Source organism: Streptomyces griseoviridis (assembly GCF_005222485.1).
In the GTDB taxonomy this organism is placed as follows: Bacteria; Actinomycetota; Actinomycetes; order Streptomycetales; family Streptomycetaceae; genus Streptomyces; species Streptomyces hintoniae.
In genome coordinates, this window is the sequence record NZ_CP029078.1 from 2,491,573 (window position 1) to 3,414,318 (window position 922,746).

805 protein-coding genes, 10 tRNA genes, 1 other RNA gene, 17 pseudogenes, 2 CRISPR repeat arrays and 2 riboswitches (2 of these 837 cut by a window edge) are annotated in these 922,746 nt (G+C 72.0%); of the genes and pseudogenes, 415 read left to right on the forward strand and 418 right to left on the reverse strand.

Features of this window, described 5'->3' with window-relative positions; translation table 11 throughout:
* On the reverse strand, positions 1-887 hold the beginning of the coding sequence (gene dnaE / locus DDJ31_RS10135) for a DNA polymerase III subunit alpha (protein ID WP_127180607.1). It extends 2,653 nt beyond the left edge of the window; 887 of the gene's 3,540 nt are visible here — the first part of the coding sequence; it begins with the start codon at positions 885-887; its stop codon lies off the left edge, out of view.
* A gap of 204 nt (positions 888-1,091) precedes the next feature.
* Between dnaE and DDJ31_RS10140 the strand changes: the two genes are divergently transcribed.
* The 4 genes from DDJ31_RS10140 to DDJ31_RS10155 all read left to right on the forward strand — a co-directional run bounded on the left by DDJ31_RS10140 (position 1,092) and on the right by DDJ31_RS10155 (position 5,963).
* On the forward strand, positions 1,092-2,417 hold the full coding sequence (locus DDJ31_RS10140; RefSeq protein WP_127180606.1) for a DUF2252 domain-containing protein: 1,326 nt from the start codon (positions 1,092-1,094) through the stop codon (positions 2,415-2,417).
* Positions 2,418-2,484: 67 nt separating this feature from the next.
* On the forward strand, positions 2,485-3,177 hold the full coding sequence (locus tag DDJ31_RS10145) for a hypothetical protein (RefSeq protein WP_127180605.1): 693 nt from the start codon (positions 2,485-2,487) through the stop codon (positions 3,175-3,177).
* Between the two features lie 157 nt (positions 3,178-3,334).
* A complete protein-coding gene (locus DDJ31_RS10150; protein ID WP_127180604.1) occupies positions 3,335-4,177 on the forward strand; it encodes a thioredoxin domain-containing protein in 843 nt (280 codons plus the stop codon).
* Between the two features lie 94 nt (positions 4,178-4,271).
* Positions 4,272-5,963, forward strand: coding sequence for an alkaline phosphatase D family protein (locus tag DDJ31_RS10155; protein ID WP_127180603.1), 1,692 nt, complete (start codon positions 4,272-4,274; stop codon positions 5,961-5,963).
* A gap of 28 nt (positions 5,964-5,991) precedes the next feature.
* On the opposite strand, the gene DDJ31_RS10160 is transcribed toward DDJ31_RS10155, so the two are convergent.
* Entirely contained in the window at positions 5,992-6,561 is a 570-nt protein-coding gene (locus tag DDJ31_RS10160) for a dienelactone hydrolase family protein (RefSeq protein ID WP_127180602.1), read from the reverse strand.
* A gap of 138 nt (positions 6,562-6,699) precedes the next feature.
* Here DDJ31_RS10160 and DDJ31_RS10165 point away from each other — a divergent pair, with 138 nt between their 5' ends.
* On the forward strand, positions 6,700-7,815 hold the full coding sequence (locus tag DDJ31_RS10165) for a mechanosensitive ion channel family protein (RefSeq protein ID WP_127180601.1): 1,116 nt from the start codon (positions 6,700-6,702) through the stop codon (positions 7,813-7,815).
* 176 nt (positions 7,816-7,991) lie between these two features.
* On the opposite strand, the gene DDJ31_RS10170 is transcribed toward DDJ31_RS10165, so the two are convergent.
* The 5 genes from DDJ31_RS10170 to DDJ31_RS10190 all read right to left on the reverse strand — a co-directional run bounded on the left by DDJ31_RS10170 (position 7,992) and on the right by DDJ31_RS10190 (position 12,893).
* Positions 7,992-9,578: a Na+/H+ antiporter gene (locus tag DDJ31_RS10170; protein ID WP_127180600.1), complete on the reverse strand. Its 1,587-nt coding sequence runs from the start codon at positions 9,576-9,578 to the stop codon at positions 7,992-7,994.
* 86 nt (positions 9,579-9,664) lie between these two features.
* Complete coding sequence (locus DDJ31_RS10175; RefSeq protein WP_127180599.1) at positions 9,665-10,144, reverse strand: GNAT family N-acetyltransferase; 480 nt, start codon at positions 10,142-10,144, stop codon at positions 9,665-9,667.
* Positions 10,141-11,085, reverse strand: a complete 945-nt coding sequence (locus DDJ31_RS10180; protein ID WP_127180598.1) for an RluA family pseudouridine synthase — start codon at positions 11,083-11,085, stop codon at positions 10,141-10,143. Before DDJ31_RS10180 ends, DDJ31_RS10175 begins: the two co-directional genes overlap by 4 nt.
* A 101-nt stretch (positions 11,086-11,186) precedes the next feature.
* Positions 11,187-11,759 carry a signal peptidase II gene (lspA, locus tag DDJ31_RS10185; RefSeq protein WP_127180597.1) on the reverse strand — a complete coding sequence of 191 codons (573 nt, stop codon included), beginning with the start codon at positions 11,757-11,759 and terminating at the stop codon, positions 11,187-11,189.
* A 60-nt stretch (positions 11,760-11,819) separates the two neighbouring features.
* Positions 11,820-12,893: a TraR/DksA family transcriptional regulator gene (locus tag DDJ31_RS10190; RefSeq protein WP_127180596.1), complete on the reverse strand. Its 1,074-nt coding sequence runs from the start codon at positions 12,891-12,893 to the stop codon at positions 11,820-11,822.
* A gap of 610 nt (positions 12,894-13,503) precedes the next feature.
* On the opposite strand from DDJ31_RS10190, the gene ileS reads away from it, so the two are divergent.
* Positions 13,504-16,641 (forward strand): isoleucine--tRNA ligase, encoded by a 3,138-nt coding sequence (ileS, locus tag DDJ31_RS10195; RefSeq protein ID WP_127180595.1) that lies wholly within the window; start codon positions 13,504-13,506, stop codon positions 16,639-16,641.
* A 163-nt stretch (positions 16,642-16,804) separates the two neighbouring features.
* Here the strand turns inward: ileS and DDJ31_RS10200 are convergent, their stop codons facing one another.
* The 16 genes from DDJ31_RS10200 to rsmH form a co-directional block, all read right to left on the reverse strand.
* Entirely contained in the window at positions 16,805-18,139 is a 1,335-nt protein-coding gene (locus DDJ31_RS10200) for a DivIVA domain-containing protein (RefSeq protein WP_127180594.1), read from the reverse strand.
* 53 nt (positions 18,140-18,192) lie between these two features.
* Positions 18,193-18,477 (reverse strand): YggT family protein, encoded by a 285-nt coding sequence (locus DDJ31_RS10205; protein WP_093831830.1) that lies wholly within the window; start codon positions 18,475-18,477, stop codon positions 18,193-18,195.
* A gap of 79 nt (positions 18,478-18,556) precedes the next feature.
* Complete coding sequence (locus tag DDJ31_RS10210; protein WP_093831828.1) at positions 18,557-19,198, reverse strand: cell division protein SepF; 642 nt, start codon at positions 19,196-19,198, stop codon at positions 18,557-18,559.
* Positions 19,199-19,327: 129 nt separating this feature from the next.
* Positions 19,328-20,047, reverse strand: coding sequence for a YggS family pyridoxal phosphate-dependent enzyme (locus DDJ31_RS10215; protein ID WP_127180593.1), 720 nt, complete (start codon positions 20,045-20,047; stop codon positions 19,328-19,330).
* A 6-nt stretch (positions 20,048-20,053) separates the two neighbouring features.
* Complete coding sequence (gene pgeF / locus DDJ31_RS10220) at positions 20,054-20,791, reverse strand: peptidoglycan editing factor PgeF (protein WP_127180592.1); 738 nt, start codon at positions 20,789-20,791, stop codon at positions 20,054-20,056.
* Complete coding sequence (gene ftsZ, locus DDJ31_RS10225) at positions 20,788-21,996, reverse strand: cell division protein FtsZ (RefSeq protein WP_127180591.1); 1,209 nt, start codon at positions 21,994-21,996, stop codon at positions 20,788-20,790. The genes pgeF and ftsZ overlap by 4 nt, the downstream gene beginning before the upstream one ends.
* A 277-nt stretch (positions 21,997-22,273) precedes the next feature.
* Positions 22,274-23,068 (reverse strand): cell division protein FtsQ/DivIB, encoded by a 795-nt coding sequence (locus DDJ31_RS10230; protein WP_127180590.1) that lies wholly within the window; start codon positions 23,066-23,068, stop codon positions 22,274-22,276.
* A 47-nt stretch (positions 23,069-23,115) separates the two neighbouring features.
* Complete coding sequence (gene murG, locus DDJ31_RS10235; protein WP_127180589.1) at positions 23,116-24,213, reverse strand: undecaprenyldiphospho-muramoylpentapeptide beta-N-acetylglucosaminyltransferase; 1,098 nt, start codon at positions 24,211-24,213, stop codon at positions 23,116-23,118.
* Between the two features lie 6 nt (positions 24,214-24,219).
* Positions 24,220-25,584 (reverse strand): putative lipid II flippase FtsW, encoded by a 1,365-nt coding sequence (ftsW, locus tag DDJ31_RS10240; RefSeq protein ID WP_127180588.1) that lies wholly within the window; start codon positions 25,582-25,584, stop codon positions 24,220-24,222.
* 72 nt (positions 25,585-25,656) lie between these two features.
* Positions 25,657-27,090: a UDP-N-acetylmuramoyl-L-alanine--D-glutamate ligase gene (gene murD, locus DDJ31_RS10245; protein WP_171480800.1), complete on the reverse strand. Its 1,434-nt coding sequence runs from the start codon at positions 27,088-27,090 to the stop codon at positions 25,657-25,659.
* Positions 27,072-28,160 (reverse strand): phospho-N-acetylmuramoyl-pentapeptide-transferase, encoded by a 1,089-nt coding sequence (gene mraY / locus DDJ31_RS10250; protein WP_127182869.1) that lies wholly within the window; start codon positions 28,158-28,160, stop codon positions 27,072-27,074. The genes murD and mraY overlap by 19 nt, the downstream gene beginning before the upstream one ends.
* Positions 28,160-29,566 (reverse strand): UDP-N-acetylmuramoyl-tripeptide--D-alanyl-D-alanine ligase, encoded by a 1,407-nt coding sequence (locus tag DDJ31_RS10255; protein WP_127180587.1) that lies wholly within the window; start codon positions 29,564-29,566, stop codon positions 28,160-28,162. The genes mraY and DDJ31_RS10255 overlap by 1 nt, the downstream gene beginning before the upstream one ends.
* A 4-nt stretch (positions 29,567-29,570) precedes the next feature.
* On the reverse strand, positions 29,571-31,091 hold the full coding sequence (locus DDJ31_RS10260; protein ID WP_127180586.1) for a UDP-N-acetylmuramoyl-L-alanyl-D-glutamate--2,6-diaminopimelate ligase: 1,521 nt from the start codon (positions 31,089-31,091) through the stop codon (positions 29,571-29,573).
* A 161-nt stretch (positions 31,092-31,252) separates the two neighbouring features.
* Positions 31,253-33,208 carry a peptidoglycan D,D-transpeptidase FtsI family protein gene (locus DDJ31_RS10265; RefSeq protein ID WP_276319316.1) on the reverse strand — a complete coding sequence of 652 codons (1,956 nt, stop codon included), beginning with the start codon at positions 33,206-33,208 and terminating at the stop codon, positions 31,253-31,255.
* A 5-nt stretch (positions 33,209-33,213) separates the two neighbouring features.
* Positions 33,214-33,765 (reverse strand): septum formation initiator family protein, encoded by a 552-nt coding sequence (locus DDJ31_RS10270; RefSeq protein WP_127180584.1) that lies wholly within the window; start codon positions 33,763-33,765, stop codon positions 33,214-33,216.
* A 46-nt stretch (positions 33,766-33,811) separates the two neighbouring features.
* Positions 33,812-34,768 (reverse strand): 16S rRNA (cytosine(1402)-N(4))-methyltransferase RsmH, encoded by a 957-nt coding sequence (gene rsmH, locus DDJ31_RS10275; RefSeq protein WP_127180583.1) that lies wholly within the window; start codon positions 34,766-34,768, stop codon positions 33,812-33,814.
* A gap of 419 nt (positions 34,769-35,187) precedes the next feature.
* Between rsmH and DDJ31_RS10280 the strand changes: the two genes are divergently transcribed.
* The 4 genes from DDJ31_RS10280 (at position 35,188) to DDJ31_RS10295 (ending at position 40,786) form a co-directional block, all read left to right on the forward strand.
* Positions 35,188-35,736 carry a beta-class carbonic anhydrase gene (locus DDJ31_RS10280; RefSeq protein WP_127180582.1) on the forward strand — a complete coding sequence of 183 codons (549 nt, stop codon included), beginning with the start codon at positions 35,188-35,190 and terminating at the stop codon, positions 35,734-35,736.
* 237 nt (positions 35,737-35,973) lie between these two features.
* Complete coding sequence (locus DDJ31_RS10285; RefSeq protein ID WP_127180581.1) at positions 35,974-37,002, forward strand: AAA family ATPase; 1,029 nt, start codon at positions 35,974-35,976, stop codon at positions 37,000-37,002.
* A complete protein-coding gene (locus tag DDJ31_RS10290; RefSeq protein ID WP_127180580.1) occupies positions 37,002-38,375 on the forward strand; it encodes a DUF58 domain-containing protein in 1,374 nt (457 codons plus the stop codon). The genes DDJ31_RS10285 and DDJ31_RS10290 overlap by 1 nt, the downstream gene beginning before the upstream one ends.
* Positions 38,372-40,786: a transglutaminase TgpA family protein gene (locus tag DDJ31_RS10295; RefSeq protein ID WP_127180579.1), complete on the forward strand. Its 2,415-nt coding sequence runs from the start codon at positions 38,372-38,374 to the stop codon at positions 40,784-40,786. Before DDJ31_RS10290 ends, DDJ31_RS10295 begins: the two co-directional genes overlap by 4 nt.
* 313 nt (positions 40,787-41,099) lie before the next feature.
* On the opposite strand, the gene DDJ31_RS10300 is transcribed toward DDJ31_RS10295, so the two are convergent.
* From DDJ31_RS10300 to DDJ31_RS10310, 3 genes are all read right to left on the reverse strand, one after another.
* On the reverse strand, positions 41,100-41,492 hold the full coding sequence (locus DDJ31_RS10300) for a DUF3040 domain-containing protein (RefSeq protein ID WP_127180578.1): 393 nt from the start codon (positions 41,490-41,492) through the stop codon (positions 41,100-41,102).
* A gap of 276 nt (positions 41,493-41,768) precedes the next feature.
* Positions 41,769-42,539: a methyltransferase gene (locus DDJ31_RS10305; protein WP_127180577.1), complete on the reverse strand. Its 771-nt coding sequence runs from the start codon at positions 42,537-42,539 to the stop codon at positions 41,769-41,771.
* Positions 42,540-43,214: 675 nt separating this feature from the next.
* Positions 43,215-43,793 carry an SAV_6107 family HEPN domain-containing protein gene (locus DDJ31_RS10310; protein ID WP_127180576.1) on the reverse strand — a complete coding sequence of 193 codons (579 nt, stop codon included), beginning with the start codon at positions 43,791-43,793 and terminating at the stop codon, positions 43,215-43,217.
* A 292-nt stretch (positions 43,794-44,085) separates the two neighbouring features.
* Here DDJ31_RS10310 and DDJ31_RS10315 point away from each other — a divergent pair, with 292 nt between their 5' ends.
* The 3 genes from DDJ31_RS10315 (at position 44,086) to DDJ31_RS10325 (ending at position 47,373) form a co-directional block, all read left to right on the forward strand.
* Entirely contained in the window at positions 44,086-44,715 is a 630-nt protein-coding gene (locus tag DDJ31_RS10315; protein ID WP_127180575.1) for a TetR/AcrR family transcriptional regulator, read from the forward strand.
* A 422-nt stretch (positions 44,716-45,137) separates the two neighbouring features.
* Positions 45,138-45,824, forward strand: coding sequence for a DUF4126 domain-containing protein (locus tag DDJ31_RS10320; RefSeq protein ID WP_127180574.1), 687 nt, complete (start codon positions 45,138-45,140; stop codon positions 45,822-45,824).
* Between the two features lie 46 nt (positions 45,825-45,870).
* Entirely contained in the window at positions 45,871-47,373 is a 1,503-nt protein-coding gene (locus DDJ31_RS10325) for a phytoene desaturase family protein (RefSeq protein WP_127180573.1), read from the forward strand.
* Between the two features lie 199 nt (positions 47,374-47,572).
* Here DDJ31_RS10325 and DDJ31_RS10330 read toward each other — a convergent pair whose 3' ends face one another.
* From DDJ31_RS10330 to DDJ31_RS10350, 5 genes are all read right to left on the reverse strand, one after another.
* Positions 47,573-48,529, reverse strand: coding sequence for a hypothetical protein (locus tag DDJ31_RS10330; protein ID WP_127180572.1), 957 nt, complete (start codon positions 48,527-48,529; stop codon positions 47,573-47,575).
* A 56-nt stretch (positions 48,530-48,585) separates the two neighbouring features.
* A complete protein-coding gene (metF, locus tag DDJ31_RS10335; RefSeq protein ID WP_127180571.1) occupies positions 48,586-49,509 on the reverse strand; it encodes a methylenetetrahydrofolate reductase [NAD(P)H] in 924 nt (307 codons plus the stop codon).
* Positions 49,510-49,679: 170 nt separating this feature from the next.
* Positions 49,680-50,327, reverse strand: a complete 648-nt coding sequence (gene thiE / locus DDJ31_RS10340) for a thiamine phosphate synthase (protein ID WP_127180570.1) — start codon at positions 50,325-50,327, stop codon at positions 49,680-49,682.
* A gap of 502 nt (positions 50,328-50,829) precedes the next feature.
* Positions 50,830-51,195: a DNA-binding protein gene (locus DDJ31_RS10345; protein WP_127180569.1), complete on the reverse strand. Its 366-nt coding sequence runs from the start codon at positions 51,193-51,195 to the stop codon at positions 50,830-50,832.
* 70 nt (positions 51,196-51,265) lie between these two features.
* Positions 51,266-52,495 carry an NAD(P)/FAD-dependent oxidoreductase gene (locus DDJ31_RS10350; protein ID WP_171480801.1) on the reverse strand — a complete coding sequence of 410 codons (1,230 nt, stop codon included), beginning with the start codon at positions 52,493-52,495 and terminating at the stop codon, positions 51,266-51,268.
* A gap of 362 nt (positions 52,496-52,857) precedes the next feature.
* Positions 52,858-52,969, forward strand: a riboswitch (TPP riboswitch).
* Here DDJ31_RS10350 and thiO point away from each other — a divergent pair.
* The 6 genes from thiO to bfr all read left to right on the forward strand — a co-directional run bounded on the left by thiO (position 52,967) and on the right by bfr (position 58,664).
* Complete coding sequence (thiO, locus tag DDJ31_RS10355; protein WP_127180567.1) at positions 52,967-54,121, forward strand: glycine oxidase ThiO; 1,155 nt, start codon at positions 52,967-52,969, stop codon at positions 54,119-54,121. It overlaps the preceding riboswitch by 3 nt.
* Positions 54,118-54,318: a sulfur carrier protein ThiS gene (gene thiS / locus DDJ31_RS10360; RefSeq protein WP_127180566.1), complete on the forward strand. Its 201-nt coding sequence runs from the start codon at positions 54,118-54,120 to the stop codon at positions 54,316-54,318. The genes thiO and thiS overlap by 4 nt, the downstream gene beginning before the upstream one ends.
* Positions 54,319-54,321: 3 nt before the next feature.
* A complete protein-coding gene (locus tag DDJ31_RS10365) occupies positions 54,322-55,116 on the forward strand; it encodes a thiazole synthase (protein ID WP_127180565.1) in 795 nt (264 codons plus the stop codon).
* A gap of 77 nt (positions 55,117-55,193) precedes the next feature.
* Positions 55,194-57,116, forward strand: a complete 1,923-nt coding sequence (gene pknB / locus DDJ31_RS10370; protein ID WP_164785000.1) for a Stk1 family PASTA domain-containing Ser/Thr kinase — start codon at positions 55,194-55,196, stop codon at positions 57,114-57,116.
* A 34-nt stretch (positions 57,117-57,150) separates the two neighbouring features.
* Positions 57,151-58,023, forward strand: coding sequence for a deoxyribonuclease IV (locus DDJ31_RS10375; RefSeq protein WP_127180564.1), 873 nt, complete (start codon positions 57,151-57,153; stop codon positions 58,021-58,023).
* 161 nt (positions 58,024-58,184) lie between these two features.
* Positions 58,185-58,664, forward strand: coding sequence for a bacterioferritin (bfr, locus tag DDJ31_RS10380; RefSeq protein WP_127180563.1), 480 nt, complete (start codon positions 58,185-58,187; stop codon positions 58,662-58,664).
* Positions 58,665-58,673: 9 nt separating this feature from the next.
* Here the strand turns inward: bfr and DDJ31_RS10385 are convergent, their stop codons facing one another.
* Positions 58,674-58,916 carry a (2Fe-2S)-binding protein gene (locus DDJ31_RS10385; RefSeq protein WP_127180562.1) on the reverse strand — a complete coding sequence of 81 codons (243 nt, stop codon included), beginning with the start codon at positions 58,914-58,916 and terminating at the stop codon, positions 58,674-58,676.
* Positions 58,917-59,073: 157 nt separating this feature from the next.
* The gene (locus DDJ31_RS10390) at positions 59,074-60,429 is read right to left on the reverse strand and encodes a class II 3-deoxy-7-phosphoheptulonate synthase (protein WP_127180561.1); all 1,356 of its coding nucleotides are present in this window, start codon (positions 60,427-60,429) and stop codon (positions 59,074-59,076) included.
* Between the two features lie 107 nt (positions 60,430-60,536).
* On the opposite strand from DDJ31_RS10390, the gene DDJ31_RS39845 reads away from it, so the two are divergent.
* Both DDJ31_RS39845 and DDJ31_RS10400 read left to right on the forward strand, forming a co-directional pair.
* Positions 60,537-60,593: a trp operon leader peptide gene (locus tag DDJ31_RS39845; RefSeq protein ID WP_073735655.1), complete on the forward strand. Its 57-nt coding sequence runs from the start codon at positions 60,537-60,539 to the stop codon at positions 60,591-60,593.
* A gap of 131 nt (positions 60,594-60,724) precedes the next feature.
* Positions 60,725-62,638 carry an anthranilate synthase family protein gene (locus DDJ31_RS10400; protein ID WP_127180559.1) on the forward strand — a complete coding sequence of 638 codons (1,914 nt, stop codon included), beginning with the start codon at positions 60,725-60,727 and terminating at the stop codon, positions 62,636-62,638.
* A 114-nt stretch (positions 62,639-62,752) separates the two neighbouring features.
* Here the strand turns inward: DDJ31_RS10400 and DDJ31_RS10405 are convergent, their stop codons facing one another.
* From DDJ31_RS10405 to DDJ31_RS10420, 4 genes are all read right to left on the reverse strand, one after another.
* On the reverse strand, positions 62,753-63,781 hold the full coding sequence (locus DDJ31_RS10405) for a 6-phosphofructokinase (RefSeq protein ID WP_127180558.1): 1,029 nt from the start codon (positions 63,779-63,781) through the stop codon (positions 62,753-62,755).
* A gap of 104 nt (positions 63,782-63,885) precedes the next feature.
* Positions 63,886-64,563, reverse strand: coding sequence for a response regulator (locus DDJ31_RS10410; protein WP_127180557.1), 678 nt, complete (start codon positions 64,561-64,563; stop codon positions 63,886-63,888).
* The gene (gene macS / locus DDJ31_RS10415; protein ID WP_127180556.1) at positions 64,560-65,831 is read right to left on the reverse strand and encodes a MacS family sensor histidine kinase; all 1,272 of its coding nucleotides are present in this window, start codon (positions 65,829-65,831) and stop codon (positions 64,560-64,562) included. Before macS ends, DDJ31_RS10410 begins: the two co-directional genes overlap by 4 nt.
* A gap of 58 nt (positions 65,832-65,889) precedes the next feature.
* Positions 65,890-66,648 carry a lysophospholipid acyltransferase family protein gene (locus DDJ31_RS10420; protein ID WP_127180555.1) on the reverse strand — a complete coding sequence of 253 codons (759 nt, stop codon included), beginning with the start codon at positions 66,646-66,648 and terminating at the stop codon, positions 65,890-65,892.
* Positions 66,649-66,890: 242 nt separating this feature from the next.
* Here DDJ31_RS10420 and DDJ31_RS10425 point away from each other — a divergent pair, with 242 nt between their 5' ends.
* Both DDJ31_RS10425 and DDJ31_RS10430 read left to right on the forward strand, forming a co-directional pair.
* Positions 66,891-67,670: an alpha/beta hydrolase gene (locus DDJ31_RS10425; RefSeq protein WP_127180554.1), complete on the forward strand. Its 780-nt coding sequence runs from the start codon at positions 66,891-66,893 to the stop codon at positions 67,668-67,670.
* Positions 67,663-68,463 carry a hypothetical protein gene (locus DDJ31_RS10430; RefSeq protein ID WP_127180553.1) on the forward strand — a complete coding sequence of 267 codons (801 nt, stop codon included), beginning with the start codon at positions 67,663-67,665 and terminating at the stop codon, positions 68,461-68,463. The genes DDJ31_RS10425 and DDJ31_RS10430 overlap by 8 nt, the downstream gene beginning before the upstream one ends.
* Here the strand turns inward: DDJ31_RS10430 and DDJ31_RS10435 are convergent.
* From DDJ31_RS10435 to DDJ31_RS10460, 6 genes are all read right to left on the reverse strand, one after another.
* Entirely contained in the window at positions 68,460-69,233 is a 774-nt protein-coding gene (locus tag DDJ31_RS10435; protein WP_127180552.1) for an endonuclease/exonuclease/phosphatase family protein, read from the reverse strand. The two genes, DDJ31_RS10430 and DDJ31_RS10435, sit on opposite strands and share 4 nt — an antisense overlap.
* A 127-nt stretch (positions 69,234-69,360) precedes the next feature.
* Complete coding sequence (locus DDJ31_RS10440; RefSeq protein ID WP_127180551.1) at positions 69,361-70,314, reverse strand: ROK family glucokinase; 954 nt, start codon at positions 70,312-70,314, stop codon at positions 69,361-69,363.
* A gap of 55 nt (positions 70,315-70,369) precedes the next feature.
* Entirely contained in the window at positions 70,370-70,876 is a 507-nt protein-coding gene (locus DDJ31_RS10445) for a DUF5304 family protein (RefSeq protein WP_127180550.1), read from the reverse strand.
* A 57-nt stretch (positions 70,877-70,933) separates the two neighbouring features.
* Complete coding sequence (locus DDJ31_RS10450) at positions 70,934-72,103, reverse strand: ArsA family ATPase (protein ID WP_127180549.1); 1,170 nt, start codon at positions 72,101-72,103, stop codon at positions 70,934-70,936.
* A gap of 43 nt (positions 72,104-72,146) precedes the next feature.
* Positions 72,147-72,590, reverse strand: coding sequence for an SRPBCC family protein (locus tag DDJ31_RS10455; RefSeq protein ID WP_127180548.1), 444 nt, complete (start codon positions 72,588-72,590; stop codon positions 72,147-72,149).
* A 113-nt stretch (positions 72,591-72,703) separates the two neighbouring features.
* Positions 72,704-73,501: a metallophosphoesterase family protein gene (locus DDJ31_RS10460; protein ID WP_127180547.1), complete on the reverse strand. Its 798-nt coding sequence runs from the start codon at positions 73,499-73,501 to the stop codon at positions 72,704-72,706.
* 296 nt (positions 73,502-73,797) lie between these two features.
* On the opposite strand from DDJ31_RS10460, the gene DDJ31_RS10465 reads away from it, so the two are divergent.
* Positions 73,798-75,594 carry an AMP-dependent synthetase/ligase gene (locus DDJ31_RS10465; RefSeq protein ID WP_127180546.1) on the forward strand — a complete coding sequence of 599 codons (1,797 nt, stop codon included), beginning with the start codon at positions 73,798-73,800 and terminating at the stop codon, positions 75,592-75,594.
* A 13-nt stretch (positions 75,595-75,607) separates the two neighbouring features.
* Here DDJ31_RS10465 and DDJ31_RS10470 read toward each other — a convergent pair whose 3' ends face one another.
* Together DDJ31_RS10470 and DDJ31_RS10475 are read right to left on the reverse strand one after the other, a co-directional pair.
* Complete coding sequence (locus DDJ31_RS10470; protein ID WP_127182867.1) at positions 75,608-77,194, reverse strand: GMC oxidoreductase; 1,587 nt, start codon at positions 77,192-77,194, stop codon at positions 75,608-75,610.
* Positions 77,195-77,277: 83 nt separating this feature from the next.
* Entirely contained in the window at positions 77,278-78,420 is a 1,143-nt protein-coding gene (locus tag DDJ31_RS10475; protein ID WP_127180545.1) for a glycosyltransferase family 4 protein, read from the reverse strand.
* Positions 78,421-78,540: 120 nt separating this feature from the next.
* On the opposite strand from DDJ31_RS10475, the gene DDJ31_RS10480 reads away from it, so the two are divergent.
* Positions 78,541-79,770: a glycosyltransferase family 87 protein gene (locus tag DDJ31_RS10480; protein WP_127180544.1), complete on the forward strand. Its 1,230-nt coding sequence runs from the start codon at positions 78,541-78,543 to the stop codon at positions 79,768-79,770.
* Between the two features lie 4 nt (positions 79,771-79,774).
* Here DDJ31_RS10480 and DDJ31_RS10485 read toward each other — a convergent pair whose 3' ends face one another.
* The 5 genes from DDJ31_RS10485 to DDJ31_RS10505 all read right to left on the reverse strand — a co-directional run bounded on the left by DDJ31_RS10485 (position 79,775) and on the right by DDJ31_RS10505 (position 85,152).
* A complete protein-coding gene (locus tag DDJ31_RS10485; RefSeq protein ID WP_127180543.1) occupies positions 79,775-80,965 on the reverse strand; it encodes a hypothetical protein in 1,191 nt (396 codons plus the stop codon).
* A gap of 32 nt (positions 80,966-80,997) precedes the next feature.
* Complete coding sequence (locus tag DDJ31_RS10490) at positions 80,998-82,020, reverse strand: C40 family peptidase (RefSeq protein WP_127180542.1); 1,023 nt, start codon at positions 82,018-82,020, stop codon at positions 80,998-81,000.
* 217 nt (positions 82,021-82,237) lie between these two features.
* Positions 82,238-83,272 carry a C40 family peptidase gene (locus DDJ31_RS10495; RefSeq protein ID WP_127180541.1) on the reverse strand — a complete coding sequence of 345 codons (1,035 nt, stop codon included), beginning with the start codon at positions 83,270-83,272 and terminating at the stop codon, positions 82,238-82,240.
* 259 nt (positions 83,273-83,531) lie between these two features.
* Entirely contained in the window at positions 83,532-84,875 is a 1,344-nt protein-coding gene (locus DDJ31_RS10500; RefSeq protein ID WP_127180540.1) for an NYN domain-containing protein, read from the reverse strand.
* Between the two features lie 37 nt (positions 84,876-84,912).
* The gene (locus DDJ31_RS10505; RefSeq protein WP_020137397.1) at positions 84,913-85,152 is read right to left on the reverse strand and encodes a hypothetical protein; all 240 of its coding nucleotides are present in this window, start codon (positions 85,150-85,152) and stop codon (positions 84,913-84,915) included.
* A gap of 157 nt (positions 85,153-85,309) precedes the next feature.
* Between DDJ31_RS10505 and DDJ31_RS10510 the strand changes: the two genes are divergently transcribed.
* On the forward strand, positions 85,310-86,053 hold the full coding sequence (locus DDJ31_RS10510; RefSeq protein WP_127180539.1) for a rhomboid family intramembrane serine protease: 744 nt from the start codon (positions 85,310-85,312) through the stop codon (positions 86,051-86,053).
* Positions 86,050-86,331, forward strand: coding sequence for an Lrp/AsnC family transcriptional regulator (locus tag DDJ31_RS10515; protein ID WP_127180538.1), 282 nt, complete (start codon positions 86,050-86,052; stop codon positions 86,329-86,331). Before DDJ31_RS10510 ends, DDJ31_RS10515 begins: the two co-directional genes overlap by 4 nt.
* Before the next feature lie 25 nt (positions 86,332-86,356).
* Here DDJ31_RS10515 and DDJ31_RS10520 read toward each other — a convergent pair whose 3' ends face one another.
* The 6 genes from DDJ31_RS10520 to ctaE form a co-directional block, all read right to left on the reverse strand.
* On the reverse strand, positions 86,357-87,721 hold the full coding sequence (locus tag DDJ31_RS10520; RefSeq protein WP_127180537.1) for an aminotransferase class V-fold PLP-dependent enzyme: 1,365 nt from the start codon (positions 87,719-87,721) through the stop codon (positions 86,357-86,359).
* Between the two features lie 179 nt (positions 87,722-87,900).
* Positions 87,901-88,017, reverse strand: a riboswitch (SAM riboswitch).
* Positions 88,018-88,089: 72 nt separating this feature from the next.
* Entirely contained in the window at positions 88,090-89,154 is a 1,065-nt protein-coding gene (trpD, locus tag DDJ31_RS10525; protein WP_127180536.1) for an anthranilate phosphoribosyltransferase, read from the reverse strand.
* Between the two features lie 143 nt (positions 89,155-89,297).
* Positions 89,298-90,932 (reverse strand): cytochrome bc1 complex cytochrome b subunit, encoded by a 1,635-nt coding sequence (gene qcrB, locus DDJ31_RS10530; RefSeq protein WP_127180535.1) that lies wholly within the window; start codon positions 90,930-90,932, stop codon positions 89,298-89,300.
* Positions 90,929-91,987, reverse strand: a complete 1,059-nt coding sequence (gene qcrA, locus DDJ31_RS10535; RefSeq protein WP_127180534.1) for a cytochrome bc1 complex Rieske iron-sulfur subunit — start codon at positions 91,985-91,987, stop codon at positions 90,929-90,931. Before qcrA ends, qcrB begins: the two co-directional genes overlap by 4 nt.
* Positions 91,984-92,793 (reverse strand): cytochrome bc1 complex diheme cytochrome c subunit, encoded by an 810-nt coding sequence (gene qcrC, locus DDJ31_RS10540; protein WP_127180533.1) that lies wholly within the window; start codon positions 92,791-92,793, stop codon positions 91,984-91,986. Before qcrC ends, qcrA begins: the two co-directional genes overlap by 4 nt.
* A gap of 80 nt (positions 92,794-92,873) precedes the next feature.
* Entirely contained in the window at positions 92,874-93,494 is a 621-nt protein-coding gene (ctaE, locus tag DDJ31_RS10545; RefSeq protein WP_127180532.1) for an aa3-type cytochrome oxidase subunit III, read from the reverse strand.
* 193 nt (positions 93,495-93,687) lie between these two features.
* Here ctaE and DDJ31_RS10550 point away from each other — a divergent pair, with 193 nt between their 5' ends.
* Positions 93,688-94,089 carry a hypothetical protein gene (locus DDJ31_RS10550; RefSeq protein WP_127180531.1) on the forward strand — a complete coding sequence of 134 codons (402 nt, stop codon included), beginning with the start codon at positions 93,688-93,690 and terminating at the stop codon, positions 94,087-94,089.
* 56 nt (positions 94,090-94,145) lie between these two features.
* Here DDJ31_RS10550 and DDJ31_RS10555 read toward each other — a convergent pair whose 3' ends face one another.
* The 4 genes from DDJ31_RS10555 to ctaC all read right to left on the reverse strand — a co-directional run bounded on the left by DDJ31_RS10555 (position 94,146) and on the right by ctaC (position 98,630).
* Positions 94,146-95,408, reverse strand: coding sequence for a L,D-transpeptidase (locus DDJ31_RS10555; RefSeq protein ID WP_127180530.1), 1,263 nt, complete (start codon positions 95,406-95,408; stop codon positions 94,146-94,148).
* Between the two features lie 131 nt (positions 95,409-95,539).
* Positions 95,540-95,938, reverse strand: a complete 399-nt coding sequence (locus DDJ31_RS10560; RefSeq protein WP_127180529.1) for a cytochrome c oxidase subunit 4 — start codon at positions 95,936-95,938, stop codon at positions 95,540-95,542.
* On the reverse strand, positions 95,935-97,674 hold the full coding sequence (ctaD, locus tag DDJ31_RS10565) for an aa3-type cytochrome oxidase subunit I (RefSeq protein WP_127180528.1): 1,740 nt from the start codon (positions 97,672-97,674) through the stop codon (positions 95,935-95,937). The genes DDJ31_RS10560 and ctaD overlap by 4 nt, the downstream gene beginning before the upstream one ends.
* Positions 97,671-98,630 carry an aa3-type cytochrome oxidase subunit II gene (gene ctaC / locus DDJ31_RS10570; protein ID WP_127180527.1) on the reverse strand — a complete coding sequence of 320 codons (960 nt, stop codon included), beginning with the start codon at positions 98,628-98,630 and terminating at the stop codon, positions 97,671-97,673. The genes ctaD and ctaC overlap by 4 nt, the downstream gene beginning before the upstream one ends.
* Before the next feature lie 308 nt (positions 98,631-98,938).
* Between ctaC and DDJ31_RS10575 the strand changes: the two genes are divergently transcribed.
* Positions 98,939-100,474 carry a cysteine desulfurase/sulfurtransferase TusA family protein gene (locus DDJ31_RS10575; protein ID WP_127180526.1) on the forward strand — a complete coding sequence of 512 codons (1,536 nt, stop codon included), beginning with the start codon at positions 98,939-98,941 and terminating at the stop codon, positions 100,472-100,474.
* 19 nt (positions 100,475-100,493) lie between these two features.
* On the opposite strand, the gene DDJ31_RS10580 is transcribed toward DDJ31_RS10575, so the two are convergent.
* Complete coding sequence (locus DDJ31_RS10580; protein ID WP_171480802.1) at positions 100,494-101,468, reverse strand: carbohydrate kinase family protein; 975 nt, start codon at positions 101,466-101,468, stop codon at positions 100,494-100,496.
* A 130-nt stretch (positions 101,469-101,598) separates the two neighbouring features.
* Between DDJ31_RS10580 and DDJ31_RS10585 the strand changes: the two genes are divergently transcribed.
* Together DDJ31_RS10585 and DDJ31_RS10590 are read left to right on the forward strand one after the other, a co-directional pair.
* Positions 101,599-101,808: a hypothetical protein gene (locus DDJ31_RS10585; protein ID WP_127180524.1), complete on the forward strand. Its 210-nt coding sequence runs from the start codon at positions 101,599-101,601 to the stop codon at positions 101,806-101,808.
* Between the two features lie 217 nt (positions 101,809-102,025).
* On the forward strand, positions 102,026-103,993 hold the full coding sequence (locus DDJ31_RS10590) for a hypothetical protein (RefSeq protein WP_240678244.1): 1,968 nt from the start codon (positions 102,026-102,028) through the stop codon (positions 103,991-103,993).
* 96 nt (positions 103,994-104,089) lie between these two features.
* Here the strand turns inward: DDJ31_RS10590 and DDJ31_RS10595 are convergent, their stop codons facing one another.
* The gene (locus tag DDJ31_RS10595) at positions 104,090-104,446 is read right to left on the reverse strand and encodes an iron-sulfur cluster assembly accessory protein (RefSeq protein ID WP_127180523.1); all 357 of its coding nucleotides are present in this window, start codon (positions 104,444-104,446) and stop codon (positions 104,090-104,092) included.
* A 317-nt stretch (positions 104,447-104,763) separates the two neighbouring features.
* Here DDJ31_RS10595 and nadA point away from each other — a divergent pair, with 317 nt between their 5' ends.
* A complete protein-coding gene (gene nadA, locus DDJ31_RS10600; protein WP_127180521.1) occupies positions 104,764-105,948 on the forward strand; it encodes a quinolinate synthase NadA in 1,185 nt (394 codons plus the stop codon).
* 95 nt (positions 105,949-106,043) lie between these two features.
* Here the strand turns inward: nadA and DDJ31_RS10605 are convergent, their stop codons facing one another.
* The 5 genes from DDJ31_RS10605 to DDJ31_RS10625 all read right to left on the reverse strand — a co-directional run bounded on the left by DDJ31_RS10605 (position 106,044) and on the right by DDJ31_RS10625 (position 112,382).
* Entirely contained in the window at positions 106,044-109,151 is a 3,108-nt protein-coding gene (locus DDJ31_RS10605) for an efflux RND transporter permease subunit (RefSeq protein WP_127182865.1), read from the reverse strand.
* A 146-nt stretch (positions 109,152-109,297) separates the two neighbouring features.
* On the reverse strand, positions 109,298-109,981 hold the full coding sequence (locus DDJ31_RS10610) for a response regulator (RefSeq protein WP_127180520.1): 684 nt from the start codon (positions 109,979-109,981) through the stop codon (positions 109,298-109,300).
* Entirely contained in the window at positions 109,978-111,213 is a 1,236-nt protein-coding gene (locus DDJ31_RS10615; protein ID WP_127180519.1) for a sensor histidine kinase, read from the reverse strand. The genes DDJ31_RS10610 and DDJ31_RS10615 overlap by 4 nt, the downstream gene beginning before the upstream one ends.
* Before the next feature lie 90 nt (positions 111,214-111,303).
* Complete coding sequence (pspAA, locus tag DDJ31_RS10620; protein WP_127182864.1) at positions 111,304-111,582, reverse strand: PspA-associated protein PspAA; 279 nt, start codon at positions 111,580-111,582, stop codon at positions 111,304-111,306.
* Between the two features lie 32 nt (positions 111,583-111,614).
* Positions 111,615-112,382, reverse strand: coding sequence for a PspA/IM30 family protein (locus DDJ31_RS10625; protein ID WP_240678441.1), 768 nt, complete (start codon positions 112,380-112,382; stop codon positions 111,615-111,617).
* Positions 112,383-112,656: 274 nt separating this feature from the next.
* Between DDJ31_RS10625 and DDJ31_RS10630 the strand changes: the two genes are divergently transcribed.
* Positions 112,657-113,295, forward strand: coding sequence for a DUF3043 domain-containing protein (locus tag DDJ31_RS10630; RefSeq protein WP_164785141.1), 639 nt, complete (start codon positions 112,657-112,659; stop codon positions 113,293-113,295).
* A gap of 59 nt (positions 113,296-113,354) precedes the next feature.
* On the opposite strand, the gene DDJ31_RS39025 is transcribed toward DDJ31_RS10630, so the two are convergent.
* Positions 113,355-113,519 carry a hypothetical protein gene (locus DDJ31_RS39025; protein ID WP_240678490.1) on the reverse strand — a complete coding sequence of 55 codons (165 nt, stop codon included), beginning with the start codon at positions 113,517-113,519 and terminating at the stop codon, positions 113,355-113,357.
* On the opposite strand from DDJ31_RS39025, the gene DDJ31_RS10635 reads away from it, so the two are divergent.
* Positions 113,454-114,101, forward strand: coding sequence for a class I SAM-dependent methyltransferase (locus tag DDJ31_RS10635; protein ID WP_240678440.1), 648 nt, complete (start codon positions 113,454-113,456; stop codon positions 114,099-114,101). The two genes, DDJ31_RS39025 and DDJ31_RS10635, sit on opposite strands and share 66 nt — an antisense overlap.
* Positions 114,102-114,173: 72 nt before the next feature.
* Entirely contained in the window at positions 114,174-115,253 is a 1,080-nt protein-coding gene (locus tag DDJ31_RS10640; RefSeq protein ID WP_127180516.1) for a S1C family serine protease, read from the forward strand.
* Between the two features lie 75 nt (positions 115,254-115,328).
* On the opposite strand, the gene DDJ31_RS10645 is transcribed toward DDJ31_RS10640, so the two are convergent.
* Positions 115,329-115,556, reverse strand: coding sequence for a hypothetical protein (locus DDJ31_RS10645; RefSeq protein ID WP_127180515.1), 228 nt, complete (start codon positions 115,554-115,556; stop codon positions 115,329-115,331).
* Positions 115,557-115,669: 113 nt separating this feature from the next.
* Between DDJ31_RS10645 and DDJ31_RS10650 the strand changes: the two genes are divergently transcribed.
* On the forward strand, positions 115,670-116,878 hold the full coding sequence (locus DDJ31_RS10650) for a bifunctional adenosylcobinamide kinase/adenosylcobinamide-phosphate guanylyltransferase (RefSeq protein WP_164784999.1): 1,209 nt from the start codon (positions 115,670-115,672) through the stop codon (positions 116,876-116,878).
* Here the strand turns inward: DDJ31_RS10650 and DDJ31_RS10655 are convergent.
* Positions 116,867-117,610, reverse strand: coding sequence for a class I SAM-dependent methyltransferase (locus DDJ31_RS10655; protein WP_164784998.1), 744 nt, complete (start codon positions 117,608-117,610; stop codon positions 116,867-116,869). The two genes, DDJ31_RS10650 and DDJ31_RS10655, sit on opposite strands and share 12 nt — an antisense overlap.
* A 140-nt stretch (positions 117,611-117,750) precedes the next feature.
* Between DDJ31_RS10655 and cobT the strand changes: the two genes are divergently transcribed.
* The 3 genes from cobT to DDJ31_RS10670 all read left to right on the forward strand — a co-directional run bounded on the left by cobT (position 117,751) and on the right by DDJ31_RS10670 (position 121,421).
* Entirely contained in the window at positions 117,751-118,890 is a 1,140-nt protein-coding gene (cobT, locus tag DDJ31_RS10660; RefSeq protein ID WP_127180513.1) for a nicotinate-nucleotide--dimethylbenzimidazole phosphoribosyltransferase, read from the forward strand.
* Between the two features lie 81 nt (positions 118,891-118,971).
* A complete protein-coding gene (locus tag DDJ31_RS10665; protein ID WP_127180512.1) occupies positions 118,972-120,708 on the forward strand; it encodes a phosphatidylglycerol lysyltransferase domain-containing protein in 1,737 nt (578 codons plus the stop codon).
* The gene (locus tag DDJ31_RS10670) at positions 120,705-121,421 is read left to right on the forward strand and encodes a hypothetical protein (RefSeq protein WP_171480803.1); all 717 of its coding nucleotides are present in this window, start codon (positions 120,705-120,707) and stop codon (positions 121,419-121,421) included. The genes DDJ31_RS10665 and DDJ31_RS10670 overlap by 4 nt, the downstream gene beginning before the upstream one ends.
* On the opposite strand, the gene DDJ31_RS10675 is transcribed toward DDJ31_RS10670, so the two are convergent.
* The gene (locus DDJ31_RS10675) at positions 121,358-122,125 is read right to left on the reverse strand and encodes a hypothetical protein (protein WP_127180511.1); all 768 of its coding nucleotides are present in this window, start codon (positions 122,123-122,125) and stop codon (positions 121,358-121,360) included. The two genes, DDJ31_RS10670 and DDJ31_RS10675, sit on opposite strands and share 64 nt — an antisense overlap.
* Positions 122,126-122,185: 60 nt before the next feature.
* Here DDJ31_RS10675 and DDJ31_RS10680 point away from each other — a divergent pair, with 60 nt between their 5' ends.
* On the forward strand, positions 122,186-122,980 hold the full coding sequence (locus tag DDJ31_RS10680) for an adenosylcobinamide-GDP ribazoletransferase (protein WP_127180510.1): 795 nt from the start codon (positions 122,186-122,188) through the stop codon (positions 122,978-122,980).
* Positions 122,981-122,987: 7 nt separating this feature from the next.
* On the opposite strand, the gene DDJ31_RS39850 is transcribed toward DDJ31_RS10680, so the two are convergent.
* Entirely contained in the window at positions 122,988-123,203 is a 216-nt protein-coding gene (locus tag DDJ31_RS39850; protein ID WP_127180509.1) for a hypothetical protein, read from the reverse strand.
* Between the two features lie 237 nt (positions 123,204-123,440).
* On the opposite strand from DDJ31_RS39850, the gene DDJ31_RS10690 reads away from it, so the two are divergent.
* The 7 genes from DDJ31_RS10690 to DDJ31_RS10720 all read left to right on the forward strand — a co-directional run bounded on the left by DDJ31_RS10690 (position 123,441) and on the right by DDJ31_RS10720 (position 134,158).
* Complete coding sequence (locus tag DDJ31_RS10690) at positions 123,441-124,952, forward strand: leucyl aminopeptidase (RefSeq protein WP_127180508.1); 1,512 nt, start codon at positions 123,441-123,443, stop codon at positions 124,950-124,952.
* 238 nt (positions 124,953-125,190) lie between these two features.
* Positions 125,191-126,579, forward strand: coding sequence for a dihydrolipoyl dehydrogenase (lpdA, locus tag DDJ31_RS10695; protein ID WP_127180507.1), 1,389 nt, complete (start codon positions 125,191-125,193; stop codon positions 126,577-126,579).
* A gap of 73 nt (positions 126,580-126,652) precedes the next feature.
* Positions 126,653-128,464: a 2-oxoglutarate dehydrogenase, E2 component, dihydrolipoamide succinyltransferase gene (sucB, locus tag DDJ31_RS10700; RefSeq protein WP_127180506.1), complete on the forward strand. Its 1,812-nt coding sequence runs from the start codon at positions 126,653-126,655 to the stop codon at positions 128,462-128,464.
* A 201-nt stretch (positions 128,465-128,665) separates the two neighbouring features.
* Positions 128,666-129,289, forward strand: a complete 624-nt coding sequence (locus DDJ31_RS10705; protein ID WP_127180505.1) for a GntR family transcriptional regulator — start codon at positions 128,666-128,668, stop codon at positions 129,287-129,289.
* Between the two features lie 259 nt (positions 129,290-129,548).
* Entirely contained in the window at positions 129,549-132,254 is a 2,706-nt protein-coding gene (gene aceE / locus DDJ31_RS10710) for a pyruvate dehydrogenase (acetyl-transferring), homodimeric type (protein ID WP_127180504.1), read from the forward strand.
* A 71-nt stretch (positions 132,255-132,325) separates the two neighbouring features.
* Complete coding sequence (locus tag DDJ31_RS10715) at positions 132,326-133,300, forward strand: helix-turn-helix transcriptional regulator (protein ID WP_127180503.1); 975 nt, start codon at positions 132,326-132,328, stop codon at positions 133,298-133,300.
* A gap of 339 nt (positions 133,301-133,639) precedes the next feature.
* Entirely contained in the window at positions 133,640-134,158 is a 519-nt protein-coding gene (locus DDJ31_RS10720) for a DUF4240 domain-containing protein (RefSeq protein ID WP_164785140.1), read from the forward strand.
* Between the two features lie 10 nt (positions 134,159-134,168).
* Here the strand turns inward: DDJ31_RS10720 and DDJ31_RS10725 are convergent, their stop codons facing one another.
* Complete coding sequence (locus DDJ31_RS10725) at positions 134,169-134,423, reverse strand: hypothetical protein (protein WP_127180501.1); 255 nt, start codon at positions 134,421-134,423, stop codon at positions 134,169-134,171.
* The gene (locus DDJ31_RS10730; RefSeq protein WP_346656290.1) at positions 134,420-135,346 is read right to left on the reverse strand and encodes a peptidoglycan recognition protein family protein; all 927 of its coding nucleotides are present in this window, start codon (positions 135,344-135,346) and stop codon (positions 134,420-134,422) included. The genes DDJ31_RS10725 and DDJ31_RS10730 overlap by 4 nt, the downstream gene beginning before the upstream one ends.
* A gap of 189 nt (positions 135,347-135,535) precedes the next feature.
* Between DDJ31_RS10730 and DDJ31_RS10735 the strand changes: the two genes are divergently transcribed.
* The gene (locus DDJ31_RS10735; protein ID WP_127180499.1) at positions 135,536-136,720 is read left to right on the forward strand and encodes a MarP family serine protease; all 1,185 of its coding nucleotides are present in this window, start codon (positions 135,536-135,538) and stop codon (positions 136,718-136,720) included.
* A gap of 38 nt (positions 136,721-136,758) precedes the next feature.
* Here DDJ31_RS10735 and DDJ31_RS10740 read toward each other — a convergent pair whose 3' ends face one another.
* Complete coding sequence (locus DDJ31_RS10740; protein ID WP_431028326.1) at positions 136,759-137,355, reverse strand: GNAT family N-acetyltransferase; 597 nt, start codon at positions 137,353-137,355, stop codon at positions 136,759-136,761.
* A gap of 62 nt (positions 137,356-137,417) precedes the next feature.
* On the opposite strand from DDJ31_RS10740, the gene DDJ31_RS10745 reads away from it, so the two are divergent.
* Complete coding sequence (locus DDJ31_RS10745; protein WP_127180498.1) at positions 137,418-138,314, forward strand: TIGR01777 family oxidoreductase; 897 nt, start codon at positions 137,418-137,420, stop codon at positions 138,312-138,314.
* 194 nt (positions 138,315-138,508) lie between these two features.
* Positions 138,509-139,918 (forward strand): NAD(P)/FAD-dependent oxidoreductase, encoded by a 1,410-nt coding sequence (locus DDJ31_RS10750; RefSeq protein WP_127180497.1) that lies wholly within the window; start codon positions 138,509-138,511, stop codon positions 139,916-139,918.
* 133 nt (positions 139,919-140,051) lie between these two features.
* On the opposite strand, the gene DDJ31_RS10755 is transcribed toward DDJ31_RS10750, so the two are convergent.
* The gene (locus DDJ31_RS10755) at positions 140,052-141,527 is read right to left on the reverse strand and encodes a regulator (RefSeq protein WP_127180496.1); all 1,476 of its coding nucleotides are present in this window, start codon (positions 141,525-141,527) and stop codon (positions 140,052-140,054) included.
* A 238-nt stretch (positions 141,528-141,765) separates the two neighbouring features.
* Between DDJ31_RS10755 and lipB the strand changes: the two genes are divergently transcribed.
* From lipB to DDJ31_RS10775, 4 genes are all read left to right on the forward strand, one after another.
* A complete protein-coding gene (lipB, locus tag DDJ31_RS10760; RefSeq protein ID WP_127180495.1) occupies positions 141,766-142,623 on the forward strand; it encodes a lipoyl(octanoyl) transferase LipB in 858 nt (285 codons plus the stop codon).
* Between the two features lie 239 nt (positions 142,624-142,862).
* Positions 142,863-143,828, forward strand: coding sequence for a lipoyl synthase (lipA, locus tag DDJ31_RS10765; RefSeq protein WP_127180494.1), 966 nt, complete (start codon positions 142,863-142,865; stop codon positions 143,826-143,828).
* Between the two features lie 297 nt (positions 143,829-144,125).
* Positions 144,126-144,356, forward strand: a complete 231-nt coding sequence (locus tag DDJ31_RS10770; protein ID WP_127180493.1) for an SCO2195 family GlnR-regulated protein — start codon at positions 144,126-144,128, stop codon at positions 144,354-144,356.
* A gap of 70 nt (positions 144,357-144,426) precedes the next feature.
* Positions 144,427-145,128: a DUF4191 domain-containing protein gene (locus tag DDJ31_RS10775; protein ID WP_127180492.1), complete on the forward strand. Its 702-nt coding sequence runs from the start codon at positions 144,427-144,429 to the stop codon at positions 145,126-145,128.
* Between the two features lie 851 nt (positions 145,129-145,979).
* Here DDJ31_RS10775 and DDJ31_RS10780 read toward each other — a convergent pair.
* Entirely contained in the window at positions 145,980-146,447 is a 468-nt protein-coding gene (locus DDJ31_RS10780) for an RDD family protein (protein WP_127180491.1), read from the reverse strand.
* Between the two features lie 197 nt (positions 146,448-146,644).
* Here DDJ31_RS10780 and glnA (DDJ31_RS10785) point away from each other — a divergent pair, with 197 nt between their 5' ends.
* From glnA (DDJ31_RS10785) to pspAB, 4 genes are all read left to right on the forward strand, one after another.
* Positions 146,645-148,054, forward strand: coding sequence for a type I glutamate--ammonia ligase (gene glnA, locus DDJ31_RS10785; protein WP_127180490.1), 1,410 nt, complete (start codon positions 146,645-146,647; stop codon positions 148,052-148,054).
* A 121-nt stretch (positions 148,055-148,175) separates the two neighbouring features.
* Complete coding sequence (locus tag DDJ31_RS10790; protein ID WP_127180489.1) at positions 148,176-148,433, forward strand: hypothetical protein; 258 nt, start codon at positions 148,176-148,178, stop codon at positions 148,431-148,433.
* 182 nt (positions 148,434-148,615) lie between these two features.
* On the forward strand, positions 148,616-149,530 hold the full coding sequence (gene htpX, locus DDJ31_RS10795; RefSeq protein WP_127182861.1) for a zinc metalloprotease HtpX: 915 nt from the start codon (positions 148,616-148,618) through the stop codon (positions 149,528-149,530).
* A gap of 2 nt (positions 149,531-149,532) precedes the next feature.
* On the forward strand, positions 149,533-150,117 hold the full coding sequence (gene pspAB / locus DDJ31_RS10800; RefSeq protein WP_127180488.1) for a PspA-associated protein PspAB: 585 nt from the start codon (positions 149,533-149,535) through the stop codon (positions 150,115-150,117).
* Between the two features lie 440 nt (positions 150,118-150,557).
* Here the strand turns inward: pspAB and DDJ31_RS10805 are convergent, their stop codons facing one another.
* Together DDJ31_RS10805 and DDJ31_RS10810 are read right to left on the reverse strand one after the other, a co-directional pair.
* The gene (locus tag DDJ31_RS10805) at positions 150,558-151,898 is read right to left on the reverse strand and encodes a DUF2252 domain-containing protein (protein WP_127180487.1); all 1,341 of its coding nucleotides are present in this window, start codon (positions 151,896-151,898) and stop codon (positions 150,558-150,560) included.
* Between the two features lie 271 nt (positions 151,899-152,169).
* Positions 152,170-152,484, reverse strand: coding sequence for a hypothetical protein (locus DDJ31_RS10810; RefSeq protein ID WP_127180486.1), 315 nt, complete (start codon positions 152,482-152,484; stop codon positions 152,170-152,172).
* 308 nt (positions 152,485-152,792) lie between these two features.
* Between DDJ31_RS10810 and DDJ31_RS10815 the strand changes: the two genes are divergently transcribed.
* From DDJ31_RS10815 to DDJ31_RS10845, 7 genes and pseudogenes are all read left to right on the forward strand, one after another.
* Positions 152,793-153,125 (forward strand): hypothetical protein, encoded by a 333-nt coding sequence (locus DDJ31_RS10815; protein WP_127180485.1) that lies wholly within the window; start codon positions 152,793-152,795, stop codon positions 153,123-153,125.
* Positions 153,126-153,281: 156 nt separating this feature from the next.
* Positions 153,282-153,971, forward strand: coding sequence for a hypothetical protein (locus DDJ31_RS10820; RefSeq protein ID WP_127180484.1), 690 nt, complete (start codon positions 153,282-153,284; stop codon positions 153,969-153,971).
* A 307-nt stretch (positions 153,972-154,278) separates the two neighbouring features.
* Complete coding sequence (gene glnII / locus DDJ31_RS10825) at positions 154,279-155,307, forward strand: glutamine synthetase (protein WP_127180483.1); 1,029 nt, start codon at positions 154,279-154,281, stop codon at positions 155,305-155,307.
* A gap of 400 nt (positions 155,308-155,707) precedes the next feature.
* Positions 155,708-156,301, forward strand: coding sequence for a winged helix-turn-helix domain-containing protein (locus tag DDJ31_RS10830; protein ID WP_127180482.1), 594 nt, complete (start codon positions 155,708-155,710; stop codon positions 156,299-156,301).
* 102 nt (positions 156,302-156,403) lie between these two features.
* Positions 156,404-157,450: an NAD-dependent epimerase/dehydratase family protein gene (locus DDJ31_RS10835; RefSeq protein WP_127180481.1), complete on the forward strand. Its 1,047-nt coding sequence runs from the start codon at positions 156,404-156,406 to the stop codon at positions 157,448-157,450.
* Positions 157,408-157,569: pseudogene (locus tag DDJ31_RS10840) on the forward strand (DNA-binding response regulator); the annotation flags it as partial. The gene DDJ31_RS10835 and the pseudogene DDJ31_RS10840, both read left to right, overlap by 43 nt.
* Positions 157,570-157,747: 178 nt before the next feature.
* A complete protein-coding gene (locus DDJ31_RS10845; RefSeq protein WP_127180480.1) occupies positions 157,748-159,322 on the forward strand; it encodes a DUF1996 domain-containing protein in 1,575 nt (524 codons plus the stop codon).
* 131 nt (positions 159,323-159,453) lie between these two features.
* Here the strand turns inward: DDJ31_RS10845 and DDJ31_RS10850 are convergent, their stop codons facing one another.
* Positions 159,454-159,867: a hypothetical protein gene (locus tag DDJ31_RS10850; protein ID WP_127180479.1), complete on the reverse strand. Its 414-nt coding sequence runs from the start codon at positions 159,865-159,867 to the stop codon at positions 159,454-159,456.
* 103 nt (positions 159,868-159,970) lie between these two features.
* On the opposite strand from DDJ31_RS10850, the gene DDJ31_RS10855 reads away from it, so the two are divergent.
* The 5 genes from DDJ31_RS10855 to DDJ31_RS10875 all read left to right on the forward strand — a co-directional run bounded on the left by DDJ31_RS10855 (position 159,971) and on the right by DDJ31_RS10875 (position 165,450).
* Positions 159,971-160,507: a tetratricopeptide repeat protein gene (locus DDJ31_RS10855; RefSeq protein ID WP_127180478.1), complete on the forward strand. Its 537-nt coding sequence runs from the start codon at positions 159,971-159,973 to the stop codon at positions 160,505-160,507.
* Positions 160,508-160,569: 62 nt separating this feature from the next.
* Positions 160,570-162,489 (forward strand): hypothetical protein, encoded by a 1,920-nt coding sequence (locus DDJ31_RS10860; protein WP_127180477.1) that lies wholly within the window; start codon positions 160,570-160,572, stop codon positions 162,487-162,489.
* A 230-nt stretch (positions 162,490-162,719) separates the two neighbouring features.
* Positions 162,720-163,643 (forward strand): metal-dependent hydrolase, encoded by a 924-nt coding sequence (locus tag DDJ31_RS10865; RefSeq protein ID WP_127180476.1) that lies wholly within the window; start codon positions 162,720-162,722, stop codon positions 163,641-163,643.
* The gene (locus DDJ31_RS10870; RefSeq protein WP_127180475.1) at positions 163,643-164,704 is read left to right on the forward strand and encodes a PDR/VanB family oxidoreductase; all 1,062 of its coding nucleotides are present in this window, start codon (positions 163,643-163,645) and stop codon (positions 164,702-164,704) included. The genes DDJ31_RS10865 and DDJ31_RS10870 overlap by 1 nt, the downstream gene beginning before the upstream one ends.
* Before the next feature lie 56 nt (positions 164,705-164,760).
* Positions 164,761-165,450 (forward strand): TetR/AcrR family transcriptional regulator, encoded by a 690-nt coding sequence (locus DDJ31_RS10875; RefSeq protein ID WP_127180474.1) that lies wholly within the window; start codon positions 164,761-164,763, stop codon positions 165,448-165,450.
* Between the two features lie 15 nt (positions 165,451-165,465).
* On the opposite strand, the gene DDJ31_RS10880 is transcribed toward DDJ31_RS10875, so the two are convergent.
* From DDJ31_RS10880 to pulA, 3 genes are all read right to left on the reverse strand, one after another.
* Entirely contained in the window at positions 165,466-165,822 is a 357-nt protein-coding gene (locus tag DDJ31_RS10880; RefSeq protein WP_127180473.1) for a 5-carboxymethyl-2-hydroxymuconate Delta-isomerase, read from the reverse strand.
* Positions 165,823-165,887: 65 nt separating this feature from the next.
* Positions 165,888-167,510: a fused response regulator/phosphatase gene (locus DDJ31_RS10885; protein WP_127180472.1), complete on the reverse strand. Its 1,623-nt coding sequence runs from the start codon at positions 167,508-167,510 to the stop codon at positions 165,888-165,890.
* A gap of 71 nt (positions 167,511-167,581) precedes the next feature.
* Positions 167,582-172,984 carry a pullulanase-type alpha-1,6-glucosidase gene (gene pulA / locus DDJ31_RS10890; protein ID WP_127180471.1) on the reverse strand — a complete coding sequence of 1,801 codons (5,403 nt, stop codon included), beginning with the start codon at positions 172,982-172,984 and terminating at the stop codon, positions 167,582-167,584.
* A gap of 221 nt (positions 172,985-173,205) precedes the next feature.
* Here pulA and DDJ31_RS39040 point away from each other — a divergent pair, with 221 nt between their 5' ends.
* Together DDJ31_RS39040 and DDJ31_RS39045 are read left to right on the forward strand one after the other, a co-directional pair.
* Positions 173,206-173,400 (forward strand): hypothetical protein, encoded by a 195-nt coding sequence (locus DDJ31_RS39040; RefSeq protein WP_164784799.1) that lies wholly within the window; start codon positions 173,206-173,208, stop codon positions 173,398-173,400.
* A gap of 5 nt (positions 173,401-173,405) precedes the next feature.
* Entirely contained in the window at positions 173,406-173,543 is a 138-nt protein-coding gene (locus DDJ31_RS39045; protein WP_431028309.1) for a carbohydrate-binding module family 20 domain-containing protein, read from the forward strand.
* 7 nt (positions 173,544-173,550) lie between these two features.
* Here the strand turns inward: DDJ31_RS39045 and DDJ31_RS10905 are convergent, their stop codons facing one another.
* From DDJ31_RS10905 to DDJ31_RS10925, 5 genes are all read right to left on the reverse strand, one after another.
* A complete protein-coding gene (locus tag DDJ31_RS10905; RefSeq protein ID WP_171480805.1) occupies positions 173,551-174,927 on the reverse strand; it encodes an alpha-amylase in 1,377 nt (458 codons plus the stop codon).
* A gap of 178 nt (positions 174,928-175,105) precedes the next feature.
* A complete protein-coding gene (locus DDJ31_RS10910) occupies positions 175,106-176,776 on the reverse strand; it encodes a glycoside hydrolase family 13 protein (protein ID WP_127180470.1) in 1,671 nt (556 codons plus the stop codon).
* 61 nt (positions 176,777-176,837) lie between these two features.
* Positions 176,838-177,749: a sugar ABC transporter permease gene (locus tag DDJ31_RS10915; protein WP_127180469.1), complete on the reverse strand. Its 912-nt coding sequence runs from the start codon at positions 177,747-177,749 to the stop codon at positions 176,838-176,840.
* A gap of 12 nt (positions 177,750-177,761) precedes the next feature.
* Positions 177,762-178,766, reverse strand: a complete 1,005-nt coding sequence (locus DDJ31_RS10920; protein ID WP_127180468.1) for a carbohydrate ABC transporter permease — start codon at positions 178,764-178,766, stop codon at positions 177,762-177,764.
* A 94-nt stretch (positions 178,767-178,860) separates the two neighbouring features.
* A complete protein-coding gene (locus DDJ31_RS10925; RefSeq protein WP_127180467.1) occupies positions 178,861-180,129 on the reverse strand; it encodes an extracellular solute-binding protein in 1,269 nt (422 codons plus the stop codon).
* 379 nt (positions 180,130-180,508) lie between these two features.
* On the opposite strand from DDJ31_RS10925, the gene DDJ31_RS10930 reads away from it, so the two are divergent.
* Entirely contained in the window at positions 180,509-181,543 is a 1,035-nt protein-coding gene (locus tag DDJ31_RS10930) for a LacI family DNA-binding transcriptional regulator (protein WP_127180466.1), read from the forward strand.
* Between the two features lie 131 nt (positions 181,544-181,674).
* On the forward strand, positions 181,675-182,538 hold the full coding sequence (locus DDJ31_RS10935) for a phosphatase PAP2 family protein (protein WP_127180465.1): 864 nt from the start codon (positions 181,675-181,677) through the stop codon (positions 182,536-182,538).
* Between the two features lie 42 nt (positions 182,539-182,580).
* Here DDJ31_RS10935 and DDJ31_RS10940 read toward each other — a convergent pair whose 3' ends face one another.
* A complete protein-coding gene (locus DDJ31_RS10940; protein WP_127180464.1) occupies positions 182,581-185,574 on the reverse strand; it encodes a bifunctional [glutamine synthetase] adenylyltransferase/[glutamine synthetase]-adenylyl-L-tyrosine phosphorylase in 2,994 nt (997 codons plus the stop codon).
* Positions 185,575-185,972: 398 nt separating this feature from the next.
* Between DDJ31_RS10940 and DDJ31_RS10945 the strand changes: the two genes are divergently transcribed.
* From DDJ31_RS10945 to DDJ31_RS10955, 3 genes are read left to right on the forward strand one after another with little or no spacing between them, the layout of a single operon-like run.
* Positions 185,973-186,863 carry an alkaline phosphatase family protein gene (locus tag DDJ31_RS10945; protein WP_127180463.1) on the forward strand — a complete coding sequence of 297 codons (891 nt, stop codon included), beginning with the start codon at positions 185,973-185,975 and terminating at the stop codon, positions 186,861-186,863.
* A 1-nt stretch (position 186,864) separates the two neighbouring features.
* Complete coding sequence (locus tag DDJ31_RS10950; protein ID WP_127180462.1) at positions 186,865-188,157, forward strand: MFS transporter; 1,293 nt, start codon at positions 186,865-186,867, stop codon at positions 188,155-188,157.
* Positions 188,158-188,194: 37 nt separating this feature from the next.
* A complete protein-coding gene (locus DDJ31_RS10955; protein WP_127180461.1) occupies positions 188,195-189,220 on the forward strand; it encodes a TolB family protein in 1,026 nt (341 codons plus the stop codon).
* A gap of 3 nt (positions 189,221-189,223) precedes the next feature.
* Here DDJ31_RS10955 and glnA (DDJ31_RS10960) read toward each other — a convergent pair whose 3' ends face one another.
* Positions 189,224-190,585, reverse strand: coding sequence for a type I glutamate--ammonia ligase (gene glnA, locus DDJ31_RS10960; RefSeq protein WP_093829713.1), 1,362 nt, complete (start codon positions 190,583-190,585; stop codon positions 189,224-189,226).
* A gap of 369 nt (positions 190,586-190,954) precedes the next feature.
* Between glnA (DDJ31_RS10960) and DDJ31_RS10965 the strand changes: the two genes are divergently transcribed.
* The 4 genes from DDJ31_RS10965 to DDJ31_RS10980 all read left to right on the forward strand — a co-directional run bounded on the left by DDJ31_RS10965 (position 190,955) and on the right by DDJ31_RS10980 (position 196,273).
* A complete protein-coding gene (locus DDJ31_RS10965; RefSeq protein ID WP_127180460.1) occupies positions 190,955-191,623 on the forward strand; it encodes a DUF3105 domain-containing protein in 669 nt (222 codons plus the stop codon).
* The gene (locus DDJ31_RS10970) at positions 191,620-192,240 is read left to right on the forward strand and encodes a DUF305 domain-containing protein (protein ID WP_127180459.1); all 621 of its coding nucleotides are present in this window, start codon (positions 191,620-191,622) and stop codon (positions 192,238-192,240) included. Before DDJ31_RS10965 ends, DDJ31_RS10970 begins: the two co-directional genes overlap by 4 nt.
* A 243-nt stretch (positions 192,241-192,483) precedes the next feature.
* Positions 192,484-194,385 (forward strand): S53 family peptidase, encoded by a 1,902-nt coding sequence (locus tag DDJ31_RS10975; RefSeq protein ID WP_240678243.1) that lies wholly within the window; start codon positions 192,484-192,486, stop codon positions 194,383-194,385.
* A gap of 133 nt (positions 194,386-194,518) precedes the next feature.
* A complete protein-coding gene (locus tag DDJ31_RS10980) occupies positions 194,519-196,273 on the forward strand; it encodes an NAD+ synthase (RefSeq protein ID WP_127180457.1) in 1,755 nt (584 codons plus the stop codon).
* Between the two features lie 37 nt (positions 196,274-196,310).
* Here DDJ31_RS10980 and DDJ31_RS10985 read toward each other — a convergent pair whose 3' ends face one another.
* From DDJ31_RS10985 to DDJ31_RS11010, 6 genes are all read right to left on the reverse strand, one after another.
* On the reverse strand, positions 196,311-197,300 hold the full coding sequence (locus DDJ31_RS10985) for a hypothetical protein (protein ID WP_127180456.1): 990 nt from the start codon (positions 197,298-197,300) through the stop codon (positions 196,311-196,313).
* Between the two features lie 35 nt (positions 197,301-197,335).
* Positions 197,336-197,929: a PadR family transcriptional regulator gene (locus DDJ31_RS10990; protein ID WP_127180455.1), complete on the reverse strand. Its 594-nt coding sequence runs from the start codon at positions 197,927-197,929 to the stop codon at positions 197,336-197,338.
* 276 nt (positions 197,930-198,205) lie between these two features.
* Entirely contained in the window at positions 198,206-199,426 is a 1,221-nt protein-coding gene (locus DDJ31_RS10995; protein ID WP_127180454.1) for an MFS transporter, read from the reverse strand.
* A 90-nt stretch (positions 199,427-199,516) separates the two neighbouring features.
* Positions 199,517-200,578 (reverse strand): endonuclease/exonuclease/phosphatase family protein, encoded by a 1,062-nt coding sequence (locus DDJ31_RS11000; protein ID WP_127180453.1) that lies wholly within the window; start codon positions 200,576-200,578, stop codon positions 199,517-199,519.
* Between the two features lie 183 nt (positions 200,579-200,761).
* Complete coding sequence (locus tag DDJ31_RS11005) at positions 200,762-201,391, reverse strand: TetR/AcrR family transcriptional regulator (protein ID WP_127180452.1); 630 nt, start codon at positions 201,389-201,391, stop codon at positions 200,762-200,764.
* Positions 201,392-201,462: 71 nt separating this feature from the next.
* Entirely contained in the window at positions 201,463-203,061 is a 1,599-nt protein-coding gene (locus DDJ31_RS11010; RefSeq protein WP_127180451.1) for an MFS transporter, read from the reverse strand.
* 235 nt (positions 203,062-203,296) lie between these two features.
* Here DDJ31_RS11010 and panB point away from each other — a divergent pair, with 235 nt between their 5' ends.
* From panB to DDJ31_RS11025, 3 genes are all read left to right on the forward strand, one after another.
* Positions 203,297-204,163: a 3-methyl-2-oxobutanoate hydroxymethyltransferase gene (gene panB, locus DDJ31_RS11015; protein WP_127180450.1), complete on the forward strand. Its 867-nt coding sequence runs from the start codon at positions 203,297-203,299 to the stop codon at positions 204,161-204,163.
* A 177-nt stretch (positions 204,164-204,340) separates the two neighbouring features.
* Positions 204,341-205,366 (forward strand): ATP-binding cassette domain-containing protein, encoded by a 1,026-nt coding sequence (locus DDJ31_RS11020; protein WP_127180449.1) that lies wholly within the window; start codon positions 204,341-204,343, stop codon positions 205,364-205,366.
* The gene (locus DDJ31_RS11025) at positions 205,363-206,181 is read left to right on the forward strand and encodes an ABC transporter permease (RefSeq protein ID WP_127180448.1); all 819 of its coding nucleotides are present in this window, start codon (positions 205,363-205,365) and stop codon (positions 206,179-206,181) included. The genes DDJ31_RS11020 and DDJ31_RS11025 overlap by 4 nt, the downstream gene beginning before the upstream one ends.
* Positions 206,182-206,194: 13 nt before the next feature.
* Here the strand turns inward: DDJ31_RS11025 and DDJ31_RS11030 are convergent, their stop codons facing one another.
* Positions 206,195-209,473: a BTAD domain-containing putative transcriptional regulator gene (locus DDJ31_RS11030; protein ID WP_127180447.1), complete on the reverse strand. Its 3,279-nt coding sequence runs from the start codon at positions 209,471-209,473 to the stop codon at positions 206,195-206,197.
* A 255-nt stretch (positions 209,474-209,728) separates the two neighbouring features.
* Between DDJ31_RS11030 and DDJ31_RS11035 the strand changes: the two genes are divergently transcribed.
* On the forward strand, positions 209,729-210,529 hold the full coding sequence (locus DDJ31_RS11035; protein WP_127180446.1) for a site-2 protease family protein: 801 nt from the start codon (positions 209,729-209,731) through the stop codon (positions 210,527-210,529).
* On the opposite strand, the gene DDJ31_RS11040 is transcribed toward DDJ31_RS11035, so the two are convergent.
* Complete coding sequence (locus DDJ31_RS11040; protein ID WP_127180445.1) at positions 210,519-210,698, reverse strand: hypothetical protein; 180 nt, start codon at positions 210,696-210,698, stop codon at positions 210,519-210,521. The two genes, DDJ31_RS11035 and DDJ31_RS11040, sit on opposite strands and share 11 nt — an antisense overlap.
* A gap of 57 nt (positions 210,699-210,755) precedes the next feature.
* Complete coding sequence (gene npdG / locus DDJ31_RS11045) at positions 210,756-211,469, reverse strand: NADPH-dependent F420 reductase (RefSeq protein ID WP_127180444.1); 714 nt, start codon at positions 211,467-211,469, stop codon at positions 210,756-210,758.
* Positions 211,470-211,642: 173 nt separating this feature from the next.
* Between npdG and DDJ31_RS11050 the strand changes: the two genes are divergently transcribed.
* Together DDJ31_RS11050 and DDJ31_RS11055 are read left to right on the forward strand one after the other, a co-directional pair.
* The gene (locus tag DDJ31_RS11050) at positions 211,643-212,257 is read left to right on the forward strand and encodes a hypothetical protein (RefSeq protein ID WP_127180443.1); all 615 of its coding nucleotides are present in this window, start codon (positions 211,643-211,645) and stop codon (positions 212,255-212,257) included.
* 46 nt (positions 212,258-212,303) lie between these two features.
* Positions 212,304-213,653 carry an MFS transporter gene (locus tag DDJ31_RS11055; protein ID WP_127180442.1) on the forward strand — a complete coding sequence of 450 codons (1,350 nt, stop codon included), beginning with the start codon at positions 212,304-212,306 and terminating at the stop codon, positions 213,651-213,653.
* 47 nt (positions 213,654-213,700) lie between these two features.
* Here the strand turns inward: DDJ31_RS11055 and DDJ31_RS11060 are convergent, their stop codons facing one another.
* Complete coding sequence (locus DDJ31_RS11060) at positions 213,701-213,937, reverse strand: hypothetical protein (RefSeq protein WP_171480806.1); 237 nt, start codon at positions 213,935-213,937, stop codon at positions 213,701-213,703.
* Between the two features lie 58 nt (positions 213,938-213,995).
* Between DDJ31_RS11060 and map (DDJ31_RS11065) the strand changes: the two genes are divergently transcribed.
* Both map (DDJ31_RS11065) and DDJ31_RS11070 read left to right on the forward strand, forming a co-directional pair.
* Positions 213,996-214,853: a type I methionyl aminopeptidase gene (gene map, locus DDJ31_RS11065; RefSeq protein ID WP_127180441.1), complete on the forward strand. Its 858-nt coding sequence runs from the start codon at positions 213,996-213,998 to the stop codon at positions 214,851-214,853.
* A gap of 124 nt (positions 214,854-214,977) precedes the next feature.
* On the forward strand, positions 214,978-215,625 hold the full coding sequence (locus DDJ31_RS11070) for a heme oxygenase (biliverdin-producing) (protein WP_127180440.1): 648 nt from the start codon (positions 214,978-214,980) through the stop codon (positions 215,623-215,625).
* A gap of 74 nt (positions 215,626-215,699) precedes the next feature.
* On the opposite strand, the gene DDJ31_RS11075 is transcribed toward DDJ31_RS11070, so the two are convergent.
* From DDJ31_RS11075 to DDJ31_RS11085, 3 genes are all read right to left on the reverse strand, one after another.
* The gene (locus tag DDJ31_RS11075; protein WP_127180439.1) at positions 215,700-216,344 is read right to left on the reverse strand and encodes a PhzF family phenazine biosynthesis protein; all 645 of its coding nucleotides are present in this window, start codon (positions 216,342-216,344) and stop codon (positions 215,700-215,702) included.
* Positions 216,345-216,414: 70 nt separating this feature from the next.
* Positions 216,415-217,971, reverse strand: a complete 1,557-nt coding sequence (locus DDJ31_RS11080; protein WP_127180438.1) for an HtaA domain-containing protein — start codon at positions 217,969-217,971, stop codon at positions 216,415-216,417.
* A gap of 61 nt (positions 217,972-218,032) precedes the next feature.
* Positions 218,033-219,550 (reverse strand): HtaA domain-containing protein, encoded by a 1,518-nt coding sequence (locus DDJ31_RS11085; protein WP_127180437.1) that lies wholly within the window; start codon positions 219,548-219,550, stop codon positions 218,033-218,035.
* Positions 219,551-219,656: 106 nt separating this feature from the next.
* On the opposite strand from DDJ31_RS11085, the gene DDJ31_RS11090 reads away from it, so the two are divergent.
* The 7 genes from DDJ31_RS11090 to DDJ31_RS11120 all read left to right on the forward strand — a co-directional run bounded on the left by DDJ31_RS11090 (position 219,657) and on the right by DDJ31_RS11120 (position 227,160).
* Positions 219,657-220,670: a heme/hemin ABC transporter substrate-binding protein gene (locus DDJ31_RS11090; RefSeq protein ID WP_127180436.1), complete on the forward strand. Its 1,014-nt coding sequence runs from the start codon at positions 219,657-219,659 to the stop codon at positions 220,668-220,670.
* Positions 220,667-221,755 carry a FecCD family ABC transporter permease gene (locus tag DDJ31_RS11095; RefSeq protein ID WP_127180435.1) on the forward strand — a complete coding sequence of 363 codons (1,089 nt, stop codon included), beginning with the start codon at positions 220,667-220,669 and terminating at the stop codon, positions 221,753-221,755. The genes DDJ31_RS11090 and DDJ31_RS11095 overlap by 4 nt, the downstream gene beginning before the upstream one ends.
* A gap of 80 nt (positions 221,756-221,835) precedes the next feature.
* Positions 221,836-222,654 carry a heme ABC transporter ATP-binding protein gene (locus tag DDJ31_RS11100; protein ID WP_127180434.1) on the forward strand — a complete coding sequence of 273 codons (819 nt, stop codon included), beginning with the start codon at positions 221,836-221,838 and terminating at the stop codon, positions 222,652-222,654.
* Positions 222,655-222,853: 199 nt separating this feature from the next.
* On the forward strand, positions 222,854-224,005 hold the full coding sequence (efeO, locus tag DDJ31_RS11105) for an iron uptake system protein EfeO (protein WP_127180433.1): 1,152 nt from the start codon (positions 222,854-222,856) through the stop codon (positions 224,003-224,005).
* A gap of 8 nt (positions 224,006-224,013) precedes the next feature.
* Entirely contained in the window at positions 224,014-225,324 is a 1,311-nt protein-coding gene (gene efeB / locus DDJ31_RS11110) for an iron uptake transporter deferrochelatase/peroxidase subunit (protein WP_127180432.1), read from the forward strand.
* Between the two features lie 2 nt (positions 225,325-225,326).
* Positions 225,327-226,199: an iron uptake transporter permease EfeU gene (efeU, locus tag DDJ31_RS11115; protein ID WP_127182857.1), complete on the forward strand. Its 873-nt coding sequence runs from the start codon at positions 225,327-225,329 to the stop codon at positions 226,197-226,199.
* Positions 226,159-227,160, forward strand: a complete 1,002-nt coding sequence (locus tag DDJ31_RS11120) for a hypothetical protein (RefSeq protein ID WP_127180431.1) — start codon at positions 226,159-226,161, stop codon at positions 227,158-227,160. The genes efeU and DDJ31_RS11120 overlap by 41 nt, the downstream gene beginning before the upstream one ends.
* A gap of 49 nt (positions 227,161-227,209) precedes the next feature.
* Here the strand turns inward: DDJ31_RS11120 and DDJ31_RS11125 are convergent, their stop codons facing one another.
* The 5 genes from DDJ31_RS11125 to DDJ31_RS11145 all read right to left on the reverse strand — a co-directional run bounded on the left by DDJ31_RS11125 (position 227,210) and on the right by DDJ31_RS11145 (position 233,228).
* Entirely contained in the window at positions 227,210-227,959 is a 750-nt protein-coding gene (locus tag DDJ31_RS11125; protein WP_127180430.1) for a bifunctional DNA primase/polymerase, read from the reverse strand.
* A 37-nt stretch (positions 227,960-227,996) separates the two neighbouring features.
* Complete coding sequence (locus DDJ31_RS11130; RefSeq protein ID WP_127180429.1) at positions 227,997-228,659, reverse strand: TetR/AcrR family transcriptional regulator; 663 nt, start codon at positions 228,657-228,659, stop codon at positions 227,997-227,999.
* Between the two features lie 28 nt (positions 228,660-228,687).
* Positions 228,688-229,683: a small ribosomal subunit Rsm22 family protein gene (locus tag DDJ31_RS11135; protein ID WP_127180428.1), complete on the reverse strand. Its 996-nt coding sequence runs from the start codon at positions 229,681-229,683 to the stop codon at positions 228,688-228,690.
* A gap of 1,077 nt (positions 229,684-230,760) precedes the next feature.
* On the reverse strand, positions 230,761-231,936 hold the full coding sequence (locus DDJ31_RS11140; protein WP_127180427.1) for a serine hydrolase domain-containing protein: 1,176 nt from the start codon (positions 231,934-231,936) through the stop codon (positions 230,761-230,763).
* A complete protein-coding gene (locus tag DDJ31_RS11145) occupies positions 231,888-233,228 on the reverse strand; it encodes a multidrug effflux MFS transporter (RefSeq protein WP_127180426.1) in 1,341 nt (446 codons plus the stop codon). The genes DDJ31_RS11140 and DDJ31_RS11145 overlap by 49 nt, the downstream gene beginning before the upstream one ends.
* A gap of 89 nt (positions 233,229-233,317) precedes the next feature.
* On the opposite strand from DDJ31_RS11145, the gene DDJ31_RS11150 reads away from it, so the two are divergent.
* Positions 233,318-234,316 (forward strand): Gfo/Idh/MocA family protein, encoded by a 999-nt coding sequence (locus DDJ31_RS11150; protein ID WP_127180425.1) that lies wholly within the window; start codon positions 233,318-233,320, stop codon positions 234,314-234,316.
* 34 nt (positions 234,317-234,350) lie between these two features.
* Positions 234,351-235,109, forward strand: a complete 759-nt coding sequence (locus DDJ31_RS11155; protein WP_127180424.1) for an SDR family oxidoreductase — start codon at positions 234,351-234,353, stop codon at positions 235,107-235,109.
* A gap of 443 nt (positions 235,110-235,552) precedes the next feature.
* Here DDJ31_RS11155 and DDJ31_RS11160 read toward each other — a convergent pair whose 3' ends face one another.
* Positions 235,553-236,698 (reverse strand): D-alanyl-D-alanine carboxypeptidase family protein, encoded by a 1,146-nt coding sequence (locus tag DDJ31_RS11160; RefSeq protein ID WP_127180423.1) that lies wholly within the window; start codon positions 236,696-236,698, stop codon positions 235,553-235,555.
* A 200-nt stretch (positions 236,699-236,898) separates the two neighbouring features.
* On the opposite strand from DDJ31_RS11160, the gene DDJ31_RS11165 reads away from it, so the two are divergent.
* Entirely contained in the window at positions 236,899-238,365 is a 1,467-nt protein-coding gene (locus DDJ31_RS11165; protein ID WP_127180422.1) for an ABC transporter permease, read from the forward strand.
* Positions 238,366-238,434: 69 nt separating this feature from the next.
* On the forward strand, positions 238,435-239,130 hold the full coding sequence (locus DDJ31_RS11170) for an ABC transporter ATP-binding protein (protein WP_127180421.1): 696 nt from the start codon (positions 238,435-238,437) through the stop codon (positions 239,128-239,130).
* A gap of 79 nt (positions 239,131-239,209) precedes the next feature.
* Here DDJ31_RS11170 and DDJ31_RS11175 read toward each other — a convergent pair whose 3' ends face one another.
* Entirely contained in the window at positions 239,210-239,536 is a 327-nt protein-coding gene (locus tag DDJ31_RS11175; protein WP_127180420.1) for a nuclear transport factor 2 family protein, read from the reverse strand.
* A 150-nt stretch (positions 239,537-239,686) separates the two neighbouring features.
* Between DDJ31_RS11175 and DDJ31_RS11180 the strand changes: the two genes are divergently transcribed.
* Entirely contained in the window at positions 239,687-240,238 is a 552-nt protein-coding gene (locus DDJ31_RS11180; RefSeq protein ID WP_127180419.1) for a DoxX family protein, read from the forward strand.
* Positions 240,239-240,425: 187 nt separating this feature from the next.
* Here the strand turns inward: DDJ31_RS11180 and DDJ31_RS40010 are convergent, their stop codons facing one another.
* Positions 240,426-240,935, reverse strand: coding sequence for a tetratricopeptide repeat protein (locus DDJ31_RS40010; protein WP_127180418.1), 510 nt, complete (start codon positions 240,933-240,935; stop codon positions 240,426-240,428).
* Between the two features lie 175 nt (positions 240,936-241,110).
* Between DDJ31_RS40010 and DDJ31_RS11190 the strand changes: the two genes are divergently transcribed.
* Both DDJ31_RS11190 and DDJ31_RS11195 read left to right on the forward strand, forming a co-directional pair.
* Positions 241,111-241,380, forward strand: coding sequence for a hypothetical protein (locus DDJ31_RS11190; protein ID WP_127180417.1), 270 nt, complete (start codon positions 241,111-241,113; stop codon positions 241,378-241,380).
* Entirely contained in the window at positions 241,373-241,984 is a 612-nt protein-coding gene (locus DDJ31_RS11195) for a DUF6879 family protein (protein ID WP_127180416.1), read from the forward strand. Before DDJ31_RS11190 ends, DDJ31_RS11195 begins: the two co-directional genes overlap by 8 nt.
* Before the next feature lie 55 nt (positions 241,985-242,039).
* Here DDJ31_RS11195 and DDJ31_RS11200 read toward each other — a convergent pair whose 3' ends face one another.
* Positions 242,040-244,190 carry a tetratricopeptide repeat protein gene (locus DDJ31_RS11200; RefSeq protein WP_127180415.1) on the reverse strand — a complete coding sequence of 717 codons (2,151 nt, stop codon included), beginning with the start codon at positions 244,188-244,190 and terminating at the stop codon, positions 242,040-242,042.
* Positions 244,187-244,597, reverse strand: a complete 411-nt coding sequence (locus tag DDJ31_RS11205; protein ID WP_127180414.1) for a hypothetical protein — start codon at positions 244,595-244,597, stop codon at positions 244,187-244,189. The genes DDJ31_RS11200 and DDJ31_RS11205 overlap by 4 nt, the downstream gene beginning before the upstream one ends.
* Positions 244,598-244,825: 228 nt before the next feature.
* Between DDJ31_RS11205 and DDJ31_RS11210 the strand changes: the two genes are divergently transcribed.
* Positions 244,826-245,095: a hypothetical protein gene (locus DDJ31_RS11210; RefSeq protein ID WP_127182856.1), complete on the forward strand. Its 270-nt coding sequence runs from the start codon at positions 244,826-244,828 to the stop codon at positions 245,093-245,095.
* Positions 245,088-245,726 carry a DUF6879 family protein gene (locus tag DDJ31_RS11215; protein ID WP_127180413.1) on the forward strand — a complete coding sequence of 213 codons (639 nt, stop codon included), beginning with the start codon at positions 245,088-245,090 and terminating at the stop codon, positions 245,724-245,726. The genes DDJ31_RS11210 and DDJ31_RS11215 overlap by 8 nt, the downstream gene beginning before the upstream one ends.
* Before the next feature lie 43 nt (positions 245,727-245,769).
* Here the strand turns inward: DDJ31_RS11215 and DDJ31_RS11220 are convergent, their stop codons facing one another.
* The 3 genes from DDJ31_RS11220 to DDJ31_RS11230 all read right to left on the reverse strand — a co-directional run bounded on the left by DDJ31_RS11220 (position 245,770) and on the right by DDJ31_RS11230 (position 247,898).
* Entirely contained in the window at positions 245,770-246,657 is an 888-nt protein-coding gene (locus tag DDJ31_RS11220) for a hypothetical protein (RefSeq protein WP_240678241.1), read from the reverse strand.
* A 210-nt stretch (positions 246,658-246,867) separates the two neighbouring features.
* A complete protein-coding gene (locus DDJ31_RS11225; RefSeq protein WP_127180412.1) occupies positions 246,868-247,071 on the reverse strand; it encodes a DUF397 domain-containing protein in 204 nt (67 codons plus the stop codon).
* Positions 247,068-247,898: a helix-turn-helix domain-containing protein gene (locus DDJ31_RS11230; protein ID WP_127180411.1), complete on the reverse strand. Its 831-nt coding sequence runs from the start codon at positions 247,896-247,898 to the stop codon at positions 247,068-247,070. Before DDJ31_RS11230 ends, DDJ31_RS11225 begins: the two co-directional genes overlap by 4 nt.
* A gap of 208 nt (positions 247,899-248,106) precedes the next feature.
* Between DDJ31_RS11230 and DDJ31_RS11235 the strand changes: the two genes are divergently transcribed.
* Entirely contained in the window at positions 248,107-248,556 is a 450-nt protein-coding gene (locus DDJ31_RS11235; protein ID WP_431028283.1) for an ATP-binding protein, read from the forward strand.
* 256 nt (positions 248,557-248,812) lie between these two features.
* Positions 248,813-248,941, forward strand: coding sequence for a DUF6408 family protein (locus DDJ31_RS39055; RefSeq protein WP_240678240.1), 129 nt, complete (start codon positions 248,813-248,815; stop codon positions 248,939-248,941).
* 37 nt (positions 248,942-248,978) lie between these two features.
* Here DDJ31_RS39055 and DDJ31_RS11240 read toward each other — a convergent pair whose 3' ends face one another.
* The 4 genes from DDJ31_RS11240 to rnpB all read right to left on the reverse strand — a co-directional run bounded on the left by DDJ31_RS11240 (position 248,979) and on the right by rnpB (position 254,225).
* The gene (locus DDJ31_RS11240; protein WP_127182855.1) at positions 248,979-251,114 is read right to left on the reverse strand and encodes a DUF2075 domain-containing protein; all 2,136 of its coding nucleotides are present in this window, start codon (positions 251,112-251,114) and stop codon (positions 248,979-248,981) included.
* 193 nt (positions 251,115-251,307) lie between these two features.
* Complete coding sequence (locus DDJ31_RS11245) at positions 251,308-253,194, reverse strand: DUF2075 domain-containing protein (RefSeq protein ID WP_127180409.1); 1,887 nt, start codon at positions 253,192-253,194, stop codon at positions 251,308-251,310.
* A gap of 329 nt (positions 253,195-253,523) precedes the next feature.
* Positions 253,524-253,745, reverse strand: a complete 222-nt coding sequence (locus DDJ31_RS11250) for a hypothetical protein (protein WP_127180408.1) — start codon at positions 253,743-253,745, stop codon at positions 253,524-253,526.
* A gap of 78 nt (positions 253,746-253,823) precedes the next feature.
* Positions 253,824-254,225: RNase P RNA component class A (gene rnpB / locus DDJ31_RS11255), an RNA gene on the reverse strand.
* A gap of 78 nt (positions 254,226-254,303) precedes the next feature.
* On the opposite strand from rnpB, the gene DDJ31_RS11260 reads away from it, so the two are divergent.
* The 4 genes from DDJ31_RS11260 (at position 254,304) to eda (ending at position 257,353) form a co-directional block, all read left to right on the forward strand.
* Positions 254,304-255,065, forward strand: a complete 762-nt coding sequence (locus DDJ31_RS11260) for a MerR family transcriptional regulator (RefSeq protein ID WP_127180407.1) — start codon at positions 254,304-254,306, stop codon at positions 255,063-255,065.
* Positions 255,062-255,664: a hypothetical protein gene (locus tag DDJ31_RS11265; RefSeq protein ID WP_127180406.1), complete on the forward strand. Its 603-nt coding sequence runs from the start codon at positions 255,062-255,064 to the stop codon at positions 255,662-255,664. Before DDJ31_RS11260 ends, DDJ31_RS11265 begins: the two co-directional genes overlap by 4 nt.
* Positions 255,665-255,764: 100 nt before the next feature.
* Entirely contained in the window at positions 255,765-256,547 is a 783-nt protein-coding gene (gene yaaA / locus DDJ31_RS11270; RefSeq protein ID WP_127180405.1) for a peroxide stress protein YaaA, read from the forward strand.
* 158 nt (positions 256,548-256,705) lie between these two features.
* Positions 256,706-257,353 (forward strand): bifunctional 4-hydroxy-2-oxoglutarate aldolase/2-dehydro-3-deoxy-phosphogluconate aldolase, encoded by a 648-nt coding sequence (gene eda, locus DDJ31_RS11275; RefSeq protein ID WP_127180404.1) that lies wholly within the window; start codon positions 256,706-256,708, stop codon positions 257,351-257,353.
* A 148-nt stretch (positions 257,354-257,501) separates the two neighbouring features.
* On the opposite strand, the gene DDJ31_RS11280 is transcribed toward eda, so the two are convergent.
* The 3 genes from DDJ31_RS11280 to DDJ31_RS11290 are packed head-to-tail and all read right to left on the reverse strand — an operon-like array spanning position 257,502 to position 260,482.
* Positions 257,502-258,881 (reverse strand): bifunctional RNase H/acid phosphatase, encoded by a 1,380-nt coding sequence (locus DDJ31_RS11280; RefSeq protein ID WP_127180403.1) that lies wholly within the window; start codon positions 258,879-258,881, stop codon positions 257,502-257,504.
* A gap of 12 nt (positions 258,882-258,893) precedes the next feature.
* Positions 258,894-259,637 carry a zinc ribbon domain-containing protein gene (locus DDJ31_RS11285; protein WP_206280829.1) on the reverse strand — a complete coding sequence of 248 codons (744 nt, stop codon included), beginning with the start codon at positions 259,635-259,637 and terminating at the stop codon, positions 258,894-258,896.
* Entirely contained in the window at positions 259,634-260,482 is an 849-nt protein-coding gene (locus DDJ31_RS11290) for a Nif3-like dinuclear metal center hexameric protein (RefSeq protein ID WP_127180402.1), read from the reverse strand. The genes DDJ31_RS11285 and DDJ31_RS11290 overlap by 4 nt, the downstream gene beginning before the upstream one ends.
* A 197-nt stretch (positions 260,483-260,679) precedes the next feature.
* On the opposite strand from DDJ31_RS11290, the gene DDJ31_RS11295 reads away from it, so the two are divergent.
* Positions 260,680-262,290: a hypothetical protein gene (locus DDJ31_RS11295; RefSeq protein ID WP_240678239.1), complete on the forward strand. Its 1,611-nt coding sequence runs from the start codon at positions 260,680-260,682 to the stop codon at positions 262,288-262,290.
* Positions 262,291-262,388: 98 nt separating this feature from the next.
* Positions 262,389-262,544, forward strand: a complete 156-nt coding sequence (locus DDJ31_RS11300) for a hypothetical protein (RefSeq protein ID WP_164784997.1) — start codon at positions 262,389-262,391, stop codon at positions 262,542-262,544.
* Positions 262,545-262,615: 71 nt separating this feature from the next.
* Here DDJ31_RS11300 and DDJ31_RS11305 read toward each other — a convergent pair whose 3' ends face one another.
* The 3 genes from DDJ31_RS11305 to DDJ31_RS11315 form a co-directional block, all read right to left on the reverse strand.
* Positions 262,616-263,554, reverse strand: a complete 939-nt coding sequence (locus tag DDJ31_RS11305; protein ID WP_127180401.1) for a 3-oxoacyl-ACP reductase — start codon at positions 263,552-263,554, stop codon at positions 262,616-262,618.
* Between the two features lie 11 nt (positions 263,555-263,565).
* Positions 263,566-264,642 (reverse strand): Zn-dependent alcohol dehydrogenase, encoded by a 1,077-nt coding sequence (locus tag DDJ31_RS11310; RefSeq protein WP_127180400.1) that lies wholly within the window; start codon positions 264,640-264,642, stop codon positions 263,566-263,568.
* A gap of 93 nt (positions 264,643-264,735) precedes the next feature.
* Positions 264,736-265,596, reverse strand: a complete 861-nt coding sequence (locus DDJ31_RS11315; RefSeq protein WP_127180399.1) for a MaoC/PaaZ C-terminal domain-containing protein — start codon at positions 265,594-265,596, stop codon at positions 264,736-264,738.
* Positions 265,597-266,042: 446 nt separating this feature from the next.
* Between DDJ31_RS11315 and DDJ31_RS11320 the strand changes: the two are divergent.
* Positions 266,043-267,434 (forward strand): annotated as a pseudogene (locus tag DDJ31_RS11320) (sensor histidine kinase).
* Here the strand turns inward: DDJ31_RS11320 and DDJ31_RS11325 are convergent.
* A complete protein-coding gene (locus DDJ31_RS11325) occupies positions 267,412-268,956 on the reverse strand; it encodes an alpha-L-arabinofuranosidase B (RefSeq protein WP_171480807.1) in 1,545 nt (514 codons plus the stop codon). The pseudogene DDJ31_RS11320 and the gene DDJ31_RS11325 overlap by 23 nt on opposite strands.
* Positions 268,957-269,519: 563 nt before the next feature.
* On the opposite strand from DDJ31_RS11325, the gene DDJ31_RS11330 reads away from it, so the two are divergent.
* Positions 269,520-270,152 (forward strand): response regulator transcription factor, encoded by a 633-nt coding sequence (locus tag DDJ31_RS11330; protein WP_127182852.1) that lies wholly within the window; start codon positions 269,520-269,522, stop codon positions 270,150-270,152.
* Positions 270,153-270,184: 32 nt separating this feature from the next.
* Here the strand turns inward: DDJ31_RS11330 and DDJ31_RS11335 are convergent, their stop codons facing one another.
* The gene (locus DDJ31_RS11335) at positions 270,185-271,690 is read right to left on the reverse strand and encodes an MFS transporter (RefSeq protein WP_127180398.1); all 1,506 of its coding nucleotides are present in this window, start codon (positions 271,688-271,690) and stop codon (positions 270,185-270,187) included.
* Between the two features lie 282 nt (positions 271,691-271,972).
* Between DDJ31_RS11335 and DDJ31_RS11340 the strand changes: the two genes are divergently transcribed.
* The 5 genes from DDJ31_RS11340 to DDJ31_RS11360 all read left to right on the forward strand — a co-directional run bounded on the left by DDJ31_RS11340 (position 271,973) and on the right by DDJ31_RS11360 (position 277,932).
* Positions 271,973-272,737 (forward strand): hypothetical protein, encoded by a 765-nt coding sequence (locus DDJ31_RS11340; RefSeq protein WP_164784995.1) that lies wholly within the window; start codon positions 271,973-271,975, stop codon positions 272,735-272,737.
* Between the two features lie 463 nt (positions 272,738-273,200).
* Positions 273,201-274,961 (forward strand): MFS transporter, encoded by a 1,761-nt coding sequence (locus tag DDJ31_RS11345; protein ID WP_127180396.1) that lies wholly within the window; start codon positions 273,201-273,203, stop codon positions 274,959-274,961.
* A 463-nt stretch (positions 274,962-275,424) separates the two neighbouring features.
* The gene (locus tag DDJ31_RS11350) at positions 275,425-276,075 is read left to right on the forward strand and encodes a class I SAM-dependent methyltransferase (RefSeq protein ID WP_164784994.1); all 651 of its coding nucleotides are present in this window, start codon (positions 275,425-275,427) and stop codon (positions 276,073-276,075) included.
* A 22-nt stretch (positions 276,076-276,097) separates the two neighbouring features.
* The gene (locus DDJ31_RS11355) at positions 276,098-277,060 is read left to right on the forward strand and encodes an N-acetylmuramoyl-L-alanine amidase (protein ID WP_127180394.1); all 963 of its coding nucleotides are present in this window, start codon (positions 276,098-276,100) and stop codon (positions 277,058-277,060) included.
* A gap of 83 nt (positions 277,061-277,143) precedes the next feature.
* Complete coding sequence (locus DDJ31_RS11360; protein ID WP_171480808.1) at positions 277,144-277,932, forward strand: DUF5336 domain-containing protein; 789 nt, start codon at positions 277,144-277,146, stop codon at positions 277,930-277,932.
* A gap of 98 nt (positions 277,933-278,030) precedes the next feature.
* Here the strand turns inward: DDJ31_RS11360 and DDJ31_RS39060 are convergent, their stop codons facing one another.
* A complete protein-coding gene (locus tag DDJ31_RS39060; protein WP_240678238.1) occupies positions 278,031-279,713 on the reverse strand; it encodes an FG-GAP repeat domain-containing protein in 1,683 nt (560 codons plus the stop codon).
* A gap of 168 nt (positions 279,714-279,881) precedes the next feature.
* Between DDJ31_RS39060 and DDJ31_RS11365 the strand changes: the two are divergent.
* Positions 279,882-281,822: pseudogene (locus DDJ31_RS11365) on the forward strand (ricin-type beta-trefoil lectin domain protein); the annotation flags it as partial.
* A 386-nt stretch (positions 281,823-282,208) separates the two neighbouring features.
* Complete coding sequence (locus tag DDJ31_RS11370; protein WP_127180391.1) at positions 282,209-282,613, forward strand: hypothetical protein; 405 nt, start codon at positions 282,209-282,211, stop codon at positions 282,611-282,613.
* Between the two features lie 93 nt (positions 282,614-282,706).
* Here the strand turns inward: DDJ31_RS11370 and DDJ31_RS11375 are convergent.
* The 3 genes and pseudogenes from DDJ31_RS11375 to DDJ31_RS39065 all read right to left on the reverse strand — a co-directional run.
* Positions 282,707-283,333 (reverse strand): annotated as a pseudogene (locus DDJ31_RS11375) (site-specific integrase); the annotation flags it as partial.
* 143 nt (positions 283,334-283,476) lie between these two features.
* A complete protein-coding gene (locus tag DDJ31_RS11380) occupies positions 283,477-283,722 on the reverse strand; it encodes a DUF7848 domain-containing protein (RefSeq protein ID WP_004000830.1) in 246 nt (81 codons plus the stop codon).
* The gene (locus DDJ31_RS39065) at positions 283,710-283,961 is read right to left on the reverse strand and encodes a hypothetical protein (RefSeq protein ID WP_127182850.1); all 252 of its coding nucleotides are present in this window, start codon (positions 283,959-283,961) and stop codon (positions 283,710-283,712) included. The genes DDJ31_RS11380 and DDJ31_RS39065 overlap by 13 nt, the downstream gene beginning before the upstream one ends.
* 273 nt (positions 283,962-284,234) lie before the next feature.
* Here DDJ31_RS39065 and DDJ31_RS11385 point away from each other — a divergent pair, with 273 nt between their 5' ends.
* From DDJ31_RS11385 to DDJ31_RS11405, 5 genes and pseudogenes are all read left to right on the forward strand, one after another.
* Positions 284,235-284,954, forward strand: coding sequence for an XRE family transcriptional regulator (locus DDJ31_RS11385; RefSeq protein ID WP_127182849.1), 720 nt, complete (start codon positions 284,235-284,237; stop codon positions 284,952-284,954).
* 2 nt (positions 284,955-284,956) lie between these two features.
* A complete protein-coding gene (locus DDJ31_RS11390) occupies positions 284,957-285,427 on the forward strand; it encodes an NUDIX domain-containing protein (protein WP_127180390.1) in 471 nt (156 codons plus the stop codon).
* A gap of 551 nt (positions 285,428-285,978) precedes the next feature.
* Positions 285,979-286,398 carry a hypothetical protein gene (locus DDJ31_RS11395; RefSeq protein WP_127180389.1) on the forward strand — a complete coding sequence of 140 codons (420 nt, stop codon included), beginning with the start codon at positions 285,979-285,981 and terminating at the stop codon, positions 286,396-286,398.
* A 294-nt stretch (positions 286,399-286,692) separates the two neighbouring features.
* Positions 286,693-286,782, forward strand: a pseudogene (locus DDJ31_RS11400) (DNA mismatch repair protein MutT); the annotation flags it as partial.
* A gap of 1,253 nt (positions 286,783-288,035) precedes the next feature.
* Positions 288,036-288,572, forward strand: a complete 537-nt coding sequence (locus DDJ31_RS11405) for a HEAT repeat domain-containing protein (RefSeq protein WP_164784993.1) — start codon at positions 288,036-288,038, stop codon at positions 288,570-288,572.
* A gap of 563 nt (positions 288,573-289,135) precedes the next feature.
* Here DDJ31_RS11405 and DDJ31_RS11410 read toward each other — a convergent pair.
* A complete protein-coding gene (locus DDJ31_RS11410; RefSeq protein WP_127180387.1) occupies positions 289,136-289,864 on the reverse strand; it encodes a dienelactone hydrolase family protein in 729 nt (242 codons plus the stop codon).
* A gap of 279 nt (positions 289,865-290,143) precedes the next feature.
* Here DDJ31_RS11410 and DDJ31_RS11415 point away from each other — a divergent pair, with 279 nt between their 5' ends.
* Entirely contained in the window at positions 290,144-291,157 is a 1,014-nt protein-coding gene (locus DDJ31_RS11415; protein ID WP_127180386.1) for an LLM class F420-dependent oxidoreductase, read from the forward strand.
* Between the two features lie 52 nt (positions 291,158-291,209).
* Here the strand turns inward: DDJ31_RS11415 and DDJ31_RS11420 are convergent, their stop codons facing one another.
* Positions 291,210-291,761, reverse strand: a complete 552-nt coding sequence (locus DDJ31_RS11420; protein ID WP_127180385.1) for a hypothetical protein — start codon at positions 291,759-291,761, stop codon at positions 291,210-291,212.
* Between the two features lie 144 nt (positions 291,762-291,905).
* On the opposite strand from DDJ31_RS11420, the gene DDJ31_RS11425 reads away from it, so the two are divergent.
* Entirely contained in the window at positions 291,906-292,199 is a 294-nt protein-coding gene (locus tag DDJ31_RS11425; RefSeq protein WP_093835201.1) for a hypothetical protein, read from the forward strand.
* Between the two features lie 359 nt (positions 292,200-292,558).
* Here the strand turns inward: DDJ31_RS11425 and DDJ31_RS11430 are convergent, their stop codons facing one another.
* The 3 genes from DDJ31_RS11430 to DDJ31_RS11440 are packed head-to-tail and all read right to left on the reverse strand — an operon-like array spanning position 292,559 to position 295,763.
* Positions 292,559-293,629 carry a prenyltransferase/squalene oxidase repeat-containing protein gene (locus tag DDJ31_RS11430; RefSeq protein WP_171480809.1) on the reverse strand — a complete coding sequence of 357 codons (1,071 nt, stop codon included), beginning with the start codon at positions 293,627-293,629 and terminating at the stop codon, positions 292,559-292,561.
* Positions 293,626-294,360: a class I SAM-dependent methyltransferase gene (locus tag DDJ31_RS11435; RefSeq protein WP_127180383.1), complete on the reverse strand. Its 735-nt coding sequence runs from the start codon at positions 294,358-294,360 to the stop codon at positions 293,626-293,628. The genes DDJ31_RS11430 and DDJ31_RS11435 overlap by 4 nt, the downstream gene beginning before the upstream one ends.
* On the reverse strand, positions 294,354-295,763 hold the full coding sequence (locus DDJ31_RS11440) for a glycosyltransferase family 4 protein (protein ID WP_127180382.1): 1,410 nt from the start codon (positions 295,761-295,763) through the stop codon (positions 294,354-294,356). Before DDJ31_RS11440 ends, DDJ31_RS11435 begins: the two co-directional genes overlap by 7 nt.
* Before the next feature lie 224 nt (positions 295,764-295,987).
* Here DDJ31_RS11440 and DDJ31_RS11445 point away from each other — a divergent pair, with 224 nt between their 5' ends.
* Positions 295,988-296,632 carry a TetR family transcriptional regulator gene (locus DDJ31_RS11445; RefSeq protein ID WP_127180381.1) on the forward strand — a complete coding sequence of 215 codons (645 nt, stop codon included), beginning with the start codon at positions 295,988-295,990 and terminating at the stop codon, positions 296,630-296,632.
* Positions 296,633-296,637: 5 nt separating this feature from the next.
* On the opposite strand, the gene DDJ31_RS11450 is transcribed toward DDJ31_RS11445, so the two are convergent.
* Positions 296,638-296,871, reverse strand: coding sequence for a ferredoxin (locus tag DDJ31_RS11450; protein WP_127182848.1), 234 nt, complete (start codon positions 296,869-296,871; stop codon positions 296,638-296,640).
* 5 nt (positions 296,872-296,876) lie between these two features.
* A complete protein-coding gene (locus DDJ31_RS11455; protein WP_127180380.1) occupies positions 296,877-298,334 on the reverse strand; it encodes an aldehyde dehydrogenase in 1,458 nt (485 codons plus the stop codon).
* Positions 298,335-298,525: 191 nt separating this feature from the next.
* Here DDJ31_RS11455 and DDJ31_RS11460 point away from each other — a divergent pair, with 191 nt between their 5' ends.
* The 8 genes from DDJ31_RS11460 to DDJ31_RS11495 all read left to right on the forward strand — a co-directional run bounded on the left by DDJ31_RS11460 (position 298,526) and on the right by DDJ31_RS11495 (position 307,072).
* Positions 298,526-299,554, forward strand: coding sequence for an MBL fold metallo-hydrolase (locus DDJ31_RS11460; RefSeq protein ID WP_127180379.1), 1,029 nt, complete (start codon positions 298,526-298,528; stop codon positions 299,552-299,554).
* 393 nt (positions 299,555-299,947) lie between these two features.
* Positions 299,948-301,168 (forward strand): prenyltransferase/squalene oxidase repeat-containing protein, encoded by a 1,221-nt coding sequence (locus DDJ31_RS11465; protein ID WP_127180378.1) that lies wholly within the window; start codon positions 299,948-299,950, stop codon positions 301,166-301,168.
* Positions 301,165-301,818, forward strand: coding sequence for an SCO2322 family protein (locus DDJ31_RS11470; RefSeq protein WP_127180377.1), 654 nt, complete (start codon positions 301,165-301,167; stop codon positions 301,816-301,818). Before DDJ31_RS11465 ends, DDJ31_RS11470 begins: the two co-directional genes overlap by 4 nt.
* 3 nt (positions 301,819-301,821) lie before the next feature.
* On the forward strand, positions 301,822-302,895 hold the full coding sequence (locus DDJ31_RS11475; protein ID WP_127180376.1) for a CbiQ family ECF transporter T component: 1,074 nt from the start codon (positions 301,822-301,824) through the stop codon (positions 302,893-302,895).
* The gene (locus DDJ31_RS11480; protein ID WP_127180375.1) at positions 302,892-304,661 is read left to right on the forward strand and encodes an ABC transporter ATP-binding protein; all 1,770 of its coding nucleotides are present in this window, start codon (positions 302,892-302,894) and stop codon (positions 304,659-304,661) included. Before DDJ31_RS11475 ends, DDJ31_RS11480 begins: the two co-directional genes overlap by 4 nt.
* Positions 304,658-305,533: an ECF transporter S component gene (locus tag DDJ31_RS11485; RefSeq protein ID WP_127180374.1), complete on the forward strand. Its 876-nt coding sequence runs from the start codon at positions 304,658-304,660 to the stop codon at positions 305,531-305,533. Before DDJ31_RS11480 ends, DDJ31_RS11485 begins: the two co-directional genes overlap by 4 nt.
* Positions 305,534-305,839: 306 nt before the next feature.
* Positions 305,840-306,250 (forward strand): transglycosylase SLT domain-containing protein, encoded by a 411-nt coding sequence (locus DDJ31_RS11490; RefSeq protein WP_127180373.1) that lies wholly within the window; start codon positions 305,840-305,842, stop codon positions 306,248-306,250.
* 90 nt (positions 306,251-306,340) lie between these two features.
* Positions 306,341-307,072, forward strand: coding sequence for a YoaK family protein (locus DDJ31_RS11495; RefSeq protein ID WP_127180372.1), 732 nt, complete (start codon positions 306,341-306,343; stop codon positions 307,070-307,072).
* 81 nt (positions 307,073-307,153) lie between these two features.
* On the opposite strand, the gene DDJ31_RS11500 is transcribed toward DDJ31_RS11495, so the two are convergent.
* Entirely contained in the window at positions 307,154-308,389 is a 1,236-nt protein-coding gene (locus tag DDJ31_RS11500; RefSeq protein WP_127180371.1) for a cytochrome P450, read from the reverse strand.
* 236 nt (positions 308,390-308,625) lie between these two features.
* Between DDJ31_RS11500 and DDJ31_RS11505 the strand changes: the two genes are divergently transcribed.
* Positions 308,626-309,795: a steroid 3-ketoacyl-CoA thiolase gene (locus DDJ31_RS11505; RefSeq protein ID WP_127180370.1), complete on the forward strand. Its 1,170-nt coding sequence runs from the start codon at positions 308,626-308,628 to the stop codon at positions 309,793-309,795.
* A gap of 46 nt (positions 309,796-309,841) precedes the next feature.
* On the opposite strand, the gene DDJ31_RS11510 is transcribed toward DDJ31_RS11505, so the two are convergent.
* Both DDJ31_RS11510 and DDJ31_RS11515 read right to left on the reverse strand, forming a co-directional pair.
* The gene (locus DDJ31_RS11510) at positions 309,842-310,669 is read right to left on the reverse strand and encodes a helix-turn-helix domain-containing protein (protein WP_127180369.1); all 828 of its coding nucleotides are present in this window, start codon (positions 310,667-310,669) and stop codon (positions 309,842-309,844) included.
* Positions 310,670-310,793: 124 nt separating this feature from the next.
* A complete protein-coding gene (locus DDJ31_RS11515; RefSeq protein ID WP_164784992.1) occupies positions 310,794-312,836 on the reverse strand; it encodes a bifunctional glycosyltransferase 87/phosphatase PAP2 family protein in 2,043 nt (680 codons plus the stop codon).
* A 389-nt stretch (positions 312,837-313,225) separates the two neighbouring features.
* Here DDJ31_RS11515 and proP point away from each other — a divergent pair, with 389 nt between their 5' ends.
* From proP to DDJ31_RS11530, 3 genes are all read left to right on the forward strand, one after another.
* A complete protein-coding gene (gene proP / locus DDJ31_RS11520) occupies positions 313,226-314,653 on the forward strand; it encodes a glycine betaine/L-proline transporter ProP (protein WP_127180367.1) in 1,428 nt (475 codons plus the stop codon).
* Between the two features lie 89 nt (positions 314,654-314,742).
* On the forward strand, positions 314,743-315,924 hold the full coding sequence (locus tag DDJ31_RS11525; protein WP_127180366.1) for a DUF2330 domain-containing protein: 1,182 nt from the start codon (positions 314,743-314,745) through the stop codon (positions 315,922-315,924).
* 34 nt (positions 315,925-315,958) lie between these two features.
* Entirely contained in the window at positions 315,959-316,630 is a 672-nt protein-coding gene (locus tag DDJ31_RS11530; RefSeq protein WP_127180365.1) for an O-methyltransferase, read from the forward strand.
* Between the two features lie 134 nt (positions 316,631-316,764).
* Here DDJ31_RS11530 and DDJ31_RS11535 read toward each other — a convergent pair whose 3' ends face one another.
* On the reverse strand, positions 316,765-317,157 hold the full coding sequence (locus tag DDJ31_RS11535; RefSeq protein WP_127180364.1) for a hypothetical protein: 393 nt from the start codon (positions 317,155-317,157) through the stop codon (positions 316,765-316,767).
* Positions 317,158-317,237: 80 nt separating this feature from the next.
* Between DDJ31_RS11535 and DDJ31_RS11540 the strand changes: the two genes are divergently transcribed.
* A complete protein-coding gene (locus DDJ31_RS11540) occupies positions 317,238-317,672 on the forward strand; it encodes a DUF1992 domain-containing protein (RefSeq protein WP_127180363.1) in 435 nt (144 codons plus the stop codon).
* Here the strand turns inward: DDJ31_RS11540 and DDJ31_RS39855 are convergent.
* From DDJ31_RS39855 to DDJ31_RS11555, 3 genes are all read right to left on the reverse strand, one after another.
* On the reverse strand, positions 317,661-318,548 hold the full coding sequence (locus DDJ31_RS39855) for a hypothetical protein (protein ID WP_346656288.1): 888 nt from the start codon (positions 318,546-318,548) through the stop codon (positions 317,661-317,663). The two genes, DDJ31_RS11540 and DDJ31_RS39855, sit on opposite strands and share 12 nt — an antisense overlap.
* A gap of 6 nt (positions 318,549-318,554) precedes the next feature.
* On the reverse strand, positions 318,555-319,166 hold the full coding sequence (locus tag DDJ31_RS11550; RefSeq protein WP_127180362.1) for a hypothetical protein: 612 nt from the start codon (positions 319,164-319,166) through the stop codon (positions 318,555-318,557).
* Positions 319,167-319,354: 188 nt separating this feature from the next.
* Positions 319,355-321,436, reverse strand: coding sequence for an MDR family MFS transporter (locus tag DDJ31_RS11555; protein WP_127180361.1), 2,082 nt, complete (start codon positions 321,434-321,436; stop codon positions 319,355-319,357).
* 866 nt (positions 321,437-322,302) lie between these two features.
* Between DDJ31_RS11555 and DDJ31_RS39640 the strand changes: the two genes are divergently transcribed.
* A complete protein-coding gene (locus DDJ31_RS39640) occupies positions 322,303-323,130 on the forward strand; it encodes a peptidoglycan-binding domain-containing protein (RefSeq protein ID WP_171480810.1) in 828 nt (275 codons plus the stop codon).
* A gap of 15 nt (positions 323,131-323,145) precedes the next feature.
* Here the strand turns inward: DDJ31_RS39640 and DDJ31_RS11565 are convergent, their stop codons facing one another.
* Positions 323,146-323,814: an HAD-IA family hydrolase gene (locus tag DDJ31_RS11565; protein WP_127180360.1), complete on the reverse strand. Its 669-nt coding sequence runs from the start codon at positions 323,812-323,814 to the stop codon at positions 323,146-323,148.
* A gap of 485 nt (positions 323,815-324,299) precedes the next feature.
* Between DDJ31_RS11565 and DDJ31_RS11570 the strand changes: the two genes are divergently transcribed.
* From DDJ31_RS11570 to DDJ31_RS11585, 4 genes are all read left to right on the forward strand, one after another.
* Positions 324,300-324,944, forward strand: a complete 645-nt coding sequence (locus DDJ31_RS11570; protein ID WP_127180359.1) for an HNH endonuclease family protein — start codon at positions 324,300-324,302, stop codon at positions 324,942-324,944.
* A 138-nt stretch (positions 324,945-325,082) separates the two neighbouring features.
* A complete protein-coding gene (locus DDJ31_RS11575) occupies positions 325,083-326,717 on the forward strand; it encodes an alkaline phosphatase D family protein (protein ID WP_127180358.1) in 1,635 nt (544 codons plus the stop codon).
* A gap of 126 nt (positions 326,718-326,843) precedes the next feature.
* The gene (locus tag DDJ31_RS11580; protein WP_127180357.1) at positions 326,844-328,790 is read left to right on the forward strand and encodes an FAD/NAD(P)-binding protein; all 1,947 of its coding nucleotides are present in this window, start codon (positions 326,844-326,846) and stop codon (positions 328,788-328,790) included.
* Between the two features lie 83 nt (positions 328,791-328,873).
* Positions 328,874-329,323, forward strand: a complete 450-nt coding sequence (locus DDJ31_RS11585) for a DoxX family protein (protein ID WP_127180356.1) — start codon at positions 328,874-328,876, stop codon at positions 329,321-329,323.
* Positions 329,324-329,466: 143 nt separating this feature from the next.
* Here the strand turns inward: DDJ31_RS11585 and DDJ31_RS11590 are convergent, their stop codons facing one another.
* Entirely contained in the window at positions 329,467-330,003 is a 537-nt protein-coding gene (locus DDJ31_RS11590) for a superoxide dismutase family protein (protein ID WP_127180355.1), read from the reverse strand.
* 250 nt (positions 330,004-330,253) lie between these two features.
* Between DDJ31_RS11590 and DDJ31_RS11595 the strand changes: the two genes are divergently transcribed.
* A complete protein-coding gene (locus tag DDJ31_RS11595; protein WP_164784990.1) occupies positions 330,254-330,865 on the forward strand; it encodes a DedA family protein in 612 nt (203 codons plus the stop codon).
* A 13-nt stretch (positions 330,866-330,878) separates the two neighbouring features.
* Here the strand turns inward: DDJ31_RS11595 and DDJ31_RS11600 are convergent, their stop codons facing one another.
* Positions 330,879-331,103: a DUF2277 domain-containing protein gene (locus tag DDJ31_RS11600; protein ID WP_127180354.1), complete on the reverse strand. Its 225-nt coding sequence runs from the start codon at positions 331,101-331,103 to the stop codon at positions 330,879-330,881.
* A gap of 148 nt (positions 331,104-331,251) precedes the next feature.
* On the opposite strand from DDJ31_RS11600, the gene DDJ31_RS11605 reads away from it, so the two are divergent.
* The gene (locus DDJ31_RS11605; protein WP_127180353.1) at positions 331,252-331,515 is read left to right on the forward strand and encodes a GlsB/YeaQ/YmgE family stress response membrane protein; all 264 of its coding nucleotides are present in this window, start codon (positions 331,252-331,254) and stop codon (positions 331,513-331,515) included.
* 246 nt (positions 331,516-331,761) lie between these two features.
* Complete coding sequence (locus DDJ31_RS11610) at positions 331,762-332,094, forward strand: hypothetical protein (RefSeq protein WP_127180352.1); 333 nt, start codon at positions 331,762-331,764, stop codon at positions 332,092-332,094.
* Positions 332,095-332,324: 230 nt separating this feature from the next.
* On the opposite strand, the gene DDJ31_RS11615 is transcribed toward DDJ31_RS11610, so the two are convergent.
* From DDJ31_RS11615 to DDJ31_RS11625, 3 genes are all read right to left on the reverse strand, one after another.
* Positions 332,325-332,555 (reverse strand): FmdB family zinc ribbon protein, encoded by a 231-nt coding sequence (locus DDJ31_RS11615; RefSeq protein ID WP_127180351.1) that lies wholly within the window; start codon positions 332,553-332,555, stop codon positions 332,325-332,327.
* 50 nt (positions 332,556-332,605) lie between these two features.
* Positions 332,606-333,979: a hypothetical protein gene (locus DDJ31_RS11620; RefSeq protein ID WP_127180350.1), complete on the reverse strand. Its 1,374-nt coding sequence runs from the start codon at positions 333,977-333,979 to the stop codon at positions 332,606-332,608.
* A gap of 131 nt (positions 333,980-334,110) precedes the next feature.
* The gene (locus DDJ31_RS11625; protein WP_127180349.1) at positions 334,111-334,881 is read right to left on the reverse strand and encodes a DUF4097 family beta strand repeat-containing protein; all 771 of its coding nucleotides are present in this window, start codon (positions 334,879-334,881) and stop codon (positions 334,111-334,113) included.
* A gap of 207 nt (positions 334,882-335,088) precedes the next feature.
* Between DDJ31_RS11625 and DDJ31_RS11630 the strand changes: the two genes are divergently transcribed.
* Positions 335,089-335,160: transfer RNA gene (locus DDJ31_RS11630), tRNA-Val, on the forward strand.
* Positions 335,161-335,237: 77 nt separating this feature from the next.
* On the opposite strand, the gene DDJ31_RS11635 is transcribed toward DDJ31_RS11630, so the two are convergent.
* The 5 genes from DDJ31_RS11635 to DDJ31_RS11655 all read right to left on the reverse strand — a co-directional run bounded on the left by DDJ31_RS11635 (position 335,238) and on the right by DDJ31_RS11655 (position 341,846).
* Positions 335,238-335,582: a hypothetical protein gene (locus tag DDJ31_RS11635; RefSeq protein ID WP_127180348.1), complete on the reverse strand. Its 345-nt coding sequence runs from the start codon at positions 335,580-335,582 to the stop codon at positions 335,238-335,240.
* A 102-nt stretch (positions 335,583-335,684) separates the two neighbouring features.
* The gene (locus DDJ31_RS11640; protein ID WP_127180347.1) at positions 335,685-336,935 is read right to left on the reverse strand and encodes a helix-turn-helix domain-containing protein; all 1,251 of its coding nucleotides are present in this window, start codon (positions 336,933-336,935) and stop codon (positions 335,685-335,687) included.
* A gap of 164 nt (positions 336,936-337,099) precedes the next feature.
* Positions 337,100-337,933 carry an HAD family hydrolase gene (locus DDJ31_RS11645; RefSeq protein WP_127180346.1) on the reverse strand — a complete coding sequence of 278 codons (834 nt, stop codon included), beginning with the start codon at positions 337,931-337,933 and terminating at the stop codon, positions 337,100-337,102.
* The gene (locus DDJ31_RS11650; protein ID WP_127180345.1) at positions 337,933-340,656 is read right to left on the reverse strand and encodes a phosphoribosyltransferase; all 2,724 of its coding nucleotides are present in this window, start codon (positions 340,654-340,656) and stop codon (positions 337,933-337,935) included. The genes DDJ31_RS11645 and DDJ31_RS11650 overlap by 1 nt, the downstream gene beginning before the upstream one ends.
* A 23-nt stretch (positions 340,657-340,679) precedes the next feature.
* The gene (locus DDJ31_RS11655) at positions 340,680-341,846 is read right to left on the reverse strand and encodes an HpcH/HpaI aldolase/citrate lyase family protein (RefSeq protein ID WP_127180344.1); all 1,167 of its coding nucleotides are present in this window, start codon (positions 341,844-341,846) and stop codon (positions 340,680-340,682) included.
* A 207-nt stretch (positions 341,847-342,053) separates the two neighbouring features.
* Between DDJ31_RS11655 and DDJ31_RS11660 the strand changes: the two genes are divergently transcribed.
* Positions 342,054-342,812: a TerD family protein gene (locus DDJ31_RS11660; RefSeq protein ID WP_127180343.1), complete on the forward strand. Its 759-nt coding sequence runs from the start codon at positions 342,054-342,056 to the stop codon at positions 342,810-342,812.
* 45 nt (positions 342,813-342,857) lie between these two features.
* Here the strand turns inward: DDJ31_RS11660 and DDJ31_RS11665 are convergent, their stop codons facing one another.
* The 6 genes from DDJ31_RS11665 to DDJ31_RS11690 form a co-directional block, all read right to left on the reverse strand.
* Entirely contained in the window at positions 342,858-343,598 is a 741-nt protein-coding gene (locus DDJ31_RS11665) for a TerD family protein (RefSeq protein ID WP_127180342.1), read from the reverse strand.
* Positions 343,599-343,694: 96 nt separating this feature from the next.
* A complete protein-coding gene (locus DDJ31_RS11670; RefSeq protein ID WP_127180341.1) occupies positions 343,695-344,843 on the reverse strand; it encodes a DUF475 domain-containing protein in 1,149 nt (382 codons plus the stop codon).
* A gap of 166 nt (positions 344,844-345,009) precedes the next feature.
* The gene (locus DDJ31_RS11675; RefSeq protein ID WP_127180340.1) at positions 345,010-345,585 is read right to left on the reverse strand and encodes a TerD family protein; all 576 of its coding nucleotides are present in this window, start codon (positions 345,583-345,585) and stop codon (positions 345,010-345,012) included.
* A gap of 119 nt (positions 345,586-345,704) precedes the next feature.
* Positions 345,705-346,280 (reverse strand): TerD family protein, encoded by a 576-nt coding sequence (locus DDJ31_RS11680; protein WP_127180339.1) that lies wholly within the window; start codon positions 346,278-346,280, stop codon positions 345,705-345,707.
* Between the two features lie 112 nt (positions 346,281-346,392).
* Positions 346,393-346,851 carry a peroxiredoxin gene (locus DDJ31_RS11685; RefSeq protein WP_127180338.1) on the reverse strand — a complete coding sequence of 153 codons (459 nt, stop codon included), beginning with the start codon at positions 346,849-346,851 and terminating at the stop codon, positions 346,393-346,395.
* 112 nt (positions 346,852-346,963) lie between these two features.
* A complete protein-coding gene (locus tag DDJ31_RS11690) occupies positions 346,964-347,401 on the reverse strand; it encodes a DUF3052 domain-containing protein (RefSeq protein WP_171480811.1) in 438 nt (145 codons plus the stop codon).
* Positions 347,402-347,950: 549 nt separating this feature from the next.
* Here DDJ31_RS11690 and aceE (DDJ31_RS11695) point away from each other — a divergent pair.
* Together aceE (DDJ31_RS11695) and DDJ31_RS11700 are read left to right on the forward strand one after the other, a co-directional pair.
* Positions 347,951-350,698, forward strand: a complete 2,748-nt coding sequence (aceE, locus tag DDJ31_RS11695) for a pyruvate dehydrogenase (acetyl-transferring), homodimeric type (RefSeq protein WP_127180336.1) — start codon at positions 347,951-347,953, stop codon at positions 350,696-350,698.
* Positions 350,699-351,255: 557 nt separating this feature from the next.
* Positions 351,256-352,035: a potassium channel family protein gene (locus DDJ31_RS11700; RefSeq protein WP_127180335.1), complete on the forward strand. Its 780-nt coding sequence runs from the start codon at positions 351,256-351,258 to the stop codon at positions 352,033-352,035.
* Here DDJ31_RS11700 and DDJ31_RS11705 read toward each other — a convergent pair.
* Together DDJ31_RS11705 and DDJ31_RS11710 are read right to left on the reverse strand one after the other, a co-directional pair.
* Positions 352,025-352,297: a small hydrophobic protein gene (locus DDJ31_RS11705; protein ID WP_127180334.1), complete on the reverse strand. Its 273-nt coding sequence runs from the start codon at positions 352,295-352,297 to the stop codon at positions 352,025-352,027. The two genes, DDJ31_RS11700 and DDJ31_RS11705, sit on opposite strands and share 11 nt — an antisense overlap.
* Positions 352,298-352,554: 257 nt before the next feature.
* Entirely contained in the window at positions 352,555-354,174 is a 1,620-nt protein-coding gene (locus DDJ31_RS11710) for an MFS transporter (protein ID WP_127180333.1), read from the reverse strand.
* Positions 354,175-354,240: 66 nt separating this feature from the next.
* On the opposite strand from DDJ31_RS11710, the gene DDJ31_RS11715 reads away from it, so the two are divergent.
* The 3 genes from DDJ31_RS11715 to DDJ31_RS11725 all read left to right on the forward strand — a co-directional run bounded on the left by DDJ31_RS11715 (position 354,241) and on the right by DDJ31_RS11725 (position 357,113).
* Positions 354,241-354,867, forward strand: coding sequence for a TetR family transcriptional regulator (locus DDJ31_RS11715; RefSeq protein WP_127180332.1), 627 nt, complete (start codon positions 354,241-354,243; stop codon positions 354,865-354,867).
* Between the two features lie 102 nt (positions 354,868-354,969).
* Positions 354,970-356,187, forward strand: a complete 1,218-nt coding sequence (locus tag DDJ31_RS11720; protein WP_127180331.1) for an alpha/beta hydrolase — start codon at positions 354,970-354,972, stop codon at positions 356,185-356,187.
* 56 nt (positions 356,188-356,243) lie between these two features.
* Positions 356,244-357,113 carry a DUF4429 domain-containing protein gene (locus DDJ31_RS11725; protein ID WP_164785139.1) on the forward strand — a complete coding sequence of 290 codons (870 nt, stop codon included), beginning with the start codon at positions 356,244-356,246 and terminating at the stop codon, positions 357,111-357,113.
* A gap of 4 nt (positions 357,114-357,117) precedes the next feature.
* Here the strand turns inward: DDJ31_RS11725 and DDJ31_RS11730 are convergent, their stop codons facing one another.
* Complete coding sequence (locus DDJ31_RS11730; RefSeq protein ID WP_127180329.1) at positions 357,118-357,597, reverse strand: MerR family transcriptional regulator; 480 nt, start codon at positions 357,595-357,597, stop codon at positions 357,118-357,120.
* A 97-nt stretch (positions 357,598-357,694) separates the two neighbouring features.
* Here DDJ31_RS11730 and DDJ31_RS11735 point away from each other — a divergent pair, with 97 nt between their 5' ends.
* Together DDJ31_RS11735 and DDJ31_RS11740 are read left to right on the forward strand one after the other, a co-directional pair.
* Positions 357,695-358,168: a GNAT family N-acetyltransferase gene (locus tag DDJ31_RS11735; protein ID WP_127180328.1), complete on the forward strand. Its 474-nt coding sequence runs from the start codon at positions 357,695-357,697 to the stop codon at positions 358,166-358,168.
* Positions 358,169-358,186: 18 nt separating this feature from the next.
* Entirely contained in the window at positions 358,187-359,017 is an 831-nt protein-coding gene (locus DDJ31_RS11740; RefSeq protein WP_127180327.1) for a serine hydrolase domain-containing protein, read from the forward strand.
* Here DDJ31_RS11740 and DDJ31_RS11745 read toward each other — a convergent pair.
* Positions 359,014-359,670 (reverse strand): pirin family protein, encoded by a 657-nt coding sequence (locus DDJ31_RS11745; RefSeq protein WP_164784989.1) that lies wholly within the window; start codon positions 359,668-359,670, stop codon positions 359,014-359,016. The genes DDJ31_RS11740 and DDJ31_RS11745 overlap by 4 nt on opposite strands.
* 59 nt (positions 359,671-359,729) lie before the next feature.
* Between DDJ31_RS11745 and DDJ31_RS11750 the strand changes: the two genes are divergently transcribed.
* The 5 genes from DDJ31_RS11750 (at position 359,730) to DDJ31_RS11770 (ending at position 364,658) form a co-directional block, all read left to right on the forward strand.
* Entirely contained in the window at positions 359,730-360,935 is a 1,206-nt protein-coding gene (locus DDJ31_RS11750) for a PucR family transcriptional regulator (protein ID WP_127180326.1), read from the forward strand.
* An 89-nt stretch (positions 360,936-361,024) separates the two neighbouring features.
* Complete coding sequence (locus DDJ31_RS11755; RefSeq protein WP_127180325.1) at positions 361,025-361,951, forward strand: ACP S-malonyltransferase; 927 nt, start codon at positions 361,025-361,027, stop codon at positions 361,949-361,951.
* Positions 361,951-362,952: a ketoacyl-ACP synthase III gene (locus tag DDJ31_RS11760; RefSeq protein ID WP_127180324.1), complete on the forward strand. Its 1,002-nt coding sequence runs from the start codon at positions 361,951-361,953 to the stop codon at positions 362,950-362,952. The genes DDJ31_RS11755 and DDJ31_RS11760 overlap by 1 nt, the downstream gene beginning before the upstream one ends.
* Before the next feature lie 82 nt (positions 362,953-363,034).
* Positions 363,035-363,283, forward strand: a complete 249-nt coding sequence (locus DDJ31_RS11765) for an acyl carrier protein (RefSeq protein WP_127180323.1) — start codon at positions 363,035-363,037, stop codon at positions 363,281-363,283.
* Positions 363,284-363,386: 103 nt separating this feature from the next.
* Entirely contained in the window at positions 363,387-364,658 is a 1,272-nt protein-coding gene (locus DDJ31_RS11770) for a beta-ketoacyl-[acyl-carrier-protein] synthase family protein (RefSeq protein ID WP_127180322.1), read from the forward strand.
* Between the two features lie 189 nt (positions 364,659-364,847).
* Here DDJ31_RS11770 and DDJ31_RS11775 read toward each other — a convergent pair whose 3' ends face one another.
* The gene (locus tag DDJ31_RS11775; protein WP_127180321.1) at positions 364,848-365,342 is read right to left on the reverse strand and encodes a DUF3145 domain-containing protein; all 495 of its coding nucleotides are present in this window, start codon (positions 365,340-365,342) and stop codon (positions 364,848-364,850) included.
* A 257-nt stretch (positions 365,343-365,599) separates the two neighbouring features.
* On the opposite strand from DDJ31_RS11775, the gene DDJ31_RS11780 reads away from it, so the two are divergent.
* Positions 365,600-366,481 carry an SGNH/GDSL hydrolase family protein gene (locus DDJ31_RS11780; protein ID WP_127180320.1) on the forward strand — a complete coding sequence of 294 codons (882 nt, stop codon included), beginning with the start codon at positions 365,600-365,602 and terminating at the stop codon, positions 366,479-366,481.
* 15 nt (positions 366,482-366,496) lie between these two features.
* Positions 366,497-367,471, forward strand: a complete 975-nt coding sequence (locus DDJ31_RS11785) for an aldose epimerase family protein (RefSeq protein ID WP_127180319.1) — start codon at positions 366,497-366,499, stop codon at positions 367,469-367,471.
* Positions 367,472-367,569: 98 nt separating this feature from the next.
* Here the strand turns inward: DDJ31_RS11785 and DDJ31_RS11790 are convergent, their stop codons facing one another.
* On the reverse strand, positions 367,570-370,014 hold the full coding sequence (locus DDJ31_RS11790) for a beta-glucosidase (RefSeq protein ID WP_127180318.1): 2,445 nt from the start codon (positions 370,012-370,014) through the stop codon (positions 367,570-367,572).
* Positions 370,015-370,114: 100 nt separating this feature from the next.
* Here DDJ31_RS11790 and DDJ31_RS11795 point away from each other — a divergent pair, with 100 nt between their 5' ends.
* Complete coding sequence (locus DDJ31_RS11795) at positions 370,115-370,711, forward strand: TetR/AcrR family transcriptional regulator (protein WP_127180317.1); 597 nt, start codon at positions 370,115-370,117, stop codon at positions 370,709-370,711.
* A 151-nt stretch (positions 370,712-370,862) separates the two neighbouring features.
* Positions 370,863-372,107 (forward strand): pyroglutamyl peptidase, encoded by a 1,245-nt coding sequence (locus DDJ31_RS11800; protein WP_127180316.1) that lies wholly within the window; start codon positions 370,863-370,865, stop codon positions 372,105-372,107.
* A 13-nt stretch (positions 372,108-372,120) separates the two neighbouring features.
* On the opposite strand, the gene DDJ31_RS11805 is transcribed toward DDJ31_RS11800, so the two are convergent.
* Positions 372,121-372,945 (reverse strand): EI24 domain-containing protein, encoded by an 825-nt coding sequence (locus DDJ31_RS11805; protein WP_127180315.1) that lies wholly within the window; start codon positions 372,943-372,945, stop codon positions 372,121-372,123.
* Between the two features lie 213 nt (positions 372,946-373,158).
* Between DDJ31_RS11805 and DDJ31_RS11810 the strand changes: the two genes are divergently transcribed.
* A complete protein-coding gene (locus tag DDJ31_RS11810; RefSeq protein WP_171480812.1) occupies positions 373,159-374,310 on the forward strand; it encodes a serine hydrolase domain-containing protein in 1,152 nt (383 codons plus the stop codon).
* A 735-nt stretch (positions 374,311-375,045) separates the two neighbouring features.
* Here DDJ31_RS11810 and DDJ31_RS11815 read toward each other — a convergent pair.
* On the reverse strand, positions 375,046-375,474 hold the full coding sequence (locus DDJ31_RS11815) for an organic hydroperoxide resistance protein (RefSeq protein WP_127180313.1): 429 nt from the start codon (positions 375,472-375,474) through the stop codon (positions 375,046-375,048).
* Between the two features lie 96 nt (positions 375,475-375,570).
* A complete protein-coding gene (locus DDJ31_RS11820) occupies positions 375,571-376,569 on the reverse strand; it encodes an NADP-dependent oxidoreductase (RefSeq protein WP_127180312.1) in 999 nt (332 codons plus the stop codon).
* Between the two features lie 104 nt (positions 376,570-376,673).
* On the opposite strand from DDJ31_RS11820, the gene DDJ31_RS11825 reads away from it, so the two are divergent.
* The gene (locus DDJ31_RS11825; protein ID WP_127180311.1) at positions 376,674-377,111 is read left to right on the forward strand and encodes a MarR family winged helix-turn-helix transcriptional regulator; all 438 of its coding nucleotides are present in this window, start codon (positions 376,674-376,676) and stop codon (positions 377,109-377,111) included.
* Between the two features lie 20 nt (positions 377,112-377,131).
* Here DDJ31_RS11825 and DDJ31_RS11830 read toward each other — a convergent pair whose 3' ends face one another.
* Complete coding sequence (locus DDJ31_RS11830) at positions 377,132-377,797, reverse strand: SCO2400 family protein (RefSeq protein WP_164784798.1); 666 nt, start codon at positions 377,795-377,797, stop codon at positions 377,132-377,134.
* A gap of 249 nt (positions 377,798-378,046) precedes the next feature.
* Here DDJ31_RS11830 and DDJ31_RS11835 point away from each other — a divergent pair, with 249 nt between their 5' ends.
* From DDJ31_RS11835 to DDJ31_RS11870, 8 genes are all read left to right on the forward strand, one after another.
* On the forward strand, positions 378,047-379,204 hold the full coding sequence (locus tag DDJ31_RS11835) for a mandelate racemase/muconate lactonizing enzyme family protein (protein WP_127180308.1): 1,158 nt from the start codon (positions 378,047-378,049) through the stop codon (positions 379,202-379,204).
* Complete coding sequence (locus DDJ31_RS11840; RefSeq protein ID WP_127180307.1) at positions 379,201-380,214, forward strand: zinc-dependent alcohol dehydrogenase; 1,014 nt, start codon at positions 379,201-379,203, stop codon at positions 380,212-380,214. The genes DDJ31_RS11835 and DDJ31_RS11840 overlap by 4 nt, the downstream gene beginning before the upstream one ends.
* Before the next feature lie 110 nt (positions 380,215-380,324).
* Positions 380,325-381,293, forward strand: a complete 969-nt coding sequence (locus DDJ31_RS11845) for a hypothetical protein (RefSeq protein WP_127180306.1) — start codon at positions 380,325-380,327, stop codon at positions 381,291-381,293.
* A gap of 48 nt (positions 381,294-381,341) precedes the next feature.
* Positions 381,342-382,448 (forward strand): multiple monosaccharide ABC transporter substrate-binding protein, encoded by a 1,107-nt coding sequence (gene chvE, locus DDJ31_RS11850; RefSeq protein WP_127180305.1) that lies wholly within the window; start codon positions 381,342-381,344, stop codon positions 382,446-382,448.
* 50 nt (positions 382,449-382,498) lie between these two features.
* Positions 382,499-384,049: a multiple monosaccharide ABC transporter ATP-binding protein gene (gene mmsA / locus DDJ31_RS11855; RefSeq protein WP_127180304.1), complete on the forward strand. Its 1,551-nt coding sequence runs from the start codon at positions 382,499-382,501 to the stop codon at positions 384,047-384,049.
* Positions 384,046-385,293, forward strand: a complete 1,248-nt coding sequence (gene mmsB / locus DDJ31_RS11860) for a multiple monosaccharide ABC transporter permease (protein ID WP_127180303.1) — start codon at positions 384,046-384,048, stop codon at positions 385,291-385,293. The genes mmsA (DDJ31_RS11855) and mmsB overlap by 4 nt, the downstream gene beginning before the upstream one ends.
* Positions 385,294-385,346: 53 nt before the next feature.
* On the forward strand, positions 385,347-386,498 hold the full coding sequence (locus DDJ31_RS11865) for an aldose epimerase family protein (protein WP_127180302.1): 1,152 nt from the start codon (positions 385,347-385,349) through the stop codon (positions 386,496-386,498).
* Between the two features lie 131 nt (positions 386,499-386,629).
* Positions 386,630-388,462 (forward strand): aminotransferase class I/II-fold pyridoxal phosphate-dependent enzyme, encoded by a 1,833-nt coding sequence (locus tag DDJ31_RS11870; RefSeq protein WP_127180301.1) that lies wholly within the window; start codon positions 386,630-386,632, stop codon positions 388,460-388,462.
* A gap of 3 nt (positions 388,463-388,465) precedes the next feature.
* On the opposite strand, the gene DDJ31_RS39645 is transcribed toward DDJ31_RS11870, so the two are convergent.
* Complete coding sequence (locus DDJ31_RS39645) at positions 388,466-390,100, reverse strand: methyltransferase (protein ID WP_127180300.1); 1,635 nt, start codon at positions 390,098-390,100, stop codon at positions 388,466-388,468.
* A 92-nt stretch (positions 390,101-390,192) separates the two neighbouring features.
* Positions 390,193-391,371: a 4-hydroxybenzoate 3-monooxygenase gene (locus tag DDJ31_RS11880; RefSeq protein WP_127180299.1), complete on the reverse strand. Its 1,179-nt coding sequence runs from the start codon at positions 391,369-391,371 to the stop codon at positions 390,193-390,195.
* Positions 391,372-391,551: 180 nt separating this feature from the next.
* On the opposite strand from DDJ31_RS11880, the gene DDJ31_RS11885 reads away from it, so the two are divergent.
* Positions 391,552-392,322: an intradiol ring-cleavage dioxygenase gene (locus DDJ31_RS11885; protein WP_127180298.1), complete on the forward strand. Its 771-nt coding sequence runs from the start codon at positions 391,552-391,554 to the stop codon at positions 392,320-392,322.
* A 65-nt stretch (positions 392,323-392,387) separates the two neighbouring features.
* Here the strand turns inward: DDJ31_RS11885 and DDJ31_RS11890 are convergent, their stop codons facing one another.
* Both DDJ31_RS11890 and DDJ31_RS11895 read right to left on the reverse strand, forming a co-directional pair.
* Positions 392,388-393,299, reverse strand: coding sequence for a sulfite exporter TauE/SafE family protein (locus tag DDJ31_RS11890; RefSeq protein WP_127180297.1), 912 nt, complete (start codon positions 393,297-393,299; stop codon positions 392,388-392,390).
* A gap of 153 nt (positions 393,300-393,452) precedes the next feature.
* Complete coding sequence (locus DDJ31_RS11895; RefSeq protein ID WP_127180296.1) at positions 393,453-394,376, reverse strand: NmrA/HSCARG family protein; 924 nt, start codon at positions 394,374-394,376, stop codon at positions 393,453-393,455.
* A 93-nt stretch (positions 394,377-394,469) separates the two neighbouring features.
* Here DDJ31_RS11895 and DDJ31_RS11900 point away from each other — a divergent pair, with 93 nt between their 5' ends.
* Complete coding sequence (locus tag DDJ31_RS11900) at positions 394,470-395,033, forward strand: TetR/AcrR family transcriptional regulator (RefSeq protein ID WP_127180295.1); 564 nt, start codon at positions 394,470-394,472, stop codon at positions 395,031-395,033.
* A 73-nt stretch (positions 395,034-395,106) separates the two neighbouring features.
* On the opposite strand, the gene DDJ31_RS11905 is transcribed toward DDJ31_RS11900, so the two are convergent.
* Positions 395,107-395,565 (reverse strand): RrF2 family transcriptional regulator, encoded by a 459-nt coding sequence (locus DDJ31_RS11905; protein WP_127180294.1) that lies wholly within the window; start codon positions 395,563-395,565, stop codon positions 395,107-395,109.
* A gap of 78 nt (positions 395,566-395,643) precedes the next feature.
* Here DDJ31_RS11905 and DDJ31_RS11910 point away from each other — a divergent pair, with 78 nt between their 5' ends.
* Positions 395,644-398,589, forward strand: a complete 2,946-nt coding sequence (locus tag DDJ31_RS11910) for a glycoside hydrolase family 35 protein (RefSeq protein ID WP_127180293.1) — start codon at positions 395,644-395,646, stop codon at positions 398,587-398,589.
* On the opposite strand, the gene DDJ31_RS11915 is transcribed toward DDJ31_RS11910, so the two are convergent.
* The gene (locus DDJ31_RS11915; protein WP_127180292.1) at positions 398,586-400,106 is read right to left on the reverse strand and encodes an arabinosylfuranosidase ArfA; all 1,521 of its coding nucleotides are present in this window, start codon (positions 400,104-400,106) and stop codon (positions 398,586-398,588) included. The genes DDJ31_RS11910 and DDJ31_RS11915 overlap by 4 nt on opposite strands.
* A 302-nt stretch (positions 400,107-400,408) precedes the next feature.
* Between DDJ31_RS11915 and DDJ31_RS11920 the strand changes: the two genes are divergently transcribed.
* From DDJ31_RS11920 to DDJ31_RS11945, 6 genes are all read left to right on the forward strand, one after another.
* Positions 400,409-401,023 (forward strand): toxin-antitoxin system, toxin component family protein, encoded by a 615-nt coding sequence (locus tag DDJ31_RS11920; protein WP_164784988.1) that lies wholly within the window; start codon positions 400,409-400,411, stop codon positions 401,021-401,023.
* Positions 401,020-402,339: a DUF6545 domain-containing protein gene (locus tag DDJ31_RS11925; RefSeq protein ID WP_240678237.1), complete on the forward strand. Its 1,320-nt coding sequence runs from the start codon at positions 401,020-401,022 to the stop codon at positions 402,337-402,339. Before DDJ31_RS11920 ends, DDJ31_RS11925 begins: the two co-directional genes overlap by 4 nt.
* A 150-nt stretch (positions 402,340-402,489) precedes the next feature.
* Positions 402,490-402,966, forward strand: coding sequence for a toxin (locus tag DDJ31_RS11930; RefSeq protein WP_127180290.1), 477 nt, complete (start codon positions 402,490-402,492; stop codon positions 402,964-402,966).
* Positions 402,963-404,132 carry an MAB_1171c family putative transporter gene (locus DDJ31_RS11935; protein WP_127180289.1) on the forward strand — a complete coding sequence of 390 codons (1,170 nt, stop codon included), beginning with the start codon at positions 402,963-402,965 and terminating at the stop codon, positions 404,130-404,132. Before DDJ31_RS11930 ends, DDJ31_RS11935 begins: the two co-directional genes overlap by 4 nt.
* A gap of 59 nt (positions 404,133-404,191) precedes the next feature.
* Positions 404,192-405,325, forward strand: a complete 1,134-nt coding sequence (locus tag DDJ31_RS11940) for an MAB_1171c family putative transporter (protein ID WP_127182842.1) — start codon at positions 404,192-404,194, stop codon at positions 405,323-405,325.
* 13 nt (positions 405,326-405,338) lie between these two features.
* Positions 405,339-406,736 carry an FAD-dependent monooxygenase gene (locus tag DDJ31_RS11945; RefSeq protein WP_127180288.1) on the forward strand — a complete coding sequence of 466 codons (1,398 nt, stop codon included), beginning with the start codon at positions 405,339-405,341 and terminating at the stop codon, positions 406,734-406,736.
* A gap of 386 nt (positions 406,737-407,122) precedes the next feature.
* Here the strand turns inward: DDJ31_RS11945 and DDJ31_RS11950 are convergent, their stop codons facing one another.
* Both DDJ31_RS11950 and DDJ31_RS11955 read right to left on the reverse strand, forming a co-directional pair.
* On the reverse strand, positions 407,123-407,971 hold the full coding sequence (locus DDJ31_RS11950; protein WP_127180287.1) for an SMP-30/gluconolactonase/LRE family protein: 849 nt from the start codon (positions 407,969-407,971) through the stop codon (positions 407,123-407,125).
* The gene (locus tag DDJ31_RS11955) at positions 407,968-408,741 is read right to left on the reverse strand and encodes an IclR family transcriptional regulator (protein WP_127180286.1); all 774 of its coding nucleotides are present in this window, start codon (positions 408,739-408,741) and stop codon (positions 407,968-407,970) included. The genes DDJ31_RS11950 and DDJ31_RS11955 overlap by 4 nt, the downstream gene beginning before the upstream one ends.
* A gap of 376 nt (positions 408,742-409,117) precedes the next feature.
* On the opposite strand from DDJ31_RS11955, the gene DDJ31_RS11960 reads away from it, so the two are divergent.
* Together DDJ31_RS11960 and DDJ31_RS11965 are read left to right on the forward strand one after the other, a co-directional pair.
* Positions 409,118-409,972 (forward strand): hypothetical protein, encoded by an 855-nt coding sequence (locus DDJ31_RS11960; protein WP_171480813.1) that lies wholly within the window; start codon positions 409,118-409,120, stop codon positions 409,970-409,972.
* A gap of 130 nt (positions 409,973-410,102) precedes the next feature.
* On the forward strand, positions 410,103-410,759 hold the full coding sequence (locus DDJ31_RS11965) for a hypothetical protein (RefSeq protein ID WP_240678236.1): 657 nt from the start codon (positions 410,103-410,105) through the stop codon (positions 410,757-410,759).
* On the opposite strand, the gene DDJ31_RS11970 is transcribed toward DDJ31_RS11965, so the two are convergent.
* The gene (locus DDJ31_RS11970) at positions 410,722-411,600 is read right to left on the reverse strand and encodes an ATP-grasp domain-containing protein (RefSeq protein ID WP_127180285.1); all 879 of its coding nucleotides are present in this window, start codon (positions 411,598-411,600) and stop codon (positions 410,722-410,724) included. The two genes, DDJ31_RS11965 and DDJ31_RS11970, sit on opposite strands and share 38 nt — an antisense overlap.
* Positions 411,601-411,984: 384 nt before the next feature.
* On the opposite strand from DDJ31_RS11970, the gene DDJ31_RS11975 reads away from it, so the two are divergent.
* The gene (locus DDJ31_RS11975) at positions 411,985-413,574 is read left to right on the forward strand and encodes an acyl-CoA synthetase (RefSeq protein ID WP_127180284.1); all 1,590 of its coding nucleotides are present in this window, start codon (positions 411,985-411,987) and stop codon (positions 413,572-413,574) included.
* 264 nt (positions 413,575-413,838) lie between these two features.
* Here the strand turns inward: DDJ31_RS11975 and DDJ31_RS11980 are convergent, their stop codons facing one another.
* Positions 413,839-417,534 (reverse strand): S8 family serine peptidase, encoded by a 3,696-nt coding sequence (locus DDJ31_RS11980; RefSeq protein ID WP_127180283.1) that lies wholly within the window; start codon positions 417,532-417,534, stop codon positions 413,839-413,841.
* 261 nt (positions 417,535-417,795) lie between these two features.
* On the opposite strand from DDJ31_RS11980, the gene DDJ31_RS11985 reads away from it, so the two are divergent.
* Both DDJ31_RS11985 and DDJ31_RS11990 read left to right on the forward strand, forming a co-directional pair.
* Complete coding sequence (locus DDJ31_RS11985; RefSeq protein ID WP_127180282.1) at positions 417,796-418,833, forward strand: rod shape-determining protein; 1,038 nt, start codon at positions 417,796-417,798, stop codon at positions 418,831-418,833.
* A 10-nt stretch (positions 418,834-418,843) separates the two neighbouring features.
* Positions 418,844-420,262 carry a sensor histidine kinase gene (locus tag DDJ31_RS11990; protein WP_127180281.1) on the forward strand — a complete coding sequence of 473 codons (1,419 nt, stop codon included), beginning with the start codon at positions 418,844-418,846 and terminating at the stop codon, positions 420,260-420,262.
* 358 nt (positions 420,263-420,620) lie between these two features.
* Here the strand turns inward: DDJ31_RS11990 and DDJ31_RS11995 are convergent, their stop codons facing one another.
* Positions 420,621-421,064 (reverse strand): GNAT family N-acetyltransferase, encoded by a 444-nt coding sequence (locus DDJ31_RS11995; protein WP_164784987.1) that lies wholly within the window; start codon positions 421,062-421,064, stop codon positions 420,621-420,623.
* A gap of 297 nt (positions 421,065-421,361) precedes the next feature.
* Here DDJ31_RS11995 and DDJ31_RS12000 point away from each other — a divergent pair, with 297 nt between their 5' ends.
* Positions 421,362-421,829 (forward strand): hypothetical protein, encoded by a 468-nt coding sequence (locus tag DDJ31_RS12000; protein WP_127180279.1) that lies wholly within the window; start codon positions 421,362-421,364, stop codon positions 421,827-421,829.
* A 99-nt stretch (positions 421,830-421,928) separates the two neighbouring features.
* Here DDJ31_RS12000 and DDJ31_RS12005 read toward each other — a convergent pair whose 3' ends face one another.
* From DDJ31_RS12005 to DDJ31_RS12020, 4 genes are all read right to left on the reverse strand, one after another.
* Positions 421,929-423,251 carry a hydrogenase expression protein HypA gene (locus tag DDJ31_RS12005; RefSeq protein ID WP_240678235.1) on the reverse strand — a complete coding sequence of 441 codons (1,323 nt, stop codon included), beginning with the start codon at positions 423,249-423,251 and terminating at the stop codon, positions 421,929-421,931.
* A 421-nt stretch (positions 423,252-423,672) separates the two neighbouring features.
* Positions 423,673-423,746, reverse strand: a tRNA-Ile gene (locus DDJ31_RS12010).
* A 167-nt stretch (positions 423,747-423,913) separates the two neighbouring features.
* Positions 423,914-423,986, reverse strand: a tRNA-Asn gene (locus tag DDJ31_RS12015).
* A 5-nt stretch (positions 423,987-423,991) separates the two neighbouring features.
* Positions 423,992-424,064, reverse strand: a tRNA-Asn gene (locus tag DDJ31_RS12020).
* Between the two features lie 140 nt (positions 424,065-424,204).
* Here DDJ31_RS12020 and DDJ31_RS12025 point away from each other — a divergent pair.
* The 4 genes from DDJ31_RS12025 (at position 424,205) to DDJ31_RS12040 (ending at position 429,932) form a co-directional block, all read left to right on the forward strand.
* Positions 424,205-424,510 carry a YtxH domain-containing protein gene (locus tag DDJ31_RS12025; protein WP_127180277.1) on the forward strand — a complete coding sequence of 102 codons (306 nt, stop codon included), beginning with the start codon at positions 424,205-424,207 and terminating at the stop codon, positions 424,508-424,510.
* A gap of 160 nt (positions 424,511-424,670) precedes the next feature.
* Positions 424,671-426,125, forward strand: coding sequence for an FGGY family carbohydrate kinase (locus DDJ31_RS12030; RefSeq protein ID WP_127180276.1), 1,455 nt, complete (start codon positions 424,671-424,673; stop codon positions 426,123-426,125).
* Between the two features lie 145 nt (positions 426,126-426,270).
* Complete coding sequence (locus DDJ31_RS12035) at positions 426,271-428,004, forward strand: ABC transporter ATP-binding protein (RefSeq protein ID WP_127180275.1); 1,734 nt, start codon at positions 426,271-426,273, stop codon at positions 428,002-428,004.
* On the forward strand, positions 428,004-429,932 hold the full coding sequence (locus DDJ31_RS12040) for an ABC transporter ATP-binding protein (RefSeq protein WP_127180274.1): 1,929 nt from the start codon (positions 428,004-428,006) through the stop codon (positions 429,930-429,932). Before DDJ31_RS12035 ends, DDJ31_RS12040 begins: the two co-directional genes overlap by 1 nt.
* Before the next feature lie 60 nt (positions 429,933-429,992).
* Here DDJ31_RS12040 and DDJ31_RS12045 read toward each other — a convergent pair whose 3' ends face one another.
* The 5 genes from DDJ31_RS12045 to DDJ31_RS12065 all read right to left on the reverse strand — a co-directional run bounded on the left by DDJ31_RS12045 (position 429,993) and on the right by DDJ31_RS12065 (position 436,884).
* On the reverse strand, positions 429,993-431,342 hold the full coding sequence (locus tag DDJ31_RS12045) for an RNA polymerase sigma factor (protein WP_127180273.1): 1,350 nt from the start codon (positions 431,340-431,342) through the stop codon (positions 429,993-429,995).
* A 155-nt stretch (positions 431,343-431,497) separates the two neighbouring features.
* The gene (dnaG, locus tag DDJ31_RS12050; RefSeq protein WP_127180272.1) at positions 431,498-433,399 is read right to left on the reverse strand and encodes a DNA primase; all 1,902 of its coding nucleotides are present in this window, start codon (positions 433,397-433,399) and stop codon (positions 431,498-431,500) included.
* Positions 433,400-433,427: 28 nt separating this feature from the next.
* Entirely contained in the window at positions 433,428-434,693 is a 1,266-nt protein-coding gene (locus tag DDJ31_RS12055; protein WP_127180271.1) for an NAD(P)/FAD-dependent oxidoreductase, read from the reverse strand.
* Positions 434,694-434,845: 152 nt separating this feature from the next.
* Positions 434,846-436,249, reverse strand: coding sequence for a deoxyguanosinetriphosphate triphosphohydrolase (locus tag DDJ31_RS12060; protein WP_437184205.1), 1,404 nt, complete (start codon positions 436,247-436,249; stop codon positions 434,846-434,848).
* Positions 436,250-436,299: 50 nt separating this feature from the next.
* Positions 436,300-436,884, reverse strand: a complete 585-nt coding sequence (locus tag DDJ31_RS12065; protein WP_127180269.1) for a TetR/AcrR family transcriptional regulator — start codon at positions 436,882-436,884, stop codon at positions 436,300-436,302.
* A 256-nt stretch (positions 436,885-437,140) separates the two neighbouring features.
* Here DDJ31_RS12065 and DDJ31_RS12070 point away from each other — a divergent pair, with 256 nt between their 5' ends.
* Together DDJ31_RS12070 and DDJ31_RS12075 are read left to right on the forward strand one after the other, a co-directional pair.
* Entirely contained in the window at positions 437,141-438,094 is a 954-nt protein-coding gene (locus tag DDJ31_RS12070; RefSeq protein WP_127180268.1) for an alpha/beta fold hydrolase, read from the forward strand.
* Positions 438,095-438,461: 367 nt separating this feature from the next.
* On the forward strand, positions 438,462-439,142 hold the full coding sequence (locus DDJ31_RS12075; RefSeq protein ID WP_240678234.1) for a SanA/YdcF family protein: 681 nt from the start codon (positions 438,462-438,464) through the stop codon (positions 439,140-439,142).
* A gap of 13 nt (positions 439,143-439,155) precedes the next feature.
* Here the strand turns inward: DDJ31_RS12075 and DDJ31_RS12080 are convergent, their stop codons facing one another.
* Positions 439,156-439,560, reverse strand: a complete 405-nt coding sequence (locus tag DDJ31_RS12080) for a gamma-glutamylcyclotransferase family protein (protein ID WP_127182839.1) — start codon at positions 439,558-439,560, stop codon at positions 439,156-439,158.
* Between the two features lie 396 nt (positions 439,561-439,956).
* On the opposite strand from DDJ31_RS12080, the gene DDJ31_RS12085 reads away from it, so the two are divergent.
* The gene (locus tag DDJ31_RS12085) at positions 439,957-441,603 is read left to right on the forward strand and encodes a M4 family metallopeptidase (RefSeq protein ID WP_127180266.1); all 1,647 of its coding nucleotides are present in this window, start codon (positions 439,957-439,959) and stop codon (positions 441,601-441,603) included.
* Positions 441,604-441,705: 102 nt separating this feature from the next.
* Here the strand turns inward: DDJ31_RS12085 and DDJ31_RS12090 are convergent, their stop codons facing one another.
* Complete coding sequence (locus tag DDJ31_RS12090; protein WP_127180265.1) at positions 441,706-442,287, reverse strand: NADPH-dependent FMN reductase; 582 nt, start codon at positions 442,285-442,287, stop codon at positions 441,706-441,708.
* A 290-nt stretch (positions 442,288-442,577) separates the two neighbouring features.
* On the opposite strand from DDJ31_RS12090, the gene DDJ31_RS12095 reads away from it, so the two are divergent.
* The 4 genes from DDJ31_RS12095 (at position 442,578) to DDJ31_RS12110 (ending at position 444,983) form a co-directional block, all read left to right on the forward strand.
* A complete protein-coding gene (locus DDJ31_RS12095; RefSeq protein WP_127180264.1) occupies positions 442,578-443,096 on the forward strand; it encodes a hypothetical protein in 519 nt (172 codons plus the stop codon).
* A gap of 109 nt (positions 443,097-443,205) precedes the next feature.
* Positions 443,206-443,826 carry a class F sortase gene (locus DDJ31_RS12100; protein WP_171480814.1) on the forward strand — a complete coding sequence of 207 codons (621 nt, stop codon included), beginning with the start codon at positions 443,206-443,208 and terminating at the stop codon, positions 443,824-443,826.
* 236 nt (positions 443,827-444,062) lie between these two features.
* On the forward strand, positions 444,063-444,236 hold the full coding sequence (locus DDJ31_RS12105; protein WP_164784986.1) for a hypothetical protein: 174 nt from the start codon (positions 444,063-444,065) through the stop codon (positions 444,234-444,236).
* A gap of 474 nt (positions 444,237-444,710) precedes the next feature.
* Positions 444,711-444,983 (forward strand): hypothetical protein, encoded by a 273-nt coding sequence (locus tag DDJ31_RS12110; RefSeq protein ID WP_127180262.1) that lies wholly within the window; start codon positions 444,711-444,713, stop codon positions 444,981-444,983.
* A gap of 13 nt (positions 444,984-444,996) precedes the next feature.
* On the opposite strand, the gene DDJ31_RS12115 is transcribed toward DDJ31_RS12110, so the two are convergent.
* Both DDJ31_RS12115 and DDJ31_RS12120 read right to left on the reverse strand, forming a co-directional pair.
* On the reverse strand, positions 444,997-445,779 hold the full coding sequence (locus tag DDJ31_RS12115; RefSeq protein WP_127180261.1) for a sulfite exporter TauE/SafE family protein: 783 nt from the start codon (positions 445,777-445,779) through the stop codon (positions 444,997-444,999).
* Between the two features lie 135 nt (positions 445,780-445,914).
* A complete protein-coding gene (locus tag DDJ31_RS12120) occupies positions 445,915-446,298 on the reverse strand; it encodes a hypothetical protein (protein WP_164784797.1) in 384 nt (127 codons plus the stop codon).
* On the opposite strand from DDJ31_RS12120, the pseudogene DDJ31_RS12125 reads away from it, so the two are divergent.
* Positions 446,246-446,656: pseudogene (locus DDJ31_RS12125) on the forward strand (SulP family inorganic anion transporter); the annotation flags it as partial. The gene DDJ31_RS12120 and the pseudogene DDJ31_RS12125 overlap by 53 nt on opposite strands.
* A gap of 190 nt (positions 446,657-446,846) precedes the next feature.
* Positions 446,847-447,557, forward strand: a complete 711-nt coding sequence (locus DDJ31_RS12130; protein WP_127180260.1) for a hypothetical protein — start codon at positions 446,847-446,849, stop codon at positions 447,555-447,557.
* Between the two features lie 265 nt (positions 447,558-447,822).
* Here DDJ31_RS12130 and ppdK read toward each other — a convergent pair whose 3' ends face one another.
* The gene (gene ppdK, locus DDJ31_RS12135; protein WP_127180259.1) at positions 447,823-450,564 is read right to left on the reverse strand and encodes a pyruvate, phosphate dikinase; all 2,742 of its coding nucleotides are present in this window, start codon (positions 450,562-450,564) and stop codon (positions 447,823-447,825) included.
* A gap of 569 nt (positions 450,565-451,133) precedes the next feature.
* Positions 451,134-452,330, reverse strand: a complete 1,197-nt coding sequence (locus DDJ31_RS12140) for an ROK family transcriptional regulator (RefSeq protein ID WP_127180258.1) — start codon at positions 452,328-452,330, stop codon at positions 451,134-451,136.
* 121 nt (positions 452,331-452,451) lie between these two features.
* On the opposite strand from DDJ31_RS12140, the gene DDJ31_RS12145 reads away from it, so the two are divergent.
* From DDJ31_RS12145 to DDJ31_RS12155, 3 genes are all read left to right on the forward strand, one after another.
* Complete coding sequence (locus DDJ31_RS12145; protein ID WP_240678233.1) at positions 452,452-453,894, forward strand: MGH1-like glycoside hydrolase domain-containing protein; 1,443 nt, start codon at positions 452,452-452,454, stop codon at positions 453,892-453,894.
* Complete coding sequence (locus DDJ31_RS12150) at positions 453,891-455,828, forward strand: amylo-alpha-1,6-glucosidase (RefSeq protein WP_127180256.1); 1,938 nt, start codon at positions 453,891-453,893, stop codon at positions 455,826-455,828. The genes DDJ31_RS12145 and DDJ31_RS12150 overlap by 4 nt, the downstream gene beginning before the upstream one ends.
* 313 nt (positions 455,829-456,141) lie before the next feature.
* Complete coding sequence (locus DDJ31_RS12155) at positions 456,142-457,941, forward strand: CDP-alcohol phosphatidyltransferase (RefSeq protein ID WP_431028225.1); 1,800 nt, start codon at positions 456,142-456,144, stop codon at positions 457,939-457,941.
* A gap of 90 nt (positions 457,942-458,031) precedes the next feature.
* Here DDJ31_RS12155 and dusB read toward each other — a convergent pair whose 3' ends face one another.
* Complete coding sequence (gene dusB, locus DDJ31_RS12160) at positions 458,032-459,183, reverse strand: tRNA dihydrouridine synthase DusB (protein ID WP_127180255.1); 1,152 nt, start codon at positions 459,181-459,183, stop codon at positions 458,032-458,034.
* Positions 459,184-459,265: 82 nt separating this feature from the next.
* Between dusB and DDJ31_RS12165 the strand changes: the two genes are divergently transcribed.
* From DDJ31_RS12165 to DDJ31_RS12180, 4 genes are all read left to right on the forward strand, one after another.
* Positions 459,266-460,711, forward strand: a complete 1,446-nt coding sequence (locus DDJ31_RS12165) for an MFS transporter (RefSeq protein WP_127180254.1) — start codon at positions 459,266-459,268, stop codon at positions 460,709-460,711.
* Positions 460,712-461,074: 363 nt separating this feature from the next.
* Entirely contained in the window at positions 461,075-462,016 is a 942-nt protein-coding gene (locus DDJ31_RS12170; protein WP_127182837.1) for an SDR family NAD(P)-dependent oxidoreductase, read from the forward strand.
* Positions 462,017-462,192: 176 nt separating this feature from the next.
* Positions 462,193-462,582, forward strand: a complete 390-nt coding sequence (locus DDJ31_RS12175) for a copper chaperone PCu(A)C (protein WP_164784985.1) — start codon at positions 462,193-462,195, stop codon at positions 462,580-462,582.
* A 32-nt stretch (positions 462,583-462,614) separates the two neighbouring features.
* Positions 462,615-462,992, forward strand: a complete 378-nt coding sequence (locus tag DDJ31_RS12180) for a hypothetical protein (protein ID WP_127180252.1) — start codon at positions 462,615-462,617, stop codon at positions 462,990-462,992.
* Positions 462,993-463,715: 723 nt separating this feature from the next.
* Here the strand turns inward: DDJ31_RS12180 and DDJ31_RS12185 are convergent.
* Positions 463,716-463,940, reverse strand: coding sequence for a hypothetical protein (locus tag DDJ31_RS12185; protein ID WP_127180251.1), 225 nt, complete (start codon positions 463,938-463,940; stop codon positions 463,716-463,718).
* Positions 463,941-464,045: 105 nt separating this feature from the next.
* On the opposite strand from DDJ31_RS12185, the gene DDJ31_RS12190 reads away from it, so the two are divergent.
* The 4 genes from DDJ31_RS12190 (at position 464,046) to DDJ31_RS12205 (ending at position 466,006) form a co-directional block, all read left to right on the forward strand.
* Positions 464,046-464,885 carry a helix-turn-helix domain-containing protein gene (locus DDJ31_RS12190; RefSeq protein WP_127180250.1) on the forward strand — a complete coding sequence of 280 codons (840 nt, stop codon included), beginning with the start codon at positions 464,046-464,048 and terminating at the stop codon, positions 464,883-464,885.
* A complete protein-coding gene (locus DDJ31_RS12195) occupies positions 464,882-465,079 on the forward strand; it encodes a DUF397 domain-containing protein (RefSeq protein ID WP_127180249.1) in 198 nt (65 codons plus the stop codon). Before DDJ31_RS12190 ends, DDJ31_RS12195 begins: the two co-directional genes overlap by 4 nt.
* On the forward strand, positions 465,079-465,285 hold the full coding sequence (locus tag DDJ31_RS12200) for a DUF397 domain-containing protein (RefSeq protein ID WP_127180248.1): 207 nt from the start codon (positions 465,079-465,081) through the stop codon (positions 465,283-465,285). The genes DDJ31_RS12195 and DDJ31_RS12200 overlap by 1 nt, the downstream gene beginning before the upstream one ends.
* Positions 465,286-465,478: 193 nt before the next feature.
* On the forward strand, positions 465,479-466,006 hold the full coding sequence (locus DDJ31_RS12205) for a DUF6624 domain-containing protein (RefSeq protein ID WP_127180247.1): 528 nt from the start codon (positions 465,479-465,481) through the stop codon (positions 466,004-466,006).
* Between the two features lie 211 nt (positions 466,007-466,217).
* Here the strand turns inward: DDJ31_RS12205 and DDJ31_RS12210 are convergent, their stop codons facing one another.
* Entirely contained in the window at positions 466,218-466,406 is a 189-nt protein-coding gene (locus DDJ31_RS12210) for a hypothetical protein (RefSeq protein WP_127180246.1), read from the reverse strand.
* Positions 466,407-466,448: 42 nt separating this feature from the next.
* Here DDJ31_RS12210 and DDJ31_RS12215 point away from each other — a divergent pair, with 42 nt between their 5' ends.
* The 6 genes from DDJ31_RS12215 (at position 466,449) to tgmC (ending at position 470,699) form a co-directional block, all read left to right on the forward strand.
* A complete protein-coding gene (locus DDJ31_RS12215) occupies positions 466,449-466,748 on the forward strand; it encodes an ArsR/SmtB family transcription factor (protein ID WP_127180245.1) in 300 nt (99 codons plus the stop codon).
* Positions 466,745-467,137 (forward strand): VOC family protein, encoded by a 393-nt coding sequence (locus DDJ31_RS12220; RefSeq protein WP_127180244.1) that lies wholly within the window; start codon positions 466,745-466,747, stop codon positions 467,135-467,137. Before DDJ31_RS12215 ends, DDJ31_RS12220 begins: the two co-directional genes overlap by 4 nt.
* Before the next feature lie 122 nt (positions 467,138-467,259).
* Positions 467,260-468,231, forward strand: coding sequence for a helix-turn-helix domain-containing protein (locus tag DDJ31_RS12225; protein ID WP_127180243.1), 972 nt, complete (start codon positions 467,260-467,262; stop codon positions 468,229-468,231).
* Positions 468,232-468,389: 158 nt separating this feature from the next.
* The gene (locus DDJ31_RS12230; protein ID WP_240678232.1) at positions 468,390-468,602 is read left to right on the forward strand and encodes a putative ATP-grasp-modified RiPP; all 213 of its coding nucleotides are present in this window, start codon (positions 468,390-468,392) and stop codon (positions 468,600-468,602) included.
* A complete protein-coding gene (gene tgmB / locus DDJ31_RS12235; protein ID WP_127180241.1) occupies positions 468,599-469,570 on the forward strand; it encodes an ATP-grasp ribosomal peptide maturase in 972 nt (323 codons plus the stop codon). The genes DDJ31_RS12230 and tgmB overlap by 4 nt, the downstream gene beginning before the upstream one ends.
* Positions 469,560-470,699 (forward strand): ATP-grasp peptide maturase system methyltransferase, encoded by a 1,140-nt coding sequence (tgmC, locus tag DDJ31_RS12240; RefSeq protein ID WP_127180240.1) that lies wholly within the window; start codon positions 469,560-469,562, stop codon positions 470,697-470,699. Before tgmB ends, tgmC begins: the two co-directional genes overlap by 11 nt.
* Positions 470,700-470,914: 215 nt before the next feature.
* Here the strand turns inward: tgmC and DDJ31_RS12245 are convergent, their stop codons facing one another.
* Positions 470,915-471,475, reverse strand: a complete 561-nt coding sequence (locus DDJ31_RS12245; protein WP_240678231.1) for a TetR/AcrR family transcriptional regulator — start codon at positions 471,473-471,475, stop codon at positions 470,915-470,917.
* Between the two features lie 83 nt (positions 471,476-471,558).
* Here DDJ31_RS12245 and DDJ31_RS12250 point away from each other — a divergent pair, with 83 nt between their 5' ends.
* From DDJ31_RS12250 to DDJ31_RS12265, 4 genes are all read left to right on the forward strand, one after another.
* The gene (locus DDJ31_RS12250; protein ID WP_127180238.1) at positions 471,559-472,419 is read left to right on the forward strand and encodes an enoyl-CoA hydratase/isomerase family protein; all 861 of its coding nucleotides are present in this window, start codon (positions 471,559-471,561) and stop codon (positions 472,417-472,419) included.
* 632 nt (positions 472,420-473,051) lie between these two features.
* Positions 473,052-474,236: a hypothetical protein gene (locus tag DDJ31_RS12255; RefSeq protein ID WP_127180237.1), complete on the forward strand. Its 1,185-nt coding sequence runs from the start codon at positions 473,052-473,054 to the stop codon at positions 474,234-474,236.
* Between the two features lie 630 nt (positions 474,237-474,866).
* Positions 474,867-475,076: a hypothetical protein gene (locus tag DDJ31_RS12260; RefSeq protein ID WP_127180236.1), complete on the forward strand. Its 210-nt coding sequence runs from the start codon at positions 474,867-474,869 to the stop codon at positions 475,074-475,076.
* Positions 475,077-475,243: 167 nt separating this feature from the next.
* Positions 475,244-476,401, forward strand: coding sequence for a serine hydrolase domain-containing protein (locus DDJ31_RS12265; RefSeq protein ID WP_127180235.1), 1,158 nt, complete (start codon positions 475,244-475,246; stop codon positions 476,399-476,401).
* Positions 476,402-476,459: 58 nt separating this feature from the next.
* On the opposite strand, the gene DDJ31_RS12270 is transcribed toward DDJ31_RS12265, so the two are convergent.
* From DDJ31_RS12270 to DDJ31_RS12280, 3 genes are all read right to left on the reverse strand, one after another.
* On the reverse strand, positions 476,460-476,813 hold the full coding sequence (locus DDJ31_RS12270; RefSeq protein WP_127180234.1) for a DUF1330 domain-containing protein: 354 nt from the start codon (positions 476,811-476,813) through the stop codon (positions 476,460-476,462).
* Positions 476,814-476,922: 109 nt separating this feature from the next.
* Positions 476,923-477,510 carry a TetR family transcriptional regulator gene (locus DDJ31_RS12275; RefSeq protein WP_127180233.1) on the reverse strand — a complete coding sequence of 196 codons (588 nt, stop codon included), beginning with the start codon at positions 477,508-477,510 and terminating at the stop codon, positions 476,923-476,925.
* A 24-nt stretch (positions 477,511-477,534) separates the two neighbouring features.
* Positions 477,535-478,545 (reverse strand): aldo/keto reductase, encoded by a 1,011-nt coding sequence (locus DDJ31_RS12280; RefSeq protein WP_127180232.1) that lies wholly within the window; start codon positions 478,543-478,545, stop codon positions 477,535-477,537.
* A 293-nt stretch (positions 478,546-478,838) separates the two neighbouring features.
* Here DDJ31_RS12280 and DDJ31_RS12285 point away from each other — a divergent pair, with 293 nt between their 5' ends.
* On the forward strand, positions 478,839-479,891 hold the full coding sequence (locus DDJ31_RS12285; protein ID WP_127180231.1) for a chitinase: 1,053 nt from the start codon (positions 478,839-478,841) through the stop codon (positions 479,889-479,891).
* Between the two features lie 64 nt (positions 479,892-479,955).
* On the opposite strand, the gene DDJ31_RS12290 is transcribed toward DDJ31_RS12285, so the two are convergent.
* Positions 479,956-481,338, reverse strand: coding sequence for a glycine--tRNA ligase (locus DDJ31_RS12290; RefSeq protein WP_127180230.1), 1,383 nt, complete (start codon positions 481,336-481,338; stop codon positions 479,956-479,958).
* A gap of 185 nt (positions 481,339-481,523) precedes the next feature.
* On the opposite strand from DDJ31_RS12290, the gene DDJ31_RS12295 reads away from it, so the two are divergent.
* The 4 genes from DDJ31_RS12295 (at position 481,524) to DDJ31_RS12310 (ending at position 484,705) form a co-directional block, all read left to right on the forward strand.
* Positions 481,524-482,495, forward strand: a complete 972-nt coding sequence (locus DDJ31_RS12295; protein ID WP_127180229.1) for a metal ABC transporter substrate-binding protein — start codon at positions 481,524-481,526, stop codon at positions 482,493-482,495.
* A gap of 29 nt (positions 482,496-482,524) precedes the next feature.
* On the forward strand, positions 482,525-483,325 hold the full coding sequence (locus DDJ31_RS12300) for a metal ABC transporter ATP-binding protein (RefSeq protein WP_127182836.1): 801 nt from the start codon (positions 482,525-482,527) through the stop codon (positions 483,323-483,325).
* On the forward strand, positions 483,325-484,227 hold the full coding sequence (locus DDJ31_RS12305) for a metal ABC transporter permease (RefSeq protein ID WP_127180228.1): 903 nt from the start codon (positions 483,325-483,327) through the stop codon (positions 484,225-484,227). The genes DDJ31_RS12300 and DDJ31_RS12305 overlap by 1 nt, the downstream gene beginning before the upstream one ends.
* A 61-nt stretch (positions 484,228-484,288) precedes the next feature.
* The gene (locus DDJ31_RS12310; protein ID WP_127180227.1) at positions 484,289-484,705 is read left to right on the forward strand and encodes a Fur family transcriptional regulator; all 417 of its coding nucleotides are present in this window, start codon (positions 484,289-484,291) and stop codon (positions 484,703-484,705) included.
* 79 nt (positions 484,706-484,784) lie between these two features.
* Here the strand turns inward: DDJ31_RS12310 and DDJ31_RS12315 are convergent, their stop codons facing one another.
* The 4 genes from DDJ31_RS12315 to DDJ31_RS12330 are packed head-to-tail and all read right to left on the reverse strand — an operon-like array spanning position 484,785 to position 488,041.
* Complete coding sequence (locus DDJ31_RS12315; RefSeq protein WP_127180226.1) at positions 484,785-486,116, reverse strand: histidine-type phosphatase; 1,332 nt, start codon at positions 486,114-486,116, stop codon at positions 484,785-484,787.
* A gap of 40 nt (positions 486,117-486,156) precedes the next feature.
* Positions 486,157-487,005 (reverse strand): isoprenyl transferase, encoded by an 849-nt coding sequence (locus DDJ31_RS12320; RefSeq protein WP_127180225.1) that lies wholly within the window; start codon positions 487,003-487,005, stop codon positions 486,157-486,159.
* Between the two features lie 22 nt (positions 487,006-487,027).
* Positions 487,028-487,774, reverse strand: coding sequence for a DNA repair protein RecO (gene recO / locus DDJ31_RS12325; RefSeq protein WP_164784984.1), 747 nt, complete (start codon positions 487,772-487,774; stop codon positions 487,028-487,030).
* Between the two features lie 57 nt (positions 487,775-487,831).
* Positions 487,832-488,041 carry a hypothetical protein gene (locus DDJ31_RS12330; RefSeq protein WP_127180223.1) on the reverse strand — a complete coding sequence of 70 codons (210 nt, stop codon included), beginning with the start codon at positions 488,039-488,041 and terminating at the stop codon, positions 487,832-487,834.
* 248 nt (positions 488,042-488,289) lie between these two features.
* Between DDJ31_RS12330 and bla the strand changes: the two genes are divergently transcribed.
* The 6 genes from bla to DDJ31_RS12360 all read left to right on the forward strand — a co-directional run bounded on the left by bla (position 488,290) and on the right by DDJ31_RS12360 (position 495,855).
* Positions 488,290-489,156, forward strand: a complete 867-nt coding sequence (bla, locus tag DDJ31_RS12335; RefSeq protein ID WP_127180222.1) for a class A beta-lactamase — start codon at positions 488,290-488,292, stop codon at positions 489,154-489,156.
* Between the two features lie 185 nt (positions 489,157-489,341).
* Positions 489,342-490,955, forward strand: a complete 1,614-nt coding sequence (locus DDJ31_RS12340) for an ABC transporter substrate-binding protein (protein WP_127180221.1) — start codon at positions 489,342-489,344, stop codon at positions 490,953-490,955.
* Positions 490,956-490,959: 4 nt separating this feature from the next.
* The gene (locus tag DDJ31_RS12345; protein WP_127180220.1) at positions 490,960-491,922 is read left to right on the forward strand and encodes an ABC transporter permease; all 963 of its coding nucleotides are present in this window, start codon (positions 490,960-490,962) and stop codon (positions 491,920-491,922) included.
* Positions 491,919-493,910 carry a dipeptide/oligopeptide/nickel ABC transporter permease/ATP-binding protein gene (locus DDJ31_RS12350; protein ID WP_127180219.1) on the forward strand — a complete coding sequence of 664 codons (1,992 nt, stop codon included), beginning with the start codon at positions 491,919-491,921 and terminating at the stop codon, positions 493,908-493,910. Before DDJ31_RS12345 ends, DDJ31_RS12350 begins: the two co-directional genes overlap by 4 nt.
* Complete coding sequence (locus DDJ31_RS12355; protein ID WP_127180218.1) at positions 493,907-494,923, forward strand: ABC transporter ATP-binding protein; 1,017 nt, start codon at positions 493,907-493,909, stop codon at positions 494,921-494,923. Before DDJ31_RS12350 ends, DDJ31_RS12355 begins: the two co-directional genes overlap by 4 nt.
* Positions 494,920-495,855 carry a dihydrodipicolinate synthase family protein gene (locus tag DDJ31_RS12360; RefSeq protein ID WP_127180217.1) on the forward strand — a complete coding sequence of 312 codons (936 nt, stop codon included), beginning with the start codon at positions 494,920-494,922 and terminating at the stop codon, positions 495,853-495,855. The genes DDJ31_RS12355 and DDJ31_RS12360 overlap by 4 nt, the downstream gene beginning before the upstream one ends.
* Positions 495,856-495,913: 58 nt before the next feature.
* Here the strand turns inward: DDJ31_RS12360 and DDJ31_RS12365 are convergent, their stop codons facing one another.
* From DDJ31_RS12365 to leuA, 3 genes are all read right to left on the reverse strand, one after another.
* Entirely contained in the window at positions 495,914-497,107 is a 1,194-nt protein-coding gene (locus tag DDJ31_RS12365) for a sialidase family protein (protein ID WP_127180216.1), read from the reverse strand.
* Between the two features lie 126 nt (positions 497,108-497,233).
* On the reverse strand, positions 497,234-497,932 hold the full coding sequence (locus DDJ31_RS12370; RefSeq protein WP_127180215.1) for a TerB family tellurite resistance protein: 699 nt from the start codon (positions 497,930-497,932) through the stop codon (positions 497,234-497,236).
* Between the two features lie 185 nt (positions 497,933-498,117).
* A complete protein-coding gene (gene leuA, locus DDJ31_RS12375; protein WP_127180214.1) occupies positions 498,118-499,839 on the reverse strand; it encodes a 2-isopropylmalate synthase in 1,722 nt (573 codons plus the stop codon).
* A 341-nt stretch (positions 499,840-500,180) separates the two neighbouring features.
* Between leuA and DDJ31_RS12380 the strand changes: the two genes are divergently transcribed.
* The 3 genes from DDJ31_RS12380 (at position 500,181) to DDJ31_RS12390 (ending at position 502,918) form a co-directional block, all read left to right on the forward strand.
* Positions 500,181-501,248, forward strand: a complete 1,068-nt coding sequence (locus tag DDJ31_RS12380; RefSeq protein ID WP_127180213.1) for a M4 family metallopeptidase — start codon at positions 500,181-500,183, stop codon at positions 501,246-501,248.
* A 20-nt stretch (positions 501,249-501,268) separates the two neighbouring features.
* Positions 501,269-501,535, forward strand: coding sequence for a protealysin inhibitor emfourin (locus DDJ31_RS12385; RefSeq protein WP_127180212.1), 267 nt, complete (start codon positions 501,269-501,271; stop codon positions 501,533-501,535).
* A 66-nt stretch (positions 501,536-501,601) separates the two neighbouring features.
* Positions 501,602-502,918, forward strand: coding sequence for a GH1 family beta-glucosidase (locus tag DDJ31_RS12390; protein WP_431028208.1), 1,317 nt, complete (start codon positions 501,602-501,604; stop codon positions 502,916-502,918).
* Positions 502,919-502,949: 31 nt separating this feature from the next.
* Here the strand turns inward: DDJ31_RS12390 and era are convergent, their stop codons facing one another.
* The gene (gene era / locus DDJ31_RS12395; protein WP_164784983.1) at positions 502,950-503,903 is read right to left on the reverse strand and encodes a GTPase Era; all 954 of its coding nucleotides are present in this window, start codon (positions 503,901-503,903) and stop codon (positions 502,950-502,952) included.
* Between the two features lie 286 nt (positions 503,904-504,189).
* Here era and DDJ31_RS12400 point away from each other — a divergent pair, with 286 nt between their 5' ends.
* Positions 504,190-504,528 (forward strand): P-II family nitrogen regulator, encoded by a 339-nt coding sequence (locus tag DDJ31_RS12400; protein WP_127180208.1) that lies wholly within the window; start codon positions 504,190-504,192, stop codon positions 504,526-504,528.
* On the opposite strand, the gene DDJ31_RS12405 is transcribed toward DDJ31_RS12400, so the two are convergent.
* The 8 genes from DDJ31_RS12405 to DDJ31_RS12440 all read right to left on the reverse strand — a co-directional run bounded on the left by DDJ31_RS12405 (position 504,422) and on the right by DDJ31_RS12440 (position 511,380).
* Entirely contained in the window at positions 504,422-505,456 is a 1,035-nt protein-coding gene (locus tag DDJ31_RS12405; protein ID WP_127180207.1) for a WxL protein peptidoglycan domain-containing protein, read from the reverse strand. The genes DDJ31_RS12400 and DDJ31_RS12405 overlap by 107 nt on opposite strands.
* A gap of 167 nt (positions 505,457-505,623) precedes the next feature.
* Positions 505,624-506,949: a beta-xylosidase gene (locus DDJ31_RS12410; RefSeq protein WP_171480815.1), complete on the reverse strand. Its 1,326-nt coding sequence runs from the start codon at positions 506,947-506,949 to the stop codon at positions 505,624-505,626.
* 170 nt (positions 506,950-507,119) lie between these two features.
* A complete protein-coding gene (locus tag DDJ31_RS12415; protein WP_127180206.1) occupies positions 507,120-507,590 on the reverse strand; it encodes a hypothetical protein in 471 nt (156 codons plus the stop codon).
* A 165-nt stretch (positions 507,591-507,755) separates the two neighbouring features.
* A complete protein-coding gene (locus DDJ31_RS12420; protein WP_127180205.1) occupies positions 507,756-508,109 on the reverse strand; it encodes a cytidine deaminase in 354 nt (117 codons plus the stop codon).
* 38 nt (positions 508,110-508,147) lie between these two features.
* The gene (locus DDJ31_RS12425; protein WP_127180204.1) at positions 508,148-508,507 is read right to left on the reverse strand and encodes an MmcQ/YjbR family DNA-binding protein; all 360 of its coding nucleotides are present in this window, start codon (positions 508,505-508,507) and stop codon (positions 508,148-508,150) included.
* Positions 508,504-509,802: a hemolysin family protein gene (locus DDJ31_RS12430; RefSeq protein WP_127180203.1), complete on the reverse strand. Its 1,299-nt coding sequence runs from the start codon at positions 509,800-509,802 to the stop codon at positions 508,504-508,506. The genes DDJ31_RS12425 and DDJ31_RS12430 overlap by 4 nt, the downstream gene beginning before the upstream one ends.
* The gene (gene ybeY / locus DDJ31_RS12435; protein WP_127180202.1) at positions 509,799-510,296 is read right to left on the reverse strand and encodes an rRNA maturation RNase YbeY; all 498 of its coding nucleotides are present in this window, start codon (positions 510,294-510,296) and stop codon (positions 509,799-509,801) included. Before ybeY ends, DDJ31_RS12430 begins: the two co-directional genes overlap by 4 nt.
* A gap of 13 nt (positions 510,297-510,309) precedes the next feature.
* Complete coding sequence (locus DDJ31_RS12440) at positions 510,310-511,380, reverse strand: PhoH family protein (RefSeq protein ID WP_127180201.1); 1,071 nt, start codon at positions 511,378-511,380, stop codon at positions 510,310-510,312.
* A gap of 278 nt (positions 511,381-511,658) precedes the next feature.
* On the opposite strand from DDJ31_RS12440, the gene DDJ31_RS12445 reads away from it, so the two are divergent.
* Positions 511,659-512,378 carry an FAD binding domain-containing protein gene (locus tag DDJ31_RS12445; RefSeq protein ID WP_127180200.1) on the forward strand — a complete coding sequence of 240 codons (720 nt, stop codon included), beginning with the start codon at positions 511,659-511,661 and terminating at the stop codon, positions 512,376-512,378.
* A 213-nt stretch (positions 512,379-512,591) separates the two neighbouring features.
* On the opposite strand, the gene DDJ31_RS12450 is transcribed toward DDJ31_RS12445, so the two are convergent.
* The 3 genes from DDJ31_RS12450 to DDJ31_RS12460 form a co-directional block, all read right to left on the reverse strand.
* Positions 512,592-513,737: a carbohydrate kinase family protein gene (locus DDJ31_RS12450; RefSeq protein ID WP_240678437.1), complete on the reverse strand. Its 1,146-nt coding sequence runs from the start codon at positions 513,735-513,737 to the stop codon at positions 512,592-512,594.
* Positions 513,738-513,857: 120 nt separating this feature from the next.
* Positions 513,858-515,147 (reverse strand): glucarate dehydratase family protein, encoded by a 1,290-nt coding sequence (locus DDJ31_RS12455; RefSeq protein WP_127180198.1) that lies wholly within the window; start codon positions 515,145-515,147, stop codon positions 513,858-513,860.
* Entirely contained in the window at positions 515,144-516,115 is a 972-nt protein-coding gene (locus DDJ31_RS12460; protein ID WP_127180197.1) for a 5-dehydro-4-deoxyglucarate dehydratase, read from the reverse strand. The genes DDJ31_RS12455 and DDJ31_RS12460 overlap by 4 nt, the downstream gene beginning before the upstream one ends.
* 95 nt (positions 516,116-516,210) lie before the next feature.
* Between DDJ31_RS12460 and DDJ31_RS12465 the strand changes: the two genes are divergently transcribed.
* Positions 516,211-517,008 carry an IclR family transcriptional regulator gene (locus tag DDJ31_RS12465; RefSeq protein ID WP_127180196.1) on the forward strand — a complete coding sequence of 266 codons (798 nt, stop codon included), beginning with the start codon at positions 516,211-516,213 and terminating at the stop codon, positions 517,006-517,008.
* Between the two features lie 445 nt (positions 517,009-517,453).
* Complete coding sequence (locus tag DDJ31_RS12470; RefSeq protein WP_127180195.1) at positions 517,454-518,656, forward strand: MFS transporter; 1,203 nt, start codon at positions 517,454-517,456, stop codon at positions 518,654-518,656.
* On the opposite strand, the gene DDJ31_RS12475 is transcribed toward DDJ31_RS12470, so the two are convergent.
* From DDJ31_RS12475 to hrcA, 9 genes are all read right to left on the reverse strand, one after another.
* Positions 518,653-519,642, reverse strand: coding sequence for an adenosine deaminase (locus tag DDJ31_RS12475; RefSeq protein ID WP_127180194.1), 990 nt, complete (start codon positions 519,640-519,642; stop codon positions 518,653-518,655). The genes DDJ31_RS12470 and DDJ31_RS12475 overlap by 4 nt on opposite strands.
* Positions 519,643-519,662: 20 nt before the next feature.
* Positions 519,663-520,568, reverse strand: coding sequence for a ribonuclease Z (locus DDJ31_RS12480; RefSeq protein WP_127180193.1), 906 nt, complete (start codon positions 520,566-520,568; stop codon positions 519,663-519,665).
* 6 nt (positions 520,569-520,574) lie between these two features.
* A complete protein-coding gene (locus DDJ31_RS12485) occupies positions 520,575-520,928 on the reverse strand; it encodes a histidine triad nucleotide-binding protein (protein WP_127180192.1) in 354 nt (117 codons plus the stop codon).
* Between the two features lie 45 nt (positions 520,929-520,973).
* Entirely contained in the window at positions 520,974-524,168 is a 3,195-nt protein-coding gene (locus DDJ31_RS12490; RefSeq protein WP_127180191.1) for a S41 family peptidase, read from the reverse strand.
* Between the two features lie 74 nt (positions 524,169-524,242).
* Complete coding sequence (locus DDJ31_RS12495) at positions 524,243-524,785, reverse strand: hypothetical protein (protein WP_240678230.1); 543 nt, start codon at positions 524,783-524,785, stop codon at positions 524,243-524,245.
* A gap of 150 nt (positions 524,786-524,935) precedes the next feature.
* Complete coding sequence (locus tag DDJ31_RS12500) at positions 524,936-525,694, reverse strand: 16S rRNA (uracil(1498)-N(3))-methyltransferase (RefSeq protein WP_127180190.1); 759 nt, start codon at positions 525,692-525,694, stop codon at positions 524,936-524,938.
* A complete protein-coding gene (locus DDJ31_RS12505) occupies positions 525,691-526,767 on the reverse strand; it encodes a nitronate monooxygenase (RefSeq protein ID WP_127180189.1) in 1,077 nt (358 codons plus the stop codon). The genes DDJ31_RS12500 and DDJ31_RS12505 overlap by 4 nt, the downstream gene beginning before the upstream one ends.
* A gap of 88 nt (positions 526,768-526,855) precedes the next feature.
* On the reverse strand, positions 526,856-527,989 hold the full coding sequence (gene dnaJ, locus DDJ31_RS12510; protein WP_127180188.1) for a molecular chaperone DnaJ: 1,134 nt from the start codon (positions 527,987-527,989) through the stop codon (positions 526,856-526,858).
* Positions 527,990-529,006: a heat-inducible transcriptional repressor HrcA gene (hrcA, locus tag DDJ31_RS12515; RefSeq protein WP_093827569.1), complete on the reverse strand. Its 1,017-nt coding sequence runs from the start codon at positions 529,004-529,006 to the stop codon at positions 527,990-527,992.
* A 169-nt stretch (positions 529,007-529,175) separates the two neighbouring features.
* Between hrcA and DDJ31_RS12520 the strand changes: the two genes are divergently transcribed.
* Both DDJ31_RS12520 and DDJ31_RS12525 read left to right on the forward strand, forming a co-directional pair.
* A complete protein-coding gene (locus DDJ31_RS12520; RefSeq protein WP_127180187.1) occupies positions 529,176-529,901 on the forward strand; it encodes an MBL fold metallo-hydrolase in 726 nt (241 codons plus the stop codon).
* 43 nt (positions 529,902-529,944) lie between these two features.
* Entirely contained in the window at positions 529,945-530,748 is an 804-nt protein-coding gene (locus DDJ31_RS12525) for a DUF3097 domain-containing protein (RefSeq protein WP_127180186.1), read from the forward strand.
* A 74-nt stretch (positions 530,749-530,822) separates the two neighbouring features.
* Here the strand turns inward: DDJ31_RS12525 and hemW are convergent, their stop codons facing one another.
* Together hemW and DDJ31_RS12535 are read right to left on the reverse strand one after the other, a co-directional pair.
* On the reverse strand, positions 530,823-532,055 hold the full coding sequence (gene hemW, locus DDJ31_RS12530; RefSeq protein ID WP_127180185.1) for a radical SAM family heme chaperone HemW: 1,233 nt from the start codon (positions 532,053-532,055) through the stop codon (positions 530,823-530,825).
* Positions 532,056-532,090: 35 nt separating this feature from the next.
* A complete protein-coding gene (locus DDJ31_RS12535) occupies positions 532,091-534,055 on the reverse strand; it encodes an ATP-binding SpoIIE family protein phosphatase (RefSeq protein WP_127180184.1) in 1,965 nt (654 codons plus the stop codon).
* Between the two features lie 192 nt (positions 534,056-534,247).
* On the opposite strand from DDJ31_RS12535, the gene DDJ31_RS12540 reads away from it, so the two are divergent.
* Together DDJ31_RS12540 and DDJ31_RS12545 are read left to right on the forward strand one after the other, a co-directional pair.
* A complete protein-coding gene (locus tag DDJ31_RS12540; protein ID WP_127182833.1) occupies positions 534,248-538,294 on the forward strand; it encodes a HAMP domain-containing protein in 4,047 nt (1,348 codons plus the stop codon).
* 12 nt (positions 538,295-538,306) lie between these two features.
* Complete coding sequence (locus DDJ31_RS12545) at positions 538,307-538,879, forward strand: response regulator (RefSeq protein WP_127180183.1); 573 nt, start codon at positions 538,307-538,309, stop codon at positions 538,877-538,879.
* Positions 538,880-538,990: 111 nt separating this feature from the next.
* Here the strand turns inward: DDJ31_RS12545 and DDJ31_RS12550 are convergent, their stop codons facing one another.
* The gene (locus DDJ31_RS12550; protein WP_127180182.1) at positions 538,991-540,865 is read right to left on the reverse strand and encodes an AMP-dependent synthetase/ligase; all 1,875 of its coding nucleotides are present in this window, start codon (positions 540,863-540,865) and stop codon (positions 538,991-538,993) included.
* A gap of 279 nt (positions 540,866-541,144) precedes the next feature.
* Complete coding sequence (gene lepA, locus DDJ31_RS12555; RefSeq protein WP_127180181.1) at positions 541,145-543,013, reverse strand: translation elongation factor 4; 1,869 nt, start codon at positions 543,011-543,013, stop codon at positions 541,145-541,147.
* A 223-nt stretch (positions 543,014-543,236) separates the two neighbouring features.
* On the opposite strand from lepA, the gene rpsT reads away from it, so the two are divergent.
* Together rpsT and map (DDJ31_RS12565) are read left to right on the forward strand one after the other, a co-directional pair.
* On the forward strand, positions 543,237-543,503 hold the full coding sequence (gene rpsT, locus DDJ31_RS12560; protein ID WP_127180179.1) for a 30S ribosomal protein S20: 267 nt from the start codon (positions 543,237-543,239) through the stop codon (positions 543,501-543,503).
* A gap of 428 nt (positions 543,504-543,931) precedes the next feature.
* Entirely contained in the window at positions 543,932-544,714 is a 783-nt protein-coding gene (map, locus tag DDJ31_RS12565) for a type I methionyl aminopeptidase (RefSeq protein ID WP_127180178.1), read from the forward strand.
* A 323-nt stretch (positions 544,715-545,037) separates the two neighbouring features.
* Here the strand turns inward: map (DDJ31_RS12565) and holA are convergent, their stop codons facing one another.
* From holA to leuS, 8 genes are all read right to left on the reverse strand, one after another.
* Entirely contained in the window at positions 545,038-546,027 is a 990-nt protein-coding gene (gene holA, locus DDJ31_RS12570; protein ID WP_206280694.1) for a DNA polymerase III subunit delta, read from the reverse strand.
* 269 nt (positions 546,028-546,296) lie between these two features.
* A complete protein-coding gene (locus tag DDJ31_RS12575) occupies positions 546,297-546,542 on the reverse strand; it encodes a hypothetical protein (protein ID WP_127180176.1) in 246 nt (81 codons plus the stop codon).
* Between the two features lie 109 nt (positions 546,543-546,651).
* Positions 546,652-547,533, reverse strand: a complete 882-nt coding sequence (locus tag DDJ31_RS12580) for a YceI family protein (RefSeq protein WP_127180175.1) — start codon at positions 547,531-547,533, stop codon at positions 546,652-546,654.
* Positions 547,534-548,024: 491 nt separating this feature from the next.
* Entirely contained in the window at positions 548,025-550,796 is a 2,772-nt protein-coding gene (locus DDJ31_RS12585; RefSeq protein ID WP_127180174.1) for a ComEC/Rec2 family competence protein, read from the reverse strand.
* Positions 550,793-551,605: a helix-hairpin-helix domain-containing protein gene (locus DDJ31_RS12590; RefSeq protein WP_431028192.1), complete on the reverse strand. Its 813-nt coding sequence runs from the start codon at positions 551,603-551,605 to the stop codon at positions 550,793-550,795. Before DDJ31_RS12590 ends, DDJ31_RS12585 begins: the two co-directional genes overlap by 4 nt.
* A 776-nt stretch (positions 551,606-552,381) precedes the next feature.
* A complete protein-coding gene (locus tag DDJ31_RS12595) occupies positions 552,382-553,227 on the reverse strand; it encodes a DegV family protein (protein WP_127180173.1) in 846 nt (281 codons plus the stop codon).
* A 144-nt stretch (positions 553,228-553,371) separates the two neighbouring features.
* A complete protein-coding gene (locus DDJ31_RS12600; protein ID WP_127180172.1) occupies positions 553,372-554,136 on the reverse strand; it encodes a hypothetical protein in 765 nt (254 codons plus the stop codon).
* A 166-nt stretch (positions 554,137-554,302) separates the two neighbouring features.
* Positions 554,303-557,182, reverse strand: coding sequence for a leucine--tRNA ligase (leuS, locus tag DDJ31_RS12605; RefSeq protein WP_127180171.1), 2,880 nt, complete (start codon positions 557,180-557,182; stop codon positions 554,303-554,305).
* Positions 557,183-557,585: 403 nt separating this feature from the next.
* Between leuS and DDJ31_RS12610 the strand changes: the two genes are divergently transcribed.
* Together DDJ31_RS12610 and DDJ31_RS12615 are read left to right on the forward strand one after the other, a co-directional pair.
* Positions 557,586-558,872, forward strand: coding sequence for a cytochrome b/b6 domain-containing protein (locus DDJ31_RS12610; protein WP_171480817.1), 1,287 nt, complete (start codon positions 557,586-557,588; stop codon positions 558,870-558,872).
* A complete protein-coding gene (locus DDJ31_RS12615; RefSeq protein ID WP_127180170.1) occupies positions 558,869-560,476 on the forward strand; it encodes an NADH-quinone oxidoreductase subunit NuoF family protein in 1,608 nt (535 codons plus the stop codon). Before DDJ31_RS12610 ends, DDJ31_RS12615 begins: the two co-directional genes overlap by 4 nt.
* Positions 560,477-560,697: 221 nt before the next feature.
* On the opposite strand, the gene DDJ31_RS12620 is transcribed toward DDJ31_RS12615, so the two are convergent.
* Positions 560,698-560,770: transfer RNA gene (locus DDJ31_RS12620), tRNA-Ala, on the reverse strand.
* A gap of 101 nt (positions 560,771-560,871) precedes the next feature.
* Between DDJ31_RS12620 and DDJ31_RS12625 the strand changes: the two genes are divergently transcribed.
* Positions 560,872-562,083: a glycosyltransferase 87 family protein gene (locus DDJ31_RS12625; protein WP_127180169.1), complete on the forward strand. Its 1,212-nt coding sequence runs from the start codon at positions 560,872-560,874 to the stop codon at positions 562,081-562,083.
* On the opposite strand, the gene DDJ31_RS12630 is transcribed toward DDJ31_RS12625, so the two are convergent.
* The 9 genes from DDJ31_RS12630 to DDJ31_RS12670 all read right to left on the reverse strand — a co-directional run bounded on the left by DDJ31_RS12630 (position 562,052) and on the right by DDJ31_RS12670 (position 567,288).
* Positions 562,052-562,285: a hypothetical protein gene (locus DDJ31_RS12630; RefSeq protein ID WP_127180168.1), complete on the reverse strand. Its 234-nt coding sequence runs from the start codon at positions 562,283-562,285 to the stop codon at positions 562,052-562,054. The two genes, DDJ31_RS12625 and DDJ31_RS12630, sit on opposite strands and share 32 nt — an antisense overlap.
* A 3-nt stretch (positions 562,286-562,288) precedes the next feature.
* The gene (locus tag DDJ31_RS12635) at positions 562,289-562,462 is read right to left on the reverse strand and encodes a hypothetical protein (protein WP_164784981.1); all 174 of its coding nucleotides are present in this window, start codon (positions 562,460-562,462) and stop codon (positions 562,289-562,291) included.
* A gap of 228 nt (positions 562,463-562,690) precedes the next feature.
* A tRNA-Ala gene (locus DDJ31_RS12640) sits at positions 562,691-562,763 on the reverse strand.
* A gap of 94 nt (positions 562,764-562,857) precedes the next feature.
* Positions 562,858-563,529 (reverse strand): histidine phosphatase family protein, encoded by a 672-nt coding sequence (locus DDJ31_RS12645; protein ID WP_127180167.1) that lies wholly within the window; start codon positions 563,527-563,529, stop codon positions 562,858-562,860.
* On the reverse strand, positions 563,529-563,972 hold the full coding sequence (rsfS, locus tag DDJ31_RS12650) for a ribosome silencing factor (protein WP_127180166.1): 444 nt from the start codon (positions 563,970-563,972) through the stop codon (positions 563,529-563,531). The genes DDJ31_RS12645 and rsfS overlap by 1 nt, the downstream gene beginning before the upstream one ends.
* A 156-nt stretch (positions 563,973-564,128) precedes the next feature.
* On the reverse strand, positions 564,129-565,877 hold the full coding sequence (locus DDJ31_RS12655; protein ID WP_127180165.1) for an LCP family protein: 1,749 nt from the start codon (positions 565,875-565,877) through the stop codon (positions 564,129-564,131).
* 16 nt (positions 565,878-565,893) lie between these two features.
* Positions 565,894-566,589: a nicotinate-nucleotide adenylyltransferase gene (gene nadD / locus DDJ31_RS12660; protein WP_127180164.1), complete on the reverse strand. Its 696-nt coding sequence runs from the start codon at positions 566,587-566,589 to the stop codon at positions 565,894-565,896.
* A 58-nt stretch (positions 566,590-566,647) separates the two neighbouring features.
* Positions 566,648-566,815, reverse strand: a complete 168-nt coding sequence (locus DDJ31_RS12665; RefSeq protein WP_164784980.1) for a hypothetical protein — start codon at positions 566,813-566,815, stop codon at positions 566,648-566,650.
* 317 nt (positions 566,816-567,132) lie between these two features.
* Positions 567,133-567,288 (reverse strand): hypothetical protein, encoded by a 156-nt coding sequence (locus DDJ31_RS12670; protein WP_164784979.1) that lies wholly within the window; start codon positions 567,286-567,288, stop codon positions 567,133-567,135.
* 102 nt (positions 567,289-567,390) lie between these two features.
* Between DDJ31_RS12670 and DDJ31_RS12675 the strand changes: the two genes are divergently transcribed.
* The gene (locus DDJ31_RS12675) at positions 567,391-568,524 is read left to right on the forward strand and encodes a M48 family metallopeptidase (protein ID WP_127180163.1); all 1,134 of its coding nucleotides are present in this window, start codon (positions 567,391-567,393) and stop codon (positions 568,522-568,524) included.
* A 128-nt stretch (positions 568,525-568,652) separates the two neighbouring features.
* Here the strand turns inward: DDJ31_RS12675 and DDJ31_RS12680 are convergent, their stop codons facing one another.
* From DDJ31_RS12680 to proB, 5 genes are all read right to left on the reverse strand, one after another.
* A complete protein-coding gene (locus DDJ31_RS12680) occupies positions 568,653-569,723 on the reverse strand; it encodes a hypothetical protein (RefSeq protein WP_127180162.1) in 1,071 nt (356 codons plus the stop codon).
* 78 nt (positions 569,724-569,801) lie between these two features.
* Complete coding sequence (locus tag DDJ31_RS12685; protein ID WP_127180161.1) at positions 569,802-570,455, reverse strand: hypothetical protein; 654 nt, start codon at positions 570,453-570,455, stop codon at positions 569,802-569,804.
* A gap of 52 nt (positions 570,456-570,507) precedes the next feature.
* The gene (locus tag DDJ31_RS12690; protein ID WP_127180160.1) at positions 570,508-571,794 is read right to left on the reverse strand and encodes a glutamate-5-semialdehyde dehydrogenase; all 1,287 of its coding nucleotides are present in this window, start codon (positions 571,792-571,794) and stop codon (positions 570,508-570,510) included.
* An 81-nt stretch (positions 571,795-571,875) separates the two neighbouring features.
* Positions 571,876-572,340: a hypothetical protein gene (locus tag DDJ31_RS12695; protein ID WP_171480818.1), complete on the reverse strand. Its 465-nt coding sequence runs from the start codon at positions 572,338-572,340 to the stop codon at positions 571,876-571,878.
* Between the two features lie 164 nt (positions 572,341-572,504).
* The gene (proB, locus tag DDJ31_RS12700) at positions 572,505-573,608 is read right to left on the reverse strand and encodes a glutamate 5-kinase (RefSeq protein WP_127180159.1); all 1,104 of its coding nucleotides are present in this window, start codon (positions 573,606-573,608) and stop codon (positions 572,505-572,507) included.
* Between the two features lie 232 nt (positions 573,609-573,840).
* Here proB and DDJ31_RS12705 point away from each other — a divergent pair, with 232 nt between their 5' ends.
* Positions 573,841-575,259, forward strand: coding sequence for a polysaccharide pyruvyl transferase family protein (locus DDJ31_RS12705; RefSeq protein ID WP_127180158.1), 1,419 nt, complete (start codon positions 573,841-573,843; stop codon positions 575,257-575,259).
* 47 nt (positions 575,260-575,306) lie between these two features.
* Here the strand turns inward: DDJ31_RS12705 and DDJ31_RS12710 are convergent, their stop codons facing one another.
* The 22 genes from DDJ31_RS12710 to DDJ31_RS12815 all read right to left on the reverse strand — a co-directional run bounded on the left by DDJ31_RS12710 (position 575,307) and on the right by DDJ31_RS12815 (position 608,361).
* Complete coding sequence (locus DDJ31_RS12710) at positions 575,307-576,527, reverse strand: glycosyltransferase family 2 protein (protein ID WP_127180157.1); 1,221 nt, start codon at positions 576,525-576,527, stop codon at positions 575,307-575,309.
* 273 nt (positions 576,528-576,800) lie between these two features.
* Positions 576,801-578,918: a hypothetical protein gene (locus DDJ31_RS12715; protein WP_127180156.1), complete on the reverse strand. Its 2,118-nt coding sequence runs from the start codon at positions 578,916-578,918 to the stop codon at positions 576,801-576,803.
* Between the two features lie 160 nt (positions 578,919-579,078).
* On the reverse strand, positions 579,079-580,575 hold the full coding sequence (locus DDJ31_RS12720) for a bifunctional cytidylyltransferase/SDR family oxidoreductase (protein ID WP_127180155.1): 1,497 nt from the start codon (positions 580,573-580,575) through the stop codon (positions 579,079-579,081).
* 184 nt (positions 580,576-580,759) lie between these two features.
* Positions 580,760-581,950 carry a hypothetical protein gene (locus tag DDJ31_RS12725; protein ID WP_127180154.1) on the reverse strand — a complete coding sequence of 397 codons (1,191 nt, stop codon included), beginning with the start codon at positions 581,948-581,950 and terminating at the stop codon, positions 580,760-580,762.
* 84 nt (positions 581,951-582,034) lie between these two features.
* A complete protein-coding gene (locus tag DDJ31_RS12730) occupies positions 582,035-583,585 on the reverse strand; it encodes an alkaline phosphatase D family protein (protein ID WP_127180153.1) in 1,551 nt (516 codons plus the stop codon).
* A gap of 316 nt (positions 583,586-583,901) precedes the next feature.
* Positions 583,902-585,338, reverse strand: a complete 1,437-nt coding sequence (obgE, locus tag DDJ31_RS12735; protein ID WP_127180152.1) for a GTPase ObgE — start codon at positions 585,336-585,338, stop codon at positions 583,902-583,904.
* Between the two features lie 119 nt (positions 585,339-585,457).
* Positions 585,458-585,712, reverse strand: a complete 255-nt coding sequence (gene rpmA, locus DDJ31_RS12740) for a 50S ribosomal protein L27 (RefSeq protein ID WP_010041940.1) — start codon at positions 585,710-585,712, stop codon at positions 585,458-585,460.
* A gap of 14 nt (positions 585,713-585,726) precedes the next feature.
* The gene (gene rplU / locus DDJ31_RS12745; protein WP_093828637.1) at positions 585,727-586,047 is read right to left on the reverse strand and encodes a 50S ribosomal protein L21; all 321 of its coding nucleotides are present in this window, start codon (positions 586,045-586,047) and stop codon (positions 585,727-585,729) included.
* A gap of 252 nt (positions 586,048-586,299) precedes the next feature.
* Complete coding sequence (locus tag DDJ31_RS12750; RefSeq protein ID WP_127180151.1) at positions 586,300-590,370, reverse strand: Rne/Rng family ribonuclease; 4,071 nt, start codon at positions 590,368-590,370, stop codon at positions 586,300-586,302.
* A gap of 270 nt (positions 590,371-590,640) precedes the next feature.
* A complete protein-coding gene (locus tag DDJ31_RS12755; RefSeq protein ID WP_127180150.1) occupies positions 590,641-591,396 on the reverse strand; it encodes a TIGR03936 family radical SAM-associated protein in 756 nt (251 codons plus the stop codon).
* 551 nt (positions 591,397-591,947) lie between these two features.
* The gene (locus DDJ31_RS12760) at positions 591,948-592,169 is read right to left on the reverse strand and encodes a hypothetical protein (RefSeq protein WP_127180148.1); all 222 of its coding nucleotides are present in this window, start codon (positions 592,167-592,169) and stop codon (positions 591,948-591,950) included.
* Between the two features lie 141 nt (positions 592,170-592,310).
* Positions 592,311-594,290: a TIGR03960 family B12-binding radical SAM protein gene (locus DDJ31_RS12765; RefSeq protein WP_127180147.1), complete on the reverse strand. Its 1,980-nt coding sequence runs from the start codon at positions 594,288-594,290 to the stop codon at positions 592,311-592,313.
* 442 nt (positions 594,291-594,732) lie between these two features.
* On the reverse strand, positions 594,733-596,229 hold the full coding sequence (locus DDJ31_RS12770) for a CYTH and CHAD domain-containing protein (RefSeq protein WP_127180145.1): 1,497 nt from the start codon (positions 596,227-596,229) through the stop codon (positions 594,733-594,735).
* 172 nt (positions 596,230-596,401) lie between these two features.
* Positions 596,402-597,601, reverse strand: a complete 1,200-nt coding sequence (gene rodA / locus DDJ31_RS12775) for a rod shape-determining protein RodA (RefSeq protein ID WP_127180144.1) — start codon at positions 597,599-597,601, stop codon at positions 596,402-596,404.
* Positions 597,598-599,850 carry a penicillin-binding protein 2 gene (gene mrdA, locus DDJ31_RS12780; RefSeq protein WP_127180143.1) on the reverse strand — a complete coding sequence of 751 codons (2,253 nt, stop codon included), beginning with the start codon at positions 599,848-599,850 and terminating at the stop codon, positions 597,598-597,600. Before mrdA ends, rodA begins: the two co-directional genes overlap by 4 nt.
* A gap of 127 nt (positions 599,851-599,977) precedes the next feature.
* Complete coding sequence (mreD, locus tag DDJ31_RS12785) at positions 599,978-600,652, reverse strand: rod shape-determining protein MreD (RefSeq protein ID WP_127180142.1); 675 nt, start codon at positions 600,650-600,652, stop codon at positions 599,978-599,980.
* 15 nt (positions 600,653-600,667) lie between these two features.
* A complete protein-coding gene (mreC, locus tag DDJ31_RS12790) occupies positions 600,668-601,615 on the reverse strand; it encodes a rod shape-determining protein MreC (protein ID WP_127180141.1) in 948 nt (315 codons plus the stop codon).
* A 111-nt stretch (positions 601,616-601,726) separates the two neighbouring features.
* Positions 601,727-602,746 carry a rod shape-determining protein gene (locus tag DDJ31_RS12795; RefSeq protein ID WP_004931372.1) on the reverse strand — a complete coding sequence of 340 codons (1,020 nt, stop codon included), beginning with the start codon at positions 602,744-602,746 and terminating at the stop codon, positions 601,727-601,729.
* 229 nt (positions 602,747-602,975) lie between these two features.
* On the reverse strand, positions 602,976-603,389 hold the full coding sequence (gene ndk, locus DDJ31_RS12800; RefSeq protein ID WP_127180140.1) for a nucleoside-diphosphate kinase: 414 nt from the start codon (positions 603,387-603,389) through the stop codon (positions 602,976-602,978).
* Between the two features lie 67 nt (positions 603,390-603,456).
* On the reverse strand, positions 603,457-603,813 hold the full coding sequence (locus DDJ31_RS12805) for a DUF4233 domain-containing protein (RefSeq protein ID WP_127180139.1): 357 nt from the start codon (positions 603,811-603,813) through the stop codon (positions 603,457-603,459).
* A gap of 4 nt (positions 603,814-603,817) precedes the next feature.
* On the reverse strand, positions 603,818-605,314 hold the full coding sequence (gene folC, locus DDJ31_RS12810) for a bifunctional tetrahydrofolate synthase/dihydrofolate synthase (protein WP_127180138.1): 1,497 nt from the start codon (positions 605,312-605,314) through the stop codon (positions 603,818-603,820).
* Between the two features lie 422 nt (positions 605,315-605,736).
* Positions 605,737-608,361 (reverse strand): valine--tRNA ligase, encoded by a 2,625-nt coding sequence (locus tag DDJ31_RS12815; RefSeq protein ID WP_127180137.1) that lies wholly within the window; start codon positions 608,359-608,361, stop codon positions 605,737-605,739.
* A 137-nt stretch (positions 608,362-608,498) separates the two neighbouring features.
* Here DDJ31_RS12815 and DDJ31_RS12820 point away from each other — a divergent pair, with 137 nt between their 5' ends.
* Positions 608,499-609,485 carry a hypothetical protein gene (locus tag DDJ31_RS12820; protein WP_127180136.1) on the forward strand — a complete coding sequence of 329 codons (987 nt, stop codon included), beginning with the start codon at positions 608,499-608,501 and terminating at the stop codon, positions 609,483-609,485.
* Positions 609,486-609,568: 83 nt separating this feature from the next.
* On the opposite strand, the gene clpX is transcribed toward DDJ31_RS12820, so the two are convergent.
* The 5 genes from clpX to DDJ31_RS12845 all read right to left on the reverse strand — a co-directional run bounded on the left by clpX (position 609,569) and on the right by DDJ31_RS12845 (position 614,343).
* Positions 609,569-610,855, reverse strand: a complete 1,287-nt coding sequence (gene clpX, locus DDJ31_RS12825) for an ATP-dependent Clp protease ATP-binding subunit ClpX (RefSeq protein ID WP_127180135.1) — start codon at positions 610,853-610,855, stop codon at positions 609,569-609,571.
* 184 nt (positions 610,856-611,039) lie between these two features.
* Positions 611,040-611,720, reverse strand: coding sequence for an ATP-dependent Clp protease proteolytic subunit (locus tag DDJ31_RS12830; protein ID WP_127180134.1), 681 nt, complete (start codon positions 611,718-611,720; stop codon positions 611,040-611,042).
* A 54-nt stretch (positions 611,721-611,774) separates the two neighbouring features.
* Entirely contained in the window at positions 611,775-612,380 is a 606-nt protein-coding gene (locus DDJ31_RS12835) for an ATP-dependent Clp protease proteolytic subunit (protein WP_161353015.1), read from the reverse strand.
* A 246-nt stretch (positions 612,381-612,626) separates the two neighbouring features.
* A complete protein-coding gene (gene tig / locus DDJ31_RS12840; RefSeq protein ID WP_127180133.1) occupies positions 612,627-614,078 on the reverse strand; it encodes a trigger factor in 1,452 nt (483 codons plus the stop codon).
* A 188-nt stretch (positions 614,079-614,266) separates the two neighbouring features.
* Positions 614,267-614,343, reverse strand: a tRNA-Pro gene (locus DDJ31_RS12845).
* 174 nt (positions 614,344-614,517) lie between these two features.
* On the opposite strand from DDJ31_RS12845, the gene DDJ31_RS12850 reads away from it, so the two are divergent.
* Positions 614,518-614,588, forward strand: a tRNA-Gly gene (locus DDJ31_RS12850).
* Between the two features lie 141 nt (positions 614,589-614,729).
* Here DDJ31_RS12850 and DDJ31_RS12855 read toward each other — a convergent pair.
* Entirely contained in the window at positions 614,730-614,924 is a 195-nt protein-coding gene (locus DDJ31_RS12855; protein ID WP_093825373.1) for a hypothetical protein, read from the reverse strand.
* 534 nt (positions 614,925-615,458) lie between these two features.
* On the opposite strand from DDJ31_RS12855, the gene DDJ31_RS12860 reads away from it, so the two are divergent.
* Positions 615,459-616,655, forward strand: a complete 1,197-nt coding sequence (locus DDJ31_RS12860) for an acyltransferase family protein (protein ID WP_127180132.1) — start codon at positions 615,459-615,461, stop codon at positions 616,653-616,655.
* 16 nt (positions 616,656-616,671) lie between these two features.
* Here DDJ31_RS12860 and DDJ31_RS12865 read toward each other — a convergent pair whose 3' ends face one another.
* Positions 616,672-617,148, reverse strand: coding sequence for an HD domain-containing protein (locus tag DDJ31_RS12865; protein ID WP_127180131.1), 477 nt, complete (start codon positions 617,146-617,148; stop codon positions 616,672-616,674).
* A 162-nt stretch (positions 617,149-617,310) separates the two neighbouring features.
* Here DDJ31_RS12865 and DDJ31_RS12870 point away from each other — a divergent pair, with 162 nt between their 5' ends.
* Complete coding sequence (locus DDJ31_RS12870; RefSeq protein ID WP_127180130.1) at positions 617,311-618,216, forward strand: UTP--glucose-1-phosphate uridylyltransferase; 906 nt, start codon at positions 617,311-617,313, stop codon at positions 618,214-618,216.
* A gap of 10 nt (positions 618,217-618,226) precedes the next feature.
* Here DDJ31_RS12870 and DDJ31_RS12875 read toward each other — a convergent pair whose 3' ends face one another.
* Complete coding sequence (locus tag DDJ31_RS12875; RefSeq protein WP_127180129.1) at positions 618,227-619,405, reverse strand: PP2C family protein-serine/threonine phosphatase; 1,179 nt, start codon at positions 619,403-619,405, stop codon at positions 618,227-618,229.
* 163 nt (positions 619,406-619,568) lie between these two features.
* On the opposite strand from DDJ31_RS12875, the gene DDJ31_RS12880 reads away from it, so the two are divergent.
* Complete coding sequence (locus DDJ31_RS12880) at positions 619,569-620,828, forward strand: GNAT family N-acetyltransferase (RefSeq protein ID WP_127180128.1); 1,260 nt, start codon at positions 619,569-619,571, stop codon at positions 620,826-620,828.
* Positions 620,829-620,883: 55 nt separating this feature from the next.
* On the opposite strand, the gene DDJ31_RS12885 is transcribed toward DDJ31_RS12880, so the two are convergent.
* Positions 620,884-621,693 (reverse strand): Fpg/Nei family DNA glycosylase, encoded by an 810-nt coding sequence (locus tag DDJ31_RS12885; RefSeq protein ID WP_127180127.1) that lies wholly within the window; start codon positions 621,691-621,693, stop codon positions 620,884-620,886.
* Positions 621,694-621,763: 70 nt separating this feature from the next.
* Entirely contained in the window at positions 621,764-622,249 is a 486-nt protein-coding gene (locus DDJ31_RS12890; RefSeq protein ID WP_127180126.1) for a ribose-5-phosphate isomerase, read from the reverse strand.
* A gap of 248 nt (positions 622,250-622,497) precedes the next feature.
* On the opposite strand from DDJ31_RS12890, the gene DDJ31_RS12895 reads away from it, so the two are divergent.
* Positions 622,498-623,922 (forward strand): amino acid permease, encoded by a 1,425-nt coding sequence (locus DDJ31_RS12895; protein ID WP_127180125.1) that lies wholly within the window; start codon positions 622,498-622,500, stop codon positions 623,920-623,922.
* Between the two features lie 72 nt (positions 623,923-623,994).
* Here DDJ31_RS12895 and DDJ31_RS12900 read toward each other — a convergent pair whose 3' ends face one another.
* Positions 623,995-624,576 carry a biotin transporter BioY gene (locus DDJ31_RS12900; protein ID WP_127180124.1) on the reverse strand — a complete coding sequence of 194 codons (582 nt, stop codon included), beginning with the start codon at positions 624,574-624,576 and terminating at the stop codon, positions 623,995-623,997.
* A gap of 439 nt (positions 624,577-625,015) precedes the next feature.
* Here DDJ31_RS12900 and DDJ31_RS12905 point away from each other — a divergent pair, with 439 nt between their 5' ends.
* Together DDJ31_RS12905 and DDJ31_RS12910 are read left to right on the forward strand one after the other, a co-directional pair.
* On the forward strand, positions 625,016-626,401 hold the full coding sequence (locus DDJ31_RS12905) for an amino acid permease (protein WP_127180123.1): 1,386 nt from the start codon (positions 625,016-625,018) through the stop codon (positions 626,399-626,401).
* 124 nt (positions 626,402-626,525) lie between these two features.
* Positions 626,526-627,167 (forward strand): superoxide dismutase, encoded by a 642-nt coding sequence (locus DDJ31_RS12910; protein ID WP_127180122.1) that lies wholly within the window; start codon positions 626,526-626,528, stop codon positions 627,165-627,167.
* Between the two features lie 113 nt (positions 627,168-627,280).
* Here DDJ31_RS12910 and DDJ31_RS12915 read toward each other — a convergent pair whose 3' ends face one another.
* On the reverse strand, positions 627,281-627,922 hold the full coding sequence (locus tag DDJ31_RS12915; protein WP_127180121.1) for a histidine phosphatase family protein: 642 nt from the start codon (positions 627,920-627,922) through the stop codon (positions 627,281-627,283).
* A gap of 199 nt (positions 627,923-628,121) precedes the next feature.
* Positions 628,122-629,585 carry an FGGY-family carbohydrate kinase gene (locus tag DDJ31_RS12920; protein ID WP_127180120.1) on the reverse strand — a complete coding sequence of 488 codons (1,464 nt, stop codon included), beginning with the start codon at positions 629,583-629,585 and terminating at the stop codon, positions 628,122-628,124.
* Positions 629,586-629,819: 234 nt separating this feature from the next.
* Between DDJ31_RS12920 and DDJ31_RS12925 the strand changes: the two genes are divergently transcribed.
* From DDJ31_RS12925 to DDJ31_RS12970, 9 genes are all read left to right on the forward strand, one after another.
* Positions 629,820-631,241, forward strand: coding sequence for an ABC transporter substrate-binding protein (locus DDJ31_RS12925; protein ID WP_127180119.1), 1,422 nt, complete (start codon positions 629,820-629,822; stop codon positions 631,239-631,241).
* Positions 631,242-631,246: 5 nt separating this feature from the next.
* The gene (locus DDJ31_RS12930) at positions 631,247-632,128 is read left to right on the forward strand and encodes a carbohydrate ABC transporter permease (RefSeq protein WP_127180118.1); all 882 of its coding nucleotides are present in this window, start codon (positions 631,247-631,249) and stop codon (positions 632,126-632,128) included.
* Complete coding sequence (locus DDJ31_RS12935; RefSeq protein WP_276319315.1) at positions 632,125-633,156, forward strand: carbohydrate ABC transporter permease; 1,032 nt, start codon at positions 632,125-632,127, stop codon at positions 633,154-633,156. The genes DDJ31_RS12930 and DDJ31_RS12935 overlap by 4 nt, the downstream gene beginning before the upstream one ends.
* Complete coding sequence (locus DDJ31_RS12940) at positions 633,153-634,487, forward strand: ABC transporter ATP-binding protein (RefSeq protein WP_240678229.1); 1,335 nt, start codon at positions 633,153-633,155, stop codon at positions 634,485-634,487. Before DDJ31_RS12935 ends, DDJ31_RS12940 begins: the two co-directional genes overlap by 4 nt.
* 95 nt (positions 634,488-634,582) lie before the next feature.
* On the forward strand, positions 634,583-635,356 hold the full coding sequence (locus DDJ31_RS12950) for a DeoR/GlpR family DNA-binding transcription regulator (RefSeq protein WP_431029232.1): 774 nt from the start codon (positions 634,583-634,585) through the stop codon (positions 635,354-635,356).
* On the forward strand, positions 635,334-636,422 hold the full coding sequence (locus DDJ31_RS12955; protein WP_127180116.1) for an ABC transporter ATP-binding protein: 1,089 nt from the start codon (positions 635,334-635,336) through the stop codon (positions 636,420-636,422). The genes DDJ31_RS12950 and DDJ31_RS12955 overlap by 23 nt, the downstream gene beginning before the upstream one ends.
* Positions 636,419-637,453 carry a 2-hydroxyacid dehydrogenase gene (locus tag DDJ31_RS12960; protein WP_127180115.1) on the forward strand — a complete coding sequence of 345 codons (1,035 nt, stop codon included), beginning with the start codon at positions 636,419-636,421 and terminating at the stop codon, positions 637,451-637,453. The genes DDJ31_RS12955 and DDJ31_RS12960 overlap by 4 nt, the downstream gene beginning before the upstream one ends.
* Before the next feature lie 35 nt (positions 637,454-637,488).
* Positions 637,489-638,919 (forward strand): FGGY-family carbohydrate kinase, encoded by a 1,431-nt coding sequence (locus DDJ31_RS12965; protein ID WP_127182828.1) that lies wholly within the window; start codon positions 637,489-637,491, stop codon positions 638,917-638,919.
* A 69-nt stretch (positions 638,920-638,988) separates the two neighbouring features.
* Positions 638,989-640,089, forward strand: coding sequence for a glycerophosphodiester phosphodiesterase (locus DDJ31_RS12970; RefSeq protein ID WP_127180114.1), 1,101 nt, complete (start codon positions 638,989-638,991; stop codon positions 640,087-640,089).
* 34 nt (positions 640,090-640,123) lie between these two features.
* Here the strand turns inward: DDJ31_RS12970 and DDJ31_RS12975 are convergent, their stop codons facing one another.
* Positions 640,124-640,786, reverse strand: a complete 663-nt coding sequence (locus tag DDJ31_RS12975) for a mycothiol-dependent nitroreductase Rv2466c family protein (RefSeq protein WP_127180113.1) — start codon at positions 640,784-640,786, stop codon at positions 640,124-640,126.
* A gap of 162 nt (positions 640,787-640,948) precedes the next feature.
* Between DDJ31_RS12975 and pepN (DDJ31_RS12980) the strand changes: the two genes are divergently transcribed.
* Together pepN (DDJ31_RS12980) and DDJ31_RS12985 are read left to right on the forward strand one after the other, a co-directional pair.
* Positions 640,949-643,525 (forward strand): aminopeptidase N, encoded by a 2,577-nt coding sequence (gene pepN, locus DDJ31_RS12980; protein WP_127180112.1) that lies wholly within the window; start codon positions 640,949-640,951, stop codon positions 643,523-643,525.
* Between the two features lie 400 nt (positions 643,526-643,925).
* Entirely contained in the window at positions 643,926-644,987 is a 1,062-nt protein-coding gene (locus DDJ31_RS12985; RefSeq protein WP_127180111.1) for a hypothetical protein, read from the forward strand.
* A 62-nt stretch (positions 644,988-645,049) separates the two neighbouring features.
* Here DDJ31_RS12985 and DDJ31_RS12990 read toward each other — a convergent pair whose 3' ends face one another.
* The gene (locus tag DDJ31_RS12990) at positions 645,050-645,469 is read right to left on the reverse strand and encodes a VOC family protein (protein ID WP_127180110.1); all 420 of its coding nucleotides are present in this window, start codon (positions 645,467-645,469) and stop codon (positions 645,050-645,052) included.
* Between the two features lie 105 nt (positions 645,470-645,574).
* On the opposite strand from DDJ31_RS12990, the gene DDJ31_RS12995 reads away from it, so the two are divergent.
* Positions 645,575-646,579, forward strand: coding sequence for a helix-turn-helix transcriptional regulator (locus tag DDJ31_RS12995; RefSeq protein WP_127180109.1), 1,005 nt, complete (start codon positions 645,575-645,577; stop codon positions 646,577-646,579).
* A gap of 104 nt (positions 646,580-646,683) precedes the next feature.
* Here the strand turns inward: DDJ31_RS12995 and DDJ31_RS13000 are convergent, their stop codons facing one another.
* Positions 646,684-647,892: a glycosyltransferase gene (locus DDJ31_RS13000; protein WP_127180108.1), complete on the reverse strand. Its 1,209-nt coding sequence runs from the start codon at positions 647,890-647,892 to the stop codon at positions 646,684-646,686.
* A gap of 288 nt (positions 647,893-648,180) precedes the next feature.
* Here DDJ31_RS13000 and DDJ31_RS13005 point away from each other — a divergent pair, with 288 nt between their 5' ends.
* From DDJ31_RS13005 to DDJ31_RS13015, 3 genes are all read left to right on the forward strand, one after another.
* Positions 648,181-648,612 carry a hypothetical protein gene (locus DDJ31_RS13005; RefSeq protein WP_127180107.1) on the forward strand — a complete coding sequence of 144 codons (432 nt, stop codon included), beginning with the start codon at positions 648,181-648,183 and terminating at the stop codon, positions 648,610-648,612.
* Positions 648,613-648,788: 176 nt separating this feature from the next.
* Positions 648,789-651,521 (forward strand): scabin-related ADP-ribosyltransferase, encoded by a 2,733-nt coding sequence (locus tag DDJ31_RS13010; RefSeq protein ID WP_164784978.1) that lies wholly within the window; start codon positions 648,789-648,791, stop codon positions 651,519-651,521.
* A 221-nt stretch (positions 651,522-651,742) separates the two neighbouring features.
* On the forward strand, positions 651,743-652,471 hold the full coding sequence (locus DDJ31_RS13015) for a DUF4232 domain-containing protein (protein WP_127180106.1): 729 nt from the start codon (positions 651,743-651,745) through the stop codon (positions 652,469-652,471).
* A gap of 20 nt (positions 652,472-652,491) precedes the next feature.
* On the opposite strand, the gene DDJ31_RS13020 is transcribed toward DDJ31_RS13015, so the two are convergent.
* Together DDJ31_RS13020 and DDJ31_RS13025 are read right to left on the reverse strand one after the other, a co-directional pair.
* Positions 652,492-654,243: a TIGR03767 family metallophosphoesterase gene (locus DDJ31_RS13020; protein ID WP_127180105.1), complete on the reverse strand. Its 1,752-nt coding sequence runs from the start codon at positions 654,241-654,243 to the stop codon at positions 652,492-652,494.
* A gap of 307 nt (positions 654,244-654,550) precedes the next feature.
* Complete coding sequence (locus tag DDJ31_RS13025; protein ID WP_127180104.1) at positions 654,551-655,030, reverse strand: NUDIX hydrolase; 480 nt, start codon at positions 655,028-655,030, stop codon at positions 654,551-654,553.
* A 318-nt stretch (positions 655,031-655,348) separates the two neighbouring features.
* On the opposite strand from DDJ31_RS13025, the gene DDJ31_RS13030 reads away from it, so the two are divergent.
* On the forward strand, positions 655,349-658,639 hold the full coding sequence (locus tag DDJ31_RS13030) for a S8 family serine peptidase (protein ID WP_127180103.1): 3,291 nt from the start codon (positions 655,349-655,351) through the stop codon (positions 658,637-658,639).
* A gap of 77 nt (positions 658,640-658,716) precedes the next feature.
* Here DDJ31_RS13030 and DDJ31_RS13035 read toward each other — a convergent pair whose 3' ends face one another.
* Entirely contained in the window at positions 658,717-659,565 is an 849-nt protein-coding gene (locus DDJ31_RS13035; protein WP_127180102.1) for a hypothetical protein, read from the reverse strand.
* Between the two features lies 1 nt (position 659,566).
* Complete coding sequence (locus DDJ31_RS13040) at positions 659,567-660,094, reverse strand: RNA polymerase sigma factor (protein ID WP_127180101.1); 528 nt, start codon at positions 660,092-660,094, stop codon at positions 659,567-659,569.
* 334 nt (positions 660,095-660,428) lie between these two features.
* On the opposite strand from DDJ31_RS13040, the gene DDJ31_RS13045 reads away from it, so the two are divergent.
* Complete coding sequence (locus DDJ31_RS13045) at positions 660,429-661,445, forward strand: aspartate-semialdehyde dehydrogenase (RefSeq protein WP_127180100.1); 1,017 nt, start codon at positions 660,429-660,431, stop codon at positions 661,443-661,445.
* Here DDJ31_RS13045 and DDJ31_RS13050 read toward each other — a convergent pair.
* On the reverse strand, positions 661,442-661,933 hold the full coding sequence (locus DDJ31_RS13050; protein WP_127180099.1) for a DUF1203 domain-containing protein: 492 nt from the start codon (positions 661,931-661,933) through the stop codon (positions 661,442-661,444). The genes DDJ31_RS13045 and DDJ31_RS13050 overlap by 4 nt on opposite strands.
* A 112-nt stretch (positions 661,934-662,045) precedes the next feature.
* On the opposite strand from DDJ31_RS13050, the gene pepN (DDJ31_RS13055) reads away from it, so the two are divergent.
* On the forward strand, positions 662,046-664,619 hold the full coding sequence (gene pepN / locus DDJ31_RS13055; RefSeq protein WP_127180098.1) for an aminopeptidase N: 2,574 nt from the start codon (positions 662,046-662,048) through the stop codon (positions 664,617-664,619).
* Between the two features lie 68 nt (positions 664,620-664,687).
* On the opposite strand, the gene DDJ31_RS13060 is transcribed toward pepN (DDJ31_RS13055), so the two are convergent.
* The gene (locus DDJ31_RS13060) at positions 664,688-665,803 is read right to left on the reverse strand and encodes an EamA family transporter (protein WP_171480819.1); all 1,116 of its coding nucleotides are present in this window, start codon (positions 665,801-665,803) and stop codon (positions 664,688-664,690) included.
* A 241-nt stretch (positions 665,804-666,044) separates the two neighbouring features.
* Here DDJ31_RS13060 and DDJ31_RS13065 point away from each other — a divergent pair, with 241 nt between their 5' ends.
* Positions 666,045-666,551 (forward strand): MarR family winged helix-turn-helix transcriptional regulator, encoded by a 507-nt coding sequence (locus tag DDJ31_RS13065; RefSeq protein WP_127180097.1) that lies wholly within the window; start codon positions 666,045-666,047, stop codon positions 666,549-666,551.
* Here DDJ31_RS13065 and DDJ31_RS13070 read toward each other — a convergent pair.
* A complete protein-coding gene (locus DDJ31_RS13070) occupies positions 666,548-668,044 on the reverse strand; it encodes an FAD-dependent monooxygenase (protein ID WP_127180096.1) in 1,497 nt (498 codons plus the stop codon). The two genes, DDJ31_RS13065 and DDJ31_RS13070, sit on opposite strands and share 4 nt — an antisense overlap.
* A gap of 128 nt (positions 668,045-668,172) precedes the next feature.
* Here DDJ31_RS13070 and DDJ31_RS13075 point away from each other — a divergent pair, with 128 nt between their 5' ends.
* The gene (locus DDJ31_RS13075; RefSeq protein ID WP_127180095.1) at positions 668,173-668,844 is read left to right on the forward strand and encodes a TetR family transcriptional regulator; all 672 of its coding nucleotides are present in this window, start codon (positions 668,173-668,175) and stop codon (positions 668,842-668,844) included.
* 129 nt (positions 668,845-668,973) lie between these two features.
* Here DDJ31_RS13075 and DDJ31_RS13080 read toward each other — a convergent pair whose 3' ends face one another.
* The 4 genes from DDJ31_RS13080 to DDJ31_RS13095 form a co-directional block, all read right to left on the reverse strand.
* Positions 668,974-669,231 (reverse strand): hypothetical protein, encoded by a 258-nt coding sequence (locus tag DDJ31_RS13080; RefSeq protein WP_127180094.1) that lies wholly within the window; start codon positions 669,229-669,231, stop codon positions 668,974-668,976.
* Between the two features lie 248 nt (positions 669,232-669,479).
* Positions 669,480-671,576, reverse strand: coding sequence for a 4-alpha-glucanotransferase (gene malQ / locus DDJ31_RS13085; RefSeq protein ID WP_127180093.1), 2,097 nt, complete (start codon positions 671,574-671,576; stop codon positions 669,480-669,482).
* Positions 671,576-671,821 (reverse strand): hypothetical protein, encoded by a 246-nt coding sequence (locus DDJ31_RS13090; RefSeq protein WP_127180092.1) that lies wholly within the window; start codon positions 671,819-671,821, stop codon positions 671,576-671,578. Before DDJ31_RS13090 ends, malQ begins: the two co-directional genes overlap by 1 nt.
* Positions 671,822-672,143: 322 nt before the next feature.
* On the reverse strand, positions 672,144-672,680 hold the full coding sequence (locus DDJ31_RS13095; protein WP_127180091.1) for an HNH endonuclease: 537 nt from the start codon (positions 672,678-672,680) through the stop codon (positions 672,144-672,146).
* Between the two features lie 301 nt (positions 672,681-672,981).
* On the opposite strand from DDJ31_RS13095, the gene DDJ31_RS13100 reads away from it, so the two are divergent.
* The 15 genes from DDJ31_RS13100 (at position 672,982) to DDJ31_RS13170 (ending at position 692,406) form a co-directional block, all read left to right on the forward strand.
* Entirely contained in the window at positions 672,982-674,073 is a 1,092-nt protein-coding gene (locus DDJ31_RS13100) for a mechanosensitive ion channel family protein (RefSeq protein ID WP_164784977.1), read from the forward strand.
* Positions 674,074-674,329: 256 nt separating this feature from the next.
* Positions 674,330-675,544, forward strand: a complete 1,215-nt coding sequence (locus DDJ31_RS13105) for an ROK family transcriptional regulator (protein ID WP_127180089.1) — start codon at positions 674,330-674,332, stop codon at positions 675,542-675,544.
* Between the two features lie 109 nt (positions 675,545-675,653).
* Positions 675,654-676,991, forward strand: coding sequence for an ABC transporter substrate-binding protein (locus DDJ31_RS13110; RefSeq protein ID WP_127180088.1), 1,338 nt, complete (start codon positions 675,654-675,656; stop codon positions 676,989-676,991).
* A gap of 6 nt (positions 676,992-676,997) precedes the next feature.
* A complete protein-coding gene (locus DDJ31_RS13115) occupies positions 676,998-677,939 on the forward strand; it encodes a carbohydrate ABC transporter permease (protein WP_127180087.1) in 942 nt (313 codons plus the stop codon).
* 2 nt (positions 677,940-677,941) lie between these two features.
* Positions 677,942-678,838: a carbohydrate ABC transporter permease gene (locus DDJ31_RS13120; RefSeq protein ID WP_127180086.1), complete on the forward strand. Its 897-nt coding sequence runs from the start codon at positions 677,942-677,944 to the stop codon at positions 678,836-678,838.
* A gap of 7 nt (positions 678,839-678,845) precedes the next feature.
* Complete coding sequence (locus DDJ31_RS13125) at positions 678,846-680,111, forward strand: 6-phospho-beta-glucosidase (protein WP_127180085.1); 1,266 nt, start codon at positions 678,846-678,848, stop codon at positions 680,109-680,111.
* Entirely contained in the window at positions 680,102-681,073 is a 972-nt protein-coding gene (locus DDJ31_RS13130; RefSeq protein ID WP_127180084.1) for an N-acetylglucosamine kinase, read from the forward strand. Before DDJ31_RS13125 ends, DDJ31_RS13130 begins: the two co-directional genes overlap by 10 nt.
* Positions 681,074-681,389: 316 nt before the next feature.
* Positions 681,390-681,620, forward strand: a complete 231-nt coding sequence (locus DDJ31_RS39095) for a hypothetical protein (RefSeq protein ID WP_240678228.1) — start codon at positions 681,390-681,392, stop codon at positions 681,618-681,620.
* Positions 681,621-681,720: 100 nt separating this feature from the next.
* Positions 681,721-683,160 (forward strand): hypothetical protein, encoded by a 1,440-nt coding sequence (locus DDJ31_RS13140; RefSeq protein WP_127180083.1) that lies wholly within the window; start codon positions 681,721-681,723, stop codon positions 683,158-683,160.
* A gap of 23 nt (positions 683,161-683,183) precedes the next feature.
* Complete coding sequence (locus tag DDJ31_RS13145; protein WP_127180082.1) at positions 683,184-684,224, forward strand: glutamate ABC transporter substrate-binding protein; 1,041 nt, start codon at positions 683,184-683,186, stop codon at positions 684,222-684,224.
* Positions 684,225-684,306: 82 nt separating this feature from the next.
* Positions 684,307-685,611 carry a hypothetical protein gene (locus DDJ31_RS13150; RefSeq protein ID WP_127180081.1) on the forward strand — a complete coding sequence of 435 codons (1,305 nt, stop codon included), beginning with the start codon at positions 684,307-684,309 and terminating at the stop codon, positions 685,609-685,611.
* The gene (locus DDJ31_RS13155; RefSeq protein WP_127180080.1) at positions 685,608-688,166 is read left to right on the forward strand and encodes a serine/threonine-protein kinase; all 2,559 of its coding nucleotides are present in this window, start codon (positions 685,608-685,610) and stop codon (positions 688,164-688,166) included. Before DDJ31_RS13150 ends, DDJ31_RS13155 begins: the two co-directional genes overlap by 4 nt.
* Entirely contained in the window at positions 688,167-689,390 is a 1,224-nt protein-coding gene (locus DDJ31_RS13160) for a PP2C family serine/threonine-protein phosphatase (protein ID WP_164784976.1), read from the forward strand.
* Positions 689,391-689,491: 101 nt separating this feature from the next.
* Positions 689,492-690,838, forward strand: a complete 1,347-nt coding sequence (locus tag DDJ31_RS13165; protein WP_127180078.1) for a vWA domain-containing protein — start codon at positions 689,492-689,494, stop codon at positions 690,836-690,838.
* A gap of 44 nt (positions 690,839-690,882) precedes the next feature.
* Positions 690,883-692,406: an FHA domain-containing protein gene (locus DDJ31_RS13170; RefSeq protein ID WP_127180077.1), complete on the forward strand. Its 1,524-nt coding sequence runs from the start codon at positions 690,883-690,885 to the stop codon at positions 692,404-692,406.
* Positions 692,407-692,444: 38 nt separating this feature from the next.
* On the opposite strand, the gene DDJ31_RS13175 is transcribed toward DDJ31_RS13170, so the two are convergent.
* Positions 692,445-693,434, reverse strand: coding sequence for a methyltransferase domain-containing protein (locus DDJ31_RS13175; protein ID WP_127180076.1), 990 nt, complete (start codon positions 693,432-693,434; stop codon positions 692,445-692,447).
* A 96-nt stretch (positions 693,435-693,530) separates the two neighbouring features.
* On the opposite strand from DDJ31_RS13175, the gene DDJ31_RS13180 reads away from it, so the two are divergent.
* On the forward strand, positions 693,531-693,935 hold the full coding sequence (locus DDJ31_RS13180) for a globin (protein ID WP_127180075.1): 405 nt from the start codon (positions 693,531-693,533) through the stop codon (positions 693,933-693,935).
* A 51-nt stretch (positions 693,936-693,986) separates the two neighbouring features.
* Here DDJ31_RS13180 and DDJ31_RS13185 read toward each other — a convergent pair whose 3' ends face one another.
* The 8 genes and pseudogenes from DDJ31_RS13185 to DDJ31_RS13220 all read right to left on the reverse strand — a co-directional run bounded on the left by DDJ31_RS13185 (position 693,987) and on the right by DDJ31_RS13220 (position 704,293).
* Positions 693,987-694,655: a hypothetical protein gene (locus DDJ31_RS13185; RefSeq protein ID WP_127180074.1), complete on the reverse strand. Its 669-nt coding sequence runs from the start codon at positions 694,653-694,655 to the stop codon at positions 693,987-693,989.
* Complete coding sequence (locus tag DDJ31_RS13190) at positions 694,652-695,062, reverse strand: acyl-CoA thioesterase (protein WP_093823836.1); 411 nt, start codon at positions 695,060-695,062, stop codon at positions 694,652-694,654. The genes DDJ31_RS13185 and DDJ31_RS13190 overlap by 4 nt, the downstream gene beginning before the upstream one ends.
* A 6-nt stretch (positions 695,063-695,068) precedes the next feature.
* Positions 695,069-696,733, reverse strand: a complete 1,665-nt coding sequence (gene ettA / locus DDJ31_RS13195) for an energy-dependent translational throttle protein EttA (RefSeq protein ID WP_127180073.1) — start codon at positions 696,731-696,733, stop codon at positions 695,069-695,071.
* A gap of 137 nt (positions 696,734-696,870) precedes the next feature.
* Positions 696,871-697,332 carry a hypothetical protein gene (locus DDJ31_RS13200; RefSeq protein ID WP_127180072.1) on the reverse strand — a complete coding sequence of 154 codons (462 nt, stop codon included), beginning with the start codon at positions 697,330-697,332 and terminating at the stop codon, positions 696,871-696,873.
* 224 nt (positions 697,333-697,556) lie between these two features.
* Positions 697,557-698,981, reverse strand: a complete 1,425-nt coding sequence (locus tag DDJ31_RS13205; RefSeq protein WP_127180071.1) for a Cys-Gln thioester bond-forming surface protein — start codon at positions 698,979-698,981, stop codon at positions 697,557-697,559.
* A gap of 586 nt (positions 698,982-699,567) precedes the next feature.
* Positions 699,568-699,975 (reverse strand): annotated as a pseudogene (locus tag DDJ31_RS13210) (single-stranded DNA-binding protein); the annotation flags it as partial.
* A gap of 267 nt (positions 699,976-700,242) precedes the next feature.
* On the reverse strand, positions 700,243-702,681 hold the full coding sequence (locus tag DDJ31_RS13215) for a GTPase (RefSeq protein ID WP_346656286.1): 2,439 nt from the start codon (positions 702,679-702,681) through the stop codon (positions 700,243-700,245).
* Between the two features lie 4 nt (positions 702,682-702,685).
* Positions 702,686-704,293 carry a dynamin family protein gene (locus DDJ31_RS13220; RefSeq protein ID WP_127180070.1) on the reverse strand — a complete coding sequence of 536 codons (1,608 nt, stop codon included), beginning with the start codon at positions 704,291-704,293 and terminating at the stop codon, positions 702,686-702,688.
* A gap of 320 nt (positions 704,294-704,613) precedes the next feature.
* Here DDJ31_RS13220 and DDJ31_RS13225 point away from each other — a divergent pair.
* A tRNA-Arg gene (locus tag DDJ31_RS13225) sits at positions 704,614-704,686 on the forward strand.
* Positions 704,687-704,973: 287 nt separating this feature from the next.
* On the opposite strand, the gene DDJ31_RS13230 is transcribed toward DDJ31_RS13225, so the two are convergent.
* Entirely contained in the window at positions 704,974-706,368 is a 1,395-nt protein-coding gene (locus tag DDJ31_RS13230) for a tyrosine-type recombinase/integrase (RefSeq protein ID WP_240678227.1), read from the reverse strand.
* Positions 706,365-706,736: a helix-turn-helix transcriptional regulator gene (locus DDJ31_RS40015; RefSeq protein ID WP_437184206.1), complete on the reverse strand. Its 372-nt coding sequence runs from the start codon at positions 706,734-706,736 to the stop codon at positions 706,365-706,367. The genes DDJ31_RS13230 and DDJ31_RS40015 overlap by 4 nt, the downstream gene beginning before the upstream one ends.
* A 526-nt stretch (positions 706,737-707,262) precedes the next feature.
* Here DDJ31_RS40015 and DDJ31_RS13240 point away from each other — a divergent pair.
* Positions 707,263-707,385, forward strand: a pseudogene (locus DDJ31_RS13240) (IS5/IS1182 family transposase); the annotation flags it as partial.
* A gap of 127 nt (positions 707,386-707,512) precedes the next feature.
* Here DDJ31_RS13240 and DDJ31_RS13245 read toward each other — a convergent pair.
* From DDJ31_RS13245 to DDJ31_RS13275, 7 genes and pseudogenes are all read right to left on the reverse strand, one after another.
* Positions 707,513-709,591: a tetratricopeptide repeat protein gene (locus DDJ31_RS13245; RefSeq protein ID WP_127180068.1), complete on the reverse strand. Its 2,079-nt coding sequence runs from the start codon at positions 709,589-709,591 to the stop codon at positions 707,513-707,515.
* The gene (locus tag DDJ31_RS13250) at positions 709,584-709,991 is read right to left on the reverse strand and encodes a hypothetical protein (RefSeq protein ID WP_127180067.1); all 408 of its coding nucleotides are present in this window, start codon (positions 709,989-709,991) and stop codon (positions 709,584-709,586) included. Before DDJ31_RS13250 ends, DDJ31_RS13245 begins: the two co-directional genes overlap by 8 nt.
* A gap of 104 nt (positions 709,992-710,095) precedes the next feature.
* Positions 710,096-710,627 (reverse strand): annotated as a pseudogene (locus DDJ31_RS13255) (IS5 family transposase); the annotation flags it as partial.
* Between the two features lie 158 nt (positions 710,628-710,785).
* On the reverse strand, positions 710,786-711,256 hold the full coding sequence (locus DDJ31_RS13260; RefSeq protein WP_127180066.1) for a hypothetical protein: 471 nt from the start codon (positions 711,254-711,256) through the stop codon (positions 710,786-710,788).
* Between the two features lie 189 nt (positions 711,257-711,445).
* Positions 711,446-712,528, reverse strand: a complete 1,083-nt coding sequence (locus DDJ31_RS13265; RefSeq protein WP_206280691.1) for a hypothetical protein — start codon at positions 712,526-712,528, stop codon at positions 711,446-711,448.
* Between the two features lie 10 nt (positions 712,529-712,538).
* Positions 712,539-713,438 (reverse strand): sigma-70 family RNA polymerase sigma factor, encoded by a 900-nt coding sequence (locus DDJ31_RS13270; RefSeq protein WP_127180065.1) that lies wholly within the window; start codon positions 713,436-713,438, stop codon positions 712,539-712,541.
* Complete coding sequence (locus DDJ31_RS13275) at positions 713,435-713,650, reverse strand: hypothetical protein (RefSeq protein WP_127180064.1); 216 nt, start codon at positions 713,648-713,650, stop codon at positions 713,435-713,437. Before DDJ31_RS13275 ends, DDJ31_RS13270 begins: the two co-directional genes overlap by 4 nt.
* A 568-nt stretch (positions 713,651-714,218) precedes the next feature.
* Here DDJ31_RS13275 and DDJ31_RS13280 point away from each other — a divergent pair.
* The 3 genes from DDJ31_RS13280 (at position 714,219) to DDJ31_RS13290 (ending at position 716,161) form a co-directional block, all read left to right on the forward strand.
* Positions 714,219-714,698 (forward strand): hypothetical protein, encoded by a 480-nt coding sequence (locus DDJ31_RS13280; RefSeq protein WP_127180063.1) that lies wholly within the window; start codon positions 714,219-714,221, stop codon positions 714,696-714,698.
* Positions 714,699-714,726: 28 nt separating this feature from the next.
* Positions 714,727-714,990, forward strand: coding sequence for a hypothetical protein (locus tag DDJ31_RS13285; protein ID WP_127180062.1), 264 nt, complete (start codon positions 714,727-714,729; stop codon positions 714,988-714,990).
* 499 nt (positions 714,991-715,489) lie between these two features.
* On the forward strand, positions 715,490-716,161 hold the full coding sequence (locus DDJ31_RS13290) for an HNH endonuclease family protein (RefSeq protein ID WP_431028143.1): 672 nt from the start codon (positions 715,490-715,492) through the stop codon (positions 716,159-716,161).
* A gap of 495 nt (positions 716,162-716,656) precedes the next feature.
* Here DDJ31_RS13290 and DDJ31_RS13295 read toward each other — a convergent pair whose 3' ends face one another.
* The 9 genes from DDJ31_RS13295 to cas3 all read right to left on the reverse strand — a co-directional run bounded on the left by DDJ31_RS13295 (position 716,657) and on the right by cas3 (position 730,108).
* Positions 716,657-717,652, reverse strand: a complete 996-nt coding sequence (locus DDJ31_RS13295) for a hypothetical protein (protein WP_127180061.1) — start codon at positions 717,650-717,652, stop codon at positions 716,657-716,659.
* Between the two features lie 937 nt (positions 717,653-718,589).
* Positions 718,590-720,875: a CRISPR direct-repeat array (repeat unit 29 nt; unit sequence GGGACCAACCCCGCGGGCGCGGGGAGCAG).
* Between the two features lie 91 nt (positions 720,876-720,966).
* Positions 720,967-721,317, reverse strand: a complete 351-nt coding sequence (cas2e, locus tag DDJ31_RS13305; RefSeq protein ID WP_127180060.1) for a type I-E CRISPR-associated endoribonuclease Cas2e — start codon at positions 721,315-721,317, stop codon at positions 720,967-720,969.
* Complete coding sequence (gene cas1e / locus DDJ31_RS13310; RefSeq protein ID WP_127180059.1) at positions 721,314-722,264, reverse strand: type I-E CRISPR-associated endonuclease Cas1e; 951 nt, start codon at positions 722,262-722,264, stop codon at positions 721,314-721,316. Before cas1e ends, cas2e begins: the two co-directional genes overlap by 4 nt.
* The gene (cas6e, locus tag DDJ31_RS13315) at positions 722,261-723,049 is read right to left on the reverse strand and encodes a type I-E CRISPR-associated protein Cas6/Cse3/CasE (protein ID WP_127180058.1); all 789 of its coding nucleotides are present in this window, start codon (positions 723,047-723,049) and stop codon (positions 722,261-722,263) included. The genes cas1e and cas6e overlap by 4 nt, the downstream gene beginning before the upstream one ends.
* Entirely contained in the window at positions 723,049-723,777 is a 729-nt protein-coding gene (cas5e, locus tag DDJ31_RS13320; protein WP_127180057.1) for a type I-E CRISPR-associated protein Cas5/CasD, read from the reverse strand. Before cas5e ends, cas6e begins: the two co-directional genes overlap by 1 nt.
* Positions 723,774-724,967, reverse strand: coding sequence for a type I-E CRISPR-associated protein Cas7/Cse4/CasC (cas7e, locus tag DDJ31_RS13325; protein ID WP_127180056.1), 1,194 nt, complete (start codon positions 724,965-724,967; stop codon positions 723,774-723,776). The genes cas5e and cas7e overlap by 4 nt, the downstream gene beginning before the upstream one ends.
* Positions 724,964-725,644, reverse strand: coding sequence for a type I-E CRISPR-associated protein Cse2/CasB (gene casB, locus DDJ31_RS13330; protein WP_127180055.1), 681 nt, complete (start codon positions 725,642-725,644; stop codon positions 724,964-724,966). The genes cas7e and casB overlap by 4 nt, the downstream gene beginning before the upstream one ends.
* Positions 725,644-727,314, reverse strand: a complete 1,671-nt coding sequence (gene casA / locus DDJ31_RS13335) for a type I-E CRISPR-associated protein Cse1/CasA (protein ID WP_127182824.1) — start codon at positions 727,312-727,314, stop codon at positions 725,644-725,646. The genes casB and casA overlap by 1 nt, the downstream gene beginning before the upstream one ends.
* Positions 727,307-730,108, reverse strand: coding sequence for a CRISPR-associated helicase Cas3' (cas3, locus tag DDJ31_RS13340; protein ID WP_240678226.1), 2,802 nt, complete (start codon positions 730,106-730,108; stop codon positions 727,307-727,309). The genes casA and cas3 overlap by 8 nt, the downstream gene beginning before the upstream one ends.
* A gap of 340 nt (positions 730,109-730,448) precedes the next feature.
* A CRISPR array of direct repeats spans positions 730,449-732,429; the repeat unit is 29 nt; unit sequence CTGCTCCCCGCACCCGCGGGGTTGATCCC.
* A gap of 177 nt (positions 732,430-732,606) precedes the next feature.
* Between cas3 and DDJ31_RS13345 the strand changes: the two genes are divergently transcribed.
* Positions 732,607-733,161 carry a hypothetical protein gene (locus DDJ31_RS13345; RefSeq protein ID WP_240678225.1) on the forward strand — a complete coding sequence of 185 codons (555 nt, stop codon included), beginning with the start codon at positions 732,607-732,609 and terminating at the stop codon, positions 733,159-733,161.
* Between the two features lie 9 nt (positions 733,162-733,170).
* On the opposite strand, the pseudogene DDJ31_RS13350 reads toward DDJ31_RS13345, so the two are convergent.
* Both DDJ31_RS13350 and DDJ31_RS13355 read right to left on the reverse strand, forming a co-directional pair.
* Positions 733,171-734,391: pseudogene (locus tag DDJ31_RS13350) on the reverse strand (transposase); the annotation flags it as partial.
* A 240-nt stretch (positions 734,392-734,631) separates the two neighbouring features.
* Entirely contained in the window at positions 734,632-734,997 is a 366-nt protein-coding gene (locus DDJ31_RS13355) for a MerR family transcriptional regulator (RefSeq protein ID WP_127180053.1), read from the reverse strand.
* Positions 734,998-735,207: 210 nt separating this feature from the next.
* Here DDJ31_RS13355 and DDJ31_RS13360 point away from each other — a divergent pair, with 210 nt between their 5' ends.
* A complete protein-coding gene (locus DDJ31_RS13360) occupies positions 735,208-736,125 on the forward strand; it encodes an NmrA/HSCARG family protein (RefSeq protein WP_127180052.1) in 918 nt (305 codons plus the stop codon).
* Between the two features lie 100 nt (positions 736,126-736,225).
* Here DDJ31_RS13360 and DDJ31_RS13365 read toward each other — a convergent pair whose 3' ends face one another.
* Both DDJ31_RS13365 and DDJ31_RS13370 read right to left on the reverse strand, forming a co-directional pair.
* Positions 736,226-736,786, reverse strand: a complete 561-nt coding sequence (locus tag DDJ31_RS13365; protein ID WP_127180051.1) for a GNAT family N-acetyltransferase — start codon at positions 736,784-736,786, stop codon at positions 736,226-736,228.
* Between the two features lie 10 nt (positions 736,787-736,796).
* Positions 736,797-738,125 (reverse strand): hypothetical protein, encoded by a 1,329-nt coding sequence (locus tag DDJ31_RS13370; protein ID WP_240678224.1) that lies wholly within the window; start codon positions 738,123-738,125, stop codon positions 736,797-736,799.
* A 119-nt stretch (positions 738,126-738,244) separates the two neighbouring features.
* Between DDJ31_RS13370 and DDJ31_RS13375 the strand changes: the two genes are divergently transcribed.
* The 17 genes from DDJ31_RS13375 (at position 738,245) to DDJ31_RS13455 (ending at position 753,627) form a co-directional block, all read left to right on the forward strand.
* On the forward strand, positions 738,245-738,880 hold the full coding sequence (locus DDJ31_RS13375; protein WP_127180050.1) for a hypothetical protein: 636 nt from the start codon (positions 738,245-738,247) through the stop codon (positions 738,878-738,880).
* A gap of 80 nt (positions 738,881-738,960) precedes the next feature.
* Positions 738,961-740,496, forward strand: a complete 1,536-nt coding sequence (locus tag DDJ31_RS13380; RefSeq protein ID WP_206280690.1) for an ATP-binding protein — start codon at positions 738,961-738,963, stop codon at positions 740,494-740,496.
* Positions 740,497-740,560: 64 nt separating this feature from the next.
* A complete protein-coding gene (locus tag DDJ31_RS13385) occupies positions 740,561-741,052 on the forward strand; it encodes a roadblock/LC7 domain-containing protein (RefSeq protein ID WP_240678223.1) in 492 nt (163 codons plus the stop codon).
* Complete coding sequence (locus DDJ31_RS13390) at positions 741,052-741,486, forward strand: DUF742 domain-containing protein (RefSeq protein WP_127180049.1); 435 nt, start codon at positions 741,052-741,054, stop codon at positions 741,484-741,486. Before DDJ31_RS13385 ends, DDJ31_RS13390 begins: the two co-directional genes overlap by 1 nt.
* A gap of 25 nt (positions 741,487-741,511) precedes the next feature.
* Entirely contained in the window at positions 741,512-742,099 is a 588-nt protein-coding gene (locus tag DDJ31_RS13395) for a GTP-binding protein (RefSeq protein ID WP_164784975.1), read from the forward strand.
* Entirely contained in the window at positions 742,099-742,758 is a 660-nt protein-coding gene (locus DDJ31_RS13400; protein ID WP_240678222.1) for a GAF domain-containing protein, read from the forward strand. The genes DDJ31_RS13395 and DDJ31_RS13400 overlap by 1 nt, the downstream gene beginning before the upstream one ends.
* 59 nt (positions 742,759-742,817) lie before the next feature.
* Positions 742,818-744,059: an acyl-CoA dehydrogenase family protein gene (locus DDJ31_RS13405; RefSeq protein WP_127180047.1), complete on the forward strand. Its 1,242-nt coding sequence runs from the start codon at positions 742,818-742,820 to the stop codon at positions 744,057-744,059.
* 252 nt (positions 744,060-744,311) lie between these two features.
* Positions 744,312-745,052, forward strand: coding sequence for a hypothetical protein (locus tag DDJ31_RS13410; RefSeq protein WP_127180046.1), 741 nt, complete (start codon positions 744,312-744,314; stop codon positions 745,050-745,052).
* Positions 745,049-745,906, forward strand: coding sequence for a hypothetical protein (locus DDJ31_RS13415; RefSeq protein ID WP_127180045.1), 858 nt, complete (start codon positions 745,049-745,051; stop codon positions 745,904-745,906). Before DDJ31_RS13410 ends, DDJ31_RS13415 begins: the two co-directional genes overlap by 4 nt.
* A gap of 76 nt (positions 745,907-745,982) precedes the next feature.
* Positions 745,983-747,449, forward strand: a complete 1,467-nt coding sequence (locus DDJ31_RS13420) for a GntR family transcriptional regulator (protein WP_127180044.1) — start codon at positions 745,983-745,985, stop codon at positions 747,447-747,449.
* Positions 747,446-748,303, forward strand: coding sequence for an endonuclease/exonuclease/phosphatase family protein (locus tag DDJ31_RS13425; protein WP_127180043.1), 858 nt, complete (start codon positions 747,446-747,448; stop codon positions 748,301-748,303). The genes DDJ31_RS13420 and DDJ31_RS13425 overlap by 4 nt, the downstream gene beginning before the upstream one ends.
* A 97-nt stretch (positions 748,304-748,400) precedes the next feature.
* Positions 748,401-749,414 carry a thymidylate synthase gene (locus tag DDJ31_RS13430; RefSeq protein WP_127180042.1) on the forward strand — a complete coding sequence of 338 codons (1,014 nt, stop codon included), beginning with the start codon at positions 748,401-748,403 and terminating at the stop codon, positions 749,412-749,414.
* A complete protein-coding gene (locus DDJ31_RS13435; RefSeq protein WP_127180041.1) occupies positions 749,411-750,466 on the forward strand; it encodes a nucleoside-diphosphate kinase in 1,056 nt (351 codons plus the stop codon). Before DDJ31_RS13430 ends, DDJ31_RS13435 begins: the two co-directional genes overlap by 4 nt.
* A complete protein-coding gene (locus DDJ31_RS13440; RefSeq protein WP_127180040.1) occupies positions 750,466-751,644 on the forward strand; it encodes a radical SAM protein in 1,179 nt (392 codons plus the stop codon). Before DDJ31_RS13435 ends, DDJ31_RS13440 begins: the two co-directional genes overlap by 1 nt.
* Positions 751,641-752,243 carry a 3'-5' exonuclease gene (locus DDJ31_RS13445; RefSeq protein ID WP_127180039.1) on the forward strand — a complete coding sequence of 201 codons (603 nt, stop codon included), beginning with the start codon at positions 751,641-751,643 and terminating at the stop codon, positions 752,241-752,243. Before DDJ31_RS13440 ends, DDJ31_RS13445 begins: the two co-directional genes overlap by 4 nt.
* A complete protein-coding gene (locus DDJ31_RS13450) occupies positions 752,240-752,848 on the forward strand; it encodes an AAA family ATPase (protein ID WP_240678221.1) in 609 nt (202 codons plus the stop codon). The genes DDJ31_RS13445 and DDJ31_RS13450 overlap by 4 nt, the downstream gene beginning before the upstream one ends.
* A complete protein-coding gene (locus DDJ31_RS13455; protein WP_127180038.1) occupies positions 752,845-753,627 on the forward strand; it encodes an aldo/keto reductase in 783 nt (260 codons plus the stop codon). Before DDJ31_RS13450 ends, DDJ31_RS13455 begins: the two co-directional genes overlap by 4 nt.
* 772 nt (positions 753,628-754,399) lie before the next feature.
* Here DDJ31_RS13455 and DDJ31_RS13460 read toward each other — a convergent pair.
* The 4 genes from DDJ31_RS13460 to DDJ31_RS13475 all read right to left on the reverse strand — a co-directional run bounded on the left by DDJ31_RS13460 (position 754,400) and on the right by DDJ31_RS13475 (position 757,414).
* The gene (locus DDJ31_RS13460) at positions 754,400-754,996 is read right to left on the reverse strand and encodes a hypothetical protein (protein WP_164784974.1); all 597 of its coding nucleotides are present in this window, start codon (positions 754,994-754,996) and stop codon (positions 754,400-754,402) included.
* On the reverse strand, positions 754,983-756,176 hold the full coding sequence (locus tag DDJ31_RS13465; protein WP_127180037.1) for an MAB_1171c family putative transporter: 1,194 nt from the start codon (positions 756,174-756,176) through the stop codon (positions 754,983-754,985). The genes DDJ31_RS13460 and DDJ31_RS13465 overlap by 14 nt, the downstream gene beginning before the upstream one ends.
* Positions 756,173-756,724, reverse strand: coding sequence for a secondary metabolite protein (locus DDJ31_RS13470; RefSeq protein WP_127180036.1), 552 nt, complete (start codon positions 756,722-756,724; stop codon positions 756,173-756,175). Before DDJ31_RS13470 ends, DDJ31_RS13465 begins: the two co-directional genes overlap by 4 nt.
* Positions 756,725-756,916: 192 nt before the next feature.
* Positions 756,917-757,414, reverse strand: coding sequence for a transcriptional regulator (locus DDJ31_RS13475; protein ID WP_240678220.1), 498 nt, complete (start codon positions 757,412-757,414; stop codon positions 756,917-756,919).
* A 604-nt stretch (positions 757,415-758,018) separates the two neighbouring features.
* On the opposite strand from DDJ31_RS13475, the gene DDJ31_RS13480 reads away from it, so the two are divergent.
* The 9 genes from DDJ31_RS13480 (at position 758,019) to DDJ31_RS13515 (ending at position 766,245) form a co-directional block, all read left to right on the forward strand.
* Positions 758,019-758,915 (forward strand): helix-turn-helix domain-containing protein, encoded by an 897-nt coding sequence (locus DDJ31_RS13480; RefSeq protein ID WP_127180035.1) that lies wholly within the window; start codon positions 758,019-758,021, stop codon positions 758,913-758,915.
* A gap of 2 nt (positions 758,916-758,917) precedes the next feature.
* Entirely contained in the window at positions 758,918-759,607 is a 690-nt protein-coding gene (locus DDJ31_RS13485; protein WP_127180034.1) for a zinc finger domain-containing protein, read from the forward strand.
* A 161-nt stretch (positions 759,608-759,768) separates the two neighbouring features.
* Positions 759,769-760,410: a WhiB family transcriptional regulator gene (locus DDJ31_RS13490; protein WP_127180033.1), complete on the forward strand. Its 642-nt coding sequence runs from the start codon at positions 759,769-759,771 to the stop codon at positions 760,408-760,410.
* Positions 760,407-761,996 carry a hypothetical protein gene (locus DDJ31_RS13495; protein ID WP_127180032.1) on the forward strand — a complete coding sequence of 530 codons (1,590 nt, stop codon included), beginning with the start codon at positions 760,407-760,409 and terminating at the stop codon, positions 761,994-761,996. Before DDJ31_RS13490 ends, DDJ31_RS13495 begins: the two co-directional genes overlap by 4 nt.
* The gene (locus DDJ31_RS39100; RefSeq protein WP_007491133.1) at positions 761,993-762,184 is read left to right on the forward strand and encodes a hypothetical protein; all 192 of its coding nucleotides are present in this window, start codon (positions 761,993-761,995) and stop codon (positions 762,182-762,184) included. The genes DDJ31_RS13495 and DDJ31_RS39100 overlap by 4 nt, the downstream gene beginning before the upstream one ends.
* Before the next feature lie 317 nt (positions 762,185-762,501).
* Positions 762,502-763,116 (forward strand): MobC family plasmid mobilization relaxosome protein, encoded by a 615-nt coding sequence (locus DDJ31_RS40020; protein WP_431028126.1) that lies wholly within the window; start codon positions 762,502-762,504, stop codon positions 763,114-763,116.
* A 16-nt stretch (positions 763,117-763,132) separates the two neighbouring features.
* Positions 763,133-764,872 carry a relaxase/mobilization nuclease domain-containing protein gene (locus DDJ31_RS13505; RefSeq protein ID WP_127180029.1) on the forward strand — a complete coding sequence of 580 codons (1,740 nt, stop codon included), beginning with the start codon at positions 763,133-763,135 and terminating at the stop codon, positions 764,870-764,872.
* Positions 764,873-765,077: 205 nt separating this feature from the next.
* Positions 765,078-765,521 (forward strand): hypothetical protein, encoded by a 444-nt coding sequence (locus DDJ31_RS13510; protein WP_164784973.1) that lies wholly within the window; start codon positions 765,078-765,080, stop codon positions 765,519-765,521.
* 79 nt (positions 765,522-765,600) lie between these two features.
* Positions 765,601-766,245, forward strand: a complete 645-nt coding sequence (locus tag DDJ31_RS13515; RefSeq protein WP_127180027.1) for a hypothetical protein — start codon at positions 765,601-765,603, stop codon at positions 766,243-766,245.
* A gap of 246 nt (positions 766,246-766,491) precedes the next feature.
* On the opposite strand, the gene DDJ31_RS13520 is transcribed toward DDJ31_RS13515, so the two are convergent.
* The 11 genes and pseudogenes from DDJ31_RS13520 to DDJ31_RS13570 all read right to left on the reverse strand — a co-directional run bounded on the left by DDJ31_RS13520 (position 766,492) and on the right by DDJ31_RS13570 (position 773,576).
* The gene (locus DDJ31_RS13520; RefSeq protein WP_127180026.1) at positions 766,492-767,304 is read right to left on the reverse strand and encodes a DUF317 domain-containing protein; all 813 of its coding nucleotides are present in this window, start codon (positions 767,302-767,304) and stop codon (positions 766,492-766,494) included.
* Positions 767,305-767,318: 14 nt separating this feature from the next.
* Positions 767,319-767,609 carry a hypothetical protein gene (locus tag DDJ31_RS13525; RefSeq protein ID WP_127180025.1) on the reverse strand — a complete coding sequence of 97 codons (291 nt, stop codon included), beginning with the start codon at positions 767,607-767,609 and terminating at the stop codon, positions 767,319-767,321.
* A 100-nt stretch (positions 767,610-767,709) separates the two neighbouring features.
* The gene (locus tag DDJ31_RS13530) at positions 767,710-768,063 is read right to left on the reverse strand and encodes a DUF317 domain-containing protein (protein ID WP_127180024.1); all 354 of its coding nucleotides are present in this window, start codon (positions 768,061-768,063) and stop codon (positions 767,710-767,712) included.
* A 265-nt stretch (positions 768,064-768,328) separates the two neighbouring features.
* Positions 768,329-768,676: a hypothetical protein gene (locus tag DDJ31_RS40025; RefSeq protein WP_164784972.1), complete on the reverse strand. Its 348-nt coding sequence runs from the start codon at positions 768,674-768,676 to the stop codon at positions 768,329-768,331.
* A gap of 168 nt (positions 768,677-768,844) precedes the next feature.
* Positions 768,845-768,934: pseudogene (locus DDJ31_RS13540) on the reverse strand (IS21-like element helper ATPase IstB); the annotation flags it as partial.
* Positions 768,935-768,995: 61 nt separating this feature from the next.
* Positions 768,996-769,592: a hypothetical protein gene (locus tag DDJ31_RS13545; RefSeq protein WP_127180022.1), complete on the reverse strand. Its 597-nt coding sequence runs from the start codon at positions 769,590-769,592 to the stop codon at positions 768,996-768,998.
* Between the two features lie 22 nt (positions 769,593-769,614).
* The gene (locus DDJ31_RS13550; RefSeq protein ID WP_240678434.1) at positions 769,615-770,589 is read right to left on the reverse strand and encodes a NucA/NucB deoxyribonuclease domain-containing protein; all 975 of its coding nucleotides are present in this window, start codon (positions 770,587-770,589) and stop codon (positions 769,615-769,617) included.
* Between the two features lie 562 nt (positions 770,590-771,151).
* Complete coding sequence (locus DDJ31_RS39115) at positions 771,152-771,514, reverse strand: hypothetical protein (RefSeq protein ID WP_240678218.1); 363 nt, start codon at positions 771,512-771,514, stop codon at positions 771,152-771,154.
* 111 nt (positions 771,515-771,625) lie between these two features.
* A complete protein-coding gene (locus DDJ31_RS13560; RefSeq protein WP_127180020.1) occupies positions 771,626-772,459 on the reverse strand; it encodes a hypothetical protein in 834 nt (277 codons plus the stop codon).
* Entirely contained in the window at positions 772,456-773,352 is an 897-nt protein-coding gene (locus DDJ31_RS13565; protein WP_240678433.1) for a sigma-70 family RNA polymerase sigma factor, read from the reverse strand. Before DDJ31_RS13565 ends, DDJ31_RS13560 begins: the two co-directional genes overlap by 4 nt.
* Before the next feature lie 2 nt (positions 773,353-773,354).
* Complete coding sequence (locus DDJ31_RS13570; RefSeq protein WP_127180018.1) at positions 773,355-773,576, reverse strand: hypothetical protein; 222 nt, start codon at positions 773,574-773,576, stop codon at positions 773,355-773,357.
* A gap of 896 nt (positions 773,577-774,472) precedes the next feature.
* On the opposite strand from DDJ31_RS13570, the gene DDJ31_RS13575 reads away from it, so the two are divergent.
* Both DDJ31_RS13575 and DDJ31_RS13580 read left to right on the forward strand, forming a co-directional pair.
* On the forward strand, positions 774,473-774,706 hold the full coding sequence (locus tag DDJ31_RS13575) for a DUF397 domain-containing protein (protein ID WP_127180017.1): 234 nt from the start codon (positions 774,473-774,475) through the stop codon (positions 774,704-774,706).
* A gap of 197 nt (positions 774,707-774,903) precedes the next feature.
* Positions 774,904-775,776, forward strand: coding sequence for an SAM-dependent methyltransferase (locus DDJ31_RS13580; protein ID WP_127182815.1), 873 nt, complete (start codon positions 774,904-774,906; stop codon positions 775,774-775,776).
* A gap of 25 nt (positions 775,777-775,801) precedes the next feature.
* Here the strand turns inward: DDJ31_RS13580 and DDJ31_RS13585 are convergent, their stop codons facing one another.
* Positions 775,802-776,632 carry a helix-turn-helix domain-containing protein gene (locus DDJ31_RS13585; protein WP_276319314.1) on the reverse strand — a complete coding sequence of 277 codons (831 nt, stop codon included), beginning with the start codon at positions 776,630-776,632 and terminating at the stop codon, positions 775,802-775,804.
* A gap of 728 nt (positions 776,633-777,360) precedes the next feature.
* Here DDJ31_RS13585 and DDJ31_RS13590 point away from each other — a divergent pair.
* Entirely contained in the window at positions 777,361-778,482 is a 1,122-nt protein-coding gene (locus DDJ31_RS13590) for an S-adenosylmethionine:tRNA ribosyltransferase-isomerase (protein ID WP_164784971.1), read from the forward strand.
* Between the two features lie 134 nt (positions 778,483-778,616).
* Here the strand turns inward: DDJ31_RS13590 and DDJ31_RS13595 are convergent, their stop codons facing one another.
* The 17 genes and pseudogenes from DDJ31_RS13595 to DDJ31_RS13675 form a co-directional block, all read right to left on the reverse strand.
* Positions 778,617-778,916, reverse strand: coding sequence for a hypothetical protein (locus tag DDJ31_RS13595; protein WP_206280689.1), 300 nt, complete (start codon positions 778,914-778,916; stop codon positions 778,617-778,619).
* 149 nt (positions 778,917-779,065) lie between these two features.
* A pseudogene (locus DDJ31_RS13600) lies at positions 779,066-780,049 on the reverse strand (SpaA isopeptide-forming pilin-related protein); the annotation flags it as partial.
* A gap of 29 nt (positions 780,050-780,078) precedes the next feature.
* On the reverse strand, positions 780,079-780,570 hold the full coding sequence (locus tag DDJ31_RS13605) for a hypothetical protein (RefSeq protein ID WP_127180015.1): 492 nt from the start codon (positions 780,568-780,570) through the stop codon (positions 780,079-780,081).
* A gap of 29 nt (positions 780,571-780,599) precedes the next feature.
* Positions 780,600-781,457, reverse strand: coding sequence for a DUF317 domain-containing protein (locus DDJ31_RS13610; RefSeq protein ID WP_127180014.1), 858 nt, complete (start codon positions 781,455-781,457; stop codon positions 780,600-780,602).
* A gap of 143 nt (positions 781,458-781,600) precedes the next feature.
* Entirely contained in the window at positions 781,601-782,845 is a 1,245-nt protein-coding gene (locus tag DDJ31_RS13615; RefSeq protein ID WP_127180013.1) for an ATP-grasp domain-containing protein, read from the reverse strand.
* 52 nt (positions 782,846-782,897) lie between these two features.
* Positions 782,898-783,197, reverse strand: coding sequence for a hypothetical protein (locus DDJ31_RS13620; RefSeq protein WP_127180012.1), 300 nt, complete (start codon positions 783,195-783,197; stop codon positions 782,898-782,900).
* Positions 783,198-783,228: 31 nt separating this feature from the next.
* Positions 783,229-784,464: an MFS transporter gene (locus tag DDJ31_RS13625; protein ID WP_127180011.1), complete on the reverse strand. Its 1,236-nt coding sequence runs from the start codon at positions 784,462-784,464 to the stop codon at positions 783,229-783,231.
* Complete coding sequence (locus tag DDJ31_RS13630) at positions 784,461-784,973, reverse strand: regulator (protein WP_127180010.1); 513 nt, start codon at positions 784,971-784,973, stop codon at positions 784,461-784,463. Before DDJ31_RS13630 ends, DDJ31_RS13625 begins: the two co-directional genes overlap by 4 nt.
* On the reverse strand, positions 784,970-785,812 hold the full coding sequence (locus DDJ31_RS13635) for a winged helix-turn-helix transcriptional regulator (protein WP_127180009.1): 843 nt from the start codon (positions 785,810-785,812) through the stop codon (positions 784,970-784,972). Before DDJ31_RS13635 ends, DDJ31_RS13630 begins: the two co-directional genes overlap by 4 nt.
* A 42-nt stretch (positions 785,813-785,854) precedes the next feature.
* Entirely contained in the window at positions 785,855-786,268 is a 414-nt protein-coding gene (locus DDJ31_RS13640) for a hypothetical protein (protein WP_164784970.1), read from the reverse strand.
* 10 nt (positions 786,269-786,278) lie between these two features.
* Entirely contained in the window at positions 786,279-786,722 is a 444-nt protein-coding gene (locus DDJ31_RS13645; RefSeq protein WP_127180008.1) for a hypothetical protein, read from the reverse strand.
* Positions 786,723-786,732: 10 nt separating this feature from the next.
* A pseudogene (locus tag DDJ31_RS39120) lies at positions 786,733-787,200 on the reverse strand (hypothetical protein); the annotation flags it as partial.
* A gap of 340 nt (positions 787,201-787,540) precedes the next feature.
* Complete coding sequence (locus tag DDJ31_RS13655) at positions 787,541-788,284, reverse strand: hypothetical protein (protein WP_127182813.1); 744 nt, start codon at positions 788,282-788,284, stop codon at positions 787,541-787,543.
* Positions 788,285-788,306: 22 nt separating this feature from the next.
* A complete protein-coding gene (locus tag DDJ31_RS13660; protein WP_127180007.1) occupies positions 788,307-788,993 on the reverse strand; it encodes a hypothetical protein in 687 nt (228 codons plus the stop codon).
* An 18-nt stretch (positions 788,994-789,011) separates the two neighbouring features.
* Positions 789,012-789,497, reverse strand: a complete 486-nt coding sequence (locus tag DDJ31_RS13665) for a type II toxin-antitoxin system RelE family toxin (RefSeq protein WP_127180006.1) — start codon at positions 789,495-789,497, stop codon at positions 789,012-789,014.
* On the reverse strand, positions 789,494-790,045 hold the full coding sequence (locus DDJ31_RS13670) for a DUF4913 domain-containing protein (protein ID WP_164785136.1): 552 nt from the start codon (positions 790,043-790,045) through the stop codon (positions 789,494-789,496). Before DDJ31_RS13670 ends, DDJ31_RS13665 begins: the two co-directional genes overlap by 4 nt.
* 250 nt (positions 790,046-790,295) lie before the next feature.
* Positions 790,296-791,051, reverse strand: a complete 756-nt coding sequence (locus DDJ31_RS13675; RefSeq protein WP_127180004.1) for a DNA-methyltransferase — start codon at positions 791,049-791,051, stop codon at positions 790,296-790,298.
* 522 nt (positions 791,052-791,573) lie between these two features.
* Here DDJ31_RS13675 and DDJ31_RS13680 point away from each other — a divergent pair.
* The 34 genes and pseudogenes from DDJ31_RS13680 (at position 791,574) to DDJ31_RS13855 (ending at position 824,316) form a co-directional block, all read left to right on the forward strand.
* Complete coding sequence (locus tag DDJ31_RS13680; RefSeq protein ID WP_127180003.1) at positions 791,574-792,683, forward strand: C40 family peptidase; 1,110 nt, start codon at positions 791,574-791,576, stop codon at positions 792,681-792,683.
* A 137-nt stretch (positions 792,684-792,820) separates the two neighbouring features.
* Positions 792,821-793,135: a DUF6112 family protein gene (locus DDJ31_RS13685; RefSeq protein ID WP_127180002.1), complete on the forward strand. Its 315-nt coding sequence runs from the start codon at positions 792,821-792,823 to the stop codon at positions 793,133-793,135.
* A complete protein-coding gene (locus DDJ31_RS13690) occupies positions 793,135-793,827 on the forward strand; it encodes a hypothetical protein (RefSeq protein ID WP_127180001.1) in 693 nt (230 codons plus the stop codon). The genes DDJ31_RS13685 and DDJ31_RS13690 overlap by 1 nt, the downstream gene beginning before the upstream one ends.
* 31 nt (positions 793,828-793,858) lie before the next feature.
* Positions 793,859-795,229, forward strand: a complete 1,371-nt coding sequence (locus tag DDJ31_RS13695) for an SCO6881 family protein (protein ID WP_127180000.1) — start codon at positions 793,859-793,861, stop codon at positions 795,227-795,229.
* A gap of 81 nt (positions 795,230-795,310) precedes the next feature.
* Positions 795,311-796,783 (forward strand): SCO6880 family protein, encoded by a 1,473-nt coding sequence (locus DDJ31_RS13700; protein WP_127179999.1) that lies wholly within the window; start codon positions 795,311-795,313, stop codon positions 796,781-796,783.
* Positions 796,784-796,884: 101 nt separating this feature from the next.
* Entirely contained in the window at positions 796,885-797,346 is a 462-nt protein-coding gene (locus DDJ31_RS13705) for a DUF6238 family protein (protein ID WP_127179998.1), read from the forward strand.
* Positions 797,347-797,372: 26 nt separating this feature from the next.
* Positions 797,373-798,887, forward strand: a complete 1,515-nt coding sequence (locus tag DDJ31_RS13710) for a VirB4 family type IV secretion system protein (RefSeq protein ID WP_127182812.1) — start codon at positions 797,373-797,375, stop codon at positions 798,885-798,887.
* Between the two features lie 956 nt (positions 798,888-799,843).
* The gene (locus tag DDJ31_RS13715; RefSeq protein WP_127179996.1) at positions 799,844-800,089 is read left to right on the forward strand and encodes a hypothetical protein; all 246 of its coding nucleotides are present in this window, start codon (positions 799,844-799,846) and stop codon (positions 800,087-800,089) included.
* Positions 800,079-800,999, forward strand: coding sequence for a hypothetical protein (locus DDJ31_RS13720; RefSeq protein WP_127179995.1), 921 nt, complete (start codon positions 800,079-800,081; stop codon positions 800,997-800,999). The genes DDJ31_RS13715 and DDJ31_RS13720 overlap by 11 nt, the downstream gene beginning before the upstream one ends.
* A gap of 72 nt (positions 801,000-801,071) precedes the next feature.
* Positions 801,072-802,865, forward strand: coding sequence for a hypothetical protein (locus DDJ31_RS39125; RefSeq protein ID WP_240678215.1), 1,794 nt, complete (start codon positions 801,072-801,074; stop codon positions 802,863-802,865).
* 214 nt (positions 802,866-803,079) lie between these two features.
* Positions 803,080-803,532 (forward strand): annotated as a pseudogene (locus DDJ31_RS40030) (hypothetical protein); the annotation flags it as partial.
* Positions 803,533-803,616: 84 nt separating this feature from the next.
* Positions 803,617-804,691, forward strand: a pseudogene (locus tag DDJ31_RS13740) (hypothetical protein); the annotation flags it as partial.
* Positions 804,692-804,741: 50 nt separating this feature from the next.
* Positions 804,742-804,963, forward strand: a complete 222-nt coding sequence (locus tag DDJ31_RS13745; protein WP_127182811.1) for a hypothetical protein — start codon at positions 804,742-804,744, stop codon at positions 804,961-804,963.
* 192 nt (positions 804,964-805,155) lie between these two features.
* Entirely contained in the window at positions 805,156-806,298 is a 1,143-nt protein-coding gene (locus DDJ31_RS13750; protein ID WP_164785134.1) for an AAA family ATPase, read from the forward strand.
* Positions 806,295-808,085, forward strand: coding sequence for a hypothetical protein (locus DDJ31_RS13755; protein ID WP_127179992.1), 1,791 nt, complete (start codon positions 806,295-806,297; stop codon positions 808,083-808,085). The genes DDJ31_RS13750 and DDJ31_RS13755 overlap by 4 nt, the downstream gene beginning before the upstream one ends.
* Before the next feature lie 34 nt (positions 808,086-808,119).
* Positions 808,120-808,617, forward strand: a complete 498-nt coding sequence (locus DDJ31_RS13760) for a hypothetical protein (RefSeq protein ID WP_171480821.1) — start codon at positions 808,120-808,122, stop codon at positions 808,615-808,617.
* Between the two features lie 96 nt (positions 808,618-808,713).
* Positions 808,714-809,145 (forward strand): hypothetical protein, encoded by a 432-nt coding sequence (locus DDJ31_RS13765; protein WP_127179991.1) that lies wholly within the window; start codon positions 808,714-808,716, stop codon positions 809,143-809,145.
* A 344-nt stretch (positions 809,146-809,489) separates the two neighbouring features.
* Positions 809,490-810,254 (forward strand): hypothetical protein, encoded by a 765-nt coding sequence (locus DDJ31_RS13770; RefSeq protein WP_127182809.1) that lies wholly within the window; start codon positions 809,490-809,492, stop codon positions 810,252-810,254.
* Positions 810,255-810,270: 16 nt separating this feature from the next.
* Positions 810,271-810,405 carry a hypothetical protein gene (locus tag DDJ31_RS39650; protein ID WP_276319313.1) on the forward strand — a complete coding sequence of 45 codons (135 nt, stop codon included), beginning with the start codon at positions 810,271-810,273 and terminating at the stop codon, positions 810,403-810,405.
* Positions 810,406-810,935: 530 nt separating this feature from the next.
* Positions 810,936-811,322, forward strand: a complete 387-nt coding sequence (locus tag DDJ31_RS13780) for a hypothetical protein (protein ID WP_127179990.1) — start codon at positions 810,936-810,938, stop codon at positions 811,320-811,322.
* Positions 811,319-812,122 carry a DUF317 domain-containing protein gene (locus DDJ31_RS13785; RefSeq protein WP_127179989.1) on the forward strand — a complete coding sequence of 268 codons (804 nt, stop codon included), beginning with the start codon at positions 811,319-811,321 and terminating at the stop codon, positions 812,120-812,122. The genes DDJ31_RS13780 and DDJ31_RS13785 overlap by 4 nt, the downstream gene beginning before the upstream one ends.
* A gap of 26 nt (positions 812,123-812,148) precedes the next feature.
* On the forward strand, positions 812,149-812,346 hold the full coding sequence (locus DDJ31_RS13790) for a hypothetical protein (protein WP_127179988.1): 198 nt from the start codon (positions 812,149-812,151) through the stop codon (positions 812,344-812,346).
* Positions 812,337-813,158, forward strand: coding sequence for a DUF317 domain-containing protein (locus tag DDJ31_RS13795; protein WP_127179987.1), 822 nt, complete (start codon positions 812,337-812,339; stop codon positions 813,156-813,158). The genes DDJ31_RS13790 and DDJ31_RS13795 overlap by 10 nt, the downstream gene beginning before the upstream one ends.
* Positions 813,159-813,316: 158 nt before the next feature.
* Entirely contained in the window at positions 813,317-813,736 is a 420-nt protein-coding gene (locus tag DDJ31_RS13800; protein ID WP_240678214.1) for a hypothetical protein, read from the forward strand.
* Positions 813,737-813,738: 2 nt separating this feature from the next.
* Positions 813,739-814,503: a DUF317 domain-containing protein gene (locus DDJ31_RS13805; RefSeq protein ID WP_127179986.1), complete on the forward strand. Its 765-nt coding sequence runs from the start codon at positions 813,739-813,741 to the stop codon at positions 814,501-814,503.
* A 31-nt stretch (positions 814,504-814,534) separates the two neighbouring features.
* Positions 814,535-816,322: a type IV secretory system conjugative DNA transfer family protein gene (locus DDJ31_RS13810; protein WP_127179985.1), complete on the forward strand. Its 1,788-nt coding sequence runs from the start codon at positions 814,535-814,537 to the stop codon at positions 816,320-816,322.
* The gene (locus tag DDJ31_RS13815) at positions 816,319-816,777 is read left to right on the forward strand and encodes an XF1762 family protein (protein ID WP_127179984.1); all 459 of its coding nucleotides are present in this window, start codon (positions 816,319-816,321) and stop codon (positions 816,775-816,777) included. Before DDJ31_RS13810 ends, DDJ31_RS13815 begins: the two co-directional genes overlap by 4 nt.
* Before the next feature lie 75 nt (positions 816,778-816,852).
* A complete protein-coding gene (locus DDJ31_RS13820; protein WP_240678213.1) occupies positions 816,853-817,410 on the forward strand; it encodes a hypothetical protein in 558 nt (185 codons plus the stop codon).
* A gap of 190 nt (positions 817,411-817,600) precedes the next feature.
* Positions 817,601-818,008, forward strand: coding sequence for a hypothetical protein (locus DDJ31_RS13825; protein ID WP_127179983.1), 408 nt, complete (start codon positions 817,601-817,603; stop codon positions 818,006-818,008).
* A gap of 95 nt (positions 818,009-818,103) precedes the next feature.
* Positions 818,104-818,844: pseudogene (locus DDJ31_RS39130) on the forward strand (tryptophan synthase subunit alpha).
* Between the two features lie 456 nt (positions 818,845-819,300).
* Positions 819,301-820,266 carry a hypothetical protein gene (locus DDJ31_RS39135; protein ID WP_240678212.1) on the forward strand — a complete coding sequence of 322 codons (966 nt, stop codon included), beginning with the start codon at positions 819,301-819,303 and terminating at the stop codon, positions 820,264-820,266.
* Positions 820,263-821,534: a DNA cytosine methyltransferase gene (locus tag DDJ31_RS13845; protein ID WP_127179980.1), complete on the forward strand. Its 1,272-nt coding sequence runs from the start codon at positions 820,263-820,265 to the stop codon at positions 821,532-821,534. Before DDJ31_RS39135 ends, DDJ31_RS13845 begins: the two co-directional genes overlap by 4 nt.
* Positions 821,534-822,657 (forward strand): annotated as a pseudogene (locus DDJ31_RS13850) (DnaB-like helicase N-terminal domain-containing protein). The gene DDJ31_RS13845 and the pseudogene DDJ31_RS13850 overlap by 1 nt, the downstream one beginning before the upstream one ends.
* A gap of 63 nt (positions 822,658-822,720) precedes the next feature.
* Positions 822,721-824,316: a DUF317 domain-containing protein gene (locus DDJ31_RS13855; RefSeq protein ID WP_240678211.1), complete on the forward strand. Its 1,596-nt coding sequence runs from the start codon at positions 822,721-822,723 to the stop codon at positions 824,314-824,316.
* Here DDJ31_RS13855 and DDJ31_RS13860 read toward each other — a convergent pair.
* Positions 824,261-825,154: a DUF5655 domain-containing protein gene (locus DDJ31_RS13860; RefSeq protein ID WP_164784969.1), complete on the reverse strand. Its 894-nt coding sequence runs from the start codon at positions 825,152-825,154 to the stop codon at positions 824,261-824,263. The two genes, DDJ31_RS13855 and DDJ31_RS13860, sit on opposite strands and share 56 nt — an antisense overlap.
* Before the next feature lie 209 nt (positions 825,155-825,363).
* Between DDJ31_RS13860 and DDJ31_RS13865 the strand changes: the two genes are divergently transcribed.
* A tRNA-Arg gene (locus DDJ31_RS13865) sits at positions 825,364-825,436 on the forward strand.
* Between the two features lie 470 nt (positions 825,437-825,906).
* Positions 825,907-826,188: a chaplin gene (locus DDJ31_RS13870; protein ID WP_127179978.1), complete on the forward strand. Its 282-nt coding sequence runs from the start codon at positions 825,907-825,909 to the stop codon at positions 826,186-826,188.
* A 226-nt stretch (positions 826,189-826,414) separates the two neighbouring features.
* On the opposite strand, the gene DDJ31_RS13875 is transcribed toward DDJ31_RS13870, so the two are convergent.
* From DDJ31_RS13875 to DDJ31_RS13905, 7 genes are all read right to left on the reverse strand, one after another.
* Positions 826,415-827,278 carry a tyrosinase family protein gene (locus tag DDJ31_RS13875; RefSeq protein ID WP_127179977.1) on the reverse strand — a complete coding sequence of 288 codons (864 nt, stop codon included), beginning with the start codon at positions 827,276-827,278 and terminating at the stop codon, positions 826,415-826,417.
* On the reverse strand, positions 827,262-827,774 hold the full coding sequence (locus DDJ31_RS13880) for a tyrosinase family oxidase copper chaperone (protein WP_127179976.1): 513 nt from the start codon (positions 827,772-827,774) through the stop codon (positions 827,262-827,264). The genes DDJ31_RS13875 and DDJ31_RS13880 overlap by 17 nt, the downstream gene beginning before the upstream one ends.
* Before the next feature lie 136 nt (positions 827,775-827,910).
* Positions 827,911-828,429: a hypothetical protein gene (locus DDJ31_RS13885; protein WP_127179975.1), complete on the reverse strand. Its 519-nt coding sequence runs from the start codon at positions 828,427-828,429 to the stop codon at positions 827,911-827,913.
* Between the two features lie 284 nt (positions 828,430-828,713).
* On the reverse strand, positions 828,714-829,208 hold the full coding sequence (locus tag DDJ31_RS13890; protein WP_127179974.1) for a DUF5949 family protein: 495 nt from the start codon (positions 829,206-829,208) through the stop codon (positions 828,714-828,716).
* Positions 829,209-829,536: 328 nt separating this feature from the next.
* Positions 829,537-829,827: a hypothetical protein gene (locus DDJ31_RS13895; protein WP_127179973.1), complete on the reverse strand. Its 291-nt coding sequence runs from the start codon at positions 829,825-829,827 to the stop codon at positions 829,537-829,539.
* A 220-nt stretch (positions 829,828-830,047) separates the two neighbouring features.
* Complete coding sequence (locus tag DDJ31_RS13900) at positions 830,048-830,788, reverse strand: hypothetical protein (RefSeq protein WP_127179972.1); 741 nt, start codon at positions 830,786-830,788, stop codon at positions 830,048-830,050.
* A 262-nt stretch (positions 830,789-831,050) separates the two neighbouring features.
* The gene (locus DDJ31_RS13905; RefSeq protein WP_127179971.1) at positions 831,051-831,290 is read right to left on the reverse strand and encodes a chaplin; all 240 of its coding nucleotides are present in this window, start codon (positions 831,288-831,290) and stop codon (positions 831,051-831,053) included.
* Positions 831,291-831,537: 247 nt separating this feature from the next.
* On the opposite strand from DDJ31_RS13905, the gene DDJ31_RS13910 reads away from it, so the two are divergent.
* The 9 genes from DDJ31_RS13910 to DDJ31_RS13950 are packed head-to-tail and all read left to right on the forward strand — an operon-like array spanning position 831,538 to position 842,170.
* Entirely contained in the window at positions 831,538-832,632 is a 1,095-nt protein-coding gene (locus tag DDJ31_RS13910; protein WP_127179970.1) for a DUF3344 domain-containing protein, read from the forward strand.
* A 53-nt stretch (positions 832,633-832,685) separates the two neighbouring features.
* Positions 832,686-833,858: a glycosyltransferase gene (locus tag DDJ31_RS13915; RefSeq protein WP_127179969.1), complete on the forward strand. Its 1,173-nt coding sequence runs from the start codon at positions 832,686-832,688 to the stop codon at positions 833,856-833,858.
* On the forward strand, positions 833,855-835,282 hold the full coding sequence (locus tag DDJ31_RS13920; protein ID WP_127179968.1) for an exopolysaccharide biosynthesis polyprenyl glycosylphosphotransferase: 1,428 nt from the start codon (positions 833,855-833,857) through the stop codon (positions 835,280-835,282). The genes DDJ31_RS13915 and DDJ31_RS13920 overlap by 4 nt, the downstream gene beginning before the upstream one ends.
* A gap of 3 nt (positions 835,283-835,285) precedes the next feature.
* Positions 835,286-836,641, forward strand: coding sequence for an O-antigen ligase family protein (locus DDJ31_RS13925; RefSeq protein ID WP_240678210.1), 1,356 nt, complete (start codon positions 835,286-835,288; stop codon positions 836,639-836,641).
* Positions 836,638-838,515: a murein biosynthesis integral membrane protein MurJ gene (gene murJ / locus DDJ31_RS13930; protein WP_127179967.1), complete on the forward strand. Its 1,878-nt coding sequence runs from the start codon at positions 836,638-836,640 to the stop codon at positions 838,513-838,515. The genes DDJ31_RS13925 and murJ overlap by 4 nt, the downstream gene beginning before the upstream one ends.
* Complete coding sequence (locus tag DDJ31_RS13935; protein WP_127179966.1) at positions 838,499-839,269, forward strand: polysaccharide deacetylase family protein; 771 nt, start codon at positions 838,499-838,501, stop codon at positions 839,267-839,269. Before murJ ends, DDJ31_RS13935 begins: the two co-directional genes overlap by 17 nt.
* Positions 839,266-840,426 (forward strand): glycosyltransferase, encoded by a 1,161-nt coding sequence (locus tag DDJ31_RS13940; protein ID WP_127179965.1) that lies wholly within the window; start codon positions 839,266-839,268, stop codon positions 840,424-840,426. Before DDJ31_RS13935 ends, DDJ31_RS13940 begins: the two co-directional genes overlap by 4 nt.
* Positions 840,423-841,076, forward strand: coding sequence for a lipopolysaccharide biosynthesis protein (locus DDJ31_RS13945; protein ID WP_127179964.1), 654 nt, complete (start codon positions 840,423-840,425; stop codon positions 841,074-841,076). The genes DDJ31_RS13940 and DDJ31_RS13945 overlap by 4 nt, the downstream gene beginning before the upstream one ends.
* Entirely contained in the window at positions 841,073-842,170 is a 1,098-nt protein-coding gene (locus tag DDJ31_RS13950) for a GNAT family N-acetyltransferase (protein WP_127179963.1), read from the forward strand. Before DDJ31_RS13945 ends, DDJ31_RS13950 begins: the two co-directional genes overlap by 4 nt.
* A gap of 22 nt (positions 842,171-842,192) precedes the next feature.
* Here the strand turns inward: DDJ31_RS13950 and DDJ31_RS13955 are convergent, their stop codons facing one another.
* A complete protein-coding gene (locus tag DDJ31_RS13955; RefSeq protein WP_127179962.1) occupies positions 842,193-843,494 on the reverse strand; it encodes a glycoside hydrolase family 26 protein in 1,302 nt (433 codons plus the stop codon).
* 169 nt (positions 843,495-843,663) lie between these two features.
* Between DDJ31_RS13955 and DDJ31_RS13960 the strand changes: the two genes are divergently transcribed.
* On the forward strand, positions 843,664-844,926 hold the full coding sequence (locus DDJ31_RS13960) for a carboxylate--amine ligase (protein ID WP_127179961.1): 1,263 nt from the start codon (positions 843,664-843,666) through the stop codon (positions 844,924-844,926).
* Positions 844,926-846,185: an NAD(P)-binding domain-containing protein gene (locus DDJ31_RS13965; protein ID WP_127182804.1), complete on the forward strand. Its 1,260-nt coding sequence runs from the start codon at positions 844,926-844,928 to the stop codon at positions 846,183-846,185. Before DDJ31_RS13960 ends, DDJ31_RS13965 begins: the two co-directional genes overlap by 1 nt.
* An 88-nt stretch (positions 846,186-846,273) precedes the next feature.
* Here DDJ31_RS13965 and DDJ31_RS13970 read toward each other — a convergent pair whose 3' ends face one another.
* From DDJ31_RS13970 to DDJ31_RS13980, 3 genes are all read right to left on the reverse strand, one after another.
* Entirely contained in the window at positions 846,274-847,146 is an 873-nt protein-coding gene (locus DDJ31_RS13970) for a chaplin (protein ID WP_127179960.1), read from the reverse strand.
* Between the two features lie 109 nt (positions 847,147-847,255).
* On the reverse strand, positions 847,256-847,483 hold the full coding sequence (locus tag DDJ31_RS13975; RefSeq protein ID WP_127179959.1) for a chaplin: 228 nt from the start codon (positions 847,481-847,483) through the stop codon (positions 847,256-847,258).
* Between the two features lie 308 nt (positions 847,484-847,791).
* On the reverse strand, positions 847,792-848,208 hold the full coding sequence (locus DDJ31_RS13980) for a rodlin (protein ID WP_127179958.1): 417 nt from the start codon (positions 848,206-848,208) through the stop codon (positions 847,792-847,794).
* 196 nt (positions 848,209-848,404) lie between these two features.
* On the opposite strand from DDJ31_RS13980, the gene DDJ31_RS13985 reads away from it, so the two are divergent.
* Positions 848,405-848,818 (forward strand): rodlin, encoded by a 414-nt coding sequence (locus tag DDJ31_RS13985; RefSeq protein ID WP_093831152.1) that lies wholly within the window; start codon positions 848,405-848,407, stop codon positions 848,816-848,818.
* A gap of 259 nt (positions 848,819-849,077) precedes the next feature.
* The gene (locus DDJ31_RS13990; protein WP_127179957.1) at positions 849,078-849,488 is read left to right on the forward strand and encodes a rodlin; all 411 of its coding nucleotides are present in this window, start codon (positions 849,078-849,080) and stop codon (positions 849,486-849,488) included.
* Positions 849,489-849,555: 67 nt separating this feature from the next.
* Here DDJ31_RS13990 and DDJ31_RS13995 read toward each other — a convergent pair whose 3' ends face one another.
* From DDJ31_RS13995 to iolC, 9 genes are all read right to left on the reverse strand, one after another.
* Positions 849,556-851,484 carry an AMP-dependent synthetase/ligase gene (locus DDJ31_RS13995; RefSeq protein WP_127179956.1) on the reverse strand — a complete coding sequence of 643 codons (1,929 nt, stop codon included), beginning with the start codon at positions 851,482-851,484 and terminating at the stop codon, positions 849,556-849,558.
* Positions 851,485-851,580: 96 nt separating this feature from the next.
* Positions 851,581-853,689, reverse strand: coding sequence for an NAD-dependent DNA ligase LigA (gene ligA, locus DDJ31_RS14000; RefSeq protein WP_127179955.1), 2,109 nt, complete (start codon positions 853,687-853,689; stop codon positions 851,581-851,583).
* A gap of 58 nt (positions 853,690-853,747) precedes the next feature.
* Positions 853,748-854,608, reverse strand: coding sequence for an ABC transporter permease (locus DDJ31_RS14005; protein WP_127179954.1), 861 nt, complete (start codon positions 854,606-854,608; stop codon positions 853,748-853,750).
* Positions 854,605-857,241, reverse strand: a complete 2,637-nt coding sequence (locus DDJ31_RS14010) for an alpha/beta fold hydrolase (RefSeq protein ID WP_164784968.1) — start codon at positions 857,239-857,241, stop codon at positions 854,605-854,607. The genes DDJ31_RS14005 and DDJ31_RS14010 overlap by 4 nt, the downstream gene beginning before the upstream one ends.
* A gap of 256 nt (positions 857,242-857,497) precedes the next feature.
* Positions 857,498-859,000 (reverse strand): CoA-acylating methylmalonate-semialdehyde dehydrogenase, encoded by a 1,503-nt coding sequence (gene mmsA / locus DDJ31_RS14015; RefSeq protein WP_127179953.1) that lies wholly within the window; start codon positions 858,998-859,000, stop codon positions 857,498-857,500.
* 14 nt (positions 859,001-859,014) lie between these two features.
* On the reverse strand, positions 859,015-860,898 hold the full coding sequence (gene iolD, locus DDJ31_RS14020) for a 3D-(3,5/4)-trihydroxycyclohexane-1,2-dione acylhydrolase (decyclizing) (RefSeq protein ID WP_127179952.1): 1,884 nt from the start codon (positions 860,896-860,898) through the stop codon (positions 859,015-859,017).
* Positions 860,895-861,707 carry a 5-deoxy-glucuronate isomerase gene (gene iolB / locus DDJ31_RS14025; RefSeq protein WP_127179951.1) on the reverse strand — a complete coding sequence of 271 codons (813 nt, stop codon included), beginning with the start codon at positions 861,705-861,707 and terminating at the stop codon, positions 860,895-860,897. Before iolB ends, iolD begins: the two co-directional genes overlap by 4 nt.
* A gap of 7 nt (positions 861,708-861,714) precedes the next feature.
* Positions 861,715-862,593: a Cgl0159 family (beta/alpha)8-fold protein gene (locus DDJ31_RS14030; protein WP_127182802.1), complete on the reverse strand. Its 879-nt coding sequence runs from the start codon at positions 862,591-862,593 to the stop codon at positions 861,715-861,717.
* 32 nt (positions 862,594-862,625) lie between these two features.
* Entirely contained in the window at positions 862,626-863,576 is a 951-nt protein-coding gene (gene iolC, locus DDJ31_RS14035) for a 5-dehydro-2-deoxygluconokinase (protein ID WP_127179950.1), read from the reverse strand.
* Positions 863,577-863,701: 125 nt separating this feature from the next.
* Between iolC and DDJ31_RS14040 the strand changes: the two genes are divergently transcribed.
* Both DDJ31_RS14040 and DDJ31_RS14045 read left to right on the forward strand, forming a co-directional pair.
* Positions 863,702-864,640 (forward strand): sugar phosphate isomerase/epimerase family protein, encoded by a 939-nt coding sequence (locus DDJ31_RS14040; protein ID WP_127179949.1) that lies wholly within the window; start codon positions 863,702-863,704, stop codon positions 864,638-864,640.
* Positions 864,641-865,070: 430 nt separating this feature from the next.
* Positions 865,071-865,271 carry a helix-turn-helix transcriptional regulator gene (locus DDJ31_RS14045; protein ID WP_127179948.1) on the forward strand — a complete coding sequence of 67 codons (201 nt, stop codon included), beginning with the start codon at positions 865,071-865,073 and terminating at the stop codon, positions 865,269-865,271.
* Between the two features lie 3 nt (positions 865,272-865,274).
* Here the strand turns inward: DDJ31_RS14045 and DDJ31_RS14050 are convergent, their stop codons facing one another.
* Positions 865,275-866,318: a zinc-dependent alcohol dehydrogenase family protein gene (locus DDJ31_RS14050; RefSeq protein ID WP_127179947.1), complete on the reverse strand. Its 1,044-nt coding sequence runs from the start codon at positions 866,316-866,318 to the stop codon at positions 865,275-865,277.
* A gap of 54 nt (positions 866,319-866,372) precedes the next feature.
* On the reverse strand, positions 866,373-868,706 hold the full coding sequence (locus DDJ31_RS14055; RefSeq protein ID WP_240678208.1) for an MMPL family transporter: 2,334 nt from the start codon (positions 868,704-868,706) through the stop codon (positions 866,373-866,375).
* A 172-nt stretch (positions 868,707-868,878) separates the two neighbouring features.
* Between DDJ31_RS14055 and DDJ31_RS14060 the strand changes: the two genes are divergently transcribed.
* From DDJ31_RS14060 to DDJ31_RS14075, 4 genes are all read left to right on the forward strand, one after another.
* A complete protein-coding gene (locus DDJ31_RS14060; RefSeq protein WP_127179946.1) occupies positions 868,879-869,541 on the forward strand; it encodes a TetR/AcrR family transcriptional regulator in 663 nt (220 codons plus the stop codon).
* 267 nt (positions 869,542-869,808) lie between these two features.
* Positions 869,809-870,759 carry a PrsW family intramembrane metalloprotease gene (locus DDJ31_RS14065; RefSeq protein WP_127179945.1) on the forward strand — a complete coding sequence of 317 codons (951 nt, stop codon included), beginning with the start codon at positions 869,809-869,811 and terminating at the stop codon, positions 870,757-870,759.
* A 73-nt stretch (positions 870,760-870,832) separates the two neighbouring features.
* A complete protein-coding gene (locus DDJ31_RS14070) occupies positions 870,833-871,072 on the forward strand; it encodes a heavy-metal-associated domain-containing protein (protein ID WP_127179944.1) in 240 nt (79 codons plus the stop codon).
* A gap of 164 nt (positions 871,073-871,236) precedes the next feature.
* Positions 871,237-873,501, forward strand: coding sequence for a heavy metal translocating P-type ATPase (locus tag DDJ31_RS14075; protein WP_127179943.1), 2,265 nt, complete (start codon positions 871,237-871,239; stop codon positions 873,499-873,501).
* Positions 873,502-874,350: 849 nt separating this feature from the next.
* Here DDJ31_RS14075 and DDJ31_RS14080 read toward each other — a convergent pair.
* The 5 genes from DDJ31_RS14080 to DDJ31_RS14100 all read right to left on the reverse strand — a co-directional run bounded on the left by DDJ31_RS14080 (position 874,351) and on the right by DDJ31_RS14100 (position 879,461).
* The gene (locus DDJ31_RS14080; protein WP_127179942.1) at positions 874,351-875,640 is read right to left on the reverse strand and encodes a citrate synthase; all 1,290 of its coding nucleotides are present in this window, start codon (positions 875,638-875,640) and stop codon (positions 874,351-874,353) included.
* 310 nt (positions 875,641-875,950) lie between these two features.
* Positions 875,951-878,194 carry an SF1B family DNA helicase RecD2 gene (gene recD2 / locus DDJ31_RS14085; RefSeq protein WP_127179941.1) on the reverse strand — a complete coding sequence of 748 codons (2,244 nt, stop codon included), beginning with the start codon at positions 878,192-878,194 and terminating at the stop codon, positions 875,951-875,953.
* Between the two features lie 40 nt (positions 878,195-878,234).
* A complete protein-coding gene (locus tag DDJ31_RS14090; protein ID WP_171480823.1) occupies positions 878,235-878,429 on the reverse strand; it encodes a DUF397 domain-containing protein in 195 nt (64 codons plus the stop codon).
* 4 nt (positions 878,430-878,433) lie between these two features.
* On the reverse strand, positions 878,434-878,619 hold the full coding sequence (locus DDJ31_RS14095) for a DUF397 domain-containing protein (RefSeq protein WP_127179939.1): 186 nt from the start codon (positions 878,617-878,619) through the stop codon (positions 878,434-878,436).
* 8 nt (positions 878,620-878,627) lie between these two features.
* Positions 878,628-879,461: a helix-turn-helix domain-containing protein gene (locus DDJ31_RS14100; RefSeq protein WP_127179938.1), complete on the reverse strand. Its 834-nt coding sequence runs from the start codon at positions 879,459-879,461 to the stop codon at positions 878,628-878,630.
* Between the two features lie 162 nt (positions 879,462-879,623).
* Here DDJ31_RS14100 and DDJ31_RS14105 point away from each other — a divergent pair, with 162 nt between their 5' ends.
* Positions 879,624-880,034 carry an ATP-binding protein gene (locus tag DDJ31_RS14105; RefSeq protein ID WP_127179937.1) on the forward strand — a complete coding sequence of 137 codons (411 nt, stop codon included), beginning with the start codon at positions 879,624-879,626 and terminating at the stop codon, positions 880,032-880,034.
* An 87-nt stretch (positions 880,035-880,121) separates the two neighbouring features.
* Positions 880,122-880,367, forward strand: coding sequence for a hypothetical protein (locus tag DDJ31_RS14110; protein ID WP_127179936.1), 246 nt, complete (start codon positions 880,122-880,124; stop codon positions 880,365-880,367).
* Positions 880,368-880,464: 97 nt separating this feature from the next.
* Here DDJ31_RS14110 and DDJ31_RS14115 read toward each other — a convergent pair whose 3' ends face one another.
* Positions 880,465-881,505: a hypothetical protein gene (locus tag DDJ31_RS14115; RefSeq protein WP_127179935.1), complete on the reverse strand. Its 1,041-nt coding sequence runs from the start codon at positions 881,503-881,505 to the stop codon at positions 880,465-880,467.
* Between the two features lie 198 nt (positions 881,506-881,703).
* Between DDJ31_RS14115 and DDJ31_RS14120 the strand changes: the two genes are divergently transcribed.
* The 13 genes from DDJ31_RS14120 (at position 881,704) to DDJ31_RS14180 (ending at position 894,094) form a co-directional block, all read left to right on the forward strand.
* Positions 881,704-882,720 (forward strand): LacI family DNA-binding transcriptional regulator, encoded by a 1,017-nt coding sequence (locus DDJ31_RS14120; RefSeq protein ID WP_127179934.1) that lies wholly within the window; start codon positions 881,704-881,706, stop codon positions 882,718-882,720.
* Positions 882,717-884,270, forward strand: coding sequence for a sugar ABC transporter ATP-binding protein (locus DDJ31_RS14125; RefSeq protein ID WP_127179933.1), 1,554 nt, complete (start codon positions 882,717-882,719; stop codon positions 884,268-884,270). The genes DDJ31_RS14120 and DDJ31_RS14125 overlap by 4 nt, the downstream gene beginning before the upstream one ends.
* On the forward strand, positions 884,260-886,206 hold the full coding sequence (locus tag DDJ31_RS14130) for an ABC transporter permease/substrate-binding protein (RefSeq protein ID WP_127179932.1): 1,947 nt from the start codon (positions 884,260-884,262) through the stop codon (positions 886,204-886,206). The genes DDJ31_RS14125 and DDJ31_RS14130 overlap by 11 nt, the downstream gene beginning before the upstream one ends.
* 70 nt (positions 886,207-886,276) lie before the next feature.
* The gene (locus tag DDJ31_RS14135; protein ID WP_127179931.1) at positions 886,277-887,260 is read left to right on the forward strand and encodes a ribokinase; all 984 of its coding nucleotides are present in this window, start codon (positions 886,277-886,279) and stop codon (positions 887,258-887,260) included.
* Positions 887,257-887,649, forward strand: coding sequence for a D-ribose pyranase (gene rbsD, locus DDJ31_RS14140; protein WP_127179930.1), 393 nt, complete (start codon positions 887,257-887,259; stop codon positions 887,647-887,649). The genes DDJ31_RS14135 and rbsD overlap by 4 nt, the downstream gene beginning before the upstream one ends.
* Positions 887,650-888,073: 424 nt before the next feature.
* On the forward strand, positions 888,074-888,490 hold the full coding sequence (locus DDJ31_RS14145; protein ID WP_240678207.1) for an NUDIX hydrolase: 417 nt from the start codon (positions 888,074-888,076) through the stop codon (positions 888,488-888,490).
* Between the two features lie 11 nt (positions 888,491-888,501).
* Positions 888,502-888,897, forward strand: coding sequence for a hypothetical protein (locus DDJ31_RS14150; RefSeq protein WP_127179928.1), 396 nt, complete (start codon positions 888,502-888,504; stop codon positions 888,895-888,897).
* Positions 888,894-890,057, forward strand: a complete 1,164-nt coding sequence (locus DDJ31_RS14155; RefSeq protein WP_127179927.1) for a hypothetical protein — start codon at positions 888,894-888,896, stop codon at positions 890,055-890,057. The genes DDJ31_RS14150 and DDJ31_RS14155 overlap by 4 nt, the downstream gene beginning before the upstream one ends.
* Before the next feature lie 10 nt (positions 890,058-890,067).
* Positions 890,068-890,886, forward strand: coding sequence for an MBL fold metallo-hydrolase (locus DDJ31_RS14160; RefSeq protein ID WP_127179926.1), 819 nt, complete (start codon positions 890,068-890,070; stop codon positions 890,884-890,886).
* 115 nt (positions 890,887-891,001) lie between these two features.
* Entirely contained in the window at positions 891,002-891,547 is a 546-nt protein-coding gene (locus tag DDJ31_RS14165) for a hypothetical protein (protein ID WP_127179925.1), read from the forward strand.
* A 12-nt stretch (positions 891,548-891,559) separates the two neighbouring features.
* Positions 891,560-892,303, forward strand: a complete 744-nt coding sequence (locus tag DDJ31_RS14170) for a hypothetical protein (protein WP_127179924.1) — start codon at positions 891,560-891,562, stop codon at positions 892,301-892,303.
* Complete coding sequence (locus DDJ31_RS14175; RefSeq protein WP_127179923.1) at positions 892,287-893,489, forward strand: sugar-transfer associated ATP-grasp domain-containing protein; 1,203 nt, start codon at positions 892,287-892,289, stop codon at positions 893,487-893,489. The genes DDJ31_RS14170 and DDJ31_RS14175 overlap by 17 nt, the downstream gene beginning before the upstream one ends.
* Entirely contained in the window at positions 893,486-894,094 is a 609-nt protein-coding gene (locus DDJ31_RS14180; protein ID WP_164784967.1) for a GNAT family N-acetyltransferase, read from the forward strand. The genes DDJ31_RS14175 and DDJ31_RS14180 overlap by 4 nt, the downstream gene beginning before the upstream one ends.
* Before the next feature lie 909 nt (positions 894,095-895,003).
* Here DDJ31_RS14180 and DDJ31_RS14185 read toward each other — a convergent pair.
* Genes DDJ31_RS14185 through DDJ31_RS14195 form a run of 3 tightly spaced genes read right to left on the reverse strand, consistent with a single transcriptional unit; the run spans position 895,004 to position 898,136 of the window.
* Entirely contained in the window at positions 895,004-895,804 is an 801-nt protein-coding gene (locus DDJ31_RS14185) for a sugar phosphate isomerase/epimerase family protein (RefSeq protein WP_127182801.1), read from the reverse strand.
* A 32-nt stretch (positions 895,805-895,836) separates the two neighbouring features.
* On the reverse strand, positions 895,837-896,988 hold the full coding sequence (locus DDJ31_RS14190) for a dihydrodipicolinate synthase family protein (protein WP_127179921.1): 1,152 nt from the start codon (positions 896,986-896,988) through the stop codon (positions 895,837-895,839).
* Positions 896,985-898,136 (reverse strand): Gfo/Idh/MocA family protein, encoded by a 1,152-nt coding sequence (locus DDJ31_RS14195; RefSeq protein ID WP_127179920.1) that lies wholly within the window; start codon positions 898,134-898,136, stop codon positions 896,985-896,987. Before DDJ31_RS14195 ends, DDJ31_RS14190 begins: the two co-directional genes overlap by 4 nt.
* Before the next feature lie 609 nt (positions 898,137-898,745).
* Between DDJ31_RS14195 and DDJ31_RS14200 the strand changes: the two genes are divergently transcribed.
* The gene (locus DDJ31_RS14200) at positions 898,746-899,801 is read left to right on the forward strand and encodes a LacI family DNA-binding transcriptional regulator (RefSeq protein WP_127179919.1); all 1,056 of its coding nucleotides are present in this window, start codon (positions 898,746-898,748) and stop codon (positions 899,799-899,801) included.
* A gap of 281 nt (positions 899,802-900,082) precedes the next feature.
* Here DDJ31_RS14200 and DDJ31_RS14205 read toward each other — a convergent pair whose 3' ends face one another.
* The 4 genes from DDJ31_RS14205 to DDJ31_RS14220 form a co-directional block, all read right to left on the reverse strand.
* Entirely contained in the window at positions 900,083-900,994 is a 912-nt protein-coding gene (locus DDJ31_RS14205) for a CPBP family intramembrane glutamic endopeptidase (protein WP_127179918.1), read from the reverse strand.
* A 155-nt stretch (positions 900,995-901,149) separates the two neighbouring features.
* Positions 901,150-901,836, reverse strand: coding sequence for a response regulator (locus DDJ31_RS14210; RefSeq protein ID WP_127179917.1), 687 nt, complete (start codon positions 901,834-901,836; stop codon positions 901,150-901,152).
* Positions 901,833-903,200: a sensor histidine kinase gene (locus tag DDJ31_RS14215; RefSeq protein WP_240678206.1), complete on the reverse strand. Its 1,368-nt coding sequence runs from the start codon at positions 903,198-903,200 to the stop codon at positions 901,833-901,835. The genes DDJ31_RS14210 and DDJ31_RS14215 overlap by 4 nt, the downstream gene beginning before the upstream one ends.
* A gap of 120 nt (positions 903,201-903,320) precedes the next feature.
* A complete protein-coding gene (locus tag DDJ31_RS14220; RefSeq protein ID WP_127179916.1) occupies positions 903,321-904,085 on the reverse strand; it encodes a hypothetical protein in 765 nt (254 codons plus the stop codon).
* Between the two features lie 195 nt (positions 904,086-904,280).
* On the opposite strand from DDJ31_RS14220, the gene DDJ31_RS14225 reads away from it, so the two are divergent.
* The 3 genes from DDJ31_RS14225 to DDJ31_RS14235 all read left to right on the forward strand — a co-directional run bounded on the left by DDJ31_RS14225 (position 904,281) and on the right by DDJ31_RS14235 (position 906,792).
* Positions 904,281-904,874 carry a dihydrofolate reductase family protein gene (locus DDJ31_RS14225; RefSeq protein ID WP_127179915.1) on the forward strand — a complete coding sequence of 198 codons (594 nt, stop codon included), beginning with the start codon at positions 904,281-904,283 and terminating at the stop codon, positions 904,872-904,874.
* Between the two features lie 164 nt (positions 904,875-905,038).
* Positions 905,039-905,980, forward strand: coding sequence for a bifunctional helix-turn-helix transcriptional regulator/GNAT family N-acetyltransferase (locus DDJ31_RS14230; RefSeq protein WP_127179914.1), 942 nt, complete (start codon positions 905,039-905,041; stop codon positions 905,978-905,980).
* Between the two features lie 11 nt (positions 905,981-905,991).
* Complete coding sequence (locus tag DDJ31_RS14235; protein ID WP_127179913.1) at positions 905,992-906,792, forward strand: sugar phosphate isomerase/epimerase family protein; 801 nt, start codon at positions 905,992-905,994, stop codon at positions 906,790-906,792.
* On the opposite strand, the gene DDJ31_RS14240 is transcribed toward DDJ31_RS14235, so the two are convergent.
* Positions 906,776-907,690: an EamA family transporter gene (locus tag DDJ31_RS14240; RefSeq protein ID WP_127179912.1), complete on the reverse strand. Its 915-nt coding sequence runs from the start codon at positions 907,688-907,690 to the stop codon at positions 906,776-906,778. The two genes, DDJ31_RS14235 and DDJ31_RS14240, sit on opposite strands and share 17 nt — an antisense overlap.
* A gap of 88 nt (positions 907,691-907,778) precedes the next feature.
* Here DDJ31_RS14240 and DDJ31_RS14245 point away from each other — a divergent pair, with 88 nt between their 5' ends.
* Together DDJ31_RS14245 and DDJ31_RS14250 are read left to right on the forward strand one after the other, a co-directional pair.
* Positions 907,779-908,717, forward strand: coding sequence for a LysR family transcriptional regulator (locus DDJ31_RS14245; RefSeq protein WP_127179911.1), 939 nt, complete (start codon positions 907,779-907,781; stop codon positions 908,715-908,717).
* 174 nt (positions 908,718-908,891) lie between these two features.
* Entirely contained in the window at positions 908,892-910,694 is a 1,803-nt protein-coding gene (locus DDJ31_RS14250; RefSeq protein WP_171480824.1) for a glycoside hydrolase family 3 protein, read from the forward strand.
* A gap of 193 nt (positions 910,695-910,887) precedes the next feature.
* Here the strand turns inward: DDJ31_RS14250 and DDJ31_RS14255 are convergent, their stop codons facing one another.
* The 6 genes from DDJ31_RS14255 to DDJ31_RS14280 form a co-directional block, all read right to left on the reverse strand.
* Complete coding sequence (locus DDJ31_RS14255; protein WP_127179910.1) at positions 910,888-912,375, reverse strand: S28 family serine protease; 1,488 nt, start codon at positions 912,373-912,375, stop codon at positions 910,888-910,890.
* 100 nt (positions 912,376-912,475) lie between these two features.
* Complete coding sequence (locus tag DDJ31_RS14260) at positions 912,476-912,883, reverse strand: hypothetical protein (protein WP_127182798.1); 408 nt, start codon at positions 912,881-912,883, stop codon at positions 912,476-912,478.
* A gap of 194 nt (positions 912,884-913,077) precedes the next feature.
* Positions 913,078-916,809 (reverse strand): ABC transporter ATP-binding protein, encoded by a 3,732-nt coding sequence (locus DDJ31_RS14265; protein WP_127179909.1) that lies wholly within the window; start codon positions 916,807-916,809, stop codon positions 913,078-913,080.
* 118 nt (positions 916,810-916,927) lie between these two features.
* Positions 916,928-917,962, reverse strand: a complete 1,035-nt coding sequence (locus tag DDJ31_RS14270; RefSeq protein ID WP_127179908.1) for an esterase-like activity of phytase family protein — start codon at positions 917,960-917,962, stop codon at positions 916,928-916,930.
* Between the two features lie 48 nt (positions 917,963-918,010).
* Positions 918,011-918,865 carry a serine hydrolase gene (locus tag DDJ31_RS14275; protein WP_127179907.1) on the reverse strand — a complete coding sequence of 285 codons (855 nt, stop codon included), beginning with the start codon at positions 918,863-918,865 and terminating at the stop codon, positions 918,011-918,013.
* A 310-nt stretch (positions 918,866-919,175) separates the two neighbouring features.
* A complete protein-coding gene (locus DDJ31_RS14280; RefSeq protein WP_127179906.1) occupies positions 919,176-919,679 on the reverse strand; it encodes a DUF4232 domain-containing protein in 504 nt (167 codons plus the stop codon).
* A gap of 212 nt (positions 919,680-919,891) precedes the next feature.
* On the opposite strand from DDJ31_RS14280, the gene DDJ31_RS14285 reads away from it, so the two are divergent.
* Both DDJ31_RS14285 and DDJ31_RS14290 read left to right on the forward strand, forming a co-directional pair.
* On the forward strand, positions 919,892-922,183 hold the full coding sequence (locus tag DDJ31_RS14285; RefSeq protein ID WP_127179905.1) for a glycosyltransferase family 39 protein: 2,292 nt from the start codon (positions 919,892-919,894) through the stop codon (positions 922,181-922,183).
* A 219-nt stretch (positions 922,184-922,402) separates the two neighbouring features.
* Positions 922,403-922,746 carry the beginning of an endonuclease I family protein gene (locus DDJ31_RS14290; RefSeq protein WP_127179904.1) on the forward strand. The gene runs 460 nt beyond the window's last position, so the window shows 344 of its 804 coding nt (coding positions 1-344); it begins with the start codon at positions 922,403-922,405; its stop codon lies beyond the right edge, outside the window.

Genomic DNA, 922,746 nt, shown 5'->3' on the forward strand with positions numbered 1-922,746 from the left:
AACATCCCGCTGGTGTCGACCTGCTCGGCGACCAGGAGGGTGTTGCGGCAGCCTTCCTGCCAGGCGTCCGAGGAGTCGACGGCGTACATCTCGTCCGTCGACTTCAGGTAGTAGCCGGTGCCGTCGAACCGGAAGCGGTCGGGGTCGGAGAGGTTCTTGCCGGTCTGGATGCAGAGCAGGGCGTCGTGCGCGGTCGCCTCGTGCGCGTACGTGTAGTGCGAGTCGTTGGTGACCAGGGGCGGGATGCCGAGCTTCTTGCCGATCTCCAGCAGGCCGTCGCGGACCCGGTGCTCGATCTCGATGCCGTGGTCCATCAGCTCCAGGAAGTAGCGGTCCTTGCCGAAGATGTCCTGGTACTCGGCGGCCGACTTCAGCGCCTCGTCGAACTGGCCGAGGCGCAGCCTGGTCTGGAGTTCGCCGGAGGGGCAGCCGGTGGAGGCGATGAGGCCCTCGGACCACTGGGAGATGGTCTCCTTGTCCATCCGGGGCCACTTCTGCAGCCAGCCCTCGGCGTACGCGTCCGAGGAGAGCCGGAAGAGGTTGTGCAGGCCCTTCGCGTTGGCCGCCCAGATCGTCTTGTGGGTGTAGCCGCCGGAACCGGAGACGTCGTCGCGCTTCTGGTGCGGCTGGCCCCACTGGATCTTGCGCTTGTTGCGCCGCGACTCGGGCGCCACGTACGCCTCGATGCCGATGATCGGCGTGACCCCGGCCTTCTTCGCGGTGTGGAAGAAGTCGTACGCCCCGTGCAGGTTGCCGTGGTCGGACATGGCGATGTGCGACATGCCCATCTCGTTGCAGGCGTCGAACATGTCCTTGAGCCGCGCGGCACCGTCCAGCAGCGAGTACTGGGTGTGGACGTGCAGGTGCGTGAACGGCGGCTTCGACACGGTGCGGCCTCCAAGAGAAACGGTCGGCGACGGGACGGCGGACGGTCCGGGGGACAGCGTCGAAGTCTATGCCTCGCCACTGACACTCCAGCGGCTTCCCCACGTACCTTCACCACGAGGGCCGCGGGCACTTCCGCGGCCGCTCGGCCGTTGGACGCGGCGAAGACGCCGTCGTACAGACCCTGCACCAGGAGGCACCCCGCGATGTCGGTCACCCCGCTCGACGACGAGCAGCGCGGCGAGGAGATCCTCGCCGTCTTCGACACCGCCTTCGGCGAGCTCCTGGCCGCCGACCCGGCCGCGTTCCGCGTGAAGTTCCGCAAGATGGCGGCCTCGGCGTTCGCGTTCTACCGGGGCACGGCGTGCCTCTTCTACCACGACCTGGAGCCGGAGAAGCGGGGCGGCCCCTACCTGGACGAGCGGACCTCGCGGGTGTGGATCCACGGCGATCTGCACGCGGAGAACTTCGGCACGTACATGGACTCCAACGGCCGTCTGGTCTTCAACGTCAACGACTTCGACGAGGCGTACGTCGGCCCCTTCACCTGGGACCTGAAGCGGTTCGCCGCCTCCATCGCGCTGGTCGGCTACGCGAAGGCGCTCAGCGACGACCAGATCACCGAGCTGGTCGAGGTGTACGCGGGCGCCTACCGCGAGCGGATCCACGCGCTGGCGACGGGCGCCAAGAGCGACGAGGTGCCGCCCTTCACCCTGGACACCGCGCAGGGCCCGCTGCTGGACGCGCTGCGCGACGCCCGCTCGCTGACCCGGTTCTCGCTGCTGGAGTCGATGACGGAGATCCGCGACTTCGAGCGCCGCTTCGCGGCCGGCGGCGGCTCCGTCGAGCTGGACGCGGCGACCCGCTACAAGGTGCTCGCGGCCTTCGACGGCTATCTGGAGACGCTGCCCGACACCTCCCTGGCCCGCCCCGACTCCTACCGGGTCAAGGACGTGGTGGGCCGGCGCGGCATCGGCATCGGGTCGGCCGGGCTGCCGTCGTACAACATCCTCCTGGAGGGGTCGAGCGACGCCCTGGAGAACGACGTGGTGATCTACATCAAGCAGGCGCAGACCCCTGCGGTCTCCCGGCACCTCACCGACCAGCGGATCCGTGACTACTTCCAGCACGAGGGCCACCGCACGGTGATCTCCCAGCGCGCCCTTCAGGCGCACGCCGACCCGTGGCTGGGCTGGACGGAGCTGAGCGGCGCGGGCCAGCTGGTCGCGGAGGTGTCGCCGTACGCCGTCGACCTCGACTGGGGCGACATCGACGACCCGGAGGAGATCGCGATGGTCGTCGCCGACCTCGGCCGGGCCACCGCCGCCATGCACGCGGCGGCCGACGACCAGTCGGGCGAGTCCCTGGTGCCGTTCTCCACCGAGCGGGCCATCGACGCGGCGATCGCGGCCGACGAGGACGGCTTCCCCGACCTGATGACCGACTTCGCGCACGCCTACGGCGCCCGCGCGCGGGCCGACCACCAGATCTTCGTGGACCTGTTCCGCAACGGCCGGATCCCGGGTCTGTGAGGGTCCGGACGCTCACAGGGACCCTTTAGGGGTCCCTTACAGCACCACGTGACACACTCTCCACGCTATGGACATATCCGGGACCCCGCTACGAGCCGTTCGCGCGGCGCTGTTCACGGCACTCGTCGTGACGCTCAGCACCGCGTCGCACGTGCTGCTGTCGCGGGTCCCGCTGCCGCTGAACACGGTGGCCGCCGTCGCGGTCGCCGTCTTCGCGGTCGCCTACGCGCTGGCCGGCCGTGAGCGGGGCTTCGCCCGGATCGCCGGGCTGCTGATCCCGCTGGAGCTGGCCGCCGACACGGTCTTCACCACCGGCCAGCACGTCTGCTACGGCCGCGCGGGCGGCCCGGTCGCGAGGCCGCTGCGCTCCGTCGGGTTCGACGTGCTGTGCGGCAGCCGCACCGAGGTCGGCACTCCGCTGGCCCGGGTCACCGGCGCGGGCCCCGACCGGCTCGCCGCCCTGCTGGCGCACGCCGACCCGGCGACACCCTGGCTGCTGCTGGGCGCGCACATCGGCGTCGGACTGCTGGCGGCGGCCTGGCTGCGGCGCGGCGAGCGGGCGCTCGGCCAGCTGCTGCGGGCGGTCGCGGTGACGACGTTCAGGCCGCTGCTGCTCGCGGTGGCCTCGGTCGCCGTGCGCCCGGCCGGCTCCGCGCCCCGGCCCCGACGGGCCCCTCTGCGCGCGGTGACGGCCCGCGGCCGGCTGCTCGCGCACTCCCTGGGACGGCGTGGACCGCCGTGCTCCCTCTCGTTCGCCTGAACAACGGCGATGTTCGCCTGAACTCTCTGAACAGCCTGAACAGCAGTGACGTTCACTCGGACCGCACAACCGTTCGTTCGAACAGCACCGAGCACGACCTCTCCCCCACACGTATCCCGCGCGCCACCGGCGCGCGTCCCACATGGAGATCACCGACATGAGCAAGCGGAACAGCCAGACGGCGAAGACGGCGGCGCGTGAGCGGCTGCGTCTGGAGCGCGAGCGCCAGGCCAAGCGCGCCAAGGTCAAGCGCCAGGTCGTGGTGGCCGGCGCGGTCGTCGCCGTCCTGGCGGCGGCCGGCGGCATAGGCTACGCGGTCGTCCAGGCGAACAAGCCCTCGCACTGGGAGGCCATCAAGGACGAGAAGGTCGTCGCCCCGGCCAACACCACGGGCAAGGACGGCACGACCGTCGTCATCGGCAAGGCGAGCGCGAAGAAGACCCTGAAGGTCTACGAGGACCCGCGCTGCCCGATCTGCGCCCAGTTCGAGCAGACCGTCGGCTCGACCCTGGACAAGGACGTCGAGGACGGCAAGTTCAAGGTGCAGTTCGTCGGCGGCACGTTCCTGGACGGCGACTCGCTCGGCAAGGGCCAGATAGGTTCGCGCGGCGAGGGCTCCAAGAGCGCGATGGCGGCCCTCGGCGCCGCGCTGAACGTCAGCGACCAGGCGTTCCTGGAGTACAAGACCGCGCTGTACTCGAAGAAGTTCCACCCGGACGAGTCCACCGACAAGTTCAAGGACGCCGACTACCTGATCAAGATCGCGCAGACGGTGCCCGACCTGAAGGACAACGCCGCGTTCCAGAAGGCGGTGAAGAACGGCACCTACGACGCCTGGGCGCTCGCCATGTCGAAGTCGTTCGACACCAACAAGGACGGCGTCACCGGCACCCCGAGCTTCGTGATGGACGGCAAGAAGCTCTCCGCGGACAGCAGCGGCAACCCGCCGATGACCGTCGAGCAGTTCACCACGGCGATCGACGCGGCCCTCAAGGGCTGACCCGGCCGCCTCCTGGCGACCACCGGTGAAAGAGCGGGCGAACTTTCGACCGTTCGCCCGCTCTCACCCGTACCGGTCAGTAACCTGATCGGTCGTGACCAGTCGACACAGATCATCCGCGCGCACCACCGCGCCCGCCGAGGGCACCGCACCGCTGTCACCCCGCCGCCGCACGGTCGTCAAGGCCGCGGCCGCCGGCGCCGTCCTGGCCGCGCCGCTCGCCGTCGCCCTGCCCGCCCGCGCCGCCGCCGCCGCCGCCGAGGCTCCCCGCTTCCTGCACGGCGTCGCCTCGGGCGACCCGCTGCCCGACGGCATCCTGCTGTGGACCCGGGTCACCCCGACCCCCGAGGCCGCGCCAGGCTCGGGGCTCGGCCCGGACACCGAGGTGAGCTGGGTCGTCGCCACCGACAAGGCGCTCACGAACGTCGTCGCGCGGGGCTCCCTCACCACCGGCGCGGCCCGCGACCACACCGTCAAGGCCGACATCCGCGGCCTCGCACCGGCCACCGACCACTGGTTCCGCTTCTCCGCCGGCCCCACCGACTCCCCCGTCGGCCGCACCCGCACCGCGCCCGCGGCCGACGCCGCCGTGCCGGGACTCCGCTTCGGCGTCGTCTCCTGCGCCAACTGGGAGGCCGGCTGGTTCTCCGCGTACCGCCACCTCGCGGCCCGCGGCGACCTGGACGGCTGGCTGCATCTGGGCGACTACCTCTACGAGTACCCGACGGGCGAGTACGGGACGCGCGGCACGGTCGTCAGGCCGCACACGCCGGCCCACGAGATCATCACGCTCGCCGACTACCGGGCCAGGCACGGCCGCCACAAGACCGACGCCGACCTCCAGGCCCTGCACGCCAAGGCGCCGGTCGTGGCGATATGGGACGACCACGAGTTCGCCGACAACGCCTGGTCGGGCGGCGCCGTCAACCACACCGAGGGCGCCGAGGGCACCTGGAGCGACCGTCAGACGGCGGCCAAGCAGGCGTACTTCGAGTGGATGCCGGTCCGCCCGGCGATCGAGGGCACCACCTACCGGCGGCTGCGCTTCGGCAAGCTCGCCGAGCTTTCCCTGCTCGACCTGCGCTCCTTCCGCTCCCAGCAGGCGGCCACCGGCTCCGGATCGGTCGACGACCCGGACCGCACGATCACCGGGCGCGCGCAGCTCGACTGGCTGAAGGCCGGACTGAGCGGCTCCGACTCCACCTGGCGGCTGGTCGGCAACTCGGTGATGATCTCGCCGTTCGCCGTCGGCTCGCTCGCCGCCGACCTGCTCGCACCGCTCGCGAAGCTGCTCGGGCTGCCTCGGGAGGGGCTCGCCCTCAACACCGACCAGTGGGACGGCTACACCGACGACCGCCGTGAACTTCTCGCCCATCTGCGGACCCACGCGATCCGCAACACCGTCTTCCTCACCGGCGACATCCACATGGCGTGGGCCAACGACGTGCCGGTGGACGCCGGTACCTACCCGCTCTCCCCGTCGGCGGCCACCGAGTTCGTCGTCACCTCGATGACCTCGGACAACCTCGACGACATCGTGAAGGTCCCCGAGGGCACCGTCTCCGCGCTGGCCGCGCCGGTCATCCAGGCCGCCAACCGGCATGTGCACTGGGTCGACACCGACCGGCACGGCTACGGCGTCCTGGACATCACGGCCGCCCGCGCCCAGATGGACTACTACGTGCTGTCCGACCGCACCGACCCGGCCGCCACCTCGTCCTGGGCGCGTTCGTACCGCACCCGCAGCGGCACCCAGAGGGTCGAGCGGAGCTACGACCCCGTGTAGGGGCCAGGCGCCGCGAGGGGCCCCCGGCTCACAGGGAGTCGAGGAAGCCGAGCGCCACCCGCCAGGTGGCCTCGGCGGCCTCCGCGTCGTGGTCGGGCAGGTCGGGGTCGGTGTAGAGGTGACCGGCGCCCGGGTACCTGTACACCTCGACGTCGGCGCCCGTCCGGCCCATCTGGAGGTACCAGGCGCTCAGCCAGTCGTCCGTCTCGAACGCGTCGGGCTCGGCCACGTGCAGCTGGACCGGCAGGTCGGGCGCGGACGCGTTCGGCGCGATGTCCGAGGTGCCGTGCAGGAGCAGCAGACCGCGCGCCTTCTCGTCACCGAGGGCGAGGGTCTGCGCGACGGACGCGCCGAGCGAGAACCCGGCGTACACCAGGCCCCGGTCCGAGTAGGGCGCGACGGCCAGCACGGCCCGCTTCAGCAGCTCGTCCTTCCCGATCGCCTCGTTGAACTCCTTGCCCTCCTCGACGCTGGTGAAGGTGTGCCCGTCGAACAGGTCGGGGGTCCACACCTCGTGCCCGGCGGCACGGAGCCGGTCGGCGGCCTGGCGCACCGCCGGTCTGAGCCCGTAGATCGAGTGGAGAAGCATGATGTCCATGGCCCCATCGTGCCAGCCGCCACCGACAGTGACCCCCGGCACCCGGGCACCCGGCCGGTGCCGCGCCACGCGTCCGTACCCCGATCGCGTCCGAAGTCACATGTTCATCGGCCCCCGGGTCCGGTTAGGTTCCCTGCCATGGAGAACGTACTCCGACCGCTGATCGTCATCGGCGGCTCCGTCGTCCTGACCCTGCTCATCGGCTGGGCCACCGACCTGCTGCTGCGCAAGGCCGACGCCCGGCACGGCGAGACCCCGCTGTGGGGTCTGCTGCGCCGGGCCCGGATCCCGTACCAACTGGTGCTCTGCACGGCCATGCTGAGAGGCTCCTACGACCTGGCGCGGCTGGTGCAGGGGCACCGGATCGCCGTCGGGCGCACCCTCTCGCTGGTCCTGATCGGCTCGGCCGCCTGGCTGGTGGTGCGGATCGCGGCGGCCGTCGTGGAGACGTCGTACAGCCGCTACGCGCGCGCCCACCACGACGCGGCCCGGGTGCGCCGGGTGCGCACCCAGGTGTCGCTGATCATGCGGGTGGTGACCGCGATAGTCGGCGTCGTCGCGGTGGCCTCGATGCTGCTCACGTTCCCCGAGATGCGCGCGGCCGGCGCCTCGCTGCTGGCCTCGGCGGGCGTCCTCGGCATCGTCGCCGGTGTCGCCGCCCAGTCCACGCTGAGCAACCTGTTCGCGGGGCTCCAGATCGCCTTCGGCGACATGGTGCGGCTCGGGGACACGGTGGTGGTGGACGGCGAGTGGGGCACCGTCGAGGAGATCACGCTGACCTTCCTGACCGTGCGCACCTGGGACGAGCGCCGGATCACCATGCCGGTGTCGTACTTCACGTCGAAACCGTTCGAGAACTGGTCGCGCGGCAGCGCCCAGATGACCGGCATCGTCTACTGGCACCTCGACCACTCGGCGCCCCTCGACCTGATGCGGGAGCAGTTGCGGGACATCCTGCGCGGCTGCGCCGCCTGGGACGGCCGGCAGTGCGGCATCGTCGTCACGGACTCGACGCCCAACACCGTCCAGGTCAGGGCGCTGGTGACGGCGAAGGACGCGGACGACATCTGGACGGTCCGGGTCACGGTCCGCGAGCAGATGCTGCGCTGGCTGGCCGACCACCACCCGTACGCGCTGCCCCGGGTCAACACGGCGGAGGCGGTCCTGCCGCCGACCGACCACCCGCCGCTCCCCCGCCAGGACCAGTCGCCGCACCGGCCGCACGAGGCGATCCGCCCGTCCACCCACACCTGACCGCCGCCCGCCCACACCTGACCGCCCGCCCGGTTCCCCGCACCGCTGACGGGCGGTCCCGCATTCCCCGGCCGGGGCGCGGGACCGCCCGTCAGCGGTCTGTCTCTTTCTCTGGCTCTGTCTCTGTCTCCGTCTCCGTCTGACGGCGGGAGTTCACCCCGGCCCTGGCGGAGAGGTCACCTCAGGCTGCGCACGTCGAGATGGCGCAGCACCCGGTCCACGATCTCCGGGTCGGCCCCCGGCTCGCTCCGGGCCGCCAGCACCTCGTGCCGGGCCGCGCTCAGCATCTCCCCCTGGATGCGCCGCACCCGCTTCAGCCGCCGCACCCGCTGCTCGTGCGCCTCGCGCCGCTCCTCCTCGCCCATGTCGGGGCTGATCCGCACGCCGATCTCGAACGCCCGGCGGAGCATCTGCTCGGACAGCTCGTCCGGCAGCTCCTCGACCTCCTCGATCTCCTTGAGCCGCCGCTTCGCCGCCTTGGCCGCCCGCACCGCGAGCTCCCGCTCGAACTCCTGCTCACGTCCGGTGTCGGCGCGCACCCCCAGCCGTTTCACCAGCCACGGCAGCGTCAGCCCCTGGAGCACCAGGGTCGCCATGATCACGCCGAACGCGATGAAGACGATCTCGTCCCGGTCGGGGAAGCCCGATCCGTCGTCCACGGTCAGCGGGATGGCGAGGGCGAGCGCCACCGACGCCACCCCGCGCATCCCCGCCCACCACATGACGACGGTCTCCCGCCAGCTCATCGGGATCTCCTCGTCGATGTCCCGCTTCGCGTGCAGCCGTTTCGTCAGCCAGGTCGCCGGCAGCAGCCACACCAGCCGCACCAGCACCACCACCCCCACGACGGCCGCCGCCCAGCCGAGCATCTGGGCCCAGTGCCCGGCCGCCGTCCGCAGCGCGTTGTGCAGTTCGAGCCCGATCAGCCCGAACGCGACGCCGGTGACGAGGGTGTCGACGATGTCCCAGAAGGTGTGCCCGGCCAGCCGGGTCATGACGTCGTCGGCGTCGGTGGCGTACTCGGCGAGGAAGAGCGCGGTGGTGAGCACGGCGAGCACCCCTGAGCCGTGCAGCTCCTCGGCGAGGACGTAGGAGACGTACGGCACCAGCAGCGTCAGCCCGATCTGGAGCGTCGCGTCGTCGAGCAGGTTCATCAGCTTGTTCGCGCCCCAGCCGAGCGCGAGCCCCATCGCGACGGCGACGACCGCGGAGAGCACCAGCTCGAACGCCGCCTCGCCGAGCCCGAACGATCCGCTCACCGCGGCGGCGATCGCCACGTGGTAGAGCACGATCGCCGTCACGTCGTTGAAGAGGCCCTCGCCCTCCAGGATGGAGACGAGCCGGCGCGGCAGCCCGAGCTGTCCCGCGACGGCCGTCGCGGCGACCGGGTCGGGTGGCGCGACCAGCGCCCCGAGGGCGACGGCGGCGGCGACCGGCAGCCCCGGCACGATGGCGTGCGCGACCAGCGCCACGCAGAGCGTGGTGACGAACACCAGGGCGACGGCGAGCAGGAAGATCGGCCGGACGTTGGCCGTGAACTGCCGCCAGGAGGTCCGCCGCACGGCCGCGTACAGCAGCGGCGGCAGCAGCGCGGGCAGGATCAGCTCGGGCGGGATGTCGACATTGGGGACGAAGTCCAGGACCGCGAGCACGATCCCGAGGAGCGTCATCAGCACCGGCGCGGGCAGCCCGAACCGGTCTCCCACGGGGACGCTCACCAGGGCCCCGAGCAACAGCACGAACAACAGGGCGAGCTGGTCCACGGGCAGCGCTCCGGCATGATCGACGAGGGGACGGCAGCCCCAAGACTGCCACGCCGGCCCCGCCGTCGGCCCTCAGGGCCCCTCGGCTACAGCGCGCGCCGCATGGCCCGGTGCGGGATTCCCGCCTCCGGGTACTCGGGCCCGTACGCCTCGTAGCCCAGCCGCTGGTAGAAGCCGAGCGCGCGGGTCTGCGCGTGCAGGTCGACCGCGGTCAGCCCCCGCGCGCGTGCCACGTCCTCGATGGCCCGCACCAGCGCCACCCCGACCCCGAGACCGCGCGCCCGCCCGGTCACCGCGAGCCGCCCCAGCGAGCCCACGGACGGGTCGCCGCCGGTCCGGTCGGCCGCCGTCGGGCCGTAGAGCAGCCGCCCGGTGCCGAGCGGCCGCCCGTCCTCGCGGACGGCCAGCACATGCACGGCGTCGGCGCCCGGCTCGTCGAACGCGTCGTACTCCAGTTCCTCGGGCACGCCCTGCTCGCCGACGAAGACCTCCCTGCGCACCGCGAACCCCGCCTCGCGGTCGGCGAGGTCACCGACGATCCGCACGGTGTACGAGGGCTCGCTCACGCGTAGGTCTCCTCGCGGACCCGGTCGAGGGCCTGCTGGAGGTCGGCCGGGTACTCGCTGGAGAACTCCACCCACTGGCCGTCCCCGGGGTGCTCGAAGCCGAGCCGCATGGCGTGCAGCCACTGCCGGGTCAGGCCGAGCCGCTTGGCGAACGTCGGGTCGGCGCCGTAGGTGAGGTCGCCGACGCAGGGGTGGCGGTGCGCCGACATGTGCACGCGGATCTGGTGGGTGCGGCCGGTCTCCAGCTTCACGTCGAGCAGCGAGGCGGAGCGGAACGCCTCGATCAGGTCGTAGTGGGTGACGGACGGCTTGCCCTCGGCGGTGACCGCCCACTTGTAGTCGTGCTGGGGGTGGCGGCCGATGGGGGCGTCGATGGTGCCGCTGGTCGGGTCGGGGTGGCCCTGGACGAGCGTGTGGTAGCGCTTGTCGACCGTGCGCTCCTTGAACTGGCGCTTCAGCGACGTGTACGCGCGCTCCGACTTCGCCACCACCATCAGCCCTGACGTGCCCACGTCGAGCCGGTGCACGATGCCCTGGCGCTCGGCGGCTCCCGAGGTGGAGATGCGGTAGCCGGCCGCCGCGAGGCCGCCGATGACGGTGGTGCCGGACCAGCCGGGCGACGGGTGGGCGGCGACACCGACCGGCTTCACGATGACGACCACGTCATCGTCGTCGTGGACGATCTCCATGCCCTCGACCGGCTCGGCGACGATCTGCACCGGCGCCGGCGCCTGCGGCATCTCGACCTCGAGCCAGGCGCCGCCGTGCACCCGCTCGGACTTGCCGACCTCGGCGCCGTCGACCTGCACCTTCCCGGACGCGGCCAGCTCGGCCGCCTTGGTGCGGGAGAAGCCGAACATGCGGGAGATGGCGGCGTCGACGCGCTCGCCCTCCAGGCCGTCGGGCACGGGCAGGCTGCGGATCTCGGGAACGGTGCTCACCCGTCGAGTATGCCGGACGGGTCCGACACTCCCGACCGCGCGCCCGGCGCGGACCCCGCGCACGGGGCGGCACCGGGCACCGGCGGGCGGCGGGCTGCGGCTCAGTCCTTGTGGACGGTCCCGTCCGGGTCGAGGCCCCGGAAGGACAGCAGCACGATCAGGATGCCGCCGCAGACGATCGCCGAGTCGGCCAGGTTGAAGACGGCGAAGCCCTTGGGCGCGATGAAGTCGACGACCGCCCCCTGGAAGACGCCGGGCGAGCGGAAGATCCGGTCGGTGAGGTTGCCGAGGGCTCCCCCGAGCAGCAGGCCGAGCGCGATCGCCCACGGCAGGCTGTAGAGCTTGCGGGCCAGCCGGGCGATCACCACGATCACCGTCGCCGCGATGATCGTGAAGATCACGGTGAACGCCTCGCCGAACCCGAAGGCGGCCCCCGGGTTGCGGATCGCCTCGAACCGCAGCCACTCCCCGATGACGTCGATGGGCGCGTGGTGCTCCAGCTTGGCGACCACGATCATCTTGCTGGCCAGGTCGAGGGCGTAGGCGAAGACGGCGACCGCGAACAGCACGGCGATCCGACGCCTGCCCCTGGGCCGTGCCGCGGACTGCTCCGGCTCGGCCCCCGCCGTGTCTGGGATATCCGGCGTACCGATGATGCGCTCCGCCTCTGCCACGTGAGTCCCTCAGCTAGGTGCCTGACTGAGGACGAGGGTACGACACGCCGCGCCAGGGGCTCAGTACCGGCGTTCCTGCTTCTGCTTGCACTCCACGCACAGGGTGGCCCGCGGGAACGCCTGCATCCTGGCCTTGCCGATCGGGTTGCCGCAGTTCTCGCAGAGACCGTAGGTACCGGCGTCCAGCCGCTGGAGGGCGTGCTCGGTCTGCAGGAGCATCTCGCGGGCGTTGGCGGCCAGCGACATCTCGTGCTCGCGCGTGATGTTCTTGGTGCCGGTGTCCGCGTCGTCGTCCCCCGCGCCGTCCCCCGAGTCCCGCATCAGGCCCGCGAGGGACTCCTCGGACGCGGTGATCTCGGCCCGCAGCCGCGCCCCCTCGGTCAGCAGCTCGGCGCGCGCCTCCTCCACCTCGGCCGGCGTCCAGGGCTCCTCGCCCGGACGCACCGCCAGCTCGCCCGGCTCCGCCGTGACGACGCGTGCCTTGGGCACGGCGCTCTGGGCCGCCGTGGCCGTGCCCGGAGTCTTCTTCGCAACCACCGTCGTGGCTCCCGTCTGCTTCGCGGCCCGCGCCGCGCCCGCTTTCCTGGCCGTGCTCTTCCTGGCCGTGCTGGTCGTACTTGCTGTGCTGGTCGTACTGGCCGTGCTGGTCGTGCTGGCCGTGCTGGACTTCGTGCCGGTCCCGGTGCTCGTCCCCGCCGTGCCGCGCGCGGTCGGGTCCGCCTTGTCCGCGCCCTTCGCGGCGGTGGCCTTCTTGACCGTTGTTTTCTGCGCCGTGGTCTTCTTCGCCGTGGCCTTCTTCGCCGCCGACTTCTTCGCCGTGGCCTGTTTCGCCGTGCTCGTGCCCGCCGCCGCCTTCTTGGCCGCCGTCTTCTTCACCGCGGCCTTCTTGACCGCGGCCGTCTTCTTCCCCGCCGCCGTCCCGTCAGCCCCGTCAGCCGTCGTCCGCGCCGCCGCGGCCTTCTCGGCGGCGACCTTCTTCACGGTCTTCGGCGCCGATTTCCCGACGGCCTTCCCGACGGCCTTCCTTGCGGCCTTCCGCTCTCCACCGACCTTCCCGCCCGCGGTCTCCGTGCCTTCGGTGACCTCGGCCTTCTCCACCGCGGCTCTCCTGGCTGCCGTCTTCTTCGCCACCATGGCCGCGGCCCCTTCACATTTTGTGATCTTGCACGCGAGTCGTTCTGGGACGATAAATCGACTTCAGTCCCGCGGCAACGGGGCACACCGCCCGATTCGCCCGGCTCGCACCGGCCGCTCATCGAGCCTGCATCCGTTGTGCCCAGCTCCCCGCGGGGTAATCCGCGGAACGGGACGTCCCAGAATGCGAACAGCCGTGCCCGTCCGTTCGGGGCACGTCCGCCCCCTCCCCGCCCCTCCCCGCGGCCCCGCCCCGTCGCCCCCGGAAAACCGGTCGGCCGGTGTCCGCGCGGCGCCGTACACTGGGCGGAGCGAGCAGCATGGATGGGGACGAGTAGCGCCGCACGCGGCCCAGAGCGACCCGGGGACGGTGGAAGCCCGGGGGCAGGCACGACGCGAAGATCACCCCGGAGCCGCCGGAGGAACACCCGGGAGACCGGGTCAGTAGAACCGGCATCGCGACCCCAATGAGGGGGCTCACCGGAGCGCGGGATGCACCGGAGGGCCAAGGAGGGTGGTACCGCGGGAGCGCGCCGGTGCGGCGCAGGGATCGACACAGCTCTCGTCCCTCCGGACGGAACGCAGCAACTCCGCCGGAGGAAGCCCGCTGATGACATCGCCGACATACCGCCAGGTCCCCGCCCAGGTGGATCTGCCCGCCCTGGAGCACGCCGTGCTCGACTTCTGGCGCGAGCAGAAGATCTTCGCCAAGAGCCTCGAACAGTCCCAGGGCCGCCCCGAATGGGTGTTCTACGAGGGCCCGCCCACCGCCAACGGCATGCCCGGTGCCCACCACATCGAGGCCCGCGTCTTCAAGGACGTCTTCCCCCGCTTCCGCACCATGCGCGGCCACCACGTGGCCCGCAAGGCCGGCTGGGACTGCCACGGCCTGCCGGTCGAGCTGGCGGTCGAGAAGGAGCTGGGCTTCTCCGGCAAGAAGGACATCGAGGCGTACGGCATCGCCGAGTTCAACGACAAGTGCCGCGCCTCCGTGCTCCGGCACACCGACGCCTTCGCCGAGCTGACGACCCGCATGGGCTACTGGGTCGACCTCGACGAGGCGTACGTCACGATGGAGCCCGAGTACATCGAGTCCGTCTGGTGGTCCCTGAAGGAGATCTTCAAGAAGGACCTGCTGGTCCAGGACCACCGCGTCGCCCCCTGGTGCCCCCGCTGCGGCACCGGCCTCTCCGACCACGAACTGGCCCAGGGCTACGAGACGGTCGTCGACCCGTCCGTGTACGTCCGCTTCCCGCTCACCTCGGGACCGCTCGCGGGCGAGGCCGCCCTCCTGGTGTGGACGACGACCCCGTGGACGCTGGTCTCCAACACGGCCGTCGCCGCGCACCCCGACGTCAGCTATGTCGTCGTGACGGACGGCGAGGAGAAGCTCGTCGTCGCCGAACCCCTCGTCGGCAAGGCCCTCGGCGAGGGCTGGGAGCCCACCGGCGCCTCCTTCACCGGCGCCGAGATGGAGCGCTGGACGTACCAGCGCCCCTTCGAGCTGGTCGAGTTCCCGGCCCCGGCGCACTACGTCGTCAACGCCGAGTACGTCACCACCGAGGACGGCACCGGTCTGGTCCACCAGTCCCCCGCCTTCGGCGAGGACGACCTCAAGGTCTGCCGCGCCTACGGCCTCCCGGTCGTCAACCCGGTCCGCCCCGACGGCACCTTCGAGGACGAACTGCCGCTGGTCGGCGGCGTCTTCTTCAAGAAGGCCGACGAGAAGCTCACCGAGGACCTCGCCGAGCGCGGCCTGCTGTTCCGGCACCTGCCGTACGAACACAGCTACCCGCACTGCTGGCGCTGCCACACCGCGCTCCTCTACTACGCACAGCCCTCCTGGTACATCCGCACCACCGCCGTCAAGGACCGCCTCCTCGCAGAGAACGAGAAGACGAACTGGTTCCCCGACACGGTCAAGCACGGCCGCTACGGCGACTGGCTGAACAACAACATCGACTGGGCGCTCTCCCGCAACCGCTACTGGGGCACCCCGCTGCCCATCTGGACCTGCGAGGACGGCCACCTCACCTGCGTCGGCTCCCGCGCCGAGCTGACCGAGCTGACCGGCACCGACCAGTCGGCCCTCGACCCGCACCGCCCGTTCATCGACGCCGTCACCTTCGCCTGCCCGCAGTGCGCGAAGACGGCCACGCGCGTGCCCGAGGTCATCGACGCCTGGTACGACTCGGGTTCGATGCCGTTCGCGCAGTGGGGCTACCCGTACAAGAACAAGGAGCTGTTCGAGAGCCGCTACCCGGCGCAGTTCATCTCCGAGGCCATCGACCAGACCCGCGGCTGGTTCTACACGCTGATGGCGATCGGCACCCTGGTCTTCGACAAGTCCAGTTACGAGAACGTCGTCTGCCTCGGCCACATCCTCGCCGAGGACGGCCGCAAGATGTCCAAGCACCTGGGCAACATCCTCCAGCCGATCCCGCTGATGGACCAGCACGGCGCCGACGCCGTCCGCTGGTTCATGGCGGCCGGCGGTTCGCCCTGGGCGGCCCGCCGGGTGGGCCACGGCACCATCCAGGAAGTCGTCCGCAAGACGCTGCTGACGTACTGGAACACCGTCGCCTTCCAGGCCCTGTACGCCCGTACCTCCGGCTGGGCGCCGAGCGAGGCCGACCCGGCGCCCGCCGACCGCCCGCTCCTCGACCGCTGGCTGCTGTCGGAGCTGCACGCGCTCACCGACCAGGTGACCGAGTCCCTGGAGGGCTACGACACCCAGCGGGCCGGCAAGCTCCTGTCGGCGTTCGTCGACGACCTGTCGAACTGGTACGTCCGCCGCTCGCGCCGCCGCTTCTGGCAGGGCGACAAGGCCGCGCTGCGCACCCTGCACGACGTGGTGGAGACGGTCACCCGGCTGATGGCCCCGCTGACCCCGTTCATCACCGAGCGGGTCTGGCAGGACCTGGTCGTCCCGGTCACCCCGGGCGCCCCCGAGTCCGTCCACCTGTCCTCCTGGCCCGAGGCCGACCTCTCCTCGATCGACCCGGAGCTGTCGAAGCAGATGGTGCTGGTGCGCCGGCTGGTCGAGCTGGGCCGCGCCACCCGCGCCGAGTCCGGCGTCAAGACCCGCCAGCCGCTCTCCCGCGCGCTGATCGCCGCGACCGGCTTCGACGCCCTCCACGGCGACCTGCACGCCCAGATCACCGAGGAGTTGAACGTCAGTTCGCTGGCGTCCCTCTCCGAGGTGGGCGGCTCGCTGGTCGACACCACCGCGAAGGCCAACTTCCGCGCCCTGGGCAAGCGGTTCGGCAAGCGCGTCCAGGACGTCGCGAAGGCCATCGCGCACACCGACGCGGCGGCGCTCTCCCTGGCCCTGCGCGAGGGCACCGCGTCGGTCGAGGTCGACGGCGAGACGGTGACGCTCGCGCCCGACGAGGTCATCATCACGGAGACCCCGCGCGAGGGCTGGTCGGTCGCCTCCGACTCCGGTGCCACGGTCGCCCTCGACCTGGAGATCACCGAGGAGCTGCGCCAGGCGGGCCTGGCCCGGGACGCGATCCGGCTGATCCAGGAGGCCCGCAAGAACAGCGGCCTGGACGTGGCGGACCGGATCGCCCTGCGCTGGACGTCCACCGACCCGGCGGTCATCGCGGCGCTGAGCGAGCACAGCGGCCTGATCGCGGACGAGGTCCTGGCGTCCGACTTCGCCCAGGGCGAGGCGGACTCCGGCTACGGCGAGCCGTTCACCGACGAGGGCCTGTCCCTCACCTTCCGCCTCCGCAAGGCGTAACCCGGCGGCACACCGAGGGCCCGGCACCCCCCACCACGGGGGTGCCGGGCCCTCGGCGCGTACACACCCCACCGGCGCAGCGCACAGGGCGGGGCCCCGGATCCTGGGATCCGGGGCCCCGCCCTGTTGAACGCTGCCGACGCCTACGGCGCACCAGAGGCTGTCAGTTGTCGTCCTCGTCGATCAGGAACCCGCGCATCGGCGAGGGCGCCTGGCCCATCGGGGACGGCCCCTGCGGGCGGACCGGAGCCATCGGCTGGGTCATCGCCGGGGACATCTGCTGCTGACCGCCGTAGGACGGCGCGGCGGGGCTTGGCCCGCCACCCATGCTCGGGTTGCCGCCGTAGGACGGGGCGCTCGCGCCGGCCGGAGCCATCGAGGGCGCGGGGGACGGCGGCAGGGACGCGGCGGCCGGGGTGCGCGGCGGGGCCAGCGAGTCGTCGGCCTGGGTCTCCAGCTGACGCAGCTGCGACTCCAGGTACGACTTCAGGCGGGTCCGGTACTCGCGCTCGAAGCCGCGCAGGTCCTCGACCTTGCGCTCCAGCGTGGCGCGCGCGGACTCCAGGGAGCCCATGGCGACACGGTGCTTCTCCTGCGCGTCCCGCTCCAGGGCGTCGGCCTTGGCCCGTGCGTCACGCTCGAGGCCCTCGGCGCGGCTGCGGGCCTCGCCGACGATCTTGTTGGCCTCGGAGCGGGCCTCCGCGATCGCCTGGTCGGCGGTCTGCTGGGCGAGCGAGAGAACGCGTGCGGCGCTGTCGCCACCGGGGCCACCCTGCTGCGGGCCGCCCATCGGACCGCCCATGGGGCCACCCATCGGGCCGCCCATCTGCTGCTGCATGGGCGGCTGGCCGCCCATCTGGCCCTGGCCCATCTGACCCTGACCCATCGGCCCCTGGCCCAACTGGCCCTGACCCATGGGACCTTGGCCCATCTGGCCCTGGCCCATCTGACCCTGACCCATCGGGCCCTGGCCCAACTGGCCCTGACTCATGGGGCCCTGGCCCATCTGCCCGGGACCCTGGGGTCCACCCTGGCCACTGGGGCCTGCGGGCAGTTGCGGCGCACCGCTCGGCAGCTGGGGCGGGCCACCCATGGGGCCACCCATCTGCTGCTGCGGCGGGCCAGATATGCCGGCGGGCACCGGGGCGCCGGGACCAGGTCCGCGCATGCCCTGCTGCTGAGGCGACATCCCGCCCTGCTGAGGCATTCCGCCCTGCTGGGGCATCCCGCCCTGCTGCGGCATTCCGCCCTGCTGAGGCATCCCGCCCTGCTGCTGGTCCTGGGACTCCGGAGGCTTGCGCATGTTCTGCTGGTTCTGGGCAGCGGCACGCGTCGCCGCGGCCAGTTTGGCGCGCAGGTCCTCGTTCTCGCGGAGCAGCCGGGTCAGTTCGGCTTCGACCTCATCGAGGAAGGCATCGACCTCGTCCTCGTCATAGCCTTCTCGGAGGCGGACGGTCGTGAACTGCTTGTTCCGCACGTCCTCGGGGGTCAACGGCATCTCTTCACCTCAACGTAGTCGTCGGCATTCGGCAAGACGGTAGGTCACATCGCTCACAGCCTGATCACGATCGAGATCAGGACGTAGACGATGATCATCAGTACGAAGAAGGACAGGTCGAGCGCCACGCCCCCGAGACGCAGCGGCGGGATTACCCGCCGCAGAAGCTTGAGCGGTGGATCAGTGACAGTGTAAGTGGCCTCAAGAACGACCACCATCGCCTTGCCGGGCTGCCATGAGCGGGCGAACTGGAAGACATAGTCCATGACCAACCGGAAGATGAGCACGATGAGGAAGCACATCAGCGCGATGTAGACGACATCCAGAACCACGCTCATGACTCGCGCTTCCCTCTCCCCTGCTACCCGTACTCGTTACTAGCTGTGTACCGCTTGCTGCTACTTCCGGTGGTGCGTCTCAGCTCTGGTTGAAGAACCCGCCCTCTGCGATGCGGGCCTTGTCCTCCGCCGTGACATCGACGTTAGCAGGCGACAACAGGAACACCTTCTGCGTCACCCGCTCGATGCTGCCGTGCAGACCGAACACAAGACCGGCGGCAAAGTCGACAAGTCGCTTCGCGTCGGTGTCGTCCATCTCGGTCAGATTCATGATCACCGGGGTGCCCTCACGGAAGTGTTCCCCGATGGTACGGGCCTCGTTGTAGGTCCGCGGGTGAAGTGTGGTGATCCGGTACGGCTCTCGTTCCGACACGACCTTGGGCATGATCACCGGTGCGTTCTTCTCCAGGCTGGCGCGTTCTTGTGTGATGGACGCCACGGGCGCGATCCGCGCCGGACGGCCGGATTCCGCGGCAAGCGAAGCGGACCTCGCGACGGGCTCACGCGCCGCCTGTGGCTGGACGGTTCGCACCTCTTCGTCCCTTTGGGACTGATGTACGGCATGTGACTGATGGGACGGCTCGTGCCGTCGGTGGTCCCGCTCCAGCTCAGGGTCGAGCTCGGGTTCGAAGTCGTCATCGGGGTCGAAACCCCGGCCGTCGTACCCATCGTCCTCCACGAGGCCGAGGTAGACCGCCATCTTGCGCATCGCGCCGGCCATGCTCTGAGTCCTCCGCTCTGTGGTGGATCGACCGACTACTGCCAAGTGCCCGTGATCCACGAGGTCATTACCCCCGCTTTTCGGCGAGAATGACCATATTTTCTGCTGTGGTCCGACTTCCTGGCGACGTTACCCGAGCCCGGCACGGACTCCGAGTACCGCGCTCCCGACGCGCACATGTGTCGCCCCGGCAGCCACGGCCTCCTCGAGGTCCGCACTCATCCCTGCGGAGACCATGGTGGCAGCCGGATGGGCTCTGCGCAGGTCAGTCGACAAATCCATCAACCGCCCGAACGCGGCCTGTTGACGCCCCGCGAACTCCCCGGAGAGCGGGGCGACGGTCATCAGCCCGTCGAGCCGCAGTCCCGGCGCCCCGGCGACGGCGTCGGCCAACTCCCCGATCCCGCCCGGCGCGACGCCCCCGCGCTCGCCCCGGCCGTCGGCGCCCGCGTCGAGTGCGACCTGGATCAGACAGCCCAGTTCACGCCCCGCCCTGACCGCTTCCCTGGAGAGCGCCGTGACCAGCCTGGCCCGGTCGACGGACTGCACGACATCCGCGTAACCGACCACCGAGCGCACCTTGTTGGTCTGCAACTGGCCGACGAAGTGCCAGCTGAGCGGAAGGTCCGCGCAGTCGGCCGCCTTGGGCGCGGCGTCCTGGTCGCGGTTCTCCGCGACCTCCCGCACGCCGAGTTCGGCGAGCAGCCGCACATCGCTCGCCGGGTAGGTCTTGGTGACGACGATGAGGGTCACCTCCGCCGGTTCGCGCCCGGCGGCCACACACGCGGCGGCGATGCGCCCCCGCACCTTCGCCAGGTTTCCGGCGAGTTCGTCCTTACGGTCCGTCATGCCCCATCAGTCCAGCCAGACATAGCCCGCGAGCCGACCGGTGGTGCGGTCGCGGCGGTACGAGAAGTGGTCGCCCGATTCGCGGGTGCACACCGACGACCGTTCCCGGTCGCGCACCCCGAGCCGTTCGAGCTGGGCGTGCACCCCCGCGGTCACGTCGACCGCGGGTGTGCCCCAGCTCGTCTCGGCGTGCGCCGCGGGTTCGGCGGCCGCCACCTCGGCGCGCATCTCCTCGGGCACTTCGTAGCACCGGCCGCAGACGGCGGGTCCGGTGCGGGCGACGATCCGGGCGGGATCGGCGCCGAGTTCGGTCATGGCCAGGACGGCGGCCGGGACGATCCCGGCGACCATGCCGGGCCGGCCCGCGTGGGCCGCGCCGACGACACCGGCGACCGGATCGGCCAGCAGGACCGGCGTGCAGTCGGCGGTGAGGACCGCGAGGGCGAGCCCCCGCCGGGTGCTGACCAGGGCGTCGACCGCGGGCGGCGGCCGCTCGCCCCAGGGTCCTTCGACGACGGCGACGTCGGCGCCGTGCACCTGGTTCATCCAGACCACCCGCCCCGCGTCGAGGCCGAGGGAGGCCGCCGCGCTCTCGCGGTTGGCCCGCACGGCCTCGGGGTCGTCACCGACCGCTCCGCCGAGGTTGAGCTCCTCGTACGGAACGGCGCTCACCCCGCCCCACCTGTCGGTGAAGGCGAAGTGCGCGCCGTTCGCGGTGCTCGTCGCGGAGCGTTGTCCTATCACTTGAGGAAGTCCGGCACGTCCAGCTCCTCGGCCGCGCTGTCCGAGTAGCTGCGCGACGGCGGGACCGGCGGGGAGACCGGGAGTTCGGAGATCGGCTCGGGGGCCGGCGCCGGCTCCTCCTTCGGCGTGACGCTGCCGAGCGAGCCGAAGGACGGCCGGCTCTCGGAGTGCGACGGCCGCACCGGGGCGGGCTCGTCGCGGCGGCCCGACGAGGAGCCGGAGGCCGAGCCGAGGACGGTGTCCCGGCGGGCCGGCGGCTGGCCGCCGTCGAATCCGGCCGCGATGACGGTGACCCGGACCTCGTCGCCGAGCGCGTCGTCGATGACCGCGCCGAAGATGATGTTGGCCTCCGGGTGGGCGGCCTCGCTGACCAGTTGGGCGGCCTCGTTGATCTCGAACAGGCCGAGGTCGGAGCCGCCGGAGATGGAGAGCAGGACGCCCCGGGCGCCGTCGATGGACGCCTCCAGGAGCGGCGAGGAGATCGCCATCTCGGCGGCGGCCACCGCGCGGTCGTCGCCGCGGGCCGAGCCGATCCCCATGAGGGCCGAACCGGCCTCGGACATCACGGACTTGACGTCGGCGAAGTCGAGGTTGATCAGACCGGGGGTGGTGATGAGGTCGGTGATGCCCTGGACACCGGAGAGCAGGACCTGGTCCGCCGACTTGAAGGCGTCGAGGACCGAGACCTGGCGGTCCGAGATGGACAGCAGCCGGTCGTTCGGGATGACGATGAGGGTGTCGACCTCTTCGCGGAGTTCGGCGATGCCGTCCTCCGCCTGGTTGGCCCTGCGCCGTCCCTCGAAGGTGAACGGACGGGTGACCACGCCGATGGTCAGGGCGCCGAGGGAGCGGGCGATGTTGGCCACGACGGGGGCGCCGCCGGTGCCGGTGCCGCCGCCTTCGCCGGCCGTCACGAAGACCATGTCGGCCCCCTTGAGGACCTCCTCGATCTCCTCGCGGTGGTCCTCGGCCGCCTTCCGGCCGACGGCCGGGTTGGCGCCTGCGCCGAGTCCGCGCGTCAGTTCGCGACCGACGTCGAGCTTGACGTCGGCGTCGCTCATCAACAGAGCTTGCGCGTCCGTGTTGATGGCGATGAACTCGACGCCCTTGAGACCGACCTCGATCATCCGGTTGATGGCATTGACACCACCGCCGCCGACACCGATGACTTTGATGACTGCGAGGTAGTTCTGCGGTGCTGCCACGTCGAAGGCCTCTCGCCTCGAGTTACGTGTCGTCGCCCCGCGGGGGATGCGATCCGACGACTGATGCCGAATGGGACGGTCCGTTTCGCCGACCCGAACCCTAACGTTGAAGTTTAGGGTTACCAGTGTGACTGTTCGCTGGACTCTTCCGAACAGGACACTAAGTCGACAAGTGGCGCGCGTTCAACGAACACGCCGAACCTCCCGTTTTTCTTTTCACCCTATGTGATCAGCCATAGCGATGCCCAATCAGGGTGCTGGCCTGGGCGAATGTCCGTCAACTCGCCGCGGACGCCGGGGCGGTGGGAACGCTCACGTCGAAGTGCCCGGCGTCCGGTGCGGCTTTCATCAGAGCGGAGAGCGTACGCCCCTTCGCCGCACTGCTCTCGCCACTTCCCCACGCGACGGTCCTGCCGCCCCGCAACTCCAGCGAGATGTCGTCGTAGGAAACCACCTTGACGGTGCTGGTGACCCGGCGGACAGCGGCCGGTACCGCGCCCGCCACCCGTACCGCCTCGCGCACCAGGCGGTCTTCGCCGAACCGGCGCAGTCCGGCCGCGGAGGAAGCCGTTCGCGAGAGCGTCAATTCCAGTGCGGGAACGCCTTTGGGCGCCTTCGCGACCGTGGCGAAACGCACACCCTCACGGTCCACTTCGATGAATTTTCCGCCCTTTTGAACCGTCAGAACCGGCACACGTTCGGTCACTTCGAGGCTGATTCCATGCGGCCAGGAACGCACCACCTCGACCTTGTCGATCCGGGTGAGCCCGCGGACGAGACGTGACGTGATGTCATCGGTGTCGACGGAGACCAGGGGCGCCCCGACCGGGACATCGGCCGCCTCCCGGACCTGCCGGGGCGTCAGGACCGTGGTCCCGGAGACCGATACGTGTTCGACGCGCAGCCACTGCGACCCGTACAACACCCAGACGGCGCCCGCTGCGAGGAGCGTCGCACCGAGGGCAAGAATGATGATCGTACGAAGTCGCCGTGGCCCGAGCCTTCGGACGAGGGGCGGGCCGGACGACTCCTGCTGGCGTTCACCGCGTTCGGCGGTGGTCGGTCCGGCCACGCTCCCTGCCCTTCACCTAGACGGGAATCCGCTTCCCCGCACCGTTCCTAGCGCTGTGCACGGTGGGCGTTGATCGCCTCGTACACCATGCCGACGAGCAGGTCGTCGGCGTCCCGGCGACCGAACTCGGCGGCGGCGCGGGACATCTCGTACAGCCGGTGCGGATCGGCGAGTACGGGCAGGACGTTGCCGCGCACCCAGTCGGGCGTCAGCTCCGCGTCGTCGACCAGCAGTCCGCCGCCCGCCTTCACCAGCGGCTGGGCGTTGAGCCGCTGTTCGCCGTTGCCGATGGGCAGCGGGACGTAGGCGGCCGGGAGCCCGACGGCGGAGAGTTCGGCGACGGTCATCGCGCCCGCGCGGCAGAGCATCATGTCGGCCGCGGCGTACGCGAGGTCCATCCGGTCCACGTAACTTACCGGGATGTAGGGGGGCATTCCCGGCATCTGCTGCACGTGTGGCAGTTCGTTCTTCGGGCCGACCGCGTGCAGGATCTGGATTCCGGCCTGCTGGAGCCAGGGAGCGACCTGCTGGACCACCTCGTTGAGCCGCCGTGCGCCCTGCGAGCCGCCGGAGACCAGCAGGGTGGGCAGGTTGGGGTCGAGGCCGAACAGCGCGCGCGCCTCGGGGCGGGCCGCGGCCCGGTCCAGGGTGGCGATGGAGCGGCGCAGCGGGATGCCGATGTACCGGGCGCCCCGCAGCTTGTTGTCGGGCGTCGAGACGGCGACCTGGGCCGCGTAGCGCGAGCCGATCTTGTTGGCCAGGCCGGGGCGGGCGTTGGCCTCGTGGATCACGATCGGCACCCCGAGCCGCTTGGCGGCCAGGTAGCCGGGCAGCGCCACATAGCCGCCGAAGCCGACCACGGCGTCGGCCTTGACGCGCTCCAGGATCTGCTCGGTGGCCTTGATCGTGCCGCGCAGCCGGCCCGGGACGGTGATCAGTTCGGGGGTGGGCTTACGGGGCAGCGGCACGGCCGGGATCAGCGCGAGGTCGTACCCGCGCTGCGGGACGAGCTGCGTCTCCAGGCCCCGTTCCGTGCCCAAGGCCGTGATCCCCACGGTCGGGTCCTGCCTGCGCAGGGCGTCCGCGAGGGCGAGCGCGGGCTCGATGTGGCCGGCGGTCCCCCCACCGGCGAGTACGACATGCACCGAAATTCACCGCTCTCCGGACGAACGCGCCGCCGAGGCACGCCGTCGCATCGTGTTCCATCTCCGAGGCCCCCGAACCTGCCCGGCGCCTCCCGCCCGCTTTCTACCAAAGCGGGGTTGCCGCAAGGAAAGCGCCGCTCGCGCAGCGGGCTCGTCACGCGCGAAGGCGATCATCAGTCCGATGGCGAACATGGTCGGCAGCAGGGCGGACCCTCCGTAGGAGAACAGCGGGAGCGGGACACCGGCGATCGGCAACAGGCCGAGCACCGCACCGATGTTGATCACGGCCTGCGCCGTGATCCACGTCGTCACGCCTCCCGCGGCATACCTCACGAACGGGTCCTCCGTACGTCCGGCCACGCGGATACCCGCATAGCCTAGAGCCGCGAAGAGGGCGAGCACCGACAGCGTCCCCGCGAGACCCAGTTCCTCGCCGGTGACGGCGAAGATGAAGTCCGTGTGCGCCTCCGGGAGTTGGCCCCATTTTTCCACACTCGCGCCGAGCCCCGAGCCGAAGATGCCGCCGGAGGCCAGGGCGTAGATGCCGTGCACGGCCTGCCAGCAGTCGACCGGGCCCGACTGCGGTTCGGTGGCGCCGATGCAGGAGAGCCTGGCCATCCGGTTGGGGCTGGTCTTGATGAGGATCACACCGAGCAGGGCGGCGACCGACAGCACTCCGGCGAAGAGCCGGGTCGGCGCGCCGGCCAGCCAGAGCAGTCCGAACAGGATCGCCGTGAGGATGATCGCGGTGCCCATGTCGCCGCCGAGCATGATCAGTCCGAGCAGCAGGAAGGCGACCGGGACCAGCGGCACCAGCATGTGCTTCCACTGGTTCAGCAGGTTCTTCTCCTGCTTGCGGGCGAGCAGGTCGGCGGCCCACAGGACGAGCGCCAGCTTGCCGAACTCGCTGGGCTGGATCTGGAAGGAGCCGCCGAGGGAGATCCAGTTCTGGTTGCCGTTGACCGACATCCCTATCCCGGGCACCTGCACCAGCGCCATCATGAAGACGGACCCCGCCAGGATCGGGTAGGCGAGGCCGCGGTGCAGCTTCACCGGCATCCGGGAGGCGGCGAACATGAGCACGCCGCCGATGACCGCGGCGAGGAGCTGCTTGCGGAAGAAGTAGGAGCCGGGCAGGGACATCTGCAACGCCGTGATCTGGGAGGCCGAGTAGACCATCACCAGGCCGAGGACGGTGATCAGCAGGCTGCCGCCGAGGATCAGGTAATAGGCCGTCAGCGGCCGGTCCCAGGCCCGTCTGGCGTTGAGGTACGTCCGGCGCACGGGGTTCTCGCGCGGCGGCCTGCGGGCGGCGGCGGGGCGGCGCGCGGCCCGCTGCACGGGCGGCCGTCCGGTACGGCTACCGGGCATCGGGTCCTCCGCTGTACGTCGGCCTCGACGATCCCACGCGTCCCTCCCAAGGTCGCCCGGCAGGCGGCCGGGTCAGGCGCCGAGTTCGCGGACCGCCTCCGCGAACGCGTCACCGCGCTTGTTGTAGTTGGCGAACATGTCCATCGAGGCGCAGGCCGGGGCCAGCAGCACCGTGTCGCCCGGCTCCGCGAGCCGGCGCGCCTCGCGGACGGCCGCGAGCATCGCCCCAGTGTCGGTCCGGTCGAGGTCGACGACGGGTACTTCCGGGGCGTGTCGCGCCAGGGCTTCGCGGATCAGGGCCCGGTCCGCGCCGATCAGCACGACCCCCCGCAGCCGCTTCGCGGAGGCGGCGACCAGGTCGTCGAAGGTCGCCCCCTTGGCGAGGCCGCCCGCGATCCACACGATGGACTCGTAGGCCGCCAACGAGGCTTGTGCGGCGTGGGTGTTGGTGGCCTTGGAGTCGTCGACCCAGGCCACTGAGTCCAGGTCGGCGACGTGCGCGATCCGGTGGGCGTCCGGGCGGAAGTTCCTGAGTCCGTCGCGAACGGCCCTGGCGGGCACGCCGAACGCGCGCGCGAGGGCCGCGGCGGCCAGCGCGTTGGCGATGTTGTGCGGCGCGGGCGGCCGCACGTCGGAGATCTCGGCCAGCTCCTGCGCGTTCTTCTGCCGGTTCTCGACGAAGGCGCGGTCGACCAGGATGCCGTCCACGACGCCCAGTTGGGACGGAGCCGGTGGGCCGAGGGTGAATCCGACGGCCCGGCAGCCCTCCTCGACGTCGGCCGCGCGCACCAGGTCCTCGGTGGCCGGGTCGGCGACGTTGTAGACGCAGGCGACCCGATTCCCCTCGTAGACACGGCCCTTGTCGGCGGCGTACGCCTCCATCGAGCCGTGCCAGTCGAGGTGGTCGGCGGCGAGGTTGAGGACGACGGCCGAGTGCGGGCGCGGCGAGGGCGCCCAGTGCAGCTGGTAGCTGGAGAGTTCGACGGCGAGGACGTCGTAGGTCTCGTCGCCGAGGACCGCGTCGAGCAGGGAGACGCCGATGTTGCCGACGGCCGCCGTGCGCAGTCCCGCCGCCGTGAGGATGGCGGCGAGCATCTGGACGGTGGTGGTCTTGCCGTTGGTGCCGGTGACGGCGAGCCAGGGGGCGGCGTCGGGGCCGCGCAGCCGCCAGGCCAGTTCGACGTCGCCCCAGATCTCCACGCCGGCCGCGCGGGCCGCCGTGAAGAGGGGCTTGTCGGGCTGCCAGCCGGGTGCGGTGACGACGAGGTCGGTGCCCTCGGGAAGGGTGGCGCCGTCGCCGAGCCTGACGGTGACGCCGAGCGCCTCCAGGTCGGCGGCCTGGGCCCGCGCGCGGGCGTCGTCGCCGTCGTTGACGACGGTGACGCGCGCGCCGCGCGCGTGCAGCGCCCTGGCCGCCGGGACGCCCGAGACGCCGAGTCCGGCGACGGTGACGTGCCTGCCCTGGAATTCCTGGGACACCGAGGAGGTCACTTGTCCGCTGCCCATCCCGCGTAGAAGAGGCCGAGGCCGACGATCATGCAGATGCCCTGGATGATCCAGAACCGGACCACGACGAGCACTTCCGACCAGCCCTTGAGCTCGAAGTGGTGCTGGAGCGGTGCCATCCGGAAGACGCGCTTGCCGGTGAGCCGGAAGGAGCCGACCTGGATGACGACCGACATGGTGATGAGGACGAAGAGACCGCCGATGATGGCGACCAGCAGCTCGGTGCGGGAGAGGATCGCGAGGCCCGCGACCACACCGCCGAGCGCCAGCGAACCGGTGTCGCCCATGAAGATCTTGGCCGGCGAGGTGTTCCACCACAGGAAGCCGAGACAGGCGCCCATCAGCGCGGCGGAGACCACCGCGAGGTCGAGCGGATCGCGCACCTCGTAGCAGGCGTTGGGGTTGGTGAGGGTCTGCGCGTTGGCGCAGGACTCCTGGTACTGCCAGACGCCGATGAACGTGTAGGCGCCGAAGACGAGGACGGAGGCGCCGGTGGCGAGGCCGTCGAGGCCGTCGGTGAGGTTCACGCCGTTGGACATGGCGAGGATCATGAACAGCGCCCAGACCACGAACAGCACCGGGCCGATCGTCCAGCCGAAGTCGGTGATGAACGACAGCTTGGTGGAGGCAGGGGTGTTGCCGCGGGCGTCGGCGAACTGGAGCGACAGGACCGCGAAGGCGATACCCACGGTCAGCTGGCCGGCCATCTTGGCCTTGGCCCGCAGACCGAGCGACCGGCGCTTGACAATCTTGATGTAGTCGTCCAGGAAGCCGACCATGCCCATGCCGACCATGAGGCCGAGGACCAGCAGGCCCGAGAAGGTCGGGGTGGCCGCCTTGTCGGTGGTCCAGGTGGTGATCGCCTTGGACAGGAAGTACGCGGCGACGGTCGCCAGGATGAAGGCGATACCGCCCATCGTGGGCGTACCGCGCTTGCTGGCGTGCTCGCGCGGGCCGTCGTCGCGGATGTACTGCCCGTAGCCCTTGCGGGCGAGCAGCTTGATCAGCAACGGGGTGCCGATCAGCGTGAGGAAGAGACCAATGACTCCTGCGAACAGGATCTGCTTCATCATCGGGCAGCGACCTCACCCTCGGCACCGGTCGCGAGGAGCGCCTGCGCCACGCTCTCGAGACCGACCGACCGGGACGCCTTCACGAGTACGACGTCTCCCGGGCGCAACTCGCTGCGCAACAGGTCGACCGCCGCCTGTGCGTCGGACACGTGCACCGACTCCTCACCCCACGAACCCTCGTTATATGCGCCCAGTTGCAGCCAGGACGCTTCCCTGCCCCCGACCGCGACGAGCTTGCCGACATTGAGCCGGACGGCGAGCCGTCCGACCGCGTCGTGCTCGGCGAGCGCCTCGTCCCCCAGCTCGGCCATCTTGCCGAGCACCGCCCAGGTCCGCCGTCCCCTGCCCATGGCCGCGAGCGCGCGCAGGGCCGCTCGCATGGACTCGGGGTTGGCGTTGTAGGCGTCGTTGACGATCGTCACACCGTCCGGGCGCTCGGTGACCTCCATCCGCCAGCGGGAGAGGGAGCCCGCCTCGGAGAGCGCGGTGGCGATCTCTGTTACGGACATGCCCAGCTCATGGGCGACGGCTGCCGCGGCGAGCGCGTTCGACACGTGGTGCTCACCGTACAGGCGCATGGTCACATCGCTTGCACCGGAGGGTGTGTGGAGCCTGAAGGCGGGCTGTCCGCTGTCCGTGAGTCGTACGTTCTCGGCCCGAACGTCCGCTTCGGCCGACTCTCCGAAAAGGAGCACCTTCGCCTGGGTTCGGGAGGCCATGGCCCGGACCAACGGGTCGTCCGCGTTGAGGATCGCGGCTCCCCCGGCGGGCAGCGACTCCACCAACTCGCCCTTCGCGAGGGCGATCTGCTCCCGGCCGCCGAACTCGCCGATGTGGGCGGTGCCGACGTTCAGGACCAGGCCGATGTCGGGAGGTGTCAGACCGGTGAGGTAGCGGATGTGCCCGATGCCCCGGGCGCCCATCTCCAGAACCAGGAACCGGGTCTCGTCGGTGGCGCTGAGCGCGGTCAGCGGCAGCCCGATCTCGTTGTTGAAGGAGCCGGGCGTCCACACCGTGGGGGCCGCGCGCTGGAGCACCTGCGCGATCAGGTCCTTGGTGCTGGTCTTGCCGGCGGAGCCGGTGAGCGCCACGACGGTCGCGCCGAGGCGGCGCACGACGTCCCTGGCGAGGGCGCCGAGGGCCGCCTGGACGTCGTCGACGACGATCGCCGGGACGCCGACCGGGCGGGACGCCAGGACGGCGACCGCTCCCGCCTCGACGACCTGGGCGGCGAAGTCGTGGCCGTCCACGCGCTCGCCAGCGAAGGCGACGAAGAGGCCGCCGGGCACCACCTCTCGGGAGTCCCGGACGACCGGAGCCGTGACCTGGACGGACGGATCCGGTATGTCGTGCGTCTGCCCGCCGACGGCTGCTGCGATCTCGGCGAGGGAGAGGGCGATCACAAGTTCATCCCTGGGTCTGCTGGATAGCTTCGCGAAGCACCTGGCGGTCGTCGAAGGGACGCACCACCCCGGCGATGTCCTGGCCCTGTTCGTGGCCCTTGCCCGCGACGAGCACGGTGTCCCCCGGCCGCGCCCTGGCGACGGCCGCGGCGATGGCGGCGGCCCGGTCCTCGAAGACCTGCACCTCGCCGCGTTCGTGCGCGGGCACCGAGGCGGCGCCCCTGAGCATGGCCGCGAGGATGGAGAGGGGGTCCTCGGAGCGCGGGTTGTCGGAGGTGAGCACGGCGGTGTCGGCGAGCCTGGCGGCCGCGGCGCCCATCGGCTCCCGTTTCGTCATGTCGCGGTCGCCGCCGCAGCCGAGCACGATGTGCAGGCTGCCCTCGGTGACCTTGCGCAGGGCCCGCAGGACGGATTCGACGGCGTCCGTCTTGTGGGCGTAGTCGACCACCGCGAGGTACGGCTGTCCCGCGTCCACCCGCTCCAGCCGGCCCGGCACCCCGGGCACCGCGGCGACGCCGTCGGCGGCGGTCTGCGGGTCGATCCCGGCGGCGGCCAGGGAGACGATCGCGGCGAGGGTGTTGGCCACGTTGAAGGGGCCGGGCAGCGGTGAGCGGGCGGTGATCCGCTCGCCCTCGGGGCCGAGCACGGTGAACGTGGCGTCCATCGGGCCGACCTTGACGTCCTCGGCGCGCCAGTCGGCGTCCGGGTGCCCCTCGGCGGAGTAGGTGACGAGCGGGACGCCGGCCTCCTTGGCGAGCCGCCTGCCGTACTCGTCGTCGGCGTTGACCACCCCGAACCTGCTGCGCTCGGGTGTGAACAGCTGCGCCTTGGCCCGGAAGTAGTCCTCCATGTCGGAGTGGAACTCCATGTGTTCCGGGCTGAGGTTGGTGAAGACGGCGATGTCGAAGACGCAGCCGTCGACCCGGCCGAGGACCAGCGCGTGGCTGGAGACCTCCATGGCGACCGCGTCGACCCCGCGCTCGCGCATGACCGCGAACAGCGCCTGGAGGTCGGTGGCCTCGGGCGTGGTGCGCTCGGACTTGATGCGCTCGTCGCCGATGCGGGTCTCGACCGTGCCGATCAGACCCGTGCTGCGGACGGTCTTCAGGCCGCCCTCGACGAGGTAGGCGGTGGTGGTCTTGCCGGAGGTGCCGGTGATGCCGATCTGGAGCAGGTCGCGCCCCGGGTGGCCGTAGATGGTGGCGGCCAGCTCGCCCATCCCGGCCCGCGGGTCGCCGGTCACCAGGACCGGCAGTCCGGTGGCGGCGGCGCGCTCGGCGCCGGTCGGGTCGGTCAGCACGGCGACCGCGCCGAGTCCCGCGGCCTGGTTGACGAAGTCGGCGCCGTGCAGCCGGGCGCCGGGCAGGGCGGCGTACAGGTCGCCGGGGCGTACGGCGCGCGAGTCATGGGTGATGCCCGTGATCTCGGCGGCGCCGGCCGGCGCGGCGGCGGCCAGCTGATCGGCGAGTTCCGCCAGGGGTGTGGCGGAGACCTGCACCGGTCGCGGCGGTCCCGGATAGGTCACGGAAGCGCCCTTCTGGGTGGTTTGGGAGTGATCAGCGTGTGGCACGGCGGTGAGCGTACCGGGCTGAGCCGCCCCCGAGCGAAGCGAGGGGCCGGTGCCTGCCCGGTTCCCCGGATCGGGAGTGATCATGGTCACGGATCGTTCCTGACTGGTCGCGCTGATCAGGGCGTGAAGGTGACGGGCAGGCTCGCGGCCTTGGCCCCGGTGGGCGGCACCTGGAGGGTCTTGAGCGCGAACTCCATCACCTCCTTGTAGATGGGTCCGCAGATCTGGCCGCCGAAGTAACCGCCCTCGGTGGCGTTCTGGATGGCGCAGTAGACGGTGATCCGCGGCTGGTCGGCGGGCGCGAACCCGGCGAACGACGAGGTGTAGCCGCGGTACTTGCCGGTGGCCGGATCCACACGGTTGGCCGTACCGGTCTTGCCCGCGACCCGGTAGCCGGGGATGCGGGCCTTGGTGCCGGTGCCCTGCTCGTCGTCGACGACGGACTCCAGCATCCTGGCGACGGTTTTGGCCGTCTTCTCGCTGACCACCCGGGTCTCCTCGGGCTTGGCCGCCGGGGTGAAGCGCCCGTCGGGGCCCTTCTCGCCGCGCACCAGGGTGGGCGCGACCCGGACGCCGCCGTTGGCGATCGTCGAGTAGACGGACGCGGCCTGGAGCGCGTTGATGGAGACGCCCTGGCCGAAAGGGATCGTGTACTGCTGCGACGTCGACCAGGTGTCGGGCGGGGCCAGGATGCCCTTGGTCTCGCCGGGGAAGTCGAGCCCGGTGTAGCCGCCGATGCCGAACTTGCGCAGGTAGTCGTAGAGCACCTTGTTGGCCTCCGGCTGGGTCTTGCCGAGCTGCCCGGTGGCCAGGATGGTGCCGATGTTGCTGGACTTGGCGAGGACGCCGTTGAGCGTCAGGTTCCAGGTCGGGTGGTCGATGTCGTCCTTGAAGAGGCGGTCGCCGCGGTGCAGCCGGTTGGGCACGACGACGTGCGTCAGCGGGGTGGCGACGTTCTGCTCCAGCACGGCGGCCATGGACATGACCTTGGCGGTGGAGCCGGGCTCGTAGGCGTCCTGGAGGGCCGCGTTGCCGAGGGCCGCGGGGTCCGCCTTGGAGAGGTCGTTGGGGTCGAAGCCGGGCGAGTCGGCCATGGCGAGGATCTGGCCGGTGCGGGTGTCCTGGACGATGACGTAACCGCGGTCCGCCTTCGACTTCTCGACCTGCTCGCTGATGGCGTTCTGCGCGGCCCACTGGATGTCGCGGTCGATGGTCAGCTCGACGTCGTTGCCGGGCACCGCGGGCGTCTCGGTCGACCCGGCGGTGGGCACCAGGCGGCCGCCCGACTGGGCGTAGCGGATCTTGCCGTCCTTGCCCGAGAGCCGCGCGTTGAGCTGCTGCTCGATGCCGCCGCCGCCCTTGCCCTCGTCGTTGACCCAGCCCAGTATCCCGGCGGCGAGGTCGCCGTTGGGGTAGACGCGCTTGCTGCTGGGGTCGGCGAAGACGCCGGCCAGGACGTTGACGGTGGAGGAGTCGCTGCGGCCCTTCTGGGCGAGCGCGCTGCGCAACTCCTTGATCTGCGTCCAGACCTGCGGGGTCTGACGGCGGGCCAGCAGGACGTAGCGCAGCTGCTTGTTGGCCGGGCGGAGCTTCTTGAGGAGCGCGGCCTGCTCCACGCCGAGGATCGGCGCGAGGAGGGCCGCCGCCTGCTCGGGACCGTCGTCGATCTTCAGGTGCTCGCGGTCGAACATCGTCGGGTCGGCGGTCAGGTCGTAGGCGTCCACGCTGGTGGCGAGGGCGACGCCGTTGCGGTCGGTGATGCCGCCGCGCTCGGCGGCCAGGACGTGGCCGACGTAGCGGTTCTGCCCGGCCTTGGCCGCGTACTCGCTGGCGTCGACGGCCTGCACCTGGAGCAGCCGCACCACGAACGCGATCAGGACGAGGGTCAGGGCCAGGCTGATCATCCGCAGCCGGGGCCGGTGGCTGCCCAGGCGGAGCAGTTTGGGTGCCGGGGAGCGGGCCGGGGCCGGGCGGCGGGCGGGGCGGGCGCCGGGTCCCGGCCGCCGTCCCGCGGGGCGCGAGGGGCGCGCGGGGCCGGGCACGCGGCGCCGCGGCGGTTCCCTGTCGGACACTTCCGTCACCTGCCGGGGGTCGTGGTCGGAGGGGGGACTTCGGTCGCGGGGGCGGACGGGACGGCGGGGGCGGGCGTGGCCGGGGCGGCGCCGCCGGGCGGCGGGGTGGGGTCGGCGCTCCCCGCGCCCGCGGTGTGGGCGGTCTCCGGCACCCGCAGCACCAGCGGGACGGGCGCCGCGGACTGCCGGGCGGCGGCCGGCGACGGGACGCCCTTGACGGTGCCGTCGGAGCCGAGGAACGCGGGGTCGCCGCCGGGGACCATGCCCAGTTCACGGGCGCGGCGCTGGAGGGCGTCGGGCGCGGAGTAGGCGTCGATGTCCCGCTGGAGCGCCTGCTCCTCGTCGGTGAGGCTCTTGGTGTCCCGTTGCAGGTCGTCCAGGCGGAACGAGCCCTCGCTGAGCGCCGAGTTCAGCATCAGGAGCCCGATCAGGCCGCCGCCGAGGAGCACCACGACGAGCAGCACGAACGGGGTGCGGGCGGCCTGGTTGCCCGGGGCGGCGGGCAGCAGCCCGGCCAGCCGGGCGGCCCGCCCCTTCAGTTCAGGTCGGCCCTTCACGCGTGCCCCCGCGGGTCTGTCGTCCCAGCCCACCCGTGCGCCTCGCTCACTCGACGTCCTCCCTGATGCGCTCGGCCCCGCGCAGGCGGGCCGGCGCGGCCCGCCGGTTCTCGGCGACCTCTTCCTCGGTGGGAAGTTCGGCACCCCGCGTGAGGAGCTTGAGCCGGGGCTGGTAGCGCTCGGGCACCACGGGCAGCCCCGGCGGCGCGGTGGTGGCGGCGCCGGCCGCGAACACCTGCTTCACCAGCCGGTCCTCCAGCGAGTGGTACGACAGGACGCCGATCCGGCCGCCGACCGCGAGCGAGCGCACGGCCGCGGGGATCGCCGCCTCCAGGACCGACAGCTCGCCGTTGACCTCGATGCGCAGGGCCTGGAAGGTGCGCTTGGCCGGGTTGCCGCCGGTGCGCTTGGCGGCCTGCGGCAGGGCGTCCCTGATCAGTTCGACGAGCCGGGCGCTGGAGGAGAAGGGCTCCTTGTCGCGCTCCCTGACGACCGCCGAGACGATCCGCTTGGCCTGCTTCTCCTCGCCGTACGCCCGCAGGATGCGGACCAGTTCGCCGGGCGGGTAGGTGTTGAGGACCTCGGCGGCGCTCATGCCGGTGCTCTGGTCCATCCGCATGTCGAGCGGGGCGTCCTGGGCGTAGGCGAAGCCGCGGTCGGCCTCGTCGAGCTGCATGGAGGAGACGCCGAGGTCGAAGAGGACGCCCTGCACGCGCGGGGTGCCGAGCCGGTCGAGGACGTCGGGCAGCTCGTCGTAGACGGCGTGCACCAGGGTGGCGCGCTCGCCGAACGGCGCGAGCCGCTCGCCCGACAGGCGCAGCGCCTCCTTGTCGCGGTCGAGGGCGACGAGCCTGGCCTCGGGGAAGCGGGTCAGCAGCGCCTCGCTGTGGCCGCCGAGACCCAGGGTGCAGTCGACGACCACGGAACCCGGCCGCTCCAGGGCGGGGGCCAACAGGTCCAGGCACCGCTGGAGCATCACCGGGACATGTCGACTCTGGCTCAAGGGGCCCTCTCAGGTCGGGCGGGACCGCGCGCACCGCCGGGTCCCCGCCCGCTCGGGAAGGGGGAGGCCGGCCGGCGCCGGAAGCGTCAGCCGACCGGGAGCGGGAGGAGGCCGAGCCGTACGTACGCGCCGCGCACGTGGGGAGTTCCGGCGTTCGCGCCGGGTCCTCCGGGGATCTCAGTGCAGCAGGGAGCACCTCGCCTCCCGCTTCGCGTCACTTTAGTCGACGGTGTCGCGCGGTCAATCAACCGGCCTGCGCGGCGCGGCCGTCGTCGCGGGAAGCGCCCGGGAGGGGGAAAATCACCCGTGCGGGCCCACCACCCGACCCTTGTGGCTTACCTCACAAAGAGGGCGTGATGACGTTCCTTTTCCGCTCCCAGCGCAGGACCGGAACGGCTGTGACCAGTACCGTCATGGATATGACGACTTCCGCATCAGCCACCACCGGGCACGAGGACGCCATACCGGGCGCCGACGCCGTGATCGACCGCTTGGTCGAGGCGAACGAGGAGTACGCCTCCGCCTTCACCGATCCGGGAATGGACGCCAGGCCCGTCCTGCACGTCGCCGTGGTGTCCTGCATGGACGCCAGGATCGACCTGCACGCGGCGCTCGGCCTCGAACTGGGTGACTGCCACACCATCCGCAACGCGGGCGGCGTGGTCACCGACGACGTGATCCGCTCGCTCACCATCAGCCAGCGCAAGCTCGGCACGCACAGCGTGATACTGATCCACCACACGGGCTGCGGCCTCGAGGCGATCACCGAGGAGTTCCGCACCGAGCTGGAGATGGAGGTCGGCCAGCGCCCCGCGTGGGCGGTGGAGTCCTTCAGGGACGTCGACCAGGACGTGCGGCAGTCCATGCAGCGCGTCAGGACCTCGCCGTTCCTCCTGCACAAGGACGACGTGCGAGGCTTCGTCTTCGACGTGAAGACGGGCCTGCTGCGCGAGATCGATCCCGCGTGACGCGGTCCCGCCCCTTCCCGTTCCCCGCACCCTGCGGCCACGCCGACGACCAAGCATCGTAAAACCCGACATATCGCGGGCAGTTGTCCGCAGTCGAGTGACACGAATCGGTAACGGCAGCAAGAATGCGGTGGAGACGGCGCGCGGAACCACTCCGCGCGGTGTCCGGGATCCGGGGTGGGCCGTAGTGCGCTGCGAAGCGTCGGCCACGAGAAAGTACGGGCCGAGGAGGGCCGGGTGACGACCTATGACGATCGAGCGCGCCTTACAGATCTGACCGCCACTGTGGAGCGTGTCCGCAGTTCGGTGGAAGGAGTGATCGAAGGCAAGCCCGAGGTCGTGCGGCTTTCGCTGACGGTGCTGCTCGCCGAGGGACATCTTCTGATCGAGGATGTCCCCGGCGTGGGCAAGACGATGCTCGCCAAGGCGCTCGCGCGGTCCATCGACTGCTCGGTGCGGCGCATCCAGTTCACCCCCGACCTGCTGCCCTCGGACATCACCGGGGTGTCCATCTGGGACCAGCAGCGCCGTGACTTCGAGTTCAAACCGGGCGCGATCTTCGCCCAGATCGTCATCGGCGACGAGATCAACCGCGCCTCCCCCAAGACCCAGTCCGCGCTGCTCGAGTCGATGGAGGAGCGCCAGGTCACCATCGACGGGCAGACCTACGAACTGCCCAGCCCCTTCATGGTGGTGGCCACCCAGAACCCGGTCGAGATGGAGGGCACCTACCCGCTGCCCGAGGCGCAGCGCGACCGCTTCATGGCCCGGGTCTCGGTGGGCTACCCCAGCGTGGAGGCCGAGCTGCAGATGCTCGACGTGCACGGCGGGGTCTCCCCCCTCGAGGACCTCCAGCCGGTCGCCCACGCGCACGACATCGTGAAGCTGGTCGAGACGGTCAGAGGCGTCCATGTCGCCGAGACGGTCCGCCGCTACGCCGTCGACCTGGTGTCCGCCACCCGCAGCCACCCCGACCTCAGACTCGGCGCCTCCCCGCGCGCGACGCTGCACCTGCTGCGCGCGGCGAAGGCGTCCGCCGCGCTCAGCGGCCGGGAGTACGCCCTCCCCGACGACGTGCAGTCCCTCGCGGTCGCCGTCCTCGCGCACCGGCTGCTGCCGACCGCGCAGGCCCAGCTGAACCGCCGCACCGCGGAGCAGGTGGTCCAGGAGATCCTCCAGCGCACCCCGGTGCCCCAGCAGCAGGGCGGTCAGGGCGCCGGCCACGGCGCGCCGGGCTACGGCCAGCAGCCGCCCCGGAGGCTGTGATGTCCGACGGCGCGCAGCCGCCGGCCGAGGCCGACAGCGGCGAGGGGACCGGCCTGCGCGCGGCCCTCGCGGGCCTGACCACCCGCGGCCGGTCCTTCTTCGCGGCCGGCATAGCGGCGGCGATCTGCGCCTATGTGCTGGGCCAGAGCGATCTGCTGCGGGTCGGTCTGCTGCTCACCGTGCTGCCCCTGGTGTGCGCGCTGTTCCTGCACCGCACCCGCTACCGGGTGGCGGGCACCCGCAGGCTCTCCCCCGCGCGGGTACCGGCCGGCAGCGAGGCCCGCGTCCATCTGCGGGTGGACAACGTCTCCCGGCTGCCCACCGGGCTGCTGATGCTCCAGGACCGGGTGCCGTACGTGCTCGGCCCGCGCCCGCGGTTCGTGCTCGACCGGGTGGAGCCCGGCGGCCGCCGGGAGGTGTCCTACCGGGTCCGCTCCGACCTGCGCGGGCGCTATCCGCTGGGCCCGCTCCAGCTCCGGCTGAGCGACCCGTTCGGCATGTGCGAGCTGACCCGTTCCTTCTCCTCCCACGACACGCTGACGGTCGTCCCGCGCGTGGAGGCGCTGCCGCCGGTGCGGCTGAGGGGCGAGTCGACCGGGTACGGCGAGGGCCGGCAGCGCTCGCTCGCCCTGTCCGGCGAGGACGACGTGATCCCGCGCGGCTACCGGCACGGCGACGACCTGCGCCGCGTCCACTGGCGCTCCACCGCCCGCTACGGCGAGCTGATGGTGCGCAGGGAGGAGCAGCCGCAGCGGGCCCGCTGCACGGTGCTGCTGGACACCCGGGGCACCGCCTTCCGGGGCGCGGGCCCCGACTCGGCCTTCGAGTGGGCGGTCTCCGGCGCCGCGTCGGTCCTGGTCCACATGCTCGAACGGGGCTTCTCGGTGCGGCTGCTGACGGACACCGGCACGGTGGTGCCGGGCGAGGGTGCCGACGGTTTCGCGGGCGTCAGCCAGGGGTCGGCGGACGCGGCCGGGCTGATGATGGACACCCTCGCGGTGATCGACCACTCCGACGACACCGGCCTCTCGCGCGCCTACGACGTGCTGCGCGGCGGCAACGAAGGGCTGCTCGTGGGGTTCTTCGGCGACCTCGACGAGGAACAGGCGGCGGTGGCCGCGAAGATGCGCCGGCGCAGCGGGGGCGCGCTGGCCTTCGTGCTGGACGACGACTCCTGGGGGCGGGAACCGACCGACGTGCCCGGTCCCTCGGACGGGCGGGACAGGATCGAGGACCGGCTGCGGATGCTGCGGGAAGCGGGGTGGACGGCGCTGCGGGTGCCCCGCGGGTCCTCGCTCGACGAGCTGTGGCGGCAGGCGGACCGTGAGCGCACCGGCCTGGCCGGGGCGAACGGCGAGAGGGCGGGGCGATGAGCGGTCGGGCGCGGCTGGCGCTGTGCGGCTGGGCGGCCACCCTGATGGCGGCCTGCGCCCTGCTGCCGTTGGTGTCGCCCGCCACCTGGATCCTCCAGGCGGCCGTCATGCTGGGCGTGCAGACGCTGGTGGGCGCGGCGACCCGGCGGGTGCCGCTGCCCAGGCCGCTGACAGTCGCGTCGCAGGCGCTGGTCGGGCTGCTGATGCTGACGCTGGCCTTCGCGCGTGAGCAGGCGGTGGCCGGGTTCGTGCCCGGCCCGGACGCCTTCCGGCACTTCGCGGAGCTGCTGCGGCAGGGCGGCGACGACATCGCCCGGTACGCCATACCGGCTCCGCTGGCGTCCGACGGCATCCGGCTGATGCTGCTGGGCGGGGTGCTGGTGATCGGCCTCGCGGTGGACACGCTCGCGGTGACGTTCCGCAGCGCGGCCCCGGCGGGTCTGCCGCTGCTCGCCCTGTACTCGGTGGCCGCGGGCCTCTCCGAGGGCGGCGCGGACTGGCTGTGGTTCCTGGTCGCGGCGGTCGGCTATCTGACGCTGCTGCTGACCGAGGGGCGCGACCGGCTCTCCCAGTGGGGGCGGGTCTTCGGCGGTGCCGCGCGCACCCCGGGCGGCGAGCCGGGCGCGCAGGCGCCCGTCCGCACCGGGCGGCGCATCGGGGTGGTCGCCCTGGGCGTCGCCCTGGTGGTGCCGCTGGCGCTGCCCGGGATGAACGGCGGCCTCCTGGACGGCGCCGGGACGGGCGTCGGCACGGGCACCGGCGGCGGGGGCACGATCTCCGCGGTCAACCCGCTGGTGTCGCTGCGGGACAGCCTGAACGTGGACGAGGACCGGCAGGTCCTCTCCCTGCGGACCAACACGGACGACACCTCGGACCTGTATCTGCGGATCGTCTCCCTCGACGACTTCGACGGCAGCACCTGGAAGCCGGCCAAGCGGCACATCGTCTCCGTGCCCGACCGGCTGCCCGCCCCGACGGGGCTCGGCGGCGCCGTGCGGCGCACGGAGATCGAGACGCGGATCTCGGCGGCCGACTGGTACGCGCAGGACTGGCTGCCGATGCCGTACCCGCCCAGCGGGGTGCAGGTCTCGGGGAGCTGGCGCTACGAGCCGGTCGGCATGACCCTGGTCGGCGACCACGGCGAGACCACGCGGGGCAAGACGTACCTGGTCAAGAGCCTGGCGGTGCGGCCGACCGCGGAGCAGCTCGCCGAGGCTCCGCGGCCGTCGACGGCGCTGCGGCGCGAGTACACCAAGCTGCCCCGGTCGGTGCCCGAGGTGGTCGCGCGGACCGCCCGGCAGGTCACCGAGGGCACCTCCAACGCCTACGAGCAGGCGGTCAAGCTCCAGGACTACTTCACCCTGGACGGAGGCTTCCAGTACAACACCCAGGTGCAGGTGGGCAGCGGCCCGGACGCCATCGCCCGCTTCCTCGAGGACAAGCAGGGCTTCTGCGTCCACTTCTCCTTCGCGATGGCGGCGATGGCCCGCAGCCTGGGCATCCCGGCCCGGGTGGCGGTGGGCTTCGCGCCCGGCTCCCCGCAGGCGGACGGTTCGGTGGCGGTGGGCCTGAAGGACGCCCATGCGTGGCCGGAGCTGTACTTCGAGGGCGTGGGCTGGACCCGGTTCGAGCCGACCCCGAGCCGGGGGACGACGCCGTCGTACACGCAGTCCGAGGCTCCGGGCGACACCCTGCCCGACGTGGCGCGGCCCTCCGCTTCGGCGGGCGCCTCCACGTCGGCGGAGCCGTCGGCGAGCGCGAGCTGCGACACGGTCAAGGACCGGGACCTGGACGCCTGCGCGGGCGCGCTGCCGCTGGACACGGCCCGTCCGGGCGCCGGCGGTACGGCCTGGTACACGGTCGCCGGGTGGGCACTGCTCGGTCTGCTGGTGGTGGCCCTGCCGCTGCTGCCGATGCTGTGGCGGATCCGCAGACGCTCCGTGCGGCTGGCGCCGGCCCGGCACGGCGGAGTCAGGGCCGAGGCGTCGGAGCAGGTGCTGTTCCTCTGGCGTGAGCTGACGGACACGGCCTGGGACCACGGCATCACGCCGGACGACGCGCTGACCCCGCGCGGGGCGGCGGCGCGGATCGTGCGCCTCGGCGACCTCGACCCGGCGGCGGCGGAGTCGGTGCACCGGGTGGCGGGCGCGGTGGAGCAGGCCCTGTTCGCGCCGCGTCCCAGCCCGGTGCCGGGCCTGACGGACGACGTGCGGGCGGTGCGCACCGCCCTGTGGAGCCGGGCGGGAGTGACCGCCCGGGTCCGCGCGGTGGTGGCGCCGCGCTCCTCGGTGCGGGCGCTGTGGGCCATGCAGGACCGCTGGACGGAGCTGAGGGCGGCGTCGGCCGCGCGGTGGGCGTCGCTGTCCGCCCGCCGTCCGTGGCGCCCCTCGGGACAGCACCAGGGCAACTGACCCGACCGGGTGAGCGAGGCGGGATCGTGGCCGCGGGGACCTTCTCCGGCGGCCACGGCCGTCTCACCTGAGCGGGGTGCCCCCCGGCCGGACCGAACGGAGACCGGAAGGACGTCACCGATCCCGATCCGCGGGACCGGGCCCCGAGGACGGCCGAAAACAGCGGCTCACCCGCGCCTCGCGCCGATCGTGGCGCACCCGCCGCACCGCCGTGGGGGCGCCTGGTCGCTCGGGGCGGCCCGGGGCCGACGCGAAAGGGTGACCTCCCCGTGCTGTCGGGAGGTCACCCTTTCGGCGTTGACGTCTGAGCGCGCTACTGGCCCTGTTCGTCGCGGCGGCGCTGCCAGCGCTCCTCGATGCGGTCCATCATCGAGCGCTTCTGTCGTCCCTGGCCGCGTACGTGCGGGGCGCCGGCGGCCGGCTGTTCGCCCGGCTTGGGGGCCTTGCGCCATCCGGTGACCGCGAGGACCGCACAACCGAGCATGACCAGGAAGCCGACCACGCTGAGCCAGACCTGCTTGGCCACCATTCCGGCCATGAGGAGCGCGATACCCACGAGGAAGCCCGCGACCGCCTGGTAGACCCGCCGCCGGGTGTACGTGCGCAGCCCGCTTCCCTCAAGCGCCGACGCGAACTTGGGATCTTCGGCGTACAGCGCTCGCTCCATCTGCTCGAGCATGCGCTGCTCGTGCTCCGAGAGCGGCACGGAGTCCTCCTCATCGTGCAGTCGCCGGGGCGACCCGGGGGGTCCCTTAAGGATAGGCAGGGAATCGCCCCCGTGAAACCCGCCCCTCTACGCCAATTGGCCAACCGGCACCGTCATGAGCGTCCCGGCTCGCTGAATCTTCCATTCCCCAGCGGCCGACCCGTCATGCCGGACGGTCTCCATCGATCATACGGCGCCGAACGCCCGATCGGGGGGCCTGTGGCGTACTCCATGTGCAGCCAAGTACCTGATCAGCGGCGCCGCGCGGGCGGGCACTCAGGCCCCGTCGGTCCCCTGGGTCTCACCGAGCACATGGAGCTGGGTGGCCACCGCGTGGAACGCGGGTGACGCGGCCGCCGTCTCCTCCAGCTTCAGCAGGGCCTCCAGGGCACCCGGCTCGGTGTCGACGAGGACCCCGGGCACCAGGTCGGCGAAGACCCGCACGCCGTGCACGGCGGCGACCCGCAGGCCCGCGCCCTCGACCAGGGCGGCGAGCTGCTCGGCGGTGAAGCGGTGCGGCACGGGGTCGCCCTCGCCCCAGCGGCCGTCCGGGTCGCCGAGCGCCTGCTGGGCCTCCTTGAAGTGGCCGGCGAGGGCGCGGGCCAGTACGGCGCCGCCGAGGCCGGCCGCGAGGAGGCTGAGGACGCCGTCGGGGCGGAGCGCGGCGACCGCGTTGCGCACGCCTTCGGCGGGGTCGTCGACGTACTCCAGGACGCCGTGGCAGAGCACCGCGTCGTAGCCGCCGCGCTCGACGACGTCGAAGAGGCCGTGGGTGTCGCCCTGGACACCGCGGACCCGGTCGGCGACGCCGGCCTCGGCGGCCCGGCGCTCCAGCGCGAAGAGGGCGTTGGGACTGGGGTCGACGACGGTGACGCGGTGACCGAGGCGGGCGACGGGCACCGCGAAGTTGCCGCTGCCGCCCCCGCTGTCGAGGACGTCGAGCGACTCGCGTCCCGTGGCCTTGACCCGGCGGTCGAGGGCGTCCTGGAGGACATCCCAGACCACGGCGGTACGGAGAGAGGCGCGGGGGCGCATCGGGTCCGGCACGGCAGTTGACTCCTCGGCGCGGCACCGCCACTGGCACGGCGGAGCGATGGGGATGCCTCCCCGGCAGGGTGCGGGAGGGGAGGCGACAGGCGTTCTCCACCCTATGGCCTCGCCCCCCGCGCCTGGTCACCCCGGCACCGCGCCCACCGGCACGTCTCGCGGTGCGGACACCGGTGCCGCGGCGCGCCGAGCGGTTCCGGCGCCGGTGCCCCAGGCACATCGAGCGGTTCCGGGGGTTGGGGCCCCCGGCGCGCTCGGCGTGCCGTCCGGGGGCCGGCGCCCACCCGCTCGCGTCGAGCGGTTCCGGGGCCGGTGCCGCCCGGCACGTCGAGCGGTTCCAGGGGTCGGCGCCCCGGCGCGCTCGGCGTGCCGTCCAGGGGCCGGCGCCCATCCGTACGGTGACCACGACCGGCCGGTTGACCGCGCGGTCCGGGGGCCGGCGCCCACCCGCACGGTGACCGCGCCCGGCCGGTTGACCGCGCCCGGCCGGTTGACCGCGACCGGCGGGCGGCCGCCGCGGCGTCGGCCACGGCGGCGCCGGTGGGCCGCCTCCGGTGGCGGCCCACCGCGACCGGCGACCGCGGTTCCCCGGTGATCGCCGTCTCCGCCCGGCCGTCACCGTCGCCCGTGCCCGATCACCTTCGCCTTCGCCTACGCCTCCGCTCGGTGGGCCGGTCAGCCCGCGTCCGGGAACCCCCTTCCCCCGGTCGGCGCTCCGTCCGGGCGGGCGCGGGGGCCGTCGCCGTCCGGGCGGGGCGGTGGCAGGACCGGCTGGAGGACGAGCATCCGCTCGACGAGGCGCAGGAACATCGCCACGTCGCGTATGAGGTCGTCGGCGTCCCGGCGGCTCGCGGCGCCCTGGATGCCGGCCTCGGCACGGGCCCTGCGGTGCGCGCCCGAGGCGAACAGGGCGCTCCACTCGGTGAGTTCGGGGACGATCTCGGGGAGGACCTCCCAGGCGCTGCGGATCCGGGCGCGGCGCCGGGAGACGGGCTCGGGCCTGCCGCGCGCGGCGAGCACGGCCGCCGCGGTGCGCAGGGCGGCGAGGTGGGCGATGGCGTAGCGCTCGTTCGCCGTTTCGAGGCCGACCGCCTCGTCGAGCCCGGCGCGGGCCTGGGCGAGCAGATCGAGGGCGGCGGGCGGTGCGGTGGCCCGGCGGAGCACGGGGTGCACATCGCTCGCGGGACCGGTCGGTGAGGGGGCAGGGCCGATGGCGCGGTGTCGTCGTGCGGCGGTCTCGTGGAACCTGGCCATGACGAACCTCCTGTCGTCAACGTGACGGCTCGGTGGCCGTATGTGCCCATCGTGCGATATGGCACTGACAATCCGTTCCGACCTGCGCTTTTGCCTCGATCGAGGCGTCGGACCAGCTTCTGCGCCGGCCGGTCGGTCCTGGGGTGCGAGGTCGCGCGGCTGGGCCGTCCGCGGGTCACGTTCGGCGCGGAGCCCGGCGCGCTGGTCGCCGGCGGGAGCCGACCCTCCGCCCCCTCCGGGGACCGCGTCCTCGCGGTCATCCTGCCGGTCGGTTCCTGTGACAATCGGGGCCATGGAAAGCACCAGCGCCCCCTCGGGCGGCTCCACGCGCCGCGAGGCCACCCGGCAGAAGCTCTACGAGGCGGCCGTCACCCTCATAGCCGAACAGGGCTTCTCCGCGACCACCGTGGACGAGATCGCCGAGCGGGCCGGGGTCGCCAAGGGCACCGTCTACTACAACTTCGCCAGCAAGTCCGTCCTCTTCGAGGAGTTGCTGCGGCACGGGGTCGGGCTGCTGGCCGCCTCGCTGCGGGAGGCGACCGAGGAGTCCGCCCGGCGGGGCGGCGGCAAGGTCGACGCCCTGGACGCGATGATCCGCGCGGGGCTCGGCTTCATCGCCGGCTACCCGGCCTTCACCCAGCTGTACGTGGCCGAGCTGTGGCGCACCAACCGGTCCTGGCAGCCGACCCTCATGGTGGTGCGTCAGCAGGTCAACGCGGCCGTCGAGGACGTGCTGCGGGCGGGCGTGGAGAGCGGCGAGTTCAGCGCGGAGATCGACGTCACGCTGACCGCCGCCGCGCTGGTGGGGATGGTCCTGGTGGCCGCGCTCGACTGGCAGTCGTTCCAGCCGGAGCGCTCCCTCGACGACGTCCACGCGGCCCTGTCCCGGCTGCTCCAGGGACGGGTGAGCGGCCACGTCTGACGGCGGCGGCACCGGGACACCGGTACGCGCGCGGGGAGGGCCCGGAAGGCCGGACGCGGGAAGGCCCTGGACGCGGGAAGGCCCTGGACGCGGGAGAGCGCCGGTCCGTGGTGGCCGCGTTCCCCCGCGGGCCGCCGCGAACCGGCGCCTCCTGCTTCCCCGTACGGTCTCCCCCGTACCGTTCCCCCGTCTCGCTTCCGACGGCCTGCGCCGGCGGAAGGAGCGGATCGCGGGCCGGTCCCGTTCCGGCGCCCCGTGCCGCCGGTACCGGAGCCGTGCCCCTTCTCCGTGCCCCCACTCTCTCGTCCCCGCAGGTCCCGGCCCATCCGCGCGCGTACTCATCTCCCGCTCTAGGTACGGGTACTCAGCTCTGTGTGCGCGGCCCCGGGACGCCGGGGCGGGCACTGGTTACGATCGCCTGCGTGTCCGTACTCCCCCTGGTCTTCACCAGCGGCTGGGCCAGCGGCGTCAACGCCTACGCGGTGGTGCTGCTGCTCGGCCTCTTCGGCGCGACTGGTCTCAGCGACGACGTCCCGCAAACCCTCCAGCGGCCCGAGGTGCTCATCACCGCCGGTGTGCTGTTCCTGTGCGAGTCGGTCGCCGACAAGATCCCGTACCTCGACTCCGCGTGGGACTCCGTGCACACGGTGGTCAGGCCGCTGGCCGGCGCCTGGATCGGGGCGCTGCTGGCCGGGCAGAGCGGCTCGCTGTCCGACGTCGCGGCGGGCCTGCTGGGCGGTTCGACGGCGCTGGCGAGCCACGCCGTGAAGACCGGGACGCGGATGGCGGTGAACACCTCGCCCGAGCCGTTCAGCAACGTGGTGCTGAGCATCGCCGAGGATCTCGGGGTCGGCGGGATCGTCACGTTCGCGATGTTCCACCCGCTGGCCGCGGCGGTCGTCGCGGGCGTCCTGCTGGCGGCGGGCCTGGTGATACTGGTCCTGCTCGTCTCCCGGATCCGCCGCTATCTGCGCCGCCGGGCCCGGCGGCGGGAGGAACGCGCGGCGGCCGGAGCGAGCGGGCAGCCCGGCGAGGCCGGGCAGCCGGGTCGGACCGGCCTGGCCGCGCGATTCCGGGCGTCGGGACGGGCCGGGCCGCCACCGGACTGACGGCCCGCGGCCGTGACTGTCAGTGGCGGTCGGTACAGTCGCCGACATGGGACGCATTGCGGTGATCGGCGCCGGGATGGGCGCGATGGCGGCCGCCGCCCGGCTGGCCGTCGCGGGCCACCAGGTGGCGGTGTACGAGCGCACGGAGACGTACGGCGGCGCGCTGCGCCGCTTCGAGCGTGACGGCTTCGCGTTCGACACCGGGCCCGGCCTGCTGCCGCTGCCCGCCGTCTGGCGGGATCTGTTCGTGAAGACCGGCAAGGAGCCGCTGGAGGCGTGCGTCGAGCTGGTCCAGGTCGACCCGGCCGCCCGGCACGTCTTCGCCGACGGCACCGAGGCGGTCCTGCCGAACGCGTCCCGCGCGGGCGCCGTCAGCGCGCTGGACGACGCGCTCGGGGCGGGCGCCGGCGAGCGCTGGGGCGACTTCCTGGTGCGCGCCAGGGAAGCGTGGGACCGCACCCGCCGCCCGCTCCTGGAGGAGCCCCTGTGGGCCGACTGGCGGGTGCTGGCCGAGCGCGAGCCCTATCCGTCGGTGCCGCACAAGCGGCTGCTGCGTACCCGGCGGGCCGCCACCCTCGCCGAGGTCGGCGCCTGGGAGCTGCGCGATCCCCGGCTGGCCGCGCTGCTGGAGAGCCACGCGCTCGCGTACGGGCTCGATCCGCGGACCGCTCCGGCCGCCGCGGCCGTCCTGCCCTACCTGGACCACGCCTTCGGCACCTGGTATGTCCGCGGCGGGATGCGGGAGTTGGCGCGGGCCGTGCACGAGCGGTGCGTGGCCCGCCGGGTCGCGTTCCACTTCGGGGCCGAGGTGAGCGGGGTGCTGGAGAAGGACGGCCGGGCGGCGGGCGTGGAGCTGGCGGACGGCACCGTCGTGGAGGCGGACACCGTCGTCGGCGTCGCGCCCTGGCGCTCCGGCGGCGCGAGCGAGGTGTACGGCGCGGACGCGGTGGCGCCCGCGGGCGAGGCCGGGGTGCCCGGCCGGGTGGTGGTCTGTCTGGCGCTGCGCGGCGGCCGTCCCGCGGGCACCGCGCACCGCACGGTGGTGCACGCCCAGGACCGCGACGCCGAGTTGGCTCTCTTCGGGCCCGGCCTGCCGCCCGAGCGGCCCACGGTCCACGTGAACCGCCCGGACGACCCGGCGCTGCGCCCTGACGACGGTCACGAGTCGGTGGTGCTGACGGCGACCGTCCCGTCCCAGGCCCACCACGACTGGAGCGCGCCCGGCGCGGCCGACGCCTTCGCGGACCGGATGGTCGCCGCCGCCGAGCGCGCCGTGCCGGGGCTGCACGAGCGCGTGCTGTGGCGCGAGGTGCGCACGCCCCTGCACACCCGTCAGGAGACCGGCGCCGAGTTCGGAGGGGTGCCCGCGCCCGCGCTCGCGGCGGCGGAAGGACGCCTGCTGCGTCCCGCCAACTCCACTGCCGTACCGGGCCTGTTCGGTGTCGGCGGCTGGTCGCACCCTGGCGGCGGGCTCCCGCACGCGGGCATGTCGGGCGCGCTGGTGGCCGGACTGATCGTGGAGGGCCCGGAGTTCCGCGGCTCGCAGTGATTCGGGAGGCCGCGGCTGGTGGTGACCTGGGGGTCTATAGCTCCCAGTGACGCGGGAGTTCGGCGGCTCGCGTGATCCGGGAGTCCGCGGCTGGTGGTGACCCGGCGCGGACTCCGGACGGAGGCGGTGCGCCGGGTTGCGCGGTGCGGGAAGGGGCGTTCAGCGGGCGGAGCGCGCGGCGCGCCCCGGAGCGGGTGGGTCAGAAACGGTACTGCTGCTCGTCGTAGCCGCTGCCGTTGTGCTGCTGGCTCTGACCGTTGCCCTGGGGGTTCTGCTGGTCGCCCTGGTACGGGTACTGCTGCTCCGGCGGGAGTTCGCCGCCGTAGGAGTCGTCGGCGCGCTGCTGCGGGACCCAGACCCCGCCGGCCGGGGTCTCGGCGCCGTAGCCGCCGGCCGCGTACTGGTCCTGGCCGTAGCTCTGCTGCTGGTCGTACTGGCTGTACCCGGAGTCGTAGCCGCCGTAGGTCTGGGTGCCGATGTACGGGTCGGAGTAGGCCGCGTACTGCTGCTGGCCGGTGCCGTCGTAGGTGTACTGCTGCTGGTCGTAGCCGGTGTAGCCGTCGTAGCCGTACCCCTGGTCGGTGCCCTGGGCGGCGGTGGCGTACTGCTCCTGGGACTGGCCGGGGTAGCCCGCGTCCTTGTACACGCCGTAGGAGCCGGTGTCGTCGGGCAGCGGCTGGGGCTCGTAGACCGCGGTGGTCTCGGCGGCCGTGGGCTGCGCGGAGCGGGCCGGGGTGAAGACGTCGTCGCGGTCGTACTCGCTCTCGGCGTCGAAGGAGCGGCCGTAGCCGTGCTCGTCGCCGTGTCCCGGGTCGGACCGCTCAGGTCCCGGGTCGTCCGGGTGCGGGTCGTCGTCGAGGTCGGGTCCGCCGCGGCGGCGCTTGCTGACGCCCTCGGCTCCCGGCCCCCTGACCGCCCAGCCGGACTCGAAGCCCTGGCGGAAGGAGAGGGTGACGTAGGTCTGCCCGACGGCGAACGCGATGGCGCCGAGGCCGATCACGATCACATTCGGGATCAGGACACCGAGGACCACGCAGAGGAAGCCGCCGAAGGCGAGCAACCGCCAGCGCAGCCGCGCCTTGTACTGAAGCAGCACCTCGCCGAGCAGCCACAGCGCGACGATGCCGAACGCGATGTAGAGGACCGTCCAGCCCATGTACGCCCCTCTCCCAGTGGCCGCTACGCAGTGTGTCGTATGTCTGTGCGGCCGGTCTAGGCCCGCGGGGGGTGGTGCAGGCCCAGGTTCTCGTGGATTTCCAGCGTCGCCGTGGAGTTGTTGAGCGTGATGAAGTGCAGCCCGGGAACTCCCTCGGCCAGCAGTCGCGCGCAGAACTCGGTGGCGAACTCGATTCCCATGGAGCGTACAGCCGCCGGATCGTCTTTCGCTGTGAGGATCCGCTCTTTCAGGACGGACGGGACAGCGGCGTTGCTGAGTTGTGGCAGACGTTCCAGCATCTTCACACTCGTCACCGGCATGACCTCGGGAATCACCGGGGTCTCGCAGCCCGCCGCGGCGACCCGGTCGCGCAGCCGCAGATAGGACTCGGGCTGGAAGAACATCTGTGTGATGGCGTAGTCGGCGCCCGCCCGGCACTTGTCGACGAAGTGGGCGACGTCGCTGTCCCAGTCGGGTGAGCGCGGGTGCCGCTCGGGGAAGGCGGCGACACCGACGCAGAAGTCGCCCGACTCCTTGATGAGACTCACCAGTTCGGCCGCGTAGGTGAGACCTTCGGGGTGCGCGACCCAGTCGCCCATCGGGTCGCCCGGCGGGTCGCCGCGCACCGCGAGCATGTTCCGGATCCCGGCGTCCGCGTACTGGCCGATGATGTTGCGCAGTTCGGCGACGGAGTGGTTGACGGCGGTGAGGTGCGCGACCGGGGTCAGCGTGCTGTCGGCGGCGATCCGCTCGGTCGCCCGCACGGTGCCCGAGCGGGTGGAGCCGCCCGCGCCGTAGGTCACGGAGACGAAGCTGGGGGCCACCGCCTCGACCCGGCGGAGCGCGTTCCAGAGGTTGCGCTCCCCCTTCTCCGTCTTGGGAGCCCAGAACTCGAAGGAGTACGTCGTCTCACCGGCCGCGAGCATGTCACGCACGGTGCGTGCGTGGTCCGTCCTGGTGGATGCGGTTCCGAGGGCCATACTCGCAGGTTAGCCAGGGTGGGACGGTCACCCAACCGGACGACGCCGATTTGCCGGAATTGCCGACTTGTTGTCCACCCCTCGGACAGCACGGCTCAAGTCCGGACACCGGTGCCCGGCATCCGGCAGGCGGCGCTCGGCGCACCGGGCCGGACAGTTCCGGGCGCGCCTCAGGCGGCGCGCAGCCGCTCGGCGAACTCCGCCGCCGCCGCGCCGGGGTCGGCGGCCTCGGTGATCGCGCGGACGACCACGACCCGGCGGGCGCCGGCCGCCAGCACCTCGTCGAGGTTGCCGAGGTCGATGCCGCCGATGGCGAACCAGGGGCGGTCGGTGGAGAGGGCGGCGGTGGCGCGGACCAGGCCGAGGCCGGGGGCGGCCCGGCCCGGCTTGGTGGGGGTGGGCCAGCAGGGGCCGGTGCAGAAGTAGTCCACGCCGGGCTGGACGGCCGCGGCGGCGGCCTCGGACTCGGTGTGCGTGGAGCGGCCGATCAGGATGTCGTCGCCGAGGATCGCGCGGGCGGCGGGGACCGGGAGGTCGCCCTGTCCGAGGTGGAGGACCCCGGCGCCGGCGGCGTGGGCGATGTCGGCCCGGTCGTTGACCGCGAACAACCTGCCGTGCCGGGCGGCGGCCGCGGCGAGGACGGGCAGCAGCTCCAGCTCCTCGGCGGCCTCGATGCCCTTGTCCCGCAGCTGCACGATGTCGACACCGGCGGCCAGCACGGCGTCGAGGAACTCAGGGAGGTCGCCCTGCCGCTTGCGGGCGTCGGTGCACAGGTAGAGGCGGGCGTCGGCGAGCTGGTCGCGCGCGGTGTCGGACATGGGTGGTCTCCCCCGTGGAGTGTCGGTGGAACTGGCGTTTCCGGAACCTCGGCGTGTCCACGCCCCCGGCACGGTGAGCCCGCTTAAGCGTCAGCCGGGGGCCGTCCGGTCGCCGTCGATCCGGAGAGGGGTCGCCCACTGACCGTCGGAGCATCCCGCCGCAGGCCATCACCGCCGGAGCGTCCGGCATTGGAGCGTGCGCCACCGGGAGGGCCCGATGACCGTCGCAGCATGCCCCGAAGGGCACCCACCGTCGGAGCGTCCGGCACCGGAGCACGCGCCACCGGAACGACCGTCATCGCGGCGCCGACCGCGGAAGACTGAGGCGCCGCCGCCGGACCGGAGCAACCGCACCCCCGGAGCGCTCGGAGCGACCTGGGCAGCTAAAGCAGCGGGAGCAACCGGCGCCGTGGCACCCGCCGTCGAGGCCCCGGTGTCGCCCGGCCCGGTGGCCGCGCGGAGCCCGGAGGCTTCGGGCGGGCACCGGTGGGCGGGGTTCAGGTCACACGGCGAGCGCCTGGGCGCGGCGCTTCACCTCCGTGCCGCGGTTCTCGCTCAGCGCCTGCGCGGGCGTGCCGGGCAGGGTGGGGTCGGGGGTGAAAAGCCATTCGATCATCTCGTCCGGCGTGAAGCCGTCGTCCCTCAGCAGCGTCAGGGTCCCGGTCAGGCCCTTGACGACCTTGTCGCCGTCGATGAAGGCGGCGGGGACGTGCAGCGCGCGGTTCTCCCCGCGGCGTACGGCGATCACCTGGCCGTCCTTCACCAGCTGCCGCACCCGGGTCACCTCGACACCGAACCGTTCGGCGATGTCGGGGAGGGTGAGCCACTCGGGGACGAGAGCATCGATCCTTGCGTCAATCTCGGTCACGGGACAAGCCTGCCATCTCCCACTGACAGTCGGAAGCCGGACCCCCGTGACCTGCGTCTTTCCGGGCGACTCAGAGCGTCGCGGCCTTCAGCGGGCGGGCGTGGTCGGCGAGCAGCGCGGGGTCCATCGCGGCGCCCGCCTCGATCAGCCGGCGGCCCTGGGCGAGGTCCCGCGGCCTGCCCACCGCCAGCAGGGCGACCAGGCGGCCCTCGCGCAGCCAGCAGACGGACCAGGCGGGCCCGGTCGGGTCGCCGCGCCACAGGAAGGTGTCGGCGGCCGCGTGGTGGCCCGCGTACTGGACGAAGCGGCCGAACTGCTCGGACCAGAAGTACGGGACGGGGTCGTAGGCCACCGGCGTCTCGCCCACGATGTCGGCCGCGACCGTGCGCGGGCCCTGGAGGGCGTTGTCCCAGTGGTGCACGAGCAGGCGTTCGCCGTAGCGCGCGGACGGGAAGGAGGCGCAGTCGCCGACCGCGTAGACGTCGGGCGCCGAGGTGCGCAGATGGTCGTCGGTGACGATCTCGCGGTGGTCGCCGAGGGCGATGCCCGAGCCGGTCAGCCGGTCGGTGGCGGGGCGGGCGCCGATGCCGACCACGACCGCGTCCGCGGCCAGCCGGCTGCCGTCGTCCAGGACGACCGCGCCCGGCTCGACGCGCGCCACGCGCGCGTGGGTGCGCAGGACGGCGCCCGCGTCGGCGTACCAGCCGGTCATCATGGCGGCCACCTCGGCGGGCAGGGCGCCGGCCAGCGGCCGGTCGGCGGCCTCCACGACGGTCACCGCGCACCCCGCCTCGCGCGCGGCGGTGGCGAACTCCGCGCCGATCCAGCCCGCGCCGACGACCACGACGTCCCGCTGGTCGGCGAGGACGGGACGCAGCCGTTCGGCGTCGTCCAGGGTGCGCAGCAGATGGACGCCGGGCAGGTCCTCGGTGCCCGGCAGCCTGATCGGTTCGGCGCCGGTGGCGAGCACCAGGGCGTCGTACGGGACGGGTCCGTCGGCGGTGTCGACCTCGTGGTCGGCGGGGCGGACGGCGAGGACCTCGACGCCGAGCCGCAGTTCGATGCCGAGGGCCGCGAAGTCGACCTCGAAGGCGGCGCCGTCGGCCTTGCCGAGCAGGACGGCCTTGGACAGCGGAGGCCGGTCGTAGGGCCGGTGGGGTTCCGCGCCGATCAGGGTGACGGTGCCGGCGAAGCCCTGTTCCCGCAGGGCGACGGCGGTCTGCACCCCGGCCATGCCCGCGCCGACCACGACGACTCGGCGCCCGGCCGGAGTCGCCCGTTCCTGCGTCTGCTCGCTCACCGGATCACCATAGTCACCTGACAATCCGTCAGTCAGGGCCCGCGCCCCGTGACCTGCTCCACACGGCTGGTCCCTCGGCCCGCCCGCGCTGTCCATGCCAGGTCTCCTCACGTCGCACCGGAAGTCCGGTCGCTCACCCTTCCGGGTACCCACCGGACGGCCGCGCACGGCGGCGGCGCCCTGTGGTGTCGATCTCGCGTGCCGCGCGCGGAGTCAGGCGACCTCTCTCGCGCTCCGCGCGCGCGGAAGCACACCGCGCCGTCCCCGCCGTCCCCTGCCGCGCCGCCCCGCCCCGTCGTCCCCGCCGCCGGCGGGAGGCTCCCTTACCCGGGCCGCCGGGCACGGGCTAGGGTGGCCGGCGTACACGCACTCGCGGGAGCCCGGACGCACCGGGCTGAGAGGGAGGCTGGCGGCCTCCGACCGTAGGAACCTGATCCGGGTCATGCCGGCGAAGGGAGGGGCTGGACGCCCATGTCGTCACGTACGTCGGATGTCCTCGTCGTCGGGGGCGGAATCATCGGTCTGGTCACGGCGTGGCGGGCCGCGCAGCGCGGTCTCTCCGTCGCGGTGGCCGACCCCGAGCCGGGCGGCGGGGCCGCGCTGGTGGCCGCCGGGATGCTGGCCGCCGTCACCGAACTGCACTACGGCGAGCAGACGCTGCTCGGCCTCAACCTGGCCTCGGCCCGCCGCTACCCGGACTTCGCCGCCGAGCTGGCCGACCTCACGGGCCGGGATCTCGGCTACCGCCGCTGCGGCACCCTCGCCGTCGCCCTGGACGCCGACGACCGCGCCGATCTGCGTGATCTGCACGCGTTGCAGCGGCGCTCCGGGCTGACGTCGGAGTGGCTGTCGGGCCGGGAGTGCCGGCGCCTGGAACCGATGCTCGCGCCGGGTGTGCGCGGCGGGCTCCGGGTCGACGGCGATCACCAGATCGACCCGCGCAGGCTGGCCCGCGCCCTGCTCGCCGCCTGCGAGGTGGCCGGTGTGGTCTTCCACCGGAGCTGGGCCGAGCGCCTCGACGTGGTGCGGGAGCGGGCCACCGGGGTGACCGCGGCCGACGGCACCGCGCTGGCCGCCGGGCAGGTGGTGCTGGCGGGCGGCAGCCTCAGCGGGCGGCTCGCGGGCGTTCCCGAGCCGGTGCTGCCGCCGGTGCGGCCGGTGAAGGGCCAGGTGGTGCGGCTGACCGTGCCGCGGCGGTACGCGCCGTTCCTGAGCCGCACGGTACGGGCGGTGGTGCGCGGCAGCCATGTCTACCTGGTGCCGCGCGAGAACGGCGAGCTGGTGATCGGGGCGACCAGCGAGGAGCTGGGCTGGGACACCACGGTGACCGCGGGTGGCGTCTACGAGCTGCTGCGGGACGCCCATGAGCTGGTGCCCGGCATCACCGAGCTGCCGCTGACCGAGACCCGGGCGGGGCTGCGTCCGTGCTCCCCCGACAACGCCCCGCTGCTCGGTCCGACCGCGCTCGACGGGCTGCTGCTGGCCACCGGGCACCACCGCAACGGGGTGCTGCTGACCCCGGTGACCGGCGATGTCCTCGCGCACGCCCTGGCGGGCGGGGAACTCCCCGACGAGGCCCGCCCGTTCACGCCCCTGCGTTTCTCCCGTTCGGAGCTGCCCGCATGAACGTCTCCGTCAACGGCGAGCCCCGCGACGTCGCGCCCGGCACCGCCCTGGACGCCGTCGTCCTGGCGCTCGCGCCCGCGCCCTCCGGGGTGGCCGCCGCCCTCAACGAGACCGTCGTCCCGCGCGCCGCGTGGCCGTCGACCCCGCTGTGCGAGGGCGACCGGGTCGAGATCCTGACCGCCGTCCAAGGAGGCTGACCCATGGCCGACGACCCCTTCGTCCTCGGCGGTACGTCCTTCACGTCCCGCCTGATCATGGGCACCGGCGGCGCCCCCGGCCTCCAGGTGCTCGAACGGGCCCTGGTGGCGTCCGGCACCGAGCTGACCACGGTCGCGATGCGCCGGGTTGACCCCTCGGTGAGGGGCTCCGTGCTGTCGGTCCTCGACCGGCTGGGGATCAGGGTGCTGCCGAACACCGCGGGCTGCTTCACCGCGGGCGAGGCGGTCCTCACCGCCCGCCTCGCGCGTGAGGCGCTCGGCACCGACCTGGTCAAGCTGGAGGTCGTCGCCGACGAGCGGACGCTGCTGCCCGACCCGATCGAACTGCTCGACGCGGCCGAGACCCTCGTCGACGACGGCTTCACGGTGCTGCCGTACACCAACGACGACCCGGTCCTCGCGCGCAGGCTCCAGGACGTGGGGTGCGCGGCGATCATGCCGCTGGGTTCGCCGATCGGTTCGGGGCTCGGCATCCGCAACCCGCACAACTTCGAGCTGATCGTCGAGCACGCGCGCGTACCGGTGATCCTGGACGCGGGCGCGGGGACGGCGTCGGACGCGGCGCTCGCCATGGAGCTGGGGTGCGCGGGTGTGATGCTCGCCTCAGCGGTGACCCGGGCGCAGGAGCCGCAGCTGATGGCCGACGCGATGCGGCACGCGGTGGAGGCGGGCCGCCTGGCGTACCGGGCCGGACGCATCCCCAGGCGGCATTTCGCGCGGGCCTCCTCACCGCAGGAGGGGCTGGCCCGGCTGGACCCCGAGCGCCCCGCGTTCTAGTCACAGCTCTGCTGCATTCGTCCCCCGGCGGCGGGAAGCCAGGGGCCCTGTCAGCGGCGGCTCGTAGACTCGTCCGCGTGGATACGACCCTTCAGGACCCTCTGGTCGGGCAGCTGCTCGACGGGCGCTACCGCGTGGACGCGCGGATCGCCGTCGGCGGGATGGCCACGGTCTACCGGGCCCTGGACACCCGCCTCGACCGCGTGCTCGCGGTCAAGGTGATGCACCCGGCGCTGGCCGCCGACGGCACCTTCGTCGACCGGTTCATCCGGGAGGCGAAGTCGGTGGCCCGGCTCGCCCACCCGAACGTGGTGCAGGTCTTCGACCAGGGCACCGACGGCACGTACGTGTACCTCGCCATGGAGTACGTGGCCGGCTGCACCCTGCGTGACGTGCTGCGCGAGCGCGGCGCGCTGCGGCCGCGCGCCGCCCTGGACATCCTGGAGCCGGTGCTGGCCGCGCTGGGCGCCGCGCACCGCGCCGGGTTCGTGCACCGGGACATGAAGCCGGAGAACGTTCTGATCGGGGACGACGGCCGGGTCAAGGTCGCCGACTTCGGCCTGGTGCGCTCGATGGACACGGTCACCCACACCAACGACACGGTGCTCGGCACGGTCTCCTATCTCGCGCCCGAGCAGATAGAACACGGCACCGCCGACCCGCGGGTGGACGTGTACGCGTGCGGTGTCGTCCTGTACGAGATGCTGACCGGCGACCGCCCGCACGCCGGGGACTCCCCCGCCATCGTCCTCTACAAGCACATCCACGAGGACGTCCCGCCGCCCTCGGCCGCCGTGCCGGGTCTGGCGCACCCGCTGGACGAGCTGACGGCGTCGGCCACCGCCCGTGACCCCGGGTCCCGCCCCCATGACGCGGTGGCGCTCCTCGCGGTGGCACTGGAGGTCCGCGCCGGGCTGAGCGAGGCGCAGCTGGACGCGGTGCCGCCGCGGGAGACGGCCGGCGCCCGCGACGGCTCCGAGGACCGGACGAGCGTCATCCCGCGGTCGCTGACCGTGCCGCGCCGGACGCCGTCCGACGAGGACGACCCGCAGGTGCTGCGGACCAGCCGCCTGGCGTCGCCTGCGCCGCTGCCGCCGCGGCGCCGCACGGCGGGCGGGCGGCGCGGGCCGCTGGCGCTCGTGGTCGCCGTGCTGCTGGTGCTGGGGGTCGGTACGGGGGTCTGGTACATCAACTCCGGCCAGTTCACGAAGGTCCCCGCGGTGCTGGCGAAGACGCAGTCCGAGGCGCGCGAGAAGCTGTCGGACGCCGGTCTCGACGTCGGGAAGGTCACCCACCGCTACAGCGACACGGTGGACAAGGGCATGGTCATCAGCACCGATCCGGAGCCGGGCAGCCGGGTGCGCGACCACGCGTCGGTGGCGCTGGTCGTCTCCGACGGCCCCGAGACGGTGCGCATCCCGGCTCTCGGGGGCGTCGCCCTCGACACCGCGCGGGAGCGGCTGAAGAAGGACGGCCTGGAGCCGGGCATGGTCACCCGGGAGTTCAGCGAGGACGTCCCCAAGGGCTCGGTGATCGCCACGGACCCGGCGGCGGGCACCGAGCGGCGCGCGGGCGCCGCGGTCGCGCTGACCGTCAGCAAGGGCAGCCCGGTCGACGTCCCCGACGTCACGGGCGAGGACCTCGCGGACGCCCGGCAGGAGCTGGAGGACGCGGGTCTGACGGTGAAGGTCGCGGACGGGCAGGTCAACTCGGAGTTCGACGAGGGCCAAGTCGCCGCGCAGACCCCGCAGGGCGACAGCCGGCTGGCCGAGGGCGACACGGTGACGCTGACGGTCTCCAAGGGCCCCGAGCAGATCGAGGTCCCCGACGTGGTGGGGCAGAGCGTGGACGACGCCACGCGCGCGTTGCGGGACGCCGGGTTCCAGGTCGAGGAGGACCGCGGTCTGCTCGGGCTGTTCGGCGACACCGTCAAGGACCAGTCGGTGAAGGGCGGGGAGACGGCCGCGAAGGGGTCGACGATCACCCTCAAGATCCGGTGACGGCGGGCTCGCGGCGGCGTGACACCCTGGTCGGGTGAACAGCCAGCACCTCTCCCGCAACCCCGTCGGCGGCCATGTCCCGGTGGCCGGCGGTCTGCACTCCGTCGGTCTGTCCTACGCCCGTGAGCTGCGGGCGGAGGCGGTGCAGGTCTTCGTCGCCAACCCGCGCGGCTGGGCCACCCCGGTCGGCAACCCGCGCCAGGACGAGGAGTTCAGGGCGGCCTGCGCGGACGCGTCGATCCCGGCGTACGTGCACGCCCCCTACCTGATCAACTTCGGCTCGCACACCGAGGCGACGGTGGAGAGGTCGGTGGAGTCGCTGCGGCACTCGCTGCGCCGCGGCCGGGAGATCGGGGCGCTCGGTGTGGTCGTGCACACCGGCAGCGCGACCGGCGGCCGGGAGCGCGCGGTGGCGCTGCGGCAGGTCCACGAGCGGCTGCTGCCGCTGCTCGACGAACTGACCCGTGACGACGACCCGTTCCTGCTCCTGGAGTCGACCGCGGGGCAGGGGGCGTCGCTCTGCTCGCGGACCTGGGACTTCGGCCCGTACTTCGAGGCGCTGGAGGCCCATCCCAAGCTGGGGGTCTGCCTCGACACCTGTCACATCTTCGCCGCCGGGCACGATCTGACCGGCCCGAGCGGCATGCACCAGACGCTCGACCTGCTGGTGGAGACCGTCGGCGCGGGCCGGCTGCGGCTGGTGCACGCCAACGACTCCAAGGACGTGGCGGGCGCGCACAAGGACCGGCACGAGAACATCGGCGCGGGCCACATCGGGGAGGACCCGTTCCGCGCGCTGATGACCCATCCGGCGACCGAGGGGGTGCCGTTGATCATCGAGACCCCCGGCGGCAAGGAGGGGCACGCGGCGGACGTGGCGCGTCTGAAGAAGCTGCGGGACGGCTGAACCGTCGGCCGCGGAGACGGACGCCAGAACGGCACAAAAGGGACTAAGGCAGCACTTACTTACTAAGTGAAGACTTACTGGACGATCTTCGTGACGGGTGCAATCATGCGGCGCAACCAGGCGCAACCTGCCCGTCATCCCGTGCGGAAGGAGCCTCTGCCATGCAGGGCGACCCCGAGATCATCGAGTTCCTCAACGAACAGCTCACCGGTGAGCTGACGGCGATCAACCAGTACTTCCTGCACGCCAAGATGCAGGAGAACTTCGGCTGGACGAAGCTCGCGAAGTACACCCGGCACGAGTCGTTCGACGAGATGAAGCACGCCGAGGTGCTCACCGACCGGATCCTGTTCCTGGAGGGGCTGCCGAACTACCAGCGCCTCTTCCATGTCCGGGTGGGCCAGACGGTCAAGGAGATGTTCGAGGCGGACCGCCAGGTCGAGGTCGAGGCGATCGACCGGCTGAAGCGGGGCATCAAGGTGATGCGCGAGAAGGGCGACATCACGTCCGCGAACATCTTCGAGTCGATCCTGGCGGACGAGGAGCACCACATCGACTACCTCGACACCCAGCTCGAACTGGTCGACAAACTCGGTGAGGCCCTCTACATCGCCCAGGTCATCGAGCAGCCGGAGAGCTAGGGGCGGGCTTCAGGCCGCTTCGTCGAGGCGGCCGGGTTCCGTCAGCTCGGCGAGGACCGGACGGCCCTGGTCGGCGAGGTCGCGGCGGGGGCAGGAGCCGCGGCCGAGGAGTGCCTGGATGGTACGGACGCAGGACCCGCAGTCCGTGCCGGCCTTGCAGGCGGAGGCGATCTGACGGGGGGTGCAGGCGCCGTCCGCCGCGTGTCGTTTCACCTGTGCCTCGGTCACTCCGAAACAGCTGCACACGAACACGCGGTGTCACCTCCCGACGGGATGGATTCGATTCGCCGCCCCGTTAGTCGGTGAGGCTAACCTAACCTTACCCGTCGTGCCGGGTCCGCAAAAGCGGTGTGGGGCGTGGATCGACTGTGATCCACGCCCCACCTGCGGACTTCCGTCCCCGCGGTGCCTACTGGTCCCGGTACATCTCCGCCACCAGGAACGCCAGGTCGAGCGACTGGCTGCGGTTGAGCCGCGGGTCGCACGCCGTCTCGTAGCGCTGGTGCAGATCGTCGACGAAGATCTCGTCGCCGCCGCCGACACACTCGGTGACGTCGTCGCCGGTCAACTCGACGTGGATGCCGCCCGGGTGGGTGCCGAGCGCCTTGTGGACCTCGAAGAAGCCCTTGACCTCGTCCAGCACGTCGTCGAAGCGCCGGGTCTTGTGACCGGAGGCCGCCTCGAAGGTGTTGCCATGCATCGGGTCGGTCACCCAGGCCACCACCGCGCCGGACGCGGTGACCTTCTCCACCAGCTCGGGCAGCCGGTCGCGGACCTTGTCGGCGCCCATCCGCACGATGAACGTCAGCCGGCCCGGCTCACGCTCGGGGTCCAGGCGCTCGACGTACTGGAGGGCGTCCTCCGCCGACGTCGTCGGACCCAGCTTGATGCCGATCGGGTTGCGGATCTTCGACGCGAACTCGATGTGCGCGCCGTCCATCTGGCGGGTGCGCTCACCGATCCACACCATGTGCCCGGAGACGTCGTACAGCGAGCCGGTGCGGGAGTCCACGCGGGTCAGCGCCGACTCGTAGTCCAGCAGCAGCGCCTCGTGCGAGGCGTAGAACTCGACGGTCTTGAACTCCTCCGGGTCGGTGCCGCAGGCCCGCATGAAGTTCAGCGCGTTGTCGATCTCGCGGGCCAGCTGCTCGTACCGCTGCCCGGACGGCGACGACCGCACGAAGTCCTGGTTCCAGGCGTGCACCTGGCGCAGGTCGGCGTAGCCGCCGGTGGTGAAGGCGCGGACCAGGTTGAGCGTCGACGCGGAGGCGTTGTACATCCGCTTCAGCCGCTCGGGGTCCGGGATCCGGGCCTCCTCGGTGAAGTCGAAGCCGTTGACCGAGTCGCCCCGGTAGGTCGGCAGCGTCACTCCGTCGCGGGTCTCGGTCGGCTTGGAGCGCGGCTTGGAGTACTGGCCGGCGATCCGCCCGACCTTGACCACCGGCACCGAGGCGGCGTACGTCAGCACGGCGCCCATCTGGAGCAGGGTCTTGAGCTTGGCGCGGATCTGCTCGGCGCCGACGGCGTCGAAGGCCTCGGCGCAGTCGCCGCCCTGAAGGAGGAACGCCTCCCCCTTGGCGACGGCCGCCAGGCGAGCGCGCAACTGGTCGCACTCACCGGCGAAGACGAGCGGCGGATACGACTCGAGCTCGGCGATCACCTTGCGCAGAGCCTCGGAGTCGGGGTAATCAGGCTGCTGCGCCGCGGGCAGGTCTCGCCAGGTCGCCTGCGCGGCGACGGCGTGGGAATCAGCGTTCACGGTCACGCCCCCACATTAAGGGGTCGTGTCGAGTGGTCTCCGTCCCGGCCCGACAGGTGAGACGGACGGCCGCTCATCTGTGGCCGGGCGGGTCGTGGGATAGAGTGCCCGGCATGTTCGCGCACTCGACCAGGAACTGGTGGTGGACCGCTCATCCGGCGGCCCACTGACTGCGCGTACGCAAGACTTCGCGAAGGCCGCCCGAGGGGCGGCCTTCGGTGTTCTCCGGGGTCGTTCCTCTCCACCGGGTCCGGCCGGTCCGCAAGGGCCGTGCGGGCCCCCGTGACCAAGGACACGACCCATGCACCGGTTCGATCCGGCTGATCTCCTCGCCGACTCCCGCCCGTTCGCCCTGCTGCACCGCCGCACCCCCGGCCACGACCAGGACACCGTCGAGGTGCTCGTCGGGCGGGTCACCGACCACGAGCGCCTCGCCGACCTGCCCGACACCTGTCTCGCGCTGGTGCCGTTCCGGCAGATCCGCGAGCGCGGCTTCGACGTCCGCGACGACGGCACCCCGCTCACCGCGCTGACCCCCGAGGAGACGTACACGCTGCCCCTCGCGGACGCCCTGGACCGGCTGCCCGCGCACGACGTGCGGGTGACGGACGGCGGTTTCGACGTCGCCGACGAGGCGTACGCCGAGATCGTCGGGCGGGTGCTGCGCGAGGAGATCGGGCGGGGCGAGGGCGCCAACTTCGTGATCAGGCGCACCTACACCGGGGGCGTCGACGGCTTCGACCGGGCCGACGCGCTCGCGCTGTTCCGGCGGCTGCTGGCGGGCGAGCGGGGCGCGTACTGGACGTTCGTCGTGCACACCGGGGAGCGCACGCTCGTCGGGGCGAGCCCGGAGGTGCATGTGCGGATGGCCGGCGGGACGGTCGTGATGAACCCGATCAGCGGGACCTACCGCTATCCGGCGGACGGTCCGACCCCCGAGCACCTGCTCGGTTTCCTCGCCGACGGCAAGGAGATCGAGGAGCTGTCGATGGTCGTCGACGAGGAGCTGAAGATGATGTGCACCGTCGGCGACATGGGCGGGGTCGTCGTCGGACCGCGGCTGAAGGAGATGGCGCACCTCGCGCACACCGAGTACGAGCTGCGCGGCCGGTCGTCGCTGGACGCGCGGGAGGTGCTGCGGGAGACGATGTTCGCGGCGACCGTCACCGGCTCGCCGGTGCAGAACGCCTGCCGGGTGATCGAGCGGTACGAGCCGCTGGGGCCCGACGGCGGCGCGCGCGGCTACTACGGGGGCGCCCTCGCGCTGCTCGGCCGGGACGCGGGCGGCGCCCAGACCCTGGACTCCCCCATCCTGATCCGCACCGCCGACATCGACGCGGCGGGCCGGCTGCGGGTGCCGGTCGGCGCGACCCTGGTGCGCGGCTCGGACCCGGCGGGCGAGGTCGCGGAGACCCACGCGAAGGCCGCGGGCGTGCTGGCCGCGCTCGGGGTGCGGCCGGCGCGGCCGGGCGGCGAGGCGGACCGGCCCCGGCTGGCCGACGACCCCCGGGTGCGGGCCGCGCTCGACGGGCGCAGGTCCTCGCTCGCGCCGTTCTGGCTGCGGATGCAGGAGCGCGACGACGTCCTGCGGAGGCACGCGCTGGTCGTCGACGGCGAGGACACCTTCACGGCGATGCTGGCGCACGTGCTGCGCTCGGGCGGCCTCGACGTGACCGTCCGCCGCTACGACGAGCCGGGGCTGCGGACGGCGGTCCTCGGGCACGCGGGTCCCGTGGTGCTCGGCCCGGGGCCGGGCGACCCGGGCGACCGGGCCGACCCCAAGATGGCCTTCCTGCGGGCGCTGGCCGCCGAGGTGCTGCGGGAGCACCGGCACGGGGTGCTCGGGGTGTGCCTCGGGCACGAGCTGATCGCGGCGGAGCTGGGCCTGCCGATCGTCCGCAAGGAGGTGCCGTACCAGGGGGCGCAGAGCGTGATCGACCTGTTCGGGCGCGAGGAGACGGTCGGCTTCTACAACAGCTTCACGGCCCGCTGCGACGACACCGCGCACGCCGCTCTCGCGGCCCGCGGGGTGGAGGTGTCCCGGGCGGCGGGCGGTGAGGTGCACGCGGTGCGCGGGCCCGGGTTCGCCGGGGTGCAGTTCCATCCGGAGTCGGTGCTGTCCCTGAACGGCGCCGCGATCGTGCGGGAGTCGGTGGCGCGGCTGCGGCGACCGCGCGGCACGGGCGCGTTCCCCGGGGCGGGCCGGGCGCGGTAGCGGGAGGTCGGCGCCGGTGGTGCGGCCCTCGCGCGGTTCGGCGCCGAGGGCCGCGGGGGGCGGGTGGGGGCTCGGTCTTCTTCGGGCGGCGGGCGGGGGCTCGGTCTTCCTCGGTCAGCCGAAGAAGACCGAGACCTCCTCGTAGAGCGCCGGGTCGACGGTCTTCAGCCGGGCCGTCGCCTCGGCGAGCGGGACGCGCACGATGTCGGTGCCGCGCAGCGCGACCATCACGCCGAAGTCGCCGTCGTGGACGCAGGTGACGGCGTGCAGGCCGAACCGGGTGGCCAGCCAGCGGTCGAAGGCGCTGGGGGTGCCACCGCGCTGGATGTGCCCGAGGACGGTGGTGCGGGCCTCCTTGCCGGTCCGTTTCTCGATCTCCTTGGCGAGCCATTCGCCCACCCCGGAGAGCCGGACGTGCCCGAAGGAGTCGAGGGACTCGTCCTTGAGGACCACCTCCCCGTCCCGGGGCACGGCCCCCTCGGCGACGACGACGATCGGGGCGTACGAGGCCCTGAACCGGGAGGTGATCCAGGCGCAGACCTGGTCGACGTCGAAGCGCTGTTCGGGGATGAGGATGACGTTGGCGCCGCCCGCCAGCCCGGAGTGCAGGGCTATCCAGCCGGCGTGCCGGCCCATCACCTCGCAGACCAGGACCCGCATATGGGACTCGGCGGTGGTGTGCAGCCGGTCGATGGCCTCGGTGGCGATGTTGACCGCGGTGTCGAAGCCGAAGGTGTAGTCGGTGGCGGACAGGTCGTTGTCGATGGTCTTCGGTACGCCGACGACGGGTACGCCGTACTCGTCGTGGAGCCGGGCGGCGACGCCGAGGGTGTCCTCGCCGCCGATCGCGACGAGCGCGCCGACGTCCAGGTCGGCCAGGTTCTCCCTGATCCGGTGGATGCCGTCGGCCCGCTCGAAGGGGTTGGTGCGGGAGGAGCCGAGGATGGTGCCGCCGCGGGGCAGGATGCCGCGCACCGCGGGGATGTCGAGCCGTACGGTGTCGTTCTCCAGGGGTCCCCGCCAGCCGTCCCGGTAGCCGACGAACTCGTAGCCGTACTCCTGCACGCCCTTGCGGACGATGCCCCGGATGACGGCGTTGAGTCCGGGGCAGTCGCCGCCTCCGGTCAGTACTCCGATCCGCATGGAAATGTCCCTTCGCCGAGGGTGCCGTGAGGCCACGCTAATGGTGATCCAGGTCACACACGATGGGTGGGACGGCAATTCCCGCGGCGGAGAGGAGAGTTGGGCTACGCGTCGTCGAGGCCTCGCTCGATCGCGTAGCGCACCAGCTCGACCCTGTTGTGGAGTTGGAGCTTGCCCAGGGTGTTCTGGACGTGGTTCTGCACCGTGCGGTGGGAGATCACCAGGCGCTCGGCGATCTGCTTGTAGCTGAGGCCCTTGGCGACCAGCCGCAGCACCTCCGTCTCCCGGTCGGTCAGCCTGGGCGCGCCGGAATCGTCGGCTCCCGCCGGTCCCGGCGCGGGTTCGGAGGCCAGCCTGCGGTACTCGCCGAGGACGAGACCGGCCAGGCCCGGCGTGAACACCGGGTCCCCGACGGCCGTGCGGCGCACCGCGTCGAGCAGTTCCTCGGTGGAGGCCGACTTCAGCAGATAGCCGGTCGCGCCCGACTTGACGGCCTCCAGGACGTCCGCGTGCTCGCCGCTCGCGGAGAGCACCAGGACCCGCAACGCCGGGTTGTGGGCGACGAGTTCCTGGCAGACCCGCACGCCGGGCAGGGCGGGCAGGTTGAGGTCGAGGACCAGCACGTCGGGGGCGGCGGCCTTGGCGCGCCGCACGGCCTGCTCGCCGTCGCCCGCCGTGGCGACCACGTCGAACCCCGACTCGGCCAGGTCCCGCGCCACCGCGTCGCGCCACATCGGGTGGTCGTCGACCACCATCACCCTGATCGGGTCCCGCTCGCTCATCGTCGTCCCGCCTTCCCCCGTGGGTCCTTCGTCCGCTTCGGTACGGTCAGTTCGACCTCGGTGCCCTGACCCGGCACCGAGAGCAGTTCGGCCCGGCCGCCGAGGTCCCGCAGCCGGCCCCTGATCGACTGGGCGACCCCGAGCCGCCCCTCCCCCTCGGCCTGCGCGAGCCGCCCCTCGGGGATGCCGGGACCGTCGTCCCGCACGGTCACCACGACCTCGTCCGGCTCGTCCTCGACGAGGATCCAGGCACAGGCGCCCGCGCCCGCGTGCCGGTCGACGTTGTCCAGGGCGGCGCCGACCGCCGCCGCCAGCTCCCGCGCCTCGGGCGCCGGCAGCAGCACGGCCGCGCCGGGCTCGGCGAGGCTGACCCGGGCGGAGGCGTAGGGGGCGAGCAGCGCCCGCAGATCGAGGGGGGAGCCGGGACCGTCGTCCGGGCCGGGACCGCCGCCGACGACGGTGCCGACGCTGCCGGTGCTGCCGGTGCTGCCGTCGGTGTCGGCGGTGGCCGCGCCGGTCCGTGCCGTGCGCGCCACCGGCACCAGGCCGCCCGAGACCAGCATGCGCAGCGCCACCTCCTGCTCGCCCGCCAGCCGGCCGAGGTCGGCCGCCTCGCCGCCGAGGACCGCGCCGCGCCGCTGCACCATGGCCAGCACCTGGAGCACCCCGTCGTGGATGTCACGGGCGAGCCGCTCCCGCTCCCGGGTCGCGGCCTCGATCTCCAGGGCGCGGGCCAGGGTGCGCTCGGAGGCGCGGGCGACCTCGACGACATAGCCGATCGCGATGGACGCGACCCAGACCAGCACCACGTTGTGGACGGTGTCGCGGGCCGGGGCGCCGCGCTCGACCAGGTTGGCGGCGGCGACCAGCGTGGAGGCGACGGCGGCCCAGCGCCAGCCGCCCTTGATGGCGAAGGCCAGCACGGCGCCCGCCGTCCATATCGACGGCAGGGTCGGGCCGCCGTCGAGCACCCGCGCGGGCGAGTCGGCGACCGGGGTGAGCAGGATGCCGGAGAGCGCGACCGTCAGGTCGGCGGCGAGGAACCGCTTGGTGCAGGCCGCCGCGTTCGCCACCCGGGGCAGGGTGGCCAGCGTCCACACCGACAGGACGGCGTAGTAGCCGATGGCGACGCCCGGCCGGCGGAAGTGCTCGTAGCCGGAGACGAAGAGTCCCACCGCGTACAGCATGGTGAGCACCCGGTAGCCGCTGAGCGCGCGCCACAGCGGCTGCTCGACCGACATCCTCATGACCCGCTCGCGCTCGGCCATCTCCCCCGCCCCCCGACCTCGGCGCCCCCCGGCGCCGACCGCCTTGTACCGCCGGGCGTCAGCTCCCCGACGTCCCGTTCTTCTCCGCCTGCGCGGCGGCCGCCCTCGCCGCCTTCGCGGCTTTGTCCGCTTTGGCCTCGTCCGCGATCTTCCGCTTCGCCGCCGTCGCGTAGATGTCGACGTACTCCTGGCCGGAGAGCTTCATGATCTCGTACATGACCTCGTCGGTCACCGCGCGCAGCACGAAACGGTCGTGCTCCATGCCCTGGTAGCGGCTGAAGTCCAGCGGCTCGCCGATCCGGATGCCGGGCCGCATCAGCTTCGGCATGACCTGTCCCGGCGGCTGGATCTTCTCCGTGTCGATCATCGCGACGGGGATCACCGGGGCGCCGGAGGCGAGCGCCACCCTGGCCAGGCCGCCGGGCTTGCCCCGGTACAGCCTGCCGTCGGGCGAGCGGGTGCCCTCCGGGTAGATCCCGAACAGCTCCCCGCGTTCCAAAACTTCGAGGCCGCTCTTGACGGCCGCCTCGCCCGCGCCGCGCGCGCCCGAGCGGTCCACCGGGAGCTGGCCGACGCCCTTGAAGAACGCCGCGGTCAACCTGCCCTTCACCCCCGGGGTGGTGAAGTACTCGGCCTTCGCGATGAAGGTGACCTTGCGCTCCAGGACCGCGGGCAGGAAGAAGGAGTCCGAGAAGGAGAGGTGATTGCTCGCCAGGATCGCCGCGCCCTCGGCGGGAATGTTCTCCATCCCCTCCACCCAGGGCCGGAAGGTGACCTTCAGCGGTCCCCCGATAGCGACCTTCATCGCGCCGTACATCACCCGAGTGCCTCCTGTGTCCGTCGGTCAGACCTTAACCCGGTCCACGGCCCGAGGAGCCGACGACCCTGGTCGGTGTCAGTGCGGTCGCGTACCGTGAAGGTCCTGCGAACAACGCCCCGCACACCGTCTGCCCCTCGTTCGCGCCCTTGTGCCGTTGTCCCCTTGTCCCGTTGCCCCGCTGTCCCGCTCTCCCGTTGTCCTTCATGTATCGCCCCTCCCACACGAACAGGAGACCGAAGGTGCCGGTCCTTCCTGGAGCCGAGCCGTACCGCCACGAGGGCGGCAAGGTCGGCGTCCTCCTCTGCCACGGCTTCACCGGGTCCCCCCAGTCGCTGCGCCCCTGGGCCGAGCGGCTCGCCGAGCGTGACCTCACCGTCTCGCTGCCCCTGCTGCCCGGCCACGGCACCCGCTGGGAGGACATGCAGCTCACCGGCTGGCAGGACTGGTACGCCGAGCTGGACCGCGCGCTGCGCTCCCTGGCCGACCGCTGCGACCAGGTCTTCGTGGCCGGCCTCTCGATGGGCGGCACCCTCGCCCTGCGCCTCGCCGCCCGGCACGGGGACACGGTGAGCGGGGTCGTGCTCGTCAACCCCGCGATCCGGATGCACGGCCCGGCCGGGTACGCGCTGCCGGTCCTGCGCCATCTGGTGCCCTCCACCAAGGGCATCGCCAGCGACATCGCCAAGCCGGGCAGTGCGGAGCTGGGCTACAGCCGGGTCCCGCTGCACGCGGCGCACTCGCTGCGCGCCCTCTTCCGGGTGGTGGACCGCGAACTGCCGCAGGTCACCCAGCCGCTGCTGCTGCTGCGCAGCCCGCAGGACCATGTGGTGCCGCCCGCCGACTCGGCGCGCGTCCTCAGCCGGGTCTCCTCGCGCGATGTGCGTGAGGTCCTGCTGGAACAGAGCTACCACGTCGCGACGTTGGACCACGACGCGGACCGGATCGCGCAGGAGAGCCTCGCGTTCATCGGCCGGCTCGCACCCAGTGTCGGCAAGGAAGGGACGGCCACAGGTGGCTGAACACGACTCCGAGCGCGAGGACCGTGAACCGGAGGAGCGTGGCGTGCCGTTCGACGAGGACGCGGCCTGGGCGGCGATCGTCGCGGGGTACGGCGAGGAACCGAAGGACCCGCCGGGCGCCAAACCGTTCAAGTCGGTCGAGGACCTGGCCCTGTTGGAGCCGGGGACGAACGACCCGGTGGAGCCGGAGGGCCGCACCGGGCCGAACAAATCCGGCAGACCTGACGGACCCGACGGACCTGACGGACCCGGTGCTTCCGGTGGACCTGACGGACCCAATGGACCCGACGGAATCGGTGCTTCCGGCAGAACCGAGGCGCCTGCGGAGACCTCCGGCCCGGTCGCACCCGGCGCGGGCGGGACCGGGACCGGTGAGGCCGACGCGGGCACGGCCGAGAAGGCTGAGCCCGCCGGACCCGCAGGACCCGCCCGGCCCGCAGGACCCGGCACGCCACTGGGCGGCTCCATCTCCTTCGCCCCCGGCGTCGGTCCGCGCGACTACACGCCGAAGGAACCCGCCGAGGGCGACTTCGACGAGGACGACGAAGGGCACTTCGTGCCGCCGGAGCCGCCGCCGCTGCCGGACGCCGACGCCACCGCCAAGTTCGCCTGGCTGGGCCTGATCGGCGGCCCTGTGCTGCTCCTGGTGGCGGTGCTGCTCGGCTGGGACATGACCTGGTGGCTCGCCACCCTCTGCATCGGGGGCTTCCTCGGCGGCTTCGCCACCCTGGTCGTCCGGATGGGACCGGACGACGAGGACGACGGCAATCCGGGCCGGGGGGCGGTCGTCTAACCCGCCGCCTGCTGAACGGGCCTGCCCCGGGCGGGGATCCGGAGGGCGGCCAGGACCGGGAGATGGTCCGTGGCCGCTCTCAGGTCCGCCTCGGTCACGCCGGGCTGGTCGAGCGGGACCCCGCAGCCGAGCACCTCGACGCCCGGGGTGGCGAACAGCGCGTCGATGCGCTGGTGCGGGTCGGCCGGTGTCGAGGTGTGCTCGCCGCCCCAGGGCGCGGTGGCCCAGCCGTCCTGGAGTCCTTCGGAAAGCCGCTGGAAGGTGCGCCCGGTGGGGCGTTCGTTGAGGTCGCCGCCGACGACGGCGTGCTCGGTGCCGAGGGCGGCGAGCCGGTCGAGGAGCAGCCCGCCCTGGGTGCGGCGCTCCTTCTCGTTCAGCGACAGATGGCAGCTGAGCACGCCGAGCCTGGCGTCGCCGAAGCGGACCACGGCGGTGGCGAAGCCGCGCCGGTGCAGTCCGGGGGTGAGCGGCAGCAGCACGTCCTCGGTCTGTTCGACGGTGGCCCGCAGACCGCACAGGATCGCGGGGCCCGCGGCCGTGCCGCCGCCGGTGAGGACGACCTGGCCCGAGGCCGCGGCGAGGCGCGCGAGCTTCTTGCGCCAGCGGAAGAAGCGTGGGGCTTCCTGGAGGAGGACGAGGTCGGGTGCGCAGGCGCCGATGACCCGGGCCAGGGCCGCGGTGTCGTCGCGCAGGGAGCGGATGTTGTAGCTCAGGACCCTGATGACCGCGGAGCCGTCGGGCTCGGTGCGGGAAGGGGGGAGCAGCGGCATGGTGATCAATGTACGCCTCACGCGCGGGGGCGCGAGACCCGCGTCGCGAGCCGGGGATACGGCTCGCGCGCCGGTCTCGCGCCCCGGGGTGCGGGTGCTTCCCCGCGGTGGCCGGTCGCGGACCGCGTCACATGATGGGGTCGGGCTCCCGGGCCAGGTCGGCGGCGCCGACCAGGCCGGCCTCGTTGCCGAGCTTGGCGGCGATCACGTCGGCGACCGGGCGCCAGTTCCCGCCGACCAGCCAGCGCTTGTACGACTTGCGGATCGGGTCGAGGACCAGTTCGCCCTCGTCCGAGAGGCCGCCGCCGACGATGAACGCGGACGGGTCGAAGAGCGAGGCGAGGTCGGCGAGGCCGGCCCCGGCCCAGCGGGCCAGCTCGCGGTAGGAGTCGACGGCGACCGGGTCGCCCTGCCGGGCGGCCATGGAGATGTGCTTGCCCTCGATGCCGTCCGGGCTGCCGTCGCCGAGGCCGAGGAGGATCTCGGCGTGCTCCGGGGTGGCGTTGGCGCGCTGCTTGGCGTAGCGGACCAGGGCGCGGCCCGAGGCGTACTGCTCCCAGCAGCCCTGGGAGCCGCAGCCGCACAGCAGTCCGTCGGGCACCATGCGGATGTGGCCGAACTCGGCGGCGACCCCGAAGTGGCCGCGGCGGAGCTTGTTGCCGATGATGATGCCGCCGCCGAGGCCGGTGCCGAGCGTGATGCAGATGACGTTGCGGTGGCCCTTGCCCGCGCCGAACCGGTACTCGCCCCAGGCCGCCGCGTTGGCGTCGTTCTCGACGACGACGGGGAGGCCGACGCGGGCCTCGACCTTCTCCTTGAGCGGCTCCTGGCGCCAGTCGATGTTCGGCGCGAAGTACACCGTGGAGCGCTGGCGGTTGACGTATCCGGCGGCACCGATGCCCACGCCGACGATCTCGTGTCCGGCACGCGCGCCCTCCACGGCGGCGGCGATCGCGTCCACGATGGCGTCGGGCGTGCCCGGAGTCGGCACCTTGTGCGTCGAGAGGATGTTGCCGTCCTCATCGACCACGCCGGCCGCGATCTTCGTGCCGCCGATGTCGACGCCGATGGTGAGTCCCATGAATCCCTCAGTTTCGGTCGAGCCCCGCTATGGCCAACCGTACCCGAGGGGGAGTTCAGTCCACGTCGATGCGTTCGCCCGTGGACGGGCCGTCGTCGCCGTCGTCGGGGCCCTTCGCGGGCTTCCGGTCGCGGTCCTGGTCCGCGGCGCGGGTGGTCCAGCGCCCTTCCTGGGTCTGGACGGCGGAGCGGTAGGCGGCGAGCAGTTCGCCGCCCGCGGCGGCGAGGTGGTCGAAGACGTCCGGGTTGCGTTCGATGACGGGTTCGACGGCGGCCCTGGCCTGCTGCACGACCTGGCGCACCACCTGCTGGGCGGCCGGTCCGCCGACCGCGCCGAGCAGCGGTGAGCCGGACGCCGAGAGCCGGTCGGCGACCGCGTCGACCAGCTTGCGCAGTTCCTCGGCGGCCGAGCCGGGCGGCGGGCCGTGCCGTTCGCGGCGGCGGGCCTTCTCCTCGGCGAGGTCCTCGGCGCACGCGGTCGCCCAGGCGTCGGCGTCGGTGGCCCGCGCCTTCTCGGCGGCCTGCGGCTCGTCGTCATCCGACCGGGGGAGCTGTTCGCTCATGACGGACTCCTGACTACGGTTCGTCCCTCCGACGTTACCCGAACGGCCGCCGGAGGTTCACCGGCCGCCCGGCCACAGCGCGGGATCGGGCGCGAACCGGATGCGCAGCTCGCCCTCGCGCAGCGACGCCCCGGCGACGGTGCAGCGGCGCAGGGCGGACGGCAGGGCGACGATCCGGCGGAACGGGCCGACGGTGAGGACGAGTTCGTCGCCGCGTCTGATCAGGTCGAGTTCGTCGCGTATCGCGCCGGGCAGCGGGAGGTGCCAGACGAGGACGCCCTCGTCGGCGAGGGCGTCGGTGACCGGCCAGTCGACGGCGGAGGTGGTGTCCCCGGGGCCCGGGACGGCGAGGGCGGTGAGGTCCTCGGGGCCGCGCGGGTCCTGGCCGAGGTGGGCGACGGGGCGGACGTCGTGGCCGCCGCGCCACTCGTCGAGCACCTTGCGCTGCTGGGCGACCGGTCCGGCGAGCCAGCCGTCGGCGGCGGCCTCGGGCAGCACCCGGCTGGCGACCAGCAGGTCGGGGCGCAGGCCGCGGACGGCGAGCGCGAGGACGGCGGTGCGGACGGCGTCGGCGCCGGCCGGTCCTGGTTCGGCGACCAGCCGGACGACGGTCGCGGGGTCGGCGAGGACGGCCTCGACGGCGCCCAGCTCGACCTCCCAGCGGGCCGCGGTCTCGTAGAGCCACTCGGCGGGCATGGGGACGCCGGCCAGCCGGCCGAGGACCGGGCGCAGGGCGCGGGCCGCCTGCCGTTCGGAGGGCAGCAGCCGGCGCAGGTAGCGGCGCAGCTCGCCGGGGAGGGCGAGCAGCGCGAGGGCCTGCGCGGTGGGTGGCAGGTCGACGACGAGGAGGTCGTGGGCGTCGGAGAGGGAGGCGTCCCGCAGGGCGCGCAGCAGGGTCAGCTCCTCGGCGCCCGGCAGCGGGGTGACCTCTTCGGCGTCCAGGCGGGCGGCGCCGAGCAGGTCGAGGACGCTCGCCGCGCGGTCCTGGAAGGCGGTGAGGTCGGTGCGGAACCCGGCGGTGGCGTCCGGGCGCCAGGCGGTGAGGCCGGGGGCGACGGTCACGGGGGCGGGGCCGGTCGGGGTGCCCAGTGCCGCGCCCAGGGTGTCGGCGCGGTCGGCGCCCAGGAGCAGGGTGCGGGTGCCCGCGCGGGCGGCGGCGACGGCGGTGGCCGCGGCCACGGTGGTGCGGCCGGCGCCCCCGGGGCCCGTGATCAGGATCGTGCGCATGGGGGTGAACGCTACCGTCCGGCGGGGTTGGCGCCGGGCGCCGTCACTTCTCCCCCGACTCCACGCGGGTCTTCAGCCCGGCCAGCGCGCGGTCGATGATGACCTTCTCGGCCTTGCGCTTGATCATGCCGAGCATGGGGATCTTGACGTCGACGGTCAGCCGGTAGGTGACCTCGGTGGCGTCGGCGCCGACCGGCTTCAGGAGGTAGGAGCCGTCGAGCGAGCGCAGCATCTGGGACTTGACGAGGGTCCAGGAGACCTCGTGGTCGCCGGTCCAGGTGTAGCCGAGGGTCTGGTCGTCCTTGATCGCGCCGGCGTCCATGACGAGGCGGACCTGCTCGGCGCGGCCCCGGTCGTCGGTCGCGAGGATCTCGGCCTCCTTGACCTCGCCGGTCCAGTCCGGGTAGCGGGCGAAGTCGGCGATCACCGCCATGACGTCGGCCGGCGCCGCCTCGATCGTGATGCTCGAACTGGTGTGTTCCGCCATCGCCGTGGCTCCTCCGGATACGTGCCGGTAGACAGGTCGTCGTGCGCACGAGTGTGCAGCGTGAAGGCTACCGCGCACGGGAGTGGCCGCCGTCACCCCCCACCTGCGTCAGGTCACCATTCGAGGGCCCAGGGACGGCCGGTCGAGGCGAAGTGTCCGACGTTGACGCACTCGGTCGCGCCGATCCGCATCCGGCGGGCCAGCGGCTGGTGGACGTGGCCGAAGAGGGAGTAGCGGGGGCGGGTGCGGCGGATGGCGTCCAGCAGGGCGCGGCTGCCGCGTTCGAAGCGGCGGGCGACGGTGTCGTAGACCAGTTCGGGCACCTCGGGCGGGATGTGGGTGCACAGCACGTCGACCTCGCCGACGGCCTCGATCTTCGCCGCGTACTCCTCGTCGCTGATCTCGTACGGGGTGTGCATGGGGGTGCGCAGGCCGCCGCCGACGAAGCCGAAGGTGCGGCCGCCGATCTCCACCCGCTGCCCGTCGAGGACGGTGGTGCCCCGGGCCGCGTACTCGGGCCACAGGGGCGGGACGTCGACGTTGCCGTAGGTGGCGTACGTCGGGGTCGGGAAGGCGGCGAAGAGTTCGGCGTACTGCTTGCGCACGGCGCTCTCGATGGCGGCGGCCCGGCCGGTGCCGATGGAGCCCCAGAGGCGGGCGCCGAACGCGCGGGCCTCCTCGAAGCGGCGGGCGGTGCGCAGCTCGACGATGCGGTCCGCGTTCTCCTCGCCGAAGAGGTCGGGGAAGATGCCGCGCGAGTGGTCCGCGTAGTCGAGGAAGAGGACGAGGTCGCCGAGGCAGATCAGGGCGTCGGCGCCGTCGCCCGCTCTGGCCAGGTCACGGGCGTTGCCGTGCACGTCACTGACCACATGGACGCGTGTTCTGCCGCGAGCGGGCGGTGTGGGTGCCATGGCGATCAAGGGTAGGCGGGCGGGGCGGGCGTGAACAGTGCCGACCGGAGCCGCTGTTACTGGCCAGTCAGTTAGCGGGTGGACTACCGTACGCGCAGGAACACCCATGGGTGTGATGCGGCGAACATCTCGCCGGGACCCCCTGTCGGAGGAGCCATACCGGCGGGTAACGTCCGGGCGGTCCAGTCGTGCTCGGACTCTCGACAGCGAGATCCCCGAGCACCTGCCCGAGCCTTGGACCGCACCGTCGCATCGCACAACGTCGTGGCGCCGGCGCCCTATGAGGAGCAGCAGTCTTGCGCGAGTTCAGCCTTCCGGCTCTGTACGAGGTCCCGGCGGACGGCAACCTGACCGACATCGTCCGCAGAAACGCCGCGCAGCACCCCGAGGTCGCCGTCATCGCCCGCAGAGCCGGCGGGAGCTGGCAGGACGTGACGGCGACGGCCTTCCTCGCCGAGGTGGTGACCGCCGCCAAGGGCCTCATCGCCTCAGGTGTGCAGCCGGGCGACCGGGTCGGCCTGATGTCGCGCACCCGCTACGAGTGGACGCTGCTCGACTTCGCGATCTGGAGCGCGGGCGCGGTCACCGTCCCGGTGTACGAGACCAGCTCGCCCGAGCAGGTGGAGTGGATCCTCTCCGACTCGGGCGCGACGGCCTGTGTGGTGGAGCTGGACTCCCACACGGCGACCGTCGAGTCGGTGCGCGAGCGGCTGCCCGCGCTCAAGCACCTGTGGCAGATCGAGGGCGGTGGCATCGAGGAGCTCGGCCGGCTCGGGCAGGACGTCTCGGACGCCACCGTCGAGGAGCGCGGCTCGCTCGCCAAGGCCGACGACCCGGCGACCATCGTGTACACGTCGGGCACCACCGGCAGGCCCAAGGGCTGTGTGCTGACCCACCGCAGCTTCTTCGCGGAGTGCGGCAACGTCGTGGAGCGGCTGCGGCCGCTGTTCCGCACCGGCGAGTGCTCGGTGCTGCTGTTCCTGCCGCTGGCGCACGTCTTCGGGCGGCTGGTGCAGATCGCGCCGATGATGGCGCCGATCAAGCTGGGCTGCGTCCCGGACATCAAGCACCTCACGGACGAGCTGGCGTCGTTCAGACCGACACTGATCCTGGGCGTCCCGCGGGTCTTCGAGAAGGTCTACAACGCGGCGCGGGCCAAGGCGCAGGCGGACGGCAAGGGCAAGATCTTCGACCGGGCCGCCGACACCGCCATCGCGTACAGCAAGGCGCAGGACACGCCGTCGGGTCCCTCGCTCGGCCTGCGGATCAGGCACAAGGTGTTCGACAAGCTGGTCTACGGCAAGCTGCGCGCGGTGCTCGGCGGGCGCGGCGAGTACGCGATCTCCGGCGGCGCCCCGCTGGGCGAGCGGCTCGGCCACTTCTTCCGCGGGATCGGCTTCACAGTTCTTGAGGGCTACGGCCTCACCGAATCCTGCGCGGCGACGGCGTTCAACCCGTGGGACCGCACGAAGATCGGCACGGTCGGGCAGCCGCTGCCGGGCTCGGTGATCCGGATCGCGGACGACGGCGAGGTGCTGCTGCACGGCGAGCACCTGTTCAAGGAGTACTGGAACAACCCGGGGGCGACGGCGGAGGCGCTGACCGACGGCTGGTTCCACACCGGCGACGTCGGCACCCTCGACGAGGACGGGTATCTGCGGATCACCGGCCGCAAGAAGGAGATCATCGTCACCGCGGGCGGCAAGAACGTCGCGCCCGCCGTGATCGAGGACCGGATCAGGGCGCACGCGCTGGTCGCGGAGTGCATGGTGGTCGGTGACGGGCGGCCGTTCGTGGGCGCGCTGGTCACCGTGGACGACGAGTTCCTCGGCCGGTGGGCGGTCGAGCACGGCAAGCCGGCGGATGCCACCGCGGCGTCGCTGCGTGACGACCCGGATCTGCTCGCGGAGATCCAGACGGCGGTCGACGACGGCAACGCCGCGGTGTCGAAGGCGGAATCGGTGCGGAAGTTCCGCATTCTGCCCTCCCCGTTCACGGAGGAGTCGGGCCACCTGACGCCGTCCCTGAAGCTCAAGCGGAACGTGGTGGCGAAGGATTACGCGGCCGAGATCGAGGCCATCTACGCCAAGTGACCTCCCGGCCCGCTCATGGCGCGGTGTCCTCGGCGAGGACCCGCGCCATCGTGCGTTCCGCGAGCGCGGTGATCGTCACGAACGGGTTCACGCCGATGGATCCCGGCACCAGCGAGCCGTCGGTGACGTAGAGCCGTGAATAGCCCTTCACCCGGCCGTAGGCGTCGGTCGCCTTGCCCAACACGCAGCCGCCGAGCGGGTGGTAGCAGAAGTCGTCGGCGAAGACCTTGCTGGACGAGCCGAACAGGTCGTAGCGGTAGATGGTCGCGTTGGCCGCGTTGATCCGGTCGAAGAGCTTCTTGGCCATGGCGACGGAGACGGCGCTCTGCGCGGCGCTCCAGCCGAGCTTCACCGTGCCCGAGGCGGAGTCGTAGGTGAAGCGGGCCCGTTGCGGGTTCTTGGTGATCGCCAGGTAGAGGCTGATCCAGGTCTCGAACCCGATGGGCAGCGGGGCGATCTCCGCGAAGACCGGGTTGTCGGTGTTGGCCCAGTCGTCGATGCCCATGACCGGCATGGTCGACTGGCTGGCGCCGACGGTGTCCCAGACGTGGTTGGCGCGCGCCACCATCGTGTTGCCGTTGGTGCCCCAGCCCGCGCCGACGCTCGCGTCGAGGTCGGGCAGGGTGCCGGTGTCCCGTGCCCTGACGAGGAGTTCGGTGGTGCCGAGGCTGCCGCCGCCGAGGAAGAGCGAGGCGCAGCCGTACTGCTTGGTCTCGACGACCGCGCCCGTGGTGTCGATCCGGTCGACGGTGAGCAGGTAGCCGCCGTCGGCGGCCCGGGTGATGTCCCGCACCTTCTCCAGGGTGTGCAGGGTGACGTTGCCGGTGCCGAGGGCGGCGGCGAGGTAGGTCTTGTCGAGGCTGCGCTTGCCCTGGTTGTTGCCGTAGATGACCTCTCCGGCCAGCGCGGACCTGGTGGCGGTGCCGGCCGCCTCGCGCTGCATGTACCCGAAGTCGTAGACGTTGGGCACGAAGGTGGTCTTCAGCCCCGCGGCGCCTGCCGCCTTCCGCGAGGTGCGGGTGAACCGGTACCAGTCGGTCGACTCGAACCAGGCGGGGTCGACGGTGTTGACGCCGAGCATGGCACGGGCGCGCGGGAAGTACGTGCCGTACATCTCGGCCGCGTCGACGGCCGGGAACTGCTCGGCGAAGTAGGACGGGAGCGGGGTGACGGCCATGCCGCCGTTGACCAGGGAGCCGCCGCCGACCCCGCGGCCGACGTAGACGGACATGTTGTCGTAGTGCACCCGGTCCAGGACTCCGGGGTAGGGGGTGATGTCCCGGTTGACGAGGTCGAGCCAGAGGAAGCTGGCCAGCGGGGCCTCGGTGCGGCCGCGGAACCACATGGAGCGCTGGTCGGGGGCGCTGGTGGCGCAGAAGACCTTGCCGTCGGGGCCCGCGGTGTTCCACAGCCGGCCCATTTCGAGGACGACGGTGCGGATGCCGGCCTGGCCGAGGCGCAGGGCGGCGACGGCACCGCCGTACCCGGAGCCGACGACGATCGCGGGGGCGCTGTCGACGGCGGCGGGTTCGACGGCCTGTGCGGACTGGAGGCCGATGCGGGTGAGGCCGGCGGCCGCGGCGGTCTGGAGGGCGACCATGCCCAGGATGTGACGTCTCGTCAGCTGACGCTGCATCAGTTTTTCTGTCATGCGCGCAGCATCGGCGGATTATCCGCTTCCGCCTAGAGCAGCGTCCTCAATGTCTGGGCCAACAAATCCCAGCGCCACTTCTCCTCGACCCACGCCCGGCCCCGCTCCCCCATCCGGCGCCGCAGCTCCGCGTCGCCGAGCAGGGCGACCACCCGCTCGGCGGTCTCCTCGGCGGAGCCGCCGCGCACCACCCAGCCGGTCTCGCCGTCGAGCACCGCGTCGGGGGCGCCGCCCGAGTCGCCGGCCACCACCGGCAGCCCGGTCGCCGACGCCTCCAGGTAGACGATGCCGAGGCCCTCCACGTCAAGACCGCCGCGCCGGGTCCTGCACGGCATCGCGAAGACGTCGCCGGCGCCGTAGTGGGCGGGCAGCTGGGACCAGGGCACGGCGCCGGTGAAGCGGACCGAGCCGTCGACCCCGGTCTCCCGCGCCAGCCGCCGCAGCTCCTTCTCGTAGGGCCCGCCGCCGACGATCAGCAGCACCGCGTCCGGCTCGGCGGCCAGGATCCGCGGCATCGCCAGGATCAGCGTGTCCTGCCCCTTGCGCGGGACCAGCCGGGAGACGCACACCACGACCGGCCGGTCGGTGAGCCCGAGCGCGGCCCGCACGGCGTCGCCGCCCGAACCGGGGTGGAAGGTCTTCTCGTCGACACCCGGCGGCAGTTGGACCATCCGGCCGGCCGCCCGCGGGGTCAGCGCGGCGGCGATCCGCGACCGCGTGTACTCCCCGAGGTAGGTGATCGTGTCCGTCGACTCCCCGATCCGGCGCAGCAGTTGCCGTGATCCGGGCAGTTGGGCCCAGCCCGCCTCGTGGCCGTGGGTGGTCGCCACCAGCCGCTCGGCCCCGGCCGCGCGCAGCGCGGGCGCCATCAGCCCGAGCGGCGCCGCCGCCCCGAACCAGACGGACGTGCAGCCGTGTTCACGCAGCAGCCCGACCGCGCGCCTGGTCGCGCCGGGCGTCGGCAGCAGCATCGTCGTACGGTCCCTGACGACGGTGAAGGGCTGTTCGGCGTCGAAGGCGGCGGTGGCCTCGACGCCCTCCCGGGTCCGCTTCCAGGTGGAGGCGTAGACCACGAGCCGCTCCGGGTCGAGGCGCAGCGCCATGTTGTGCAGGAACGCCTGGATGCCACCGGGGCGGGGCGGGAAGTCGTTCGTGACGATCAGGGTCTTGTGCATCGCCGCCGACCCTATCCAACGGCGGCCTGGCGGCCGGGCCTGGCACGTCGTGTGGCACGCTCGCAGTCGGGCGGGACATCATGTTCCCCTCAAGACGGGACGCGGACGGCAGGGGATCACGTGAAGACGACGGCGCGGCCACCGGTGTGGCTGCTGGGGACCTGGGGTGCGACCCGCCTCCTGCTGCTGTTGTTCGTCTTCAAGGTGTGGGTCTTCCCGGGACCTGACGTCACCAGTGACGTCTCCGTCATCTACCAGGGCTGGTTCGAGGTGCTGCGCACCGGTTCCTTCCCGCTGGACGACGTGACGTGGCAGTACCCGCCGGCCGCCGCCCTCGCGATCCTCTCCCCCGGCCTGCTGCCGTTCCTCGACTACGCGCACGCCTTCTTCGTGCTGGCCTTCGCCGCCGACCTGGCCGCCTTCGCGCTGCTCGGCTGGGCGGGCGGGCGCCCCGGCAGGTCCCCGCGCGGCGCCTGGGTGTGGGTGGTGGGCGTACCGCTGCTCGGCCCGACCGTCTACGCCCGCTACGACGTGATGGTCACCGCCGTCGCGGTCGCCGCGCTGCTCGCCGGGGCCCGGCACCCGCGAGTCATGGGCGCGCTGATCGGCCTCGGCGCGATGCTGAAGGTGTGGCCCGCGCTGCTGCTGGTCGGGGTGCGCCGGTGGACCGTGTGGCTGGCGGCGCTGGTGAGTGTCGCCGGGCTCGCCGCGCTGTTCGCGGTGTCGATGCCGGGCGCGTTCGCGTTCCTGACCTTCCAGCGCGACCGGGGCACCGAGGTGGAGTCGCTCGGCTCGCTGGTCTTCCACATCGCCAGGCACCACGGCTGGGGCGGGCAGGTGCTGCTGAACTACGGCTCGGTGGAGTTCGTCGGCCCGTACGTGGGTCTGGTGAGCACGGCCGCCCTCTTCCTGACCGGCATGGCGTTCGGCTGGCTGCTGCTGTGGCGGCTCGCGGCGACCCGGTTCGACGGGCGCACGGCGGCGGACGCGGCGTTCGTGGCGGTGCTGCTGTTCACCGTGACCAGCCGGGTGATCAGCCCGCAGTACCTGGTGTGGCTGATCGGCCTCGCCGCGGTCTGCGTCTGCTTCCGGGGCAGCCGGATGGGGGTGCCCGCGGTGCTGGTCCTGGCGGCGAGCGGGGTGACGCTGCTGGAGTTCCCGATCTGGTTCTCGCACGTCGTGCAGAGCGACACCCTCGGCGTCAGCCTGCTGGTGGTGCGCAACGGCCTGCTGGTCCTCGCCACGCTCGTCGCGGCCCGCACCCTGTGGCGGGCGACGGCCCGCCGCGACACCCCGGCCCGGCTGCCCGGCCAGGCGACCCGCGACAGGGAGTCGTCCGTCCCGTCCTGAACGGTCAGCCGAACTGTTCGTCCAGGTAGTCGCGCCACCGCTCGGTGAATTCCTCCGGGGTGGTGCCGAGGGTCCGGCGCAGCGCGTCCGCCACCGAGCCCGACCGGCCGCGGTGGTCGCCCACCGCCCGGTAGAACCGGCCGAGCCGCTCCTCGCCCCACTCGTCCGCGATCATCCGGCAGGCCAGCCAGCCGCCCTCGTAGGCCCGCGCCAGCTCCGTCGCGTCCCGGCCGAACCCGAAGTCCTCGTCGGTCGGCAGCGCCTTCGGCAGGTCGCCCTCGGCCACCGCGCGCGCCAGCTCGGGCGCCGCCTGCCGCGGGGTGCGGCCGGTGCCGCGGTAGCCGACCCAGTCCGCGTACCCCTCGGACAGCCAGAGCGGGGTGGCGGAGCTGGTGTGGGCGCGGCTGGCGACATGGGTCGTCTCATGGGTGAGGACGACCTGTCTGCCGAGGTCGCCGAGGACGGCGTACGCCTCCGGGTTGACGATGACGCGGTCGGCCGGCGCCTTCGCCGCGCCGCCCACCTCGCCGGTGGTGACGGCCGCGATGCCCCGGTAGGCGGAGGCGGGCGTGCCCAGGAGCCCCGCCATGCCCTTCAGCGTCCCGGGGACCAGCACCATGACGTGGGCGGCCCAGCCGCTCCCCCAGGCCGCGGAGACGGCCGGTACGGCCCGGTCGGCGAGGTGCGCGTAGGAGCGCAGCGCGGCCTGCGGCTGCCCGACGCCGAGCACCAGGGCGTGCGCCCCGCGCACCGCCGTCACCCGGCCCTGGTCCCAGAGCTGCTGGGGCGTCTTCGCGGCGGGCCGGTCGGCGTCCACGGACCACTGCCCGTCGGCCCGCCTGGAGAGGGCGAGGGCGCGGCGCACGGTGACCGGGGCGGTGTCGTAGCCGCGCACCCGGTAGCTGAGTTCGGCGTCGGCGGTGGCGTCGTCGCCCGAGCCGTGCACCGAGGTCACCCGGTACGACCAGGCGGCCAGCGGCACCGCGCGCACGTTCTCGAACCAGCCGAGCGTGCCGGTGGCCAGGAAGGCGGCCCTGTCCCCGGCGAGGACGGCGGCGGCCCGCCGGTCGAGGACCCGCTGGAGCCGCGCGGTGTCGGGGCTCCCGGTGCGCTGCCCGCCGCACGACACCAGACCGGCGAGCAGCAGCGCGAGAAGCACCGCCGCCCTCGTCGACCCGCGCCCACGACCAGCCACGTCCCGATCGTACGGGCAGCGGCGCGGGGAGGTCAGACCCGCGTGATCGAGGAGATCGGCATCATGCCGACCCGGTCGTAGCGGACCGGGGCGCCCGGGTAGGGCGCGTGGATGACCTGGCCGTTGCCCACGTACATCGCGACATGGCTGGCGTCGGCGCGGTAGGTGATCAGGTCGCCGGGGCGGGCCTGGGAGAGCGGGACGTGCTGCCCGGCGGACCGCTGCTCCTGCGAGGTGCGCGGCAGGGCGACGCCGGCCCGCGCGTACGACCACTGCATCAGGCCCGAGCAGTCGAACCCGGAGGGGCCGTTGGCGCCCCACACGTACGGTCTGCCGAGGGCGGAGCGGGCGGCGGCGACGGCGGCCGCGGCGCGCGCCGAGGGGGCGGCGGCGCCGCCGAGGGAGGGGAACCCGAGGCTGTCGCGGGTGGAGCGGGAGGCGCGGTCGTAGGCGGCGCGTTCGGCGTGCGGCAGGGAGGCGAGGAGCCGGCGGGCGGTGGCGAGCTTCCTCTCGACGGTCCGCTTGTGGGCGGCCACGGCCTTGCGGCTGCGGTCGAGTTCGGCGAGGCTCCCGAGGGCCTCGGACCGCTCCTGGTCGAGTTCGCGCATCGCCGAGGTCAGGTCCCGCAGCCGGCCCGCCTCACGGGCGTTGATCCGGTCGAGGGCCGCCGCCTTGTCGAGGTAGTCGGCCGGGTCGTCGGAGAACAGCAGCGCGAGCGAGGGGTCCATGCCGCCGGAGCGGTACTGGGCGCCCGCCAGCGAACCGAGCGTGTCCCGGAGGGAGTTGACGCGCTCCTGCTGCCTGGCGATGCGGTCCTGGGTGTCGGAGACCTCGCGGCGCAGCTCACCGGCGCGCTCGTCGGCCTTGTTGTAGGCCTCGGTCGCCTTCTCGGCGGCCGCGTAGAGCCGGTCGACCTCGGTCCTGGTGTCGGTGTGCGGCGCGGCGTCGGCGGGTGCCGCGCAGAGACCGGCGGCGGCGGCCGACAGGACGCACAGGGCGGTGCCGGCGCCCCGGTTGAACCCGGACGACGGTGCAAGGCGGCGATGGGAACCCACGAGAAGCCGCACTCCTTCCGCTGGCGGACGAGGAACGCGGCAGACAGTAGCCCCGTGACAGGGGGTCGGCCAAAGACCGCCGTGCGCACAGACGGTGACGCCCCGCCTCTGACGCAGGTCATGGGCGGGGCGTGGGGTCAGCGAAGGCTCACCGGATTCGCCCGTTCGGGCGGTGTGTCGCCCGGATCCCGGGGGAGCCGGACGACCGGGAGGCGACTCAGATGCGGACGCCGAACTGGAACGGCATGTTGCCGATCGACTCGTAGCGCACGACGGTGCCGGTGCGCGGGGCGTGCAGCACCTGGCCGTTGCCCGCGTAGAGGCCGACGTGGTGCTGGTCGCCGTAGAAGATCACCAGGTCGCCGACCTTGAGGTCGCTCGCGCTGTAGATCCGGGTGCCGGCGTTGGCCTGGGCCTGGGAGGTGCGCGGGATGGTGACGCCGGCCTGGGCGTAGGCCCAGGAGGTCAGGCCCGAGCAGTCGAAGGACGACGGGCCGGTGGCGCCGTAGACGTAGGCGCTGCCCAGCTTGGTCTGCGCGGCGGCGAACGCGGCGGAGGCGCGGCCCGAGGCGCTGGTCGCGTTGCCGAGGTCGACGCGGGTGGTGGAGGAGCGGCTGGCGCGCTCGTCGGCCGCGGCGAGCGCGGCACGCTCCGCCGCCGTCAGCGAGTTGAGCAGCTTCTGCGCCTCGGCGAGCTTGCCCTGGACTTCCTTCTTCTTCTTGCCCAGTTCGGTCCGGGTGGAGGCGAGGTCCTTGAGCTTGCCCGAGGCCTCGGAGCGCTCCTGGGCCAGCTCGCGCTGCTTCTCCTGGATCTTCTTCAGCGCCTCGACCTGCTGGCCGCTGAGCTGGTCGGCGGTGGACGCCTTGTCCAGGTAGTCCTCGGGGTCCGAGGACAGGAACAGCTGGAGCGAGGAGTCGATGGAGCCGGTGCGGTACTGGGCGGCCGCCGCGAGACCCATGGAGTCACGCAGCTCGTTGAGCTCCTCCTGGCCGCGGGCGACGTCGTCCTGGATGGTGGAGATCTCCTTCTGGAGCTTCTCCTGCTTCTCCTTGGCCCCGTTGTACTTCTCGGTGGCCTGCTCGGCCTGCTCGTAGAGCTTGTCGACCTTGGACTTGACCTCGTCCTTGCTCAGCTTCTCGCTGGGTGCCGCGTTGGCGGCCTGGGAACTGAGGGCGACAGCGGCGGCGGCTGCGGTGGTGAGCACAGTCACACGAGCGCGGCTCGGCTGCTTCGGTCGACGATGGGACGCCACGGACGCGGGCTCCTTCATGTGAGTGATCACCCGTTCGGAGGTTCGAGCCCAGACCATAGTGATGTTCTTGTGATCAGTTCAAATCCTCGAGTGAAAAATGTCTGTCACCGACCGCATTCTTTACACTCAATTCACGTGCAGTGATGCTCGGTTGACGCTACGTTGCGTCACGAAACCATCAATTCGGGCATTGAGCCTGTTCGTTGACGTTCGGGACAGCCACGGTGAACGGACACCGGAACGGGCGCCGCGACAGCGGTCAGATCAGCCGCTTCAGGAGCATCGCGGACGCGATCGGGCGGGCGCCCGCACGGGCCACCCCGTCGGCCACCTCACGGTCCGTCGAGGCCACGATGACCGGACGCCCCGGCGGCTCCGCGCGCACCAGCTGGCGGATCAACTCGTCAGCCGTGACACCGGGTTTGGAGAACAGCACCCGCACCCCGCGCGGCGGCGCGAGCAGCACCGGGGCGAGCAGTTCGGCGCCGTCGAAGACACAGGTGACCTCGGCGCCGGTCTGCGCGGCGAGCTGGGAGAGCTGGCCGAGCAGCCGCAGCCGCTGCTTCTCCAGCGGCATCTGCGGATAGCCGGTCTTGGTGACGTTGTAGCCGTCGACCACCAAGTGCGCCTGGGGCAGGGCGAGAAGCTGGTCGAGAACGGCCGGATCGTGCTCCGACAGGGCCCGCGCGGCGATGTCCTTCGGGGTCATCCGCCCCGGCTCGACGGCGTCCACGGTCTCCGCGGGGCGCACCGCGACCGGCGGCAGCGCCAGCTCCCTGCGCAGCCCCTGGGCCGCGTCCAGCACGGTGTCGAGCAGCAGCCGCAGCCGCATGTCCTCGACGCTGCGCCCCTCGCGGGCGGCCTTGCGGGTGGCTTCGAGGGCCGCCTCCGCCTCGCCGAGCCGCGCCTTGAGGCGCCGGGTCTCGCTCTCCGCCGCGGACACCTGGGTCTGCCCCTCGGCGCGGGCGGCCTCGGTCTCGGTCCGCAGTCTGCGCAGGGCCGCCTCGCCGCGCTTGACGTCGCTGAGGGCGGCGCGGAGCTTGCGGTGCAGCGACTCCGCCTCCCGCCTGACCGCGTCGAGGTCGGCGCGCAGCCGCTCGGTCTCGGCCCGGGTGTGCTCCCGGGCGGCGGCCAACTCCTCGCGCAGCCGGTCCAGTTCGGCGCGGCTCTCCTCGTCGGCGCGTTCGGCGTGGGCCCGTTGGGCCTCCTCGCCCGCCGCCGTGACGAGCTTCACCCAGCCGGTGGGGCGCAGCACATAGGCCGCGGCCGCCACGTCGAGCGGGTCCGCGGCCGGGGGCGGGGCGCCGGAGTCGAGGGCGCCGGCCAGTTCGGGCTGGGCCTCTCTGAGCCGTTCACCGATACGCTGGCGGAACAGCGCGTCGGTCTCCAGCGCGGAGGCCATCGCGTTGCCCGCGAACTTGGCGCGGCGGCTCGGGGTGAACCGGGCGTACTGCCGCAGCTGCGCGGGCAGCTCGCCGACGGTCAGCCCGCCGAAGCCGTCCGAGGCGATCTGGACGACCCGTTTGCGCACGCCGTCGGGCAGCGGACGGTCGAGCACCTCGGCGGCGCCGTCGCCCGGCGCCCCGCCCGTGGTCTCCACCATCCGTCACACCCCTATGCCTGTGCGGGGCCCGCTCCTGTCAGGAGTCGGCGCCCGGCCTGTCCACTAGTTCCACCTGGTCCACCGCGTTGCACCACCGGCAGCGCACCGACTCGATGGTCTCACTGACCACCTCGCGCTCCTCGACCTTGGGCTCGCCCGCGAGGTCGAGGTGGACGTACTCCACGACCTTCGAGGAGCGGGTCACGTCGAAGCGGGTGAGGTTGCCGCAGAGCGTGCAGCGCCACCGCGTCGAGGCGGTCGGCAGGGGAACCGTCATCGTGGCGTGTTCACTTTCCTTCTAGTGTCCGTGACGCGCCAGCTTCCCTGGAGCGTGTGGCGGTAACCCTACGGCCTGCCGGACGGTCGCCGCCCGCCCGTCCACGGCGGCGAGGCGGTCAGGTCCCGTGCGTCCCGTTACGTCATGCTCTGTAGTCATGACCAGCAACTGGAGCACGACGGTCGGCAGGGCGGCCGGCCTGGCCCGCAGGCCCTCGGCACCGGTCACCCACGGGCTGATCGCCCTGTGCTGTCTGACCTTCGCGATCAGCCCCGCGTCGGGCCTGAACCCCGGCTACGGCTCGGGGGAGACCCTGCTCGCGGCCCAGCAGGAGTACTTCCACCACTGGGGCGTCGTACCAGCACAGTTGTTCGACTGGTCCCCCAGGGGAGCGCTCACCCCGGCCACGGCGCTCTTCGTCCACGGCAGCTGGGTGCATCTGCTCGGCAACATGCTGTTCCTCTACGTCTTCGGGGCGATGACCGAGGAACGCATGGGCCGCCTGCGCTTCACCCTCTTCTACCTCTGCTCCGGCGCCCTCGCCCTGCTCGGCTACGCCGTCGCCAACGCCTCTTCGCAGCAGTCGCTGGTCGGCGCGTCCGGGGCGATCTCGGCGGTCCTGGGCGCGTTCCTCTTCCTCTTCCCCCGCGCCCGGGTCACCAGTCTGCTGCCGTTCCTCTTCTTCCTGCCGCTGCGCTTCCCCGCCTGGCTCGTGCTGCCGTTCTGGGCGGCCCTGCAATGGCTGGCGGCGGGCCGGGCCACGGAGGGCCCGGGGGTGGCCTACCTGGCCCACCTGGTGGGGTTCGGGCTCGGGTTCCTCTACGCGTGGGTGGCCTTCGGCCGGACGACTAGAGTGAGGGCCGCCCCAGCTCCGGCCCCCGAGGGAGAGAACCAGCCGTGATCACCGCGATCGTCCTCATCAAGACCAGCGTGGACCGGATCCCCGAGATCGCGGAGTCGATCGCGGCGCTCGATTCGGTGAGCGAGGTGTTCTCCGTGACCGGCACCTACGACCTGATCGCGATGGTGCGGGTGAGCCGGCACGAGGACCTCGCGGAGGTCATCCCCGGCCGGATCAGCAAGATCCCGGGCGTCGAGGGCACGGACACGCACGTCGCCTTCCGCACCTACTCGCAGCACGACCTGGAGGCCGCCTTCGCCATCGGTCTCGACTCCTGACGGGCGGCCTCCGGGGCGCCGGGCGTCAGCCCAGCGCGGGCACGCAGCGGCCGTTCTCCGTGCGGTAGTTCCAGCGCGCGCCGTCCGCCACCAGCTCCCGCACCGCGGTCACGAACCGTTCGATGTGCTCGTCGGGGGTGCCCGCGCCGAAGCTCACCCGGATCGCGTTCAGGGACTTCTCCCCCGGCGCCGCCTCGGGGGCACCGCACTCGCCCTGCGCCTCGGGGGCGCTGTCCAGCAGGGTGCGGACCAGCGGGTGGGCGCAGAACAGGCCGTCGCGGACGCCGATGCCGTACTCGGCGGAGAGCGCCGCGGCGAAGTGGGAGCTGTTCCAGCCGTCGACGACGAAGGAGATCACCCCGACCCGCGGCGCGTCGTCGCCGAACAGGGAGAGCACCCGCACCTCCGGAACCTCCGCGAGCCCGGCCCTGACGGTCTCCACGAGGTGCTGCTCGCGGGCGACCAGGGTGTCGAAGCCGGCCTCGGTGAGCGCCTTGCAGGCGGCGGCGATGGAGTAGGCGCCGATCACGTTCGGCGAGCCGGCCTCGTGCCGGGCGGCGGTCTCGTGCCACTCCACGTCCACGCCGCCGTCCTCGCGCCGGGTGACCTTGCGGCTGGCGCCGCCGCCCGCGAGGTAGGGCTCGGCGGCGGTCAGCCAGTCGGCGCGGCCGGCGAGGACGCCCGAGCCGAACGGCGCGTACAGCTTGTGCCCGGAGAAGGCGACCCAGTCGACGTCGAGGTCCCGCACGGAGACCGGGTGGTGCGGGGCGAGCTGGGCGGCGTCCAGGACGATCCGGGCGCCGTGCGCGTGCGCGGCGGCGGCCAGCTCCCGCACCGGCCACAGCTCGCCGGTGACGTTCGACGCGCCGGTGACGCAGACCAGGGCAGGGCCGTGCGGGTCGCGCGCGGCGAGCGCCCGCTCCAGCGTCTGGACGGCCTGGCGCGGGGTGCGCGGCGCGTCCAGGTAGCTGACCCGGGCGTCCTTCCAGGGCAGCAGCGAGGCGTGGTGCTCGGTCTCGAAGACGAAGACCTGGCAGCCGTCGGGGAGGGCGGCGGCCAGCAGGTTCAGCGAGTCGGTGGTGGAGCGGGTGAAGACCAGCTGGTCGTCGGCGCGGCAGTCGAGGAACTCGGCGACGGTCCTGCGGGCGTTCTCGAAGAGGTCGGTGGAGAGCTGCGAGAGGTACCCGGCACCCCGGTGGACGCTGCCGTAGTAGGGGGCGTAGGCGGCCACGTCGTCCCAGACCCGCTGGAGGGCGGGGGCGCTCGCGGCGTAGTCGAGGGCCGCGTAGCCGACCTCGCCCCCGGTGACGAGCGGAACGGTGACGTCCCGGCCGAGCACCGGCAGCGGAGCGCAGACGGCCTGGTCGGCGGCAGGGGTGGTGACAGACATGGCGGACTCCCGTGAGAGGCGTACGGATCCACCGCGCGAGCGGACAGGGCTCGAAGCGCGGAAGGACACCGCAGAAGGGTGAAGAGGTGAAAGGGATGCGGAGGCGGGGCTCGACGCCCTAGCGCATTCGCTTGCTCACGGAAGGCTCCTCGACGACCAGGACCCCTGGAGGTTCGAGGGGTCCGCGCTTGCCGTGGACCTCGCTGCCCACGACCTGGTCTTCACCCGGGGCACCCCGCCACGGACGGAGGGTTGCCGGACAGTCGGCCGGGGCCTCATGACTGTCACTCATGACCTGGTCAGGAACCTACGCGAAACGCGCGCGGTCCCGCAACCCGTGTCCGGATCGCGGGACCGACGGCGTCCGGTCAGGCGTTGCTCGCCGCCACCCAGCGTTCGAGGGCCCGCTTGGCCGCGCCGGAGTCGATCGACTCGGCCGCCTTCGCCATGCCCGCGCCGATCCGCTCGGTGAGTGTGCCCGAGCCGCGCTCGAGGGCCACCAGCGCGGCCGCCGAGTTCAGCAGGACGGCGTCCCGCACCGGGCCGCTCTCGCCGTCCAGGAGCCTGCGGGCGACCTCCGCGTTGTACGACGGGTCGCCGCCGCGCAGCGCCTCCACGGGCACCAGGTCGAGGCCGACGTCCCGGGGGTCGAAGCGCTCTTCGGCGACGTGCCCCTCGGCGACCGTCCAGACCCGGGAGGTGGCCGTCGTGGTCAGCTCGTCGAGACCGTCGTCGCCGCGGAAGACCAGCGAGGAGTTGCCGCGCGCGGCGAAGACGCCGGCCACGATCGGCGCCATCCGCGGGTCGGCCACCCCGACCGCCTGGGCCCGCACCCGGGCCGGGTTGGTGAGCGGGCCGAGCGCGTTGAAGACCGTGCGGATGCCCAACTGGCCGCGGGCCGCGCCCGCGTGCCGCAGCGCCGGGTGGAACTTCACCGCGAAGCAGAAGGTGATCCCGGCCTCCTCGGCCACCTCGGGCACCCGCTTCAGCGGCAGGTCGAGGTTGACGCCCAGCTTCTCCAGGACGTCGGAGGCCCCGGACGCGGAGGACGCGGCCCGGTTGCCGTGCTTGACGACGCGCGCGCCGGTGCCGGCCACCACGATCGCCGACATGGTGGAGATGTTCACCGTCTTCGCGCCGTCGCCCCCGGTGCCGACGATGTCGACGCAGGGGCCGGCCACCTCGATCACGTTGGCGTGCGCGTACATCGTGCGGACCAGGCCGTCGATCTCCTGGACCGTCTCGCCCTTGGCGCGCAGCGCCACCACGAACCCGGCGATCTGCGCGTCGGTCGCCTCGCCGCGCATGATCAGGTCCATCGCCCAGGCGGTGTCGTCCGCGCTGAGGTCCTGGCCGTTCAGCAGGCCGTTCAGCAGGGCGGGCCAGGAACGGCCCGCCGCGGTGTCGCCTCCAGCGGGGGTCACAGCGCTCATGAGGCCGCTCCTGGGTGTCGTAGAAGAGTCGGGGAGAGAAGAAGGCGGTGCGGGCTCCACCCTATCCAGCCCGGGGCACGCCGAAGGGCCCCCGTCCGGAGACCGGACGGGGGCCCTTCGGCCGTCGTGTGGCGACGCGGTGATCAGTGGTGGCCGTGGCCGCTGGTGATCTCCTTGTACTCCTCGACGGTGGGCTTCGGGATCTGCGACTCCTCGCCGTAGTACGACTCGCTGAGCTTGGCGCGCAGCTTCTCGGAGCCCTTCACCTTGCGCTCGACGCCGTTCTCGTCGACGGTGCCGCCGATCTCCACCGGGCGGTACTGCTCGTGCGCGGTGAGGGTGTGCAGCGCGTCCTGGCTGAGCGGCTCGTGGACCTCGATGAACTCACCGTGCGGCAGCCGCTTGATGGTGCCGGTCTCGCGACCGTGCAGCACCTTCTCGCGGTCCCGGCGCTGGAGGCCGAGGCAGATGCGCTTGGTGGCGATGAAGACGAGGACCGGCACCACGAAGAAGCCGATGCGCACGAACCAGGTGATCGCGTTGATCGACAGGTGGAAGTGGGTGGCCCAGAGGTCGTTGCCACCACCGACGAGCAGCACGAAGTACCAGGAGATCCAGGCCACGCCGAACGCGGTGCGGGTCGGGGCGTTGCGCGGACGGTCCAGGATGTGGTGCTCGCGCTTGTCGCCGGTGACCCAGGACTCGATGAACGGGTAGACCGCGATCGAGACCAGCACCAGCGGGAAGATGACCAGCGGGATGAACACACCCAGGACGAGCGTGTGGCCCCAGAGGTTGATCTCCCAGCCAGGCATCACCCGGATCAGGCCCTCGGAGAAGCCCATGTACCAGTCGGGCTGGGCACCGGTGGACACCTGGTCGGGCCGGTACGGTCCGAGGGCCCAGATCGGGTTGATCGAGGCGATCGCGGCGACGACCGCGATGACACCGAAGACCAGGAAGAAGAAGCCGCCCGCCTTCGCCATGTACACGGGCAACAGGGGCATGCCGACGACGTTGTTGTTCGTCTTTCCGGGGCCCGCGAACTGCGTGTGCTTGTGGTAGAAGACCAGGATCAGGTGGCCGACCACCAGGCCGAGCATGATGCCCGGCAGCAGCAGGATGTGGATCGAGTAGAAGCGGGCCACGAAGTCGCCGCCCGGGAACTCGCCGCCGAAGAGGAAGAACGACAGGTACGTGCCGACGATCGGCACGGACAGGATCGCGCCCTCCATGAAGCGGACACCGGTGCCGGAGAGCAGGTCGTCGGGGAGCGAGTAGCCGGTGAAGCCGGTGAACATGCCCAGGACGAACAGCAGGAAGCCGAACAGCCAGTTGATCTCGCGGGGCTTGCGGAACGCACCCGTGAAGAAGACGCGCATCATGTGCACGAACATGCCGGCCAGGAAGATCAGCGCGGCCCAGTGGTGGATCTGCCGGATCAGCAGGCCACCGCGCACCTCGAAGGAGATGTGCAGGGTCGAGCTGAACGCCTCCGACATCAGCTGCCCCTGGAGCGGGACGTAGCTGCCGTGGTACTCCACCTCGTTCATCGACGGGTGGAAGAACAGCGTCAGGTACACACCCGTGAGGATGATGATGATGAAGCTGTAGAGGCAGACCTCACCCAACATGAACGACCAGTGGTCGGGGAAGATCTTGCGCATGTTGGACTTGGCGAGGGAGTAGATCCCCAGCCGGCCGTCGGCCCAGTCGGCGACGCGCTCGCCGGCCGGCGCTTTGCCGCGCCGGGTCTCGGTGCTCTCGTTGGTGCTCATCCGCGCTCCCAGAATGCAGGACCGACGGGCTCATCGAAGTCGCCGAGCGCCTCGAGGTAGCCCTCGTCGTTCACGCCGATGCGCAGCTGCGGCAGGGCGTGACCGGCGGGGCCGAAGATCACTCGGGCACCGTCGGAGAGGTCGAAGGTGGACTGGTGGCAGGGGCACAGCACGTGGTGCGTCTGCTGCTCGTACAGCGAGATCGGGCAGCCCACGTGGGTGCAGATCTTCGAGTACGCGACGATGCCCTCGTGCGACCACTGCAGCTCGCGCTTGTCCTTGATGTTGTCCGGCTGGATACGGACGATCATCAGGGCGGCCTTGGCGATCTCCTTCTGGAAGTCCTCGTCGTGCTCCTCCAGGCCCTCGGGCTTGGCGAAGGTCAGCGAGCCGACGGCGACGTCGGAGGCGCGCAGCGGCTCGTTGGTGTTCATGTTGACGAGCAGCTTGCCCTTGGACCACAGGGTGTGGCGCAGCTTGGTGCCGGGCAGCGGGCCGAGGTCGCGCAGCAGCATGACGCCGGAGAGCGGGAACAGGGCGAGCGCGCCGAACATCGTGTTGCGGATCAGCTTGCGGCGGCCGAGCGCGGACTCCTTGGCGCCCTCCTTGAAGTCGGCCATGACCTTGGCCTTGACCTCGGGTGCCGCCTCGATCGGGTGCCGCTCGTCGGCGACCTCCACGTCGGACATCAGGGTGCGGGCCCAGTGGACCGCGCCCGCGCCGATCGCGAACAGCGCCACCCCGAGGGTGAGGCCGAGCGCGAAGTTCAGCGCGTTGATGTGGCCGATCGGGAAGACGTAGACCGCCTGGTCGTGCGGGATCGCCACGTAGGAGGCGATGAAGCCGACGGTGGCGAGCATCGACAGCGTGAACAGCAGGGCGACGGCGCGCTCGGAGCGCTTGGCGGCCTGCTCGTCGATGTCCTGGACACGGTGCTCGTGGGGCGGCAGGCCGGGGTCCGCGAACGGGTCCGTGTCGTCCGCGACGGTCACCGCGCCGTGCGCGTGGTCCTGCTCTGCGGGCAGGTTCTCTTCTGGAATGTCTTGGCTACTCATGACTTCTTGGCCTTTGCGGTCCGAGCGGCGACCCAGACGGCGACCGCGATCAGGGCACCCAGTCCGAAGATCCAGGCGAACAGACCCTCACTGACCGGCCCGAGGCCGCCCAGCTCCAGGCCGCCGGGGCTCTCGGTCTCTTCCCCGTTGACCGCGTTCAGGTACGCGATGATGTCCTTCTTGTTCTGCTCGGTGAGCGTGGTGTCGTTGAAGGACGGCATGTTCTGCGGGCCGGTCTGCATGGCCTCGTAGATGTGCTTCGGGCTGACGCCCTCGAGGCTCGGCGCGAACTTGCCGTGCGTCAGCGCGCCACCCTTGCCGGTGAAGTTGTGGCACTGCGCGCAGTTGGTGCGGAACAGCTCGCCGCCCTTGGCGATGTCGGCACCCTCGGGGCCGTACTGGGCCTTCGTCGGGACGTTCGGGCCCGCGCCGAGGGACGAGATGTACGCGGCGAGCTGGTCGATCTCGGCCTGCGAGTAGATGACCTTCTTGCTCGGGATCTGCGCGCCGGGCTGCTGGGCGGGCATCCGGCCGGTGCCGACCTGGAAGTCGACGGCGGCGGCGCCCACGCCCACGAGGCTCGGCCCGTCGGAGGTGCCCTGACCGCCGGTTCCGTGGCAGCTGGCGCAGCCCACGGAGTACAGCTTCTTGCCCTCGTCGATGGCGAGAGACTGGGCGGTGTCATCGGCCTGCGCCTTGCTCGCGGGCGCGAACGCGGCGTACAGCCCCCCGGTGGCCGCCAGCGCGAGGAGTAGGACGACGACGGCCGCCAGCGGATGGCGTCGTCGTGCGGAGAGCTTTTTCACGGATTACCCCGGTGTCAGGATCTTCTGCGTCGATGCTTCTGGAAAGTGCGCTTCGGCTGTGCGCGTGGGAACGGGCCCGGCTACTTGATCATGTAGATCGTCGCGAAGAGGCCGATCCAGACGACATCGACGAAGTGCCAGTAATAGGACACGACGATGGCCGCGGTCGCCTGCTCGTGGGTGAACCTCTTGGCCGCGTACGTCCTGCCCAGAACGAACAGGAAGGCGATCAGGCCGCCCGTCACGTGCATGCCGTGGAAGCCGGTGGTCAGGTAGAAGACCGAGCCGTACGGGTCGGAGGAGAGCGAGAGGCCGTCCTCCTTCACCAGCTCGGTGTACTCGTAGATCTGACCGCCGATGAAGATCGCACCCATGATGAAGGTGACGATGAACCATCCCCGGAGCTTCTTCACGTCCCCGCGCTCGGCGGCGAAGACGCCGAGCTGGCAGGTGAGGGAGGAGAGCACCAGGATCGTCGTGTTGGTCGCGGAGAACGGGAAGTTGAGATGGCTCGCCATCGCCTTCCAGTGATCCGGACCGGTCACCGATCGCAGGGTGAAGTACATCGCGAAGAGGGCCGCGAAGAACATCAGCTCGGAACTCAGCCAGATGATGGTTCCGACGCTGGTGAGGTTCGGCCGGTTGACCGACGGGTGCGCGTGCCCGGTTTCTACTGTCGTTGCTGTCGCCACGACCGACATTATGTCGGTCGCTTATCCCGCCCTCACCTCCGGGGGTGCCGTTCGGAGTGTCCGTACCCCGTGTACTGCCCGTATGGCCCATCCGACGGGTCCTCGAAGCCGTGTTCGCACAGGTGTTGACGGGGTGTTCAAAGGAGTAGCATCCGGCGCATCGCTCCTGTCCGTAAGACGACGACGTCCCGCCGGAGGAAGAATGCAGCCGACCGCCACGGTGCTGGTCTACAGCGACGACTCCAACACCCGCGAACAGGTCCGGTTGGCCACCGGGCGCAGGCCGGCCCCTGACGCGCCCGTGGTGGAGTTCGTGGAGTGCGCGACGCCCGCCGCCGTCCTGAAGGAGCTGGACCGGGGCGGCATCGACGTGTGCGTCCTGGACGGCGAGGCGGTGCCGATGGGCGGCATGGGCCTGTGCCGGCAGATCAAGGACGAGATCTTCAACTGCCCGCCGTCGCTGGTGCTGATCGGGCGCCCGCAGGACGCCTGGCTGGCCACCTGGAGCCGCGCGGAGGCCGCGGTGACCCTTCCGGTGGACCCGGTGGAGTTCGCCGCCGCGCTGGCCGCCCTGCTGCGCGAGAGGCGCGCGCTGCACGCCTGAGAGGTCCGGCTGCCGGCCCGCGGTCGTGCGACCGCGGGCCGTCGTGCCGCTGACGCTCACACGGCCGTCGGGCGGAGCCTGGCCGCTTCCTCCGGCCGGGGGCCCTCGGCCTTGCCGCCCACCAGGGCGCTGCCGTCGCGCCATTCCTTCCAGTCGAGGTTCCAGTCGCCGTAGCCGTTCCCGAACGGCTCCATGTCGTCGCCGTACGAGTTGATGACCTTCACCACGTCGCCGTCCTGGACGTTCTCGTAGAACCAGGCGGCGTTGCCGGTGCTCATGCCGGTGCAGCCGTGGCTGACGTTGGCGGAGCCCTGCGACCCCACCGACCAGGGCGCGGCGTGCACGTACTCGCCGCTCCAGGTGACCCGGGTGGCGTAGTACACGGGCAGGTCGTAGCCGTCCGACGAGCCCGCCGAGATGCCGACGGTGGTGCCGCGCATCCGTACGAAGTACTCCTTGCCCAGCACGACCTTGACGCCGTTGCGGGTCTCGAAGCCGGGCTTGCCGGTGGTGACGGGGATCTCGTTGATCTCCTCGCCGTTGCGGTAGACCGTCATCGAGTGCGCGGAGGCGTCGGTGACGGCGATGACCCGGTCGCCCGTGGTCAGCTTCAGCGGCTTGGCGCCCGCGCCCCACAGCCGGTCGCTGATCTTGACGCCGTCCAGTTCGCTGCGCGCCTGGATGGTGGCGTGGGCGGGCCAGTACTCCTTGGGCCTGAAGTGGAGTTCCTTGTCGTCGACCCAGTGCCAGGTGCCCTGGGTGGCGGGCACCGAGGTGACCCGCAGCCCCCGTTCGACGATGGCCCGCTGGGCCTTGTCCTTGACCGGTTCGCTCAGTTCGGCGGTGACCGGCTGGCCGACGCCGTACTCGCCCGCGTCAGGACCGAACTCGACGGTCAGCCGCTTCTTGGTGGTGGGCTTGCTGGTGTCGAAGGTGAGGACCTTGCGGCCGGGTGCCCCGTCCTCGTTCTCGGTGCTCACGTGGACCGTGTAGCGGGCGGCTGCGGCCAGGGCGGAGGTGGAGTGCCAGCGACGGCCGTCGGCGCTGAGTTCGCCTGTCACATAGCGGCCCATGGCGTCGGTGGCGGTGACGTCGGTGATGCGGTTGTCGTCGCCGGACGCGGTCACCTCCAGGGGCTTGTCCGGGTCGACCTTCTTGAGGCCGCCCTTCGGACCGTTGAAGGAGATCTGGGCCGACGCGTCGTACGGCTTGGAGGACAGCGGGTTGCCGCTGTCGCCGCACGCGGTGACGCCCGCACCGAGGGCGATCACCAGCAGCGTGCAGCTGACGACGGTGCGGGTGCGCGGAGAGTGGCTCATGGCCTCACGCTAAGGAGTCGAGCCCGGTCCGGCACGCCGGGTAATCCGGACGAGGTACGGACCGTGCGGCAAAAGCACGAGCCCGGACCCTCCTGACGGAGAGTCCGGGCTCAGCGGGGTTCCCGCCGGTGCTACTGGGTGCGGTTCTCACCGCGGTAGTACTCGAAGACCCAGCCCCACAGGCCGATGAGGACCAGGGGTGCCGAGAAGTACAGCAGCCACCAGCCGAGCGCCACCCCGAGGAAGGCGAGCGCGCCGCCGACCGCGAGGGAGAGCGGCTGCCAGCTGTGCGGGCTGAAGAACCCGACCTCGCCGGCCTCGTCCGCCACGTCGGCTTCCTTGTTGTCCTGCGCGCCCGCGTCGACCCGCCGGGCGGTGAAGCCCAGGTAGAAGCCGATCATGATGCACAGGCCGAAGGCCAGGAAGAGGGCCGTGGTACCGGCCGGCTCCTTCGACCACACGCCATAGACGACCGCCATGGCGAGGACGAAGACGCTCAGCCACATGAACATCTTGCCCTGGATCTTCACTTGCCGGCCTCCTTGCCACCCGCGAGAGCCTTGTCACCGTGAGGCGCGTTCTGGAGCTGGTCCAGGGCGGCGATCTCCGGGTGGTGCAGGTCGAACGCCGGGGATTCGCTGCGGATCCGCGGCAGGGTGAGGAAGTTGTGCCGCGGCGGCGGGCAGGACGTCGCCCACTCCAGGGAGCGGCCGTAGCCCCACGGGTCGTCGACCTCGACCGGCTTGCCGTACTTGGCCGTCTTCCACACGTTGTAGAGGAACGGCAGTATCGACAGACCGAGCAGGAAGGAGCTGATCGTCGAGATCGTGTTCAGGGCGGTGAAGCCGTCGGCGGCGAGATAGTCCGCGTACCGGCGGGGCATGCCCTCGGCGCCCAGCCAGTGCTGGACCAGGAAGGTGCCGTGGAAGCCGATGAACAGCGTCCAGAAGGTGATCTTGCCGAGCCGCTCGTCGAGCATCTTGCCGGTGAACTTCGGCCACCAGAAGTGGAAGCCCGAGAACATCGCGAAGACGACCGTCCCGAACACCACGTAGTGGAAGTGCGCCACCACGAAGTAGGAGTCGGAGACGTGGAAGTCCATCGGCGGCGAGGCCAGGATGACACCGGTCAGACCACCGAAGGTGAAGGTGATCAGGAAGCCGGTGGCCCAGAGCATCGGTGTCTCGAAACTCAGTGACCCCTTCCACATGGTGCCGATCCAGTTGAAGAACTTCACACCGGTCGGTACCGCGATCAGGAAGGTCATGAAGGAGAAGAACGGCAGGAGGACACCGCCGGTGACGTACATGTGGTGCGCCCACACCGTCACGGAGAGGCCCGCGATGGCGATGGTCGCGCCGATCAGACCCATGTAGCCGAACATCGGCTTGCGGGAGAAGACCGGGATGACCTCACTGATGATGCCGAAGAACGGCAAGGCGATGATGTACACCTCTGGATGCCCGAAGAACCAGAACAGGTGTTGCCAGAGCAACGCCCCTCCGTTCGCGGCATCGAAGACGTGCGCGCCGAACTTGCGGTCCGCCTCCAGCGCGAAGAGGGCGGCGGCGAGCACCGGGAAGGCGAGCAGGACCAGCACCGCGGTCAGCAGCACGTTCCACACGAAGATCGGCATCCGGAACATCGTCATGCCGGGCGCGCGCATGCAGATGATCGTGGTGATGAAGTTGACCGAGCCGAGGATCGTGCCGAAGCCGGAGAAGGCCAGACCCATGATCCACAGGTCGGCGCCGACGCCCGGCGAGCGGACCGCGTCGGAGAGCGGGCTGTAGGCGAACCAGCCGAAGTCGGCCGCGCCCTGCGGGGTGAGGAAGCCGCCCACCGCGATCAGCGAGCCGAACAGGTAGAGCCAGTAGGCGAACATGTTCAGCCGCGGGAACGCGACGTCGGGCGCGCCGATCTGGAGCGGCATGATCCAGTTGGTGAAGCCCGCGAACAGCGGCGTCGCGAACATCAGCAGCATGATCGTGCCGTGCATCGTGAACGCCTGGTTGAACTGCTCGTTCGACACGATCTGGAGCCCTGGACGGGCCAGCTCGGCGCGCATGACCAGCGCCATGACGCCGCCGATCAGGAAGAACGCGAACGACGTCGCCAGATACAGCGTGCCGATCGTCTTGTGGTCCGTGGTCGTCAGCCACGACACCACGACCTTGCCTGGCTGCTTGCGCCGGACCGGCAGCTCATCCGCGTAGGTACCGCTGTCGGCCGCCGCGGCACCCTGGGGTTCGTTGAGGATGCTCACAGGTTGTTCGTCTCCCGGTTCTTCTCGTGGCTCGTCTGCGCGATGCCGGCGGGAACGTAACCGGTCTGCCCCTTCTTCGCGAGGTCCTTGAGGTGCTGCTGGTACCGCTCGGGGGAGACGACCTTCACGTTGAACAGCATCCGGGAGTGGTCGACGCCGCACAGCTCGGCGCACTTGCCCAGGAACGTGCCCTCACGGTTGGGGGTCACCTGGAAGGAGTTGGTGTGCCCCGGGATGACGTCCATCTTCATCAGGAACGGCACCACCCAGAAGGAGTGGATGACGTCACGCGAGGTGAGGACGAAGCGGACGGTCTTGCCCTCGGGGAGCCAGAGGGTCGGACCCGGGTTGTTGGTCTGCGGGTTCCGCGTGCCCGGGGTGCCGACGTCGTAGACGCCACCGGCACCGGCCGGGAACTCCTTCTTGAACCGGTCCGGGATGGCGGCCAGGTTCTTGTCGGTCTTCGCGTCTCCGGTGGAACCCGCGACGGGCTCGATGTAGTTGAAGCCCCAGCTCCACTGGTAGCCGACGACGTTCACCGTGACGTCCGGCTTCTTGTCGAGGCTCAGGAGCTGCGTCTCGTCACGAGCCGTGAAGTAGAACAGCACCGAGACGATGATGAGCGGAACGACCGTGTACAGCGCCTCGATCGGCATGTTGTACCGGGTCTGCGGAGGTACTTCGACCTTGCTGCGGCTGCGCCGGTGGAACATGGCGCTCCACAGGATCAGGCCCCACACCAGCACGCCGACGGCGAGCGCGGCAGCCCAGGATCCCTGCCACAGGGAGAGGATCCGCGGAGCCTCTTCCGTGGTCGGGGTGGGCATACCAAGGCGGGGGAAGTCCTTGTATGTGCAACCGGTCGCGGTCGCAAGGACCAGGCCCGCGGTCATTGCCTGCAGCAGCTTCCGCCGCATCGGGCGCCGCGGCGAGCGGTCGGAGCCGTTGGGACTCACGTAGCGCCTTCCCGAGAGTCTCGCCCGCGCGCGCGGCTGCGGCCTGGCCTTACTCCTGGTCGGTCGCCGCCCTGCGTCGGGCAGGGGTTTGGATGTTTATGCGGACCAAACCCTAGCCGACGCCTTCCGGGGGTTCGCGGGGAGGGTGGCATACGCGCCGCCGGTCACTCCGAAGAGGGGTCGATGGACCCAATAGCTCGGGAGATCGGGTGGTTTGGCAGGTGCGGGCCGGTGCCCGCCGTCGCGCGGAGCCGCCGCCGCGCCGCCGACGGACATCACCGTGGCGTCGCACGATCTACCGTTGCCTGGTGTCCTACTTCGACGCCGCATCCGCCGCCCCGCTCCACCCCGTCGCCCGGCAGGGCCTGTTGGCCGCCCTCGACGACGGGTGGGCCGATCCGTCCCGGCTGTACCGGGAGGGGCGGCGGGCCAGGATGCTCCTCGACGCGGCGCGCGAGACGGCCGCCGAGGCGGTCGGATGCCGCTTCGACGAACTGGTGTTCACCTCGTCGGGGACCCGGGCCGTGCACGACGGGATCGCGGGTGCGACGGCCGGACGGCGCCGGGTGGGACGCCACCTGATCGTGTCATCCGTCGAACACTCCTCGGTACTCCATTCGGCCGAGCGGTATGCGGCGGCGGGTGGTGCGGTGACCGAGGTGGCGGTCGACAGGTCGGGGGCGGTGGACGCCGAGGGGTACGCGCGGGCGCTGCGCCCCGACACCGCGCTGGCCTGCCTCCAGTCCGCCAACCACGAGGTGGGCACCGAGCAGCCGGTGGCGGCGGTGGCCGAGGCGTGCCGGGCGGCGGGGGTGCCGCTGCTGGTGGACGCGGCGCAGTCGCTCGGCTGGGCGCCGGTGGCGGGCGCGTGGTCGCTGCTCGCCGCGAGCGCCCACAAGTGGGGCGGGCCCGCGGGGGTCGGGCTGCTCGTGGTGCGCAAGGGGGTGCGGTTCGCGCCCCAAGGGCCCGCGGACGAACGGGAGTCGGGGCGGGCGGCCGGTTTCGAGAACCTGCCGGCGATCGTGGCGGCGGCGGCCTCGCTGCGGGCGGTGCGCGCGGAGGCGGCACGGGAGGCGGCGCGTCTGCGGGAGCTGACGGCGCGGATCAGGGCCCGGGTGCCCGCGCTGGTGCCCGACGTGGAGGTGGTGGGCGATCCGGAACGGCGGCTGCCGGGGATCGTCACCTTCTCCTGTCTCTATGTCGACGGGGAGACCCTGCTGCACGAGCTGGACCGCGCCGGGTTCTCCGTCTCGTCCGGCTCGTCCTGCACGAGCAGCACGCTGACGCCCAGCCATGTGCTGAGGGCGATGGGGGTGCTGAGCGAGGGGAACGTGCGCATCTCCCTGCCGCCCGGCACACCGGCCGAGGAGGTGGAACGGTTCCTCGACGTGCTGCCTGGCGTGGTGACCGGGGTGCGGGAGCGGGTGGGGGCCCCGGTGGGCGCGGGGCACCCGGCGGCGCCCTCAGCGGGCCCCGCCGCGGCAGGGGCGGACGACGGCACCTCGCCCGACTCCCCCACCGACCTCTCGCCCAGCTCCTCCACCGGCACCTCGCCCGACTCCCCCGGCGACTTGCCCGGCGGCTCCGTGTCCGGTGCTCCCGCCGAGGGGCCGGCCGGCGGCGCCCTGGTCGTGGACGCGCTCGGCAGGCGGTGTCCGATCCCCGTCATCGAGCTGGCCAAGGTCATCGGGGACGTGCCGGTCGGCGGCACGGTCCTGGTTCTCGCGGACGACGAGGCGGCCCGGCTCGACATCCCGGCGTGGTGCGAGATGCGCGGGCAGGCGTACCTGGGCGAGGAGCCGGCGGACCAGGGCTCGGCCTATCTGGTCCGCCGGGTGTCGTGATCCGCGACCGGAGCCTCGTCTAGACGAGGTGCGCACGCACCTCGGCGGCGGCCTCGTGGCCGTACGCCTTGGTGAAGCGGTCCATGAAGTTGGCGCGGCGCAGCTGGTACTCCTGGGTGCCGACCGTCTCGATGACGAGGGTGGCCAGCATGCAGCCGACCTGGGCGGCGCGCTCGTGGGAGACGCCCCAGGCGAGCCCGGAGAGGAAACCGGCCCGGAAGGCGTCGCCGACTCCGGTGGGGTCGGCCTTGCGCTCCTCCTCGGCGCAGCCGACCTCGATCGGGTCCTGGCCGACCGCCTCGATGCGGACGCCGCGCGAGCCGAGGGTGGTGACGCGGTGGCCGACCTTGCCGAGGATCTCCTCGTCGCTCCAGCCGGTCTTGGACTCGATGAGGCCCTTCTCGTACTCGTTGGAGAAGAGGTACGTGGCGCCGTCCAGCAGGATGCGGATCTCGTCGCCGTTCATCCGGGCGATCTGCTGGGAGAAGTCGGCGGCGAACGGGATGGAGCGGGAGCGGCACTCCTCCGTGTGGCGGAGCATCGCCTCCGGGTCGTCGGCGCCGATCAGGACCAGGTCGAGGCCGCCGACGCGGTCGGCGACGGTCTTCAGCTCGATGAGCCTGGCCTCGCTCATCGCGCCGGTGTAGAAGGAGCCGATCTGGTTGTGGGAGGCGTCCGTGGTGCACACGAAGCGGGCGGTGTGCAGGGTCTCGGAGATGCGCACCGAGTCGGTGTCGACGCCGTGCCGCTCCAGCCAGGCGCGGTACTCGTCGAAGTCGAAGCCGGCGGCGCCGACCAGCAGCGGGGTGGCGCCGAGCTGGCCCATTCCGAAGGCGATGTTCGCGCCGACGCCGCCCCTGCGTACGTCCAGGTTGTCGACCAGGAACGACAGCGAGACCGTGTGCAGCTGGTCCGCGACCAACTGGTCGGCGAAGCGGCCGGGGAAGGTCATGAGGTGGTCGGTGGCGATGGAGCCGGTGACTGCGATGCGCACGGCGTGGACTCTCCTGGGGGGAGGTGGAATGACAGTTCACGCTACCGGGTGGGCCGCACCCGTTGAAGCGGCGAAAACTACCCGATAGTAGATCTTTCTTCGCGGCTCCGTCCGTGCCTACGGTTCGGCTATGACGAACCTCAAGTTCCACTCCTCGTCCCCGGCGGACCTGGAAGGCGATCTGGCGTCGCTGCGCGGTGACTGCGCGCGGATGGCGTCGCACTGGTCGGTCCCGGCCGAGACCGTGGCCGAGCCGGTCTCTCCCGCGCTGATCAACGGGGTGCGGGTGCCGGCGGGTTCGGCCCGGCTGCTGGACTCGATGTCGGACTACGGCGACTGAGTCCCGCCCGCCCTCCGCGCCCCGATCCCCGCGACGCGCCCTCCTCGGAGGGCGCGTCTCCGCGTGAGGGCGCGTCGCGGGGGGAACCGTGCGCTCCCCTGCCGCGTCTCATCGCCGTCCCTCGTAAAGAGGATGCGGGATACGACCCCTCGACCGTCGCCTTTGTCAGGGCCAGGTCAGGGTCGGAGGAGAGTTGCGGAGCCGAAGGAGCGATGCGGTGAACACCGACCGACCCGACCACGACGACGAGACCGGCCCCGAGCGGCAGACGGGACCCGCGGCGGCGGACGCGGCGGGAGAACCGGCGGCGGAGGAGGCTCAGGCGGCGTCCGGTGCTCAGGCGAAACCGGCGACGCCCGGTGCTCAGGCGGCGTCCGGTGCTCAGGCGAAACCGGCGGCGCCCGACGCTCAGGCGGCGTCCGGTGCTCAGGCGGAACCCGCGGTGTCCGGGGCTCCGCGGGGCGCGAAGGCGACGGTGCCCGCGGCCGACGAGGCGCCACCGGCGCAGGCGCAGGGGCAGGACGAGGCCGCGCGGTCCGGCCCGAAGGACACCGGGGCGCGGGCGGCGGCCGGTACCGGGGAACGGACGGGCACCGACCCCGACCCCGCTGGGGCCGACGGGCGGCGGGAGCCCGTCGCTGGTTCCGGCCAGGACCGGGTGCCGGACGTCAGCGGTGACGCGGGCGCCTCCGACGGCGGCGGGCTCACCACCCGGCCGCCCCGGCGGTGGTCGCCCGTGCTCATCGCCTCGGTGGCCGCCGCCGTGCTGCTGGTCGGCGGGGGCGGGGCGTACCTCGCGTCGTCGGTCTCCGGGGACCGGACGGCGTCCGCCGGGGCCGGCGGAGCGGACGGCAGCCCTCCCCCGCCGCTCGCCCTCGACGGGTACGACACCGGCGGCGGAGGCGACTCGCGCGGCATCGCGGCCGGGGAGCCGAACCCGTACGGCGTCCACTACCGCGCGGACGGCGATCTGCCCGCCGGTCCCGGTTCCGCGCCCGTCTACCGGGCGTCGGGCGAGGTGACGGAGGCCGAGGTCGCCCGGCTGGCGAAGGCGCTCGGCCTCGACGGGACGCCGGTGGCCCGGGGGGAGTCCTGGCAGGTCGGGTCGGTCAAGGACGGCTCGGGCCCTGACCTGACCGTGGACAGGGCCGCGCCCGGCACCTGGACCTTCCACCGGTACGCGGCGGGCACGGACGCCTGCGGCGCCGCCGTCACCTGCGCCGAGGACCCGGCGGGCCCGGCCGCGGAGCCGGTGGACACGGCCGCCGCGGAGAAGGCCGCCGCGCCGGTCCTCAAGGCGATCGGGCAGGACGGCGCGAAGCTCGACGCGGGCCAGGTGAGGGGCGCCCAGCGGGTGGTGAACGCCGATCCGGTGGTCGGCGGGCTGCCCACCTACGGCTGGACGACCGGGCTCACGGTCGGCGCGAGCGGCGAACTCGTCGGCGGCACCGGCCGGTTGAAGGCGCCGGTGGAGGGCGCGAGCTACCCGGTGCTCGGCGCGGCGAGGACCCTCGCGCTGCTGAACGCGGCGCCTGAGGCAGGCCACCGGATGGGCATCGGCGGCTGCGCGAGCGCCGTCCCGCTCAAGGACCGGCTGGAGCAGCCGTGCGGGAGCGGCGCGGGGACCGGTACCGGCACCTCCGATGTCCCGTCGGGCGGGACGGCGACCGTCGAGGACGCCGTGTTCGGGCTCGCCCTGCGGACGCGGCAGGGGCAGCCGCTGCTGGTGCCGTCCTGGCTGTTCCAGGTGCGGGGCGCGGACGGGCGCGGGGTGTTCACGGCCGCCCATCCGGCCGTCGATCCGGCGTACCTGACGTCACCGTCGTCACCGTCGTCACCGTCGTCGGCCGTGCCCTCGGCGCCCTCGGCCAGTGGGTCCGCGGGGCCGCGTGACGTCGAGGTGGACGGCTACACGGCCGAGGGGCGGGAGTTGACCGTGGGCTTCACGGGCGGGGTGTGCGCCGACTACACGGCGACGGCCGAGGAGAGCGCGGGCGCGGTGACCGTGAAGGTGACCGAGCGGCCCTGGAAGGGCAAGGTCTGCGTGATGATCGCCAAGGAGATGCGGCAGAAGGTGACGCTGGACGCGCCGCTCGGCGGCCGGAAGGTCGTGGGCACCGGCGGCGAGGGCGTCGCGCCGCTGAAGGCCGGCGCGCGGCTCCCGGAGGCGTCGGACGCGCGGTGACCCGGACGCCGTCGGCGCGGCGGCGGTGCGCGGGACATGACGGAGGCGGCGACCCGGTCGTGGGGTCGCCGCCTCCGTCATGGCGCGCGGGGTGGCTCAGTTGAAGGAGTCACCGCAGGCGCAGGAGCCCGTCGCGTTCGGGTTGTCGATCGTGAAGCCCTGCTTCTCGATGGTGTCGACGAAGTCGATGGAGGCGCCGCCCAGGTACGGGGCGCTCATGCGGTCGGTGACGACCTTGACGCCGCCGAAGTCCTTCACCACGTCGCCGTCGAGCGAGCGCTCGTCGAAGAACAGCTGGTAGCGCAGGCCGGAGCAGCCGCCGGGCTGGACGGCGACCCGCAGGGCGAGGTCCTCGCGGCCTTCCTGGTCGAGCAGGGCCTTGACCTTCGCCGCGGCGGCGTCGGACAGGATGATGCCGTCGGTGACGGTGCTGGTCTCGTCCGATACGGACATCTACATCTCTCCCGGGTTGTACGGAGACTGCTTGCCGACGTGGTCAACCGTCGGGGCCGCTGATTCATTCCGCGCGGAGCACAGGTCTTTGCGGAGCGCTTGTCTTTTCGGCTGTCACTTCATGCTCGCACACACCCGGGGAAGCGAACAGCGACCGCCGCCGCCGGGAACGGCCGCCGGGATTCACGTCACATGGACGTTATCGCCGTCGTCAAAGTGACGTGAAGCGGATATGATAGATAGCGTCATTTCGACGAGAAGTGCCGCCGCTCCGACCTCCCGGACCGGCGGGCCGCAGAACAGAAAGGGTGCGTGTCGTGACCACCGCCCAGCCCCAGGAGCTCGACGTACAGCCGACGCCCCTCGCCCTGCTGCTCCTCGGCCGTGAGGCCGACCCGCGGAGCGAGCGCGGCGTCGAGTGCCCAGGCGACCTGCCCTCGCCGTCCGACCCGGACCTGGTGGCACGCGCCCGCGCGGCGAAGGAGAGGCTCGGCGACAAGGTGTTCGTGCTGGGCCACCACTACCAGCGCGACGAGGTCATCCAGTTCGCGGATGTGACGGGCGACTCGTTCAAGCTGGCCAGGGACGCGGCGGCCCGCCCCGAGGCCGAGTACATCGTCTTCTGCGGTGTGCACTTCATGGCGGAGTCCGCCGACATCCTCACCGGCGACGACCAGAAGGTCGTGCTGCCCGACCTCGCGGCCGGCTGCTCGATGGCCGACATGGCCACCGCCGAGCAGGTCGCCGAGTGCTGGGACGTGCTGACCGAGGCCGGGATAGCCGAGCGGGTCGTGCCCGTCTCGTACATGAACTCGTCCGCCGACATCAAGGCGTTCACCGGCAGGCACGGCGGCACCATCTGCACCTCCTCCAACGCCGAGCGGGCCCTTCAGTGGGCCTTCGAGCAGGGCGACAAGGTGCTCTTCCTGCCCGACCAGCACCTCGGCCGCAACACCGCCGTGCGGGACCTCGGGATGTCCCTCGACGACTGCGTCCTGTACAACCCGCACAAGCCGGGCGGCGGCCTCACCGCCCAGCAGTTGCGCGACGCGAAGATGATCCTGTGGCGCGGCCACTGCTCGGTGCACGGCCGGTTCAGCCTGGAGTCCGTCGAGGACGTGCGCGCCCGCATCCCCGGCGTCAACGTCCTGGTGCACCCCGAGTGCCGGCACGAGGTCGTCGCGGCGGCCGACCAGGTCGGCTCGACGGAGTACATCATCAAGGCGCTGGAGGCCGCGCCCGCCGGCTCCAAGTGGGCCATCGGCACCGAGCTGAACCTGGTGCGCCGGCTCGCGAACCGGTTCGCGCCCGAGGGCAAGGAGATCGTCTTCCTGGACCGCACGGTCTGCTTCTGCTCGACCATGAACCGCATCGACCTGCCGCACCTGGTGTGGACCCTGGAGTCGCTGGCCGACGGCAAGCTGGTCAACCGGATCGAGGTCGACCGGGAGACCGAGAAGTACGCGAAGCTCGCCCTGGAGCGGATGCTCGCCCTGCCGTAGGCGCCCCGCACGGGCCGAGGCCCCGCCCGCGACGCTCTCGGCGTCGGGGGCGGGGCCTCGGTCGCCGCCGCGCACAGCGGTGCGGCGGGCGCGCGTCAGACGTTCGCGGGCTCCCGCACCTCGGGGGTCTCGGCGCGCTTCTCCTTCTTCGCCGCGCGCTTGGCCGCCCGGCGCTCCTTGCGCAGCTCCAGCATCGCGTAGAGCGTCGGGACCAGGAGCAGGGTCAGCAGCGTCGACGTGATCAGACCGCCGATCACCACCACGGCGAGCGGCTGGGCGATGAAGCCGCCCTCGCCGGTGACGCCGAGCGCCATCGGGAGCAGGGCGAAGATCGTCGCGAGGGCCGTCATCAGGATGGGCCGCAGCCGGTGCCTGCCGCCCTCGACGACCGCCTCGACGATGCCGTAGCCGTCCTTGCGGTACTGGTTGATCAGGTCGATCAGCACGATCGCGTTCGTCACCACGATGCCGATCAGCATCAGCATGCCGATCATCGCGGGCACGCCCATCGGGGTGCCGGTGACGAGCAGCAGGCCGATCGCGCCGGTCGCCGCGAACGGCACCGACACCAGCAGGATCAGCGGCTGGGCGAGCGACCGGAACGTCGCGACCAGCAGCATGAAGACGATCGCGATCGCCGCGAGCATCGCCAGGGCGAGGTTCTTGAACGCGCTGTCCTGGTCCTCGGAGACACCGCCGATGGAGGCCGTGGCCCCCTCGGGGAGCTTCAGCGCGTCGAGCTTGGTCGTCAGGTCCTGGCTGACCGCGCCGGTGTTGTCGCCGGTCGGCCGCGCGGTGATGGTGGCCGCGCGCTGGCCGTCGATGCGGGTCATGGAGACCGGCCCGTCGACGACCTTCACGGTGGCGATGTCACCGAGCTCGACCGGCCCCAGCGGCAGCGCCTTGAGCTGCGCGAGGGTCCTGGCCGGCTTCGCGGAGACGATGACGACGTCGCGCTCGGCGTCGTCGAGGATCGCCTTGGCCGCCGTGGTGCCCCTGACCGCCTGGGCGACGGCCGCGCCGAGCGTCTGGTCGTCGAACCCGGCAGCGGCGGCACGGGAGTTGGCCTTGACCGAGATGCGCGGCACGCTCTGCGACAGGTTGCTGCTGACGTCGGTGACGCCGTCGAGTTCCGCGACGGCGGAGCGGACCTGCTCGGCCGCCGTGCGCAGCGTGCCGGCGTCGGCCGCCTTCACGACCACGCTGAGGTCCTGGCTGCCGAAGCCGTCACCGGCGGAGACCGTGGTGGTGCCGATGCCGGAGAGCTTCTTCAGACCGGACTCGATGCTGTCCTGGACATCGCCGGAGGAGGCGCTGTCGTCCAGCATGACCTGGTAGGACGCCTGGTTGGTGTCGGTGCCGCCGCCGAACGCCGCCATGAACCCGGACGAGCCGATCGTCACCTGGTAGTCCTTGACGCCCTTGACGCCGGCGAGCAGCTTCTCGACCTTCTTGGCCTGCTCGTCGGTGGCCGCCAGGCTGGCGCCGGGCTTCAGCGTCTGCTTGACGGTGAGGACCTCCTGCTCGCCCTGGTCGAAGAAGTTCGTCTTCAGCAGCGGCGCCATGCCGAACGTGCCGATCAGGACGACGGCCGCGATGGCCACGCTGGTGAGGCGGCGGCGGGTCGCGAAGCGCAGGACGGGCACGTAGACGCGCTGGAGGCGGCTCTTGGCCTCCTTCTCCTCGGCCAGCCTGCGGGCCTCCTCGGCGTCGGCCGGGGTGTCCTTCGGCGCCCGCAGGAACCAGTACGACAGCACCGGCACGACCGTCAGCGACACCAGCAGCGACGCCAGCAGGGCCGCCGTCACGGTCAGGCTGAAGGAGCCGAACAGCTCGCCCACCATGCCGCCGACCAGACCGATCGGCAGGAAGACGGCGACCGTGGTGAGCGTCGAGGACGTCACCGCGCCCGCCACCTCGCGGACCGCCTTGAGGATGGCCTCCTCGCGCTCCTCGCCGTAGCCGAGGTGGCGCTTGATGTTCTCCAGGACCACGATCGAGTCGTCGACGACCCGGCCGATCGCGATGGTCAGCGCGCCCAGCGTCAGCATGTTCAGCGACAGGTCGCGCGTCCACAGCACGATCAGCGCGAGGACGACGGAGAGCGGGATGCTGACCGCGGTGACCAGGGTGGAGCGGACCGACGCCAGGAAGACCAGGATGACGAGGACCGCGAACAGCAGGCCGAGCCCGCCCTCGGTGGTCAGTCCGCTGATCGCCTTGGAGACCGCGGGGCCCTGGTCGCTGACGACCGTGATCTTCGCCGCGGAACCGAGGTCCTTGCGCAGGTCGGGAAGCTTGTCCTCGACGGCCTTGGAGATCGCGACGGCGCTGCCGTCGTGGTCCATGGTGACCATCACGGCGAGGCTGGGCTCGCCGTCGGTGCGGGTGAGCGAGGTGGCGGTGGCCTGCCGCTGCTCGACGGTGGCGACGTCCCCGAGGCGGACCGGCTTGTCGACGCCGGGGCCGCCCACCATCAGGTCCTTGACCTGCTTCAGGGAGGTGTAGCCGCCGCCGACCTGGACGGTGCGGTTGGCGCCGCCCTCGTCGAAGGAGCCGCCGGTGAGGGTGGCGCCGCCGGCCTGGAGCGCCTGCGCGAGGGACTGCGTGGTGAGACCGGCCTTCGCGAGCTTCGCGTCGTCGGGGGTGACGGCGACCTGGAGGTCGCGCACGCCGTCGACGGTGACCTGGGCGACGCCGTCGATGCCCTTCAGGGCCGTGACGACCGTGCGGTCGAGTTGGTCGGCCAGCGCCTGCTGGTCGCGGTCGGAGGTGACGGCGAGGACGACGGTCGGGATGTCGTCCGTGGAGCCGGCCACGACCTGCGGGTCGACGCCGTCGGGGAGCTGGGCGCGGGCCCGGTTGACGGCCTGCTGGACGTCGGCGACGAGCTGCTTGGTGTCGTTGCCGAAGTCGAAGGACGCCATGATCAGGGCGTTGCCCTCACTGGCGGTCGAGGTGACGCCCGAGATGCCGTCGACCGCTTCGAGGTTGTTCTCGATCGGCTCGATGACCTGCTTCTCGACGACGTCGGGCGAGGCGCCCTGGTAAGGCGCGATCACCGAGACCATGGGGAGTTCGATGGAAGGCAGCAGCTGCTGCTTCAGCTGAGGTATCGCGATCGCGCCGAAGACGAGCGCGACGAGCGAGATCAGCCCGATCAACGCCCTTTGCGCGAGGCTGAATCTGGACAACCCTGACATGGGGCTCATGGGTGGGGATCTCTCTCCTCTGGAAGCGGCAGACGCGGCCCTCTCCACCCTGTGCCATGCGCGGGGCCCGTTCCGTAGCTCCCAGGTCCAGTTCCTTATCCGGCGCATACTCCGCCCGCAGTACGGCCGGGTCGGGGTCACTCCACCCTCGGGCGGACCAACCCCGACTCGTAGGCGATGACGACCAGCTGGGCCCGGTCGCGGGCGCCCAGCTTGGCCATGGCCCGGTTGACATGCGTCTTGACCGTCAGCGGACTCACCGCGAGCCGCTCCGCGATCTCGTCGTTCGAGTGCCCGCCCGCCACCTGCACCAGCACCTCGCGCTCGCGCACCGTCAACGCGTCGAGCCGCCGGGCGCGGGCCGGGTCGCGGCCGTCGTCGGACGGGTCGCCCTGCGCGAGGAAGCGGGCGATCAGGCCCTTGGTCGCGGCCGGCGACAGCAGGGCCTCGCCGCCCGCCGCGATCCTGATGGCCGCGAGCAGCTCCTCCGGTTCGCTGCCCTTGCCGAGGAACCCGGAGGCGCCCGCGCGCAGCGACCGCACCACGTAGTCGTCGACCTCGAACGTCGTCAGGATCACCACCCTGACATGGGCGAGGGAGGCGTCGGCGCTGATCATGCGGGTGGCGGCGAGACCGTCGGTGCCGGGCATCCTGATGTCCATCAGGACGACGTCGGCGCGCTGCTCCCTGGCCAGCCGTACCGCCTCGGCGCCGTCGGCGGCCTCTCCGACGACCTCCATGTCGGACTCGGAGTCGACCAGCACCCGGAAGGCGCTGCGCAACAGGGCCTGGTCGTCGGCGAGCAGGACACGGATGGTCATACGGGCTCTCCCCTGGCGGCCGTGCGGGTGGTGACCGGCAGGATCGCATGGACGCGGTAGCCGCCTCCGTAGCGGGGACCGGTGGTGAGGGTGCCGCGCAGGGCGGTGACCCGCTCGCGCATGCCGAGCAGCCCGTGGCCGCCGGAGTCGGGGACGACGCGGTCGCCCGAGCCGTCGTCGAGGACGGTGACCTCGATGTCCGGCCCCACCCTGACGACGCTGACCTCCGCCGTGGCCCCGCTGCCCGCGTGTTTCTGCACGTTGGTGAGGGCTTCCTGGATGACCCGGTAGGCGGCCAGGTCGACGGCGGCGGGCAGGGTGGTGTCCTGGTCGGCGCGGGCCGTCTCCACCCGCAGGCCGGCGCTGCGGAAGGTGCCGACGAGTTCGTCGAGGCGGTCGAGCCCCGGCGCCGGTTCGGTGGGCGCCTCGGGGTCGCCCGACTGCCGCAGCAGGCCGACGGTGGCGCGCAGCTCGCTGAGCGCGGAGCGGCCGGCCTCCCGGACGTGCGCGAGGGCCTCCTTGGCCTGGTCGGGGCGCTTGTCCATGACGTGCGCAGCGACCCCGGCCTGGACGTTGACCAGCGCGATGTGGTGGGCGACGACGTCGTGCAGGTCGCGGGCGATGCGCAGGCGCTCCTCCGCGACCCGGCGCAGCGCCTCCTCCTCACGGGTCCGTTCGGCGCGCTCGGCGCGTTCCCTGATGGCCTGCACGACGGCGCGACGGCTGCGGACGGCGTCGCCCGCGGTGGCGCCGATGCCGGTCCAGGCGAAGATCGCCAGGTTCTCCTGGGCGTACCAGGGCAGCGGTCCCGCGAGCATCGAGGCGCCGGTCAGCACGGTCATGGTGAGCAGTCCGAGGCGCACGGTGGTGACCCGGTCGGTGGTGGCGGCGACCGTGTAGAGGGCGATCACCGCGGACATCGCGACCGGGGCGCGGGGATCGCCGACGACGCTCTCGATCAGCGCGACGGTCCCGGTGAGGGCGAGGACCGTGCGGGGGGCGCGGCGGCGGAAGACGAGGGCGGCGGCGCCGAGCACGATGAGGACCAGGGCGAGCGGGTTGGGCGTGCGGACGGCCCAGGTGACGGTGGAGCCGCCGTGCAGGTCCTGATTGTGGGCGTCGACGAAGGTGGCCCCGACCATGCAGACGAGCACCCCGACCGCCAGGACCGCGTCGAGCGCCAGAGGGTGCGCGACGACGTGACAGCGGGCTCGGGACAGGGTGCGACTCACGGATGAACGATACGGGCCACGACGGCGGGGCGGGATGGCCCGGGGGCGGATGGGGCGCACGGGCACCAGGCAGGCCGGCCCGGCCGGGGCCTAGCCCGGGATCAGGCCGTCGTCGCCGAGCATCTCCCTGACCTCGTCCAGGGTGGCGTCCGGGGACGGGAGGATGAGGTCGGAGGGGGCGAGGGAGTCGTCGGGGACCGGGGTGCCCAGGTCCCTGACCTTGTCGAGGAGCGCCTGGAGGGTGCGCCGGAAGGCGGAGTCGTCGCCCGACTCCACCTCCGCGAGCAGCTCGTCGTCGAGCCGGTTCAGCTCGGTGAGGTGGCTCCCCGCCAGCCTCACCTGTCCCTCCCCCATGATCCGTACGATCATGTCGCCCATGTCGGCCTCCTAGGCGTGGGCCCTCACTGCTTGTCGAAGCGCGGGGTGTCCTGCGGCTGCTGCTGGGACTGCGGCTGCCCGGTGCCGCCCTCGATCGCCTGCTGCGACGACGAGCCGCCGGCCAGCTCGGCCTTCATCCGCTGCAGTTCCAGCTCTACATCCGTACCACCGGACAGCTGGTCGAGCTCGGCCTGGATGTCGTCCTTGCGCATGCCGGTGGGGTCGTCGAGGGCGCCGGAGGCGAGCAGCTCGTCGATCGCGCCGGCCCGCGCCTGGAGCTGCGCCGTCTTGTCCTCGGCGCGCTGGATGGCCAGGCCGACGTCGCCCATCTCCTCGGAGATGCCGGAGAACGCCTCGCCGATCCGGGTCTGCGCCTGGGCGGCGGTGTAGGTGGCCTTGATGGTCTCCTTCTTGGTGCGGAAGGCGTCCACCTTGGCCTGGAGGCGTTGCGCCGCGAGGGTGAGCTTCTCCTCCTCGCCCTGGAGGGTGGCGTGCTGCGTCTCCAGGTCGGTGACCTGCTGCTGGAGGGCGGCGCGGCGGGAGAGCGCCTCGCGGGCGAGGTCCTCCCGGCCCAGCGCGAGGGCCTTGCGGCCCTGGTCCTCCAGCTTGGAGGACTGGCCCTGGAGCTGATTGAGCTGAAGCTCCAGGCGCTTGCGGGAGGTCGCCACGTCGGCGACGCCCCTGCGGACCTTCTGGAGCAGCTCAAGCTGCTTCTGGTACGAGTAATCGAGGGTTTCGCGAGGGTCCTCGGCCCGGTCAAGGGCCTTGTTCGCCTTCGCGCGGAAGATCATCCCCATACGCTTCATGACACCGCTCATGGGCTTCGCGCGCCCCCTTCTGACGGACTCAAGCTCCAGCTCTGCGACAGAACCCACAGTACGGGCCCTGCATCCATTGACGCACTGTTCGGGGGCAGATGCGCTCATCCCCAAGGACGACTGCCTCCGCTTCCGCTCCGGCGTAGGGAGTAGGTGTCCCCCGGGGGTACCGGTGCCGGAAGCGGGTGCGGCGTCCGCTCTGTCCCCTTGGAGGACGACTGGTGTTGCCGGATCGTTCCCCGCCGGGCTGGGGTCCAACCCCGGGCACCCCGTACCCTTGGGTTTTGTGTTCCGTAGCCGCGCCAAGGAAGAGAAGGCCGCGGGTGTCGTCAAGGCGCCGCCGTCCGACTCCAAGCAGACCCGTGACCCGCAGGCCCCCAAGGGCCGCCCCACGCCCAAGCGCAGTGAGGCCCAGACCCAGCGCCGCAGCGTCGCCAACACGACGCTGACGCGCAAGGACGCGGCCAAGCGACAGCGCGAGGAGCGCCGCGTCCAGCTGGAGCGGCAGCGCCAGGCGCTGGCGAGCGGCGACGAGCGGTACCTCCCGGTCCGTGACAAGGGGCCGGTGCGCAAGTACGCGCGGGAGTTCATCGACTCGCGGATCAACGTGGCGGAGTTCTTCCTGCCGATGGCCGTGGTCATCCTCGTGCTGAGCATGGTGCGGGTGGGCGCGCTGCAGAGCATCGCGCTGCTGCTGTGGCTGGTCGTGATCGTGCTGATCGTGCTCGACTCGATCGTCAACGGCATCCGGCTGCGCAAGCGGCTCGCCGAGCGCTTCCCCGACCAGAACCGTCGCGGCGCCGTCGCCTACGCGCTGATGCGCTCGCTCCAGATGCGCCGTCTCCGGCTGCCGAAGCCGCAGGTCAAGCGCGGAGAGCGGCCCTGAGCACGACGCCGTCAGCCGAGGACGAGGGCGGTACGGCCGCCGCCTCGGCGGGTTCCTGGTCAGCGGGCCCCGGCGGTCTGCGGACCGTCGTACGGCAGGAGCTGGTCACCCGGCAGCTCGACGAGCAGATATCCGCGCGCTTCCCGGTCGGGCGGCGGCTGCGGGTGCTCGACGTGGGCACCGGGCAGGGCGTCCAGGCGCTGCGGCTGGCGCGGGCCGGCCATCAGGTGACCGGTGTGGAGCAGGACCCGGCGATGGTGTCGGCGGCGCGTGCGGCGCTGGCCGCCGAGCCGCGCGGCATCCGGGACCGGGTGCGTCTGGTGCAGGGCGACGGCCGGGACACCGGGGTGCACTTCCTGCCGGGCAGTTTCGACGTGGTGCTCTGCCACGGGGTGCTGATGCACGTGGAGGAGCCCGACCCGCTGCTCGCGGGTCTCGCCCGGATGGTCGCGCCCGGCGGGCTGCTGTCGCTGCTGGTGCGCAACGCGGACGCGCTGGCCATGCGGCCGGGCCTCGGCGGCGACTGGGCGGGCGCGCTGAACGCGTTCGACGCGACGGCGCGGCGCGACGGGCTCGGCCAGGAGGTGCGCGCGGACCGGCTGCGGACGCTGACCGCGACGCTCGACGGCATCGGGGCGCCGTTGCACGCCTGGTACGGGGTGCGGGTCTTCACGGACACCGCGGCCGACGACGTGCCCGCCCCCGACGACCTCGGGACGCTGCTGGCCGCCGAGGAGCGGGCCGGGCGGACCGACCCCTACCGCGGGGTGGCGGGGCTGCTGCACCTGTGCGGGGTGCGCGGCTGACGGGTCGGGCGCGGTGCCCCGTTCGGGCGCCCACCGGGGGCCGGGCGCGGCGGGCACGGTGAGACTCGGGGCATGGACGCTTCCCGTACCCGTGCCCGCAGGCCGTTCGTCCCCCTCGCCGCCCTGGCCTGTTCGCTCGCGCTGCTGAGCGGCTGCTCGGGGCTGGACGACGCGGCGGGCGAGGAGGGGACCACCGCGCAGGCGGCGCGGGCCCGCGCCCCGCGGTCGGGGACCGATCTGCAGAGCGACTACCTGAAGGTGATCAAGGACGTCCTGCCGTCGGTGGTGCAGATCCAGGCGCGCAGCGACCTCGGCTCCGGGGTGGTCTTCGACGACCAGGGGCACATCGTCACCAACGCGCACGTGGTCGGCAGCCAGAAGACGTTCAAGGTGACGGCCGCGAACACCGAGGAGGCGCTGTCCGCGCGGCTCGTCTACTCCTACCCGGAGCAGGATCTCGCGGTCGTGAAGCTGGACAAGGTGCCGCACGGGCTGCGGGCGGCCACGTTCGGGGACTCCGCGAAGGTGGAGGTCGGGCAGCTGGTGCTGGCGATGGGGTCGCCGCTCGGGCTGTCGTCGAGCGTGACGGAGGGCATCGTGTCGGCGACCGGCCGGACCGTCACGGAGGGCAGTTCGGGCGGTGGGACCGGCGCGACGATCGGCAACATGGTCCAGACGTCGGCGGCGATCAACCCGGGCAACAGCGGCGGCGCCCTGGTCAACCTGGCCGGGCAGGTCATCGGCATCCCGACGCTCGCCGCCACCGACCCCGACCTCGGGGGCAGCGCGGCGCCCGGTATCGGGTTCGCGATCCCGGGGTCGATGGTGAAGACGGTCGCCGACCAGATCGTGAAGGACGGCAAGGTGACCGACTCGGGCCGGGCGGCGCTCGGCATCACGGGCCGGACCGTCGTCAACGACGACTACCAGGCGGCCGGGGTCGCGGTCGCCGAGGTGAAGGCCGGGGGCGCGGCCGCGAAGGCCGGCATCGAGAGCGGGGACATCATCATCGGGCTCGACGCCACGCCGATCACCACGATCACGTCGCTGACCGAGGCGCTGGCGGCCGAGCGGCCGGGTGCCAAGGTGACGGTGACCTACACCCGCAACGGGAGCCGGAAGAAGGCCGACGTCACGCTGGGCGAGCAGTGAGCGGTGTTCGCGGCGGGCGGCGCGGGCCGGGGGCGGGCCGGGCGGGTGCCCGGTCCGCCCCCGCCGCGGGGCCTGCTACGGCTGCGACGGCGCGGCGTCCTCGCCGTGCAGGCTCATGGGGCCGTAGATCTCCGTGCCGTCCTCGAACAGCCGCACCTGGTCCGCGCCGCCTTCCATGAGGTCCTTCCAGTACTCGCCGATCCAGGACTCGGCGTCGCCCTGGGTGGTGAACTCCTCGGGCTGGACCGCGGGCTGGACCTCCGCCCCGTCGGTCTTCTCGAACCGCCACGTCCATGCCGCCATGTACGCCTCCCGTGTCTGAGCGCCTGCCGAGCGGGAGCCGGATCTTGGTCCCGCTCCCGCCAGCAGACTAGTCGGACGCGCGGCACCCGCGGGGAGACGCGAAAATCACTTCCGTGGAAGTGACTCTGCTCGGCACCGGCGCCCCCGCGGGCCTGCCCCGCCCCGACTGCCCCTGCGCGGCCTGCGCGACCGCCCTCGGCGCCGACGCGCGGGCGGCCACCGCCCTGCTGGTGGACGGCACCCTGCTGCTCGATCTGACGCCGGGCGCGGCGTTCGCCGCGGCGCGCGCCGGGCACTCGCTCGGCGGGGTGCGGCAGGTGCTGCTGTCGCATCCGCACGACGGTCCCGCGGTGGAGGTGCCCGCCGGGCTGCCGCAGCCGGGGCGGGTGCCGGACGGGCGGGAGCTGGCGCTGCTGACCGGGCACCGGGTGCGGGCGGTGGCGATGGACGCGCCGGGCACCGGGTACGCGGTGACCGGCCCTGACGGGCGCAGGCTGCTGTACCTGCCGCCCGGCGGGGCGCCCGCCGGGCTGGAGAACGGGCACGGCGCGACGCAGACGTACGACATGGTGCTCGCCGATGTCGTGGGGCGCCCCGACGGGCTGGCGAAGCTGCGGGCGGTGGGCGCGGTGGGGCCGACGACGGATGTGGTCGCCGTCCATCTGGACCATGACGTGCCGCCGGGACGTGAGCTGCGCAGACGGCTGGCCGCGGACGGGGCGCGGGCGGTCGCCGACGGGACGACGCTGATCGTGGGGGTGTACGAGGACGTGCCCGACGTGCCGCGCAGGACGCTGGTCCTCGGCGGTGCCAGGTCGGGGAAGTCGGTGGAGGCGGAGCGGCGTCTGGAGTCGTTCCCCGACGTGCTGTACGTGGCGACGGGCGGCACCAGGGGCGGGGACACCGAGTGGGCCTCGCGGGTGTCGGCGCACCGGGAGCGGCGGCCGGGTTCGTGGCGGACCGTCGAGACGTGCGACCTGGTGCCGCTGCTGAAGGACGACGGGCCGCCGCTGCTGGTCGACTGTCTGTCGCTGTGGCTGACGGACGCGATGGACGCGGCGGGCGCCTGGGACGACGCGGTGTGGGCGGACGGCGGTGAGCGGGCGCTGCGGGCGCGGGTGCGGGAGCTGGTGGCGGCGGTCCGGGCGAGCGGGCGGACGGTCGTGGCGGTGTCCAACGAGGTGGGGTCGGGGATTGTCCCGGCGACCGCGTCCGGGCGCCGCTACCGCGACGAGCTGGGCCGGCTGAACGCGGCGGTGGCCGCGGAGTGCGAGCAGGTGGTGCTGGTGGTGGCCGGGCAGGCGCTGGTGCTACGGGGCTGAGGCGCGGCGGCGGGCGATGATCCGGTAGGTGGCGGCGAGGCGGCGGCCCGGCGGGGTGAGCGTCGCCCAGCCGGCCGCGGTGAGGTAGGCGGCCAGGTTGGCGCGGGGCGGCAGATGGAGGTGGCCTGCGCGGTCGCGGGAGGTCCGTCCGAGGGCCGTGAGGGCGGCGAACGGCGCGTCGGGGTCGGGCAGTTCGAGGACGAGCAGGCCGCCGGGGCGCAGCAGGGTGAGGGCGGCGCGCAGTTCGGCGCGCGGGTCGGGGACCCGGGTCAGGTGGTGGAGCAGGCTGACGACGTCGTAGCGGGCCCGCAGCGGGTCGGTGAGGGCCCGGTCGGTGAGCCGGCCGACGTGGGCCTCCTCCACCCGCTCGGCGGCGCGGGCGCGCACGACGCGTGGGGTGGCGTCGAGGCCGTCGAAGGCGGTGTAGGGGAACAGTGTCCTGGCGGCGGCGGGGAAGCGGGCGTCGCCGGTGCCGACATCGAGCCAGCTCTCGGGTTCGTCGCGCAGGGCGCGCAGCACCGCGCGGGCGGTGGCCAGGTGCCGGCCGGGACGGTCCCGGTCGGGGGCGGGTCCGGGGGCGGGCGGCGGCGGGTTGCGGAACACGTGGGCGCAGCTCTGGCAGCGGTCGAGGGCGGGGGTGCGGGCGCGCAGGCGCCGGGCGCCGCACCAGGGGCAGTCCTCGCGCGGTGCGGTGGTCAGCGGGGGGTGCGAGGGGGCGGGCGGTGCGGACATGGGGCGACTCCCGAAGACGTACGACATTCCGCTGCAAACCGGAACGTATGGGAAGTTCATCCGGCGGGCAACGATGTGCCGTGCTCGTGGTGCACCTGTGGCGCGGGACCTGTCCGACGGGTGCCGGTACTGTTCGGCGAATGAGCTCGCTTAATCTCGACGACTTCACCGATCTGATCGAGCGCCCGGACGGCGGGGTGCGCCGCGACGCCGAGGCACGCAGGGAGCGTCAGGTCGTGCCGCCCGGGTCCCTCGGCCGCCTCGACGACCTGGGCGAGTGGCTGTCCGCGGCGCAGGGCGCGGTCCCGGTGCGGCCGGTGCGGCGGCCCCGGGTGGTGCTGTTCGCCGGTGACCACGGGATCGCCGCGCTCGACGTGTCGGCCAACCCGGCGGGCGGCGCCGACCGGCTGGTGCGGGACATCCTGGAGGGTGGCCGGCCGGTGTCGGTGCTCGCGCGCCAGCTCGACGTGCCGGTGCGGATCGTCGACATGGCGCTCGACTGCGACCCCGGGACGCTGCCGGCCGAGGTGGCGGGGCACCGGGTGCGGCGCGGCAGCGGGCGCATCGACATCGAGGACGCGCTGACCCTCGACGAGGCCGAGGCCGCCTTCCTGGCCGGGGTCGCGGTGGCCGACGAGGAGGCCGACTCCGGTACCGACCTGGTGGTCCTCGGTGATGTGAGCGTGGGCGGCACCACCGCGGCCGGGGTGCTGGTGGCCGCGCTGTGCGGGACGGACGCCTCCGTGGTGACCGGGCGCGGCGGGCTCGCCATCGACGACCTGGCGTGGATGCGCAAGTGCGCGGCGATCCGGGACGCGCTGGTGCGGGCCCGCCCGGTCCTCGGCGACCAGCTCCAGTTGCTGGCGACGGTGGGCGGCGCCGACCTGGCGGCCCTGACCGGCTTCCTCCTGCAGAGCGCGGTGCGCAAGCTGCCCGTCGTCCTGGACGGCGTGGTGACGGCGGCCTGCGCGCTGGTGGCGCAGCGGGTCGCGTTCCGGGCGCCGGACTGGTGGCTGGCCGCGCACGACAGCGGCGAGCCGGGCCAGGCGAAGGCGCTGGACCGGATGGCCCTGGAGCCGCTGCTCTCGCACGGGGTGACCGTCGGCGAGGGCGCGGGCGGTCTGCTGGCGCTGCCGCTGGTGCGGGCGGCGGCGGCGCTCGCCGCCGAGCTGCCCGAACTGCCGCCGCCCTACCAGGAGTCCGAGCCGGAGCCGGAGCGCGGCGGCGACGGGATCTCCGGGGGCGCGCAGGAGGCCGCGGACGCCGAGGCCGTCGAGTAGCCCGAAAGGGCCGAAAGTCGACAGCACCCGAGACGAAGGATGGAGGGGCTCGTCGCGCCATCGCCCATATGATCTTTCTCTATGGGAGATGCCCGAATTGCCCCGCGGCGGGCCGCCGCCTTCGCTGTCTGGTACCTGCGGGCCGTCGCGTTCGTGAACTTCCTCAGTGCCGTGTGGGTCTCCCTCGGTCAGGACGTCCGACGGCACAACCAGGAGAACTTCTTCACCCCGTACCTGCTGACCGCGGGCTTCGCCTCCGGGGTCTTCACGGTCTTCCTGGCGATCACGATGCGCCGCCGCAAACGGGCCGCGTGGATCCTGAACCTGGCGCTCGGCGGACCGTTCCTCGCCCTCTTCGCCTTCGCCATGGCGTTCCCCGAGATCCGCCAGTACCCGCAGAACTGGATCTCGCTGATCCTGACGGCCGCCTTCGTCGCCGCCCTGGTCGTGGGCCGCAAGGAGTTCTACGCCAAGGGCGACCGCGCCAACCCGCGGCTCGCGGGCGCCGTCGCCCTCGGTGGCACGCTGGCCTGCTCGCTGCTGGCCGCGCTGCTGGTGACGGTCACCAACCAGGCGCCGCACGCGGCCCGTTCGACGTTCCTCGAGCGCTGGCACTACGGCACGCTGCGGCTGGTCTCGGTCGCCGCCGACGAGTCGCGCTTCCCCGGCGTCGAGACGCCGAACTGGGTCAACGTCGGCATCAACGTGCTCAGCACGGCCCTGGTGCTGGCCGTCTTCTACGCCGCGTTCCGCTCCCGGCGCGCGGTCGACCCGCTCACCGAGGACGACGAGAAGCGGCTGCGGGTGCTGCTGGAGCGCCACGGCGAGCGGGACTCGCTCGGCTACTTCGCGCTGCGCAGGGAGAAGAGCGTGGTGTGGTCGCCGACCGGGAAGGCGGCCGTCGCCTACCGGGTGGTGGGCGGGGTGTCGCTGGCCTCGGGCGATCCGATCGGCGACCCGGAGGCGTGGCCCGGCGCGATCGAGCCGTGGCTCGCCGAGGCCCGCGCGCACGGCTGGATCCCGGCCGTGATGGGCGCGAGCGAGGAGGCCGGCACGGTGTACGCGCGGCACGGGCTCGACGCGCTCGAACTGGGCGACGAGGCGCTCGTCGAGGTCGCCGAGTTCACCCTGGAGGGACGGGCCATGCGGACCGTCAGGCAGGCCTACAACCGGGTCAAGCGGGCCGGGTACACGGTCAGGGTGCGGCGCCACGAGGACATCCCGGCCGACGAGCTGGCGTATCTGCTGGAGCGCGCCGACGACTGGCGCGACGGCGCGACCGAGCGCGGGTTCAGCATGGCGCTCGGCCGGCTCGGGGACCCGGAGGACGGGCGCTGCGTGATGCTGGAGTGCGTGGACGCCGAGGGGCGGCTGCGGGCGGTGCTGTCGTTCGTGCCGTGGGGGCCGCACGGCCTCTCGCTCGACCTGATGCGGCGTGACCGGGACTCCGACAACGGGCTGATGGAGTTCATGGTGATCGAACTGCTGCGCCGCGCGGCCGAGATCCAGGTCACGCAGGTGTCGCTCAACTTCGCCATGTTCCGCTCGGTCTTCGAACGTGGCGCGCGCCTCGGCGCGGGACCGGTGCTGCGGCTGTGGCGGTCGCTGCTCAGCTTCTTCTCGCGCTGGTGGCAGATCGAGTCGCTGTACCGGGCCAACGCCAAGTACCGGCCCATCTGGGAGCCGCGGTTCCTTCTCTTCGAGAAGAGCGCGGACCTCCCGCGCATCGGCATCGCCGCGGCCCGCGCGGAGGGTTTCCTTGAGGCGCCGGGGCTGCCGAAGTGGCTGCACCGCAAGCACCTGGAGACCCACAGATGACGACCCTCGCCCGCTGGGCCCGCGCCGAATGGGGACTGCTCCATGTCACCGTGCGCGAGCCGCTGCTGAAGCGGCACTGGCGGGCGGTCCCGATGACGCTCGGGGCGGTGGCGCTGACGGCCGCCATACAGGTCGTGCAGAACCAGTCCTGGGGGTACGGGTTCGTGCAGGACGTCGGGGCGGTGCGGGCCGAGGACCCGCTCTGGCTGGCGCTGCTGCGCACCCCGCTGTCGCTGTTCGTGCCCGCGCTCGACCTGCCGGTGTGGGGCGCGCTCGCGCAGGTCCTGCTGGTGTTCGGGATCGCGGAGATCTGCCTCGGCTGGTGGCGCACGCTGGTCATCGCGTACGCGGCGACCCTCGCCGGGACGCTGTACGCGCGGGCGGGCATCGCGCTGGGTCCCGGCACCCCGTTCGGGCTGCCCGCCTCGGACGCCCAGGTGGTCGACACCGGCCCGTCGGCGGCCGTGGTGGGCCTCGCCGTCTTCCTGGCCTGGCGCTACGGCGCCTACGTGACGGCCGGCGCGGTGGTGGCGGCGATGCTGCTGGAGGTCGTCGTCAAGGAGAACCTGGCGGGCCGGGAGCATCTCGCGGCGATCGTCACCGTGGTGGTGCTGATCGGGATCTCGACGCTGCGGCGCCGCAGGCGGGGTCAGCGGGAACGGTTCAACTCGGGTCCCGGTCCTGGGTCCGGCTTACCGCCGATCCAGTCCTGAACCCGGCGGCTGGGGCCCGACCAGCGGCGGTCGTGCCGGTAGGCGCGCAGCACGGCGCGGGCGCGGGCGCGCGGACGGCGCCGGTAGAAGCGGCGGGCCCAGGGCGAGCCGGGGCGGGCGAGCCTGACCAGGCCGATCAGACCGACCAGCGGGACGATCACGCTGAACAGCGCCGTCTTGGTCTTGCCCTTGCTCAGCACGGCCAGCGCGAACACGAAGTTGACGGCGACCGTGGCGATGACGCCGCCCCGGTCCTGGAGCTCCTCCTGCGACAGGTCGTTGACGCCGAACGGCGCGAACCCCGACAGCACCAGGCCGACCAGCGCGGCGGTCAGCACCACCACCTCGACGCTCTTGCGGCCCTGCTCGGTCCAGTAGACGTCGTCGAGGTGCAGGATCAGCGCGAACTCGTCGAGGACCAGGCCCGCGCCGACCCCGAAGACGATCGCGAACACGGCGGCCCCGAAGCCGTGCCGGCCGCTGGCGACCGCGCCGAACCCGCCGAGGACGGTGAGGATGATCCCCGGCACCACGTGGTGGATGTGCAGCCCGCCCGCCTTCACGTTGCCGAACGGCCCGCGGCCCGCCCGGATCAGCCGGGTGATGATCCGGGTGACCACGAACGTCAGGACGAAGGCCGCGAGGGCGAGCAGCAGGGGCAGCTTGCCCGGCTCGACGATGTTGCGGTACAGCCAATGTCCCATGTGCGCACTTTATCCACGCCCCGCCGCGGTGCCCGGGTGTGCGCCGGATAATCTGCGCCGATGCCCGCACCCTCAGCCCCGCCCTGGTCCGACGGCCTCCGCTTCGCCTTCGGCACCCTCACCGTCTTCCCGGTGCGGGTCACCCGCTGGGACCGGGACGCGGCCCGCGGCGGCATGCTGGCCGCGCCGCTGGCCGGGGTCGCGGTCGGCGGCTGCGCGGCGCTGCCCGGGGTGCTGCTGCTCGCGCTGGGCGGCGGCCCGCTGCTCGCGGCCGTCGCCTCGGTCGCCGTCCCGGCCGCGCTGACCCGGGGGCTGCATCTGGACGGGCTCGCGGACACCGCGGACGGGCTCGGCAGCGGGAAGCCCGCCGAGGACGCGCTGCGGATCATGAAGCGGTCGGACATCGGCCCGTTCGGTGTCGTCACACTGCTGCTGGTGCTGCTGGCCCAGGTCGCCGCGGTGGCCAGGGCCTACGACGACTCGTGGGCCAGGGGCGCCCTCACCGTCGTCGTCGCGGCGGCCGCGGCCAGGCTCGCGCTCACCCTGGCCGCGAGGGCGGGGGTGCCCGCCGCCCGCCCCGAGGGGCTCGGCGCGGCGGTCGCGGGCACCGTGCCCGTGCCGGGCGCGGTCCTCGCGGCGGCGGTGGTGACGGCGGCAGCGGCGGCGGCCGGCGCGCTGCTCGGGCCGGCCGGGGCGGTGCGCGCGGCCGCCGGGGTGGTGCTCGCCCTCGCCGCCGCCGAACTCCTGCTGCGGCACTGCGTGCGCCGGTTCGGCGGGGTGACGGGCGATGTCTTCGGCGGGCTCGCGGAGACCGCCGCGACGGTCTGCGCCGTCGTCCTCGCGCTGGGCCGCTGAGGGCCCGTCAGCAGGCCCTGCGCCACCCGCCGGGCTCGTACCTCTTCGGCACCGAACTCGGCTTCAGCTCGCGGGACCCGGGGCAGGAGCGGCTGGTCGGGATCTCGTACCCGACGTGGGGAACCGCCTTGTCCGCGTCCGCGGCGGCGCCCCCGGACGGAGCGTCGGTGCCGCAGCCCGTCAGCGGGAGGAGCAGGGCGAACAGCAGAACGGGGCGCTGCACGGGACGGGCTCCGGGCGGTGGGGGACGTACCGTGTGATCATCCCCGGCGTCCGGTGCGCCACAGGGCGGCGGGGTGGCGCACGACGCGCGTAGGCTCGTCGGGAGTGTTCGCCGCACCGGGGAAGGCCCCGCTGAGACCGGATTCAAGTCCAGGTGGAATCGAGGGTCGGCCGCCGGGCCGGTCGACCCACACGTCCGACTCACGCAACTTCACATCGGAAGCGAGATTTCACCACCGTGACTGCTCTCACTCTCAGCACCGCCGCGGCGCCCGGCCTGCGGGCCGACGCGATCGTCGTCGGTGTCGCCAAGGGCGCCAAGGGCCCGGTCGTCGCACCGGGCGCCGAGGCCGTGGACAAGGCCTACGACGGCCGGCTCGCCGGCGTCCTGGAGACCCTCGGTGCCTCGGGCGCCGAGGGAGAGGTGACCAAGCTGCCGGCACCCGGCGGCTTCAAGGCCCCGCTCGTGGTGGCGGTGGGCCTCGGCCCCGAGCCCGAGAAGGGCGCCGGCTACGCCCCCGAGGCGCTGCGCCGGGCCGCGGGCGTCGCCGCCCGCACCCTGGCCGGCGCCAAGAAGGCCGCCGTCGCCCTGCCGGTCGCCGACGCGGCCGACGTCGCCGTCATCGGCGAGGGCCTGCTGCTGGGCGCGTACTCCTTCGACGCCTACAAGGACAACGGCAAGGACGCCAAGGGCCCCCTCGGCGAGGCCGCGCTGCTCGGCGCCAAGCCGCGTGACAAGGAGCACAAGGCCGCCCTCGAACGCGCCACCGCCGTCGCCGAGGAGCTGAACCGCGCCCGCGACCTGATCAACACCCCGCCGAACGACCTCACCCCCGAGGCGTTCGCCGCCGTCGCGCAGACGGCCGCCAAGGAGCACGGCATCAAGGTGCAGGTGCTCGACGTCAAGGCGCTGGAGAAGGGCGGCTACGGCGGCATCCTCGGCGTCGGCGCCGGCTCCGCGGCCGGTCCGCGTCTGGTGAAGCTCTCGTACACCAGCTCCAAGGCGAAGAAGCACCTCGCCTTCGTCGGCAAGGGCATCACCTACGACTCGGGCGGCATCTCGCTGAAGCCCGCCGGGCACAACGAGACGATGAAGTGCGACATGAGCGGCGCCGCGGCGGTCTTCGCGGCCGTCGTCGCCGCCGCGCGGCTGAACCTGGAGGTGAATGTCACCGGCTGGCTCGCGCTCGCCGAGAACATGCCCTCCGGCTCCGCCACCCGCCCCGGTGACGTGCTGCGCATGTACAGCGGCAAGACCGTCGAGGTCCTCAACACCGACGCCGAGGGCCGGCTGGTCCTCGCGGACGCGCTGTGGGCTGCCTCGCAGGAGAAGCCGGACGCCGTCGTCGACGTCGCGACCCTCACCGGCGCGATGATGGTGGCGCTCGGCAGCCGCACCTTCGGGATCATGGCGAACGACGACGCGTTCCGCGCCGCCGTGCACGAGGCGGCCGAGGAGGTCGGCGAGCCGGCCTGGCCGATGCCGCTCCCCGAGCACCTGCGCAAGGGCATGGACTCCCCCACCGCCGACATCGCGAACATGGGCGAGCGGATGGGCGGCGGCCTGGTCGCCGGCCTGTTCCTGCGCGAGTTCGTCGGCGACGGCATCAGCTGGGCCCACCTGGACATCGCGGGCCCCGCGTTCAACGAGGGCGGTCCCTTCGGCTACACCCCCAAGGGCGGTACCGGCACGGCCGTGCGCACCCTGGTGCGGCTCGCGGAGCTGACCGCCGCGGGCGACCTCGGCTGATCCACACGCACCGTCACGGGGCCCCGCGCGCGGGTAGGGCGGGGCCCCGTTCTCGTACCCTCGACCGAACGTGGGACGTCTCACACCCCGGCCCGGCGTCTCTTCCACCTCCGACAAGTGCGAAGATGGGGCTCGGCAGGACAGGGCCCCCATCACAGGGCCGAAGAAAGAGCGGCCGGACACCAGCCGCCGACCGGTCGCCGACGACCGGCGTGGCGCAATGCATGGAGGACGTGACGTGGCGAACGACGCCAGCACCGTTTTCGACCTAGTGATCCTCGGCGGCGGTAGCGGTGGTTACGCCGCGGCCCTGCGCGGGGCCCAGCTGGGCCTGGACGTCGCCCTGATCGAGAAGGACAAGGTCGGCGGTACCTGCCTGCACCGGGGTTGCATCCCCACCAAGGCCCTGCTGCACGCGGGCGAGATCGCCGACCAGGCCCGCGAGAGCGAGCAGTTCGGCGTGAAGGCGACCTTCGAGGGCATCGACGTCCCGGCGGTCCACAAGTACAAGGACGGCGTGGTCTCGGGCCTCTACAAGGGCCTCCAGGGACTCATCGCCTCCCGCAAGGTCACCTACATCGAGGGTGCGGGCCGGCTCTCCTCCCCCACCTCCGTCGACGTGAACGGCCAGCGCGTCCAGGGCCGTCACATCCTGCTGGCGACCGGCTCCGTGCCGAAGTCGCTGCCGGGCCTGGAGATCGACGGCGACCGGATCATCTCCTCCGACCACGCCCTCGTCCTGGACCGCGTACCGAAGTCCGCGATCATCCTGGGCGGCGGTGTCATCGGCGTCGAGTTCGCCTCGGCGTGGAAGTCCTTCGGCTCCGAGGTCACGATCATCGAGGGCCTCAAGCACCTCGCCCCGCTCGAGGACGAGAACTCCTCCAAGCTTCTTGAGCGCGCGTTCCGCAAGCGCGGCATCAAGTTCAACCTGGGCACCTTCTTCTCGAAGGCCGAGTACACCGCCGACGGCGTCAAGGTCACCCTCGCCGACGGCAAGGAGTTCGAGGCCGAGGTCCTGCTGGTGGCCGTCGGCCGCGGCCCGGTCTCGCAGGGTCTCGGCTACGAGGAGCAGGGCGTCGCCATGGACCGCGGCTACGTCCTGGCCGACGAGTACATGCGCACCAACGTCCCGACCATCTCCGCCGTCGGCGACCTGGTGCCCACGCTCCAGCTCGCGCACGTCGGCTTCGCCGAGGGCATCCTGGTGGCGGAGCGGCTCGCCGGCCTGAAGACGGTCCCGATCGACTACGACGGCGTTCCCCGGGTGACGTACTGCCACCCCGAGGTCGCCTCCGTCGGCATCACCGAGGCCAAGGCCAAGGAGATCTACGGCGCGGACAAGGTCGTCGCTCTCAAGTACAACCTGGCGGGCAACGGCAAGAGCAAGATCCTCCAGACCGCGGGCGAGATCAAGCTCGTGCAGGTCAAGGACGGTGCCGTGGTCGGCGTCCACATGGTCGGCGACCGCATGGGCGAGCAGGTCGGCGAGGCCCAGCTGATCTACAACTGGGAAGCGCTGCCGGCCGAGGTCGCCCAGCTCATCCACGCCCACCCGACGCAGAACGAGGCGCTCGGCGAGGCCCACCTGGCGCTGGCCGGCAAGCCCCTGCACGCGCACGACTGACCCCCACCCCCAGTCGTACTCCGTCGATCGCGACGACACAGACTTCCGCAATTCGTAAGGAGCAACCGAAACCATGGCGGTTTCCGTAACCCTTCCGGCGCTCGGTGAGAGCGTCACCGAGGGCACTGTCACCCGCTGGCTGAAGGCCGAGGGAGAGCGCGTCGAGGCCGACGAGCCGCTGCTCGAGGTGTCGACCGACAAGGTCGACACCGAGATCCCCTCGCCCGCCGCCGGTGTCCTCGCCTCCATCAAGGTCGCCGAGGACGAGACCGTCGAGGTCGGCGCCGAGCTGGCCGTCATCGACGACGGCACGGGCGCTCCCGCCCCGGCCCCCGCCGCCGAGCCCGCCGCGGCTCCGGCACCCGAGGCCGCCCCGGCGCCCGCCGCCGAGGCCCCGGCCGCCCCCGCCCCGGCCCCCGAGGCTCCGGCGGCCCCCGCCGCGAGCGGTGGCGCCGAGGGCACCGACGTGGTCCTGCCCGCGCTGGGCGAGTCCGTCACCGAGGGCACCGTCACCCGCTGGCTGAAGGAGGTCGGCGAGGAGGTCTCCGAGGACGAGCCCCTCCTTGAGGTCTCGACCGACAAGGTCGACACCGAGATCCCGGCGCCCACCTCGGGTGTGCTCCTGGAGATCGTCGTCGCCGAGGACGAGACGGCCGAGGTCGGCGCCAAGCTGGCCGTGATCGGCGCCCCGGGTGCCGCTCCCGCGGCCGCCGAGGCCCCCGCGGCCCCGGCCCCGGCGCCCGCCGCCGAGACCCCGGCTCCCGCGCCGGCGGCGCCGGCGGCGCCCGCGGCCCCCGCGGCTCCGGCCGCACCGGCTCCGGCGCCCGCCGCTCCCGCCCCGCAGGCCGCCGCCCCGGCTCCGGCCGCACCGGCGCCCGCCCCGGCGGCCCCGGCCCCGCAGGCCGCCGCTCCCGCCGCCCCGGCCCCGGCGCCCGCCGCGACCGCCGGTGACGACGGTGCCTACGTGACCCCGCTGGTGCGCAAGCTCGCCGCCGAGAACGGCGTGGAGCTGGGCTCCGTCAAGGGCACCGGCGTCGGTGGCCGCATCCGCAAGCAGGACGTCCTGGCCGCCGCCGAGGCCGCGAAGGCCGCCGCCGCTCCCGCGCCGGCCGCCGCCGCTGCCCCGGCCGCCAAGAAGTCCGCGCCGAAGCTGGAGGCCTCCCCCCTCCGCGGCCAGACCGTCAAGATGCCCCGCATCCGCAAGGTCATCGGCGACAACATGGTCAAGGCGCTGCACGAGCAGGCGCAGCTGTCGTCGGTCGTCGAGGTCGACGTCACGCGCCTGATGCGGCTGCGGGGCCAGGCCAAGGACTCCTTCGCCGCGCGCGAGGGCGTCAAGCTCTCCCCGATGCCGTTCTTCGTGAAGGCGGCGGCCCAGGCGCTGAAGGCCCACCCGGTCATCAACGCCAAGATCAACGAGGCCGAGGGCACGATCACCTACTTCGACTCCGAGAACGTCGGAATCGCGGTGGACTCCGAGAAGGGCCTGATGACCCCGGTCATCAAGCACGCCGGCGACCTCAACATCGCGGGCATCGCCAAGGCCACGGCGGAGCTGGCCGGCAAGGTCCGCGCCAACAAGATCACCCCGGACGAGCTGTCCGGCGCGACCTTCACCATCTCCAACACCGGTTCGCGCGGCGCGCTGTTCGACACGATCATCGTGCCGCCCGGCCAGGTCGCGATCCTCGGCATCGGTGCCACGGTCAAGCGCCCGGCGGTCATCGAGACCGAGGAGGGCACGGTCATCGGCGTCCGCGACATGACCTACCTGACCCTCTCCTACGACCACCGTCTGGTGGACGGCGCCGACGCGGCCCGTTACCTGACCGCGGTCAAGGGGATCCTGGAGGCCGGCGAGTTCGAGGTCGAGCTCGGCCTGTAGGCGCCCTCCCCGCAGTGCGTCGATGCCCCCGTCCGGATCATCCGGACGGGGGCATCAGGCTTTCCCGGCGACCCCGTGTGCGCCTCGTCTCACCTGGAGAAAAGCACCCCCACGCGCCCTTCCCGGGGCGCGCTCCGGCCTTATTGTCTAAACGTCGAACGCCCCGGGGGCCGATGGGCGGCCCCTGTCGAAGGAGCCCTCATGACCGCGCCCGTCGTCCACTCGCTGCGCGAACAGATCCGCGAGCACATCGTGGAGGGGATCGTCAGCGGGCGCTGGAAGCCGGGCGAGCGGATCGTGGAGCGGCGCATCGCGACCGAGCTGGAGGTCAGCCAGACGCCGGTGCGGGAGGCGCTGCGCGAGCTGGAGTCGCTGCGGCTGATCGAGTCGGCCCCCAACAAGGGCGTGCGGGTGCGCAACCTGACCGCGGCCGACCTGGAGGAGAGCTACCCGGTGCGGGCGGGTCTCGAGGCCATCGCGGCCGAGCTGGCGGCGCAGCGGCTCGCGTCGGACTGCTCGGCCCTCGAACCGCACGTCGTCGCCCTGTACGAGGCCGACAGGGCCGCCGACGGCACCGGCCAGGTGCGGCACACCGTGGGCTTCCACCGCGAGCTGGTGCGGGCCGCGGGCAACTCGGTGCTGCTGCACACCTGGGAGGGCCTGGGCATCGAGGTGTTCACGGCGCTGTCGATCCGGTGGCTGGGGACCGTGCAGCAGTCGTACGCGGAGGAGCACGAGGAGCTGGTGGCCGCGTTCAGGCGCCGGGACCCGCGGATCGCGGAAATCGTGAAGGCGCACGTCCTCGGCTGCGCCCCGCGCCCCTGACGCAGCCGAGCACCGCCCCGCTCACCTGCGAGAACGCCCGAAATGGACGGCACGGCGTGTCCAGGAGGCAGGCACCGCGTGCCTACTTTCTCGGAATCAAGAGGTTTTACCCTTCAACCCTTTGATCGATCATCGATCAGCGAGTTAGAGTCGCCGACGGGCTTGCACCCGAGCCCTCCGCCCTGTCCTGCCAAAGACAAAGGGCACCCCCGAACCCTTACCGATGAGGGAACCCCCTTCGACTGAGGAAGGCGGCGACATGACCGACCCCAACGCCATCCAGCCGAGCGAGCTCGACCAGCTCCCGGACCGCGACCCAGAAGAGACCGCCGAATGGCAGGCCTCGCTGGACGCGGTCACCAAGGCGGCCGGCCCGCACCGTGCCGCGTACCTGATGCGACGCACGCTGGAGCGCGCGGAGGGCAACGGCATCGCGCTGCCCAAGCTGCTCGAGACGGACTACGTCAACACCATCCCCACCTCCGCCGAGCCGTCCGCGCCCGGTGACGAGGCGATGGAGCAGCGCATCACCGCGTGGAACCGCTGGAACGCGGCGGCGATGGTGACCCGCGGCAGCAAATACGGCGTCGGTGGCCACATCGCCACCTTCGCCTCCGCGGCCTGGCTCTACGAGACCGGCTTCAACCACTTCTTCCGGGGCAAGGAGGCCGACGGCTCGGGCGACCAGCTCTACATCCAGGGCCACGCCTCCCCCGGCATCTACGCCCGCGCCTTCCTCGACGGCCGGCTCACCGAGCACCACCTGGACAACTTCCGCCGGGAGTCGGGCGGCGAGGGCCTCCCGTCGTACCCGCACCCGCGCCGGCTGCCCTGGCTGTGGGAGTTCCCGACGGTCTCCATGGGTCTCGGCCCGCTCTCCGCGATCTATCAGGCGCGCTTCAACCGCTACCTGACCAACCGCGGCGTCAAGGACGTCTCCGCGTCGCACGTCTGGGCCTTCCTGGGCGACGGCGAGATGGACGAGCCGGAGTCGACGGCGGCCCTCGCGCTCGCCGCCCGTGAGCAGCTCGACAACCTCACGTTCGTCATCAACTGCAACCTCCAGCGCCTCGACGGCCCGGTCCGCGCGAACTTCAAGATCGTGCAGGAGCTCGAGGCGCAGTTCCGCGGCGCCGGCTGGAACGTCGTCAAGTCGCTGTGGGGCACCGCCTGGGACGAGCTGTTCGCCCTGGACACCACGGGCGCGCTGGTCCGCCGGCTGCGCCAGGTGCCGGACGCGCAGGTGCAGACGTACCAGACACGCGGCGCCGCCTACATCCGCGAGGACTTCTTCGGCAAGGACCCGGCGCTCGCCGAGATGGCGAAGCTGCTGAGCGACGACAAGATCCTCGACTGTTTCCACCTCTCCCGCGGCGGTCACGAGGCGCGGAAGGTGTTCGCCGCGTACAAGGCGGCCGTCGAGTTCAAGGGCGCGCCGACCGTCATCCTGGCGCAGACCGTCAAGGGCCACACCCTCGGCGAGGGCTTCGCGTCGAAGAACGCCAACCACCAGATGAAGAAGCTCACGGTGGACGAGTTCAAGACGATGCGCGACCTGCTCGAACTGCCCATCCCCGACAGCCGGTTCGTGGACGGCCAGGTGCCCTACGGCCACCCCGGCGCCGACTCCCCCGAGGTCCGCTACCTCCAGGAGCGCCGCGCGGCACTCGGCGGCCCGGCCCCGGCCCGCCGCACCCAGCCGCTGCCCGCGCTGCCCGCCCCCGCCGACAAGGCGTTCGCCTCGTTCGACAAGGGCTCGGGCTCGCAGAACGTGGCGACCACCATGGCGTTCGTCCGGCTGATCAAGGACCTGGTCAGGGACAAGGAGACCGGCAAGCGCTGGGTGCCGATCGTCCCCGACGAGGCGCGCACCTTCGGTATGGAGTCGCTGTTCCCGTCGCTCGGCATCTACTCGCCCAAGGGCCAGACGTACGAGCCGGTCGACCGTGACCAGCTGATGTACTACAAGGAGGCCAAGAACGGCCAGATCCTCAACGAGGGGATCACCGAGGCCGGTTCGATGGCCGACTTCATCGCCGCTTCGACGTCGTACGCGACGCACGGCGAGGCGATGATCCCGTTCTACATCTTCTACTCGATGTTCGGCTGGCAGCGCACGGCCGACCAGATGTGGCAGCTCGGCGACCAGCTCGGCCGCGGCTTCCTGGTCGGCGCGACCGCCGGACGCACCACGCTGACCGGCGAGGGCCTCCAGCACGCCGACGGCCACTCCCCCGTCATCGCCGCGACCAACCCGGCGGCGCTCTCCTACGACCCGGCGTTCGCCTACGAGATCGCGGCGGTCGTCAAGGACGGTCTGCGCCGGATGTACGGCGAGGCGGCACCGGGCGAGGACCCGAACGTCTTCTACTACCTGACCGTCTACAACGAGCCGATGCCGCAGCCGGCGAAGCCGTCGGGTCCCGGTGTCGACGAGGGCATCGTCAAGGGCCTGTACCGGTTCAACACGGCGGAGTCGGCCGGTCTGAACGTGGCCGCGGCCAACGCCCCGCGCATCCAGCTGCTCGGCTCGGGCACCGCGATCCACTGGGTCCTCCAGGCGCAGAAGCTGCTCGCCGAGGAGTGGGGTGTGGCCGCCGACGTGTGGTCCGCGACCTCCTGGACCGAGCTGCGCCGGGACGCCCTCGAAGCGGACGCGGCCCTGCTGCGCGGCGAGGAGCGGGTGCCGTACGTACGGCAGGCGCTGCACGGCGCCGAGGGCCCGGTGCTCGCGGTCTCCGACTACATGCGCCAGGTCCCCGACCAGATCGCGCAGTGGGTCGAGCAGGACTGGTCGTCGCTGGGCGCGGACGGCTTCGGCCTCTCCGACACCCGGGACGCGGCCCGCCGCCACTTCGGTGTCGACGCCCAGTCGGTCGTCGTCGCGGCCCTGGCGCAGCTGGCCAGGCGCGGTGACGTGAAGGCGACCGCGGTGAAGGAGGCCAGGGAGCGCTACGGCCTGTAGCCGCCCCGCGAGCCGTACGACGAGGCCCCGCCCGGATCTTCCGGGCGGGGCCTCGTTGCATGATGGGCCGTATGCGCGCTGCCCGCCTCATCAAGATGGTGCTGCTCCTCCAGTCGAGACCCGCCATGACCGCCGCCGAACTCGCCCGTGAGCTGGAGGTGTCGGAGCGGACGGTGACCCGGGACGCGCAGGCGCTGTCGGAGGCGGGGGTGCCGGTCTACGCGGACCGCGGGCGCGGCGGCGGCTACCGGCTGGTCGGCGGCTACCGGACCCGGCTGACGGGGCTGGCGCGCGGTGAGGCGGAGGCGCTGTTCCTGTCCGGGGTGCCGGGCGCGCTGCGCGAGATGGGTCTCGAGGACGCGGCGTCCGCGGCCCGCCTGAAGGTGTCGGCCGCGCTGCTGCCGTCGCTGCGGGACGCCTCAAGGACGGCCGCGCAGCGCTTCCATCTGGACGCCCCGAACTGGTTCGCGGAGCCGGGGACGCCCCCGCTGCTGCCCGCGGTCGCGGACGCGGTCTGGGACGACCGCGGGATCACCGCCCGCTACCGGGGCCGGGAGGCGGGGGTGGAGGTGGAACGGGAACTGGAGCCGTACGGGCTCGTGCTGAAGGCGGGCGTCTGGTACCTGTGCGCGCGGGTGGCGGAGACCTTCCGGGTGTACCGGGTCGACCGGTTCACGGCGGTCGAGGCGCGGGAGGAACGGTTCGCCCGGGACGCCGAGTTCGATCTGCCCGGCTTCTGGGAGGAGCGGGCCGCGCAGTTCGCCCGGTCGATCCTGCGGGACGAGGTGGTGGTGCGGCTGTCGGCGGAGGGCGTGCGCGCGCTGCCGCACGCCGTCGACCCGGTGGCGGCCCGGGACGCGCTGGCGTCCGCCGGGCCGCCGGACCCGGCGGGCCGGGTGACGGTGACGCTCGGCGTGGAGTCGCAGGAGGTCGCCCACGCCCAGCTGACGGCCCTGGGACCGGAGGCGGAGATCCTCTCCCCACCCGCCCTGCGCGCCCGCTTCACGGAGGACGCGGCCCGGTTGCGAGGACTGTACGAGGGGTGAGGGGCGGCGGGGGGGCGGGGACGCGAGGCTGCTCGGCGGGGGGGGAGAGAGAGCGTGAGGGTGCGCGGCGGGGCGGAGTTGAGGCTGGGGTGAGGCTCGGTTGCTCGGTTGCTCGGCGGCTCGGTTGCGCGGTTGCGCGGTTGCGCGGTGATGGGCCTCGGCCCGTGACGGTGAACGGACACCGGTCGGGCGGGGCCGGGGCGTGGGCCAGGTGGTGGGCCCGGTGGTGGTGGGCCGATACCGGCGTGCGGGACGGCCAGGGGGCGCGGTGTTCCGGTGATAACAATCCGCCGCACTCCGCGTGCGCCCCACCCGCCCAGGACGGATGCTGGACCCGTGATGGACGAGACGGAGTTCTGGGAGCTGGTGGACGCCACCCGCGAGGCCGCCGAGGGCGACCCCGAGGAGCAGAGCGACCTGCTCGTGGAGCGGCTGCTGCGCCTCGACCCGGAGCAGGTGCTCGACTTCGCCCGGCACTTCGAGGCCCGCTTCAACCGGGCGTACACCTGGGACCTGTGGGGCGCGGCCTGGGTGCTCCTCGACGGCGCGGGCGACGACGTCTTCGACTTCTTCCGCTGCTGGCTGATCGGCCAGGGCCGCGAGGTGTACGAGGGCGCGGTGCACGACCCGGACGCGCTCGCCGAACTGCTGCCCGACTTCGACGAGGAGATCGACGGCGACGGCGAGGAGCTCGGCTACGCGGCCGACGAGGCCTACGAACAGCTCACCGGTGACGTCGCCCCCGACCTCGGCATCGCGCCCGCGCCCGCGGAACCGGCGGGCGCCCCCCTCGACTTCGAGGACGACCGGGTGCTCGCCCAGCGCTTCCCGGCGCTGTGGGGCCGCTTCCGCGACTGACCGGCGGGCCTCAGCAGGGCGTGCCGGGAGCTTCCTGGGCCGCCGCGCGGCGTCGGGTGGTGTCCGAGGGGAGGTACGCCTGGTTCTGTTCGGCCTTCACGGCGTGGTGCAGCGGGGCCGCGTTGGCCTGGTCGAGCGCGGACGCGGTGGCCGCGGCCGGGCCGAGGACCACCGCGACGACGGCGCCGAGCACCGCCCACGGCTCGCCCGTGACCCGCGTGCGGCCCGCCGTCTCCTCCGAGGACCCCGTACGGCTGCTGTTCACGTTCCCCACCTCCGGTCGGCTTCGATGTCACTGACGGTAGGAGCCGGAGTTCTCAGGACTCTGCGGGCCGGCTGTGGCGTTCCTGTGGAAGGTGCCGGGCCGGTCGGGCCCCGCCGGCCCTGGAGTCCGGCGGCCGCCTCGCGCACGGCGGGCAGCCTGGCCATCAGGGCGGCGCCAGGACAGGTGGTCGCGTAGCCGTCCTGGTGACCGGCGAGCGCCGGCAGGACGGCCTCGTGTCCCGCCGGGTAGAGGCTGAGGTCGTTGCTGGAGACGAGCCGGGCGACGCCCCGCGGGTCGACGTCGGCGAGGCCGAGCTTCCAGGCGGCCAGCGCGGCGATCGCGTCGGTCATCGCGCGCGGCACCTCGGCGCCCGCGGTGAAGGTGCCGATCGCCGCGACGCCGGTGGTGCGGTGGTTGAAGCCCTGGGTGTGGGCGCCGGTGACGGGCCGGTCGACGCCCCCGGCGCGGCCCTCGTAGACGGTGCCGCAGCGGTCGACGAGAAAGTTGTAGCCGAGATCGTCCCACTGCCGGCCGCCGGTCTGTCCCGAGTACAGGTCGCGGACGATCCTGGGGGTGTCGGCGCAGTCGTAGCCGTTGGGCGTGTCGGTGTGGTGGACGAAGACGGCGACCACCTTGTCGTCGTAGCGCGGTGGCGGCTGGGCGTGCCGGGTGAAGTCGTCGAGCCAGGCCGAGCGGGGCACCACGCGTGGCTCGGGCGCGGTGTGCGGGGCGGGCCGGGTGGTCGGCTCGGGGGGCGTGCGGCGCGGGCGGGTGCCGTCGCCGCCGCAGGCGCTGAGCAGCAGGGCGAGGACGGCGGCGAGCACGGGCAGGCAGCCGAGCAGGAACGGGCCGGCGCCGGATATCCGGACCGGCCGCCGGCTCCTGGTCCGGCCGCCGCCTGACGCCCTTCGGAGCACGCGCATGGTCCCACTCTCGGGTCGATCGGCGCCGTCCGCGATGTGTGCTGTGCCACCCGGTGGAACCATCGTCCTGGTCCGAGACGTTTCTCCCGGTGCACGCGCGCGTGGCCGGTTCCCTGACCCGCACGCGCGCGTGGCTGATCACTGGCGACGCCCCGCCCGTACTGAGGGGTCCGAGAGAAAGGCGGCTCCGTGGATCTGCTCGACGTCCTGTTGTTGCTGGTGGTGGTGGTCTACGCGGCGTCCGGCTACCGGCGCGGCCTGGTGGCCGGGTGTGTGTCGCTGGCCGGTTTCGTCGGCGGCGCGGTCGTCGGTGTCTGGGTGCTGCCGTGGGTGATGGACCTGGTGACGGCCGGCACCCGGGCGGCGACGGTGACCGCGGTGCTCACCGTGCTGGTGCCGGCCGTCGTGGGGCACGAGCTGGCGGGGCGGCTGGCGCTGCGGCTGCGCCGGGAGCTGGACCGGGGGCCGCTGCGGGTGGCGGACGGCCTCGGCGGCGCGGCGGCGAACTCGGTGGCGGTGCTGATCGTGGCGTGGGTCGCGGCGAGCGTCCTCGGGGCGTCCTCGTCGTCGCTGGTGACGTCGGCGATCCGGGACTCGCGGGTGCTGGGCGCGGTGCAGGACGTCATGCCGGACACCACGCCCGTCTGGTTCTCGCGGGCCACCTCGGCGCTGAGCGAGGCGGGGTTCCCGCAGGTCTTCAACCCCTTCGAGAACGAGTCGACGGCGGAGGTGGCGAAGCCCTCGGGCGACAGCGTCACGGCCGGGGCGACGGAGGCGGCCAGGCGCAGCACGGTGAAGGTCGAGGGGGTCTCGGGCGACCAGGGGCGCGAGGGCAGCGGGTTCGTGTACGCGCGGGAGCGGGTGATGACCAACGCGCACGTGGTGGCCGGGATCGACGCGCCGACCGTGCGGGTCGGCGGGGTGGGGCGGTCCTATCCGGCGCGGGTGGTGCTGTTCGATCCGCAGAAGGACGTGGCGGTGCTCTTCGTGCCGGGTCTCGACGCGCCGGTGCTGCAGTTCGACGACGACGCGGGGCGCGGCGACGCGGCGGTGGTGGCCGGCTATCCGCAGGACGGCGGTCTGGACCTCCAGGCGGCGACGGTCGCCCAGCGGGTGCGGGCGACCGGGCAGAACATCTACAACGACGCCATGGTGACCCGGGAGATCTACTCGATCCGCTCCACGGTGCGGCCGGGCAACTCGGGCGGGCCGCTGCTGACCACGGACGGCCGGGTGTTCGGCGTGGTCTTCGCGCGCTCCACGTCGAACGCCGAGACGGGCTATGTGCTGACGGCGGCCGAGGTGGCGCAGGACGCGAGGCGGGCGGCGTCCGCGACGGCGGCGGTGGACACCGGGCCGCTGATCACGTCCTGAGCGTCCGGCCCCCGGGCGTCAGGCCGGGGCGCCGCCGGTCACAGGGCGCACCCCATGAGGACGTCGTCGACGTAGGCGCCGTCCAGCAGGAACTCGCCCGGCAGCACGCCCTCCACGGCGAACCCCTCGGACGCGTAGAGGGTGCGGGCGGGCGTGTTGTGCCCGAGGACGCGCAGGGTGAGCCGGCGTGCGCCCTGCCTCCTGGCCTCCTCGCGGGCGGCCCGCAGCAGGGCCCGCCCGACGCCCGCGCCGCGCGCCTCCTCGGCGACCAGGAACCCGAGGATCTGCCGGACGTGCGCGTTGCAGGCGAGGGAGGTGGGAAACCCGAGCCTGACGTATCCGACGACCCGCCGGTCACGTCCGGCGGCTCCGACAGCTCCGTCGGGTCCGGCGGCTCCATCGGGTCCGGCGGCTCCATCGGGTCCCGCGGCTCCGTCGGGTCCCGCGGCTCCGTCGAGTTCGGCGACCAGGTGGTCCCTGGGGCCGAACCGCTCGGTGAAGAAGGGCGGGTACGGCGGCTGCGGACGCGGCTGTACGGCGTGCAGCGGAGACCAGGCGATCCGGTCGAGACGGCTCAGGGTCTCCTCGTCCGCGGGGACGGCGTGGCGTATGTACGGCTCCGGCATGACGGTCACCCTACGTCGGAGTGCCCGGGTGCCGACGGGGTGTTCCTGGCCGCCGCGCGCAGAATGGGCCCATGGAACCTTCGCGAGTGGTGGTGGCCGGCGCGTCCGGGCTGATCGGTGGCGCCCTGGTGCGGTCTCTGACCGCCGACGGGCACGAGGTGGTGCGGCTGGTGCGCAGGGCGCCCAGGGGGCCCGACGAGGTCCGCTGGGACCCGGAGGCCGGGCGGGTGGACGCGGCGGGGCTCGCCGGGTGCGACGCGGTGGTGAACCTGGCGGGCGCCGGGGTGGGCGACCACCGCTGGACGGACGCGTACAAGACGCGGATCAGGGAGAGCCGGGTGCGCGGCACGACCGCGCTGGCCGAGGCGGTCGCCGGGCTCGACCGGAAGCCGCGGGTCTTCGTGAACGGCAGCGCGGTCGGCTACTACGGCGAGACCGGTGACCGCGCGGTGGACGAGGGCGCGCCCGCGGGCGAGGGCTTCCTGCCGTCGGTGTGCGTGGCCTGGGAGGGTGCGGCGGACCCCGTGCGGGAGGCCGGGGTGCGGACGGTGTTCGCCAGGACCGGGCTGGTGGTGGACCGGCACGGCGGCGCCTGGGGGCGGCTGTTCCCGCTGTTCAAGGCGGGGCTCGGGGGGCGGATGGGGGACGGACGGCAGTACTGGTCGTTCATCGCGCTGCACGACGAGGTGGCGGCGCTGCGGCACCTCATCGACTCCGACGGTCTCTCGGGGCCGTTCAACCTGACCGCGCCCGCCCCGCTGACCAACCGTGAGATCACCGCGGCGATGGGCCGGGTGCTGCGCAGGCCGACGCTGTTCGCGGTGCCCGCGCCGGTGCTGCGGACCGTGCTGGGCGAGATGTCGGGGGACGTGCTCGGCAGCGCGCGGGTGCTGCCGAAGCGGCTGCTGGAGTCCGGGTTCACGTTCGCGTTCCCGGACATCGAGGGGGCGATCAGGGCGGCCGGCTGAGCCTCGCGCGGCGCCGCCCGCGCCGTCCCGCGACCTGTATGCGACCGGCATGCGACCGCCGTGCGTCCGTGCCCTGTCGATGCGCGACTTCCGTCGGCCGATCACACGCCTACCCTCGACCCGAACTCGGGTATTCGACAAGCCAGTTGGGGGGCACACCTCCGCACTGGCCGCTCAATCGCGAGGAGGGGCACGTGCTTGAGCCCGCGTACCAGGCGGACGTCGTCGTCGTGGGAGCCGGAGTCGCCGGACTCTCCGCGGCACATCGTCTGATCAGCGCAGGAGTGACGACCGCGGTCCTGGAGGCCGCACCGTGCCCGGGAGGCAGGATGTCGACCGACAAGGTCGACGGGTTCCGCCTCGACCGGGTCGGGCAGCTCCTGTCGACGGCGTATCCCGAACTACGTCTGACACCCGGTCTGAACGCGCTGGTGCTGCGCCCGTTCGCGCCGGGAGTCCTGCTGCACGGGGACGGCCGGCACCACCGGGTGGGCCCGCCGGCCAACACCCGGGGCGCACGGGGCGCACTGAACGTGGCGCGCGCTCTGGCGAGCGCCCCCCGGTCACCGTCGCTACCGCGCGGGCGCTCCGGCGGGCCGCTCGGCACGGCCGTGGACCAGGCCCGGCTGGGCGCGGCGCTGGCCCGCTTCGCGGGGCTGCCGGTCGAACGGCTGCTGGCCCGCCCCGAGTCGGCGGCGGGGCCCGCGCTCGCCTCCCGGGGGCTGCCCACCCGGGCCGTCGAGGGCTTCCTGCGTCCGCTGCTGGCCGCGCTGCTGTGCGACCCGGAGCTGACCACGTCGAGCCGGTGCGCGGACCTCGCGCTGCGCTCCTTCGCCTCCGGCCGGCTCTGCCTGCCGGAGGGCGGCGCGGAGACCCTGCCCGAGCTGCTCACCCGGGCGCTGCCCGCGGGCACCGTGCGCACCGGGGTGCGGGTCACCTCCGTCGCCACCAACACCGTGACGACGGCGGAGCACGGGACGTTCCGGTGCCGCGCGGTGCTGGTCGCGACGGACGCGCGGGCCGCCGCCGAGCTGCTGCCGGGGCTGCGGGTGCCGCGGTTCCACCCGGTGACGGTCGTCCACCACACCACCGACGAGGCGCCCGACACGGGGGCGTCGCTGCTGCTGGACGCGGACCGGGGCGGGCCTGTGGCGCACACGGCCGTGGTCAGCCGCGTCGACCCGTCCCGGGCGCCGGCCGGCCGCGCGCTCGTCACCTCGACGGTCCTCGGCACTCCCCCGCCGGACGTCGACACCGCCGTCCGCGCCCATCTGGCCCGCCTCTACGGCACCTCGACGTCGCGCTGGGAGACCCTCGCGGTCCACCACACCGCCGAGGCGGTCCCCTCGATGCGGCCCCCGCACGACCCGCGGCGCCCGGTGCGGCTCCTCGCGGGCCTGTACGTGTGCGGCGACCACCGGGACACCAGCTCCGTCCAGGGCGCGCTGCACTCGGGGCACCGGGCGTCGGCGGCGATCATCAGGGACCTCGGCGCGTCCGGCTCCCTCAACCGGGCGGACCCGCCGCGCGCCACCCCGCAGCCCGAGCCGCTGGCCCCGGCCCAGGAACCCACGGAATCGGCGGAACCGGCGGAAGCAGCCTGAGCGGGACGGGAGGCCGCGAGGACGGAGGCCCGGCAGCGGACGCCGGCGGGCGCCCGGACGCGGACGGGGGCCAGGACCGGTCCACCTGGCCCTGGCCCCCGTCGCGTCGCGCGGACCGGTCCGCCGGACGGCGTCAGCCGAGGGCCGCCACCTTGTCGCGGTAGCCGCGCACCGGCGCCGCGTCCTTGTACGGCTCCAGACGGCGTTCGAAGTCCCTGACGTACTCGACGGCCCGGACCGAGCGCATCTCGGCCGCCTGGCCCGCCGCCTCGGCGCCGAGCTGGCAGGCCTGGTCGAGTTCGCCGAGGCCGAGCCTGGCGGTGGCCAGGACCACCCGGCAGAACAGCCGGCTGCGGGCGAAGGCGGGCGCCCGCAGTTGCAGGGAGCGCTCCGCGTGCTGGGCCGCCGCGCGGTACTGCTGGAGGTCGCGGTGGCAGTGCCCGAACTCGTCGGCGAGCTGCGCCTCGTCGAAGAACCTGGCCCAGTACGGCACCTCGTCCCCGGTGCGGGACGTCTCCAGGGCGCGTTCGGCGCGGACCAGCGACGCGGTGCAGCTGCGCACCTCGCCGAGCACCCCGTGCCCGCGCGCCTCCACCGCGTGCAGCAGCGCCTGCACGACCGGCGGCGCGTTGGTCCCCACTCCCTGCTGCGCCACCCGGGCCAGCTGGACGGCCTCCCGGCCGTGCCCGAGGTAGACGGCCTGGCGGCTCATCGTGAGCAGCACGTAGGAGCCGTACGCCCGGTCCCCGGCCGCCTGGGCGAGCCGCAGGGACTGCACGAAGTACCGCTGCGCGAGCCCGTGCGCGGCGATGTCGTACGACGTCCAGCCGACCAGCCTGGTCAGGTCGGCGACCGCGCCGAACAGCCGCCGCCCGGTCTGCTCGCCGTAGCTGCCGCGCAGCATCGGCTCGCACTCGTGCTCCAGGTAGCGCACGAGGGCCTGGCGGGCGTGGCCGCCGCCGTACATGTCGTCGAGGGTGCGGAAGAGTTCGCCGACGGAGCGCAGCGCGGCGATGTCCCCGCCGGTGACCTTCTGTCCCGGGCCGCGGTCGCCGGGCGGACGCGGGCGGTGCGGGGGGCCGCCCGGCTCGGGCGGGGCCGGGAGCCGGGCGGCGCCGGGGCGGCCCTGGGCGGGCACCCGGACGAGCGGCTCGCCGTGGGCGACCTTGTCGTCGGGCCTGCCGATCAGCCAGTCCCGGCTGGGCACCACGAGCCCGGCCGGGGTGAAGGCGATCTTCCGCAGCTCGGCGTGGCTGCCGGAGTCCTTGCGCCACAGGCCGCTGACGATGTCGACGGCCTCCTCGGGCGTACCGGCGAACTCCAGGCCCGCGTAGACCGGGGCGCAGGCGTCGAGGCCGAGGTCCTGGGCGGTGAGCCGGCGGCCGAGGCGGCGGGTGAAGACCTCGGCGATCAGGGCGGGGGTGGTGCCGCGGGGCTGCTGGCCGCGCAGCCATCGGGTGACGGAGGTCTTGTCGTATCTGAGGTCGAGTCCGTGTTCCAGGCCGAGCTGATCGACCCGACGGGCCAGACCCGCGTTGGAGAAGCCCGCTTCTGCGATGAGCGCGGCGAGCTGGCGGTTGGGAGTGCGCTGCGCGGGTCGTTCCGTCATCGGCGGTGCGGTCTCCTGCCTTCCGGACACGCGAAGTGCCGGGATTGCCTGTGAGCAGCCCCTTTTGGGCCCACGAACGGCGCGAATGTAGCGGAGAGTGCACGTACCGTCGCACACTTCCTCGCCCATTCATCCGATCGTGTGAGGATTGGCACCAGGGCTGACGTACACCGGCCGGACGTACAGTGGCGTGGGCGGGTCACAGACCTGACACCGGTTCACCGAGGAGGCGCTTGCCGTGAGTGGGTTGCGGTTCGTCCGCATGGGATTCGGCGCGGAGGCCGTCGAGTACCAGGAGGCGTGGGACGAGCAACGCCGGGTGCACGCGGCCCGGTTCACCGACGAGGTGCCGGACACCGTGCTGCTCCTCGAACACCCCCCGGTGTACACGGCCGGCCGCCGCACCGCGGACAGCGAGCGCCCGCTGGACGGCACCCCGGTCGTGGACGTCGACCGCGGCGGCAAGATCACCTGGCACGGCCCCGGGCAACTGGTGGGCTACCCGATCCAGAAGCTGCCCCGCCCGGTGGACGTGGTGGCGCACGTGCGCCGTCTCGAGGAGGCGCTGATCCGCGCCTGCGCCGAGTACGGCGTGCGGACCAGCCGGGTCGAGGGCCGCAGCGGGGTGTGGGTGCTGGGCGACCCGGTCGAGGACCGGCCGGCCGCGGGAGGGCTCTCCCTCGACTTCGACCCGCGGCTGACGGACGACGAGTTCGACCCGCGCCTCGACGGCCCCGAGTACGCCCCGTCCAACGCGGGCCAGCGACGCGAGGACCGCAAGATCGCGGCGATCGGCATCCGGGTCGCCAAGGGCGTCACCATGCACGGCTTCGCCTTCAACGTGAACCCGGACAACCGCTGGTTCGACCGGATCATCCCGTGCGGCATCAGGGACGCCGGGGTGGCGTCCCTGGCGAACGAGCTGGGCCGCGACATCACCGTCGAGGAGGTCCTCCCGGTGGTCGAGCGCCATCTGCGGGACGTCCTGGAGAACGCGGAACTGAAACCGCGCGAGACCGGCGGGGCGGTGGTGCGGAGCGCGGTCCCAGGACCGGCTCCGAGCGCCGCCGTCCCGAGCGGCACGCCAGGCACCTGACGACGCCGGCCGACCACGACACCGGCCGACCGCATCGCCGGGCGACCGCATCGCCGGGCGACGGCGCCCGGCGCCGGTCCTGGCGGACGGTGCTCGACGACTTTGAGGACCAGGCCCCTGGGGGCCGCGGCGGGGAGCGGGGCGCGAGCCCCGGCGGAGGGGCGAGCACCGCCTCCGGCCCACCGAATCGACGGGCGTACCCTTGGGATCGCCGAAGAATCAATCGCTAGGGAGCGGTCGTGTCCGCAGTCTCACCCGACGGACGCAAGATGCTGCGCCTGGAGGTCCGCAACAGCCAGACCCCCATCGAGCGCAAGCCCGAGTGGATCAAGACCCGGGCGAAAATGGGCCCCGAGTACACGAAGATGCAGGCGCTCGTGAAGAGCGAGGGCCTGCACACGGTCTGCCAGGAAGCCGGCTGCCCGAACATCTACGAGTGCTGGGAGGACCGCGAGGCGACCTTCCTGATCGGTGGCGACCAGTGCACCCGCCGCTGCGACTTCTGCCAGATCGACACCGGCAAGCCCGAGGCCCTCGACCGTGACGAGCCCCGCCGGGTCGGCGAGTCCGTCGTCACGATGGACCTCAACTACGCCACCATCACCGGCGTCGCCCGCGACGACCTCGCCGACGGCGGCGCCTGGCTGTACGCGGAGACGGTCCGCCAGATCCACGCGCAGACCGCGGGACGCGAGGCCGGCCGCACCAAGGTCGAGCTGCTCGCACCCGACTTCAACGCGGTGCCCGAGCAGCTCGCGGAGGTCTTCTCGTCCCGCCCCGAGGTGTTCGCGCACAACGTCGAGACGGTGCCGCGGATCTTCAAGCGGATCCGCCCCGGCTTCCGCTACGACCGCTCCCTGAAGGTCATCACGGCCGCCCGGGACGAGGGCCTGGTCACCAAGTCGAACCTGATCCTCGGCATGGGCGAGACCCGTGAGGAGATCAGCGAGGCGCTGCGCCAGCTGCACGAGGCGGGGTGCGAGCTGATCACCATCACGCAGTACCTGCGCCCGACCGTGCGCCACCACCCCGTGGAGCGCTGGGTCAAGCCGCACGAGTTCGTGGAGCTGAAGGAGGAGGCCGAGCAGATCGGCTTCTCCGGCGTGATGTCCGGCCCGCTGGTGCGCTCCTCGTACCGCGCGGGACGGCTGTACCAGATGGCGGTCGAGAAGCGCGGCACGTACATCGCGGCGCAGGCGGTCTGACCGCCCGCCCCGGCCGGGACGGCGGTCCGAGCGCCCGTCCTGGTCCGGGCTGCGCGACCGGCACACGGGCCCATCCCGTGTGAATTCGCGCACAAGATACTACCGGACAGTAATAGCCGTACCGACGCGGCCCTGACCGTCCCCGCTGATGGGGGCGTCCGTCAGGGCCGCGTCAGCCTTTCGGCCCCGCGCGTCAAGGTTTCATTCCTGTTTGACCGGTCGGTCACGCCCTGGTAACACCAATCAGTGACGCTGGACTCACGCCACACACAGCCGCTCCCAGAGGGGACTCCCGCCATGCAGGCCGCGCCCGTTCGCGCCACCGCCATCCCGTCCTTCACCGACGCCCTGCGGGCCGTCGAGTCGCTGCTGATGAGCGGCGGCCAGCGCACCGCCCGTCGCAACGCGTGGACGTCCGTCCTGGAGGACCGCCGCCGCGCCAAGGACCGCGTCGAGGCCCAGCGCGTCATCGACCAGACCCTGGACAGCCACCTGGCCCCCGTCGCGCCCTTCTCCACGCGCCCCTGAGGCGGCCCCTCACCCTTCCCTCCGGGCACTGCCGTCGATCGCGCTCCCGGGGCCACGTAGACTTCTGCGCATGGCGAGGAAGGAAACCGCAGCGGACGCTGCGAACCCCGGGCGACTGAAGCAGATCGCCCTGACCTACAAGATGACCCGCAAGGCCGACAAGAAGATCGGTCTTGTACTCGCGGCTGTCGGAATCGTCACCTTCGGTGTCTTCCTCGCGATCGGTTTCTTGATCGGGCACCCCATCTATCTGGGCATCCTTGGCCTGTTCCTCGCGCTGCTCGCTACGGCGATCGTGTTCGGACGCCGGGCCGAGCGGGCCGCCTTCGGGCAGATGGAGGGCCAGCCGGGCGCGGCGGCGGCCGTGCTGGACAACATCGGACGGGGCTGGTCCACGACCCCGGCGGTGGCGATGAACCGCAGCCAGGACGTCGTGCACCGGGCGGTCGGCAAGGCCGGCATCGTCCTGGTCGCCGAGGGCAACCCGAACCGGGTGAAGGGCCTGCTGGCGGCCGAGAAGCGGAAGATGGCCCGCATCGTGGCGGACGTGCCGGTGCACGACGTGATCGTCGGCACGGGCGAGGGTCAGGTCCCGCTGAAGAAGGTGCGGACGACCATGCTGAAGTTCCCCCGCGTCCTCACCGGCCCGCAGGTCACGGCGACCAACGACCGGCTGCGCGCGATGGGCGACCTGATGAGCAACATGCCTCTGCCGAAGGGGCCCATGCCGAAGGGCATGAAGCTCCCGAAGGGCGGCCCGAAGGCCCGCTGACGGCGAGACACCCACACGAGGGGGGCCGCCCGGATCACTCCGGACGGCCCCTTTCCCTTGTGCTGTCCGTCTCTTTCACCGGCCGCAGGAACCGCAGGGTTCCGAGCGGGCAACGTATTGCCTGTCGCCGTTCTCGTCCGTTGTCCACACGTCGGCGCGCGACCCGTCACAACCGGGGGTCGGGCAAGAGATATTCTCTCGCACCTCGGGCATTTCCAGGCTCCTTCGCTTCGATGGAACGACAGAACTGGCATGCCTTCTTTGTGATCCGGATGAGTCGACCCCGCTGGTTATAGACGTACTCGTCCTGCACCGACCCCTGACAATGCCTCGTGGCGCAGGGAGCCGACCCCATGAGGGTCGATCCCGGCTGCGCCCGGATGGTGCTCGCCGTGCATTCCAGGCAGGGGAAGGGGTGGATTCCTGAGTCGTTCTCGACGTACGCGATTGCCTCTGGAGCATGGCAATCGGGGCAGGTGCCGGCCATGGTTGGCTACTCCTCGTTGAACCCGAACGGGCGATGTACGGCCAACGACCGTGCCCCCCGCTGGTTACCCTCGGCCGACACCAGCAGGTCTGCCCCACGCCCTACCGGGATTTCTCACAACGGGGAGTTCTTCGAACAGTCGACCGTCGGGCGGGGTAGGCAGAGGTGCCGGTCACCGGTGGCACGGACGAGAATTCGGTTCCGGCCGGATCGAAAAAACCCCCCTCCAGAAGGAGAGGGTTTCTGCCGTCCCAGGTCACGGCGACCGACGACCGGCTGCGCGCGACGGGCAACCCGATGAGCAACAGGCCGCTGCCGGGGCGACCCCTGCCGAAGGGCGTGAAGGTCCCGGAGGCCGCCAGGATCAGATCCGGACCTCGACCGTCCTTGCCAGGCGGTCGTGGAGGCCGCGGCCGTCGCGGTCCCAGATCAGGGCCGGGACGGCGAGGCAGAGCAGGGCGGTGCGCAGCAGCGCGCGGGCCGGGTGGACGCGGCCGGTGTCCTGGCCGACGACGCGCAGGCCGAGCAGGCGCTTGCCGGGGGTGAAGCCGAGGGTGCCGACGGTGAGGGCGCCCATGACGAAGAAGACGAGCAGCGCCCAGTTGCCGGTGGCCTGCTGGTAGCCGTCCGTGATGAGGCCGTATGCGATCAAGAGGCAGAGGCCCCAGTCGACGGCGAGCGCGCCCATCCGGCGCCCCGGGCGGGCGACCGAGCCGGGTCCCTCCTCGGGCAGACCGAGCTGTTCGCCCCGGTACCCGAAGTCGACACCGGCGCTCTCGGCGGCGGCGCGGGGGCCCGACAGCCACGACCCAACTGCTTCCCTCTTGTCCACCCGACCACCGTACTGCCCGCGTTTCGGGGTAGGGACAGGAGGGGTGACCGGGACATGGTCCGGTTAACTTGTGCGAAACAAATGGGTCACGCCCGAGAAATCACGCGTCCTTAGGGTCGGGCACAGCGTGTGCCACCGCACTGGCCGCACGAACGAACTACCACCCCGGCGGGACGGTCGGGAGTAGGAGGAGCTGGATGTTCCAGAACGCCGACGAGGCCAAGAAGTTCATCGCGGACGAGGACGTCAAGTTCGTCGACGTCCGATTCTGCGACCTGCCGGGTGTGATGCAGCACTTCACCATCCCGGCCGAGGCCTTCGACCCGGCCGAGGAGCTCGCGTTCGACGGCTCCTCGATCCGCGGCTTCCAGGCCATCCACGAGTCCGACATGGCGCTCCGCGCCGACCTGTCCACCGCGCGCGTCGACCCGTTCCGCCGCGACAAGACGGTCAACATCAACTTCTTCATCCACGACCCGATCACGGGCGAGCAGTACTCCCGCGACCCGCGCAACGTGGCGAAGAAGGCCGAGGCCTACCTCGCCTCCACCGGCATCGCCGACACCGCGTACTTCGGCCCGGAGGCGGAGTTCTACGTCTTCGACTCGGTGCGCTTCGCGACCAGTGCGAACGAGTCCTTCTACCACATCGACTCCGAGGCGGGTGCCTGGAACACCGGCGCCGTCGAGAACAACCGCGGCTACAAGGTCCGCTACAAGGGCGGCTACTTCCCGACCCCGCCGGTCGACCACTTCGCCGACCTGCGCGCGGAGATCTCCCTCGAACTGGCCAAGTCCGGCCTTGAGGTCGAGCGCCAGCACCACGAGGTGGGCACGGCGGGCCAGGCGGAGATCAACTACAAGTTCAACACGCTGCTCGCCGCGGCCGACGACCTCCAGCTCTTCAAGTACATCGTGAAGAACGTCGCGTGGCGCAACGGCAAGACCGCGACCTTCATGCCGAAGCCGATCTTCGGTGACAACGGCTCGGGCATGCACGTCCACCAGTCGCTGTGGGCCGGCGGCTCGCCCCTCTTCTACGACGAGGCCGGTTACGCGGGCCTGTCGGACACCGCCCGCTACTACATCGGCGGCATCCTCAAGCACGCCCCGTCGCTGCTCGCCTTCACCAACCCGACGGTGAACTCCTACCACCGCCTGGTCCCGGGCTTCGAGGCGCCGGTCAACCTGGTGTACTCGCAGCGCAACCGGTCCGCCGCGATGCGTATCCCGATCACCGGTTCCAACCCGAAGGCCAAGCGCGTCGAGTTCCGCGCGCCCGACTCCTCCGGCAACCCGTACCTGGCCTTCTCGGCGCTGCTGATGGCCGGCCTCGACGGCGTCAAGAACAAGATCGAGCCGGCCGAGCCGATCGACAAGGACCTCTACGAGCTGGCCCCCGAGGAGCACGCGGGCGTCGCCCAGGTCCCGACCTCCCTCCCGGCCGTCCTTGACCGCCTGGAGGCCGACCACGAGTTCCTGCTCGCGGGCGACGTCTTCACGTCGGACCTGATCGAGACGTGGGTGGACTACAAGCGCACCAACGAGATCGCCCCGCTCCAGCTCCGTCCGCACCCGCACGAGTTCGAGCTCTACTTCGACGTGTGATCGAGCCACGCCCGCACACCGGCGTCCGGACGCCCCCGTTCCCCTTTCCCGGGGGCGGGGGCGTCCCCGTAGGGTCTTCTGTGCGTATGTTCGATACGGGATGACACGGGGAGTCACGGGGATGGGTGGACAGGACGACGCCGAGCGGGAGTTCGATCTTCGGTGGGCCGAGGGTGCCGTGCACAAGGAGCCCTCGGCGCGGGCCCGGATGCTGGCCGCCCGCTGGAAGGAGAACCCGCCCGCGCCGCAGCCCTTCAGGGCCGACCCCGATCCGGTCGGCGGGCGCCGGTCGTCGTGGGTGTCGACGGTGATCGTTCTCGGTGCGGTCGCCGCCGTCATCGTGCTGCTGGGCTGGGCCGGGTTCCGGGCGCCCTTCTAGGCCGCGCGACCGCTCGGGCGGCGGCGACCCGACGACCCGGGCCCGGGGTCGCGTCACCGCGCTGAGCTGCGGCGATCCACAGGTACCTTTTGCAGCTCCTAGGGCTGATCGCAACCACTTCATGGGCCTGGCCGGGTGCACACTGGACGGTGGGACGAGTGCCTGACTGCGGGGTGATCCAGATGCAGAGCCGCTTCCGGAGCGATCGGCGCCTGACGGCGCGGATGGGGGTCACCCTGTTCCTGCTCGGGCTGCTGTACGTGGCGTTCATGGCCGCGCTGATCGTGTTGCTGAAGTCGTGGATCCTGGTCGTCGTGATCGCGGCGGTCCTGCTGGGCTGCCAGTACTGGTTCTCCGACCGGATCGCGCTGTTCGCGATGCACGGGCGGGTCGTGGAGCGGGAGGAGTATCCCGAGCTGCACGGGGTGATCGACCGGCTGTGCGCCGTCGCGGACATGCCGAAGCCGGTCGTCGCGGTGTCCCAGATGGAGATGCCGAACGCGTTCGCCACCGGGCGCAACCCCAACAACGCGGTGATCTGCGTGACCACCGGGCTGCTGCGCCGGCTGGACAGGTCCGAGCTGGAGGGCGTGCTCGCCCATGAGCTGTCGCACGTGGCGCACAAGGACGTCGCCGTGATCACCGTCGCGTCGTTCCTCGGGGTGATCGCGGGGCTGATGGTGCGGTTCGCGTTCTACTCGTCGATGTTCCGCGGCCGCAAGGACCAGAACACGCTGGCCGTCTTCGCCGCCGTCCTCGGGATCTCCGCCGCCGTCTACGCGCTCAGCTTCCTGCTGATCAGGGCGCTGTCCCGGTACCGGGAGCTGGCCGCCGACCGGTCCGCCGCCCTGCTCACCGGGCGGCCCTCGGCGCTGGCGTCGGCGCTCACCAAGGTCACCGGCGACATCGCCCGCATCCCCAGCAAGGATCTGCGGACCGCCCAGGCCTTCAACGCCTTCTACTTCACTCCCGCGCTGGGCAGCGAGCCCGGCCTCGCGCGGCTGTTCTCGACCCATCCGCCCCTGGAGCAGCGGCTCGACCAGCTGGGGCGGATCTCCGCCGAGCTGGGTGAGGCGGCGACCCCCGGAAAGGCGTGAGCATGGGGTTTCTGGACATTCTGCTGGGCCGGACGAAACCGGCCCTGCCGGATCTCGACCAGCTCTTCGCGCTGCCGTCGGCGGCCGTGACCCTTGAGGCCGCGGCCGGTTTCACGCCGACCGGCAGCGGCGCGGTCTGCTTCGCGACGGTCGAGGGCTCGGCCTTCGAGCAGACCCACCGCGAGGTCCAGGCCCTGCTCGACGCGGACGCGGAGCGCGACGGGCCGCCGGTGGAGCTGCGCCAGGACGAGTACGGGTACTCGTGGCTGGTCTCCCGCCGCTCCCCCGAGCAGCTCCCGATGCTGGTCAACGATCTGCACGCGGTGAACAGCTCCATGGAGGTCAACGGCTTCGGACCGCAGCTGCTGTGTTCGCTCGCCGGGTTCCGTGATCCGGCGGGCCGGTCGATCGCGCTGGTCTACCTGTACAAGCGCGGCACGTTCTATCCGTTCGCGCCGCTGCCCGGGGGCGGGCAGCGCCGTGACAACGCGCTGGAGCTGCGGGTGAAGGCCGCGCTCGGTGAGGATCTGCGGATGGAGCAGGATCTCAGCCGCTGGTTCCCGGTGTGGGGTGCGCCCGGCCTCTGAGCCGACCGGCGCGTGAGCGGTCACTCGGCCCAGCGGCGACCGGGCGTCCGCGCGGCCGGTTCGGAGGGCGACCGGCGCCCGCGCGTCCGCTCAGCGCGACCAACGCCTGAGCGTTCGGCTCAGCGGCCACCGGCATCCGCGCGGTCGGCTCAGCGGCGACCGGCGTCTCCGCGGTCGGCTCAGCGGCGACTGGCATCTGCGCGGTCGGCTCAGCGGCGACCGGCGTCTCCGCGGTCGGCTCAGCGGCGACTGGCATCTGCGCGGTCGGTTCAGCGGCGGCCAGCATCCGTGCGGTCGGCTCAGCGGCGACCGGCATCTGCGCGGTCGGCTCAGCGGCGACCGGCGACCGCCCGTCCGCGCGTCCGATCCGGTCGGGTCCGTGCCTCCGCCTCCGCCGCCTCCCCCGGCCCGACCGGGGAGGGGGCGGCCCGGTCTGGCGCTCAGCTGTCCGGTGCCGACGGGAGCACACCCGCCGCGACGGCCGCGCCGAGCGCCGCGTGGTCGGCCGTCGTCTGGTCGGCGTACCGGAGCGCGAAGTCGGCGACGGCCTGGTCGAAGGTGTCGGCGCCGCCCAGGTAGGCGGCGATCGCGATGCGGTCGCCCGAGCGGGCGTGCGCCCGCGCCAGGGCGGTGCCGCAGAGCCGCCCGTACCCCAGCAGGTCGGCCGGGCTCATCCCGGCGACCTCGGCGGAGCCCTTCATGTCGCGGAGCTGGCGCCAGTAGAAGGCGCGGCCCTGCGGTCCCGTCATCCAGCCGAGGAAGATGTCGCCCGCCGCCTGGAGCAGCCGTTGGCCCGCCACCACCCTGCGGCCCGGGTGGACGTAGGGGCCGGTCGGCAGGTGCTCCTCGAGGACGGAGCTGCCGGCCTCCTTGATCTGGAGGAACAGCGGGTCGTCACCGTCCCGTCCGGCCAGCAGCACGATGAAGCAGCGGGTGCCGACGCTCCCGACACCGACCACCTTGCGGGCCGCGTCGACGAACCGGTAGCGGTCCAGGAGCAGTCGGCGTTCCTCGGCGAGGGTGGACCGGTAGTCGCTGAAGATCTTGCGCAGCGCGGCCATGTCGGAGACGCCGGCCGGTTCGAGCAGCGGCGGGTCGCGGACGATGCGACGGCGGCCGTCGACGGTCTCGGTGAGTTTGCCGAGCGCCTGGATGCTGGTGCGGCGGCGGGCCCGGGTGAGGTTGGCGGCGACCTCGCGGCGGCGGCGCGCGGAGCGGGTCAGCGGCAGCAGGCTGTCGGCGTCGACGCGCTCGTACCAGACGGCGAGTTCGCCCAGCTCCGCCAGGCGCCGGATCGCGGTGCGGTAGGCGGCTACGGTCCCGACGACCGTCCGGCGGACCTTGGCGTCCGGGTGCCCGTTCTCCCGGCCCGCGACGGCCACGGAGGCGGCGAGCCGCTGGACGTCCCACTCGAAGGGGCCGGGGAACGTCTCGTCGAAGTCGTTGAGGTCGAAGAGAAGGGTGCGTTCCGGTGAGGCGTGGACGCCGAAGTTCAGCAGGTGGGCGTCCCCGCAGAGCTGGACGGTGAGTCCGGTGTGCGGGCGGGACGCCAGGTCGGCCGCCATCACGGCGGCGGAGCCGCGCAGGAACGCGAACGGCGACGCGGACATCCGCCCGTACCTGATCGGCAGCAGCTCGCTGAGCCGGTCCCGGCCCTGGCGTTCGAGGACGGCGACCGGGTCGCGGCGGTCGACGGACGCGACCCAGCCGGCGTGTCCCGAGCGGGGGACGCGCTTGCGGGCGGCCCTGCCGCGCTCGGCGCGTCCGGCGGGCGTGTTCACGCCCGCCACCGCCGCCCGTCGTGGCCGCACCACCGTCGTCGCCGTCGCCGTCCCATCGGGCCTCCCGCCGCGCGCCTCCTGCATCGCAGTCAAGGCGGCGCCGGGGGCTCGTGCACGCCGGGTACGGCGTCCGGGTGAACCGACGGTCGTGCGGAGGCGGGACGGGGGCGGAGGTGGTAGCGGCCGGCTGACGGCCGACGGCCGACCGTCAGCCGTCGGCCGCCAGCCGTCAACCTTCCGCCGCCGGCCGCCGGCTTTCCGCTGTCCGCTGTCAGCGGGTGTAGCGCATCAAGGCCCGCACCATGTGGCACGTGGTGTCCGACGGCGGGCGTACCCCGATCAGTTCGGCGGCGCCGCGGATCGTCTCGTCGCGGGCCTGGGCGGGCAGGTAGACGCCCAGGTCGAGCAGGGCGATGGCGAGCCGCATCGCCTTGAGGCGGCGGTTGTGGGTGAGATACCACTCGCGCGGGCGCCCGGCGGGCAGCGGCCGCTTGAGGACCGGCGCGCAGGGCAGTTCGAGGGGGAGCGGGTGCTGGACGGTGGACTGGGTGGGCGACGGCTTCGGGGTCAGCGCGGCTGCGGGCACGGGCATCCTCCTGTTGCGGCCAGGGCGTCGCACCGGGGGCCACGGCGACCGTTCCGGTCTCCGCGACACCCCGGCGACTGTCTCGAACACTCCCCTTATTCTACTGCCCGCCACTGACAATCGGAGGGTCCGCAGGAGTGGTAAATGGCCCGGTGAGAGCGGAAGTTGGGCCGATGTCACAGCCGTAAGACCCGCCACAGGAGACGCGGCGAAAAATCGAACGGACGCGCTGCCCCCGCACGCCGTCGAAGCTCTGGAAGCGCTCAAATCACTTCACCCCTCCACGCGGGGACGGCACCATGATCTGGATGAACATCACGGGACTGAGCGGGAAGTCGGACGCCGTACTGGTGATCCGGGACACGGAGCCGATCGTCGCGGCGCTGCGCGGGGCGCTGGCCGAGGCGTCGCCCGAGGAGCGTCCGGGGCTCGAACGCGCCGTCGCCCTCGTCGAGGCGGCGGCCGATGCCAGCGAGGAGCGGCTGCGCGCCGACTGGGTCAGGACCCGGCTGGCCGACGTCGGCTACGACGGGGAGATCGACTCGGTCCGCGCGGTGCGCGCGCTGCGCCAGGCGGAGCCGCGGCTGAGCCTGCTGGCCGCCGTGCAGTTGCAGAAGGCCGCCGTGGCCCACCCCGAGTGACCCGCCGGGTCGGGACGGGAGCCCAGGCCGGCCGCGGGCGACAGGCAACTCCCTTGTGACGTAAGCCACTTCGGCTGCCGGCGCGGTGGCTGAGCAACTCCGTTCGGTATCTCGTACCTAGCGACGTACGCTCCCCTATCTCTTCAGGAGGCGCGCATGTCGCGCAGGAGAACGCTCGGCACGAGGAAGAAGGTCGCCCTGCTCGTCGGCGCGGTCGCGGTGGCGGGAGGCGGCGCCTTCGTCATGGCGAGCACCTCGAACGCCGCGCAGAGCCCGCGGACGCTGTCCGCCGCGGACTCCACCGTGTGCCTGGGCCTCGCCACCGCGCTGGGCAACAACCAGACGTTCATCGACGGGCAGCGGGCCGCGCCCGACGCGCAGTCCGAGGCCAGGATCGCGAACCGGGAAGCGGTGATCGCGCAGATCAAGGTCCAGCAGCAGGCGTCCGGTTGCGCCGTTGGGGAGTCGGCTCAGGACTCCCAGCCCGCGCAGCAGGAGCAGCCCGCGCAGCAGGACCCGACGCCCCAGGAAGGTCAGCAGACCGGGCAGCCCCCGGCGCAGAGCGAGCCCGCTGCGCCCGCGGCGCCCGCCGGTTCCGCGCAGCAGGTGTGCGCGGGTTCCACCGTCACCCTGTCGGGTGAGGCCGGTGCGCCCGCCGCGTCCAGCAACCAGTTCCCGGCCGGTACGACGTTGCGGGTCACCAACCTGGACAACGACAAGTCCACGACGGTGAAGGTCACTTCGGTCTCCGGGAGCTGCGCGCTGCTGAACGACGCGGCCTTCGAGCAGGTTCGGGAGCCGGGCAAGTTCCTGATCCGCAGGGCCCTGATCGAGAAGGTGGGGTGAGGTTCCGGAACGGAGCTGACCGGTGAGCCATGGATCCCGCCGTTCCCGGCCAGGAACGGCGGGATCCGTGCGTCGGGGGCGGGCGCGGCGGCGGCGTAACCCGCTCGCATACGAGTCGTTCGGGTCGTACGGGTCCTGGACGGCGTGAACCGGCCCACACCACCACCAGGTAACACGGGGTTCACGCTCGGGCAATGGCCGGGAAATCGCCTGTTGACAGGCTGCCCGGCATCGAACGCGGTGCCCAGGTGCCGCAGCGCGCACCGCCCGCCCGTGCGCCAAGACCCACCCCGAAGGATGTGGCCCCGTGAGTTTCAAGGCTGAGTACATCTGGATCGACGGCACCGAGCCGACGGCCAAGCTCCGTTCCAAGACGAAGATTCTTGACGACTCAGCCAAGGGCGCCGACCTGCCGATCTGGGGCTTCGACGGGTCCTCGACCAACCAGGCCGAGGGGCACGCCTCGGACTGCGTGCTCAAGCCGGTCTTCTCCTGCCCCGACCCGATCCGCGGCGGTGACGACCTCCTGGTGCTGTGCGAGGTCCAGAACATCGACTTCACGCCGCACGCCTCCAACACCCGTGCCGCGCTGGCCGAGGTGGCGGAGAAGTTCGCCGCGCAGGAGCCGATCTTCGGCATCGAGCAGGAGTACACGTTCTTCAAGGACGGCTACCCGCTCGGCTTCCCCAAGGGCGGCTTCCCCGCGCCCCAGGGCGGCTACTACTGCGGGGTCGGCGCCGACGAGATCTTCGGCCGTGACGTCGTCGAGGCGCACCTGGAGAACTGCCTGAAGGCGGGACTCGCGATCTCCGGCATCAACGCCGAGGTCATGCCGGGCCAGTGGGAGTTCCAGGTCGGCCCGGTCTCGCCGCTCGAGGTCTCCGACCACCTGTGGGTGGCGCGCTGGCTGCTCTACCGCACCGCCGAGGACTTCGGTGTCTCCGCGACGCTCGACCCGAAGCCGGTGAAGGGCGACTGGAACGGCGCGGGCGCGCACACCAACTTCTCCACCAAGGCCATGCGCGAGGGCTACGACGCGATCATCACGGCGTGCGAGTCGCTCGGCGAGGGCTCGAAGCCGCTCGATCACGTCAAGAACTACGGCGCGGGCATCGACGACCGGCTGACCGGCCTGCACGAGACCGCCCCGTGGAACGAGTACTCGTACGGCGTCTCCAACCGCGGCGCCTCGGTGCGCATCCCGTGGCAGGTCGAGAAGGACGGCAAGGGCTACATCGAGGACCGCCGTCCGAACGCCAACGTCGACCCGTACCTCGTGACCCGGCTCATCGTCGACACCTGCTGCTCGGCGCTGGAGAAGGCCGGCCAGGTCTGATCCGCACCCCGGTCCGACGCGAAGGGGCGCCCGCCAGGACGGCGGGCGCCCCTTCGCGTCGTCGCGGTGGTCCCGCTCCCGGCCGGTTCGCGTCAAGAACGCGTCCAACCCGTGAGAGGAGGGTCCTGTCCGGGGCCGGTGTCTGCTTCAATGGGCCCATGGCCAGCTTCCAGAAATACGGTGCGACGGGTCGCCATGACCTGGAGCCGTTCTGGCCTTCCCGTCAGCACCACGATTTCGACCGGGTGTGTTGCCGCGCGACGAACGCGCCGGCCCTCTAAAGCCGTACCCCGGTCTTCGGCCGGCGCGACACGACGTACGTCCCTCGACGGACCCCGACCACGAACTCAGGGCCGTCGATCCTCCCGACGAACTCCTCGCGCGAAAGAGCTGACGTCTCATGGCGACCACTCGTTCTCTCACCTCCGCCGCCCACACCCCCGCCGCCTCCCCCGCGACCGCCGCCCGGCACCGGCTGCGCGCCGTCGACCGGGACGAGGTCGTCGACGTGACGGACTTCCTGCCGCCCGGCGCCACCTGGCTGCCCGCGCCGCAGCACACCCTGCCGACGCTGCCCGGGCAGCCGCCGATGATCGGCTACCTGGTGCTGGTCCCGGCCGACCAGCGGCCGCCGTTCCTGCCGGTGGCGGTGCCCGCGCCGGCCGACGGGACCGAGCCGGCCGCCGGCCAGGACGACGGCGACCCGCTGGTCCGCATCGACGCGGTGCGGCGCACCGTCTCCGTGGACGGCCGCCCCCTCGACCTCACCTACCTGGAGTTCGAGCTGCTCGCCCACCTGGTGAACAACCCGCACCGGGTGCACAGCCGGGACCAGTTGGTCACCACGGTGTGGGGCTACGGGCATGTCGGCGACGGCCGCACGGTCGACGTCCATATCGCCAGGCTGCGCCGCAAGTTGGGCGCCGAGCACCGCCGCACCATCCAGACGGTCCGCAGGGTGGGCTACAAGTACACGCCTCCGACGGGTCGTTGAGGTTCCGCACACCGAGGACCTCCCCAGCGGTCCGTCCGACGGGGGTCTGCCGACGGCAGATCCCCGTTCCCTCGGCCGCCGTCCGGCGGGCAGAGTCCTCCCATGAGACTTCTGGTGCTGGGCGGGACGGAGTTCGTCGGGCGGGCCCTGGTGGCGGGCGCGCTGGAGCGCGGCTGGGAGGTGACCGTCCTCAACCGGGGACGGCGTCCCGTGCCGGACGGGGTACGGGCCGTGCGGGGCGACCGCACCGCGCCGGGCGGGCTCGACGCGCTCGCGGCGGGCGGCGGGTGGGACGCCGTCGTCGACACCTGGAAGGGCGCGCCCCGGACGGTGCGGGACGCCGCGCGGCTGCTGCGGGAGCGCGCCGGGCGGTACGCGTACGTGTCGAGCTGCTCGGTGTACACCTGGTCGCCGCCCGCCGGGTACCGGGAGGATGCGCCCGTCGTGGAGGGCGCGGCGGCGGACGCGGACGCCACCGACTACGCCCGTGACAAGCGGGGCGGCGAGCTGGCCGTGCTGGACGCCTTCGGCGCGGACCGTTCGCTGCTGGTGCGGGCCGGGCTGATCCTCGGCCCGCACGAGAACGTCGGCCGGCTCCCCTGGTGGCTGACCCGGATCGCGCGCGGCGGACCCGTACTGGCCCCGGGACCCCGCGCGTTGCCGCTCCAGTACGTCGACGCGCGCGACCTCGCCGGGTGGACGCTCGGCGCGCTGGAGCGCGGCACGAGCGGGCCGCACAACCTGATGAGCGAGCGGGGGCACACGACCATGGGCGGGCTGCTCGACGCCTGCGCGGCGGTGACCGGCTCCGCCGCGGACCTCGTCTGGACGCCCCCGGAGGCCGTGCTCGGCGCCGGGATCGCGCCGTGGACCGAGCTGCCGGTGTGGGTGCCGCCGAGCAGCGCGGAGCATGACGCGCTGCACTCGGCGGACGTGTCGCGCGCGGTCGCGGCCGGGCTGGTCTGCCGTCCGGTCGCGGAGACCGTCGCCGACACCTGGCAGTGGCTGCGTTCGCTCGACGGCGCGGCCCGGCCGTGGGGCGCGGGCATCGGGCTCGACCCGCGGAAGGAGGCGGCGGCGCTCGCCGGTCGGACGGGCCGCACGGGCGGGGGCGGTCCTCCACGGCGATCGCGGCCCGACTCGTCGTGACGGAACGGGCGATCGCGAAACACACCGCCCGCATCCTCGCCAAACCGGGCCTCCGGGTGTCGGACGACGACAATCGCCGCGTCCTCGCGGTGCCCGCACGCCTCGACGGCGGGCGCTGATTCTCGTGAACTTCCGCTGCTCATGCGGGTGTTGTGACACCTGGGGCCGCCAAACCTCTGATGTTTTTGGGCGTCGGCTGAACACCACCGAGGCGGCCTCCGTATGAAAGGGCGCCGCTTCACTCCTGTCGGGCGCCTCGATGCCCCGCCAAGCCCGCAAGGAAGTCAGAGGAGTTCCATGGGACGCAACACACGAAAGCGCCGTACGCCGCTGGCCACCAAGGCCATAGCCGCATCGGCGGCCCTAGCGCTCGGTGGGGGCGGGCTGATCTGGGCGAACTTCTACGCCTCGGCGCACGAGTCGAACGCGGGACAGAACCAGACCAAGGCCGCCACCGCGACGGTGGCCACGATCTCCTGCCCGGACGTCGGACAGAAGCTGACCAGCGTGCCGAGTGGCGCCACCAACGGTGTGGCCAAGGAACTGGCGAACCTCGACAAGCAGATCACCGAGGCCTACGCCCGTCTCGCCTCCACGCGCCAGGCGCAGACCAACGACGCGAGCTTCGTCCAGAACGCGATCGTCGGGCCCCTCAAGGAGAAGCGGGCCGCGACGATCGACCGGATCAGGATCGACATCCAGCGGGTCGGCGGCACGTTCGACAGCCGGCTGTCCCAGCTCTCCGCCTGCACCACCCAGACCGCGAACCAGACCAACGCCGGTGGTGGCAACAACGGCCAGGGCAACAACGGGCAGAACGGCAACGGCCAGAACGGCAACGGCCAGAACGGCCAGAACGGGAACGGCCAGAACGGCAACGGGCAGAACGGTGGCGGCCAGGCCACCGCGGCGCCGAGCGACCCCGCGGCCGGCGGCAACATCGGCGGCCAGGCGGGCAACGGCCCGGTCGCGGCCGACTTCGTGGACATCACCAAGGTCCAGCGCAACGTGGCGGCCAAGCCGCGCGCCAAGCGGGGCGGTTCGACGGGTACGTTCACCACCCGCTGCGGTGTGAACACCAACAAGAACCACAACACCGACAACGTCATCGTCGCGCCCGGCGTGACCAACGGCGCGCACCACCTGCACGACTACACCGGCAACCAGAAGGTCAACGCCTTCTCCACCAACGACACGTTCCTCCAGGGCGGCACCAGCTGCGCCAACAAGAGCGACCTGTCGTCGTACTACTGGCCGGTCGTCCGCGTCCAGGACGGCACGCAGGACTTCGACCAGAATGCGGACGGCGGTGGCAAGGAAGGCAACGTCGGCAAGATCCTCACGCCGATCAAGTCGGAGCTGACCTACGTCGGCAGCCCGACCAGCAAGGTCGTCGCGATGCCGCAGTTCCTGCGCATCATCACCGGTGACGCCAAGACCACGACCAACGGTCTGGCGAACGCCAACGCGCACTGGTCCTGCACCGGTTTCGAGAACAAGGTCCAGCTGACGGAGCAGTACCCGATCTGCCCGCAGGGCAGCAACGTGGTGCGCCTCTTCTCCTTCCAGAGCTGCTGGGACGGCCAGAACACCGACAGCGCCAACCACCGCTCGCACGTGGCGTTCGCGGACGCGGCGGGCAACTGCGGCAACGGCTTCAAGGCGATCCCGCAGCTGACCGCGCGCCTGGTCTACAAGATCACTCCGCCGGTCGTGCAGAACGGCGTGGTGAAGAACGCGTACGCGGTCGACGGTTTCCCCGAGCAGCTGCACAAGGCGGCCACCGACCACGACGACTTCATCAGCGTCACGACCAACGGCCTGGCGAACAAGATCGCCAACTGCATCAACCGGGGTCAGCGGTGCCAGTGAACTGACACCCGGGTGATCCCGGCGGTCAGGTGAGACGGAAGCGGGCGGTGGGAGTGATCCCACCGCCCGCTTCGGCGTCGCCGGTGCCGTCCACGCGCCCGATCCGCCCCTCGGGGGCCGGGCGCGCGGGGTCAGCTGGTGTGCTCGGAGTGGTCGGTGCCGATCTCCACGGCCCCGCCGAGCGTGCCGCGCAGCGCCGTGACGACGCCGTCGTCGCCGACCGCGACCCACTTGCGGCCCACCAGGTAGTAACCGCCGTAGTCCTTCGCCTCGTTGATCCACTCGCGCTGGCCGCGGTCGGTGGCGAAGGTGGCGAGGACGAACTTGCCGTCGCCGTTCTTGCAGATGGCCTGGCGGATCTCGTCGGCGTCGGTCTGGATGTCCGGCGCGCACTTCACCGCCGCGGCGAGGCTCTCCAGGCTGCCGCTCGCGGTCGAGGGCGCCTCGGCGGCGCGGTCACCGCCGCCGTCGCCGGATCCGCAGCCCGCCAGCGTCAGGACGGCCGCGGCGGCGGCCACGGCGAGTGTCGGTCGGGTCAGCCTCATCTGTTCCTCCGGTCCCGTGCGGCCCCGGCGAGGGGCCCGTCCCCTTCGATACGGCTGCGGAGCCCGCCCCGCTCACCGTACGGGTGCGCGAATCCAGGCGCGGGTGTGTGAGGGTGGCCCGGTGGACCGAGACTGGGAAGACCGTGTGACCGCCGCCTGGGCCGCCTTCGACGCCGATCCCGGGCAGGACGGGGCGCGCTTCAGGGCCGGGATCGAGGCGCTCGCCGCCGAACTCCCCGCCGGCAGCCCGCTCGCCCTGTTCGAGCGGGGCTGCGCCTGGGACTCGACGGGGCACTCGGACCGCGCGGTCCCGCTGTACCAGGAGGCCCTGGCCCGCGGGCTCGACGAGGTGAGCCGGTACAAGGGCCGCCGGACGAGGATCCAGCTCGCCAGCTCGCTGCGGAACACCGGCCGCGCCGAGGCGGGCGTCGCCCTGTTGACGCCCGAACTGGACGCGCCGTCGGACGAGTTGGACGACGCGGTACGGGCCTGCCTCGCGCTGTGCCTGTCCAGCCTCGGGCGGGACCGCGAGGGCCTCTCGCTGGTGTTGGGCGCGCTCGCCCCGCATCTGCCGCGGTACCGGCGGTCGATGGCCGCCTACGCGCGCGGACTCGTCGAGCCCGAGGGCGGGGCAGGATAACGGCGGGGCACGCTTCCCTCAAGTGCCGGTGACCATCGGTGGATTCGCTCGTTCTGCTGAACGTGCAGTCACAGGATGTCGCCCCGCGCCCCGCCTCCGCCTCCGCCGAACCCGCCGTCGACGTCGAGCAGGCCGAGGCCGCGCTCGTCGAGCACTACCCGCGGCTCGTCCGCCTCGCCTACCTGGTGCTTCCGCCCAGCCTCGGCCGCAACCGGCGCGTGGTGACCGCGCACGCCCTCACCCAGCGCGCGCTGCCCAGGGGGCGCAGCACGGCGCCCCTGATCCCGGCCCAGTCCACCGGCAGGGACGGCGACCTCGGGTACACGTTCGTCCGGCTGCGGGTGGTGCGGACGGCGCTGGAGGCGGGCCTGCCGCTGAGCCTCCGGACGCTGTCCAAGCGGGCCAGGCTGCCCGCGCTGCTGCCGCAGGTGCGCGGCCTGCGGCTGCTCCCGCTCTCCGGCGGCGCCGACGAACTCGCCCTCGACCAGCGGCTGTCGACCCTGTCGGGGGCGGGCCGTGCCGCCTATGTGCTGCGCGGTCTCGAACGGCTCCCCGACACCGAGGTGTGCCGCGTCCTCTCGGCGGCCGGGGTCTCCGACACCGCCGCCGCGCTGCGCGAGGCCGACACCGTCCCGGCGCGGTACGCGCTGCTCGCCTCACCGGAGTTCGACCCCTGTTCGCTCCAGGCCAGGCCCACCGATCTGATGCGGCGCCGTCAGCACACCAGGGCGGCGGTCGGCGCGGCGGCGGCCCTCGCGGTGTGCGGGGCGCTGGTCCTGCTGCCCGGCGGCGGCTGGGGCCCGGACGGCGCCGCCGCGCCGTCCTACGCGCAGAACCCGTCCGCGCGGGCCGCCCTCGATCCGGCGCGGCTGACCCGGGTGGCGCCCACGGCGTGGGAGAAGTCGGCGCGCGCCGACTTCTCGGTGTGGCCGGCCAGGGGTGAGCTGGCCAAGGACACGGCGCTGCTGCGCCGGGCCCTCGCGGTGTGGGCGCGGCCCGGCGCCGACGTGCGGGTCTCGGCGACCCCTGGCACCGCGTCGGGCGGTCCCGCGGGGCCGCCGCAGCTGCTGTACGCGGGCGCGGTCGACAGCGCGCGGGTGGTGCTCCTGTACGACGGGCTGCGGATCGTCCGCTACGCCGAGCCGGCGGAGGGCACCCGGGGCGCGGCGCTGGACCTCGCGCGGGTCGACGGCGCCGACCGCGCCGCTTCCGGCGCGCTGGTGCTCGGCCGCGCCGACGGCAACGTCCGCTATCTGACGGCTCCTTGGGTGAAGGAGGCGGCCGAGCGCGACCTGATGAAACCGTCGGCGGCGGCGACCGCCGTCCCGCTCGCCGGCGGCATCACCGCGCCGGTGGCGGCCTCGGCCACGGGGACCGGCGCCTGCACCTCGTGGAACGTCCTCCAGCTCACCGACGCCTCCGGCACCCGGGTGCTGACCGACCTCGGTGAGCTGCTCCCGGCCCGGCTGACCACCGGGCGTCCCGGCGCCGTCACGGACGCGTCCGGCGCCGGGGCGCTGCGCACCTGGTCGCCGTACGCGTGCTCGCTGACGGCGATGCGCTCCGCGGGGGTGCGCAGCGTCAACGCGTGGGCGTTCGCCCGGCAGCCGCTGCCGGACGGGAGCGGCTCGGCGCAGTGGGTGTGCACCCGGTCGGAGACCTGGCGGGGCGACGGCACCCGGGTGCTGGCGCAGTTCCTGCAGCCGGGCGGGGAGTACGGGGCGGTCACGGCGAAGGCCGAGGACGTGCCCGCGTGCGGTGAGCGCGATCCGCGGGCGCTGGCCGGGGTGTTGTGGAAGTCGGCGGGCGGCCACTGGTATCTGCTGGCGGCCGGCGATCCCGACGTCACGTCGGTCACGGCGAGCGGCGGCATCACGGCGACCGCGCGAGGCAACCTGCTGATCACGAAGGCCGAACAGGGCGCACGAGCCAAGCTGCGGGGCACGTCGGCGGACGGCGGCTCGGTCGACGGGCTGGGGTGAGGCGGGGACGCACCGCGCACAGCCCGGGGCGGGCTGAGGTGAGGCGGGGGCGGGTTTCTCGGCGGCGGGCTGAATGAGGCGGGACGAGGGCGAGCGACCCCGCGGCAGGCGTGCGGAGTCCCGACGCCCTTCCCTCCCCGCCGGTGGCCACAAGGCCCTTGCTGACATGAACGTAAACAAGACCGTGCAAAGGGGTTCACCTCGGGGCTACTCGTCAGTACATTGACGCCATGTCTCACAAGCAGGCCCGGGTGCCCCAGGCGGACGACGCGGAGCGGGTCGCGCTCACCGCGCGCAAGGTCTCCTTCTCCTGGGAGGACACCCCGCTCCACTGGGTACCGGGCGACCCCTTCACCACGCACACCATCAACGTGCTGCACCTGCTGCTGCCCGCGGGTGAACGGTGGTTCGTGCACGTCTACCGGCAGGTCCTGCCGTACATCACGGACGAGCGGCTGCGCGAGGACGTCATCGGGTTCATCGGGCAGGAGGCGACGCACTCGCAGGCCCATGACGAGGTGCTGCCGCATCTGCGGGAGCAGGGGCTCGACCCGACGCCGTACACCGCGCAGGTGGACTGGCTGTTCGAGAAGCTGCTCGGGGACCGCACGCTGCCGCCCGGCCGGGCCCGCCACTGGTGGCTGATGGAGCGGGTGGCGATCATCGCGGCGATCGAGCACTACACCGCGTTCCTCGGCGACTGGATACTGAACGCCGAGGAGTTGGACCGGCGCGGCGCCGATCCGACCATGCTGGACCTGCTGCGCTGGCACGGCGCCGAGGAGGTCGAGCACCGCTCGGTCGCCTTCGAACTGTTCCTGCACGTCGACGGCGACTACCGGCGCCGGGTGCGCACCTGGGCGACGGCGTTCGGCGCGCTGATGTTCCTGTGGCAGCGCGGGATTCGCTTCTTCATGGCGAACGACCCGACGCAGGTCGCGGGCAAGGCGTCCGTCAAGGACTTCTATCTGCGCGGCCGCAGCGGCACGCTGCCCGCGACCGGGGAGATCGTGAAGTCGATCCCGCGCTATCTGGCCCGCTCCTACCACCCCTCCCAGGAGGGATCCACCGCGCAGGCGCTCGCCTATCTGGCCGTCTCCCCCGCCGCCCGCGCGGCCGAGGCGGCGCTCGACGGCGGCAGGGGGGCCGCGTGATGCCAAGGCTGCGGACGGTCCTGGCCGTCGCGGGCGCCACCGGCGTCGCGGGCGCCGTCGTACGGCGGGCGCTGCGGCGCCGCGTCCAGGGCTCGCCGCTGTGGCCGCTGCCCGCGCTGGAGGAGCCGGTCTCGGGCCGGCCGCGCTCGCGGGCGCTGCGGCTGTCGGTCACTACGCGCGAGACGGTCGCCGACGGCGTCGTCCTGCTGCGGCTCGAAGGGCGGGAGCTGCCGCGCTGGGAGCCCGGCGCGCATCTGGACGTCGTGCTGCCGTCCGGGCAGGTGCGGCAGTACTCGCTCTGCGGTGACCCGGCGGACACCGGCGCGTACACGGTCGCCGTCCGGCTGGTCACCGACGGCCGGGGCGGCTCCCGCGAGCTGCACGAACAGGTGCTTGAGGGCGCCGAGTTGGAGGTGCGGGGGCCACGGAACCGGTTCCCGCTGGTGGCGGCGGACGGCTATGTGTTCGTGGCCGGCGGCATCGGCGTCACCCCGATCCTGCCGATGCTGCGGTCGCTGCCGGACGGCACCCCGTGGCGGCTGCTGTACGGCGGGCGCAGCCGGGCGTCGATGCCGTTCCTCGACGAGGTCGAGCGGCTCGGCGCGAGCGGGGCCGGGCAGGTCACGGTGGTCGCCGAGGACGAGGCCGGACTGCCCGACCTGGACGGCCTGTTGGCGGACCTTCCGGAGGGGACGGCCGTCTACTGCTGCGGGCCCGAGGGGCTGATGGCGGCGGTCGGTGAGCGGGCGCCCGGGGTCCGCCTCGAACGGTTCGGACCTGCCTCGGGCACCGGCGGCGACGGCGCCTTCGAGGTCGAACTACGGCGCAGCGGGCGGACGTTGACGGTCGCGGCCGGTCAGAGTGTGCTCGCCGCGGTGCGCGCGGAGCTGCCCGACACCGTCTACTCGTGCGCGCAGGGGTTCTGCGGAACCTGCCAGCAACGCGTCCTGGAGGGCGAGGTGGACCACCGCGACGAGCTGCTCACGGACGGGGAGCGCGACGACTCGATGTTGATTTGCGTCTCTCGGGCGCGGGGTGATCGAATCGTGCTGGACATGTGAACACCCTTGGCCGGACCGGTTCATGGGCGTCCGGATCCGATCAGTAAGGTGTTCGTATGGGTACCGGGGTGCGCCGCAGGATGGGAGTCGAGGAACGGCGCCAGCAGTTGATCGGCGTCGCTCTCGACCTGTTCAGCCGGCGCTCCCCCGACGACGTCTCCATCGACGAGATAGCGTCCGCCGCGGGCATCTCACGGCCGCTGGTCTACCACTACTTCCCCGGCAAACTCAGCCTGTACGAGGCCGCGTTGCAGCGCGCCTCGGACGATCTGGCGTCCCGGTTCGTGGAGCCGCCCGACGGTCCCCTCGGCGCCCGGCTGCTGCGCGTGATGCGCCGCTACTTCGACTTCGTGGACGAGCACGGGCCGGGTTTCGCGGCGCTGATGCGCGGCGGCCCGGCCGTCGGCTCCTCGGCGACGAACGCGCTCATCGACTCCGTCCGGCAGGCCGCCTATGTGCAGATCCTGTCGCATCTGGGGGTCGAGAAGGCGCCCGCGCGGCTCGAACTGGTCGTCCGCTCCTGGATCTCGCTCGCCGAGTCGACCGCGCTGATCTGGCTGGACGGCCGGCGCATCCCCCGTGCCGAGCTGGAGGTGCAGCTCGTGCAGGACTTCGCCGCGCTGGCCGCGGTGAGCGCCGCCCAGGACGAGGAGATGGCGGCGCTGCTGCGCGGCGCGCTCCACCAGGAGCCGGCCGGCGGGCCGTTCACCGACCTGGTCACCAAGCTGCTCGCGCTGGCGACCTGAACGGCCCGCGGGCAGCTAGAACTTGCGGTACGAGGCGTCGAGGTCGCGGATCTCGGCGGAGGCGTGCAGCACCGGACCGTCGTCCTCGATGTGCTCGCGCAGCAGCGCGAGGACGGCCTCGGTCAGCCGGGCCTTGGTCTCCTCGGACCGCCCGGCGAGCAGCCCGATGGTGACGTGCACGACGGCGTGCTCCTCGGCCTCCGGGTCCTCGTAGCCGTAGGCGGTGAACCCGGAGGCCCTGAACTGGGTCTTGCACGCCTCCGGCTTGGCCGCGGCGATCTCGACCGTGGCGCCGTGCAGCGCCCGCGCGAAGCCGGCCCGGTCGAAGGCGTGGTCGATCGCGTGCGAGTAGTCGACGGTGATCTGCGGCATGGGGCGCTCCTGTTCTCGGTGTCGCCTCACCCTAGTTGCCCGGCCGCCGCGTGCCGCAGCAGATGTCAGCCGCGCAGCCGCAGGGCCAGCATCGCGATGTCGTCCTCCCGGTCGTGGCCGAAGGAGGCGAGCAGGGTGTCGCAGAGGGCGTCGAGGCCGGGCAGCGCGCCGAGCGAGGCGGAGCGGAGCTGCTCCATGGAGACCTCCAGGTCGATGCCCCGGGTCTCGATCAGCCCGTCGGTGACCATGAGGAGCCGGTCCCCCGGTTCGAGGAACAGCTCGGTGGGCGCGGGGTGCGGCAGGCCGGGGCCGAGCAGCGGGCCGTGCGCCTTGACGTAGTCGCCGGTGCCGGTGCCGCGCAGCAGCAGCGGCGGGATGTGGCCGGCGTTGGCGATCCGGGTGCGGCCGGTGGCGGGGTCGGTGAGGGCCAGGCAGACGGTGGCCGTCAGTTCGGGGTGGTAGCGCTGGAGCATCCGGTCGAGGCGCTCGGCGAGGACGCCAGGGTCGCTGTCGTCGACGCAGTAGGCGCGCAGGGCGTGCCGTATCTCGACCATCACGGTGGCCGCGTCGAGGGAGTGTCCGACGACGTCGCCGACGGCGGTGAGCATGCCGTCGTCGGTGGCGAGGGCCGCGTAGAAGTCGCCGCCGATCTCGGTCTCCCGGGAGGCGGGGACGTAGCGGACGGCGATGTCGAGCCCCGGCAGTTCGGGCAGCCGGTGCGGCTGGGGCAGGAAGCTGTGCTGGAGGGTGAGCGCCACATGCCGTTCGACCTGGTACATCAGCAGCGGCTCGGCGGCCAGCGCGGTGGCCTCGGCGAGCTGGGCGAGCAGTGCCTCGCTCTCCTGTCCTGCCCGCCGCATGCCGCGCGCGGGCACGGCGAGGCAGATCGGGGCGCGGCCGTCCTGGGTGAGGGCGAGGGCGAGCCGCGCGTCGTGCTGCACGCCCGGTCTGAAGAACCCGGTGGGCCACAGCGGTGCCGGGACGGTGGTCAGCTGGACCCCGGACTGGCCGCGGGAGAGGCGGCGCAGCAGCGCGGAGACGGCGAGGTGGGCGCCGTCGTCGGGGAGCGCGACCAGGGTGCGGTCCCGGGACAGACCGCGGTACAGCTCGTCGTCGGGGTCGAGGACGAAGACGGCGGCGGGGGTGCCGGTGAGGCGGGCGGCGCCGTCGGCCGCGGCGTCGGCGAGTTCCTGGAGGGAGCGGGCGGACTGGATGGTGACGATCGTCTCCGACAGCAGGGTCAGCCGTCTGACCAGGGCGCGGTTGTCGGCGCGCAGCCGCGCCCCGCGGACGGCGGCCCGGACGACGGCCTCGATCTCCTCGGGTTCGGCGGGCACCGTCAGATAGGACTCGTCGCCGGTGTCGAGTCCCCGGCAGCGGTCGGCGGGTGCCACCGCCGCCGCCGAGAAGTGCACGACGGGCAGCCCGATCAGGTGCGGGCGTTCCTTGAAGCGGCGGCACAGCTCGAAGCCGCTCATGTCGGGCAGGCCGATGTCGACGAGGGCCACGTCGGGCAGGGTGCCCTTGCGCAGCCGTATGTCCAGTTCGGCGAGGGCCTCGGTGCCGCTGCCGGCCTCGATCACGCGGTGTCCTGCCCTGCGCAGCACGGTGGCCATGGCGTACCGGCCGGCGGGCACGTCGTCGACGACCAGCACCGTGGTGTCGGTCAGATTACCGTTGAGGTCCATCTACCAGCCTCGGAGCAACAGCGGTGGGACAGACCGGGGATTGGGGTCTGCCCCACCAAGGTAAGCCCGTTTCAGCTGGTCCGGGAGAATATCGCCACAGTACGACCCGGAACGGCGAACGTGCCCGAAGCCCGCGTGTACGACGACCGCTTCACGACCGGGTCGGCGCCGGTGGCCTGCACCGGGTGCAGCCGGTAGCCGGTGCCGGCGAGGGCGGCGATCCGCTGGTCCCGCGCGGTCGGGGCGGCGTTGAACACGACGACCAGGTCGCCCAGGCGCATGGTGATGACACCGGGCGTCTCGTCCTTCCCGGAGAGCGGGAAGGTGAGCGCGTTCTGCACCTGTGCCGCGGTGGAGAGGGCGAAGGCCGGTTCCGTGGTGCGGATGCGCTCCAGGTCGCGGTAGGCGGCCGAGGCGCCGGTGATCTCCGGGCAGCCCACCCGCACGCTCGTCAACAGGGGTGTGGCGTAGGGCCACTTGGGCGCGTTGTCGGCGGCGGGCGGCAGTCCGCGCCCGAAGCCGTTGCCCGCCGAGCAGTTCCAGTGGATCGCGTTGAACCAGTCGCCGCTGTCGTAGGAGTTGCGGTCGAGGGACTTGGAGCGCAGCAGGTCGGTGCCCGCCTGGGAGAGTGCGGGGCCCTGGGAGAGGGCGGCGGTGGCCATCGCGAGGACCTGCGCCCTGGCCCGGTCGGAGGCGCCGGTGCCCAGGGGCAGTTTGTAGGTGAGGGTGTCGAACAGCGACTCGTTGTCGTGGGCGTCGGCGTAGGCGAGGGCGTCGCCCGGGGCGTCGGCGTAGCCGGCGGGCGCGCCGTTGTAGTCGACCTGGGCGCCGGTGACCTCCTTGCCGTCGGTGTCGGTGAACCTGTATCCGGCGAGGTTGCCGGTGAGGCCGACCTTGATCAGGTCCTGGTAGTGCAGCAGGCGGGCCTTCTGTTCGGCCCTGCTGCCGTTCGCGGTCGAGGAGTTGGGGTCGGTGTAGAGGCCGGAGGCGAAGCCCTGGACGCCCGGGTCGTCGTCGAAGGGGCTGCCGCCGCGCACCGCGTCGCGGGCCCGGTCGGAGAAGGTCGCGATGCCGGTGCCGGCCATGTTCTTCTGGGTGGCCTGCGTGAAGCGGGCGTCGTCGGCGACCTCGCCGAAGTTCCAGCCCTCGCCGTACAGGATGATCTTCTTGCCGTCGACGCCGTCCTTGGCCGGGGTCAGGGCGTCGAGGGCCTTGCGGACGGCGAGGATGTTGGCCTTGGGGTGGTGGCCCATGAGGTCGAAGCGGAATCCGTCGACCTTGTACTGCCTGGCCCAGGTGACGATCGAGTCGACGACCAGCTTGCCCATCATGGTGTTCTCGGGGGCGGTGTTCGCGCAGCAGGTGCTGGTGGCGACCGACCCGTCGGCGAGGAGGCGCTGGTAGTAGCCGGGCACGATGCGGTCGAGGACGCTGGTGTCGCCCTGTCCGGCGGCGGAGGTGTGGTTGTAGACGACGTCCATGACGACCCGCAGCCCGTCCTGGTTCAGGGACTTGACCATCTCGCGGAACTGGACGGTGCGGGCGGTGCCGTTCGGGTCGGTGGCGTAGGAGCCCTCGGGGACCGTGTAGTGGTAGGGGTCGTAGCCCCAGTTGTAGGCGTCCTTCGCGGCGCTCTGGGCCACGCACGCCTGCTGGCGGTCGGAGTCGGCGGGGAGGGCGGCGAGGTCGCAGGCGGGGCTCGCCTGGTCCGACCTGGTCTCGGGGACGGTGGCGAAGTCGAAGACGGGCAGCAGGTGCACGTACGAGGTTCCGGCGGCGGCCAGTCGGCGCAGGTGCTTGGCCCCGTCGCCGTCGCGGTCGGTGAAGGCGCGGTAGGTGCCGCGGTCCCGGGCGGGCACGGTCGGGTCGGCCACCGAGAAGTCCCGTACGTGCAGTTCCTGGATCTGCGCGTCCCTCATCGGGACGGCCTTCGGCTTGGTGTACGTCGACCAGCCGGCCGGGGCGAGCGCCTTGTCGGCCAGGTCGACGACGAGAGCGCGGGCGGAGTCGGCGGTCAGGGCGACCGCGTAGGGGTCGGTGACCTTGTTGGTGACGGTCCTGCGGACGGTGGGCGCCCAGACCGTGACGGCGTACCGGTACTCCTTGCCCTTCCAGGACGCGGGCCCGGTGACGGACCAGACGCCGGTGGCGTCGTCGCGGCGCATCGGGACGGTGGTGCCGGCCACGTCGAGGGCGACCTTCCGCGCGGTCGGCGCCCACACCGACAGGGTCGGCCTGCCGTGGTGGAAGACCGGCCCGAGGCGGGCCTTCGACGCGTCGTAGAGGTCGTCGAGGACACCGGCGGTCTGGACGCCGGTGGCGGCGAGGACCGCGCCGTTCGCGGCGCGCTGCGAGGCGACGAGCTGTCCGCGCAGCGCCTGGCGCACCCGGCCCCGGTCGCGCGGGTCGACGGACCAGGCGGTGAGGTCCTCCAGATGCGGGAACCGGGTCTTCTGGGCGGCGCTGAGGGTGGTTCTCGTCAGCCGCAGCCAGCGTTCGTCGTCGCTGGTCAGGGCGCCGTCGCGGACGGTGATCGAGCCGCCGGAGGAGGCGAGGAGCTGGGTGGAGACGGCGCCCTCCGCGCCGTTCCAGACGACGGTGTCGCGGTCGATCCAGACCGCCTTGGAGGTGGTCAGGTCGAGGGCGGCGGCCGATCCGACGGGCTGCGGCAGCAGGTACTTCTGCCGGCCGCCGAGCAGCCACACCTCGTGGCCGTCGGCGGTGATGTCGAGGGACTGGTCGGTGGGCAGGTCCTTCTCGTCGCCCTTGTGCAGGATGTAGCTGAGGCTGGTGGCGCCGTCGGTGAGCGGCACCTCGTAGACCGCGCCGTAGGCGTCGGTGCGCGCCGGGGCGAGCGGCTTCGACCAGTCGGTGGGGGCGGCGGCGCCGGTCCACACGTGCAGGCCCCAGCCGTCGTAGTTCCCGTCGGCGCGGTGGTAGTGCAGGACGGCCTTGGCGGTGTCCTGCGGCGGGTAGGCGGGCCGTTCGGCGCGCACCTCGGGGTCGCCCTGCTCGATCCAGACCTCGCCGGTCTCCGTCAGGTCGATGGCGCGGTCGGAGGCGACGTCCTTGTCGCCGTTCTTGTCGATGACGAGGAACCCGACGTTCGAGGCGCCGGGCTTCACCTTGACGTAGGCGAAGGCGCCGTAGGCGTCCCGGCCGGTGAAGGGGTGGCTCGCGGGCCAGGTGGTGGACTCGCCGTCGGCGAGGTCGCCCCAGGCGTACAGGCCCCAGTCGGCGTAGTCGCCGTCGGCGCGCTTGTAGTGGACGATCGCGTAGTCGCGGGTGGAGACGGTGGGCGGCGCCTCGACGGGCGGGGTGCCGGTGCTGCTCGTGGCGGTGGCGCTCGCCGTGCGGCCGGACCGGTCGATGACAACGGCCTTGTAGCGCAGGGCCGTTCCGGCCGGGACGTCGGCGCCGACGGTGTCGGTGACGCGGTAGGGGGCGTGGTCGGCCGAGCCGAGGACCCGCCACTTCCCGGTGCCGGTCTGGGCGGCGAACACCACCCGGTCGAGGCCGCCGCCGGGGACGTCGGCGCTCACCTCGACGGTGCCGGTGGCGCCGGCCGCGGGGGGCGTGAGGGTGATCGACGGCTTGGCCGCGGGCTTCGCGAGCGGGCCCGCCGCCTTGAGGACGATCGCCCGGCCGGCCGGGACGGTGACGGTGACCTTCCGGTCGGCGCCTGACGTCACGGTGGCCGACGTGCCGTGGATCCCGCGGAACGTCATGCCCGCCGAGCCGGTGGCGAAGGTCGCGGAGCGGGCGCCCTCGGCGTTGTTGAGGGCGACGACGTACTCGGTGCCGGTGCGCGCGTCGGTGCGGGAGAAGGCGTACACGCCCGCGCCGTCGGCCGCGTACCGCTCGGTCTGGACGCCGTCGCTGAGCGCGGGTTCGGCCTTGCGGAGCGCGGCGAGTGCGCGGATCTGGCGGTAGAGCGGCGCGCCGGTGTCGTAGGCGTCGTCGGCGTGGGTGCGGTCGGTGCCGATCTCGTCGTCGTCGAGGTAGTCGGCGACCTTGGAGGCGAACATCGTCTGGCGGGCGTCCTTGTCGCCGCCCGCGCCGGTGAAGCCCTGTTCGTCGCCGTAGTAGACGACCGGGTTGCCGCGGCTGAGGAACATCACCTCGTTGGCGAGCCGGTCCTTGGCGAGGAGTTCGGCGTCGCCGGCCTTCGGGTTGTCCTGCTTCAGGAACGCGCCGATGCGGCCCATGTCGTGGTTGCCGAGGAAGGTGACCTGCTCGTAGGCGTTGGCCTTGTCGGTCGTGTACTTGTAGTCGTCGGCGAAGACGGCCGCGAGCCGCTGGGCGCTCCCGCCCTGGGAGGCGTAGGCGCGGGCCGCGTCCTGGAACGGGAAGTCGAGGGTGGCGTCGAGGCGGCCCTGGGTGACGTAGGGCGAGGTCACGGAGGTGTCGGCGGAGTAGACCTCGCCGAACATGAAGAAGTCGTCGCGGCCCTGGCGGGCGGCGTAGGCGTCGAGGGCGGTGGCCCACTGGGTCCAGAAGTCCATGTCGACGTGTTTGACCGTGTCGATGCGGAAGCCGTCGATGTCGAAGTCCCGCACCCAGCGCTGGTAGATCTTCTCCATCCCGGTGACCACCTCGGGACGCTCGGTCCACAGGTCGTCGAGCCCGGAGAAGTCGCCGTAGGTGGTGGACTCGCCGGCGTAGGTCGAGTCGCCCCGGTTGTGGTACATCGTCGGGTCGTTGAGCCAGGACGGCACCTTGGCGCCGCTCGTGGCGGTCGGGGTGCGCGGGAAGGAGCCCGCGTCGACGGCCGGGAAGCCGCGGTCGCCCTTGGCGTAGTCGGCGTCGTCGAACGGCTCGCCGTCCTTGGTCAGATACGGGAAGGCGCCCTTGGAGAGGTAGTCGTAGGACTTCTCCCGGTAGTCGACGACGTCGGCGGTGTGGTTGGTGATGACGTCGAAGTAGACCTTCATGCCCTGGCGGTGGGCCTTGGAGATCAGCGTCTCGAGGTCCGCGTTGGTGCCGAAGTGCGGGTCGACCTGGGTGAAGTCGGTGATCCAGTAGCCGTGGTAGCCCGCCGACGGCTGCCCGGCGTCGGCGCCCTGCACGGGACGGTTCTTGAAGATCGGGGCGAGCCAGATGGCGGTGGTGCCCAGGCCCTTGATGTAACCGAGCCTGTCGGTCAGGCCCTTGAGGTCGCCGCCCTGGTAGAAGCCCTTGTCGGTGGGGTCGTAGCCGGTGCTCAGCCGGGAACCCGTGAGGCCGCCCTTGTCGTTGGCGGTGCTGCCGTTGGCGAAGCGGTCCGGCATCACGAAGTAGAACTGCTCGCGGGTGGCGTCGTGGCGGGCCGGCTCGGCGGCGAGCCTGGCGTCCGAAGGGGGCGCGGGCACGGTGGCCGCCTGGGCGGCGATCGGCTGGACGAGGGCCGCGGTCAGCGCGGCCGCGGTGACGGCCGCGACCCGTCCGGGGTGCGCGGTGCGGCGCGTCCAGCGCGCCGGCCATCTCGGTCTCACAGGCGTGAACTCCTTGTGCGTGCGGCTCGGTCGGGTCCGGCCTCCGTGCCGTGGGACGGCTGCGTCGCCGGGCGCCCGCGCGACGGTACCGCTGCCGCAAGGGTTGCAGCAAGAGGTCTGCAACTCACAGCAAGAACTTTCAACTTCGACCTTGACGGCCCTTCCCCGCTACCGCACGCTCACGGGTTGTCAACCCCCAACCCCCGTTCACGGAGCCGCACATGACCGCACGACACCGGCCTCCCGACGCCCTGCGCCGGACCGTCACCGCCGCCGCGGCGGGCGCCCTCGCGCTGGCCGGCGCGATCGCGCTGCCCGCGCCCGCCGCACGGGCGGCCACCACCGCCAGGGGCGACGTGATCGCCAACCTCTGGGGCTCTCCGCCACCGGCTACCCGGTCTGGTCCGCCACGGTGAAGGCCGTGCCGGTCAGCACGGCCTTCACCTACAAGTACCCCAAGAAGGACGCGTCGGGGAACGTCACCTGGGAGTCCGGCACGAACCGCGCGTACACGACGGGCGGTTCGTCCGGCTACACCGTCAGCGACACCTGGAAGTAGCGCGGGCTCAGCAGCTCGACCGGCCGGCGTAGACCGCCAGCGCCGTGTTGCCGCCCAGGGTGGCGGTGAACTGCCCGGCGGAGTTCACCGTCACCGTCGTGTTGTTCTGCACGTTGCAGTAGGTGCCCGCGGCCAGCGACGTCTGGTAGGTGCGGCTCAGCGAGCCCGACTCGTGGTTGACGGCCACGAAGCCCTTGCCGCCCCGGCCGAAGGCGATCGCGTTGCCGCCGTTGTCCCACCAGTCCGTCAGCCCCTGGCCGCGGGTGGCGTTGCGGAAGGCGACCATGGACTTGATCTCGGGCCAGGCGTGCTGGCACTTCCAGCCGTTCTGCCAGCAGGCGCTCACCGCACCCCCGTTGGGCGGCCCGGCGTCCGCGTCCGACCACTCGTAGCCGGAGTTGATGTCCGGGGCGCCGTAGGGGTAGGCGAGCATGAACACGTTGGCCAGCGTGTAGTTCGCGCCGTCCTTGTAGCTGAGGGTGCTGCCGTTGCGCTCGGTGTCGTGGTTGTCGACGAAGACACCGGCGACCGAGTTGCTCAGATAGCCCCAGCCCTCACCGTAGTTCTTCAGGTAGGCGAGCTTCTCGGAGGTGAAGACCCGCTTGAGGTCGTAGGCGTACCGGAACTCCTGGACGTCGCCGTTGCGGGTGTACTCGGTGGGCTGGACGGCCTCGCCCGCGCCGTAGATGACCTCCTGCTTCCAGTACGCGGACGGATTGGTCAGCCGGGACTTGATGTTGGCGAGGTCGGCGGTGTCGATGTGCTTGGCCGCGTCGACGCGGAACCCGTCGACGCCGAGCGAGAGCAGGTCGTTCAGGTACCCGGCGATCGTCTTGCGGACGTACTCCTCGCCGGTGTCGAGGTCGGCGAGACCGACGAGTTCGCAGTGCTGGACGTTCCAGCGGTCGCCGTAGTTGCTGATCTGCGCGGTGCAGTCGTCGAAGTCGTACGAGGAGTACAGGCCGGGGTAGTTGTACTTGGTGTACGAGGAGCCGCCGGTGCCGGTGCCGCTGCCCGCCGACATGTGGTTGATGACGGTGTCGGCGACGACCTTCACACCGGCCGCGTGGCAGGTGCTGACCATGTTCTGGAAGGCGGCCCGGTCCCCGAGCCGCCCGGCGATCTTGTACGACACCGGCTGGTACGACGTCCACCACTGCGCGCCCTGTATGTGCTCGGCGGGCGGCGAGACCTGGACGTACCCGTAGCCGGCCGGGCCGAGGGTGGTGGTGCACTCCCTGGCGACCGAGGCGAAGTTCCACTCGAAGAGGACGGCGGTGACGTCCTTGGTGCCGGGCGGGGTCGCCTGGGCGGTGCCCGGGGCCATCACGGCGGCGGCCGCGGCGAGGGCGAGGGCGCCCGCAAGTGCTCTGGTTCTGGCCATGTGGGGGTTCCTTCTCCGTTGAAGGTTCTTGCAGAAAACTTCTGGAAACCTTGCGGTTGCGCAGATGTTAAAGGCCCGCCGCCTGAAAAGGCAGCGGGCCGACGGAAGTTGATGGAAGAAGTTTCGGTGGCGGCCGGCGGTAGGGGGACGAAGCCGGTCAACCCGCCGCCACCGGCGGTCAGTCGGTGGCCGTGGTCCACCAGAGCGTGGTGTCGGCGGGCACCTTCGCCTCGCCGTCCGTCTCGGCGATCTCGCCGCTGGCCAGCAGCACCCGCCCGCGCACCGGGACGGTCACGGGTTCGGTGCCGGTGTTGGCGACACACACGAACTCCCCGCGGCGGAAGGAGAGTACGCCCTCGGGGGCGCGCAGCCACTCCACCGCGTCACCCGCGCCCAGGTCGGGCTGGGCCCGCCGGACGGCGAGCGCGGCGCGGTACAGCTCCAGCGTGGAGCCGGGCACCCCGGTCTGCGCCTCGACGCTCAGCTCGCCCCACGACGACGGCTGCGGCAGCCAGCTGCCGCCCGCGCCGAAGCCGTAGGAGGTGCCCTCGCGGGTCCAGGGGATCGGCACCCGGCAGCCGTCGCGGAAGCCGTCCTGGCCCGCGCCCCGGAAGTAGGCGGGGTCCTGGCGGACCTCGTCGGGCAGGTCGACGACGTCCGGGAGGCCTAGCTCCTCGCCCTGGTAGACGTAGGCGGAGCCGGGCAGCGCCAGCATCAGCAGGGTGGCGGCGCGGGCCCGGCGCAGGCCGAGTCCGCGGTCGCCCGCGGTGCGGATCTGGGTGCCGAGGCCCGGCGGGTTGGCGAACCGGGTGGCGTGCCGGGTGACGTCGTGGTTGGAGAGCACCCAGGTGGCGGGGGCGCCGACCGGGCGCATCGCCTCCAGGGTGCGGTCGACCACCGAGCGCAGCTGCTCGGCGTCCCATTCGGTGGTCAGGTACTGGAAGTTGAACGCCTGGTGGAGTTCGTCGGGGCGGACGTAGTTCGCGGTGCGCTCGACGGTCGGCGTCCACGCCTCGGCGACGAAGACGCGCTCGCCCGAGTACTCGTCGAGGATCCTGCGCCACTGGCGGTAGATCGCGTGGACGCCGTCCTGGTCGAAGAACGGGGTGACATCGTTGCCCAGCAGCTTGAGCTGGTCGTGCGAGCCGAGGTCGGGCAGCCCCTCGGCCTTGACCAGGCCGTGGGCGACGTCGATGCGGAAGCCGTCCACGCCGATGTCGAGCCAGAACCGCAGGATGGAGCGGAACTCGTCGCCGACGGCGGGGTGTTCCCAGTTGAAGTCGGGCTGTTCTGGGGCGAAGAGGTGGAGGTACCACTCGCCGTCCTCGACCCGGGTCCAGGCCGGGCCGCCGAAGACGGACTCCCAGTCGTTGGGCGGGAGTTCGCCGTTGTCGCCGCGTCCGGGGCGGAAGTGGTAGCGGTCCCGCAGCGGGGAGCCGGGCCCTTCGGCGAGCGCCCGCTTGAACCACTCGTACTGGTCGGAGGAGTGGTTGGGGACGAGGTCGACGATGATCCGCAGCCCCAGCGTGTGGGCGTCGCGGATCAGCGCGTCGGCGTCCAGCAGGGTGCCGAACATTGGGTCGACGGCGCGGTAGTCGGCGACGTCGTAGCCGGCGTCGGCCTGCGGGGAGGCGTAGAAGGGGCTCAGCCAGACGGCGTCCACGCCCAGGTCGCGCAGGTAGGGAAGTCGGGAGCGGATGCCCGCCAGGTCGCCCATGCCGTCGCCGTCGCCGTCGGCGAAGCTGCGCGGATAGACCTGGTAGATCACCGCGTCCCGCCACCAGTCGCGGCGCCCCGCGACGGTGGCGACGGTGGGGTGGGGGGCCGGGTCGGCTGCGTGCTGGCTCATGTCGTCCTTGCAGATGACGGAGTCATCGGTCGTTGGGGTGGGCGTGGGGCGGCGGGCACGGTCAGCCCTTCGTGCCGCCCGCGGTGAGGCCGGTCACCAGGTTCTTCTGCACGAGGTAGAAGAACGCGGAGACGGGTATCGCGATCAGCACCGCGGTGGCCGCCATCAGGTTGCGCTGCGCGTCGTGTTCGCTGACGAAGGTCTGCAGTCCGACGGCGAAGGTGTACTTGGTGTCGGAGAGCATGAACGTCGAGGCGAAGGCGACCTCGCCGAAGGCGGTGAGGAAGCTGTAGAACGCGGCGACCGCGAGTCCCGGCCTGGCGAGCGGCAGGATCAGCCGGGCGAAGGTGCCGAACGGCGAGAGTCCGTCGACGCGTCCGGCCTCGTCGATCTCGAACGGGATGGTGTCGAAGTACCCCTTGAGCAGCCACGCGCAGTACGGCACCGCGGTGGTGCAGTAGACGAGGACGAGGCCGAGGTAGCTGTCGACGAGCTGGAGGTCCGAGAGGATCTGGTACATCGGCACCATCAGGACGGCCACCGGGAACATCTGGGTGACCAGCAGGACCCACATGAACTTCCGGTAGCCGGGGAAGCGCATGCGGGAGACGGCGTAGCCGGTGGTCGCGGCGATCAGCACCCCGATGACGGTGGTGCCGAGCGAGACGATCAGCGAACTCTTCAGCCAGTCGAAGAACTCGGTGTGCTGAAGCACGAACGAGTAGTTGGCGAACGTCATCTTCCGCCAGATGCCGCCCGGGTGGAGGTAGTCGTCCTTGTCGGGGCCGAGCGAGAGGAAGACGAGCCAGGCGATCGGGAAGAGCGCGATCAGGCTCGCGACGGTCAGGACGCCATGGGAGACGAGGCTGCCCAGCGGGGTGTTCTCGCCGCGCCTGCGGGTCCGGCGCGGCGGGGCGGCGGGGGTGCCAGGCCCGGTCGTCGCGGCGGAGGTCTCGACGGTGGTCGTACTCATGGGGCTCCCGCCTCAGATCGCGAGCTGCTGGTCGTTGCGGTTGAGCCAGCGGCGGTAGAAGGAGGTGAAGACGATCAGGATGGCCAGCAGCAGGATGCCGTAGGCGGCGGACTGCGCGAAGTCGCGCGGCTGCTGCCCGAAGCCGAGGTAGTAGGCCCAGGTGACCAGGATCTGCGCGTCGGGCGCGGTGTTGCCGAACAGCAGGAAGATCACGGCGAACTGGTTGAACGTCCAGATGATGCCCAGCAGGACGACGGTGGAACCGACCGGGCGCAGGCCGGGCACGGTGACATGGCGGAAGCGCTGCCAGGCAGTGGCGCCGTCCATCTCGGCGGCCTCGTAGAGGGAGGCGTCGATGGACTGGAGGCCGCCGAGCAGGGAGACCATCATGAACGGCACCCCGCACCAGGTGTTGACCATGATGGCGGCGAACCGCTGCCAGAAGGTGTCCTCCAGCCAGTTGGGCGAGGGCAGGTGCAGGGCGTGCAGGACCGAGTTGAGGACGCCCCCGTCGGCGAGCATGAAGCGCCAGCCGAAGACGGTGACGAAGGTCGGCACGGCCCACGGCAGGATCAGGACCAGCCGGTAGACGGTGCGTCCGCGCAGCTTCTGGTTGAGCAGCAGGGCGAGGCCGAGCCCGATGGTGTAGTGCAGGGCGACACAGATGGCGGTCCAGGCGATCGTCCAGATGAAGTGCGACCAGAAGCGGTCGTACGCCGTCGCGCCGAACAGGATGTCCTTGTAGTTGTCGAGCCCGATGAACTTGTAGGTGGCGTCGATGTGGTTGACGCCGATGGTGCGGGCCGTGTTCAGGCTGTTGGCGTCGGTGAGGGTGAGATAGAGGCCGTACAGCAGGGGGTAGAGCACGAGGACGCCGAGCACGACGGCCACCGGCGTGATCATCGCGTAGGCGTACCAGTGCTTCTGGTAGCCGCGCCTGAGGCGATGGCCAAGGCCGGGCCGGGGCGCGCGGTCACCGTGGCGCTTGCCGGTCGCGCGGTCGATGGCGACTGTCATGGTTCGACAACCTTCTGGGAGGTCTGCTTCTGGGGGCGGGCCTGGCACGGCCGCCGGACCCCTCCCCCCGGGGGCGGTCCGGCGGCCGGCGCGATCACTTGCTGAAGTCGGGCACCAGCTTGGCGATGGCGAGTTCGGCGTTGCCGAGACCCTTGTCCAGGGACTCCTTGCCGCCGGCGATCTTGGGCAGCTCGGTGTCCAGCGGACCCCACAGGGAGCTGTACTCGGGCAGCGCGGGGCGCGGCTGCGCGGCGGCCAGGACGCCCTGGAAGCCGGCGATGCCCGGGTCGGCCTTGACCTCGGCGGTGTAGGCGTCGTCGCGGGTCGGCAGGGTGGAGTTCTTCAGGGCGATGGCCGACTGGGACTTCGCGGACGTCATGAAGTTCACGAACTTCAGCGCGGCCTTCTGGTGGGCGGCGTCGGAGCCGGCGTAGACGGACAGGTTGTGGCCGCCGGTCGGGGCGCCCGCCTTGCCGGTGGAGCCGGCCGGGACGGTGGCGATGCCGAGGTTGGCCTTGTCCTTGAACGCGGAGCCGTTGTAGAAGTTCGTTATCTCCCACGGGCCCTGGACGATCGCGGCGACCTTGCCGTTGACGAACGCGTCCTGGATGTGGGCGTAGGCGTCGGCGGTGGTGTCCGCCTTGTGCAGGCCCTTGCCGTCGAAGAGGCTCAGCCAGGTGCCGTACGCCTTCTTGGCGGCGGGCGAGTCGACGGTGACCTTCTTGGCCGCGGCGTCGACGGTGTCGGTGCCCTCGCCGTAGAGGAAGGACTGCGCGTAGTAGGCCTGGGTGGAGCCCCAGTAGCCGTCGACGCCGGTCTTCGCCTGGATGGTGGCGGCGGCCTTCTTCAGGCCGTCCCAGGTCTTCGGCGCCTCGACGCCCGCCTTCGCGAAGAGGGCCTTGTTGTAGACGAGCGCGAGGGTGTCGGTGACCAGCGGGACGCCGTAGGTCTTGCCCTCGTACTGGGCCTGCGTGATCAGGCTGGACTGGAACTTGGCCTGGTCCTTGAGGGCCTCGGTGCCGTCGAGCGGCAGGAAGAAGCCCTTCTTGGCGAAGGCGGGGGTCCAGCCGACCTCGGAGCGCAGGATGTCCGGGGCGCCCTGGGAACCGGCGGCGGTGTCGAACTTGTTCTGCGCCTGGTCGAAGGGGACGTTGACGTACTTGACCTTGACGTCCTTGTTGGCGGCCTCGAACTCCTTGACGAGGGCCTTGTACGTGGGCGCCTCGTTGGTGGCGTTCGAGGTGTCCCACCAGGTGATCGTCACCGGGCCCGAGGCCTTGTCGCCGCTGTCGCTCCCGCCGCAGGCCGTCGCCGCGAGGGCGAGGGACGCCACCAGCGCTGTGGCCGCTGTGCCACGCCGCATGAGTTCTCCTTGAGGGTGTGAGCCCGTGTGGTGCGAGGGCGGCCCCGTCCGCCGCCTTCGCCTACTTGCCGACTGCGCCGTTGCGGCGACCGGGCGACGTGAACGTAACAGCCAGGTAAGCGGCGCGAAAGACCTTGCTGAAAAAAATTGCAAGGCAATGCGGAAGTTATCCGCGTGTGATCTGTCGGCGATCGTCATGAGACGCTTGTTTACGGCGGTGGAGCGCCACAGGACCGGTTGTGCAAGACTCTGCAAGCTCTTGCCATCACGTTCACGAGGGAGTGCGATGACGCAGCAGCCCGGACCGGGCCGCCCACCAGGCCGCACCAGGCGACCTATTGGTGTGCAAGGGCAGAGACGACCGGTACAGTCCGGTGCCGTGACCACACGGCTAGCCGACATCGCCGCCCAGGCGGGGGTGAGCGAAGCGACCGTCAGCCGCGTCCTGAACGGGAAGCCGGGCGTCGCCGCCACCACCCGCCAGTCCGTGCTCGCCGCCCTCGACGTGCTGGGCTACGAGCGCCCGGTACGGCTGCGGCAGCGCAGCGAGGGGCTGGTCGGGCTGATCACGCCGGAGCTGGAGAACCCCATCTTCCCCGCGCTGGCCCAGGTCATCGGGCAGGCGCTGACCCGGCAGGGCTACACCCCGGTGCTGGCGACGCAGACGCCGGGCGGGTCGACCGAGGACGAGCTGACCGAGATGCTGGTGGACCGCGGGGTCGCCGGCATCATCTACGTCTCCGGGCTGCACGCGGACACCACGGCCGACATGGAGCGCTACGAGCGGCTGCGGGCGCAGGGCGTGCCGTACGTGCTGGTGGACGGCTTCTCGCCGAAGGTGCAGGCGCCGTTCATCTCGCCGGACGACCGGGCCGCGATGACCCTGGCGGTGACGCACCTCGTCTCCCTCGGCCACACCCGGATCGGCCTGGCGCTCGGCCCGAAGCGGTTCGTGCCCGTGCAGCGCAAGATCGACGGGTTCGTGCGCGCGATGCAGGACCAACTCGGGCTCGCCGCCCAGGAGATCGAGTCGGATCTGGTGCAGCACTCGCTGTACACCCTCGAAGGCGGCCAGGCCGCGACCGCCGCCCTGATCGAGCGGGGCTGCACGGCGGTGGTCTGCGCGAGCGACATGATGGCACTCGGTGCCATCCGGGCGGCCCGGCAGCGGGGCCATGAGGTCCCCCGGGACATCTCGGTGGTCGGCTTCGACGACTCCCCGCTGATCGCGTTCACCGACCCGCCCCTGACCACGGTCCGCAAGCCGGTTCCGGCGATGGGACAGGCGGCGGTCCGCACGCTCCTCGAGGAGATCGGCGGGACACCCGCACCGCACAGCGAGTTCGTGTTCATGCCGGAACTGGTGGTGCGCGGTTCCACCGCGTCGGCGCCCGGGGAACGGAATCGTCCCTAGGGTGGAGACGGCGGACTCCCCACCGCGCGGCGGGGGGTCCGGACGGTGGTCCCCTCGGCGCAGGACATGCGACCCGGACCCGACCAGGGGATGATCGGTGAGGGAAGCTGTTTCTGGCAGAATTGACGCCTATGGGTGACTCGACCGTGACCAGTCTGGAAGACCGCGAACCGGTGGCCGTCCCGCACTCCGTCACGGGCCGAGGAGGGCGGGATCTGCTGCGCCGGATGCGCACTCCGCGACGTCCCAGGCTCTGGTTCGAGATCCTGCTGATCGCGGTGAGTTACTGGACGTACTCCCTGATCCGCAACGCGGTTCCGGAACAGCGGGCCGAGGCGCTGCGCAACGCCGACTGGATCTGGCGGATCGAGCACGACCTCGGGATCGCCGTCGAGGACTCGGTCAACCACGCGGTGAACGCGGTGTCCTGGCTGATCGTCGGGATGAACTACTACTACGCGACGCTGCACTTCGTCATCACGCTCGGCGTCCTGGTCTGGCTGTACCGCTGCCATCCGGGACGCTACGCGGCGGCCCGGCTGGTGCTGTTCGCGACGACGGGTGTGGCCCTGGTCGGCTACTACCTGTTCCCGCTCGCCCCGCCCCGGCTGATGAACGGCGGCGACTTCGTCGACACCGTGTCGGTCCACCAGACCTGGGGCTCGATGGCCTCGGGCGATCTGAAGCACATGTCGAACCAGTACGCCGCGATGCCGTCCATGCACATCGGCTGGTCCCTCTGGTGCGGGCTGACGATCTTCGCCCTGGCGAGCGTCCCGTGGGCGCGGGTGCTCGGCCTGCTGTACCCGGCGGTGACGCTGCTGGTCATCGTGGCGACGGCCAACCACTTCTGGCTGGACGCGGTGGGCGGCGTCCTCTGCCTCGCCTTCGGGTTCGCGGTGTCGCGGCTCTGGTACGGCACGCTGCCGTACCGGCTGCCGAGGACGGTGCCGGAGAACCCACCGGAGGACCGGGCCGACGCGACGCCCGCCTGACCCGGCGCCTGTCTGCCCGGCGCCTGTCTGCCCGGTCCCGCGTCACGCGCCGTAGAACAGTTCCTCCACGACCGTGCGGGCCCGGCGCGCGGTGCGGCGGTAGGCGTCCAGCATGTCGCCGACGTGACCGGACCCGTACCCCAAGTACCGTCCGACTGCCGCGAGTTCACGCCCGTCGGTGGGGAAGGTGTCACCGGCCCTGCCGCGTACGAGCATCACCGCGTTGCGCACCCGGGTGGCCAGCACCCAGGCCTCGTCCAGGGTCTCGGCGTCCTCCGTGGACAGCAGTCCGGCCGCGCGGGCGGCGGCGAGCGCCTCCCGGGTCCTGGTGGTGCGCAGACCGGGTTCGGCCCAGCCGTGCCGCATCTGGATCAGCTGCACGGTCCACTCGACGTCCGACAGGCCGCCGGGGCCCAGCTTGGTGTGGAGCTTGGGGTCGGTGCCGCGCGGCAGCCGCTCCGACTCCATGCGCGCCTTCAGCCTGCGGATCTCCCGCACCGCGTCCTCGCCGAGCCCCTCCGCCGGGTAGCGCAGCGGGGCGATCAGGTCGACGAAGCGGCGCCCGAGGTCCTCGTCGCCCGCCACCGGTTCGGCGCGCAGCAGGGCCTGCGCCTCCCAGACCAGGGACCAGCGGCGGTAGTAGGCCGCGTAGGAGTTCAACGTCCTCACCAGCGGGCCCGACTTGCCCTCCGGGCGCAGGTCCGCGTCGATGAGCAGCGGTGGGTCGGCGCTGGGGACCTGGAGCAGCCTGCGCATCTCGGAGACGACCCTGTTGGCGGCGTCGGACGCCTCCCGCTCGGGGACGCCCTCGCGCGGCTCGTGCACGAAGAGCACGTCGGCGTCGGAGCCGTAGCCCAGCTCGTGGCCGCCGAAGCGGCCCATGCCGATGATGGTGAAGCGGGTCGGCAGGGTGTCGCCCCAGCCGGCCCGCACCACCGCGCGCAGGGTCCCGGCGAGGGTGGCCCCCGTCAGGTCGGAGACCGCGGCGCCGACGACGTCGACCAGGGCGCCCTGGTCCGCCTCGGCCGGCCGGGCGTCGGTGCCGTAGGAGCCGACGATGTCGAGGGCCGCGGTGCGGAACAGCTCCCGGCGCCGCACCCCGCGGGCCGCGGTGACGCCCTGTTCGGCGTTCTCGGCGCGGCCCGCCGCCGCGAGCGCCTCCTGCTCCAACGGGCCCCGCCCGCGCGGGCGCAGGCCGCCTCCCGGGCCGTCGCCGAGGAGGGCGACGGCCTCCGGGGCGCGCATCAGCAGGTCGGGGGCGAGCCGTCCGGCGGAGAGCACCCGGGCGAGGTTCTCGGCGGCGGCGCCCTCGTCCCGCAGCAGCCGCAGGTACCAGGGTGTCTTGCCCAACGCGTCCGACACCTTGCGGAAGTTGAGGAGTCCGGCGTCCGGGTCGGCGGAGTCCGCGAACCAGCCGAGCAGCACCGGCAGCAGGGTCCGCTGGATCGCCGCCTTGCGGGTGACGCCCGAGGCCAGCGCCTCCAGGTGCCGCAGCGCCGCCGCCGGGTCGACGTAGCCGAGCGCGACGAGCCGTTCCCGCGCCGCCTTCGGGCTCAACCGCACCTCGCCGGGGGCGAGTTGGGCGGCGGCGTCGAGCAGCGGGCGGTAGAACAGCTTCTCGTGCAGCCGCCGGACGACGCCCGCGTGCCGCCGCCACTCGCGGTTCAGTTCGGCGACCGGGTCGACGCGCAGCCCCAACGAGCGCCCTATGCGCCGCTGGTCGGCGTGGTCCTCGGGCACCAGGTGGGTGCGGCGCAGCCGGTAGAGCTGGATGCGGTGTTCCATGGACCGCAGGAACCGGTAGGCGTCGTCGAGCTGGACGGCGTCGGCCCGCCCCACGTAGCCGCCGGCGGCGAGCGCCTGGAGGGCGTCGAGCGTGGTGCCGCTGCGCAGCGTCGGGTCGGCCCTGCCGTGCACCAACTGGAGCATCTGGACGGCGAATTCGACGTCCCGCAGTCCGCCGGGGCCGAGTTTCAGCTCGCGGTCGACCTCGGCGACGGGGATGTTCTCGACGACCCTGCGGCGCATCTTCTGCACGTCGGCGACGAAGTTCTCGCGTTCGGCGGCCTGCCAGACCAGGGGGTCGACGGCGGCGATGTACTCGGCGCCGAGGTCGAGGTCGCCGGCGACCGGGCGGGCCTTGAGCAGGGCCTGGAACTCCCAGGTCTTCGCCCAGCGCTGGTAGTACGCGAGGTGGCTGCTGAGGGTGCGCACCAGGGGTCCGTTGCGGCCCTCGGGGCGGAGGTTGGCGTCGACGGGCCAGATGGAGCCCTCGACGGTGGTCTCGGAGCAGATCCGCATCAGGTGCGCGGCGAGCCGGGTGGCGGCCGGTACCGCCTTCGCCTCGTCGACGCCCTCGACGGCCTCGCCGACGAAGATGACGTCGACGTCCGAGACGTAGTTCAGTTCGTGGCCGCCGCACTTGCCCATCGCGATCACGGCGAGCCGGCAGAGCGCGGCGTCCTCGGGCGCGGCGGCGGACGCGATGGCGAGGGCGGCGCGCAGGGTGGCGGTGGCGAGGTCGGCGAGTTCGGCGGCGGTCTGCGGGACGTCGGTGGTGCCGCACACGTCACGGGCGGCGATGGAGAGCAGGCAGCGGCGGTAGGCGACGCGCAGCGCGACGGGGTCGGCGGCGTCGGCGAGCCCGCGCTCGAACTCCAGCACGCCGGGGTGGAGGTCGCTGGGCTCGTAGGTGACGAGGACCTCCCAGTCGCGCGGATGCCGGGTGAGGTGGTCGGCGAGGGCGGCGGAGGCGCCGAGGACGCCGAGCAGGCGGTCGCGCAGCGGTTTGGCCGCTATGACCGTGTCGAGGAGTTCCCTGCGGTCGGGGCCGGGCTGCGCCTCCAGGAGCCGGACCAGGCCGAGCAGGGCGAGATCGGGATCGGCGGTGGCACCGAGTGCCTCAAGGAGCACCGGGTCGTCGCGGACGCCGGCCAGCTCGACGCTGTCCAGCAGGCGTTCGGCGGCGGACGGGTCGGTGAAACCGTGCCGAAGCAGCCGCGTGAAGGTACTGCTCCTGCGCCCCGGCGCCGTCATCGCGGCCCTCCTGTCGGATCAAGGTCGTACGGGACGAGCCTAATGGCTGAGCTGGGGGGAGGCGCTGGGCAGGTGGGGGCAGGTCGGGTGGGGGCAGGTGGGGCGGCGGTGGTCGCGGTTGCGTTGCCGGGTGCGGGTGGGCGGGGGCCGGCCGCGCGGTTCCCGGCGCCCCTCAGGAGGTGGTCGCACGGTTCCCCGCCCCTCAGAGGGCGGAGGTCGGCGTTGGCCGCGCCCCTCAGAGGGCGGAGGTCGGCGTTGGCCGCGCCCCTCAGGGGGCGGAGGTCGGCGTTCATCAGGGGTTCATGTGGCGGGTTGGCGGGGGTCGGGTGCGGGCATGTTGGCGTGTGCATGCTCAGTCCGCACCGCCAACCCCGTCCCACCCCCCTCCGGAGGTTGATGTGTCCGGCACTCCCGTGTTCCGCCGCGGCCGAACGGCCATGGCGTCCGCGCTCGCCTTCACGGCCGCCGCCGTCGGCCTGTGGACCGGACTCGGCGGCTCCCCGTCCGCGTCCGCCGCGGCCGGCGTACCCACCCCCGATCACGTGGTCGTCGTGGTCTTCGAGAACCACGCCTACAGCCAGGTCATCGGCTCGTCGAGCGCCCCCTACATCAACACCCTCACGTCGGGCGGCGCCAACCTCACCCAGGCGTACGCCGAGACCCACCCGAGCCAGCCCAACTACTTCGCCCTGTTCTCCGGCTCCACCCAGGGCGTCACCGACGACAGCTGCTACACGCCCGGCTTCTCCTCGGCCGCCAACCTCGCCTCCGAGGTGATCGCCGCCGGGGGGAGCTGGGCCAGCTACAACGAGACCCTGCCGAGCCAGGGCTCGACCACGTGCAGCAGCGGCAACTACGCGCGCAAGCACAACCCGTGGTTCGGCTTCAGCAACGTGCCGACCTCCACGGCCCGCACGTTCGCGCAGTTCCCCACCGACTACACCACCCTCCCCGACATCTCCTTCGTCATCCCCGACCTCTGCGGCGACATGCACGACTGCTCGGTGTCGACCGGTGACACCTGGCTGAAGAACAAGCTCGGCGCGTACGCGACCTGGGCGAAGACCCACAACAGCCTCCTCGTCGTCACCTTCGACGAGGACAACCGCCTCAGCGGCAACCGCATCCCGACGGTCCTGTACGGGCAGCCGGTCACCGCGGGATCGTCGAGCGCCACCACGTACAACCACTACGACCTGCTGCGCACCCTGGAGGACAGCCAGGGCCTCGGCGCGCACGCGGGCAACGCGGCGTCCGCGCGGGACATCACCGGGATCTGGACGTCCTGACATGTACGTAGCGGACAGCCGGGCGGGAACGCCGGCGTCCGCGGAGCACGCCGCCCGGCCCACCCGCGCCGGGCGGCGGCGCACCGCGCTCGCCCCCACCGTCCTCGCCCTCGGCACGGTCAGCCTGGTCACCGACGTCTCGTCCGAGATGGTCACGGCGGTGCTGCCGCTGTACCTGGTGGCGGGCCTCGGCCTGTCCCCGCTGGGCTTCGGGCTCCTGGACGGCGTCTACAACGGCTTCTCGGCGCTGGTCAGACTGGTCGGAGGGCATCTGGCCGACCGGGGCGGCGGCCGGCACAAGTGGGTGGCCGGCCTCGGCTACGGCATCTCGGCGGCCTGCAAACCGTTGCTGCTGCTCGTCCACACGCTCACCCCGATCGGCCTGGTCCTGGCGGCCGACCGCACCGGCAAGGGGCTGCGCACCGCGCCGAGGGACGCGCTGATCTCGCTGTCCAGCACGCCGGAGACCCGGGGCCGCGCCTTCGGGACGCACCGCGCGATGGACACGGCGGGCGCGCTGCTCGGCCCGCTCGCCGCGTTCCTGATCCTGCGGGCGACGGTGGACGGCTACGACGCCGTGTTCACGGTGAGCTTCTGCGTGGCGGTCCTCGGCGTCCTGATCCTGGTCCTGTTCGTACCGGCGACCGGGCCCGAGGCACCACCCCGCCCCGCGCCCGGGTCGGCTCCCGCTCCCGACCGCCCCACCCTCCGGGCGGCCCTCGCCCTGCTGCGCCGCCGCGACCTGCGCCGCCTCACGGTCTGCGCGCTGCTGCTGGGACTCGCCACGGTCAGCGACTCCTTCGTCTACCTGCTCCTCCAGCGCCGGCTCGGCGTCCCCGACCGCTGGTTCGCGCTGCTCCCGCTGGGCACGGCCGCCGCGTTCCTGCTGCTCGCGCTGCCGCTCGGCCGGCTCGCGGACCGCTGGGGCCGGCGCCGGGTCTTCCTCGCGGGCCACGCGGCCCTGCTGCTGGTGTACGGGCTGCTGCTGACGTCGTGGCACGGCGCCGCGCTGCCGTACGCGGTGCTGGCGCTGCACGGCACGTTCTACGCGGCGACCGACGGGGTGCTGATGGCGGCGGCCTCCGACAGCGTGCCCGAGGCGCTGCGCTCGTCGGGCCTCGCGCTGGTGCAGACCGGCCAGGCGCTGGCCCGTTTCGCCTGCTCACTGGCGTTCGGCGCGGCCTGGACGTGGTGGGGCGACCGGACGGCGCTGACGCTGTCCACGGCGGCGCTCGCACTCTGCGCGACGTACGCCCTCACCGCGCTGGGCCCGGCCCGGCAGCCCGGGTCATGACCGCCCCGCCCCTCCCCACCGCCCGGAAGGCCCTGTCATGACCCTCACGCTCCGCTCCCGTGTCCTGATCCTGACGGCGGCGCTGGCCGCGCTCACGGCGATCGCGCTGGCGGCCGTGGTGCACGCGTCGGCGCGGGCGGAGCGGCGCGACCGGGTCCAGTCGGGCGGCCCGCAGGTGACACCGGGCCCGGTCACGCTGGATTCCCCCGGCGCCCTCGTCTTCCGCAACCTGGCGTGGGGCCCGCACCGCGACGAGCTGACGACGGTCCCGGCCGCCGCGCCCGCCGGTCCGCGCACCGCGTCGGGCGTGAAGTGCCTGCGCTTCCACGCGGCGGCGGGCACCGGGGTCTGCCTCCAGGCGGTCCACGGACCGGTCTCGGACAGCTACCGCGCCCTGATCCTGGACACGCGCCTCAAGGAACGCGCGCGCTACGACGTGCCGGGCATCCCGTCCAGGGCCCGGGTCTCCCCCACCGGCCACTACGCGGCGTGGACGGCGTTCGTGGGCGGTGACTCGTACGCGGGTGCGAACTTCTCCACGCGCACCGCGCTGGTCGACGTCCGCTCGGGCCGCCTCACGCCGTCCCTCGAGGCGTTCCGCGTCGTCAAGGACGGCCGCGCCTACCACGCGGCGGACGTCAACTTCTGGGGCGTGACGTTCGCGTCGGACGACCGCACCTTCTACGCGACGCTGGCCACCAAGGGCCGCACCCATCTGGTCAGGGGCGATCTGCGCACCCGCACCCTGACCACCCTGCACGCGAACGTGGAGTGCCCGTCCCTCTCCCCCGACGGCAGCAGGGTCGCGTACAAGAAACGCGTGCCCGGCCTCCCGGAGGACGCGCCCTGGCGCCTGTACGTCCTCGACCTCACCACGATGCGCGAGACGCCCCTGGCGGAGCCCCGCAGCGTCGACGACCAGGCGACCTGGAAGGACGAGCGCACTCTGGTCTACGCCCTGCCGGGCGACTACGGGGCCGACCTGTACGAGGTCCCGGCGGACGGCACGGGAACACCGCGACGCGTCACCACCGCGGCGGTGTCCCCCGCGTACCCGCGCTGACGCCTACAGCACCGGCAGGTTCTTCCGCAGCTCGAACGCCGTGACCTCGCTGCGGTACTCCTCCCACTCGCTCTTCTTGTTGCGCAGGAAGAAGTCGAAAACGTGCTCGCCCAGGGTCTCCGCGACCAGGTCGCTGCGCTCCATCAGGGTGAGGGCCTCGCCGAGGTTCTGCGGGAGGGGTTCGATGCCCATCGCGCGGCGTTCGGCGTCCGATAGGGCCCAGACGTCGTCCTCGGCGCCGGGCGGAAGCTCGTAGCCCTCCTCGATGCCCTTGAGCCCCGCGGCCAGCAGCACCGCGTAGGACAGGTACGGGTTGGCGCCGGAGTCGAGGGAGCGGACCTCGACGCGGGCCGAGCCGGTCTTGCCGGGCTTGTACATCGGGACCCGGACCAGGGCGCTGCGGTTGTTGTGGCCCCAGCAGATGTACGAGGGGGCCTCGCCGCCGGCGCCCGCCGTGCGCTCCGAGCCGCCCCAGATGCGCTTGTAGGAGTTGACCCACTGGTTGGTGACCGCGGAGATCTCCGCCGCGTGCCGCAGCAGGCCGGCGATGAAGGAGCGGCCGACCTTGGAGAGCTGGTACTCGGAGCCCGACTCGTAGAACGCGTTGCGGTCGCCCTCGAAGAGGGAGAGGTGGGTGTGCATGCCGCTGCCGGGGTGCTCGGAGAACGGCTTCGGCATGAAGGTGGCCTGTACGCCCTGCTCCAGCGCCACCTGCTTCATGACCAGGCGGAACGTCATGATGTTGTCGGCGGTGGAGAGCGCGTCGGCGTACCGCAGGTCGATCTCCTGCTGGCCGGGGGCGCCCTCGTGGTGGGAGAACTCGACCGAGATGCCCATCGACTCCAGCATGGTGATCGCCTGGCGGCGGAAGTCCATGCCGATGTTCTGCGGGGTGTGGTCGAAGTAGCCGGAGTTGTCGGCCGGGGTGGGCCGGGAGCCGTCCAGCGGGCGGTCCTTCAGCAGGAAGAACTCGATCTCGGGGTGGGTGTAGAAGGTGAAGCCGAGGTCGGAGCCGCGGGTGAGGGCCCGCTTGAGGACGTAGCGGGGGTCGGCGAAGGACGGCGAGCCGTCCGGCATGAGGATGTCGCAGAACATCCGGGCGGTGCCGGGTGCCTCGGCGCGCCAGGGCAGGATCTGGAAGGTGGACGGGTCCGGCTTGGCGATCATGTCGGACTCGTAGACCCGGGCGAAGCCCTCGATCGCCGAGCCGTCGAAGCCGATCCCCTCGTCGAAGGCCTGTTCCAGCTCGGCCGGGGCCACCGCTACGGACTTGAGGAAGCCCAGCACGTCCGTGAACCACAGACGTACGAACCGGATGTCGCGTTCCTCCAAGGTCCGGAGCACGAACTCCTGCTGCTTGTCCATCTTCCGCTTCCCCATCCTTGCTGGTCAGGCCGCCTGTCTCCCGTACCACGGGAAGGCGGTCGGGCACCAGAGCATCCCACCACATCACCATTTCATGCGCGTTGCCGACCATGATCCGGAAGCCGGCCCCGGTGTGAACGCCTCGGGTCCGGCGGGTGTACCGCTCCACAGCCCATAGTGCCTGCTCGCACCCACGTACGTAATGCCCGGCCCGGTGGGCGGCGAACGCGGGAGCGGGGCGGGGCGTGAACCTGTGCGCGACACGCACAGGAGTTCTGGTCAATCCCGCGTCCCGGCTACGAGTGCCGCCATCATTCCCCTTACGATCAGTTGACCCGACCGGCCCCTTTCCCCAGAAGGACACACCTCATGGGTTCCGCCAAGGCCAAGAACAGCAGCAACGCGGCGCGCAAGGCGCGTATAGAGGAGATGCGGCGGGCCGACCAGGCCCGGGAGCGGCGCAACCGGGTCCTGGCGATCGGCGGGAGCGTGGTGGCCGTCGCGGCGCTGGTCGTCGGCGTGGTCCTCGTCGTGCAGTCCCAGGACGACGGCGGCGGCGCGACGACCGACGCCAAGACCGAGGGGCACTTCACGACCGGCGCCGACGGGGTGAAGACCTGGAAGGGCACGCTGGGCCGGACGCACGTCACCAAGACGGTGCACTACCCGACCGAGCCGCCGGTCGGCGGTGACCACAACCAGGTCTGGATGAACTGCAACGGCGACGTCTACACCAAGCCGCTGAACAACATGAACGCGGTGCACTCGCTCGAGCACGGCTCGGTGTGGGTGACGTACACCGACAAGGCGGCGAAGGCGGACGTCGAGGCGCTGGCGGCGAAGGTGCGGAAGACGCCGTACACCCTGATGAGCCCGGACGACAAGCAGGCCGACCCGATCATGCTGACGGCCTGGGGTCACCAGCGGACGGTCAAGAGCGCGAGCGACCCGGACGTCGCCTCGTTCTTCGAGAAGTTCGTGCAGGGCGAGCAGACGCCCGAGCCGGGTGCCGCCTGCACGGGAGGGCTCTCCCAGTGAGGCAGCTCGGACTGGTCGCGGGGGCGGCCGCGGTGGCGCTGATCGCGGCCGGCGCCATAACGTACGCGGTCGCCGAGGACGGCGGATCGTCGACGACGCCGGCCGCCGACTCGGCGGACGCCGGGTTCGCGCGGGACATGGCGGTCCACCACCAGCAGGCCGTCGAGATGTCGTACATCGTGCGGGACCGCACCAGGGACGAGGAGGTGCGGCGGCTCGCGTACGACATCGCGCAGACCCAGGCCAACCAGCGCGGCATGCTGCTGGGCTGGCTCGACCTGTGGGGGCTGCCGAAGGTGTCGTCGGACCCGCCGATGACCTGGATGGGCATGGGCGCCATGGCCTCGGGCGAGGACGGGTCGCTGATGCCCGGCATGGCGACCAACACCGAGCTGAAGCGGCTCGGCACGCTCAACGGGCGCAAGGCCGAGGTCTTCTTCCTCCAGCTGATGACGGACCATCACAAGGGCGGCGTGCACATGGCCGAGGGCTGTGTCGCCAAGTGCACGGTGGGCGTGGAGAAGCGGCTCGCGCAGGGCATGGTCGAAGCGCAGGAGTCGGAGATCCAGCTGATGGCCGACCTGCTCAAGGCCCGGCACGCGGCGCCCCGTCCGTAACCCGGCCATCCGGAGGAAAGCCCCAATTCGCCCTGTCTGACGGTTCTTTGGGCTTCTCTTGGCTTCCGCATTCCCCTGGCATGAACGGTTCATCGCAAGAGTGTGCGCAACCGCGTGATCCTTTCCCGCGCCTGCCGCCGCGGCGCGGACCCGAAGGGACCACCGCCGACCACACATGCGAAGAACCGCATCGCAGGGGGTTCTATGAGATCCAACCGCGCCCACATACGCGCCGGAGTGAGCATGGCGGCGACACTGCCGATGCTCGCCGGCGCGCTCGCGCTCGGCATGCCCGCGGCGCACGCCGCCGACAGTCCCGGGCGGGACGCCATCGCGGGCACCAAGCCCTTGTGGGCCACCGCCAAGGCGGACAAGGGCGCCGCCTCGAACGGCGCCCAGGTCTCCGCCCGGGTGTATCTGGCGGGACGCGACGCCTCCGGGCTCGCCGCCTACGCCAAGGCCGTCTCCGACCCGGACTCGGCCTCCTACGGCAAGTACCTCACCGCCGCGCAGACGCAGTCCCGCTTCGGCGCGACCAAGGCCCAGGTGACGGCGGTCAGGTCGTGGCTGACGTCGGCGGGTCTGAAGGTCACCGGGGTGAGCCGGCACTACGTCTCGGTCTCCGGTGACGTGGCCGCCGCCGAGAAGGCCTTCGGCACCCAGCTGCACAACTACGCCAAGGGCTCGAAGACCTACCGCGCCCCGGCGGCGACGGCGTCGGCCCCCGACAGCCTGAACGGCGCCGTCCTCACCGTCACCGGCCTCGACAACGCGCCCCACAAGGCCCGGCACGCCGACACGCTGCCCGAGCCGAGCGCGGTGTTCAAGAACGCGGGACCGTTCTCCTCGTACTACGGCTCGAAGACGGCGAGCACGCTGCCGAGCGCGTACGGCAAGAAGATCCCGTACGCCGTCGCGGGCTACACCGGCAAGCAGCTCCGCGCGGCGTACGGCGCCGGAAGCCACACCGGACAGGGCGTGCGGGTCGCCATCACGGACGCCTACGCCTCCCCGACCATCGCCTACGACGCGGCGACCTACGCGAAGAAGCACGGGGACGCGGCCTGGAGGACCGGCCAGCTGCGCCAGTCGCTGCCCGGCACCTACACCAGGACGGAGGAGTGCGACGCGGCCGGCTGGTACGGCGAGGAGACCCTCGACGTCGAGGCCGTGCACGCGGTCGCGCCGGCCGCGAACGTCACCTACGTGGGCGCCGCCTCCTGCTACGACGACGATCTGCTCGACTCGCTGAGCAAGGTCGTCGACAACCACCTCGCCGACATCGTCTCCAACTCGTGGGGCGACATCGAGGCCAACCAGACGCCCGACCTCGCCGCCGCCTACGACCAGGTCTTCCAGTTCGGCGCGGTCGAGGGCATCGGCTTCTACTTCTCCTCCGGCGACAACGGCGACGAGGTCGCCAACACCGGCACGAAGCAGGTCGACACCCCGGCCAACTCAGCGTGGGTGACCGCGGTCGGCGGCACCTCGCTCGCCGTCGGCAAGGGCGACTCGTACCTGTGGGAGACCGGCTGGGGCACCCAGAAGGCGAGCCTGTCGGCCGACGGCAAGTCCTGGACCGCCTTCCCCGGCGCGTTCACCTCGGGCGCGGGCGGCGGCACCAGCGCGACGGTGGCCCAGCCCTTCTACCAGAAGGGTGTCGTCCCGAACGCGCTCGCCAAGGCGCGCAGCGCCGCAGGCAACCGCGTGGTGCCCGACATCGCGGCGATCGCCGACCCGAACACCGGCTTCAAGGTCGGCCAGACGCAGACCTTCCCCGACGGGTCGCAGCAGTACAGCGAGTACCGGATCGGCGGCACCTCGCTCGCCGCCCCGGTGATCGCGGCCGTCCAGGCGCTGGCCCAGCAGGCGCGCGGCGGCAAGGCGCTCGGCTTCGCCAACCCGGCGATCTACGCCAAGTACGGCACGAAGGCGTACCACGACGTCACCGACCACCCGACCGGCTCGGGCCTCGCGGTGGCCAGGGTGGACTTCGCCAACGGCTACGACGCCGCCGACGGCCTGCTGACCTCGGTCCGCAGCCTCGGCAAGGACAGCTCGCTGTCCGCGGTGAAGGGCTACGACGACGTCACCGGCGTGGGCTCGCCCGCGAAGGGCTACGTCGACTCCTACCGCCGCCACTGAGCGGCGGAGCGGCCGGCCGGCTGAGCGGTTGACCGGCTGAGGGGCCGGGCGGCCGACACCCTGATGGGGTGGCGTGGGGTGCACCACACCTCGCGCCACCCCATCGCGTCGCTCTGACGATTACACTGGCGGGGTGCCTCAACTTCGTCTCGCCCTGAACCAGATCGACTCGCGCGTCGGCGACATCGCCAGGAACAGCCGGACGATCCTCGACTGGACCCGGCACTCCGCCGCCCAGGGAGCGCACCTCGTGGCGTTCCCCGAGATGGCGCTGACCGGATACCCGGTGGAGGATCTCGCACTGCGCTCCTCCTTCGTGGAGGCCTCCCGCACGGCCCTGCGCACCCTCGCCGCGCGCCTCGCCGAGGAGGGCTTCGGCGAGCTGCCCGTGGTCGTCGGCTACCTCGACAGGTCGGCCACCGCCCAGCCCCGCTACGGCCAGCCGGCCGGCGCCCCGCGCAACGCGGCGGCCGTCCTGCACGGCGGCGAGGTGGCCCTCACCTTCGCCAAGCACCACCTGCCGAACTACGGCGTCTTCGACGAGTTCCGCTACTTCGTGCCGGGCGACACCATGCCGGTGGTGCGGGTGCGGGGCGTCGACGTGGCGCTGGCCATCTGCGAGGACCTCTGGCAGGACGGCGGCCGGGTGCCCGCGGCGCGCTCCGCGCACGCCGGTCTGCTGCTGTCGGTGAACGCCTCGCCGTACGAGCGCGACAAGGACGACACCCGGCTCGAACTGGTCCGCAAGCGCGCCCAGGAGGCCGGCTGCACCACCGCCTACCTGGCGATGATGGGCGGCCAGGACGAGCTGGTCTTCGACGGCGACTCGATCGTCGTCGACCGGGACGGCGAGGTGATCGCGCGGGCCCCGCAGTTCGAGGAGGGCTGTGTGGTCCTCGACCTCGACCTGCCGGCCGCGTCCGCCGACGCGCCGACCGGCGTTGTCGACGACGGGCTCAGGATCGACCGGGTCGTGCTGTCCCAGGAGCCGGTCCCTGCCTACCCGCCGGAGGTCTCGGGCGGCTACGCGCAGCGGCTCGACGACTCCGAGGAGATCTACTCGGCGCTGGTCGTGGGGTTGCGGGCGTACGTCGTGAAGAACGGCTTCCGGTCCGTGCTGCTCGGTCTGTCCGGGGGCATCGACTCCGCGATCTGCGCGGCCATCGCCTGCGACGCGGTCGGCGCGGAGAACGTGTTCGGCGTGTCGATGCCGTCGAAGTACTCCTCGGACCACTCCCGTGGCGACGCGGCGGAGCTGGCCCGGCGGACCGGGCTCAACTTCCGCACCGTGCCGATCGAGCCGATGTTCGACGCCTTCATGGGGTCGCTGGGGCTGACCGGGCTCGCCGAGGAGAACCTCCAGGCGCGGCTGCGCGGCACCACGCTGATGGCGATCTCCAACCAGGAGGGCCACATCGTGCTGGCGCCCGGCAACAAGTCGGAGCTGGCGGTGGGCTATTCGACGCTGTACGGGGACGCGGTCGGCGCCTACGGGCCGATCAAGGACGTCTACAAGTCGTCGGTGTTCCGGCTCGCCGAGTGGCGCAACCGGGCCGCCGCCGAGCGGGGGCAGACCCCGCCGATCCCGGAGAACTCGATCAGCAAGCCGCCCAGCGCCGAGCTGCGCCCCGGCCAGGTCGACACGGACTCGCTGCCGGACTACCCGGTCCTCGACGCGATCCTGGAGCTGTACGTCGATCGGGACCAGGGCGCCGACGCGATCGTGGCGGCGGGCTTCGACCCGGCGCTGGTGGCGAAGACGCTGCGGATGGTGGACACCGCGGAGTACAAGCGGCGCCAGTACCCGCCGGGCACCAAGATCTCGCCGAAGGGCTTCGGCAAGGACCGGCGGCTGCCGATCACCAACGGCTGGCGCGAGTCGCTCTGACCGGGGCGGCCCGCCCCGGCCGTCGGCTCCGCCGCCGTCAGACGCTGTAGCGGTCGACGAGCGCCCGCAGGGTGTCGAAGGCGGGCTTGGGCGCGTAGTCGTCGGTGGTGAGCCCGAACCGGTGGAAGAGGCTCGCCCCTGCGCTGTCGGCGTCGCGCAGCGCGAAGTGCGTGTAGCCGCTCAGGTGGAGCCGCTCCGACCGGGCGGCGATCACCTCGACGACGGTCCCGACGACGTCGGCCTGCCGCCCCGGCGGGCGTCCGGGTCCGGTGGGCCAGCCGTGCTCGGTGACGTGCAGCGGCAAGTGCCCGAGGCCCGCGGGGGCCAGCACCGCGTCCCGGTTGTGGCGCAGCAGTCCCTCGACGGCCGGCGCGAGGTCGGCGGGGGCGACGGGGTGGAAGACGTCGGGGAAGAGGTCGAGGCCCACGTAGTCCAGGTCGGCGACGAACTCCGCTCCCCCGAGCTTCGTCAGCTCCGTGACGAAGGAGGCCCCTGGGCCGAAGAGGGGGGTGGTGTTGAAGCCGACCCGCAGCCGTGCGTACCCGAGTTCACGCGCCCGCGCCTTCGCGGCGGACACCCCGCGGACGATCGCCTCGCGCACCTGCGGGTAGAAGCCGTCGAGCGTCGGGTTCGAGGTGACATCGGGCTCCTCCGCCACTTGCAGCGTGCCGGTGAACGGGCCGTACTGCTCGACCAGTTCACGCAGGAAGGCGCAGTAGCCGTCGACGTCCCCGGACGGTGACCTGTACTGCGCGACCAGGTCGAGGCGGCGCCCGCGGACGGCGTACCGGGTGGCGTCGGCCGGGGTGGCGGTCGCGTGCGGCCCGCCGAGGCGGGTGGTGTCGTCGAAGCCGGTGTAGGCGCGCACCAGGAACGGCCGGTCGGGTCGGCCCTGGAGGCGGTCGAGGGCGTCCGACACGAGGGCCGGGTCGTCGGGCGGGCCGGCCGCGAGGCCGCCGGTGTCGTCACCGGCGACCCCGCCGGGGTAGATGCCGAAGAGGAGGCCGTCCTGCGTGGTCGGGGTCACTCGTCCGAGTCCTTTCGGTGCGGCGTCACGGGGGTTCACCGGGGTGCGGAGGTCGCCGGGCCGGTCGGCGACGTCAGGGAGCCGGTGCGGAGGTCGTCGATGACCGAGTCGATCCACGCCGTCTCGGCGCGGGCGAGGCAGAGCGCGTACTCGGCCTCGATGACGTGCAGTCGGGGCACGCCGGCCGCCAGGGCCCGCGCGAGGCGTTCCTCGTCGTCGGCGGTGCGCTGCCGCAGGCGCCGGGCGCGCTCGGCGAGCGCCTCCGCCGCGCCGCGCGTGCCGAGGGCGCCGAGGTGGGCGACCGCGCCCAGGAACCGTGAGAACTCCCGTTCCGGGGTGCGGATCTGGGAGTCGAGGCGGCGCACGAGTTCGTGGCGGCCCTCGTCGGTGAGGGCGTAGACGGTCCGCTCCGGGCGGTTGCCCGAACGCTCCCGGCCCGTCGAGGCGATCCATCCCGCCTCGGCCAGGGCGGCGACGGTGTTGTAGAGGGTGCCCCGGGTGATCGCGGCGGCGTGGTGGTCACTGCGTTCCCGCAGGTCGGCGAGGATCTGGTGCGGGTGCGACGGCTGTTCGAGCAGGAGCCCGAGCACGGCCGGGACGATCGGGTTGTCGAGAGCGCGACGCGGCATGGTCGAACCGTATCAGTCCAAATAGACTATGGGGCAGACCTGGCGGGGCCCTCGTTCCGGAGACCCCTCGTAACAGGGGCCCGCCGTTCCGGGGGCCCGCCGTCCCGGGGACCCGCCGTCCCGGGGACCCGCCGTCCCGGGAACCGCCGTCCCGGGAACCGCGCGCCCGGGTCACGTCCGCCGGAAGCGCACTGCCGCAGGCGCACTGCCGCAGGCGCGCGCGTCCGCGCCCCGGCGCGCCGGGCGGGCCGCAACAGCCCGTCCGGCGCGTGGAGTTCAGCCGCTCTGCCGTGCCGGTTCCCGGCGCCCCGGCACATGGGCCGCCACCAGCCGCTCGCGGCCGGGGAGCGCGCGGCGCCGGTCCACGATCGTCGCCGTCGCCGCCACCGCGAGCCCCAGGACCGCGAGGACCGCGCCCGCCAGGGCGGGGGACGTCGCCCCGAAGCCCGCCGCGAGGGCCAGGCCGCCGATCCAGGCGCCGCCCGCGTTGGCGAGGTTGAAGGCGGCCTGGTTGGCCGAGGAGGCGAGGGAGGGAGCCGACGCGGCCTTCTCCATCACCATCAGCTGGAGCGGCGAGCCGGTGACGAAGGCCGCCGCGCCCAGCAGGACCACGGCGAGCGCCGCGCTCCACTCGGCCCGCATCAGCACCGGGAACAGGGCGAGGACGACCGCGAGGGAGGTCAGACCGCCGAAGAGGGTGCTCCGCATCGCGTAGTCGGCGAGCCGGCCGCCGACGAGGTTGCCGATCGTCGCGCCGACGCCGAAGAGGGCGAGCAGCACGGTGACGCTGCCCGCCGCGTAGCCGGCCGCGTCCGTGAGCATCGGCGTGATGTAGCTGTACGCGGCGAACAGGGCGCCGAACCCGGCGACGGTGGTGCCGAGCGCCAGCCACACCGGCAGCGAGCGCAGGGCGGCGAGTTCGCCGCGCAGGCCGGTGGCGGGGGCGTGGTCGCGGTCGTGCGGGATCAGCAGGGCGAGCGCCGCGATGGCCACCAGGCCGATGGCGCCGACGCCGAGGAAGGCGGCCCGCCAGCCGAGGTGCTGGCCGACCAGGGTGGCCGCGGGGACACCGGCGATGTTGGCGATGGTCAGGCCGAGGAACATCAGGGAGACCGAGCGGGCCCGGCGTTCCGGTGCCACCAGGCCGGTGGCGACGACCGCGCCGACGCCGAAGAAGGCGCCGTGCGGCAGTCCGCTGAGGAAGCGGGCGGCGAGCAGGGTGTGCTGGTCGGGGGCGAACGCGGAGAGGGTGTTGCCCACCACGAACAGGACCATCAGGCCGATGAGGACCGTGCGGCGGGACATCCGCGCGGTCACGGCGGCGAGCAGCGGGGCGCCGATGACGACGCCGAGCGCGTAGGCCGAGACCAGGTGTCCCGCGCTGGGGATGGAGGTGTGCAGGTCGTCCGCGACGTCGGGCAGCAGGCCCATCATCACGAATTCGGTGGTGCCGATGCCGAAGGCGCCCACGGCGAGGGCAAGCAGGGCCAGGGGCATGGAGTGCCTGAGCCTTTCCGGTAGTGCGTGTTCCGTCCACTTTATGTTCACGGACGGAACAAAGCCTCCCAGGCCCAGTATTCCGGGGGGTTACGAGTCCGTGTCGAGCTTCACACGGGCAGCCACCGGGAGGTGGTCGCTACTGGTCCTCGGCAGCGTCCAGGAGGTGACCGGCTCGACGTCCTTCACCATGATCTGGTCGATCCGCGCCATCGGGAACGCGGCCGGCCAGCTGAAGCCGAACCCGTTGCCCGCCGCGCCCTGGGTGGAGCGCAGCTGCGAGGTGACGCCGTTGAGGGAGCGGTCGTTCATGGTGCCGTTCAGGTCGCCGAGGAGGATCTTGCGGGGCAGCGGCTCCTTGGCGATGGCCTCGCCCAGCGCGTCGGCGCTGGTGTCCCGCTGCCTGGCGGTGAACCCGGCCTCCAGCTTCACCCGCACCGAGGGCAGGTGGGCGACGTAGAAGGCGACGGCGCCCTCGGGGGTGTCCACGGTGGCGCGCATGGCGCGGGTCCAGCCGAGCTTGATGTCGACGGCCTTCACGCCGGTCATCGGGTACTTGCTCCACAGCCCGACGGTGCCCTGCACCGAGTGGTACCGGTAGGTGTCGGCGAGCGTCCGCACGTACACCGGGGCGGCGGCGGTGGACAGTTCCTCCAGGGCCACCACGTCGGCGCCCGAGGCGGCCACGTCGTGGGCGGTGCCCGACGGGTCGACGTTGTCGGCGTTGACGTTATGGGTGGCCACGGTGAGGTCGCCCGAGGCGCCCGCGCCCCGCTCGGACTTGTCGAACAGCAGCCCGCCGAAGAGGTTGACCCAGACCGCGCCGGTCAGCACCACGGCGATCAGCGCCGTGGCCGACCTGCGCACCAGCGCCAGCAGGAGCAGCACCGGCACGAACACGCCGATCCAGGGCAGGAACGTCTCGGTGAGGCTGCCGAGGTTGCCGATCCTGTTGGGGATCTGCGCGTGCAGCAGCATCACCAGGGCGAGGAGCACCGCGACGGCGGCGAGCACGAGACCGCGCCGCCAGATCCGCGGGTCGCCGCGCCACCCGGAGACGCCGCGGGACACCAGGCGCCGGAACCGGGCTCCCCGGCGCTCGGGCCCCGAGCCGCCGTCGTCCGTCTCCGCCACATACGCCTGTTGCGCCATACCGTCGCCTCACTGCCTGCCGTGCACGCCGTCCGTCCCCCCGTGACCCAAGACCCTAGGGGATGATCGGTTCCGTTCCGCCGTCCCATGACGGCCGTACGGGCACAAGACGAACGGGCGGGTGCCGGGAGTTCCGGTTCCGGCCGGGAAACAGCGCTCTGTGACACAACGCGCACAGCGGCGCTACGCGCTGGGCGAACTGACGGGGCGTAGTCCGGAGAGCAGTGTGTCGACGATCTGCTCGGAGAGCCCCTCGGGCAGTTCGGCGTCCGGGCGCATCACGGTGCGCAGCAGCATGGGGCCCACGAAGCAGTCGCTCAGGACATCGATGTCGACGTCGGAGCGGAGTTCGCCGGTGGCCTGGCCGCGGCGCAGGATCTCGTACTGGAGTCTGCGCCGCGGGTCGACGACGCTGGTGTGGTACGCCTTCCACACCTTGGGGCTGCTCTTCATCTGCGCGAACACGTTGTGCAGGAGCACCGAGGAGCGGCTCATCAGACCGCGTTCGCGTAGTTGTTCGAGGACGGCGACGAGGTCGTCCCGCATCGAGGTGCCGGGCAGCGCGGGGTCGGCGGGCTCGGCCTGCCGGACGACGTCGACGAAGAGTTCCTCCTTGCCCGGCCAGCGGCGGTAGATGGTGGCCTTGCCGACACCCGCGGTCCTGGCGATGCGCTCGATGGACAGCTCGGCGAGCGGGACGCCGTCCTCCAGGAGCTTCATCACCCCTTCCACGATGGCCCGTTCGACGGCCTCGCTGCGGGGGCGTCCGCGCGCGGGGCCTTCGGAAGCGGCTTCGCGGCCGGCCAGGTTCACCCTTGCGTCCCTTCGTCGACGTGCGGCGATTGTCCCCCGTCCGCCCCGCGCGCGCCGCGCGGGGCGTCCCGTCAGTCCATCGCGGCGGCCAACTCCTGCTCGTCCTCGCCCTGTTGGCGGGCCGGTGTGCGGCCGGGCAGGTAGCGGGCCACGACCACCGCGCCGATGAGCGCGACGCCCGCGCCCCAGAAGGCGGTGACGTGCATCGCGTGCAGGAAGGCGTCGTGGGCCGGGGTGACCAGGGCCGCGCCGCGCGGACCGAGCTTCGCGGCGACCCCGAGGGTGGCCTCGATGGACTCGCCCGCGGTGTCGCGCAGCCCGGCCGGGAGGGCGCCGAGCTTGCCCTCGATGCCGTTGCGGTAGGCGGTGGAGAGCACGGAGCCGAGGACGGCGATGCCGAGGGCGCCGCCGACCTGCCGGAAGGTGTTGCTCAGCGCGGACGCGGAGCCGGCCTTCTCCCGGGGCAGGGCCTGCATGATGACCACGCTGGTCGGCGTCATGATGTGCGCCATGCCGGTGCCCATGAGGAAGAAGATGACCTCCAGGAGCCAGATGGGGGTGTCGGCGTCCAGGGTGGCGAAGGCGGCCAGCATCGCCGCGATGAGGAGCATTCCCGCGGTGGTGGTGGCCTTGTTGCCGAACCGGTCGACGACCAGCCGGGCGCGGGGCGCGAAGATGAGCTGGGCGGCGGCCAGCGGCAGCATCAGCAGGCCGGTCTCGAGCGGCGTGTAGCCGCGCACGCTCTGGGTGTAGAAGACGGCGAAGAAGGTGACGCCCATCAGCGCGAAGAAGACCAGCGCGATGGCGGCCATGGCGGCCGAGAACACCTTGTTGCGGAAGTAGCCGACGTCGAGCGACGGGTGGTCGCTGCGCTTCTCGTGGACGACGAAGGCGACGAGGACGACGAGGCCGGCGCCGATGGTGGCCAGGACCTTGGCGTCGGTGAAGTCGGCGAGTTCGCCGCCCTTGATGATGCCGTAGACGAGCAGGACCAGGCCGACGACGGACAGGACGACGCCGACCGGGTCGATCCGGCCGGGCCTCGGGTCGCGGGAGTCCGGCACCAGCCACACCATCAGCGCGAGCGCGATGAGCACGATCGGCACGTTGATCAGGAAGACCGAGCCCCACCAGAAGTGGTCGAGCAGGACGCCGCCGGTGATCGGGCCGATGGCGATGGCGAGTCCGACGCCGCCGGCCCAGATGCCGATGGCCTTGGGCTGTTCGTCGCGCTCGAAGACGTTCATGAGGACGGCGAGGGTGGCCGGCATGACGAACGCGGCGCCGAAGCCCATGATCGCGCGGAAGGCGATGAGCTGGGCGGGCGAGCCGGACTCGGCGGCGAGGGCGGAGCCGATGCCGAACGCGACGAGCCCGCCGAGCAGCACCTTCTTGCGGCCGAGCCGGTCGCCGAGGAGCCCGGAGCTGAACAGCAGGCCCGCGAAGACGAGGGTGTAGGCGTTGATCGCCCACTCCAACTCGCTCTGGGTGGCGCCGAGTCCGGTCGGCGCGGGGGTGGAGATCGTCTTGACGGCGACGTTCAGGATCGAGTTGTCGAGCACCACGATCAGCAGGCTCAGCATCAGCACGCCGAGGATCGCCCAGCGGCGCCGGTGCACCGCCTCGGGTATCCGGGGGCCTTCGCCGACCCGGTCGGCAGGAGTAGTCATGCCCACGACCCTAAGAGCCATTCCAATACGGAACCGTCTCGTATTGGAATTTTTTTGGGAGAGGTGCCGAAAGTTTTACGCGGAGCTGAGAAACGGACCTAGGCCGCTGGTCGTACGCCCGCGGGTGACCGACCTCCCCTCCCCCGCTCTGGCCGCGCGCGGCCCGGGATGCCACCATGGAGGTGATCCGGGGACGCCGTCAGGGTGCCTCGAGATGACTGAAGGAGCCGTTGCGATGACGCAGCTTTCGGCTGCCCAGAACCAGCCTGCCGACAGCGGGAAGACGCTGTACGGAGGCAAGGGCACACGTCGCATCACCGTGCGCGACATCACCCTCGCCAAGGAACGCGGCGAGAAGTGGCCCATGCTCACCGCCTACGACGCGATGACCGCGTCCGTCTTCGACGAGACCGGCATCCCGGTCCTGCTCGTCGGCGACTCGGCGGGCAACTGCCACCTCGGGTACGAGACCACCGTGCCCGTCACCCTCGACGAGATGACGATGCTCTCCGCCGCGGTGGTCCGCGGCACCCGGCGCTCGCTGATCGTCGGCGACCTCCCCTTCGGCTCCTACCAGGAGGGCCCGGTGCAGGCGCTGCGCTCGGCGACCCGGCTGGTCAAGGACGCCGGGGTGGGCGCCGTCAAGCTGGAGGGCGGCGAGCGCTCGCACCGCCAGATCGAGCTGCTGGTCGAGTCCGGCATCCCCGTCATGGCGCACATCGGCCTCACCCCGCAGTCCGTGAACTCCATGGGCTACCGGGTGCAGGGGCGCGGCGAGGAGGCCGCGCAGCAACTGCTGCGGGACGCCAAGGCCGTGCAGGACGCGGGCGCGTTCGCGGTGGTCCTCGAACTGGTGCCGGCCGAGCTCGCGGCCGAGGTCACCAGGACGCTGCACATCCCGACCGTCGGGATCGGGGCGGGCCCCGACACCGACGCCCAGGTGCTGGTGTGGACCGACATGATGGGCCTCACTCCGGGGCGGGTGCCGAAGTTCGTCAGGAAGTACGCCGCGATGCGTGAGGTGATGGGCGACGCGGTACGCGCCTTCGCCGACGACGTGGTGGGCGGCGCGTTCCCGACGGAGGAGAACTCCGTCCACTGACGCCCCCGGCCGCACGGGCCGCACCCGCGGCCACCCGGACCACCGCGGCACGGAACGGCCCGCCGGACATCCCCCGCCGGCGGGCCGCGCCGCGCCTCGGCGCCCTGTCGGTGGCCGGCGGGCGGTTGTCGGTCCGCTGTCGGTCGTTTGTCGGTCGGCGGTGAGAGTGTCTGGGACATGACGCGAATCGACGACAACACCAGCGGCGCGGGGAGCGCTGTCACCGTACGGGGGCTGGTCAAGCACTACGGCGAGACCAGGGCGCTGGACGGTGTCGACCTGGACGTGCGCGAGGGCACCGTGATGGGTGTGCTCGGGCCGAACGGAGCGGGCAAGACCACCCTGGTGCGCATCCTCTCCACCCTGATCACCCCGGACACCGGCTCGGCCACCGTGGCCGGGTACGACGTGCTCCGCCAGCCCCGGCAACTGCGCCGGGTGATCGGCCTGACCGGGCAGTACGCCTCGGTCGACGAGAAGCTGCCCGGCTGGGAGAACCTGTACATGATCGGGCGGCTGCTCGATCTGCCCCGCAAGGCGGCGCGGGCCCGCGCCGACGAGCTGCTGGAGCGGTTCTCCCTCACCGAGGCCGCCAAGCGCCCGACGTCCACCTACTCGGGCGGCATGCGGCGCCGCCTCGACCTGGCCGCCTCGATGATCGGCCGCCCCCAGGTCCTCTTCCTCGACGAGCCCACCACCGGACTCGACCCGCGCACCAGGAACGAGGTGTGGGCCGAGGTCAAGACGATGGTCGGCGAGGGCGTCACCGTGCTGCTGACCACCCAGTACATGGAGGAGGCCGAGCAACTGGCCTCCGAACTGACCGTCGTGGACCGCGGCAAGGTCATCGCGGGCGGCGCCATCGACGACCTGAAGGCGAAGGTCGGCGGCCGGACCCTGCGGGTGCGGCCCGCCGACCCGCAGCGGCTGCGGGCGCTCGCCGCCCACCTCGACGGCCTCGGCATCACCGGCCTCGCCTCCACGATCGTGGACACCGAGAGCGGCAGCTGCCTGGTCCCGATCCTCAGCGACGAACAACTCACCGCCGTGGTCGGCGCGGTCACCGCGCACGCCATCACGATCAGCTCCATCACCACCGAACTGCCCAGCCTCGACGAGGTGTTCCTGTCCCTCACCGGCCACCGCGCCAGTGCCCCGCAGGACACCGTGCCCGCCGAGACCCGCGAGGAGGTCGCCGTATGAGCGCCACCACCGTCACCCCGCACGGCACCGCCGACGCCCGGATCCCGCTGCGCGGGCATCTGCGCCACACCGGCGCCCTGATCCGCCGCAACCTGCTGTGGATCAGGCAGGACCCCGAGTCGATGTTCGACGCGCTGCTGATGCCGATCGTCTTCACCCTGCTGTTCGTGTACGTCTTCGGCGGCTCGATCGGGCAGGCCCTCGGCGGCGGCCAGGACGGCTATGTGCAGTACGTGATCCCCGGCATGATCGCGATGATGAGCATGACGCTGTCCCAGGGCGTCGGCACCGGCTTCAGCCAGGACTTCAACTCCGGTGTGATGGACCGGTTCCGGTCGCTGCCCATCGGGCGCGGCTCGGTGCTGTTCGCGAAGATCTCGGTGGAGCTGACGCGGATGCTGTTCGCGACCGCCGTCCTGATGATCGTCGCGGTGCTGGTCGGCTTCGACATCACGAGCTGGACCGGGCTGCTCGGCGCCATCGCGCTCTCCACGGTCTTCGCCTCGTCGATCATGTGGGTGTTCCTCACCCTCGGCGTGGTCCTGAAGAACGCGCAGTCCGTGCAGGCGATGGGCTTCCTGGTGCTGTTCCCGCTCCAGTTCGGCTCGTCGATCTTCGCGCCGACCCAGTCGATGCCCGGCTGGCTCCAGCACTTCACCGACTACAACCCGCTCTCCACGCTCGCCGACGCGGCGCGCGGCCTGATGGTGGGCGGCCCGGTCGCCCACGACCTGTGGATCACGCTGGGCTGGTCGGTGGCGATCACCGCCGTGATGGCGCCGATCGCGATCCACAAGTTCCGCACCAAGAGCTGACCCGCGGGGCGGCTCAGACCAGGGCGGCGGCCTCCCGGGGGGAGAGGCCGCCGCCCTCGGCGTACGCGGCCTCGTAGCCGGCGTCACCGAGCGCGGCGCGGGCGGAACGGACCGCCCGCTCGTAGACGTCCCGTTCCAGGCTGTTCCTGAAGTGGCCGGGTTCGAGGTCCGCGTCGGCGGCGCCGAGGCAGCGGGCCGCGTCGCCGGCCCGGCGGCCACCGTCCATCACGGCGAGCGGGGACGCCGCGACCGTCAGGTAGAACGCCGGCATGTGCGGGGCGAGCGTCATGGAGAGCGGGTCGGCCGACCCCGCGAGCGCCGACCTCACCTTCTCCAGGGCCGCCTGCCAGTTCTCCTCCGCGATCTCGAGGCAGGCCTCGGCACCGAGGATCAGCGCGTCGAAGACGACGAAGTGCGCGATGCCGAAGTCGTTGCGCAGCAGCCGCAGTTGGTCACGGGCCTCGACCGTGCGGCCGGTCATGGCGAGCCAGCCCGCGAGGAACAGCCGGGCCGCGGGCATCGCCTGGTTGGCGTAGCCGTCGGGTCCCTCGATCACCCCTCGCAGCAGCCGCTCACCGCGCTCGACCTCGCCGCCCTCCAGCAGCGCGCTGCCCAGCCGGGATTCGAGGACCGCCAACTGGGCGCGGGCGCCGAGGTGTTCGGCGTGGTCCATGGCGGCCTGGTAGTCGGCCGCGGCCAGCGCCCACTCGCCCCTGCGCTCATGGGACTCACCGCGCGCCGAGAGCGCCTCGGCGGTGCCCCAGCGGTCGCCGAGGCGCTGGTAGATCTCCAGCGCCTCGTCGGCGTCCCGGGTGGCGCCGCCCGCCCAGTCGGAGCGGTTGGCGAGGATGTTGGCCCGCATCTGCAGGCCCGCGGCCAGCTCCCACTCGTACCCCGGGGTGGCGCGGCAGGTGCGGACGGTGGCGTCGACGATCTCCCGCACCCCGGCCATGTCCCGGGTGAGCATGACCGCGAAGAACCAGTACGAGCCGGGGATGCGGCAGGTCTGCGGCATGCCCGGCTCGTAGGCGGCGGCGATGGCCACCAGCCTGGCCCGCGCCGCGTCGCTCTGCCACGCGTCCAACTCGGTGTCCATGCAGGCGAGATGGACGAGATGGACCCCGCGCCGCGCCTCGGCGAGGACCGCGCCCTGCCAGGGCGGCGGGGTGTCCGTGCAGCGCTCGTAGAGCGGCGCGGCGCGGCCCTGCGACCCGTCGAAGGGGTCGGGGCCGAGCGCGATGACCTCCTGGGACCAGTTGCGGGCCTCGGTCCGCAGGTCGCGCATCTGCCAGTACCAGGCGAGCGACAGGACGAGGCAGACGGCGTCCTGCTCGGCCGCGGTGGTGACGGCGTGCCGCAGCGCGGTGCGCAGGTTCTCGTACTCCCGCTCCAGGGTCCTGACGGCGGCGAGCTGCCCCGGGCCGCGCAGCAACGCGTCGGTGGTGCGGGCGAGTTCGCGGTAGTAGACGAGGTGGGCGCGCTCCGCCTCGGCCCGCCCGCCGGACTCGTCGAGGCGTTCGCCCGCGTACTCGGCGACGGTCTCCAGGAGCCGGTAGCGCATCGCGCCGTCGTCCGAAGGGGCCGCCACCACCAGGGACTTGTCGACGAGCGTGCCGAGCGACTCCAGGGCGGCGGGGCCGGTGACCGCCTCGGCCGCGGGCAGGTCGCAGCCGCCCGCGAAGACCGAGAGACCGCAGAGCACGGCCCGTTCGTCGGCGTCCAGGAGGTCCCAGGACCAGTCGACGACCGCGCGCAGGGTCTGCTGGCGGGGCAGCACCGTGCGGCTGCCTGAGGTGAGGAGCCGGAACCGGTCGTCGAGGCGGTCGGCGATCTGCCGCGGGGTGAGCATCCGCAGCCGGGCCGCGGCCAGTTCGATGGCGAGCGGCAGGCCGTCGAGGCGGCGGCAGATCTCCGCGCAGGCGCGGGCGGTCTCCTCGTCGGCGTCGGTCCTGAAGCCGGGGCGGGCGGCGGCGCCGCGGTCGGCGAGCAGGCGGAGCGCGACCGGCTCGGGCAGCGGCTCCACCGGCCGCAGCAACTCCCCCGGCACGCCCAGGGGTTCGCGGCTGGTGGCGAGGACCGTCAGCTCGGGGCAGCGTTCGAGCAGCTCCTCGACGAGCCGGGCCGCCGCGTCGACGACGTGCTCGCAGTTGTCGAGGATGAGCAGCATCCGGCGCCGTCCGCAGTGCTCGGCGAGCCGCTCCACCGGGTCGTCGTGGCGGTCGCCGCCGGCCCGCAGCGCCTCGGCGCCCGCGCCGTACAGGACCGTCTCGCGGGCGCCGACGGCGGTGAGCACGGCCTCGGGGACGGCGGCCGGGTCGTCGACGGGGGCCAGCTCGGCGAGCCACAGGCCGTCCCGCGCGGTCTGCCGCGCGCTCTCGGCGGCCTCCTGGGAGAGGCGGGTCTTCCCGGCGCCGCCAGGACCCAGCAGGGTGACCAGGCGGGCCGTCGCGAGGTCGGCGCGGATGGTCTCGATGTCGGCCTCGCGTCCGACGAACGAGGTGAGCCGGGCGCGGAGGTTGCCCGGCGCGGCGGCGGCCTGCCTGCCCCGCGCCTGCGCCGGGGGCGCGGTGCCGAGCAGCTCCGCGTGCAGGGCGCGCAGTTCGGGCCCGGGGTCGGAGCCGAGCCGGTCGGCGAGCAGCCTGCGCACCTCGTCGTAGGCGGCCAGCGCCTCGGCGGAGCGGCCCGCCTCGCGCAGCGCGCGCAGCCGCAGCGCCTGAAGCGGCTCGTCGAGCGGGTGGCTGTCGCAGAGGGCGGTCAGTTCCGGCAGCGCCTGCTCGGCGTGGCCGAGGGCGAGGGCGGCGGTGTGCCGGGCGCGCAGGGCGTCCAGGCGCCTGGCGTCCCAGCGGGCCGCCTCGGCGGTGCGGTCGGGCAGGTCGGCGAGGGCGGGGCCGTGCCAGAGGGAGAGCGCGTCGTCGAGGACGACGGCGGCCTTGGCGGGGTCGCCGTCGGCGAGGGCGCGGGTGCCTTCGCCGGTGAGCCGCTCGAAGCGGTGCAGGTCGACGTCGTCGGGGGCGCCGGCGAGCCGGTAGCCGCCGTCGGCGGACTCGACGGCGCCCGCGCCCAGCACCCGGCGCAACCGGCCGACCAGGGCCTGGACGGCGGCGGGTGCGTCGGCGGGGGGTGCGCCGTCCCACACCTCCTCGACCAGCAGGCCGACCGGCAGCGTGCGGCCGGCCCGCAGGGCGAGCACGGTCAGCAGAGCGCGCAGCCGCGCTCCGCCTACCGGGACGGGGGTGCCGTCGGGGCGGAGTGCCTGGGTGGTGCCGAGGATGCGGTAGCGCACGGGGTCCATTCTCTCCGGTGACGCGGGGACGGGTCACGGGGTTACCTGGGGTCGGCGAGGCGGGCGGGTCGGTTGTCGGGCGGGGGCGGCGTTCGGTTGTCGGGCGGGTGCGGGACCGCGGGGGCTCGGCGCGCGGTTCCCCGCGCCCCTGGGCGGAGTGGTCCAGGTCAGCCTTCAGGAAGGGGATTCTCGTCGCGAGACGTTTTTCCTCCGGGACCGGTACGGTCGGGCATCCCACCGTGTGTACGCGAGCCGAGGAGTTCCATGACCACCGCCACCACCCGCCGCGGCGAGCGGCGGGTCAGCCCCGTCTTCCTCGGCATTCTGGCCGTCACGGCGGTCACGGGCTGGGCCACCTGGACGGGGTTCGCCGAGCAGCCCGGCGTGGCCGTGTTCCTGTTCGTGACGGCGGCCTGGATCGTCTCGCTCTGTCTGCACGAGTACGCCCACGCCCGCACCGCCCTGCACAGCGGGGACATCACGGTCGGCGCCAAGGGGTACCTCACGCTGAACCCGCTGAAGTACACGCACGCGCTGCTGAGCATCGTCCTGCCGGTGCTGTTCGTGATCATGGGGGGCATCGGTCTGCCAGGCGGCGCCGTCTTCATCGAGCGCGGCCGGATCAGGGGGCGCTGGCGGCACAGTCTGGTCTCGGCTGCGGGCCCGCTGACGAACGTCCTGTTCGCGGCCGTGTGCACGGCCCCGTTCTGGCTGGACGCGCTGTCCGGTGTCCCCGCGGACTTCCGGTTCGCGCTGGCGTTCCTCGCGCTGCTCCAGGTCACGGCGGCGATCCTGAACTTCCTGCCGGTGCCGGGGCTGGACGGCTACGGGGTGCTGGAGCCGTGGCTCTCGTACCAGGTCAAGCGCCAGGTGGAGCCGTTCGCGCCGTTCGGTCTGCTGTTCGTGTTCGCGCTGCTGTGGGTGCCCGCGGTCAACACGGTCTTCTTCGACGTCGTCGACGCGGTCCTCGGCGGCCTCGGCATCCACGAGCTGGACACCTACTGCGGGCGGGCGCTGTACCAGTTCTGGCAGGGGTCGAACGCGTACTGCCAGGTCACCCCGTGACGGACCGGCGGACCTTGTCGCGCTTGACGTAGTACCAGCACATGTTGCTGGTCAGACCGGCCAGCAGCACCCACACGACGCCGAGCCAGCTGCCCTGGACGAACGAGACGACCGCGGCGGCCACGGCGAGCACGCACAGGACGAGGGTGCAGAGGGCGAGGCGGGGCATGGCGGTCGGCTCCTGTCGGGGGACACTGCTGGCGGGCCACCAGTGTCCCCCATCGGCTCAGACGTCGGTGACGCGGAGCCCCGCGTGCGCCTTGTAGCGGCGGTTCACCGAGATCAGGTTGGCGACCAGCGACTCCACCTGGTGGGCGTTGCGCAGCCGGCCCGCGAAGACACCCCGCATCCCGGCGATCCGGCCGGCCAGGGCCTGCACGATCTCGACGTCGGCGCGCTCCTCGCCGAGCACCATGACGTCGGTGTCGATCTCGGCGATCTCCGGGTCCTGGAGCAGCACGGCCGACAGATGGTGGAAGGCGGCGGCGACCCGGGAGCCGGGGAGCAGGGCGGCGGCCTGCTCGGCGGCGCTGCCCTCCTCCGGCTTGAGCGCGTAGGCGCCCTTCTTGTCGAAGCCGAGCGGGTTGACGCAGTCGACGACGAGCTTGCCGGCCAGTTCCTCGCGCAGCGATTCGAGGGTCTTGCCGTGGCCCTCCCAGGGCACCGCGACGATCACGACGTCGCTGCGCCTGGCGGTCTCGGCGTTGTCGGCGCCCTCGACCCCGTGGCCGAGTTCGTCGGCGGCGGCCCGCGCGCGGTCGGCGGCCCGGGAGCCGATGATCACCCGCTGTCCGGCCAGGGCGAGCCGGTAGGCGAGTCCCTTGCCCTGCGGGCCTGTCCCGCCGAGCACCCCGACGACGAGCCCGGAGACGTCGGGCAGGTCCCAGGGGTCCTTGGCGGGGGCCTTCGCGGGGGTCTGTGCACTGTCGCTAGAGGTCATGGGCCGACTGTACGTCCGGGCACGTCGGGGCGGTGCGCGGCCGTCCGCCAGGTGAGGCGCGTCACGGGCGGACGGCGGACACCGGGCGCCGGCCACCGGCGGTGTCACCGACATGGGGGAATCGGCGGCGAACGGCCGGTGCGGGGGCGGTGGTTGGGGCAGGATGCCCGGACATGGACGCCGTACGGGTCGCGCTGCTGCGTGAAGTGCTCGCCGGGACCAAGTGGTTGGGGGCCACCCGGAGATTCGCGGGGGCGCTGCGCGGGTCGGTGGTCTCGCACGGCGGCGGGCTGCTGCTCGTCGGGACACCGCGGTACGAGCCGTGGCATCTGGCGGCCCATCTGGTGGACGAGGCCGCCTGGTCGGGGACGCCCGAGCTGGCGCCGACGCTGGTGCGGCACGGGGCGCGGGCGGCGGACCCGGCGCATCTCGCGGTGGGGCTCGGGCGACTGGCGGCGGCCAGGCGCGGGGAGACGCTGCTCGTGGTGTCGGCGGGCGGCCCCGGGGTGCCGCTCCTGGAGCGGGTGCACGACGCGCGGCGGGCCGGGGCGACGGTGCTCGCGCTGGGCCCAGGCGAGGGTCAAGGGGACGGGGACCTGGCGTCGATGGCGCACGAGGCGCTGGCGGTGCCCGAGGGCGCCGAACTGGATCTGGACACCGTGCAGCACCTGGTGAGCGCGGCGGTCGGCGAGCAGCCGCTGCCCGCGCCGCGCGGCCGGCGCGGATTCCGCGACCGGCTCTCCCGCCTCGCCGACCAGCTGACGTCACCGCCCCCGGCCCGCTGGTAGAAAAGTGTTTGCCCGCCGCGGCCGGTCCGGCTGATCATGATCTGTTGTGACCGATGACGCCCCCTCCTCCCGTCTGCGCGCCCTGCTGCCCGATCTCACGCCGTGGCGGGCCTCCGTCGACTTCCGGCGGCTGTGGATCTCCGGGGCGATCTCGACGTTCGGCAGCTTCCTGACGTTCGTCGCGCTGCCCGTGCAGATCAAGGAGCTGACCGGTTCGGCGGCGGCGGTCGGCGCGATCGGGGCCGTGGAGCTGGTGCCGCTGATCGTGTTCGGGCTGTACGGCGGGGCCCTCGCCGACGCCATGGACAAGCGGAAGCTGATCGTCTGGACGGAGGCGGGGCAGGGGCTGCTGAGTGTGGCGCTGCTGGTCAACTCGCTGCTGCCGCACCCCGTCGTGTGGCCGCTGTACGTCGTCGCCGCGCTCTCCTCCGCGCTGGTCTCGGTGCAGCGCCCGGCGCTCGACTCGCTGTTCCCGCGGCTGGTGGCGCACGAGCACCTGCCGGCCGCCGCCGCGCTGAACTCGCTGCGCTGGACCGTCGGCGGGGTCGCGGGCCCGGCGCTCGCCGGTGTGGTGGTGGCGTACGCGGGGCTCGGCTGGGCGTACGGCGTGGATCTGCTGACGTTCTTCCTCTCCGTCCTGATGGTCGTCAGGATCGCCGCCGCCCCCGCCTCCCACGAGGCCGTGAAGCCGTCGCTGCGGGCCATCGCCGAGGGCGCCAGGTACGCGTGGAACCGCAAGGAGCTGCTGGGGACCTACGCCGTCGACCTCGCCGCGATGTTCCTGGCGATGCCGCTCGCGGTGCTGCCGTTCCTCGCCGACGAGCTGGACGCCGACTGGTCGCTCGGCCTGATGTACGCGGCCCTTCCCGCCGGTTCCCTGGTGGTGAGCCTGACCAGCGGCTGGACCTCGCGGGTCGACCGGCACGGCCGGATGGTGGTGCTCTCGGCGGCGCTGTGGGGTCTGGCCATCGCGGCGGCGGGCGTGGTCGGCAACGTCTGGCTGGTGCTGCTGTTCCTCGCCGTGGCCGGCGGCTGCGACATGGTCAGCGGGATCTTCCGGGGCGCCATGTGGAACCAGACGATCCCGGACGAGCTGCGCGGGCGGCTCGCCGGGATCGAACTGCTGTCGTACTCGGTGGGGCCGACGGTCGGCCAGGTCCGCTCGGGCGGTCTCGCCGCGCTCTACGGCGTGCGCGCCTCGGTCTGGTCGGGCGGGCTGCTGTGCGCGGGCGCGGTCGGGCTGCTGGCGCTCTGCCTGCCGCAGCTGATGCGCTACGACGTCAGGACCAACGAGCACGCGGTGCGGATGCGCGACAAGCGCGCCGCCGCCGCGGCCCCGCCCCCGGCCCAGCCAGGGGCGGAAGCGAAGGCGGAGACGGTCGGGCCGCAGGGCTGAGGCGAACCGCCCCCGCACCCGGCGCGCGCCGGGTGCGGCCGTCCCCGTCAGGTCCGGTCGTCGTCACCGCCCGTGGCCTGGGCGTCGTGCCACTTGGGGTCGTTCTCCCACTCGAGGTTCCGCTCCCTGGCGGTCTCCATCGCGTGCTGCGCCTCCTGCCGGGAGGCGTAAGGACCGAAGCGGTCCTTGGCGGGGCACTCGGGCCCCTCCTCGACCTTCCGGTGTTCCAGGCAGTAGTACCACTCGCCCGGTTTGCCGACGGTCCGCTTCTTGAACAGCGCCATGATCTGCTCCTCTCGCCACCCCCATGTTCCCCCGAGCCCGCTGGTTAGACTCCCTGACATGTCTGGCCAGTCGCTGCTCGCACCAGGGGAGCTCTCTCCCACCCGTCAGGTGCCCGGGAACATCCGCCGTCCCGAGTACGTCGGCAAGCCCGCGCCGACCCCGTACACCGGTCCGGAGGTGCAGACCCCGGAGACCGTCGAGGCGATGCGCAGGGCCGGGACGATCGCCGCCCGCGCGATGGCGGAGGCGGCGAAGCTGATCGCGCCGGGCGTCACCACGGACGCGCTGGACGAGGTGGCGCACACGTACATGTGCGACCACGGCGCCTATCCGTCGACGCTGGGGTACCGGGGTTTCCCCAAGTCGCTGTGCACGTCGGTCAACGAGGTGATCTGCCACGGCATCCCGGACTCGACGGTGCTGCGCGACGGCGACATCGTCAACCTGGACGTGACGGCGTACATCGGCGGGGTGCACGGCGACAACAACGCGACGTACCTGGTGGGCGACGTCGACGAGGAGAGCCGGCTGCTGGTGGAGCGGACCAGGGAGTCCCTGGACCGGGCGATCAAGGCGGTCAGGCCCGGCCGGCAGATCAACATCATCGGCCGGGTCATCGAGTCGTACGCCAAGCGGTTCGGGTACGGCGTGGTGCGGGACTTCACCGGGCACGGCATCAACTCGTCGTTCCACTCGGGTCTGATCGTCCCGCACTACGACAGCCCGCACGCGACGACGGTCATCCAGCCGGGGATGACCTTCACGATCGAGCCGATGCTGACCCTCGGCACCCACGAGTACGACATGTGGGACGACGGCTGGACGGTCGTCACCAAGGACCGCAGGCGCACCGCGCAGTTCGAGCACACGCTGGTGGTGACGGACGCCGGCGCCGAGGTCCTGACGCTGCCGTAGCGGTCGCCGCCGACCGGGAGGACCCGCCCCCTGCTGGAGGCGGGTCTTTTCTTGTACGCTTTTACCGACAGGACGTCGGGAAAAGCATTGACTTAGGTAAGGCTTACCTTAGATGATTCGTCCCATGGAGTCCTTCTCGACAGTCATCCGTACCGCGTCCCACGAACAGCACGTGGAGGCGGAGACCTCGACGTTCATGAGCGACCTGCTCGGCGGCAGGCTCGGCGTCGACGCGTACGCGCGCTACACCGAGCAGCTGTGGTTCGTGTACCAGGCGCTGGAAGCGGGCGCCGAGCGGCTGGCGTCCGACCCGGTGGCCGGCCCCTTCATCAGACCGGAGCTGTTCCGCCAGGCCGCCCTCGAACACGACCTGGCCCATCTGCGCGGCCCCGACTGGCGCGGCGGCCTGTCCGCCCTGCCCGCCACCCGCGCCTACGCCGACCGGGTGCGGGAGTGCGCCGAGCAGTGGCCCGCCGGCTACATCGCGCACCACTACACCCGCTACCTCGGCGACCTCTCCGGCGGCCAGATCATCCGCGACAAGGCGGAGAGGACCTGGGGCTTCGAGCGCAAGGGCGACGGCGTGCGCTTCTACGTCTTCGACGGCATCGACAACCCGGCGGCGTTCAAGCGCGGCTACCGCGAACTGCTGGACGCGGTACGGGCCGACGACCTGGAGAAGCAGCGGATCGTGGCCGAGTGCAAGAAGGCGTTCGCGCTGAACAGCGGGGTCTTCACGGCCCTGGGCGAGGAGTTCCGCCTCTCCGCGTGAGAGCGGCGCCCACGGCCTCCCCTCTCACCCTCCCCCTCACCTTCCCCCGCCCCCGCCCCCGACCTCTGCGGGCCCTACCGCTCCAGTCGGACCCTGCCTCCCACCTCCACCCAGCCGCCCGGCTGCGGGGCCGTCAGGAGCTGGGAGCCCGCACCCTGCGTGATGTTGAGCGCCCGTCCGAGCCGGTCCGTGAGCAGGATCGCCGCCGCGCCCGTCGCCTCGTCCTCGTCGATGCCGTCGCCACGGCCGGGGAAGGCACGGGCGCGGACGCGTCCCGCGGCCTCGTCCTCCCACGCCCAGGCGTAGATCCACTCGCCGGGCGGCGGCACCCGCAGGGCGTCCACCTCGGCGGCCGTGGCGTACTGGCGCAGGGTGCGCGGCGGTGCCCACTCGGCGCGGGCCTCGATCCAGCTGAACTCGCCGTCGAGCCGGGCCCCCACCACCCCCGCGGGCGTGACCAGTTCGGGCACGTCGAGCAGCCAGGCGGTGCCGACGCAGGGGTGGCCCGCGAACGGCAGCCGCAGGGTGGGCGTGTAGATGTCGATGACTCCGCGCTCGGGGTCGTCCACGAACACCGTCTCGCTGAAGCCGAGTTCGGCCGCGAGTTCCTGGCGGTCGGCGCGGTCGGGCAGGACGGAGCCCTCACGGATCACGCCCAGCTCATTGCCGTATCCGCCCTTCGGGCCGCAGAAGACACGCAGTACGTCGTAGTCGCTCACGCGGGCATTTAAACATCACGGATGCGGGGCGGGAGCGTCGTCCGCTCCCGCCCCGCGCGCCTGCGTCGTGCTACTGCGCCGTACGGCGGCGGCGCACCGCGAGGACCACGCCCGCGCCCGCCGCGACGGCCACCGCGGCGGCCGTGCCGAGCGCGGCCACCGGGACGTCGGAGCCGGTGGCGGCGAGGCCGCCGGTGATGCCGCCCGTGGTGGATCCCGTGGTCCCGCCGGAGACGGAGCCGGTGCCGCCGGTGCCGCCGCCCGTGGTGCCCGAGCCCCCGGTGGAGCCCGAGCCGCCGGCCGAGCCCGAGCCGCCGGCCGAGCCCGAGCCGCCGCCGTCCGGGAGGTCGGCGTCGTCGCTCAGGGCCACCGACAGGCCGAGCGGGTCGAGTTCGGCGCCCGCCTGGTAGTAGCCGCTGAAGGCCTTGGCGCCGGCCTCGGTGAGGGTCGCGGTGACGTCGTCGACGGTGATGACGTCGCCCTCGGCGGTCAGGTCGGCGGAGCCGGCCTTGAGGTCGGCGAGGACGACGTCCTCGGTCTTCTTGCCGAGGCTGGTGACGTCCGCGGTCAGCTCGCCCCTGCCGCCGTCGAGGCTGACGTTCAGGTCGCTGAGGGTCAGGTCGAGGGCGTACGCGCCGTTCGTCTCATGGCCCTTGAAGTTCACGGCGCCCTCGAAGGCGGCCGAGAGGCTGCCGGCGTCGGTGTCGTAGCCGCCGGTCGCCTTGACGAAGGTGAAGGCGCCGTTGCCGGTGGCCTGGGTGGCGCCGCCCGACGCGGTGATCCGCCCGTTGGCCACGCTGCCGACGACGTAGCCGCGGAAGGACTCCTTCACGCCCCAGCCGAGCCGGCCGTCGACGATGTCGCCCTTGGTGGCGGGCTCGGTGGCGGTCGCCGAGGGGCTCGCGCCGGTGCTCGGCGAACCGCTGCCGGTGGGCGAGGCGGAGGCGGTCGGGGAGCCGGTCGGCGAGGCGGACGGCTCGGGGGCGGTCGGGCTCGGCGACGAGGAGGGCTCCTCGGTGACCGAAGGGGAGGGGGAGGCGGGCGGCTCGGAGGTCGGGGGCGTCGTCTGGACGACGGTCAGCGGGTCGCCGGCCGCGTCGGCGTAGCTCGCGCTGCCGAAGACGTCCGCGGCCTCCTTGGTGAGGGTGGTCGCCATCTCCTTCATGTCCCGGGTGACGGTGACAGTGGCGAGCGGGACGTCGTCCGTGGTCGTGCCGTCGCGGGTGACGTCGGCGGTGATCTCGGCGTCCTTGCTGTCGAACCTGACGTCCGACAGCTCGATCTCGAAGCCGTGCGCCTTCGACTCGATCCTCAGGCCGCCCTTGAAGGCGAGGGCCAGGGTGTGTCCGGTGGAGTCGTAGCTGCCCGCGCCGTCCACGAAGGTGAACGCGCCGTTGCCCGCGGCCTGGGTCGCACCGGCCGACGGGGTGAAGCTGCCCTGGGCGTAGGTCGCCACATAGGTGCGGTAGGACTGCTTGATGCCCCACGTCAACTCGTAGCCGCTGAGCGGCACTTCGGCGGCGGACGCGGTGGTCGCGCCGGCCGTGGCGAGCGCGGTGGCGCCGAGCGCGGCGGCGGTGGCCACGGCGGCGGCGAGAGCGGTGGAACGTCGTCGTCTGACGGGCATGTCGGGGGTTCTCCTCAAGGTGGTCCGCCGTCCGGCGGGTGCGGTGAAGTGAGTGGGGGGATCAGCCCCGCGGTCCGGAACCGGGGCCCGTGCCGGGGCCGTTCTCCTTCGCGGGGGCGGTGGCCTGGTCCTGAGGGGCGGCCGGGGTGGGCGCCTGGGCGGGCGCCGGGGCCGGGGCGGTCTCGACGGCGACGCGGGTGCGGCGGCTGCGGACGACCGTGTAGGCCGCGCCGGCCAGCAGCAGCGCGCCGGCCGCGAGACCGACGGGCAGGGCGGGGAAGCCGCCGTCGCCTCCGGTGCCGCTCGCGACGGGCTGCGCCGCGTCCTTCCGGGCCGACGGCGAGGACGAGGGGGCGGGCGACGCGCTGGGCGTGGGGGTGCTGCCCAGGTCGGGCAGGGCGGGCAGGGCCGCGTCGGCGGTGAGGGCCACCGCCAGCGACACCGGGTCCATCGCGGTGCCCGCCCGGTACATGCCGCCGAAGGCCGCCGCGCCCTCGGCGGTGAGCTTCGCGGGCGCCTCGGTGACCTTCGCGAGGCCGCCCTTCGCCTTCAGGCCCTTCGCCGCGAAGGTGACGAGCGGGACCTTCTTCGCGGTCAGGTCGGGGCTGGTGACGTCGGCGTAGAGGGTGCCCTCGCCGTCCTCGACGACCGCCCGGACGCCGCTCAGTCTCAGGTCGAGGCCCCTCTCGCCGGTGAAGGCGACGGCTCCGGCGAACGACGCCTTCAGGTCGCCGCCGGTGAAGGTGCCCTCGCCCTTCGGGAAGCGGAAGAGGGCTCCGCCGTCCTGGGCACCGGCGGACAGCGTCCAGCGGCCCCGCGCGATGTCGCCGGTGACGTACTCGCGGAAGGTGCGGCGCACGCCCCAGTCGACAGCGCCGTTCTTCAGGGTGCCGTCCGAAGTCTCCTTCTTCGCGGGCGACATGGACGGCTTCGGGGTGCTCGACGCCTTCGGGACCGCGGCCGGCTCGACGTCCGCCGACAGGCTCACCGGGTCGAGCGCGGTGCCCGCCGTGTAGTACCCGGCGAAGGAGCGGGCGCCCTGCGCGGTGAGGGTGGCGGGGAGGTTGGTGAGGACGACCTCGTCGCCGTCGCCCCGCATGTCGATCCCGCCGAGCGACAGCGTGGCGAACGGGACCTGACGGGACGTCGTGACCGCCCCGGTCTCCTTCGCCTTGCTGACGACGTCCACGAAGAGGGTGCCGGACGATCCGGCGACGCTCACCGTGGGGCGGCTGAGGGTGAGGTCGAGCTGGTAGGCGCCGGAGTCGGTGCGGTGGCCGAGGAAGTGGACGCCGCCCGAGAAGCCGGCCCGGAAGGAGCCCGCCGCGCCGTCGTAGGCGCCGCTCGCCGAGTGGAACCTGAAGCCGCCGCCGCCGACGGTGGCCGCGCCGCCGGTGAGGGAGTAACTCCCCTTGGCTATCGGGCCGGTGACGTAGGTCTGGAAGGACGACTTGATGCCCCAGTCGAGCCGGCCGCCCTGCACGGTGCGGCTCGCGGCGTGCGCCGCGGTCGCGGGGAGGAGGGCGCCGAGGACGGCCGCGCAGAGCACGGTCACCAGGGCACGTAGGCGCGCGGGCATGGAAGGTCCTCCGGATACGACAGCCGGTAGCGAGCGAAGGTAAGGCTAACCTAAGCTTTGCCGGAGCCATACCGGCAGTGGCCGACAGAAAGGAACGGACCAGACAGTGCGACGCTTGCGCACACGACTGGCGGGAGCACTGGTGTCCGTGCTCGCCCTCACCCTGACCGCGACCGCCTGCGGCGGTCCCGCGGACGCGAAGTCCGCCGCGCCGACCGCCTCCACGGCGTCCGCGAACCGGGTCGAGCCGCTGACCGGCACCGCCCGCCCCGCCCTCCCCGTGACCACTCGCTCGGCCGACGGCAGGAAGGTGACCGTCGAGAGGGCCGACCGCGTCGTGCCGCTCTCCGGCAGCCTCAGCGAGATCGTGTTCACGCTCGGCCTCGGCGACCGGGTCGTCGCCCGGGACGTCACCGCCACCTTCCAACAGGCGTCGGAACTGCCCGTGGTGACCCGCGGCCACGACGTCTCCGCCGAGAGCGTGCTCTCCCTCGGACCCGACCTGGTGCTGGCCGAGACCACCACGGGCCCGGACGAGGCCGTCGACCAGATCCGCGCCGCGGGCGTCCCGGTCCTGGTCGTCCCCGCCGCCCAGGGCCTCGACGACGTCGGCCGGCGCATCGGCGCGGTCGCCGACGCCCTCGGCGTACCGGCCGCGGGCGCACGGCTCACCGAGCGGTCCGAGACCCGGATCGCCGCCGCGCGCACGGCGGTTCCCGACCAGCGGACGAGACCGCGGGTCGCCTTCCTCTATCTGCGCGGCTCCGCCTCCGTCTATCTGATCGGCGGCAAGGGGTCGGGGGCGGGCTCCCTCATCGAGGCGGCCGGCGGGATCGACGCGGGCACCGAGTCCGGGCTGACGAAGGACTTCACCGCCATCACCAGCGAGGCCCTGGTGAAGGCCGCGCCCGACGCGATCCTCGTGATGACCAAGGGACTCGAGTCGGTCGGCGGCGTCGACGGCCTGCTGAAGATCCCCGGCGTGGCCGAGACCCCGGCCGGCATGGACCGGCGGATCGTCTCCGTCGAGGACGGGGTGCTCCTCAACTACGGACCGCGCACCGACCAGGTGCTGACGTCCGTCGTGACGCAGCTCTACCGCGAGGACGGCGCGAAGTGACCGTGCTCGACACACCCACGAAGGCCGGGTCCGAGCCGGCCGCCCCCGGGGAACGCCGGCGCTCCACCACCCGGCTGCTCACCGCGGGGCTGCTCCTCGCGCTGCTCGCGCTGGTCCCGGTCGCCGCGTCGATGGGCGCCTACCCGGTGCCGGTCACCGACGTCCTCGCCTCCGTGCAGCACCGGATCGGGCTCGGCGGCACCGGGCTCGACCGGGTCGCCGAGTCGGTGCTGTGGAACGTGCGGTTCCCGAGGATCGTGCTCGCGCTGCTCGTCGGCGCCTCCCTGGGCTGCGCCGGCGCGCTGATGCAGGGTGTCTTCGGCAACCCGCTCGCCGAACCGGGCGTGATCGGCGTCTCGTCCGGGGCGGCGGTGGGCGCGGTCGGGGCGATCGCGTTCGGCCTGACCTTCCTCGGGAACTGGACGGTCACGCTGTTCGCGTTCGTCTCCGGGCTCGCCACCGCGCTCCTCGTCTACACGATGTCCCGGTCGGGGGGCCGCACCGAGGTGGTGACCCTGATCCTGACCGGCATCGCGGTGAACGCCTTCGGCGGCGCCCTGATCGGCCTCTTCCTCTTCTTCGCGGACACCGCGGCCGTGAACCAGATCACCTTCTGGCAGTTGGGCTCGCTCTCGGCGGCCACCTGGCCGAAGGTGCTCGCGGTGCTGCCGTGCGCGGCCGTCGGCCTGGCCGTCGCGCCCCTGTACTCCCGCAGGCTCGACCTCCTCGCGCTCGGCGAACGCCCGGCCAGGCACCTGGGCGTGGACGTGGAGCGGCTGCGGATCGTGCTGGTCCTGGTGATCGCCCTGCTGACGGCGGCCGCGGTGAGCGTCTCCGGCATCATCAGCTTCGTCGGCCTGGTCGTCCCGCATCTGCTGCGGATGGCGGCGGGCCCCGGGCACCGCTTCCTGGTGCCGGCCAGCGCGCTGCTCGGCGCGCTGGTGCTGCTGGCCGCCGATCTGACGGCCCGTACCGTGGCCGCCCCGGCGGAACTCCCGCTGGGTGTCCTGACCGCGCTGCTGGGCAGCCCGTTCTTCTTCTGGCTGCTGCGCAGGACGCGGCGCAGGCAGGGGGGTTGGGCATGACGGCCGAGAAAGCGGCGGCGGCACCCACGCCCCGGACGCCCACGTCACCCCCCTCACCTCCGACACCGAGGACGACTCGTATGCGGCTCCTGCGTCACCGTCCCGTGCCCCCCTCCCCCGTCGCGCCCGGCGGCACGGTCGCCGAGGCCGAGGCGGTGCGGGTCCTGCTAGGCGGGCGGCCGGTTCTCGACGACGTCCATGTCACCGTCAGGGCCGGCGAGGTGCTCGCCCTGGTCGGGCCCAACGGCGCCGGGAAATCGACCCTGTTGGGCGCGCTGGCGGCCGATGTCCCGGTCGCCTCCGGCGTGGTGCGCGTGCACGGCCGTCCGGTCTGCGAGTGGTCCGCGCCCGAACTCGCCCTGCGGCGGGCGGTGTTGCCGCAGGCGGCGGCGCTGTCGTTCCCGTTCACGGTCGAGGACGTGGTGCGGATGGGCCGCGCCCCGCACGCCGCCTCCCCCGCCGAGGACGAGTCGGCGGTGGCCGGGGCGATGGCCGCGACCGAGGTGACCGCGTTCGCGGCCCGGCCCTTCTCCGCGCTGAGCGGCGGCGAGCGGGCCAGGGTGGCGCTGGCCCGGGTGCTCGCCCAGCGGGCGCCGCTGCTGCTGCTCGACGAGCCGACGGCCGCGCTGGACCTGAAGCACCAGGAGCTGGTGCTGCGGCTGTGCCGGGAGCGGGCCCGCGCGGGGGACGCGGTGGTCGTCGTCCTGCACGATCTGGGGCTGGCCGCCGCGTACGCGCACCGGGTGGCGGTCCTGGCGGCGGGCCGGGTCGCGGCGGACGGGCCGCCCGCCGAGGTGTTCTCCGCGCCGCTGCTGTCGCGGGTCTACGACCAGCCGGTCGAGGTGTTCCCGCACCCGCGCACGGCCGCGCTCCTGATCACCCCTCAGCGGAACCTTTGAGTTTCCTTTGACTTCGATTTGACGAGTATTTTGAGCCACCGTGATCAGCTCGTGCCCGTCCGTCACACATGAGAGCTGAATCACCGCATGCGTGGGTATCACCCGGGTGAGGCTTGGATAAGTTAGGCGAGCCTCACCAACCCCGTGTGAGCCCGGACAGGCGATTCTTCGCCATCCCCGTCGCCCCTTTGGAGCCTGCATGCGAGCCGTCAGAGCCTCGTTCGTGACCGCCGCCGCGACCGCCGCGGCCCTGACCGCGGTCACCGGCTGCACGGAGAAGAGCAAGGCCGACGGCGACGGCGTGATCCAGGTGACCGCGGCCGACACGAAGTGCGAGACCTCCACCACCTCGGTGCCCGCGGGTCAGGTCACGCTGAAGATAGCGAACACGGGTTCCCGGGCGACCGAGGTGGAGATCCTCTTCCCCGACGACCGGATCGTCTCCGAGAAGGAGAACATCGGCCCCGGCACCAAGTACACGCTGACCGCCGAGGTGAAGGCCGGCTCGTACGAGATCGCCTGCCGGCCCGGCATGAAGGGCCTCGGCGTCCGCCAGAAGCTCACGGTCACCGGCGGCGGCAAGGTCGCCGCCCGCGACCCCGAGCTGGACAAGGCGGTCGCCGCCTACCGCGAGTACGCGCAGGAGCAGGCCGACGCGACGATCCCCGCCGTGGAGACGTTCGCGAACGCCGTCACCGCGGGCGACCTCGAAGCCGCCAAGAACGCCTTCGCCCCCTCCCGCGTCGGCTGGGAGCGCACCGAGCCGATCGCCGAGTCCTTCGGTGACATCGACCCGAAGACCGACACCCGCGCCGACGGCCTGGAGAAGGGCCAGAAGTGGACCGGCTGGCACGCGCTGGAGAAGGCGCTGTGGCAGGACAAGAAGATCGGCGCCGAGCAGAAGACGCTCGCCACCGACCTCGTCACCGACCTCAAGGACTGGCAGCGGCGGGTCGGCAAGGCCGAGATCACCCCGACCTCGATGGCCAACGGCGCCAAGGAACTCCTCGACGAGGTCGCCACCGGCAAGGTCACCGGCGAGGAGGACCGCTACTCGCACACCGACCTCAGCGACTTCCGCGCCAACGTCGAGGGCGCGCAGAAGGCGTACGAGCTGCTGAAGCCGGTCGCGGCGAAGAACGACGCGGCCCTCACCGCCGAACTCGACAAGCAGTTCGCCGCGTTGGACGCGCTGCTCGACACCTACCGCTCGGACAGCCCGGCGGACAAGGCGCAGAACGGCTACAGGTCCTACGACAAGGTGACCAAGGAGCAGCGCAAGGGTCTGTCGGACGCGGTCAACGCGCTGGCGGAGCCGCTCTCCAAGCTGGCCGCCGCCGTCGTGAAGTAGCCCGCGCGATGGCCGAGAACACCGAGAACACCGCGAACCCCCAGAACACCGCGAACACCGCGAACCAGGGCAGGACCGACGACAGGACCGACGGGGTCCGGCCCTCGCGCCGGGCGCTGATCGGCTGGGGCGGGGCCGGGCTCGCGCTCGGCGCCGCCGCCGCGGGCGGCGCGGCGGCGGCCCTCGCGAGCACCGGCGGCGACAGCGGGGCGGCGGGCTCCGCCGTGGACTTCCACGGCGCCCACCAGGCGGGCATCGCCACCGCGGTCCAGGACCGGCTGCACTTCGCCGCGTTCGACGTGCGGACCGACGACCGGGCCGCGTTCGTGCGGCTGCTCAAGGAGTGGACGGCCGCGGCCCGCCGGATGACGGCGGGCCTGCCCGTCGGTGACGGCGCCCACGGCGGGCTCGCCGAGGCGCCGCCCGACGACACCGGCGAGGCCCTGGGGCTGCACGCCTCCCGGCTGACCCTGACGATCGGTTTCGGGCCGTCGCTCTTCGAGGAGTTCGGTCTGCGCGACCGCAGGCCCGCCGCGCTCGTCGACCTGCCGCGGTTCCCGGGCGACAACCTGGACGCCTCCCGCACCGGCGGCGACCTGTGCGTGCAGGCCTGCGCCGACGACCCGCAGGTCGCCGTGCACGCCATCCGCAACCTGGCCCGCATCGGCTTCGGCACGGTCGCCGTCCGCTGGTCCCAACTGGGCTTCGGGAAGACGTCGTCGACCACCCCCGACGCCCAGACCCCGCGCAACCTCATGGGGTTCAAGGACGGCACCCGCAACATCGCGGGCACCGAGACCGGGCGGCTGGAGAAGTTCGTGTGGGTCGGCGAGGGCGACGGGCCCGGCTGGATGACCGGCGGCTCGTACCTCGTCGCCCGCCGCATCCGCATGAACATCGAGACCTGGGACCGGGCCTCGCTCCAGGAGCAGGAGGACGTCTTCGGCCGCGACAAGGGCGAAGGCGCGGCGGTCGGCAAGGCCAAGGAGCACGACCCGCCGTTCCTCAAGGCGATGAAACCGGACGCGCACGTCCGCCTCGCGCACCCCGACTCCAACCACGGGATCACCATCCTGCGCCGGGGCTACTCCTTCACCGACGGCACCGACGGCCTCGGCCGCCTGGACGCGGGCCTGTTCTTCCTCGCCTACCAGCGCGACATCCGCGAGGGGTTCGTGCCGCTGCAACGCGCCCTGGCGGCCAAGGACGCGCTCAACGAGTACATCCAGCACGTCGGTTCGGCGGTCTTCGCCGTCCCGCCCGGGGTCCGGGACGCGGACGACTGGTGGGGCCGCACGCTGTTCACCAAGGAGACGTGACCGTGTTCTCGAACTATCTGATCGGTCTGCGGGAGGGCCTGGAGGCCAGTCTCGTCGTCTGCATCCTGGTCGCCTACCTGGTCAAGACGGGCCGCAGGGACGCCCTGCGGCCGGTGTGGACCGGTATCGCCGTCGCGGTGCTGATCGCGATGGGCTTCGGCTGCGCCCTCGAATTCGGCTCCCAGGAGCTGACGTTCCAGGCGCAGGAGGCGCTCGGCGGCTCGCTGTCCGTCGTCGCGGTGGGCCTGGTGACGTGGATGGTGTTCTGGATGCGGCGCACCGCCCGGCACCTCCGCTCCGAACTGCACGGCCGGCTCGACGCGGCCCTCGCGATGGGCACCGGCGCGCTGGTCGCGACCGCGTTCCTCGCGGTGGGCCGGGAGGGTCTCGAGACGGCCCTGTTCGTGTGGGCGTCGGTGCACGCGGCGGGCGACGGCACCCCGCGCCCGCTGATCGGCGTGGCGCTCGGCCTGGCCACGGCGGTACTGCTCGGCTGGCTGTTCTACCGCGGCGCGCTCCGCATCAACCTGGCGAAGTTCTTCACCTGGACCGGCGGCATGCTGGTGGTCGTCGCGGCGGGCGTCCTCGCCTACGGCTTCCACGACCTCCAGGAGGCGGGCTGGCTGCCCGGCCTGACGGATCTGGCCTTCGACATCAGCGACACGATCCCGCCGGACAGCTGGTACGGCACCCTCCTGAAGGGCGTCCTCAACTTCCAGCCGGACCCGACCGTCCTCCAGGTCACGGTGTGGCTGCTGTACCTGGTCCCGACGCTCGCCCTGTTCCTCTCCCCGGTAGGGTTCGCCTCCGGGAAGGGGAAGGTGACGTCACCTGATGAGCAGGGATCTCGGCCCTCGAAGGCCCCGCAGGCTTGACCGGCGCGTCCTGTTGGCGGCCTCGGTGACCGCTTTGTCGCTGACGGCGAGCGGCTGCGTGGTGGTCCACGGGGAGCGCGAGGTGCTCCCCGCCACCACCCGCGCCGAAGCCGCCGTCGCGCTGCGGGAGTTCACGGCCGCGTACAACAAGGCGGATGCCGCGTACGACAGTTCGCTGGACGCCGACCATGTGACGGGTGCCCTCGGGGACATCGACGCGGCCCGGCTGAAGGCGGGCCACACGAACAGTCCGGGCGGCAACTCCGCGCACACGCCCCTGGAGTTCAGCGACGCCGTCTACACCATTCCCGAGAAGGCCGGCTGGCCGCGCTGGTTCATGGTGGAGGCGCAGGGCAACAAGGGCGGCGCCCTGCACTGGCTGATGCTGTTCACCCGGGACGGTCTGGACGAGACCTGGCAGGTGGCCTATCTGACGCTGGTGGCGCCCGACGCGCTGCCCGAGGTGCGCAAGAACGCCGACGGCTGGGCCGAGGCGGTGCCCGCGAACTCCACCGAACTGGCCGTGGTGCCCGACGAGTTGAGCAAGCGGTACGCCACCTACCTGAAGGAAGGCGGCGCGGGGTTCACGGCCGGCGCGCACACCAGCGGCTGGCGTGCGCAGCGCGCGAAGACGGCGAAGCGGCCGGGTCTCGCCACCCAGTACATCGACGAGCCGATGTCCGGCGACGCCTACGCCCCGCTGGCGCTGCGCACGGTGGACGGTGGCGCGCTGGTCTTCTTCACCACCCGGCGCTACGAGAAGCAGACGGCGTTCGCGGGCACGTCGATCCCCGCGCCGAACGCGAGCGTGAAGGCGCTGACCACCGGTGAGGTGCGGCAGTCGCTGACGATGGAGTTCATGTCGAACGGGGTGGCGGTGGACCCGGCGCGCGGCGCGGCCGACTCCGACGTGACCATCGTCTCCCGGCTCGAAGGGCTGACGTCGGCGCAGGGCGGCTGAGCGGACGCGGCCCGCGGTGGCCGTCGGGTGCGGTGCCGTGCCCGCCGTGTCAGTGCCGGGACGGCCAGTTCGCGCCGGCCTGGCCCGCGTCCTCGCGGTCCGCGTGCCGGGTGCCGACGTCGGTGAGGACCTCCAGGAGGCTCAGCGGGTCGGGCAGCGGGTGTTCGGGGCCGCGTACCCAGTGCACGCTCCGGCCGTCGTCGCCCGGAAGGCGGGCGGGCGGCACCAGGACGTAGGAGCCTCGGCAGTGCCAGCGCAGCCCGGGGTGCTCGTCCATCGTCTCGGGGTGGCAGTCCAGCTCGCACGGCCACCACTCGTCCTCGTCGTCGGGGGTGCCGCGGGTGAGGGTGAAGAAGAGGAGCCTGCCGTCGTCGCTCACGGCGACCGGGCCGACGTCGATACCGGCGTCGAGGAGGCGTTCGAGGGCTTCCTGGCCGGCCGCGAGGGGGACGTCGAGGACGTCGTGGACCATGCCGGTCGCGGTGATGAAGTTGGCCTGCGGCTGGTGGCGGGCCCAGCGTTCGATCTGGCCGCGGTCGGTGGTGGACTGCGTCTGCCAGGCGAACGACACCGGGTGCCTCGCGGGGGTGGGGCAGCCGACGCGGTCGCAGGAGCAGCGGTAGCCGGCGGCCGGGTGGGCGGCGGGCGCGAGCGGCAGTCCCGCTCCGGCGGCGGCCAGCAGCAGGGCCTCACGGCCCGCCGGGTCCGCGGCCTCTTTCGGGCGGCGTCCGCGCAGCCACTGGGAGAGCCTGCCCTGACGTCCGCCTCGGCCGTCGTTCGCCGTGTTCTCCCCGGTCATCTACCCCTCACCTCGCTGTGGTGCGCAACAGCATGCCCTATGGTCCCACCGGTCCGCGCTCCGGGGTGCCAGAAGGGACATCCGGGGTACGGGGGGCAAGACCGCCGAGCGCGTAGTCGACGAGGGTGTCCGTGTAGGCGTAGGTGATCGGGCCGGTGTACTGGAGCCAGCGCTGGGCGAGCGGCGCGATGAAGAACTCCAGGGCGATGCGCGGGTCGATGTCGGCGCGGAGCTGCCCGGCGTCCTGCGCGGCGCGCAGCCGGTCGACGTAGAGCCGGATCGCCGGTTCCATCAGGGTGGTCATGTACTCGCGGCCGACCTGTTCGTTGACGACGCCCTCGGCGGCCAGCGCCCGGGACGGGATCTCGAACCTGGGGTCCTTCAACTGGTCGACGGTGGCCCGCAGCACGGCCTTGATGTCGGCGGCGAGGTCGCCGGTGTCGGGGATGGCGTGCGGCTCCTCGCCGGTGTCCCCCGCGGTCCTGGCGCTGAGGTCGAGGAAGGCTTCGAGGAGGACGTCCGCCTTCGACGACCACCAGCGGTAGATGGTCTGCTTGCCGACGCCCGCGCGGGCCGCGATTCCCTCGATCGTGGTCCTCGGGTAGCCGACCTCCGCGACGAGGGCGAGGGCGGCGTCGTAGATGGCGCGACGGGACTTCTCGCTGCGGCGGGTGGTGCTGGGGGCGGGCTTCTTGACCATGGGACGACGGTAGCGCCGACCGGGGCGGCTACGGCTCCTCGGCGTGGGCCGGGGGCCAGGCGTCGCCCCAGGCCGCGTCCCTTGCCGCCTTGTAGAGGTCGCCGTGGCGCTTGGTGACGGTGACGCGGCGCAGCGCGGGCTCCGTCTCGCACAGGTCGAGGAGCACCTGGCCCTTGCGGATCTGCGGCTTGCGGACGACGCGGGCGGGGGCCGGTCCGGCGGGCAGCCGGGTGGCGGCGACGTAGCTGAACTTCTCGTCCTCGTAGGCGAGGGAGCCGCCCTTGACCTGTCGGTGCAGGGAGGAGCGGCTGACCCGGGCGGAGAAGTGGCACCAGTCCTCGCCGGGCACGATCGGGCAGGTGTCGCCGTGCGGGCAGGGCGCGGCGATCCGGAACCCGGCGTCGAGCAGGCGGGCGCGGGCCTCGATGACGCGGGCGTAGCCGTCGGGGGTGCCGGCCTCCACGATCACGACGGCCCGCGCGGCGGCGGCCGCGGCGTCGACGAGGGCGGCGCGGTCGGCCCCGGTCAGTTCGTTCAGGACGTAGGAGACGGTGATCAGGTCGGTGGCGTCGAGGGTGAGCGCCGCGCCGAGCCTGGCGCGCTGCCAGCGGGTGTTCCGCAGGGCGGGGTGGGCGGCGGCGAGTTCGCGGCCGAGGGCGAGGGCGGGTTCGGCCCAGTCGAGGACGGTCACCTCGCGGGCGCCGTCCCAGGTGGCGGCGGCGGCCCAGGTGGCGGCGCCGGTGCCGCCGCCGAGGTCGGTGTGGCGCTCGGGCGCCCAGCCGGGGACGGTGTCGGCGAACGCGGCGAGCGCGGCCCTGACGGCTTCGAAGGTGGCCGGCATCCGGTAGGCCGCGTAGGCCGCCACATCGGCGCGGTCGCGCAGGATGGGGGCGTCGGTGGGGGTCGCGCCGCGGTAGGTGGCGATCAGGCGGTCGACCGCCTGGGCGGCCTGGCGGGGCGGGAGGCCGTCCAGGACGTCGGCGAGGGTGCGGCGGAGGGTCTCGGCCGGGGCGGCGTCGTTCACCGTCCGATTCTAGAGCGGCCCGAACGACGGCTTCCCCGCCCGGGACCCACCACGGCAAGGGCCTTACGCCCCGGCGGCCCGACCCGGCACGGCCGGACCGGGCCTGGCATGGCCCGGCACGGCACGGCCCGACCCGGCCCGGTCCGGTCCGACCCGAGCCGCCGGCGCCCCCGCGCCTTGTGGGGCCCGGCCGCGCGGACCCCGTCCCTGGTCGGGCTTCCGCGGTCGGGCCGGCCACGTCGGAGCCCTGGCCGCGCGAACGCCGTCCGTGGTCGGACTTTCGCGGTCGGACCGGCCACGTCCGAGCCCTGGCCGCGCGAACGCCGTCCGAGGTCGGACTTTCGCGGTCGGGCCGGCCACGTCCGAGCCCTGGCCGCGCGAACGCCGTCCGAGGTCGGGCTTTCCTGACCGGGCCGGCCTCGCGGCTCCCGTCCGTGGTCGGGCATTCCTGATCGGGCCGACCGTGCAGCCCCCGTCCGAGGCCGGCTTCCCCGCCCGGGACCCGCCGCGGCAAGGGCCCCACGCCCCGGCGACCCGGCCCGGCACGGCCGGACCCGACCCGACCCGGCACGCCCCGGCACGCCCCGAGCCGCCGGCGCCCCGCGCCTTGTGGGGCCCGGCCGCGCGGACCCCGTCCCTGGTCGGACTTTCGCGGTCGGACCGGCCACGTCGGAGCCCTGGCCGCGCGAACGCCGTCCGAGGTCGGACTTTCCTGACCGGGCCGGCCGTGCGACCCCGTCCGAGGCCGGGCTTTCCTGACCGGGCCGGCCGTGCGGCCCCCGTCCGAGGCCGGCTTCCCCGCCCGGGACCCACCGCGGCAAGGGCCCCACGCCCCGGCGGCCCGGCCCGGCACGGCCGGACCCGACCCGACCCGGCACGCCCCGGCACGACCCGGTCCGGCCCGAGCCGCCGACGCCCCGCGCCTGGTGGGACCGGGCCGCACGGACCCCGTCCCTGGTCGGACTTTCGCGGTCGGACCGGCCACATCGGAGCCCTGGCCGCGCGGCCCCCGTCCGAGGCCGGGCATTCCTGACCCGGCCCGCCGCCTCGGGGCCCCGGCCGCGCGGGCCCCGTTCGTCACGCCCCGCGCACCGCCCGTGCCAGGCGGGTCGCCGCCTGGGCCCTCGGGGCGTTGTCCGGGGGGCGGCGGCGGGGGTGGACCGTGTTCGCCAGCAGGACGAGGAAGGTGTCCGTCGCCGGGTCGAGGACCAGGGACGTGCCGGTGAAGCCGGTGTGGCCGGCCGCGCCGCCGCCCGCCAGCTCGCCCATGAACCAGGGCTGGTCGACGGCGAAGCCGAGGCCGGGTGCGGTGAGGAGGAGTTCGACGAAGTCGGGGCCGAGGATGCGGGCCGGGCCGTAGGAGCCGCCCGCCAGCAGGGCCCGGCAGAAGACCGCGAGGTCGCGGGCGGTGCCGAAGAGTCCGGCGTGGCCCGCCACGCCCCCGAGCGACCAGGCGTTCTCGTCGTGCACGACGCCCCGCAGCATGCCCCGGTGCGCCTTCGCCCACGGCAGCCGCTGGTCCTCGGTGGCCGCCGCTCCCGGGCAGGGCCCGAAGTGGGTGGAGGCCATGCCGAGCGGCCGGGTGATGCCGTCGCGGATCAGGACGTCGAGGGGGCGGCCCGTGACGCGTTCCAGGACGTGCTGGAGGAGCAGCAGGTTGAGGTCGGAGTAGGTGTGGGTGCCAGGCGCGGTGACCGGGGCCTCGGCGCGCAGCAGGGCGAGGCGTGCCTCGTCGTCGGGGCAGGCGTGGAGCGGGAGTTCGGGGCGCAGCCCCGAGGTGTGGGTGAGCAGTTCGCGGACGGTGGTGCCGTGCCGGGCGGCGGCCCGGAAGTCGGGCAGGTAGTCGCCGACCCGGGCGTCGATGCCCAGGGTCCCCCGTTCGAGTTGCTGGACGGCGGCGACGGCCGTGAACAGTTTGGTGAGGGACGCCAGGTCGAAGGGGGTCGCGATGGTCGCCGGGACCCGGGCCCGGTGCGGGAGTTCGACACCGTTGTCGGTGTCCGGGTCGTAGCCGGAGTAGCGGACGGCCCAGCCCGCCGCCCGCTCCACGGCGATCACCGGGCCGCGCCCGGCCACCACGACGGTGGCCGCGGCCCAGGGGCGTTCGCCGACGGTGAGGTCGTGGACCTCCTCGACGAGCAGGCGCAGCTCCCCGGGATCGAGTCCCGCCCGCTCCGCCGTGTCGCCCCGCAGTCTCGGTGCGCTCAGCTCCCCGCTCCCTCCACAGCCGTACGTTTGTTCCAGGGACGGCACATTCCCACGAAGAAGGCCAGTGCCACCAGTGCGGCCACCAGTTGGACGACGGCCATCGGGACCGCGGTGTGCTCGCCCGCGATGCCGACGAGCGGGGAGGCGACCGCGCCGATGAGGAACGACGACGTGCCGAGCAGGGCGGAGGCGGAACCGGCGGCCTGCCGGGTCCGCATCAGGGCGAGGGCCTGGGCGTTGGGCAGGGTGACGCCCATCGCGGACATCAGGACGAACAGCGCGGCGGAGACGGGGAAGAGGCCCGCCGCGCCGAAGACGCCGGTGGTCATGAGGAGCAGGGCGGCCGCGGCGGCGATGACGACGAGCAGGCCGACGCCGAAGACCCGGTCGAGGCGGGCCCGGCCGACCAGCACCTTGCCGTTGAGCTGGCCCACCAGGACCAGGCCGACGGAGTTGACGCCGAAGAGCAGGCTGAAGGTCTGCGGGGAGGCGCCGTAGATCTCCTGGATGACGAACGGGGACGCGGCGACGTACGCGAACAGCGCGGCGAAGGTGAAGCCGCCCGCCAGCATGAAGCCGGTGAACGGCAGGTCGGCGAGGAGCCCGCGCATCGCGCGCAGCGCGTCCGCGACCCCGCCTGCGTGCCGGTCGGCGGCCGGGAGGGTCTCCGGGAGCCTGGTCAGGACGACCACCGCGAGCAGGACGCCGACGACGGTGAGGACGACGAAGACGCCCCGCCAGTCGGTCACCCGGAGGATCTGCCCGCCGATCAGCGGGGCGACGATCGGGGCGACGCCCGAGATCAGCATCAGGGTGGAGAAGAAGCGGGCCATCTCCATGCCGTCGTACAGGTCGCGGACCACGGCACGGGCGATGACTATCCCGGCCGCGCCCGCGAGGCCCTGGACGAGACGGAAGGTGACGAGGAGTTCGACGGTGGGCGCGACGGCGCAGAGCGCGGTGGCGACGACGTAGACGGCGAGCCCGGCGAGCAGCGGGCGGCGGCGGCCCCAGCGGTCGCTCATCGGGCCGACCACCAGTTGCCCGAGGGCCATGCCGAGCAGACAGGCGGTCAGGGTGAGCTGGACGGTGGCGGCGGGCGCGTCGAGGACGCGGGTGACCTGCGGCAGCGACGGGAGGTACATGTCCATCGCCAGCGGGGGTGTGGCGGTGAGGCCGCCGAGGATGAGCGTGACGAGGAGTCCCGCCCGGCGGGCCGCGGGCAGTGCCGTCGTCGGGTCGAGGCCGGGGACGCCGGCGGCGTCCGTGGTCTGAGCGGTGGTGGCCGGGACCGTCGTCCCGTTCCGGTCCTGCATGGATGCCCCCTGGTCGGGCATGTGCCCCTCCCTCTGCGAGTGCTGCGCCACCTATGCTCTCAGCTCGTACACAGTGCCGAGGGTCACATGAGCGAGGGGTGGGAGCAGGGATGACGGCTCAGAACGTGCGGTGGGGGATCCTCGCGACGGGTGGGATCGCCGCCGCGTTCACGGGAGCGCTGGTGGACCTGCCGGACGCGGAGGTGGTGGCGGTCGCGTCGCGCACCGAGGCGTCGGCGAAGGGGTTCGCCGAGCGGTTCGGCATCCCCCGGGCGTACGGCGACTGGGCCTCGCTCGCCGCGGACGACGACGTCGACGTCGTCTACGTCGCCACCCCGCACTCGGCGCACCGGGCCGCCGCCGGTCTCTGCCTGGAGGCCGGGCGCAACGTGCTGTGCGAGAAGGCGTTCACGCTGAACGCGCGGGAGGCCGAGGAGCTGGTCGCGCTGGCGCGCGGGCGCGGCAGCTTCCTGATGGAGGCCATGTGGATGTACTGCCATCCGCTGGTGCGGCGGCTGAAGGCGCTGGTCGACGACGGCGCGATCGGCGAGGTGCGCACGGTGCAGGCGGACTTCGGTCTCGCGGGTCCCTTCCCGCCGTCGCACCGGCTGCGCGACCCGGCGCAGGGCGGTGGCGCGCTGCTGGATCTCGGGGTGTACCCGGTGTCGTTCGCGCAGTTGCTGCTCGGGGAGCCGTCGGAGGTGGTGGCGCGGGCGGTGCTGTCCGATGAGGGCGTCGACCTCCAGACGGGCACGGTGCTGTCCTTCGACAGCGGCGCGCTCGCCACGCTGCACTGCTCGCTGACCGGCGGGACGCCGGTCGCCGCGTCGATCACCGGCTCGGCGGGCCGGATCGACGTCCCCGACGGCTTCTTCTTCCCCGAGCGGTTCGTGGTGCACCGCGACGGCCGCGACCCCGAGGAGTTCACCGCCGACCCCGCCGACGGGCCGCGCGACACGCTGCGCCACGAGGCGTCCGAGGTGATGCGCGCCCTGCGGGCCGGGGAGCGGGAGTCGCCGCTGGTGCCGCTGGACGGCACCCTCGCGGTGATGCGCACGCTGGACACGATCCGGGAGCGGATCGGGGTGCGCTACCCGGGCGAGGCGTGACCGGGCGCCCTGCGGCTGCCTAGGCTGCGGGGCCATGGATGCCAAGCAATCGAAGGTCGCGGTGGTGACCGGCGCGGGTTCCGGTATCGGCCGCGCGGTCGCCGTGGAACTGCTGCGCGCGGGCTGGTCGGTGGCGCTGGCCGGCCGGCGGGCCGGGGCGCTGGAGGAGACGGCGGCGCTGGTGCCCGAGGGCGCCTGCGCCGCCGTCCGCACCGACGTGTCACGGCCCGAGGAGGTGGCCGCGCTGTTCGCGGCGGTCGTGGACCGGTTCGGGCGGGTGGACCTGCTGTTCAACAACGCGGGGACGTTCGGGCCCGGCGGGGTGCCGGTGGAGGATCTGCCGTACGACGCCTGGCGGCACGTGGTGGACACCAACCTGCACGGGGCGTTCCTGTGCGCGCAGGCCGCGTACCGGCGGATGAAGGAGCAGGACCCGCGGGGCGGGCGGATCATCAACAACGGGTCGGTCTCGGCGCACGCGCCCCGGCCGCACTCGGTGGCCTACACGGCGACCAAGCACGCGCTGACCGGTCTGACCAAGTCGCTGTCGCTCGACGGGCGGCCGTACGGGATCGCGGTCGGGCAGATCGACATCGGCAACGCGGCGACCGACATGACGGAGCGGATGCGCACCGGCGCCCTCCAGGCGGACGGCCGGGTCGCGGTCGAGCCGGTGATGGACGTCGCGGACGTGGCGCGCACCGTGCGGCACATGGCGGAGCTGCCCCTGGAGGCGAACGTGCAGTTCGCGACGGTGCTGGCCACGACGATGCCGTACGTGGGCCGTGGTTGACGGGCCGGGTCGCCCCAACTCCGCGCCGCGCACAACCGGAATTTGACCATCCGTACCATTGCGGCCGGTCACTGACGTGTGCTCAACTCTTCTCCATAAGAGCTTCACATCTGGAGCACCAGAGTTCGGGCGTCTGCGTTCGAGCCTCTGAGTTCCGGCGTCGGGGTTCCGCGACCACACCGAGGGGGGAGGCGGCGGTCGTTCCAGGGCATCGGGTGGGGGTGGACCACGCGGGCGACCGCGCGGTACGCACCGGTCCCTGGAACGGCCGCCGCACAGACCTGCGGTAGCGGACGCGGCGGACCCGGTGGGCCGGACCCTGCGGACCCGATGGGCCGGACCCGGCGGGCCCTGCGGATCGATCCGGGTGTCGCGGACCGGTCCAGGTCTTACGGATCGATCCGGGTGCCGCGGACCGGTTCAGGTCCGGTGGTCCCGTCGGTTCAGTCCCGCTCCGCCGTGCCCGGCCGCCGTCGGCGCAGTGCCCACGCGCCCCCGACCAGCACCGCGAGCGCCCCGCCCGCGCCTTCCAGCACTCCCCACGGTGAACGCCCGCCGCCGCTGCCACCGCCGTCGCGGCTCGCGGCCTTGCCGGGCGCGCCCTTGCCGCCGTCCGCCCCGGCGCCCGCCTCCGCCCCGCCCTCGCTGAGCGGCTCGGCGAGCGTGCCCACCGCGGTCGCCGAACTCCCTTGCGCGAAGCCCCAGTCGAGGAGCGCCGCGGTCTCCTCGTAGACGGCGTTGTAGCCGACGGTCGGATGCATGACGGTCACCAGGAGCGTCCGGCCGTGCCGGGTCGCGGCGCCGGTGAACGTGTTGCCCGCGTGGCTGGTGTAACCGTTCTTCACGCCGATCAGACCGCGGTACGTGGCCACTCCGCGCTCGCCGGTCAGCAGGCGGTCGGTGTTCTGGATCTGGAAGGTCTTCCCGCCATCCGCGGGGAAGTCGGCGGTGCGGGTGGCGCAGTAGGCGCGGAAGTCGTCGTTCCTCAGGCCGTGCCGGGCGAAGAGGGTGAGGTCGTACGCGGACGACAGCTGCCCCGGGTGGTCGAAGCCGTCGGGGCTGACCACCCGGGTGTCCAGGGCCTGGAGGTCGTCGGCGAGGGCCTGCATCTCGGCGACGGTCCTGTCGATGCCGCCGTTCATCCGGGCCAGCACATGGACGGCGTCGTTGCCCGACCGCAGGAAGACGCCCTGCCACAACTGCTCGACCGTGTAGGTGATCCCGGCCTTCACCCCGACCAGGCTCGACCCGGCCGGGACGTCGGCCAGGTCGGCGTCGGTCACCGTGTACCGCTCGGTCCGCGCGAACTTCGTCAGCACCGTGTCGGCGAACAGCATCTTCAGCGTGGAGGCGGGCGCCAGCGCCCGGTGCGCGCGGTAGGAGGCGAGCACCTCGCCGCTGTCGTGGTCGGCGACCAGCCAGGCGGCGGCGGAGAGCTTCCCCGGCAGTCCGCTGCCCTGGACTCCGTCGCGGGCCAGCCGGGCGCCGCCGACGACGGTCGCGGCGTGCGCGGGGGCCGCGGCGAACGGGATCGCGGCGGCCGCGAGGCCCAGCGCGGCACGCCGGGCGATCGGAGAGGTTTCGTGCATCAGGGGACGGTACACCGCACTGAACAGCGCGTTCCTGGCAGTGGGCCGTCAATGACCTGGAGATTACCTGTCTGAGGAGATTCTGACCTCGGGCCCCGCATTCTCAGCCCTGGCACATCCTTTCCTCAGTGCGCCTCAAAGGTTCCTCCCTAGCTTGTGGCAGCGCCCACAGCGGGCGCCGAGAACCTTTGAGGAACGGGATGTTTGGCATCTATCTCAAGCGCGAACTGAGTCGGCGCAAGAAGGCGGCTCTGGTCATCGCCATGGGTCTGGCGCTCGGAATCGCCCTGGTCATCACCGTCAGTTCGGTGTCGGCCGGTATGCAGCAGGCGCAGGACAAGGTCCTCCAGTCCCTCTACGGCCTCGGTACGGACATGACCGTCACCAAGGCCAGATCGGCCCCGAAGGCGGGCAGCTCGCAGCGCCCGAACTTCTCCTTCGACGCCAAGTCGAGCGGTTCCTCCAGCCAGAGTTCGGACCGGGTGATGACCCAGGGCGGCGAGGTCCTGAAGGCGTCGCTGGTCGAGAAGGTCGCCGGGCAGCGCGGGGTGGCGAACGCGGTCGGTGCCCTCACCCTGAACGTGACCAAGGTCGACGGCTCGTTCACCCAGGGCAAGGCGCAGAGCTCAGGCGGCCAGAGCCAGGGCGGCCCCGGCGGCGGAACCGGCGGGGGCGGCGGACAGCCCCAGGTGCAGGGCGGCGGCGCCGACTTCGACGTCAACAGCTACACGGTGGCCGGCGTCGACGTGACGGACCAGGACCTCGGCCCGCTGGCCGCCATGAAGATCACGTCGGGGAAGACGTTCACCGCGGCGCAGACCGACGCCGAGGTCGCCGTCGTCAGCGCGTCGTACGCCAAGGAGAACACGTACACGGTCGGCAAGACCCTGAAGATCTCCGGCACCACGTACCAGGTCATCGGCATCGCCACGCCCGAGAGCAGCGAGTCGAGCACCGACGTGTACCTGCCGCTGAAGCAGGCGCAGACGCTCGGCGACGCGAAGAACAAGGTCACCACGGTCTACGTCAAGGCGACCGACTCGCAGCAGATCGCGGCCGTCAAGAAGACCATCCTGAAGAACATCTCCGGGACGACGGTCACCACGTCGTCGGACCTCGCGTCCACGGTCTCCGGTTCCCTGTCGACCGCCTCCGACCTGGCGACCAGCGTCGGCACGTGGCTCTCGGTCGCGGTGCTGGTCGCCGCGTTCCTGGTGGCCGCGCTGCTGACGTCGTCGGCGGTCTCCCGGCGGGTGCGCGAGTTCGGCACCCTGAAGGCGCTCGGCTGGCCGAGCCGCAGGGTGACCCGGCAGGTCGTCGGCGAGTCCATGGTCAACGGCCTGCTCGGCGGGGTGCTCGGCATCGCGCTCGGCCTGGCGGCGGCCTTCGCGGTCACCGCGATCAGCCCGAAGCTGACCGCGCAGCTCGGCGGCGGAGGCGGCGGCACGGGCGGCGGGCCCGGCGGCGGTGGCGGCGGCGGTGGCGGCGGCATGGGCAGGCAGTCGACGTCGACCACGATGGAGATCGCCCTGACCGCGCCGGTCTCCCTGACAACCATCGCGCTCGCGGTGGGCCTCGCGGTCGCGGGCGGCCTGATCGCCGGCGCGATGGGCGGCTGGCGCGCGTCCAGGATGCGCCCGGCGGACGCGCTGCGCAGCGTCTCGTAACCCGCGGAGGGGCACGGCACCCCCTCTCCTCCCCTCCCCTTCTCGTCCCTCACCCACCCTGGAGAACCCATGTACAGACTCACCGGCGTCACCAAGCGGTACACGCGGGGCAAGGAGACGGTGGAGGCGCTGCGCGGCGTCGACCTCACCATCGAGGACGGCGACCAGCTCGTCATCCAGGGCCCCACCGGCGGCGGCAAGTCCACGCTGCTCCAGATGATCGGCGGCCTCGACCGTCCGTCCGACGGCGGTGTCGAACTCGACGGCACCGACCTCGCCGCCATCAGCGAGGCGAAGCTGACCCGGCTGCGCGCCGAGAAGATCGGCATCATCTTCCAGGCGTTCAACCTGATCCCCACCCTCACCGCGCAGGAGAACGTGGAGACGGCCCTGGTGCCGCTCGGCGTGAAGCCCGCCGAACGCCGCGAACGGGCGGCCGAGGCGCTGCGCTCGGTGGGCCTGGGCGAGCGGCTCGGACACGTCCCGTCGGAGATGTCGGGCGGCCAGCAGCAGCGCGTCGCGATCGCCCGCGCGCTGGTGAAGAACCCGAAGGTGCTCCTCGCGGACGAGCCCACGGGCAACCTCGACGAGGGCACCCGCGACGACATCATGGCCCTCCTGGAGGGCCTGTGGCGGGAGCACGGCCTGACGTTCGTGATGGTCACCCACGACTCATCGATCGCGAGGCGGGCCCCGAGGGTGGCGACGATCAAGGCGGGCCGCCTGACGGTGACGGAGCAACGCCAGGCGTACGCGGCGGGGTGAGAGGGGGAGGTGGGGGTGCCGGACGTCCCCGGCCGCACGCGGCCGGGGCCCGGGAGTCGGAGCGCGCGCGGGGGTGGGGTCAGGGCTGTCCGGTCTCGAAGCGGGCGATCCGTCCGTCGTCGTGGACCTGGAAGCTCCACCGGGTGCGCATCTCGCCCCAGGTGTCGTTGCGGTAGTTGACGACGAGCCCACGGCCGTCCCGGGTCTCCTTGTCGACGGCCATGTGGCCGTTGCAGGAGAAGATCTCCCGGTCGATCCAGTCGCCGAGGTCCCGGTCGGCGCCGTCGTCGGACATGGTGGCGTCGGGGGTGAGCAGCGCGAGGAAGGCGTCACGGTCGTGGGCGTTGACCGCGGTGACGAAGGCGCGGACGGCCGGGTCACTGAGTCGGGCGGGCTGAATCGTCATGCCCGTCACCTTCACACCGGTCCCGGGGGCCCGCCACCCGGACGGCGGCGCGCACCCGGCCGGTGAACGCGCCCGATGCGAGGGTGGAAGGGCCGGGACAGCCCTGCCCTCTGCCCCTCAGCCCTCTGCCCTCTGCCCTCGGGAGCCACCATGACCTGCTGCTACGACCGACGTGACCTGGGCCTGCTGCTGCTCAGAGTGGGAACGGGAGGGGTGCTCGCGGCGCACGGCGCGCAGAAGCTGTTCGGCTGGTTCGGCGGCCACGGCATCGAGGGGACCGGCCAGTTCATGGAGTCGGTCGGCTACCGGCCGGGGAAGGCGAGCGCGACGGCGGCGGGGCTCGCAGAGGCGGGCGGCGGCGCGCTGCTCGCACTGGGCCTGGCCACCCCGGCGGCGGGCGCGGCGGCGGCCGGGGCGATGGCGGGAGCGGCGGCGCTGCACACCCCGAACGGCTTCTTCAGCCAGGCCGGCGGCTACGAGTACCCGGCGTTGCTCGGCACGACGGCGGCGTCCCTCGCGGTGGCGGGACCCGGCCGCCTCTCCCTCGACCACGCCCTGGGCCACACACTGAACCGCCACTGGATGGTCCCGGCGGCCCTGGCGGCGACGGGAGCGGTGACGGCCCTGATCATCAACGCGAGAACCCGCCGGGTGAGGAGGGGCGGGGAGGAGGGTGAGCAGGGGGAGTTGTTCGAGGGGTGAGGGGGCGAGGGGGTGAGGCGGCGAACGGGCGAATGTGGGGGGTGGGGGTGAGGGGCGCCCTCGGAGGCAACCGGCGACGGCGGGCATGTGACCGGGCCGGGCAGCCGGGCGAGCCGGGCGGCTGGTCGGGCTGGTCGGGCTGGTCGGGCTGGTCGATCTGTACGCCGGATTCTGTCGCCGGGTGGGTTCAGGTTCGGGGTGGGTGCCGGTTGCCGGAGGCTAGGTCGTCCAGGAGCCGGCGGCTGGCCACCGTGAACGGGTGTCCGGGACCCAGGGCGCGTTCCCTCCTGGCGACCACGTCGGTCATCAGCTCGACGGCCGCGTCCGGGTGGCCCAGGGCGGCGCGGGTGCGGGCGAGGAGTTGCTGGGCGGAGAGGGCGATCGGGTAGTCGGGGCCGAAGCGTAGTCGGGTCCGCCGGGCGCGGCGGCCTCGGCGCCGTGATGATGGTGCTCGCTGATGTGCTGGTCGCCAGAGGCCTGGTAGACGCGGCCGCGATCCTCGGCGCGGCCGTCCATCCCGCCGGTCATCGCCGAGCGCTGTGCTGGTTCCGGCCCGCCGGACAGGTCCGCGCGTGGCCGCGCGCGTGCGCGACCGATGCGACTCCCGCGCTCCGTGCGAGCAAGGCTGCTCCCGAGTCCACCGCGCCCCCCGGTCTCGACATTCTTGATCTTTCGAACTATCTGCCGAATCAGTCATGCGCGGTGTTATTTTACGTCATTCCGCTTCGCGTTCCCATGACACCGCGCCCCTGCTTCCACACGGACAACAATGGACCATCCCCGCCCCTTTCGGGAAGCCCATTTCCGGCACGACGGGACCGCTCCGGGCGCTACAGTGGTCGAAAAACGCGGACCGACGGAAGGAGTTGACCATGGCCAGGCCTTGGGAAGCAGATCCGACCACGACCTTCAGTAGGCGCCTGGGAAAATCACCGCAGGAATTAGGGAACACCACCGATAATCCCGACTGCCCGGACATCTGGGAACTCGACAACGGGGACATCGTCGTCATCGGCCGGGATCTCACCGAGTCCCTGGGCGGAAAGCTGCCCGCCGGGGTCACCGTCGGAGCGGACGAACGGCTCGTCGTCATCCCGAGGAACATGCTGATCGCGGCGAAACCGGACATCCCGAATGTTTGATTCCTTCTACCATGGCGTGTCCGAATACCTGGACCGTCCCGCCTACCACGAGGATTTCCGCCGGGTCCACGCGAGCGGAATCCGCAACCTGAACAAGCTCGAACGCGGACAGAACTTCAAGGAACGCGGCTTCGCCAGCTGGGAGGCGTTCGCCGCAGGCGAATGGGACCGGGCACTCTCGCTGATCGAGGAGAAACGCGAGATCTACACCCAGCAATTCCGCGACGCGGCCCGACTGAACGTCCTGGAACGCCGCCTCCGCGTGATCGAGTTCCCGGTGACTCCGTACGTGCAGTGGGAGATGCACGTCCTGCGCCTACGCGTGGAACTGGGCGATCACATCAAGGTGCTCGACGCCCGGGACATCCTGGACATCGAGCGGCGGAACCCCGTTCCCGAGGTGGTGATCCTCGGGAACGCCGCCCTGTACGAGGTGCTCTACGACGACGACGGCAACGCCATGGGCGCCAACCGCTTCACGGACCGAGCCCTGATCCGTGAGACATCGGCCGGCTTCGACACGCTGTACGCGCGCGCGGACGCCTTCCACGACTTCTTCGACCGGGAAATCGCTCCGCTCGCTCCACCGACGGTCGCCCACTGAGCGACGGATCGGAGGGCCGGCGGCCGGCGCGCCGTGATCTGTCGCCGGATGGCGTTCAGGCTCCCGGTGGGCGCCAGTTGCCGGAGGCGAGGTCGTCCAGGAGCCGACGGCCCGCCACCGTGAACGGGTGGCCGGGACCCAGGGCGCGTTCCCTCCTGGCGACCACCTCGGTCATCAGCTCGACGGCCGCGTCCGTATGGCCCAGGGCGGCACGGGTGCGGGCGGAGAGCTGGCGGGCCGCGAGCACGATCGGGTACTCGGGGCCGAAGCGCCGTACGTACGCCTCGGCGACCCGTCGAATCTCCTCGTCGGCCTCCTCGAAGCGTCCCAGGAGGTACAGCGCCCAGGCGTGGTTGTGAGCGACGCCGATGGCCACCGTGTGGTCGGGGCCGAGGAGACGGGCGCACTCCGCAGGCAGGGAGAGCAGCGCACCGCCCTCCTCGGTGGCCACTTCGGCGGCGGGCAGCGCCTCCAACAGGCTGGCGCGGGCCCGCAGGGTCAGGGGATGTTCCGGCCCCAGCGCCGAGCGCCGGCCGGCGACGGTGTCCCGGAGCAGCGTGATCGACTCCTGTCGTCTGCCGAGGTTCGCCAGGACGAGCTGAAGCCCGTACGAACTGTCCAGGAAGTCGGGGTCATCGACCCCGAACAAGCGCTCCTGCACCGTACGGACAGCGCGGAGCGCGACCTCGGCCTCCGGGTATCTGCCCAGTCGGAACAGCGCGCGCCCCTCCCTGGAGCGAGCGGCCAGGACCATGCGGTCGTCCGCGCCGAGAAGGCGCTGCCCGAGGTCCGCCGCGGTGCGCGCGGTTTCCCAGGCCGAGAGGTAGTCGCCGGTCCGGTGCAGGGCGACCGCCAGCCTCGTCGCCACTGCCAGCGCGTCGCGGGCGGCCGAGGGCTCACCGATGTGCTTCAGGAGTGCCAGCGCGTGGGGTACCGACAGGCGCAGTCGCGGATCGTACGGTCCCGCGTCGGGTACGTCGGGCAGGGCCGCGTCGAGCAGCCGGACGGCTGCCGTGTCGAGGGCGGGTACCAGGTCCGCCGGGGTCGCGGCGGAGACGCTGTCGAGCAGGACACCGTGACTCTGCACGCAGCGCACACCGGCGGCCTCGACCAGCTCGGTCAGCGACTGGTCGAGGAGGGCCCTGAGCGCTGTCTCCGTACGGGACCGAGGCAGAACGACGCCGATGCCGGCGTGGTTCAGCAGGTTCAGAGGCAGAGGTTCGGCGGCGAACCGAGCCAGCAGTCTGAGCAGCGCGGCCGCTTCGGGCAGTCCGCGCGCCTCGAAGGCGTCGAGAGTCAGCTGCCAGGTGAGGCCGACCGTTCGCCGGGGGTCCGCGTCGGACAGCGCGTCGGCACCTCGGTCGATCAGTTGGACCCGCTCGTCCCCGTCCAGCCGGTCCCCGTAGGAGTCCATCGTCCAGGGGTCGAGCACCTGGTGAGAGAGGAAGCCGCCTGCCAGGGTGAGGGCGAGGGGCAGCCGGCCGAGCCGGTCAGCGACGCGGGCCGCCTGCTCCGTCGTCCCACAGTTCGGGGCGAGGTCGCGCAGCACGAGGGCGGCGTCCTCTCTCGGCAGGACGCCGATGTGCTGGAGTTCGGCGCCCGGCCACCAGTGGGCCGCCGCCCGGCGTGTGGTCACCAGGACGGTGCCGCGCGGACTGGTGCGCAGCCAACTCCCGTCCCGCAGGATCTCCGGATCATCGGTGTTGTCCAGAACCAGCAGCCACGGTTCGGCGGACCGGTCGAGGTACCGCCAGACGAGATCGGCGGCCGGCCTCAGGCCGTTGCGCGCGGCCAGCAACTCGGCGTCGTCCGCTCCTCGGTCGGCTGCGACGGCGAGCATGCCGGCCCGTAGGCTCGCCCGGTCTGCGGCGTTGACCCACAGGCCAACCCGCCCTTCGGCGGCGGTGACTTCCTCGAAGAGGGCACAAGCCACCGCGGTCTTGCCCGCACCGCCCATGCCGTACAGCACGAAAACCTCGCCCACGCGGTCGGCTCCGACACTCGCCCGCAGGCGTTCCATGACTTCGCCCCGGTCGCGCAGCACGACGGGAAGCCGCCCGACCGCCGGGCGGCGTACGGAGTCGGGACCGCCGGGCGCGACACCGTCCCAGCCGTAGTGGTGGTGTTGCTCGTTGATGTGCTGGTCTCCCGACGCCTGGTAGACGCGCCCGCCGTCCTCGGCGCGACCGTCCATTCCGCCCTTCATCGCTCTGCGATGTGCTGGTCTCGGCCCGCCTGGTAGATCCGGGCCCGACCGGACGCGGTGGCCCGCTGGGTGAGCTGCTGGGCGGCCGCCCCCTCGGGATCGAGTTCGGTGAGCAGTGCGCGCAGTCCCGCGGCGGCTTCGGGATGAGCGAGGAGCAGCCGTCTCATCAGTCCCTGCCACTGAGCCTGCAGTTCGGCCAGCGTTTCCCGGTCGTCCGCCGCCGCGGCGGCGAGCGCGTCTGCTCGGCATGTCTCCAACTCGGCGGCCACCGTGTCAGCCCGCTCCGGTTGCGCCCGGCGCCAGAGCCGTGTGAGCCCGTCGCGCGTGCGGTGCCACGCGTCGGTTGCCACCAAAGTGACCACAGTGGTCCCCGCGCTCTGGGCGAGCGAGGTCAGTTCCGGGTCCACAACCATCACTCCATTCGCATTGCTTCCGGCAGCACGAGAGAGAAAGTCGCACTTGTCAGGCATTGGCATGATTCTCTTTCTCAATCAATATCATTCCACGCTCGATCAGCACGGGACAAGGAGGAGTCAATCCACGCCATAGCCCTTTCGGTCCGCATCGAAACGTGTACGGACACACTCAATACGCGCTACAGTAAATGACCTCGACCGATCGAGGGGGCGATGGAAGTGGCCAGGCCGTGGGAAGCCGATCCGAACACGAGCTTCAAGCAGCGTTTAGGCAAGTCACCCCAGGAACTCGGAAACACGACCGGAAGCCCTGACTGCCCAGAAATCTGGGAACTCACCAACGGCGACATCGCAGTCATAGGCAGGGATCTCACCCAGTCACTGGGCAGGAACCTCCCGGACGGAGTCTCGATCGGGTCGGACGAACGCCTCGTGGTCATCCCCAGGAACATGCTCGTCGCGGCGAAACAGGACATCCCCAGTGTTTGACTCCTTCCTCAGTGGCGCGTCCGAGCGCATGGACCGCCCCTCGTACCACGCCGACTTCGGCAGGACCTACGCCAGTGGCATCGGCTTCCTGAACAAGGTGGAGCGCGGACAGCACTTCCAGGAGCGAGGCTTCGGGAGCTGGGAGGCGTTCGCCGCGGGCGACTGGGAAAGGGCCTTGGCGCTCGCCGCGGAGGGGCGCGAGGACTACGCGCGGGAACTCCGCAAGGCGAAAAGCCTCGGAATCCCGCACCGCAGGATCCGCATCGTCGAATTCCCGATCACACCGTATGTGCAGTGGGAGTTCTTCGTGCTGCGCGTACGCGTCGACCTGGGTGAAGAAATCAAAGTACTCAACACTCGCGACATCGCAGACATTGAGAAAGACCACCCGGTCCCAGAAGTGGTCGTCCTCGGCGAAAAGGCCCTGTACGAGGTCGTTTACGACGACGACGGAAACGCGGACGGCGCCAAGCGTTACAGCGACACGTCACTCATCCGGGAGACCAACCTCGGATTCGACGTGCTCTATGGGCGCGGAGAAGGTTTCCACGATTTCTTCGAGCGAGAGATCGTTCACCTGGCCCCGCCTCGGGTCACTGCCACCAAGACAGGTTCAGCCGGCTCGCGTTGACGGCACGGCTGGGTACGGGACGCGCTTCCCGCTCCTGTACGGCTCACGGATTCCTACCGCGGCGGATCAGTCCAGCCACAGGCCCCGCGCGCTTGACCGGAGCGACACCCTGGTCCTGCCCCTCCTCCTGTCGCGGGACAGATGCTCCTTCGCCCTCTACGACTTCGCCCACCACGAAGCCGTGCGCCGGCCTCGCCAGCTCCAGGCCGGCGAGGTGCTTCTTCAGCCGCTTGGCCATGGGGAGGTAGGTCGCGAAGGTGAGCCCACCGGAGACGGCGGCCCCGACGATGGGGATGGCCTTCGAGACGCTCTTCGCGAAGGACTGCTTCGTCATCTCGACGCCGAGGTAGCCCGCGATCTTCTTCACTATGGGATAGACGACCCCTTGAGTGAGCGCCTTCTGAGGAAGCTTCTTGGCGACCTGCTCCGAGATCTGGGCCGCCACCTTACCCACAGCACCGTTTGCCGAGCTGACACCGAACATCACGCCGAAGAACAACGTGAGCACGTTCATGGTGGCGTCGTCGACGTCATCGCCGCCTTCCGAGAACAGCTCGGGCCAGCTGTAGAGGTAGGCGAGCTTCTGCGAGATCCGGAGCATGTGGCCGACGTACTGAGCGAGGTCCGCGGGAAGGGTCGCGGGGAGCGCGATGGCGCCCGGCACCCCGGCCGCCGCGGAGAGCGCGCTGACCTTGGCGGTCTCGTAGCGGATCGAGTCATTGGCCGCCCTGTCCAGAAGGTCGACCGGAATACCCGCGGCTGCCGGGGTCTCCTCGATGGCTATGCGGAGCTGGTCCGCGGAGCAGTGCCGTGCCAGCGCCTTCTTCAGGTACGTCTCCCTGTCGATACGCACACCGGGAAGTCTGGCCGCACCCACCAGCAGAACGGAGAAGCGCGACTCGGGGCTCTCGCTCACTTTGCCCTGATTCATAGGAGGAACTTACAGCAGCTCTGTCCTCCTGCGACCCGGTTTCATCTGCTCGGTTCGGGTCGTCTCATACGGTTGGCGGCAGGCAGAGCAGGGATGCAACACGCCTTCCGCGCGGCCGAGTTGGCTGCTCGTCCAGCACTCTTCCGCCGCGAGCGAGGCAGGAGCATACGGGCCCCTGCCAAGCAGACGCCTGCCGAAGCCCCTGCGCTCTCAGACGGCCGCGAACTGGAGGAACGTGTTCCACGCCGCGGGGTGCACGGCCAGCGCGGTACGGGTGGTGTCCTTTGAGTCGCGGACGTGCACGCCGCCGGGGTGGGTCGCGATCTCTACGCATTCGCCGCCGTTCCCAGCGCTGTAAGTGCTCTTGAACCAGGTCAGTCCATCCAGGCCGAGCCCAGGCTCTTCCCCACTCATCTCTCTCCCAACAGCTTCTCGATCAACCCACGTGACTCTGCCGGAGTGTATGCCTGCGCACGCAAAGTCCCGTACGTACGTTCAAGTTCCCGGACCTTCTGACGCTCCGCGTGCACACGGCTGTCGCCCTGAACCTCCGTGTAGGCGATCCTGCGACCATCCTTCATCTCCATCAAGTTGAACGGACCGGCCAACCCCGCGTGTTCCTGACGGGAGAGCGGCATTACCTGGATCTCCACGTTCCGCCGCTCCTCGATGAGCAGGATCTGCTCCAACTGGCCCCGCCATACCGCCATGCCACCGAGCGGACGCCGAAGTACGGCTTCCTCGATGACAAAGCTCAGGTGTGGAGCGGGTCGTCGGTCGAAGATCTCCTGTCGTGCCAGTCGGGCAACCAGCCGCTGCTCGATGACCTCTGCATCCAACTGCGGTCGCCACATGGCGAACACCGCTCGCGCGTAGTCTTCAGCCTGCAAGAGCCCTGGCACCGCTTGAGTGGCGTACACGTGCAGCACAACCGCCTCGGCTTCCAGTCTGGCCGCATCTCGAAAGAACGCCGGATACTGAGCCCGAGCCACCTCCTCCTTGCTCGCGCTCAACACGCCACCGGCTCCCAGCACCTCATCCGCCTGGTCGATGAACTTCGGCGGCGGAATACGTCTGGCCTGCTCGAACGACGCGATGGTCGACGCCGAGTACCCGGTCAGCGACCCGAGCCTCGCTCGGTCCAAGCCCGCCCGCTCCCGGAACAGCTTCAACTGTCGGCCGAACACGCGCAGCATGCCCGTCCCGAGTTCGTACTCCGGCTGCTGAACATCGTCGTCCATGCTGCAGCTCCTCCCGTACGACCGGATTCAGTTCGGCCAACGCACGATCTGAATTCCGGTCACGCCCAACATCACGTACAAGCACGTCGCCGCGGTGTACAGCCCGCACCCGTCAGCGCATCGCTCCTGGTCACGCTACTAAGCGTCCGCGACCGTTGACCGCATGAGTTCAGCAACTCCCCCGAACGGGCATATGCCTCAGCACCTCGTGACTGAGCACGAGTTCGCCATGCGCTTCACCTCGACTCCGCGCGGTGCCCGGCTCGCCCGCCGGCTGGTCTCACACCGTCTGAACGACTGGGGCTACCCCTACACGACCGCAGCCAACGAGGCGCTCACCCTCATCACGGCCGAACTCGCCTCCAATGCCGTACGCCACGGCAACGTCCCCGGACGGGACTTCCACGTACGACTCACCCTGGCAGAGGTCACGTTCCGCATCGAGGTGACTGACACCCGGACCGAGCGACAGCCACCAACCACTCCCCCGTTCGCGGACTCCGCATCCGAGTCCGGCCGCGGTCTGCTTCTCGTGTCCGCCCTGGCGGACGACTGGGGCGTCGTCCCTCGCAGGAACGCACCGGGCAAGACCGTGTGGGCGGAGCTGCGCGTACCGGCGTCGGTGAGTCCGTGCTCCTCCGGACCGCGGCGTTCATGATCGAGCTCGGACCGGTCCCCTCCCTTTAACTCCATCCCGTAGCAGAGAAGTTGACCTCATCCGGGTGCCCCGAGCCATGCGCTAAGGTGATGATTCGCTGCGCACCTTCCCGGAGGGTACGAGGCGGAACCACGGTCCAGTCCGCTGGTCGTGGGCGAAGAATGGTGAATCCACCACGTGGACCTCGCTCAGGTGAGGGCGGATGCCCGGTAGGGCGATCCCTGCCATTCCGAACTCACTACCTGGAGTGGCCCTGATGGAACCGGTCGAGTACAAGCCTGCGCGTCGTTCCTGGATCCGCGAGATCCTGGTCGGCGCCGCCGCCGGAGTCGTCTCCAACCTCGTGTTGGAGGCGCTGGCGGCGGCAGCGCACCTGCTCGTCTGAGGCAGGTATGTGGCGGGCCCGGCGAGCCCGCTACTCCTCAGAAGAGGGGCCTCTGCTCGGCCTGTGCCTGGTTCTGCTGCTTCTTCTTCCGATTGCGGGAACGCTTGTGCTTTCCCTTCGGGCGGGGCCGGTGAGGAACCCTGGCAATGGGAGGCAGGTTCTCCCAGGTGGGCCGCAGCCCGTGGATCTGCACATCACCGATGAGCTTCTTCAGGTACTCCTGCGTCTCCTCGTCCGTGGAGTAGAGCACGGTCGCACGGCTCGCCCTCGTCATGAGCACGTGGTAGGCGTGCCGGACGCACCGCTCGAAGTCGTCCTCACTCAGCTTCTTTCCCCTCAGCCTCGGGTCGAAGGAGCCGGGCACCGCGACCCGCTTGGCCCCTGACGCGGGGTCCTTGCGCGCCTTGCCTCGCCTGAAGACCCATCGGTCGCCACGGCGCACCATGTCCTCGCCCATGATCACTCCGCACCAGTCCCACTCAAGCCCTTGAGCGGTGTAGACGCAGCCGATCTGATCGATTCCGGCCGGGTCCACCGACCAGATCTTCGAGGGAGGCACCGTCCCGTTCTCGCACCAACTCGCGCTGTCGGCGTTCCACGGCTGGTGCCAGTCACCGATACGGACGTCCGCCTCCAGCTGCCGGCCCTTCCCCTTGCCCTGCGGTTTGGACCAGGGCCAGCAGAAGCCGGCGACCATGCGCGCCGAGGCGCCGGCCTCGGATTCCGTCCTGATGATCCGCTGCAGTTCCTCCGGGCTGTCGGCGACCTCCACGTGCATGAGCCCGTCGGGGGTCCACGCCCTCGGTCCGTCTCCTGTCAGCCCCAGAAGATCCCGCACCCAGCGCACATACCCGTCGCTCCCTCCGCAGCGGTACTGGTCGGTGAGCTCATGGCGGGCCGGCAGGAGGCCGCGGGCCTTGGCCGCGTTCTCGATCATGTCGACGGTGCCCACTTCGTTCGGACGTACCGTCTGGCTTCCGTCGAGGAAGAACACGGTGAGACGCGAGGCGTCCAGCAACTCGTCGACCTGGGGTTTCGTTCCCTGCCGCTCGGCAGGCAGGTAGCGGTTGGTGGTGCGGTCCCTCAGACGGTGGGCTTCATCGCAGATGAGGACATCGAGGGGTGGTTCAGGCGGTGTGACGAAGTTGCTGAAATAGGTGAAGCTCTCTTTGAACTCCTTGTCGCCGTAGCCGACGTATTCCTGCAGTGCCCCGTTGAAGGCTCGGCTGCCGCTCGCGTATTTGACCGTGCGTCCGGCGGCCTCGAACTCGGCCTTGAGTTCAAGTCCGACAGCGCTCTTCCCCGTGCCCGCCCCGCCGGTGATGATGAACACCGCACGTCGGTCGTCCGCGAGAAGGCCCGGCTGAGCCGGGTCGTCGAGAACGAGCGACGCCCTGTCCAGCACGTCCCGCGCGACCTCCTTCTGCTTGCCGCGCAGCGCGAAGACCGTGTCCTCGCCTCGCGAATCGATCATCGCGTCAAGGAGCGGTGTGTTGCGGAGGTTCATGCCTCTCAGCAGGAGCTCGGCCGCCGAATCGCCGCCTTCCCGCGCGAAATGCCCGCGCAGGTCGGCGAGGAGTCTGTCGCGACGGTCCTTGGTGTACGTACGCGCGTAGGGGCCCATGGGCGCGTTGACGGCGAGCAGAGGCCGCACGGATTCCTCCGTGGCATTGTGAAGATAGGTGAAGCCGCCGCATTCGATGACCTGTCCGGCCAGCGGTCCCTTGTCACCTGTGAAGAGCTGGTAGCACTCGCCCAGTTGCAGAGCGGGGTGCTGTTTCGGTTCGCTGATTCCCGGAACATGGACCAGCTCCGCGGTGGCCGCTTCGACCGCGGTGACCGTGGACCACCTCTTCAGCTCAACGAGCTGGAACGACGGCCGCGACGTCTCGGGGTGCTGGCCGGCGAGCACCACATCGATCAGGCGCTGATCGCTGGGATCCTTGGCTTCGTCGGCAGTCGCGGCGCATTCGACGATCATCTCCACGTTGCCACGGTCTGCCGCGATGAGGTCTTTGGCGAGTTCGACCAGACTCTCCGCCCAGGCGGCTCTTTCGGAGAGTGAGGCATCGGTTTTGCGGAAGTGCTTCCACCTCGCCGCGAGATGAGGCACCATCCGGCGCCTCGAATTCAGAGTGAGCAGATCCTGCGCGGACAGCCTCAGCAGGAGCATGGACACGAACGGTTCCCCCAGGGCACGAGTGACTCGTGCGGGTGGGGGCGTGTCCCCGCGCAGGGGAAGCCCGTCGGGCCGCAATGGGCACAGGCGATCTTAGGGACTGCCGCAGCTCACTCGAAATCGGCCTGCCAACTCGTCACGTGTCCGGAGAAAATTGGCGGAAAAGCTACGGGTTTCGGCCGGTCTCTCACGCCCTGACAGGAACACTCCGTCCGCTGCCCGACAGGTCCCGTAGTTTCTCCTGGGTCTCCGAGTCCGTGGAGTAGACGATCGTGCCCACCATGCCCCGGGTCAGGAGCACCTTGTACGTGTTGCGGATCAGGCGGTCCACGTCGGCGTCCGGCGTCGAGCGCTTGAACACCGGGTCCTTCGAGGCCGTACGGTCCGTCACCCAACGGTCGCCGCGCCACACCAGATCGGGCCCGAGGATCACGCCGGACCAGTCGTACTCGAAGCCCTGGGCGGTGTAGACGCAGCCGACCTGTCCGAAGCCCGCCGGGTCGGTGGCCCACAGGGCGGCTGGAGGCGCGCCGGAGACGGAGCGGTCACCGCGCAGGTTCCAGGGGCGGACCCAGTCGCCGATGACGATGTCGAGCGGGAGCGGGTCACCGGGTTTCGGTTCAGGGGACCAGCGCCAGCAGTAGCCGGCGGACATACGGGCGCCATAGCCCTGCGTCCGACGCGCTTCCAGGAAGGATTCCATCTCCTGCGGGCTGTCGGCGACCAGCAACTGCATGCGTCCGTCGGGTTCCCAACCGACCGGGCCACCCGGCTCGAGCCCGAGGAGACGGACCACCCACCGCAGATAGGCATCGCTGCCTCCACAACGGAACTGGCCGTCCAGCGGAACGACGGTGCAGGGGATGTCCCTCTTCCCGGCGGCCGCCTCGATCTCGGCCACCGTTCCCATCTCACCGGGGCGGACGACCTGGTGCTCGTCGAGAAAGAAGACCGGCACGTGGGCGACGTCGATGAGCTCGTCGATCTGGGCCCTGCCCGTGCGGTGCGCCGCACGCGTGTACCGGTTGGCCGACGTCTCCCGGATACGGTGCGCCTCGTCGCAGATCAAGGCGCCCAAACTGTTCTTCTCAGCCGTCATGAAGCTGTTGAAGTACTTGAACAATTCGTGGACTTCACGCTTGCGGACCCCGGCGACCTTCCTCATCGTCCTCGTGAAGGACTGCGAGCCGGTGGCGTGCAGCGCCGGAATCCCCCGCCGGTACAGCTCGCCGAGAAGCTGAAGAGCGATGACGCTCTTGCCGGTACCGGGGCCGCCCGTGACGATGACGACCTCCTTGCGATCCCCGCGCTTCGCCTTCTCCACGGCGTTGAGCACCATGCGGTAGGCGACCTGTTGCTCATCGAGGAGAACGAACTGCGTGCGGTCGCGGACTTCCTCGGCGGCCACCGCCATGAGCTGCCTCGACGGCACCGTGACGCCGGAGAGGAGTTCGTCCGCGGCCCCGGCTCCTGGGCGGCTGTCACTCAGTCTCGTACGGAGGTGGTGGAGGAAGGCACCGCGGCGCTGCTCCGTGAAGAGCAGTCCGTGGCCGTCACGCTCGATCTCCCGGAGCCCGGTGACGTCGCTCTCGGTGGCGTTGTGCAGGTATGCCACGCCGGCCACCCGGTGAGCGTGTTCGGCCACGGCTCCGTTGAAGTTGACGAGGTACTCGCAGTACCGGCGGACCTGCTCGACGGGGTTGAGGACTGGGTGGGCGTAGACATCGACATGGCAGAGGGTGGGGTCGTCCTCGTGCGGCAGCGCCCGGCTCCACTGCTTCAGTTCCACCACGACGTACGAGGGTTCGCCCGTGACCGGGTGCACACCGGCGAGGACGGCGTCCGCACGCTTGCTGTTCAGCGGGAGCGAGTACTCCAGCATGACCTCGACGTCGCCGAGGCCGGCGTCGTTGAGCGCGGCGGCCAGAACGGGGATGCTGCGTTCCCAGGATCGCGTTTCCGAGGTGCCTGGCCGATAGCCGTGCGTGTGGATGAACCGGTCTGTGAGGTGCAGGAACAGCGAACCGTCGAGTGCCATGACGGCGACCGTTTTCGCGGACGCGCGGAACAGCAAGGACTTCCCCCAGGCAGCACGAAAGGACTCGTGCGGGTGGGGGCATGTCCTTCGGAACCCCACCGGGGTGGAGCGGAAGCCCGTCGGGCCGCGTTGACGATGCGTTTGAGGGTACCTGGCGGTGTCGGGGCTCGTCTCGGCGGTCGGAGGAGCAGCAGACGCGACATACGGCGAACCAGTGCTCCTGCCCGGAGTGCCCGTCCGGCGTGGCTTTCCGAGCGAGGCGAAGGGGCCGCCGTCCTCGATGGTTCGTGACCTCTGCGCGGGCACCAGGCCACTTTCCGCATCAGTCGGATCACCAGCGGCGACCAACTCATCGATGTCGCTCGTCAGTGCGTCCCGGATGTCGGGGCCGAGTCGTGCCCACCCGAAGAAGCGAGCAGCTTCCCGTGGCAGGTCTTCGCGACGCGATCACGAACCATCGGGCCTGCTCTCCCGATGCCGAACGCCAGACGGACCCGGGTGTAGCTCAGGCGGCCACAGACGTCACTACGGACGACCACCGTGGGGTCGCTTTCGATCCCGGTGGCCTCGGCCTCGGTGAACGTCACGCCGACATCTCCGGCGGAGTTCGACTTCCCCGCGCGGCCCGGTGAACCGGCCGGAGGTCCGGTTCAGCCCTGTGGAGGCAGACGAGTCGGGCTGTACGCCGGATTTTGTCGCCGGGCGGCCTCGCGGCCGGCCGGGAGACGGCCATCCATCTAGGGCCGGCGTTGCCGCCGGTCTCGTGCGGTCTACCCGCGGACTCGGGCGGGCAGCCCTCGAACGTCCGCGCAGAGCGCGTTTCACGGCGCTCCTTTTGACCTTGCTCCAGGTGGGGTTTACCTAGCTGCCCAGGTCACCCTGGGCACTGGTGGTCTCTTACACCACCGTTTCACCCTTACCCGGCGCCTGAGCGCCGGGCGGTCTGTTTTCTGTGGCACTGTCCCGCGGGTCACCCCGGGTGGCCGTTAGCCACCACCTTGCCCTGTGGAGTCCGGACGTTCCTCGGGAAGCCCCTGGGGGCTCCACGCGGCCGTCCGCCCGGCTCGTCTGCCGTATCGACCATGGTACCGGGCGGCCGGGGCCACGCTTGACCCTGCCGCGGCGTCAACGTTTCTACTGGTCGTATGCGGATCGGAGAACTCGCCGCCACCGTCGGGGTCACCCCCAGGACCGTGCGGCACTACCACCACGAGGGCCTGCTGCCCGAGCCCGTCCGGCTGGCCAACGGGTACCGGGACTACACCCTGCAGCACGCCGTCGTGCTGGCCAGGATCAAGCGGCTGACCGAGCTGGGGCTCGGCCTCGCCGAGGTGCGGGACGTCCTCGCCGACGACGCCGGGCGCGACCTCGTCGAGGTGCTCGAGGAGCTGGACCAGGACCTGGCCCGGCAGGAGGACGCGATCCGGGAGCGCCGGGCCCGGCTGCGGACCCTGCTGGAGACGGAGGGCGAGCTGCCCGCCGACGCGCCCCTCTCGCCCGAGCTGGCGGCGCTGTTCGCCCGTACCGTCCCGCCCGCCGGGTCGCCCACCGCCGCCCGCGACCGCGAGATGCTCGCGCTGATCGACACCGGCGCGGCGCCCGAGGAGCGGCGGCGGCTGCTCGCGACCCTGGCCACCGTCGTGACCTCGCCCGATGCGATGGCGCTGGCCCACGAGGCGTACGCGCTGCTCGACTCGCTCGCCGGCGTCGACCCCGACGACCCCCGCGTGGACGAGGCGGCCCACCGGCTCGTCGCCTGCGTACCCCGTGAACTGCGCGCGGACGCCGCCGCCATCGACCTCGACGAGGAGAGCGGCTTCCTGCGCGCCCTCTACGCGGACGTCGATCCCGCCCAGGGCGAGGCGTTCCGCCGGGCGCTGCGCATCCTCGCGGAGCGCGCGGCATGAGGGCCGTGCGTGCCGTCCTGCGGCACCAGGCGCGGCTGTTCGGGAGCCTTCCGCCGTGGGTGCGGGCGCGCCAACCCGCCTCCGGTGGCGTCGAGTTCGGCTATGCGAAGGGGCAGGGGCCGATGCTGTTCGGGTTCGCCTTCGCCGGGCTCGTCGAGACGGTCACGATGGCCGTGCTGCTGCGCCACCACCCCGTCGCCCACCTGGTGATGCTCGTACTCGACGTATACGGCGTCCTGTTCGTCGTCGCGCTGCACGCGGCCTCCGTGGTACGGCCGCACCTCCTGGACGGCGGGACCCTGCGCGTCCGGCGGGCCGCCCAGCCCGAACTGCCCGTCCCGCTCGCCGACATCGCCTCCGTACGACAGGAGTTGCGCGCCACCCACACCAGGGCGGACGGCGAACTCGACCTCGTCGTCGGCGCGCAGACCTCCGTCACCCTCGAACTGGTCCACCCTGTCCCCTATTTCACCTCCCTCGGACGGCGCCAGGAAGTCCGGCTGGTCCGCTTCCACGCCGACGACGCCGGCGCCGTCGTCCGCGCGGTCGAGCGGGCCAGGGGCGCGCTCTCGCCCCTCCCCTCCGATCCGGTCGGGTGAGGCGCGGCGGCCGGTGGGCGGCAGGGGCGTGCGGTGGACCGCGGGGCGGGGCGCGGTACGCCGTACGCTGGCGCAGAGCTCGAACCGAAGGAGATCCTCCGTGCTTGTCCTGCTGCCGCCGTCCGAAGGCAAGGCACCGTCCGGCCGCGGTACCCCGCTGAAGCCGGAGTCGCTGTCGCTGCCGGGGCTCGCCGCCGCCCGTGAGGCCGTGCTCGGCGAGCTGGTCGAGCTGTGCGCGGGCGACGAGGAGAAGGCGATGGAGGTCCTGGGGCTGAGCGAGGGCCTGCGCGGCGAGGTCGCCAAGAACGCCGACCTGCGCACCGCCGGGGCGCGGCCGGCCGGCGAGATCTACACGGGCGTCCTCTACGACGCGCTCGGCCTCGCCTCCCTCGACACCGCGGCGAAGCAGCGGGCCGCGCGGTCGCTGCTGGTCTTCTCGGGGCTGTGGGGCGCGGTCCGGGTCACCGACCGCATCCCCTCCTACCGCTGCTCGATGGGCGTCAGGCTGCCGGGGCTGGGGGCGCTCGGCGGGTTCTGGCGGGCGCCGATGGCGGACGTGCTGCCCGCGGCGGTCGGCGACGGGCTGCTCCTCGACCTGCGGTCAGCCGCGTACGCCACCGCCTGGAAGCCGAAGGGCGAGCTCGCGGAGCGCACGGCGAGCGTACGGGTGCTGCACGCGCCGACCCGGAAGGTGGTCAGCCACTTCAACAAGGCGACCAAGGGGCGGATCGTGCGGAGCCTGCTGACGACGGGGACCGCGCCCACGGGCCCCGCGGAGCTGGTGGAGGCGCTGCGCGACCTCGGCCACGAGGTGGAAGCCCAGGCTCCGGAACGGTCCGGTCGACCCTGGGCGCTGGACGTCCTGGTGTCCGAGATCCACTGACGCCCCCACGGTCCCCCACGGTCCACGCCCCACGTCCCAGCTCCCACGCCTCACCCTTCACCTCCCACGCCCCACCTCCCGCGCCTAGAATCCGTCGCGCATTGCAGCATGCGCAACACCCTTTGCGCACCCTGCATCGCGTCGGCAGGATGGCGGCCATGGTCACTCCCATATCCCCCGCCCCCTCCGTCCTGGGGCTCGCGCCCGTCATGCCCGTCGTCGTGATCGACGACGCCGCCGACGCCGTGCCGCTCGCGCGGGCCCTGGTCGCGGGTGGGCTGCCCGCGATCGAGGTGACCCTGCGCACGCCCGCCGCGCCGGCCGCGATCCGGGCCATCGCCGACGCGGTGCCTGACGCGGTCGTCGGAGCCGGGACGGTGATCACGCCCGCGCAAGTGACCGAGGCCGTCGGCGCAGGGGCCCGGTTCCTGGTCAGCCCCGGCTGGACGGACACGCTCCTCGACGCGATGCGGGCGTCCGGGGTGCCGTTCCTGCCGGGGGTGTCGACCACCTCGGAGGTGGTGGCGCTGCTGGAGCGCGGGGTGCGGGAGATGAAGTTCTTCCCGGCGCAGGCCGCAGGCGGTACCGCGTATCTGCGGTCGCTGGCCGGGCCGCTCCCGCAGGCGCGCTTCTGCCCGACCGGCGGCATCGGCGCCGCGAACGCTCCGGAGTACCTTGCGCTGCCCAACGTCGGCTGTGTGGGCGGCACGTGGATGCTGCCCGCGGACGCGGTGGCGTCCGGCGACTGGCAACGGATCGAGAGCCTGGCCCGCGAGGCGTCGGCGCTCGGCCGACAGAACGGCTGAGCGGCAGGACGGCAGAACGGCAGAACGGCAGAACGGCAGAACGGCTACACGGCTACACGGCTACACGGCTGAGACGTACGACAGTTGGACACCGCGTCCGAGCAACGCCCGCCCTGGAACGGCGCGTTGCCAGGCCACGCCCGGTCGGTCAGCGCAGGTGCGAGGTGTCGTTGAAGAGGCGGACACTCGCGTTGCCGTCGGCGTAGTAGGCGACCGTGGACAGCGACGCGGCCGACAGTTCCATGCGGAACAGGGCCTCGGGCGGGGCGCCGAGGGCCAGTCGGATCAGCGTCTTGACGGGCGTGACATGGGTGACGAGCAGGACCGTGCGGCCCGCGTACGCGGCGACCAACCGGTCCCTGGCGGCGGCGATCCGCACCGCCGCCGTCTCGAAGCTCTCCCCGCCGCCGGTCGGTTCGACCGCGGGGTCGGCGAGCCAGGCGTTCAGGTCCTCGGGGTGCCGTTCGCGGACCTCGCCGAAGGTGAGGCCCTCCCAGGCACCGAAGTCGGTCTCGCGCAGACCGTCGTCGACGTGTACGTCGAGGCCGAGGCGGGCGGCGACGATCCCGGCCGTCTCCCTGGTCCTGGCCAGCGGTGACGCCACGACCGCCTGCACGGTCCCGCGTCGCGCCAGCGCCTCCGCGACCCGGCGGGCCTGCTCCCGTCCGACGTCGGAGAGCGACGGGTCGCTCCCGCCGCTCCCGGAGAATCGCTTCTGCGGAGTGAGCGGGGTCTCGCCGTGCCGCAGCAGTACGAGCGTGGCGGGCGCTCCCAGGTCTGCGGGGGCCCAGCCGGGAGCGGCGACGGCCCGCGCGGCCCGCCGATCAGCACCGGCCCTGCCACCGGAATCGGCCCCACCGGACACCCCAGCCGACGATGAATCCGAGGTCGGGGGTGAGGTCGAGGGCGAGGTCGAGTTCGGGTTCGCGGTCGAGTTCGGGTTCGGGGTCGCGGCTGACGCCTTGGTCGAAGCCGCCGTCGTCGCTGAAGCCGCCGTCGTCTCCGAATCCGCCGCGCCCGCCGTATCGGAAGCCCCCGCCGTATCGGAAGCACTCGCCCTATCGGAAGCCCCCGCCGCGTCCACCGGCCTCGCCGCGTCCACCGCTCCCGCCGCGTCCACCGCCCCCGCCGCGTCCATCGCCTCGTTCGCCAAGCGGTCCGCGTGCTTGTTTCGCTCGCGGGGGATCCACTCGTACGTCACCCGGTCCGCCGGGAACACCCGGGACGCCTCCAGGGCCAGCGGCTTCATGTCGGGGTGTTTGATCTTCCAGCGGCCCGACATCTGCTCCACGACGAGCTTGGAGTCCATCCGGACGTGCACGGTGGCGGTCGGGTCGAGGGAATGGGCGGTGCGCAGGCCCGCCAGGAGTCCCCGGTACTCGGCGACGTTGTTCGTGGCGACGCCGATCGACTCGTTCGCCTCCGCCACCGTCTCCCCCGTGGCCGCGTCGATCACCACGGCGCCGTAGCCGGCGGGCCCCGGGTTGCCCCGTGATCCGCCGTCCGCCTCGACGATGAACTCCCGCACGGCGTACGCCCCTTACAGGCCGGACTCGGAGGTGCGGACCAGGATGCGACGGCAGTTCTCGCAGCGCACGACGGTGTCGGGCGCGGCCGCGCGGATCTCGTTGATGTCGGTGATCGCCAGCTCCTGGCGGCAGCCCTGGCAGGTCCGCTGGTAGAGCTTGGCCGCGCCGATGCCGCCCTGCTGCCCGCGCAGCTTGTCGTACAGCTTCAGCAGGTCGTCCGGGATGGTGGCGGAGACGACCTCGCGCTCCTTGGTCGCGGTCGCCACCTCGCCGTCGATGCCCTCGAAGGCGGCGTCGCGGCGGGCCGTCGCGTCGTCGATCTTGCCCTGGACGGCGCCGACCCGCTCGGTCAGCTCGGCCACCCGCTCCTGCGCGGACTCACGGCGCTCCATGACCTCCAGGACGACGTCCTCCAGGTCGCCCTGGCGCTTGGCGAGGGAGGTGATCTCGCGCTGGAGGTTCTCCAGGTCCTTGGGCGAGGTGACCGCCCCGGTGTCCAGGCGCTTCTGGTCGCGGGCGGCGCGCTGGCGCACCTGGTCCACGTCCTGTTCGGCCTTGGTCTGCTCGCGGGAGCAGTCGCTCTCCTCGGTCTGCGCGGCGACCAGGAGGTCCCGCAGCTGCGTGTGGTCCTTGGTCAGCGACTCGATCTCGGCGTGCTCGGGCAGCGACCGGCGCCGGTGCGCGAGCTGCTGGAGGCGGACGTCGAGGGCCTGGACGTCGAGAAGGCGGATCTGGTCGGCGGGCGCGGCGTTCAGTTGGGGGCTCCAGGTGAAGGGGAGTGGCTGGTCCAGGGGTCGGTGACCGTCCGCGAGACGTGGACCCGCAGGTCCCAGCCGTGGCGGTCGGAGATCTCGTCGAGCTGGGTCGCCGCCAGCTCGCACCAGGGCCACTCGGTGGCCCAGTGCGCCGCGTCGAGCAGCGCGAGAGGTCGGTGGGCGCGGTCCGCGAGGAACTCGGACGCCGGGTGGTGGCGCAGGTCGGCGGTGAGGAAGGCGTCGACGCCCGCCGCGCGGACGTGGTCGAAGAGGCTGTCGCCCGAGCCGCCGCTGACGGCGACGGTGCGGACGGTCGCCTCGGCGTCGCCCGCGACCCGGATGCCGTGCGCGGTGGCGGGCAGCCGGGCGGCGGCGCGCGCGGCCAGCTCGGCGACGGTGACGGGGTGGTCGAGCTCGCAGACGCGGCCCAGGCCGCGGCGGCCCTCCGGGTCGGTCGGGTCCGGCACCAGGGGGCGCACGACGCGCAGTCCGAGGGCGCCGGCCAGCGCGTCCGAGACGCCGGGGTCGGCGGTGTCCGCGTTGGTGTGGGCGACGTGCAGGGCGATGTCGTGCTTGATCAGGGTGTGCACGACGCGGCCCTTGAAGGTGTGGGCCGCGACCGTCGTCGTCCCGCGCAGATAGAGCGGGTGGTGGGTGATCAGCAGGTCGGCGCCGAGCTTCACGGCCTCGTCGACGATCTCCTGGACCGGGTCGACGGCGAACAGGACCCGGGAGACCTCCTGGTCGGGGTCGCCCGCGACCGTGCCGACCGCGTCCCAGGACTCGGCCCGCTCGGCGGGCCACAGGTTCTCCAGCGCGGCGATGACTTCAGACAGACGGGGCACGGGAAAAGGCTACCTGCCTGATCCGCGCGGCTGAACCGGTGCGGGGGGCCGGGTCCGGCCGGAGGCGCCGGTCAGCACACACGCCTCCGGTACCTCTGGCGAATCGTTCCTGTGCCACCCGTATGTGTGAAGGTCGGCTCGGGGTTCCCCCGCCCGTGCGTGCGAAAACTAGCTTCGTGGCCGGAGGTGACCAGACGATGACAGCCTGTGCGATCGAGTCCGGAACGACCCGGGAGAGCGGCTCCGCGCCCGGGGACGGTTCTGGGGCGGAGGGCGGTTCTGGGGCGGGAAGCGGTTCCGGGGCGGAGGGCGGTTCCGCGGCGGGAGGTGGCTCTGCGACGGTGGGCGGTTCCGGGGCGGGGAGCGGCTCTGCGACGGTGGGCGGCTCTCCGTCGGCCGACCGCGCGAGCGGCGCGGACAGCGCCTCCACCGCCGACGGCGCCATCACCTCGGGCCGCCCCACTCCCATCCCCGCCACCACCCCCACTCCCATCCCCGCCGCCGCCCCGTCGTCATGCGTCATCACCGCTGACGGCGCCTACGCCGCCCGTCTCGCCCCGCACGGCGACTGCTGGTTCCCCGAGCGCTGGACGCTGGACGGCCCGGAGCCGTACGCCGTGCCGCTGCCCGGCAACCAGCCCGAGGAGCCCGGCACCGAGGTGCAGCCGATGCGCGACGGCAGGGTGCTGATCCGCCGCCCGACCGCGGGACGCCACGTCTTCTCGCTGCTGTATCCGACCGGGCCCGCCACCGGCGAGCTGCTGATCGGCGCCGTCGAGTGCCCGGACGGCGGCGCCCGGCTGCGGCTGCTGCCGCCCGCGCCCTGCGGTGAGAAGGCGTACGCCCTCGCCGTCGGCCGCCGGTCGAGCACGGTGTGGCTGGTGGCGGGCGGCGCCTTCGGCCCCGAGCACCTGGCGGAGATCCCGGGCCGCTGCTCGGGCGGCGTCTGGCTCGACCGCGTCGGGCGGCTGCTCGCCCTCGACCGCGAGGTCGGCGGGCGGACCAAGACGGTGGTGGTGGACCTGGAGCGAGGCGGCGAGGTGACGCCCCTCCTCCAGATCTCCGCCGAGAGCGACGACCGGCTGCTGCTGGCCGACCCGGACAGCGGGCTGCTGCTGATCCGCTCCGACGCACCCTCCCCCGGCGAACGGCGTTTGGGCTGGGGGGTGTTGGGCAGCACCCTGCCGGTGCGGTTCCCGGAGAGCCTGCGGCTGCCGGACTGCGCGCTGACGCCGTTCGCGATCCAGCCGGGTCAGGTACTGACGCCGGAGAGCTGCGCGGTGGCGGTAAGGGTGGCGGGACCGATGGGCGACTGGGTCGGGGTCTGGCGGCCCGACCGACGGCAGATCCACCATTTCCCGGCCCCTGCGGGGTGGTTGGCGGGCACGGGACTGTGGTCGAGGGACGGCGTGCTCCAACTGCCCTACACGACGGGCGAGATGCCCTGCGGGGTGGCCCGGGTGACGGCACCGTGGACCCCGGCGGAGACGTCAGGAGCCACGGAAGCCACGACGGCAACGACGACGACGGCGACGAGCGCCACGGGAGCGACGGGAGCGACGGGAGCGACAAGCATCACGGTAGCCACGTGCACCACAGGCACCACGTGCATCACAGGCACCACACGCACCACAGGAGTCCCCTCCCCCGCCGAAGCGTCGGACACCCCCGCAGCCTCAGACGCCACCGGAGCCCCGGCCACACCAGCTCCCCCGATCCCCACGATCCCTGCGGCCCCCGCGCCCCCCATCACCCCGCGTCCCGTCCCCCTGCGGGAAGCCCCGTTGGGACGGCTTGTAACGAAATAGTGCCGGTCGGCGCGGGCGGCTGGATACGACGGGTGGGCGGCCGGTTAAAATCGCTCGGCTGTGAGAAAAAGATCATGTTTACGGGGTGAATTCTTTCGATGAGCGACTCCAGCACGACCAAGACGCCGTCCGACGACGTCCAGCAGGACGTCGGTCACGGCAGGCACCGCGGTGAGGTCTCGGCCCAGGAGGTCCGCGCGACCCCCAACGGCCGGCACCGCAAGCCGGAGCCTGCCGGGGCGGCAGCGGCCTGAGCAGCGCGCAGGCGAAGGGGGCGGTCCGCCGAACGGCGGGCCGCCCCCTTCCCGTTGGCCTCAGCCCCGCCTCAGCCCCGCTTCAGCCCCAGCACCTCCGCCGCCGCGAACGTCTCGCCCTCCGGGCGGTCCGCGTAGTGCGGGGTGAGGAGCGCGTCCAGCTCGTCGTAGTCGAAGGTGTCCCGCGCGCTGTCGAACTTGGCCACCACCCGCGGCCGTTCGACGATCGCGACCATCCCGCCGTGGACGACGATGAGCTGTCCGTTGATCCGCGCGGCGGCCGGCCCGGCCAAGTAGCCGACGAGGGGGGCGACATGCTCGACCGCGAGCGGGTCGGGCTCGTCGTCGGGGGCGCCGAACCCGGCGAAGACGTCCTCGGTCATCCGGGTGCGGGCGCGCGGGCAGATGACGTTGGCGGTGACCCCGTACTTGGCGAGGGCGAGCGCCGTCGAGGTGGTCAGGCCGACGATCCCGCCTTTCGCCGCCGCGTAGTTGGGCTGTCCCGCCGAACCGGCCAGGAACGCCTCCGACGCGGTGTTCACGATCCGCCCGTAGACCGGGGCACCCGACTTCTTGGACTGCTCACGCCAGTGCGCGGCGGCGAAGCGGGTCGTGTTGAAGTGGCCTTTGAGGTGGACCCTGATCACCGAGTCCCACTCGTCCTCGGACATCGAGAAGACCATCCGGTCGCGCAGGATGCCTGCGTTGTTGACCAGGATGTCCAGTCCGCCGAACGCCTCGACCGCCGCCCCCACCAACTCCTCGGCCCGCGCGAAGTCGGCGACGTCCCCGGTGTGGGCGAGGGCCTGCCCGCCCGCCGCGCGGATCTCGGCGGCGACCTCCTCGGCGGGCCCTCCGGAGGCGGCGCCCGAGCCGTCACGGCCCGACTGTCCGAAGTCGTTGACGACGACACGGGCGCCGAGCCGGGCGAGTTCGAGCGCCTCGGCACGGCCGAGCCCGCGTCCGGCGCCCGTGACGATCGCGGAGCGCCCTTCCAGTGGCAGCGACACAGGGACCTCCGTCAGATCTCGATGCAGGTGCGCAGGGCCGTTCCCGTGCGCATCTGGTCCAGCGCCTCGTTGATGCCGGCCAGCGGGACCCGGTGGGTGATCAGCCCCTCCAGGTCGATGCGTCCCGCCCGCCACAGGGCGATGGTCCGCTCGTAGGAGCGCAGCACGTCGCCGCCGCCGTACATGGACGGCAGGATGCGCTTCTCGTCGAAGAACAGCTCGAACATGTTGAGTTGGAGGTGGTCGTCCATGGCGCCGGCGCCGACGACGACGAGGGTGCCGCCGCGCCGGGTGTTCTCGTAGGCGGTGCGGGCGGTGGCGGAGCGGCCGACGACCTCGAAGACGTAGTCGAACCCCTCGCCCGCGGTGACCTGTTGCTTGGCGTCGGGCAGTCCGTCGGGGGCGACGGCCCGGGTGGCGCCGAACCGGAGCGCGGCCTCCCGGCGGCTCGCGACCGGGTCGACGGCGACGATCTCGGCGGCGCCCCGCAGCCGCGCCCCCTGGATCGTGGAGATCCCGACGCCCCCGCAGCCGATCACCGCGACCGACGAACCGGCCTGAACGTCAGCGGTGTTGAGGGCAGCACCGAGCCCGGTGGTGACCCCGCAGCCGATCAGGGCGGCGATGTCGAAGGGCACGTCGTCGGGGATGGGCACCGCGCAGCCCGCGTCGACGACGACCTCCTCGGTGAACGTGCCGGTGCCGGCGAAGCCGAAGACGTCCTGGCCCGCCCGCTTGAAGTTGGGGGTGCCCGCGTTCATGAACCCGGCCAGGCACAGTTCGGTCTGGCCGCGCTTGCAGGCGGGACAGGCGCCGCAGGCGGGCAGCCAGCAGACGACGACCCGGTCCCCCGCCTTCAAGTGGCTGACCCGCTCGCCCACTTCGACGACCTCGCCCGCTCCCTCGTGTCCGGGCACGAACGGCGCGGGCTGCGGCAGCACCCCGCTCATCGCCGACAGGTCCGAGTGGCACAGGCCGGTGGCCCGGACCCTGATCCGCACCCGGCCGGGCCCGAAGCCCACCGCCTCGACGTCGTCGAGGATCTCCAGCTTGTCCTGGCCGATCTCGTGCAGTACGGCTGCGCGCATGCTGCGGCTCCCCTCAACTGCCTTCTGGGTCACATCAACTGCTCACTCGGGCACATCAACTGGGCACTGCGTCACATCGGTTGTCCGGCCGGATCAGGTGTGTTCGACGACGGTGTCGGCGAGGACGGGCGCGTCGTCGCGGTCCGCCGCGCTCACCGCCACCCGCACCGAGCCGCCGCCTTGCCGCCACATGCGCGTCCGCAGCGTCTCGCCGGGGAAGACCACGCCGGCGAAGCGGGCGGTGTAGTGGCGCACCCGGGCGGGGTCGCCGTCCAGCAGGGTGTCCACGACCGCCTTGAGCGTCATGCCGTAGGTGCACAGGCCGTGCAGGATGGGGCGTTCGAAGCCGGCACGGGCGGCGAACTCGGGGTCGGCGTGCAGCGGGTTCCAGTCGCCCGACAGGCGGTAGAGCAGCGCCTGGTCCTCGCGAACCCGGCGCTCCAGGGTGCGGTCGGGTGGTCCTGTGGGCGGTTCGAGGCGGGTCGAGGGGCCGCGGTCGCCGCCCCAGCCGCCCTCGCCGCGAACGAAGATCTGGGCGTCGTTGGTCCACAACGGGCCCTGCCCGTCACTGACTTCGGTGCGCATGACGAGGACGGCCGCCTTGCCCTTGTCGTAGACGGCGGCGATCCCGCCGGTGGCGGTGGCGGTGCCCTCGGCCGGGAGCGGGCGGTGCAGGGTGAGGCTCTGCCCGCCGTGCAGGACGCGGGCGAGGTCGACGTCGACGCCTGGCACGGAGAGGCCGCTGATCACTCCGGGTGATCCGCTGCCGGCGACGGTGGCGAAGCTCGGCAGGACGTGCAGCCGGGACTCCAGGGTGTAGCGCAGCTCGCCGGGGTCGGTGGCGGGCGTCCCGGCGCCGAGGCCGAGGTGGTACAGCAGGACGTCCTTGCGGGTCCAGGTGATCTCGCCGGTCCTGGGTTCGGCGGCGAGGGCCTTTGCTGCGTCGATGGGCATACGGCTCCTGACAGTCGCGGTGGTCGGACGCTTGAAGACCTCGGCACGGCCGTCCGCACCGTCGGTCGCACCGAGGTCGCCACGGGCCGACCTAGAACGCGTTCCAGTCCGGCGCCCCCTGTATAGCCGAGCGTCCCCTACTTGTGAAGGCTACTGACGACCCGTCAGGTCCGTTCGGGGGTCGTCACATCCGGGGCACGCGACACACGGCACTCCGCGCGCCGGGACCACGGGACCCGTGACGGTCCCGGTGTCCTGGGCCCGGGACCCGTGACATTTGTCCCGGCGGAGTCCGTACATGCGGATCTGCCGTGCGCGGCGTCCCGTTCCGTAGCGTCGACGGTACGACACAGCGGCTCGGCGGACGGATACGGCCGTCGCCCGCCACCCGGTGCGAGGGTGATCACACCGCCGGTCCCTCGGGACCGTCCGAACGGAGCGAGGACATGTCCAGGATGCGAGGACTCACCGACCGGCTGGCCCGGGGGCGCGCGGAGCGGACCGCACGGCGGGCCGCCATGCGCGCCGACCTGCGGGCCTTCCGCACGGCGCGCAAGCGGGCGCGGGCCACCGGGGAGCCGGTCCAGGACCCGGGGCCACCGCCGACCGCGTTCTCGCTGCTGCCGTGGCTGTTGATGGGGATGGGCGCCTTCTCCAACCTGTTCCAGGGGCAGACCCCGAACCCGTGGATCGGCGGCATCGGTCTGCTGGTCTTCAACTCGCTCTACGTCTCGGTGGCTTTCCGCGCCTTCGACAGGGAGCGCCGCGAGAAGCTGTCGACGCGGCTCTGCCTGGTGGTGATGGGCCTGGTCACCTGCGGGCTGGCGATCGGCTACGGCGGGAGCTGGCTGTACTTCTTCCCGCTGCTCGGCCTCGCCACCGGCGCGGTGCTGCGCGGCCCCCACCTGGGTCGGGTCGGCCTCGCGCTGACCGCGCTCGCGGCGGCGGTGTCGGCGTACCGGGCGGGCTGGGACGCGGTGAACATCGCCTACGGCACGTTCCTCTCGACGATGGTGACGGCCGCGATCCTCTCCCTCTCCGAGGCCGTCCGCGAACTGCACGCGGCCCGCGAGAAGTTGGCCAGGTAGGCGGTGGAGAGGGAGCGGCTGCGGTTCTCCCGCGATCTGCACGACCTGCTCGGGCACACGATGTCGGTGATCGTGGTGAAGTCGGAGGCGGCCAGACGGCTCGCCCCGCGCGATCTGGACGCGGCCCTCGCGCAGATCACCGACATCGAGTCGGTGGGCCGGCAGGCGCTCACCGAGATCCGGGAGGCCGTCACCGGGTACCGGGAGGGCAGCCTCGCGACGGAGCTGGAGTCGGCGTGTTCCGCGCTGCGCGCCGCCGGGGTGGCGCCGGTGGTGACCCGCTCGGGCGAGCCGCTCTCCCCGCAGTCCGAGGCGCTGCTCGGCTGGGTGGTGCGGGAGGCCGTCACCAATGTGGTCAGGCACAGCGGCGCGAGCCTCTGCGAGATCACCCTGACCGGCCGCGCCGAACGGGTCAGGCTCACCGTCACGGACAACGGCTCGGGCCCGGCGCCGGAACCGGCCGCGCCGTCCGCACCGTCCGCACCGTGCGCGCCGTCCGCACCGGCCGCGGCTGGCGGTCCCGCCGCGCACGGCGGGACCGGTCTGAAGGGGCTGACCGAGCGCCTCGCGGCGGCGGGCGGCTCCCTGACGGCGGGCCCGTCGCCGCGCGGCGGCTTCACGGTCACCGCGGAACTCCCGCTGGAGAGCGGCGACACTCCCGGACCCGGCCCCGGACCTGGAGCGGGACCTGGAGCGGGACCTGGACCCGCAGCGGGACCCGGAGCGGCTACGGCGCCCAGGGCGCGCTGACCGCCCAACTCACGTCGTCCGCCCAGGACGTCGCGCTGTCCCAGGCGTTGGAGCCGCCGTCGCTCGCGATGTAGACGCCCAGGTCGTAGTGGCGCAGATAGCGCGTCGGATAGTTGTAGGAGGCGAACGAGGTGCCGGTGCCGCTCCGTCCCGCCGTCGGGCAGAACGTCGCGTCGGCTCTGAACTGGGCGGTCCCGTCCATGGGTTGGCGCAGCAGCGCGAAGTTGTAGTGCCGCAGGAAGTCGCCGGGGTAGTTGCGCGACTCGAAGGAGACGCAGGAGCCGCCGGCCAGACCGCGACGGACGATCCAGGTGGCGTCGTTCCTGTCGAGCACCGAACTGGCTGACGTGATCGGGGAGATGGCCGCCGCGTTGTTCTGGTGCCGTACGTAGTCGGTGGAGCAGCACGCGGTGGTGGCGCGCAGCGAGATCTCGGAGGCGGGCGTCAGGGTTCCCGTGGCGCCGGTGGCACCGCCGTAGCCGACGGAGACGATGTTGGACTGCACGGCGTCGTCGGCCGCGTCCGTCGGGATGCCGGAGGTCATGACGCCCTCGAAGAAAGAGCCGATGGAGCCGTTGCTGTTGTCGCCGCCGGTGCCCAGGACGATGGCGCCCTCCTGGTGCATGGGGCTGTATCCGCCGCCGTTCACGGCGGGTTCACCACCGGAGTAGGTGGTGGTGAGGGAACCCGACTGGGCGTTGCCGTATTTCAGCGCGAAATAGTTCTGCCCGTTGTTCTTCAGCAGCGCGGTGACGAACGGCAGGGCGCCGGTTCCGGTGTTCGCGGTGTTCTTGCTGTAGCCGGAGTCGGACTGGAACAGCCCGTTCTCCAGGTCGGCCTGGACCCACGGTCCCTGTCCGTAGCAGGGCGAGAACCAGCACTCGGTGCCGAAGTTGATGGCGTCCATGTGGCCGTTGCCTGTGTCCTTGTTGTTCGTCTCGGCGTTGCCGTAGTCGAAGCAGCAGGAGCCGTTGACGTGGGTTCCGGAGGTGACCATGTACATCCCCTCGGCGGCGCCGCCCACGGCCACGCCCGAGGTGGAGTTGTCGCGGTAGCCCATCCCCGCCGAGATCTCCAGGCCGTAGACCTGGTGGCCGCCCGCGGTGACCGGCAGGGCGTCCGCGGGGGCGCCCACGTCGGCGGCGCCCGCCCCGCCCGCGCCCTCGACGGTGAGGTCGTTGTGGCGCGTCGACTGGTCGTAGATCTTGGTGATGACGCAGGTGGTGCCCGCGCAGAAGGAGTCCTGGGTGGCCGCGTCGGCGTATCCGCCGGTGGCCAGCGGGCCGACGTCGGTGGTGGCGCTGTCGGAGGCGCGCCGCACCTGGTAGAAGGGGCCGCCGTAGGAGGCGTAGAGCGCGCGGGCGAGGCTGTGCGCGGCGACGCACGGGGTGCCGGCGGTGGCGTAGACATCGCAGGGCAGCGCGGAGGCGGCCTGCGCCTGGGGAACGCCGACGGCGAGCGCGAGGACGGTGACCAGCGCCGAGAACGCGGCCAGGAGGGCGGTTCTGAGTCTGAGGAGCACGGGGACCTCTTCCGTTCCTGGTGGGGCAGTGCGGGGACAGATCACGACGTCCGGTATCTCGGACGTCGTTCGACCAGAGGCCGATACGTGCGGAACGCGCGGACGTGCCGGACGCGCGGAACATGCGAAACAGGCGAAACGTCGGAACGTCGGAACGTCGGAAATGGCGGCGGCCGACGAATCCGTCCGCCGACCGAGACACCGACCCGAATACCCACCGGAACTCCGACCCCGAACTCTGGCCTTGGACTCCGGACTTGAACTCCGGACCGGAAATCAGGACCAGAACCCCGAACCGGAAACCCGAACCGGAAATCCGGCTCAGCACTCCGACTCAGCAATGCGAATCGACACTCCGACCGAAATGCCGAACAACACCGAGAAGCGAGGTGCGTGAGAATGTCCGAGCGCGGCGCCCGGGAAAGGCAGCGGGTGAACTCCGGGCGCCGTGGCGATTGTTGGGCCGTGCCGCAGGACCGTCAAGACGCGCGGAACCGAACCAGGGCGAGTCTTTAACCGCGTACGACGAGCCGAACGCGGCCTACCCTGGTGGCGTGAACGAGATGCCCCGGGACCGTCGGCCGGCGAAGAACGTGCGGGTCCTGCTCGCCGAGGACCAGGGGATGATGCGGGGCGCGCTCGCCCTGCTGCTCGGCATGGAGCCCGACATCGAGGTCGTGGCCCAACTGGGCCGGGGTGACACCATCCTGGACACCGCCCTCACCCACCGCCCCGACGTCGCCCTGCTGGACATCGAACTGCCCGGCATGAGCGGCCTCGACGCGGCGGCGCTGCTGCGCGCGGAGGTCCCGGACTGCCGAGTGCTGATCCTGACCACCTTCGGCCGCCCCGGCTATCTGCGCCGGGCCATGGAGGCAGGGGCCGCGGGGTTCCTGGTGAAGGACGGTCCGGTGGAGGAGCTGGCCGCGGCGATCCGCAGGGTCCTGACCGGCGAGACGGTGATCGACCCGGCGCTGGCCGCCGCCGCGCTCAGCGCGGGCCCGAACCCCCTCACGCCCCGCGAGTGCGACGTGCTCGACGCGTCGGCGGACGGCGCGACGGTCGCGGACGTCGCGGTCCGGCTGCGGCTGTCCGAGTCGACGGTCCGCAACTACCTGTCGTCGGCGATCGGCAAGACGGGCACCCGCAACCGCACGGAGGCCCTGCGCGAGGCCCGCACCCGCGGCTGGCTCTGACCCGCCCGCAGCCGCCAGACCCGTCAGACCCGTCAGACCTCCCTGGACGTGGCTTCCGTGGACGTGGGCTCCGCGGACGTGGGCTCCGCGGGCGTGACCTTCGTGGGCGTGGACCTCGTCCGTCCGCCCGGCAGCCACAGCGCCATCAGTACCACCCCGGCGAGCAGCACCCCCGCGCTGGTCCTGAACACCAGCGCGTAGCCCTCCGTCATCGCCTGGCCGGTGGTGCTCGACCCGGTGCGGGCCGCCGCGATCGTCGACATCACCGCGAGGCCCAGTGAACCGCCCATCGTGCGGGAGGTGTTGATGAGTCCGGAGACCAGGCCCGCCTCGCCGGGCGCCGCGCGGGAGGTGGCGAGCGCGGCCAGCGGGGTCGCCGTCAGGCCCGCGCCCAGCATCATCAGGACGCCGGGGAACATGATCTCGGTGAGGTAGTCGCCCCGCGGGGTCATCGCCGACTGCCAGGCGAACCCGCTCGCCGCGATCAGCGTGCCGGTCACCGCGACCGCGCGGGCGCCGAACCGGGGCAGGAAGCGGGGCGCGGACTTGGAGCCGATGAGCACCGCGAGGGAGCTGGGGATCAGCGCGAGGCCGGCCTCGAGCGGGCTGTAGCCGAGGACGTTCTGCGCGTACAGGGTCATGAAGTACCACATGCAGAACATCGCGGACCCGCTGAGGAACATCGCCGCGTTCGCCGAGGAGACCGCCCGCGCCCTGAACAGTCCCAGCGGCATCAGCGGGGCCGTCGTCCTGGCCTCGACCAGCAGGAAGAGGCCGATCAGCGCGAGCCCGGCGGCCAGCGGCAGCAGGGTGGCCGCCGCCGTCCAGCCCGCCGCCTCGGTCTGCGAGATGCCGTAGGCGAGGGTGGCGAGCCCGGAGGTGACGAGGACCGCGCCGGGCAGGTCGAGGCGGCGTCCCGCGCCGTTGCGGCTCTCCGGCAGCCAGCGCAGCGAGCAGACGAGGACGACGGCGCCGACGGGCACGTTGATCAGCAGCACCCAGCGCCAGGACAGAGCGTCCACCAGGAGCCCGCCGACGAGTCCGCCCGCAGCGCCGCCGCCCGCGCCGACCGCCGTCCAGGTGGCTATGGCCCGCGCCCGTGCGGCGCCCTCGGGGACGGCGGCCGTGAGGATGGTCAGTGTCGAGGGGGCGAGGACGGCGGCGCCGAGCCCCTGCACCGCCCGCGCGATCAGCAGTTCGGGGCCTTCCTGGGCGAGGCCGCCGCCCAGCGAGGCCAGCGTGAACAGGCCGAGCCCGACGAGGAACATCAGCTTCCGCCCGTACAGGTCGCCCGCCCGGCCGCCGAGCAGCATGAACCCGGCGAAGGCGATGGCGTAGCCGTTCACGACCCATTGCAGGCCCTGGGCGCTCAGACCCAGGTCGGTGCGCATCGACGGCAGCGCCACGTTGACGACGGACACGTCGAGGACGACGAGGAACTGTCCGGCGCAGGCGAGCGCCACGACCAGCCAGGTGGGGGGTGGGGTGCGGGCGGGCAGGCGGCGGGTGGCGTCAGTGGCTTCGAGCATGACGGTCATGTTCCCATCGCGGGCGGCGGGCCCGACATAGGATTTTCGCCCGACCAGGACCGAGCCGCGCGGCCTAGGACGCCCGGCCGACGGCACCTGAACCCCTCCGGACAGGGTCACCATGGCCGCCCCGCCCCGCCCGATGCTGCCCGCGAGCCCGACCCGCGCGCCGGGGACGTCCGATGCCCCATTGTGATGCACGGGTGTACAACCCCGTGCGGGTGGCGGCTGTCTGTAAGGCGCTGGAGGGAGGTGCCTCCGGTGCCTTTCCGTCACGAGATTGGGGATCCGGTGGGGAAGCAGATCTGGAGAGTCGTCGTAGCCGGTGGTGCGGCGGCGGTGTTCACGTCCGTGGCCGCGGCGCCGGCCGGGGCGGCCGAGGGCGGGGTCTCGTTCTCCCGTGTCCAGGTGAACGGCGGCAAGCCGATCGTGATCGGGGTGTCGAACGAGGTCGCGGCGCCCGCCTCCTTCCGGATAACGACCACGCACAGGTGGAAGTGGCCGGCGGTGTTCCTGTACCGCGGTGGTACGGACGATCGGCTGTGGCACGCCATCGAGACGAGCGACTGCCTCAAGGTGGGCTCGGGCGTCTGCGACATCAACGAGACGATGTACTTCGACCCGAGCGTGTGGGACATGCGCAACAGCGAGGCGGGGGCCTGGAAGGTCGCGGCCGAGGTGCACTTCGAGGGTGGCGGCGGTGACATCGACGACAAGGGTCTTACGGTCCAGGTCAAGCGCAACTCCCGGCTGACCGTCAACGCCTCGCCCGAACCGGTGTCCAAGGGCAGGACCATCACCGTGACCGGGAAGGTCACGCGCGCCAACTGGGAAACCCGGAAGTACGCCTCCTACGCGGGCCGCCAGGTGAGCCTTCAGTTCAAGGCCGCCGGCACCGCCTCGTACACCACGGTGAAGAAGGTGTACGCGAACAACTCGGGTGCCCTGAGGACGACCGTGAAGGCCGCCAAGACGGGAACGTGGCGCTGGGCGTACTACGGCAACACCACCACCGGGCCGTCGACGTCGACCGGGGACAACGTCGTCGTCAAGTGAGGTCCGCGGCGCGGGCGGACCGGTGGGGGCGGAGCAGCCGGTGACGGCTGCGACGGCAGAGGTGACGGCCGCGACGCCAGAGGTGACGGCTGCGACGGTAGAGGTGCCGGGTCTGCCGCGATCGTGGCGGCCCGAGCCCCCCCCCCCGCCGCTCCCGAGATAACCGGTATGCGCCTCCCCGGCCGATCTCCTCAGAGCCACGGGTCAGAAGGTCGACGCAGCGGGAGACAGAGTTCAACGTCTGTTGTTCATGTCGCGGACGGGGGTCCCGGTGAGACCCAGCTCACTCGCAGCCGGGAAAGCGGAACGCGTTGCAGCAGCGCGCCAGGGCCGATGGCCTGACTGACGGAACATCAGTTCCCCATGGTGTGGTCAAGAATCCGTTAGAGGCCCGAAGCAACGGAATAGTTGCCCGTGCATACGAGGTTTACCCGGCACTTAACCCCACGGGAGGCCTCAACCCATGACCCACACGACCAACGAACAGCCCGTCCGGGCAGCCAGCGGGGCCGTCGTCCCGGTGCTCGCCTTCGCGGGCATCGTTGTCGCGGTGATGCAGACCCTGCTCGTCCCGGTCATCAAGGACCTGCCGCAACTGCTGGACACCGCGCCCAGCAACGCCACCTGGGTCCTGACCTCGACCCTGCTCTCGGGTGCCGTCGCCACCCCGATCATGGGCCGCCTCGGCGACCTGTTCGGCAAGCGGCGCATGCTCATATTCAGCCTCGCCGTCATGGTCGTCGGCGCGCTGGTCAGCGCCCTCACCAGCCAGCTCCTGCTGATGATCGTCGGCCGCAGCCTCCAGGGCTTCGCCATGGGCGCGATCCCGCTCGGCATCGGCCTGATGCGCGACATGCTGCCGCGCGAGAAGCTCGGTTCGGCGATGGCGCTGATGAGTTCCTCGATCGGCGTCGGCGGCGGCCTCGCGCTGCCGCTCGCGGCCCTGGTCGCGCAGCACGCCGACTGGCACGCCCTGTTCTACGGCGCCGCCGGACTCGGCGTGCTGTCCATCGTCCTCACCCTGCTCGTCGTGCCGGAGTCCCCGATGCGCGCCCAGGGCACCTTCGACGTGCTCGGCGCGATCGGACTCTCCGTCGGCCTGGTCCTCTTCCTGCTGCCCATCACCAAGGGCAGCGACTGGGGCTGGACCTCGGGCACCACGCTCGGCCTGTTCGCCGCCGCCGTCGTCGTCCTGCTGCTGTGGGGCGTGATGGAGCTGCGGCTCAAGGCCCCGCTGGTCGACCTGCGCACCACCGCCCGCCCCGCGGTCCTCTTCACCAACCTCGCCTCGATCATGGTCGGTGTCTCCTTCTACGTCGTCTCCCTGGTGCTGCCGCAGCTCCTCCAGCTGCCGCGCTCCACCGGCTACGGGCTCGGCCAGTCGATGGTCTCCGCCGGTCTGCTGGTCGCGCCGCTCGGTCTGACGATGATGGTCACGGCGCCCGTCTACGCCCGGCTCTCCGCGAAGTACGGCCCCAAGGTCACCCTGATCATCGGCATGGTGATCATCGGGATCGGGTACGGCGCCGGCCTCGGCCTGATGAGCGCGGCCTGGCAGAGCCTGGTCATCGCCGTCGTCCTGGGCGCCGGCATCGGACTCGCCTACTCCTCGCTGCCCGCCCTGATCATCGGCGCCGTCCCGGCCTCCGAGACCGGCGCGGCCAACGGCCTCAACACCCTGATGCGGTCCATCGGCACCTCGGTGTCGAGCGCCGTCATCGGCATGGTCCTCGCCAACACCGCCCACCATGTCGGGGGCGTCGCGGTCCCGACCATGCACGGCTTCCGGGTCTCCTTCCTGATCGCGACCGGCGCGGTGGCGGTCGGCCTGCTGATGGCGCTGTTCCTGCCGGGCCGCCGCACCGCGGGCCGCACCCAGCTGCGCGCCAGCAGCGAGGAGGACGCCAACCTGAAGCGCGCCGAGGAGGCGCTCGGCGGCTTCCGCGGCCGGGTGCTGGCCGCCGACGGCGCTCCCGTCGCCCGCGCCAAGGTCACGCTGATCGATCACCGCGGCCGGCAGGCGGGCGCCACCCTCTCCTCCGAGGACGGCTCCTACAGCCTGCTCGTGCCGGCCGAGGGCGCGTACGTCCTGGCCGCCCGCGCCACCGGCCACGGCCCGCTCGCCTCGTCGGCGACCCACGCCGGCGACGAGCGCCCGGTGGACGTGGACCTGCCCCTGCCCGCCACCGCCTCCAGCACCCCCACCGCCCCCAGCGCCCTCTGACGCCGTCCGCCTCCCCGTCCGGCTCCGCGCGTGAGCGCGGGCACCGGGCGGGGAGGCGGCAGCCTGCTGTGCGGCGGGTACCGGGCGGGGAGGCGGCGTGCGGTGCGGCGGACACCGGGCGGGACGGCGGCTTGGCACACGGGTACCGCCCGCGGAAGCACCGTGCCGCACGGGCGCCGCACGAGGAAACGGCGTGGCGCGGGGGCGTCGAACGAGGAAGCACCCTGATCCAGACACGGCGGAACGTGACACGACGTCAGGCATGACGCGTGTAGACGCACTGACAACTCACCCGCCACTCAGCGCTAACGACACCGCACCCGTGCCTCCCGCATTCTTGAACCACCGCCAGGAACGCGCCGCGAGGACGGGCCTGGTCCGCACCCCCTGTCCAACGGGGGTCAGGGGGTGCGGCAGCATGGTGCGGGAGCAGCGTTGCGATCCCGTCCCGAGAGGCAGCACCATGACCGCGGCACCCACGCCTGAGATCCTCGCCGCGTTCGAGGCGGCCGAGGGCTTCATGCCCCTGGACGAGGGACTCGCGCTGTACGCGGCAGCCGTCGAGGCCGGCGGGCTCGGTCTGCCGCTCCTGGAGGTCGGCAGCTACTGCGGCCGCTCCACGATCCTGCTCGCGGACGCGGCCAGGCGGGCCGGGGTCACCGCCGTCACGGTCGACCACCACCGGGGCAGCGAGGAACAGCAGCCCGGCTGGGACTACCACGACCCGCGGACGGTCGACCCGGAACTCGGCGTGATGGACACCCTGCCGATGTTCCGCCGCACCCTGCACCGGGCCGGCCTAGAGGACCACGTGGTCGCGCTGGTCGGCCGCTCCCCGCAGGTCGCCGCGCTGTGGAACACCCCGCTCGGCCTGGTCTTCGTCGACGGCGGCCACACCGACGAGCACGCGGGCGCCGACTACGAGGGCTGGGTACCCCATCTGGCGCCGGGCGGCCTGCTGCTCATCCACGACGTCTTCCCCGACCCGAAGGACGAGTTCACCGGCCAGGCCCCGTACCGCGTCTATCTGCGGGCGCTGGCCTCCGGCGCGTTCACGGAGGTCTCCGTGACCGACTCGCTGCGCGTCCTGCGGCGAACGCGGGCGACCGGCTGAGCGCCCGGTTAGAGTCGCAGACGTGTCCTACCCAGGCCCGCACTTCGATTCCACCCCGCCCCGCCGCCGCCCCCGCGCCCGGACCGTCGCGCTCGCCGCGCTGGTGCCAGGCGCTTTGCTCGGCTGGCTCGTGTACGAGGCGGTGGGCGCCCCCGGCAGCGGGGCGGACGGGACGGCCGCACGGCCGTCGTCGACCGCCGCCGCGTCACCCACCGGCTCCACCGGGTCCACCGACCCCGCCTCCCCCTCCGCCACCGCGGGCGACGACGCCAAGAAGCCAGGCGCCCCCTCGCCGGCCTCCGGTTCCGGCCCGCTGAAGGGCAAGACCGTCGTCGTCGATCCTGGCCACAACCCGGAGAACGTCCGGCACACGGCCGAGATCAACAGCAAGGTCGACATCGGTACGAACTGGAAGGAGTGCGACACCACCGGCACGTCCACCGACGCGGGATACGCGGAGGCGCGGTTCACGCTGGACGTCGCACGGCGGCTGCGCACCCTGCTGGAGGAGCAGGGCGCCACGGTCCGCTTCACCCAGGACGGCGACCGCCCGTGGGGGCCGTGCGTGGACGAGCGCGCGCGGATCGGCAACGAGGCGCACGCCGACGCGGCGATCTCCATCCACGCGGACGGCGCCCCGGCGGGCGACCGCGGCTTCCACGTCATCCTCCCGGCGTCGGTGCACTCGGGCTCCGCCGACACCCGCCCGATCGTCGCCGCCTCCGCCGACCTCGGCGAGCGGATCGCGGGCACCTTCGTACGGGTCACGGGCAGCGCGCCCGCCAACTACGTGGGCGACGGTACCGGTCTCGACACCCGGAAGGATCTGGGCGGTCTCAATCTGTCAACGGTTCCCAAGGTGTTCATCGAGTGCGGCAACATGCGCGATAGCAAGGACGCGGCACTCCTCACCAGTTCCGGCTGGCGGCAGAAAGCCGCACAGGGCATCTCTGAGGGAATCGTGAGTTTCCTGCACGGTTCGTGATCAGAGCGCGGAACCCGGCGGACACCCTGACCGGGGGGACGATAGTGTCTACCGACGACGAGACGACCTACGAAGGACCTGAAGTGAATATCCGCTCCCTCACTCGAGGCGACGGCGTGGTGATCGGGGCAGCGCTCGTGCTGTTCATCGCGTCGTTCCTCGACCTGGCAAGTTGCAGCGGCAGTCTCTGCAACAGCGTCGACTACCCGAACGCCTGGGACAACCTCGGGCTCGGCCTCGGGGTCTACATGGCGGGTGTCATCGGGGGTGCGCTCGTCGTGGTCGCGCGGGCCCTCCCGCAGCCCCGCAAGGTGGCGGGCCTCGACCTGGGCACCGTCGGGGTCGTCCTGACCGTCTCGACGGCCTGGGCGCTGCTGTGGTGGCTGATCGACTTCAGCGACTCCGGTGCCGGGCTGATCCTCGGCTTCCTGGCCGCCCTGGTCCTGGCGGGCGGCGCCGTGGCGACACCGCTGGTGCCCGCGCTGCGCGTCGGCCTGGTGCCGGCGCCGAGGCCGGCCGCCCCGCAGCCCTACGGCGCCCAGCCGCCCGCCGGTTACGGCTACCCGGGTGCCCCGCAGCAGCCGTACGGTGGTCAGCCGCAGCCGGGTCAGCCCTACGGCGCGCAGCCGCAGGCCGCCCCGCAGCCGCAGGGTCAACAGCCCCAGCCGGCCGGGGACTTCTCGCCGTTCTGGTTCGCCGTGCCGGTGACGCGTCCGCTGTTCGCCGAGGACAACGCGTCCTCGCAGATCGCCGAACTGGCCCCGGGCACCTGGTACCTGGCCGTCGAGCAGCGCGGACCGAACCTGGTGGCGCAGACGCAGGACGGCCGTCGCGGCGTCCTTCAGGACACGTCGGGCATCCAGCGCGGCTGACGCCCACCCTCTCGTCCATGGCAGCGGCCCCCGCCCTCTCCGGGCGGGGGCCGCTGCCATGTGCGTCCGAACCGGGCCTGCCGGTGCGGGAGTCCGGCTCAGCCGAGGGCCTTCACGGTCCGCCAGTCCTGGGTGAGCACGGTCTTGACGGGCGCGTTGGTGTTGGTCTTCGACGGGTGGTAGATCCGCATGGTCCCGTCGGCTCCGGCACGGGCCCAGATGTCGGGGACGCCGTCCTTGTTGACGTCCGGGATGCCGAGCGCGGTGCTGATGTTGGCCTCGGTCCAGCTCGTGCCGTAGGCGACGTCGCCGTTCAGTGAACTGGCCGCCAGCTTCAGGGAGTCCAGGTCGACGCTGCCCGCGGCGGGGCCCGGCTTGCCGTGTCTGACGTACATGTTGCCGTTGTCGAGGTTGCGCCAGAGCAGGTCGGGGGTCTTGTCGCCGTTGATGTCGGCGACGTTGACGATGTCCCGGCGGGCCCAGGCGTCACTGTTCATGACGGTCGCGGACCGGAACGCGGCGCCGGTGTAGCCGGACAGCGTCCAGAAGGCGGGGCCCGCGCGCAGCACCAGGTCGGGGAGACCGTCGCCGGTGATGTCGCCGACGGCCTTGATCTGGGTCCAGGTTGAGGGGGCCGGCGCGTTGGAGGGCAGCAGCACCTTCATGCGCCGGTCCACGTCGAAGCTGCCGTAGCCGTCGCCCGGGTAGAGCCAGAGGACGCCGTCGGGAGAGACCGCGAACAGGTCGGTGGCGCCGTCGCCCGGGTAGGCGTCTCCGTAGTGGGTGATCAGGGCGGACTTCTTGGTGGCCGGGTCGTACCAGTGCGCGGCCTGGTCCAGTGGGCCGTGGGTGGAGTACGCGGCGTCCAGGCACTCGTTGAGTTCGCCCTCGACGCTGCCCGCGCAGTTGATCAGCTTGCCGCTCGCGTCCACGACGAGCAGGTCGGGCAGGTCGTCGCCGTTGGTGTCACCGGGTCCGTCGGCCGTCTGCTGCGGCGGCACGTAGAAGGCGTAGTTGGTGACCTTGCTCTTGTTGCCGACCGCGTCGAGGGCGTACACGTTCAGCATGTTGGGGCCCGCGTGCGGCGGCTTCAGCGCGGTGATGGTGGCGGCGCCGTTGGTCGCGGCCTTGTCCGTCCAGTCGTTGCCGTCCACGGCGTACTGGAACTTCGCGGCGCCCTCGGACGTGAAGGTGACCGCGCCCGTCTTGCCGAACGGCACCTGGGCCCAGGTCATGCCGTCGTCGGTGGCCTCGGGGAACTTCTCGCTGTCCACGGTCGGCGGGGGCGGGGCGGAGCCGTCGACGGTGAGCCGGCACCGGTTGCCGCTGGTCGGGTAGTACGCGGACTGGAGGGTGGCGTCCTCGGCGCGGACGTCCCAGTAGTAGAGCCCCTTGTCGACGAGGGTGCTCGACGCGATGGTCCGGGTGGCCTTGCCGCTGGTCAGGCTGGTGACGAGGGTGCCCGCCGGGGTGGCGTCGCCCGCCTTCCAGAAGCGGAAGCGCAGCCCCTTGAGGTTGCCGTCGGGGTCGGTGGCCTTCGCCGACAGGACGACGTTGCCCTTGCCGACGGTGGCGCCGGCCGTGCTGGTGTTGCAGGTGCCGCCGGGTGCGCTGGAGACGGCGGTGGGGGTGGTGGGCGGCCGGTTGTAGTCGACTTCGAGGGTGGCCGAGGTCGCCCGGAACTTCCGCCAGGTCTGGGTGTCACCCTCGCTGGTCGCCCGCATCCCGAAGGTGATGTTCGACCAGCCGCTGTCCGCGCCCTTCTGCGCGGCGGTCTTCACGTTGAAGTCCTCGTACTCGTCGGGGCAACCGGACGACGACCAGCCGTGCGCGAACGACTGCCTCGCGACCTCGGTCGACCAGCTGGGCTGCTTGTTCCACGTGGTGCCGGAGGAGATCGCACCGGTCAGCCAGAGCTGGAACTCGCGCTTCGTGCAGGACCAGGAGTCTGCAACACCTCACCCGCGCAGAGCTGGCGCTTCACCCCGAGCCCTGACCAGACCGACCGGAACCGGGGCGCGCTCAGCATCTACGACACGTGGTGCCTCCAGCCGGTCGCGGGCACGATCGGCTCGGCGGTCCAGATCCAGAAGTGCGACGGCTCGGCGAAGCAGGAGCTCGACCGCACGACGTCGGGTCAACTCCAGCACCACGACTCGAAGTTGTGTGTCGCGGTCAAGGACGCCGACGCGGCCGACTCGACCCCGGCGGTCCTGGCGACCTGCAACGCGGCCAAGTCCGAACAGCTGTGGTCCTCGCAGAACGAGACCCGGTACGTCTACGGCCCGGATGGCGCCCGGCTGCTCACCCTCCAGGGCAAGCGGGCCACGCTCCACCTCGGTGACACCGAGGTGACGGTCGCGCCCGGCGGGGTCCTCATCAACACCCAGCGCACGTACGCGGCGCCGGGCGGCGCGGTGATGCGGTACGCGAACGGCGAGGGCGCCGAGCAGTTGGTGGCGCTGGCCGGGGACCATCAGGGCAGCACCTACGCCGAGGTCGCCCTCACCGGCATGAACACCGTCCGCATCCGCAAGCAGGACCCGTTCGGCAACCAGCGGGGCGCCGGCAGCGTCGGCGCCAACTTCCAGTCCCACCGCGGCTTCCTGGGCGCGACCCGTGACGACGTCACCGGCTACCAGCTGCTCGGCGCGCGACTGTACGACCCGGTGGTCGGCCGCTTCCTGTCCGCTGACCCGGTGGTGGACCTGAACGACGTCCTCCAGTCCAACGGCTACACCTACGCGCACAACAACCCCGTGACGATGTCCGACCCGACGGGCCTGGCCATCTCCCTGACGGCGTCCGAGCGCGCGGCGGCGCTGGCCGGCGCGGGTCTGTCGGCGGCACAGGTCGCCCAGGCCCAGTCGACCATGGGCAAGTCGCTCTCCTCGGTGATCCTGGCGGTCGCCTGGGAGACGCTGAAGGACTTCATCGGCATCAACGACGCGATGGCGTGCTTCGGCGGCGACATGTGGTCCTGCGGAAGCCTCATCATCGGCGCGATCCCCTGGACCAAGCTCGGCAAGATCCCGTCGGTCATGAAGGCCGTCAACCGCACCATCAAGGCCATCGAGTCCTTCCGCGCGGCGAAGAAGGCGGCGGAACTGGTCCTGAAGGCGGCGATCGAGAAGGCCAAACGCGAGGCGGCCCAGAGAGCCAAGAAGAAGGCGGCCGAACAGGCGAAACGCATAGCCGACAAGGCCGCGGCCGAGAAGAAGAAGACCGGCAACCCGGTCCAGAAACAGGCACAGGCGAAGGCGGCACCGAAGGTCTCCACGGTGAAGCCCGCCTCCGGCGGGGGCGGCGCTTCCAAGGGCAGCGGCACCAAACCGGGCGGCAACTCCGGAGGGTCCGCCCGCACCAGCGGCGGCTCCAGCGGAAGCGGCGGCTCGGGCCGGGCGGAGAGCCCGGAGGGCGCCACCTGCAACAGCTTCGTGCCGGGCACCCGCGTGCTGATGGCCGACGGCAGCACGAAGCCGATCGAGAAGGTCAAGCCGGGCGACAAGGTGAAGGCGACCGACCCGAAGTCGGGCGTCACCCGCACCGAGACGGTCACCGCGGAGATCAAGGGCCAGGGCCTGAAGCACCTGGTACGCATCACGATCACGGCGAAGGACTCCACCACCGCAACCCACGTGACGGCAACAGCCGGCCACCCGTTCTGGGTCCCGACCCTGTCGAAGTGGCTCCCGGCAACAGACCTGAACCCGGGCCAGTGGCTCCGCACGAGCGCGGGGACACGGGTCCAGATCACGGCGGTAGAACGCTGGACGAGCACCGAGACGGCTGTTCACAACCTGACGGTGGGGGATGTCCATACGTATTATGTTGTGGCGGGGGATGCGCCGGTACTCGTCCACAATTGCGGAGGCGCCCCTACTCATGTCACAGGCAAGGGCGATGACCCGCTAGTTCCGGAACTCATCAACGACATCAATGCTCGCTACCCCGGGCATGTGCGAGCTGAAGGCGTCACAATAAATGGGCCGGACGGCAGCACGCTCACGGACTTCGACATCGTGACCCGAAATGCGGTGGTGCAGGTGAAGAGTGGCTCAGGAAAGGGTGCTCTCAAGCAGGCGCTAAATACGCAAAGCCTGACGGACTATCCGGTCATCGTCTATCTTCCACAGGGGCGTGGAAGTGTGATTAAGAGTCTGGAGCAGGCCGGCATCATGGTGACACGGGACAAGAACCTGCTACTTGATGTCCTGGCTCCCTAGCTCCCGACGGTCTCTACGTGGTTCAGCGTTGCTGACAGGAAGGAGCCGCAGTGCGTCCTACCATCGCGCTTCTCAGCCCGACCAGTGATCTCCAGGAACTAGTGGCTCGCCTGCGCAGAGTCGGCTCTTATCACGAAGGTGCGATCTTCGATCATTTGGATTGGAGGGAGTGTCGCTTCGGGGTGGACGTTTCCGGGGACGTTATCGACGAGTTTGACGAGGAGGAGATTGCCGAGATTCGTGAGGAACTCGGTGAGTTCAACGCAGTCCTCGTCGAGTACCCCGGAATGGCGTGCATCCGCGATCTTTTGATCGAGGTAATTCCTGGGGTTCGCGGAGTTCTCGATACGAATCACGGCGAGCTTCTGAGCTATGACGCGGTCCTAGAGAGATTCCATCGAGATCCGTCATGGGACTGGCGAACCAGTAACGATGGAGCGACCTCAGGGGGTTAGCTCCTGAGATATTCCCCCAGCGCAGCACTTGGGCCCCTCCGGGAGAATTCGGAGGGGCCCAAATGTCTCTTGACGGCAACGGTGACGGCAACGTCAGCGGACGATGGCTGCGACGGGCGCGCCATCGGGGTCGTCGCGGCCGGGGCTGAGGGCGTCGCCGAGCGTGTTGATGGCTTCGCGTTGGAGGCGGAGTCGTACGTGGGCGTAGACGTCGGCGGTGGCGCCGATGTGGGCGTGGCCGAGGAGTTCCTTGATGACGACAAGGTCGATGTCCTGCTCCAGGAGCAGGGTCGCGGTCGAGTGGCGAAGGTCGTGGAAGCGGATGCTCCGGAGCTGCACGCGGTGGAGGAGGCGGCGGAAGCGGCGGGTGAGGTTGGTGGGGGCGAGCGGCCTGCCCTTCGGGGTGGTGAAGACGAGCCCGTTGTCCGTCCATCCCGTTCCGGGTTCCTGCCGTTCTCCCCGCTGCTATTCCTGGTGGATCTTGAGGGAGCTGATGCACTCGGTGGGTAGGGCGATGCGACATTCAAAGGCGAGCGACTTGGTGTTCAGGACGGTCAGACCCCGACTACGAGTGCGCTGGAGGGAGCGGCGGATGGCGGGCGACCGGGTGTTGATGTCGGGGTCTTCCCAGCAGAGGCCAAGTAGTTCGCTTGTGCGGAGGCCGGTGCGCAGAGCGAGTTCGTACAGCACGTGGAACCGGTCGGTCTGGGCCGCGTTGAGGAACTAGTGGGCTTCGGCCCCTGCGGCAGAGGCCAGAACCTCCATGTGGCTGACGAGTGCGGGGGAGCCTCGATCGGCTGCGCCCGGCAGGGACGGGAGTCGGGTGGGTCAGCGCGGTGCGGCGCCTGGGCGAGCGAGGCGGGTCACGTCTGGCGCCAGGTCCGCCAGGGGCGGGTGATGATCTCCCGGTAGGTGTGGTGCGACGGGTTCTGGCCGCAGTGCCGCAGTACCCAGTCCTGCGGTTCGGCGAAGTCCTCGCTTGTCGGCGAGGTCTCTCCGTCCACGGCGCACTGCATCGCGTACAGGACCGGCTCCGCGTCCGGCTCGCGGTCGGGCTGGAGAGTCCAGGTCTCGTAGCGCAGGACCGAGCGAGGGGTCACCGTCCCCACCTCCGGTTGGCCACGGCCACCTTCGCGCTCAACTCCTCCGTCGGAGTCGGCGTACGCACGTCCTCGGGCGGAACGTCCCACTCCCGGCCACCGCGTGGCGGTCGAAGCTGCACGTACGGCCCCACATGTCCCATCACCACGCCCACCTTGCCGTTCCGCCGGTCGACCACCAGGGCGCCGGCATCGGGCGAGACGATGTGCCCGCCGGTATCAGGGGTGGGGGCCGTCATCGTGACCACCCCGGCGAGGCGGCGTGCGACCGGGCGTCCAGTCGCAGGGCGGGAACACATGGGGTGGCGCTCATTCGCACGGTGACGCTCCTCGGCGGCGTTGATGCGTGCCCCTGGGCCTGTTGGTGCCGCAGGGTCGGCACCGATCCTCACGCCGGTCACCGGGACGAAGGAACCTCCACCAAACCTCACTTCGGGACGTCCCGCACCCTGTAGAACGTCCCTGGTGCCGTCCTGAGGCGAAGGGGGAGACTCGTGCCGAACGAGAGACTACGAGCCGTCATGGCGGCGGGAGGCTGGACGTACGCCGCACTCGCTCAGCAGGTCGAGGTCGACCCCAAGTCGGTCGAGCGCTGGGTGAACCTCGGGCGTATCCCACGTCGTGCCACTGCCCTCCAGGCGGCCAAAGCCCTGGGAGAAGACGTGCACGCACTCTGGCCGACGCTCCGCCAGGCCCGCCCCGCCCGCGCCATCAGCCCTGAGTTGGTGGCGCTCTACGGGCAGCGGGCCGACATCCCCGTCTCGGCGTTCACCGACCTGATGGCCCAGGCCCGGGAACGGATCGACATCCTCGTCTACGCGGCAGTCTTCCTCCACGAGGCCTACCCGCGGCTGAACGAACTCCTCACCGAACGCGCCGCCGAAGGCTGCACCGTCCGCATCGCGATCGGGGACCCCGACAGCGACAACGTCCAAGCCCGCGGCCAGGAAGAGCGGTTCGGCCACGGCATCGAATCCCGCTGCCGCCTCGCGCTCATGCACTACAAGCCGGTCGCCGACACCCCCGGCATCGAAGTCCGCACCCACGCAACCACGCTCTACAACTCCCTCTACCGCGCCGACGACCAGCAACTCGTCAACGCACACGTCTGGGGCGTCAACGCGTACGCCGCCCCCGTGTGGCACCTTCGCCGACACGAGACAGGCGGCATGTTCGACACCTACGCCGACAGCTTCGACGCCGTGTGGGCGACCGCAACCCGCGTACGAGAGGAAGGCTGACCGTGGCCCGCACCGAGTACTACGACGACCCCAATGCGCCCAAGCCGAACAGCATGGTCGTCGCTGCCTCCGCCGTCGTCACCGACGATCATGGGCGCATCCTCCTCCAGCGCCGCCGCGACAACAACCTATGGGCACTGCCCGGAGGCGGCATGGACCTCACCGACTCCCTGCCCGGCACGGCAGTCCGCGAGGTCATGGAAGAGACCGGCCTCGACGTGGAGATCACCGGCCTGGTCGGCACCTACACCGACCCGAAACACATCATCGCCTACACCGACGGCGAGGTCCGCCGCCAGTTCAACGTCTGCTTCACCGCCCGCATCACCGGCGGCCGGCTGGCAATCTCCGACGAGTCCACCGAGCTCCGGTTCGTGCCGCCGGACGAGATCGAGCAGTTGCCGATGCACCACACCCAACGACTCAGGCTCCAGCACTTCCTGGAACAGCGTGAGAAGCCGTACCTGGGCTGAACCGTCTGACGGCAGTAGCGACGGCAACACCCATGGATTTCCCCGCACAACCACGCACGCCAGCGGAACCCGAAACACGTCCTGACCTGCAAAGAAGCAGTTGGAGCGGTGCCGCGTAGCACACGCACTATGTGGTGGCCGGGGATGCTCCGGTCCTGGTTCATAACTGCGGAGAAGGAACGGCCACGGTCTACTTGGACCCGGTGGAAAAGCACGCGACCGTGAAGGTTGAGACAGCGGATGAGGCGCTGCATACCGAACAAGTAGGCGTCCCCGGTACGGATGCAGTGCCCGCGATTCGCACGGAGCCGCACGCGCCCACTACGATTAAGGTGCGGATTCCATTGTCAAACCCGGGAGGCGCTCTAGCCTTCCATGAAGTGACTTTGGGGAGGAATCTTGGCCGCTACAACGTCGACAGCCGAAGTTGTGTTACGTACCGTGCTGAAGTTCTACGCGCAGGAGGGGTCTCAGATCTCCCGGATATGTCGTCATCCATTGAGCTGACGAAGTACTTGATCCGGCGACACAATGCCGGGTGACAGGGGAAGATGATGTCAGTACCTGATGATTGGGCATGGCTGGAAGAGATGCCCGAGGGATGGCCAACCCCGGCAGAAATTACCGGCCCAACAGCCGCGCCAGCCACGAACCTGGTCCTGTTGATGTTGAGTAGCGAAATGCTCGGCAACGATCTGGTGGAACTGATCGGTGAATTCATCGCCGAGGACGCGAGGTACAACCGTTGGATTGGCGCGGAAGGAAAGCGTGAGCTATCTATGCGTCAAGTAGCTGAATGCTCCGCACTGCTTCGGGAGTGTACAAAATCGATTTACGAGGCGTGGTGCAACTTCTCTCAGGTACATGAGAGAGAACTGAGGGCAGCAGAGTCAGCTTTGCCTGAAAGGCGTGCACTGTTCGTCAATATCAATTCCGCATCCGAGAAGCTGCGTAACGCGAGAATGAAGTGAGACTGCGCGCGTGATGCATCAAATCCAGCAAGTTTGCATGGAGGCTGATGCAGCCTAACCCTAGCGTCACCCATTGGCTCCAGCGGAATAGAGGAGCCTCGCCAGAGTCGATTCTGGCCAGGCTCCTCGGGTGTTTGACGGCAACGGCAGCAGACGGCGACGGCAGTTGGGGTGTCGGTGCCGTCCTCGGTTGGGCTGAGGGCGCCGTTCAGAGTGTCGAGGTTTGGCGTTGGAGGTGGAGTCGTACGTGGGCGTAGACGCCAGCCATCGCTCGAGATCACCGGCCTGGTCGGCACAGAAATCGAGCAGTTGCCGATGCACCACACCCAACGACTCAGGCTCCAGCACTTCCTGGAACAGCGCGAGAAGCCGTACCTGGGCTGAACCGCCTGACGGCAGCAGCGACGGCAACAACCCCGCACAACCACGGACACCCACGCACTTCACCGGACCAGCGAACTGCGCTTGACCTGCGAAAAAGCAGGTCGAAGGCTTCGCGCAGCACACGTACTATGTGGTGGCGGGCGCTACTCCGGTGCTTGTGCACAATTGCGGTGACGGCACCACGGTCTATCGGGGAGTTGCGGAAGTGAGCAGCGAGACCGGCGACTTCAACCCCGCCTTTGATGATGCGGTGTAAGGAATTAGAAGGCCGCGGGGCGGGGATTCGACGCCTGATATTCACCATCGCGGTATGACCGATAGTGACTACACCAGCTGGACCACTAGTCCCGCTGCCGCTATTCGAGCGGCTACCCGAGGTGGAGGTAGTGGAGTTGCCATTAGAGCCACCATCCCCAGCGGACGTTTCCACGTCCATGTAAACGATCAGCCATGGGTCGAAGATGACCTTCGCGGCGAGGCTGAAGTGATCATCCAAGGGGTCATGCAAGGTCGAGCCAGGGCGGCATGGCCCGGTGCGCGACTAGAGGATCTCGGGTTCTGATAATTAAGCTCTGGTGGGCGGTACCTGCAGGTACCGCCCACCAGCGTTCTCAATGGAGTCATCTTGGCGAGTTTGCAAGAAGTGTCCACTCTGAAGATTGCGGAGCTACTTCGAAGGGCCAAATGCCAGTCGTTGCTTTTGCTGCCGCCTCCCGTTGTGCCGGAAATCTTTGAGGAGGTATCCGGTTTGATCCGCGTCGGAGTTGGGCCGAGGTCCACACTTCGAGGCACGTATCGAGACCGGTATTCCACACTGGATGAATTCCGGAAGAATAGATTTGGATGGCGGGACTTCTTTGCAGTTCTCGACGAGGATGACCCTCCGGTTGGCCTATTCACCGTCCAGGGGGGCGGGTGGAGCTTGATCGCTCTTACCGACGAAAGCGTGGAGGGTGTTCTCGCGGCTTTGGTGGCGCCACCTCAGTCCTTTGAATGGCCAAAGGATGCGGAACGTGCCTGACAGGCTCCAGCACTTCCTGGAACAGCGCGAGAAGCCGTACCTGGGCTGAACCGCCTGACGGCAGTGGCGACGGCAACAATCCCGCACAACCAGACAGACACCCACATACCTCGTCGGGCCCGCCAACCGCCTTTTGCCAGTCGGAGCGCGGCTTCGGCGTGTGCAGCCTCGGACCTGGATCGGTCGACGTGTTCGATTCGGGAATCGTCGGCTTCGGAAGAGTGGAGGACTGGTGACGTTCCGTGGAGAAGAGAGATCTCAGGCTGATCTGGTTGAAGCACTCACCGACGGCACGGGGCGGGATGCCAGGTCCATCGCAGCCGGGCATCCCGAGGTCGCTCAGCTCATCGCCTCCTGGATCCGGGAAGCCGCTCACGCGGGTAACTGGACACGGGTCGACAAGTTCGCCAACTTGGCCGCCCCCTTGCGGGCGCCGGGCCCGGGCGGGGCAATTCAGGAGATTCTGGATTCGGACGCCGCAGGGTTCAACAAAGAGGATCTCGTGGAGATCCTTGGCGAGATCCGGGAAACGGACGCGGTCGCCTGCCTGTTCAGGGTGGCGGAAGGTTCGGTAGACGAGGACGCTCCGGCGTACTGGCTGTGCCAGAAGGTCATCTCTTCTCTGGGGGATATCGGCACGCCGGAAGCCCTTCTACGCCTTCGCCGGATGACGTCCCAACCGTGGCCCGACATTGTCCGATGGCATGCGGCTGTCGAACTCGGGGTCGAGGACGAGCTCGGCTTTGACGAAGACCAAATGCTGGGGTAGCCGGAACTCCGGGCGGTTGTGCAGGCGGGCGATGCCGAGCATCTTCCGCTGGACGCCGTCGCCCGTGCGCTGATCGTCCTTCTAGTCGAGTCGCCATCTCTGCCGGAACAATTGAATACGAGATTTCCTTTGACTCACGAACGGACCGACGGTCTGAAACAGATCTCGCAGCACGTTGCTCCAGAGACACCGGACGCTTAAAGGGTGACATAAAAGGGTGACACTTTAATGCTGTTTGAAATAGAGTTGCACAAATTCTACTGGGGCAAGCTGGAATTTGGTTGCGGTGAGAGCGCCTACCATCTCCCTGACAGGATCATCGAGCTCATGACACTTGATCAGGGGTCACCAGCCAGGCGCGAGAGGCGCTCATGCTGATCGAGCAGGGCCGGAAGAGGCTCCGGGCGGTTCGGGACTCTGCGGTAGAGCGAGCACGTACCGCACGTGCGGGCGGTCGGGGTGGGTGGCGTCGAGGAATGTGGCGGTCCAGCGGCGCCGTGGTCAGTCCCCCCGCCTCGACGCGCGGAGGGCAGGCGTACCGACGCGCTGCCCTCCGCCGGGGGTCAGTCCTTCTTCAAGTGCCGCCCGAAGAAGCGGTTTCCGTCCTCCAGCTCGAACCAGGGGGTGCCCGTGTGGCCGCCCATGTTGGCGTGCAGGGTCTTCTCCTCGCTGGCGAAGGTGTCGAACAGGTCCAGGGCGCGCTCGCGGGGGTTGCCCTCGTCGTCCCACTGGAGCAGGAGGAGGAGCGGGATCGTGATCCGCCTCGCCTCCTCGCGTTGGGCGCGCGGCACATAGCCTCCGGCGAAGAAGCCCGCTGCGGTGATGCGGGGATCGGTCGCCGTCAGCCGGATGCCGAGTGCTGTCCAGCCCGAGTAGCCGACCGGGCCGTCGATCTCGGGCAGTTCGAGGAGGGCGTCCAGAGTGGTCCGCCACTCCGGGACCGCGTTCTCGACCAGGGGGCCGATGAGGGATTCGAAGATCTCGTCGACCGGATCGCCGGCCCGCATCGCCCGGCGCAGGTCGGCGCGCGCCTGCTCGTCGGTTGCGGAACGGGGGCGGGTTCCGCAGCCCGCGGCGTCGATGGTGGCCACCGCGTAGCCGTACGCCGCCGATCGGAGGGCTCGGGCCACCAGCCTCGGCTCGTTCTTGGGGAGGCCGTTGTTGTGGGCCATCAGGATCAGCGGGGCCGGTGCGGCGGACGCGGGTGTCCACAGGGTGCCGGGGATCTCGCCGAGGGTGAACTCGCGGGCGAGGACGCCGTCGTCGAGACGTCGCTCTGAGGTGAAGCGCATGGTCGTGCCTTTCGGGAGTGCTCTGGAACGGCGCTCCCGGACGACCTATCGCCCGGCCGTGACCCTGGAGGGGAGCACCCATGTCTGAACTGCGTTCACGGGTACCACCTCCTCGTTCTCTCGCACGGCCACCGGGACGGTAGCAGGGGACTCGGCCGTCCACCAACGGCTTTTCGTCCCGTTCGTCTTCGGTCACCGCGGTGTTCTGGACCGGTCGCGTCGCCTGTCGTACAGTCGCAGGCACGGAGCCGATGTGACGGATCGTCAGGAGGCCGGCAGATGCGGTTGGGTGTCGCGCTCGGGTACTGGGGGCGGGGGCCGTCCGCCGGGGATGTCGGGCTGGCTCAGGAGGCCGAGCGGCTCGGGTATCACTCCGTGTGGACCGCCGAGTCGTGGGGCTCCGACGCCTTCACCCCGCTCACCTGGATCGCCGCCCACACCTCGACCATCCGACTGGGCACCGCCGTCGCGCAGATGGCGGCCCGCTCCCCCACCGCCACCGCCATGCACGCCCTCACCCTCGACCATCTCTCCGGTGGACGCGTCATGTTGGGGCTCGGGCTGTCGGGGCCGCAGGTGGTGGAGGGGTGGTACGGGCGGCCGTTCCCGTCGTCGCCGCTGACCGCGACCCGCGAGTACGTCGATGTCGTGCGGCAGGTGCTGCGCCGGGAGGAGCCGGTGCGGCTGGACGGGCGGTTCCATCCGCTCCCCTATCCGGGCGAGGACGGGACCGGGCTCGGGAAGCCGCTCAAGTCCATCACCCATCCGGTGCGGAGCGATCTTCCCGTGCTTCTCGGCGCCGAGGGTCCCAAGAACGTCGCCCAGACGACGCGGATCGCCGACGGCTGGCTGCCGTTGTACTGGTCGCCCTCCCGGCCCGAGGTGTACGGCCCTGCGGTGACCGGCGGTCTCCCAGAGGGATTCGTCGTCGCGCCCATGGCCCGCGTCCAGGTCTGTGACGACGTGGCCGAGGGGCTGCTGCCCGTGAAGGCCATGCTCGGCTTCTACATCGGCGGCATGGGCCACACGACCCTCAACTTCCACACCGACCTGATGGGCCGGATGGGATACGCGGAAGAGGCCCACCAGGTACGGGAGTTGTTCCTCGCGGGACGCCGGGAGGACGCCGTGCGTGCCGTGCCCGACTCCTTCGCCGACGAGATCTCGCTCGTCGGGCCGCGTCAACGCATCGCCGAACGGCTTGACTTGTGGCGCAAGGGTCCGGTGACCGACCTGCTGGCCCTGGCACCGGACCGTGCGACGCTGCGGGTGCTCGCGGAGCTGAACTCCTAGACAGCCGCCTGGACACCCAGGGCACTCAGCGCACTCAGGGCACTCAGGGCACTCAAGAACCGCTCGTCAGCTGTGACGTCGACGGGACCTGGTCCTTGACCTCGGCGCCCGCGCCCTTCCCCGCGTCCTTCACCTTGTTGATGATGTCGTTGTAGTCGCCTGCCACCCCGTCGGGGTTGTCGCCCTTGCGGAGCTTGGACGGCAGGTCCTTGAGGGAGTCGATGCCCGCCGTGAGCGGGGCGAGCGCCTTGGAGAGGGTCGGGTCGCCCTCGGCGTTGCGGTGCGCGGCCTTGAGCCGGTTGTAGGCGAACCCGCCCGCGAGAGCGGCCTTCACCAGCGCGAGCTTCCTGCCGTGGGCGCCCTTCTTGAACTTGCCGGCCTTCCAGGGCTTCACGATCCACTGGTAGGTCGCCCCCGCGGCCAGTCCCGCGTTCGCGACGAAGCGGGTCTTGGCGAGCTTCTGCCGGTCGACGGAGTGGGTCGCGCTGGGCGTCGACGCCGCGGAGACGGCGTTGTCGCTGCCGGCTCCGCAGGCGGTGGCGCCCGCTATCAGGGCGCAGCAGAGGGTGAGCGCCACGAACAGGCGCCGTACGGGTATGGCCACGGGGTCCTCCGGGGGGACGTCGGGCGGATCTCCAGGCCACCGTCACCCGGGAGGCCGGGCTCCGCCACCCGGGGGAATCTGTTCGAGTGACGGGCCCGTCAACCCCAAGGGTTTCAACGAGCGATCCGAGGCCATTCGAACACCATGTCCTATCGAAATCGGAGCGGTTCCAACTCCGCGGGAACGGTCATCGCGGTCGTCGCGGACGTCATGGCCGTCATCATCGGACTGTGGATCCTGATGTATCTGCTGGACGCCAACCGCGCCAACGATCTGGTGCAGTTCGTCCACAATGTGGCCGCCTGGCTGGCAGGCTGGTCACGCGACCTGTTCACCTTCGACGAGGCGTGGGCGCGGGTGGTGGCGGGCTACGGCCTGGCGGCGGTGGTCTACCTGTTCATCGGCCACGCCATAGCCAACCGCATGCACCGCCACTAGCTCACTCTCACCCCACGCCACCACCGGCGGACGGCCCCCCACACGTCGCCGGATCTCCGTACCGGCCCCACGACGGCGTTGCCCGGGGCGCGCGACCTGCCGTGCCACCGGCTGGTCACGTGACCCGGGGGTCTGGGGGCACCCCCCAGAAGACACAGCACCTTCGACGAGGCGTGGGCGCGCGTGGTGGCGGGCTACGGCCTGGCAGTGGTGGTCTACCTGTTCATCGGCCACGCCATAGCCAACCGCATGCACCGCCACTGACCTCCACGGTGCACCAGCGCAGCACCGCAGCGCCGCTACGGACAACCAACCCCGTACCACCAGCGCAGCACCGCAGCACCGCCACTGGCTCACGCTCAGTCGCAGCAGTCCGGGTCCAGCCCCATAGGGAGGTGGGTTCCCTCGAAGATCGTGCAGGTTGCCTCGTGGCCGCCCAGGGCCGCTACCGCGAGGAGCAGGGAGCCCGCCGTCCAGGTGGTGAGTTCCTGGGGCCAGACGGCCTTGTCCTGGTAGACGTACCCCGTCCAGTACAGGCCGCTCTCCGCGTCCCGCAGGTGCTGGATGGACTGGAGGATCTCCAGTGCGCGGTCGGACTCGCCCAACGCCCAGAGCGTGAGGGCGAGTTCGGCTGATTCGCCGCCGGTGACCCACGGGTTGGGGATCACGCACCGTACCCCGAGGCCGGGGACGACGAAGCGGTCCCAGCCTTCCTCCAGGCGGGACTTGGCCTCCGTGCCGGTCAACGCGCCGCCGAGGACGGGGTAGTACCAGTCCATCGAGTAGCGGCCCTTGTCGAGGAACCGCTCGGGGTGGCGGCGGATCGCGTGTCGTAGCGCGCCGACCGCCAACTCCCAGTCCGGCTGCGCCTCTTCGCGTTGTTCGGCGATGGCGAGCGCGCACCGCAGCGCGTGGTGGACGGACGAGGAGCCGGTCAGCAGGGCGTCGGTGGTGGAGGTTCCGTCGTCCTCGCCCTTCCAGCCGATCTGGCCGCCGGGCTGCTGGAGGCGCAGCACGTACTCGACCGCCGCGTGGACGACCGGCCACATCCGGTCGAGGAACGTGTCGTCGCCGGTGGACAGGTAGTGGTGCCAGACGCCGACCGCCACGTACGCGACGAAGTTGGTCTCCCGGCCCCGGTCGGTGACGTCGGCGAAGTCGCCGTCGGCGTAGGCCGCGTACCAGGAGCCGTCGTCGTTCTGGTGCCGGGCGAGCCATTCGTAGGCCCGGGTGGCGGCCTCGTGTTCGCCCGCCGCGTCCAGCGCCATCGCGGCCTCGGTGTGGTCCCACGGGTCGAGGTGGTGGCCCCTGAACCACGGGATCGCGCCGTCCTCGCGCTGCACGGCGCGGATGCCGGCGACGGTGGCGAGGGCCTGCTCGGCGGTGAGGACCCCGGGCAGGACGAGGTGTTCTGTCCGGGGGGTGGTCACGTGGCGTCCACCCGGGGCAGGTGCGGCTTGGTCGCGTACGCCACGAAGCTCTTGCCGATCAGCGGGTTGAGCGCCTGCTCGGCGACCCGGGTGGCGAGCGGTTTCTTCATGATGTCCCAGACGAGCAGCTTGTGGTACGCCCGCACCGGCAGCGCCTGGTCGTTGTCGACGCCGAACGCGCACTTCAGCCACCAGTACGGGGAGTGCAGTCCGTGCGCGTGGTGGGTGCCGTACGGGCGCAGCCCCGACTCCCGTATCAGCGCGAGGAGTTCGTCCGCCTTGTAGATGCGGATGTGGCCGCCCTCGACCTCGTGGTAGGCGTCGGAGAGGGTCCAGCAGACCTTCTCGGGACCGTACCGGGGGACGGTGATCGCGATCCGGCCGCCGGGCTTCAACACCCGTACCATTTCGGCGAGTACGCCCTTGTCGTCGGGGATGTGCTCCATCACCTCGGAGATGATGACGACGTCGAAGGACTCGTCGGGGAAGGGCAGGGCAAGGGCGTCGCCCTCCATGGCGGTGGCGGTCGCGCCCTCCGGTGCCTCGCCGGCCTCGGCCATCGCCGCGAACCACTTGGCGACCTCGCGGATCTCCTCGCCGTTCTGGTCCAGCGCGACGACCCGGGCGCCGCGCCGGTAGCACTCGAACGCGTGCCGGCCGGCGCCGCAGCCGAGGTCCAGGACGCGGTCGCCCGGGGCGAGCGGGAACCGGGAGAAGTCGACGGTCAGCACGTGGCCCTGCTTTCGGGGTTGGGTTCAACGTCGGCTTCGGCGCGGTCCGTTGCCGTGGGCGGCGGGGTCGGTGCGGGCGCGGGGCGGGTCGGGCGGCCCGCGCCTGCGGCGGCGATGGCCTCGCGGTAGCGGGCGGCCGTGCCCTCGGCCGCGCGGGCCCAGGTGAAGCGGGCTAGTACGCGTTGCCGTCCCGCCGTGCCGAGCCGGGCGCGCAGCGCCGGGTCGCCCAGCAGTCTGCCGAGCCCGGCGGCGAGGGCCTGGGCGTCGCCGGGGGGCACCGCGAGGCAGGTCTCGCCGTCCGGTCCCGCGACCTCGGGGATGGCGCCGCCCGTGGTGGCGACGAGGGGCGTGCCGGTGGCCATGGCCTCGGCGGCCGGCAGCGAGAAGCCCTCGTAGAGCGAGGGCACGCAGGCGGCCTCGGCGGAGCGGATCAGGTCGACGAGTTCGGCGTCGGAGATGCCCTTGACGAACTCGACGGCGTCGCCGAGGCCGTAGCGCTCGACGGCCTGGGCGACGGGTCCCTCGGTGGGCCGTCTGCCGACGACGACGAGGTGGGCGGCGGGGTGTTCGGCGCGGACCTTGGCGAGCGCCTCGACGAGGTGGACGAGGCCCTTGAGGGGCACGTCGGCGCTTGACGTGGTGACGATCCGGCCCGGGACCACGGGTACCGAAGGGTCGGGGGAGAAGAGGTCGGTGTCGGCGCCGATGTGGACGACGTGGATGCGGTCGTCGCGGACCCCGAGGTGGTCGATGATCTCTTGCCGGGAGGTGCCGGAGACGGTGAGCAGGGACGGCAGTCTGCGGGCGACCCGCTTCTGCATCCGGGTGAAGCCGTACCAGCGGCGTTTGGAGAGCCGCTCGCGCCAGCCGTCGGCGGCGTCCAGCTCCAACTGCCGGTCGACGGTGATGGGGTGGTGGATGGTGGTGACGAGCGGGGCGCCGACGTCGCCCAACAGCCCGTATCCGAGCGTCTGGTTGTCGTGGACGACGTCGAACTCGCCGCGCCTGGAGCGCAGGAGGCGTCCGGCGCGCAGGGAGAAGGTGAGCGGCTCGGGGAAGCCGCCGGTCCACATGGTGGCGACTTCGAGGGCGTCGATCCAGTCCCGGTACTCGTCGCGTCGCGGGGTGCGGAACGGGTCGGAGGAGCGGTAGAGGTCGAGGCTGGGCAGCTCGGTGAGGGTGAGGCCGGGCAGTCCTTCGTCGAGGACCGGGTAGGGCTGGGAGCCGATCACCTCGACGTGGTGGCCGAGCCGGGCCAGTTCGCGGGAGAGGTGCCGGGTGTAGACGCCCTGGCCGCCGCAGAACGGGTTTCCCTTATAGGTGAGGAGCGCGATGCGGAGCGGTCGCTCGCCGTCGGCTGCGCGGTCGTCGTGCGACCCCGGCTGACTGGCCTCAGCGGTCACTCTGGGCCCCCTTCTGGCTGCACTGTCCCGCGAGATTACGCCGGGACGCTAATCTAGAACAAGTTTCAGACTTGATCGTCCAGCTTGATCGTCCAGGAGATTCCGAATCTACCGGCAGGTAGCGGTGGAGTGAGCAGTGGATCAGGTGATTCACGCCACCACGGCGGCCCTGCCATGATCGGCCCGAACACTCCGACCTCACCGACTGTCACGGAACGGTGCCCATGCCTGCGCAAGCCAAGCCGGCCAAGGTGGAAGCCAGTACCGCGCGGCCCGCCTCGCCGCCGCTCACCGAGCGTCAGGAGGCGCGTCGGCGCCGGATCCTGCACGCGAGCGCGCAGTTGGCCAGCCGGGGCGGTTTCGACGCGGTCCAGATGCGGGAGGTCGCGGAGTCCTCGCAGGTCGCCCTCGGCACCCTGTACCGCTACTTCCCGTCCAAGGTGCATCTGCTGGTCGCCACCATGCAGGACCAGTTGGAGCACATGCACGGCACGCTGCGCAAGAAGCCGCCGGCCGGTGAGACGGCGGCGGAGCGGGTGGCGGAGACCCTGATGCGGGCGTTCCGCGCGCTCCAGCGCGAGCCGCACCTGGCCGACGCGATGGTCCGCGCGCTGACGTTCGCGGACCGCAGCGTCTCCCCCGAGGTGGACCAGGTCTCCCGGCAGACGACGTTGATCATCCTGGACGCGATGGGCCGGGCCGACCCGGGTCCGCGGCAGCTCTCGGCGGTCCGCGTCATCGAGCACACCTGGCACTCGGCCCTCATCACCTGGCTGTCGGGCCGCGCCTCCATCGCCCAGGTGAAGATCGACATCGAGACGGTCTGCCGCCTCATCGACCTGACCGAGGCGGAGGGTCAGGACCTCTAGGGCAGTCACTCCTCCGGTGGGAACACCGGCTCCCCGCTGCCCAGTACGGTCAGGGTGATCGCCTCCACCGGGCAGCTCTCGGCCGCCGCGAGCACCTGTTCACCGGCGTCGGTCTCGGCGTGGACCGGGTGCGACTGGCGTCCGGTGTCGAGGCGGAAGCCGGCCGGCGCGTGGTGCACGCACTGGGCGGACCCGATGCAGACGCCGCGGTCGACCTCGACCCGCCAGCGGTCCCCCATGGCCGTCACGCCTCCCAGCCGGCCGGCAGGTGGATCATCTTGTGTTCGAGGTACTCGCCGAACCCCTCGGGGCCGAACTCCCGTCCCAGACCTGAGTTCTTGTAGCCGCCGAACGGGCCGAGCATGTCGAGGCTGAAGGTGTTGACGGAGTAGGTGCCGGTGCGGACCCGGCGGGCGATGTCGATGCCGTGCTCGATGTCGGCCGTCCAGACGCTGCCGGAGAGGCCGTAGTCGGAGTCGTCGGCGATCCGCACGGCGTCCGCCTCGTCGGTGTAGGGGAGCAGGCAGACGACCGGTCCGAAGATCTCCTCGCGGGCGATCCGCATGGAGTTGTCGACGTCGCCGAAGAGGGTGGGTTCGACGTACCAGCCGCGGTCGAGGCCGGCCGGCCTGCCGCCGCCGGTGAGGATCTTCGCGCCCTCCTCCTGGCCGACGCGGATGTAGTCGAGGTTGCGGCGCTGCTGGCGTTCGGCGACCAGGGGGCCCACCTGGGTCGCCGGGTCGAGCGGGTCGCCGACGACGAGGGCGGCCGCGGCGGCGGCGAAGGCGTCCGCGTACGCGTCGTAGCGGGCGCGGGGCACCAGCACCCGGGTCTGCGCCACGCAGGCCTGGCCGTTGTTCATCCAGGCCGCGGGGACGATGCCCGCGACCGCCGTCGCGACGTCCGCGTCGGGCAGCACCACGGCCGCCGACTTGCCGCCCAACTCAAGGGTGACGCGGGTGAGATGGCGGGCGGCGACCTCCATGACGCGTTTGCCGGCCGGTACCGAGCCGGTGAACGACACCTTGTCGACGCCGGGGTGGCCGACCAGGTACTCGCTGACCTCGCGGTCGGCGGGCAGGATGGACAGGACGCCCTCGGGCAGTCCGGCCTCCCGCGCGATCTCACCCAACAGGTAGGCGTCCAGGGGCGATTCGGGGGACGGTTTGAGGATGACCGGGCATCCGGCGAGCAGCGCGGGCGCCAGTTTGGCGGCGGCCACGAACTGCGGGACGTTCCAGGGGACGACGGCGGCGACCACCCCGACCGGCTCGCGGCGCACCAGGAGCTTGCCGAGGACGCCGTCCCTGCGCTCCTCGAAGGTGAAGCCGCGGGCGACGGTGATCGCCGCGTCCCACACCATCATCGCGCCGAGCGCCTGCGCCAACACCGCCCAGGAGTACGGGGATCCGTTCTCGCTGGAGATGACCCGGGCGATCTCCTCGTGCCGCAGCGCGATGCCGTCCTTGATGCGGGTGACGACGGCGATCCGCTCGTCGAGGCTCAGCCGCGGCCAGGGTCCGTCGTCGAAGGCGGCGCGCGCGACGGCGACCGCCCGGTCGACGTCGCCCCGGGAGGCGTGCGGTACCCGGCCGATGACCTCCTCGGTGTGCGGGGAGACGACCTCGATGACCTCCTGGCCGAGCGGGTCGGTCAACTCCCCGCCGATGTAGAGCTGTCCGTGTTCCACGAGCTCGGTCATGCCCGACCGCCTCCCCGGATGCGCTGCGAACTTACTGACGATCCATCAGATACGCGACTAGGTGAACTGATACCAGGTCTCCTGCGAGGAGTCCACGGAGCGGCACGGGCGAACGGATCGAAAGGTGACTCGGGCTCCCATCGAAACGCGTTCTAGTTATAGTGGCCGGGAGTCGGCGAAACGGGGGGCCCATGACACGGGTGCACGATCACGGCGGCGGTGTGCGGTCCCTGCGGGTGCCGATCCCCGACAACCCCCTCGGCCACACCCTCGTCTACGTCGTCGACACCGACCGGGGCCCGGTCCTGGTGGACACCGGCTGGGACGACCCCGCCTCCTGGGACGCCCTGACCGCGGGGCTCACCGCCTGCGGCACCTCCGTCGCCGACCTGCACGGGGTGGTCGTCACCCACCACCACCCCGACCACCACGGGCTCTGCGGGCGGGTGCGGGAGGCGTCGGGCGCCTGGATCGCGATGCACGAGGCCGACACGGCGATCGTCCGCCGCACCCGGCGGACCCGGCCCGACCGCTGGTTCACCTACATGACGGCGAAGCTCACCGCGGCCGGCGCCCCCGCCGACCATGTCGCGCCGCTGGGCGCGGTGGGCCCCCGCACCCGGCTGCCCGGCCTCTCCCCCGCGCTGCCCGACCGCGAGATCGTCCCCGGCGAACTCCTCCCGCTGCCGGGCCGCAGGCTGCGCGCGATCTGGACGCCGGGACACACCCCCGGCCATGTCTGCCTGCACCTGGAGGAGGAGCACCCGGCGCGGCTGCCGGGAAACGGCCGCCTGTTCTCCGGCGACCACCTGCTCCCCGGGATCACCCCGCACATCGGCCTGTACGAGGATCCCGAGGACGCCACCGTCACCGACCCGCTCGGCGACTACCTCGACTCCCTCGAACGGATCGGCCGCCTCGCGCCCGCCGAGGTGCTCCCCGCCCACCAGCACGTCTTCGCCGACGCGCCCGCCCGGGTACGGGAGTTGCTGGCCCACCACGAGGAGCGGCTCGCCGGGCTGCACGCCCTCCTCGCCGAACCGCTCACCCCCTGGCAGCTCGCCGTCCGCATGGAGTGGAACCGCCCCTGGGAGCGCATCCCGCACGGGTCGCGCACCATCGCGGTCTCGGAGGCCGAGGCCCATCTGCGCCGCCTGGTGAAACAGGGCAGGGCGGAGCCGGTGCCGGGATCGGACCCGACGGCGTACCGCGCCGTGTGAGCCCGTCCCGGGCGAGGGGGCCGGTGCCCCTTGCCCCGCCGGGCCGTCCGGCCGCTCGCACAGGCGGCTCTCAGGCCCGCCGATACCTGCCGGTAGAGTGACCGGGTCGCCATCACGCCCGTACCAGCGGAACCCGGGGTAATTCCGACGCGGCAGCGCGCCGGTGGACCGGACGGCCGGACGGCCGGACGCCTGACCGACGACGGACACCGCCCGGGACCACGGCCGCGCCGACCCCGCCGGGTGACACCGGCGCCGGCCGGTGCGCGTGATCGGCTCAGGTGTGTCGGCAAGCCCGTCGGCGCACGGCACCGTAGAGGTTCACGGAGCCGAGTCGCCCGGGGTCGTCCCGTGCCGCGCCCGGCTCCCCGCAGCGAGAGGCACCCGCCGATCATGAACGTCCGCCGCAGCGCCGCGGCCCTGGCCGCCACCGTCGTCGTCCTCGGCGCCGCGACCCCCGCCGTGGCCGCGCCGTCACCGTCGCCTTCGCCCTCGGTGGCGATACCCGACGGCCTCTTCGGCGACGCCGACCCCACCTACGACGGCGTGTGGCGGCAGTCGCTCGCCCTGCTCGCCCAGGACACCGCGGGCGTGGTACCCGCACCGGAGGCGGTCGGCTGGCTGACCGGCCAGCAGTGCGCCGACGGCTCGTTCGCCGCCTTCCGCGCCGACCCCGCGCGGGCCTGCGGCGCGCGGACCGCCGTCGACACCAACAGCACGGCCGCCGCGGCCCAGGCCCTCGCCGCGCTCGGCGGCCGGCGGGCCGCCGTCGACAAGGCGGTGGGCTGGCTGAAGTCCGTGCAGAACAAGGACGGCGGCTGGGGCTACACGCCCGGCGGCGCCACCGACGCGAACTCCACCTCCGTCGTCGTCGGCGCCCTCGCGGCGGCGGGCGAACGGCCCGCCGAGGTCCGCGCCGACGGCCACTCCCCCTACGACGCGCTGCTGAAGCTGGCGCTGCCCTGTGCCGACGGCGGCGCCTTCGCCTTCCAGCCCGACCAGAAGGGCAAGCTGACCGCCAACGACGACGCCACCGCGGCCGCCGTGGTCGGCGCGCTCGGCAAGGGGCTCGCCGGGGCCTCCCCCAAGCCCACCGGCACCCCGCCCGGCTGCGCGGACGCCACCGACGCCGGGCAGGCCGCCCGCAACGGCGCCGCCCACCTTGTCGAGGCTTTGGCCGACGACAGGCATCTGACGTCGGCGCTGCCGGGCGCCGAGGACCAGCCCGACTACGGCAACACCGCCGACGCCGTCCTCGCGCTGACCACCGCGGGCCACGGCGACCTGGCGGCGCCCGCCCTGCGCTGGCTGGAGTCGCACGCGGCCGACTGGGCCGCGCGCGGCGGTCCCGCCGCCTACGCGCAGCTGATCCTCGCCGCGGACGCGCTGGGCTCCGACCCCCGCTCCTTCGGCGGCCACGACCTGGTGAAGCTGCTCGGCGCCACCGGCCCCGCACCCGCCGAGACGCCGACGCCGGCGCCGCGGCAGGAGGAGCGGCCCGCGGACGACGGCGGCTCCTGGTCCGTGCTCTGGTGGGTCGGCGGCCTCTGCCTGGTCGCGGCCGTCGGCGCGGTCCTGGCGCTGCGCGGGCGCGGCCGGGCCGGGCGGTCGTGATCAGGCGCGTCGCGGCCGTCCTCGGCGCCGCCCTGCTGACCGCCCTGCTCGCCTGGTCGCCCGCGCAGGCGGCCGGTTACCGCTACTGGTCGTTCTGGGAACGGACCGGCGACCGGTGGACCTACGCCACCCAGGGCCCCTCCACCGCCCGCCCCGACGACGGCTCCGTGCAGGGCTTCCGGTTCTCCGTCAGCGCGGACTCCGCCGACGCGGCCCGGCCGCGCGGCACGGCCGTCTTCACGGCGATCTGCGCGGGCGTCCCGGAGCGCGACGGCGCCAAACGCGTCGCGCTCGTCCTCGACTTCGGCACCGCGGCCGACGCCCCCTCGGGCGAGAGTCCGCCCGCCCGGCGCACGGCCTGCGCGCGCGTCCCGTCGGACGCGACGACCGCGGAGGCCCTGGCGGCGGTCGCGAAGCCGCTGCGCTACGGCTCCGACGCCCTGCTGTGCGCCATCGCGGGCTACCCCGAGCGGGGTTGCGGCGAACAGGTGTCGACGACGACCGGCGGCCGGCCGGCACCCGGACCCGCCGCACCCGGCGCCGACGACGACGGCGCCGGCCCCTCCGTGGGGCTGCTCGCGGGCGGCGGCGCGGTCGTCCTGCTGGGCGCGGCGGCCGTGGTGCGGGCCCGCCGCCGCGGACGGGAGTGACCGGTGGCGACGGCGCGCGCCCCGCGGCTGCACCCCGGCGCCTGGTGGATCTGGGCGCTGGGGCTCGGCACCGCCGCCACCCGCACCACCAACCCGCTGCTGCTCGGGCTGCTCGTCGGCGTCAGCGGGTACGTCGTCGCGGTGTGCCGGCCTGACACGCCCTGGGCGCGCTCCTACGCGGCCTTCGTGAAGCTGGCGCTGGCCGTGCTGCTGATCCGGCTCGGGTTCGCGGTCGTCCTCGGCTCCCCCGTCCCCGGCACGCATGTCGTCGTCACCCTGCCCGAACTCCCGCTGCCCGCCTGGGCGCAGGGCATCAGGCTGGGCGGCCGGGTGACCGCGGAGGCGCTGGTCTTCGCCTGCTACGACGGCCTCAAGCTGGCCACGCTGCTGATCTGCGTGGGCGCGGCCAACGCGCTGGCCAGCCCTTCGCGGCTGCTCAAGTCCCTGCCGGGCGCCCTGTACGAGGCGGGGGTGGCCGTCGTCGTCGCGCTGACCTTCGCGCCGCACCTGATCGCCGACGCGCGGCGGCTGCGGGCCGCCCGCCGGCTGCGGGGCCGCCCGGACAGCGGGGTGCGGGGGCTGCTCCAGGTCGGACTCCCGGTGCTGGAAGGGGCGTTGGAGCGGTCGGTCGCGCTGGCCGCGGCGATGGACGCGCGCGGCTACGGGCGGGTGGCCGAGGTGCCGCGGGCCGTCCACCGCACCACCGCCGCGCTCACCCTGGGCGGGCTGCTCGGGGTGTGCGCGGGAACGTACGGGCTGCTCACCGCCGAGGGCGCGGCGTACGGGCTTCCGCTGCTGCTGGCCGGGGTCGCCGCCGCGCTGGGCGGGCTGCGGCTCGGCGGCCGGCGCTCGCCGCGCACCCGCTACCGGCCCGACGCGTGGGGCGGCCGGGCCTGGCTGGTCGCCGGGTCGGGGGCCGCCGTCGCCGCACTGCTCGCGGTGGCCGCCGGGTACGACCCGCAGGGGCTGCGTCCCGGGGTCGTGCCGCTGGTGGCGCCCGCCCTGCCGCTGTGGCCCGCGGGGGCCGTCCTGCTCGGCCTGTTGCCGTCCTTCGTCGCATCCGAGGAGCCGTCGTGATCCGCTTCGAGAACGTCTCCGTCACCTACGCGGAGGCGGCCGGACCCACCCTGGAAGGCGTGGACTTCGAGGTGCCTGAGGGTGAACTCGTGCTGCTCGTCGGCCCGTCGGGGGTCGGCAAGTCCACGCTGCTCGGCGCGGTGAGCGGTCTGGTGCCGCACTTCACCGGCGGCACCCTGCGCGGCCGGGTCACGGTCGCGGGCCGCGACACCCGCACCCACAAGCCGCGTGAACTGGCCGACGTGGTGGGCACGGTGGGCCAGGATCCGCTCTCGCACTTCGTCACCGACACCGTCGAGGACGAACTCGCCTACGGGATGGAGTCGTTGGGGCTCGCGCCGGACGTGATGCGGCGCCGGGTCGAGGAGACCCTCGACCTGCTGGGCCTCGCCGACCTGCGGGACCGGGCCATCGCCACCCTCTCGGGCGGCCAGCAACAGCGGGTCGCGATCGGCTCGGTGCTCACCCCGCACCCCAGGGTGCTGGTCCTCGACGAGCCGACGTCGGCGCTCGACCCGGCCGCCGCCGAGGAGGTCCTCGCGGTGCTGCAACGCCTGGTCCACGACCTCGGGACGACGGTCCTGATGGCGGAGCACCGGCTGGAACGGGTCGTCCAGTACGCGGACCGGGTCGCCGTCCTGGCCGCCCCGGGAGCGGCGCCGGTGGTCGGCGCGCCGGCCGACATGATGGCGCTCTCCCCGGTCTACCCGCCGGTGGTGGCGCTGGGCAGGCTGGCGTCCTGGACCCCGCTGCCGCTGACGGTCCGCGACGCCCGCCGCCGCTCGGCCCCGCTCCGCGAACGCCTGGCCCAGACCCAGGCCCAGCCGCGGACCCAGGCCCAGATCCAGGCCCCCGGCCGACCCGCCGTCGCCACCACCACCGCCACCACCACCGCCGGTGCCGGGACGGCCGTCACCGCTGGCGCCGGGACGGCCGTCGCCGCGCCGCCGTCCGGTCTGCGGCGCGCCCTCCGCTCTCTCGGCCGGCCACGGGAGACGGCCGTCCCGGCGCGGGTGCCCGCCGCCGAGGTCGGGGCGCTGGCCGTCCGCAGGGGCCGGGTGCAGGCGCTGCGGCGGGTCGATCTCACCGTCACCGCCGGGGAGACGGTCGCCCTGATGGGGCGCAACGGTGCCGGGAAGTCGACGCTGCTCGGCGCGCTCGTCGGGCTGCTGCCGCCGTCCTCGGGGACCGTGCGGGTCGGCGGTCTCACCCCGCACCGCACCGCGCCCCGCGATCTGGTGCGGCAGGTCGGCCTCGTCCCGCAGGAGCCCCGTGACCTGCTGTACGCGGACACGGTCGGCGCCGAGTGCGAGGCCGCCGACCGGGACGCGCGCGCCGAGCCGGGCAGTTGCCGGGCGCTGGTGGCGCGGCTGCTGCCCGGCATCGCGGACGCCACCCATCCGCGCGACCTCTCCGAGGGGCAGCGCCTGACGCTGGCGCTGGCCGTCGTGCTCACCGCGCGCCCGCCGCTGCTGCTGCTCGACGAGCCGACCCGGGGCCTCGACTACGCGGCCAAGGCCCGGCTGCTCGGGCTGTTGCGGGGGCTGGCCGCCGAGGGGCACGCGATCGTGCTGGCCACGCACGACGTCGAGCTTGCGGCCGAGCTGGCGCACCGGGTGGTGCTGCTGGCCGAGGGCGAGGTGATCGCCGACGGGCCGACGGCGGAGGTCGTGGTCTCCTCCCCGTCCTTCGCCCCGCAGGTGGCGAAGATCCTGGCCCCGCAGCGGTGGCTCACGGTCGCCCAGGTGCGCGAGGCGCTGGCATGAGCGGGCCCGGGTCGCGCGGGGGCCGGGCCGCGCCCGCCGTGGTGAGGCTGGGCCCGCGGGCCGTCGCCGCGCTCGTCCTGGTCGGCGGTGTCGGGGTGGCCGCCTTCGGGTGGCCGTTCCTCGCGCCGCCGACCTCGCAGGTCGCGGCGCACGCGCAGGACGCGCCGTGGCTGTTCGCGGGGCTGCTGGTGCTGCTGGTCGCCGTGGTGGCGGCGACGGTCTCCGAGTCGGGGCTCGGGCCCAAGGCGGTCGCCATGCTCGGGGTGCTGGCCGCGACCGGGGCGGCGCTGCGGCCGATCGGCGCGGGCACGGCGGGGATCGAGCCGATGTTCTTCCTGATGGTGCTGAGCGGGCGGGTCCTCGGCCCCGGTTTCGGCTTCACGCTGGGCTCGCTCACCATGTTCGCGTCGGCGCTGCTGACCGGCGGGGTGGGTCCGTGGATGCCGTTCCAGATGCTGGCGATGGGCTGGTTCACGATGGGCGCGGGCCTGCTGCCCGGCCCTGACCGTCTCAGGGGCGGCGGGGAGCGGGCGCTGCTGGCCGGGTACGGCTTCCTGGCCGCGTTCGCCTACGGCACGCTGATGAACCTCGCGGGCTGGCCCTTCATGAGCGGCCTGGCCTCGAACGTCGGTTTCGACGCGGCGGCGGGCGTGCCGGCGAACCTGGCCAGGTTCGCCGCGTACTGCCTGGCCACCTCGGTGGGCTGGGACCTGGGCCGGGCCGTCGTCACCGTCGTGCTGACCCTGACGGCCGGGCCCGCGGTGCTGCGGGCGCTGCGCAGGGCGACGCGGCGGGCGGCCTTCGAGACCGGCGTCACGTTCGAGGACCACGGAGGGTCGCCGCGGGGCCACCCGACGGCCGTTGACCGGTGAACCACCCCACATGACGCAGGTCACTCACTACTCGCCCTAGTAGGGCATAACGGACGCCATGGGCATGCCATAACCGCCTCTGACCTGCGCTTTGAGATCCCGGTCACAGCAGCCGCATCCGCCTCGAATGCGACCACAACTAGTAAAAGGGGTCATTGCGGACGGCTGCCGAGCCTGCTTCTCTGGACGACGTCGCAAGGCGCCGACGAGCCCCCGGGCCGCCGGCGCCGCCGTACACCCCCGGGCACAGCTGTGAGCCTCCGGTGCACGAGAGCGACCGCACTGTCCCCGAGGAAAAGGTTCCCCGTGCTCGTCTCCCGCATCGCCCGCATCTCCCCGAAGAAGGCCCTCGCCTCCGCCGCCGTGGCCGCCGCCACCACCGGCATGGTGCTGACCGCGGCTCCCGCTCACGCCGCGACCACCGGCTCGTCCTCCGCCCAGGCCGTGGCGCAGAAGATGATCCCGGACAAGGCGCAGTACGCCGCGTTCAGCAACATCGTCTCCCACGAGAGCGGCTGGAACGTGACGGCGACCAACTCGTCCTCCGGCGCCTACGGCCTGGTCCAGGCCCTGCCGGGCTCGAAGATGGCCTCCTCGGGCGCGGACTGGAAGACCAACCCCGCCACCCAGATCAAGTGGGGTCTCGACTACATGAACTCCCGCTACGGCAGCCCGACGGCCGCCTGGTCCTTCTGGCAGGCGAACGGCTGGTACTGATCCACGCCACGCCGGGAGAACCGCCCGCACCGCGCCCGCACCCCCGCCCTACCGGCGGGGGTGCGGGCGTCTGTGGTGGACTTGGCGCTCATGAGCGAGCAGAACAGCGGCCCGGGTGACGCGTCCGAGGGCGAGCGGGCCGCCGCGCCGGCCGCGGCACCCGACCCGGAGGCCCGCGGGGTGCGTCTCGTCGTCGTCCTGCTGGCCCTGACCGTCGTCAGCGGCCTCATCGACGCCGTCAGCTATCTGGGCCTCGGCCATGTCTTCACCGCGAACATGACAGGCAATGTGGTGGTGCTCGGCTTCGCCGCCGCGGGAGCGCCCGGCTTCTCCGTGCCGCACACCGTCACCTCCCTCTGCTTCTTCCTGCTCGGCGCGCTGGTGGGCGGCCGGGTCGCGGCCACCCTCGGCACCGGATCGCGCCGCGCCTGGACCCGCCGCACCCTCGGCGCCGAGGCCGTCCTGGTCGGGATCTCGGCGCTGGTCGCCTTCCTCGCGCCGGGCGCCCGTCTCACCGTCTACGCGCTGATCGCCCTGACGGCCTTCGCGATGGGGCTGCGCAACGCGACGGTCCGCAAGCTGGGCGTCCCCGACCTGACGACGACGGTCCTCACCATGACCCTCACCGGGCTCGCCTCCGACTCCCGCGCGGGCGGCGGCTCGGGCCGCCGCTCCCCGCGCCGCACCGCGTCCGTCGTCGCCATGGCCGCCGGCGCGTTCCTCGGCGCCTGGCTGGTGGTCCGCCACGACCTGGCCCTGCCGCTGCTGATCGCGGCGGTGCTGTCGGGGGTGCTCGCCCTGGTGGCGTCGGGGCGGGAGTAGCGGCCACGGGCGGGCGCGCGGGCCCGGGGACGGGCCGGCGGCGCCGGGATGCCGCCGGCCCGGGACCGTGGGCCGCGCCGGTCAGCCCGCCCTGACCTGGAGTTCCTTCACGCCGTTGATCCAGGCCGAGCGGAGCCTGCGCGGGTCGCCCGCCAGGGTGAGGCCGGGCATCGCCTCGGCGATGGCGCCGAAGATCAGGTTGATCTCCAGGACCGCGAGGGACTTGCCGAGGCAGAAGTGCGGCCCGCCGCCGCCGAAGCCGAGGTGCGGGTTGGGGTCGCGGGTGATGTCGAAGGCGTCGGGGTCGGTGAAGACCTCCGGGTCGTGGTTGGCGGAGGCGTAGAAGATGCCGACCCGGTCGCCCTTCCTGATCCGCTTGCCGCCGAGTTCGGTGTCCTGGGTCGCGGTCCGCTGGAACGCGTTGACGGGCGCCGCCCAGCGCACGATCTCCTCGGCGGTGGTCTGCGGACGCTCCCGCTTGAACAGCTCCCACTGCTCGGGGTGGGTGAGGAAGGCGTGCATGCCGTGGGTGATGGCGTTGCGGGTGGTCTCGTTGCCCGCGACCGCCAGCATCAGCACGAAGAAGCCGAACTCGTCGGAGTTCAGGTTGCCTTCGTCCTCGGCGGCCACCAGTGTGCTGACGATGTCCTCGGCCGGGCACTGCTTGCGGTCGGCGGCCATGTTCATGGCGTAGGCGATGAGTTCGGTGGCGGACTCGGCGCCGACCTCCTCGGTGATGGCGTACTCGGGGTCGTCGTAGGCGATCATCCGGTTGGACCACTCGAAGATCCGGGTGCGGTCGGCCTGCGGGATGCCGATGAGTTCGGCGATGGCCTGGAGGGGCAGTTCGCAGGCGACCTCGGTGACGAAGTCGAAGGAGCCCGCGCGGGCGCGGGCGGCGCGGGCGATGGCGTCGGCCCGCTCGCGCAGCCGGTCCTCCAGGGCCCGGATGGCGCGCGGGGTGAAGACGCGCTGCACGATCTGGCGGACCCGGGTGTGCTCGGGCGGGTCCATGTTGAGCAGGATCAGCCGCTGCGCGTCGATCGCGTCGCGCGCCATGTGCTCGTTGAAGCGGATGATCGCCGTGTTGAGGTACGAGGAGAAGATCTCCGGATGCGTGGAAACGTACTTGACGTCCGCGTGCCGGGTGACCGCCCAGTAGCCCTCGTCCTGGAACCCGGCTACGTTGCCCGCCTGGGGGATCCAGCGGACCGGCTCGGCCTGCCGCAGCGCGGCGAACTCCGGCAGCGGGACCCGGTGGTGGAGCAGATCGGGGTCGGTGAGGTCGAACCCGTCGGGGAGGGCTGGACAGGACATCGGCGGCTCCCGCTTAGTTCTGACGGTCCATCAGGTTCTGGCGACTGCCGTGAAGGTAGTAACGGGTCCGCCAAGTCGCAAGAGGCGGGGCCGTCCCAATTGCGTGCACGCCCCTTGCGGTGGCCCGCACGCTGTCAGCAGACTGCACGACAGAACTAGAACACGTACTAGTTCTGCGTGGCGGGTGGCCGGGACGCCCGCGCCGCGCGGGTACCGGAGGAGAGGATTCGCCCCCAATGGCCGCGGAACCCGTGATCGTCGAAGCCGTACGGACCCCCATCGGCAAGCGCGGCGGCGCGCTCGCCCAGCTGCACCCCGCCTATCTCCTGGGCGAGACCTACCGAGAAGTCCTCGGCCGCACCGGCATCCCCGCCGACGCGGTCGAACAGATCGTGGGCGGCACGGTCACCCACGCGGGCGAGCAGTCCATGAACCCCGCCCGCACCGCCTGGCTGGCCATGGGCCTGCCGTACGAGACGGCGGCGACGACCGTCGACTGCCAGTGCGGCTCCTCGCAGCAGGCCGCGCACCTGACCGCCAACATGATCGCGGCGGGCGTCATCGACGTCGGGATCAGCTGCGGGGTCGAGGCGATGAGCCGGGTGCCGCTCGGGTCGGGCTCCAAACACGGCCCGGGGAAGCCGTTCCCCGACGAGTGGAACGTCGACCTGCCCAACCAGTTCGAGGCGGCCGAACGCATCGCCAGGCACCGCGGGCTGACCCGCGAGGACGTCGACGCGCTCGGGCTGCTCTCCCAGGAGCGGGCGGCGGCGGCCTGGGCCGAGGAGCGGTTCAAGCGGGAGACGTTCGCCGTGCAGGTGCCCACCACGGAGGAGGAGCAGCGGGCGGGCCAGGGCATGTGGCGCCTCGTCGACCGGGACGAGGGGCTGCGGGACACGTCGATGGAGGCGCTGGCGCGGCTGAAGCCGGTCATGCCGACGGCCGTGCACACGGCCGGGAACTCGTCGCAGATCAGCGACGGCGCGGCGGCCGTGATGTGGGCGTCGAAGCGGATGGCCCGCGCGCTGAAGCTGCGGCCGCGGGCCCGGATCGTCGCGCAGGCGCTCGTCGGCTCCGACCCGCACTTCCATCTGGACGGTCCCGTCGACGCGACCCGGGCGGTGCTCGGCAAGGCGGGCATGTCGCTGAAGGACATCGACGTCGTCGAGATCAACGAGGCCTTCGCGTCGGTGGTGTTGAGCTGGACGCGGGTCTTCGGGCAGGACCTGGAGAAGGTCAACGTGAACGGCGGCGGGATCGCGCTCGGGCATCCGGTCGGCGCGACGGGCGCCCGGCTCATCACCACGGCGCTGCACGAACTGGAGCGCGCGGACAAGGAGTTCGCGCTGGTGACGATGTGCGCGGGCGGCGGCCTCGCCACCGGGACCATCCTCCAGCGCCTTTAGCCTTCAAGGTGTCGAGGACGGCGGGATACGGGCGCCGCGGGGCGGCTCACACCAGGTGCTCTCCGTAGCTCTCCGCCATCACGCACCGGATCAGCTCCGCCGTGTCCTTCAGGGAGAGGGCGGCGGCCTGGAGGTGGTCGTAGCGGTGCGAGAACGCCCTGACGGTCTCCGGGTCGGCGGTGGGGTGCGCGCTGTTGTAGCCCTCGGTGTAGGCGATGGGCGGGTCGTTGGTGAAGCGGTAGAGGTCGAACGAGCCGATCATCCCCGCGTGCGCGCCGGCCGAGAACGGCAGCACCTGGATGTTGACCCGGTGGCTGTCCTCGTAGGACAGGAGCCGGGTCAGCTGGCCGCGCATGGTGCGCGGGCCGCCGATCGACTGGCGCAGCGCGGCCTCGCCGATCACCACCCAGACGAACGGCGGGTCCTCCTTCTCGAGGAGGCGCTGCCTGGCGAGGCGCACGGTGGTGCGGTCCTCCAGGTTGGACCGGTCGATGACGCCGAGCACGGCGCGCGCGTACGCCTCGGTCTGGAAGAGGCCGGGCACGATGCCCAGTTCGAAGGAGTAGATCTGGGTGGCCTTGGACTGGAGTTCCGCCACTTTCTGGAACCAGGTGGGGAGTTGGCTGCGCATGACCAGTTCGACGAGTCGCGACAGGAGGCCGCCGGTGCCGAGGGCGGCGTCCACCCGTTCGCTGAAGATCTGGGTGGGCAGTTTGCGGGCGGTCTCGACCTGACCGACCAGTGACCCGGTGTAGTTGACGATGTCGCCGAGCTGACGCTGCGTCAGCCCGGCGGCCTCGCGGTGCCGTCGCAGTTCGAAGCCGTAGTAGTCGAGTGGCGAGGCGCCCGGGTCGAGCGGGTTGATGTGGGTCACAGGCGGGTCCCCTCTCACGTGACTCGGCATCCCGCCGCACGCGTTGTGTCCGTTCTGTGGCCCACAGTAGTCGTGGCACGTCACCGCCGTACCGGGAACGGACAGGTCCCGTGGTGAAGGCCGGTCAGGTGCTCGGGGCGGACTCCCTGACGGGCCGCCGGTCGTCGTTGCCCGCCCCGGCGGGCGCGCGCACGTCCTTGGCGCGCGGCCCCTGGAGGAGATACGCGAGCCCGAAGCCGCCGGCGACGACGGCCGCGCCGCCGACCGCGTCGAGCACCCAGTGGTTGCCGGTCGCCACGATCGCGGAGACGGTGAACAGCGGGTGCAGCAGGCCGAGTGCCTTCATCCACGCCTTGGGCGCGATGACGGCGATGGCCACCCCGCACCACAGGGACCAGCCGAAGTGCAGGGACGGCATGGCCGCGTACTGGTTGGTGAGGGCGGTCAGGGTGCCGTAGTCCGGCTTGGAGAAGTCCTGGACGCCGTGCACGGTGTCGATGATCCCGAGGCCGGGCAGCAGCCGGGGCGGGGCCAGCGGGTAGAGCCAGAAGCCGACCAGGGCGAGCAGGGTCGCGAAGCCGAGGGTGGCGCGGGCCCACCGGTAGTCGACCGGGCGGCGCCAGTACAGCACGGCGAGCACGGTCAGCGGCACGACGAAGTGGAAGGACTCGTAGTAGAAGTCGAAGAAGTCCCGCAGCCAGCCGACCTTCACCACCGCGTGGTTGGCCCAGTGCTCGATGTCGATGTGCAGGAACCGCTCGATGTCGAGGATCTGGTGCGCGTGGCCCTCGGCCCGCTCGCGGCCCGCGGAGTTGCTGCCGCCGGTCGCGGCGAGCCTGACCTTGGCGTAGGCGGCGTAGGTGACGCGGATGAGGAGGAGTTCGAGCAGGAGGTTGGGGCGGGTGAGGACCCGGCGCAGGAACGGCAGCAGCGGCACGTGGCGGAACCGGGTCGGGACCGGCGCCGCGTACTCGGTGGGGACCGGCGAGCGGTAGTACGGGGAGGTGCGCGCGAGGAACGGCACGACGGTCGCCGCGAGCAGCGCGGCGAGCAGCACGACGTTGTCCCGCAGGACGTAGACGGCCGCCATGTTCGGCAGCAGCATCTTCGCGGGCAGCGTCATCAGCAGCACCACGGCGACCGGCCACACGTACCGGTCGGAGGCGCGCCTGCCGACCCGGCCGACGACCGCGAGCAGCACCCACAGCAGCTGGTGCTGCCAGGTGGTCGGGGAGACGGCGACGGCGGCGCAGCCGGTGACGGCGACCGCGAGGAGCAGCTGGCCGTCGCGCGCGTAGCGGACGGCCCTGCGCACCCCGAGGAAGGCGACGGCGGTGCCGAGGGCCAGGAACAGGCCGATCTCCAGCGGCCCGGTCAGGCCGAGGCGCAGCAGGGCGCCGTGCAGGGACTGGTTGGCGAGGTCGTCGGCGGGCCCGCCGAGTCCGGTGCCCGCCATGTGGTGCACCCAGTAGGTGTACGAGTCGTGCGGCAGCGCCGCCCAGGCGAGCAGGGTGCAGGCGACGAAGGCGGCGCCGGCGGTGACGGCGGCCCGGCGGCGGGCGGTGAACCAGAGCAGCGGCGCGAACAGCAGCACGGTCGGCTGGAAGGCGGCGGCGACGCCGATCAGCAGGCCGCCCGCGTAGCGGCCGCGGACCACGAAGCAGCCGAGGAGCACCAGCAGCACCGGGATGATGCTGGTCTGGCCGAGCCAGAGCGTGTTGCGCACCGGCAGCGACAGCATCAGCAGGCTGATCGCGACGGGTGCGGCCAGCAGCGAGGTACGGCGGCTGACGGGCTGCGGCAGGGCGCGGGCGGCGACCAGGCCGAGCGCGACGACCAGCAGCAGGGTGCCGAAGGTCCAGCCCCAGCCGAGGGCCTGTTCCGCGGTGCGGGTGAGCGGCTTGAGGACCAGGCCGGAGAACGGGGTGCCGGTGAACCGCGTCGAGTCGTACAGGGACCCCTTGACATGCAGGACGCCGTGCGGCCCGACCCAGGTCTCCAGGTCCGTGAGCCGGTCGCCCCGCGGGGTGCCGAGGACGGCGGTCAGCTGCCGTATCGCGAGGACCGCGGCGATCAGCCACAGCCCCAGCCGCGCGACGCCCAGGCGTCCCCCCACCGCCTCGAACGCGTCCCCCGGCCGTCGCCCGCTGTGCTCCACGTTCGCCACGCCTCGTAGGCCTCCCGCCCCGTCGTCCCGCCGCTTCGTCGCGTGGGAGATCCTCGCGAACCCTATGAGGCTCGCACCACCCCGCGGAAGGGACGCAGGCAACCCCCTCTTCACCTGACGTCCGCCCTCCTTTTGTGCGGATGACGATAGTGCGCGGGTGGTTCGGTCCGGACCGCGGAAGGCGAGATGGCTCACAGTGGGCGGCGGCCGGAACCGGCCCGCGACGGGCGGACGTGCCTGCGTACACGGCCTTTATGTGCCGTATGCAACGACCCGCGTACCGTACGTGATCGGGACAACTGGGCCTATCTTCGACCTTTCGCAGTCCGCCGTCGTCGCCGTGCTGCTCCCTGACCCCTGTCCCCCACGAAAGGCAGGCGAGCCACGTTTTGGCGACCGCCGAGATCACCCCTGCCCCCGTCCGCGAGGCACCTTCCCCCGGCTCCGCCGATGTCACCGTCACCGACCCCGCGCTGGTCAGGCGGGCCGTCAAGGCGGCCGCGCTGGGCAATGCGATGGAGTGGTTCGACTTCGGCGTCTACAGCTACATCGCGGTGACGCTCGGCAAGGTCTTCTTCCCCTCCGGCAGCCCGACCGTGCAGCTCCTGTCGACGTTCGGCGCCTTCGCGGCGGCCTTCCTGGTCCGCCCGCTCGGCGGTCTCGTCTTCGGTCCGCTGGGCGACCGGGTGGGCCGGCAGAAGATCCTCGCCCTCACGATGATCATGATGGCGGCGGGCACCTTCGCGATCGGCCTGATCCCGTCCTACGGCTCGATCGGCGTCGGGGCGCCGCTGCTGCTCCTGGCCGCCCGGCTGGTGCAGGGCTTCTCGACCGGCGGCGAGTACGCGGGCGCCTCCACGTTCATCGCGGAGTACGCGCCGGACAAGCGGCGCGGCTTCCTCGGCAGCTGGCTGGAGTTCGGCACGCTCGCCGGGTACATCGGCGGCGCGGGCCTGGTCACGCTGATGACGGCGCTGCTGTCCAGCGACGACCTGCTCTCCTGGGGCTGGCGCATCCCGTTCCTGATCGCGGGCCCGATGGGCATCGTCGGCCTGTATCTGCGGATGCGCCTGGAGGAGACCCCGGCGTTCGCGGCGGAGGCCAGGAACACCGGGAACACCGGGAACAGCGGGAACACCGGGAAGTCCGGGAAGTCCGGGAAGTCCGGGACCGAGCGTCCCAAGGTGCCGCTGCGCGAGATGGTCGCGGGGCAGTGGCGGGCGCTGCTGCTCTGCGTGGGCCTGGTGCTGGTCTTCAACGTCACCGACTACATGCTGCTGTCGTACATGCCGAGCTATCTGACCAGCGAGCTGAAGTACGACGAGACGCACGGCCTGCTGGTCGTGCTCGCGGTGATGGCCCTGATGATGGTCGTCCAGCCGTTCGCGGGCGCCCTGACCGACCGCGTCGGACGCCGACCGGTGATCGCGGCGGGGTGCGCCGGGTTCCTGTTCCTGTCGGTGCCCGCCCTGCTGCTGATCCGGCAGGGCAGCCTGCTCGCGATCGGCCTCGGCATGGGCGCCCTGGGGCTGCTTCTGGTCTGCTTCACCGCCTCGATGCCGTCCGCGCTGCCCGCGCTGTTCCCGACCCGGGTGCGCTACGGCTCGCTGTCGATCGGGTTCAACGTGTCCGTGTCGCTGTTCGGCGGGACGACCCCGCTGGTGGTCACGGCCCTGATCGGCGCCACCGGGAACCTGATGATGCCCGCCTATTACATGATGGCGGCGGCCGTGATCGGCGGCTTCGCGGTGTGGCGGATGACCGAGTCGGCGGGCCGCCCGCTGCCCGGTTCGGCACCCTCGGTGGCCCCTCGGTAGCTGTCCGGAAACGCATCCGGAACCCCCGCCTCCCCCGTACCGTCTGAATCCCTGTTCGAGTTCGACGGGTCACGGTGGAGGCGCTGGGGATGACGGCTCGGTTCCTGCGCGGACCGGCACGCGCGCGCGTACCTGGCGGGGTTCCCGGCCGGCCTCCCGCGCGCGCGGCGACCGTCCCCGTCCTCCGCGCCCGGACGGCGGCCGTCGTGTGCGCGCTGCTCGTCCTCCAGCTCGGCACGCTCCTCGCGCCCGCCCACGCGTGCGGCTGCGGGGCGGTGGTCCCCGAGCGCGGGCGGGTGGTCGCGGTGGCGCGGGAGGAGTCCGTGGTCCGCTGGGACGGCCGCGAGGAGCAGCTCGTCATGAGCCTGACGGTCTCGGGCGACGCCGGGCGGGCCGCCTGGATCGTGCCGGTGCCGCACCGCGCCACGGTCGGGCTCGCCGACCCCGCGCTGTTCACCCGGCTCGAAGCCGCCACCGCGCCGGTACGGCGCACCCGCCACCACTTCTGGCCGCGCGACGACGACTGGCCGCTCGACACCGGCGGCGGCCACGCCGTGGGCGCCCCTCCGCCGTTCCCCGGCGTCAGGGTGACAGGACGCCAGCGGCTGGGCGCCTTCGACGTGGCGCGGCTGACCGCGACCGACCCGGCCGCCCTGACGGGCTGGCTCGACCGGCACGGCTTCGCCCTCCCCCCGCGCCTGGCCCAGGCGCTCGGGCCGTACGTGCGGCACCGCTGGGAGTACGTGGCGGTCCGGCTCGCCCCCCGCTCGGCCGCCGCCGCCCCGCTGCGCGGCACCCTCGACCCGCTGCGGCTGACCTTCCGCTCCGCGCGCCCGGTCTACCCGATGCGGCTGTCCCGGCTGGCCCGCGCTCCGCAGTCGCTCGGCCTGTACGTCCTCGCCGCGCACCGGATGGAACCGGCCTCGGCGATCGGCGGGGAACGCCCCCGCACCACCTTCGCGGGACGGGTCGCCGACCGCTCGGGCCCGCTGGCCGACCTGGCCCGCGGCACCCCGTACCTGACGGCCGTCCACCAGGAGTTCCCGTCCCCCGCGTCGATCACCGGCGACCATCTGCTGCGCCGGGCCGCCGCCGACGCGCCGGTGCGGCAGGTCATCTACGAGGACCGGCTGCGCACCCTCGCGGGTCTGCCCGCGTGGCTCCTGACGGTCGCGGGCGCCCTGCTGCTCGCCCTCGCGGCGACGGCCGCGCCGACCCTGCGCCGCGGCACCGACCGGGGGGCCGAGCCATCCGTTAGCATCGCTAGTTAGAGAACCTAACGAGACGCAGTGGAGGCACGGGCGCATGAGCGGGCCGCAGATCTGGACGGACGTCGACGACTACTTCACCACCCACCTCGCCCCCGACGACGAGGTGCTGACGGCGGCCACCCGGGACAGCGAGGCCGCCGGACTCCCGCACGCCGCGGTCACCGCGCCGCAGGGCAAGCTGCTGCACCTGCTCGCCCGGCTGCACGGCGCCCGCACCGTCCTGGAGATCGGCACCCTGGGCGGCTACAGCACCATCTGGCTGGCCCGCGCGCTGCCCGCCGACGGCCGTCTGACGTCGCTCGAGTACAGCCCGCTGCACGCGGAGGTCGCCACCCGCAACATCGCCCGCGCCGGCCTGGACAAGCTGGTCGAGGTGCGGGTGGGCGCGGCCCTCGACTCGCTGCCCGCGCTGGCCGAGGAGAACCCGCCCCCGTTCGACCTGGTCTTCATCGACGCGGACAAGGGCAACAACGCCCACTACCTCGACTGGGCCCTGAAGCTGACCAGGCCGGGCAGCCTGGTGATCGTCGACAACGTCGTGCGCGACGGCCGGGTCGCCGACGCGGACAGCACCGCGTCCGACGTCGTCGGCACCCGTGCCGCCATCGAACTGATCGGCGCCCACCCGAGGTTGGACGGCACCGCGATCCAGACGGTCGGCGGCAAGGGCTACGACGGCTTCGCCCTGGCCCGCGTCCTGGACTGAGCCGGCCGAGACAGCCGAGACAGCCGAGGGGGCTGGAGCAGGTGGGTCGGCCGGGCCGCCCCGACCGACCGGGCCGGCTCGCTCCGGCCGCCCGGTCCGGCCGCCGACTCAGGCTCCCCGGCTCGGGCCCCGGCTCAGCCCTCGTGGTAGAAGCCGACGTTGACGCTGCGCGGGGCGGTGCGGTCCTGGACGACGATCTCGCCGCTGCCGCCCCTGGGCAGCGTCACGCAGCCGCCGTAGGCGAGCATCTGCGCGTACTCCCCGACGATCAGCCGGACCTCGGCCGACGGATCGGCCTGCGACCCGCGCAGCCAGCTGACCTGCCAGACGCCCTCGGGGCCGCACAGGAACTCCAGGTGGACCCGGGAGACGAACAGCCAGTCGTCCGGCGTCACCAGCCGGCACACGGACCGGTCGCGCCCCACCCGCAGCACGGCGCCGGGCTCGCTGGGCGCGTCGGCCATGAGCATGCCCGCCGTGGCCCCCTCTTCCGCCCCGGACACGGTGGCCATGGTGAGTTCGAGCACGTGCGCTCCTCCTGAAGTGTGCTTACACAGCCGCCGCATGATAAATCGCCCGGCCATGTCCCGTCCGGCACAATGGAGTCATGACCGAGCGAAAGCCACCCGGCATACCGTTCGAATCCTGGGTCGACCGGCAGATCCGTGAGGGCGAGCGGCGGGGCGAGTTCGCCCGTCTCGCGGGCGCGGGCAAGCCGCTGCCGGCCGGCAGCGACACGTCGTACGACGAACTGTGGTGGATCAAGGAGAAGATGGCCCGCGAGGGCCTCTCGGTGCTGCCGCCGACGCTGGCCCTGCGCAAAGAGGCCGAGGACACCCTCGCCGAAGCCCTGGCCGCGCCCTCGGAGCGGGTGGTGCGCGGGCTCATCACCCGGATCAACGCCAGGATCGGCGACATGATGCTCAGGCCGCCGCCCGGCCCCCCGCTGGGGATGCGGCCGTACGACGTCGAAGAGGTCGTACGCCGGTGGCGGGAGCGCCGGGCGGCGGTGGACGGGAGCGGCGGCGGCTCAGCTGTGTAGCAGCCGGTCGGCCAGTTCCCGGTAGTCGCGCAGGGCGAGCCTGAGCTGCTCGGTGTCCGCGGTGCCCGCGCCGGTGTCGTCGCCTTCGCCGTCCCGCCACGAGGTGCGCAGGTGGCGTCGGCGTTCGGTCACGGCCTCGGTGAAGCGGTCCGCGATCTCCGCGAGGACCTGATCGGCCTCGGCGACGGAGGCGCGGGGCTCGTCGACGAAGCCGGCGACCGCGCTCTGGAGCTGCTGCCCGAGCTTGTCGGACTCCTCCCGGGCCAGCAGCGACGAGGCGCCGGACGCCGACCCGTCGGCCGCGGCGGTCTTGGTGGCCGCGGCACCGGAGGCCGGGGTCCGGCCCGCCGAGGTGCGCGCCGCCGATCCCTTGGCCTCGGGCGTGCGGGACTCGGGGGTGCGGGAGTCGGGCGTGCGCGTCTCCGGGGTGCGGGTCTCCGCGCTCCTGAACTCGGGGGTCCGCGCGTCGCCCGGCGCGGTGGGGTCGGGCGTCCGGGTGGTGTCCGGGGTCTTCGAGGACAGCGGCTTGGGGGTGGCCGTCGCCGCGGGGGCCGCGTCGGAGGAGAGCGGGGGCGGGGGCTGCGGCGGGTGGACGGGGGTGCGCGACCCGTCGTCGCGCGCCGCGCGCTCCCGTGCGCCGCGCTCGCCCCTCGTCGCGTCCTTGCCGCCCGTGAGGTCACGGCCGTCGGCGACGTCCCTGCCGTTGGTGCCGTCCCGGCCGCTCGTGACGTCCCGGCCGCTGCCGGTGTCCGCCGTGACGGCCTCGTCACGTATGCCGCGCTTGTCGCCCTCGGTGCCCTTGTCGATCCTGCCGCTCGTGCTGCCCGTGCCGCTCATGTCGTCCGTGCCGCTGGTGTCGCTCTTGTACTCGTTCATGTTTCCTCAACCCCCCTTGACGGTGGTGCGATTGACGTGCTGGCCATTGCTGTGGGAGCGCCGCCGGGGACCGGCCTGCGCGCCCACCAGTTCCTCGAACAGGGACCGCGCCTCGACCAGGGCCTCCCGCAGGTCCTCGGTGCCGGTCTCCGGCCGGCCGCCGCCGGACGCGTGCCGGAGCTGCCGGTAGCCGTGCAGATGGGCGGGGTGGTGGACGGAGAGCGCGTCGAGCTGCTCGTCGCCCTGGCCCGCGGCGGGGAACCCGACCTCAGCGGCGACCTCCGCGAGCAGCCGGTCGGCCTCCGCGACGGCCTCCTGCGGCGCGTCGACGAAGTGTTCCTGGACGGCCGTCCAGCGCGCGGTCAGTTCCTCGCGCCGCTGCGGGTCCAACTCCCTCGCGCGCAGCGCTCCGTGGCGCTCCACGCGCCCGGCCAGCTCCTGCTCGGCGGCCTTGGTGTCGCCGTCGTGCCGGCTCAGGACCCGGTCGTACTCGGGTCCGAAGCGGCGCTTCAGATCCCCGCCGCCGAGTCCGCCCCGGGACCGGAGGGTCAGGGCGACCGCGCCGACTGCTACGGCCGCCACGATCACGATCAGAACGATGATCATGCCTGTGGACATGGATGCCTTCCGCTGTGTCGGCCCAACGGGCCGGTTCACGGTCCGGGTTGCCCCAAAGCCGCCGTCCAAACGGTCACGGAATCCCCCCACTTCCTCCGCCACCGGCGCGACCTGCGCCGTCACCCCCGAACTCGCCCTTCACGCACGGCCGTTGCGGCGGTCCCCTCGACCGGTTCGGCGCGGCAGGTTCAACGCGTCCGCAGAGCGGACCCGTTGTGCGGCTGCTCCTGGTCCGAGCCGCACAACTCCTCGTTGAGCAGCCTCACCAGATGGATCAGGTCCGTCGGCCGGTCGGGGCCCCACCAGTCGCCGAGCAGCTCGGAGAGCGAGGCCTCCCTGGCGTCGGCGAGCCGGCCCGCCACCTCGCGGCCCCGGTCGGTGAGGACCAGGTCGAGGCCCTCCCTGACCCCGAGGCCGCGCTCCTCCACCTGCCGGGCCGCGGCGAGGATGACCGGCAGCGACACCGCGCTGCGCTCCGCCAGCACCCCGGGCTCGGCCCAGCCGTACTTCTTGATCCGCAGCAGCAGCCAGCTCGCCGCGGGCAGCAGGTCGTAGCCGGCCCGCGCGGTGATCGTCCGGTAGATCTCGCGCCGCCCCTCCCGGGTGCCGAGGGTGGACAGCGCCCGGCAGACCTCGTCGTAGGAGGACCGCTGCACCGGGTTGCTGGCCAGCGTCTCGGAGACGTCGGGCGCGGTGACGGAGCCGCGCAGCCGGTCCTCCTTGAGGAACCAGGCGAGCACGAACCCGAGGAGCGCGACCGGGGCCGCGTAGAGGAAGACGTCGGTGATCGCGGACGCGTAGGCGTGCAGCGCCGCCGGGCGCAGCGCGGACGGCAGCGCGGCGATGCCCCGCGGGTCGGCCTTGAGGGTGTCGGGCGAGACCCCCGCGGGCAGCCGGAAGCCGAGGAGCGCGTCGGTGAGCCTGCTGCCGAGGCCGCTCGCGAAGACCGTCCCGAAGATGGCGACGCCGAAGCTGGCGCCGATCGAGCGGAAGAAGGTGGCGCCCGAGGTGGCGACGCCGAGATCCTCGTACGAGACGGCGTTCTGCACGATGAGCACCAGCACCTGCATGACCAGGCCGAGTCCGAACCCGAAGACGAAGAAGTAGACGCTCATCTCGGCGGTCGAGGTGTACTCGGTCATCCGGTGCAGGAGCAGCAGGCCGATGGTGGTGATGCCGGTGCCGGCGATCGGGAACACCTTCCAGCGCCCGGTGCGGCTGACGATCTGCCCGGACGCCGTCGACGACAGCAGCAGTCCGACCACCATCGGCAGCATGTGCACGCCCGACATGGTCGGCGAGACGCCCTGGACGATCTGGAGGAAGGTCGGCAGGTAGGTCATCGCGCCGAACATCGCGAAGCCGACGACGAAGCTGATCACGGCGGCGAGGGTGAAGGTGCGGACCCGGAACAGGCTCAGCGGGAGGACGGGTTCGGCGGCCCCGCGCTCGACGGCCACGAACGCGCCGGCCAGCAGCACGCCGAGCACCGCGAGCCCGATGATCTGCGCCGAGCCCCACGCCCAGGTGGTGCCGCCGAGGGAGGCGACCAGGACCAGGCAGGTGGCGACCGCCGCGATCAGGAACGTCCCGAGGTAGTCGATGACGTGCGGGGTGGAGCGGCGCGGGATGTGCAGGGCGGTGGCGATCACGGCGAGCGCCACGATCCCGACGGGCAGGTTGATGTAGAAGACCCAGCGCCAGCTCAGATGCTCGGTGAACACGCCGCCGAGCAGCGGTCCCAGGACGCTGGTCGCACCGAACACCGCGCCGAACAGGCCCTGGTACCGGCCGCGTTCGCGGGGCGGGACGAGGTCCCCGACGATCGCCATCGACAGCACGATGAGCCCGCCGCCGCCGAGGCCCTGGAGCGCGCGGAAGCCGATCAGCTCGGGCATGTTCCGCGCGACGCCGCACAGCGCCGAGCCGATCAGGAAGATCACGATCGCGGTCTGGAACAGCCGCTTGCGCCCGTACTGGTCGCCGAGCTTGCCCCAGAGCGGGGTCGCGGCGGTCGACGCCAGCAGATACGCGGTGACGACCCAGGAGAGGTGGTCGAGGCCGCCGAGGTCGCTGACGATGGTCGGCAGCGCCGTCGAGACGATCGTCTGGTCGAGGGCGGCGAGCAGCAGGCCGAGGAGCAGCGCGCCGATGGGGACGAGGACGTTCCCCGGCACGTGCTGCTGGGCGGCGCTGCCGCGTTCGGGCGGCTTCTCGGGCGGTCCGTCGTCCCGCACGTCGCCGCTCGTGCCGCGCGCGTCTCCAGCCATCGAGGCCTCCCGAGGCTCTTGTCCCACGTCCATGGTGATCGGTGTGCGCGGTTATGGCCTGTCGAGTCCCGTTCGGACCCGCCCGGAACCAGGCATTCCGGGGCTTCGGTGAGACGAGGTGAAGGAGATCCGCATAATCTCTGGAGATCGCGTGGGGGCGCGAGGGGAGGGAAGAACAAGTGACTGTCTCGAGAGACCGCCTGTGCCCGGAGTGCGGCACACCCAGAACACCGGACGGCTCCCCGTCCTGCGCCTGCAACCGGCGCGCGGCGGACGCCCTGCGCGACGCCCGCGAGGCGGAGGCGGCAGCGGCGGAGGACTTCAACCCGATGCGCATCAGGCCCTACGTGGCCCTGGGCACGGGGGCGGGAACGACACCGGCGCCGACGGCACCGGACACCACGGATGAGGCGCCGCGTGGTCAGGCCGCCTCGGAGGCCCCGGAGGGGCCGGACGAACGGCATCCGGTCGCCGGCGACGGGAGCGCGGGCGAGCCCGGGACGCTGGTCCCGTCCGGCCCGACGGCCCAGGCGGCTTCGGCGAAACCGGACGCGAACCCGGACCCGGACGCGGACCCGAACCCGGACGCGGGAGCGCAGACGGCGGGAGCGACGGCCGCGTCGGGAGCACCGGGAACGCCCGGAGCACCGGCGGCCTCGATCGCCCCGGCCGCACCAGGGGCACCATGCGTATCAGGAACACAAGTGGCACCAGGAGCACCCGGAGCACCCGGAGCACCAGAAGCCTCCGCAGCCCCCAGGAGTGCCGCTCAGGGCGCCGCTCAAGACACCGCGGGCCGGTCAGCGGAGCAGCCCGCCCCGGACGCCTCGGAGGAGGCCACGCCCGCGCCTCGTTCCGACGAGACGATGGCCCTACGCGTCGTGCCGGCCGCACCCGCACCCGCACCCGCACCCGCACCCGCACCCGGTCAAGCGACGCCCCCGGCGCCCGAATCCGAGCCCGCGCCCGCCCTCACCGAGGAAACGCTGACCCTGGGCACCGTCCCGGCGTCCGCCCGTATCCGCGCCCCCCACGTCGTCGACGCGCTCGATCCGCTCGGCTCTGTCGACGCCGCCGGGTCGGGCCCTGCGCGGCGTGGGCGGCGCGGGCGGGCCGTGCTGTTCGGGGCCGGTGGCGCCGTCGTCGCGGTGGTGGCGGCGAGCCTGGCCGTCGGTGTGCTGTCGTACGAGTCCCCGACCCGGGACGACTCACGGGCGGACGGTGTCCGGGCCGGTGTCCCCGACCGGGAGTCCGAGCCCGCGTCGAAGGCGCCGTCGGCGTCGGCCGCGGCCACCCGGCCGGTCGCCGTGCCGTCGCGCCCGGCGGCCGGTGCCACCCCGTCCGGGCCGCCGTCGGCGTCCCCGTCGGCGGCGAGCCCGACGCCGAGCGCCTCGGCGTCGGTGGAGCCGAGCGGGACGCCGTCCGACCCGGTGACGGTCGAGGAGCCGGTCGAGCCGACCCCGACCGCCGCCGCGGTGCTGCGCCGTGGCGACCAGGGCGCCGAGGTCACCGAACTACAGCTCAGACTGCGCCAGTTGAACCTGTACGTCGGTGATGTCGACGGCAGGTACGGGCGGCGGGTCGAGGCCGCTGTCCGTGGCTACCAATGGGCCAGGGGCGTCCAGGAGGACGGTCCAGGCGTGTACGGCGCGGCGACGCGGCAGCGACTGGAGGCGGAGACGTCGGCGCCGTGAGGCCGGCCGGAGCGGTCATCCGATGGAGAGCCGCAGCCCCGCCTCGCCCGCGCTGTCGACCCGCACCTGGGTGAGGTCCCGCACCACCACGTCGGGGTCGTGGAAGTCGGCACGGGGGCCGACGCCCACCACGCGCATCCCGGCGGCGCGGCCCGCGGCGATACCGGCGGCGGAGTCCTCGAAGACCACGCAGTCCGCGGGGTCGATGCCCAGTTCCGCCGCGGCCTTGAGGAAGCCCTCGGGGTCGGGCTTGCTGGCGCCGACGGACTCCGCGGTGACCCGGAGGTCGGGCAGCGGCAGCCCCGCCGCGGTCATCCGGGCGGTGGAGAGCGCGACGTCGGCCGAGGTCACCAGGGCGTGCGGGAGGCCGGCGAGGGAGGCGAGGAACTCCGGGGCGCCGGGGACCGGCACGACACCGTCCAGGTCGGCGGTCTCCTCGGCGAGCATCCGCGCGTTGTCCGCGTGGTTGTGCGCCATGGGCCGGTCGGGCAGCAGCAGGGCCATCGACGCGTACCCCTGGCGTCCGTGCACCACCCTCATGACCTCGTCCGCGTCGAGCCCGTGCCGGTCGGCCCAGCGGCGCCAGCAGCGCTCGACGACGGCGTCGGAGTTCACGAGGGTGCCGTCCATGTCGAGCAGGAGGGCGCGGGCGGTGAGGACGGTGGGCACGGTGGTGGCCGTCATCGGCAGCTCCAAGGCGCGGGGCGGGGGCCGGGGCGTACGGGTCGCGCCCCGCGGGACCAAGGCGGCCCCGCCCGCCGGTCAGGGAGAACGAGCGGGAGCCACTTTGTTTCTCCACGGTACAAAATGAACCCCCTTTCCGCCAGTGGGGGCCGCGAGAGTTCATCGGACGTTCAGGCCGCAAGCCGCCGCGTTCCCGCGCGCACCGCCGCGGCGTTCCCACCCACACCGCCGCCGGGTTCCCGCGCACACCGCCCTCACATCACCCCCGCGCCCCCGCGCACCACCCCCGCGTTCCCGCGCACACCGCCTCCCCGACTCCCACCCCCGGCGCTCCCCCGCCCCCCCTCGTGAAAGTTCGCCCCCGCACCTTGCCCTGTCATGTGCACGTCACTAACTTCTAACCGCACGCACACCCCACGGCAATACGGCACCGCGAGCATTCCTTCGCTCGCACCCCAACGCCCCCACATCCCCAGGGAGTTCGCATGCCGAAGTTCTACGCGCGTCGACGGCTGAGCATAGTGGCGGCCCTCACCGGGCTCATAGCCTCCGTCGGACTCCTCAACGGTCCGACCGCGTCCGCCGCCCTCCCGACCCCGGTCAGCGCGGCCACCGCCCGCAGCTACCTCTCCCAGCTCACCGTGGCCACCGAGAACCGCACCGGCTACGACCGGGACCTCTTCCCGACCTGGATCACCATCAGCGGCACCTGCAACACCCGCGAGTACGTCATCAAGCGGGACGGCGACAACGTCGTCGTCAACTCCGCCTGCACCGCGACCAGCGGCAGCTGGTACTCCGTCTACGACGGCGTCACCTGGACCGCCGCCTCCAGCCTCGACATCGACCACGTGGTGCCGCTCGCCGAGGCGTGGGACTCCGGCGCGAGCGGCTGGACCACCGCCCAGCGGCAGGCGTTCGCCAACGACGTCACCCGGCCCCAGCTGGTCCCGGTCACCGCGAGCGTCAACCGGTCCAAGGGCGACAAGGACCCGGGCGAGTGGGTGCCCCCGCTGACGTCCTACCGCTGCACCTACGTCCGCGCCTGGGTCCAGGTGAAGTACTACTACGACCTCTCCGTCGACTCCGCCGAGAAGAGCGCCCTCACCAGCTACCTCGCGAGCTGCTGACCCGCCCGCCCGGCAGCCGGTGCGGCCGCCCGCGCCGGCCCGCCGCACCGGCCGGTCCCGGATTCCGGCCCTGAACCTCCCCACCCGGCGCCCGCGTTCCGTACCGTACGGGGCGACGGAGAGGGTGGGTGACGACACATGGCCGAACTGCGCCTTGGTCCCCTGTTGAGGTACGCGGACGGCTCGTCGGCGACCGTCTGGGTCGAGACGAGCCGCCCGTGCGCCGCCGAGGTGCGCTGCGCCGACGGCACCCGGGCCGGCACCCGCACCTTCCAAGTCGCGGGCCATCACTACGCGTTGGTCGCCGTCGAGGGGCTGACCCCGGGGACCACGACCGCCTACGAGGTGTTCCTCGACGGCGTCCGCGCCTGGCCGCCGCCCGACTCCCGCTTCCCGCCCTCGGTGATCCGCACCGGACGCGACGACGACGCCGTCAGGGTCGCCTTCGGGTCCTGCCGCTGGGCCGCGCCGCCGTCCGACGAACCCGACCCGGTCGGACCCGACGCGCTGGACTCCCTCGCCTCCCGCATCGCCGCCGCCCCCGAGGGCGAACGCCCGGACGTCCTCGTCCTGTTGGGCGACCAGGTGTACGCCGACGAGACCTCCGACGCCACCCGCCGCTGGCTGGCCGCCCGCCGCGACCTCGGCGAACCACCGGGCGGCGAGGTGGCGGACTACGAGGAGTACACCCGCCTCTACCACGAGTCCTGGCTCGACCCGGAGATCCGCTGGCTGCTGTCGACCGTGCCGAGCTGCATGATCTTCGACGACCATGATCTCGTCGACGACTGGAACACCTCCGCCGCCTGGCTCGCCGACATGCGGGCCACCGACTGGTGGCAGGAGCGGCTGCTGAGCGGTCTGATGTCGTACTGGGTCCACCAGCACCTGGGCAACCTCACCCCGGCCGCGCTCGCCGCCGACCCCCTCTACGCCGCCGTCCGCGCGGTCCCCGACGGCACCGACGCGCTGCGCGCCTTCGCCCAGGCGGCGGACGCCGACCCGACCTCGGCGCACTGGAGCTACCGGCGCGACTTCGGCCGGGTCAGGCTGCTGATGGCGGACTCCCGCGCGGCCCGCGTCCTCGACGAGCAGAACCGCGCCATGCTGCACCCCGGCGAGTTCGCCTGGCTGCGCGAACAGGCCCTCGACGCGCCGGGGTCCTACGACCACCTGCTGATCGGCACCTCGCTGCCCTGGCTGCTGCCGCACCTGGTGCACGACGCCGAGCGGTGGGACGCGGCGCTCTGCCGGGGCGAACGCGGGCCGCGCTGGGCACGGTTCGGGGAACGGCTGCGGCGCACCGCCGACCTGGAGCACTGGGCGGCCTTCCCCGAGTCGTTCGAGGAGCTGGCCGCGCTGCTCGCCGAGGCCGGTTCGGGTCCGCGGGCACCGGCGACGGTGCTGGTGCTCTCCGGGGACGTGCACCACGCGTACGTGGCCGAGCCGCGCTGGCCCGACGGCACCCCCGCCCCCGACGCCCGGGTCCTGCAACTGACCTGCTCACCCGTCCACAACTCCGTCCCCGGCTGGGTCAAGGTCGGTTTCCGGTTCGGCTGGAGCCGGGTGGCGAGGGCGCTGGGCCGACGGCTGGCCCGGCACGGCCGCTGCCCCCGGCCGGGGGTGAGCTGGCGCAGGACGGGCGGGCCGTGGTTCGGCAACCAGCTCATGACGCTCACGGTGCGGGGGCGCTCGGCGAGGCTGCGCCTGGAACGGGCGCGGGACGACGGCACCCTCACGACCGTGGAGGAGTCCGCCCTGACCACGACCTGAGGGGCGGCTCTCCTGATCGGGGTCCGCGTTGGCTTCTGCGGAGGCTGACGGCATGATGATGCGGACCGTCCGCTTCCGTCGGGCGTTTTCCCCTGCCGCGCCCCCACATGCCCGGGAGTCACCGTTTTGTCTGCACCGACCGCGGATCAGGCCCCCGTCTCCGTCGCCCTGGTCGGCGCCGGGCCGCGCGGCACCAGCGTGCTGGAGCGCCTGTGCGCCTCCGCGCCCGAACTGCTCGCTCCCGGTCGGCGGTTGACGGTCCACGTGGTCGACCCCGCGCCGCCGGGCGCGGGCCGGGTGTGGCGCCCGCAGCAGTCGCCCGAGCTGCTGATGAACACCGTGGCCTGCCAGGTGACCCTGTTCACCGACGACAGCGTGGACTGCTCGGGCCCCGTCCTGCCAGGACCGAGCCTCTACGAGTGGGCGGCGGGCGAACTGGGCCCCGACGAGTACCCGACCCGGGCGCTCTACGGCCGGTACCTGGAGTGGGTGTTCGCGCGGGTGGTGCGGCAGGCCCCGCCGTCGGTCCGGGTGGTCACGCACCGGGCCCGCGCGGTCCGCCTCGACGACGCCGACACCGCGGCCGAGGGCACCGCCACGGCCGGGGCCGACGGCGGGGACGGCCGCGGAGCGGCCGGGGGCCAGACGCTGACGCTGGACGACGGGCTGGTGCTGACCGGTCTGGCCGCCGTGGTCCTCGCGCAGGGCCATCTGCCGGTCGTGCCGGACGCGGAGGGGGTCAGGCTGGCCGGGTACGCCGAGCGGCACGGGCTGCGCCATCTGGCGCCCGCCAACCCGGCCGACCTCGACCTCGATGACGTACCGCCGGGCGAGCCGGTGCTGTTGCGCGGCCTCGGCCTCAACTTCTTCGACCACACCGCCCTGTTGACGACCGGCAGAGGCGGCCGCTTCGTCCCCGGCCCCGGCGGGCTGCGCTACCTGCCGTCCGGCCGGGAGCCGCGCCTGTACGCCGGGTCCCGGCGCGGCGTCCCCTACCAGGCGCGCGGCGACAACGCCAAGGGCCCCTACGGGCGGCACACCCCGCTGGTCCTCACCCCCGAGGTGATCGCGGGCCTGCGCAAGCGGGCCGACTCCGGTGAGGCGCCCGACTTCCGCGCGGAGATATGGCCGTTGGTGGCCAAGGAGGTCGAGACGGTCTACTACACGACCCTGACCCGCCGCCCCGACCTCGCGGACCGCTACCTCGCCGTCCCGCACGGCGACCCTCAAGAGGCCCTGTTCCTCGACGAGTTCGGGGTGGCGCGGGCCGACCGCTGGGACTGGGACCTGGTCTCCCGCCCGTACGCGCGACGGGAGTTCGCCGATCCCGGGCAGTGGCGGGCGTGGCTGCTCGCGCATCTGCGCGCGGACGCGGCCGAGGCCGCCCTCGGCAACCTGGACGGTCCCGTGAAGGCCGCCCTCGACGTGCTGCGCGACCTGCGCAACGAGATACGCCTCGTGGTCGACCACGGCGGCCTCACCGGCGTCTCCCGCCGCGACCACCTGGACCGCTGGTACACCCCGCTCAACGCGTTCCTGTCCATCGGGCCGCCCCGGCGCAGGACCGAGGAGCTGACCGCGCTCCTCGAAGCGGGCGTGATGGAGGTGCTCGGCCCGCGCCTGGAGGTGCGGGAGGAGGACGGCGCCTGGCTGGCCCGCTCCCTGGAGGTGCCCGGCTCCGAGGTCCGCGTGACCACCCTGATAGAGGCCCGGCTACCGGAACCGGAACTTCGGCGGACGGCCGACCCACTGCTCGCGGGGCTGCTGAGGACCGGGGCGTGCCGGCCGCACACGGTGGACGGTTACGAGACCGGCGGCCTGGACGTGACGGGCCGCCCCTATCACCTGATCGACCGCCAAGGGCGCCCGCACGCAAGGAGGTTCGCGTTCGGAGTGCCGACAGAAGGGGTGCACTGGGTGACCGCGGCGGGGGCCAGGCCAGGGGTGGATTCGGTCACGCTTTCGGATGCGGACGCGGTGGCGCGAGCGGTCCTGCGTGCGACGACGGCCGATCCGAAGCCGTATCCGGAATCGGACCCGTGGCCGAATGTTGAACTTGCAAGCATCGATTAGCCGCTCCTAACCTTGGTCACTCACTCGGTTCGTCCCCGGACCGGTCCCCCCACGACCGGTCGACCCGAAGGAGTACCCCCCACATGTCCGCACGTCTCAACGGCGTCCAGCCGTACGCGCTCGGCCTGTTCCGGATCGTCGTCGGCCTGCTGTTCGCCTGCCACGGCGCCGCCTCCCTGTTCGGTGTGCTCGGCGGCGCGGCCGGCACCGACGGCGGCACCGTCGACGCCGGAGCCTGGCCCGGCTGGTACGCGGCCGTCATCCAGTTGGTCGGCGGCGTCCTGGTGCTGCTGGGCCTGGGCACCAGGGCGGCGGCCTTCATAGCCTCGGGCTCGATGGCCTACGCCTACTTCAAGGTGCACCAGCCCGGCGCCCTGTGGCCGATGCAGAACGGCGGCGAGGCCTCGGCGATGTTCTGCTGGGCCCTGCTGCTGCTCGTCTTCACCGGCTCGGGGGCGTTCGGCCTCGACCGGCTGTTCACCCGGCGCTCGTCGACGACGGAGTCAGTCGAGCGCACCCCGGTCACCGCCTGACCCACGACGCCTGACCCACGACGACTGATCCACCACAACTGACCCACCACGACTGATCCACCGCTACCGATCCCCGGCCATCAGTGGACGGCCGCCGACGGGCCTCCCCCGGTTCTCCGGAGGAGGCCCGTCGGGCGTCGTCGTCAGGAGCGGCCGTCGCGGGGTCCGAACGGCACCGTGAGGCAGGCCACCCGCGCCCCCTTGGTGCCCGGCATGTCATGGATCACCACGGAGGACGCCTCCCCCGGCCTGAAGTCCCAGCTGTGCCGGGCGACCGCCGAGCCGGCGCCGTCGCGCCTGGCCGTGAAGTCGAGCCAGACCTCGTTGTCGGGGTTGGCGGCGGCCGGGTCGGTGGACGGCTCGTGCTGGTAGTGCCCGCCGGCCGCGGCGGGGTCGGCCGCGCACGGCTTCTGGTGCACGTGGACGCCGTACGCGTGTCCCGGCACCAGACCCGTGACCCGCAGCCGGACGGACGTGGCGCCGCTGTCCGCGGTGTGCTGGCGCACCTCGATCCAGGAGCCCGCCGGGACCAGCTTCCGGTCGTAGGTGAACGCCTTCGCGTGGGCGGCGCCCGGCGCGGCGAAATGCGCCTCCGCCCGTACCGAGTAACCCTGGGCACCGCCGGTGCCGGCCGCCAGAACGGCCGCCGCGACGGCGCCCGCGCATATTCCTGCCACCATGATGAGTTCCGTCCTCACTGTCGACGGGGTCGACGCTGTGCGACCCCCTGCGTCCGTTGCTACGGGACTCCGGGGCCGTCCGCCCCCGCTGGCGGGCAGCCGGGTGAACGGCGTCCCACGTCACGGTCGCCCCCGGTGCACCACCCGTCACCCTCCGGGCGTACGCTGTCTCGCTGTTGTCGGTCGCCCCTGCCGCTCCCCTGCGACATCGCGGCACGGTCAGGCCACGGGGGAGTCACGGGGAGTTGTGGTGCTGGAGAGTGTGGGGGCGTTGACGGGCGGCCCATGGATCTATGTCATGGTCGCGCTGTCGGTGCTGCTCGACGTGTTCCTGCCGGTCCTGCCGAGCGGCGTGCTGGTGATCACCGCCGCGACGGCCGCCGCCGCGGGCTCGGCGACCGGCCGGGTCTCGCCCGACGTCCCCGACATCCTGGCCCTGACGCTCTGCGCGGCCGCCGCGTCCCTCGTCGGCGACCTGGTCGCCTACCGGCTCGCCTGGCGGGGCGGGGCGCGCCTCGACCGCGCCATAGCCCGCTCCCGCCGTCTCACCCATGCGCAGGAACGTCTCGGCCAGGCCCTGGCCAGGGGCGGCGGCGCGCTGGTGATCCTGGCCAGGTTCGCCCCCGCGGGCCGCTCGGTCGTCTCGCTCGGCGCGGGCGCCGCGCACCGCAGGGCCCGCGACTTCCTGCCCTGGTCGGCGCTGGCGGGCCTGGCCTGGGCGGGGTACAGCGTCGCCCTCGGCTACTTCGGCGGCCAGTGGCTCGGCGCGACCTGGCTGGCGACCGGCGTCTCGGTGCTGGCCCTGTTCGCCGCGGGCGCGGGCGCGGTGTACGTGGTGCGCCGCCAGCCGAAGACGGCGTAGGCGGCGCGCGCCGCTAGCGGGCGGCGGTCCGTCCGCGTATCTCCAGGCCGTCCAGGAGGGCGGCCGTGGCCTCGGCGATCTGGTCGACCGCGTGGTCGAAGACCTCGCGGTTGTGGGCGGCGGGCGCCCGGAAGCCGGACACCTTCCGGACGTACTGGAGGGCGGCGGCCCGGATGTCCTCCTCGGTCGCCTCCTCGGGCAACGAGGGCGGACGCAAGGTCTTGATGCTGCGGCACATGCCTCCAGTCTCGCGCACGGGTCCGACAACGGCGCCCCTGGCTTCCGGCGACCTGAAACGGCTCGCGAAAGGGACGAGTGTCCCGGCGGGACCGGGGCAGTCTGCTATCGACACCGTTGTAGAGGAACTTGAGGAGAGGCAGTCAGGCATGGAGATCTCGGGCATCATCGCCGCGATCGTGATCGGCATCGTGATCGGAGTCCTGGGGCGCCTGGTCCTGCCCGGCCGGCAGCGGATCGGCATCCTCTGGACGATCCTGGTCGGCATCGTCGCCGCCCTGGTCGGCACGGCCATCGCCACCGCGCTCGGGGTCGCCGACACCGGCGGCATCGACTGGATCGAGCTGATCATCCAGATCGCGCTGGCCGCCGTCGGCGTCGCGGCCGTCGAACGGCTCAAGGGCCGCGGCTGATCCGACGGCCCGCACCCCTGCCCCGAACTCCATGGGCCCGGTACCGGGCCCATGGAGTTCGCCGTCTCCGTGACCGGGTTCAACAACGTTCGACAACCGCACGCGAGCTTCCCGCCCGGCGAGCAGGGTTCCACCCCGGCACGGAAGCATCCGTTCCGCACGGCGGAAGCATCAGCTCCGCACCCGTTCGCATGAACCCCCGGAAGCAACTCGCTTCTCAAAATCGAACAGGCGTACCATTGCCGGGTGGCAACGACCTATGACTTTCCGAGTGATCTCCGTGCCGGTCAGGAGGAGCTGCATCAGGTCCGGGCCGAGCTGTCGGCCCTGCTCAAGCGGCTGCCCTGGTCGGTGGTGCCCCTGGACGGCTTCAGCGACACGGGCGGCTGGCGCAAGGTGGAGCGCCCCGCCTCCCCCGGCTGGTCGGACGACGAGCAGGCCGAGGTGGAGAAGCTCCGCAGGCGCGAGCACGAACTCGCCGTCTTCGTCAGCACGCACCGCTTCTGGGCGGAGGTCGCCGCACCGGAGCGGGTCTCGGCCCGGATGTCCCTGAAGCACCCGGACCCGCACGACGGCTGACCCGCACACGCCGAAGACGGCGGATCTACGCGCCGGAGACGGCGGAACCCACGCGCGGGAGACAGCCGACCCGCACGCGCCGGAGACGGCGGGACCCCGGCCGTCACTGGCCGGGCCCTCGCACGTCAGGCCCGTACGCGTCACGTCACCGCTGACGCGGCGCCGCGCCAGTCGCGCCCGCAGCGCCGGTCAGACCCGTCAGGCCCATCGGGCCGATCGGGCCCATCGGGTCAGCCGCAGCACCCGCCCCCGCAGCATCCACCGCCACCGCCGCCACCGCCGGCCGGTCCGGGCGCCGGTGCCGAGGCGGACGCGGAGCCGCCCACCGCCACCGTCGACAGCAGCTTGACCGTGTCGTCGTGGCCCGCGGGACAGTCGGCGGGGTCGGCGGACGCCGCCATCGGGCGGCTCAGTTCGAAGGTGTCACCGCAGGTACGGCAGCGGTACTCGTAGCGAGGCATACGGACAGGCTAGCGGGCGGCGGGCGAACTCCCCAGGGGGCGCAGGCCCTTCACTGTCCGCCGCCGCGCTCGTCGCGGATCTGCCCGACCACCCGGGCCACCGCCTCCCGCACCCCCTCCGTCTCCGTCAGGAAGTGCCAGTAGTCGGGGTGCCTGCCCTCCAGGGTGCCGACCGCCCGGTCGAGGCGGGCGACCGCGTCGTCCAGCGGGCGGGCGTGGCGCGGGTCGGGGGTGGTGCGGCCGGACATCGCGAGCCGCTGGGCGTCCCGGATGGCGAACCGGGTGCGGTCGATCTCCTGCTGGGGGTCCTTCTGGACGGCGTTCAGCCGGTGCAGCCGGTCGCCCGCGGCCGACACCGACTCGTCGGTCGCGGTCAGAAGGGCCCGCACGGTCGACAGCAGGGCCGTGGCGTCCGGCCAGCGCTGGGCGTCCCGCGCGCTCTGCGCCTCGCGCAGCTTCCGCTCGGCCTGCCGGACGTTCTCCACGGCCTCGTCGGGCACCTGCTGGAGGTCCTGCCAGCAGGCGGCGGTGAACCGGCGGCGCAGCTCGCTCAGGACCGGGTCGACCTGCCCGGCGCGGGTGGTGAGGGCCTGCGCGCGGGTGCGCAGCGAGACCAGCCGGTGGTCGATGCCCGCGGCCTTCTCGGGCAGCTCGTGGGCCTCGGCGCGGACCGCCTCGGCCGCCCGCGCGACCCGCTCGGCGCGCTCCAGGGTCTGCGGGACGCCGTGCTGTCCCGCGCCCTGGTTCAGTTTCGTCAGCTCGGGGGCGAGCGCGGCGAGGCGGGCGGCGAGGTCGTCGGCCCGCAGTCCCGCGGCGCGAACCGCGTCCAGCGCGTTCGACGCGGCGAGCAGCGCCTGCCGGGCCCGTTCGACGGCGGGTGCCAGCCGGGCCAGCTGGGTCTCGGCCTTGCCGAGGAGCGGGCCGAGGCCGTCGGCGAACCGGTCGAGGTCCTGCTTGACCCGCCCCAACTCGTCCTTGGCCGCGGTCAGATCGGTGCGCGCGCGGGCGGCGACCGACGCCTCCAGGTCGTCGCGGTCGAGGTCGTAGGAGTCGACGGCCTCGATGTAGCGGTGGCTCGCCTCGTCGATGCGGCGGCCCAGGGCGTCGAAGTCGGCGACGGCGCGGCGGGCGGCCGGCGAGTCGTCGACCGCGGTGATGGCCTCTATGGAGATGCGCAGATCGCGTTGGGCGGTGTCCAACTCGTAGAAGGCGGCGGCCGCCGCGTCCTTCGCGGCCTGGGCCTCGGCCCGCCGGTTCTCGGCGCCGCCGCCGCCGAACCAGCGCCGGGTGCCGCCGCCCGCGAACGCGCCGGGCAGGGCGAGGGTGACCAGCAGGGGCAGCGCGACGAGGGTGAGCGTGTCCCGGACGGGACGAGGTGCGCGCGGCTCCAACGGCGAGTTCGGCTCTCGTGGTGTCGCCGTCACATCCCTCTCCCGTGCTGTCGTCCGTCCCGGCGGGTGTCCTGCCATTCTCCCACCGGTGGTGAACGAACACACGGGCCGATCAGTTCGCGGTTCGCGCAGCGGCCTCCGCGCGCCGGGGCCTGCCGTCGGGCTCAGGTCGCCGCGCGCACCGTCACCCGGCCGTCCCGGGTGGTCGCGGTGACCGTGTGGGCGCTGTGTCCGTCGCGGGGCACGGAGACGTCCACCGAGCCGTCGTCGGTCCTGGTGGTGACCCGGTAGGTGGCGTGCGGCAGCGTCACGGTGACGGCGCCGTCGTCGCTGTCGGCGGAGACCCGGTCGGGCACCGCGGCGAACCGGAGGTCGATCGAGCCGTCCCGGGTGCGGGCGGCGACGCGCGGGGAGGAGCCGTCGGCGCGCACGCTGCCGTCGTCGCTGCGCAGGTCGAGCGGTCCCGTGGAGTCGCTGACGTCGACGGAGCCGTCCCGGGTGCGGACGCTCAGCGGACGGGTGAACCCCTGGGCCCGGACGCTCCCGTCGTCGCTGCCGACCGTGACGGCGACCCCGCGCGGCACCACGATCCGGTGCCTGGCCGCGCAGTCGGCGACGACCCCTGAGCACCGCGCCCGCAGCACCAGCCGGCCGTCCTTCATCGACCAGGTCGCCTTCGGGTCCGAGCCGAACACGACGGAGCCCTTGAACCACCGGGTGACCTCGACCTTCCCCGCCGGGGCAGCGTCGGTGGCGACGATCTCCAGCGCGGAGTCGTCCGAGTCGAAGGTGAGGGTCGTGCCGGTGAGCGCGAACGCGCGGTGGTCGGGGTCCTCGTCGTCGCTCGCGGAGGCCCCGCACGCGGTGCCGGCCCCCACGAGCAGCAGGACGGCACCGGCGGCGAGGGCCGCGCGGGCGGTGACGGAACGAGCCATGACGATCTCCCCCAGGGACAGGCTGTGCGGCTGCTGCGACGCCGTCGACGCTACGGACCTGGCACCGCCGACGACATCCGGGCCACCGGCGGATCGAGGGTGGGGAAAACCCCCGAACACCCCGCCACCGACCCCGATACGGTGTGCCGCGCCCGCGCCCCGGCAAGGTAGGCTGTCCACTCGACCTGGGCGCGGAGCCCGGTCCCGGGGTGCGTAGCTCAGGGGTAGAGCGCCTGCCTTACAAGCAGGATGTCGGCGGTTCGAAACCGTCCGCGCCCACAGCATCGAGCAAGCAGGTCAGAGCCTCGGCGGCACATTTCCGCCGGGGCTCTTTCCTTGCGCGCGGTGACCGCGGATCACCGGTACTCCCGCATCAGCCTGCGGAGCGCCGCCCCGGTCGGGCAGTCGTCGATCGTCGCCTCGTCCCGACAGGGCTCGCAGCCGGGGGCGTGCGCGTACAGCGCGGCCAGGGCGGCGCGGGGGATCTCCCCACGGTGGGCGCGCGGGTACCAGGTCACCGGTTGCCCGGCGCGGACGGTGTCACGGCGGCCCAGATCGACGGCACCGGTCGTGGTGAGGGGGATCCCGCTGAAGACGCAGCGGGCACCGGCGCGCTGCTGGTCGGTCAGCCGGTCGGGCGCCGGAACGTCGAGCAGGGCGAGCCCGCCGAGGACGTGGGTGCTCGTCGTGGTCTCGCCCATGGTCAGGCCTCCGAAGCGGTCGGGTCGATCCGTCTCACACGGGTGACCGTAGGGCCGACCGCGGGCGGGCAGGGGCACAGTTTGTGCCCTCAGCCGTCCAGCTCACGCCGCCAGCAGCCCCAGCTTCACCGCCAGTTCCGACGCCCTTCGACGCCGGGCCGGACTCTTCGCCTCCGTCTGCTCCCAGACGATCCTCTTCGCGTAGCCGTTGTAGCGGATCGTCTCGGGCGCGGCCTCGTGCGCCTGCGCCAGCGTCGCCAGCGCGACGTCCGGCTGCCCGTCGAGGTGGTAGCCGCGTGCCGCCTCGATCCGGTGCCGGGCCCGGCGCGGCCGTGACGGGATCACCAGGTTGTCCGCCGCCGCTGCCTGCCGCACCGACTCGCCGCCCTGGTGGAGCTCCACCGCCACGGTCACCGCGTGCGCGCCCATGATGGCCCGGCCGAAGCTGGTGACGGGGTGGTAGTAGCTGGGCGGCAGACGGTCCGCCATGGTCCGCGCCTCGTCCCAGTACCTCCACGCCGTGCCCGTCTCGCCGCGGCGGGCCGCCGTGTAGCCGGCCTCGAAGGTGAGGGCGCCGACGATGGCGAGGACGTCGTCGTCGGCGTCCGGCAGGAGCGGGGTCAGCAGCTCCAGGGTGCCGAGGTTGAGCGCGTCGGCCGCGTCATGGTGCGCGGGCCCGGCGTCACGGTGGGCCTGGACGGCCAGCCAGGCGGCGACGCCGAGGGTGTGCGGGTCCTCCGACTCCTGGGCGGCGACGAGCCCGCGTTCGGCGACGCGCCACAGCAGGGCGGCGTCGGGCTGGTAGGCGACGAAGAACTGCGACAGGGAGTACACCTCGGCGAGGCGGGCCTGGGCCGCGCGCCGGTCGGCTGCCGTGTCCGCCTGCCGGACGGCGAGTTGGGCGTCGCGGATCAGGTCCGGCAGCAGGGCGCCGATGACGTCGCGGTGGTGGGGCGCCGAGTGGCGGGCGGCCCACGCGCGCGCGAGGCGGGCGTCGAGGTGCTCGACGGGAGGCGCTTCGCGGGGATCGCTGAGGGTGAACGCGTCGACGGCGGCCTTGACGGCGGCGAGGCGTGGGTGGCCAGGGCCGGTGAACAGGTCGACGTGCACGGACTGGTCACCGGTGAGGTCGGCCAGGTCGCGGACGCGGAGGATCTCGGCGAAGCGGAGGATCACTTCCAGCTTCGGGGTCTTGAGACGTCCGGTCTCGACGGCCTTGAGCCAGGAGCCTGTGCGGCCCATGAGTCCGCCGAGCTGCTCGCGGGTCAGACCGCGGCGGGTGCGCAGGATCTGGAGCCGCTGGCCGAAGACGAGCGGGTCGGTGTACGGGTCGGGGGTGGCGTCAGATGGCACGGTCTCGCCCCAATCTCTGGACAGGTCGCACTGTCAGGTTAGGGGGCGGGGCCTTGTCCGTGGGCGGCCCGGGATCGGCCGGGCCCCTCACCGATCCCGTGAGGGGCCTTTTCCGTCGGCTCGTCGACGTTGGCTCGTCGACGTGTCCCGCGGGGCTCGGACGGTCAGCCCGTGCGGGTATCCGTGCGGGCCGGCTCCCGGGCGGCCGTCAGGAACTCGCGCAGGATGCGCTCCCCCGCCAGCACGCCGCGTTCCGGTAGCGCCGTCACGCCGGGGGCGGTCCACTCGGCCTCGGCGAGTTCGCCGTGGGCGGGGCGCCAGGCGCGGTCGGTGGCCGCCAGCAGGTCGGCGTCCAGGAGGGAGTCGCCCGCCGAGAGGGTGCGGTGGGCGCCGGTGCGCTCGGCGATCTCCCGCATCGCGGCGCTCTTCGTCAGCGGCTTCGGGACGGCGTAGATCTTGCGGCCCTGGAGGGACACCGACCAGCCGCGGCCGTCCGCCCACGCGGCGAGCTCCCCCACCCACTCCTCGGGGAGCAGTTCGCGCTCCACGACGAGGTACGCGAACAGGTCCTCGGCGACCCGCTGCTTGCGCACCCACGCCGGGTCGGCGGTGGCCAGCAGATGGTCCGTGACCTCCGCGAGCGGCGCGCACCTGGCGGCCAGCCGTGCGGTGACACCCGCGTGCCAGTCGGGGTCGGAGACGCCGTCCACCAGCAGGTGGCCGCCGTTCGCGCAGATCGCGTACCTCGGCTCGGGGCCCGGCAGGTTGATGCGCTGGTACTGCTTGCGGGTCCTGGTCGTGGTCGGCACGAAGACGGCCGCGTCGCCGAGTGCGCCCAGCAGGGCGGCCGACGTCTCCGTCATGAAGGACAGCGGTCTGCTCTCGTGCACCTCCACGCAGAGCAGCCGGGGCGCCCGCGCGTCCGGCATGGTCAGCGCGAGGGCCGCCGCCGAGTAGATGAGCGTGCGGTCGAGGTCGCTCGCCACCAGCACCGGCATCAGACCGCCACCGCCCTGCCGTCGGCGCCGGTCGCGCCGCGGGTGAACCGGGGGTGGATCAACCCGACGCAGCTGTACGGGAGTTCGTCGACCTCCTCGACCGGCACACCGCGCTGTTCGGCGAGCAGCCGCACATGGTCGAGGTCGGCGCCCGCCCCGGCCCGCGCCAGGATCTTCCACGGCACCCGGCGCAGCAGCACCCGGGTGGTCTCGCCGACGCCCGGCTTGACGAGGTTGACGTCGTGGATGCCGTACTCCTCGCTGATGCGTTCCACCGCCGCCCAACCCTCCCAGGTGGGGGCGCGGTCGGCGCCGAGAAGCTCCTTCGCCTGGGCGTCGACGGCGTCGGCGACCTCGGGGAAGCGCGCCGCGACGGCGTCGAGGAAGTCCGACGAGACGTCGGCGCCCGCGAGTTCGCGGTAGAACTTGGCGCCGTGGAAGTCGTGCGGGCCGACCAGGTCGGCGCGCAGGACGGTGCGCGAGATCAGCCCGGACACCGTCGAGTTGAGGCACGCCGACGGGATGAGGAAGTCCTCGCGGGTGCCGTACGTGCGCACGCAGGCGCCGGGGTCGGCGAGCACCGCGATCTCCGGGTCGAAGCCGGTGATGCCCTCGGCGGCCTCGAACTCCTGGATGGCGTCGGCGAGTTCACGGGTGATGGCGCCCTTGCCCGTCCAGCCGTCGACGAACACGACGTCGGCCGGGTCGTGGTGGGCGGCCAGCCAGCGCAGCGCGTTGGCGTCGATGCCCCGGCCGCGCACGATGGAGACGGCGTAGTGCGGCAGTTCGAGACCGTGCCGGAAACGGGCCCAGCGGCGCATCAGGACGCCGACCGGGGTGCCGGCGCGGGCCAGCGAGACCAGCACGGGGCGCGGCGAGCGTTCCGCGAGGACCACCTCGGTGACCGCGCCGACCGCCCGCGCGATGCGGCTCGCGGAGGAGTGCAGCGCCGCCTGGAACAGCTGCTGGTAGTGCTCGCTCGGCTGGTACTCCACCGGCAGCGACTCCGCGTAGTGCGCGCCGCCGCTCTGCACGGCCTCCTCGCGCTCCTCCGTCGGCGCCTCCAGGGTGATGCCCGAGAGGTCCTGGAGCAGCCAGCCGACCTCGTCCGGCGCGTAGGAGGAGAAGGCGGGGCCGCGGAGGGGCTCGGGCAGCATGGCGGGTCTCTCTCCAGGGGGAGCGGCGACGTACAGGGGCGCGGGGACGTACGAGGGGACCACCGCGAGCAGGACGTGCGGCGTGTGCTCGGCGAGCCGGGCGGGCAGCCCGTCGGGCGCGCGCAGCGCGGGGGTGTCGGCGGTCGAGTCGACGACGGCGACGACGGCGTCGAAGCCGGCGCCCGCGACGTTGTACGCGTACCGCTCGCCGGGGCCGTCGGCCGGGTCGTCGTGGGCCGGGAAGGCGAGGCGGGTGCGTATCGCGTAACCGGGGTCGTCGACGGCGAGGACGGGTGAGCGGGTGGTGGTGGAGTAGCGGACCTCCGCCTCGACGACCTGCTCCAGCTCGCGGGCGAGGCGCAGCGGGGCGTACATCAGCTCCTCGAAGCCGAGGACGAGGACGCGGCGGGCGTCGGCGGGCAGCGCCTCCGCGAGGCGGGCGGCCATCGCGGGCAGCGCGTGCTCCAGGCGGGCGCGGTGGGCGGGGGTGAAGCCGTGCCGGCCGCCGTCGGGGAGGCCCTGCGGCCAGCGGAGGTCGACGCGGTCTATTCGGCCGGGGGTGGCGGGGGTGGTGGTCGTCGGGTGCGGGCCGGTGGGGGCTGGTCGCGCAGTTCGCCGCGCCCCTGGGTGGGTGGCGGCCTGGTCGGTCGAGATGTCGGCCGGAGACTGCGCCCCTGGGAGGGTGGCCGCCTGGTCGGTCGAGATGTCGGCCGGAGTCTGCGCCCCTGGGTGGGTGGCGGCCTCGTCGGTCGGGACGTCGGCCGGAGACTGCGCCCCTGGGAGGGTGGCCGCCTGGTCGGTCGAGGCGTGCTCCCCCGTTTCCGCGGTAGCCGCGCTCACGTTCCTCGGTTCGTGTTCCGTGACCAGGCGTTGGCCCTTCTCCAGGACCCCCTCCGGGAGCCTCACCGTGCCGGAGGCCGCCGTCACCAGGTCGACCCTCGCGCCGATCTCGCGGGCGAACACGTCGAGGCGGCCCGCGTCCTCGGGTGAGCGCATGTCGACCAGCGCGACCACCACATAGCGGCGGCGCGGATAGCGTTCGTGCAGGTCGCGGATGGTGTTGAGGACCGTGTTGCCGGTGGAGAACTCGTCGTCGACCAGGACCAGCGGTCCGTCGCCGACCAGCAGGGCCGGGTCCTCGGGCAGCAGCAGGTGGGACGTGGCGTGCGAGTGGGACTCCTCGAAGCCGCCCGCCGCGGCCACGCCGGGCACCGGGCGGCGGGTGGAGTGGAGGTAGGGGGCGACCGCGAGGCCGTCGGCGACCGAGTGGCCGAGGCCGGTCGCCGTCTCCGCGTAGCCGAGGACGACGGCGGCGCCGGCGTCGTCGTCGCCGAGCAGCTCGCGCACCCGGCGGCCGAGGGTGAAGCCGTAGCCGTAGACCACGGACGGCGCCTGCGGCACGTGTTTGCCCAGCACGTTCGACACCAGCAGGTGCGCGCGTTTGGGGTTGCGGCGGAGGGCGAGGCCGAGCAGCTCGGTCAGCCGGTCGTCGCCCACCAGCTCGATGCCGAGGCGCTCGGTGACCCAGCTGCCGGACCAGACCCGGTTGGTTCCTGCGATGTTCATGCGTCCCTAGGAGGTGGTGAGGCTCAGCCGGGTATGCCGGCGGCGAGCAGGTCGACGAAGCTGACGTCCTCGCGTGCCACGCCGAAGACCTCGGCGCGCAGCATGGTCCGCTCGGCCCACGCCCGGTGCGGCTTCACCTCGTTCATCTTGTTCGTGTACGCCGACCTGAGCACGCCCCCGCCGCCGCGCTCGGGCCGCAGGATGTCCGCCGCGTCGCAGAACTCCTCGTGGCTGACCACGGACAGCGCGTGCACGGGCAGGACGTGGGAGGGGTGGATGCAGGTCTTGCCGGTCAGGCCGTTGGCCTGGTCGAGGGAGATCTCCCGCAGGAGGCCGTCCATGGCGTGCTCGATCAGCTTCATGCGCAGCTCGACGGCCTGCCCTTCGAGGAAGGGGCTGTTGCGCAGCATCGGCTTGAACATGCGTTCGGGTACCCGGAAGTACTCCCAGACCGGTCCGGTGACGGTGAAGCCGGTGCCGTCGGCGCGGCCCAGCATGTTGACGACGTCGGAGATGACGGACGCGACGACCTGGACGTCGTAGGCCGTCATGTCGGGGGCCCGGCGCAGGCCGTAGGAGGAGCAGAAGTCGGTGACGCCGAGGCGCAGCGCGAGGACCCGGTCGCGGTACTTGTCGACGGCGCGGGCGATGCCCTCCAGGGTCTCCACCCGGGACTCGCGGTAGAGCAGCTCGGGGGACTCCAGGACGGGCATGCCGAAGAGGCGCTGCCCGCTGGAGGTCTCGGCGCAGGCGAGGGCTTCCAGGAACGGGATGCCGCGCTCCTCGGTGAACTTCGGGAACACGAACCCGGACAGCAGCCGGACGTCGCGGCCGAGGCGGGCCACCAGGTCGGGGATCTGCTCGGGGGTGCGGACCCGGATGAACAGCAGCGGGAGGTCGGCGCCCGGACGGGCGGCGAGGTCGGCGAACTGGCGGACGAGGTTCTCCTCGCCCGCGGGCACGTCCGCGTCGTCGATCGAGTCCTCCAGGCACAGCACCATCGAGACCACGCCCAGCTCGGCCTGTTTGACGATGTCGTCGGCGAGCCGGGGGCGGGTGGCGGGGCTGTAGAGCGTGGCGCCCAGGGCGGCGGCGAGCAGCCTGGCCGGGGAGTCGGTGCCGAAGGCGCACGGCTCCTGGTGGAAGAGGCGCTGTCTCACCTCAGGGGCGATGTGCCCGAAATGACGCATGAGGCTCCCCTGTGGTGCGTGATCGGTCTGTGGATCGGGTGATAGGTGGCCGGTAATAGTACGTAGAGACCGGTGTCCGGAGTTCCCGCAGGGCATGAATTTCTGGTAACCCGGCTGTGTCGGCGCCTGTCCGACCGGCCGTGGCGGGGCCCGCGGCTGCCGCACCCCGCGTTGTCGTGGCCAGGACGGAGAGGGCAGGATGACCGCATGACGCACGCGATGCTGAAGGGGTCGAACGTCCCGCTGGAGGCGACCACGGTCCGCGCCGTGCTGCGCTGGACGCCGGGGCAGGGGGTTCCCGACGTGGACGCCTCCGCGCTGCTGCTCGGCCCCGACGGTCGGGTGCGCGCCGACGAGGACTTCGTCTTCTACAACCAGCCCCGGCACCCGTCCGGGAAGGTCTGGTGGCTCGGCAAGAAGCGGGTCTCCGAGGGTCCCACCGACACGATCCAGACAGATCTGGCGGGGGTCGAGCCGGAGGTGAGCCAGATCCTGCTGGTCGCCTCGGCGGAGGACGTCACCTTCGACCGCGTACCCGGGCTGCGCATCCTGCTGTACGACGCGGCGGTCGCGGACGCGGAACCGCTGGCGTACTTCGACGTCGCCCCGCAGACCGGCCAGGAGACGGCGCTGATCTGCGGCGAGCTGTACCGGCGCGGCGAGGGCTGGAAGTTCCGCGCGCTCGGCGAGGGCTACACCAACGGTCTGAAGGGCCTGGCGACGGACTACGGCATCACGGTGGACGAGACGGACTCGCCCAGCCCGGAGATCTCGCACCCGCTGCCGCCCGAGCAGCCCCCGGCCTTCCCGACCCAGCCGGCCTACGGGTACCCGCAGCCGGCCCCGCAGCCGACGTACGGCTACCCCCAGCAGCAGTCGGGATACGGCTACCCGCCGCCGGTGTCCCCGCCCCTCGACCCGGACTTCCGGCTGCCTCCGCAGGGACCGCAGTTCATCCGGGTCTAGCACCGGACTCGGAACGCCGTCACAACCGTCCGGCCCTGGGGCGCGTCACGTCTTCTCCGACTTGGTCTTGTAGCCGCGGCCCCACTGGAGGCCCCAGCCGTAGAGGCGGTCGAGTTCGGCCTGGAAGCCGTAGACGAACCGGACCTCGCGGCGGACCATCAGTTCGCCCTTGACGTTCTCGATCAGCACCACCGCGCAGGAGCGGGCCTGCGGGTGGCGTTCGTCGAGGCCGATCTCTATCCGGGGGCCGTTGCTGGGGTAGAGGGTGACGATCGCGTGGGTGCGGTCGAAGGCCGGTGTCTGGTCGTAGATGTAGACGAAGACCAGCAGCCTCTTGATGGCGTCCCGGTGGTCGAGGTTGATGTACATGGTCTCGCCCGACGCCGATCCGAACCGGTCGTCGCCGCTGAGCTTGACGTAGGGCGGTTCGTTGACGTCGCCGAGGTAGCCGCCGAGCGGCTGGACGACCCCGCGGGTGCCGTCCTGGAGTTCGTAGAGGCAGCCGAGGTCGAGGTCGACGTTGACCATGCTCTGGCTGTGTCCGACGACCTCGGGTGGCTTGAGCGCCTTGAAGGGGTGGCGCAGCAGGCTCTCGCGCGGCATGGCCCCGAAGTCGGAGGTCCGCATCCGCCAGGTGAGGTTGACCCGGAGGTTGCCGGTCGCGGCGCCCTGCTTGTTCAGGGACACCTGGTGGTGCCGTTTGGTGAGTTCGATCGCGTTGCTCGCGGCGCTGCCCGAGTCGAATTCGCTCTCGCGGCCCCGCCAGAGTCCGTCCAAGAAGCCCATTGCCGCCCCCACAGTCACCCAGATGCACAGAAAGACCAGGCGGGGCGGCCGGAGGACCGGCCGCCCCGCACAGAGCGTTCCTCAAGCCGAGGCGCGTCACACCCCGGACGAGACCTCAGTCTTCTCGCCCGAGGCCGACGCTTTTCCCTCGGCGGCCTCGAGTTTGCGGTTGCGCAGCACGGACGACCAGAAGGACCAGCCGATCAGGATGACACCGACCAGGCCGGTGATGACCTCGTTGATCTGGTACTGGATGGTGACCATGAGGATCACGGCCAGCGCGCCGATGGCGTAGTGGGCGCCGTGCTCCAGGTAGACGTAGTCGTCCAGGGTGCCCTGGCGGACCAGGTAGACGGTGAGCGACCGCACGTACATGGCGCCGATGCCGAGGCCGAGGGCCATCAGCACGATGTCGTTGGTGATCGCGAAGGCGCCGATCACGCCGTCGAAGGAGAACGACGCGTCCAGGACCTCCAGGTAGAGGAACATGAAGAAGGCGGCCTTGCCGGCCAGCGCGACGGCCGAGCGCTTCTTGCCGGTGCGCTTGGCCTCCTCTTCCTCCTCCTGCTCGCGTTCCTCGTCCTCTTCGAGCTTCTCCTCGAAGTAGCCGGAGAGGCCGCCGACGACCATGTACGTGATCAGGCCGGCGATCCCGGCGATCAGGACCGTCTGCGCCTTGTCGACGTGCGCGCCGCCGTGCTGGTGGGCGTGGGTGGCGAAGGTGAAGGCGGAGACCAGCAGGACGGCGAGCGCGATGCAGACCGACAGCATGTCGACCTTGCCGAGCTTGGCGAGCGGCCGCTCGATCCAGCGCAGCCACTGGATGTCCCGCTCCTCGAAGATGAAGTCGAGGAAGATCATCAGCAGGAACATGCCACCGAACGCGGCGATCGCCGGGTGGGCGTCGGTGACCAGCTGCTGGTACTGGTCCTTGTTGTTGAGCGCGAGGTCGACGGCCTCGATCGGCCCCATCTTGGCGGTGACCGCGACGATCACGACCGGGAAGACGAGGCGCATGCCGAAGACGGCGATGAGGACACCGACGGTGAGGAAGATCTTCTGCCAGAAGGCACTCATCTTCTTCAGGATTCCGGCGTTGACCACCGCGTTGTCGAACGACAGTGAGATCTCGAGGACGGAGAGGATCGCCACGATGCCGAAGGCCTCCCACCCCCCGTAGAAGACCGCAGCGACCAGGCCGAGCGCGGTCACCGCGAACGACCAGCCGAAGGTTTTCAGAAGCACTGGCTACCCAATCCTTTAGGTACGGGTCTCCCCCGCGCCGCACTCGTCTTTACTTACTGTTGACCACGAAGTCTAGGGCTTGGCCCTCCAGCCGGGCCAGCAGGGGTTTCAGGCCGGAGAAAACGCAGGTCGGAGACGGTGGAGCAGCCTGTGCGCGGTGGGGCCGCTAGGAGACATTGACCCCGAAATCCAGGGCGATGCCCCGAAGGCCCGACGCGTACCCCTGGCCGACCGCGCGGAACTTCCACTCCCCCTGGTGGCGGTAGAGCTCGCCGAAGATCATCGCGGTCTCCGACGACGCGTCCTCGCTCAGGTCGTAGCGGGCCAGCTCCACGCCGTCGGCCTGGTTGACGACGCGGATGAAGGCGTTGCTCACCTGGCCGAAGGTCTGGCCGCGGTTGTCCGCGTCATGGATCGAGACCGGGAAGACGATCTTGTCGCACTGGGCCGGCACCTTGGAGAGGTCGACGAGGATCGACTCGTCGTCGCCCTCGCCCTCACCGGTGAGGTTGTCGCCGGTGTGCTCGACCGAGCCGTCCGGGCTCTTGAGCTGGTTGTAGAAGACGAACCATTCGTCGCCCATCACCCGCCCGCCGGTGCACAGCAGCGCGCTGGCGTCGAGGTCGAACGGGGCTCCGGTGGTGGAGCGCGCGTCCCAGCCGAGGCCGACCATGACCTGCGTGAGGTTGGGTGCGGCCTTGGACAGGGAGACGTTTCCCCCCTTGGCGAGTGTGACGCCCATGATCTGTTCCCTCCCCGAATGGTGCTTCCTGATGTCCTGCGCCCCCCGGAGGGGGCCCACCGGCGCCGCACCCGGGGGTGCGGCGCCGGGGCAAAGCCGTCTCGCCGAGGCGTGCCCGCTCAGACGTTCACGCCGAAGTCCTGCGCGATGCCGCGCAGGCCCGAGGCGTAGCCCTGGCCGATGGCTCGGAACTTCCACTCCGCGCCGTTGCGGTACAGCTCGCCGAAGACCATGGCGGTCTCCGTGGAGGCGTCCTCGGAGAGGTCGTAGCGGGCGATCTCCGTGCCGCCCGCCTGGTTCACCACGCGGATGAACGCGTTGCGGACCTGGCCGAAGGACTGCTGGCGGTTCTCGGCGTCGTAGATCGACACCGGGAAGACGATCTTGTCGACGTCCGCGGGGACCGAGGCCAGGTCGACCTTGATCGCCTCGTCGTCGCCCTCGCCCTCACCGGTGGTGTTGTCGCCGGTGTGCTCGACCGAGCCGTCCGGGCTCTTGAGGTTGTTGAAGAAGACGAAGTTGGCGTCGCTCTGGACCTTGCCCGCGCTGTTCAGGAGCAGGGCGCTGGCGTCGAGGTCGAAGTCGGTGCCGGTCGTGGTGCGGACGTCCCACCCCAGACCGACGATGACCGCGGTCAGGCCAGGGGCCTCCTTGGTCAGCGATACGTTGCCGCCCTTGCTGAGGCTGACTCCCACGAGTCCTCCATTGGTATCAGGGGCGGTGTGCCCCGCTGTGCGTCTGTCATCGGATCAACGATCCGATCCTAGTGACGGGTTCCCGGACCACGCATGCCCTGGAACCGATGAATCACAGGGTGTCGAGCGCCTTGACGTACTCATTGAGGTCGCGGGCGTCCGGCAGGGCGTTGACGACGGTCCAGCGCACCACGCCCTCCTTGTCGATGACGAAGGTGCCGCGCACCGCGCAGCCCTTGTCCTCGGCGAAGACGCCGTACGCGCGGGAGACCTCGCCGTGCGGCCAGAAGTCGCTGAGCAGCGGGTACTCCAGGCCCTCCTGCTCGGCGAAGACGCGCAGGGTGTGGATGGAGTCGTTGGAGACGGCGAGCAGCTGGGTGTCGCGGTCGTCGAACTGCGGCAGGTTGTCACGCAGCTCGCACAGCTCTCCGGTGCAGACACCGGTGAAGGCGAACGGGTAGAACAGCAGGACGACGTTCTTGCCGCCCCGGTAGTCGGACAGCCGCACGGTCGCGCCGTGGTTGTCCTTGAGCTCGAAGTCGGGTGCCTTGTCGCCGACCTGGATCGCCATGGTCGTACGTCCCTTCGGTGGGGGCTGCTCGGGTGGTGGGACCACCCTACGCAGCGAGCACCGGGGACCGTCGGACGGGCCGGACGCGCCGGCCCGTCCGAGGTACCGGGGGTCAGCGCTTGGTCTTGGCCCCCTTCGGCGTCACCAGCCGACTGCCGCTCCAGTCCTTGCCGACGCTGACGCTCTTGGCGGCGGACAGGCCGGCCGTCGTCGCGGCTTCGGAGATGTCGCTGGGCTCCACGTAGCCGTCACGGCCGGTCTTCGGCGTGAGCAGCAGAATGGCGCCGCCCTCCTCGATGTACGTGATGGCGTCGACCAGCACGTCGGTGAGGTCACCGTCGTCGTCGCGGAACCACAGCACCACGGCATCGGCGACGTCGTCGTAGTCCTCGTCCACCAGGTCGCTGCCGATGACTTCCTCAATGGCCTCGCGGAGTTCCTGGTCTACGTCGTCGTCGTAGCCGATCTCCTGGACCACCTGCTCGGGCTGGAACCCCAGCCTTGCGGCAGGATTCGTCCGCTCCTCCGCGTGGTCCGCGGTCGCGCTCACGGGTTGCCTCCTGATCATGTTCGGTATGGGGGTACCCCCCTGGCTCGTCGAGAGCCTGGGGGGAGTCTCGGCCTCGCGCGGGCGCGAAGCGTTGGCCGTAGTCCACACGGGCGGGGCGGATCGCGCAAGTACCCGGCCGTTCAGACCGCCGAAACGGTGACGTTCCCGGCCGTGTCGCCGCAACTTACGGCACGCCACCCCGGCCCGAGGTGACACGCACCACAGCTTTCTGCCCGGTTTGTCGCGTTGGGAACCCTGGGGGACTGTCAGAGGGCTTGGTTACCTTTAAGTAGAGATGACGATTGACTTTCCCAGGTACACGATGGGGAACGCCGCGGGAACCCGTGGCACCAAGGGCGACAACCCGGAGAACGGCACGAGAACCGGCACCGACAGCAGCGAGAGCAGCGCGACGGCGGACGGCCCGCCGGACGGCGGCGCACCCGGGGAAAAGACCAGCGAAGAACCAGAGAAGACAGCGAAGACCAGAGAAGAACCAGCGAAGACCAGAACAGCCCACAGCAGCCCCTCTGACAGGTAAGGAACAGCGTGGCTTCCGGATCCGATCGCAACCCGATCATCATTGGCGGCCTTCCGAGTCAGGTTCCTGACTTCGATCCCGAAGAGACACAGGAGTGGCTCGACTCCCTGGACGCCGCCGTCGACGAACGCGGCCGGGAGCGGGCCAGGTATCTGATGCTCCGGCTGATCGAGCGGGCCCGCGAGAAGCGCGTCGCCGTGCCCGAGATGCGCAGCACGGACTACGTGAACACCATCCCGACCAAGGCCGAGCCGTTCTTCCCTGGCAACGAGGAGATCGAGCGCAAGGTCCTGAACGCCACCCGCTGGAACGCCGCGGTGATGGTCTCCCGCGCCCAGCGTCCCGGCATCGGGGTCGGCGGCCACATCGCCACCTTCGCGTCCTCCGCCTCGCTGTACGACGTCGGCTTCAACCACTTCTTCCGCGGCAAGGACGAAGGCGACGGCGGCGACCAGATCTTCTTCCAGGGCCACGCCTCCCCCGGCATCTACGCCCGCGCGTTCCTGCTCGACCGGCTCTCCGAGGCGCAGCTCGACGGCTTCAGGCAGGAGAAGTCGAAGTACCCCGACGGCCTCTCCAGCTACCCGCACCCGCGCTCCATGCCGGACTTCTGGGAGTTCCCGACGGTCTCCATGGGCCTCGGCCCGCTGGGCGCGATCTACCAGGCGCGGATGAACCGCTACCTGCAGGCGCGCGGGATCGCGGACACCTCGAAGTCGCACGTGTGGGCGTTCCTCGGCGACGGCGAGATGGACGAGCCCGAGTCGCTCGGCCAGCTCTCCATCGCCGCCCGCGAGGGCCTGGACAACCTCACCTTCGTGGTGAACTGCAACCTCCAGCGGCTCGACGGCCCGGTGCGCGGCAACGGCAAGATCATCCAGGAGCTGGAGTCGGTCTTCAGGGGCGCCGGCTGGAACGTGATCAAGCTGGTCTGGGACCGCTCGTGGGACCCGCTGCTGGCCCAGGACCGCGACGGCCTGCTGGTCAACCGGATGAACACCACCCCGGACGGCCAGTACCAGACGTACGCGACGGAGTCGGGCGGCTACATCCGCGACCACTTCTTCGGCGACGACCAGCGGCTGCGCGCGATGGTCGAGAACATGACCGACGACCAGATCCTGCACCTGGGGCGCGGCGGCCACGACCACCGGAAGATCTTCGCGGCGTTCAAGGCGGCCCAGGAGCACCGGGGCCAGCCGACGGTCATCCTGGCCAAGACGGTCAAGGGCTGGACCCTGGGCCCGAACTTCGAGGGCCGCAACGCCACGCACCAGATGAAGAAGCTGACGGTCGACGACCTGAAGCGGTTCAGGGACCGGCTGCACCTGCCGATCGCCGACAAGGAGCTGGAGTCGGGCCTGCCGCCGTACTACCACCCCGGGCGGGACTCGGAGGAGATCCAGTACATGCACGACCGGCGCAAGTCGCTCGGCGGGTACGTACCGACCCGGGTGGTGCGCTCGAAGCCGCTCGCCCTGCCGGACGACAAGACGTACGCGACCGTGAAGAAGGGTTCGGGCCAGCAGTCCATCGCGACGACCATGGCCTTTGTCCGGCTCCTCAAGGACCTCATGCGGGACAAGGAGATCGGCAGGCGGTTCGTGCTGATCGCGCCGGACGAGTACCGCACGTTCGGCATGGACTCGTTCTTCCCGAGCGCGAAGATCTACAACCCGCTCGGCCAGCAGTACGAGTCGGTCGACCGGGAGCTGCTGCTCGCGTACAAGGAGTCGCCGACCGGGCAGATGCTGCACGACGGCATCTCGGAGGCGGGGTGCACGGCCTCGCTGATCGCGGCGGGCTCGGCGTACGCCACGCACGGCGAACCGCTCATCCCGGTCTACGTCTTCTACTCGATGTTCGGTTTCCAGCGCACCGGCGACCAGTTCTGGCAGATGGCCGACCAGCTCTCGCGCGGTTTCGTGCTGGGCGCGACGGCCGGGCGTACGACGCTGACCGGTGAGGGTCTCCAGCACGCCGACGGCCACTCCCAGCTGCTGGCCTCGACCAACCCGGCCTGTGTGGCCTACGACCCGGCCTACGGGTACGAGATCGCGCACATCGTGCGGGACGGGCTGCGCCGGATGTACGGCGCGGACGCCGAGCACCCGCACGGCGAGGACGTCTTCTACTACCTGACGGTCTACAACGAGCCGATCCGGCATCCGGCCGAGCCGGACGACGTGGACGTCGAGGGCATCCTCAAGGGCGTCCACCGGCTGAGCGCGGGCACGGCGGGCTCGATCGGGGCGCAGATCCTGGCGTCCGGGGTGGCGGTGCCGTGGGCCCTGGAGGCGCAGCGGATCCTCGCCGAGGACTGGGACGTGCGGGCCGACGTCTGGTCGGCGACCTCCTGGAACGAGCTGCGGCGGGAGGCCGTCGAGTGCGAGCGGCACAACCTGCTGCACCCGGAGGAGGAGCAGCGCGTCCCCTATGTGACGCGGAAGCTGAGCGGTGCCGAGGGTCCGTTCGTGGCCGTGTCGGACTGGATGCGGTCGGTTCCCGACCAGATCGCGCGCTGGGTGCCGGGCACGTACCAGTCCCTCGGCGCGGACGGCTTCGGCTTCGCCGACACCCGGGGCGCGGCGCGGCGGTTCTTCCACATCGACGCGCAGTCGATCGTGGTCTCCGTACTGACCGAACTGGCCCGGGAAGGCAAGGTGGACCGTTCCCAGCTGAAGCAGGCGGTGGACCGCTACCAACTCCTCGACGTATCGGCGGCCCACCCGGGCACAGCGGGAGGCGACGCGTAGGGCCGGCCGGCCGGGTCGGGAGCCAGGGGGCGCGACACCGGGGCGCGCGGCGACGCGGGGCGAGCGCACAGCGGCTCGTCCGGCGACGCGAGGCGCGCGCACGGCGGCTCGTCCGGGCGCCCGTCCTCGTCCGGCGCGGGAGAAACCGGGGCGCGGCGCCGATTGCGGCCGCCGGCCCCGGGGGTCCCGGGCCGGCGGCGCGGGGCCTGCTCCGAACGGGCCGGACCGCCGGATACCGACCCACCGGAGTCCGACCCACCGGAGTCCGACCCACTGGAGTCCGACCCACTGGGGTCCGACCGCCGGAACCCGACAGCTCGCCCCCGACATCTCCCGCTCGCCCCCGACATCTCCCGCCCGCCCGCGCCCACCCATGACCGCCCACTCACCGCCGCCCGCCCAAGGCCGACCGCCCACTCCCGCCGTCCACCCACGACCGCCGCCCGCCCACGACGGCCGTCCGCCCACAGCCGTCCAGTCCCGCCGGGACATGGCGGGACATTCGCGTCGGGCTTTCCTGCCCCGGGCAGGTGGGCGGGGCGACCTACCATGCGGCCATGACTGAGCCGCAGGCGTCGAACGCTCCGTCGGCGCGGGTTCGTTGGGAGCGGGTCACTCAACGGCCCCTGCTGGGGCTCACGGTGGCCTTCGCCGTCGCCTACGCGGCGCCGATCGTGGACAGTTCGGCGAGTCGGTCGCTGACCTCGGTGTGCACGGCGGCGGAGTGGACGGTGTGGGCCTGTTTCGCCGTCGACCATCTGGTGCGGCTGGCGCTGACGCCCAGGCGCCGCGCGTTCGTACGGGCCCACTGGCCCGACCTGTGCGCGGTGGTGCTGCCGCTCCTCCAGCCGCTGCGGCTGCTGCGGCTGGTCTCGACGCTGCTGCTGGTGGGCCGCCGGGCGCGGATGGCGTCGCAGATCCGGCTGACCACGTATGTCGCGGGGTCGGTGATCGGGCTGCTGATGTTCGGCTCGCTCGCGGTGCTCTCCGTCGAACGGGACGCGCCGCACGGGAACATCCGCACGCTGGGTGACGCCGTCTGGTGGTCGTTCACCACGATGACGACCGTCGGATACGGCGACCACGCGCCGACGACCGGCCTCGGCCGCATGATCGCGGTCGGGCTGATGCTGTCCGGGATCGCCCTGCTCGGCGTCGTCACGGCGAACATCGCCGCGTGGTTCATCGCCCGCTTCGACAAGGACGACGACGAGGAACGCCGGCGCACGGAGGCGATCGAGGCCCTCACGGCCGAGGTGCGGGCGCTGCGCGCGGAGGTGGCCGCGCTGGCGGCGCGCGGTGACGGGCCGAGGTCCGGCCGGGTGCCTAGAGGGTGATCAGGGCGAGGACCGTGTCGATCGCGCCCAGGATCACGGCGATCATCGGCTGGAGCGGGCGGGCCCGGGACCAGGTGCGGCCCATCGCGAGCCAGCCGCAGAGGATCGCGGCGGGGCCGAGCAGGATGCCGAGGACGAAGAGGCCCGCGACGGCGCAGATCACGCCGATGAGCGCGAGGGTCGCCCGGTCCTGGACCGCGCCGGTGCCGGGTCGGGACCAGCGCCGGGTGCGGCCGCGGGTGCGGTGTCCATAGCCTGCCATCGTCAACTCCCCGGTCCCCGGGGTCGGTTCGGGGACCTGGAGTGCGGATGCCCCGGATCGGGCCGGGGATTCACGGGCCTGCGGCGCGCCGCCCCCCTCCGGCAGCGCGCCGTCGCGCCGAGCGCCCTGGGCACCGGTGCATGTGCCGGTGGAACATGCCGTTCACAGGGCCCGGCCCACTGTGGCGTGCCGCGTGGGCCGGGTGCGAGTGATCTTCGGCGGCTTCACCCTGACAGGGGACGTCCGCCGACGGGCCGTCAGATGTGACCGGGTCCCATGCCCGCGTCCGCGTTCACCCCGCGCTTGGTGAGCAGCGCGACGAAGACGGCGACCACCGCGACCCCGGCGGCGACGAGCGAGGCGAGGCCCATGCCGGAGATGAACGTGTCGTGCGCGACGTCGGTGACCTTCGCGACCATCGCCTCGGGCATCCCCTTGGAGACCGGCGCCACCCCGACCTGGACGGCCTCGGACGCCTGGGCGAGCTGGGCGGGGGTGAGCGGCGGGAGTCCCGCGTCCTTCCAGTTGCCGGCCAGGTCGCTGTCCACCTTGGAGACCATGACGGCGCCGAGGACGGCGGTGCCGAGGCTGCCGCCGATCTGCATGGCGGCCTGCTGGAGACCGCCGGCCACGCCGGACAGCTCCATCGGCGCGTTGCCCACGATGACCTCGGTGGCGCCGACCATGACGGGCGCGAGGCCGAGGCCGAGCAGCGCGAACCAGAGCGACATGACGCCGCTGCCGGTGTCCGTCTGGAGCGTCGACATGCCGTACATGGCGAGCGCGGTGGCCGCCATGCCGCCGGCCAGCGGGACGCGCGGGCCGAGCTTGCCGATCAGGAAGGCGGCGAGCGGCGAGCCGACGATCATCATGCCGGTGAGCGGCAGCAGGTGCAGTCCGGCGTCGATCGGGCTCATGCCGTGCACGTTCTGGAGGTAGAACGTGACGAAGAACAGGCCGCCCATGAACGCGATGGCCATCAGGACCATCAGCACGACACCGGCCGACAGCGGCACCGAGCGGAACAGCCCGAGCGGGATCAGCGGCTCCTTGACCTTCGTCTCCCAGAGCGCGAACAGCGCGAAGCAGAGGACGGACGCGGCGATGAACGCCCATGTCCTGCCGTCGCCCCAGCCCCAGGCGGGCGCCTTGATCAGGGCCCAGACCAGGCAGAACATCGCGACCGAGAGGAGGGCGATGCCGAGCACGTCGAAGGAGCGCGGGGCGTTCTCGGCGCGGTGGTCGAGGAGGATCACCAGGCCGAGCAGGACGGCGAGGAGGCCGACCGGCACGTTGATGAAGAACACCGACTGCCAGTTGACGTGCTCGACGAGGACACCGCCGAGGATCGGGCCGCCCGCGGTGGAGGCGCCGATGACCATGCCCCAGATGCCGATCGCCGTGTTGAGCTTCTCGGCGGGGAAGGTGGCGCGCAGCAGGCCGAGCGCGGCGGGCATCAGCAGCGCGCCGAACACGCCCTGCAGGACCCGGAAGGTGACGACCAGCGGGATGCTGTCGGAGAGCCCGATGGCGCCGGACGCGGCGGCGAAGCCGACCACGCCGATGAGGAAGGTCTGCCGGTGGCCGAAGCGGTCACCGAGCTTGCCCGCGGTGATCAGGGCGACGGCCAGGGCGAGGAAGTAGCCGTTGGTGATCCACTGGACGTCCGCGAAACTGGCGTTCAGGTCGTCCTTGATGGCCGGGTTGGCGATGGCCACGATGGTGCCGTCGAGGGCCACCATCATGACCCCGACGGCGACGGTTATGAGCGTGAACCAGGGGTGGCCGCGCAGCCCGGAGGCGGGCGAGCCTCCCGACGGGGCTGCCGGGGCCCCGTCCCCCGGCCCCGCAGTCTCGATGGTGGTCTGACTAGTCATGTGTTCGAGGCTAGTGACAGCCTCTGACAATTGACAAACCAATTCACAAGTCAGTAACTGACTCGTATGGAAACGTTGCGCGAACGCAAGAAGCAGCGCACCCGGGACGCCCTCCTGCGGACCGCCGTCGAGATGTTCGTCGAACGGGGGTACGACGGCACCACGGTGGACGACATCGCCGATGCCGTGGACGTCTCGCCGCGCACCTTCTTCCGCTACTTCGCGGGCAAGGAGGAGGCGGCCCTCGCGCTGGAGGAGCTGGCGGTCGCCCGGTACCTGGGGGCGGTGCGCGCCCGCCCGGCCGCGGAGGCGCCGATGGTCGCGCTGCGCCGGGCGGTGCTGGAGAGCTGGGACACCCTGCACGAGGTGATCGAGTCCGTCGTCCCGGTCGAGGCGTTCGTCGGCATGCACCGGGTGATCGAGTCGACGCCCGTGCTGCTCGCCGCCCATCTGCGGCGCAACGCCGAGACCGAGGAGACCATCGCGCGGATGCTGGCCGAGCGGGAGGGCCTCGACGTGGACACCGACCCGCGCCCGCGGCTCGCGGTGGCGGTGTTCGGCGGGGTGATGCGGGTCACGGAGCAACGGTGGAGCGCGTCGGGGGACTTCAGCCTGGAGGGGATGCGGGCGCTGACGATCGCGTACCTCGACCAGGTGGGGCCCGCGCTGGCCGGCAACTGGCGGGCGCGCTGAGGCGCTTGCGGGCGCCGGGAGGTCAACGCCCCCTTTATCGAAACGTGATCCGCGTCACTCGACTCGTCCGAGACCCTCCCGTTCTCCTAGTGTGTCCTCCCAGTGACTTCCTTCGACACCTCCCCGCAACTGAACGTCTGGCGCGCGCTGCTCGCGCTGGCCGTGGTGTTCGTGATGCTGGCGACCACCGGCTGGACGGCGCTGCGCGCCCACCCGGACTCGGCGCCGCTGCGCGTCTCGCTCTCCTCCTGGGAGCACGGCCGGCTGCACGGCCACCGGCTGCCCGACCCGGACGCCGCCCCCGCCCGGCTCGCCCGCTTCTTCGCCGGGCTCACCGCGCGGGAGCGGCTCTCGCTCGCGCACCGCTACCCGCTCGCCGTCGGCAACATGAACGGCGCCCCGGCCGCCCTGCGCTACCGGGCCAACCGGATCGCGCTCACCGAGCAGCGCGACACCGAGCGCGCCCGGACGCACGACAGCAGGCTCTCGCCCGCGGGCCAGCAGTTGGCGGGCCGCCGGATGCACCGCTACGAGGCGCTCCTCGCGCCGGGCCGGCAGATCCTCGCCTTCGACCCGCAGGGCGCGGGCCGGGTGGCCGAGGTGTTCGGGGACCTGCCGAGGGCCGAGCGGATCTCGGTCGTGGTGCCCGGCGTCGACACCGACCTGCTCACCTTCCAGCGGACCTCCCGCCGCTACACCGCGCCGGTCGGCATGGCGACGTCGCTGTACGCGGCCGAGCGGGCGGCGAGCCCCTCGACCCGTACCGCGGTGATCGCCTGGGCCGACTACACGGCTCCGGCGGGCCTCGGCATCGACTCGGCCACGGCGATGCGCGCCGAGGACGGCGCGATCCGGCTGAACGCCCTGGTGCGGGGGCTGCCCGGCCGCGCGCCCGTCTCGCTGTTCTGCCACAGCTACGGCTCCGTGGTGTGCGGGGTCGCCGCGCACGCGCTGCCGCGCCGGGTGGCCGACCTGGCGGTGGCGGCGAGCCCCGGCATGCGGGTGCGGAACGCCGCGCACCTGCGGACCTCCGCCCAGGTGTGGGCGATGCGGGACGCGGACGACTGGATCCAGGACGTGCCGTATCTGGAGGTCGGCGGGTTCGGCCACGGGGCGGACCCGGTCTCGGCGGCGTTCGGCGCGCGGGTGCTCTCGGCGCACGGCGCGCGGGGACACAGCGGGTATTTCGAACCTGGCACGGAGAGCCTGCGCAACTTCGCCGAGATCGGCGTCGGCGCGTACGGCTCGGTGCGCTGCGCCCGGCAGGATCGGGCGTGCGACACGGAACTGTCCGGCATGACGGCGGCGGGACGCGCGTAGAGGCGCAGGAAGTGCGGTCCCCCGGAGTGGCGACGAAGGAGCGCGTCTTGCATACGATGAGCCGCATGGGTGACGTGCTGGCCGGATTTCATGCCGCCTGGGAGTTCGAGTCCGACTCCCTGCTCATCCGTTACGAACGGGGGATTCGAACACCCAAGCTGTTCCAGGCGCTCGGGGAACGCCGGGTGCCGCTGGCCGCGCTGTCGGGCGTGAGCCTGACCCCGGGCAGGCGCGGCACGGTCGTGCTGCGGGCCGAGCCGAGGCCGGGCGCCGATCCGCTGATGGAGGCGGCGGCGGGACAGCTGAAGGACAGCAGCGATCCGTACCGGCTGGTGCTGCCCGCCGAGCGGGAGACGCTGGCCGAGTACTACGCCGACGAGCTGCGCGCCGGACTCCCCGACGACGGCGCCGAACCGGCCGAGCGGTTCCTGGTGGCGGCCCCCGAGACGCCGCGCCAGTTCAAGGCGTACGACGCGAAGGCCTCCTTCGACGGGCGGACGGTCACCTTCCGGTGGTTCTGGACGGGAGCGTCCTCGGCGAAGTGGAAGGCCGGCGACCAGACGTTCGCGGTGGCCGACCTGGCCGGCGTCGAGTGGCGCTCGCCCGAGGCGTTCGAGGGCCATCTGCGGCTGCTGGGCCGCGAACCGGTGGCGGGCGGCAGGCCGGCCCAGCCCGACCAGGACCCGGCCGCCGTGGTCTTCGGACTCGGCTACGGCCCGGTGCACGAGTCACTGCCGTTCGCCGCGGCGGTGCTGGCCGCGGCCAGGGCGTCGGGGACGGCGGTCCCCGTGCCCGCGGGACCGGCCCGGCGGGACCCCGCCGACATCGCCGAACGGATCAGGCACCTCGGGGAGTTGCACCAGGCCGGGCTGGTCACCGACGAGGAGTTCTCGGTGAAGAAGGCGGAGCTGCTCGCCGAGCTGTGAGCGCTCAGACGGGTTCCCCGGCCTGCTCCGCCTCCCGCCCGTGCGCGCGGCCCGCGTCGGCGTAGAAGCTGATCTTGCGGTCCAGGACGGCCAGCGTGCCCTGGAGTTCGGCGATCCGGTGCAGCACGTCCGTGCGGGTCGACTCCAGCAGGTCGAAGCGGGCGCCGAAGGTGTGATCGCCCTCCCTGACCAGCTCCGCGTAGCGCACCATGTCGGCGACCGGCATGCCGGTCAGCCGGAGCTTGCCGACCAGGTCGAGCCAGTCGAGGTCGCGGTTGCTGTACCGGCGCTGCCCGGTGTGGGAGCGGTCCACGTGCGGCATCAGACCGATCCGCTCGTACCAGCGCAGGGTGTGCGCGGTGAGGCCGGTGACGGCGACCACCTCGCTGATCGTGTAGCGGTCCTGTCCGTCGGGCAGCCGATGCGGGTGGGGCGGGGCACCGCAGGTGTCGGCCTCGGTCCGGGTGGTCTCCATCACCGTCATACGGTCCACGCTATGGCCTTCGAGTGCACTCCAGGCAAGCGGAACCGGCGATAAATCGGCAGGACGGCCGAGCCGCCGGCTGACTACCGTGCGGGACATGACCGTTGCACGACGAGCCCTGCCCGCGGACGCGCCCGAGGTGCTGCGGCTGCGCCAGGTGATGATCGACGAACTGGCGGGGAGCCCGGGACCGACGGGCTGGCACGACGCGGCCCTGCCCACGCTGCGCGCCCGGCTGGGCGAGGCGGACGGCACGTTCGCCGCCTTCGTCGTCGACTTCCCCGAACGGCCGGGCGCGCTGGCCGCGCTGGTCGCCGGGACGGTCGACTACCGGATCGGCAAGGACAGCGACGGCGCGGACGGCCTCGTCGGATTCGTCTTCAGCGTCGCCACCGACCCGGACGCCAGACGGCGCGGCTACTCCCGCGCCGGGATGACGGCGCTCCTCGACTGGTTCCGCGAGCGCGGCGCCCGCCGGGTGCGGCTGACGGCGAGCCCCGCCGCCGCGCCGCTGTACGGGTCGCTGGGCTTCCTGCCCAAGCCCGACCCGTTGCTGGAGCTGCGGCTGTGAGCGCATAGGGTCGACGGCATGTCGTTGCAGAGCCTCGCGCTGATCGAGAACTGGCCGGTTCCCACCGCCGCCGCGGGTGCCGTACGGGCCGACGGTACGGTCCTGGGCGGCCACGGGCCGCTCGGCCGGCGTTTCCCGCTGGCCTCGGTCACCAAGCCGCTCGCGGCGTACGCGGCGCTCGTCGCGTACGAGGAGGGGGCGATCGAGCTGGACGAACCGGCCGGGCCGCCCGGCGCGACCGTCCGCCATCTCCTCGCCCACACGTCGGGACTGGCCTTCGACGAGCACCGGGTGACCGCACCGCCCGGCGAGCGGCGGCTGTACTCCAACGCCGGGTTCGAGCAGCTCGGCGAGCACATCGCGCGGGCCACCGAGATCCCGTTCGCCGAGTATCTGCGCCAGGCGGTGCTTGAGCCGCTCGGCATGGCGGACACCTCCCTGGACGGCTCGCCCGCGAAGGACGGCGTCTCCACGGTCGAGGACCTGCTGCGGTTCGCCGCGGAGGTCCAGGCGCCCCGGCTGCTCGACCCGCGCACGGTGGCCGCCGCGATGACCGTGCAGTACCCGGGCACCAAGGGCGTCCTGCCGGGCTACGGCCACCAGAACCCCAACGACTGGGGTCTCGGCTTCGAGATCCGCGACAGCAAGTCCCCGCACTGGACGGGCGGTTCGTCCTCGCCGCGCACCTTCGGGCACTTCGGCCAGTCCGGTACGTTCCTGTGGATCGACCCGGCCGCCGGGCTCGCCTGCGTCGCCCTCGCCGACCGCGCCTTCGGCCCCTGGGCGGCGGAGGTCTGGCCGCCGTTCACGGACGCCGTCCTCGCGGAGGCGGCCGCCGCGTCACGTTAGGGCGCCATCTCCCACAGCAGCAGCTCCGCCGCCGTCACGGCGACCGCCTCGGACTCCTTGCCCTCCGTGATCCGCGCCGCGTCCCCGGGCCCCAACTCGACTCCGTCCAGGCGTACTTCGCCGCGCACCACGTGCGCGTAGAGGTACGCCGCACCGGGCACCGCCGTCCGCTCCCCCGCCACCAGCCGCCGCACGTGGAGCAGCGCGGCGGCCTCCGGGACGGCGTACGGGGTGGAGTCGGCGATGCCGCGCACGATCTCGTAGGCCGGGTCACCGCCGGGGTCGACCGGGGCCAGCCACATCTGGACGAACACCAGCGGCTCGGGGCCGTCGTTGCGCTCCACGTGCCGCACCCCGGAGCCGGCGCTGAGCCGCTGCACGTCACCGGCGCGGACCGTGGTGCGGTGGCCGGCCGAGTCCCGGTGGGTCAGCTCGCCCGCCACCACCCACGTCACGATCTCGGTGTGGCTGTGCGGGTGCTCGTCGAACCCGGCGCCCGGCGCGAGCCGTTCCTCGTTGCAGGCGAGGACCGCGCCGAAGCGCAGATTGTCCGGGTCGTAGAACGGCCCGAAGGAGAGGGCGTGCCACGACTCCACGCCGTCCGGCGTGTCCTGGCCCCGATAGCGCTCCGCCGCGCGCCGCACATCCATCACGCACCCCACGGTAGACCCGGCGGCGCGCGGCGCCGTCGCGATGAGGCAGTCTTGTGCACGTGCCCGAACCAGAAGCCCACGAGCCCGAAGCCGTCGCGCAAGGCGCCCATCCGCACCCCGCGACCCTGAAGCGTCTGGAGAAGTCCTCCGGACGTCTCGCCGCCCACGCCATCGCGCGCATGGACGAGACGCTGCCGTGGTACCGGGCGATGCCGCCGGAGAACCGGTCCTGGATCGGTCTGGTCGCGCAGGCGGGCATCGCCGCGTTCACCGAGTGGTTCCGGCACCCCGACGCCCCGCAGGCCATCTCCACCGACGTCTTCGGGACCGCGCCGCGCGAGCTGACCCGGGCCATCACGCTGCGCCAGACCGTGGAGATGGTCCGCACGACCATCGAGGTCATGGAGAGCGCCATCGACGAGGTGGCCGCCCCCGGCGACGAGAACGTGCTGCGCGAGGCGCTGCTCGTCTACGCGCGGGAGATCGCCTTCGCGACCGCGCAGGTGTACGCGCAGGCCGCCGAGGCACGCGGTGCCTGGGACGCCCGCCTGGAGTCGCTGGTCGTCAACGCCGTCCTCAGCGGTGAGGCCGACGAGGGCGCGGTGAGCCGGGCCGCCGCGCTCGGCTGGCACGCGCCCGAGCATGTCTGCGTGGTGCTGGGAACCGCCCCCGACGGCGACTCCGAGCTGACCGTGGAGGCCATCAGGCGGGCCGCCCGGCACGCCAAGCTCCAGGTGCTCACCGGTGTCCTCGGTGACCGCCTGGTGGTGATCGCGGGCGGCAGCGACAATCCGCTCGCCGTCGCCAAGTCGCTGATCGGCCCGTACGCGGCCGGCCCCGTGGTCGCCGGGCCGGTGGTCCCCGACCTGCTGGCCGCGACCCGCTCCGCGCAGGCCGCCGCCGCCGGGCTCAAGGCGTGTTCCGCCTGGCAGGACGCGCCCCGGCCGGTGCTGTCGGACGATCTCCTGCCGGAGCGCGCCATCGCGGGCGATCCGGGGGCCCGCCAGCAGTTGGTGGAGGAGATCTACAGACCGCTCGAAGAGGCGGGCTCGGCGCTCCTTGAGACGCTCGCCGTCTATCTCGAACAGGCGAGCAGTCTGGAGGGCGCGGCGCGGATGCTCTTCGTCCATCCGAACACCGTGCGCTACCGGCTCCGACGGGTGACTGACGTCACCGGGTGGTCGCCTTCGGATGTACGTTCGGCGTTCACGCTGCGGATCGCGCTGATCCTGGGGCGTCTGGCCGATGGGGATCTACCGGCCTAGTGTTTTGTCGGGGGTCCACAAAACCCCCTGCCGTTCTTCGTCCCTGTCCCCACGGGCGGCCGTGCCCGTAACCAAGAGAGAGTGTGAGAGTGCTCGTACTCGTCGCTCCCGGCCAAGGCGCCCAGGCGCCCGGCTTCCTGACCCCCTGGCTCGACCTTCCCGGTGTCGAGGCCCGTCTGCGTGCCTGGTCCGAGGCCATCGACCTCGACCTGGTGCACTACGGCACGCTCGCCGACGCCGACGAGATCCGGGACACGGCCGTCGCCCAGCCGCTGCTGGTCGCCGCCGGTCTCGTGTCCGCCGCGGCACTGGGTGACATCACCCCGGGCGCGGTCGCGGGCCACAGTGTCGGCGAGATCACCGCCGCCGCCTACGCGGGCGTCTTCGACGACGCCGCCGCGCTGGCCCTCGTCCGCAAGCGGGGCCTGGCCATGGCCGAGGCCGCCACGCGCGCCGAGACCGGCATGTCGGCGCTGCTCGGCGGCGACCCCGAGGTCACCGTCCCGCACCTGGAGAGGCTGGGTCTGACCCCGGCCAACGTCAACGGCGCGGGCCAGATAGTGGCCGCGGGCACCCTGGAGCAGCTGGCCGCGCTGGCCGAGGACAAGCCCGAGGGGGTGCGCCGCGTCGTCCCGCTGAAGGTGGCCGGCGCCTTCCACACCGTGCACATGGCGCCCGCGGTCGACACGCTGGCCCGCGCGGCGAAGGAGCTGACCCCCGGCGACCCCCGGTTCACGTACGTGTCCAACAAGGACGGACAGGCCGTCGCGACCGGCACCGAGGTGCTGGAGCGGCTGGCGGGGCAGGTCGCCAACCCGGTCCGCTGGGACCTGTGCATGGACACCTTCAAGGAGCTCGGTGTGACCGCGCTCATCGAGGTGTGCCCAGGCGGCACCCTGACCGGCCTCGCCAAGCGCGCCCTGCCCGGCGTCGCGACGCTGGCCCTCAAGACCCCCGACGACCTCGACGCCGCTCGCGCGCTCATCGCCGAGCACGGTGCCCGACAGGAGCTCTGATGGCGAAGATCAAGCCCAGCAAGGGCGCACCGTACGCGCGGATCCTCGGGGTCGGCGGCTACCGGCCGGTCCGGGTGGTGCCGAACGAGGTCATCCTGGAGACGATCGACTCGTCCGACGAGTGGATCCGCTCGCGCTCCGGCATCGAGACCCGGCACTGGGCCTCCGACGAGGAGACCGTGGCCGCGATGTCGATCGAGGCGGCGGGCAAGGCGATCGCCGACGCCGGGATCACCGCCGCGCAGGTCGGCGGTGTGATCGTCTCCACCGTCTCGCACTTCAAGCAGACCCCGGCGGTGGCGACGGAGATCGCCGACAAGCTCGGCACCGACAAGGCCGCCGCCTTCGACATCTCCGCGGGCTGCGCCGGCTTCGGCTACGGGCTGACCCTCGCCAAGGGCATGGTCGTCGAGGGCTCGGCCGAGTACGTGCTGGTCATCGGCGTGGAGCGGCTGTCGGACCTGACCGACCTGGAGGACCGGGCCACCGCCTTCCTGTTCGGTGACGGCGCGGGCGCGGTCGTGGTCGGCCCGGCGCAGGAGCCGGCGATCGGCCCGACGGTGTGGGGCTCGGAGGGCGACAAGTCCGAGACCATCAAGCAGACCGTGCCGTGGACGGACTACCGCGACGGCGAGGTCGCCAAGTTCCCCGCGATCACCCAGGAGGGCCAGGCGGTCTTCCGCTGGGCCGTGTTCGAGATGGCGAAGGTCGCCAAGGAGGCGCTGGACGCCGCCGGGCTGACCGCGAACGACCTGGACGTCTTCATCCCCCACCAGGCCAACGAGCGGATCATCGACTCGATGGTGAAGACACTGAAACTGCCGGAGCACGTCACGGTCGCGCGTGACGTCCGCACCACAGGCAACACCTCGGCCGCCTCGATCCCGCTCGCCATGGAGCGGCTCCTGGCGACCGGTGAGGCGAAGAGCGGCGACACCGCACTCCTCATCGGCTTCGGGGCGGGTCTCGTGTACGCCGCGACGGTCGTTACCCTCCCCTAGGCACTCCGTGCCGGATGATCGTGTCGTCCGGTGCGGGACACACTGCCCAACCCTCTGGAATCACTAAGAAGGAGCGCCTGACATGGCCGCCACTCAGGAAGAGATCGTCGCCGGTCTCGCCGACATCGTGAACGAGATCGCCGGCATCCCGGTTGAGGACGTCCAGCTGGACAAGTCCTTCACCGACGACCTGGACGTCGACTCGCTGTCCATGGTCGAGGTCGTCGTCGCCGCCGAGGAGCGCTTCGACGTCAAGATCCCGGACGAGGACGTCAAGAACCTCAAGACGGTCGGCGACGCCACCGACTACATCCTCACGCACCAGGCCTGAGTCACCCCTTAGGCCACTGCAAGGCCCCGCCACCCGGCGGTGGCGCCGTTCCCCGCGGCAACGCGGGGATGGTCCTCCTCGTAACGTTGGAGAAAGATTTCCCGTGAGCCCGACCAATCGCACCGTGGTCGTCACCGGTATCGGCGCAACCACACCGCTGGGTGGCGACGTAGCCTCTACCTGGGAGGGCCTGATCGCCGGACGTTCCGGTGTCAAGCCCCTCGAACAGGATTGGGCCGCCGACCAGGCGGTCCGTATCGCGGCGCCGGTCGCCGTGGACCCGTCCGAGGTCATCCCCCGGCCGCAGGCCCGCCGCCTCGACCGCTCGGCGCAGTTCGCGCTGATCGCGGCCAAGGAGGCGTGGGCCGACGCCGGCTTCACCGCCAAGGCGGGCGACGACCCGGCGGTCGACCCCGACCGTCTCGGCGCCGTCATCGCCTCCGGCATCGGCGGGGTGACGACCCTCCTCGACCAGTACGACGTGCTGAAGGAGAAGGGCGTCAGGCGGGTCTCCCCGCACACCGTGCCGATGCTCATGCCGAACGGTCCTTCGGCCAACGTCGGTCTCGCCGTGGGCGCCCGCGCGGGCGTGCACACCCCGGTGTCGGCGTGCGCGTCGGGCGCGGAGGCCATCGGCTACGGCATCGAGATGATCCGCACCGGCCGTGCGGACGTCGTCGTCGCGGGCGGCACGGAGGCGGCGATCCACCCGCTGCCGATCGCCGCGTTCGGCAACATGATGGCGATGTCCAAGAACAACGACGACCCGCAGGGCGCCTCGCGTCCCTACGACGTGGCCCGTGACGGGTTCGTCCTCGGCGAGGGCTCGGGCGTGGTCGTCCTGGAGTCCGCCGAGCACGCCGCCAAGCGTGGCGCCCGGGTGTACGCGGAGGCGGTCGGCCAGGGCATCTCGGCCGACGCGCACGACATCGTGCAGCCGGAGCCCGAGGGGCGCGGCATCTCGCACGCCCTGCAGAACCTGATGGACCGCACCGACCTGGACGCGGCGGAGATCGTGCACGTCAACGCGCACGCGACGTCGACGCCCGCGGGGGACGTGGCGGAGCTGAAGGCGCTGCGGAAGGTGTTCGGCGACGACGTCGACCACATGGCCGTGTCGGCGACGAAGTCGATGACGGGTCATCTGCTCGGCGGGGCCGGGGGTGTCGAGACCGTCGCGACGGTGCTCGCGCTGTACCACCGGCTGGCGCCGCCGACCATCAACGTCGAGAACCTCGACCCGGAGGCGGAGGCCGCGGCCGACGTCGTGCGGGGGGAGGCGCGGAAGCTGCCCGTCGACGGGCGGATCGCCGCGCTGAACGACTCGTTCGGGTTCGGCGGACACAACGTGGTGCTGGCGTTCCGTACGGTCTGAGCCCTTCCGGCCGCGCTGTTCGTCCCGGTCGAGTGGCCCGCTTCCCTTCGGGGGGCGGGCCGTTCGCCGTTGTGGGGGCGGGTGCGGGCGTCGGCGGGCCGGCCGCGCGGTTCCCCGCGCCCCTGAAGTAGACGGCCTCGCGTCCCTCGGGAGGCGCGGAAGCGCCGGTCCTGAGCGCCTCCGGGGCCGCTAGACGACCTGGTGGAGCCAGCGGACCGGGGCGCCCTCTCCCGCGTAGCGGAAGGGCTCCAGTTCGTCGTCCCAGGGCTTGCCGAGGAGTTTGGCGATCTCCGCCGCCAGGTCCGTCTCGTCGCGCTGGGAGCGCCCCAGGGCGGCGCGCAGCCGGTCCTCGGGGATGAGGATGTCGCCGTGGATGCCGGTGACGGCGTGGAAGATGCCGAGGTCGGGGGTGCAGCTGTAGCGCTCGCCCTCGGCGTTGGCGCAGGGCTCGGCGGTGACCTCGAAGCGCAGCAGGTGCCAGCCGCGCAGCGCCGAGGCGAGCTTGGACGCCGTGCCGACCTGGCCCTTCCAGGAGAACTCCGAGCGCCAGGTGCCGGGCGCGGCGGGCTGCCTGATCCAGTCGAGGTTGACGCGCGTGCCGAGGACGCCGGCGATGGCCCATTCGACATGCGGGCACAGCGCGCGCGGCGCGGAGTGCACGTACAGGACTCCACGTGTCGTCACCGGGACCTCCGTGCAGTGCGGGACATCTTGCGATCTGGCGGCCTGCCGTGACCGGTCGGCCACGTTGATGGCGAGGCTACCGTGCGGCGGCGCAAGGAGTGTGACGTACCGTCGGTCCCGCTGCCGTCGAGCGTCCGCCATTCACCCGCCAGGACGCTTGTGCGGCGGTGGGCGTCGCGTGGTCCGCGGTCCGGGAACCCCCGCGCGTTGTGATGGGTGAGAGGGTTCTGTACGCCGACCGAGGGGATCACCAGCCGATGCGGAAGCGTGGCCTGCGCTCACGGACCGTTCTCGCCGCCGTCGCGGCGGCCGTCCTGGGTGCCGCGGGCTGTGACGCCTCCGGCGGTTCGGGGGGCGCTCGGGCGCGGGGCGGTGAGCCGTCGCCGGTCCCGGTGTGGGACGTCAGCCCGAACTCGGTGGTGGCCGTCGGGGACTCGATCACCCGTGGGTTCGACGCGTGCACGGTCCTGTCGGACTGCCCGGAGGTGTCGTGGGCGACGGGCGACAGCGCGGAGGTGGACAGTCTCGCGGTGCGGCTGCTGGGCCGGACGCGGGCGGCCGGGCACAGCTGGAACTACGCGGAGACGGGCGCGCGGGTGGCGGACCTGCCGGCGCAGCTCGCGGCGGCGGAGGCGAAGCGGCCGCAGTTGGTGACGGTGATGATCGGGGCGAACGACGCGTGCCGCTCGTCGACGTCGGCGATGACGTCGGTGGCCGCGTTCCGGGCGGACTTCACGGCCGCGCTCGCGGGCCTGCGCGAGGCGCTGCCGAAGACGCAGGTGTACGTGTCGAGCGTGCCCGACCTGAAGCGGCTGTGGTCGCAGGGGCGGACCAACGCGCTGGGCAAGCAGGTGTGGAAGCTGGGCATCTGCCCGTCGATGCTGGCCGACGCGGACGCCGTCGACGCGGCGGCCACGCGGCGCAGGGAGACCGTGCGGGAGCGGGTGGAGGCGTACAACGAGGTGCTGGCCCAGGTGTGCGCGAAGGACCGGCGGTGCCGGTTCGACGGGGGCGCGGTGTACGCCTACCGGTTCGGCACCGACGCGCTCAGCCCGTGGGACTGGTTCCACCCGAGTGTGAGCGGGCAGGCGCGGCTGGCCGAGATCGCTTACCGGATCGTCACGGCCGAGAAGCAGTGACTTAGGGTTCCGCTCATGAATGAACTTTTCGGCACACTTTCCGACGGCACGCCGGTGCACCGCTGGACCCTCGAACGGGCCGGCGTCCGGGTGCGGGTCCTGTCGTACGGCGGGATCGTGCAGTCGGTCGAGGTCCCCGACCGGCACGGGACCGTCGGGAACGTGGTGCTGGGGTTCGCCGACCTGGACGGCTACCTCCGTCATCCGGAGCCGTATCTGGGCGCGTTGGTGGGCCGGTACGCGAACCGGATCGCGGGCGGCCGGTTCCCGCTGGACGGGGCGACGTACGCGCTGGCGCGCAACAACGAGCCGAACTCGCTGCACGGCGGGGAGCGCGGCTTCGACAAGCGGGTCTGGGAGGTGGCGCGGGACGGGCGGCACGGGCTGCGGCTCTCCCGGGTCAGCCCGCACGGCGAGGAGGGCTTCCCCGGCCGCCTGGAGGTCTCGGCGACGTACGCGCTGGACGCGGCGGGGGCGCTGCACCTTACGTACGAGGCGGTGACGGACGCGCCGACGGTGGTGAACCTGACGAACCACAGCTACTTCGACCTCGGCGGCACGGGCGAGCCGGGCGGTCACGAACTGCGGCTCGCCGCCTCCCGGTACACGCCGGTCGACGCCGACCTGATCCCGACCGGCGCCCTGGCCGAGGTGGCGGGCACCCGTTTCGACTTCCGTGAGCCGCGCAAGGTGGGCGGCGGCTACGACCACAACTTCGCGCTGGACGGCGGGGTGGGCGCCGAGGCCCGTACGGTGGCGGAGCTGTACGACCCGGCGTCCGGGCGGCTGCTGACGGTGGCGACGACCGAGCCCGGCCTCCAGCTGTACACCGGCGACCATCTGGCCGCGCCGCTGGCGCCCGGCGCCGGGATCGCGCTGGAGACCCAGCACTTCCCCGACTCCCCGAACCGGCCCGAGTTCCCCGGCACGGTGCTGCGTCCCGGCGAGGTGTACCGCTCGGAGACGGTGTACGGGTTCGGGACGCGCTGAGCCCGGGTCCCTGAGGCCGCGAGCCCCTGAGGCCACGAGCCCCGGCCCAGGGGTCAGGTCCCGGGCCGGGGCTGCTCATGGGGGAGGCCGCTCCCGGCTCAGACGTTAATCGTCGCGGTGATCCTGCGGTCGGTGATCGACCGGCCGACCTGGATCTCGTACGAACCCTTCACAAACGACCAGCGGCTCTCCGTGGTGTCCCAGATCTCGAACGCCCGGCGCGGCAGCGTGACGACGGCCTCGGCGTGGTCGCCCGGTGCCGCCTCGACGGCGGCGAAGCCGGCCAGCCAGCGGTGCGGGCGGTCGCCGTCGGGGGCGGCGGGGGCCAGATAGACCTGGACGACCTCGCGCCCCTGGCGGTCGCCCGTGTTGCGGACGCGGACGCGGGCGGTGGTGCCGTCGACGTCCACGGACTCGTAGGTCCAGTCGGTGTAGCCGAGGCCGTGGCCGAACGGGTAGGAGGGGGTGCGGCCCTGCCTCTCCCAGGCCCGGTAGCCGATGAACACGCCCTCCGTGTACGCAAGTTCGCCGTTCTCGGGGGTGACCCGGGTGACCGGTGCCGCGGAGAGCGGGCCCCAGGTGGTGGGGAGCCGGCCGCCCGGCTCGTGGGCGCCGGTGAGGACGTCGGCGAGGGCCGCGCCGCCCTCCTGCCCCGGGAACCAGCTCAGCAGCACGGCGGCGACCTCGTCGCGCCAGGGCAGTTCGACCGGGGAGCCTGAGTTCACGACGACGACGGTGTTCGGGTTGGCGGCGGCGACCGCGCGGACCAGGTCGTCCTGGCGGCCGGGCAGCGCGAGGTCGGCGCGGTCGAAGCCCTCGGACTCGACGCGGTCGGTGGTGGCGACCACGACGACGGCGGTGTCGGCGGCGCGGGCCGCCTCGACGGCCTCGGCGATCAGCTCGTCGGGGTCGCGCTCGGGCTCCTGGTGGGCGAGGGCGAAGGCGACGACCTTCATCGGGATGCCCTCGGGCAGCTCGACGACGTGGGTGAGGGACACCTCGACCGGGGCGCCCGCGGTGAGTTCGACCTCGGCGCGCTCGACCGGGGCGCCGAAGAACGCCTCGAAGGGGTCAAAGTCGTCGGCGGGGCGCTGGACGCCGTCGAAGCGGACGGTGCCGTCGACGGCGAGGGTGAAGGCGCCGGTGCCCTTGACGCCGAAGCGGTGCGGGCCGCTGTCGCGCGGGGTGAAGGTGCCGGTCAGCTCGACGGTGTGCAGGGTGTCGTGGGTGACGCCCTCGGGCAGGTCCGCACCCATCCACTGGATCTGCCCGTTGGGCGCGGAGGCGGTGCCGATGACCTCGCCCGCCGCGTTCCGGCAGCTCGCCCGCAGGGTGAAGCCCTGGTCGGCGACGGCGAGTTCGGTGGCCGGGTCGGCGCCGACGGCGTAGCGCAGGGCGCCTTCGGGCAGGGCCGCGGTGAGGCCGTCGAGCGGGGAGACGACCCGGGCGGGGAAGACCGTCGCGGAGCCGCCGCCGAGGACCCGGGCGTCGCGGGCGGCGGCGCCGAGCAGGGCGACCGTGCCGGGTCGCAGCGGCAGGGCGGCGCGTTCGTTGCGGGCCAGCACGAAGGAGCGGCGGGCGATCTCGCGGGCCAGGGCGGCGCCGTCGACGGCGGCGGGCGGCTCGGGGACGGCGGGTTCGGCGCCGTCCAGGAGGCCGACCCTGGCGGCGAGTCTGAGGACGTTGCGGACGGCGTCGTCGACGGCGGACTCCTCGACCTCGCCGGCGCGCACCGCGCGGGCCAGCGGGGCGCCGTACACGGTGTCGGGGCCCGGCATCGCGATGTCGAGGCCGCCCTCGACGGCGCCGCGGGTGGAGCGGGCGGCCATCCAGTCGGAGACGTTGCAGCCGTCGAAGCCCCACTCGCCGCGCAGCACCTCGTTCACCAGGTGGCGGTGTTCGGTCATGGTGGTGCCGTTGACCGCGTTGTAGGCGGTCATGATGCCCCAGGGGCGGGCGTTCTCGACGATCAGTTCGAACGGGGCGAGGTACAGCTCGCGCAGCGCGCGTGCGCCGACCCGGTTGTCGACGGTGAAGCGGTCGGTCTCGGCGTCGTTGGCGACGAAGTGTTTGACGGTGGTGCCGACACCGCCCGACTGCACGCCCGCCACATAGCCGGCGCCGATCAGTCCGGTGAGCCGCGGGTCCTCGCTGTACGCCTCGAAGTGACGGCCGCCGAGCGGTGAGCGGTGCAGGTTGACGGTGGGGGCGAGGAGCACGTGGACGCCCTTGCGGCGGGCCTCCTGGGCGAGCAGGACGCCCGCCCTGCGGGCCAGTGCGGGGTCCCAGGTGGCGGCGAGGGCGGTCGGGGAGGGCAGCGCGACGGACGGGTCGTCGGCGCTCCAGCGCACGCCCCGGACGCCGATCGGGCCGTCCGACATGACGAGGGAGCGCAGGCCGATCTCGGGGAGGGCGGGCAGCGACCACATGTCCTGGCCCGAGAGCAGCCTGGCCTTGGCGTCCAGGTCGAGCGCGGCGAGCGCCGCCGTCACGGCGGCCTCCCGCGCCAGGTCCTGCGGAAGTGTTCCGGGGGTTCCCGCCATCAGGTGCCTCCTCGTCGGTCCGTGCAGTGGCTCCATCCTGCATCCGTTACCAGTAGACCGGTAGGTTTCGTTACCCTGCCGTAATGTGACGGGTGGGGTGATGACGTACGGTGACGCCATGAACGGCAGGGCCAGGCGCGAGGCGCGGCGCGCGGAGATCGTGCGGGCGGCGCTCGAAGTGATCGCCGAGCGCGGTTACCGGGGCGCGAGCATGGCGGCGGTCGCCGAGCGGGTCGGGCTCACCCAGCAGGGGCTGCTGCACCACTTCCCGACGAAGGACGCGCTGCTGGTGGCCGTCCTCGAGGAGCGCGACCAGTGGGACGCGGTACCGGACACGCCGTGGCGGGTCGATCTGCTGACCTCGCTGGTCGAGTACAACGCGATGCGGCCCGGGATCGTCCAGACCTTCTCGGCGCTGCTCGGCGAGAGCGTCACGGAGGGGCATCCGGCGCGCGGGTACTTCACCGAGCGGTACACCAGGGTGCGGGAGACGATGACGACGGCCCTGCGCGCCGCGTACGGCGACCGCCTGCCCAACGGCCTCACCCCGGAACGCACGGCCCCGCTGCTGGTCGCGGTGATGGACGGCCTCCAGTACCAGTGGCTCCTCGACCCGGACGCGGTGGACATGCCGGGGGCGTTCCGGGACTTCCTGCGGCTGCTGGGCGAGGAGACGGGCCGAGGCGACGGGGGCTGAGCGGCGAGGGCATCCGGTCCCGGACGGTGCCGGTCTCGTCGCCCGACGGCTGCCTCCCGCCATCGGCCCCATGGCGTGGAGCGGACCCCGCGGGTGATACTGCGCCCGTCCCGCACCACGCACCCCACGGCGACGGAAGGACAGAACCGCTGTGCAGGTAACACGTGTTCGGATCGGTGCCCTCGGCTTCGCACTGCTGGCAGGAGTCTGCGCGCCGGTGGGCTCCGCCTCCGCCGCGCCGGCCGCCCCCTCCCCCACCGTCGAGGAGCGGCGCCTCGACCTCGCCGTGCCCCGGGAGATCCTGGAGCGGTCCGGGTTCGACGGCGTGGCGCCGCGCTTCGCACGGGAGTTGGCGCACGCGCGGTCCTACGCGCAGGCGCGGCGGGCCGCCGTGCGGGAGGGGTCGGCGCTGTGGCGGCGGGCCGTCGACCGGGCGCAGGGGCGCGGCCCCGCGGGCGGGGACCTGAGCCGGGACGACGACCGGCCGCTGTACTGGGCGCGGCTCGCGATGACCCGCGAAGCCCGCACCTGGGAACCGGAGTTCAGGCTCGAAGAGGCGCGGCGGGCGGCGCTGATCGAGGTGGTCGAGCGGACCTCGCGCGGGCAGACCGATGTACGGCTGCCCGCCGGGAAGGGGCTCAGGCGGGTGGTGGTGACCGGGTTCGACCCGTTCACACTCGACCGTGACATCCGGATCTCCAACCCGTCGGGGGCGACCGCGCTCGCCCTGGACGGCACGGTGATCCGCACCCCGCGGGGCCCGGCGCGGGTGGAGACGGTGGTGTTCCCGGTGCGCTGGCGGGACTTCGCCGACGGGACCGTGGAGCGGGCGCTGCGGCCGTACCTGCGGACGGCCGACCTGTTCACGACGGTGAGCCAGGGCCGGGTCGGCCGGTTCGACGTGGAGCGCACCAACGGGGCCTGGCGGGGCGGCTTCCCGGACAACGAGACGGTCGGGAGCACCGGGACCGTGCCGGTCACCGACCCGGCCTCGCAGCCTCAGTGGACGACCACGACACTGCCGTACCGGGCGATCACGGCGGCCGTCACCGGCCGGTTCCCGGTGTACGACAACACGACGGTGACGGAGGTACCGGCGGGCGGCACCGAGCCCGTCGTCCGTCCCGACGGGCCGACTCCGGGGTCGGCGGCGCGGGCCGGGGGCGGCGGCGACTACCTGTCCAACGAGGTCGCCTACCGGGCGACGCTGCTGCGCGACCGGCTCGGGCTGCGCGACACGCTGCCCGGCGGGCATGTGCACACGCCGGTGCTCCAGTTCGGGGCGGGCAACACGGATCCGGCGACCGGGACGGTCTCCGACCCGGAGTTCGTGCGCAACCGGCTGGACATCATCGCGCAGTTGCGGGCGATCCTCGCCATGGCGCTGCGCAACTGACGGACGGACGACGTCAGTTCAGCGGTCCGGCGCCGGTCTCGTGGGGTCCCGCGCCGGCCGGGTCGGCGTCCTCCCGGTGGCCGCCCTCCTCGATGGGCTCGCCGAGCAGGTCGCGGGCCATCAGGGTGGCGCCCGCGACCGCGCCCGGCATCAGGAACACGGCGACGAACGGCACCAGGAACGCCAGGCCGAGCGGCGTGCCGAAGCCCCACACCAGGGTCTTGCGGGAGCGCAACAGGGCCAGCCGCTCGCGGAGTTGGACGTCCCGGCGCTGGAGGGCGACGGCGGCCAGCTCCTCGGCGAGGAAGAACCCGGTGACGAAGAAGCCGATCACCGGGACGACCGTCTGCCCGACGAACGGCACGAAGCCGAGGGCGAACAGCAGGACCGCCCAGATCAGGGCGCGGACCAGGATGCGCAGGCTGTCCCGGGCGGAGATCCACAGGTCGCGCCAGAGCGGCTGCTGCGACTCGGGCGCGGTGGAGTCGGGTGAGACGTCCCGGTCGACCGTCTCGGAGAGGCTGTCGTAGAACGGCTGGCCTATCAGCAGGGTGACGGCGGTGAAGGTGAGGACCGCGAGGAGCAGGCTGAGGGCGAACAGGACGGCGGTCAGGAAGCCGCGGAAGAGGCCGAGCCAGGGGCTCGACCAGTCGTCGGCGAAGGGCGTGGCCCAGCCGACGAAGTCGGCGCCCCAGGCGGCGAGGGCGATCAGGGCCGCGAGGTAGAGCACCAGGGTGATGAGTCCGGGCAGCAGCCCGAACCCGTACTGCCTGCCGTGCCGGGCCACCCACCGCTGGCCCTTCAGCAGATAACCGAACCCCGCCGCAAGATCTCGCATGCGGAAACCCTAGGGGAGGTGCGGGCACGGGGAACACCCCGGGTGGGCCGCCACCCGTCCGCGCGGCCGCGGGTCCGCGGTCCCGGTGTCCCACCTGGCCGCCACGCCCCCGTTGTCGCGGTTGAGTCGAACGGCCCCTTCGCGCCGTATCGTCTCAGGAAGCCCCCGGTCACCGCGGTTCACGGGAGCGGCGGTTCAGGTGAGGAGATGCGGATGACACTGAGGATCCACGGCACCGTCGCCGACGGCTTCGACACGGTACGTGAGGAGTTCGCCGCCTTCGTGGCGGGTGAACGGCCCGATTACGAGGGGCAGTTGTGCGCCTATGTGGACGGCCGCAGGGTCGTCGACCTGTGGGCGGGTGACGGCGCCGACGCGACGTCCCTGTACGCGGCCTACTCGTCCACGAAGGGCGCCGCCCATCTGGTGGTGGCGCTGCTCGTGCAGGAGGGCACCCTGGAGCTGGACCGCAAAGTCACCTACTACTGGCCGGAGTTCGGCGCCGAGGGCAAGGGCGCGCTGACCCTGCGGGAGCTGCTCGCGCACCGGGCCGGACTGGTCGGCACGGACACCGGGTTCACGCCCGCCGAGCTGGCCGACGACCGGCAGATCGCCGAACGCCTCGCGGATCAGCGGCCGTTCTGGCGTCCGGGCACCGCTTTCGGCTACCACGCGATGGTCATCGGGGCGCTGACCGGTGAGGTGGTCAGGCGGGCGACCGGGCGCACCCTCCAGGAGGTGTACGAGGAGCGGGTCAGGGCCCCGTACGCGCTCGACTTCCATCTGGGGCTGCCGGCCGCCCACGAGCACCGGTTCCGCAGCACGCTGCCGATGGCGCCGACGCCCGAGCAGCGGGCGCTGCTGGACGCGTCGCCCGCCGGGCCGCAGTCGCTGTCGGCCGTCGCCTTCAACCGGCACGCGGCGCTGCCGACGGATCTGGAGAGCCTGCCGAACGAGCGGCTGGTGCGGGAGAAGGGCCCGGCGTCGGTGGGCGGGGTGGCGTCGGCGCGCGGTCTCGCGGGGATGTACGCGGCGGCGATCAGCGAGGTGGGCGAGCACGCGCCGCTGCTGAAGCCGGACACGGTCGCGGAGTTCGGGCAGATCCACTCGGTGGGCCACGACCTGGTGTCCCGGGTGCACAAGGCGTTCGGCCTGGGTTTCCAGGCGACGGCGGACACCGCGTACCCGTTCCTCGGCGCGGGGTCCTTCGGTCATTCGGGGGCGGCAGGGTCGCAGGCCTTCGCCGATCCGCGCGCGGGCCTCGCCTACGGCTACACCCGGCGCCGGTTCGCCTTCCCGGGCGGCGCGGCCCCGGAGAACGAGCGGCTGGTGCTCGCGGTGCACCGGGCGGCACTCGCGAGGTGAGGCGGCCGGGCGCGAAAAGGCGCCGGGCGAAGGGGCCCCGGGCGGCGAACGGGCGCGCCGGGCATGACGGGCGGCGGACGGGCGCGCCGAGCAGGACGGGCGGCGGACGGCGGACGGGCGCGCCGGGCAGGACGGGCGGCGGACGGGCGCCGGGCAGGACGGGCGCGCCGGACAGGACGGGCGCCGGGCAGGACGGGCGGCGGACGGCGGACGGCGGACGGGCGCGCCGAGCATGACGGGCGGCGGACAGGCGCCGGGCAGGACGGGCGGCGGGCGGCGGGGCGGCGGGGTGGTCGCCCGGCCCCGCCCCCGGCAGTGGGGCGGCGAGGTGGTCGCCCGGCCCCGCCCCCGGCGGCGGAACGGCGAGGTGGCGGCACGACCCGCCCCCAGCGGCGGAACGGCGAGATGGCGGCACGACCCGCCCCCCAGCGGCGGAACAGCGAGGTCGTCGCCCGGCCCGCCCCCGGCGGCGGAACGGCGAGATGGCGGCACGACCCGCCCCCCAGCGGCGGAACAGCGAGGTCGTCGCCCGGCCCGCCCCCGGCAGTGGGACGGCGAGGTGGCGGCACGACCCGCCCCCCAGCGGCGGAACGGCGAGGTCGTCGCCCGGCCCGCCCCCGGCGGCGGAACGGCGAGGTGGCGGCACGGCCCGCCCCCGGCGGCGGAACGGCGAGATGGCGGCACGGCCCGCCCCCGGCGGAGGGGCCGCGGGTTCCGCGCCCCTCCGCCGCGCGGTCAGGCCAGGGTGACGGTGATGTCGCCGCGGGTCGCCTTGGAGTACGGGCAGACCTGGTGGGCCTTCTCCAGCAGGTCGCGGGCGGTCGCCCCGTCGAGGGCGGGCAGGTGCGCGGAGATCTCCACGAGGAGTCCGAAGCCGTCGTCGTTCCTGCCGATGCCGACCTTCGCGGTGACGGTCGAGCCGGACACGTCGGCGCCCTCCTGGCGGGCGACCACGGCCAGCGCGCCCTGGAAGCAGGCGCTGTAGCCGGCCGCGAAGAGCTGCTCCGGGTTGGTGCCCGTGCCGCTGCCGCCCATCTCCTTCGGCGGGCCGACGACCAGGTCGAGCCGGCCGTCGTCGGTGGCGACCCGGCCGTCGCGGCCGTTCTCCGCGGTGGCGACGGCGGTGTAGAGCACGTCGGAGGGGGTGATCGGGGTGCTGGGCATGCGGTGGTCCTCCTCTTCGGTCCGCCGTGACTCGCGCCCACGATCGACGACGGATTTCGGAAAGAAGTTACCGCATGCCGGAAACGACGGCCAGGGTCAGAGGCGGACGATCATCTTGCCGGTGTTGTCGCCGCGCAGTACCCCGAGGAACGCCTCCAGGGTGTTGTCGATGCCCTCGACGACCGTCTCGCGGTACTTGAGGCGGCCGTCCGCGACCCACGGGCCGACCTCGGAGACGAACTGCGGCTGAAGGTCGTAGTGGTCGCCGACCAGGAAGCCCTCGATCCGCCCGCGGGTCTGGATCAGCCGGGCCAGGTTCTTCGGCCCCGGGGCGGGCTCGGTGTTGTTGTAGACCGAGATCATGCCGCAGACGGCGATCCGGCCGCCCTGGTTGAGCCGGCCGATCGCGGCCTCCAGGTGGTCGCCGCCGACGTTGTCGAAGTAGACGTCGACGCCGTCGGGGGCGGCCTCGCGCAGCTGCTCGGCCACCGGTGCCGTCTTGTAGTTGAAGGCGGCGTCGAAGCCGTACTCCTCCACCAGCAGCTTGACCTTCTCGTCGGAGCCGGCCGAGCCGATCACCCGGGAGGCGCCCTTGAGCCGGGCGATCTGCCCGACCTGGCCGCCGACGGCGCCGGCCGCGCCGGAGACGAAGACGCTGTCGCCCTCCTTGAAGGAGGCGGTGCGCAGCAGACCGGCGTAGGCGGTGAGGCCGGTCATGCCGAGGACGCCGAGGTAGGTGGAGAGGGGCGCGGCCTCGGCGTCGACCTTGACGGCGTGCTCGGCGGAGACGGCCGCGTACTCGCGCCAGCCGAGGAAGTGCAGGACGTGGTCACCGACGGCGAAGCCCTCGGCGTTCGAGGCGACGACCTCGCCGACCGCGCCGCCCTGCATGGCCTTGCCCAGCTCGAAGGGGGCGACGTAGGACTTGGCGGCGCTCATCCGGCCGCGCATGTAGGGGTCGACGGAGAGGTGCGTGTTGCGCACCAGCACCTGGCCCTCGCGGGGTGTCGGCACCTCGGCCTCGACCAGGGCGAAGTCCTCGGGCTTCGGCCAGCCGACGGGACGGCTGTTCAGGTGCCACTCGCGGTTGATCATGACGGTCGCCTTTCCGCTGTACGTCAGTGCATTTACTTCACTACCTGAAACAACCATGCACCTGAATATTTCACGATGTCAAATAAAGGAGTACGCTGGCGCGTATGGCCACTGAACAGAGAACCCGCCGCCCCGACGCGCTGACCATGGAGGTCGTCGAACTGATCGGGGACGTGGTGGCCCGGTTCTACGCGGACTACGAGGACGCGGCGGGCGAGCACGCGCTGACCGGGGCGCAGGCCCGGCTGCTCAGCCTGCTCTCCATACAGCCGCTGCCGATGCGGAAGCTGGCGCTGAAGCTGAAGTGCGAGCCGTCGAACGTCACCGGGATCGTGGACCGCCTGGAGTCGCGCGGCCTGGTCGAGCGGCGCCCCGACCCGGCGGACCGCCGGGTGAAGCTGGCGGCGGCGACGGACGAGGGGCTGCGGGTCGCCCGCGATCTGCGGGAGGGGCTGCACTTCGCGCGCGCGCCGCTGGCCGGGCTCTCGGACGACGAGCGGCGCTCTTTGCGGGATTTGCTACAGCGGATGCTGGAGGTCTGACCGGTCGGACCCTTCGGGCATCAGTCGCACCACCACAGGAACCGGTCGCAGGTCGGCGTCGGCGAGGGGGTCGGGTCGGGCTCGGGGGTCGTCGGGTCCTGGGCCGGGGGTGACGAGGGGTCCTGGGACGCCGGCTCGGGGTCGGGGGCCGCGGTCGTGGCCGCCGGGCCGGTGGCGGGCGCCGTGGTGGCCGCGGCGCCTCGCGCGTCGTCGTCCGCGCCCGTCGGCGACGGCGAGGCCGAGGCGGACGGGGACGAGGAGGCGTCCGGGGCCGGTGAGGCGGAGGTGGCGGCGGGAGCGCCGTCCGCGGGAGGCGCGGACGGGTCCGGGGGGACGGCGTCCGGCGAGCCGGCGCCGTCCGGGTGCCGGGAGCCGGCGCCGGCCGGGGGCGGGCCGGAGAAGGGCGCGTCGACGCCCAGCTCCGCGAGGCTGAGGCCGCCGGCCGCCAGGACGAACCCGACGCCGGTCCACAGCACTCGGCGACGGCGTCTGCGGTGCGCGGTGGCTTTGCGATCGCGGCGGCTCGTCGCGCCGTCGGCGACCGCGTCGGCCTCGGGCTCCTCGCGCGCGGCGCCGTCGGCGGCGTCCGGCCGGGCGGCCACGGGGAGTTCACGGACCGTCGCGCCGCAGCCGGGACAGGTGAGGGCGCCGTTGAGGTGCCGTCGGCACGGGTCGCAGTAGTCCATGACGCGGGAAGACTAGGTTCCGCGCGCGGCCCGTGCCGCGTCCGGGCTGTGAAAGTTCTGTGGGAACCGCCCGGACCGGCCGAAAGCCTCACCGAAATCAACACCGAAAGCGGTGTCGAAACCGTTATGTGTTCGACCCATTGACACTCCCGCCGCCCCGTCCTTACTGTCACGCCAGCATTTCGAACGTGTGACGAAATTTCGAACACACCCAGAACTGGGCCGACGGAGCAGCAAGGGGCAACTGCCGTGCGCATCACCGGAATCAGCACACACGTGGTCGGGACGCCGTGGCGCAACCTGACCTACGTCCAGGTGCACACCGACGAGGGGATCACGGGAGTCGGCGAGACCCGGATGCTGGGCCACACCGACGCGCTGATCGGCTATCTGCGGGAGGCGGAGGCCAACCACATTCTGGGCTCCGACCCGTTCGCGGTGGAAGACCTCGTGCGCCGGATGAAGTACGGCGACTACGGCCGGGCCGGTGAGATCGTGATGTCGGGCATCGCCGTCGTCGAGATGGCCTGCTGGGACATCAAGGGCAAGGCGCTCGGCGTGCCCGTCTGGCAGCTGCTCGGCGGCAAGGTGACGGACAAGGTCAAGGCGTACGCCAACGGCTGGTACACCACGGAACGCACCCCGGAGGCGTACCACAAGGCCGCCCAGGGCGTGATCGCGCGCGGGTACAAGGCGCTGAAGATCGACCCGTTCGGCACCGGGCACTTCGAGCTGGACCACGAACAGAGCCTGTACGCCGTCTCGTTGATCGAGGCCGTGCGCGACGCGATCGGCCCCGACGCCGAGTTGATGCTGGAGATGCACGGCCGGTTCTCGCCCGCCACCGCCGTCCGGCTGGCGCGCGACCTGGCGCCGTTCAAGCCGGCCTGGCTGGAGGAGCCGTGCCCGCCGGAGAACCTGAAGGCGCTGGAGAAGGTCGCCGCGAAGGTCGACATCCCGGTCGCCACCGGTGAACGCGTCCACGACCGGATCGAGTTCCGGGAGCTGTTCGAGAGCCAGGCCGTCGACATCATCCAGCCGGACGTCGGCCACATCGGCGGCATCTGGGAGACCCGCAAGCTGGCCGCGACCGCCGAGGCCCACTACGTGCTGGTCGCCCCGCACAACGTCGGCGGCCCGGTGCTGACCGCCGCCTCCCTCCAAGTCGGCTTCAGTACACCGAACTTCAAGATCCTGGAGCACTTCAACGACTTCGCCGACGCGGAGATCAAGAAGGTCGTCAAGGGGGCGCCCGAGGTCGTCGACGGCTACTTCCAGCTCTCCGACGCGCCGGGACTCGGCGTCGAGCTGGACACCGACGCCGCCGCCGAGTTCCCCCAGCAGCAGGCCAGGTTCGACCTGTGGGCCGAGGGCTGGGAGCAGCGCAGGCCCAAGGACACCAAGTGACCGCCGGCGCCGTCGCCGTCGTCGTCGAGGCGCCCGGGGCGCACCGGCTGACCGGGCACGAGCCGCGGCAGCCGGCCGCGGGCGAGGCGCTGGTGCGGGTGCACGCGGTCGGCATCTGCGGCAGCGACCGCGAGGTCTACCAGGGCAACAGGCCCGAGGGGTACGTGCGTTACCCGCTCACGCCCGGCCACGAGTGGTCGGGGACGGTGGCCGCGGTCGGCGCCGGGGTGCCGGCGGCGCTGGTCGGCCGGAAGGTGGTCGGCGAGGGGTTCCGCAACTGCCAGGTGTGCGACCGCTGCCACGCGGGCGAGACGACCCTGTGCACCGCCGGGTACGAGGAGACCGGGTTCACCCAGCCGGGCGCGATGGCCACCACCCTCACGCTGCCCGCCCGGCTGCTGCACACCCTGCCCGACGACGCCGACCTGACGGCGGCGGCGCTGCTCGAACCGGCCGCGTGCGTCGCGGCGGCCGCGCTCAAGGCGAACGCCCGGCCGGGTGAGCGGGTCGCGGTGGTCGGCACCGGGACGCTCGGCATGTTCGCGGTGCAGTTCCTGAGTGCCGGGTCCCCCGCGGAGCTGCTCGTGGTGGGCACCAGGCCGGACCGGGCGGAGCTTTCGCGGACCTTCGGCGCCGACGACTTCCGCACCAGGGACCAGGAGCTGCCCGCCGACTTCGACGTCGTCATCGAGACCGCCGGGTCCGCGTCCGCGGCCAGGACCGCCGCCGCGCTGCTGCGGCGCGGCGGACGGCTCGTGCTGACCGGTATCCCGGCGCCCGGCGCCGACGGGCTCGACCCGACGGACCTGGTGGTGCGGCAGCTGGAGGTGCACACCGTCTTCGGGGCCGCCCCGGACGCCTGGGCGCACACGGTCCGGGTGTTCGCGGCCGGTCTGCTCGACCCGCTGCCGCTGGTCAGCCACGAACTGCCGCTCGACGAGTTCCCGCGCGCCATCGAGCTGGTCGGGTCGGGAGACCCGAAGGTCGGCAAGGTGCTGCTGCGCCCCTGAGCGCGCGCCGGCCCGGGGGTGACCTGACGGCCCCCGTACCGGCGTACCGCCCGCCCGCCACGCCCCGAGCCGCGCACTTCGTCCGACATACCGAACACAAAGGACAGCTTGTGACCGACGCTTTCGCCACTGCGGCCCGCAGGCCAGGTGAGCAGGCGCTCACCGCTCTCGGCCTGGGCGCGCCCGCCCTCGACCCCGCTGACGCCTCCCCGCACACCTTCCCCGGCGGCGGGCGCTGGCGCACCGAGATCCCGTCCTGCGAGGGGCCCGAGGCGCTGGCCGTCGTCCTCAAGGAGTCCTCCCGCCTGGACGTGCCGATCCACCGGATCAGCCAGGGCAGCGGCGTCTGGATGCTCACCGACGCCGAGATCACCGAGATGGTCGAGGCCACCGCCGCACGCGACATCGAGCTGTGCCTGTTCACAGGGCCGCGCGGCACCTGGGACATCGGCGGCTCGACCCGCACCGACTCGCGCGGCGGCGGGCTGCGCGCCCGGGGCCACGACGCGGTCGCCGGGTGTGTCGAAGACGCCGTGCGGGCAACGGAGTTGGGCGTCAGGTGTCTGCTGGTCGCCGACGAGGGCGTGCTGTGGACGCTGCACCGGGCGCGCACCGCGGGGATCATCCCGGCCGACACCACGCTGAAGGTGTCGGCGCTCATCGGTCCCGTCAACCCGGCCGCGTACGCGGTCTACGAGCGGCTCGGCGCCGACTCGCTCAACGTGCCGAGCGATCTGACGCTCGATCACCTCACCGAGATCCGGCGGGTGTCGGCCGCCCCCATGGACATGTACATCGAGGCCCCCGACGATCTCGGCGGGTACGTGCGGATGTACGAGGTCGCCGAGCTGATCAGGCGCGGCGCACCGCTCTATCTGAAGTTCGGCCTGTCCAGGGCTCCCGGCATCTACCCGTGGGGCACCCACCTGCGGGACGTGACCCTGGACACCGCACGGGAGCGGGTGCGGCGCGGCCGGCTCGCTCTCGACCTGCTCGCCCGGCACGGCGCGGACGGCGACATGGCGCCGCTCGGCTCCCGGCTGCCCGGCACGCTCCAGCGCTTCCCCACCGAAGCCTGACGAGCACCGCTTCTCTCTCAACGACGAGACACCCAAGGACGGATCAGCATGCGTACTCGCAGGGCCGCACTCACCGCGATAGCCGGAGCAGCCTCCCTCGCCCTCACCCTGACCGCGTGCGGCCAGAGCGGCGAGGGCGGCAGCAAGGAGAGCTCGGACGGCGCCAAGGGCGGCACGATCGGCATCGCGATGCCGACCAAGTCGTCCGAGCGCTGGATCGGCGACGGGAACAACGTTGTCAGGGACCTCAAGGCCCTCGGCTACAAGACCAAGCTGGTCTACGGCGAGGACGACCCCGACCAGCAGGTCTCGCAGATCGAGAACCTGATCACGCAGGGCGTCAAGGGCCTGATCATCGCGGCCATCGACAACAAGTCCCTCAACAACGTGCTCCAGCAGGCCGCGGACGCGAAGATCCCGGTGATCTCCTACGACCGGCTGATCCTCGGCTCGAAGAACGTCGACTACTACGCGTCCTTCGACAACACCAAGGTCGGCGAGTTGCAGGGCAACTTCATCGTCGACAAGCTCGGACTCAAGGACGGCAAGGGGCCGTTCAACATCGAGCTGTTCGCGGGCTCCAACGACGACAACAACACCCGGTACTTCTTCGGCGGCGCGATGAGCGTGCTCCAGCCGTACATCGACAGCAAGAAGCTCGTCGTCAAGTCCGGCCAGACCAAGCTCACCCAGGTGACCACGTTGCGCTGGGACGGCACCACCGCGCAGAAGCGCATGGAGGACCTCCTCACGTCGTCGTACAAGAGCGGCCGGGTCGACGCCGTCCTGTCGCCCTACGACGGCATCTCCATCGGCATCATCTCCGCGCTGAAGTCCGACGGTTACGGCTCCAAGGCCAAGCCGCTGCCGGTCATCACCGGGCAGGACGCCGAGCTGGCGTCGGTGAAGTCGATCATCTCGGGCCAGCAGACGCAGACCGTCTACAAGGACCTGCGCAAGCTCGCCAAGGTCGCCGCGAGCATGATCGACGACTCCCTCAACGGCAAGAAGCCCGAGGTCAACGACACCAAGACGTACGACAACGGCAGCAAGGTCGTGCCCGCCTACCTGCTCCAGCCGGTGAGCGTCGACAAGTCGAACTACACCAAGGAACTGGTCGACACCGGCTACTACAAGGCGAGCGAGCTCAAGTAGCGCGTCCCGCACACCGGTTCACTCCCCCAACGGATTGGAAGGGCACGACCATGGCGGGACCCGTCCTGGAAATGCGCTCGATCGTCAAGACCTTTCCCGGCGTCAAAGCGCTGTCGGACGTCACCCTGACCGTCCGCCAGGGCGAGGTCCACGCCATCTGCGGTGAGAACGGCGCCGGGAAGTCCACCTTGATGAAGGTGCTCTCCGGCGTCCATCCGCACGGCACGTACGAGGGCGAGATCCTCTTCGAGGGCGACCCGTGCGCCTTCAAGGACATCAGGGCAAGCGAGCAGCACGGCATCGTGATCATCCATCAGGAGCTGGCGCTCGTGCCGTTCCTGTCGCTCGCCGAGAACATCTTCCTCGGCAACGAGCACGCCTCGCGCGGCTTCATCAACTGGAACGACACCCTGCGGCACGCGAGCGAGCTGCTGCGCCGGGTGGGTCTGACCGACCACCCCGAGACCCGGATCTCCGACATCGGGGTGGGCAAGCAGCAGCTCGTGGAGATCGCCAAGGCGCTCTCCAAGAAGGTGAAGCTGCTCATCCTGGACGAGCCGACGGCGGCCCTGAACGACGAGGACAGCGCCAAACTCCTCGATCTCATACTGGAGTTGAAGAAGCAGGGCATCACCTCGATCATCATCTCCCACAAGCTCAACGAGATCCGGCGGGTCGCCGACTCGGTGACGATCCTGCGCGACGGCCGCTCCATCGAGACCCTCGACGTGGCGGCGCCGGAGACCACCGAGGACCGGATCATCTCCGGGATGGTCGGCCGCGACCTCGACAACCGCTTCCCCGACCGCACCCCCTACGCGGGCGAACCGGACGCGGCGCCGGCCCTGGAGATCCGCAACTGGACCGTCCACCACCCGATCGACCAGCAGCGCAAGGTCGTCGACAACGTGTCGGTGCAGGTGCGGCGCGGGGAGATCGTCGGCATCGCGGGGCTGATGGGCGCGGGCCGCACCGAGCTGGCGATGAGCGTCTTCGGGCGCACCTACGGCCGGCACGCGGGCGGCACGGTCCTCAAGGACGGCACGGAGATCCGCACCAGGACGGTCCCCGAGGCGGTGCGGCACGGCATCGCGTACGTCACCGAGGACCGCAAGCACTACGGCCTCAACCTCATCGACACCATCAACCGGAACATCTCGCTGACCGCGCTGAGCAAGGTCGCCAAGCGGGGCGTGGTGGACGAGCACGAGGAACGGCAGGTCGCCGAGCGGTTCCGGAAGTCCATGAACATCAAGGCGCCGACGGTCTTCGAGCCGGTCGGCAAGCTGTCGGGCGGCAACCAGCAGAAGGTCGTCCTCAGCAAGTGGATCTTCGCCGGTCCTGACGTGCTGATCCTCGACGAACCGACCCGCGGCATCGACGTGGGCGCCAAGTACGAGATCTACACGGTCATCGACCAGCTGGCGGCCGAGGGCAAGGCGGTCGTCTTCATCTCCTCCGAGCTGCCCGAGCTGCTCGGCATGTGCGATCGCATCTACACCATGGCCGCCGGGCGGCTCACCGGTGAGGTCCCGCGGGCCGAGGCCACGCAGGAAGTGCTGATGCGTCAGATGACGAAGGACAAAGAGGTAACCCGATGAGCACCGACGTGACCGACAAGCCCCCGGCCTCGGCGCCGCCCGGCAGGAGCGGCGGCTCAGGCTCAGGCGGTGGCCTGCTCCAGCTGATGCTGAACGGCCTGCGCCGCAACATGCGCCAGTACGGCATGCTGATCGCGCTCGGCCTGATCGTGGTGCTGTTCCAGGTGTGGACGGGCGGCGACCTGCTGCTGCCGCGCAACGTCTCCAACCTGGTGCTCCAGAACAGCTACATCCTGATCCTCGCGATCGGCATGATGCTGGTGATCATCGCCGGGCACATCGATCTGTCGGTCGGCTCGCTGACCGCGTTCGTGGGCGCGTTCGCGGCGGTGCTGACCGTGCAGCACAGCGTGGCCTGGCCGGTCGCGGTGGTGCTGTGCCTGCTGGTGGGCGCGCTGGCCGGGTCGGTCCAGGGCTTCCTGATCGCGTATCTCGGCATACCGTCGTTCATCGTGACGCTCGCGGGGATGCTGCTGTTCCGCGGCCTGACCGAGATCTTCCTCCAGGGGCAGACCCTCGGCCCGTTCCCCGACGGCCTCCAGAAGCTCGGCAACGGCTTCCTGCCCGAGGTCGGCCCGAACACCAACTACCACAACCTCACCCTGCTGCTCGGTCTGCTGCTGCTGGCGTTCGTGGTCTCCCAGGAGGTCCGCGACCGCAGGCGCCAGCAGGAGTTCTCCCTCGACGTGCTGCCGCGCAACGCGTTCCTGCTGAAGCTGGTCGCGATCGCCGCGGCGATCCTCGCGGTCACCATGCTGCTGGCCAGCTACCAGGGGGCGCCGATCATCCTGATCGTCCTCGGGGTGCTGGTGGTCGGCTACGGCTATGTGATGCGCAACGCCGTCTTCGGCCGGCACATCTACGCGATCGGCGGCAACCTGCCGGCCGCGAAGCTGTCGGGCGTCAAGGACAAGAAGGTCACCTTCCTGGTCTTCCTGAACATGGGCGTGCTCGCGGCCCTGGCGGGCATGGTCGTCGCCGCCCGGCTGAACGCGGCGTCCCCGAAGGCCGGTCTGAACTTCGAACTCGAGGCCATCGCCTCGTCGTTCATCGGTGGCGCGTCCATGAGCGGCGGTGTCGGCACCGTCCTCGGCGCGATCATCGGCGGTCTGGTCCTCGGGGTGCTTAACAACGGCATGAACCTGCTGAGCGTCGGCACCGACTGGCAACAGGTCATCAAGGGCCTCGCCCTGCTCGCGGCGGTCGGCTTCGACGTGTGGAACAAGCGCAAGTCCGGTTCGTAAGTCAGCTCGGGCCCCGCCACCGCGGCGGGGCCCCACCTTTACGGGAGCCGCACATGGAACTGAACAGACGCACCGTCATCGCCACAGCCGCCGCCGCTGGGGTGGCCGCGACCTCGCTCGGCGGCACCGCGCACGCCGCCCGGGGCGGCGGCCTGCCGGTCAGGTCCCTCTTCGGCAGGCTCGCCGACGGCACGAAGGTCCACCTCTGGTCGCTGGAGAACGGCGGCACCCGGCTGAAGGTCCTCTCCTACGGCGGCGCCGTCCACGCGCTGGAGATCCCCGACCGGCGCGGCCGGTACGGCAACGTCGTCCTCGGCCTCGGCAGCCTCGACGAGTACGTCGCGAGCAGCCCGTTCTTCGGCGCCCTGATCGGCCGCTACGGCAACCGCATCGGCAAGGGCCGCTTCACCCTCGACGGGACGGCACACCAGCTGTCCGTCAACGACGGCGTCAACACCCTGCACGGCGGCGCCCAGGGCTTCGACAAGCGAGTCTGGGACGTCGAGCCGTTCGCCGAGGGCTCCGACGTCGGCCTGCGCCTCCACTACGTCAGCGGCGACGGCGAGATGGGCTTCCCCGGCACGCTGCGCACGACGGTGACGTACACCCTCACCCGGCGCGGCGCCTGGCGCGTCGACTACCGGGCGACCACCGACAAGGCCACCGTCGTCAACCTGACCAGCCACGTCTACTGGAACCTGGCGGGCGAGGGCAGCGGCTCCGTCGAGGACCACGAGCTGACGATCGCCGCCTCCCGCTACACCCCCACCGACCCCGGGCTCATCCCCACCGGCGAGCTGGCGAAGGTGGCGGGCACCCCCTTCGACTTCCGGTCGGGGAAGACGATCGGACGTGACCTGCGGGCCGGGCACACGCAGCAGGTGCGGGCGAAGGGGTTCGACCACAACTGGGTGCTCGACAAGGGCGTCACGGCCCGCCCCGAACCGGTGGCGACCCTGCGCGACCCGCGCTCGGGCCGCACCCTCACCCTCGCCACCGACCAGCCGGGGCTGCAATTTTACTCGGGCAACTTCCTCGACGGCACCCTCACCGGGACCGGCGGCCGCACCTACCGGCAGGGCGACGCGCTCTGCCTGGAGACGCAGCACTTCCCGGACTCCCCGAACCAGCCGTCGTTCCCGTCCACCGTGCTCAGGCCGGGCCGCACCTACCGCACGACCACGGTGCACACCTTCGGTGTCTGAGCGGTTGCCCGCCGCGTTGAACAACGCGGCCTGAGACCCCGTATCCAAGGGTGGCCCGTGCTCCCCCGCGCGGGCCACCTGACACGACGGGCCCGGCCGTCCCCACCGGACCCGCCCCCTACGGAGGTTTCATGGCCGACAACGTCACCTCGCTGTTCCGCGGTACCGCGGCCCACAGCCCGTCGATGGCGGCGTTGGCACGAGAAGGCGGCGACGGCTCGGGACCGGTCGACTTCTGCATCCCCTGCAATCCGTACTTCCCCACCCCGGCGATGTTCGAGGACATGGCGGCCCGGCTGCGCGACATCATCACGTACTACCCGAGCAGCGCCGACACGATCACCGCCGAGCTGTGCAACCTCCTCCAACTCCCGCCGCAGGCCGTCGCGATGGGCAACGGTTCGACCGAACTCATCACCTGGATCGACCACTTGCTGGTCCGTGAGTCCCTCGCCGTCCCCGTCCCCACCTTCGGCCGCTGGACCGACCAGCCCATGGAGACCGGCAAGCGGGTCGACATGTTCCCGCTCCAGGAGTCCGGCGGCTTCGCCCTCGACCTCGCCCAGTACGCCGAGTTCATCAGGGCCCGCGGCACCCGGGTCGCCGTCATCTGCAACCCGAACAACCCCGACGGCGGCTTCCTGCCCAAGCACTCCCTCGTCCAGTTCATGGACGCCATGGCCGACCTGGACCTGATCGTCATCGACGAGTCGTTCCTGGAGTTCGCGGACGCGGAGGCCGAACCGTCCGTCGTGCAGGAGGCGATGCTCCGCCCGAACGTCGTCGTGCTGCGCAGCCTCGGCAAGAACTTCGGCCTGCACGGCATCCGGTTCGGCTACCTCGTCGCCAACCCCTCGCTGGCCGGGCGGGTCCGCTCGATGCTGCCCAAGTGGAACCTCAACTCCTTCGCCGAGCACGTGGTGTTCATGCTGAAGGAGCACGGCGCCGAGTACGCGCAGAGCCTGCACCAGGTGCGCCGCGACCGCCTCGACATGGCGAGCCAGCTCTCCTCGCTGCCCGGCCTCACCGTCTACCCCTCGCAGGGCAACTTCCTCTTCGTGCGGCTGCCGGTGGGCGCCGAGGGCACGGTGGTGCGGGACCGGATGCTCACCGAGCACCGGATCCTGGTCCGCGAGTGCGGCAACAAGATCGGATCGTCCAGCCGCTTCCTGCGGCTGGTGGTACGCCCGCAGGTCGACGTGCGCCGCCTGATGTCCGGCCTCGAACAGGTGCTCTACGGGACCAGGAGGGGTGCCGCCGTGCCCGAGCAGGCCACCGGGACCGGCTACAGCTCGGGCACGGCGGCCGTCGACCGACTGGTCAGCGCCACGAACGGCGCCGGAATACCGGGCCTCGCCGCTCAGGCCCTCGACGCCGGTGCCCCGGGGCTCCCCCTCGCCCCGGGCACCGGTACACCCCTGCCCGCCGCTGCCGCCCTGACCGGCGGCGGGGGCCTCCCGATGCCCGCACCGGCGACGCAGCCACCCCCGCAGCCGGCCATGGCGCCCCAGCCCGCGGGACTGCCGCAGCCGGCCGCGACGCCCTTGCGGCTCGGCGCACCGCAGCCGGCCGGGCTGCCGCAGCCCGGCCCGCAGTCGTACGGGAACCAGCAGTCCTTCGGGGGCCGGCAGCCGATCGGGAACCAGCAGCCGATCGGGGCCCCGCCGTCGTTCGGGGGCCAGCAACCGATGGGCGCCCCGCAGTCGTTCGGGGGCCCGCAGCAACTCCCGACGGCACCCGCGGCTCAGGCGCCGATGCCGACGCAGCCGCCCCCGCTCCCCGCCACCGCCCCCGCCGCGATGACGGGACCGACCCCGCCGGGCGTCCCGGCCCGCGGCGGCCTCACCGCGGCCCAGGTCAGAGGCGCCACCGCGCCGGGCCAGGAACTGGCCCCGGCCCCGGCGACCGGCTGGCCCAACGCCCAGAGCTGGCCGAACGCGGCAGGGATGGGGCAGACGGGGTGACGCTCACCCCTCCGCCCGCACCGCCTCGATCAAGAACCCCGACAGCGGCAGCGCCCGGCAGGCGCCCGGGGTGAAGCCCGCCCGGGTGAGCAGGGCCCGGTAGTGGGACTCGTGGCGTTCCCTGCCGCCGACGTTGCACAGCATGTGGACGTCCCACGCCACCGCCGGTGACGGGGTGCCCTCGGGGAGCGGCAGCAGGCGTTCCACGACGAGCAGCCGGGCACCGGGGCGCATCGCCGCCGCGCAGGTGGCGAGGATGGTCAGGCAGCGGTCGTCGTCCCAGTCGTGCAGGATGCGGGAGAGCAGGTAGACGTCGCCGCCCTCGGGCACCGCGGCGGTGAAGTCCCCTGCGACGAAGGAGCAGCGCGCGCCGACGCCCGCCGCGGCGAGTTCGGCGCGGGCCGCCTCCAGGGCCGTCGGGCGTTCCAGCAGGACGCCCTCCAGATGGGGGTGGGCACTCAGCAGCCGTCCGAGGAGCGCGCCCTTGCCGCCGCCCACGTCGACCACCCGGCGTGCGGTGGAGAAGTCCACCAGGTGCGGTACCGGTGTGATCATCTCGGCGCTCGCGGCCATCGCCCGGTGGAAGAGCGCGTCGAGGGCGGGCCGGTCGGCGAAGTGGTCGAAGTGGTGCTGCCCGTACCGGAGGGTGAAGGTGTCCTGCCCGGTGCGGACGGCGTGGGTGAGGCCGGCGAAGGAGTCGTAGAAGGGGCCGCCGTACAGCAGGGCCAGCGGGTGCAGGGAGAACTCGGTTGCGGTGCGCAGCCGTTCGCCCACCGCGGTGACGTGGTAGGTGCCGTCGGCGCAGCTCAGCAGCCCCAGCACGGTCAGGTAGCGGAGCAGGCGGCGCAGCGCGTCGGGGTCGGTGCCGGTGAGGTCGGCGAGGGGGTCGGCGCCGAGTCCGGGCTTGGCGGCGAGGTGGTCGGCGAGGCGCAGTTCGGCCATGGTGGCGACGGCCTGGGTGGCCCAGGCGCCGGTCAGGGTGGTCAGCAGGGCGGACGCCGGGTCGGGCAGCGGGTCCTGGCGTCCCGGCAGGCGCAGTTCGAAGCGGCGGTGGGCGCGGGTGCGGTAGTACAGGACGGTGACGTTCTCGTGGCCGTTGTAGCCGCCGCCGTCGGGGACCGCGCCGCCGCGCTCCTGGAGCAGGGCGCGCAGCCCCGCCGGCACGACCTGGCCGGGGGCGGTGGTCGCGAAGGCGTGGTGCGCCTCGTGCTCGGCGGCCCGTTCGTCGGCGGCGACGGCCTGGAGCGGGGAGTCGGGCGGCACCGGCAGCGCGAACACCTCCACGCTCCGCTCGCCCGCCGTGACGTGGGTGATGGCGACCGGGACGTCGTGGACGACGGCGCCGTAGCGGCGTTCGAGGCGTTCGCGGACGATCACGCTCGGGGTGACGGGGCCCGGCCGCAGCCCGCAGCGGCGCAGTTCCTCGCACAGGCCGTCGAGGGAGTCGGGGAAGACGAGGACGGCGGTGTGGTCGAAGACCACATGGCGGGCGAGGTCGGCGCGTTCGGCGTCCGTGAGGTCGGGCAGCAGGTCGGCGAGGGCGGCGTCGGTGTCCTGGGCGGCGGCGCGGGCGGCGGCGCGCCGGACGCGGTCCAGGTCGGCGGCCGGCAGCCGGGCCGGTGCGACGGGGAGGTTCATGGGGTTCCCGGTGTCGGTGGGGAGGATGAGCGGAGGGCACGCGGCGTGCGGGGCGGCGTGGGCGGGCGGGGGCGGGGCTGGCCCGTCGCGGGTCAGACGCCGGTGTAGTTCTCGGCGAAGTGGTCCTGGTGGGCGCGGGAGGTGCGCAGGCTCTCCAGGCGCGCGTACTGGAGCGCGCGCCCGTAGCGGGCCTCGGGGCCGTGGCCCGCCGGGCCGTGCAGCAGGCCGCTCATCCAGTGCGAGAACTCGTGGGCCCGCCACACCCGGGGCAGGCAGTCCTCGGCGTACCGGTCGAGGCCCTTGGAGTCGCCGTGGGCGAGGGCCGCCGCGAGGGCGGGGGCGAGGGTTGCGGCCTGGACGACGGCGAGGTTGGCGCCCTTGGCCGCGGAGGGACTGATGAGTCCCGCGGCGTCGCCCGCGAGCCAGAGCCGGCCGGCTCCCGGGCGCTCCAGGACGTCGCAGCGCAGATCGACGACGGTGCGCTCCAGGACGGCGCCCGGCCGCAGCGGGCCGTGCTCGGCGGTCCGCATCCGGAGGGATAGTTCGGTCCAGATCCGGTCGTCGCTCCAGTCGGCGGGGTCGGTGCCGCGCGGGACCTGGAGGTAGTAGCGGGTGACGGTGTCGGTGCGCGCCATGTGGCCGGCGAATCCCCTCTCGTGCAGGGCGTATCCGACGGCGGCCATGCTGGGGCCGGCCGCGGCGAGCACCGCGAGCCAGGTCACGCCGTGGTCCCAGCGGGCGGTGCGGGTGCCGCGGGCCGTGAGGGCGGCGCGGGTGGCGCCCCGGTGCCCGTCGCAGCCGGCGACGTAGCGGGCGCGCACCTCGTCGCCGTCGTGGAGGCGGACCAGGCCGGGGGTCACCCGCGTGACCCGGGCGCCGAAGCGGAGGTCGCCGCCGCGGCGCAGGTACGCGGTCAGCAGGTCGCGCACCAGTTCCTGCTGCGGGTAGACGGTGTGCGGCTCGCGCCGGCCGGCCCGGGAGTAGTCGAGCGTGAACTCGCCGCGCTCGCCGCGGAACAGGCAGGTGCGGTGGGTTCGGCCGCGGGCCAGCAGGCCGTCGCCGAGGCCGTTGCGGGTGAGCGTCTCGACGGCGGTCGCGGCCAGGAATCCGGCGCGGGCGCGGCTCTCCACCGCCGCGCGTTCCCGCCGTTCCAGGACGACGCAGTCGATGCCCTGGTCGAGCAGCAGGTTGGCCAGCACGAGGCCGGCCGGTCCCGCCCCGACGATCGCCACCCCGACCTGCGCCGTGGCGTCGTCGAATCGTTTCCCCATGCCCGCCCCCGATGTAGCGATTTCAGCCAAGTGGTTTCATATCAGCCTGATCGGGAGGGAACTTCACCAGAGCGCCACGATTAACCCCTAAGGGCGACTGTCCTGCAAGCAACTTGACGGCTCGTCACTTTGCCCAACTGACAGCCCGCCGACAGCATCCCTTCCTACGGTGCCGTGTTCATGACAGACACGTCGGAAGCAACCCCCACCCCGATCGGGCGCCGCACCGTGCTGATCGCGACCGGCGCCACGGCAGCCGCTCTCGCCGTGACCGCCGCCGCGCCCGAGGCCCCCACGGCGGACGCCGCCCACGCCACCCCGGTGGCCGCGGCAGCCGTCTGCACCCTCACGAAGGAGATGACCGAAGGCCCCTACTACCTGGACGGACAGTACGTCCGCAGCGACGTCACCGAGGGCAAGGCGGGCGTCCCGCTGAAGCTGAGCCTCACCGTCGTCGACGACGACACCTGTGTGCCGCTCTCCGGCGCCCTGGTGGAGATCTGGCACTGCGACGCGCTCGGCGAGTACTCCGGGTTCGTCGGCAACAACGGCCACAGCGAACCGGACGACGGCACCTTCCTGCGCGGCGGGGTGCTGACCACCGCCTCCGGTGTCGCGAACCTCACCTCGGTCTACCCCGGCTGGTACCGGGGCCGCTGTGTGCACATCCACGTCAAGGTGCACACCGGCGTCACGCTCACCTCTGACGGCTCGTTCACCGGCGGCCGTGAACTCCACACCGGGCAGCTGTTCTTCGACGAGGCGATCACCACGAAGGTCGCGGCCGTCTCGCCGTACCCGACCAACACCGTCCCGCGCACCACCCTCGCCCGGGACTCCATCTACGACGGCGGGGGCACCGCCTCCGGTCTGCTCACCCTGACCGCGCTGGGGAGTTCGGCCTCGGCCGGCTACACCGGCACCCTCACCCTCGGCGTCGAGCAGGGCTGACCGGGTCCCACGACCGCCGCCCGGCCGGAGGAGGACGGCCGGGCGGCGCACCCCGGCGGGGCCGCTCAGACGGCGACCGGCTCCCGCTCCCCGGCCCGCCCGGCGCGCGCGGCCCGCTCCTTGCGGTGGGCGCGGACCGCGTACCCGAGGGCGGCGGCCCACACCACCGACAGCAGCGCGTACACCGGCACGGCGAGCGCCCCCGGAGCGCCCAGCAGGTCGCTGGAGAGCAGCGTGCGGACGTTGGTGACGACGATGATCCCGCCGACCGCCGAGCCCAGCACCCGCGGCGGCACCAGCCGGACCAGCCAGGCGGCGACCGGCGCGGCGATCAGACCGCCGGCCAGGAAGGCCAGCACCCAGGACCGGTTCAGGCCCTGCGAGCCGAGCGAGAAGAGGAAGCCGAGGCTCGCGGCGACCGCCACCAGGAACTCACTGGTGTCGACGGACCCGATCACCTTGCGGGGTTCGAGCCGCCCGCCGGCCAGCAGCGCGGGCGTGCCGACCGGCCCCCAGCCGCCCCCGCCGGTCGCGTCGAGGAACCCGGCGACCAGCCCCAGCGGGGTCAGGAACCGTCTGCGGAGCGGCTTCCCGAGCCGGCCCTCGGGCAGCCCCTTGAAGGTGAACCGGGACATCACGTACACGCCGAGGCCCAGCAGGATCAGGGACATCACCGGCGCCGCCGCCTCGGTCGAGAGCCGGGAGAGCACCGTCGCGCCGAGGAAGGAGCCGACCGCGCCGGGCACCCCGATCCGGACGACGACCTTCCAGTCGACGTTCCCGAACCTCCAGTGGGAGGCGCCCGACATCAGGGTGGTGCCGATCTCGGCGAGGTGGACGGTGGCCGAGGCCGCCGCCGGGTTGGTGCCGAGGGCGAGCAGCAGGGTCGTGGAGGTCACGCCGTAGGCCATGCCGAGGCTGCCGTCGACCAGTTGGGCTCCGAGGCCCGCGAGGGCGAGCAGGATCAGCGTGCGCATGGGAGGGGACGGTAGGCCGGAAGTCTGAGGGCAGCCTGAGACGACGCTGAGGATCACGCACAGGCGGCCGGCTCACGGCGTCAGCAACGGCCCGAAGACCACCGCGAGCCGCACCTCGGTGACCTGTCCCGTCCGGGTCCCGTCCCCCGCCCGTCAGGTGCCGGGGCTCAGGACTTCCCGGGTCCACTGTTCGAAGCTGGTCGGCTCGATGCCGAGGGCGCGGGCGAACTCCGGTCTGGCCGGCTGGCCGACCTCGTCCAGGAACCTGTGGCTCGCGCCCATGGCGGGCATGCCCGCGGCGCGGGCCTGGTCCTCGGTCATGTCGGGCGCCGACACCCGGACGCCGAGGGCGCGGGAGAGGGTGTCCGCGATCTGCGTCATGGTCAGGCGGTCGCCGGCGAGTTCCAGTTCCACGCGGTGGTACTCCTCGGGCGCGCAGAGGGCGGCCGCCGCGGCCCGGCCCACGTCCCGGGCCGCGACGAGCGCCAGCCGGGTGTCCGGTTTGACGACGGTGACCAGGCCGCCCTCGACGCCGCGCGGGAAGTAGAACCGCATGGACGGCGCCAGGTTCTCCATGAAGAACGCCGGCTTGATCAGCGTCCAGCGGGGGAAGTCCATCGCGCGCAGGCGGTCCTGGATGGCCGCCTTGGTGCCCAGGGGTGCCTCCATCATCGCCCAGCGGCCCTCCGCCCACCCCGGAGCCCGGGTGTGCTCGCCCACCCCGCTGGTCGAGGACTGCACGAACTGCTCCACCCCGGCGCTCTTGGCGGCGTCCATGAGGTGGTACGCCTGCCTGACCTCGCCGTCGAAGTCGACGCCCTGCTCGGTGAAGGCGGGCATCTGGACGGAGAAGACGGCCCGCACGCCGTCCACGGCCGCCCCCAGCGTCGACGGGTCGGTCAGATCGCCCACCACCAGGCGGGCGCCTCGCTCCTCGATGGCGCGGGCCCGCTCGGACCGCGGGTCGCGGACCAGGGCGCGGACCGGCGTGCCCCGGTCGAGCAGGGCGCGGGCCGTGGCGCCCCCTTGGCGGCCGGTGGCCCCGGTGACGAGGACCGGTTGCGGGGCATGGGTCATGGGAACATCTCCTCGGACCAGAAACGGCGGGGCCCGCCGTTTAGCGTTCGGTACGATACGGCGGGGCCCACCACTTAGCAATACGGGGAGACGATGACCGGCCAGCGTTCAGATGCCCGCCGCAACCACGCCCGGGTGCTCGCCGTGGCCGAGACCGAGGTGGCCGCCCACGGAGCCCAGGCGTCACTGGAACGGATCGCCCGCGAGGCGGGCATCGGATCCGCCACGGTGAGGCGCCACTTCCCCACCCGCAGGGCGCTGCTGAACGCCGTGTTCGCCCAGCGCGTGCGCGCCCTGGGCGACCTCGCGCACACGCTCGACGGCGCGGACGACACCCGCGCCGCGCTCCTGACCTGGCTGCGCGAACTGCTCGCCTACGCGGTGGCCGCGCGCGGCCTGGCCGACGCGCTCTCCTACGAACCCCTCGGCGACGACACGGCCGGCGACTCCTGCGGCGCGGTCATCGAGACGGCCTGCTCCCCCCTGCTGCGCCGAGCCGTCGCGGACGGGTCGGTACGGGGGGACATCACCACCCACGACCTGCTCACGCTGGTCGTCGGGATCGCCCTGGCCACCGAGCACCGCTCCGACCCGGCCCGCGAGGCGGAGCGCGCCTTCCGGCTCGCCGTCGAGGGCCTCGACCCCACCACCGCCTGACCGGGCGGGGCGAGGGAGCGCCGCCCTTCGGCCGGGGGCGCGCCCCCGGTGCCCGCAGGCCGAACGGCACTCGCTACGGGTTCTCCCAGGCCGCGGGCTCCGCCGCCAGCGCGCGGACCGGCGCGGGCAGGGCGTCCGCCGCGATGTCGGCGACCGTCACCCCCTCCAGGACGCGGCGCACATTGGCGCGCAGCGCGATCCACAGCGGCAGCAGCGGCTGGGCCGAGCCGGTGTACGCGAGGCCGGTGGGGCGTTCGCCGCGGACCGAGACGATCGGGCCGTCGACGGCCCGGATCACGTCGGCGACGGTGATCCGCGCCGCGTCCCGCGCCAGCCGGTAGCCGCCGCCCCCGCCGCGCCTGCTGTCGACGACCCCGGCCCGCCGCAGGTCGCCGAGGATGCCCTCGAGGAACTTGTGCGGGATGCCCTGCTCGGCGGCGATGGCCTCCGCCTTCACAGGGCCGCCGTCCTGCCGTACGGCAAGCTCCAGAACCGCCCGTACCGCGTAATCCGCCCGTGCCGAGATCCTCATACGCTCATTGTGCGTCGTCGTCCTGTACAGAATGACCCCGCACGCGCCCGCCGAAGGACCGCACGACGGGAGGCCCCCGTGGGGCTCAGCAGACGTAACTTCAGCGCACTCGCCGGAACCGCGGTGCTCGGGCTCGCCCTGGGCGGCAGCGCCGACGGCTCCTGCGCCTACGCGGCCCCCGCACCGCCCGCCGGGTCGCCGCGCCCCGACCGGCAGCGGCACACGGTCGGCTTCGACCGGCACTCCCTCGTCGTCGACGGCCGGCGGCTGGTGCTCTGGTCGGGCGAGCTGCACCCGTTCCGGCTGCCGAGCCCGTCGCTGTGGCGGGACGTCCTGGAGAAGATGCGCGCCCACGGCTACAACGCCGTCAGCATCTACGTCTCGTGGAACTACCACTCCCCCGCGCCGGGCCACTACGACTTCACCGGCATCCGCGACCTGGACCTGTTCCTGCGCATGGCGGCCGAGACCGGCCTGTACGTCGTGCTGCGCCCCGGCCCCTACATCAACGCGGAGATCGACGCGGGCGGCTTCCCCGGCTGGCTGACCGTCACGAAGGGCACCGCCCGCACCGCCGACCCCACCTATCTCGCGCACGTCGACGAGTGGCTGACCCGGGTCGACGCGATCGTGGCCGGGCACCAGTACACCCGGGGCACCGGGACGGTGCTGCTCTACCAGATCGAGAACGAGTACGACGCGTTCGTCACCCAGCCGACCGGCCCCGCCTACATGTCCCACCTGTACAAGAAGGTGCGCGCCGACGGCATCGACGTTCCGCTGTTCCACAACGACAAGAGCAGGAACGGCTACTGGCTGCCGGGCTCCTTCGACACCGGTGGCGAGCAGGGGCGTTGGCTGTACGGCTTCGACGGCTATCCGACGCCGTCCCAGAACCCGCCCGACTGGGGCACGTTCGGCACCGGCGGCATCACCGGGGGCGCCACCGCCAGCCCCGAGACCCCGGGCTTCGTACCGGAGTTCGGGGGCGGCTGGTTCGACCCGTGGGGCGGGGTGTGGTTCAAGCAGAAGGGGTACGCGGAGTCCCGGCGCACCCGTGACGCGGCCTACGAGCGCCGCTTCTACCTCACCAACCTCGCCAACGGCATCACCCTGCACAACGTCTACATGACCTACGGCGGCACCTCGTGGGGCTGGCTGCCCGCGCCGGTCGTCTACACCTCGTACGACTACGGGGCGGCCTTCGACGAGGGCCGCAACGCCACCGACAAGCTCGTCCCGATGCACCAGCTCGGCCATCTCCTGCAACGCGTACCGGACTTCGCGGCCCTGGAGCGGGCCGCGGACGTCAAGGCGGCCGGTCTGAAGGTGTACCACCTCACCAACCCGGACACCGGCGCCCATGTCTACGTGCTGCGCAACGACACGGCCGCGACGGTCACCTCGACGCTCCCGGTGGACGGCGCCGACCTGCCGGTCACCGTCCCGGCGCGGGACGCCCGGCTGCTCGCGGCCGGCCTCGGGCTCGGACGGCGACGGCTGCGGTACTCCACCGCGCAGCCCATGCTGGCCCTGACGGCGGGCCGCCGGGAGATCGCCGTGCTGACCGGGCGGCGCGGCGAGCCGACGGTGACGGCGCTGGAGTGCGCGGAGCGGCCGACCGTCACCGTGCACGCCGGGACCGCCCGGCACACCTGGGCCGACGGCGTGCTGCGGATCGAGGCCGAACTGGACGGCCTGACCCGGGTGGCGGTGAGCGGCGACGGCGTGAGCACCCCGCTGCTCCTGCTGCTCGCCGACGACGAAACGTCACTGCGCCTCTGGCCGCGCGACACCCCCTCCGGCTCGGTCCTGGCGTACGGACCGCACCTGGTGCGCTCGGTGACCCTCGAAGGGACCACGGCCCGGCTGACCGGGGACACCGTGCGGGCCGCGGACCTTGAGGTGTGGGCGCCGCGCGGGGTCGAGGAACTGGAGTGGAACGGGCAGGAGTTGGACGTGGAGCGCACCGCGTCCGGCAGTCTGCGGGCCGGCCGTGAGCTGCCGGGCGCGGCCGTGCCTGCGCTGCCCGCGCTCGGCGGCTGGCGGCGGCGCGAGGAGAACCCGGAGGCCGACCCCGACCACGACGACACCAACTGGCGCCGCGCCGACCTGACGGTGTCGCACAGCACCACCCCGGTCCCGGCCGGGCAGCCGGTGCTCTTCGCGGACGACTACGGCTTCCACTACGGCGACGTCTGGTACCGGGGCCGGCTCACCGGCGACACGGACGCGCGGTCGGTGTCGCTGTCCTACAGCACCGGGACCCAGGGCCTGCTGATGGCCTGGCTGGACGGGGAGCCGCTGGGCACGCACCGGATGCCGGTGCCCGACAACAGCACGGTCCGGCGCGGGACATGGACGGCGACGGCCGGGTTCGAGCTGCCCGAGGCGGCCGGGGACGGGGCGGACCGGGTGCTGTCGGTGCTGGTCAGACGGATGCAGCACGACCAGGACGGCAACGCGCTCGACACCCACAAGGCGGCCCGCGGTCTGACCGCCGTCACCTTCGAGGGGGCGGGACCCGAGGTGCGGTGGCGGCTCCAGGGGGCGCCGGCCGCCGACCCGGTGCGCGGGCCGCAGAACACCGGCGGGCTGCACGGGGAGCGGGCGGGCTGGCACCTGCCGGGGTTCGCCGACGGCGGCTGGCCGCGCGCCGAACTGCCGCGCGCCGACCGGCGCCAGGGCGTGACCTGGTACCGGACGACGTTCCGGCTGGCGGTCGACCCGGGCACGGACGCGTCGATCGGTCTGGTCCTCGACGACGACCCGGAGCGCGCCTACCGCGTCCAGATCTTCCTGAACGGCTGGAACATGGGTCAGTACATCAACGACGTCGGACCGCAGCACACGTTCGTGCTGCCGAACGGCATCCTGCGCACCCGGGGAAGCAACACGCTGGCCCTGGCGGTGCTCTCCGACGGGACGACGGAGTCGGGCCCGGCACGGGCCGGGCTGACCCTGCTGGGCGCGGCGGCGGGCGGGGTCGAGGTGACCCCGGTGCCCTCCCCCGGCCTCTCCTAGGCCAGCCTGATCACGTTCCAGGACAGCGGTTCGAGGACGGCGCCGAGGACGCCGTCCGTGAGGGTGGTGCCCTCGGCCGGGTGCGGGGCCACCCGTTCCGGGTCGGCGAGGGTGTTGCGGGCGTCGGGGTCGGCGTCGGCGAGGACGCTGTGCTCGACGACCGTCGTCAGGCCGAGGCCGGTGAGGGCGACTTCGAGCGGGAGGGCGTCGGCGCGGTCGCGGTTGACGGCGAAGACGGTGACCGTGCCGTCGTCGGCGCGTACGGCGGTGGCGTGCAGGAGGTCGGTCGGGCCGAACCTGCGGGTGTCGTACGTCGGTGAGTCGACCCGCACGTCGAGGACCTGGCCGCGGCCGTGCCGCGACGCCTGCGCGAACGGGAAGAACGTGGTCTGGCGCCAGGCCGGGCCGCCCGGCTCGGTCATGATCGGCGCGATCACGTTGACGAGCTGGGCGAGGCAGGCGACGGTGACCCGGTCGGCGTGGCGCAGCAGGGCGATCAGCAGCGACCCGAAGACGACGGCGTCCAGGACGCTGTAGTTGTCCTCAAGGAGCCGGGGCGCCTCGGGCCAGTCGGCGGGGTCGTGGGCCTGGGCGTGCGCCTCCCAGCGGGAGGTGTACCAGACGTTCCACTCGTCGAAGGAGAGCTTGATCCTCTTCTTCGACTTCAGCCGGGCGCCGACGTGGTCGCAGGTGGCGACGACGTTGTCGATGAAGGATTCCATGTCGACCGCGGAGGCGAGGAAGGAGTCGAGGTCGCCGTCCTCGGGCTCGTAGTAGGCGTGCAGGGAGATGTAGTCGACCAGGTCGTAGGTCTCCTCCAGGACGGTCGCCTCCCAGCTCGCGAAGGTCGGCATGGCCTGGCTCGATGAGCCGCAGGCGACGAGTTCGACGTCCGGGTCGAGCTGGCGCATGGCGCGGGCCGTCTCGGCGGCGAGCCTGCCGTACTCGGCGGCGGTCTTGTGGCCGGTCTGCCAGGGGCCGTCCATCTCGTTGCCCAGGCACCACAGCCGGATGCCGTACGGGTCCTTGTCGCCGTGGGCGGCGCGCAGGTCGGCGAGTGCGGTGCCGGCCGGGTGGTTGGCGTACTCCTGGAGTTCCAGGGCCTCGGCGACGCCCCGGGTGCCGAGGTTGACGGCCATCATCGGCTCGGCCTGCGGGCCGACCGCGCGCAGGAACGCGATGTACTCGGCGAGGCCGAAGCGGTTGGTCTCGGTGGAGTGCCAGGCCAGGTCGAGGCGGCGCGGGCGGTCCTCGGCGGGGCCGACGGAGTCCTCCCACCGGTAGCCGGAGACGAAGTTGCCGCCCGGGTAGCGCAGGGCGGTGACGCCCAGTTCGCGCACCAGGCCGAGGACGTCGGTGCGCAGCCCCGCCGCGTCGGCGGCCGGGTGTCCGGGCTCGAAGATGCCGGTGTAGACACAGCGTCCGAGGTGTTCGACGAACGACCCGAAGAGCCGTGGGTCGACCTCGCCCACGGTGAAGGCGGGGTCGAGGGTGAAGCGGGCTGTGGAGTTGCTCATGGTCACCTCTCGGGAACGGGCCGCCTGCGACGCCCTGTTCGGAATCTCGTATCACGCTCGTGTGCTCGAACGGGACCGTAGAGAGGAAGCGCTTTCTCGTCAATGGGCCGGGGGACGTCCCCCGGGAGGGGAGCGCGCGGAGGGGCGCGAGGGAGCCGGGTCGCCGGACGGCCGGGACGTCCTGGGCGAACGGCGGGAACCGGGCGGGCGGAGCCCGCGAATGACATGAAGATGACATGACGTGGGTCGGACCGGCCGCGTAGGCTCGAACGGCCCGATGTGCGGCGGCGAGAGGGGCGACGATGGACAGCGCGGGCGCGCGGAGCGCGGCAGCCCGGATCGCCGCCGGCCTTGCCCGCCGGCTGCGGCACCCGGCGGGCGGCGGCCACACCGCCGGCATGCGCGAACTGACGGACCGGCTGCGCACCGCCGTCCGTGAAGCGCCCAGGCCCCCGGGCGGAGTGCGCGAGGTGTGCCAGGCGCTGTGCGCGGAGATGGCCGCGCTGCGCGGCGGACGCCCGGTACGGCTGCGCTTCGAGCGGTTCCCCGACGAGCTGGAGGTCACCGGGCTCTGGGTCGAGCTGCCCGACCTCGACCTCGTCATCGTCGAGGAGCGGGCCGAGGACGTGCAGCAACTGGTTATCCTCGGCCACGAGTTGTGGCACATGCACGCCGGACACCGGCACCGGCACGTGACCGCTCCGGTCGCCCACGCGCTGGCCGACTGGCCGCGGGACGCGCTGGGGATGGCCGCCCGCGACGGCTCACGGGCCCGGGACGAGGCCGAGGCCGACGCGTTCGGGCACCGGCTCGCCGCCGCCGTCCGCCCGCTGCTCGGCCAGCGGGCCGCCCGGCCGCCGCTCGACCCGCTCCAGCGCTCCCTCGGCTACCGGGGCCGCGGAGGTCAGGCCCTGTGACCGTCCTCACGCCCCAACTCGCCTTCAGCCCGGCCGGGTTCGTCAACGAGTTCTACCCGTCGTTCTGGTGGATACCGGCCGGGGTGCTGACCGCCGCGCTGGCCATCAAACTGCCGTCGATCATCCGGCTCTGGGGCGACCCGATGCTGCGCGCGGTCGGCGGGCTGCTGCTGCTGGCCTGCGCGGTCTTCGTGTTCGTCGCGCCGTCCACGATCGCCTGGGTCAACCGGGCCACCGGCATCACCAACGTCTCGGCGCCCTGGGTGTACTCGCTGCTGATGGCGTACTGCGGCTCCTGTCTGCTGCTGATCATCGCCTGGCGCAACGGCCTCTCCGACCGCTCCGACGCGACCGTCCGCGCGATGCGCTGGGTCGTCGCGACCTACTCCGGGGTGATCGTCTCGCTGTGGGTCCTCTTCGCCCTCGCCGACGGGCCCGTGGAGCGGCTGCGGGACCTGGACACCTACTACGCCAACACCCCGTACCTGCGCGAGATGATCCTGCTCTACCTGCTCGCGCACACCGTCGCCACCCTGATCACCTCCGGGCTGATCTGGAACTGGGTGCGCACCGACGGGCTCGACGCCTGGCTGCGCTGGGGGCTGAAGTTCCTCGGCATCGGCTATGCCGTGCAGGTGGTGTTCGACGCGGCCAAACTCACCGCGGTGACGGCCCGTTGGTGCGGCGCCGACCTCGACTGGCTCTCCACCGGGGTGGCGCCGCCGGTCGCCTGCCTGTCCGCCATCCTGATCGCCGTCGGCTTCATCCTGCCGCACGCCGGCCAGTACCTGCACGACCGGTGGCGGGTCAGGCTCGCCCACCGCGAACTGCGGCCGCTGTACCTGCTGATGCGGTCGGTGAACGGCGGCGGCATGCCGGTGGTGCTGCGGGCCACGCCCGAACTGCGGCTGATCCGCCGGGAGACGTTCATCCGCGATGTGCTGCTGCCGCTGGCCCGGCACATCGACCAGGAGCGGCGCGGCCGTTCCTACCAGGCCGCCCTCGCCCTCGGCCTGGACGCCGGACGGGCCAAGGCCGCCGCCGCCGCGCTCGGCATCCAGGACGCCGTCGCGTCCCGGCACCGCACCCCCGCCGACGACGGCGGCCACGCCCACGACACCACCGACCTGCTGCGGGACATCGGCGCCGTCTCACGGGCCCTGCGCCGCCCCGACGAACTCCTCGCGGTACGCGCCCGCACCAGGACCCCGGCGGGAACGGGTGGCGGGGCGGAGCCGGGGATCACGGCGGAACCGGGGATCGCGGCGGAGCCGGGGGTCGCCGCGCGGAACTCCCCGGGTGACGGCAGGCGCTGACAGCCCGGGTGCCCGCCGCCACGGGCGCCGCCGCCTACCGGCATCATGGTCCGGCGTGCGCGTCGGCACCGCGGTGGAGGACCGGGGTACGGCGGGCACGGCACGGCGACCGTGCCGTCCGACACCACCGAAGCAGCCACGGGGAGGGCCGTGCGGACCCGGAGAGAGATGCGGCGGCTCGCCGACACCCTGATCGCCCCGATCCAGGTGCGCGTCCCGGCCGACCCCGAGGAGCTGTTCGCGGCCCTGGTCGCGTCCGTCGGGGCCTGGCGCGGCCGGGAGGTCGTCGTCCACCGGGCGGTGTTCCCGCCGCACACCGCGAGCGGGCTGTGGCTGGAGCGCGACGACCACGAACTCGTCGTCGTCGACCGACGGGCCGCGCCCTGGCACCAGTTGGTGATCTTCTGCCACGAGGTGTGGCACATGCACCGGGGCGCGGCGGGCGGCGCCCGCACCGACTTCACCCTCGCCGACGAACAGGAGGCCGACCGGTTCGGCATGCTGATGGGCGGGCGGCTGCGCGACCGCCTCGCGCCACCGGCCGGCCCCACCGCCCGTGACACCGACCCCACCGGTCTCGCCCGGCGCATCGGCGCCGCACTCGACCACCGGGGAACCCGCCCGTGAACGGCCTCATCAACTACGTGAGTTGCGGTGTCCTCTGGCTCGGCCTGCTGGCGAAGGCGCCCGCCCTGCTGCGCCACCGGCACGACCCCTACCTCCGCTCGATCTGCGCCGTCCTCGCTCTGGCCGGGCTGGCGTTCCTGCTCGGCGCCCCGCCCGTCATCGCGTACGTCAACGACACCTCGGGCGTCCCGAACCTCGCCGCGCCGCTCACCTACGCGTCGATCACCGCGTACGGCGCCGCCGCCCAGGTGCTGATCGTGCACTGGCGGGGCGGTCCTGGCGTGCGCGCGACCGCGCGGCGCTGGATCGCCGCCTACGCGTGCGTGGTGCTCGGCATCGCCGCCATGTTCGCGCTCGGCGACGCCCCCGTGGAGCGGCGCACCGACCTGGACACCTACTACGCGACGACGCCGTTCATCGCCGAGATGATCGTCCTGTACCTGTGCGGCCACCTCGCCGCGACCGCCGTCACCATGGTGTCGTCGCTGCGCTGGGCCCGCCGGGTGGACGGCTGGCTGCGGGCCAGCCTGCTGACGCTCGGCGTGGGCACGCTGTGCAACACCGGGTACAGCGTGAGCAGGCTGGCCGCCGTGGTGGCCCGCTGGTCCGGCGCCGACTGGTCGGAGCTGGTCACGGTGGTCTCGCCGGCCGCCGCGGGCGCCGGGGCGCTGCTGACCGTCGTCGGCATCGTGATCCCGCTCATCGGGCCGCGCCTCGCCGACCGGCGGCGGGCCCGCCGGGCGTACGCCCGCCTCGCGCCCCTGGAACGGGAGTTGGACGGCATCCTGACCCGGCGGGCGCTGCGGCTGCCCCGGCCGCGCTGCGCGTCCCCCGCCACCCTGCTGATCTGGCGGCAGACCAGCATCCACAACGGACTCGGCCATCTGGACGCCCACTTCGACCGGCCGCTGTACGACCGGGTCCGTGCACAGGCCCTGCGGGAGACGGCCGACCCCGAGCTGGCCGACGCCACCGCGTGGGCGACGGTCATCGCCACCGCCGTCCGCGAGGAGCCCGACCGGGTGCTGCCCGCCGACCCCGACCGGCTGCCCGGCCCGCCCCCCGACCCGTCGACCCTGCTCCGGATCGCCGACGCCCTCGCCGTCCGCCCGCCGCCCGGTACCCCCCGCGCGCACGGGACGCTCACCCGGGCGGGCCAGGGGTGAAGGACACCAGCGTCGTCGTGTACGTGGCCGCCGGTGTCCTCGCGCTCTCCTCCGTGGCGATGTCGCGCCGCTCGCGCCGGGCCGGCGGCGCCGCCCCACCGCACGGGCCGGCGCTGTCGGCGTGGGTCGCCGTCGTGCTCGGCTCGGTCGTGTTCGTCTGCTCGGCGCCGCTGACCCTGTCGGCCGTCAACCGGCTCACCGGCATCCCCAACTTCGGTGCACCGCTGACCTACGGGATGCTCTCCGCGTACAGCTGCTCGCTGCTCGTCCTGCTGGTCAACTGGCGTGGCGGGCCACGGGAGCTGGTGCGGCGCAGCGTGCTGCGGGCGGTCGCCGCCTACGCGGTGCTGATCGTCGCGCTGGTGGTGCTGTTCGCCCTGGGCGACGCGCGGACCGAGCGGCTGCGGGACCTGGACACGTACTACGCCCGCGCGCCGTACCTGCGCGAGATGATCGTGCTCTACCTGCTCGGGCACACCGCGGCGACGGTCGCGATGTGCGCCCTGTGCCTGAAGTGGGGCCGCGAGGTGACCGGCCTCCTCGCCACCGGACTGCGGCTCATCATGACCGGCGCCGCGCTCGACGCCGTCGGCTTCCAGCTCACCAAGTACACCGCTGTGGTGGCGCGTTGGACGGGCCACGACCTCGATCCGCTCTCCACCGAGGTGGCGCCGCCGCTCGCGGCACTGGCCGCCCTGGTGTTCTGCGCGGGGTTCGTGCTGCCCCGGCTGCTGCCGCCTGCCGTCGCGCACTGGCGCAGCGTCGGCGACCACCGGCGGCTGGGCCCGCTGTGGTCGCGCATCCGGTTCGCGTCGACCGCGCCCAAGCCGCCCGCCGGCTGGTGGCGGACTCCGCTCGACCGGCTGCGGTGGCGTGAAGTGGCCATCCACGACGCCCTGTTGGCGCTCGCGCCGTACTTCGACGACGCCGTGCGCGAGCGGGCGCTCGCCGCCGCCGTCGACGCGGGCCGGGGCCCGCACCAGGCGCGGGTCGCCGCGGAGGCGGCGATGCTGGCGGACGCCGTGCGCCGGGCCGCCGTCCACGAGCTGCCGTCAGGACCCGCGTCGGCCCACCGGCTGCACGCCACGGAGGTGGCCGGAACCGACGGGTTGGTCGAGCTGGCGCGGGAGCTGGCGACAACTCCGCTGCTGGACACGGTGAGTGAAGGTACGGTGAGGGCTTTCCCCGGCTGAACAGGAGCCCCAGGTGCGTAGAGCTGTCGTCATCGGCGCCGGACTGGCCGGCGTACTGGCCGCCGCCGCGGTCGCCCCGGGCGTGGACGAGGTCGTCGTCCTCGACTCCGACGAACTACCCGACGCGCCCGCCCACCGACGCGGTCTGCCACAGGGGCGGCACGCCCACCTCTTCATGTCCGGCGGGGTGGCGGCGACGGACGCCCTGCTGCCCGGCGTCGACGTGCGGCGGCGGCTGCTGGACGCCGGCGCCCACGAGATCGCCGCGCTGCGCGGGATGCTGGTGCGCTCCACCGAGGGCTGGCTGCCGCGCTGGCGCCACGACGGACCCCGCGTCCTCAGCTGCAGCCGGGCGCTGGTCGACTGGGTGGTGCGGGACGCTGTGGTGGAGGCCACCGGCGCGGAGATACGGCACGGCAAGGCGACGGGACTGCTCGGCGACGCCGGCCGGGTCCGGGGCGTGCGAGTGTCCGCGGCGGACGGCGACAGCGAGCTGGCCGCCGATCTCGTCGTCGACGCGAGCGGGCGCGGCTCGCGGATCACGCGGTGGCTCGAAGGGCTCGGGGTGAGCGGCCTCCAGGAGCGGTCCGTGGACAGCGGCCTGGTCAACGCCACCCGCGTGTACCGGGCGCCGGCCGGCGCCGACCGCTTTCCGCTGACGGTCGTGCACGCCGACCCGTACGCCGGGCTGCCCGGCCGCAGCGGGATGGTGATGCCCATCGAGGGCGAGCGCTGGATGGTGAGCCTCGGCGGCACCAGGGGCGGCGAGCCGCCGACCGACCCGGAGGGCTTCCTGCGCTACGCGCTGGAGCTGCCCGACCCGATCGTGGGCCGGCTGATCTCCGGCGCCGAGCCCCTCACCGACATCCACCTCTCCCGCTCCACCAGCAACACGCGGCGCTACGCGGAGAAGGTGCGTGAGTGGCCCGAGGGGCTGGTGGTGCTGGGCGACGCGCTCGCCACGTTCAACCCGGCGTACGGCCAGGGCATGTCGGTGGCGGCGCTCGGCGCCCAGGTGCTGGCCAAGGAGACGGGCCGGGGCGGGGTGACGTCACCGGGCCTCGCGCGGCGGGTGCAGCGCGGGGCGGCCGGCCCCGTCAACGCGGCCTGGGCGCTCGCCGTCGGGCAGGACGTCTGGTACCCCGGGGTGCGCGGTGCCCGCCCGCGCCCCGCCGACCGCCTGGTGACGGCGTACTCGCGCCGCCTCACCAAGGCGGCCACCGGCTCCTACCGGGCCGGGGCCGCGCTGTGGGACGTGGCGAGCCTGAGCGCGGGCCCGGAACGCGTGGTCCGCCCGAGAACCCTGCTGTCCGTCCTGAACGGCCCGCTCCTGCCCCCGCCCACGGGCGTCCCCCTGACGGAGTCGGAGCGGAAGTTCCTGAACTCGGTGGACCGGACGGAGGGGGACTGAGCGGTTGCCCCTGCCGCGCGGGGGCGGACTGAGCGGTTGCCCCTGCCGCGCGGGGGGGGCTCACCGTGGCCGCCGTCCCTCCGCAGGACGCGGGGCGGCTCACGGTGGACGCCCTCCGCCGCAGGCGGGGACGGCTCACCGTGGACGCCGTCGCGCGGGCGGGGCCGGGACCCGCGCCCCGTGAACCGACCGCGCGGGCGCGGCTCGCGAACGCACGCGGGTGCGCGCCCGGCGCACCTGAGCCCCGTCGATCCAGGTCCAGTACACAATGCCGCGCCCGCGCGAGGGGCGGCTCGCCGGGGACAGCGGGGCTCGGAGCGCGGCCCGTCGACGTCCCAGACGGCCCGCTCGGACCGTCTGCGGGCGCGGGGGGGGGCGGTCCTCGGTCAGCCTGCGAACGCGGGCTGGGCGGCGCCGTGGCCCGCGCCCGGTACCACCAGCAGCGAGCCGGCCAGGGGCGGTGGGGCGGCGAGTCCGGTGGCGGCGGTCGTGACGTAGAGGTCGGTGAGGTCCGGGCCGCCGAAGGCGCAGGCCGTCGGGCGCGGCACCGGCAGGGCGACGACCCGGTCGAGGTCGCCGCCCGGGGTGTAGCGGCGGACCGCCGCGCCGTCCCACAGGGCGACCCAGACGCAGCCGTCGGCGTCGACGGTGAGCCCGTCGGGGAACCCCGCGCCGTCCTCGACGACGGCGAGGGTGCGGCGCCCGGAGATCCGCCCGTCCCGGTGGTCGAAGACGTCGACGCGCCGGGTGGGGGTGTCGACGTAGTACATGAGCCGTCCGTCGGGGCTCCACCCGGTGCCGTTGCTGATGGTCACGTCGTCGAGGACGGTGTGCGCCGCGCCGTCGCCGGTGATCCGGGAGAGCGAGCCGCCGCCCGGCGCCTCGTCGTAGCGCATGGTGCCGGCCCACAGCGCGCCGTCCGGGGCGACGGCCGCGTCGTTGGCGCGGCGGCCGGGGACAGGCTCGTGGTGCAGCCAGCGGAAGGTGTCGTCGGGGTCGAGGAGCGCGACGCCGTCCCGGAGGTTGAGCACCAGGCCGCCGCCGACCCGCGGTTTGACGGCGCCGACGTGCTGTCCGGTGACGCGCACCGTGCGGCGGCCCGAGCCCGGCTCGTAGGTGTGCACGCGGGAGCCGAGGATGTCGATCCACAGCAGCCGTCCGCCGACCGGGTCCCAGGTGGGTCCCTCGCCGAGGGCCGCCTCGGCCCTGACCGCGACCTCGTACCCGGCGCTCACGCCACGCTCCGGTGGCCGAGCCGCTCGGACAGTTCGGCGGCACCCTTGGCGGCGAGCTGCTCCAGCTCCACGCGCCGCTCCTCGCTCCAGCGGATCATCGGCACGGAGATGGAGAGCGCGGCGACGACCTGCCCGGTGCGGTCGCGCACGGGCGCGGCGACGCAGCTGACGTCCGGGTTGGACTCGCGGCTCTCCACGGCGATCCCGCGCCCGCGGATCTCGGCGAGCGCCTCGCGCAGCCGGTCGGGGTCGGTGATGCTGTTCGGGGTCATCGCGGCGAGCCCGGCGCTGTCCGGCAGCCGGGCGGCCAGCTCGTGTTCGGAGAGGGAGGCGAGCAGCATCTTGCCCACGGAGGTGCAGTGGGCGGGCAGCCTGCGCCCGGCCGCCGACACCATGCGGACCGCGTGGGTGGAGTCCACCTTGGCGATGTAGATGACGTCGGTGCCTTCGAGGATGGCGACGTGCACGGTCTCGTCGCAGGTCTCGGCGACGGACCTGGCGACCTGCTGGCCCTCGGCGGCGAGGTCGAGCTGTTCGGCGTACCGGCTGCCGAGCTGGTAGGGCCGCACGCCGAGCCGGTACCGTCCCGGCTGGCCGGGGACCTGCACGATGTACGACCGCGCGGCGAGCGTGGTGACCAGCTCGTGCACGGTGGTGCGCGGCAGTTGCAGCCTGCGCACGATGTCGGGGGCGGAGAGCGTCCCGTCCCCGTCGAGAAAGAGCTCCAGGATGTCGAGAGCCCGGGTCACGGCAGGTACGAGGCGTCCCACGATCGGCCCCTCCCTTGGGTCCGAGGCGCGTCACAGGAGGCGCCTGCGTTCGATATATCAACAGCCGATCGGCATGACGAACACAGGCTAGTCATACTGCGTTTGACCGGGCAATGGTTCTGCGGACTCCACCTCATCGGGCCCCCGGTCACCACTACTGTCCCTCAAGTGCGACACATCACATGATGTCGCACGGTGGGTGACCCGGGCCAGGAAGTGACGAACGGGCCCGGACCACCCGAACCCGAACCGGCGCACCCGCCGCCCACGGAGCACGCCCTCTGACGTCACCCCCGTCCGCGGCGGAGGGTGGCAACCCTTCGCCGTCCGGCGGCCACTCCCCTGTGATCCCGTCCCCCACTTCAGGGAGTCCGCCATGAGACGCCCACGCGTCGCCCGGCTGCTGACCGTCCTCGCCGCTCTCGTCGCCTTCGCGGGCGCCGCCGGCAGCGGTGCCGCGCCCGCCCGTGCCGCCGACGACTGGAACCCGCCCGCCGCCCTGGTCCAGCCGCTCGGCGAGGTCTGGAACCACGTCCAGTCGACCTACCCCGACCTGTACGGCTTCCGCAACTACGGGTGGGACCAGGTCATCGCCAACAAGGGCAGCGTCAACTACTGCGTGCGCTGGGAGTCCGACGCCCCCGTCAGCGCCGCGCTGCGCGACCGGGTGCACGCCGCGCTGAAGAAGCAGTTCGCCAAGTGGGCGGCGGCGATGGTCGTCGACGGCAAGGGGCACAACGCCTGGCCGTACACCACGGTGCCGGTCACCGTCGTCGGCTGGGCCGTCAAGGACCGTTCCACGCTCCAGTGGAGCGACAACTCCGTGGACGTCTACGCCGGCAACCTCGACAGCGGCGGCTCCCCGCAGTGCGCGCCCGACTGCGGCCGCTTCTTCCACCAGAACGGCGACTACGCGAAGTGTCCTGGCGGCGCGGCCCGCCACTACGACCAGTCGCTCTGGCTGACCAAGGGCTTCCAGGGCGGGGCGGGCGGCGACTGGGGCCAGCGGGTCGGGCAGGAGTACTTCACCGGCGCCCTCGACCAGGAGGACATCCACATCTATCTGCACGAGGTCGGCCACACCTTCGGCCTGGACGACTTCTACGACTGGACGCCGACCGGCCAGTGCTGCTTCCTGATGAACGCCGGCAGCGCCACCCGGATCACCGAGTTCGACACCTGGATGCTGCGCGACTTCTGGCGGCACCTCAAGAGCAGATACGGCTACTGACGGCCTTCGCCCGGTGGCCAAGCCGCCGGTGCCGGCGGTCGGCCACCCGCCATCGGTGGGCGCCGCGTTCGTGCTGCGCGCGGCCCGTGGCCGGTGGCCGACGGCGGGGTGCGGCGGCGACCATGGGGGCATGCCGTCGCAGACACCACCCGGCCCGCCCCCGGACGCCCCGCGCCACCGTCCCGGCGCCCCCGCGCCCTTCACCCCGCTCGACTTCCAGCTGGTGCTGCTGCGCCGGATGGCCGACCACAACCCTGACCTGGTGGAGGACGCCCGGCGTGAGCTGGGCGTCTCCCTGGCCGGGATGCGGGAGGCCAACCGGCGTTGGCAGGCGATGGTGCGCTCGCCGCGCTCCCGGGCCGCCGTCTCCCGCTACCGTTCCGTCCTCGGCGCCCCCGTGACGACGTCCCGGCAAAAGGTCGGCGACCTGGAGTGCGAGGCGCTGTACTGGCCGCTCCCGCTCTGGCCGGACCTGCGCTTCGAGGTGCTGCTCGCCCCGAACGGCGCGGTCTGGAACGAGTGGCTGGTCCGCGCCCCCGGCGCCCCGGCGCCCGCCCTGCGCACCCTCGACGACCTCACCCCCTGGTCCTGCACGGTCGACGAGGCCGCCCGCGCCTTCGCCCCGGCCCGCCCCCTGGAGGGCTCCGCCCCGACCCGCTGGGGTCTCGCCCTGACCGCCCCGGACGCGGACGGCCGCCCCCGCGCGGTGGTCGCCGAGTTCACCTGGGGCCTGCTCCAGCGGACGGCCGTCAGCGACCCGCGGCCGCCGCGAGGATCGCGTCCCTGACCGTGTCCACCGAGCCCGGGTGCAGGAAGAGGAACAGGTTCGGCTCGACCAGTTCCAGCTCCATCACCCGCACCTCGCCCGGCTCGTCGCCGTCCACCAGGTCGACCCGCGCGTACAGCAGCTCGGGCGCTCCCGGCACGGCGGCCAGGGCGCGTTCGGCGACGGCGCGTTCGGCCGGCGTCGGGGTCCACCGCTCGAGGCCGGGGTGCGGCACCTTCTTCGCGTCGTAGGCGGTGCCGGGGGCCAGGACCGCGCCCTTGCGGCTGGCGTGCAGCAGCCGTCCGCCGAAGAACTGCAGGGCCCGCTCGCCGCCCGCGTCGATGCCCCGCATGTACGGCTGGACCATCGCCGTCAGCCCCTCCGCGTGCATGCGCGCCAGCTGCGCTCGCGCCGCCCCGCCGTCCTCGGGCGGGTAGCGGGCCGCGTATCTGGCGCCCGCGCCCGAGGTCGGTTTGACGACGTACTCGTGGTCCTCGGGCAGGTCGGCCGGGTCGCCGGGGGCGAGGAAGCGGGTCGGTACGACGGGCACGTCGGCCGCGGCGAGGTCGCCGAGGTAGCGCTTGTCGGTGCTCCAGCGCACCACCGCGGGCGGGTTGGCCAGCCGGGTGACCCGGCCGCACCGCTCGGCCCAGGCCAGGAACTCCGCGGCGCGCCAGCTGTAGTCCCAGGTCGAGCGTATGACGACGAGGTCGTACGCCGACCAGTCGGCCTCGGGGTCGTCCCAGCTGACGGCGTCCGCGCAGGCCCCGGCCCCGCGCAGCGCGGCGAGCAGCACGGGCAGGTCCCGGTCCAGGTGGGGCTCGGGCCGGGGATCGTAGGTGGCGAGGGCGACGCGGGGCACGGCGGGCTCCATTCTGCTGCGGACCGCCAGGACGACGGTCCTGGCAGGCTAACCACGCGGCCCGCACCCACGGCAACCTGTTTCGGGCCGCGCCCACGGCAACCGTTTCGCCCGCACCCGCGGCGGGCCCTGCTCCTGAAGGACCTCCCGAGCGGCGCCCCTGACCTGCGGCTCCAGGAGGCCCGCCGCGGCGACCGCTGCCTGCTCCGCTCGGACGGCCTGTACGGGGTCGTCCCCGACCACCGGCTGCGGGAGCTGCTCACCGCGAGCGAGCATCCCGACGCGGCGGTGGCGGCGCCGGCGGCCCGGACAACGTCAGTTGTGCGGTGGCGGACGTGGTGTAGGAACGGGGGTGATGTCCCCCGACTCCTAGGAGTGCGCACCGTGTCCTCCCCCCTCTTCCCCGCTCTGGAGAACCCGAGCGAGCGGGTCGCCCTGGCGTTCGGCGACCGCCGCCTGACGTACGCGCGGCTCGGTTCGGCGGCCAACGCCCTGGCGGCCCGGATCACGGACGCCGCCCGGATCACAGACACGGCCCGGATCGCGGATGCGGGCCAGGTCACGGATGCGACCCGAGTCACGGACGCGACCCGGGTCGCCGTCTGGGCGACGCCCGCGCTGGAGACGGCCGTCGCCGTGGTGGCGGCGCTGCGGGCGGGGGTGGCCGCGGTGCCGCTCAACCCGAAGTCGGGTGCCAAGGAGCTGGAGCACATCCTCGCGGACAGCGCGCCGACGCTGGTCCTGGCCGCCCCCGGTGACGAACTCCCGTCGCCGCTGGCTGAGTTGGCCCGGGTCGACGTAGACGTGGACGCAGGCGCAGACGCAGACATGGACGCAGACGCAGACGCGTCGGGCGCCGCGCCGGGTCGCTTCCCCGAGGCCGGCCCCGAGGAGCCGGCGCTGGTCGTCTACACCTCGGGGACGACCGGCCCGCCCAAGGGCGCCGTGCTGCCGCGGCGGGCCGTCGCCGCCACCCTGGACGCGCTGGCCGACGCCTGGGCGTGGACCGGCGACGACGTCCTGGTGCACGGGCTGCCGCTGTTCCATGTGCACGGCCTGGTGCTCGGCGTCCTCGGCCCGCTGCGGCGCGGCGGCGAGGTCAGGCACCTGGGGAGGTTCTCCACCGAGGGCGTGACCCGGGAGCTCGACACGGGCGCCACCATGCTGTTCGGGGTGCCCACGATGTACCACCGGATCGCCCAAGCCGTGCAGCGGGAGCCGGAGTTGGCGAAGGCGTTGGGCCGGGCGCGGCTGCTGGTGTCCGGGTCCGCCGCGCTGCCGGTGCACGACCACGAGCGGATCACGGCGGCCACCGGACGCCGGGTGATCGAGCGGTACGGCATGACGGAGACGCTGATGAACACCAGCGTCCGCGCGGACGGCGAGCCCCGCGCCGGGACGGTCGGCGTGCCGCTGCCCGGCGTCGCGCTGCGGCTCGTCGAGGAGGACGGCTCGCCGATCGAGCGGTGGGACGGCGAGAGCGTGGGCGAGATCCAGGTGCGCGGCGCCAATCTCTTCACCGGCTACCTCAACCGGCCGGACGCCACCCGGGCCGCGTTCACCGCGGACGGCTGGTTCCGCACCGGGGACATGGCGGTGCGGGACCCCGACGGCTGGGTCAGGATCGTCGGCCGCAAGGCCACCGACCTGATCAAGAGCGGGGGTTACAAGATCGGGGCGGGGGAGATCGAGAACGCGCTGCTCGACCATCCGGGGGTGCGGGAGGTGGCGGTGACCGGGGAGCCCGACGCCGATCTGGGCGAGCGGATCGTCGCCTGGGTGGTCCCGGCTGACCCCCAGTCCCCGCCGTCGGAGCGGGAGTTGGCCGACCATGTGGCCGGCCGGCTGGCTCCGCACAAGCGTCCGCGGGTGGTCAGGCACCTCGACGCGCTGCCCCGCAACGACATGGGGAAGGTCATGAAGCGCTCGCTGCCCGATCCGAACAAGGGAACAGATGCTCCCCAGAACAGGTGATCGTCGCTCCTGAGATCGGCACGGGCGTACCGGGCCGACCATACTGACGGAGCGCGATCAACGGGATGCATACCGTGATCGGTGCGAGTCCCACGTACGCAGCACAGCAAGGAGACGTACCACCATGAACCTTCTCACCGACATCATCGCCGGCCTGGTCCACTTCTTCGGCTGGCTGGTGTAGCAGCGAGGGTGTCGCAAGGAAGTGCAGAGGCGCCGTCTCCCCGTCCCAGGGAGGCGGCGCCGCCGCGTGTCACGGGCCCGCTACCGCGCGACGACGCCCACGGCTCTGACGATCTCCTGGGTCACCGTGCCGCCGCGGTCGTCGTGCGCCGAGGCCCGCAGGGAGACCGACCCGGCCGTGTCCGGCACCCGCAACTCGCCTCTCCACGCCCCTCGTCGACCGCTCAGCGCGACCGGCCGCCACGACGTCCCGCCGTCGTAGGAGACATCGAGCCGGCCACCGTCGACCATGCCGGAGGCGGCTGTGCCACCGCCGATCGTGCCGGAGGCGCCCGTGCCGCCGTCGACCGTGCCGGTGGCGCCCGGCACCGGTTCCGCGCGCAGCGCGACGGGCAGCCCGGCGCCGGCCCGCACCGCACCCGTGCGGTCGGTGCCGAGGTCGAAGGCGAGGTTGAGCAGGGGCAGGACGGTCCACCGGTCGGCGGGGGTGGCGGCGGACCTGACGGTCCACTCGCTGTGCCCGCGGCAGTCCCGCCCCCAACGGGCCGCGTCCACAACGGTGTCGGTGACGATCCGGTAGGTGTGCGGGTCGGCGGGCGCGTCCCGGACGAGGACGGCGGAGCCTTCGGCGCGGGCGACGAGGGCGCCGTCGAGGAGGACGGAGGTGGTCTGGCGCATCCCGCTCCCCTCGCTCCAGACGTCCCCGTACCCGGTGTGGTCGGGCCCTGAGTCGCCGAACCCGGGTGTGTCGAACCGCAGTTGGTCGCCCCGGCGGGCCTGGCCCCGGTCGAGGGCGCTGCCCAGCCAGGGATGCCAGACGGGCCGGAACCAGTGCCGGGCGGGCCGGGTCCCGGCGCGGTAGCCGACCAGCCCGCCGCGCTGCTCCCACGTCCCGTCGCCCGCCGTCACCGCCTCGTGCCAGAGCTGTCCCGTCCCGGTGGAGACGTGGTCGGTGCGGGTGGCCGGAAGGCCGACGGGTTCCATGAAGCCGAGGCCGGTCGGGAAGGCGTCGGTGACGGAGAAGCGGAACTCGCCGCCGGTGACCGGCCGGGCCGCGTGGAACGTCGTGCGTACGGTGGCGAGTTGACCTGGTGCGGGCCGGTAGGTGAGGTCGCGGTCGGGGACCGCTCCTTGGTGCCCCTCCGAAAGGTCGTACAGGTAGGGCGAGTCGGGGGTGCCGGTCAGGTCGACCCGGCGGGCGGCGCGCAGCCCGGCCGCGTCGGCGCTGTCCACGGTGGCGATCGGGAACGGCCGGTCGCCGCTCCCGTCGCCCCACCAGGCGCTGAGCCGTCCGGGGGCGTCGTCGGTGACGAACAGCGCCTGCGCACCGGCGTCTTGAGCGGCCCGCGCGAGGGCCACCGGGTCGGCGTCCGGGGCGAGCCTGGCGAGGACGGCCCGGCCCGCCACCCCGGTGACGGGGCCGTCCCCGACGTCGACGAGCGGCAGCCGCCGGTGCCCGTCCGGCACGGTCCCGCCGGCCTGGGCGAACGCGTCCCGCACCCCGGCGACCTCCAGCGGTGGCCGACCGAGCCGCCACACGGTGCGGTACTCGAAGCGGCCCCGGGTGACCGGTTCGGTCGGCGCGGCGAAGACGCTGTCGTACCCGGCGGCGACCTGGACGGCGACGGACAGGTCGCTGCCGCCGCCGCTGCGCGCGTACTCCATGACCAGTTGGCGGGTCCCGGTGCGCCGGGGCACCTCGGCGCGCACCTCGCGCAGCCGCCGCGCGTCGAGGGTCACCTCACGGTCGCGGTCGAGGACGATCTCGGGGGCGGCGAGGAACCCGAGCCCGAGCGAGTCGGCGCCGTGGCTGCCGCGCACGTCGAGGAAGGACGTCACCCCGTAGGTGCCGGGGGCGAGGCGGAGGCGGAGCGTGCCGGAGGCGTCGACGCGCGCCGGCCGGGGGTCGACGCCCTCGGCGAGTGGCTGCACCAGCAGGTCGGCCGGGGCCGCGGCGCCGTCGCGGTCCTTCACCCGGACCGTGAGGGTGTACCGCTCGTCCTCCTTGACCAGGCCGAAGACCGTGTGCGCGACGGGAGTTCCGGCGACGGAGGCCACGATCCGGCCGCTGGAGGCGCCCACCGGCGCGGGACCGGCGTCGCCGGTGACCGTGGTGGTGGCGGTGGCGTGCGCGGGCACGGTGAGCGAGGAGTCGGCGAGGGTGACGACACCGTCCGGGGCGCCCTCCGCGGTGAGCCCCAACTCGACCGCGCTGTCGGAGGTGTTGGTGTAGGTGAGGGTCCTGGTGACGGGCTGGTCGCCGTCCCGGGCCCACGGGTGGAGGCCGAGGTCGGCGCTGCCGGTCGCGGTGAGGTGCGCGCCGACGGCGCCGGCGGCGCTGACCCGGCCCGCGCCCAGCAGATAGGCGGACGCGTCGAGCGGGCGGCTGCTGGACATCAGCGCGTCCTTCACCTGTTGTCCCGTCCAGTCGGGATGCTCCTCGGCGAGCAGGGCGGCGACGCCCGCGACGTGCGGGACCGCCATCGAGGTGCCGCTCATGGTCGTGTAGGGGCCGCTACCCGGGGTGAGCCCTGAGCGGGCGGCGAGGATGTCGACGCCGGGCGCGGAGAGGTCCGGTTTGAGTGCCTGGTCGCCGAGGCGTGGCCCCGCGCTGGTGAAGGCGGCCGGCCGGTCGGCGGAGTCGACGGCGCCGACGGTCAGCGCGGCGTCGGCGGTGCCGGGCGAGCCGATGGAGGACGGCGCCCCCGCGTTGCCGGCGGAGACCACGAAGAGGGCGCCGGTCTCGGCGGTGAGGGCGCCGACGGCCTGGTCCATCGGCCCTGTGCCGTCGCCCGGCGCGGTGGAGCCGAGGCTCATCGAGACGATCCTGGCGCGGACGTCCCTGGCCGCCCACTCCATGCCCGCGATGATCTGCGACTCGCTGCCCGCGCCCTGGTCGCCGAGCACCTTGCCGACGGCGAGCGTCGCCCCGGGCGCGACTCCCCGCTCCGTGCCCCCGGAGGCGGCCCCGCTGCCGCCGACCGTCGACGTGACGTGGGTGCCGTGGCCGTCGCGGTCGGCGACGTCGTCCGCCCCCGCGACGAAGCCGCGCGCCACGGCGACCCGCCCCGCGAGGTCGGGATGGGCGGCGTCGTACCCGGAGTCGAGGACGGCGACGGTGACGCCCGCGCCGGTCAGCCCGGCCTGCCAGGCGGCCGGGGTGCCGATCTGCGCGTTGCTCCGGGCCAGGTCGGAGCGGACCCGCCCGTCGAGCCAGACCCTGCGGATGCCGTCCCGCCGGACGAACTCCCGCCAGAATCCCCGCCCTTGGCCGGCCCGGACGGCGGCGCCGCGCACGCTCGGCAGCGTCCGGACGCGTTCGGTGCCGCGCGGGGTGGCGACGGCGGCGCCCGGCGCCCAGCCGACGATCAGCGGCAGCCCGCCCGCCGCCCGGTCCCCGAACCCCTGCCGCAGCAGCGCGCCGACGTCGAAGAGGCGCAGGTCGAGCGTCCCGTCCCGCAGGTACGGCCGCGCCTCGTCGGGGACGACGCTGAGCCCGCCGTTCACCGTCTCGGTGCGGACGCCGCCGGTCGCACCCCTGGGCCGCTCCACGGTGACGGCCCTGCGCCCCCCGCCGAGGCCGACGACGGTCACCTTGTCCCCGGTGACGAGGGTGACGGTACCGGTGGCGGTGGTGTCGGGCACCGGGGCACGGACACCGGCGGGCGCGGAGGGACGGCCGCCGCCGCTGGCGCCCGCGGGCCGGGGCGGCAGCGACGCCAGCACGAGTCCGGCCGCCAGCAAGGCCGCCCCCCGCCCGACCGACCGTCCGCCCATCGTCGCCCTCCCCTTCGCCCCACCCCCGCACTTTTGACATGTTCCCGCCCATCGGGCGCCAGGACCACCCCGGGACGCGCCTTCTGACCGAGCATCACTTATTTCACCCACACAAAGTGCACATCAGAAAAAACACCCGTTCGGTCGCACCCCGCCCGGCCCCCCACAACAGGCGGACCCCTCCCCACCGCCCGCACCATGCGTAGGAGAGGCCCGCCGCCCGGCGGCCCCCCACGGTCTGTGTTATCGGAGGACCCGCCCATGACCGCCAGTCTGGAGCAGCTGCGCCGCTGCCACTTCGCCGTCGACCTGGGGGCGGCCAGGACCCGCGTCTACGTGAAGGGCGTCGGGCTCGTCGTCGACCAGCCGTCGGCCGCCGCGGTCAACACCAGGACCGGGGCCCTGATCGCGGTCGGGGAGTTCGCCGAGCAGATGACAGGCCGCACCCCGCACTACATCCGCGTGGTGCGCCCCGTCTCGGGCGGCACCGTCGTCGACATCGAGATGGCCCAGCGGATGCTGCGGCACCTGATCGGCGACAAGATCCGCCGCAACCTGCGCCGCAAGCCCCGGCTGCGGGCCGCGGCCTGCACCCCGCACGACGCCGACCCGCTGGCCCAGCGCGCCGCGATCGAGACCCTCGTCGGGCTCGGCGCCCGCCGGGTGGAGCTGGTGGACACGCTGATCGCCGCCGCCGTCGGCTGCGGACTGCCCGTCGAGCGGCCCGAGGCGACCATGATCATGGTGTGCGGGGCAGCCGCCACCCAGGTCGCGGTGCTCTCCCTCGGCTCGATCGTGACCGCCGAGCGCATCCCGGTCGGCGGCGAGGCCGTCGACCACGCGATCGTCCAGCACCTGCGCCACGAGCACGAGCTGATGCTGCCCAGCCAGTCCGTGCGCCCCCTCCAGCTCGCGCTGTCCGACAACGGCCTCACCTCGCAGGGCCCGACCTCCACCGAGATCCACGGCCGGGACGTGGCGACCGGCCTCGCCCGCTCCGTCCACGTCGACACGGCCGCCGTCCGCGACGCCATCGAGACCCCGATGACCGCGGTCCTCGACGGCATCGGACGGGTGCTGCGCGCCTGCCCGCCCGACCTGGTCGCCGACCTCGTCGACCGCGGGATCATGATGGTCGGCGGCAGCGCCCGCCTCCCCGGCCTCGACCAGATGCTGCGCCGCGCCACCGGCATGCCGGTGCACATCGCCGAACAGCCCGACATCTGCGCCGTCCAGGGGCTCGGCGCGATGCTGGAGGGCCGGATCGAGCCGATCGTCCTCGACCCGCTGTCCAGCTGAACCCCGGCGGATGCCCGACCGGCTGCCGCCCCTCCTCGAAGCGGTCCTCGGCGTCGGGGTCGCACTCGACCTGCGCACCACGCTCCGGCACATCGTGGACAGCGCGGCCGGGCTGACCGGCGCCCGGTACGCGGCACTCACCCTCTCCGACCCCGGGCGCGACGGCCTCACCGAGATCCGCGCCCGGGGCACGGTGCCGCCCGGCGCGGCCGTGCTGAGCGTCCCGATCCGGGTGCGGGACGAGGAGTTCGGACGGCTGCTCCTCGCCGCGCGGGACGACGACGGGTTCGGCGCCGCGGACGAGCAGGTGCTGCGGGTCCTCGCCGCCCAGGCCGGCATCGCCGTCGGCAACGCCCGGCTGTACGAGACGGCCAGGCAGCGCGAGCGCTGGATCGAGGGCGCGGCGGCCGTCACCAACGCGCTGCTGACCGGCGAGCGGGCCGCCGACGCCCTGATGACGGTCGCCGAGCGGGCCAGGATCCTCGCCGCCGCGTCCGCGGGCGTCATCCTCCAGCCCACCGCCGAGGGCGGCATGGAGATCGTGACCGCGTCCACGCACGACGACCCGGGCGACATCGTCGGCGCGACCATCCAGCCGGGCAGCCCGGTCCTCGTCCAACTCCTCGGCGGTGAGCCGGTGTTCATCGACGACTCGGCGACCGACCCGCGGATGACGACCCATGTGCGGCACCGGTTCGGACCCAGCATGATGCTGCCGTTGCAGGCGGAGGGCCGGCTCATCGGCACCCTCGCGCTGCCCCGCAGACGCGGCGGCCGGCCCTACACCGCCCTGGAGCGGCTGCTGGCCACCCAGTTCGCCTCGCAGGCCGCCCTCGCCCTGGTGCTGGCCGACGCGCGGCACGGCCGGGAGCGGCTCGCGGTGTTCGAGGACCGTGACCGGATCGCCCGCGATCTGCACGACCTGGTGGTGCAGCGCCTCTTCGCCACCGGAATGATGCTGGAGTCCGCCGAACGCAGGGCGCCCGCCGAGGAGTCGGACGAGGTACGGGCGGCGCTCGGCAGGGCCGTCGACGAACTCCAGTCGACGATCCAGGAGGTGCGCACGGCGATCTTCGCGCTCCAGCAGCCGCCCGCCGAGGCGCCCGGCTCGTTCCGGAGCCGGGTGCTGCGGGAGACGACGGACGCGGCGGCGCGGCTGGGCTTCGCGCCGTCCGTCGCCTTCACCGGCGCGGTCGACCACCGCGTCCCCGACCAGGCCGCGGGTCACCTCCTGACGGCGCTGCGGCACGCCCTCACCGCCGCCGTCGAACGCCCCGCGGTCTCCCGCGTCGAGGTCACCGTCGACGCGACGGCGACCCTGCCCGACGGCCGGGACGCCGTACGCCTGACGGTCCACGACGACGGAACGCCCCACGCGGCGGACGCGGCCGGCGGCGGGACGACAGTGGTGTGGCAGGCGCCGCTGTGAGCACGGGGCGCTCCGTCGGACGGAACGCCCCGTGGGGGGACCCGGCGGCCGGGTCGCCCCGGCCCTCAGTACGGCAGCAGCCGCCCCGACGGGGTCCTGCGGTCGATGATGTCCCGCGGATCGCGGGAGACGACGGGACGACGGGTGACACGGACGCGGGTCTGGCGGTTCATGGCGCCCTCCTCGGGTGTCGGGCCGGCTGAGCCGGTGCAATCCGGTTGGCCGGCATGGACCGCACCTGGTCCACGCCCCGCCCAGCGACATCGTGCCCACGGTGGCTCCCGCCATGCATCAACAGCAGGAACCTGCACACCCGTTCCCTCCCGCAGGGACGGACCCGGCCATCCCCCGACACCCCTCAGGTGAGGTCGTACATGAACTCGGACTCCCCCTCCCCCAGCGCGCGGTGGTCCGCGCCGAGGCTGCGCATCAGGCGGTGCATCCGGGTGTTGGTGACGCAGACCCACGCGAACACGGTGTCGAGTCCGTCCGCCCGGCACCGGTCGAGTGCCTGCCGCGCGAGCCCCGTCCCCACTCCGCGGGACTGCCAGGCGTCCTCCACGAGAAAGGCGATCTCGGCCTGTCCCGCCGTGTCGAGATAAAGGATGTTGGCCATGGCGACAATGCGATCGTCATCGTGGGCGACGACGGCGACGCCGCGTTCCGGCTCGGCCAGCCGGTGCCAGTTGGTGCGGGAGAATTCCGGCGCGCTCGTCCAGTAGCGCCGTACACGGCTCTCGGCACTGCATCTCCCGTGCATGGCCCTGACCGCCTCGAAGTCATGGACACCGGCGGTACGCATTCTGAGACCGGGGACGGGGAAAGAGTCGTTTCTCACGACAGGGAAAGATATCGACGCCCACCGCGAATCCTCGTGACCGGCGATCCGTTTCCCCGAACAACCGGCGGGAAACATTTCGCCGCGACCGCGTCCCCCTCTCCCGCACCGCGCCGCCCGTCATCATCAAGCTGACATCTCGTCAACTTTGATGCATTTCCCACCCTTTAGCGTCCTTCGTGAGGGCTGCCGGGGTTCGGCGGGCGGACGGGCCGTTAGCGTCTGCCCGGCCGACAGGAACCCCGCCCCCGAGGAGAATCCATGAGAGCCCCGAGACACCCGCGCCCCCTGGGACGCGCCTGCGCCGTCCTGGCGACGGCGGTGCTCGTCGCGCTGGGCCCGGCCCCCGGCGCCACGGCCGGACCCGCCGTGCGGGCCTGCGGCCCCCACGACAGCTGCGCCCACCTGAAGCCGGTCGACCTCACCGCGGGCCAAGCGACCCTGGACGTGGCCCGGTTGACGCTGCGGAACCTCAACGCCCGCGCCCTCGACCCGTCGAGCGGAAAACCGGTCCGCGGGGTGGCGGTGCGGTTCACCACCACCGACGGCCGGTTCCTGGCCGAGGCGCGCACCGGCCGCGACGGCGTCGCCGCCGTCGACGCCCGCGAGCGCGTCGGACCACGCGCCGCACGGGAGTTGACCCACGGCTACGACGCCGCCCTGGTCGGCGACGGCGTGCACGACCCGGCGGTCGCCCACGGCTCCGTCACCCTCGCCACCGGCCGCTGACCTCCGGGCCCGACGCGGAACAGGGGTGCTCCGGAGGCCGCTCGATGACGAACGGCCGGGCACCCCTGTCGCGTCCGGCGGACCGTACGACCCGTCGGGTCACACCGTCAGCTTCAGCGCCTCGAACCACCTCGCGTTGTCGGTGGTCCCGCCGAAGAGGAACTCGGGGCGGGCGTTCTTGCAGTACTGCGCGCTCCAGTCGCCGCCCTGCATCCGCACGCTCTGGCAGACCGAGCCCGTACCGACGTTCATGGCGAACCCGGTCATGAACGGGGCGCCCTTCTTCGAACTGCCGATGTAGACGTTCTTGCCGTCGGCCGTGATGGCCGTCCACTGCGGCTGCCACTTGGCGTTGCCGCTGGTCGAACCCGGGTCGTGGAGAAGCGCGTTGGCGGCGGCGCCGCCGACCTTCCACACCGCGATGTTGAGGGCGGTGATCTGCTTGCCCTGACCCGCCGTCCCGGCCATCGTCCCGTCGCAGACGGGTGTCTGCCAGCCGCGCCCGCTGACGAAGGCGCGGTAGCAGATGTGCCGCCCGTCGGGGTCGTTCCTGGCGAGGCGGTTGACGGCGGTGGCGGCCGTGTTCAGCGGCGCCCTGGCCGTCACGGTGGCGGTGGGCCTGCTCTCGGGCTCGCTCGGCGACGCCGAGACCGCCTCCTTGACGACCGCGGGCTCGGGCGCCCGCTTCGGCTCCGCCTTCTTCTTCTCCTTCACCTCGCTGGGCGTGGGAGAGGGCGACGGCGACGGCGACTCGCTGGTGTAGGTGCCGGGGACGGCCAGCCGCTCGGAGTCGTCCATGACCGTGCCGGCCACGGTCTCCGTACGCTCCCGCTCGGGCTCGCGGTCGTCGCGGCCCGCGACGAGGATCGGGACCGAGATCAGGATCGCGCCGACGATCGCCGCCGCGGCCAGCATCGGCTTCTTGGGCCGCCCGCTGGGCGGTTCGCCCCCCGCCAGCGCCCGCGCGCCCGCACCGCCACCGCCGGACGCCGCCACGGCCGCCGTGGCGTCCGGGGAGGCACCGGCGGGTTCCGAGGCGGACACCGCGGCGGCGGGCCCCGAAGCGGACGCGGTCGCGGCCGGCCCTGACGCCCCCTCGGCCACCGACTCAGGAACCCCGCCCCCCGCCACGGCACTCGGACCCGCCACAGCACTCGGACCCGCCGCGGCGCCTTCGGGCCGCTCGGCCTCCTCCCGGGCGCCGTCGCTCCCCGCGGCCTCGGGCTGCCGGCCCTTCGGCGCTCCGCTCTCCGGCTCCTCGGCGGCGGCCGGGGTCCCGGTGCCGACGGCCGGTTCCGCGGAAGGGGCGGCTGACGGCGCCTCGGCGCGGCCACGCGGGCCGCTCTGCCCGCCGCCGGGTGTCAGCGCGCCGCCGGGGTCCTCGGCCGCGCCGCGCATGGTCACCGCGCGGCGCACGGTCATCGGTGCGCCACCGGAGCCGCTCGCACCGGCCGATGTGCCCGACCGCGGGGGTATGGGAGGGGAAGGATCATGCTCACGTGCCATGCGTATTCCTCACTCATGTCCGGGTCAGGTCCCGCGTCCCGGCGCTCACGGCACCGTCACGGCGCTCGGGCCGTCGGGCGGGCGGCGGGGACACGACCGTTCCCGCTTGTCGGAAAAGGAGTTGGGGCGGGCGGCGGGGGCCGTCGGCCGGCGCTCGACGGGCGGTCGCACCGACTTCGGGCCGACGTGCGGTGGCGTGACGGGAGTGCAGGGTCGGGCCCCAGAAGAACGTACAGGAACGCCCTGGCCCGCGGTCAGGGCGCCGGGAACCGGCAGCAGCTGCCCCGAAAAATGCCAGAGCCGCAGGGAAGAACGATTCTTCGTCTGCGGCTCGCGGTGGGGCGGCTGGGACTCGAACCCAGGACCGACGGATTATGAGTCCGCTGCTCTAACCGGCTGAGCTACCGCCCCTCGCGGCGTGTCGCGTACAAGTGTGCGCGCCGTCTGCCGCAGCATAGCCGCTCATACGATCTCCTGCTTCGTATGGCCGACTTCGCATGCCCTTGAGGACTCCGCCGTGACCAGCGCGGTTCCTGCGGACATGAAAAAGGACCCCAACGGGGTCCTCGTTCAGCATGCTCCCCCGACTGGACTCGAACCAGTAACCTGCCGGTTAACAGCCGGCTGCTCTGCCAATTGAGCTACGGAGGACCGAGCTCCCCCGACTGGACTCGAACCAGTAACCTGCCGGTTAACAGCCGGCTGCTCTGCCAATTGAGCTACAGGGGAATGCCTCGTTGCATCGAACGCACCTACCTGGGTAGTCGCCAGGGGGCGGGCGTTCGCTGCGACACATACATTAGCGCAAGCAGGGGGGTGCTCCGCCAATCAGTACCCCCCGGCACCGACACGAGGGAAGGGCAGCCACCATGCGCTACAAGCTCACGTTCGTCTCCGGCCTGGCGCTGGGCTACGTGCTGGGCACGCGTGCCGGGCGCGAGCGGTACGAGCAGTTGAAGAAGTCGGCACGGCAGGTCGCGCAGAATCCGGCGGTCCGCAACACCGCCGAGTCGGCGGCCCTCCAGGGCCGCCAGTTCGCGGGCAAGGCGTACCACGTGGTCAGTGAGCGGGTCGGGGACAAGATGCCCGACTCGGTGGCCCAGCGGGTCCGCTCCCTGCGGGAGCGCGGCCAGTCGTCCGCCACGGCGGACGACTGGGGCACGAGCAACACGTAACGCGTCGCGTCGACACGGTTCCCCGCGTCCCTCCGAGGGCCGCGGGGAACCGTGTCACCAGCCACAACACACACTCATCGGCGGCCACCCCGGCCGCGGCCGACGCTCCTCGCGGCGCCCACGGCCCGAGCAGGCCCGCCGGTACGGCAGAATTTTGGCCATGGGGATAGTCGCCGGGTTGGACAGCTCACCGGATTTCACTCGCATCGTCGTCTGCGACACGGACACCGGTGCCGTGCTCAGGCAGGGCTACGCGCCGCATCCGGTCGAGGGCGCCGAAGGCGCCGGGCGGCCCTCCGACATCGACCCGCAGGCCTGGCTGCTCTCCCTCGGTGAGGCGGCGGGCGGCGGGCTCCTCGAAGGCGTCCAGGCCATCGGCGTCTCCGCGCAGCAGAACGCGCTCGTGCCGCTCGACGGGCAGGGCAACACCGTGCGCCAGGCGATGGTCGGCGGCGACCGGCGGGCGCAGGTCGCGGCGGCCGATCTGATCGACGCGCTCGGCGGGCGCGAGGCGTGGGCGCAGGCCGTGGGGTCCGTCCCGCAGGCCGCCCACCCGGTGACGAAGCTGCGCTGGCTGGCGAAGACCGAGCCGGACGCCGCGCACCGCACCGCCGCGCTGCTCCAGGCCCACGACTGGCTGGTGTGGCAGCTGCTCGGCCGTCCCGCGCGCAGGACCACCGACCGGGGCGGCGCCTCGGGCACCGGCTACTGGTCGGCGGCCGGCGGCGGCTACCGGCACGATCTGGTGGAGCTGGCCCTCGGCCACCAGGCCCTGCTGCCCGAGGTGATCGGCCCGGCCGAGGCGGCCGGCACGACCCCCGAGGGGCTGCTGATCTCGGCGGGCACCGGCGAGACGATGGCCGCCGCCTTCGGCCTCGGCATCGGGCTCGGCGACGCGGTGGTGTCGCTGGGCGCCTCCGGGTCCGTGATGGCCGTGCACCCCGAGGCGCTGGTCGACCAGAGCGGAATGATCACCTCCCTCGCCGACGCGACCGGCATGCACCTGCCCGTCGTCACCACCCTGAACGCGGTGCGGACCCTGCGCGGGGCGAAGGAGCTGCTCGGGCTCGCGGATCTCGACGCGCTCTCCGAGCTGGCGGTGAAGTCGACCCCGGGCTCGCACGGTCTGGTGATGCTGCCGTACCTGGAGGGCGAGCGGACGCCGAACCTGCCGCACACCGCCGGGACGCTGGCCGGGCTGCGGCGGGAGTCGATGCGGCCCGAGCATCTGGCGCGGGCCGCGTTCGAGGGGATGCTCTGCGGGCTCGCGGACGCCCTCGATGTGCTGCGCGGCCGGGGCGTGGAGGTGCGGCGGATCTTCCTGCTGGGGGCGGCGGCCGAGCTGCCCGCCGTGCAGGCCGCCGCTCCCGCGCTGTTCGGCGTGCCGGTCGTCGTCCCGCAGCCCGCGGACTACGCGGCGATCGGGGCCGCCCGGCAGGCCGCCTGGGCGCTCGGGGTGTCGCAGGGCGCCCTCGATCCGCGCAATCCGCCGGCCTGGCAGGGGGCGGCCGCGCAGGTGCTCGAACCGGGCGAGGAGCTGGCCGTCGGGCAGGCGGTGCGCCAGCAGTACGTGTCCGTCAGGGAGCAGACGCACCCGGGGGCGTTTCGGTCCTGATCCCGCCGGAATGTCACGTTCCGCCCGGAAGGGCTGAAGAAGCACCGCTGTCGGGTTAATCAGTTGGGGTAACACCGGTGGAGTGCAGGACGATAGGAGCCTCGGGCACCAAGCCCGCCCCGCCGCCGACTCCGAGAGACGTAGCGTGCTCATACGACTACTGCGAAGCTATCTCAGCCCCTACCGAAAACCCCTCACCCTGCTGGTGGTGCTCCAGCTCCTGCAGACCTGCGCCACCCTCTACCTGCCCACCCTGAACGCGCACATCATCGACAACGGCGTGGTCAAGGGGGACACCGGGTACATCCTCTCCTTCGGCGCCCTGATGGTCGCGATCTCGCTGGTCCAGGTGGGATGCAACATCGGCGCCGTCTACTTCGGCGCCCGCACCGCGTCGGCGCTCGGCCGCGACCTGCGGGCCGCCGTCTTCGACCGCGTGCAGTCGTTCTCCGCGCGTGAGGTAGGCCACTTCGGAGCGCCCACCCTGATCACCCGGACCACGAACGACGTCCAGCAGGTCCAGATGCTGGCCCTGATGACGTTCACCCTCATGGTCTCCGCCCCGATCATGTGTGTGGGCGGGATCGTGCTGGCGCTCGGCCTCGACGTGCCGCTGTCGGCCGTGCTGGTGGCCGTGGTGCCGACCCTGGGCATCTGCGTGACGCTGATCGTGCGCCGGCTGCGGCCGCTGTTCCGGTCCATGCAGAGCCGCCTCGACACCGTGAACCGGGTGCTGCGCGAGCAGATCACCGGCAACCGGGTGATCCGCGCCTTCGTCCGCGACACGTACGAGGGCGAGCGGTTCCGCAAGGCCAACGGCGACCTCACCGAGATGTCCCTGAAGACCGGCAACCTGCTCGCACTCATGTTCCCCGTGGTGATGACGACGGTGAACCTGTCGTCGATCGCGGTGGTCTGGTTCGGCGCCCACCGGATCAACAGCGGCGGGATGCAGATCGGCGACCTGACCGCGTTCCTCGCCTATCTGATGCAGATCGTCATGTCCGTGATGATGGCCACCTTCATGTTCATGATGGTGCCGCGCGCCGAGGTGTGCGCCGAGCGCATCCAGGAGGTCCTCGGCACCTCGTCCAGCGTGGTGCCGCCGGTCGCGCCGGTCACCGAGCTGCGCAGGCACGGCCATCTGGAGATCCGCGGCGCCGGGTTCCGCTACCCGGGCGCCGAGGAGTCCGTGCTGAAGTCGATCGACCTGGTGGCCAGGCCCGGCGAGACGACCGCCGTGATCGGCTCGACCGGCAGCGGCAAGTCCACCCTGCTCGGCCTCGTCCCCCGGCTGTTCGACGCCACCGAGGGCGAGGTCCTCGTCGACGGCACCCCGGTCGCCGAGCTCGAACCGACGCTGCTCGCCAGGACCGTCGGCCTGGTGCCGCAGAAGCCCTACCTGTTCGCCGGGACCGTCGCCACCAACCTGCGCTACGGCAACCCGGACGCCACCGACGAGGAGCTGTGGCACGCCCTGGAGGTGGCACAGGCCAAGGAGTTCGTGGACCGCCTCGAAGGCGGCCTCGACGCGCCCATCGCGCAGGGCGGCACCAACGTCTCAGGCGGCCAGCGGCAGCGGCTCGCCATCGCCCGCACCCTGGTGCAGCGCCCGGAGATCTACCTCTTCGACGACTCGTTCTCCGCGCTCGACTACGCGACCGACGCGGCGCTGCGCGCGGCCCTCGGCCGGGAGACCGCCGAGGCGACCGTCGTCATCGTCGCCCAGCGGGTGGCGACCATCCGCGACGCCGACCGGATCATCGTCCTGGACGAGGGCCGGGTCGTCGGCACAGGACACCATCAGGAGCTGATGGCGGGCAATGAGACCTACCGGGAGATCGTGCTCTCCCAGCTGACGGAAGCGGAGGCCGCCTGATGGCCGGTCCGATGGGGCGGATGATGGCCGGCGGCGGCCCCGAGCAGCGCTCGCTGGACTTCAAGGTGTCGGGACGGCGCCTGATCGCCCAGTTCAAGCCGGAGCGGCTGACCATCTACGCGCTGCTGGCCTGCGTGGTCGTCAGCGTCGGTCTGAACGTGATCGGCCCGAAGATCCTCGGCAACGCCACCGACCTGATCTTCGCCGGCATCGTCGGCAAGCAGATGCCGGCCGGCACCACCAAGCAGGAGGTGCTCGCGTCGATGCGGGCGCGGGGCGAGGGCGCCCTCGCCGACGTGCTGCGCTCCACCGACTTCACGCCGGGCAAGGGCATCGACTTCGGCGCGGTGGGCGACGTCCTGCTGCTCGCGCTCGGCACCTTCCTGGTCGCCGGGCTGCTGATGGCGGTGGCGACCCGGCTGGTCAACCGGGCCGTGAACCGGACGATGTACCGGCTGCGCGAGTCCGTCCAGGGCAAGCTGGCGCGGCTGCCGCTGTCCTACTTCGACCAGCGGCAGCGCGGTGAGGTGCTGAGCCGGGCGACCAACGACATCGACAACATCGGGCAGACGCTCCAGCAGTCGATGGGCCAGCTGATCAACTCGCTGCTGACCATCATCGGTGTGCTCGCGGTGATGTTCTGGGTGTCGTGGCTGCTGGCGCTGGTCGCGCTGGTGACGGTGCCGCTGTCGTTCGTCATCGCCACCCGGGTCGGCAAGCGGTCGCAGCCGCACTTCGTGCAGCAGTGGCGCACCACGGGCAAGCTGAACGCGCACATCGAGGAGATGTACACCGGGCACACCCTGGTGAAGGTGTTCGGGCGGCAGCGGGAGTCGGCCGAGCAGTTCGCCGAGCAGAACGAGGCGCTGTACGAGGCGGGGTTCAAGGCGCAGTTCAACAGCGGGATCATGCAGCCGCTGATGATGTTCGTGTCGAACCTGAACTATGTGCTGGTCGCGGTGGTCGGCGGGCTGCGGGTGGCGTCGGGCGCGCTCTCCATCGGTGACGTGCAGGCGTTCATCCAGTACTCGCGGCAGTTCTCGATGCCGCTGACGCAGGTCGCGTCGATGGCGAACCTGGTGCAGTCGGGTGTCGCCTCCGCCGAGCGGATCTTCGAACTCCTCGACGCCGAGGAGCAGGAGGCCGACCCGGTGCCCGGCGTGCGGCCCCAGGAGCTGCGCGGGCGGGTCGCCCTCGAGAACGTGTCGTTCCGCTACGACCCGGAGAAGCCGCTCATCGAGGATCTGTCCCTCAAGGTCGAGCCGGGTCACACGGTCGCGATCGTCGGCCCGACCGGGGCGGGCAAGACGACCCTGGTCAATCTGCTGATGCGGTTCTACGACGTCTCGGGCGGGCGGATCACCCTGGACGGCGTCGACATCGCGCAGATGTCGAGGGACGATCTGCGGTCCGGGATCGGCATGGTGCTCCAGGACACCTGGCTGTTCGGCGGCACCATCGCGGAGAACATCGCCTACGGCGCCTCCCGCGAGGTCACCAGGGGCGAGATCGAGGAGGCGGCGCGGGCCGCGCACGCCGACCGGTTCGTGCGGACGCTGCCCGACGGCTACGACACGGTGATCGACGACGAGGGCACCGGCGTCAGCGCCGGTGAGAAGCAGCTGATCACCATCGCGCGGGCGTTCCTGTCCGACCCGGTGATCCTGGTCCTCGACGAGGCGACCAGCTCGGTCGACACCCGCACCGAGGTGCTGATCCAGAAGGCGATGGCCAAACTGGCCGCAGGGCGGACCTCGTTCGTGATCGCGCACCGGCTCTCCACCATCAGGGACGCGGACACGATCCTCGTGATGGAGAACGGCTCGATCGTCGAACAGGGCACGCACACCGACCTGTTGGCGTCCCAGGGTGCCTACGCGCGCCTGTACCAGGCGCAGTTCGCGCAGGCGGTCGCCGAAGTCGACTAGCGGGACGGGTCCTGCCGTCGCCGGGGGCCGCTCACCTCGTCCGGGGTGAGCGGCCCGCTGTCAGTCCAGGTAGCCGCGGAGCTGGTCGGCGAGGGCGTGGTCGCGGAGTTTGTTGAGGGTCTTCGACTCGATCTGCCGTATCCGCTCGCGGGTCACGCCGAAGATGCGGCCGATCTCCTCCAGGGTGCGCGGCCGGCCGTCGGCGAGTCCGTAGCGGAGCTGGACGACCTTGCGCTCCCGCTCCCCCAGTGTCGACAGCACGGCTTCCAGGTGCTCGCGCAGCAGCAGGAACGCGGCGGACTCGACGGGCGAGGCGGCGTCGCCGTCCTCGATGAGGTCGCCGAGCGCGACGTCGTCCTCCTCGCCGACCGGCGCGTGCAGCGACACCGGCTCCTGGGCCAGCCGCAGGACCTCGCCGACCCGTTCGGGCGCCAGGTCGAGGTGGGCGGCTACCTCTTCGGCGGTCGGCTCGCAGCCGCGCTCCTGGAGCATCCGGCGCTGGACGCGGACGACGCGGTTGATGAGTTCGACGACATGGACCGGGACCCGGATGGTGCGGGCCTGGTCGGCGAGGGCGCGGGACATGGCCTGCCTGATCCACCAGGTCGCGTAGGTGGAGAACTTGTAGCCGCGGGCGTAGTCGAACTTCTCGACCGCCCTGATCAGGCCGAGGTTGCCCTCCTGGACGAGGTCGAGCATGGTCAGGCCGCGGCCGACGTACCGCTTGGCGACGGAGACCACCAGGCGCAGGTTCGCCTCGATCAGCCGGCGTTTGGCCATCCGGCCCATCACGACCAGCCGGTCGAGGTCGAGGGTGAGCCGCTCGTCGAGCCCGGGGGTGGTGCCGAGCCGCTCCTCGGCGAAGAGGCCGGCCTCGACGCGGCGGGCGAGTTCGACCTCCTCGGCGGCGGTGAGCAGCGGGATGCGGCCGATCTCGCGGAGGTACTGGCGGAACAGGTCAGAGGACGGGCCGCCGGTGTCGGCGCGGCCGCGCGGGGGTTCGGGCGGCTCGTCGGCCGGCTCGGTGGCCATCTCCGGCACGGCGGGCGGCCCGGCGGGGGCCTCGGTGTCGGCTGATGCGGCGGAGTCAGCGTGCTCGGCGGGTTCGACCGGGCCGGCGGGGCCGGGCTCCGGGTGGCGCGCGGCGCGGTGCTGCGGGGGGACCGCGACGAGGACGCCGCTCTCCGCGTCGTCCGGCTCCGCGCCGGCCGCGCCGATGTCGGTCTGGGTGAGGGTCTGGGTCTGCACGGGGGCGACCTCCAGGATGATCGCTGCCAAGGGGTGCGGCAGCGGTTCTTCGGGGGCGGAGTCGACGGCCTCGCCGTTGTCCGTCCCGTACGCGATGAGCGGAACCGAAGGGATCGGGAACCCGGGTGGGACGGTTCGGTCGCGCTCCGAGGACTCAGGCACCGGCACCCAGTGTGGAGTACGACACATCGCCGCCACGAGGGGCGTGCGATGACTTTTTGCGTCCGGTCCGTGACCGCGCGGTCACCCTCGGGGCGGGCCCGTGCGAGCGCGCCCGCGCTGACCTGGCCCGACGCGGGCGCCCGTGGCGCCGTGGTTCAGAGGGCCGCGACGCCGTGCTCGCGCAGGGCCTGGTCGTACTGCTGGAGCACCCACAGTTCGTTCTGGACGGCGGCGAGTTGGGCGGGGTCGCCGCCCGCGGAGAGCCGGGTCATCTGGGACTGGATGTCACGGACCCGGCGTTCCACGGCCCGGCGGCGGACCTGGACCAGCACGGTGCCCGCGTACACCTCGTCGACGGCGCGCCGCATGATCGGCTCGACGGCCAGCTCGGTGACCATCGCGCGGACCGTGTCGTCGGGGGCGGACTCGCGGACCCGCAGCAGGTACTCGTGGTCGTCCTTGACGCCGTTCTCGGCGCCGCCCGCGTCCATGATGGCCTGGCGCACGGCGGCGTAGGGGGCGGCGGTGAACTCGTCGACGCCGTAGGCGTCGACGGCCGGGGAGACCAGCTCGGGGCGCTGGAGGGCGAGTTTGAGCAGCTCGCGTTCGGTGGCGTAGACGGGGTTGCGCAGGGTGAGGGCGGGGCCGGAGACGGTGGGGCGCGGGGCGGCCTCGTACTGCTGCTGCGGTCCGCGGGCGGGCGCGGGCCCCCGGCCGCCGCGGTCGCGCGCCCAACGGGCCAGCTGGGCGACGCGTTTGACGACGAACTGGGTGTCGAGGATGCCGACCATCCCGGCGAGCTGGACGGCGACCTCGTGCTGGGCGCCGCTGTTCTTGATGCGGGCGACGATGGGCGCCGCCTCGTCCAGCGCGGCGGCGCGGCCGCCGGGGGTGTCGAGGTCGTAGCGGACGACGATCTGGCGCAGCGCGAACTCGAACAGCGGGGTGCGGGGTTCGACGAGGTCGGCGACGGCCTCGTCGCCCTTGGCGAGCCGCAGTTCGCAGGGGTCCATGCCGTCGGGCGCGATGGCGATGTACGTCTCGGCGGCGAACTTCTGGTCGTCCTCGAAGGCGCGCAGGGCGGCCTTCTGGCCGGCCGCGTCGCCGTCGAAGGTGAAGATCACGCGGGCCGAGCCGTTGTCCATCAGGAGCCGGCGCAGGATCTTGATGTGGTCGCCGCCGAAGGCGGTGCCGCAGGTGGCGATGGCGGTCGTCACCCCGGCGAGGTGGCAGGCCATGACGTCGGTGTAGCCCTCGACCACGACCGCGCGGCTGACCTTGGCGATGTCCTTCTTCGCGAGGTCGATGCCGTAGAGGACCTGGGACTTCTTGTAGATCGCGGTGTCGGGCGTGTTGAGGTACTTGGGTCCGTTGTCCGACTCGTAGAGCTTGCGGGCGCCGAAGCCGACGACCTCGCCGCCGATGTCCCTGATGGGCCACATCAGCCGGCCTCGGAAGCGGTCGATGGGGCCGCGGCGGCCTTCCTGGGAGAGGCCGGAGAGCAGGAGTTCCTTGTCGGTGAAGCCCTTGCCGCGCAGATAGCGGGTGAGGTGGTCCCAGCCCTGGGGGCTGTAGCCGACGCCGAAGTGGGCGGCGGCGGCCTGGTCGAAGCCGCGCTCGGCGAGGAAGGTGCGGCCGGTGTCGGCCTCGGGGTGGGTGTCGAGCTGTTCCTTGTACCACTGGGCGGCGACCTTGTGGGCCTCCACCAGCCGGATGCGTTCGCCGCGCTGGTGGGCGGGGTTGTAGCCGCCCTCCTCGTACCGGAGCGTGATGCCGGCCTGGGCGGCGAGCCGCTCGACGGCCTCGGAGAAGGAGAGGTGGTCGACCTTCATGACGAAGGTGAGGGTGTCGCCGCCCTCCTGGCAGCCGAAGCAGTGGAAGAGTCCCTTGCTCGGGCTGACCTGGAAGGACGGCGACTTCTCGTCGTGGAAGGGGCAGAGCCCCTTGAGGTTTCCGCCGCCCGCGTTGCGGAGCTGGAGGTACTCGGACACCACGGCGTCGATCGGGACCGCGTCCCGAACCGCTTTCACGTCCTCGTCGTTGATCCGTCCAGCCACGCGTGAATTCTACGGTGGCGCGCGGGAGCTACGGGACGAGGCTTTCGAGCGGAACGTGCGGGTCCGCCAGGGCGTCGGTGTCCACCGGGGTCCTGGCCCGGATCAGCGCCTGAATGGGCTCTGTGACGTCCCACACATTGACGTTCATCCCGGCCAGCACGCGGCCCTCCTTCACCCAGAAGGCGATGAACTCGCGCTTGCCCGCGTCGCCCCTGATCACGACCTGGTCGTAGGAGCCGGGTGGCGCCCACCCCGAGTACTCCATCCCCAGGTCGTACTGGTCGGAGAAGAAGTAGGGCACCCGGTCGTAGGTGACGTCCTGGCCGAGCATGGCGCGGGCGGCGGCCGGGCCGCCGTTGAGGGCGTTGGCCCAGTGCTCGACGCGCAGGTGGGTGTCGAACAGCGCGTGGTGGAAGGAGGCCACGTCGCCGGCCGCGTAGATGTCGGGGTCGGAGGTGCGCAGCCGGTCGTCGACGGCGATGCCGCCGCCGTGCTCGCGAGGGGCCAGTTCGAGGCCGGCGGCCTCGGCGAGGCCGGTGCGCGGGGCGGCGCCGATGGCGGCCAGCACGTCGTGCGCCGGGTGCTCCTCGCCGTCGTCGGTGCGGGCGGCGAGGACCATGCCGTCCTGGCCGATGATCTCGGTGAGGCTGACGCCGAAGCGGAAGCGGACGCCGTGCTCGCGGTGCAGGTCGGCGAAGAGGCCGCCCAGCTCGGGGCCGATGACGCCGTGCAGCGGGGTGGGGGCGGGTTCGACGACGGTGACCTCGGCGCCGTACTCGCGGGCCGCCGCGGCGACCTCAAGGCCGATCCAGCCGCCGCCCGCCACCACCAGGTGCCCGTTGTCCCGGCCGAGGGAGGCCAGGACGCCCTTGAGGCGTTCGGCGTGGGCGAGGCGGCGCAGGTGGTGGACGCCGGCCAGGTCGGTGCCCGGGATGTCCAGGCGGCGGGGTTCGGCGCCGGTCGCGAGGAGGAGCTTGTCGTAGCGGACGACGGTGCCGTCCTCGCCGAAGCGGACGGTCTTCGCGGCGCGGTCGACGGCGTCGACGGTCTGGCCGAGGTGCAGCTCGATGTCGTTGCGCGCGTACCAGGCGGGTTCGTGCACGAAGACGCTGTCGCGCTCCTCCTTGCCGAGGAGGTAGCCCTTGGAGAGCGGGGGGCGCTCGTAGGGGTGGTCGCGTTCGTCGCAGATCAGTATCACCCGGCCGGTGAAGCCCTCCGCTCGGAGTGTCTCGGCCGCCTTCGCGCCGGCGAGTCCGCCTCCGACGATGACGAATGTCTGATCCGCGTCGACCACGTGATGCCTCCTCGTAAGGGTGTCGCCCCATGCGAGCGTCCCGCACGGAGCGTGATGGGGGAAGAGGGAGTGGCCCGATCAGGCCACGGAGGGTCACCTTCGGGCGCTTTTCCCGTCACACCCGTGTCCGACCGCCCACCCGTATCCGTCGCTCACGCGTACCCCGTCAGCCGCGCGTGCAACGAGCGGGCCGAGGCGTCGGTGTGCGAGGCGATCTGATCGACGATCACGCGTTTGCGGGCGCGGTCGTCGGGTGCCGCGTCGAACAGGGCCCGGAACTGCGGGTCGAGTCCGTCGGGGGCGCGCGCGGTGAGCGCCCGCGCCAGCTCGGCGACGACGATCCGCTGGTCGGCCCTGAGCAGTTCCTGCTCGACCCGCTGCATCACGTACCGGTCGGCGACCGCCTTGAGGACGGCGCACTCGAGGCGCGTCTCCCTCGGGACGACGAGTTCGGCGCCGTAGCGGGTGAGCCGGCCGGTGCCGTACGCGGCGCGGGTGGCGGACTCGGCGCCGAGGCAGAAGCGGCCGATGAGCTGGCTGGTGGCGTCCTTGAGGCGGGCCTGGGCGACCGCGGAGCCGTCGTAGCCGTGCGGCCACCACTCCTGGTCCTGGAGCCGGTCGAGGGCTTCGGACAGCTCGGTGGGGTCGGTGTCCACGGGGACGTAGCGGCCGACGGCGACCGCGAAGACCGCCTGCCGCTCGGGCTCGGCGTGCAGGCAGTTGGGGTCGATGTGCCCCGCGTGCAGGCCGTCCTCGACGTCGTGCACGGAGTACGCCACGTCGTCGGCCCAGTCCATGACCTGGGCCTCGAAGGTGGTGCGGGTGCCGGGGGCGTCCCTGCGGGCCCAGTCGAAGACCGGGCGGTCGTCGTCGTAGACGCCGAACTTGGGCGACTTGGGGTCGGTGGGGTGCGCGCCGCGCGGCCACGGGTACTTGGTGGCCGCGTCCAGGGTGGCGCGGGTGAGGTTGAGGCCGACGGAGCCTTCGGGGGTGAACCGCTTGGGCTCGATGCGGGTGAGCAGCCGCAGCGACTGGGCGTTGCCCTCGAACCCCCCGCAGTCCTCGGCGAATTCGTTGAGCGCCTGTTCGCCGTTGTGCCCGAACGGCGGGTGGCCGAGGTCGTGGGCGAGACAGGCGGCCTCCACGAGATCCGGGTCGCAGCCGAGGGCGGCGCCCAGCTCCCGGCCGACCTGGGCGCACTCGAGGGAGTGGGTCAGGCGGGTGCGGGGGCTGGCGTCCCACGCCTGGGTCCTGGTGCCCGGGGTGACGACCTGCGTCTTGCCCGCGAGCCGACGCAGCGCGGAGCTGTGCAGGATGCGCGCGCGGTCGCGCTGGAACGCGGTGCGGCCGGGGCGTTTGTCGGGCTCCGGTGCCCAGCGTTCGGCTGCGGAGGGGTCGTATCCGGTCGGAGGTGCGGGTGCCATGGTTCGACAGTAAGCGGCGGCAGTGACAATGCGGACGCCCGGGGGCGGGTGGGGGGCGTTCTCCGGCCGCGGAGACGGCGCCCACCGGGCTTGAGCCCGTCGGTACGGCCGCCGCGCACGCCTCGGGCTCATGAGGTGGCCGGGCGTCCGAGGCCGCGCGTCCGGCGGGGGCGGCGGACGCGTCAGGCGCGCGGCGCCTGTGCCAGCGCGTCAACGGTGACGCCCACGATGGCCAGGAGCTGCGCCGGACTCGCCCCCGCCCTGCTCATGACGGCGAGCGACTGGTTCACGGCCGCCGCGTGCACGGCGAAGGCGTCGGCGTCCCGGTCGGTCAGCCGGCCGGCCTTCAGGGCGGCGCGCAGCCGCCGGCGCTGGAGGCCGAGCGCCTGTCTGGCGTGCTCCGCGACGCTCGGGCTCAGCGCCGGGATCGCCATGGCCGACTGGGCGATCAGGCATCCGTCGGGCAGTTCGGGATCGGCGATGCGCTGGAGGGTGACGTCGAAGAACGCGCGAACGGCGGCGACGGGATCCGAGGCCGCACCCGAGAGGGCGGCGTCGTACTTCTCGCCGTAGCGCGCGGCGTAGCGGTCCAGGCAGCGCAGGAAGAGCGTGTCCTTGGCGCCGAGGGATGAGTAGAGGGAGCTGCGGTTCAGGCCGGTCGCCCGGGACAGGTCGTCCACGGAGGTGTCGGCGTAGCCGTCGCGCCAGAACTGGATCATCGCGGCGTCGAGCGCCGTGTCCATGTCGAACTGCTTCCTGCCTGCCACGCGGTACTTCCTTGCCGAGGGGTCGACGGTCCGGGCTCCTGTGCCGCCGTACACCATCCTATCTTGGACTGATCGGTTCAAGATGTGTAGCCTTCCAGGGTGGCTACGCCCGAGGTCGGGCATACCGCCCATTTCGCGGCCACGCGGGAAGCATCACGCCGGGCGGCGCCAGCCACCGCCACCGCCGCCGACCGCGCCCGCCCCCACCGCACACCCGACACCTTCGACACCCCCCACACGCACCGATGGAGGACCCGTGACCGGCTCAGCGACCAGCGCTCCGCATGTCCCCGAAAGCAACCCCGTCCCCGAGCTGCCCCTGCCGCAGCTGGCCGGATTCACCCATCGCTGGGTCGACGCGGACGGCGTCCGCCTGCACGCCGTCGACGGCGGACGGCATGACGGCCCGGCCGTCGTCCTGCTCGCCGGATTCCCGCAGACCTGGTGGGCCTGGCGCAAGGTGATGCCCGCCCTCACCCACCGGTTCCGTGTCATCGCGATCGACCTGCCGGGCCAGGGCCACTCCGAGCGTCCGGACCGCGGCTACGACACGCACACGGTCGCCGCGCACGTCCACGCCGCCGTGCGGGCTCTCGGAGTGTCGACCTACACCCTGGTCGCCCACGACATCGGCGCCTGGGTCGCCTTCTCCCTGGCCCTCGGCTTCGAGCGCCATCTGCGCGGGGTCGCGCTGCTCGACGCCGGAATCCCCGGCATCACCCTCCCGGAGTCGATCCCCACCGACCCCGAACGGGCCTGGAAGACCTGGCACTTCGCGTTCCACCTCGTGCCCGAGCTGCCCGAGACGCTGCTCACCGGCCGCGAACGGGAGTACGTCGGCTGGTTCCTGAAGGTGAAGGCCCTGTCCCCCGACACGTTCGACGACGCCGAGATCGACCACTACGCGGCGTCCGTCGCCGCCGACGGCGGCCTGCGCGCGTCCCTCGCCTACTACCGGGAGGCCGAGGAGTCGGCGCGCGAGAACCGCGAGGTGCTCAAGGACCGGCACCTGACCGTGCCGGTCCTCGGGATCTCCAGCAGCCACGGCTCCGTCCCCGACATGGCCGCCGCCCTCCGCCCCTGGGCCGACGACACCACCGGGATCGTCGTGCCCGGCGCCGGACACTTCATCCCGGACGAGCAGCCCGAGGCCGTCGCTGCCGCGCTGGCGGACTTCATCGCCGACCGGGACGGAAACCGGACCGCCTGACCGGCGAGACGGCCGCCGTGCCCACCGGGACACGTGCGTTCCGAGCGCCATCAGGACGGCACCGAGCCGCACGAGCGGGCCTGACCTGCGGTTTCGGGTGCCCGGGTGAGGCTGGTCACGGGCCTAGGGGTGAACCGCGGGACCGGAGCGGACGTCTCTGTCTGTCGAACGTCAGGGCTCGGGAGCGAGCGCGCCGACCGGGAGGGGACGTCGTATGCGCCGGACGGGGCTGCGGGGAGTGGGATCTGCCGAAGAGGGGGCGGACGGAGAGGGGTCGGGCGGAGGGGAGCCGGGCGGGGGCGCGGCGTCTGCGGGCGCCGGGGCCGTGGGGCCGCGAGGGCGGTCGGGACGGTGGCCGCGGAACGCGGTGTCGCGCGCGCCTCGGGTGCGGCTGCCGCGCACGCGGGCCGGGCAGCGGCGGCTGGTGCGGGTCGTGGTGGCGGGGTGCGTGGTGGCGCTGCTGCCGTCGACCTGGATGTACGTCGTCACCGCCGACCGGCTGCGGACCACGGCGGACGTCCCCCGCACCGAGGTCGCGATCGTCTTCGGCGCCGGACTGTGGAACGGGGAGCCGTCGCCGTATCTCGCCCACCGCCTGGACGCGGCGGCCGAGTTGTACCGGGCGGGCCGGATCAAGGTGGTGCTGGTCACCGGCGACAACAGCCGCGAGGACTACGACGAGCCGGACGCCATGCGCGCCTATCTGACCCGGCACGGCGTCCCTGACCGGCGCGTCGTCAGCGACTACGCGGGGTTCGACACCTGGGACAGCTGCGTGCGCGCGAAGAAGATCTTCGGTGTCGACCGGGCGGTCCTGATCAGCCAGGGCTTCCACATCCGGCGCGCGGTGGCCCTGTGCCAGGCGGCGGGTGTCACGTCGTACGGCGTCGGAGTGGCCGCGAAGCACGACGTGACCTGGTACTACGGCGGCACCCGGGAGATCTTCGCGGCGGGCAAGGCGGCACTGGACGCGGTGTTCAGACCTGACCCGCACTTCCTGGGGCGCGAGGAGCCGGGCGTACGGCGGGCGTTGGAGGAGGCGGGGTGAGCGGGCTCCGGGGTCAGGTGGTGCGCCAGTCACCGTTGTCGATCAACCGGCCGTGGGCGCGCAGGCGTTGGGCGACGGACGGGGCCGCGAGGTAGACCCAGGCGCGGACCGGACGGCCGTCGCTCTCCCGGACGATGTCGCGGGCGACGCGCTCGTAGAGGTTGCCCGGGTCGCCCGGCACGTACTCCTCCAACGCGTCGAGGGCGACCAGCAGGCCGTCGTACTCCTCGGGGCGCGCGGTCACCAACTCGCCGTGGACCAGGCCCTGTCGGTCCTCGACGGCGTACGGGTAGCCGGGCCCGCGGTAGAGGACGGCGCCGGCGAGGCGGCCCGGTTCCTCGGCGCGGGTGCGACCGCGCAGGAACAGGTCGTGGTTGCGCTCGCCGGGTCGCAGGGTGCCGTAGACGAAGAACGGCAGTCGCTCGGACGGGGAGTTGGGGGACTCGGCGCCGGGCGGGGAGGGCGAGTCCGGGGGCTCGGCGCCGGGTGAGGAAGTCGAGTTCGGGGGCTCGGTGCCGGGTGGGGAGGGCGAGTCCGGGGGCTCGGCGGCGGGTGAGGAAGTCGCGTGCGAAGGCTCGGCGCCGGATGGGGAAGGCGAGTTCGGGGTCTCGGCAGCGGGTGGGGAAGGCGAGTTCGGGGGCTCGGCGGCGGGTGGCTGAGGGGGATTCGGGGGCTTGGCGGGCGTCACGGGACGATTCTCTCCTCACCCGCGCCTCGCCCCACGCGCTATGGACATGACATGTCATGCCCCCTTAAATCTCAGGGAACATCCGCGCCACCCCCACGCCTTCCAGGCGCCTTCCCGAGGAGACAGATGAGTCGGACGACACGGCACCTCCGCGCTTCCCGTCTCGCCACGGCCGGCATCGCCGCCACCACCGCCACCCTGCTGGCGGTCGCACTCTCCCCCGCAGCCCACGCCGACCCGAGACCCACGAGGGCCGCCGCCGTCGAGAACGCGGCCTCGGCCCTCGTGGCGCACGCCGCGAGCCTGGGGCTCACCTCGGCCCAGGACACGAACGTCCGGGACGTGATCGTCGACAAGGACGGTACCCAGCACGTCCGTTACGACCGGACGTACCGTCAGCTTCCGGTACTCGGCGGCGACTTCGTCGTCCACCTGACACCCGGCGGCGACTACCGCGGTGCGGACCGCGCGACCCGGGCCGAGGTATCCGTGGCGTCGGTCACCCCCGCGGTGTCCGCACCCAGGGCGGCCGACCTGGCGGCCAACGCGCTGCGCGCGGCCAACCTCGGCGAGAGCCTCAAGAAGCTCAACGCCAAACCCCAGTTGGTGGTCGACGCGCTGCACGGCACCCCGAAGCTGGCCTGGCGCACCGACGCGGTCGCGCAGGACTCGCTGGGCAACCCGGTCGCCCGCACGGTGCTCACCGACGCCCGCACCGGCGCGCAGATCGACGCCTGGGACAGCATCGAGACGGCGGCGGGCGACGGGCAGTCGCTGTACGGCGGGACGGTGCCGCTGGAGACGACGGTGTCCGGCTCGACGTACCAGCTCAAGGACCCGACGCGCGGCAACACCTACACCGGTGACGCGGCGAACAAGACCGACCTGTGCATCTTCGGCATCTGCATCAGCCGGGCACCGTCCACGGTGTTCACCGACGCCGACAACCACTGGGGCACCGGGGCGACGGCGGACCGCGCCTCGGCGGCGGTGGACGCGCAGTACGGGACGGACAAGACGTGGGACTACTACAAGAACGTCCACGGCCGCAACGGCATCGCGGGCGACGGCAAGGGCTCGTACAACCGCGTCCACTACGGCAACAACTACAACAACGCGTTCTGGGACGACAGTTGCTTCTGCATGACGTACGGCGACGGTGACGGGACGACGTTCGGACCGCTGGTGGCGCTGGACGTGGCGGGCCACGAGATGACGCACGGCGTCACCTCCAAGACGGCCGCGCTGACGTACTCGGGCGAGTCGGGCGGCCTCAACGAGGCGACCTCGGACATCCTCGGCACGATGGTCGAGTGGTACGCGAACAACGCCTCCGACCAGGGCGACTACCTGATCGGCGAGAAGATCGTCAGGTCGGGCTTCGGCAAGGCGGCGCTGCGGTTCATGGACAAGCCGTCGAAGGACGGCAACTCGGCCGACTCCTGGAGCAGTTCGGTCGGCAACCTGGACGTCCACTACTCGTCGGGCGTCGCGAACCACTTCGCGTACCTGCTCGCCGAGGGCAGCGGCGCGAAGACCGTCAACGGCGTGTCCTACGACTCCCCGACCTCCAACGGCTCGACAGTGACGGGGATCGGCCGGGACAAGGTCGGCGCGATCTGGTACCGGGCGCTGACGGTCTACATGACGTCGTCGACGAACTACGCGGGCGCCCGCACCGCGACCCTCAACGCGGCGAAGGACCTGTACGGGACGGGCAGCGCGGAGTACAACGCGGTGGCGTCGGCGTGGAGCGCGGTGAACGTGAACTGAGTGCGCACGGCGGCCGTCCCCACGCCCACCCGGCGGGGACGGCCGCCGTGACCGGCGCGGGGCGCGCGACACCCTTGGCGCCGCACGAGGGACCGACACCCCCTACCCCGCGTAAGGCCGTCGTTCCTTCGCCTCCCTCAACGCCGTTCCCCACCAGACCAGTTGGTCCAGCATCGTCTTCGCCGCCGTGTCGGGGGCCGTCGGGTCGTTGAGGTGGCCGTCGGTGAAGGCGGCTCCCGCGTTGTGGAAGGAGACCGTGTCGCGGACGGTGACGGCGTGGAGTTCCGCGAAGACCTGGCGGAGGTGTTCCACCGCGCGCAGGCCGCCGGCCAGCCCGCCGTAGGAGACGAGTGCGACGGGTTTCGCGCGCCACTCGCCGAAGTGCCAGTCGATGAGGTTCTTCAGGCCGGCGGGGACCGAGTGGTTGTACTCGGGGGTGAGGACGACGAAGGCGTCGGCGGCGGCGAGTTTCGGGGTGACCGCGGCGAGCGCCGCCGCCGCCTCCGGGCCCGGTTCGAGGGTGGTGGGCAGGTGCACCTCGGCCACGTCCACGACCTCGACGGTCAGGTCGGCGCGCTCGCGCAGGTGGGTGAGGAGCCAGTCGGCGACCACCGGGCCGAAGCGGCCGTGCCGGTTGCTGCCGATGACGAGGGTGACGGCGAGAGACGTCTCTTCGGTCTGCATACGCCCAGCCTGTTACCTCAACCTCGATCGAGGTCAAGCCCGGTCCCGGCCGATCCTTCGCACCGGCGTCCGGTCACCCGTTCACACGTGCGGCGTGCGCCCTTCGGGTAGTTCTCGGCCGTCGCCCTCCATACCCCTCTGACCTGCGGAAAGGGGTGGGAAGTGCGAGTTTCGGGGCACTGTCTGACACCCATTCACCGCAATTCTGACGCCCCATCAGCAAGCGGGCTCGCGCCGTCGGCCTTTACCTCGGAAGGGCAGGAGACACCGAGACGCTCTAGGGAGCACCGATGCGACGCACCGCCCGTGTGCTGACCGGTACCGCGCTGGCCGTCGCAGCCGCCGGACTGGCCACCGCCCCCGCCTACGCGGCCGACGGCGGCAGCCTCGAGGTGTACCCGTCGTCCGCGATGCCGGGCGACCAGGTCACCGTCAACACGGCGGAGTGCGGCGACAAGGGGTCGGCCGACGGCGACGCGGGCGCGTTGGGCGCCGGGCGGTTCACGCTCGCCCCCAGCACGCACGAGGGTGACGCGATCGGACAGTTCCGGGTGCCGCCGAGCGCGCAGCCGGGCACCTACGAGATCGTCGCGAAGTGCGCCGACGGCAGCAGACGGATCTCCGGCGACCTGGTGGTGACCCTGACCGCGGCCCGCGGGCAGGAGCCCCGGGGAAGTGTGAAGACGGGGGTCGGCGGCGCACTGGGCCCCGACCCCGTTCAGACCGCGGCCGGCGTGGCGGCTCTCGCCGTCGCCGCCGCGGGCGGTACCTGGCTCCTGCATCGCCGGGCGAGAGGCGACGGGATCTGACGGACATCCTCCGCTGTCCGTCGGCCGGTACCGCATGTCCCTCCCCCTCCGGGCCCGACGCCCCTCGCGGCCCGGAGGGGGGCCGGGTCCACCTGGCAGGAGGTCTCGTGTGCGCAGGATCAGCAACGTCGCGATAGGCACCGTCACCGCCGTCGCACTCTGCACGGGTACGTGGCTGCTGAGCGGCGGCGCCGCGTCGCACGCCCCGCCGCAGCCGTCCGCGGCGCAGGCGGGGGGTGGCCAGGAGGGCGAAGGGCCGGGGGCGCCCGCGCTGTCGCCGTCCCCGCCGGACCGGATCGCCATTCCGTCGATCCGCGTCGACGCCCCCCTGATGGGCCTCCGCCTCACCTCGTCGGGCAGCCTCGACGTGCCGCCCGCCGCGAAGAAGAACCTGGCCGGCTGGTACGAGGCCGGCACCACCCCCGGTGAGCGCGGCACGGCCGTCGTCGCGGGCCATGTCGACAACTCCGAGGGGCCCGCCGTCTTCTACGACCTCGGCGCGGTGAAGAAGGGCGCGCTCATCGACGTCGAACGGCGCGACGGGAGCGTCGCCGTGTTCACGGTGGACGCCGTCGAGGTGTACCGGGCACGGGACTTCCCCGACGCGAAGGTCTACGGGGCGGCGCAACGGCCCGAGTTGAGGGTCATCACCTGCGGCGGCGGCTACACGCGCGGCACCGGGTACCAGGGCAACGTCGTCGTCTTCGCGCATCTGACCGGCAGCCGTTAGGGCGGCCCGGCGGCGGCCGGCGCGCCACTCGTTCTGCTGAGACACGTCACTCGTTCCGGTGAGGACGGTTCGGCGTCCCCGCTGGTCAGCACCGTCGCGGGCCCTTCGGGCGCCGGGCGCGGGGTGTCGCGTCGTCGACAGACGGTGCGACGCGTCGTGCGGGACGTCTCGGGCAGGCTGCTGGCCCTGCCCGACCTGGACGGGGGCGGCTGCCTTCTCGGGGGGACGACGGCGGGGTGGGCGCGGACGGCGGGCGAGGCACGGACGGCGGGGCGGGCGTGGACGGCGGGGCGGGCGTGGACGGCGGGGCGGGCGTGGCTGGGTCGGGCGCCGCGTACCACGTGGTCGCGACCGGTAGCCGGGGCGTGCTGGTCGGCGATCACGCCGTGCAGCACAACACCTTCAACTGACCTGTGGACGGGTCCGGTTCGAGGCGGCGACCGTCCAGGTGGTACTGGATCTTCGCGTACCGATGTGTGATCTCGGCCGGGGACGACAGCACCCAGAACAACGCCTTCACGATGAAGGCGCGGGCTCGGAGGAAAGCGGCGGAGGAATCGGAAGTCAGGGGGCGGGTGCTGTGGCGGGTCGCCGTTCTGGCGGTGCTCCCGTGGGCCCTCGTCGGCGGCCCCGGCACCGTCGTGGAGTCCGCGCCGCCCCCCGGCCCCGCCCCGTCGGCCCCGACGTCCGCGTCCCCTCCCGCGGTGCAGTCCTCCCCTGGCACCTCGGCGAGCCCGTCGGCCACAGGCAGCCCCGGCGCCGGTCCCTCGACGGCTCCCCCACCCCGCGTCCCGTCACCGGCTCCAACTCCCCAGCGGACAGTGGACGTTAGGCCGCCTGCCAGCGCGGGGCCGTCGCCCTCGTCGCGTCCGGCCGCCGCCACCGTGTCCGAGCCGCGGCCGTCCCGCACGCGTGACTGCCGGTCCCAGCGGGAGTACCGGGTCACCGGGAGGGGTCAGATCTGGGACGTCGACGGCCAACAGGTCGGCGAGGTCGCCTCGGGCACGCTGTTCTTCCGGCAGGACGTGGCCGACTACCCCAGGCCGGTCCACGACCGCTTCTACGGCACGGTCGACGAGGTGATCTCCGGGAGCCCGACCGGCTATGTCCTGCGGAAGAAGCTCGAATACGTGGCGACGGTCGAGGTCTGTGCGTAAGGAAGGTCTGTGACTAGGCCCACCACTGCTCGTACGCCAGGTTCGTCACCAGCGCGAACACCACCGTCAGCAGCACGATCCGGACGAAGCCGCTGCCCTGTTTGAGCGCGGTGCGGGCGCCGAGGGTGCCGCCCGCCAGGTTGAACACGGCCATCACACAGGCCAGTTGCCACAGCACGGTGCCCTGCAAGGCGAAGGTGGCGAGAGCGCCCGCGTTGGTGCAGCAGTTGACGATCTTCGCGGTCGCGGACGCGGCGACCAGGTCCAGGTGGAGCACCGCGGTCAGCGCCAGCACCAGGAACGTCCCGGTGCCGGGGCCGACGAGACCGTCGTAGAACCCGATGCCGATGCCCGCGAGGCCGATCGCGGCGAGGATACGGCGGGGGCCCGCCGGGCCGGTGGCGGGGGCGGTGCCGAAGGACGGGCGCAGGATCACGAACGCGGCGACGGCGAGCAGCACCACCATGATGACCGGCTTGAGGACCTCCGTGCTCATGCCGGCCGCGAAGAACGCACCGGCCGACGACCCCGCGAGGGCGGCCAGGCCGATACGGACGGCGGTGCGGACGTCCACCGGGGCGCGGCGCGCGTAGGTCACGGCGGCCGCCGAGGTGCCGACGATCGCGACGGCCTTGTTGGTGCCCAGCGCGTAGGCGGCGGGCGTCCCGGCGGGGAGCCCGAGCAGCAGGGCGGGCAGGAGCAGCAGTCCGCCACCGCCCACGACCGCGTCGATCCACCCGGCGGCGAGGGCGGCGACGCAGAGCAGGGCGAGGGCGGTCATGGATATGTCGGGCATGATCGCGACCCTATCGGGGGTGGGGGCGCGCTTCGTTCCTGGTCCGGGGCCTGCGGTTCGGGCCCCCGTCTAGTCGTCGCGCCATCCCGCCGTCGCCCCGTCCCTTCCGTCGTCCCCTCCCTTACGTCGTCTCGCTCAGCGCTCCTGGAGCAGGGGTTCGGGTCGGCCGCCGGCGAGAGGCCGGTCACCGGTGATCCGGTCGTCGGTGGGGGGCCTGTCGTCGGTCGGGGTCCGGGCGGCCTTGGCTGTCCGGTTCGCGGGGCGGCGCGGGCGGCGGCGGGTGCCGGGGGCGGCCGGTGCGCTCGCACCATCGCGGCCCGGTGGCCGTGGCGCGTCAGCGGCCGGTGGCCATGGCGCGGTCACCGCCGACGTCATCTCCACGCGCGTCGACGGGAGTTGGACGATCGCGTCGAGGCCGCCGAGCGGTGACGTGCCGAGCCTGGCCTCGCCGCCGCTCGCGTGGGCGCGGTTCTTCCAGGCGATCTCGCTGCGGTGGTGAAGGGGGATGCTGGCGGGCATCGGGCTGCCGCTGATGTTCAGCCAGGCGTACCCGGCGGCCGACGGCGAAGGCTCCCGGCACCCCGCTGGAGAACATCGCGGGCGTCCCCGGGCTGGTCGCGGACACCTTCGCCGACCCGCAGGCGATGGTCGCCGTCGGCGTCGGGATGGCCGTCGCCGAGTCGCTGTTCACGGCGGCCGCGGTGGACCGGATGCACGACGGGCCGCGCACCCGCTACAACCCCGAACTCGTCGCGCAGGGCGCCGGGAACACCCTGGCGGGGCTGCTCGGGGCGCTGCCCGTCACGGCGGTGGTGGCGCGCAGTTCGGCGAATGTGCAGGGGGCGCGGAGACACGGCTCTCGCGCGTCCTGCACGGCTCGCAGCGGGGGTGGCGCCTCCGCTCGGGGTGCACGAGCAGCATGCTGAGCCGGGGGCTCCGGGGCTGCCGCCGTCGCAGGTCACTCGCAACAGAGCGCTGCCGCGGGTCCCGCCGGCAGTTCCGTGGGTCAGGACAGGCCGGTCTACGCTGCGTTGCGTGCAGGACTGACCTAGCGGAGGTACGGGCTCGTGACTGATCAGGCGTACGAGAGCGCCTACCTCACCTGGCGGTCGTCCCTGGCGACGCTGTTGGCGGATGCCGCGCAGCTGGAGCGCTGGCAGGAACGCCGATACCGGTTCGCCCATCGGGTGGGGGCCCTGCTGACCGAGGCACACGGCGAGAGCCCTGCCGTCACGGGACCAGTGCTGTACGGGGTGTTCGCCACCGGAGCAGGGCTCTGCTACGTGGGACAGACACAGGAGGCCGAGCGCCGGCTGCGGGATCTCCCGGTGGGCGAGAGCCATCACCTCGCCAATACGGTGCCGCCCGAACTCTGGGAGAAGGTGGTGGTGATCCGTTGGCCGCTGCTGCTCTCAGGGGTGTCGGGGGCCGAGCAGTCCCTGGTCGAGGAGATGGGGTCCGTCGTCTGCGGACTCGCTCTGGAGCACGCGTTGCAGGTGGTGACGAACCCGCCGTTGAACAGTCGCCGTCGGCGGACCTCCGGGGACTGGCGGCCTCGCAACCTCACGCAGAGCCGTTCCCGCGGTGCACTTCATGCGCAGCGGATACCGGAGCTCAGCCGGCTCGTCCACGCTTCCTGGACCGCGCTCTCCCAGGCAACAGCCGCGGGACACCCGACGGTGATCGCAGGCGACGCCGGGCGGGTGGTGTTCCCGTCGGCGTTGCACGAGCCGCCTGGCGCACCCGGTGACCTCCCGCAGGGCGACGGGGACGGCTGACGTCGGACCGGACCGTCGTCGTGGTCGTACCCGTCCGGTGCGCGGCCCGGAGCCATGCCGTGGAGTCAGGTGTCCGGTCCGGTCGGCAGCACTGCACGGCAGCCTCCCGGACTACGCCCGAAAGGGCGGCACCCCCGCACAAGGGTGCCGCCCCTCCCCCGGTGGGCCGGGGCCGTCGGCGGTCGGTCTGAGGGTCGGGGACCGGCGGCGGCTCCCGGGTTCGCGAGGGGTGGACCGGTCGCGGCCGGCTTCCCCTCGCCCCGGCTCAGCGGTGGTCGCTGCCCCGGGACTGGGTCGCCGCGCGGCCCGCCTCCAGGCGGGCCACCGGGATGCGGAACGGTGAGCAGGAGACGTAGTCGAGGCCCACCTCGTGGAAGAAGTGCACGGACTCCGGGTCGCCGCCGTGCTCGCCGCAGACGCCGAGTTTGAGGTCGGGGCGGACCGCGCGGCCGGCCTCGGCGGCCAGTTTGACCAGGGAGCCCACGCCGTCCCGGTCGATCGTCTCGAAGGGGCTGACGCCGAAGATGCCCTTCTCCAGGTAGGCGGTGAAGAAGCTGGCCTCGACGTCGTCGCGGCTGAAGCCCCAGACCGTCTGGGTGAGGTCGTTGGTGCCGAACGAGAAGAACTCCGCCGCCTCCGCGATCTGTCCGGCGGTGAGCGCGGCGCGCGGCAGCTCGATCATCGTGCCGATCGCGAGCTTCAGTTCGGTGCCGGTGGCCTCCTGGACCTCGGCGATGACCTGGTCGGCCTCCTCGCGGACGATCTCCAGCTCCTGGACGGTGCCCACCAGCGGGATCATGATCTCGGCGCGCGGGTCGCCCTTCGCGGCCCGGCGTTCGGCGGCCGCCTCGGCGATGGCCCGCACCTGCATGGTGAACAGGCCCGGGATGACGAGTCCGAGGCGCACCCCGCGCAGACCGAGCATCGGGTTCTGCTCGTGCAGCCGGTGGACGGCCTGGAGCAGGCGCAGGTCGTTCTCGTGCGACTCCTGGCGGGACTCGGCGAGGGCGACGCGGACGGAGAGTTCCGTGATGTCGGGCAGGAACTCGTGCAGCGGCGGGTCGAGGAGGCGGACGGTGACGGGAAGGCCGTCCATCGCCTCGAACAGTTCGACGAAGTCTTTCCGCTGGAGCGGGAGCAGCGCCTTGAGGGACTCCTCGCGTTCGGTGTCCGTGTCGGCCAGGATCAGCCGTTCGACCAGTTCGCGGCGGTCGCCGAGGAACATGTGCTCGGTGCGGCACAGGCCGATGCCCTGGGCGCCGAAGCGGCGGGCGCGCAGCGCGTCCTCGGCGTTGTCGGCGTTGGCGCGCACCCGGAGCCTGCGCTTGCGGTCGGCGAACGCCATGATGCGGTGGACGGCCTCGACGAGTTCGTCGGCGTCGTCGGCCCCGGCGTGCATCCGGCCCTCGAAGTACTCGACGACGGGCGACGGCACGACCGGCGTCTCCCCGAGGTACACCTTGCCGCTGGAGCCGTCGATGGAGAGCAGGTCGCCCTCCTCGACGACCTGGCCGCCGGGTACGACCATCCGGCGCCGCTTGGTGTCGACCTCCAGCTCCTCCGCGCCGCACACACAGGTCTTGCCCATGCCGCGGGCGACGACGGCCGCGTGCGAGGTCTTGCCGCCCCGGCTGGTCAGGATGCCCTCGGCGGCGATCATGCCGTCGAGGTCGTCGGGGTTGGTCTCGCGGCGGACCAGGATGACCTTCTCGCCCGAGCGGGACCACTTGACGGCGGTGTAGGAGTCGAAGACGGCCTTGCCGACGGCCGCGCCGGGCGAGGCGGCGATGCCCCGGCCGACCGGGCGGATCTTGGCGTGCTCGTCGAAGCGCGGGAACATCAGCTGGGCCAGCTGGGCGCCGGTGACGCGCTGGAGCGCCTCGGTCTCGTCGATCAGGCCCTGGTCGACGAGTTGGGTGGCGATGCGGAAGGCGGCGCCCGCGGTGCGCTTGCCGACCCGGGTCTGGAGCATCCACAGCCGGCCGCGTTCGATGGTGAACTCGATGTCGCAGAGGTCCTTGTAGTGGTTCTCCAGCGTCTCCATGATCTGGGTGAGCTGGTCGTAGGACCGCTTGTCGATGCGTTCGAGTTCGGCGAGCGGCACGGTGTTGCGGATGCCCGCGACGACGTCCTCGCCCTGCGCGTTCTGGAGGTAGTCGCCGTAGACGCCCTGGTGGCCCGAGGCGGGGTCGCGGGTGAAGGCGACGCCGGTGCCGGAGTCGGGGCCGAGGTTGCCGAAGACCATCGAGCAGACGTTGACGGCGGTGCCGAGGTCGTGCGGGATGCGTTCCTGGCGGCGGTAGAGCTTGGCGCGGTCGGTGTTCCAGGAGTCGAAGACCGCGTGGATGGCGAGGTCCATCTGCTCGCGTGGGTCCTGCGGGAAGTCGCGGCCCGCCTCCTTCTTGACGATCTTCTTGAAGGCGGTGACGAGCTTCTTGAGGTCGTCGGCGGCCAGCTCGGTGTCGACGGTGACCTTCTTGGCGTCCTTGGCCTTGTCGAGCGCGTCCTCGAAGAGTTCGCCGTCGACGCCGAGGACGGTCTTGCCGAACATCTGGATGAGCCGGCGGTAGGAGTCCCAGGCGAACCGGTCGTCGCCCGCCTGCTGGGCGAGGCCCCATACGGAGGCGTCGGAGAGCCCGATGTTGAGGACGGTGTCCATCATGCCGGGCATGGAGAACTTCGCCCCGGAGCGCACGGACACCAGGAGCGGGTCGTCGGCCTGGCCGAGCCGCTTGCCCATCCGGGCCTCCAGCGCGTCGAGGTGCGCACTCACCTCGTCACGCAGTGCCGCCGGCTCGTCGCCGCTGTCGAGGTAGACCTTGCAGGCGTCGGTGGTGATCGTGAAGCCCGGCGGGACGGGGAGGCCCAGGTTGGTCATCTCCGCGAGGTTGGCGCCCTTGCCGCCCAGGAGGTCCTTGAGGTCCTTGTTGCCCTCGGTGAAGTCGTAGACGAACTTCGTTCCCTGGGGCGTTGCGGGATCCGCCTGGGGTTCTTTGTTTTCCGACACGGTCTCGACTCCTCGGGACGCGGTGGCTGCCCTGACGGCCAGGAACATACCCAGATCGAAGGCGCCTGGGTACGTCCACTTGTGTGTCATGCGCCCGTAACCGACGCTCCGCCAGCGGATCGAAAGTCACGGCACGGCGTGGAGTCAGGGACAGCTGTCTTCACTTCTTGAATGCGCGATCCGGCATGGACCGCGCTCGGCGCTCAGATGAGCATTTACCATGCACGTTTGATTTCGATCGATGAACGATCACAGGGTGGCACCGAGTGCCACCCCTTGGAGAAGTGCAGCCGCTCGTGGACCGCTCATCGACCGCTCATCCGAGCGCAACCCTTATCAAAGGTGGCGAGAATCACGCTGTCACAGCTCGCCAGGTTTCACCATGCGGACGCGTGCCCCGCGGCGGAAACAGCGCCGTCACACGGGGGGGGAGGAGGGCGCGGGCGCGGTCTCCGTCACCCGGGGGCGGGGGGCGCGGGCACGGTCTCCGTCGCACAGGGGCCGAGGGCGCGGGCGCGTCGTCGCCGGGTCCCGCCCACCCCGTGCTTACCCCGGCCGCCGCCCCGGCGTCACACCCCGAGGGCCAGCAGTCGGGCCTCCGCGCGCTCCGGTGCGTACAGGTACTCCACGACCTGCGCCCCCGCCCCCACCAGGGCGGCCCGCTCGCCCAGCCGCGCGGTGACGACGTCGAGGTGGGCCGTGGAGCGCGGCAGCGCCCGCTGGTAGAGCAGTTCGCGGACGCCGGTCAGGAAGGGCGTTCCGGCCAGATCCCCGGCGATCATCAGGACCCCCGGGTTCAGCAGCGTGACGACGGTGGCCAGGACGTCCCCGACCAGCCGTCCGGCCTCGCGGGCCAGCGCGACCGCCTCCGGGTGCCCGGCCGCGAGCAGCTCCCGCACGTCCGAGCCCGAATCGGCCGGCACCCCCGCCTCGGTCAGCCGCCTGGCCACCGCGCCGCCGCTCGCGACGGCCGCGAGGCAGCCGTGCGAGCCGCACCGGCACAGCGCGTCGGCGCCCACCCTGATGTGCCCGATGTCCCCGGCGCCGCCGTCGATGCCCCGGTAGACGGAGCCGTCGACCACCACGCCCGCGCCGATCCCGGTGGAGACCTTGACCAGCACGAAGGCCGAGCAGTCGGGGTGTCCCGCGCGCTGTTCGCCGTAGGCCATCAGATTGGCGTCGTTGTCGACCAGGACGGGGACCGCGGGGGCCCCGGCCCGTTCGGTGAAGGCCCTGGCCAGCCGGCCTCTTATGTCGTAGCCGTCCCAGCCGGGCATCATCGGCGGCTGCACCACCCGGCCGGTCTCGCTGTCGACGGGCCCCGGCACGGCGAGCCCGATGCCGCAGACCGCGCGCGCGGGTCTGCCGGTCGCCGCGAGCAGCTCGGCGAACCAGCCGCCGAGCGCGGCGAGCACCGTCTCCGGGCCGTCCTCGACGGACAGCTCGCCCGAGCGCTCCGCGAGGATCTCGCCGCCCAGCGAGAGCAGCGCGGCGCGGGCGTGCCGGGTGTCGAGGTCGGCGGCGAGGACGACGGCGTGCGCGTCGTCGAACTCCAGGGTGATGGAGGGGCGACCGCCCAGCGGGGAGCCGACCGGGCCGCCCGCGCCCTCGCGCAGCCAGCCGGCGCGGAAGAGCCGGTCGAGACGCTGCCCGACGGTGGCCCTGGAGAGACCGGTGGCCTGCTGGAGGGCGCCGCGTGTGGTGGCTCGCCCGCTTCGCACCAGTTCGAGCAGGTCCCCGGCGCTGGTCTGTCCCCGACCCGTCATGCGCACCCCCTTGTGTTTCTCAACCCTGCATTACATATTGAGTTTTGCGTGTTAAATAGACGTAACCCTACGGTAGCCAAGACCGAACCCGGTCGGCAGGATGTCTTTCGGGGAGCCCCGAGTGGATCGCACCGCACTCTTCACCACCCGTTCCGCGGAACGCGCCCTTGTATACGATCCGCCTCCGACGGACCCGTTGCACGTCGGAGCGGTCCGGGTGCTCGAGGCGAACTGGACCGGCACCTCCACGGTCCCCTCCCGGGGCCTGTATCCGCACCAGTGGTCATGGGACTCCGCGTTCATCGCGATCGGGCTGCGGCACCTGTCGCCGTTACGGGCCCAGACGGAGCTGGAGACGCTCCTCGCCGCCCAGTGGGATGACGGAAGGATTCCGCACATCGTCTTCAACCCCTCCGTCCCGCTCGACGCCTACTTCCCGAGCCCCGACTTCTGGCGCTCCTCGACGGCGGGGCGCGCGGCGGGCGCCCCGCGCACCGTACAGACCTCCGGCATCGTGCAGCCACCGGTGCACGCGCTCGCCGTGTGGCTGGTGCACCGCGCCGACCCCGGCCTCTCCCACGCGCGCGGCTTCCTCGCCCGCATGTACCCGCGGCTGGCCGCCTGGCACCGCTATCTGCTGCACCGGCGCGACCTCGGCGGCGCCGGCCTCGCCTCCGTCGTCCACCCCTGGGAGCAGGGCATGGACAACAGCCCCTGCTGGGACGCCCCGCTGACCCGCGTCACCCCCGCGCCCGCCCGCTCCTTCCGCCGCGCCGACCTCGACCACGGCGCCGCCGAGGACCGCCCGACGGATCTGGACTACGGACGGTACGTGCGGCTCGCCGCCGACTACCGGGACGCCGAATACCGGGACGGCGGCGGCGAGTTCGCCGTCGAGGACCCGGCGTTCAACGCGCTGCTGATCGCCTCCGAGCACGCGCTCGCCGCGATCGCCCACGAGTTGGGCGCGACCGGCACCGCCCGGCACGCGCGCGCCGAGCGGCTCACCCGGGTGCTGCGGGAGCGGCTGTGGGACCAGGCGGCGGGCGTCTTCCGCTGCCGGGACGTGCGCGGCGGCGGGCTCATCCCCGAGCGCAGCGTGTCCGGCCTGATGCCGCTGCTGCTGCCAGGGCTGCCGCGGGAGACGGTCGCCGCCCTCGTCAACACCGCGTACGGGCCGCACTTCGGGCTGGGTTCCGGCACCCGGCTGCCGCCCAGCTACGACCTGCTGGGCGAGGCGTTCGACCCGCACAGGTACTGGCGGGGCCCCGCCTGGTTCAACACCGCCTGGCTGCTGGAGCGCGGTCTTCGCACCCACGGCGAACTGGCCCGCGCGGACGCGCTGCGGGAAGCGTTCCTGGACGTCGCGGGGACGTCCGGGTACGCCGAGTACGTCGATCCGTTCACCGGCGAGGCGTGCGGCGCGACCGGCTTCGGCTGGACGGCCGCGCTCACGCTCGATCTGCTCCACACCCGCCCGGACGACGGCGTGTCCCGGACGGCGGGCCAGCACACCTTCGAGACGACGAGTGGCCAGGGCAATGAGGGAGGGGACGGGGAATGACGGACCGGCATCATCTGCTCGTGCACGGCGGGACGTTCGCGTGTGTGGGTGACGGCGGGGACATCAGCGGCGTCAGGGGATCGGGTTCCCCCGACGGGCTGTTCGTGCGCGACGCCCGGCATCTGAGCCGTTGGCAGCTGACCGCCGACGGCGCGGTCCCGGAGTCGCTCACACCGGTCGCGGACGGGGACACGGCACGCTGCGTCCTCGTGCCGCGCGGCGGCAGGCAGGAGCCGCCCGCCTACACGATCTTCCGCGAACAGGCCGTCGGGGAGAGCGCGTTCGTCGAGTCGCTGCGGCTGACCAGCAACCGTCCGGTACCCACCACGGTCCGGATCGCGGTGACCGCGGACGCCGACTTCACCGACCAGTTCGAGCTGCGCTCGGACCACCGCACCTACACCAAGGCCGGCGCCCACCGCTCCCGCCAAGTCCGCGACGACGGCGTGGAGTTCCACTACCGGCGCGGCGACTGGACGTCCCGCACCACGGTGACGGCCGAGCCCGCGCCCGACGGCGTCGAGGAGACCGGCACCGGCGCCAGGCGGCTGGTCTGGAGCCTCGACCTCGCGCCGCACGGCACCGCGGAGCTGGCGCTGCGGGTCGCGGCCCGCCCGCACGGCGTGGACCGGGAACCCCCCGTACCCGCGTCCCCCACCGCGGCCGGCGATCAACTGCACGCGCTGGAAGGCGAGTTCGTGGAGGGCGTGGCCTTCCCGACCGGCTGGCCCGAGCTGGCCGCGGCCTGCGCGCGCGGCCTCGCCGACCTCGCCGCGCTCCAGGTCCCCGCGAAGGGCCCGGACGGTGAGGAGCTGCGGGTACCTGCGGGCGGCGCCCCCTGGTTCCTGGCGCTGCTCGGCCGGGACGCCCTGCTCACCTCGCTCTTCGCGCTCCCCTACCGGCCGAGCCTCGCGGCGGCCACCCTGCCCGCGCTGGCCGCGGCGCAGGCCACCGAGACCGGCCGGGACGCGGTGGCGCAGCCCGGCAAGATCGTGCACGAGGTGCGCCACGGCGAGCTGGCGCACTTCGGGCAGGTGCCGTACGGGCGTTACTACGGTTCGGTGGACGCGACCCCGCTGTTCCTTGTGCTGCTCGGCGCGTATGTCGAGCGGACCGGTGACACGGCCATGGCCCGGCGCCTCGAACCGCACGCCCGCGCGGCGATCGGCTGGATGCTGGACCACGGCGGCCTCACCTCGTGCGGCTACCTCGTCTACCGCGCCGACCAGGGCGGCCTCGCCAACCAGAACTGGAAGGACTCCCCCGGCGCGATCTGTTCCGCCGACGGCAGCAGGACCCACGGTCCGGTCCTCGCGGCGGGCGCGCAGGGGTACGCGTACGACGCGCTGCGCCGCACCGCCCAGTTGGCGCGCGCGGTGTGGGGCGACGAGGTGTACGCGGCGCTCCTTGAGCAGGCAGCGGGCGACCTGCGGGACCGGTTCCAGCGGGACTTCTGGATGCGGGACCGGGAGTTCCCCGCGCTCGCGCTGGACGGCGAAGGCCGCCAGGTCGACGCGCTGGCCTCGGACGCCGGGCATCTGCTCTGGTCGGGGCTGCTGGACAAGGAGTACGGGGAGGCGGTCGGACGGCGGCTGCTGGAACCGGACTTCTTCTCCGGCTGGGGCGTGCGCACGCTGGCGGCGGGGCAGCCCGCGTACCACCCGCTGTCGTACCACCGGGGTTCGGTGTGGCCGCACGACAACGCGCTGATCGCGCTGGGCCTCTCCCGCTACGGGCTGCACGACGAGGCCCGCACGGTGGCGAACGCGCTGATCGACGCGGCGATGACGACGGGGCACCGGCTGCCGGAGGTGCTGGCGGGCTACGACCGCGCCACCTGCCCCGAGCCGGTCCCCTACCCGCACGCCTGCGCCCGGGAGTCCCGTTCGGCGGCGGCCCCGCTGGCACTGCTGACGGCGGTCGGAGGCGTCTGACGCGTCTGAGGTGTCTGACGCGCCGGGTGCCGGGCGGCCCTGACGGAGGCGTCAGGGGGCCGGGGTACGAGGTCCGGGCGGCCTGCACGGAGGCGTCTGAGGTGCCGGGAGTCGGACGGCCCGGACGGTCGCGGGCGGCCCGCCCGGCACCCGAAAAGCCGTGCCGCGTAGGGGAGTTCGGGGCGTTGACCGGGCGTTTGCCCGGTGTTTGCCCGGTCTGTGTGAACGGCGGTTGTGGAGGCGACGTACGAGAGGGCGGCGGGCCCGGCCCGCCGTCCGTCCCGTCCCGGGCCTCGCACGGAAGGACCTTCGGGTGCCTGTCTTCACGCGCCTTCGTCAGCAGCAGGACCCCGCCGACACTACCGACCCCGCCGGCACCGTCGGCGCTCCCATGGCCGACCCGTCGCCCGGGACGGCGCCGGAGCCGGCCGCCGGGCGCGGCCCCCTGGCCTGGCTGAACCGCCGGCGGCAGGCGCACCCCGGTGCCGTGCGGGCGCTGCGGTGGACGCTCACCGCGCTCGCCGCCGTCCTCGTCCTCACGGCGCTGCTGCTGCCGAACCGGGCGGGCGCGATCCGGCCGGACCGGTTCACCCGGCTGCCGATGGAGGCGATCCTCGGGGCCGCGCTGGTGATGGTGCTGCCGCGCAGGCCGCGGCTGGTGGTCGCGGCGGTCGCCGGGACGGCGCTGGGCGCGATGACGGTCCTGAACCTGCTGGACATCGGCTTCACGGAGTACCTGGGTCGGCCGTTCAACCTGGTGCTCGACTGGGGCCTGCTGCCGGACGCGCGGGCGTACGTCGAGGACGCGATGGGCCGGGCGGCGGCGGTCGGCGCGACGGTCGGCCTGGTGGCGCTGATCCTGCTGCTGCTGACGGTGATGGCGCTGGCGACGGTCCGTCTCGCGCACCTCCTCGCCGACCACCGGCGCGCGGCCACCCGGGGCACGCTGATCGCGGCCGTCGCCTGGGTGCTCTGCTCGGCGCTGGGCCTTCAGATCTCCGGTGTGCCGGTCGCCGCCGACCGGACCGCGTCCGCGCTGGCGATCCAGGCCCGCCGGGTGCAGGACACGCTGCGCGACGAGGCGGACTTCAGGAAGGTCGCGGAGGTCGACGCGTTCGGGAACACCCCGGGCAGCCAGCTCGTGCCCGACCTGCGCGGCAAGGACATGATCTTCACCTTCATCGAGAGCTACGGGCGCAGCGCGATCGAGGACCCGATCATGGCGCCCGGCGTGGACCGCACGCTGGCCGCCCGCACGGAGGCGCTCGCGAAGTCCGGCTTCCACGCCAGGAGCGGCTGGCTGACCTCGGCGACGTACGGCGGCAGCAGTTGGCTCGGGCACTCGACGACCCTGTCGGGCCTGTGGATCGACAACCAGCAGCGCTACCGCACGGTGATGGCGAGCGACCGGATGAGCCTGACGGAGGCGTTCCGCAGGACCGGCGACTGGGACACCGTCGGGGTGATGCCCGGGGTGCAGAAGGCGTGGCCCGAACAGAGGTTCTACGGTCTCGACACGGTCCGCAACGCCTTCCAACTTGGCTATCAGGGGCCGAAGTTCAGCTGGTCGACGATGCCGGACCAGTACGCCCTGGAGGCGTTCCAGCGTCTGGAGCACGGCAGGAAGCGGGCGAAGCCGCTGATGTCGGAGGTGATCCTGACCTCCAGCCACCAGCCGTGGGCGCCGATCCCGAAGATGGTCGACTGGGACGAGATCGGCGACGGCTCGGTCTTCAAGGGCATCGAGAAGGCCGGCCACAGGGCCTCGGACATCATCACCAGTGAGCCCAAGTCCCGTGCGGAGTACGGCAAGTCGATCCAGTACTCGGTGACGGCACTGACCGAGTGGCTCCAGCGGTACGGCACCGACGACACCGTTCTCGTCTTCCTCGGCGACCACCAGCCGATCGCCCGGGTCAGCGGCGAGAACGCGAGCCGGGACGTCCCGGTGTCGATCGTCGCGAAGGACCCGAAGGTCCTGGACAAGGTGGCGAGTTGGGGCTGGAGCGAGGGACTGCGCCCGGCACACGACGCCCCGGTGTGGAAGATGAGCGCGTTCCGCGACCGCTTCCTGACGGCGTACGGGTCGACCCCGCACCCCAAGAGGAACTGAACGGGGCGGGGGCGGAAGGGGCTTGAGGGCCGTGCGGGGCCCCGCGGGACCCGGCGAGGCCCCGCTGGACCCCATCGATGCCCGCCTGGGTCAGCCGCCCGACGTGTCCAGTTCCGCGTCCTCGGTGATGCCCGCGCAGTCGTAGGGGTCCTTCAGCCAGCCGTCAGGCAGGACCACCCGGTTGTTGCCCGAGGTGCGCCCGCGGGGGCCGTCGGCGCCGCTGGGCCAGGGCTGGTCCAGCTCCAACTCGTCGAGCCCGGCACGGAGTTCGGCGAGGGACGAGGTGATGGCGAGCCGTCCGCGCATCTGCGAGCCGACCGCGAACCCCTTCAGGTACCAGGCGACGTGCTTGCGGAAGTCGATGACGCCACGGGACTCGTCGCCGATCCACTCCCCGAGCAGGGTGGCGTGCCGGACCATGACGTCGGCGACCTGGCGCAGCGAGGGACGGGCGAGCGCGCCCGGGTCGGCGGCCCGGCCTTCGAAGGCGGCGACCAGGTCGGCGAAGAGCCAGGGCCTGCCGAGGCAGCCGCGGCCGACGACGACGCCGTCGCAGCCGGTCTCGCGGACCATCCGCAGCGCGTCCTGCGCGGACCAGATGTCGCCGTTGCCGAGCACCGGGATCTCCGGCACATGCTCCTTGAGGCGCGCGATGGCGTCCCAGTCGGCGGTGCCGCCGTAGTGCTGGGCGGCGGTGCGGCCGTGCAGGGCGATGGCGGTCACGCCCTCCTCGACGGCGATCCGGCCGGCGTCGAGGTAGGTGGTGTGGTCGTCGTCGATGCCCTTGCGCATCTTCATGGTGACCGGCAGGTCGCCCGCCCCCGCGACGGCCTCGCGGAGGATGGCGCGCAGCAGGGGCCGCTTGTAGGGCAGGGCCGAGCCGCCGCCCTTGCGGGTGACCTTGGGGACCGGGCAGCCGAAGTTCAGGTCGATGTGGTCGGCGAGGCCCTCCTCCGCGATCATGCGGACGGCCTTGCCGACGATGGCCGGGTCGACGCCGTACAGCTGGATCGAGCGCGGCTTCTCGGTCGCGTCGAAGTGGATCAGCTGCATCGTCTTCTCGTTGCGTTCGACCAGCGCCCTGGTCGTGATCATCTCGCTGACGAAGAGGCCCTTGCCACCGCTGAACTCCCGGCACAGCGTCCGGAACGGCGCGTTGGTGATCCCGGCCATCGGGGCCAGGACGACGGGCGGCCACACGGTGTGCGGGCCGATCTGCAAGGGGGACACGGGCTCGGGCATGGCTCCATTGTGACGTACCGGCCAAGACCATGTAGCGGTCATTAGTTAGACGCACTATCGACATCGGCGTAGGATGACCTTCATGCCCGAGCTCACCGCGCGCCGCCGCATGCTGGTTCTCGCCATCTGCTGCATGAGCCTGCTGATCGTCAGCCTCGACGTCACCGTCCTGAACGTCGCCCTCCCCTCGATGCAGAAGGAACTGCACGCCAGCACGTCGGGCCTCCAGTGGACGATCGACGCGTACACCCTCGTCCTGGCGTCGCTGCTGATGCTCGCGGGCTCCACCGCCGACCGGATCGGCCGCAGACGCGTCTTCATGGCGGGCCTGGTCGTCTTCGGCCTCGGCTCGCTGCTGTGCTCCATCGCCCCGAGCCTGGACGCGCTGATCGCCTTCCGCATGATCCAGGCGGTGGGCGGCTCGATGCTCAACCCGGTCGCCATGTCGATCATCACCAACACCTTCACCGACCCGCGTGAACGGGCCAAGGCGATCGGCGTCTGGGGCGCGGTGGTCGGCATATCCATGGCGGCGGGCCCGCTGGTCGGCGGTCTGCTGGTGGACTCCGTCGGCTGGCGCTCGATCTTCTGGATCAACCTCCCGGTCGCGCTCGCCGCCCTGCTGCTCACCCTGCGCTACATCCCCGAGTCCCGCGCCCCCAAGGCCCGCCGCCCCGACCCGGTCGGCCAGGTCCTAGTGATGGCGCTGTTCGGTTCGCTGACGTACGCGATCATCGAGGCGCCGACGCGCGGCCTGACCACGGTCCTGCCGTTCGCGATCGTCGCGGCGGCGGCCCTGATCGCGCTCCTGTGGTACGAGCCGAGGCGCGACGAACCCCTCATCGACCTGCGCTTCTTCCACTCGGCTCCGTTCAGCGGCGCCACCGTGATAGCGATCAGCGCGTTCGCCGCGCTCGGCGGCTTCCTCTTCCTGTCCACGCTGTACCTGCAGAACGTCCGTGGCCTCGACGCCCTGCACGCCGGCCTCTGGATGATCCCGCTGGCGCTGCCGACGTTCCTGTTCGCGCCGGTCTCCGGGCGGCTGATCGGCAGCCGCGGCCCACGCCCCTCGCTGCTGATCGCGGGCACCGCGATGACCGCGAGCGCCCTGCTGTTCGCCGCGTTCGACGCGGAGACCCACGATGTGCTGCTCGTCGTCGGATACGTCCTGTTCGGCACCGGTTTCGGGTTCGTGAACGCGCCGATCACCAACACGGCGGTGTCCGGGATGCCGAGGGCGCAGGCGGGCGTCGCGGCGGCGGTCGCCTCCACCAGCCGCCAGCTCGGCCAGACGCTGGGCGTCGCGGTGATCGGCGCGGTCCTGGCGTCCGGCGTGGGCGCGTCGTCGTTCAAGGACTCCTTCGTGACGGCGGCGGCCCCCGGCTGGTGGATCCTCACCGGCTGCGGGGCGGCGGTCCTGATCCTCGGCGCCCTGACCAGCGGACGCTGGGCCCGCGGCACGGCCGAGCGAACGGCGAAGCGACTTGAGGCGACGGAGGTCGGCGAGGCGGCGGGCGTCAAGGTGTGAGGGGCGGGGAGCCGGGGGGCGGGGCCGGGGAGCGGCCCGGTGTGAGCCGGGGCCGGGAGGCGGGGCCGGGAGGCGGGGCCGGGAGGCGGGGCCGGGAGAGGCCCGGTGTGAGCCCGGTGCCGAGTGCTGGATGCCGGGTGCCGGGCGCTGGATGCCGGGCGCTGGATGCCGGGTGGGGGTGGTGAGCCTCCGATGGCCGCCCGGCGGGGGCTGTCGGTGATCCGTGGGCGAGCTGTCGGTGGCCGCTGGAACCGTGGGCGGCACGTTGCCTGCGGACAGCCGCGGCAGCCGTCACCCGCGAAGGAGCCCGCCACCGTGTCGCCGTCCGCATCCCCGCAGTCGTCCACACCCCCGTCGTCCTCGATGGCACCGTCGTCCTCCATGGCCCCTTGGAAGGTCGGAAGGCTGCCGCGCGCCGACGGCCGTGTCTTCCTGGTCACCGGTGGCAACGCCGGCATCGGCTACTTCGTCGCGGAGCAGTTGTCGTCGACCGGGGCCACCGTCGTGCTCGGCAGCCGCAACGCCGCCAAGGCCGAAGCCGCCACGGCGGCGATCCGCGCGCACGTCGCGGGGGCCCGGGTGCGGGCCGTGCGGCTGGACCTCGCCGACCTCTCGTCCCTCGCGACGGCGGTGAAGTCTCTGGAGGTGGACCGGCTCGACGGGGTGGTCCACAACGCGGGTGTCGCGCTGGACGACCCGCCGCGCGAGGAGACCGCGGACGGGCACGAGCTGATGTTCGGCACGAACCACCTCGGACACTTCGCCCTGACCGGCCTGTTGATGCCGCTGCTGTCGGCAGCGCCCGCGGCCCGCGTCGTCACGGTGGGGAGCTTCGCGGCGAAGTCCGAGCGGCTTGACCTCGACGACCTCCAGTCCCGTGCGGACTACCGACCCCAACGCACCTACGGGCGCTCCAAGTTGGCGCAGATGTACTTCGGCGTCGAACTCGACCGCAGGCTGCGTGCCGCCGGCGGCACGGTGGCGAGCGTGGTGGCGCACCCCGGCGGCGCGCTGGACTCCCTCACCCCGTCACGGCCGCCGGTCCACACCAGGACCACCGGCGTCCGACTGGGTACGGCACCCGCGGCCCTGCTCCTCCAGGGCAAGCACGCGGGCGCCTGGCCCGTGGTCCGTGCGGTGCTCGATCCGGTCGTGCGCGGCGGCGAGTTGTGGGGACCACGCGTCTTCGGCCTGCGCGGCGAGCCCCGACGGGAACCCCTCTGGAACCACCTCACGGACACGGCCGTCGCGACAAGGCTGTGGGAGGCGAGCAGCGACCTGACGGGCACGGACCCGTACCCCTGAGGACCCCTGTAATGCTCCTGCGGACTGTCCTGGATCGAACCGGCTGTGGAATCGCCGCAGTTCCGCCGGATCGGGTGATCTTTCCGCGGTCGCCTTGTGCCGTCCCTCGGACGCGCGTTGTCGTGGCGGTGAGGGGCCGGAGACCGGCCCTCTATCCGGGAGACCACCGTATGGCTATGAAGATCAACACGAAGGTCACTCCGGCGGCCAAGTCCGCTTGGGTCCGCTGGCTGCCGAACGCCCTGCCGGCCGCCGGCTACATCGCGTTCGACAACACCACCGACGCCCCCTTCGACATCACCAAGATCAAGAGCCCCGACTACCAGAGGATCACGGTCTACCAGACGGTCGTCGACAGCGAGAGCTCGAAGATGGTCAAGCTGGACAAGGTGACCCTGCCCGCGAAAGGACAGTTCGCCTTCGCCCCCGGCCAGCACCACATCATGTTCGAGAAGCCGACGCGGCTGATCACGCCCGGCGACAACGCCCGCGTCATCTTCTTCCTCGGCGACGGCACCATCCTCAAGGTCAGGATGCCCGTCAGAACCTCTCCCGAGCTGTACTGACCCCGCCCCGACCATCTCTGGAGACCTCCGACATGACCACCTACCACCTCGACCTCGGCGACAACAGGACCGAGGCCCTCGACTCCGTCACCCAACTCACCCTCGCGGGCACCGAACTCGACATCGACGCCTTCGCCGCCGGTGACGCCAAGGCCCCGGTCCCGCTGTGGGGCGACGTGGTCCTCGCCCGCGGTGGCAGCCGCCACCAGGCCACCACGGCCTGGGTGGAGGACGTCGAGAACACCGACACCCACCAGGACGTCATCCTCATCGCGGGCGACCCCGCCGATCCCACGTCCCGCCGGATCCGTCTGGTCGACGCCTGGGCCAGCTCCAGCTACCACCTGGACGAGGACGACGACCCCGACGCCTTCATGATCACCTTCGCCGACATCGCCGTGGAGAAGTAACGAGCCTGGCGGGAGGCGCCCCCGGCACCTCGGCGCGAGCACACCGATGACGTGCTGTGCCGTGTCGGGGGACGTTCCATTGCGGACGGGTTCGCCGTCGAGGTAGGGCCGGGTGATGGTGGCCAGGGCGTGGATGAACTGGGCCTGGGCGGCCCGTACTTCGGTTGTGGTTCGCCGCCCGCGGGGGCGTCCACGGAAGACGTGGGCGGCGGGACGGCGGCGGGAGTGAGCCGCGTGGCGGGGCCGTCGGGGTTCGCCCCAGGCGTCGAGGCGGCGGGTGAGCCAGTTCACCAAGACGCGGTAGGAGAGCGCGATGCGGGTGAGGGGTTCGCCGGCCCGGTAGCGGCGGACGATCTCGTCCCTGCGGGCAGCGGCTTCGTCGCGGGCGGCGGCCCGCTCGGCGCGGGTCGGGGGTGGCACGGGGTCTACATCAGGGGGACTTCAGGGGGACTTCACAGCCGGCGTCAGAGGCGTCTCCACAGGCGGCTTCAGAGGCGTGTCGGGACGGATGTGCAGGTCGTAGACGCAGTCCACGTCCCGGAACGTGACGAACAGGGGCCGCGCGTCCTAGATCCGGGCGTACCCGGCTCGCTGCCTGCCGGGGTCGTGCGTAAGACCCGGAGGCGGTAGCGCACGCACTCCCCGGTCCCGAAAACCGGACCGTCCGTCCGCACCTCGGCCCAATAGCCGCAGGCGTCTTCGGGGTTGCTCACGACGGGCCGCTCACAGCACCTCGCCCCGGCTGCGCGCGTTCGCCCGCGCGGTCCTGGCCCGCAGCAGTTCGTCGGCGTCCGCCGGCCGCACGGTCTGCGGGTCAACGGTCCACTCCACACCGCCGGTTACCGGACGCAGGTACCAGAGCCCGGACTCGACACCCCGGAACACCCCGACCCGCTCCGCGCTGTCGACCAGCAGTGTCCCGACGCGCGGGATGTCCTGACTGGGCATGACCACTCCTCTCCGTAGCGAATCCACTACCAAGCGCATTCAGAGTGACCTAGGATTGAGAACCCTTCAACTAACCGGATGCGAAGGAAGGAATGGAGTGGAGGCATGGTCAACCGCAAAGAGTTGAACCCTGACAGCAGCCCGCAAGCTGCCTACGGTGCTCGCATGCGTCGATTCCGAGAGGACCGCGGCTGGAGCCAGGAGGAGCTGGCCAGGGAGTTGGCATATTCTAGTCAGCATATTTCGGCTGTTGAAACTGCTCGGAAGTCGCCGACCCTTCCCTTCTCACGCAAGGTCGATCTCGCCTTCAACACCGCAGAGTCCGCCGATTCGTTCGAGCGCGAGTGGCGTGAGATCCGGCACGGGGCCTTGCTGGAGGGTTTCCCGGAGTACGTCGGACACGAGGGCCGTGCAGTGGAGATCCGGCTGTACGAGATCGGGATCATCCCTGGTCTGTTGCAGACACCGGAGTACACGCGGGTGTTGGCGGACAGCGCGGTGCGAAGAGGTGCGATCACTCCTGAACACGCGGACGAGCGGGTCGCGTTCATGGCCGAGCGGCAAGGAGCGCTGAAGCGGCAGCGTCCGCCCATGGTGTTTCTGGTCATGGACGAGAGTTGTATCCGTCGGCCGATCGGTGGCCCCAAGGTCATGGGCGCTCAACTCGACAGCTTGGTTGAGTTCGCGGCTCGCCCCAACACGGTGCTTCAGGTGGCACCTTTCGATATAGGGGAGCGCCAACCGTTCAATCTGCCGGTCAACTTGCTTACGATGCCTGACCGATCAGTCTTCGCGTATGCCGAGTCTCAAGCGCAGGGGCATTTCGACCGTGAGGCCACTTCTGTGCTCCCCATGCTGACGGCCTACCATCAACTACAGGCTGAAGCGCTGTCCCAGGCGGCATCCGTGGCCATGATCGATCAGGCACGAAAGGGCACCCCGTGACGACCGAGTCTCCTCGTTGGTTCACGTCCTCCTACAGCGACAACGGCGGCAACTGCGTCGAGATAGCCGCCAACCTTGCCGCCCGCCAGGGCATCATCCCTGTCCGCGACTCCAAGGTCCCGACCAGTCCAGTCCTCACCTTCCAGACCAACGTCTTCACCACATTCCTGACCAGCCTTAAGGACACGCCGTGATGACCACCGAGACACCCCGCTGGTTCACGTCCTCCCACAGCAACAACGGTGGTGCCTGCGTTGAGGTCGCCGTGAATCTCGGCGTCTCCCACGGCATCGTCCCCGTCCGGGACAGCAAGGACTCCGGTGGGCCTGAACTGCGCTTCGCCAGCGGCGCGTTCGCGGGGTTCGTGGCCGGTGTCAAGGGTTCCTTCGGCGTGGTCTGACCTCGACGCCCCGTCGCGTCTCCGACCGCACGTCGGATCGTGTGGCGGGGCGTCGGAGTCGGTGGGGTAGTTCCATTGTCGCCGTCCGAGAAGGCGCCTGTCACCCTTCTCCGGAATGATCTTTACGCCCGTTATGCACTCGTAGGGTTGGGCCGGACGAGCACAACGCACCTACTTGGTACGGGAGTTGAGAGTGGCCTACGACATCGCCGCGCTGGCGGAGGAACTCACCACCATGGCCGCGGCCGACCAGCGGTCCACAGCCGACGCGAACAGCGACGACCCCGCACGGCAGTTGGCGTGGCGTCGGCTGACCGCGCGGCACGGTGACCGACTCGGCGAGATCATGGCGGAGTTCGGCTGGCCGACGGCGGACCTGGTCGGTGAGGACGCCGCCCGTGCCGCGTGGCTGATCGCCCAGCACGCCGACCGGCAACTCGACGTCCAGCGGCGGGCCTTGACGCTGATGCGGGAGGCGGTGTCGGCAGGTTCGGCCAACGCGCGCGAGCTGGCCTTCCTGCGGGACCGCACGCTGGTCAACGAGGGCCGGAACCAGGTGTACGGAACGCAGATCGCCGGCGTGAAGGGCGGCGCGCCGGTTCCGTGGCCCTGCCAGGAGCCCAAGCGCGTGGACGAACTGCGGGCCGAGGTCGGCATCGAGCCCTTCGACGCGTACGTCGCCCAGTTCCCCATGGCCACCGGAGAGGCTTCGGACGAGTGAGCCCGCGAGGCGCCGTCGCGGTCGGTGGGCGCGGGCCGGGCACCGCGCGGCCGGTGCCACCGCGCCACGCCAGGATCCGCCGGAACGCCTTGGGGCGCGCCCCTCGTCCACCGAGATTCCGCCTCGCGATGTTCCCACCGTGGCCGCCCCGGGCACCGGGATTCCGGTGGCCGTCAGACGTGGCCGTCAGGCGTGGTCCCAGAGGTGGCCGTCAGGCGACGGCGGCGACCAGTAGGGCGAAGGCCGCGGCGATGACGGCGACGCGGAGGGTGCGGCTGCTGGTGGACCGGCTCGCGGTGACCTGAAACGCCGGCCCGGCAGGCGAGTACCCGACCGGGACGCCCACCCGATGGGCAATCGGGCCGAGCCACGGCGAGCCGAGGGCGTGGCGACGCGGCACCTTTACTTGATAGGCAAGTGATAACTTGCCTATGCTGGCGTGGTGGCCGACGACCTCTTCAAGGCGCTAGCCGACCCCACCCGCCGCATCATCCTCGACGAACTCGCGAGCCGGTCAGGGCAGACCCTGTTCGAGATCTGCTCGCGGCTCGCCATGAAGCATCAGCTCGGCATCTCCCGCCAAGGGGTCTCCCAGCATCTCGCGGTGCTGGAGGCCGCGGGGCTGGTCGACGCGCGGCGGGAGGGGCGCTACAAGTTCCACACCCTGAACACGGCTCCGCTGCGGCAGATCGCCGAGCGGTGGCCCCCGCCCGACCCCTCAGGACCGGAGAGCACCCCATGAAGATCCATCTGACCCAGGTCTTCGTCGACGACCAGGCCAAGGCCCTGCACTTCTACACCGAGATCCTCGGCTTCGTGACCAAGCACGACGTGCCGGTGGGCGAGAAGGACCGGTGGCTGACCGTCGTCTCGCCCGAGGCACCCGACGGCACCGAACTCCTCCTGGAGCCCCTGGGCCACCCGGCCGCCAGGACGTACCGCGACGCGCTCGTCGCGGACGGCATCCCGCTCGCCCAGTTCGCCGTCGACGACGTCCGGGCGGAGTACGAGCGCCTGCGCGGCCTCGGGGTCCGTTTCACCCAGGAGCCGCTGGAGATGGGCCCCGTCACCACCGCGGTCTTCGACGACACCTGCGGCAACCTGATCCAGATCGCCACGCAGCCGCGGTAGTCGGTCGCGTACCCGGCTCGGGGCGGGCGGTGGCCGCCGTCCACGGAGGCCCGACGGGACGCGATCTACCCTCGACGTGGGAACCGCCGGGCGCGGACCGGCCGGAACGTCGGGGGAGAGACATGCTGGACGAGATGGTGTTCCGGAGCGGGGACGTGCCCACGGCCGACCGGTTCGACCGCTGGCGTGACCTCATGAACCAGGTGTACGCGCCGATGGACGTCAGGAGCGACCACGCGGCGGACTACCGGGCGCACCAGCGGCTGATCGGGCTCGGGCCGGTGTCGGTGTGGCCGGGTGAGTTCCAGCCGCTGGTGTTCCTGCGCACGCCCAGGCTCATCCGGCAGTACGACCCCGAGCTGTACCACCTCACGCTCGTCGTGAACGGAAGCGGCGGGATCGCCCTGGGCAAACAGGAGACGACGTACGGCACGTACGACATCGCCACGAACGACACCTCACGGGCCTCCGAGACCTGGGTCGGCCTCGGGACGGCGAAGATCGTGGGGGTCTGCGTCCCCAAGGCGATGCTGCCGCTGCCGAAGGGCCGCGCGGACCAGGCGATCGGGCGGCGGATGTCGTCGGAGCGGGGAGTGGGCGCCCTCCTCGCGCTGCTCCTCACCCAACTGGCCGACAACAGCGGCCAGTACACCCCCGCCGACGCGCCGCGGCTGGGCGTCGTCGTGGCCGATCTGGTCGCCGCCCTGTTCGCCCACACCCTGGACGCCGACCGTTCCCTGCCGCCTGACACCCATCGGCGGACGCTGGTCCTGCGGATCCGGGCGTTCATGGAACAGCACTTGTCCGACCCGGAGTTGACGCCGCGCACGGTCGCCGCCGCGCACTCCATATCGCCCAGCTATCTGCACCGCCTCTTCCAGGACGAGGGCACGACCGTCGCCGCCTGGATACGACGACGGCGACTCGAACGCGCCCGCGGCAACCTCACCGACCCCGCGCTCCGCACCGTCCCGATCCATGTGATCGCCGCCCGCTGGGGGTTCACCGGCCCGGCGGAGTTCAGCCGCGCCTTCCGCACCGAATTCGGCGCCCCACCAAGGGAGTTCCGCCCATCACGGGCCGACTCCACGTGAGGGAGGAGCCGGGAGCCACCGCCTGGCGCGCATCCGCAGGAAACGACCCGAATGCCTCTGGCGGCTGCCGCCCGCGCCCCAAAACACTGGAATGCGAAGGTCGGTGGCAACCGGAGGTACGAGTGAATGAGACACCCGCCCCGTGGGGCCTGACCCGTATGAGGCCGTACCCCGAGGCCGTTGTCCTGCCTGCCGCCGAGGTCGTCCTGGACCCCGTGACACAGACCGGACGGTGGACGGGCCCGGACGGTGGCGACTCGCCGCTCATGAGCAGGCACAAGAGGTCGGAGACCAGCAAGGAGACGAAGACCAAGACAAGCATGGACGGGACCCCGGACGAGGGAAGCGACCAGATCGGCGACACGGATTGAGCCGGGCCACCACGGTCCTGGTCGTCTCACGGCTGGACGACGCGACCGCTGACGTGGTGGTCGAGGAGCTGAACAGGCGGCAGGTCGCGGTCACCCGGCTTGACCCGGGCGACTTCCCGACCGCCGTCTCCGTCCGAGCCCGCTTCGACAGCGGCGGACTACGGGGAAGCGTGCGGACGGTGACGCGGGACACCGATCTGGGCCGGGTGCGATCCGTCTACTGGCGTCGGCCGCACCCCTACACGGCACCGCCCGGCTTGTCGGCGCGGGAAGGCCGCTGGTGCCAGGAGGAAGCGCGCTACGGCCTCGGGGGTGTCCTCGCCGCTCTCCGCGGCGCGCACTATGTGAACCATCCGTGGCGCAACAGGGACGCCGAGTACAAGCCCGCCCAGCTGGCCGTCGCGGCGCGATGCGGCTTCGACGTTCCGCCCACCCTGCTCACCAACGACGAGGCAACCGCCCGGGAGTTCATCCGCGCGCACGGCCCCGTCGTCTACAAGCCGCTGCGCAACACGGACTACCAGGATCCCGAGGGGCGAGCCCTGACCGTGTGGGTCGAGGAGGTCGACCCCGGTGATCTGGACGCGGGCGTCACCCGCACCGCGCATCTCTTCCAGAAACGGGTCCGCTCCGTCACCGATCTGCAGGTGACGGCGGTGGGCGACAGGCTGTTCACCGTCCGGATCGACGGCTCGCCCGGCCTGGACTGGCGCCGGCACTACGACGCCCTGTCGTACACCCTCGTCGACACGCCTCCGGAGCTGGCGCGACACGGGCGTCAGTACATGGACGCCTTCGGGCTGGTCTTCGGAGCCTTCGACTTCGCCGTCGACCCCGAAGGGCGGATCTGGTTCTACGAATGCAACCCGAACGGGCAATTCGCCTGGTTTCCGGAACCGATCACCGCGAGGATCGTCAGCGCCCTCGCCGACCAGCTCCAGCACGCAGGAGACCTCTGTGCCCGCTGACCCCTCCGCGCTCCGCCTCGCCCTGGCCGAGGAGATCACCGCCGCCGACCCGACGCTGGACCCCGGATGGCTCGACGCCATCGCGGCCGTCCCCCGTGAACTGTTCCTCGGAACCTCGGTCTTCCGCCCCACGGGCACCGGATGGCAACCCGTCCTCCGCGCCGAGGCAGGGCAGGAGGAGTGGCTGCGGATGGTCTACTCCGACCGCACCTGGGTCACCCAGGTCGAAGGGACGGACGCCGCCGACGCCACGGGACCGGTCACCGGCAGCCCCACCTCCTCCGCCACCCTCCCGTCCCTGGTCGCCCGCACCGCGCAGGTCGCCGGGGTCAGGCCCGGTCAGAAGATCCTCGAAGTCGGCACCGGCACGGGATACTCCACCGCGCTCCTGAGCCACCGGCTCGGGTCCGAGAACGTCGTCAGTGTCGAGTACGACGCCGGCCTGGCGGCGAGCGCCGCCGCCCATCTCCGCGACGCCGGATACGCGCCGACGCTGGCCGTCGGCGACGGCCTCCACGGCTGCGCGGAGCACGCCGACTACGACGCGATCATCGCGACCTGCTCGGTACGCTCCCTGCCTCCGTCGTGGTTCTGGCAGCTCGACGACGGCGGCTCGATCACCACCACCATCAGCGGCTGGATGCTCGCCTCGGGACTGATCCGCCTCGTCCTCGACGACGAGGGAGTCGCCCGCGGCCGGTTCACCGGCGACACCATCAGCTACATGCTGGCCCGCCCCCACGAACGACCCCCGTCACCCACCTTCTTCCCCCAGGACGGTGACACCCGGCCGGCCCGGCTCGACCCCGGTCTCGTCGACCACTGGGCCGGCCGTTTCGTCGCCCAACTCGCCGTGCCCTCGGCCCAACTGACGACCACCGACTCCGGCGTCGTCCTGCGTGACGTCGCGACCGGCTCCCAGGCGTGGACGGAACCCGACGGCGACGCGTGGTCCGTCCACCAGCACGGGCCGCTCCGCCTCTGGGACCAGGCCGAAACCGCCCTTCTCCAGTGGCGGGCCCTGGGCTCACCCGACCTCACGGAGTTCGGGATGACCGCAACACCGTTCGAGCAGACCGTGTGGATCGGCTCCCCCGAAGGCCCTCACTGGAGCCTTCCCCAAGGCTGAGCCCAGCGCCTCGGAAGGCGCTGTTGCGGGTGCCGCGGTGCCACCGAACGGGTCAACGCGACGCGGCGGGCGTCACCTCAATGCCTCGATCGACGTGTGCTCGGTCGTTCCCGGCGGAGGTGTGACCGGCCGCCGGGAACGATCACCCGAGATGAGTTTCCGTCGTGGCGCAGCCGGTGTGGCGGAAGTCGTGCCGCCCCGCGACGCAAGGGCCATCACGCGAAGATCCCCGCCGTCGCCCTCGTCACCCGACGTCGTGCCCTCGCCTCGTCGTCACCGAAGCGGTCGATGCCCCAGGACAGGGCGAGGACCAGTTCGAACACCTCGTCCGCGGTGATCTCCGCGGCCACCTCGCCGGCCGCCTTGGCGCTGTCCAGCAGGACGCCGACCCGCTCCACCAGCGGCGCATTCGCCGAGTGCAGCGGCGTGGCGTCGTCGTGGTGCGCGGTGGCGAGACAGACCGGCAGGTCGTGCCAGATCCGCATCCCCCAGCTCACCCGCACCAGCCACTCGACGAGCGCCTCGCCCGGCGGCAGCGTCCGGGACAACTCGTCGGCCTCCGTCAGCGCCCGGGTGAAGAAGCCCTCGATGGCCGCGGCGAGCAGGTCGTCCCGGGTCGGGAAGTTCCGGTAGAGGGTGGCGTTGCCGACGCCGGCGCGCAAGGCGATCGCGTCGAGCGAGGCGAAGACTCCGTCCACCTCGAACACCTCGCGCGCCGCGCTCAGGATCGCGTCGCGGTTGCGCTGCGCGTCGGCGCGGAGCGGGCGCGTTGCCACCAAGATCACTCCTCATTGACTAAACGGGGAGAGTCCCCACATAGTGTTAGCGGGGAAGCTCCCCACTTATCGAAGGAGTCTATATGCCCTACGACGACCTGACCGGTCTGCGGATCACGGTGGAGAACGGGGTCGCGACCGTCACCCTCGACCACCCGCCGCTGAACCTGATGGACGGCGTTCTGCTGCCGTCGCTGCGCGGCTTCGTCAACCGGGTGCGCCACGACACCGACGTCCGCGTCGTGGTGTTCGACAGCGCCGACCCGGAATTCTTCAGCGCGCACGGCGACATGGCCTACCTCACCGACCCGGAGGCGCTGCCCGCCGCCACAGCCGCCGCGCTCGCCGCCGCGCCTGACGTGCCCGTCCCTGACGGCATGAACATCCTGGAGGCCATGAGCGACGAGGTGCGCGGCCTCCCGCAGATCACCATCGGGAAGATCGCCGGCTTCGCCCGGGGCGCCGGCAACGAGTTCCTCATGTACCTCGACATGCGGTTCGCGGCGATCGGCCAATCCGGCCAGGCCCAGCCCGAGGCCGTGATGGACATCCTTCCGGGCGGCGGCGGGACGGTGAACATGGCCCGTCTGCTCGGCCGGGCACGCGCCCTGGAACTGCTCCTCGGCAGCGAACTGGTCGACGCCGAGCTGGCCGAGCGCTACGGCCTGGTCAACCGCGCGGTCCCCGCCGACGAGATCGACGCCTTCGTCGATCGACTGGCGCACCGGATCGCCCGCCTGCGCCCCGAGGTCGTCGCCGCCATCAAGGCCACCGTCGAGACCATCACCCCGAGAATCCCCCACCAGGCGTACGCCGTGGAGAACTCCGCCCTGTTCTCCCTGTTCACCGACGACATGGTCGCGTCGGCCCACAAGCAGCTCGCAGCGGGCGTGCAGACCCGGGAGGGCGAACGCGACCTGGAGCGCATCCTCGACAGCCTCTGATCAGTGGCCGTTCGGATCGGTAGGTCGTCCGTCGTTGCGATCGGGGTCCGGGGTCCGGGGTCCCGGCTCCTGACTCCCGGCTCCTGACCCCTGACCCCTGGCTCCTGGCTCCGGGCTCCTGGCTGTGCAGACGGCACCGCGGAGTCCGGCCGGCCGACGTCACCGAATCCCGTCGGACGGAATCGAGAATTCCGGCCGACCGACACCACCGCCCGGCCCGTCCCTCCCGTCCCGGCTCCTCTCCGCAAGACGCCAAATGCGTTCCCGCGCCCCCGGGTTGCAGTGAGCCGGACCGGCCGGCGCGATCAGCGGCCCCGAAAAGGCCCGGCGCGCATCACGTGTGGAAGAAGAAGCAACCAATTGCCGCTGCCCACCGTCTAGTCGGCAGCCGACAACGACGACTTCCACGCCGCTTCAGCGCACAAGGAAAAGCCATGCCCAAGACAGGACCTCAGACCTCTGGCGCCCGTTATGCCGAGGCCATCCTTCAGGCATACGGTCTCGCCCCGCAGACCGACTCGGAACAAGTGCCGGTCCCCTACGGCAGCCTTCCCCGTTCCAGCCTCCTGGTGGAGGACGTGAAACTCGGAAAACGCCTGTCCAGCCTCGCGGCCGAAAGAACCCACGCCCGCGTGTCACCGGAAGAGGCGGCCGCCCTGACCAGTGTCGGCATTCCCCTGCGCCGGCATTCCAACGGCAGCCATTCCATCGAACCGTCGACGCCGAAGATGTCCCAACTGGCCCATCAGGTCTCGGACTCCGTCTACGCGCGGGCCATCAGCACGGCCTACGGCCTCGACGGACCGAGTCAGGACCCGGACGCGCTGATCCCCTACGGATTCCGCCCCAGCGCCAGCTACACCGTGGCCGATGTGCGGCTCGGGAAGCGCATGGCCAGCCTCGCCTCGCAGAACACGGAGTCCCGCGCCTCGCCGGAAGAGGCGGCGGCGCTGACCAGGGCGGGAATCCTGCTGCGCACCCATCCCAACGGCAGCGTCTCCATCGATCCCGCCGCGCCGAAACTGTCGGGGCTGACCCAGCAGTTCTCGGACTCCATCTTCGCCGATGCCGTCAGAACGGCCTACGGCCTCGACGGGCAGTCCGCGACCGACCAGGCACCGATCACCCACGGCTACCTCCCCAGCTCCAGCGCCGAGGTACGGGGCGTGAAGCTCGGCCAACGGATGTTCCACCTCTCCGAAGTGCGCGCGAGCGTCAGGGCGGGACCCGAGGAGGCGGCAGCGCTGACCGAGGCGGGAATCCCCCTGGTCAGGCACTCCAACGGCACCCTCTCCATCGACCCCACGACACCCCGGCTGTCCCGGCTGAACCAGTCGGTCGCCGATCTCTCCAACGCCCTCGCCATCAGGCAGGCGTACGGGCTGGTCGACCGGTCCGGATCCGATCAGCTGCCGATCCCTTACGGCTTCCTCCCGAAGCGGGCCCACACGGAGAACGGCGTGAAGATCGGCCAGCGGCTGGCCAATCTCGTGGCGGAGAGCACGACGGTCAGGGCGGGACCCGAGGAGGCGGCGGCGCTGACCGAGGCGGGAATCCCCCTGGTCAGGCACCCCAACGGCAACCTCTCCATCGACCCCGCGACGCCGAGAGTCTCCCAGCTGGACCAGCGGTCCGCCGGCCCCTCCCGACCCCAGGCAGGCACCGGCGCCACGCAGCTCCCGGACAACGCCCACGCCGGCGCCGCCCGCGCTTTCCTGCCGCAGGAGAGCCGGAAGCGGTCAGGCCCGTCTGCGGGGGAGCAACCCGCCCGCAACACCGGCACCGCCGCCTCCACGAACCGGAAAAGGCGCCACTAGCCCCCTTTGACGCCGCGCCCCTCCATCCGCCCTCCGGACCCGGCGCCACTCAGCGGAATTGCCACTCCGGTCTCCCTCACAAGTTCCCGAGGTGTTCCGCACGGTTTTCCTCGTCCATTCTCAGCGGGGTTTCCCGCGCGGTTCTCCTCGTCCATCCTCAGCAGGGTTTCCCGCACGGTTCTCCCCGTCCATCCTCAGCGAGGTTTCCCGCGCGGTTCTCCCCGCGCGTCCCCGGAGGGATCTCACGCGCGGTTTTCTCCTCGGGCTTCCTCAGCGGGGTTTCCCTTCCGTTGGAATGGAGGCGCAGCGGAATGCCCGCCGCGGTCAGCGCCGCCACTTCTTCAGGTGACGCACGGGTGTCCCCCTTCTCCGACGCGAGGGCGGAGCCCCAGCGGGAGGGCTCCTCGGCCGCCTCCCGCCGTGACACCGCGCAGTCCAGCCGCCGACACCGCCGTCACTGACGTGCGCGGGGCGAGGGAGCGCAGAGGCGACGAGGCGACGAGGCGACGAGACAAGCCCCCTCCGGTGCTCCCGCCGGGTCCGTGCCGCTAACGGATTGCCCAACTCGGCGTGAAGGATTCCCCGTTGGCGCCGGTCATGCTGCACACTCCAGGCCGGAGGCGATTCATCATGTCGGAGATCAACACGAGCAAGGTGAGCCGCTGGGACCAGCACGGACGCGAACATGTCGTCCGCGTGCAGCGCAAGGGCGCGCAGCGCACGATCCGCTGTGACACCTGCGGTTGGCACAAGGGGGCGCAGTTCCTGCCCTGGCTGAAGGCCGAGGAACATCTCGCCGAGGAGCATCAGGCGACGGTGGACCCGGCGGCACAGGAGTAGCGGCGGTGCGGGGACCACGGCGTCCCAGGGATGACAGCGTCCCAGGGATGACGGCGGCCCAGAGATGACAGCGGCACAGGAGTGACAGGGGGACCGGACCCGCGATGACTTTCCGGGGGGCGGGGAGTCGTACTCCGTAGACGATCCCCACCCCGGAAGGTCCCGCCATGAGCACTCTGCACGACACCCTGCGCCGGTACGTCGACGACGGCGCGGTGCCGGGCGCCGTCGGCCTCGTCGCGCACGGTACGGACGTCGAGGCGGTGGCCGTCGGCAGCGTCGACACCGGCGGCGGCTCCCCCATGGCCCGTGACTCGATCTTCCGGGTCGCCTCGGTGACCAAGCCGATCACGGCGGCCGCGGTGCTGGCGCTGGTGGAGGACGGCACGCTCGCGCTGGACGCGCCGGTCGCCGAGTGGCTGCCCGAGCTGGGCGGACCGGTCGTGGTGCGCACCCCACAGAGCCCGCTGGACGACATCGTCCCGGCGGCGCGACCGGTCACCGTCGAGGACCTGCTGACCTTCAAGGCGGGCTGGGGGTTCCCCGCCGACTTCTCGCTGCCCGCCGCGCGCGCCCTCCTCGACCTGCACCGCAACGGCCTCGCCCCGCATCTCCAGCCGGACCAGGACGTGTGGCTGGCCCGTCTCGCCCGGGTCCCGATGCTGCGCCAGCCGGGCGAGGCGTGGCTGTACAACACCGGCTCCGACCTCCAGGGCATCCTGGTCGCCCGCGCCTCGGGCCGGACGTTCCCGGACTTCCTCGCGGAGCGGGTCCTCGGGCCGCTGGGCATGACCGACACGGCGTTCGAGGTGCCGGAGGCGAAGCGCACCCGGTTCACCACGTCGTACACGCCGGACGGCAAGGGCGGCCTCGACCGGTTGGACACCCCGGACGGCGGCTGGAGCAGCCCGCCGGCCTTCGCGTCCGGCGCGGGCGGCCTCGTCTCGACGGCGGACGATCTGCTGGCGTTCGGCCGGATGCTGCTGGCCGACGGGGCCGCGCCGGACGGCGGCCGGGTGCTGTCTCCCGCGTCGGTGCGCCGGATGACCACCGACCACCTCACGGCCGCCCAGCGGGACGCCTCCGCTCTCTTCCTGGAGGGCCAGGGCTGGGGCTACGGCGGTTCGGTCGACGTCTCCCCCGTCGCCCCGTGGAATGTCCCGGGACGGTACGGCTGGGTCGGCGGCTCGGGGACCGCGGCCCATGTGATCCCGGCGACCGCGACGGTCACGGTCCTGCTCACCCAGGTGGCGATGACGGGCCCGACCCCGCCGCCCCTGATGCGCGCCTTCTGGACCGCGACCCTGGGCGAACGGCGGGGATAGGGGTGTCCGGCGATCCGCGGCGGACGGAGTCGCCGGGCACCCCTCGCACCGGCGGCCCCTAGGAGGGCCGGCCGTCCGCCGCGCGCTGGAGCTTCGCGGCGCGGGCCATCGGGTCGTAGTCGGGGCCCACTCCGTCGAGCAGGACCACGTCGCCTGAGATGTGGTCGGTGCGCAGGGCGAGGATGGCGCGGTAGGGCGGGGAGTCGTACCAGGCCCTGGCGAGGTCCAGGTCGGGGAAGCCGATCAGGACGACGCTGCCCGGCCACCGCCCCTCGACGACCTGGGCGGGCGGGCCGTGCACCAGGAAGCGGCCCTGGAAGGGGTCGAGGGTGTCCTGGATGCGCTCCAGGTAGGTGATGACGTCGGGGTGGTGGTGGCGGTCACGCAGATGGGCGAGGGCGTAGGCGGGCACGGCCGGCTCCTTCGGTCGGTGCGGTACGGCGATGATCCGTACCGTGCCCGGTTCTGGCGCCGGCCGCGATTACCTCCGAGGTAACGGGAGGTGCCCGGGGGCCGGTCCCTCACGCCCGCAGGCCGCGCACCAGCAGGTCGACCAGCGCCTCGAAGTCGCCCTGGGCGCCCGGCTTCTCCCACTCCTTCGCGTAACCGGGGTCGTGGAAGCGGCCGGTGGCCTGGAAGAGGGCGGACGCCGTGACGGCCGGGTCGGGCGCCGCGAAGACGCCGCGGGCGACGCCCTCGCGGACGATCCCGGTGAGCTGGTCGGTGAGTTCGACGAGGTGGGCGTCGACGACGTCGCCGCTCTCCTGCGCCAACAGCCCGTAGGTGGCGAACAGTTCGGGGTCGATGCCCGCCTTGCGGCGCTTGGCGGCGAAGAGGGTGGCCAGCCACTCCCGCAGCCGGGTCTCCGGGTCCGCGTCCGTCGCGGTGATCGCGGCCAGCGCCTCCGTGGTCCGGTCGAGCCACCGTTTGGTCACGGCCTCCCGCAGCGCCGTCTTGGTGCGGAAGTGCCGGTAGACGCTGCCGTGGCTGACGCCGAGCGCGCGGGCCACGTCCACCACGGTCGCCTTGGCGGGTCCGTGGCGGCGCAGCACCTCCTCGGTCGCGACGAGGATGCGCTCGGTGGTCAGGGGCTCGGAGCTTGGGGCCATGGAGGAGACGGTACCCGGCGTCCGTCAGCGCCCGAGGTGGGCCATCATCGGGGCCGGATAGCGCTCGCCCGCCGCGGCGCCCGCGGGGACCGCCTTCTCGATCGCGTCGAGGTCGGCCGCCTCCAGGGTGACGTCCAGCGCGCCGAGGGACTCGGTGAGCCGCTCGCGGGTGCGGGCGCCGATCAGCGGCACGATGTCCTCGCCGCGGGAGAGGACCCAGGCGATGGCGATCTGGGCGACGGAGACGCCCTTGTCGTCGGCGACCTGGCGCAGGGCCTCCACCAGGGAGAGGTTGTGCCGGAGGTTGTCGCCCTGGAAGCGCGGTGAGAAGGAGCGGAAGTCGCCCTGGGCGAGCTGCCGTTCGGCGGTGTAGCGGCCGGAGATCAGGCCCCGGCTCAGCACGCCGTAGGCGGTGACGGAGATGCCGAGGTCGCGGACGGTGGGCAGGATCTCGTCCTCGATGCCCCGGGAGAGCAGCGAGTACTCGATCTGGAGGTCGGCGACGGGCGCGGTGGCGGCGGCCCTGCGGACGGTGTCGGCGCCGACCTCGCTGAGGCCGACGTGCCGGACGTACCCCTGCTCGATGAGTTCGGCGATGGCGCCGACGGTCTCCTCGATCGGGACGTCGGGGTCGAGGCGGGCGATGCGGTAGACGTCGATGTGGTCGACGCCGAGGCGCTGGAGGGAGTACGCGGCGAAGTTCTTCACGGCGGCCGGGCGGCCGTCGTAGCCGGTCCAGGAGCCGTCGGGGCCGCGCAGGGCGCCGAACTTGACGCTGACCAGGGCCTGTTCGCGGCGGGCGGCGGGCGCGGTGCGCAGGGCCTCGCCGACCAGGAGTTCGTTGTGGCCCATGGCGTAGAAGTCGCCGGTGTCGAGGAGGGTGACGCCCGCCTCGAGGGCGGCGTGGACGGTCGCGATCGACTCGGCGCGGTCCGCGTCGCCGTACATCGCGGACATGCCCATGCAGCCGAGGCCGAGGGGGAAGACGCGGGGTCCCGTGGCGCCGAGCGGGCGGGTGTGCGTGTGGGTCGTCATGGTCACAGCCTCGCATGACAGCTGACAGATTTCAATATCTGTCAGCTGTCATCCGTCAGCCGCCATCTGTCGGCATCGCCGATCGGGCGCACGTCACCTTCGGCCACCCCCGTCCGGACACGACGGTTCCGTCGGCCACCCCCGTCCGGACACGACGGCTCCGTCGGCCGCCCCCCGACCGGGCACACCTCCCCACAGTTGGTCCAGACCTCTTGACGAAAGGTCTGGACCACGAGCACTGTCATGCCTACGACATCCGTGCGCACCACCCCGACCCCACCGGGAGGCCCCGCATGATCCGCCGCACCCTGCGCCTGCTCACCGCCGCGCTCGCCACGGCCGTCCTCGCCCCACTGGCGGTCGCCACCGCCCCCGGCGCCGCCGCGGCCGACACCTGCGCGCTGAAGTCCCGCCCGGCCGGAAAGGTCCTCCAGGGCTACTGGGAGAACTGGGACGGCTCCGCCAACGGCGTCCACCCGCCCTTCGGTTGGACCCCGATCACCGACTCCCGGATCGCCGCGCACGGCTACAACGTGCTCAACGCGGCCTTCCCGGTGATCCGTTCGGACGGCACCGCGCTCTGGCAGGACGGCATGGACACCGGCGTGAAGGTGGCCACCCCGGCCGAGATGTGCGCGGCGAAGGCCGCCGGGCAGACGATCCTGCTCTCCATCGGCGGCGCGACCGCCGGCATCGACCTCAACTCCACCGCCGTCGCTGACAAGTTCGTCGCGACGATCGTCCCGATCCTGAAGAAGTACAACTTCGACGGCATCGACATCGACATCGAGACCGGCCTCACCGGCAGCGGGAACATCGGCCAACTCTCCACGTCCCAGGCCAATCTGGTCCGCATCATCGACGGGGTGCTGGCGCAGATGCCGGCCGGGTTCGGGCTGACGATGGCCCCCGAGACGGCGTACGTCACCGGCGGCAGCGTCACCTACGGCTCGATCTGGGGCGCCTACCTGCCGATCATCAAGAAGTACGCGGACAACGGCCGGCTGTGGTGGCTCAACATGCAGTACTACAACGGCAGCATGTACGGCTGCGCCGGCGACTCGTACGCGGCGGGCACGGTGGCCGGCTTCACCGCCCAGACGGACTGCCTGAACAAGGGCCTGGTCATCCAGGGGACGACGGTGAAGGTGCCCTACGACAAGCAGGTGCCTGGCCTGCCCGCGCAGTCCGGCGCGGGCGGCGGCTACATGGCGCCGTCCCTGGTGTCCCAGGCGTGGCGGACCTACGGGACCTCGCTCAAGGGCCTGATGACGTGGTCGGTCAACTGGGACGGCGCGAAGAACTGGACGTTCGGCGACAACATCAAGGCGCTGCAAGGCCGTTGAGAGGCGAGGACGCCCGCCTCCCGCCGGTCGGACCGGCGGGGGGCGGGCGTCTTCGGGGCGGGGGTCAGCTGCCGATCAGGCGGCCGGCCAGGTAGCCCTCGATCTGGTCGAGCGAGACGCGCTCCTGCTTCATGGTGTCGCGCTCGCGGACCGTCACCGCGTTGTCCTCGAGGGTGTCGAAGTCGACGGTGACGCAGTACGGGGTGCCGATCTCGTCCTGACGGCGGTAGCGGCGGCCGATCGCGCCGGCGTCGTCGAACTCGATGTTCCAGTTCTGCCGCAGCGCCTGGGCCAGGCCCTTGGCCTTCGGGGACAGCTCCGGGTTGCGGGAGAGCGGCAGCACCGCGACCTTCACCGGGGCCAGGCGGTGGTCGAGGCGCAGCACCGTGCGCTTCTCCAGCTTGCCCTTGGCGTTGGGCGCCTCGTCCTCGATGTAGGCGTCGAGGAGGAACGCGAGCATCGCGCGGCCGACACCGGCGGCGGGCTCGATGACGTACGGCGTCCAGCGCTCGCCGGCCTCCTGGTCGAAGTAGGAGAGGTCCTGGCCCGACGCCTTGGAGTGGGCGCCGAGGTCGTAGTCGGTGCGGTTGGCGACGCCCTCCAGCTCACCCCACTCGTTGCCGCCGAACTGGAAGCGGTACTCGATGTCGGCGGTGCGCTTGGAGTAGTGGGAGAGCTTCTCCTTCGGGTGCTCGTACCACCGCATGTTCTCCTCGCGCAGGCCCAGGCCGGTGTACCAGTTCCAGCGCTGCTCCATCCAGTACTCCTGCCACGTCTCGTCCTCGCCCGGCTTGACGAAGAACTCCATCTCCATCTGCTCGAACTCGCGGGTGCGGAAGATGAAGTTGCCCGGCGTGATCTCGTTGCGGAAGGACTTGCCCATCTGGGCGATGCCGAACGGCGGCTTGCGGCGCGAAGTGGTCTGCACCTGGCCGAAGTTGGTGAAGATGCCCTGGGCGGTCTCGGGGCGCAGGTAGGCGACGGAGCCGGTGTCCTGGGTGGGACCGAGGTGGGTGGAGAGCAGTCCGGAGAACTGCTTGGGCTCGGTGAACTGGCCCTTGTTGCCGCAGTTGGGGCAGTTGACGTCGGCCAGGCCGTTCTCCGGGAGGCGGTGGTGCTTGGCCTCGTACGCCTCTTCCAGGTGGTCCGCGCGGAACCGCTTGTGGCACGCGGTGCACTCGGTCAGCGGGTCCGAGAAGGTGGCGACATGGCCGGAGGCGACCCAGACCTCGGGGGCCAGGATGACGGACGAGTCGATGCCGACCACGTCCTCGCGCGACGTCACCATGTAGCGCCACCACTGGCGCTTCAGGTTCTCCTTGAGCTCGACACCCAGGGGTCCGTAGTCCCAGGCGGCGCGCTGGCCGCCGTAGATCTCACTGCAGGGGAATACGAAGCCACGGCGCTTGCTCAGGCTGACGATGGTGTCGATCTTGTCGGCGGCCACGGTGCTCTCTTCATTACGACGACGGGCGACGAAGCGAGTTGCTTCAGAGCGAATGCCTCAGATTACCGGCGGGGGCTGCCCCTCAATCAAATCGGTTCGGTCTCCGGTTCGATCCGTGGGACGTTCGGCCCGATGTTCGGGCAGCTTGTTGACAACCGTTTCCAATTTTGTTGAAAATGACTGTCATGAACGTACGACGACGCCTCATACCCGCGCTGGCGACCACCGCCGCCACCGCCCTCGGACTCGCCACCCTCTCCGCCTGCTCGGGCGACGGCTCCGCCGACGGAGGGGACCCCGGCACGTTCGACGTCGTCGCGTCGTTCTACCCGATGGCCTTCCTCGCCGAGCAGATCGGCGGCTCGCACGTCCACGTCAGCAGCCTCACCGAGCCGGGGCAGGAGCCGCACGACCTGGAGATCAGCGCCCAGCAGACCGTGCAGGTCGAGAAGGCCGACGCGGTGCTCTACCTGAAGAACCTCCAGCCCTCGGTCGACAAGACGGTCGCCGCGTCCCAGGTCAAGACCAAGATCGACGCCGCTTCCCTGACCACCCTGGAGAAGCACGGCAACGAGGTCGGCGGCCACGCGGCGGAGCACGACGAGAGCGACGACCACGATCACGAGTCCGGCGGCCTCGACCCGCACATCTGGCTCGACCCGGTGCGCTACGCCCAGGTCGCCGAGGGCGTCGGCAAGGCTTTCGAGAAGGCCGACCCCGACCACGCCGCCGCCTACAAGAAGAACACCGCGGCCCTGGTCGAGAAGCTCGACGCCCTCAACACCAAGTTCGAGGACGGCCTCGCGGACACCAGGACGAAGGTGTTCATCACCACACACGCCGCCTTCGGCTACCTCGCCGAGCGCTACGGCCTGACCGAGGAGGCCATCAGCGGCCTCGACCCCGACTCCGAGCCCAGCGGCGCCCGCGTCAAGGCGCTTGAGAAGATGGCGAAGGCCGACGGCGTCAGCACCGTGTTCTACGAGACGCTCGTCAGCGACAAGACCGCGAAGACCATCGCCGGGGACGCGGGCCTGAAGACCGACGTCCTCGACCCCATCGAGGGCATCGTCAAGGGCAAGTCCCGCGGCCAGGACTACTTCGAGGTCCAGGAAGCCAACCTCAAGGCCCTCCAGACGGCCCTGGGAAGCAAGTAGACCGACCGGTGACCGACACGGAGGACGTCATGGGCGAGCCCGTCATATCACTGCGCGGCGTGGGCGCCGAGCTGGGCGGGCGCCCCGTCCTGCGCGGCGTCGACCTCACCGTGCACCGCGGTGAGGTGGTCGCGCTGCTCGGAGCCAACGGCTCGGGCAAGTCGACCGCGATCCGCGCGGTCATCGGTCAGGTGCCGGTGAGCACGGGCACGATCGAGCTGTTCGGGACGGAACGCGCGCGGTTTCGCTCGTGGGCGCGGGTCGGCTACGTGCCGCAGCGCACCACCGCGGCGGGCGGGGTCCCGGCCACCGTCACCGAGATCGTCTCCTCCGGACGGCTCTCCAGGGCCCGCTTCGGCGTGCTGCGCAAGGCGGACCACGCGGCCGTGCGCCACGCCCTCGAACGCGTCGGCATGGCGGACCGGGCCAAGGACTCCGTCGACGCCCTCTCCGGCGGCCAGCACCAGCGAGTGCTGATCGCCCGCGCGCTGGCCGCCGAACCCGAGCTGCTGATCATGGACGAGCCGATGGCGGGCGTCGACCTCGTCAGCCAGAAGGTGCTCGCCGACACCCTCAGCGCCCAGGTCGAGGCGGGCACCACCGTCCTGGTCGTGCTGCACGAGCTGGGCCCCCTCGAACCCCTGATCGACCGGGCGGTCGTGCTGCGCGACGGCCGCGTCCTGCACGACGGACCGCCCCCGCGCGGCGCCGCCGGCACTTTCCCGCTCCCGGCCTCGCCCGACCCGGGGCACCCCCGGCCGGGCCACGACCACGTCCACCCGCACGCCCCCGCGGACGTCGAACCGATCAGGACGGGACTGCTGAGCTGATGGACATCCTCGACTACGCCTTCATGCAGCGGGCGCTGCTCGCCGCCGTCCTGGTCGGCATCACCGCGCCCGCCATCGGCATCTACCTCGTCCAGCGCCGGCAGGCCCTGATGGGCGACGGCATCGGCCATGTCGCGATGACCGGCGTCGGCCTCGGCTTCCTGCTGAACACCTCACCGGTGTGGATGGCGACCGCGATCTCCGTGCTCGGCGCGGTCCTCATGGAGCTGATCCGCTGGTACGGCCGCACCCGCGGCGACATCGCCCTCGCCATGCTGTTCTACGGCGGCATGGCGGGCGGCGTGATGTTCATCAACCTCGCGCCCGGCGGCTCCAACGCCAACCTGACGTCGTACCTCTTCGGCTCGCTGTCGACGGTCTCCTCGTCCGACGTGACGGCGATCTGCCTGCTGGCCGGATTCGTGGTGCTGGTCACCCTGGGGCTGCGCAGGCAGCTGTTCGCGGTCAGCCAGGACGAGGAGTTCGCCCGGGTCACCGGGCTGCCGGTGCGCGCCCTGAACCTGCTGACGGCCGTCACGGCGGCGGTCACGGTGACCGTCGCGATGCGCGTGGTGGGGCTGCTGCTGGTGTCGGCGCTGATGGTGGTGCCGGTCGCGGCGGCCCAGCAGCTGACCCGCAGCTTCGCGGCCACCTTCGCCATCGCGGTGGCGCTCGGCGTGACGGTGACGATCGGGGGCACGGTCACCTCGTACTACCAGGACGTGCCGCCCGGCGCGACGATCGTGCTGCTGACCATCGGCGCGTTCATGCTGCTCACCGCGCTCGCCGCGCCGCTGGCCCGGCGACGCGCCCGTGCCGCGGCCGCGGCGCGGCCCGCGGGCGATCCCGCGGAGTGCGTGATTCCGGCCGGCCGGGAGGCACCGGACGAAGTCGGCGTCTGACCGCGCCCCGGCCGGACTGGCACAATGGCCCGGCACAGGCGCAGACGTGAAGGAGGCAACCGTGGTGACCGCTGGACCGCCCGTCAAGGGCCGCTCCACCCGGCAGCGTGCCGCCGTGGCGGCGGCGCTGGACGAGGTCGACGAGTTCCGCAGCGCGCAGGAACTCCACGACATGCTCAAGCACAAGGGCGACTCGGTCGGTCTGACCACGGTCTACCGCACCCTCCAGAACCTCGCCGACGCGGGCGAGGTCGACGTCCTGCGCACCTCCGACGGCGAGTCCGTCTACCGCCGCTGCTCCACCGGCGACCACCACCACCACCTGGTCTGCCGGGTCTGCGGCAAGGCCGTCGAGGTCGAGGGACCCGCCGTCGAGAAGTGGGCGGAGGCCATCGCCGCCGAACACGGCTACGTCAACGTGGCGCACACCGTGGAGATCTTCGGCACCTGCGCGGAGTGCGCGGCCAGGGACGACTGACCGCGCCCGGCCCGCGTACCCGTGCCGCCCCGCCCCCCTTCGGGTGAACCTCCCGCCGGGGTGGTCCCGGCGGCGGGCGCTACGCCCGCCCGAAGCAGCGCTCCAGTTCGTCCAGGTCGTAGAAGGCGCTGCCCCGGGTGAGCGGACGGCAGCCCGCCTTGAAGGCCGTCTCCTTCTCGTTGTAGAGCATCCGCACCAGGTAGCGGCCGTCGCGCTCGTACACGTCCCACTGGATGTTGCCGCCGAGCGGGGCGACCTCCGCGCCCCGCCAGGGGTTGCCCGCCCAGGTGTACGGGCGCCGCTCGGTCACCGGCCGGGTGCTGCCCGGCAGGCCCATCAGGGCGGCCAGCGGGATCAGCTCCTCGGCGTGCGTGAAGCGGAGTGCGGCGCCCAGGTCGCTGGTGCCGTCCCGCTTGGCCTCGACCGTCGCGAAGAGGTCGTCGAGGAGGACCTCGGCCATCCGGTAGGTGATGTCGCTGCCCGCGAACCCGGGGCCCTTCTCGTAGAAGTCCTCGGCGTCGCCGAGGTACCCGAACCAGGCGGCGTCGGCGGCGGACAGGTAGCGCTCCATGCCCCAGCCGCGGCCTCCCGGGCTCTCCTCGCTCATCGCGGGGGCGATGGCGTACAGGTTGTGGACGGCCTGCGCGGCGGCGACCCGGTCGGCGTCCGCGAGCCCGTTCACGAAGGGCGCGGTGAACAGTCCGCGCAGGACGGCGGTGGCGGCCCGGTGGGTCCTGGGCTGGTCGGTGAGGGCCTTCAGGGTGGCCGCGAGCCGCTGGTCGTTCTCGAGGTAGTCGCGGTAGGCGGCGCCGCCCGCGGCCTTGTGGAAGTAGAGCAGGTCCTTGTCGGTGCGGGTCTCGCCGATCAGCGGCTCCAGCTGAGGGTCGACGGCGCCGAGGGCGGCGGCGAAGGCGTCACCGCTGGCGACCGCGCGGCCCTGCCCGGAGCTGACCACGTCGATCCGCTCGCCGGTGCGGGCGATCTCGGCGAACAGGGACGGCAGCCGCCCGGCCAGCCGGACGGCGGTGCCCTTCAGCTCCGCCGTGCCGCGCCCGCTCAGCTCGCCGTACCCGACGCGCTCCATGGCGGCCCGCAGCGCGCGCACCTTCGGCCCGAACTCCCGTCCCCGGCGGGTGAGTCGGCCGTCCGCGTCGGCGCGGTCCCACAGGGCGAGGACCAGGTCGGCGTCCTCGCTGTCGCTGGCGGCGCGGGAGCCGTGCCGGGAGACGTTCTCGGTGAGGACGGGCACGAAGCCGGCCGGGGCCCGCTGGTAGGTGCGGGCGCTCTGGCCGGGCGCGTAGGGGGCCTTGGTGCCGTAGCTGTCGAGGTGAGCGGGCTGGTCGGCGGCCTGCGCCGGCAGGGCCGCGACCAGCAGCGCGCACAGGGCGAGGGCGGGAGCGAGACGCTTCATGCGCGGATCGTCCGCGACCGCCGTGAACGCCCGGTGGACATCAGGTGGCGGGCCGGCCCTTCATCGCGGCTTCCATGGCGAGCAGTTGCTCGTTCGGGACGGCGCCGCCGAAGCGGCGGTCGCGCCGCGCGAACTCCATGCAGGCCCGCCACAGGTCACGGCGGTCGAAGTCGGGCCACAGCACGTCCTGGAAGACCATCTCGGCGTAAGCGCTCTGCCAGAGAAGGTAGTTGGAGGTGCGCAGCTCGCCGCTGGGGCGCAGGAACAGGTCGACGTCCGGCATGTCCGGGTAGTACATGTACTTGCCGAGGGTCTTCTCGTTGACCTTCGACGGGTCGAGGCGGCCGGCCTTCACGTCGTGGGCGAGGGCCTGCGCGGCGTCGGCGATCTCCGCGCGACCGCCGTAGTTCATGCAGAAGTACAGCGTGAGGCGGTCGTTGTCCTTCGTCATCTCCTGGGCTGCCTGGAGCTCCTGGGCGACCGACTTCCACAGCTTGGGCATCCGGCCCACCCAGCGGACCCGGACGCCCAACTCGTTCAGCTCGTCACGGGTCTTGCGGATGAAGTCGCGGTTGAAGTTCATCAGGAAGCGGATCTCGTCCGGGGAGCGGCGCCAGTTCTCGGTGGAGAACGCGAACAGCGCGATGCTGCCCACCCCCATCTCGATGGCGCCCTGGAGGACGTCGAGGACCCGCTCGGCGCCGACCTTGTGCCCCTCGGTGCGCGGCAGGCCGCGCTCCTTGGCCCAGCGGCCGTTGCCGTCCATGATGACCGCCACGTGCTGGGGGATCAGCTCCGCGGGGAGCTTGGGCGGGACCGCTCCTGAGGGGTGCGGCTCCGGCGCCCTGTACTCCCGGCGCCTGCGTCCCAGAATCCCGCTTGCAGCCATGTGCTTCTCGTCTCCTCTTGGCTTACTTCTCGACGTAACGCAGCGAGCGCAGCCCGCGTTCCATGTGCCAGTGCAGATAGGCGGACACCAGCCCGCTCCCCTCCCGCACGTACCGCGGCTCGCAGGAGTCCGCGGTCCCCCAGTCTCCCGTGAGGAGCGCCCCGAGCAGTTCCAGGGTCTGCGCCGAGGGTACGACGCTGCCGGGCACCCGGCAGTCGACGCAGACCGAGCCGCCCGCGGCCACCGAGAAGAACCGGTTGGGTCCCGGCAGTCCGCACCGGGCGCAGTCGCCGAAGCTGGGCGCGTAGCCGTTGACGGCGAGGGAGCGCAGCAGGAAGGCGTCGAGGACGAGGTGCGGGGCGTGTTCGCCGCGGGAGAGCGTGCGCAGCGCGCCGACCAGCAGCAGGTACTGCTGGACGGCCGGTTCGCCCTCGTGGTCGGTGAACCGCTCGGCGGTCTCCAGCATGGCGGTGCCCGCGGTGTAGCGGGCGTAGTCGGTGACGATCCCGCCGCCGTAGGGCGCGATCGTCTCGCTCTGGGTGCACAGCGGCAGCCCGCGGCCGACCAGCTCGCTGCCGCGCGCGAAGAACTGCACGTCGACGTGGGAGAACGGCTCCAGCCTGGCCCCGAACTTCGACTTGGTGCGGCGCACGCCCCGGGCCACGGCGCGGATCCGGCCGTGGCCGCGGGTGAGCAGGGTGATGATCCGGTCCGCCTCGCCCAGCTTCTGGGTGCGCAGCACGATGCCGTCGTCGCGGAACAGACTCATGCGCCCCATTCTCGCCTACGACGGCCGTGGTGCGGGCCCCTGCCCCGGGGTCGGGGGTCAGGGGCTCTCGGCGGGTGCCTCCGGGTACGGGACGGCGGCACCGGGCCGCTCCTCGGGGCTCAGCCCGGTCACGGCGGCGGGCTCGGCGTCCCACTCCAGACCGCCGCCGCGGGGTCTGAGCTGGACGTACGGTCCCTCGTGGCCCATCACGACACCGATCCTGCCGGTGCGTGTGTCCACGACGTGCGTGCCGACGGGGGGCTTCATCTTCGTTGTGTCCTCCGGTTCCTCGAACGATGCCCCCAACGTGCTCCCCACCGTCCGCGAGTTTCACTCTTCGCTTCCTCACGGTGACGCTGGGCACGTACACTCGACGGTCGTCCCGCGGGCGGTGGCGGTGCGCGCGGGGCAACCGGGGGCCGGTTCTCGACGTCGAACAGGGAGAGACAGCGAGATCGAAGTCGAGGAAGACCCCAGCGAAGGAGAACGCCATCTCAGGCTCGCCCCGTACCCCGATGACCCGCCGCGCCGTCGTCGCCGCCGGCACCGCGACCGCGGCCGTCCTGCTCACCGGCACCGCCGCGCGGGCCGACGGGTCGACCGTCGACCGGCTGCGCGCGCTCGAGGAGGAACACGGCGCCCGGCTCGGCGTGTTCGCGCACAACGTCAGGACCGGGCGGACCGTCGCGCACCGCGCCGACGAGCGCTTCCCGATCTGCTCGGTCTTCAAGACGCTGGCCGTGTCGGCGGTCCTGCGCGATCTGGACCGGGACGGCGAGGTGCTCGGCCGGCGCGTCCACTACACGGAGGCCGACCTGGTGGGCGGCTCGGACCGGACCAGGGAGCACCTGGCCGAGGGGATGACGGTCGCCGAACTCGCCGATGTGGCGATCCGCTACAGCGACAACACGGCGGCCAACCTGCTGCTGCGGGAGCTGGGCGGCCCGACGGCGGTGACCCGGTTCGCCCGCTCGATCGGTGACCGGGTGACCCGCCTCGACCGCTGGGAGACGGAGCTGAACTCCGGGGAGCCCGGCCGGGTCACCGACACCACGAGCCCGCGCGCCATCGGCCGGTCCTACGCCCGCCTGGTGCTGGGCGACGCCCTGGCGGACCGGGACCGCGCCCTGCTGACGCACTGGCTGCTGGGGAACACCACGAGCGGGGAGCGGCTGCGCGCCGGTGTGCCGTCGACGTGGACGGTCGCCGACAAGACGGGCGCGGGCGACTACGGCACCAACAACGACGTCGGTGTCGCCTGGACCCCGGACGGCACGCCGGTGGTCCTGGCGATCCTGTCGACGAAGCACGTCCAGGACGCCGAGTGGGACCACCCGCTGGTCAAGGAGGCGGCCTCGCTGCTGGCGGCCGCGGTGGTCTGACCCCCGCCGGGAGATCCCGCCCGCGCCGGTCTTGTCGTGGGCCGGCGCGGGTTCCCCGCGCCGGCGGGACGGCGCGGCGTCTCACCCCGGTGAGCGCAGCGCGCTGTCTTGACCACCCCGGGTGACGCCCCTATGGTCCGGTCTGTCCACCGGACGTAGGACGTCGGATCTCCACTGGAGGAACCGTGCGCGACGTGCTCCACGACGGGCCGGGACCGCCCCGCCGGTCGTTCCTGACGTACGCCGGCGGGCTGGCGGCGGCCGGGGCGCTCTCGGCCTGCTCGATGGGCCCGCAGTCCACCAACGACGTCGGCGGAGGCGGCCGGGACCGCACCCTGACGGCCGTCATCGGCTACGGCAACGACGGCTCCTGGGACCCCACGCAGACCGCGTCGGCGTTCTCGATGGCCGCCGACAACCACCTCTACGAGGGGCTGCTCGACACCGACCCGGTCTCCCGCAAGCCCTACCCGGCGCTCGCCACCGCCCTGCCCGCCGACCCGGCCGCCACCACCTGGCGGTTCTCCCTGCGCGCGGGCGCCAGGTTCCACGACGGGACGCCGGTCACCGCCGACGACGTGGTCTTCACCTTCGACCGCGTCCTCGACCCGGCCGCCCACACCCTGGCCGGCGGCTTCTTCACGAGCTGGCTGGAAGGGGTTCGCGCGGTCGGCTCCAGGACCGTCGAGCTGGACCTCAATTTCCCCTTCCCCGAAGGACTTTCACGGCTGACGCTGGCCAAGGTCATGCCCCGGCACGTGTTCTCGCGGCCCGGCGCCTGGGACGACGCGATCCGGGGCCTCGCGGTCGGCTCGGGACCGTACCGGCAGAGCGCGCACCACCCGAAGTCCAACACCGCCTTCGAGGCGTTCAGCGGCTACAACGGCCCCCGCCCGGCCGCCTTCCGCACCATGAACTGGCTGACGGTCGTCGACGCCGCCTCCCGCGTCGCCCGGGTCTCCGGGAGCGTCCCCGGCGCCCAGATCGCCGACAACATCCCGTACGCCGCCGTCGACCGGCTCAGGAGCGGCGGCCTCACGGTCGCGGGCGCCTCCGGGATGAACAACCTGTTCCTGATGTTCAACACCGCGCGCAAGCCGTTCGACGACATCCGGGTGCGGCAGGCCCTGCACTACGCCATCGACACCGAGAAGATGGTCCAAGTAGCCCTGAAAGGCCACGGGTTGCCCGCCACGTCCTTCCTCGACGAGGGCAACCCGGCCCACCGCAGGGCCGGCACCGTCTACGGCCACGACCCGGCGCGGGCGAAGGCGCTGCTGCGGGCGGCCGGGGTGCGGGACCTCGACGTCGAACTGCTCGCGGTGAACGTCAGCTGGATCGTGGACTGCCTGCCGACCGTCAAGGCGTCCTGGGACGCGGTCGGCGTGCGCACCACGCTCGCCCCGCAGGAGACCACCGCCGTCTTCACCAAGCTGGACCAGCGAAGGGACTACCAGGTGGTGGCCGCCGCCTCGAACCCCAACCAGTTCGGCCTCGACGCCGACCTGATCCTGCGCTACAACTACGGGCCCGCCAACCTCTGGATGGGCTACACCCGGTGGGCGGGGAACCCGGTCGCCCGGCGGCTGTTCGCCGCCATGGACCGCGCCACCCGCGAGCTGGACCCGGCGAAGAAGAAGACGATGATCCAGGAGTGCGTCGACGTCGTCGCCGAACAGGCCGTGCTCTACCCGGTCGTCCACAACGAGCTGCTGACGGCCTGGGACCCGCGCCGCCTCACCGGCGTCCGCGCCCAGCCCTACCCGGGCGTCAACCTGCTGCGCGCGAAGTGGCTCTGACGCCATGTCAGCCGTCGCGCGCATCCTGCTGCGCCGCCTCGCCCTGCTGGTGCCGCTGCTGCTGGGCATCGTGCTCTTCGTGTTCCTGGTGATGCGCTTCTCGGACGTCGACCCGGCGTCCGCGTTCTTCCAGGGCGCCGACCCGAGCCCCGCGCAACTGCGCGCCTTCCGCGAACGCAACGGCCTGCTCGACCCGTTGCCGGTGCGCTACGTCCACTTCGTCGGCGACCTGCTCCACGGCGACCTCGGCACCAGCGCCCTGACCCGGACGCCGGTCCTCGACCAGGTCGCCACCGCGCTGCCGCTCACCCTCCAACTCACCTTCCTGGGGCTGGGGATCGCCGTCATGCTCGCCCTCGTCGGCGGGGTGGTCGCCGCGATCCACCGGGACCGGGCCGCCGACCACGTCGTCCGCGTCCTCTCGCTGGTCGGCGTCGCCGCGCCCGCCTTCTGGCTGGCGCTGCTGATGATCCAGTACCTGGCCCTCGACCGGGGCTGGTTCCCGACCGGCGGCTACATCAACCCGGCCGACTCCGTCACCGGCTGGCTGCGCACTCTGGCGCTGCCCGCGCTCGCCCTGTCCCTGCCGGTGGCCGCCCAACTCACCCGGATCGTACGGACGTCGGTGGTGGAGGAGCTGGACAAGGACTACGTCCGCACGGCGATCGGCGCCGGGCTGCCGCCGCGTGTCGTGGTCGGCCGCAACGTGCTGAGGAACGCGCTGGTCACCCCGCTGACCGTGCTCGGCCTGCGGGTGGGCTATCTGCTCGGCGGCGCCGTCGTCATCGAGACGATCTTCGCGCTGCCCGGCATGGGCAAGCTGATGATCGACGCCGTCCAGAACGGCGACCCGGCCGTCGTCCAGGGCGTCGCCTTGACCACCGCGACCGGCTTCGTCGTCGTGAACCTCGCCATCGACGTGCTGTATCTGCTGGTCAACCCGCGACTGAGGGACTCGGCCCGATGACCTCCCCCCGCACCGGCCCCGCCGGTACCCCCGCCCGCCGCCGCGGGCGGCTGCCCGCCGCCTCCAGGGTCGCCGTCGGCTTCCTCGCCGTCGTCGCCCTGACCGCGCTGCTCGCCCCGCTGCTCGCGCCCGACGACCCGCTCGACCAGGCGGCCCCCGCCGACGGCACCGGGCATCCGTCCGCCGCGCACTGGATGGGCCAGGACAGCCTCGGCCGGGACATCCTGAGCCGGCTGCTGTACGGGGCCCGCTGGTCGCTGGCGATCGGGCTCGGCGCCACCCTGCTCGCGCTGCTGGCGGGCGCCGTCCTCGGGGCGGTGGCGGCCACCTCGCGGCGGAGCGTCGACGAGTCGCTGATGCGCTGCCTCGACGTGGTGATGGCGTTCCCCGGCATCGCCCTCGCGGCCGTCCTCGTCGCCGTGTTCGGGGGCGGCATCACCGTCCTGATCTGCGCCGTCGCGTTCCTGTTCGTGCCGCCGGTGGCGCGGGTGGTGCGCGCCAACGTGCTCGACCAGTACGGCGAGGACTACGTCACCGCCGAACGCGTCATCGGCGCCCGCACCCCGCACATCGTGCTGCGGCACGTCGCCGTGAACTGCGCCGCGCCGATCCTGGTGTTCTGCACCGTGCAGGTCGCCGAGGCGATCGTCTTCGAGGCGTCGCTCTCCTTCATCGGCGCGGGCGTGCGGCCGCCCGACCCGTCCTGGGGCAGCGTCATCGCGGACGGCAGGAACATGGTGCTGACCGGCGGCTGGTGGGCGACCGTCTTCCCCGGACTGCTGATCCTGCTGACCGTGCTGTCGCTGAACGTCCTGTCCGAGGGCGTCGCGGACGCCTGGGCCGCGCCCGCCGCCCGCGAGGTGACGGTGCCCGAGGAGGAGCCACTCCCGCCGCGGGAGCCGAGCGACGGCGACGAGAGCGCCGCCGACGACGACACCGGCGGGGGTGCGGTGCCTCCGCTCCCCGGGCTGGCCGAGGCGGCGCGGCTACTGCGGGCCCGCGCCAGGCCGCTGCCGGACGGCGAGCCGGTGCTCACGGTGACCGGCCTCCACGTCGGCTTCCCCGAGCGGCACGGCGGCGTGGACATCGTCGACGGCGTCGGCTTCGAGGTGCGCGGCGGTGAAGTCCTTGGCCTGGTGGGCGAGTCGGGCTGCGGCAAGTCGCTCACCGCGCTCACCCTGATGGGCCTCGCGCCGAAGGGCGCCCGGGTGCGCGGGCGGATCAGCTTCGGGCAGCGGGAGTTGACGACGCTCACCGCACGGGCCAGGCGCGGGCTGCTCGGCCACGAGATGGCGATGGTCTACCAGGACGCCCTGTCGTCCCTGAACCCCGGCATGACCGTCCACGCCCAGCTGCGCCAGCTCGTGCGCCGCGGCGGCCACCGCTCCCCCGCCGAACTCCTCGCCCTGGTCGGCCTCGACCCGGACCGGGTCCCGCACGCCTACCCGCACGAACTCTCCGGCGGCCAGCGCCAGCGCGTCCTGATCGCCATGGCCCTGTCCCGCGAACCGAAGCTGATCGTCGCCGACGAACCGACCACCGCCCTCGACGTCACCGTGCAGGCCCAGGTGATGGAGCTGCTGCTGCGGCTGCGCGCCGAACTCGGCTTCGCGCTGATCCTCGTCTCGCACGACCTGGCGCTGGTCGCCGACGTCACCGACCGGGTGATGGTGATGTACGGCGGCCGGATCGTGGAGAGCGGGGTGACCGCCGAGGTGGTGGCGGCACCGGCCCACCACTACACCCGCGGGCTGCTGGCGGGCGTGCTGTCGCTGGAGTCGGCCGCCGAGCGGCTGACGCGGATCAGGGGCACCGTCCCGGCCCCGGCCCGGTTCCCCGCGGGCTGCCGCTTCGCCGACCGCTGCCCGCGCGCCACCGCCCGCTGCCGCACCGTCCGCCCCGACCCGCGGGGCACCCCCGTCCACACCGCCGCCTGCCACCACCCGGCGGTCGACCCGGCCGGAACCGAGAGCGAGGTGGCGCGGTGACCGCGCTGGTCGAGCTGTCCGACGCGCATGTCGTGCACCGGGCGCGCGGCGGCGGCGTCCTGCGCCGTGACCGGGTGTACGCGCTGACCGGCGCCGACCTCGCGGTGGCGGCCGGGGAGACGGTCGGCGTGGTCGGCGAGTCCGGCTGCGGCAAGTCGACGCTGGCGCGGCTGCTGGTGGGCGTGGAGCGGCCGACGTCGGGGACGGTCGCCCTCGGGGGCCGCGACCTGTGGTCGATGCCCGCGGCCCGGCGCAGGGCGGCGGTGGGCACCGGCGTCGGCATGGTCTTCCAGGACCCGTCGACGGCCCTGAACCGGCGGCTGCCCGTCGGCCGTGTGCTGCGCGACCCGCTGGACGTCCACCGACGCGGCACCCGCGCCGAACGGGACGCTCGGGTGCGGGAGTTGATGGGTCTGGTCGGGCTGCCCCTGCCGCTCGTGGCCGCGCTGCCCGGCCAACTCTCCGGCGGCCAGCGGCAACGCGTCGCGATCGCCCGCGCGCTGGCCCTCGAACCGGCGCTGCTGGTCGCGGACGAGCCGACCAGCGCGCTGGACGTGTCGGTGCGCGCGCAGATCCTCAACCTCCTGCTCGATCTGCGCGAACGCCTCGGCCTCGCCATGGTGTTCGTCTCCCACGACATCCAGACGGTCCGCAGGATGAGCGACCGGGTGGTCACCATGTACCTCGGCCGGATCGTCGAGGAGACCCCGGCCGCCGAGGTCGCCGACCGTGCCAGGCACCCGTACACCCGGGCCCTGTTCTCGGCCGCCCCCGGGCTGCTGCGGCGGGTCGAACCGATCCCGCTGACCGGCCCGGTCCCCTCGGCGACCCGCCCGCCCAGCGGCTGCCCGTTCCGCACCCGCTGCTGGCGCGCGGACGACGAATGCGCCGCGCGGCTGCCGGAGTTCACGGTCGCGTCGCGGCCCGCCCACCGCTACCGCTGCCACCATCCTGTAGAGGAGGACCGCGCCACCCACGACCTCGCCCGACCGCACCCCAGGGAGCCTTCATGACGTTGCCCGCCCCGCTGACCGGTGTCGTCCCGCCCGTCTGCACCCCCCTGACACCGGACGGCGAGGTGGACCCGCCCAGCCTGCGCCGGCTGGTCGACCACCTGGTGGGGGCCGGGGTGTCCGCCCTCTTCGTGCTCGGCTCGTCGTCGGAGGCGGCCTTCCTGCGCGACCGGCAGCGCCGCCAGGTCGTGGAGACGGTGACCGCTCACGTCGGCGGCCGGCTCCCGGTGCTGGCCGGGGCGATCGACATGACGACACCCCGGGTCCTCGACCACATCGCCGCGGTGACGGAGGCGGGCGCGGACGCCGTCGTCGTCACGGCGCCCTTCTACACGCGGACCCATCCCGCCGAGACCGCGCGGCACTTCCGGCTGGCCGCCGCCGCGAGCCCGGTCCCGGTCATCGCCTACGACATCCCGTCCGCCGTGCACACCGCGCTCGACCCCGACCTGGTCCTCGCACTGGCCGCCGAGGGGGTGCTGGCCGGGCTGAAGGACTCCAGCGGCGACCTGGCCGGCTTCCGCCGGGTCGTCACCGGTGCCCGCGGGCGCGCGGACCTCACCGGGTTCACCGCGCTGACCGGCTCGGAGCTGCTGGTGGACTGCGCGCTCGCGCTCGGCGCGGACGGCGCGGTGCCCGGCCTCGCCAACGTCGACCCGCACGGGTACGTCCGGCTCGACCGGCTGTCCAGGGCCGGGGACCTGGCCGGGGCGCGGGCCGAACAGGAGCGGCTGGCCGCCCTGTTCGGGCTGGTCGGGGTCGGCGACCCGGCCCGGATGGGCGGCGGCTCGTCGGCGCTCGGCGCGTTCAAGGCGGCGCTGCACCTGCGGGGCGTCATCGACTGCCCGGCGACGGCGGACCCCCAGATCCCGCTGGCGCCCCGGGAGGTGGAGCGCGTCGCCGGTTTCCTGACGGCGGCGGGACTGCTCTAGGACCTGCCGTCCGGGTCAGGCACCGCGCCTCGACGCCGCCTGGCCCGCACGACAGCCCCTAGGACGCCAGCTCCCGCACCGCCAGCCGCCGGAACGCGATGGTCTCGTACGGTCCCGCGGACCCGGTCTCCCAGAGGACGCCGACCGTGTCCCGGTCCAGCTGGACCAGGTCGGAGTAGGCGGCCGGGCGGTCGGAGAGGGTCAGCGCCCTGGTGAAGGTGGCTCCGGCGTCCGTGCTGCGCCAGAGGGCCTGGGCCCGGCGGGCGGTCGGCACGGACGGACCGGAGAACAGCAACGGGCTGTTGTGGCCGCGTAGTTGCAGGACGCTGCCCTGCACGGCGGGGACGTCGTCCAGGGTGTGCTGGATCGCGTAGGGGCGGGCCAGGGTGGCGCCGCCGTCGTCGGAGTAGCTGTCGAGGCGGTTGCCCGGACTGCGGCCGCCCTGGTCGCGGGCGCTGAAGTAGAGCCTGCCGTCGGGGAGTTGGGCGGCACTGGTCTCGTTGGCGTTCTCGGCGCCGTCGTAGGAGTCGTCGACGAAGCCGAGGCGCCAGGTGTGGCCGCCGTCGTCGCTGTAGAGGGCGTGGCCGCCGTAGTACCTGGCCTCCTGGCCGGTGTCGGAGGACCCGGCGGGCGGGGCGGCGGAGTGGTTGGCGGGGACCACCAGGCGCCCGGCGTGCGGGCCGCGGGTGAGGGCGACGGCGTGTCCCGGGCCGGTGGCGTACCAGCGCCAGTCGGGGCGTTTCACGGCGGCGGTGATCTCGGCCGGGGCGCTGAAGCGGCGCCCGTCGTCCCGGCCGCGCTGCACGAACACCCGGCGCCCCTGCTCGGGCGTGACCTCACCGCGCATGATCCGCGCCTCGGTGACCGCGCCGCTGTTGTAGGAGGTGACCAGGACGATGTCGCCGGTGCGCGGGTCGACGACGGGGGCCGGGTTGCCCCGGGTGTCGCCGTGGCCCGCGGTGACGACCTGGAGCGGGCCCCAGGTGCAGCCGCCGTCGGTGGAGCGGCGCAGGACGACGTCGATGTTCCCGGAGTCGCCCGCGCCGTCGTGGCGGCCCTCGGCGAAGGCGAGGAGGGTGCCGGCGCGGGTCGTGACGGCGGCCGGGATGCGGTAGGTGTCGTAGCCGCCCTGCCCGGCGGCGTACGGCACGGAGGAGGCGCAGCCGGTGCCTGCGGCGGCGGCCGGCGCGCCCGCGGCGAGCGGGGCGAGGAGCACGGCGGTGACGAGGAGGGTGCGGCTCAGGAGGGTCACGGCTCCATGGTTCCCCGGCCGCCGCCCGCCGACGCGGCGAGCGCGCGGGTCCGCGGCCGGGAGCGCGCGGGAACGGCCACGCCCGGCGCGGGCGCGGGGCCGCGCGAAAGTCACCCGTACGAGGGATCAGGACGGCGTACGGGCGGCTGCCGCGAGGAGGCGGTCGACGTCGGCGGCGCCGAGCGTGAGGGCGGCGCCCACGGTGGCCAGGACGTCGCGTTCGGCGGGGGTGTAGGGGCCGTCGGCGAGGGCGATGCGGGCGCCCTGGAGGAGGATCGACTCGCGGCCGACGGCGGCGAGGTGCGGGGCGAGCGGGTCGAGGGCCTCGTGCAGCTCTATGGCGAGTCCGGGGCCGCAGGGCCTGCTGTAGGCGCGTCCGGTGTCGTCGGCCAGCGCCTCGACGAGGGCGGCGAGCTGGTCCCTCGTGCAGTCGTCGAAGCCGGCCGCGCGGACCGCGCAGGCGGCGGACTCCAGGGAGGCGCGGGCGCAGGTGCCGCCGGTCGCGAGCACCGCGAGGGCGACGGTGTGCACGGCGTCCCTGAGCATCGCGGAGAAGCGGGTGGTGGTCGGATGGTCGAGGGCGTCGGTGCCGAAGTGCCGTCGGCAGGCCGCGCATTCGACGACCGGGCCGGTCTCGCCGCGGGCCAGGACCGGGACGCCGAGCAGGGTGAAGCGGCGGCGGCCGGTCAGCCGCTGGTAGTTGCGGTCGCCTCCGCAGCCGGGGCAGAAGAACTCGCCGTCCCCGACGGGCGTCCACACGGTGCGGGTGCCCAGCATCCGGGCAGGCCGTCCGGCACGGCCGTCTCGTCCCCGTTCTGGCAGCACGTCGCACCTCCGTAACGCCGCGGCAACATCGCCGCGCTTGCGTGATGTTAGCCACATCTTGGAGGTGGAGTCAGTACCCCGTAGGAGACCTTTCCGTGACCTGCACAGGACGGTGGCCGAGAAACGACGGGGCCTTGACCGCCGTATACGACGGTCAAGGCCCCGAAATGCCCGGTCAGCGGGGGTCAGCGGGTCGCGCGGTTGACCGCGGAGACGACCGCCTTCAGCGACGCACGCGTCGTGTTCGCGTCGATGCCGATGCCCCACAGAATCTTGCCGTCGATCGCGCATTCGATGTAGGAGGCGGCCTGCGCGGAGGCGCCCTCGCTCATCGTGTGCTCCTGGTAGTCCAGCAGCCGTACGTCGATGCCGATGGTCTGCAGGGCGTCGAAGAAGGCCGAGATCGGACCGTTGCCCGAGCCGGACAGGACGGTGTCCACGCCGTCGACGGTGGCCTCGACGGTGAGGGTGTCCACGCCGTCGGTGTCGGTGGTCGACTGGCCGTTGCGGACCTGGACGCGGCCCCACGGGTTCTGCGCGCGGGGCAGGTACTCGTCCTGGAAGACGGCCCAGATGTCGGCGCCGGTGATCTCGCCGCCCTCGGCGTCCGTCTTGGCCTGGATGATCTTCGAGAACTCGATCTGCATCCGGCGCGGCAGGTCCAGCTTGTGGTCGTTCTTCAGGACGTAGGCGATCCCGCCCTTGCCCGACTGCGAGTTGACCCGGATGACCGCCTCGTAGGAGCGGCCGACGTCCTTCGGGTCGATCGGCAGGTAGGGCACCGCCCACTCGATGTCGTCGACGGTGACGCCCCGCTCGGCGGCCTGGGCCTCCATGGCGTCGAAGCCCTTCTTGATGGCGTCCTGGTGGGAGCCGGAGAAGGACGTGTAGACCAGGTCGCCCGCGTACGGGTGGCGCGGGTGGACCTCCATCTGGTTGCAGTACTCGCCGACGCGGCGGATCTCGTCGATGTCGGAGAAGTCGATCTGCGGGTCGACGCCCTGCGAGAACAGGTTCATGCCGAGGGTGACCAGGTCGACGTTGCCGGTGCGCTCGCCCTGCCCGAAGAGGCAGCCCTCGACGCGGTCGGCGCCCGCCATCAGCGCCAGCTCGGCCGCCGCCACCGCCGTACCGCGGTCGTTGTGCGGGTGGACGGAGAGCACGACGTGCTCGCGGCGGGTCAGGTTGCGGTGCATCCACTCGAAGCGGTCCGCGTACGTCGACGGCGTCGAACGCTCCACCGTGGCGGGCAGGTTGAGGATGATCTCGCGGCCGGGGCCGGGCTGCCAGACGTCCATCACCGCCTCGCAGACCTCCAGCGCGAAGTCCAGCTCGGTGTCGGTGAAGATCTCGGGCGAGTACTGGTAGCCGAACTCCGTCTCCGGGCCCAGCAGCTTCTCGGCGTACTCGACGACCAGCCGGGTGCCGTCGACGGCGATCTGCTTGATGTCGTCCTTGGAGCCGCGGAAGACGACCCGGCGGAAGACCGGCGCGGTCGCGTTGTAGAGGTGGACGGTGGCCCGCCGCGCGCCCTTCAGGGACTCCACGGTCCGCTCGATCAGGTCCTCGCGGGCCTGGGTCAGTACGGAGATCGTGACGTCGTCGGGGATCGCGCCCTCTTCCTCGATGATGGAGCGCACGAAGTCGAAGTCGGTCTGGCCGGAGGCCGGGAAGCCGACCTCGATCTCCTTGTAGCCCATCGCGACCAGCTGGTCGAACATCCGGCGCTTGCGCTCGGGCGACATCGGGTCGATCAGGGCCTGGTTGCCGTCGCGCAGATCGGTGGAGAGCCAGCGCGGAGCGACGGTGATCCGGTTGTCGGGCCAGGTGCGGTCGGGGAGGTCGACCTGCTCGTAGCGGCCGTACTTGTGGATCGGCATGGTGCTGGGCTGCTGGCGGTTCGCCATGATCGGGGGGCTCCTCTGGATGTCCTGAAGGACGGCCGACGACGCAACGCCAAGCTCCGCGGGGAGGGAGTCGACCTGATTACAGGCCCTCGCCGCGGCAGCTAAGGAGGAGCAGCCCGAAACGCATGATGCTCCGCATGCTAGCCGAGACCCTCGGGGTGCGGGACGCCGTATCACTATGCGGGACCAGTATGCGCGCGGACGGCGACGAAGGGGGACGAAGAGGCGGAAACGTGCGCCATACCACTCCGTCACGGAGAGACACCCACCATGTCCCGGTATTTCACCAATCATGGTTGCCTCTAGTGACAGCGGGGTGACTCAGTGCAAAGGTGCCGGGCATGACGACCACAGGGGGCCACGAGCCCGTCTTCTGCACTGTCGTACCGCCGCACGTCCTCGACCGCATCGCCCAGCACCAGGACTCCTCGCTCGCCTCGGCCGCGCGCAGGACCCTGGAGCGCGACGCCTGGGAGCGCACCCACCGCCGGATGACGACCGTCGTCGGCGCCACGGCCGCCGTGACCCGGGCCGCCGTCTCCGACCAGCCGAACCGCACCGTCTACGACGCCGAGCACGGCACCGACCTGCCCGGCACCAAGGTCCGCGGCGAGGGCGACGAGCCGGGCCAGGACGCCACCGTCAACCGCGCGTACGCCGGCCTCGGCGCCACCTTCGAGCTGTATCTGAAGGCGTACGAACGGCACTCCATCGACGGCGAGGGCCTGCCGCTCGACGCGACCGTGCACTACGACAAGGACTACAACAACGCCTTCTGGAACGGCGAGCAGATGGTGTTCGGCGACGGCGACGGCGAGATCTTCCTCGACTTCACCCTGCCGATCGACGTCATCGGCCACGAACTCACCCACGGCGTCACGCAGTACACCGCGAACCTGACCTACTTCGGCCAGCCCGGCGCCCTCAACGAGTCGCTCTCGGACGTCTTCGGCTCGCTCATCAAGCAGTACACGCTCGGCCAGACCGCCACCGAGGCCGACTGGCTGATCGGCGCCGGGCTGCTCGCGCCGCGCGTCACCGGCGTCGCGCTGCGCTCCATGAAGGCGCCGGGCACCGCGTACGACGACGACGTCCTCGGCAAGGACCCGCAGCCCGCGACCATGGACGGCTTCGTCCGCACCGGCCGCGACAACGGCGGCGTGCACATCAACTCCGGTATCCCCAACCACGCGTTCTACCTGGCCGCCACCGCCCTCGGCGGCAACGCCTGGGAGCGGGCGGGGCAGGTCTGGTACGACGTGCTGACCGGCGGCAAGCTGAAGAAGGACGCGTCGTTCTCGGACTTCGCGACCCTGACGGTGGCGGCGGCCAAGGCCCGTTACCGCGACGGCGCCGAACTCCAGGCGGTGCTGAAGGCCTGGGAGCAGGTCGGGGTGCGGACGGCCTAGTTCCGTACTAGACACGTCCCATGCGTATTCGAGTGAGGCGTACAGGCGGGTTCGCGGGCATCGAGCGCAGCGCGGAGGTGGACACCTCCGCGCTGCCCGACGCCCAGGAGTGGCACGTCCTGGCGGAGCGGGCCCTGTCCGCGGGCCGGGACGCGCCGCCCGCCGGGGTGCCGGACGGCTTCCAGTACGAGATCACGGTGGACGGCAGGACGGTGCACGCGGCCGACCCCCGGCTGTCGCAGGAGCAGCGCGCGCTGATCTCCCGGGTCCTGAAGGAGGGCGCCTGACCGACCGGGCCTGCGGGCAACCACCCTTTCCCGCACGCCCGTTGACTTCCCTACCCATGGGTACGGATGATCCGGCCCATGGCGACGAACCCGATACCGCAGTTCCCGGCCGGCTTCCTGTGGGGCGTCTCGACCTCGGCCCATCAGATCGAGGGCGCGGCCGACCTGCGCGCCCCGTCCGTGTGGGACGCCTTCACGGCCGAGCCGGGACGGGTGAAGGACGGCTCGACGGCGGCGGTGGCCTGCGACCACTACCACCGCTACCGCGAGGACGTGGCCCTCCTCGCCGACCTGGGCGTCGACGCCTACCGCTTCTCGGTCTCCTGGCCCCGGGTCGACTCGCCCGGCGGACTCGACTTCTACGACCGGCTGGTGGACGAGCTGTGCGCGGCCGGCATCCGCCCGGTCGCGACCCTCTTCCACTGGGACCTGCCGGTCGGCCTCGACTGGCTGCGCCGGGAGACGGCGGAGCGGTTCGCGCAGTACACGGCGACCGTCGCCGCCCGGCTCGGGGACCGCGTCGGCAGTTGGCTCACCCTCAACGAACCCGCCGAACACACCCTGCTCGGGCACGCGTTGGGCGCCCACGCGCCCGGCAGGCAGCTGCTGTTCGACGCGCTGCCCGCCGCCCACCACCAACTCCTCGGCCACGGCCTCGCCGTCCGCGCGCTGCGGGCCGCGGGCGCCACCGACATCGGCATCGCCAACTCGCACGGCCCGACCTGGCCCGCCTCGCACGCGGCCGAGGACCTGGAGGCGGCGGCGTTCTACGACATCCTGCTCAACCGGCTGTTCGCGGACCCGCTGCTGCTCGGCCGGTACCCGGAGGGCATCGACGCGCTGATGCCGGGCGATGTCGAGGCGGACCTGAAGGTCATCGCCGAGCCGATCGACCGGTACGGCGTCAACTACTACGCGCCGACCCGGGTGGGCGCGCCGCAGGGCGACGAGATCGAGTTCGGCGGCCTCACCCTCCCCGCCGAACTGCCCTTCTCTGTGCGGGAGATCGAGGACCGGCCGGTGACGGACTTCGGCTGGCCGGTGGTGCCCGAGGGGCTCACCGAGCTGCTGACCGGCCTCAGGGACCGCTACGGCGACCGGCTGCCGCCGGTGGTCATCACCGAGAACGGCTGCTCCTACCAGGGCCTCGACGACCAGGACCGGATCGGCTACCTCGACGGCCACATCCGCGCCCTGCACGACGCGCTGGCGGCGGGCGTGGACGTGCGCGGCTACTTCGTCTGGTCGCTGCTGGACAACTTCGAGTGGGCGGAGGGCTACGCGCGCCGGTTCGGCCTGGTGCACGTCGACTTCGCGACCCTGGAGCGCACCCCGAAGGCGTCCTACGGCTGGTTCCGCGAGGTGCTGCGGGCGCAGCGCTGACCGGGCCGCCCGGGTGCGGGCGGCGGTCGGGTCAGAAGCCCAGCTTGCGGAGCTGCTTCGGGTCGCGCTGCCAGTCCTTCGCGATCTTGACATGCAGGTCGAGGAAGACGGGCGTGCCGAGGAGCGCCTCGATCTGCTGACGGCTCTTCATGCCGACCTCCTTCAGGCGCTTGCCCTTGGGGCCGATGATGATGCCCTTCTGGCTGGAGCGCTCGATGTAGAGGTTGGCGTGGATGTCGAGGAGCGGGCGGTCGGCGGGGCGGTCCTCGCGGGGCAGCATCTCCTCGACGACGACGGCGATGGAGTGCGGCAGTTCGTCGCGGACGCCCTCCAGCGCGGCCTCCCGGATCAGCTCGGCGACCATGACCTGCTCGGGCTCGTCGGTGAGGTCGCCCTCGGGGTACAGCGGCGGGCTCTCGGGCATCATCGGGATCAGCAGGTCGGCCAGCAGTCCGACCTGCTTGTCGCCGACCGCCGAGACCGGCACGATCTCCGCCCACTCGATGCCCAGCTCCTTGCCGAGCTGGTCGAGGGCGATGAGCTGCTCGGCGAGGACCTTGGGGTCGACCAGGTCGGTCTTGGTGACGATCGCGACCTTCGGCGTCCTGCGGATGCCGGCCAGCTCCTTGGCGATGAAGCGGTCGCCAGGACCGAGCTTCTGGTCGGCGGGCACGCAGAAGCCGATCACGTCGACCTCGGCCCAGGTGGTGCGCACCACGTCGTTGAGCCGCTCGCCGAGGAGGGTGCGCGGCTTGTGCAGGCCGGGGGTGTCGACCAGGATCAGCTGCGCGTCCGGCCGGTGCACGATGCCCCGGACTGTGTGCCGTGTGGTCTGCGGCCGGTTGGACGTGATCGCCACCTTCTGCCCGACCAGAGCGTTCGTGAGGGTGGACTTGCCCGCGTTCGGGCGGCCCACGAAGCAGGCGAAGCCGGCACGGTGGACGGCCTCGGCCGGCTGCTCTGATGACTGGGTACGCACGCTCATGGCCCCCATTCTCCCTGATCCCCGAGGCGCCGCCGTACCGTGCCCGGCCTGGCCCCGTCCGGGTGGGGTTCCGCAAACCCCACCGCGACGAAACGTCACCGGACCACACCTGTACGCGACCGGAAGCGCGTTCCGGTGCCCCTCTGCCGAGCCCCCGCAGCGCTGGAGCCCCCCGTGACCCCGCCGTACCGCACGCCGAGACCGCTTACGATCACGGGGTCCTGGGCCAAGGCGCCCCGGTGTCGCACTCCGTCCTCTCCCCCGCGCAGAAGGTCAAGGGCCCGGCATGAAGCTCATCACCGCGATCATCAAGCCGCACCGCCTCGACGCGGTGAAGACCGCCCTCCAGGAGCTCGGCGTCAACGGCCTGACCGTGACCGAGGCCAGCGGCTACGGGCGCCAGCACGGCCACACCGAGGTGTACCGCGGCGCCGAGTACCGGGTCGACCTGGTCCCGAAGGCGCGCGTCGAGGTCGTCGTCGAGGACGCCGACGCGGAGACCGTGATCACCGCTGTCGTCAAGGCCGCGCGGACGGGGAAGATCGGGGACGGGAAGGTGTGGTCGCAGGCGGTGGAGACGGTGGTTCGGGTGCGGACCGGCGAGCGCGGGCCCGACGCGCTCTGACCAGCGGCACCGCCCCCGCGACCAGCAGCGCGAGCAGCACGAGGGCGGCGGCCCAGGGCAGCGCGAGGAACGACGCCCCGGCCGACTCCCTGGTGTTCTCCGCGCTGGCCGTCAACGTGACGTCGCCCCAGTCGAGCCGGGGCGCCCCGTGCCACGGCTCGGTGAGCCGCACCCGCTGGCCCGGCAGGAGTTCGGCCGGGAGCCGGGTCAGGTCGCGGTCGAGCAGGGTCCGCCCGAACAGGCCACGCGCCCGCAGTTCCACCTTCGGGTCGAGGGTGACGTTGCCTGTGTTGCGCAGGGTGTAGGAGACCGTCGCCTCGGCGGTGCCGAAGCCGGGCACGAGCGGCTGGCGGTGGCTGAGGCGGACGTCCTCGACGGCGATGGCGGGCACGGCGGGCCCGCCGACCCGCAGGTAGACGCGGGCGGCGACGGCCTGCCGCACACCGAGCGCGAGGGAACCCGCGCCCCGGTCGACGCGTTCGTCGAGGGCGACCAACGCGCCCGGGTGGTCGCCCGGCTCGGCGCCCTCGGGCACCTTCAGGGTGAAGGGGACGGTGGCCTTGCCGCGCGCGGGCACGGTGATCCGGGAGACGGCGGGCCGCGCCCAGGCGCCCACCCCGCGCATCCGCTCCTGGAGGGTGCGCACCGCGAACCCGCCGTCGCGGACGGTGTTGTAGGCGTCGGCCGCGTACATCCGCAGCGTCAGCGGGCGCGCGGTCTTGTTGGCGACGACGACCCTGTCCTCGATCGTCTGGCCGGGGTCGGCCCAGAGGGTGAAGTAGGGCCGCGCGGCGCTCTGCGAGGAGACCGGGTAGACGGACCAGCTGCCGTTGTCGGCGGCGTGCGCGGGCGCCGCGGGCAGCGCGAGGCCCCCCAGGACGCCGAGCAGGCCGAGCAGGCTCAGGAGGAGGGCGGACGGCTTGCGCATGGGTGCGGACCCCCGCGGACGGTTGCCGGGCCGGGCGATCGGGCGGGTGCGGTCCCGTGGTGACGGGTCGCCCGGCCGCCGGCGAGGAGACGTGGTGCCGGTGGTGCGAGGTGCTGTGGTGCGGGTGGCGCGGGTGGTGCCGGTGGCCTGAGGCGCCGTGGTGGCGGTCAGGACAGGGTGAGCGTCAGGACGCCCGCGTACGAGCCCGGCGAGGTGAACGCCGGTACGTCCAGCGAGAGTTGCGCGTCCACGGTGAAGCGGCCGCCGGTGAGGGCTGCGTCGGGGGTGGACGCGAGCGTCGCCCCCGAGGTGCCCACGGTGCCCGCCGAGCCCGCCCGGCAGGTGCTCGGGCTGTCCGCCGCCGTGGCGCAGGCGGGGGTCCAACTGAGCTTCCCGGCAACGATCTTGCCGCCGGCTCCGGTGAAGTCGGTGACCTTCCCGGTCAGCGACCAGCCGGCCGGACCGCCGCGGAAGTCCTTGACGGTGACGGTCCGCAGGGCGCCCGTGGAGGCACCGCCCTGGCCGAAGTCGACCGCCGAGAGCTGGACCGCGTCACCGGCCTGGCTCATCGAGAGCGACCCGGCTCTGACCGTCGTCGTCAGCTTCTGGCTCCCGTCCGGAACGGGCGTGGAGTCGTCGACGGTGTAGGCGGCGGGTCCCGCGCCCAGGTCCGCGCTCCAGCCGCCGCCCTCGTAGGCCACGATCCCGGTGGTCCCGGGGTCGGAGACGGTGAGGGTGCCGTCGAAGGAGCCGCCCGAGCCCGCGGTGACGGTCGCCCGGTCGGCGGTCTGGGTGGCGCCCGCCCGGCCGGCGAGGGTGACGCTCGCGCCGGCCGTGAAGCCCGTGCCGTGCACGGTGACGCCGGCGCCGGGGTTGCCCGAGGCCGAACCGAGCGTGATGGCACGGTTGTTGACCGGGGTGGAGCTGGTCGCCGTGATCGTCTCGGAGACCGGCGCGGGCGGGGTGATGACCGTGCAGGGGGTGTCGAGCTCCAGGATGTAGCTGGTGTGGATGTTGTAGTCGCCGGGCGCGAGGGTGATCGCGCCGGGCGCGGTGACCTTGAAGGTGCCGGTCATGGAGAACGACGGGAAGGCGCCGTTGCCGGGCACCGGGTCGTTCTTCTTCGGCCCCGCGACGGTGACGGCACCGGTCTGCGCGCCGCCCAGGGTGACCTTGCCCGTCGGGGTCATGATGTCGGCCGGCAGGTCGAGGGAGGTCGGGTTGCTCGCGGCCGGCTTGACGACGGTGTAGGTCACCGTGACGGTGTCGCCGACCTTCGGGGTGTCGTCGTCCACCGTGATGGCGGCCGTCGTGGTGCCGTCGATCGGCGGGATGCCCGCGATGTCCGGCGGGATGCAGTGCGTGCCGAAGTCCACGTTGGTGGCGGCGCCGGCCGGGCAGGCCAGTGCGCCGCCCGCGGTGACCGCGAGCGCGGCCACCGTGAGCAACGACGCCAGGCGGCGTCTTCGGATCGTCCGACCCGTGAGTCCCATGGATGCCCCCTCCGTAAGGGATGGGCCGCGGCGGCTCGTCCGCGCCCAGGGGGCATTGATGTGCGGATCGCGCGAGAAGTCAATGGAGATGCCGAAAAGAGCTGATGGACCGTCAGTTCCCGTGGGAGACCCGGGCGTTCACCCGGGAACCGACGGCCGTCAGATCAGGTTCAGCTGAACACGAACGGACCGGGCGACTGCGGCGCGCTCGGCGTGCAGGTGACGGTGACACCGAAGATGACCATCTTCAGCGTGCCGCCGTACGCCTGGAGGCTGTCGCCTGAGGCGACCGTGCCGTTCAGCGGACCGACGGTGACGGCGGAACCGGCGGCCATCGCCGGGTTGACCGTCCCGCTGAACACCTTGGTGCCGGTGCCGTTCACGAACGTCAGCGTGGACGCGATGGAGTTCGCGGACAGCGCCAGCGGCGTGGTGATGGAGGAGGTGAGGGTGATGGTGGCGGAGGTACCGCTCTGGGTGGCGGTGAGCGTGGCGGGTCCGCCACCCCACGCCCCGCAGTTCGCGGTGATCGTCGCCGACTGCGGGGTCACCGCGACAGCGGCCGGCGCGAACGCCAGCCCGGTCAGCCCGAGCGTCCCTGCCAGCAGGGCCGCACCGGTTCCTATACGCGTGCCTCTCATGGGTTTGCAGCTCCCTTCCCGGGGATCTGGTTCGACGGACGGCAGCCCGGAGCAGGTGGGTGCGGGCACGCTGCGCGACTCATGACCTGACGGTCCGTCACAACTTACGGGTCCCATTGATGCGCGGGGGGAAGAGAGCTGCAAGGGTGAATTCCGGACGACTGTTCAGCCGGCGGCGACGGTGTCCCGCACGGTCCCGTCGGGCCCGGCCACCAGGACCGGCGTACCGGCCCCGCCCAGGTCACGCACGGCGGCCAGGTCCGCGTCGGGGACCGCGGCCGCCTCCGTCACCACCGCGGCCGCCTCCAGCGAGGTGGCGCCCGAGGCCACCGCCATCGCCACGGCGGTGCGCAGCGCGCTCAGCCGCAACGAGTCGAGGTCGACGGTCCCCGCGACATAGGTACGGCCGGTCTCGTCCCGCACGGCGGCCCCCTCGGGCACGCCGTTGCGGGCCCGCGCGGAGCGGGCCAGGGTGACGATCTTGCGGTCCTCGGGGTCGAGCGCGTTGCTGTCGGTCATGCCCCGAGCATACGAAAGGCCCGCTCACCCCGGTCGGCTCAGGGCCGGTCGAGCCGCAGCCGCTCGGCGCGCGGCAGCTTGGCCACCACCAGGTCGTAGGAGTCCTCGACCAGCTCGCGCAGCTGCCGGGCGGGCAGAGCCCCGTCGACCGTGACGGTGTTCCAGTGCCGCTTGTTCATGTGCCAGCCCGGCACGATCAGCCCCGGGTGCTCGGCGCGCAGCCGGATCGCGTCCTCCGGATCGCACTTGAGGTTGACGGTCAGCGGGCGCGCGTCGAGCGAGGAGAGCGCGAACATCCTGCCGCCCACCTTGAAGACGGACAGCTCGGGGCTGAACGGGAACTCCTCCGTCGCCGCGTTGAACGACAGGCACAGCGCCCGCAGTTGTTCCGGGCTCACTCCGCCTGCCCGGCCGTGGCGCCGGCGCCGACGGGCTCCACGAGCACCGTAACGATCTTGTTGCGCCGGCCGGCCGCCGTCTCCGCGGTCAGCCGCAGCTCGCGGCCGTCCGGCAGCCCGACCACGCTGGACGCCGAGGCGATCGGCACCCGGCCGAGCGCCTTGGCGAGCAGGCCGCCGACGGTCTCCACGTCCTCGTCGTCGTACTCGTCGAGGCCGTACAGCTCGCCCAGGTCGGTGATGTCGAGGCGGGCGGTGACCCGGTAGCGGTCGTCGCCCAGCTCCTCCACCGGCGGCAGCTCCCGGTCGTACTCGTCGGTGATCTCGCCGACGATCTCCTCCAGGATGTCCTCGATGGTGACGATCCCGGCCGTGCCGCCGTACTCGTCGATGACGACCGCCACGTGGTTGCGGTCCTGCTGCATCTCGCGCAGCAGGTCACCGGCGTTCTTGGTGTCCGGCACGAAGGCCGCCGGGCGTATCGCCGTCGACACCAGGTCGCTCTCCGCGTCCCGGCTGATGTGCGTCTTGCGCGCCAGGTCCTTCAGATACACGATGCCGACGATGTCGTCCTCGTTCTCGCCGGTCACCGGGATGCGCGAGAAACCGGAGCGCAGGGCGAGGGTGAGGGCCTGCCTGATGGTCTTGTAGCGCTCGATGACGACGAGGTCGGTGCGCGGCACCATCACCTCGCGCACCAGGGTGTCGCCCAGCTCGAAGACGGAGTGCACCATCCGGCGCTCCTCGTCCTCGATCAGCGACTCCTTCTCCGCCAGGTCGACCAGCGCCCGCAGCTCCGCCTCGGACGCGAACGGGCCGCGTCTGAAGCCCTTGCCGGGGGTGAGGGCGTTGCCGATGAGGATCAGCAGGTTCGGCACCGGGCCCATGATCCGGGCCAGCGGCAGCAGCACATAGGCCGCCGCCGTCGCCGTGTTGAGGGGGTGCTGGCGGCCGATGGTGCGCGGCGAGACCCCGACGGCCACGTACGACACCAGGACCATGACGCCGATCGCGACCAGCAGCGCCTCGGTGGTGCCGGAGAACTCCTGGAGGCAGGCGTACGTCACCATGGCCGCCGCCGCCATCTCGCAGGCGACGCGGACCAGCAGCGCCACGTTCAGATAGCGGGTCGGGTCGGCCGCGACCCGGGCCAGCTTGGCGCCGCCGCGGCGGCCCGACCTGACGGCCTCCTCGGCCCGGAAACTGGACACCCGGGCGAGACCGGCCTCCGCGCAGGCGGCCAGCCACGCCACCACGACCAGGGCGATCGCGCCCGCGACGAGTTGCGGGCTCATGAGACGGTCGGGGCCGGCGAGGGGCCCTCGATGCCCTTCTCCGCGCGCCAGCCGTCCACGATGGCCGCCTGGAGGCCGAACATCTCGGCCTTCTCGTCGGGCTCCTCGTGGTCGTAGCCGAGCAGGTGCAGCACCCCGTGGACGGTGAGCAGCTGGAGCTCCTCGTCCATGGAGTGCCGGGTCTCCGCCTCGGCGCCCTGCCGCGCGGCCACCTCGGGGCAGAGCACGATGTCGCCGAGCAGTCCCTGCGGGGGCTCCTCGTCGTCCTTGGCCGGCGGACGCAGCTCGTCCATCGGGAAGGACATCACGTCGGTGGGCCCCGGCAGGTCCATCCACTGGATGTGCAGCTGCTCCATGGCGTCGTCGTCCACGACGATCACCGACAGCTCGGAGAGCGGGTGGATGCGCATCCGGGCCAGCGCGTAGCGGGCGATGTCGAGGATCGCCTGCTCGTCGACCTCGGTTCCTGACTCGTTGTTGACGTCGATCGACATGACGCGGTGCTTGCTACTTCCCCTTGGGCCCGGACGTGCCCCGGCCGCCCTTGTGGGTGCCGTTCTCCGTGCCGTGCGTGCTGTCGTACTTCTCGTACGCGTCGACGATACGGCCGACCAGCTTGTGCCGTACGACATCCTGCGACGACAGCCGCGAGAAGTGGACGTCGTCGAGCCCCTCCAGGATGTCCTGCACCTGCCGCAGACCGGACTTGGTGCCGCTGGGCAGGTCGACCTGCGTCACGTCACCGGTGATCACGATCTTCGACTCGAACCCGAGCCGGGTGAGGAACATCTTCATCTGCTCGGGGCTGGTGTTCTGGGCCTCGTCGAGGATGATGAACGCGTCGTTCAGGGTCCGGCCCCTCATGTACGCCAGCGGCGCCACCTCGATGGTGCCGGCCGCCATCAGGCGGGGGATGGAGTCCGGGTCGAGCATGTCGTGCAGGGCGTCGTACAGCGGGCGCAGGTACGGGTCGATCTTCTCGTAGAGGGTGCCGGGCAGGAAGCCGAGCCGCTCGCCCGCCTCGACCGCGGGGCGGGTCAGGATGATCCGGTTGACCTGCTTGGACTGGAGGGCCTGGACGGCCTTGGCCATGGCCAGGTAGGTCTTGCCGGTGCCCGCGGGGCCGATGCCGAAGACGATGGTGTGCTTGTCGATCGCGTCGACGTACCGCTTCTGGTTGAGCGTCTTGGGGCGGATGGTGCGCCCGCGCGAGGACAGGATGTTCTGCGTGAGCACCTCGGCCGGGGTCTCCTGGCCGTCACCCTCGCCGTTCCCGCTGGCTCTCAGCATGGCGATCGAGCGTTCCACGGCGTCCTCCGTCATCGGCTGCCCCGTGCGGAGCACCAGCATCATCTCGTCGAACAGGCGCTGGACGAGGGCGACTTCACCGGCGTCACCGACCGCGCTGATCTCGTTGCCCCGGACGTGGATGTCGGCCGCCGGGAAGGCCGTCTCGATGACGCGCAGCAGGGAGTCGCCTGAACCCAGCACGGTCACCATCGGGTGCTGGGCGGGAACGGTGAACCGTGCGCGTGCCTGACCCCGTGCGGGGGTGTGAGCTGTGGGTGTCTGAGTCATGGGCCGGCGCTGTAGGCCTTGCTCGTCCTCCTCGATACGGCACGCTCGCCACAAGGGCGGCCTGGTGTTCCCAGGGTACGCCGGGGCGCCGACAACGCCGTAGGGCTTTTCGCACCGACCGGTCCGCGGACGTCCCAGGTGGGGCGCCGGGATTGCCGGGGCCGACCCCGCATGCTTCCCCCCTCCCCGTGGGGAGAATCCCGCCGGTGCTGCCACGTCTGTTCGGTCGCACCCCTGTGCGCTTGTTCGATGTCCGTCCCGAGGAAAGCAGGTAGGCCGTGCTTCTGCGTCTGCCCACGTCCATGTCCGAGGCACAGCGCTGCCTGGCCGAGGGAGCGATACCCGTCGGCGGTGCCACGCTGGTGTGGGCCGCCTGGCTACGGGACGGGTTCCCCGCGCAGGCGCTGTCCCTGCGCGAGGTGCCGGAGGCGAACGTGCTGGGCGCGCGGGAGCTGGGCGCGGCGGTCCTGCTGTCCCAGGTGGACGACCGGGTCCCCGAGGTGCTGCGCGGGGCGGCGTCCGGCATCGGCACCGGGGCGGTGCGGCGCGCGGCGACGGTCGGCGGCAACATCGTCGGCAGCACCCTGCGCTGTCTGCTGCCCCCGGCCGTCGTGCTGGGCGCGCGGGCCCGGGTGCTGGGCGCGGACGGCCCCTACGAGACCGATCTCGCCGAGCTGCTGGCCAAGCAGCCGCTGCTGCTGAGCCTGCGCTGGCGCACCCCGGTGGCCAGCGGTTACCGGAAGCTGGCGGAGGTGCCCGGCGGTCCGCCGCCGTTCGTGATCGCCACCGCCGTGCACGCCGACTCGGGCGCCGCGCCCGAGCTGCGGATCGCGGTCAGGGACGGCTACGAGGTGCTCAGCGAGCGCGTCCCGTGCGGGGACGGCGCCGGGCCGGTGCTCGACGCGCTGTCCCGCACGCCGATCGGCGCCCAGGACGAGAGCCGCCTGGAGGCGGTGCGGGAGCAGGTGACGGCGGTGCTGGAGCGGGCCGGGGGGTAGGGCGGGGCGGGGGGACGAGGGCGGGGGGAACGAGGGCGGGGGTGGCGGGGACGAGGGCGGGCCAGGGTCCCGCCGTCGTCCCGCTGCCGCCCGGTCCGTCGTCCCCGCTGCCGTCCCCGCTGCGTCGTCCCTTCCGCCTTCCGCCGCCCCCTCCTCCCCCTCCCCCGCGCCCGCGCCCGCCCTTCAGAGCCCGGGGTCCAGGGCCCCCGGGCCCTAGGCCGACCGTCCGAAGCCGATCGTCGGGACCGCTCGGCGCAGGGGCCAGGGGCGGGCCGCCTCGTGCGGGAGGAGGGACTCGAGGAAGGCGTAGCGGCGCAACGGGGCCGGGTCCTGGCCCGTGACCGACTGGACGCGGCGCCACCAGGCGGCGATCTCGGACCAGCCGGGGGCCGAGAGGGAGCCGCCGAACTCCTGGACCGAGAGGGCCGCGGTGAGGCCGGCGAAGGCGAGCCGGTCGGCGAGCGGCCAGTCGGCGAGGGTGCCGGTGACGAAGCCGGCCACGAAGACGTCGCCCGCGCCGGTCGGGTCGAGGGCCTCGACGGCGATGGCGGGGACCTCGGCGGACTCGCCGGTGCGCCGGTCGACGGCGTAGGCGCCCTCCGCGCCGAGGGTGACCACGGCGAGCGGCACATGGGCGGTGAGGGCGTGCGCGGCGGCCCGCGGGCAGGAGGCGCCGGTGTAGCGCATCGCCTCCTCCGCGTTGGGCAGGAAGGCCTCGCAGTGGGCGAGGTCGGTGAGGCCCGCGAGGTCCCAGGCGCCGGTGTCGTCCCAGCCGACGTCGGCGAAGACCCGGGTGCCGCGGCGGGCGGCCTCGGCGATCCAGGGGGCGCTGCGGCCCGGGGTGAGGGAGGCGACGGCGGCGCGGGCGTGCGAGGGGTGGTCGGGGACGCCCGCCGGGACGGCGCCGGGCGCCGGGGGCGGTTCGTGGCCGTGGGAGACCATGGTGCGCTCGCCCTCGTAGGCCATGGACACGGTGACCGGGGAGTGCCAGCCGCCGATGGTGCGGGAGGACGAGAGGTCGATGTGCTCGCCCTGTTCCAGCGCGTCCCAGCAGTACTCGCCGTAGTGGTCGTCGCCGAAGGCGGCGGCCAGTGAGGTGCGCAGGCCGAGGCGGGCGAGGGCGGTGGCCATGTTGGCGACGCCGCCGGGGCTCGACCCCATCCCGCGGGCCCAGGACTCCGTCCCGCGCACGGGGGCGGTGTCGAGGCCGGTGAAGATGATGTCGAGGAAGACGGTGCCGGTGAGGTAGACGTCCCAGGGCGGGTCGTCGGGCGTGCGCAGCGGGGCGAGCGGGTCGACGTGGGTCCGACGGGCCTGCCCCGCCTCGGCGGCGAACGGTCCCTCTCCGATGGGGGTGATCACGGTGCGCTCCCTGGCATGGTGCGGATCAGGCCAGTGTGCACCACCCCACCGACAACGCCCCTCGGTCCCGGCCGCGCACCGGCGCGTGCCCGGTGGCCCGCGCCGGTGGTGCCGGTGTCACCAGCGGGGGACGGCGGGGGTGGTCCAGCCCGGGTCGACGACGCGCAGGGCGGCGGCGTCGTCGCGCTCGCGCAGGGTGCCGTCGTCATCGAGCCAGCGCCGGTGCAGGAAGTGCAGCCGGTCGCGGTCGAGTTCGACGCCGAGGCCGGGCGCGTCCGGCACGGTGAGGCGGCCGTCGGTGAAGGTGAGGCGTTCGGTCAGCACGTCCTCGGACTGCCAGGGGTAGTGGGAGTCGCAGGCGTGGTGGAGGCCGGGGACGGTCGCGGCGACGTGGGTCATCGCGGCGAGGCTGATCCCGAGGTGGGTGTTGGAGTGCATGGAGACGCCGACGCCGAAGGTGCGGCAGACGGCGGCGAGTTGCTGGGTGTTGCGCAGTCCGCCCCAGTAGTGGTGGTCGGAGAGCACGACCTGCACGGCGCCGCGGGTGAAGGCTTCCTGGATCTCGGCGAACGTCGTCACGCACATGTTGGTGGCGAGCGGCACGCCGGTGGCGGCGGCGACCTCGGCCATGGCGGGGGTGCCGAGCGCGGGGTCCTCCAGGTACTCCAGGAGGTCGCCGATCTCCTCGGCGACCGTGAGGGAGGTCGCCACGGACCAGGCGCCGTTGGGGTCGAGGCGCAGCGGGTGGCCGGGGAAGGCGGCGGCGAGGGCGCGGACGGCGGCGATCTCCTGGTCGGGCGGGAAGACGCCGCCCTTGAGCTTGAAGGAGGTGAAGCCGTGGCGTTCCTTGAAGCGGCGGGCCTGTTCGACGATGCCGGCCGGGTCGAGGGCGGCGCCCCAGTCGTCCCGCTCGGCGGGGACGCCCGCCGGGTGCTCGGCCCACTTGTAGAACAGGTAGGCGCTGTATTCGACGGTGTCGCGGACCTTGCCGCCGAGCAGGGTGTGGACGGGCAGTCCGAGGGTCTTGCCGAGGGCGTCGAGGCAGGCGACCTCGAAGCCCGAGACGACGGAGAGGCGGAGTTTGTCGGCGGTCTGGACGCCGCGCAGTCCGCCGACGTCGACCTGGCCCGAGACCCGGGAGGCGTCGACGGAGACCTCGTCGGCGAGGGTGAACAGGCCGTTCAAATCGCTGACTTGGCGGCCCTTGAGTTTCTCGGCGAAGGGGCGGGCGAGTTCGAGGTACTTGGTGTCGCCGTAGGTCTCGCCGACGCCGGTGACGCCGTCGGCGGTGACGACCTCGATGATCAGGCGGGGGGTGTAGGGCTGGTGGACGCCCTGGGTGTTGAGCAGCGGCGGGTCGGCGACGAGGATCGGGGTCAGCCGTACGTCGGTGAGGGTGAGGTTCACTGGTCGGCTCCTACGAGGTCGAGTCCGGTGGCGAGCAGTGCGGCGAGGTCGGCGAGGTCGGCGGCGCAGGGGTCGGTGAGCGGGGCGCGGACGGGGCCCACCGGGCGGCCGCGCAGCCGGGCGGCGGCCTTCACGAGGGAGACGGCGTATCCGGGCACCCGGTCGCGGAGTTCGACGAGCGGGACGTAGAAGTCGCGCAGCAGGGTGTCGACGGTGGTGTGGTCGTCGGCGCGCAGGGCGGTGAAGAAGGCGTTCGCGATCTCCGGGGCGAAGGCGTGCACGGCGGAGGAGTAGGCGGGGACACCGACGGTGGCGTAGGCGCGGGCCTGGATCTCGGCGGTGGCGGCACCGTTGAAGAAGAGGAAGTCGGCAGGGGCGGCGAGGGTGAGGCGCTGGAGGCGGTCGAGGTCGCTGTGGCCGTCCTTGAGGCCGATGACGCCGGGCAGGGCGGCGACGTGCCGCAGGGTGGCCGCGGTGAAGGCGACCTGGCCGCGCTGGTAGGCGATGAGCGGCAGGCGGGTGCGGGCGGTGAGCTGCCGGAGCTGGCCGAGGAGTCCGTCCTGCGGGGCGGCGACGAGGTAGTGCGGCAGGACGAGGAGGGCGTCGGCGCCCGCGTCCTCGGCGATGCGGGCGAACCGGGCGGCCTGGGCCCAGCCGTAGCCGACGCCCGCCACCACCGGGAGGCGGCCCGCGGCCTCCTCGACGGCGAGGGTGACGACGGTGCGGTACTCGTCCTCGTCGAGCGAGAAGAACTCGCCGGTGCCGCAGGCGGGGAAGACGGCGCCCGGGGCGGTGGCGATCTGGGCGGCGAGGTGGCTGCGGCAGCCGTCCGGGTCGAGGGTGCCGTCCTCGTGGAAGCTCGTGAGCGGGAAGGACAGCACGCCCCGTGCCATGCCGTCGCGCAGCCGTCGGACCGTGTCGGCGCCCGTGCCCGTGTCGCTGCCCGTGTCGAGGCTCACCCTCGTCATCTCCCTATGTAGACGTCATCCATGTATGAGGATGGAGGTTAGATACACGGACAGCGGACGTCAATGGGGCGTCCGGCGCCGCTTACGATCGGGGCATGTCGGAGGCTGGGAGTGCGCCGGGTGGCGTCCGCGAGGTGAAGTCGGCGGCGCGGACCGTCGAGCTGCTGGAACTGCTCGCCGCGCGCGGCGACCGTCCGGCCAGGCTCCAGGAGCTGGCGGACGAGCTGGAGGTGCCGCGCAGCTCGATGTACGCCCTGTTGCAGACCCTCATCGGACGCGGCTGGGTGCGCACGGACGTCACCGGCTCGCTGTACGGCATCGGCATCCACGCCCTGCTCACCGGCACCAGCTACCTGGACTCCGACCCGCGGGTGCGGGCCGTGCGCCCTTACCTCGACGAGGCGTCCCAGGCGCTCGGCGAGACCGTCCACCTGGGCCGGCTCGACGGCCGTGACGTGGCCTATCTCGCCACCCGCGAGTCGCACGAGTACCTGCGGACCATCAGCAGGGTCGGCCGCAGGCTGCCCGCGCACGTGGGGGCGCTGGGCAAGGCGCTGCTGGCGGAGCGCGGGGACGAGGAGCTGCCCGAGGGGCCCTACGAGGCGCGCACGCCCCGCACCCTGACGACCCGGCGGGCGCTGGCCGCCGACCTCGCCGAGGTGCGGGCCCGCGGGTACTCGGTCGACCGCGAGGAGGGCGTCACCGGGATCGTCGGCTTCGGGTTCGCGCTGCGCTACGACGTGCCCGCGCTCGACGCGATCAGCTGCTCGGTGCCGGTGGCCCGGCTGACGCCCGATCACGAGGCGTCGATCGTCGCGGTGATGCGGGAGATCAGGGCCAAGGCGGAGGCGACGGCACCGGCCGGGGGCGGCGGCGCGGTCCACTGGCGGTAGGACCGGCAACGCGGTCCACTGGCGACAGGACCGGCGGCGCGGTCCACCGGCGACAGGGCCGGCGGGCGATGAGATCGCCGGACGCGGCTCCGCGAGCGCCGACCGGAAGGGCCCCGGAGCCCTGAGCCCCGAGCGCCGCCGTGACCGACCACCCGAAGGGCCTCCGAGCACCGCCGCGAGCTTCGAGCGCCCCGCCCCTCCGGCCCCGCCCGGTACCCCGTCCCGCACGCTCTCGCGTCACCCGCGCGACCCGTCCGCGTCGAGAAAAATTCTCTCGTTTACCCGGGGTACCCCACCCCAAACCCAACTGTGACCCAGATCACAGCCCCCGCGCTTCTTCCGCAACCGCGTGCTTGATACAAATTGCCCGCGCGTTCCTGTCCATCGACGGCCTGCGCCCAACCCCCTTCATGAGCCGCTTCTTTCGCATGCCCTGGGAACGCCCGTGTTCGCCCCCCGCACCATCCCCTGGCCCCTCGTCGCCCTTTTCACGGCCGGGTACCTCGCCCCCTATCTGCTGCCGACCACCGTCGGCCGCCTCGACTCGGGGCTGCCGCTGACCGCCACCCAGGCGGGCTCCGTCGGCAGCGCCCTGCTGCTGAGTTCCGCGTCCGCCGGATTCCTCCTCGCCGCCAGGGTCGAGCGGATCGGCGCCAGGAGACTGGCCCGCGCCGGACTCACCCTGGCCGCCGTCGGCTACGCCACCGCCGCCCTCTCCGGCGCCGTCCCCCTCGTGGTGGCCGGCGCGATGGCCGGCGGCTTCGGGTCGGGGACCGTCACCGCCGTCGCCGTCACCGGAGTCGCCGCGCACCCCGACCCGCACCGGGTCTCCACGGCGGGACTGCTGTCCGTCTCGGGGCTCGCGGGCGCCGTCTATCTGACGGTCCCGCACCTGGGACCCGGGCACGGCCAGCCGCTGGCCGCCATCGCGCTCACCGCGCTCGCCGTGTGGCCGTTCACCGGACGGCTGCCCGACCGCGCGGCCACCCCGCACCCGGCCACCGAGGGCGGCAGGCTGCCGCACCTGAGGTACGGTCTCGCGCTCGTCCTCGCCATGCCCTGCTGGTCCCTCATACAGAACGCCCTGTGGGGCGTCAGCGGGCGGATCGGCCTCGTCCAGGCGCACCTCACGGAGGCCGTCGTCGGCGTGGTGTTCGCCGTCGCGCTCGGCGCCGGGCTGCTCGGGGTGCTCGGCGCGGGCGCGGTCGGGCCGCGGCTCGGCAAGGCCCTGCCGGTCGGCGGCGGGTCCGTGCTCATCGCCGTGTTCCTGGTGCTGAGCGCGTCCGCCACCGACCTGGTGTCGTTCGCCGTCGGCGAGATCGCCTGGAACCTGGTCTACCCGGTCGTCCTGTCGTACCTCATCGGCCTCGCCGCCTCCCTCGACCCGCGCGGGCGGTGGGCGGTCCTCATAGGCTCCGCCTCCTCGCTGGGCACGGCGGCCGGGCCGCTGAGCGGCAGCGTGCTGTCGGCGCAGGCCGGGTTCCCGGTGATGGGGATGGTCCTCGCCGCCGTCCTGCTGGTGGTCACCGTGCCGATCACCGCCGTCGCGCTCGGCATGAGCCGGCGGGCGCTGCCGGTCGTGGAGATCCCGGTCGAGACGTCCGCCGCGGTCGCGCCGCTCGCCCGGGACACCACCACGGCGGCCTAGAAGACGTAGGCGTCCACCTCGGCCAGGTAGCGGGCCCTGCGCTCCTCGTCGTCGTCGAGGAAGGCGGCGAGGAAGGAGTTGCGGGCCAACTCCCGCAGGCGGTCGTCGGTGAGGCCGAGGACCGCGCGGACCGCGTCGAAGGTGTCGCCCGCGTAGCCGCCGAAGTAGGCCGGGTCGTCGGAGTTGAGCGTGCACATCAGGCCCGCCTCCAGCATCGCCGGGAGCGGATGGTCGGCGAGGGTGTCGACGGTCCGCAGCCGGACGTTGGAGAGCGGGCACAGCGTCAGCGGGATCCGCTCCCGCACGAGCCGCGCCACCAGCGCCGGGTCCTCCATACTGCGCAGCCCGTGGTCGACGCGCTCCACCCCGAGGACGTCGAGCGCCTCGGTCACGTACGCGGGCGGGCCCTCCTCCCCGGCGTGCGCCACCCGGCGCAGCCCGAGGGCGGCCGCCGCCTCGTACACCGCGCGGAACTTCGCCGGCGGATGCCCGACCTCGGCCGAGTCGAGGCCGACCCCGGTGATCCGGTCCAGGTGGGGCCGCGCGGCCGTCAGCGTCTCCATCGCCGACTCGGCCGACTCGTCCCGCAGGAAGCAGAGGATGAGCCGCGTCGACACCCCGTGGCTGCGCTCGCTGCGCCCCAGCGCCCGCCACAGCCCCTCGACGACGGTGTCCATCGGCACGCCCCTGGCCAGATGGGCCTGCGGATCGAAGAAGATCTCCGCGTGCCGTACGCCCTGGGCGGCGGCGCGGGCCAGATAGGCGTCGGCGAGGTCCTCGAAGTCCTGTTCGGTGCGCAACACGGCCATCAGCGCGTAGTACAGGTCGAGGAACGACTGGAGGTCGTCGAACGCGTACGCCTCGCGGAGCGCCCCGGTGTCGGCGTACGGGAGGGTGACGCCGTTGCGGGCGGCCAGTTCGAAGGCCAGCTCCGGCTCCAGGGTGCCTTCGATGTGCAGGTGCAGTTCAGCTTTGGGGAGGGGCATCAAAGCATCGTACGGGTGATTTAGCTGCGTTTCGGAACCGGGACGCGCAGCAGGTCGCGTGCCACCGTCAGCTCGCCCTGGAAGCCTGCCGCGCGGGCCTGCCGTTCGAACTCCGCGGGGTCGTGGTAGCGCTGGCTGAAGTGGGTGAGCACCAGGTGGCGCACGCCCGCGCCGACCGCCACGGCGGCCGCCTGCCCGGCGGTGAGATGGCCGTGCTCGACGGCGAGGTCCGTGTCCTCGTCGAGGAACGTCGACTCGATGACGAGCAGGTCGCAGCCCTCGGCGAGGGCGTGCACGCCGTCGCAGAGCCGGGTGTCCATGACGAACGCGAACCGCTGGCCCGCGCGCACCTCGCTGACGTCCGCGAGGGAGACCCCGTCGAGGGTGCCCTCGCGCTGGAGGCGGCCGACGTCGGGGCCCGCGATGCCGTGCGCGGCGAGCCGTTCGGGCAGCATCCGGCGGCCGTCCGGCTCGACCAGCCGGTAGCCGTAGGACTCGACGGGGTGCGAGAGCCGGTGCGCCTGGAGGGTGTACCCGGGGGTCGTGGCCAGGTCGCCGTCGCGGTCCACCGGGACCTCGGTGAGGCCGACCGTCTCGCGGTAGGCGGTGGCGTACCTGAGCCGGTCGAAGAAGCGCTTGCCCGAGCGCGGGTAGTGCGCGGTGATCTCGTGCGGGACCCGGTCGAGGTTGATCCGCTGGATGACACCGGCCAGGCCGAGCGAGTGGTCGCCGTGGAAGTGGGTGACGCAGATCCGGTTCAGGTCGTGCGCGGCGACCCCGGCCCGCAGCATCTGCCGCTGGGTGCCCTCGCCCGGGTCGAAGAGGATGCCCTCGCCGTCCCAGCGCAGCAGATAGCCGTTGTGGTTGCGGTGCCGGGTCGGGACCTGGCTCGCGGTGCCGAGGACGACGAGTTCACGTACGGACACGAGCGGCTATCCGGGCGGCCACTGCAGACCGCGCCCGCCGAGGACGTGCGCGTGCGCGTGGAAGACGGTCTGCCCGGCGCCCGCGCCGGTGTTGAAGACGGTGCGGTAGCTCTCCAGCTTCTCCTCCTCGGCGACCGCCCGGGTCTCGCGCAGCACGTCGGCGGCCAGCTCGGGGGCGCCCTCGGCGAGCGACGCGGCGTCCGGGTAGTGCGCCTTGGGGATCACCAGGACGTGGACCGGCGCCTTCGGGTTGATGTCGCGGAAGGCGACCGTGGTCGCGGTCTGCCGCACGATCGTCGCCGGGATCTGTCCCGCGACGATCTTGCAGAACAGGCAGTCGTCCTGCGCTTCCCCTGCCATGGCCCTACTCCTCACGCCTCGTCCTTCGGTACCCGTGCATGCTATCTACGGCAGCTCGGGCGGTGTCTTCGCCGGGTTGTCCGCCAGGGCCTCGAGGGCGAGAGCGATCGCCGCGTCGAGCTGGGTGTCGCGGCCCGCCGCGTGGTCCTGCGGGCGCTGCACCACCTCGACGTCCGGGTCGACCCCGTGGTTCTCCACGCCCCAGCCGTAACCCTCCAGCCAGAACGCGTACTTGGGCTGGGTGACCAGGGTGCCGTCGACCAGCCGGTAGCGGCTGTCGATGCCGACCACGCCGCCCCAGGTGCGGGTGCCGACGACCGGCCCGATCCCGAGGGCCTTGATCGCCGCGTTGACGATGTCGCCGTCGGAGCCGGAGAACTCGTCGGCGACGGCGACCACCGGGCCGCGCGGCGCGTCCTCGGGGTAGCTGGAGGCGCGCAGGCCGCGCGGCAGGTCCCAGCCGACGATCCGGCGGGCCAGCTTCTCCACCACGAGCTGCGAGGTGTGGCCGCCGCGGTTCTCCCTGACGTCGACGACCAGGCCCTCCCTGGCCACCTCGATCCGCAGGTCGCGGTGGAGCTGCGCCCAGCCGGAGCCGATCATGTCCGGCACGTGCAGGTAGCCGAGGCGCCCGCCGGACCGTTCGTGGACGTAGGCCCGCCGGTCGGCGACCCAGGCGTGGTAGCGCAGCGGCTCCTCGTCGGCGATCGGGACGACGACGGCGTGCCGGGCGTCGCCGCCGCCGGCCGGCAGCACGGTCAGCTCGACCGGCTTGCCGGCGGTGCCGGTCAGCAGCGGCCCCGGTCCGGTGACCGGGTCGACGGGCAGGCCGCCGACGGCGACGACCGCGTCCCCCGGGCGTACCGCGACGCCGGGCGCGGCGAGCGGGGAGCGGGCGTCGGGGTCGGAGGTCTCGGCGGGCAGCACCCGGTCCACCCGCCAGCTGCCGTCCTCGTGCCGGGACAGGTCGGCGCCGAGCAGGCCCTGCCGGTCGCCGCCGTGGCCGCCGCGCGGGGTGACGTAGGCGTGCGAGGTGCCGAGTTCGCCCTGCACCTCCCAGAGCAGGTCGACCAGGTCGTCGTGGGTGGCGACCCGTTCGAGGACGGGCCGGTAGCGGTCCAGGACGCCGTCCCAGTCGACGCCGCCGAGGTCGGCCCGCCAGAAGTTGTCCCGCATCAGGCGGCCGGCCTCGTCGTACATCTGCCGCCACTCGGCGGCCGGGTCGACGGTCTGCCTGATCCGGCCGAGGTCGACGGTGATGTTGCTGTCGCTGTCGTCGTCGCCCGAGGCCCGCCGGTCGCTGGGGACGACCTTGAGCTTGCCGTCGGTCCACAGCAGGACGCGCTTGCCGTCGCCGCTGACGGCGAAGTGGTCGGCGTCCGAGGCGAGGTGCTCGATGCGCTGCTGGGCCAGGTCGTAGCGCTCCAGGGCGCTCTTGGGGTCCGGGTCGTCCGGGGTGGCCCTGGAGGCGCCGAGGACCCCGCGCACCGGGTGGCGCAGCCACAGCACGCCGTCCTTCGCGGCCCGCAGGGTGGAGTAGCGGGCGGCCTCGACGGGGAACGGCACGATCCGGTCGGCGAGCCCGTCGAGGTCGACGCGGGTGGCGGGGGTGCCCTCGCTGTCCGGGGTCTCGTCCTTGTCCGGCGCGTCGAAGGACCGGCCGTGCCGCTGCGGCCCGAACGGGGACGGGGTGGTCGCCGCGAGGGTGATCAGGTGCGGGCGGGCGCCGGCCACGAACGCGAGGTCGAAGACGTGGTCGTCGTAGACGGGGTCGAAGGCGCGCGCGGACAGGAACGCGAGGTGCTTGCCGTCCAGGGTGAACGCGGGTGACCAGTCACGGAACCGGAGCGGGGTCGCCTCGGTGACGGTGAGGTCGGTGGTGTTGGCCAGCCGGAGCTGGCGCAGCGGGCGCGGGCCGGGGTGGGACCAGGCGAGCCAGGTCGAGTCGGGTGAGAAGACGAGCCCGGAGACGTCGCCGTCGTCGCTGCGGTCGACCTCGCGGACCTCGCCGCTGTCCCGTTCGACCAGCAGCACCCGGCCGTCGTGGGTGGCGACGGCGACCCGGCCGCCGTCGGGGGCGACCGCGAGGGCGAGGACCCGGCCGAGCGCTCCCGCGGCGAGCCTGCGCGGGCTGGTGCCCGGGGCGGTGCCGGTGGCGGGCGCGAACTCCAGGGCGTCGTCGCCCTCGGCGTCCGTCACCCAGACCACCCACTCCTCGCCGTCGGCGCGGAAGACCCGGGGCAGCCGGGCCCGGACGCCGGGCCGGGCGGCGAGCGCGCGGGCGGGGCCCGCGCGGTGCGTGATCCAGTGGACGGCGCCGCGGACGGCGACCGCGCTGCCGCGCGCGGTGTGGTCGGGGTCGGCGGCGCCGAACCAGTGGGAGGCGTTCAGCGGGTACGGCTGGAGGTCGGTGCGGGAGCCGCCGAGCCGGATGTCGAGGGGGCGCGGCGCGCTGCCGTCGAGGTCGTCGAGGAGGTACAGCAGCCCGGCCGAGCTGTACACCAACCGGCTGCCGTCACCGGCGAGATGGCGGGCGTAGAAGCCGTCGACGGGGGTGTGCCTGCGCAGGTCGGAGCCGTCGGCGAGGGAGGAGTAGACGGCGCCGACGCCCTCGTGGTCGGAGAGGAACGCGATCCGCTCCCCCACCCACACCGGGCTCTCCAGGTTGCCGTCCAACTCCTGGTGCAGGCGGGTGAATTCGCCGTCGCCCTCGCGGTCGATCCACAACTTGCCCGCGGTGCCGCCCCGGTACCGCTTCCACCAGGCGGCCTCCCGGCCCATCGGCGCGGAGAGCAGCACGGTGGCGGGGCCGAACGCGACGTCGCCGACCGGGCCGTGGGGCAGGGTGGTGGCGGGGCCGCCGTCCAGCGGGACCGCCCGCGCCCAGCTGCGGCGCGACGACGGCTGCCCGTGGGTGGTGATCGCGAGGACGTGTCCCTCGGGGGTCCAGCCGCGCACCTGGGTGCGGCGGCTGCCCCAGTACGTCAGGCGGGTGGCGGGTCCGCCGTCGACCGGCGCGACATGCACCTCGGGTGCGCCGTCGCGGGTGGAGGTCCAGGCGAGGGTGGTGCCGTCGGGCGAGATGCGCGGCTGGCCGACGGGGACGTTGTCGGAGCTGGCCCGCCAGGCGCGGCCACCGTCGAGGGGCGCGAGCCAGACGTCGTCCTCGGCGGTGAACGCCACCAGGTCGCCGTGCGGGTGCGGGAACCGGAGATACGCGGGGGCTGCGGACTGGGTCACCCGATCACCCTATGCAGCGGCGGGCCGTGGGGACAGCGGTTTCGATCACTTCTCCGACGGCGGCCTGATCGGCGCTACTTGCCCTCCACCGGCCAGCACTGCGGATCGCTCCTGCACCAGAGGGTCCTGGTGACGGTGACCGTGACCGTGGGCCGAGTGCCGCCGCCGTAGGTGGGGTTGGCGATCGGCGAGGGGGTGGCGTCGCAGTCGCCGAGCCCGCTCACGTGGAAGACCTGCCTGCCGCCGACCTTGGCGGTCAGGTCGCCGCGCACGCAGGCGCCGTCGATCGCGCGGGTGACCCGGCCGGTGACGGTGATGTCCTTGCCGTCCTTGGTCTGCCCCGTGCAGTCGACGCTCACCACGGTGGTCTCGCCGGCGGACGGCGTGGGGGTGTTCTTGCCGCCGTAGTCGCCGGTGCAGTTGAGCCACTGGACGGTGACATGCCGGCGTTGCAGTTCCTTGGTCGCGGTCTGGTCGGTGGTGTACGCCACGGTCGCGGAGCTCATGGCGCCCGGGTCGCACGCCGTGGCGGCGCCCACGGCCGCCGTCACCAGGCACACCGCGGCGGCGACCCGCCGTCCCCGCGGGCGCCGCGTCCACGCTGTCGATGCCGCCATGCACGGCAGCGTCCCACCGTCCGGCCCGCGGCGGTAGAGCGCATACGGCCACGGGGGCGCCCCCGCGCAGACCGCGGTGCGGTCGCGCGCCCCCGGCCTCCGGAGCCGCCGGACCGTCACCCGCGGCCCGCCGTACGGGAGTTCGGGAGGTCAGGACCAGCGGCCGGTGCGGCCCAGGAGGAGGGCCGTCGCGGCGGTCCCCGCGGTGGAGGTGCGCAGCACGCTGCGTCCCAGCCGGCAGGCCCGCGCGCCCGCCTCGGCGAACAGCGCCAACTCCTCGGCGGAGACGCCCCCTTCGGGTCCGACGACGAGCACGATCGCGCCGTCGGCGGGGAGTTCGGCGGTGGCCAGCGGCGCGCTGGGCCAGTCGCGGTCCTCGTGCAGGACGACGGCGAGGTCGGCGGTGGCCAGAAGTGCCGCCACCTGCTTGGTCGTCGCCGCCTCCGCGACCTCGGGGAAGCGCACCCGGCGGGACTGCTTGCCCGCCTCCCGCGCGGTGGCCCGCCACTTGGCGAGCGCCTTCTGACCGCGCTCGCCGCGCCACTGGGTGATGCAGCGGGACGCCTGCCAGGGCACCACGGCGTCCACGCCGACCTCGGTCATGGTCTCCACGGCGACCTCGCCCCTGTCGCCCTTGGGCAGCGCCTGCACGACGGTGATCCGGGGCGCCGCGACGGGCTCCTCGGCGACCTCCGCCAACTCGCCGACGACCAGCCGGTCCTTGCCCTCGGCAGCCCGCACCACGCCCTCGGTCCAGCGCCCGCGCCCGTCGGTGAGGACGACGCCCTCGCCGGGCCGCAGCCGCTTCACGGACACCGCGTGCCGCCCCTCGGGCCCCTCCAGCACGAACCCGGCGTCCCCCGCGCCCACCCCGGCCAGCGAGTCGACCACGAACACCGGCGCCGTCATCGCGCGCCGCCCCCGGCCGACAGCGCGGCCCTGGCCGTCTCGACCTCGGCGGCGAGCACCTCGACGAGCTGTCCCGCGGGCAGCTCCCTTGCCATCCGGTGGCCCTGCCCCGCCCACAGCGCCATGCCCTGCGCGTCCCCGGCCTTCGCGGCGGCCTTGCGCAGCGGCGAGGTGAGGTGGTGGACCTCCGGGTAGGCGGCCGGCGCGTACGGGCCGTGCTCGCGCAGGAACCGGTTGACCAGGCCGCGCGCCGGGCGCCCGGAGAAGGCGCGGGTCAGCTCGGTGCGCACGAAGAGCGGATTGGTCAGCGCCTGCTTGTGCAGGGCGTGGGCGCCCGACTCGGGGGTGGCGAGGAACGCCGTGCCGAGCTGGGCGGCGGTCGCGCCCGAGGCGAGGGCCGCGGCGATCTGGTGGCCGCGCATGATGCCGCCCGCGGCGACGATCGGCAGCGCGACGGTCTCCCTGATCTGCGCGATCAGCGCCAGCAGGCCGAGCCCCGAGCCGTCCAGCTCGGGCAGGTCGCGGTGGGTGCCCTGGTGGCCGCCCGCCTCCACGCCCTGCGCGATCACCGCGTCGGCGCCGGCCCGCTCCACGGCGAGGGCCTCCTCCGCGGTGGTCACGGTGACCAGGGTGAAGGTCCCGGCCCGGCGCAGCGACTCCAGGGCGTCCGGCCGCGGCACGCCGAAGTGGAACGACACCACCGGGACCGGGTTGTCGAGGAGCACCGCCAGTTTGGCGTCGTAGCCGTCGTCCCTGCCGCTGTCCGGGTCGCCCAGCTCGGTCGAGTACCAGGCGGCCTCGCCGGCCAGCTGATGGGCGTACACCTCGACCGCCGACGGGTCGGCGTACTCGGGCTGCGGCAGGAAGAGGTTCACGCCGAAGGGGCGGCCGGTGAGCCCGCGGAGCTGCTTGATCTCCTGGTACATGCCGTCGGCGGTCTTGTACCCGGCGGCGAGGAAACCGAGCCCGCCGGCCTCGGACACGGCGGCGGCGAGCTGCGGGACGGAGACACCGCCCGCCATCGGGGCCTGCACGATCGGATGCGGGAAGAGATCGGTCAGCGGGGAGGACATGACGGCATGTTGTCACGTCCTCCCGGCAAGTCCGAATCGGGCCTTGCCCCCGGCGAGAGCCGCTGGGAGAAGGCCCGTCCGGGGTCGTTCAGCGTCCGTTGAAGGCGTCCTTCAGCCGCGAGAACAGGCCCTGCTGGCCCGGCTGGAACTGGCCGAGCGGCCGCTCCTCGCCGCGCAGCTTGGACAGCTCGCGCAGCACCCGCTCCTGCTCGGGGTCGAGCTTCGTCGGCGTCTGCACCTCGACGTGCACGATGAGGTCGCCGCGCCCGCCGCCGCGCAGATGCGTGACACCGCGGGCGTGCAGCGGGATCGACTGGCCCGACTGGGTGCCGGGCCTGATGTCGACCTCCTCCAGGCCGTCGAGCGTCTCCAGCGGCACCTTGGTGCCGAGGGCCGCCGCCGTCATCGGGATGGTGACCGTGCAGTGCAGGTCGTCGCCGCGCCGCTGGAACATCGAGTGCGGCAGCTCGTGGATCTCGACGTAGAGGTCACCTGCGGGGCCGCCGCCGGGGCCGACCTCGCCCTCGCCCGCGAGCTGGATGCGGGTGCCGTTGTCGACACCGGCCGGGATCTTCACCGTCAGGGTGCGGCGGGAGCGGACCCGGCCGTCGCCCGCGCACTCCGGGCACGGGGTCGGGACGACCGTGCCGAAGCCCTGGCACTGCGGGCAGGGGCGGGACGTCATGACCTGGCCGAGGAAGGACCGGGTCACCTGGGACACCTCGCCGCGGCCGCGGCACATGTCGCAGGTCTGGGCGGTGGTGCCGGGGGCCGCGCCCTCGCCGCTGCACGTCGCGCAGACGATCGCGGTGTCGACCTGGATGTCCTTCGTGGTGCCGAAGGCCGCTTCGTCCAGCTCGATCTCCAGCCGGATCATGGCGTCCTGGCCGCGGCGGGTGCGCGAGCGCGGTCCGCGCTGCGACGCCGTGCCGAAGAACGCGTCCATGATGTCCGAGAAGTTCCCGAAGCCGCCGGCGCCGAAGCCGCCCGCGCCGCCGCCCGCCTGCGAGAGGGGGTCGCCGCCGAGGTCGTAGACCTGCTTCTTCTGCGGGTCGGAGAGCACCTCGTAGGCGGCGTTGATCTCCTTGAACCGCTCCTGGGTCTTCGGATCCGGGTTCACGTCCGGATGCAGCTCGCGCGCGAGCCGCCTGAAGGCCTTCTTGATCTCATCCTGCGACGCGTCGCGGCGCACGCCGAGAACGGCGTAATAGTCCGTGGCCACTTACGACTCCGCCAGGATCTGTCCGACGTACCGTGCCACTGCGCGTACCGCTCCCATCGTTCCCGGGTAATCCATGCGGGTCGGTCCGACCACGCCGAGCTTGGCGACTGCCTCGCCGCCCGAACCGTAGCCGACCGAGACCACGGACGTGGAGTTGAGTCCCTCGTAGGCGTTCTCGTGACCGATGCGTACGGTCATGCCCGAATCCCCCGCCTCGCCCAGGAGTTTGAGGAGGACGACCTGTTCCTCCAGGGCCTCCAGGACCGGGCGGATCACGAGAGGAAAGTCATGCCCGAAGCGGGTGAGATTGGCGGTGCCGCCGATCATCAGCCGCTCCTCGTTCTCCTCGACGAGCGTCTCCAGCAGGGTGGAGAGCACCGTCGAGACGGTGCCGCGGTCCTCGACGTCGAAGGCCTCGGGGAGGTCCTCGACGAGCGGCGGGACGTCGGTGAAGCGCCGGCCCGCGACCCGGCTGTTGAGCCGCGCCCGCAGGTCGGCGAGCGAGGACTCGCCGAACGGCGCCGGGCAGTCCACCAGCCGCTGTTCGACCCGGCCGGTGTCGGTGATCAGGACCAGCATCAGCCGGGCCGGCGCCAGCGACAGCAGCTCCACGTGCCGGACCGTGGACCGGGTCAGCGACGGGTACTGCACGACCGCGACCTGCCGGGTCAGCTGCGCGAGCAGCCGCACCGTGCGGGCGACGACGTCGTCCAGGTCGACGGCGCCGTCGAGGAAGCTGTGGATGGCGCGCCGCTCGGGGCCCGTCATCGGTTTCACACCGGCCAGCTTGTCGACGAAGAGCCGGTAGCCCTTGTCGGTGGGGATGCGCCCGGCGCTGGTGTGCGGCTGGGCGATGAAGCCCTCGTCCTCCAGCGCGGCCATGTCGTTGCGCACGGTCGCGGGCGAGACCCCGAGGTTGTGCCGCTCGGTGAGCGCCTTCGAACCGACCGGCTCCTCGGTCCCGACGTAGTCGTGGACGATGGCACGCAGTACCTGGAGCCTCCGCTCGCTCAGCATCGCGCACACCTCCAGTAGTCGTCTCCGTGGCACCGGCCGGCACCGGCGAGCACCGGCCTGGCACTCAGCGGGCGCGAGTGCCAGCGCCCCCCGGGCCAGTGTACGGCGCACGGGTGCACCGGGGGCAAGGTCGGACGACCCCGACCTGTGCCACCGCTAGCGTCACCGTATGAAGGTGACTTGGGAAGGGCTGGGGTGGGAACGGCTGCGGGAAGGCGTCGGACGGTGCCGGCTGCCGGGGTGGGACTGCACGGCGGGCCTCGTCGTCGGGGCGGGCGCGGCGCTGGTGGTGGACGCCGGTTCGGGGCTCGCGGAGGGCGCGCTGCTGCGGGAGCGGGCCGAGGCGCTCGCCGGCCGGCGTGTGACCCATCTCGCGCTGACCCACCCGCACTTCGACCACGTCCTCGGGGCGGCGGCGTTCGCGGACGCGGCGGTGTTCGGGGCGGCGGGGGCGGCCGGCGGGTGGCGCGCCGACCCGGAGGAGCTGCGGGCGGACGCGGTGCGCGAGGGCCTGGACCCGCGGGTGGCGCGGGAGGCCGCCGACGCCCCGGTGCCGCCTCTGCGTGCCGTGGCCGGGGAGCTGGCCGTGGACCTCGGCGGCGGGACGCGGGTGCTGCTCGCGGACGTGGGTCCCGGGCACACCGGGCACGATCTGGCGGTGCTGGTGCCGGGAGCGCCGCCCGTGGTGTTCTGCGGCGACCTGGTCGAGGAGTCGGGGCGGCCGCAGGCAGGTCAGGACGCGGTGCCGGCCCGCTGGCCCGCCGCGCTCGACCGGCTGCTCGCGCTGGGCGGCGAGGACGCGCTGTACGTGCCCGGTCACGGCGCGGTGGTGGACGCGGCGTTCGTGCGGGCCCAGCGGGACGCGCTGGCAACGCGTTTCGGCGTGTCGCGGTGAGGCGGCTCGCCGTCCGGGCCCGGCTTCTCCTATCGTCGTGCGAATGCGCCCGTACTCGTCGGACCTGACTCCGCCGTGGAAGAAGTCCAAGCCCGTGCCCGAGATCGCCGCCGACCCCGGTCTCGTGGTGGAGGAGCCGGCCACCGGGTTCTGCGGGGCGGTGATCCGCTGCGAGGCCGGCACGGTGACCCTGGAGGACCGCTTCGGCAAGCACCGGGTGTTCCCGATGGAACCGCGTGGCTTCCTGCTGGAGGGCCGGGTGGTGACGCTCGTCAGGCCGGCGTCCGGGCCGGCCAGGCCCACCCGCACCGCGTCGGGTTCGGTGGCCGTCCCCGGCGCCCGCGCCCGGGTGGCCCGCGCCGGGCGCATCTACGTCGAGGGCCGGCACGACGCGGAGCTGGTCGAGCGGGTGTGGGGCGACGACCTGCGCGTGGAGGGCGTGGTCGTGGAGTACCTGGAGGGTGTGGACGACCTCCCGGCGATCGTCGCCGAGTTCGCGCCGGGACCCGACGCCCGGCTCGGCGTCCTGGTGGACCACCTGGTGCCCGGCTCCAAGGAGTGGCGCATCGCCGAGCAGGTGACCAGCGAGGACGCGCTGGTCGTCGGCCACCCGTACATCGATATCTGGGAGGCGGTGAAGCCGTCGTCGGTGGGGATCACGGCGTGGCCCCGGGTGCCGCGCGGCCAGGACTGGAAGACGGGGGTGTGCCGGGCCCTGGGCTGGCCGGAGAACACCGGGGCGGCCTGGCAGGGCATCCTGGGCCGGGTGCACTCGTACAAGGACCTGGAGCCCGCGCTGCTCGGGCGGGTGGAGGAGCTGATCGACTTCGTGACGGCCCCGGCCTGACGGCCGCGCGAGGCCGTGACCTCGGCGGCCCGGCGACCCGGCCGGCAGCGAGGGGCCCGGCCGGCAGCGGCGGGTCAGTCCACCAGGTCCCTGACCACCGCGTCCGCGAGGAGCCTGCCGCGCAGGGTGAGCACCGCGCGGCCCTCGTCGTAGGGGCCGCTCTCCAGGAGCCCGTCGGCGCGGGCCCGGCCCGCGGCGGCGAGTCCCTCGGCTCTCAGCAGGGCGAGCGGGACGCCCTCGACGAGCCGCAGCTCCAGCAGGATCCGCTCCACCCGCCGGTCCTCGTCCGAGAGCAGCTCGCGGCCCGCGCCGGGCGAGCGCCCCGACGCCAGGGCCGCCGCGTACGCGCCGGGATGCTTGACGTTCCACCAGCGCACCCCGCCGACGTGGGAGTGGGCGCCGGGGCCCGCGCCCCACCAGTCGGCGCCCCGCCAGTACAGCTCGTTGTGCAGGCACCTGGCCGCCTCCGAGGTGGCCCAGTTGGACACCTCGTACCAGTCGAACCCGGCCGCGGCCATCGTCTCGTCGGCGATCAGATAGCGGTCGGCGTGCACGTCGTCGTCGGTCATCGGGACCTCGCCGCGGCGGATCCTGCGGGCCAGCCCGGTGCCCTCCTCGACGATCAGGGCATAGGCGGAGACATGGTCGGGCCCGGCGCCGATGGCGGCGTCGAGGGAGGCCCGCCAGTCGTCGTCGGACTCGCCGGGGGTGCCGTAGATCAGGTCCAGGTTCACGTGCTCGAACCCCGCCGCCCGCGCCTCGGCGACGCACGCCTCGGGGCGGCCGGGGGTGTGGGTGCGGTCGAGGATCCTCAGGACGTGCTGCCGGGCGCTCTGCATGCCGAACGAGATCCGGTTGAAGCCGCCCTCCCGCAGCGCCGCCAGGTAGGCGGGGTCCACCGACTCGGGGTTCGCCTCGGTGGTGATCTCGGCGTCCGGCGCGAGCCCGAACTCGTCACGGACCGCCGCCAGCATCCGCACCAGGTCGGCGGCGGCCAGCAGGGTGGGCGTGCCGCCGCCGACGAAGACCGTGCGGACTGGGCGCGGGTCGTCGCCGAGGACCTTGCGGGCCAGGCGGACCTCGTCGGTCAGGGTGTCGGCGTAGTTGTCGCGGGAGGCGAGGACACCGCCCGTGCCGCGCAGCTCGGTCGCCGTGTAGGTGTTGAAGTCGCAGTAGCCGCAGCGGGTCGCGCAGTAGGGGACGTGCAGGTAGAACCCGAGGGGGCGGTCGGCGGCGCCGGCCAGCGCGGCGGCGGGCAGGGCGCCGTCGTCGGGGACCGGTTCGCCGTCGGGGAGTGCGGAAGGCATGCCCTCCATTGTCCAGCACGCGCGGCGCGGGCCGGTCACTCGGCCTGGAGGACCAGGAGCGCGAGGTCGTCCACCGGTGGCCTCGGTCCGAACTCGTGGACCAGGCGCCTGATGCGTTCCGCGACGAGTTCGGCGCTCAGGCCCGCGCAGCCGCCGAGGGCGGTCGCGAGCCCGTCACCGTCGTCGAACTGGCGTGCGCCCGAGCGGCGCTCGGTGACGCCGTCGGTGACGCAGAGCAGGGTGTCCCCGGTCCGCAGCTCGAACGTTTCGCTCGTGTACGTCTCGTCGTCGACGACCCCGAGCAGGGTCTGCGGCCTCGCCACCGTGCGGACGTCGCCCGCCGGGCCGAGCAGCAGCGGCAGCGGGTGCCCCGCGGAGGCGAGGGTGCAGCGGATCCCGCCGTCGAAGGGCCGCAGCTCGCCGTAGAGCAGCGAGAGGAACCGGGTCTGCGGGCCGTCGCCCGGGGTGGCGGGCCTGGCGAGGGCGCGGGCGGCGGCGTCGGCGGCCTCCGTCGCGTCGTCGAGGAGCAGCCGGTTGAGGCGGTCGAGGACGTCGGCGACCCGGTAGCCCTCGCGGGCCAGCAGCCGCAGCCAGGGCCTGGCCAGACCGATGACGACGGCGGCCTCGGGGCCCTTGCCCTGGACGTCCCCGATGGCGAAGCACCAGCGGCCGTCGCCGCCGGGGAACAGGTCGTAGAAGTCGCCGCTCGGGCCGCCCTGGTCGCAGGGTTCGTAGACCAGCGCGCTGCGCACCCCGGGGATCTCCGCGACGGCCACCGGCAGCAGGCCGCGTTGCAGGACCTGGCTGATAGTGGCCTGCCTGGCGTACTGGCGGGCCGCGCCGACGGCGAGCGCCACCCGGCGGCTGAGGTCCTCGACCAGGCCGGTGATCTCGTCGGGGAAGCGGGTCAGCCCGGAGCGGCCGATGACGAGCGTGCCCAGCGGCCGGCCGCCGGCCACCAGCCGGTAGGCGAGGGCCGCGCCCAGCTCCTCGCGGGCCCCGAGCGCCTCGCCAGGCCACGGGTAGGGGACGGGCCCGCCGTGGTCGCTCTCGAAGGGGTGCGGCGGGTCCTTCTCCAGGGCGCGGCGCAGCTCCTCGATGCGGTTCTCGCTGCCGTGCCAGACCCGGGCGAGGCGGGCGCCCTCGCCGGCGGCGCCGTCGCCGGGCCAACCGCCGCGCGCGGTGGCCTCGTCCTCGAGCCAGACGGCGCACCAGTCGGCGAGCCTGGGCACGATGAGCTGCCCGGTGAGGGCGGCGACCAGGTTCTCGTCGAGCTGTCCCGCGAGCAGGTCGGAGGCTTCGGCGAGGAAGGACAGGGCGCCCCGGTTGAGCCAGTCCCGGTCGCGTCCCGCGGCGGGCGGCTCGGGGGCGAGGCTCTCGGCGACCTTGAGGCCGCGGGCGAGGACGTCCCGCCCGTCGAACGGCCTGATCTCGTCGTCCGGCGCGCCGTTGCCGTCCCGCTGCCGCCCGGTCTCCTCCGGGCCGGTCCCCTCGCCCGGCGGGCCCTCCGCCACGAGCCGCGCCCAGACCGTCTTGGCGCCCCTGCGGTAGGTGACGCCCCAGGACTCGGCGAGGGCGGCGACCAGCCGCAGTCCTCGGCCGTGCTCCGGTGCCTCGTAGGAGGGTTCGGTGTCGCGGGGCGCCCGGGAGGGGTGGTGGTCGCCGACCTCGATGACGAGCGCGCCCGTGTCGGGCTCCAGGCGGCAGGCCAGCTCCACGTCGGTGCCCGCGTGCACGACGGCGTTGGTGACGAGTTCGCTGACGACGACCACCGCGTCGTCGGCGAGCCTGCCGGTGAGGTGCTCGGCGCCGGGGACGGCGGAGGCGGCCCACTCGGCGAGCGCGGCCCGCACCAGGACGCGCGCCGACCCGGGCGCGAGGGGACTGCCCGGCAGGGTCGCCCGGGTGCGGGCGCGCGCGCCCGCGTCCCCCTGCGCGGACGCGTCGGGAGCGCCGGAACCACCGGAACCAGCCTCCCGTTGCGTCGGAATGGCCCCCATGGACAGCTCCCCGAACGGTTCGCGCGAATACGCCTCAGTCGATGGCGACAGAGTGACAGACTGGCCACGCCCATAAGCGCCGAGTTACCGAAGTGGGCCGTCATGAGTGAGAACCGTGCTACGCGTCTGATCGAGGACGAGCGGATTCCTGACCGGATCCGAGCGTCCGAGCTGCGCCCGCTGCTCGCCGCGATGACCGCCGCACGGGACGGCGACTTCAGGAAGGTGCCGGAGACCGGCCAGGGGATGGTGGCCGAACTCACGGCCGTCTTCAACCAGATCATGGACCGCACGACGCACTTCAACGGCGAGACGCAGCGGGTGAAAAGGGAGTTGGTCCGGCACGGGCGGCTGGACGAGCGGCTTTCGGCCAGTCCGGGTCAGGGCGCGTGGGCGTCCCGGGTGAGCGATGTGAACCAGCTCCTGGACGCGCTGGTGGCGCCGGCCGCCAACGCGACCCGGGTGCTGGACGCGGTGGCGGGCGGCGACCTGACCCAGCGGGTCGATCTGCACGACGGGAACCGGCAGTTGAGGGGCGATCTGCGGCGCCTCGCCCGTGCCGTGAACAAGATGGTCGACCAACTGTCGCTGTTCACCGGTGAGGTGACGCGGGTGGCGCGCGAGGTCGGCACCGAGGGGCGGCTCGGCGGCCGGGCCAAGGTGCAGGGCTTGTCGGGCAGTTGGCGCGATGTGACCGAGGCGGTCAACACGATGGCGGCCCGGCTGACCGCCCAGGTGCGGGACATCGCGCTGGTGACGACGGCGGTGGCGCGCGGCGACCTGACCCGGACGGTGACGGTGGAGGCGACCGGTGAGCTGCTGGAGCTGAAGCTCACCGTGAACACGATGGTGGACCAGCTCTCCGCCTTCGCCGACGAGGTGACCCGGGTGGCCCGCGAGGTGGGCACCGAGGGGCAGTTGGGCGGGCGGGCCCAGGTGCGCGGGGTGTCCGGGGTGTGGAAGGACCTCACCGACAACGTCAACTTCATGGCGTCGAACCTGACCTCGCAGGTCCGCAACATCGCGCAGGTCACCACCGCCGTCGCCAACGGCGACCTCAGCCAGAAGATCACGGTCGACGCGAAGGGCGAGATCCTGGAGCTGAAGTCGACCATCAACACCATGGTCGACCAGCTCTCCGCCTTCGCCGACGAGGTCACCCGCGTCGCCCGCGAGGTCGGCACCGAGGGCAACCTCGGCGGGCGGGCCCAGGTGCGCGGGGTCTCCGGGGTCTGGAAGGACCTGACCGACAACGTCAACTTCATGGCCGACAACCTCACTTCGCAGGTCCGCAACATCGCCCTGGTGTCGACGGCGGTGGCGCAGGGCGACCTCGGCAAGAAGATCACCGTCGAGGCGAAGGGCGAGATCCTGGAGCTGAAGTCGACCATCAACACCATGGTCGACCAGCTCTCCGCCTTCGCCGACGAGGTCACCCGCGTCGCCCGCGAGGTCGGCACCGAGGGCAACCTCGGCGGGCAGGCGCAGGTGCGCGGGGTCTCCGGGGTCTGGAAGGACCTCACCGACAACGTCAACTTCATGGCGCTGAACCTGACCTCGCAAGTCCGCAACATCGCGCAGGTCACCACCGCCGTCGCCAACGGCGACCTGTCGAAGAAGATCACCGTGGACGCGCGCGGCGAGATCCTCGAACTGAAGGACACCGTCAACACGATGGTGGAGCAGCTGCGGGCCTTCGCCGACGAGGTGACCCGGGTGGCCCGCGAGGTCGGCACGGACGGCAGACTCGGCGGCCGGGCCCAGGTGCTGGGCGTGTCCGGGGTGTGGCGTGACCTGACGGACAACGTCAACTACATGGCGGACAACCTCACTTCGCAGGTGCGCAACATCGCGCAGGTCACCACGGCCGTCGCCAACGGCGACCTGTCGAAGAAGATCGACGTGGACGCGCGCGGCGAGATCCTGGAGCTGAAGACGGCCATCAACACGATGGTCGACACGCTGTCGTCGTTCTCCTCCGAGGTCACCCGGGTGGCCCGCGAGGTCGGCTCCGAGGGCCAACTCGGCGGCCAGGCACGGGTGGAGGGCGTGTACGGCACCTGGAAGCGGCTGACGACCAACGTGAACGAACTCGCGTCGAACCTGACCACCCAGGTCCGCGCGATCGCCGAGGTGGCCTCCGCGGTGGCGCAGGGCGACATGTCCCGCTCGATCACGGTGGAGACCCAGGGCGAGGTCGCCGAGCTGAAGGACAACATCAACCTGATGGTGGCCAACCTGCGCGAGACGACCCGCGCGAAGGACTGGCTGGAGTCCAACCTCGCCCGGCTCGCCGCGCTGATGCAGGGCCACCGGGACCTGATGGAGGTCGCCGACCTGATCCTGCGCGAGCTGACCCCGCTGGTGAACGCGCAGTACGGGGCGTTCTTCCTGGCCGACCCGGACGAGGACGGCCCGGCGCTGCGCACCACCGTGCCGGCGAAGGGGCTGGCGTTCATCGCCGGGTACGGGTCGGCGCAGGGCGCGACCATGGAGACCGGGGGCCTGCCGGTGCACGGGCTGGTGCGGCAGGCGGCCAGGGAGAAGAAGCGCATCCTGGTCGAGGAGGCGCCACCGGACTACATCAAGATCAACAGCGGTCTCGGCGAGGCGGCCCCGGCCAGCGTGGTGATCATCCCGATCCTCTTCGAGGACAAGCTCCTCGGCGTGATCGAACTGGCCTCCTTCTCCCGCTTCTCCGATGTCCACCTGGCCTTCTTCGACCAGTTCGTGAACACCATCGGCGTCGCCATCAACACCATCATCGCCAACTCGCGCACCGAGTCGCTGCTCGGCGAGTCGCAGCGGCTGGCGATGCAGCTCCAGGAACGCTCGGACGAACTCCAGAAGCAGCAGGCGGAGTTGCGGCGCTCCAACGCCGAACTGGAGGAGAAGGCCGCCCTGCTGGCGACCAGCTCCCAGTACAAGTCGGAGTTCCTGGCGAACATGTCGCACGAGCTGCGCACCCCGCTGAACTCCCTGCTGATCCTGGCGCGGCTGCTGTCGGACAACCCCGACGGCCATCTCACCGACCAGGAGGTGCAGTTCGCCACGACGATCCACCGCTCCGGCTCCGACCTGCTGCAACTGATCAACGACATCCTGGACCTGTCGAAGATCGAGGCGGGCCGGATGGACGTCAGACCCAAGCGGCTGCCGCTGATCAAACTGCTCGACTACGTGCACGCCACCTTCCGGCCGCTCACCCTCGACCGGGGCCTCGCCTTCGAGGTGGCGGTCGGCGAGGGCGTGCCGCGCGAGATGTACTCGGACGAGCAGCGGCTCCAGCAGATCCTGCGCAACCTCCTCTCCAACGCGATCAAGTTCACCGCGTCCGGCCGGGTGGAGCTGCGGGTCTCCCTGGTCGACGACCCCGGGCGGCCGGGCACCGACCACCGGTACCCGGGCGAGGGAGCCACCGGCGAGGAGCTGATCGCGTTCGAGGTCACCGACACGGGCATCGGCATCGCCGCCGAGAAACTCCCGGTGATCTTCGAGGCGTTCCAGCAGGCCGACGGCACCACCAACCGCAAGTACGGCGGCACCGGCCTCGGCCTGTCCATCAGCCGGGAGATCGCCGGCCTGCTGGGCGGCAGGATCGTCGCCGAGAGCCGGCCGGGACACGGCTCCACCTTCACCCTGTACGTGCCGGTCACCAGCCCGGGACATCCGGCGGACGAGCCGGCCCCCGAGGACCGGCGCCCGCTGGTGCCCGCGCAGTCCCTGCCCGAACCGCCGGGCAGCGCGCACGACGCCGACGACGGATGGCCCGCGCCGACCAAGCTGGAGGCGTGGCAGCGGGGGCGGGCCGGACAGGTGCTGCCCGGCCGCCGGGTACTGATCGTGGACGACGACATCCGCAACGTCTTCGCGCTCACCCATGTGCTGGGGAGGGTCGGGATGCCGGTGCTGTACGCGGAGAACGGCCGCGAGGGCATCGAGACCCTGGAACGCAACCCGGACGTGGAACTCGTCCTGATGGACATCATGATGCCCGAGATGGACGGCTACGAGACCATCGCCGCCATCCGCCGCGCCCCCCGCTGGACCGGCCTGCCCATCGTGGCGCTGACCGCGAAGGCGATGCCGGGCGACCGCGAGAAGTCCATCGCGCGGGGCGCCAACGACTACGTACCCAAGCCGGTGGACGTCGACCAGCTGCTCACCGTCGTCTGCGCGCTCCTCGATCCGCAGGGCGCGGAGGCCGGGGCACCGGCCGACGGGACACCGACCGAATGAGGCGGACAGACCATGATCGCTGAGGCATCGACCGACACCCGCGCCAGCATCCTCCTCGTGGACGACATGGAGGACAACCTGATCGCGCTCGAAGCCGTCCTGGGATCCCTCAACGAGCCTCTGATACGGGCCCGTTCCGGCGAGGAGGCGATGAAGGCGCTGCTGCGGCAGCGGTTCGCGCTGGTCCTGCTCGACGTCCGGATGCCCGGCATGGACGGCTTCGAGACGGCCGCGCACATCAAACGGCTCGACCAGACCAAGGACGTCCCGATCATCTTCCTGACCGGCGCAGGCGACGACTCCGGGTACGCCTTCCGCGGCTACGCCACCGGCGCCGCCGACTATCTGACCAAGCCGTTCGACCCGTGGGTGCTGCGCGCGAAGGTCAGCGTCTTCCTCGATCTGCACCGCAAGAACCGGCAGTTGGAGCGGATGCGGGACCAGGACCGGGCGGAGTACGGCGAGGTGGGCGCGCGGCTGGCCGAACTGGAACTGCGACTGACCGAGGGACAGCCCCCCGACCTGATGACCCTGCGCACCGAGGTCAGGGAGTTGCGCAGGCTGGTGCGCAGAGGGCGGCTGTAGGGCGCTCACGGTCCCGCTCCCGACCCGGACCCCTGACCGGCCCCCGACCCGGACCCCCGACCGGCCCCGGGTGGGCGCCTGAGCGCGCCGGGGCCGGGGCCCGGAGCGGCGTCACGCCTCGCGGGTGCCCGCGTACATCTCGTCGATCAGGTGCTTGTACGCGCGCTCGACGACCGGGCGCTTGAGCTTCAGGCTGGGGGTGATCTCGCCGTGCTCGATGTCGAGGTCGCGCGGCAGCAGCCGGAACTTCTTGATGGTCTGCCAGCGCTGGAGCCCGGAGTTGAGCTGCCCGATGTAGTCCTCCACCATGGCGACCGTGACCGGCGCGGCGACGACCTCCGCGTACGCCTTGCCCTCCAGGCCGTTCTCCTTCGCCCACTCCATCAGGGACGGCTCGTCGAGGGAGATGAGGGCGGTGCAGAAGTTCCGGTCGGCGCCGTGCACCAGGATGTTGGAGACGTACGGGCAGACCGCCTTGAACTGGCCCTCGACCTCGGCCGGCGCGATGTACTTGCCGCCGGACGTCTTGATCAGGTCCTTTTTGCGGTCGGTGATGCGCAGATAGCCGTCCGGGGACAGCTCGCCGATGTCACCGGTGTGGAACCAGCCGTCCGCCTCCAGGACCTCGGCGGTCTTCTCCGGCAGCCCGTGGTAGCCCTCCATGATGCCGGGGCCGCGCAGCAGGATCTCGCCGTCGTCCGCGATCCGCACCTCGGTGCCGGGCAGCGGCTTGCCGACGGTGCCCGTGCGGTACGCCTCGCCGGGGTTCACGAAAGACGCGGCGGACGACTCGGTGAGGCCGTAGCCCTCCAGGATGTGGATGCCCGCGCCGGCGAAGAAGTAGCCGATCTCGGGCGCGAGGGCGGCCGAACCGGAGACACAGGCGCGCAGGTTGCCGCCGAACGCCTCGCGGATCTTGGAGTAGACGAGCGCATCGGCGGCCTTGTGCTTGGCGCCGAGCGCGAACGGCACGGAGGCGGTGCCGGTGCGGCGGAAGTTGTCCTGGGCGGCCTTGGCGTAGTCGCGGGCGACCTCGGCGGCCCACTGGAAGATCTTGTACTTGGCGGCGCCGCCCGCGCGGGCCTTGGCCGCGACGCCGTTGTAGACCTTCTCGAAGATGCGCGGCACGGCCGCCATGTAGGTGGGCCGCACGACCGGCAGATTCTCGATGATCTTGTCGACCCGGCCGTCGACGGCGGTGACGTGCCCGACCCCGACCTGGCCGGAGGTGAGCACCTTGCCGAAGACGTGCGCCAGCGGCAGCCACAGGTACTGCACGTCGTCGGGGCCGACCAGACCGGTGGCGGCGATGGCGCGCGCCATGTACGCCCAGTTGTCGTGCGGCAGGCGCACGCCCTTGGGGCGGCCGGTGGTGCCCGAGGTGTAGATGAGGGTGGCGAGCTGGTCCCGGGTGATCGCGCCGACCCGCTCCTTGATCAGCTCGGGGTGCTTCTCCAGATGGGCGGCACCGCGCCGCTCCAGCTCCGCGAGGGTGAGGACGTCCCCGCCCGGCTCGACACCGGCCGGGTCGATCACCACGATGTGCGTGAGGTCGGGCAGCTCGCCGCGCCTGCCCTGGGCCTTCGCGAGCTGGGCGGCGTCCTCCGCGATCAGCACCCGGCTGTCGGAGTCGGCGAGGATGAACGCCGACTCGTCCTCGTTGGTCTGCGGGTAGACGGTGGTGGTGGCGGCGCCCGCGCACATGATGCCGAGGTCGGCGAGGATCCACTCGATCCGGGTGGCGGAGGCGAGCGCGACCCGCTGCTCGGGCTCGACCCCGAGCGCGATCAGACCCGCGGCGATGGCGTGGACCCGCTCGGATGCCTCGCCCCAGCTCAGCGACTTCCAGCCGTCCGGGCCCTGCCCCGAGGCGGGCGCCACCGGGTACCGGTAGGCCTCCGCGTCCGGGGTGGCGGCCACGCGGTCCAGGAAGAGGGCCGCGACGCTCGCCGGTCGGTTCTCGATCAGGGTCTGTGTGTCGCTCACGACGTCCTCCGGGGCCCGCGTCGGTGCGGCTGGCTCAGTGCGGCTGGTTTCGACTCACGCGCTGTTTAACTCGCGAGTAACTATCGAGCAGAGATCAGCGTAAAGCCCGACCGCCCGGTACGTAAGAGGCGGCGGCCCGTCACTTTCCGCGGGAAGCGGCCCCCGGCACACGCGGGGGGCCCGGCGCGCTTCCGCACGCCGGGCCCCCTGTGACGGCCGTTCCGGCCGGTCCCGCGAGTGACAGGCGGTGACCGCCCGCGCCCCGCCGGTGACCGGCGGTTACTTCTTGCCCTTGGCGGAGCCGCCGCTGTCGTCGCTGCTCAGGACGGCGATGAAGGCTTCCTGGGGAACCTCGACGGAACCCACCATCTTCATCCGCTTCTTGCCCTCCTTCTGCTTCTCCAGCAGCTTCCGCTTCCGGGAGATATCACCGCCGTAGCACTTGGCGAGGACGTCCTTGCGGATGGCGCGGATGGTCTCGCGGGCGATCACCCGGGAGCCGATGGCCGCCTGGATGGGCACCTCGAAGGCCTGCCGCGGGATCAGCTCGCGCAGCTTGGCGACCAGCCGGACCCCGTAGGCGTACGCCTGGTCCTTGTGGGTGATCGCGGAGAAGGCGTCCACCTTGTCGCCGTGCAGCAGGATGTCCACCTTGACCAGGCTGGACGTCTGCTCACCGGTGGGCTCGTAGTCGAGCGAGGCGTACCCGCGGGTCTTCGACTTCAGCTGGTCGAAGAAGTCGAAGACGATCTCCGCGAGCGGCAGCGTGTAGCGGATCTCGACCCGGTCCTCGGACAGGTAGTCCATGCCCAGCAGGGTGCCGCGCCGGGTCTGGCACAGCTCCATGATCGAGCCGATGAACTCGGAGGGCGCGAGGATCGTGGCGCGCACGACGGGCTCGTACACGTCGTTGATCTTGCCCTCGGGGAACTCACTCGGATTGGTGACGGTGTGCTCGCTGCCGTCCTCCATCAGCACCCGGTAGACCACGTTGGGCGCGGTGGCGATGAGGTCGAGGCCGAACTCGCGCTCCAGCCGCTCCCGGATCACGTCGAGGTGGAGCAGACCGAGGAACCCGACGCGGAAGCCGAAGCCCAGCGCGGCCGACGTCTCCGGCTCGTACACCAGGGCCGCGTCGTTCAGCTGGAGCTTGTCCAGCGCCTCCCGCAGCTCCGGGTAGTCCGAGCCGTCCAGCGGATACAGGCCCGAGAAGACCATCGGCTTCGGGTCCTTGTAGCCGCCGAGCGCGTCCGTGGCGCCCTTGTGCTGGCTGGTGACGGTGTCACCGACCTTGGACTGGCGGACGTCCTTCACACCGGTGATCAGATAGCCGACCTCGCCGACGCCGAGCCCGTCGGCCGCGAGCATCTCCGGCGAGTTGGTGCCGATCTCCAGCAGCTCGTGGGTGGCGCCGGTGGACATCATCCGGATCCGCTCACGCTTGTTGAGCTGGCCGTCGATGACCCGGACGTACGTCACGACGCCCCGGTACGAGTCGTACACCGAGTCGAAGATCATGGCGCGGGCGGGCGCGTCGGCGACGCCGACCGGCGGCGGGATGTCCCGGACCGTCCGGTCGAGCAGCGCGTCGACCCCGACGCCGGTCTTGGCGGAGACCCGCAGCACGTCGTCCGGGTCGCAGCCGACCAGGTTCGCCAGCTCCTCGGCGAACTTCTCGGGCTGCGCGGCCGGCAGGTCGATCTTGTTCAGGACGGGGATGATCGTGAGGTCGTTCTCCATCGCCAGGTACAGGTTGGCGAGAGTCTGGGCCTCGATGCCCTGGGCGGCGTCGACGAGGAGCACGGTCCCCTCGCAGGCGGCGAGCGACCGCGAGACCTCGTAGGTGAAGTCGACGTGCCCGGGGGTGTCGATCATGTTCAGGATGTGCGTCTTGGCGGGCTCGTCCGTCGGAGCCCACGGCAGACGCACCGCCTGGGACTTGATCGTGATGCCACGCTCACGCTCGATGTCCATGCGGTCGAGATACTGAGCGCGCATCTGCCGCTGCTCGACGACACCGGTCAGCTGGAGCATCCGGTCGGCGAGGGTGGACTTGCCGTGGTCGATGTGCGCGATGATGCAGAAATTGCGGATCAGAGCCGGGTCGGTACGGCTCGGCTCCGGCACATTGTTAGGGGTCGCGGGCACGCAGGGTCCTGTCTCTTGAGGCGCCTTGTGCCTCGGGTCGGATCGATACGTAGCTTCCATGGTCCCACGGGCGGCGACCGGAGACCGGTTTGGGCCACTCGGGGGGCCGCTGGTAGTGTGGGCGGCTGTGTCTCATGCCCTCTCAGCGCGAGACACGCACCCAGTGAAATCATCGGCTACGGGACCTTCGCGGGCCCGTGCCAGAACCTGAAAAGGCTCATTCGTGGCGAACATCAAGTCCCAGATCAAGCGGATCAAGACCAACGAGAAGGCCCGGCTGCGCAACAAGGCCGTGAAGTCCTCCATCAAGACCGCGGTCCGCAAGGCCCGTGAGGCCGCTGCCGCGGGTGACGTCGAGAAGGCCACCGAGCTGCAGCGCGTCGCCGCGCGTGCGCTCGACAAGGCCGTCTCGAAGGGCGTCATCCACAAGAACCAGGCCGCCAACAAGAAGTCGGCGCTTGCTTCCAAGGTCGCGACCCTCAAGGGCTGACACCTGATGTGACGCCGGGCGGACCGGGCGAGATCCCTCTGCTCCCCGCCCCGGCACCCCGAGCCTGCCGGTCAGGCTCAGCACCAACCCCTCGTGGGGGATGTCGGGCCCTCTACCCCGACCCACGAACAGACTTTCGCAGTACGCCACGCTGCGACAACGCCCCCGGACCCACTCCGGGGGCGCTGCTGTGTCCGGGGGCGGGTCGCGGGCGCGGGCGAGGCTGAGGGCGAGTGCGGGGTGCGTCCGAGTGCGGGTGCGGGGGGGCGGGGCGAGTGCGGGGCGCTTCCGAGCGCGGGAGCGGGAGCGGGTGCGGGTGCGGGTGCGGGGTGGTTGAACCCGCCCGGCCGATCACCTGACCATCACCCCATTCTAATACCGGTACAGTGACACCGGTATAGTTATTGGACGCATGTGAGAGGTCCCCCATGATTGAGATCCTGAACTCCGCGCGCATCGAGCGGGCGAGGGACACCGGCGCCCTGGTCGGAGACATCCTGCACACGCTGAAGCAGCGGAGCACGGTCGGGACGAACCTGCTGGACATCGATCAGTGGGCGAAGCAGATGATCACCGAGGCAGGGGCCCAGTCCTGCTACGTCGACTACGCGCCCTCCTTCGGACGCGGCCCGTTCGGGCACTACATCTGCACGGCCGTCAACGACGGAGTGCTCCACGGGCTGCCGCACAACTACACGCTGGCCGACGGCGACCTGCTGACCCTCGACCTCGCCGTCGCCAGGGGCGGGGTCGCCGCGGACGCCGCGATCAGCTTCCTGGTGGGCGACGCCAGGCCCGCGGAGAGCGTCGCGATGATCGAGACCACCGAACGCGCCCTCGCCGCCGGCATCGCCGCCGCCAAGCCCGGGGCACGCATCGGCGACCTCTCCCACGCCATCGGCACCGTCCTCGGCGAGGCGGGCTACCCCATCAACACCGAGTTCGGCGGCCACGGCATCGGCACGACCATGCACCAGGACCCGCACGTCTCGAACACCGGACGCCCCGGCCGCGGCTACAAGCTGCGCCCCGGACTGCTGCTCGCCCTGGAGCCCTGGGTGATGGCCGACACCGCCACACTCGTCACCGACGCCGACGGCTGGACCCTGCGCAGCGCGACGGGCTGCCGGACCGCACACAGCGAGCACACCATCGCCATCACCGACGACGGAGCCGAGATCCTCACCCTGCCGAGGGCGACACGCCCGTAGGGGACCAGCGGCGCTGCGGCACCGGGGGGAGACGCGGGTGGGCGGTAGCGCTGTGGGGCGGGCGGGGTGCTGCCGAGGGCGGGCCGCTCGGCGGGGAGCGGCGGGAGGCGGGCCGCGCGGCGGAGGCGGGGCTCGGCGGGGGCCCGGCTCGGTGGGTCGCCGGGCTCGCTAAGGGGCGGGGCTCGGCGGGGGCGCCAGGCTCGTCAAGGGGCCGGGCGCGGCGAGGGCCGGGCTCGGCGGGTCACCGGGCTCGCTAAGGGGCGAGGCTCGGCGGGGGCGCCAGGCTCGTCAAGGGGCCGGACTCGCCGGGGAGGCCGGTCGTCCTACGCCCTGCCGCGTGAGCGTGCCGCCCTGGCGATCGTCACCACGGCCTTCTCCAGGGCGTACTCCGGATCGTCGCCACCGCCCTTGACGCCCGCGTCCGCCGCGGCCACCGCGCGCAGCGCCACCGAGACCCCGTCCGGTGTCCAGCCCCGCATCTGCTGACGCACCCGGTCGATCTTCCACGGCGGCATGCCCAACTCGCGGGCGAGGTCGGCGGGACGGCCGCCCCGGGCCGACGACAGCTTCCCGATCGCCCGCACGCCCTGGGCGAGCGCGCTGGTGATCAGGACCGGCGCGACCCCCGTCGACAGGGCCCAGCGCAGCGCCTCCAGGGCCTCGGCCGCACGCCCCTCCACGGCCCGGTCGGCGACGGTGAAGCTCGATGCCTCGGCCCGCCCCGTGTAGTACCGCCCGACGACCGCCTCGTCGATCGTGCTCTCCACGTCGGCGACCAACTGCGAGACCGCCGCGGCCAACTCCCGCAGATCACTCCCGATCGCGTCGACGAGCGCCTGGCATGCCTCGGGCGTGGCGGACCTGCCCGTCGCCCTGAACTCCTGCCGCACGAAGGCCAGCCGGTCCGCCGGCTTGGTCATCTTCGGGCAGGCCACCTCCCGCGCCCCGACCTTGCGCGCCGCGTCGAGCAGGCCCTTGCCCTTGGCGCCGCCCGCGTGCAGCAGCACGAGGGTGATCTCCTCGGCGGGCGAGCCGAGATACGCCTTCACGTCCTTGACCGTGTCGGCCGACAGATCCTGCGCGTTGCGCACGACCACGACCTTGCGCTCGGAGAACAGCGACGGGCTGGTCAGCTCGGCGAGCGTGCCGGGCTGCAACTGCTCCGGCATGAGATCACGCACGTCCGTGTCGGCGTCGGCGGCCCGAGCGGCGGCCACCACCTCCTGCACGGCGCGGTCGAGCAGCAGGTCCTCCTGGCCCACGGCGAGCGTCACGGGGGCGAGAGGGTCGTCATTCGCAGTCTTCCTTGCCATCGCGACAAGCATCCCACGCGCCACTGACAACGAGGCCGGGGCCGCGGCTCCGCCGACGGTCTTGGACGCGCGCGCCGGGGGCGGGGGGCGGGCGTTCGGGCGGGGCATCGGCCCGACGGTCGATGGGTCGGGACGTCCGGTCGGGAACGTCCCGTCGGAGGCGTCCGGTCCGGGACATCCGATCGGAGGCGTCCGGTCGGGGACATCCGGTCCGGGAGTCCAGTCGAGGGCTGTCTACGTCGAGGGCCGTGGACGTCGAGGGCCGTCGACTACGGCTCCTCGCGCCAGCCTTCCCACTCGCCTGCGAACTCGTCCAGCTCACCGGCGTCGAGCCGTCCGTCCTCGTCCCGCAGGACGAGCAGCCACTGTGCGTCCTCGGCGTCGTCCTCGCCGGCCAGCGCGTCCCGCACCAGTTGCGGTTCCTCCCGGGTGCCGAACCGCTCGCGCAGCGCCTCGGCCGCCTCCTCCGCGGCGTCACGGTCGGGCAGCACCAGCACATGTCTCACATCGCTCACGGCACCATTCTCGGGCACCCGCGACGGCACCGGCAGTCCGCCCCCGCGGGCAGCCGCCCACCGCTGCCGTCACCGAGAACCGTCACCGGGGACCGTTGCCGCGGACCGACTACCCCTGCCGGACGATCTGCACGTCCAGCTCGATCCTGATGCTCGGTCCCACCACGGCGATCCCGCGCGCCAGCATCGTCTGCCAGCTGACCGTGAAGTCGTCGCGGTGCAGCTCGGTGGTGGCCCGGCAGGCGGCCCGCACCTCGCCCTCCATCCCGTTGCCGAGCCCGAGATACTCGGCGTCGAGGGTGACCGTGCGTGTGACGCCGTGCAGCGACAGCGCCCCGGTGACCGCCCAGCGGTTGCCGCCCCGGTGCGCGAACCGCTCGCTGTAGAACTCCAGCGTCGGGAAACGCTCCACGTCCAGGAAGTCGGCCGACCGCAGATGGTCGTCCCGCATCCGGACGTTGGTGTCGATGGAGCCCGCGTCGATCACCACATGCATCGCCGACGACTCCATCTGCTCCCCGATCCGCACCGCCCCCGCGAAGGAGTTGAAGCGGCCGTGGATTCGCGCCAGCCCGATGTGCCGCGCGGTGAAGGCGATCGAGGAGTGCGTCGGCTCGACCTGCCAGTCCCCCGCCTCGGGCAACGCGGGCGGCCTGGCCACCTGAAGCGTCACGTCCCCGAGGGAGGCCAACGCGTTCTCCGTGACGGTCGCGCTCGCCCGGTAGGGCGCGTACCCCTCGGCGGAGACCGCGAGCCGGTACTCCCCCGCGGGGACCGCCGTCATGAACGCCCCGTACGGGTCCGTCTCCCCGCTCACGACCTTGCGCCCCATGCCGTCGCTCACCGCGAACTCCGCATGCGGCACCGGCTCGTTGACCGGATCGAGCACCCGGCAGCTCAGCACGCCCGCACTCGGTGGTGTCCGCAGCGCCGCCAGCGGACTCGTCCGTTGCGCCCTGCTCGTCCGGTTCCCCAGCCTGCGGCCGAACATCCTCGCCACCCCTGTACGCCTCGCCCTCATCCGTTACCGAAGAAGCATTCGATCACTGATGCGGCTTTCGAGGCAACACGGGGCCACATCGCAGGAATGCATCCCATGTGCCGCTTTCGCACAGGGGCCCCACAGACCCGGATCCATCGGGGTCCACCTGACTCCACTGGGGCTCCACTTGGCCCCATCGGCCACACCGGGCCTCACCTGGCCACACCTGGCCACACCGGGTCGCCTGGAACGGCCGAGCCGCTCTGACCGCCCGAGCCGCCCCGACCGCTTGAACCCGCCCGAGCCGCCCGAGCCGCCCGCCGTGCCTCATCGCACAGAGCCGATTTCGGGGGGCGGACTTCTGCCGGACCCTGCTCCAACTCACGGTGGGGGCCATCCCCCTCCCCCCTCCCCTCCCCCCCTCCCCCTCCCTCCCCGCCCCCTTGCGTACGCGCCCCCTCCCCCGCGCCCCTCACCCTCCACCCCTCACCCCCGCCCCCTCACCCCCGTGCCACCGTCAGCCCATCTCCTCTCCCCGTGATCGCCAACGCCCCGTCGCGGTCCGTCCGGAGGACCACCGCGCCCGCGGCCCGCAGCGCCGCGACCGTCCCGGGGGCCGGGTGGCCGTACGAGTTGCCCGCGCCGACCGACACCAGCGCCAGCCTCGGCGCCGCCCGTCTGATCAGCTCCGGGTCCTGGTACGCCGAGCCGTGGTGGGCGACCTTGAGGACATCCACCCCGTGCAGCAGCGCTCCCTCGGGCGATCTCAACAGGGCCTGCTGGGAGGGGGGTTCGAGGTCGCCGAGGAGCAGCAGCCGCAGCCCCGCCACCCGCACCAGCAGGGCGACACTGGCGTCGTTGGGGCTCTCGGCGACCGGCGCCGACCCGCCCGGCGGCCACAGCACCCGCCACGACGACGGTCCCGCCCGCCGTTCCTCGCCCGCGACCGCCCGGACCAGCGGAACACGCCGTGCCGCCGCCTCCCGCCGAACGAACTCCGCCTGATCCGCGGGCTGTTCCAGTGCCGTCGTTTGGATGGCCCCGACCGAACGCCCCCGCAGCACACCCGGCAGCCCGGCCACATGGTCGGCGTGGAAGTGGGTCAGCACGACCAACGGGACCCTGGTGACGCCCAGCGCCCGCAGGCACCGGTCGACCGCCGCCGGATCTGGCCCCGCGTCCACGACCACCCCGCTGCCCGCCCCGGCCGCAAGGACCGTCGCGTCGCCCTGCCCGACGTCGCACATCGCGAACCGCCAGTCCGGCGGCGGCCACCCGGTGATCACCCTGGTCAACGGCGCCGGCCGCACCACCGCGAGGACCAGCAGCACCGCGCACGCCCCGCACCCCCACGGATGCCGGACAAGTCGTCGCCCCACCGCCAGGACGGCCACGGTGGCGACCGCCAGCAGCAGCGCACCCGTCCAGTTCCCCGGCCAGTCGACCCCCGCGCCGGGCAGCGCGGCCCCGGTGCGGGCGATCGCCGCGAGCCATCCCGCCGGCCAACTCGCTCCCCACGCCAACACCTTGGCCAACGGCATCAGCAGCGGAGCGGTCGCCAGCGCGGCGAATCCCAGTACCGTGGCCGGCGCCACCACGAACTCCGCGAGCAGATTGCACGGCACCGCCACCAGACTCACCCGCGCCGACAGCACCGCGATCACCGGAGCGCACAGCGCCTGCGCCGCACCGGCGGCGGCCAACGCCTCCGCCAGCCGCCCCGGCACCCCGCGCCGACGCAGCGCCCCGCTCCAGCGCGGCGCCACGGTCAGCAGCGCGCCGGTGGCCAGCACCGAGAGCAGGAAGCCGTAACTCCGCGCCAGCCAGGGGTCGTAGAGCACCAGCAGCAGTACCGCCGTGGACAGCGCGGGGACGAGCGATCTCCGCCGCCCGGTCGCCAGCGCGAGCAGCGCCACCGCCCCGCAGGCCGCCGCCCGCAGCACGCTCGGGTCCGGTCGGCACACGATGACGAACGCGAGCGTGAGCACTCCCCCGCCCAGCGCGGTCGCCCGCAGCGAGAGGCCGAGCCGGGGCGCGAGCCCCTTGCGCTCCGCGAGACCGGCCAGCCCAGGCGGCCCGATGAGCAGCGCGAGAATGATCGTGAGGTTGCTGCCTGACACCGCCAGCGTGTGGGCGAGGTCGGTCTCCTTGAACGCCTCCTCCAGATCCGGCAGGACCCGCGCGGTGTCCCCGACGACCAGCCCAGGCAGCAGCGCCCGCGCGTCCCCCGGCAGCCCGTCGGTGGCCTCCCGCAGCCCGGCCCGCAGCCGCCCGGCGAACCGCTGCACCGCCGACGCCCCCGCCACCACCTCGGGCACGGCCCGCCCCCGCACCCGGATCACCCCGGCGATCCGGTCCCCCCCGGCCATCGGAGGCACCAGCCGCCCGACGACCCGGACCCGGGTGGAGGGAAGCAGAGCGAGCCAAGGGGAACCGGAGGAAACCCGGCCGCCTCCGCCTGTCGTCGCCGACCGATCCGAGGGAGCCCCCGGCGGACCACCCTCACCCGAGGGAGGCCGCAGCAGACCGTCCCCGCCCGAGCCGGCTGGTGTCCGACCGCCTTCGTCCGAGGAAGCTCCCGGCAGACCACCCCCACCCGACGAATCCCCCGCTCCGACACCCGCGCCCGCTCCCGCCGCGCGCCCCACGCGCCCCGCGTCCACGATCACCAGCACCGGCGCCCGCGTCGCCACGGCCGTCCCGTCCTCCTTGGTCAGCCGCCGTACCTCGCCCTCGACCAGCACGGAGGCGGGCGCCATGTGGTCCCCGCTGATCCGGGGCCTGCTGACCCGGGGATCGGACGTCACCTCGACCTCTGCGGTCACCGTGGAGAACTCCCGCGCCGCCTCCGGCACCGGCCCACCACGCACATCCGCCCCGTGCAGACCAGCGGCCACGGCGGCAGCGGCCACACAGAGCAACAAGGCGACCAGCGACATCCGCCGCCACCCCTCGCGGGAACGACGAATCCGACCACCCCCGCAACCCTCACCACCACCGGCCCCACCACCGCCACCTCCCCCACGCCCCGCACCCTTCCGCCCGAGCAGCGTCACAGCCGTCGCCGCGACAACCCCCGTCCCCGCCACTCCGACGACCCACCCCACCGACGCGTCCAGCAGCAACGCCGTCGTCGCCCAGGCCGCCAGCGCGGGTGGGACAAGCCGGAGGTCCGTCGCCTCCTCCTGCCTGGGGTGTGCCGCGCCCAGCCGGTGCCCGGAGGCCCTGTGTACGGACACCCGCTCCCGCGCGGGCCCCGCCCCGCCGCTCATGGCCGGACAAGATTCTTGAGGTCGGCGAAACGGCGGTCACCGATGCCGTTGACCTGGCGCAGCTCGTCCACCGACCGGAATCCGCCGTGCCGGGTGCGGTAGTCGACGATGTGCTGGGCCAGCACCGGGCCCACCCCTGGCAGGGTGTCGAGCTGGTCGGCGGTGGCGGTGTTCAGCGAGACGGGCGCCCCAGGCACGGCACCGACCGCCCCCGGAACCGCGCCCCCAGCCGATCCCGCACTCCCGCCCCCGGAGACAGCGCCGGCACCACCCGCACCCCCGACGACCACTTGCTCGCCGTCCACCAGGAAGCGCGCCCGGTTGAGCCCCTCGGTGCTCGTGCCCGGCCGTACCCCGCCGGCCGCGCGCAACGCGTCGGCGACCCTCGAACCGGCGGGCAGCCGCCGAACACCGGGGTCCCTGACCTTCCCGCTGACGTCCACGACGATCTCGCCCCCGGGAGTGGGCACCGCGGCCGAGGGTTCACCCGCGACGGCGGCCGCCTCCCCCGCCCCGCCCTTCGCGTCCCGGTATCCGGCCGCGGCCCGTACCACCTCCGGTGCCCGCACCGGCTGGGTCCGTCCCGACCAGAAGTGCTGGACGGCGAAGAGAACGGCCACCAGGAGCAGCGCCCCGAGGGCGATCACACTCCGCCGCTCCAGCCCGCACCGCGACTGCACCCACAGCGGCATCCGCTCCCGAAACGCCGTCCGGAGCCGTCCGCCGGCGCCCATCTCCCGCCCAACCGACGGCGGTTCACGCACCGGCTCGGGCAACGCCCCGCCCGCCAGGCGATCTTTCGCGGTCACCGCCGCGACGGCAGGGACGGCATGGGCGGCAGGGACGACCGAGACTGGTGGGACCGACGGGACTTGCGCCACCTTCGGGACCTGCGCAACCTTCGCGACTGGCGCAACCGCCGGGACGACCGCTACGGCCCCGACCGGAACCCCCACCGAGACAGTCCGAACCGTCGGGGAGCGGCCACCGGCCCGTAATTCCCCTGGCTTCTCGGGACGTTGGGCGAACAGCACCTCCGCCCGCCGCCGAAGGTCGTCCTCAGCCGCGCGCCGCGCCGCACCCCTGTGCCGGACCTTCTCCCGGACCGAATCCCCGCCCCGGACCTCATCCCCTCCCCGGACCCGCGCCCCGTCCCCGGACCGCGCCCGGTCCCGCAGCCGTACCCGGCCGTGCGGCCGTCGGTGCCGGAACCGTCCGTCGGAGGCGGGCCGACGCCCCGGCCCGCTGGTGGCCACCGCTGTGCGTGTGCTCGATCGAAGTGCCATGCGCCGAGGATCGCTCACCTCGCCGTCTCGCGATGATCTTGCTCAATTCCGGTGGAGGACGGCCCGGTTGTGGATATCTCCGCCACTCACACGAGTGAAGCCACCCACCACCCAAGGCCCCAAGCCCCAAGCGTCGAACCCCGAAGCCCCCAAGGCCCCAGCCCCCAAGCCCCGAACTCCGAAGCCCCGAAGCCCGAAGCCCGAAGCCCGAAGCCCGAAGCCCGAAGCCCGAAGCCCCAACCAGCTTTACCCCGCCCCCCTCAGGCCCCCCAAGGCCCCCCAGGCCCCCGCCCCGCCCCCTACCGCTCCGAAACCACAGCCCCCAGCAACCCCGGCCCGGTGTGCGCCCCGATCACCGCGCCCACCTCGCTCACGTGCAGGTCGACCAGCCCGGGTACCCGTTCCCGCAGGCGGTCCGCGAGGGCCGTTGCGCGGTCGGGAGCCGCCAGGTGGTGGACGGCGATGTCGACCGGGGCGTCGCCGGCCCGGTCCGCGACGAGTTCCTCCAGGCGTGCGATGGCCTTCGACGCCGTGCGGACCTTCTCCAGGGGCTCGATACGGCCCCCTTCCAGCTGAAGCAGCGGTTTCACGGCGAGCGCCGAGCCGAACAGGGCCTGCGCGGCGCCGATCCGGCCGCCCCTGCGCAGATAGTCCAGCGTGTCGACGTAGAAGTACGCGGCTGTCCCCGCCGCCCTTTTCTCGGCCGCCGCGACCGCCTCGTCCACCGAGCCGCCCGCCTCCGCCGTCTCCGCCGCGGTGAGCGCGCAGAAGCCGAGGGCCATGGCGATCATCCCGGTGTCGACGACGCGTACCGGGACCGGTGCCTCGCGGGCCGCGAGGACGGCGGCGTCGTAGGTGCCGGAGAGTTCCGCGGAGAGGTGGAGGGAGACGATCCCGGTGGCGCCCGCCTCGGCGGCCTTGCGGTAGGTCTCGGCGAACAGCCGGGGGCTGGGGCGCGAGGTGGTGACCGGGCGGCGCTTCTGGAGCGCCTGGGCCAGTGAGCGCGTGGAGATCTCGGTGCCCTCGTCCAGCGCCTGGTCGCCGAGGACGACCGTCAGCGGCACCGCGGTGATGCCGTGGTGCTCCATCGTCCGCGGCGGCAGGTAGGCCGTTGAATCGGTGACGATCGCGACATGGGCGGACATGAGCTGGAGGTTACCTGCCGTAGCGACGAGGCGGCAGCCCGGCCCCTGACGGCAGCCCGGCCCGTGAAGGCAGCCCGGCCGGCGACGGCCGAGCGGAGCTTGACCGCTGAGCAGAGCACGACCGCCGAGCGGAGCTTGACCGGATCAAGTCGTGCTCTCGGGGCGGGGCTTCTTCTGCCAGGGGTAGGCGGGGCGGCGGCTCGGCGGGGTGATCGACGGACGTGTCCGCTCCTCGGCGGCCGGGCGTGAGGTGCCCGGCCGGGTGTGCTGCGGCTGCGGGTCTGCGGCCTCGGACCGGGGCGACTGGGGCGACCGGGGTGCGGCGGTGGACGGTCCCGGCTGCTGGGCGGCGGCCGGGTCCTGGGCGGTCGTCCAGTGGCGCAGGGCGCCCGCCTCCAGGTCGATCTGCTCGCTCAGGGTGTCCAGGTCGTCGGCGGCGAAGCGGACGGCCCGGTCGCGGGCGGCCCAGCGCAGCGAGTCGGCAGACGCGACCACCCGCTGGGTGCGCTCGCGCAGTCCTGGCAGCCGCTCGCGGAGCCTGGCGCGGTCCGGCTCGGACTCCAGGGCGCGCAGTTCGCCGTCGAGCTCGTGGCCGTGTGCGCTGAGGCGCTGGAAGAGGCCGAGGGACTCGCGGAGGGACTCGTCCTCCGCGACGCCGGTGTTCAGCGCGTCCTGGGTGGCGCGCATCGATGTGCGCAGCCTGAGCCGCAGTTGGGCCAGTTCGCCCGCCGGTCCCAGCTGGGCGTAGGACTTGGCGCGCAGGGTGTGGTCCTCGACGGTGCGGCGGGCCTGCGTGATGGTGCGGTCCACGCCTCGCTTGGCGGCGCCGACCGCGCGCACCGCGGCGAGAGCGCCGAGCACGACGAAGGCCACGAACAGCAGTCCGAGCACCGCGATCACTGCTTCCACTGCGGGCCTCCTCCGAACGGTCGCGGCACGCGCCGCGCCGCTTCTTCAACGGTAAACGCAACAGGCAGGCCCGGAGTTCCAGCAGAACCCCGAACCTGCCCGTAGGGGAGTACCCCGATACCCTCCGACACCACCGCGCACCGGCAGTGACCTCGGGCCGGACGCGTTATCCCGTGACGATGTTGACCAGCTTCGGCGCCCGCACGATCACCTTGCGGATGCTCGCGCCGTCCAGTGCCGCGACGACCTTCTCGTCGGAGAGCGCCGCCTTCTCCAGTTCGTCGTCGGAGATCGACGGGGAGACTTCGAGGCGGGCCTTGACCTTGCCCTTGATCTGGACGACGCAGGTCACCGTCTCGTCGACGACGTAGCGCGGGTCGGCCACGGGGAAGTCCTGGTGGACGACCGAGTCGTCGTGGCCCAGTCGGCGCCAGAGTTCCTCGGCGATGTGCGGGGCCAGCGCGGCGACCAGCAGCACCAGGGGTTCGGCGACCGTGCGCGACAGCGGCCCGCCCGTCTTGGTGAGGTGGTTGTTCAGCTCGGTGACCTTGGCGATGGCGGTGTTGAAGCGCAGGCCCTCCAGGTCCTGGCGGACTCCGTCGATCGCCTTGTGCAGGGCGCGCAGCGTCTCCTCGTCGGGCTCGGTGTCGACGACGGTGAGGGCGCCGCTCTCCTCGTCGACGACGTTGCGCCACAGCCGCTGGAGCAGCCGGAACTGGCCGACCACCGCGCGGGTGTCCCAGGGCCTGGAGACGTCCAGGGGGCCCATCGCCATCTCGTAGAGGCGCAGGGTGTCGGCGCCGTACTCGGCGCAGATCTCGTCGGGGGTGACGGCGTTCTTGAGGGACTTGCCCATCTTGCCGAGCAGTCGGCTGACCTTCTGGCCCTGGTGGTAGTAGGCGCCGTCGCGTTCCTCCACCTCGGCGGCGGGCACCGCGATGCCGCGGCTGTCGCGGTAGACGTAGGCCTGGATCATGCCCTGGTTGAACAGCTTGTGGAACGGCTCGACCGACGAGATGTGTCCGAGGTCGTGGAGGACCTTGGACCAGAAGCGCGCGTACAGCAGGTGCAGCACGGCGTGTTCGGCGCCGCCGACGTAGAGGTCGACGCCGCCGTGCGGCTGGCCCTCGCGGGGGCCCATCCAGTAGCGCTCGATCTCGGGGTCGACGAGCTTGCGGTCGTTGTGCGGGTCGAGGTAGCGCAGCTCGTACCAGCAGGAGCCGGCCCAGTTGGGCATGGTGTTGGTCTCGCGGCGGTACTTCCGCGGGCCGTTGCCGTCGCCGAGGTCCAGGGTGACGTTCACCCAGTCCTCGTTGCGGGAGAGCGGGGTCTCGGGCTGGGTGTCGGCGTCGTCGGCGTCGAAGGTGCGGGGCGAGTAGTCCTCGACCTCGGGCAGTTCGAGCGGCAGCATCGACTCGGGCAGCGCGTGGGCGATGCCGTCCTCGTCGTAGACGATCGGGAAGGGCTCGCCCCAGTAGCGCTGGCGGCTGAACAGCCAGTCCCTGAGCCGGAAGTTGACGGTGCCCTCGCCGATGCCGCGGCCGGCGAGCCAGTCGGTGATGCGGGCCTTGGCCTCGGGGACGGGCAGGCCGTCGAGGGAGATCTCGTCGTTGGCGGAGTTGATGATCTTCGCGTCGTGGGACCCGAAGGCGTTCTCCCAGGTGGCGGTGTCGGTGCCGCGGCCGTCGGTGGGTTCGACGATGCAGACGACCGGCAGTTCGAAGGCGCGCGCGAACTCGAAGTCGCGCTGGTCGCCCGCGGGGACGGCCATGATCGCGCCGGTGCCGTAGCCCATCAGGACGTAGTCGGCGATGAAGACGGGGATCCGCTCGCCGTTGACCGGGTTGGTGGCGAACGCGCCGGTGAAGACGCCGGTCTTGTCCTTGGCCTCGGCCTGCCGCTCGACGTCGGACTTGGAGGCGGCCTGCGCGCGGTAGGCGGCGACGGCCTCGGCGGGGGTGGCGTGGCCGCCGGTCCACACGTCGTGGGTGGCCTCGGGCCAGGCGGCCGGGGTGATCTTCTCGACGAGTTCGTGTTCGGGGGCGAGCACCATGTAGCTCGCGCCGAACAGGGTGTCGGGCCGGGTGGTGAAGACGGTGATGCGGTCGTCGCCGACGGGGAAGTCGACGCGGGCGCCCTCGGAGCGGCCGATCCAGTTGCGCTGCTGGAGCTTGATGGCCTCGGGCCAGTCCAGTCCGTCCAGGTCGTCGATGAGGCGGTCGGCGTAGGCGGTGATGCGCATGTTCCACTGGCGCAGCTTGGCCTTGAAGACGGGGAAGTTGCCGCGTTCGGAGCGGCCGTCGGCGGTGACCTCCTCGTTGGCGAGCACGGTGCCGAGCCCCGGGCACCAGTTGACGGGGGCGTCGGAGGCGTACGCCAGGCGGAACTCGCCCAGGACGTCGGCGCGCTCGGTGGCGGTCAGTTCGCTCCACGCGCGCGTGTGGCCCGGTACGGGGCGCTCACCGGACTCGAAGAGGGCGACCAGTTCGGTGATCGGGCGGGCGGTGCCCGCTTCCGTGTCGTACCAGGAGTTGAAGATCTGGACGAAGATCCACTGGGTCCACTTGTAGTACTCGGGGTCGATCGTGGCGAAGGAGCGGCGCTTGTCGTGGCCGAGGCCGAGGCGGCGCAGCTGGACCTTCATGTTCTCGATGTTGGCCTCGGTGGACACGCGCGGGTGCGTGCCGGTCTGCACGGCGTACTGCTCGGCGGGCAGGCCGAAGGCGTCGAAGCCGAGGGTGTGCAGGACGTTGTGGCCGTTCATCCGCTGGAAGCGGGCGTAGACGTCGGTGGCGATGTACCCGAGGGGGTGGCCGACGTGCAGGCCCGCGCCCGAGGGGTACGGGAACATGTCCATGATGAACTTCTTGGGGCGGGCGGCGACGGCGGGGTCGTCCGCCAGGTCGCCGGTGGGGTTGGGGGCGGAGTAGGTGCCCTCGGCGTCCCAGAAGTCCTGCCAGCGTGCTTCGATGTCGGCGGCCATGGCCGCCGTGTAGCGGTGCGGCGCCGCCACCTCGGCGGTGGTGGCGGGGTTCGTCTCGCTCATGATCCTCAAAGCTCCATCGATCGTCTCTGCCCGCGGAAATGAAAAAGCCCCTCGCACAGGAGGGGACGCCGCGCCGATGCCGACCTGCCGGTCCACCCGGCCGTCGGGACTGATCAGCGCGGCCCGCTAAGCAGAAGGCGTACGGCACGCATGGCGTTAGGGTACCGCAGCCCTTGAGCAAGGTGCGACGCGCTTGCGTATGCAGGGTGGACACCACCGTCGCACAGCAGGAACCGAACCTCCGGTCAAGGATTACTTCGCGTAACAGTCGCTAAGGGACACGGCGCCAGTCGCATTGTCCTTTGATAACAACGCAATAACTGAAACCTCGTACCCGTCGGTATGGCGCCACTTAGAGTGCGGCAGCGGGACCGCCCTTCCCGAACTGCTCGGAGTTGCCCCCATGAATCCTCGTCGTAGTACCAGCACGCTCCCCAAGCCCGGCCGGTCGGCCTACGGCGTGGCGAGCGCTGTCGTCCTGGTCCTCATACCCGTGGTGGTGCTGGTCGGAGGTGACCGGTTCCGCGACTTCCTCAACTTCGGCGCGGGCGTGCTGTCCCTCGTCTCGCTCAGCTGTTCGGTGATCTGGGGCCTGGTCGCCCAGGACCGGATCTTCCTCAACACCCGCCAACGCATCGTCGGGCAGGCGGTGCACCGCACGACCGCGGTCGCCTCGATCGCGTTCCTGCTGCTCCACATCACCACCAAGATCGCCCTCGACCACACCGTCCTGATCGCCGCGCTCATCCCGTTCTCGCTCGGCGTCTCCGGGAGCGCGGGCCTGATCGGCATGGGCTCCCTGGCCGGGCTGCTGATGGTCTTCGTGGGCGTCACCGGCGCCCTGCGCAGCAACTTCGCCTCCCCCGCGCCGGTCGCCGCCCGCTGGCGGGCCATGCACATGCTCGCCTACCCGGCCTGGGGCCTCGCGCTGGTGCACGGGCTCTACGCGGGTCGCGCGGCCAAGCCGATCTTCACGATCCTCTACAGCCTCTCCCTGCTCGGCGTGATGGCCGCCCTCGCGCTGCGCGCCTCGCCCCGCCCGGTCAAGCGGAAGGTCGCCGACCGGATCATGCGCCTGCTGGGCACCGACGACCGGCCGGGACGGGACGAACTGGAGGCCAGCCGCGCCCGGATGGCCGAGTCGTCCTCGTCGCTGCCCGGCTACGACAAGCCCCGGGAGCGGAAGCCGAAGGCCGCCGAGTCCACCGGGTCCTTCCAGTCGCCGTTCTACGACACCCCGGCCCGCACGATGTCCCCTGACCCCGCCGACGGCTTCGCCGCCGCCTACCGGGCCGCCACTCCCCCGCGCGGGCAGCAGCCGTACGGCGCCGACCAGGCCACCCGCATGGACGCGCAGCCCACCCAGGCGATGCCCCGCGCGGACAACAACGGAACCGCCGCGGGCAGTTGGCCCGTCCCCTCGCCGCCGCCGCTCGGCGAGGCGCCGCCGTCCGCCTACGACCCGCTCCAGGACACCGGATTCACCATCCCGGCCTACGGGAGCGCGGACGCCGGCGGACATCCGCCACGTGATGTGTACGACACGGGTGAGACGAATGCCGCCTACGGCACGTACAACCCTCAGGACACGTACAACAACGGTCCCGCCAACTCACAAGGTCCCGGCACCTCCTACGAGGCGCCGGGTTCGGGCGAACCTTGGAACACGCCTTCCGGAGGCTATAGGTGAACGAGGCCCTGCCCGACGTCCCAGAAGTCCGCGTGGTCGGCCTTCCCCAGCTCACGTCGGGCTTCGACCTTGTCGAACGACTTGACCTGCCCATGCACCTGAAGGTGCACGGGCCGCTCGAACCCCTGGGCGGCGAGCAGCTCGCCCAGCTGTCGGAGAGCATCAACCTGAAGGGCCGCGGCGGCGCGGGCTTCCCCTTCCACAAGAAGCTGCGCTCGGTCGCCGAGGCGGCGATCAAACGCGGGGTGCGCCCGGTCGTCGTCGTCAACGGCAGCGAGGACGAACCGGCCTGCCGCAAGGACACGGTGCTGATCAACCGCGCCCCGCACCTCATCCTGGACGGCGCGCTGCTGTGCGCCGAGGCCCTGGGCGCCCGGCAGCTCGTGATCGGCGTCACCCGGGAGTCCACCCAGCGCTCCATGGAGGCGGCGCTCGCCGAACGCGGCCTCAGCAACAGCCGCCGCTCGGCCCTGAAGGCGTCCGTGCAGCGCAACCCGGTCCGCATGGTCACCGGCGCCGCCGCGTCGCTGATCCGCTCGATCGACGGCGGCCCCGCGGTACCGCCGGGCCGCAAGGTCAGCGCCTCGCAGAACGGCGTCGGCGGCGCCCCCACCCTGCTCTCCAACGCCGAGACGTACGCGCAGCTCGCCATCGCCGCCCGCATCGGCCCCGAGCGGTACGGCAACACCGGCCTGTACGACGAGCCGGGCACCGTGATGCTGACGGTCTCCGGAGCGGTCGCCCGCCCGATGGTGATCGAGGTCCCCACCGGCGTGCCGCTGCGCTACGTGCTCCAGCTGGCCGGCGCCCCGCCGGTCCCGCAGGGCGTGCTGACCGGCGGCTACCACGGCAAGTGGATCGACGCGGCGACGGTCAACGAGGCGATCGTCTCCCGCAATTCGCTGGACGCGGTGGGCGGCGCGCTCGGCGCGGGCGCCATCCTGCCGATCACCCAGGAGACCTGCCCGCTGGGCGAGTCGCTGCGGGTCGCGCAGTGGCTCGCGGAGGAGAGCGCGGGCCAGTGCGGCCCCTGCTACCTGGGGCTGCCCGCCGCCGCGCGCGGCATGGAGGACATCCTCAACGGCGGCGGCCCCGCCGCCCTCGAAGCGCTCAAGCAGGTCGCCAAGAACGTGAAGCGGCGCGGCGCCTGCTCGCACCCCGACGGCTCCGCGATGTTCCTGGAGTCGACGATCAAGGCGTTCACCGACGACCTCGCCGCGCACGTCCTCGGAAACGGCTGCGGACGGCCCGTGGAGGGCGTCCTGCCGCTGTTCGAGGGAGGCAGGGCCCCCGCGCTCGTCGGCGGCGGCGACAGCGGCGACGACGGCGCGAGCCGGCAGAAGATCCACGTCGACTGGACGCTGTGCCGGGGCCACGGGCTCTGCGCCGACATCCTCCCCGAGGTGTTCCAGCTCGGCGCGGACGGCTTCCCCACCGTCGCGCAGGCGAAGGTCCCGCAGTACGCGGAGGCGAAGGCGCTGCGCGCGGTGCGCCGCTGCCCCGCGCTCGCGCTGCGCCTGGAGGAGGACACCCGCTCGCAGGCGCCCGCCAGGAACCTGCCGGTGATCTCCCAGGGCCGCGGCCGACGGGCCCTGGGCCGCTGAGCCGAGGCACGCGCGCGCGTGAGCCGACGTGGAGCACGCACGCGTGGAGGGCCGCCCGCACCGGGCGGCCCTTCCGTGTCCGACGCCCCGCGCCAGAGACCGAAGCAGGGCAGGAGCGGGGACGGGAGCAGGAACGGGGTCCGGGCGAGGCCGCGATCGGGATCGAGAGGGGGACACACAAAAGCGGACCACCCTTTCGGATGGTCCGCCTTCGATTCCTGTGGAGCTAAGGAGAATTGAACTCCTGACCTCCTGCATGCCATGCAGGCGCTCTACCAACTGAGCTATAGCCCCGTGCTGTGGTCCGCCAGGTCTCCCCGGCGGCGACGCCAACATTACACGGTCGACCGGGCCCACCACCAAATCGTTTCCGTTCCGTGCGGGTACGCGGGCTAATGTCGCCCTTCGTGACCGTGATCGCGTTCTCCGGAACCCGGCGGATGCCGACCGCCGTGGGCGTCTGCCTGCTGTCCTTCGCCGCGTTCTGGGTCGCCCAGCGGGCCGCGCACGTGTCGATGATCGATCTGCTGGTGTACCGGGCCGAGGGCGCCACCGTGCGCGCGGGCGGCGACCTCTACGCGCTGCGCACCACCCACGCGCGGCTGCCCACCACCTACCCGCCGTTCGCCGCCCTGCTGTTCACCCCGCTGACCCTGCTCGACACGGCGGCGCTGCGGCTGTTGGGCACGGTGGGCAACCTCGCGCTGCTCGTGCTGTTCGTGCGGCTGTCGCTGCGGCTCGTCGGGCACCCGCGCGCGGAGAGCGTCTGGTGGGTGTCCGCGGCTGCCGTCTGGTGCGAGCCGGTGTGGACGACGCTGCGCTACGGCCAGGTCAACCTGGCGCTCGCGGTGCTCGTCCTGTGGGACCTGACGCGGCGCGGCGCGGACCGCTGGGCGGGCGTCGGCATCGGGCTCGCCGCCGCCGTGAAGCTGACGCCCGCGCTGTTCGCGGTGTTCCTGCTCGCCGCCGGGATCACCGCCCGCGTCAGGGACGGCGGCGGAGCGCGGCATCTGCGGCACGCGCGCGGGGCGGCCGGTGTCTTCGCGGCGGCGACGCTGCTCGCCGCGGTGCTCCTGCCGCGCGACTCATGGCGGTTCTGGACGCGGGCGCTGTTCCAGACCGGCCGGGTCGGGCACGCCGAGGACACCGCGAACCAGGCCCTGCGCGGCGTTCTCGCGCGTCTGCTGCACGTTCCCGACCCGGGAGCCGGGTGGGCCGTCCTGGCGGCTGTGACGGCCGTGTGCGGCCTCGCCGTCGCCGTGCGTGCGGAGTTGGGCGGGCGGCACGCCTGGGCGGTGACGGCGTGCGCGGTGACCGCGCTGCTCGTCAGCCCGGTGTCGTGGTCGCACCACTGGGTCTGGTGCGTGCCCGCCGTGCTGCTGCTGTGGACCGGGGCCGAGCGCCGGACGGCGGCGGCCGTGGCGCTGGTGTTCTGCTCGTACGCCCTGTGGTGGGTGCCGCACGGCCAGGGCCGCCCCGAACTGCGGCAGAACAGCCTGGAGTTGACGCTGTCCGCGCTCTACGCGGTGGCCGGCTGCGTCTACCTGGTGCTCGCCCGCCGGTCGGGGCGGGCCGTCACGCCGTCACGAACGAGTAGAACCGCTTGAGCGTGCAGTGCTCCTCCAGGAGGCGCCCGTAGATCGGTTCGCCCTCCAGTTCGCGGTACGTCTCGATCGGGTCGCCTTTTATGATCAGCGCCCGCGCGCACTCCTCGCACCAGTACTGGTAGCCGGGGTTGACCGGCTCCATGTCCCGCACGATCGGCGTCCCGCTGCCGCACCAGTCGCACTTTCGCCTGTGTGCACCCATCGATCAGCTCCGGCTGTGGCCGCGGGCCGTGCACACGGAGGAGATCCCGCCGTCGTCACCGGGCATCCGGGCGACCTGGCCGAAACCGCGGGAAGGGCAGCTCGCGCGGGGCACCGTGGACCGTGTCAACGCCGCTTCGAGGAAGCCACCGACCTCCCCGAGGATGCTCGCAGGCATCGCTACTCCCTCCCGTCGGGCCGCGCTCCCTTCCGGCCGTTTGATTCTGCCACGGCCGGACCAATACGGTCAGCGACGCCTCAGTACCAGTCCGGACACGGCCCGACCCCGGGCGTCTCCTCGAAGAGGTATACGCCTGGGGACCTCGAAGCGCTCAAGGCCTCGGGGACGGGTACGAAAAATCCCGCCCCCCTCACGGGGAACGGGATCCTTTGTGATCGTGTCCTGTGGAGCTAAGGAGAATTGAACTCCTGACCTCCTGCATGCCATGCAGGCGCTCTACCAACTGAGCTATAGCCCCTCGCGTTCTTCCCGCTCGGCGGGGCGAACAAGAAGAACTTTAGCCTGCGACCTGCCGGAAAGTGAAATCCGGTGCGGGGCAGGTCACCGGGGCTTCAGTCGTCGTCGCCGAGGACCGGTTCGGGCAGGGTGCCGGCGTTGTGCTCTAGGAGCCGCCAGCCGCGCCCGCCCTCGCCGAGGACGGACCAGCAGCAGTTGGAGAGGCCGCCCAGGCTCTCCCAGTGCCGCGACTCCAGGCCGAGGAGCCGGCCGATGGTGGTGCGGATGGTGCCGCCGTGGCTGACGACGACCAGGGTGCCGCCGTCGGGGAGCTTGTCGGCGTGGCCGAGCACCACGGGCGCGGCCCGGTCGGCGACCTCGGTCTCCAGCTCGCCGCCGCCCCTGCGGACCGGTTCGCCGCGCTTCCACGCCGCGTACTCGTCGCCGTGGCGCTCGATGATCTCGTCGTGGCTCAGCCCCTGCCAGGCGCCCGCGTAGGTCTCCCGCAGCCCTTCGTCGTGGGCGACCCGCAGGCCGGTGAGCGCGGCCAGCTCGGCGGCCGTGTTCGCGGCCCGCCGCAGGTCGGAGGCGACGATCGCGTCGGGGGCGAGGGAGGCGAGCAGCTTGGCGGCCCTGCGGGCCTGGGCGACGCCGGTCTCGGTCAGCTCGACGTCCGTGGTGCCCTGGAAGCGGCGCTCCACGTTCCACGAGGTCTGGCCGTGGCGCCACAGGATGAGCCGGCGACCCCGGCCGGAACGGCCGGAGGTCACCTCACCGGTGGCGCTCATCACCACTCACCTCCCGGCCGGTCCGCCTCCTCGTCGTCCCGCAGCTTCGCGTGCTCGGCGGCCTTGCCGCGGGTGGCCTTCGCCTCGGCGGGCAGCTCCAGCTCGGGGCAGTCCTTCCAGAGGCGCTCGAGGGCGTAGAAGACCCGCTCCTCGCTGTGCTGGACGTGGACGACGATGTCGACGTAGTCGAGCAGGACCCAGCGGGCCTCGCGGTCGCCCTCACGGCGTACCGGCTTGACCCCCAGCTCCTTCGAGAGGCGCTCCTCGATCTCGTCGACGATGGACTTGACCTGGCGGTCGTTGGGCGCGGAGGCCAGCAGGAAGGCGTCCGTGATCGACAGGACGTCGCTGACGTCGTAGGCGATGATGTCGTGCGCGAGCTTGTCGGCGGCCGCCTGCGCGGCGGTGTTGATCAGCTCGATGGAGCGGTCGGTGGCGGTCACTACAAGGCTTTCGGTAGGCGGACGATGACCCCCAAGGGTCTCACGGACCACCGGGGCCACCCCACGTGTTATCCGGATCACGTGGGGTGCGGCGCCCGCCAGGGGGTGTCCGGCCCTTCCCGCCGCCCGGCGGGGGCGGCGGCACGGCGTCACCCGCTAGGACGCCGAGGACGGCTGGTAGTCCTGCCCGAGGACGACCGTGACGTCGGCGTTCGACGCCGTCTTCCCCTTGGCCACGGCGCCGGCCGGAAGGCCCAGGGTCTTGGCGACCTCGGTGGCGTCGTCCTTGTCCTCCGCGTCCGTGTAGAGCACCTGGGACGTGGCCTGGGCGGTGCCCGAGGTGCCGCCGTCGAGGAAGGTGAAGCCGCCGTTGAGGAGCACCACGCGGGCCTTCTCGGTGTCGTCCTTGGTCCCGCTGGCGTTCTGCACGGAGACCCGGACGGCGGAGCCCTGCTCGGGGCTCTTGGCGCTGCCGCCGAGGACGTCCTTGACGACGCTCGCGCTGGCCTCGGTGCTGAGGGTGCCGTCGCTCTGGACGGGCAGCATCGCGGTCCTGTAGTCGCCGCCCTTGGCCAGCTCGGAGAGTTTGGCGAGGAACCCGCCGAGGTCCTTGTCGGTCAGCGACGGGTCGAGGATCTGGGCGAGCGTCTGCACGGTGACCGTGGCGGCCTGGGCGTCCGAGGAGATCTTGCGGAGCATGGCCTGCACGACCTGTCCGAACCGTTCCAGCTGGGCGTTCTGGGCCTCGCCCGAGGCGCGGTGGGTGGCGTAGGCGACGGCCATCTTGCCGCTGAGGGTCTGGCTCTTGCCCTGGTGGACGAGGGGGGCGCTGTTCTTCTTCTTGGCGTCCGGGTCGGGCACCGAGGTGTTGGTGTCCACCTCGATGTTGCCGACCAGGTCGACGAGGTTCTGCAGATAGGGCGTGTCCAGCCGCCAGGTGCCCTCGATGTCGGTGCCGAGGACGGTGTCGAGGGCCTCGCGGGTGCCGGAGGAACCGTCGTCGTCGACGGACTTGGCGAGCGTGGTGCTGCCCCCGCCGTCGCCGTCGGTCAGGGCGAGGGAGTTGGGCAGCAGGACGGTGGTGCCCTGGCGCGCGGTGGTGTTGTCGACGAGCAGCGCGGTGGAGGTGGCGCCCGATCCGGTGTCGTGCAGATGGACGACGACCACGTCCCGTTTCTGGGCCGCGGCGGAGGTCGCGGTGCCCTTCGCGGCGTCCGACGAGGAGAGGCCGGGGAGGCTGCCCGCGTACCAGAGGTATCCGACGCCGCCGGCCGCGACCACGGCGAGGGCGACGACCAGCGCGACGACCCGGCTGCGCGCCCTGCGCTTGGCCTCCTCGCGGCGTTCGGTGCGGTTCTCGGTGAAGTTCAGCCAGTCGATGACGTCCTCGGAGTCGCCGTCGGGCTCCTCCACGAACGCGAACTGCTCGGGGGCCTGGCCGGTCCCGTCCGCCGTCTCCTGCCGTGCCTCGGTGGGCTGTTCGGCGTACTCGGGCGGCGCCGACTGCTGCGGGATGTAGGCGGTCTGCTCGGCGACCCGCGGCTGCCGCCCGGTGGCGGAGGCGGACTGCCCGTACGGGTCGTAGGAGGTCGGCTGCTGCCCGTAGGGGTCGTAGCCGGGGGTGACGGGCTGCTGCCCGGTGCCGGGCTGCCCGTAGGGGTCGTAGCCCTGCTGACCGCCCGAGCCGGCGTACGGGTCGTATCCGTACGCCTGTTGGCCCTGCTGCCCCTGCCCCTGCCCCTGCCCCTGATGTTGCTGTTGCTGTTGCTGCTGCTGTGCGTACGGGTCGTACTGCTGCGGGGGCTGCTGGGGCTGCGCCTGCCGGTAGACCGGCTGCCCGTACTCGTCGTACCCCACCAGCTCGTACTGGTCGTTCCCGTAGCCCGCGTCGTATCGGTCGTTCACCGGTGCCCCTCTCGGCTCACTCGCCGCGGTACAGCTCGCGCTTGTCGATATAGCGCACGACTCCGTCGGGCACCAGGTACCAGACGGGGTCCCCCTTGGCGACTCTCGCACGGCAGTCTGTGGAGGAGATGGCGAGCGCGGGAACCTCGACCAGCGAGACACCGCCCTCCGGGAGCCCCCGGTCGGTCAGTTGGTGGCCGGGACGGGTGCAGCCGATGAAGTGCGCGAGGGAGAACAGTTCCTCCGAGTCGCGCCAGCTGAGGATCTGCCCGAGGGCGTCGGCGCCGGTGATGAAGAACAAGTCGGCGTCGGGGTTGAGGGAGCGCAGATCGCGCAGGGTGTCGACGGTGTAGGTGGCGCCGCCGCGGTCGATGTCGATCCGGCTCACGGAGAACTGCGGGTTCTCGGCGGTCGCGATGACCGTCATCAGATAGCGGTCCTCGGCCGGGGAGACATCGCGGTGACTCTTCTGCCACGGCTGGCCCGTCGGGACGAACACCACCTCGTCCAGGGCGAATTGAGCCGCGACCTCACTGGCGGCCACCAGGTGTCCGTGGTGGATCGGGTCGAACGTCCCGCCCATGACACCCAGGCGGCGCCTGCCCGGGTTGGAGGGGCCGCCCGCGGGGCCGCTCGCCGGTCGCCGCGCGCCGTCGGCCTGGCCGTTCGCCGTGTCCTTCGCCGGACCGGTAGGCATGTCCTGCTCTCCCATGCGTGCAGACCCTACCGGCCCGGTACGGGCACCTCGCCTGCCAGCCGCCCGGGGACGGTCAGCGGTCGCGGTTGAAGCGGGTGGTGATCCAGAGCAGGAGCAGCAGGATGATGAAGGCGCTGCCACCGGTGACCAGGGGGTTGAGGCTCTCGTGGTTGCCGCCTCCGTGCTCCTCGCCCTCGGCGGCGAGGGTGACCAGCTGGGCAGCGGCGCTGTGGATGCTCATCTTCGGCAGGACCTATCCGGTGTGGGCGGGATAAAGACGTCGGCCCATGGTAAGCGGGCGCCTCCCCGGCGATCACGCCGACTCCGCCATCGGGAGGCCGCCGGACGGACCGTCGGACCACCGCAGGACCACCGCCGGCCGGCTTCGTGCGACCGCGGACCGGCCGCCGACCGACCGCGAACCGGCCGCCGACCGACCGCGAACCGGCCGCCGACCGACCGCGAACCGGCCGCCGACCGACCGCGGACCGGCCGTCGGTCGACCGGGGACAGGCCGCCGATCGACTGGGGCGGGCCGCCGGGAACCTTCCGGTCGGCTCAGTCGTCGTTCCGTTTGTACCCGCGGAGCAGGAACCACCCGGTGAGCGCACACCCCACGACCATCACGATCAGAATGACCCGCAGCAGGTCGCCCGACGACCCCTGGTGCTGGGCGGCCTGGGCGAGCCAGACGGCCCGGGAACTGTGCGCCATGGCGTGACTCCTTCGCTGAACTGCCCGTCCACGGTATCTCCACCTAGGCTGGGCGCCGCTTCGGGGGCACTTTGGGCACACAGACGCACATGGGGGGACCACATGTCCGACGACGGCCACGAGCACGAGGCGCACGAGCACGTACCGAGCAGGCAGCGCAGGCGCTTCCCGGGGATCTCCTCGCGCGCGTACGAACACCCGGCCGACCGCAGCGCGCTGGTGGCGCTGCGCAAGCTGACCGGCTTCGACACCGTCTTCAAGGCGCTCAGCGGTCTGCTGCCCGAGCGGAGTCTGCGGCTGCTGTTCCTCTCGGACTCGGTCCGGGTCTCCGACCAGCAGTTCGCCCACCTCAACGACATGCTGCGGGACGCCTGCTACATCCTGGACCTGGAGAAGGTCCCCCCGATGTACGTGAACCAGGACCCGCAGCCGAACGCGATGTGCATCGGTCTCGACGAGCCGATCATCGTCGTCACCACCGGCCTGGTCGAGCTGCTCGACGAGGAGGAGATGCGGGCGGTGGTCGGCCACGAGGTGGGCCACGCCCTGTCCGGGCACTCCGTGTACCGCACGATCCTGCTGTTCCTGACCAGCCTGGCCCTCCGGGTCGCCTGGATCCCGCTGGGCAACCTGGCGATCATGGCGATCATCACCGCGCTGCGCGAGTGGTTCCGCAAGTCGGAGCTGTCCGCGGACCGGGCGGGTCTGCTGGTCGGCCAGGACCTCCAGGCGTCGATGCGCGGCCTGATGAAGATCGCGGGCGGCAACCACCTGCACGAGATGAACGTGGACGCGTTCCTGGCGCAGGCCGAGGAGTACGAGGCGGGCGGCGACCTGCGCGACTCGGTCCTGAAGATCCTGAACGTGATGCCGAGGTCGCACCCCTTCACCACGGTCCGCGCGGCCGAGCTGAAGAAGTGGGCGGCGAGCCGGGACCACCAGCGGATCACGGACGGCCACTATCCGCGTCGCGACGAGGACAAGGACACCTCGGTGGCCGACTCCTTCCGTGAGTCGGCGGCGAGCTACGCGACCAACGTGAAGAACTCCAAGGACCCGCTGATGAAGCTGGTCTCGGACCTCGCGGGCGGCGCGGGCGACCTGGGCGGCCGGGTCCGCCGCGGCTTCGGCGGGTTCACGGGTTCGTCCCCGGCGGGCGGCGGCTCCACGGACGGGCCGTCGAAGGACGAACCGCCGAGGGAGGGACCCGGGGCGAACGGCTCCGCGACGGACTGACCGCCGGGGCGGCCGACCCGGCCGTCGCGGGGCATCCCCCGGGCGGCGCGCGGGTGTTCCCGGATCGCTCTTCGGGGGCTCACCGCGCCCGCCCCTTCCCCGGCCGGCCGATGTCGGCCGGGGCGGTCTCAGATCTTCGGCTGGGCGTCCGCCGCCAGTGTCCCGCACAGGGCCGTCGGGTTGCCCGCGGCGTACGGGTCGGTGCCGGCCGGGCCGCCCGCGCGGGCCGTCTGGCCGGCCAGCAGCGGGCGCAGCCGGTTCGCGGTGTCGGTCCCGCAGGAGAGCGGCCCTGCCTGCACGGAGGAGACGACCAGCTGGGCCTGGCGCAGCCGCAGGTCGTCGCGGTCGAACCGGAAGCGCAGTTCGCGCCGGACGGTGAGGAGCGAGGCGGCGGCCTCGGCGTCGGCTCCGGCGGGCCGCAGCGCGTAGACGAAGGTGTGGTCGGCGACGACCTCCAGGGTGGCCGCGTCGGTCTCGTCGGCCCGCAGGGTGCCCCTGACCCGGATCCGGCGGTCGGCGAGCCGGGACTCGGTGGTGTCGAGGCGGACCAGCCAGCCGGTGGGGGTGTGCCGTCCGTCGGACGCCGGGTGGTCGAAGCTCGCGTCGAACTGGTCGAGCTGCCGGGAGTCGAGCATGACCCGCACCGGCCGTACGTCCTCGCCGCCGATCACCTCGGGGTAGAGGGAGGAGCGCACGATGTAGTCCTTGGCGGTGGTGAGGGCGGCCACCACCTGGCTGTCCGAGAAGTGCGCGGTGCGCCGGACGGCGGGCAGCGGGATGCCCTCGGCGCCGATGGCGAACCCGGCGGCCGGGCTGTGCGCGTACAGGTACTCGGGGTCGGCCGCGCCGGGGACCTTGCCGGTCGGGGCGAGCGGGATGACGGTCAGCCGCGGGGACTCGACGGGCAGGGCCGCGGTGGACGACTGGTAGGGGTGGCGGATGCCCATGTAGATCGCGGTCCCGAAGGCCACCGCGATGAGGGTGACGAGGACGAGGGCCTGCCGGGAGAGGCCGCGGTGCAGCGGGGGGCGGCGGCGGACGGCGGGCGCGTGGTCGCCGACGCGTTCCTGGGCGGAGAATTCCTGGAGGCGGGCAGCGCGGACGAACGACTCGTCGAAGACGACGGATCGGTATTCGTCCTCACCACCCCCGGGGATGCCCTCGGGTGTCCCCTCCGGGGGGTTCGCGGGCCCGCCCATATCTTCAGAGTAGGTCTCAGGGCGCTCGGGTAAACGCGTGGCCGCCGGACAACTTCTGACAGGTTCTCACCTGGGTCGTCACGGGGTGTGCGGGATCACCGACAGGGCGGGGCCCGAGTGGTCGGCGGCGACGGAGGGCACCAGCACGCCGCCCTGTTCGAGTCCGGTGGCGGCGGGCGCGGGCACCTGGTCCTGACGGCCCGAGGAGCCGCCCCGGTAGACGGCGGCGAAGGCCAGCGCGATCATGCCGACGCCCATCACGAGGGCGAGCAGCCAGGCGACCGGGCGGTGCCAGCGGACCTTCTTGCCGAAGAACCCGTGGCCGCCGTAGCGGCCTTCGGCGCCGTGGCGGCCGTCGCCCTCGTCGTCGAAGTCGTCAGGGTCGTCGGGGTCGTCAAGGTCGTGAGGGGTGTCGCGGTCGCGGCCGGGGCGGGAGCGGCGGCCTCGGTCGCCGTCCTGGTGGGGTTCGCCGCGGCGGCGGGCGGCGCGGCGGGCCTCCGCCTCGGTGGCCTCGGCTCGGGCGCGGGCGGCGGCCAGCAGGCGTTCGACGGCGGTCGGCTCGTGCACCGCGGCCGCCTTGACGAACGCCTCGTCGAAGACCACGGAGGCGAACTCTTCGTCCGACACCCCGCGGTCCTGGTCGTCGTCAGGGTCCCAGCCGTCGGAGGACGGCGTGCCCCCCACGTCCTCCGGCACGGTTCCAGAGTAGACCTGGGGGGTCGATTTGGGCAGGCGGCAGGGAAATTCGACCGAGGACCGGGACGGATTCCCCTCGGGTGTGGCGTCAGTGCCTGATGTGTCCGTCGCCGGTGACGATGTACTTGGTGCTGGTCAGCTCCGGCAGGCCCATCGGTCCGCGGGCGTGCAGCTTCTGGGTGGAGATGCCGATCTCGGCGCCGAAGCCGAACTGGCCGCCGTCGGTGAAGCGGGTGGAGGCGTTGACGGCGACCGTGGTGGAGTCGACCAACTGGGTGAAGCGGCGGGCGGCCTGCTGCGAGGTGGTGACGATGGCCTCGGTGTGCCCCGAGGTCCAGAGCCTGATGTGCTCGACGGCCTTGTCGAGGGAGTCGACGACGGCGGCGGCGATGTCGTGGGAGAGGTACTCGGTCTCCCAGTCCTCCGGGGTCGCCTCGACGACGGTGGCCCTGGAGGACTCGGCGTGGGCGAGCACCCGCTCGTCGGCGTGCACGGTCACGCCGGCGTCGGCGAGCGCGTCGAGGGCGCGCGGCAGGAACGCGGCGGCGATGTCCTGGTGGACCAGGAGGGTCTCGGCGGCGTTGCAGACGCTGACCCGGTGGGCCTTGGAGTTGATGAGGATCTCGACGGCCATGTCGAGGTCGGCGTGGGCGTCGACGTAGACGTGGCAGTTGCCGGTGCCGGTCTCGATGACGGGGACGGTGGACTCGCCGACCACGGTGCGGATCAGCGCGGCGCCGCCGCGCGGGATGAGGACGTCGACGAGGCCGCGGGCGCGCATCAGTTCGCGGACGCTCTCGCGGCTCTCCCCCGGCACCAGTTGGACGGCGTCGGCGGGCAGTCCGGCGCCGCCGACGGCGTCCCGGATCACCCGGACGAGAGCGGTGTTCGAGGCGTAGGCGGAGGCGGAGCCGCGCAGCAGGACCGCGTTGCCGGACTTCAGGCAGAGGGCGGCGGCGTCGACGGTGACGTTGGGGCGGGCCTCGTAGATGATGCCGACGACGCCGAGCGGGACGCGGACCTGCCGCAGGTCGATGCCGTTGGGGAGGGTGGAGCCGCGGACGACCTCGCCGACCGGGTCGGGCAGGGCGACGACGTCCCGTACGTCGGAGGCGATGGCGCGGACCCGTTCCGGGGTGAGGGTGAGGCGGTCGACGACGGAGTCGCTGGTGCCCGCGGCCCGTGCCTTGGCGACGTCCTGGGCGTTGGCCTCGACGATCTCGCCCGTCCTGACCTCCAGGGCGTCCGCGATGGCCAGCAGCGCGTCGTCCTTGACCGCGCGCGGCAGCGGGGCGAGGTCGGCGGCGGCGGCCTTGGCGCGGTAGGCGGCCCGGGTGACCGGGGTCAGGGAGTCGTACGGCGAGAGCGTGGTCATGTCCGAAGGGTAGTGCTCCGGACGGATGCGTCCCGTGGACGTTCCACACCCCGAGACGGGTTTCGCGGGGGCCAAGAGGGGTCAGAAAGGGTGGATGCCGACCGAGGTGGCGGGCGGCGGGCCGTATCCCTCGGCGATCCGCTGGTGGTAGGTCTCGCGGTCGATGACCTCGAGGCCGACGATCTCCCAGGGCGGCAGCCGGGAGGTCTGGCGGTGCTCGCCCCACAGGCGCAGCGCGACGGCGGCCGCGTCGTGGAGGTCGCGGGCCTCCTCCCAGTAGCGGATCTCCGCGTGGTCGTTGGCGTAGCGGCTGGTGAGCAGGAACGGGTGGTCGTGGGCGAGCTGTTCGAGACCGCGCCTGACCTCCTTGAGCGGGGCCTCCGGGCCGGAGACGCTGAGGGTGACGTGCCACAGCCGGGGCAGTTCCTCGGGCTCCTCGTACCGGTCACCGGCCGCGACGCTGGTCAGGGCGCGTTCCTCGCCCGCCGCCCGGGAGGCGCCTTCGGCGCCGCTGCGGGGCACCGCCCCTGGGCGCACTCGTCTCACGACGGCCTCCTTCTCGCGGTGGTCCGCCGTGCGGCGGACCTGTCCTGTCCCTGAGACAAAGTTGAGCAGGCCGCACGGGCTCGTGGGGCGGTTTTGCGGAACGTCCACCTCACAGCGGCCCGTTTTGCGGGGCGTTCACCCCGTTTTCGGCCGGGCCGGTGCCGTCAGGGCTGGAGGATCACCAGGTCGTCCCGGTGGACGACCTCGCGCTCGTAGGCGGGGCCGAGTTCGCGCGCCAGTTCCCGGGTCGAGCGGCCGATCAGCCGGGGGATCTCCTTGGCGTCGAAGTTGACCAGTCCGCGGGCGACCGCGTGCCCTTCGGTGTCGCGCAGTTCCACCGGGTCGCCGGCGGTGAAGTCGCCCTCGACGCCGGCGATGCCCGCGGGCAGCAGCGAGGTGCGGCGTTCGACGACGGCCAGGACCGCGCCGTCGTCGAGGGTGATCGCGCCCTGCGGGGTGGAGGCGTGCTGGAGCCAGAGCAGCCGGTCGGCGGAGCGTTTGCCCGCGGGGTGGAAGTAGGTGCCGGTGTCGCCGCCGGTGAGGGCGTCGGCGGCGTGGACGGCGCTGGTCAGCACGACGGGGATGCCGGCCGCTGCGGCGATCCTGGCGGCCTCGACCTTGGTGACCATGCCGCCGGTGCCGACGCCCGCCTTGCCCGCGCTGCCGATCTCCACGTGCGCGAGGTCCTCGGGGCGGCGGACCTCCGCCAGCCGCGAGGTGCCGGGCCTGCTGGGGTCGCCGTCGTAGACGCCGTCCACGTCGGAGAGGAGGACCAGCAGGTCGGCGTGGACGAGGTGGGCGACGAGGGCGGCGAGGCGGTCGTTGTCGCCGAAGCGGATCTCGTCGGTGGCGACGGTGTCGTTCTCGTTGACGATCGGGAGGGCGCCCATCGCCAGGAGCTTGTCGAGGGTGCGGGAGGCGTTGCGGTGGTGGGTGCGGCGGCTCATGTCGTCGCTGGTCAGCAGGACCTGGCCGACGCGGACGCCGTAGCGGGCGAAGGAGGCGGTGTAGCGGGCGACCAGCAGGCCCTGGCCGACGGAGGCGGCGGCCTGCTGGCGGGCCAGGTCGCGGGGGCGGCGGCGCAGCCCGAGCGGGGCGAGTCCGGCGGCGATGGCGCCCGAGGAGACCAGGACGATCTCCTTCTCGCCGCCGCGGCTCTTGGCGAGGGCGTCGACGAGGGCGTCGACCCGGTCGGCGTCCAGGCCGCCGGCCGCGGTGGTCAGCGAGGAGGAGCCCACTTTGACGACGATCCTGCGGGCCTCGTTCACGGCCTGCCTTGCCCCTGCCACCTTGCTCGCTGCCCCTCGCGTAGGTCCCACGGCCCGTGCGGCAATCTACGCGAACGGGGCCGCGTCGCGCGCGTCGGTCCACCTTCCGGACACGCTCCCGGTGACGGGAACCTTACGGTCCGCATACGGTCAAAAGGTTGCGTTGGTTGCTCATAGAAATTAAAGACCAAACAAATTTATTCTGAACTCCGTGCCGTCTACAGTTTCCCGCGTGCAGCGCATCCTTCTCCGCTCCGGTAAGAGTCCGTTCGACGTCGTGCCGCTGGAGGAGGCACTCCACCAGGACGTGATCGCCACCAACTCAGGCAACCTGATCTTCAGCGACGCCACCCACAAGATCCTCCAGACGCCCGGTACCGAGGTCGTCTCGAACGGCATCCGCACCGATGTGGCGGCGGCGGGGCGCATCAACGAGGAGTACGACGTCTTCGTCGTGCCGCTGGCGAACGCGTTCAGGCCGTCCTTCGAACCGCAGTTGAAGCGGCTGACCCGGCTGATCTCGCGGCTGCGGATCCCGGTCGTGGTGGTCGGCGTCGGCGCGCAGGCCGGGCTGAACTACAACCCGGCGCGGCTGAAGCCGATGGAGGCGTCGGTGCGCGCGTTCGTCTCCGCGGTCCTCGACCGCAGCGCGTCCATCGGCGTGCGGGGCGAGTTCACCGAGACGTACCTCAAGGGCCTCGGCTTCCAGGACGTCGACGTGATCGGCTGCCCGTCGCTGTTCATGTACGGCAAGGACCTCGCCGTCGCCAAGCGGCGGCCCGAACTGACCGCCGACTCGCGGATCGCGGTCAACGGCTCGCACGGCGCGATGGAGAAGCAGGGCCTCGACCAGGTGGTCAGGTACGCCCACGCCCGCTACCCGCGCCTGCGGTTCATCGGCCAGAACCTCAGCGACGCGCGGCAGTTGCACTGGCGGGACCTCTCCCACCCGAACGCCGCCGTGACCGCGATGCCGACCCACCCCGACCACCCGATGTACCGCGAGGACAAGGTCCGCGTCTACATCGACCCGGTCACCTGGATCGACGACCTGCGCGACTTCGACTTCTCCTACGGCTCGCGCATCCACGGCAACATCGCCGCGCTGCTCGCGGGCACCCCGGCCACGGTGCTGTGCGGCGACTCGCGCACCCTCGAACTGTGCCGGTACTTCGAGATACCGCACCGCAGGATCGACAAGGTGGCGGGCGACCTCGACCCGGCCGCCCTGTACGCGGAGGCCGACCTCAGCGGTCTGACCGGCGGCCACGCGGAGCGCTTCGAGCGGTTCACGGCGTTCCTCGACCGCAACGGCCTGGAGAACACCTTCACGCACGGCGACTCGGGTGCCGCCTTCGAGGCGAGGCTGCGCGGCCTCGACTTCCCCGCCGGCGTGGCCCCCTGGAACGAGGCCGACCTCGCCTCGCTCACCTCCCGGTTCGGCTGGCTCCAGAGCCGGATAACCGAACTGTCCCTGGACAACGCCCAGTTGAGACGGGACCTGGAGCGCGGTACGGCCAAGGCGTGGACGTCGAAGAACGCGGCCTCCCCGGCGTCGCCGACGTCGGCCTCGTCGACGTCGGTGTACCGGCGGGCCCGCCGCGTGGTGGGCCGCCCGATCCGCCGCGCCTTCCAGAGCGGCCGCCAGTAGCGGCGGCGAACCCCCGGCCGGCACCGTGGGGTGCCGGCCGCCGTGCGTCACAGCACGGCCGGCGTTCCCCCCGCCGCGGCACGGGAGGTGAGGATCCTGCGGGCCTTGCGCAGCACCCGGCGGGCGAAGGTGCGCGGCGAGTTCTCCCGGTAGCCGTGGAAGCCGCGGGCCTCGCGCGGCCCGGCCAGGTAGACGGCGTCGGGGATGCCGGCGGCCCGGTCCCTGAAGTGCGGGTAGACCAGGTAGACGCGGGTGCCGCGCTTCTCCAGGAGGGCCGCGGCCTGCTTCTTGTCCTTGACGAACTTCACCACGTCCGCGAGGAGTTCGGGGCGCTGCACGGCCACCAGGTGCAGCCGCAGCCGCTCCTCCACCTTGAGCCGGCGCGCGACGCCGTCGCCCCAGTACCGGTCCATGAGCGGCTTCGCCAGTTCGAGCTTGCGGGCGCGCACCTCCTCGCCGTCCTTGAGGAAGCGGGGGCCGAACTGCGGGAGCAGGGTGACGAGGAAGGGGCGGATCATCAGGGCGTCGCGGCGCTCGCCCGGGGGCACCAGGTCGGCGATCAGCTTCATCAGGACCCGCGCCGAGTCGAAGCGCAGGGTGTAACTCCCGCTCTTGGTGACGTGCTTGCCGTCCTCGCGGCCCACCAGGTAGTAGCAGGTGTAGTCGGCGAGCACCGAGACGCCGTCGGCCCGCAGATACGCCTCCATGGTGAACAGGGCGTCCTCGCCGGTCCACAGGGACTCGTCGAAGCGCATGCCGTGCCGGGTGAGGAAGGCGTGCCGGAACAGCTTCTGGGCGCTGAGCGTGAACTTGATGTTGGAGGAGTGGACGTCGGTGCGCTCCAGCGTCTTGTGCCACATCGACTTGGGCGGGTTGCGGTTGATGCCCTCGATCCGGCCCAGGACCACGTCGGTGTTGTTGCGGTCGGCCATCGCGACCATCCGTTCGAGCGCCTCGGGGCCGAGCCGGTCGTCGGCGTCGAGGAAGAAGACGTAGCGGCCGGTGGCCTTGGCGAGGCCGACGTTGCGCGGGCCGCTGGGGCCGCCGGAGTTGGCCTGTCTGATCACGGTGACCGGGAAGGGCGTGCGTGCCGCGAACTTCTCCAGGTACTCCCCGGAGCCGTCGGTGGAGCCGTCGTCCACCGCGACGACCTCCAGGCGGGCCGGGTCGAGGGTCTGCGCCTCCACCGACGCAAGACACTCCACCAGGTAGGGCATGGCCTCGTACGCCCCGATGACGACGCTCACATCAGGCTGCGTCACGGTCACGTTTCCCCCTTGTTCACAGAACATTTCTCCCGAATGGTCAGGTTCGGCTACCTGGTAGACGGGTCCGCGTGGAAGCCGGTTGCTTCCTTAACAGGAAACCGTGACTCAGGTCACAGGATTGGCCGAGCTCTTTCGCCGGTAGGCGCGAACGTTAGGGGTCCCGGGTAAGAACGACGGTGAGCGCACGACAAAAAAGCGCACGACGGAAAGGGCGCGGTCCCCGAGGAGTTGACCTCGGGGACCGCGCCCTTTCCGTGGTGCGGGTGGGGACGGTCAGCGGGTGGTGGCGCCGTCCGCCTCGCCGGTCGGCGGCGCGGGCTGCGCGGGCGACAGGGCGTCCGACAACTCGTCCGCGCCGGGCGTCCCGGCCGCGGCGGCCCGCGACTCCTGGCCCAGGTTGCGGGTCTCGGCCTTCAGCGCGAGGTCCGCCACCGCGGTGTTGAACTGCTCGATGGAGGTGGGCTCGTCGGGACCGAGCAGATACCGCTTCAGCTCCCTCCGGCCCCCGGCCAGCGGATCGGCGGCCGGGTCGCGCACCGCGGCCAGGAACTCGCCCAGTTCGGCGGCGCTGTTGGAGAGGATCACCGCGGCGCGCACCGCGGTGTTCTGCCGCTTGAACTCCTCGACGCCCAGCTCGGCGGAGTCGGTGACGGCGTACGGCTTGCCGCTGGCGATGAAGTCGGAGACGACGCTCGAGATGTCGGAGACCATCGCGTCGGAGACGTTGAAGCAGTCGTACAGGCGCGGGTCGGCGCCGTCGATGACGCGGTGCTCGAAGTCCCCGCAGGAGCGCCAGTAGGCGTCGTTCCACTCGGCGCGCAGCCGGGCGACCTCCGTGTGCCGTGCCAGGTCGACGACGCCGTCCCGGCTGGCCTCGGCCTCGTCGCGCTTGTCGCCGACCGCGCCTGACAGCTCCGCGAGGCGGGCCTCGATCCGGGTCAGGTCGGCCTTGGCGCGTGCCCGGCCGGCGGCGTCGGCGGTGAAGCGCGGGTCGGCGGCGCGCTCGGCGGCGGCCTTCTCGACGAGGGCCGTCACCCGCCGGTGGGCGGCGCCCGCCTCGGCGCTGACGGTGCCGGTGAAGGGGTGCGGCTTGTACAGGACGCGGACCGGCGGTTCGGCCTTGATCAACTTCGTGACGATGTTCTCACCGGCCAGCACCAGCGAGGTGTTGCCGGGGTTGCCGTCCCAGCCCTCCCAGGTGGGCGCGTACAGCACGGTCGGCATCCGGCCCTCGGGGACGGCGCGGCGGCCCTCGATCGGCGCCAGCTGCGGGCGGCCGACCTCGACGATGTCGTCGTCGCGGACGCCGACGTCCGCTATGGCGTATCGGTCGCGTCCGGCCCGGCCCGCGGTCCACACCTCGTCGTACGCCTTGCTGTACGGGTTGACGCTGGCGAGCTTGTCGCTGTCGCCGTGGCCGATGAAGACGTGCTTCATGGTGGGCACGCGCAGCAGGTGGATGTTCTTGCCGACGTTCGCCGCGTACAGGGCGACCCGCACGGTCGACAGGTCCATGTTCATCAGGTGGACGCCGCCCGGCACGCAGATCACCGGGACGGTGGTCGGCGCCATGTTGGCCAGGATGACCCGCTCGCGCAGGATGACCAGCGGCCGGGTGTCCAGCTGCTCCATCGTCTCCAGCCACATGTTGACCTGGTAGGCGGAGTCCTTGGAGCCGGAGAAGTACAGCACCGTCTCGGGGCGGTAGCCGCGCAGCCAGTCGTCGACGGCGTCCAGGACCTTCTCCGCGTTCGGCGGTATCTTCCGGCCGCGCAGGTAGCGGGTGAGCGCGAGGACGTAGAGCAGGCCGAGGACGAGGGTGACGCCGATGCCGACGAAGCCGGGCACGGACGAGTCGATCGCGGCGGAGACCAGGATGCCCGCGACGGCCGCGAGGTCGAGGTGGAGCATCTTCTCGGCCGAGCGGTTCAGCAGGGCGCGCGGCGGGGCGTCCGGGATGCGGATGCGGGACTTCAGGTCGACGTTGCGGGTGGCGACCGGCATCCGGCGGCGGTTGCGGATCAGCGCGACCAGGGCGCCCTGCGGGGCCTGGAGCCCGTAGAAGGCGATGAAGCAGGCGACGGCGCCGTAGTAGATCAGGTTGTCCGCGAGGGACAGCCGGGCGAGCAGCAGGATCAGCAGGAGCTGTCGGATCAGGAAGCGGATCGACAGGCCGGCCCTGACCTTGCTGAGCCGGTTGACCAGGTAGCTGCCCTTGCGGTGCAGATAGTGGTCCGCCAGGTATGTCACGGCGGCCGCGGCCGCGAAGGCGTACACGCTCGGGACGAGCGCGGCCAGCATGAGGGCCGGGTAGCCCAGCATCATGAGCGCCGCCGCGGCCAGCTCGGCCGCGCTGCCCACCCGGGCGACGCGAATAGCGGTGGATATCACGGAGAAACCTGCTCTGGGAGGGGAGGAGTGCCGGTTTTGTTCTGAAGTGCGCAGGGTTTGTGTTAATTCACCAGGTGTACGGATTCAGGCCCCTGCGAACGCCCGGTGTACGAGCAATCTCAGAGGCCTGAATTACCGATGAAGACTAATTAGGTGAATATTACACGCCGTCCTGACGGTCCAGCACGGAGGCCAGGGCCTGCTCGAAGCCGTTGGCCTTGGCCGCGCCCGCCGTGGGGTCCTGCTGGCGGACGTCGATGACGTGGCCGGTCAGCTCGGACAGCAGGACGTCGAGGGAGGTGCGGGCGACCGCCTCGGAGGAGAGCAGGCTGCCGCTGGGCTCCTGCCCGAAGGCCTTGGTGCGCATGGGCGTGGCGGTGCGCTCCGGGTTGATGCAGTTGACCCGGATGCCCTCGCCCGCCCACTCGTCGGAGAGGGCCTGGGTCAGGTTGACCATGGCGGCCTTGGTCGAGGAGTAGAGGCTGTACTCGGCGCGGCCGCGGGTGTAGCTGCTGGAGGTGTAGAGCAGCAGCTGGCCCTTGGTCTCGACGAGGTACTTGTAGGCCGACCGGGCGATCTGGACCGGCGCGAGGTAGTTGACCTTGAGCGCCTCTTCGATGGTGGCGTTGTCGGTCTCGGCGAGCCTGCCGATGCGCAGCACGCCCGCGGTGTTGACGACGTAGTCGATGCGCCCGGTCTCGCCGTACGCCTTGGACAGCGCGTCGTCGACCTCCTCCGGGTTCTCGACGTGGGTGCCGGTGGTGGAGCGGCCGAGCGCGTACACGGCGGCGCCGAAGGACTCGGCGAGTTCGGCGATGTCCTTGCCGATGCCGTAGGAGCCGCCGAAGATCACGACGGTCTTGCCGCCGAGCAGCTCGCGGTAGGCGGCCTCGTCGACCTGCTCGGGGGCGGCGGTGGAGGCCAGCTGGAACAGCTTGTCGGCGATGAAGACGTCGACCGGCTGGGTGACCTTCATGTTGTACTCGTCGCCCGCGACGACGTGGATCGGCACGTCGGGCAGGTACTTGAGGACGACCGAGCAGTCGTCGGTGGCCTGGAAGTTCGGGTCGCCCGCGGCCACGTCGTAGGCGCGGCGGATGGTGGAGAGCTTGAACGCCTGCGGGGTCTGGCCGCGGCGCAGCCGGGAGCGGTCGGGGATCTCGGTGATGAACTCGCCGTCCTGGCCGTGGGTGCGGGTCACGATGATGGTGTCCGCGGACGGGATGGCGACGTCCACCGCCTCGTAGCGCTCCAGGGCGGCCACGCAGTCGTCGATGACGCGCTGCGAGAGCAGGGGGCGCACGGCGTCGTGGAACAGGACGTTGCGGTCCTCGCCCTCGGCCAGGCCCTCGCGCAGCGCCTCGATGGCGCGCTCGGTGGTCTCGTTGCGGGTGGCGCCGCCCTCGATGACCTTCCTGACCTTGGTGAACCCGGCCTTGGCGACGATCTTCTCGACGTCCGGCACATAGCCGGGCGCCATCAGCACGATGATGTCGTCGATCGAGTCGGCACGCTCGAAGGTGGTGAGCGTGTGCTCGATGACTGCCTTGCCGGCGATCTTCAGCAGCTGCTTGGGGATCGAAAGACCCACCCGCTGGCCGGTGCCACCGGCCAGGATCACTGCGGTGGTACGGGGCTTGGCTATGTGCTGGGACACAGACGACCTACCTTGGGGCGACAGGGAACGGGGAAATGGTCCCACTTGCGGTTACCGCAGTGCAAGGTGAGCGCCGCCCGTCGCAAATGTGCGCGCCATCTGGCATTCACCTCGCCCTGCTGGTGGCCGGGCGGACCGCTTCGGGAACGACGGTCCGCTCGCTGTGAGTAACCGCACAGGGCCGTCAGCGCCGCCGCAACTTCTTGAGGCAGCGGTGGCCGAGCACCTTCACGAGTTCCCTGGACGCCGTCTGGTGCACCGTCCGCGCCTTGGCCTCCGCGGTGTGCCTGACCGGCGCCGCGGCGGCCGCCGCGAGCACCCCGTACAGCGCCTGGGCGGCGACCTCGGGGGCCACCCGGGGCTCGGCGGGCGGCTGCCGGGCGGGCTCGGGCGGCACGGCGGAGAGCAGGGCGGGATCGCCGAGCACCCGCACGCCCAGACCGGTGATGCGGTCGGCCGTCCGGGCGCCGATCCGGGCGGCGGACTCCAGGGCCCAGCCGGGCGTGCTGATGCGTACGTCGTCGGGGGCCGGGCTGCACGCGTTCTTCATATGCATGACGGCGCCGTTGCGGACGAGTGTGGAATACAGCTCGTCGGGAAGTCCATTGCCGCGGAATTCCTTATTAAGATTCCGCAGCATTTCGGTCTCGGCGAGTGTCAGGGAGCGATTCGCGGCGTCGGGAACGGGCTGGAGGAGTCCGGCGGGCAGTCCGAGGAGCGTCTCGAAGGTGCGCAGCAGCCCGCCCCGGTCGCTGTCGTCGACCACGACGACGGTGACCCGCTCGGGGCCGACCGCGCGGGCCCAGCGCTCGACCAGCCGGTCGTGCCGGTGGCGTCGCCAGAAGCTGGGGTTGGGCTTGTCGTAGGGGGCCTTGCGGAGCATGTGCTCAAGCCAGTCCTGGTAGCCCATGCGCAGCCCGTTCTGCACGTACTGCTGCCACTGCGAGGGCATGATCCTGGCCAGCGGGCGCAGCGTGACCAGCACGTGCACCCGCTCCCCGCCGAGCTGCTCGACGATCCGGGCGACGGTCGCGTCGTCCTCGGCGTCGGCGAAGAACTCGCTGCTGACCACCGAGGTGCGCCGGCCGGTGGCGTCGACCTGGCGCAGCAGCCGGGTCCAGTGCCGTTCGGTGGGGGTGGCGTCGCCCATCATGGCGGGCCTGGCACAGGCGGCCAGGGCGGCTTCCATCGGGTGCCTGGTGCGGGCGGGGAACTCCACGCCGTGCTCGGGGAGCCGGTCGCGCGCGGCGAACAGGGCGCCCTGGATCGAGGTGGTCCCGGTCTTGTGCGGGCCGATGTGCAGCAGCCGGGTGCCGGCGGGCAGCGGCGGGAGCCCGTTCACGCGGGCGTCGTCTCTCGTACAGTCCGTCTCCATGGTCAAGGGACGGTAGGAGAACGCCCTGAGACCCGGCTGAGAAAGACCTGGGACCCGGATGAGTCCCAGGTGCCGGGCTCCGGTTCACACCTCGTGGACGCCCGGCCTGCCGTTCTCCACCCGCAGCCGGCTCAGGGTGCTCGCGGTGGCCTGCGGGCGCACCACGGTGTCGACGACGCGCACCTGTGCGTCGACGGCGTCGCGGCGGATGTCGAAGAGGTGGTAGCCGCGGTGGGCGTCGATGACCTTCCAGTGCGGGTTGTCGGCCTTCAGCGGGTCCCACTGGGCGTGGAAGGCGGCTTGGTCCTGGTCGCCGCTGCTGGAGACGGAGGTGCCGACGAACTCGGCGCCGACGACGTCGGAGTCGGGGTCGGCGAAGTCCTCCTTGAGGTCGCTGATCATCGTCAGGTGCCGGTCGCCGCTGAGCACGACGGGGTTGCGGATCTCCCGGAACTCCCGCAGCAGGGCGTTGCGTTCGGCCTGGTAGCCGTCCCAGGCGTCGTAGTACCAGAGCTTGCCCTCGCCGGGCAGCAGGTCGGTCTCGGCCATCATGATCTGGGAGGCGACGAGGTTCCAGCGGGCCGGCGAGTGGTGCAGTCCGTCGAGCAGCCACCGCTTCTGGCGGGCGCCGAGCATGGTCATCGCCGGGTCCTGGGCGCCGTCCTGGCCGGTGGCCTGGTCGGTGCGGAACTGCCGGGTGTCCAGGACGTTGAGGCGGGCGAGGCGGCCGAACTCCAGGCGGCGGTACATCTGGATGTGCGGTCCGTCGGGCACGGCGGTGGCGCGGACCGGCATGTGCTCGTAGTACGCCTGGAAGGCCGCCGTCAGCCGGGCCACGAACGCGTCGTGGGGCTGCTTGGCCGGGTCCTGCGGGACCTCGCCCGCCCAGTCGTTGTCGACCTCGTGGTCGTCGAAGGTGACCACCCAGGGGGCGTTGGCGTGCATGGCGGCGAGGTCGGGGTCGGCGCGGTACTGGGCGTACCGGTTGCGGTACTGCTCCAGGGTGACCGGCTCGCCGGTGCCCTCGTGGCGGCGGGGGCCCGCGGAGGACGGCGTCGACTCGTAGATGTAGTCGCCGACGAAGAGGACGACGTCGGGGTCCTGGGCCAGCATGTCGGCGTACGGGGTGAAGTAGCCGTGCTGCCAGTTCTGGCAGGAGGCGAGGGCGACGCGCAGGGAGCCGCCGGTGGCGTGGCGGTGCGGGGCGGTGCGGGTGCGGCCGACCGGGGAGATGCGGCCGCCGGCCCGGAAGCGGTACCAGTAGACGCGGCCCGGCCTGAGCCCGCGGACGTCGGCGTGGACGCTGTGGCCGTACTCGGGGCGGGCCTGGGCGACGCCCCGGCGGGCGACTCTGCGGAAGTGCTCGTCCTCGGCGATCTCCCATCCGACGGGCACGGTCGCGTCGGGCATGCCGCCGCCGTTCAGCGGGTCGGGGGCGAGCCTGGTCCACAGGACGATGCCGTCGGGGAGCGGGTCACCGGAGGCGATGCCGAGGGCGAAGACGTTCTCCGGGAGCGGGGTGTCGGCCGCGCGGGCGGCGGCCGGCAGCCACAGCTGTGCGGCGGCGGTGGCGCCGAGCACGGCGGCTCCCGCGGTCAGAAAGCGGCGTCGGTCGGGCGAGCTGGTTCCGGTCATCGGCGAACTCCCTTGCCTCGCTGGCCTCTTGGACATGTGAAGGCTCACGCAGCAGGGCGGTCGGCGCTCTGAACCCCACCCTTCGCGTGCATGACAAATAGGAAGACAACAGAAGACCCGTCGCGCCACGGGCACCATCACGACATACGTGATCTTGCCGGAACACACCGGTCGGCCCCGGCGGCGACACCACCGCGACAAGGCACCGCCGGATGCCATCGGGCCGCCGTGCGGGCAGGTGGGCGCTCATGACGACGGCGCGCCACCCGGCCCCGCACGGGCCTGGGTGACGCGCCGTCGTCGTGAGCGGGTGGCGTCAGAACGGCTCGAAGCCGTCGAACTCCTCCTGGGACTCGTCCCGTTCGGCCTGCCGGTCGCGGCGCCTGACGGCGGCGGGACGCGGCGCCTCGAAGCGGTGGTCCTCACCGCGGCGGCCGAGCATCTCGGCGCCCGACATCATCGACGGCTCCCAGTCGAACACCACGGCGTTCTCCTCGGGGCCGATGGCGACGCCGTCGCCCGAGCGGGCACCGGCCTTCATCAACGCCTCCTCCACACCGAGGCGGTTGAGCCGGTCGGCGAGGTAGCCGACCGCCTCGTCGTTGCTGAAGTCGGTCTGGCGCACCCAGCGTTCGGGCTTCTCGCCGCGGACCCGGAACAGGCCCTCCTCCTCCTGCGAGACGGCGAAACCGGCGTCGTCGACCGCCTTGGGGCGGATGACGATCCGGGTCGCCTCCTCCTTCGGCTTGGCCGCGCGCGCCTTGCCGACCATCTCGGCGAGCGCGAACGACAGCTCCCGCAGCCCGAGATGGGCGACGGCCGACACCTCGAAGACCCGGTAGCCGCGCTCCTCGAGCTCGGGCCGGACCATCTCCGCGAGGTCGCGCCCGTCGGTCACGTCGATCTTGTTGAGGACGACGATCCGCGGCCGGTCGCCGAGCCCGCCGTACTGCCGCAGCTCCTCCTCGATGATGTCGAGGTCGGAGACCGGGTCGCGCTCGGACTCCAGCGTCGCCGTGTCCAGCACGTGCACCAGCACGCTGCACCGCTCCACGTGCCGCAGGAACTCAAGGCCGAGGCCCTTGCCCTGGCTGGCGCCCGGGATGAGCCCCGGCACGTCGGCGATCGTGTAGACGGCGCCGCCCGCGGTGACCACCCCGAGGTTGGGCACCAGGGTGGTGAACGGGTAGTCGGCGATCTTCGGCTTGGCCGCGCTGAGCACCGAGATCAGCGAGGACTTGCCCGCACTCGGGTAGCCGACCAGCGCCACGTCGGCGACGGTCTTCAGCTCCAGGACGATGTCCTGGAGGTCCCCGGGCTCACCGAGCAGCGCGAAGCCGGGCGCCTTGCGGCGGGCCGAGGCGAGCGCCGCGTTGCCGAGGCCGCCCCGGCCGCCCTGCGCGGCGACGTACGAGGTGCCGTGGCCGACCAGGTCGGCGAGGACGTTGCCGGCCTTGTCCATGATGACGGTGCCGTCCGGGACCGGCAGGACCAGGTCCTGGCCGTCCTTGCCCGAGCGGTTGCCGCCCTCGCCCGGCTTGCCCGCGGTCGCCTTGCGGTGCGGGGAGTGGTGGTAGTCGAGCAGGGTGGTCACGGACTGGTCGACGGTGAGGATGACATCGCCGCCCCGGCCGCCGTTCCCGCCGTCGGGGCCACCGAGCGGCTTGAACTTCTCTCGGTGGACGGAGGCACAGCCGTGGCCTCCGTTACCCGCGGCGACGTGAAGTTCGACGCGGTCCACGAAGGTGGTCATGGTTCAGTGCCTCCAGAAAATCAGGGGTGTTTCCTATGTCAACACGCGAAAGGCGGACCCGCCTTCCCGCCCGGGAAGTGAGGTCCGCCTCGCGGAAGCGTGAGATCGACTCGCTCGGGTCAGGCGACCGGAACGATGTTCACGACCTTGCGGCCACGGTGGGTGCCGAACTGCACCGAACCGGCCTGCAGCGCGAACAGCGTGTCGTCGCCGCCACGGCCGACGCCGGCGCCCGGGTGGAAGTGCGTGCCACGCTGACGGACCAGGATCTCACCCGCGTTGACGACCTGACCGCCGAAGCGCTTCACACCGAGCCGCTGGGCATTGGAGTCGCGACCGTTCCGGGTGGACGATGCGCCCTTCTTGTGTGCCATGTCTCCTCAGTCCCTTACTTCGCAGCCGTGGGGATCGCCGTGACCTTGATCGCCGTGTACTGCTGGCGGTGGCCCTGACGACGGCGGTAGCCGGTCTTGTTCTTGTAGCGCAGAATGTCGATCTTCTGGCCCTTGTGGTGGTCCACGATCTCAGCCGTGACCTTGATGCCGTCCAGGACCCACGGGTCGCTGGTCACGGCGTCGCCGTCCACAACGAGCAGGGTCGAGAGCTCGACCGTGTCGCCGACCTTGGCGGTGGAAATCTTGTCAACCTCAACGATGTCGCCGACAGCAACCTTGTGCTGGCGACCACCGCTGCGCACGATGGCGTACACGCGGACTCTCTTTCACTCGGAGATACGGCACCCCCGCAGGCCAGCCGAACCGGCACGAAACACGGACGACCTCTCCCGGCCGCCGGAGCACCCGGGAGGAAGAAGGTTTACGGGGATGTGACGTGCCCTTATCCGCGGACACGCCGACGGTCAAGGTTACGGGGACTCGGCCGAAGGGGTCAAACCGGGTCGGTGTCCCGAGCTGTGCGGCCGGTCACGTGCACCCACGTGACCGGCCGCACCCCGCTCGGATCAGGCTTCGTCGCCGGCGCTGGAGACCGAGGTCTTCTTCGCCGCCGTCTTCGCCGTGGTCGTCTTCTTGGCCGCCGCCTTCTTGGTGGTGGCCTTCTTCGCGACCGTCTTCTTCGCCGCCGCCTTCTTGGCCGGGGCGGCCTTCTTGGCGGGCGCCTTCTTGGCCGCCGTCTTGCGCGCGGCCGTCTTCTTCGCAGGCGCGGGCTCGGGAGCCTCAGCCGGTGCCTCGGCGGGCGCCTCGGCGGCCTCCGTCACCGCCTCGGGCGCGGCCGACGGGACGACCACGACGGCCGCCTCCCCGGACGCGGTCGGCGCGGTGGCCTTGCGCACCGCGCGGCGCCGCGGACGGGCGGGCGCGGCCTCGGCCGCGGGCTGCTCGGCCTGCACGGGCTGCGCGGGCTGCTCGGCGGGGGCCTCGGCCACCGGAGCGGCCTCAGCGACCGTCACGACGGCGGCCTCGGCACCCGCGGGCGACCCGGCGGGCGCGGACACCTTGCGGGTGGCGCGACGGCGGGTGCGGCCCTTGGGCGCGGCCTCGTCGGCGGCGGGCGCCTCGACCTGGGCGGGGGCGGGCACGACCGCGTCCTCGACGGCGGCGGGCTCGGCGAGCGCCACCTCGGCCGGGGTCTCGACGACCGGCGCCTCGGCCTTCGGGGCCTCGGCCCTCGGCTCGTCGCGCCGCTCGCGCTCGTCGCGCTGTTCCCGCTGCTCACGCTGCTCGCTGCGGCTCGGCGCGCCGGCCGGCGCGGACGCCCGGCGGCTCGTGCGGCGCCGCGAACGGCCGCGGGCCGCGGCCTCCGCCTCGGCGACGCTGCTGTACAGCTCCTCGTCGGGCGTGAACTCGGGGCCGGGCAGCGCCACCGGCTCGGCGGCCTCGGCGGCCACCTCGGCGACGCTCTCGGACTCGGTGTCCTCGTCGAGGCCGTCGGCCGACTCGACGGAGTGCGCGGCCTCATGGGTGTGACCGTCGCCGCCCCGGCCGCGCTTCTTGCGCTTGCCGCCGCCGCCGGCGGAACCGGGCTGCTCCATGTGGACGATGACGCCCCGGCCGTTGCAGTGCACGCACGTCTCGGAGAAGGACTCAAGGAGCCCCTGCCCGACCCGCTTGCGGGTCATCTGCACGAGCCCGAGCGAGGTCACCTCCGCCACCTGGTGCTTGGTGCGGTCGCGCCCGAGGCATTCGAGCAGCCGGCGCAGCACCAGGTCCCGGTTGGACTCCAGGACCATGTCGATGAAGTCGATGACGATGATGCCGCCGAGGTCGCGCAGCCGCAGCTGGCGCACGATCTCCTCGGCCGCCTCCAGGTTGTTCCTGGTGACCGTCTCCTCCAGGTTGCCGCCCTGGCCGGTGAACTTGCCGGTGTTGACGTCGACGACGATCATCGCCTCGGTCCTGTCGATCACCAGCGAACCGCCGCTGGGCAGCCAGACCTTGCGGTCGAGCGCCTTGGCGAGCTGCTCGTCGATCCGGTACGTGGCGAAGACGTCGACCTCGGAGGTCCACTTCGACAGCCGGTCGGCGAGGTCGGGGGCGACGTGCGCGACATAGCCGTGGATGGTCGACCAGGCCTCGTCACCGCTGACGACGACCTTGGTGAAGTCCTCGTTGAAGATGTCGCGGACGACCCGGACCGTCATGTCGGGCTCGCCGTACAGCAGCGTCGGGGCGTTGCCGCCCTTCGCCTTCTTCTGGATCTCCTCCCACTGCGCCTGGAGCCGTTCGACGTCCCTGCGCAGCTCGTCCTCGCTCGCGCCCTCGGCGGCGGTGCGCACGATGACGCCCGCGTCCTCGGGGACGATCTTCTTGAGGATGGTCTTCAGCCGGGCCCGCTCGGTGTCGGGCAGCTTGCGGCTGATGCCGGTCATCGAGCCCTCGGGCACGTACACGAGATACCGGCCGGGCAGCGAGACCTGGCTGGTCAGACGCGCGCCCTTGTGCCCGATCGGGTCCTTGGTGACCTGCACGAGCACGGACTGCCCGGACTTCAGCGCGGACTCGATGCGGCGCGGCCCGTTGGCCATGCCGAGCGCCTCGAAGTTGACCTCACCGGCGTACAGGACGGCGTTGCGCCCCTTGCCGATGTCGATGAAGGCGGCCTCCATCGACGGCAGCACGTTCTGGACCTTGCCCAGGTAGACGTTGCCGACGTACGAGGTCGACTGCTCCTTGTTGACGTAGTGCTCGACGAGCACGCCGTCCTCCAGGACGCCGATCTGGGTGCGGTCGCCGTGCTGGCGGACCACCATCACGCGCTCGACGGCCTCACGGCGGGCCAGGAACTCGGCCTCGGTGATGATCGGGACGCGCCTGCGGCCCTGCTCTCGGCCTTCCCTGCGGCGCTGCTTCTTGGCCTCCAGACGGGTCGAGCCCTTGATGGACTGGACCTCGTCGGACGGCTCGGACTGCTTGCGCGGCTCGCGCACCTTGACGACGGTGCGCTCCGGGTCGTTGTCACCGGGCTCGCCGTCGGTGCCGTTGTCCCCGGCCCGGCGACGGCGCCTGCGGCGACGGCGGCTGCTGGAGTTGGAGCCGCCCGAGTCGCCGGAACGGACGTCGGCGTCGTCGGAGTCGGCGTCGTCATCGGCGTCGTCGGCCTGCTCGGCGTCGCCCGCCTCGGCGGAGTCGTCGCGCGGGGCGTGCTCGTCCGTGTCGTCGTGCTCGTCCGACTCGTCGTCGCCGCCGGCGTCGGCGGAGTCGCCGCGACGGCGACGGCGGCCGCCCCTGCGGCGGCGCCTGCGCGAACCGGTGTCCTCGGAGTCGTCGTCGCCGTCGTGGCCGTCCTCGGCGTCGGCGTCGGCCTCCTCCGGCTCGTCCTCGACGACGGGCTCGGGGGCCTGCGTCTCGGCCTCGTCGGAGGCGGCGCCCCGACGGCGCCTGCGGCGCCTGGAACCGGCGGACTGCTCCTCGTCGGCGGCGGGCGCCTTGGCGGCCCTGGTGGCCTCGCGGGGCGCCTCAGCGGTGTCGTCGCGGTGGTCGGCGGCCTCGGTGTCGTCGGGACCCTCGGGTTCGGCGACCCCGGCGGCGGCCTCGGCGGCGGCGCGCTCGGGCGTCTGGAACCGGGGCTCGGTGAAGACGGGCGCCTGGAACACGGCGACCGCGGGCCGGGCGGGGCGCCGCGGGGAGTCGGTCTCGGGGGCGGGCGCGGAGAAGCCGGTGGCGGCCTTGCGCACGGAGCGGCGACGGGCCCGGCGCGGGGCGTCCTCGGCGTCGGCGGGCGCGGGCACCTCGGCGACCGGGGTCTCGGCGACGGCGACGGCCGCGGGGGCCTCCTCGGCGACGGCGGGCGTCTCGGCGGGCGCGGTCACCCGGCGGGTGGCACGACGACGACCACGGCGCGGCGCGGAGTCGTCGTCCTCGACGGCGGGCTCGGCCGCGGCGGCGGGAGCCTCGGTGACGGCGTCCGGCTCGGCCTGCTGCTCGGGCAGCTCGGTCTTCTCGGCGCCCTTCGGCGCCCCGGCCGGCGCGGAGGCGCGGCGGGTGGCGCGACGACGGCCGCGCACGGCGGGCTCGGCCTCCTCGGCGGGTGCTTCCGCGACGGCGGGCGCCTCGGCCGGGGTCTCCTCGGCGACGGGCACCACGATCTCGGCGGCCTCGGCGGCGTCCGGCGCCCCGGTGGGCGCGGTGGCCCGGCGGGTGGCACGGCGACGCGGACGACGCGGGGCGTCGTCCTCGGACACGGCGGGCGTCTCGGGGACGGCCTCGGTCTCGGCGACGGCGCTCTCCTCAGGTGCTGCGGCATCGGCCGCGGGTACGACGGTCTCGGCGACCGCCGGGGAATCGGCCGCTGCCGGTGATCCGGCGGGCGCGGCGGCGCGGCGGGTGGCACGGCGACGCGGTCGGGCGGCGGGCGCGGCCTCGGCCACGACGGCTTCCTCGGCCTCGGGAGCCTCGACGTTCTCGTCGGGCTTCTGCTCCGCCTCGGCGGGCGCGACGATCTCCTCGGGAGTCGCCGCGGGTCCGGCGGGCGGTCCCGCCGGGCGTGAGGCGGCACGGCGCCGACGACGCGGCGGCAGGGTGTCGCTGGGGCTGTTCAGTTCGGAACCCTCTTCGGGTTCGGTCGGTTCGAGCATGCGGGCTTTTCTCCCGTCAGGCTCCCGGGCGCCGCGCCTGATCCGGCACCGGTGACTCGATCACCGTTGACGTCCGCGGCTCGCGTGGTGCGCGGTGCCGCCGTCCGGGGCGTGGGCGCCGCACGGGAACTCTCTGTGTCCTGTCTCACCGGTTCCGTACGCGGTGTACGCACGGCCTGGCGAAAGTCTTGTGGTGGGTGCGCTGCCCGACCCAGGTGGCTCCCGAGTACGAGGGCGGCGCTACGACGTCAGTCCTTCGCGGGACCTTCCTTACGCCGGCACCGGCGCGGCGGCTGAACCGGCCGAGGCCGTCGCCGCCTCGCGATCGGGCGCGAGCGGGTCGGTCACCGTGCCGGTCTCTTCATCGAGCAGCCCCTGCGCCAGCCTGGTCACCGCTGCGGGGACCGGCGGCGCCAGGTCGGCCACGGCGCGGAGACCGGACAGGACGTCGTCGGGTCGAACGGCAGGCGTCACGTGCCGAACAACCAGCCGCAGTATCGCACAGGGCTGGTCGGTCGGCCTATCAGCAGCCGTCGTGTGCGTTTCCAGAGCGACGACCGCGGCACGCGCGTCGAAGGTGCGGACGCCGTTCTTGGCCGTGCGCTGGACCTCGACGGTCCCGGCTGCCATGAACGCGGCGACCGCCCGCTCGGCGTCGTCCGGCGCCACGCCGGTCAGCCGCAGCTCCCAGACGGAAGCCGTCAGCCGGTCGGCGAGACCCGAGGTGCGGGCCTCGACCGCGTCGACGATGTCGAGCCCGGTGGGCAGCGACTCGTCGAGCAGCTCACGCAGCCGCTCCGGGTCCCGGGACGCGGTGAGCGCGATCTCCAGGTACTCCGCCTCACTGCCCGTGCCGGTGGGTGCGGCATTGGCGTACGACACCTTCGGGTGCGGCGTGAACCCCGCCGAGTACGCCATCGGCACCTCGGCGCGGCGCAGCGCGCGCTCGAAGGCACGCTGGAAGTCACGGTGGCTGGTGAACCGGAGGCGGCCACGCTTGGTGTAGCGCAGACGGACGCGCTGCACCGCGGGTGCGGGCGGTGGGCCTTCGGGCTGTCGCTTGCCCAGTGTCGCTCAGTCCTTCGTGAGTGCGGTCGTACTGCTACCAAGAGTACGTGTATCGCACGCGAGAGGTTCCCGCAGCGGTGCGGGGATCTTCGCGGCGGCCACTCCGAGGCAGAGGACGGCAGCGGACCGCGGCGCCACAGCGCGAGAAGGAGGGCCCGGACGAGCCCGCACCGGCATCCGGTGGGCCAGGAGCGAGGACCGCGTCGGGGCCGTGCAAACGGAAGCGGGCGACGAGAAGACTCGCGCCCGCTGCCCGGAACCTAGGCCGCCCTGGACCGTGCCGCGCGCCCGTCCTGGACGGGCTCCTGGACGTCGTCGAACAGGAAGCTGTCGTCCTCCCCGAAGTCCGGGGCCTGGAAGGGGTTGGTCGTCGGAGGGGGCAGCGCGGCGGTAGAGCTGCGGGTCTGCCCTTCCGGGGCGGAGAACAGCGAGGTCAGGTCGATGAGAGGTCTCCCTTGGAAGGCAGGCCCCTGGCGGGGCCTTGAAGTGCCGTGATCAGGCACAGAGGTCTATAGCTTGGTCATCTTGGCGTACGGGCTCAGGATCCGCATTTGCACGGATCCGAAATCCACGAGTGCCGCGATGCCTTCCTCCATGCCGACCACACGGCCGAGGCCGTACATGTCGTGCGTGACCTGGTCGCCCACAGCGAAGTGCTTGGGAGCGGGTGCGACCGGGGCCTTGAAGGGGCTGGTGGGCAAATGACGCTTCGGTGCTGCAGGCTTAGTCATTGCCCCCAGTATGCGCCTCCGCGCGTCCCCTTCGCTGCGGCTGTGCACGTCCGCTGCCCGCCAGGATCCGCGCGGCCACCGGCGCCCCGGGCGCCCCGCACGCCCCGGCACGCCACTGACCTGCGGCTTCAGCGAGGCACCTCAGTGGACGTGTCCGTTGGACGCCGGCGCGGGTGCCGCGTTCTTCACCGTCAGCGGCAGCAGCTTCTTACCCGTGGGGCCGATCTGGATGGACGTGTCCATCTGCGGGCACACCCCGCAGTCGAAGCACGGGGTCCAGCGGCAGTCGTCGACCTCGGTCTCGTCGAGGGCGTCCTGCCAGTCCTCCCAGAGCCAGTCCTTGTCGAGGCCGGAGTCGAGGTGGTCCCAGGGCAGGACCTCCTCGTAGCCGCGCTCACGGGTGGTGTACCAGTCGACGTCGAGGCCGACCGCGGGAAGCTCCTTCTCGGCGCAGCGCATCCAGCGCTCGTAGGAGAAGTGCTCGCGCCAGCCGTCGAAGCGGCCGCCGTCCTCGTAGACCGCGCGGATGACCGCGCCGAGCCTGCGGTCGCCCCGGGAGAGCAGGCCCTCGACGATGCCGGGCTTGCCGTCGTGGTACCGGAAGCCGATGGAGCGGCCGTACTTCTTGTCGCCCCTGATCTTGTCGCGGAGCTTGGCGAGCCGGGCGTCGGTCTCCTCGGAGGAGAGCTGCGGGGCCCACTGGAAGGGCGTGTGCGGCTTGGGGACGAAGCCGCCGATGGAGACCGTGCAGCGGATGTCGTTGGCGCCGGAGACCTCGCGGCCCTTCTGGATGACCTTCATCGCCATGTCGGCGATCTGGAGGACGTCCTCGTCGGTCTCGGTGGGCAGGCCGCACATGAAGTACAGCTTCACCTGGCGCCAGCCGTTGCCGTAGGCCGTCGCGACCGTACGGATCAGATCCTCCTCCGACACCATCTTGTTGATGACCTTGCGCATCCGCTCGCTGCCGCCCTCGGGCGCGAACGTCAGACCGGAGCGACGGCCGTTGCGGGTCAGCTCGTTGGCGAGGTCGACGTTGAAGGCGTCCACCCGGGTGGAGGGGAGGGACAGGCCGATCTTGTCCTCCTCGTAGCGGTCGGCGAGGCCCTTCGCGACGTCGGCGATCTCGGTGTGGTCGGCCGAGGAGAGCGAGAGCAGGCCGACCTCCTCGAAGCCGGTCGCCTTGAGGCCCTTCTCGACCATCTCGCCGATGCCCGTGATGGACCGCTCCCGCACCGGGCGGGTGATCATCCCGGCCTGGCAGAAACGGCAGCCGCGGGTGCAGCCGCGGAAGATCTCCACGGACATCCGCTCGTGCACCGTCTCGGCGAGCGGGACCAGCGGCTGCTTCGGGTAGGGCCACTCGTCCAGGTCCATCACCGTGTGCTTCGACACCCGCCACGGGACACCGGAGCGGTTCGGCACGACACGGGCGATCCGCCCGTCGGGGAGGTACTCCACGTCGTAGAACGCGGGGATGTACACACCGCCGGTCCTGGCCAGCCGGAAGAGGACCTCCTCGCGCCCGCCGGGGCGCCCCTCGGCCTTCCAGGCGCGGATGATGCGGGTCATGTCGAGGACGGCCTGCTCGCCGTCGCCGATGACGGCCGCGTCGATGAAGTCGGCGACCGGCTCCGGGTTGAAGGCCGCGTGGCCGCCCGCGAGCACGATCGGGTCGTCCAGGCCGCGGTCCTTCGACTCCAGCGGGATGCCCGCGAGTTCGAGGGCGGTGAGCATGTTGGTGTAGCCCAGCTCGGTGGAGAAGGAGAGGCCGAACACGTCGAAGGCCTTCACCGGCCGGTGGCCGTCCACCGTGAACTGCGGGACGCCGTGCTCCCGCATCAGCCCCTCCAGGTCGGGCCAGACGCTGTAGGTGCGCTCGGCGAGGACGCCCTCCTGCTCGTTCAGCACCTCGTAGAGGATCATGACGCCCTGGTTGGGCAGCCCCACCTCGTACGCGTCCGGGTACATGAGCGCCCAGCGGACGTCACACGACTCCCATGGCTTGACCGTGGAGTTGAGCTCTCCGCCGACGTACTGGATCGGCTTCTGCACATGCGGGAGAAGGGCTTCGAGCTGCGGGAAAACAGACTCGACGGCCTCAGCGACTTCGGCAGACATCTCGCGAACCTTCGGGCTGGACTGTTACGGACGGGGGGCTCGCCCGGCGCGATGAGCCGCCGCGACACAGGGGCACGACCACAGCCTGCCGGACAAGGTCAGGCCGCCCAGCGTAGCGCGGCAGAGCAAACCCCTCCCCCACCACGGAGAGCCGCAGACACACGAAGAGTGGTGAAGGAGAGCCGCAAACACACGGAGGGCGATGACGGAGAGCCGCAGACGCACGGAGGGCGATGACGGAGAGCCGCAGACACACGGAGGGTGGTCTCCGGAGAGCCGGAGACGAACCGGGAGTGGGTCGCGGGGGTGCGGCGCAATCCGCCGCGTACCCGGTCACCACCCCAGTCCCACCAAGGAAACAGTCCCAAGGGCCCATCAAGCGGCGGATTCGCCGCACCCCCGCGACCCCGACCCCACGATCCAGCCCCTCCCCCCAGCCCCCTCACCCCAGCCCCCGCACCCCGTCCCAGACCCCCGGCAACGCCTCCTCGGAACGCTCCGCGAGCCGCTCCTCGCGCCCATACAGCACCCCGTAGGTGAACGTGCTCTCCCCCGCCGCGTGCGCCTGCTGGGCCAGGTCACGCAGGGCCTGCCGGGTCATGACGCTGTCCTGGTGGTCCCCGAGCAGACTCTGCACCGCCTTCGCCGACTTGGCCAGCGACTTGGCCGCCGCACCCAGCGCCGGGGTGGCGGCCTCCGCCGCGTACCGGGTCCGCTTGGCCTTCTTGCGGGCCTCGTGCAGCGCCACGTCACGGTCGGACCCGGGCGGCAGCTCCAGCGCCTCCGCGATCAGCGAGGACAGCTTCCGGTAGTCCTTGCGCACGGCCTTGGCGAGCACCTTCGCCGGCTTCCCCGCCGCCGCCTTCCGCAGCGGCGGCTCGGCGACCAGACCGTCGAGGGCGACCAGCAGATCCAGATACCGCCGCCCGTCGAGGACGGCGGTCAGCCGGCGCCGCGAGCCGCCGCGCCTGGCGTGCGACCAGGTGCGCAGCCGGGCCCGCACGGGACCGGCGAGCAGGGCGCGGGGCAGCCCGTCGAGGCCGGCGGCGAGCCGCTCGGTGAGCACCTCCCGGTCGCGGTCCACGCCCAGCTCGCCCGCCAGCCACTTCAGCTCCGCGGCGACCGGGTCGGTGACGGCGCGGTCGAGGACCGCGGGGTACGAGCGGAAGGTGCTGCGCAGCCGCCGGGTGGCGACCCGCATGCGGTGCACGGAGTCGGGGGTGTCCTGGCGCACGGCGGGGTCGAGGGCGAGGATCGCCTCGCGCTGCGCGCGGACGTAGGCGAGGACGTGGTCGCCCGCCGTGACCGGGTCGGGCGGCGCGGCGGGGGCGCGCTCGGGCCCCGGGGCGGTCTCGGCGAGCGCCCTGCCGACCTTGGAGGTGGCGGCGGAGGGCCGTACGCCCGCCGCGCGCAGCCGTTTCTCGACCCGGTCGAGGAAGGCGGGGTCGCCGCCGTCGGCGAGTTCGACCTCGATCTCGGTCCACTGGGCCTCGCCGCGGCCGCCGGTGAGGCGTTCGGCGCGTACGGCATCCACGCCGACCTCGGCGAGGACCCGCCCGTCGGCGTCGACGAGGTGGCGGATGTCGCGTTCGGAGCGGAGCCGGACGGTGGGCCGCAGGGTGGCGTCGCGGACCCGGGAGCGGACGAGAGCGGCCAGTTCGCGCGGGAGGGTGCCGGAGAGCGGGGCGTGGATCTCGTCGCGGACTCCGGGGGCGACCGGGAACTTCAGGTGCCAGCCGGCGTCGCCGCCGCCGGTGCGGCGGCGGAGGGTGAGGCCGGCCGCGGCGAGGCGTTCGTCGGCGGTGTCGTAGTAGGTGGCGTCGAGATGGACGACGCCGTGGTCGACGACGGCGACGACACCGGCGACGCCGGTCAGGTCGGGCAGTCCGCTGTCGTCGGACTCGTACTTCCGCTCGATCTCACGTTTTTTGTCCGCCATGCCCCGAATCTAGTTGCTGAACGGACGCTGTAACAGAGAACCGAAGCCACCCACGCACCCGCGCCGCCCCACACAGACCCGCGCCGAACCGCACCGCCCCGCACAGACCCCACCGAGCCCCGCCGACCGACACCCGCCCCCACCCGTCCCCGCCCGTCCGCGCCCCGCGGAATCAGGCGGACATGGGCCGCTGCGTCCGGATGGACTGGAGCAGCCCGATGGCGACCCACACCGCGAACATCGACGACCCGCCGTAGGAGACGAACGGCAGCGGCAGTCCGGTGACCGGCATGATGCCGAGCGTCATGCCGATGTTCTCGAAGGCCTGGAAGGCGAACCAGGCGACGATCCCGGCGGCGACGATCGTGCCGTACAGCTCGGTCGAGTCGCGGGCGATGCGGCAGGCGCGCCACAGGACGACGCCCAGGAGCAGGACGATGAGTCCGGCGCCGAGGAAGCCCAGTTCCTCGCCCGCGACGGTGAAGACGAAGTCGGTCTGCTGCTCGGGCACGAACTGACCGGTGGTCTGCGAGCCGTGGAAGAGGCCGGAACCGGTGAGCCCGCCGGAGCCGATGGCGATGCGGGCCTGGTTGGTGTTGTAGCCGACGCCCGCGGGGTCGAGGCTCGGGTTGGCGAAGGCGGCGAAGCGGGCGATCTGGTAGTCGTCGAGGATGTGCAGCTGCCAGACGGCGAGGGCGCCGAGGGCGCCGGCGCTGATCAGGCCGAAGACCCAGCGGTTGGAGGCGCCGGAGGCGAGCAGCACCCCGAGGATGATGATCACCATGACCATGACCGAGCCGAGGTCGGGCATGAGCAGCACGACCATGATCGGCACGGAGGCGAGTCCGAGGGACTGCAGGACCGTGCGGTGGTCGGGGTACTTCTTGTCGCCGGCGTCGACCCGCGCGGCCAGCAGCATCGCCATGCCGAGGATGATCGTGATCTTCACGAACTCCGAGGGCTGGAGCGAGAATCCGCCGCCGAGGACGATCCAGGAGTGGGCGCCGTTGACGGTGGAGCCGAGCGGGGTGAGCACCATCAGGATCAGGAACACGGAGGCGCCGTAGAGGAGCGGCACGGCGGTGCGCAGGGTGCGGTGGCCGACCCAGACGGTGCCGATCATCAGGGCGAGCCCGATGCCGGTGTTCATGAGGTGGCGGAGCAGGAAGTAGTACGGGTCGCCCTGGTTGATCTCGGTGCGGTTGCGGGTCGCCGAGAAGACGAGGAGCGAGCCGATCCCGGAGAGGGCGAGGCCGGACAGCAGTATCGGCCAGTCCAGGCGGCGGGCGAGCGAGTCGCGGGCGAGGATCCTCGTCCAGCCGGCGCGCTCGGGTCCGTACCCGGAGACGGAGAAGGTGTTGGCTCCGGTCATGTCGGCATCCTCCGGCTGCCCCGCCTGCGCGGTCGCCTGCGGGTGTCACGGTTGGTGGCCGTGGGGTTGGTGACGGTGCCCGCGGGCTGGTTCCCGTCGGGCGGGGTGTCGCCCTTCTCTTCCATTTTCCGCAGGTCGGCGGCGGGGTCGTCGGAGACCTTCGGGGAGACGATGGTCCCGTCCGTGCGGACCTTCGGCAGCCCCTGCTGCGGCGTGGGCAGGAGGGCCTGCTTGGTGTCGATGGAGCCGTCGGCCTTGACGCCGTACAGGGCGTTGTAGATGTTGCGCACGGCCTCACCCGAGGCGCCCGAGCCGGTACCGGCCTGGGCGATGGTCATGATGACCGTGTAGTCCTTGGAGTAGGTGGCGAGCCAGGACGTGGTCTGCTTGCCGTAGACCTCGGCGGTGCCGGTCTTGGCGTGCAGTTCGATCTTGTCCTGGGGCCAGCCGTTGAACTTCCAGGCGGCGGTGCCGCGGGTGACGACGCCCGCGAGCGCCTCGCCCATCCCCTTGACGGTGGCCTTGTTCACCGGCAGCTTGCCGACGGACTTGGGCTTGATCTCCTGGACGGTCTTGCCGTCGCCGCTGATGATCGCCTTGCCGATGGACGGCTGGTACATCGTGCCGCCGTTGGCGAGGGCGCCGTAGATCACGGCCTCCTGGATCGGCGTGACGAGGGTGTCGCCCTGGCCGATGGAGTAGTTGATCGAGTCGCCCTCGCGCATCTTGTTGCCTTCGAGGCAGTTCTCGTAGGCGATCTTCTCGACGTAACTGCCGTCCTTCTTACCGGACTTGCACCAGGCGCTCTTGTTGGCCTTCCAGTAGTCGGCCTTCCACTGGCGGTCCGGGACGCGGCCGGTGACCTCGTTGGGGAGGTCGATGCCGGTCTCCTTGCCGAGGCCGAACTGGTGGGCGGCCTTGTAGAAGTAGTCCTTCGGCTCGCCCTTCTTCGGGTTGATGCCGCCGTCCTTCTTCCACTCGCGGTCGGCGAGCCCGTAGAAGACGGTGTCGCAGGAGACCTCGAGGGCCCGGCCGAGGGAGATCGGGCCGAAGCTCTCGCCCTCGAAGTTCTTGAAGACCTGGCCGCCGACGGAGTACGAGCTGGTGCAGGGGTAGCCGCCGTCCCAGACGTAGCCGGCCTCGACGGCGGCGGCCGTGGAGACCACCTTGAACGTCGAGCCGGGCGCGGACTGACCCTGTATGGCCCGGTTGATCAGCGGGTAGTCGGACTTCTTGCCGGTGAGTTCGGCGTAGTCCTTGGCGGAGATGCCGCCGACCCAGACGTTCGGGTCGTAGGTGGGCGCGGACGCCATGGCGACGACCCGGCCGGTCTTGGCCTCCATGACGACGACGGCGCCGGAGTCGGCCTTGTAGTTCTCGCCGGTGATCTTGTCGAACTGCTGGCGGGCGGTCTTCATCGCGGTGTCGAGTTCGTACTCGGCGATCCGCTGGACCCGGGAGTCGATGCTGGTGACCAGGTTGGAGCCGGGTTCGGCGGCGTCCGCCTTGGCCTTGCCGATGACGCGGCCGAGGTTGTCGACCTCGTAGCGGGTGACGCCGGCCTTGCCGCGCAGCTCCTTGTCGTACTGGCGCTCCAGCCCGGAGCGGCCGACCTGGTCGGAGCGGAGGTAGGGCGAGTCGGTGTTCTGCGCCTTCTGGATCTCCTGGTCGGTGACCGGCGAGAGGTAGCCGAGGACCTGCGCGGTGTTGGCGTTGCCGGGCGCGGCGTAGCGGCGGACGGCCTCGGGCTCGGCGGTGATGCCGGGGAAGTCCTCGGCGCGCTCGCGGATCTGGAGGGCCTGCTTGGCGGTGGCCTCGTCGGTGATCGGGATGGGCTGGTAGGGCGAACCGTTCCAGCAGGGCTTGGGCGTCTTCGCGTCGCAGAGCCTGACCTTGAGGATGACGTCCTCGGGCTTCATGCCGAGGACGCCGGCCAGCTTGGTGAGGACGGCCTTGCCGTCGTCCTTCATCTTCAGCAGGTCGGTGCGGGACGCGGAGACCACGAGCCGGGTCTCGTTGTCGGCGATGGCCACGCCGCGGGCGTCCAGGATGGAGCCGCGCGGGGCGGGCTGGACGACCTGCTGGACGTGGTTGCCCGACGCCTCCTTGGCGTAGGCGGCGCCCTCCCGGATCTGCAGGTACCACAGGCGTCCGCCGAGGGTGCCGAGCAGGGAGAGGACGAGGATCTGGATGACGACGAGGCGGATCTGGACCCGTGGGGTCCGTCCGGTCTCGGGAATGTTGGTCACTGCGGCTGCTCCCCCTCTCAGTGCGGGTACGACTCGGGTCCTCGGCCACCGTGCGGCGCGGGTGGGGCGGCACCGCGCGGCCGGGGTCCGAGGACGCTGTGCGGCGGGTGCGCCGCCTCCTGTGCGGTCACAGCCGCTTGACCCCCTTGATCCGGCCGGCCCGTGCGGCGCGGGCGCGCACGGCCCGCATCTTGATGCCGCCGCGCTGGCCGCCGACGCGCAGCCCGGTGCCCGAGGAGAGCCAGCCGCTGGAGATGTCGGCGGCCTTGCCGGCGGCGGAGGTGCTCTCGGCCAGCGGGTCGTTGTCGGCGCGCCGGGCGAGCACCATCACGCCGGGGACCACGAAGGGCGCGAGCAGCAGGTCGTAGACGGTCGCCGAGAACAGCAGCCCGGTGAGGCCGACATGGCGGGCGGCGGTGTCGCCGACGAGGGCGCCGACGCTCGCGTACAGCAGCGTCGAGCCGATGGCGGCGCCGACCACGACGAGCATCGGGGCGGTGGCCGACTTCAGCCGGCCGTTCTCCGGCTTGACGAGGCCCGCCAGATAGCCGACGACGCAGAGCACCAGGGCGTAGCGGCCGGCCGCGTGGTCGGCGGGTGGCGCGAGGTCCGCGAGGAGCCCGGCGCCGAAGCCGACGAGGGCGCCGCCGACATGGCCGTAGACCATGGCGAGGGCGAGGACGGTCAGGAGCAGCAGGTCGGGGACGGCGCCGGGGAGGTGGAGGCGGGCGAGGACGCTCACCTGGATCACCAGCGCGACGACGATCAGGGCCGAGGAGAGCAGGATCCGGTTGACACGCATGAGGGAACTCAGCTCCTACTGCTGCTCTTGCTGCTGGCCGTCGACGGGGGTGTTGGGGGACGGGGTGACCGTGACCGTGACCGTCGGGATGGGGGTCGGCTGGGGCTTCTTCGGGAGCACCGTGTCGCGCGGGTCCTTCTTCGGGGCCTCGACGACCACTCCGACGACGTCCAGGTTGGTGAAGCTGACGTACGGGGTGACGTACAGGGTGCGGGTGAGTCCGCCGCCGGACGGGTCGACGCGGGAGACGGTGCCGACCGGGACGCCGGGCACGAACGGGCGGTCGGCCTGGGAGCCGAAGGTGACCAGCCGGTCGCCCTTCTTCACCTCGGCCTTGCCGTTGAGGAGTTCGACGCGCAGCGCGCGGTCGCCCTGTCCCGAGGCGAAGCCCAGTTCGTCGTTGCCCTCCATGCGGGTGCCGACGGTGAAGTCGGGGTCGTTGGCGAGCAGCACCGTGGCGGTGCCGGGGCCGACCGTGGTGACGCGGCCGACGAGTCCGTCGCCGTTGAGGACGGTCATGTCGCGCTTGATGCCGTCGCGGGCGCCGACGTCGAGGGTGACGGTCCAGGAGAAGCCCTGGGCCGCTCCTATCCCGATGACCTGGGCGCCCTTGATGCCGTACTGGCCCTCGCCGGCGAGCTTGAGCAGGGTGTCGAGCTGCTTCAGGCGGCTGCGGCTGCGGTCGCCGCTGCCGAGGCTCGCCTTGAGGGTCGCGTTCTCCTTCTCAAGGCGGGCGAGCCGGTCGTGGCGCTCTCCGGAGTCGCGGATCGCGGAGACCGCGTTGCCGACCGGGTCGACACCGGCGGCGACGCCGTTCTCGATCGGGCCGAAGACCGTGGCGGCGACCTGCCGGGCACCGCCGACCGGCGAGTCCTCCCCACCGCGGATGTCGACCGTGATCAGCGCGAACGCGACGGCGATCAGCAGCACCAGGAGCAGCCGGCTCTCTCGTGTGTCCCTCACGTGCGGCGGCCGTGCCTTCCTCATAGGAATGTGCGGGTGTTGTCTGCGCTTATATCAACGATCCGCCGCACGAGAGGAGATCGTCTCGTACGGCGGAATCGAAGGGTTACGTCATCTGCGCGGCTGGGCGTCCAGGACCTGCTGGAGCGCCTCGAACTCCTCGACGCACTTGCCTGAGCCGAGCGCGACGCTGTCCAGCGGGTCCTCGGCGATGTGGATCGGCATGCCGGTCTCCCGGCGCAGCCGCTCGTCGAGGCCGCGCAGCAGGGCGCCGCCGCCGGTCAGCACGATGCCCCGGTCCATGATGTCGCCCGACAGCTCGGGCGGGCACTTGTCGAGGGTGGTCTTGACGGCGTCGACGATCGCGTTGACCGGTTCCTCGATCGCCTTGCGGACCTCGGCCGCGGAGATCACGACCGTCTTGGGCAGCCCGGACACCAGGTCCCGGCCGCGGATCTCGGTGTGTTCGTCGGCGTCGAGGTCGTACGCGGAACCGATCGTGATCTTGATCTGTTCGGCCGTCCGCTCACCGAGGAGGAGCGAGTACTCCTTCTTGATGTGCTGGATGATCGCGTTGTCCAGCTCGTCGCCCGCGACCCGGATGGACTGCGCGGTGACGATGCCGCCGAGCGAGATGACCGCGACCTCCGTGGTGCCGCCGCCGATGTCCACCACCATGTTGCCGGTGGCCTCGTGGACCGGCAGGCCCGAGCCGATGGCCGCGGCCATGGGCTCCTCGATGATGTGCACCTGGCGGGCGCCGGCCTGGGACGACGCCTCGATGACGGCGCGGCGCTCGACGCCCGTGATGCCCGAGGGCACGCAGACGACGACGCGCGGGCGCGCGAGATACCGCCGCTTGTGGATCTTCAGGATGAAGTAGCGCAGCATCCGCTCGGTGATCTCGAAGTCGGCGATGACGCCGTCCTTCAGCGGACGCACCGCGACGATGTTGCCCGGGGTGCGCCCGATCATCTTCTTGGCCTCGGCGCCGACCGCGAGGATGCCACCGGTGTTGGTGTTGATCGCGACGACTGACGGCTCGTTGAGTACGATCCCGCGACCCCTGACGTACACCAGCGTGTTGGCGGTCCCGAGGTCGACAGCCATGTCACGGCCGATGAACGACATTGAGTTCCCCATCAGGATTCGTGTGGCCTTCCCTGGCAGCTTCTGAGAGCTTTTCAGGTCGGCGAAGTGGGTGCGGTGACGTGAAGGCTTCCATCGTAGACGCGCCTGCACGAACACTGCGTGAGGGTCTTCGCCATTGTCAGCAGATGATGTGTGGCTTCGCTTCTGGAGACGGGCGTTCGGGGGTCTGCGTTCCCCCGATCGCCGCCGTCATGCGGGCCCGGAGGTGTCAGGCACGACCGGGAAAGAAGATCTTCACCTCGCGTTCGGCCGACTCCTCGGAGTCGGACGCGTGGATCAGGTTCTCCCGGACGATGACACCGTAGTCACCGCGGATGGAGCCGGGCGCGGCGGCGATCGGGTCGGTCGGTCCCGCGAGCGCCCGCACGCCCTCGATGACCCGCTCGCCCTCGACGATGAGCGCGACCACGGGACCCGACGCCATGAACTCGACGAGCGGCTCGTAGAACGGCTTGCCCTGGTGCTCGCCGTAGTGCTGCTCCAGCGTGTCCTGGTCGAGGGTGCGCAGCTCCAGCGCGCTGATCCGCCAGCCGGCCTTGCGCTCGATACGGCTGATGATCTCGCCGGTCAGTCCGCGCCGGACGGCGTCAGGCTTGAGCAGGACGAGGGTGCGCTGGCTCACGGGCGGGCTCCTTCAAGTCAAGAGTGGTGCGGAGAAGACGAGGTTACCCGGCGTGTCGCGCCGTCTGTCACACAGCGTCAGGTTCGGCGGAGGCCGACTGCGCCGCGAACCGCGCCTTCGCCTCGTCGATCTGCCGCCCGTAGTGGACGGAGGCCCACCACAGGGCGGCGAAGATCAGCCCGAGGACGAACATCGTGGGCACCACGAAGCCGGAGGCGATCAGCGCGACCTGGAACGCCCAGCCGAGGGCGATGCCGCCCGGCCGGGTGATCACGCCGCACAGCAGCACGCTCACGAGCATCGCGATGCCGCTGACCGTCCACACGGTGGACATGGCCAGGTCGGGGTCCTTCATGGCGACGAGCCCGGCGAAGCCGATCACGAACAGCTCGCCGATCAGGGTCGAAGCGCAGAGGGTACGCACGGGGTCAGCCCCTCCCCAGGAGCAGTCGGGCCTCGCCGACGGTGATGACGGAACCGGTCACGAGGACGCCGCCGCCGGTGAACTCGCCGTCTTCCTCGGCGAGGGTGATCGCGGCCTCCAGGGCGTCCGGCAGCCGCGGCTCGACCTGGACCCGCTCGTCGCCGAAGACCTCGACGGCGATGGCGGCCAGCTCGTCGGTGTCCATCGCGCGGTGGCTGGAGTTCTGGGTGACGACGATCTCGGCGAAGACCGGCTCGAACGCTTCGAGGAGCCCGCGCACGTTCTTGTCGCCGCTCGCGCCGACCACGCCGATCAGCCGGCTGAAGTCGAACGCCTCGCCGACCGCCTCGGCGGTCACCCGCGCGCCGGCCGGGTTGTGGGCGGCGTCCAGGACGACGGTCGGCGAGCGCCGTACGACTTCGAGGCGGCCGGGCGAGGTCGCGGCCGCGAAGGCCTTGCGGACGGTGTCGAGGTCGAGCGGGTCGGGGCGCTGCGAGCCGACCCCGAAGAACGCCTCGACGGCGGCGAGCGCGACCGCCGCGTTGTGCGCCTGGTGGGCGCCGTGCAGCGGGAGGTAGATCCCGGGGTACTCGCCGCCCAGGCCGCGCAGGGTGATCAGCTGTCCGCCGACGGCGATCTCGCGGGCCACGACGCCGAACTCCAGCCCCTCGCGGGCCACCGTCGCGTCGGCCTCCACGGCCTTCTTCAGCAGCACCTGGGCCGCGTCCACGGGCTGCTGGGCGAGGATCACGGTGGCGCCCTGCTTGATGATCCCGCCCTTCTCCCCGGCGATCTCGCCGGGTGTCCCGCCGAGCCGGTCGGTGTGGTCGAGGTCGATGGGGGTGACGACGGCGACGTCGCCGTCGATGACGTTCGTCGCGTCCCAGCTGCCGCCCATGCCGACCTCGACGACGGCCACGTCCACCGGGGCGTCCGCGAAGGCCGCGTAGGCCATGCCGGTGAGCACCTCGAAGAAGGAGAGCCGGTACTCCTGCTGGTCGTCGACCATCTCCACGTACGGCTTGACGTCCTCGTACGTCTCGATGAAGCGCTCGGCGGAGACCGGGGCGCCGTCCAGGCTGATCCGCTCGGTGACGGACTGGACGTGCGGCGAGGTGTAGCGGCCGGTGCGCAGCTCGAACGCGCCGAGCAGGGACTCGACCATGCGGGCGGTGGAGGTCTTGCCGTTGGTGCCGGTGATGTGGATCGAGGGGTACGAGCGCTGCGGCTCGCCCAGGAGGTCCATCAGCGCGGCGATCCGCGCGACCGACGGCTCCAGCTTGGTCTCGCCCCAGCGGCCCGCCAGCTCGGTCTCGACCTCGCGCAGCGCCCGGTCGAGCGCGGGGTCCTCGGGCCGGCCCGGCACGTCGGCCTGCGGCAGGGCGCCCTGGGCGCGCAGCGTACGGCTGCCCGCCTCGATGACCGCGAGGTCGGGGTCACGGTCGGTCTCTGCGCCGACGATCTCGTCGAAGGGGTCGTTGTCCGGGGGGAGGGTACTCACCCCACCAGTCTACGGAGCACCCCCCAACATCCCGGACCGGGGAGCCCCCGCCCTACGGCCCGGGAGAAACACCAAGCTCCCAGAGACACGGGAACCGCCAAGCTTGCAGGGGCGCGAGAACCGGCAAGCTTCCAGGGGCGCGGGGAACGGCGCGTTTTTCAGGGGCGCGGGGAACTGCGCACCTTTAGGGGCGCGGGGAACTGCGCATCTTTTCGACGACGCGAGACCCGACGCCCCCTTCAAACCCCGGGAACCGCATCCCCCAGGGGCGCGGGGAACGGCGCATCTTTGAGGGGCGCGGGGAACTGCGCATCTTCTAGGGGCGCGGGGAACTGCGCGACCAGCCACAGCGCACCCGCACCCGGAAACGCACCCGAGCCCCCCAGCCCCCGCCCCGCCCCGAACCCCCGCCGCGCGCCCGGTCACGCCACAGGCAACCGCTCCAACTGCCCACCGATCCGCACGATGTCCGCCTCCGCCTTCGCCAGCCGCCCCCGGATCTTGTCGACGACATGGTCAGGCGCCTTCGCGAGAAACGCCTCGTTGCCCAGCTTCGCGACGGCCTGCGCCTTCTCCTTCTCCGCGGCCGCGAGGTCCTTCGCGAGCCGCTTCCGCTCCGCCGCCACGTCGATCGTGCCGGACAGGTCGAGGGCGACCTCCGCACCCGCGACGGGCAGCGTCGCCGTCGCGGTGAAGGCGTCGCCCTCCGGCTGGAGCCGCAGGAGCTGCCGGATGGCCGCCTCGTGCGGCGCGAGGTCCGTGCCGTCGAGCGCGAGCCGCGCGGGCACCCGCTGCCCCGGCTGGAGGCCCTGGTCCGCGCGGAACCGCCGGACCTCGGTGATGACCTGCTGGAGCGTCTCGATCTCCCGCTCGGCCGCCGCGTCCCGGAAGCCGCTGTCGGACGGCCAGTCGGCGATGACGACGGACTCGCCGCCGGTGAGGGTGGTCCACAGCGTCTCGGTGACGAACGGGACGACCGGGTGCAGCAGCCGCAGGGTGACGTCGAGGACCTCGCCGAGGACCCGCCCGGAGACCTTCGCGCCCTCGCCGCCGGCCTGGAACGTCGTCTTGGACAGCTCGACGTACCAGTCGAAGACCTCGTCCCAGGCGAAGTGGAAGAGGGCGTCGGAGAGCTTCGCGAACTGGAAGTCCTCGTAGAACGCGTCGACTTCGGCGACCACCGTGTTGAGGCGGGAGAGGATCCAGCGGTCGGCCGCCGACATCGCGGAGGCGTCGGGCAGCGGCCCCTGGACCGTCGCGCCGTTCATGAGCGCGAACCGTGTCGCGTTCCAGATCTTGTTGGCGAAGTTGCGCGAACCCTGGACCCAGTCCTCGCCGATCGGGACGTCGACGCCCGGGTTGGCGCCGCGCGCGAGGGTGAACCGCAGCGCGTCGGAACCGTACTTGTCCATCCAGTCGAGCGGGTTGACCGCGTTGCCGAAGGACTTCGACATCTTCTTGCCGAACTGGTCGCGGACCATGCCGTGCAGGGCGATGGTGTGGAACGGCGGGGTGCCGTCCATCGCGTAGAGGCCGAACATCATCATCCGGGCGACCCAGAAGAAGAGGATGTCGTAGCCGGTGACCAGGACGGAGTTCGGGTAGAACTTCGCGAGCGACTCGGTCTGTTCGGGCCAGCCGAGCGTGGAGAAGGGCCACAGCCCGGAGGAGAACCAGGTGTCGAGGACGTCGGTGTCCTGGTGCCAGCCCTCGCCGGTGGGCGCCTCGTCGTCCGGGCCGACGCAGACGACCTCGCCGTCGGGGCCGTACCAGACGGGGATGCGGTGGCCCCACCACAACTGCCGTGAGATGCACCAGTCGTGGAGGTTGTCGACCCAGTCGAAGTACCGCTTCTCCATCTCCTGCGGGTGGATCGCGACCCGGCCGTCACGGACCGCGTCACCGGCGGCCTTGGCGAGCGGGCCGACCTTGACCCACCACTGCATGGAAAGCCGCGGCTCGATGGTGGTCCTGCAACGCGAGCAGTGGCCGACGGAGTGGACGTAGGGCCGCTTCTCGGCGACGATCCGGCCCTCGGCGCGCAGCGCGGCGACGATCGCCGAGCGGGCTTCGAGACGGTCCTGGCCCTGGAAGGGGCCGGGGACGGTGATCACGGCGTGCTCGTCCATGACGGTGATGGCCGGCAGCCCGTGGCGCTGGCCGATCTCGAAGTCGTTGGGGTCGTGGGCCGGGGTGACCTTGACGGCGCCGGTGCCGAACTCGGGGTCGACGTGCTCGTCGGCGACGACGGGGATGGACCGGTCGGTCAGCGGCAGCTTGATGAGCTTGCCGACGAGGTGCCGGTACCGCTCGTCCTCGGGGTGGACGGCGACGGCGGTGTCGCCGAGCATCGTCTCGGCACGGGTGGTGGCGACGACGATCGTCTCGTCGCCCTCCCCGTACTTCATGGAGACCAGCTCGCCGTCGTCGTCCTGGTACTCGACCTCGATGTCGGAGATCGCGGTGAGACAGCGCGGGCACCAGTTGATGATGCGCTCGGCGCGGTAGATCAACTCGTCGTCGTAGAGCCGCTTGAAGATGGTCTGGACGGCCTGCGAGAGGCCCTCGTCCATGGTGAAGCGCTCACGCGACCAGGCGACGCCGTCGCCGAGGCGGCGCATCTGGCCGGAGATCTGGCCGCCGGACTCGCCCTTCCACTGCCAGACCCGCTCGACGAACGCCTCACGGCCGAGGTCGTGCCGGGACTTGCCCTCCTTGGCGAGTTCCCGCTCGACGACGTTCTGGGTGGCGATGCCGGCGTGGTCCATGCCGGGCTGCCACAGCGTCTCGTGGCCCTGCATGCGCTTGCGGCGGGTCAGGGCGTCGATGAGGGTGTGCTCGAAGGCGTGCCCGAGGTGGAGGCTGCCGGTGACGTTCGGCGGCGGGATGACGACCGTGTACGGAGGCTTCTCGCTCGTCGCGTCCGCCTCGAAGTAGCCCCGCTCGACCCAGCGCTCGTACAGCGGCCCCTCTACGTCGGCCGGCGCGTACTGGGTCGGCAGTTCGGAGTCGGGCGCGGTGGGCTGCTGATGAGCGTTCTCGGTCACGCGCTCAGTGTAGGGGCGTCACGACGGTGTCCCGAAACGGGATTCTTCTGTAACGGTGGGGCCCCCGACACCGTGCGGTTCCCGCCCCTGGGCCAGGATGTCAGGAACACATAAAGCTTGTGGAGGGGAACCCAGGAATGAGTCACCAGCAGCCGGGCCCGTACGGCGGGCAGCCCCAGCAGCCCGGACCGTACGGCCCGCCGGGACCCTACGGGCAGCCGCCGCAGGCCCCGCAGCCCGGCTACGGCTACCCCCAGCAGCCCCCCGCGCCCCAGCCCGGTTACGGCTACCCGCAGCAGGCCCCGCCGGCCCAGCCCGGCTACCCGTCCGCCCCGCCGCAGGGCTACCCCGGGCAGGGCCCCTACCAGCAGCCCGGTGTCCCCCCGCAGGGTCCCTACGGCCAGCAGCCCTACGGCGCCCCGCCGCAACCGCCGGCCTCCGGCGGCGGCAGGAAGACGGGTCTGGTCGTCGGCGTCGTGGCGGTGGTGGCCGCCATCGCGGTGGGCGCCTACTTCCTGATCGGCTCGGGCGGCGGCGGCTCGGACATCGCGGACGACGGCGCGCACAAGCTGACCACCCCGGCCACCGTGATCAACGGGACGTACAAGAAGTCGGAGAGCGGCAGTTCCTCGGACGACCTGTCGGACTCGGACGCCTCGGACTTCGAGAAGTGGGGCGTCAAGGACGCCAGGAAGGTCAGCGCCGCCTACGCGAGCGGCTCGGGCATGACGGCCGAGAACCTGTCCTTCGGCGGGGTCTACGGGACCATCGACGACCCCGAGGCCGTCGTGGACGCCATGTTCGCGAAGATCAAGTCGGAGTCGGAGAAGGGCAGTTCGGGCGGTGACAGCAAGCTGCTCGGCAGCCCCGAGAAGGTCGAGCCGGCGGGCTTCGCCGACGGTGTCATGAAGTGCCAGGTGGCGCAGATCGACAACACCGACGCCCCTTCGGCGGCCGCCCCGAAGTCCTTCAAGATGCCGATGTGCATCTGGGCGGACCACAGCACCAGCGCCTATGTGACGGCGATCAGCTTCGCCTCGCTGGCCTCGGGCGAGGGCGGCTCGGCCGCCCACACCGCGGACCTCGCCGCCAAGCTCCGCAACGACGTGCGCGTCAAGGTCTGACCCCCGCGCCCGGCGACGAGAAGGGCCCCGGTCGGTCGACCGGGGCCCTTCTCATGTCCGTTCTCATGTCCGTGCGGCGGGCGTCACGCCGTCTTCTGCTCGCCCGGTCCCCGGCCGCGGGCGTCGCGCGGGATCAGGGTCGGGTTGACGTTCGAGCGGACCACGTCGGCGGTGATGACGACGCGGGCCACGTCCTTGCGGGACGGCACCTCGTACATGACCGCCTGGAGGACCTCCTCCATGATGGCGCGCAGGCCGCGCGCGCCGGTCTGGCGGAGGATGGCCTGGTCGGCGATGGCCTCCAGCGCCTCGTGCTCGAAGTCCAGTTCCACGCCGTCGAGTTCGAAGAGGCGCTGGTACTGCTTCACCAGCGCGTTGCGCGGCTCGACGAGGATCTGCAGGAGCGCCTTGCGGTCGAGGTTGTGGACCGCGGTGATGACGGGGAGCCGGCCGATGAACTCGGGGATCATGCCGAACTTGACCAGGTCCTCGGGCATGACGTCCTCGAACTGGTCCTTGGCCTCAAGCTCGCGCTTGGAGCGGATCGTCGCGCCGAAGCCGATGCCCTTGGCGCCGGCCCGGGACTCGATGATCTTCTCAAGACCGGAGAACGCGCCGCCCACGATGAACAGGACGTTCGTCGTGTCGATCTGGATGAACTCCTGGTGCGGGTGCTTGCGTCCGCCCTGCGGCGGCACGGAGGCGGTGGTGCCCTCCAGGATCTTCAGCAGGGCCTGCTGGACGCCCTCGCCCGAGACATCGCGGGTGATCGACGGGTTTTCGCTCTTACGGGCGACCTTGTCGATCTCGTCGATGTAGATGATGCCCGTCTCGGCCTTCTTGACGTCGTAGTCGGCGGCCTGGATGAGCTTCAGGAGGATGTTCTCGACGTCCTCGCCGACGTAGCCGGCCTCGGTGAGCGCCGTCGCGTCCGCGATCGCGAACGGGACGTTCAGCATCCGGGCCAGGGTCTGGGCCAGCAGCGTCTTGCCCGAGCCGGTCGGGCCGAGGAGCAGGATGTTGGACTTCGCGAGCTCGATCGCGTCGTCACGGCCCGCCCCGCCGCCGTTCTCGCCGGCCTGGACGCGCTTGTAGTGGTTGTAGACCGCCACCGACAGGGCCTTCTTCGCGGACTCCTGGCCGACCACGTAGCCCTCGAGGAACTCGTAGATCTCGCGCGGCTTGGGAAGTTCCTCCCAGCGCACCTCGCTGGTCTCCGCGAGTTCTTCCTCGATGATCTCGTTGCAGAGGTCGATGCACTCGTCGCAGATGTACACACCAGGCCCTGCGATGAGCTTCTTGACCTGCTTCTGGCTCTTGCCGCAGAACGAGCACTTGAGCAGATCGCCGCCGTCACCGATGCGTGCCACGGTGTGCTTCCCCTTCGCCTGGGAGACGCCTAGGTCCAGCGGCTCCTGGTGCTGCCTTCATCCGACGGTACCTTGCCGAGCCCCCCGTTCGGGCCCCCCTTGGCACGGTTCACTTCCAGGTGCCCGATTGCCGTGCACCTTGTCGCGCTCCGTGCCAAGGAGCGGCAGACGATACAGCGTCGCGCTAGCGGACGGACTCGTTGTTCATCTTCCGGGTCGAGATGATCTGGTCGATGAGGCCGTACGACAGGGCTTCCTCGGCCGTGAGGATCTTGTCGCGCTCGATGTCCTCGCGGATCTTCTCGATCGGCGTGGTCGAGTGGCTGGCCAGCATGTCCTCGAGCTGCCCGCGCATCCGGAGGATCTCGTTGGCGGCGATCTCCAGGTCGGAGACCTGACCGCGGCCCGTCTCGCTGTAGGGCTGGTGGATCAGGACGCGCGCGTTCGGCAGGGCCATGCGCTTGCCCGGGGTGCCGGCGGCCAGCAGGATCGCCGCGGCGGACGCCGCCTGGCCCATGCAGACCGTCTGGACGTCGGGCTTCACGAACTGCATCGTGTCGTAGATCGCGGTGAGCGCCGTGAAGGAGCCGCCGGGGCTGTTGATGTAGATCGAGATGTCCCGGTCCGGGTCCATCGACTCGAGGCACAGCAGCTGCGCCATGACGTCGTTGGCCGAGGCGTCGTCGATCTGGACGCCGAGGAAGATCACCCGCTCCTCGAAGAGCTTCGCGTACGGGTCGTACTCGCGCACGCCCTGCGAGGTGCGCTCCACGAAGCGCGGGATGACGTACCGGGACTCGGCCGCCGGGGCGGTGTACTCGGCGCGCACGCGGTCGTACAGGCCGCTGCCGGGGATGTCGTTCACTGTCTGTCTCCTAGAGGCTGTGGCGGTCGGCTGAGGGGCTGTACGGGGGCCGTGTCAGGCCCCGGTGCCGCCGCCGCCCGGCATGTTGGCGGCCGTCGTGATGACCTCGTCGATGAGGCCGTACTCCTTGGCCTCGTCGGCGTCGAACCAACGGTCGCGGTCGGAGGCCCGGGTGATCTCCTCGAACGTCTGACCGGTGTGCTGGGAGGTCAGCTCCGCCATGCGCTTCTTGGTGTGCAGCAGCCGCTCCGCGTGGATCTTGATGTCGGAGGCCGAGCCGGCCAGACCGGCGGACGGCTGGTGGATCAGGATCTCGGCGTTCGGCAGGGCGAAGCGCTTGCCCGGGGTACCCGCGCTGAGCAGGAACTGACCCATGGAAGCGGCCAGGCCCATGGCGATCGTCACCACGTCGTTCTTGATGTACTGCATGGTGTCGTAGATCGCCATGCCGGCCGTGATCGAGCCGCCGGGGCTGTTGATGTAGAGGTAGATGTCCTTGTCCGGATCGGCGGCAAGGAGCAGCAGCTGTGCGGTGATCTTGTTCGCGATGTCGTCGTCGACCGGCTGGCCGAGGAAGATGATCCGCTCGTTGAGCAGCCGGTTGTAGACCTGGTCGCCGAGGCCACCACCGATGGAAGGCTCGCCGGCGGCGGAGGGCATCAGATTCGTCACGTATCCACCTGCTCGTCTTACGACGGCGCCGGGCCGTCTCACGTGTTCTGCCGGGGCCTGGGGGCCTTCCGGCGCTAATCGGGGACTCCCCTGCCCTCGTATTCATGGACCCTAACGCGCGGGTCCCTTCGGAGAATCCCGGATATGGGGGTGTTCGCCGGGGGCGTAGCCCGACGGGCCCCCGGGGAAGTCCCCGGGGGCCCGTCGCACGTCCTGTCGAAGACGCCGCGGGACTCAGCCCTCGGTCTTCTCCGCACCCTTGTCGGCCTTGTCAGCCTTGTCGGCCGAGTCAGTGGCGTCGGCGGCGTCGGCCTTCGCCTCGGCGGCGTCACCGGCGGCCTCGGCCGCGTCGGTGCCCTCGGCCTCGGTCTCGTCCTCGTCGTCCAGGTCGACGATCTCGCCGTTGGTGTCCTTCACGGTGGCGGACTCGACGACGACGGCCAGGGCCTTGCCGCGCGCGACCTCGCCGACCAGCAGCGGCACCTGACCGCCCTCGACGACGGCCTGGGCGAACTGGTCGGGGGACATGCCGGAGGAGGCGGCGCGGCGCATGAGGTGCTCGGTGAGCTCCTCCTGGTTCACGTTCAGCTTCTCCTGCTTGACCAGCTCGTCGAGGACGAACTGGGTCTTGATGCCCTTGACCGCCGCCTCACGCGTCTCGGTCTCGAACTCCTCCTCCGTCTTGCCCTGGATCTCCAGGTACTTCGGGAGGTCGAGGCCCATCTGACCGAGCTGGTGGTGCTCCAGGTTGTGCTTGCGGGTGTTGATCTCGTCCTCGAGCAGCTTCTCGGGGACGGGCACCTCGACCAGCTCCAGGAGCTTCTCCAGGACACGCTCCTGCGCCTGGGTGGCCTGGTCGTACTGCTTCATGTTGGCGAGGCGCTTGCGGCTGTCGGCGCGCAGCTCCTCCAGGGTGTCGAACTCGGAGGCGAGCTGCGCGAACTCGTCGTCCAGCTCGGGCAGTTCGCGGGCGGCGACCTGGGTGACCTTGACGGTGACCTGGGCCTCGCGGCCGGCCGCGGAGCCGCCCTTCAGCTCGGAGGCGAAGGTGGCCTCGCCACCGGCCTCCAGGCCCTTGACGGCGTCGTCGATGCCGTCGAGCAGCTCGCCGGAGCCGATGGTGTAGGAGACGCCGCTGGCGACGCCGTCCTCCAGCACCTCGTCGTCGACCTTGGCCTCCAGGTCGACGGTGACGACGTCGCCGTCGCCCGCGGCGCGCTCGACCGGCGAGGTGGCGGCGAAGCGCTCACGGAGCTGCTCGACCGACTTGTCGATGTCCTCGTCGGTGACCTCGATCGCGTCGACCTCGACCTCGATGCCGGAGTAGTCCGGGATCTGGATCTCGGGACGGATGTCGACCTCGGCGGTGAAGTTCAGCGTGTCGCCGTCCTTCAGCTCCGTGATGTCGACCTCGGGCTGGCCCAGGACGTTGAGCTCGGCCTCGTTGACCGCCTCGGTGTAGAACTTCGGGAGCGCGTCGTTGACCGCCTCCTCCAGGACCGCACCGCGGCCGAACCGCTGGTCGATGACGCGGGCCGGGATCTTGCCCTTGCGGAAGCCCTTCACCGTGACCTGCTGGTTGATCTTCTTGTACGCCGCGTCGAGGCTGTCCTTGAGCTCCTCGAAGGGCACCTCGACAGTGAGCCGAACCCGAGTCGGGTTCAGGGTCTCCACGGCGCTCTTCACGGTTCGGTCTCCTTGTGGCTGACTTCTTGGGTTCTGCCGGGACCAGAGTGGACCGGCGGATCGCGCCCTGAGGACTTTCTTGATGAGAGGCACACGGGCGTGCAGCTTGCATAGTAACGGCAGCGGCGACACGCCCCAAAGGCGATCACGCGAGGTGATCGCGCGGATGACCGGTGTTGACCGGTCGGTGGTCGGGGTGGCGGGATTTGAACCCACGGCCTTCCGCTCCCAAAGCGGACGCGCTACCAAGCTGCGCCACACCCCGTCTGGTGCGACACGTAGGGTACATGCCCGGCGACAGCCCGGCCGCCGCCGCGCGCGGGACCCGGCCACGGCGCCGGGAGGCGGACGCGACAGGGGTGTGCGACGGGCCCGGCGGACCCGCTACGATGCCTTCAGTGCCGGGGTCGCCGATCTCGATGACCGCGGCACGCGTTGTGCGGGCGTAGCTCAATGGTAGAGCCCTAGTCTTCCAAACTAGCTACGCGGGTTCGATTCCCGTCGCCCGCTCTGGACCGGCCCGGGGCCGGGCCGAGGATCACTCCTCGGCCCGGCCCCGGCTGTTTCCTCCGGCTCCCCGATCGCCTGCGGCCCCCGGTCCCCAGGCCCCAGGTCCCTGGCCTGCCGGTCCCGCGGCTCCCGGGCCGGCCGTCAGAAGCTGATGGAGTTGAGCGTCTCCGCTATCGAGTTCAGGAAGCGGTTGATCGACGGGGCCATGCCGCTCGACGCGAGGAAGAAGCCGAAGAGGATCGCCACGATGGCGGGCCCGGCCTTGATGGAGCCTCCCCGGATCAACACCACCAGGATGATCGCCAACAGGAGCACCACCGACAGTGAAATAGCCACAACTGATCACACCCTATGGACGGTCCGCTCTCCCGGCTCGGGGGCACCGGCCCGCACACCCCCGCCAGAACCATCGTGCCACCAACAGGGCCTCCGTATGCGGCCCGTGGGACATCGGCGGTGACGGCGGTGCCCAGGCGGTACCCGTGAGACCGGGCCCGCGGGTCGCCAACACCCCGTCCGAGCAGGGCCGTCCGGGGAATTCGGCCGGATCGTTTCCCTCTCCACACACCGTGCGCGCAGCTATTTCGAATTGCGCTCACAGCTGGTTCAAAGACAGGCCGTGAGAGGGCAGTCGGGCGGTCTTATGCAGTGTTTAGTGCGGATGAGTCATGACAAGCCGGGCACATGCGACGCGATGTCAAGTTTCCCGAATCCGGGGTATCCGAAGGCGGAACCGCGAATGACGTGGAGGGTTTTACGGAATCCCATGGACAACGCTAGGGTGCCTCAAATGTTCAACGCTGCCTCGTCCCCCGCATCCGCAGCGAGCACCGCGATCGTCTCCCCCGGCTTCCCCCGGGGTGAGGGTCGGTGACGAACTCGCTCCGATCACAAGGCCACACCGGAACACCCCGCAAGGCCGCCCCACCCGGCAAGCGGCGCGACGCGTTCTTCGACAACGCCAAGTACGTGGCGATCGTGCTGGTCGCGATGGGCCATTCCTGGGAACCGCTCAAGGGTGAGAGCCGCGTCCTGGAAGCGCTGTACACCGTCGTGTACGCGTTCCACATGCCGGCCTTCATCATCATCTCGGGCTATTTCTCCCGCAGTTTCGACATGCGCCCCGACCGGCTGCGCCGGCTGGTCACCGGGGTCGCCGTGCCCTACATCGTCTTCGAGACGGCCTACAGCCTCTTCAAGCGGTACGGCGACCACGATCCCGGCATGGCGGTCACCCTGCTCGACCCGTGGTACCTCACCTGGTTCCTGGTCGCCCTCTTCGTCTGGCGGCTGACCACCCCGCTGTGGAAGTCGCTGCGCTGGCCGCTGCCGGTCGCCCTCGGCATCGCGATGCTCGCCTCCGTGTCGCCCGAGATCGGCGACGACCTCGACCTCCAGCGGGTACTGCAGTTCCTGCCGTTCTTCGTGCTCGGCCTGTGCCTGAAGCCCGAGCACTTCCGGATGGTGCGCACCCGCAGGATGCGGATCGTGTCGGTGCCGGTGTTCGCCGCCGCGCTGGCCGTCGGCTGGTGGGCGGTGCCCCGCATGAACACCGCGTGGTTCTACCACCGCGACGCCGCCCAGGAGCTGGCCGCGCCCTGGTGGAGCGGCCCCGTGATGGTGCTGGCCCTGTTCGGCTGCTCGCTGGTGCTGACCGCGTGCTTCTTCTCCTGGGTGCCGGGCCGCACGCTGTGGTGCACGGCGCTGGGCGCGGGCACCCTCTACGGCTATCTGCTGCACGGCTTCGTGGTGAAGGCCGGTGACTTCTACGGCTGGTTCGACGCCGCGTGGCTGCACCGGCCGCTCGGTGAGATCGCGGTGACGGCCGCCGCGGCCGTCGTCGTCACCCTGCTGTGCACCCCGCCGGTGCGCCGGGTGTTCCGGTGTGTGATGGAGCCCGAGATGAAGTGGGCCTTCAAGCGGGACGCGGGCGAGGCGGCCCGGGAGCGCGAGAAGCGGGAGGGCGCCGGGCGGCCCGAGGGGTCGAAGGACTCCGCCGCGGACGCCGACCCGGCCACGCGGGACGGCAGCCGCGAGCTGCGGCAGTCGGCCGACGCGAGCGCCTGAGCCGCGCCGGGCCGCTTCAGCTGCGGCCCGGCTGATCATCGAGACCGAGGAGTGCGCGCATCCGCGCGTACTTCTCGGTCAGTCGTGTGCGGGTCGCCGCGTCGTCGAGGCGGGCGATCCTGGCCGGATCGGCGTTGTGCGCCAGGTCCGCCTCCTTCACCAGCCGCGCCCCCGGGGTGGCGAGGACGCGCGCCGCGTAGGCCGCGGGCTCCTCCCCCGGCCGCTTGGTCAGCGCCCGTACGACGTCCTTGGTGCGGGCGCTCAGCGCGGCCCGGCGCAGCCACCCCTCGGAGAGCGCGCCGTCCTCGACGGCGTCGTGCAGCCAGGCCGCCGCGATCTGGTCGTCGTCCCCGCCCCGGTCGCGGACCCCGGCGGCGACGGCCGCGAGGTGCTCGCTGTAGGGCCGTCCCGCCTTGTCGGTCTGGCCCTCGTGGGCGGCGCGGGCGAGGGACTCGACCTCGGCCAGGGTCAGGGGCGCGCTGGTCTCTGTCACCCGTTCAGTGTCTCCCGGTGCGCGGGGTGGACGGAGCGGCGGGGTGATCGGTTCCGTCGGCCGCGGGAAAGGCCGGGATCGTCCTGCGAGGTCCGGGGCGTTGGTAGCTTCGGCGAGAGCCGTGCCGGTCGGCGCGGTGCCTCCCCGAACGAGAGTGGTCTGATGCCCCCGACGATCCGCAGGGCCGTGATCCCCGCCGCCGGACTCGGCTCCCGTCTGCTGCCGCTGACCAAGGCGACGCCGAAGGAGATGCTGCCGGTCGGTGACAAACCGGTGATCGAGCACACCGTGCGTGAGCTGGTGGACAGCGGCATCACCGACATCACGATCGTGGTCTCCGGCGGGAAGAACCTGATCCAGGACCACTTCAGGCCCAATCCGACGCTGGTGGCGCAGTTGCGGGCGGACGGCAAGGCGGCGTACGCGGACGCGGTGGAGGAGGTCGCGGAGCTGGCCCGCCGGGGTCACATCACCTATCTGGATCAGCACGGCCCGTACGGCAACGGCACGCCGGTGCTGAACGCGGCCCGCAACGTCGGGGACGAACCGGTGCTGGTGCTCTGGCCCGACGACGTGTTCGTGGCCGAGGTGCCGCGGGCGCAGCAGCTGATCCGGGCGTACGAGCAGACCGCGTGCCCGGTGCTCGCCCTGCTGCCGATGGACCCGGTGGACTCCCAGCGCTACGGCGTGCCGATCGTCAAGGAGGACCTCGGGGACGGGCTGCTGCGGATCACCGGTCTGGTGGAGAAGCCGCAGCCGTCGGACGCGCCGTCCGCGTACGCGGCGATCGGCGGGTACGTCGTCACCCCGGGCATCATCGACGAGCTGCGGGAGCAGACCAGGCGCTGGTACGAGCGGCAGGACGGGGAGATCTATCTGACGGACGCGCTGAACGCGTACGCGGCGACCCGGGCGGTGTACGGGCAGGTGATCCAGGGCCGTTGGTACGACACCGGCAACCCGGCGGACTATCTGGTGGCGCAGATGGCGTCGGCGCTGGCGCACCCGGAGTACGGGCCGATCCTGCGGGGTCTGGTCCGCGATCTCGACGGCGGCGCCGGGGGCTGAGCGGGGGCTCTCACCTGGCGGCCTGCGCGGTCGGGCCCTCCCGGCAGATGAGCAGCAGCGCCCGGTCGTCGTTGACGTCCTTGGCGACGGCCTCGATGAGGTGCCAGGCCGCGCCGTGGAAGCCGCCTGCCACGTACCGGTCGGCCTCCCCGGTGAGCCGGTCGATGCCCTCGACGATGTCCCGTTCCGAGGTCTCGACCAGGCCGTCGGTGAAGAGCATCAGGACGTCGCCCGGCCGCAGGGAGCCCTTGACGGGGTCGAACTGGGCGCCGTCGTAGACGCCGAGGAGCGGGCCCTCGGCGGCCTTCTCCTCCCAGCGTCCGCTGCCGGCGCTGAGCTGGAGGCCCGGCGGGTGGCCCGCGGAGTACAGCTCGTAGTCGCCCGAGTCGAGGTCGAGGACCAGGTGGATGGAGGTGGCGAAGCCCTCGTCCCAGTCCTGGCGGAGCAGATAGCCGTTGGCGGCGGGCAGGAAGGCGTGCGGGGGCAGCGAGCCGAGCAGGCCGCCGAAGGCGCCGGACAGCAGCAGGGCGCGGGAGCCCGCGTCCATGCCCTTGCCCGAGACGTCGGTGAGGACGACCTCCATGGTGCGGCCGCCGTTGGTGCGGGCGGCGACCACGAAGTCGCCGGAGAAGGACTGGCCGCCGGCCGGGCGCAGCGCCATCTCGCGGTGCCAGCCGTCCGGGAGCTTGGGCAGCTTGCTCTGGACCCTGATGCGCTCGCGCAGGTCGAACAGCATGGTGCCGCCGCGCCGCCAGGGCACGCCGACCCGGCTGCGGAACTGGGCGACGAGCAGCCCGAAGAAGCCGCAGGCGGCGACGACCAGGACGACGCCGGGGGTGACCCGGGAGGGGCCCTCGGTGTACGGGCCGAGCCGGATCGACTCCACGATGAGGGCGGTGGCCGCGGCGGCGTACAGGGCGAGGAGGCTGGCGGGGCGCAGCAGCAGTCCGCCGGCGACGATGGGCAGGACCAGGGCGGCGGGCGAGCACCAGACGGAGTTGGCGAGGGTGGTGGCCGCGATGACGGGCACGGTGAGGAGCAGTCCGGCGAGGGCGATCCAGTCGGATCCGTCGCCGCGGAAGTAGTCGACGGCGCTTCTGCGCAGGCCGACGCGGGCCCGGTGCCACTGCATCTTCAACCGGGCCGTGAACGTATCGGCCGCCGCGCGCCGCTCTCGTCCTGCTGCCATTAGTTCGGGACCCTATCCATCGGACCAGCCGCTCGGCACGGGAGGTCCCACTTGTCCCCCGTCCGAGGCTCGACTTCACAGTGAACTTCACCGGGGGCCGCCGCGTCGCCCCCAAGGAGAAATTCCCTCGCTCGTCCTGCAATGCCCTGATAGGCATGGATCCATGGCGACTGATGTGACGGCACAAGCCCCTGATGGAACGGTTCTGCGACCCCTGAAGCAGGATGAATGGGATAAGTGGTACGACAGTTTGGTGCGGGCCTTCGGCGGAGTGCCGGAGTCCGCTGAGGAAAGGTCACTGTGGAAACGGCTCACCGAGGTCGACCACAGTCTGGGGGTGTGGGACGGCGACGCCTGCGTGGGGACGGCGGGCGCCTTCAGTTTCCGGCTGACGGTGCCGGGCGGCGCCGCGGTGCCGACGGCGGGCGTCACGATGGTCGGGGTCGCCGCGACCCATCGCAGGCGCGGCGTACTGACGTCGATGATGCGCCGTCAGCTGGACGACGTACGCGCCTCGGGACGGCCGCTCGCCGCGCTGACCGCCTCCGAGCCCGCGATCTACGGGCGGTTCGGGTACGGCGCCGCCACCCACGGCCTGAACATCGAGATCGACACGGCGCGGGTACGGCTCGCGGTGCCGCCCGGCACGGACGAGGTGCGGCTGCGCTACGCCGTCCCCGCCGAGGCCGTCGAGGTGTGCGAGGCGGTCTACGCGCGCACCGTCGAGGAGCGGCCCGGGATGATCGAGCGGCTGCCCGGCTGGGAGCAGATCGCCCTGCTGGACGCGGAGAGCAACCGGGAGGGCGCGTCGCCGTTGCAGTGCGTGGTGGCCGAGCGGGACGGCGAGGCCGTCGGGTACGCGCGGTTCCAGGTGAAGCCCGAGTGGGACACGAACGGCCCGGCGGGCACGGTGGTGCTGCGGGACACCCAGGCCCTCGACCCGGCGGCGCACGCGGCGCTGTGGCGGTTCCTGTTCGGCATCGACCTCACCTCGAAGCTGACCGCGTACGGGCGCCCGACGGACGAGGCGTGGCAGTACCTGGTCTCCGACATCAGGCGCTGCGGCCTGCGGGTCCGTGACGCGCTGTACGTCCGTCTCGTGGACGTCGGCGCGGCACTCCAGGCCCGCACCTACCAGGCGCCGTTGGACGTGGTGCTGGACGTCGAGGACGCCTTCTGCCCCTGGAACGAGGGCCGTTGGCGACTGACCGGGGACGCCAAGGGCGCGTCCTGCGAGCGCACCGACGACCACGCCGATCTCGCCCTGTCGGTGCGGGAGTTGGGGTCGGCGTATCTCGGCGGGGTGACGCTCGGCGCGCTCGGTGCCGCCGGGCGGGTGCGCGAACTGCGGCCCGGCGCGCTGGCCGAGGCGTCGACGGCGTTCGCGTCCACGGTGGCGCCCTGGCTGCCGCACGGCTTCTAGGAGCGGCGTGCCCAGGCCGGACCCGCCGGGTGCGGTGGGTGCGGCCGGGGGCGGGTCAGCGGGACTGGCAGGTGGGGCACCAGAAGAGGTTGCGGGCGGCGAGGTCGGCGGTGCGGATCTCGTCGCCGCAGAGGTGGCAGGGCTGGGGCGCCCTGCGGTACACGTACACCTCGCCGCCGTGGTCGTCGACGCGCGGCGGGCGGCCCATCGCCTCCGGGGTGTGCTCGGGGCGGACGGTGTCGATGCGGTTGGTGCGCACGCCCTCGCGCATCAGGGCGACCAGGTCGGCCCAGACGGCGTCCCACTCCGCCTCGGTGAGGTCCCTGCCCGCGCGGTAGGGGTCGATGCCGTGCCGGAAGAGGACCTCCGCGCGGTAGACGTTGCCGACGCCCGCGATCACCTTCTGGTCCATGAGGAGCGCGGCGACCGTCGTGCGGCTGCGGGAGATCCGCAGGTACGCCGCCCGCGGGTCGGCGTCCGGGCGCAGCGGGTCGGGGCCGAGGCGCTCGTGCACCGCCGTCTTCTCGGCGTCCGTGATGAGCGCGCAGGTGGTCGGGCCGCGCAGGTCGACGTAGGCGGCGTGGTGCGCGAGGCGGAGGCGGACGGTGTCGGTGGGCGGCGGCGCCGGGGCGCCCCCGAAGCCCACCTTGCCGAAGAGGCCGAGGTGGATGTGGACCCACAGGTCGTCCCCGAAGCCGAGGAAGAGGTGTTTGCCGTGCGCCTCGGTGCGGGTGAGCGGGACGCCGTCCAAGAGGGCGGCCGCGTCGGAGAACTTGCCCTGGGGGCTGGTCACCCGGGGCGCGGTACCGGCGAAGCGGGCCCGGTAGTCGTCGGCGAGCCGGTGGATCGTGTGGCCCTCGGGCACGGACGGCCGTTCCTCTCTCGGCGAAGGACGCGGGGCGCGGGGCGGCGGCCCGGCCGCCCCGCGCGGGCGGCTACGGCTGCGGGTGGTGCGGCGGGATCGGGGGCAGCTCGCCCGTCGTCTCGTACGCGCTGAGCATGTCGATGCGGCGGACGTGGCGCTCGCCGCCGGAGAACGGGGTGGCGAGGAACGTCTCGACGAACGACGTCGCCTCCTCGGTGGTGTGCATGCGGGAGCCGACGGCGACGACGTTGGCGTTGTTGTGCTCGCGGCCGAGGGCGGCGGTCTGCTCGCTCCAGGCGAGGGCGGCGCGGACCCCCTTCACCTTGTTCGCGGCGATCTGCTCGCCGTTGCCCGAGCCGCCGATGACGATGCCGAGGGCGTCGGGGTCGGCGGCGGTGCGCTCCGCGGTGCGCAGGCAGAAGGGCGGGTAGTCGTCCTCGGCGTCGTAGAGGTGCGGGCCGCAGTCGACGGGATCGTGGCCGGCCGACGTCAACCACTCCACGAGGTGGTTCTTGAGCTCGAAGCCGGCATGGTCGGAACCGATGTACACGCGCATGGCTCCGAGTGTGACACGGCGGTTTCCGGGAAGCAGCGCCGGGTGGCCCATCGGAAAGACACCGGTCACATCGGGAAACCTCAAGAAAAGCTCAAGTAACGATCTGGATTCAAAGGTTCAGGAATACCTTTGCCTCCGATTCACTGGACCGATTCGTACGCCGTTCGTATGTCGTCCGTACGCCGTGCGAACACCCTGATTACGCCGCCCCCACTCGGACCCCTCTCCCGGCGCAAAGGAATTCCCCCATGACCGGACTTCAGGCAGGACTCAAGGACCGACATCTGTCGATGATCGCCATCGGCGGCGTCATCGGCGCGGGTCTCTTCGTCGGATCGAGCACCGGTATCGCCACCGCGGGCCCCGGCATCCTGCTGTCCTACGCCCTCGTCGGCACGCTCGTCGTCCTCGTGATGCGGATGCTCGGCGAGATGTCCGCGGCCAACCCCACCTCGGGCTCGTTCTCCGCGCACGCCGACCGCGCGCTCGGCCGCTGGGCCGGTTTCTCCATCGGCTGGCTGTACTGGTTCTTCTGGGTCGTGGTGCTCGCGGTCGAGGCCACCGCGGGCGCCAAGATCCTGGAGGGCTGGATCCCGGCCGTGCCGCAGTGGGGGTGGGCGCTGATCGTGATGATCGTGCTGACCGCGACCAACCTCGTCTCGGTCGGCTCCTACGGCGAGTTCGAGTTCTGGTTCGCCGGCATCAAGGTCGTCGCGATCGGCGCGTTCGTCGTGGTCGGCCTGCTCGCGGTGTTCGGCGTGCTGCCGGGCGCCGACACCGACAAGGCCGGGCTCGGCAACCTCACCGACCACGGCGGGTTCCTGCCGCACGGCGCGGGCGCCATCCTGACCGGTGTGCTGCTGGTCGTCTTCTCCTTCATGGGCAGCGAGATCGTCACCCTGGCCGCGGGCGAGACCGCGAACCCGCGCAAGGCGGTCACCAAGGCGACCAACAGCGTCATCTGGCGGATCGCCGTCTTCTACCTGGGCTCGATCTTCGTCGTCGTCGCGCTGCTGCCGTGGAACGACCCGTCGATCGAGAAGAAGGGCTCGTACGTCGCCGCCCTCGACTCCCTGGGCATCGCGCACGCCGGCCAGATCATGAACTTCATCGTGCTGACGTCGGTGCTGTCCTGTCTCAACTCCGGCCTCTACACGGCCTCCCGCATGGCGTTCTCGCTCGGTGAGCGCGGGGACGCTCCGAAGGCGTTCGCCAGGACCACCTCGCGGGGCGTGCCGATGGCGGCGATCGTGTCGTCGGTCGTCTTCGGCTTCGTCGCCGTCTTCTTCAACTACAAGTTCCCCGACTCGGTCTTCCTGTTCCTGGTCAACTCCAGTGGCGCGGTGGCCCTGTTCGTGTGGCTGGTCATCTGCTTCTCGCAGCTGCGCATGCGGCGCATCATCCAGGCCGAGGCGCCGGAGAAGCTCGTCGTGAAGATGTGGCTGTACCCGTATCTGACCTGGGCGACCGCCGCGTTGATCGTGTTCGTGCTGGGCTACATGCTCACCGACACGGAACACGACGGGCGGACCACGGTGCTGCTGTCGCTGCTGGTCGCGGCGGTGGTGCTGATCATCGCCTTCGTGAAGGAGAAGGTCGGCGGCGGCGCCCGCGCGGCCGAGGTCGCGGCGCCGCCGGGCGAGCCGCTCGACGACGCCGTCAAGACGCCCTAGCACCACCCGAACGCGGGAAGGGGCCCACCGACGTGATGTCGGCGGGCCCCTTCCCGTGCGGCGGGCGTGCGGTCAGCGCCTGTCGAGCAGCTTCCAGGCGGTGGGCAGCAGCCCCATCGCCAGCGCGGCCTTGACGGCGTCACCGATCAGGAACGGCGTGAGTCCCGCCGCGACGGCGGCGGACGCGGACATCCCGGCGGCGTACGCCAGGTACGGGACGCCGACCGCGTAGATGATCGCCTCGCCGAGCAGCATCGTGCCGGCCGTGCGCAGCACCGAGCGGTCCGCGCCGCGGCGGGCCAGGGCGCCGACGGCGGTGGAGGCGAGCAGCAGGCCGAGGACGTAGCCGAAGGAGACCATGCCGGCCCCGGAGCCGCCCTCCGCGAACCACGGCACGCCGACGACGCCGGCCAGCGCGTACAGGGCGAGCGCGAAGAAGCCGCGCCCGGCGCCGAGGGCGGTGCCGACGAGGAGCGCGGCGAAGGTCTGGCCGGTCACCGGGACCGGGGAGCCCGGCACGGGCACGGCGATCTGGGCGGCGACGCCGGTGAGCACGGCACCGCCGACGACGAGGGCGACGTCACGGACGCGGGAGGCCGGGAGCAGGTCGGCGAGGACCTGGCCGGTGCTGGTGGGGGCGGTGGCGGTACTCATGGGACTCCGCGGGTCGGGGCAGACGGGGACAGGCTGACGCTAACCCGGGGTGCGCGGCCCGGACACCGTCAGCGGTCGACAAAGGGGGGAACGGCAGGTTGGTGTGATCCGGACAAAGGATGCGGGTTACACACCGGGCCGCGTGATACCGGTCACTGAGCGGAGGACGTTTTCCTCACGGGTGCCTTTCTCGCGGAGCGCTTTCCTCGTGGGGAGCCTTTCGCGCGGGACGCCTTCCGCGCGGGGTGCCTTCCTCGTGGGGCGCCTATCGCGCGGGACGCCTTCCTCGGGCACGGAGGGCGGGCGGGCGCTCCGCGACCCCGTGGTCACCGTCCGTCGTCGCGGTGTCCGGATGGTGGGCAGGCAGCTCGGCGGCCTCCGGGGGACGTCGAGACTGTTGTCGTTTTTGTCCATCTCACGTACGGGACGTAGTCGCGCCATGCCCAGCAGCACCACCGAGGAGACGCCGCAGCGGCAGGACGCCTCCCTGTCGCACGGTCTCAAGCAGCGCCATCTGTCGATGATCGCCCTCGGCGGGGTCATCGGCGCGGGACTGTTCGTCGGTTCCGGCGCCGGTATCGCCGCGGCCGGTCCCTCCATCGTCGTCGCGTACGCGCTCTCCGGCCTGCTCGTGATGCTGGTGATGCGGATGCTCGGCGAGATGTCGGCCGCGCATCCGTCGTCGGGTTCGTTCTCCGCGCACGCCGAGCGGGCGATCGGGCCGTGGGCGGGCTTCACGGTGGGCTGGGCGTTCTGGGTGCTGCTGTGCACGGTGGTCGGCCTTGAGGGCATCGGCGCCGCGCACATCGTCACCGGCTGGCTGCCGGGGACCCCTCAGTGGATGTGGGTGGCGCTGTTCGTGGTGGTCCTCTGCGGCGCGAACCTCGCCGCCGTGAAGAACTTCGGCGAGTTCGAGTTCTGGTTCGCCGCCCTGAAGGTCGGCGCGATCGGCCTGTTCCTGGTGCTGGGCGTGCTGGCGGTCGCGGGCGTCCTGCCGGGCACCGACTCCCCCGGCACCACCCACCTCGCCGACTTCCTCCCGCACGGCGGCGAGGGCCTGGTGGTGGGGCTGCTCGCGTCGATCTTCGCGTACGGCGGGCTCGAGACGGTGACCATCGCGGCGGCCGAGTCCGAGGACCCGGTGCGGGGCGTGGCGAGCGCGGTCAGGACGGCGATGTGGCGCATCGCGCTGTTCTACGTCGGCTCGATGGCGGTCGTCGTCACGCTGGTGCCGTTCGACGCGCGGGAGATCGTCGAGGACGGCCCGTACGTGGCCACGCTCCAGCGGATCGGCGTGGACGGCGCGGGCCAGGTCATGAACGTCGTCATCCTGGTCGCGCTGCTGTCCGCGATGAACGCCAACATCTACGGCTCCTCGCGGATCGCGTACTCGCTGGTGCGGCGCGGTCTCGGCCCGAGGGCGCTGGGGCGGGTGTCGGGCGGGGTGCCTCGGGTGGCGGTGCTGGTGTCCTGCGCGGTGGGGCTGGTCTGCGTGCTGCTCAGCCGCTGGCGGCCCGACGACGTGTTCGCCTGGCTGCTGAACACGGTGGGCGCGGTGATCCTGGTCGTCTGGATCTTCATCGCCGTCTCCCAGCTGCGGCTGCGCCGGCGTCTCGAACGGGAGTCGCCCGAGCGTCTGGCGGTGCGGATGTGGGCGTTCCCGGTGCTGACCTGGGTGGCGCTGGCCGGGATGGCGGCGGTGTTCGTCCTGATGGCCCGTGAGCCGGCCACCCGGGTGCAGCTGTACGCGACGGGCGGGATGACGGCGGCGCTGGCGGCGGTGGGGTACGCGCGGCAGCGGGCGCGGGGCCGGCGGCCCGTCTGACGGCGGCGCGGCCCGACGGCACGCCCACGACCCCCCTCGGTGCACCCGGAGGGGGTCTTTTGTTGCTAGGTTGTAGTTGCAAGTCTTTTGCAATAAGACGTCACCAGGTCGGAGGGGACCCGCCATGCCCGTCTACACGCTCCCTGAACTGCCGTACGACTACACCGCGCTCGAACCGGTCATCAACCCGCAGATCGTCGAGCTGCACCACGACAAGCACCACGCGGCGTACGTGAAGGGCGCGAACGACACCCTGGAGCAGTTGGCGGAGGCCCGGGACAAGGAGTCCTGGGGCTCGATCAACGGCCTGGAGAAGAACCTGGCCTTCCATCTCTCCGGCCACATCCTGCACTCGATCTACTGGCACAACATGACCGGCGACGGCGGCGGTGAGCCCCTCGCCGCCGACGGAGTCGGCGAACTGGCGGACGCCATCACCGAGTCCTTCGGCTCGTTCGCCGCGTTCAAGACCCAACTCACCAAGGCGGCCGCCACGACGCAGGGTTCGGGCTGGGGCGTCCTCGCCTACGAGCCGCTCAGCGGCCGGCTGATCGTCGAGCAGGTCTACGACCACCAGGGCAACGTCGGCCAGGGATCGACCCCGATCCTGGTCTTCGACGCCTGGGAGCACGCCTTCTACCTCCAGTACAAGAACCAGAAGGTCGACTTCATCGAGGCCATGTGGGCCGTCGTCAACTGGCAGGACGTGGCCCGCCGTCACCAGGCGGCGAAGTCACGCGCCGACGTCCTGCTGCTCGCCCCCTGACCCGGGGCCCACCGGACGCCCTGCCTCGTGATCGTCTTCTCAACCTTCACCGGCGGGCGGAGTGAGGGGAACCCCCGCGAGGACATGACTCGCGGGGGTTTCCTGTGTCCGCGTCAGCGACCGCCCTCCTCGCAGGGCACGTTGAGCGAGATCAGCCCCACCGAGCCGTCCGTCAGGCGGAGTTCGGTGACGGCCGCGTTGCGCAGCCGCGGGAAGACCCGGCGGTAGTCGCGGGCCGGGATAGACAGCAGGGTGCACAGCACCAGGCGCAGCAGGGTGTTGTGGGCGACGACCAGGACCCGCCCGCCGGGGTGCGCCGCGGCGATCGAGCGCAGCGCGGCGGCACCCCGCTGGGCCGCGGCGGCCGGGTCCTCGGCGCCGGGGAAGGGGTGGGCGACCGGGTCCGCGAGGAAGGCCGCCGCGCCCTCGGGGTCCTCGGCGGCGAACTCGGTGAGCGGACGGCCCTCCACCACGCCGAAGTCGCACTCCCGCAGATCGGGGTCGACGCGGGGGCGCAGGCCGAGGGTCCGGCAGGCGGGCTCGGCGGTGCGGACCGCGCGCGCCAGGGGCGACGTCCACACCGCGTCGACGGGATGGGCCCCGGCCCACCGCCCGAGCGCCTCGGCCTGGGCCCGCCCGGTGTCGGTCAGCGCGATGTCACTGACCCCGGCGTACCGGTTCTCGGCATGCCAGACGGTCTGCCCGTGCCGGGCCAGGAGAAGAGTGGTCGCGGTGGAGACGGGGCTACTGGTCATACGGGGCAGTATCGCGGGCCGGGGGCGGCGGGGGGCCGGGGGCGGGTGAGGCAGGCCGCCCGCCGACCCGGGTCGGGTCGAGTCGGGCCCTGTTCAGGGGCAGGGCGCATCGGCCGTCAGAGGGGCAGGGCACGTTCGTCGTCAGAGGGCCAGGGCTCGTCCCTCGTCAGAGGGGCAGGGCACGTCCGTCGTCAAAGGGTCAGGGCACGTCCCTCGTCAGGCGGGTCCGGGCGTGGGTGGCCACCTCCTCGGGGAGCCAGCCCCTGGTCGTCAGGGCGGTCAGGAGGCGGGTGTAGGGCTCGGCGAAGCGGGCGGTGCGGGCCGGGGCCGGGGTGAAGGTCGCGCCGACGTGGACCATCGCGTCCGTGACGTCGGTCAGCGGGGTGCCGGTCGTGGCGTGGGCGGCCAACGCGGCCATTCCCAGGGCCGGTTCGGTCTGCCGGGGGACGCGGGAGGGGCGGGCCAGGATGTCGGTGCGCAGCTGGTTCCAGTAGGGGCTGCGGGCACCGCCCCCGGTGAAGGTGAGCGGCCCGTCCATGGGGGCGCCGAGGTGGTGCAGGTAGTCGAGGCAGAGCCGTTCCGTGAGGGCGACGCCCTGGAGCAGCGCCGCCCACCGGTCGGCCGGCCCGGCCGGTTCCCCGAGCACCAGCGCCGTGGCGCGCGGCGCCAGGAACGGGAACCGCTCCCCCGGCGACACCAGCGGGTAGATGACCGCCCCGGCCGGCTCATGGGCGGCGGCCGATCGGTCCATGGCGGCCGGGTCGACGCCGGGGAAGGCCGCCGCGAGCGCCCCCGCGCCCACGCTCGACGCCCCGCCGGGCAGCCAACTCCCGTCCGGCGCACGGTGGTTGTAGACGACTCCGGTGGCGTCGCGGACCGGTGCGAGGGCGGCGCCCTTGAGGACGAGCGTCGTACCGAGCACGGAGTTCCAGGCGCCGGGCCGCAGCGCGCCCGAGGCGATCTGGGCCGCGCAGCCGTCGGTCATCCCGGCGATCACCGGGGTGCCGGCCGGGACGCCGGTCGCCTCGGCGGCCCGCGCGCCCACCTCGCCGAGCCGGGTGCCGGGGGCGACCACCTCGGGCAGCGCGCCGTCCGGCAGTCCGAGGCCGGTGGCGGGCCAGGCGGCGCGCTCCAGGTCGTACCCGGTCTTCAGGGCGTGGCTGGAATCCGTCGGTACCGGGTGCCCGATCAGCCGGGCGGTGATCACGTCGGGCTGGTGGGTGATCCGCCCTGGGCCGTGGGCGTCGAGCAGCCAGAGCGCCTTGGGCAGCCCCCAGCCGTCCTGCACGGCGAGGCCGGCCGCCCTGGCCCGCGCGCCCTCGGCGGTGGCCCGCCCGTCGTCGTACATCAGCGCGGGGCTCACCGGCCGGCCCGCGGGGTCCGTCAGCAGCACGGTCCCCGACGTGCCGCACACCGCGAGCCCGCCGACCCGCGCGCCCCGGCGGCCGGCGAGGGCCTCCCGGCAGGCCGCGCACACCGCCCGCCACCACCCCTCGGGGTCCTGCTCGTGCCGCCCCGGCCGTCGGTTCCCGGCCAGCGGCGCGGTGCCGCCGCCGAGGACCGTGCCGTCGCCGGTGACCAGCAGCGCGCGGACGCCCTGGGTGCCGAGGTCGACGCCCAGCCATGCCTCGTCCTTCGCGCCTTCGACGCGCTCGACCGCCATCAGGACCTCCGTGGTGTGTGCGTGCGGTGCGGGGGGTTCCGTCCGGCTCGCGCGCGGCGCGCGCCGGGCGACCCCCTGTGAAGTTCACACCTTTCCCCGATATCGAACCGGCATTTTCCCCTGCGGGAGGGATTGACACTCAACTTCCCTCGTTACAACCTCTGTTGACGAGTCGCGTTCCTTCGGCTCGACGTGTTGCCCCGCACCGGACCCAGCCCCACCTGGAGGTCACGGATGGACACGCACGCGCACGACCGCCGCCGCTTCCTCGCGCTCACCGCCGCGACCGCCGCGACCCCGTTCCTCGCGGCCTGCGGCGCGGGGTTCGGCGGTACCGACGACAAGGGCGACGGCTCGGCCGCCGACGACGTCACCGGCTCCTTCGACTGGCGGCGGGAGCGCGGCACGACCGTCAAGGCGCTGCTCAACAAGCACCCGTACGCGGACGCCCTGATCGCCGACCTGAAGTCGTTCACCGCGAAGACGGGCATCGAGGTCGAGTACGACGTCTTCCCCGAGAACAACTACTTCGACAAGCTGACCGTCGACCTCTCCAGCGGACGCGCCTCCTACGACGTCTTCATGCTGGGCGCGTACATGGTGTGGCAGTACGGTCCGCCGGGCTGGCTCGAGGACCTCGGCCCGTGGATGCGCAACTCCTCGGCCACCGGCGGCGACTGGGACCAGGACGACTTCTTCCCCAACCTCCTCGAAGCCGACCAGTGGTCCCTGAAGGACGGCGCCCCGCTCGGGCGGGGCGGCCAGTACGCGCTGCCGTGGGGGTGGGAGACCAACGTCGTCGCCTACAACACCGAGGTTTTCAGGAAGCTGGGGCTCAAGCCCGCCGAGAGCTTCGACGAGCTGCGCGAGCTGGCCGCGGTCGTCAAGAGGAAGGCGCCCGGGGCGGGTTACGACGGGATGTACGGCATCGCGGTGCGCGGGTCGCGCAGTTGGGCCACCATCCACCCCGGTTTCATGACCATGTACGCCCGCAACGGGCTGCGGGACTTCACCGTGGACGGCGGCGCCCTGAAGCCCGCGATGAACACCCCGGCGGCGGTGGCGTTCACCGAGGAGTGGGCGGACATGGTGAAGCGGGGCGGGCCACCGTCCTGGACGTCGTACACCTGGTACCAGTGTTCGAGTGATCTGGGCGCGAAGAAGGCCGCGATGCTGTTCGACGCGGACACCGCCGCCTACTTCCAGGCGGTGGACGGCGCGAGCCCGGCCTCCGGGAAGATCGCGTTCCATCCCGGGCCGAAGGGTCCCGACGGTTCGCTCGCCACCAACATGTGGATCTGGTCGCTCGGAATGAACGCCAGGAGCCGGAAGAAGAAAGCCAGTTGGCTGTTCCTCCAGTGGGCCACCGGCAAGGAGCATCTGCGCCGGGCCGCCCTCACCCACCAGCACATCGACCCGGTCCGCAGGTCGATCAGCCAGGACGCCGCCTACCGGAACAAGATGCGGCACCTGCCCGGCTTCCTCGACACCTTCGAGACCGTCGTCGGCCAGACGACGATCCAGTTCACCCCGCAGGCGCAGTTCTTCGACGCCACCACCAGCTGGGCCGCGGCCCTCCAGGAGATCTACGGCGGCCGGAGCGCGGGCTCGGTGCTGAACGGGCTCGCGGGCGACCTCGCCCGGAAGGTGCGCTGAGCGCGGTGGGTGTGCGCCCCGCCCTGCGCCCGTACCTGCTGATCGTGCCCGCCCTGCTGCTCACCTGCGGGATCCTCTACCCGTTCGGGCTCGGCCTCTACTACACGCTGTTCGACTTCTCCGCGAGCAGACCGCGCCCCGACCTCGTGGGGTTCGACAACTACCGGGCGATGTTCGGCGACGGCGCGTTCTGGGACTCGGCGTGGGTGACCGTGCTGTACGCGGTCGGCGCCGCCGCCACCGAGACCGTCCTCGGGGTCTCGGTGGCCCTGCTGCTGCACCGCTCCTCCTGGGTGGGCCGGGTACTGGAGAAGATCCTGATCCTGCCGCTGATGATCGCCCCGGTGATCGCGGCGATCATGTGGAAGCTGATGCTCCAGCCGTCGGTCGGGGTGGTCAACCACCTGCTGCGGCCGTTCGGGCTCGGCGGGGTGCAGTGGACGGACACCCCGGCGGGCGCCCTGCTGTCGTCGATCGCCGTGGACGTGTGGGTGTACACCCCGTTCGTGGCGATCCTCGCCCTGGCCGGTCTGCGGTCGCTGCCCGCCTCCCCGTTCGAGGCGGCGGCCGTGGACGGCGCGGGGTGGTGGTACACGTTCAGGCGGCTGACCCTGCCGATGCTGTGGCCGTACGTACTGGTCGCGGTGATCTTCCGGTTCATGGACTCGCTGAAGGTCTTCGACATCATCTACGCGCTGACCGAGGGCGGTCCGGGCGACTCCACGATGGTCCTCCAGATCCGCGCCTACCTGGAGGCGATCCGCTTCCAGCGGTACTCGTTCGGGATCAGCTACACGATCGTCCTGTGGGCGGTGGTCTATCTGGCGGCGATGGTCCTGGTCCGCCATCTGGGCCGGGTGCAGCGGAAGGCGGCGGAGGCCCGATGACCGGCACGGGAACCGAGGGCGGCGGCGACCGGGGGGCCGGCACGGGAAGGACGCGCGGCCGGGACGGGAGGGCCGGCGAGGGACGCGAGGGCGGCCGGGACCAAGTGGCCGGCGGGCGGCGGAAGCGCGGCCGGGACCGGGTGGTCGGCGGGCGGCGGAAGCGCGGCCGGGATCGGGATCGGGACCGGGTGGCCGGTGGGCGTGGGGCGGGGCGGGTGTGGGGGTGGCTGGCGGACGCGGCCCTGATCGGCTACTTCGTCTTCGCGCTGTTCCCGATCGCCTGGATGCTGATCCTGTCGCTGAAACCGGCCGACCAACTCTTCAGCACCTACTTCTCCTTCACCCCCACCCTCGGCTCCTACCGGACCGTCCTCGGGGACAGCGAGGGCATCCCCTTCGTGCGGTTCTTCGTCAACAGCCTGGTGGTGTCGGTGGGCGCGGTCGCGCTCTCCCTGCTGGTCGGCCTGCCGGCCGCGTACGCCTCGGCGCGCCATCGGTTCAAGGGCTCCGAGAACCTGATGTTCACGCTGCTGTCGTTCCGCTTTGCGCCCGAACTCACCGTGATCATCCCGCTGTTCGTGCTCTACCAGAAGCTCGGCCTGTTCGACACGTACGTCGGCATGATCTGGGTGCTGCAACTGGTCACGCTGCCGCTCATCGTGTGGATCATGCGGTCCTACTTCGCCGACCTGTCACCGGAGTTGGAGCAGGCGGCGCTGCTCGACGGCTACAGCCGCACCCAGGCGTTCTTCAAGGTCGCGCTGCCGCTGGTGAAGCCGGGGGTGGCGGCCGTGTCGCTGCTGGCGTTCATCTTCGCCTGGAACAACTTCGTCTTCCCGCTGATCCTCACGTCGAGCGAGGCGCAGACCGTGACCGTGGGCGCCCTGTCGTTCCTGGGCGGCGACCGCCCCAAGTACAACCTGACGGCCGCCGCCGCGCTGGTCTCCGTCGTCCCGCCGCTGCTGCTCGCCCTCACCATCCAGCGGTATCTGGTGCGGGGGCTGTCGTTCGGGGCGGTGAAGTCATGATCCGGCTGCGCGGGATCACCAAGAGCTACGGCCGCACCAGAGCCCTCGACGGCCTCGAACTCGACGTCGAGGAGGGCGAGTTCTTCTGTCTGCTGGGCCCCTCGGGGGCCGGGAAGACGACCACCCTGAAGACCGTCGCCGGCCTCGAACCGCCGGACGCGGGCACGGTCGAGCTGGACGGCCGTGACCTGGCGGGTGTCGAGCCGTACGACCGGGGTGTCGCGATGTGCTTCGAGAGCTACGCCCTCTACCCGCACCGCTCCGCCTACGACAACCTGGTGTCGCCGCTGCGCTCCCCGCGCCACCGGCTGCCCGCGGCCGAGGCCCGCGCCCGGGTCCGGGAGACCGCCGAACTCCTCGGCATCGCCCAGTTGTTGGACCGTCCGGTGGGCCGGCTCTCCAACGGGCAGCGGCAGCGGGTCGCGCTCGGCCGGGTGCTGGTGCGCCCGGCCCGCGCCTTCCTCCTCGACGAGCCCCTCTCCCACCTCGACGCCAAACTGCGCCAGCAGATGCGGGCCGAGCTGAAGGCGATCGGCTCGGTCCGCCGCACCACCACCCTCTACGTCACCCATGACGCGGTGGAGGCGCTGGCGCTCGGCGACCGGATCGGCGTCATCAGGGACGGCCGGATCGTGCAGACGGGCACCCGCGAGGAGATCTGGTACCGGCCGGCCGACACCGAGGTGGCGCGCGCCTTCGGCCGCCCCCGGATCAACCTGCTGCCCGGCACGCTCACCGAGGACGGCGCGTTCCGCTCGGCGGACGGCGCGGTCGAGCTGCCGGTGCGGGCCGAGGCGCCGCCCGGCACCGAGGTCCTCGCCGGGATCCGCCCCCGCGACCTGTCCCTCACCGCGCCGGGACATGAGCTGACCGGCACGGTGTACGTCACCGAGGTGCTGGGCCGGTCGGTGGAGGTGACCGTCAGGCTCGGCGGCGGGCGCGGCCCGGGAAGCGGCCCGGGAGGTTGCCAGGGGAGGGGCCCGGGAGGGGACCCGCACCTCGACCCGGCGGCCACCGGCCTCTCAGCCCCGGACCTCGCGGCCCCCGCCCCGGCGGGACCGGACGCCTCCCCCGTCCCGCCCACCTCTCCCGAATCCGCCGCCTCTCCGGAATCCGCCGTCTCCTCCGAATCCGCCACCTCCCTCGAATCCTCCGACTTCTCCGTCTCCCCCGACGCGTCCTCCCCGTACGTCTCCCTGGTCGCCCCGCGCGCCGACACGCACGGGCTGCGGCCCGATGATCCGGTACGGCTCACCCTCCGGCCTGAGAACCTGCTGCTGTTCGAGGCCGACCGGCCCCGGCGCCCAGGACGAAGGATCGGGACACGATGAGCGCCGCCCACGCACCCCACCCGCACGGCACGCAGCAGCACGGCACGCCCCCGCAGGTCCCGCACCAGCAGGGGCCCGCCGCCCGCAGGACGGCGCTGGCCGAGCGGGTCCTCGCCGCCGGTTCCGCGACCGCGGCCGAACTCGCCGAGCGGTTCGGGGTGAGCCTGATGACCATCCACCGCGACCTCGACGAACTCGAACGGCAAGGTGTCGTACGGAAGTTCAGGGGCGGGGTGACCGCGCAGCCGTCGGCGGTCTTCGAGTCGAACGTGCAGTACCGGCTGGGGACCATGCGGGCCGCGAAGGAGGCGGTGGCGGGACACGCCCTGCGCCTGGTCGAGCCCGGCATGGCGATCATGCTGGACGACTCCACGACCACCCTGGAGATAGCCAGGCTGCTGCGGCTCGGCGAGATCACCCCGCTGACCGTCGTCACCAACTTCCTCGAGGCCATCAACCTCCTCGCCGACCAGCGGGGCATCCGGCTGCTGGCACTGGGCGGCGACTACGACCCGCTGCACTCGTCGTTCCTCGGGGTGTCCTGCGTGGAGGCGGTGCAGTCGCTGCGGGTCGACGTCTGCTTCGCGTCGACGTCGGCCGTGCACGGCGGCTACGCCTACCACCAGGAGCAGCACATCGTGTCCGTGAAGCGGGCGATGCTCGACTCGGCCGCCCGCCGGGTGCTGCTCATCGACCACACGAAGCTCGCCAGGCCCGCCCTGCACCGGGTCGCCCCGCTCTCCCGTTTCGATCTGCTGCTGGTCGACGACGGGGCGTCGCCCGAGGCGCTGCGGGACCTGGACGAGCACCAGGTCCGCTACGAGGTGTGCCCGACGAAGGGTGACGATGACCGAGCTGGAGCTACGTGACCTGCGCAAGACCTACCGGGCGCGCGGGCGCCCGCCGGTGGACGCGGTGCGCGGCCTCGACCTGGGGCTGCGCTCCGGTGAACTCCTCGGCCTGCTGGGCCCTTCGGGGTGCGGCAAGTCAACCACCCTGCGGATGATCGCCGGTCTGGAGACGGTGACCGGCGGGGACATCCTGGTCGGCGGCGCGTCGGTGACCGACCGGCCCGCGAGGCGGCGCAACATCGGGGTGGCGTTCGAGAACTACGCCCTCTACCCGCCGCTCACGGTCCGCGAGAACCTCGCCTTCGGGCTGCGGGCCCGCCGCCGGGCCGACCGGGGCGACCGGGGAGACGTGGAGCGCAAGGTCGCCCGGATCGCCGAGCGGGTCGGTCTGACCGCCGTCCTCGACGCCCGTCCCGCCGCCCTCTCCAGCGGGCAGAAGCAGCGGGTCTCGCTTGCCAGGGCGCTGGTCAGGGAGCCGGACGTGCTCCTTCTCGACGAGCCGCTCTCCCATCTCGACGCCGCCCAACGGGACACCACACGGCGTGAGTTGAAGCGCATCCAGCGCGACCTCGGGCACACCGCCATCCTCGTCACGCACGACCAGGAGGAGGCCCTCTCGCTCGCCGACCGGATCGCGGTGATGCGGGACGGCGTGATCGAGCAGCTCGGCACGCCCTACGAGGTCTACGACCACCCCGCGACCGTCTTCGTGGCGGACTTCGTCGGCGAACCGGCGATCAACCTGCTGCCCGCCACCACCGGCCCGGACGGCCGGGCCAGGCTCTCCGCCGAGGTCCTGCTGCCGCTGCCGGTCCCGCTGCCGGCCGGGCGGGAGATCATCGTCGGCGTCCGCCCCGAGGACATCGCGCTGACCGGCGGCGACGGCATCCCGGCCCGCGTCCTCGCCCATGAGCCGCTCCTCGAATCGGGTCTGGCCACCCTCACCCTGGACGGCGTCACGGACCCCGTCGTCGCCCTCACCGAACCCGGCACCCGGCTCGCCCACGACGCCCTCGTGCGGGTGACCGCCGACCCCCGCCTGACCCATGTCTTCGACGCCGAGACGGGAGTCTCCCTGCGATGAACACCCCCGTACGCGTGGTGGCCGCCGGCGACCACTTCGTCCTGCCCGCCCTGATCACTCGGGCGTTGACAGCCGAACTCCCCGAACCACCGCCCGATGTGCGGGAGTTGATGCTCGGCTGGCCGCTCGAACCGTTCGGCCCGGTGGCCGAGGTGCGGGAGGCGAGCGACGCCGAGAACCCGCTGATCGACGCCCTGTCGGACGGCCGCGAGGTGCTGGTCACCCAGATGGCGCCGGTCACCGAGCGGGTCCTCGCCGCCTCGCCCGGCCTGCGGCTCGTCGTGGTCTGCCGGGGCGGCCCGGTCAACGTCAACCTGGACGCGGCGCAACTCCACGACGTGCGCGTCTGCTACGCGCCCGGCCGCAACGCCGCCGCCACCGCCGAGTTCACCGTCGGACTGCTCCTCGCGGCGCTGCGGCGCATCCCGCAGGCCCACGATCTCCTGGCCGGGCAGCGCAGTTGGCAGGGCGCGACCTACTACACCCACGAACACAGCGGCCTGGAACTGGAGGATCTTCCGGTCGGGCTGATCGGCTACGGCGCGGTCGGCAGCCGGGTGGCCCGCGCGCTCGCCGCGTTCGGCGCCCAGGTGATGGTGTACGACCCGTACGCCCGGGGCGAGATCCACGGGCTGCGGATGCCGACCCTCGACGCCCTGCTGCGCCGCTCCCGGGTCATCACCCTGCACGCCCGCCTCACCCCGGAGACGCGGGGCCTGATCGGCGCCCGTGAGCTGGCGCTGCTGCCGCGCGGCGCGGTCCTGGTGAACGCGGCCCGCGGTCCCCTCGTCGACGAGGAGGCGCTCTGCGACGCGCTGGCCGACGGGACCCTGTCGGCGGCGGCCCTCGACACCTTCGCGCGGGAGCCGCTGCCCGCCGGGTCCCGGCTGTTCGGGCTGGCCGACCGGGTCGTCCTCACCCCCCATCTGGGCGGCGCGAGCCAGGCGGTGGCGGAGAAGGCGGCGCGGATCGCGGCGGCGGAGGTGGGCCGCTGGGCCCGGGGCGAACCGCCCGCGCACGCCCTGTGCTGACCCCCGCCACCGGCGACCCCGAGGAGAGCCACGCCGTGTTCATCGGTATCGACGTAGGAACATCCACCGTGAAGGCCGCCGCCTTCGACACCGCCGGCACCGAACTCGCCGTCGAGGCACGGCAGATCACCCTCTCGCTCGACGAGGGTGTGGTGGAGCAGGACATGGACGAGGTGTACGCGGCCGTCGTCGCCGTCCTCGACGCGCTCACCGCCCGGCTCCCCGGGCCCGTCGAACTGGCCGGACTCACCGGGCAGGGCGACGGCGTCTGGCTGGTGGACGCCGCGGGGCGCCCGGTGCGGGCCGCCGCCTCCTGGATGGACGGGCGGGCCCACGCCCTCGTCGACCGGTGGCTGGCGGACGGGACCTTCGAGGCGGTGTTCCGGCGGACCGGCGGCGCCTTGTTCCCGGGCAGCCCGGGACCGCTCCTCGCCTGGCTCGACCGGCACGAACCGGCCGCCCTCGACGCGGCGTCGGCCGCCCTGTGCTGCAAGGACATGGTGTTCGGGCGGCTCACCGGCGCCCCCGCCGGCACCGACGTCTCGGACGCCTCGATGCCGTTCCTCGACCCGCGCACCCGGGCCTACGACGACGGCGTCGTCGAACTCCTCGGCCTCACCCACCGCAGGGCGCTGCTCGCGCCGGTCGGCGACCCGATCAGCACGGGCGAGGCGCGCGGTGAGGGGCTGCCGGCCGGCACCCGGCTCGCCAACGGCCCCTACGACCTGCCGGCCTGCGCGCTGGGCGCGGGGGTGCGGGCGCCCGGCGACGGGCTGCTGATCGTCGGGACGTGTCTGGCGAGCCTGGTCGCCACCACCGACCTCGATCTGAGCGGCGAACCCGCGGGCCTGTACATCTCGACCGACCGTCCCGGCCACCGGCTGCGCGCGATGCCCGCGATGGTCGGGACGGCGGCGCTCGACTGGGTGCTGTCGACGACGGGCGTCGCGCACGAGGAGGTCGACGCGCTGCTGGCCGCGACCCCGCCCGGCGCGCACGGCGTCAGGGTGCTGCCGTACTTCGCGCCGTCCGGTGAGCGGGCGCCGTTCGTGGAGCCCGGTCTGCGGGCCGAACTCAGCGGTGTGTCGCTGGAGTCGACGAAGGGCGACCTGATCCGGGCGACCTGCGAGGGCATCGGCTACGCGGCCCGGCACTGTCTGGAGGCGGCCGGTCTGACCGGCTCGCTCGCGGTCTGCGGCGGCGGCACCCGCAGCCCCGCCTGGATGCGGCTGCTCGCCGACGTCCTGGGCCGTCCGCTGCGGGTGGTGGAGGGCGAAGTCGGGGCGCGGGGCGCGGTGCTGGCGGCGGCCGAGCGGTACGGGACCGCGCTGGACACGGCGCGCTGGACCCGTCCGACGGCGGTGGTGGAACCGGACCCCGCGCGGGCGGCGCACTACACGGCGGGCTACGCGGCCCATCTCGCCCGCCTGGCGACGGCCCGCGAGCACGCCCGTGACCACGCCTGAATTCACTTGTACGGAGAGCGAGTTCTCTTGTCTGGAGGGTGAGTTGCCTTGCCCGGAGAGGAAGTTCGCATGCGCACCGATCGTCGTTCCCTGCTGCTGGCGGCCGCCGCCGTCCCGCTGTGCGCGTCAGCGCCCGCCGCCGTCGCCGCGTCCGGAGCCCCGACGGCCGGGCGGCCCCTGGTCGTCGGGCACCGGGGCGCGGCCGGATGGCGGCCCGAGCACACGGTGGCCGCGTACACCTACGGCGTGCAGACCGGCGCCGACTGGATCGAACCCGACCTGGTGCCGACCCGCGACCACGTCCTGGTCGTCCGGCACGAGAACGACATCTCGCAGACCACGGACGTGGCCTCGCACCCGGAGTTCGCGGGGCGCAGGACCACGAAGACGGTGGACGGGCGGCCGGTGACCGGTTGGTTCACCGAGGACTTCACGCTGGCGGAGCTGAAGACGCTGCGCGCGGTGGAGCGGCTGCCGGGCGTCCGGGACCGCAACACCGTCTTCGACGGCAGGCAGCGGGTGCTCACCTTCCAGGAGGTGATCGATCTGGCGCGGCGGCTGTCGCGGACCTATGGGCGGACCGTCGCCGTCTTCCCCGAGACCAAGCACCCCACGTACTTCCGCTCGATCGGGCTGCCGCTGGAGCGGAAGCTGGCCGAGGCGGTGCGGCGCAACCGGCTGGGGCCGCGCGAGTGCGTGGTGCAGTCCTTCGAGCCGACGAGTCTGCGGCGGGTGGCGGCCGAGCGGCTCGGGCTGCCGCTGTGGCAGGCGCTCGGCACCTCGGGCGGGCCCTACGACCTGGTGGCGGCGGGCGATCCGACGACGTACGCGGAGCTGATGACCCCGGCGGGCCTCGCCGGGATCGCCCGGTACGCCGACTGGATCGGGCCGGACAAGTCGTCGCTGGTGCCGGTCGGCGCGGACGGCCGGCTCGGGACGCCCACCACGCTGCTGGCCGACGCGCACGCGGCGGGGCTGCGGGTGGGCCCGTACACCTTCCGCGCGGAGAACCAGTTCCTGCCCGCCGACTTCCGGCGCGGGGCCGGACCGGACGACTTCGGTGACGCGTTCGCCGAGTACGCGCTGTACTACCGGCTGGGCGTGGACGCGGTGGTGACGGACTTCCCCGACCTGGCGGCGCTGGCCCGCGACGACCACGCGGGGCGGTGACGGCGGACGGGCCGCCGGCACCGCCGTGGCGGGGTCAGAGGTTGCTGAAGTCCGGGCCCTTGGTGCGGGTGCGCTTCAGCTCGTAGAAGCCGGGGACCGAGGCGACCGCGAGGGTGCCGTCCCAGAGGCGGGCGGCCTGCTCGCCCTGCGGGGCGGGGGTGACGACCGGGCCGAAGAAGGCGACCTGCTCGCCGTCCGCGCCGGGCACCGCGATCACGGGGGTGCCGACCTCCTGGCCGACGAGGTCGATGCCCTCCTTGTGTGAGGCGCGCAGCTCGGACTCGAACTCGAAGTCCTCCTGCTCGGCGTAGTCGATCAGGTCGGCGGGGAGTCCGGCGTCCGCGAGGGCGCCCGCGATGGCGTCGAGGGTGGGGCCCTCGCCGTTGTTGTGGAAGCGGGTGCCGAGCGCGGTGTACAGCGGGCCGAGGACGTCGGCGCCGTGCTTCTGCCAGGCGGCGGTGGCCACCCTGACCGGCTTCCACGCCTTGGTGGCGAGCATGTCCCGGTACTCCTCGGGCAGCTCGTCGACCCGGTCCTCGTTCAGGACGGCCAGGCTCATGATGTGCCAGCGGATCTCGATGTCACGGACCTTCTCCACCTCGAGCACCCACCGGGAGGTCATCCACGCCCAGGGGCAGAGCGGATCGAACCAGAAGTCGACGGGGGTCTTCACGGAGGTGGTCGCGTTCTCGGACATGGCTCTCCTCGGGAACGAAGGCGTCTGCACAGCGTCGTCTCCTGTCGGAACACCGTCCGGCGCTCACCCCATTCCCGGGTACCCGCTGTCAGGGGCGCATGGCAGGATCGGTCCTGTCCGAACCTTGTCCCTCCACCCCACCACCCAGAGGAAGTGCCGCCCGTGCCCGGTGAGAATCTGTCCCGTGACGAGGCCCGGGAGCGGGCCGCGCTGCTCTCCGTCGACGGCTACGAGGTCTCCCTCGACCTGCGCTCGGCGGTGGGCGACGACGCCGGGGAGGGGCCGCGCACGTTCCGCTCCCTGACCACGATCCGCTTCCGCTGCAACGAACCGGGCGCGGCGAGCTTCGCCGACCTGATCGCACCGAGCGTGACGGCCCTGTCGCTGAACGGACGCGACCTCGACCCGGGCGCGGTCTTCGACGGCACCCGCATCCTCCTGGAGGACCTGGCCGCGGAGAACGAGCTGGTGGTGGACGCGCGCTGCGCCTACTCCCGCACCGGCGAGGGCATGCACCGCTTCGTCGACCCGGAGGACGGCGAGGTCTACCTGTACACGCAGTACGAGCCGGCCGACGCCCGGCGGGTCTTCGCCAACTTCGAGCAGCCCGACCTGAAGGCCCCCTACCGCTTCGAGGTGCGGGCGCCGGAGGGGTGGACGGTCTGGTCGAACGGCGTGGGCACGCAGACCGACGGCGTGTGGCGGTTCGCGGAGACCAAGCCGATCTCGACGTACATCACCTGCGTGGTGGCGGGCCCGTACCACTGGGTGACGGACTCCTACGAGCGGACGCTCCCGGACGGCAGCCGCCTCGAGATCCCGCTCGGCGCGCTGTGCCGCAAGGGCCTGGCGCCCCACTTCGACGCCGACGACATCTTCCTCGTCACCAAGCAGGGCCTGGACTTCTTCCACGAGCACTTCGACTTCCCGTACCCGTTCGGGAAGTACGACCAGGCGTTCGTGCCCGAGTACAACCTCGGCGCGATGGAGAACCCGGGCCTGGTCACGTTCCGCGAGGAGTACATCTTCCGCGGGAAGGTGACACGGTCGTCGTACGAGAGCCGGGCCAACGTCATCCTGCACGAGATGGCCCACATGTGGTTCGGCGACCTGGTCACCATGGAGTGGTGGGACGACCTGTGGCTCAAGGAGTCGTTCGCCGACTTCATGGGCGCGTTCGCGCTGGTCGGCGCGACCCGTTTCGAGGACGGCTGGATCACCTTCGCCAACCGCCGCAAGGCGTGGGCGTACCGCGCCGACCAGCTCCCCTCCACGCACCCGGTCACGGCGGACATCCGCGACCTCCAGGACGCCAAGCTCAACTTCGACGGCATCACCTACGCCAAGGGCGCGAGCGTCCTCAAGCAGCTCGTGGCGTACGTCGGCCAGGACGCGTTCCTGGAGGGCGCGCGCCGCTACTTCAAGCGGCACGCGTACGGCAACACGCGCCTGTCTGACCTGCTGGCGGTGCTGGCGGAGACCAGCGGGCGCGACATGGGCGGCTGGGCGCGGTCCTGGCTCCAGACGGCCGGCGTCAACGCGCTCACCCCGCAGGTCGTGCTGGACGCGGACGGCCGGATCGGTGAGCTGGCGGTGCTCCAGGAGGCCGCCGAGTCGCACCCCGAGCTGCGCCCGCACCGGGTGGCGATCGGCCTGTACCGGGTCGAGGACGGCGCGCTGGTGCGGTACGCGCGCACCGAGACGGACGTCGACGGCCCGCGGACGGTGGTGGCGGAGCTGGCCGGACAGCCGGCGCCCGAGCTGGTCCTGGTCAACGACGACGACCTCACGTACTGCAAGACCCGCTTCGACGCGACGTCGCTCGCCACCCTGCGCGACCACCTCGGTTCGATGAAGGACCCGCTGGCCCGCGCCCTGTGCTGGTCGGCGCTGTGGAACATGACGCGGGACGCGCTGCTGAGCGCGCCGGACTTCATCGACCTGGTGACGCGGTTCGCGCGCCGGGAGAGCGACATCGGCGTGCTCCAGATGCTGCACGCGTGGGCCGATTCGGCGCTGGTCAACTACGCGCCGCCGGCCTGGCGCGAGACCGGCGGGAAGCTGCTGACGGAGATCGCGCTGCGGGACCTGCGGGCCGCCGGGCCCGGCAGCGAGCAGCAGTTGGCGTGGGCGCGGTTCTACGCGTCGGTGGCGTCGGCGCCGCAGGAGCTGGCGCTCCTCACGGCCCTGCTCGACGGCACCGAGAAGATCGACGGGCTCGATGTCGACCAGGAGCTGCGGTGGGTGTTCCTGGAGCCGCTGGCGTCGCACGGGCTGGCCGACGAGCGGACCCTCGCGGCGGAACTGGCGCGTGACGACACGGCGTCCGGCAAGCGCCACCAGGTGCGCTGTCTCGCCGCGCGGCCGTCGGCGGCGGTCAAGGCGCAGGCGTGGGCGCAGGTGGTGGAGTCGGAGGCGCTCTCCAACGCGCTGGTGGAGGCGACGATCGCGGGCTTCGCGCAGCCGTCGCAGCGGGAGTTGACGGCTCCGTACACGGAGAAGTACTTCGCGGCGATCGAGGACGTGTGGTCGCGGCGCTCCATCCAGATCGGGATGGACGTGGTGCGGGGCCTGTTCCCGTCGCACCCGACGCCGAAGGACGCGCGTGCCACGCTGGCGGCGACGGACGCGTGGCTGACGTCCCACGAGCAGGCGGCCCCGGCGCTGCGCAGGCTGGTCATCGAGGCACGCGACGACCTGGCACGGGCACTGCGGGCCCAGGAGGCGACGGAACTCTGAGCCGGGGCCCGGGGCTTGGGGCTTGGGCGGGAGTCCGGGGCCTGGGCTGGGGTCCGGGGCCTGGGCTGGGGTCCGGGGCCTGGGGACGGTGGTGAGCGGCGTGGCCGGTTTCGGAGCCTGGGCGGCGGTGAGCGGGGGTCCGGGGCCTGGGCGGCAGTGAGCGGCGTGGCCGGTTCCGGGTCGGTTCCGCGCCGACCCCTGGCCAACGCTTAAGCCACCGGTAGCCGTTACCGAATCCGGTCATTCGCTCCCGTAACCCCTGGTCCACCCCGAAAGGACCAGGGGTTTTCGGTGCCTACTCGGCATCCGCCCGCGCACCCTTTAGCCCCTCCTTGTCCGTATGTGTCGACGAGCGTGTAACAGCGGTTACTTCGCGATTCGGACGCGGCATACCGGCTCCATGACCCAGAAACTCCCCCCGCCGCCCCCCGTCCCCCCGCGCCCCGCCCGCCACCTCTCCGGGGCGCGCCGAAGGGTTCTGACGGCGGCTCAGCTCCGGGCCCGCGGCATCCCGCCCGCCGAGGCCAACGCGCGGTGCCGGCCGGGCGGCCCCTGGCAGCGGCTCCTGCCGGGCGTGTTCCTGCTCCGCCCGGGGCCGCCGACCGCCGAGGAGCGGCTGCACGCGGTGCTGCTGTACGCGGCGAAGGAGCAGCCGCCCGGCGTGCCGGCGCAGCCCGCGGCCGGTCCGCCGCACCGCGCGCTGTACCCGGAGGCCCAGATCACCGGCCTCGCGGCGCTCTCCCTGCACGGGTTCGGCAGCGCGCCCGCCCTGCTCTCCCTCACCCGGATCGACGTGCTGGTGCCGCGCAGGCGGCGGCTGCGCTCAACGGAGCTGGCCCGGGTGGTCCGCGCCGCGCAGCCGCCGACTCCCCTCCAGCGGGCGGGAGTTCCCGTCGCGCCGGTACCGCGGGCCCTCGCGGACGCGGTGGCGGACCTGTCAGGCACCAGCGCGGGCGCGGAGACCGTACGGCTGCTGCTGACCGAGGCGGTGCGCGGCGGCCACTGCGAACCGGCGGCGGTGGTGCGGGAGTTGACGGCGGCGAAGCTGCTGGGCCGGCCGCATGTGGTGGACGCGGTGGAGTCGCTGCTCGCGGAGGGCCGTTCCGTCGCCGAGGACCGTCTCTACCGGATGGTCAGGGAGTTCGGCCTGCCCGACCCGGTCTGGAACGTCGACCTGCGGATGCCAGGCGGCCCGCACCTGGGCGGCCTGGACGCGTACTGGCCCGACCAGGCGGTCGCGGTCGAACTCGACACCCGCGCACCGCGCCAGGACGAGGACGCCCTCTGGTCGGAGCACGCCAGGAAGAGGGAGCATCTGGAGCGGCTGGGGATCACCGTCGTCCATGTGACACCGAGGAAGCTCCGCGAGGCGATGGACCAGCAGGCGACGATCGTCCGCACCGCCCTGATGGCGGCCGACGACCGTGATCCGGCCGCGTATGTCGTGGTGCTGCCCCGGTAGTGACGGACGGGGGCGGCACCAGGAGGGGAGAGGAGGGGACCGCCGGGCCGGCGGTCCCCTCCTCAGCTCGCCGCGGGCTCGCGGCGCGCGTCGAGCCCGAACTTCTCCCGGGCGGCCGGGGTGACGGGGGTGAAGAGGTTCACGAGGTTGCCGTCGGGGTCGCGCAGGAGCAGGGAGCGGTTGCCCCAGGGCATCGTGGTGGGCCCGGCGACCCGCTCGGTGCCGGTCAGCTCGCCGTGCGCGCGGTCCACGTCGTCGACGAGGAACTCGACGATCACGCTGTGGTTGTCCGCCGGGCGTGCCGAGCCGGGGGCGAACAGCGGGACGGTGCGGACACCCGCGACGGCCAGGGTGGCGCCGGGCGTGACGATCTCGGCGAAGTCCTCGGTGGCCCAGGCCGCCGGTACCCCGGTGACCCGCTCGTAGAAGGCGACGAGACGGGCGACGTCGGCGGTGATCACGCGGACGGAGACGAAGTTCATGGTGTCCTCCCGGACGGCAACGGTGACGCCGTGGTGGCGCCGTGCTCCGCAGGCTAGGACGGATACCGGACAGAATCGGTCCGGTATCGACGTTAGCCTTGGACCATGTCCCGCCCCACCGGCCGCGTGCTGACCCTCCTCGACCTCCTCCAGTCCGGGGGCGTCCGCACCGTCGCCGAACTCGCCGAGCGGCTCGGCGTCGACGGCAGGACCGTGCGCAGGTACGTGGACCAGCTGATCGACCTCGACATCCCGGTGGAGACGGTGCGCGGCCGCTACGGCGGCTACCGGCTCGGCTCCGGATACCGGCTGCCGCCGCTCATGTTCAGCGACGACGAGGCGCTCGCCGTCCTGCTCGGCCTGCTCGCCGGCCGCCGCGCCGGCCTGACGACGGCGGCGGAGACGGCGAGCGAGACGGCCGCCGCCAAGATCCGCAGGGTGCTGCCCGCGCACGTCGCGCGCACGCTGGACACCGTCCTCGACTCCCTCTCCCTCACGGAGGGGCCCGGCGGCCCGCCGCGCCCGGACGCCGAGATCCTGCTCACCGTCGCCGACGCGGTCCGCCACCACCGTCCGCTGTCGATCCGGTACACCGACCGCGAGGGCCGCCGCGGCGAACGGCTGCTGCACGCGTACGGGATCGTCGCGCACGCGGGCCGGTGGTACGTCACCGGCACGGACCCGGGGATCGGCGAGGACCGCACGTTCCGGCTCGACCGGGTCACCGGCGCGCGCCCGCTGCCGGGTTCGTTCGAGGTCCCGGCCGGACTCGACCCGGCGGACCGGCTGCTCGCCGGGTTCGCCACCGCCGCCTACCGCCACGAGGTGACCCTGCGCGTCCACGGCACGCCCGAGCACGTCCGCTCCCGGCTCCCGGCGAGCGTCGCGCGCGTCGAGGAGACCGGCGAGGGACGGGACCGGGCGGGCGGGCGCTGGCTGCGGGTCGAGCTGCGCGCGGAGCGCCTCGACTGGCTGCCCCCGCTCCTCGCCGCGCTCGACCGCCCGTTCGTCGTCGAACGCCCCGACGAACTGCGCCACGAGGTGACGGCCTTCGCGGAACGGTTCGCGAGACGGGCACGGGGGGACGACGGGACGGACGACGGCGAGTGAGCCCTGCGCGCGGCGCGGCTCGGTTCCGTTCGGCGCGGCCCGGTTCCGTTCGGTGCGGCCCGGCTCGGCCCGGCTCGGCTCGGCTCGGCTCGGCTCTCAGGCGCTTATCCGCCGAGCCCCGGGCGGAGGCCGTCGCGGACGTCGTGGACCACGCGGTCGAGCAGGTCCGCGTAGGCCGCGATCATCCTCGTCCTGCTGAAGCGCTCGCGGCTCGCCGTCAGCGCGCCGGTCAGGGCCGCCCGGTCGGCCACCGCAGCCGACCAGGCGAAGGCGATCGCGTCGGGGTCGGGAGGCGTCACGAGACCCAGCCCCGAGACGATCGACGCGCTGTCGCCGACGTCCGTGGTGACCGGGACGGCGCCGCACATCATGCCCTCGACGAGACAGAGCGGCGCGGCCTCGCCCCAGGACGAGGTGAGCGCGACGACATCGGCGGCCGCGTACACGGCCTCCATGTCCTGGCGCACCCCCAGCAGGTGCACGCGGCTCGCCAGGGCGCGGTCGGCGCCGAACACCGACGCGAGCTGCGCGGCCAGCCCCGCGTTGGCCGCCGTCATGCCCGCCCCGCACATCACGACGTGCCCGCGCCCCTCCCTGGCCAGCCACGAGCGGGCCGACCGCAGGAACAGCGGCACGTTCTTCATCGCGTCCCAGCGGGCCGCGAAGACGACCACGGGGGCCGTCGACGGGACGCCGAGCGCCGACCGCACCGCCAGTCGGCGGGCCGGATCGGGGCGGAACCTCAGCAGGTCGACACCGTTCGGTATGACGTGCAGCAGCGCCTCGGGGACACCGGCCGCCGCGTACGCGTCCCGTGTCGACTCGGCGCAGCAGACGCAGGCGGCCACCGTGCCGTCGGCGATGGCCGACTTCAGCTCGTCCAGGGCCCCGCCCTGGTTCTCCGGGTCGGAGCGGTGCAGGCAGACCACGACGGGACGGCGCGGCAGCCCCGCCTGGTTGAGCAGCCGCAGCGGCTGCTCCTTGAGGGACAGGATGACGTCGGCGTCCGCGGTCGCCCGCGCCGTGTCGGCGAGTTCGGGACCGGTGAACGGCGCCGGGCCACCGCCGTCCCGCGCGCTGCGGCCCAGGGACGTGACCGTGATCCCGGCGCCGGTCAGCACCCGGTAGCAGGCGTCGTCCTCCATCCGCTGGCGGGTCGCCTCGCGGTGCACCTCGCCGTGGACGCTCAGCACCCGATGGTGCTGGCCGCCCTCCGCGAGGCCCAGCAGCACATCGCTGTGCACGATCCGGGCGCCCCCGGAGAAGAAACCGTCGTAGACCGACAGAACTCGCAGCCCGTGCCTCGTCCGCACACGACCACCCGCCTCGCACAAGTGAGTAATGAGCCATCCCCGTGAACTGCGGGTTAGGCGATATGAGGCAGCATGGACATTTCGGCGGAATGAACGCGGTGTCTCGCGCTCGGGTCCGGTTGGTTATCCACCGGTCAACAGGCCGGGGCGGCCGTGCGCCGAAGGCGGGCAGCGCGCCGCGCGCGGCTGCGCTACGGTACCGCCGGCCCGACACCCGCCGCGCACGAGAGTGGTGACCATGACCCGCCCCCTGCCCGACCGCGCCCCCGCCGTCTCCCCCGTCCGCCGGTGAGCGCCGACCAGGTGCTCGGACGGCGGGACGACGTCACCGCCGTCCGCGGCACGGAGCGCGCCGTCGCCGCGCTCACCTGGGCCCTCGACGCGCGCGCCGACGACCCGTCGCGCGCCTACCGCGTCACGGCGGACGGCCCCTGGGGCACCTCCGAGGGGCGCGGGTACGACCTCGTCGACGCCCTCGACCGGGTCCGGCGCGCGCTGGAGGGGGCGGGCTGGCTGCTGGCGGTCAACGCGGCCCGTCCCGATGTCGCCCAGAGCGGCATGCTCCGCGACTCAGGGAGCACCCGCGCGTACCTCCTGCGGGAGGGGCGGCGCGGCCGGCGCGAGGAGATGGTGAACCTCTTCGACGACGCCCCGGCGGACGCGGTCACCACCCTGGACGCCCAGCAGGCCGCCCACCGGCGCTGGCTCGACTCCCTCTGACAGCGCGCCAACGCCCTTGACCCCGGGCCCAGTTGATAGGTCCAGAGCATTGGGCCCGCGGTGGGCCCTGGGGCCCTGGGTCGGCACGGCGCCCCGCTCCTAGGCTGCCAGCGCTCGGGGGGAACGACGGACGCGAGCCGTCGTCCGGACGTCGAGCCGGATGCGAGGGCATCATCATGGCCGAGCCACGAACGCCCGCGTCGGTGGGTGCCGTCCATCTCCGGGGCGAGCGGCGAGAGTTGCCGCGGACCCTCGTCGCGGCCCGCGTCCTGCTGCGTCTGATGTTCGCCGTCACGGTGGTGGGCGGCGTCAAGGCGGTCGTCACGATGACCGGCCTGGGGCTGCTGCGGCCGTCACTGATCGTGCTGGCGGCGTACGCCGTCGCCCCGGGCGTTCTCGGCCTGGTGCTGGCACGGCAGTTGTGGACGGGCGGCCGACCGGCCTGGCTCGGCCTGATCAGCGTCCAGGCGGCGCTGGTGGCCGGCAGCGTGGTCAACCTGTACCGGGGATCGCCCCACGGCTTCAGCCAACTCCTCCTCCCGGTGGCTCTGTTGCTCCTCGTCTGCGCGGGCGGCAGCCGCGCCTGGTTCGACCTGCCCGAGGCCGCGCGGGCGCCGCGGCCGCGCGGCTCCGTGGAACGGCTGCGCCGGCTCGCGGTGCCGTCCCTGCCGCATCTGATCCGCTGGCGCCGGGACCGCGGCCAGACGGCCGTCGAGTACCTGGGGCTCATCGCGGTGGTCGTGGCGCTCGTCGGGGCGATGGCCTTCGGCGGGGTGGGCGGCATCGTCGCGGACGGCCTGCGCTCCGCGGTCTGCGAGGTAACGGGGGACGAGGGCTGCCCCGGCGTGGTGACGGCGGGCGGCGAGGGGGACACGGGCGGAGGGACGAGCGGGGGCACGGCGGGCGGTGCGGCCGGGGGCGGCTCGTCGACGGGCGCCACCACGACCAGCGGCGGCACCTCGTCGACCGGCGGCGGCTCCAGCTCGGGCGACTCGACCGACGGCGGCGCGGCCGTGGGCGGCAGCTTCGGCGGGGGGTCGTCGGATGGGGGCTCGTCGGATGGGGGCTCGTCGGGCGGGAGTTCGACCACTGGCGGGAGTTCGACCACTGGCGGGGGTTCTGCCGGCGGGGGTTCTGCCGGCGGGGGTGCCGCGAACGGGGGTGCCGCGAACGGGGGTGCCGCGAACGGGGGTGCCGCGAGCGGAGAGTCCACCGACGGGGGTCGGACTTCGGGAGGCGGCTCCAGCAGCGGTGGGACCTCGACCGACGGCGGGTCCTCCAACGGAGGTTCTTCCATTGGCGGTAGCGCAAGCTCGGGTGGATCGTCGGGCTCAGGAGGGTCCTCGGGCTCGGGAGGATCGTCGGGCTCGGGAGGGTCCTCGGGCCCGGGAGGGTCGAGCAACGGCGGTTCGTCCGGCGGGGGTTCCTCCAGCGGCGGCAGCTCCAGCGGACGCGATTCCAGCGGCGGGCTGATCGTCGGCGGCCTCACCACCGGCGGCTTCATCTACGGCGGCACCTCCGGGTCCGGCGGGTCCAACTCGGGCGGGTCCAACTCAGGCGGCAGCTCCAGCGGAGGCGGCTCCTCAAGCTCCGGGGGCTCAAGTTCCGGCGGAAGCTCAAGCTCGGGTGGGTCCAACAGCTCAGGCGGGTCGTCCAGTTCCGGCGGGTCGAGCAACGGCGGCAACTCCAACGGCGGTTCCTCCAACGGCGGCAACTCCAGCGGAGGCCTCATCGTCGGCGGCCTCACCACCGGCGGCTTCATCTACGGCGGCACCTCCGGGTCCGGCGGGTCCAGCTCGGCCGGGTCCGACTCAGGCGGGTCCAGCTCGGCCGGGTCCGACTCAGGCGGCTCCAGCTCGGGCGGCAGTACCTCGGGCGGTTCCAGTTCCGGTGGTGAGGACCAGCCCGACCCCGACGACAACGACCCGGACCACGAAGACCCCGACGGCAAGGACTGCGGGGAAGGGTCGCCGGTCACGTCGCAGTGGGCGGGTCAGCGTCCCGTCGTCTCCACGGCGGCGTTCCCCACCACGGCACGGGTCTCGACGACGACGGTCCTGATCGCCGGCGCCCGCTCGCGCCCGCTCGCCGTCGACACCCCCGCCGGGCCCCCGGACGACGGCGGCGTCGGTGCGCTGATCGACGCCATGTCCTCGCTCACCCTCTCCGGCTTCGACACCTACGAGGAGGCCGAGGCGGCGGCCGAGGCCGCGTTCGGGGACGGCTCCGACACCGAGATGCAGGACGCGCCGGGCACCGTCGACACCCCGGACCCGCCCCGCACCGGTGAGGACCACCCGGCCGGCACCGCCGACGAGTGCGACCACCCGGGCCCCAACGGCACCACCGACCGGCCGGACCCGCGGGACGTGGCCGCCAACCCCCACATCAACTGGGACGGCATCCCCGACTACGTCGTCGACCGCACCTCGAACGAGCCGCTGTACCGCTCGGACAGCCGCGATCCCTCGGTCATCTTCAACCAGGGGTTCCAGCCGAAGAACCCGGCGGGCGCCGACCTGTGGACCTACGTGCTGACCAACCAGCCGGCGCAGTACGTCTCCACCACCACCTCGGACCACCTCAACTGGGGCCCGCAGTACGTCTACGACATCCGGGCGCCGGGCGGCATCGACATCAACGCCACCTACGGCAGCCACTCCCCCTACCCGGACCAGCAGGAGATCGCCTTCCCCGGCGGGATCAAGCCCGAGTACATCAAGGGCGTGTGGCAGATGAACCCGGACGGCACGCACGGGCAGTACCTCCCCAACCCGAACTACGACCCGGCGGCGGGCGGGAACAACTCACCCCCGGTGGACCCGCCCGACTGGACCGACAGCGACGTCGACATGCCGGACGCCGACGAGCCGCTGCCCAGCAGCCCCGACCCGATGGACATCGACTAGGACCCAAGGGCACGGAGGGTGCCGACTTGCCCCAGGGAATCGCCCGGAAGGCTCGCGGGGCGCGGGCCGCCCGGGTATGTCACAGGCCGTCGACCCGCATGTCACAGGGGCGTCCTCGTCGCCGGCGCGGGCCAACGCACTTCCCGGTGGTGGCTGTCCTACGGGGCGACATCACCCGCTCGCCCCGGCGCAGCGGGACGGACACCGCCCGAGGAGTACCCGTGCACGTCAAGAAGCTCACCGTCGCAGCCGCCGTCGTCGCCGCCGGTCTCTCCCTGACCGCCTGCGGCAGCGGCGGCTCGGGCGGAACCTCCGCCGCGTCCAACGCGTCCAGCGCGTCCGCCGGATCGAGCGCGACGAGCGCGAGCAGCGGGTCGAGCGGGTCCGCGCCGGACGGTTCGTCGGGGGGTTCGTCGGGCGGGTCGTCGGGCGGGTCCAACGCGCACGGCACGCTCTCCGGCGGGAGCCGGTCGGCGTCCTCGACGGCCGGCGGGGCCGCCGGGTCGGCGGGCTCCGCGACGTCCGCCAGGCCCGCCTGTGACGCCGACCATCTCGACCTCGGCGTCTCCCGCACGGGGACCGCGAACGAGATCGCCGTCAGCATGAAGAACACCGCTTCCCGTACCTGCGCCATGCGCGGCTTCCCCGGCGTCCAACTGGTGGGCCCCGACGGGCTCGGCGACCTCGGCCCCGACGCCGCCCGCACGGAGGCGAAGGGCCCCGCGGTCACCCTCGCGCACGGCGAGGAGACCCGGTTCCTGCTGCGCTACCTCCCCGACACCAGCGGCTCGGGCAAGAAGTACACCCGGCTCTCCGTGACCCCGCCGAACGAGCGGGTCTCGGAGATCGTCGACCTCGGCCGGCTCGCCATCACCGTCTCCCCCGAGTCGGGACACGCCCCGGACGTCTACGTCGACCCGGTCGGCTACCACGTCGGCTACGGCAAGTAGCCGCAACCGGTGGCCGCCGGTCAGCCCTTCTTCAGTACGAGTTCGGTGTTGCGGTCGGCCGGGTCGCCGCCCAGCGTGGTGCTGGCGCCGGGGGCGTTGAAGGACAACTCCCGGTAGAGGGCGGCGAGTCCGGTCTGGGAGAGGTCGGCGAAGTCCGTGCGGTGCGGGGCCGCCGACTCGACGAGCGTGGTGAACAGCGAGACCGTGCCGTCCTTGTTGTCCACCACCTCGATGATCCGGGCGAGTTGGGGGAAGTCGACGTGCGAGGCCGTGGAGATCTCCCAGAAGGAGCGGCCGTCGGGCGCCGCGTGCGGGGTGATGTCGTTGCGGTGGATGTGGCCGTTCACCCAGGCGAGGACATTGCGGTGGCTGCCGAGGAGCGCCACGACCTCCTGGCCGTTGTGCCTGCGCTCGGTCGGGCGGGCCGGGTCGGCGTGGCTGGTGTTGGTCATCGTCTTGCTGGTGTGGTGGCTGAAGACGATGACGTGGCCGTCCTTGTTGTCCCGCAGTTGCTTGTCCAGCCACTTCAACTGGGCGGTGCCGATTGACCCTTCGTAGTGGCCGCCCGGGTCGGTGGTGTCGAGGCTGATGCCGACGACGTCGTCCGAGATGCGGAAGGCGTAGTACTGGGTGCCCGCGGCGAGGTTCGCGGAGGAGTAGCCGTGGCCGACCGGGCCGAGGCCGCGGTGGGCCGGGTCCAGGTGCGCCCTGAGGTAGTCGGCCGGGGTGTAGGGGGCGCGGCGTTCGTCGGGGGTGACCGCGCGCATGGAGCGGGTGTGCGCCTTGAGCATGTCGCGGAACGCCTTGCCCTGCGGGTCCTTGCCGCCCTTGATGGCGTTCTGGAGCTTCTTCGCGTCGGCCGCGGGCAGAGCCATCAGCTTCCTGCCGCCGACGGCGTACTCGGCGAGCCAGGAGTCGCCGTGGCCGTAGCAGCCGAGCGGCATCGCGTCGTGGTTGCCGACCGTGGAGTACCAGGGCAGGTTGAGGCCGGGGCTGCGGACCTCGCGGGTGGCGGCGGCGAGGAAGCCCGCCAGGTGCGGGAACCCGGCCTGCTTGTCGGCGTCCCTGACGGTCGAGTCGGGCTGCCAGTACTGCGTGAGCCCGCTGTTCTGGACGCCCTCGTAGTGGCGGGGGTCCCCGGAGCCTGGGGTGATCCGGCCGCCGCTCATGATGGTGAGGAACCAGTCGAGTTCGGTCCTGGCGTTGTTGTCGGTGTTGTCGCCCGTCGTCATCGCGAAGTGCAACGGCGAGCCGGTGACGGGTGCCCCGCGCAGCGCGTTGACCCGCTCGACCAGCGACACCGCGCCCTGCACGGTCAGCGCCTCGTGGGGGCGCCAGGCGTGCCGGTCGGTGGAGCGCAGGTACTCCAGGCGCATCGGGTGCTGGCTGTCGATCAGGTGCAGGTCGGTGAGTTGTACGAACGCGGCGAGCGCGGTGCGGCGGGCGGCGCGGCCGGACTTCGCGGCGGCCAGTTCACCGCGCACCACCCGCTTCCAGCCGGGTCCCTCGCCGAGGCGGCGGTAGCCGGTGGAGGTGCGGGGCGCGGCGACGGCCGCCAGGGTGGTGCCCTTGGTGTAGGGGGCGAGGGGCGCGGCGGGCGCCTTGCGGGACTGGGCCACGACCCGGGTCTCGGCGGTGGTGGCGGCCTGGCTTTCGGTGGGCCGCAGGGCGTAGCCGACGCCCGCGGAGACGGCCGCCGCGCCGGTGGCGGCGAGAACGGTACGACGGTTGATGCCCAGCACGGAGCTGGCGACAGAGCGTGTGCGCGACATGGCGCGGTCTCCCCGAGTGCGAACGCGTCGGCTGTGGTCGCGGGCGATCGCTTCCGCGAACATTCCCGCTCGCTCTGGATGCTTGGCATCGGGGATGACCTGTGCGTGAACGAGGCGGCAACGCGCAACACCGATCACCGTACGTGGATCTTGGGCCACCCTGCGCGTCCACGGCCGCTCCTCGAACGGCCGGGATTCGGTCACTCCGTGTTCATCTGCGGGGGTAGGGAAGCCGTGCGGGGCGGCCCGCGGAGGCGGCTTCCCGCGCGGGCGCGGCCCCTCGGGGCGGCTGTCCCCGGGGCTTCGGCTATCCCTCCGGGTCGGGGTGTGCGAGCCGTCCGGTGGCGGGGCGCTGCCGCCACAGGGCGAGCGCGATGTCGACGGCGTCGGAGCGGTGCAGGTCCGGTACCTCGGCGAGCGGGTGCCAGGCGGCCCGGTCGGTGGAGCCGCCGATCTCGTCGCGCAGGTCGCCGCCGGTGATCCGGCCCTCGTACAGGACGCGCACGGCGTGCCCGTCGACACCGCGGCGGAGGCGGCGGGGCGAGAGGCGGGGCGGGGTGAGCCGGCGGGCGGCGCCGACGCCCAGCAGCGCGGTGACGTCCATGAGGTAGCCGGTCTCCTCCTCGACCTCGCGGCGTACCGCGTCGTAGGGGTCCTCGCCGTGTTCGAGGCCGCCGCCCGGCAGGGTCCACAGGGGCGGTCCGTCGCCCGCGACCCAGCGGGCCATCAGGAGGTGATCGTCGCGGACGCACACGGCGTAGGCCGCCACCCTCAGCTTCTTCCGCATGACAGGACGGTAGACGGCGGCCCCGGCCACCGGGCGGGCAGGGCGCCCTCCGGTGGGGCCTGCGGGATCCGTGGGACGGCCCGTGCGACCGCCCGCGAGATGTCCCGCCGGGCGTCTTTCCGGTCATCTCCCGTGCCCCGCGGTCCGATTGGGCGCATTCGTCCGTAAAGGGGATCGCGGGTTTTCCCCATACGTCCATATCTTTTCGGTCAACACTCGCCAAACAACTGCCTCTTGAGTAAAGCTGAGCGCTCGTCCGACCGGAGCCGATCGGCTCCGGTCGATCCACGTTCGTTCCTTTACGTACAAGGGATGCCGATGACCTTCACCCCCCAGCGCGAACCGATATCGGGCGCGAGACGCACGGCACGCATATCCGTGGCCGCCGGACTGGTGGCCGCGCTCTGCGCGGCGGGGCCGATACCCCTGGCCCTCGCCGCCGACGGTCCCACCGCCACCGCCCCGGCGGCCGGCGCCGTCAAGTCCGCGCACGACAAGCTGGGCAGCGACGACGCCGATCTGCTCGCCGAGGCCAAGGCCGACGGCGACGCCACCGTCACGATGATGATCGCCACCGCGCCCGGCGCGACCGCCCAGGTCTCCGACCAGCTGGACGCGGTCAAGGGCGGCTCGGTCGGCAAGACGTACGACAAGCTCGGCTACGTCCGCGCCACCGTCCCCACCGCGAAGGCGGACTCGGCCATCGCCGCCGCCACGAAGCTCTCCTCCGTGCAGGGCATCGACCTGCGCAAGGACATCCCGCTCGACGACCCGAGCCCCGCGGGCGGCTCCACCAAGTCGTCCGGCGTGAAGGCGAGTTACCCGGCCCCGGACAAGAAGACCCCGGCCGAGAACCCGTACAACCCGTCGTTCGAGACGGGCGCCGTCGACTTCGTGAAGGACAACCCGAAGGCCGACGGCCGCGGTGTCACCATCGGCATCCTCGACTCGGGCGTGGACCTCGGCCACCCGGCGCTGCAGAAGACCACCACGGGCGAGCGGAAGATCGTCGACTGGGTGACGGCGACCGACCCGCTGGTCGACAGCGACCGCACCTGGCGTCCGATGCTCACCTCGGTCTCCGGTCCGGCGTTCAGCTACGGCGGCAAGACCTGGAAGGCGCCCTCGGGTTCCTACCAGATCAGCACCTTCCTCGAGTCGTACACGGTCGGCGGCGACGCGGCGGGCGACGCGAACCGCGACGGTGACACCACCGACAGCTGGGGCGTGCTGTACGACGCGAAGGCCGGCACGGTCCGCGTCGACCTGAACAACAACAACGACTTCGGTGACGACGAGCCGATGAAGCCGTACAAGGACGGCTTCCAGGTCGGCTACTTCGGCACCGACGACCCGGCCACCGACGTCGTGGAGCGGCAGCCGTTCGTCGTCGAGATCCGCAAGGACGTCGTCTACAACGCGGCGGGCGCGAAGGCCGACTTCGTCAACATCGGTCTGATCGAGTCCGAGCACGGCACGCACGTGGCCGGCATCACCGCCGCCAACGGCCTGTTCGGCGGCAAGATGAACGGCGCGGCCCCGGGCGCGAAGATCGTCTCCTCGCGGGCCTGCACCTGGACCGGCGGCTGCACCAACGTCGCGCTCACCGAGGGCATGGCCGACCTGGTGATCAACCGCGGGGTCGACATCGTCAACATGTCGATCGGCGGGCTGCCCGCGCTCAACGACGGCAACAACGTCCGCGCGCTGATGTACACGCGGCTCATCGACACCTACGGCGTCCAGCTGGTCATCTCGGCCGGCAACTCAGGGCCCGGCGCCAACACGATCGGCGACCCCGGGCTCGCCGACAAGGTGATCTCGGTCGGCGCGACCATCTCCAAGCAGACCTGGGCCGCCAACTACGGCTCGGTCGTGGAGAAGAAGTACGCGATGATGCCCTTCTCCTCGCGCGGTCCGCGTGAGGACGGCGGCTTCACGCCGACCCTGTCGGCGCCCGGCGCCGCGATCAACACCACGCAGACCTGGCTGCCCGGCGGTCCTGTCGCCGAGGCGGGCTACTCGCTGCCGGCCGGCTACTCGATGCTCCAGGGCACCTCGATGGCGTCCCCGCAGGCCGCCGGCGCCTCGGCGCTGCTGATCTCGGCCGCCAAGCAGAAGCACATCGAGCTGACCCCGGCGACCCTGCGCACCGCCCTCACCTCGACCGCCGACCACGTCAAGGGCGTGCAGGCGTACGAGGAGGGCGCGGGCCTCATCAACATCCCGGACGCCTGGAAGTCCATCCGCAAGGGTGCGACCGCCCACGAGTACACGGTCAAGGCGCCGGTCGACACGGCGATCGACTACGCCCTGAAGACGCCGGGCTTCGGCACCGGCCTCTACGACCGCGAGGGCGGCCTCAAGGCCGGGCAGAAGAAGACCTACGACATCACGATCACCCGTACCACCGGTGCGGACAAGGCGATCCGGCACGAGCTGCACTTCGAGAACAACGCCGGGAAGACCTTCAAGATCGTCGGCTCGGACGAGGTCAAGCTCGGCCTCAACCAGCCGGTGACCGTCAAGGTGCAGGCCAACCCGGAGTCGGCGGGCCTCAAGAGCGCGATCCTGGAGGTCGACGACCCGAAGACCGAGGGCCTCGACAAGCAGATCCTCACCACGGTCGTCGTCTCCGAGCCGCTCAAGTACAGCTACTCGGCGTCGAGTTCGGTGCAGCGCAACAGCACCCAGTCGTACTTCGTGACGGTGCCCGAGGGCGCCACCTCCCTCGAGGTCGCGATCGGCGGCCTGAAGGACAAGAGCCAGACCCGGTTCATCTCGATCCACCCGTACGGCGTCCCGGTCGACAACACCTCAACCCCGTACTGCTACAACAACTACCTCGACGGCAACGGCTGCAAGCCCGACGTGCGCGCGTACCCGAGCCCGCAGGCCGGCGTCTGGGAGATCGAGGTCGAGTCGCGCCGCACCTCGCCGCTGCTCGACAACCCGTACAAGCTGGACGTCGCCGTCCTCGGCGCGGCCTTCGACCCGGCAACCGTGACGGTCCCCGAGGTCAAGGCGGGCACCCCGACCGCCGTCACCTGGAAGGCGACGAACAAGTTCGCCGCCCTCGACGGCCACCTGGTCGGCGGCCCGCTGGGCTCGGCCAAGGCGGCCCGCCCGACCATCGCGCAGGGTGACACCCAGGTCACCACGGTGGAGGTGCCCGCGGGCGCCGCGTCGCTCGACGTCGCCATCGGCAACGTCTCCGACACCGCCGCCGACCTGGACCTGGTGGTGTACAACGCGGCGGGCGCGGTCGTCGGCCAGTCGGCCGACGGTGACTCGGAGGAGGCGGTCTCGATCGCGTCGCCTGCCGCCGGAACGTACACGATCGAGGTCGACGGCTACTCGGTCCCGGCCGGTACCACCGCCTACGACTACCAGGACGTGTTCTTCTCGGCCGCGCTCGGCACGATCGGCGTCGACCAGTCCGCGTCGGTCAAGCTCGGCACCGGCCAGTCGGCCACGTTCTCCGGCACGGTGACCGCCAACGCGGCGGCCCCCGCGGGCCGTGAGTTCTTCGGCCGGGTCCAGCTGGTGAACGCCCGCGGCTCGGTCGCGGGCACCGGCAGCGTGCAGATCGGGAAGGTCACGCCGTGACCCGGTGAGCTGACCTGAAGGGGCGGGTGTCCTCGCGGACGCCCGCCCCTTCGCCGTTCCCGCGCGCGACACCCCCGTCACCGCGCGCAGGACATCCCGGCCGCCCGGGGCAGCGCCCCGGCGGCGGCGGCCCCCTCCCTGGCCACGGCCGCCGCGCCGACGGCCGCGTACCCGGCGGCCGACCCGTCGGCGGGCACCCCGACGAGCAGCACGTCGCCCCGCCTGACGTCCCGCGGCACGGCGCCCCGGTCCAGGAAAAAGCCGACCTCCCGCCCCTCCGCTCCGGCGGGCTTGTAGGAGCGGGTCACGGTGAGGGAGACCCGCCAGGCGCCGTCGGCCGTCCGCGCCACCGCCGTCACCTCGCCCGCGACGACCTGCCGGGCGCAGGCCAGGTAGGCGGGGTCGCCGAAGGGGGCCACCGGCGCGGTCACGGACTTGTCGGAGGCGCCGCCCGCCTGCGACGCGGCGCCTCCGCCCGGGGCGTGCGCCAGCAGCCAGGCCGTCCCCGACAGCGCGCATCCGGCGACGGCGACGGCGACCGCCCCGACCGCGAACCGCCGCCCCCGCCGCCGCCCGCCAGGCGGCTGGAGGCCCGGTCCAGGTGCCGGCTCGGGCCGCGGCGCGCGGCGCGGCCCGGGTGCGGTCGCCAGCGCGTCCCCGATGGCCTTGAGCCGCTCCCCCAGCAGCGCGACGTCCGCCTCGGCCGCGCGATGGGCGGCCAGCGCGGCGGCGTCGGCACCGGGCGGCGGGCCGGCTCCGACGATCGCGGCCAGCAGTCCGTCGTCACCGTCGCAACCGCAGCCGTCGTCGTAGCCGCAGCCGTCGTCGTAGCCGCAGCCGTCGTCGCCGGGTGCGGCGTGCGGGTCATGTCCGCCGCGTCCGGCGCGTTCATCGTGATTGTCGCGTTTGTCGTGTCCGGCGGTCATGTCACACCACCTCGTCCTCGTGCAGACGGGCGCGCAGGGCCCGTACCGCCGTGTGCAGGCGGCTCTTGACCGTGCCCTCGGGGACGCCCAGCTCCTCGGCGATCGAGCGCACCGGCAGGTCGGCGTAGAAGCGCAGGACGACCACCTGCCGCTGGGTGTGCGGGAGTTGGTCCAGGCCCTGGGCGACCGCGAGGGACAGCACGCTGGTGTCCTCGCCCGAGGGCTGGTCGAGGGCGCGCAGCGCGGAGAGCCGCTCGCCGACCCGCTCCTGGCGCCGCTTCGCCCGGTGCCAGTCCATCGCCAGGTTCGAGGCGACGACGGCCGCCCAGGCGGAGACGTCACGGGGCGCCTCGTGACCGTTCGCCGTGCGCTCCAGCAGCCGCAGCCGCACCTGCTGGACCCCGTCGGGCAGGTCGGACTGGGGCACCCCGCCCAGCGCGAGCACCGCCCGCACCCGGCGCTCCTGGACCGCGTCCAGCGGATCACCGCGCTCGTCCGCGCGGGCACGGCGGACCCTTCTGCCCAGCACGAGCCATCCCCCCTCACCACGTTTCCCCTAGGACGCCGTGGCGGCCGGGAACGTTCGGCGCCCGGCGGACTTTCTCCCGCAGGGGGCGTACGGAGGCGTACGTCACACCCGTGGCGTGCGCTGCACGGCTTGCGGCGCCGGGCCGCTCCCGGGTGAATTCCTGCAGCTCGAAGCGGGTGCGGCGGGAGTTCCGCAGGTCCGTGCGGTGGGCGGTGTGGCCGAGACCTCGGTATGGGGCGCAAAGAAGTGGACAGGGTCACCGGGGTCGGCCGCATGATGGAAAAAGCCGCAGACTTGCAGGAAACATGAGCAGGAACACCACGAAGGAGTCGCCGTGAGGGTCGGAATCGTCGGAGCCACCGGTCAGGTCGGCACGGTCATGCGCAGGATCCTGGTGGAGCGGGACTTCCCGGTCACCGAGCTGCGCCTGTTCGCCTCGGCCCGCTCGGCGGGGACGATCCTGGACGGCGTGACGGTGGAGGACGCGGCGACCGCCGACTACGCGGGCCTCGACATCGTGCTGTTCTCGGCGGGCGGCGCCACCTCCAAGGCGCTGGCCGAGAAGGTCGCCGCGCAGGGGCCCGTCGTGATCGACAACTCGTCGGCCTGGCGGCGCGACCCGCAGGTGCCGCTTGTGGTGTCCGAGGTGAACCCGCACGCCATCACCGACCGCCCCAAGGGCATCATCGCCAACCCGAACTGCACGACGATGGCCGCGATGCCGATCCTGCGTCCGCTGCACGCCGAGGCGGGCCTCGAAGCGCTGGTCGTCGCCACCTACCAGGCGGTGTCGGGCTCGGGGGTCGCGGGCGTCGCGGAGCTGCACGGGCAGGCGCAGAAGGTGATCGCCGACGCCGACAAGCTGACCCACGACGGCTCCGCGGTCGACTTCCCCGAGCCGGCCGTCTACCAGCGGCCCATCGCGTTCAACGTGGTGCCGCTCGCGGGCAGCGTCGTGGACGACGGCCTGAACGAGACCGACGAGGAGCAGAAGCTCCGCAACGAGTCCCGGAAGATCCTGGAGATCCCGGGCCTCAAGGTCTCCGGCACCTGTGTGCGGGTGCCGGTCTTCTCCGGGCACTCCCTCCAGATCAACGCCCGCTTCGCCCGCCCGCTCTCCCCCGAGCGCGCCACCGAGCTGCTCGCGGGCGCCCCGGGCGTCGCCCTCTCCGACATCCCGACCCCGCTGGAGGCGGCCGGCCAGGACCCGTCGTACGTGGGCCGCATCCGCGCCGACGAGACCGTGGAGCACGGTCTCGCCCTGTTCGTCTCCAACGACAACCTCCGCAAGGGCGCGGCCCTGAACGCGGTGCAGATCGCGGAGCTGGTGGCGGCGGAGCTGAAGGGTTAAGGCGCCTCGCCGGGGCGCCGCACTTCGTAGAGGAAGCAGCCGTACTCGACGGCCCGGACGTGGACCAGCGCCACGGCCGGGTCGTCGAACGCGTTCCCGAGCGCCTCCTCGTCGACGGTCTCGACGAGGGCGCCGCCCAGGATGCGGCCCCGCGCCGAGTAGCGGCGGACCGTCCGGTGGGCGTTCGCGAACGGGTAGCGGCCGTCCTCGGGGGCGTCGGGGCCCGCGCAGTCGTCGGCGTGCACGAAGACCGGGCCCTGTTCGTCGTAGGCGCCCGGGTCGGCGCCGGTGCGGGACGCCCAGCGGCGCAGCGGGGCGTACGCGACCAGCGCGATCCGCTCCCCCGGCGCGCTGCGGCGCAGACAGCAGCGCAAGGGTGCCCCGCCCTCCCGGTCGGTGACGGCGGTGGCGGGGCGGCCCGCGTCGTCGGCGGTGCGCAGTTCCCTCAGGACCTCGGGTGCGACGGGTCGCGCGGTGTAGGTGTTCATGGCTCCACGGTGACGCGCGGGCCGCCAGGTCACCGGCGGGTTCACGACATCGCCATCGGCGCGGGTCGCGTGGAAGGATGGCGCAACCCACACATAACGAGGAGATGACCGCGTGCCTGGCACAAACCTGACTCGCGAAGAGGCGCGGCAGCGAGCGAAGCTGCTGACCGTTGACTCGTACGAGATCGACCTCGACCTCTCGGGGGCGCAGGAGGGCGGGACCTACAGGTCCACGACCACGGTGCGCTTCGACGTCGCCGAGGGCGGCGGCGAGACCTTCATCGACCTGGTCGCCCCGGCGGTCCACGAGGTGGTCCTGAACGGCGACCCGCTCACCCCCGAGGACGTCTTCCAGGACTCCCGGATCGCGCTGGCCGGTCTGCCGCAGGGCCCGAACGTCCTGCGGGTGGTCGCCGACTGCGCGTACACCAACACCGGTGAGGGCCTGCACCGGTTCGTCGACCCGGTCGACGACCAGGCCTATCTGTACACGCAGTTCGAGGTGCCCGACGCCCGCCGGGTGTTCGCGTCCTTCGAGCAGCCCGACCTCAAGGCCACCTTCCAGTTCACCGTGAAGGCGCCGGGCGGCTGGACCGTCGTGTCGAACTCGCCGACGCCCGAACCCCGCGACGACGTCTGGGTCTTCGAGCCGACGCCGCGCATCTCGACGTACATCACGGCCCTGATCGTCGGCCCGTACCACTCGGTGCACAGCGCCTACGAGAAGGACGGCCAGTCGGTGCCGCTCGGCATCTACTGCCGGCCCTCGCTCGCCGAACACCTCGACTCCGACGCCATCTTCGAGGTGACCAGGCAGGGCTTCGAGTGGTTCCAGGAGAAGTTCGACTACGCGTACCCGTTCGGCAAGTACGACCAGCTGTTCGTGCCCGAGTTCAACGCGGGCGCGATGGAGAACGCGGGCGCGGTCACCATCCGCGACCAGTACGTGTTCCGCTCGAAGGTGACGGACGCGTCGTACGAGCTGCGCGCCGAGACCATCCTGCACGAGCTGGCCCACATGTGGTTCGGCGACCTGGTCACCATGGAGTGGTGGAACGACCTGTGGCTGAACGAGTCGTTCGCCACCTACACCTCCATCGCCTGCCAGGCCCACCACCCCGACTCGCGGTGGCCGCACTCGTGGACGACGTTCGCCAACTCCATGAAGACCTGGGCGTACCGGCAGGACCAACTGCCGTCCACGCACCCGATCATGGCCGAGATCGGCGACCTGGACGACGTCCTCGTCAACTTCGACGGCATCACCTACGCCAAGGGCGCCAGCGTCCTGAAGCAGCTGGTGGCGTACGTCGGGATGGACGAGTTCTTCGCGGGCGTCCAGGCGTACTTCAAGCGCCACGCCTTCGGCAACACCCGCCTCTCGGACCTGCTCGGCGCGCTGGAGGAGACCTCCGGACGTGACCTGAAAACCTGGTCGACGAAGTGGCTGGAGACCGCGGGCATCAACGTCCTGCGCCCGGAGATCGAGACCGACGCCGACGGCGTCATCACCTCGTTCGCGATCCGCCAGGAGGCCCCGGCGCTGCCCGCGGGCGCCAAGGGCGAGCCCACGCTGCGCCCGCACCGGGTCGCGGTCGGCCTGTACGACCTCGACGCGGACAGCGGCAAGCTGGTGCGCGGCGAGCGCGTCGAGCTGGACGTCGACGGCGAGCTGACGGCCGTCCCGCAGCTCGTCGGCGTCCGCCGTCCCGACGTCGTGCTGCTCAACGACGACGACCTGTCGTACGCCAAGGTCCGTCTGGACGAGGCGTCGCTCGCGTTCGTCACCGAGCACCTGGGGGACTTCGAGTCGTCGCTGCCGCGCGCGCTGTGCTGGGCGTCGGCGTGGGACATGACCCGGGACGCGGAGCTGGCCACCCGGGACTACCTCTCGCTGGTGCTGTCCGGCATCGGCAAGGAGTCGGACATCGGTGTGGTGCAGTCCCTGCAACGGCAGGTGAAGCTCGCCATCGAGCTGTACGCCGACCCGAACAGCCGCGAGGCGCTGCTGACCCGTTGGACCGACGCCACGCTGGCGCACCTGCGGTCGGCCGAGGCCGGCGGCGACCACCAGCTGGCGTGGGCGCGGGCGTTCGCGGTGACCGCCCGTACCCCGGAGCAACTGGACCTGCTCGAAGCCCTGTTGGACGGCGCGCAGACCATCGAGGGGCTGGCGGTCGACACCGAACTGCGCTGGGCGCTGGTGCAGCGGCTGGCCGCGGTCGGCCGGTTCGACGAGGCGGAGATCGCCGCCGAGTACGAGCGCGACCGCACGGCCGCGGGTGAGCGGCACGCGGCCAGCGCCCGCGCCGCCCGGCCTACCGCCGAGGCGAAGGCGGAGGCCTGGGCGTCGGTCGTGGAGTCCGACAAGCTGCCGAACGCGGTGCAGGAATCCGTCATCGGCGGCTTCGTCCAGACCGACCAGCGGGAGCTGCTCGCGCCGTACACGGAGCGGTACTTCGAGGTCCTCAAGGACGCGTGGGACGCCCGGTCGCACGAGATGGCCCAGCAGATCGCCGTCGGTCTCTACCCGGGGATCCAGGTCTCCCAGGAGACGCTCGACCTGACGGACGCCTGGCTGGCAGGCGCCGAGCCGAACGCGGCCCTGCGCCGCCTGGTCTCGGAGTCCCGCTCGGGTGTGGAGCGCGCGCTGCGCGCCCAGGAGGCGGACGCGCGCCACGCGTAACGTGCGGACGAGGGCGTCCGGTGCGACCACACCGGACGCCCTCGCGCAGGCGCGCCGCCCGACGTCGACTAGCGGTGTTCGCGGGCCAGTTGGGCGGGAGGTCCGGCGGGAGCGAGAGGCCCGGCGGGAGCGGCGGGAGCGAGAGGCCCGGCGGGAGCGGCGGGAGCCGGAGGCCCGGCGGGACGAGCGGGAGCCGGAGGCCCGGCGGGACGAGCGGGAGCCAGTGGTCCGGCGGGTCCGGCCTGGACGGCGGGGCCGGTCGCGCCGGGCGATCGCACCCTCCCGTCACCGACCCCGCTCCCTCTCCTGCCCGCGCCTGCGCCTGCTCCGCCGCCGCCCCGCCCCAGCTGTCCCGCCACCGTGGCCCCGAACGCCAGGGCCATGCCGGTGAGTTGGAGCGGGGTGAGGGTCTCGTCCAGGGCCGCCCAGCCGACGACCGCGGCGGTCAGCGGGGAGAGCGGGCCGAGGAAGGTGACCTGGGTGGCGGTGAGCCGGCCGATGCCGCGGAACCAGAGCCAGTACGCGACGGCGGTGTTGGCGAGGGCGAGATAGAGGTAGCCGCCGACGGCACGGGCGTCGAGCGCGGGCGGGGCGCCCTCGACGGCCAGGGCGAGCGGGGCGATCAGCAGGCCGCCCGCGGTGAGCTGCCAGCCGGTGAGCGCCAGCGGGCCCACACCTTCGGGGCGGCCCCACTTCTTGGTGAGCACCGTGCCGGTCGACATCGACGCGGTCGAGGCGAGCGCGGCCAGCACGCCGACGGTGTCGAGCGACCCGGCCGCCTTCAGGACGACGAGACTGACGCCGAACGCGGCGACCGCCCCGGCTGTCAGCGCCCGCGCCGTGGGCCGCCGTCCCAGCAGCAGCGCCGAGAGGCCGATCACCAGCAGCGGTCCGACCGACCCGACGACCGCCGCCGTCCCGCCGGGCAGCCGGTAGGCGGACAGGAACAGCAGCGGGAAGAACGCGCCGATGTTGAGCGCGCCGAGCACCGCGGACCGCCACCACCAGGCGCCGCGCGGCAGCACCCGGGCGAGCGCGAGCAGTCCGAGCCCGGCGGGGAGCGCCCTGGCCAGGGCGGTGAACAGGGGGCGGTCCGCGGGCAGGAACGCGGTGGTGACGGCGTAGGTGGTGCCCCAGGAGACCGGGGCGAGGGCGGTGAGCAGTACGGTCGCCGACCGCTTCATGACAGGCACCTCTCTAGGAACTCCCCCGGGCCTCTCGGATCGCTCGAATCTCCGGGATCTCGCCGACCCCTCGGCTCGGATTCCTCGGCTCGGATTCCTCGACTCGGATCTCGCGGATCTCGCGGATCCCTCCCGGGTGGAGGCGCCCGTCCCGAACGAGCACATCGATAGCTTAGCGCTAAGCAACTTATCGTCAAGCCACTTTCTTGCGGGCAAGCCGTCCCGGTCGGATACTCACCGCATGAGCGGACACAGCGGCGACTCCGTCGACGCGATCATCGAGCAGTGGGCGGCCGTGCGGCCGGACCTCGACACCCGGGCCATGGAGGTCTTCGGACGGATCTTCCAGCTGGCCCGCACGATGGGCGACGACATGGAGCAGGCGTACGTGCCCTACGGGATCGCCCGCGGCGAGTTCGACGTCCTCGCCGCGCTGCGCAGGTCGGGCGAGCCCTACACCCTCTCGCCGCGCCAGCTCTCGGCCACACTGATGCTCACCACGGGCGGTATGACCGGGCGCCTCGACAAGCTGGAGCGGGCCGCGCTGCTGCGCCGCTCCCCCGACCCGCACGACCGCCGGGGCCTGCATGTCACCCTGACGCCCGAGGGGTTGGCGCTCATCGACCGGGCCGTCGGCGCGGGACTGGCGGCCCAGACGGCCGCGCTGTCCGCCCTCGACGACGAACAGGCCGGCCAACTGGCCGACCTGCTCAGGACGTTGCTCGCCGGAACGCCCGGCGGCCGTTAGGCGACGGCGCCCTCGGGGCTCGGGGCTGTCCGGCCCAGGTGGGCGGTGACGGCCGCCTCGATCTCCCGGGGGTCCGCCGTGTCCGACGCCCAGGCCGTGTAGCCGTCGGGCCGCACCAGCAGCGCCGTCGACCGCCCGCTCACCCAACTCGCCACCGCCAAGCGATCCTTGTGGGCGTCCAGGCCCTGGCAGCCTTGCGATCCGCGCGGGGTGACCAGCACGAACCGGCCGCCGCGCAGCGCCTCGTGGAGGCGGCCGGTGCTCAACGCGACGTCCGGGACGCGCCGTCCGGTCAGCCGGTGGGCGCCCCGGGGCGCGGGGTAGCGGAAGCCGATGCCGGTGAGCTCGCCGACGGCCGCGCGCCTGGCCGGGGCGACCGCCGAGACACAGCGGGTCAGCGCCGCGCCGGCCTCAAGGGTCAGGCGGTGCTTGGCCATGGCGAGCCGGATGATGCCGCCGCTGCTGCGCAGCACCGCCTTGCCGACCGGGTGCCGTTCGGCCTGGTAGCTGTCGAGCAGGGCGTCGTCCGCGTGGCCGCGCAGCACGGCGGCGAGCTTCCAGCCGAGGTTGGCGGCGTCCTGGAGCCCGGTGTTCATGCCCTGCCCGCCCGCCGGGGTGTGCACATGGGCGGCGTCCCCCGCGAGCAGGACGCGGCCCACCCGGTAGGCGGGCGCCTGGCGTTCGTCGCTGTGGAAGCGGGACATCCACCGCACGTCGTGCATCCCGTAGTCCGTCCCGAACACCAGCCGGACGATCGACCGCAGTTCGTCGAGGCCGACGGGCTCGCTGTCGGCGACGTCCCGGTCGTGGCGCCAGCCGATGACCCGGTGGTAGCCGTCCCCGAAGGACGCCAGGAACGCGAACGCCCCGCCGACGGCGTTGCCGGTGAGCAGTTCGGCCGGCTGCTCGGTCAGCCGCACGTCCGCGAGGACCACGGAGCGGATCACCGACCGCCCGGGGAACGGCAGCCCCACCGCGCGGCGCACCACGCTCCGCATCCCGTCGGCGCCGACCACGTACCGGGCCCGCAGCCGCTCCGTCGCCCCGCCGGGGCCGCGGGTCTCGACGGTGACACCGTCGGCGTCCTGCGCGAGGCCCGTCACCTCGGTCTCGTACCGGAACTCGACGCCCGCCCGGACCGCCCACCGCTCCAGCACCCCTTCCACCTCGTACTGCGGGGTGACGAGGACGTGGTTGAAGCGGGACGGCAGCGTGTCGAGCCTGACGGTCAGCCCACCGACGAGCTGGAGCGCGCCGAGGGGCGTGCCGACCGCCTCCAGGTCGTCGGCGAGCCCCCGGGCGTCGAGCTGCTCCAGGGTGCGGGCGTGCACGGCGAAGGCCCGGGACAGGTTGTTGACCTGGTGCCTGCGCTTTTCGAGGACGGTGACGGGGACGCCCGCGACGGCGAGGTCCCCGGCCAGCAGCAGCCCGGTGGGACCCGAGCCGACGACGATCACGGGGTGAGTGGTGTGGGTGTTGCCGGTGCCGACCATGAGGGGCCTCCTGACGCCAACGCTTGTTGACGACGATACGAGGGTCTCCCACGGGAGTCAACAACCGTTGGCAAACGAATGTTGGCACACCCTTGTTGGCCAACAACTGTTGGCCTAAACTCGCGAACATGACCGAAAAACCCACCCCCACACCCGCGTCAGGACCCGCACCCGCATCAGGGCCCGCAGCCGCGTCAGGGCCCGCGTCGGAGTCCGCACCCGCGTCAGAGTCCGCGTCCGCCCCGCCCCGGCGTCGCTCCGACGGCACCCGGGAGGCGATCCTCGTCGCCGCGCGCGAACGCTTCGCCGCCGACGGCTACGAACGCGCCACCATCCGCGCCATCGCCAAGGACGCCAGGATCGACCCGTCGATGGTGATGCGCTACTACGGCAGCAAGGAGGGCCTGTTCGCGGCGGCCGTCTCGGTGGACCTGCGGCTGCCCGACCTCGGCGCGCTGCGCCGGGAGGAGGTCGGCGAGGCGCTGGTGACGCATCTGTTCGGGCTCTGGGAGTCCAGCGACGTGCTCACGGCGATGCTGCGGGTCGCGACGGCGGGTCCTGCCGGGGCGGAGCGGATGCAGGAGACGTTCCGTGAGCAGTTGCTGCCGGCCGCGCGGCAGGCGTGCCCCGACCCGGAGCAGGTGCCGACGCGGGCGGCGCTCGCCGCGTCGCAGTTGCTCGGGTTCGCGCTGACCCGGTATGTGCTGCGGCTGCCGCCGTCAGTGGCGCTCAGCCGCGCGGAGATCGTGGCGTGGCTCGGCCCCACGGTCCAGCGCTATCTGACCGCGCCGAGCCCGTGACCCGGGCGGAGCGGCACGGGCCTGAACGCGCCGAGGGCGCCGTCCCGTTCGCGTACGGCGGCGCGGATGCGCGTACGCGGACGGGGCGGCGCCCTCGGCGGAAGGGGGTGGGGTGCGGGCGGGCCGCTGTCAGGCCTCCGCCTTCACCTTGGTCTTCGGCGCGCGGTCCTTCGACTTGTCCAGGACCATCACCAGACCCGCGATGACCGCGAACAGGACGAGCGGGCAGAGCACGTAGAGGCCGAGCGTCTCGATGACGCTCAGACCCGGGCCCGGGTCGTCGCCGTCGTCACGCGTCAGCGCGAGCGCGGGGGACGACATCAGCAGCATCATCAGCGTCGTACCGGCGGCCAGGGCGCCGGCGCGCAGGGCGTTCTTGTTGTCCACGGTGCCAAAAGTATCGAACGCCGGATACGGGCGCTCGTCCGGGGGTGCCGTACGAGGCGCGACGCCCCCGCGGCCCTTGGGAACGCCGGGCTCCCGGAAGCCCGGGAGCCTCGGAGCCGAGAGTCCGAGAAGAGTCGAGAGATCAGGAAACCCCGGAAACCCGGCACCCCCGCGCCCCGCGCCCCGCGCGCCACGGAAACCCGGCGTCCCCGCGCCCCGGCGCCCCCGGAAGCCAGGAGCCCCCCGTCTCACCCCTCGCCCCGCAGCACCTTCATCAGCGCGTGCAGGCGTGGTGCGGCGGCCAGTTCCTCCAGGGTGACCGGGCGGCCCGTCGGATCGGCGACGGGCAGCCGCCAGTTCGGGTAGGCGTCGGAGGTGCCGGGGAGGTTCTGCGGGCGGCGGTCGCCGATGGCGTCGGGGAGCCAGACGCCGACCAGTCGGGCCGGGGTGCGCAGCAGGAACCGGTGGACGGCCTGCACCTCGGCCTCCTCCTGGGAGGAGCCCGGGGTGGCGGCGGGCAGCAGGCCGAGCCGGGTGAGGACGGCGAGCCACTCCCCGATGTCGGCCTCGGCCTCGGCGCGTTCGGTGGCGAGGGGGCGGGTGGCGAGGCCGAGCCGGTCGCGGAGGTCGACGTGTTCGCCGGTGAGCCGGGCCGCGGTGGGCGGCAGGTCGTGGGTGGTGGCGGTGGCGAGGCAGTCCGCGCGCCAGGACTCGGGCGGCAGCGGTGCGCCGTCGCCCTCCCAGTCCCGTTCGAACCAGAGGACGGACGTGCCGAGCACCCCGCGTTCGCGCAGCCGCTCGCGTACCCCGGGTTCGACGGTGCCCAGGTCCTCGCCGATGACGAAGGACCCGGCGCGGGCGGCTTCGAGGACCAGCACGGCGAGCATGGCCTCGGCGTCGTAGCGGACGTAGGTGCCCTCGGTGGGCGGTTCGCCCTGCGGGACCCACCAGAGCCGGAACAGGCCCATGACGTGGTCGATGCGCAGGGCGCCCGCGGAGCGGAACAGGGCGCGCAGGAGCCGCCGGTAGGGGGCGTAGCCGGAGGCGGCGAGGCGGTCGGGGCGCCAGGGCGGCAGACCCCAGTCCTGGCCGCGGGAGTTGAAGGCGTCCGGTGGTGCGCCGACCGACATCCCGGCGGCGAAGAAGGGCTGTTGGGCCCAGGCGTCGGCGCCTTCGGGGTGCACGCCGACGGCGAGGTCGTGGATGATCCCGACCGGCATGCCGGCCTCGCGGGCGGCGCGCTGGGCGGCGGTGAGCTGGGTGTCGGTGAGCCAGGCGAGCCTGCGGTGGAACTCGACGCGGCCCGCGGCGTCGCGGCGGGCCGCGGCGGTCCCGTCGGAGCGGGGGTCGCGCAGGGCGGTGGGCCAGCGGCGCCAGTCGGAGCCGTGCAGTTCGGCGAGGGCGTTCCAGGTGGCGTGGTCGTCGAGGGCCTGGCCCTGGTCGGCGACGAAGGCGGCGAAGGCGGCGGCGCGGCCGGGTCCGAGGGGGACGGCGGCGACCAGTTCGAGCGCCTCCCGTTTCAGCTCCCACACCGCGTCCCGGTCGATCAGGGCGCCGTCGGCGAGGACGGAGGCGCGCAGCCGGTCGGCGCGGTCGAGGAGGGCGTGGATCCGGTCGGGGGCGCGGACGTCGGCCCATTCGGGGACGTCCTGGACGCGGAGGTAGACCGGGTCGGGGAAGCGGCGGGAGGAGGGCCGGTAGGGGGACGGGTCGGTGGGGGCGCCGGGTACGGCCGCGTGCAGCGGGTTGACCTGGAGGAATCCGGTGCCGAGCGCGCGTCCGGCCCAGGAGGCGAGTTCGGAGAGGTCACCGAGGTCGCCGATGCCCCAGGAGCGGGTGGAGAGGAGGGAGTAGAGCTGGACGAGGAGTCCGTGGGAGCGGCCCTCGGGGGTGGGCAGCCGGGCCGGGGCGACCACCAGGTGGGTCTCGCCGGTGCGGCCGTCTGGCGTGGTGGCGGTCAGGCGGTGGACGCCCGGCGGGATGTCCGGCGGGAGTGTGGTGCCGGTGCGGGTGGCGCCGTCCTCGTCGTGGACGCGCAGGCGGGTGCCGGGCGGGAGGGCGGCGAGGGCCGGTGGGACGGGCGGGTCGTCGCCGCCGGTCCAGTGGACGACCGTGGGCGGCAGCAGCCGCCGCGCCAGCTCCTCTTCGCGGGCGGCCAGGGCGGCGGCGGTGGCCTCGGGGGTGACCGCGTCGACGTCGAGGGCGGCCAGGACGCGGGTGACGGCGGTGGCGGAGGCGGGGACCGCGCGGTCCGGGGAGGGGCGGTAGGAGGTGGCCACGCCGTGCAGTTCGGCGAGCCGGGTGAGGTCGTCGGAGAGCGGCCCGGCCGGCCGCCGCCCCGCCACTACGGCCTCGTGTCGTCCGGCTCGGGGGCGGCGGACTCGCTGGTCAGGGGCGCGGCGTCGGCGAGGGGTGGTTCGCTGGTGAGGGGCTCGGCGTCGGGCAGCGGGGGTTCGCTGGTGAGGGGGGCCTCGGTGCAGGCGCTCTCCGAGCTGAAGACGCAGAGGTCGTCGTCGAGGTCGACCTCCGCCTCGGCGAGCGCCACGTGTTTGGAGAGGGCCGGGAGCAGAAGGTGTGCCGGTGCGGCCACGGGGGGCCTCCTTGTCGAATACGGCGAGCAGGCTGCGGTTGTCGCAGCCCTACCCCGTGGGCGCCGTGGCAGACGTCCGCAGCGGGAGATCGTGCCTCTCGTCACATTCTGTTCGGGGCCAATCTCTCCAGAGTGCGACAAAGTGGACGGGCCGTCCAGTTTTTCGAACATTGGTTCGGTGGTTGCCGTGGGAGCCGTCCCCGCGGCGCGAGGGCACGCCCGCCCGTCGGCGCGGCGCCGTCGGGTCCCGGGAGCGCGGCGGACTCCCGGGCCCTGCCCCGCCGGTCCACGCGCGGGGTGCGGACATGCGAAGGCCCGGACGTCAGGCTGAGATGCCGTCGATCCGGGCCATGGCGTCGTCCGCGCCGAAGGGTTGCAAGTACGGCAGCCAGCGCGGGTCCCGATGTCCGGTCCCGATGATGCGCCAGGCGAGACCGGTGGGCGGGGCGGGTTTGTGGCGCAGCCGCCAGCCGATCTCGAAGAGGTGCCGGTCGGCCTTCACGTGGTTGCAGCGGCGGCAGGACGCCACGACGTTGTCCCAGACGTGCTGTCCCCCGCGGCTGCGCGGGATGACGTGGTCGACGCTGGTTGCGACGCCACCGCAGTACATGCACCGGCCGCCGTCCCGCGCGAAGAGCGCGCGGCGAGTGAGAGGAACGGGCCCCCGGTAGGGGACCCGCACGAATCGCTTGAGCCGGACCACGCTCGGGGCGGGGACTGTGACGGTCGCGCTGTGCATGAAGGCGCCGGATTCCTCCAGGCACACGGCCTTGTTCTCCAGAACGAGGATGAGCGCGCGGCGGAGCGGTACGACGCCGAGTGGCTCGTACGACGCGTTGAGGACCAGGACATGCGGCACGGATGCCTCCTTGGGCGTCGGCGGCGCGTGGCTCGCGCCGGGACGATCTGCGTTCAGTCTCCCCTCATGGCTGGTCGTCGCGCCACCATCTCCCGGTAACGGGCTGGGAGTGTTTTCGACCACACCGGGCGGGCCGCGCGCGCCCCGGGCCTCCCAGTCCCAGGTGAGCACCGTCTCTCCTCCGTCCGTCCGTCCGGTCGCCACACGATGCCCCGTTAGTGTGGTCACCCTGTCCCGCGGTGACCTTTCCGTGACCTTGACCGCCGACCGGGGGACAGTGCCGCACCTGGAGGTACCCGCCGTGTCCCTGTCCGCCGCCCTGCCGACCGCCGGTCCGTCGCCGTCCCCCTCGGAGACGACGACGGGGTCGGTCCCCACGTTCCAGGACGCGCAGGAGAGCGCGACGAACGCGGCGAGCTGGGTCGAGCAGAACTGGTCGACCTGGCTGGCGATCGGGCTCCAGATCCTGCTGATCGTGGTGATCGCGGGGGTGCTGCGGGTGGCGGTCAGGCGGGCGATCACCAAGCTGATCGACCGGATGAACCGGACCGCGCAGGCCGTCGACGGGACGGCGCTCGGCGGGCTGCTGGTGAACGTGGAGCGGCGCAGGCAGCGCTCGCAGGCGATCGGTTCCGTGCTGCGGTCGGTGGCGTCGTTCCTGATCCTGGGCACGGCGGCGCTGATGATCCTGGGCACCTTCGAGATCAATCTGGCCCCGCTGCTCGCGTCGGCGGGGGTCGCGGGTGTCGCGATCGGTTTCGGCGCCCGCAACCTCGTCACGGACTTCCTCTCCGGTGTCTTCATGATCCTGGAGGACCAGTACGGCGTCGGCGACACGATCGACGCGGGGGTGGCGTCGGGCGAGGTGATCGAGGTCGGGCTGCGGGTGACGAAGCTGCGCGGCGACCACGGTGAGATCTGGTACGTCCGCAACGGCGAGGTCAAGCGGATCGGCAACCTCTCGCAGGGCTGGGCGACGGCCGGTGTCGACGTGACCGTGCGGGCCTCGGAGGACCTGGACCGGGTCCGCGCGACGCTGGACGAGGTCGCCGAGCAGATGACCAAGGCGGAGCCCTGGAACGAGCTGCTGTGGGGCCCGATCGAGGTGCTCGGCCTCGACAGCGTGCTGCTGGACTCGATGGTGGTGCGGGTCACCGCGAAGACCATGCCGGGCAAGGCCCTGACCGTGGAGCGTGAGCTGCGCTGGCGGATCAAGCGGGCGTTCGACGCGGCCGACATCCGGATCGTGGGCGGCGCGACGGCCGCCATCGAGGAGGACGAGGTGCCCGACCCGACGGCGTCGGTGGCGGCCCCTTCCGTGTACGCCAACGCCGCCTCCCCGCAGCACCAGGCCGCAAGCCCGCTCACCCAGACACCGCCGCCCGCCAAGTAGCCGCCCCGGCGCCCCGATCGACGGGCGCCGCCCTCTCCCGCGCGGGAGAGCGGGCCCGGCACGCACCGCCCCCGAGGTAACGAACCTGTTGCCTCGGGGGCGGTTTCTCTTGACGCCTCCTTCGCCTCGGGCTTACGTTCCCTTCCAGCCAATAGGAAACTTTCCTAACAGTGAACGACGGGACAGTGCCCGGCGGGTGGACCCCGCGCCCGGGTACCTGAGAAGCTGAGCAGTCGAAAGGCAGGTGTCGACCCCCATGGCAGGAACCGCCGGAACGCCGGGCACCCCGCGCGTCCTGCGCGCCATGAACGACCGGGCCGCACTGGACCTGCTGCTGGAGCACGGCCCGCTGTCCCGCACCCGGATCGGCAAGCTCACCGGCCTCTCCAAACCCACCGCCTCGCAGCTGCTCGCCCGTCTGGAGGCCGCAGGACTCGTCCTGCAGACCGGCACCACCGAGGGCAGACCCGGCCCCAACGCCCAGCTCTACGAGGTCGATCCGAGCGCCGCGTACGCGGCGGGCGTCGACGTCTCCCCCGAGCGGGTGCTGGCCGCCGTCGCCGACGTCACCGGCCGCACCGTCGGCCGCTTCGAACTGCCCACCCCCGGCCGCCGCCCCGACCGGCCGGTCGTCCAGCAGGTCACCGACGCGCTCGCCGGCGCCGTCAAGGCCGCCGGGCTCACCGGGGACGACGTGCACCGCCTGGTCATCGGCACCCCGGGCGCCTTCGACCCCACCACGGGCCGGCTGCGCTACGCCTCCCACCTGCCCGGCTGGCACGCCCCGAGCCTCCTCGACGAACTCGCCGCCGCGCTGCCGATGCCGGTGGAGTACGAGAACGACGTCAACCTCGTCGCGGTGGCCGAGCAGCGGCTCGGCGCGGCCCGCGGGCACGCCGATTTCGTGCTGCTGTGGAACGAGGGCGGCCTCGGCGCCGCCCTGGTCCTCGGCGGCCGGCTGCACCGGGGCTGGACCGGCGGCGCGGGCGAGGTCGGGTTCCTTCCGGTGCCGGGCGCCCCGCTGGTGCGCCAGGTCACCCGCGCCAACAGCGGCGGCTACCAGGAACTGGCCGGCTCCCAGGCGCTGCCCGCGCTCGCCCGCGAACTGGGCGTCGAGGACGTCCCGTCGGGCCCGTACGCGGAGGTCGCCGCCGCCCTGGTGGCGCGGGCCGCGGCGAGCGAGGGCGAGGGGCCGCTCCAGCGGCTCCTGGAGACGTACGCGACCCGCCTCGCCACCGGTCTGGCCTCGCTGGTCTCCGTCCTCGACCCCGAACTCGTCGTCCTCAGCGGCTCCGCGCTGACCGCGGGCGGCGAGAGGCTGCGCGCCCTGGTCCAGTCCGAGCTGGCGGAGCTGGCCGCCTCCCGCCCGCGTCTCGTCGTCGGTGACGTACCCGAACACCCCGTGCTGCGCGGCGCGTTGGAGAGCGCGCTCGCCACCACCCGCGACGAGGTCTTCGACACCTCCCGCTGACCCTCTCCGCACCTCCCGCCCCACCCACGTTCCGCAACACCCCGCACCTCGCGCATCCCTCGTTCTCTCTCACCTCATTCACCCCAGCCCGCCCTTGGGAGACCTCGCCATGCCCGGAATGTCACGAAAAGCGGCCGTCGCGCTCGCCGCGTCCGCCTCGCTCGCCCTCCTCGCCACCGCCTGCACCGGCCAGTCGGGTTCGGCCGGCGACGACGACGCGTCCCAGGAGACGACCCTCAACTTCTGGCACGCCTGGAGCGCGCCCGCCGAGGTGAAGGCCGTACGGAAACTGGTCGCCGGGTTCGAGAAGGCGCACCCGAACATCCATGTGAACGTCGTCGGCAACATGACCGACGACAAGATCAACCAGGCGCTGCGCAGCGGCGGCGGCCGGGCGCCCGACGTCATCTCGTCGTTCACCACCAACAACGTCGGCAAGTTCTGTTCGTCGGGCGCGCTGGTCGACCTCGACCCGTACTTCGAGAAGGCGGGCATCGACCCCGGGACGACGTTCCCGAAGGCGATGAACGAGTACACCCGGTTCGACGGCGACCGCTGCACGGTGCCGCTGCTCGGCGACGCATACGGCCTCTACTACAACAAGACGGCGTTCGAGAAGGCCGGCATCACCAGCCCGCCGAAGACCTGGTCCCAGTTCAAGAAGGACGCCCAGAAGCTGACGATCACCGACGGCGACAGCTACCGGCAACTCGGCTTCATGCCCGACTACCACGGCTGGGAGACGACCACCGAGCACTACCTCGCCCAGTTCTCACCGACCTACTTCGGCAAGGACGGCGCCTCCCGGCTCGCCACCGACCCCGCCTTCGAAGCCGGGTTCAGGATGCAGAAGGACCTCGTCGACGGGCTCGGCGGCTTCAAGAAACTGGAGACCTACCGCGCCAAGCTGGGCGACGAATGGGGCCCCAAGCACCCCTTCCACACCGGCCAGGTGGCCATGCAGCTGGACGGCGAGTGGCGGCTCGGCATGGCCCTCGAAGCCAAGCCCGGCTTCGAGATAGGCGTCGCCCCGCTGCCCGTCCCCGACGACCAGGCAGACCAGTACGGCAAGGGCTACATCACCGGCACCATCGCCGGCATCGCCGCCACCAGCCACAAGCGCAACGCGGCCTGGGAGCTGGTGAAGTACATGACCACCGACACCGACGCGGTCGTCGGCTTCTCCAACGACCTGCACAACGTGCCCTCCACGCTCGCGGCTCTGAAGTCCCCGAAGCTGACCTACGACCCGCGCTTCAAGACGTTCCTCGACATCGCCGCCGACCCGAACTCGACGACGTCGCCCGCCTCCGTCAACGGCGGTGTCTACCTGACCACGATCCAGCAGCTCGGCTACGACTACGAGAGCGGCAAGGTCACCGATCTGAAGGCGGCGCTGAAGAAGACCGCCGCGCAGATCGACACGGACATCGCGCAGGCGGAGTAGGCCGCGATGAGCACCCTCACCCTGGCGTCGAAGCGCCGCAGGTCGGCGCTGCGCACCCTCGCCTTCATGTCGCCGTGGCTGATCGGCTTCGCGGTGTTCTTCGCGTACCCGCTGCTGTCCACCGTCTACTTCTCGTTCATGCACTACGACGGCTTCAGGCCGCCGGCCTGGAGCGGCACCAAGAACTGGACGTACGTCTTCGCGCACTACCCCTACTTCTGGCCCGCGCTGCGCAACACCCTGTGGCTGGTCCTGGTGATGGTGACGCTGCGGGTGCTGTTCGGGCTCGGCGTCGGCCTGCTGATCACCCGGATCAGGACGGCGACCGGAGTCTTCCGCACCCTCTTCTACCTGCCCTACCTGGCCCCGCCGGTGGCCGCGACGATGGCGTTCGCCTTCCTCCTCAACCCCGGCACCGGACCCGTCAACTCGATCCTGGAGAAGGCCGGCCTGCCGGCCCCCGGCTGGTTCAACGACCCGACCTGGTCCAAGCCCGCCCTCACCCTGCTCGCCCTGTGGGGCATCGGCGACCTGATGGTCATCTTCATGGCGGCGCTGCTCGACGTGCCCACCGAGCAGTACGAGGCGGCCGAGCTGGACGGCGCCTCGGCCTGGCAGCGGTTCCGGTACGTCACGCTGCCCACCATCGCGCCGATCGTGATGTTCGCGGTGGTCACCGGCGTCATCCAGACGATGCAGTACTACACGCAGCCGCTCATCGCGGGGAAGGTCGCCTCCGGTGTCATCCAGGGCGCCGGCACCCAGTTCGAGCCCGGCTACCCGGACAAGTCCACGCTCACCCTCCCCCAACTCGTCTACAACCTCGGCTTCCAGCGCTTCGACTACGGCTCCGCGTGTGTCGTCGCCCTCGTCCTCTTCGCCCTGTCGATGGCGTTCACCGCGTTCCTGATGCGGCGCCGGGGCGGCCTCATCCAGGCAGGTGACTGACCATGGCCCGACTCCTCGGCACGGCCGCCGCACCGCGCGTCGCGTCCGGCTCCCCCGCCGAACGCGACGCCCGCCACCGGGCGTTGCTCGAATGGATCGCCGTGCACGCCCTCGGCGTCGCGGCGGCGCTGTTCTTCACCCTGCCGTTCGTGTTCGTGTTCCTGACCTCGCTGATGAGCGACACCCAGGCACTCAGCCGGGACCTGATCCCGCACACCTGGGAGTGGTCCAACTACCGCCGGGTGTTCGCCACCCCCGGCTTCCTCACCTGGTGGAGGAACACCCTGCTCTACGCGGGCCTCGGGACCGTCCTGACCGTCGGGTCGTCGATCCCGGTGGCGTACGCGCTCGCCAAGTTCCGCTTCCGGGGCCGCAACCTCTCCCTCATGCTGGTCATCTCGATGATGATGCTGCCGCCGCAGGTCGTCGTCATCCCGATGTATCTCTTCTGGGCGAAGCAGCTCGACCTGTCGGGCTCGCTGTGGCCGCTGATCATCCCGATGGCGTTCGGCGACGCGTTCTCCATCTTCCTGCTGCGCCAGTTCCTGATGACGATCCCGAACGAGTACCTGGACGCGGCCCGCGTCGACGGCTGCGGCGATCTGCGCACCCTCCTCAGAGTCGTGCTGCCGATGGCGAGACCCGGCATCGCGGCCGTCGCCCTCTTCCAGTTCTTCTACGCCTGGAACGACTACTTCGGCCCGCAGATCTACGCCTCCGAGAACCCGGGCGCGTGGACGCTGAGTTACGGCCTGGAATCGTTCAAGGGAGCGCACCACACCGACTGGAACCTCACCATGGCCGCCACCGTTCTGGTCATGGCCCCCGTGATCCTCGTGTTCTTCTTCGCCCAGAAGGCGTTCGTCGAAGGTGTCACGCTCACCGGAGTGAAGGGTTAACCACTCAATGAAACTGACCGTGGTCGGCGGAGGCTCGACCTACACCCCCGAACTCATCGACGGCTTCGCCCGGTTGCGGGACACCCTGCCCGTCGAGGAACTCGTGCTGGTCGACCCGGCCGCCGACCGCCTCGCACTGGTCGGCGGTCTCGCCCGGCGCATCTTCGCCCGGCAGGGCCACCCGGGGCGCGTCGTCACCACCTCCGACCTGGACGCGGGCGTCGAAGGCGCCGACGCCGTGCTGCTGCAACTGCGCGTCGGCGGCCAGGCAGCCCGCCAGCAGGACGAGACCTGGCCGCTGGAATGCGGCTGCGTCGGCCAGGAGACCACCGGCGCGGGCGGCCTCGCCAAGGCGCTGCGCACCGTCCCCGTCGTCCTCGACATCGCCGAACGGGTCCGCCGCGCCAACCCCGAGGCCTGGATCATCGACTTCACCAACCCGGTCGGCATCGTCACCCGCGCCCTGCTCCAGGCCGGCCACAAGGCGGTGGGTCTCTGCAACGTCGCGATCGGCTTCCAGCGGAAGTTCGCCGCGCTGCTCGACGTCACACCGGCCGACGTCCACCTCGACCACATCGGCCTCAACCACCTCACCTGGGAGACCGGGGTGCGCCTCGGCGGCCCCGAGGGCGAGAACGTGCTGCCCAGGCTGCTGGCCGAGCACGGCGACACGATCGCCGCCGACCTGCGGCTGGAGCGCCCGCTCCTCGACCGGCTCGGCGTGGTCCCGTCGTACTACCTGCGCTACTTCTACGACCACGACGCGGTCGTGGCGGAGCTGCGCACCAAGCCGTCCAGGGCCGCCGAGGTCGCCGCGATGGAGCGCCAACTGCTGGAGATGTACGGCGACCCCGCGCTCGACGAGAAGCCCGCGCTGCTCGCCAAACGCGGCGGCGCCTACTACTCGGAGGCCGCCGTCGACCTGGCCGCCGCGCTGCTCGGCGGGGGCGGCAGCCCCTACCAGGTGGTCAACACCCTCAACCGGGGCACCCTGCCGTTTTTGCCCGCCGACGCGGTCGTCGAGGTGCAGGCCGCGGTCGGGCCCAAGGGCCCCGTGCCGCTGCCGGTGGCGCCGGTCGACCCGCTGTACGCGGGCCTGACGGCCCAGGTCACCGCCTACGAGGACCTGGCCCTCGAAGCGGCCCTGCGCGGCGGCCGCGACCGGGTGTTCCGGGCGCTGCTCGCCCACCCGCTGATCGGCCAGTACCCGGCCGCCGAGGCCCTGACCGACCGACTGATCGCACACAACCGGGAGCACCTCGCGTGGGCCTGACCGCACCCGTCCTCGCCGTCGACGCCGGCAACAGCAAGACCGACGTCGCGGTCGTGGCGGCCGACGGCACCGTCCTCGCCACCGCCCGCGGCGGCGGGTTCCGCCCCCAGGCGGTGGGGGTGCGGGCCGCGGTGGACGCCGTCGCCGAGGCCGTGGACCGCGCCTTCGCCGCCGCCGGGGTGACCTCCGTCGACCAGGTCTCCGCGTGTCTCGCCAACGCCGACTTCCCGGTGGAGGAGGAGCGGCTCGCGGCCGCGATAGAGGCACGCGGCTGGGGCGGCGCCGTCCGGGTCCGCAACGACACCTTCGCCATCCTGCGGGCCGGGATCCCCGAGCCGCGCGGGGTCGCCGTGGTGTGCGGCGCGGGCATCAACTGCGTCGGCATGCGCCCGGACGGCCGCACCGCCCGCTTCCCCGCGATCGGCAGGATCTCCGGTGACTGGGGCGGCGGTTGGGGCCTCGCCGAGGAGGCCCTGTGGCACGCGGCCCGCGGCGAGGACGGCCGCGGCGAGGCGACGGAACTCTCCCGCGCCCTGCCCGCGCACTTCGGCCACCCCACCATGCTCGCCCTGATCGAGGCCCTGCACCTGGAGCACATCGCGCACGCCCGCCGCTACGAACTGACCCCGGTCCTGTTCGCGACGGCGGCGGCGGGCGACGGCGTCGCCCGCGCGCTCGTGGACCGGCTGGCGCACGAGGTGGTCGCCATGGCGACCGTCGCCCTGACCCGTCTCGACCTCCTCACCGAGGAGACCCCGGTGCTCCTCGGCGGCGGCGTCCTCGCGGCCCGCCACCCCCAACTCGACGACGGGGTGCGGGACCTGCTCGCGATCCGGGCGCCGAAGGCGGTACCGAGGGTGGTGCAGGCGAGCCCGGTCCTGGGCGCGGCCCTGCTCGGCCTCGACCTGGTGGAGGCGGACCGGGAGGCGCAGGAGAGACTGCGGGGCTTCTTCCCGGGCTGAACGACAAGGGCGTGCGGGCGTCGGCGGGCGGGGTGATCGGCCGGGGTGAACACGCGGACGCCCGCGCGGTCAAGGCGCGGGACCGGCTTCCCTTTCGTCCGGCGGGTGAGCAGGTCGTGGTGGGCGTCGGCGGCACGCGCCGCCGAACCTCCCGAGACCGCACGGCACGCGCGCGGGGGTCCACGGCCGGCCGTCCGGTGACGGCCGCGCTCGATCCGCTCGGACGCCGCCGGACCCCGCGCGTCCTGGGGAGCCGAGCCGGACACCGACCGGCTTCCGCGCGCCGCGACGCCGTCGCGAGGGCCTGTCCTCCAGCGTGCTCGGCACCCGCCTCGACGAGTTGACCGGCGCACGCCTGCTCACCCTGCGCGCCGACGGCCACCACCTCACGCCCCTCGGCCAGGAACGCGTCGAGGCGCCGAGCCCGCTGGACGCCTGGAGCCGCGGACGGGCGGCGGAGACGGACACCACCAGCGCCGACGGCCGACGTCGCGCACCCCGCCAGGAACCAACCGGATTCTCCCGGCGTATACATGGGCAGGGGTGACGCGGGACCACGATCCCGGCAAGATCCAGCCGGGGCCGGTGCGGATGTCGGTCCCGGCAGCGATACTTGCGGCGACGGAGGACCACGGGGGAGGTCGAAAGTGACACAGACGCCGAGAAGCAGCGGCGCGCCGCCGGTCACGGGCGCGCCGCCGGTGCCGGCCGTCCCGCCGCAGCAGGGCCGTCCCGCGCCCGCCGTGCCGATCGAACCGCCCGCCCCGCCGCGCCGCACGGCGTTCGCCGAGGGCGCCGACCGGCTGCGCGCGGCGGCCACCACCGAGCCGGGCAGGCTGCGTGCCATCGGCGCCCTGCTGGCCGCGCTGGTGGTGGCCTTCGGCGCCGTCACCGCCTGGCAGTTGACGGACCGGGCGGCCGCCGCCGACGACGTCCTCACCAGCAGCCAGCCGCTCAGCTCCGACGCGGCCGACATCTACCGCAGCCTCGCGGACGCCAACACGGCCGCCACCGGCGGCTATCTGGCCGGCCTCCAGGAGAAGCCGGCGACACGGGAGCGCTACGAGGCCGACATACGCACGGCCGCGTCGAAGCTGGTCACGGCCGCCGCCAACTCCGACCCCGGCTCCGAGTCCGCGAAGATCATCGCGCGGTTGAACGACCTGCTGCCGGTGTACAAGGGCCTGGTCGAGACGGCCCGCGCCAACAACCGGCAGGGCTACCCGGTCGGCGGCGCCTATCTGCGCACCGCCGACGACACCATGCAGCGGCAGATGCTGCCGGCGGCCGAGCGGCTCTACCAGAACGAGAACGGACGGCTGCGCGCCGACTACGCGGACGCCAAGTCGTTCCCGTGGCTCGCCGCCCTCCTCGGCCTGGCCGCGCTCGCCGCGCTCGGCTGGGCCCAGCGCCGCATGTACCTGCGCACCAACCGGGTCCTCAACCGCGGCCTGGTCACCGCGTCGGCGGCGACCGCGGTGGTGCTGCTGTGGCTGGTCGTCGGGCACACCGTCGCCCGCGCGGGCCTCACCAGCTCCTACGACCACGGGGTGCGCTCCCTCGACGTCCTGCACGACGCCCGGATCGCGTCCCTGACGGCCCGCAGCGACGAGAACCTGGTGCTGGTCAGCAGGGGCGCCGAGACGAAGACGGTCGACGGCAAGGTCGTCGACGCCTTCGACGCGGGCTACGACAAGGAGATCGACCGGCTGGCCGCCGCGCTGGCGAAGGCCAAGCAGCTCGCCGACGACGACGCGGGCCGCAAGCCCGTCGCCGACGCCGACACCGCGGTGAAGCAGTGGCGGCAACGGCACGCGCTGGCCCGCGCGGACAACGACTCGGGCAACTACCAGGCGGCGCGGGACCGGGTCATCGGCGCCTCGAAGGACCCGACGAGCGTCTGCTTCGACAGCGTCGACGCCGCCCTGAAGACGGCGCTCGCGCACGAGCAGGACGAGTTCAAGCGGGCCGCGCGCGACGGCCGGGGCGCGCTCACCGGTCTCCCGGCGGGCGCCGCGCTCCTCGCGGTGCTCGGCGCGGCGGGCGCGGTGGGCGGCATCGGACGCAGGCTCTCGGAGTACCGGTGAACGACGTGGAAGGGGGCGTGCCGATGAACGCACGGCGGCTGCGGGCCAGGCTCCGCTCCAGCCTGCGCGGATGGGGCGGGGTGGGCGCGATGGCGGCCCTGTGCGCCCTGGCGGTGGTCTGCGCGCTGCTGCTGCCCCTGACCCAGCCCCCAGGCCCCGACGACGCCGCGGCGTCCACGCTCACCCGCGGCCTCCAGACGCGCGCCGAGACCTGCGAGAACCCGCAGGACCAGAGCCTCGACCCGGCCGGCGGGAGCGGGAGTACGCCGACGCTCGACGCCATCAAGGCCCGCAAGGACCGGCGGCTGATCGTGGGCGTCGACCAGAACAGCTACCGCTGGGGCTACCTCGACCCGAACAACGAGAGCGGCGCCCTGGAGGGCTTCGACATCGACCTGGTGCACCGGATAGCGCAGGATCTGCTCGGCGACCCGGACGCGGTCCAGTTCAAGGCCATCCCGACCAGCCGCCGTATCGACGCGGTGCGCGGCGGCGAGGTCGACATGGTCGTGCGGACCATGACCATCTCCTGCTCGCGCCTCGCCGAGGTCGCCTTCTCCGCGCCCTACTTCAGGACCGGGCAGCAGGTCCTCGCCCCCAAGAACTCGTCGGTCACCGGGTACGACACGTCGCTCGCGGGCAAGCGGGTCTGCTCGGCGGACGGCTCCACCGCGCACGACGCGCTGGCCGCCGACCGCACCTCCGGCAGGCTGCCCGCCTCGACCGACATCCGCACGACCGTCCCCAACCAGCTCGACTGCCTGGTGAAGCTCCAGCTCGGCCAGGTCGACGCGGTGGTCACCGACGGCGCGCTCGCCGCGAGCCAGGCCGCCCAGGACCCCACGGTGGAGCTGAAGGGCGGCCTGTTCACCGACGAGTACTACGGCGTGGCGATGAAGCGCGGCGCCGACGACCTGGTGCGCGAGGTCAACGGCACCCTCCGGGACTACCTCAAGGACCCCGACGGCTGGCGGGCGTCCTACACCAGATGGCTGCACCCGACGATGGACCAGGGCGGCCGGAAGTCGGCGTCGGCGACCCCGCCCGCCGCCCACTACCAGTGACCGGCCACCGGGCCCGGTGGCCGGACGGCCGGGGAAGAGACCGGACGGACAGCGCAGGACCGACAGCAGCGAGAGGTGATCGATGGGCGTCACGGACCCCGCCGGGCCGGTGATGGACCGGGACGAGGTGGACCGTGCGCTGGCGCGGCTCGGCGCGGAGCACGAGGCGATCGAGACGTCCCTGCTCGCCCTCCAGGACCACGCGGGCCGCAGACTCCTCGAAGGCGCCGAGCTGACCGGTCTCACCAAGGACCGCTGGGCGGGCACGGACACGGCGATCACCCTGCTGTGGGCGTACTTCGACGCGTACAGCGGCGCGCTGCGCTCGGCCCGCGCGATCAGGGGCCGCCGCCGCTGGTCGAGCCGCGAGGACCTGGTGGAGCTGACGGAGCTGCTGCGCGGCGAGTCGGTCACCGTCCCGGGTTCCACCACCGGCTCCCCCGCGCTGCTCAGCGAGCGGTTCTCGCTGGAGTCGCTGGTCGACCGGATGAACGACCTGTACGCGGCGGGCCTCGACCTGGTGGTCGCGGCGGACGCCGTCTGGTCGGCGCTGCCCGCCCGGATCGACCTGCTCGCCGCCGAGCTGCGGCGCACCCGCGCCCTCGCCCACTCGGTGGGCGTCCGCCCCGGCGAACACCCGGCCGGCGACGACCTGGAGCGCATCACCCGCACCCTGACGTCGCTGCGCGAGCGGGTGGTGTCCGATCCGCTGGCGTACTGGGCGCCGGCGTCCGGGAGTTCGGCGCCCGGCGGCGGCCGACCCGACACCACCGTGTACGACCGTGAGGCGCGCGCCCTGGAGGACGTGCGGCGGGAGATCGACGCGGTGCTCACCGTGCGGCAGGACGCCGAACATCGGCTGGCGCGGGTGCGGGACGTGCTGAGCCGGGCCGACCGCACGCTCGCCGAGGCGCGGACGGCGCGCGGTGAGGTCCTCGCGAAGATAGCGGCCACCGAGGTGCCGGTGGTCGGCGGTCCGCCGACCGCGCTCCAGGAGCAGTTGGCGACGGCGTCCGAGTACCGCAGGCACGCCCAGTGGCACCGCCTCTCGCCGCTCCTGGAGTCCCTGGAGCGGCAGGCGGAGGACGAACTGCTGCGGGCCCGCGAGTCGTTGACGGCGGTGACGGCGCCGCTCGCGGTCCGCGCCGAGCTGCGCGGCAGGCTCGACGCGTACCGGGCGAAGGTGACCAGGCACGGGCTGGCCGAGGACCCGTTCCTGATCGAGCGGTACGACGCGGCCCGGCGGATGCTGTGGAGCGCGCCCTGCGATCTGCGGGTGGCGGAGCAGGCGGTGCTGCGCTATCAGCGGGCGGCGGCCGAACTGCTCGGCGGCCCGGCGGCACCCGGCCGGGACGGCGCGGGCAACGGTGGGGAGGAGTCCCGATGAGTCAGGCACAGCAGCCCTGTCAGCGACCCGACTGCGAGGGCGCCTACGAGGACGTCGGCGGCGGCGAACTGTACTGCGACACCTGCGGGTTGGCGCCGGTGGTGTCCTCGACGGGCATGGTCGGCTCACCGGCCACCGGGATGACGGTGGGCGCCAGGGGCTCGGCGAGCGCGGCGAGCGCGCGGAGCGGTTCAGGCGCGTCGTCACGGACGTCGCAGTCGTCGAGGTCGCGGCGCTCGGTGTCGGGCCGTCTCTCCCGCTCCCTGTCCGGCCGGTCCACCAACCGTTCGGTGTCGGTGCGCAGTTCGGGCTCGGGGACGAGCACGGGTTCGCGGGGCAGGCTGGGCGCGGGTCTGGTCCAGGTGCCCGACGTGCCGCGTCCCGACCCGCGGGCGATGGTCCTCGCCGACCCGGAGGTCCCTGAGCGCAAGCGGTTCTGCTCGCGCTCCGACTGCGGTGCCCCGGTGGGGCGTTCGCGCGGCGGCAACGCCGGGCGCACGGAGGGGTTCTGCACCAAGTGCGGCCACCCGTACTCCTTCGTGCCGAAGCTGGCCGCCGGGGACGTGGTGCACGGCCAGTACGAGGTGGCGGGCTGCCTGGCGCACGGCGGCCTCGGCTGGGTGTATCTCGCGGTCGACCGGGCGGTGTCGGACCGCTGGGTGGTCCTCAAGGGGCTGCTGGACACCGGTGACCAGGACGCGATGGAGGCGGCGATCTCCGAGCGGCGCTTCCTCGCCGAGATCGAGCACGCCAACATCGTGCGGATCTACAACTTCGTCGAGCACCTCGACCAGCGCACCGGCTCCCTCGACGGCTACATCGTCATGGAGTACGTGGGCGGCAAGTCGCTGAAGGAGATCGCCAACTCCCGCCGCACGGAGGCGGGCAGGCGGGATCCGCTGCCGGTGGAGCAGGCGTGCGCGTACGGCATCGAGGCGCTGGAGGCGCTCGGCCATCTGCACAGCCGCAACCTGCTGTACTGCGATTTCAAGGTCGACAACGCGATACAGACCGAGGACCAGCTGAAGCTGATCGACATGGGCGCGGTGCGCCGCATGGACGACGACGTGTCGGCGATCTACGGCACGGTCGGCTACCAGGCGCCCGAGGTCGCCGAGGTCGGCCCGTCGGTCGCCTCCGACCTGTACACGGTGGCGCGCACGCTGGCCGTCCTGACCTTCGACTTCCAGGGCTACACCAACGTCTTCGCGGACTCGCTGCCCGACCCGGAGCACATCGAGGTGTTCCGGCGCTACGAGTCGTTCTACCGGCTCCTGGTGCGGGCCACCGACCCCGATCCGGCGCGCCGGTTCGCCTCCGCGCAGGAGATGGCCGAGCAGTTGACGGGCGTGCTGCGGGAGGTCGTCTCGCTCCAGTCGGGGCGGGCGAGGCCGGCCCTCTCGACGCTGTTCGGGCCCGAGGTGCGGGTCACGGACACGGAGTTGTTCCCGAAGCTGGAGGGTGACGTGTCGCGGCTCGGGGCCCGCGCCGTGCGCGCCGCCCGGACGCGCCGTCGGGCGCCGGCGCCGCCCGCGCTGCCCCCGGTGCCGCCGGCCGTGCCGCCCGCCGTCCCGGCCCCCGACACCACCGCCTCCGGCTCCGGCTCCGGCATCGTGAAGGCCGTCGACGCCTCCGCCGCGGGGCTCGCCCTGCCGGTGCCGCGGGTCGACCCGGGCGACCCCAACGCCGGTTTCCTGGCCGGGCTGATGACGACCGCACCCGCCGAACTCCTCGGCGCGCTCGCGGCGGCCCCGGCGTCCTCCGTGGAGACACGGCTGCGGCAGATCCGCGCCTGGCTGGAGAACGGCGACCTCGCGGCCGCCGTCAACGCGCTGCGGGCCCTCGAGAACGAACGGCCCGACGACTGGCGGGTGGTCTGGTACCGGGGGGTGGCCGCGCTGGTCACCGGCGACCAGGAGGGCGCCGCGCTCGCCTTCGACGCGATCTACGACGCCTTCCCCGGCGAGACGGCGCCGAAGCTGGCGCTCGGCCTGTGCGCCGAGCTGCTCGGCCAGTTGGACAACGCGGCCGAGTACTACCGGCTGGTCTGGTCGACGGACCCCAGCTATGTGAGCGCCGCCTTCGGCCTGGCCCGCGTCCAGTTGGCGAGCGGCGGCCGGGCGGCGGCCGTCCTGACCCTGGAGTCCGTCCCCGAGTCGTCGATCCACTGCACGGCCGCCCGGGTGGCCGCGGTGCGGGCCCGGCTGCGGGGGCGTCAACGGACCGCCGCCACCGACGACGTACCCTTCCTTGACGACCTGAGCGCCTCGGCGGGGCAGGTCGAGGCGCTCGACGCGTACGGTCTCGACCCGGCCCGCCGGGAGCAGTTGTCGGCCGAGGTGCTCGGGTGCGCGCTGGACTGGATACTCTCCGGTGGCCAGGGCTCAGGCCCGGCGGCACAGCGGGTGCTGCTCGGCAGCGCGCTGGACGAGCGGGGACTCCGCTTCGGTCTTGAGCGTTCGTACCGCACGCTGGCCCGGTTGGCGCGGGGCGGCGAGGAGAGGATCGACCTGGTGGAACGTGCCAATCGTTACCGCCCCCGGACGTGGGTGTAGTTGATGTCGCAGATGCCCCAGCTGTCCGCGTGCCCGAGCTGCGAGTGGCCGCTCGAATCGGGCGACCGCTTCTGCGGTGCGTGCGGATACGACCTGTCGGCGGTCCCCGCCCGTCCTGACGACCATCCGACGGTCGCCCTGAACGGCGTGGTCCCGCCACCCCCCGAGGAACCGCCACGGCCCGCCGCCGCGGTCCCCGCGCCCGGCACCGGGGTGCGGTTCGACCGCGCGCCCGCGCCCGACGACTACCCGTTGCAGGCGCCCGAGCCGCCGCCCGCCGAGGGCGCCGAACTCCCCGCCGCCGCCGACCAGAAGGTCTGTGTGGCCTGCCGGGCCGGCCGGGTCGACCAGGACGGCTACTGCGAGAACTGCGGGCACGCCCAGCCGCGCGAGCGCGACCACATGGAGCAGGAGGCGGGCCAGGTCGCCGCCGTCAGCGACCGGGGTCTGCGCCACCACCGCAACGAGGACGCGTTCGCCATCGCGGCCTGCGCGCTGCCCGACGGCTCCCCGGTCTCCGTCGCGATCGTCTGCGACGGCGTCTCCTCGGCGACCCGCCCCGACGACGCGTCCCTGGCCGCCTCCCGCGCCGCGAGCCGGTCGCTGCTCGCCGCGCTGCCCCTCGGTACCCATCCGCAGCAGGCGATGCACGAGGCCATCGTCGCCGCCTCGCACGCGGTCGACGCGCTGGCCGCCGAGCCCGCCACCGCCCGCGAGCAGGCCCCGCACCAGAACGCGCCGGCCTGCACGCTGGTCGGCGCGATCGTCACCGGCGGGCTGCTGACCGTCGGCTGGGTCGGTGACAGTCGCGTCTACTGGGTGCCGGTGGACCGCTCGTCGCCGCCCGCCCGGCTCACCGAGGACGACTCGTGGGCCGCGCAGATGGTCGCGGCGGGCCTGATGAACGAGGCCGAGGCGTACGCCGACGAACGCGCCCACGCGATCACCGGCTGGCTCGGCGCCGACGCCTACGAACTGGAGCCGCACACCGCGTCGTTCAAGCCGGACCGGCCCGGCGTGGTGGTGGTGTGCACGGACGGGCTGTGGAACTACGCGGAGGGCGCCGAGGAGATGGCCGAGGCCGTCCCCGCGGACGCGGCCCTGCGGCCGCTGCACAGCGCCCGGGTGCTGGTGGGTCACGCCCTGGACGGCGGGGGCCACGACAACGTAACAGTGGCCGTCGTGCCGTTCCCCGCCGTGGCGCAGGGGGCAGGATCGGCCTGAAGGGCCGCGCACGGGGAAGCAGCCGCGGGACGGTGGGGACCGGCCCGCGGCCCAGGGACGCCCTGTCCGATCAGGGCCTCACGAGGGGGAAGTGAGCAGGCATGGCCAATTTCTCGAAGGCGCACGTGCCGCAGTTCTCGGTCGACGTGTACCAGAACGAGTACCTGCCGGAGGGCGGGCGCGAGGTCAGCGCGATCGTGACGGTCACCGCCACCGGCGGCGGCACGACCGGCACGGCGCCGCACCTCCACCCGGCGGGAGCGCCGGGAGCGGGTCCGTCGGCGGCGGTGGCGCTGATGGTGGACTGCTCCGGCTCGATGGACTACCCGCCGGCCAAGATGCGCAACGCCCGGGACGCGACGGCCGCCGCCGTCGACGCCCTGCGCGACGGTGTGCACTTCGCGGTGATCGGCGGCACGCACGTCGCCAAGGAGGTCTACCCGGGCGGCGGGCGGCTCGCGGTCGCCGACGCGACCACCCGGGAGCAGGCCAAGTTCGCGCTGCGCAAGCTGTCCGCGGGCGGCGGCACGGCCATCGGCACCTGGCTGCGGCTGGCCGACCGGCTGCTGTCGTCGGCCGACGTGGCGATCCGGCACGGCATCCTGCTGACCGACGGCCGCAACGAGCACGAGGCGCCCGAGGATCTGAAGGCGGCCCTCGAAAGCTGCGCGGGCCGGTTCACCTGCGACGCCCGCGGGGTCGGCACCGACTGGGAAGTGAAAGAAGTCACAGCCGTCGCGTCGGCGCTGCTCGGCACCGCGGACATCGTCGCCGATCCGGCCGGTCTCGCCGCCGACTTCACCGGGATGATGGAGAAGACGATGGGCAAGGAGGTCGCCGACGTCGCGCTCCGGGTGTGGACGCCGGTCGGCACCGCCATCAAGTTCGTCAAGCAAGTCGCGCCGACGGTGACGGAGTTGACCGACCGGCGGACCGAGGCGGGGCCGCGCGCGGGCGACTACCCCACCGGTTCCTGGGGGGACGAGTCCCGTGACTACCACGTCTGCGTGGAGGTCCCGGCCGCCCATCTGGGCCAGGAGATGCTCGCCGCGCGGGTGTCCCTGGTGATCCCGCAACCCGACGGCTCCGCGCGGAACTTGGGCGCGCAGGGTCTGGTGCGGGCGGTGTGGACGGACGACATGGCCGCCTCGACGTCGATCAATCCGCAGGTCGCCCACTACACGGGACAGGCCGAACTGGCACAGGTCATCCAACAGGGCCTGGATCTGCGCAAAGCGGGTGATTTCGACGGAGCAACGGCCAAACTGGGCCGGGCCGTTCAGCTGGCGGGCGCTTCCGGGAACGCGGATACTGCGAAACTGCTTTCGAAGGTGGTGGACGTGGTCGACGCCGCGACCGGTACTGTGCGACTGAAGGCGAAGGTCGCGGAGGCCGACGAGATGACTCTCGAGACCCGGTCCACCAAGACCGTCCGCGTGAAGAAGTGACCGAGCCGCCCAGACAGGCTTGACAGAGAGGGGGAAGCGCCGACATGCCGACCTGCCCGAACGGACACCAGTCGGGTTCCGACGACTGGTGCGAGGTCTGCGGTCACCGCATGGCCGGTGCCGTACCCCCGCCGCCTCCGCCGCCCCCGCCCGGTGGCGGCTACGGCTTCCCGCCGCCGCAGAGCGGGCGCCACCAGTCCTCGGGTCCCGGACAGGACCCGGAGCTGTGCCCGCAGTGCCGCACGCCCCGCGAGGGCGGCGCCCCGTTCTGCGAGGAGTGCCGGTGGAACTTCCTGACGAACACGGCGACCTCGTACACCCCGGCCGCGCCGCGCCCGCAGGCGCCCGGCCAGGGCGCCCCGCGCTTCCAGCAGCCGCCGGGACCCACGTACGGCGGCGCTGACCCGTACGAGTACCAGGGCTCGCGCCCCTCGCAGGTGAACCGGCCGGCCGAGCCGATCCCGTCGTTCGGCGGCGACCCCTCGCGCCCCGACCCGTCGGGACCGCCGGACTTCGGCGGCCGGCCGGGACCGCCCGCCTTCGGCACCCAGCCGGGCCGCCCCGACCAGCAGAGCCCGCCGCCCTTCGGCACCCAGCCGGGCCGCCCGCCGTTCGGCGCCGACCAGGACCAGCAGAGCCGCCCGCCCTTCGGGAACGAACCCGACCAGCAGGGCCGCCCCCGCTTCGGCGAGGGCTCCGACCAGCAGGGCTCCCCGAACTTCGGCAGCGGCCCCGGCGGGCCCGACCCGTCGGGACCGCCGCCGTTCGGCAACGCGCCGGGCCGTCCCGACCAGCAGGGCCGGCCGAACTTCGGCGGCGGCCCGTCCGGCTACGGCCCCGACCCGTCGCGGCCCGTGCCGCCCCCGCCAGGGCCGACGCCGCCCGCGGGGCCCGGCGGTCCGCAGGGGTTCCAGCAGCAGGCGGGACCGCCCGCCCCGCCCGCGTTCCCGCAGCGGGAGACCGGCCGCCCGCACCAGGGCGGCCAGGGCTTCGGCGGCGGTGAGGACGACTGGGTGATCTCCCCGCCCGCCCACGGCCCCGGCGGACCGGGCGGCGCACCCGCCCAGGGCGGCCAGGGCGGCTACGGCTACCCGGGTCCCGGCGCCCACCAGTCCCCGCAGGGCCCCGGCTACCCGCAGGCACCCCAGGCGCCGCGCGGCCCGGTCACCTGGACGGCGACCATCGGCCCCGACCGCGAGTACTTCATGGCGATGATGCAGCGCTCGGGCCCCGAGGCCACCGGGCTCAACCTGCCCGCGTACTCGCCCGAGCAGCAGCGCACGCTCAGCGGCAACCAGGTCACCATCGGCCGCCGCAGGCACTCCACGGGCGACACCCCGGACATCGACCTCGCGGTGCCGCCCGAGGACCCGGGCGTCTCCCACCAGCACGCGGTGCTGGTGCAGCAGGCGGACGGCAACTGGGCGGTCGTCGACCAGAACTCGACGAACGGCACCACCGTCAACGGCGGCGAGGAGCCGATCCAGCCGTTCGTGCCGGTCCCGCTCCAGGACGGCGACCGGGTGCACGTCGGCGCCTGGACGACGATCACGGTCCGACGCGGCTGAGGCACGGACCGGCCGGAGACACCGGCCGGACGGGCGGGTCACTCCCGCAGGGGCCAGCGGTACCGGCCCCGCGGCCGGTCGAGCCACGCCCACTGCCGGTCGCCCTCGACGCTCACGCCGTACCGTTCCCGCACCGGGCGGCCCTCGCGCTCCCACAGGGCGTGGGCCGCGCGCGGGTCGAGGGTGGCGGCGGTGAGGGCGAACAGGAAGCGCAGCCGTTCGTCGTCGGCGGCCGGGCGCGGCACCCCGTCCGGCGGATGCGGCCCGGCCGGCCGGTGGCCCGCTCCGCGCAGCGGCACGAAGTAGGCGGGCGTGTGCAGGAACCGCCCCTCGGCATGGTCCGCGTCCCGCACGGTCAGCGTGAGCAGCCCGGTGGCGACCGGCGCGAGGACGCGGGCCCCTGGCACGCACTGGGCGAGCCAGGCGTGCGGCACCGAGGTCAGGGCGCAGGTGGCGATGATCCGGTCGAAGGGGGCGCGTTCCCGGACGCCCCGCGCGCCGTCCCCGGTGACGACGGCCGGGCGGTACCCCGCGGCGGCCAGGTGCCGGCGGGCGCTCTCGGTGATCTCCGGTTCCAGGTCGACGGTGGTGACGAGCGCGTCGTCGCCGAGCCGGTGGGCGAGCAGGGCCGCGTTGTAGCCGGTGCCCGCGCCGACCTCGAGGACCCGGTCGCCGTCGCGCACCCGCAGCTCGGCGAGCATCGCCGCCATCAGGGACGGCTGGCTGCTGGAGGAGACCAGGTCGCCGTCGCGCAGCCGGGTCGCCAGCGGGACGTCCTCGTACACCCCGCGCAGCCAGCGGGCGCGGGCGAGCGGGTCGGGGTCGGCGCCCCAGCGCCGCTCATGGCCTCCGGCGACGGGAACGTAGTAGTACGGCACGAAGAGGTGGCGCGGGACGGCTCCGAACGCCTCCCGCCACACCGGGTCGCCGGCCCAGACGCCGGTGGCGTCGATCTCCCGCACCAGCGCGTCCCGCGCCGCCTCGGCGGCGGCCGCGGCCGGTTCCGTGCCGGGATCAGGGACGCCCATGGTTCCACTGTGCGGCCCCCGCGCCCCGGGTGCGAGCGCCCGAACAGGAGTCCTAGGCCGGGGGTCCTGGTCCGTGCCGTCTGAGACCATGGGGGTGTGAACGAGATTCGGCGCGGGACGCTTCAGCAGCAGACCTTCTACGAGCAGGTCGGCGGGGAGGAGACGTTCCGCCGGCTCGTCCACCGGTTCTACGAGGGGGTGGCCGACGACCCGGTGCTGCGGCCGATGTACCCGGAGGAGGACCTGGGCCCCGCCGAGGAGCGCCTGGTGCTGTTCCTGATGCAGTACTGGGGCGGCCCGACCACGTACAGCGACAACCGGGGCCACCCCCGGCTGCGGATGCGGCACGCGCCCTTCACCGTGAACCGCGAGGCGCACGACGCCTGGCTGAGGCACATGCGGGACGCCGTGGACGAGCTGGGCCTGTCCGAGGAGCACGAGCAGACGCTGTGGAAGTACCTGACGTACGCGGCGGCGTCGATGGTGAACGCCCCGGACTGACCGGGGACGGGCGGCGCCCGTCTCTCCGGATCGGTGGCCGCTCGGCGGTCCTCAGCGGACGCTGACGTCCAGCGCCCCGAGTCCCGCGCGGCGGACGGCGATCGAGCCGTAGGGGGTGCGCAGCCGCAGCCAGGCGCCGGTGGCGACCAGCACCACCGGGACCCCGGGCCGCAGGAAGCCGAGCGACTGCGCCGCGTGCACGGCCCGCACCGGAAGGCGGGTGCGGCCGACCGTGCGGGACCAGATCTCCCGCCCGATCCGGTCGAGTTCGGCGCGGGTGCGCCCTTCCGGCGCCAACTCCTGGGTGCGGGAGCGGAATTCGGTGACCCCGGCGCGGACCAGCGCGCGCAGCGCGTCCGGTGCGGGCAGCCCGTTCTCGGCCCGCCAGCCGCCGCGCGGCGGCAGCACCCCGGCCCACGGCGGCCCGGTCACGGCCGTCGGGACGCCCGCCGTGGCCGCCGACTCCTCGACGGACTCCAGGAGTTCACCGGCGGAGACGGTCACGTCGAGGGTGGCGTCGAGGCCGTTCTCGTACGGCTTGGCGAGGCGGACGGCGCGGACCGCGAGCACCTCGAAGGACGGCGGTCTGCCGAAGACGGCGAGCGCGGTGCCGACCGCCTGGAGGCGCACCGCGGCCCCGCGGTCGTAGTGGATCAGCCGGGAGAGGAAGGCCGCGAGGTCCGCCGCCTCCCCCTCGTCGGCGAGGTGGAGGGCCGTCATGCGGCGACGGCCTCCTCCTTGTCGTCCCGGTACTCCGCCAGGAACTCCCGTTCCTCAGCGGTGATCCGCCGCGGGCGCTGGGTCTGGAAGTCGAACGGCACGATGACCGTCGCGGCCTTCACATAGACCTGGTCGCCGTCCTTCACCTCGTAGCGGATGGTGAAGGACGCCGCCCTGATCTCGGTGACCCACAGCTCGATGTCCACGGGCGCGTGCCGGTGGACGAGCTGCCGCTTGTAGTCGATCTCATGGCGTGCCACCACCGACCCCTGCTGGAAGTCCTTCTCGGGACGGAACAGGAAGTCGATACGGGCTTCCTCCAGGTAGCGGAGGAAGACCACGTTGTTGACGTGGCCGTACGCGTCCATGTCCGCCCAGCGCAGTGGGCAGCGGTAGATGTGCCGCAAGATCGATCAGCCCCGGGTCAGCTTCTTGTAGGTCGCCCGGTGCGGACGCGCCGCGTCCGGGCCGAGCCGCTCGACCTTGTTCTTCTCGTACGACTCGAAGTTGCCCTCGAACCAGAACCACTTGGACTCGCCCTCGTAGGCGAGGATGTGGGTGGCGACCCGGTCGAGGAACCACCGGTCGTGGGAGACGACCACGGCGCAGCCGGGGAACTCCAGGAGCGCGTTCTCCAGGCTGGAGAGGGTCTCGACGTCGAGGTCGTTGGTGGGCTCGTCGAGGAGCAGCAGGTTGCCGCCCTGCTTGAGGGTGAGCGCGAGGTTGAGGCGGTTGCGCTCACCACCGGAGAGCACACCGGCCGGCTTCTGCTGGTCGGGACCCTTGAAGCCGAACGCGGACACGTACGCGCGGGAGGGCATCTCGACCTGGCCGACGTTGATGTAGTCCAGCTCGTCGGAGACGACGGCCCACAGCGTCTTCTTGGGGTCGATGTTCTCGCGGCTCTGGTCGACGTAGGAGATCTTGACGGTCTCGCCGACCTTGATCGAACCGGAGTCCGGCTCCTCCAGGCCCTGGATCATCTTGAACAGGGTGGTCTTGCCGGCGCCGTTGGGGCCGATGATGCCGACGATGCCGTTGCGCGGGAGCGTGAACGACAGGTCGTCGATGAGGACCTTCTCACCGAAGGCCTTGCCGAGGTTGTTGACCTCGACGACGACGCTGCCCAGCCGCGGACCCGGCGGGATCTGGATCTCCTCGAAGTCCAGCTTCCGCATCTTGTCGGCCTCGGCCGCCATCTCCTCGTACCGCGCGAGGCGGGCCTTGGACTTGGCCTGGCGCCCCTTGGCGTTGGAGCGGACCCACTCCAGCTCCTCCTTGAGGCGCTTCTGCCGCTTGGCGTCCTTCGCGCCCTCGACCTTGAGGCGGGTGGCCTTGGTCTCCAGGTACTTGGAGTAGTTGCCCTCGTAGCCGTGCAGACGGCCGCGGTCGACCTCGCAGATCCAGCCCGCGACGTTGTCCAGGAAGTACCGGTCGTGGGTGACGGCCACCACGGTGCCCTCGTACTTGGCGAGGTGCTGCTCCAGCCAGTTCACCGACTCGGCGTCGAGGTGGTTGGTGGGCTCGTCGAGGAGCAGCAGGTCGGGGGCTTCGAGGAGCAGCTTGCAGAGCGCCACCCGGCGCTTCTCGCCACCGGAGAGCTTGGCGACGGACCAGTCGCCGGGCGGGCAGCCCAGCGCGTCCATGGCCTGCTCGAGCTGCGCGTCGAGGTCCCAGGCGTTGGCGTGGTCGAGGTCCTCCTGGAGCTTGCCCATCTCGTCGAGCAGCGCGTCGGAGTAGTCGGTCGCCATCAGCTCGGCGATCTCGTTGAACCGGTCGAGCTTGCCCTTGACGCCGGAGACACCCTCCTGGACGTTCTCCAGGACCGTCTTCTCCTCGTTGAGCGGGGGCTCCTGGAGGAGGATGCCGACGGTGTAGCCGGGCGACAGGAAGGCGTCGCCGTTGGACGGCTGCTCAAGACCGGCCATGATCTTCAGAACCGTCGACTTACCGGCACCGTTCGGACCGACGACACCGATCTTGGCGCCTGGAAGGAAGCTCAGGGTGACGTCGTCGAGAATCACCTTGTCGCCGTGCGCCTTGCGCGCCTTGCGCATGGTGTAAATGAACTCAGCCAAGAGAAACCGTCCGGCAGCTTGAAATCAGGCAAGGGCAGATACACCCCATCTTGCCGTACGTCCACCCTTGGGTGGTAACCCGTGCGGGCTAGCTTGCCTGAGCTGGGGCCTGTCCGGGCCGGACGAGGGGCCGGCGGTCAGGGGCGCGTCGCTCGCCTGACCAGCAGCGTCGCGGCCACCGCCACCGCCCCGACCAGGCCCGCGACACCCACGGCGCCCGCCGCGCCCCTCGTGCGCGTCCCGCCCGGCACCCTCGCCGTGCCCGCCGCCGCGGCCGATCGGAGCGCGTGGGAGGAGCGCCAGGACAGGACCGAGCGGTGGGACTGGGCCGAGAGCAGGGAGCCGTTGCTCTGCCAGGAGCCCGCGGACAGGGACGACAGGGCCGAGCCGATCGAACCGACGGACAGTGCGCTGCCGATCGAACCGGCCGAGAGCGCGCTGCCGATCGAACCGACCGACAGGACCGAACCGACCGAGCCGATGGACAGCACCGAGCCCACCGAGCCGATCGACAGGACCGAGTCCCGCGACCAGAGGGACAGGGCGGACCCCGTGCCGGGGCCTGGCGTCGGGGTCGTGGGCTTCGCCGGCTTCGTCATGAGGCCATTGTGCCCAGCCCGACGGAGCGCGTCCCAGCCGAACCCATCGCCCGACCCGCGCCGGCCCGCCCCGACCCGACCCGCGCGGACCGGCTCCGACCGGTCTCAACCGGTCCTGTCGGCCCCGACCGTCCCCTAGGGTCCCGCCGGGCGCCGCCGGGTGCCATCGGACGCCGTCGGGTGCCGCCGGGCAGGACCGACCGGGCACCATCGGGCGCCGTCGGTCAGCCTTCCCGGGCCGCTTCCTCGCGCTTGCGCATCACGACCAGGGCCGCTCCGCCGATCACGACGAAGGCGATGGCGACGCCCGCGATCAGCGGGGTCGGGGAGGTGCTGCCGGTCGCCGCGAGGTTGGTGTGCTCGGCGACCCCGCCCACCGTGGCGGGGCTGGGCTCGCTGAGGGTCTGGACGGCCGCGCCGCCCTCCTCGCTGCTCTGCGTCCTGCAGTCGAGCACCCCGGTGAACCGCTTCGCGAGCCCGCCGGGCCCGGTGATGGTGAAGTCGTACGCCTGGTCCTCCCGCAACGGGACCGTCACCGTGCGCGACTCCCCCGCCGGGATGCTGTAGTCGGTGCCCATCAACGAGAACGCGAAGGCCTCGTCGCCCTGGTTGGCCGCGGTGATGTCGAGGCTGCCCTTGACGCAGTTCAGCTCGGAGGACAGGGCCGGTACGGCGCCCTGCCCGCCCCAGGTCGCGCTCGCCGTCGCGGAGACCGTCGACTCGCTCGACCCGGCCAGGATCTGCGTCTGGCTGCGGCTGTCGGAGACCAGCGCCCGGCCGACCGGCACGGTGGTCGACGCCTGGACGGTCAGGTCGGCCGAGCCGTCCGCCGCGTCCGCCGGGACGTCGAAGAAGACCTTGCTGCCGTCGGTGGCGTCGGTGATCTCCTCGCCGTCCTTGCCGACGATCCGGACACCGCTGGTCACCGCGTCGGCGGGCGGGGTGAGCGTCACCCCGCCGGCGTTGGTGCGCACGGTGACCGGGCCGAGCAGCTCACCCGGGTGACCGGAGACCGCGGGCGGGTCGAGCGTCAGGGAAGCAGTCGGTTCGGCGAGAGCGGCCGCGTTCCTCTCCAGGTAGTCCGCGAGCTTCTCGGCGCGCGGCTCGACCGCGTCGACGTCGGCGGCGTCGGCGCTCTCCGAGTAGCGCCAGATGGCCACCTGGGTGCCGGCCGCCGCGTCCTGCTCGGTCAGGCCGCCCTTGACGCCCGCTCTGGCGGCGAGCGCGGCGAGGTCGTTGACCTGCGGGTAGGAGTTCTGCAGGATCCAACGGATCTTGCCTGCCTGCTTGTTGGCGGCCAGCGAGGTGCCGCTCCAGGCCGTCTCGTGGTAGCGGGCGTCACGCTGGGTGGGGTTGTGCAGGTCGATGCAGTACGTCTGGAGGGTGCCGCCGCCGTCGACGGACATCTCGAACAGGCCCGCCGAGACCTGCTGGTCACCCGACTCGTCGTGGATCACGGCGGCGCCGTACGTCTTGAGCCCGCCTATCGTGGCGGTCACCCCGCCCTGGCCCGCTGCCGTCTGGTCCGCCACCGCCGTACCGGCTCCGGCCAGCGCCCCGGCGGTGAGGAGTCCTGAGGCCAGGGTCAGGGCGGCGAGCCGGGCGGCGGCCCGCCTGCGCGCGGACGGCAGAGAGAACACAGAAAGCACCAAATTCCCCTTCGAGCAGGACCCTTTGACGTGGGGGTGTGGTCCCACCAGCAGAATCAGAAGCCCCGAGAGCTATGCCCGGCATCCTAGGTAGGCGCTTGCACCGCCCTTCCCGGTCATACGGTCGGACAACGGATCCGACTTTCAATCGTTATCGCCACGACCCTTGGTGAGCAGGGCTTATCGACAAATCCACCGAATGGCTCGGAGTGGATCGGCCGATAAGCCGCACTCAGGTCAGCTCGGGGCACGACATGACATCACGTCACGTCACCGCGAGCGGTTCGGACTCAGGTTGGCCGGCGAGGGCGGAGGAACCCGCCGACCCGGACGGTTCCGCGGAGCCGGAGGAGTCCGCTGGCTCGCCGGAACCCGCGATACCGGCGGAATGCGCGGGCCCCGAACGGCCTGTGGCTCCCGCGCGGCCTGTGGCACCTGAGCGCCCTGCGGCACCCGCGCGGCCTGTGACGCCTGAGCGCCCTGTGGCACCCGAGCGACCATTGGTGTCCGTACGGCCCGTGGTGTCCGCGGCGCCCGTGGTGTCCGTGGTGTCCGCGCCGCCCGTCGGCGGCTCCGAAGTGGGCGTCGGCGTCTCCCAGTTGGGTTCCGGCCTGGTGGGCCGCGCCGCCGTCTCCGGTTTGTTCGCCCGGCGGAACGCCGAGGTGCCGCGGGCGAGATCGTGGCCGATCGTCACCGCGTCCAGGTCGGCCGAGGTCCAGCTCTGCCCCTCGCGCACCTCCGTGCGCACCCGCAACCGGCCCTGCACGACGACCGGGTCGCCGACGCTGAGCGACGCCGCCGCGTTCGTGGCGAGCTGGCGGTTGGCCCACACCGTGAAGAAGTTGGTGTGCCCGTCCGTCCAGGTGTTCTTCTCCCGGTCCCAGTACCGCGAGGTGACCGCCAGCCGGAACCGCGCCGACGGACCCGCCGCCAACTCCCGGTACACCGGCTGGGTCGCCACGTTCCCGACGGCGCAGATGATCGTCTCGTTCATGGTTCGCCCCTCCCCGCCCGGCCTCTCGGACCGGGCGGACACGCCTACGGGCCCGTCCCGTACGGCGGCTGTCGACTTCCGTGGCGACCGCGTCCACCGCGATCGCCGCGAAGCCAGACTGCCTCCGCCGAGCCGAGCCCGCTGAGCCCTGTGGACCACCGCCCGCCTGTGGAAAACCCCATCACCCGGACGAGCGACCCCGCGTCCCGCCCCCGGTTCCCCTCTGCCCTCCCCTGCCTCCCTCCCCTCCCGTCTCCCACCCCCGTCTCACCCGGCCCCGACACCGACCCCGGCCGTCGCCCCCACCCCTGTGACCCGCGCGTACTGCTCCCGCACCTCCCGGTAGCGCAGCAGCTCCGCCGCCACCGGGTCCAGGACGCGGGCCCGGCCGCAGCCCGCCGCCGCCTCCCGCAGCCGCCGTTCCGCGTCCGTGCCGTAGCGGCGGGCCGGGCCGCGTGCGGCCAGCCGGCAGCTCCACTCGACCAGCGGCCCCCCGACGATGCCGAGCACCATCAGCAGCACCGGCACCCCCAGGTTCGGCGCCATGAGGTCGACGATCTGGCCGGCGAGCCAGAGCCCGCCGACGATCTGGAGGATCGTCATGGCCGCCTGGGTGAGCACCGCCGCGGGCCACCAGCCAGGCCGCGGGGGCCGTCCTGGCGGCAGTCCGGCCCGCGCCGCCAGCTCGTCGAGCGCCTCGGGCAGCCCCTGCGAGCCCCGTACGGCGGCCTCCCGCACGGCCTGTGCCCAGGGCGCGGGCAGCCCCGTCGAGGCGCGTTCGGAGAGCGTCCGGACGGCGTGTTCCACGCGCTGTCTCGCGGTGGCCTCCTCGTCGGCCTGGTTGCGCAGCGGGAACCGTCCGGTGGGCGAGTCGTACCGGTCCTGGTACCAGCGCCACAGCCGCAGCCACGGCGTGCCGCACGCGCGGTTGGCGTTGCGCAGCCAGGCGCGTTCGGCGGCCTCGCCGGCGGCGGTGGCGCCGACCGCCTCCGCGAGCCGGTCGGCGAACTCGTCGCGCGCCTCTTCGCTCAGGCCGATCCGGCGCCGGGTGGCGTAGACGGGCCTGAGTCCCGCCGCCGCGTTGTCGAGGTCGGCGGCGATCCGCCGGGCGGGCGCCCCACGTTCCGCGACGAACTGGCCGAGTGACTCGCGCAGTTCGCCGACGCCGTCGCCGGTGAGCGCGGACAGGGCGAGCACGGTGGCGCCGGGTTCGCCGTACTCGCCGAGCGCGATGCCGTCCTCGTCGAGGAGGCGGCGCAGATCGTCGAGGACCTGCTCGGTGGCCTCGCCCGGCAGCCGGTCGGTCTGGTTGAGGACGACGAACATGACCTCGGCGTGTCCGGCCATGGGCCGCAGGTACCGCTCGTGCAGGACGGCGTCCGCGTACTTCTCCGGGTCGACGACCCAGACGACGGCGTCGACGAGCGCGAGGACGCGGTCGACCTGTTCGCGGTGCTGGACGGCGGCCGAGTCGTGGTCGGGCAGGTCGATGAGGACCAGGCCGCGCAGCTGCGCCTCCGCCTCCACGCTCTGCACCGGGCGCCGCCGCAGCCGTCCGGGGATGCCGAGCCGGTCGAGGAGGGTCGCGGCGCCGTCGCTCCAGCTGCACGCGATGGGCGCGGACGTGGTGGGGCGGCGCACGCCGGTCTCCGAGATGGTCACCCCCGCGAGGGAATTGAACAGCTGGGACTTGCCGCTTCCGGTCGCGCCCGCGATGGCGACGACGGTGTGCTGGCCCGAGAGCCTGCGCCGGGCGGCGGCCTCGTCGAGGACACGTCCCGCCTCGGCGAGGGTGCGGCTGTCGAGACGGGTGCGGGAGAGGCCGACGAGTTCGCGCAGGGCGTCGAGGCGGGCGCGCAGGGGGCCGTCGTAGGCGAGGGGCGCGGCGAGGGCCTGCGCGCTGGGGCCGCGGGTCTCGACGACGGCGACGGGTTCGGGAGCCGCGGCGCCCTCGATGACGCGCCGGGCGATCAGCCCGTCGTCCCAGGCACCGGCGGGCGCGGACTCGGGGGCGGGGGCGGGGCCGCTCGGTGGGAGGGGTACGTCGTGGCGTGGCGTGTTCCTGTCGGTGTCCCGGCGGCGGCGCGGCGCGTCGCCGTCCACGCGCGCGTGCCGGGCCCGCCCGATCCCGACAGCCGCGTACACCCGCTCGGCACCGGTCAGTTCATGTTCGGGGGCGGCTTCCGCCACCTGGGGAGCGGCGTCGTGGACGACGTCGGGAACGGCATCGGGAACGGCGTCGGGATCATCGTCAGCGGGGCGCTCGTCGGAGGACCCGACGGGCGAGCGGCCGGACGGCTCGTCGGCCTCCTCCTCGCCGGTGTCCTCGACGGCGCCGTTCTCGACCGGGCCGTTCTCGCGAACGCCGTCGAAGGAGCCGTCCTCAAGGGCGTAACCCTCCGGACGGTCGCCCTCCGAAACACAGTCCTGCGGAGCACCACGCTCCCGAACGCGGTCGTCCGGAACGTCGTCGTCCGCAACGTCGTCCCGCCGAACGTCGTTCTCCGGGCCCCGGTCCTCGGCCGGCCGCCCGTCGGGTTCGGGGTCGCCCGGCCGCTCGTTCTGCTCCACGTGCCCGCGCACCGGACCGCGCTCCTCGGCCGGGCCCCGGCCGGGCTCCTCGCCTCTGCGCTGCTCCTCGGCTCCGTCCCGGTTCTGGCTCCGGCTGCGGGTCTGTTCCTGGCCCTGGTCGGTGACGGCGGTCATGCGGTCACTTCTCCTTCTGAAGTACGGACAGCGCGGCGATCAGTTCGGCCTGGGGTTCGGGGTGGACGTCGAGGGCGTCGAGCGGGGCGAGCCGGCGTTCGCGTTCGGCGTGCATGACGCGGTCGAGGTGCTCGGCGAGCAGCCGTCCGCCGCGGTCGCGCAGCCGCAGCGCCCCGTGCGCGCCGAGCCGCTCGGCGAGCCCCTCGCCGGCGGAGCGGGCCCGCCGCCCGCCGAGCAGCGCGGTGGCGACGAGCGCGGCGACCACCTCGGGGTCGGGCGCGACATTGCGGTCGAGGTCGCGGATCTCGTCCTCGGCGTACTCCTCAAGCTCGCGCCGCCACCGTCGGACGGCCAGCCCGATGCGGTGCTCGGGGGTCTCGAGGGACGGGTCGCGGTCGGCGAGGCCGGGGGCGCCCGCGGCGGGTTCGCGGCGCCACGCGTCGTCGACGCGCTCGTCGGCAGCGGTGACGGCGCACAGCAGCAGCGCGCCGAGGCTCTCCACGAGCGCGTCGAGGAGTTCGGCGGCGGTGCAGTCGAGGGGGAAGGCACGCCAGCGTTTGAGGGCGCCGCCCGCGAGCACGGCGCCCGCCTGCAACCGCCCACGCACGCGGGTGTGTTCGCTGTCGTAGGCGCCGTCGACGGCGGCGGTGAGCCGGAGCGAGGCGGCGTACTGCGCGGCGGCGGCACCGGCCAGTTCGGGCATCCGGGCCTTGAGGGAGTCGAGGACGCCGTGCGCGGTGCGGGCGAGGGCCTGCCCGCGGGCGGCGGGGTCCTGGACGTGGTGGACGAGCCAGGAGCGCAGCGGCGCGACGGCGCTGGCCGGGAGCAGCCCGCCGCCCCAGGCGGACTCGGGGAGTTCGGGCACGGTGAAGCGCGGCACATGGCCGAGTCCGGCCTTGGTGAGGAGGGCACCGTACTGCCTCGACACCTCGGAGGCGACCTGGTGCGGCACCCGGTCGAGGACGGTGACGAGCGTGGCGTCGTACTCCTTGGCGGTGCGCAGCAGATGCCAGGGGACGGCGTCGGCGTAGCGGGACGCCGTGGTGACCATGACCCAGATGTCGGCGGCGCAGATGAGTTCGGCGGCCAGCACGCGGTTGTCGGCGATCAGGGAGTCGACGTCGGGGGCGTCGAGGAGGGCGAGTCCGCGCGGGACGCTGTCGACGGTCTCGACGCGCAGCACGCGCGCGGGGTTCTGGCCGGGAAGGAGCAGGTCGTCGCCGGCCTCCTGGTGCGGTACCCAGACGCGGGTGAGGTCGGGCAGCACTCTCATCCCGCTGAACCAGTGGTGGTCCTCCGGATGACACACCAGGACCGGCGTCCGGGTGGTCGGCCGCAGCACGCCCGCCTCGCTCACCCGTCGGCCCACGAGGGAGTTGACGAGGGTCGACTTGCCGGCGCCGGTGGAGCCGCCGATGACGACGAGCAGGGGTGCTTCGGGTTGCCGCAGTCGGGGCACCAGGTAGTCGTCGAGCTGGGCGAGCAGTTCGTCGCGGTTGGCACGCGCGCGGGGAGCCCCCGCCAGGGGCAGCGGGAAGCGTGCGGCGGCGACACGGTCGCGCAGGGCGGAGAGTGCGTCGAGCAGCTGAGGCCGTACGTCCAAGGTCACCACATGCGAAGAATGCCCAATTTTAGGGGAATTCTGAAGCATATGGGTATGCCTGCGCGCCGACAGGACACAAGGGGCGGAAGGGATGACCGGGACATGGGGGCAGCCCAGGCATAACGAGTGCACAACACCCGGTGCGCCGGGCGGCAAAAGCGATGCACGATTCGTACCTGCCTGCGATTATCAGGACCGCTTCACTGAACCTCCACATTGAGCCACGGAGGCGAAGCAACAGGGACAAGGTCGCGGGAGCCCTATCCTTGTCCCGGCATCGTCACGGCCCAGGCCCACACCCGGGCCGCACGACAGAGGCCACCACACCGGCCCCCGTAGCTCAGTGGATAGAGCAGGCGCCTTCTAAGCGCTTGGCCGCAGGTTCGAGTCCTGCCGGGGGCGCTCTCCCACATCCCGTGCACGCCCTCCTCCGGGAGGGCGTTTCTGCTGGTCAGGCCGCATTTAGCCTTCGCGGAGATCCAGCGTACGCCCGTTCGCCGACAAGCGTGGGAGTCCGACTAACACCGGCTGAAACTGGGTCTCTACGGGTGTCTGTCCCCCATGCGTCCCCCAGTCTCCGCGACCATAGATGCACCCAGATGCACCAATGGAACCCCTGCCGAGCAACGCCGAAGGGCGGTCGGGACCCCATCCACAAGGGTCCCAGACCGCCCTTCTCACTTCTGCGGCTACTCGGCCTCGACGACATATCTGACGTCGACGATCTGCTGCAGGTAATTGTCCCTCTGCCCGACGATGCAACGCGCATAGATGGCCAGGAGCACGGGCACGCTGTTCCCAGCCCACTCGGCGACCTGGGCCGGGGGTATGCCCTTGTTGAGCCACGCGGTCAGGCAGGTGTGCCGGCAGTCGTACACGCGCTTCCCTGCAGGCGACTCGTAATCATGCGGCTGGAGAACCTCCTCTCGGGCCTTGTCCCAGACTCGCCGAAACACCGAGCCCGCCAGTCTGCCGCCGAACTCTCCGGGGAAAAGGAGGTCAGTGGGCTTGAGCTTGTACTCGGCGATGACCTCGCGAAGGAAGGCGACAAGGTCAGGGTGGATGGGCACCGTTCGAGTGTCGCCCTCCGCTCGCCCCTTCAGGTCACGGTCATCGTGAGGCTCTCCGCTGTCGGTCCATTGGCTGCCGACCTCCGGCCGGGCGCTGTGGACAATGAACTCGCCCCAGCCTGTTTCCGGCAGCGTGGCGTCACTTACGTATAGCGCGACGGCTTCCTCCGGGCGGAGTCCGGCGTAGCAGAGGGTCGCGAAGAAGGCCCGATAGAGGGTCCCCCGCCGCAGGGGCCGCTTGCCGATCCAATCGAGGAGCGCGGTGACCTGCTCGGGGTTCAGCAGAGAGCGTTTGTCGATGGCCTGAGCAACCTTGGGGGCGCCCCCTCCACTGCCCTTGCCCTTCGGCAGAGGGTTCTGCCGGAGTATGCCGTGGCGGACGGCATACTCCATCGCCAGGTTCATGATCCGCCGGTTGCGTGACACGGAACTGGCCGCCGCGGCGGTGCCGTCCAGCAGCGTTCCGAAAGCTGAGACGACCGCATCGACTCGGTCCGACTGCTCCCAGGCAGCCATCGACAGGGCATTGCGCTGGACCCAGTCGAGGATGACTCGAACGTCGTCGGGCATCGGCTCTTCGGGGTTGGTTCGGCGTTTGAAGTTGAAAGCCCACTCGCGCAACGCGGTCCGCACTATGACCGGGTCGAACTGCTTCGGGGGCGTCCGGAGCAAGGCGATGGTCGCGGAGGTCAGCGCCTTGGCCACGTTCTTCCGCTGGTTGGCGGAGACGTGTGGCCAGGTCTTGTCGACGAACTCGACCGCGAAGTCGTACCAGTTGGTGTCCGCGGCCTTGCTGGAGTACGAGACCGGCACACCGGTCTCGACGCTGAAGGGTTCGCCGCGCTTGACTGCAGTCAGCAGATCGGAGCGCCGGGCGTCGGCGAGCGCTTTGGTCGCGAAGGTCTTGCTGTGCTTCTTCGTGCCGACCTTCCAGACAACCTTGTAGGTGTATCCGTTCGCTCGCGCCCGACGCTCGATGCTGTAGACCCGTACGTCGAAAGTTCCGTCGATCAAGTTGCGTCCTCGCAGTCACTAAGCCAGTTTTCGAAATCGCTTCGGCGTACCCGGAGGCTGCCGTTTGGAAGTCGGATGCAGCGTGGCCCTCTTCCTTTCTGCCGCCACTCGTAGAAAGTGGATCGAGCTATCCCCAACTCGACACACACGTCATCGACCGTCAGCTTTCCTCCAGTTCGCACCGCTACTGCCACGTCGATACTTCGCAGTCGCCACGAAAAGGGCTTGGTGTCGGTGCAAGATGGAAAAGGGCAGGGGGTATCGCGGATCGGTACACGGGGGGCAGTCCTTGCGGGAAGCGAGGAGTGACAGGGCGCAGCAGCGCCTCGCGCGGTCCGCGCCAGGACGGCCGCCTGCCGACGGCACACGCTGCCTACGGCACAGGAGCCGTAGCAGAACTGCCTCGCGACTCCTCTTGCCAACGCGAAGCTGCCTGCGTCCGCGACAGCTCCACCGCCAAGCGCAGCCGAGAAGCGAACACATCAATCGTCGCGACGATCGCCGGTTTGGCTAACCGGCGATCGTCGGTTATGTTGCCGGACTCATCACGCACTCGGCATCTCCTTAGCCTGTCGTCGACGGATGGAGGCAGGTGTACGTCGACGGTAAAGAGCACAGGTGAGGTGAAGCGGACAGATCGAGAGCGGCCTCAGCCAGATGGCACTCCGCACAGGTGCCGCGTCGACGAGCCAATCAACCCGTCGTGCGCATCCCGAACACCCACGACGGATAAGGGCAATCGAGCAACTAGGCCTTGGGTCTGGATTCCCGCAGATGTTGTACGTTGACATGACCGCGCGCAGTTATCCAGCGCTGCCGCGATCTTTCCTGTCTGCCGTAGGCGAATACACCACTTAGGCCGTGTCCTATGTGGTGTTCGCCGTCGGTCTGCGTATGGGGCGAGGTACGCGGAGTTGGATTGTTACGGACGGGCTGTGGGAGATCGCGGAGCCGCTGATCCCACCGTTGAAGGTGCGGCAGCAGGGCGGGGGAACCCAGGACACACCTGATGAGACAGCGGGTGAGCGGGGGCACTGAGGCGCTGCCGGAGGCCGCGTGCGGGTGGGCGGGCGGGCGGGCGGTACGAGCCGGACCCAGGTCTCACCGGGCTCGGCGGCCGTTCGCCGGCCGCCGAGCCCAGGGGTCATCCGGCTTGGTGCCGCTCACCGGGGACGCGCTGCCAGTGGGCGGCGTTGTCGCGGATGATCCGGAGGTCCACCTCGTCGAAACCCAGTGGTCCCAGGTCGTGTTCGAGCAGTTCGGTGTACGCGGCGGCAGCCCCGGCGGCGTCGCCGTCCTTGCCGCGCAGGACGGCGAGGAACCACAGCGTGGTCAAGGTGTCCGGGTGGCCGCGGCCCAGCCTGCGCGTGTGGTCCTCCAGTCGCGCTTCGTAGGCGGCGCGGGTGCCGGGGTGGTCGGGGCTGAACACCGTCACCTCGTCGGAGCGGAGTTCCGCGAGGGTGGCCGCCGCACGTGCCGTGTCCCCCAGGCGTTCCTGCCAATGTGCGAGGCTCCGGCGGGTGGCGAGGGTGGCGGCGTGCTCGGGCCCCAGGACCCGCTCGTGGTCGGCGCGCAACTGGAGGAAGTCGGCCACCGCGCCCGCCATGTCCCCGGTGGTTCCACGCAGATGGGCGAGTTCGTACCGGGTGTCGAGGGTGTCCGGGTCGTCGGGGCCGAGGACGCGCTCCTGCGCGGCGAGGAGTTTGGTGAAGGCTGCCACGGCTCCGGCCGTGTCGCCCGTCTCACCGAGCAGCCAGGCCAGGTTGTGCCGGACGGGGAAGATGTTGAGGTCGTCGGCTCCCCAGACCCGTTCCATGTCCGGGATCAGGTTCACCAGTGCGGTGATCGCCCCGGCGGTGTCTCCGGCCTGTGACTGAATGTAGGCAAGGTTGGCCCTGGCGGCGAGGGTCTGTCCGTCGTCGGGGCCCAACTCGCGGGCCATCGCGTCGGCTTGCCGTTGCCCCTCGTCGATGACGGCGGTCAGGTACCGAGGTTCCCCGGCCAGGTCGGCAGGGGTCTTCCAGTCGGACAACCAGTCGGGCTCTTCCGCGCGCTGGTCGCGGCTCACCGCAGGCAGGAGGCTCCCGACAAAGAACGCCCGCCAGCTTCCGTAGCCCCTGCGGTACACGGCGTCGTGCTCCGTCCACATGAACGGCCCGTACGTTTTGGTCAGGACCTGCTCGCGCACTTGCTGGACGTATCTCTGGATATAGGGCAGCCGCATCGCGGTGGTGAGCAGCCGGCTCGCGGCGTCGTCGTCACCGCGGCGGAACGCGATGTCCGACAGGATGGATACGGTGGTGTAGTAAGCCTCGCACGCTTCGGTCGCACGGCGTGCGCTGTGCCACGCGGTGATCATTAACTGCGCCTCGCGGTGCAGGAGTTCGCGCGGGCTGCGTGCGTCGCGAAAGGGATTGTCCGGCGCCAGGCTCCCCACGGTGAGCATGAAGTTGAAGCACGCGGTGAAGGTGGCGGCGTCGGCCGTGAGTTCCTCGCTCTCCTCGGCGGATATGTCCAGCACGGATGCCATGTGTTCCGGGATCAGTGCTGCCGCCTGCCGGTGCCGCGTGGGCAGGAGGTCTCCGTTACGGATGTGGGCCAGTTCGTGTGTCAGGGCGAACGCGAGCGCCGCGTCGTAGCAGGAACTCGGCCCTCCGTCGGGACCTCTGGACTTCTGCATCGCCAGGACGACCATGCTCATGGGCACCGGTGCCTCGCCGAGCCGTTCCATCGCTCGCACATAGCGGCTGAGGATAAGGGCGAGGGACTCCTGCGCGTGCATGGTGGCGGCTTCCCATCCGTCCGGCAGGTCCTCCGGGAGGTACGGATGGGCGATGTTCATGCCCCAGGCGATCTCGGCGCTGAGCTGAACCGCGAGGGGGGAGACGCCGATGAGGAAGCCGGTGGCCGAGCCGGGATTCTCGAAGACGCGCGACTCCACCGCGTCCGACGGAAGACAGAACGCCTCGACAGAACCGGCCAGTTCCAGCGCCTTGTCCCGGTCCTCGGGCGGGAAGGTGGCGAGCAGACCGTCGAGCAGCGTCCGGACCTGGCGTTGAGTGCGGTCGAAATACATCTCCCAGGCTTTGTGCGGATCCTCCTCGCCGCTGATCCACCGCAGGTAGGCCGAGTCGGCGAACGCCAGGCTCATCTCCCGTGCCTCTTCAGCGAGTTCGAGGTTCTGCTGGTCCCGGAAGAGAATGCTGCGCCCAGGGTCAGGCATTCCCCTGCTCCTCGGTGCCGCCGCTGCCGGCCCGCTTCGGGAATGCTCCGGTGATGGCGTCCGCCAGCCCGGCGCCGTCCCGGACGGTCACCTCTCCGGACGCGGAGCGTACGATGACGTGGCCGCGCGGCAACGCCGGGTCCTGGCGGATGGTCAGGTGGCCTCCCATCGCGTCGATCACGACGCCTTTGCTCCACGCCTTACGCAACGTGTTGATCAGATAGGCGAGGGCGTGTGTCGCCACCGAGCCGATCATCAGTATGTCGGCCAGAGGCACGGTCCCCCGCGCGTCCACGCCCTTGCCCACACTCGCGGCCGCCTCGAACGCGGCCTCGGCGGCGGCCCGTGATTCCGGATCACCGGGAGCGAACACATTCACCCGGACCCGCTCGCTGTCCATGTCCAACCTGGCCCCCTTGGCACACGACTCTGCCCATTCGACTCTAATCCAGCCCGGACGGTTCGCTCAGCCTTTCCAATGCTGTGCCTTACATAGACCGTGTTCTACGGGGTGTGGCGGACCAGTCGCCTATAGCAGCATAGGGTCGCGGCGAGGCCGAGAAAGGCCAGGTAGTTGCGGGGGTAGCGTTCGTAGCGGTGGTTGAGGCGGCGATAGCCGGACAGCCACGACCGTCCGCTCGATCACCCACCTACGGCGGCCCAACCGTTCGAACTGGGCTCGATGCCTTTACGAGCGATGCGCACGCCGATGCGCTTGCCTCGTAACCATTTACGCAGGTGGGGGACGTCATACGCCTTTTCGGCGTGCGGGCGTTGGGGCTTGAAGTGGCGGCCCGGTGGGGGGCGTGTCTCGTTTGGTGGCCCTCGACTATGGGCTTCAGCCCTTCGCTGTCGTGGGTGTTGCCGGCCGAGACGCCAACGACCAGGGGCAGTCCGTTCGCGTCCGACAGGACGTGCATCTTGGAACCCGGCTTGCCCTGGTCCACAGGGCTCGGGTTGTATGGTCGCCCCCCTTTTTTTTAGCCCTGCCGTGGGCGGTGTCGAGGACGACGCGGGTGACGCCGATGAGCCCAGCGGCAGGCCCCAGCCAAGGAGTCCACGCCCCCGTTCCAGGACGTTTGGATCAGTGGGTCGTTGGTCCGAGTGTGCCGCCGACTGATGCGCAGTGGGCACAGCAGACCTTGGCCGCGGCGGCCGGCTGCAGTCCAGGAACGAGGCAATGGTGCGGTGCGGTCAGGTGACCGTGTAGGGCCTGGGGTAGCCCAGCTGCTCGTACCGTACGGTCTCGGCGTGGAGGTGCTGAAGGGCTGCGGTGCGGCCGTGGGTTTCCAGCAGCAGGACTGCGGTGCAGATCGCGACGGCGTGGACGCGATCGATCGGCCTCAGGCCCTCCACCGCTGCGGCGAGCCCCGACTCCCTTCTGGCGACCCGGTGTACGGCCGTCATCATCGCCAGTTCGGTCTCCAGCGGCGCCAGCGCCGCGGTGGCGTCGAGCTCCCGCACCGGCATCGGCGGTTCCCCCAGCTCGTCGAAGAGCGCGTCGTGCTCCAGGACCAGCCACGTCAGGACACGCTCCAGCAGGCCGGTGTCCGGGTCGGTCAGGACCGTCACGACCTGACCGCGGTCCTGGGCCAGGTAGGCCCGCGTCAGATCAGCCGCCCGCCACATCGCGTCGATCAGCCACGGGTCGTCAGGTTCCGTCATGCCTTCACTTCTAGCGGACTTGCAGACGTGACGGCGGGCTTCCCCTGAATTCATCCGCTGCGGGTGCCAGGGCAGGGCGACGGTGCTACCAGGCATCGCTGGCATACGTACGTCACCCGGCGCTGGCCCCCTCGGGAATCCGGGCCGCGAGCAGAAGGGCTCTGGGCGTTCTGGGCCGTGTGTGCCGTCCTACAGCCCGCGGAAGCGTAGGGCCGGGGCGGCGGGGCCGGGTGGCGCCGGGGTGCCGAAGCCGGAGGGCCCGGATGAGAAGCGTGTGGTCAGGGGCCGGAACCGGCTGAGGATGTAGGGCACTCCTCTGCCGTGGGCGTCCGTGCTGCGGGCCGCGGTGGCGGCTTCCCAGCAGACGGCGACCGCCTGCTTGAAGAACACCACCTGAACCGACTTGGGCCTTCTGCCGGCCTCGTCTGTCACCTCCACCAGAAGCCGGTTGGGCCCGCGAGACGGGACCTCCGACGCCACGTGCCGGGCTGGTGTAACGGCTGGCGCCCGATTGGGCAGGTCCGTGGAGGGCGCTGTGGATACGGCGCCGGGCCAGTCTTCTCGGGAGGACGCTGCCACGATGACCCCGAGCAGTTCGTCGAAGTTCTGCCCCGGAAGAGGGATTTCGAGGTCGGGATGGAGGTCGTAGCCGATGGCGACGGCGGAGGCGACGAAGTCGATGACGTTGCGTGCGGTGGTGGTCTGCCGGCGGGGGGCGGCCCGGGTGAGGTGGCTGAGGACGCGCAGGACGGTGGACAGGCTCGAGTCAGCGGTCATCAACCGATAGGCGGGGCCGTGCTCGCCGGGGCCGGTGGTGCCGTTGTCCTGCTGTGCGTGTTCCCCGGCCTGAGCCCGCCACAGGGCCGCGGCGTGGGTGTCCCCGCGGGCCAGGTGCTGGAGGTACAGGCAGTAGGAGGCCGGTGCGTCGTCGGCGCCGGCCGCGTACTGCCACCAGAAGCGGGCGCCGTCGTCGGCGCCCGCGAGCTGGAGGAAGCATCCGAGGATCCACGCGGCACGCGGCTGCGGCACCTGGTCGGTGAGGAAGTCGGCGAGCTGCTCGGCGGTGCAGTGGGCGACGACCGCCTCGCACAGGACGGTCAGGCTCCGTGCGGCGCCGTCGTCGGCTGCCTCGGTCCCGTGGCAGCCGGCGAGAAGGTCCTCGTTGTCGATGAACTGGGCGTAGCCCAGGTCGTCGTAGGGGACCACGTCGGAGGGGACCTGCGGGCTGTCCAGGAGCCGGGACTGGGCGAGGAGGGCGTCGATGCTGCTCATGGCGGGGTGATCACTCCTGGGTGTCGGGGCGGGGGCTGAGCTGTTCCAGCGCCCCTCGGGCGTGGTGGTCCAGGGTGTGGGTGAGGGCCGGGGACAGGCCGAGGATGCCGGGCACGGCCTCGGGTGCGATGCCGCACAGGTAGCGCAGGATGAGGACGTCCATGTTCTGCTCGGGCAGGCCGGCGATCGTGTCGAAGAACCGGGCGAGGGCGTCGATGTGTGCCAGGCGCTCGGTGAGAGCGGGGATGCCTGCCTGCGCGACGGTGGAGAACGCGGCGGCCCGCAGGTCAGGGCGTCCGTCTTCCCGACGGGGGGTACGGGCCATGACCCTGGAGCGCAGCAGTTTCCACGCGTGGCGGGGTGTGTCGGGGCTGGCGGTTGCTTCGTTCCAGGTCAGCCAGAGGATGTCGAACGTCTCCGTCACCACCAGGCGGGCACGCTCGTCGGATTGGAGGAAGGCGCGGGCGTAGGCGGTGTAGGGCGGTCCCATGGCCTGGGTCAGCCCGCGGTGGGCGACCGGCTGCACCTCGCCCGTGGGCGGCGGGGCGTCGTTGATCCCGCTGATGATCCAGTCACGGTCCTTGCCCGCCTCCGCGGCGGCCACGCTCCACAGCCGACGCAGCGGGGTGAGCGGGATGTTTCTGTCGAGAACGCGGACCACGCTGCTGGTGATCCCCCAGCCCGGGTAGTAGTCGGTACCGCGCAGGAGTTCGGAGATGCGAGTCTTGGAGTACCCGGAAAGTCCGACGAGTTCGTCGAGGGTTAACCCGGTCGCGGTCAGGCGGGCGCGGACCGGCTCCAGCCAGGTCCGGTGCGCCGCGCCCGCCGTGTCGCAGATCGGCCCGGGCGGGCGACCGCGGCGACTGGGAGGGTCCTCTCCGGGCTGGCCGGAGACGTTGTGCGGTGTCACCGTGACGGCCCCTCACTCCGGCCCGGCGCGGCGGCCGGAGGCGTCCCGGGAGGGGTGTCCGTGCCGAGTGCGGAGACGATCTGCTGGATGAGGAGTCCGAGGGAGGGCAGCAGCGCGGCAACGGCCGCGAGCTGCCCCAGCACGGTCATCACCGTGCTCCACGCGAGGACCGCGGCCAGCACGGCCATGGTCATCACCTGCCGTTGAGTCACTGGAATGCACCTTCCCTTGAGGGGACGCGGGTGGTCTGGAACGGCTCCTCCGGCGCGGTGCTGACGCGCGCCGGAGGAGTTGGGGGACAGCATGGTGCGCCGGGCGTACGCCTCTCAACGCGAATCGGGACTTGCGGAACAATGCCCGCGCGCCCGGGGGCGCAGGCTCTACTCCATGACGGCACCCAACGGAGGCAGATCATGGCGGATTGAACGCTTTTGATGGCAGAGCCGTACTGCTGGTGGAAGCGCTCGGGGGATGACGCACTATAGACAGGGACGCCTCCCCCGGCGTTGCACCTTCCGGTCTGGAAGGCCCACGCGGGGCCCCTTGTGCTGAAGAACGACCGAAGGGGAACCCGCACCGCTTCCGTCCAGCCGGCAACAGCTGGACGGAAGCGGCACGGCCGCCCGCCACAGCGGCACCTTCCCCGACCCGCTCGGACACCCTCGAACCGGCCGTTCCCGGCGGCGGTCTGCTCCGTCCGGTCTCCGCCCGAAGGCGGGCCGCTCCTCTCCTCCGTAGCGTCTGAGCGGGACGTACCGAGCGACCGGACGGGGAGACAACATGGACTACCGGACGAGAATCCCGGCGGCGCTACTCGCCGCAGCGAGCGCGGCCGTCGTTGCCGCAGGACCCGCTGGCGCGCGCCCGGACGACACCGGCGGCGCCGCGGTCCGGTTCGCCGCCGGCGGGGCGTCGTGCACGGCGACGCCCAACAACCCGCACCGCTCCAGCGGGCGCCCCGACGGGAGGATCCTGTTCAAGACCCGGGTCACCTGCACGAGCACCTATCCGTCGGTGACCGTCCGCATCAGGGGCAGTCTCCAGCGGGGGCCGCTCGTCGGACCGAAAGTCGTCGTCACGACGTCGGACCAGACGCAGGTCGTCAAGAGCGGGAAGGCCGCGACGTTCTACACGCCGCTGGAAAGCGGTACCCAGGTACGCGAGGCGGGCATGTACACCGGCTTCATCTCGGGTCAGATCACCGCGCCCTCCCCCGGCAACTTCGACGGCGGGCACAGCAAGACCGTCAAGGTCGCCTAGACCTCGCCGCCCGGCATAGTCTCACTTCATGGAGATTCGCGGTATTGATCCCAGAGACATCAGCTGGGAACAGGACCACGCCGACTACCGCGTCTACTTCTGGGACCGCTCGACCAACACCTCCTGGGAGTACGAGATCCTGGACCAGGTCGACATCGGTGAGCTCCTCGCCTGGACCAGGCAGTACGCCGCCGAGCACGGCTGGACCTACACCCTGTACACCGTCGCTGACGACGACGGCCGCCGCGGACTCATCCGCCTCGACGGCGTCCTGGGTGACCCCTTCGACTGACCGCAGCTCGTGTCCCGCGACAAATCCTGCGGGCAGCGCGCTTCAGAGCGCGGTGACGGCATCCACCCCGCCCGGCGGCGGGCGCCGTCCCGTGTCGCCACGCGGTGCGGTCATGTTCGGCGGCGAGGGACGGCGGGTGCGTGCGAGAGCGGGCGGCGGGCCAGCGAAGCGATCAGCCGCTGGCGATGCCCGGGCCACGGCCCGGCGGAACGGTGGGCGCGGACGGTTTCGCCGCGGGCGCGGCGACGAGCTTGCCCGGCGGGCTGCTGGCACACAGCACAAGTACTGCCAGAACATAAGCAAACTGGCTAAATGTCATCTTATCGGCGGTTGAGTGCTGCCAAGGTCGCTGTGCCTGCGGCAGCAAAAGACCCGCACAAGGCCTGCCTGTGTGACTTACCGCCCGTGCGGGTGAACCCGCGACAGACCGGGAGCTGCACGAGCACTGTTCCCGCTACGAAGATCACGACCGTTTCGTGATCGTCGTGAGGGAGCCCCCGTGCGTTCCATCCGTGCCCCACGGACCGCGGCCGCGGTGCTGTCCGTGTCCGCTGTCCTGCTCGCCCCCGCCACCGCGCACGCCGCCGGCCCCGGCGGCAGGGTCGCGCTGCCCGTCCGTGACGCCCTCGCCGCCCTGCACGTGCAGGCCGAGGACCGCGCCGGCTACGAGCGCACAAAGTTCCGGCACTGGATCGACGCCGACCACGACGGCTGCTCGACCCGGGCCGAAGTCCTCCTCGAGGAAGCCGTCACCACACCGGAGAAAGGCGCCGGCTGCAAGCTGACCGGGGGGACCTGGTACTCGCCGTACGACGACACCTACCTCGACAGCGCGAGTGCCGCGGACATCGATCACATGGTGCCGCTCGCCGAAGCGTGGGACTCCGGCGCCTCCGCCTGGACCGCGAAGCGGCGCGAGGCGTACGCCAACGACGTCGACGACCCCCGCTCCCTGATCGCGGTCTCCGCACGCTCCAACCGCAGCAAGGCCGACCAGGACCCCGCGACCTGGCAGCCGCCCGCGACCGGCTACCGCTGCACCTACGCCGTCAACTGGGTCACGGTGAAGACCCGCTGGAGCCTGACGATCGACCCTGCCGAGAAGACCGCCCTCATTGACATCCTCAGCGCCTGCCCCAACGCCCCGGTCGAGGTGATTCCCGCCTCCTGAACACGAGGCCGACCTGCCGATACGGGGGAAGCGGCGGGCCGGAGGGACATGGCCTTGGTATCCGGTCTCCTCCGCGAGGTTTCCTGAAGCTGGAGGGCGTCGTCGCGCCGCGCGTGGCCGCGGACTGCGCGCGGCTGCACCTCCCAGCCGGTGGTGGCAGCCGGGGTGGCACTGATGTCTTCGCCGGCAGCCAGCCGCTCGAAGAGCGCCTCGTCCTCGTCGTCCGCGCCGGTACCGGCCAGCGCCCAGCGTACGAGGGCGACGGATAGGTCGGTGGCCCGGACGTGCTCGATCTTGCGGTCGGACTCAGCGGGGCGGGGGGGGCAGCACCAGGGCCGAGTGGTGCCGAGCGTCTCGAGCTGTGCGCCGAGTGGCGCGCTCTGCACACCGAAGCGGTCTCCCGACAGCGCCTCACGGCCTACAGTCAGCTTGCAATGGTGTCCGGAGCCATCGTCAGTGGCTCCGGACACCATCTGCCGGTGCTTTCTTCGGGACTCAGTAGTCCTGGGGCGCGCGGGGGGCGTTGGGTCCGGCTCGTTCGTAGAGCTCACGGATCGCGTCCACCAGGTCCTGGTGGTCGCTGAGGCTGACGTTGTCGCTGTCGATGGCGTACCCGACCAGGCTGAACATCTGGTGGATCAGGCGGGCATACCTGACCGGTGTCAACGGTGCGGGCGCGGGGACCGGAGGAGCCTGACAAGGGTTGGCGGCGAGTTCCCGCGCGGCCGCTTCGGCCTCTTGGTGGGCCTTCTGCGCCGCGACCGTTTCGATGAGTTTTTCCGGCCAGGGGGTGCGCAGAGGGGCCGGGTCACTCGCCCCGTCACGGCGCGCGTGGATGATGGCGACCTGGTTGGCTCGGGCGACCTTCGGGCATGAGTCGGCGCGTTGCTGGAGGTCGGTGAGGGCGGCGAGACGTTGGCCCACGACGGTGATCTCGGCATCGTGCTGGAGCGCCCAGTGCTGCTCGGCCCTGCGGTTGCGCTGGGTACGAGCGGCTTCGACTCGGTCGCCTTGGGTCAGCGAGTGGCCGATGATGCCGTCCATGTCGTGGCGTAGCTGCAGATAGCGGCGCTCGGCTGACTGCCGACTGCCCACTTCCAGAGCGGGGGCAAGGCGGGACCATGTGATGTTCTTGCGGCGGGCGGCCGCGATCAGACGTGGTTCATCGATCTGGAGTTTGTCACGCAGGGCGCGCTGGACAAGCAGGGCCGCGAGCAGGTCGGTCTCGCCCAAGTCCTCCAGCACGCCGAACTCGATGAGGTCGAGGATCCGGTCATACTTTTCCGAGACCTCTGCCAGCGTCCCGCTGTGCTCCAGCAGGCGGGGAATCTTGGAGAGTTCCCCCAGCCATGCGTCTGGGTCGATTACCCCGGGTGACTTCAGATGATTCCAGGCGTCGATTCGATGTGTCTCTGCTGCCGGTCGCCGTTGTGTCGTCTTACAGGCGACGTTTTTTGTCGTCTGTAAGACGACGCTGGGTGATTCGAGCATGGGTCCCTCCAGTGAAATCAGATATGACCAATTCATTCGCCGTGGCCGGGAGCGGCTTTTGGGTCATGACGAAGTCGTCTGCGCCGACGCAAAGCCCTGGTCAGGGCTCCCTTTGCCGCGCCGGTGGCGAGAACCAGGACGCCGGCGACGTACTCAGGCCAGGCCTGGGTCATCAGGTCGTTCAACATTGCAGTTCAGTGCGCCCGCGAACGCACCCGCTCCTTTGCTTGCCCAAGGAAGAGGACTGATCCTTTCTTGTCGTCATGCAGGCTGCACGCCATGACGATTGACCGAGTACTGCCAGGTGACGCCTCTGTCTCGGTAGAGCGATGCTGGCATTGCCGAACATTCTTAGGCCACGGGCAAGTGCCGCACCTCTCTTTGCCGGAGATTGGAGGGGTGGCGAACCATGGCGATTTTTCAGCACGCACAGAAACATCCCATTGTGCCCCGTTTTGGATTTCTTGGTGATCCCTAAACGGAATTTTCTATTCAGCATGTGCGGCTGGCACGCGAGGCGGACCCCCGGAGGCGCAGCACGACGCGTCCTGCCGCCGAAAAGATCAGGCGCAGCTCGCAGCAAGGCGAAAGCTGCCAAGCGCCTGCTCGGCTCCCGGACCCCTATCTCTGACCCGGGTGTGAAGTAACGTTCAGAGCTTCGTGGCCACGATCTTCTTGAGCTGACGGGGCACGGACTTGGTCTTGTCGAGGCACCCGTACACCGTCGACGGCGGGACGCCGGACATGCCGACGTCTGCTGGATGGTCTTCCCCCGCTCATCAACGAGCCGTTGAGTGAGCGCGGCCTGGTCTGCCGTGAGCCGGGACGCTTCCGCCCACCTTCCCGCGCGGGAGGCAAGCCCGTCGTGACCAGAGAGGGCCACCCCTGCGGGCGCAGCGAGCAGGGTGACGGTGCGCCTGGACGTCGGTGGCCGGGTGGGACCAACCCCGCGGGCGCGGGGAGCAGAGCACGCCGGTGAGGTGGAACTCGCGGCGCTCGGGACCAACCCCGCGGGCGCGGGGAGCAGATCTGTTCGCCCGGGAGGGCTGGGCGTCCCTCGGGACCAACCCCGCGGGCGCGGGGAGCAGTGACCCCGGCAAGGAGGCGCCGGGCCTGCTTCGGGGACCAACCCCGCAGGCGCGGGGAGCAGCCGGCCCGAGAGCCGATGTCCGACTGAGCGTCGGGACCAACCCCGCGGGCGCGGGGAGCAGACGCCGCCCTCGAGGCCGCTCCGGTCGACGGAGGGACCAACCCCGCGGGCGCGGGGAGCAGAGCTTCCGCCGGTAGCGCACGAACAGATCGTGGGGACCAACCCCGCGGGCGCGGGAGCAGGACTGGGCCGCCCTCAAGTCGAAGGGCGTCGTGGGACCAACCCCGCGGGCGCGAGGAGCAGATCCGGGCGTGGGACTGGACGTTCCAGGCGGCGGGACCAACCCCGCGGGCGCGGGGAGCAGAGGTAGTGGCCGATGGCCTCCCTCAGATCGTCGGGACCAACCCCGCGGGCGCGGGGAGCAGCACGGGAAATCCGGCGACACACCGACATCAAGGGGGCCAACCCCGCGGGCGCGGGGAGCAGAAGTCGACGATCCTCACCGTGGCGTGCAGTGCGGGACCAACCCCGCGGGCGCGGGGAGCAGAAGTCGTATTTCGCGGGGTCGACGACGAAATGGGGACCAACCCCGCGGGCGCGGGGAGCAGCGCGGGACGGCCGTCGCGCAGCTCGTGGCCGAGGGACCAACCCCGCGGGCGCGGGGAGCAGAACGACAACGGCCGCACGTGGCTTCCGGCCGTGGGACCAACCCCGCGGGCGCGGGGAGCAGTCGTCCCCACGGGCCTTGTCCTCCAGCTCCTTGGGACCAACCCCGCGGGCGCGGGGAGCAGCACTTCGACACGGCCGCGGTCCGCGTGGTGCAGGGACCAACCCCGCGGGTGCGGGGAGCAGTCGTCGGCGAGCGCCTGCTGGTGCTCGGCGAAGGGACCAACCCCGCGGGCGCGGGGAGCAGAGCCCGGTGTCCCAGACGACCCGCAGGTACACGGGACCAACCCCGCGGGCGCGGGGAGCAGATGGTGGTCAACGTGCTCGCCTCGGTGCTCCAGGGACCAACCCCGCGGGCGCGGGGAGCAGGAGAACCCTCAGCCCGGGCTGGTCCTCCCAGCGGGACCAACCCCGCGGGCGCGGGGAGCAGCGCCGCCGACCCGGCGGCGGCCGACACCGTCCGGGACCAACCCCGCGGGCGCGGGGAGCAGGAGAACCCTCAGCCCGGGCTGGTCCTCCCAGCGGGACCAACCCCGCGGGCGCGGGGAGCAGCGCCGCCGACCCGGCGGCGGCCGACACCGTCCGGGACCAACCCCGCGGGCGCGGGGAGCAGGAGAACCCTCAGCCCGGGCTGGTCCTCCCAGCGGGACCAACCCCGCGGGCGCGGGGAGCAGCGCCGCCGACCCGGCGGCGGCCGACACCGTCCGGGACCAACCCCGCGGGCGCGGGGAGCAGCTGCCGGGGCGTCATCGGTATCGGAGTCCGCTGGGACCAACCCCGCGGGCGCGGGGAGCAGCCTGTCGATCGGCCCCGGGGTGTGGTCGAGCGGGGACCAACCCCGCGGGCGCGGGGAGCAGAACAACATGCAGGCCCGATCACTCCCGATCAGGGGACCAACCCCGCGGGCGCGGGGAGCAGGGCTCGACTGGCTGGGCCAGCCCCTCGCCGAGGGGACCAACCCCGCGGGCGCGGGGAGCAGACCACGGACGGCGCGACCAGCCTGGTCTGGGAGGGACCAACCCCGCGGGCGCGGGGAGCAGCTTGCTGATCTCGTCGGCTGCCGCGCCCCAGGGGGACCAACCCCGCGGGCGCGGGGAGCAGGCCTACGCGACGACCTAGGCCGTCTGCTCGCGGGGACCAACCCCGCGGGCGCGGGGAGCAGGGTTCGGGCGCGGGCAGGTCGGGGGCTTCGACGGGACCAACCCCGCGGGCGCGGGGAGCAGGGCTGCGACGCGTTCGTTCAGGCGATGCAGGTGGGACCAACCCCGCGGGCGCGGGGAGCAGCACGGGTTGAGCTCCTTCGACATGTCGTACTCGGGACCAACCCCGCGGGCGCGGGGAGCAGCGTTCGGCAGCTTCGGCCACCATGCCCGCGGAAGGACCAACCCCGCGGGCGCGGGGAGCAGAGCTCGACGCGGCCACGGCCGTCGGCAGGGCCGGGACCAACCCCGCGGGCGCGGGGAGCAGACTGCGTGACCTGCGGCTTTAGCCGGGGGCGCGGGGCTTCTCTGCAACTTTCACAAATTCCGGCGAATGGTTCATAAAGCCCATGTGAGGATCAAGATCCGCCGTAGCGGCGACGTTTGGAGGCTTTGCTCCAGCCTTTTGACGGCTTTTCCGTGGGGGTGGGGTTGCTCGGGGCGGGGCGGTGGATGAGGGCGGCGCCTTCGTGGTCGATGGGGTGCCAGGTGTGGTCATGGGTGCGGAAAGTGAATCCTTGTTCGTTGTTGGTGGTGTGGGCGAGGAGGGCACGGCCTTGGCCCGCGTACTGGCGGACTTCGTCCCAGAGTGCGTCGCGGATGCGGGCGGATGGGTTGCCGATGAAGACACCTGCGGAGATTTCGAGGAGCCAGCGGGTGAGGAACCCTCGCAGGCCCGCAGGGCAGTTGGTGAGGACGATGACGGTCACCAGAGGTCGTCCGGGCCGTCGTGGTTGATGCCCGCGGGGATGTGGTGGCCGTGGTCGCTCTGGAGCGTGACGACGTCCGGGTCGTGATCCGAGGGTGTGGTGGTGTGCGGCAGCACAAGCGCTTTGATGTCGTCGACGCACCGGTCGAGGAGTGAGGTCTCGTTGATGCGGTCGCGCAGGGCGCGACGGGTGCGGGAGGCGATGTCCTCGTCGCTGCCGGCGGCAGTGTCGAAGGCGACGGGGATGCCGATCTCGGTCTTGTAGAGGTCGGCGATGTCGAGGACGAACGACAGTTCGTGACCGGAGTGGACGAACCCGAGGGCTGGGCTGCAGCCCAGTGAGGTGACCACCGCGTGGGCGATGCCGTACATGCACTGTGCGGCCGCGGTGATGGCCTGGTTGACGGTGTCGCCGCCGGCGAAGTCGCCGGGGGTGTAGCGGCGGCCCCGCCAGGTGATGCCGGTGCGGGCGGACTGGGCGTGGTAGCACTCCTTGACCCGTTTGCCTTCGCGGCCGAGGAGTTCGCGGCGGCTGAGGCCGGCCGGGTCTTCGTCGGGGAAGCGCAGCCGGTACATCTCGCGGGCGACGGTGAGGCGTGTGCGGGGGTTGGCCCACTGGAGGGCCTGGGCCTCCATGAGGGCGGAGGAGCGGGTCAGGGCGCGGCCGGAGGCGTAGTAGCGCACTGCGTGTTCGCCGGTCCAGACGACGGCGGCCCCAGTCTCGCCGAGGACGCTCATGGCCTGGTGGGTGATGCGGGTGCCGGGGCCGAGGAGGAGGGTGCCGATGGTCGCGGAGGGGATGTGGGTGGTGCCTTCGGCGTCCTGGGCGGTGATCGCGTTGGCGTCGCGGTGGACGGTGCAGCGCTCGAGGTAGATGAAGGAGAGGCGATCCCCGGTGCGGGTGAGGTGGCGGGGGGTGAGCGCCGCGCGCTGCGAGACCGTGCTCACCGGGCTTCCTGCCGGGCGGGCTTCGGGGCGGGGGCGAGGGTGAGCAGGCCGCAGCCGTAGGCGCGGGCGCGTCCGATCCCGTGGGTGAGGGTGCGGCGCAGGAGATCGGGGTCGGTGATCTCCAGACGGCCTTCGAAGGTGGCGGTCACGAGGGTGACGCGGCTGCGGTTGCCGCCGCCTGGGCGGGACTTGCTGAAGGACAGGGAGCGTGTGTCGTTGAGGGACAGTTCGTAGCGGTCGCCGTGGTGGGGGTGGCCTTTGTGAGTGGTTCCCCCGGGCAGGGTCCGGCGTCCGGCCGGTTTTTCCGCGATGCGGAAACCGGCTCGCTTCTGGCGTTCTTCGTCCAGCAGCCAGCCCATCTGGTGGCGGTGTGTGAGGTGGGCGGTGAGTTTGCGGGGCTCACCTTCCTTGCGGCGGATGGTGTGCACGGGGTTGGCGGTGAGGCGGAAGGCCCAGTGCTGTCCGGCGGTGAGGCGGTCGAGGAAGGGCTGGTAGGGGCGGGTCTGCCAGCCCGGGTCGTCGGGGGTGGCCACGGCGGGCCAGCCGGCCTGTTCGACGAGGTGGGTGAGGTCGGGGCGGTCGGGGCTGACGAGGTAGAGGATCACCTCGGCCCGGGCCCGTTCGTCCAGCCTCCACAGCGTCCGGGGCGCGTCGGCAGCGGGCGCGGTGGTGGGCAGGACGCCGGGGAAGGACGACATGACGGCCGCGTGCATGGCCTGCGGGGAGGACAGCAGACGGCGGGAGCCGTGGCGTGCGGTGTTGAGGCGGAAGCGGGTGAGGAACATCAGAGGTCGTCGTCCTCCGAGAAGGCGTCGAACGGGTCGTGGTGGGCGGATTCCCGCGGTGGACGCACGCGGTCGGTGACCACGCTGCGCAGGGCGTGGCGGCGCTGGGCGGGAGAGTAGCTGAGCGGCTGGTCACACAGGGTGTCGGCGGGGGTGTCCTCGCCGGGCTGCTTCTCCCGCAGCACCGTCAACTGCCCGGTCTCCGGATGATGATGGCGTCTGCGGTACCAGGGGGATGCCTGCCAGGCAACGGTGCGCAGGACGTCCTCCAGGACGGCGTCCCGGTGGAGGCCGAGGTCGACTCGGGTGGCGGGCGGGCAGGAGCGGCGGCCGAGGAAGGGCGGGTAGACCGGGCTGCGCAGTGCGGCATCGAGGCGTTCGAGGAGGGCATGGTCGCCTTCGACGGCCGCGACGAAGACGGCGTCGGCGAGGTAGAAGCGCTCGGTCAGCGGCATGGTCTTGCCGGTGACGGGGTGCATCGCCTTGTGGAAGTCGCGGATGCGGGTGCCGGGCTGGTCGATCCGGACCCCGAAGCGCAGGGCCGCCAGCACCGCGAGGGCCGCATCGTCGTCGCGGGCGATACCGGCCGCGGCGGCCAGCAGGCCGATGACGCCGCTCTTGGTGGGGGCGGACTCGGTGGTGCGCCGGCTGAAACGGGAGGCGGCCCCCCACGCTTGCAGGGGGCCTGCCAGGAGAAGCGCCAGCACGGACGTCGGGCTCGTGCTCATGCGGGCTTGTCCAGCCGGTCCGCGACCGCCTGGCCGACGGCGGTGACGAGCGCGCCCAGGCTGTCGGCCTCGGTGCCCAGACCGGCCAGCTTCTGGGTGTTGGGGCCGACACGAAGAACCCAGGTGGGTGCCGCGTCGCCTTCTCCGTAGGCGCGTTCGATGTCAGGGACGTAGGCGGCGAGCCGCTCGCACGCCTCACGGACGTGGCCGCTGCTCTCGGAGCGGACCGGGTCCTCGAAGGCGGACACGAAACTCACCGGCCTGCTGGTGCGGAGGGTGACGATGACGGCGTCGGGCAGGGTGTGGTGACCGAACGTGTTGATCTTCCCGGTGGGCAGGGAGGAGATGAAGCTGTGCACGAACGCCTCGACGGCCCGCCGGACGGGCTCGGTGCGCGGTTCGTCCTCGCGCAGCCCCTGGCCGAGGTTGGCGCTGAGCTGGTGGATACCGAGGGCCGCGTACCGGTAGAGGGTGGCGGAGTTGAAGTCGACGGTGCCGATCATGCCCGCGCCGGTCTCCTCGTCCCGGTTCTCGTCGTCGACGGCCGTGAAGTAGTCCGCCTCCGTCTCCGCGCGGTGCACGCTGATGGCATGCGCGACCTGGACCGCCGCATCCACACCGATGTCGGCGACGTCCGCGACCATACGGCCGAACAGGGCGATGTCCACGGAGTGACGGCTGTCCGCGATCTCCTTGGCGCGCGCCTTGTTCTTCTTGTCCCTGAAGAAGCCGGCGATGTCACCGGCGCCCTCGACGGCGAGGCGGGCCAGGCCATCAAGCTGACGGGCGCTCAGGAACACCAGGTACTTGGCTTCCGGCGCGGGCTCCGGCTCACCGTCCTTGGCCTGGTCGGCCTTGCGCTTGGGAACCTCGGTCTTCAGACCGGTGGCCTGGACCGTCTGGTCCGCGATCCGCAGCGCCTCCGCCCCGGCCAGGGAAGTGTCGAGGCCGTGGATGCGGTCGGCGAGGAGCTCGACGATCTTCTTCGTCCGCACCCCCAACTCGGATTCGTCGAGGAGGTGCTGGTCACGGAAGTAGGTGCGGATCGCCCGCTTCCACGCCTGGCTGGAGACCCGGGCGCGTGGCGTCCCGCCGTAGACGGCGGTCTTCGGGGCACCGGTGTCGTCCCGGTTGAGGTTGCTGGGCGGGACGGTCTGCAGAGCGTGCAGGTCGAGGAAGAAGCGGTTCACGAAGCGTCCTTGAGGTCCGGGCCGGTACCCGCGGGCGGGGTGGCCATGTCGTCGGCGGAAAGGTTCACGCTCGGGCGGCTGGAGAAGGAACGGCCCCATTCCAGCCGCACCCCGTCCCCTCCCCCGGGCCACTGCCAGGCGTAGAGCTGCCCCGCCAGCAGGGCATAGTCGAGCGGGATGTCCTCCCGGCGCAGCAGTGCGACGATCTCGCGCAGCCGCTGCCCCAGCGCAACGATGTCGGGCGCGGTCCCGGCCCGCACGAGCCGCTTCCGCACGGGCTCGTCGATCTTGTCGGGCGTCATCAGCCGCCGCACCGCAGCACCCAGCCCACCGGGTTTCTCGGGCGTATGACGGCGGTGCATGGGCGTGCCCCTGGACTGCTGGTGCAACGCCCAGAGAGTGAGCGCCGTGTAGAGGGCGCTCTCGCCCCGCACCGCCTCGCGCTCGCTCAGCGCCCGTTGCCCGTCACCACTGAAGTGCAGCGGCTGAGGATCGACAAGACCCCACAGATCGGGCATCTGCGCGGCATCCCGGCCCGCGCCACGACGCAGCCGCGCCAGAGCCGCGACATCGGCGGAACGGTCCTCGAGGTAGCCCTTCTGCCAGACAGAGATCCGCAATGCGGTCAGGTCGGCGACCCGCGTACGCACAGCCTTCGCAGCCGCAGTGGTGGTCATCAAGTCATCTCCGGGTCGTCGGTGGCGGCAGCCGGCCCGGTACCCCCGGCCGCGTCGCCCAGAACACGTGTGAGGCGGGCACGGAACCACAGCTCCGCGAGCCCCGCGGTGAGCCAGACCGGCCCCTTCTTCCCGGCGACCGTGCGTCCCTGCCAGGCCGCAGCGCCCGCCGACCTGACGAGATCCCCACAGACCCGGAAGGCGAGAGCGCGCACTTCGTCCTTCCACACGTCACGCCGGGCGAACGGGTCGTCAGCTTCGGCGAGGACGGCCAGCCACTGCCGGTAAGGCTCTTCGAGAAGATCGAACCCGGTGCGCTGCGCCCCGTCACGCGGGCCCTCCGTGGCACGGCCCGCCGCACGCGCCAGGTCAGCGGCGAGATCACCGAGAGCACGCACCACCAGCTCGGCATCCTCCGCAGCGGCGACGGCCTGCCGTGCGTAGGACCGCTCCTGACGGTGCAGCAGGACAACCGGCATCAGGAGCCGGTCATCGACGATGTCATCGATCACGGACTGCTGCGTCCCGTAGACGGCACCCACCACACGGGCCCGCACGAGGAAGCCACGCGGCAGATGGCCCTCCGTGACCAGCAGGGCCACCCACTCCAGCACCCCCGGACGCAGAAACGCGGCGGCCTCCGCCCCCTGCACAGCCTCGGTACGGTCGGCGACCAGGGAGGCAATGCCCCGCCACACGGCGCGCGCCGGATCATGCTCCCGCGGCAGATACACCGGATACTGCCCGAGCTTCTTCTCCTGGGCAGGACTGCGCCGCCACGCTGTCAGGGGCTCCCAGTCGTGCTTGTTACGAGAGGCAAGGGGGTCGCCGTAGCCGAGGACCACACCCGTGACAGCGTCCCCGTCGTGGTGGAGACGGATACGCCGGGACTGCCACGTGTACAGGTCGCACGGTCCGCTCGGGGCGCGCTCGGCACCGCCGGCCAAACTCGGCGCACGCCGCCACGCAGGCCGGTCGTCCCCACCCCCCTCAAGGCGGCCGTCAGCGGCGACGAGGTTCAGCAGCAGCGTCTCACGCAGTGACTCCCCCTCGACGAAGACGCCGCCCAGGCCGCCCGCCCAGCCGGTGCCCAGCGGATACACCTTGCCGCCCCTGACCCTCTCGTCCCCGACCATGCCGGACTTGATACCCGAGGTGTCGTAGGCGTGCGCGTGCACCACCCAGCGGGCCGCCTCCCCGAACGGGAGCCGCTCCACGGTGGGCATCCGCGCAGAGAGGAACGGCTCACCGGTCGGCACGTCGGCCACGATCCGGTTGAGGGAGAACACCTCCTCCTTCGCCGTGCGCAGGCCGGCGGTCTGGAAGAACGGCATCTCGGGGTGCAGAAGATCGAAGCGCTCACGGTGCGTGTCCAGGTATTCCTGCACAGGCGCCAGGCAGTCAGGGTCGTCCCACAGCCCGGCCCAGTCATCGCTGTCACGGGGACCGCCGAGCGCGTCGCGGGTGATGGCCAGCAGCAGGCGCGTCAGCGCGAATTCCTGAGTGGGAAGATCCCCCCAGCAACGCCGCAGACGGTGAGCGCGGGCGAAGACCTCCCGCAGGGACAGCTCCTCATGCGATCCGTCCTGGCCCACCACACCGATCCACGGGCAGGCGGTCAGGTCGAACGACCCGCCGCTGCCCGCCCTCACCGGCACCGTGTCAGGCATCGTCGTCACGGGTCACCTCCAGGCCGTCGGCGGGGCTGTAGCGGAGCGAGAAGCCTGCCAGACGGGTCTGACAACGCGCGTCCAGCACGAGAATCAGCTGGCCGGCCAGCCACGGGCAGTCCTTGCCCTGCCAGGCCGGCAGATACAGCTCTTCCAGTTCCCCGATGGCCCGGTCCATGGTCGCGGCGTAGGAGAACTGCATCGGCAGCCGCAGCCCGCAACTCGCCGCCGTCCGGGCCGTGAACGGAGCCGGCGCCTGGTCCTGCGGCAGTTCCAGCCCGGCCCTTGGACGGCCCTTCCGGTCCGGTTCCAGCCAGGAGAGGGTGGCGAGGCTGCCGTCCTCGCGCCGCTGCACGACGACGACCTCCAGGCTCTGCCGGCTGTCGCGGACCTGCGCCTTGCCCGCCCGGCTGTCGTCAGCGTCCCCGACACCCGCCGCGACCCAGCCGGACAAGGACTTCCCGGGGCGCCCCACCTCCCCGAGACGGAACACCGAGGCCCGCTCACCCTGATCGGCCCGCAAAGCGTCGAATCCCGCCCTGGCCTCCTCCAGCGCCGCACCCCAGGACGACGGGCCCACCGGTGTGGAGCCGTAGGCCGCCCGCACCAGTGTGCTGATGTCCGGGGGCAGCCGCACCGGACGCGCCGCGCCCTCCAGGTGGGGCAGCAGCACGGCAGCCGACCGCAGCAGCAGGTACCTCCCGTACACGGCGACCGATCCGCGCACCGGAACAGGAACGTCCCGCACGGTCCTGCCCCAGTCGGCGCCCGTGAGCAGACAGCGGGCCCGCCGCAGCCGCTCGGGCCGCTCGCTCTGGCCGGCCCCGCGCGGGTGGCGGTGCAGCCGGCCCATGCGCTGGAGAAGGAGGTCCACCGGACACAGGTCGCTGACCAGGAGATCGAAATCGACGTCCAGAGACTGCTCCGCGACCTGGCTGGCGACCACGATGTGCCGCCGTCCGGGCCTCCCCTCGGCCTTCCCCGGCGGCCCGAACCGCCGCAGCAGATCACTGTCCTTCAGAGCACGGTCCACGTCCACGAACGACGAGTGCGCCACGGTCACCGCGTCGTCCCCGAACCGCTCGCGCAGCACGCGGGCCGTCTCAAGCACACGCTTGACCGTGTTGCGCACCACCAGAACGCACCCGCCGCCGCCCGTCTCCTGCGCCAGGCGTTCGGCGAGGACCTCCATGCCGTCGTCGAGGCACTCCAGTTCGACGGTCGTGGAACGCCCCGACGCGGCCGGCCGCCGGACCAGCAATTCCCCCGACGGCGTGACGGCACTCAGCAGCGGATACCCCGCCTCCCGCGCGACATCGACAGCCCCCGCCCCCGCCGGGCCGCCCGCGTACGCGTCCAGCAGCTCCCGCCGGCGGACCGGCGGCAGCGTCGCGGACAGGACAACCACCGGCACCCGGTAAGCACCGAGCCACGACAGGACACGATCGAGATACACACCCATGTAGGTGTCGTAGGCATGGGCCTCATCGATGACAACGACCTTCCCGGCGACCGCCAGATGACGCAGCGCCAGATGCCGGCTCTTGAGCCCGGCGAACAGCAGCTGATCGATCGTGCCCGCGACGAAGGAAGCCAGCATCGCCTTCTTCCGGCCCCGCAGCCACGCGTGCGCCACCAGCTCCGCCCCCGCCCCCGAAGGCCGTTCCCCGCCGCCCGTCTCGTCGATACCGACGGACATGAGGCGGCCCGAACGGGCCACCAGGTCGCTGAAGTCATCGTTCAGGGCGGCCTTCGAATGCGCCAGATACACCGACCGACGCGAACCCTCCACACCCCTGAGCCCGTCCAGCCACTCGAGCAGACGGGGAAACATCGCGTTCCCCGTCGCCATCGTGGGCAGCGCGAAAAACACCCCGCCCGCTCCCGAACGCGCAGCGAACACCTCCGCGGCGGCCAGCGCGGCCTCCGTCTTCCCCTCCCCCATCGGAGCCTCGACGATGAGCATCCCCGGCACCCGCATCTCCCGCGCGACTTCCAGCGCGGCCTCCTGCACCGGACGCACCACCGCACCCCCGGGCAGCCGGAACCGCGAGGCGAACACCTCCTGCGCACCTCCCTCGGGCTCCTGCGCCTGCCACGGGCCCGGCAGGTCCAGCCCCCGCCACGCGGCGGCCACCCGCTCGTCACCCGAAACGGACACCGCATCAGGGAAGTAGGGGAACAGATCGGGATTGCTCGCGATCCAGTCCGCCACGACGACCAGCGCCGACACCAGCACCTGCACCGTCTGCGGCAGCCGCACCGCACCCCACTCCCCGAGCCGGCCCCCGACACCGAAAACCCCCGCACAGGCATCCAGCAACTCGGCCTGCACCTCGGCCCAGAGCCGCCCACTTCCACCGGGAGCGCGCAGCAACTCCTCACGGTCATAGAGCGCTTTGATCTGCCCGGGCTCGGGCGGCACACCGTGATGCCCGCCGACCACCACCGTGAACTGCCCGGTCCGCGCACCCGACCACCCGTAGCGGTCCTGAAGCCACTCCCCGAGCAGCACCTGCCCGGCCAGGCCATGCGGAGCGATCCGGCGATCCGGCCCCATCGACTTCACCGACCGCATCTGCAGACCCTGCCCCCGCATCACATCCGCGAGCGGCTCCACCTGGCACGCGAACGCCGGAGTCGCCTTGCCGATGTCATGCACACCAGCCAGCCACACCACCAGGGCACGCGCATCCGCCTCCCCCTGCGGCAACTCCCCGGCGATCAGCCTGCGCACACTGAGAGGAAGCCACCGGTCCCACAACAGACCCGCGACGGCAGCGGCGTCCTCCATGTGCCGCCACAACGGCAGCCACCCGTCCCCGTCACGGTCATGCTTCGCCCACACCGAACGAGCCGGTCCCCCCAACCGCTCCAGAAGCCCGGAACGGACAACCCCCCCTGCGTTCATGGCCAATTGATACACGCGCCCGACGACATGACGCGCCGAATTCCCCGAAGTCGGTCACACCAGGCCGCAGAGGGCGGCTCACGCTGTAAAGTGCCACCTTTGCTTGCCGCTCGAGCGCGGACCCAACAGAGCCCTGGAAAAGTCAAATATGTCTCTTTTGCCGGAATCTTTACAAGTAGCAGAAACAAGGCTGCCACACCAGTAAACCCGCTGGTCAAGGAGACTGCTCCCCGCACCCGCGGGGTTGATCCCTCCTACTGGCACGCGGGGCCGCGTATGCCAAGCTGCTCCCCGCACCCGCGGGGTTGATCCCCCGCCCAATACTGCGAGGAGTACCGCTCCCGCCTGCTCCCCGCACCCGCGGGGTTGATCCCCGGAGCACTCCACTTCGACGAACTCGAACTCACTGCTCCCCGCACCCGCGGGGTTGATCCCATCGGCAGCAGATCCACGCCAGCCGGGATTGCCTGCTCCCCGCACCCGCGGGGTTGATCCCCGCCCGCGTGCCGTAGGTCGGGGAGTTCGACGCTGCTCCCCGCACCCGCGGGGTTGATCCCCTGTCCCAGCCGGACGTGTGCGGACGCTCGGGCTGCTCCCCGCACCCGCGGGGTTGATCCCCCCGCCGCCTGGGGCAACAAGCGCAAGGGGTACTGCTCCCCGCACCCGCGGGGTTGATCCCGGCACCGACGGGAACTCCCGCTTCTACGGGGTCTGCTCCCCGCACCCGCGGGGTTGATCCCAGTGGGCCGATCTGTGTCATCGACCCCCTGTTCTGCTCCCCGCACCCGCGGGGTTGATCCCTGGAGGGAGAACTCCAGCACCGTCGCCGTCAGCTGCTCCCCGCACCCGCGGGGTTGATCCCTTGCCCGACTCCGAGCGCTCCACCTCCCGCATCTGCTCCCCGCACCCGCGGGGTTGATCCCGGGAAGACCCTCGACGTCGGGAGCGAGAAGGGCTGCTCCCCGCACCCGCGGGGTTGATCCCCAGATAGCCACTGATCAGCCCCCATGCATGAGCTGCTCCCCGCACCCGCGGGGTTGATCCCGCCCCGCCGCTGCGCGCCTTCCCGTGGTTCATCTGCTCCCCGCACCCGCGGGGTTGATCCCTCCCTCCTCGAGCACGCCCGCGCCGCGGCTGCCTGCTCCCCGCACCCGCGGGGTTGATCCCGTGGCCCTACGCGAGGCCGAACGCAACGGCATCTGCTCCCCGCACCCGCGGGGTTGATCCCGACATCCCAGCCTCGCCGGTGCCGCCCTCGCCCTGCTCCCCGCACCCGCGGGGTTGATCCCGGCCGGAGACGATCGCACCCAGCAGGGTGGCGCTGCTCCCCGCACCCGCGGGGTTGATCCCGGCCCGAACCGCACGCCGACGCGGAACCCGGGCTGCTCCCCGCACCCGCGGGGTTGATCCCCCGCACGCGCGAATTCCTGTTCCACGGCGCTCCTGCTCCCCGCACCCGCGGGGTTGATCCCGCCTCGACGCCTGTGTGGCCGGCATCGAGCTGCTGCTCCCCGCACCCGCGGGGTTGATCCCCACAAGGGTCCCGCCCGTCTCGTCAGACTCAACTGCTCCCCGCACCCGCGGGGTTGATCCCGACCCGCTGCCGCCTCGCCCGGACCTGCCCGGCTGCTCCCCGCACCCGCGGGGTTGATCCCGGCATGGTCGGCGGACATGCGGCAGCACTCGCCTGCTCCCCGCACCCGCGGGGTTGATCCCAGGCCCGACAGGCGGCGCTCGGTGTCGGGGGACTGCTCCCCGCACCCGCGGGGTTGATCCCACCTCGACCGCCGTGCGGCGGCCGGTGAGCTGCTGCTCCCCGCACCCGCGGGGTTGATCCCGGCCGCTCGGTGAACCACATTGCGTGGAAGTGCTGCTCCCCGCACCCGCGGGGTTGATCCCGGCGGCGCACCTCTGGCACTTTTGACCGAGGGCTGCTCCCCGCACCCGCGGGGTTGATCCCGCGCTGTCCCGGGAGCGCTGGCCCTCGGACGCCTGCTCCCCGCACCCGCGGGGTTGATCCCGTCGACCCGGGGCGACACAGGCAGTACCGCGCCTGCTCCCCGCACCCGCGGGGTTGATCCCGGACCGTTGTCAGCGCCAAGAAAGCCGGGGGGCTGCTCCCCGCACCCGCGGGGTTGATCCCAGGTCCGGGGCCACGCCGGAGTTGCGCGAGTCCTGCTCCCCGCACCCGCGGGGTTGAGCTTGTCGTTTAACGTCCGGCTTCGAACAAGCGGGCCCCGTAATGGCAGGCTGTGGTCGTGAGGATCGCGAGAGACGACCAGCCAAGGCCGCTGTCGACATGCTGGCTCTGCTGGATCGCCGTACCGACCGGGGAACAAGCGGGAGTCATTGCGTCCCTGGGTCTCACCCGGCCCGTACCCGTGACGTTCGCCGAGGCCGTGGCTGTCATCGACGAGGACGGCCACGGAGAGGCCGAGGACAATCCGGACGGACTGGCCCGGGTGTACGTGAGCCCCGAGCTCGAGGGATGGACTCTGGTGATCGGCCCGTGGTGCGATCCGTGCAACACCGACAGAAGTGACGAGGTCCTGCGCCTGTGCGTCGACCTCAGCTCCCGCTACGGAGGGGCGCAGGCGTACTACTTCGGTACACAGAACGACGGCTCGGCCTGGCTGATCGCAGAGCACGGGGTGGTGGTGCGGCGCTACTGCGAGACCGGCCAGGTCGACGACGGACTCCTCACACTGGGGGAACCGCTTGTGCAGGAACGGGCGGAGCGGGAGCGGATGGGTCTGCCGCCCGTCTGGGAGGAGAGCGCGCGCAACGGTGATGCCGAGGAGGAGTGGAAGTGGCGTGCCTTCGACATGGCCGACGAGATCGCCTCGGCCCTGGGCCTCAATCCGCTCACGCTGACTGAGTCGATGCGCGTGCACGGCGTCGGTGTTCTTGCGGAGACACCTGCTCCAGTGCGCTGAGCGTTGAGTTCAGCATTTCGCCGCGGTCCTTCTCGGTTTGGTGCCCTTCTCGTGGTGGGCAGGGCGGGCGTACGCCTCGCCGGTGGCCAGGACTCTGCCCACCTCGTAGCGGGCGGCGGGCCGCTGGTTCTTCGATCCCAGAGGCCGGCCGGGCCCGGGGCGGGTGGGTTTCGGCGCCCGCGCTGGCGAGGGGGCCTTCGTGTGGAGGTTCCGGAACCCGCGTCGGACGCGGGCGGGGGTGAGCTTGTTCGGTTCCGCCGGCTCCTCCCAGGAGTGGCGGAGGTCGGCGACGAGCGGGCGGGCGAGGCGGAGCTAGGTGTGGGCGGCGATCACCAGCCAGGTCCAGCGGTCGGCCGCCGCCGAGTCGCGCAGGCCCGGACGCGTCCAGCCGAGCGTCTGCTTGAGCAGGCGGAACGTGTGCTCCAGGTCGAACCTCCGCAGGAACGACTGCCAGCAGCGGTCCACGTCGTTCGGGGCGGCGCCGGTGCGCGACCAGACCGGCCGGTTCACCCCGCCGCTGGGCAGCTCCTCGACGGCCAGCCGGATCACCGTGCCTTCGAGGAGCGGCAACTCGCCGTCGTGGTCCAGCCAGGCCTCACGGCGGGTCAGGCGCGGGTGGAGGCGGTCCCAGACCCGGGCGATGGCCGTGCCGTAGCGGCGGGTGGAGGTGGTGGTGACCGCTTGCTCATCACCCCAGGAGGCGGGGTCGCCGAAGACGAACTCGCCACCGTGCTTGGGCGGCCGACCGCCCACCGGGTTCGCCGCCGCGAACTCCGCGCGGCTGGGCGCCGGACGGCGCATCACCCGGTCCGCGCAGAGCCGGCCAAGGATCTGCACCGGCAGGTCGCCGAGCAGGTGGGCGATCCGCGAGGCGTCGTAGCCGGCGCCCATCACCACCAGCACCTCCGGATCGCCCGCCGTCCACTGCCCAGCGCCGATCAACCGGGCTACCACGTAGAGGAGTTGGGCGGCGGTGACAGCCGCGACGTCGGCGCCGGGCTCCGGCCGCACCGCGTCGAGCACCGCCGTCCACGATGTCCGGCCGGTCTCCAGCGCGACGACGAACGAGTACGGCCAGCCCGGGATCATCTGGTGCTTGGCGTCGCCGCGGCCGAAGGTGTGGCAGAACGAGCGGTCCGGGCAGGTCCCGGCGTCCGGCCGCAGCCACGGCGAGACGTCCACCGCCAGCACCAGGCGGCCGTCCGCAGCGCGGGGCAGCGGCAGGCCGGCCGAGGGGGTCCAGGCGTTCGTCTTCGCTCAGCGCGGCTCGTCGGGTGGCCTTCATCGCAGGTATGGAGAGCGAGCGTCGGCAATGGCGGCTCTGAATGGCCCAGTTGAGGAAGCCCTCAAGCAGTTGCGGCTGTGCTCGCTGTTCTCGGTCCACCAGGCGTCGACGTCGATCTGGCCGCAGGATCCGAGGGTGCCGTTCCGCTCCCCGAGCCACTGGAGGAAGGCGGTCGCCCCCCTGCTTCAGGACGGACTTCCTGTTCCGTCCTGATTCCGCGCCTCGGTTATGCAGTCGTGCAGCCGGTTGCGCACGTCCCGCAGGACCGTCATCTGCCGGTCGAGGCGGTCGCGTTCGGCCGCGAGCAGCTCCAGCAGTTCCGGTGACGCCGCCTCACCGGAGTCGGCGAACGGCAGCACCTCGCGGATGGTTCTGCTGGGCAAGCCCACAGAGTAGAGCTGTTGGATAAGCCTGACCCGTTCGACGGCACCGGGCGGATACTGGCGCTGGCCGCCCTGATTCCGGGTGGAGTGCAGCAAGTCCTGCTGCTCGTAGTAGCGCAGCGCCCTGACGCTGACGCCCGCCTTCGCGGCGACCTCTCCGATCCGCATCCCGGCCTCCTGACTCGACTCCACGTCTCGCTTGCACCTGACGTTGGCGTCAGGTTTTAGCGTAGCGGACATGCCGAGGACCACCCCTTACGAACTCTGGAGCACGCCTGTGACCAGCACATCTCCGACTCACTCCTCAGAATCCCAGGAAGAATCAGCAATGTTCATCAGGAACACGTCCGTGATCGCCGAAAGCGCAGCGTGGTCGGCATGACCAACATCAACAAAACCGTCGTCGTCCTGGGCGCCACGGGGCAGCAGGGAGGATCGGTCGCCGCTGCGCTGAGGGCCGACGGCTGGGTGGTGCGCGCGGTCGTGCGCGATCCGTCCGGCTACCGGGCCCGCTCCCTCCCCGCCTCCGGCGTCGAAACCGTCCGCGGTGACCTTGGGGATCCGGAGTCGCTCCGCGCGGCCTTCGCTGACGCCCACGGTGTCTTCAGTGTCCAGCCGAACTCCGGCCAGGCCGGCGCAGGCGTGACCAACGAGGACGAGGTCCGCTTCGGCACGGCGGTGGCCGACATCGCCGAGCGCTGCGGCGTCGCCCACCTTGTCTACAGCTCGGCGGTCACCGCGGGCTCGACAACGGGCGTGGACCATCTCGACACCAAGAGCCGTATCGAGGCCCATGTCCGGGATCTGGACATCGCCAGCACCATCATTCGGCCAGCCACGTTCATGGAGCTCCTGGTGACCCCCGAAATCGGCCTCGACCGGGGACACCTGTCCTTCCTGATGCGCCCCGACCAGGCCATGCAGTTCATCGCGGTACGCGACATCGGCCGCATCGTCGCCGCGGTCTTCGGCTCACCCGAAAGCTACGCCGGCCGCACCATGGAGATCGCCGGTGACGCTCTCACCGGCAACGCCCTGGCCGGGCATCTGACCCAGGCCGCCGGTCGACCGATCAGCTACAGCCGCCTGCCGACGACCCTGCCGGCACAGGACGAGGTCCTCAGCAAGTTGGAAGCACTCGTAGACGACGGCAGGCTGGTGGGAAACGCGAACCTCGACGCCTTGCGCAGGGAGTTCCCGTTCCTGCTGTGCTTCGACCGCTGGCTGGCGGGCCCTGGTGCGGGCCTCCTCGATGAGGCGCTCCGTTCCACGGACATGGGAATCGCTCCGCGCTGAACGAGGCCCTTCCAGGCATCGGTACTGGTGGGCTCTCGTATTCAACACGTACCCCGCCCCATACGCAGACCAACGTCTACCTCACCACGTAGGACATGGTCTAAGCATCCGGGTTGCGCTCACGCCATTCTCGAAAAATAATTCCATGAACCACTGAATCTCGCCATTCACCTGCTTTGAAGACGTGTTCGCGAATAGTCCCCTCCTCCACCATTCCGGCAGCCGCCAGCGTTCTCGCAGAGGCGTGGTTAAGTGGAGACCGTGCGCCCCAGATTCGGTGTAGCCCCAGGTCGATAAACCCAACGGCAAGCAGTAGATTCACTGCTTCTAGACCATAACCAAGACCCCACATATCTGGGCGTAGAGCAAAGCCAACGGTGGCTCCCCGTACTTGATGAGGGTCAAGGGCCAGCCGACCGAACCCGATCAACTTGCCCAAGTCGCGCTGCACTACGGCGAGCGCGTACTCACTCCGCGCCTCGGCCGCGGCCAAGGCCACGGACCGCGCGATAACCTCGGCGACCTGACTCCTCGTCCGTGGCTCGAACGACAAGTGTTCGGTCGCCTTCGGGCTGCCGTAGATGGCAAGCACATCTTCCGTATCAGCAGGATCTAGTTCGCGAAGACAGAGGCGGGGGCTGGATCTCTCGATCGGGTACATGGTCCGGACTCTACCCGCTAGGCAACGCCGACCGATTTGCCGGGAATGCCTCGATCTCCTGACGAAGGTCGCGTGCGATGGGCCCGGTTATGGCCGGACGCTGCACCAGTGCCTGACGAACTCGCAGCGCAGAGACGATGATCCCGTTGTTTCGGTGCGTAACGGGCAGGTCAAGAACCGGACGGATAGCCTCTGCGGCTCCGTCCACGTCTCCCGAGTTCATTCGGACCATGGCCAGGTCGCACTGTGCACCCGCGAGGTCGCCGAACGCCCAGTCCGCCGACCTCGGGTCACTGAACGCCTCGACTGCTTCCTCTGCCAGCGCCCCCAGCTGAGCGCCTCCGAGGCCGAGCAGCGCCTGCGCCTCCACGTCGTAGTAGCGTTGTTTCGCAAGCGGATACGTGAAGAGGCCGCCCAGTTCGTCGAGATCATCAAGAACGACATGTTCACGCCGGTCGGTCGCCTGTTGGCTGACACGTCGCACCGTCTGCTCATCGCCGAGAGCTGCGGCGGCGCGTGCCTGAAGGCCCAGCAGCCACAGCCCGGCAGTTCCGCGTAGCGGGGAAGCCATCGAGGCACCTTGGCCGGCGTAGTGGTAGGCATCGTTTGGCTTGTCCGCCCAATACGCGATGAGCGATTTGAGGCCGTCGGTGAGTGCGATAAGGCCCGGGTGTTCGGCGTCGCGAGCGCAGGACGCAGCTACGCGGGTCATGGTCATCGCCTGATGAGGCTCCTGCATGTCGTTGAACCCTTTGGCGACGAGGAACGACAGGACGGCCCCCTTGTAAGACAGGTCACGCAGCTGGGACGACTTCAACCTGCCTCCTTCCAGGAGCCGGAAAACCTGTTCCTGTGACGCGAGCAGATCTCCCCAGATCGCCGAAAGGGGCTCTCGCGGGTAGGCAAGGACCAGTCGGCCGACCTCGTCGTCGAGCATTGCGAGAGTGTCCTCACCCACGGCTCCGCGATCTTTGCCCAGCAGAAACTCTTTTGCACGTTGCACAGCCATCGCGCCCGTCCTTTGCATATCGATTAGATCCACGCCAACGCTGGCGGAGAAACAAGCAGGCGAAGTGCCGTTCGGTGGTACGTAGTTCGGTGGGGCGCCGTGGGGAACCTCAGACCACAGGACGTCGAGGGTCTGGCCGAGCATCGAGCAGACAACAGGCCGGAACGCGGTCTGCGGTTTCCGCCCGTTGTACAACCACCCTTCAATGGTCTTGAGTGCCGGTTCCCCTCTGGAGTCACCCAGTCGCGCGGCCGTCTCCCGGTAGAGCGCGAGGAACTCCTCGGGGCTGCGGACACCGCGCTGTTCGAGGGTGAACCGGAAGAACAACACAGCGTCTGCCTCTCGTGGTCTGTCTCGCGTGCCAGCTGTCGGCGGTGCCTTACCTCCCATCAAGTTGCCTCATACAGGCGTTACTTACCAGTCCGCCGACGTTCCGAGGGAACACCGAGGTGAGTCAGAGGCTCTCCTTCAAGATTCCGGTCGAGAAGCGGGGGCCGTTCTGGGGTAGATCTCTCGGCCTGCGGTTGCAACGCTCTAACCAGCTCCTTGCTGAGCGTGTCCGAGCGAGCACAGCTGCTGTACCTGGAGTCCTCGTGAACCTTACGAAGTCCGATGCCACCGCACGCGAGTTCGTTGCGATCCCCGACGACCTGAAATTCAGGTGGCAGGGGAAGATGACGGCCAATCAGTGGATCAGCGGAAACACTCGTCTTCGCGCACGCTCACGGCTTACCGCGGCCTCGTGGCCGGGGAACATCGACGCTGGTTCCCGCGTCTGCGCCATGCTCACGGATAACGCTGCACGGCACGGAAAGCCGCTTTACGGCGGCCTGATCGGACTCCGGCTGATGTGTCCGCGCGAGAGTGACGACCTGATCATCGAGGTCGATGACGCCGCACCCGACTTCCCGGCCTTCGAGGAGTCGGCGACGAAGGTCCTCGATGACGGTCAGCCGTCCGGCCTGGGGTGGGTGCGTCGCTGCCACGGCCGGATCGCCTGGAGAGTCAGGCGGGACGACGACGGTCAGATCGTCGGGAAGACCGTTCAGGTCGTACTCCCCTCCGCAACAACCGACTTGGCCTAAAACCGAGCACTATTCCAAGGCTCCTCCTTCGGAGCCCGCCCTTCCCACGTCAACTGCACGCACACTCTGTTGAGGTTTCCATGTCTGATGGCCAGTCCCCTGCCGGCCCGGCCACGCACCGCAAGAGGAACGGAGGGCGGGATCCGGTCGATTCAGTTGTGCTGAGTCGACTAGAGGCTGCGGTAGCCGCTCCTCTGGCCTTCGTCTTCGTGGTTCTGGGGGTGGCCTTCGTCGCCTGCGGTGTGTTCGAGTTGCCGTCCGTTGTCATGCTGGTGGCGATGTCCTGCACTATCGCGGGATCGGTGCTGATCGGGTTCTTCCGGGCACGGTCGGCGGCACGGGCAGTGTCGAAGGCGGGCCGGGACTCTCTGCTGCAAGTGGTCGAGGCAGCGTCCGCGGTGGAGCGGTCGGTGGTGTGGACTGCGGAGGAGCTGTGCCGGGGCGGCCGGCCGTCGATCCCGGAAAGGGCTTCGGGCGAGGGCGAAGTGGCCCCTGTCGAAGCGGCGTTGGCGGTGCTGGACGAGGTGCGGTTCCAGGCGGTCGCGAGCTTGGTCCGAGTGCATGACGACTCACAATCGGCGCTGCTGGTGGAAATGCTGCACCAGTTGTCCCGGCGTGAACACGCCCTCATTGAGCGGTCGTTGGCGCTGTTAGATCAGCTCCAGGCACTCACGGAGGATCCTGACCTGCTGGATGTCCTTTACAAACTGGATCATCAGGTGACGCGGATGCGGCGCTGGGTGGAGAGCAAGGCGGTCCTCGGCGGGGAGTCCTTGCGCAGTGCCCGGGAGCCGGTGAGCGTGATGGAGGTGCTGCGGGGTGCGGTACAGGAGGTGCTGCACTACGCGCGAGTGACGGTGGCTGCGGGCCCGGTGGGCGTGGAGCTGGGACTGCCCCGGCATGTGGGACCCGACCTGACGCACCTGCTCGCCGAGCTTGTCGACAACGCGACGCAGTTCTCCGACCCTGCGTCGCGGGTGTGGGTCCGGGCCCGGCCGGTGGCGGCCGGCCTGTTGATCGAGGTCGAGGACGAGGTCGCAATCGCGATGGACGAAGGGCTCCGTGAGCGGCTGAATATCCTTCTGCGTGACCCGGATCGAATCGATGTCAGCACGCAGGTGCGGGCGGGGCGGATCGGGCTACTGACCGCGGCGAAGATCGGCAGCCGTCACGGTGTGTCTGTGCGGTTGCTGGCTACGCCTGCCGGCACGGCGGCCCAGGTCGTCGTGCCGTCCCGGCTGCTGGTCACCATGATCGACCCCTCAGGCATATCCGCCAGCCTGTCATCCCAGGCGGGGAACGCAGCCCCAGTTCCCGGGGCCGAGGTGCCGTCCCTCCGGTTCGCAGGACCGTCCGCTCCCGCACGGCCAGCACCGCACGGAGTCGGGCAGCTTGCGCCGTCTCGTGCCGGGGCAACCGGCTCTTCGCCTCTGCCGCAGCGCGTGCCGGAGCAGTTCGAGCCTCCGGCGTCGTCGCATCCCACTCGTCCGGTCAGCGGGCCCAGGTTCGGAGCGGCGGGCGCATTCCAGGACGGTATCAACGCCGCCCGACTCCAGCGCCGTCCAGACCCCGCCCGCCTGGACGTATCGGCTTCTTCTCCTTCCTCTCATCCCTGACCCCCCACTGTCGGCCTTGCCTTCGCCATGCCGGAGCGGGGCACGCATTCGCAGGAGCTGGCTCATGACGCACGACACGCATCACACCGCCGCCCAGGGCTCGCCCGTCCGGGACGGTGCAGCGGGGCAGTTGGAGCGGTTGCTCCAGGAGTTCGTGGAGACCGTCCCGGAGGTGACGCATGCGCTGCTGCTGTCGCGAGACGCACTGGCTCTGGTGAGCAGCGGCACGGCTACGCGGGACTGGGTGGACAAGTGGGCGGCGACTCTGGGGGGTCTTGCCTCGCTGGCGGAGAACGTCCCGGGCCCGCTCGGCGGAGCGGCCCCGTTGAAGCTGGTCCTGGTCGAGCGGGAGGACGCCCTCATTCTGGTGTCGATCGCGGGCAGTAGCGGCAGCGGTGTCTTCCCGAACCGCCCCGGTGCCTCCGCGGGCACGGTGGACACAGTGCTGGCGGTGATCGCGTCCCCGTCGGCGAACGCGGGCACGGTCGGCTTCGAGATGGGCCGGCTGATCGACGCGTTCGCCCCGTACATGCTCACGGCCGTGCGGACCGACTGATGTCGACGAGCAGGCTCCCGACGCATACCGGGTGCCCCGCCGAGCAGGCCGCGTTCGTGCGGCCCTACCTGGTGACGCGGGGCCGTACCCGCCACCGTCACCTGCTCAGCCCGGACACGGTCCTTGAGGCCGGTACCGGGCGGGCGGGCCCGGGGCTCAGCGATCCCGAGTACGACCGGATCGCACGGCTGTGCCAGGAGAGGCGGCGGTCGGTCGCCGAGCTGGCCGGGACCATCGAGCTCCCTCTCACCGCGACGCGCGTGCTGATCGGCGACCTGGTCGATGCCCGCGTCCTGGTCCTCTCCCTCACCACCGCCTACACCGACTCCGAATCCTCTGCGGAGGACGGCCCATCCCGACAGCTCTTGGAGGCACTGCGTGCTGGTCTCGCCCTCAGGTGGCCCGATGCCGTCAGCAAAGCCAGGGCCAGCTGACCCCTCCACGGACGGCGCGGCGATCATGCCCGCACCCGGCTTGGTTTCTGCGGTGCTGAAGATTCTCATCGCGGGCGGGTTCGGGGTCGGAAAGACCACGGCCGTCGGCGCGGTCAGCGAGATCGCCCCGATCACCACCGAGGAACGCCTCACCCAAGCCGGCGCGGCGACCGACAGCCTCGACGGCATCCAGGAGAAGGCCACGACCACCGTGGCCTTCGACTTCGGCCGCCTCACCCTCGACGTGCCGATGCCCATGGAGCTGATGCTGTTCGGCACGCCAGGGCAGGAGCGGTTCGCCGGTCTGTGGTACGACCTCGCCCGCGGCGCGGTCGGCGCGGTCGTCCTGGCCGACACCCGCCGCCTGGAGTCCAGCTTCGACGCTGTGGGCTTCTGCGAGCGGGCGCGCCTGCCGTTCATCGTGGCGGTCAACGAGTTCGACGGCGCCCACCGCTACCCCCTCGACGACGTGCGCCGCGCCCTCGTCCTCAACCCCGGTACCCCAGTGCGGCGGTGCGACGCCCGCAAGCCGTCCTCGGTCGCTGCCGCCCTCCTCAGCCTCGTCGACCACGCCCTCTCTCCGACGTCCTCTTCGACTCTTCTGGATATCTGATGATCTACCACCCCTCCGGCCCCACGCTTCATCCGCTGACCCGCCGCGACCTCGGCGGTACGCGGCAGATACCCGTCTGCCAGGACCTGATCGTGCCCCCGCCCGGCGCCGTGGCCCCGGGTCAGCAGACGGTCACCGCCGAACGGGTCCAGCTGATCGCCGAGCTGCACGAGCGCGAGTCACTGATCCGCCACCTGGGCGTGCCGACCGGCCCCGACGAGATCATGGACGAGTTCGCGACCAGCCTCGCCACCTCGACGGACTTCCTGTACGGGTTCGTCAACGTGTTCCTGGCCCAGCAGACGTTCGTCGGCCTGCACAACCCGCCTCCGGACTCCGGGCACATGATCCTCGGCCGGAGTATGAGTCTCGAACACGGCTGGTGCCCCGCTGTCGTACGTCGCAGGATGGCTCTCCCTCTCCACGACGTCTACGCGAACTGCCGGTTCGCCGGAAACTACGTCGTCGATGCGGTGGGCATCCGAAGCTACTTCGGCTCCCCGCTCATTCATCCCGAGACCGGGATCACGCTGGGCACGGTGTGTGTAATCGACCCCGACGTCCGGACCCTGGCCGACTCCCGCCGACTCCTCGGCCTCGTCAAAAGCGCCGGCGCCGAGGTCCTGCACACCCTCATCGCCAGCGCGAACGACCGCTGAACCAGGCGCCACCACACCCCCCACCTGCCGAGCACTCCACACAGGGAGAGGGACGCCCCATGTCCGTCAGACTGCCCGCACCACCCAGCGCCCACGTCACTCCTGCCCACATGACACTGTGGGACGAGGTCTCGAGGGTCTCCGCCCGACATGTCGAGCCTCGCGTCGCACGTATGGAAGCCGCTTCGCGCAAGGTGGAACGGAAACTGCCGCAGATTTTCGGAGGCCGCCGGTGGTTCGGCGTCACGATCCCCACCGAGTACGGCGGGCTGGGGGCCGGGCACGTCGCCAAGACGGTGCTGATCCACCGTCTCGCCATGGCCTCCGGTGCCGCGGCGGCGATCCTCCAGGCCGGGCTGATACCCGTCGGCGCCATGCAGCTCTGGGGCACCACCGCCCAGAAAGCCCGCTGGCTGCCGCAGGCCGCCGACGGGACGGTGCTGATGACGATCGCGGTCACTGAACCCGAGGCCGGCGGGCACATCGGGGGAATCGAGACGGCCGCCGAGCGCGACGGCGACGAGTGGGTGATCACCGGTGAGAAGACCCACATTGGCAACAGCTGCCTCGCTCACCTCCACCTCGTCGTCGCCCGTACCGCAGCGCCCGGAACCCGCCCGTCCGAGGGGCTGACCATGTTCCTGGTCGAGCACGACCGCCCAGGCGTCTCGGCGACCCAGCCGCGCCCGCGGCTGGGCCTGCACGGTTTCTCCGCTGGCCACCTCACCCTGGACCGGGTCCGCGTCCCCGCCGAGAACACCCTCGGAGCCGTGGGCGAAGGACTTTTCGTCGCGCAGTCCAGCAGCATCCTCTACGGGCGCCCCAACCTGGCCGCGCTCAGCCTCGGCCTGCACGAAGCCGTCGTGACGACAACGGCCGAGTGGCTCTCCAGCCGACCCCGGTACGGCGGGCACCTCTCCGACCTCGGCGTGGTTCGCGACCGCCTCGGCCAGATGCAGGCCCGGCTTGTCCAGGCCCGCACCCTCGCATACCACGCCGTCCACCGGCTCGACAACGGCCACTCTTGCGACGCCGACCTGATCAGCGCCAAATACGCGGGACATGAACTCGCCGCCGCCTCCGGGCGTGACGCCATGGAACTTCACGGCGCCCGTGGCCTCGATGTCGACTACCCGCTCCAGCGGCTGTGGCGCGACATCCAGCACACCTACCCGCCCGCCGGCACAGGCGAGATCCAACGTCTCCACCTTGCAAGAACCTCCCTCGGCACCACACCCATCGAATGGTCCGAGCGCCTCGCCGCCGAGACGTCCTGGACCCGCGACCCCGTCGCCGTCTGACCCTGCGCGGCGTGCCGCCGCGCACGGCCCACACTCCTGTCGCCGGGGACGTCCCCCGGTCCGGCGGCAGGGCCCTTCGGTGCCCAGCCGGAACGGCGGCCGGGCACCGAAGGCCCCCATCCCTGTGTCACCGCATGTGGATGTCGTGACACGAAGACGGGTGCCCACACCGGGCGCGAGGGTGAAAACGGTCCTCCGTGTCCGACCACTTTCCAAATGAATTCCTCAACGCTGAAGGACCAGGCCAACTCAATGCCACACCCGGACGACATACCCCTCACGGACTCGTTCCCGATACCCCTCGACCTCGCGTCGGCCACCGAGCTGCGGCAGGTCCTGGACGACGAACTCGCAAAGGCGCGCATCTCCGCCCGAGTTGACGTGCTCCAATTCGGTACCGTCCTGGAGATAGTGTTCCTTGGTAGCGGCAAGTTGCCGTTCGACAGTGACCCGGTACAGGCCGGAATCTGGCTGGCCAAGCACTCCGTCGACGGCCGCGCGCGGTTCACCCCCGAGCAGGACCTCGCCGTCACCCTCACCACCGTGACCGCGGTTCACCAGGTCGTCGCAGCCATCGCAGACCCGCACACCCTGATGTACGCCGCTGCCGCCGCCCTGGACGACGCGCTCTCCGCGTACCCCCTGCCAGCCGAGACCCGCGTCCACAGCGACCACGTCGTCATGCTGCTGCTCCACGACTCCCTGGAGCTGGGCACCGCCGCCGGGTTCGCACGGCTGCTGGGCGGCCAGGACCCAGACGCCGGGCTGGACCTCAACCGCCCGCGCGGGGTGCGTCGGCTCGCGGAGCGGATCGGGTGGCTGGCGACGGGGGTGACCGGATCACGGGTCCTGGTGGACGGCATCCCCGGGTGCGGTCACGCCCCGGACCACCTCGCTCTCTACCTCACCGCGGAGCAGGCTCGCCGCGTGACGGAGCGCATCGAAGCGGGCGACCGTCACGCCCACGCGAGCACCCAGGAATCGACGTCATGACCGGTACAGACATCCGTCTGCTCAGCTGGTACCTCCTGAACGGCGGCATCGACGGAGCCGACGAAGAGTGCCGTCGCATGAAGCAGTTGAACTTCCTCTCGACTCTGCCGCAACTCGACGTTCTGTGGCTGATGGAGACCACCGGGTGGGAGGGGCAGGACGACTGCCGCCTCGCCGACCTTCATGACGCCACCGGGCTGACACCGCTCGGACGGGTCACCTCTCACGTCGGCGACGGTTACCGCGCCCTCATGTTCGCCAACGGCAACCGCGTCCAGGTCGAGACGGCCGGTGAACTGGAGCGAGGGGCTTTCCATCTCGGTGCGCTGCGTGCCTCGGTGACCATCGACGGTCTCCCGCTGCTGCTGCTGGGCGCACGCCTTTCCCGCTCCAGCGGTGCCGACCGTCTGCGCGAGGCCCACCACCTCGCCGACTACGGCCAACCCTCTCCTCCGTGGCCGGGCAACGCGATCCTCCTCATGGACACCGGCACGGCAGACGACTGCGATCCCGAGATGACCGATCGGGAATGGGAGGAGAGGGTGCCCCGCGCACGCCAGCACCACTACCGGACCGTTCATCCCGACGGCACCCTCGGCGGCTGGGACCGCGGCGCCCGCCGGCTCCTCCTCAACGCCGGATGGCGCGACCCCCAGAGCGGTCTGCCCCAGCGGACGCCCAGTGTCGGTCACTGGTACGCGAACGCGGCCGAGCGGCTTCGTCTCCATGCCGACCAGGCCATGGTGGCTGGCTCGGGCCTCCACGTGACCAGCTACCGAACGCACGACACTCCCGACCTACGCCGGCAGTCCACCCACCTGCCAATGTCCATCGACGTCCGCTTGGCGCTCTAGGGCGACGGTGCGACAGCTCTCCGCGCCGGACACACCGGCACGCCACCCGATCCACACATCCAGCGGGAAAACCACCATGCCCGACACCAGCACCACCTCTATCTTGAGCTGGCAGGCGGACCTCAAGGACCTGCCCCGATACACCGGTCGGCGCCTCACCGCGAGCGAGTGGACCACACACCGCTCAGCAATCACGGCCGCCTCTCGCAAGGGGGCGACTCTCCGGGAGATCGCGACGTTTCTGGGCGCCCCGCCCGCGTCCGTCCATCGGTACATCGACCGCGACCCGCAGGCGATCACAGTGGAGACCATGCTCCGGGCCCGCATCGACGACGGGACCTACCCCCTCCACTCTCAACTCCCGACACAGAAGGAGATCGCCAAGGAAGCCGGCACCAGCCCGCAGATCGCCGACCTCGCCCTCGACCGGCTGGCCGAGGCGGGGCTCGCCACCAGGTTCCCCGGCCTCGGGGCCGTGGTTACCGACCCCGACAAGCCCCCGCAGGGCCCGATCCTGACGGTGCGCACGCGATCTGGGAAGCCAGCGACCCGCACGTTTCCACCGACCCCCGGCAACGCCACCGACCGTGTCCGGGCCACCGTCACCCGCCGCATACAGGACGGCACCTACCCCGAGGGCAGCCGGATCCCGTGCCACGACGACCTGGCCAGGGAGTTCGCCACCCAGACGGTGGTGATCACCGCGGCGCTCAAACCGCTGAGACTCCGACGCGTCCTCAAAACAATCCGGTCCAAAGGCACCTACGTGCATCCCGAGGCCCGCACTCTTCTGCAGCACGAAGACCCGGCGAGGGCCGACCGCCAGCCCTTCACCCCGGCCTGGCAGGCATCCCTCCAGGACCTGCCGCGATACACCCGACGGCACCTCACCGCAAGCGAGCACACCGCTTATCGCACAGCGATCACGGCCGCCTACGACCACTCGGCGACTCAGGATCAGATCGCCCAATTCCTTGGCGCCCCAGTGCGGTTCGTGGTGCGGCACCTCGACAACACTCCAGAGGTTCCGGAGGCGGAAGCCACGCTGCGGACCCGTATCGTCGAGGGCACCTACCCCATGCACACCCTTCTTCCGAAGAAGGCCGAGCTTGCGCGGGACCTCGGGGTCCGCGTACAGACCATCGAGATCGCCCTCGACCTGCTGATCGAAGCTGGGCTCATCCTCAGGTTCATCGGGCTCGGGACCGTGGTCACCGGCCCCGACAGTCCCCCGCAGGGTACGTACGTGATGGTGCGCGACCGATCAGGCGAATGGGTGAAACGCAGGATCCCCATACCCAACGGGGGCATTACACGGCAGATCCGCACTGCCGTTACCCGCCGAATCGAGGACGGCACCTACCGTGAGGGCAGCCGGATCCCGACTCAGGCCGTCATCGCCGAGGAATTCGCCACCCAGAAGGTGTGCGTCAGCGTAGCTCTGAAACCGCTCAAGGTGAGCAACATCCTCGTCGGGTGCGCCCGGCCGTATGTACATCACATGGCACGCACCCTCCTGCGGCAGCAGGGTGGCTCCGCATGAGCGACGAGATCAGGGTCGTGTCCTGGAACGCGCAGGGCCGTGCGCACGACATCCTCGCCGAGTTCGCACCGCACGTCCTGCTCCGCCAGGGACTCACCGGCGCGGATGCCGAGGGCGACAAGGCATTGTGGGCGGAGGCGAACGCCCTCGGAGGGCTGGTCCCGTTCATGACCACCCTGACCGCGAGACGCTCCCGCCGCTCCGGTGTCATGATCGATCCACGCCTGTTCGAGGTCACGGCGCGGACTGACAACGACCTGCCCTGGAAGCCGATCTGCCATGTCCAGGTCCGGCGCCGCGGTCTGCCCAGGACCCTGCACCTGGTCTCCGCACACCTCACTCACCACGACCCCGACCTCCGCATGCTGGAGAGTCGCCGCCTCACGGTGATTGCCGACCGGGGCCACACTGCCCTCATCGGGATTGACGCCGCCAGCTACCCCCACCGCACGGCCGACGAGATCAGCCTGCGGCTCCGGTGGGACGCGGTTGAGGACCGTGTGCACTACCAGCACCGGACCGTCGTGGACCGGCACGGCAGCCGAGTGTCCGACACTCGCCCGAGCACGATCCTCACCGGCGGGCGGCGGCCCGTCTTCACCGACCTCGCGCACCATGCCGGCACCGTGCTCGGCCAGGACGGTTCCCTGGCCGCCACCGCCAGCCTGGGGCGCACCGACCAAGGCCCCCCGCAACGCACCGACATCGCCGTCCACACCCCCGACCTGACACCGGCGCTCCTCAGCCTCAAGGTCATCGACACCCAGGCCGTGCGCGAGCACAGCGACCACGCCGTGCTCGTCGCCCGGTACGACCTTGCCACGGTCGACCGCGTCCTGAGCACCGCGCGCTGACCAGACCGGGAGCCACGCCATCAGGGCCACACACGACGGAGACCACCTTTATCCATTGGCCGACGCCTCGGTGTCGGCAGAGCCTCTGGAGAAGTTCATGCTCACTGCACCAAATTTTCGCAGCGTGGAGGGCGCCTACCTCGCACTGCTGCAACTGGCCTCGGCCAACTTCGAGCAGCACATCGAGGCCCGCGGGAACGCCGCCCGCGAGGTGATCGGCGTCGGATTCCGGCTCCCCGACCCGCGCCAGCGGCTCCCGTACCTCGCGACCCGAAAGGTCAATCCGGTCTTCCAGTTCGCCGAAGCCCTCTGGTACCTGGCCGGCCGGCGGGATCTGGAGATGATCGGTTACTACGCGCCGTCCATGCGTTCCAGCTCCGCCGACGGCGTCACTCTGGGCGGATCGGCATATGGGCACACCCTGTTCAACGCCACCGACGGCGACACGGTCTCTCCGTTCGACCGGGTGTTGGAGCTGTTGCGCACGGAGACCGACAGCAAGCGCGGGTACTTGCCGGTCGCGAAGGAACTGGCCGTCTCCGACAACCTCGACATGGCCTGCCTGGCGGGTCTGCACCTGTTCGTCCGTGACGGCCGGCTGCACATGGTGTGCCACATGCGAGCGAACGACCTCGACTGCGGACTACTCAGCGACGTGTTCTCCTTCACGATGATCCAGGAGTACGCGGCCGTCCAACTCGGCCTGGAACTGGGCCATTACACGCACATGATCGGCTCCGCTCATGTCAACGACCGGAACGCCGAGCGCGTACGGCTGGTGCTGAATGAGGCCGAGCTGCGCCGCGCCCCGCAGCAGTTCCCCTTTCCGGCCATGTCGGCGGAGACCGGTCCGGACATGATCAGTCGTCTCATGGCGCACGAGGAACTGCTGCGGACCAACACGGTCAGGTACAGCGCGGACGAGGTCGCGCACCTGGACGTGGACGCGTACTGGCAGCAGGCCGTCTTGCTGTTCGAGGCGTACCGCCAGATCCAGCACGACGACACCGACACGGTCAGCCGCGATGTCCTTGACGCCCTGCACCCCGGTCTGCGCTGGCTCCTCGGGCACAAATGGGCGGCGTGCGCGACTGCGGACGACGCCCGATGAGCCGGAAACCGGCGTCCGGTGCTGTGGTCACCGGGATCGACTTCGACCGCTGGGCCGTCATCCTGTGCAAGCCGGACGCGGTGGACCGCGGCCTGGTCGATGTCGTCCTCGACCGGATCGAAGGAGCGGGTGTCTCCGTCCGCGCCCGGACGGACCTGGTCGCGGAGCCGTGGCAGGCCCACGTTGCCTACCGCGACATGCTGTCCAACCCGGGGCGATTCCCTGCGGACCTGCCCACGCGCATTGATAACGCGTACGCGGGGCAACGTGTCACGGTCGCGCTGGCGCACGGCGGTCCCGACATCCACGCCCGCCTTCGGCGGCTGATAGGGCACACCGACCCCACGAAGGCCGTGGTCGGCACGATCCGCGGCGACCTCGGAAACGACAGCGTTGCGGCTGCCACCGGGGGAGGCCGGCTCGTGCGGAACCTCGTGCACACCTCCGACGATCCGGCCTCCGCCCGGCGGGACTTCGGCACCTGGTACGGGCCCGGACGGACCCTGAAGGTCTCCGACTTCGACCGTTGCTCGGTCATCCTGTGCAAGCCGGACGCGGTAGAGCGCGGCTTGGTCGATGCCGTCCTGGAGCGGATCGCCGCGACGGGCGCCACGGTCGCCAACCGGCAGGAGATCACCGTTCAGTCCTGGCAGGCGCACGTGCACTACTGGGATCTGCTGGTGGACCGCGACTGGTTCCCCGACCGGGATATCCCCGCCTGCCTGGACGAGACGTACGCCGGACGCAACGTCGCCGTCGCCATGGCCTACGGCGAGCCGGGCTTGCACACCCAACTCCGTGATTTGTTGGGGCACTTCGACCCGACCCTGGCCGCCCCCGGCACGATCCGCGGCGACCTGGGGGACGACAGCCTTACCGCCGCCCTCACCGAAAAGCGACTGGTGCGCAACCTCGTCCACACCAGCGACGACGCCGACGCGGCTCGACGCGACTTCGGCACCTGGTACGGCGCCGGTCGCCGTGACCTCCTCATTGCGGAACTGCCGACGCAGAACACGCCCGCCGACGCCTGGCCCCACCTGGAGACCTGATGAGCACTCCCACCATCGGAACCCGGCGCGCGCTGCCGTTCCTCACTCCCGAGACGATCGGCGGCCTGAAACAGGAACTCGCCGACGTGATCGAGTACCGCAAGTCGGGACTCTCGCTGAACTGGATCGTCGGCTGCCCGCTCGACTGCGGGTACTGCGTGCGCCACCTCTTCCAGAATTTCGACATGAAGGTCCCCCGCCGGCTGATGAGCGACGAGGAAGCCGTGCGCCGCCTCGTCGGGCACCGCTACTTCCGCCCGCACCAGACCCCGATCCAGCTCCTGAACCGGGCCACGGACCCGATGCTGCCCGCCGTCAAGCCCCACGTGTACAACGTGCTGCGCCAGCTCGACGAGCAGGGGCTGACCAACCATGTCCTGATCATCACCCGGTGGCGTGTCGACCTCGACGACTGCGCCGTCCTCAACAGCTTCACCAACCTGCGGCTCACGGTGCTGGTGACCCACTCGCACATCCAGGACGAGCGGATCGAGCCGGTGGACAGCAACATCGCCGCCGCGAGCCTGCGCACCCTCTACGAGAACGCCGAGCGGTACCGCACCGTCCTGTACTGGCGTCCCATCGTGCCCGGCCTCAACGACTCCGCGGCCGACATCGCCCGCGCCAAGGAGCTGTCCCAGTACGCGCACGCCACCGTCTTCACCGGCCTGTTCTTCCGCGAGGAGATCCTCGCGTACTACGAGGCCCACGGTCTGGAGATGCCGTACGAGGGCACCGCCCGGCGCAAGATCATGCCCGAGGCCGCGGAGCAGCGGATTCTCGACGCCTTCGAGCAGGACGCCTCCTGGGGAGCGCTGTTCCGCAAAACGTCCTGCGGTGTCGCCTACGCGCACGGGGAGGCCGACTACAACGGTCACTACGGCATCCGTGAGCTGTGCGACATCTGCCCGCCGGAGCAGATCGCGAAGTGCAAGGCGGCCTGGATCCAGCCGGACGCGAAGGCCGTCACGCAGGAGGCGCGCGAACTCGGTGCGACCGGCCCGATCGATGTCACCGAGCGTGCCATCGTCGTTGAGGGACTGGACGAGCCGCCGCGCTACTACCTCCAGCACGGATTCGGCTACCAGTGCCATGACCGAGCCAAGCCCCACCACTACCGCCGGCACGGCCGAGCCGACATCGGCTGGAAGTCGGAGGACGGAACACCAACCGCATGATCTTCTCCTCCTGGCCCGCGCTGTTCGTTGTCGACGTCGAGGGCAACGGCACCAATCCGCCCGACCTGGTCGAGGTGGCCGCACTTCCCGTACGTGACGGACAGCCCGACAAGAGCACCGCCGGAGCATGGCTGACCAAGCCGAAGAGGCCCGTCACGCCCTTCGCCGCTCGCGTACACGGCCTCACCAACCAGGTCCTGGAAGACAAGCCGGGCTGGGAGGAGATCAAGGGCGCGGTCCATGAACTGCTCGGCACTTCGTGGATCGCCGCCCACAACGCCCACGTGGACTACCGCGTCCTGTCCGCCCACCTGCCGCAGTGGCAGCCGACCGGAGTCATCGACACGCTTCGGCTGGCCAAGGCCACCTATCCCGACCTGCCGAAGTACAGCCTCGACGCCCTGCTCAAGCACACGACACCGGACCTGAGCGAAGCCCCCGGTCGGCGCCACCGCGCCGCCTTCGACGCCTACGCGACCGCCCAGCTCCTCATCACGATGGCCGACCGGTACGAGAGCTGGGATCAACTCGTGGCCGCCGCCGTCCCGCCCGGCCTTCCCGGCGCCCCCGAACCAGAACAGGAGCCCACCCTGTGGTGACGACCCCGACGAAGCTCATCCGCATCGGCGTGATGGGAACCCATTCCACCGGCAAGAGCCTACTGATGCGCCGCATCGAGATGGAGCTGCGCGGCCTGGACATCCCCGTCCAGCGCACCGGACATATCGGTCGACGGCTAGCGCTCGTGCCGCTGCCCAAGATGCAGCACCACACGGTGGAGTCCACCCGCTGGGTCCTGGCGACCGGCATCGCCGACGAGGTCGCCGCCGCGGCGCGCTCGGACGACGCCTCCGTGCGCATCGTCCTCGCGGACCGTGCCTGCTGGGACGCGCTCGCCTACTTCCGAGCCGCCCTCGAATGGCGCGGTGCATCCGCCCCACGCACCGACCGCGAAGCCCTGCACCGACTCGCCGCCGCCTACACTCCGTACGACCTGCTGTTCGCGACCGTCCTCGACCCGGACCTCCCCATCAAGCCGAAGCACGACTACGACGACCGTTACCGGGCGCTTGTCGACCACCACACCCACGCGCTCCTGCGCGAGGACGGGATCCCGCACGTCCGCGTTACCGGCGACGACGACAGCCAGACGTCGGCCATTGAACGCGCCCTCCAGCTCTGCGGCAGGGAGTCGCTGGTATGACCGTCACGCCGCCCGGCGGTTTCATCGAGATCGCCGGGAAGACCGTCTCCCGTCTCGGCTTCGGGACCATGCGCCTCACCGGCCCCGGCACTTGGGGCGACCCGGAAGATCGTGCACAGGCACTCACCGTGCTCCGCAACGCCGTGCACACCTTCGGCATCAGCCACATCGACACCGCCGACGCGTACGGCCCCCACACCGTCGAGCACCTGATCGAGGACGCGCTCTACCCCTACCCCGACCACGTCCTCATCGCGACCAAGGTCGGGTTCGCCCGGCCGGCCCCGAACATGTGGGTCCCGCACGGGCACCCGGTGTACCTGCGGGCCTGCGTCGAGGCGAGTCTCCGCCGGCTGCGCGTGGAACGCCTGGAGCTCTGCTACCTGCACCGCAACGACCCCGAAGTACCGCTCGCGGATCAGCTCGGCACCCTCGCGGCCCTCCGAGATGAGGGGAAGATCGGGCACATCGGAATCTCCAAGGTAACGCCGGAGGACTTCACCTTGGCTCGCAAGGCGGTCCCTGTCGCTGCGGTACAGAACGTCCTCAACATCCACGACCGCTACGACCCCGTCATGGAGATGTGCCGCGAGGCGGATATCCCCTACGTCCCCTACCGCCCGCTCGACGCCGGAGCCGCGGCGCCGGGCGGCAACGTCATCGCGGCTCTGTCTTGGCTGCTTTCCTGCGGCCCGCACATCGCCCCTATCCCCGGAACGAGCAACCCACGGCACCTGGACTCGATCGTCCAGGCCGTGAACGGAGGCAGCTGGACATGACGTCGGTCGCGGCTCCACCCGTACCGAAGCCACAAACGCGGACCCCATATGAGGACTGGCGCCCACCGATCATGGGTGTCAGCGTGCTGGCTCCGGTCGGCGCTACCGGCCTGGTCCTCCCACGCATGCCCGGCGGAGCGCTGGCGCTGCCGACGGGAACCGTCGAGAACGGGCAGAGCCCCGAGGAAGCGGCGCAAGCAGTGCTAACCGGCCTGCCTAAAGGTCTGCCGATCCGACGGCGAGTCGCCGTGAGCCAGGTGCAGATGAGACGCCGTAAGGTGATCACTCACCTCGTCGTGACCGCTCCCCTCACTGTCCGGGAAGCGAATTCCTTGGTCTACCGCGACGTACGTGCGGAGGTGCGAGTTCTGCCCACAGACCACGCGGTAGCCGCCCTCACGGAGAAGGCTCGGGCACGCGTTCTCATCGGCCTCCAGGCTCTCGCAATCGGAGCGATGGTCTACGTACAGGACGGCGAGATCCAGCGGATCGATTCGTTCCGAGCCGACTAATGTCTATTGTGAAAGTGCTGGTCGCAGCCACTCGTCGATGGCTGTGACCAACGCGGTCGCTTCGTAGCGGATGGCGGTTGTCGTACCGAGGGGCGAGTGCCCGGCAGCGCCGCTGATCCAGCACGCAACGGCATGTCGCCGCTGGAATTCGTTCTTGCCGATGGCCCGGCTTCCTTCGCGTACGCGGGGGCGACGCAGGCGACTACGTTGCCGCACAGAGCACTTGAGCGACTCATCCTCCGCTGCATGGCCCGCCATAATCACCGCGCCACTTGAAAGACCGCAGCAGCGACGACGGCACCGAGGATGGTACCGGCGATGACCTGGTTGCGAGTGTGGTCGCGGAGTTTCACTCGGGACCAGCCCACCATCCCCACGAGAAGAAATCCGCAGGCCATCCAGGCACCATAGGTCTCGACGAGCATCGCGCAAGCACCAGCGGATACGGCCTGATGGACGGAGATCTTCCAGGCGAAGGTGATCATCGCGAGGATCGCCAGCGTTACGAGCATCGACACGATGAGAGCGATCATCGTGCGGGGCGCTCCGACTATGATCATCAAAATAATACCGGTGGTCACCGAGAGCAGGATGACGGCCATGACCAAAAGGCGTGCCGGCTTCGCGCCGACGTGCCGGTCACCCCAACACCCCCTGCGCACACCGTACTTAATGAACGTTATCGGAATCATCGCGGCAAAAAGAGCACCCACTATGCCCCAGGCGACCCCCGGCCAATGCGCGACATGCCAGCCAATCAACAACGTGACCGCGATGATCCAATTCTTCGGCTCTAGCCAGTCGGTTATTCGCCGCGCCAGACGCGACTCGGCCGGACGGATTTCAGTTGTGGTCATGAGAAGAAACCCTTTCCGGACCGCTCACGACAGAGCAGTCGACCGACTTTTCTTGCTGGAGGAATTTCCTCACGGCGGGAGATGAAACGTAGGCGCGAGACACGGCCTGCAACCAATCGAGCTCGCTTTGCCTATCTCGGCCGGTAACACCGAGAGCCGGGTGGTCGACCCCCTCCAGCCACTGGCCGCCGCGAGTACGGTCGACAGCTACACGCAGCCAGCAGGCTTCCGTCACTTCGTCAATTTCGTTTGGCGGAACGGCCTCCAGGTGAGCGAGTGCGCGCGCACGGTCGCATACATCCACTGACACGTATTCACGAAGTGCGAGGCACGCGTCTTCGATTTCGATCACGCAACGTTCCAGCCTGAGAGGTACACGAGTTCGGCGAATCATGGCAGAAAGGACCACATGCGGTGCAGCATCAGTGAGTTGCACCCAGAGGGGGCGAATCTGACGGAGCGCGCGCCAAGCCCGGAGGTAATCGACAGCAACCGAGAGCGGGGGGAGACAGACCCCAAGCGCAATTGCCAAGATCGACCACTGCTTGAGCATCGTGGAGACGATGTTCTCCAAATCCGGGTACTGCCTGCCGGTGCCAAGTCGGATGAACACGAAGGCGACGCGCTGCGCCGCGTAGAGGCTCCCCAGCAGGGTGCCAGCGCCGAGGAGCCCGAGACCAACCTTTCCGAGGAATCTACGGCTGTGGCGTACTCCGCCCAGAAAGAGCCAGCTGGCGGCGACCATTGAGATGCCGATATAGAGGATGAAGACAGCCGTATAGAGAACAGGAAAGACCGGCCGCCACCCCTCACTCACTTCTGCGTTCGGCCAATTGGCCATCGCATAGAAACCAGTCATCAGAGGCAGCGTCACGCCAAGGGCGGCCCATCTGATATGGCGAGCGAGACCTTGAGGTCGGACGACGGCGACTACGAAGTCGAGGAGACAGGCCGCCGAGGTGACTCCGAGCAAATGCTTAAGGAGCGGAGAGAGCCGCACGTCTGCACCGACGGCCGCGTTGACGGCATCCCTGACCTGGGGGACTTCAAAGGTCATCGCCAGCGCGAGGGCCGCAAGGGTCAGCGCAAGGCTCCGCTGCTTGCGGGAGTGCCGGATGGACGGCAGCCTCCAGAGAGCCACGACCCACAGAGCCCCTGAGACGACAGTGGACGTGGTCATGAGCGACGATTCCTTCGAGGGTGAACGAGGGCGTCGTCCAGCCGAGAGGTTGCGCCCGGCCGGCCGCTACCTCGACCGGAGTGGGCTAGATCGTCGAACAGCTCACCCAGACACGACGCCGCCACCTCCGCGTCGTACTCAGTTTCACTGTCGTAACTCGTCCGCCCGAGTGCCGCGATGACGGCCGAGGGGTGTATTTCGTCGGGCAGGACCGCCAGAAGTGACTTGACAGCGTCATCACCCCCGGCGTGGCCGAGCAGAAGATGCGCCAGCTCGTGCCGAACGATTTGGGCGCGGTGACGTTCACTCGTGGCACCGACATGAAATATGTGATCTTCAGATTCGAAGGAAATGACTATCCCGCAAGGGGAGTTGGCCCCGCCGACCTCCGGCAGCTCATGGAGGTGAAGCGGGCGGCCACGCTTGATCGCCAACTGTCGACACACTTCGTCTACCGCACAGGGGTCGGATATCTCGATCCCCTGCAACTGATCCTCACACTGCTGCCGCAGCCGCGCTTCTCTGCGCGCGTATCGCCGGTTGGACATCTACAAGATCCTTGCCGTAACCCCGCAGTCAGCGCTCCCGATCCGTTCGCGCTAACCGGAACCAGACTGTTCGTTTGGTTTCGCGGAGCTTTACATACGCAACGCCGGAGACTCAATCCGATCTTCACGGACCTTGGAGGCATACCAGCCGAATCCACCGGTGGAGTGATGGGAGTCACATCACTCGCCCGGCTAGTCGAGCCCCTCCAGACGGCGGGCTCCGTTGATCACATCGGTGATCATTTTCAGACTGTCGGCCGACAGTCCGTTGGCGCGAAGCGCGAGACCGCGCACTCCGGTGTCGCCCACGGCCGCAAGCAGCTCTACGGAGGCGCGGACCCTCTCCGCTTCCGCGTCGTCGAAGTCCGGGAAGAAGTAGCTCGGCGCGACATGGAAAAGGCGCGCGATGGCCTCGACGGTGCGTACGGTCGGATTGGGCTTGACACCGGACCTCAGCTGCGAGAGGGCACTCTCAGAGACCGTGACCCCACCACCTTCGGCGTCCTCGCGGATCGCCCGGGCGGCCTCCGCGTTCGTGTACCGCTTCCCCGTCGCCGGATTCTTCACCGTCTCGAAGAGATGGTTGAGCTTCTCGGGCAGCGATAGCTGTTTGGCGCCGACCGCACCGGGCGACACCGCCGCCGACTCCTCAGGCTCCACGGCGACCACCTCCTCCCACTCACCTGCCACAGGTACAACACTAAAGTGTAGACGAGCCGCACCCAGAGGCAGCGTGGACCACTTTGGTGTTGACAGGAAGGGATCACTCTGGCGTAAGTTCCAGTTCGCAACATCACCAAAGTGTTGAGCGATGACGGCGGGGCCTGTGGCAGTCCCCACCGTCCGCTCACTCTGCCGCGAGCTCGACCACTGCCGCGACCTCTACAGAGTTCTAGAACCAAGTCTGGACCTTGACGAGAGCGCGTGCGTATGTTCGTCGTCGCAGGCAGCACTCCGGCGACAAGGGAGGGGAGGAACAAGCACGGACCAGGGCGAGTAAATGTGCGAACAGCGGCGGCGCCCGAGAGCGGCAACTCCCGGACGCCGAGCGCTAAGCGGCAGACCACCCCTGCAAGGGCGGCGACCGCACACCATCACCACGCTGATCCCTTCCGCGGGACGTCTCAGCGCGGCAACCAAAAGGAGATTCTTGCATGCGCTCCCCCCTGCGCAAAAGGCCCGATCCGGCCTGTCCGGCTCCCCTCTTCGGCGAGGCGCCCTTGTGTCCCGTCCCGGAACACAACATCAGCTTCAAGGCGAACCATGAGCTTCGCGCCATGAGCGGTAGCCGCATATGAGCGGGGAAGCGCGCGAGTGGGTATGGGAGCACAGCACCAGCCGGGGAGCGGCGCGACTGGTCCTGCTGTCGATCGCCGACCGGGTGGCAGACGATCAATGCATCTCCTGGGCCTCGCTGTCCAGCCTGGCCAAGCGCACGCGCGCCTCGGTCTCCACGGTGCGCGAGGCAGTCGAGCGCTTGCTCCTGGCCGGCGAGCTGGAACAGCTCGACGACCTGGTGGGCCCGCAGCGCAGCACGGTTTATCGCCTGCCGCTCGCCGCCGAGGCGGTCGCACAGGCGCTGCGAAAGCAGCGCGAAGAGGAAGAGGACACGGCGGTGCCGGACGAGGCCGACGGTCCTGCGAAGCTCCGGCTGTCGGCGCTGCGGCGGTATGGAATCCGCCGGCGTGAGGTGCCGGAATCCCCCGCGAGGGTCCGGAAACCGGCAGTACCGGAAACCGGCAGGCCGCGACGGAAACCGGCACAGCGACGTACCGGCCACCGGCACAGGGACATACCGGCTACCGGCACACAGAACCGTAGTGAACCTGATTTGAACCGGAGGTACAGCAGTGGTGGTGCTGCCGTCCTCTCGGCTGCCGAGTGGCAGGTCGACTCCGCCACCCACATCTGGGCCCGCCAGCAGGGGCACCTCGATCGCCTCGGTGAGCAGGGCCTGCGGACCGCCGACGCGAAGTGGCGTGCACATCGAGCTGGCCATGCTCCGAGAGCGGCGGACGCCTGGGCTGCCGACTGGCGCTCCTGGATCGCCCGGGAGCACGCTCCCAGCCGCCCGGACCTCTATGCCGTGCCCGGCAGGAACACCGCCTCGTCGAGCGGGATGACGCGGGCGGAGAGCCACACCGCCGCCCTTCTCGCCGCCCTCGATGAGCCGACCGGAACGGAGGGCTGACCGTGGACCGCCGCGAAATCGCCGCCCTGCTGGCCTACATCGGCCGACTCGATCCCCGCAGCATTCGCACCGACCAGGGCGAGGCCCGCGACCAGCTCGCCCAGTGGCACGAGCTGCTCGGCGACGTACCAATGGCCACCCCGCACGGCTGGGGCGCCCTCGCCGCCGCCCGCCAGCACTACCGCGCCTCGCCGTATCAGATCCAGCCCGCGGACGTGGTCCGCCCCTGGGAGAGCTACCGACGCACTCGCCTGGCCCTCCACTCCGACCCCACACCGTCCGCGGACCCGGACGACCAAGCCGCATGGACCGCAGAGCTGGTCGGCACCCGACGCGCCGTCGCCGCCGGCACAGCGCAGCCCGCGCAAGCCCGGGCCATCGTCAACAGCCGGGAGCGCATCAACCCGAGGCTGCAGGCTCGGCTGGACCAGATCGGCTCCTGCATACCGCCCGCCGCCCGAGCCGCCCTCGCACCCTTTCGGCCCGCCCGGGCGCGACGCGAAGCCGCCGTCGCGCAAGGGCTGCCCGATGCCCTGAGCGTGCGCTGCGAATGGTGCCTGGCCCCGGTCGGGGAGCCATGCCGGCGCCGCCGGATCGGCCCCAACGACGGGGTACGCGCCATCACGCCGCGCGCCACTCCGCACCCTGGCCGCCTCGACCTCGCCACCGCCCAGCAGCCCGCAGTGGCCTGACCGGCGCCCCCGGCGAGTGCATCCCGTCCGCTGCACCGCCGCAACATCACCACCCCCGCAGCGGCTGCGGCGCGCGCCCACGCGCCGCAGCCGTCACCCGACGCCGCACCCGCCGAGCACCGTGCTGGCCGACAGGTACGGCAGCACATCGGAGACTCGCCTTGCGCCACATCACCACCCACGACGCGCCGGCCACCGGCCTGCGCGCCATCGGAGACACCAGCTGGCACACCCGCGGAGCGTGCCACGGCATGGACGTCGAGGACGCCGACGCCGTGTTCTTCCCCGGGCCCAGGGATCACGAGGAGATCACGGAGGCGAAGGAGCTGTGCAGCTGGTGCCCCGTACGCCGCGCGTGCCTCGACTTCGCCCTGGAAAACGTCCTCAAGGAGGGCGTCTGGGGCGGGCTCACCGAAACCGAGCGGCGCCCGCTTCACGACAACCTGCACCGGCGCCTGGACTACCGGCGTGTGACCGCCTTCTTCCACGGACGCGACGTTCACCTGACGGAAGCCGAGCGGCAGGTTGCCATCGACCACGCCTACGTCCGGGGCTGGCAGCCCGACCGGCTCGCCGCTGCCCTGCAGATCAGCCACAAGCACGCCCGCGACCTGCTCCGGCAAGCGGCCAACAAGGTCTTCGATCGCGACCGTACCTACGGCGTGCCCCGCTCCAAGAAGAAGCGGAAGAAGCCCTCCAAGGCTAACGGCACCCCCGCGCCCGCAGTTCCCGGCACTCAGCAGCCGACAGGCCGTCCGGCGGCGTCGACCCCGACGCAGGCCCCTCTCGGAAAGGCAGCATGACCCACCCTGCCCTCGCCTTCGGTGCTCCTTCGGACCTCCCTCTCCTCGTCGCCGTCGTGCCCGCCGCCCTCGCGCTCGTGCTGACCGCCTGGGCGATCCGGCGCCGAGGGACCCGCTCGCAGGAACGTCTCGGCGGCCCAGCAGTCAAGGTCGCCGCCGTCGCCGCCCTGGGCTGCACCGCCTACAGCGCCGACACCAGCTGGCGCTTTGCCGCCGACTACCTCGACATGGCCGGCACTGCCGAGCGTGCCGGCATGTTCGCAGCCGCCGAATTCGCCCTGTTCGCTACCGCGCTGATGGCACGACAGAACCTTGCCGTCCAGGGCGCTCCCGGCCTGCCGGGTACTCTGGTCTGGGTGATCACCACGGTGCAGGTGATCCCCGCCTACGCGGAGAGCGGCCCCATCGGCGGCACGGTCCGCGCCTTCGTCGGACCGGTCATGGCCGCGATGCTGTGGCACCTGGCCATGGGCATCGAACTGCGCCTGCGCACCCCGGGGGCAGCCTCGCACGGGCTGATCGCCGTCCTCGGCCGGGAGGCACGCGAGCGGCTGCTGTCCCGCCTGGGCATCGCCGCGCGGGACCGTGACGCCGCGCAGATCACCCGGGACCGGGCCACCGCCCGTGCGGTCGCCCTCGCCGCCCGCCTCGCCGAGCGCACACCCAAGCAGCAGCGGAGTCGTCGCGGCCGGCGGCTGACGCGACGCCTGTCGAAGGCGGTCGGCCGAGCTTCGGTCGGCACCGACCCTCTCCAGCGGGCGCAACTGCTCGACCAGCTCGCCGCTCGGCGACACGCGCTGGCGCTCGCCACGATCCCGCTCCCTTCTCCCTGGTCCCCGACGCACAGCAGCACATCGGCGGCCACGGTCCCCGCCCGGCCGACAACGAATGCGCCGGTCCCCGTCCCCGGTCTCGGCGGTTCCGACGAGCCGGTCCGGGACCGAGGACCGAGGGCTCCTCGGGGACCGGTCCCCGAGGAGGCGTACCCGCCAGCCGAGGTCGGCGTAAGGACCAAGGGCGACGCAACAGGGACGGCCTCAGGGACCAAGCCCTCTGAAGCCGGTCCGCTCCCAGGGACCGAACTTGCCGGACCGGAAGCCGCAGCGCGGGACGCAGCGGCCATGAGGGCCGACCACAACACGCGAGAGGCAGCAGCTCAGGATCCGGCTCATCGGGGACCGACCGCCCCACGGTCCGGGACCGACCCCACCCAGGACCGAGGACCGACCACCCCACAGTCCGGGACCGACCCCACCCAGGACCGAGAACACAAGGTCCCGCTTCGACGGAAGCCGACCAGGACGTCCCGGACGAAGAACAAGGACAAGCGTGTCCGGTCCCGCTCTCCGCAGACGGAGCGCCAGGCACGCGAGCTGGGCGAATCCGAGCGCCAGCTTGTCCGTGAGGTGCGCCCCCATGTTCCCGCTCTGCTCGAACGGGACGGCAACGGCGCGATCACCCGAGTGCAACTGCGCGAAATCATCCGCCGCCAGGGCTTGGCGGGTGTCGGTAACGACCGACTCGGCCTGGTCCTCCAGGAGTTGCGGAACGGAGACATCACAACGACGAGGAGCACCGCCCGATGAAGACCTGCCACCAGTTCAAGACGGTCCGCGCGGAGTACGAGCGGGAGATCGGGTTCATGCTCGCTCACTCCGAACGGCATGCGGGTAGGCCGGCGGCGAAGTCCAGTGCGAAGCAAGCTGCCTCGGCGAAACAGCGGATGGCCCGCGCGCTCAACAGTCACGTCGGGCGCTGCCCCGAGTGCGGTTGAACCGGCAAACCCCAGCTCAAGGCCCGTAACGGTAGAGGTGGCCCGGCTCAAGCCGGGCCACCTCCCCGCTTAGGAGGTACCGCCGTGATTCCTCGTCCCCCTCGATTCTCCGGGCCCACCACCGCCGAAGCCGATGCCTGGGCGGACGTCCTAGTCCGCCGACAACTCCTCCACGCCGTCGTCTGCACGCCGACCGGGCAGTGGCTCGTGCAGGACCGTCCCAACAAACCGGTCCGCGTCCTCGCCAGCCCAGCCGATGTCCTCGTGCTGGCCGCATCGATCCAGCAACGCACCCGTTCTACGAGGCCCGAATCCCGATGACGCACGCACCCAAGGACGGCACCACCCCGGAACCTGATCTTGAGTCCAACTCGGTCTCGGAAGGGCGAGCAAGTTATCCCCTTGGATACTCCGCCTTGAGCGGAGTATCCAAGGGCTCCCCCGCCCCTGGGGGGCCAGGGCTCGTCCGGCGCCGGGGGACGCCAGACGAGGAGGCTGCGACCGAGGGCGGATCGCTGCCAGAGGGGACACAGGACGAACGTGAGCAGCCTCGCACGCGCCGCCGCAAGTACCAACGTCGCCAACGTCCGCACGTCCGCAACACCCGCTTCAGTGACGACGAACTCATCCTCGTGACCGCAGGCGCGAAGGCCGCTGGTCTCACCCTCGCCGGCTTCCTCGCCCGTGCTGCGCTCTCTGCTGCTCGTGACCTCGAACGAACCGCTAGTGCCGTTGCCGACGAGCGGGAGGTGATCGCCGAGTTCTTCGCCGCCCGTCGACACCTCGGCCACATCGGCAACAACCTGAACCAGATCGCCCGAGCGGTCAACGCCGGAGCACACCCGAGCGAACTCGACGTGGTCATCGCGGCCACCGACCGCGCCATCCAGCGCGTCCAGCACGCCACCGACCGACTCCTCCACCACGACTAGGACCGGCCTCACCTCCATGATCCCCAGGATCCAAAAGCGCGGCCAGCGCACCATCGGCCTCCTCTACTACCTCTACGGACCGGGCAAGTTCGAGGAGCACACCGATCCCCACCTCGTCGCCTCCTGGGACCACAACGCCCCCGACCCCGGCCGCGACTCCACCGCGACCCTCAAACAGCTACAGCGGCTCCTAGACCAGCCCGTCGAGAACATTGACCCGTCGCAACGCCCGAAGAAGCATGTGTGGCATCTATCCGTACGCAATAGCGCCGAGGACCGGATCCTGTCGGATGAGGAATGGGGAGACGTGGCCCGCCGGATGGTCGCCGCTGCAGGGATCGACGACCCCGAGGCTGGAGCGGGCTGCCGGTGGGCTGCTGTGCGGCACGCTGACGACCACATCCATATCGTCGCCACCCTCGTCCGTGAAGACGGCTACAAGCCTGATCTCGACAACGACGCCATGCGTGTTCAGGCGCAAGCCCGAGTCCTCGAAGCGGAGCTGGGATTGCGGCGCCTCAACAAGGGTGACGGCACCGCAGCGAAGCGGCCCACCAGCGCCGAACGTCACAAGGCCGAACGCCAGGGCCGCGAGCGCACCGCTCGCGAGGAGCTGCGCGAAACCGTACGACGGGCGGTGGCCGGCGCGAGGGGCGACGAGGAGGTCTTCGACCGGCTCGCCGCCGCCGGCCTCCTGATCCGCAAACGCACCGCGCCCTCCGGCGACCTCCTCGGATACAAGGTCGCTCTGCCCGACGACCTGAACAAGGACGGCGAGCCGGTGTTCTATCCCGGCGTCCGCCTGGCCCCCGACCTGTCGCTGCCCCGCATCCGCGAGCGCTGGACCGGTGAGGCCCAGGACGTTCCAGCTGCCCATAAGAACGCGATCCGTACAGGGCCGGGCAGTCCGGCCGCCGCGCGCCGCGGGACGGCATCGGCCGTGTGGCAGGCTATGCTCGTCATCAAGCACGGCGACGACGCGGTCTCCGCCGCCCACATCGCCTCGGCCGGCGAGGTCCTGGACGCCCTCGCGAAGACGTCCGCCGCCCACACCCGCCGCGAACTATGCGACGCCGCAACGGCTTTCGAACGGGCTTCGCGCTCTCACATCCGCGCCGTACGAGGGCACGATCGAGCCCTGCGGCAGGCCGCCCGCGACGTCGTCCAGGGCGGCCCAGCTCTCGGCCGCGGTGAGGACGGCGCCACCACGGCGATGGCGATCGACATGCTGTTCTTCCTTATCACCGCCGCCGCGCACTGGCATGCCAGGAAGGGGCACGCCCAGCAGGCCGAGGCCGCCGCCCGCGCCGCCGAGCACCTTCGCACCGCCTACCAGGCCGCCGCCGCCCAGCCGCTCGGTGTGCTCTACCAGCGCGGCCGACGTCTGAGCCGGCCGATGCTCCAGCGACAGACGGTGCTGCTGCGCGAGGCGCTGCCGGAGCTGGCCGAGCAGATCCTCGCCGAACCCGGCTGGTACGCCCTGGCTGCAACCATCACGGAAGCCGAAGCCTCCGGCCACGACCCGGCCGCTCTCCTGTCCGACGTTGCCACTCAGCACGAACTGGGCACCGCGGACTCCGTCAGCGACGTGCTCGTGTGGCGGCTGCGACGGACCGCCGACCTGCCCGCCGATGCCTCCCAGCTACCCGAGAACAGCACCGCAGGGAACCGGTCCACGACGCGCGGGACGACCACTAGGCCCTCCACACCCGGCAGGCGACGCAGCGGAGAAGAGACCCCGCGCCAGACCCGGTAGGTCGCCGGATACCGGTACAACGACGTGTGATCGGGCACACCGAGGCAACGCCGCCGCGCTGTATCGAAATACGCCCGAGAAGCCGAGTACCCCTGCTGACCTGGCCGGAGGTGGCTGTGGATTTTGTGAATTGAAACCACCGGGGGCGTGGGGCACGATCATGAAGCGCGCAGGACGAGATGACGAGGTAGAGGAGGCCGCCAGGGTGTTTCACCGGATACGCCGCCGGGCCAAGGAGCCGAGCGAAGCTCAGAGGCAGTTCGCCGAACTGCACGCGCAACTGCAGGGCCAGGTACCGCCCGGCTTCGGAGTGGCGGCGCCTGAGCCGGAGCCCGCCGAGCCGACCGCCGTCGTGGACGACTTCCTTCCGCCGGAACTGCGCGTGCCGAGTCACGACCAGGTCGAAGGCAAGATGATGCCCTGGGCGCAGCCCCTCGTTCTCGACGGCGAGATGGTCGCCTGTGCCGGGTGCGGCGCGTACCGGGGCTGGCTCATCCTCTCCACCCGCGGTGAGATCTGGCTCCGCTGCCGGGCCGGCCATCAGCAGCGGGAGACTCGCATCGACACCGCCTGGTACAACCGGCACTCCGGGCCGGCGGACGCGACGCACGCCACGTTCGAGGACTGCCTGCGCCACCTCGGACACTGACCACCACTCCTACGACCCCACCGGGCCTGCGGGCCCGCACTGACCACCCGTCACCTAGCACCAAGGGGTCAGTTCCGCCATGCGCGTTCGCGTCGCCACCACCGCCCTCGGCATCACCGCCGCCCTCCTCACCGTGCCTGCCTGCTCCACCGGCACCAAGTACCAGACCGCCTCCTCGGCTGCGCTCTCCGCAGCCGCGCTTGAGTCCCGCCTGCTCGATGAGAGCGACCTCGGCAGCGGCTACCTTCCCAAGCCGGAACGTCCGGCCCAGCACGACGACGTCACCGTCATCGGCTGCCCGGCACTGAGCGAGTTGGGCGGCGACGCGGCGACTGGCGGCACGCTCGCCTTCCCACACAAGGCGGAGGCGGGTTTCACCTACGGCGGCAGCTCCTCGGAAATCTCCGAGGAGCTGTACAGCGACAGCGTGAAGAAGCTCTCCGCCGGCATCGCCCGGATCTTCGATGCCATGACCGACTGCCCGACCTATCAGGTCGGCGCGGGCGGCGCCCCGCTCGACGTGACCTCGCAGAAGCTGCCTGCGCCCCACGTCGGCGGTGACGAGCAGTGGAGCCAGCTCCTGACATTCATCGCCGGAGGACGGAGCACCGTGGTCAAGCAGACCGCGATCCGCGACGGCAACCTGCTGCTGGTCGTCTCCGGCTCCCCGGCCCTCGTCGACCGCCACCTTGGCAAGGCCCTCACCAAAGCCACGGCGAGCTGACCTGCGTGCACGTCACGCTGCTGCCTCCGACGTCACAGGTCGGGGGCAGCAGTGCGTTACTGGCTGACGCGTTGAGCGGCGCGAGCGGCTTGCTCTGGTGCCGGGCTCGGACCTGATCGAGCTGGACGTAGAGCACGGTGAGCATCGAAGACCGAACGGCCCCTTCACCCGAGAAATCAGAAAGTCCGGCACCCCTCCGATCGGGGGGGTGCCGGACTGCGATCATCAAGTGCGTTACGCGGGCCGTTAGTTGGCCGGCGCGCGCAGGAGGCGTTCCCTGGTGGCCTCGGGCAGTACCCGCCGCAGGACCGGTGCGGTCGAGCTGAGGGAGGCGGCGAATGCGGCGACGAGATCGTGCGGAACGCTGGCGGCGAACGATGCCGCCCACAGACAGGGCGCCCCGAGGGCGGGCTCGGCCCACGCCTGCCATCCGACCGGTCCCGTCTCGTCGCTCTCGGCGGACAGCGCCCGCGGGTCGGCGTCCTGGATGAGGGGTGGGACCTCGCCGAGGCTGATGTGCGAAGTGCACGTCGGGTCCGTCGCCGCCGCCTGGGGCTGGTCGATGTCTCGGAACCATCCGTGGGCGGCGACAGCGTCAAGGACCAGCTCGGATCCGGCGAGCGGCACAGCAGGCTGGCCGCTTGCGTCGAGCGCGACGAGGAAGTCGACCACCGCCTCGCCCGGGACGTCACGGGTGAAGTAGGCCGACCACTGCGCGAGCGGGCTACCCGCCTCGGCTCGGGCGGAGATCTGCCAGGCGATCGGCAGCTCGCCCAGGTGAAACGGCTCATCCGCCAGGCCCCACTGGGCCCAGCGCAAGGCGTCGGGGCTGATGTGCAAAACGGTGCTGCGCAGGACCTGGCGGTCCTCCGGTGCCTCGTCCGGCTCGCGTCGTCCGCGGACTATCGTCAGGCTCGTCCAGCCCAGGCCAGCGAGCGTGTCAGCGACGGCGTCGTAGAGGCGTCCATCGTCACCAGCCAAGTATCGGGGGCCGACCCAGAACGCGGGTTGGACGCCGCGCGGGTTGTGCGGAGGGTTGGGGTACAGGGGCGCCTCCAAGGGCTCGGTGTGGGCTAGTTGCCGCCGGCGCGGCGGCGGGGACGGCGCGGGGGCGCCTGGACGGGCCCCTGCCACGTCAGGGCGATGGCAACCTCCGGCGGAAGGTGGCCAAGCTGTGCGTCTGGGTCCGCCCCTTCGGCGAGGTAGACGACGGTCTGGCCGGTCTCATCGACCGACTGCAGTACCTGCGCCACGCGGTGCGCCATCGGGACGAAGGGGTTCATGGCCTGGCGGACCGGAGCACTCGGGTCGCAGCTGGCCAACAGGTCGATGAGATCGCCGACGGTCATCTCCGGGGACGTCACGGACAGCCTCCTGGGGTTCGGGGGGAACGGGCAGTGGAACGGGCGGGCCATCGGTACTGCCAGCGCTCACAGGGCGGGCATCGTGTCGGTGTCCGCGCTGTCACAGGCGGCGTGAGGTCTCCAGCACACTGGCTACGGTGGTGGCGACGATGTCGGCTGGTGTCTCGATATCAAACGACATGTGGTAACCACGGACACTGGCCGTTCCAGTGACCGCGATCTTCCACCCCTCGCCATCCGTGCCGAGGCGGCCGAGCGGAAACCAGCCGAGATAGAACCGACCGTCCTTGGAGCTGACGTGCACATCAGCGCGATCATCGATGATCAGGTGGAAGTCCTCGGCGGAGAACTGGTCCATGACCAGAGTCGGCTGACCGGGGCCGAGCTGCCACTCTCGCGGTCGCAGGGCTTCGATGGTGGTGGAGAAACTGGGGCCCGCAGCGGCTACGGTCACGGGCAATCACCTCTCTGACCTGGCGTTTCTTGCAAGGTCGTCTACGTTGACATGCCCTCGCGCCCATTGGCCAGTCTTCCCGAGATCTTTCCTGTCTGCCCCAGGCGAACTGCTGTCTGTTGATAACGGACCCAGTCGTCTTGCCGGGGAGGACCGTCCCGCTCACCCGTCATGCGCCTGACACCGACACCCGCACTCCATACGGGTGCCGGTGTCAGGCCCCTAGCCGTGCAGGCTGGCGCGGTCTGCGAGCGCCGGCCTGGGCTCACCCCGCATCCGCTCCGCGGAACGCGAATGCCGACCATCGCAGTCTCGAAGGCCGGTGCATCGCCCGCCTGACATGCTGTGACGAGGATGGCCAGGGGACGCGCCGCTGCGCGGGGTGGGGATGAGCCAGCTCGGGGCGATCCACGGCGACCTGCACTTCCCCCCACTCACCGGTGTTCACCGCCGTGATCGCCAGAGCATGGAGCTTGAGACAGAAGGCGATGACCTTGCCCAGCTTGGAGACCGCGGCGTCGACGATGTCGGCGATCAGCTCCTCGACCTCCACGACCTGCGCGGCGGTCTCCTTGTTCATATGGACCTGGAAACCCCACCACTTCTTCTCCACCCACGCGTCCAGGCCGCGGATACGTCTGCAGCCAGACCCTCAACTGCAGAGGCCCTAAAACACGGCGTCGTCGGCATGGGGGGCTTCGATCACGTGGGTCATAGCGGCCATCCTCGCCGATGCTTCCCGAACGCCTCGCACGTTTTCTTGGGCAGTGGCGGGAGGATGTCAGCTGGCCTTGGCGGGCGTCTCAGATCGTGCTCGGGTGCTGACGAGGCGGTAGGAGTCGGTGCCGGTCTCGATGATGGTGCCGTTGAAGTCGTCCGGCCCCGCCTCCCCGCGCACCGGCTCCTGGCGCTCCCGCGTACCGGCCGGAGGGCTACTTGTTGCGGCGGCGGTTGAGCCGTTCGAAAAGACGCTGATCTGCGGCGTCTTCGGCGGTGGCAGCAGGCTGCGGAGGCGCTGGAACACTCGGAGCGGCTCGCAGCTCGGCACCGTAGTGATCTGTCTGCTTGTGAATCTGGTCCGGCTGGGCCTCGGCCGGCCAAGCGACGAGAAGGTAGTCCTCGACAGCGTCTTCGGGTGCGCCGTCCGGGTCGGTGTCGCGCCCTCGTGCATGCACACGAAGGCGGTAGGTTCCTGGGCCGTGCTCGGTCAGCGGCGGCAGGTCCGGGGCATCGTCCATGGTGCTGGTGACGCGAAGGGACCCGGTCGTGATGGCTACGGTGTGGTCGACGACCTCTTCCCAGTCGTCGGCATCCACCTGCGACGGTGGATGCCGACGTGCTTGGACGCTGACGTTGACCCACCCCATGCTGATACCGGTGCAGATCGCGACCTGCCCTGGTTGAGAGAAGACCAGTCCGTTTTGCGGGGTGAACCCCATAGGTACGCTCTGATGCGAGTCCGTCAGTTCGAATGTGTGGTAGTCCACTCGCACCGTGCCGGACGCTGGGGTAGATGCTGGCTTCGTCATACGACCATGCTAGTGAGGACCGTTAGTCGACGATCCACACATAGAACTCATCCTCTTCGAGGACGCGGTTTGCGTTGTAGAAGGGACGCAGATCATCTCGTCCGGCTGCCGTGTTCTCGGTAGCAGGGATCATGCAGGCGCTCCAGCCGGGCCCGGTACGGCTGGTGAGTGCGCTGATCTGGCACCAGCTGAAGGCGCGACCGAGGTCCTTGTTGCTGGCGGCTCCTTCATGAGTGGAGGCGAAGGGGTACTCGTCGCAGCTGTACCCCGTGGGCCTCGGATAGCCGCCGTTCGACGCCTGAGGGCAGGCTGTGCGGCGGTTCGTGGTAGCTTCCGCGCTGTCCGTCTGCCGAGTCAGCGGCTGACCGTCTGGGTACGCGCCGGGCAGCCCCGATTCTTGAGCTTCCTTGATGTGGCGAGCGTAATTGGGGTAAAGACCGCTGAGGCTGACGACGTTGGTCGGCACGTAGTCCTTGAAGACGCAGCCGACCTTCGACACGCCCTTTGTGTTGTTGTCGCAGCGGATCGGCGTGGGCACCTGAGAACGGTTCAAGCCGGGCTGCTTCGCCCACTGCGTGTTTTTGAACTCCCAGTACATCGACGTCTTGGCCTCGCCCACAGCGCCGGCCGTGGTCGCCGTAGTCGCGGGAAGCGCATCCCCGTACGGCAGGCTGCTCTGGCTGAGAGCCTGACTGGGGAAGTCGACGTCGCTGGCAGAAAGCGAGCAGGTTCCCTCGCATGTAGCGTCGCCCTCGACCGTGGTACCAGCGGTCGCTCCCCACTGGGTGACCAGACGGATGGCCAGCTGATGCCCCCACGTACCCAACTCGGGATTGGTGTAGACGTATTCGTTGGTCTGGTACAGGATCTGACCCGATAGCTCACCGGTCGGCACATTGATGACGTTGACGACCAGGGTAGCGATGGCGCACGCGCGAGCCCGATTGAAGTACCAGGTGCCGTCCCCTTCGGAACTCGTGTAGCACCATTCGGGCATGTCCACTGGTTCTCGGGCGGCGCGAGCGGAGACCGCGGGCTCGGAAGCAGCAGGAACTGAGGGTTTGATTGCGGGAGCGGACTCGTTGCACGCTACCGTCTCCTCTCCTGCGGCCCGGAGAGTGTTGAGGTTCGCACGGACACTGGTGCACGAGCTCTCCGCTGTTTCCGCCAGTCGGGCCGCAGGCCGCTCCGCCTTCTGCGGCGCCGGATCCGGCAGTTCCCCAGCTCCGACGGAGGGCTGCTCGAATGTACTGTCGGTCTGAGCATGTGGCGCTGCGGCCACGGCTTGTGCGGGGAGCAGGGCAAGGGTCAGGGCTACCAGAGTCGTTCTGAGGCCGGGTCTCAAAAGTGTCCCTTCGAGGGGGTAGTGGAGCAGCCGCGAATGGCAGCTGCAGCAAACGCCCGCCACACTAGGCACCAAGATCCAGAAAGTGAATGCAGCATGCACGAGTTGGCTTGTATCCGCATTTGGCCCGGCTGAGCAGTCGCCCTTGACAATGAGGGGCACCCGGGACTCCGCCAGGAGGGTGCCGGTCGCCGGGCCGTCGGGCCCACGCGGGCTACCAGCGGCGTAGGTCCTTGGTGAGTTCACGGTGCCACTCGGTGCGGCGCGGCACGTACTCATCGGGCGCCACACCGAGCGCGACGGCCTGGTCGGTGATCCCGTAGGTGACCCGGTAGACCAGGACCTGGGTGGCATGGTCCATCCACTCCTGCGTCTTGTGCGCCGGCGGGACGGGACCGAGCACGGTCACGAACCACATGGGCAGCAGGGCGCGGTCGCGGATCGCATCCGCCAGGCAGCCGCGCAGCAGCCAGTTCAGCCTCCGCTCCGTCTTGTCGCCCTGCTCGATCAGCGCGGGCAGGTCGGCCTGGAGGCGCGGTCGGCTCCCGGGCGGTCGGGCCGGCGAGTCGGCGGTCACCGGCCCTGAGGGGTGGGGGTGCGCCCGCGCACCCCCACGTCCGCCGGGCGTCTGATCCGTGAAGGAGCGCGGGGAGGCTTGTCTGCGCTGGTAGAGGGCCTTTCGGGAGAGCTATGTAGGGGTCCGTCCGAGAGGGGAAGGGGCCGCTGCGGGGCTGTCGGTGGCGGGGTTCGCTGAGCAGGTCGGGCTGGGGCAGAGTTCTTGGTGGTCGCAGATGCCCCCGCGGGTGCACGGTGCGTGGGAGGCGCTGGCGAGCAGTGTCCGGATCCGGCAGGCGAACTCCGCTCCCGGAAGCGGTAGTTCGATCTCGGGCTGGCGCAGGTAGCCGGCGGCGACCGCGAGGGGGACGTAGCTCATGAGCTGTGTGACCGCCGCAGGGCGGGGCCGCGCGGTGTGTCTGGTCAGGGAGAGCACGGTCCTCAGGATCGCGGTGGCCGAGGCTTCTGCTTCTTGCCTGGTCCAGGTGCAGGTGGGCTGGGTTTTGGTCGGGTGCAGGCGCGCGGGCACGTCGGGCGGGGGCTCGACGTCATCGGTCTGGTGGTGCCACCAGGCGGCGGCGTCCTGTTCTCCCAGAGCCAGGTGGTGCAGGTAGAGGCAGTAAGCGGCGACGGGCTGGCCGGCGCCAGCGGCGTACTGCCACCAGTAGCGTGCTCCGTCGTCCGTTTCCGTCAGCTGCAGTACACACGCGAGAACCAGGGCGCTGCGGGGCTCGGGCACCTGGGCGGTGACGAACTCGGCGGCGCTGGCGGCGGGCATGTGGGTGATGAGGGTCTCGCACAGGACGCGAAGGTTCTCGGCGGCCTCGGCGGACGGGCTGTCTCTGGCTGCCTTGGTGTCTGCGGGGCTAGCAGGTCGGCGGTGCGAGGACGGCGGAACAATGTCGCGGGGCACCGTACGTTCCCGCACGAGCAGCGCTCTGGAGAGCATCTCTTCGATGTAGGTCATGCAGGGTTCCTTTCGGCCTCGGGGGGAGGAGGGATGACGCTCTCGAGATAGTGGACGGCGTGGCGCTCGTCGGACCTCACGGTGGCCGGTGGGACGCCGAGCAGGGCGGAGACCCTGTCCACCGAGAATCCGCACTGGTGGCGCAGCACCATGACGTCGAGTTGGTTGTCGGGCAGCCTGCTCATCGCTTTGAACAGCTCCAGGCTCTCCGCCACCTGGTTCATCAGTTCGCCTGGCTCGGTAAGTCTGTGCAGGACCACGGTGTCGAAGGCCGCGATCCCGAACTCAGGCCAGCCGTCAAAGTGCGGCGTTCTGGCCATGACCGTGGCGCGCAGCACCCTCCAGGCGAAGCGCCTGGTGTCGGCGCTGGCCAGTGCGTCCTTCCACCACAGCCAGAGGATGTCGAACGTGTCGGAGACGGCGCTGTCGCGCTGGGGGTCTTCGAGGAAGACCTGCGCGTACAGGGTGTAGTCGCCTTCGACCAGTTCTCTGAAGGCGCGGTGAGGCAGGGGCGGTTCGTCGTGCGAGGCGGTGGCGGTTCTCCGGATGCAGCGGTTGATCCACTCTCGGCTCTTGTGTGCCTCGACGGCCGCTTGCCGCCAGAGCCGGTGCAGCGGCCACTGGGGCATGTTCAGCTCGACAGACAGGCTGAGGATAATCTCCCAGCGGGGATAGAGGCCGGTCCCACGTAGCAGTTCGGAGAGCTTCGACTTCGACAGCCTTATCCGCAGGCTGAGTTCATTGAGGGTCAGCCCACTTCCGAGGTACTTGGAGCGCACCGGCTCCAGCCAGGCCCGATGGGCACTGCCCGCGCTCTCCACGATCGGGCCGAGCTTGCGGCCGGGCCGCAGGGATGCCGGGACAGGGGGCGGTGCCGGTGGTTCCGTGGGCATCGTCACGAGCCGCACCCCTCCTTGCCCCCGACTACTGCGGCGGGGACTCCGGGAGCCGGCGGCTCCGTCTGGGACCGGCCAGCGCTGACGATCTGCTGGACGGCGACCGCGAGGGCCGGGGCAAGCGTGGCGACGGCGCTGAGATGGCCCAGCACCGCCATGACGGTGCTCCAGGCGAACACCGTGGCCGTCGCGGCGATGATCAAAGTCTGTGTACGCGTCATTCACTATTCCTTTTGGCGTGCGGCCTCGAACGTCTGCACGGCTTATCCGGATGGGGCATTTCGGGATCCCCGGCGGACGGGTGCCGATCCGTTCCGCTGGGGAGGTCAACCAGCATGGCGGGCAGCCCAGTTGTCACGCCACGTGATCAAGTAATCGCGGAACAATTGGATCTGCGGAATGTCGCTCCGGGGCGCGGAAAGGCCGCCGGGGCGCGGACTCGAACGACTTGGTGCGCGTGTGGTGAGAAGTTCCCGGTTTCCCTTGCAATTGCACTACTGACCCGCGTCAATGGACCTCGGACACCTTTGGTGTCGGCCTTCTATCCGGAAGGGCCCGCTCCCGTGCCGAGCTTTTTGGGGGCGGCATCGTCGTTCCCGCCCGGCCTTCAGGCCGGGCGGGAACGCAATCGTCCACCGAGACCTCACGCTCCGAGGCTCGCCTGGTCTCCCCGCGCGGGCTGGCTGACCCGAGCAGGGACAGCCGAGGTCCGTGGAACGGACAGCCGCCGCTCTTCGCACAGTCGCCCTCTGGCGCCGTCCCGGCTTGGAAATCGGTCCCGCGGGTCGTGCGGTACTGTCGCGCTGCGCGTCGCGGGGACGTGTTGCGCGAGGCAGGTCCTGAGAGGCGGAAGCCCGACGTGACCGAGTGAGCCTCGGTGGTGCGCGAGCGTCCTCTTCCTTCGCTGTGGTGTTGCGCGGGCGAAATGGTGTGCGAACGCGGCGGCCCGGGGCGGCTGCAGGTGCGCGGCGGCTGGGCGAGGCCGCAGGAGCAACCTGATTGAGACAAATTCCTTCCTCCCTTGCATAGGCGGCTCCAGAGCGGCGATCCTCCTGGTGACATGCGGATGCAATTGCATTCGCAGAGCTCAGGGTTCAGGGACGTCGGGGGTTCACAGATGGAGACTCTGGCATATGCCCAGGTCGAGTTCATTCCTGCTAGGCGAGTAGAATTTCAGGATTGGCGGAAGAGTTCCCACAGCAATCCCGACGGGGCGTGCGTCGAGGTCGCGCGGCCGTGCCGGGACCAGGTTCTCTTCCGTGACTCCAAGGTGCCCCAGGGCGGTGTGGTGTGTGTCTCGCCGGATGCTGCCGCAGCCTTGGTGACGGCCCTGGTGAAGGGAGGCTGTTGAGAGGGGCGCACCGAAGGGATCCGGTACGAGTTGCTCCTGCAATCTCCGGAATGAGTGTGCGGAGTGATGGACCGGCCCGAGGTCCGGTCGGCGCGATTGCCCGGCCGCTGCGGCCGGACACGGGTGAACGGACAGTCCGTATTTCCGTACTGGACAGCACGACGTGCCTGCGCGTAGTGATGAGGTCAATGCGGCGCATGCGCGCGCGGTGTGCGGACCACGATGAAGGGGAGAACGTGGGGAATCAGCCTGCGTCCGGGCCGGCCAGCGGTTCAGAGGCGGACTTAGGGCAGGACAGACCGCACAGCGCCCGCATGTACGACTACTACCTCGGCGGGAAGACGAACTACGCGGTGGACCGTGAGGCGGCGCAGGCCGTCATCCAGGTCTTCCCCGCCATCGAAGTGGGGGCCCGCGCCAACCGCGCCTACATGCACCGGGCCGCGCGCTACCTGGCCCGCCAGGGGATCACCCAGTTTATCGACGTGGGCACCGGTATCCCCACCGCGCCCAACCTCCACCAGGTCGTCCAGGAAGTCACACCGCAGGCCGCGGTCATTTACACGGACAACGATCCGATCGTCCGCGTCTACGCCGACGAACTCATGGACGGAACGCCCGAGGGCCGGACCTGCTACATCGAGGCCGACGCGACACGGCCCGACAGCATGCTGACGGCGATCGAGGCGACCGGCGCCGTCGACTTCAGCAGGCCGGTGGCGCTGAGCCTGCATGCGCTGCTGCACTTCGTCCCCGACGGCCAAGATCCGTACGGGATCGTCAGCGGGCTGCTGGAGCCACTGGCCCCGGGCTCCTTTCTGAGCCTGACGCACAGCACCGGCGACTACGAGCCGGAAGCATGGCAAGCCATCACCGCCACATACAGGCAGCGCAGAACCTTCACCCAGGTGCGCTCCTACACAGATGTGCTGCGCTTCTTCGGGCAACTGGAACTGGTTGACCCCGGGCTGGTGGCCGCGCACCGCTGGCGCCCCGAACCGGGTTGGGAGAGCGGGCCGGTGACGGACGGCCAGGTCTCCCTCTACGCCGGAGTCGGCCGCAAGCCGTAGGGAGCGAGGAGAGCTGCGGCCAGGGTCAGCGGTAGTAGCCCGAGCTCAGCAGGTCCTTGAGGCGGCGCACCGAACCCTGGGGGGACAGAGACGCTCCCCGCAGGCGGTCGAACGCCTTCTTGCGCTTGTCGACCTGTTCCTCGTCCTGGAAGATCATCCCGCCGTCGAAGACCTCCGCGTACGCGATATCAGGGAGGATCCGGGCGGCGAACTCCCATATGGTGCTGGAGTTGAGATGGACGGGCAGGTTGTAGCGGTCCTGCTCCGCGATCCGGATCAGGTAGCGCGGGCTGCCTGCCAGATCGATCAGATGCTCCAGTTGCTGGTACATGATCCGCGGGTTCCCGTACCGGCGCCTGAGAGAGGCCTCGTCGAGGACGCAGATGAGTTTCTTGTCCTCCGCCGCCGACCGGAAGCGCAGCTGGCGCTCCATCCTCAGGCCGACCAGCGCCTCGCGCTGGTGTGTCTCGGCGCTGCTGTCCGCGATCAACGCACGCGCGTAGGCTTCCGTCTGCAGCAGGCCCGGCACCTGCAGTGGTTCGTACACCTTGATCCTCTGGGCCATGTCCTCGAAGCTCACAACCGCCTGGAGGTGCTTCTGGGCCACTCCCGACCACGGCTGCCACCACGGCTGTTCATTGGCCACCTGCGCCAGTTCTCGCAGCTGGTCCCGCTCCAGTGGGTCGGTGACCTGGTAGATGGCGAAGAACCGTGCGAGGTCGTGCTCCTTGAACTGGTGCTGCCCGGTCTCGATACGGCTCACCTTGGAGACGGAGGCCCCCAGAAGGCGCGCGACCTCCTCCTGCTTGAGGCCGATTTTCATACGGCGGGCGCACAGGGCACTCCCCAGCACCATTCGAGGCGCGGACGGGACGATCTCGTCCTAGATATACCGCACGCGGCGGCTCGACTTCGGCAGGTTGCCGGAACCCGCCGCGGCCGCCGACTCCTGACCCATGATCCCTCCTTGCGCATGGTGAGGATGACGGCGCTCATCGTGCACGACGGGTCCGGCAGGCAAGACTGAATCGGAAACATCTTCCCCTCCAGACCATGCAATCGGCTGAAAATCGATCGTCATAGATGAAAAATCAGTCTCTCCTTCGCGTTCGAGACACCGGACGCTCCTGCCGGATCGCCCTCCGCCCTTCGAGCGAAGCCCGGTGAGACCGCAGCACCGCGGTCTGGCCGGTCCGGTCTTGCCAGCGGCCTGCCGGAACGGGAGTCGAACGACAAGTGCCCGGTTGCCTTCGGACTGCGTCGGTATCCGAGGAAACGAACTCACGGATACCGAGGCGGGAGCTGGATCGGGCTACCGGGTACATGGGCGGGATACAACCCACGCGGGAGCGCCGTTGACGAAGCCCCACGCACGCTCACCGAAGACGCAGAGAGAGCCGCACCGCCGGATCCTCGCGCGCGGTGGTGCAGTTGCCGCCGTTACCTGGCTGGCTTCGCCGGATGCGGATGCTGTGGGTGTGTGACGGGTGCGGGTGGCGGACAGCTTTCCTGTCCGGGGCCTCTTGTCCGGTTCCTGGGACGGGAGCACCCCGTGCGAACGTGGATGGGGACCGGAGGGCTGTTGTGGTCGCTGAAGTACCCGACCGTGAGGACTACGCGTTCGACCTCCCGGTGGAGTTGCTCGCACAGGAACCGCAGGAGGCACGCGGCGGCAAACGGAGCGATGCGCGTCTGGCGGTCCTTCACCGCTCCGGCGGCCGGGTCGAGCACCGGGTGTTCACCGACATCGTGGAGTACGTGGGCGCCGGTGATGTCCTGGTGGTGAACAACGCCCGGTTCGTGCCGAGCCTGCTGCCCGGTGTGGACGAGGAGGGAAGGGCGGTCGCCGTCAGCATCCACTCACCGCAAGGGGAGGGAACATGGCACTGCCTGGTAGCACCCCAGGCGGCGTGCCGGCCTGGTGCCCGCTTCGTCCTGGGAGCCGGCCTCCAGGTCACAGGGCAGCTGCTGGACGAGACGGCTGCGGGGCGGTGGCGGATCGCGCTCGACCCCTGCGATCCGGCAACCCTGTACGCGCTGGCCGAGCCGGCGTACTCGCCCTACCTCAAACAGGCCCCGGCCGACCCGGAGTACTACCAGAACACCTACGCCTCGGTCCCCGGCGCGGTCGGAAACCCGGCCGCCGGACGCCATTTCACCCCTGCCCTCCTGGACCTGCTGCGTGAGCGGGCGGTATCCGTCGCAGAAGTCACCCACTTCCTCGCCGCCCGCACCCGCCGTGAGGTCACCCGGATGCTCCGGAACCTGATCGCACAGGGGGGCGCCGGAGACCTGGCAGCCGAGGACCTCGTCGACGGGACGAGGCTCTCGGACGAGTTCGACTTCCCGCCGGCCGAGCGCTACAGAATCTCTGAACACGCCGCCGACCTGATCAACGACCGGCGCGCGAGCGGCGGACGGATCCTCGTGGTCGGCACCAGCGCCCTGCGAGCTCTGGAAACCGTGACCGGACCCGACGGCCGGACACAGCCGGGCTCAGGCTCGACGAGCCTACGCATCATGCCCGGACACCGGTTCCGCGCATGCGACGCATTCCTGACCAACCTCCACGAGCCGCGCTCCTCCGAGCTGATCCTGGTCGCCGCACTCACCGGCCGGGACTTCCTCCTCGACACCTACCGCAACGAACTCATCCCCCGTGGCTACCGCTTCAACTACTTCGGCGACTCCATGCTCATTGCCTGACACAGCCGCAGGCTGCACCCCCGGCCGCCCGCAGCCCCCGCTCGACCCGAGGACCACACTGCACAAAGCGGTGAACCCCCTCAACGGCAGGCCCACCGCCGCGCCGGAGCACTGCTCCGGCCTGCTACCACGCCTCAAAGCGGCCGGCTGCACCCGCCTACTGCCGGGGCAGATCTACGCCTGGCGCTCACCACTCCCAGATAGTTCGGCGCCTCGTCCAGGGCGGCGAGGAAGGCGGGGTCGAGCCGCTCGGCCGGGGCAGCGGGGGCGCGCGCCTCCGCGCGTTCGAGAAGGTCTTCAGCCATCGCGGTGGTGAGCGGCGCGACACTGTTCACCTCCGAGTCCTTGCCGCAAAGGTAGAGGGTGCCGTCGGCGTCGAGGAACGAGCCGAAGTCCGTGGGTTCTTCGCCCTCTACCTGGAGGGCGTTGATCACCAACTGGTGCCAAGTCCAAGAGCCGATCGCCAGCACCCCAAGCACGCACCGATGCCCCCGCACCCAGGAGGATGCTGTTGGCAGTCGCTAACAGCGGTCCATCTGGGGCTGCGGGGGCTCCGCGCAGTGAAGAAGGGTGGGTGCGGTCCGCTCCCGGTGGAGTCTGTTGTGCGGCTTTCGGTGCGGCTCCGGCGTGTCACGGCGAGGGCGCCTCCGCCTGCCGCGATCCGAATGGCCACTCCGGCGATCAGCCAAGGTGTGGCGTCGGCGCCGGTGGGGGCGAGGGAGCCCGTCGGCGTCCTCGGTGTGGAGTCGCCGACCGGGGTGGCTCCGATGGCGGAGGAAGCAGGTTCCGGTGTGTCGCTGCCCGACGCGAGCGGCGTGGCCCTTCCCGTACCAGAGTTGGGCGCGTGCGTGGACTTGCCCGAGGGTTCGGGCTTGGAGGTGGTGGTCTTGGCGTTGGTTACGGTCACGGTCACCGGGTCACCGGGAGCCGCAGTGAACGTCTTGGTCGTCTTGAACAGGACGTAGCCGACAGGGGCTTTGACCTCCTTGACCCAGAACTGGGCCTTCCGGCTCGACATGGGCAGTTCTCCGGCGGCCGTGCCCTCGGCTCCCGTGGTCAGGGTGAGCAGTGTCGAGGTGCCGATACCGATGTTCACGGTCGCGCCGGGCAGGAGCTTGCCGGTCTTGTCGTCCTTGGCCTGCAGGAGGATCTTGGCGGCCCTGTACGGGTCGGTGATCGTCAGCAGTGTGGTCGCGCCCGGGGTGACGATGACGTCCTGGTCGGCGACGACCTCGTGGAGCGGGCTGCCGGAGGCTGTCTCCTTGAGCCGGTAGACGCCGGGCGCGAGGTCGGCGAAGGTCAGGTTTCCCTGGACGTCGGTCTTCCCGTGTTCGGTTTCCTGGCCAGCGGAGTCGATCAGCAGGAACGCGGCGCCGGGCAGGGCGTGCCCGTCCGTGTCTTTGGTGGTGATCTCGACGCCGCCCGCGTCCGGGGCCGGAGTCTCGGCGGGGGCGGCTGAGGCCGAGGGGCTCGGTTCGGAGGGCTCGGCGCTCGCGGCCGGTGCTCAGGTGAGGGCGCCGACCGCGGCGACGGCGGCGGCAACGGATCGGACGAGACGTGCGTGCACGTGGAAGAAGACTCCTTGATCGGTCGGGGTCAGTGGGTGCGGGGCGGCCCTGCGGGGGCTACTGACGGGGCCGGAGTGCTGCGCGGTATGCGGCCGGCCGCCTTCTTGGACATGGAGGCTGCCCACGCTCCGGGGAACCAGACGGCCGTGTACTGCTCGATGGCATCGCGCAGCCCGCTGGTGACGGCCCCGTCCCACGGCGGACGGCCTGGGCGGTGGTAGGTGTCGAAGGTGCCGTACTGGTTGGTGTTCGGACGGGTGTGGTTGGCTTCGTCGCGGCGGTGGAAGGTTCCGTGGTCGACGAAGCTGAGCGCCACCGCGTCTGTCTCGCCGCGGTCCGGGTGGACGACTGCGACACGCAACCCGCCGTAGGTGTCCGCGCGGATGGTGGGGGTGAAGTCGATCCGCAGCCGTAGCGGCGTGCCCGGGGCTGGGGCGGCGTAGTAGGTGTTGCCCACGACGGCGTGATGGTGGAAGGGGAGGCACAGCTCGGTGAAGAACTCGGTGGCCTGCAGGGACACGATGGTCTCCGGTAGGAGTTGGGCTGGCGTCAGCGGCGCGGGCCGGGTAGGGCAGGTCGGCTCGTGGTGCTCCAGCGCGGGACGCTGGCGGCGGGAAGCGCGGCCGGGCGGCGGGACGCGGCGGCCCGCCGGACGTCGAGCGGGGTGGGCGATGGCGGACTCGGCGGGAGGATAGGGGAGAGCTGGGCGTGGCCTTTGACGTAGCTGTAGCTGTCGTGCCGCCATCGAGGCAGGGGTGCGGGGTCGGCCAGGGTTTCGGTCACGGCCCGCAGAAGGGGGGCGGGGGTGTCGGTGCTGGCCGTGGCGTACCAGAAGGGCCGGGCGGAGGAGGTGCCGGCCCACAGGTGCCAGCGCGCGTCGCGGGTCTCCAGTTCGATCGCCGGGTCGAGGTCGCCGATGGTGTACTCCAGCGTGGCGAGCCCGTCGGGTGAGGTGATGGCGAAGGTACTCAGGTGCGGGCGGTCGAGCTGCCAGCCATGGTTGATGAGCGGGTCGACGGCCAGAAACGGATCACGGTCGGCGCTTCCGGCGAGCGGGCGGGCAAGGTAGTGGTCCGGGCCCTGCCGGTACGCCTCGGCAAGGGCGTTGGTGAAGGCGGTGACGAACTCCGTGGGCGCGGCGTCGTTGAAACAGACGCCCCATGCCGGTGGGCCGAAGGCGTCCTGGTAGGCGGTGACGCGCCACAGTCCGTCGTCATCGCCTTCGGGGAGGTAGCCGAGGCGGACCTTGCCGTCGGGGGCCGTGAGGTAGGCGTTGCCGAGGTGGTCGTGGTGCAGATCCCAGCCGAGGTCGCGCAGCGGGTCGAGGCCGGGATCACTGACCGCGGTAGCGCGGGCCAGATGGCGTGGGGAGACGTAGACGTCGCCGTCGGTGGTGTCGTGAGGCACGGAGTCCTAGGGGAAGGGGCGGTCAGTTTGGGGGCTGCAGGGCGGATGCGAGGTCGGTGGGGCGCCGGTGCAGTGCAGGGTGCGCGGCCCCAAGCGGCGGGCGGCGTGGCAGTTGTCGGCCCGGTCGGCCGCAGACACTGCGCTCACGCCGCAGTGCTGCGGGTGCCGTCACCGCGGTCGAGGACCGCGGTGACGGCATGAGCGGTCCGGTCGGCGCGTGCACGCGCCTGCTGGCCGGTGGTGGCGGTGGTGATGAGGTAGCCGATCCGGCCGGTGAACAGGTTTCCTCCGTCGGCGGGGAGGAGGAGCTGGTCTCCGGGGCGGCACTGGAAGTGCAGCCGGTCCAGCCAATGCGGGCGGGGCTCGTCGTAGGTGAGGTGGGTGAGGGTGCCGGAGGTGTCCGGGTAGAGGAGCCGGATGGCGGCGGCCGAGGACCTGGTGGGCGTGAGGTCGGGAGCACGGTCGCAGGCGATGTCGGCGGCGGCACGAGGCAGGTCGATCCCAGTGGCGAGGCGCACGAGGTGGCCGATCATGTCTCCGGCCAGGCGGGCATTGACCTCGATGAGGCGGGGTCTGCCCTCGACGAGCCGCATCTCGATGTGGCTGACGCCGTCGGTGATACCGAGAGCGTCGATCGCCGCCTGGGCGGCCGGCGCGACGGTCTCCAGGAGCGGGTCGTTGGCGTCCACGCTGTGGGCCAGCTGCTCGAAGTGCGGCGGAGGGCTGATGGTCTTGCGGTTGACCGCGACCACCGTGGTGACGCCGCGGTAGGTGACGCACTCCACGGAGATCTCCGGCCCGTCGAGGAACTCCTCGACGAGGACGCTGGTGCTCTCGGTGCCCTGTCCGGCCGTGCGGCCGGCTGCCTGGTAGGCGGTCGCGAGCTGGTCACGGTCGTCAACGCGGAGCACGCCGATGGCACCCGCGTGTGAGGCGGGCTTGAGTACGACGGGGTAGCCGATCCGTTCGGCGGCGGCTTCGGCCTCTTGGAGGGTACGCACGCTCACCGAAGCAGCCGAAGGCACGCCGTGGCGGGCGAACAGCGACCGAGCGGTGGCCTTGTTGCGGCACCCCTGCATCACTTCGGGTGCGGTGGTGGCCAAGCCGAGCTGGCGGGCGAGGCGGGCGGTCGGGACCACGCTCCACTCGTCCCAGGTCATGACACCGGCGAGATTATGGCGTCCGGCCAGGGCCCGGCCACCTCCCAGCAGCGCGGCAGGATCGCTGAGGTCAACGACGGCGTGATCGGTGATGTGCGGCTTCTCCCACGAGGGTTCGGTGTCGGTGAGCAGCACGACGTCGTACGCGTCGGCGACCTGCTCAAGGCAGTAGCCGCGGTAGTCCTTGTCTCCGGGCGCGACGACAAGTACAAGAGGGCGAGCGGGCAAGAGAAAGTCTCCGTATCGAGGGACGGCAGGGCAGAGAAAGAAGGTGGGTGCTTCAGGCGGCGCGGCGGCGGCGCAGCTCGAACGCGCTTGCCCAGTGGGGGTGATCGTCGATCAGACGGCGAGCGTAGAGAGCGGTGAAGTTGTTGTTCAGCCCTGCTCCGTAAGGAAGTTCGCGGCGCAGGTCTTCGAAAAGGTCCTTGAGGCTGACCCGTGTGGCGCCGGTGTCCAGGCGGCGGGCGGCCGTGCGTTCCAGGGCGCGATACACCTGCGGGTTGCGGGCATCGAAGGCGTGGAACTGCTCGGTGATGGTCCGGCCGGTCGCACGGTGCGAGCCGAGGGCGGCGATGGTCATGAGGGTTCTCCACGGGCTGGGGACAACTGGGTCAGGTGCGCAGGACAGGGTCGGTGCGCAGGCGGGTGAAGGCGCAGATCAGGCCGAGGGTTTGCAGGGCGGCGCAGGCGGTGATGACATGGCCCAGAGCGTCGGGTGGGGTGAGCGCGGTGAGCACGCCGGCGATGGGGAAGGGCAGCAGGAGGATGAGGATGGTGGCCGACAGGGTGCTGCCGAACGCCTCTGGAGGGATCAGGCGGGAGCGCAGGGTGCGCAGGACGACGGCCAGGCCGCCGTCGGCTGCCATCAGGACCGCGACCAAGGCCAGGTAGGACAGGTAGTCGGGGGCCAGGGCGACGGCGAGACAGGCGAGCGAAGCGATGGCGGAGCAGGCAGCTCCCACTGGCCACAGGCCGAGGCGGTCCAACGCGAACCGGCAGATGGTGACGGATACCAGGGTGGCCGCCGCTGCGGCGGACCACACCAGGCCAACGGCGGTTGTGGACTGCCCAAAGTGCTGGACGACGATTACCGGACCGGCGGCCTGGAGGAAGCCGGTGGCCACGTTGGAGAGGGTCAGCCCGGCCACCAGCCAGCCGAGAGCGGGAAGCGCGCGGATGGTGCGCCACCCGGTGACCAGCCCCGCCCCCGGCCGCCCCTTCGGCGCGCGGGCTGGTACGACGGGCGAGGGTGGTGTGCGCAGAGCGAGCAGCGCGGCGAGCAGCGAAAGCACGGTGACTACCGCGAGCATCGACGGCGGACCTGCGAGCAACAGCACGCTGGCGAGCGCCGGTCCGGCCAGGGTCGCGGTCTGGTCGATGCCGAGCAGGACGGCCTGGACACGGTGAGCCCGGGGCCCCGCTCGGCGGCCGACGGCGGCACCTGCGGTCTCGGCCGCCACGTAGCTGAACTGGGTGAGCACACCGGTCGCCGCCGCCAGCACCATCACCGTCACGCTCGCCATGGCACCGGACGGGTAGAGGCAGAGCAGGATGCCGCCGGCCGCGAGAACCAGCGCCCGCCCCAGGGAGGCAAGGTGGAAGACCACCGAGGCACCCCGCCGGTCGACCATCGATCCAGCCCACCCGAACGCTGCCAGGCGCGGGATCCACTCCAGAGTGAAGGCGGCGCCGGTCAGCGCGGCGGAGCCAGTCGTGGAAAGCACAAGCAACGGAATGCCGTAGGTGGACATCGCGAACGCCAACGCGTCCGCCGTGCGCGGCAGGTAGATGCTGCTCATCAGCCCGGCCGGGTGGCGCGCGTGTCGGGGTGTGACCGCTGCGTTCACGCGGCCCGCTCGGGGATCCTGGCCACCTGGGGGTTACCGGCCAGCCACTGGGTCAGGAACGTGCGGGGACGAGCCAGGTCCGTCTGGGCCTCAGCACTGATCTGACGTGCGTCGCGCAGGCGTGCGCGACGGCTGGTGTTCCCGGTGGTGAGCGATGGTGCCAGAAGGTCCAGGGCATACCGGATACGGCTGCTGAACTCACATACGGCGGCAGGGACGGCGTGCCGCCGGGCCCAGCGCGCCACCGCGTCGTACAGGTCGGCCAGCTCCATTCCGGAGTCGGTGAGTTCCAGACCGGCGCCGGGCACGACCCGGATGAGGCGGTGGGCGCGGGCCGTGTCGGATGCACTGCGCAGTTGGTGCGCGGTGAGGTCGGGCAGAGTGCCGGCAAGCCGCCGCGGCGGTATGGCGCCGTTGTCGTCGATCTCGGTGGGCAGGCGGATCAGGGAGCGCGAGGACAGCAAGTCAACAGCGTGACGCGCTTCGGCAGGGGTGAACGAGGTGCTCATCGGCGCGCTCCTCCCGCCGGAAGGGCCGCCGTCGGGCGGCGGTTCGCAGCGTGTGAGAAGAGGTCGCGACTGTGCCACGCCGGCCCGGTCCCGGTAGTGCGGGCGGGTGGGAGCCCTGCGGGTGCCGGCCGTGATGAGCTGCTGACCCACGGCCTCGGCGCGCTCTTGGCCCGCAGCTGGCCCCAGACGGGGTGCTTAGCCGCCTGGCCGAGGGGCTGCCCGCCGGACCAGGCGGACAGCGCGCCAAGGACGGGGCCCAGGGCGTCGCCGGCGGCGGACAGCCGATAGGGCTGGCCGTTCCCCTCGGTGTCGGCCAGACCGTCGGCAACGAGCTGGCGCAACGGCGGGTAGATGTTGGTCCAGTCGCTGCTGGGCATCACGATCCGGGCCAGAGCCCGGCCGCTGACCTCCTCACGCGACTTGAGCACCCACAGGATGGCTGCGGCGTGGCGCCGAGTGAGCAGAGTGAGGCTGTCCTCGATCTGCTCGATCGCAGGCAGCGGACCATCGGCCTTCTCCAGGTGCTCCTCGGCCCAGGTGACGATCATCGGCAGGATCGGCAGCAGGGCAGTGGCTCGCTCGGTGTGGCCGTAGGTCACATGCCGTGCGGTGTGTTCGGTGCGCTCGACGAGTCCGGCGTCGCACAGCGACTTGAGCTTCGGGTGAAGCTGGCCGCTCTGCAGCCAGGGCACCTTGGCCGCCAGCTCGCTGTAGCGCAGCGGCGGGCCGGAAAGGGCCAGCAGGATCCTCACGTTCCAGCGCGGGGTGATCATGGCGAGGGCCTCGGTGACCCGGGCGATGTCGGCGTCGGCGTCGGGGGGCAGAGCGGTGATGGCCAAGGGAGGAACTCCTGGGTGAAAGGAAGAGGGGTCGCCTGAGGGTCAGCGGCTGTGTGCCGCGCTCTGCGCCGCAAGGGGCGCGGCCGGGGCAGGAAGTGTGGGAGTCGGGGAGGCAGCGGTCGGAGCCGGGGCGCGGGCCAGGCTCTGCAGGACGGCGGCGGCCGAGTTGGCCTGGGTCTCGCGGACGGCGACGGCTTCGGTGAGCCGGCGGGTGCCGTCGACGAGGTGGGAGACCTCGTGCGGACCGATCTGCCGCTCGGGGAGGATAAGACGGGCCAGATGGTCGCGGTGGAAGTCGATGCTGCGCTCGGCCAGGGCGAGGGCGTCGTGCATGCCGAGCAGGGCGGAGAGCATGCCGGGTGGCTGGTCCCGCGCATGGGCTTCGAGGCGGGCGAGCGGTGCGCCGTACAGGTCCTCGATCCGTCCGGCTATGTCGGTGGACGTGAGGTGCGGCAATCAGGGGCTTTCACGGTCGGCGGGTCCGGGCCGCCCCGGCACGTTGGGGTGCCGGGGCGGAAGACGAGGGCAGGGGGGCGGTGGCCCTGAGCTGAGCCGTTCGTATGGGCCGGGACTGCTGGGCGGGCGGGGGCATGGTGCGCAGCAGCTTGACGAGAGCTGAGCGATAGCCGTCGCGGGCCTCCAGCGCCGCTTCCAGCCACTGCGCGTCGAAGCGGAGCTTGTCCGCCGACAGCTCGCTCATGGCGCGGTCGGGATCCATGTCAGCGTGGACGCGGTCGCGGACGCGTGCGACCTGCTCCTCGGTGAGCGCCAGGAAAGAGCGCAGCTCCAGAGCATGGGCCAGCGCGGGCGAAGCATCGAGGCTGGCAGCAGCCTCGTACAGCTCGGGTACCGGGTTCCCGAAGACCTTCTGCAGGTCGGCGTCCATGGTGCTGGCCTTGTCCCGGCTCATCGGGCGAACCTGCCGGCCGCCACGCCGACGCCGGCGCGGGTGTCCCTGCCAGCCGATTGGGGGCGCTGGTCTGTACTGACGGGCCGGTCCGGGGCCGGAGGCGGGCCAGGCGCTCTGCGGCGAGATCCTTCTTGCCAGGAGCGTCCGGGTCGAGGAGCCAACGTAGGACTATGGCCCGGCCGTCGCAGGCGGTGACCGCGGCGTTCACCCGGTGGGCGAGGCCCATCGTCGGGTCGTCGACCTCGCTGGGCTGGGTCTGCAGAGCTGCCAGGAGGTCGTCTTCCGCGCGCTCCAGCACGGACTGGGCCGCGACGAGAAGGCCGTGCCACTTGACGACGTCGGTGGCGTCGGGGTTCGCGGTCGGAGCGGCGGCGACCGCATCCTTCAGCTGGTCCATGCCCATGTCGAAGCGGGCCTCGATCCGTTCGGTGAGCACGCCAACGACATCCGCAGACTCATGGGATATGCCGTCAGTCAAAAGAGATCTCCTGTTCTGGAAAGGCCGGTGCTCGGGTAGTACGAAGGGCAGCTTTACTCGGCGCCCGCGCCGCATAGCGGGACGGGCTGGATGCGGACGTCACGGCAGACGCTGGGCGGGGATGGCAGGCAGCATCGGAAGCACGAGCGCGCCGAACATCGCTGCGCGTATGGCAATTCAGTTGGAGCGCATAGGGAAGAAACCTCCGTGAAGGCACAGGGAATGCGGGGAAGGCGCCACGGGTGCTGTTCCCGGCGGCTGTATAAGAGTCCGGAGAATCGCCGGTTTGGCTAACCGGCGATCGTCGGCTATGTTGCGCCGCCCGCGACTGGAATAGCGCTCAGCGAGAACGGCTGGGCGCGTGTGGGACAGGAACCTTCGCTACACCTGCCGAGCGGCTGACGGTGGCTGCCGCGCGGACGCGTGGGAGCGGCCCGGCCTCGCCTGTGAGGCGGTCGTCGCACCACTGCAGGGCCTCTCCGACCGTGTCAAAGCCGCCCTCCCGCAGGGTGTGCGTCCACGTCTCGGTATCAACCTCCTCGACCAAGACGCGGAACGGCGATGGGGCACGCTCGTCAAGAGCGCGCAGGGCCACGACGATGACCATGTCCTCGGGATCGTCGCTGGTGTAGGAGTAGCCCATGGCGTAGTGCTCGCCGTCGCCCGCGAGGCGTCGCTCCAATGACCGCGTGGCGTCGTCCGCCGGAGGCGGGCCCAGTTGATGGTCAAGGTCGATGGCGTCGGGCGGGCAGCCGCGGAGGATGAGCCAGGACTGCGCCATCGCGGGCAGCGGCAGCGGTGCCTGCTCGAAGCTAAACGTCTGCTTCTCGTGATCCCGTTGCAGATGCACGGCGAGAACCTGGGCCATACCGGGGTGGCCCCAGGTGGCGGAGCGGTCAAATAGCACGTAGTAGCTGTTCGGGCCGTCGTGATGTGCGGCGAGGGGAACGAGCGAGTCCTCGTGAACGCCGACCTCGCGGTAGAAGTCGAGGTATCGCTCCTCGTCGGCGTGGAGGTCGTCCAGCTCGAAGTCGACTTGGGGGGTGGCTTTCCGGTTCGTGGCCGGTTCGGTGGGGGACAACAACAGCCTTTCGGTGGCCTGGAGTTCAGCGTCGCTTCGCCGGAGTGGAAGGCCATGCGCCCGGGCGAGCCAGCGCATGCGTTGAACGAGTCCGGCGGGCGTCCAGCAGTGCGGCTCGTCCGGCGTCGGTGAGGGAGACGGGCTGGCCGGCGTGCACCGGGTGGCTGGTGTCGCGGACGATCAGACCGGCGCGTTCCAACTTCTGCATCTGGGGATAGGGGATGCGGGCGCCGGAAGAGGCGGTCACGGCTGCCCTGCCGGTCAGGAGGTGTTCGTGGAGCTTGGCACCGCCGGCGATGGCGAGCATTACCGCCTGGTCATCAGCCGAAAGCGGTGGTCCGTCGGACGTCGTCGCGGCGGCAGTCTCGATGGGCTCCAAGGCGGCGAGGACCTTTTGGGCGGCGGCGTCGCGCGTGGAGGTGGCTTCCTCCAGCTGCTCCACGGTGCGGTCGATGCGTACGAAGAGAGCGCCGTCGACAGGGAACTCACCGCTCGTGAGCCGGTTGAGCAGTTTGAGGTAGAAGGTGACGCCGGTCTGGGCGTTGGACAGGGTGCGGTGCCGGTCGACCAGCTGGGCATGCGGTTCGTCGAGGGCGCCGCGGTCGCGGTAGGTCCACAGGATGTCAATTTCGTGTCCGGTAGCGGCTTCGATGCGGTGGTCGAGTTGCGTGACCGCACGCCGGGTGAGTGTCGGCGCGGGTTGAGGGGGCATGGGCGACGCTCCGTGCGTTCAGCGGGTTGGAGGGTGCGCGGGGTTGGGTGCGGGACGGGGCAGACCCGGCAGTGCAGTAGGCGGCGGACCGGGCCGGGGCACAGGAGGACGGGTGGTCAGTTGCGGAGAGCGCGAGCGGGCGGCGTGCGTGCGGGCGCTCAACGGCCGACGGGTCATCCCCAGGCGGCGGCCGACCTCGTCGTAGACGTCGTTGCCCGCACGCGGCCGGATCGCGACGACGTGGACCTCCTTGTGGTGGGCGGAATTCGCAGGCGCCGGGCGGACGCAGTAGACGACGCGCCAGTCCTTGCGGCGGTCGACGAACAGCTTCCGCAACCCCTCCAGGTCTCCGTCGAGGCGCTGTCCGAAGCGCTGCGCGGTCACGACTTCCTGCAGGTAGGCGAGGGTGAGGTCGCGGATATCGATGGGGGCCTGGAGGAGATCGGTCAGCGCGCGAGGATCGAAGCTCAGGGCGAAGGCGGGCTCTCCCGCTCCCCCGCTCATGACGCTGGCTCGTCCGGCTCGGCACTGCCTGCGCCATCCGCCGAGGCCGCGGTCTCCGTGCGCACGGACGGCGGCGGGCCGAGCAGGAGACGGTGCGCGGGCCGGTCGGGGGAGGTCATACAGGCCGACAGAGGTCCGCCCGGCGCGCGGATGGCCGCGACAGCGTGGGTGAGGAAGTCCCGGTGCCACACGAACAACCCGGAGAGCCCTGCTTCGGGGTCCTTGTGCTGCTGGTAGGCGAGCCACAGGGCGTGAAGCCAGGCCACGACGTCGTCGTGTTCCTGCCACTGCAGGCACCAGGGCGCCGCGGTGGTGACCTCCGCACCGTAGACCGGGAGGAAGAAGTCGTCGACCCAGTCGGACAAGGCGTCGAGTTCGTCTTCCCTTTCCTCCTCGTCGAGCTCCAGGATCGGGCGGGGCTCGGGCTGAGCGGGCGCCGGAGGCCCGCCGAATCCCGGCATGCCAAACGCGGCGAAGGGCGAGCCACTCGGCGCCGGGGCGGATGCGAGGTGGTCGAGTTGCTGCGCCTGTTGCGTCGACTGCTCCATGAGCCGCCGCACGCTCGCCTCGATTCCCTCCAACTGCGGATCCGAGATACGAATCGGCTCCAACCCTCCATCGCCAGACAGTTCTGCGGATTCAGGCATTGAAAGTTCAGCCTCCTACGAGACACGGGAAGAGAAAGGGCGAGAGCGACGTCACGCGGGTCGCCCAGCAAGGGCGCGTGTCCGCTCCGGCGGTGCTGTGCCGACGGCTATGCAAGGGACCGGGTGAGTTGGCGGCAGGAGAGGACGCGGCTCAGGTTGCGAGGACCACGTCGTCCTGCGTGAGGGTTGCGCGGATCGTCTCGGTGAGCCGGTCGGCCGCAATCGACGCGTAGTGCTCGGTCTTCTCCACGCCGATGAAGTCCCGGCCTTCCAGCAGAGCGGCGACGCCCGTGGACCCGGAGCCGGCGCAGAAGTCGAGGACCGTGCCACCTTCAGGGCTGATCTTGACCAGCTCACGCATCACCTCGACCGGCTTCTGCGTGATGTGCTGGCGCTGCGCGCCCGAGGGTTGCGACGCCGAGTACATACCAGGCAGGTAGACCGGGTTCCGGGAGCCGTCGATCGGCCCCTTGGATGCCCAGACGACGAACTCGCAGTTCTGAGTGAACCTGCCCTTTTGGGGCCTGGCCTGCGGCTTGTGCCAGGCCAGCACACCCCTCCACAGCCATCCGGCCGCCTGGATCGCGTCCGTTGTCGTCGGGAGTTGGCGCCAGTCGGTGAACAGCAGCGCGGTCCCTCCGGCCCTCGTCAGCCGGTGCCCTTCGGTCATGATCTGCGTCAGCCAGAAGCCGTAGGAGCGCTGGTCCATGTTCTCGCCCGTGAAGTCGGCGAGGTCGTTCTTGGCGCCGACGGAGGTGTACTTCTGCTTCGCGGACCGAGTGGTGCGCTCCTTCGCGGTCCGGCCACCGCTGTTGTATGGCGGGTCGGTGATGACGGAGTCGACGCAGCCGTCCGGAAGGCCGGAGAGAACGACCAGAGCGTCGCCCTGATGCAGAGAAAAAGGCAAAGAGTAACCCCTATCGAGTGCGAAAAAGCGGAAAGTAACTGCCGCCTCGCGCAGGAGTCCTCGCGGGCCGGGAGCGGGCATGCAAGAGCCCAGGGCCGCAGACCGAGGAGAAGCGAGGGGAGTGCAAAAACTGTAGAGGCCAATCCGCCGACGACCAAGAAGCGCCCTGATGAGGTGCCGGAAACCGGCACCTCACGCGGACTTTTTGGTCAACCGCCGATCCGGGCCTACTGTTTTTGAACCGCCCGGCGCACACCGCCGCTGGCTACTCCCCTGCCCCACCTCACGGAGATATCCTCCTGCCCCGGCACACCTAGCTCATGGCACGGCCACACACGGAGCGAGCGGCAACTCGCCCACACCGGCCCGCCTCCGATTACCTCCCCCCGACTGCCGGCCGCGCTGTTCCACCACGCCTCGCGTACGCGGCAGGCCGGACACCGCACCTCTCAAGGAGCCGTTCATGACGTCTCGCTACCCGCCCATGCCCGAAACCGCTGACAGGCGAGCGGTCCGCTCAGGTTGAAGGGTCTCGCCGCCAGCATCGGCGTCGTCTTCCTCTCTCCGATCCTGGTCGCCGGCACCGGCATGATGCTGGCCCACTCCGCCGACGCCGTGCAGAGCAGCGGCTGCCTCCCCGGCGTCGACAGTGACAAGGTCGCCGGGCAGGTAGCCAAGATTCTCGATGGCGCATCCGGCAAGAACATCCGCATCGAGGGCCTGGACCTGCCCGCAGAGCAGATCCCCAACGCGGCGACGATCGTGGCCACCGGCCTCTCGCTCGATGTTCCCAAGAAGGGACAGATCATCGCGCTCGCTACGGCGATGCAGGAGAGCCGGCTGCGCAACCTGGGCTACGGGGACCGCGACTCCCTCGGTCTCTTCCAGCAGCGTCCCTCCCAGGGCTGGGGCACTGCGCAGCAGATCCGCGATCCTGTCTACGCCTCCGAGCAGTTCTACAAGCACCTGCTCAGGGTGGACGGCTGGCAGCAGATGACCGTCACTCAAGCCGCCCAAGCCGTACAGAAGTCCGGCCTGCCGGACGCGTACGCTCAGTGGGAGAATCTGGCCACCGCGCTCCAGGCCGCCATCGCAAAGACCTTCCCCGGCGCCAGCGCTGACGCGGACGACCAGGACGAGAAGCCGTCGCCCAGTACGACCGGCTGCGCACCGGGCCAGGAAGGGCCGGGCTCCGGCCGCATCCCCGAAGGGAGCGTCCCGAAGGGCTACTCGATCCCCAAGGACGCCGACCCGAGGGCCCGTAAGGCCATCGAGTGGGCGATGCACCAGCTCGGCACGCTCTACCAGTGGGGCGGATCCTGCACCAATGCGCACGGCCCCGATCCCATGGGCCGCTGCGACTGCTCCAGCCTGATGCAGCAGGCGTACGCCCATGCCGGGATCAGGCTCACCCGCACCACGTACACACAGGTGGGCGAAGGCAAGGCGGTCTCGCCCGCTCACCTCAAGCCCGGCGACCTGATCTTCAGCCGCGGTAGCGCCGCACGGCCCGAACATGTCGGCATGTACATGGGCGAGGGCCTCGTGATCGAGGCGCCGCGCACCACCAAGCCAGTCCGGATCACCCCGATCACGGACTGGGAGATCCTCGCCGCCCGCCGCGTCCTCTGACACCGCCCCGCCGGCAGCAGCCCGGCAGCAGCCCGGCCGGGGCCGGCGCCTCGGCCACCTCCCCCGCTTCCTCCTCCGGTTTCACCTTTCCGTTGGCCCTCGCCGGGCCCGCGTACGCAAGGAGCCTCGCCACACCTATGTCCGTCCCTCTCGCAGACCGTGTCATCCAGCTCGCCTATAACCCAGGAATCTCACCCAAGGGCGGCGGTCTGCCTGGCCTCGCTGTGTTGAAGAACGTGGTCAACAGCATCAACCTTTTCGGGATCATCGCCGTCGTCGGCGCCCTCGCCGTCTCGCTCGGCGTCTGGGCCTGGGGCCACCACACCGGTGGCCACCAGGCCGAGGCCAACGGAAAGAAGGGCGCCACCGTCGCCGCGGGCGCCGCCCTCGGTCTGGGCGCCGCAAATGGCATCGTGGCCTTCTTCTCCGGCCTCGGGTCTCAGGTCCACTGATGCGGAACCGGTTCCCTTCCCTTTCGCTGTCCTCGTACGGCTCGGGCTGGTCGGCCAACCGGCGCGTCGCGACCGTCGCCGCCGCCGTCGCGGCCCTGCTAGCCCTCGCGGCCAGCGCCGCCCTGCTGACCGGCGGCGGCAACGGCCACCAAGCGCCTGACAGCACCGCGCCCGTCCCGACCGGCAGCCCGTCCTCCTCCGAGACCGTCTCCAAGCTGTCCTCCGGATCCGGATCGGTGCCCAAACCTCCGCAGATCGCCGAGCCAGCCGCCTACGCCAAGGCCGCAGCCCAGATGCTCTGGTCCTACGACACCCGCGACACCAACCGCGACCAGCAGCTCCTCGGCATGCGTGCCTGGATGACCACTGAGACCACGTACGCCGACTGGGCCTCGGTCTTCGGCCAGGTCCCCACCCCGGTGCTCTGGTCGCGGATGGCCGACCAGGACCAGCACGCCAGCGCCCACATCATCGAGGGCCACTACCCCGGCGCGTTCAAGCAGGCGCTGGCCGACGACCCGTCCGCGATCACTGAGGCGTACATCTACGTCGTCACCGTCAACGGCAAGCAGACTCTCGGCTGGAGGCACGGTGGAGGAGGAGCCGAGGAACGCGCCGTGACTCTCGCCGTCCAGTGCCGCCCGAATAACGACTGCGCCCTGGCCGCCATCGCCCCCAGCGTCACGCAGTGACCCGCACCTGAGACAAGAAAGGAGGCGCCTCGTGGGTTTCTGCGATCTCCCCCTGGCCAGCGAGCTGTGCGCCGTCGGCGACGCGGTCGATTTCGCCTCTGATCCCGGCAAGGCCATCGGTGACTGGATGGCGAAGTCCGCCGGCGAACTGGCAGCCGCATCAGCCGATTTGGCCGCCGAGGCGGTCGACACCACCACGAAGGTGGACCTCAACGCGTCGTGGTTCGTCGACAACTACGAGATGTTGCTGCCGCTGGGCCTGGTCCTGCTGGTCGCCACCTTCTGCGCGCAGCTCGTCCGGGCCGCCGTCCGACGCGACGGACAAGCACTGACGCAAGCGTTCACCGGCACCATGAGCGGTGTCCTGTTCGCCTTCTGCGCCATCGCCCTGACCACGGTCGCCGTCGAAGTGGTCGACGCCATCTCCGATGGTCTGTTCAAAGCCGCCAAGCTCGACATCGCCTCGGCCGTGCGTCGAATCGTGAAGGTCAACCAGATCGCGAGCCTCTCCGGCCTCGGCTGGCTCGTGGCCGTCGTCGCGGGTCTGGGGGCTGCCCTCGGCGCTGTCCTCTATTGGTGCGTGATGATGGTCCGCAAGGTCGGCATCCTCGTCATGGTCACGCTGGGCGTCTTCGCCTCCGCCGGCGGCGGCTGGGAAGTCGCCCGACGTTGGCGCAAGGGCTGGATCGAAGCCACCGCCACCCTCGTCGTCTCCAAGCTTCTGATGACCGTCATCTTCGTCCTCGGTATCGCCGCCATGGGCAAGACCGAAGCCACGGACGGCATCGCCGCGCTCGCCGACGTCATGTCCGGCATCGTGATCATGGTTCTGGTGCTGTTGTGCCCGTACGCCGTCTTCAAGTTCGTGCACTGGGCGGCCGACGGGACCGACGGGGAGTCCCTCCACCGTGCCGGCGGCGCTGGTGCGCAGATCGCGAAGATGCACGCCGAGAAGGCCGCCCGCAAGGCCGCCGCAGCTGCGGCTACTGCCGGAACTGGTGGCGCTGCCGCCGGCGCGGGTGCCGCACCGCAGGGCCCCGACGGCGGCGGGTTCCCCGGCGACATCGCTGCCAACCCAACCGGCGGAGCCGGCGAGGGCAAAGAGGGATCGCAGAGCGGCGGAACGGGTGCCTCGCCCGGCGGCGACGCGGTCAAGTCCGGCTTGGAGAAGGCCGTCCAGCCCGCGCCGACGAGCGTGTCCGACGACGCCAGCGGCCAGGTGGGCGGCAGCCCGGGGCCTGGCGGATCCGGTGCGAGTACCGCGTCTGGGCAGAGCGGCGGATGGCAGTCCACCCCGCCGACCACAACCCCGCCGCCGCAGGGGGCACCGCCGTCCTCCGGCACGCAGAACGCCCCGTCCAGCAGGGCGAGCGGCCCCCCGTCGCCTCCGACCGGCCTCTGATTCCCTGACCGACTCCCGGGGGCGGGATGTGCACGCGCCCTCCCGCCCCCGGGTTCAACCCGCGCCTCCAGGACACGCCCCATGACTGATCTCTCCGTCGCCCCGGTCACGGTGAAGTTCCCGCACCGGAGTCGCCGGGGCATCCTCCTCGGCCTCTCCCTGCCCCAACTCGTCCTCGTCTCCTGCACGCTGGCCCTGCTGCTGATGACGGTGATCTCCACCGGGCTTCTCGGCGCCGTCGCCCTGGCACCGCTGTGGGCGGCATCCGGGGCACTTGTCGCGATCCGCCGGCACGGCCGCTCCCTCATCGACTGGGCGCCGATCGTCACCCGGTATGCGCACCGCCGCCGCACCGGCCAGACCCTCTGGCTCGCCCGGCCCGTCACCCGGCCCCGGCAGGACGGCGTCCTCCATCTGCCCGGCACCGTCGCCTCTCTGAAGGTGGTCACCCCCGGCGACTCCGCCAACGGCGCCGCAGCCGTCCACGACCCGCATCAACAGACCCTGACCACCATCGCCCGCGTCACCAGCCGCGCCTTCGCCCTCCTCGACCCCGCCGCCCAGAACCACAACGTGAGCAGCTGGGGACGCGCGCTCGCGGGCATCGCCCGCACCGGGCACATCGCCACCGTGCAGGTGCTGGAACGCACCGTCCCCGACTCGGGCGACACTCTCACCCGCCACTGGACCCGCAACGGGCAGCCCCAGACCCCCGTCGCCGGACAGATCTACTCCGAGCTGGTCTCCTCTGCCGGCCCTGCCGCCGCCCCGCACGAGACCTACCTCGCTATCTCCCTCGACCTCAAGGCCGCCCGGCGCCTGATCAACCAGGCCGGCGGAGGGCTGCCCGGAGCGTTCACCGTCATGCAGCAGACCACCGCGTCCATCGCGCAGGCCGCCCGCAACGCAGGTCTCCATGTCACCGGCTGGCTGAGCGCACGGGAAATCGCCGCCGTCATTCGCACCGCCTACGACCCGAAGGCCCTAGCCGCGCTCCAGCAGTGGTCCGAGACCGGCCGCGCCGAAGCCGACCCCGCAGCCGCCGGTCCCGTCGTCCAGTTCGAGGAGTACGACCGCCTCGCCACCGACAGCGCACGGCACACGACGTACTGGGTGGAGAACTGGCCGAGGACCGAGATGGGGGCCGGGTTCCTGCACGGGCTGATGTTCACGGCCGGCGTGCGCCGCAGCCTCTCCCTTATATACGTGCCGCAGGGGCTCGAGTCCGCACTGCGGGATGTCCAGCGCAAGAAGGCCGCGATCATCTCCGACGCCAACGAGCGCGCACGCCGCGGACAGGTCGATTCCGAAGAGGACTCCGTCGAGTACGCCGATGTCAAAACCCGCGAACGCCAGCTCATCGCCGGGCACGCGGACGTCGCACTAACCGGCCTCATCACCGTCACCGCCGAGACCGACACCCTCCTGGACGCCGCCTGCGCACAGATCGAGACCCTAGCCGTCACCTCCGGCGTCGACCTCCGACGGCTCAACTACCAGCAGCCCGACGCCTTCGCCCTCACCGCGCTCCCGCTCGCCCGCACCGCCCTGTGAACCAGCCGCGCCCGTGCGCACCCCAGACCCACCGCACTCCGGATCACCCGCGACGGGACGCCCCCTCACTGCCCTGCCGCCGGCAGGAAGGACGACCACCTTTGACCTCTCCCACGCGCCCCGACGACGCGCACCCCTACCTCCGCGCCGCGAGTGCCGGCGTCCGCCACCACACACGGGCCTTGGCACCGTCGGACGCGGACCCGCCAAAGCCCGGAGATCGTCTGCACCTTGACGTGCTCCACGCCCACCTCACCGCTCTGCTCAACCTTCTGGACCGGCTCGCCGACCACACCCGGCCCCCGCACCCAGTCGCCGGACGTCACCTGGCCACCGCCCACACCAGGCTCTGGCAAGCCACCAGCGAAGTCCACGCCGCCTTCCACCTGCTGCCCGGCACACCCCAGGCCGACTCCGAGACAAGCGCCTGCCATCCAGAGCGGCTCCCCGAGGGCCCGCCCGTGCTGACGATCTGCCAACGCCACCTCGCCGCCGGGCACGTGGTCCGCCGCAAAACCACCCCCACCGACCTCCGCCCGCACACCACGGCCTGCGTGCGATGAGCACGATCCGCAGAATCGAGGGCCTGATGAGCCACCGGCCCGCCCGTCGCGCCCGCCGCGCGTCCGCCAGCCCGCTGTTCACCCCCCACGGCACCGACCGCGCCAGCCGCAGGGCCGCCCGCCGCCAGCTCGCCGCAGCCACCGCCAAAGCCGATGCCGAAGCCAGTGCCCACCAGAGCGAAAGCACCCGCCCCGAGCGGCATCTGCCCGCCCCGTTCTACCCACTGGGCGGACGCCCTGGGCCCGCCTCCGCCCGCGGGAACCGCCTGAAACTCCCCGCCCACCGCATGACCACCGCTGTTGCAGCCGGCGCGTACCCTTTCCTCGCCGAAGGCGGACTCGGCGCCGAGGGCATCTACATCGGCCGCGACGTCCACGCCGAAGCGTCATTCGTCTTCGACCCGTTCGCGCTGTACGGCAAGGTCGAGGGGTTCACCAACCCGAACCTGCTGCTCGCGGGCGTGATCGGCCAGGGCAAGAGCGCGCTGGCCAAGTCCTTCGCGTTGCGGTCGGTCGCCTTCGGATACCGCGTCTACGTCCCGTGCGACCCGAAGGGAGAGTGGACTCCGGTCGCCGAAGCCCTAGGCGGTCGGTCCGTCGCTCTCGGGCCCGGGCTGCCCGGGCGCCTGAACCCCCTGGACGCGGCCCCACGCCCACACAGCGTGGCCGAGGCCGACTGGGTCGGCGAGATCCGCAAGCGGCGCCTGCTCCTGCTCGGTTCCCTGGCTCGGACTGTTCTGGGCCGGGACCTGATGCCCATGGAGCACACCGCCTTGGACGTCGCCCTCGATGCCGTCGTCATCCGCGCTGCCGACACACACCGCACCCCGCTCCTCGGCGACATCGCCGCCGCCCTCAACAACCCGCACGACCTCGACGAAGCCGCCGGGATGTTGTCGGGCCAGCTCGGCGACGCAGCCCGCGACCTGGCCCACGCCATGCGGCGCCTGGTCCACGGCGACCTGGCCGGCATGTTCGACGCCCCCTCCACCGTCGCCTTCGACCCGCACGCGCCGATGCTCACCATCGACCTGTCCCGCCTCGGCGGCTCCGGAGACGACACTGCCCTTGTCCTCGCGATGACTTGCGCTTCCGCATGGATGGAATCCGCGCTCTCCGACCCTGGCGGTGGCCAGCGCTGGATCGTGTATGACGAGGCATGGCGCCTGATGCGGCACGTCGGGCTCCTTCAGCGGATGCAGGCCCAGTGGAAGCTCAGCCGCGCCCTCGGCATCGCCAACCTCATGGTGATCCACCGGCTGTCCGACCTGCTTACCGCAGGCGACGCCGGATCACAGGGCCGCGCCCTGGCCGAGGGGCTCCTGGCGGACTGCTCCACCCGGATCATCTACCGCCAGGAGACCGACCAGCTCCACGCCGCGGCCTCCCTGCTCGGCCTGACCTCCGTCGAGATGGACGCCATCGCCCACCTCAACCGAGGGCGCGGCCTGTGGAAGGTCGCCGGCCGATCCTTCATCGTGCAGCACCTCCTGCACAGCCACGAACTGGCGCTCGTCGACACCGACGCCCGGATGCACTGACTAAGAGGACCGTGAACCCCGACTTCCGGCACGACCTGATCCCGCGCGACGACGCCCTGCACCTCATCCGCGCACTCTTCGCCACGAAGGACAAAAGGAACTCGACGACCACCTCTACGTCCAGCGCTTCCTTGCGACGCTGACCCGCCAGGAGGGACCTCCGAAGCCTCCGCCGTCCCGGCCTGGCGGTCTCCAACACTGACCGCGCCAGAGCCGTGCACTGTGCGCAACAGATATCCGCACCAGCGCAGTTCGACCGCAACGACCTCCAGCCCGCACCAGCCCGCACCAGCCCGAAGGACTCTGCATCATCCCCCGCGACCCGGACTTCGATCTCTACGACAACGTTGGCCGCGACGCCGACCAGATCCACGCCGCCCGGTACAACCTCGCCACCCGCGGCGACCTGAAGCGGTGGGCGCGACGCGACGCGCAGCCCTTCCGCGACGCGCATCGGCTGCCGGACCAGCCCTGGCCCGCACCCGATCTCACCCCCTACCTGGACGCCCTCGCCGCGGCTCAGACTCCGGCAGAGATCGAAGCAGTCACCGATCACTTCCTGGACGCCGCCGAACCTGCACTGCGCACCGTGAGCGACTACCTCGTCGCCGCCGCCCGGTGGCGGCGGGAAAACCGCGGTGCGGCCAAGGAATCTCCCTCGAACCTGCTGATGACGGCGGCCAGCCGGGCACTATCGGTCCTGGCCCTCGCTGACGAGGCTGGCCTGAGCAGGCTGCGCGCCGCCTACGACCCGGCTCCCGCCCCCACGACGCCGACCGGCGGCCAACCTGGGGCCAGCGCAGGCGTCCTGCCCGCTCCTCCGTCCCCCGGTACCGCACCCCGCCGATAGCTCTCCTTCTGCGATTCCAGTCCCGCTCGGCTCTCGCAAACGCGATCCCGAGGGACCACCACTGTTGATCGACATGGCACCGCCACCGCCTGCACACGGAGACCTCTTGAAACGTCCCCCTCACGTCAACGCCACCGAATGGGCCGAATACCAACAACACCGAGCCGAAGTCGACGACCTGGCACAGGTCGCCGATCAGGACGCCCAGATGGAACACGACCTGATCGCCGCCCACGACGAGTACGAACTCGGCTTCAGTCAGGAGTCGCAGCCGGGAGTCGCCTCCGCTGGACGGACGCCTCCACCGCACCGATCGCCCGCCTCCTCGCGCAGGAGGAACCGTGGCCGCTGACGAAGCGAGCACCCCAGACTCCCGCCGCGTCGCCTCACTCGCACCGCTTCCCGGCCACCGCGACGTGGACACCCCGTGGTGGCAGGAGCTGTGGCGTCGCCACGCGCACATCACCACGCCGCTGCGGGCGCGCGGCCTGCAGTGCGATATCGAGTTCGGCCTCAGCGCCTACATCGTGCGCGTCTCGCTCCCCGACGACAGTCACCTGATCATCGGTCCGCCGCAGGAGCCGCCCTCCGAGCGTCCGCCCGGAGATCCCGAGGGCTGGATCGCGACGCGTGAGCACCCCGACGACCCGTCGCTGTTCGAGATCCTCTACGACTCGGCCCCCACCGACGATCCCGGTGCTCCCCAGCGGCCCGAAGCCCGCCACGGCGGCAGCGCCCAGCCCCTGATCGAGACGATCAGCCAACGCCTGGCCCAGCTCGGACTGCTGCCCCACCCCGACTTGGCTGGCGACAGCCCACACGTGCACTCAGCCCAGCCGGCGCCCCCGCCCCAGGCCCGTGACGTCCCCGGCACACCCGGCGACGCTCCCATCTACGTCTACGGCGACGCGCTGCGCGCTCTGACCGACAGGCTCAATGGAGCCGAGTCGCATGCGGATGCCGCTGCCCTGCTGCACCAGATCCTGGAGCCCACCGACGGCCTGCTGGCGCAACTGGGCGAGTTCTTCGAAGCAGCCGGCGAGAAGGCCAAGGAAGCCGAGAAAGACGACGGCTTCGATCTGTCCTACGATCTCGCCGACGCCGCCGCCGAGATCCGCAACCTCGCAGAGGTCCTGAACGTGGCCGAGGACCGGATGCGGGCCCTCACGCCGCTCGCGTCGTCACCGCGACTGCCCTCCAGCGCGGCCCTTCCCCCGCGAGTGCTCCCGCCGACGCAGCCGCAGCCGCGGAACGCGCGTTAACCCGGACCATCGCTTCCCTCCAGGACCACATGACCTCACCCCGCACCGACCTGGCCGCCTTCGCCGCCGGCCTTGCCCGGAACCTGGACCAGCGACTACCAGTGCCACGCGCAGTACGCGGACCAGTTCCCCCATACCGAGCAGCTCTGGGACACCGGCCACGTCGACTATGTCGTCAGCCAGTACGTCCTCACCCACGACGCCGTGCTCCACGGGCCGGCCGACCAGAGGCTGTACGTGGCCGACCGCCCCCGCTACCTGCACCAGTTCGTCGTCGCCCCGCTCGTGCCCGACAGCACCCACATCAAGCTCCACCACTTCGCCGGAGTCGAGGAACTCAACGGCATCGCCGTTCCCAGGGACCCCGCACGCGCGGCAGCACGAGTCGCTCAGCGACTGTTGCCCCGCTACGAAGAAGCCCTGCAGGCCGTCCTCAACAACACGGCGCACCAGCGCCAGCCACCGCACCGGTCCCCACTGCCACAGGTCGCCCAAGTCCTCACGCTGACCCCGTACAGCGACGGCGCTCTCGGCACACCGCACGAGAGCGTGCCGGTGGATGCCCGCATGACCTTGCACACCTTCGGCTTCCAGTGTGACCCGCACCAAGCAGCGTTCCTCCTGACCACCGCCTACCGGGACACCGGTCGCGCCCTTCGCGTCCACGCCGTGGTCCAGCAGCTCACGGCCAAGGGCATGGCGTCAGCCTGCGCCACTCGGCGCCCACCACCAGCGCCGCCCTTCCAAGCCGCGAAGGCCGTGTCCCCGCTCCGCTGTAGGCGCTCACCCGCCCCGCCCCCAGACCTTGGAGTCTTCATCCGCATCGCCAGCCGCACCCTGCCGCTGCTCGTCGGCGTCGCCTGCCTCGCCCTGGCCCTTACCGGCTGTGCCACCGGCAACGATGCTGCCGTCGCCGAGCAGACGGCCAGCGTCAGCAGCGCACCGAAGCTAGCGCCTGCGCTCAGCGCCGACCAGGCCCACGCCGTCATCACCCACTACTCGAAGATCAACAACGAGGCCAACGCCGACCGCAACCGCGCCCTGCTCGACACCATCGAGGACGGCCCGCTGTACGCGATGTCCGTCTCGGACTACACCGAGACCGAAGGGCTCCCCGCGGCGGACCGCGCGCCGTACAAGCCCTGGTCCTACAACCTCTCCAGCGCCAAGCTGTACATCCCCCGTCTGGCCGACGGACAGGAAGGCTGGTTCGCCGCCGCCCTCTCCAGCGAGAAGGGCAAGGCCCCCTCCCGACTGGCCGTGTTCGCCGAACAGCCCCAGCACCAGCGCTGGGAGATGGTGTCCGTCGTCGACCTCGACAGCCACAGGCTGCCCGACGTCGCCCTTGACCGCGAGGGATACGCGATGGCCGTCGCCGCCAACGACCACAAGCACTTGGCCGCCGACGTTCTGCGTACTGCCGTGCTGGACAACTTCGCCACCGGAGGCGCGAACACCGGCAGCAAGGTGTTCGCGCCGACCAGGGCCAGCAAGCGGCAGGTCAAGGTCCACAGCGATGCCGCAACACGCTTCGGCGACAAGGGAACCAGCGTCTTCGCCGGAGCCGACAACCGCTTCACGGACGCCTACGCCCTCAAGACGGCCGACGGTGGCGCGCTGGTCCTCTTCTCCCACACGCACGCCCAGACCGACGCCGTCGCGCACTCGGGCCTGCAGATCAACCCCGGCAAGCGCGACCGCGCCTGGCTGCACGACGTGCCCCGCATGTCCATCCGGTACACGTTCGTGTGCAACGACGCCGCCACCGTCCCCGCCAAGGCCGAGCCCTCCCGCCTGATCGGCTACACCTGCGCCCGCACCGACGCCTCCGGCCCGCCGGTCGCAGGCTGGTCGGACCACGCGTAGACGCACCCGAGCGCCACCTCGGTGGCCAGCAAGCACGCCCTGCTTGAGGCGGAGAACTACCTGTTCACTCGCTCGTTCATCGCCCGCCCGACCATCGACACGGGTACGCCGGCACTCACATCCAGTTCGACAGCGTGCCGAGTCACCCCGGCCCGGCCCGACCACCGCGGCCCCTGCCCCTTCCGACGCACGCCCCGAGGAGAACTCCGCTCTCTTGCAACCCGGCACTCACTTCGCCTTCGGCGACCACGAGGAACACGGCTTCGTCGCCTCTTTCACCGCCGCCCTGCCCTTGCACCTCGCCCACCGGCACCTGGAAATCGCAGAGTTCGAGCCCGTGATCGGAGAACCCGGCCTGTACCGGCTCAGCGAGCCCGAGCGCGACGGAGTCCGCCGCGCCCGCCAAGCCGTCCACGACCTGCGCCGACTCGGCTACACCGTGCAGGCCGACATCCGCCTCAACCCGGCCCTCTCCGATAACCCGCCTCGCCCCGATCGGCCCCGCGGACTCCAGGAGCGCCGCAGTCGGCTCGCCCAGGCCGCCGCCGGCCGAACGGCGCGGCGCACCACCCAACCCACCACCTCGTCACCGGCGCGGCCGATCCCGCCGAAGCCCACCTACGCTCCCACCGCCCACCTGACGGCCGCAGCCTCCGGACAGTCCCGACGACACGTGAACAGCCCGGGCCCCGAGACCCCCTTGCCGACAGCGTCCGCACTGGCCAGCAAAGCACGCGTCTTCCGGCTGCGGATGACGGTCATCAACTGCGAGGCCGATATCGCCCTCGACATGACACGCCACTGCCACGGCCACACCCTCCACACAGACGCCTCCGCGGCAGCACGAGCCCACCGTGACAAGGCAGCGCTGGAGGCGTACGCCACCCACCTCGTCCCCCACGCCGAGGCTCTCCTCGATGCCGCCCGACTCGCGCTCGACGAACTGCCGCCCGCCCGGCACCTGGCCGATTGGCGGGCCGTACTGGACGGCCTGGCATCCTCCGCCGCCGAGATCCGCCGGGCCCTCGACCGGCCCGCAGCGCCCGGCTCCCCCGCCGAACGCGCTCAGCACGCGAGCCTGTGGCCGCACCTCACCGCCTGGGCGGACCACAGCCCGATCGCAAGCAACCTCGCCGACCAGAACCACAGGGCTCCGCTGACCGACAAGGAACAGCAGATGTGGACCGACAGGGCCCAAGCCGCGCAAAGGCGTGGCGCGCTGGAGCTGACGAGTCGTGGTACGCCGCCGACGGACAGCCGATCACCGTCGCCTACCTGGTCGAGGACGACGACTCCACAGTGGTCGCGCTCCGCGGCGACCCGGACGTACCGGGCTGGTAGGTGATCGGGCACTTCGCCCACGCGCACGAGGCGGCCTGGCGCTGCCCGCTCCGGTCCCCGCCCGGCGTGCTGCGCTCGGGCATCTCCCGGTTGAACCGCCCGGCACCAGTCCCGGAACTGTCCCTGCAGGACCTCATCCGCGACGTCGTCGAAGGACACAGTGCCGGTGACGCATCGACCGCTCTCCTGGAAGCCGTCCAGCGCAGCTTCGCCGCCGGCCCGATGGTGCGCCCGCCGGAACTTCTGGAGACCAGCAGCCAGTTCGCCAGCGCCCCGGAGACCGTGCAGGGCCGCCAGATCGCCACCCGCCTCTCAGCGCTGGGCCCGCAGATCGAGTTCCTCAGCCGCGAAGTCGAAGAGACAGCCGAAGACCTCGGGGCGACCGTCGCCGTCCTGCCCCCGCATCGCACCCCGTGCTGCGCACCCGCCCGGGCCCGGCCGCGGACACCACACCGCCCGCGCCGCCGCCCCGCGCCAGCATGACCGCCGCCACCGATAGGAGATCGCTTTGCCCAAGGCCCAAGCAGAGCCGTTCATGCCGATCCGGCACAGCATCACCGGTGAGATCACCACCACCGGCTACAACGCCGCCGCCCGGCGAATCCTGCTCCAGGACGGCTTCGAAGAGACGCCAGGCTGCGCCTGCCGATCGACGGAAGCTGGTACGGAGCGGACGCACGGTCCTGCCCGGCAGTCGGCGAGCTGCTCGTCGCCGGCCATCAGGTGCACCTGGACCGAGCCCTCGGTCGGCCGGTGAGGTCGACGGTATGCCGCGGTTGGCCCTGTCGGCGATGTCAGCACAGTCTGTGATCGCTCCGAGAGCGGCCGGCCTCTCCAGCGCACTGCCCACCCCGCCCGCACCCGCACCTGTTGAAGGGGCCTCGTTTTGACCACAACCGGAACGCCTACCAGTCCGGCGCGCACTAAAGGCGGCGAGCTGCGGGCCAAGGTGGCCCGACTGCTGGCCGACCGGCCGACGGACACGCTCACCATCGGGGACATGGCCAGGCAGCTGGGTCACTCCCACGGCGCCGTCCGCAACGCCGCCCTCACCCTGGTGCGACGCGGCGAGGCCGACCGAAACGGGACCGGGCAGCCGGAGTTCCGCGCGAACGCGAAAACCGCTGCAGCCGCGCAGACCGCTGTGATCAGTCCACCGGGCACCCACACTCCCCGCGCCCAGACGGCCACGACCCGCACCACCATTCCCGCCGCAGCCACACGCGGCCAGACCGGCCCGATCCGCCGCGCGGGGGGCCAGCTCTACCACCCTCGGGAGCTGGCGGACCTGCCCGACGTCGAGGCGCTGAATCGCCTGCGCGACGCCGACGTGCCGGTGCTGCTCTACGGCCCTCCGGGCACCGGCAAGACGAGTCTGGTCGAGGCGGCGTTCCCAGACCTGCTCACCGTCGCCGGTGACGGTGACACCACGGTCGGCGACCTGATCGGCGAGTACACACAGGACGACGCGGGAGCCTACGTCTTCCAATACGGTCCGCTGGTCACCGCGATGACCGAGGGCCGTGCCCTGCTGATCGACGACGCAACCCTGATCTCACCGAAGGTCCTGGCGGCGCTGTATCCCGCGATGGACGGGCGCAGGCAGATCCAGGTCAAGGCCCACAAGGGCGAGACCATCAAGGCCGAGCCGGGCTTCTACGTGGTGGCGGGCCACAATCCCGGCGTCCACGGCGCCGTTCTCACGGAGGCGCTCTCAAGCCGGTTCAGCGTGCAGATCCAGATCGGCACGGACTACGACCTCGCCCTGGCCTTGAGGATCGATGCCCGGGTGGTCCGGGTCGCCCAACACCTCGCCCGCCAGGTCGAACTCGGCGAGCTGGGCTGGGCCCCCCAACTGCGGGAACTGCTCAGCTACCAGAAGACCGAGGCCGTCCTCGGCACCAAAGCCGCGCTCGCGAACCTCGTCGGCATCGCTCCGCTGGAGGATCGCGACGCCGTCAGCGAAGCCGTCATCAAGGCTGCCGGCGTCAGGAAGATCGCGCCCCTCACCCTCGGCAAGCAGCTCCCCGCCTCAGCCGCCCGGCAGCCCCCAGGCAGTACCAGCTCCGCGCACCGAGGCCGCTCGCGATGAGCGCACACCACCACGTCCAGTCCACGCCGGACGACGACGCCGACCTCGCGCGATGGGACGACGACGGCGCCCCGCCCGCGCAACCCCGTTCCTCCCCGCACTTGTGGCTGCGCGTGGGAGCCGAACTCGGCGATCGGCTGGTCGCTCTCTCCGGCCGCCAGGACCTCCTCGTCACCTGCCGCCCCGGCACGCGCAGCGGCGCACCGGCCGCCTTCTTCCCCAGTCTGGGCGAGGTCGAGTTCGACGCCGGCCTGTTCGCCCCGCTGGAGCCCCACGAGATCCATCCGCGGATCGTGGGCGACGAGGAGCGGTATCCCGCCGCCTGGGGAGTGTTCGTCCACGAGGCCGCGCACGCGGCCCACTCCGTCTGGACGGCGCCTCCCGGAACGGACCCCCGTGTCGTCAAGGCCGCGCTCCTGCTGGAGGAGAGCCGTGTCGAAGGCGCACACCTGATCACGCGGCCCACGGACCGCACCTACCTGCGTACCAGTGCCCGCACCCTGGTCATGCCCGACATCGCACACCCCACCGTCCAAGGCATCGCGCACGCCGCCGACGTGGCAGCTCTGGTCCTCGGCCGCCGTGACGTCGGCATCCTGGACGCCGGCGAGACCCGGGCCGTCGCCGATCTGTGTCAAAAAGTGCTGGGCGCACATCTGCTGGCCACGCTCACCCGTATCTGGACCGCAGCCCACCAGTGCGCCGACCACGACGCCACGACCATGCTCGACCACGCGAGAGAATGGTGCGACGCTCTGGACACTGCGGCCCCAGCCCTGCCTGTGCCGGAGAACCTCACCGACCTGCTGTCCGGCGCCGTGGGCGCCGTCATGGACAGTACGGCAGCCACCGACGCCGCCGAACTCGCTGCACAGGCCGCAGCAGCCAACGCCGTGGCCGCGCGGGCCAAGGCACAGGCACGGGACCGCGCTCAGCGGACCGGCCGGCGACGCAAAGCCGCCGCCACCGCCAAGTCGGTCTTCAACACCCGTGGCACCACCGTCACCCCCGACGGCACACCGGCGCCCCACGGCAACCCGGTCACCGGCACCCGCAGGCCCACCGCCGCCGAACAGAGTGCCGCCACGCGCCTGAGCCGCGCCCTGCGTGCCGCCGCCTATCGCGAGCGGACCGAGGAGCGGACCACCAGCCCCACCCCGCCCGGCCGCCTCAACATGCGCGCCGCCCTCGCCCGAGACGCTCAGCGCGCGGCCGGATCGGTCCCCACCGCGGAACCGTTCACCCACACCCGCCGCCGGAACTCCCCCACCCCACCGCTGCGTGTGGGTATCGCCGTCGACGTCTCCGGCTCCATGCGCGCCGCCTGCGCGCCCGTCGCGTCCGCTGCCTGGATCGTGGCACGCGCAGCAGCCCTGACCGACCCCGACTCCCTTACCGCCACCATCGCCTACGACTGGCACCTGACCGCGTTGACCCGACCCACCCACCGAGCACCAGAGCGCGTGACGACGTTCGATGCCAACGGCGGCCACCACAACCTCGGTGACGCCATCGACGCACTCGACCACGGCCTCGGACTCAGCCGCCCCGGCGCCGGCCGCCTCCTCGTGATCGTCACCGACGCCCACTACGTCAGCGCCGAAACCGATCAAGCCGTCACCCGCGTCAAGCAGCTCACGACCGCTGGCTGCGCCGTACTTCAGCTCACCCTCACCGCGGAATCCATCCACTTGCCGGGGACCACCCTGCTGCACCTGCCCCGGCCCTCCAGCGCTCCCGCCGCCATCGCCACGGCGGCCACAGACGCCATCCGCAGGACACGCTGAGACGACGCAGAAGACAGAAAGCAGGAACAACCACGTGGCAATACGTACGCACTGGACCGTGGAGCACGCCTGCTCCCACCGTGCAGATCATGACCTGTCCAACCGCCCCGCCGACAAGCGGCGGAGCTACGCCCGTTGGCTCGCCTCGAAGGACTGCACTGACTGCTGGAAGGCTGCGCGCGACGCCGACTCCAAGTCCAAGGAGGAGTGGCTCGCGGCAAAGCGCGCGGTCGAGCAGGAGGCAGCCGCTGCCTGGGCCAGGCAGTTCGAGATGCCGCAGCTGGAGGGCCCGGACAAGGTCCTGGACTGGGGCGAGCGCTCCCGCCATCAGCTGATGACGGCCGCGCACACCGCCCTGGTTGTGGAAGGCAGTTGGGACGACGCGGACTGGGCCGAGCTGGAGGAGAAGGCACGCTTCATCACCCGTGCTGGATGGTGGATCGACCAGCGCGACTCCGAAGGCACAGACCTGCTCGAACTCCTCGACGCAGCGACCGAGGCAGACCGCGGGACGGAGAACCCGTTCCTCTGACGACGGGGCAACATAACCGGGAAACGCCGGTTAGCCAAACCGGCGTTCCTCCGGACTATTGATGCTCCCACCCAGCAATCGCGTGGAAGGAACCGCGTGCTCCCTCCGTCCTGGGACCATCAGCCCACCCCCGTCACCGCCCTCGCCCCCGACCCGCTCACTCCCACCCGCGATATCACCCACGCCCACTTTCAGGCCGGGGACACCGTGGTCGTCCTCAAGGGAGTGGCCGGCGGGGAACTGTGGGGAGAGTCCATGCGCGTCGTCGCGCCCTCCTGGCACACCCCCACCGACGAGGACGGCTGGCGACTGCGTGACGCAACCGGCGGCTCTCAGTCCTACGTCACCGCCCACCCCCGCTACCTCGTGCACCTCTCGCTCCGCTGCCCGGACTGCCTGATCTACCTGCGGGCCATGGAAGACGCCCTCCTGGCACGGTTCGCCGACCGCAACGAGCTGATCGACTGCGGCTGGTACACCACCACCGCCTTGGGCCAGCTCGTGCACACCGCAGACGCCAGGGCCTGAGCCATCGCAGCTCCGGACGATCCTGCCCAGCCGCTGTGCCTGACCGAAGATCTGCGCGACATTCCCGGCCGACGGGAAACCTCGATTCCCCTCTCGCCACCAACGCCGTAGGGCGCCTGCCCTACCTGGCCGACGCATACGTCCGCGTCACTCCACTCCGACCTCGCGCACATGCGCGAACCGTTGGCTAACCGGCGCGCCTCGGCCGCCGCGCCTGCGCCGAACAGGTCCCCGACCACGAGCTCGAACCCTCCGCGGTGTGCGCCTGGCCGCCCCCGCCGCGTGCACTGCCGGCACCGCCACCCGCCTGCGCCGCTGAGCCCCTGCAACTGCCCAAGGACACCATGCACGACCACGACAACTCCGAGCGCCTCGCCTCCTACGCTGACGTACTCGCCAGCGAACTCCCCGACACCTGGACCCGCACACACCTGACGGCCGATGCCAAGAACGACCTCGCCGAACTCACCAACCGAATATGGGACCTGGACCTGGTCGCCGCCTCCCTCGCCGAACACCCCCTCCAGCAAGCAGCCGTCCTCAGCCGCCCCGACGGCGCCCAGCTCGTCCTGATCGACCGGCACGACGAGCGCGACGGCTTCCTCCTCGCCGCTGTCGCCCCGAGCGCCCTGCCCGACGAGGCGTACCGCGCCGTGCCCGAGCCCAATGGCATCGCCCTGACCGACGACCCGTTCCTCGGCGCCGACCAAGTCGCTGGCGACCTCCTCGTCCGGTACGACCGTGCGCTCGCCCAAGTCCGGCACAACGCCCTGGACGGCATCCAGCCCTCGCAGCCGAACCGGGTCGTCCTGACCTGGCAGCCAGACGGCAGCGTCGCCGCCGCCCCCGCCGACGACCGGGCCGGCAACATCCTCGCCACCCACGGCTTCGTCCAGGACCCGCACAGCGGCATCTACCGCCTGGACGGCAAGGACACCCAGGCCCAGGCCCGCGCGCTGCGCGAGATCGGCCCGCGGCTCGAAGCGCTCGGTATCGGAACCGCCCTCCAGCACCCCACGGCCCGGACTGCACCCACCTCCGCCCCGGCCTCCATGCCACCGGCCCCCGCACCGGGCCGCGCCCAGTTCCCGGTATCCAGCCGCCGCTGACCCCGGAGAAATGCGCATGGCCAAGCTGCTCGACGAGTACGGCGCAGACGTCGAGATCTACGTCAAGGCCCTGACAACCACCACCCACATCGGCACCCCCGCCGAGCCCCACAGCCTGCTGGAACAGCTCGGCCTCGAACGCCACGAATAACCCCACAGGCGAGCGGTTCTACGTCTGGCACACCGTGCCAGACCACCTCGGTTTCGAGGAACAGAAACGCGTGGCGAGCCGCGCCGTCCCCGCCCTGTTACTGGCCGAATACACGGTCAACTGAGACCCCGAGGTCTTCGACAAGGTCATCTACCGGCTGTGCACCGCCTCCGTGCGCGAGCGCACCGCCTGCGCAGCAACCGGTGCCCGCCAGTTCCCTCTTGCGCTCCGCGCCGGCCAGCAGCAACGCGTAAAACACTCAGGCGGCCCCGGCGCCAGACCGGGGCCGCTTAGCGCCCCGCCTCGGCTCCCGGAGAAACCCGTAGCAGCCCGCACTGGCCCGCGGATCAGCCGCCGGCTCAAGCTGTGCCTCGCGACCACCCTGTTCCGCCGCTATCTGCGCGCCTGCATGCCCGCCGGCCCCGACCGCGCCGACCCGCTGACCGGCAACCGCCCGAAGGCCGTCCTCCCCGAGACGCAGCACGTCGGGCTGCGCCACGACCACTGACCGTCCACCGCTCTGGAGGAGCATGTCCCACCCCGTCCCCTACCTGGTGAGGCTGACCGACGAGATCACCCGCCAGCTCGGTCAGCTCGCCGATCATCTCTCTCAGCTTCCTCCGCCCCAGGCCGTGCAGGTCATAGCCCGCATCCTCGACCCGGACGCCGGAGTCCTCGACGGCGTCACCCACCTCCTCATCACCGGCAGTCACTTGGCCAAGGCCCAGGCCGAGCAAGGCACTCTTCCTGCGGAAGTGTGGCTTGCTCTGGGTCGCGCCTCGAACGAACTGCACGACATCACCCTCGACCTAGACGAACACCAAGACACCCTGCAGCGCGCTGGCACCCAGCCCGCCACCACTGCGGCGGCAAAGCCCCCGGCGCCCGCACCGCTCGTCGTGCGGCGGCGCCGGTGAAAAAGAAGCAGTGGCAGGGCTGGGGGCCTGGCGAGCCGGCCGAGCAGTACTACCTCGTCCAGCCCCGTGCCCTGGCCGGCGGGGGCGATGTCCGGCATATCTCGGAGTTCCTGCGCGCCTCGGGCTGGCGGGACAAGTCCAAAACGGGGGGACCGCTACTCATGGAGAGCCCGGACCGCTTCGTCCGTGTCGCCTACGACCCGTACGTCCTGCCCGGCGGATGGACCATCCACGGCAGGGCAGACGGGGCGAACGCCGAGTGGTCTGCGCATTTGGGCTGGCAGACACCGGTGGAGATCGTCGCCGGTCTGACCGACGCCCTTACCCGTCCCCGCTCCGCACACGCCCCCAACGTCTGGGCACCCCTGCGGGAGCAGAACTGGCCTACGCGGTTCGTGGGCCGGGACTGTATGGCGGCCAGCCCCGACGGCACCGCGTGGATGCAGTACCACCAGGACGTCGATGGCTCGGCGATGTGGTGGAGCGGAGCGCAGGACAAGCAGGGCAACGGCTGGACCGCCAACTTCACGCCGAGCACACCGATGCACCTGGTCCAAGCTTTCTCAGCCGAACTTGCCCGCCCAGATCCCGTGATGCGCCCACGCGGACGTGTCCCGCACAGTGCACAGATCCGGACCTGGTCGGTCTCCGTCAAACCCTCGCAGCTCAACGCGTGGCAACAGAACCGGATTACAACTGCCCGCGCCGACGCCTGGGCCCGTAACAGCGCCCGTAGCGGTCGCCCAGGCACCACTGCCCGTCCCTATACGCCGGTCGGCGATGCTCGGCCCCGCCGCTGACCTTCATCCCCGTCTCCAGGAGCCCGATGCCCGCCCCTACCCCGGAAACCATCCATCCCCTGACCGAAACACTCGCGGACCTCACCGACTACCTGCGCGAGAACCCCGACCCCGCAGAAGCCCTCGCTCGCGCCGCGCAGGAGCACCCGTACATGCCGCGCACCACGAGGGGCCTGTACGGCAGTTCGCCGACGAGCGAGCAGGAGTGCTGCTGGTGCCGCTGAGCGAACGGCAGCTCGTCGCCTTCGCCGACAAGCACGCCACACAGATCACGCTTGACACCAGTCCGCGCCACCTCGCAGGTCCCGGGGATGCTCGGCACGTCACCCACGGGCTGGCCGCCGCCGGCTGGCGAGCCATCTCCGATCCGCTGTGCGCGGAGATCGTCCTGCGCAGCCCGGACCTTCGTCACCGACTCCGCTTCGACCCGCAGTCCCCCAGCTCGGCATGGTGGTGGCTGCTGGCCGAGCCCTCCGATACAGAGCCCGGCTGGTACGCCTCTTTCGGCGAATTCGTCCCCGCCGAAGTTCTGGCCACCCTCGCCGACGCCCTCGTCGTTCCGGTTCCCACCGAGTTGACGAGCCCGCTGTCTGTGCTGGACGCCGCAGGATGGCGCGTCGACGGCAGCGGAGTCGCCCACAGCGATCCGCCGGGGTCCAAAATCGAGCGCCAGCCCCAGGACGGCTCGAACACGGTGGCCTGGCACGTCGACGTCCGCGACGGTCCCTCCGGCCTCGACAACGGCAAACACCTGTGGCACGCCTACTTCCACGGTCACACGCCCGAGCACCTGGTGAACGCCTTCATCACCGCCCTCACCGACACTGCACCGCTACAGCGCGGCCTGTTCGACCGCACCGCGACCTACGGCGTCACTCACGGGCCAAGCACCGTCAGCCCACAGCAGACGGTTGCGATGCACACCGCCCGCATCAAGGCACTCCGCGCACAGGCACGCTCACTACGCGGACACCAGAACAGGGCCGCGTCGACCTCGTCGAATGCCGCCAACTCGCGCCCCGCCTTCCGCCGCTGAACAGAGGACCGCATCTCATCACCAACGACCACGACGGCTACCTCGGCCTCCTCGACGACTTCATCACCAAGAGCAAGCAGATCCTCGACGCCTGGGACGCCTACTCCGATGAGCACACCGACCTTGACGGCTGGCCTCACGACCAGCACGCCTACGGCATGCGCGCGAGCCAGCGCGACGCCGCCACCGCCGAGGCGTTCGAGCCGCTCCGCTACGGCGCCCGTCACCTGTTGGCAACCGCCGAGACCCAGCTGGCCCGACTGCCCAAGAACGCGGTGCAGAACCGCTGGGCCTACCAGGTGAGTGTCCTGAGTTACGCCCTCGAACGGCTCGACGACCTGCACGAGCGTTGGCTGGCCACCCAGAACGGGCTTCCCCTCACCGCGACGCCCGGAACCGACGACTTCGACGCTGCCCTTGCCGAGCATCACGCCGACTCATGGAGCTACCTCGACGACTGGGCGACACAAGGCCAAGCCCTCCGGGAAGTCAACGCCGCCGCCCAGAGGACCACGCGTGGACATTCGGCCCCCGTGCCGGCATCCGCCCCTGTCCGTCGATCCCCGCTGCGGAAGTGACCATGCCCTCTCTTGAGAACGTCGAGGTCGACTTCATCACCCCGCGCCACCTCGCCGGCGGTGGCGACCCCGCCTGGATCACTGTTCCTCTCCACCGTGCCTGCGGCTGGAGTCATGGCGACGACCCCCTGATGCCGCGTGTCCTGCTCTCTAGTCCCGACCAGAAGGCCCTCCTACGCCTGGAGCCTGACCCCGACGACCAGTGGTGGACCCTGCAGTACGCAGCCGAGCCCGCCTGGTACGCAAGCTTCGGCGCCCGCACGCCCGTCGAACTGATCGCCGCCTTCACCGACGCCTTCACCGACCCGGCCCCAGCCGCTGACGCGCCTTGCGACCCGTACGGAGCGCTCCGGCAGGTCGGCTGGACACCGGACGGTGACAACGGCCTTGCCTCCCCAGACAAGACGGTGCACGTCGAGCGGCTGGGAACACCCGCTGATCCGGGAGCCTGGTTCGTCACGGTCACCCTCGGCACGCACCAGAAGGTCTGGCAGGCCCGCTTCGGTGCGCACACTCCGCCGTACCTTGTCGCCGCGTTCACCGCCGCACTCGCCGACCCGACACCCATCCACCGCATCGACAGCGGGCGCAGTCTGCCGACCCTCGACCCTGACGTCGTCACCCGTCAGTTCGTCGAGATACCTGTCGTGTACGTCGCCGGCGCGCTGGAAGGCCGCGTCCGCTCTCTGGCTGCCCGGCACACCGGCGCGCCGCCGGTCCCGCCCGCCCTGCGGCAGCCGCCGCCGAGACACGACCGCAGCCGCTGACCGTCACCTCCCACTCGGAAGCACGTAGCCCTTGCCGCCCTCCTCCAACAGCACCACCGACGGATACGACCTTCTCCTACGCCTCCTGCTCGGCGTGCTCGCCGTCGTCGTCCCCCTGTCCCACCTGACCTGGCTGTGCGGCAACGGCACCGCCTACCTCACCGGCGACAGCTGGGCCCCCTATCAGCCGACCAACGCCTTGCTCCGCCCCGAGCAGGTATGGCCCGAGGTCGGAGAGAACGCCCTTCTCCTCGGGGCACGCATCGTTCCCGTTCTACTCCTCCTGGCTCTAGGGGGAACGGGGATCGCCCTGTGGATGCGGCACAAGAACCGCGGCGCCGGCCGGAAGAAGATCACCGGCATGGCCAAGGCACGGGACATCGAACCCTTGATGGCCAAGGCGATCACCGGCAAAGTCCGCTCGCTGCGCCCGAGCCTGAAAGATGCCAAGCGCATCGAAGCCCGCGACACCGGCATCCTCCTGGGCAACCTGCAGAACACCCGGCACGAGGTGCGCATGGGCTACGAAGATGTGGCCGTCGCCATCATGGCGCCCCGCTCGGGCAAGACCACCTCGCTCGCCATCCCCTCGATGCTCGCCGCGCCCGGCCCTGTCCTGCTGACTTCGAACAAGGCCGCTGGCGACGCATTCACCGCCACATACGAGGCCCGCTCCCGCGGCGGGCAGGTGTGGACCATGGACCCACAGCAGATCGCGCACGCCGCACGCGAGATGTGGTGGAACCCCCTCGCCAGCGCGAAAACCCTGGACGGGGCGAACCGGCTCGCCGGACACTTCCTCGCCGCCTCGGTGGACGCCTCCCAGCAGGGGGACTTCTGGTCCAAGGCCGGCAGCAACATCCTCTCCCAGCTTCTCCTGGCCGCAGCGCTCGACGAGCGCCCCATCACCGACATCATGCAGTGGCTCGCCGCCCCTGCCGACCGCACCCCGCTCGACATCCTCCGCGACCACGACTTCGCCGCCGTCGCAGCACAGCTCAAGGGCACCGTCGAGGGCCCCCCGGAGACGCGCGACGGCATCTACGAGACCGCCCGCCAGTACGCCGCCGCACTGCTGAACAACGAGATAGCCGCCTGGGTCACCCCGCAGAAGGACGCTCCTGAGTTCCGCCCGTCGGAGTTCGTCACCTCCACCGACACACTGTTCCTGCTGAGCAAGGACGGCGGAGGCGGGGCCTCGGCACTGATCGCCGCGTGCGCAGACTCCGTGATGCGCGCGGCCACCGCCCAGGCCGAGCGCGCCGGCGGACGCCTGGACCCGCCCATGCTGGCGATCCTCGACGAGGCCGCCAACGTGTGCAAGATCAGCGACCTGCCGGACCTGTACTCCCACCTCGGCAGCCGCGGAATCATCCCGATCACCATCCTCCAGTCCTACCGCCAGGGCCAGAAGGTCTGGGGAGACGCGGGCATGGACGCCATGTGGTCCGCCTCGACCATAAAGGTCATCGGCTCCGGCATCGATGACCCCGACTTCGCGGACAAGCTCAGCCGCTTGATCGGCGACCACGACGTGGAGACCACGTCTACCTCCTACTCGGAGTCCGGGAAGTCGACCTCGGTCAGCATGCGCCAGGAGCGGATCCTGCCCACCGACGCGATCCGCGCGCTGCCCAAGGGCTCCGCGCTGTGCTTCGCCACCGGCATGCGCGCCGCCATGCTCGACCTGCGGCCGTGGTACCGGGAGCCGGGAGCGGAGGAGTTGTCCGCGGCGTCCGCCCGCGCGTCGAAGGCAATCACGGCCCGCGCCATCGCGAAGCACGCGCCGGCACAGTCCGACTCCGGGACGGCCGCGTGAGCGCCGCCCCGCTGTACCTGGTGCCGATCCGCTCCCGCGAGGCGAAGGACTTCGTGCGCACCTGGCACCGTCACCACCCGCCGCCCGCAGGACAGATTTTCTCGGTCGGCGCCGCCGACGGGACCGGCACGCTGCGCGCCGTTGCCATCGTCGGCCGGCCTGTGGCCCGTCACCTGGACGACGGCGCCACCCTCGAAGTCACCCGGACCGCCAGCGACGGCACGCCCAACGCGAACTCACTGCTCTACGGTGCCGCGTGGCGGGCGACGAAGGCCCTCGGCTACCGACGGCTGGTCACCTACACGCAGGACGGCGAGAGCGGCTCATCACTGCGCGGCGCCGGATGGCGCGTCATCGCCAGCCGACCGCCCCGTGCCGGCTGGCACACGCCGTCCCGCCCACGCACCGGCCACGGCAACGACCACGTCACCCGCCTGCTGTGGGAAGCCCTCTGACCGAATCCGTTCCTGCACCTCAACAGGCAACCGTCTTCCCCTGTCCCATATCGCCCGCGTCCTCACGGAGTTGTCGTGCACAGCGTCGACTTGACCGAACACACCCGCCTTCTCGGCGAGGTCGTCCCCGTACTGGAGGAATTGTCCGCGGAGGCGGCACGAATCCAGGAGGGCGAGATCACCGAGCCCGTACGAGATATCGCACCCCTCAGCCTGCGGACGCACGAGCTGGCCATGAAGTGCACGCGGCAGGTGCACGAACTGTCGGTCAGCGAGTACCCCGCGATGAAGGACGGGGCCGAGAACCTGGTGCACCTCGTCGGCGCCTGCGCCCAGATCTCACTCGCTGCCACCCTGTGCAACCTCGCCATCCATCACCGCACCGAGATCTTGCTGTACCAGGACGCCGACTCCACCCCCTCCGCGAGCCGTGATCAACTCCGCCGTGCCGGTGTGGAGATGGAGCGAGCGGCCACCACCTATGGCGCCGTGGCGCGACGGCTCTCCCGCCGCCTCGCCTCATTCTCAGCGCGCGCTGAGGACCGGCGGCTCATCTCCGAGGCCCAGGGGCCCAGACAGCAGAAGGCACCCTCCACGCCGTCGCCGCGCATTGCCCGGCGCCACACCCGCTGACCACCCCACAGAATTCAGCACCGCCATCCGAGGAGCTTCCACGTCTTCCGACTTCCCCACCGTGCATGATCTCGCCCGTGCCCTCGCTGACCAGCTCCACCCCGGGGCTGCTCCCCGGGACGTGACCGTCCTCTTCAACGCCCGCCGACATGCCCCCAGCGAGTACCGCAGCAGCGGTCGGGGCGGACCCGTGACGGCCTGTGCCCAGGCACTGCACGCCACCCTCTACGGTCTCCCCACGCACGAGGAATCACTGCCCACCGCGCTGGACGCGCTTCTGCAGGCCACGCACACCACAACCGCCCCGGACGCTGTCCTGCGGCAGGTCGCCGAGCAGCTCCGCAACGCCGCCGAGATCATCCAGCGCTACCAGTACCAAGCCCAGTGGGACCGGTACCCCGCCGCTGTCGCCGAGCAACTCTCCGACGCTCGTAACTACGCCCAGCACATCGCCCGGGCCCTCGACCGCGTGGCCCCCGCCTTCAGCCACCAGCCCACCACAGACACCTCGCCCCGCGCCCAGGCCGCCCACTCCCGGAGTGGCGCCACCACCCCCGTGGCCTCCCCGCCCTCACCGGCGACCCCACACCACCGCTGACCCGCCTCGACCTCCCCGCCCTTCGAGAAAGACGCCTCCTGGCAACCACCGACTCTCTGCAGGCCCTCCTTGCTCAACCCCGCTGCGCGCTAGGCATGTTCATCCCCGGCGGACTCCATGCGGCTCGCGCCGAGCGCCATCAGCTCGCCCAGATCGCACGGGCCGGCGCCGACCTGTTCGAGATTGGCCTCGCCCACCATGACGCCAGCCTCGACGGGCCCGTCATCCAAGCTGCCTACCACCGCGCCCTGATTCGCGGAAACGTCCTCGCCCGCGCCCTCCGCGCCGTCGAGCACGCCGCTGACCTGCGGCCGACCGTCGTCATGACCTACTGAGGCCCCGTCAGCCGGCACCGCCCCGAACGCCTGGCCCGACTGTTCGCTGACGCGGGCGCCGTCGGCGCCATGGTCGTCGACCTGCCCGACAACCAGGCAGAGCGCTGGCAGGCCGCAGCGAAGGACGCACACCTCTCCACCCCACGCCTCGTCCCGCGCCACCTCGCCGACACCGACCTCGCCACCGTGGCCGCCGGCGCGTCGGGATGGCTCTACGCACCCGCCAGCACCGCCCCCACCGGCTACCGCGGCCCGCTCGACGTCCCCGCGCTCGCCGATTTCACGACACGCCTTCGCGCCGCGAGCCCCCTGCCCGTCGTATCGGGCGTAGGGATCTCCGCCCCGGTCCTCGCGGAACGCGTCGCGCCACTGGTGGACGCCGTAGTCATCGGTACCCCCCTCGTCCGCGCCCTGATGACCGTCCCCGAGCAGGCCCCGGTGCTCACCGCCGCGTTCGCCCAAGCCCTGAACCCGTACGCCACCACCGAGGCCCGTGCCTGACACCACCGACCCGGCCCCGGTCCTCGCCCGCATCTCGTCCGACGCGGCCATACTGCACCAGGCCCTATGCGCCCTGCCCTTCGGCCACGGCGCATCCGCATCCGCGTTGGCCGCCCGGACTACTGACGCCCAGGACCTCGCAGGCACCGCCCTGCGGCTGTTTCTCGTCCTCAGCCCCCAGGCGCCACAGCGCACCCCTACCGGCCCGCTGCTCCTTCAGCACGTCGCGCGGTCGCCAGAGCCGCCCAACGCCGCCGCCGAACTGGTCGCTGCCCTGGCCCGAGCCGTCGAGAAGCAGCGCCGCCAGGCCGCCGCCACATCACGGCTGGTGGTTCTCATCGGGCCGACACCGCAGCACTCATCGAGTCGGCCGCTGGCCTCCTCGACGGCATCCCCTCCCTCTGCAACGCCACTACCGCGACCAGCCGGAAGCCTCCTGCCGCTGACGCGACCGCGATGCGAGCACTCCCTCCTCTTTCCCTACACCCAGGACAGGCCATTTCCGACAAGCCTCGATTCCGCGCTCTCTCCCTCGGCGCGGGAGTTCAGTCCAGCACGCTCCTCGCCCTGTCAGCCGAGGGCATTCTCCCCAGGGTCGACTACGCGATTTTCGCCGACACCGGATGGGAACCCGGAGCAGTTTATGCACACCTTGACCGCTTGAAAGAGGAGATAGCCACACCCGCCGGGATAACCGTACTCCACGTGTCCGCCGGGAACATACGCGACGACGCACTGAATCCGGATCACCGCTTCGCATCCATGCCGCTCCACATCCTCAATAAGGACGGGCGACCTGGGATGACTCGGCGGCAGTGCACAGGCGAATACAAGGTAAAGCCGATCAAGAAAAAGATTCGCGAATTGCTTGGCTACCCCCACCCGGCCCGCATTCCGAAGGGTGTTTTCGTCGAGCAGTGGATAGGAATATCCACAGATGAATTTCACCGCGCAAAGGATGCGGACGTCAAGTACATGCGTAACCGGCACCCTCTTCTGGACATGTCCTGGAGCAGGGCCGACTGCGTGCGCTACCTGACCTCTCTCGGTCTCGCCGATACGCCGAAGTCGAGTTGCCTTGGATGCCCGTTCCACGGAAATGCGCAGTGGCGGCATATCAGGGACACCTCTCCGTCCGAGTGGGCGGACGTCGTCGAATTCGATGCGGCCATCCGGCAGGGAAATGCCCGCGCCAACGCCTCGGGCAACCGCCTGCTCGGTGAGGCGTTCCTGCACCGCTCCCGCGTCCCACTGAGCCAGGCACCGATCGATCACGTCACCGCCACCGAGCGGGCCGCTCTGCGGATCAGCGCAGACGAGGCCAACGCCCTGGAGAACGGGGTCGAGGACGGCTGCTCGCCCTGGGCCTGCCGTGGCGACGTCGACGCGTTGACACAGGACGACTTCGGGCTGGCCACGTGATCGTCGACCTCTTCGCGGGGCCGGGCGGCTGGAGCAGGGCACTGCACGTCCTGGGCATGCGCGACGTCGGGCTGGAATGGGATTCGTGGGCGTGCAAGACCCGCGCTGCGGCGGGGCAGTTGACTATTCGGTGCGATGTGGCGAGGTATCCCGCCTGGCCGTTTGTCGGCCGCACCCGCGGTGTGATCGCTTCGCCGCCGTGTCAGGCGTGGAGCATGGCCGGCAAGCGCCTCGGCCTGATCGACCAGCCGCTGGTGCACGCGGCGGTCGAGGACCTGGCCGCCGGGCGAGACACCCGCGAACGCCTCCTAGCCGCGTGCCGTGACGAGCGTTCCCTGCTCGCCGCCGAGCCGATGCGCTACCTGCACGCGCTGAACACGGTCGGCGAGCCCGACTGGGTGGCCATGGAGGAAGTACCGGACGTGCTGCCCTTGTGGAAGCAGTACGCGGCCGTCCTGCGGGGGTGGGGGTTTTCCGTCTGGTGCGGGATCCTCAACGCGGCTGACTTCGGCGTCCCGCAGACCCGGAAGCGGGCGATACTCGTGGCCTCCCGCGTTCGTACCGCGCAGCCGCCCACACCCACACACGCCCAGCTCGCCGAGCCTGAAACGCTGTTCGGGCCGGGCCGTGCCCGCTGGGTCAGCATGGCCGAAGCCCTGGGATGGGGCGCGACCGACCGCCCCGTCCCCACCGTCTGCGCCGGAGGCGGGCCCGGCGGCGGCCCCGAACCGTTCCCTTCGGGCTCCCGCAAGACACTGTCCGACGCCCGGGACCGCGGCACCTGGACGCCCCGGCCGGACGGGGTCGTTCTGCAGTCCCGCCGCGAAGACGCCGGACGAACGTCCCAGCACGGCACCCAAGACGACCAGACCGCCCGTGCTCCGGCACCCACGAGCACCGCCGACACCCGCCGCTGGTCCTGGTCGCTGCGCAGCAACAACCAGGCCAACGCCACCGTCCGGTCCGTCCAGGAGCCGGCAGGCACTCTGTTCTTCGGACACCGCGCGAACGAGTGCACCTGGGTCGCCGAACCCGCCATCCCCTCGACCGCGGACACCGATGCGCCGACCGTTCCCGAGCCGATCCGGATCACCGCCCGCGAGGCGGGCCTCCTGCAGACCTTCCCCGCCGACTACCCCTGGGCCGGCAACAAGGGCCAGCAGTTCTCCCAGATCGGCAACGCCGTGCCCCCGCTGCTCGCCGGCCACCTCCTCGCTCCGCACCTCGGCGTCACCCTCGACCCCGACGACTTCGCCCTCGCCGCCTGATGTCCCCCAACCCCACTCCCGAACCAGACGAAGACGACCTCGACGCCGTCCCACCGCCCCGGCCGGTGTTCCACGTCGAGCAGGCCCTCCTGGGAGCCCTCCTCCGCGACCCCCGCCTCCTGGACAAGGTGAGCGGCATCGCCGCCGCCTCGTTCTCCACCGCTGCACACGCAGCCCTGTACGCCGCGATCGGCACCGTGCCGCGTCCCGACCCCGCCGAGCACGCGAAGAACACGAAGTGGCTCGACCGCGTCCTCGCCACCGCCCTGAAGGAGGCGCGCGGCCTGGACGCCACCTACCTGCACACCCTCATCCAGGTCTGCCCCTGGCACAGCCACGCCCCCGCCTACGCCCGCATGGTCGAGGCCGAGCACGCCCGCCGCCGCCTGCTGACGGCCGCCGAACGCCTCATGCGCACCGTCCGTGACGCCGGCCTCCCGCTCCCCGTCCAGACGGTGCTCACCGAGGCCGACGCGCTCGCCACGGTCGTGGACGACATCGCGGACCGCTTTCCCCCGCGCTCCGGCGTCCTCCCCCGCAGCGCGGCACCGCCCTCCGTTCGCACCCCGGACCTCACCGAGGCAGTCGAGGAGGAGCAACTGCTCCTCGCCACCGCCATCGCCCGCCCTGCCGACATCGATTCCGTCCGGTGGCTGATCCCCGAGGACCTCACCCTGCCTCTGCACGCCGGCCTCTGGCAGTGCCTGACCGCTCTCGCCCGCCGCAACGAGCCCGTCGACCCCGTCACGGTCCTGTGGGAAGCCCAACAGCGCGGGCTGCTGGACGACGGCAGCGAACCAGGCGACGTCCTGCGCATGCTGGCCGAACCAGCCGGATTCGTCGGGCACTGGGCCGAACGCGCCCTGCAACGCTCGCTCCTGGCCACGGCCGAGCACACCGGCCGGCGCATCCAGGCATACGCCGACGACCCGGCGAACACCCCCTTCCAGCTCGTCGTCGGCGCCCGCCGCGCCCTCGCCGGCATCGACGCCGTCCGCACCCGCTGGCAGAACGCCACCCAGGCCACCCCGCCACACCAGCGGCGCCCGGCGCCTGCCACTCGCGCCGGGCCCCCACCACCACGGCCGCCCACTCCACCCGATCCACACGAGCAACCCGATAACCCCCGCATACGCCGGTGGCCGGACCTCACGGCCCGGCCACCGGCAGAACAGACGAGATCCACGTGACTCCAGCCATCGACACCCATGTCCGCCTCGACACCCACCCCGCCCACCCGAGCGCCGTGCAGGCCGTCCTGACCGGCACCCGAGCCCACGTCGCCTCCGTGGCTCTGGAAGCTGCCGGCTGGAGCGTTGCCGCCACAGGCGTCCTGGTCCTGGCCCGCATCGATCACGAGGAGCCCTACTGGGCCGCTGACGCAGCCAAACACCTGACCGCCGAAGGCATCACCGTCGAGATCACCCCACGCCTACAGGAGGCAATCGACGAGGAATGGACCTGGCCGAACTACCCGATGCCCTGGTGCACCCGCAGTGAAATCCGCGAGGTCTCCAACCAGGCGCAGAAGATCCACGACGACATCCGCAACGGCCACCTCCTGATCCACGCCCACGCCCACGACCGCCACACCACTGTCGCGGTCGGCACATACCTCTACCCAGGTGGCAACTCCGTCTACCTGCACGGCGAGGATCATCTGCGCCAGATCGCCGATACCTACGGCTCACCCGCGGAGGCACTGGTGGCCTTCGAGAAGGTCCACGCGGCCGAGATGCGCCCCGGCCCGGCGCCCTTGACCGCCACCGAACGCGCCGCCATCGCAGCGCGTTCCGTCTTCGACGTCACCACAGCCAAGTCCGAACCGTCCTGCCCGGAGCCGGAGACCGTTCCCGTCTACCTGGCCGAAACCGGTGACCACGACGCGCTCCTCGACACCTTCCTCGACGCGCACGGCGAGTTCGTAAAGTGGCGCACTTGGTCTGACGAAACGACCCACGCCATTCACGAATCGCAGACCCTGCGCATCGAGCGCGTCCACGAAGCCCAGGCCCGCGAGACCGCCTGGACCATAGCCGCCTACGAGACACCCGTCTCCGACCGCATATGGCACCTCACCGCGACCAGCGCCACCCCCGCCCCGGTGCTGCAGACCCTGCTAATCCACCTCGCCGACGGAGACGGGTGGGACACGGTCATCGGCGTCCCGGTAGACGAGAAGACGGTCACCACAGCCACACAGCCGCTCACTGATGCCGGATGGAAGCACACCCTGACAGGGCACGGGATCCGGTGGACGTCCCCCGACGGGCAGGCAAGCGTTCGGTTTGACCCACTGGCCGCGCACGGCCCCCAGAACCCTGCCACCTGGACCATCTGGGCCGGCCCAGACCCTGACCGGCCCACCTGGGCCATCACCGTCCCCGCACACTCCGAACTCGCTGCTGGCCGACCTCTCCGAAGCACTCGCCCACGAGACCGGCACGCGCCAGGCGCAGCCGGGCCGCGAGCACGGGCCACGCCTCGCCGCCAGTATGTCGGCGGCTCCGGCGGTCACGGCCAGCCGATCCGCCAGCCGTTCACGCTGATCACCGACCCGCACGAGCGGGGCAACATAGCGGTAGACCGCCGGTTGGCCAAACCGGCGATCACACTCACCATAGACAGACCACCGCCACGCCCTGTCCGTACGTCGGGAGGCTCCTTCCACGACCGCAGACACCACATGTGCCGCAACCCGTCACGGGGCCAGCCTCTGCAGGCGATCAGGCCGCCGCGTAGCTTGCCCGGAACAGTTCCTGCGCCCGCTCCACGTCCCTGAGCGTACGGAGCTGGACCTCCAGATCACCCGTTCCGTGGTGGCCGAGACCCGACACGTCCCGGGTGAAGCCCGGAACGAGGTCAACGTCCCCAGGGTCGACCTTCAGGTAGACCAGCAGTTTGCTGCGCTGCGGCGGGCACAGGCAGGCGAAGTTCCGCAGCCGCTGATAGGCCCGGTAGGTCTTGCGGTCCACCCGGTTCACGCCGTCCCCGAGCCCGAGCAGGACTTCGTCGACCGCGCCCGTCAACTCGCTCATCGCCGTGCCCTGGACGTCAAACGCAGCCCGGACAACCGCCCCGCGCTGTGCTCGGCGGGACACCTGCATGCCACCCCTCACGGAAGCCACGGTCTCAAGGCCGACCAGGTCGCCGCCGAAGAGTCGGTAGCGGACCAGGTCGATCGAGCGCCGGTGCTCGCGCACGGCATGCACGTCGTAGCGGGTGAAGTCGCCGGCGATGCAGATCAGGCGCGGACCGCTCCACAAGACCTGGGACGCGGCCGTTGCCCCCAGCCTGTCGCGGACCAGGCGCTCGAACTCGGCGCGGTGGTCCATCAACCAGGCCAGGTAGAACAGACCCTGATTGATCACGCCAGCATCCACACCCCGCTTGTACTCGACGATGACCGGCGAGCCGTTCTCGTCCAGCCCGAGCGAGTCGATGCGTCCCCCGTGCACCGGTCCGGTGATGTACTCGCTCGCCAGGAACGTGACGCCCAGCAGCGTCTTCATGTGCGTCTCGACCAGCTCCTGCACATCGGCCTCGACCTCAGCAAGACGCGGCATGATCTCCGTCATGCCGCTATGCGTGTCCGTGCGGAACAGCTTCAGCCCTGACACCTTCCCCTCCTCGGCTCGGAGAGCACCAACGCCGACAAGGTGCGGGTTTGTTTCCGCGAGTGGCTTCGGAGGCGTGAAGATAATGTAAGGCCCTACGTACGGCCCGATGGGGGAGCTTCGCGTATCCCGATTACCGGGAAACAGCGATTCCCCCATCCGTCCCCCGCGACACGGGGAACAGCACCCGGAAGCTGCGTTTACGCAGGTCAGCCCCCGTAGCTCAGTGGATAGAGCAGGCGCCTTCTAAGCGCTTGGCCGCAGGTTCGAGTCCTGCCGGGGGCGCTCTCCCACATCCCGTGCACGCCCTCCTCCGGGAGGGCGTTTCTGCTGGTCAGGTACATGCTAGCGGGCGCCGCGTCACGGTGGCGTAAGGCCGGACCCGGCCCCGCCGCCGGGAGCGCGGCACGGGCCCGTGGCCCGAGGGAACCCGAGACCCCCGGAACTCATGCCTCTTCGGCAGAAAGATCACCCGGACGGGCGCCGCGACGGCCGGCCCGCGCGCACCAAACCCGCGCCACGGGACCGCGCCCACCGGGACCGGCGCCCCTCAGAGCGGCCCGCACCGCGCCCGCGCCCGCGCCCGCCGCCCCCGGTCAGCAAAGGGAGGCGCGCCGGAGCCGGAAGGGGAGCCGCCCCGGCGCGGAAAGGGTGACGCCCCCGCACACGCCGTGACCAGGCGTCGACCTCGGCGTTGTAGGGGGAGTGCGGCGGCGAGTGGTGCCGGCGCACTCATCGAGTCAAAGGAGAACGTGATGTCTCGCATCGCGAAGGCGGCCGCGGTCGCGCTCGGCGCGGGCGCCGTGGTCGTCAGCGGCACCGGCCTCGCCATGGCGGACGCCGGCGCCCAGGGCGGGGCCGTCGGCTCGCCCGGTGTGATCTCGGGCAACCTCGTCCAGGTCCCGGTCAACGTGCCGGTGAACGTGTGCGGAAACACCATCGACGTGATCGGCCTGCTGAACCCGGCGTTCGGCAACACCTGCCTGAACAAGAGCGCTCCCCGCGTTCACCACGGCGGCTACGGCTACGGCGGCTGAGCCGACCGTATCCACGTGAGAGCCCCGGCACCTCGAGCGCCGGGGCTCTCCCGCGTGCCCGAGGACCCGCCCGCGACCGCCCCCTCCCCCGCACAAGCCGCCGGTGCGCCCTCACCACGAGACGGCGGCACCCTCACCACGGGACCGCGGCGCACCCTCACCACGAGACGGCGGCACGCTCACCACGGGACCGCGGCGCCCTCACCACAAGTCGGCGGAGGCGCCCTCACCCGTACCGGTACACCGTGCTCATGTCCTCCATCTCGTCCGGCGTCATGTCCCACGGCGGGAGCTTCTCGTGGCGGGCGATGATCCGGCCGTACTGGTCGTCCCCGACCCGCGGCGGCTTCTCCGGGAGGTAGCGGGTGTCACGGTGGCGGTTCTGCCAGCGCGTCCACTGGAGGTCCACGAAGGAGTGGTGGAGCCAGAACACCGGGTCGTTGACGGACGCGCCGGTGACCATCGTGCCGCCCACCCAGCGGTGCACCCGGTTGTGGTTGTGCCAGGACCCGGGGCCGCGCCCGGTGCCCCACCCCTCAAGACGGTTGCGGAACCCCCGGACCGTGGAGTCCCAGGGCGCCATGTCGTAGACCGGGTCGTCGAGCGCCGACTGGAGCTCCGCCTTGGTGGGCAGCGGCAGCGGGTTGGCGGGCCGGCCCAGGTCCCGGGTGAGGAAGTCGGCGTCGGTGACGTTCTCCCTGAGGGTCCAGTGGCCCGTCGCGTAGGCGAACGGCCCTGTCGTCACCCGGTGGTCGGAGCGCCGCCCGGTGCCGCCGAGCAGATCGGCGGTCCACGGCGTGCCGGTCGCCGACCGGTCCCGGGTCCAGTCCCAGTAGGGGATCGTCACCGACGCGTCGACCCGGCGCAGCGCCCGCTCCATGTCCAGCACGAACCGGCGGTGCCAGGGCAGGAAGGAGGGCGTCATGTGGGCGGTGCGCAGTCCGTCGTCGCCGTCGGGGACGTAGTACTCGATGTGCCTGCGCACGAACTCGTCGTACTCGCCGCTCCGTTTGACCTTCAGGAGCGCGTCCACGAACCGCTTCCGCTCGGTGCGGGTGAGGGTGCTGACGTCCCTACGCGTGTACGCCACGGCCTGCCTCCCTGTCCGTGCGGTCCTGCCCGCACATCCGGCCGCGGTTCGGGTCGCGCGGCCTGCGGTGGGGGCCGAGTTCGTCCACGGCGGCGCGGGCGGCGGCCTGCGGGGTCGGGTAGGAGCGGTAGTGGTCGATCATGCTCAGCCAGCTTCCGTCGGCCCGCCGCATCAGAGGCAGCGGGAACCCGTCGACGGTGACCCGCCACGCCCCGCCGCCCGCCCGCGCCGCCCCGCCGGGCCCGGCGGCCGACGCGAGGTCGGCCGCAGGCACCCGGGAGCCGCGGATACGGCGGCCCCGGTACGTCTCGTCGAACGCGCCGTCTCCGTCGGCGGTGGTAGGGCGGGAGGCGGTGGCCAGCGGCGCGCACACCAACGCGGCGGCCGCCGCCGGCAGCCCGCGCAGCACGCCGCGCCTGGGCGGGCCGGCGGGCCCGCCTCCCGGTTCCCGCTCCGCGCCCACCGGCACTGTGCCGACGCTGCCCCTGACGTCCATGGCTCGCTCCTCGTCCGGTCTCGGTTGTCACCCCGGTAACCGGCCGACCGCCCGCGCGGTCACGGAGTGCGGCCGGAGAACGCCACGGGCCCGGACCGCTGTCGCGCGGTCCGGGCCCGTGGCGTGCCGCGGCGCGTCACAGACCGGGGCCCGCCACCAGGTCGGCGCCGGGGACCGTCTGGAGGACGGGGGCGAGGACGCCCGCCTCGGGCAGCTTCAGGCCCGGCAGCCCCGCGTTGGAGGCGTCGGGCGGGGTCAGCGGGGCGTCGAGGGAGAGGCCGGGGGCCAGCGTGTGCAGGTCGGCGGCCGGGAGGTGGAGGCCGACGTGGTCGAACTGGTCGCCCAGGAGGTGCGGCAGGGGGGCGCGCACGTCGGCGCCGGGCAGGCCGCCGCTGATGGGCAGTTGGGGGACGGCGCGGTCGGGCAGGAGACGGCCCTCGACGTAGCGCGGGCCGTCCAGGTTGCCGGGCGTCGGCAGCGGGATCTGGCCGCCGATCGTGGGGAGTTCCATGTGGAGGGTCTGCTCGACGCCCTCCAGCGGCACCGGCACGGGAACCGTGCCGACCGCGGCGGCCGGGCTCGCGGTGGCGGCGCCCATGGCCGCCGCGACGCCCGTGACGACGGCGGCAAGGGTTCCTCGGGTGGTCGGCTTCATCTCGCTGCGGTCCCTTCCGGAATGCGACGCGCTCTGCGTGCGTACCGGGGTAACGAGGCGGCCGACGGCTTGAGCGCATCTTTCCCCCGACTGCCGCAGTAGTACTACGACGGGGAAATAGGTGCGCGGCGCGACCGCGTGGGAGCGCGACGCGTCCGCCGGTGACGCGGGTGAGGGCGAACTGCCGTACCCGGCAACCCACATGGGGCGGCGACCGGACCGTGCGGGACGGTGTCCGGTCGCCGTTCTCCAGCGGAGGTGGGCAGTTGGGGTGCGGCCCGGGGTCAGCCGCGCAGTCGGCGGGCCGGCAGGACGACGTGGGCCGCCGACGTCAGCGTCTCCTCGGAGCCCGCGAACTCGGCCAGCGCCTCCGGTTCGATCGGCTTGCCCGGCTCGGCCTCGGGCCACGGGCGGGTGGTGAAGATGAAGTAGGCGTAGCCGCGTTCGCCGACCGCCTCGAGCCACTCGGGCGGCGGGGTGCACTGGGCGTTGCAGCCCGGCATGGTGACGACGGCCTGGCCGCCGTCGACGAGCAGGCTCACCGGCAGGCTCGGCCTGGTGGCGGCGTCCACCAGGTCGCCGCCGGCCGGCAGGCCGCTGTTCTTCAGCATCTGCGCGACGGCGGCCGACGAGGCCTCGGGTCCTGACGGCGCGTCCCCGAGGGGGTAGGCCAGGAGGTAGGGCATGTCGCCGTCGGCGGCCTCGCCGCTCCAGGCCAGCACGACGAGGGTGCCCAGCTCGACGGCGGAGGTGCGGGTTTCGCTTGAGGTTGAGGTCACCGCGCGACCTTATCGACGCGCCGGAACCCGTTCGGGGGTGTCATCACTCGACCGGGCGAATTCCGCGCCCTGTCCACACGAACGGGGGACCCGCCCTTCGAACAGCGCCGAGGGCCGATTCCGTACGGCACGGAATCGGCCCTTTCGATGGCACGCCGACCGGATTCCGATGGAACTCCGGAGGGAACTCCGGTGGAACTCTGCCGGGTTTTCGGCGGGACTCCGGTGGGACTTCGGCGCGGTGCGGCGGTGTGGACGGGAGAGGGACGCGCGTGCGTCGGGACCCGGCGGCGGACGGCAGGGGGCCGGGCGCGGGTCCCGGAACGGCTCAGCCCTTGAGCGGGAGTCCGCCGAGCAGCTGGGTGGGCTTGTTCAGCGCGGTCGTCGCACCGTCCACCGCGCTGAGCGGGGAGGTCTTGTCCTCGGTGTTGAGGGCGTTCGACTGGTGCTGCAACGGCATCAGGTCGACGGGCTTGAGGTGGCCCGAGGTCAGGCTGTTCACGGCGCCGTTGAGGCTGGTGGGGGTGACGGCGGCGGTGTCGTAGGCGAACGCGGGCGCGGCGGCGCCCGCCAGGGCGAGGGAACCGGCAACGACAGCGGCGGCTTTGAGGGAATTCATCGGGTTCCTTTCTTCGGCAACTCGGGTCGCCGGCGGTAATTCTGACGCCGTGCCTAACGAGCCCCCGACGGCACGGAAACCCCGTGATCAGAAATTTCCCCCCACCCGTCCGAAGGAAGGATTCCGGCGCACGGCCGTCGCGCCGCCCCCGTGGAACGGCCGGACGACCGTCGCACCGCCCCCGTGGAACGGCGCGACGGCCCTGCCCGGTCCCGGCAGGTCAGCCCGTGGCCGGTTTCGGCGCGGCGGGCGCGGCGGGCAGCGACGGAGCGGCGGGCGCCGGGGGGACGGCGGCGGGCGCGCTCGGCGGCTTGGGCAGTCCCGGCAGGTCGGGGGCGGGCAGGCCGCCGCCGACCAGGGTCGCGGCGAGGACGTTGACCTCGCCGGCCACGACGGCGGTGGCGGCGGGCGCGACCTTGGCGGGGTCGCCCGAGGTGGTGGCGGCGGCGAGGCCGTCGACCGCCTTCTGGAGAGCGGCGAGGGACGCGGCCTTGACGTCCGCGATGGCGGCCGTGCCGGCCTGGCCGCCCTTGGTGAGGCCGGGCGCGGCGGGAGACGCGGGGGCGGCCGGGGCCGTGGGCGCGGCCGGGTCCGCTGCCGTCGGGGTCGTCGCGGTCGTCGGGGTCGTCGCGGTCGTCGCGGCTGTCGCCTTCTTGATGGCGTCCTGCACCGCGGCGGCCAGCTTCGTCGCCTGGTCCTTGGCGAGTTGGCCCTTGTCGGCCTTGAGCGCGGCGTCGAGCAGCGGGGTGATCGCGGCGAGCACGCCCCCGGCGTCACCGAGGCTCCGCGCCTGCGCGGCGAGCCCGTCCGCGCCGGGCAGGGGCGCGCGGGGGGCGGACCGGGCGCGCTGTTCCCTGGCCGGTCCCGCGTCGGCGGCGAGGGCGGTCGGCGCGGCGACGGCGGTGAGGAGGGTGGCGCAGAGCGCGGACGACGCGAGACGCCGTGCGGGCAGGGCACGCATGGGTGTTCCTTTCGGTGGTGCTCGGATCTTGAGCCCACCGTGGGAGCGCGGGTCGCGCTCCGCAACCGAGCGGCTGCGACACGTCGTCAGATGTGCCGTGGGGCACGGGTATCGCCCCTGGTGAGGCGCTTGTGCGGGGGATGCGGCCGCGTCGGGGCGCCGCTCCCGTTCGGAGCAACCCCCGGACGCGGGTCGGCCGCCCTCCCGCGGTGGAAGCGCGGGAGGGCGGCCGGTGAGGGACCGCGGGGTGCGTCCTCGGACGTCAGTGGTTGACGCAGGTGTTGCCGAAGGCCGGGTTCAGCAGGCCGACGACGTTGATGGTGTTGCCGCAGAGGTTGATCGGGACGTGGACCGGAACCTGGACGGCATTGCCCGACAGCACGCCCGGCGAGTGGGCGGCCACGCCCTGCGCGCCACTGTCGGCGGAAGCGATGCCGGCGCCGCCGGCGACGGCCGCGGCGGCGGCGGTGGTAAGGACCAGGCCCTTCGCGATACGCGACATGGAGAGGTGCTCCTTGGGGGGTTGACACAACATCCGGGCGGCTGCCCGGCGTTGTGTCAACGCGTGGCGTCCGTCCGGGTTGTGCCGCCAATGGAGTGATCTGCCGACGGGCCCTCCTTCACCATTCCGACACAGTTGTCCGCTTTCACCGCATTAGTACGGATAGCGGCTACAGTTGCGCACCTCCCGACGCACCCCTATAGCCGGTCAATCTGATGCACGACATCCCGAAAGGGCGACGCCCGTCATGCGTACTTCCCCGGGTCCTCTGCTGCGCCGCGCCCTGGCGGGCGTCCTCGCCCTGACCGCACTCGGCTCCACCGCGAGCGCCGCCGCCCCCGCGCCCCCGGTCGGGGAGGCGCGGCGGCTGCCGTTCGCGGAGCGCTACCGCGCGCTCCAGCACGGCGGGATCGTCCGCGCCGCCAACGTCTCCGTCAGCTGCCGCGCCACCGGCACCGAGGCGGCCCCCGACTGCCCCGCGGTCCGCGCGGGCGGCGCCGCCGTCAGCGGCGACTTCGACATGTTCTACGTCGACGTCGACAAGGACCCCGCCACCTACAACTCCTCCCGCGCCGAGGTCAGGCTGCCCGACACGGCCCGGGTCACGTACGCGCGGCTGTACTGGGGCGGCAATCTGCGGGTGGGCGAGCAGAAGCCGCCGAAGGACGACGGGCGGGTGCTGCTCGCGGAGCCGGGCGGCCGGTACCGGGAGGTCCTCGCGGACACCGTCGTCGGCCACCGCACGGAGCAGGGCGCGGACGCCTACCAGGCGTCGGCCGATGTCACCGCGCTGGTGCGGCGGAGCGGTCCAGGGCTGTACACGGTGGCGCAGGTGAACACGGCGATGGGCCGTTCGGCGGCCGGCGCGTGGGGCGGCTGGACGCTGGTGGTGGCCTACGAGGACCCGGCCCAGCCGCTGCGCAGGCTCGCCCTGTGGGACGGCTTCGACACCGTCAACTCCCTTGCGGGGCAGGAGATCCGGCTCGACGGGGCGGAGGTCGAGCCGGGTGCGCGCGGCCGGGCCGGGCTCGTCGCGTACGGCGGCAGGCGCGGCGTCACCGGCGACTCACTCTCCCTGGTGACCGGTCCGGTCTCGGCCACCGCGCTGTCCGACGACGCCAACCCCCGTGCGGACGTGCTGAATTCGACCATCTCGGAGCCCGCCGACGTCCTCGCCGAGCGGGTTCCGGCGTACGCGAACACGCTGGGCTACGACTCCGACGTGTTCGATCTCCGTACCGCACTGAGGCGCGGTGGTGACCAGCTGGCCGTCCGGCTCGTTTCCCGGCGGGACGCGGCCTGGGCCGGTGTGTTCTTCGTCGCCGTCGACGCCCAGCAGTAGGCGCGTTCCCGCCCGCATTCCCGAGCGTCGTCCGTGAGCGAGGAAACCGCGCCATGCACCTGGAACCACCCGACCACCGGCCGCGGGTGCTGCACGTGACGCAGCCGGTGGACGGCGGTGTCGCCCGCGTCGTCACCGATCTGACGAGAGCTCAGCTCGCGGCCGGTCTGCGGGTCACGGTCGCCTGTCCCGAGAGCCCGCTGGCGGCCGGGCTGCGGTCGCTGGGAGCCGAGGTACGACCCTGGCGGGCCACCCGTTCGCCGGGGCCGACACTTGTTCGAGAGGTACGCCGTCTGGGTCGGATCGTCGCGGAGGTGCGTCCCGATCTGGTGCACGCGCACAGCGCCAAGGCCGGCCTCGCCGGACGGCTCGCGGTGCGCGGGCGCGTCCCCACCGTCTTCCAGCCGCACGCCTGGTCCTTCGAGGCCGTCGGCGGGGCGACGGCCGGCCTCGCGCGCGGCTGGGAGCGGTGGGGGGCGCGCTGGGCCTCCCGGGTGGTGTGCGTGAGCGAGGCGGAGCGCACGACCGGCGTGCGCGCCGGGATCGACGGCCAGTGGCGCGTCGTCCGCAACGGTGTCGACCCCGAGCGCTTCCGCCCCGCCGCCGCACACCCCGCGCGGGCCGCGCTGCTGCCGGACCTCGACCCGGACGCGCCGCTGGTGGTCTGCGTCGGGCGGCTGTGCCGGCAGAAGGGCCAGGACGTCCTCCTCGACGCCTGGGAGTTCGTCTCCCGGCAGGTGCCCGCCGCGCGCCTCGTGCTGGTCGGCGACGGCCCCGACCGCGAGCGGCTGACGGACCTGGCGCCCCCGTCCGTGCGGTTCGCCGGCGCCGTCGCGGACCCCGCGCCCTGGTACCAGGCCGCCGATCTGGTGGTGCTGCCGTCCCGCTGGGAGGGGATGGCGCTCGCGCCGCTCGAGGCGATGGCCTGCGGGCGGCCCGTGGTCGCCAGCGACGTGGACGGCGCCCGGGAGAGCCTGCCCGCCGCCCTCGCGCCGCGCTGCCTGGTCAGGCCCGACCGGCCGCCGCTGCTGGCCGCCGCCCTCACCGAGCTGCTCCTCGACCCGGTGCTGCGCACCTCGCTCGGGCAGCAGGGCCGGCACTACGTCCTGTCCACGCACGACGTGCGGCACACGGCCGAGGCGGTGGCGGACGTCTACCGCGAACTGCTCGGCGACGCCGTCGTGCCCGCCGTGCCGTCCGAGAGCAGGGAGTCGATCCAGTCGTGACCGCGGAAAGCACCGTCCCCTCGCCCGGAGGCCAGCCACGGGACCTCGGATTCTCACCCGTCGCGGTCCTGCCGCCACGCGGCTTCACCGCGGGATTCCGCTTCCCCGTCCGGCGCCCGCGCACCCGGCCCGTCTCACCGGTGCCGCTGCTCGCCGCCGACCTGGCCGCCGCCCTGACCGGCGCCCTGGTGTTCGCCGACGCCGCCCACCGGCCGCTGCTGACAGCCCTGTTGGTCGCCGCGTCGATGCTGACCCGACCGCACCCGCCGCGTCCCGCACCCGGCGTCCTGGACGAACTGCCCACCGTGTGCGGCCGGATCGCGGTCGCCTGGACGGTGCTCGCGACGTTCCTCGCCGCCTGGTCACCGCAGTCGGCGCTGACCTTCCGCACCCTGCTGCTCGGCTTCCTGATCCAGTCGGCCGTCTGCTGCGCGGGCCGGGCCCTGGCCCACTGGCGGCGCAGGACGGCGCTCCTGAACCACCCACGGGCCGCCCTCGTCATCGGCCCGGCCGCCACCGCCCAGCGAGTGGCCGCGGCCGTGCTGCGCCACCCGCGGCACGGCATCCGCCCGGTCGGCGTCGTCGCCGAACACCCGGACGGCGCCGAGGGGTTGCCGGTGCTGACGACCGGTCAGGAGGTGCAGCGCGCGCTCATCCAGAACGGCGTGCGGGACGTCCTCGCGGTGCACGCCTCGGTCCGCACCCAGCAGGGGCCGCTGCTGCGGGCGCTCGCCGAGTCGGGCTGCGCCATCTGGGAGGTCGACGCGGACGCCCCCTCGTACGCGAGCCGCGACCAGCTCGCCGGGTTCTCCTGCCGGCGGCTCGACATGGGGTCGGGCCGCCGCCGCGGCAGCGCGGGCAAGCGGGCCCTCGACATGCTGGTCTCGGGCCTCCTGCTGCTGCTGGTCTCCCCGCTGCTGCTGGGGTGCGCGGTGGCGCTGCGCCTCTTCGTCGGGCCGGGCGTGGTGTTCAGACAGGAGCGCGTCGGACAGCACGGCAGACCCTTCACGCTGCTGAAGTTCCGCACCCACCGCCCGGCCGACGAGCACGAGGCGGCGACCCGCTGGAGCGTCGCGGACGAGCACCGCATGCCGTGGTTCTGCCGCTTCCTGCGCCGCACCTCGCTCGACGAGCTGCTCCAGCTGTGGAACGTCTTCTGGGGCGACATGAGCCTGGTCGGCCCGCGCCCCGAACGCCCCTACTTCGTCGCCCAGTTCAGCCAGACCTACCCCGGCTACGCGGCCCGCCACCGGATGCGCACCGGCATCACGGGACTGGCCCAGATCAACGGGCTGCGCGGGGACACCTCGATCGAGGACCGGGCCCGTTTCGACAACGCCTACATCGACAACTGGTCGCTGTGGCAGGACATCTGCATCCTGCTGCGCACCGCAGCCGCCCTCGTGCGGCCGACGGGAAGCTGAGCCGTGAGCCACGCCCTGACCCTGGCCCTGCCCCGTGCGCGGGCCTTCTCCCCGGTGCTGCCGGTCGTCGCCGTGGTCGCGCTGCTGACGCTGCCGGTCGCGCAGGACGGCGACGGCGGCGCGGGACCCGCCGACGCGGCCTCGGCGCTGCTGGTGCTGTACTGCGCGATCCGCCAACTACGGGAGCGCAGACGCCCGTTGACGCCGACGGCGGCCGTCGTGCTGGGGCTGCCCGTGGTCGGGCTCGCGGTGGCCGCCGTGGGGGCGTCCTCGGCGTCCGCCGGGATCGGCGGCATGGGCCGCTACCTCCAGATCTTCGTGCTGGTCCCGGCGGCCGTGCTGCTGCTGGTCAGGGACCGGGCCGACTTCCGGGTCCTCGCCTGGTCGTTCGTCGCGCTGGCGGGCTGGCAGGGCGCGGTCGGTGTGCACCAGTACCTCACCGCGACCGGCGCCTCCTACCAGGGCGAGGAGATCCGCGCGGTCGGCACCTTCGGACCGCAGGACGTGATGGGGATGGCCACGGTCGTCTCGTTCGGCCTGGTCTGCGCGCTCGGCCTGGCCCTCGGACCCGGCACCGCACGGCGCCGGGCCCTCGCCGCCGGCTGCGCCCTCGCCCTGCTGGCGCCGCTCGCGCTCTCCTTCAGCCGCGGCGCCTGGATCGCGACGGCGGTCGCCTGCGCCCTCCAACTCGCCCTGGCCGGAGTGCGCAGGGCCCTGCGGATCGGCGCGGCCGTGGCCGCCGCCGGGGTGGTCCTGATCGGCGGCCTCGGCGTCGGCTCGACGGTCCTCCAGGACCGGATCGACAGCATCACTCAGGTCACCGACGCGCCCGACCAGTCGGTCGTCGACCGGTACACGCTGTGGGCCGCGGCCGTCGGGATCTGGCGCGAACACCCGCTCACCGGCGTCGGGTTGAAGGACTTCCCCGAGTACCGGGACGGCCACGCCTCGCTCGCGCTGTCCGCGGGCAGCGACACCGACGGCGCGGGCGCGGGCTTTCGCCGCCAGGCGCTGCTCTCCCCGCACAACATGTATCTGCTGGTCCTCGCCGAGCAGGGGCTGATCGGCCTGGTCGCGCTCGCGGGCGGCTGGCTCGCGCTGCTGGTGTGCGCGCTGCGCGGCCTCGGGCGGGCGCACCGCTCGGGCACCGGCCTGGACTGCGCGCTGATCGGCTGCGGGCTGCTGATCTGGCAGCTGATCGACTTCGGCTACGCCGACATCGGTGGTCCGTCCACGGTGCTGACGGCGGTGTGCTTCGGCCTGGTGGCGTGGTGGGCGCTGGCCGGCGCCGACGGCACCCGGGCAGGCGCGCCCGCGCCGGTCCCCCGCCCGCTGCCGGAACAGGCGGCGACCCGATGAAGGCGACCCCCTCGCACACCCCCAGCCCGCCCGGCACACCCCCGGCTCCCCAGGAGGAGACCGGGGCCCCGACACGTTCCGACCCCCTCACGCGGACGGACGGGAGCGGCGCGAGCGACGGCAGCGGCGGAAGCGGCGGACACGACGACGGGAGCCGAGCGGCGGACGGCAGGGACGGCAGGGACGGCAGGGACGGCGCGAACGAGCCCGGCACCGCCGCCGCCACCCCCGTCCCCCCGCCGCCCGTCACCGTGCCCGCCGCCCGGGGCGCAGCGCCCGCGTTGCCGCGGGGCGGTGTCGAGGCGCCCGTCTCCGGCGGGTTCCTCGCCAAGGCGGCGCTGGTCACCGCGGCCCTCTCGATCGCGGGGGCGCTGCTCGGGCTGGTGCGGGACCAGGCGCTGGCACGGCTGTTCGGGGCCGGCAGTGAGACCGACGCGTTCCTGGTGGCCTGGACGGTCCCCGAGTTCGCGGCGACGCTGCTCATCGAGGACGGGCTGGCCTTCGCGCTGATCCCGGCGTTCAGCCTGGCGCTTGCCAGGCGCGCGCAGGGGGCGCCGGGCGATCCGGTGCGCGCGCTGGTGGCCAGCACCCTGCCCCGGCTGTCGCTGGCGTTCGCCGCGGTGGGCGCGCTGCTCGCGGCGACCGCGCCCTATCTGGTCGAGGCCCTCGCGCCAGGGCTGCCCGACCCCGCGCTCGCGGTGGACTGCACCCGGCTGACGGCGACCTGCGTCCTGACCTTCGGCCTCGCCGGGTACTCCAGCGCGGCCCTGCGCGCCCACCGGCGCTTCCTGGCGCCCGCCGCGATCTACGTGGCGTACAACGTCGGCATCATCGCGGGGATGTTCCTGCTCGGCGGGGCGTGGGGGGTGCGCTCGGCTGCGGCCGGCGTCGCGTTCGGCGGCTGCCTGATGGTCCTCGTCCAACTGCCTTTTCTGTGGCGGCAGTTGCGGTCGCATGAGAGCGAGATCCCGGAGATCGAGGTGGCCGGCGGGCAGCCGCGGCGGCTCGACGTCGCGCTGATGGCGACCGTGCTGCTGTTCGCGCTGTGCCGGCAGTCCCAGGTCCTCATCGAGCGGTTCCTCGGCTCCAGCCTGCCCTCCGGCGCCATCTCCCACCTCAACTACGCGCAGAAGGTCGCGCAGATCCCGATGACGCTGTCGATGATGCTGTGCACGGTCACCTTCCCTGTGGTCGCGCGGGCGCTCGCCGACGGCGACGTCGAACGGGCCAGGGACCGGGTGGAGCGGGATCTGGCGCTGGCCGCGTTCGTGGTGCTGCTGGGCGCCGCCGCGGTGATCGCCTGCGCCCCGCAGATCGTCGAACTCCTTTTCCAGCGCGGCGCGTTCACCGCGCGGGACACGGCCGCGACGGCCTCCGTGATACGGGTGTACGCGCTCGGGCTGCTCGGCCAGACCCTGGTCGGCGTGCTGGTGCGCTCCTACTTCTCGGCGGGCCGCCCCTGCTGGTACCCGGTCGCCGCGATGGCGGCCGGTATCGCCGTGACGACCTGCGTCGGCGCCTGGGCCGTCGGCCCGTGGGGCGTCTCGGGCATCGCGCTCGCCAACGCCACCGGCATCACCACCACGGCCGCCCTGCTGCTGGCCGGCACCGGACCGCGCAGCGTCCCGATCCGCACCCGGCGGGTGCTGGTGGAGCTGGGCAAGCCGGTCCAGGCCGCTGTCGGCGCGACGGCGGCCGGCGCGTTCACCGCGCACCACATCGGTTCCGCCGTGCTCGGTCTCGCCGTCGGCTGCGTCACCGTGGCCGTCGTCTTCGTCGTGCTCGGCTGGGCTCTGGGCGCCCAGGGCTTCGCGCCCGCGCTCCGTTCTGTACGTTCCGTGATCCGGAGGCTCACGTATGCCCGCATCCGTTGACACCGCCGCTCCCACGACCACCGGCAGACACACCACCCCTGGCCCGGTGCCGTGGGTGGCCATGTACCACTCCGTCGGCGACTGCTCCGACGACCCGTACCGCATCACGGTCACCCCCGAGCGGCTGAGCGCGCAGCTGCGTTGGCTGCGCGGCCGCGGGCTGCGGGGCGTCTCCATGGGCGAGCTGCTCGCCGCCCGCGCCCGCGGCGAGGGCCACGACCTGGTGGGGCTCACCTTCGACGACGGGTACACCGACTTCGTCGACAACGCCCTTCCGGTGCTGCGGCGTTGGGGGTGCGGCGGCACCCTCTTCGTGCTGCCGGGACGGCTCGGCGGCGTCAACGCCTGGGACCCGCTGGGCCCGCGCAAGCCGCTGCTGAGCGCGCACGGCATCCGGCGGGCCGCGGCGGCGGGCGTCGAGATCGGCTCGCACGGCCTCACCCACGTCGACCTGACCCGCGCCGACGACGCCGTCCTGGCCGCGGAGGTCGCCGAAAGCCGGGCGCTGCTCCAGGAGTTGACGGACACGCCGGTCGACGGGTTCTGCTACCCGTACGGCACGGTCGACCGGCGGGCCGCCGACGCCGTGCGGGAGGCCGGTTACGGCTACGCCTGCGCCATCGACCCCGGTCAGCTGAATGGGTTCTTCGCACTCCCGCGCGTACACATCGGGCAGAACGACACCGCCGTGCGGCTCTACCTCAAGCACCGGCTGCACCGGCTGCGACGCCGGCCCGTCGAGGGGCTGCGGTGAAGGCGCTGCACGTCATCACCGGCCTCGGGGTCGGCGGCGCCGAACAGCAACTGCGGCTGCTGCTGCGGCACTTGCCGGTCGACTGCGATGTGGTCACGCTCACCAACCCGGGCGCCGTCGCCGACGGGCTGACGGCCGACGGGGTGCGGGTGACGCACCTCGGCATGGCGGGCAACCGGGACCTGGCCGCGCTGCCCCGGCTGGTGCGGCTGATCAGGAGCGGCGGCTACGACCTCGTCCACACCCACCTCTACCGGGCCTGCGTCTACGGGCGGCTCGCCGCGCGGCTGGCGGGCGTGCGGGCGATCGTCGCCACCGAACACTCCCTGGGCGACTCGCAGATGGAGGGCCGCGGGCTCAGCCGGGGGGTGCGGGCCCTGTACCTGGGCAGTGAACGCCTCGGCCGCTCCACGGTCGCCGTCTCCCCCACCGTCGCCGACCGGCTCAGGCGGTGGGGCGTGCCGGGCCCGCGCATCGAGATCGTGCCGAACGGCATCGACCTGACCCGCTTCCGCTTCGACCCGGTCCGCAGGCACCGCACCCGGCAGCGGCTCGGGCTGCCGGAGGGCGCGTTCGTGGTCGGCGGCATCGGGCGGCTCGCGCCCGGCAAACGCTTCGACGTCGTCATCCGCGCCCTGGCGCACCTCCCCTCCGACGTCTGGGTGCTGCTGGTGGGCGGCGGCCCCGAGGAGAACGTGCTGCGCCGGGTCGCGCACCGGGCGGGGGTCGCCGACCGGGTCCTGTTCACCGGTGAGCGGCCCTACACCGCCGACGGCGGCCCGGGGCCCGACCTGCCGTCGCTGACCTCCGCGATGGACCTGCTGGCGTCGCCGTCCCCCGAGGAGGCCTTCGGGCTCGCGGTCGTCGAGGCGCTCGCGGCCGGCCTGCCGGTGCTCTACGCGTCCTGCCCGGCCATCGAGGACCTGCCGCCGCGGGCCGCCGCCGCGGCCCTGCGGGTCACCGGCGGCCCCGCCGCGTTCGCCGCGGCCCTCGCGGCGGCCAGACGGGCGGGCCCCACCGACCGCACCGCCCCCGACGCCGCCCGCCACTACAGCATCACCCGCAGCGCCGCCCAGTTGATGGACGTCTACGCGGCGGTGGTCCGTCCCCCCGTGTCCCGCACCTCTGATTCCTCCCAGGGAGCCAGCCCCCGATGAACGAGAACCCCACCTCTCCGCGGCGCAGGGCCGCCCTCCGGCGCGCGAAGGCGCTGCCCGCCTGGTCGCTGGTCGCGGCCGGCGCGCTGGCGGGCGCGACGCTCGGCGGCGGCTACGGCGCCGGCAGGACGCCGACGTACACGGCGACCAGCTATGTCGTCGCCGTCCCGACCGCGAAGTCCGACCCGGCGTCCGCGCTGGGCTTCGCGCAGGCCTACGGGCGGGTCGCCACCCAGCTCGCGGTGCTCGGCGACGCCCAGGTCTGGGCGGGCGTCCCGGTCGCCACCCTCCAGAACAGCGTGCACGCGGCGACCTCGCCCGACGCCCCGATGGTCGCCGTCACCGCGACCTCCGCGCGCCCCGATCTGGCCGCCGACATGGCCAACGCGGTCTCCCGCGCCCTGACCAGGCACGCGAGCGACGTCCAGGGCTCCACCCACGTCGAGTTGCAGCAGTTCGCCCGCGCCACCGAGCCCGCCGCGCCGTCCTCGGCGTCCGCCGGGGTGACCGCGCTGGTCGGCGCGAGCGCGGGCGGTCTGCTCGGCGGACTGCTGCTGCTGGTGCGCCCGCGCCGCAGGCGGCCCGAGCCAGCCAGGGCCGCCTCGGTGCCCGGTCCCGCGGTCGCCGCCGAAGCCCACGGCCAGCTGTGACGTACACGACCGAACTCGTCACCGACGACGGCGACTTCGCCGCACTCGCGGCCGACTGGGGCCGCCTGTACGGCCGTTGCGGCACGGCGACGCCGTTCCAGAGCCACGCCTGGCTGCACTCCTGGTGGCTGTCGTACGGCAGGCGCGGCCGGCTGCGGCTGCTGCTGGTGCGCGACGGCGGTGAACTCGTCGCGGCCGCGCCACTGATGAGGGCGGGCGGCCCGGTGCCCTCCCTGGTGCCGCTGGGCGGGGCGATCTCCGACTACGGGGACGTCCTCCTGGACGACGGACACGGCGAGCGGGCCGTCGACGCGCTCACCGAGGCGCTGTCGGGCGCCGCCCGCACCGCGCTGATCGACTTCCGCGAGGTGCGGCCGGGCGGCGCGGCCGAGCGCGTCTACGAGCGCTGGCGCGGCCCGCGCCGCCGGGTGGGCGACTCGCTCTGCCTCGAACTGCCGGCCGTCCCGATGGACGAACTCCTCGCCCGGCTGCCGTCCGCGAAGGCCCAACGGGTCCGCGCCAAGCTGCGCAGACTGACCGCGCTCGGCGTCGAGCGGCAGGTGGTCGGCCCGGACGGGGTGGACCGCGCGCTGCGCCGGATGCTGGAGCTGCACCGGCTCCAGTGGCAGGGCAGGAAGGTGACGAGCGAACACCTGCGCCCCCGGTTCTGCGACCACCTGGTGCGGTCGGTGGGGCCGATGGTGCGGTCAGGGGACGCCGTCGTCACCGAGTTCCGGCTCGACGACGACGTCGTCGCCGTCGATCTGACGCTGCTGTCGCGGCGGCTGGCGGGCGGCTATCTGTACGGCGCCCATCCGAGGCTGCGGGAGCGCAAGGCCGACGTGGCGGTGATGCTGCTCGACGCGTGCGCCGCGCACACCGGCTCGGGGGCGCGCGGCGCGCTGAGCCTGCTGCGCGGCAACGAGCCCTACAAACACCACTGGCGGCCCGACCCGGTCGTCAACCAGCGGCTGCTGCTCGCCCGCCGACGCACCGCGCCGCTGCTGACGGCGGCCGTCGGTGACGTCGCCGCCCGCAGGCGGGGCAAGGAGCTGGTGCGCGCGTGGAGGGAACGCGGTGGCGGCGGGCCCTGAACGGCCCGCCGCCGCATCCGGGTCAGCGGTCCCGCGACCACCAGTCGAAGCGCAGGCACAGCTTCCCGCCGAGCCAGTGCTCGACCCAGTCGCCCAGCTCCACCGGCGCGCACTCGGTCGGGTGCACCTGGGTGGGAGGCGGTGTCGTGGACGGCTGGGGCGGTGCCGGAGTGGTGGGCTTGGTGGGCTCCGGCGTCGTCGGGGCCGGTTCGTCGGTGCGTCCGGACAGGACCGACCGGTAGACCGCGGACGACTTCGGGTTCTGACGGCACTGCCAGACGCCGTGCGGGCAGTAGTCGGTCAGCGTGTTGTACAGCGGCTTGTGCTCGTCCATCCAGCCGAGCATGCGCCGCATGTACTCGGCGTTGTCACCATTGCGGAAAAGCCCCCATTCGGGATAGGAAATGGGCTTGCCGTGAGCCTTGGCGAAGTCCACGTGTTCCTGAAGTCCGTAGGGTTCTTTCACCTGCTGGTCGAACGTGAGGCCCGAGGGCTGGTCGTAGGAATCCATGCCGAGGATGTCGACCGTGTCGTCCCCGGGATAACACTGCGTCCACGGAATGGCGTCCCGGCCGCGGGTCGGCGCGAAATCGAACCGGAATTTCTGGCCCGGCACCGAACGCATGGTGGTGACGATCCTGTTCCAGTATTTCTTCCAGGCCTCCGGGTCGGGACCGCAGCGAGAGGTGTACGTGATGCCGTTCATCTCCCAGCCGAGCACGATCACCGTGTCCGGCACCTTCAGCTCCACCAGACGCTGGGCGAGGGCCTTGAAGTGGTGATCGAACCGCCCGGCCGCGCCCTGCCGCAGCAGGGTCCGCACCCCGCTGTCGGGGACACCGCCCTCGTTGCTCTCCAGCATCGGCACGTTGAGGACGAGCATCCGGTCGTCCCGCTCGGTCCGCCAGTCCGCCCAGACGTCGAGGAAGCCGTGCGCGCCCTCGATGTTGCTCCAGCGGTCGCCCGGCAGATAGGTGTGGCCGACCCGCAGGTCGGCGCCGGCCAGCCACTGGCTCAGCTCCGCGATCCGGGCCACCCCGCGGGCCCCGTAGTCGAGGTAGGCACCGAAGGCGGGGACGCCCTTCGTGAGGCCGCCCGGCTGCGGGGCGCGCGCGGTCACGGCAGGGACGGTCGGGGCCGCCGGGGCGGGCGTGGCGGCCGGGGTCCGCGGCGCCGAGGGGCGCGGAGCGGGCGGGCCGGCGAGCCGCACCACCCCCGAGCCGGCCGCGAACCCGGGTCCGGCCGCCAACGCGGCCGCCACGACGACCGTCGCCGCGACGACGGTCGGCCGCCAGGCCCGTGGACGTCGCTGCTGTGAGGCCATGCGTGCTCCTCCCACTCCGCTCTCTCCGGCTCTCGAATTGTCCGGCATAACTGACACTCAGTCATATCAGTATGAATTCCGCCACCGTGCTTGGGGCTTTCGAGTGGCCGGATCGCCCGCACGAGTGAAACGACCGGAACCACCCGATCGACTCGAAGGATCAATTCGCGTGTCCCTGTTCGACATCCGGGTCCCCGCCGTTCTGCTGCGGATCGACCGGAATCCCTTTCACCACGGCACCCTCGGTGCCGTGCGCTCGCTCGGCCGGGCGGGTGTGGACGTGCATGTGATCGCCGAATCCGACGGAAGTCCCGTCTCCGCGTCCCGTTTCGTGGGACAGTCGCATCCACCGCCACCACCGGGCGCCTGCGCCGACGAGATCGTCCTCGCGCTGCGCCGGGTCGCCGCCCGGGTCGCCAGACCCGCCGTCCTCGTCCCGATGGACGACGCGAGCGCCCTCGCCGTCGGCGCCCGCCGGGACGCGCTCGCCCCGTCCTACCTGCTGCCCGCGATGGCCGCCCGGGTACCCGCCCAGGTCGCCGACAAGTCCGAACTCGCCGACCTGTGCGCGGACCTGAACGTCCCCTACCCGTCGACGATCGTCCCGGACAGCCCCGCCGAGGCCGCCACCGCCGCCTGGCGGCTCGGGCTGCCGCTGATCGCGAAGTGGAGCAGGCCCTGGCTGCTGCCGGCCGGCACGGGACTGCGCAGCACCGCCCTCGTCGGCTCCGCCCGCGAGGCACGGGAACTGTTCCACCGCTCGGGCGAGGCCGGATCGCGGCTGCTGCTCCAGGCGTTCCTGCCGCCGGGCCCCGAGAGCGACTGGTTCTTCCACGGCTACGCCGACCGCACCGGCGCCCTGCGCGGCGGCGGCACCGGCGTCAAACTGCTGGCCTGGCCGCGCGGCGCGGGCCTGACGGCGGTGGGCCGCTGGACCCCCAACCCGCGGGTCACCGCGCTCGCCGACCGCCTCGTCACCGAACTCGGCTACCGGGGCATCCTCGACCTCGACTTCCGGCGCGGCCCCTCGGGCCGCTACCACCTGCTCGACTTCAACCCGCGCCCCGGCGCCCAGTTCCGGCTGTTCGCCGACTCCGCGGGACTCGACGTCGTCCGCGCCCTGCACCTGGACCTGACCCACCGTCCGCTGCCCGCCGGACGGCCGCTGCCGGGACGCGAGTTCGTGGTCGAGAACTACGCCCCGCTCACCGCCGTGCGCCCCGCCCACGGCGACCGCGAACTCGCCTGGCACTCCCCCGACGACCCCGGCCCTGGCCGCGCCCTGCGCCGCCTGTGGACCCGGCACGCGGCCCGCCGCCTGTGGACCCGCCTCGGCCCCGCGACCCCGGCCGCGCCCCCCGCACCGGCCCCCGCGCCGCCCGCCCCCTTCCCCTCCGACCTGTCCGACGACGAGAAAGCGAGCCGTTGCTGATGTACGACCTGCTGGTGGTGGGTGCCGGACCCTACGGCCTGTCCATCGCCTCCCACGCCGTGAGCGCCGGGCTGAACGTACGGGTCCACGGACGGCCCATGGCGTCCTGGCGCGACCACATGCCGCGCGGCATGTTCCTCAAGTCGGAGCCCTGGGCCTCCAACCTCTCCGACCCGGGCGGCCGTCTGAGCCTCGCCGCCTACTGCGCAGGCCGGGGCACCGAGGCCAGGCACGGACACCCGATCCCGGTGGAGACGTTCGCCGAGTACGGCCTGTGGTTCGCCCGCAACGCCGTCCCGGAGATCGACGAGCACCTGGTGACCCGGGTGGCGCCGGTCCCCGGCGGCTACGAGGCGCTCACCGCCGACGGCCGGCCGCTGCGGGCCCGCACGGTGGCCCTCGCGGTGGGCGTCATGCCGTTCGTCGAGATCCCCCCGGCACTGCGCGGCCTCGGCCCCTCCCTCGTCTCGCACAGCAGCCACCACAGCGACCTCGACCGCTTCAGGGGCGACGACGTCACGGTGATCGGCGGCGGCCAGGCGGCCCTGGAGACCGCGGCGCTCCTCGCCGAACAGGGCACCCGGGTGCGGGTGCTGGCCCGCGCGGACGGCCTCTCCTGGAACGACGTGCCGCCGCCCTGGCAGCGCCCGTGGTGGCAGTCGGCCCGCTCCCCGCACAGCGGCCTCGGCTGCGGCTGGCGGAACTGGTTCTACTCCGAGCGGCCCGGCCTGTACCGGCGGCTGCCCGAGGCGACCCGGGCCCGCGTGGCCGGGACCGCGCTCGGACCTGCGGGCGCCTGGTGGGTCCGCGACCGGGTGGAACCGGCCGTCGAGGTGCTGCTCGGCCACGAGGTGACGGCCGCGCGGGCGGTCGCGGGCGGGGTGCGCCTCGACGTGCGGGACCTGACGTCGGGTTCCGCGCGCGCCCTGGAGACCGGGCACGTCATCGCCGCCACCGGCTTCACCGCGCGCCGCGAGCGCCTCTCGCTGCTCTGCGACGAGCTGCGCACCGGCCTCGCGGTCGTCGCCGACGGCTCCCCCGCCGTCGGCCGGGACTTCGAGTCGTCGTACCCGGGGCTGTTCCTGGCCGGTCTGGTCACGGCGTCCGGCTTCGGCCCGGCGATGCGCTTCGTGCACGGCGCGACGTACACGGCGGGGTCCCTGGTGCGGGGCGTCCGCCGCCATCTGCGCGCCACCGCGCACCACGGCACGGTCCCCGCGCCGCCGCGCGAACGGACGGCGGCCACCGCCGCCCGCTGAGCGGCGGCGGTGGCCGGAGGAGCGACGACATGCCACGGGTGCCGGACGGACCGCCGTCCGGCACCCGATGTCTCTTCCGTGCGAGGTCCTACCGCTGGACGCCGGTCCGGCCCCGCCGGTACAGCAGCGCGCCGGCACCGATCAGCACGGCACTGGCACCGCCCGCGGCGAGCATCCCGCCGCTACCGGTGTGCGCCAGCTCGGGCCCGGGAGCCGCGACGGGAGGCGTGTGCCGCCCGCTGCTGGGGGGCGGGGTGTGGTGCCCACCGCTCGGGGGCGGGGTGTGGTGCCCACCGCTGGGGGGCGGGGGCGTGTGCTCGCCACCACCGGGGGGCGGGGTGTGGTGACCGCCGCCGGGAGGCGTGTGATGTCCACCGCCGGGAGGCGTGTGATGTCCACCGCCGGGAGGCGTGTGGTGACCGCCACCGGGAGGGGTGTGGTGGCCGCCACCGGGCGGGGTGTGGTGCCCGCCACCGGGAGGCGTGTGGTGACCGCCGCCAGGAGGCGTGTGATGTCCACCGCCGGGCGGGGTGTGGTGGCCGCCGTGCGGCGGGGGCGTGTGGTGGCCGCCCTGGGGCGGGACACGCGGTGGGGGCGTGTCCTCGCCGTAGCCGCCGCTGCCGTAGCCCGAGTCCTCGCCGTAGCCGGACTCGTCGCCGTAGCCGTGGCCGTGGCCGTGCGGCAGGCCCGGGACCCGGTGGTGGTGGGGACGGGGGGAGGAGGCGTTGACGCACTTGTTGCCGAACGCCGGGTTGAGCGCGGCGGCGCCGTCGACGGTGTTGCCGCACGCGTTGACCGGTACGTCGACCGGGACCGCGACGCTGTTGCCGGACAGGACACCCGGCGAGCCCGTGGCGACCGCGCCGGCATGCGTGTCGGCGAAGGCGGGGCTGCCGTACAGGGACAGAATGCTTGACGCGGCGGCTGCCGCGACCATTCCCTTACCCAGGGTCTGTCGCATCTGGTTGTCTTCCTGCTTGAAGAAGTGGGAAAAGCCGGCCTCGGCACCGGAAGCGGTGTCCGAGGCCGGCTTGGATCAGCCGTACGGCCGAGGCGTGAGCGTTACGCCGTCAGTGGTTGACGCAGACGTTGCCGAACGCGGGGTTCAGCAGACCGATCACGTCGATCGAGTTGCCGCACAGGTTGACGGGGATGTGGATCGGGACCTGGACGACGTTGCCGGAGAGGACGCCGGGCGAGCCGATGGCGGCACCCTCGGCACCCGAGTCGGCGAAGGCCGGGGCGGCCAGGCCGAGCGTCATGATCGCGCCCGCGACGACAGCGGCGGTCTTCTTCATGAGGTTTCCCTTCTCTGCGGTCATGCCGAGGTGGCGGTCGAAACCGACGCGAGCACAGCCGGAACGGCTCGCACCATGACCTACGTGCTGGAAACGAGAGACGGGCCGCAGAAGAAACTGTGGAACGCGGGTCACCTGACAATTCACTCGAACGCTGCGCGCGGAAAGGGGCGGTGGACGCGCGGAAGCGGTATCGGGGACCGCCGCAGCAGTAACGCTTCTCCAGAAGGATCGTCAGAAGAACCGGCGGGACCCGGGCGGTCGCGCCTGGGCGCGGCGCGACCGCCCGGGTCCGGGTGCGGCGGTCGTCAGCTGCCCAGGGAGCCGTTGCCCGAGAGCACCGGGATGTTGTCCAGGATGTGCGAGAGCGGCTCGTCACCCTTGGCCTGGGTGGAGTTCTCGGCGCACTGCTGGTTCTGCGGCGCGGACAGGATCGGCACGTCCTGCAGGGCGGTGACCGGGACCAGGACGCCCACCAGCGACGCGGCGTTGACCTTGGCCGGCAGGCCGACGCAGAGCTTGTTCAGCGAGCCCTGGACCAGCGAGGACTGGGGGCTGAGGTCGCCCTTGGTCTTGGCGTTGCCGAACGCCTGCTCGGCGCCGTTGCCGTTGACGGTGGTGACGCCGCTGTCGTTGCCAATGGCCAGCGCCTGAGGAGCCGCGGTCGCCGAGACGCCGACGACGGAAGCCGCGACCGCGGTGGCGGCCATTGCCTTCTTGAACATTTCTCCGGATTTCCTTTCCTGAGGGGGCCGCACATTGCCGCCCCGTCACATCAACCAGGCGGACCCGGATAGGTTTCGACGCTTCACCCGCGCGGATTTCCATTGCGCCATTGGAGTGAACCCCAGCAACCATGCGGGCCGGGGTCAGTTGTGCAGGTCGCTCCGGTGGACGGGGTTTCTCAGAAGGGACATGCAAGTGATCAAGAAGGTTTTGGCTGCTGCGGCGATCGCCGCTTCCGTCGCCGGTGTTTCGGCCGCCACGGCGCCCCAGGCGCTGGCGATCGGCAACGACGGTGGCGTCACCACCACCAACGGCAACGGCGCCGCGCAGATCTACGGCAACCAGGCCACGTACGGCAACATGAGCCCGCAGATGGCGCTCATCCAGGGCTCGCTCAACAAGCCCTGCATCGGCCTGCCCGTCAAGGGCAACCTGGCCTCGCTCGTCGGCCTGGTCCCGGTCACCGTCGCGCAGGACGTGCCGATCCTGTCGGCCCCGCAGAACCAGCAGTGCACCGAGAACTCCACCCAGGCCAAGGGTGACGAGCCGCTCTCGCACATCCTGGACAACATCCCGGTCCTGTCGGGCAACGGCTCCGCCGGAAGCTGATCCGCAGACGCACCCCAGAACGGGCCGCCGATCCACTCGGCGGCCCGTTCCGCGTGTCCGGACACACCGCGCGGGGCGCACCTCGCCGGGGGCGCGCGGGCGGGGTGGGGTGGGGGGCGCGTTCCGTGGCGCACGCTGGGCCGATCGGGGCATAAAGCGCAACCAAACCGCTCGCCGGGGGTTGATCAAAACGCGGCTCTGCAACGGAGTCCGTCTCCGAAACTCTGCACGGAGTCCGCTCTCCGAAAGGGAAAGAATCATGAAGAAGCTGCTGGCGACCGCGGCCATCGCCGCCTCCGTCGCGGGTGTCTCGGCCGCCACCGCTCCCCAGGCGCTGGCCATCGGCAACGACAACGGTGTGACCACCACCAACGGCAACGGCGCCCTCCAGTCGTACGGCAACCAGGCCACCCACGGCGACATGAGCCCCCAGCTCTCGCTCGTCCAGGGCTCGCTGAACAAGCCCTGCATCGGCCTGCCGGCCAAGGTCAACGCCGCGTCGCTCATCGGCCTGGTCCCGGTCACCGTCCTCCAGGACGTGCCGATCCTGTCCGCGCCGCAGAACCAGCAGTGCACCGAGAACTCCACCCAGGCCAAGGGTGACGAGCCGCTCTCGCACATCCTGGACAACATCCCGGTCCTGTCGGGCAACGGCTCCCTGGGCAGCTGACCGCAGCACCACCCGAGCGGGCCGCCGAAGCACTTCGGCGGCCCGCTCCGCTGTGTCCGGCCCGCCCTCAGGGGCGCCGCCGGTACAGCGCCTCGATCCGCTCCGCGTGGACGGCCGTCACGGCATGCCGCTTGACCTTGAGGGACGGCGTCAGCAGGCCGTTCTCCTCGGTGAACTCGCCCTCCACCACGGCGAAGGCGCGGATCGACTCGGCGCGGGAGACGGCCGCGTTGGCGTGGTCGACGGCGCGCTGGACGTCGGCGCGCAGCCGCGGGTCGTCGGCCAGTGCGGCGAACGGCGTGTCGGCGGGCAGTCCGCGGACGGTGAGCCAGTGGGCGAGCGCCTCGGGGTCGAGGGTGACGAGGGCGGCGACGAAGGGCCGGTTGTCGCCGACGACCAGGCACTGGCCGATCGGCGGGCGGCTGCGCAGCCGGTCCTCGAGGACGGCGGGCGAGACGTTCTTGCCGCCGGAGGTGACCAGGATGTCCTTCTTGCGGCCGGTGATGGTGAGGTAGCCGTCGGCGTCGAGGGAGCCGAGGTCGCCGGTGGCGAACCAGTTGTCGCGCAGGACGGCGTCGGTGGCGGCCGGGTCGTTCCAGTAGGCGCCGAAGACGATGCCGCCCTTGATCAGCACCTCGCCGTCGTCGGCGATGCGGACGGCGGTGCCGGGGACCGGGATGCCGACGGTGCCGGGGCGGGGGCGCAGGGGCGGCACGATGGTGGCGGCGGCGGAGGTCTCGGTGAGGCCGTACCCCTCGTAGACGATGATCCCGGCCGCGTAGAAGAAGAGGTTGAGGTCGCGGTCGAGCGGGGAGCCGCCGCTGATGGCGTACCGCATCCGGCCGCCGAGTTCCTTGCGGACGCGGCGGTAGACCAGCAGGTCGTAGAGGGCCCAGGCGGCCCAGAGGGCGGGACCCGGGCCCTTGCCCGTGCGCAGGAAGCGGTTCAGATGGGCCTGTCCGAAGCGGACGCCCGTGCGGTCGGCGCGGTCGAAGGAGGCGCCGCGGCCGATCTTCTCGGCGGTGGCCCGGCCGGTGTCGTGGATCTTCTCGAAGAGGTAGGGGACGCCGACGACGAAGGTCGGGCGGAACTCCTTGAGCGCGGGCCGGAGTTCGTCGGGGCGGATGCTCGGGCAGTGGCCGATCTCGATGCGGGCCATCAGGCAGGCGATCTGGAGGGTGCGGCCGAGGATGTGGGCGAGCGGCAGGAACAGCAGGGTCGAGGCGACCTGGCGGGTGACCTCCTTGAAGATCGGGTGCAGCAGTTCGACGGTGTTGGCGGCCTCGGCGTGCAGGTTGGCGTGGGTGAGGACGCAGCCCTTGGGCCGGCCCGTGGTGCCGGAGGTGTAGCAGACGGTGGCGGGGGTGCCGGGAGTGAGCGCGGCGCGGCGCGCGGTGACCGTGTCGTCGGGGAGATGGCGTCCGAGGGCGGTGAGTTCCCCGACGGCGTCCGCGTCGATCTCCCAGACGCGGGGCGGTACTTCGTGGCGGCGGGTGCCCGCGCGTACCGTCGCGGTGTGGTCGGCGGTCTCGGTGACGACGAGGCGGGTGCCCGAGTCGCCGATGATCCAGTCGACCTGGTCGGGCGATGAGGTGGGGTAGACCGGCACGGTCCGGCCGCCCGCGGCCCAGATCGCGAAGTCGAGGACGGTCCACTCGTAACGGGTGCGGGACATGACGGCGACCCGGTCGCCGGGTTCGAGCCCGGCGGCGACGAACCCCTTGGCGATGGCGGTGACTTCGGCGGCGAAGCGGGCGGCGGTGACGCCCCGCCAGGTGCCGTCCGGTGCCCGGCGGCGCAGGACGACGGCGTCGGGGGCCTCGGCGGCGTTGGTGAAGGGGAGGTCGGCGATGCTGCCGGTGGTGAGGGCGGCCGCCAGGGGCGGGGTGCGGGCCTCGCGTACCGCGCCGTCTCCGTCCCTGACGGTCTCGACCCTGGCTCGGGCGGCCAGATCACCGCGTTCCCTGGCCCGTTTCAGATCCCTGCGTACGCCCATGGCGGCTCCCGGTGGCACGGCTCGGACTTACTCGGGAGTCAACTTACCCGCGCGTAACTATTTATCAATGGGTCGCGCGGGAAAGGGAGTTGGCGGTCAGTCGGCGGAGGCGGCGGTGGCGGGCCGGTCGAGGTGGTCGGCGACCAGGGCGGCGAACGCGGCCGGGGTGATCAGCTCGATGCCCAGGGTCTCCGCCTTGGCGCGCTTGGACCCGGCGCCCTCTCCCGCGACGACCAGGGTGGTCTTCCTGGAGACGGTGGAGGACGCCCGGCCGCCCGCCCGCTCGACGAGTTCGTTCATCTGGTTGCGGCTGAGGTTCTCCAGGGCGTCGGTCATCGTGCCGGTGACCACGACCGTCATCCCGGTCAGCGGGCCGCCGTCGGCCGGTTCCGCCGCCGTGCCCCCGGCCGCCTCGCCCGCCGTCTCCTCGGGGGCGGGCGGGGTGGCGCCCGGTTCGGTCATGTTCAGGCCCGCCGCCACCAGCCGGTCGATGAGCGGGGCCAGGGTGGCGAGTTCCTCGACGATCGACGGGGCCTTCTCCGTGCCGATGCCCTCGACGCGTCGCATCGCCTCGGCGTCGGCGGCCCTGATGTGGTCCATGGTCGCGAAGTGGCGGGCGATACGGCGGGACATGGAGCGCCCGGTGCCGCGCACGCCGAGGGCGCACAGGACCCGGGAGAGCGGCCGGCCCCTGGCCGTGTCGATCGCCGCGAGGAGGTTGTCGGTGCTGGTGCCACCCATCCGGTCGAGGCCGAGCAGCTGCTCGCGGGTGAGGGTGAAGAGGTCGGCGAGGTCGGCCACGAGTCCGGCGTCGACGAGCTGGACGACCCGGGTGTGGCCGAGGCCCTCGATGTCGAGCTGGTCGCGTCCGGCCGCGTAGGCCAGGGAGGCGACCAGATGGCAGTTGCGGCCCTGCTCGCAGCGCCAGCGCTCCTGGCCGGTGTCGATGCCGGCGCCGCAGCGCGGGCACACCTCGGGGAAGACGATGGGCTGTTCCTCGCCGGTGCGCAGATGGACGACGGGGGCCTCGACGCGCGGGATGACGTCGCCGGCGCGGTGGACCATGACCTGGTCGCCCAGGCGCAGATCGCGGCGGGTGATGTCGGCCGGGTTGTGGAGGGTGGCGTAGGTGATGGTGGCGCCGTCGATCTCGACCGGCTCCAGGACGGCGCGCGGGGCGATGACGCCGGTGCGGCCGACGTTCCACTCCACCGCGGTCAGCCGGGTGATCTTCTCGACGGCGGGCAGCTTGTAGGCGACCGCCCAGCGCGGGGCGCGTGATCCGGAACCCGCGGCCCGCTGGTCGGCGGCGAGGTCGGCCCTGATGACGATCCCGTCGATACCGAACGGCAGTTCGGAGCGCAGGGCGGCGATCTCGCGCACCCGGGTCAGCACCTGCTCGACGCTGTCGGCGGTGGTGCCGGGGACCGGGGTGGTGGCGGTGGTGTTGACGCCGTACCGGGCGGCCAGCGCCATCAGGTCGCTGTGCGGGAGGTCGGCGAGCGCGCTCTCCTCCTCGGACAGCGGCAGCAGGCCGTAGCAGAAGAACGTCATCGGGACGGTGTAGGCGCGTTCCCTGGCGCGCAGGCTGCCCGCGGCGGCGCCGCGCGGGTTCGCGAACGGCTGGCCGCCGTGCGCGCCGCGCACCTCGTTGGCGTGCTCGAACTGCTGCGTCGTCATGAGGACTTCGCCCCTGACCTCCACGGTGACCGGCTCGGTCAGTTCGCGGGGCAGGCCCTCGACGGTGCCGATCGCGTGCGAGACGTCCTCGCCCGCCGTGCCGTCGCCCCGGGTGATCAGCTGTCCGAGGCGGCCGCGGGTGTAGCGGGCGGCGACGGCGAGGCCGTCCAGCTTGGGTTCGACGCCGAACCGGGTGACGTCGTGGCCGACGCGCCGGGCCAGTGAGGCGGTCCAGGCCGTGAACTCCTCGGGCGAGAAGACGTTGTCCAGGCTGAGCATCGCGACCGTGTGCGGGACGTCGCCCTGGACGGCGCCGCCCGCGACCTTCCCGGTCGGAGAGCCGGGCAGCACCTGGTCGGGGTGGTCGGCCTCCCAGGCGCCGATACCGCGCACCAGCCGGTCGTAGCTGTCGTCGTCGAGCGCGGACGTGCCGCCCCCGTAGTAGGCGGCCGCCGCCTGCACGGCGGCCTCGACGGCCTGCGCGTAGGCGGCGGCGTCCTCGATCACTGCTGCGGGTGTGGTCATGCCGCCATCCTGCACACCACCACTGACAACGGGCCGGGGCACGGCCCCCGGCAGCCCGCTACGACACGATGTCCTTGCGGGCGAAGCCCCGGAAGGCCAGTGCGAACAGGATCACCGCGTAGGTGACCGAGACCGCCGTGCCCTGGAGCATGCCCGACCACTGGAGGTTCGGCTGGACGGCGTCCGCCCAGGCGAACTGCCAGTGGGCCGGCAGGAAGTGACGCCAGTCGCCGAGCGCCGTCACGGCGTCCAGGACGTTGCCGACGATGGTCAGGCCGACCGCGCCGCCGACCGCGCCGAGCGGGGCGTCGGTCTTCGTGGAGAGCCAGAACGCGAGGCCCGCGGTGACCAGTTGGGAGACGAACAGGTACGCCACGACCACCAGCAGGCGCTGCGCCGCCGTACCCGCGTCCAGGGCGCCGCCGGTCGGGATCTCCAGCGGGCCCCAGCCGTAGGCGGCGGTGCCGACGACGATCGCCACCACCGGCAGCAGGATCATCGCGGCCAGGCTCAGGCCGAGCCCGACGACCAGCTTGGACCACAGCAGCCGGGCCCGGGGCACCGGCGCCGCCAGCAGATAGCGCAGGGACGACCAGCCCGCCTCCGAGGCGACCGTGTCCCCGCAGAACAGCGCGACCGGGATGACCAGCAGGAACCCGGCCGACACGAACAGGTTGACGGCGGCGAAGTTGGCGCCGGACGCGGTGGCCGTGTCCATCAGCGTCACCCGGCCGTTGCGGCCGCCGGGTTCGCCGCCGATCGCGAAGGCGACCAGCAGCACGAACGGCAGCGCGGCGAGGATCGCGCCCATGACCAGGGTGCGGCGGCGGCCCAGTTGCCGGGCCAGTTCGACCCGCAGGGGCAGGGTGTGGCCCGCCCGGTAGCCGTGGGCGACCTCGGTGAGCGCCGGGGTGCTCATGCGGAGCCTCCGATCAGGGTGAGGAAGGCGTCTTCGAGGCGGCGGTGCGGTCCGACGGAGGCGACCGGCACGTCGAGCCTGACCAGTTCGACGACGAGCCGGCTGGCGCTGCCCTCGGGGGTGAGGCGGACCAGGACGCCGTCGTCGGTGCGGAGCGCGGAGGCCACGCCGGGCAGCGCGGCGACCTTCTCCACGACGGGTTCCTCGACCGGTTCCGCGGTGCCGATCAGGAGGGTGTCGCCGGAGCCGATGATCTCGGCGACCGGGCCCGCCTGGACCAGCCTGCCGCGGTCCATGACCACGAGGTGGGTGCAGGACTGCTCGACCTCGGCCAGCAGATGGCTGGAGACGATGACGGTCCGTCCCGCGGTCGCGTACCTGATCATCACCTCGCGCATCTCGCGGATCTGCGGCGGGTCCAGCCCGTTGGTGGGTTCGTCGAGGATCAGCAGGTCGGGCAGGCCGAGCATGGCCTGCGCGATGGCCAGCCGCTGGCGCATGCCCTGCGAGTAGGTGCGCACCGCGCGGGCCAGCGCGTCGCCGAGCCCGGCGATCTCCAGCGCCTCGTCCAGGTGGGCGTCCTCGGCGGGGCGGCCGGTGGCCCGCCAGTACAGCTCCAGGTTCTCCCGGCCCGACAGGTGCGGCAGGAAGCCCGCGCCCTCCACGAAGGCGCCGACCCGGGAGAGGACGGGGGCGCCCGGCCTGATCGGCTGGCCGAAGACGCGGATCTCGCCGTCGTCCGGTTCGATCAGGCCCATCAGCATCCGCAGGGTGGTGGTCTTGCCCGCGCCGTTCGGCCCGAGCAGGCCGAGGACCTGGCCCTTCTCCACCCGGAACGACAGCTCCCTGACCGCGTACCGGTCGGTGGAGCGGGCGTAGCGCTTGCTCAGTCCGGTGATCTGGAGCGGGACGTCGCCGAGCGCGGGGTCGGGCGGGGCGGCGGCCGTGCGGCGGCGGCCGGTGAGCAGCAGCGCCGCGGCGACGGCGAGGCCCGCGAGGGGCAGCCACCACACCCAGGACGGCAGCGTGGTCGCGGCGGTGCGCACCTCGGGCGCGGTCGGCACCTGGAGGTCGCCCTTGAGGGAGACGGTGTAGGTGGCCGGGGTCGTCGGGGAGGCGTAGCCGAGGTCGGTGGAGGCGAGGACCAGGCGGAGCCGGTGGCCCTGTTCGATCTCGTGGTCGACGGCCGGGAGCGTGATCGTGACGTCCTTGCCCGCCTTGGCGCCCTCGACGCGCACCGGGGTGACCAGCTGGGAGGGCAGCACGGAGCGGCTGCCGTCGGCGGCGACGTCGTACACCTTGGCGAAGAGGACGGCGTCGTCGCTGGTGGCCCTGACATGGACGGTGGCCTTCGGGGACCCGGTGATCCGCAGGCCGGTCCCGACCGGGGCGGAGTCGAAGCGGGCGTACTGGCCGGGGAAGTCGAGGGAGACGCCGACGCCGAGGGCGGAGAGCTGCGAGAGGCCCGCGCCCGCGCCGAGTCCGGGGAGCGCGGAGACGGCGGGCGGGCTGGCGCCCGCCGGGTTGACGAAGCGCTGCTCGCGTCCGGCGAGGGCGACGGGTTCGAGGCCGCTCTCCAGACCCGGGTAGCGGTCCGCGCTCGCGCCGCGCAGCAGGGCGGCGCCGTCGGTGGAGTCGACGCCTCCGGTGCGGGTGACGCGGAAGGCGGGGCCGGTGCCGGTGGCGTCGTCGTCCTTGAGGTAGCGGTCGAACCAGGCGCGGGTGCGGGTCTGGATCCGGCCGGCCTCCATGTCGCCGCCGTCGTGGCCGCCGGCGATCCAGTCGACGTCCACGGGGGCGCCGTTGGCGCGGATGGCCTGGGCGGCGGCGTCGGCCTGGCCGAGCGGGAACAGGGAGTCCGTCTGGCCCTGGGTCAGCAGCGTGGGCACCTTGATGCGGGCGGCGACGGCGGACGGCGAGCGGGCCTCGAGGAGCTTGCGGGCCTCGGCGTCGGGGGTGCCGGACTCGGCGACCCGCTCGTACATCCGGCACAGGTCGGGCTGGAATTTCGCGCAGCCGCCGCCGGAGTTGACGAAGATGCCCGCCCACAGTTTCTTGAAGACGCCGTTCGGGAAGAGGGCGTCGGCGAGGTTCCAGTAGGTGATGGCGGGGGCGATGGCGTCCACCCGGTCGTCGTGCCCGGCGGCGAGCAGGGAGACGGCGCCGCCGTAGGAGCCGCCCGCGATGCCCACCCGGGGGTCGCCGGGACGGTCCAGCTCGACCTGCGGCCGGCGGGCGAGCCAGTCGATCAGCTTCGAGACGTCGGCGACCTCGGCGTCGGGGTCGTTGAGGCCGATCTGGCCGGTCGACCGGCCGAAGCCGCGGGCCGACCAGGTCAGGACCGCGTAGCCGTCCCTCGCCAACTCCTCGGCCTGGCCCCTGACGTCCTGCTTGCTGCCGCCGAAGCCGTGGGCGAGCAGGACGGCGGGGCGGCGTCCCGCGGTGTCGGTGGTGAAGTACGAGGTGTCGATGCGGACGCCGTCGATCGCCATCAGACGGTCCGTCCGGTGCACCGGCGCCTTCTGGTCGGAGGCGACGGCTGTCCAGGTGCCCACGCCGACGAGGACCGCGACCGCGGCGCCGGCCGCGAGCAGCCTGCGGGGGCGTGGGGGGCGGAGTGAGCGAAGATCCATGGTTCAACGGTACGGGGGGTCTCCGACGGTTTGGGGGGACCGTGGAAGGAGGTGGGGGGTGGGGTGTACCGCGGTTGGTGTACGGGGTGGTGAGGCGCGGGGTGGTTTGGGGGAGGTGGCGGGGGTCGGGGGCGGGTGCGGGCCCGTCGGGGTTCTCGCGCAGTTCCCCGCGCCCCTTTGGGGCGCGTGGTGTTCGCGGTGTGAGGAAGGGGCCGTCCTTGTGAGGACGGCCCCTTCCATGGTCACCCGGTGGGTCTCAGTGGTTGCGGGGGAAGCCCAGGTCCACGCCTGTGGGGCCGTCCGCCGGGTCGGGCCAGCGGGTTGTGACGACCTTGCCGCGGGTGTAGAAGTGCGTGCCGTCGTTGCCGTAGATGTGGTGGTCGCCGAAGAGGGAGTCCTTCCAGCCGCCGAAGCTGTGGTAGCCGACGGGGACCGGGATCGGGACGTTCACGCCGACCATGCCGGCCTCGACCTCCAGCTGGAAGCGGCGGGCGGCGCCGCCGTCCCGGGTGAAGATCGCGGTGCCGTTGCCGAACGGCGACGCGTTGATGAGGGCGATGCCCTCGTCGTAGGTGTCGACGCGGAGCACGCAGAGCACCGGGCCGAAGATCTCGTCCTGGTACGCCTTGGCGGTGGTGGGCACCTTGTCGAGCAGCGAGATGCCGATCCAGTGGCCGTCCTCGTAGCCCTCGACCGTGTGTCCCGTGCCGTCGAGGACGACCTCGCAGCCCTCGGCCGCCGCGCCGGTGACGTAGGACGCCACCTTGTCGCGGTGGACCTTGGTGATGAGCGGGCCCATCTCGGAGGCCGGGTCGTCGCCGGGGCCGATCTTGATCTTCTCGGCGCGCTCGCGGATCTTCTCCACCAGCGTGTCGCCGATCGCGCCGACCGCGACGACGGCCGAGATCGCCATGCAGCGCTCGCCCGCGGAGCCGTAGGCGGCGGAGACGGCGGCGTCGGCCGCGGCGTCCAGGTCGGCGTCGGGCAGGACCAGCATGTGGTTCTTGGCGCCGCCCAGGGCCTGCACGCGCTTGCCGTTGGCGGAGGCGGTGGTGTGGATGTAGCGGGCGATCGGCGTCGAGCCGACGAAGGAGACGGCCTTGACGTCGGGGTGCTCCAGGAGGCGGTCGACGGCCACCTTGTCGCCGTGGACGACGTTGAAGACGCCGTCGGGCAGCCCCGCCTCGGCGAGCAGCTCGGCGATCTTGACCGCGGCCGAGGGGTCCTTCTCGGAGGGCTTGAGGACGAAGGTGTTGCCGGTCGCGATGGCGATCGGGAACATCCACATCGGGACCATGGCGGGGAAGTTGAACGGCGTGATGCCCGCGACGACGCCCAGCGGCTGCCGGATCGAGGAGACGTCCACCCGGCTGGCGACCTGGGTGGACAGCTCGCCCTTCAGCTGGACGTTGATCCCGCAGGCCAGGTCCACGATCTCCAGGCCGCGCGCGACCTCGCCGAGCGCGTCGGAGTGCACCTTGCCGTGCTCGGCGGTGATCAGCTCCGCGATGGCGTCGCGGTTGGCGTCGAGCAGCGCCCGGAAGCGGAACAGGATCTCGGTGCGCCGGGCCAGCGAGGACTGGCCCCAGGACACGAAGGCGTCCTTCGCGGCGGCGACCGCGGCGTCCACCTCCTCGACGGACGCGAACGCGACGTTGGTGGTGACGGCGCCGGTCGCGGGGTCGGTGACCGGCCCGAACGTGCCCGACGCGCCGTCGACGGACTTGCCGCCGATCCAGTGGTTGACGATCTTCGTCATGCCCAGTAGCTCCTTCACAGATGGCGGCGTCGGGTGGAGACGTGCCGTTCGTACAGCTCACGTGCCTTGACCGCGGAGGGGCGGGTGGCGGTCTCGGCCACAGGTACATCCCACCAGGCCTGTGCCGGGGGCGGGCCCGACACTGTGTCTGCCGTTTCGGTCTCGACGTAGACACAAGTGGGAGTGTCGGCCGTCCGGGCGAGCGCGAGGGCTTCGCGCAGCTCCCGTACGGTTTTCGCGCGCAGCACCCGCATGCCGAGGCTGGCCGCGTTGGCGGCGAGGTCCACGGGCAGCGGGGCGCCCGTGAACGTGCCGTCGTCGGCGGGGTAACGGTAGGCGGTGCCGAAGCGTTCGCCGCCGACCGACTCGGAGAGGCCGCCGATGGACGCGTACCCGTGGTTCTGCACGAGCAGCAGGGTGATCGCGACGCCCTCCTGGACGGCCGTCACGATCTCGGTCGGCATCATCAGGTAGGTGCCGTCGCCGACCAGCGCCCAGACGGGTCGGTCGGGGGCGGCCATCTTCACGCCGATGGCGGCCGGGATCTCGTACCCCATGCAGGAGTAGCCGTACTCCAGGTGGTACTGGTCCCTCGACCGGGTGCGCCAGAGTTTGTGCAGGTCGCCGGGGAGCGAGCCGGCCGCGTTGATGATCACGTCGGTCTCGTCGACGAGCGCGTCCAGGGCGCCGAGCACCTGCGTCTGGGTGGGCCGGACGTCGGGTTCCTCGGCCTCGTAGGCGGCGTCGACGCGCTGCTCCCAGCGCTCCTTGTCCTCGGTGTACTCGGTGACGTAGGAGTCGGCCGTGCGGTGGCCCGGGGACGCCAGTGCCTCGGTCAGCAGTTCGAGGGCGGTGCGGGCGTCGGCGACCAGCGGGGCGGCGGCGAGCTTGTGGGCGTCGAAGGCGGCGATGTTGACGTTGAGGAAGCGCACGTCTTCGCCGGTGAACAGGGTGTGGGAGGCGGTGGTGAAGTCGGTGTAGCGGGTGCCGACGCCGATCACCAGGTCGGCGGTGCGGGCCAGTTCGTCGGCGGTCGCGGTGCCGGTGTGGCCGATCCCGCCGACGTCCTGCGGGTGGTCCCAGCGCAGCGAGCCCTTGCCCGCCTGGGTGGCGGCGACGGGGATCCCGGTGGCCTCGGCGAACGCGGCGAGGGCGGCCTCGGCGCGGCTGTGGTGCACTCCCCCGCCGGCCACCACGAGGGGGCGGCGGGCGGCCCTGATCGCGGTGACGGCGGCGGCGAGTTCGGCCGGGTCGGGGGCCGGGCGGCGGACCGTCCAGATCCGGTCGGCGAAGAACGCGTCGGGCCAGTCGTACGCCTCGGCCTGCACGTCCTGCGGGAGGGCGAGGGTGACCGCGCCGGTCTCGACCGGGTCGGTGAGGACCCGCATCGCCTGGAGCGCGGCCGGGATCAGGGCCTCGGGGCGGGTGACCCGGTCGAAGAACCGGGACACCGGGCGGAGGGTGTCGTTGACCGACACATCGCCCGCGTGCGGGAGTTCGAGCTGCTGGAGCACCGGGTCCGCGGTGCGGCTCGCGAACGTGTCGCCCGGCAGCAGCAGGACCGGCAGCCGGTTGACGGTGGCGAGGGCGGCGCCGGTGACCAGGTTGGTGGCGCCGGGTCCGATGGACGTCGTCACGGCGTGCGTGGAGAGCCGGTTGGACTGGCGGGCGTAGCCGACCGCGGCGTGCACCATGGCCTGTTCGTTGCGGCCCTGGTGGTAGGGCATCAGGTCGGCGTGTTCCAGGAGCGCCTGGCCGACGCCCGCGACGTTCCCGTGGCCGAAGATGCCCCAGGTCGCGCCGATCAGCCGCCGCCGTTCGCCGTCCCGCTCGGTGTACTGGGCCGCCAGGAAGCGGACCAGCGCCTGCGCGACCGTGAGCCTCGTCGTCGAGGTCATCGGTAACCCTCCGTGTGGTCGGGGTGGAAGCAGATCCGCCACTCCCGCGTCCGGCCGGGCCCCGCCATGACGTTCAGGTAGTACATGTCGTGTCCCGGCTGCGCGACCGACGGGCCGTGCCATCCGTCGGGGACGAGGACGGCGTCGCCGGAGCGGACCTCCGCGAGGACGTCCGAACCGCCCTCACGGGAGGGAGATACGCGCTGATAGCCGAATCCGTTCGGGCCGTCGATCTCGAAGTAGTAGATCTCCTCCAACTCGGCCTCCACGCCGGGCCGGTGCTCGTCGTGCTTGTGCGGCGGGTACGACGACCAGTTGCCGCCGGGAGTGATCACCTCGACCGCGATGAGCTTGTCGCAGTCGAAGGCGTCGGCGGACGCGAAGTTGCGGACGTGGCGGGTGCACAGACCGCTGCCGCGTTCCTCGACGGGGACCTCCGGCGCGGGGCCGTAGCGGGCGGGGAGTTGTCGCTCGCACTTCGCTCCTGCCAGGGCGAAGCGGCCTCCCGCGCCGGAGGCGATCTGGGCCTGGGCGTCCCGGGGCACGTACGCGAAGTCGGTGACCGACGCGAACACGCTTTCCCTACCCAGGAGTTGGAACTCGTTCCCCTCTGTCCGCACGGTACATGCGCCTTCCAGGGGAAGGATGATCCACTCACTGTCACCGGTGGTGAAGGTATGGGTACCGCCGGGTGACAGTTCGACGATGCGCAGGCTGCTGTGGTTCCAGCCGGCCCGCTTCGGATCGATGTCGAGCGTGTAGTTGGCGTCGGCGGTGGTGCCCCGCGCGAGATGCAGCTCCCTGCTCATTCGACCCTCACAGCAGTCCGACGGCGGTGTCCACGGCGGCGGCCACGTCGCCGTCCGCCGGGTAGAGCAGTGAGCGTCCGACCACCAGGCCGCGCACGGTGGGCAGGCGCAGCGCGCCCCGCCACTTCTCGTACGCGCCCGCCTGGTCCTCGGGGGAGCCGCCGACCTCGCCGCCGAGCAGCACGGCGGGCAGCGTGGAGGCGGCCATGACCTCGGCCATGTCGTCGGGGTTCTCCGTGACCGGGACCTTCAGCCAGGTGTACGCGGAGGTGCCGCCGAGCCCGGAGGCGATGGCGATGGACCGGGTGACGGCCCCGGCCGACAGGTCGTTGCGCAGCCGGCCGTCGGCGCCGCGGCGGCTGATGAACGGCTCGACGAAGACCGGCAGCCGGCGCGCGGCCATGGCGTCGATGGCGCGGGCGGTGGACTCCAGGGTGGTCAGCGAGCCCGGGTCGGTGTAGTCGACGCGCAGCAGCAGTTTGCCCGCGTCGAAGCCGAGCCGTTCGATGTCCTCGGGGCGGTGTCCGGTGAACCGGTCGTCCAGTTCGAAGGAGGCGCCCTGGAGGCCGCCGCGGTTCATGGAGCCGAGGACGACCTTGCCGTCGAGGGCGCCGAGCAGCAGCAGGTCGTCCAGGATGTCGGCGGTGGCGAGGACGCCGTCGACCCCGGGGCGTGACAGCGCGAGGCAGAGGCGGCCGAGGAGTTCGGCGCGGTTGGCCATGGCGAACTCGCGTCCGCCGACGCCGAGCGCGCCGCGGGCCGGGTGGTCGGCCGCGACGATCATCAGCCGGCCGTTGTCGCCGAGCAGCGGGCGGCGGGTGCGGCGGGCGGCCGCCTCCGCTATGGCCTCGGGGTGCTCGGTGCGCAGCCTGACCAGTTCGGCGATGTCGACGCGGACGTCCGGGACGCGGGCGGCCGTCACCGTACGGCTCCGGCCGCGACGGCGGAGGCGATCTCCTCGGCGGTGGGCATCGCGGAGGAGCATTCGAGGCGGGAGGCGACGATCGCGCCGGCCGCGTTGGCGTCCCGCATGATCGTCTCCAGGTCGTGGCCGGCCAGCAGGCCGTGGCAGAGGGCACCGCCGAACGCGTCACCGGCGCCGAGGCCGTTGAGGACGTCCACCGGCAGCGGCGGGACCTCGGCGGACTCGCCGGTGCGGGAGACCGCGAGGACGCCCTTGGGTCCCTGTTTGACGACGGCGAGTTCGACCCCGGCGTCCAGGAGCGCGCGGGCCGCGGCGTGCGGTTCGCGGACGCCGGTGGCGACCTCCACCTCGTCCAGGTTGCCGACGGCGACCGTGGTGTGGCGCAGGGCCTCGCGGTAGAAGGGGCGGGCCTCGTCCGGGTCGCTCCAGAACATGGGGCGCCAGTCGAGGTCGAAGACGGTGGTGCCGGCCTTGGCGCGGTGGGCGAGCGCGGTCAGGGTCGCGGTGCGGCTCGGCTCCTCGCTCAGCCCGGTGCCGGTGACCCAGAAGACGCGGGCGGCGGCGATGGCGTCCAGGTCCAGGTCCTCGGCGTCGATCTGGAGGTCGGGGGCCTTGGGGCGGCGGTAGAAGTAGAGCGGGAAGTCGTCGGGCGGGAAGACCTCGCAGAAGGTGACCGGGGTGGGCAGGTCCTGGACCGGGGTGACCCAGCGGTCGTCGACGCCGAAGCGGCGCAGCTCCTCGTGGAGGTAGGTGCCGAACGGGTCGTCGCCGGTGCGGGTGACGACCGCGGTGGCGCGGCCGAGCCGGGCGGCGGCGACCGCGACGTTCGTCGCCGAACCGCCGAGGAACTTGCCGAAGCTCGTCACCTGCGGCAGCGGGACGCCGGTCTGCAACGGATACAGATCGACCCCGATCCGCCCCATGGTGATCAGGTCGTACGCCATCGGCTTCCCTTCGTAGCGGCTCTCCCTCGATTTTCTAGCCCTGCGGACGCGACCCTGTCAACGTTTTGTCCAGACATTCGGACGAGACCTTGACAGCGCTCGCCGGCCGCCCGGAAGCTGACGCCATGACGTCGCTGTCCTCGGGGCCCGCCGCGGCCTCCTCCGCGCCCGCCCTGTCCCGCATCCGCGTCGGATCCGCCCCCGACTCCTGGGGCGTCTGGTTCCCCGACGACCCCCAGCAGGTGCCCTGGCGGCGCTTCCTCGACGAGGTCGCGCAGTCCGGCTACGAGTGGATCGAACTCGGCCCCTACGGATACCTGCCCACCGATCCCGCGGTACTCCTTGAGGAGACCGCGCGACGTGGCCTGAAAGTGTCGGCGGGGACCGTGTTCACCGGCCTGCACCACGGCGAGGCGGTCTGGGAGAAGACCTGGGCGCACGTCGCCGACAACGCCTCCCTCGCCCAGGCCATGGGCGCCTCCCACCTGGTGGTCATCCCGTCCTTCTGGCGGGACGACAAGACCGGCGAGGTCCTGGAGCCCGACACCCTGACGCCCGAACAGTGGCGCAACCTGACCACGCTCACCGAGCGTCTCGGGCGGGAGGTGCGGGAGCGGTACGGGCTGCGGATCGTGGTGCACCCGCACGCCGACACCCACATCGACAGCGAGGAGAACGTCGTCCGCTTCCTGGACGGCACCGACTCCGAGCAGGTCTCGCTCTGCCTCGACACCGGGCACTACGCCTACTGCGGCGGGGACAGCGTCAAGCTGATCGAGACGTACGGGTCGCGGATCGGGTACCTGCACCTCAAGCAGGTCGACCCGGAGATCCTGGCCGGCGTGCGGGCCGAGGGCACGCCGTTCGGGCCCGCGGTCGCGCGGGGCGTGATGTGCGAGCCGCCCACGGGGGTGCCGGCGCTCGGGCCCGTGCTGGAGGCGGCGCAGAAGCTGGACGTCGACCTGTTCGCGATCGTGGAACAGGACATGTATCCGTGCGAGGCGGATGCGCCGCTGCCTATCGCGCAGCGGACTCGGGCGTTCTTGAGGTCGTGCGGAGCGTAGGACCGCGGGTTTTTTTGGGGGTTTGTGGGGGTGGGGTGAGGGGCTGGTGTCGGGAGGGGCGGCACGCGACTGCGTCGCGTCTTCGCGCAGTTCCCCGCGCCCCTGAGGGGGGGGTTCTCTCTGTGGGTGGGCACGCGACTTCGTCGCGTTTTTGCGCTGTTCCCCGCGCCCCCGGTGGGGGGCTCTTTGTGGGTGGGCACGCGACTTTGTCGCGTTTTTGCGCTGTTCCCCGCGCCCCTTGTTGGGGCGAGGGTTGTAACAGTTGTGACGGGGGTGTGGGGCTTTTGTCACACCCTGTCTACAGGGGTTCTCCTGTCGTGACTCTCTGTCGTTCACCTCGCGCACGCTGGTGATCGCCAGCGCTGCGCCGGGCTCCTCCGGCGGCCTTCCCGGCCGTCGCCCCGGCGCGCGCGCAGGGAGGTGCACGTCCATGACTGACCGCGAGCTCTGGTCGTACAAGAAGATCGCGGCCCACATCGGCGTCCAGCCGGACACGGTGCGCTCGTACCGAAAACACGGGCTGCTGCCTCCGCCGGACCAGGTCGAAGGCGGCAAGCCCTACTGGTACGCCGACACCGTCAGGGCCTGGGTCGCCTCACGGCCCGGCAACCGCAACCGCAGATCCGACTGAATCTCACGCCCAGGGTTCGACGACCGTCACCCCGGCCCCCGGGGCCGTGCCCAGCGCGGTCAGGGCGGCGGGGGTGGCGTCCAGCGGGATCCTGGACGTCACCAGCAGGTCGGGGCGGAGCGCCCCGGTGCGGACCAGGTCGAGCAGGGGCGGGTAGGTGTGGGCCGCCATGCCGTGGCTGCCCAGCAGTTCGAGCTCCAGCGCAATGGCCCTGGCCATCGGGACGGGCGTGGTGCCCGTCGGCGACGGCAGCAGACCGACCTGGAGGTGCCGGCCCCTGCGGCGCAGGCCGTTCACCGACGCGGCGCAGGTGGCCGGTGATCCCAGCGCGTCCAGGGAGAGGTGGGCCCCGCCGCCGGTCAGCTCGCGGACCGCCGCCGCGGTGTCCGGGGTCCGCGTGCCGTCCACGCATTCGGCCGCGCCGAACTTCCGTGCCAGCTCCAGCGCCCGCGGGGAGATGTCGACCGCGACCACCTGGGCGCCGGCCGCCGCCGCGATCATCACCGCCGACAGGCCCACCCCGCCGCAGCCGTGCACCGCGACCCACTCACCGGCCGCCACCCTGCCCTGCTGCACCACCGCGCGGAACGCCGTGGCGAACCGGCAGCCGAGCGAGGCCGCCGTCGCGCAGGACATCTCCTCCGGCACCGCGACCAGGTTCACGTCGGCGTGGTCCAGCGCCACGTACTGGGCGAACGAGCCCCAGTGGGTGAAGCCCGGCTGGGTCTGGCGCTCGCAGACCTGGTGGTCGCCCGCCGCGCAGGACGGGCAGCTTCCGCAGGCGCAGATGAACGGGACGGTGACCCGGTCACCGGGCCGCCAGCCCGTCACCGTGTCGCCCACCGCCTCGACGGTCCCGGCCAGTTCGTGGCCGGGGACGTGCGGCAGCGTGATGTCCGGGTCGTGGCCCTGCCAGCCGTGCCAGTCGCTGCGGCAGAGGCCGGTCGCCTCGACCCGCACCACCACACCGTGCGCCGCGGGCACCGGGTCAGGCACCTCCCTGACCTCGGCCGGCTCCCCGTACCGCTCGAACACCACAGCCCGCATCCGCCGGTCCTCCCTCGTCGTCGCCCGTCCGGTCCACCATGGACCCGTCCCACGCTAACCGCGGGTGGGAACCCTGTCCGCGTCGGTGGCGGTGTCCGCCGCGGTGCCGTCGGCGGTGCCTGGCGCCGTGCCTGGCGCGGTGGCCCCCTCCGTGTCCGTCCTCGTGTTCGTGTCCTTCGTACTGTTCTCGCCCCCGGTGTCGTGCCGGTCCGCCGGGACCGTCCCGCCCTCGCTCACTCCGAACCTCGCGTGGAACCTCCGCAGCGGGGCCGGTGCCCACCAGGTCGCCCGGCCGGTCAGGCGCATCACCGCCGGGACCAGGAGGCTGCGGACGATCATCGCGTCCATCAGGACCGCGAGGGCGATGCCGAGGCCCAGCATCTTGGTGTTGGTGACGCGTGAGGTGCCGATGGCGACCATGACCACCGCGAGGATCACCGCCGCCGCCGTGATCAGCCCGCCGGTGCGCTCGACGCCGTGCCTGACCGCCGACTCGTGGTCGCCGGTGCGGTCGTACTCCTCCTTGATGCGGGAGAGCAGGAAGACGCCGTAGTCCATGGAGAGGCCGAAGGCCACGCAGAACATGATGACGGGCAGGGTCGTCTCGATGGAGCCGGGGCTGGTGAAGCCGAGCAGTCCTGAGAGGTGACCGTCCTGGAAGACCCAGACCACCGCGCCGAACATCGCCGTCAGGCTGAGCGCGTTGAGCGCCACCGCCTGGAGCGGGACGATCAGGCTGCCGGTGAGCAGGAAGACCAGGAAGAGGGTGACCACCGCGATGAACGCGAGTGCCCACGGCAGGCGTTCGCCGATGGCGTGCTTGGTGTCGACCAGGACGGCAGCGGTGCCCGTCACCTTGGTGTCGAAGGGGGCGTCGGTGGCGCGCAGGTCGCCCACCAGGCGCTGGGCTCCGTCGTCGACGGCCTCGCCACGGGGCTGCACGGTGAAGTACGCAAAGTCGCCCTTCACCAGCGGGCCTTCGACCCGCAGCACCCCGGGCAGCTCGGCTATGCGCTCCTTGTAGGCCGTGTACTGGGTCTCGGTGGCCCGGCCCTCGGCGAGGACTTCGAGGCCCGCGCCCGGGGTGCCGGGGAACCCCTCCCTGATGTGCTGCTGGACGATGTGGGACTCGGCGGAGGCGGGCAGCTGGCGGTCGTCCGCCGTGCCGAACTTGACGCCGAGGAAGGGCAGTCCGAGCAGGACGAGGACGGCGGTGGTGCCCAGCGCGAAGAAGGGGGCCCGGCGCATGACGAGTGTCGCCGTCCGTCCCCAGGCCGTGGACCGCTCGCCGGAGCCGGTCGACGCACGCCGGTCCCCGCGCCGGAACAGGCGGCGCAGGTCGAGGGAGTCGACCCGGTGGCCGAGCAGGATCAGGGCGGCGGGGAGCAGGATCAGCGCGGCCGCGGCCGCCAGCAGCACCACGGCGATGCCGGCGTAGGCGAAGGAGCGCAGGAAGTACTGCGGGAAGAGGAGCATCGCCGCCAGGGACACCGCGACGGTCAGGGCGGAGAACAGGACGGTCCGCCCGGCGGTGCGCAGGGTGGTGCCGATCGCCGTCGCCGGGTCGGCGCCCTCGGACAGCTCCTCGCGGAAGCGGCGGACGATGAAGAGGGCGTAGTCGATGGCGAGGCCGAGGCCGAGGGCCGTGGTGAGGTTCATCGCGAAGACCGAGACGTCGGTGAACGACGTGAGGCCCCGCAGGATCGCGTTGGTGCCCAGGATGGCGACGATGCCGATGCCGAGCGGCAGCAGGGCGGCGACCGCGCTGCCGAAGACCATCACCAGGAGCACGAGGGTGACCGGCAGGGCGATGATCTCGGCGCGGGTGAGGTCCTCCTGGATGATCGTCTGCATCTCGTGGCGTACGGCGACCTGGCCGCCGAGCCTGACCTCGACCGGGCCGTGGGTGCCCCGCAGTTCGGGGGCCAGCCGGTCGAGGGTCTTCCCCATCTGCTTCTCGTCGCCCGTGAGGCGGGCCGCTATCAGGGCCTCGTGGCCGTCCTTCGCGCGCAGGGCGGGCGCCGCCGCCGGGGGCGCCTGCCAGTAGGAGCCGACGCCCGTGACGCCCTTCTCGGCGGCCAGCCGCCCGGCGAGCGCGCGGGCCTTGGAGGCGACCCGCGGGTCGTCGACCGAGGCGCTGCCCGCGTCGAGCAGGAGCAGCAGGTTGGGCTGGGAGTCGGGGAAGCCGCGCTCCAGGGCCTTGGTCGCGTAGGTCGACTCGGCCGCCGGGTCCTCCCAGCCGCCGCTGCCCAGCCGGTCGGCGACGCCGCTGCCCGCGACCACGGCCAGGGCCGTGAGCACGAGCGCCACCAGCAGGGACAGCCGTGGCCTCGCGGTCACGAATCGGGTCCAGCCCCCGGGCGAGGGCGGGGTGTTGACTTCGGTCATGGTGCGGTGACCCCTTCACCGTGGAGCTGATGGAACGTGTCCGGACGCGTGGATGCAGCTGAAATCCCGCGGACGCCATAAAATGGCAAACACGAGACCGCGCTCGCGTTTCATTAGAATGCGAGCGACCGCTCGTGTTTGTCAACCGCGTTCGGAGACTTGGGGATAACCGGTGCCCGACAACCCGCAGAGCGAGCAGCCGCGCCGCCGCCAGGCCCGCGGCGAGCGTCGCGTCGCCCAGCTGCTCGAAGCCGCCGCGAACGTCTTCTGCACCACCGGCTACACGGCGGCCAGCACCAACGCCATCGCCCGCGAGGCCGGGGTGTCACCGGGCACGCTCTACCAGTTCTTCCCGAACAAGGAAGCGATCGCGGTCGAGCTGGGCAGCAAGCTGATGCACGAGATGCGCGAGTCGCACGGCGAGACGCTCGCGCTGATAGACCCCGCGACCTCGGTGGCGGAGGTCATCGACGCCACCATCGACCGGCTGATCGACTTCACCTGCCGCCGCCCGGAGTTCTTCGCCCTGGTGCACGGCCCCGACATCCCCGGCCGGATCGCCGAGGAGCACGACGCCCTGCACCTGAGCATGGTGCAGCGCGTCGAGGAGCTGGTCGCGGCCTTCCTGCCGGGGGCGCCGCCCGCCGACGTCGAGCGGGTCGCGCAGGTCTGCCTCGGCATCTACAAGTCGGGGCTCGAACTGGTGCTGGCCCGCGAGGGCGCCGAGCGCGACGCCTATGTGCGGGAGATCAAGGACGTCCTCATCCGGTATCTGGAGCCCCTGATCGACGAGCACAACGCCGACGCGCCGGCGCCCGCACCCGTGACGCGCTGACCCTCGGCAGGACGGCGCGCCGTCGCCCGGTCGGCCCAACACGGTGGGACACCCGGCAGACGGTGCGGGGCGGGCGGAGTCCGGCGGGAGCCCAGTGGAGCCCCGCGGGAGCCCGGCGGTGGCCGCGAGCGGAAGGGGGCCGGCGGAGGCGGACGGGATGCCGGTTCCGGACTGCGGGATGACCGGAACGCACCTTAAAGTGCCGGTAAATCCTTTCAGTGCGGCCGCTCCGCACCGCCGCCCCGCCCGAGCACGAGGGGATCCGCCGTGACCCGTCCGCCGCCGCCCGGCACACCCCGGGCCCGTATCCCAGGGCCGCAGCAGCCGCCGCCGACGTATCCGCAGATCCGGCCCGGCCTGTGGAAGCGGTGCCTGTGGGGCGGGCTCGCGCTGTGGGTGCTGACCGCGCTCGTCACGTACGCCACCAGGAACACCACGCTGCTGCCGACGCTGATCCTGCTCGGCAGCTTCCTGATGCCGGTCACCTTCGTGCTGTGGGCGTACGAGCGGCACGGCCGCGACCTGGGCGTCAGCGTGATCCTCGGCTGCTTCCTGACCGGCGGCACGCTGGGCGTGCTCGGCGCCTCGCTGATGGAGTACTACCTCGTCCACCCGTCACTGTGGATGTTCGTCGGCGTCGGGCTGATCGAGGAGGCCGTCAAGGTGGCGGCGCTGATGTTCGTGCTCCGCCGCCAGGTGCGGATCAGGGGCATCAGGGCGGGGCTGGTGCTCGGCGCCACGGTCGGCTTCGGCTTCGCCGCCCTGGAGTCCTCCGGGTACGCCTTCAACGCGGCCCTCAGCACCCACGGGATCGATCTGCGGGCGCTGCTCCAGACCGAGATCCTGCGCGGCGTCCTCGCCCCCTTCGGACACGGCCTGTGGACGGCGATCATCGGCGGGGTGCTGCTCTCCTACCGTCGCCCGAACGGCCGCTTCCACTTCACCGCGCCGGTGATCGGCACCTATCTGGGGGTCGCGCTGCTGCACGCCCTGTGGGACTCGACGCACGGCATCGCGGTCTGGCTGGTGGCCCAGCTGACCAGCGGCGGGCTGAACAAGGAGCTGTTCGCGCAGGGGTTCATCCCGCGCCCGACCGAGCAGCAGGCACATCTGTTCACGCTGTTCTCGGTGGGGGGTCTGGTGGCGGTGGCGCTGTTCGGGGTGGCCTGGGTGCGCTCACTGGCCCGTCGGGACCCTTCTTGGAGAAATACCCCCTAGGGGTATAACGTGGTGAGGGACGGGGTCCCCCGTGGGCCCCGCCGACCCCACACGCCTCGACGAGGAGAACGACATGACCGCCCCGACCGACACCCCGGGATCCGTGACCGCCGTCTACCGGGTCACCGGCATGAGCTGCGGACACTGCGAGGGTTCCGTCTCCGGTGAGCTGTCCGAACTGCCCGGCGTGACCTCCGTGAAGGCCGTCGCGTCGACCGGCGAGGTCACCGTCGTCTCGGAAGCGCCCCTCGACGAGGCCGCCGTGCGCGCCGCCGTGGACGAGGCGGGCTTCGAGCTGGCCGGCACGGTCTGACCGCCTCGCACCGCCCGGGGCCGCGGACGCGCGCCGCGGCCCCCGCACCCACCGGGGTCGACCACCCGCACCGCCCTGACGAACAGCACCTGTTCTCCGACCGGTCCGCGCCGACCAGCTGATACTGGCTCCGCGCGGTCCGGTCCGATGTCTGGAGTCCGGACATGACCACCACCACGACCACCAGGTCACCGATAGAACCGACCGGCCCCGGCGACCCGGCCGGCCCCGGCGCCGTCGAGCTGCTGATCGGCGGAATGACGTGCGCCTCCTGCGCCGCCCGCGTCGAGAAGAAGCTCAACCGGATCGACGGCGTCACCGCCTCGGTCAACTACGCGACCGAGAAGGCGAAGGTCAGCTACCCGGCGGGCGTCGAGGTCGCCGACCTGATCGCGACCGTCGTCAGGACCGGCTACACGGCCGAGGAGCCGCCCCCGCCGCGCCCCGCGCCCGAGGAGCCGGCCCCGGCCGCCGAGGACCCGGAACTCGCCGGGTACCGGCAGCGGTTCACCGTCACCGCGCTGCTCGCCGTCCCGGTGGCCCTGCTGTCGATGATTCCCGCTCTCCAGTTCGACAACTGGCAGTGGCTGGCGCTGACGCTGGCCGCGCCCGCGGTCGTCTGGGGCGGGCTGCCGCTCCACCGGGCCGCGTGGACGAACGCCCGGCACGGCGCCGCCACCATGGACACCCTGGTCTCGATCGGCACGCTGGCCGCGTTCGGCTGGTCGCTGTGGACGCTGTTCCTCGGGGACGCGGGCATGGCCGGCATGAAGGACGAGTTCCGGTTCACCGTGTCGCGCGCCGACGGCGCCTCCACCATCTATCTGGAGGTGGCCGCGGGCGTCATCGCCTTCGTCCTGCTCGGCCGCTATCTGGAGGCCCGCTCCAAGCGGCACGCGGGCGCGGCGCTGCGGGCCCTGATGGAGCTGGGCGCCAAGGACGTCGCCGTGCTGCGCGACGGCCGCGAGGTGCGGGTGCCGGTGCCCGAACTGGCCGTCGGCGACCGGTTCGTGGTCCGGCCGGGCGAGAAGGTCGCCACCGACGGCACGGTCGTCGAGGGGGCGTCCGCCGTGGACGCGTCGATGCTGACCGGCGAGTCGGTGCCGGTGGACGTGGGCGTCGGCTCCGCCGTCACGGGCGCGACCGTGAACGCGGGCGGGCGGCTGGTCGTCGCGGCCACCCGGGTCGGCTCGGACACCCAGCTCGCCCGGATGGCGCGGCTCGTGGAGGACGCACAGAACGGCAAGGCCGAGGTGCAGCGGCTGGCCGACCGGATCTCGGCGGTGTTCGTGCCCGTCGTCCTGGTCATCGCGCTCGCCACGTTCGGGGTGTGGCTCGGCGTCACGGGCGACACCGTGGCCGCGTTCACCGCGGCCGTCGCCGTCCTGATCATCGCCTGCCCGTGCGCGCTGGGCCTGGCCACGCCGACCGCGCTGCTGGTCGGCACCGGCCGTGGCGCCCAGCTCGGCATCCTCATCAAGGGCCCCGAAGTCCTGGAGTCGACCCGGCGGGTCGACACGATCGTCCTCGACAAGACCGGCACGGTCACCACCGGCCGGATGACGCTGCGCGAGGTGTACGCGGACGGCGGCGCCGACGCCGACGAGGTGCTGCGGCTCGCGGGCGCCGTCGAACACGCCTCCGAGCACCCGGTGGCGCGCGCGGTCGCCGCGGGCGCCCGGGAGCGGCTCGGCGAACTGCCCGGCGTGAGCGACTTCGAGAACATCCCCGGCAGGGGCGTGCGCGGGCGCGTCGAGGGCCGTGCGGTGGCCGTGGGCCGCCTCTTCGACACGCTGCCCGACGAGTTGGCGCGCGCCAAGGAGGCGGCCGAGCGGGACGGCCGCACCGCCGTCGTGGTCGGCTGGGACGGGGTGGCGCGCGGTGTGGTGACCGTCGCCGACGCGGTGAAGGGGACCAGCGCCGAGGCGGTGCGGGAACTGCGCGCGCTCGGGCTCACCCCGGTGCTGCTGACCGGGGACAACCGGGCGGTGGCCGAGGCGGTGGCGCGGGAGGTCGGCATCGACGAGGTGGTGGCCGAGGTGCTGCCCGAGGAGAAGGTCGACGTCGTGCGGCGCCTCCAGGGCGAGGGCCGGTCGGTGGCGATGGTCGGGGACGGCGTGAACGACGCCGCCGCGCTGGCCGTCGCCGATCTGGGACTCGCCATGGGGACCGGGACGGACGCGGCGATCGAGGCGAGCGATCTGACGCTGGTGCGCGGGGACCTGCGGGTGGCCGCGGACGCGATCCGGCTGGCCCGGCGGACCCTCGCCACCATCAGGGGGAACCTGGTCTGGGCCTTCGGGTACAACGTGGCCGCGCTGCCGCTGGCCGCCGCGGGGCTGCTCAATCCGATGATCGCGGGGGCCGCGATGGCCTTCTCGTCGGTCTTCGTGGTGACCAACAGCCTCCGGTTGCGGACGTTCCGTTGACCTTCACCCGAGCCGGGGTCGAATCCGGCCGGAGTTACCGCCGGTTCGTCCAAGTCCGGGTAAGAGTCCCTCTAGAGTCCTGCGCCAGCCTCACATAAGGTATTCACAAAGCTCGCGCATCATCCTTACGCTTGAGTCCCCGTCGCCGTATCGGGGCTCTTGCGTATCTATCGGACATATGCAAGAGACGCAGATCACAGTGATGCGAACGTAACCATCTAAGGGGCTCGAAGGTCTAAGTTGGCGATGTCAGGCAACGTCTTGGGGGGCGTTTCCTGGCGTCTGAGGATGTCTTGGGGGACTTCCTCGGAGATGCGTTGCCGGGGCACGTACACCGGGCAGCTTTGAGCGGCCATCCCGACGTGCGCTGTCCCGGCAGATCGCACACCCAGTAATACGGCGAGTTCTGCTCGTTCTGCTCAACCGCAACACCAGCGATTTCAGGCGCTGTCCTCACAGACGCCCGGCCGGATCCCGTGGGGGGAATCCGCACCGGGACATGGGAAGGCGCCCTGGACGTCGGCCCGTGGGGGGACCGCCGCCAGGGCGCCTTCCGCTTTTCCCGGCCACCGCCCGCACGGCAGACGCGCCGGACACTCCCGCATGGCGTATCCGCACGGCGCATCCGCGTGGCACTCCCCCGTGACACTCCCTCATGGCGTGCGCGCGCCCGGCGCCCACTCGGCGCGCCCTCTGGCGCGGTGCGCACACGGCGGAGGGGCGCCGGAGAACCGGCGCCCCTCGATGACGGCGAACGTGCTGTCAGTGCCTCGACGAATCAGCGACTCGGTGAATCGATGACTCAGTGGATCGGTGACCCGGTGAATCAGCGGTCGGCGACTCGGCGGATCAGCGTTCCTCGACGGCGACGAAGTCGCGCTCGACGATGCCCGTGTAGATCTGGCGCGGACGGCCGATGCGGGAGCCGGGCTCCTTGATCATCTCGTGCCACTGGGCGATCCAGCCCGGGAGCCGGCCGAGGGCGAACAGGACCGTGAACATCTCGGTCGGGAAGCCCATGGCCCGGTAGATCAGGCCGGTGTAGAAGTCGACGTTCGGGTAGAGGCTGCGCGAGACGAAGTAGTCGTCGGAGAGCGCGTGCTCCTCCAGCTTCAGGGCGATGTCCAGCAGCTCGTCGGACTTGCCGAGAGCCGAGAGGACGTCGTGCGCGGCGGCCTTGATGATCTTGGCGCGCGGGTCGAAGTTCTTGTAGACCCGGTGGCCGAAGCCCATCAGGCGGACGCCGTCCTCCTTGTTCTTCACCTTGCGGATGAAGGCGTCGACGTCGCCGCCGTCCTCGCGGATGCCCTCCAGCATCTCCAGCACGGACTGGTTGGCGCCGCCGTGCAGCGGGCCCCAGAGCGCGTTGATGCCGGCCGAGATGGACGCGAACATGTTCGCCTGCGAGGAGCCCACCAGCCGCACCGTCGACGTCGAACAGTTCTGCTCGTGGTCGGCGTGCAGGATGAGGAGCTTGTCGAGGGCGGAGACCACGACCGGGTCGGGGTCGTACTCCTGCGCGGGGACCGAGAAGGTCATGCGCAGGAAGTTCTCGACGTAACCGAGGTCGTTGCGCGGGTAGACGAACGGGTGACCGATCGACTTCTTGTACGCGTAGGCCGCGATCGTCGGGAGCTTGGCGAGCAGCCGGATCGTGGAGAGGTTGCGCTGCTTCTCGTCGAACGGGTTGTGGCTGTCCTGGTAGAACGTGGACAGCGCCGAGACCACCGACGACAGCATCGCCATCGGGTGCGCGTCGCGCGGGAAGCCCCGGTAGAAGTTCTTGACGTCCTCGTGCAGCAGCGTGTGCTGCGTGATCTCGTCCTGGAACGAGGTCAGCTCGTCGCCCGTGGGCAGCTCACCGTTGATCAGCAGGTAGGCCACCTCAAGGAAGGTGGAACGCTCGGCCAGCTGTTCGATCGGGTAGCCGCGGTAGCGGAGGATGCCCGCCTCACCGTCGAGGTAGGTGATCGCGGATTTATAGGCAGCGGTGTTCCCGTATCCGCTGTCCAGCGTCACCAGACCGGTCTGGGCGCGGAGCTTCCCGATGTCGAAGCCCTTGTCGCCGACGGTGCTGTCGATCACCGGGTAGGTGTACTCGCCGTCGCCGTACCGCAGTACTACAGAGTTGTCGCTCACGTCTTCCCTCACCGACGTTGTGCCTCATCTTCGAGGTGCCCTGACTGTCTCTACCTTCCCCCACTTGGTGTAGGAGAGTGCACTCGGGGTCGACCATCGGGTCTATCGGCGGCACTCAGTGCCGCCAACTCGCTCATCCTGCCCCCTGTGTTCCCCGACGGGAAGTGCTGTGTGACCTTCGCGACTCATTTGATCGATCATTTGTTGTGATCCTTGACACAGAGCGGTCGCGTGCGTCGGGGGTCGGTGCCTCAGGGCCACGGGGGTCGACGTTCCGGGTCCGGGGCAAGCCTCCCAGACAGGTGGCCGGTCAGCCCCGTGGCGGAGCGGGCGCGAGCCGGAAGTCGAGTGCCGTGCACCGCCGTCCGGCGGAGACCGTGCGGACCGCCTGGCCGATCGCCTTGCGCGAGCCGACCAGCACGACCAGCCGTTTGGCGCGGGTGACGGCCGTATACAGAAGGTTGCGCTGGAGCATCATCCAGGCGCCCGTGGTGACCGGAATCACCACCGCCGGGTACTCGCTGCCCTGCGAACGGTGGATGGTCACGGCGTAGGCGTGCGCCAGCTCGTCGAGTTCGTCGAACTCGTACGGCACCTCCTCGTCCTCGTCGGTCAGCACGGTGAGGCGCTGCTCGACCGGGTCGAGGGCGGTGACGACGCCGACCGTGCCGTTGAAGACGCCGTTCGCGCCCTTCTCGTAGTTGTTGCGGATCTGGGTGACCTTGTCGCCGACCCGGAAGACCCGGCCGCCGAACCGCTTCTCCGGCAGGTCGGGGCGGGCCGGGGTGATCGCCTGCTGGAGCAGGCCGTTGAGGGCGCCCGCGCCCGCCGGACCCCGGTGCATCGGCGCGAGCACCTGGATGTCCCGGCGCGGGTCGAGGCCGAACTTGGCCGGGATGCGGCGGGCCGCGACATCCACGGTGACCCGGCCCGCGTCCTCCGTCTCGTCCTCCACGAAGAGGAAGAAGTCCTTCAGGCCGTCGGTGAGCGGGTGCTGCCCGGAGTTGATCCGGTGCGCGTTGGTGACCACCCCCGACTCCTGCGCCTGCCGGAACACCCGGGTCAGCCGCACCGCCGGGATCGGACCGCCGTCGGCCAGCAGGTCCCGCAGCACCTCGCCCGCGCCGACGCTCGGCAACTGGTCCACATCCCCCACGAACATCAGGTGGGCGCCTGGCGGGACCGCCTTGACCAGCTTGTTCGCGAGCAGCAGGTCCAGCATGGAGGCTTCGTCGACGACCACGAGGTCCGCGTCGAGCGGGCGGTCACGGTCGTAGGCCGCGTCCCCGCCGGGCTTCAGCTCCAGGAGGCGGTGGACGGTGGACGCCTCCGCCCCCGTCAGCTCGGCGAGGCGTTTGGCGGCCCGGCCGGTGGGGGCGGCCAGGACCACACGGGCGCCTCGGGCACGCGCCAGCTCCACGATCGAGCGGACCGTGAAGGACTTGCCGCAGCCGGGGCCGCCGGTCAGCACCGCGACCTTCCTCGTCAGCGCGAGCTTGACTGCGGCCTCCTGCTCCGCCGCGAGCTCCACGCCCGTCCTGCCCTTCAGCCAGCCCAGCGCGCGGTCCCACGCCACGTCCCTGAAGGCCGGCATCCGGTCCTCGTCGGTACGCAGCAGCCGCAACAGCTGGGCGGCGAGGGAGAGTTCCGCGCGGTGGAACGGGACCAGGTAGACGGCGGTGACGGGCTCACCGCCGTCGGGCCCCGGCACCTTCTCGCGGACCACGCCGGGTTCCTCGCCGTCCTCGCCCGGCGCGGCCAGCTCGGCGAGGCACTCGATGACCAGACCGGTGTCCACCTGGAGGAGCTTGACCGCGTCGGAGATCAGCCGCTCCTCCGGCAGATAGCAGTTGCCCTGGTCCGTCGCCTGCGACAACGCGTACTGGAGACCGGCCTTGACCCGCTCGGGGCTGTCGTGCGGGATGCCGACGGACTGGGCGATCTTGTCGGCGGTGAGGAATCCGATGCCCCAGACGTCGGCGGCGAGCCGGTAGGGCTGGTTCTTCACGACGGAGATCGACGCGTCGCCGTACTTCTTGTAGATGCGGACCGCGATCGACGTCGACACCTCGACGCTCTGGAGGAACAGCATGACCTCCTTGATCGCCTTCTGCTCCTCCCACGCCTCGGCGATCTTCTTGGTCCGCTTGGGCCCGAGCCCCGGCACCTCGATCAGCCGGCGCGGCTCCTCCTCGATGATCTGGAGGGTGTCGACGCCGAAATGCCGGGTGATCCGGTCGGCGAAGACCGGCCCGATGCCCTTGACCAGACCGGAGCCGAGGTAACGCCTGATGCCCTGGACGGTGGCGGGCAGGACGGTCGTGTAGTTCTCCACGGTGAACTGCTTGCCGTACTGCGGGTGGGAGCCCCAACGCCCCTCCATCCGCAGCGACTCCCCCGCCTGCGCGCCGAGCAGCGCGCCGACGACCGTGAGGAGGTCGCCCGCGCCGCGTCCGGTGTCGACGCGGGCGACCGTGTAGCCGTTCTCCTCGTTGGCGTACGTGATGCGCTCCAGCACGCCTTCGAGCGTCGCGAGCCCCGTCTGATTGGACATGCTCCGACGGTACCGGCGAGGTCTGACACCGACACCCCACTCAGCCCCGAGGCTCCCCCTTCACCCCACCGAGAAACGGGAGGAAGACGGCGACGGGGAAGGTGAGGGTGGCTTTGGAACGGGCCTTGGTGTCGCGGACGGCGACGTGGGTGGGGGTGTGGGCGATCTCGACGCAGTCGTTGCCGTCGCCACCACCCGAGTGGGACGACTTACGCCAGTTCTCCATGGAGGGCATCAGATCAGCGGCGAGGCCGCTGCTTCAGGTCTTCGATGAAGGGGACGAAAGCCGCGGCAGGGAAGATGAGCGTGGCCTGGGCGCGGGCCTTGGTGTCGCGGACGGCCGCGTGGGTGGGGGTGTGGGCGATCTCGACGCAGTTGTTGCCATCACCCTCGCCCGAGTACGACGACTTACGCCAGTTGTCCATGGAGTGCCTCACAGTTCTTTCGCCAGTTGGTGGATGAGTTCGCGCGACCGGTCAGGCTCAAGCGATACGGCTTCTATCCTGCGGAAACGGGTTCGATAGGAGTTTAGTTGCGCCTCGGAATCGAGAAGGAGCGAGCCGTGCGGCGCATCACGCACCACGGTGTCGAGTCTCGGCAGGGTGCCACCGACGTACGTCATGGAACTGGAAGCACCTGCAAAGCCGTCCAGGTCCAATGAGATGACACGCAAAGTCATGCGGTCTGCATCCGCTAGCTCCAGCAGCCAGCCGAGTTGAGCCCGCGTTGTGGCTCGGTCGCCGACCCTGATGCGTAGGGCCACCTCGTGGATCACGACCGTGTGCGGGAAAGTGACCTTGCTCTGACGCGCCAGTCGATGGTCGACACGCAACTCAAGTTCCTCAGGCGTGAGTTCCGGCAGCCTCGACGAGAAGACCGCGCGGGCGTAGTCCTCCGTCTGCAAGAGACCTGGCACATACAGGATGGCCACGTCCTGTACGAACGTCGCGTGATGGTCCAGCTCCGCCAAGTCCAGGAACGACGTCGGCAGCAGGCCCCGGTACTCCTCCCACCAGCCCCGGGTCCGGTCCGTCGCCATCGCGACCAGCGCGTCGACGAACTTCTCGTCCGTGCAGGCGTAATGGGACGCCAGGCGGCGCAGGCGTTGTTCGCTCACTCCCGCGAGCGCGGACTCGATGTGGGTGATCTGAGCGGGGCTCACGCCGAGCAACGCCGCGGCCTGGCGGGAGGTGAAGCCCGCCGCCTCACGGAGCCTGCGCAGTTCGGTCGCCAGACGCAGCTGCCGCGCTGTTGGTTCGCGCCTCAAATCTCTCGACCGCTCCTCGGTTCAACACGCCTGCGGGTACGACTCGTTCGGGTGCCAGATTACGCGAGTCGCTTGCTTCGTCTCTAGATTTAGATTTACCTTCGGTGACGTGCCGCGCACTCTGCGCGCAATTATCCGTCACCCCCGCCCCGGAGTCGCCCCATGCCCGAAACCCCGCCCGAACCCTGGGAGTACTCCCTCTACATCCCCAACGACCTGCGCGCCGTCACCGTCAGTCGTCGCACCCTCCGGCTGATCCTCACCATGCACGGGCTGATCCGGCTCGTCGACGTCGCCGAACTGCTCGCCACCGAGCTGGTGTCGAACGCCGTGCGGCACACCAAGGGGCCCGCCGCCCTGCGCGTCTGCTGGGTGCCTCCAGGGACGTTGCGGATCGGCGCCTGGGACGCCGACCCCGAACCGCCCGCGCCGCCAACGCCGTTGGAGCGCGCCGACGAGGAGGGGCGGGGGCTGGCCCTGGTGCAGGCGTGCTCCGAGGTCTGGGGCTGGCACCCACTGTCCCGCCTCGGCAACCGGGGCAAGTACGTCTGGTGCGAACTCGCGGCTGCCTAGCTCGTTGAGCTCATCGCACGGAACGAGAGCTGGCGGTTCGACTCATGCCTGGTCGATCCCCAGGCGAAGCAGATGTGGAGGGACCTGATGACGGCGATCCAGTACTTCTGGCGACACCCGCTGGCGGAGCAAGTCCGCGAGGAAGGGCGTGAAGAAGGCCGCCTCGAGAAGTGTCGCGAGTTGGTCATCGACATTCTGAAGTGGCGCGGCCTCCCCGTGACCGACTCCGTTCGGGAACGTGTCTCCCGCTGCGCCGACCCCGTTCAGCTCGAGGCCTGGGGGCAGCGTGCCGTGCGGGTCTCCGACACCGAGGAGCTGTTCGCCGACGAGTGAACCCGCCGCGAAACCGGGCCGGTTCACCCGGCCCGCCTCCCCGGCGCGTGCGCACGCGTCTCCCGTGCGCGCGGCTCCCGAACCGACGCCCGGCCCCTCAGCGCGTCCTCGGCGCGTTCTGGCGCTGCCGCACTCGCTGGCCGTCCGCCGCGCGGCGGGAGTTCGCCGGGTCGTGGGACGGTGCGCCCTGCGGGGCGTAGGTGTTCGCCGCGTTGCCCAGGGGGTTCCTCGCCTGTTGGGCCGAGACGCCCCAGCGGGTCACGTCCTGGCTCATGCCGGGGTCCATCGGGAGCAGCGAACCGGCCCCGCCGCTCAGGGGGTTGCGGATGTCCACGGGCGTGGTCGGCGTGGACGCGAGGGAATCCTGCCGGGCCGTGAACGCGAACGGGTCCACCGCACCCATCGGGCCCGAAGTCGCCCCGGGCCGCGCGCTGTCGGGGCTGAGCGGCTCCAGCCCCGTGACGGGCGGGTTGGGCGCTCCGTACCTCGTCTGCGCCAGGCTCGTCCGGACCGTCAGGCTCGACTCCTGCTGGAGACGGGCGTCCACCCCCGGCTGCTGCCACCGCGTCCCCTGCGGCTCCCGTTCCCACAGGGAGCGCCGGGCCGGCGCGGGAGCCGTCGGCGTCTGTTCGATCTCCCGGACCCTGGCCCTCCGCCTCGCCTCGTTCAGGTCCCGCGCCTCCCGCTCGCCCTGGCTCATCGGCGGCCCCGACGGACGTGACGGCACCGGGCCGCCCTGCCGGGGTCCGGTCGCCGCCCGCGCCGCCGCAAGGTCCCGCGCGTTGCGTTCGCCCTCGGTGAGCACCGGCCCCGTCGGGCGGGACGCGTCCCGCGCCGCCTGGAGGTTCCGCGCGTTCCGCTCCCCGTCGTCCTGGACGGGTGGCGCGACCGGGCGCGGCGCCTGCCATCCGGCGCCCCGCCCCGGCCCGGTCGCCGCCCGTGCCCTGTCCAGGTCCAACCGGTTGCGCTCCCCCTGGCTCATGCCCGCGCTGTTCAGCTCGGCGTAGGCCGCCGCGTCGTAGGCCGCCGCCTCCTGCGGGTTGGCGGGCCTGGACCGCCAGACCTCCTCGTAAGCGGGCGGGGCCTCGCCCCCCAGGGCGGACGAGCTGTGCGGGTACCGGTCGGGTGGGGTGGCCATGTGTGCGTACTTCCTCTCATGCGACGGCACCGCCCCCAACGGGATCCACCGGATATCGGTTCAGCCCGCCGGACGTTCCCCCACCTCGGTCACGATTGCGTCTCGGCCCTCGCAGCCCTCTTGTCAGTCGACCGTGTAATCGATTCCAATCCTCCGTGAAACATCGATGTAATCGATTCCACAAGGAGGTGGAACGCGATGGCGAGCATCAAGGACGTCGCCGCCGAGGCGAAGGTCTCCGTCGCCACGGTCTCGCGCGTCCTGAACGACCACCCGTCGGTCAGCGCCGCCGCACGCGTCCGTGTGCTGGCCGCCGTCGACGCCCTGGGCTACCGGCCGAACGCCGTCGCCCGATCCCTGCGCACCGACCAGACCCGCACCCTCGGCCTGGTCATCAGCGACGTGCTCAACCCGTACTTCACCGAACTGGCCCGCTCCGTCGAGGAGGAGGCCCGCGCGCTCGGCTACAGCGTCATCATCGGCAACGCCGACGAACGCCCCGAGCTCCAGGACCACCACATACGGACCCTCCTGGACCGCCGGATCGACGGGCTGCTCGTCTCCCCCACCGACGGCGGCTCTCCGCTGATGCTGGACGCCGCCATCGCCGGGACGCCGATGGTCTTCGTCGACCGGTGGATCCCCGGACTCGACGTGCCCGTGGTGCGCGCCGACGGCACCGGCGCCGTCCGCGACCTCGTCGCCCATCTGCACCGGCTCGGGCACCGGCGGCTCGCGATCATCGCGGGCCCGGCCGCCACCACCACCGGCAGCGAGCGCGTCGACGCGTTCCGGGACGCCCTCGCCGCGTACGGCATCCCCCTGCCCGACGTCTACATCGGGCAGGGCGACTTCCAGGCGGAGAGCGGACGCCGGGTCACCGAGGGCTTCCTCGACCTGCCCGTGCCGCCCGACGTCGTCTTCGCCACCGACAACCTGATGGCGCTCGGCGCCCTGGACGCCGTCCGCGCGCGCGGGCTGCGGGTGCCCGACGACCTCGCGCTCGCCGCGTTCGACGACATCCGCTGGTTCGTGCACACCGACCCGCCGATCACCGCCATCGCGCAGCCGACCGGCGACCTGGGCCGGGCCGCCGTACGGGCCGTCGTCGACCGGATCGAGGGTCGGCCGCCATCCTCCGTCACCCTCCCGGCCCGTCTCGTCGTACGCCGCTCGTGCGGCGAGCCATCCGCAACGAACAGGAGCCAGCCGTGAGCGACCCGGACGAGTTGCTGCGCATCGAGGGCATACGGAAGACCTTCCCCGGGGTGATCGCGCTCGACGGCGTCGACTTCGACCTGCGCCGGGGCGAGGTGCACGTCCTGCTCGGCGAGAACGGCGCGGGCAAGAGCACCCTCATCAAGATGCTCTCCGGCGCCTACACCCCCGACGCGGGACGCATCCTGGCGGGCGGGCAGGAGGTGCGCGTGCACGGGGCGCAGGACGCCGCGCGCCTCGGGATCGCCACCATCTACCAGGAGTTCAACCTGGTGCCCGACCTCACGGTCGCCGAGAACATCTTCCTCGGCCGGCAGCCCCGCCGGTTCGGGATGATCGACCGGGGCCGCATGGAGGCCGACGCCGAGGTGCTCCTCGCGCGCGTCGGCGTCGACGTCTCCCCGCGCGCGCGGGTGCGTGAACTCGGCATCGCCCGGCTCCAGATGGTCGAGATCGCCAAGGCGCTCAGCCTGGACGCGCGCGTGCTCATCATGGACGAGCCGACCGCCGTGCTCACCTCCGAGGAGGTCGAGAAGCTGTTCGCGATCGTGCGCGCGCTGCGTGCCGACGGCGTCGGCATCGTCTTCATCACCCACCACCTGGACGAGATCGCCGCCCTCGGCGACCGGGTCACCGTCATCAGGGACGGCAGGTCCGTCGGCCAGGTGCCCGCCTCGACGCCCGAGGACGAACTCGTCCGGCTCATGGTGGGCCGCTCCATCGCGCAGCAGTACCCGCGCGAACGACCCGAAACCGGAACGCCGTTGCTCTCCGTGGAGGGCCTCACCCGGGACGGCGTCTTCCACGACGTCGGCTTCGAGGTGCGGGCCGGTGAGGTGGTCGGCATCGCCGGTCTCGTCGGCGCCGGGCGCACCGAGGTCGCGCGGGCCGTGTTCGGCGCCGACCCCTACGACCGGGGCACCGTCCGGGTCGGCGGGGCCGTGCTGCGGCGCGCGGACGTGAACGCGGCGATGGCCGCCGGGATCGGCCTGGTGCCCGAGGACCGCAAGGGCCAGGGCCTGGTCCTCGACGCGTCCGTCGAGGAGAACCTCGGCCTGGTGACGCTGCGGTCCGCCACCCGCGCCGGGATCGTCGACCTCAAGGGGCAGCACGCGGCGGCCGAGCGGATCGCCGACCGGCTCGGGGTGCGGATGGCGGGCCTCGGCCAGCAGGTGCGCACCCTGTCGGGCGGCAACCAGCAGAAGGTCGTCATCGGCAAGTGGCTGCTCGCCGACGCCAGGGTCCTCATCCTCGACGAGCCGACGCGCGGCATCGACGTCGGCGCCAAGGTCGAGATCTACCAGCTGATCAACGAGCTGACGGCCGCCGGGGCCGCCGTCCTGATGATCTCCAGCGATCTCCCGGAGGTCCTCGGCATGAGCGACCGGGTCCTGGTGATGGCCCAGGGCCGGATCGCGGGCGAACTCACCGCCGACGAGGCCACCCAGGACGCGGTGATGTCCCTCGCCGTCTCCACCCCCGCCGCGCCCGGCACCCCGGCGGACGGCACCCCTGCTACCGAAGTGGAGGCCCCCCGTGGCCACTGACACGCTCAAGGGCGCGACGGGCGCGAGTGGCGCCTCCGGTCTGCGCCGGCTGCTCCTCGACAACGGCGCGCTCACCGCGCTGATCGTCCTCGTCGTCGCCCTGTCGGCGCTCTCCGGGGACTTCCTGACCACCGACAACCTGCTGAACGTCGGCGTCCAGGCCGCCGTCACCGCCGTCCTCGCGTTCGGCGTCACCTTCGTCATCGTCTCGGCGGGCATCGACCTGTCGGTCGGCTCGGTGGCCGCGCTGTCGGCGACCGTGCTCGCCTGGGGCGCCACCCAGCACGGGGTGCCCGTCGTCCTCGCGGTGGTCCTCGCCGTGCTCACCGGCACCGCGTGCGGCCTGGTCAACGGCTTCCTGATCTCGTACGGGAAGCTGCCACCGTTCATCGCGACGCTCGCGATGCTGTCAGTGGCGCGCGGTCTGTCGCTGGTGATCTCCGGCGGTGTCCCGATCCCGTTCCCCGACTCGGTCTCGCACCTCGGTGACACCCTCGGCGACTGGCTGCCGGTCCCGGTGCTGGTCATGGTGGTGATGGGGCTGATCGCCGCGTTCGTGCTCGGCCGCACCTACATCGGCCGTTCCATGTACGCGATCGGCGGCAACGAGGAGGCCGCGCGCCTCTCCGGGCTGCGCGTCAAGCGGCAGAAGCTGGCGATCTACGCGCTGTCCGGTGTGTTCGCCGCCGTCGCGGGTGTCGTGCTCGCCGCCCGGCTCTCCTCCGCGCAGCCGCAGGCCGCCGACGGCTACGAACTCGACGCCATCGCCGCCGTCGTCATCGGCGGCGCCTCCCTCGCGGGCGGCACCGGCAAGGCGTCGGGCACCCTCATCGGCGCGCTGATCCTCGCGGTGCTGCGCAACGGCCTCAACCTGCTGAACGTGTCGGCGTTCTGGCAGCAGGTCGTGATCGGTGTCGTGATCGCGCTCGCGGTGCTCCTCGACACGCTGCGCCGCAAGGCCGGGGCGACCCCGGTGGCGGCCGGCACCGGCGGCGGCAAGGGCCGGCAGGCGGCGACGTACGGTCTCGCGGCCGTCGTCACGGTGACGATCGTCGGCGCGACCTCCTTCCTGCACAACGGCTCCTCCGCGACGGCCGACCCGAAGATCGGCCTGTCGCTTTCCACCCTCAACAACCCGTTCTTCGTGCAGATCCGGGCGGGCGCCCAGGCCGAGGCCAAGAAGAAGGGCGTCGACCTGACCGTCACCGACGCCCAGAACGACGCCTCGCAGCAGGCCAACCAGCTCCAGAACTTCACCAGTTCGGGCCTCGACGCGATCATCGTCAACCCGGTGGACTCGGACGCGGCCGGCAACTCCGTGAAGGCCGCGGGCAAGGCGAAGATCCCGGTCGTCGCCGTCGACCGGGGCGTCAACCACGCCACCACGGCCACGCTGGTCGCCTCCGACAACGTCGCCGGCGGTGAACTCGCCGCGAAGACCCTCGCCGAGAAGCTCGGCGGCACCGGCAAGATCGTCATCCTCCAGGGCCAGGCGGGCACCTCCGCCGCCCGCGAGCGCGCCCAGGGCTTCGCCGCCGGGCTCAAGGCGTACCCCGGCATCAAGGTCGTCGCGCAACAGCCCGCCGACTTCGACCGCACCAAGGGGCTCGACGTGATGTCGAACCTGCTCCAGTCCCACCCGGACGTGAAGGGTGTCATCGCCGCCAACGACGAGATGGCGCTCGGCGCGATCAAGGCGCTCGGCGCCAAGGCGGGCGCCTCGGTGCCGGTGGTCGGCTTCGACGGCACGCCTGACGGCCTCACCGCCGTCAAGAAGGGCACGCTGTACGCGTCCGTCGCGCAGCAGCCCAGCCAGCTCGGCACGATGGCCGTGGACAACGCGCTCAAGGCCATCCGGGGCGAGAAGGTCGACGGGACGGTCAAGGTGCCGGTGAAGGTGGTCACCAAGGAGAACGTGGCCGGCTTCACCGGCTGAGCCGCCCCCGCCCGCCCTTGCCCCGCTTGCCCCCCCTTCCCTCGCTTCCCTCGCTTCCCAGGGAGTCCCCATGTACGACTACGACCTGCTGGTCGTGGGATCGGCCAACGCCGATCTGGTCATCGACGTCGAACGGCGCCCCGCCGCCGGTGAGACGGTGCTCGGCGGCGACCTCGCCGTCCACCCCGGCGGCAAGGGCGCCAACCAGGCCGTCGCCGCGGCCCGTCTCGGCGCGGCGACGGCGCTGCTGGCCCGGGTCGGCGACGACGGCCACGGGCGGCTGCTGATCGACTCGCTGCGGACGGCCGGCGTCGACACGGCGGGCGTCCTGGTGGGCGGGGCGCCGACCGGCGTCGCGCTGATCACCGTCGACCCGTCGGGCGACAACAGCATCGTGGTGTCGCCTGGCGCCAACGGCCGGCTGACACCCGAGGACGTGCGGGCGGCCGACGGCCTCCTCCGGACCTCGCGGGTCGTCTCGACGCAGTTGGAGATCCCGTTGGAGACGGTCGTGGAGGTCGTCAGGAGCCTGCCCGAGGGCGGCCGGTTCGTGCTGAACCCGTCGCCGCCGCGGCCGCTGCCGGGTGAAGTGCTCGCGGCCTGCGACCCGTTGATCGTCAACGAGCACGAGGCGAAGGTCATCCTGGGCGACTCGGCCGCCGGGGACACCCCGGAGGACTGGGCGCGGCGGCTGCTCGCGGAGGGGCCGCGGTCGGTGGTCGTCACCCTGGGCGCGGAGGGGGCGCTGGTCGCGGAGACGCGGACGGAGACGGAGAGGCGGACGGACGAGTCCGGAGCCGGGGTCGGCGGCGGTGTCGGCGCTGTCGGTGGCGGTGTCGATGTCGAGGTGACGCGGGTGGCGTCGGTGCGGGTCGACGCCGTCGACACGACGGGCGCGGGGGACGCGTTCACGGCGGCGCTCGCCTGGCGGCTCGGCACCGGCGCGACCCTCGCGGAGGCGGCCGGGTACGCGGCGCGGGTCGGGGCGGCGGCGGTCACCCGGCGCGGGGCGCAGGAGTCGTTCCCGACCGGCGCCGAGGTCGAGGCGCTGTGAGGCGGGCGGGCATCCTGAACCGTCATCTCGCGGGCGCCCTCGCGGAGTTGGGCCACGGGGACGGGGTGCTGGTGTGCGACGCCGGGATGCCGATACCGGACGGCCCGCGCGTGGTGGACCTCGCGTTCCGGGCCGGGGTACCGGCGTTCGCCGAGATCCTCGACGGGCTGCTCGCCGAGCTGGTCGTGGAGGGCGCGACGGCGGCGACCGAGGTGCGCGACGCCAACCCGGAGGCGGCGGCGCTGCTGGCGGGGCACTTTCCCGACAGCCTGTCGTTCGTGCCGCACGAACGGCTGAAGGAACTGTCGGCACGGACCCGGCTGGTGGTCCGCACGGGGGAGGCCCGACCGTACGCGAACGTGCTGCTGCGGTGCGGGGTGTTCTTCTAGCCGACGGCGGGGAGGGGTGGGGCGGCTGGCGGGCGGACCGTCGGGCGCCGCACGGGTGACCGGCGGGTGGCTGACGGGCGCCTCACGGGCGCCTCACGGGTGACTGGGCGGGCGCCTGGCGGGCGGCTGTCGTGCTAGCCGGCGGAGGCCAGGTGCGCCGGCCTAGCAGGGGCGGGCGGCGAGGGCGCCGGCATGCGTCAGGGGCCCGGTCCGTCGACCGGGCCCCCGCTGCTTTCCCCTCCCCAGGACGTCTCCCGATCCCCCCGGATCCCCCTCCGAGACGTCCTGATGCCCAGTACGACAGGCGGGGTGGGGGGAGGGTTGTACGGGGAACCCGATTTTTTCGGGCCCGGCCGGCTGGACTCTTCTTGCGTGACCCACGTCACAACTCGCTAGAATGCCATGGACCGTTGGGGAGCGCTTCGTGGATTCCGATCTCGCAGTACCGCTTCATGCTGTCAGCGTCACCGGCGTCGTCTTCAAGGACGACGGCCGTCTTCTGGTGATCAAGCGGGCGGACGACGGCACCTGGGTGCCCCCTGGCGGGCTGCTGGAAACGGACGAAGCGGTGGAGCGGGGAGTGGTCCGCGAGGTCTTCGAGGAGACCGGTGTCACCGTACGGCCCGTGAGGCTCACCGGCGTCTACAAGAACATCTCCCTTCGCACGATATCCATCGCCTTCCTCTGCCGTGCGGAGACGGGCGAACCCAGCGTCTCGGACGAGGCCGTGGACGTCAGGTGGATGACCCCGAAGGAGGCAGACGCCGTGCTGCCTCCGCTGCGTGCTCTCAGAGTGCGTGACGCGCTCGACCCGAACGGTCCGTTCGTCCGGTCCTACTGACACGGTCGGAGGTGCGTACCACGTTCTACGCGCGCGTACTGCGGATGCCCCTGCTGCTGATGGTCCTGGCCACTCTCGCCGTGCACGAGGGGACCGAGCGTCTCTCGATCAGCCGCGACCCCGACGTGATGGGGCTGCTCTCCCAGTTCGACGGCACGGCCACCACCGTCTTCGTGGCCCTGGCCACATTACGTACCTCGGTCAGATCCGGGACTCCGGAAGGAAGCGCGCGTATGTGGCGCCGCTCGGTACGGTTCCAGTTCGCGGCGGCGTTCGCACTCGCCGCGTTCGTCGTGGCGACCGCCGCGGCGCACTACACCGGCCTGGGCCCATGGGCCGTGGCCCTCAACGTCACCACGACAATCAGCGTGTTGTGGGCGCTCGTCGGCCCGATCGAGCCGGCATGACCCTGCGCCTGGAGTACGACCTCGCTCTCGGGCCGTCCTCGCACGTCGACCGGATCGTCGCCACCGTACGAGCCGGACTGCTGGCTCATCGGACCGACCGCCTGGCGGACATCGACATGACCTACCGGACGGACGCCCGTCAGGACGGGCTGAGGCTGTCCCTCAGCGTGGACCTCGAACTCGGCGACTTCGGGATGGCCGAGCGGGGTTCGGCGGGGCTGGTCGCCCTGCTCGGAGGCACGAGTTTCCGGGACCCCGCGATCAGGAACGTGACGCTCAGCGCGTTCGGCCCGCGTGGAAGCGATTCCTTCTTCCCCGGCCCGGTCCGCGGGACCGGTCTCCTGGAGGGGGCCGCCTCGCCCGCGCCCTGGCTCTCGGTACCCGTACCGAAGAGCGCGGCCAGCCAGTCCTGGAACGAGGTGAGCCGCACTCTGGTGCGGGCGGGAGTACAGGTCATCACCGACCTCAGTCTGAACGTGAACGACCAGGAACTGACCGCACGTGCCGCCGCCGTGGCCGAGGAAGCGACGACGGCACGCCCCGTCGCGCTCTTCTTCAACGCGACGAGCAGACTTGAGTACGCGGTCAGGCTGGTCGAGAAGATCGCCACGACAGTGCAGCCCCGGACCCCCAACATCACCCTCGGAATCCGCCTGTGCCCGGTCGCCATGGGTTTCTCGGTCCTCGAGTACCTGCGTGCCTGGAACGTACCCATCTTCGCCTACACGCTCGCCTCCTACCCGTCGGGGCGTACCTCATGGAGCCAGTCGGCCTATGCCTCGATGATCCACGCCATGGGCGGCGACATCGTCAACGTCGGGCTGCTCAGCGTCCCCGCCCTGGAGAGCGGAACCCTCTACGAAGCCATCATGCCCCTGCTCAGCAGGGGGAACGGCGGAAAGGCCAGCCTGCCGGCGTTGACCGGGGGCGTCGAGCCGCGCGTCGCCTACGCCTACGCGGCCGCCGTCAACGATCCCGTGCTGCTCCACACCATGACCCCGGTCTTCCGAGGCGGCCTCGAACACCGAAGCATCAGGAAACGGGTCAAGGCCATCCGCGAGGCGGTGGAGGCCGGGCGTCGGTCGCTGGACATCGAGCGCCTCTTCGCCGAGCGCAACTCCTCCGTGCGCAACTGGCAGGAACTCGAAGAGGAAAGGTGAGAGAACCAGAGTGAACGACGGACGGCAGCACACGCAGAGAGAGCTGGGGGACGACGTGGATCAGCGCGCGGGCACACTCCATGTGCTGGGCAGCGGATCGGCCAGACCGAGCGCGGCGCGGGCGAACTCCTCGTACCTCGTCGAGGCCGCCGGTTCACTGCTGGCCGTCGACTGCAGCGGCAGCCCCGTGCACGAGATCCTGCGCCGCGGTCTCGATCCCGGCGCTCTCCGCCATCTCCTCCTCACCCACGGCCACCCCGACCACGTCTACGGGCTTCCCAGCCTGATCCACTCCCTGTGGATGCTGGGCCTGTTCACGGAGGAGCCGCTCACTGTCCACGGCACGCCGGAGACCCTCGGCGTCGGACGGTCGCTCCTCGCCGCCTTCGGGCTGGAGCAGCGGCGCAACGCTCCCCGCATCGAGTGGAGGCACGTCGAGCCGCACCGTCCCACCGAGTGCGAGGACATCGTGGAACTCGCCGTCGCCGCCTTCCCCGTCACCCATGGCGGCATGGAGGCCCTCGGCTACCGGGTGCTCAACACCGTGTTCTCCGGCGACGCCGTCTGCGACGACCGGCTGGCGCGCGCGGTGGACGACTCCGCGCGGACACTCGTCGTCGACTGCGGCGGCGGACTGTCCGGGAACGCCGGGCACGCGGGCGCGACGGACATCGCGGAACTCGTGCGCGAACGACCGGCGTTGGAGAGGGTCCTGCTGACGCACATCGGGTTCCCGGCCGCCGAGGAGACCGCGGTGCTGAGCGCGTTCCGCGGCTGCGGGGCCGAAGTCCGCGTCCTCGCGGACGGTGATCGCCTTGAACTCGTCTGATCCGACGGTCTTCTGCAGTATGGGCGGCTCAGGCTCGACGTACCTGAGACATGCCCTGGGCCGGGCAGGGCTGGCCGTCCACAACAAGCCGGACATCGTGCACCACCGTCACTGGGTGAAGCAAGGCCGCGCAGCGCAACACGCCGAGTTCATGCGGCGGGCCGACGGCTGCACGCTGGACACCACCGGTATCGCCGGCATACAGCGCTACCTCGACCGGCTCGCCTCGGCCCCGGCCACGACGGCGGTCCTGAGCACCTGGGCCGAACAGCACCTTCTGCGGCACACCGGTCGACGACGTGTCGTCTTCCTCCTCCGTGAACCGGCCGCGGCCTACCGCTCGATGTGCGAGCCCGGTCGGCACGGAGACATCGCCGACGAGTACGGCGGTCCCGACTCCTGGTTCGCGGTCTTCTACGCGGAACGCTGGCGCAAGATCGCCGAGGAGTACCTGACGATGCGCGCGGCGGGTTGGGACGTCCTCCTGTGGTCCTACGAGCACCTGCCCGAGCATGCCCGCAGGGACGGCTACGGCGAGATCGTCACCGAGTGGCGGCGCTCCGCCCCTCGCCTGCGACCGGCGCTCCGGGACGAGACGATCGACCTGATCAGGCGATGCACGGGCGAGGTGCGCAAAGCCCTGGACATATCCGACTGGTGAGAAGGAGCCGCCATGGCCGCAGGGCCCTCAGTCATCGGCGATGTCGCGATCGGGAGACGGAACACCTTCGAGCACGGTGTGGTGATCTGCGGCCCCGCGTCCATAGGTGACGACAATTTCTTCGGCGCCTACTCCGTCATCGGCGGCCGGTGCCGCCAGGCCCATCGGCGGGACATCGCTCCCCAACGGACCGGAATGGTCCGCATCGGCGACGGCAACTACTTCGGCGAGCACTCCGTCGTGCACGGCCCGGTCGGCGACGCCACGGTGGTCCACGACCACAGCTCGGTCGGGGCGGGAAGCCTGTTGGCCCATGACACCCGCGTCGGCTCCCACGTCACCGTGTCGGTCAACTGCACCGTGGGAGGCCACGGCGTCCTGCTCGACTGGAGTGGGCTCGGCATCGGGTGCACGCTGCACCCCCGCACCGTCATGGGTCACTGGTCCTACGCCGGCATGGCAGCCGTGGTCACCCGCACCGTGCGCCCGGGGCACCTCGTGATCGGCAGTCCCGCGCGCCTCCTCCGCCCGAACTACGAGGCGTTCGTCCGATCCGGTCTCGACGCCGCCTCGCTGGCCCAGCTCCGTGCGTTCCTCGATACCGGGGAGGTGCCGGACGGGCCCTCGCCGGTCTCTCGTGCCGTGACCGAATTCGAGGCCGCGGTGGCACGGACGATCAGGAACCGGGTGCTGCGCAGTTGGTCGGACGTGGATTCGGAACGGTCACGCGTGATCGCCCATGACCCACGCTCCTGACCCGGTCGGTCGGCCGATGCCGTTGTGGCTCGCCGCCCGCTACGTGTGCGGCCCGCACCGCGGCCACCTGACCCCGGCCACGGCGCCGCGCTTGAGCTGGGGAGCCGTCGTCACCGCGACGACCGGCCCGGGAGGCGCGGGCCGGGCGCTGCGCTCCTTGCTCTACGGCGTGCGCGGCGCGGCGGACGTGTGGCGTCACCGTCGGACGATCAGTGACGACCATGTGGTCCTCGACGCGGTGGTCCTGGCGCTCCGGACGAGTTGCGACAGCCGCGACATCATGGCCCTGCGCCGGTGCGGGCGACCGGACCTCGACGCCTTGCGCGGTGTGGTGCCCAGAGCGCGCCGGGCCGAACACCGTGACTGGAACAACTGTGCCGTGGCAGCCGCTCTGGTCAACGACAAGGCGGAGTGCAACCGACGTCTTGAGGCGGCGGACATCAAGGTCCCGCGCCAGTCCCTGATCCCTCCGGTGACCCGCGTCTGGACACCGGACGGGGGCGGGGCACGGCAGGTCCTGGAGTTCTGTCACGCGGACATCGCACCCGGCACCCTCTGTGTCCTGAAGGACCGCCACGGATTGCAGGGCGAGTCCGTGTGGGCGGCCCGCGCGTGCCGTGAGCCGCCGGCGGGGAGTCATGCGGCGCTGCGGGAACTGGTGCGCGGCGGCCGGCTCGTCGCTGAGGAACGGCTGCGGCCGCAGGACTGGTTCGCCGAGGCCGGCGACACCGCCCTGCCGACCATGCGGGTGGTCACTTCCCGGCTCAGGGGACGCACGGAGGTGGTGGGAATGGTTCTTTTCCGTGGCGGGCCGGGTGCCGTCGCGGCCAATCGCAGACAGGGCGGCACCGCGCACCTGGTCGGCAAAGACGGTTCCTGTGGGAACGGGCTTGACGCACAGGGCACGGACCGAGGCCCATGCGCCTATGTGCTTCCGCCCCGTTGGGCGACGGCGATGCGCGAGATGTGTCTCAGGGCTCATCGACTGTTTCCGTGTCTCGGCTCGGTCGGCTGGGACGTGGGGCTGTCGGAGCGGGGTCCCGTCCTGTTGGAAGGCAACCCGAACTGGGGAATGAACGTGCCGCAGTTGATGCCGGGGCGACCCATGCTGGAGGAGTTCAGGCAGACCCGTCTTCGGGACACCTGGCGGAGCGGGCCAGGACCGCAGAAGGAGGGCCGGCCGTGAAGGGAGCCGACCTGCGCATAGCCAGACTCGACGATCCACGGTCGAGCGCCTTTCTCGCTTTCACCCGTCGGGCCACGCTCGACAGCCTCACCGCTCTGCGATCGATCCGCCGGACCGCCCCGGGGCAGACCTGCCTCTGCGCCTGGTACCGGGGCGAGGTGATCGGCTGTACCTCCTGGCACCAGAGGCGCAAGCTCGACTACACGGACCTGGACGGAGCACCCGCCCACATCACGAGCGTGTACCTGTGTTCGTCCGAAGTCCTGCCGGAGTTCCGTGGGAGGGGTGTGGGCGGTCTGCTCTACGAACGACGACTCACCGAATGCGGCGGCGACAACCGACCCGTCGCCGTCGAGATCCTGGGCCGCGGAACTCCTCTGTCCGTGGCCGACGATGCCTGGGCGGGCCTCGTCTGGCACCTCACCCGTGGCTTTCTGATCGTCGGACACAGCAATGACGAGGACGCCGGTCCCGTACTGGCCCGTCGCTCCTCGGCGTTCTGCGTGGCCCCTGGTGCCCGATGTCGAACGCGTCATCTTCTGAACGGATTTGAACGGCACACCATCGCCACAGCTCGCCGCACGGTCACGAGCAGGGAAGAGTGATGCCATTCGCGATCAGTCCGTAACGACTTGAGCGCATTCGATGTCATCCCCAGGGTGTGATTTACGCAACGTGCGTCACGGGAACTGACACGCCGTAGTTTGGCCAACCGCGGCAAAAGCGCTGGCAGTTGCCTTGATCGCCACATACGTGGCATGCCGACCGCCCGGTTGGGCACGCCGTGCCACCCACGCACGCCCCGGACACCCCCAGGCCCGCGGCGCCCACACCGTGGCCGACGGTGCCGCCGGGTACTGTGTGGGGCTATCACCGCTCCTCTGAGGGTCCGCGACTACGGCGTGGACGCCCCGCGGGGTTCACGAACGTGGACCAGAAAGGGGGCGGCCCGATGGCCGCACAGCCAGAGGGACACCAGAACACCACAGCGGACAAGATGTACCGTCGCGCCCGCTGGCTCGGACCGATCTTCATGATCTACAAGATCGTGCGTGAGTTCCTGAGCCACTAAAGGGAGCAGCCCCGACCCGAAGGCCGGGGCGCACCCGATCTGGTGTTGCCAGAGGGCCTCATCTCTGCATGCTTGGCGGCTTCGGAGATGGGGCTCTCGCCTTGTTCTGCGCAACGGCCCCCATCTTGCCCTGCTCTCAAGATCCTTCGCGACACTTGCGCGCCGGTTGGACCATAAGCGGGGTCTTCGGTTCCGGTCCGCATTTCAGCGTTCGACCTGCTCAGAAAATTCGTGCCCATGTGAAAGTGACGCAAGTCATAACTGAAAGCGTGACGCACAGCACACCATACTGTCCGATTCGCCCAGGTCTACTGACGCGTAAGCCCGGTGCCCGGTGGAGCGGCGGAAATCGTACAGGACGGCACTGACAACCCGGCCCCGCCAGCCACCGGGGCCGGGTCGCATCGCCCCTTCGCGGAGGGAACGCGATGCACAGACCTCGTCAGGGCCGCGTGTGCGCCCTGAAGCGGTCCGTCGTTTCTGTCAGGACCTCTCGGCCGTCCCTCGCCCACAGGCCGTCGTTGAAGAGTTCCACCTCGATCGCGCCGGTGTACCCGGCCGCCTCCACCAGTTCCTGCCAGGCGCGCATGTCGATCGCGCCGTCGCCGATCTGGCCCCGGCCGTTGAGGACGCCCTCGGGCAACGGGGTTGTCCAGTCCGCGAGTTGGAAGGTGTGGATGCGGTTGCCCGCGCCCGCTCGGGCGATCTGGGCGGGGGCCTGGTCGTCCCACCAGATGTGGTACGTGTCCACCGTGACGCCGACCTGGTGGGCCGGGAAGCGCTCCGCGATGTCCAGGGCCTGGGCGAGGGTGGAGACCACGCAGCGGTCCGAGGCGTACATCGGGTGCAGGGGTTCGATGGCGAGCCGTACGCCGTGCTCCTCGGCGTACGGGCCCAGTTCGGCCAGCGCGTCCGCGATCCGCTCGCGGGCGCCCGGCAGGTCCTTGGAGCCGGCCGGGAGGCCGCCGGAGACCAGGACCAGGGTGTCGGTGCCGAGGGCGGCGGCCTCGTCGACGGCCCGCTTGTTGTCGGCGACGGCCGTGGCCCGTTCGGCCGGGGAGATCGCCGTCAGGAAGCCGCCCCGGCACAGCGTCGTGACGGTCAGGCCCGCGTCGCGCACCAGCTTCGCCGCCGCCTCCACGCCGTACGCCTGGACCGGCTCGCGCCACAGGCCGACCTGGGTGACACCCAACGCCTCGCAGGCGTCGGCCAGTTCGGGCAGGGACAGCTGCTTGACCGTCATCTGGTTGATGGAGAAGCGTTCGAGACCGGTGCTCACTGGTTCACCCCGTACAGCGACAGCAGGTTCCTCATCCGCTCCTCGGCCAGCTTCGGGTCGGGGAACAGGCCGAGTCCGTCGGCGAGTTCGTAGGCGCGCGCCAGGTGCGGCAGGGAGCGCGCCGACTGGAGGCCGCCGACCATCGTGAAGTGCGTCTGGTGTCCGGCCAGCCAGGCCAGGAAGACCACGCCCGTCTTGTAGAAGCGGGTCGGCGCCTGGAAGAGGTGGCGGGACAACTCGACCGTCGGATCGAGGAGTTCGCGGAACCCCGCGGTGTCCCCGGTGTCCAGGACGCGGACCGCCTCGGCGCCCAGCGGACCCAGCGGGTCGAAGATGCCGAGCAGGGCGTGGCTGAAGCCCTGCTCGTCGCCCGCGATCAGCTCCGGGTAGTTGAAGTCGTCGCCGGTGTAGCAGCGCACGCCCTGCGGCAGCCGGCGGCGCAGCTCCACCTCGCGCCCGGCGTCGAGGAGCGAGACCTTGATGCCGTCGACCTTGTCCGGGTGGGCGGCGATGACGTCGAGGAAGGTGTCGGTCGCCGTGTCCAGGTCCGAGGAGCCCCAGTAGCCGTCGAGGGCCGGGTCGAACATCGGGCCGAGCCAGTGCAGGACGACCGGTCCGTCCGCCTGCCGCAGGAGGTGACCGTAGACCTCCAGGTAGTCCTCGGGTCCGGTGGCCGCGGCCGCCAGCGCCCTGGACGCCATCAGGATGGCCTGCGCGCCGGACTCCTCGACGAGCGCGAGCTGCTCCTCGTAGGCGGCCCGCACCTCGGCGAGGGTGCCCGCGGTCAGCTGGTCGGTGCCGACGCCGCAGGCGATCCGGCCGCCGGACGCCTTCGCCTCGGCGGCGCTGCGGCGGATCAGCTCGGCGGCGGTCGGCCAGTCGAGGCCCATGCCGCGCTGGGCGGTGTCCATGGCCTCGGCGACCCCGAGGCCGTGCGACCAGAGGTGGCGGCGGAAGGCGAGGGTGGCGTCCCAGTCGACGGCGGCCGGTCCGTCGGGGGTGGTGTCGGCGAACGGGTCGGCGACGACATGGGCCGCCGAGAAGACCGTGCGGGAGGTGAAGGGGGCGCCGGGGGTGAGGGCGAGCGGCTCGGGGCGGGGCTCGTAGCTCCGCAACGTGCCGTCGGTGCCCGGGAGTCGGAGGGTCACAGCGTGATCTCCGGGACGTCGAGGCGGCGGCCCTCGGTGGACGACTTAAGCCCCAGCTCGGCGAGTTGGACGCCACGGGCGCCGGCCAGCAGGTCCCAGTGGTAGGGCGCGTCGGCGTAGACGTGCCGCAGGAACAGCTCCCACTGCGCCTTGAAGCCGTTGTCGAACTCCTCGTTGTCCGGGACCTCCTGCCACTGGTCGCGGAAGGAGTAGGTGGCCGGGATGTCGGGGTTCCAGACCGGCTTGGGGGTCAGAGTGCGGTGCTGGACACGGCAGTTGCGCAGTCCAGCGACGGCCGAGCCCTCGGTGCCGTCGACCTGGAACTCGACGAGTTCGTCGCGGTTGACGCGCACCGCCCAGGAGGAGTTGATCTGCGCGATGGCGCCGCCGTCGAGTTCGAAGATGCCGTAGGCGGCGTCGTCGGCGGTCGCGTCGTAGGGCTTGTCGTCCTCGTCCCAGCGCTGCGGGATGTGGGTGGTGGCGATGGCCTGGACGGACTTCACCCGGCCGAACAGCTCGTGCAGCACGTACTCCCAGTGCGGGAACATGTCGACGACGATGCCGCCGCCGTCCTCCGCGCGGTAGTTCCAGGACGGGCGCTGGGCGCTCTGCCAGTCGCCCTCGAAGACCCAGTAGCCGAACTCGCCGCGCACCGACAGGATCCGGCCGAAGAAGCCGCCGTCGATGAGGCGCTTGAGCTTGAGCAGGCCAGGCAGGAACAGCTTGTCCTGCACGACGCCGTGCTTGATGCCGGCCGCGTCGGCGAGCCTGGCCAGTTCCAGGGCGCCGTCGAGGCCGGTGGCGGTGGGCTTCTCGGTGTAGAGGTGCTTGCCCGCGGCGATGGCCTTGGTGAGCGCTTCCTCACGGGCGGAGGTGACCTGGGCGTCGAAGTAGATCTCGACGGTCGGGTCGGCGAGGACCGCGTCGAGGTCGGTCGAGACGTGCTCGATGCCGTGCCGCTCGGCGAGCGCGCGCAGGGCGTGCTCGCGGCGGCCGACCAGCACCGGTTCGGGCCACAGCACGGTGCCGTCGCCGAGGTCGAGGCCACCCTGTTCGCGGATGGCCAGGATGGAGCGGACCAGGTGCTGGCGGTAGCCCATGCGTCCGGTCACGCCGTTCATGGCGATCCGCACCGTCTTGCGTGTCACGTCATTCCCTTCGCAGGTGTCGTACACAGCGTTGTACGCGGTGTGCGTGCCGCGTTCGCCCTCCTGATGAGCGTCACAGCAAGCGCTTTCTATGTAAGGAGAAGCTAGCCTCTGAACAGTGGTCCGGACAAGACCGTGACCGCTTCGAGTTGTTCGAGGGGACGAACGGGCGGGCGCGGGGGCCGTAAGGTCTGCTCGGGGCGGCGGGCCCGGGGAACGGGGCACGTCACGCCACGGGAACGGGGTGTGTGACGTCCCGGGGAACGGGGGCGCGTCACGCCTCGGGGAACGGGGGCGCGTCACGTCCCGGGAACCATGGGCGGCGGTGGCCCGTCCCCGACGGGGTACGGACGCGCGCGCGGCGCTTCGCGCGGCCGGGCGGGCGGATGGATGGGTGGATGAATGGATGGATGACGGCGAACAGACGTGCGGCCGCCGCGGACGTCCTGCCGTCCGGCCGTCCGCCCGACCGTCCGCGGCGGACGTCCTGCGGCGGACGTCCCGCGGCGGACGGGCGGGCGTACGGACAGGCGGAGGGTCCTGGCGGGCCCACGACGAGCAGAGGCACAACGAGGTGCGACGAGAGATGCGCGACCGGAGGACGACGAGATGACGGTGACCCTGGCGGACGTGGCGGCCCGCGCGCAGGTCTCCCCCGCGACGGTGTCGCGCGTGCTGAACGGGAACTACCCGGTGGCCGCCTCCACCCGGGAACGGGTCCTGAAGGCCGTCGACGACCTGGACTACGTCCTCAACGGCCCCGCGAGCGCGCTGGCCGCGGCCACCTCGGACCTGGTCGGCATCCTGGTCAACGACATCGCCGACCCGTTCTTCGGGATCATGGCGAGCGCGATCCAGTCCGAGATCGGCGGGCCCGGCGGGCGGGCCGGCGGCGAACGGCTGGCGGTCACCTGCAACACCGGGGGCTCACCCGAACGTGAACTGACCTACCTGACGCTGTTGCAGCGACAGCGCGCCGCGGCCGTGGTGCTGACCGGCGGCGCGGTCGAGGACGAACCCCATCTCGCCGCCGTGGCGGCGAAGTTGCGCAAGCTGTCGGAGGCCGGGACGCGGGTGGTGCTGTGCGGGCGGCCACCGGCCCCCGACACCGGCGCCATCGCCCTGACGTTCGACAACAGGGGCGGCGGGCAGCGGCTCACCGAACACCTGATCGGGCTTGGCCACCGGCGGCTCGGCTACATCGCGGGCCCCGAGGAGCGGACGACGACCCGGCACCGTCTGGAGGGCCACCGCGCGGCGCTCGCGGCGGCCGGGATCGCGGAGGACCCCCGCTGGACCGTGCACGGCCGCTACGACCGGCAGGCCGGTTACGAGGCCACGCTCGAACTGCTGCGCCGCGACCCGTCGCTGACGGCGGTCGTCGCCGCGAACGACTCCGTGGCGCTGGGCGCCTGCGCCGCGCTGCGCGAGTCGGGACTGCGCATCCCCGACGACGTCTCGGTGGCCGGCTTCGACGACCTCCCGTTCAGCGTCGACGCGGTGCCCGCGCTGACGACGGTACGGCTGCCGCTCGCGGAGGCCGGCGCACGGGCGGGCCGGATCGCGATGGGCCGCGAGGAGGCACCGCCCGGCGGGATCACCACGGTGCGGGGCGAGTTGATGGTGCGGGGGTCCACCGGAAGACCTCGCGCGGACGGCGCCTGACGCCTTCGGCCGATGTGACGGGGGTGTGGGGCGGCGCCTGACGGGGCCGGCGGCGCTCGGAGCAGGCGGGGCCGGGTGCCGCCGTTCCGCTGGGTCGCCGTTCCGCTGGGTCGCCGTTCCGCTGGGTCGCCGTAGCGCCGGGCCGCTGTGCCGGCGGGCCACCGTGTCGCCGGGCGGTGATCAGGGCGTCGGCGGGAGTCGGTGCCGCGGGACAGCCGTGCGCCGACCGGCGCCAGGTGCGGTGGGGGCCGCTGGGCCGATCGGCGTGTGGGGCGGGGTCGTCAGCGCGGGGACTCGGCCCTCTTCCGGGGGTGGAGCAGGCCCGCCCGCGCCGCTCTCCGCAGGTACACCCACGTCGGGATCGCGCAGACCAGGATCGCCACGAAGCTCGACTCCGGGCCGAACGCGCCGCCGGTCAGGGCGTCAGGGCCGGAGAGGACGCCGTGGACCAGGCCCGTCGGGGCGTCGTCGTTGCCGGAGACCGTGGTGCCGAACAGGCCGCTCTCCGCGAAGTTCCAGCCGAAGTGGATGCCGATCGGCAGCCACAGGGAGCGGGTGGCGGCGTAGACGGCGCCCAGCATCAGGCCGCCCTCCACCGCGATGGCCAGCGCGCCCCACACCGTGGCACCGGGGTTGAGCAGGTGCAGGCCGCCGAAGAGGAGCGCGGAGATCGCCAACGCGCCCCGGGTTCCGGTGAGTTCCTCAAGGACCCGGAAGATCACACCGCGGAAGAGGAGTTCCTCGGTGACGGCGACGCCCGCCATGATGCCGAGCAGCGTCAGCACGCCCCCGACGGAGACCCCGCCCTCGGTCCCGTAGCCGCCGAAGAGGGCGATCACCGCGAGGGTCGCCGTGAAGAGGGCGAGGCCGATGACCGTGCCGGTGCGCAGTGAGCGGACGGCGGTCCCGGGGTCGAGTTCGGTGACCTGGCGCCCGTCGAGACGCCGTACGACCGCCGCGTAGACGCCCGCGCCGCCCAGCGCGATCACGGCGCCCGCCAGCAGCGACAGCACCGGGTTCGACCCCGCGACCGCCCGTGTCCCGGCCGACACCGCGAGGACGACGGCGATGACCAGCACCGGCGCGCCGAGCCGCACCCACCTCGGGTACTCCCGGCCCGATGCCTCGACCGGGGTCTGCGCGAACAGACCCTCGTAACGGATCCTCAGCGACTGCGCGCTCCCGAGCGACATGACGTGCGTCCTCCCTGACTTCCGCGGCGCCGGACCTTCCGTGCCCCGCTTCGACACGGTGAACGCTACGAACGGGAGGCCGGGCGGCACGTCACCCCGGGGTGGACAGTCGGGTGGTCGGGTGTAGCTCGCACGGGGGACACCGGCGGCGGTCGTCAGGGTGACGGGTCCCGTGCGGCCATCAGGCCCACCCGGTGGGCGAGGACGACGGCCTGGACGCGGTCGCGCAGGTCGAGCTTGGTGAGGATGCGCGAGACGTACGTCTTGACCGTCTCGCGGCTGAGCACGAGGCGGTCGGCGATCTCCGCGTTCGACAGGCCCTCCGCGATCAGCGTCAGCACCTCCGTCTCGCGCGGCGCGAGGGCCGACAACTCCCTTGGCAGGGCCGGGCCTCGGCTCTCCGGGCGGATCCGGTCGGCGAACCTGCCCACCAGCGCGCGGGTGACGGCGGGCGCGAGCAGCGACTCGCCCGCGGCCACCGTGCGGATGCCGGCGACCAGTTCGCGCGGCGGCGCGTCCTTCAGCAGGAAGCCGCTGGCGCCCGCCCGCAGCGCCTCGTACACGTACGCGTCGAGGTTGAACGTCGTGACGACCAGGATCTTCACCGGGTCGACGGCCTCGGGCCCGGCCAGCAGCCGGGTCGCCTCGATGCCGTCGAGGCGGGGCATCCTGATGTCCATCACCACGACGTCGGGGCGCAGTCGGCGGGCCGCCTCCACCGCCGCGAGGCCGTCGGCGGCCTCTCCGACGACGTCCAGGTCGGGCTGCGCGGAGAAGATGGTGACGTAGCCGGTGCGGACGAGTTCCTGGTCCTCGCAGACCAGCACCCTGATCGGGGTCACGCGCCGCCTCCCGCCGGGATGCGGGCCAGGACGGCGAAGCCGCCGTCGGCGGCGGCGCCCGCCCGCAGTTCGCCGCCGAACACGCCGACCCGCTCCCGCAGTCCGACGAGCCCGTGCCCGCCGCCGCGCACTGGCGCCCTCCTGGGCGCGGGCACGGCACCCCGCGCCGGGGCCGGTTCCGTCGTCACCTCGACCTCGATCTCCTCGTGCCCGTACCGGACTTGGACGTGGGTGGGGTGGCCAGGCGCGTGTTTCAGCGCGTTGGTCAGGGCCTCCTGGACGACCCGGTACGCGGCCAGCTCCACGGCCGACGGCATCGGCCGCCGCTCACCGTGCTCGGTCAGCCGTACCGGCTGGCCGGCCGCCCTGGTGTGCGCGACGAGTTCACCGAGGGTGCCGGGCGACGGCGCGGGCGCGCGGTCGCCTTCCCGGCCCGCGCCGGACGCGTTCAGCACGCCCAGCAGATGCTGGAGGTCGGTCAGGGCCCGGCGTCCCGAGTCGCTGATCGCCTCCAGGCCGGTGGCGACCCGGTCGGGGGCGTCGGCGAGCACGAACTGGGCGGCGTCGGCCTGGACCACCATCGCGGTGACGTGGTGGGTGACGACGTCGTGCAACTCCCGTGCGATACGGGCCCGTTCACGCGCCATGGCGGCCTCGGCACCGGCCCGCCGCCGCCCCTCCTCGGCGGCCCGCCAGGACCGCACCGCCCGGCCTCCGGCCCAACAGCACGCCAGGACCGCGTAGATGAGGACGAAGTCGGAGATCCCCTGCGGTGAGCCACGCCCGTGCAGACCGATCGCGAACAGCACGTACAGCACGGAGGCGACGACGACACCGACGCCGACGCCGACGACCGGCGGGGCGCCTTGCCCGCGAGCACCCTCACTGCGGGCGTCCTCCCCGCGAACGTCTCCCCCACGGATGCCTTTCCCATCGTCGCCGTCGCCGTGGTCGCCGTCGCCGTGCGCGCCCGCCGTTCCGGCCCCGCGGTCCCTCCAGGCGCCGTGCGCGCCGACGCCGTACAGCGCGACGTACAGGCCGACGCTGGCGAACGTCGCTGGGTAGCCCGCCAGTTCACGGATCGCGAACGCCGTCGCGATCACGGCGAGGCAGGCTCCCGGCCACCGTCGCCGTACCGTGAGCGGCAGCCACAGGACGGCCGTAAGCAGCAGTCCTGGCAGGTCGTAGGGGCGGGTCGGCAGGTCGCCGAACTCCGCGCCGACGGGGGCCGTGAGCGGCGCGAACACGACGGGGGCGAGCAGCACGGCGAGCACGCCGTCCCGCGTGCCGACCCCGAGCGCGGCCCACCGCTCGCGGCCGATTCGCACACCACGCAGCGCGGTTGAAACGGTCGCCTCGAACACGGGGGCGAGCTTAGCGCCCAGGGCCTGCGTCGATCGCGGAGCTGGTCACGGAGGTCGTCGAGCGCGTCGTCCGGCGGGTGTGATGCGAGCCGGGTGCGATGAACCCGAGCCAGTTGTAGGTCAGTTGGGCTGGGGCGTGTCCAGGTCGCGGGTGGCCAGGAGGAGCAGGGCGACTGCCGGTAGCCACAGGACGATCACACCCAGGGGGCCCGTCCAGACGCCGAAGAGGCCGGCGGGGACGGCGAGCAGGGCCGCGCCCGCGGCCTGGACGCCGCGCAGCAGGAGCCTCGGTGGGACGCCCTCGGTGGCGAAGGCGCGGGCGCGGGCCACGGCCGACTGGCCCGCGCGGAAGGCGAACAGGCCCAGCGCGGCCAGGGCGAGCGAGCCCGCCGTGGTGAACAGGGAACGGCCCTCGGGGGTGTCGTCGGTGGACTGGGTGACGCCGTCCTTGGTGACGGCGGGCGCGTAGTCGCGCCAGCGGGTGACGACGACCTCGTCGCCCGCGCGGAGATGGCGCAGCAGCGGGTCGGCGCCGCCCATCGGCAGGCTGCGGGGCGCCGCGGGGGCGCCGGTGAGGTGCAGGTCGTAGCGCGGGTTCTTGGGGTGGTCGCGGATCTCGGTGCCGCTGACGGTGGCGGTCACCGGGCGCAGGCAGTCGTCCAGGGTGGCGACACCGCAGGGCAGCGCGGAGCGGAACGCCCGCTCCTCGGCGACCGACGCGGGCACCACGGCGAGCCCGACCCCGGCGGCGGCCAGCAGCACCGCCCCGAGCAGCACGGCGCAGACGCCCCAGCCGCGGTGCCAGAGAACCCGCCCGCGCGGCGCGGGCGCCGCCGGCGTCCTCGCGGCCTCGTCCCGTCCCACCGGCCGGTCCTCGGGTTCCATCTCCCCCGCCCCTCTCGGTCGCCCCGCCGCCATTGAGCCACAGGCGCCCCCATGACCGCCAAACCTTGCCCACCCTGGGGTGACTTCCCCGCCCCTTGCGGGTGTCCGGCGTTCCGACGATGACTTTTGGTACGACGATCGGTCTGGAGAGGGTGAGCGTCCGCTGGGGCGCCCCGATACCGAGGAGTGGTTGTCATGCGGGTCGTGGTCAGTGAGTTCATGAGTCTCGACGGGGTCGTGCAGGCGCCCGGCGGTCCCGAGGAGGACACCGACGGCGGGTTCGCGCACGGCGGCTGGTCGCACCCGTACTTCGACCCGGAGGTCGTCGGCGGGGCGTTCGCCGCCGGTCTCCAGCAGGCGAGCGCGCTGCTGTACGGGCGTCGCACCTATCTGACGATGGCGGCGGCCTGGCCCGAGCGGGCCGGTGACCCGTTCGCCGATCTGCTGAACGGGCTGCCGAAGTACGTCGTCACGGACACGCTCGGCGACGCCGAGCTGACCTGGCAGAACACCACCCGGATCGCGGGCGGCGAGGCGCTCGCGCGGATCCGGGAGCTGCGCGCGGCCGAGGGCGGCGACCTCGCGATGATGGGCAGCCCCACCCTGGTGCGCGCCCTGCTCGCGGCGGGGCTCGTCGACGAGCTCCAGCTGATCGTGATGCCCGTGCTGCTCGGCGGCGGCAAGTCGATCTTCCCTACGGACGGGACGAAGCGCCCGTTCGACCTCGTCTCGACGACCACGGGGAAGACGGGCGTCCAGGTCTGCGTCTACCGGCCCGCGGCCGACTGAGCGGACGCGCGCGGGGACGGGACGGGATGAAAAAAAGGGGGAGGGAAAGAGGAGAGGGGAGGGGCGTCGTCGGCATGGACGGGCGGCGCCCTTCGTCCTAGGCTCGGGCCCGCCACATCTCTGACTGAGTCAGAGGTTTCCCTCCGGATCATCGGGGCCGCACCATGACCGTCCAGGACATCCGCGACGTCCGCGCCTTCAACCGCTTCTACACGAACGTCATCGGCGCACTCGACTACAGCCGTCACCTCTACGCGCCCTACACCCTCACCGAGTCCCGGGTGCTGTACGAACTCGCGCACGCCCCGCGCACCGACGCCGCCGACCTGCGCACCGAACTCTCCCTGGACGCCGGGTACTTGAGCCGCATCCTCAACAAGTTCGAGGAGGACGGACTGATCGAGAGGTCCGCCTCCGCGACCGACCCGAGACGCCGCCGCGTCACCCTCACCGACCGCGGCCGCGAGACCGCCGCGCTGCTCGCCGAACGCGCCGACCGGTCCGTCGGCGAACTGCTCGCCGGGGTGCCCGCCGCCGACAGGACCCGGCTCACACAGGCGCTGCGCACCGTCAGGGAGATCCTCTCCGCGGGCCGGCCGCCGCGCCCCGAGGACGTCGTGCTGCGCGAGCCGCGCCCCGGCGACCTCGGCTGGATCGTGCAGCGCAACGCCGCCCTGTACGCGGCCGAGTACGGGTTCAACGCCGACTACGAGGGCCTCGTCGCCCGGATCGTCGCCGACTTCGGGCAGGACCACGACCCGCACCTGGAGCGGGTGTGGATCGCCGAACTCGACGGGCGCCCGATGGGCTGCGTGATGTGCGTGCGCGACGACGCGCCCGGCAGCGCCCGGCTGCGGCTGCTGCTGGTCGAACCCGAGGCGCGCGGGCTCGGCATCGGCGACCGGCTGGTCGGCGCGGTCGTCGACTTCGCGCGCGGGGCCGGCTACCGGGACGTCGTGCTGTGGACCAACGACGTCCTGACCGCCGCCCGCCGCCTCTACCAGCGGCACGGGTTCGCGCTCACCGCGGAGCGGGCGCACCGCTCGTTCGGAAAGGACCTGAACGGCCAGGACTGGCGCCTGGACCTGCACCGCACCCCCGAGTGACAGTAGGAATCATGAAACTGGCCTTCTCCACCCTCGGCGTACCAGGACTCCCCGTCCCGGACGTGATCCGGCTCGCGACCGCCCACGGCTACCACGGCGTGGAACTCCGCGCCCACCCGGAGGAGCCCGTCAACCCCGGCCTCGACCTGGCCCGGCGGACCGAGGTGGCCGACCGGTTCAGGACGGCCGGCATCGAGGTGCTCGGCGTCGCCGGATACCCGCGGGTGGCCGCGCCCGGCGACGACGGGCCGGTGATCGAGGAGATCCGCCGGCTCGTCGACCTCGCCCACGACCTCGGCGCCCGCTACGTACGGGTCTTCCCCGGCGCAGGACGCGAGGAGACCCGGGAGCGGGCCGACGCCACCGCCGCCCGGCGGCTCGGCACCGCCGCCGAGTACGCCGCCGACCACGACGTCCGGGTCCTCCTGGAGACCCACGACTCGCACCGCGCCGCCGCCGACGCGATCCGCGTCCTCGGCCGGGTCGGGCACCGCAACGCCGGGGCGCTCTGGGACGTCATGCACACCTGGCTGGCCGGCGAGCAGCCCGCCGAGTCGTACGCGGCGCTCGCGCCGTTCCTCGGCTATGTGCAGGTCAAGGACATCGCGTCCGCCGAGGACACGACCCCGCTCGCGCTCGGCGCGGGCGTGCTGCCGCTCGCCGAGTGCGTGGAGGTGCTGTCCCGGCACGGCTGGGACGGCTGGCTCTGCTGGGAGTACGAGAAACGCTGGTACGAGCGGGCGGCACCGCTGCCCGAACTGCTGGCGGCGGGACGCGACGAGCTGTCGAGGCTCCTCAACGAATCGGCGTGACGGCCGGCGCGAGCCTCCCGCGCCCCACCCCGCGTCCCCTTCCGCGTCGCGAGGGCAGGGACGCCAGTGCCACCCCGCCCACCAGCAGGGCCGCCGCGCACCAGCGCGCCGGGGTCACCCCCTCGCCCAGGAACAGGGCGGCCGACGACATGCCGAAGACCGGGACCAGCAGCGAGAACGGCGCGACCGTCGACGCCGGGTGGCGGCGCAGCAGCCACCCCCACGCCCCGAACCCGAAGACCGTCGTCACCCACGCCACGTAGACGACGGTGCCGGCGCCCTGCCAGTCGAGCGCGGCCAGCGCCTCGCGGTCCCGGGACGGGCCTTCCACCAGGAGCGAGAGCGCCAACAGCGGCAGGATAGGGACCGTGCTGACCCAGACCATGAAGTTCAGGGCGTCGGGCGGGGCGGCCCTGCGGGTCAGTACGTTCGACACCCCCCAGCAGGCCGCCGCCGCGACGACCAGCGCGAAGGCGCCCAGCGGCCCCGCGGCGCCCTCCTCGACGGCGGCCGTGCCGATCCCGGCCAGCGCCACCAGCATGCCCAGCAGCCGCACCCGGGCCGGGCGTTCACCGAGCACGGCGAACGCGACGACGGCCGTGAACACCGCCTGGATCTGGAGCACGAGCGAGGACAGACCGGCCGGCATGCCCGCGCTCATCCCGACGAACAGCAGCCCGAACTTGGCGACCCCGAGGGCCAGCCCGACCGACACGATCCACGTCCACGCCACCTTCGGGCGCCCCACGAGGAAGACCGCGGGCAGCGCCGCCACCAGAAAGCGCAGGGCGGAGAAGAGGAGCGGCGGGAAGTGGCCGAGGCCGACCTCGATGACGGTGAAGTTGACGCCCCAGACCGCCGTCACGAGGACGGCGAGGGCCACATGTGCGGGTCGCATGCGTCGAGGATCACGCCCCACGACCGTGAAGCACCAGCGATGATTACTGCACGGTCGGATGTAGCGTTACTGAAGAATCGGGGCCCTGATGCTGGATCTCCACCGCCTGCGGGCCCTGCACGCCGTCTCCGTGCACGGCACCGTCGGCGCCGCCGCCACCGCCCTCGGCTACACCCCCTCCGCCGTCTCCCAACAGATCACCAAGCTGGAACGGGAGACCAGGACCGTCCTGCTCGAACGCGCCGGACGCGGGGTGCGGCTCACCCCCGAGGCGCGTCAACTCGTCGCGACGGCGCAGGAGTTGCTGGCGATCATGGAGCGCGCGGAGACCCAGCTTGAGGAACGGCGCGGGGTGCCGTCGGGGCGGCTGACCATCGCCGCGTTCCCGTCCAGCGCACGCGGACTGCTGCCCGCCGTCCTCGCCGACCTCGCCGTACGGCACCCCGCCCTCGACGCCCGGCTCACCGAGGTCGACCCGCACCTCTCCGTCGACCTCGTCGCCCGGGGCGCGGTGGACCTCGCCGTCGCCCACGACTGGGACATCGCGCCGCTGCCGACCCCGGCCGGCGTCGAACAAGCCGTGATCGGCGACGACCACTGCACCCTGCTGGTGCCCGAAGGACACGCCTTCGCCGGACGGGAATCCGTGCGGCGCGAGGAGTTGGGCGGACAACGATGGGTGTGCCAGCCGCCCGGCCGGGTCTGCCACGACTGGCTGATGCGGACCCTGCGCGCCGCCGGACACGAGCCGGACGTCGTCCACCAGGCCGACGAGAACCCCACCCAGGTCGCGCTGGTCGCCGCGGGGCTCGGCATCTCCCTGATGCCACGGCTCGGGCGCGGCCCGCTGCCCGCGGGGGTCGCGGAGGTACGGCTCGAACCGACACCTGTGCGGCGCCTGTACGCGCTGTGGCGCAGCGGGGCGGCGCGGCGGCCTGCGATCGCCGAGACGGTGGGTGCGCTGCGGTCGCACTGGGAACGGGGGGTTCGCCCACCCACCCGCCTGGCGCTGCCCGTCGACCCGTGACCGCCGCCCCACCGGGGCCGCCGGTATGCCGCCACCGGCGTGCCCCTGGGCAACGGCGCCGGTGGCGGCTCCCCGCTGGGTACCGTGCGCACTCCCTTGACTGGCGGAAACTTCCCCGTTACTGCTGTCCGCACGGAAGTTTCCTTCAGTGGATCATCTCCGGAAGGAGCGCACGTGCCCTCCAGACGTACCGTCCTCACCGCGACCATGGGCGCCGCCGCGTCCCTCGCGGTCACCGGCACCGCCCGCGCCGACGAACGCGGGCTCCGGTCCCTGCTCGGGCGGATGACGCTGCCCGAGAAGGTCGGCCAGCTCTTCGTCATGCGGGTCTACGGCCACTCCGCCACCGCCCCCGACCAGGCCGACATCGACGCCAACCTGAGCGAGATCGGCGTCCGCGACGCGGCCGAGCTGATCGCCGAGTACCACGTCGGCGGCATCATCTACTTCACCTGGGCCCACAACACCCGCGACCCGCACCAGATCGCCGCCCTCTCCAACGGCATCCAGCGGGCGTCCCTCTCCCGGCCGCGCGGGCTGCCCGTGCTGATCTCCACCGACCAGGAGCACGGCGCCGTCGCCCGGGTCGGGGCGCCAGCCACGATGCTGCCCGGCGCGATGGCCGTCGGCGCGGGCGGCTCCCGCGCCGACGCCCGGACCCTGGGCCGGGTCTCCGGCCGTGAGCTGCGCGCCCTCGGCATCCGCCAGGACTACGCGCCGGTCGCCGACGTGAACGTCAACCCGGCCAACCCGGTCATCGGGGTCCGCTCCTTCGGCTCCGACCCGGACGCCGTCGCCGCGCTGGTCGCCGCCGAGGTGGCCGGCTACCAGCGGTCCGCCGTCGCGGCGACCGCCAAGCACTTCCCCGGGCACGGCGACACCGCCGTCGACAGCCACTTCGGGTTCCCCGTCATCACGCACAGCCGCGCCCTGTGGTCGACGCTGGACGCGGTGCCGTTCCGGGCCGCGATCCGGGCCGGCGTCGACTCGATCATGACCGGGCACCTCATGGTGCCGGCCCTCGACGGCTCGGGCGACCCGGCCACCCTCTCCCACCCGATCGTCACCGGCGTGCTCCGCGGCGAACTGGGCTACGACGGGCTGGTGGTGACCGACTCGCTCGGCATGGAGGGCGTGCGCACCAAGTACGGCGACGACCGGGTCCCGGTGCTCGCCCTGAAGGCGGGGGTCGACCAGCTCCTCAACCCGCCGTCCCTGGAGATCGCCTGGAACGCCGTCCTCAAGGCCGTCGAGGACGGGGAGCTGACGGAGGCGCGGATCGACGCGTCGGTCCTGCGCGTCCTGCGCCTGAAGTCCCGGCTCGGCCTGTTCGACGAGCCGTACGTCGCCGAGGACGAGGTGGATCTGTTCGTCGGCACCCGGGCGCACCGCGCGACCGCCGACCGGATCGCCGAGCGGACCACGACGCTGCTGGCCAACGAGGGCGGAGTGCTGCCGCTGTCGCCGCGCACCCACCGCCGGCTGCTGGTGGCCGGCCCCGATCCGGCCTCACCCTCGGGCACCACGGGGCCGCCGACGTCCGTCCTCGCGGCGGCCCTGACGCGGCTGGGCTTCACCGCGACCGCCCGCCCCACCGGGACCACCCCGTCCGCCGCCGACATCGCGGCCGCGGTGGCCGCCGCGCGGGACGTGGACGCGATCGTCGTCGGCACCTACAACCTGACGGCGGACAGCACCCAGAAGACCCTGGTCGAACGGCTCACCGCGACCGGGAAGCCGGTGGTGGCGGTGGCGATCCGCAACCCGTACGACCTCGCCCACCTGCCCGGCGTCCCCGCCGTCCTGGCCACGTACTCCTGGACCGACGTCGAACTCCGGGCGGCGGCCCGGGTGATCGCGGGCCTCGCCCGGCCCAGGGGACGGCTGCCGGTCCCGGTCCCGGCCGCCGACGACCCGACCCGGGTGCTGCGGCCCCTCGGCTACGGGCTGTCGTACCGGAACGGCCCGACGGCGTAGAAGCCACCGGCCAGCAGCCGCCGGCCACCGCACCCGGCGACCGGCGGCTGCCTGAACGTCGGGGCGACGGCCGGGTCCTGAGGACCGGCGGCCCGAGCCCCAGGTCCCCAGGGCTGGGAGGGGACGCGAGCCCCTGTCTCACGGAGCCGCACTCCTGATCTCACGGAGCCGCGCCCCCGCCCCTCCCCCGATCTCAGTGCCGCAGCGTGGGTTCGCGTTCCACGTCCCGGACGTCCAGCTTCGCGTCGAACTTCGCGAGCGGCTTCGGCTGGGCGGTCGGGGTGGCGGGTGCCACTCCGGCCCAGTCCAGGATGCGGGCGGTGGCGAGCGTCTTCTCGTCGGCGGTGAGCCCCGCGACGTTCGCGCCGTGGTTCATGCCGGGCGCGGTCAGGACGTAGGAGTCCTTGGCGCCCTTGCCGAGGCGGAACCGCTCCGCTCCCCACGGGTCGTTCTGCCCGTACACGAACATCATGTGCCGGGCGTTGTGCCGCACCCAGGTGTCGACGTCACGCATCGCCAGCGGCTGGAACCGCATCGGGATGGACCTCGGCACGAAGTTGCGCGGCGGCTGGTAGCCGTAGCGGACGTACTTCTTCTCGATGTACGGGAAGTGGATCGTCGGCGCCCCCAGCTGGGTGCCCGCCTGGTAGTAGTACGGCGTGTACGGGGACAGCCCCTGGTCGGTGTAGAACGAGAACCCGGAGATGGTGTCGACGGAGTTCCAGATGTCGTCGTCGCTCGCGTTCTTCGCGTCGGCCGGGACGGTGGCGCAGTCGGAGACCAGGCTGTACTGCCAGAAGCCCCAGACGTAGTCGAGGACGACCGCCTCGTAGGCCCGGTCGAGGCTGCCGATGGTGGTGAAGGTGTAGCCGTTCTCGGCCGCGTACGCCGCGTACTTCTCCTCAAGGCGCTCGCGGCGCACCAGCGCCTCCCGCTGGACGGCGTTCAGCCGGTCGCGGCACTCCTTGGTGCCGACCGTGGTGAAGAAGCGGTCGTAGGCGGAGTCCTCGTCGTTGACGACGTCGTTGGGGGCGACGTACGCGACGACGCCGTCCATGTCCTTGGGGTAGAACCGCTCGTAGTAGGTGGCGGTCATGCCGCCCTTGGAGCCGCCGGTGGCGAGCCAGTTGGCGGAGTAGATCTTCTTCAGGGCCGAGAAGAGGCGGTGCTGGTCGCTGGCCGCCTGCCAGATGTCGAGCTTGGACCAGTCGGCCGGGTCGGGCCGCGACGGCGTGAAGTAGCGGTACTCCAGGGAGACCTGGTTGCCGTCGACGATCTGGGTCGGCTCCCGCCTGCTCGGGGTCGTCGAGACGTTGTAGCCGCCGGTGTAGAAGACCGTCGGCCTGCTGACGTCCTTGTGCAGCACGGTGATCCGCTGCTGGAACGTCCCCTTGGACGGGTGCCGGTGGTCGACCGGCTGGGTGTAGCCGAGGACGAAGAACCGGTACCCGGGGTACGGCTTCTCCTCGATCAGGCTCATCCCCGGAACGGCGAGCAGCCGGTCCTTGATGTCGGCAGCATCGGCGGTCGCGCCGTGTCCCGCGGTGGCGGCGGTGTCGGCCGCGCCGGTGGTGCCGGTCGTCCCGGTGGCCTCCGACCCGGCGGCGGTGGCCGCCTGGGCCGTCGTCAGCGTGCCCGTGAGCACGGTGAGCGCCAGCAGCCATCTGAGCGCCTTGCGCATGCACCCTCCCCTGTTCGGTACAGATGTCCGCCGGAAGCTAACCGAGCAACCGGGTCCCGCACCAGGGGAGTTCAAGAATTGGCTGTGTGAAACCCGTGGGTCAGCAAAGGATCCACCCGGAACTGACGGTCCCGGCACTCATACTGCCCTTGATCCACACGCAGCGGCGGCCGGCGTGCACGGTGACCGGTCCCGCGTGTCGCGTGTACCAGCCCTTGTCGACGACGGGCCGGTTGCCGCGCGCCTGGACGCTGACCGACATGGTGCGCCTCGCGCCGTTCTCGCGGGCCGGCACGGTGACGGCGCAGACGTAGCCGTCGCGCTTGTAGACGTGCACGGTGCCGGTCGAGAACGGCAGGTCGAGCACGTGGCGCCCGGCGCAGTAGGGGGCCGCCCGGTTCTCGGCGGTGGCCTCGGCCGTCGCGGGGGCCGCGACCGTGAGCGCGCCGGCCGCGATCAGCAGCGCCGTGCCGAGCGCGAGCCGTCGTCGTGTCGCCCCGCCACCCACCGCCGCTCCCTTCGTCACCCGTGTGAGGTCCGTACACATCCGAGGTCCGTACGGGACGTCGGCTGTCCGTACGGGACGTCTGAGGTCCGTACTGATGTACGGACGCATGAGACCGGTGAAGGGTTGCCCTCCCGACCTCCGCCGGCCCGCGGCCCGCGGTCAGCCGCCCGCGGTCAGCAGTCAGCGGCCCGCGGTCAGGGCAGTTGCGGGGCCAGGACCGGCTCGCCCGGTTCGTCGTCCGAGCTGCCGACGAAGGTCCGCCACAGCCGCGCGTACCGGCCCTCGCGGGCGAGGAGTTCGGCGTGCGTGCCGTCCTCGGCGACCCGGCCGCGGTCCATGACGACGATCCGGTCGGCGCGCGCCGCGGTGGTCAGCCGGTGCGCCACCACGAGCGTGGTGCGGCGCCCGGCCAGCCGGTCCGTCGCCTGGTTGACGAGGGCCTCGGTGGCCAGGTCGAGGGCGGCGGTCGCCTCGTCGAGGAGCAGTATGTCCGGGTCGACGAGTTCGGCGCGGGCCAGCGCGATCAGCTGGCGCTGGCCCGCCGAGAGGTTGCGGCCGCGCTCGGCGACCTCGTGCAGATAGCCGCCGTCGAGCGTGGCGATCATCTCGTGGGCGCCGACCGCCCTGGCCGCCGCCTCCACCTGGGCGTCGGTGGCGTCCGGGCGGCCGTAGGCGATGGCGTCCCTGACGGTGCCTTGGAACAGGTACGCCTCCTGCGGGACGACGCCGAGCCGGTGCCGGTAGGAGGTGAGGCCGAGGGCGCGCAGATCGGTGCCGTCGACGGTGATCCGGCCGCCCGTCGGGTCGTAGAAGCGGGCGACGAGCTTGACGACCGTCGACTTGCCCGCGCCGGTCTCCCCGACGAACGCGACGGTCTGCCCGGCCGGTATCCGCAGGTCGACGCCGCTGATGGCCTCCTCGTCGGTGCCGTACGCGAAGTGGACGTCCTCGAAGGCGATGTCGCCGCGCAGCGAGAGCACGTCGAGGGGCTCGTCCGCGGTCTTGGTGGAGGTGGGCTCCTGGAGGAGTTCCTGGATGCGGCCCAGCGAGACGGTGGCCTGCTGGTAGCCGTCGAAGACCTGGGAGAGCTGCTGGACGGGGGCGAAGAACAGGTCGATGTAGAGCAGGTAGGCGACCAGCGCGCCGGTGGTGAGGGTGGCGTCGTCGACCCGGCCCGCGCCGGTGATCAGGACGGCCGCCGCGGCGACCGACGACAGCAGCTGGACGAACGGGAAGTAGACCGAGATCAGCCATTGGCCGCGGACGCGGGCCTGGCGGTAGCTGTCGCTGCGGTCGGCGAACCGGGCGCCGCCGTCGCGTTCGCGTCCGAAGGCCTGCACGATCCGCAGGCCCGACACCGACTCCTGGAGGTCGGCGTTGACCACCGAGACGCGTTCGCGGGCGAGTTCGTACGCCTTGACGCTGGCCCGGCGGAAGAAGTAGGTGGCGACGACGAGCGGCGGCAACGTCGCGAAGACGACGAGCGCGAGCTGCACGTCGATGGCCAGCAGGGCGACCATGATGCCGAAGAAGGTGACGACCGAGACGAACGCGGTGACCAGGCCGGTCTGGAGGAACGTCGACAGGGCGTCGACGTCGGTGGTCATCCGGGTCATGATCCGGCCGGTCAGCTCCCGCTCGTAGTAGTCGAGCCCGAGCCGCTGGAGCTGGGAGAAGATCTTCAGGCGCAGCGAGTAGAGGACGCGTTCGCCGGTGCGTCCGGTCATCCGGGTCTCGCCGATCTGCGCCGCCCACTGCACGAGGACGGCGGCCAGGCCGAGCAGCGCGGCGGCCCAGACCGCGCCGATCGCCATCGCGGTGACGCCCTGGTCGATGCCGTGCCTGATCAGCACCGGCAGCAGCAGTCCCATGCCGGCGTCGACGGCGACGAGGGCGAGGCTGATCAGCAGCGGGAGGCGGAAGCCGCGCAGCAGGCGGCGGAGTCCGTAGGAGTCCTCGGCGCGGACGGCGTGGCCCTCGTCGATGCCGGGGGTGTCGGTGGCCGGGGGCAGCGCGTCGACCTGGGCGAGCAGCCCCGGGGTGGCGGGCATGCCGGACAGGGCGGTGTCCTTGGGGGCCCGGTCGCCGGTCCACAGGCGGGGGGTGACGCCGCGTTCGGCGTCGAACGCGGCGTCGAGTTCGTCGCGGACGGAGGTGTCCTCGGGGCGGGCGGCGGGCCGGGGGTGGCCGGGTGAGACGCCGCCCAGCTCGTCGGGGTCGGTGAGCAGCCGCCGGTAGAGCGCGGAGCGGGCCTGGAGCTCCTCGTGGGTGCCGAGGTCGGCGAGGCGTCCGGCGTCGAGGACGGCGATGCGGTCGGCGAGCGCGAGGGTGGAGCGGCGGTGGGCGATCAGCAGGGTGGTGCGGCCCCGCATGACCTGTTTGAGCGCCTCGTGGATCTCGTGCTCGACGCGGGCGTCGACGGCGGAGGTGGCGTCGTCGAGGACGAGCAGGCGGGGGTCGGCGAGGATGGCGCGGGCCAGGGCGACGCGCTGGCGCTGGCCGCCGGAGAGGGTCAGTCCGTGTTCGCCGACCTTGGTGGCGTAGCCGTCGGGCAGCTCGCTGATGAAACGGTCGGCCTGGGCGGCGCGGGCCGCCTCGCGTATCTGCTCGTCGGTGGCGTCGGGGCGGCCGTAGGCGATGTTGTCGCGGACGGTCTCGGAGAAGAGGAAGGAGTCCTCGGGGACCAGGCCGATGGCGGACCGCAGCGAGGCCAGGGTCAGTTCGCGGACGTCGTGGCCGCCGACCAGGACGGCGCCGTGGCCGACGTCGTAGAAGCGGGGCAGCAGCAGTGAGACGGTGGACTTGCCCGAGCCGGAGGAGCCGACGACGGCGAGGGTCTCGCCCGCCCCGATCTCGAAGCTGAGTCCGGAGAGCACCGGGCGGCCGTCCGCGTAGCCGAAGGACACGTCGTCGAACTCGACGGTGGCGGGCGCGTCGGCGGGCAGGGTCTTCGTGCCGTCGCTCATGGACGGTTCGGTGTCGATCAGCTCCAGGACGCGTTCGGTGCCCGCCCGTGCCTGCTGGCCGACGGTGAGGACCATGGCGAGCATCCGCACCGGGCCGACGAGCTGGGCGAGGTAGGTGGAGAACGCGACGAACGTGCCGAGCGTGATGTGTCCGCGTACGGCGAGCCAGCCGCCGAACGCGAGCATGGCGACCTGCCCGAAGGCGGGCACGGCCTGGAGGGCGGGGGTGTAGCGGGAGTTCAGCCGGATGGTGCGCAGCCGCCCGGCGAACAGCCGCCTGCTGACCTCGCGGAGCTTGCCGGTCTCCTGCTCCTCCTGCCCGAACCCCTTGACGACCCGGACGCCGCTGACGGCGCCGTCCACGACGCCCGCGACGGCGGCGGCCTGGGCCTGCGCGTACCAGGTGGCGGGGTGCAGCCGGGAGCGGCTGCGGCGGGCGATCCACCACAGCGCGGGCGCGACGGCGAGGGCGACCAGGGTGAGCGGCGGGGAGAGCCACGCCATGATGCCCAGGGAGATCACGAAGAGCAGGACGTTCCCGATGGTCATCGGGAGCATGAACAGCAGGCCCTGGATCAGCTGGAGGTCGCTGGTGGCGCGGCCGACGACCTGCCCGGTGGAGAGTTCGTCCTGGCGGCGGCCGTCGAGCCGGGTGATCGTCGTGAACATCTCGGTGCGCAGGTCGTGCTGGACGTCGAGGGCGAGCCGGCCGCCGTAGTACCTGCGGATGTAGGTGAGGACGTACACGGCGCCGGCGGCGGCGAGCAGCGCCCCGGCCCAGGGCGCCATGGACCGGGTGTGGTCGCCGACGACGTCGTCGATGATCACTTTGGTGATCAGCGGGACGACGGCCAGGACCGCCATGCCCGCCAGCGAGGAGCCGAGAGCGAGGACGACGTCCTTCGGATACCGCCAGGCGTATCCGGCCAGTCGCCGTACCCATCCCCGTTGCGCTTCCACGCGGGTGCCTCCCTCTGCTGCCGTCTACGCCGCAGGTGCCAACGCCGACGGGCCGGGATTTCATCCCGCCGCAACAAATGAGGGGGCCGGGGCTCCGGTGACGGTCCCGGCCGGGGAGCTACGCGGTGCGGACGCGCAGGCGGTAGAAACGGGTCGTCTGGGCCGGGTTCTGGTTGTCGTCGCTGGCCAGCAGGACGTGCAGGGTCCCCCGGTCGCGGCCGGTGATCGCCATCGCCTCGATGTTGTCGAGGAGCGGGTTGGGCTGGGGCTGCTTGGCGGTGGCGCCCAGGGTCGGGCAGTCGGCGAGGTCCGCGAGCAGGGTCTTGGCGATCGGGCGGACCCGGGGCTGGCCGGTGAGGTGCTCGATCCGGCTGGTGTCGGTGGCGTGGCGCGGGTCGGCCAGGTAGAGGCGGACGGTGTTGCCGACGCCCGCGGTGAAGCCGCGTTCCAGGACCAGGAGGCGGCCGTCGGGGGTGGCCTGGACCTCGGGGACGCCGAGCCCGGCGTCGGTGCGGTAGGCGTACTGGGCGCCGAGCCCGAAGTGGCCGCCCTTGCCGCGCCGCCAGGTCTGGAAGCGGACGGTGCCCGCGCTGTCGCCGCTGATCGCGGACTCCATGGACGCCAGCAGGGTCCGTCCGCCGGGCAGCAGTGTCAGGCCCTCGAAGGTGAGGTTGGCGGTGGCGCGGCCCTCGGGGGCCACCTGGAGGGACGGCGGGACGGGGAGGCGGTCGAGGATCCGGCCGTCGCGGCTGTAACGGCGGATCGACGGCTCGGTCTCGGAGGTGATGAGGCGGGTGCCGTCGCGGTCCACGGCCAGGCCCTCGGAGTCAAGCTCGGCGCCGTGCTCGTCGGCGAGGACGGTCACCGCGCGCGGGGCGAGGGTGCGGGCGTCGAGGGCGAAGAGCGAGGAACGGTCGGAGAGGGCGGCGAGGGAGCCGTCCCGGTCCACCGCGAGGGCGGAGAGGTTCCCGACGAAGGTGCCCTGGAACGTCGTCTTGTCGAGCGCGTCGGAGAAGCGGTCGAGGGTGACGGAGGGCGAGCAGCGGCCACCGCCGGCGGGGGTGGCCGCGGCGGGGGCGGGTCCGGCGGCGGTCAGGCAGGTGGCCGCCGCCAGGGCCGCGGCGGTGGACGCGAGTACGGTTCGCAGGCGCATGGGCGTCACCGTAGGGCCGCGTGGTGACGGGCGGGAGTACGGGGGGCGTCAGCTCGCGGCCAGATCCTTGTGGACCGCCTTGGCGACGCCCTGGATGGTCGCGATGCCGTAGTTCATGGTGCTGTTGCCGTGGGTGAGCACCGTCATCGCGTAGTCGTGGCCGCCGCCGGTGAAGGTGCCGACGCTGTGCACCCGCCAGCCGTGGGTGGCCCGTGACAGCCAGCCGTTCTTGACGTGCCAGGCGACGCCCGCGGGTGCTCCGTACGGGGTGCCCCAGCGCTGGGCGGTGACGACCTGGCCCATCAGCTTGAGGGTGTAGGCGCGGGAGTTGTCGCTGAGGACCGTGTTCGGGGCGTTGACCAGCTTGAGCAGTTTCTGCTCGTCGGTGACGGTGATCTGGGTCAGGCCCCAGTAGCCGTTCGCGCCCGGCTTGGTCTGGGTCATGCCGGCGGCGGTGAGGAAGCCCTTGATCTTCGTCATGCCGAGCTGCTTCCAGAGCTTGCTGGTCGCGGCGTTGTCCGACTTGGTGATCATGGCTTTGGTGAGGGTGTTCTCGGTGGCCGTGAGATACCGGCCGTGCTTCTTCGCGTCCCAGAGCAGGGTGGCCAGGACGGTGACCTTGACGACGCTCGCCGAGTCGTAGGCGCTGGAGGCGCGGAGCGAGCAGGTCGTCCTGGTGGTGCGGTCGTAGAGGCCGACGGCGACCGTGCCCTTGCGGTGGGCGAGGGCGGCGGTGATGTCCTTCTGGAGCTTGGTCGCGAGACCCGCCTTCGCCGAGGTGCAGCTGACGGCGGGGGTGGCGGCGCTCGCGGGCGAGGCCGCCACGCAGGGTATGAGGAGGCCGGCGCCGAGCACGGCGGCGACGGCCGGCCCTCTGCGGCGGCGGGACGTCTGGTGAGTCATGCCGGGGTTGACTCACCAGTTCCCTCGAAGGGTTGTACGAACGGGTGAGTTTTTCGCCGATGTTTACCGATGTTTACCGAAGTTCAACATCGTTTTGTCCGCGGGTGCTCGGGATCGATCACTCGATGCGGGGGGGGGCGCGGGGAGGGGGGCGTTACGGCCGTGGCGTGAGCGGCCCGCCCCCGGGGCGTCACTGCCGTGGTGTGAGCGGCCCGCCCCTCGGCGGGACCGACTCCGCCCCTCGGCGGGAGCCCTGTGCCCCCCCCCTCGGCGGTGCGGGCCCACACCGCCGAGGGGACGGGCGGGTGGATCAGGCGCCGCGCCGGACCGGTCCGACGACGGTGCCCGGGGCGACCTTGAGCCGGCCCTCGGCGACGGACGTGCCCGGGATCACACCACCCGGCGCGCGCAGCGTGAACGACGCCTCGTTCGCGGCCTTGGCGCGGCGGCCGTTGGGCACCTGGATGTCGAAGTGCACCGGGTGGCCGGGGCCGAAGGTCACCACGGTCCGCTGGTCGCCGTAGCGTCCGGCGGTGACGGGGACCCTCCTGCCGTGCTCGGTGAACCGCACGTCCGTCGGCGAACCGGCGAGCCGGCAGGACTCGTAGCCGCGCGGCGCGGTCAGGGTGACCCGGTAGTGGCTGTGCCCGGCGCTGGCGGGGGCCGGGGTGATCTTCGCGAGGTGGTTGGCCGGACGGCACGCGGACGGCGCGCTGCCCGCCGCCGGCGCGGCCTGCGCGGCTCCGGCGGCGACCCCGCCCGACAGCACGGCGGCGGCCAGCGTGACGGCGATCATCCGGTGGGTACGCATCATGAACGCTCCTTGCCTGTTCGACGGCCCCGCGAGTGGTCACCGCGGAGCCGGGGTCGTCTCGACTGCTTCCCGACCCCTTCGCGAGAAATGTCCCAGGAACGTCACAGGCGCACACGGCGGACGGTGCCTCTATTACCGACCTCTCACCCATCCACAGGCTGCCCCCAGGCTGGGCACAGCCGCCACCCAAGGCGCGTCTGCATGGTGCCCTGGTGACATCTGCCACCGATCCACTCCCCCACCCGAACGTGTCCCCCGACTGGGCGCCGCCGGCCCCGCCCGCCGCGCCCCCGGACCGGGCGCCACGCTGGTCGCTGCCCGCGCTGATCGCGATCCTGGTGCTGGCCGCCGTGCTGTACTCCTGGAACCTCTCGGGGTCGAGCCTCAACAGCTTCTACAGCGCCGCCGTCTACAGCGGGACCGAGAGCTGGAAGGCCTGGTTCTTCGGCTCGCTCGACGCCGGGAACTTCCTGACCGTCGACAAGCCGCCGTTCGCGCTGATGGTCATGGGCCTGTCCTGCCGGGTCCTCGGCTTCGGCACCTGGCAGATGATGGTGCCCGAGGTCGGGGCCGCGCTCGGCACGATCTGGATCCTGCACTCCTCCGTGAAGCGGACGTTCGGGCACCCGGCGGCGGCGATCGCCGCGCTCGTCCTCGCCCTGACCCCCATCACGGTCGCCATCAACCGGGACAACAACCCCGACACCATCCTGGTGCTGCTGATGGTGTCCGGCGCGGCCCTCGCGCTGCGCGCCACCCGCGACGACCGGCTGCTGCCGCTGATCGGCTCGGCGGTCTGCTTCGGCCTCGCCTTCAACACCAAGATGCTCCAGGGCTACATCGCGCTGCCCGCGGTCTTCGCGGTGTACGTGGTCGCGTCGAGGCTCGGCTGGAAGAGGAAGGCCGTCAACCTGGCGCTGGCCGCGGTCGCGCTGGCCGTCTCCAGCTTCTGGTGGGCGACGGCCGTCTCCCTGGTCCCGGCCGACGACCGCCCGTACATCGGCGGCTCGACGGACGGCTCGGCCTGGAACCTGATCATGGGCTACAACGGCCTCGGCCGGGTCCTCGGCGGCGAGGGCAACGGCGGCGGTGGCGGTGGAGGCGGCGGCACCTTCGCCGGCACCGCGGGCATCGGCCGCATGTTCAACGACATCCTCGGCGGCCAGATCTCCTGGCTGATCCCCTTCGCGGGCATCGCGCTCGTGGCCGGCCTCGTCCGGTGCGGGCGGGCCCCGCGCACCGACCTCACCCGGGCCGGGCTGATCCTGTGGGGCGGCTGGCTGGTCCTGCACTACCTGACCTTCGCGATGGCCGAGGGCACCATGCACCCGTACTACACGACCGCCCTCGCGCCCGGGATCGCGGCGCTCACCGGGGCGGGCGGAGTCATGCTGTGGCGCGCGTTCCGCGGCGGCGACGCCCGCTGGACGTGGGTGCTGCCCGTGGCCCTCGCGGTCACCGGCGGGTGGGCCGTCGTGGTGCTGCGCCGGGCCACCGACTGGAACACCTGGCTGTGGCCGGCCGTCGGCGTGCTGATGGCTCTCGCGGTCGCCGGTCTGCTGGTGTTCCGCTCCGGTGACCGGGCCAGGCTGCTGGCCGCGTCGGTGGCGGCGGCGATCGTCGCCGCGCTGGCGGGCCCGGCGGCCTACGCGGCCTCACCCGCGCTCAGCTCCGCCTCGGGCGGCATGGGCGGCACCAACCCGACGGCGGGCCCGTCGGCCGGCGGCGGCTTCGGCGGCGGTCCTGGTGGCGGCCGCGGCGGCGGCCAGGGCATGCCGGGCGGCACCCGGCAGGACGGCGGCCAGGCGAACGGCGAGTTCCCCGGCGGCGGCCAACAGGGCGCGGGCCAGGGCGGAACGCCCCCGGGCGGCGACGGAACGGGCGAGGCCCCGCAGGGCGGCGGAGCCCCCAGCGGTGCCCCGAGCGGCGGAACGTCGGGCGGCGCGGGCGGGGAGTTCCCCGGCGGCGGGATGCCTGGCGGCGGTCAGATGCCCGGCGGCAACGGCGGCGGCGCGCCGGGCGGGATGGGCGGCGGCGGGATGGGCGGCGGCCCCGGCGGCGGGACGGGCGGCGCCGACAGCGGGCTGATCACGTACCTGGAGAAGCACCAGGACGGCGCGACCTGGCTGCTGGCGGTCTCCAACTCGCAGAGCGCGGGCCAGCTGATCCTCAGCTCGGGGAAGCCGGTCATCTCCATGTGGGGCTTCACCGGCTCCGACCGGGCGATGACCCTGGCCAAGCTCAAGGAGCTGGTGAAGAAGGGCGAGTTGCACTACATCCAGCTCGGTGGCGGCGGGATGGGCATGGGCGGCGACAACAGCCTGAGCCAGGAGATCACCACATGGGTGCAGAAGCACGGGACGGCGGTGAAGGAGAGCGCGTACAGCACGAGCGCGGGGACGGGGTCGGACTCGACGTCGGGCTCGAAGACGGAGAAGGAGTCGGGCTCCTCGACGTCGAACACGTCGACGGTCTACCGGCTGGACCCGGCGGACGTCGGCTGATTCCAGGAGGCCATGCCGGCCCACCGCACCACTGAGCCCCTCAACCGCCCCCGGCCGTACCGCCGGGGGCGGTTCCGTACGGTCAACTCGCGTAGACACGCCCCGATTTGCCGAACCCCGTCACCGAACGGTCACGCCGCGTTTATTTACATGGCCGCATGTTCATGCCAATCTCCCGTCTGCCGCCTCATTCAACCCGCGTAGATGGGACCCCCCTTCATGTTGGCGACGCGCATACGCAGCTGGAAGTCGGTGGCTCTGACGAGCGCCGCCGTTCTGGTCGGTCTGTCGGCCCCCACGCTGACGGCGACCCCGGCAGCGGCCACGACGACCGCGTACGACTCGACGTACTACAAGAACGCGATCGGGAAGACCGGCACCAGCCTCAAGTCCTCGCTGCACACGATCATCAGCAGCCAGAGCAAGATCTCGTACTCCGCGGTCTGGGACGCCCTGAAGGCGACCGACCAGGACCCGAACAACAGCAGCAACGTGATCCTGCTGTACAGCGGGGTCTCCCGCGCCAAGTCCCTCAACGGCGGCGACGTCGGCGACTGGAACCG

Coding starts and splice junctions, on each gene's coding strand:
- DDJ31_RS10140 (WP_127180606.1), top strand. CDS start 1,092: ATGTCGGTCACCCCGCTCGACGACGAGCAGCGCGGCGAGGAGATCCTC.
- DDJ31_RS10145 (WP_127180605.1), top strand. CDS start 2,485: ATGGACATATCCGGGACCCCGCTACGAGCCGTTCGCGCGGCGCTGTTC.
- DDJ31_RS10150 (WP_127180604.1), top strand. CDS start 3,335: ATGAGCAAGCGGAACAGCCAGACGGCGAAGACGGCGGCGCGTGAGCGG.
- DDJ31_RS10160 (WP_127180602.1), bottom strand. CDS start 6,561: ATGGACATCATGCTTCTCCACTCGATCTACGGGCTCAGACCGGCGGTG.
- DDJ31_RS10165 (WP_127180601.1), top strand. CDS start 6,700: ATGGAGAACGTACTCCGACCGCTGATCGTCATCGGCGGCTCCGTCGTC.
- DDJ31_RS10190 (WP_127180596.1), bottom strand. CDS start 12,893: ATGGTGGCGAAGAAGACGGCAGCCAGGAGAGCCGCGGTGGAGAAGGCC.
- ileS (WP_127180595.1), top strand. CDS start 13,504: ATGACATCGCCGACATACCGCCAGGTCCCCGCCCAGGTGGATCTGCCC.
- DDJ31_RS10200 (WP_127180594.1), bottom strand. CDS start 18,139: ATGCCGTTGACCCCCGAGGACGTGCGGAACAAGCAGTTCACGACCGTC.
- DDJ31_RS10205 (WP_093831830.1), bottom strand. CDS start 18,477: ATGAGCGTGGTTCTGGATGTCGTCTACATCGCGCTGATGTGCTTCCTC.
- DDJ31_RS10210 (WP_093831828.1), bottom strand. CDS start 19,198: ATGGCCGGCGCGATGCGCAAGATGGCGGTCTACCTCGGCCTCGTGGAG.
- DDJ31_RS10215 (WP_127180593.1), bottom strand. CDS start 20,047: ATGACGGACCGTAAGGACGAACTCGCCGGAAACCTGGCGAAGGTGCGG.
- ftsW (WP_127180588.1), bottom strand. CDS start 25,584: ATGCCCGGTAGCCGTACCGGACGGCCGCCCGTGCAGCGGGCCGCGCGC.
- murD (WP_171480800.1), bottom strand. CDS start 27,090: ATGGGCAGCGGACAAGTGACCTCCTCGGTGTCCCAGGAATTCCAGGGC.
- mraY (WP_127182869.1), bottom strand. CDS start 28,160: ATGAAGCAGATCCTGTTCGCAGGAGTCATTGGTCTCTTCCTCACGCTG.
- DDJ31_RS10280 (WP_127180582.1), top strand. CDS start 35,188: ATGACGACTTCCGCATCAGCCACCACCGGGCACGAGGACGCCATACCG.
- DDJ31_RS10290 (WP_127180580.1), top strand. CDS start 37,002: ATGTCCGACGGCGCGCAGCCGCCGGCCGAGGCCGACAGCGGCGAGGGG.
- DDJ31_RS10295 (WP_127180579.1), top strand. CDS start 38,372: ATGAGCGGTCGGGCGCGGCTGGCGCTGTGCGGCTGGGCGGCCACCCTG.
- DDJ31_RS10310 (WP_127180576.1), bottom strand. CDS start 43,793: ATGGCCAGGTTCCACGAGACCGCCGCACGACGACACCGCGCCATCGGC.
- DDJ31_RS10315 (WP_127180575.1), top strand. CDS start 44,086: ATGGAAAGCACCAGCGCCCCCTCGGGCGGCTCCACGCGCCGCGAGGCC.
- DDJ31_RS10325 (WP_127180573.1), top strand. CDS start 45,871: ATGGGACGCATTGCGGTGATCGGCGCCGGGATGGGCGCGATGGCGGCC.
- DDJ31_RS10330 (WP_127180572.1), bottom strand. CDS start 48,529: ATGGGCTGGACGGTCCTCTACATCGCGTTCGGCATCGTCGCGCTGTGG.
- metF (WP_127180571.1), bottom strand. CDS start 49,509: ATGGCCCTCGGAACCGCATCCACCAGGACGGACCACGCACGCACCGTG.
- thiE (WP_127180570.1), bottom strand. CDS start 50,327: ATGTCCGACACCGCGCGCGACCAGCTCGCCGACGCCCGCCTCTACCTG.
- thiO (WP_127180567.1), top strand. CDS start 52,967: ATGTCGTCACGTACGTCGGATGTCCTCGTCGTCGGGGGCGGAATCATC.
- thiS (WP_127180566.1), top strand. CDS start 54,118: ATGAACGTCTCCGTCAACGGCGAGCCCCGCGACGTCGCGCCCGGCACC.
- DDJ31_RS10365 (WP_127180565.1), top strand. CDS start 54,322: ATGGCCGACGACCCCTTCGTCCTCGGCGGTACGTCCTTCACGTCCCGC.
- bfr (WP_127180563.1), top strand. CDS start 58,185: ATGCAGGGCGACCCCGAGATCATCGAGTTCCTCAACGAACAGCTCACC.
- DDJ31_RS10400 (WP_127180559.1), top strand. CDS start 60,725: ATGCACCGGTTCGATCCGGCTGATCTCCTCGCCGACTCCCGCCCGTTC.
- DDJ31_RS10405 (WP_127180558.1), bottom strand. CDS start 63,781: ATGCGGATCGGAGTACTGACCGGAGGCGGCGACTGCCCCGGACTCAAC.
- DDJ31_RS10410 (WP_127180557.1), bottom strand. CDS start 64,563: ATGAGCGAGCGGGACCCGATCAGGGTGATGGTGGTCGACGACCACCCG.
- macS (WP_127180556.1), bottom strand. CDS start 65,831: ATGGCCGAGCGCGAGCGGGTCATGAGGATGTCGGTCGAGCAGCCGCTG.
- DDJ31_RS10420 (WP_127180555.1), bottom strand. CDS start 66,648: ATGTACGGCGCGATGAAGGTCGCTATCGGGGGACCGCTGAAGGTCACC.
- DDJ31_RS10435 (WP_127180552.1), bottom strand. CDS start 69,233: ATGCCGCTGCTCCCCCCTTCCCGCACCGAGCCCGACGGCTCCGCGGTC.
- DDJ31_RS10440 (WP_127180551.1), bottom strand. CDS start 70,314: ATGGGACTCACCATCGGCGTCGACATCGGCGGCACGAAGATCGCGGCC.
- DDJ31_RS10445 (WP_127180550.1), bottom strand. CDS start 70,876: ATGAGCGAACAGCTCCCCCGGTCGGATGACGACGAGCCGCAGGCCGCC.
- DDJ31_RS10450 (WP_127180549.1), bottom strand. CDS start 72,103: ATGCGCACGATCCTGATCACGGGCCCCGGGGGCGCCGGCCGCACCACC.
- DDJ31_RS10455 (WP_127180548.1), bottom strand. CDS start 72,590: ATGGCGGAACACACCAGTTCGAGCATCACGATCGAGGCGGCGCCGGCC.
- DDJ31_RS10460 (WP_127180547.1), bottom strand. CDS start 73,501: ATGGCACCCACACCGCCCGCTCGCGGCAGAACACGCGTCCATGTGGTC.
- DDJ31_RS10470 (WP_127182867.1), bottom strand. CDS start 77,194: ATGGTCGCCCTCCAGACCGCCGCGGCCGCCGGCCTCACCCGCATCGGC.
- DDJ31_RS10475 (WP_127180545.1), bottom strand. CDS start 78,420: ATGCACAAGACCCTGATCGTCACGAACGACTTCCCGCCCCGCCCCGGT.
- DDJ31_RS10500 (WP_127180540.1), bottom strand. CDS start 84,875: ATGGTGGAGACCACGGGCGGGGCGCCGGGCGACGGCGCCGCCGAGGTG.
- DDJ31_RS10505 (WP_020137397.1), bottom strand. CDS start 85,152: ATGACGGTTCCCCTGCCGACCGCCTCGACGCGGTGGCGCTGCACGCTC.
- DDJ31_RS10510 (WP_127180539.1), top strand. CDS start 85,310: ATGACCAGCAACTGGAGCACGACGGTCGGCAGGGCGGCCGGCCTGGCC.
- DDJ31_RS10520 (WP_127180537.1), bottom strand. CDS start 87,721: ATGTCTGTCACCACCCCTGCCGCCGACCAGGCCGTCTGCGCTCCGCTG.
- trpD (WP_127180536.1), bottom strand. CDS start 89,154: ATGAGCGCTGTGACCCCCGCTGGAGGCGACACCGCGGCGGGCCGTTCC.
- qcrB (WP_127180535.1), bottom strand. CDS start 90,932: ATGAGCACCAACGAGAGCACCGAGACCCGGCGCGGCAAAGCGCCGGCC.
- qcrA (WP_127180534.1), bottom strand. CDS start 91,987: ATGAGTAGCCAAGACATTCCAGAAGAGAACCTGCCCGCAGAGCAGGAC.
- ctaE (WP_127180532.1), bottom strand. CDS start 93,494: ATGTCGGTCGTGGCGACAGCAACGACAGTAGAAACCGGGCACGCGCAC.
- DDJ31_RS10550 (WP_127180531.1), top strand. CDS start 93,688: ATGCAGCCGACCGCCACGGTGCTGGTCTACAGCGACGACTCCAACACC.
- DDJ31_RS10555 (WP_127180530.1), bottom strand. CDS start 95,408: ATGAGCCACTCTCCGCGCACCCGCACCGTCGTCAGCTGCACGCTGCTG.
- DDJ31_RS10585 (WP_127180524.1), top strand. CDS start 101,599: ATGACGAACCTCAAGTTCCACTCCTCGTCCCCGGCGGACCTGGAAGGC.
- DDJ31_RS10595 (WP_127180523.1), bottom strand. CDS start 104,446: ATGTCCGTATCGGACGAGACCAGCACCGTCACCGACGGCATCATCCTG.
- DDJ31_RS10605 (WP_127182865.1), bottom strand. CDS start 109,151: ATGTCAGGGTTGTCCAGATTCAGCCTCGCGCAAAGGGCGTTGATCGGG.
- DDJ31_RS10610 (WP_127180520.1), bottom strand. CDS start 109,981: ATGACCATCCGTGTCCTGCTCGCCGACGACCAGGCCCTGTTGCGCAGC.
- pspAA (WP_127182864.1), bottom strand. CDS start 111,582: ATGATCGTACGGATCATGGGGGAGGGACAGGTGAGGCTGGCGGGGAGC.
- DDJ31_RS10625 (WP_240678441.1), bottom strand. CDS start 112,382: ATGATCTTCCGCGCGAAGGCGAACAAGGCCCTTGACCGGGCCGAGGAC.
- DDJ31_RS39025 (WP_240678490.1), bottom strand. CDS start 113,519: ATGGCCGGCCCGCGCCAGCCGCAGCGCCTGGACGCCCTGCCCGGTGCC.
- DDJ31_RS10640 (WP_127180516.1), top strand. CDS start 114,174: ATGGACGCTTCCCGTACCCGTGCCCGCAGGCCGTTCGTCCCCCTCGCC.
- DDJ31_RS10645 (WP_127180515.1), bottom strand. CDS start 115,556: ATGGCGGCATGGACGTGGCGGTTCGAGAAGACCGACGGGGCGGAGGTC.
- DDJ31_RS10655 (WP_164784998.1), bottom strand. CDS start 117,610: ATGTCCGCACCGCCCGCCCCCTCGCACCCCCCGCTGACCACCGCACCG.
- cobT (WP_127180513.1), top strand. CDS start 117,751: ATGAGCTCGCTTAATCTCGACGACTTCACCGATCTGATCGAGCGCCCG.
- DDJ31_RS10665 (WP_127180512.1), top strand. CDS start 118,972: ATGGGAGATGCCCGAATTGCCCCGCGGCGGGCCGCCGCCTTCGCTGTC.
- DDJ31_RS10670 (WP_171480803.1), top strand. CDS start 120,705: ATGACGACCCTCGCCCGCTGGGCCCGCGCCGAATGGGGACTGCTCCAT.
- DDJ31_RS10675 (WP_127180511.1), bottom strand. CDS start 122,125: ATGGGACATTGGCTGTACCGCAACATCGTCGAGCCGGGCAAGCTGCCC.
- DDJ31_RS10680 (WP_127180510.1), top strand. CDS start 122,186: ATGCCCGCACCCTCAGCCCCGCCCTGGTCCGACGGCCTCCGCTTCGCC.
- sucB (WP_127180506.1), top strand. CDS start 126,653: ATGGCGGTTTCCGTAACCCTTCCGGCGCTCGGTGAGAGCGTCACCGAG.
- DDJ31_RS10705 (WP_127180505.1), top strand. CDS start 128,666: ATGACCGCGCCCGTCGTCCACTCGCTGCGCGAACAGATCCGCGAGCAC.
- aceE (WP_127180504.1), top strand. CDS start 129,549: ATGACCGACCCCAACGCCATCCAGCCGAGCGAGCTCGACCAGCTCCCG.
- DDJ31_RS10715 (WP_127180503.1), top strand. CDS start 132,326: ATGCGCGCTGCCCGCCTCATCAAGATGGTGCTGCTCCTCCAGTCGAGA.
- DDJ31_RS10720 (WP_164785140.1), top strand. CDS start 133,640: ATGGACGAGACGGAGTTCTGGGAGCTGGTGGACGCCACCCGCGAGGCC.
- DDJ31_RS10730 (WP_346656290.1), bottom strand. CDS start 135,346: ATGCGCGTGCTCCGAAGGGCGTCAGGCGGCGGCCGGACCAGGAGCCGG.
- DDJ31_RS10745 (WP_127180498.1), top strand. CDS start 137,418: ATGGAACCTTCGCGAGTGGTGGTGGCCGGCGCGTCCGGGCTGATCGGT.
- DDJ31_RS10755 (WP_127180496.1), bottom strand. CDS start 141,527: ATGACGGAACGACCCGCGCAGCGCACTCCCAACCGCCAGCTCGCCGCG.
- DDJ31_RS10770 (WP_127180493.1), top strand. CDS start 144,126: ATGCAGGCCGCGCCCGTTCGCGCCACCGCCATCCCGTCCTTCACCGAC.
- DDJ31_RS10775 (WP_127180492.1), top strand. CDS start 144,427: ATGGCGAGGAAGGAAACCGCAGCGGACGCTGCGAACCCCGGGCGACTG.
- glnA (WP_127180490.1), top strand. CDS start 146,645: ATGTTCCAGAACGCCGACGAGGCCAAGAAGTTCATCGCGGACGAGGAC.
- DDJ31_RS10790 (WP_127180489.1), top strand. CDS start 148,176: ATGGGTGGACAGGACGACGCCGAGCGGGAGTTCGATCTTCGGTGGGCC.
- htpX (WP_127182861.1), top strand. CDS start 148,616: ATGCAGAGCCGCTTCCGGAGCGATCGGCGCCTGACGGCGCGGATGGGG.
- pspAB (WP_127180488.1), top strand. CDS start 149,533: ATGGGGTTTCTGGACATTCTGCTGGGCCGGACGAAACCGGCCCTGCCG.
- DDJ31_RS10815 (WP_127180485.1), top strand. CDS start 152,793: ATGAACATCACGGGACTGAGCGGGAAGTCGGACGCCGTACTGGTGATC.
- DDJ31_RS10820 (WP_127180484.1), top strand. CDS start 153,282: ATGTCGCGCAGGAGAACGCTCGGCACGAGGAAGAAGGTCGCCCTGCTC.
- DDJ31_RS10830 (WP_127180482.1), top strand. CDS start 155,708: ATGGCGACCACTCGTTCTCTCACCTCCGCCGCCCACACCCCCGCCGCC.
- DDJ31_RS10835 (WP_127180481.1), top strand. CDS start 156,404: ATGAGACTTCTGGTGCTGGGCGGGACGGAGTTCGTCGGGCGGGCCCTG.
- DDJ31_RS10845 (WP_127180480.1), top strand. CDS start 157,748: ATGGGACGCAACACACGAAAGCGCCGTACGCCGCTGGCCACCAAGGCC.
- DDJ31_RS10850 (WP_127180479.1), bottom strand. CDS start 159,867: ATGAGGCTGACCCGACCGACACTCGCCGTGGCCGCCGCCGCGGCCGTC.
- DDJ31_RS10865 (WP_127180476.1), top strand. CDS start 162,720: ATGTCTCACAAGCAGGCCCGGGTGCCCCAGGCGGACGACGCGGAGCGG.
- DDJ31_RS10870 (WP_127180475.1), top strand. CDS start 163,643: ATGCCAAGGCTGCGGACGGTCCTGGCCGTCGCGGGCGCCACCGGCGTC.
- DDJ31_RS10875 (WP_127180474.1), top strand. CDS start 164,761: ATGGGTACCGGGGTGCGCCGCAGGATGGGAGTCGAGGAACGGCGCCAG.
- DDJ31_RS10880 (WP_127180473.1), bottom strand. CDS start 165,822: ATGCCGCAGATCACCGTCGACTACTCGCACGCGATCGACCACGCCTTC.
- DDJ31_RS10885 (WP_127180472.1), bottom strand. CDS start 167,510: ATGGACCTCAACGGTAATCTGACCGACACCACGGTGCTGGTCGTCGAC.
- DDJ31_RS39040 (WP_164784799.1), top strand. CDS start 173,206: ATGACCGCACGACACCGGCCTCCCGACGCCCTGCGCCGGACCGTCACC.
- DDJ31_RS10905 (WP_171480805.1), bottom strand. CDS start 174,927: ATGGCCAGAACCAGAGCACTTGCGGGCGCCCTCGCCCTCGCCGCGGCC.
- DDJ31_RS10910 (WP_127180470.1), bottom strand. CDS start 176,776: ATGAGCCAGCACGCAGCCGACCCGGCCCCCCACCCCACCGTCGCCACC.
- DDJ31_RS10915 (WP_127180469.1), bottom strand. CDS start 177,749: ATGAGTACGACCACCGTCGAGACCTCCGCCGCGACGACCGGGCCTGGC.
- DDJ31_RS10920 (WP_127180468.1), bottom strand. CDS start 178,766: ATGACAGTCGCCATCGACCGCGCGACCGGCAAGCGCCACGGTGACCGC.
- DDJ31_RS10925 (WP_127180467.1), bottom strand. CDS start 180,129: ATGCGGCGTGGCACAGCGGCCACAGCGCTGGTGGCGTCCCTCGCCCTC.
- DDJ31_RS10935 (WP_127180465.1), top strand. CDS start 181,675: ATGGGTGACTCGACCGTGACCAGTCTGGAAGACCGCGAACCGGTGGCC.
- DDJ31_RS10940 (WP_127180464.1), bottom strand. CDS start 185,574: ATGACGGCGCCGGGGCGCAGGAGCAGTACCTTCACGCGGCTGCTTCGG.
- DDJ31_RS10950 (WP_127180462.1), top strand. CDS start 186,865: ATGTACGTAGCGGACAGCCGGGCGGGAACGCCGGCGTCCGCGGAGCAC.
- DDJ31_RS10955 (WP_127180461.1), top strand. CDS start 188,195: ATGACCCTCACGCTCCGCTCCCGTGTCCTGATCCTGACGGCGGCGCTG.
- glnA (WP_093829713.1), bottom strand. CDS start 190,585: ATGGACAAGCAGCAGGAGTTCGTGCTCCGGACCTTGGAGGAACGCGAC.
- DDJ31_RS10965 (WP_127180460.1), top strand. CDS start 190,955: ATGGGTTCCGCCAAGGCCAAGAACAGCAGCAACGCGGCGCGCAAGGCG.
- DDJ31_RS10975 (WP_240678243.1), top strand. CDS start 192,484: ATGGCGGCGACACTGCCGATGCTCGCCGGCGCGCTCGCGCTCGGCATG.
- DDJ31_RS10990 (WP_127180455.1), bottom strand. CDS start 197,929: ATGCCGCGTCGCGCTCTCGACAACCCGATCGTCCCGGCCGTGCTCGGG.
- DDJ31_RS10995 (WP_127180454.1), bottom strand. CDS start 199,426: ATGCCCCTGGCCCTGCTTGCCCTCGCCGTGGGCGCCTTCGGCATCGGC.
- DDJ31_RS11000 (WP_127180453.1), bottom strand. CDS start 200,578: ATGGCGCAACAGGCGTATGTGGCGGAGACGGACGACGGCGGCTCGGGG.
- DDJ31_RS11010 (WP_127180451.1), bottom strand. CDS start 203,061: ATGACTACTCCTGCCGACCGGGTCGGCGAAGGCCCCCGGATACCCGAG.
- panB (WP_127180450.1), top strand. CDS start 203,297: ATGACGCAGCTTTCGGCTGCCCAGAACCAGCCTGCCGACAGCGGGAAG.
- DDJ31_RS11020 (WP_127180449.1), top strand. CDS start 204,341: ATGACGCGAATCGACGACAACACCAGCGGCGCGGGGAGCGCTGTCACC.
- DDJ31_RS11025 (WP_127180448.1), top strand. CDS start 205,363: ATGAGCGCCACCACCGTCACCCCGCACGGCACCGCCGACGCCCGGATC.
- DDJ31_RS11030 (WP_127180447.1), bottom strand. CDS start 209,473: ATGGACCCCGTGCGCTACCGCATCCTCGGCACCACCCAGGCACTCCGC.
- DDJ31_RS11035 (WP_127180446.1), top strand. CDS start 209,729: ATGACCACCGCCACCACCCGCCGCGGCGAGCGGCGGGTCAGCCCCGTC.
- DDJ31_RS11040 (WP_127180445.1), bottom strand. CDS start 210,698: ATGCCCCGCCTCGCCCTCTGCACCCTCGTCCTGTGCGTGCTCGCCGTG.
- npdG (WP_127180444.1), bottom strand. CDS start 211,469: ATGACCTCTAGCGACAGTGCACAGACCCCCGCGAAGGCCCCCGCCAAG.
- DDJ31_RS11050 (WP_127180443.1), top strand. CDS start 211,643: ATGGACGCCGTACGGGTCGCGCTGCTGCGTGAAGTGCTCGCCGGGACC.
- DDJ31_RS11060 (WP_171480806.1), bottom strand. CDS start 213,937: ATGGCGCTGTTCAAGAAGCGGACCGTCGGCAAACCGGGCGAGTGGTAC.
- map (WP_127180441.1), top strand. CDS start 213,996: ATGTCTGGCCAGTCGCTGCTCGCACCAGGGGAGCTCTCTCCCACCCGT.
- DDJ31_RS11070 (WP_127180440.1), top strand. CDS start 214,978: ATGGAGTCCTTCTCGACAGTCATCCGTACCGCGTCCCACGAACAGCAC.
- DDJ31_RS11080 (WP_127180438.1), bottom strand. CDS start 217,971: ATGCCCGTCAGACGACGACGTTCCACCGCTCTCGCCGCCGCCGTGGCC.
- DDJ31_RS11085 (WP_127180437.1), bottom strand. CDS start 219,550: ATGCCCGCGCGCCTACGTGCCCTGGTGACCGTGCTCTGCGCGGCCGTC.
- DDJ31_RS11100 (WP_127180434.1), top strand. CDS start 221,836: ATGCGGCTCCTGCGTCACCGTCCCGTGCCCCCCTCCCCCGTCGCGCCC.
- efeO (WP_127180433.1), top strand. CDS start 222,854: ATGCGAGCCGTCAGAGCCTCGTTCGTGACCGCCGCCGCGACCGCCGCG.
- efeB (WP_127180432.1), top strand. CDS start 224,014: ATGGCCGAGAACACCGAGAACACCGCGAACCCCCAGAACACCGCGAAC.
- DDJ31_RS11120 (WP_127180431.1), top strand. CDS start 226,159: ATGAGCAGGGATCTCGGCCCTCGAAGGCCCCGCAGGCTTGACCGGCGC.
- DDJ31_RS11125 (WP_127180430.1), bottom strand. CDS start 227,959: ATGACCGGGGAGAACACGGCGAACGACGGCCGAGGCGGACGTCAGGGC.
- DDJ31_RS11130 (WP_127180429.1), bottom strand. CDS start 228,659: ATGGTCAAGAAGCCCGCCCCCAGCACCACCCGCCGCAGCGAGAAGTCC.
- DDJ31_RS11145 (WP_127180426.1), bottom strand. CDS start 233,228: ATGCCCGACCAGGGGGCATCCATGCAGGACCGGAACGGGACGACGGTC.
- DDJ31_RS11150 (WP_127180425.1), top strand. CDS start 233,318: ATGACGGCTCAGAACGTGCGGTGGGGGATCCTCGCGACGGGTGGGATC.
- DDJ31_RS11155 (WP_127180424.1), top strand. CDS start 234,351: ATGGATGCCAAGCAATCGAAGGTCGCGGTGGTGACCGGCGCGGGTTCC.
- DDJ31_RS11160 (WP_127180423.1), bottom strand. CDS start 236,698: ATGCACGAAACCTCTCCGATCGCCCGGCGTGCCGCGCTGGGCCTCGCG.
- DDJ31_RS11165 (WP_127180422.1), top strand. CDS start 236,899: ATGTTTGGCATCTATCTCAAGCGCGAACTGAGTCGGCGCAAGAAGGCG.
- DDJ31_RS11170 (WP_127180421.1), top strand. CDS start 238,435: ATGTACAGACTCACCGGCGTCACCAAGCGGTACACGCGGGGCAAGGAG.
- DDJ31_RS11175 (WP_127180420.1), bottom strand. CDS start 239,536: ATGACGATTCAGCCCGCCCGACTCAGTGACCCGGCCGTCCGCGCCTTC.
- DDJ31_RS11180 (WP_127180419.1), top strand. CDS start 239,687: ATGACCTGCTGCTACGACCGACGTGACCTGGGCCTGCTGCTGCTCAGA.
- DDJ31_RS40010 (WP_127180418.1), bottom strand. CDS start 240,935: ATGACTGATTCGGCAGATAGTTCGAAAGATCAAGAATGTCGAGACCGG.
- DDJ31_RS11190 (WP_127180417.1), top strand. CDS start 241,111: ATGGCCAGGCCTTGGGAAGCAGATCCGACCACGACCTTCAGTAGGCGC.
- DDJ31_RS11195 (WP_127180416.1), top strand. CDS start 241,373: ATGTTTGATTCCTTCTACCATGGCGTGTCCGAATACCTGGACCGTCCC.
- DDJ31_RS11200 (WP_127180415.1), bottom strand. CDS start 244,190: ATGAAGGGCGGAATGGACGGTCGCGCCGAGGACGGCGGGCGCGTCTAC.
- DDJ31_RS11220 (WP_240678241.1), bottom strand. CDS start 246,657: ATGAATCAGGGCAAAGTGAGCGAGAGCCCCGAGTCGCGCTTCTCCGTT.
- DDJ31_RS11225 (WP_127180412.1), bottom strand. CDS start 247,071: ATGAGTGGGGAAGAGCCTGGGCTCGGCCTGGATGGACTGACCTGGTTC.
- DDJ31_RS11230 (WP_127180411.1), bottom strand. CDS start 247,898: ATGGACGACGATGTTCAGCAGCCGGAGTACGAACTCGGGACGGGCATG.
- DDJ31_RS39055 (WP_240678240.1), top strand. CDS start 248,813: ATGGAACCGGTCGAGTACAAGCCTGCGCGTCGTTCCTGGATCCGCGAG.
- DDJ31_RS11240 (WP_127182855.1), bottom strand. CDS start 251,114: ATGCTCCTGCTGAGGCTGTCCGCGCAGGATCTGCTCACTCTGAATTCG.
- DDJ31_RS11260 (WP_127180407.1), top strand. CDS start 254,304: ATGCGGATCGGAGAACTCGCCGCCACCGTCGGGGTCACCCCCAGGACC.
- DDJ31_RS11265 (WP_127180406.1), top strand. CDS start 255,062: ATGAGGGCCGTGCGTGCCGTCCTGCGGCACCAGGCGCGGCTGTTCGGG.
- eda (WP_127180404.1), top strand. CDS start 256,706: ATGGTCACTCCCATATCCCCCGCCCCCTCCGTCCTGGGGCTCGCGCCC.
- DDJ31_RS11295 (WP_240678239.1), top strand. CDS start 260,680: ATGACAGCCTGTGCGATCGAGTCCGGAACGACCCGGGAGAGCGGCTCC.
- DDJ31_RS11300 (WP_164784997.1), top strand. CDS start 262,389: ATGAGCGACTCCAGCACGACCAAGACGCCGTCCGACGACGTCCAGCAG.
- DDJ31_RS11310 (WP_127180400.1), bottom strand. CDS start 264,642: ATGCGCGCAGCCGTACTGCACGAGATCGGCCAGGACAAGCTGGAGATC.
- DDJ31_RS11315 (WP_127180399.1), bottom strand. CDS start 265,596: ATGCCCATCGACGCAGCAAAGGCCCTCGCCGCCGAACCCAGGACCGGC.
- DDJ31_RS11330 (WP_127182852.1), top strand. CDS start 269,520: ATGCCCCGGGACCGTCGGCCGGCGAAGAACGTGCGGGTCCTGCTCGCC.
- DDJ31_RS11335 (WP_127180398.1), bottom strand. CDS start 271,690: ATGACCGTCATGCTCGAAGCCACTGACGCCACCCGCCGCCTGCCCGCC.
- DDJ31_RS11345 (WP_127180396.1), top strand. CDS start 273,201: ATGACCCACACGACCAACGAACAGCCCGTCCGGGCAGCCAGCGGGGCC.
- DDJ31_RS11350 (WP_164784994.1), top strand. CDS start 275,425: ATGACCGCGGCACCCACGCCTGAGATCCTCGCCGCGTTCGAGGCGGCC.
- DDJ31_RS11385 (WP_127182849.1), top strand. CDS start 284,235: ATGGCGGCGGGAGGCTGGACGTACGCCGCACTCGCTCAGCAGGTCGAG.
- DDJ31_RS11395 (WP_127180389.1), top strand. CDS start 285,979: ATGATGTCAGTACCTGATGATTGGGCATGGCTGGAAGAGATGCCCGAG.
- DDJ31_RS11410 (WP_127180387.1), bottom strand. CDS start 289,864: ATGCGCTTCACCTCAGAGCGACGTCTCGACGACGGCGTCCTCGCCCGC.
- DDJ31_RS11415 (WP_127180386.1), top strand. CDS start 290,144: ATGCGGTTGGGTGTCGCGCTCGGGTACTGGGGGCGGGGGCCGTCCGCC.
- DDJ31_RS11425 (WP_093835201.1), top strand. CDS start 291,906: ATGTCCTATCGAAATCGGAGCGGTTCCAACTCCGCGGGAACGGTCATC.
- DDJ31_RS11445 (WP_127180381.1), top strand. CDS start 295,988: ATGCCTGCGCAAGCCAAGCCGGCCAAGGTGGAAGCCAGTACCGCGCGG.
- DDJ31_RS11450 (WP_127182848.1), bottom strand. CDS start 296,871: ATGGGGGACCGCTGGCGGGTCGAGGTCGACCGCGGCGTCTGCATCGGG.
- DDJ31_RS11455 (WP_127180380.1), bottom strand. CDS start 298,334: ATGACCGAGCTCGTGGAACACGGACAGCTCTACATCGGCGGGGAGTTG.
- DDJ31_RS11460 (WP_127180379.1), top strand. CDS start 298,526: ATGACACGGGTGCACGATCACGGCGGCGGTGTGCGGTCCCTGCGGGTG.
- DDJ31_RS11465 (WP_127180378.1), top strand. CDS start 299,948: ATGAACGTCCGCCGCAGCGCCGCGGCCCTGGCCGCCACCGTCGTCGTC.
- DDJ31_RS11485 (WP_127180374.1), top strand. CDS start 304,658: ATGAGCGGGCCCGGGTCGCGCGGGGGCCGGGCCGCGCCCGCCGTGGTG.
- DDJ31_RS11495 (WP_127180372.1), top strand. CDS start 306,341: ATGAGCGAGCAGAACAGCGGCCCGGGTGACGCGTCCGAGGGCGAGCGG.
- DDJ31_RS11500 (WP_127180371.1), bottom strand. CDS start 308,389: ATGTCCTGTCCAGCCCTCCCCGACGGGTTCGACCTCACCGACCCCGAT.
- DDJ31_RS11505 (WP_127180370.1), top strand. CDS start 308,626: ATGGCCGCGGAACCCGTGATCGTCGAAGCCGTACGGACCCCCATCGGC.
- DDJ31_RS11525 (WP_127180366.1), top strand. CDS start 314,743: ATGACGGCTCGGTTCCTGCGCGGACCGGCACGCGCGCGCGTACCTGGC.
- DDJ31_RS11530 (WP_127180365.1), top strand. CDS start 315,959: ATGAGCGGGCCGCAGATCTGGACGGACGTCGACGACTACTTCACCACC.
- DDJ31_RS11540 (WP_127180363.1), top strand. CDS start 317,238: ATGACCGAGCGAAAGCCACCCGGCATACCGTTCGAATCCTGGGTCGAC.
- DDJ31_RS39855 (WP_346656288.1), bottom strand. CDS start 318,548: ATGAACGAGTACAAGAGCGACACCAGCGGCACGGACGACATGAGCGGC.
- DDJ31_RS11550 (WP_127180362.1), bottom strand. CDS start 319,166: ATGTCCACAGGCATGATCATCGTTCTGATCGTGATCGTGGCGGCCGTA.
- DDJ31_RS11555 (WP_127180361.1), bottom strand. CDS start 321,436: ATGGCTGGAGACGCGCGCGGCACGAGCGGCGACGTGCGGGACGACGGA.
- DDJ31_RS39640 (WP_171480810.1), top strand. CDS start 322,303: ATGGCCCTACGCGTCGTGCCGGCCGCACCCGCACCCGCACCCGCACCC.
- DDJ31_RS11565 (WP_127180360.1), bottom strand. CDS start 323,814: ATGACGGCCACCACCGTGCCCACCGTCCTCACCGCCCGCGCCCTCCTG.
- DDJ31_RS11570 (WP_127180359.1), top strand. CDS start 324,300: ATGCCGAAGTTCTACGCGCGTCGACGGCTGAGCATAGTGGCGGCCCTC.
- DDJ31_RS11575 (WP_127180358.1), top strand. CDS start 325,083: ATGGCCGAACTGCGCCTTGGTCCCCTGTTGAGGTACGCGGACGGCTCG.
- DDJ31_RS11585 (WP_127180356.1), top strand. CDS start 328,874: ATGTCCGCACGTCTCAACGGCGTCCAGCCGTACGCGCTCGGCCTGTTC.
- DDJ31_RS11590 (WP_127180355.1), bottom strand. CDS start 330,003: ATGGTGGCAGGAATATGCGCGGGCGCCGTCGCGGCGGCCGTTCTGGCG.
- DDJ31_RS11600 (WP_127180354.1), bottom strand. CDS start 331,103: ATGTGCCGCAGCATCAAGACCTTGCGTCCGCCCTCGTTGCCCGAGGAG.
- DDJ31_RS11605 (WP_127180353.1), top strand. CDS start 331,252: ATGGAGATCTCGGGCATCATCGCCGCGATCGTGATCGGCATCGTGATC.
- DDJ31_RS11615 (WP_127180351.1), bottom strand. CDS start 332,555: ATGCCTCGCTACGAGTACCGCTGCCGTACCTGCGGTGACACCTTCGAA.
- DDJ31_RS11625 (WP_127180349.1), bottom strand. CDS start 334,881: ATGGCTCGTTCCGTCACCGCCCGCGCGGCCCTCGCCGCCGGTGCCGTC.
- DDJ31_RS11635 (WP_127180348.1), bottom strand. CDS start 335,582: ATGGGCGAGACCACGACGAGCACCCACGTCCTCGGCGGGCTCGCCCTG.
- DDJ31_RS11645 (WP_127180346.1), bottom strand. CDS start 337,933: ATGCCGGTGCTGGTGGCGAGCGACCTCGACCGCACGCTCATCTACTCG.
- DDJ31_RS11650 (WP_127180345.1), bottom strand. CDS start 340,656: ATGAACATCGCAGGAACCAACCGGGTCTGGTCCGGCAGCTGGGTCACC.
- DDJ31_RS11655 (WP_127180344.1), bottom strand. CDS start 341,846: ATGCGTCATTTCGGGCACATCGCCCCTGAGGTGAGACAGCGCCTCTTC.
- DDJ31_RS11660 (WP_127180343.1), top strand. CDS start 342,054: ATGACGCACGCGATGCTGAAGGGGTCGAACGTCCCGCTGGAGGCGACC.
- DDJ31_RS11665 (WP_127180342.1), bottom strand. CDS start 343,598: ATGGGCTTCTTGGACGGACTCTGGCGGGGCCGCGAGAGCGAATTCGAC.
- DDJ31_RS11675 (WP_127180340.1), bottom strand. CDS start 345,585: ATGGGCGTCACACTCGCCAAGGGGGGAAACGTCTCCCTGTCCAAGGCC.
- DDJ31_RS11685 (WP_127180338.1), bottom strand. CDS start 346,851: ATGGCGATCCAGGTCGGCGACAAGGCACCCGACTTCGAGCTCAAGGAC.
- DDJ31_RS11700 (WP_127180335.1), top strand. CDS start 351,256: ATGACTGAGCCGCAGGCGTCGAACGCTCCGTCGGCGCGGGTTCGTTGG.
- DDJ31_RS11705 (WP_127180334.1), bottom strand. CDS start 352,297: ATGGCAGGCTATGGACACCGCACCCGCGGCCGCACCCGGCGCTGGTCC.
- DDJ31_RS11710 (WP_127180333.1), bottom strand. CDS start 354,174: ATGACTAGTCAGACCACCATCGAGACTGCGGGGCCGGGGGACGGGGCC.
- DDJ31_RS11715 (WP_127180332.1), top strand. CDS start 354,241: ATGGAAACGTTGCGCGAACGCAAGAAGCAGCGCACCCGGGACGCCCTC.
- DDJ31_RS11725 (WP_164785139.1), top strand. CDS start 356,244: ATGAGCCGCATGGGTGACGTGCTGGCCGGATTTCATGCCGCCTGGGAG.
- DDJ31_RS11730 (WP_127180329.1), bottom strand. CDS start 357,597: ATGACGGTGATGGAGACCACCCGGACCGAGGCCGACACCTGCGGTGCC.
- DDJ31_RS11735 (WP_127180328.1), top strand. CDS start 357,695: ATGACCGTTGCACGACGAGCCCTGCCCGCGGACGCGCCCGAGGTGCTG.
- DDJ31_RS11740 (WP_127180327.1), top strand. CDS start 358,187: ATGTCGTTGCAGAGCCTCGCGCTGATCGAGAACTGGCCGGTTCCCACC.
- DDJ31_RS11760 (WP_127180324.1), top strand. CDS start 361,951: ATGGCGAAGATCAAGCCCAGCAAGGGCGCACCGTACGCGCGGATCCTC.
- DDJ31_RS11765 (WP_127180323.1), top strand. CDS start 363,035: ATGGCCGCCACTCAGGAAGAGATCGTCGCCGGTCTCGCCGACATCGTG.
- DDJ31_RS11780 (WP_127180320.1), top strand. CDS start 365,600: ATGCGGAAGCGTGGCCTGCGCTCACGGACCGTTCTCGCCGCCGTCGCG.
- DDJ31_RS11785 (WP_127180319.1), top strand. CDS start 366,497: ATGAATGAACTTTTCGGCACACTTTCCGACGGCACGCCGGTGCACCGC.
- DDJ31_RS11790 (WP_127180318.1), bottom strand. CDS start 370,014: ATGGCGGGAACCCCCGGAACACTTCCGCAGGACCTGGCGCGGGAGGCC.
- DDJ31_RS11795 (WP_127180317.1), top strand. CDS start 370,115: ATGACGTACGGTGACGCCATGAACGGCAGGGCCAGGCGCGAGGCGCGG.
- DDJ31_RS11805 (WP_127180315.1), bottom strand. CDS start 372,945: ATGCGAGATCTTGCGGCGGGGTTCGGTTATCTGCTGAAGGGCCAGCGG.
- DDJ31_RS11810 (WP_171480812.1), top strand. CDS start 373,159: ATGACACTGAGGATCCACGGCACCGTCGCCGACGGCTTCGACACGGTA.
- DDJ31_RS11815 (WP_127180313.1), bottom strand. CDS start 375,474: ATGCCCAGCACCCCGATCACCCCCTCCGACGTGCTCTACACCGCCGTC.
- DDJ31_RS11820 (WP_127180312.1), bottom strand. CDS start 376,569: ATGATCAACCGCGAGTGGCACCTGAACAGCCGTCCCGTCGGCTGGCCG.
- DDJ31_RS11825 (WP_127180311.1), top strand. CDS start 376,674: ATGGCCACTGAACAGAGAACCCGCCGCCCCGACGCGCTGACCATGGAG.
- DDJ31_RS11830 (WP_164784798.1), bottom strand. CDS start 377,797: ATGGACTACTGCGACCCGTGCCGACGGCACCTCAACGGCGCCCTCACC.
- chvE (WP_127180305.1), top strand. CDS start 381,342: ATGCGTACTCGCAGGGCCGCACTCACCGCGATAGCCGGAGCAGCCTCC.
- mmsA (WP_127180304.1), top strand. CDS start 382,499: ATGGCGGGACCCGTCCTGGAAATGCGCTCGATCGTCAAGACCTTTCCC.
- mmsB (WP_127180303.1), top strand. CDS start 384,046: ATGAGCACCGACGTGACCGACAAGCCCCCGGCCTCGGCGCCGCCCGGC.
- DDJ31_RS11865 (WP_127180302.1), top strand. CDS start 385,347: ATGGAACTGAACAGACGCACCGTCATCGCCACAGCCGCCGCCGCTGGG.
- DDJ31_RS11870 (WP_127180301.1), top strand. CDS start 386,630: ATGGCCGACAACGTCACCTCGCTGTTCCGCGGTACCGCGGCCCACAGC.
- DDJ31_RS39645 (WP_127180300.1), bottom strand. CDS start 390,100: ATGAACCTCCCCGTCGCACCGGCCCGGCTGCCGGCCGCCGACCTGGAC.
- DDJ31_RS11880 (WP_127180299.1), bottom strand. CDS start 391,371: ATGGGGAAACGATTCGACGACGCCACGGCGCAGGTCGGGGTGGCGATC.
- DDJ31_RS11885 (WP_127180298.1), top strand. CDS start 391,552: ATGACAGACACGTCGGAAGCAACCCCCACCCCGATCGGGCGCCGCACC.
- DDJ31_RS11890 (WP_127180297.1), bottom strand. CDS start 393,299: ATGCGCACGCTGATCCTGCTCGCCCTCGCGGGCCTCGGAGCCCAACTG.
- DDJ31_RS11895 (WP_127180296.1), bottom strand. CDS start 394,376: ATGACCCATGCCCCGCAACCGGTCCTCGTCACCGGGGCCACCGGCCGC.
- DDJ31_RS11900 (WP_127180295.1), top strand. CDS start 394,470: ATGACCGGCCAGCGTTCAGATGCCCGCCGCAACCACGCCCGGGTGCTC.
- DDJ31_RS11905 (WP_127180294.1), bottom strand. CDS start 395,565: ATGAGGATCTCGGCACGGGCGGATTACGCGGTACGGGCGGTTCTGGAG.
- DDJ31_RS11915 (WP_127180292.1), bottom strand. CDS start 400,106: ATGAGCAACTCCACAGCCCGCTTCACCCTCGACCCCGCCTTCACCGTG.
- DDJ31_RS11920 (WP_164784988.1), top strand. CDS start 400,409: ATGGACAGCGCGGGCGCGCGGAGCGCGGCAGCCCGGATCGCCGCCGGC.
- DDJ31_RS11940 (WP_127182842.1), top strand. CDS start 404,192: ATGTCGCGCCGCTCGCGCCGGGCCGGCGGCGCCGCCCCACCGCACGGG.
- DDJ31_RS11960 (WP_171480813.1), top strand. CDS start 409,118: ATGAGACGCCCACGCGTCGCCCGGCTGCTGACCGTCCTCGCCGCTCTC.
- DDJ31_RS11965 (WP_240678236.1), top strand. CDS start 410,103: ATGCCGTCGCAGACACCACCCGGCCCGCCCCCGGACGCCCCGCGCCAC.
- DDJ31_RS11980 (WP_127180283.1), bottom strand. CDS start 417,534: ATGGGCGGACGGTCGGTCGGGCGGGGGGCGGCCTTGCTGGCGGCCGGA.
- DDJ31_RS11985 (WP_127180282.1), top strand. CDS start 417,796: ATGACCGCCAGTCTGGAGCAGCTGCGCCGCTGCCACTTCGCCGTCGAC.
- DDJ31_RS11990 (WP_127180281.1), top strand. CDS start 418,844: ATGCCCGACCGGCTGCCGCCCCTCCTCGAAGCGGTCCTCGGCGTCGGG.
- DDJ31_RS11995 (WP_164784987.1), bottom strand. CDS start 421,064: ATGCGTACCGCCGGTGTCCATGACTTCGAGGCGGTCAGGGCCATGCAC.
- DDJ31_RS12000 (WP_127180279.1), top strand. CDS start 421,362: ATGAGAGCCCCGAGACACCCGCGCCCCCTGGGACGCGCCTGCGCCGTC.
- DDJ31_RS12005 (WP_240678235.1), bottom strand. CDS start 423,251: ATGACCGTGCGCCGCGCGGTGACCATGCGCGGCGCGGCCGAGGACCCC.
- DDJ31_RS12025 (WP_127180277.1), top strand. CDS start 424,205: ATGCGCTACAAGCTCACGTTCGTCTCCGGCCTGGCGCTGGGCTACGTG.
- DDJ31_RS12030 (WP_127180276.1), top strand. CDS start 424,671: ATGGGGATAGTCGCCGGGTTGGACAGCTCACCGGATTTCACTCGCATC.
- DDJ31_RS12040 (WP_127180274.1), top strand. CDS start 428,004: ATGGCCGGTCCGATGGGGCGGATGATGGCCGGCGGCGGCCCCGAGCAG.
- DDJ31_RS12060 (WP_437184205.1), bottom strand. CDS start 436,249: ATGAGCCCGAGGCGTGCGCGGCGGCCGTACCGACGGGCTCAAGCCCGG.
- DDJ31_RS12085 (WP_127180266.1), top strand. CDS start 439,957: ATGAGTCGGACGACACGGCACCTCCGCGCTTCCCGTCTCGCCACGGCC.
- DDJ31_RS12090 (WP_127180265.1), bottom strand. CDS start 442,287: ATGCAGACCGAAGAGACGTCTCTCGCCGTCACCCTCGTCATCGGCAGC.
- DDJ31_RS12095 (WP_127180264.1), top strand. CDS start 442,578: ATGCGACGCACCGCCCGTGTGCTGACCGGTACCGCGCTGGCCGTCGCA.
- DDJ31_RS12115 (WP_127180261.1), bottom strand. CDS start 445,779: ATGCCCGACATATCCATGACCGCCCTCGCCCTGCTCTGCGTCGCCGCC.
- DDJ31_RS12120 (WP_164784797.1), bottom strand. CDS start 446,298: ATGCCCGCCAGCATCCCCCTTCACCACCGCAGCGAGATCGCCTGGAAG.
- DDJ31_RS12140 (WP_127180258.1), bottom strand. CDS start 452,330: ATGACGGGTCGGGGACAGACCAGCGCCGGGGACCTGCTCGAACTGGTG.
- DDJ31_RS12150 (WP_127180256.1), top strand. CDS start 453,891: ATGACGGACCGGCATCATCTGCTCGTGCACGGCGGGACGTTCGCGTGT.
- dusB (WP_127180255.1), bottom strand. CDS start 459,183: ATGCCCGAGCCCGTGTCCCCCTTGCAGATCGGCCCGCACACCGTGTGG.
- DDJ31_RS12165 (WP_127180254.1), top strand. CDS start 459,266: ATGCCCGAGCTCACCGCGCGCCGCCGCATGCTGGTTCTCGCCATCTGC.
- DDJ31_RS12170 (WP_127182837.1), top strand. CDS start 461,075: ATGGCACCGTCGTCCTCCATGGCCCCTTGGAAGGTCGGAAGGCTGCCG.
- DDJ31_RS12175 (WP_164784985.1), top strand. CDS start 462,193: ATGAAGATCAACACGAAGGTCACTCCGGCGGCCAAGTCCGCTTGGGTC.
- DDJ31_RS12180 (WP_127180252.1), top strand. CDS start 462,615: ATGACCACCTACCACCTCGACCTCGGCGACAACAGGACCGAGGCCCTC.
- DDJ31_RS12185 (WP_127180251.1), bottom strand. CDS start 463,940: ATGCCCAGTCAGGACATCCCGCGCGTCGGGACACTGCTGGTCGACAGC.
- DDJ31_RS12190 (WP_127180250.1), top strand. CDS start 464,046: ATGGTCAACCGCAAAGAGTTGAACCCTGACAGCAGCCCGCAAGCTGCC.
- DDJ31_RS12200 (WP_127180248.1), top strand. CDS start 465,079: ATGACCACCGAGACACCCCGCTGGTTCACGTCCTCCCACAGCAACAAC.
- DDJ31_RS12220 (WP_127180244.1), top strand. CDS start 466,745: ATGAAGATCCATCTGACCCAGGTCTTCGTCGACGACCAGGCCAAGGCC.
- DDJ31_RS12225 (WP_127180243.1), top strand. CDS start 467,260: ATGCTGGACGAGATGGTGTTCCGGAGCGGGGACGTGCCCACGGCCGAC.
- DDJ31_RS12230 (WP_240678232.1), top strand. CDS start 468,390: ATGAGGCCGTACCCCGAGGCCGTTGTCCTGCCTGCCGCCGAGGTCGTC.
- DDJ31_RS12250 (WP_127180238.1), top strand. CDS start 471,559: ATGCCCTACGACGACCTGACCGGTCTGCGGATCACGGTGGAGAACGGG.
- DDJ31_RS12260 (WP_127180236.1), top strand. CDS start 474,867: ATGTCGGAGATCAACACGAGCAAGGTGAGCCGCTGGGACCAGCACGGA.
- DDJ31_RS12265 (WP_127180235.1), top strand. CDS start 475,244: ATGAGCACTCTGCACGACACCCTGCGCCGGTACGTCGACGACGGCGCG.
- DDJ31_RS12275 (WP_127180233.1), bottom strand. CDS start 477,510: ATGGCCCCAAGCTCCGAGCCCCTGACCACCGAGCGCATCCTCGTCGCG.
- DDJ31_RS12280 (WP_127180232.1), bottom strand. CDS start 478,545: ATGACGACCCACACGCACACCCGCCCGCTCGGCGCCACGGGACCCCGC.
- DDJ31_RS12285 (WP_127180231.1), top strand. CDS start 478,839: ATGATCCGCCGCACCCTGCGCCTGCTCACCGCCGCGCTCGCCACGGCC.
- DDJ31_RS12295 (WP_127180229.1), top strand. CDS start 481,524: ATGAACGTACGACGACGCCTCATACCCGCGCTGGCGACCACCGCCGCC.
- DDJ31_RS12300 (WP_127182836.1), top strand. CDS start 482,525: ATGGGCGAGCCCGTCATATCACTGCGCGGCGTGGGCGCCGAGCTGGGC.
- DDJ31_RS12305 (WP_127180228.1), top strand. CDS start 483,325: ATGGACATCCTCGACTACGCCTTCATGCAGCGGGCGCTGCTCGCCGCC.
- DDJ31_RS12315 (WP_127180226.1), bottom strand. CDS start 486,116: ATGAAGCGTCTCGCTCCCGCCCTCGCCCTGTGCGCGCTGCTGGTCGCG.
- DDJ31_RS12320 (WP_127180225.1), bottom strand. CDS start 487,005: ATGGCTGCAAGCGGGATTCTGGGACGCAGGCGCCGGGAGTACAGGGCG.
- recO (WP_164784984.1), bottom strand. CDS start 487,774: ATGAGTCTGTTCCGCGACGACGGCATCGTGCTGCGCACCCAGAAGCTG.
- DDJ31_RS12330 (WP_127180223.1), bottom strand. CDS start 488,041: ATGAAGCCCCCCGTCGGCACGCACGTCGTGGACACACGCACCGGCAGG.
- bla (WP_127180222.1), top strand. CDS start 488,290: ATGACCCGCCGCGCCGTCGTCGCCGCCGGCACCGCGACCGCGGCCGTC.
- DDJ31_RS12345 (WP_127180220.1), top strand. CDS start 490,960: ATGTCAGCCGTCGCGCGCATCCTGCTGCGCCGCCTCGCCCTGCTGGTG.
- DDJ31_RS12350 (WP_127180219.1), top strand. CDS start 491,919: ATGACCTCCCCCCGCACCGGCCCCGCCGGTACCCCCGCCCGCCGCCGC.
- DDJ31_RS12360 (WP_127180217.1), top strand. CDS start 494,920: ATGACGTTGCCCGCCCCGCTGACCGGTGTCGTCCCGCCCGTCTGCACC.
- leuA (WP_127180214.1), bottom strand. CDS start 499,839: ATGGCGAACCGCCAGCAGCCCAGCACCATGCCGATCCACAAGTACGGC.
- DDJ31_RS12380 (WP_127180213.1), top strand. CDS start 500,181: ATGACGACCACAGGGGGCCACGAGCCCGTCTTCTGCACTGTCGTACCG.
- DDJ31_RS12385 (WP_127180212.1), top strand. CDS start 501,269: ATGCGTATTCGAGTGAGGCGTACAGGCGGGTTCGCGGGCATCGAGCGC.
- DDJ31_RS12390 (WP_431028208.1), top strand. CDS start 501,602: ATGATCCGGCCCATGGCGACGAACCCGATACCGCAGTTCCCGGCCGGC.
- era (WP_164784983.1), bottom strand. CDS start 503,903: ATGAGCGTGCGTACCCAGTCATCAGAGCAGCCGGCCGAGGCCGTCCAC.
- DDJ31_RS12400 (WP_127180208.1), top strand. CDS start 504,190: ATGAAGCTCATCACCGCGATCATCAAGCCGCACCGCCTCGACGCGGTG.
- DDJ31_RS12405 (WP_127180207.1), bottom strand. CDS start 505,456: ATGCGCAAGCCGTCCGCCCTCCTCCTGAGCCTGCTCGGCCTGCTCGGC.
- DDJ31_RS12410 (WP_171480815.1), bottom strand. CDS start 506,949: ATGGGACTCACGGGTCGGACGATCCGAAGACGCCGCCTGGCGTCGTTG.
- DDJ31_RS12415 (WP_127180206.1), bottom strand. CDS start 507,590: ATGAGAGGCACGCGTATAGGAACCGGTGCGGCCCTGCTGGCAGGGACG.
- DDJ31_RS12420 (WP_127180205.1), bottom strand. CDS start 508,109: ATGACCGACAGCAACGCGCTCGACCCCGAGGACCGCAAGATCGTCACC.
- DDJ31_RS12430 (WP_127180203.1), bottom strand. CDS start 509,802: ATGAGCCCGCAACTCGTCGCGGGCGCGATCGCCCTGGTCGTGGTGGCG.
- ybeY (WP_127180202.1), bottom strand. CDS start 510,296: ATGTCGATCGACGTCAACAACGAGTCAGGAACCGAGGTCGACGAGCAG.
- DDJ31_RS12440 (WP_127180201.1), bottom strand. CDS start 511,380: ATGACTCAGACACCCACAGCTCACACCCCCGCACGGGGTCAGGCACGC.
- DDJ31_RS12460 (WP_127180197.1), bottom strand. CDS start 516,115: ATGACGAGGGTGAGCCTCGACACGGGCAGCGACACGGGCACGGGCGCC.
- DDJ31_RS12465 (WP_127180196.1), top strand. CDS start 516,211: ATGTCGGAGGCTGGGAGTGCGCCGGGTGGCGTCCGCGAGGTGAAGTCG.
- DDJ31_RS12475 (WP_127180194.1), bottom strand. CDS start 519,642: ATGCCCCTCCCCAAAGCTGAACTGCACCTGCACATCGAAGGCACCCTG.
- DDJ31_RS12485 (WP_127180192.1), bottom strand. CDS start 520,928: ATGGCAGGGGAAGCGCAGGACGACTGCCTGTTCTGCAAGATCGTCGCG.
- DDJ31_RS12495 (WP_240678230.1), bottom strand. CDS start 524,785: ATGGCGGCATCGACAGCGTGGACGCGGCGCCCGCGGGGACGGCGGGTC.
- DDJ31_RS12500 (WP_127180190.1), bottom strand. CDS start 525,694: ATGACGGCGCCGGTGTTCGTGGTCGACTCGCTGGCCGGGGTGGGCGCG.
- DDJ31_RS12505 (WP_127180189.1), bottom strand. CDS start 526,767: ATGTCCTCCCCGCTGACCGATCTCTTCCCGCATCCGATCGTGCAGGCC.
- hrcA (WP_093827569.1), bottom strand. CDS start 529,006: ATGCTGAGCGAGCGGAGGCTCCAGGTACTGCGTGCCATCGTCCACGAC.
- DDJ31_RS12520 (WP_127180187.1), top strand. CDS start 529,176: ATGAAGGTGACTTGGGAAGGGCTGGGGTGGGAACGGCTGCGGGAAGGC.
- DDJ31_RS12525 (WP_127180186.1), top strand. CDS start 529,945: ATGCGCCCGTACTCGTCGGACCTGACTCCGCCGTGGAAGAAGTCCAAG.
- hemW (WP_127180185.1), bottom strand. CDS start 532,055: ATGCCTTCCGCACTCCCCGACGGCGAACCGGTCCCCGACGACGGCGCC.
- DDJ31_RS12535 (WP_127180184.1), bottom strand. CDS start 534,055: ATGGGGGCCATTCCGACGCAACGGGAGGCTGGTTCCGGTGGTTCCGGC.
- DDJ31_RS12540 (WP_127182833.1), top strand. CDS start 534,248: ATGACCGCCGCACGGGACGGCGACTTCAGGAAGGTGCCGGAGACCGGC.
- DDJ31_RS12545 (WP_127180183.1), top strand. CDS start 538,307: ATGATCGCTGAGGCATCGACCGACACCCGCGCCAGCATCCTCCTCGTG.
- map (WP_127180178.1), top strand. CDS start 543,932: ATGATTGAGATCCTGAACTCCGCGCGCATCGAGCGGGCGAGGGACACC.
- holA (WP_206280694.1), bottom strand. CDS start 546,027: ATGGCAAGGAAGACTGCGAATGACGACCCTCTCGCCCCCGTGACGCTC.
- DDJ31_RS12580 (WP_127180175.1), bottom strand. CDS start 547,533: ATGTTCGGCCGCAGGCTGGGGAACCGGACGAGCAGGGCGCAACGGACG.
- DDJ31_RS12585 (WP_127180174.1), bottom strand. CDS start 550,796: ATGAGCGGCGGGGCGGGGCCCGCGCGGGAGCGGGTGTCCGTACACAGG.
- DDJ31_RS12595 (WP_127180173.1), bottom strand. CDS start 553,227: ATGTCCGCCCATGTCGCGATCGTCACCGATTCAACGGCCTACCTGCCG.
- leuS (WP_127180171.1), bottom strand. CDS start 557,182: ATGAGCGAGACGAACCCCGCCACCACCGCCGAGGTGGCGGCGCCGCAC.
- DDJ31_RS12610 (WP_171480817.1), top strand. CDS start 557,586: ATGAATCCTCGTCGTAGTACCAGCACGCTCCCCAAGCCCGGCCGGTCG.
- DDJ31_RS12625 (WP_127180169.1), top strand. CDS start 560,872: ATGTCGCCCTTCGTGACCGTGATCGCGTTCTCCGGAACCCGGCGGATG.
- DDJ31_RS12630 (WP_127180168.1), bottom strand. CDS start 562,285: ATGGGTGCACACAGGCGAAAGTGCGACTGGTGCGGCAGCGGGACGCCG.
- DDJ31_RS12635 (WP_164784981.1), bottom strand. CDS start 562,462: ATGCCTGCGAGCATCCTCGGGGAGGTCGGTGGCTTCCTCGAAGCGGCG.
- DDJ31_RS12645 (WP_127180167.1), bottom strand. CDS start 563,529: ATGAGCGCCACCGGTGAGGTGACCTCCGGCCGTTCCGGCCGGGGTCGC.
- nadD (WP_127180164.1), bottom strand. CDS start 566,589: ATGGGAGAGCAGGACATGCCTACCGGTCCGGCGAAGGACACGGCGAAC.
- DDJ31_RS12665 (WP_164784980.1), bottom strand. CDS start 566,815: ATGAGCATCCACAGCGCCGCTGCCCAGCTGGTCACCCTCGCCGCCGAG.
- DDJ31_RS12670 (WP_164784979.1), bottom strand. CDS start 567,288: ATGGCGCACAGTTCCCGGGCCGTCTGGCTCGCCCAGGCCGCCCAGCAC.
- DDJ31_RS12675 (WP_127180163.1), top strand. CDS start 567,391: ATGTCCGACGACGGCCACGAGCACGAGGCGCACGAGCACGTACCGAGC.
- DDJ31_RS12680 (WP_127180162.1), bottom strand. CDS start 569,723: ATGGGCGGGCCCGCGAACCCCCCGGAGGGGACACCCGAGGGCATCCCC.
- DDJ31_RS12690 (WP_127180160.1), bottom strand. CDS start 571,794: ATGACCACGCTCTCGCCGTACGACTCCCTGACCCCGGTCACCCGGGCC.
- DDJ31_RS12725 (WP_127180154.1), bottom strand. CDS start 581,950: ATGGAGACGGACTGTACGAGAGACGACGCCCGCGTGAACGGGCTCCCG.
- DDJ31_RS12730 (WP_127180153.1), bottom strand. CDS start 583,585: ATGACCGGAACCAGCTCGCCCGACCGACGCCGCTTTCTGACCGCGGGA.
- obgE (WP_127180152.1), bottom strand. CDS start 585,338: ATGACCACCTTCGTGGACCGCGTCGAACTTCACGTCGCCGCGGGTAAC.
- rpmA (WP_010041940.1), bottom strand. CDS start 585,712: ATGGCACACAAGAAGGGCGCATCGTCCACCCGGAACGGTCGCGACTCC.
- DDJ31_RS12750 (WP_127180151.1), bottom strand. CDS start 590,370: ATGCTCGAACCGACCGAACCCGAAGAGGGTTCCGAACTGAACAGCCCC.
- DDJ31_RS12760 (WP_127180148.1), bottom strand. CDS start 592,169: ATGACTAAGCCTGCAGCACCGAAGCGTCATTTGCCCACCAGCCCCTTC.
- DDJ31_RS12765 (WP_127180147.1), bottom strand. CDS start 594,290: ATGTCTGCCGAAGTCGCTGAGGCCGTCGAGTCTGTTTTCCCGCAGCTC.
- DDJ31_RS12770 (WP_127180145.1), bottom strand. CDS start 596,229: ATGGCGGACAAAAAACGTGAGATCGAGCGGAAGTACGAGTCCGACGAC.
- rodA (WP_127180144.1), bottom strand. CDS start 597,601: ATGACCGGAGCCAACACCTTCTCCGTCTCCGGGTACGGACCCGAGCGC.
- mreD (WP_127180142.1), bottom strand. CDS start 600,652: ATGCGTGTCAACCGGATCCTGCTCTCCTCGGCCCTGATCGTCGTCGCG.
- DDJ31_RS12795 (WP_004931372.1), bottom strand. CDS start 602,746: ATGTCGTTCATCGGCCGTGACATGGCTGTCGACCTCGGGACCGCCAAC.
- DDJ31_RS12820 (WP_127180136.1), top strand. CDS start 608,499: ATGAGTCACCAGCAGCCGGGCCCGTACGGCGGGCAGCCCCAGCAGCCC.
- DDJ31_RS12835 (WP_161353015.1), bottom strand. CDS start 612,380: ATGCCCTCCGCCGCCGGCGAGCCTTCCATCGGTGGTGGCCTCGGCGAC.
- DDJ31_RS12870 (WP_127180130.1), top strand. CDS start 617,311: ATGCCCCCGACGATCCGCAGGGCCGTGATCCCCGCCGCCGGACTCGGC.
- DDJ31_RS12875 (WP_127180129.1), bottom strand. CDS start 619,405: ATGGCAGCAGGACGAGAGCGGCGCGCGGCGGCCGATACGTTCACGGCC.
- DDJ31_RS12880 (WP_127180128.1), top strand. CDS start 619,569: ATGGCGACTGATGTGACGGCACAAGCCCCTGATGGAACGGTTCTGCGA.
- DDJ31_RS12890 (WP_127180126.1), bottom strand. CDS start 622,249: ATGCGCGTGTACATCGGTTCCGACCATGCCGGCTTCGAGCTCAAGAAC.
- DDJ31_RS12895 (WP_127180125.1), top strand. CDS start 622,498: ATGACCGGACTTCAGGCAGGACTCAAGGACCGACATCTGTCGATGATC.
- DDJ31_RS12900 (WP_127180124.1), bottom strand. CDS start 624,576: ATGAGTACCGCCACCGCCCCCACCAGCACCGGCCAGGTCCTCGCCGAC.
- DDJ31_RS12905 (WP_127180123.1), top strand. CDS start 625,016: ATGCCCAGCAGCACCACCGAGGAGACGCCGCAGCGGCAGGACGCCTCC.
- DDJ31_RS12910 (WP_127180122.1), top strand. CDS start 626,526: ATGCCCGTCTACACGCTCCCTGAACTGCCGTACGACTACACCGCGCTC.
- DDJ31_RS12915 (WP_127180121.1), bottom strand. CDS start 627,922: ATGACCAGTAGCCCCGTCTCCACCGCGACCACTCTTCTCCTGGCCCGG.
- DDJ31_RS12920 (WP_127180120.1), bottom strand. CDS start 629,585: ATGGCGGTCGAGCGCGTCGAAGGCGCGAAGGACGAGGCATGGCTGGGC.
- DDJ31_RS12925 (WP_127180119.1), top strand. CDS start 629,820: ATGGACACGCACGCGCACGACCGCCGCCGCTTCCTCGCGCTCACCGCC.
- DDJ31_RS12935 (WP_276319315.1), top strand. CDS start 632,125: ATGACCGGCACGGGAACCGAGGGCGGCGGCGACCGGGGGGCCGGCACG.
- DDJ31_RS12940 (WP_240678229.1), top strand. CDS start 633,153: ATGATCCGGCTGCGCGGGATCACCAAGAGCTACGGCCGCACCAGAGCC.
- DDJ31_RS12955 (WP_127180116.1), top strand. CDS start 635,334: ATGACCGAGCTGGAGCTACGTGACCTGCGCAAGACCTACCGGGCGCGC.
- DDJ31_RS12960 (WP_127180115.1), top strand. CDS start 636,419: ATGAACACCCCCGTACGCGTGGTGGCCGCCGGCGACCACTTCGTCCTG.
- DDJ31_RS12970 (WP_127180114.1), top strand. CDS start 638,989: ATGCGCACCGATCGTCGTTCCCTGCTGCTGGCGGCCGCCGCCGTCCCG.
- DDJ31_RS12975 (WP_127180113.1), bottom strand. CDS start 640,786: ATGTCCGAGAACGCGACCACCTCCGTGAAGACCCCCGTCGACTTCTGG.
- DDJ31_RS12985 (WP_127180111.1), top strand. CDS start 643,926: ATGACCCAGAAACTCCCCCCGCCGCCCCCCGTCCCCCCGCGCCCCGCC.
- DDJ31_RS12990 (WP_127180110.1), bottom strand. CDS start 645,469: ATGAACTTCGTCTCCGTCCGCGTGATCACCGCCGACGTCGCCCGTCTC.
- DDJ31_RS12995 (WP_127180109.1), top strand. CDS start 645,575: ATGTCCCGCCCCACCGGCCGCGTGCTGACCCTCCTCGACCTCCTCCAG.
- DDJ31_RS13010 (WP_164784978.1), top strand. CDS start 648,789: ATGGCCGAGCCACGAACGCCCGCGTCGGTGGGTGCCGTCCATCTCCGG.
- DDJ31_RS13020 (WP_127180105.1), bottom strand. CDS start 654,243: ATGTCGCGCACACGCTCTGTCGCCAGCTCCGTGCTGGGCATCAACCGT.
- DDJ31_RS13025 (WP_127180104.1), bottom strand. CDS start 655,030: ATGCGGAAGAAGCTGAGGGTGGCGGCCTACGCCGTGTGCGTCCGCGAC.
- DDJ31_RS13030 (WP_127180103.1), top strand. CDS start 655,349: ATGACCTTCACCCCCCAGCGCGAACCGATATCGGGCGCGAGACGCACG.
- DDJ31_RS13035 (WP_127180102.1), bottom strand. CDS start 659,565: ATGACCGCCGGACACGACAAACGCGACAATCACGATGAACGCGCCGGA.
- DDJ31_RS13050 (WP_127180099.1), bottom strand. CDS start 661,933: ATGAACACCTACACCGCGCGACCCGTCGCACCCGAGGTCCTGAGGGAA.
- DDJ31_RS13060 (WP_171480819.1), bottom strand. CDS start 665,803: ATGAAGCGGTCGGCGACCGTACTGCTCACCGCCCTCGCCCCGGTCTCC.
- DDJ31_RS13065 (WP_127180097.1), top strand. CDS start 666,045: ATGAGCGGACACAGCGGCGACTCCGTCGACGCGATCATCGAGCAGTGG.
- DDJ31_RS13070 (WP_127180096.1), bottom strand. CDS start 668,044: ATGGTCGGCACCGGCAACACCCACACCACTCACCCCGTGATCGTCGTC.
- DDJ31_RS13075 (WP_127180095.1), top strand. CDS start 668,173: ATGACCGAAAAACCCACCCCCACACCCGCGTCAGGACCCGCACCCGCA.
- DDJ31_RS13105 (WP_127180089.1), top strand. CDS start 674,330: ATGGCAGGAACCGCCGGAACGCCGGGCACCCCGCGCGTCCTGCGCGCC.
- DDJ31_RS13110 (WP_127180088.1), top strand. CDS start 675,654: ATGCCCGGAATGTCACGAAAAGCGGCCGTCGCGCTCGCCGCGTCCGCC.
- DDJ31_RS13115 (WP_127180087.1), top strand. CDS start 676,998: ATGAGCACCCTCACCCTGGCGTCGAAGCGCCGCAGGTCGGCGCTGCGC.
- DDJ31_RS13120 (WP_127180086.1), top strand. CDS start 677,942: ATGGCCCGACTCCTCGGCACGGCCGCCGCACCGCGCGTCGCGTCCGGC.
- DDJ31_RS13125 (WP_127180085.1), top strand. CDS start 678,846: ATGAAACTGACCGTGGTCGGCGGAGGCTCGACCTACACCCCCGAACTC.
- DDJ31_RS13145 (WP_127180082.1), top strand. CDS start 683,184: ATGAACGCACGGCGGCTGCGGGCCAGGCTCCGCTCCAGCCTGCGCGGA.
- DDJ31_RS13150 (WP_127180081.1), top strand. CDS start 684,307: ATGGGCGTCACGGACCCCGCCGGGCCGGTGATGGACCGGGACGAGGTG.
- DDJ31_RS13155 (WP_127180080.1), top strand. CDS start 685,608: ATGAGTCAGGCACAGCAGCCCTGTCAGCGACCCGACTGCGAGGGCGCC.
- DDJ31_RS13165 (WP_127180078.1), top strand. CDS start 689,492: ATGGCCAATTTCTCGAAGGCGCACGTGCCGCAGTTCTCGGTCGACGTG.
- DDJ31_RS13170 (WP_127180077.1), top strand. CDS start 690,883: ATGCCGACCTGCCCGAACGGACACCAGTCGGGTTCCGACGACTGGTGC.
- DDJ31_RS13175 (WP_127180076.1), bottom strand. CDS start 693,434: ATGGGCGTCCCTGATCCCGGCACGGAACCGGCCGCGGCCGCCGCCGAG.
- DDJ31_RS13185 (WP_127180074.1), bottom strand. CDS start 694,655: ATGACGGCCCTCCACCTCGCCGACGAGGGGGAGGCGGCGGACCTCGCG.
- DDJ31_RS13200 (WP_127180072.1), bottom strand. CDS start 697,332: ATGACGAAGCCGGCGAAGCCCACGACCCCGACGCCAGGCCCCGGCACG.
- DDJ31_RS13215 (WP_346656286.1), bottom strand. CDS start 702,681: ATGACCGCCGTCACCGACCAGGGCCAGGAACAGACCCGCAGCCGGAGC.
- DDJ31_RS13245 (WP_127180068.1), bottom strand. CDS start 709,591: ATGCCTGACCCTGGGCGCAGCATTCTCTTCCGGGACCAGCAGAACCTC.
- DDJ31_RS13250 (WP_127180067.1), bottom strand. CDS start 709,991: ATGGACAGCGAGCGGGTCCGGGTGAATGTGTTCGCTCCCGGTGATCCG.
- DDJ31_RS13260 (WP_127180066.1), bottom strand. CDS start 711,256: ATGACGGAACCTGACGACCCGTGGCTGATCGACGCGATGTGGCGGGCG.
- DDJ31_RS13265 (WP_206280691.1), bottom strand. CDS start 712,528: ATGAGCAGCATCGACGCCCTCCTCGCCCAGTCCCGGCTCCTGGACAGC.
- DDJ31_RS13280 (WP_127180063.1), top strand. CDS start 714,219: ATGGACTACCGGACGAGAATCCCGGCGGCGCTACTCGCCGCAGCGAGC.
- DDJ31_RS13285 (WP_127180062.1), top strand. CDS start 714,727: ATGGAGATTCGCGGTATTGATCCCAGAGACATCAGCTGGGAACAGGAC.
- DDJ31_RS13295 (WP_127180061.1), bottom strand. CDS start 717,652: ATGCTCGAATCACCCAGCGTCGTCTTACAGACGACAAAAAACGTCGCC.
- cas6e (WP_127180058.1), bottom strand. CDS start 723,049: ATGTTCCTCACCCGCTTCCGCCTCAACACCGCACGCCACGGCTCCCGC.
- cas5e (WP_127180057.1), bottom strand. CDS start 723,777: ATGAGCACGAGCCCGACGTCCGTGCTGGCGCTTCTCCTGGCAGGCCCC.
- casB (WP_127180055.1), bottom strand. CDS start 725,644: ATGACCACCACTGCGGCTGCGAAGGCTGTGCGTACGCGGGTCGCCGAC.
- casA (WP_127182824.1), bottom strand. CDS start 727,314: ATGCCTGACACGGTGCCGGTGAGGGCGGGCAGCGGCGGGTCGTTCGAC.
- cas3 (WP_240678226.1), bottom strand. CDS start 730,108: ATGGAGGACGCCGCTGCCGTCGCGGGTCTGTTGTGGGACCGGTGGCTT.
- DDJ31_RS13355 (WP_127180053.1), bottom strand. CDS start 734,997: ATGCGGATCGGAGAGGTCGCCGCGAAGGCGGGCGTCAGCGTCAGGGCG.
- DDJ31_RS13360 (WP_127180052.1), top strand. CDS start 735,208: ATGACCAACATCAACAAAACCGTCGTCGTCCTGGGCGCCACGGGGCAG.
- DDJ31_RS13365 (WP_127180051.1), bottom strand. CDS start 736,786: ATGTACCCGATCGAGAGATCCAGCCCCCGCCTCTGTCTTCGCGAACTA.
- DDJ31_RS13380 (WP_206280690.1), top strand. CDS start 738,961: ATGTCTGATGGCCAGTCCCCTGCCGGCCCGGCCACGCACCGCAAGAGG.
- DDJ31_RS13385 (WP_240678223.1), top strand. CDS start 740,561: ATGACGCACGACACGCATCACACCGCCGCCCAGGGCTCGCCCGTCCGG.
- DDJ31_RS13390 (WP_127180049.1), top strand. CDS start 741,052: ATGTCGACGAGCAGGCTCCCGACGCATACCGGGTGCCCCGCCGAGCAG.
- DDJ31_RS13395 (WP_164784975.1), top strand. CDS start 741,512: ATGCCCGCACCCGGCTTGGTTTCTGCGGTGCTGAAGATTCTCATCGCG.
- DDJ31_RS13400 (WP_240678222.1), top strand. CDS start 742,099: ATGATCTACCACCCCTCCGGCCCCACGCTTCATCCGCTGACCCGCCGC.
- DDJ31_RS13405 (WP_127180047.1), top strand. CDS start 742,818: ATGTCCGTCAGACTGCCCGCACCACCCAGCGCCCACGTCACTCCTGCC.
- DDJ31_RS13410 (WP_127180046.1), top strand. CDS start 744,312: ATGCCACACCCGGACGACATACCCCTCACGGACTCGTTCCCGATACCC.
- DDJ31_RS13415 (WP_127180045.1), top strand. CDS start 745,049: ATGACCGGTACAGACATCCGTCTGCTCAGCTGGTACCTCCTGAACGGC.
- DDJ31_RS13420 (WP_127180044.1), top strand. CDS start 745,983: ATGCCCGACACCAGCACCACCTCTATCTTGAGCTGGCAGGCGGACCTC.
- DDJ31_RS13425 (WP_127180043.1), top strand. CDS start 747,446: ATGAGCGACGAGATCAGGGTCGTGTCCTGGAACGCGCAGGGCCGTGCG.
- DDJ31_RS13430 (WP_127180042.1), top strand. CDS start 748,401: ATGCTCACTGCACCAAATTTTCGCAGCGTGGAGGGCGCCTACCTCGCA.
- DDJ31_RS13435 (WP_127180041.1), top strand. CDS start 749,411: ATGAGCCGGAAACCGGCGTCCGGTGCTGTGGTCACCGGGATCGACTTC.
- DDJ31_RS13440 (WP_127180040.1), top strand. CDS start 750,466: ATGAGCACTCCCACCATCGGAACCCGGCGCGCGCTGCCGTTCCTCACT.
- DDJ31_RS13445 (WP_127180039.1), top strand. CDS start 751,641: ATGATCTTCTCCTCCTGGCCCGCGCTGTTCGTTGTCGACGTCGAGGGC.
- DDJ31_RS13455 (WP_127180038.1), top strand. CDS start 752,845: ATGACCGTCACGCCGCCCGGCGGTTTCATCGAGATCGCCGGGAAGACC.
- DDJ31_RS13460 (WP_164784974.1), bottom strand. CDS start 754,996: ATGACCACAACTGAAATCCGTCCGGCCGAGTCGCGTCTGGCGCGGCGA.
- DDJ31_RS13465 (WP_127180037.1), bottom strand. CDS start 756,176: ATGACCACGTCCACTGTCGTCTCAGGGGCTCTGTGGGTCGTGGCTCTC.
- DDJ31_RS13470 (WP_127180036.1), bottom strand. CDS start 756,724: ATGTCCAACCGGCGATACGCGCGCAGAGAAGCGCGGCTGCGGCAGCAG.
- DDJ31_RS13480 (WP_127180035.1), top strand. CDS start 758,019: ATGAGCGGGGAAGCGCGCGAGTGGGTATGGGAGCACAGCACCAGCCGG.
- DDJ31_RS13495 (WP_127180032.1), top strand. CDS start 760,407: ATGACCCACCCTGCCCTCGCCTTCGGTGCTCCTTCGGACCTCCCTCTC.
- DDJ31_RS39100 (WP_007491133.1), top strand. CDS start 761,993: ATGAAGACCTGCCACCAGTTCAAGACGGTCCGCGCGGAGTACGAGCGG.
- DDJ31_RS40020 (WP_431028126.1), top strand. CDS start 762,502: ATGACGCACGCACCCAAGGACGGCACCACCCCGGAACCTGATCTTGAG.
- DDJ31_RS13505 (WP_127180029.1), top strand. CDS start 763,133: ATGATCCCCAGGATCCAAAAGCGCGGCCAGCGCACCATCGGCCTCCTC.
- DDJ31_RS13515 (WP_127180027.1), top strand. CDS start 765,601: ATGCGCGTTCGCGTCGCCACCACCGCCCTCGGCATCACCGCCGCCCTC.
- DDJ31_RS13545 (WP_127180022.1), bottom strand. CDS start 769,592: ATGACGAAGCCAGCATCTACCCCAGCGTCCGGCACGGTGCGAGTGGAC.
- DDJ31_RS13550 (WP_240678434.1), bottom strand. CDS start 770,589: ATGCCCGAATGGTGCTACACGAGTTCCGAAGGGGACGGCACCTGGTAC.
- DDJ31_RS13560 (WP_127180020.1), bottom strand. CDS start 772,459: ATGACCTACATCGAAGAGATGCTCTCCAGAGCGCTGCTCGTGCGGGAA.
- DDJ31_RS13565 (WP_240678433.1), bottom strand. CDS start 773,352: ATGCCCACGGAACCACCGGCACCGCCCCCTGTCCCGGCATCCCTGCGG.
- DDJ31_RS13570 (WP_127180018.1), bottom strand. CDS start 773,576: ATGACGCGTACACAGACTTTGATCATCGCCGCGACGGCCACGGTGTTC.
- DDJ31_RS13575 (WP_127180017.1), top strand. CDS start 774,473: ATGGAGACTCTGGCATATGCCCAGGTCGAGTTCATTCCTGCTAGGCGA.
- DDJ31_RS13580 (WP_127182815.1), top strand. CDS start 774,904: ATGCGCGCGCGGTGTGCGGACCACGATGAAGGGGAGAACGTGGGGAAT.
- DDJ31_RS13585 (WP_276319314.1), bottom strand. CDS start 776,632: ATGGTGCTGGGGAGTGCCCTGTGCGCCCGCCGTATGAAAATCGGCCTC.
- DDJ31_RS13620 (WP_127180012.1), bottom strand. CDS start 783,197: ATGACCATCGCCGCCCTCGGCTCGCACCGTGCGACCGGCCGGACCATC.
- DDJ31_RS13630 (WP_127180010.1), bottom strand. CDS start 784,973: ATGAGCACCTCGTTCACCCCTGCCGAAGCGCGTCACGCTGTTGACTTG.
- DDJ31_RS13645 (WP_127180008.1), bottom strand. CDS start 786,722: ATGAGCCGGGACAAGGCCAGCACCATGGACGCCGACCTGCAGAAGGTC.
- DDJ31_RS13660 (WP_127180007.1), bottom strand. CDS start 788,993: ATGCCCCCTCAACCCGCGCCGACACTCACCCGGCGTGCGGTCACGCAA.
- DDJ31_RS13665 (WP_127180006.1), bottom strand. CDS start 789,497: ATGAGCGGGGGAGCGGGAGAGCCCGCCTTCGCCCTGAGCTTCGATCCT.
- DDJ31_RS13670 (WP_164785136.1), bottom strand. CDS start 790,045: ATGGAGCAGTCGACGCAACAGGCGCAGCAACTCGACCACCTCGCATCC.
- DDJ31_RS13685 (WP_127180002.1), top strand. CDS start 792,821: ATGTCCGTCCCTCTCGCAGACCGTGTCATCCAGCTCGCCTATAACCCA.
- DDJ31_RS13690 (WP_127180001.1), top strand. CDS start 793,135: ATGCGGAACCGGTTCCCTTCCCTTTCGCTGTCCTCGTACGGCTCGGGC.
- DDJ31_RS13700 (WP_127179999.1), top strand. CDS start 795,311: ATGACTGATCTCTCCGTCGCCCCGGTCACGGTGAAGTTCCCGCACCGG.
- DDJ31_RS13710 (WP_127182812.1), top strand. CDS start 797,373: ATGAGCCACCGGCCCGCCCGTCGCGCCCGCCGCGCGTCCGCCAGCCCG.
- DDJ31_RS13745 (WP_127182811.1), top strand. CDS start 804,742: ATGCCGATCCGGCACAGCATCACCGGTGAGATCACCACCACCGGCTAC.
- DDJ31_RS13755 (WP_127179992.1), top strand. CDS start 806,295: ATGAGCGCACACCACCACGTCCAGTCCACGCCGGACGACGACGCCGAC.
- DDJ31_RS13770 (WP_127182809.1), top strand. CDS start 809,490: ATGCACGACCACGACAACTCCGAGCGCCTCGCCTCCTACGCTGACGTA.
- DDJ31_RS39650 (WP_276319313.1), top strand. CDS start 810,271: ATGGCCAAGCTGCTCGACGAGTACGGCGCAGACGTCGAGATCTACGTC.
- DDJ31_RS13780 (WP_127179990.1), top strand. CDS start 810,936: ATGTCCCACCCCGTCCCCTACCTGGTGAGGCTGACCGACGAGATCACC.
- DDJ31_RS13790 (WP_127179988.1), top strand. CDS start 812,149: ATGCCCGCCCCTACCCCGGAAACCATCCATCCCCTGACCGAAACACTC.
- DDJ31_RS13800 (WP_240678214.1), top strand. CDS start 813,317: ATGCGCGCGAGCCAGCGCGACGCCGCCACCGCCGAGGCGTTCGAGCCG.
- DDJ31_RS13805 (WP_127179986.1), top strand. CDS start 813,739: ATGCCCTCTCTTGAGAACGTCGAGGTCGACTTCATCACCCCGCGCCAC.
- DDJ31_RS39135 (WP_240678212.1), top strand. CDS start 819,301: ATGCGAGCACTCCCTCCTCTTTCCCTACACCCAGGACAGGCCATTTCC.
- DDJ31_RS13870 (WP_127179978.1), top strand. CDS start 825,907: ATGTCTCGCATCGCGAAGGCGGCCGCGGTCGCGCTCGGCGCGGGCGCC.
- DDJ31_RS13880 (WP_127179976.1), bottom strand. CDS start 827,774: ATGGACGTCAGGGGCAGCGTCGGCACAGTGCCGGTGGGCGCGGAGCGG.
- DDJ31_RS13885 (WP_127179975.1), bottom strand. CDS start 828,429: ATGAAGCCGACCACCCGAGGAACCCTTGCCGCCGTCGTCACGGGCGTC.
- DDJ31_RS13895 (WP_127179973.1), bottom strand. CDS start 829,827: ATGAATTCCCTCAAAGCCGCCGCTGTCGTTGCCGGTTCCCTCGCCCTG.
- DDJ31_RS13900 (WP_127179972.1), bottom strand. CDS start 830,788: ATGCGTGCCCTGCCCGCACGGCGTCTCGCGTCGTCCGCGCTCTGCGCC.
- DDJ31_RS13905 (WP_127179971.1), bottom strand. CDS start 831,290: ATGTCGCGTATCGCGAAGGGCCTGGTCCTTACCACCGCCGCCGCCGCG.
- DDJ31_RS13910 (WP_127179970.1), top strand. CDS start 831,538: ATGCGTACTTCCCCGGGTCCTCTGCTGCGCCGCGCCCTGGCGGGCGTC.
- DDJ31_RS13915 (WP_127179969.1), top strand. CDS start 832,686: ATGCACCTGGAACCACCCGACCACCGGCCGCGGGTGCTGCACGTGACG.
- murJ (WP_127179967.1), top strand. CDS start 836,638: ATGAAGGCGACCCCCTCGCACACCCCCAGCCCGCCCGGCACACCCCCG.
- DDJ31_RS13935 (WP_127179966.1), top strand. CDS start 838,499: ATGCCCGCATCCGTTGACACCGCCGCTCCCACGACCACCGGCAGACAC.
- DDJ31_RS13945 (WP_127179964.1), top strand. CDS start 840,423: ATGAACGAGAACCCCACCTCTCCGCGGCGCAGGGCCGCCCTCCGGCGC.
- DDJ31_RS13955 (WP_127179962.1), bottom strand. CDS start 843,494: ATGGCCTCACAGCAGCGACGTCCACGGGCCTGGCGGCCGACCGTCGTC.
- DDJ31_RS13965 (WP_127182804.1), top strand. CDS start 844,926: ATGTACGACCTGCTGGTGGTGGGTGCCGGACCCTACGGCCTGTCCATC.
- DDJ31_RS13970 (WP_127179960.1), bottom strand. CDS start 847,146: ATGCGACAGACCCTGGGTAAGGGAATGGTCGCGGCAGCCGCCGCGTCA.
- DDJ31_RS13975 (WP_127179959.1), bottom strand. CDS start 847,483: ATGAAGAAGACCGCCGCTGTCGTCGCGGGCGCGATCATGACGCTCGGC.
- DDJ31_RS13980 (WP_127179958.1), bottom strand. CDS start 848,208: ATGTTCAAGAAGGCAATGGCCGCCACCGCGGTCGCGGCTTCCGTCGTC.
- DDJ31_RS13990 (WP_127179957.1), top strand. CDS start 849,078: ATGAAGAAGCTGCTGGCGACCGCGGCCATCGCCGCCTCCGTCGCGGGT.
- DDJ31_RS13995 (WP_127179956.1), bottom strand. CDS start 851,484: ATGGGCGTACGCAGGGATCTGAAACGGGCCAGGGAACGCGGTGATCTG.
- ligA (WP_127179955.1), bottom strand. CDS start 853,689: ATGACCACACCCGCAGCAGTGATCGAGGACGCCGCCGCCTACGCGCAG.
- DDJ31_RS14005 (WP_127179954.1), bottom strand. CDS start 854,608: ATGAGCACCCCGGCGCTCACCGAGGTCGCCCACGGCTACCGGGCGGGC.
- DDJ31_RS14010 (WP_164784968.1), bottom strand. CDS start 857,241: ATGGATCTTCGCTCACTCCGCCCCCCACGCCCCCGCAGGCTGCTCGCG.
- mmsA (WP_127179953.1), bottom strand. CDS start 859,000: ATGACGAAGATCGTCAACCACTGGATCGGCGGCAAGTCCGTCGACGGC.
- iolD (WP_127179952.1), bottom strand. CDS start 860,898: ATGACCTCGACGACGAGGCTCACGGTCGCGCAGGCGCTGGTCCGCTTC.
- iolB (WP_127179951.1), bottom strand. CDS start 861,707: ATGAGCAGGGAGCTGCATCTCGCGCGGGGCACCACCGCCGACGCCAAC.
- iolC (WP_127179950.1), bottom strand. CDS start 863,576: ATGGCGTACGACCTGATCACCATGGGGCGGATCGGGGTCGATCTGTAT.
- DDJ31_RS14040 (WP_127179949.1), top strand. CDS start 863,702: ATGACGTCGCTGTCCTCGGGGCCCGCCGCGGCCTCCTCCGCGCCCGCC.
- DDJ31_RS14045 (WP_127179948.1), top strand. CDS start 865,071: ATGACTGACCGCGAGCTCTGGTCGTACAAGAAGATCGCGGCCCACATC.
- DDJ31_RS14050 (WP_127179947.1), bottom strand. CDS start 866,318: ATGCGGGCTGTGGTGTTCGAGCGGTACGGGGAGCCGGCCGAGGTCAGG.
- DDJ31_RS14055 (WP_240678208.1), bottom strand. CDS start 868,706: ATGACCGAAGTCAACACCCCGCCCTCGCCCGGGGGCTGGACCCGATTC.
- DDJ31_RS14070 (WP_127179944.1), top strand. CDS start 870,833: ATGACCGCCCCGACCGACACCCCGGGATCCGTGACCGCCGTCTACCGG.
- DDJ31_RS14075 (WP_127179943.1), top strand. CDS start 871,237: ATGACCACCACCACGACCACCAGGTCACCGATAGAACCGACCGGCCCC.
- recD2 (WP_127179941.1), bottom strand. CDS start 878,194: ATGTCCAATCAGACGGGGCTCGCGACGCTCGAAGGCGTGCTGGAGCGC.
- DDJ31_RS14090 (WP_171480823.1), bottom strand. CDS start 878,429: ATGCCCTCCATGGAGAACTGGCGTAAGTCGTCCCACTCGGGTGGTGGC.
- DDJ31_RS14095 (WP_127179939.1), bottom strand. CDS start 878,619: ATGGACAACTGGCGTAAGTCGTCGTACTCGGGCGAGGGTGATGGCAAC.
- DDJ31_RS14105 (WP_127179937.1), top strand. CDS start 879,624: ATGCCCGAAACCCCGCCCGAACCCTGGGAGTACTCCCTCTACATCCCC.
- DDJ31_RS14110 (WP_127179936.1), top strand. CDS start 880,122: ATGACGGCGATCCAGTACTTCTGGCGACACCCGCTGGCGGAGCAAGTC.
- DDJ31_RS14115 (WP_127179935.1), bottom strand. CDS start 881,505: ATGGCCACCCCACCCGACCGGTACCCGCACAGCTCGTCCGCCCTGGGG.
- DDJ31_RS14120 (WP_127179934.1), top strand. CDS start 881,704: ATGGCGAGCATCAAGGACGTCGCCGCCGAGGCGAAGGTCTCCGTCGCC.
- DDJ31_RS14135 (WP_127179931.1), top strand. CDS start 886,277: ATGTACGACTACGACCTGCTGGTCGTGGGATCGGCCAACGCCGATCTG.
- DDJ31_RS14155 (WP_127179927.1), top strand. CDS start 888,894: ATGACCCTGCGCCTGGAGTACGACCTCGCTCTCGGGCCGTCCTCGCAC.
- DDJ31_RS14170 (WP_127179924.1), top strand. CDS start 891,560: ATGGCCGCAGGGCCCTCAGTCATCGGCGATGTCGCGATCGGGAGACGG.
- DDJ31_RS14175 (WP_127179923.1), top strand. CDS start 892,287: ATGACCCACGCTCCTGACCCGGTCGGTCGGCCGATGCCGTTGTGGCTC.
- DDJ31_RS14185 (WP_127182801.1), bottom strand. CDS start 895,804: ATGACGGTCAAGCAGCTGTCCCTGCCCGAACTGGCCGACGCCTGCGAG.
- DDJ31_RS14200 (WP_127179919.1), top strand. CDS start 898,746: ATGACGGTGACCCTGGCGGACGTGGCGGCCCGCGCGCAGGTCTCCCCC.
- DDJ31_RS14205 (WP_127179918.1), bottom strand. CDS start 900,994: ATGTCGCTCGGGAGCGCGCAGTCGCTGAGGATCCGTTACGAGGGTCTG.
- DDJ31_RS14220 (WP_127179916.1), bottom strand. CDS start 904,085: ATGGAACCCGAGGACCGGCCGGTGGGACGGGACGAGGCCGCGAGGACG.
- DDJ31_RS14225 (WP_127179915.1), top strand. CDS start 904,281: ATGCGGGTCGTGGTCAGTGAGTTCATGAGTCTCGACGGGGTCGTGCAG.
- DDJ31_RS14230 (WP_127179914.1), top strand. CDS start 905,039: ATGACCGTCCAGGACATCCGCGACGTCCGCGCCTTCAACCGCTTCTAC.
- DDJ31_RS14235 (WP_127179913.1), top strand. CDS start 905,992: ATGAAACTGGCCTTCTCCACCCTCGGCGTACCAGGACTCCCCGTCCCG.
- DDJ31_RS14240 (WP_127179912.1), bottom strand. CDS start 907,690: ATGCGACCCGCACATGTGGCCCTCGCCGTCCTCGTGACGGCGGTCTGG.
- DDJ31_RS14245 (WP_127179911.1), top strand. CDS start 907,779: ATGCTGGATCTCCACCGCCTGCGGGCCCTGCACGCCGTCTCCGTGCAC.
- DDJ31_RS14255 (WP_127179910.1), bottom strand. CDS start 912,375: ATGCGCAAGGCGCTCAGATGGCTGCTGGCGCTCACCGTGCTCACGGGC.
- DDJ31_RS14270 (WP_127179908.1), bottom strand. CDS start 917,962: ATGCGCCTGCGAACCGTACTCGCGTCCACCGCCGCGGCCCTGGCGGCG.
- DDJ31_RS14275 (WP_127179907.1), bottom strand. CDS start 918,865: ATGACTCACCAGACGTCCCGCCGCCGCAGAGGGCCGGCCGTCGCCGCC.
- DDJ31_RS14280 (WP_127179906.1), bottom strand. CDS start 919,679: ATGATGCGTACCCACCGGATGATCGCCGTCACGCTGGCCGCCGCCGTG.